The organism is Ascidiaceihabitans donghaensis (assembly GCF_900302465.1).
In the GTDB taxonomy this organism is placed as follows: Bacteria; Pseudomonadota; Alphaproteobacteria; order Rhodobacterales; family Rhodobacteraceae; genus Ascidiaceihabitans; species Ascidiaceihabitans donghaensis.
The window spans coordinates 1,425,289-2,339,294 of sequence record NZ_OMOR01000001.1 but is presented as its reverse complement, the minus strand read 5'-3'; the positions used below and the strand labels follow the sequence as shown (position 1 = coordinate 2,339,294).

Below are 914,006 nucleotides of genomic sequence, written 5' to 3'. Positions count from 1 at the left end.
GTGGCATCAAAGGGCGTGGGCAATCCCGCGAAAAGCCCTTGGCCTGTGTGATGCATCCGCCCCATTTTACCGTGTACAATTTCATCGCAGCGCACGACTTGACCACCGAAGGCCTGACCAATGGTTTGATGCCCCAGACAAACCCCCAAAAGCGGTGTCTGCGTTTCGGCAGCGGCTTGCGTCAAGGCCAGACATATTCCGGCCTGATCGGGATCGCATGGTCCAGGTGACAGCAAAATCCCGGCGGGGTTCATTGCCATCGCGGCCTGTACGTCAATTTGATCGTTGCGGCGCACTTCGATTTCGGTGCCAAGAACACCAAGGTAATGCACGAGGTTATAGGTAAAACTGTCGTAATTGTCGATCAGAAGCAGCATGTGATTAACTTTTGGTTCCGGCTTTGTTTTCAGGGCTAGAGAGGCGTCGCGGGGCAGTGTAGAGTATGCGTCATACATGTTCAGGCTTGTGCGCCAGCGTCAAGAGGTGCGGCAAGCCAAGATCAGGCAATTGAGACAGAGCAAACAGGCGGAGACGACGGGCAATGGCACGGGGATTTCTGAGCGGAGCAGTGATGGGCGGCGTGGTCAGCGTTGCAGTGGCAGGGGCAGCATCGCTTTTGTCGGGCGATTTGGCCGTGCCGCAAGTGTCTGATGCAGCGCCGGGTGGCGTGGACGCGCCAGCTGTTGGAGAGGCCGCACAAACTGCAGCACAAGCCACAGCCGCGCGAGACGCAGATCTTGTACAAGACAGTGCCGCGCAAACCGCAACACCGACACCCGACGATGTGGATGCGGCAAAACAAGCAGGCGAAGATCGACCGACAGTGCCGCAAGCAGGCAATGTTCAGGGGTTGGGCGATCCATCACAAGGTGCAAGCTCTGCTGCGGTGGATGTGGACGGGGACGCGCCCGTACTGCCAAGCCCGCAAGCCGTTTTGCCCGAAGCGGAAACACGCGAAGAACTATCAATTTCCACGGACCCCGCGCAGCCTCCGGCGCCTTCGGTGCCTGATGCTGAAACAGCCTTTGAAACGCCATCGACGGATGCGCCCGCGCAGCCGCAAGCCCCTGACGTGACAGGGCAGGCTGCGCCGGACGATGTGACGTCGGAAGACACCAACACGCCAGAAACGCAGGTCCCGGAAACATCGGCTGAACCAGACGCGCAGGCTGAAAACAACACCACATTGCCCACCACATCAAATGCGCAAGCGGCAGATTCAGAGCGCCGCCCGACCATCGGGCAGCCTGCCGGTTCTTTGGTGGACCGAACCGACGATACCCCCGAAGTTGTGGACACAGCGCCAGCCCCGAGTGAGCCCGCTTCAGACACGCGTCCGATTGTGGCCTTTGCCCAGCCATTTGAGCGATCGGAAGACAAGCCGTTGATGTCTATTGTGTTGATCGACCAAGGCACGGACCTAAGCGAAGGACCTGTCGGTTTGGCTGCTTTGCGCAGCTTCCCGTATCCGATCACCTTTGCCATTGACCCGAATTTGCCTGACGCGGCATCACGTATGTCAGGGTACCGCGCGCAAGGCTTTGAGGTTTTGATCCTGATGGATTTACCAACAGGTGCCACGCCAACTGATGCGGAAGTGACATTGGATGTGGCGTTTTCCGCATTGCCCGAAGCCGTTGGCGTGCTGGAAGGTGTGTCGACAGGGGTGCAGGAAAACCGTGAGGCATCCGATCAAGTGACCCAGATTTTGGCGGCATCCGGTCACGGTTTCGTGGTCCAATCCAAAGGGCTGAACACGGCGCAAAAACTGGCCGCACGGGCGGGGGTGCCATCGGCAACGGTGTTTCGCGACTTTGATAGCGCGGACCAGACCCCCACCGTCATTCGTCGCTTTTTGGATCAGGCCGCATTCCGCGCAGGCCAAGAAGGTGGTGTGATCATGATGGGACGCTTGCGGGCCGATACCATTTCGGCGCTGATCTTATGGGGCCTCCAAGACCGCGCATCCCGCGTGGATCTGGCGCCTGTTTCGGCATTGTTGGGGACGCAAGACGACGGGTGAGATCCCTTGAACAGTAGGTCGTGGAGATAGTGAAATGACGTTTTTGACAAACCTAATTTGTGTGGCCGTCGCGGCTTTTGCAGTGCATGTGCCAATGCAGGCTCAGGCGCAACAGCTTCAAACCTTCGGCACAAAAGCAAAGGTTTTGGTCATCGACGACACCGGTTTGAGCGCAGAGCAAACAAAGCAGTTACGAAGCTTTACCAAAAAACGCTCATATTTCGGGGCCTTTGCTGCAAGCCCGTCAACGGGCCGTTGGGATGCAGAAACAGGTTTTTCCAGTCAGGCAAAGGTGCAAGAATTTGTCCGGGGCAAATGCAACATCTTGGGCGGTACATCGGATTGCAAAATTGTGGCAGTATCAATCCCGACCTCGTTGACCGTTAGCACTACAAATGCGACTGGCCTGTCCTTGGCGCAGTTAGAGTACTTCGAACAGACATATTTGAAAAATACCCGCCGATACCCGCGTGATTACGCGGCGTTTGCTGTGAACGGATTTTTTGCAGTTGCGCGGTGGGGGCGTGGGCATGAAGCGCGTGCTGTTTCGGACGCTTTGGCAGATTGCCGCAGGTATGGCGCACGGTTCAAAGGACAAGACACAGCGGAGGTTTACAAACTGCGCGTAAAGCTCGGGTTGCTTGAATGCTCTGTCATTGATGTGCGGCGGCATAAAGACCGGAACTAAATACGGCCCTTGGCCGCCTAACGGGTCAATTCCTTCATCCCGCGCTCCAACCCGTTCAATGTCATCGGCACCATGCGGTCTTTGCCAAAGATCTCTTGGATCATGGTGATGGAATGGGTGTAGTTCCAATATTTCTCTTGGATGGGATTAATCCACAGATGTGACGACCATTGATCGCGCGCCCGTTCCAGCCAGACTTGGCCACTTTCGGGGTTCCAGTGTTCGTTCGCGCCCCCGGGGTAGGCGATCTCATAGGGCGACATGGATGCGTCGCCCACAAAAATGCATTTGTAATCAGGGCCATAGGTGCGCAGTACTTCATGGGTGGATTGCTGTGCGTCCCAGCGGCGGCGGTTGTCTTTCCATACGCCTTCGTAAAGGCAGTTGTGGAAATAGAAGTGTTCCATGTGTTTGAATTCTGTGCGCGCAGCCGAAAAAAGTTCCTCAACGACTTTCACATGCGGGTCCATTGAGCCACCAATGTCCAAAAACAGCAAAACCTTAACGGCGTTGCGGCGTTCTGGCCGTGTTTTCACATCCAAGTAACCATTTTCAGCCGTGGCGCGGATGGTCCCATTCAGGTCCAATTCGTCTTGTGCGCCATCACGGGCCCATTTGCGCAATCGCTTCAAAGCGACCTTGATGTTGCGCGTGCCCAGTTCAACTGTGTCGTCCAAGTTCTTGAATTCGCGCTTGTCCCAGACTTTGGTTGCCTTTTGGTGACGCGATTCTTTTTGGCCGATGCGGACGCCTTCGGGGTTGTAGCCGTAGGCCCCAAAAGGCGAGGTGCCAGCCGTGCCGACCCATTTATTGCCGCCTTGGTGGCGGCCTTTTTGTTCCTCAAGACGCTTTTTCAACGTCTCCATTAACTTTTCAAAGCCGCCCATGGCCTCGATCTCGGCTTTTTCGTCTTCGGACAGGTGTTTTTCGGCCAACTTCTTCAGCCAATCGGACGGGATATCGACAGCCTCCATGACCAGTTCGATGGAAATGTTTTCCAAACCCTCAAAAGCCGCGGCAAAGGCGCGGTCGAATTTGTCGATGTTGCGTTCATCTTTGACCATGCTGACGCGGGCCAAATAATAGAAGGCTTCGATGTCGTAGGTCGCAAGCCCCGCTTTCATACCTTCCAGAAACGCCAAAAATTCGCGCAATGACACAGGCACGCCGTTGTTGCGCAGGCTCTCAAAGAAGGGAATGAACATCAGACGCCCACGCGCTGCAAGATCACGACGCAGATGGTGCCGACAATGGCAAAAGCCAATGCATAACCCGCTGCATATTGTGCGATGTCCAGTTTGTTGCCACCGCGTCTTTGTGCTGTGAAACCGCCGATAATTGCGCCGAATGCCGCGCCGCCCCAGATGATCATAGTGTCCGCCCCTTAGCAAAAAGGTATTAAATGCGGCCTTTTTTCAGCGGGCTGAGAGACGAGATTTCACGCAGCTTGGCCCGCACGGCCCAGTCAGGACCAAATCCGTATCGCGCCCACCCCAGACTGTCCAGTCTGACGGTACGTGCTTCTGCGGTCCGGCCTTGCAAATCAAGCGCTTCGGCCCGCAACAACAGCAGCGTGGACAACAGGGCTGCATTTTCGTTTTGCGCCGCTTTGTCTATGTGCGGCGAGATCAGCCGCAAAGCCCGTTCGCCGTCGCCTTGGGTCACGGCACGCGCCGCCAACTGGGTCGCAACATAGGCACGGTGCAGGGTGGCTCCGGGGGTCTTGGCGTAGTATTTGTCAGCCATCAAAAAGTGCTGGTACGCCGCTTCGGGATCGGACCCCAACAGAATACGGCCCTTGGCGTAATGCGCGAACGCACGGCGGTGATCTTGCCAACCCATGGCGGCGGCAATGTTCAACGCTTTGTCTGCGGCCACAAGCCGGGCCTTCATTGCGGTTCCGGGCCCAAGTGCGGATTGCACCGCTTGAGACCATGCGCGCGGTGTGCGGGTGGCGAATTTGGCGGCACGGGCGCCGCCCGCGGGATTGATACGGTTGAAAATCTGCGGCAAACGCTGCGCCACTTGGCCGCGTGTCATACCGGACCGGATTTCCGGTGCATAATAGGCCTTCAACATCATCATATCGAAGCCTGTCAGAACCGTGTGCACGTTATCATCGTTGAACACGCTGTCGGGCAAACGGTACAGGTCATTCAAGGGCCCAATGGCTTGTGCCAGTTCTTCATGAAGGCAGTCGCGTACCTCTTGGGGGCTTGCATCATTGGGCAGGAAAATCGCCAATTGTTTGCGTTCGCGCATCTCGGCCCAGCTGGTGCGCGACGTGCGTTTGGCTTGGCGATATTCCTTGATAGAGGTGATGTTCGGCACCACAAAACACGCAGCATGGGGCAGGGCGCGGCGAATATCGGCACGACTGACAGCTTCAATGGTGATGTTGGCGGGCTTGTTTGATGCGGTTTGCTGGATGTCGATGCTGGCTTCTGAGCGCAGTCTGTGCAGCAGCTTGTTCAGATCAGATCCAAGGGACGCAGGCGGGGCACCTGTGACACGCACTGAAATCGGCGTCTCAAAACGGGTGAAAACCGGTAGTGCGCGCCCGCTTTCCAAATTGAAAGACAGTTCCACAAAATCCAGCGCCAGATCGTTGTTCGATTTGGCAGGGCGCACTGGACGCGGCGCTCCAAATGTTTTCATTGGTGGGAATGTGCTGTTCGCAATCGCGGCACGGGTGGCTGTGTCCGTGGGCGTTGTGGGCATACAGGCATTCAACGTCAGGGCCAGGGGCAGAAGAAACCGTCTCATGTTGCCCTCTGGTACTTAAGAAAGGGGGTCAACTGAGCGATGCGGTCGTAAAGTTTGCGGGCTGTGGCGTTGCTGTCTTGCGTATTCCAATAGACGGACGGGGCATTTTTAGCGTCGGCGGCGGCGTAGACCGCTTCAATCAAGGCTTTGCCGACACCCTGTCCGCGTACAGCCGGATCCGTATACAGGTCTTGCAGGTAGCAGGTGTTCTCGATTTTCCAGCCGTGGCGGTGGAACAGGTAGTGGGTTAATCCGACAAGGCGGCCATCCAGTTCGGCGACCAGACCTGAGAAGTCTTGTGGATCATCTCCGAGAAGGCGATCAAAGTAGACGTCAAACGTGCGTGTGGGCACCGAAGTTTCGTAAAACTCCAGATATGCTGTCCACAGCGCGGCCCATTGTTCGCGGTCTGACGCCGCAAGAGGCCGCACACGGAGTGCGTTGGTTGTCGTCATTACTGGTGCCTGCCCAATATTATTGCCGTTGGAGGGTCTTTTGCCCCCTCAACCCGACCTTGATAGGGAGCAATTAAGGCAAAAACGTGGCAAATGGTGCAGAAAATTACACGCAAAGCGGGAATGCGTCGAGCGCACTCATGGTGTTAAGGCATTGTTAAGGTTAACGAAATGCTACTTTGGAGGCCCGTGGCAAAAAAGTCCCAAATGGGGCGGAAAGCCGATTTTTGCCTTATTTCAAATCCTTGGCAACCGGGCTTGAGTTAATGAATTATGCCTCAAGCGGCTGCCAAGTTTGGTAAATGCCATTTGATTGGCATCAAGAGCGTGTTAGCGCCGCTCACCGCGGGCCATAAATGCGAGACGCTCAAACAGATGTACGTCTTGTTCGTTTTTCAGCAAGGCACCATGCAGCTTTGGCAAGGCACTGGCGCCGCCGGTTTTCAAATCCTCGGCGCTCATGTCTTCGGCAAGCAGCAGCTTGAGCCAGTCCAGCACTTCGGATGTAGACGGCTTTTTCTTTAGACCCGCTTGTTCGCGGATTTCGAAGAACTGCGTCAATGCCGTCGTCAGCAGTTGTTCTTTGATACCCGGATGGTGGACTTCGACAATTGCGCGCATCGTGTCCATGTCGGGGAACCGGATATAGTGAAAGAAACAGCGGCGCAAAAAGGCGTCTGGCAGTTCTTTTTCATTGTTGGACGTGATGATGACGATAGGGCGGTTCACGGCGCGAATTGTTTCGCCTGTCTCATAGACATAGAACTCCATCTTATCGAGCTCTTGCAGCAGGTCATTCGGAAATTCGATATCCGCCTTGTCGATCTCGTCGATCAGCAGCACGACTTTCTCACCGGCTTCAAAAGCCTCCCACAACTTACCCTTGCGGATATAGTTGGCGACATCATGCACTTTTTCTTCGCCCAACTGGCTGTCGCGCAACCGCGACACCGCGTCATATTCATACAGGCCTTGCTGTGCGCGGGTTGTGGATTTGATGTTCCATTCAATCATACGTAGACCAAGGGACGTGGCCACTTGCTTGGCCAATTCGGTCTTACCTGTGCCGGGTTCGCCTTTAACGAGCAAGGGGCGCTCCAAAGTGACGGCGGCATTCACCGCAATCGTTAGGTCGTCGGTGGCGACATAACTGTCAGTGCCTTGGAATTTCATAGTCTTTTCCCCTTAAGAATATCGTAACGTGTTGCCCGCTTTTAGCCACAAATACGCAGTATTGTGTAGTGACAATCGTCGGGGGCTGCGATAGACGCTGCGGCATAAGCCTTGGCTTCATAGAATTTGAGGGATCAGAAATGGCAAATGCCAAAACGATCGAGGGGGACGACATGAAACAAGAGACGTTCTTGCCGGATGACTACCGTCCTGCCGAAGATGAACCATTTATGAACGACCGTCAGGTCGAGTATTTCCGCCGCAAACTGCAAAACTGGAAATCGGAATTGCAAGCAGGCAGCCGCGACACCATTGAAGCGCTGCAAGACGGAACACGTAACATTCCGGATGTGACGGATCGTGCGTCGGAAGAAACAGATCGCGCCCTGGAATTGCGGACGCGTGACCGCCAACGCAAACTGGTCGCAAAGATCGACGCGGCCTTGCGCCGTATCGACGAAGACGAATTCGGCTACTGCTCGGTCACGGGCGAACCCATTTCTTTGAAACGTCTGGATGCGCGTCCAATCGCCACCATGAGCCTTGAGGCGCAAGAGCGTCACGAGCGCCGTGAAAAAGTGCACCGCGACGACTGAATGCGTCTTGGATAAAGTTTCAAAAACGCGTGGGTCTGTCGGCCTGCGCGTTTTTGCGTTTCGGCGATGTGTTAAGTGGGTGACAAGGCGATGCTTCGAAATGTGATTGTGGTTGGTGGCGGAATTGCCGGTCTTGCGGCGGCCACACTTTTGGGTCGTGCAGGGGCATCTGTTACACTTCTGGAACGGGCCCCAGCCCTGCGCGAGGTGGGCGCAGGCATTCAAATTAGTCCGAATGGATTGACTGTTCTGCGGGCCATGGGGCTTGAAACGCCTTTGCAACAGTCGGGCGCCGTTCAAGCGCAGGCCGTGTGTCTGTGTGATTACAAACGACCCGGTGAGGTGGCCCGTCTGGATCTGACACGTCTTGGGAATGATCAAAAATACTACTTTGTTCATCGCGCAGATGTGTTGACCGTTTTGGTCAATGCCGCGCGTCAGGCCGGTGTGCAGATTATGACCAATATGGCTGTGAAGGCGATCTCTTCCGGAGCGCCGGCCTCGGTCGACCTGATGGATGGCACGTGTTTGCGTGCCGAACTTGTGGTGGCTGCTGACGGCGTACATTCTGTCGGTCGCAGCGGCCTGAACCCTACATCCGATCCGTTTTTCACAGGGCAGGTGGCATGGCGGGCGATGGTTGAAAACATGCATGATGTGCCATCCGAAGCCCGCGTGTTTATGGGGCCGGGACGACATATCGTCAGCTATCCACTGCGCCACGGTAAGTTGGTGAACATTGTGGCTGTTGAAGAACGCGATACTTGGGTTGCTGAAGGGTGGGATCACGTGGGCGACGCCGACGTGTTACGGGCGCGGTTTGCCGATTTTGAAGGGCCGTCGGCTGCGTTACTGGACGCAGTTGGTGACGTGTCGGTCTGGGGGTTGCACAGGCATCCGATTGCAAAGACATGGTACAATGAAGGCGTCGTGTTGGTTGGCGATGCTGCCCATCCGACGCTGCCGTTCTTGGCACAGGGCGCGAATATGGCGCTGGAAGATGTTTGGGTTCTGGCACAATGTTTGAAAAACAAAGGCTTAGATGGCCTGCAAGCCTATCAGGATGTTCGCATGGCCCGCGTGCCACGCGTTTTGAAAGTGGCTGACGGGAATGCGCGCAATTATCATTTGCGGCCGGGACCGATGCGGTCTGTAGCGCATTTAGGTTTGAAGACGCTCAGCAATCTGGCCCCTGGCGTGATGCTAGGGAAGTTCGATTGGCTGTATCGTCACGATGTCACAGCACCGCGTTAGATCGCCAGATCGACCCAAATGGGCACGTGGTCAGATGGCTTTTCCCGTGCTCTGATGTCTTTATCAATGGCGCAATTGGTTAATGTATCGGCGCATGTGGGGCTGAGCAAAAAGTGGTCGATGCGGATGCCGTCGTTTTTGTTCCATGCCCCTGCCTGATAATCCCAGAAGGAATACTGACCGGGCCGCGGATCACGAGCGCGGAACGCATCCGTCAAACCAAGGTTTATCAATTTACGAAAAGCTGTGCGGCTTTCGGGCCGGAAAAGGGCGTCTTCTGTCCAGACTTCTGGGCGGGCGGCATCTTCGGATTGTGGGATGATGTTGTAATCGCCCGCCATCAAAAAAGGCATTTCTTCCGCCATCAGCTGTTCGGCGCGATTTTGTAGGCGCTGCATCCAAGCCAGTTTGTAGTCGTATTTCGGACCGGGCGCAGGGTTGCCGTTTGGCAAATACAGGCCGCACACGCGCAAGGGGTGGTGATCGCCCATAACCGTTGCTTCGATCCAACGCGCTTGTTCGTCGCTGTCGTCGCCGGGCAATCCGCGTGTGACGTCTTCGAGGGGCAGTTTTGACAGGATGGCAACCCCGTTGAAAGACTTTTGACCGTGGGTTTCGACGTTATAGCCGCGATCCTCAAACAGCTCGCGCGGGAAGTTTTCATCGACGGACTTGATCTCTTGCAAGACGACCACGTCTGGTTGCGCTTCATCCAACCATTCGGGAAGTGCATTTATGCGCGCTTTGATACCGTTGATGTTGAAACTGGCGATTTTCATTTGGTCGCTCCCTGCAGTGGCACTGAAGCTATCGCCGAAGTCGATGGATTGGGCAAGGGGCGTGTCTTCACAGATTCGCCGATAAAGAATCTATTAACGGGAAAATACATCTTAAAGTTGTTTAATTTGACATGAGTTGAGGCATACACACCCGCTCATTTTGATTAATTAAAGTTTTTTGAAATCAGGATATAAGCCATTAATAACTAGTAAAAACATATAATTATGCGTGTTACATAAAGTAGAAAAATGTACGCATTAATCAATTATTAACTGTATTTTTCTTTTAACACTCTCCTTTAACGTGCAAGCAAAGAGACATTCAAACCAACCTCAAAAAGGAAGTTTACAATGACTGCACTGCGCAAATCCGACCTTCAATTCGATTTGATCGATACCGCTGCTTTTGCTGGCGAAGGCGTTGAAATGTTTTCATCTGGTTCGGCCCCGTCTGCCTCTGAAATGCTGACCGGAGATCTATGTGATGCGTTTTCTTCCGGCTCTGCGCCGACGATGACAACTGGCGCTGAAACCGGGTTGTTTTCGTCCGGATCTGCACCAAATCTGGCGTCGATGTCTTTGACTGGCGATGCTGTCGAGATGTTTTCTTCGGGCTCGGCGCCGGTCATGTCATCTGATGCGTCACGCGGTGAAGCCGTGCAAATGTTTTCGTCAGGGTCCGCGCCAGTTACCACATCGCAAGTGACAGGCGACGCGACCGAGATGTTCTCGTCAGGGTCTTAACCCCCACGCTTTGGCACGTTTGAAGTCACATAAGGACACCTGAATTATGACCAATATCGTAACTTTGAACGTGCCAGCACGCCGCCAAACGGACCAAGATCAAATATCGCATTTGATTGCAGGCTTCGGGCAGCACCGCAGAGGGCCAGACGATGTGTTTTGGCTAAAAGAGAATGCGGAATTATTGAATATTCTGGAATGCACTACGGCTGACATCTTGCCAAACGCCTTGGAAAACCACCAAGCGTTCTACGCGGGTCTAAAGCAAAGAATTGCCTTTTTCCCACAATATTACAGGTTCTTACTGTCTATCTGCTTGGATTTGGAAGACCTTGGGTATGGCGGATCGCAAGGCGAAAGCTTGTGTGATTGGGTGGTAACGCAAGGCCTGCCTGAAGCAGAATTGTCAGACTTACAACGTGCTGAGGCCCGCCGGTTACTGGCAAGGCGCGGCGTGGACCTGAAAGACGATACAGGATTAACGGAACGGTTGCACCGATTTATCGATAGGGCGGACACGTTTGCTTTGCCCAACAAAAAAGCAGCCTATGAGCTGACACATATCGTGTTCTACCTTTCACAATACGGGCGTTGTGATCCGAAACTAAGCAACAATGCTATTCGTGGACTGCGGTTTGCGGGTATTTTGGCCTATCTCGATCAAAACGCCGATCTGTTGGCGGAAATCTGCATCGCACTGCGGTATGCAAACCAAACACCCCCGCAGGTTTGGGAAGATTGGGTGATGCGAACGCTTTCGGATTTTGACGTCCAAGCTGGCCAAAATGTCGATGTCGCTGACGACTACCACATGTTTTTTGTCTGCGGGTGGCTGTCTCGCCTTAAAGGAGGGACTGCGCATAATGTTACAATCCCCGAAGGGCGTATGCGTTTGACGGCAGCAGCAATGCCAGCGGGTCCGCTGCGTAGCATGTCAGCCTGCTTGTTTCAAATGGAAGGGTCGCGCAGCGCGGACTGGCATAAGATGCGTCCTGTTCTGGAACAATCCGTTGATGAAAATGGGTACTTGATCTTGCAATCTGCAGCACAGTCGATAGATGAATTCGACGTGTTTTTTGAAGGATTTTCCCGCGTTAGCTTCGCATCGTAACCCATTACATAGAAAAAGAAGTTCCGCATCCGCAGGCGCTGGTTGCATTCGGGTTTTCAATCACAAAACGCGCACCAATCAACTCCTCTGAAAAGTCGATCACAGCATTTGACAAGAACGGCAGCGACACGGCGTCCACAATGACTTTCTGCCCTGATCCTTCCAGCACCAGATCATCTTCTTTCGGAGTGTCGAGCGCAATTTCATATTGAAACCCGGAACACCCGCCACCTTCAACAGCAACACGCAGGGCTTGGCCCTGATCGTTGGCTCCAATTTCGGCAAGGCGTTCAAATGCGCGGGCTGTGACTTTTGGGGGCAGTTGCATGACCTGAGGCTCCGAAAATTAAGTGATGGCCATATTTCCATCACTGTTCGACATCAATATAGAGGGGCTGTAGCCAAGCGACAAGGACAGGCCAATGAATGCCGCATATGCTTGTGACCCTGCCACGTCCAAGGGACGGCGCGTGCCAGAGGAAGAATCGCATTTTCGGTCGTGTTTTCAACGCGATCGTGACCGTATTATTCACGCCAGCGCATTTCGCAGGCTGAAACATAAAACCCAAGTGTTTGTTGAACATGAAGGGGATTATTACCGCACACGTCTGACCCATTCCATTGAAGTGGCGCAAGTGGCACGCACCATCGCCGGCGCGCTACATCTGAATACGGAACTGACCGAAGCTGTGGCCTTGGCACATGATCTGGGTCATCCGCCGTTTGGGCACACCGGTGAAGACACTTTGCACGCGTTGATGAAAGGGTACGGTGGCTTTGATCACAACGCCCAAGCCATCAAGATTGTGACGTCTCTGGAACAGCATTACGCAGACTTTGATGGGTTGAACTTAACCTGGGAAGCTCTTGAAGGTATTGCAAAACATAACGGACCGGTCGTTGGGGAATTGCCCGTGGCACTTGCAACCTATGATGCATTGCACGATCTGGAACTGGACACACACGCAAGTGCCGAAGCCCAGGTTGCGGCTTTGTCTGATGACATCGCCTATAACAACCACGATCTGCACGATGGCTTGCGTGCAGGCCTGTTCACGGACGCAGATATTCAGGCGTTGCCCATTGTTGGCGCGGCCTACGCGCAGGTCGACGACGCATACCCAAACCTTGACGTTGAGCGCCGCCGCCACGAAGCGTTGCGCCGCGTCTTTGGCGTGATGGTGGCCGATGTGATCGAAACCTCGCAAACGCTGCTGGAAACCAGCGCCGCAACATCTGCTCGTGACATCCGCATGTTGGGGCGCCCCGTAATCAAGTTTTCGTCGCAAGTCTGGAAAGACCTTCAAGCCATCCGTCACTTTCTGTTTACGCAAATGTACCGCGCACCCAGCGTGATGCAGAAGCGGGCAGAGGTCAGCCAGATCATCGAGGACTTGTTTCCACTGTTTCTAAACCATCCCGATAAAATGCCGGAAAACTGGTATGCAATGACACGAAATCTGGATGAAAGCGCTACGGCGCGTGTGGTCAGTGACTATATTTCAGGCATGACTGACCGGTTTGCGCTTTTGGAACATCTGCGCTTGCACCCCAGCGGGTGATCGCCCCAAGACCTTGCCGCTCTGACCGTTGACCTGCCTGTGCGGCGTGATACACCGCGCACACCATCATCTTAGGAAAAGTCCCATGAACCTTTTTGCCCAAATGCGCGCCCGCGTCCTGTCCGATCTGGAAGCGCTGCAATCCCGCGGTGTGTTGCCAGAAGGGCTTTCCATGGACAACGTCGCGGTTGAGCCGCCACGTGATCCGGCGCACGGAGATATGGCGACAAACGCTGCTATGGTTTTGGCCAAGCCCGCAGGCATGAAGCCGCGCGACATTGCACAGGCGCTTGCAGATGAACTGACATCTGATGACCGTGTCACATCCTGCGAAGTCGCAGGTCCCGGCTTTTTGAACCTGCGTTTGGCCCCGACTGTGTGGCAGGGCGTCGTTCAGGATGTCTTGCAGCAAGGCGCCGGATTTGGCCGGTCAGATCTGGGGCAGGGCAAAAAAGTGATGGTGGAATATGTCTCTGCCAACCCGACGGGGCCTTTGCACGTGGGGCACACCCGCGGCGCGGTCTTTGGCGATGCTTTAGCGTCTTTGCTGGACTTTGCAGGCTACAACGTGACCCGTGAATACTACATCAACGATGGCGGCGCACAGGTCGATGTTTTGGCGCGGTCTGTGTATCTGCGGTATCTGGAAGCGCACGGTCAGGACGTCGCGTTCGAGGACGGGACATACCCCGGTGATTACCTGATTGATGTCGGGATAGCCCTGAAAGCCAAAGTGGGCGATGCGTTTGTCGACAAAGGCGAACAGTTTTGGCTGCAAGACGTGCGGGAATACGCAACCGAAGCCATGATGGATCTGATCCGCGCGGATCTGGGCCAGCTGGGCATCAAGATGGACAATTTCTTTTCTGAAAAATCCCTGTACGGCACGGGGCTGATTGAAAGCGCCATCAAATCACTGGATGACAAGGGCCTGATTTATGAAGGCGTTCTTGAACCTCCCAAAGGCAAAAAACCCGAGGACTGGGAGCCACGCGAACAAACTTTGTTCAAATCCACCGATCATGGCGACGATGTGGATCGCCCCGTGAAGAAATCGGACGGGGCATGGACCTATTTTGCGCCCGACATCGCCTATCACTTTGACAAGGTGCAGCGCGGATTTGACATGTTGATTGATGTGTTCGGTGCAGATCACGGCGGCTATGTGAAACGCATGAAGGCTGCTGTTTCGGCCCTGTCGGACGGCCGTGTGCCGCTGGACATCAAGTTGACGCAACTTGTGAAGTTGTACAAGAATGGCGAGCCGTTCAAAATGTCCAAGCGGGCAGGGACCTTTGTCACCCTGCGCGATGTTGTGGATCAAGTGGGGTCCGACGTGACGCGGTTTGTGATGCTGACGCGCAAAAACGACGCGCCGTTGGACTTTGACTTTGACAAGGTGCTGGAACAATCCAAAGACAATCCTGTCTATTACGTTCAATATGCCCATGCGCGGATCGCGTCAATTTTGCGCAAAGCCACGGATGCTGGCATAGCGGTGCACGATACGGATTTGTCTTCTGCGGATTTGAGCAAGCTGGATCACACAGCCGAATTGGCGCTGGCCATGAAGTTGAGCGAATGGCCCCGTTTGGTCGAAACGGCGGCCCGCTCGAATGAGCCGCACCGGGTTGCGTTCTATCTTTACGAATTGGCGTCTGATTTTCACAGCTTGTACCATCTGGGCCGGTCGGAAGACGGGCTGCGGGCCATTCAGGACGATGATCATGCCACAAGTCAGGCAAAAATCGCCCTCGCACGTGCCACAGCTGTTGTAATAGCTGCGGGCCTTGGTATCTTGGGAGTTGAGCCAGCCGAAGAGATGCGTTGAACCAATAACCGCCTCGGCTGAACAGGCACGAAATCAGTTGACCGATCAGGCAATGTATCTGACCGGCAAAGAGGCAAAATGGCAAACGTATCCTATACCCATGATCTGGGCGCTGGTGGCTATGCGCAATCCGCACCCCACACATCACCAAAGCCGCGTAATGCTTTGACAAACCTGACAAATTTGACCGCAGCGGGGGTGTCTTTGGCATTGATGGCTGGGGTCGCTGTTTGGGGTTACAAGTTGATGGTGCGTGATGTCAGCGGTATCCCTGTGGTGCAGGCGGCCAGCGGTGACATGCGGGTGCGTCCCGAAGATCCGGGTGGGCAACTTGCTATCAACCAGGGCCTTGCCGTGAACGAAGTGGCTGCTGTTGGTGTGGCTGCAAAGCCTGCTGATCGGCTGGTTCTTGCGCCGCGTCCGGTGGATTTGACCCACGAAGATATGCCAACACCCGTCGCAATGGTGGCGCCTGTGCAACAACCGGTTGTATCATCTGCCCCGATCGAGCAACCACAAACGTTGGATGTGGCCGCAGCACTTGAAAGCGGATCGGTTGAGGATTTGGTGAACCAGCTGACAGCGGGCGCAGACAGGATCGAAGCGGAAACGGAAGCTCAGCCTGTTCAGGTGGTGGCCTCAGTCACGCCGCCCACACCGGAAGCCATGCCAACGCCTGTGGTGATTGATGCCCCTGGCATAAAAACGTCGTTTCGCCCACAACTGCGCCCGAAGGCTTTGAAGGCGGTGGCGTCTGCCACGGCCACAACAAATGCCACCCCCGCAGCGGCACCCGCAAACGCCGAAGTTGACGCCGCATCCTTGCCCGCAGGGACACGTCTGGTGCAACTTGGTGCCTTTGACAGCGCCGAAATTGCGCGCAGCCAATGGACCAAGCTGGAAGGCCGGTTTGGGGATTATCTGTATGGAAAACAACGCATTGTTCAAAAAGCCAAAAGTGGCGGACGCACATTTTATCGCCTGCGCGCCATGGGGTTCGAAGACTTGAGCGACGCACGCCGTTTCTGTTCAGCGCTGCTGGCTGAAAAAGCGGATTGTATTCCGGTCGTCACGCGATGAACCGTTTCGGGGCGACGATCCTTGATGCGGACGGGCTGCGGCTGACGTCGGAGGAAATAGCGTTTTTCAAAGATGTGAAGCCGTTCGGCTTCATTCTGTTTGCCCGTAACATCGACACACCGGATCAAGTACGTGCCTTGTGTGGCGACTTTCGCGAGGCTGTTGGGTACGATTGCCCCATAACCATTGATCAAGAAGGCGGGCGTGTGCAGCGGTTGCGTGCCCCGATCTGGCGCGAATGGTTGCCTCCGATGGATTTTGTTACAGCGGCCGGACCGAAAGCCGAGCGTGCCATGTATTTGCGCCACCGGGTGATTGCCCATGAATTGTTTGCGCTTGGCATCGACAGCAACTGTGCCCCTATGGTGGATGTTGCGGGTGACAACACCCATGATTTTCTTCGCAACCGGTGTTACGGAACGGATGCTGTGACTGTATCCGCTTTGGGGCGCACTGCGGCTGAGGGATTGTTGGATGGCGGCGTTCTGCCTGTTGTCAAACACATGCCGGGCCACGGGCGTGCAACGGCGGACAGTCACTTTGATTTGCCACATGTCGCAAACATGAAAAACGATCTGCAAGATCATGATTTTGCGCCGTTTAAGGCGCTTTGTGACCTGCCAATGGGGATGACCGCGCATCTGGTTTATTCCGACATCGACACGGCCCCTGCGACATTGTCCAAACCTGTGATGGATGTCATTCGCAATGTTATCGGCTTTGATGGTTTGATCATGACAGATGACATTGCCATGAAAGCGCTCAGTGGTGATCTGGGGGATCTGAGCCGTCAGGCTCTGCAAGCTGGATGTGACGTGATATTGCACTGCAACGGCACACTGGCTGAACGGCGCAGGGTGGCAGAAGCTTCGGGCGAAATGACAGATGCGGCGCAGACACGGGCCATTGCTGCCTTGAATGCGCGCAAAACCCCCGACGAGATTGACATTTCCGCGTATGACGCCGAACTTGAAGCGCTGACAGGGGGCTGAAGCGGGGCAGGCCAAATGGCTGAAGATACATTCGAGGAAGATCGCGTTTCTGTGGCCGACCGTTTGGCCGCAGAGGCATTGATTGTCGATGTGGACGGCTTTGAAGGCCCGCTTGACTTGCTCTTGACTCTATCGCGTACTCAAAAAGTCGATTTGCGCAAAGTTTCTGTTTTGCAATTGGCACGTCAATACCTTGCGTTTGTTGAAAAAGCGAAGGCTCTGCGGCTGGAATTGGCGGCGGATTACCTTGTGATGGCGGCGTGGTTGGCCTTCTTGAAGTCCCGTTTATTGTTGCCACCGGACCCAACAGAAGAGGGGCCATCAGGTGAAGAACTGGCCGCCCATCTGGCGTTTCAGTTGGAACGCTTGCAAGCGATGCGCGACAGTGCGGCGCGCTTGATGGGGCGCGACCAGTTGGGGCGGGATTTCTTTGCGCGGGGGCAGGCTGAAACCGTCGAACGGGTCAAACGTGTCACATACACAGCGACGCTTTTGGACCTGATGCAAGGCTACGCGCGTATTCGGACCCGTGACGATTTCCGCCCTTTTATTCTGGACAGGGATTCGGTTTTCACGATGGAGCAAGCTTTGGAGCGGATGCGTCCCCTTATGGGATATGCGGGGGAATGGACTGACATTCTAAGCTATTTGCCCGAAGGGTGGGACATGGACCCCGTCAAACTACGCTCTGCCACTGCAGCGACGTTTGCGGCATCTCTGGAGTTGGTGAAAGAAGGGCATATGGAAATCAGGCAAACCGAGATTTTTGCACCTATCCAGCTGCGTAAGAAGGTTTAAAGGCATGACGGATCGCGTGGAAGAGATCGAAAATGAAGAACAAAGCCTTTTCGCAGCCCCTCCGATGGGGGAACAGGAACGTATGGTCGAAGCGATCTTGTTTGCGACAGCCGAACCTGTAACGGCCAAGGAACTGGCAGCACGGATGCCGCATGGGTGTGATCCCGCCGAGGCGCTGGTTCATTTGCGCAAACGTTATGACGGGCGTGGTGTGACGTTGAACAAGGTGGGGGATGCCTGGGCGATGCGCACCGCCCCCGACCTTGGGTTTTTGATGCAAAAGGAAACGGTGGAAACCCGCAAGCTCAGTCGTGCGGCCATCGAAACACTGGCCATCATTGCGTACCACCAACCCGTCACCCGCGCCGAGATAGAGGAAATTCGTGGCGTTTCGGTCAGTCGGGGCACTGTTGACCAGCTGTTGGAAATGGAATGGATCCGCTTTGGCCGTCGCAAAATGACACCGGGGCGGCCTGTGACCTTTGTGGTCACTCAAGGGTTTTTGGACCATTTCGGATTGGAAAACGCACGTGATTTGCCAGGCTTGAAAGAACTGCGATCCGCTGGATTGCTGGAAAATCGGCCGCCACCAGGGTCGATGCCGGGGCCGGGGGAGGTTGAAGAAGACGAAACCGATGAAGGGCAATCCGAACTTTTTGAGGATTAACCTGAAAATCGCCGTATTTGATGCTATATTGGTGACATACCTAAAACGAGGCAGCGCTCTGCAATGAACCAGATATTGAACATGTTTATGCGTCTTGTGATGCGCAAAATGATGAGCAAAGGCATTGATGCAGGGTTTAAGGGCGCCAGCGGTATGGCGCGGCGTCGCAAGCAACAGCAGCAGCCAATGGGTGAGATCGACGATTATGGAAACCCCACTGGTCGGTCTGGTAGTGCACCCAAAGACACCTCTGAACGTGACCGCATCAGGGCAGAGCGTCGGGCGCGTCGCGCCGCACGTCAGCAGGATTAATACGTGTTACACTGTCGGCGTTTTGAAGTGTTTGCTTAGCTTCAAGCCCTGACCCTGATAATTGGATTTCAGGTCCGCACCGTAAAGTTGCGTTGGGTCTTCAGCCATCTTTTCATAGACCAAACGGCCGACGACTTGACCATGTTCCAGCACAAAAGGTGCCTCATGGCAGCGCACTTCCAACACGCCGCGTGACCCTGTGCCGCCTGCCGTCGCGTGGCCAAAGCCGGGATCAAAAAAGCCTGCGTAATGCACGCGGAATTCTCCGACCATGGCCAGATAAGGTGCCATTTCAGCAGCATAGCTTGGCGGGATGCACACGGCCTCGCGGCTGACAAGAATGTAGAACGCGCCGGGATCTAGAATGATATGCCCATCTGTGCTGTGCACATCTTCCCAATAGGCACGCGGATCGTAGTGGCCGATGCGGTCCAGATCAATCACGCCTGTGTGGGGTTTCGCGCGGTAGCCCACCAAGGATGTGCCGGGCAGTTTCAGGTCGACGGAAAACCCAAGTCCGTCATCAATCACAGCTGTGCCATTCACAAGCGGTGTGTCGTTGTGCAACGCGCTGAGGGCGGCATCGTCCAGCACAGCATGTCCGGTGCGAAAGCGGATCTGGTTCAGGCGCATGCCCGGCCGCACGAGAACGGAAAAAGACCGGGGGCAAATTTCTGCGTAAAGCGGGCCGGTGTAGCCATCGGGGATGCGGTCGAATTCTGTGCCGCCATCGGTAATTGTGCGCGTCAGTAAATCCAGACGACCGGTTGAGCTTTTGGCGTTGGCCACAGCACTCATACCCGCAGGCAGCGCAAGCCCTTCCATCAAAGGCACCACGTACACGCAGCCTTTTTCCAACACTGCACCATCGGTCAAATCGACCCGGTGCATTTCAAATTCCTGCAACCTGTCCGATACTTTTGCACCAGCGCCCGACAAGAAAGACGCACGCACGCGATACGCCACAGTGCCCAGACGCAGGTCAAGGCTTGCGGGTTGAATTTGTGGTACAGTCACAGCAGGGGACCCCGTGATCTGACCGGTTTCAATCATCTGGCTGATGTGTTGATTTGGGATGACGCCTGTCACAGGTTTTGCTTCCTATCTACGACAAACGCCCGCAACCTGATGGCCGCGGGCGATTTGAGCAAGTCGGTAATTGGTCGGGCTAGCAGGACTCGAACCTGCGACCTTCCGTCCCCCAGACGGACGCGCTACCAGGCTGCGCCATAGCCCGACTTGTGGGGCTTCATACCCGATTTTGGGCGGCAAGCAAGAAAGAATTGCCACTTCGCTTACTCTTTATGTGCGGCGGTCATCCTGTCGCGTAATGCGGCCAGCTGAGACAACAAAGCCGTGGCTTCGGGGGATGCGGATTTGGCTGTTGTCAGTGCCGTCAACAATGCAGGGTGTGCCGGAAATTCTGAATCGGGCGGCGTGTCCGGCACATCAATGATATTGGGCTTCAGCACCGGGGCCGGAATTGGCGTAATGTCTTCTACTGGATCTGTCGTGACTGCATCGTTGGCGGAAACTGGATCGTCAGAGTCTGTCTGAGCCTCAGGTTCTGTCTGAACGTCAGCGTTTGTCTTGGCTTCGGGGGCCTGCATCTGCGTGCTTTGGGTTTGGTCCGCAACCGGGGGCGGAGACAAAGGCGATGTGCGCCGGATAAACGCTGGCATCTGTGGCATGGAGTCAGAAACGGGCGTATCATCCGCGGTGTCTGGCGTCGGGTCAGGCTGAGAAGGGGCTGGCGCAGACGGGGCAGACGCTTTGAACATCACCTCTGGTACATCTGGTTCCGACGCAACTGGATCGACCATTTCGGTACCTGCTTGTACCGTATTCGAAATGTCCGCCCCATCACCATCACCTTCGGGGGAAGAGGTCGCGGCTGGCTCCGCTGGTGTCGTCTGCATGTCCGGTGCAGGCGTAGGCACGTCAGCGGCATAATCCGGTCCGTTGTCCTCAGACGATGATGTATCAGCGATAACCTCGTCTGCTGCGTCCGACACAAGCGCGGTGTCTGCTGGCATGGGATCGTCTTGCGGTGGTTCGTCTTGCGGTGGTTCGGCTTGCGCTGCGGCTTCGTCGTCCGGGACCACATGGGATGGCTCAACCGTTTGCGGCTCATGCGGTACAAGGGGCGGAGGAGGGGGCACAGGAGAAGTGGTCTGCAGGTGTTGGGATGCGGATGGCGCTGCTTCCGGCATCACGACTGCGTCTTGGGTAAAAGACGGGCGCGGCGCGTCATCGGGTGCTTTGGGCTGAACATCTACCGGACGGGCAAACTTTGTAATTGTGGCGTCCGTGTTCGGCTCTGCACCATCGTCGAAAAGGTCCAATGTGGACGTGTCATTTGCGTCTTGCATATCTTTTGAGGTTGTCTGGCTTTGTCGTTTTAAGGGTACATCGGCGGGAATAGCGGCAGAGGCCTCATCCAAGCTGGACGACATTGCAGACACATGTGCGATGCCTTTTTCGCGCAACACCTTTTGCACACCTTTGATCGTCAGTCCGTCGTCGTGAAGCAGCTTTCTGATGCCGCCCAACAACAACATGTCAACAGGACGGTAATACCGGCGCCCACCTGCGCGTTTGACAGGTTTGACTTGAGTGAATTTGCTTTCCCAAAACCGCAGAACATGGGTTTGAACCCCAAGCCAGTCTGCCACTTCGGAGATTGTGCGAAAGGCGTCGGCGGATTTACTCATGTGATCAGGACTTGTTGCCTGACGCCACACGGTCCTTCATCAGATGCGAGGGACGGAAGGTCAAAACGCGACGAGGATTGATTGGAACTTCTTCACCGGTTTTCGGGTTACGGCCCACGCGTGCGGATTTTTCACGCACAGAAAAGGTGCCAAAGGACGAAATCTTGACTTGCTGGCCTTTGACCAAAGCATCGGACATGTGGTCCAGCACGCTTTCCACCAATGTCGCACTTTCGTTGCGCGACAATCCGACCTCGCGAAATACCGCTTCGCTTAGGTCCATGCGTGTCAAAGTCTTTTCGGCCATCATTCATCCCCTTATTCTGAGCAACCATAGGGTGCTGCGAATTTACGAGTCAATATCAATGACTTGTGCTGCGTTGTTTCTGCAGGTTTTTTGCGCATAAAGAGCGGCTTACCAGCGTAGAACCACCGCACCCCACGCCAAACCGCCGCCGATTGCTTCTGTCACGATCAAATCACCGTCTTTGATTTGTCCGCGATCACGTCCCACGGACAAAGCCAGAGGAATCGATGCAGCCGACGTGTTGCCATGATCCTGAACCGTCACCACAACGTTTTCCATCGGCACACCCATCTTCTTGGCGGTGCCTTGAATGATGCGAATGTTGGCTTGGTGGGGCACGACCCAATCGATGTCGTCCGCAGTTACATTGGCGTCCGCCATAGCGGTGTTGGCGGTTGCAGCCAGTTTTTCGACGGCATGGCGGAACACCTGATTTCCCTGCATCCTTAAGTATCCGGTGGTCCCTGTGCTGACGCCGCCGTCCACATACAGCAAATCGCGGTGGGTGCCGTCCGAATTCAGGTCGGTGGCCAATATCCCGCGGTCGTCTTTTGTGCCTTCACCATCCGTGGCTTCCAGCACCAATGCACCAGCCCCATCGCCAAACAACACGCACGTGCCACGGTCTGTCCAGTCCATGATGCGGCTGAAGGTTTCGGCGCCAATCACCAACACGCGCTTGGCCTGACCGGACAAGACCAAAGCGTTGGCGTTGGACAACGCAAAGATAAACCCGGCACACACGGCCTGAATATCAAAAGCAAAGCCTTTTTTCATGCCCAGATTGGCTTGCACCATGGTCGCAGCTGACGGAAATGTCAGGTCGGCTGTCGACGTGGCAAGCACGATGGCATCCACATCATCGGCTGTCAGACCGGCATCTGCCAAGGCTGCTTTGGCCGCTTCTGTGGCCATCATTGATGTTGTTTCACCGTCGCCTGCAAAGTGCCGGCGTTCGATACCGGATCGCGACACGATCCATTCGTCGGTGGTGTCCAGGGTCTTTTCAAACTCGGCGTTTGGTACAACGCGCTGGGGTAAATAGTGGCCAACGCCTTTGACTGTTGCGCGAAGTGTCATGCCTGCGTGTGTCCTGTGTCTTCTGTCGTTTTGTCTTCAGTGGGCAAAACGGCGGCGACTCGGGCCGCCAGTTTGTCGTTGAACCCATTCTGCGCCAATTGTGCCGCAAGGGAAATAGCAGCTGATACGCCAGTAGCATCTGCCGACCCGTGCGACTTTACGACTGTGCCATTTAGCCCCAAAAACACCCCGCCATTGACGCGGCGTGGATCAATGCGCCGTTTCAGGCGCTGCAATGACGTAAATGCAAGCAATGAGGCAAGCCGCGACAAAGGGGTGTACTTGAATGCTTCTTTCAGCAAATCACCGATCAAGCCCGCAGTGCCTTCACCTGTTTTGATAGCCACATTGCCCGTGAATCCGTCTGTGACGATCACATCCGCCACATCCCCCGGAATGTCACTGCCTTCGACAAAGCCCACAAAATCGAATTCGGCTTGGGCTTCGTTGGCTTTGATCAAATCAAAGGCATCGTGCAATTCGGCGCGGCCTTTGTGTTCTTCGGTGCCGACGTTCAGCAATCCGACACGCGGGCGGGGCAGGTCCATACCATTGCGGGCATAAGACGCGCCCATCAATGCGTAACGCAGCAGATCATCAGCATCGGCGCGAATGTCGGCGCCGACATCCAGCATCACATTGAAACCTTGCGGATTGCGTGACGGCCATAGAACGGCGATGGCTGGGCGGTTCACGCCCGGCAATTTACGCAACCGGATCATGGAAAGCGCCATCAACGCGCCTGTGTTGCCGCAGCTGACGGCCACATCGGCTTCGCGGGCGCGCACCGTTTCGACGGTGGAATACATCGACGTGCCTTTGCCATGGCGGACGACATGGCTGGGTTTGTCTTCCATCGTCACGACGGAATCAGCCGCACGCACGGTGCAACGGTCCCGCAACGGTTTACGTTTTGCGATCAATGCGTCCAACTCGGCTTGGGGGCCGTGCAAGATCAGATCAATGTTGGGATTTCGTTTGACGAAGATAGCGCAGCCGGCAACCACTGTTGCCGGGCCGCTGTCTCCGCCCATGGCATCCACTGCTATCACAAGCCGCTGGCGCGTGGTGTCCGTCTTATCGGGTCGCGCCAGTGTCATAGGGGTGCCTGTTTGCCGGGATGCCTCAAGGCGGCCAAAGGAGCTTAGGCCGCGTCGTCTTCCAGATCGACTTCTTCAGTCATCGCAACAATTTCGTTGTTGTCGTAGTGACCGCAAGACGCGCAAATGTGATGTGGGCGTTTCAGCTCACCGCAGTTGTCGCATTCGTTTGGGTTTGCAGCCACCAGGGAATCATGCGCGCGGCGGTTGTTGCGGCGTGAATTGGAGACTTTGTTCTGTTGAACAGCCATAGGAAGGGCCTTTGTGTTTGAGGGCGGCGTTCATGTTGCCACCAAGGTTACAGCGTATCGGTTCTTTGAGCTTTTGGAGCGTTTAGGGTGCAAGGCCCCGCATGTCCAACGCTAAATGCAATGAGGGCGGCAAAATACTGCGAATTCGTGTATAAGCAAGCAGATATTTTGACCTGTCAGTCCGGTTTGTCTTCCATCTTGTCCTTTAGGGCTACCAGCCCGGCAAAGGGGCGTGCGTCTGCGTCCGTCATCGCCGCTTCACCCGGTTTGGTAAAGACTGTGTTGGACAGGGCCGCATCGGGCGCACGGGGGTAATCGGGGACCGTAAGGCTCAGGGCTTCAATCATGACGACTGCGGGGTCGATAAACGCGCCCAGCAATTCAATGCCATCGTCGTCAGGCATTTCGACTTCTTCTTCGTTCACTTCGGGAATCGATTTCAGAAACATCCGTTCCACCGGCGTATCAATGCGTGTGGTCACAGGGTCCAAAGTCACGGTGCAGGGCTGCACGACAGTCGCCCCGAGGGTGCCTTTCAACTGCCAGTCAGCTTTGCCGACGGCGCGGATGGAGCCGGAGAATCGCAGTTTGCGCAGGCTTGTCAGATCAAGCTGTGCTGCAATTTCGGACATGGCATCAGCGTTGGGCCGCAAATCAAACGGTTTTGGCGCACGTTGCGGCAGGTCAGCGACGCGATATGCGGTGGGTGAAGCGATCTGTGAACACATGTTATTGCTTTCATTTCTTGAAACGGGGCCGTTCCTTTGTTAGGCGAGATAAAAGCCAAGTGGGTTTAGGGCAAGAGGGCAGAGTAAATGACACGCAGCAATTTGAACCGCACGGTTGTGCGCTCGTGCGCAATTCTGGCCTTGGGCTTTAGCTTAACTGCATGTGCAGCGACCTTTCGCAACCACGGCTATATCCCGCCGCAAGAGGACCTTGATCTGTTGGCTGTGGGCATCGACACCCGTGCGTCTGTCGAGGAATCAGTGGGATCCCCATCTGCGGGGGGCGTGTTGGAAGGCGGCGACTACTTCTATGTCTTTTCGCGGGTACGCACCTTTGGGTTCAAAAAGCCCACAGTTGTGGAACGTCAGGTGCTGGCCATCAGTTTTGACGAAGCGGGCGTTGTGAAAAACATTGAACGCTTCGGGTTGGAAGATGGTCGTGTCGTGCCCTTGGCGCGCCGTGTGACCAGCTCTGGTGTGACCAACAAGACCTTCCTGCGTCAGTTGCTTGGCAACTTGGGCCGCTTTTCACCCGGGGCGTTGTAAGCCGCGCCCATCGGAGCGTTCTGATCCAATGAAGCCGTTGCACAAAGGGCGATACGTCGCAGCATTGGCCTCATCCCAACAAGATTTGAACGAAGCCTTTGATCTTCGTGCGCGCTGTTTTGGTGTCAAACATCCGGATGTGGACCGTTTTGATGCGGGATGCGCCCATATCCTTGTGCGGCGTGATAATGTGCTTGTGTGCTGCGCACGCATGATACCGTTGCGTGGTGGCGATATCCTGCATAGCTATACTGCGCAGTTCTATGATCTGAGCGCATTGTCGCAGTATCCTGACAAAACGATGGAACTGGGCCGTTTTTGCATTGATCCGGCACTTTTTGATCCAAATATTCTGCGCATTGTTTGGGGGGCCATCACGTCTTATGTCGATGAGAACAATGTGAAAATGTTGTTCGGGTGTTCTTCTTTTGCAGGTATTCGGCCCGCGCCTTACCGCGATGCCTTTTCGTTGCTAAAATCCCGCTATCTTGGGCCGGAGCAATGGTTGCCCAACGCAAAGGCCGCCCATTTGTGCGCATTTCCTGACGCATCAGATCAGCCCATCAACCGTAGCGCTGCACTGAAACAGATGCCGCCATTGTTGCGAACCTATCTGGTGATGGGGGGGTGGGTGTCGGATCATGCTGTTGTGGATCATGACATGAACACGCTGCATGTCTTTACAGGGGTGGACGTGGCGGCAATCCCTGCGTCGCGCAAACGGGCTTTGCGTGCGGTTGCGGGCTAAGGCGTGACGCAAGTTTATTTTTCGCCTCGCTGTAGGGTTCCACTTATTTTGCGCTCCGCGCAAGGGTAGGCGTTGACCCTATGGCCTGCGCAGTCTAGCTGGCAGGCATGGCACGTGTACCTCTTTTACAGCTCAATGAAATCTCTCTGACCTTCGGAGGCGACCCTGTCTTTGACGGATTGTCTTTGGTGGCGCAACCGGGCGACCGCGTCGCTTTGGTCGGGCGCAATGGCTCAGGTAAATCCACCTTGATGAAAGTCATGGGAGGGTTGATCGAACCCGACCGTGGTGAAGTGATCGCGGGGCCGGGGGTCTCAGTGGGATACATGGAACAGGACCCGGACTTGTCGGGCTACGCCACGCTTGGGGATTTTGCGTCAGCGGGGCTTGATGCTTCCGAGATGTACAAGGTGGAACGGGCAGGCGAAGGGTTGAAATTCGATCCGGCGCGCCCCGTTGAAACTGCGTCAGGCGGGGAACGGCGCCGGGCGGCTTTGGCGCGTCTGATGGCGGATGCACCCGACTTGATGCTTCTGGACGAGCCGACAAACCACTTGGATATCGAAGCGATTGCTTGGCTGGAATCAGAGCTGAAAGCGACGCGCAAAGGGTTCATTATTATCAGCCACGACCGTGCATTTTTGCGTGAACTTACCCGTGCAACCCTTTGGATTGACAGAGGATCTGTGCGGCGACAGGAAAAAGGCTTTGAAGCCTTTGAGGCATGGCGCGACGAGACGTGGGATGAAGAAGACACCCAGCGCCACAAGCTGAACCGCAAGATCAAAGCCGAAGCGCGATGGGCCGTCGAAGGCATCAGTGCGCGCCGCAAACGCAATCAGGGGCGCGTGCGGGCGTTGCAGGAACTGCGCTCTGAACGGGCCAGCCAGATCAATCGTCAGGGTGCTGCGGCAATGGCGCTGGATGCGGGGCCAAAATCTGGTCGCAAGGTGATGGAAGCCACAGGGATTACCAAGGCCTATGGCGACAAAGTCATCCTGAAACCCTTTGATTTGACGGTGCAACGCGGTGACCGGATCGCGTTGGTTGGTCCCAACGGTGTGGGCAAAACCACGCTTTTGAACATGCTGATTGGGCGCGAAGAACCAGACACAGGCACCATCAAACTGGGCACCAATCTGGAACTTGCGTTGTTTGATCAGGCCCGCGACCAGCTTGACCCCGACATGAGCCTTTGGGACAGCCTGACAGGGGACCCGGAGATGCGCGTGTCTGGCAAAGCGGACCAGATCATGGTGCGCGGCCATCCCAAACACGTCGTGGGGTATCTGAAAGAATTTCTGTTTGATGAAGGGCAGGCGCGCGCACCGGTGCGGTCATTGTCCGGGGGCGAAAAAGCGCGGTTGCTGCTGGCCAAGATCATGGCACGCACATCCAACGTGCTTGTGTTGGATGAACCCACCAACGATCTGGATGTCGAAACGCTGGACCTGTTGCAAGATTTGCTCAGCCAATATGACGGCACTGTCCTTTTGGTCAGCCACGACCGTGATTTTCTGGACCGCGTCGCTGTGACCACCATCGCTATGGAGGGCGATGGCAAGGCCACAGTTTATGCAGGCGGCTGGTCCGACTACATCGCGCAACGCCAGCAAGATGATTTCTCACAAAGTGTTGTGAAAACAAAAGGGTCTGCGCCAAAGGTCAGGGATGAAAAAACCGTTAAATCGGGGCTGAGCTTCACTGAAAAGCACCGTTTGGAAACGCTGCCTGCCGAAATGGAGCGTTTGTCCGCCGAGATCGCAAAACTTGAAGACCTGATGAGCGATCCGGAATTGTTCACGCGTGAGCCTGTCAAATTCCAGAAAGCCACCGATGCGTTGATACAGCGCAACGAAAAGCTGCAGGAAGCCGAAGAAGAATGGCTGATGCTTGAGGAAAAAGCCTCAGAGTGATCGCGCAGGGTTGCCGACAACCGTCGCATTTGCCGCGACATCTTTCGTGACAACACTGCCTGCGCCGATGATCGCGCCGTCGCCGATCGTGACGCCGGGCATGATGATCGCACCACCGCCGACCCAAACATCGGCCCCGATGGTCACAGGGTAGGCAATTTCCAATCCTGCTGCACGTTTGATGCGATCTTTATGGTGTTGTGCCGTATAGATGTGGACGCCCGGTCCGAACATGGATCTGTCCCCGACGCGCACAGGGGCTGTGTCCAATATCGTGCACCCCGCGTTGAAATAGACCAAATCCCCCAAATGGATGTTGAAGCCGTAAGGGCAATGAAACATCGTCTCAATGCGCACATCAGCCCCTATGCTTCCAAACAATCCGTGCAGTTTCGGGGCCAGATGGCCACGGTCTTGGGGGGCCATAGTGTTGTGTTCATGGACGGCATCCAACGCCACAGCCCGCAGTGCATCCAGCTCGGCGTCGATACAGGTATACCACTGACCGGTCTTCATTTTCTCCAGTTCGGATGCCATCACCGCATCCGCAATGCGCCGTCCAGCCGGATCACCTCGCCGTTCAGATAGCCCATTTCCACGATAAATGCGGCCAGTCTTGCGTATTCCTTCGGATCACCCAAACGTGCAGGGTTTGGCACGTCTGCGGCCAATGATGCCTGAACGTCCTCGGGCAACCCTGCCAACATGGGCGTCATGAAAATACCGGGCGCAATCGCCATGACGCGGATGCCGCTGGATGCCAAATCGCGCGCCATCGGCAATGTCATGCCCACGATCCCACCTTTGGACGCAGCATAGGCAGCTTGGCCTTTTTGGCCGTCAAAAGCCGCGATTGAGGCAGTGTTGATAATGACCCCGCGTGCGCCATCTGCGTCGGGATCGTTTTGTGCCATGGCTGCTGCTGCCAAGCGTGACACGTTAAAGCTGCCTACCAGATTGATATCAATGGTTTTCTGGAACGCCCCCAACGGATGCGGCCCCTCGCGGCCTACGGTTTTGATGCCCAATGCTATGCCGGCGCAATTCACCGCCGTTGTGATGCGGCCCATTGCTTTGGTCGCCATATCCAAGGCATTTGCCACAGAGGCTTCGTCTGTGACGTCCGTTTGCACAAATGTGCCGCCGATGGCTTCTGCCACAGTCGGGCCGCGGTCCGCGTCGCGGTCCAGCAAGGTCACAGAGGCGCCCAAAGACGCAAAGTGGCGTGCCGTGGCTTCGCCCAGACCGGACGCGCCGCCGGTAATGATTGCCGCTGTTGATGAAATATCCATGGTGCGCCTCGCAGTGAGAAGGGCGATCTGACAAGACCACCTTGATTTGAACATGTGTTCAGTTAATCACGCGATGTCATGCCGTGCAAGGGGCGACCAACGCAACCAAGTTCCCCCCAAGTTGAATGGGCGCGCCCCCGAGCGCAGCTTGAACCTGTTAAGATTTGGTGTTTTGGGGTCCAAAAGCCCCAAGTCCAGCCGCCCGATACCCCGATCACTTAACCAGTTCTGAGCGGTCCATAAAATCAGGTTATGGGCATGATGAAGTCGTCCCAGCGTTGTGGTGTGCCCGATGTGATACGTCGCGCGGGTGGTGCCATGTAACAAAAACAACATTTGCGCCACGGTTTGCCCCTTCAATTTGGCAGTGAAGACCTGGCATTTCTTGGGGGCCACTTGCGCAAATGCCCGTGTCAGCCCGACTGGCCAATTGCGGTAGCCCTGCTTTTGTCCCTGTGCGGCATCAAGATCGGGCAATGCGGCATCTGGCAACATGGGGGCACGCACAACGGTCAGGTCCGAATTTTGTGCATGTCGCAACTGGTTGCGCCATTTTTGATGCAATCCGGCAAAGCGGATTGACTGCGGAACACGCAAGTCGATCTTGGCTGCGCAGGCGGGTTTGCGCAGGCGCAGCCCATACTTACGGGTAAAGGTTTCAGGTGACAGGATGAGGGGAAGGCGATGCAGTCCGACCTGTCGAAGATGGTCGCTTAAGGCTGCACAGGGCGTGGCGCGTGGCAGCATGGCCACGGATATGCCCATGACACGGCGGTGTAGAACAAGGGCACCATCAGGCAAAATAACAGGACCCTGACCACACAGTCGCAAAGCGTCTGCAAAGTCATGGGACTGCATCAAGGATGTGTCAGGGTCGTTGGCCATATCGAACATGGCCGCCATCATGCCGAATTAACCTTAATCAAAGGTAAAATGGCATGGCATTTCCAACTGTGCGGAACATCAGTCAGATTGTGAGCACACCAATGTGTATAGTGTCGGACCCGTTCGAGAGTACTTCAGATCCTGCACGCCGCATCCGGTTCTTCGTGCCATCTTTCCAGCCTCTTTTTCCGCGACTTGCGGCGACGGCAAAGGGTGGCCCCGACGCGTTGTCATGCCGCCGTATCGGATAAAAATGCTGCGAGGCTGCTGGATGTCTTTTGTAGAAAACGCCAGGTAGTGTTTGTCGATATAGCTGATCCCTACCTCGAATGGCATCGATTCACAGGCGGCCATCGCCAGAGCGACGAATTCCCTCGTGTAACGTTCCATCCCCCCCATGCAGCTTGCGTGCAATGGGGCTGAGGCGAACAGGCCTGCTGTAAACGCGAGGGTTCTAGCCCATCTGAACAAGTGCATGTCTTTTCTTCCCTGCTGACAACTTGATAGGCGATGCCAACGCGCCCGCGTCGATCATCATCCCTGCATCCGTCAAAGGCGCGTCATCGATTTTTGCGCCGTTTTCAGAAATCAACCGTTTGGCTTCTTTGCCAGACCCTGCAAGCCCGGATTTGACCAAAAGCTGTACAATGGAAATCCCGTCACCCACATCCGCGGCACTCAGCGTCAAGGTGGGCAGGTCGTCCCCGATCCCGCCTTTTTCAAACACTTCGCGGGCGGTTGCTTCTGCTGCGGCTGCGGCGTCGGCCCCGTGCAGCAAACCTGTGACCTCATTGGCCAGGCGCACTTTCGCGGCGTTGATCTCGGATCCTTCCAACGCGCCAAGGCGGTCACATTCGTCGACAGGCAGTTCAGTATATAGTTTCAGGAAACGCCCCACATCGGCATCGGTGGTGTTGCGCCAGAATTGCCAGAATTCGTAGGGCGACAGCATGTCGGGGTTCAACCAAACCGCGCCAGACTGCGATTTGCCCATTTTCTTGCCATCAGACGTGGTCAAAAGGGGCGAGGTCAGCCCATAAACTTCGCCATCAATCACACGGCGCGTCAGGTCGATTCCGTTGACAATGTTGCCCCATTGATCCGATCCACCCATCTGCATGATGCAGCCATAGCGACGGTGAAGCTCCATGAAATCATAGGCTTGAAGGATCATATAGTTGAATTCCAGAAACGACAGCGACTGTTCACGGTCCAGCCGCGATTTGACACTTTCAAAAGACAACATCCGGTTGATCGAAAAATGCCGCCCGATGTCGCGCAGAAAATCGAGGTAGTTCAGCTCGTCCAGCCATTCGGCGTTGTTGATCATCATCGCATCTGTGGGGCCGTCGCCGTAGTCGAGGTAGGCCGAGAACACCTTTTTGATGCCCGCGATGTTGTCGTCGATGGCAGCCGCGTCCAACAAAGGTCGCTCATCCGCGCGAAAGGACGGATCGCCCACCTTGGTTGTGCCGCCCCCCATCAGGGTGATCGGCTTGTTGCCGGTCTTTTGTAGCCAGCGCAGCATCATGATCTGGATCAGCGATCCGACATGCAAAGACTTGGCCGTGGCATCAAATCCGATGTACCCGGGCATGCCGCCTTTCAAAAGCGCCTCGTCCAACCCTTGATAGTCGGTGCAATCGGCAAGAAAGCCGCGCTCCATCATCACAGTGACGAATTCCGATTTTGGGTGGTAGGTCATGGCTCTTGCCCTTGGTTTGATTTGCGGGGCAATCTATAGGCGCAGGGCAAGAGAATAAAAAGGGGCAAAGGGAACGCGCCATGAGCAAGCTTAAGACAAAAGATGCAGTGGTGCGTGCTTTGGGCGCTATGAGCGGCACGTCATTGGATGGTGTCGATGCGGCGGTGCTGGAAACAGACGGTCATGATATTGTCGGTTTCGGCCCGTCGGAGTACCGGATGTATTCTGCGCAGGAACGGGCGACCATCGCTGCGGGTTTTGGCCAGTGGGCGGGCAGTGATGTTGACGCTGCATCCTCGGTTGTGGACGCGGCCCACGCGCAGGCCTTGCAGGGGTTCGGGGCTGTAGATGTGATCGGCTTTCATGGTCAGACCCTTGCGCATGCCCCGCGCTTGCAAGGCACGTTGCAAGTGGGCGATGGGGCGGCATTGGCACAGGCGCTGAATGCGCCGGTGGTTTGGGACTTTCGCAGTGCCGACGTGCAGATGGGGGGCGAAGGTGCACCGCTTGCGCCATTTTTCCACCATGCCTGCGCACGGTACATCAAGGAAAAGGCGCCTTTGGCATTTTTGAACCTCGGTGGCGTGGGCAACATCACATGGGTTGATCCGCGTATACCGCAACCGCAAACGGACGGGGCTGTGCTGGCTTTTGACACTGGCCCCGCCAACGCGCCCATCAACGATCTGGTGCAGGCACGTTGCGGTTTGGCCTTTGATGACGGCGGCCGGATTGCGGCGAAAGGCACAGTAGAGCAAGGTGCGCTGGAACTGTTTCTGGCTGAACCCTACTTTACCCGAATGCCGCCAAAGTCATTGGATAGAAACGATTTTTCTGAAATGATCGGCTTGGTGTCCGAACTGGATGATGCCGATGCTGCGGCCACATTGACTGCCATGTGTGCGGCGGGCGTGATGGAGGCGATGCAACATTGCCCGTCACCGCCATCCCGCGTTTTGGTCACGGGCGGCGGGCGGCACAATCCGGTGTTGATGCAGATGCTGTCTGTGTCGCTGGATTGCCCCGTTGCAGCCGTGGAAACCGTGGGCCTCGACGGGGATATGCTGGAAGCGCAGGCTTTTGCCTATCTGGCTGTGCGTGTGGCGCGGGGGCTGCCCACATCGTGTTCCAGTACAACAGGGGTGCGGGCGGCAGTGTCTGGCGGGACGCTTAGCTATCCAAGCCCTGCACATAGTCTTTCGTAAAACGCCTGTAGCTGGGCGAGGTCGATTTCAGATGCGGCTGCATGATCGCGTGCAGCTCTGGCAATTGGTGAAACGGCACAGTCGGATAGCTGTGGTGTTCGGCGTGGTAGGGCATATTCCAAGCAATGAAGCGCACCATCCGGGATGTGTATGTGGTGCGCGTGTTTTCCAGCATATCGGCGACAGGCGGGCAATGACCGTGTTCCGCCAAAAGATACAAGCGCAACACCGGTTGACCGATCAAGGCAGGCACAACCCATATCCATAACGCGACGGGCGAAACCGTCAACGACAGTGCAATCAGGGCGTAGAGCCCCAGCAACACACGGGCTTCGCGACGCATGGCACCGTGTTGTCGCGGTGGCAGGTATGGTGCATCCAGTGCGCCAAACGCGTTGGACAAAAGTGTTTTGGCATTGCCCGTCCAATAGCCCCATCCGCTCAGGTACAGCACATAAGCCTTCCATGTTTCGGGACGTCCTGCGCCCGCCAGTTCGGGGTCGCGGTCCGGATCGTTGGTAAACCGGTGGTGGGCCAGATGAAAATAACGGAACCACGTGAAAGGCAAAATCAAGGGCAGGGCGGTCAGATGCCCAACAAAGTTGTTCATCCAGTTTTGTGCAAAAGGCGTATGGTGGGTGCATTCATGGCTAAGGGTGAATAAAAACACGATCAACACCCCTTGGGGGATCATCATCAACGGCCAGAACGGGCCTTGCAACACGATGTAGGCGGTGGCGAAACCCAAAGCCGCGACATACACCGCCAGATGGCGCAGGCCCTTTCGGGTGTCTTTTTGCGTCAAGCTGGCTTTTGTGTCCGGCGCGATGCCTGCGATGATGTCTGTGTGCATTTTTCAGTCTCTTGGAATGTCGAAACCGGGCGCGGCCAAAGTGAAACCGTCAAAGCGGAAGCCGGGCGAGACAGTACAGCTGACCAAGGTGTATTCGCCTGTTGTTGCGGCGGCTTGCCAATGGCCTTTTGGCACGATGATCTGGGGCGCGCCTTTGGACAGGTCAGGGGACAAAACGTGATCTTTGGCGGGGCCTTCGTCCGTGGCAGACAGGGACAATATCAAAGGTGCGCCAGCGTGGTACAACCAGATCTCGGTTGCATCGACATGGTGCCAATGGCTGCTTTCGCCCTGTTTTAAAAGGAAATAGATGCATGTCCCTGACGGGCGGTCGTCTGCCCCTTCCACGGTATCAGCCACCCAGGTCTGACGGTAAAAGCCGCCTTCTGGATGGGGGCTTAGGTTCAAGCGGTCGATGATGTCTTGAGCTGTCATTCACAAAGCGTAAAGGTATCGCAAAGGACTTCCAAGGGGACTTCTATGCATGTGGTCATCATCGGCGCCGGGATCATCGGGGCCAGTCTGGCATATTCGGTCGCGCAGGCGGGGGCGCGCGTCACGGTTGTGGATGCAAGCGGGCCTGCGGCTGCAGCCTCTGGCCGGTCGTTCGGCTGGATCAACGCCAACTTTTTTCATGACACAGATCATTTTCGGCTGCGGGCGGCTGGTATCGACGCTTACCGCAAGCTTTGCAGCGACCTTGCGTTGCCCGTGACGTTTTCGGGATGTTTGTGCTGGGAAGATCAAGGGGCGGCGCTGGATGCACAGGCGCAGGCTTTGGTGGATCTCGGCTATGCGGCTGACATTTTGTCATCCAAGCAGATTGCCGCAATGGAACCGCATATCAAAGCACCGGATCGCGCGTTGTTCTTTCAGGCAGAGGCGGCTGCAGACGCGACGGCCATGACCCACGCATTGTTACAGGCCAGCGGTGCGCGGCGCGTTATGGGATGTGCTGTGGAGGCCATCGAAACATCGCAGGGACGTGCCACCGGGGTGCGCATTGCGGGTGGCGTCTTGAAAGCGGATAAAGTTGTGGTTGCCGCAGGCACGGCAAGCCCCGATCTTTTGTCGCCCATGGGGGTCAACCTGCCGATGTTGCGCCGTCCCGGCGTTATTTTTCACACGCGCCCTTTGCCACGCGTGGTGTCGCACGTCTGCGTGGCGCCGATTGGTGAGTTTCGGCAATGTCCCGATGGGCGTATCGTGATGCCAGCGGCTGTGGCGCATCAGGCGGATCAAAGCAGCGCGATCGACGCCACGCCAGCCGATCTTGCAACGCAAGCCTGCGCCCGTTTGCAAAAGATATTGCCAGATGTCGCACTTGATTGGGAAGAAGCCAACCTTGCCATGCGACCTGTGCCGCAAGACGGATTGCCAGTGGTGGGGGCCTGCGGTGCAGACGGCGTGTTCACGTCAGTCATGCACTCGGGTGTGACGTTGGCGCCAATCGTGGCGCAAATTCTGGCGCAAGAGGTACTGGAACAGCCTTTGACCAACGCGCAGGCTGATCTGATTGCGCCTTACCGTCCGGATCGCTTTCAAAGCGCGTGATCGAAGAACCGCAATGTGTTTGCGAACGCGGGGTCGGGATCATAAAACGGGTCACAGGGTTGGAAACCATTTTTTTCATATAAGGCAATGGCTTCGGTCAATGTGTGCACTGTATCCAAAACCATGCGGGTGTGTCCTTCGGCTTTTGCTGCGGCCATTGCAGCCTGTAGCAATAGCCCGCCAGCCCCCAATCCGCGTGCGGCGTCAGACACATAGATACGTTTGACTTCGCATGGGCCGGACGGGTGTGGATAGTACATCGCACAGCCAACCACATCTCCGTCCAGATCCGCGACCAGAATGTCACCCAAAGGACGCGCATGGATGCGGGGCAAGTCGGCGATCAGGGCCGCATAAGATGTCTTGGAATAGTAGCGTTCCACCATGTCAGGCACGTGACCTGTGCGCCCGATCAACAAGTCGCGGTAGGCCCAAGCCAAAGTGGCAAGGGCCGTCGCGTCTTCGGGCAATTGCGCAGACCGGATGCGCAAGGTCATTTCAGGATGGAACGGCCCGCGTAGTCTGCGGTTTCACCCAAGGCCTCTTCGATGCGGATCAACTGGTTGTATTTCGCCAACCGGTCCGAACGTGCCAGCGATCCGGTTTTGATCTGACCGCAGTTGGTGGCGACTGCAAGGTCTGCGATTGTAGCGTCTTCGGTCTCGCCAGAGCGGTGGCTCATGACGTTGGTGAAGCCTGCGCGGTGGGCCATATCAACGGCTTGCAGGGTTTCCGTCAGGGTGCCGATCTGGTTGACCTTGACCAGCATGGAATTGGCGCTGCCGCGTTTGATACCTTCGGCGAGGCGCGCCGGATTTGTCACGAACAGATCGTCGCCCACCAGTTGCACTTTGTCGCCCAAACGCTCGGTCAGGGCCTTCCAGCCGTCCCAGTCGTCCTCGGACATGCCGTCTTCGATGGAAATGATAGGATAATCCGCCACAAGCGCCGCCAGATAGTCGACGTTTTCCTCCGATGACAGGGTCTTGCCTTCGCCTGCGAAAACATACGCGCCGTCCTTGTAGTATTCGGTAGCCGCACAATCGAGGGCCAGATACATGTCCTCGCCCGGTTTGTAGCCTGCTTTTTCGATGGATTTCAGAACGAAATCCAGCGCATCGCGAGTCGAGCTGATGTTGGGTGCAAACCCGCCTTCGTCGCCGATGCCCGTGGACAGGCCCGCCGCAGACAACTCGCCTTTCAGCGTGTGGAACACTTCGGCGCCCATGCGCACGGCGTCGCGGATGTTTTCGGCCGCGACCGGCATGATCATGAATTCCTGAATATCGATGGGGTTGTCGGCGTGTTCACCGCCATTGATGATGTTCATCATCGGCACAGGCAACATGCGCGCCGACGTGCCGCCCACGTAACGATAAAGCGGTTGGGCACAGTAATCGGCGGCGGCTTTGGCCGTGGCCAGCGACACGCCAAGAATTGCATTGGCCCCAAGGCGGCTTTTGTTGTCGGTGCCGTCCAGTTCGATCATCGCCTGATCGATTTCGACTTGCTCGACGGCCTCGATGCCTACAAGCGCTTCGGCGATTTCGCCGTTGACGGCGGCACAGGCTTCCAACACGCCTTTGCCCATGTAGCGTGCTTTGTCGCCATCGCGCTTTTCCACGGCCTCATAGGCGCCGGTCGATGCGCCCGAAGGCACCGCAGCACGCCCCATTGTGCCATCTTCCAAGATCACATCGACTTCGACCGTTGGGTTGCCCCGGCTGTCCAGAATTTCGCGGGCGTGAATGTCGATGATGGTGCTCATGATGCGTGTCCTTTGGTGGCTGATATGCGCCTTCTACAAGCCCTGACGCTAAGGTTAAAGTGTGGTTTTGACGCGGCGTTCGCGCCAGACGGTATAGATGCCCGAAGCGACGATGATCACCGACCCCAACAATGTCAGCGCATCGGGGCGTTCTTGAAACACAAAGAACCCGACAACCAATGCAAACAACAAACGGCTGTAGCGAAAGGGGGTCACGAAGCTGACTTCGCCCACACGCATTGCGGCGACAATCCCGTAATAGGCAATCACACCGATCACAATCGAACATCCCACCAAAAGCCAGCCTGTGGGCGAGGGCGCAACCCACCACGTATCGTTTACACTTTGCAAGATCAGCGCGGCAGGGATCAGCACCACAAAGGCCAAAAAGCTAAGTTGCATGGACGACATGGATTTGGGGATGCGCCGCGTGGCGATGTCGCGGATGGCAAGTCCCAGCACGCCTTGCAGAGTGAAGAGAGACAGGTAATCAAAGCCCTCCATGCCGGGGCGGATGATCAACATGACGCCAACAAACCCCACCAGAATGGCAGACCAGCGCCGCCAGCCGACTTTTTCGCCCAAAAACACAGCCGCCCCAAGTGTGACAACCAAGGGGGTGGCCTGCAAAATGGCCGAGGCGGTTGAAATAGGGGTCAGGGCAATCGCGGTCACAAACCCCACGGTACCGAACAACTCGCCAAAGTTGCGGATCAGCACAGGGGCGGTCAGCATGTCGCGTGACACAATCGCAAGGCCCATTTGGCGGCAGATGATCGCATAGATAATCGCGCCGCCTGTGGCCATCAAGCCGATGATCTGGCCAATAGGCAGGCTGCCTGCCAGAAGTTTGATGAACATGTCTTCGATGGCGAAGCCAAGCATCGCCAGCACCATGATGCCAGCCCCGCGTAAATTGTCCATGATGCGTCCTTTGCCCGTGTGCCGCACAGGTGTCAGTGAACGTTGGGGAAGTCGAGGCCAATATCAAAGCAGACCGTCATAAGGGGCACGGCAATCCGCGCCGCACCTGCGGGTGTCTTAACGCAGTGCTCCGCGCCTATTCGGTTTCGCCCAGTTCTTGCGTCAACCATCTGCCAAGGTCTGCGGCAGGCAGTACTTTTTCCGGGTGATCGTTGAAAATGATGCTGTTGGGCATGCCGTCAAATGCAGCTTCGCGGGGGTCCTGAACGATGGTACGCCCGCCCACGTCAAAGATCACCTGTGCGCCGCGCATTCCATCTTTGAGCGTGCCTGACAAAACAACAGCCACCGCCCGGTCGCCGTATTCTGCTGCCATGGTCATGAACAATGCATCAATCGACGGGCGAAAACCGGAATCATGCACCAATTGCGACAGCTTCAACGCACCGTTTTGAAAAAAGACATGTTTTGCGCCAGGCACAACATGAATACAGCCGTTTTGTAACACGTCGCCATCTTCAACCTTTTTTACAGGCAGGGGGGTGATGGCTTGCAGAACTTCGGTCAATTGGGAATCGGGCAAACTGTGAACCGCAATAACAATGGGGGCATCCAAATGGGCCGGCCGCTCTTTTATCAGGTCACAAATGGCGCGGACGCCCCCTGCAGATGCACCAATAGCGACAACATTTTTCAGATCGGCAGACGTGTCTTGCACGGTGGGCTCCTTTCAGATGCGAAAACATAAACCCTGCGGCACAAAATGCCGCCTGTGCCACCGCGTTACTTTTTTATCGGCACACCAAACAATTCCAACCGATGGCCGCGCAGCTCATAGCCAAGTTTCTTGGCGATGCGTTCTTGCAGTTCTTCGATGTCGGGGTCCACAAATTCGATAACTTCGCCCGAGTTCATATCAATCAGATGGTCGTGATGTTCGCGTTCGGCGTCTTCATAGCGCGCACGCCCGTCGCCGAATTCCAGCTTATCGAGAATGTTCGCTTCTTCAAACAGTTTCACGGTGCGGTAGACTGTGGCGATTGAAATGCCGGCGTCTATGGCGTTTGCACGGGCATAGAGTTCTTCTACATCAGGGTGATCGTCGCTGTCTTGCAACACTTGGGCTATGACGCGGCGAGGTGCTGTCATGCGCAGCCCTTTGGCTTCGCAACGCTGAATGATGGATTGGCGCATGGGCTGGCGTCTCGTGTTCGGATCGTGGTTCTTCAATGTAGCGACCTTTGCGCACAGGGGCCAGTGGGCAATGGGCTGCGGGTTGACTTATTGTGTGCAAAGGCGCATCTGCCCCCCAAGCGATGCTGTCTGCCGCGTGAGCAGTGCAAGTAAGAGCGGGTCTATCCGCCTCGATGACGGACCAAAACGGTCCTGATGAAACAGCAGCAACGCCGATGTTCCCAAAATCACGCGTGGGGCCGACCCCGTGGTGGCCGCCTTTGTACGTTTGGTGCAATGGCGTGATGTTGCTGCGGCACCCAAGAACGCTGTGGCCTGAGATGATCAGAGCCGCGATAGGACTGATATGAGCGATTTTGACATGATGAACCTGCCACCGAAACTGGTGGCACGGATTGAAGCGATGGGTATCAAAGAACCCACACCGATCCAGAAACAAGCCATTCCACACGGGCTGAACGGCCGTGACGTGATGGGGCTGGCACAAACCGGCACCGGTAAAACACTGGCCTTTGGTGTGCCCTTGGTGGCCCAAATGTTGGAATACGGCCAAAAGCCCGACCCCAAAACAGTGCGGGGGCTGGTTTTGGCACCAACCCGTGAACTGGCCACGCAGATTGCCGAACAATTGCAGGCGCTGACGCAGAAAACCGCCATCAAAACCGCCATTGTGGTGGGCGGCCAATCCATCAACGCGCAAATCAAGCGTTTGGAAAAGGGCATTGACCTGTTGGTTGCGACACCGGGCCGTTTGATCGACCTGATGGACCGCCGCGCATTGCTTTTGGATGAAACGGTCTTTTTGGTCTTGGACGAGGCCGACCAGATGCTGGACTTGGGCTTTATCCACGCGCTGCGCAAGATTTCGTCCATGTTGCCTGAAGATCGCCAGACCATGCTGTTTTCGGCAACCATGCCCAAACAGATGAACGAAATCGCCAACAGCTATCTGAAATCGCCAATTCGCGTGGAAGTGTCACCTCCGGGCAAGGTGGCAGATAAAGTCACGCAGGAATTGCACTACATCGCCAAGGCTGAAAAATCCAAGCTGCTGATTGAGTTGCTCAGCGCCCACAAAGACGAACGCGCTTTGGTATTTGGCCGCACAAAACATGGCATGGAAAAGCTGTCGCGCAATCTGGAAAAGGCTGGATTTGCAGCAGGCTCCATTCACGGCAACAAATCCCAAGGCCAACGCGACCGTGCGATTGCGGCCTTCAAGGCAGGTACGATCAAAGTGCTGGTGGCCACAGATGTAGCAGCGCGGGGCTTGGATATTCCAGACGTCAAACATGTTTACAACTACGAACTGCCCAATGTGCCAGACAACTATGTCCACCGCATCGGCCGGACTGCGCGGGCTGGCAAAGACGGTGCCGCGGTGGCATTCTGTGCCCCTGACGAGGTCAAGGAATTGCGCGACATTCAGAAAACTATCGGGAAACCGATCCCCGTGGCCTCTGGTCGGGCATGGGAGCCTTCTGAAGAAGAAAAGCCCAAACAACGCGGGCGTGGCGGACGCCCCGGTGACAAACCGGGCGGGCATCGCAGTGGCGGGCGCGGCAAACCCGGCGGCGGTGCAGGACATTCGGGTGGTGGTGCGGGCAAGCCCGGTGGTGGCAATCGTCGTCGGCGCAAGCCAGCCCCCAAGGCTTGATAGGTTGCCCTGCATGTCCTTCGCTTTTTGCCAGGGACTGATCTAAACTGGACCGCGCCCTGACAAATGGGCGCGGTTTTTGCTTTTGTGGGGTTTGATATGACTTGGATGACGCGGCTGACCGGACTTGCGACAGAATCCCATGCGCAAGTGCAAAAGCATTTGCACATGCAAGCAGACAAACTGATGTGCGCGCCCAATGGTCAGCATTATGGGGCAGGGCACTTGACCATGCCGCGTCTTTCAAAGGTACAACAGGCGCCAATACGTGCCACAGGCCCGCTGAGGGTGCGTGAAGTTGTGGCAGACGTTCAAGCGTTGCACACAGACCCCGCCAATGCGGGGGCTGTGTTTCAAGTGGCTTCGCAGTTCAACATGCTGGAAATGGTGTCGCCTCGGGTCTCGCCGGAACAGGGTGTGGGCATTTACGAACACGACCATACCCAAGGACCGGCTTGCGCAATTGCCTGTGGCGCAGGCACGATTTTTCGCAACTACTTTGTAGACGTGGACGGGTGTGGGGTATTGGGACAAACCGAAAGCAGACAGTTGAACGGGTTGTCGGGGATTGACGCCGCACTGGACAACACCCGCCACGGTTATTGGGATATGGTGAACGGCTATATGATCCCGAAACCCGGTGGTTTGGACAGGTTGAACGCGGTTTTGACCGCGATGGACGATCAAAAGCAACATGCGCTGCTTGGGGCTTTGGCTGTGGGGCATCACGCAAACGTCGAAGTGACACTGGGCGGTGCAGGACATTCTGTCACCCAAATCTATTGCAGCGCATTGCCTGTGTCCTATTGCGCAGACCCCGATGTGGCGTGGTCGATTTTTGCGCGACTGGTCTTGAAAGGCGCATATGAGGCGACTTTGCGTTTGGCGGTGCAAAATGCGGCGCTCACGGGCAATAATCTTGTGTTTTTGACACTTCTGGGTGGGGGCGCATTTGGCAATCGCGCGGATTGGATTGTGGATGCGGTGCTGCAGGGGTTGGCATGTGTTGCAGACAGCGGACTGGACGTGCGCATTGTAAGCTACGGCGGGTCAAGCGCTGTGGCACAAGATATCTTGACACAGTGGCACGCATAGCCCGCACGTTTTGGTGTGTAGGCTAGGGTCAGGACCCATTAATTCTGCGCCGTCAGCGGCAATTTCACAAGATTTCAGTGGTTTGGGGCGTGCCGCAAATAGTAGTTCTATTTGCAAGCGTTCCACGACGCTGAAATGAAGTGAAATCGTCGCCCTCTGGGTTTGACGGATTTTCCCGCTGACTGCGTCACATCTGTTTGAAATAGAACCACTATTCTTGCACAAGATGCTTCTTGTCAGCGAAAAAATCTGTCAAACTGACGGCGCAGAATTAATGGGTCCTGACCCTATGCAAGTTGATGTGGTGTCAGGTGTAAAGCGCAGGCTCTCCGAGCTTTTCGTGAATTTGGTTAACCGTCTGAGGGGTCACGTTCAGCGCGTTGCTCAGCTGATCCAGATATTGCGCTTCGGCTTGGCTGTCCAAATCAATGCCAAGAACAGAGACCGCGTAAATCTGTTCTTCCATGCCGGCGGGCACCTGCGACGCCAAACCGTTCACATCGACGGGTGATTGCATTTCTGATTGCACAAAAGCGGCTTCTTCGGTGTCGACCTCTTCGCCCAACTGACCCAAAAGCGCGTCGCGTTCGGCGTCGTCAAAATTCCCGTCGCATTTTGCAGCTTGGATCATGGCGCGCAGCATCAATGCTGCTGCGGCTTCCTGATCGGCAGAGGGTTCAATTTCAGGTTCTGGTGTTTGCGAAAATGCCGAATTCAGCACAGAGCCGAAGCTGTCGTTGCTGGTGGCGGGCTTGTTGCCCAAGGCGCCTGCCAGTCCGCCCAGAAGCCCACCGGCGCCTGCGGCCCCTGCCAGACCGCCCAAGACATCGGACAGGCCCCCGCCAGAACTGTTGTTCGCGCCACCACCAAGGCTGTCCAGCAGACCGCCCAAACCGCCTGAAAGACCGCCCGCAGCTTGTTGTGTGCCGCCCAGTAATCCGCCCAGCAAGTCCTGAACACCACCGCCAGCACTGGCCGCTGTTTGACCACCGCCACCCAGAAGCCCGCCCAGCAGATCTGCAGCACCACCACCACCGCCGCCGCCTGACAATCCGCCCAATAGTCCGGCAAGACCACCACTGCCGGCTTGCGCGGCCGCAGGTTTGGCTTTTTTGGATGCAGCGACGCCGATAGCGACTTGGGCCAGTGTTTTCATCAGACTCATGACAGTGTTCCCTGTGTAAATTGGATTCGTTTGGGTTAATTTGGCAGATTTTGCAGCTTATGCACACAAATGCCTGTCCCAGAGTGTTTTTGAGACATCTGCGGCGGCGCACCCCGTCGGCCACCATGTGCAGCTTTGATCCGGCAAGTGATTGACTTTGTTTCGGTCCTGCCGCTTGCTGCGCCCATGGAACGCAAAGCGCATCTCGATCAGTTTGGCACGATTGCCTTGACCGCATTCGCCTTGAATTTGGCGGTGAATCAGGTGGTGGTTAAAGTCACAAATGGCGGGTTAGAGCCGGTTTTTGCAGCCGGACTTCGATCTGTTGGCGCGGTGATGGTGCTGACGCTTTGGATGTGGTGGCGTGGTGTTTCGCTGCGGTTGTCGATGGTGACCCTATGGGCGGGGGTCTTGTCGGGTGTGTTGTTCGCCGCAGAGTTCACCGCACTTTTCACGGCCATCGATTTGTCCACTGTGTCGCGTGTTTCCATTATTTTCTATTCCATGCCTGTCTGGTTGGCACTTGGCGCCCATGTGTTGTTGCCGGGCGAAGCTTTGACGGGCAAACGGGCGTTGGGGTTGCTTTTGGCAATGTCAGGTGTGGTGCTGGCGATTTTTGAACGCGATCAGGTTCAGGTCAGCTGGTTGGGCGATGCGTTGGCGCTGTTTGCGGCGATGTGTTGGGCTGCAATCGCGCTGGGCGTCCGTTTGACGCCATTGGCCAAAGTCCCGCCTGCCCAACAACTGTATTGGCAACTGATCGTATCCGCGCCCATTTTGCTGCTTCTGGCGCCCTTGTTCGGGCCGTTGGTGCGCGACATAGCGCCCATTCACCTCGTGGGGCTTGCCTATCAGATCATTGCCGTTGCCAGCTTGGGGTTTTTGGCGTGGTTCTGGCTTATGTCTGTTTATCCCGCGAACACGGTGGCGTCGTTCAGCTTTTTGTCGCCGGTGTTTGCCGTGATCCTTGGGTGGTTGGTTCTGGACGAACAGGTGGGGGTGCAAATTTGGGCCGCTTTGGGTCTGGTCGCTGCCGGAATATTCTTGATCAACCGGCGGTAGGGGGCGCTGCCCCCCGCGCTGTTCGCGCGTTCCCGGGATATTTTTAGCGAAAAGAAGCGTTACGTGCCGCAGAACGTCGCCGGCACGATTTGCTGTGTCGTCGGGGCGCTGTGCAGATCAGGGTCCGTGGATGTGTAGGGCGTCTTCAGGGCTTTGTTCAGTCGTTCAAGCGGTTCGTAGTCGCCTGCAACTGCGTGGGAAATCATGTCTTCAATGCGGTGGTTGCGGGGAATGACCTGGGGGTTGCACCGCGCCATTGTTGTTTGTGCATCGGCTTCGGATTGCAAACGCGCCATCCAATCTTTTTCCCAAGCATCAAAACCGTCGCGGTCCACAAATTGGTCCCGTGCGGTGTCCGTGCCAAGTGCTGCAAAGGTGTTGGTGAAATCCGCTCCATCTTTTTGCATCAAGGCCAGAAGATCGTCGATTAGTACACGGTCTTCGGTTTTTGCGCCCACCAAGCCGATCTTCTGGCCAAAACGGGTGAGCCACTGTGCTTCGATCCGGTCCGGCATCGCGTGCACAATCGCTGTGGCCTGCTCCAATGCCGCTTCTTTGTTGTCCATCTGTTGCAAAAGCGCCGTTGCAAATTGTGCCATGTTCCACACCGCGATCCCCGGTTGGTTGCCATAGGCATACCGCCCTTGAGCATCGATGGAGCTGAACACACGCCCCTGATCGAAACTGTCCATGAAGGCGCAGGGGCCATAGTCGATGGTTTCCCCTGAGATGGTGCAGTTGTCGGTATTCATGACACCGTGGATGAAGCCCACAGACATCCAAGCAGGAATAAGTGCCGCCTGCGCGTCACATACCGCTTGTAGCAGCCCCATCGGCCCGTCTGCTTCCGGATAGTGCCGGGCGATGGCGTAATTTGTCAGTTGCGTCAAAGGCGCGATCTGCCCGCGATGCGCAAAAACCTGAAAACTGCCCACTCGCAAATGGCTTTGGGCCACACGGGTCAACACCGCCCCAGGCATTGCGCCGGTATCACGGTAAACGGTGTCTCCGGTACCCACGGCGGCCAAAGCGCGTGTTGTCGGAATGCCCATAGCATGCATTGCTTCCGAGATCACGTATTCACGCAGCACTGGCCCCAACCATGCGCGCCCATCGCCCATACGGCTGTAGGGCGTGGGTCCTGATCCCTTAAGCTGGATGTCGCGTCGTATCCCGTCCGTGCCGACGGTTTCCCCCAGCAGCACCGCGCGGCCATCGCCAAGCTGTGGATTGTAATTGCCAAACTGGTGTCCGGCATAAAGCTGTGCAAGGGGGGCGGCCCCGTCAGGCACTACATTGCCAGCAAAGATCTGCGCCATATCCGCGAGATCCCCCGGCTGAACCCGCAAAAGCTGTGCAAGGCTTTCGTTAAACGCAATCATATAGGGGGCACTGACGGGCGTCGGATTTTGCGCACTGTAAAAGGTGTTTGGCAGGCCCGCAAAGCTGTTGTCGAAGGGAATTCTCAGGGTCATGGGCCTAGCCTTTGGGTGAAATAGGTCAGAAGCGTCGTGTCATAAGGTGATAATTGGGTCGCAACGCAAATCCTGCACGGGCGTAAAGACGCTGGGCGGTTTCATTTGTTTGATCAACTTCAAGGTGCAAGGCCTTTAGTCCGGCGCCTGCAAGCGCACGCGGCAAACTTAGAAGCGTTTCGGAGGCGATGCCGCGTTTGCGCACGCCGGGGCGAATATAGAGCTCATCGATGAAACCGTCCAAGCCGCCAAACTCGACCGACCAGCCAAAGGTGATCACGATATAACCGATCGCGGCCCTGGGGGGGCCAATCAGGTAAACCACGCCGTGGGGAATACCGTCCAGCAAAGGGGCAAGACCCGCGCGGCGCATATCGTCGGATTGCGCGATGCCTTCTTCGGCGTGAAAGGCGGCAACCAGGATCATCAAACGGTCAAGATGCTCGGGGGTCGCAAGGGTCAGGGCCGCGCTCATACGTAGTGTTCCAATGCTTTGGCTTCGGCCTTTTTTATCCAGTCGGATTTGCAATCGCCGTAGCTGTGTGTGTCACCCGGATGCAGGGCAGCACATCTGGCTTTTTCGCGGGTGTAGACGGCGCGTAAAATGCCGTTGTCGCGCAAGGCATCGCGGAAGGCGAGGTGGCGTGCAATGTCTTTGTGGTCTTGAGGGTAACAATGGGCCTGAACTTGCCGAGCGCCAGTGACCGGATCGTCACGGCGGGCATAGTGCCGCCCTTCAAGGCCAAAAGCGCCCATCCATTCATAGCCCAATGATGTCACGGCATCTGCTGCTTCGGCTGCATGAGGCTGCGTGTCAAAGATCGGCATCAGATCAATCACCGGTTTCGCAGGCAACCCCGGCACAGAGGTCGACCCGATGTGGTGAATGGTTTGTAAACCCACAAGTTTCAAAGCCCGCCATTCATCGCACAGCGCTTGCGCAACAGCAGGCCAGTTTGGGTCTGGCGCAACAAGAATGGTCACAGACGCGCCAAACGCGTCGTCAAAAGCGCGAAGAAAGCATCGGCATCAAGGTCTCCGATGAACAGCGCGTTTGGGGGGCGGTCCGTTACACCCCACCAGTCGGTCACCGTCATGCCCATCGTCAGCTCGGATTGTGTTTCCACCACCACATTGACCTTTCGGCCACTGAAAATATCGGGGCGTATCAGATAGGCCGTCACACACGGATCGTGTAACGGGGCGGCCGCAGATCCGTATTTTTCCTTGTCGAAGCGTTCAAAAAAGTCGGTCATTTGCGCAACCGCGACACCGCAAGGGGTGCCAAGGGCGCGAAATGCGTCGTTGCGCGGTTTGGTCACAAGGGCTTTGTGTGTGACATCAAGGGGCATAACCACAATGTCCACGCCGCTTTTAAACACAATATCAGCCGCTTGCGGGTCAACGTAGATGTTGAATTCGGCAGTTGGGGTGATGTTGCCGACTTCAAAATATGCGCCCCCCATCAGCACAATCTGTTGCACGCGCTGGGCAATGTCGGGGGCTTTTTCAAAGGCGGTGGCGATGTTTGTCAGCGGCCCCAACGGGCAAAGCGTCACGGTGCCGGGTGCTTCGGTTCTGAGGGTGTCGATGATGAAATCAACCGCGTGTTGGTCTTGCAGGGGCATCGCGGGATCTGGCAGGTCCGGACCGTCAAGACCGGTTTGCCCGTGCACGTGTTCCGCCGTTACAAGGTCGCGGCCCAACGGGCGATCACAGCCCACATAAACAGGCACATCCGTTTTGCCCGCCAGTTCGCAAATTTTGCGGGCATTTTTCTGGGTCAGATCAAGTGGCACATTGCCTGCGACGGCAGTGATGCCCAAGACTTCAAGGTCTTCGGGGCTGGCGAGGGCCAGTAAAATAGCGACGGCGTCGTCCTGACCGGGATCCGTGTCGATGATAATCTTGCGAGGGGGCATGTGGTGTTTTGGCCTTTTGTGCTGTGGCGCGGACTGTCGCAAGCCGGTTCGGGGTTGTCCAGACACATCGCGGTGACGGGTATTGTGGGTAGCGTTTGGCAGATCAGGTGGGGCGGTTGGCTTTCTCGGCGCGTTTAACGTCATTCCACGCCGCGTCCATTTCCTGCAGATCGCTGTCTTGTGGGGTTTTGCCTTTTTGGGCAAGGGCGGCCTCTACGCCTTCAAAGCGGCGCGTGAATTTGGCATTGGCGGCCCGTAAGGCGGCTTCTGGTTCTACGCCTAAATGACGGCCAAGGTTGGCCATGACAAACATCAGATCACCAAATTCCTCGGTGACTTCTGCGTGGGTCAGCGTATCGCGTGCTTCGACGAGTTCTGCGGCTTCCTCTTGTATTTTATCGATCACCTGATCGGTGCTGGGCCAATCAAAGCCAACACGGGCGGCACGTTTTTGCAGTTTGAACGCTCGCAAAAGTGCTGGCAGGCCGACGGCAACACCATCCAGCGTCCCGCCTTGCGCTTTTCCAGCGCGTTCTGCGGCTTTTATCGCCTCCCAGTCGCGAGTTTGTTGTTCGGCGGACTTGTCGCGTGATTCGTCGCCGAAGACATGGGGATGTCGCGCCACCATCTTGTCGCTGATGTTGCGGACCACCGATTGAAAGCTGAAATGTCCCAGTTCTTCGCCGATGGCGGTGTGATAGACCGATTGGAGCAGCAAATCGCCCAATTCGCCTTCCAGATCCGCCCAATCGCCGCGCTCGATCGCGTCGGCCACCTCATAGGCTTCCTCAATCGTGTAAGGGGCAATGGTGTCAAAGGTCTGCTCGATGTCCCAAGGACAACCTGTGGCAGGGTCACGCAGGCGGCGCATGATCTCAAGCAGACGGTCGATGCCCGCATTCTGGTCGTGGATTAGTGCATCTTCCATTGCAGCCCCCTGCGGTTTCGGTTTGGATGCACCAAACCTTATTCAGGGCAAAGGAGTCCACCCATGGCCATCGTTAATCGTATAGCAGGCTTTGCCGAAGACATGGCCGCGTGGCGGCAGCACTTGCACACCATTCCCGAATTGGGGCGCGAGTGTCACAAGACGGCAGCGTTTGTTGTGGAAAAGCTGCGTGAATTCGGGATCACTGACATTCACGAAGGATTTGCGACAACGGGTGTTGTGGCGATTATCGAAGGGCAGGGACCGGGGCCGACAATCGGGTTGCGGGCAGACATGGACGGCTTGCCCATCGTCGAGGCCACGGGGCTGGATTATGCATCCACCCACGACGGCCGGATGCATGCCTGCGGTCACGACGGGCACACCACCATGTTGCTGGGCGCCGCCAAATATCTGGCCGAGACACGCAATTTCTCGGGCCGTGTTGCATTGATTTTCCAGCCCGATGAAGAAGCCACCGGCGGGGCCGAAGCCATGGTCGAGGAAGGCATTATGGACACCTTTGACATCGCGCAGGTCTACGGCGTGCACAATGCGCCCGATTTTCCGGTGGGCCAGTTTATGACGACGTCCGGCCCTCTGATGGCGGCTGCGGATTCGGTGCATATTACCATTCAGGGGCAGGGCGGGCACGGCGCCAACCCCCACGACGCCATAGATCCTGTGGTCGCGGCCTGTTCCATCGGCCAAGCGATCCAGACGATTTCCAGCCGTAACATGGACGCGTTCAAGCAGCTGGTCATTTCGCTGACGCAAATCCACACCGGTTCGGTGGAAAACGTCATCCCTGACACGGCCTACATGAATTGCACCGTGCGCACCTTCGATCCCGAGATCCGCGACATGGCCGAACGCCGCCTGCGTGAGATTGCCGAAGGTCAGGCCGCCAGCTTTGGCTGCACAGTCGATTTTGTGTACCACCGCGGCTACCCGCCCACTGTGAACACAGAAGTGGGCGTGGCGCTGGCCACAGACGTGGCGCGGAATGTTGTGGGCGCGGACGCGGTTTTGGACAATGTGGAACCCGTCATGGGGTCTGAAGATTTTTCCTACATGCTTGAGGCCCGCCCGGGCGCGTACCTGTTTTTGGGCCAAGGCAAAAGCGCATCGCTGCACCACCCCGAATACAATTTCAACGATGAAGTGGCCCCTGTCGGTGCGTCCTTCTTTGCGCGGCTGGTGGAAACGGCGCAACCGGTGGCGGGATAACGTCATGGGATTGGAAGATGCAAAAAGTCAAGTAGATCATGGGTTTACCCGCGATGACCTAAAAGGGCTGACCAATGAAAACACCTTTGGTGGGGCGCTGTCGTTTCTGCGTCGGCGCTATACCAAGGACCTGACCCACGCCGACATCGCTGTGACAGGTGTGCCGTTCGACCAAGCGGTCACCAACCGCCCCGGCACACGGCTTGGGCCGCGCGCAATCCGCGAAGCCTCTGCGCTGCAAGCCCCTGATGCGCCCTACGGCTGGCCCTTTGATGTGCTTTGTGAAATGGCCATCGTGGACTATGGCGATCTGGCGTTTGATTACGCCAATATTCCTGCCTTTCCTGCGGCCTTGACCGATCATATCGCGGGCATTCTGGCGACGGATACAGCATCTGTGACCTTGGGCGGTGATCATTACATCAGTTTTCCGATCCTGAAGGCCTATGCCGCCAAATACGGTCCCATGTCACTGATCCAAATCGATGCGCATACCGACACCTGGGCGGATGATAATATGGACCGCGTCGATCACGGCACGATGTTTTACAAAGCCGTGAAAATGGGGCTAGTGGACCCTGCGCGGTCGGTGCAGATCGGCATTCGCACCACGAACGAAGACACATTGGGCGTCAACATCATCGACGCGGCCACCGTGCATGACATCGGCCCCGTGGAAACCGCGCGACGCGCGCGTAGTATCGTGGGCGACCATCCTGTCTATCTGACCTTTGATATAGACGGATTGGACCCCGCCTTTGCGCCCGGCACAGGAACCCCTGTTTGGGGGGGGCTCAGCAGCGCACAGGCGGCGCGACTGTTGCGTGAATTGGCGGGCATCAACATCAAAGGCGGTGACGTGGTGGAAGTGTCCCCGCCTTTTGATACAACGGGGGCCACGGCGATTGCGGGCGCCCATGTCGCAACAGAGCTGTGTTGCCTGCTGGGATGGAGACTGCGCAATGGCGGATAAAAATCAACCGATCAGTGGCAATGCGCTGGCCCGTTTTTCTGGTCCTAACACATTTATGCGTCTGCCAGCGGTCAACGACCTGAAAGGTCTTGATGTGGCGGTTTTGGGCATTCCCATGGACATCGGTACCTCATGGCGGTCCGGCACGCGCTTTGGCCCCAAGGAAGTGCGCAGCCAAAGTGCGATGTTGCGGCCTTATCATATGCAAACGGGGGCCGCGCCCTTTGACAGCCTACAAGTGGCGGACATTGGCGATCTGGCGATCAATACATTTTCCCTAAGTGACAGTTTGCGCATTATTCAAGATAGTTACGATGCGATCTTAAACTACGATGCGATGCCTATGGCCATCGGGGGCGATCATTCAATCACTTTACCCATCCTGCGGGCGATGGCCAAACGGCACGGGCCTGTGGCCTTGGTGCATGTGGACGCCCATGCGGATGTGAACGACGAAATGTTTGGTGAAAAGGAAACCCACGGCACGGTGTTCCGCCGCGCCTATGAAGAGGGGTTGATCGTTCCTGAAAAGACGTACCAAGTCGGCCTGCGCGGCACAGGGTACGGTGCAGATGATTTCAAAGAAGCGGCACGGTGGGGCTTTCAACAATTCCCCAGCCACGAACTGTGGCATCGTCCACTGGACACTTTGGGCGCTGAAATCCGGCGCGATATCGGGGATGTGCCCACATACATCACCTATGACATCGACAGCCTTGACCCGGCCTACGCCCCCGGTACCGGAACGCCAGAAATTGGTGGGCTAACCACACCGCAAGCCATGCAACTTATTCGTGCGTTGCGTGGCGTCAGTGTTGTGGGCTGCGACCTTGTTGAGGTATCGCCGCCCTATGACACGTCTGGAAATACGGCGCTGGTCGGGGCCAACATTCTGTACGAAATGCTGTGCATTTTGCCCGGGGTGGCCTACCGATAATGCCGATTTTGATGATGTGACGAAAGCAACATGAAAAAAGGTGTGGGTATGGCGATTTGGGGAATATTGCTGCTGGTTGTGGCGGGGCTGGCTTACATCCGGTTGGCGCCGTCTGATCCGGCGCGTTGGCACACTGCGATTGAAGCCGACAGCGACAAACGCTTCGCGGCGGGTGCTATTCGGGTGACGCAGGCAGGTCCAGATGCGCTGGCTCTTGTCGATAAGGCTGCACAGGCTTTGCCGCGCACGTCACGTTTGGCCGGATCGGTTGAGGACGGGCACATCACCTACATCACACGGTCCAAATTGATGGGGTTTCCTGACTACACAACGGTTCAACAGGCAAACGGGACGTTGAAATTGCACGCCCGTTTGCGGTTCGGGCGTTCAGATCTTGGCGTCAATGATGCGCGATTGCGGCAACTGCTGGCGGCTTTGCCCTAGGCCGGGCCGCACGTCTGGCCCCATGCTGGACAAACACCCGTTTTGCACTTCGCGCCACATTGGCACGTTCAGCGACATCTGGCACTGGGCTGTGAACATGCGCCCGTCAACATGCAGGCAAATGCTTTGCCCCAATTCAATGCGGGCACCTGATGTATCGGTGCAATAACACTCGACCGTTTTGCCGCTGGGACTGGTGACGTCAGCGGCTACAGGAAAAGCCAATAGGCTCAGGAATAAAACGCCATATCTCATGTGGTGAAGCTTATCACAGTTCCGCCTCTTGACCAAACCCCTTCAATCCCGCACAGACAGGTCATGATCCCTGCAGACCGACTAGAACAGATCAATCAGCGTTTTCAATTCCTTGAAGCCTCAATGGCGGCAGGGGCAGATGGCGCGGATATTGCGGCTTTGGCCAAAGAATATTCCGATTTGAAGCCTGTCGTGGACCAGATCATCGCATACCGCCAAATCCTGACAGGAATTGATGACGCAGAGGCGATGCTGGACGACCCCGATATGGCGGAGTTGGCGCGCGAAGAGCTTCCGCAATTGCGCGACGCCTTGCCGGACGCTGAAGCTGCGTTGCAACTGGCACTGTTGCCCAAAGATGCTGCAGACGCGAAGCCTGCGATGCTGGAAATCCGCCCTGGCACTGGCGGCGACGAAGCGGCGTTGTTTGCGGGTGATTTGTTGCGCATGTATCTGCGTTACGCCGAAGCGCGGGGCTGGAAATACGACATCATCGAAGAACAGCTGACTGAACTGGGCGGCGTCAAGGAAGTTGTGGTGCATATCAAAGGCGAAAATGTCTTTGCGCGGATGAAATACGAAAGCGGCGTGCACCGTGTGCAGCGTGTGCCCTCCACCGAAAGTCAGGGGCGTGTGCATACATCTGCGGCAACGGTCGCAGTTTTGCCCGAAGCTGAAGACGTAGACATCCAGATCGACGCAAACGATCTGCGGATCGACACAATGCGGGCGTCAGGTTCTGGTGGGCAACACGTCAACACCACCGATTCTGCCGTGCGCATCACGCATTTGCCCACCGGGCTGATGGTCACCAGTTCCGAGAAAAGCCAACACCGCAACCGCGAGATCGCGATGCAAGTTTTACGTGCGCGGCTGTATGACATGGAACGCAGCCGCATTGATGACGCGCGGTCAGCGGACCGCGCCAGCCAAGTCGGGTCGGGCGACCGGTCAGAGCGTATTCGCACCTACAATTTCCCCCAAGGGCGCATGACAGATCACCGTATCAATCTGACGCTATACAAATTGGATGCGGTCATGACGGGGGATCTGGACGAAATTGTCGATGCGCTGACTGCAGACGATCAGGCCCGTAAACTTGCCGAGATGGGCACATGACTGCAGCGCAGGCTTTGGTGGCCGCGACGGCGAAACTACGGGCGTCTGGTGTGCCGGATCCTGCGCGCGATGCACGGGTGTTGCTGGCCCATGCGGCTTCGGTGGATGCGGCGCGTATCACCTTGATTGCACCCGAAGATTTGGCCCCTGATATTGCCGAACGCTATGACCAGTTGATTTCGCTCCGGGCTGTGCGTGTGCCAGTATCACATCTGATCGGAGCGCGTGAATTTTATGGCCGCCGTTTTAACGTAAGCTCTGATGTTCTGGACCCAAGGCCCGAAACCGAGACGCTGATCGAAGCGGCATTGGCGCAGCCGTTTGGGTCGGTTTTGGACATCGGGACCGGTTCGGGATGCATCCTGATTACCCTGTTGGCGGAACGCCCTACGGCCGTAGGGGTGGGGACCGACCTGTCCGAAGCAGCCTGTTTGCAAGCCAGTGCAAACGCTGTGTCCAACGGGGTGGCGGACCGCGCCGATATTTTTCAGTCCGACTGGTTCGGGTCTGTGACAGGGCGCTTTGATTTGATCGTGTCCAATCCGCCCTATCTTGCAGTCGAAGAAATGGAAGGTGTGGCACCGGAATTGCGCGACCATGAACCGCGTATGGCACTGACGGATGAAGCAGACGGGCTGACGGGATACCGCGTGTTAGCGGCGTTGGCGCAAGACCATCTTGACCCCGGGGGGCGTGTTCTTACGGAAATCGGACACAAGCAGGGGCCGGGTGTGTGCGCGCTGTTCGAGGCCGCGGGCTGGCGCAATGTTCGGGTTTTACCGGATCTGGATGGGCGCGACAGGGTGGTTTGTGCGGATTTTGCCGGCTGATCGTAGCAAATTCAGCATTTATCCACTGAATCATGTGATTTATCGGGGCTATAGTGGGATTTAGGCTTGCCGCGACGGGGCCACCGTGTTTATTCAAAGGCGTTGCAGTGGTGGATGCCTACGTTAGGTAGTCCCGCGCGGCTCATAGCCCAACAATTCGATATCGCAAACAAGATGCAAGGCGCATCCGACATCGTCCAAGCTTAATCACGAAGGCTGAAGTGAATTTATGAAATCGTCCAGATCACGCTCTAGGTCCAAGAACAATCGCAACCGCGGTGGCAACAACAACAACAGCGGTGGCAACGTCGTCAATCGCGTGTTCGACAGCTCCGGTCCCGAGGGCAAAGTGCGCGGCACGCCGCAACAGATCATCGACAAATACAATCAACTGGCCCGCGATGCGCAACTTAGCGGTGATCGCGTCGCATTGGAAAACTTCCAGCAACACGCCGAACACTACACACGCATGCTGTCTGAAGCGCAGCGTGAAATGGACGCCAAGCGCGAAGAGCAAGAACGCCAGAACCGTGAACGTCAGGCCGAGCGTGATCGCGAACGTCAAGAACGTGTGGAACGCCAGGAAGCCGCATCAAACGATCCCGGGGAAGCGCCACAGCCTGAGGTGACGGAACAGCCAGCACCCAAACCACAGCCGGAACAGGCAGCAGAGGGTGACAGCGGGTTGGTCGAAACACCAGAAAGCCAACCCAAGCCAAAACCGCGCCCACGTCGCAAACCGAAACCAAAACCGGCACCCGCAGCTGACGCGGCCCCCGCGCCAGAGGCCCCAAGCACTCCGGACGCGCCCGAAGCTGCAGAGTGATCGCGTAAAAACACGACGAAGACAAAAGCCCTGCCAGTCGCGGGGCTTTTTTTGCGTGTTGGACAGTTTGTGCACGAAACGCTGTTGTCAGTGCGGTTTGCCACACGTAGGCTTTTGGCTATGAAACATGTCCCAAAAGAAACCACAGACGACGCACTTATTCAGGAATTTCTGAACAAAGGCGGCAAGGTCAGCGTTGGCAAAACCAAACCGTTGAAGCCTGAACTGGGCCTAAGCAACAATGTTTGGAACAACAAGCTGACAAAAGAAGAAAAAGCGGCCCGCGACAAAAAGGGCTGATTTAAGCTGCATCCACGGCACGGGCCAAAGCGCAAAACCCTTCCAGCGGGATTTGCTCCGCACGGTCTGTGGGTTTGATACCCGCTTCACGCATACGGTCTTCTATATCGGGTGCGACACTTTTTAATGACGCACGCAGCATCTTTCGACGTTGCCCGAACCCGGCAGCGACAATGCGCGACAGCGTTGCTGCCTTGGCAGGAAAGCGCGGTTCAGCCAACGCCTTCAAATGCACCACAGCACTGGAAACTTTTGGCGGTGGCGTGAAGGCCCCGGGCGGCAACGACAGCACGATTTCTGCCTCTGCACGCCATTGTGCCAGAATGGCCAAACGCCCATAGGCCTTTGACCCCGGCTGCGCCACGATCCGCTGTGCCACTTCGCGTTGAAACATCAACGTCAAGCTGTCCCAGAAAGGCGGCCAGTCTTTGGGCGTCAACCACCTCACCAAAAGTTCGGTTCCCACATTATAGGGCAGGTTTGCTGCCACCCGAATGGGTGGGCTCAGATGCACAAGCGGGTCAATGTCCAATGCATCACCTTCAATGACCTGCAAACGGTCGGGGTAGGCTTGGGCGATTTCGTTCAGTGCAGGCAAGCAACGCGGATCTTTTTCAATCGCCAGTACCCGCCGCGCCCCTTCGCTGAGCAAACCACGTGTTAACCCGCCCGGACCGGGGCCGATTTCAAGCACATCACAGCCCGTCAGATCACCGGCTTGTCGTGCAATCTTTGCCGTCAGGTTCAGATCCAGCAGAAAATTCTGCCCCAAGGATTTGCGCGCACTTAGCTCATGGGTGGCAATCACATCCCGCAACGGGGGAAGGGTGTCGATCTGGCTCATGTTTTGCTCATCTTTTGGGCCAGTTTCAGGGCCTCTACCATGCTGGTTTCATCGGCGATGCCTTTGCCTGCAATATCAAAGGCTGTGCCATGATCCGGCGAAGTACGAATGAAGGGAAGTCCAAGCGTGACGTTGACGCCCTTGTCAAAAGCCAGCGTTTTTATCGGAATAAGTGCTTGATCGTGGTACATGCAAATCGCGGCGTCATATTTGGCGCGGGCTGCGGCGTGGAACATCGTGTCCGCGGGCAGGGGGCCGGTCAGGTCATAGCCCTCTGCCACCATGTCACGCACAAGGTCGGCTATCCAATCGACCTCTTGTCGGCCCATTTTACCGCCTTCGCCTGCGTGGGGGTTCAAACCCGCGATGGCAAGGCGGGGGGCATTGATCTGGAATTGACGTTGCAGGTCGCGGTGCGTGATGGCGATGGTGTCACGCAACACTGCAGGCGTCAGCGCCGCAGGCACATCAGCCAGCGGGATGTGGATTGTTGTGGGCACCACGCGCAGCGCATCACTGGCAAGCATCATAACGGCATGTGCCCCGTTGCCTGCCAAAGCCTCTAGGTATTCAGTATGTCCGGGGTAGGCAAACTGGGCCCCGTCTTGCAGCGCTTTTTTGTGAATGGGGGCAGTACAGATTGCGCTGGCATGGCCTTGGGTGACCCAATCCACACAAGCCGCGATAACATCGATGACACCTTGCGCGTCTTTCGGATCGGGGTGCCCGGGCGTTGAATGTCCGGCAAAACCATAGGTCAGAACAGGAAGCCCTTGCGCCATGGCATTTGCTGCTTCTGACGGATGGTCAATGCCCACAACAGGTGTGTCTGCTGGCAGATGTCTGGGGTCCCCCACATAGGCCATGGGCACCGTAGAGCGCAAAACCTGATAAGCTTTTGCGGCGACCTCGGGGCCAATACCCGCAGGCTCACCGCAGCTTATAACGATCGGCAGTGTCACTTGTATTCGATACGAGCGTCCGCACGCAACTGTTCCAAAAGACTGTCAGACAGGCCCGTCAACTGTTGTTGACGCAGGCCGGCTGCAACTGTTTCACGATCGGTTTCTTCGTTCAGTGCAGCAGTGCGGCCGCACAGCATCAAAAAGACCAGTGTTTCGCCGTTGGACCGTGTTAGGTTGGTCGAGACTTCGCCGGGGTCCAGTTTTGCCAGTTCGATGGCGATGTCTTGGGGGATGTCCGCAGGGGCCAAGCTGCCGCGATCCAACGCGGATTCGGGTTGGCCTTTGGCGACGCCATAAAGATCATCACAAACATCGATTTTGGCTTTCAGGGCTTCGGCTGCGGACAAGGTCGCCTGAGACCGGCCACCTGCCATGTAGTATGCGGCATACTCTACGGCTGCGAATTCGGGGGCAGGCGCGTCCGTTTCTTCAATGTCGCGCAGTTGGAACAGGGCCACGGCACCGGGAATGGGCAGTGGCTGCGTGATTTCACCCACGCTAAGCCCCAAAATCACGCCGCGCAACTGAGGCGGCATATTGCTAAGCGGCACCCAATCCAGCCGTCCGCCGCGTGTCCGTGTGGCCGTGGCAGAATGCTGTCGGGCAAAGCTTGAAAATTCAGCGATGCTTTTGGCTTGGGCAATCCGTTCCGCCAAAGCCTGCACTTGGGCGGCCTTCGGGGGTGGGGCGGGAATGATAATTTCAGACAGCAGAATGCGAATGCTGCCTTGGTCACTGGACGCGGCCAATGCGCGGTCAATTTCCGCAGATGAAATTTGAACACGGTTGCCATATCGCGCCCGGATCAGGTCGCGCCACGCAATGTTGACTGTGACGAAATCACGGAACGTTTCCTGCGATACACCGGCTTGCCCCAACAGGCGCACAAATTCGGGCAGCTCAATGTTGCCGCGTGTGGCGAATTCTGCCATCGACGCGGTGACGCCTTCTTCCGTCAACACAAGACCTGCGTCGCGGGTTGCCTCGATCCGCAAGCGGTCTTCGATCAGCGCTTCAATGGCAGCATCACGCGTGCCACCGGGGGCGCCAATGATTTGCAAAAAGCGGATGCGCTGGTTGACTTCGAATTCCGTGACAATGCTGTCGTTGACTTGCACGACGGGTTTAAACAGGTTTTGGGCTGTGGCAGGCAACACGAGGGCCGCAGTGAGCGCCAAGGCAAGGACGGATCGTTTCATCGGTTTACTGCTCATCTTGTTTTTGTTTCGCATGAGTTGGCGTATCTTTCAGTTCCATTGGAGGCTGAAAAACCGCGCAAGGATATTGTAAAGCCCAGATTGGTCGAAGGCTCAACACTTGTTGAGGATGTATAGCGCCGCTTCACAGAGAAATCGACTGTAACACATTCATTGACGTATTGGATGCCCAAACCGGCGCTGGCCGCGCGGTCATCCACCAAATCGTATCGCCAGTTCGCATTGGCGGTCCACACATTGCTCAGCTTGTAGGTGCCATCAAACGTCAGTTCCGATACGGCTGTGGGACGGTCCTCTGCGGCATCCGCGGTCAGCCACACATAAGAGGTGCCAAAGCTGCTGCGTTGTCCGGCCCAATCACCGCGCAATTCGGCTTTGGAGACGTCGAACTTTTCGTTGAACAGGGCGCGGCCCGTCACAGAAAACCCGCCTTCGGATTTGAGTTGTCCAGCCAGCAAGAAATCGGAATGTGTTCCGGCAAGGCCGGATGTGTCAGAAAAATCGGTGTTGGCACGGCGGCGAATGACTTGGCCGAAGGTCAGATGACTGTCCCAGCCTTCGTTGCCAAAGTGGCTCCAGTTGATCCCGATTGCAGCGGTGGCGCTGCGTTCGCGCCGGTCAGGGCGCGGGAAACGTGACAGGGACAACAGGTTGCCTTCGTCGAATTCGACGCGGGTGCTTTCCTCGTTGGGAATGTTCAGGTTTGATCCACCCGTCGCACCAATTTGCAGCACAGGTTCCAGCAGTTGGCGACCATTAGGGCCCTGACGCACCATCGGATAGCGCAAGGTCAGCGATGTACGGGGCACGATGTCAGAGTCCGGATCGGTGAAAAACGCATCCTGTTTGACGTGGAACAGATCTGCGGCAAACCCGATGCCAAAATCCGCCTGCAGCCCGTTGCGGAAGGTCCATTGACGGTGCCAGTCCGCTTCGAGGTTCAGACGCAGCACATCCCGCCCGTCTGCAATGCCATCGCCATTTGTATCGTTGGGATCACCGGATTGGCGGAAATGACCATGGGCGTTGGCCGCAATACGAAATTCGCCGCCAAGCTGGTTGGGGAAAAAGCGTTGTTCATACGTCGCTTCGATGACGTTCGTCGGCAAGGTCTTGTTCACTTCGCCTTCGCGCAAGGTCCGGAAGTTGATCACGGCTGCCCGTATGTATTTGTCACGTCTGGCCCGCGTCAAAGCCAGCTCGCTCGTCAAGCGGTCCGCGTCGGTGATGCCATAGTCGATCAGATAGGCGTCATCCGATGTGGTTTCCAAAGCAAAGCTTAGAACATAGCCGCGTTCCAGATCAAAACGGCCTTCCCCGAACAAATAACCGCGATCTTCGCCGGGGCGCAGATCATCCCGGGTATAGGCACCTTCGAAGGAAATGCGGCCCGTTTTGAACGCCTGACGATAGCGGAAATTCAACGTGTCTGTGCGTGCGGACCAATAGGGGCTAAGTGTCAGGTCCCGATGATCGCCAAGCTTGATAAAATACGGAACGATTATGCCTGTTCCCAATTGCGACGTTGTGCGCAGCGACGGGATCAGAAACCCGCTGGCGCGTTCCAAAGTCGGGTCGGGCAGGCGTAGGCGCGGCAAGTAAAACACCGGCACATTGCGAATGCGAAACTGGGCGCGATCAAAGTACAGCTGTTGTTCTTGCTGGTCATGTACAACGCGCTTTGCACGGATTTGCCACAAGGGGGCTTTGCCGCTGTCGCAGACATGGCACGATGTCACGGCAGTTTTGTAAAGCTGGGTGTAGCGCCCGCCGACGCGGTTCATTTCCACAGCGGCCAACTGCAACTGTTCGTTCATCACAACGCGCGCACCGATCAAAAGCCCGTCTTGCAGGTCTTTGCTCAGCTCTGCCTGATCCGCCACAACCACGATGTCGGGCCCGTCTTGCAGTAAAATCGGCCCTGTCAAAACCAGCGAGCCATTGCGGGCGTCATATGTCACGCCTTGCGCACGAAGGCGGGTGTCGCCTTGGAATATCTCGACGTTGCCTGTTGCGATTAAGACGCGGTCACGGGTGACTTCTACACTGTCCGCGACCAAAGCCGCAGGCGGCGGTGGGGTATCTTGTGCAAGAACCGCCAAAGGGGCGCAAGCCAAAATACATGCAACTGCCAGATTACGGATCATCCATCCTCCGCATGCAACAAGAGGCCAACAGCCAATAGAATCGCGGCAGCAGGTGGCGCCCATGCTGCCAAAACGGTGGGAATCTGCCCGTTTTCCCCTAAAATCTGCGCAAAACTACGCATAAAATACAGCCCAAACCCCATTAGAACTGCGGACAGCACAGCAATGCCCGTCCCCCCAAAACGGGTATGGCGCATGGTGAAGGCCGCGGCAACAAGAACCATCGCCATCAAGAACGCGGGCCGTGCCAGTTCGGCCTGCATCCAGACCTTGTGGCGGCGCGCGGAAAAACCGGCTTGTTCCAATTGCGCGATGAACTCGGGCATGTCCCAGATGGCTACACTGGCCGGTGTGCCAAGGCTTTCGCGGATGCGGTCCAGGGTCAAGGACGATGGCACCTCTAGCAACTCGTGTGTTGTGGCGTTGCCCTCAGGGTTGATGCCGGCTTGCAATGGCCATTCCTTGGCGCTGCGTAAAGACCATGCCCCCAACTGCAAAGCGGCGCTTTTGGCCTCGATGCGCCGCAAAGGGCTGCCGTTTTCGCCGTATTCCATGAAGGTCACGTCATACAGCACGGACGCATCTGCGTTGGACTGGCTTGCGCGAATAACCGTTTGGCCGCTTTCGCTGCCTTGGCGCAACCACAGGCCTTCCGCGCTGATGGACAGGGTCGATGCGCCACCACTGCGGTAGCCGTCCACCAATGCGCTGTAACGCTTTGTTGTGGCGGCCACGATAGGGGTCAGCATACCCACCCCCATACATCCGATGATCAAAGCCACCACGACAGGTGACATAAGGGTGCGCATGGCTGAGCGCCCGGCGGCACGTGCCACCACCAATTCGGAAGACCGCGCAAGGCTGATAAACAAAACCACAGTTGCCAGGATCATGATCAATGGCAAAATCTGGTTGATGGTCTCGGGGGCGTTCAACAAAGACAGTGTCAGACGTTGCCCCAATGTGACCCCCATATCCGAAAAGCGGCGGGTTTGCTCAATCAGATCGACCAAAACAACCAACGTCAAAAAGACGCCCGTAATGATCAAAAAACTCATGGCAAAACGGCGGGCAAAGTAGAAATGTAAAATCATAGCGCCACCTCTTTGCGACGGCGCCACCATCTGGGGTGGGCGGCGGTGAACAACATTCCCGCAACCAAAGCCGCTCCGATCAGTGCAGGCACATACATCACGAACCATTTGGATGCGTCCTGAACGACGGTATCAACCAAAGCCGATCGCGCCCCGTCTATGAAGATCAACAAGCCAAATGCAATCACAACTTCGCGCCACACGCCAAAGCGTGAAAAGCCGCCGATCAAAAGTGTCGAAAACCCGATCAACGCAGCAGCGACACAAAACAACGGCTGCGCAAAGCGGCTGTGAAATTCTTCGGCAATGCTGCCGCGTTTGGCGCCGGTTTGATCGGCAATCACATCCCAGTCCTGCATCAAAGCCAAGGAATTAAGATGCCTGATCGAGGTCGATTTGCCGTCGTCGGATTTGACGATGGCGCTGATATCAAAAGAAAAGTCCGCAAACTTTGCCGTGGACAAAGTCTGGGTCTGGGTGTTGAGCCGCTGCGCCAGCCCATCCACCATAATCAATGTGCTGCCATCCCCGTTGCGCACCAGATACGCCTCTGAGGCTGTGTAGGTGACCGTTTCTACAGGCGCACGCCTGTCGGACAAAAACACATCCCGCAACACGCCTTCGTCATCGATTTCGCGGGTGTAAAAGGTGACACCTTTGGTGGGGTTCAGAAAGGTGCCTTCTGTCAAAAGGCGGGCGGTGACGTTTTGGGATATCTCGGCTTCGCGTTCACTGACCAAAGCCTGCGCCGAAGGCACCAAGACATGGCTGAGCAGCGACATCATGGCGGCCGAAATCAAACCGAAGATAAAAACAGGACGGGCCAAGCGCCATGGGCTGCTGCCTGTGGCGTGCATCACCGTCAGTTCGCTTTCATTGTTCATGCGGTTGGTGACGTAAACGGAGGCGGCAAAAGTCGCCAAGGGCAACACTGTCGTAATCAACTTGGGCAGGCTCAGTGCGGTGAATTCCAAAAAGACCAAAGCGGTCTGGCCATCGCTGATCAACCGGTCAAACAAAACCACGGCGCGGTTGATCCAAAGCACGGCCACCAGAACCAGTGAAAAGAATCCAAACAACAGCAGAAGCTGCGACAGGACATATCTGTCGAGTTTGGCCACTCATTTCCCCCAAGGTCTGTCGTGTTTTTCGTTTGCAGCCACAATAGGGCAAGCGGGGCGCGGGGAAAACTGTTATCTGGTTTTTTCATAGCGGTCGCGCTAGGTCTTGGCGAAACATCGCATGCCGCCTCCATGAAAGGGTCCCCCAATGAGAAAACCAACAGCCATCCGTTTCGAGATGACGGACATCGCAAAGCTGAAAGATCACACAGGCCGTGTGGCAATCTTTGTGGATGAAGAGGGCCGTTTGGACAGCAATGCGCGGCGTTGCAACACCTTGACCAAAGGTGCAGTCGCACGCGCTGTAGAAGGCGATGCTTTCGCAAAAACCAAGCCCGGACAGGCATTTACGCTGAATATGCCTGTTGGCATGGCAGCCATTGCGCTTGATATTGTTCGTGTGGCGCGTCGGTCGACGGTTGTGCAGTCGCGTAAAACAGGGGCCACTTTGGCCAAGCTGCGCGGCACGGCTGAAGTGTTGGTGGCCGCCGGGCCTTTGCGCGGTGTCGAAAACGTAGCACTTGGACTGGCGATGCGGGATTACACCTTTGTGGATCACAAGACCGGCAGCGATGACATTTCCGGGTCTGTGGTGATTATGTGCTCCAAACCCGACGCCGCAACGCAAGCCGCTTCGCCTTTGTTGGCCATCGCGGAAGGCGCATTCATGACGCGCGATTTGACAAACGAACCTGCGAACATTCTGACAACCACAGAATTTGCCAACCGCTTGGAAGACATGCGCGACTTGGGATTGAAGGTAGAGGTTTTGGATGAGGAAGCGCTGGCAAGCCTTGGAATGCGAACGCTTTTGTCGGTTGGTCAAGGTTCGGATAGCCCGTCCAAAGTCGTCGTGATGGAATGGAACGGTGGCACTGAGGGCGACGCACCACTGGCGCTGATCGGCAAAGGCGTGGTGTTTGACACTGGCGGCATCAGCCTGAAACCTGCAGGCGGCATGGAAGACATGACCATGGACATGGGGGGCGCAGGCGTTGTGGCGGGCACGATGCGTGCATTGGCGTTGCGCGGTGCGAAAGCCAATGTTGTAGGGCTTGTCGGTTTGGTGGAAAACATGCCGTCTGGCAATGCAACCCGCCCCGGGGATGTGATCACATCCATGAAAGGCGATACTGTCGAGGTCATCAACACAGATGCCGAAGGTCGTTTGGTGTTGTGTGATGTGATGTGGTACGCGCAGGACCGTTTTGCCCCCAAGGCAATGATTGATCTGGCAACACTGACAGGTGCGATCATCATCGGATTGGGGCATGAAAACGCCGGGGTGTTTTCTAACAATGACACGTTCTGCAATGCATTTTTGAAAGCGGCTGAGGCCGAAGGCGAAGGCGCGTGGCGCATGCCTTTGGGTGACGCATATGACGACATGTTGAAAAGCCGCATCGCTGACATGAAAAATATCGGCGGGCGTCCTGCAGGATCCATCACTGCGGCGCAGTTTTTGCAGCGGTTTGTGAAAGATGACACACCGTGGATCCACTTGGATATCGCAGGTGTTGCATCGGTGAAATCCGAAACAGCACTGGCACCCACAGGGGCCACAGGGTGGGGTGTTATGGCATTGAACCGCTTGGTGTCGGACGTCTACGAGGACGGCTGATGGGGGCCGCCTATTTCTATCATCTAACGCGCCGTTCAATGGATGAGACGCTGACCATGTTGCTGGGAAAAGCCGGGCAGGCGGGGTGGCGCGTGGCCGTGCGTGGTGTTGATCCGGGACGCATGATGTGGCTGGACGAAAAGCTGTGGATGGGGGCAGACGACAGTTTTCTGCCCCATGGGATCGCAGGCGGTTCACATGATGCGGACCAACCCATCTTGCTGACCACGCAAGCCCAATCCGCTAATTCACCGCACTGTGTCATGAGCATCGATGGTGCAGACGTGACCGCCGATGAAATCGCAACGCTGGACCGCGTTTGCGTGTTGTTCGATGGCAATGATGACCGTGCTTTGGACCGGGCGCGGGGGCAATGGAAGACCCTGAAAGCGGCAGGGGCGTCGGCGCAATATTGGTCGGAGGCAAGCGGGTCTTGGGAGAAAAAGGCAGAGATGTGAGGCGCTTAGCGCGTCAAACTTAACCCATTTGCTGTTATTTCGATCCTGCCCCAGCGTTGCAGGTATCCCATGCCCAACAACGATCCCGCCATGTCGCCTTCGTTCACAATGGCACGGACATTTGTGTCGATATGGGGGCCCAAAGCGACCTCGTCCAAGCGCACTGTGGCTGTTTTCACTTCACCGTTCGCTGTAATGGCGCGGCCGGAAAATATCAGGTTTTCCAGGTTCAAACCGGCGCGTTTTGCATCTTTGCGGGACAAAACCATGTCGGTGGCGCCCGTGTCTACGATGAAATCTACGGGCGCGCCGTTCAAACTCAGTGTCAGATAATAATGCCCATCCGGGCTGCGTGGGACGTCGACTTTGCCATTTTCATCAAAACTGGCCTGTTGCGGGTTTAGCCCTTTGGAAATGTCACCCCAAAGTCCAGCGGCGGCAATAGCCCCTAAAAATATGAGCACCCAAATGGCGGCCTGTTGCAACGTCCGGTTCCAGTTGCTGCGTGCTTGTGTCCAGAATCCTACGGCCAACAAAAGCCCCAAGAGGATCAGATAGATTGCACTGGCTTGATCGACGTTTTCCATGAACCCTCCGACGGCTTCGGGTAGAACATAGTGGTTCTTTTTAAAATGTCAGCCTGCGCCGGGACCAAACCCGAACGCGGCCAGCCCATCCAACATAATTTGCACGGAAAGGGCGGCCAAAAGCATGCCCAAAAGCCGTGTCAAAACGGTAATACCCGTCTTGCCCAGTACCTTTTCGATCAACCCGCTGGCCAAAAACAACCCGAAAGCGATCAGCAACACGGCCGCTGTTACGCCAAGCACCATGCCCAGACCTTCCAATCCGGGACGCTGGTTTGTCAGCAAAATTACGGATGCGATGGCGCCTGGTCCCGCAATCAGGGGAATGGCCAAAGGAAAGACCGAAGGGTCTTCGTTGTCATCTTCGTCTGCCTGATCTTCGCGACGCTTTGTGCGTCTCTCAAACAGCATGTCGAGGGCAGTAAGAAACAACAACACCCCGCCCGATACCTGAAAAGCGGGCATGGAGATGCCAATAAACCCAAGCAGCGATTCGCCAAGAAGCGCAAAAAGGATGAGTATGACCATCGCGATCACACAGGCCCGCACCGCGATCGAACGGCGTTTTTTAACATCCTGCCCTTGTGTCAGCGCCAAAAACAACGGCGCGAGGCCGATAGGGTCGATGATCACGAACATCGTCACGAACGCGGTAATCAGAAATGTGGTGTCAATCATTGGCGTTGTATCCGGGGGCGCTGCCCCCGGACCCCCGGGATATTTTTAGCGAAAAGAAACAAAAGCTTGTGGTCTAGGCGGCATTGGCTTTTTCAAGCTTTTCCAAAGCCTGCATCCACAGGGCTTCGGCACGGTCCAGCGCGTTCATGACTTCGGCGTACTTCTTCTGCCAAACTTCCATTTCCCCAAGCTTGCTGTCCTCGTAAAGGGCAGGGTCTGCCAGTTTGGTGGCCAGCTTGTCGCGCATTGTATTCAGTTTTTCGACACGGTCTTCGGATTTGCGCACTTCGGCTTTTAACGCCAACAGTGCGTCCCGACCGGGCTTTTGTGCTTTGGGCGCTGCCGCCTTCGCTTTGGCCGGTTTATCGCTGGACAGCAGAAGTTTGCGGTAGCTTTCCAGATCGTCGTCGTAGGGCTTTACTGTGCCATCAGACACGAGCCAAAGCCGGTCCGCGACCATGCTGAGCAGGTGCATGTCGTGGCTGACCAAGATGACCGCGCCGGTATAGGCGGTTAGCGCTTCGACCAATGCTTCGCGGCTTTCGATGTCCAGGTGGTTTGTCGGTTCGTCCAAAATCAGCATATGCGGTGCGTCCAGCGTGGCCAGCAACAACGAAAGCCGCGCTTTTTGCCCACCAGAGAGGCGTCCTACAACAGTTTCGGCCTGATCCGGCCCCAACCCGAAGCCCGCCAGATTGGCCCGCAGCTTGGATTGCAGAACGCCGGGGCGCATGGACTGCAAGTGTTGCAGCGGCGTCTCGTCCACGAACAATTCATCCACCTGATGCTGCGCGAAATACCCGATGCGCAGTTTGGTGGAGCGGTTCATACGGCCACCCATCAAATCCAGACGGTCAGACAACAGTTTGGACAGGGTCGATTTGCCTTGCCCGTTCTTGCCCAGCAACGCGATACGGTCATCTTGGTCGATGCGCAGGTCAAGCTTTTTCAGCACAACTGTGTCGCCGTAACCGGTTGAGCCGCCTTCAATGTTGATGATGGGCGGTGACATTTCTTCGGGTTCGGGAAAGGTGAACACCCGCTTTGCAGCCTCTTCGGGGGCCGCGATCATATCCATCTTTTCGATCATTTTCAGGCGGGATTGCGCCTGTTTCGCTTTGGATGCCTTGGCTTTGAAACGATCCACAAAGGCTTGCATGTGATCTTTGCGCGCCTGTTGTTTCTTGGCCATTGCGGCTTGCACAGCACGGCGTTCGGCCCGTTGCCGCGCGAATTGGTCATAGGGGCCTGAATAAAAAGTCAGATTGCGTTCTTCGAGGTGCAAAATACCTTCTACGGCGCGGTTCAACAAACCACGGTCGTGGCTGATGATGATGACGGTGTGGGGGTATTTGGCCAGATAGGCTTCCAGCCAGAGCGCACCTTCAAGGTCAAGGTAGTTGGTCGGTTCATCGAGCAACAGCAAGTCAGGCTGCGAAAATAGAACCGCTGCCAAGGCCACACGCATCCGCCAGCCGCCAGAAAAATCAGAGCAGGGCATCTGTTGTTCTTTGTCATCAAAGCCCAGGCCCTTAAGGATTGAGGATGCGCGTGCTTCGGCCGACCATGCGTTGATGTCGGCCAGACGGGTCTGGATTTCTGCGATACGGTTGGGGTCTTCGGTCTGTTCGGACAAAAGAGATGCGCGTTCGGTGTCGGCGGCCAAAACCGTGTCGACAAGCGATGTCTCGGATGCGGGGACTTCTTGGGCCACACCACCGATGCGGGCTTTGGACGGCAATGAAATGTCGCCACCGTCCAGCAACAATTCGCCGCGGATCAGCTTGAACAGCGTGGTTTTGCCTGCACCGTTGGCCCCGATCAGGCCAACCTTGTGGCCTTCGGGAATGACAGCACTGGCACCAGCAAGCAGCGGGCGGCCTTCGACGGAATAGGATATATCATTGATGCGCAACATGGGCGCGGTGTGGCGCAAGGGCGCTGCGCTGTCAATCGGTGGTGGGCGGGCGGAATTGTTCTTTTCAAGGGCCGCCGTGCATGGTAGGCGGCGCGCAATAGTCAAGGCGGGCCGGGGTCCGCACCATCCCAGGAGTGAATACCATGGCGCTTGAGCGTACTTTTTCCATCATCAAACCAGATGCCACCAAACGCAACCTGACAGGCAAGATCGTTGCCAAGTTCGAAGAAGCCGGTTTGCGCGTTGTTGCATCCAAGCGCATCCAGATGACTCTGGCGCAAGCGCAAGAATTTTACGGTGTCCATTCTGAGCGCCCTTTCTTTGGCGAATTGTGCGAGTTCATGATTTCCGAACCCGTCGTTGTGCAGGTTCTGGAAGGCGAAGGCGCCATTGCGAAAAACCGTGAAGTCATGGGCGCTACAAACCCAGCTGACGCTGCACCGGGCACGATCCGCGCGGAATTTGCCGAAAGCGTCGGCGAAAACTCTGTTCACGGTTCTGATGCGCCAGAAACAGCTGCAGTGGAAATCGCGTATTTCTTCTCTGGTTTGGAGTTGGTGGGCTAAGCCCTAACTGCTTTTAGCGACAAGATTTGAAAAAGGGCGGGTGCAAGTCACCGGCCCTTTTTTGTTGAGATACGTGTGTTATGAATGACGTACGGTGCGCGCCTGTTTTTAGCGCTTCTCCAAAATTCCGATTTTATTCATCATTTGTTCGAATGCACCACGCCCTTCATCGGAGGCTTGGGATTTGATCTGATCAAAATTTTTGCGCAAATTGCGTTTTTCATCGCCTTTGCAATCGTTCCACGGGCGCCCCTGAAGCCCCATCACCAACACGTAATAACCGATGAAGTGCGGTTTCATGCCGGTTTGCAACAGGCGGCGGTAGGTTTCGTCAGGCCCGAGTGCCCGCAATTCTTCCGCGGAATGTATTCCTGCCTTTTCGCAGGACGCTTCCATGGCGGGGCCAAGGTTGCGGATAGAAGATACAGGCGTTGTCATGCCCTGATCTTATGAGCTGTGGTTTAGATTGTCATCAAAACAACGTGCTTAAAGGCTCGCGTAATCCGTGATGACGGGGGCAGGGCGGTTGTCCTGCGCTTGAACGGGTTGCGGGGCTGGTGCCGGGTCTTTTTGTGACATTGTGGACCTCAATGGATTGTGAACCCGTTAACTTCAGCACAGCTCTAAGGTTAAAGGGGGGCGCAAATGAGGCAAAATTGTGACGAGGTTGGCGGAGGCTTTACCGCTTTGAAATACGGTACCGCGTGGTTTGACGATAGGTGTCGCCCGGGGCCAACAGGATGTCTGGAAAACTTGCATGGTTCGGGGCGTCTGGCCAACCTTGGGGCTCCAATGCGACACCGGCATAGGGCGCCAGCGCATGGGGAAAGCTGGCGCAGGTTGCGTTTTGCGGTAGACCCGCACCGTCATAGACTTGCAGGCCCGCTTCCGTGCTGTCGATGTCCACGCATAACCCGTCGCTTGCCTGCAGCGTTACGATGTGGCGGGGGGTCATGTGTTTCGACCCTGGCAAACAAACACAATGGTCTATATTTTTCGCACGAGGTAGGTATCGTAACGTGTTGAAATCAAGAACTGTTCCTTCGGTCTTGGGCGTCTGGCCTGTTGGAATGTTCGCGTTGTCCACTTCGACATATCGGTCCCCCGCCACCCAAAGTTTTGTGTCCGAGATCGTTTTGTCCAATGCCCAATAGGGATGGTGGGCGATGTTCATCGGGGTTTTTTGCGTCGTCGTCGCCGTGATATCCAGACTGAGTGCGTTCGCGGTCAAACGATAGGTTGCTGTAAATTTTCGAAGCCCGGGTAAGCCGCCAACGCCATCTTCCAAAACGCACTTCAGGGTGATTTGTGTCGGGGTTACGTCAGAGGCCGTCCAATGGATGGCGTGCAATCCGCTGTCACCCGAATGAAGTGTTGTACGGTTGTTTTCGTTACACTGCATTTGATAGGTTTTTCCATCGATGACCAATTGGCCGTTCGCAAGACGGTTTGCGATCGGTCCGACCAATGGTCCGGCAAAGATAGGAATGTTCGCATGGTTTGCTGAATCCTCAAACCCCAGCAAAAGGTCGCGTTTCACATAACGTAGACGAGACAAGGTTGCCCCTTGGGCCAGAACTTCTGCGTGTAAGGGGCCGCAAGATAAGGTGAATTTGTCAGTCATGTTTCATATTTTGATCGTATCCACAGCTTTTGCAAGACACGCTTTGACAAAGCTTGACCTTGGCGCCGATCAAGCCTTTTGTGCAAACAACACCAATGTAAGGATGCCCAAATGGACCGCGCAAAAATCGTGCATGAGAATTTCTTGCGGCGCGTACAGGCGCAGGATTTCCCTCAGGGTGCTGCGCCAAAATCGGGTTTGGACGCAACCACAGCAATCGAGATTTTTCGGGCAGGCTGCCTGAGCCGGGCGTTGGACTTGACCAGCCGTGACATGCAAAAGGCGGGGCAGGGTTTTTACACTATCGGATCGTCTGGCCACGAGGGGATGGCGGCTGTGGCACGTGCGTTACGTCCCGATGACATTGCGTTTTTGCACTACCGCGATGCAGCTTTTCAAATCGCGCGCGCGGATCAAGTGCCAGGGCAGACGATAACATGGGACATGCTGCTTAGTTTTGCCTGTTCCTCCGAAGACCCGACAAGCGGCGGGCGGCACAAAGTTCTGGGATCAAAGTCGCTGATGATACCGCCGCAAACATCAACTATCGCAAGTCATTTGCCGAAAGCCGTCGGGGCCGCATTTTCACTTGGGTTGGCCCGCAGACATGCCCCGGAACATCGGGAATTGCCGCAAGACGGCATTGCGATGTGCAGTTTCGGTGATGCGTCTGCCAACCACTCCACAGCGCAAGGGGCGTTTAACACCGCGGGCTGGACATCTGTTCAAGCCACGCCATTGCCTTTGCTGTTTGTGTGTGAAGACAACGGTATCGGGATTTCGACTAAGACGCCACAAGGGTGGATTGCGGCATCCATGAAACACCGCCCAGGGGTCGCGTATTTTGAGGCTGACGGTTTGGACATCTATGACACATACGCGACGGCCCAAGCAGCTGCCGACTATGTGCGTACACGGCGCAAACCTGCGTTTTTGCACCTGAGAATGGTACGTCTGTACGGTCACGCCGGTGCGGATATCGCCACCAGTTACCTCCCCAAGTCCGAAGTGGAGGCCGATGAGGCAAATGATCCACTGTTGCACGGCGTGCGTTTGCTGCGGGATGCGGGGGCATTGGCGCCGGAAGATGCTTTGAACATCTACACATCCACCGCCGCACGCGTCAAAGACGTGGCGGCCACAGTCGTCACGCGGCCCCATCTGCAGACGGCGCAAGATGTTATGGCCGCCATCGTCCCGCCAAAGCGCACCTGCACCCCAAGCAATGGACCCAGCACATCAACGCGAACAGCGGTGTTTGGAAGTGACGCAAAAGCACAAGCGGCTCCGCAACCTATGGCCAAGCTGATCAATTGGGCTTTAACCGACATTATGTTGGACCATCCCGAAACGGTCATGATGGGGGAAGATGTCGGGCGCAAAGGCGGGGTTTACGGTGTAACGCAGCGGTTGCAGCAACGTTTCGGGCCAGACCGTGTGATTGACAGCCTGTTGGACGAACAAAGCATCCTTGGTCTTGCGATTGGCATGGCGCACAACGGTTTTATTCCGATCCCTGAAATCCAGTTCTTGGCCTATCTGCACAACGCCGAAGATCAATTGCGCGGGGAAGCGGCGACGCTGCCGTTCTTTTCAAATGGTCAATTCACCAACCCAATGGTGCTGCGCATCGCAGGGCTTGGGTACCAGAAGGGCTTCGGGGGGCATTTTCACAACGACAACTCCTTGGCTGTTCTGCGCGATATTCCCGGCGTGATTATTGCCTGCCCGTCTAATGGGGCGGATGCTGTGGGCATGTTGCGTGAAGCCGTTCGGTTGGCGCGTGAAGAACAAAGGGTCGTGGTTTTTGTTGAACCGATCGCCCTTTATCCCATGCGCGATCTTGCACAAACTGGCGATGGTGGTTGGATGTCGACGTATCCTTTGGGCCGTCAGAGTATTGGGTTAACCGATATCGGTGTGCATGGGAATGGCACAGACATCGCGATACTGAGCTATGGCAATGGGCATTATCTGTCTCGTCAGGCGCAGGTTGATTTGGAGGATCTCAACATCAATGCGCGTGTTATTGACATGCGTTGGATCGCGCCTTTGCCCGAAGCCGCAATTGTGCAAGCTGTTCAAGGCTGCGATCACGTATTGATCGTGGACGAATGTCGACGCACCGGCGGACAAGGCGATGCGCTGATTGCGTTGCTGGCTCGAAACAACGTAAATTCGGTTGGTATATTGGCGGCTGAAGACAGCTTTATTGCGACGGGTCCGGCCTATTCTGCAACACTTCCATCCCGTGAAGGAATTGTTGCGATGGCCAGAAACATGGTGACAGGAGAGGGCGCATGACCCGCCGCGCGGTGCTGATTTTTCCTGGACGGGGGACGTACAATGCCCCTGAGCTGGGGTACGTGTCGCGGCATCACGGGCTTGAAAACGACACTGTTCGACAATTCGATGCGCATCGGAAATCGAATGGTCACTTGACAGTGTCGGACCTTGACGGTGCCGCAAAATTTGACCCGGAAACCTATTCGACTGGCAGTGTTGCGTCGGCTCTGATCTTTGCGTGTGGGGCCCTGGATGCTCAGGTCTTGGCAGATGATATTGAAATTGTTGCGATTACGGGCAATTCGATGGGTTGGTATACGGCTTTGGCCGCTGCCAGTGTTTTGTCGCTTCCAGACGGTTTTCAAGTGGCCGACACCATGGGCTGTTTGATGGAGGAACACGGTGTTGGCGGACAAACTGTGTATCCTTTTGTTGGCGATGACTGGCAAAGTGATGAGGTTGAAAAGCAGCGGCTTTTAAACTTGATTTCAGACATAGCGTCAAAGCCTCAACATCAGTTGTCTTTGTCTATTGATTTGGGTGGCATGCTTGTTGTCGCAGGGGACATTGCCGGGTTGGCTGCGTTTGAAAAAGCGGTTCCGCAGAAAGGCGTTTTCCCATTAAGGCTGAAAAACCACGCTGCATTTCACACGCATATGCAACAAAATGTTGCGCAACTGGGGCGTCAGGCTCTGGCTGATATTGATTGGAGTTCGCCCAACGTCCCCATTATTGACGGAACCGGTAAGATCTGGTGGCCTGACATGTCGGACCTTCAGGCCTTGGCGGCCTACACTTTAGGCGACCAGATCTGTGAAACCTATAATTTTACGAAAGCTGTACAAGTTGCGGCAAAAGAATACGCCCCCGATTTGTTTGTTGTCGCGGGGCCGGGTACGACGTTGGGCGGTGCTGTCGCGCAATCGCTGGTGGGCTGCGGGTGGTTGGGTATGCGCGATCGAGACAGTTTTTTGCAGCTTCAGGCCGAAACTGGGGTGTTGAGTGCCATGGGTCGTGACGATCAGAGACGAAAAGTGGAGAAATGACGCACGTCGGTATCATTCTTTATGATTGTGAGACGCAGCCGCACCGACGTTGTTGAGTAACATCTAATCAGACCAGTGAGCCGGTAGATTGAATTTCCGTTGCGTCAGTTTTTATTAAGTGTCTTCGAAAACGTCGGTACGGAAACCAGACCCTGACTGCGTTGATCTAGCGGAATAGAGGTTTCACGGTAGTTACTTCAAAACAAATTGACATCACCTGTACCATCTTCAGGCATTTTTTCCGAAGCGACCGGGCATACCAAATGTTGTGTCGATGCCAGATGTAGGTCTTGAACCAATTGTTTTGGGTCCGTACACCCTTCGCTAAGACTGCATAGCAATCTGGACGTGTCCATAATCGATTGGTTCAAAAAATCTAGCCGCTGAAAGTCTTCCATAGCATTCGGATGTTTGGACAGGATGACATGGAAATGTTCTGTCATGAAGTCTTCTGTGGTTGTCAAAGTCTTCGACAAGTTCGCGACGTGCTGGGCCATTCTGCCCAAAACAGTCAACAAATATTGTACTTCGGAATTTGGATCATGATCCTTCATTTTTAGAGAGGACCAACAACGGTCTCTATGCATCTGCGCAAATCTGCTTGCTCAAATGGCTTTTTTAAATAGTTATTCATGCCCAATTTACGCCCATAGTCTATAATTTGCTGTTCAGCACGGCCGGTTACGAGAATAAACCCAACGCCTTTTGTCTTTTCTCCGCTGCGTAAGCTGTGAAGCAACTTTAGGCCGTCCATATTTGGCATGTTATAGTCAGATATGACCAAGTGAACTGGCGCCTTGGCCAGAACCCGAAGTGCATCTGCACCGTCTTCGGCTGTCGACACATTTGAAATGCCGAATGAATCAAGGGCTTGAGTTATCAGTCCTCTGCTTGTGGACATGTCATCGACTACCATAATTCTGATTTGATCCCTCAGTGCCATTTATTTTCCCTATGGTGTACGGTGGTCGAAAATTTGATTTTCTTTTTCAAAATCGGATGATTTCGAAGCGTCTGTTGTGTTGTTTTTTTCGTCAGGCGGCCTCACTTTTTTCCAGCTCTATAATGTTCGACAAATCCAACACCCGGATCATGCGTTCATCCAGCAAGGTAAGGGCCTTAATAACACCAGCTTGAGAACTTGTTGACATTTCAGGAGGGGGTTGAAGATCGCTTTCCGTTAAAGCGATGATATCCGACACGGCGTCTACAAGAAGCCCTGTCATGCTATCTTTGTGTTTGACGACAATAATGACATTTCGCTCGGTATGTTCTCGAGATTCCATTCCCAGTCGTTCCGCCAAATCCATTACCGGAAGAACGGTGCCGCGGAGATTTATGACGCCTTTCATATGCTTGGGCGCATGTGGCAATGGCGTTGTCCGCGTCCATCCTCGGATTTCTCGGACACACATGATGTCCAGTGAATACTCTTGGTCCCCGAGACGGAAGGTGAGCAATTCGGAAGGTACGCTGGTTTCTACATCGGTCATTTGAAATGTCCTGTTATTTACGAAGCAAATCTGGTTGCAGCTGAACTATCCTGCGCTTGAACAATTATGTCCGAAGGGTCGAGAATAAGGGCAATCTGCCCATCACCCAGAATGGTTGCTGCTGCGATCCCGGGGGCACGATAGAAGCTGTCATCTAACCCTTTGATCACCACTTGGCGTTGGTCTTGAATATCGTCAACGATGAGCGCGGCCCTATTGCCGTCTTCCTGAACAATCAACAACACGACAGAATCTATATAGCTGTCTTTTGTCTCCCGGTACCCTAAAGAGACCCCCAGATCAAAAAGGGGAACGAACTCTCCGCGGACCCGAACGACATCAAGTCCAGGGCGGACCTGGTCCAAATTTTCTTCGGTAAGGGTCAGTGTTTCCACCACGACATTTAGAGGTAGAACAAGCGTTTCTTCTGCGATTTGAACAACCATTCCATCCAACACTGCCAGTGTTAATGGCAACGATATTGAAAAGGTTGTGCCAACCCCTTTCTGGGAGGTTATTGTGATGCGTCCGCCCAAAGCCTGAATAGAAGTCCTTACTACGTCCATTCCCACACCGCGCCCCGAAAGGTCTGACACGCTGCTTGCGGTTGAAAAGCCTGGAAGAAACAACAGATTGTCGATTTCAGTGTCCAATAGCACAGCGTCAGCAGGAATGAGCCCTTTTTCAGTGGCAATCTGCTGAACTTTGGGTCGGTTTATTCCGCCGCCGTCATCTGAAACTTCAATCACAACGCGGCCCGAGCGATGCGCAGCGGTCAAACGGACTTGTCCTTGTGGAGATTTCCCTGCTGCTTTGCGGTCCGCAGTTGTTTCCAATCCGTGATCGACAGCATTTCGGATCATATGGGTCAGGGGGTCAGCAAGACGTTCAATGACAGTTTTGTCGACTTCAGTATTTTCGCCGTCAGTTTCCAGCCGAACGTCCTTATTAACGGCCGCAGATGCTTCACGTATGATACGTGACATTCTTTGAAATAGAGACTTAACAGGCTGTGCACGGATCATCATGACACTGTCCTGAATGTCACGGGTGAGACGTTGAAATTCTTCCAGTCCGTTCATTGCATCCGAATGTGGTGACAGCCCGGCTGCTTCCAGACTTTGCGACAACATGGCTTGGTTGATAACCAATTCACCGACCAAGTTTACCAAACGTTCAATTCTGTCCAAATCAACGCGCACAACGGACTTCGCTGCTGCGGCTCCGGGTGCTTTAGGTGGCGTCTGCAAGGGTTGTGGAGGCTTCATTCCTAGACCAGTATCAGGTGCGTCATCTTGTGTCGGTGGAGGTTCTGGCAGATCAGGCAGATCATCCACTTCAGGCGTGACGTTTGGGCTTTGCGCACTGTCCGAAGTAATTTTTAGGTCGCACAGTCCATCGACAAATTCAAAAACAGACTCAATTTCAGCAGTTTCAACATTTGCCGAGAGCGTCACCTGCCATGAAAGATAAGGCATTTCTGGCGACAATTCCTCTAAGGCAGGCAACTTGTCCAGATTGCATTCGGTTTTGCATTTACCCAGTTCTTGCAATGCTTTGAGAATTTGAAACGGTTCATTTCCAGTTTCGAAAAGTTCTGCATTGGGGGTGAAATGAATGTAGAATTTAGGCTGCTCTGGTTCGACGGACATATCGGGTATGTCCAGATCAAGGTCCAGATCAAGGTCCAGATTTAACCCCATTGGTTGGAAGTCGATTTCTTCTTCTTCAGCTTCTTCTTCCGGGCTTCCGCCAATTGCAACATCAAGCTCATCAGTCAGTAGCTTCCCTTGATCGTCCGGCAGATCAAATCCGTCGCGTGCTGCACGAACAAGATCTGAAAGGTGATCAGCGCAACGGAAGAACAATTTTAAGAGACTGCTGTCGATTTCCAAAGTACCCGATCGGATACTGTCCATCACCGTTTCATACCGGTGCGCAAACCGGACCAGTTTTTCCAACCCAAAAGCACCGGCACCACCCTTGATCGAATGGACCGCCCGAAAGACGACGTTGATTGTCTCAGCGTCCCATTCGCCGTCGTCAATGGTCTGCAATCCATCGTGCATCGCTTCAAGCAATTCTTCACATTCAATGAAGAATGAGGCCTTAATCTCGGCCATTGGATCGGTTGGTTCGGTCATGTTTTTTGTCCTTACCCGGCAACCATCTGAAGCGCTTTGATCAATTTCGTCGGTTCAAACGGCTTTACGATCCACCCTGTTGCCCCGGCTTGCCGCGCACGCATTTTAAGTTCAGGTGCAGCTTCAGTGGTCAGGACCAAAATAGGAGTGGCGCGATATGAATTCTTTTGGCGGACCGCGTCGATGAACCCGAAGCCGTCCATCCGAGGCATGTTGATGTCGGTGATAATCGCGTCGGGGGAAAGGTTTTCAAGAACTTCGACACCGTGAATACCGTCATCGGCAGTATGGACAGTAAAACCGGCTGGTTCCAACGCCAGTCGGATCATTTCACGCATTGTACGGCTGTCATCAACGGCCAAAATTTCAAGGCTCATGCTGTGCCCTCCATGAGGTTTGCGGAATTGAGCCCCATGTAGCCCAATTGCTGTTCGACACGTTCGCTGACATTTTCAAGCTTTAAAGATGCCCCTGATGCGTGGGTGCGCCGTGCCGTTGCCAAAATGGCCTGTGCACCTAATGCGCCGAAATGTACGACGTCTGAGGCGTCCAAAATAATGTCGGTGCCTGCATCGACTGCTTTCAAATCCGATACCAGTTTCTCAGAAAAGGACAGATCGAGCCGCGCTGTTAGTTTAATTGTCTCAGCCATAGATCTGATCCAAACTACCAACCTGTTGCATCGTCATCGCGTTCTCCATCCAGTCTCAATTCGAACGATCTCTGTTTAGCCGAGGGGTTCTTAAGACAGCGTTACTAGCTAAGATTTCTTTTGCATCTCCAAAAGAAAACGCCCCGCTGCGGAAGCAACGGGGCGTTTAAATCTGTTATTTAGTGTAGTGATCAGGCCTTACGACGGCGTCCACCTGTGCGCCCGGCGCGACCGCGGCCTTCTTGGCCAGCTTTGGGCGCCACCTTGTTAAAGCTGATCCAATCACCGCCGTGCGGGTCATTGTCTGTCAGGAAATTGGCTGCGCGAATGGCTTCCATTTCCTTGCCTGCGCGTGCCTGGGTTGATCCGATCCCAAACATTTGAGCAAAAGCTTCGTCATCCATATCAGCCGGTAAGATGATACCTGATGCTTCGACTTCCGCGCGCTTCTCCGCCAAACGCTTTGGGCCAACCGGCAATGCCACAGGGTTCATGATCGCTGACGTCATGCCTGCGCCCATTGCCATCGGCAAAAACGCATTGTTGATGCCGTGACGGTTCGGCAGACCAAAAGAAATGTTGGACGCGCCACATGTCGTGTTCACGCCCAGTTCTTCGCGCAAACGGCGTACAAGCGTGAAAACCTGAAGTCCGGCAGTGGCCATCGCACCAATCGGCATAACCAATGGGTCAACAACGATGTCATGCGCGGGAATGCCGAAATCAGCCGCCCGTTCCACGATTTTCTTGGCAACAGCGAAACGCACATCCGGGTCTTCGGAAATACCTGTGTCGTCGTTGGAAATCGCGACAACAGGCACGTTGTATTTCTTGACCAACGGCAAAACCATTTCCAGACGTTCTTCTTCGCCTGTAACCGAGTTCAAAAGGGGGCGACCTTCGGCAGCGGCCAAACCGTTTTCCAAAGCCCCTGGAACAGAGCTGTCGATGCACAAGGGGCAGTCTGTAATGGCTTGTACGCGCTGCACCAGTTCGGTCATCAACATAGGCTCAACAAAGTTGTTGTCCGCATAGCGGGGGTCTTCGGCCATTTTGTTGGAAAAAACAGCACCAGAGTTGATGTCGAGGATATTCGCGCCCGCCATAACCTGTGCCAATGCATCGGCTTCAACGCGTGAAAAATCACCGCGTTCCAATTCTTCGGACAGTACTTTTCGGCCCGTTGGGTTGATCCGTTCTCCGATCACGCAAAAGGGCTGGTCAAACCCGATGACGGCTGTTTTTGTCTTGGATTCGACAATCGTTTTTACCATGACGGCAATCCTTTATGCGTTTTTCGGTGTGGCTGCGGCCCCACCGTTTTCGATAGCCCAATTTGCATTGGTTTTGATGCCGCCCAGCGGGAAAAAGTGAACTTGGGCGATGTTGAAATCTGGGTTGGCCGCTTTGTGTGCAGCCAATTCCGAGATGACTTCTGTGGGTTCAAATGGCAAAAGCAGTTTCGTGACGTCTTTGGCGCGCCGTTGCAGCACACGCAAAGAGGGGCCAACGCCGCAAGCGATGGCAAATTTGATCATGGTTTGCAGCTTGGCGGGACCCGCAATGCCGATGTGAATGGGCAAATCAATGCCCGCTGCTTTCAGCGCGTCAGCCCATTCGATGATCGGACCTGCTTCAAAGGCAAACTGAGTGGCCAAAGCCATCTTCGCATCGGTACGGGTGGAAAAATCCTGCTTCCAGCGCAGCGCGTCATCGACGTTTTTCATGCTGCCGTCGGGATCAATGTCTTTGTTGCCTTCGGGGTGGCCTGCGACGTGCAAATGTTTGAAGCCGGCCGCGTCAAACGCACCTGTTTCCAAAAGCTGCATGGAGCTGTCGAAATCACCATGAGGCGTTGTGACGCCGCCAGCCAATAGCAACGCCTGATCGACGTTTGCTTCGCCTTGATAACGGGCGATCCAGTCTTGCAAAGTGGATGCGTCTTTGATGATGCGGGCCGGAAAGTGCGGCATCACATCAAAGCCTTCGGCGTTTAGGCGCTTGGCGGTGTCGACCATGTCTTCGATGGGGGTGCCTTCGATATGCGCGATGTAAACGCGCGTGCCTTCGGGCAAGATGTCGCCAAAGTTATCCACTTTTGCAGCAGTGCGGGGCATCACCTCGATGGAATAGCCTTGCAGAAAGCTTTCAACCTCTGGGGACAAACGGCCTGCATCGGGGCCTTCGGATTTTTTGAAATTGAACAAAGCCATCAGCTTTCCTTTCCAAGGAGTGGACCCGTCAGGTTGGGGCGTGTCCGTCGTTTGCAATCAACGCCTTGATGCGATCTGCATCATATTCGGCTTCCAGACGCAGGGCTTCTGCCTCTGCGATCTGGTCGGGGTCACCGTCCATGGGGTAGGGGGCCGCTTTGCGCCATTCGGCAAGATAAGCATCGGCATCTTTGGCGTTCACTTTCATCGCGGCGCGGTCGATGGCTTGTTCAAACCGCTCTTCCAGCTGGCGTTTTGATCCACGACGTCCTTTGCCCACGATGACTTGGGCAGGAATGTCGCGCCAATATACGATCGTGACGTCTGGCATGTGTGATTCCCCTTGGTTGGTTTGGCCTGTGTAGGGCAGGTTTTGCGCATTCCGGCGTCGTTTTTCGACAGAAACGAAGCTGTCCGCGACCTCTTTGTCTGCACCTGTTTAGGCGGGCTCTGTAAAAGGGGCCAGTGCGCGGGTTGCTCAAAATCCTCATGGTTTTCATGAGGGCGATGTTTTAGGTTGTGTCCAAAGCATGGATCACATGTGCAAAAGCGTGAGGCTGCATACCAAAATGATCAAAGTCGAAGCACATAAGATAGCCTATATGGCGCTGCCAAAAGCGGCGTGTTCTTCGATAAAAAAGGCATTGGCCACGATCGACCCAGCCGTCAAAGTGGATGAATTGGCGGACACCGAATATGACTATGACAAGTGGCATATGGTGTATCCAACACAACGGTTTCGCCCGCACCGGTGGTCTGCCCTTGATCCCGACTGGTTCGGTTTCACCGTGGTCCGCGATCCGGTCAAACGCTTGATGGCGTGTTACACGAACCGTGTGGTGGAACGTGGTGAACTTAAAAACAGCCGGAAAATCAAAAACGGGGCCTATAACTTGCCTGTGGACCCTGATCCGGATTTCTTCTTTCAAAATCTGGACGCCTACAAAAAGGCGGCCTCGGTTATCAAACACCATGCGATGCACACGTGGTTGTTCACCGGCCCCGATCTGAGTGTGTACAAAAAGGTCTACCCCACGGAAAAGTTGGGGGCATTGGCAAAGGATCTCAGCGACTGGACCAATGCGCCATTTGAGATCGGGCGCGAAAATACAAGCTCGATGACTTTGACGCTGGATGATTTGAAACCGGAAACTGTAAAAGCGCTGACGCCGTGGTTGTGTTTGGAATACGGGTTCTTGATCAACCACTACGACAAACGCCCGGCGCAATTGCAGGCACTGTAGCGGTCTGGCCCCTAAATGGGTCCGGTCCCTAAATGGGCCTGTGCGGCGCTTGGGTCTTGCGTGTGCTTGGCTGCAGGCTTATCGTAAACACAACTCGATATGAAAGGCGCGCAAGATGGCGCCACAGCGTCCCAATGGTGCGGGCGCGCAAAACGATAAGGGCGCTGTAAAGCGTCCGTCAAAAAGACGTCCCGTACCGGCACAGCCCCGGTCTGAGCAGCTTTATGCTGCATTGGATTTGGGAACAAATAGCTGCCGCATGTTGATAGCCCAGCCCAAAGGGGGCGGGTTCCATGTGGTGGACAGTTTCTCAAAGTCCGTCCAATTGGGGGCGGGACTTGAGAAAAGCGGGCGTTTGTCGCGCGGATCAATGGCGCGTACCGTTCAGGCCTTGCGCATCTGCCAGCAAAAATTACGCAAACATAAAGTCAAACGCATGCGTTTGGTGGCGACTGAGGCCTGTCGTCGGGCGCTTAATGCGGATGATTTTATCAACCGTGCCCACCGCGAAACCGGTCTGCGTCTTGAAATCATCAAACCCGAAGAAGAAGCACGGCTTGCGGTCATTTCCTGCGCCCCATTGGTCAGCAAAAAGACCGAAAACCTGTTGGTTGTGGATATCGGGGGCGGGTCGACCGAACTGGTTTGGATCGACATGAAAAATGTGCCCAAACGGGATCGCCCGCAATCTATCATGCGGTTGCATTCGGGGTTTATCGCGCTGGACAAATCAATGCCGGCGGCACGGGTCGTTGACTGGATTTCCGTGCCTTTGGGTGTGGCGACATTGCGCGACCAGTTTAATGATGTTGAAAACGACGCCGCACGGTTTGCGCTTATGAGCTGGTTTTTTGAAGAAAACCTGTCTGATTTTTCGCCCTATCACGACACGGAAGCCCGCGAACGTTTTCAGATTGTCGGCACGTCCGGCACCGTCACAACTGTGGCGGCCAGTCACCTTGGGCTGAAGCGGTACGACCGGACAAAAGTAGACGGGCTGCGCATGTCGTCGACGCAAATCGACACCGTGATCAGCTCATATCTGGAAATGGGCCCTGACGGACGCCGTGCCGACCCGCGCATCGGCCAAGACCGTCAGGCGTTGATCATGTCGGGGGCCGCGATTTTGCAGGCATTGATGCGTTGCTGGCCCACAGACAAATTGTCAGTTGCGGATCGCGGTCTGCGTGAAGGGCTGTTATATGCACAAATGAGCGCCGATGGCGTTCTGGACAGTGGAGCGTTTTGAGCATGGCTAAGAAACCCGGACCATCAGGCAGTGGCAAGACGCCTACGGGCAAGAATACCTCGGGGCGCGGACAGCGTGATCTGAAAGTAAAGGTCAAATCGGCCCGCGGGCGCACAACCAGTTCGACCCGCTGGTTACAGCGCCAGTTGAACGACCCTTATGTCAAACGCGCCCGTGCCGAAGGGTACCGCGGACGGGCTGCGTTCAAAATCATGGAGCTGGATGATAAGTACCGCTTTTTGGTGCCGGGGGCGCGGGTGGTTGATCTGGGCTGTGCGCCGGGCGGTTGGTGTCAGGTGGCGGTCAAACGCGTCAATGCGCTGGACGAGCGATCAGGCAAGGCAGTTGGCACAATTCTGGGCGTGGATCTGCAGGAAATGGAACCGATTGCAGGCTGCACTTTGCATCAATTGGATTTTATGGAAGACGACGCTGATCTGAAGGTCAAGGACTGGCTGGGTGGGCAGGCGGATGTTGTGATGTCCGATATGGCGGCCTCCAGTTCCGGTCATAAGCAAACCGATCACATGCGCATCATCGCTTTGTGTGAGGCTGCTGCGTATTTTGCTTTTGACGTTCTGGAAGAGGGCGGCACATTTGTCGCCAAAGTTCTGGCGGGGGGGGCTGAGGGCGATTTGCAAAAACTGCTGAAGCAGCGCTTTAAGAAAGTGGCGAATTTCAAGCCACCTTCATCGCGCTCCGACAGTTCTGAAAAATTTGTCGTGGCGACCGGTTTCAAAGGCTAAATTTGAAAGGCCAAAGCGCAAGTCGATAGTGATGTGACGGGCAGGGCCTAGTTGGGGCGCTGTAGTGTTTTCGCGGCACTCAGCTTGATCATCTCCACCTCTTCAGGTGTCGCTTTGCGAAACGTCAATTTGCGGGCAGGCGCCACAACGTCAGCGGCCCGTTCGCCTTGGCGCAACAGCTCAAACAGCCGCGAATGGCGCGGGTCCTTGGGATCATGAAGATGTCGTGACATAAGATCGTCCTGTGTTTCAGTCACAAAACCATACGTGAAGAATGCGCCAATGGTGGGGCGCATCCAAGGTTATTCAAAGCCCGACAACAGTGTCTGACAACAAGAAATCCAACAAAGCCTGTGTGGTGCCTGTGGGATGTTCGTCCACAAAGAAATGCCCGCCAGGCAGGCCTGCGCTTTGCATATGCGTCAGGCGGTCCGCCCATGTGGCTGGCACATCATACAGCTTGCCCATAATGCCGTCTGCGCCGTAAAGCACCAAAGCAGGGCAGGTGATTTCGCGCCCCAGATCGGCCGCATCCAATGCAAAATCCACGTCAATGGCCGCGCGGTAATCGTTGCATGTGGCATGGATCACTTCCGGTTTGCGCCACGCATTGCGGTAGTGGTCCAGAGCGACGGGATCAAAAGCGTCAAGCGGTGTTGCCCCCCAAGCCGTCAAGGCGGTCTGGTAGTAGGTGTCGGGGTCGGATGCGATTAGATTTTCTGGAAATGGTGCGGGCTGCGCCAGAAAAAACCAATGGTAATAGGCCCGTGCCACGTTTTGTTGCAGATCGTTTAACAGTGTATGCGTTGGAATGATGTCCATCACTGTCAGGCTTTTGACAGCTTCGGGGGCATCCAGTGTCAGCCTATGCGCGGTGCGCGCACCACGATCATGCCCCACAAGATGGAATCTGTCGTGCCCCAAATGGGCCATAAGTGCCGTTTGATCGGCCGCCATTGCACGAAAGCTGTAGTTTTCCATGCCTTCCGGCGCCGCGCTGTCGCCGTAGCCGCGCAAATCGGCTGCAACGACGGTGAAGTGGTGTGCAAGCGCCGGTGCCACCTGTCGCCACATTGCGCGGGTTTGTGGAAAACCATGTAACAACAACAAGGCAGGGCCGGACCCGCCTATGCTGTAAGCTATCGTCTGGTCGCCAAGCTGCGCTGTGCCGTTTTCAAACCCGTCAATCATGATCTGTCCTTTACGTCAGCGCATCTAGGATACGTGCCCAACTGCGGATGCCCTTGTGAAAGCTCTCCACGTCGTATTTTTCATTTGGGGAATGCAGGGCATCATCGTCCTTGCCGAAGCCAATCAGCATGGGCGTTGTGTCCAGAATGTTCTGGAAATGGCCTGCAATCGGGATCGAGCCGCCGCAGCCCACATAAGCCGCAGGCACCCCCCATTCGGTCGACAGCGCCTGACGGGCTTTTTCAAACATCGGATCGGTGGTTTCTGTGGCCGATGCAGCACCCGAGCTGTGGCCCTTGAACTCCACGGTGCAGTCTTCGGGCAGCATGCTTTGCACATAAGCGCGGAAATTGGCGCGAATGGCTTCAGGGTCCTGATCACCCACAAGGCGAAAACTGATTTTGGCATGGGCCTGCGCGGGGAGAACGGTTTTGAAGCCATCACCGGTGTAGCCGCCCCAAATTCCGTTCACTTCGCAGGTGGGACGCGACCAGATCATTTCCAAAGGTGTGCGGTCCTGTTCGCCTGCAGGATGGCTCAGCCCCACTTCGCCCAGAAAATGCGCATGATCAAAGGCCAAGCCTTGCCACTGTGCTTCCATTTCATCGGAAAGCTCTGCCACACCGTCGTAGAAATGCGGAACGGTGATGCGCCCCTCATCGTCGTGCAAACCGGCAATAACCTTGCCCATGACGCGAATCGGGTTGATGGAAATGCCGCCATACATGCCGGAATGCAGGTCGATGTCGGGGCCTTGGATGGTGAATTCTTCGCCCAAAAGCCCGCGCAGCATGGTCACGATGGCGGGTGTTTTGCTTTCGAACAGCCCTGTATCGCAGATCAGGGCAATGTCGGCCCGCAATTCGTCGGCGTTTTCCTGCATGAATGGCACAAGGCTGGGTGATCCACTTTCCTCTTCGCCCTCAAAGAAAAAGGTGATGCGGCAGGGCAGGGCGCCATGCACGTGGGTCCAGGCGCGGCAGGCTTCCAGAAACGTCATCAATTGCCCCTTGTCGTCGGCAGAGCCGCGGCCGCGAATGACCTGACCTTTGGCAGTGTCTTCAACTTGCGGATCAAACGGATCATTGTCCCACAAGTCCAAGGGATCGACAGGCTGCACATCATAGTGGCCATAAAACAGCAAATGCGGCCCATCGCTGTCTTCGTTGATGTGGCCCACAACCATCGGATGACCGGGGGTTTCACGCTTTTGTGCAGGCACACCCAGACGCGCCAGATCCGCCACCAGCCAATCGGCAGCCGTTTGGCAATGCTGCGCATAGGCGGGGTCGGTGGAAATTGACGGGATGCGCAACAGCTCTTTCAGGCGCTCAGTGGCGTCAGACAGATCAGTGTCGATTTTGGCAAGGACGGCATCAAGGGACATGAGGAGGCTCCGGATAATTGTGTGTTGGTGCCACGTTACGCAGGCCAAGCCGACTGTCCAGCCCGTTTCCTATCGGCGTCATGACGTACATGTGTTTTTGCAGATGCGACAAGGTGCGCATAATTTAGGGGGCCGAAGTGCTGGCGCAGAATCTAAATTCATTCTAAGTATGACATATATTTAATCAGACGTATTTTTATCAAAGTCATTACAACACCTTAAGACGACGGAGTGACCGGTTTGGACTATACTGCAAAGCTAGATGAAGCGATTGGGCGCCTACACGAAGAGGGACGCTACCGCACGTTTATCGATATTGAACGCCAGAATGGCCAGTTCCCCCACGCGGTTTGGACAACGCCAGAGGGCGACAAAAAAGACATCACAGTGTGGTGTGGCAACGACTATTTGGGTATGGGCCAGCATCCTGTTGTTCTGGACGCGATGCATGAAGCCATCGAAGCCACCGGCGCAGGGTCGGGCGGGACGCGCAATATTTCCGGCACGACAGTGTACCACAAGCGCCTTGAGGCCGAACTGGCGGATTTGCATGGCAAGGAAGCCGCGCTGCTGTTTACCTCGGCCTATATCGCCAACGATGCGACACTGAGCACTTTGCCGAAGTTGTTTCCGGGTCTCATCATCTACTCTGATGCTTTGAACCACGCCTCTATGATCGAAGGTGTGCGTCGCAACGGTGGCGCAAAGCGTATTTTCCGGCACAATGATGTGGAGCACCTGCGTGAGCTTCTGGCTGCTGACGATCCTGCGGCCCCCAAGATCATTGCCTTTGAATCGATTTATTCGATGGACGGCGATTTTGGTCCCATCGAAGCGATCTGCGATTTGGCCGATGAATTCGGGGCACTGACGTATATTGACGAAGTGCACGCCGTTGGCATGTACGGGCCACGCGGCGCGGGGGTTGCGGAACGCGATCGCTTGATGCACCGGTTGGACATTATCAATGGCACCCTGGCCAAAGCATACGGCGTGATGGGCGGATACATCGCAGCATCCGAGAAAATGTGTGACGCCATAAGATCTTACGCGCCGGGCTTCATCTTTACCACGTCGTTGCCGCCAGCCGTTGCCGCGGGCGCTGCGGCCTCTGTTGCGTTTTTGAAAACTGCGCCGGAATTGCGTGAACAACAACAGACACAAGCCAAAATTCTGAAACTTCGATTGAAGGGTCTTGGATTGCCGATCATTGATCACGGCAGCCACATTGTACCTGTGATGGTCGGCAACCCTGTGCACACGCAGCTTCTAAGCGATATGTTGTTGCAAGATCATGGCATTTACGTGCAGCCCATCAACTTTCCGACGGTGCCGCGTGGCACGGAACGGTTGCGCTTTACGCCCTCGCCAGTACACGGTGCGTCCGAAATGGATGCGCTTGTGACTGCAATGGACGGTTTATGGTCTCATTGTGCGCTGAATCGTGCCGAACTAACGGCATAATTCCCCTCAGGGTGCATTTCAATTGGCGCTATGCTAAGGTGCTGCTAACAACGGGTCGAAAGTCGAATCGCCTAGGGGATGGCGGACTTTAAGGCCTAAGAGCAGTGCAGATATGGAAGACGGGGCGCACCAACTATGATCGGGCGAAAGCAACCCAAGATCATTGAAGAAAACGTTGAACCAAAAGGGTTTGACGATTTCGAACTGCGCCTTGGCGACATGATGCGCGGCGAACGCGCCACAATGGGCAAAAGCCTGCTGGACGTGCAACGCGAACTGCGCATCAAAGCGAGCTACATCGCTGCCATTGAAAATTGTGATCCGGAAGCGTTCGACACACCCGGTTTTATCGCGGGCTACGTGCGGTCATATGCGCGGTATCTGGATATGGATCCGGACCGGGCCTTTGCGGTGTTTTGCACCGAGAGCGGATTTTCTGTAGCGCACGGCATGTCGGCAGAGGCTTCTGTTGTCAAAAAACCGTCCCGCGAAGATCGCCTGAACAGCGGCCGCAGCGCTGATATTTTTGCGAAACCTGCAACACCTTTTATTCCGACAGGTGAAAGTATTTGGAACCGGGTTGAACCGGGCGCCATCGGGTCGTCGCTTGTTCTGATCGCCCTGATCGGGGCCATCGGATTTGGTGGCTACTCTGTGTTGCAAGAAGTGCAACGTGTGCAAGTGGCCCCGGTAGATCAAACGCCTGTCGTTTTGGCGGACCTTGACCCTCTGGATGATGCCGTTACGGCACCCAGCGCTGAAGTGAACCCTGCCGCGCCACAGCTTTCGGAAAATCCGCGCGGTGATGCGCTGGACCGCCTGTACCGGCCTCAGGCGTTGGATGTTCCGGTTTTGATTGCGCGCGATGCGCCCATTGCAAACATCGATCCCAGCTCAATCGGCAGTTTCACCTCTCCATCGCCTGACAGTGTTGTCGTGGCTGGCATCAATGATGCGACTGCGTCGTCCGGTTCTTTGGCGGGCAGCTTGAATGTGCCGCAGGTTGTTGAAGGCCCAGCACCTGCGTTGCAAATGGTCGCAGTGCGCCCATCGTGGGTGCGTGTGCGGGCTGCTGATGGCACCATCATCTTCGAATCCACCATGCAGGCTGGCGACACATGGAACGCGCCAGCCACCGAAGAACCCCCCACTTTGCGAACGGGCGAAAGCGGTGCGATCTACTTTGCTATGGACAATAAATTCTATGGCCCTGTGGGACCTAACGGGTCTGTGACATCCAATCTGCCGCTGGATGTGGCCGAGCTGAAACAAAACTATGTGCCAGCCGATTTGCAAACTGACGCAGGGCTGACACAGTATGCGGAAGCCAAAGCGCTTGAGTTGACGCAAGGCGAAAACGGCACGGACTAATCTGCTGCGGGTCCTTGTGACGCTGTTCTAAACTGTCTACCTTACATTACAGATTATCCTTCTTGCGGAGACTGAAATGTCGCTGAACCACATTCGTCCTTGGCGCAATATCTACCGGCGCAAAAGCCGGCAGATCATGGTGGGCAATGTGCCTGTGGGGGGCGATGCTCCGATCACTGTGCAGACGATGACCAACACTTTGACCACGGATGCCAAGGCGACGATTGCCCAAATTCAGGCAGCGGCCGAGGCTGGCGCAGACATTGTGCGTGTTTCAGTGCCCGACGAAGCGTCATCCCAAGCGATGAAAGAAATTGTACGTGAATCGCCGGTGCCTTTGGTGGCGGACATCCATTTTCACTATAAACGCGGGATTGAAGCCGCTCAGGCAGGGGCCGCGTGTCTGCGCATCAATCCCGGCAACATCGGCGATGAAAAGCGTGTAAAAGAGGTGATCAAAGCCGCGCGTGACCACAACTGTTCGATCCGTATCGGCGTCAACGCAGGATCGCTTGAGAAACACTTGTTGGACAAATACGGCGAACCTTGTCCGGATGCGATGGTCGAAAGTGGTCTGGATCACATCAAAATCTTGCAAGACAACGATTTTCACAATTTCAAAATCAGTTGCAAGGCCTCGGACGTGTTCATGGCCGCGGCCGCCTACCAACAATTGGCGGAAGCCACCGATGCACCGATCCATCTTGGCATTACAGAAGCAGGGGGGCTGACATCTGGCACCATCAAATCTGCCATCGGTTTGGGCAACCTGTTGTGGATGGGGATCGGCGACACGATCCGGGTATCGCTGTCTGCGGACCCTGTGGAAGAGGTGAAGGTTGGTTATGAAATTCTCAAATCATTGGGACTGCGGCATCGCGGTGTGAACATTATCAGTTGCCCTTCTTGTGCGCGTCAGGGGTTTGACGTGATAAAAACCGTTGAGATTTTGGAAGACCGTTTGGCTCATATCAAAACGCCAATGTCTTTGTCGATCATCGGCTGCGTTGTGAACGGGCCGGGCGAAGCTTTGATGACAGATGTCGGGTTTACGGGCGGCGGCAACGGTGCTGGAATGGTCTATCTTGCGGGCAAACAAAGCCATAAGCTGGGCAATGACGCAATGATTGAGCATATTGTCGAACAGGTCGAAACCAAAGCCGCCGCAATTGAGCAGGCTGCACTGGATACGGCAGCAGAGTAACAGACGGGCGATCCGCAACTTAGACCACAAGGATTGGGCCATCATTTGAAGAACACTGCAGTGAAAGACCGAAGGCGATACGATTTGTCGGGCGTCAAAATCATTGACAGTTTTTCGAATATGGAAGTGCGGCTGCGTATCGCGTTATTGATCCCACTGGCGCTGCAATTGTCGTGGTGGTTAAGTGCGCCTTTGTTTTCGTACATCATGGCAGCCTATCTGGTGGCTTTGTCGGTGTATTTCCGTCTCATTGCGAAAGCGCCTCGCAAAGTTGGCACAGGGCATCTGGCTGGCTTGTTGATATTGTCATTGATCACACACGCCATGTTTCTCAGCTGTGCGGTTTTGCTGTGGTCCTTTGACGGGCGTATCGCGCAGTCATTAGGTATGATGTTGTGGTTTGCGGCAATGCTGAATGCGATCTCTCCCAGAGCGGTGGAGAGCTATTTCTTGATCATGGATATTTGTGTGATTTTCCTGTCGGGGGTGGCCATGCTGATGATCGAATTTATGCGTGGCACCGATGGCGCGACGTTGGCTGTGTTCAGCATTTCGTTTTTGGCGCTTTTTTTGTATCACATTCAATCTATCAGCGGGATTGCCAGATTTCGTGGGAAGCTGTTGCAGCTTCGTCGCGGCGAAAAAGAAGCCGACAGGCAACGGGCCATTGGCCAGCTGGTCGGTGGGGTTGCCCATGATTTCAATAACTTGTTGACCGTCGTTATCGGAAATCTACAACTGCACGGCGAAGTAACAGAGGTCGCGGAACGTAAAGAACTTCTGCGCGAAGCGGAAAGGGCCGCACGGCGTGGGGCTGATTTGACTGGTCAACTTTTGGCTTTTTCCAGAAAATCACAACTGTTGCCGGAGCCCGCAAGCATCGATCAGATTGTGAAGGATGTGAAACCGCTTATTATGAGGCTATTGGGCGAAAAGCATAATTTGGAATTCCACATCTCTAAGGATACCCCGTTGATTGATGTGGATTTGGCAAAACTGCAAGCGGTTTTGATGAACCTAATTTTGAACGCAAGGGACGCGATGGTCGATGGCGGCACGATAAAGTTCCACGCCGAACCCAGTTATGCGCTAAAAAACCGCACGCTCAGCATAAAAATCGCAGACAAGGGAACCGGGATTGAACCGAGTATTTTGCCACAGGTGTTTGATCCCTATTTCACGACCAAACCGGTCGGTAAGGGATCCGGACTTGGCTTGTCGATGGCCAAGGGCTTTGTCGAACAGTCCGGCGGGCAGCTTCATCTGACCTCAAAGGTCGGACGTGGAACTCAAGTGGTGTTGAATTTTCCTGCGTTTTTCCCCACGTCCTGACGCCCATTATAAAATCGTTGGAAAAGGTGGGCCTTAGCCGCGCTTTTCTTTGATCATTTCCATCATCTGGTCGTAAGGCAGATAGCCGCGCAGCATTTCGTCATGCACAACAAAGGTCGGCGTGCCGGTAATGCGCAGTTTTTGGGCCAAAGCGCGTGTGCGGGTGATTTCCTCCGTCACGTCTGCGCTGTCCATTCGGGCTTCGATCGCTGCGGTGTCCAAGCCCAAAGTTGTGCCCAAGCGGCGCAACATCGGCAAAGATACGTCCCCGTTTACAGTCATCAATGCATCGTTCAGGGCCTTGTAGCTTTCACCACCAGCAACCTGTTTTGTGGCCACAGCAAACCGCGATGCTAGAACTGACTGTTCCCCAAGGATAGGAAATTCTTTTACGATCAGACGAATGTTTCCGTCTGTTTCCAACAGCTTGGACACTTCGCCATGGGCGCGTTTGCAATACCCGCATCGATAATCCAGAAACTCAACCAATGTGATATCGCCATCGGGATTGCCGCCAACATAGGAAAACCCGTCGTTGAAAATCTCGTCGGCATTGTCTGTGACCATGCTCAGATCTGCTTGCACCTGCGCTTGCTGCTGGCGTTCTTCCAGAACATTGACCGCTTCCATAATCACTTCCGGATTGTCCATCAAATAGGAGCGAACCTCTTGGCGGAAAATAGAACGTTCTTCTGCGGACATTTTGGTCAAATCGAGCGCGGCAGCAGGCATGGCAAAAAGCCCTGCAACGGCGGCTGCGGTCAAAGTATGGTGCAAGGACATTGGGTTATCTCCGTTTTTTTGCGGCGCGTTTGGTGGCAATCAACACATCTTGCGCCCGTTGCCAAGGGCCACTGCCTTGCGGCAATAGATCCGATGCGCGTTTGGCGTGAATACCTGCGTCTTTCAGTCGGCCCGTCAGGGCATAGCGTTCGGCTGTCACCAAAGCGGCCATGCCGGGTTGTTTTGATTTGGCGTAGGCCACGGACAAATCGCGCAACATGATGCCGTCCCGAAAATCGATTGACCTGGCTTTTTCCAATGTTGTGCGTGCAGCGTTGATGTCGCCCCGCACCAGCAATGCGCGGCCATATCCCGACAAGATCAGCGCATCACGCGGGGCGAGACGTACGGCCTGTGCATAAGCGTTTTGGGCTGCTGCAAATTGACGGGATTCCATCAAGATTTGCCCTTTGAGGTCATACAAAAATGCATCTTTCGGCCGTTGTGCAATCGCTTGATTGATCGTTTTCACAGCTTTTTTGGTTTTGGATGTCCGGTGGTACGCCACAGCCTGGCGCATCAGCTTCACATCCGCGTAACCGCTTTCACCCGCTCGGCGCAGTGTCCATTTCGGGGCGCGTTGAAAGGCGGTAAGTTTGCCTTTGACCCGTGCAAACCAATAGCTGGCATTCTGGTCTTTGGTCGCGGTTTTGTTGGCTGCAACATAGGCTTCCAAAGCACGAATACGGTCACGCGACAAAGGGTGGCTGCGCAGATACGGGTCCTGACGTGATGCGCTCAACAGCTCTTTGCCGCGGAAAATATCCAAAGTGTCCAACAGCCCTTTGGGATTGACGCCTGCGCTGCGCATGTAGCGTACGCCGGTTTGATCTGCGGATGCTTCTTCGGCGCGCGTGTGGCTTAAAAAGGCACGTTGTGCCGCGCTTTGTGTCCCCAACGCGATGCCTGTGGCGGCTTCGGCCCCACCGGCGGCTGCAGCAATGGCGGCCAGTGCCAAACCCAAACCGGCAGCTGTGCGTGATGCGCCCAAATTGGTGATGCGGCGTGTGATGTGCCCGTTTGTGATATGGGCCGCCTCATGCGCAATCACGCCTTGCAGCATTTCGGCGTTTGTCATTTTGTTGATAAGGCCCGAGTGGATGAAAATCGCACTGTTGTTCACGACAAATGCATTCAACGTGGAATCGTTCACAATCAGGATTTTCACCCTATGCGGGCTTAGCCCCGCGGCCCGCAAAATAGGCGTTGCGATTTGCTTTAGGCCGTATTCGATGTCCGCATCGCGCAGCAGGCTTGTGGCGGATGCGGGAAGAACCGCCAGACACATCGCAAAAAACAAAGCCATTGCCCGACCAATCAGGCGGGCAGGTGTTGACGGGTGTGCAAGGACGCTGTGAAAGGACATGGACACACTAGGAAGGAATATCATGAGAGTTTCAACCCGCTCAAAGGTCGATCCCTTTATTGTGATGGATGTTATGGAGGCTGCGCGGCGTGCAGAAGCGGAAGGCCGCCATATTATCCATATGGAAGTGGGCCAGCCCGGAACCGGTGCGCCCAAGGCAGCAACGCGCACTTTGGCGCAGGCGATGGCTGACGGGCCTTTGGGGTATACTGTGGCGCTTGGTCTGCCTGCGCTGCGCCAGCGAATTGCAAAGATGTATGGTGATTGGCACGGTATTGATCTGGATCCGAACCGCGTGGTTGTCACGTCCGGGTCGTCCGGCGGATTCATTTTGGCCTTCACAGCACTGTTTGACAGTGGCGACCGCGTCGGGATCGGGGCACCGGGGTATCCCAGCTACCGCCAAATTTTACATGCTTTGGGGCTGACACCGGTGGATTTGCAAACATCTTCTGAAAACCGTTTGCAACCCACAGCAGGTGACTTTGCAAATAGTGATTTGCAGGGTTTGCTCTTTGCAAGTCCCGCCAATCCAAGCGGCACAATGCTTGATACATCTGCGATGACAAAGCTAATTGAAGGTGCGCAAGCCCAAGGGGCCTCGGTGATTTCTGACGAAATTTACCACGGTATTGAATATGAAGCCAAAGCCGTAACGGCCTTGAGCATCACGGATGAGTGTTACGTCATCAATTCTTTTTCAAAGTACTTCAGTATGACCGGCTGGCGCATCGGCTGGATGGTTGTGCCTGAAGATCACGTGCGTGTGGTAGAACGTATTGCGCAAAACATGTTTATCTGTGCGCCGCATGCCAGTCAGGTCGCTGCATTGGCGGCGATGGACGCCAAAGATGAGCTTGAAGCGAACATGGATGTTTACCGAGCCAACCGCGCCTTTATGTTGGACGGACTGCCAAAGGCCGGGTTTGCAAAATTCGCGCCGCCGGATGGCGCTTTTTATGTCTATGCGGATGTCTCTGAATTCACCGAAGACAGCCGCAGCTTTGCGGCCGACATCTTAAGCGAAGCAGGGGTTGCTGTCACACCGGGACTGGATTTTGACCCGGTGCGTGGTCATAAAACTTTGCGGTTTTCATATGCGCGCAGTTCTCAGGACATCACGGAAGGTTTGGCCAGATTGCAGGCGTTTATGGTCCGTCGGGGCTTCGCTTGACGTAAAATCTGGCGTAAGATGTGCCAAACGCCCAACAGAGGCAGAGCGGTATGTGGAACTTTCTGAAGGCAACTTGCGTGTTGGCGATGCTGTGCGGTCCTGCGGCCGCGCAAAGCCTAAGTGCTGTGGCCCGTGTGGATGGCACCAAAAGCAGCATAGAAGATGGATGGTTCGGCAAGACGCAACTGACATTGCATCTCAGTCAAGGGGTGCCGTTTCGGGTGTTCCATCTGGCGGATCCGCCGCGTTTGGTTGTGGATTTCCAAGATGCCAATTGGGCCGGCGTTGAGGCGTCCGATATTCTAAAGGAACCCGGGCGGATCACGCAGGTGCGCTTTGGGCCATTCAAACAGGGCTGGTCCCGTTTGGTGCTTGATCTGGCGGAACCGATGCTGCCCAGCGAGATTGGATTGCCTGTCGATGCACAAACAGGGCAAGCTGTGTTGGGCATCGCGCTGAAAGTCGCGTCAAAGCAGGAATTTGCGGCCAAGGCCGGTGCGCCAGCCGACGCACGCTGGGAAGCCAGCACAACAGAGCCGCAGATTACAGCCAAAGCAGACGATCGTTTCGTGATTGTGATTGATCCGGGGCATGGCGGCGTTGATCCGGGGGCGGTGCGCGACGGGATCAATGAAAAGGACCTGATGCTGACCATGGCGCGTGGTTTGGCAGAAACGCTTGCGCGGTCCGGGCAGGCGGATGTGTATTTGACCCGCAACGAAGATGTTTTTGTTTCTTTGCCCGCGCGCGTCGGGATGGCGCACCGTGCAAAAGCCGACCTTTTCCTGTCGCTTCACGCAGACGCGCTCAGTCAAGGTCAAGCCCATGGGGCGACCGTCTATACACTTGCAGATGAAGCGTCTGATGCCGCGTCGGCACAGTTGGCCGCGCAACACAATCGCGCTGATATCATCGCCGGTGTTGATTTAAGCGGGGCCGATGATTCCGTGGCCGGTGTCCTGATTGATTTGGCGCGTCAGGAAACCAATCCGCGCAACGACGCTTTGGCCACAGCACTGTTGGATGGTATGGAAGCTGCGGGAAAGCCACTGGCCAAAACACGGCAACGGCGTGCTGGTTTTTCTGTGTTGAAGTCCGCTGATATTCCTTCTGTTCTGCTTGAGGTCGGTTTTCTGTCCAGCCCCCGCGATCTGGCAAATTTACGTGATCCTGTCTGGCGCGAGGGGATGATCAATGCGTTGGCGCAATCAATCTTGGATTGGCGGGCGGATGATTTGGCGAAACGGGCGCTGATCCGCCAGTAAAACATCGGCCAATGGGCGGGTTTTAGCCGTCTGAATACCACTTCGTGTTTTGACCAAAATCGCGCGCTCCGGTATAGGTTGACCCCAGAGCAGAACCTCAGAGAGGCGCGGACACAATGTTCCGATTTATTTTATCGTTTTTTGGCGGTATTTTCACAACGATTACAATGGGTTTGGGTATGTTGGCCCTGACCATCGGCGCGGTGTTCTGGATGTATGGACGGGACTTGCCCAGCCACGAATCTCTGGCGCAATATACACCGCCCACAATCAGCCGTATTTATTCGGGCCAGGGCCGGATCATTGATGAGTTCGCCAAGGAACGCCGCCTGTTTGCCCCCGCCGACACGATCCCGGACTTGATCAAACAGGCATTTGTGTCCGCCGAAGACAAGAATTTCTACACCCATGAGGGGTACGATTTGCGCGGCATCGCAGCTGCTGCAATTGACGCGATTAAATCCCGCGGTCGAGACGTGCGCGGGGCGTCTACGATTACCCAGCAGGTGATGAAGAACTTCTTGCTGTCTGGTGATCGTCAAGCACAGCGGAAGATCAAGGAAATCATTCTGGCCAGCCGTATTGAGGAGACGCTAGACAAAGAGCAGATTCTGGAATTGTACCTGAACGAAATCTTTTTGGGTCAAAACAGCTACGGCGTGGCCGCTGCCAGCCAGACATATTTCAACAAGAACCTCGGCCAATTGGCCCCGCACGAGGCGGCGACACTGGCCAGCTTGCCCAAAGCGCCATCCGACTACCATCCGGTGCGCCGTAAAGACCGCCTGACATCGCGTCGCAATTTTGTGCTGAAAGAGATGATGGAGAACGGCTATATCTCCGAAACCGTTTATGAAAGCGAACGGGCCAAACCTTTGCGTTCGGTACAAAACGGTGACTTTGACAGTTTCAAAAAAGAACTGCCGCCGCGCGATTACTTCACCGATGAAATTCGCCGCCAATTGACCCGTGATTTTGGCGAAGGTGAATTTTTCACCGGTGGTCTGAGTGTTCGCGCGACCATCGATAATGAAATGCAGCCCATTGCCGCCAACGCCTTGCGCAAACAGCTTGAGCGTTTTGACCGGGGGCAGGGTGTTTGGCGTGGCACGGGAAAATTCATCGCGGAAGATGCTTTGTCTGACGAAGCCGTGTGGCGCGCTGCCCTGGCGGATGTCAAAGTGGCCCGTGACGTTGACCTGGAAAACCAGTGGTACCCCGCCGTGGTGCTTGAGGTGGGCAACAACGACGCCCGTATCGGCATTGAAGGTGTGGAAGAGGACGAAGACGGGCACTGGGTGCCTGCGAAAGACGTGCAATGGGCGCGCAAACGTCGCGAAGACGGTTCTTTGGCGAAGAAAGCCCGCGTGGCCGGTGATTTGCTCACCGTAGGTGATGTTGTTTTGGTGCGCCGCATGACGGCAGATGCAGACGGATCATTCATCCGCTGGACCTTGCGCCAAATTCCGCAAGTGCAGGGTGGTTTTGTTGCGATGGACGTCGATACGGGCCGTGTGATTTCCATGCAAGGCGGGTTCAGCTACCAACATTCGGTCTTTAACCGTGCGACCCAAGCCAAACGCCAGCCGGGGTCGTCGTTCAAACCGTTTGTTTACGCGGCAGCCCTCGATAGCGGGTACACGCCCGCCACGATCGTGGTCGACGCGCCGATTGAAATCAATACGCCACAAGGGCTGTGGCGCCCCAAGAACGCCTCTAACAAGTTTTACGGGCCGACACCTTTGCGCACCGGGATTGAACAGTCACGAAACTTGATGACGATCCGTTTGGCAGAAGAAGTGGGCATGGACACAGTCGCAGCCTACGCCGAAAGCTTTGGTGTTTACGATCAGCTGGGGCGTTTTCTGGCAAACGCTTTGGGATCTGAAGAAACCACGCTTTACCAAATGGTTGCGGCTTATGCGATGTTTGCCAATGGCGGCGAACGCGTGCGCCCGACATTGGTAGACCGCGTTCAGGACCGCTATGGCAAAACTGTGTACCGTCACGATGAACGCACCTGTGATGACTGCCGTATTGCCAGCCTTGATCCGGGGTTTGCGCCGCAAATCCTGTCAGACCGCGAACGGGTTATGGACCCCATCACGGCCTACCAGTTGACGTCGATGATGCGCGGTGTTGTCGAACGCGGAACGGCCCGCAAAGCGGTCAAACTGCCAGTGCCGACGGCAGGTAAAACCGGCACAACCAACGATTCCAAAGATGTGTGGTTTGTCGGGTTCACCAGCAACATCGTTGCAGGGTGCTACATCGGGTATGACCAACCGCGATCTATGGGACGTGGCGCATCGGGGGGCGGCATGTGCGGACCCGTCTTTCAGGAGTTTATGAAAGAAGCGACCAAGAAATATGGTGGTGGCCCGTTTGATGTCCCGCCTGGGGGACACTTTATCAACATCGATCGCTTCACCGGCGCACGTCTTGGCGATGGCGCGTCTGGCCCTAACGTAGTTGCGGAATACTTCCGAGACGGTGAAGAGCCGACCTTTGGTGTGTCTTTTGACGGTGGCTTTGCGATGGGCGGTGATCTGCCATTGGTGGAAGAGGTGCAACGGACGTCCAAGCAGGTTACGACCTCTACCGGTAAGAAAGCCGTGGTGGGGGGAAAAGCCAGCTTCGGCACGCTCAGTTCCGGCGGATTGTATTAACAAGCGCCACCGCTTGGCCCATCGCTTGCCCATGGGCGCGCGGTGGTCTATCACGCGGGTCTAACTGTTGAACCTAAAGGTTAAATCCGATGCGCGCAGAGCTTCAAAATACCGTAGCCGAGATTGAAAAATCCCTAGAGCTTTTGGGCCAACGGCTGGATGTTGAAACAGCGCCATATCGCTTGGAAGAATTTAACGCGCGTGTCGAAAACCCCAATCTGTGGGATGATCCAGACGCCGCCCAAAAGCTGATGCGCGACCGTCAGATGTTGGTGGATGCCATCGACACCTATGAAGGCATCAAAACCGATTTGGCCGACAACATCGATTTGATTGAGCTGGGCGAGATGGAAGAAGACGCAGAAGTTGTTGCAGATGCAGAAGCGGCACTGACAGCGCTTGCAGCGATGGCGGCCCAAAAAGAGCTAGAAGCATTGTTGGATGGTGAAGCCGACGGAAATGATACATTTCTGGAAATCAATTCCGGGGCAGGCGGCACAGAATCCTGTGACTGGGCATCCATGTTGGCGCGTATGTATGTGCGATGGGCCGAAAAGAAAGGCTACAAGGTTGAATTGCAGTCTGAAAGTGCCGGCGAAGAGGCGGGGATCAAATCCGCGACTTATAAAATCAGTGGAACAAACGCCTATGGCTGGATGAAATCGGAAAGCGGCGTCCATCGCTTGGTGCGTATCTCGCCGTTCGATTCCGCTGCGAAACGGCACACCTCTTTTACCTCGGTTGGGGTGTATCCTGTTGTGGATGACAACATTGAAATCGAAGTGAACCCGGCTGATATCCGTATCGATACCTATCGGTCCTCGGGGGCGGGCGGACAGCACGTCAACACCACGGATTCCGCTGTGCGTATCACACACGCGCCAACTGGCATCGTGGTGACGAGTTCCGAAAAATCGCAGCACCAGAACCGGGACATCGCGATGAAAGCGTTAAAGTCGCGCCTGTATCAGATGGAACTGGACCGCCGGAATGCTGCGGTGAACGAAATGCATGAAAACAAGGGCGATGCGGGGTGGGGCAACCAAATCCGGTCCTATGTTTTGCAGCCCTATCAGATGGTCAAAGACCTGCGCACGAACTTTGAGACCTCGGACACCAAAGGGGTGCTTGACGGTGATTTGGACGGGTTGATGGGGGCCACTTTGGCGATGGACGTGTCAGGCAAAAGCCGCGCAGAAGCACAGGGCGACTGATCTCCAACCTTTGGGGCGGACCGTGTTTGAGACGACCCAATTGTCCAGCGACAATGGCTGCAATGGCCTTGCGCTGACAAAGCTTTTCGCGTTCCTTTAACATATGACAGATTTAAGTTTCCAAAGTGCGCTGACGCTTTCCGAAAAACTGGCCGATGGTACTGTAAGCGCCTCGGACGTAATGCAATCGACGCTGAACCGTATCGACGCCGTAAATGGGACCGTAAATGCCATCGTGTCTTTACGGGACAGCGATGCTTTGATGGCCGAAGCCCGCAGTGCGGATAAAACCGCACGTAAGGGCTGGCTGCACGGAATACCCATTGCGATCAAAGATTTGGCCAATGCAAAAGGGTTTCCCACATCAATGGGGTCCCCTTTGTTTGCCGGACAGATGGCACAGGCAGATGATGTTATGGTGGCACGTCTGCGAGACGCTGGTGCGATTGTCATAGGGAAAACCAACACGCCTGAATTCGGTCTTGGAAGCCATACGTTCAATCCCGTGTTCGGCGCCACGCGAAATCCCTACGGCCCGGGGCAAACGGCTGGTGGATCATCAGGTGGGGCGGCCGTGGCCTTGGCGACAGGTATGCTTTGTGTGGCGGATGGGTCTGATATGATGGGGTCCTTGCGCAATCCGGCCGCTTGGAACAACGTCTACGGGATGCGACCAACATTCGGGTTGGTGCCATCAGAGCCTCAGGGCGATACGTTCTTGCATCAAAATGCGACAAACGGGCCAATGGCGCGAACCCCAAAAGATCTTGCGGCCCTGTTGGATACGATGGCAGGCCCTGATCCGCGTCAACCCCATGGGATTGCCCTGTCCCAGACCCTGCCTGCCATAGACGGAGACGTCACGGGCTTGCGTGTGGGGTGGTTGGGGGATTGGGGCGGTGCAATCCCGCTTGAGGATGGCATTGACGAACTGTCGCAAACCGCGCTGCGCCAAATGTCTGATATGGGCTGCGTTGTGGATGCACTGAACCCTCCGTTTTCGCCAGACGCGATCTGGGACAGCTGGACCACGTTGCGCGCGTTCAATGTGTCGATGGGGTTACGCGCATTGTACGAGGACGAGACGAAACGCCAGCGCTTGAAACCTTCTGCACAGTGGGAAATCGAAAAGGGTTTGGCCTTGTCGGCCACTGAAATTCATGACGCCAGTGCAGTGCGGTCTGGTTGGTTTAAATCTGCTTCGCATCTATTTGATAAATATGATGTAATTGTTGCCCCGTCCGCGCAGGTGTGGCCATTCGATGTGGCATTGGAATACCCCAAAACAGTCGCGGGGCAAACAATGGATACCTATCATCGCTGGATGGAAATTGTGATCGCCCCAAGCCTTCTTGGTTTGCCCGTCGTCAATGTTCCAGTGGGCTTTGGCGGGCCGAATGATCTGCCAATGGGGCTGCAACTGATCGGTCGTCGTGGGTCAGATGCCATGCTTTTGCGTTTGGCGCAAAATTGGCACCTTGCAACCGATTGGCCAAATGCGCGACGCCCGAGACTTGAAATAACAGTATAGTATGGCGCACACTCCCGAAATGGAACGATCACCAGAAACCTTACCCGCCAATCATGGGGTGCCTGAGATGGATGCGCCCAATATCGCCATTTTACGCGGTGCACTTGTGTCGGGGTGGCAGGATTTTAAAGCGGCCCCTGTGTTTGGTCTGCTCGCGGCATTGGCCTGCATATTGGCAGGATGGATGATGGTGGGGGTGACCTATGCTTCGGGTCACACGTTTTGGCTCATTTTGATGGTGTTCGGATTTCCGTTGGCGGCGCCTTTTGCAGCTTTTGGCACCTATGAGGTGTCACGCAGACGTGCAGCGGGGCAGCGCGTGTCGGTGGGCGCAGTGCTGCGCGTTATGTGGGGAGAGCGCAATCGCCAACTGCCTTGGCTGTGTGCCATCATGATCGTCGTTTTGCTGTTTTGGTTTTTCCTTGGCCACATGATCTTTGCGCTGTTTCTGGGACTTGCGCCGATGACGAATATTTCTTCGTCTCTGACGGTGTTTTTGACGCCGGACGGGGTGATGATGTTGGGAATGGGCACAGTTGTAGGCGCCGGTTTTGCGCTTTTTCTGTTTTCAATGTGCGTGATCGGGTTGCCGTTGTTGCTGGACCGTGAGGTGGATTATGTGACGGCGATGCTGACCAGCGTTCAAACCGTGATGGCGCATCCTTGGGTCATGTTGCCATGGGCGATCTTTGTTGCGGGGGTTTGCCTGTTGGCGCTGCTGCCTGGCTTTTTGGGCTTGTTGATCGTTCTTCCGTGGCTGGGCCATGCGTCGTGGCATGTTTACGCCGCACTGCTGGACGGACCTGCCCAGTCATAAGCCACAGCTTCCGGTGGGCGGCCAAACCTATGCCGGTTCGCGGCCTTCCGCGACCAACCTAAGCCGCAATGCCTCGGCCTGTGTGTGTCCGAGTTCCAGGGCAAACACATAAGCATGTGTCAGAAAAAAGCAGGCCGCATCCAGATCAACAGCCTGATCCGCAGCTTGGGTATACAAAGCCACCAAAGCGTTTTGGTCAGATGCTGTATGTGCCGCCAGCATAGCGGCATTTAAATCTGTCATTCTGCCGCAAGGGGGCTGCGATGGGTTTGGATCCGGGTAGCGACCCATTCGTGAAACAGATGTGTGGGGCTGTCCATGGCCGGCGAAAACCGCCCGCCGTCGAAGTGAACTGCGTGACGTCCGCGCTGCATGCCTTCTACAACAAAGACATCTTCTGCAAAGACGTCTTTCCAAAGGCGCGTGTTTTGGGCCCGCAAGCCCGCGTCTGTTTTGTCAGAAGCATAGTACAAGTGAATGTTTTCAATTGTTTTTTCGGGACCTTGCGGCAGTAGAACAATCGAGAAAACATGGTCGCGGTGCACGCCCAACAGGACATTTGGAAAGGCCGTGATATATTCTGCCGCCGTGTCCCATGTCTGTGACAACCCGTCAAAGTCGGGAAAGCTGTTCCCTTGATCGTCCTTCAATTGGCGGTACACATATGTGCCTTGTCCCGCGAAGGTTTGTTTTTTCTCGATATGGTAATGGTCTTCAAGGCGGGAATAGCTGTTCAGGCCGGGGTGTACCCAAGGCAAGTGGTAGCTTTCGCAATAGTTCTCGACTGCCAACTTCCAATTGCAATTGATCTCAAGCTGAAACCGGCTGTCGGCACCACCATGATGGATTGGTGTGTCAAACTCTGACCAGCGTTCCATCAGGGCTGCGTTTACAGTTTCAAACGGCGCTGCATCCCCTGAAATATTGATCCAGATGACATCCATCCAGATGTGGCTGCGGATTTCGACCAAACCCAATAATGAACGATCGATGTCGGGATGTGTGTTTTGCCCCGGCCCGCCGACATGCGGTGTTGAAACAAGGCGGCCATCCGTTGAATAGCACCAACTGTGATAGGGGCAGCGAATTGCGCCTTCGATTTTGCGGGGGGCATCGACAAGGATCATGCCGCGGTGACGGCATGTGTTTTGAAAAACGCGCACTGCGCCGTTTTTGTCGCGCACCATCAGCAATGGCATGCCCAAAAAGTCGATGGGCACGGCATCACCGATATCCGGCACATCTGCGCCCACAGCCAAACCCGCCCAGCCCGCAAACAGAACGGCGTTTTTTTCTTCATCGAAGATGTCCGGATCAATGTAGTGCGCATTTGGCAAGCCATTGGCGTGCTCGATGGGTTGGCATACTGTGTCAAGATCGGTGGTGGTCATGGCTGGCCCCTCGCTGATGTCTTGTTCCAGCGTTACAAGGGAAGCCATTGCTTTGTGTGCTCATCCGCGACTTGAGTTTTCCCAATGCGACATTGCCCGCTGGCGTCAACCAAAGGGGCGTGCAGGGTCCAACAAACGTCTGTGGAACGGGATAAGATCTTCTTCGGCACAATATCCTGATTTCCGCGCCGCCGCCATCGCCGTCGAGAAATCGCTCCCCAGATGTTCATACACCATGCGAACAGCCCGATCACCGGACATGCTTTCGCGTACTGTGCGGGCCACGTAACCAACCCAGAAGTTGTTTTCAAAAGATGCAACGCGGCTAAGGTAGTTAAATGAACAGGTCATGGAATTGCGCCGCGATATAAGGGCTGCGATGCCTTCTTCTTGTTGCATGACAAGGCCGCGGAATTCGCTGGCACTGCGTTTTGCCGACAACCCCTGGGATTGCATGGCTTGGCGCGTCTCGTAGCCGCGGATGTAAGTGACAGTGTTTTCGCGTTTTACAAACACCAAACCTTCGACAAATTGCGAAGCTTCCAGAAAGCTGCGGCGCGTAAAGCGGAAAAAGCCACTGGGAAAGAGATCTTCGGGGATGCCATAGGCGCCACGTCCGACGAAATCGCGTAAAAATGGCCCTGAAATTGGGTCGGACAATGAATTGATCGTCTCGACGGGTTCCAAAAGCATGCGTGCGTCTACATGAAAGAATGCACATATCCGCGCCAAAACATCAGGTCTCGGGAAGCTTTCCCCCGCAAGGTATCTGTTGAATTGGGTGCGGTTGATACCAAGTTGCCGCGACAACTCTGACACAGATTGGTAGTTTTGGGATAAAATCCGCAAATTCGAGCCGAACATACTGCGCAATTCAGCAGGTGTTTTAACGTGGGGGGGCATCTTAGCTCCGTCTGTGTCCTACGTAATAGATCATACCAATTAACGAGTTAACGGCGCGGATTAACTTGATGTTAATAAGTTGACGCCAATTAGAGTCACCTGCGTTGCGCAAGCGCGGCACCACGATACGCACATGGACACAAATTGCAAGAGTACGATACCGAGTTAACCATGTGCACCGGCTCCAAAATCTAGTCAGATATGGCTATTGCGAAACAAGCAGGGCAAGTTTCATGATTGGTGTCATCCTTTGGAGCGACGAAGTAGATCGTCAGGCCGTTATCTGGTGCGAAGATCAGGGCGATCTGGCATTTTTGGATGATGCGAGTTCATTGTCCGAGGGCAAACCGTTTTTTGCTGTCGGAGACGTTGTGCGTTTCGACCTTTACGTCGAGGCGAACCTGCGACGGGCGCACAATGCAACAATACTAGAGGACGACACGGCACAGACGCAAACTGCGCCTCAACGATTGGACACATCACAGGCATCAGCCAAAATTATTCCATTCCGGCCAGTGCCTGAGACACCAACTACACCAAACAAACGCAACGTGCAGGGCGCGTAGACGTTTAATCGCCGCGTGACAGGGCGGCAACACCGGTGCGTGCGACATCAGCAAGCCCCAAGGGGCGCATCAGATCAGCGAAAGCGTCAATTTTTTCGGGCGCACCGGTAATTTCAAAAACAAAGCTTTCAAGCGTGCTGTCCACCACGTTGGCCCGGAAAATATCCGCAAGCCGCAGGGCTTCGACACGTTTATCTCCGGTACTGGCCACTTTGAACATGGCCAGTTCGCGTTCAACGCAAGGGCCCTCTACAGTCAGATCGTGTACTTCGTGTACTGTCACGATCCGTCCCAGCTGCGCCTTGATCTGTTCGATCACTTGCGGGGTGCCGGCGGTGACAATGGTGATGCGGCTTAGATGACCCTGATGGTCCACTTCAGCCACCGTCAGGCTTTCAATGTTGTACCCGCGTCCTGAAAACAACCCAATCACACGCGCCAGAACACCGGGTTCATTTTCGACCAAGACCGCCAACGTGTGACGTTCAATGACGTCTGAAAACGTGGGCCGCAAGTTATATGCGGATTTGGATGAAGCACCTTTTTTGATCTTCAGAGCGGACATGGGATTTTTCCTTACGCAAACGATGTTTAAGCCTACCGCTGTTCCTGTCAAATGACCAGAGAAACACTGTTTTTTTGAGCTTGATAATTGTCGATTAAGAGCTTGGCGATATGAGGGGAAAAAGCACAGAAAGAGACAGTCGATGTTGCTGCAAAATCTGATCGATCAAGCATTTGGTGCACCCGACGGGCTGGCGGCGTTGTCCCGCGATTGGGCGCCTATGCTGGACACATTGCCTGGCTGGTTTTGGAGCGTCGATGAAAACTATACCTTGACGTATCTCAGCGACAATGTCGGCGTGATCACCGGATCCACGCATTCCGATTTAACGGGCATTTCGATCTTGGATCCTATCTATGGTGACGCCAAAACCGAAGCAGGCATAGATGCCTATTATTCGGCCTTACGCGCGCAACGACCGTTTAACAACTTATGCTACGAACGAAACATGAAAGACGGAACGCGCGTGGTTTTGATGGACAGTGCTATTCCGGTCTTCGACGACAAGGGTGCGTTTCGCGGTTTCAACGGCATCAGCATTCATGTCACGCACACAATCGAAAAGGCGGGCGCAACATCCGGTCTGGTCTACGGGCTCAAGTCGCGTGCAGATGCGCTTGAACGTGAACTGTCCACCCGCAACGCAGAGCTGGAGGCCAACAACAAACTTCTCAGCGAGGTATTGGAAGCGATGGGGGAAGGGTTGATTGTGACCTCCAAGCACAAGCTGTTTGACCCGGAAAATGAAGTCATCATGGTGAATCCGGCATACCGGAAACTGTTTGATCTTGATGATGATGACGTGATGCCGGGAACATTGGTGAAAGATCTCACCCGCAAACTGGTAGAGCGGGGGCATGTGTCCAAGGACGACGTATTGCGCAAGCGCTTCGAGGAAGAAACCATGGCCATGCGACCTGTATTGATCGACATTCCCGGTTTGAACCGGACCTGTTCCGTGACCTCGAGTATGCGCCGCAACGGTGGCTACATTCTAGTGCATTCAGATGTCACAGAATTACATGCACATAATCTGATGCTGCAAGAAGCCAAAGATGCTGCCGAGGTGGCTGCGACCACCAAGTCAAATTTTCTTGCCACCATGAGCCATGAAATCCGGACACCGATGAATGGCATCGTCGGCATGGCCGATATGCTCGCGCAAAGCGAATTGGACACGGATCAACAAGAATATATTGAAACGATCCGGTCTTCTGCTTTGGCTTTGACGGGGTTGATTTCGGACATTCTGGATTTCTCCAAGATAGAAGCTGGGCATCTTGAGCTAAAACTGGAACCTTATGAATTGCGCAGCCTGTTGTACGAAGTTTGCGGGTTGTTGAACCCGCTTGCGCAGTCTACCGGGCTGGATTTAAGCCTGCATGTCGATCCGGACGTGCCGGCGGATGTGATGGGCGATGCATTTCGATTGCGTCAGGTCTTGTTAAATTTGCTTGGCAATGCTGTGAAGTTTACGCGGCAAGGACGTGTTGCCCTGACTGTGACGCGAAACCCGAAAACCGGGCTTCTTGCATTTGCGGTGTCTGACACAGGCATCGGTATCCCCGAAGAAATGCTGGATAATATTTTTACACCGTTCGAACAAGTCGATGCAGGCTTGCGGCGAGGTTTCGAGGGAACTGGCCTTGGACTGTCCATCACGCGCAACATCGTAGAAGTCATGGGCGGCACCCTGTCTGTAACATCCCGTTTGGGAAAGGGGTCGCGGTTTTGCGTGGTCATGCCTTTAGAAGAGGCAGCCGCCAGCCTCAAAACTCCCGAAGTTGAGGCACGACATGATCATACATGCTTCGAAGGCGTGCGGGTCCTGGTGGCCGAAGATAACAAGACCAACCAGTTGGTCGTGCGGCGAATGTTGGAAAAAAACGGTGTTACCATCGTGGCGGCCAACAACGGTGAACGGGCGTGCGAGATTTACATGGATGAACGGTTTGATTTGGTTTTGATGGACTTGTCCATGCCCGTCATGAGCGGTCTGGAAGCCAGCGTAACAATCCGGTCATTTGAACAGAACAATGGGAAGACGCGTTGCCCAATCGTGGCCTTGACGGGCAATGCGTTCGATAAAGACAAAGAAGCGGCGCAAGATGCGGGGATGGATGACTTTTTGACCAAACCTGTGCGTCTGGATGACCTTTTGACCTGTCTGGACCGGCATTTGCGTATCGCCAGCTAAGCACCAAGCTAAGCACCGGGGCAGGCGCGCCAGCCCCGGTTGTTGTGCGCCTGAATTAAACCAGAACAGAGCCTTTTGCGTCGATCACACCTTGGGTGTCGGCTTCGCCCAGCAACATTTCATTGTGGGCCTTGCCCGACGGGATCATCGGGAAGCAGTTTTCGTGTTTTTCGACCAAACAATCGAACAGCACCGGCCCGTCATGGTTCAACATTTCCATGATGGCGTCGTCCAAATCATCGGGGTCTGAACAAATGATGCCTTTGGCCCCGAAGGCTTCGGCCAACTTCACAAAGTCGGGCAGGCTTTCCGACCAGCTGGACGAATAGCGTTCACCATGCAAAAGCTCCTGCCACTGGCGCACCATGCCAAGGCGTTCGTTGTTCAAAATGAACTGTTTGACCGGCAAATTGTATTGCATCGCGGTGCCCAGCTCTTGCATGTTCATCAACCAGCTGGCTTCGCCTGCAACATTGATGACCAAAGCTTCCGGATGGCCCATTTGCACGCCGATTGAGGCAGGGAACCCGTAGCCCATTGTTCCCAGACCACCCGATGTCATCCAGCGGTTTGGATCTTCAAAGCCCAGATATTGTGCAGCCCACATCTGGTGTTGGCCCACTTCGGTCGTGATGTAGCGATCGTGACCCTTGGTCAATGCCTCAAGCCGCTGCAATGCGTACTGCGGCTTGATGGTTTTGCCCTTTTGCGTGAACTTCAAGCAGTCGACCTTGCGCCATTCGTTGATCTGGCCCCACCATTTGCCAACAGCGTCCACGTTCGTTTTGCGACCGCGTGATTTCCAAACCTTCAGAATGTCCTCCAACACATGGCCCACGTCACCCACAATCGGAATGTCGACGCGGATCACCTTGTTGATGGACGATGGATCGATATCGATGTGGGCCTTTTTGGATTTTGGGCTGAACGCACTGATCAATCCGGTGATACGGTCGTCAAACCGTGCGCCAATGTTGATCATCAAATCGCAGTCATGCATGGCCATGTTGGCTTCGTATAGCCCGTGCATGCCCAGCATCCCCAGCCAATTGTTGCCAGACGCAGGGTATGAGCCAAGGCCCATCAATGTCGATGTGATGGGGAAGTTTGTGGCGCCAACAAGTTCGCGCAGCAACTGGCTGGCACCGGGGCCAGAGTTAATCACGCCGCCGCCCGTGTAAAACAAGGGGCGTTTGGCCTTTTCAATCGCGGCGACCAGTTCTTCGATCTCTTCCATGTCGCCCTTCAATTTGGGCTGGTAATGTGACACCGACGGTTTCTTTTCGGTGTATTGGCCGTTGGCGAACTGTACGTCTTTCGGGATGTCGACCAAAACCGGGCCGGGACGGCCATTGGTGGCCACATGAAAAGCTTCGTGCAGCACGCCGGACAGTGCGTCCGTCTCTTTGACCAGCCAATTGTGTTTGGTGCAGGGGCGCGTGATGCCAACGGTGTCGGCTTCCTGAAAGGCGTCAGAGCCGATCATGAATGTGGGCACCTGACCCGTCAGAACAACAATCGGAATGCTGTCCAAAAGCGCATCGGTCAACCCGGTCACTGCGTTCGTTGCACCGGGACCTGATGTCACAAGGCAAACGCCGGGTTTGCCGGTGGATCGCGCATAGCCTTCGGCGGCATGCACGGCACCTTGTTCATGGCGAACAAGAATATGTTTGATAGAGTTTTGCTGAAAAATCTCGTCATAAATTGGTAGCACAGCACCACCAGGATATCCGAATACTGTGTCGACACCCTGATCAATCAGGGCTTGAACAACCATTTTCGCTCCGGTCATTTGGCGTGTCATCTTTTTGTGCTCCGTTTAAAGATGTGTCATTTTCATTTGCGCAAAAAAAAGCCCCCGTTCTGGCGGGGGCGCATGGGATCCTTTAGGGAAGTCCGTTACCGGCCCATGCGCTGTTTTCCTAGAATGACGACAAGTGCGTACATACCCTTTGGGCCTTTCGTTGCGTTTTGTGACAATATGTGTGGTAAACAGCAGCGTCAACACCTGCTTGACGGAAAATGTGTCGCAGGGGTGTAATTTTTTGTATTTTTATTTCGCCAAGGGCGCTTCGCGCGACATTTTTGCGAATTGAGTGCCGGTTTTCGCCTGACTTGATCTATTTCGTCTCGATTTCCGCACGTGCGCTTGTGGCAAGAGACTGGATTTCTTCCGCAAGTGATTTGAATTCCGTGGCAATCACAGCCAACCCGCGCCCTGCGTCACCTGCGCGGGCCGCTTCCACAGAGGCGTTGAGCGACACAAGACGCACGTGTTTGCCGATGTGTTCAAGCCGACCCAATGTGGACATGACCGCGCGGGATGATTTTTGGGCTTCGCTGGCCTTTCGTTCCCGCGCACTGTCCAGATCGGTCCACAGCCTGTTGCACAGGCGTGTGACCATATCGTGGAACCCTTTGTTGCGGGCAAAATCCATATGGGCCTTTAGCGCGTTCGCAAGTGCTTTGGCGTTTTGAGGCTGCGCGGCTGTTTTTTCGATAACTTTTGACAGTTCCAGCATATGCAAGACACCGTCGACGTCTGCGGGCATTGTCTTTGCCAGTCTGAACACCCAATCAGCTATTTCCTTCGGGATGTCGTCGTTGATGTAAGTTCCAGTTAACAGTGCTTTAACATCTTCTATTTCGCGTATTTGCTGTGCCAAAAGGTCAAATACCGCAGCTTGTTCTGCATCTGACGGTTTTGTAATGGGGTCGGGCAAATAGATGATGCGTCCGGTCAGCCCGACACGAATAACCTTCGCCCGCGTGGTCGCTATGCGGTCGATCACGTCACGGCGCATCGGAAAGTCGTCAATGCGTGATACGTTGTTAGGAGGGGGCACTGTTTGCGGAGCTTGGATATTCATTCCAAAGGCGATAGCTAAAAATTGCTAATAAACCCTAAAAAGCAAAGGTCAAAGCGTACTGCCTGTGCCCTGCAATACGCCATGCTCCATCGCGTAGCGCGTCAGCCCGGCGGTTGAGGAGATCCCCAATTTTCGTTTGATATTTTTGCGGTGTGTCTCAACTGTGCGCACAGAAATATCCAGCTCATTGGCCACTTGTTTGTTCGACTTACCCTGCGCCAGTTGTAGCAAAATAGTTTGTTCACGCCCCGTCAGCGCATCACGTGCATCGCCGGGTTTGGGTTTCAACGATCCGGCAGCCCCGGTGCAGAGGTATTGTTCGCCCCGCATCACTGCGTCTATCGCCAGCTTGATTTCATCGGTTGGCACATCTTTCAGAACATACCCCATCGCCCCGTGGCTTAGGGCGGACGATATGTATTCGGGGCTGTCATGCATCGACAGCACAAGCACACGTGTGCCCGGGCGCTGTTCGATCACCATTTCTGTGGCGGTCAGGCCGCCCATTTCCGGCATGTTCAGATCCATCAAGATGACGTCGGGGTTCAGGGTTTCAAGTTGCTCTACGACTGCGCGGCCGTTGTTCAAGGTGCCGACCACATCCAGCTCGGGGTAGCTTTCCAGAACGGATTGGATGCCTTGGGCAACCATCGGGTGATCATCAACAATCAGAACGCGGATAGGCTGGGTCATACGGGAACTCGTTTTGCGAGGGTTTCGTCAGAAGAAGGCGGCAGAAGATGCGTGAGCGGAACAGTGGCTTCGATGATTGTGCCTTTGCCGATCCCGCGTGCGGACAGGATGCGCAATGTGCCATCCAACTGCTCAACGCGTTCTTGCATGTTGCGCAATCCGATACCGGGGCCACGCTGTTCTACGGATTGGTTCATACCCCGACCGTTGTCTGATATGCGCAGCGTCGCGCCCCGTTTGTGCCCGCGCAGATCAAGCTTGGCCTGCGTGGCGCCGGCGTGGCGTTCAATATTGGTCAAAGCTTCTTGCGCGATGCGGTACAGCGCGATCTTGGCATTTGAATCCAGCCGGTTGCGAAACACTACGGTGTGAAAGTCGGTTTGAATGCCTGTGCGATCTTCAAAATCTTCGGTCAACGATTTGAGGGCGGGACCAAGCCCCAAATCATCTAGAACACCGGGGCGCAAATCCCGGCTGATGCGACGCACTTCGTTGATGGCAGTGCCCAAGTGTTCAATGCCTTGGTCGAGGGATTGGTCGGCATCTGGCGTGCCACGATCGAATCTGCGCCGTGCACTGTCCAATGTGTAGCGCACGCCCACCAAAATCTGGCTGATGCCATCGTGCAATTCACGCGCCACGCGGCCGCGTTCTTCTTCTTGGGCATCGAAAACGCGCTGGGTCAGTTTCTTGAGCTTGGCATCGGCCAAACGGCGTTCACGAAAGTTGATGACCATGCCTGACAAAAACACCATCAGTATCGCAGCCAGCGTGATCGCTGAGATGTATACGAATGTCCGCTGGATACGGCTTTCAACGTCCGCGCGGGCTGTGGCAACTGTGGCCAGCACATCGTCGATGAACACGCCTGTGCCAACAGCCCACCGCCATGAGGGGAAAGAGGTGACATAAGTGATCATGCGCGCTTCTTTGCCCGTCGAGGGTTTCGACCACAGATGCGTCAAATACCCGTCGCCTTGCCGTGCAATGCGGATCAATTCATCGACAACGGGCGTTCCTTCGCTGTCGGTTTCGTTCACAAAAGTCTGGTTGATGCGTTCTGTTTGACGGGGGCTGACCAGATTGGTGCCATCGTAATCATACACAAAAAAGAACCCGTCATCGCCGTAAATCATCGCTGACAGGATCTGTTTGACCTGTTGTTTCGCTTCTTCGTCATCGGGGGACGCATTTCCATAGATAAAGTAAAACCCGTTGCGTGCCTGAGTGACGTAATTGCGCAGTTCGGCTTTCTTTGCCTCAAGCAACTGGTTTTCCAGTGCTTTGATTTCGCGTTCCGCCAAAGCGCGGCTTTGGACCGCGACAAGGGCTGCGATGGCAGCCACCGCCAGAATAAGGGGGATAGAGGCCACCAAAGATAGCTTTTGACCATAGTTCGGTGTGAAGGCTGACAAGAGGCGGCGCATGGCGAATCGATACGCGGGATTTCGCCCGAATCAAAGGGGGAGGGGGACGCGAGGGGCGGAAAACCATTGGAAATGATGTAAAAAAATCCCCCGATAGCGCTAAATGCGGGGGCTTACGTGCTGCGTCTACGCAGTAATAGGTATTTCAAATTTTCACGATGCGACTAGTGTGGCGACACTCGAAACGATCCGTCTGCGGGGGCAATCCCCCTTTGGACATCATATCTGGGAGGATCACTATATGGATCGTCGTTCATTTTTGAAGACATCTGCACTGGGCGGCACAGCCGCTGCTGCATCTACATTGGCCGCACCTGTTTACGCGCAAGGCAAGCGCACCCTGACAATGGTTACATCCTGGCCCCGCGGTTTTGCGGTTCTGGATGATGCTGCGTCATACTTGGAAAAGTTCGTGGGCGAAATGTCCGATGGCAACTTGACCATCGACAAAAAAGCACCTGGCGAACTGGTTGGCGCGTTGGAAGTGTTTGACGCGGTTTCTTCCGGTCAAGCCGACATGTACCACTCTGCCGACTACTACTACATCGGTCAGCACCCCGGTTACGCGTACTTCACAGCCGTGCCTTTCGGTGGCACAGCACAAGAAGTCACAAACTGGTACGAGCACGGCGGCGGCCAAGAGCTGCACGACGAGCTGGGCGAAATCTTCAACCTCAAAGGCCTGTTGGCGGGTAACTCCGGTTCGCAGTCCGGTGGTTGGTTCCGCAACGAAATCAACTCTGCTGCCGACTTCAACGGCCTCAAGTTCCGTATGCCGGGTCTTGGCGGTAAAGTTCTGGGTAAATTGGGCGCTTCTGTTCAAAACATCCCAGGCGGCGAACTGTATCAAGCGCTGTCTTCCGGTGCTTTGGACGGTCTTGAGTGGGTTGGCCCACAAGCGGACGAACGCGCGGGCTTCCAAGAAGTTGCAAAAGTCTACTACACAGCCGGCTTCCACGAGCCAGGTTCGGCTTTGGCGTCTTCCGTCAACCTTGACGTCTGGAACGACCTGACACCACAGCATCAGGCGATCTTGCAAAACGCATCGCGCGCCACGACACACGTCCAGTTGGCAGAAACACTGTCCAACAACGGCGCGGCATTGGCCCGTTTGCAGCAGCAAGGTGTGAAAACACTGCAGTTTGGTGACGACGTTTGGGATGCATTCGGTGCAGCCTCCAAAGAAGTCATGGACGAAAACATGGGCGACGAACTGTTCGCGAAGATCCGTGAATCGTTCGAAGCGTCTTTGGCGTCTTCCGCAAGCTGGATCAACAAATCCGATGCCTACTATGTCCAACAGCGTATCCGCGTTCTGGGCGGCTGAGGCTTAGCTTAAAAACATCGAATAGGCCCCTGATTTTTAATGATAAATTCAGGGGCCTTTTTGACACAAACCACGATTACAGGCACGCATCGCCTTAAAAGAATTGCAAGGCCCATAACGGGTTCGGGGGGACATCATGGGAAATGAAGGCGTCGTGTCATTTGGACAGCTGATCAGCGGGATCGGGTCAGGCATTGTGTGGATGCTGACCGAAACGGTGATGGCCTTTTACAACATTGCCTACGCGGTAACGCATCCCGGCCTTTGGCTGGACTGGAGCAACAAAGAAGCTGTCATGCGCTTTGTGTATTACGGCGGCTCTACTGAATTTTTCTTTGCAGTGTTCGCCCTCTTTCTGGTGCTGACCATCGGCGGCCTGATCCGGAACGAAATCATGTGGGGGGTCGTGCGTATCCTTGAAGGTTTCGCCAACGGCATCGGCCGCTTGTTTGCTTGGGCTGGCCTTTTGATGGTGCTTCAACAGATTATCATCGTATTTTTGCAGCGGATTTTCACGCGCCCCGACATCTCTATCGGCTTTGGTATTCCGCTTCAGTTCGACATCTCCTGGTTCGCCGAAGAACTGAAGCTTTACAACGCCTTGGTCGTTGCACTTTGTGCGACATATACCTTTGTACAGGGCGGCCATGTCCGCGTGGATCTGGTATATTCCGCCGTCAAATTCCGCACCAAGAAGGTCATCGACATGTTCGGTGCCATTTTCTTCATGATGCCTGCGGCAATCCTGACATGGATGTATGGCTGGTACTTCTTGTGGCGCCACCTGATCGTGCCAAAGCCGTCGGCCTCTGACACATTGGACCGCTTGCTGCTGAAATCACGCGCCATGCGCTGGAACGTCGAAACCATCGGCTTTTCCCCCAACGGATTTACGGGCTATTTCTTGTTCAAAATCCTGCTGGTCGCGTTCACTGCACTGGTGTTTTTACACGCAATAGCTTTCCTGTATCGCTCTTACCTTGAATGGAAAGAGGGCGAAGAAAGCGAAGGCAAATATCTGGATCGCGACACACTTGGCGAAGGCGAAGAAGCCTATGAAGGGACGCACTAATGGAACATTTTCAGAAAAAGTGGGTACCGGTCTTTGGGTCAGCGACCCTCGCTCGGTTCGAAAATGTGACGGGAGCTAAATAATGCTATTTGGTCTTGATGGGGTCGAGATTGGCCTGATTATCGTCTTTGTTTGCCTGTTTGGCGGCATTTTGTCCGGCTTTCCCGTGGCTTTTGCCATCGGTGGTGCGGGTGTCATATCTTTCGGCATTATTGCCGCCTTGGACAGTGCAGGATTGCTGATCCACCAAGCCATTGACCAGTCTGCACAAGCCTACCGCGATTTGGTCAATTCCGGCGTTGATCCCAACAGCATCAGCGTCTTCAGGTTCCCTGACCTGCCACGCATCGGTGAGCCTGTGTTCCCGAAAGGCTGGGAAGTTGCACTGGACCGGAACGTATCGTTCATCGTGAACCGCATGAATGAACGCGTGTTCGCGGGGGCTTCTATCGAGACGCTGCTGGCGGTTTTGATGTTCGTTATGATGGGCATCACGTTGGAGCGCTCAAAGATTGCCAACGACCTGCTGACCACAATGGCGCGTGTCTTTGGCCCGTTGCCGGGTGGTTTGGCTGTTTCGATTGTAGTGGTTGGTGCCTTTTTGGCGGCCTCCACGGGGATCGTCGGCGCAACAGTGGTGACAATGGGCCTGCTGGCGTTGCCGACAATGCTGCGCAATGGGTACTCACCTGAGATCGCAACGGGCGTCATCGCGGCCTCTGGCACTTTGGGGCAGATCATTCCGCCGTCCATCGTGATTGTTTTGTTGGGCACGTTGGCGGGGGACTTGTATTCATCCGCGCAAGAAGCACGCGCCATGTCCGTGGGCTGCCAATCGGCGCTGACGTATTTGGGTGAGCCTGCGGTTGTGTCTGTCGGTACCTTGTTCCAGGCAGCCTTGTTGCCGGGCATTCTGTTGGCGTTGCTCTATGCGCTTTATGCCTTTGGATACGCGTTGTTGAACCCCGACAAAGCCCCTGCGGTGCCGATGGGATCCACCAACGCCGAACCCGTCACACGCGGTGAAGCGCTGACATGGTTCTTGTTTGTGCCAGTGGCGTTGATCGTGGGCACGGTGCTTTTGGGCAATCTTGGGATTGTGGGCAGCCAAAGCATGGTGGTGTCTTCGTTCTCCGACATAGGCGAAAGCGCGTCTTTGCGCACCAATGTCTCTGAAATGTGCCAAGCAGCGATGATCGAATTGCACGGCCAGCCTGCATGGGATGCAGCCGTGGCACAGCAAGCGGCCATTGAAGCAGCAGGCGGTGTTCAACAGTCCGAACGTCTCAGCCCTGAGGCGTTGCAAGCGGCGATTGATGCAAAAGTCGCAGCTGCAGCCCCCATCGGGACTGGCACAGCCATTTTGCTGATCTTTATGGGGCTGATCCTGAGCGTCGCACGCGGCGTCTCACCATCGGCAAACCCGCGCCCTCTGATCGTCGGTGGCATTGGTGTTGTGTTGGCTTTGATTGTGGACATTGCCTTGGTCGGCCCCGAAACATCGGCTGGCGTTTATGTCGCCATGATGTTCCTGCCAGCAGTGGCGATCCTGTACGGGGTTGTCTTTGGTGTCACGCTTTGCGCCAAAAACGAACTGATCCGCGTGGTCTTTCCACCGCTGATCCTGATCGTGGCTGTTCTTGGGTCTATCCTTGGCGGCATCACAAACCCGACGCCTGCTGCGGCTCTTGGGGCAGGTGGGGCGATCATGTTGGCGGCCTACCGCAAACTGCGTGACACAGACCGCTCACCCAAGGTCATCATCTGGTCTACGCTGGCCATCATCATCTGCATCCTTGTGGGCGTGAATTTTGATCTTCGCATCAACCAAGACGATGTGTCTTTTGAAAGCTGGGTGGCCTTCTTCGTGGCTTACGGCGCTTACATGTACGCATTGTTCGGCTTGTTGTTTTCCTGCTGGATCCTGTTCACAAGCGGCGTCTTGACGCCAGTGGTACGGGAAACCGCCAAGGTCACGTCCATGGTCTTCACCATCCTGATTGGATCGCAGTTGTTGAACCTTGTGGTCATCAGCTTCGGGGGCGAACATTACATCCAGCAATTCCTCAAGTCGTTTGACAATGAGGTGACGGTCTTCCTGATTGTGATGCTGGTGCTGTTCATCCTTGGGTTTGTCTTGGACTTCCTTGAGATCATCTACATCGTGATCCCTATCGTTGGTCCCGTCATCTACGGCGGCACCTTCGACCCCAAATGGGTGACGATTATGATCGCGGTGAACCTGCAGACGTCCTTCCTGACACCGCCCTTTGGATTTGCGCTGTTCTACCTGCGCGGGGTCGCCCCCAAAGAGGTCACAACACGTCACATCTATCGCGGCATCCTGCCATTCGTTCTGATCCAGGTGGGGGGATTGTTCCTGCTCTATTGGTTCCCTGCGATTGTCACGATCGTGCCGGACCTGATCCCGAACTGATCGAGGCAAAATTGCAAACCGGAAAGGCCGCTCTTTTGAGTGGCCTTTTTTTGGGGTCTGGTGTTGGGTGGTGGGCAAGGAGACGACGAAATGGCCCAACCCGACTACGCAGCGTCGCGAACTGTGGATTTTGACGAAATTCCCGTTGTGGATGTGTCCGAACTGGACACCGCAGTCGGCCGCGCCCGCATCAGTGCTGACATCATGGCGGCGGCGCAAACGTCGGGGTTTTTCTATATTTCGGGCCATGGCATCCACCAGGGCCTGATAGATCGCGCCTTTGCCGCCTCGCGTGACTTCTTTGCTTTACCGGCGGATGACAAAGCCACGGTACAGGTGAACACGGATCAGCGCGGATGGATGGGGCAGGGCATGACCCATCTGGAGGGCGCCAAAACCCACGACGCCAAGGAAGTGTTCTTTTGGGGGTGGGATGTGGATGCAGACAACAAGGACGTCAAAGCAGGTGTGCCGATGGTGGCCGTCAACCAATGGCCAGACGCGGTCGCCCCTGATTTGAAGCCACAGCTGATGGCTTATTATCTCAGTGTCGTAGACATGGGCCGCAAGATCATGGGTGCCCTTGCCACCGGGTTGGGGCGCGAGGCCACATTTTTCGACAAAGCCTATGCAGCGCCTTTGGCGCGGGGGCAATTGGTCTACTATCCGGCCATGACCGAAGACGACCGGATGGCCCAGCGCTTTGGTGCAGCGGCCCATTCTGATTTCGGAGCGCTTACAATTTTAAAGCAAGACGACGTGGGCGGGCTTCAGGTGCAAAACCTTGCTGGGGAATGGATCGACGCGCCGCCGCTGCCGGGCACATTCGTGTGCAACATCGGGGACCTTCTGGAACGCTGGAGCAATGGGCGTCTGGTGTCCACCAAACATCGGGTGTTGAACAGTTCGGGACGCAGCCGGTACTCGGTGCCGATCTTTTTCGACCCCGCCAGCCAGACACCGATTGATCCGGCGGATTTCGGGGCAGTTGATCCGAATTATACTGTTGTCACGGCCGGCGAACATATCGCAGGCCGCAACGGGCGCAATTTCAAGCAGTATCAAAAAGACTAGGCGTTTGGCTTACAAGCCTTTGTCCATCAAGTCTTTGATGTCTGCCTGCGACGTGCCGGCCACGATGCGGCCCAGTTCCTGACCGCCTTTCAGAACGATCAACGTGGAACGGCGCGGGATGTTGCGTGATGTGGTGACGTCGTGTGACTTGTAGTCGTCCCAGTCCACGCGCACAAACGTCATGGCGCTGTTGTAGGCGGGGTTTTCGCCGCGCAATTGCCCGATGATGCGTTCTTGGCGTGCGCATGTGGAACACCAGTCGGCGGCATAATCCACAAACACGGTTTCGCCGCGGTCCAAAGCGTCTTGGATCAGGCCGGGCGTATAGTCTTTCAGTTCCGTGCTGGCCTGTGCCGCCATCGGCAAGACAGCTGTGGCAGTGCAGGCAAGGAAAAAGTCACGACGGTTCATTTGGATCTCCTGAGATTATATTGAAACAGATAGGTCTTGCAGCCAGTAGGGCAAAACCTGCACCAACCACGCCTCGATGATGTGGTTGACTTTGAACAGCAGCATCAGGCCCACGACCACAAATGTCGCACCAAGGATCGGTTTGGATTTTGCAGCCACCGTGCGCAGGCGTGTGGCACGGCTGCGTATGGCTTCGCGCGCACCCAGACCCAGACCGAGAATCAAAGTGGATACGCCTGCAGCGAACGCGACCATAATCAGTGTCACATAGCCAAGGTTTTCACCCTGTGATGCAAGTGCTATTGCCCCACCCAGCGTGGGACCAATGCACGGCGACCAAACGGTGCCCAACAGCAATCCGCCGATGAACTGCCCTTTGGTGCTTTGATTGTCGATGTCATTCATCGTGCCGTCTGCACGACCTGCCATACCTGCTGCCGCAGCTTCAAAGCGGGTGGACAATGCAGGGACCAAAAGGACCGTGCCAAAGACGACCATTATAACGGCCCCGATTTGGGCCAACGTGTCTTGCGTCAACCCGATGGCACCGCCAAAGGCTGTGACCAGCACGCCAAAGACAACAAAAGACAGGCTCATACCCGCGGCCAAAGCCACCGGCCCCATGCGGCTGGCGTTCAATGAAGACACCAAGACAATCGGCAACACCGGCAGTACGCAAGGGTTGATCAGGGTCAGCAGCCCGGCGAGATAAGCAAATACAAATTCCATAACGGGTATATATGACGCGACACCAGCCGTGGCCAAATGACAAAGCTGTCAGTCGTTGTAACAGACAGGTTAACCGACGCTGTAACAGACGCTTTGTAACAAACTGGCGGCGTCACCGCGTCAGGTGGTGGGGCGTGTGTCTGGCAAAGAGATATTGGCCACCTGTTCCGCGATGGGATCCGTGGACAAAGGATGGCGGCGCGCGCGGAACCTTTCGGGATCGTCCATCGGGGTCCATGCGCCGTCTGTGTAGACCTCAAGCCCGGAAAAATTGGCTTTGTAGCCCATTTTCTGGCTGCCCGGCACCCAATAGCCCAAGTAGACGTAGGGCAAGTTCGCTTCGCGGGCGATCTCGATGTGGTCAAGGATCAGGTAGGTGCCAAAACTGTTGCGTGGCATGTCGGGCTTGTAAAAAGAATAAACCATACTAAGGCCATCAGACAAAACATCCGTCAAACTGACGGCAGTGAGGTCCTTTGAATCGTCGTCGGTGTATTCAATGACACGGCTGCGGATCGGTGTTTCTTCGATCATCGCGGCAAATTCGAACACATCCATGTCCGCCATGCCCCCATCCGCGTGGCGGCTGTCCAGATAGGTGCGAAACAAGTCATATTGTGCTTCGGTGGCCCAAGGGGATGTAGCGCGGCGCGACAAGGATGTGTTTCGGCGTATGACGCGCTTTTGGCTTTTGGAGGGCACAAATTTTGAAACGTCGATGCGCGCAGACAAACATGCAGAGCATTCCGAACAGGACGGGCGGTACAAGACGTTCTGCGACCGGCGAAATCCTTGTTGTGATAGGCTGTCGTTCAGTGTGGTTGCGTTTTCGCCCTGCAATGCGGTGAAAAGCTTACGTTCCATGCGCCCATCCAGATACGGACAGGGTTGCGGTGCCGTTACATAAAACTGCGGCGCAATGGGAAGCGTGTGGCGCATAAGGGACCTGACTGATTTACTCAATTGTATCCCAACCACCTGCAAGCGCAAGCGATTCAGTGCATTGTGGTTTATGAAACCTGTGTCAGCGGCTGCGGCGGTTTAGCATCGCCGTGCCAAGGACCATATCGGTCAAGGACTGACCACGCGGGCTGGCGCACATAAAGATCACCGAAACGATCTGAACAACGACTGTACCCAAGGTTAGGTGGTAACCGATGGTGTGTAACGCCGCTTCTGCAAAGTTCAGGCGCATGCCGTCGCGGTTGCGCAATTCGATGGCTGCGATACGCATTCCAAGTGTCGCCGATCCGCCGGCAATGGTGATGATGCGGTAGCCAAGGCTGACCACAAACAACAAAAACGGCAGGAAAAACAGTGCTGTAAAGGCGGTGAATGGCACGATAACGGCGGTGAGAATACCGATGATCACGGCGTCGATAACCCATGCCAACAACCGTTTGCCCGGCACATCGGCATAGAATTGGGATTGGCGATCTGGATCAGGCAGATGTGTCATGGGGTGTCTTTTGCGCTTTTTATGTCAGGAACAGGGAAAAGGTGGCTCCGGCCCGATGGAATACGGGCCGGACACTGGGTTACGCGTCAGGTGTTGCAGCGTCGTCAGACTTGCGGGCACGTTCGTCCATAAACTGGTCGAATTCCGACTTGTCTTTGGCTTCGCGCAGGCGCTCAAGGAAGGCTTCGAAATTGTGTTGCTCTTCTTCAAGGCGGCGCAGCGTGTCTGCTTTGTAGCTGTCGAAGGCCGAATTGCCTGTGGTGCGTGTCGCGCCAAATCCACTGTGACGGCTCATTTTATGGCTGCAAGATTTAGAAAACATGCGTTTGCTCCAGATCATGTAAAACAGAAGGGCGAGGCCGACGGGCCAGAAGAACACAAAACCCAGAACCATGGCTGCGATCCATGCGCCTTTGCCTTTGTTATCAAGCCAGTCTTCGGTCTTCGTGAACCATCCGCCAGAGGCAGAGGAAGGGGCGGTTTGTGTCAGGGTTGTCATCTGTTGCCTTTCGTTGGTGACGATCAGTGTGAAAGACAATGTAAATCCCTTTCACATCATACAAGATGGGACCGCAACCGCTGTCTGGCAAGGTATAATGTAAATCTTTTTTACATTTAGTTTGTTTGTTTTTTAAAATCAGATACTTGGCAGGATGTTAATGCGCAAATTTCCGCAGTCGAGCTTGAGAAAACATGGTTCGGGGTGCCTGCGGCCGCCCAAATCACATCAAATTCTTGCAACTTAGGGTCCAGAAACGCCCGTATTGGGTTCTTATGCCCAACTGGCGACACGCCGCCGATTGCAAACCCTGTCTGTGCACGGATCAACGCGGCATCCGCTTTGCCCAAAGGCTCACATGCCAATGCCGCTGCTTTGGCGGCGTCGACCTGATTGCCACCGGCGGTGATAAACAGAATTGCCTCTCCGCTGGTTTCGCCTGCAAAAATGATGGATTTGGCAATTTGGTCTATCTCGCATCCAATAGCATGCGCTGCGTCAGCTGCGGTGCGGGCTTGTGCAGTTTCCACAATATTCGGGGTCAGCCCTGCAGCTTCCAAAGCGGCGCGGACACGTTTTAAACTTTTGCTCATGGGCGCATCCTGTCGATGCCATAAAACAAGTGCAAGCCCCATTGACGCTGACGTCGCTGCGGCGGAAGTTGCGTCATGACTTTGCTTGATCAAATGACCCGATGCCCCCGCGCCTTTGACCCCGAACTTGGGGCAGGGGCCACAGACCACGTCCGGAACCTTGCCCCACCCGCGCAAAACCTTCTGCATGGCGCGGCGGGCAGCAGCCCTTATCTGGCGGGTCTTATTCAAAAGGAAGCCGATTGGATTGTTGGCGCCATTGACGATCCTGACGCAGCCCTTGCCGCGCAAATGCTGTGTGGCAGGGATGTGGCGCCGGATCAGTTGGGGGCGGTCTTGCGACAGGGCAAGCGCCGGGTGGCTTTGCTGACGGCTTTGGCGGACTTGGGGGGGGCATGGTCGTTGGCGCAGGTGACACAAGCCCTGACAGATTTTGCGGATGCTGCCACTCAGGCCGCACTACAAGCCAGCATCGCGGCCCAAGTGAAGCGCGGCAAACTGCCCGGAGTTTCGATGGATGATGTGGAAACCGCAGGCGGTATGGTGGTGCTAGCCATGGGGAAAATGGGTGCCGGAGAATTGAACTATTCGTCCGACATCGATTTGATCTGCCTGTTTGATGAGACCCGCTTTGATGTTGCGGATTTTGCGCAGGCCCGCATGGGATTTGTGAAAGCGACACGCGCTATGTCGGCTTTGCTGAATGATCTGACAGGCGATGGGTATGTGTTTCGCACTGATTTGCGCCTGCGCCCTGATCCGGGGGTGACGCCGGTGTGTATGGCGATGGAAGCGGCAGAGCGTTACTATGAAAGCCTTGGCCGCACCTGGGAACGGGCCGCCTACATCAAAGCACGCCCTGCGGCGGGTGATCTTGCCGCGGGCGACGGCTTTTTGAAGGCGCTGCGGCCATTTGTGTGGCGCAAGCATCTGGACTTTGCGGCCATTCAAGATGCCCATGACATGCGGCTTGCGATCCGCGAACACAAAGGGCTGGGTGGCCCCATTACATTGCCGGGTCACAACATGAAACTGGGGCGTGGCGGTATCCGCGAAATCGAATTTTTCACCCAGACCCGCCAGTTGATTGCAGGGGGGCGCGATGTCGATCTGCGCATGCGTGGCACCTGTGAAGGTTTGGCGGGGCTGTCCCAAAAGGGCTGGATTGATGCGGACGTCGCGGACCTGTTGACTGACAATTATGTGGCACACCGCACCGTCGAACACCGCTTGCAAATGGTGCGCGATGCCCAAACACACAGTTTGCCGCAAAGTGGCGATGGCATGGCACGGATCGCCTGCCTGATGGACATGGACGTGCGCGACCTTGAAGCCGATTTGCATCACAGGCTCAGCGCGGTGCATGACGCCATCGAAGGCTTTTTCGCCCCCTCTGCAACAGATGATGCGCCAGAGCATACGTTGGACACGGCGGCGATTGAACGGTGGCACAGCTATCCGTCGCTGCGCAGTGAACGGGCCGCCGCATTGTTCGAGCGGATCAAACCCACGCTGTTGCGCCGACTTGAACAAGCGCCCCGACCGCAAGATGCATTGTTGGCGTTTGACGGGTTTTTGGCGGGGTTGCCTGCGGGGGTGCAATTGTTTGCGCTGTTTGATGCCAACCCGTCTTTGGTGGATCTTTTGGTCGATATTGTCAGCACATCGCCGGCCTTGGCGGAATATTTGTCTCGCAACGCCGGCGTGTTTGATGCGGTGATTGGGGGTAGTTTCTTTGCGCAGTGGCCCGGCCAAGACGCTTTGCAAGCCGAGCTAGCGCAGCTTTTGAACCATGAGGCCGACTATGAGGCAAAACTGGATGCTGTGCGCCGGTGGAACAAAGAATGGCACTTTCGCATCGGTGTGCACCAGTTGCGTGGATTGGTCAGCGCCTCGGAAGCGGCTGCGCAATATGCCGATCTGGCGCGGGCTGTCATTGTCTGCTTGTGGCCAGAGGTCGGCGCACAGTTTGCAAAGAAACACGGGGCCGCACCGGGGCGCGGGGCTGTTGTGCTTGGCATGGGATCGTTGGGGGCTGGGCGTCTGAATGCGACATCTGATCTGGATATTATTGTGATCTATGATGCGGACGGGGTCGAGGCGTCATCAGGCCCCAAGCCCTTGGCCACGCGGCAATATTACGCGCGCCTGACGCAAGCGATGATCACGGCCATGACGGCGCCTATGGCGCAAGGCCGGCTTTATGAGGTGGATATGCGCCTGCGGCCCTCTGGCACCCAAGGGCCGGTGGCCACCAGTTGGGGCAGTTTTCAAAGCTACCAGAAAGAACAGGCATGGGTTTGGGAACATCTTGCACTGACCCGCGCGGCAGTGGTGGCGGGGGCAGACGCATTGGGGCGCGATGTCGAAGCCTTCCGCCACGAGGTGCTTCACACGCCCCGCGACGCGGCCCACATCCTGAACGAGGTTGCGCAAATGCGGGTGCGGATCGCGCAAGCCAAGGAAGCCACATCGATGTGGGACGCCAAAATCGGACCCGGCCGGTTGCAGGATATCGAACTGTGCGCCCAAGCCTTTTTGCTGATTTCTGGGAGCGTTACGCGATCTGTGCAGGATGGTATAGTCGCTGGTGTCGGTGCTGGCCTTCTGAGTGACGCGGATGGCGTTGTTTTATCTGACGTTTATGATGTGTGTTGGCGCGTGCAAATGGCGTCCAAGCTACTGACGGGGCGATCATTGGGGCATGACGATGTCAGGTCTGGCGGTCATGACTTTTTGCGACGGACAATGGATGGGATCGGATCAGATGATCTTGAAACACACTATGCTAAAGCGGCGGCTGTCATTGACAGGGTCGTTGCACTGGGAGAGCAGCATGAGAAAAGGGGATGATCTGGACCCGAAGGGTTTGATTTTTGAAGCCTACCGCATTGAAGGCATCCTGAAGTCGGAATGCCGGACGATTTTTTTGGACTGGGCGCTGAGTTTGCCGATGGAAACTGATACGGCACAGACGCTTCGGGCTTTGATCGAAAAATATGCAAAGGATATGCCACAGCATCCGATGTCCGAGGTTATGCACGAAGGTCTGGTCGGAATGGCTGCTCCGCGCAGGCGCGGTGGATGGCGTAGCCGGGCGCGGGATTGATCCCTGCGCTTTGGCGTTTTCCACGTCATTGGACATAGCGTGCCGGGATGCACCCGCCGCGACATTGCCCATATAGTTTCACAGCATTACAGAAAATTTGACGCAAAGTTGCCCCAATTCCACGTCAAATGTTGCCTCAACCAAAAATGGTAATTGCCGAACAATCGGCTGGAGGACGACATGAAGACAATTAAACTTATGATGGCATTGGTCGTTGGCGGATTGGTTTCTGCTTGTGCAAATCCGGACACCGCCACACGTAACGCGCGTTTCGTGCCCGAAGCCCCGAAACTGCAAGCGACAGTTCCTGCAATCACCAAGTCGTCTGTCCGCATTGAACGCATCAACGTCTCTGTGCCCCGCACCCTGAAGGTCTCTGAACGCAATCTGTACTACCCAGGCGGTGACATTGTATGGCGCGAAGATCCCATCGGCGACCGCCATGCCCAGGTCAAAGCTATCTTTGAAGCAGGTTTCGCCAAGGGCGCTGCACAAATGGATGGTCTGGTGCCTGTTGTGTTGGATGTGCAAGTGCAACGCTTTCATGCGCTGACTGAAAAGGCCCGCTATTCGACTGGCGGCGTTCACAACATCATTTTTAAAATGCGCCTTCGTGATGCCGTTACCGGCTTGGCTTTGGGTGAACCTTATGAAGTGACCGCAGATCTGGCAGCCTTTGGTGGCCGTCATGCTTTGGCCGCTGAAGCCCGCGGACAAACACAAAAGGTCCGCATCACAGACCATCTGGCTGAAGTGATCCGGCAGGAATTGACCAACCCCGAAGGCTACAAAAACGCCAGACTTGGATTTCTGCAGGCCGTGAACAAGCTTTAAGCTTTCACAATGCTACAATAGACCGTAGGGAAGGGCGCTATGACAGCTCCCTTTTCTGATGACCCGACCCTCGCCCCTTCACGTCCCGTTGTGCGCATGCGCCCAAAGTCCAATGCGCGTGCCATACGCCACGGCTTTCCGTGGGTGTATGCCAACGAATTGGTGACCGACCGCCGCACCAAGGCTCTGGTTCCCGGTGCTTTTGCCGTTCTGGAAGACGAAGCGCGGGTGCCTTTGGGATTGGTTTCGGTCAACGGGGCCTCCAAAATCATCGCACGTATGATCGACACCGACCCAAACGCTGTGATCGATCAGGCGTGGTTCGAAGCCCGCATTGCGCGTGCATTTGGCTTGCGCGAGAAAATCTATGATACGCCGTTCTATCGTTTGATCCATGCCGAAGCAGATGGCTTGCCCGGTGTCGTGGTGGACCGTTTCGGGGATGTGTGTGTTATTCAACCAAACGCAGCCTATGCCGATGTGCATATCGAAATGATCCGCGACGCATTGGCGTCCGTCACCGGAGTGTCTTGTATCCTGAAAAACGCCAGCGGGCGCACGCGCGGCTTGGAAGGGCTGGATGATGTGTCCATGACGCTTTTAGGCGAAACGCCATCTGCCCCTGTTCCTGTTTTGATGAACGGTGCGACGTATATGGCGGACCTGACAGGCGGGCAGAAAACCGGGCTGTTTTTTGACCAACGCCCCAACCACGCCTTTGCGGCGATGGCATCCAAGGGCGCACGCGTGTTGGATGTGTTTTCCCATGTGGGCGGCTTTTCCTTGGCGGCTTTGGCGGCTGGTGCGACCTCTGCTGTGGCTGTGGATGGCTCTGCGCCCGCGCTTGAACTGGCGAAAGCCGGAGCTGCGGCGTCGGGCTTTGGTGATGCGTTTTCAACCCGTCAGGGCGACGCGTTTGATACATTGGCGGCATTGCGCGAAGAGGGGGCCACATTCGATGTGGTGATCTGTGATCCGCCCGCCTTTGCGCCTTCGCGTCAAGCTTTGGATGCCGGTTTGCGTGCCTATGAGCGTATCGCGCGACTGGCGGCGCAATTGGTGGCAGACAACGGGATTTTGGGGCTGTGTTCGTGTTCCCATGCTGCTGACCTGTCGCAATTCCGCGCGGCCTGTGTGCGTGGGATCGGGCGCGGCGGCAGGCAAGGGGCCATCATCCACACTGGCTTTGCAGGTCCCGACCACCCGATGCTGCCCCAATTGGCCGAAAGCGGATATCTCAAGTCAGTGTTCTTCCGCCTGTGATCGTCTTTCTGGACGCCTGCGTTTTGTTTCCGACGGTGATGCGTGAAATGATCGTGGGCGCTGCAAAGTCGGGAGCATTCCAGATCCAGTATTCGCCCCGCGTGCTCGAGGAATGGGCCCGCGCGGCGCGGCGTCTGGGAGACATGGGCGAGATGCAGGCCCGCGCCGAAATCGCTTTGCTGCGCAGCGCATTTCCCAAGGCAGAAGTGACGCCGAAACAAGGCCTTGATCAGCGTTTGTGGCTGCCAGATGACAATGATATTCATGTTCTGGCGGCTGCGATCACCGGGTCTGCCGATGCGATCATGACGTCCAACACCAAGGATTTCCCGAAACACATTCTGGCCGAAGAAGGGTTGGGCCGCGTGGACCCTGACGGCTTTTTGGTGCGCATCCAAAAGACACACCCCGAGGCCATGGCAGACGTCGGTGCACGCGTGTTGCATCAGGCAAGACAAATGCCCGGCCCCGATTGGTCCATTCGCAGCTTGATGAAAAAGGCAAGACTTCCGCGGCTTGGCAAGGCGTTAAGCTGATCTGTTGTTGATACCGCCCTGAGCGTTTGTGTGAAGGCCGCCAAACAGGGGTAGCCTTGTATTTCCAAGTACGCGTTTTGTGCCAATTGCGATTTTTTTAGAATAATTCTAAATTGGGGCTTGGCAAACACCATCAGCGTCATAGATGATGTGCATAGCCAGCTTCGTTGCCAGCCAGTTTATCCGTTTTATCATAGACCATGCAGGGACATATCATGACACAGACCGCAAGCGCACTGTCGCAAGATGCCACCGCCGCCATCGTTGAGGCACTGAACCAATCCGTTGCTGAAACCGCCGTGACAACTATGTTGGCGCAGAACTTTCACTGGAATGTGACAGGAATGGGCTTTGGTCCGCTTCACGACTTGTTCCAGCAGATTTACGAAGACCATTTCATCGGTCAGGATGATCTGGCTGAACGGATCAAAGCGTTGGATGGCCATGCGGAAGGCACGTTGGCCGGGATGCTGAAACGGTCAAAGGTATCGGAAGATTCAGGCCACGGTACGGACAAAGACATGATCGCAGCACTACTGACGGCGCAAGAAACACTGGCCTCGACCTTGGCGGGGTGTGGTGAAATCGCAGCCAATTACGCTGACACCTTGACCGAAGACCTGTGTATCGCGCGCGGTCAAATCCACGAAAAGTTCGCATGGATTTTGCGGTCGCATTTGCGTTAATCCAGATCGCATTCACGTAATGAGTGGGGCAGGGCACTGCCCTTCTTTTTGCATTTTTTGGCATAGGCCAAATTCCATGCGGAATACTGTCCAAGACGGTCTTGTTGAGCCGTCAGCATGTCAACAAATGCGGCCCGGTGGTCGTCCCGTTTCAAACGCTTGAACATCGATTTCTGGGGCTTTGTCATGGAACACCCGATACAATGCCCTTGGCGTTTGTACTTGCAGACATCGATACAGGGATTGGGCGTTTTGGGCATTTTGCCTGGTTCCTTCGGGGCGTTACCGGTGGCTTCTTAGTTTATAAAAATAGTCAACTAATGGTTTAGGCGGCGGAACAACAGGTTTCAAGGCTGGGCAGGCTTGACGATTTACATTGTGGGCGAAAACGGGCCTTAAATCACTTTTCCAAAGCCCAGAATAAGCTGTCGCAATCCAACTGCGGCACCCATCAAAATGCACACAAGTGTGACAGGCGCACTGAACGCCAGTACCGACATCGCAGACAGTCCCTGACCCACGCTGCACCCAATGGCGACAACGGCACCAATCCCCATAAGGGCCGCGCCCAGAATCTGCCGGCGCAATTCGCGTGGATCGTCACAGGCTTCCCAACGAAAATGGCCTTTGTAAAGGCTGCCAAGGAAGGCCCCCAGCAATACGCCCACAACAGATCCGGTGCCAAAACTGATAGAATTGCCCGATGAAGTCATCGTATATAAAACCGTTTCGCCAATGGGCGCTGAAAATGTGTGGCTGAGGACGGGCGTCGCATCAAAGCCAGTTGCCGCCACCCACTGTGTTCCTGCCCACCCCGAAACAATGGCCGCGCCTGCCACAGCACCCCACACAATGTAACTTGGGTCGCGCCGCAAACTACGACTTAACAGGGTAAAGCCCAGAATTGCCGTGCCTATGACGATGCCGCTTATTTCGGGGGTCGCACCGGTCCAGTGCGCCAAGACATGTGCAAAGGTTGTTGTGTTGTATGTTGGATCGCTTGTCAGGTCGGGATTGCCAAACACCCACAAGCGCAGGGCCGACAATGGCCCGCCCAAAGCGATGTAGGCAAAGATGCCCATCACCAGAACAATAAGAAGGGACCGAAGATCTCCGCCGCCGACACGCGCCAAGGCGCCGTAGCCGCAATTGCCCGCCAAAGCCATGCCATAGCCAAAGACCAGACCGCCAAAGATACTGGCCAGTGGGTTCCAACCGCGCCCAAGATACAGTGTTTGTTGCAGGTCCAGAAAACCGAACAAAGACAAGGAAAATGTGCCAATCACCGAGACGCCAATCGCGATGCCCCACATGCGCAGCCGCAAGGGATTTTCACCGTAATACAGATCCTCTATCGCACCTAAAGTGCAAAACCGCCCGATCCGTGCAGCCAGCCCCAAAAGAATACCACCAAAGGTGCCAATCAAAGCCACCAGTCCAGCGTCTGATATCATGTCACCCATGAACTTGGTCCGCTGCTATGGGACGATGGAAATGCTTTGCGGCCTTTAGGCGTCGCGGCAGAACAGATCATAAACCACTTCCATGATCTGTGTGGGACGATCATCTGCCAGACTGTAGTAGATTGCCTTGCCCGCACGCCGCGGTACAACCAGACCTTCCAGACGCAGGCGGGACAGCTGTTGGGACACGGCGGCCTGACGTGCAGACAGCAGTTCCTCAAGTTCCGTGACCGACTTTTCGCCGGATGCCAGATGGCACAGGATCATCAAGCGACCCTCATGGCTGATGGCCTTGAGGAAGTTGGCGGCTTGCATGGCATTGGCAGCCATCTTGTCCATGTCTTCCGTACACATATTGGCGTCAAAAACTGGAAGCCCCATAGGTCTCTCTCTGTTTAGTGGAACGATATCTGCGTCCAAATGATTGATCGTGGTCATGTACTGTCCTTACCCTGAGATATCAACGTTGGCCTGAGACAGCATCTTGCCAAGCAATCCCCAAAAAAAGTCCTCGCCCGGATAGCCCTCTATGCGTGACATTTCCTGTCCCTCCACGACCAGCACAAATGTGGGTGTGAAGGTCAAGGATCGCGCAAAAGTGATATCATCGGGCCGTTTGGCGCGAATATCCATCCGCCTCAGCGGCGCTGCGGCCCCTTCTTCGGTTTTTGGATAGATCGGCGCAATTTCTGCGTTCCATCTTGCACACCAGATGCACCCCTTTTCTTCGACCATAACCAGCTGGGTGTCAGCCCAAGCTGCGCCAACCGAAGCAGTCAGCAAGGATATAGCAAGAAACAGGCGGCGGAAGAACATGTGAAATTGACCTTTCGATAATAAACAACTTAATATGAATATGTGAATTACACAAGAGGACGGCACACCCATGTTGGATATCACGTTTGCAGGTGCGGCGTTTGCCGGATTGCTGTCCTTTTTGTCGCCCTGCATTCTGCCCATCGTGCCTTTTTACCTCAGTTATCTGGCAGGTGTGGGCATGAACCAGATCAGCGCAGATGCAGACATCGACAGCAAAACGCGTGGACGGGCCGTCTTGGCAGCTTGCTTTTTTGCGGCTGGTGTCATCACCATTTTCATGGGGCTGGGGGCGGCGGCCACTGTTTTTGGGCAGGTTGTTCGGGACTACTTCGATGTTTTGCGCTGGATTGCGGCGGCGATCATCATTGCAATGGGACTGCATTTTCTGGGCGTCTTACGGATCGGCATTCTGTATCGCCAATTGCGGGCGGACACCGGGGCCACCTCAAGTGTCAGCCTTGTGGGGGCCTATGTGATCGGGCTGGCCTTTGCCTTTGGCTGGACCCCCTGTGTGGGGCCAGTACTGGCCGCGATTTTATTCACGGCCGCGGGGTCTGATACCGCGTCACACGGGGCATTGCTGTTGTTTGTGTATGGTTTGGGCATGACAGCCCCGTTTGTTTTGGCGGCACTGTTTATCGGGCCTTTCATGCGTTGGATGTCCGGTTTTCGCAGGCATTTGGGGCTGATTGAAAAAATCATGGGCGTGTTGCTGATTGTTTTTGGCCTTCTGATCGCCACCAATTCTATGAACATCATCGCGCAATGGATGCTTGAAGTCGGACCGGACATCGGTGTGTTGCGTTAATTTGAAAGGAGCAGGCATGAAACGGTTTTTGCTGGCATGGGTTATGGGTATTTTTGCAGTATCGGGGGCGTATGCCGCTGAGCTGGGCGATGATGGTTTGCACAAGGCCTCTTGGATGCGGGACACGTTCAAAGATCTGTCCGAGGATCTTGAAGAGGCCACAGCCGAAGGCAAACGCCTGATGGTGATCATTGAACAACGCGGCTGTATCTATTGCCAGCAGATGCATGAAGATGTCTTCCCGCTTGAAAACATCGCGGCCTTTATCGAAGACAATTACTTTGTTGTTCAGATCAACATGTTTGGCGACGTAGAGGTCACAGACTTCGACGGCACAACCTTGCCGGAAAAGGACATGGTGCGGAAATGGGGGGCTTTGTTTACCCCGATGATTCTGTTTTTTCCCGAAAAAGTGGCAGATGACCAAAGCGCCGCTGAAGCGTCTGTTGCAACGATGCCAGGGGCTTTTGGGCAATACACTACCTTCAATATGCTGAATTGGGTTGTGGAAAAAGGGTATGACGGAGAAGAAAGTTTCCAACGATATCATGCACGTAAGTTTGCAGAACAATCCAAATGACAAATTTGGGGCGTGGCAGTTTGCAGTCAAATATTATAATTCAATTAAGTGAATTTGATGTTGCGTCCTCACGTTTTCGTGCGCTACGGTATACAAAGCTAAGTGTTTGGGAGGACGCATGAAGAATTCTATTTTTGCAGTTGCGGCCACGATGATCGCCGCGACGGGTTTGCACGCTGAAGAAGTTCTGCCAACCAATGTGGCCTTCAACGACGGCGCCGTTGAGCAGTCATTGTCTGGCGTGGCGGGTGATGCCGCAAACGGGCGCATCATCGTGGGCGACAAAGGGCAGGGCAACTGCGTTGCATGCCATCAGGTTGCGGATTTGGCGGATGTGCCGTTTCAAGGCGAAATTGGTCCGGCGCTGGACGGCGCGGGCGAACGCTGGTCAGAGGCAGAGCTGCGCGGGATCGTGGCCAATGCCAAAATCATGTTCGAAGACAGCATGATGCCGTCTTTCTACAAAACCGAAGGCTTCATCCGGCCCGGCAACGCATACACAGGAAAAGCGGCGGACGACACGTTTGGCCCACTTCTGAGCGCCCAGCAAATCGAAGACGTCGTGGCATATCTCGCCACGCTCAAAGAAGAATAAGTCCCCTAATCGGGACACAAAGGAGACACGTTCATGGAACTCACAAGACGTAGTGCAATCATTTTGGGCGCAAGTGCGCTGCTTGTGGCGGGGCTGCCAAAGCAGGGTGCTGCCGCGGCAACCAGCGATGAATTGATCGCGGCCTTCACGGGTGGTGCAGAAGTTGGCGCAGGCGACATCAAACTGACGGCGCCTGAAATTGCCGAAAACGGCAACACAGTGCCAATCGAGGTATCCTCTGGCACGGCCACTGAAATTCTGGTGCTTGCGATGGGCAATCCAACGCCAAGTGTCGCAACATTCAAATTTGGCACATTGGCGGCCTCTCGTGCCGCGTCCACGCGTATTCGCCTGGCGGGCACACAGGATGTCGTTGCCATCGCGAAGCTGGAAGACGGGTCGTTTGTGAAAACGTCCAGCACTGTCAAAGTAACAATCGGCGGCTGCGGCGGCTAAAAGCATCTAGGAGAAACAATCATGGCATCTGGTGTAAAACCCCGCGTCAAAGTCCCCAAAAAAGCGGCGGCTGGTGAAACGATCACGATCAAGACTTTGATCAGCCACAAAATGGAATCCGGCCAGCGAAAAGACAAAGAAGGCAACGTGATTCCGCGTTCGATCATCAACCGCTTCACATGCGATTTCAACGGTGAGAACGTTGTCGATGTAAAGCTTGAGCCTGCGATTTCGACCAACCCGTATTTCGAATTCGAAGCGGTCGTTCCTGAAGCCGGTGAATTTGCGTTTACGTGGTACGACGACGACGGTTCTGTCTACGACACAACCAAAAAAATCGCGATCGAATAAGCGAAACAGTCTTGGGAGGGACATCATGAGAAAATTGACGGGCGCCATTCTGGCGACAGTTCTGACAACGACGGTCGCTTCAGCTGATCCAGTTGATGACAACCTTGTCCTGAACGAAGAAACGCAAATTGTGACGCGTACAGCCGCCCCTGCACATGTATCGGACGCCTTGGACGAAGTGATGTCTGGCTGGTTGTTTCGCGGCACGGAAACCCGCGCGATGCAAGCGGACGACTTTGACAACCCCGGCATGATCTTTGTGGAACAAGCCATGGACGCATGGACGGTTGCTGATGGATCCGAAGGCAAATCATGTGCGTCTTGCCACAACGACATCGAAAGCATGGCGGGCGTAAAGCCAACCTACCCAAAGTGGGACGAGGCGGCAGGCAAGGTTCAAACGCTGCAAATGCAGATGAACGAATGTCGCACTGAACGCATGGGTGCCGAGCCTTGGAAATATGACAAAAGCGACGCCATCAACATGGAAGCTGCTTTGTCTTCTGTGTCACGCGGCATACCTGTCAATGTGGCCATCGACGGCCCTGCGCAATCCACGTGGGAGCTGGGCAAAGAGATGTACTATACACGCACAGGTCAGCTAGAGCTGTCTTGCGCCAATTGCCACGAAGACAGCTACGGGATGATGATCCGCGCCGACCACCTCAGCCAAGGGCAGATCAACGGCTTTCCTGTGTACCGGTTGAAAAACACCAAACTGAACGGGGCACATTCCCGCTTCAAAGGGTGTGTGCGCGACACGCGTGCAGAAACCTACAGCCCGGGCAGCAACGAATTCACAGCGCTTGAGCTATATGTCGCGTCACGCGGCAACGGCCTAAGCGTCGAGGGTCCGTCTATCCGAAACTAACCTGAAAACGGCCCCGTCACCGGTTTGGTGCGGGGTCGTTTTTTTAAGAAATTCATTCACAAATGCGCATACGTGCGCATGATCTGGAGCCTCCCATGATTTCTCGCCGCGACTTTCTACAGACCAGCATGGCCACAGCCGCTCTTTACGGGGCGTCGGGTTTTGGAAACTGGTCCCGTCTGGCCGCACAGCAAAGCCTGTCGCAAGACAAGCTGCTTGAATTCGACACTTTCGGGAACGTGTCCCTGATCCACATCACAGACATCCACGCCCAGTTGGTGCCGCATTACTTCCGTGAACCTTCTGTCAACATCGGCGTCGGGTCAAACAAAGGGGCGGTGCCGCATGTAACGGGCGCGGATTTTCGCAAACTGTACGGGATCGACGACGGTAGCCATTCTGCTTATGCGTTGACGTACAACGATTTTTCGTCACTGGCCAAAGGCTACGGAAACATTGGCGGCATGGACCGCGTATCGACCGTGATCAATGCGATCCGCGCCGATCGCCCCGACGCATTGCTGCTGGATGGCGGTGATACATGGCACGGCAGCTACACCTGCTACCAAAGTCAGGGTCAGGATATGGTCAACGTTATGAACGCGTTGAAGCCCGACGCGATGACTTTTCATTGGGAATTCACGCTGGGTTCTGACCGCGTGGCTGAGATCGTCGAAGGATTGCCCTTTGCAGCCCTTGGTCAAAACATCTTTGACGCCGAATGGGACGAACCCGCAGAGCTGTTTCCACCTTACAAATTCTTTGAACGCGGCGGTGTGAAGATCGCCGTTATCGGTCAAGCGTTCCCTTACATGCCCATCGCCAACCCCGGTTGGATGTTCCCTGAATATTCATTCGGTATCCGCGACGAACGGATGCAAGAGATGGTGGATGAGGTGCGCAGCAAAGGCGCAGAGCTGGTTGTGTGCCTCAGCCACAACGGCTTTGACGTGGACAAGAAGATGGCAGGCAAAGTGACCGGCATCGACGTGATCCTGTCGGGCCATACACATGACGCGTTGCCTGAACCCGTTTTGATTGGCGAGACAATCATCGTGGCCTCCGGGTCCACAGGGAAATTCGTCAGCCGTGTGGATCTGGACGTGCGCGATGGCCGCATGATGGGGTTCCGCCATAAACTGATCCCGATTTTGTCGGATGTGATTGCGCCTGACCCGATTGTCACCAAAGTCATCGAAGAACAACGCGCACCACATATTGACGCGCTGCGCGAAGTCATCGGCAAAACGGCAGACGATCAGCTTTTGTACCGCCGTGGCAATTTTAACGGGACATGGGACGATCTGATTTGCGACGCTTTGATTTCCGAACGCGAGGCCGACATCGCCTTGTCGCCGGGCGTGCGTTGGGGGCCGTCTGTTTTGCCGGGTCAGGACATCACCCGCGAAGACATCTGGAACGTCACATCCATGACCTATGGTCAAGCTTACCGCACTGAAATGACTGGTGAATTCCTGCATGTGGTGCTGGAAGACGTGGCCGACAACCTGTTCAATCCGGACCCCTATTATCAGCAAGGTGGCGATATGGTGCGTGTGGGTGGCCTTGGGTACCGCATCGACATCTCCAAACCCCAAGGGGACCGCATCACAGAAATGACCTTGCTGAAAACCGGCGAAGCCATTGACCCTGCCAAGTCCTATCAAGTGGCCGGCTGGGCGTCGGTCAATGAAGACACCGAAGGGCCGCAAATCTGGGATGTGGTTGAGGCGCATATCGCCAAACAGGGGACGATTTCCCTTGATCCAAACAATAGCGTGAAAGTGGTCGGCGCTTAAGCGCACCACGAAAAGGAGGCATAAGACATGTCAGATAATGAAACAGGGAACGGTTCATCCGCTCATCCGTCGCGGCGTGCGTTTTTGCGTGGTGCAGCTGCGGCAGGCGCGGGGGCGCTGACCGCCACAGGAGCAAACGCCGCAACGCCGGATCCGCTCATCACCGAAGTACAGCCTTGGGCGCAAGCCTTCGGGGAAGGGGTCGACGAGACGCCTTATGGCATGCCGATCAAGTTTGAAGATGATGTGGTGCGCCGCAACGTCGAATGGCTGACAGCCGACACAGTAAGCTCTATCAATTTCACGCCCATCCATGCGCTGGACGGCACGATCACGCCGCAGGGGTGCGCGTTTGAGCGTCACCATTCCGGTGCAATCGAGCTGCGCAAAGAAGATTACCGTTTGATGATCAACGGGCTTGTCGACACGCCTTTGGTCTTTACCTACGCCGATCTGGAACGTTTCCCGCGCGAAAACCACGTCTACTTCTGCGAATGTGCCGCCAATACGGGCATGGAATGGGCAGGCGCACAGTTGAACGGCGCACAATTCACCCATGGCATGATCCACAACATGGAATACACAGGCGTGCCCTTGCGCACCTTGTTGGAAGAAGCGGGTCTGGATACGGCAGGCGACCTGAAAGACAAATGGGTCTTTGTGGAGGGGGCGGATGCGTCTTCAAACGGGCGGTCCATTCCGATGGAAAAAGCGCTGGACGATGTTCTGGTGGCCTTCAAAGCCAACGGCGAAGCCCTGCGCAAGGAACACGGCTATCCTGTGCGTCTGGTTGTCCCGGGCTGGGAAGGCAACATGTGGGTGAAGTGGATTCGCCGCATTGAGGTCACCGACCAAGCCATTGAAAGTCGTGAAGAAACCAGCAAATACACAGATGTTCTGGACAACGGAATTGCGCGCAAATGGACCTGGGCGATGGATGCCAAATCCGTGGTCACCAGCCCAAGCCCACAAGCGCCAATCACCCATGGCAAAGGACCACTGGTGGTCACAGGCCTTGCTTGGTCGGGCCGCGGGGCCATCACCCGCGTTGATGTGTCCAAAGACGGCGGCATGACATGGGAAACCGCGCGTCTGGCCAAACCGGGTGAGAAAATGGCGCTGACGCGCTTCTATCTGGACACGGACTGGGACGGCTCAGAGATGATGCTGCAAAGCCGTGCAATGGACGACACAGGTTATGTGCAACCGACCAAAGCGCAGTTACGCGAGGTGCGCGGGCTGAATTCAATCTATCACAACAACTGCATTCAAACTTGGTTGGTGCGCTCAAACGGCGAGGCGGAAAATGTCGAAGTTTCTTAAATCAACAGCTTTGGTTGCGGTGTTTGGTCTGGTTTCAAGTCCTGCAATGGCAGAGAAATTCGGACTTGGACGTGCGGCCCTTCCGGCTGAAATTGCAGCATGGGACGGTGACGTCAGCCCGGATGGCACGGGCCTTCCCGTTGGCTCAGGTGATGCGATTGATGGCGAAGAAATCTTTGCCGATCAATGTGCTGCCTGCCACGGTGATTTCGCCGAAGGCATTGATAACTGGCCAAAACTTGCAGGTGGTGCAGGGACCTTGGACCATGAAGACCCTTTGAAAACAGTGGGGTCTTACTGGCCGTACCTCAGCACAACATATGACTACATCAAACGGTCTATGCCCTACGGCAATGCGGGCACATTGTCCGACGACGAGGTTTACGCAATCGTGGCCTATATCCTGTATTCCAATGATCTGATTGACGATGATTTTGTCTTGTCGAACGAGACATTCTTTGACGTAGAGATGCCAAACGCAGGTGGTTTCATCCTCGATGATAGGGCAGAGACGGAATACGCGCAATGGACAGGCGCGCCGTGCATGGAAAACTGCAAGGACAGCGCTGTAAAAGTCACCATGCGTGCCATGGTTCTGGACGTGACCCCACAAGAAGAAGGGGAGGCCCCCAAAGCCGAACCCGCGGCTGTGGTGGAAGAAGCTGCTGTTGCAGATCCAGCGCCAGAGGTTGTTGAAGCAGCGTTTGATCCTGATCTGGCAGCCAAAGGCGAAAAGGTCTTTAAAAAATGCAAATCCTGCCACCAAGTCGGTGAAAAAGCCAAAAACCGGTCTGGTCCTGTGTTGAACGGCATTGTGGGCGGTGCTGCGGGTACCGTTGACGGGTTCAAATACTCCAAACCCATGAAAGCTGCGGCAGAAGGTGGATTGATCTGGACGGAAACAGAACTGGCTGCATTTCTGGCGAAGCCGAAAGCATACATGAAAGGCACAAAAATGTCGTTTGCCGGATTGAAAAAGGAAGCGGACCAGCTTGCCGTGATTGAATACCTCAAATCGGTGGGGGAATAATCCTTGTTGGGCCGATTTCGATTATTGCTAACCTGCGCAGCCTTTGTGGCTGCGGGGGTGGCTGCTGCAGAGGATCTTGGCGACCCTGAAAAGGGTGAAAAGATCTTCAAGAAATGTACCGGTTGCCACCAAATTGGCAGCGGCGCCGTCGATAAGATCGGACCGCACCTGAACGGCATCTTTGGAAGCCAAGCCGCAGCCCACGACGGGTACCGTTATTCAAAATCCATGAAACGTGCAGGCGATGACGGGTTGATCTGGACGGCTGAAACGCTGGACGCCTATCTTGAAAATCCACGTGCCCTTGTGTCCAAAACACGCATGAGCTTTCGGGGGCTGAAAGATGCCGAAGACCGCGCAAATGTGCTGGCCTATCTACGCGGTTTTTCTGACAATCCCGCCGACATTCCCGAAGCTGAACCCACGGCGCTTGCGACAGATCACGACATCGATCCTGCGATCCTCGCCTTGGAGGGCGATCCGGAATACGGCGAATACCTCGCAAGCGAATGCCTGACCTGCCACAAGGCGGACGGCAGCGCGGACGGTATTCCATCCATCACGCTATGGGACACGGAAGACTTTGTGATCGCCATGCACGCCTACAAACGCAAACTTAGGCCACATCCCGTCATGCAAATGATGGCGGGGCGGTTGAACGACGAAGAAATCGCGGCACTTGCTGCGTATTTTAAGGACCTCGAATAAGAGGCCACACTCTGGGAGGAGAAAAACATGAAACTGAACAGACGCCTATTTTTAGGAACAGGGACTGCTGCTGCGGCAACACTGTCCGCGCCCACGGTTTTTGCCGATGGTCACGGCAAGCCACGAGTTGTGGTTGTTGGTGGTGGCGCCGGTGGGGCAACCGCTGCCCGCTACATCGCCAAAGACAGCAAAGGCGCGATTGACGTCACCCTGATCGAACCCACGCGCATGTACTACACATGCTTCTTTTCGAACCTCTATCTTGGGGGCGTGAAAGAGATCGACGATCTGGGCCATTCCTACGGCGGTCTGGCCGCAGGCGGCGTGAATGTTGTGCATGATTGGGCCGTTGCTGTGGACCGCGACGCCAAGACTGTGTCGCTGGCCGGTGGTGGCAGCGTGCCTTACGACAAGCTGATCCTAAGCCCAGGCATCGACTTTGTTGAGGGCGCGGTCGAAGGGTGGGATTTGTCTGCCCAGAACGCGATGCCACATGCCTATAAAGGCGGATCACAGACCGAATTGTTGAAAGCACAGCTCGCGGCGATGCCCGAAGGCGGCACCTTTGCGATGGTGGCCCCACCCAACCCCTATCGTTGCCCCCCCGGACCATATGAGCGTGTCTCGATGGTTGCGCATTACCTGAAGGCCAACAACCCAACGGCGAAAATCATCGTCGCGGACCCCAAGCCGAAATTCTCGAAAATGGCGTTGTTCCAAGAAGGATGGGGCGAACATTACGATGGTATGATCGACTGGATCGGCGAAGATTTTGGCGGCGGCGAAGTGTCCGTTGATCCGAATGCGATGACCGTGACCATCGACGGCGAAGTCACCAAGGTCGATGTTTGCAACGTCATTCCTGCCATGAAAGCGGGCCGCATTGCAGAGCTTGCGGGTGTAACAGACGGCAATTGGGCGCCTGTGAATGCCGCTGATATGTCCACAAAGGCGGACGCGGATGTCTATGTGTTAGGCGATGCCTCAAGCCAGGGCGACATGCCGAAATCGGGCTTTTCTGCCAACTCTCAGGCCAAAGTGTGCGCCAATGCGGTGCGCGGTGCCTTGACCGGCTCCAAAGTCTTCCCGGCCAAGTTCTCGAACACCTGCTGGTCTTTGATCGACACAAATGATGGTGTCAAAGTCGGTGCAACCTACGAGGCCACGGACGAAAAGATCGCCAAAGTCGACGGGTTCATTTCGGCCACAGGGGAAAGCGCGGAGTTGCGCAAAGCCACCTATGAGGAATCCGAAGGTTGGTATGCAGGTATCACGGCTGACATGTTCGGCTGATACATCAAGGGGCCTTGCGCTAGATCAAGGCCCCTTGTTCCTATCCGACGCAAACTGCCCAACAGGAGGACAGCACCATGTTGAAATCAATACTATTGGGCGGATTAATGTCTGCGGCGTCTGTGACGCTGGCGGCTGCGCAAGACACCTCAACCACTTACATCTACGACGGCTCGTTTGATGACGCAGCGTTCAGCGTCGAAAGCGCCATCATCGGCAAAGGGCTGGTGATTGATTACGTCAGCCACACCGGTGAGATGCTGGAACGGACACGTGCCGATGTGGGCAGTGATGTGAAACTGTTTGAAGCCGCCGACATCTTTGTTTTTTGTTCCGCGGCCCTGTCACGCAAAGTGATGGAAGCTGACCCGATGAACATTGCACACTGCCCCTATGGCATCTTTGTCGCGGAACGCGACGGCAAGGTGATGATCGGGTATCGCAACTATCCCGAGGGCCCCATGCAAAAGGTGCAGGCGCTGTTGGACGACATTGTAAACGAGGCGATAGACTTCTGATGCATTACCAGACTTTCTTCAAAGACGCGCTTGATGACCTGCGTGACCAAGGCAACTACCGCGTTTTTGCGGATCTTGAACGCCACCGTGGATCTTTCCCACGGGCGACCGCCCGCGATGGCACGTCTGGACATGACACCGCCGACGTCACGATCTGGTGTTCGAATGATTACCTTGGCATGGGCCAGCATCCGGATGTTCTGAATGCGATGCACGATGCATTGGATCGCTGCGGGGCAGGGGCTGGCGGCACGCGCAATATCTCTGGAACCACCCATGATCACGTGTTGCTGGAAGCTGAACTTGCTGATCTGCATGCCAAAGAGGCCGCACTTTTGTTCACCTCCGGTTACGTGTCGAACTGGGCTGCTTTGGGCACCTTGGCGGGACGTATCCCCGATTGCGTCGTGCTGTCAGACGCGCTGAACCATGCGTCGATGATCGAAGGCATTCGCCATTCACGTGCGGATCGGATGATTTGGAAGCACAATGATCTGGCCGATCTAGAAGCCAAACTTGCCAGCTTGCCCATAGACCGCCCCAAGCTGATTGCTTTTGAAAGCGTCTATTCCATGGACGGTGACATCGCCCCGATCCGTGAAATCTGTGATCTGGCAGATAAATACAACGCCATGACCTACCTTGATGAGGTGCATGCCGTTGGCCTTTACGGCCCGCGCGGGGGCGGTGTGGCTGAACAAGAAGGCTTGATGGACCGGCTGACGGTGATTGAAGGCACGCTTGGCAAGGCCTTTGGTGTGATGGGCGGGTATATCGCGGCCTCTGCCGAACTTTGTGATTTTGTGCGCAGCTTTGCCAGCGGTTTTATCTTTACCACTGCCATTCCGCCTGCTGTCGCGGCTGGCGCTGCGGCCTCGATACGCCACCTGAAAGCAAACAACACAGAGCGCCGGACCCAGCAGGCCAAAGTGGCACAGGTCCGTGCCGATCTGGACCGCATTGGCATCCCGCATGTCGACAATCCTAGCCATATTATTCCGGTAATGGTCGGCGATCCGGTGAAATGCAAATTCATCTCGGATGTGCTGTTGAAAGATTATGGCGTCTACATTCAACCCATCAACTACCCGACTGTGCCCAAAGGCACCGAACGTCTGCGCATCACGCCGTCCCCTGTGCATTCAGACGCGGATATCGCCCATCTGATCGGGGCGTTGGGGGGTCTATGGGAACAATGCCAACTGGCTCGTATTCCGATGGCCGCACAATAATCAGGCCACTGCAGTGGAACGCGGCATTCGCAACAGCACCAGTTGTGTTGCGGCGGCCCCAATCCACATAAACAGCAGCGCGACCCAGGCGGTGACAGCGAAGACTGATCCGCCTGACATGCCTGCCCCCACAGCGCAACCGCCCGCCAGCATGCTGCCAAACCCCATCAATACGCCGCCAAGCAGATACCGCTCCATCGGCATGTCTGGCTCAAACCGTTGAATGCGGGCGTCACCGGTCAACATCGCCATACCCATGGCCCCCAAAAACACCCCCGGAACCAAGCCTGACCCAAAGCCCAAAGGCAGTGAGCGTTCGTTGACCAACCCCATAAGCGTATCAGCCGATGGGCCGGTAAAGGTAACAGACGACACCGCAACCACATCGAAAGACGCTGTGGCGACCGCATAGGTGCCCATCCAGCCCAAGGCGACAGCAACACCCACAAGCACTGCAGCAAAAATGCGTGAGATAGCAGTGCCTTTTGCCTGCGCGAACCAAAGGGCGCACAGCAAGGTTGCCCCCGACACAATGGCCATCGCGGTGGGGGATATGTCGAAAGCTGTCAGCAGGTTGCGGCCATCGCCCCCCGGCACAGTCCACAAAGCGCCAAGCGCCTCGCGGACCGGGGCCAGACCACCGCGCAGGGACGCTTGCGCCGTCAATGTCAGCACCAATCCTGTAATCACGGCACGCAGGTTTCCTGTGGCGGACAAAACAAGCAACCGGCTGGCACAGCCGCGGGCAAGGATCATGCCTGCGCCGAACAGTGCGCCCCCTATAATCGCCCCCGACAAGCTTCCTGTGGCAGCCAGTTGGCGGGCTTGGCTCACGTCCAGAACGCCAAAGGCGATCATCGACTGAACCCCCAAAACAGCGGCACTGAATGCAATCACCCAAATCGAAAGGCTGCTGCCCCATGCCCGTGTCGCAAATTCTATCGTCGCGGACCGAAGACAAAAGCGTGAATGCTGCGCTGCGGCCCCAAAGAGCATGCCGACACCCAAAGCGAGGACAAAAAGAACGGGGCCTTCCCCAAATCGGTCTAACAGCTGTTCCATCATGTGTCCCTTCGGCCCGTGACGGCACCCTGCCAGATCAATGCCCCAACAGCTTTGATGTGCATCAACGTCCTGAGCCTAAGGGCAAATCAGCTATTCAAACTCCATTTGCTCATACACGCGGCCTGCGTTTTTCGTCGCCAGCTCTTCGAATGTGTCGAGATGGGAATAGGGCGATTGATCGACGTAGTAGGCTTCGGCCAGATCGCCGCCCGCATCCAGATGGTCCCCGACTTTGCCACGCAAATAGATCAGATAGTCATGGGTGTACCGGCGCACCTGATCCATATTTGTGGGATGGCCGTGACCGGGAATGACATAAGTCGCCTGCAACGGTTCAAAGGCATCGTTCCACGTTGTGATCCAGTCGGCAGTCATGGTGTGATCAAAGATCGGCAACATCCGCTCGTGAAAGGCCATGTCTCCGGAAATCACCAAGCTTTTTTGAGGCAACCAGACGACAATGTCGCCGGGGCTGTGGGCTGGCCCCAAATACCGTGCTTCGATGTCGACCCCGCCCAATGTCAGGGCGTAGGTGTCGTCAAAGGTGATGGTGGGCGCAACCACGTCTGTTTTGTCGGCTTTTTCTTTGACGCGATTTTGGGCGGCTTGCAGCGATCTGTCCCCGTATTCCTCAAATTCGTGCGCGGCATCGACGTGGGCCACGATGTCAACGCCCTGCGTGGCCCAATATGAATTGCCAAGCATGGCATGGCCTTGACCGTTTTCGTTGAACACCAGTTTGACAGGCTGATCTGTGATGGCTTTGATTTCGGCGTGCAATGCTTCGGCCAGCGCATAGGACGCACCGCTGTTGATCACAACGACGCCTTCGCTTGTGACGATGAAGCTTAGGTTGTTGTTGTGGCCCGCATTTTCATAGGTGGGCGGGGCGGTGGCGCCGATGGCGGAAAAGACGCCGGGGATGACTTCTACGGGTTTGGAATACAGAACCGACGCTGGATATTGATCGGCAATATCTTCGCTGGCGGAACAGGGCAGGGCGGCGAGGCACAAGACAAAGGCAAGCGGTTTCATCACGTATCCTCCGGTACAAAAACATAGCCAGACGCGGCCTTGTCGACATAGCCCGTGCCGTTGCCGGGCAAATGGTATCCGATGATGCGGGTCTTTTCCGCAGCCAGTTGATCCATCAGGCGCAAACGGGTTTGTGCAGCCATTTCCTGATCCTGATCCGATCCAGAGTTCCATTCGGGCTTTTCGAACGCAACGTGGTGATTGCCGATGCAGTCCCCCAAAATCATCACCGCCTCTGTGCCGTTGCGCACTTCGATGGCCATGTGGCCGGGTGTGTGACCAAAAGTGGCGCGCGCCGCGACGCCCGGCATGATTTCTTCGCCGTCTTTGAAGAAGGTGATGTTGTCTTCGATCATCTCAAGCCGCCGTTTGGCGCCCACAGCAAAAGACGCGCGTGCGTCTCCAATGCTGTCGACCGTGTTGGGGTCCATCCAGTAATCCCATTCCGCTTTGCCGATCTGATAAGTCGCTTCCGTGAACAGCGGATCGTCAAAATCATCCAGCAATCCCCACAAATGATCGGGGTGCGCATGGGTGAATACAACGTCGGTGACGTCTTCGGGGGCGACACCCAAAGCGTCCAGCGACTCCAGAAGGATGCCAGAGTTCGGCGCGAAATCCGGCCCGGAGCCCACGTCAAACAACACCGTGCGATCACCGTGGCGCATCAGCGTCACATTGCATGGTGGTTCAAGCACGTCGGACGAAAGGCTGAATTTCTCCAATATGGGGGCCAGTTTGTCCTTTGGCATAGGGTCAAAAATAAACCCGCCCGGCAAGGTCAACGACCCATCGCTGACAACATCCAGCCGGATATCCCCCAAGGTCAATTCTGCATGGGCAAACTTTGGGTGCAGTCCAAGCAAGGCCGCGGCGCTACCGCCTGCAAGAAACGCTCTGCGTGAAGGTTTCATCGGCATATCCCCTTATAAATTCTTTTATAGGAATATGACGGATTGTTTTCCGCATCGCAAGCATTTGGTTGTAGAGCGACACGTGTGAGCAAGTTGGAACCCGCCGTGGTCACACTTCAGAATTGGTTCATAAAGCTGCGATCAATGTGGTCTTTGACCCGCCAAACAAGGTGTCCTGCAGCGCTCCAACCTCTTTTTTCGCCAAAGGCCCGTTTGCCGCCAAGCGAGACCAATTTAAGGTAGTCGGACTGCGGATCATACATTTGCAGGGCATCCCCAAGCATAGAATTTCGCAGATTTTGCAACAACACAGGTGCCTGCCGCACGGCGTAAACACCAGCCTTCGGGCGGGGGGCAAATCCCATATGTGCACAGTCACCGACGGCAAACACGCCGGGTGCGCTGGTTTCAAGTGTGTCTGAAACCTCAATAAACCCAGCGTCCAAGATCAGGCCGGTGTCCGTGATCCAATCATGTGGGGTGGCACCTGCAGCACCAACAATAAAGTTGGCCGGTGTTTCAGTCCCATCTGCAAAAATAACGCTGGCAGCTGTGACTTCGGCAACGTCCACACCCTCGCGCACATCCACTGCGTTTGCCTTTAGTTCCCGCCGAATGCGGTTTTGCGTCTGCGTGCTGTTTGCGGACAAAATTTTGCTGCGGTCCAAAAGTGTCACTGAAACGGCGTCGTCATGCTGCCGCAACGCCCAAGCCATCGCCATGGCAAGTTCCGCGCCTGCGATACCACCACCTATAATAGCCACGTGTTTCGGGCCGGATTGGTTGCGAAACCTGTCCCATTGGCGTGAAAAGCGATCCAGTGGTTTTGCGGGCACGCCGTATTTTTGAAAACCGGGCAGGGCGTCCATCCGCGACGTGATCCCCACATCGACCGATGCCAGATCGTAGTTCAAGTCGGTTCCGTTTTCCAGTTGAACAGTCTTGCGTTCAAGGTTCATTGCCACGGCTTTACCGTCAATCAAATTTGCCCCGACACGTCGACACAATGCCGCAAGGTCTATGTCCAGCTCTTGGCGCGTGTAGTGCCCCGCCACAAACCCGGGCAACATGCCTGAATAAGGCGCCGTCTTGCCCGGATTGATCACCGTGACGTCAGCGCCTGCCAATGGGGCGGCTTTCAAAGCGTTCAGCACCAAAGCATGCGTATGGCCGCCGCCAACAAGAACGATAGATTTGGCAGCTGACGGTGTCATCATTTTTCCTCAGATGCTTCAAACATCACACAACATGACGCCAACGGCGTTTGTAATAGTCATGATTAACAGGCGCTAGCAGTCTTTGCAGGTTCTTAGACCGAAGATGCGGTAGATCGGGCAGAAATTTACAAGTGCTGTCCCAACCAAAATCGCACCGATAAAACCCCACGCGCCAATGGTTCCCGTCGCGGCCAGAACAATCAGTAAAGCCCCTAAAGCCAGTCGTGCGATACGATCCCAACGTGCCAAATTACGTGTCATCAAGTGTCTCCCTGTGTGTGATAGGACCTGAGTACCAAGACGCAAAGCAGCTTTATGTGACTTTATCACATGCGCGCAGGGTTTTTGTGCGCCCAGAACTGCCGTCTTTTACAAAATCAACAGGAATAGGAGTGTGGCGGAGAGACAGGGATTCGAACCCTGGGAACCCGTGAAGGCTCAACGGTTTTCGAGACCGCCCCGTTCGACCACTCCGGCACCTCTCCGCGGGGGTCTGGTGCGCGTCATTTAGTGCGCAATGCGTCCCCACGCAAGCGTCAATGATATCCATCCTTACGAAAGGGGTTTTTAATTGCACATGTGCTGCGAACACCTAAGTTGGTGTCCAACCTATCAAAGGATTGAACCTATGCATCACGTCCGTCTTACACTTCACCGACTGTTTGCAGCCCTTGTCGCATCATTGTGTGTTGCAGTTGCGGCCCAAGCTGCCGATCGCGCCCGATTGCAGGACTTTTTAGAGGTGACGGGGTTTGATGTTGCATTGGAAAGCATCAAGCTTTCGGCGGAAAGCGCGCCGCAAATGCTGGGTGCAGATGCGCAGGACTTCGGGTTTCAATGGACCGCTTTGACGGAACAGGTCTTTGACAAAAAGATCATGCACGGGCTTGCACTGGATATTCTTGGCGAAACTTTAAGCGACGATTTGCTGAACCACGCGGCGGCATTCTATGAAACGGATCTGGGCAAACGACTGGTCGCGGTGGAAAACGCATCACACTTGACGCAAGATGATGGATTGAAATCCGAAAGCGGTGAAGACATCGTGGCAGGCCTTTTGCGTATCGGCAGCCCGCGTTTGGAAATCCTGAAACGTATGAACCAGGCCAGCGATAGCGCAGGCACTGCCGTGCGTGCCATTCAAGAGGTGCAGGTGCGCTTTTTGATGGCTGCGGCGGCGGCTGGTGTGGTGGAATTGCGTATGGACGAAGCGGACCTGCGCGAAGCGTTCCGAGCAGATGAAGCCGAAATGCGCCGGAGCTTGCAAGTGTCTGCCTTGTCTGGTGCGGCCTATACCTATCAGGCGTTTTCAGACGCCGAAGTCGAAACCTATACGCAAGCGTTGGAACATCCCGATATGCGTAAAGTCTATGATTTGATGAACGCCGTACAATACGAAATCATGGCCAACCGCTTTGAGGCGCTGGCGGCCCGTATGAAGGGTTTGCAGCCCTCACAGGAGTTGTAAATGTTGCGTCGTACGCTTCTGTCCGCAGCTGTTCTGCTGTGGTCCGCACCTATGGCTTGGGCCGATGCACAGCTGACTGTGGCCTTGGACCGTTTGGGCGTCTCGGACATGATTGGCATCATGCGGATTGAAGGGGCCGATTACGCGCAAGCGCTGAACACCGATTTTCTAGGCGGGCAGGGCGGCGGCCTTTGGGACGGGCAAATCCGGGATATCTACGATGCGGACCGTATGTATGAAACAGTGCGCGGTGCGTTCGACGAAATGTCGGATATTCATCTGCAACAGATCAACTTGTTCTTCGGGTCCGAACTGGGATCGGAGATCATTGAACTGGAATTGGCGGCCAGACGCGCCATGATGGATGAAACCATCGAAGACATGGCAAAAAACGCGTATGAACGGGCTTTGAGTGAGGATCCTGTGAAAGTTGGCCCGTTGAAAGACCTCGCCAGTGCCGGTGACATGATTGATCGCAATGTGACCGGTGCGCTGACGGCCAACTATCGCTTTTACAGCGGAATGGTCGATGGCGGCGCGTTCGATATGACGGACGACGAAATGCTGGCGGAATCTTGGGCGCAAGAAGCGGATATACGTATCGAAACAGAGCAGTGGCTGATGGGCTATCTGATGCTAAGCTACCGGCCCTTGGACGAGCAGGATTTCCAAACGTATCTGGCGTTCACCCAAACGCAGGCAGGGCGGGCGTTGAACGCTGCGATCTTTGACGGGTTCAACACGATGTATGCCGATATTTCCTACGCCTTGGGGCGGGCCGTTGCGTTGAACATGCAGGGCGCTGATCTGTAGGGGGATTTATAAGGGCAAAGCGCTTGACTTGGGGGGCGATCCGGTGCATTTGGCGGCTTCCATTGGGGGATACATCCCTCTTATTTATATGAACATCTCTAGCGGGATGCGCAGTCCGAGGCGGGTAAGTGCCCGAAAATGCTGGTGAAACAGCTGCCACAAGACGCGGTAAACACAAGGAAGACCCCATGTTCGCGGTCATGAAAACCGGCGGCAAACAGTACAAAGTTCAATCCGGAGATATTCTTCGTGTTGAAAAATTGGCTGCAAATGCTGGCGAAACAATCCAATTCAACGATGTATTGATGCTGGGCGGTGACAAGGTCACTGTTGGTGCACCTCTCATCGCTGGTGCAGGCGTGCAAGCCGAAGTGGTCGATCAGATCAAAGGCGAAAAGACGATCAACTTCGTCAAACGCCGTCGTAAGCACTCCTCCAAGCGCACCAAAGGCCACCGTCAAAAACTGACGCTGGTGAAAATCACCGAGATCCTCGCCTCTGGCGCAGACAAATCCGGCGTCGCCGCGGCTGTCGGTGCAGGGTCGGTTGGCTCTGTTGCTTTGGCGGCAATCGACGCGAAATCACCTGCTGCCAACAAAGATCAGGTGAAAAAAGCATCCAAAGCAGCCCCTGCCGAAAAAGCTGAAGAGAAAAAGGCAGCGCCTAAGAAGGCCGCTCCTAAGAAAGCAGCCAAAGGCGACGGCGACGATCTGTCCACCATTTCTGGTGTCGGTCCGGTCATCGTGAAAAAGCTGCACGCTGAAGGCGTAACAACATTCGCGCAAATCGCTGCGTGGACAGATGCCGACGTTGAAGCGATCGAAGAGAAACTGTCATTCAAAGGCCGCGTTGGCCGTGAAGAGTGGATCAAGCAAGCCAAAGAGCTGGCTAAAGGCTAAGGCCCCAAAATTCAGGAGAATTCCAAATGGCACACAAAAAAGCAGGTGGTTCATCCCGGAACGGTCGCGATTCAGCGGGTCGTCGTCTTGGCGTGAAAAAATATGGCGGCGAAGCTGTCATCCCAGGCAACATCATCGTCCGTCAACGCGGCACGAAGTTTTGGCCGGGCCAAGGCGTAGGCATGGGCAAGGATCACACGATCTTTGCAACAGTGGACGGCAACGTGACGTTCCACTCCGGCCTGAAAAACCGCAAATTCATTTCCGTGACACCGGTGGCCGAGGCCGCTGAATAAGCCGTACCCGGATTGAAAAGCATCAAAGGGATCGGCGGAAACGCCGGTCCCTTTTTCGTTTCAATCCTTTAGTGAACTTAGGATCCTTTTGTTGTGCAACATACCCTGACATCAGAACGCCTGATCTTGCGCCCTTTTGTGCCGCAGGATGCTGATGCTATTGTTGCAGCCCTCAATGATGCCGAAACCTGCCGCGGCCTGACTGTGGTGCCATACCCGTATACGAACCAGGATGCGGACCAGTTCATTTCAGACGGTACGGCGCAGGCGTCTGCCGTGTGTTTGAAAGACGGCCAGTTGATCGGTTGCATAGGCTTGGGTGCCCAATTGGGGTATTGGTTTGCAAAACCGCACTGGGGCAAAGGTTACGCCACTGAAGCCGCGCATGCTGTTTTGGCAGATCATTTCGCCCACAGCGATACAGATGTGATGTCTGGTTATGTCGATGACAACTTCGCGTCGGCTGCGGTCTTGCGGAAATTGGGTTTTGTGGTTGTTGGCAACACAATGTTGCACATCCGCTCGCGTGGCATCGCGGTCCCGGCAAAGTCTGTATGTCTGACGCGAACACAGTGGGAGGCACAGTCATGAGCGTGGCCATAGCATCCTTCGCCATCTTCGCGGCCAGCCAAGTTGGCACGCCCGGGCCTGCCAACATGGCGCTTCTGGCCACAGGGGCGCGGTACGGGTTTTACCGCGCGTTGCCTTTCATGCTGGGTGTCGCCTTTGGCAAACAGCTGATTATCTGGCCCATAGGGTTCGGTCTGATGGAACTGGCCGACCGTGCGCCGTTTGTGTTCACGGCCCTCAAATATGTATCTGCCGCATATATCATCTGGCTGGCGTGGAAAGTTGCGAATATGCGGCTGAACACGGCACAAGGACCGGGCAAGCCACCCGGTTTTGCCGCAGGGCTGATCGTGCATCCGCTTAATCCAAAGGCCTGGGCGATGATCGTGGGTGGCTTTACAGCATTTGTTGAGCCGGGCACGTCGGCACTTTACGCGACTGCAACGATTGGGGCTGTACTGCTGGCGTGTCAGCTTTTGATGCATCCGTTCTGGACGCTTGGCGGGCATGTGATCGCGCACACCCTCGCAGGAACGCGCAGCGAACCCTATCTTATGTACACCCTTGCGGGCCTGACGGTTGCATCGGTGCTTTTCGTGCTGTTCGGAGGAGGAACATAACGATGGACGTTAAAGAATTGGCGATGCAGCCGACGATAGAAACAGAACGCTTTGATCTGCGGCCTTTGCGGGTGTCGGACAAGGGGCTTATCGAGATGTACAGCAGCGACAAGCGCGTGGCGCATATGACAACCTCGATCCCACATCCGTTGCCCCCCGGTACCACAGACGCCTTTGTGGCGCGGGCCATGAAAGACGACCGCGCCGAAGACATCTGGGTTATGGATGGCACCAAAGCGGACGGGGCCGAAGTGATGGGCGTGATTTCCTTACAGCGTATGGATCGCAACCAGTCCGAAGTCGGCTATTGGGTGGCGCCGGCCTTTTGGAACACCGGGCTTGCGCGTGACGCAGTCGAGGCCCTGGTCAACGCCAACCCGATGGGGCACGCCACAATGTTTGCATCCGTCTTCCAAGACAACGCAGCCTCCGCGCGCGTTTTGACCCATTGCGGCTTTGAATACCTCGGAGACGCCGAAAGTTTCTGCGTGGCGCGCGACACGACCGTGCCCACTTGGACCTACACCCATAAACTATAGATTGAGCCTGTGCGCGACACAGGTTAGGACGCATCCATGAAATTTCTTGATCTGTGCAAAGTATACATCCGCTCCGGTGCCGGAGGTGGCGGTTGCGTCAGCTTCCGACGTGAAAAATACATCGAATACGGTGGCCCTGACGGTGGCGACGGTGGGACAGGCGGCTCGGTCTGGGCCGAAGCTGTGGATGGTCTGAACACGCTGATCGATTTCCGCTATCAACAGCACTTTTTCGCCAAGAACGGCATCCCCGGTATGGGACGCCAGCGCACGGGCGCTGATGGTGACGATATTATCCTGCGCCTGCCTGTGGGGACTGAAATTCTGGACGAAGATCAGGAAACCGTGATTGCCGATCTGACGGAACTTGGGCAACGTGTCCAATTGGCCAAGGGCGGCAATGGTGGGTTTGGCAACTTGCACTTTAAATCCGCCACCAACCAAGCGCCACGTCGGGCCAATCCGGGCCAGGACGGGGTGGAACGTACGTTATGGTTGCGCCTGAAGCTGATTGCGGATGTGGGCTTGTTGGGGCTTCCCAATGCTGGCAAGTCGACCTTTTTGGCAGCGACATCCAACGCACGCCCGAAGATTGCGGATTATCCGTTCACCACCTTGCACCCCAATCTTGGGGTCGTTGGGGTGGATAACACTGAATTCGTGGTTGCCGATATTCCGGGCCTGATCGAAGGCGCGTCCGAGGGGCGCGGGCTGGGGGATTTGTTCTTGGGGCACGTGGAACGCTGCGCTGTGCTGTTGCATCTGATTGACGGCACGTCTGAATCCATCGGGCAGGACTATTCCACGATCATCAACGAACTTGAGGCCTATGGCGGCGAACTGGCGGACAAACCACGCATCACGGTGCTAAACAAGATCGACGCATTGGATGATGACGAACGCGCCGAAGCCAAAGCCATTCTGGAAGCGGCCTCCGGTGGTCCTGTGATGATGATGTCCGGGGTGGCGCGCGAGGGGGTGACCGACGTGTTGCGTGCCCTGCGCGGTGAAATTGACGACGATCGCTTGCGGCATCGTCCCGCGGAGGAGGCAGAGCCTTGGCGTCCGTAACATCCGCCAAACGGCTGGTTGTCAAAATTGGATCAGCCCTGCTGGTCGATAAAATCAGCGGCGATTTGCGCCATGACTGGTTGCAGGGGTTGGCGCAGGACGTCGCGTGGTTAAGCGAAAGTGGCACGCAGGTTGTGTTGGTGTCCTCGGGGTCTATCGCTTTGGGGCGCGGGGTTTTGGGATTGCCAAAGACTGACCTGCCGCTGGAACAATCACAAGCGGCAGCAGCGGTGGGCCAAATCCGGTTGGCACGCGCCTATGAAGAAGCACTGGCACCTTTCGGCATCACCGCGGCTCAAGTGCTGATGACGCTCGAAGACACCAGCGACAGACGCCGATACTTGAATTCGCGCGCCACATTCGAACAGTTGATTGGCTTTGGTGCAGTGCCCATCGTGAATGAAAACGACACCGTGGCAACCGACGAAATCCGCTTTGGCGACAACGATCGTTTGGCGGCACAAATTGCCGCGACAATAGGGGCAGACCAACTTGTACTGCTGTCGGATGTGGACGGGTTCTATTCGGCGAACCCTGCCGATGACCCGACCGCTGTGCGCTACGACACAATTGATCATATCACAGCCGACATCGAAGCCATGGCGGGCGATGCCGGATCCGGGCTGTCTAAGGGTGGTATGAAAACCAAGGTTATGGCGGCCAAAACGGCAACGGCGGCGGGCTGCGCAATGGTGATTTGCGAAGGCTCTGCACGGCGTCCGTTGACAGCGTTGGAAAATGGGGCGAACTGCACGTGGTTCACTGCGACACTGGATCCGCAAACGGCACGCAAACGCTGGATTGGCGCGATGAAGCCCAAAGGCAGCGTCATCTTGGACGCCGGTGCAGTGACGGCCCTGAAACGCGGCAACAGCCTTCTGCCCGCCGGCGTACAAGGCAGTACAGGACGTTTCAAACGCGGTGACGCCGTGGCCATCCACGACGCGAACGGGCATCAGCTTGGCCTGGGGTTGACCCGATACACAGCTGAAGAAACCAATGTTATACAGGGCCATAAAAGCGCCGAAATCGAAACTCTGCTCGGCTATCCGGGACGGGCAGCACTCATACATCGCGACGATATGGCACTGTGATCCCATCTTCATCTCGCCAAATAAACCTCCGCCGGAGGCTCCCCAAGCCGGCAACAGGACCAAACACATGACTGACACTCAAGATATCAAAACTCTCATGGCGCGACTTGGCGCAGATGCGAAAGCGGCGGCTGGCGAATTGGCATCAGCCAGCGCGGAACGTAAACATGCTGCATTGATTTCTGCCGCAGACAACGTTTGGAATGCGCGGGCACATATCATTTCTGAAAACGCCAAAGACCTTGCATATGGTAAGGAAAAGGGGCTGTCGGATGCGATGATGGACCGGTTGATGCTGGACGAGGACCGCATCCAATCCATCGTCGACGGGCTGCGCAACATCGCAGAGCAGGCCGATCCGGTGGGCGAAGTCATTGCCGAATGGACACAACCCACGGGGCTGAATATCAAGCGGGTGCGCACACCTTTGGGCGTGATTGGCGTGATTTACGAAAGCCGTCCCAACGTGACAGCGGATGCCGGGGCGCTGTGTCTTAAAGCCGGAAATGCGGTGATTTTGCGCGGCGGGTCAGAAGGCTTCAATTCCTCACGCGCCATTCATGCGTGTCTGGTTCAGGGGTTGAAGGACGCGAACCTGCCCGAAGCGTCAATCCAGCTTGTGCCCACACGCGACCGCGCCGCCGTGCAAGAAATGCTGACCATGACCAACACCATTGACGTGATTGTGCCCCGAGGTGGGAAGGGATTGGTGGGACTGGTGCAAAAAGAAGCCCGCGTGCCGGTTTTTGCCCATCTGGAGGGCATTGTGCATATCTACGTGGATCAACACGCCGATCCCGCAAAAGTACTAAACGTGGTGTTGAACGCCAAAACGCGGCGTACAGGTATTTGCGGTGCTGCGGAGTGTTTGTTGATCCATGAGGCTGTGGCCGACACAATCGGGCAGGGCATTGTGAAAGCGTTGGTCGATGCAGGCGTAGAAGTGCGCGCGGGCGCCAATCTGGCCAAGATCGCGGGTACTGTGCCTGCCGATGAAACGGACTGGGGCACAGAGTATCTGGATATGATAATCGCTGCTAAAACCGTTGGCAGCGTCGATGAAGCGATTGCCCACATCCGCCAGTATGGATCAAACCACACCGATTGCGTTCTTACCGAAGACCAAAACGTTGCGGACAGGTTTATGCAGCGTCTCGACAGCGCGATTTTGATGCACAATGCGTCGACCCAATTTGCCGATGGTGGCGAATTCGGCATGGGGGCCGAAATCGGTATCGCAACAGGCAAGATGCACGCGCGCGGCCCAGTGGGGGCAGCCCAATTGACCAGTTTTAAATATCTGGTGGTCGGGGATGGAACAACACGCGCGTGATGGCATAGGCGTCAGAAGCTGATCTTGATGTCCTGATCGCCGATTGATGTGGCCGGTGTGCGGTTTTCGTCCTGCGCCACAGCAGGAAGCAATGCGAACTGTACATGCGCAGGGGCCAAACTGTCTTCTGCGTCAGCGCCGTCCAGAATACGCCACAGGGCCGTATCGATGTTCAGCTTGTCGGCTTTGCCGTGGATCATCCATTTGCCGTCGGTGCATGTGACTTCCAAACGTCCACCGTAAGGCATGGCTGTCTCAGCGCATTGAATGGCCAGAAATGCCAGACGTACCATGCTGCGCGGCTGCGCATCCAATGGCCCCCAAGCCACTTTCAAGCGGCTGCTGCGCATCACATCATTCAAGACAGAAACGATTTCAGAGCGCCCTATTTCCTGATCACTCGATGCGCCATAAGCCACACGGAAAAACCGGATGCGTGCGCTGGCGTTGTCGACGCTTTCCGTGATCAAATCCAGCTCGGGGCCTTCATTGGCAGCAGCCCCCGTCATGCCCAACAATTCCAACCCATTGTTGATTGCCCCGATTGGCGATATGAGATCATGGCAAATGCGGCTGCCGATCAAAGCGGCAAGGTTGACTGTGTTATGCCCCATTGGATGTTCCAATGCGAAGCTGTGGGAGGCGATGAAGGGATATGGAAGATCTAAATGCCATTCTGGCTCCGGGTATGTTGGTCAGGCACCCTGATCATAGTGATTGGGGCACCGGGCAGGTTCAAAGCAACATCTCGGGCCGTGTGACTGTGAATTTTCGCCATCAAGGTAAAATCACGATCGACAGTTCCAGAGTGCCGCTGGTTCCCGTATTTGATGGATCAACATAGTTTCCGAAAGGTTAACGGGACGTGTGGTCTACAAGTTTATCCTAATTAATTCAGGTTGTGAACTATCTCATATTCTACTTATACGCGAGATTCGCAAGTGCACATCCCTAAGTTTCGCGCAGCATTTGCTGAAACCCCCAATGACCTGCGCTTGGCGCAGAGATTGCGGTATGACGTGTTCGTGTCAGAGCTGGGCGGCACAGGCCCAATGGTCGATCATGACAACAAACTGGAAAAAGACCGCTTTGACGCGGTATCAGACCATCTTTTGCTGTTTGACGATGCTTTGGGGACGGTCGTGGGGGTGTACCGCTTGATGTCACGTGATCAAGCCCGCAGCGCCGGTCAGTTTTATTCGCAGGCCGAATACGATCTGGCCCCGCTGTTGCGATCAGACCAAAAGGTGCTGGAACTGGGCCGATCCTGCTTGCACCCCGACCACCGCGGTGGTGCCGCGATGATCCACCTGTGGGGCGCACTGGCGGACTACATTGCACGTCATCGTATTGACATTCTGTTTGGTGTGGCCAGTTTCCATGGCACTGATCTCGCCCGTCTTGCGGCGCCTTTGTCTTTGCTGCACCACCGCCATTTGGCACCACAAAAACTACGTGTGCGGGCGCAGGCAGACGCCTTTCAAACGATGAATCTGGTGCCTGAACCTGCGTTGGACAGACGTGCGGCTATGGTTGATATGCCTGCGTTGATCAAAGCCTATTTGCGTTTGGGTGGCGTCGTCGGGGAAGGCGCGTATATTGACCGGCAGTTTAACACGACGGATGTTTTTATGATGATGGACACGAGCAAAATCAACGCAAAGCACGCGCGTCTGTATGCGCGCACAGACGTCAAAGGACCCGCATCATGACCGTCAGCTGGAGCGACGGGCAAGAGCCCGAGCCAAAGACCTTTGGCATGGCGGACAAGCTGCGTGTGGTGCGGCGCGGTATCGTTATCATCGCGGTAATCCTTGTGTCGTTGTTGGCCCTGCTTGTCCTGCGCTTGCCGGAACGCGCGTTTTATGGCCGTCGTCGTCCGTTGACCCCTTATATTGTGCAATTTGTGTGCCGCACTTCATTGTTTGTGCTTGGCATCAAAATCACGCAACACGGGCAGCCCATGACGCAGGCAGGGGCGGTGGTGTCAAACCACACCAGCTGGTTGGACATTTTGGTGCTTAACGCCGAACAACAGGTGTTTTTTGTTTCCAAAGACGAAGTCGCCAATTGGCCGGGCATCGGTGTTCTGGCGCGTGTCACGGGCACAATGTTTGTTGTGCGCGACCGTGCGCATGCGGACAAGCAAACCGCGATGCTGACGCGACGGCTGAAGGCAGGGCACCGCATGCTGTTTTTCCCTGAAGGCACCAGCACGGACGGGCTGCGGGTGTTGCCTTTCAAACCGACGTTGTTCGAAGCCTTTCTGGCACCTGGCCTGCCGGACCAGACCTACATCCAATGCATCTCGGCTGTGTTTCATGCGCCGCCGGGCGAAGACCCGCGGTTCTATGGTTGGTGGGGTGATATGTCGTTTGGTACGCATCTGTTGATGACTTTGGCGCAAAAGCAGCAAGGTTCGGTGGAAATCACCTATCATCCGCCCACCAAGGTCTGGGATCATGGGGGGCGCAAAGCGCTGGCTGCGTTCTGCGAGGCCGAAGTGCGATCGGTGCACCACCGCAAACACCGCGCGATCGAAGATCAGGCCGCAGTGATGTCGAAGTGAACTCGCGGCAGGGCGGTGCCAACAGCGGCGCCCGCCATTTCGATACTGCCTTCACCTGTAAGCGCTACGGTTTGACGGCGGATGAAAAAATCGACCGTTGATCCGAAGGTCAACGAACACCCCCCCGCAGAACGGTCCGTAAATTCCACCAGACCACCGCGCACTGTCATTGTGGCATGCACCCGTGAAATCCACGGCTCTGCGATGACAATGGTGCATTCAGGGGATCGCCCGATTTTGATCTCTTCGCCTTCGTGCAGGGTGTGCGTTTTGCCATCAAATCGCAATGTCACAACGGCACCTGTTTCTGTGGCGCGGCGTTTCAGGTTCAGCATCTCGGGTTGTGCGACAAGGCGGGTCATGCCGTCTTCGTCTGGTGCCAGAAGGGCGTAGATCTCTGTTGGCACTTCGGTGCCTTTTAAAGTCATTTCCCCCATGGGGCGCAACTCAGAGGCCTGACTGGGTGCGATCTTTTCGACAAATGTGCCGCTTAACAAAACTTCGTTGTCTTTGGACCGGCCAGACAATCGGGCGGCCACATTGACAGCCCCCCCAAACAATTCGGTGCCACGCCACAAAACAGTGCCGTAGTGCAAGCCACCATGGACAGACACAGAGCCTGCGGTGCCGTAGTCCAGAATTTCTTTGGCCGCGATCAATGCACGATCCGCGTTTTCGAACAGGCACAGCACATCATCGCCTTTGGTGCGGACAAATTCGCCGCCGCGGCGGTTGGCGATTTCCAGCATGCCCTCGACACAATCGTGGACCATCTTACTGGCGCGTTCATCACCATGTTGTTCATAAAGCGGGGTGCTGCCTGACACGTCACACAGCAAAATTGCGCGATCCACACTCATTGCTCAAGCAATCCTTCACAGTTGCAGCGCAAAATACGCGCCCTAAAGTCATTAAAACCAATGCATCAACTATACGCGTCATGCAGGTTTTCGCCAAGGCACAAGACCGGGGCAAACAAGGGCTACGACACAGGGTTTTCCGTACCTTTTGACGCTTGAGGTGTTTTTGACCATATACAAATGCTGATCCATGATGGGGCAAATTCGAATTTTCGGCCGGCGCCACAACCATAGCGCGTTGTTTTGGTTGGCGATTCGCACGGGATCTGGCCTATGGCGCTCTAAATCCCGCAATAACGCCTTGCCGTGCAGGCAAATCCCGCTTATACGCGCGGCACTTAAACCCGCAGTCGGGGTTATCGGGCCTTGGGACAGACATCCCCCAACGTCCACCGGTTGATGCAATCGCATCTTCCCCCGACGAGGCGAAAACCGGAAAGGTAAAGACAACATGGCTCTTCCTGAGTTCACCATGCGCCAATTGCTTGAAGCAGGCGTACACTTTGGTCACCAAACACAGCGCTGGAACCCGCGTATGGGCACGTATATTTACGGCGCACGCAACGGCATTCACATCATGGACCTGACACAAACAGTGCCCATGCTGGACCAAGCGCTGGAAGTGATCCGCAACACAGTCGCCAAAGGCGGCAGCGTGTTGTTTGTGGGCACAAAACGTCAAGCGGCACAGCCTATCGCTGATGCAGCCGAAAAATGCGCACAGTACTACATGAACCACCGCTGGTTGGGCGGCACATTGACCAACTGGCAAACCGTGTCCAAGTCCATCCAGCGTCTGAAAAACATCGACGAGCAATCCGAGATGGGCTTTGAGGGCTTCACCAAAAAAGAACGTCTGGGCATGGAACGTGACCAGGGCAAATTGCAAGCGTCTTTGGGCGGCATTCGCGAAATGGGCGGTCGTCCCGACCTGATCTTTGTGATCGACGTGAAAAAAGAGGCATTGGCCATCGCGGAAGCCAACAAACTGGGTATCCCGGTTGTGGCTGTTGTCGACACCAACTGCTCTCCTGATGGCATCGACTACATCATTCCAGGCAACGACGACGCGGCACGCGCCATCGCTTTGTACACAGACCTTGCAGCACGTGCGGCACTTGACGGCATGTCCGCTCAATTGGGCGCCGCTGGCGTTGATCTGGGCGCAATGGAAGAAGCACCTGTCGAAGAAGCCGTAGCTGAAGAAGCTGCAGCGGAAGCGCCTGCCGAAAGCTAAGGCTTTCATACGGATGACACATGAAGCGGGCAGGGGTCCGCTTCACTCACACCTCTTATCAGGAGAACATTGATGGCTATTACAGCAGCAATGGTAAAAGAACTGCGCGACAGCACCGGCGCAGGCATGATGGACGCGAAAAAAGCGTTGACCGAGAACGATGGCGACATGGAAGCAGCGGTTGATTGGCTGCGCACCAAAGGTTTGGCCAAAGCGGCGAAAAAATCCGGTCGTACAGCAGCTGAAGGTCTTGTGGCCGTCAAAGTTGAAGGCGGCAAAGGCGTTGCGGTTGAAGTGAATTCTGAAACCGACTTCGTTGGCAAAAACGCGGACTTCCAGAAGATGGTTGCAGGCATTGCAGACGTTGCGATCAACACATCCGATATCGACGCGCTGAAAGCGGCTGACATGGACGGCAAATCCGTTGAGCAGACCGTGACAGACGCGGTTGCTGTGATCGGCGAAAACATGTCCGTGCGTCGCATGGCCGTGCAAGAAGGCAGCACAGTGGTGTCTTATGTTCACAACGCGGCGGCACCCGGCATGGGCAAAATCGGTGTTTTGGTTGCTATGGACGGCGGCGACGAAGCGTTTGGCAAACAGGTTGCGATGCACATCGCCGCTGTGAACCCTGCGTCTTTGTCTGAAGCGGACCTTGACCCGGCAGTTGTCGAAAAAGAGAAAACCGTTCAGATGGACATCGCACGCGAATCCGGCAAGCCGGAAGCTGTGATCGAAAAAATGATCGTTGGCCGCATGAAGAAATACATGGCTGAAGTGACACTTTTGAACCAATCCTTCGTGGTGAACCCCGATTTGACAGTGGAAGCCGCTGCCAAAGAAGCGGGTGCGACCATCACAGGGTTTGTACGTCTTGAAGTTGGCGAAGGCATCGAAGTTGTCAAAGAAGACTTCGCAGCTGAAGTTGCGAAAGCTGCTCAAGGGTGAGCTTCATCTGATAACGTATTGAAAAGGCGTCTCAATCACTGAGGCGCCTTTTTTATTTCTGCAGGTGGATTATGAAAACCAACCGTGACAATCTTGTTGGCAGTCTTTGGATGATTGCTGCGATGGCAGGTTTTGCCGTCGAGGACAGCTTTGTAAAAGCGGCCACGAAAACTTTGCCAGTGGCGCAGGTTTTGGTCCTTTTCGGGTTGGGCGGGGCGCTGGTGTTTGCGTTGAATGCCTTTCGCCTCAAAGATCCGTTGTTTTCCAAAGCTGTGGTATCTCCGCCCATGTTGGTGCGGGTGTGCTTTGAAATCACCGGCCGATTGTTTTACGTGCTTGCCTTGGCCTATGCGTCCCTGTCTTCCGCAACAGTCATTTTACAAGCGACGCCATTGGTCGTCATTGCCTTTGCGGCTTTGTTTATGGGCGAAACGGTAGGATGGCGGCGGTGGACTGCTATTTTTGTGGGGCTGTTGGGGGTGTTGGTGATCTTGAACCCCAGTGCTGACAGTTTCACATGGGCCTCCCTTTTGGCTGTGGTTGGCCTTTTGGGGTTTGCGGGGCGCGATCTGGCGTCACGGGCCGCCCCTGCGTCCCTAAGCACGTCGGTGTTGGGGGTCTACGGGTTCATGGCTGTTGCCGTGGCGGGGGGGCTTTATTTCCTGTGGGAAGGGCGCGGTGCGGTGGCGCTTTCCCCCGTGGTTGCGTGGACCATGACGGGCGCAGTCGGGGCTGGTGTTCTGGCATATGCGTGCCTGATGAAAGCCATGCGCACAGGTGAAGTTGCGGCTGTCACCCCGTTTCGCTACACGCGGTTGTTGTTCGGGATCGGCGCCGCAGTGTTCTGGTTTGGCGAAACGATTACGGCCAACATGGTTGTTGGATCAGGTCTGATTGTTTTGTCCGGGCTTTTCATTTTGATGCGCGGCGCCAGCAAATCGGCGGCGTAGTCATCTGGTGGCCAACGGCTGCGCGAACCGCGACACACAAAGGAAAAACGGCGGGGTCGCACTCACACAACCCCACCGTCCTTGCCCCGTTTTTGCACGTCCAAAGCCACGGGGATGAGACGCGGGACATGTGCAATAAATCGACCCAGATGCATACATTACGCACATCTGGGCCGGGGTCCGGGATTTACCGGGCGAGGTAGATTAACTTGTAATTGCAAGCGTCTTCCCCAGCGTCCCTCAGGCCAAAGCCTCCACTCAAGGAACGCTTTTAGAATGGTACTTAGCCGTGATTAAGGAAAGTCAGGGAATCCTTACCAACTTATAGGTGTGTGATCTGATGACGTTAGGTCTGTGGGACTATGCAGGTTCGTGTGTTGCACCTATCCTAAGTGCAAAGCGGAGGAGACAACGATGAAAGATGAAGCCCCACAAACAGGTTTGGGAAAAGGGTTCGACATCCCTGACCCTATGGAAATTCAGTCACTTAAAGGACATGTGTCTGACGCCGAATGGCAGGCGCGGGTTGAACTGGCAGCCACCTACCGCTTTTGCGCCATGCATGGTTGGACCGATCTGGTGTTCACGCATATTTCTGCAAGGTTGCCAGACGAAGACGGCGAAGAGCGGTTTTTGATTAACCCTTACGGGGTGATGTTTGACGAAATGACCGCGTCTTGTCTGGTGAAGATCGACACCGAAGGCACCATTTGTCAGGACACGCCGTACTTTATCAATCCGGCAGGGTTTACCATCCATTCTGCGATCCACATGGCACGGATGGACGCAGGGTGTGTGATCCATGTGCACACGCCTTACGGTGTGGCCGTGTCGGTGCAAAAAGACGGGTTGCGTCGGTACACCCAGTTTTCCATGATTGTGAACAATGACTTGGCCTATCATGACTATGAAGGCATTGCGCTGGATTTAAGCGAACGGGAACGCATCGTGCAGGACATGGGCGACAAGAACCTGCTGATGTTGCGCAACCACGGCACCCTGACGGTCGGGCCGAACTGTGCGATTGCGTTCTTGCGCATGTATTTCCTTGAAAACGCCTGCAAAACGCAAATTTTTGCGCAAAGCGTGGGATCCGAAGACAAGCTGATCGAAGAACCGCCAGCCATGGCTGACACCGTGGGCGGACAGGCGGCTGCGGCCTTTACGCCGGGCTCTGGTGACAATCTTGTTTGGCCCGGATTGATGCGCAAACTGAAACGCACCAATCCCGGTCATGATCATTAGCGGGCAAAAACCCCGATCGCAAACATGCCTTTTTAAAGTGGGCGCCTTCGGGCGCCCAAATTGTTTGGAACCTTTCGGGACGTCCCGTGTTGTTTCCATGAGACGCGGATGATTGCACATGCACGATCCGCGACACTGGAAATCGAGAATGGAGATCACTATGAATTGGGATCAAATCGAAGGTAAATGGAAAGAAATGTCCGGCTCTGTCAAAGCCAAGTGGGGCGAACTGACCGACGACGAAATCGCCGAAGTCAATGGTGACCGCGAGGCGCTGGAAGGCAAGCTGCAAGCGAAATACGGCAAGACCAAAGAACAGGCAAAAGAGGAAGTGGACAGCTTCCTTGCGTCCCACTAAGACGCAGGACACGACCATCGAAAAGGGCTGCCTTCGGGCGGCTCTTTTTGCGTTTTGAGGGGACGTCTTTGCCTCGGGTCCTGACCCTAAACTTCTGCTTCCAGAATAAACATCTGGTTGGCAAACGCGGCTTTCAACACAGCCTGTGCTGTCGTCTCAACCGCCAGATTTTCCCGTGCCAACCGCAGATGTTTTTCCACAGTTGCTGAGGTAAGCCCCATCAAAAGTGCGATATCTTGCATTGTTTTGCCGTCACCGACCCATTCAAGCGCTTCGCGTTGGCGCTTTGTCAGGTTCCGATTGGGGCCGGAATAGGGCAGCGTCAGAATTTTCAGATGTGCAATATTGTTCATCAGGTGGATATCACGGCCATGATTTTTCCATACGGCGTCAATGTCTTGCTGCGACAGACCGCGTCGCGCGGTCAAAGCGATTGCACCTTTTGATCGGGCCGAGATGGATTTGAAACTGATGGTGTAGCCCGCCGTAACCCCCATCGACAGGTTGAAATCTAACACACGCATTTCGGCAGGGGTCAGGTCTTTCAGGCGATTTTCAGCAGCCAGAATGCCCCAGCTGCTGGCACCTTCATGGGTCAACGCCCAATTGACCATTGGCGCATTGGCATAATGCTGTTCGCCCAAAAACGTGTCGGTGTAGTCTTTGTCGTGGTTGGTGAGGATTATAAAATCCTCAGGGTCGCCAAGGGAGGTCCCTGATCGGTAACGCGTGAACCCGTAGATCAGCCGATCGAACCCGTAGTCGGCCATGCGTTCGGTATGGGCCGTCCACAATTCCTGCATACTTTGACAGTTGGACAGGAAATGCAGGTAGCTTCGCATGTCGGCGCTGGTCATGATGTGGCCTGCAAATGGGTGTGCATAGCTGCTATGGCCAGGGGGTATCCATTCGCGCCAAAGCCGCAGATCACCCCAAGGGCCACTTTTGCAATGTAACTTGTGTGCCGGAACTCTTCGCGGGCATGCACATTGCTGAGATGCAATTCGATGCACGGCAATTCCACGCTGGCGATGGCGTCCATCAACGCAATCGATGTGTGTGTGTAGGCACCCGCGTTCAAAATCAAACCGCCAAACACCCCCTTGGCTGCATGGATTTCGTCGACCAATGCGCCTTCGTGGTTGGATTGCATGAAGCCTATGTCAAGGTTCAGTGCTTTTGCATGTGCCCGGCACGTGGCCTCGATGTCGGCCAGTGTCGTGCTGCCGTAGACCTCTGGCTGGCGTGTGCCCAACAGGTTCAGGTTTGGTCCGTTCAGGATCAAGAGTGCGGTCATAACGATGTGTTCCGGCGTGAGTGCGTCCCATCTGTGTTAGCTGGGTCGGGGGGCGTATGTCTAGTGTATGCGTTGTGTCTGCAAACGCGTTACGCCTCAAACACCGCCAGTCCCAGCCAATCGGCAACCAAAGCGGGTGTGTCGGACCCTTCGATTTCGATGGTAAGCGCATTTTCGCGCAACAGGTCTGTCGCGTTGCGTTGAGTGACCGACGTCAGAACAAAGCGCCCCCGCAAACGGCTTCCTGCTGTCACCGGCTTCAGAAAACGCAGTTTGTTGAAACCGTAGTTGATGCCCATCACCTGTCCTTCGGCCATGTCAAAGCAATCGTAGGCAAACCGCGACGCAAGGCTCAGGGTCAAAAACCCATGTGCGATTGCGCCCCCGAACGGGGTTTCGGCTTTGGCGCGTTCGGGATCGATATGTATCCACTGGTCGTCATGTGTGGTTTTGGCAAAATCGTCGATCATGGCCTGATCAACGGTGATCCAGTTTGAGACGCCGACCTCTGTGCCGATTTGCGCCTCCATTGCTGCTTTTGCGGTTTCAATATGTGTCATGATCATTCTCCCTTTGGATCGGCACCGACGCGGACCATGCGTTTGCCTTTGTTGTCGCCTGCCAAAAGCCCGATCAGCGCCTTGGGAGCGTTTTCAAGCCCCTCAACGATATCTTCGGTGACTTTGATCTGGCCGTTTGCCACCCAGGTTTGCAGCGCGCGGATGGCCTTGTTGTCGTCTTTGGCAAAGTCCATCACGATGAAGCCTTCCATGCGCAGACGCTTGACCACCAAGGCGCCGGGCAGGTTGCGTGGCCCGGTGGGGTTGGCGCTGTCGTATTGGCTGATGGCGCCGCAGCAGGCAATGCGGCCCCGTTCGTTCATCAGTGCCACAGTTGTTTCCAACACAGGTCCGCCAACGTTGTCGAAATAGACGTCGATCCCGTTTGGGCAGGCGGCACGCAGAGCTTTGAACAATCCTTTTTCGCGGTAATCCACACAGGCGTCGAACCCAAGCTCATCAACCACCCATTTGCATTTCTCGGGTCCGCCTGCGATGCCAACCACGTGACAGCCAAGCGCTTTGGCGATCTGCCCGACGTAGCCTCCGACCGATCCGGCAGCCGCTGACACAACAACCGTTTCGCCTGCCATGGGATTGCCGACGCTAACCAACCCGTGAAATGCTGTTTTGCCCGCGATGCCATAGACCGAAATCAGGTTGGACAACGTGTCGACCTTTGGCAATTTTTGCACCGCGCGTGCGGGGCGCGTGACATAATCAGCCCACACGCTTTCGGCGGCCACAATGTCCCCAATCGCGATTTTCGGGCTGTTGGATGCCATGACTTCGCAAATTGAATAGGTGGCCATAACGTCGCCCGCTTTCACAGCGTCGCGGTACGTGGCGCCTTGCATCCAAGACCGGTTGGCCGCGTCAATGGACATCAGGATCGTGCGCAGCAACACTTCGCCTTCGCCCGCTACAGGCATTTCGGCATCCTGAAGTGCGAAATGGTCTTCGGTCAATGTGCCTTGCGGCAGCTGTGAAACAATAATTTGACGGTTGGTCATGTTGGGATTTCCTTGTTAGGTTTCTTGGAAAAAGGAGTGTTGAGATGACGCAGGAATACAGGCAGCCAGTCTATCACCCCCCCAAAGGGGCGGCTGACATCATGTTGATCAGGCACGGCGAAAGCATGCCCGCCAAGGCAGGCGTGGATTTTCCGATGAAAGACGGACATGGCAACCCGGTGCTGCACCCCCAAGGGGAACGACAAGCCGTTGCGGTCGGGGAAAGACTGAAAAATAGCACCTTTGCCTGCATTTACGTGACCAAGCTGCAGCGGACGCATCAAACCGCAGCGCCGCTGCTGGGACATCTGGGGATGCAATCTGTTGAAGATCCCGACCTGCATGAAGTGCATTTGGGCGATTGGGATGGGGGATTGTACCGCATCAAAGCCGCGCAGGGTGATCCTGCTTTTGATCGCATGCGCGAAACAGGCGAATGGGGCGAAATTCCCGGGGCGGAAACCACGGCGCAGTTCCATGGACGGGTCAAACGCGGATTGGCCCGTGTTGCAGCGGCCCATGCGGACGAACGTGTGGCGGTCTTTGTGCACGGCGGCGTGATCGCAGCTGCGATGTCTATCGCCACAGGGTGCGGCCCGTTTACCTTCGGGGGCGCGGCAAACGGGTCGATAAGCCGGTTGGTCATTACTGGCGATCAGATGGCTGTGCGCGGGTTCAACGACATCAGCCATCTTGAAGGGCTGTAGCGGTTTCAAAGGGTCAGCGCGACTTTGCCCAAGACTTTCCGATCCGATATGTATTCCAATGCCTTACCGGCATCTTCTAAAGTGAATGTCTGGGTCACACGGGGTTTGATTTGTCCCTTGCTGTACATCAAAAACAGTTCGGTCATATTTTCCATATGGCCTTTGGGGTCCACCATTGTGGACGCCCCCCAGAAGACACCAACGATCTGGCAGGATTTCAGCAACGTCAGGTTCAAGGGGATGCTTGGAATGCCTGCGGGGAAGCCAACCACAAGGAAACGGCCTGCCCATGCCATGGCGCGCACAACCGGTTCTGCGTAATCACCGCCAACCGCATCATAGGCCACATCAACACCTTTGCCGCCGGTCAGGGATTTGATCTGGTTTGAGAACTCTTTTTGGGCTGCGCGGTCCATGTCGCCGGGATAAATCAAGGTCTCGTCCGCGCCCAGTTCCTTACAAAACGCCGCTTTGTCCTCGGAGGATACGGCCGCGATTACACGTGCACCGGCGGCTTTGCCCAGCTCGATCGCTGCGGCGCCGACACCGCCAGCGGCGCCAAGGATCAACAATGTTTCGCCTTCCTTGATCGCAGCGCGGTCTTTCAATGCGTGGTGCGACGTGCCGTAGGTCAGAACAAGGCAGGCTGCATCTTCAAACGGCATACCGTCTGGCATCGGCAAACACCGTGCCTCCGCGACACACAGATGCGTGGCAAACCCGCCAAAGCCGGTCATGGCGATCACTTTGTCACCTTCTTTCAGGCCTTTGACCCCTTCACCAACCGCATCAACTACGCCTGCCACTTCGCCGCCCGGTGCAAAGGGACGTGGTGGTTTCATCTGGTAAAGATCGCGAATGATCAAAGTGTCGGGAAAGTTCACGCCAGCCGCCTTGACTGCGATGCGGACCTCGCCTTTGGCGGGGGTGGGGTCTGGCAGTTCAGTCAGCTCAAGTGCCTCGGGCCCTCCGGCAACAGTGCTCAACATGGCTTTCATTGTAATCTCTCCCCTAAAAGTTTTGACGTAACGGCATAGCTGCCAGACATCTTGTCAGGGGTAAGTTTGGCTGCAACACTTGGACCAGTAAATGCGAAATACGATTTTGCAGGGTGGAACGTAACGGCATAACCCGCAGCGCCACCTGTCTGGGAGGACAAACATGACCGATACAGATTTGGGTGCTTTCCGCACTGAAACCCGCGCGTGGTTGGAGGCGAATTGCCCCACCGAAATGCGCGATGGTGTCCGCGACGAGGAAACGATTTGCTGGGGTGGGCGCAACTGGCAGTTCACGTCAGACGCGCAAAAGACGTGGCTTGAGGTGATGGCCGCCAAGGGGTGGACCGTGCCCACATGGCCCGTGGAATACGGTGGTGCCGGATTGGACCGTGCCCACGATAAGGTTTTGCAAGAAGAACTGGACGCCATCGGGGCGCGCTGGCCGTTGCAAAGCTTTGGCATTTGGATGCTTGGGCCTGCCTTGCTGGCCTTCGGGTCGCATGAGCAAAAATTGCAGTATCTGCCGCCAATTGCACGCGGCGAAGTGCGCTGGTGTCAAGGCTATTCAGAACCGGGCGCAGGTTCGGATTTGGCAAGCGTTCAGACAAAAGCCGTTAGTGATGGTGACCATTATGTTGTAAATGGACAAAAGGTCTGGACATCCTATGCGGACAAAGCCGACTGTATTTTTGCGCTTGTGCGTACCGATCCGGATGCGAAAAAGCATCTTGGGATTTCCTTCCTTTTGATCGACATGGACACAGCCGGAGTGTCGACGAAACCAATTCGCTTGATCTCTGGATCGTCTCCGTTCTGTGAAACATTCTTCGATGACGTGCGGGTGCCCAAATCCAATGTGGTGGGCACTGAACATCGCGGCTGGGACGTGGCAAAGCACTTGTTGACCCACGAACGCGAGATGATTTCTGGCGGGGGTGCAGGTCTGCTTGGGACGCGGTCTTTGGGGGCCGTTTTGGCCGAACACGACGGTGGCATGGATGCGACCACGCGCGCTGAAGCCCTGCAATGTGAAGTCGACCAACTGGCCATTGGCCTGACGTTGGAGCGCTACAAGGATCAGGCCGAAGCAGGCGGTGGTGTCGGTGACGCGTCGGCCATGCTGAAATATGAGGGCACGGAATTGAATAAACGCCGCCACGAGTTGCTGATGTCTGCCGGTGGTGCAGATGCACTGGAATGGGAAGGCACCCACGCCGGGTTAGCTGCTGACTGGTTGCGCACAAAGGCCAATTCCATCGAAGGCGGCACATCAGAAGTGATGTTGTCGATCATTTCACGCCGCATTCTTGGGCTTCCGGGGTAAGAACACATGACCACTTTGATGATGTCAGAAGATGAAACCATGTTGCAGGACGCCGCCCGCGGCTTCCTTGATGGGGCGGCGCCGGTGTCGCATCTGCGCGGGTTGCGCGATGCAGGCGAAACCCATGATGCAAAACTGTGGGGCGAAATGGCGGCAATGGGCTGGACAGGCGTGCTGGTACCCGAGGACGCAGGCGGCTCTGATATGGGGCATGCGGCAGCTGGTATTTTGGCTGAGGAAATGGGCAAGACGCTTGTCACATCGCCTTTTCTATCCACGGCCGTGATTGCGGCCACAGCCTTGCGGCAAGTGGCAACGGACCGCTCAAAGGCAGCTTTGGGTCAGATCGCTGAAGGTAAAGTCATTTATGCTTTGGCGATTGACGAAGGGCACAAACACGATCCTGACGCGACCGCGTTGCAAGCTGTGGCTGATGGCAATGGCTTCAAATTGACCGGTTCCAAAGGTTTTGTGGTCGATGGCGCCAACGCAGACCGTGTTTTGGTTTTGGCGCGCGCCGAGGCAGGGTTGACCCTGTTTGATTTGCCCGCTGATCGCGACGGTATCACACGCACGGCCAACGCAATGATCGATGCACGCGATGCGGCTGCTGTTGATTTTGCCGATGTTGAAGCGACGGGCGATGATGTTGTCGGCACAGTGGGGGATGCGATGACAGTCTTGCAGCCTGCACTTAATGCGGGACAGGCAGCCCTTGCCGCAGAAATGGCGGGGCTTGCCGCGGGTGCTTTTGGCATGACGGTGGGGTATCTGAAGGAACGTAAACAGTTCGGCATCGAAATCGGGCGCTTTCAAGCACTGCAACATCGCGCCGCACATTTGTGGTGCGAAACCGAAGTAACGGCTTCGGCTGTGCGCAACGCAGGGCGTGTGTTGGACGAGGACATCGACAATGCCACAATGGCGGTGTCTTTGGCCAAGGCGCGCGCCACTGACACGGCGAAACTGGCCGTAATCGAAGGGGTGCAGATGCACGGTGGCATCGGGATGACGGATGCATTTGATATGGGCTTTTATATGAAGCGGGCCCGCGTCGCTGCGGAATGGCTTGGCGACTACGGCTATCATGCGGAACGCGTGGCAGCAGCCCGCGGGTTTTAAGGGACTTGAATTATGACACCTAACGATCTGTTTTCATTGGAAGGTAAGGTGGCTTTGGTCACCGGCGGCGCCACAGGCATCGGGCGCATGGCAGCCACGGGGTTGGCGCAAGCGGGCGCACATGTATTTATCGCGTCGCGCAAAGCGGACGCCTGCGAAGCCGTCGCGCAAGACATCAACGACAGCGGTGTGGCGGGCAAAGTCACAGGCTTTGGTGGGGATGTAAGTAGCGCGGACGGTGTCGCGGCGATGGTTGAAGAGATCACCAAACGCACTGACACGCTCAACATTCTGATGAACAACGCGGGCATCACTTGGGGCGCACCGCTGGGCCAGTTCCCGTTTGAAGCTTGGGCAAAAGTGCAGGGCGTCAACAACGCGGGGCTATTCCATCTTACGCAGAGCTTGCTGCCGATCCTGATCAAATCCGCCAGCCCTGATGATCCGGCGCGTGTGGTCAATGTGGGCTCGGTCATGGGGGACGCGCCTTTGGGGGATGGGGCCTACAGCTATGCGGCGTCCAAGGCGGCCGTACACCAGATCACCCGCATCATGGCCAAGGAACTTGCAGGGCACCACGTCACTGTGAACGCGCTTGCCCCGGGCCCATTCGTCAGCCGTATGACGGCCTTTGCGACAGCAGATGAAGGTATGCGTGAAAAGGTCGGCCAAGACGTGCCTTTGGGGCGTGTGGGGCGCGACGAAGACATCGCAGGATGTATGCAGTTTTTGTGTGGCAAAGGGGGCAGCTTCTTGACAGGGGCCATCTTGCCCGTCTCAGGCGGTATACAAGTGATGAGCGGCCCAAATCTGTTCGGATCGGCCTTGGAGGGTTAAAGAATGATACGTTTCGACGACCAGGTGGCGATTGTGACAGGTGCGGGTGTTGGCCTTGGGCGCAGCCACGCGCTTGGACTTGCGGCGCGGGGTGCCAAGGTCGTGGTCAACGATCTGGGCGTTTCGACCGATGGAAAAGGCAAATCCTCGGATGCAGCGCGGGGTGTCGTAGCCGAAATTGAGGCGATGGGCGGCGAGGCGTTTGTGCATGGCGCGGATGTCACGGACCAAGGTCAGGTCAATGATATGATCGGCCAAACGATGAAGCGATGGGGGCGGATCGATATTCTGGTCAACAACGCCGGCATCCTTTTGGACAAAACATTCGCCAAGATGAGCATGGGTGACTTTCGCAAAGTTGTGGATGTGCATCTGCTGGGCAGCGCCAATTGTTGCCATGCGGTTTGGCCCATTATGCGGGAACAAAAATATGGCAGGATTGTGCTGACATCTTCCGCGTCGGGGCTTTACGGCAATTTCGGACAATCAAACTATGGTGCTGCCAAAGCGGCGATGGCGGGTCTGATGAATGTATTACACCACGAAGGCGGGCGCGATGACATTCGCGTCAACACGCTCGCCCCAACGGCCGCCACCCGCATGACAGAACAATTGCTGCCGCCAGAGGCATTGGAAGTGCTGCAACCGGAAACGATCACGCCAGGCCTGCTCTACCTTGTGAGCCAAGACGCGCCATCCAAAACCATCCTCAGCGCTGGGGCAGGGGTCTTTGCCCAAACGCGCATATACGAAACGCAAGGGCAACTGATTGAAGGGGACATCACGCCTGAAGCCGTTGCGGCCCAATGGAGCAAGATCACCGACCCAACAGATCAGGAAGAACTGCAAGACGCGTTTTCCCAAACCCGCAAATACGCCAAACGCGCCGCAGAGGCCAAAGGCATCAAACTCGACTGGTAATCCCAGATCTATCTTCATCTCGCCCGATAAACCTCGGGGGTCTGGGGGCAGCGCCCCCGGTCCAAACCAAACCATAAGGAACCAAACCTATGCGTGACGCAGTTATCGTATCCACCGCCCGTACCCCCATCGGCAAAGCCTACCGGGGCGCTTTCAACGCCACCACGCCGCAACAGCTTGCAGCACATGCGATTGAACACGCCGTGGCGCGTGCCGGCATCGAAGGCTCCGAAATCAGCGATTGCGTCATCGGCGCGGCATTGCAACAGGGCCATTCCGGCGGCAACATCGCACGTCAGGCCGCCATTCGTGCAGGTCTGCCCGTCACTGTGGCTGGCATGTCTCTGGACCGTCAATGCGCCTCTGGCATGATGGCGATTGCAACAGCGGCCAAGCAGGTTATCACCGACGGTATGGATGTTGTGATTGGCGGCGGTGTCGAAAGCATTTCCATGGTGCAAACACCGGAAATGCGCGTGGGCGCGGACAAGTGGCTGAAAGCGAACAAGCCGGAAATCTACATGACGATGCTGGAAACCGCTGAAAACGTGGCAGAACGCTACAACGTCAGCCGCGAAGCACAAGACGAATACGCCGCTGAATCGCAAGAGCGCACACATCAGGCGCAAGAAGCAGGCCGCTTGGATGATGAAATCGTTGCCATGACCACAACCATGATGGTGCAAAACCGCGAAACCAAAGAAATCACGTCACATGAAGTCACGCTGGATAAGGACGAAGGCAACCGTCCGGGCACAACTGCAGAAAGCCTTGCGGGGCTAAAGCCTGTGTTCAAAGACGGCATGAACTTGGCCGAAGGCAAATTCATCACCGCGGGCAACGCCTCTCAGCTCAGCGATGGCGCCTCTGCCGCGGTGGTCATGGAAGCCTCTGTTGCCGAGAAAAAGGGCCTGCAACCGTTGGGTCGTTACGTGGGCGTTATGGCGGCCGGTTGTGAGCCTGACGAGATGGGCATCGGCCCAATCTATGCTGTGCCAAAGCTGCTGGAAGCGCATGGGTTGAAAATGGATGACATCGGTCTTTGGGAGCTGAACGAGGCCTTCGCCAGCCAAGTCATCGCGTCCCGTGACGTCTTGGGCATTCCAAACGAGATCCTGAACGTCAACGGTGGCGCCATTTCCATCGGTCACCCTTACGGCATGTCTGGTGCGCGTATGGTTGGTCATGCACTGATAGAAGGTAAACGCCGCGGTGCGAAATATGTGGTCTGCACCATGTGTATTGGCGGCGGTATGGGCGGTGCGGGTCTCTTCGAAGTCCTGTAGCCGTTGTTTACCAACAAAAGAGGCGGGTTTGGTGCCCGCCTCAACCTTTCTTCATTTGATAAGGCGCTAGACACTATGCCCAGAGACGATTCACACCTTCCAAAAGCCCTTCAAGGGCTGCGCGTGCCTATGGTGGCCTCGCCGTTGTTCATTATCTCTGTACCAGAACTGGTGATTGCGCAGTGCAAAGCTGGCATCGTTGGGTCTTTTCCAGCTTTGAACGCGCGGGAAGGCGAGGGCGAGCATCCGCTGCTCGACACGTGGCTCACCCAGATCAAGGAAGAGCTGGATCGCCACAATCAGGCGAACCCCGACACGCCCGCCGCACCCTATGCCGTGAACCAGATTGTACATCGCTCCAACGGGCGGCTTGATCGCGATCTGGAAATTTGCGTCAAACATGAGGTGCCAATCTGGATCACCTCATTGGGCGCACGCGTCGAGGTCAATGAGGCGGCGCATTCTTGTGGCGGGATCGTTTTACACGATATCATCAACAATCGTTTTGCGAAGAAAGCGATCGAAAAAGGCGCTGATGGTCTGGTGGCTGTGGCCGCAGGAGCCGGCGGGCACGCGGGTGAGCAATCGCCGTTCGCTTTGATCCGTGAAATCCGCGAATGGTTTGAAGGGCCTTTGTTGCTGTCCGGTGCCATTGCAACAGGCGAAAGCCTGCTGGCCGCGCGCGCCATGGGCGCCGATTTGGGGTACACAGGTACGCCGTTTATCGCGACGGATGAGGCCAACGCGCAACAGGAATACAAACAAATGATCGTGGACTCCGGGGCAGAGGACATTGTCTATTCCTCATTGTTCACAGGGGTTTGGGGTAACTACTTGCGCGGCTCGGTTGAAGCGGCAGGCATGGATCCCGACAATCTGCCACAGGCGGATAGCTCCTCTATGAACTTCTCCGAAGGCTCGTCAAAACCCAAAGCGTGGAAAACCATTTGGGGATCGGGGCAGGGCATTGGGGCGGTGAAATCCATTGGGCCTGCTGGTGCGATTGTGGACCGGATGGCGGCTGAATACGCAGCGGCGGGCAAGAAGCTTGCGGCGGAGTTTTTCTGATGGCGGAGCTGGTCGTGGTGCGCCACGGGCAGGCGGCTTTCGGGCAGGAGAACTACGACCAACTGTCGGATGTTGGGTTTGAACAGGCGCGGCTGGCGGGCGACGCTTTGCGTGCCATGGGCTGGGTGCCGGACCGTTTGGTGTCTGGCACTTTGGAGCGTCAGCGCGATACGCTGAGCGCGATGAAGTTTGACGGCAGCCCTGAGGAGCATGCTGGTTTCAACGAATATGATTTTGGCGATTTGCTGCGCGCCAAGTACCATGGCAATGTGCCGGAACTGGTCAAAGGCGATCGCAAGGTCCATTTTCGCACGCTGCGCGAGACTGTTTTTGAATGGCAGGACGATCAACTGAACGATCCGTATGAAACATGGGGCCAGTTCGAAACCCGCGTGGCCGAGGCGCTGAAATTTGCGACGGACACCGACGCACGGCGCGTTTTGGTGGTGTCTTCAGGCGGTGTGATTGGTCAGTTGGTGGCCAGCACGATGCAAGCACCGAAACGGATGATGATGGAAGTGAATTTGCAGATCAAAAACGCATCCATCACGCGGTTTGTGTTTTCCAAGGGGCGCGTGTTTATGACTGGCATGAACGCGACGCCGCATCTGGATCATACCGACACTCAACACTTAATGACCTATAGCTGAGAGGCCGACATGGCGGACACGCAAACACTCGATCTGGACGCGGTTGGCGCATATCTAAAGAACCATCTGGACGGATTTGAAGGCCCAATCGAGGCCGAAAAATTCGCAGGTGGGCAATCCAACCCGACGTTTTTGTTGAAAACACCGGCACGCAATTATGTTTTGCGCCGCAAGCCGCCCGGAAAGCTGTTGAAATCAGCCCACGCCGTTGATCGCGAATTTCGTGTGCAAAAGGCGTTGTGGGACACGGGAGTGCCTGTGTCGAAAATGCATGTGCTGTGTGAAGACGATGCGGTGATTGGATCATCGTTCTACATCATGGATCAGGTGGTTGGCCGTAATTTCAATGAACCCACGCTGAACGGGCGAACGGTTGAAGAACGCACCGCGATCATTGGCGACATGAACCGTGTGCTGGCGGCACTGCATGATGTGGACATCGAAGCCGTCGGGCTTGGCGATTACGGCCCTCCTGGCAACTATTTCGAACGCCAGATCGGGCGCTGGACCAAACAATACAAAGCCTCTGAAACGGGTGATGTACCAGCCATGGATCGATTAATGGACGCTTTGGCGGATCGCATGCCCACCGATGACGGGCAGCGCACTTTGGTACATGGGGACTACCGGATCGACAATATGATCTTCGAAGCCGACGGCACCAATTGTTTGGCTGTTCTGGATTGGGAGCTAAGCACGACAGGTCATCCCTATGCGGATCTGGCGTCGGTGATTATGCAATGGCAATTGCCTGCGGGCAAAGAAGGTCGCGGGCTGGCTGGTGTGGACCGTTCAGCATTGGGGCTGCCGACGGATCAAGAGTTTATCGACCAATACTGCATGCGCCGTGGCATTGATGGTATTGATAACTTTGGGTTTTATGTCGGTTTTTGCTTCTTCCGTATGGCCGCAATCATTCAGGGGGTATTGAAACGCGCTTTGGATGGCAATGCGTCCAATCCTGAACGTGCCATGAAGGTAGGGGCCTTTGTTCCTGTGTTTGCACAGAACGGATTGAAGGCCCTGGATTTGTAACACCCTGACTTGCCTGCCTTTGTTTTCGGCAAAGGTTCAAGAATCGAGCATACCGCACTCTTCGAATTTTAAGGGCCAAGGCACACACGCGCTTTGGCCCTTTTGCGTGTTCTTGCACGCCCAAATGCCCTTGCGTCACTTTCAGTCGATTTGATGACTGTAAAACGTGATATGACAATCCGCCTGTCGGGGTGTTTTGCACTTGCAGAAAGTGCGGAGTGGTTTGTATCCGTAAGAATTTCGAAAACTCTACAATACTTTCAACATTGTACAGCATGACGTTCACGTAAATAGGTGCATGTGCAGCAATTCGCGGGTCAAAAAACAAGACAAATAGTCTCATTTTTCCTAATTCAATGCCGCTTTAGGCTGGCAAAAGGGCGGTTTTTCAAAAGCTTGACTTATATCCTACGTGTGCGACGCTTCCTGCATACCGACACTAACGAAATACACGAGATGTATGTCGGATATTGTTCTAGGGAGGAACTTCTATGCGTAAATCCATTAAACTTGGTGTATCCGCAGCGCTGGCGCTGTCTGTCAGCTCTGTGGCTGTCATGGCCGACATCAAAGTCGCGTTTATTGACCCACTGTCAGGCCCTTTTGCCAGCACAGGCACAAACGGACTGCACCAATTTGAATTCGCGGCGGACTACTTGATCAACCAAAACGGTGGTGTTCTGGGTGGCCAAAACATCGAAATCGTCGCCTTTGACAACAAGATCAGCCCAAAAGAGTCGCTGATCCAATTGCAGGTCGCGATTGATCAGGGCATTCGCTTTATCGCGCAGGGCAACTCCTCTGGTGTTGCGAACGCAATCACGGAAGCCGTTGAAAAGCATAACAAACGTAACCCAGACGACCGTGTTCTCTTCCTGAACTACGCGGCTGTTGATCCGGCGTTGACAAACGACAAGTGCAACTTCTGGCACTTCCGTTTTGACGCCAACGCCGACATCAAAATGGACGCGCTGACGGATTCAATTGCTGCCGATGAAGGCATCAAAAAGGTCTACATCATCGGCCAGGATTATTCGTTCGGCAAAGCGGTGTCTGCTGCGGCCAATCGTTTCCTTGGCGAAAAGCGCCCCGACATCGAAATCGTCGGTGACGAATTGCACCCAATCGGCAAAGTGAAAGATTTTACCCCGTATTCACGCAAAATCGTTGCGTCCGGCGCACAAGCGGTCATCACAGGCAACTGGGGTGCGGATATGCTGGGTCTTGGCAAATCCATCGTTGAGAACGGCTATGACGGCCCGATCTACACCTACTATGCTGCGGGTTCCGGTATTACGGCGGCCTTTGGTGAAACAGGCGAAGGTGTGATCCGTCTGGTGTCTGAAGGTCAGATCAACCCGCCAGTGTCTGATGCGGCCGCCGACTACTACAATGCCTTCAAGGCGAAGTATCCTGACGGTAACGTCGACCAATCCCGCATCACCAACACCATTGGTATGCTGGCTGCGGCAATCGACGCTGCGGGTACGGCTGATGATGTTGTGAAAATTGCTTACGAACTGGAAGGCATGACCTACGATTCACTCTGGGGCGGTCAGGTTATGATGCGTGAAAACGATCACCAGGCGATCCAGAACGTCCACATTCAGGCCCACACAAAAGAAGGCATTACTTTTGCCTACGACGGGTCCGAGTATGGTGTGAAAGCGATCAAAACGATCGAAATGGCATCTGCGGACTCTGAGTCCTCATGCAACATGAAGCGCCCATAAGCGCTTTTTGACTGGCCCGTCCTGCTTGATCGGCGGGGCGGGTCATACTGCACTTTTTCCAACCACCAACCCACAGTCCTTTGGGGGGCACCGATGGAACTCATCCTCGTCAATCTTATCGACGGGCTTGTGACCGGATTGCTGTTGTTTATGCTTTCGGCCGGCCTGACGCTTATTTTCTCAATGATGGGCGTTTTGAACTTTGCCCATGCCAGCTTTTACATGCTGGGCGCGTATTTCGGATACCAGATCAGTCTGGCGCTTGGCTTTTGGGTCGCGTTGCTGGTGGCACCCGTGGTCGTGGGCGTCATGGGGGCAGGGGTTGAACGCTACGGATTGCGGCGTGTGCACCAATATGGTCACGTGCCCGAGCTGATCTTTACCTTCGGGCTTGCGTTGTTGATCGAAGAGCTGGTGCAGTTTGTCTGGGGCAAGAACCAGATGCCCTTTGATATTCCGGATGTATTAAACTTTACCGCCTTCGCCATCGCAGGCAATTCCATTCCCGCCTACAAGATTTTCATGATCTTCATATCGATCGCGATCTTCATCGGGCTGTTGTACATCCTGACCAGAACACGCGTGGGTATGATTATTCAAGCCGCACTGAGCTATCCCAAAACGGTTGAAGCCCTTGGCCACAATGTTCCGTTGATCTTTATGGGCGTGTTTGGTGTTGGCACCGCGCTGGCGGGTGTTGCGGGGGTCATCGCGGGGCCGGTTTTGGGCACGTTCCCGGGCATGGCGTTTGTGCTGGGCTCGATCGTGTTCGTAACAATCGTCATCGGTGGCCTTGGATCGCTTTGGGGCGCGCTTGTTGCTTCATTGTTGATCGGTTGGATCACCACATTTGCCAAGGCCTATAACCTTGCCATGTCGGATGTGTTGAACGCCATCGGCATCGCCACACCAGAGAACCTGGACGACAATATTTTTAGAGACCTTTGGACGGTCACCAGCCCCCAGATCGCAGATATTCTGCCCTATATCTTGATGGTGCTGATCCTGATCTTCCGTCCTTATGGCCTATTTGGGAACCGTGACGCATGAGCAATCAAGCCACAAACACCGCTTCGCCGATGCGTGCAGGCATTCTGTCCATCACCTATATGCCATGGATTATTGCAGGGATTTTGCTGCTGATCTTGCCGTTCATTTTCACCAACAATTCGTCCATCACCATTATGAACCAGATGTGGATCACAGTGATCTTTGCATTGGCCTACAATATGTTGCTGGGTCAGGGGGGCATGCTGTCCTTTGGCCATGCGGTCTACATGGGGCTTGGCGGATTTTTCTGCATGCACGTGATGAACTACGTTGAAGATTTCGGAGTGGCTTTTCCCTTGCCGTTGCTGCCACTGTTTGGCGGTTTGTTTGGCATGGGCTTTGCAATGCTTATCGGATCGTTTTCGACGACCGGGGCTGGCACACGCTTTGCCATGATCTCGCTTGGGGTCGGGGAATTGATTGCGGCCTGTTCGATCATCATCGTGGCGTTCTTTGGCGGTGAAGAAGGGATTTCGGGCGACCGGACGTATGGTCTGCCATTCTTTGGCATCGAGTTTCTGAAACAGATCGAAGTGTATTACCTGATTTCCTTTTGGCTGATGGTGTCTGCGGTTCTGATGTATCTGTTTTCACGCACACCTGTCGGGCGCATGGCAAATGCGGTTCGCGATAACCCCGAACGGGCGGCATTCTTGGGATACTCTGCACGCTGGGTTCGCTTTTACAGCTTCGCGGCGTCTGGGTTCTTCTGCGGTATCGCGGGCGGGTTGTTTGCGATCAACTACGAGATCCTGACCGAAGAAAACCTGAACGCGGCGTCCTCCGGTGTGATCCTTCTGGTGACATTTCTGGGCGGCGTCGGCTTCTTTTTCGGGCCGATCATTGGGGCGATTGCCTTCACGCTGTTGCAGACGGTTTTGTCTTTGGAAACAGAGCTTTGGGCGTTCTATGCAGGCTCTTTGTTCCTCGCCACGGTTATGTTCTTCCCCGGGGGGCTTGCAGGGCTGATGATGATGCATGTGCCTGCGATGCGCTTTGGAAAGCTTGGCACTTTGACCATGCCGTACGTGAAAACGCTTTTGCCTGGATTGATTGCGGTGTTGGGGTTGGCCTGCTTGGTCGAAATGACGTTCCACTATCGGCACGCGGCCACAGGAGATAATGAAATGACCCTGTTCTGGACCACTTTTGACAGCCACAGCATCGTGCCATGGATCATCGCCTTCGCGGTGACGGCTGCGGCGTTTTGGATCACACGCAAAAACGCGCCTGCCTTGAAAGAGGCATGGGGCGAAGCCAACACACCCCCAAAAGGAGGCGTTTGAAATGGCGGCTGCATTACATTTGAACGGGCTGTGTAAAGCCTTTGGAAAAACCGAAATCATCCGCGGCGTGGAATTGGAAATTGCAAAAGGCGAACGCCATGCGATCATCGGTCCAAATGGCGCTGGCAAGTCGACGCTGTTCAATCTGATCACGGGGCGTTTTCCGCAGACCTCTGGTACGATCTCGCTTCATGGCGCGGATCTTGCGGGTAAAGCCCCACATGAAATCAATCGGATGGGTCTTTCGCGGTCCTTCCAGATCACCAACATCTTTGGCAACATGACAGTGTTTGAAAACGTGCGCTGTGCGCTGTTGTGGTCGATGGGGTACAAGTATTCCTTCTGGAACTTGTTGGATCGCAGCCGCGCTTTGACGGAAGGGGCCGAGGAAATCCTCGAACAGATCAACCTGACGGAGCGGCGCAATCTGCCTGCGGGGGTTCTGTCCTACGCAGAACAACGCGCCCTTGAAATCGGGATCACAATTGCCGGTGGCGCTGACGTTATCATGTTGGACGAACCCACTGCAGGCATGAGCCATTCAGAAACCGACTACATTGTGGATCTGATCCGCAAAGTCACCGAAAACAAGACATTGGTGATGGTTGAACACGACATGGGTGTGGTGTTTGGTTTGGCTGACTATATTTCGGTGCTGGTTTACGGCGAAATCATCGCAACAGGCCGCCCCGAAGAAGTTCGCGCCAACCCTAAAGTGCAAGAAGCCTATCTGGGCGAAGTTTTGGAGGCAGACCACTGATGCTCGAAGTCACAGACCTGCACGCCTATTATGGCAAATCGCACATCCTGCAAGGGGTGAACCTGAACATACAGGAAGGCGAAATCGTAGCCCTTTTGGGCCGCAATGGGGTGGGGCGGTCCACCACCTGCAAGGCGATCATGGGTGAAGTCGAACCACATGGATCGGTGAAGTTCAAGGGCCAGGAGATTGCCGGTAAAAAGGCATTTGAGATCGCAAACATCGGTCTTGGGTATGTGCCTGAAAATCGCGATATCTTTCCGGGATTAACGACCCGTCAAAACCTGATTTTGGGTATGAAACCGGGCCAGAAAGAAGGTGTGGGACGTTGGAGCATGGAAAACATGTTTGATATGTTCTCGAACCTGAAAGAACGCGCCGATGTTGAAGCATCCGTGATGTCGGGTGGCGAACAGCAGATGCTGACTATGTGCCGCACCTTGATGGGCGATCCTGAACTTGTGATGATTGACGAGCCAACAGAAGGGTTAAGTCCGCAAATGGTGCAGCGGGTGGCCGACGTTTTGCAAGAGATCGCAAAGCGCGGCGTAGCGACGTTGCTTGTTGAGCAAAAGCTGTCGATTGCAATGGATATTGCCGATCGTGTGTACGTTATGGGACATGGCAAAGTTGTCTTTGAAGGCACACCTGACGAACTGCGCGGACGTGATGATGTTCGCAAAGAATGGTTAGAGGTCTAACGGGCTTTCTATAGTGAAAACGTACCGGACATTTTAGATGTCCGGTGCATGCCCATCGTTTGAAGCGGTCAGGGACTTTGCGTGCCTAACCGCCATTCCAAATCGCTTAAAGAATCTTTGCCAAAAAACATCTCTGTGCCCACAAACATCGTGGGGGATCCAAAACACCCGCGATTCACGGCATTTTGCGTCACTTCTGCCAATTGTGACTTTATTCCAGCATCTTGAGTTGCATTATTAAAGTTGTTTTGCGGAACTTCCACATCGTTGAGGACCTCATCTACGACACCAGAATCTGCGAGGTTTCGGCCTTCGATCCACATCGCGTCAAACAGCCGGTCAATATAGGCTGTTTCCCAGTGTTTGCCCTGTGCATAGACGGCCCCCCGCATCAAATTCACGGTATTGACGGGAAAATACGGATTGAATTTTAACGGCACCTCAAAGCGTTCCAAAAAACGGGCCATTTCGACGCGCATGTAGTCTACTTTTCCCGCCACCTCACGAAACGCGACCAGCGGAGGTGCATTGTTTGTGGTTTTGAACACGCCGCCCAATAAAAACGGTTTATAGATCAGCTTTGCGCCTGTGCGTGCCGCAATACCGGGCAACAGTTTGTGGGCGATATAGGCATTGGGGCTGCTGAAATCGTAATAAAATTCAATCGTTTGCATAGTGTTGGCTTTCTTGAAGTCGCGGGGTCTTGACCCTTTCCCAAAGGCTACGCTTGGGGTGACGCTGCGGTCAATCGTGCCCTTGGGGCAGATTTCCCTTTCAGCGTCTTCCACTGTGCGGCAAACTTGATCCAAACAGGGGGTGCAAAATGACAGACACACAGTGGATCACGCAGATAAAACACGACGGCGGTGTCATAGAGCTTTCTCTGAACGCGGCCCCCGTCAACGCGTTGACGCCGGAAAAGTTGATGGGGTACCGCGATGTCCTGCATCAATTGGGTGCGGAAAAGGAAGTGAAGGCCATTATGCTGACCAGCCCCTTGAAAGTCCTGTCTGCGGGACTGAACCTGAAAGCTGCTCAGGACTTTAATGAAGCGCAACAAAAAGCGATTGTGCGCGGGCTGAACGAAGGGTTTTTGGCCCAATACAGTTGCCCCAAGCCCGTCATATGCGCAGTCAACGGCGCGGCGATTGCGGGGGGGCTGTTTTTCGTTTTGGCTGCGGACCATCGCATCGCTGACACCCGCGCACAGTTTGGTTTGGCCGAGGTTCGTGTCGGTGTGGACTTCCCCGTTGGTCCGATGGAAATCGCCCGTGCCACCTTGGATACCAACACGTTGCGTCGTTTGATCTTACGTGGAAAACCCATCGGCGCCGAGGCCGCATTGGCGGCGGGCCTTGTGGACGATGTGGTTGAACCGGATGCCCTACATGCCTGCGCCCTTGAAGCGGCCCAAGAGTTTGCACAGCTTCCCCCAAAAGCCTTTGCATCCATCAAGCACCAGATCAGGGGCGAAGTGATTGCGCAAATAAAGACGGCCACAACGGCAGAGCCTGATTTGTGGTTCACCGACGAAACCCGGCCCGCCATGCAAAAGATGTTGGGGTAGCCTATGTTCAATCTTGATGTGAGCCGTTTGGACCGTGTGAAAGTTTGGATGCAATCCTACGTCGATGACGGGAAGTTTGCAGGTTGCGCCACGCTTGTGCTTGAGAACGGCCATGAGCGGTTTTTCCATACCGCTGGGTACGCAGATGTTGCGTCCCGGCGACCGTTTGAGCGCGACACAATTGCACGCATCTATTCGATGACCAAACCTGTGACGACTGTGGCTTTGATGATTTTGGTCGAACGTGGCTTGGTGCATTTGGACGCGCCGGTGTCGCGGTTTCTACCGGAATTCAAAGACTGTCGCGCCCTCCGCCCCGGGGCAAAAGACATTGACGACACTGTGCCGTGCCCTTGTCCGACGTTGCACCAGTTGCTGACGCATACATCGGGTCTGAGCTATCCGTTCAACCCTGGTGTGCTGGCCGCCGAAATGGCTGAAGACGATCTTGTCTTTAAGCCTGATCAAGGCGCTTTGGCTGATATGTGCAAAGCGGTCGCCAAATTGCCGTTGTCCTTCGTGCCGGGCACACGTTGGGAATACTCGGTTGGCATTGATGTGATTGGACGCGTGATCGAGGTGATCACGGGCCAAGACCTGGCACTGACAATACAACAAATGATCCTGGATCCGTTGGGCATGGAAGACACAGGCTTTTCCGTGCGCACCGGTCACCAAGACCGTTTTGCATCCTTGTATACGCCCCTGATGGGCGACCCGCTTGCCTTGAATGCAACGCAACACGGCAGCGATGCACCATCCTTGCGTTGTGTCGATACCAACGAAGGGTCGCCCTTTCTGGCGGCGTCCATGGCGTCGGGCGGTGGGGGGCTGGTCGGCACAATTGACGATTATGCGCGCTTTTCTGAAATGCTGCGGCTGGGTGGAATGTTTGGGGATGTGCGATTGTTGTCCACAGCGACAGTCGCCTTCATGATGCGCAATCATTTGCCGGGCGACATTGCGTCTATGGGGCCGCAAAGTTTTGCGGAACAACCGATGGAAGGCATGGGTTTTGGATTGGGTGGCGCGGTTGTCCTTGATCCGGCCAGAGCGCGGTCTGCGGGATCTGTAGGGGATTTCAGTTGGGGCGGGATGGCGTCTACGTTTTTCTGGATTGATCCGGTTCAGGATCTTTCGGTGATCTTCTTCACGCAGCTCTCGCCGTCATCCTCCTATCCTGCACGCCCCGAATTGAAGGCCTTGGTTCACGGAGCATTGATATGACCAACCCTGTTTTATGGACCCCCAGCGCAGATCGTTACAACACGTCGACTATGGCGGAATTTGAACGGTTTTTACATGAGAAAAACGGTCTAACATTCTCTGATTACAATGAAATGTGGGGCTGGAGTGTCACTGACCTTAACGCGTTTTGGTCTGCGATCTGGGCGTTTTTCGACATTCAGTCCTCGACGCCTTTCGACAAAATGCTGTCTCGCTCCGTCATGCCCGGGGCGCAATGGTGCGACGGGGCACATGTCAACTATGCGCAAAACATCTTGCGTCATGCAGATGTGCGTCCCGATGCAGACGCGCTGTGTGTTCAGTCTGAAACCTTTGGAACCCAGACGTTGAGCTGGACGGAGCTGCGCCAAAAAGTGGCCAATTTTGCGGATCATTTGCGGGGCTGCGGCGTTGTGAAAGGCGACCGCGTTGTTGCAATTTTGCCCAACACCGAAACGGCGCTGATTGCGTTTTTAGCCACAGCCAGTCTTGGGGCGATTTGGTCGCTTTGCGCACCCGATATGGGCCATGTCGCGGTTCTGGACAGGTTCCGTCAGATCGAACCAAAGGTCTTGATTGCGCAAAACAGCTATGTGCATGCGGGCAAACACGTTGATCGCAGTGCCGTTGTGGCGCAAATCGCCGACGGTTTGCCATCGGTGCGCCACAAGCTGCTTGTGGCGGCTCACACCGATGGAACTGGCGGAGCACTGCAAGGTTGGGCCCCGTTTCAGGCTGCCTGTGACGGGCATGCGCAATTGGACTATGCACAAGTGCCGTTCGATCATCCTTTGTGGATTGTCTACAGCTCTGGAACCACTGGCAATCCCAAGCCTATTGTGCACGGCCACGGCGGCATCATGTTAGAAGCTGCCAAGCAGTCTTTGCATCATGATTTGACCCACAAAGACCGCTTTTCGTGGATCACGTCCTCGGGATGGATCATGTGGAACGCACAGTGGATGGCTTTGGGGCAGGGCGCATGTGTATGCCTGTTCGACGGCGCACCGCACCATCCCGATTTGATGGCGGTCTGGAAATTTGTGGCGTCGCAAAAGCTTACGTTTTTCGGGGCAGGGGCTGCGTTTTTCGACGGATGCCGCAAAGTTGGTATCACACCGCGTGACGCTGTGGACTTAGATTGTCTGCGCTCCATCGGATCGACGGGATCGCCTTTGTCGTCGGATGCCTACGACTGGATTTACAATGACGTGAAAGCGGACGTGTGGTTGGCGCCTATTTCGGGTGGCACGGACCTTGCAGGTGCGTTTGTGCTGGGGCACCCGGGCATGGCCGTACGTGCCGGAGAAATGCAATGTCGCGCGTTGGGTAATGCAGTCCATGCGTTTGACGGGGCAGGCAACACGTTGACCGGGGAAGTGGGGGAATTGGTGTGTACCCAGCCTTTGCCCTCCATGCCGCTCTTTTTCTGGGGTGACGACGATGGAAGCCGTTTGTACGACAGCTACTACGATATGTATCCCGGCATCTGGCGACATGGCGATTGGATCGAAATTCGCGCCGACGGGTCTTCGGTGATTTACGGACGCTCTGATGCCACGATCAATCGCAAAGGCTTGCGGATGGGATCGGCAGAAATCTATCAGGCGGTTGAAGCTTTGGATGAGGTGTTGGATTCACTGGTCGTTGATCTTGAATTTTTGGGCCGCGACAGCTTCATGCCGCTGTTTGTTGTCACACGAGGCGCTTTGACAGATACGACAAAGCAGGACATCAATGCAGCTATTCGCACGGCAGTGTCTCCGCGTTTTGTGCCAAATGAAATCGTCAGTGTTGATGAAATCCCGCGCACTCTCTCGGGTAAAAAGCTTGAAGTTCCTGTGAAAAAACTGCTGTTGGGGGGTAATCCGAACACTGTGGTGAACCGCGATTCCATGGCCAACCCAGACAGCTTCGATTTTTTCATCGCTTTTGCACAGGACCTGAATACATGACTGAAACGCACCAGAAGCTGTTGGACCTGTTGGACCTGTTGGCGCTTGAAACGCTTGAAGTCGATTTGTTTCGCGGCACAGGGCAGGGTGGTGAAACGCCAACCCGCATCTTCGGCGGGCAGGTGATCGGACAGGCGCTTGCCGCGGCATATGGCACTGTGACAGACCGCTTGTGCCATTCGCTGCATGCTTATTTCATTCGGCCGGGTGATCCGGAAATACCCGTCATTTATCAAGTGGACCGCGCCCGCGACGGCGGCAGCTTCACAACGCGGCGGGTTGTGGCCATTCAGCATGGCAAACAGATCCTGAATATGTCCGCCAGCTTTCATGTGAAAGAAGAGGGCTGGAACCATCAGCATCCGATGCCCGATGTTTCTGCCCCGGAAAATTGGCCCGACCGTCGTGATTTACGCGCAGAAGAGGCCGACAAACTTCCCGAAAAGTTCCGTAAAGATTTTTTGCGGCCCCGTCCTATCGACATTCGCGAAGTCGCACCACGGGACTTTTTTGACCCGGCACCGGCAGACGACAAAAACCATCTGTGGTTTCGCATGTCTGAGGCAGCGGGGTGCAGCCCCCAAATGCAGCATTGCCTTTTGGCCTATGCATCTGACATGAACTTGCTGGGATCCTCTTTGCGGCCACATGGCCTGACGTGGTTCAAAGGCGAAGTGATGTCAGCCAGCCTCGATCACGCCATGTGGTTTCATGGCACTCCGCAATTCCAGGACTGGCATCTCTACTCAATGGACAGCCCATGGACCGGCAATGCGCGTGGCTTCAACCGCGGCAGCATATACGACAAAAACGGAACGCTGATCGCTTCAACCGCTCAAGAAGGACTGGTCCGCCCCATCAAACCCCGCAGCTGATCCGGGCTTCATCTCGCAAAATAAACCTCGGGGGAGGCCAAAGGCCGGGGGCAGAGCCCCCGACATAATCAAAACGGCAGAGCCCCCGACATAATCAAAACTTTGCTCTAGCCAAAGACGTAAAAGCAGATCTTGTTGCCATCGGGATCACGCGCATACGCACCATAAAACCGATCAGGAATACGTTGCCCCGGAGGGCCATCGCAGGTCGCCCCCAACTCAATCGCCTTGGCATAAAGCGCATCGGCATGGGCCTTGTCATCCGCTGGAAACGCCAGCATTACGCCATTGCCGGGCGTTGGATCGTCTTTATCGTATGGCTCGCACACCGCCAGCATAGGTTGCCCGCGTTCGGTTCCGATAAAGGCAATGCGCCCGGAATCGATCACGACCTTTGCGTTCTTGCTCTCAAATACGCCCGTATAGAACGCTTTGGCGCGCTCCATGTCGTTCACACCAATAGTTGTGTACCCAATCATAGTAAGTCCTTCATATCAGGCGTCAAAACCGCCGTATTTCCTGTTAAGCTTGCGCATCCCGCCAATCCAACGGTCGTAGTTTTGCGTCTTGGCTTGCATATAGCCAATCACTTCCTTGTGGGGCAGAACCAGAAACGTCTCGTCGCGGATTGTCTGCACGCAGGCTTCTGCGACAGGCTCCGGTTCCATCATCCCGTCGATGGCCGCCACGTGATCTTCATGGCCGCGCGTCATCTCGGTGCGCACCGCCTGTGGACACAGAACCGACACTTTGATCCCTTGATCGCCGTATGTCATGGCCATCCATTCTGCCAATCCGACTGCGGCATGCTTTGTGACCCCGTAGGGCGCACTGCCCACTTGGTTCAACAGCCCCGCGGCGGATGAGGTGTTCAGCAGGTAACCACCACCACGTTCCGCCATCAGCGGCACCAAGGCACGGGCGGCCCAAACATGGGACATGACGTTGATGTCCCAAATGCGCTGCCAATCATCATTTGGCACTTCGACACCACCGGCCACCGAAATGCCCGCGTTGGAACAGAACAAATCAATCGGACCAATCTCGGCCTCGACTTTATGGATCATCGCTACGATCTGGTCCTCATGGGCGACATCGACTGTCATGGCAGTGCCGCCCATCTCTTTCGCGGTTGCTTCAGCGCCTGCTGTGTCGCGGTCTATGCAAACAATCGCTTTTGCACCCTCGGCCGCATAGCGGACGCACATGGCCTTGCCGATGCCACTGGCAGCCCCGGTTACCACAATGATTTTATCTTTGAGTTCCATGGTTTACGCCCACATGCTCGAACCGCCACAGACGGTTAGCGCCTGTCCGGTCATGTATTTGCTGGCATCCGATCCAAGGAATACTGCAAGGCCCGCAAAGTCGTCAGGCTCGCCCAAACGACGCAGCGGGATAGATTTGGAATACTTCTCTTCCACACCCGGTTTGTCCCAAAGTTCGCGGGCAAAGTCGGTTTTGATCAGACCGGGGCAAATCGCGTTAAAGCGGATGCCTTGTGGCCCGAATTCCGTGGCCAAGTTGCGCACCAAACCGATCAGGGCAAGTTTCGACATGCCATAAACCCCCAGCATATCGGAGGCTTTGAACGCGCCGATAGAGGAGGTGAACATCATCGACCCGCCGTTTTCCATGTCAGGAGCCACCATCTTGGCCAGCCACAGATTGGATTGCACATTGGCGTTCATCGTGCGTTCATAGTCTTTGTTCGAAATGCCTGCGATCGGCCCGAAATAAGGGTTCACACCTGCGTTGCCGACCACGATGTCGATCTTGCCAGCAATCTCGTGGGTCTTGTCCACCAGCGCCTGCAAGCTGTCTTCATGCACGATGTTGGCCGCGACGCCGTGGGCGCAATCACGCCCCACGGCCTTGTTTATTTCCGCTGCCGCCGCATCCAGATCCTCTTGCGTGCGCGACGAGATCACCACCGTGGCCCCATGTTCGGCAAGGCCCTTGGCCATCTCGAACCCCATGCCTTTGGAGGCGCCGGTTAACAGCGCCACCTTTCCGGTCAGATCAAACATGCTCATCCCATGAACCCCGCAGAGCCTGTGACTTTGGTTTCTTTCTTGGCCGCATCCTGACGGGCGTTGGATTCCGAATAGGTTTTGACTTCGTGGCGGGCAATCACGTGATGGTGCACCTCATCGGGGCCATCCGCATAACGCAATGTGCGTTGCTGCGCGTACATGTTGGACAGCGGCGACCACTGCGAAATACCAGTCGCGCCATGCACTTGCATGGCTTGGTCGATGATGTCGCACACTTGCTCCGGGACTTTGGCTTTGATCATCGACACCCAGATACGGGCCTCTTTGTTGCCAAGCACATCCATGGCTTTTGCCGCTTTCAGCACCAGAAGACGCATGGATTCAATCTCGATTTTGGCACGCGACACAGTTTCCATGTTCTTGCCAAGGTCCATGATCTTTTTGCCAAAGGCCACGCGGGACAACCCCCGTTCAATCAGCAAATCCAGCGCCTTTTCCGCTTGTCCGATAGAGCGCATGCAGTGGTGGATGCGGCCAGGCCCAAGACGGACCTGAGAGATTTCAAACCCTTTGCCTTCGCCCCACAGAATGTTTTCCTCAGGCACGCGCACATTGGTGAAGCGGATGTGCATGTGACCGTGTGGCGCATCGTCGTGACCAAACACATGCATCGGCCCAAGAATATCGACGCCGGGGGTGTCGATAGGCACAAGGATCTGGCTTTGCTGGCGGAAGGGTTCCGCATCAGGCGATGTTTTGACCATAACAATCATGATCTTACAGCGCGGATCACCAGCGCCGGAAATATAGTATTTCTCGCCGTTCATGACCCATTCACCGTTTTCAAGCACGGCGGTCATGCCGATGTTCTTTGCATCTGATGATGCTTTGTCGGGTTCCGTCATTGCAAACGCACTGCGGATTTCACCAGCAAGCAAAGGTTTCAGCCAGGCATCTTTTTGCTGCTGTGTGCCAATGCGTTCCAACACTTCCATGTTGCCTGTGTCGGGCGCGGAGCAGTTGAGTGTTTCAGAGGCAAGGGGGTTCTTGCCCAGCTCTGCCGCGATGTAGGCATAATCGAGGTTCGCAAGACCTTCGCCGGTTTCTGCATTTGGCAAAAAGAAGTTCCAAAGCCCGCTTTCACGCGCCTTTTGCTTGGCTGTTTCCAGCAATTCCAACTGGCCGGGGGCATAAGACCAACGATCGGCGCGGCCTTCGCCAAGGCGGTGGAATTCTTCTGTGATCGGATCCACGTTTTCGCGGATGTGCTTGATCACGGCGGCCAGAAGCGGTTTGGCCTTTTCGGACATTTCCAGGTTGTTCAGTTCCAATGGTTCGGACATATCAATGCTTTCTTACTTGTTTACCCAATTGGGTTTTCGTTTTTCAACAAAGGCTTGCACGCCCTCTTTAAAGTCATCTGTTTTCGAGAGATCCGCGATCACCTCACGTGAATGGGCGATGCTGGCGGCCATGCCGTCGCCCTCCATCATGGCGTTCAACACCCGTTTTGTGGCTTTGACGGCAGAAGGGGATACCGTACACAGTTCCTCGGCTTTGGCCATGGCACGGTCCATCAGGTCGGCGTGCGGTACCACCTCGTTGATGCAGCCCATTTTCAGTGCCTCGTCCGCCATGATCGTGCGGCCTGTGAACATCATTTCCTGCGCTGCGAGGCGTCCGATGTAACGCGACAAGCGTTGTACGCCGGAGGCGGCGGCAAAAAAGCCCACTTTAACCTCGGGCAAGGCGAATTTCGCGTTCTCGGAGGCGATCAGAATATCGCATGACAGCGCCGTTTCAAAACCACCCCCCATGGCAAAGCCATTGACGGCCGCGATGATCGGTTTTTCCAGATCAAAGCGCGATGATAATCCGGCAAAGCCCGTGTCCGGCATGGGTTTCTTGTTGCCGCCCATAGCCGTCGCTTTCAGGTCATTGCCTGCGGAAAATGCTTTGTCACCAGCCCCTGTCAGAACAGCAACCCAAAGGTCCTGATCGGCGGCAAACTCATCCCAGCACCGCGACATTTCGATGTGCATGTCCACATGCACGGCATTATACACGTCAGGCCGATTCATGGTCACCAGCAGGATGTGCCCGCGTTTTTCGGTCGTGATAAACTCGTAGCTCATGTTTTTAGACCTCCTGTATTTATTTCTGTGAATTTTCCGTCATTTGCGGCCAGTTCTTTAAGTGTTTGTGCTGGTGCAAAGGCGGGATCATCCGCGCCCAACCGTTCCATCGTTTCCAATACTGCTGCGGCGCCAACCATGTCGCCATACAGCATCGGACCGCCGGTGTCGGGCGGCCAACCATAGCCGTTCAACCAGACGACATCGATATCCGACGGGCGTTGCGCCTTGTTTTCTTCAAGGATTTTCACGGCTTCGTTGATCATGGGATGAATGCAGGCTTTCAGGATGTCATCGCTGGACATTTGAGTGGGGTCTGCACCTGTGATGTCGTTGATGATGCCCGTTGTGACATCGGACGGGATTGGTCGGCGGTTTTCGTCGTAATCATAGAACCCCGCCTTGGTTTTTTGCCCGCGCCGATCCAATTCGCATAATCGGTCCCGGATCGGATTGTCAGTGGTGGCCCCTTTGGACCAACCAATATCCAGGCCAGCAAGGTCGGACATCTGGAACGGCCCCATTTTGAACCCAAAGGCGTTCAGGGCGGCGTCCACGTCCCATGGCAGCACGCCTTTGTAGACCAGTTTGTTGGCTTGGATTTGACGGGCAAAGAGGATGCGGTTGCCCACGAAGCCGGGGCAAACACCCACCAGCGTTGCAATCTTGTTGATGGTTTTGGCCAGCGCCATAGATGTTGCAACAACATCGTCGCTCGTGTCCTTGGCGCGGACAATTTCCAACAATTTCATGACGTTGGCAGGGGAAAAGAAATGTAGTCCGATCACGTCCTGTGGGCGGCCCGTAACACTGGCGATTTCATCGATGTTCAAAGCAGAGGTGTTTGTCGCCAAAATCGCACCGGGCTTCATCACTTGGCCCAGCTCTGTGAAAATGGTCTTTTTCAGGTCCATGTTTTCAAACACAGCCTCGATCACCAGATCGCAATCGGCAAGGTCCGCGATTGCAAGGCAACCGTGAAAGCGGCCCATGCGGGCCTCGACCTCATCCTGCGGAAAGCGGCCTTTGTCGCAGGACCGTTGATAGTTGCCGCGCACCACGGCCAAGCCACGATCCAAAGCATCTTGTTTTTGTTCAACAATTTTCACATCAAAGCCAGCGGTTGCAAAGTTCATTGCAATGCCGCCGCCCATGGTGCCGGCACCAATAATGCCAACAGTTTTGATATCGCGCTGAGGTGTTGCAGGGTCCAGCCCCTCAACGTCCCAAGCTTTGGCACCAGCGGCAGCGATATAGGCGCCGATGTCTTCGGTGGTCATGTTCATGTGTGATCCTTCAAGCATTGAGCCTGCAATGCGCGGCGGTCCGTTTTATCGGTGGCACCACGGGGCAGGGGCGTTGTTTGGAACCAGATGTGTTCCGGAATTTTGAATTTTGCGATGTGATCAGCAAGAAACGCCTGAATGTCTTCCGCCTGCGCTGATGTGCCAGATTTAAGCTGAATACCTGCACCAACAACTTCGCCAAGCCGGTCATGCGGCACAGAAAACGCGCAAGCCTCGGCCACTGCGGGATGCCGGTGCAAGGCGGCTTCTACATCCAGACATGCGATGTTTTCACCGCCACGAATAATAATGTTTTTCTTGCGATCAACGATTGAAACATACCCTTCATCATCGATGCGTCCCAAATCGCCGGTTTTCAACCAGCCATCTTCCAAAACCTCGGCCGTCGCGTCGGGTTTGTTCAAGTAACACCGCATGTTAGCAGGGCTTTTTACAGTAAGTTCGCCAATCTCGCCATGGGGTACATCGTTACCGTTGTCGTCCAGAAAACGCACATCTTGCAAAGGTCCGTGCGGTTTTCCACAGGCGTCGGGGCGGGCATTGTATTCGTCCCCAAGCATGCCGATCCCAAGGGCGTTGGTTTCGGTCATACCCCAGCCGGTTGCAACAGCTGCGTTGGGCAACATTTCCGAAAGCTCACCCACTTGGGCCGGAGGCCGTTTTGCACCGCCTGCGCCAATATAATCCAGCGTTGGAAGCGTTTCGCCCATCTCGCGCATGGCCACCATCAGATCGGCAGATTGTGTCGGCACACCCAGGAACCGCGTGATCTTTTCATCGCGGATGATTTCCACAGCCTTGCGTGCATCCCACTTGGGCATCACAGCGACCTTGGCACCGGCGGGCAGGCTTAACAAAAACATCGGGTGCGTGGCAGTGACATGAAACAAGGGTGTCACGATAAGAACAGAAGGGCGCACAGGCGGCGCATCTGGATCGTGGTCGGGGTCCATCAAGGGGGCCATTACGGCCGTAATCAGCCAAGAAAACACAGCGTTGACCGCACCGCGATGGGTTTGCACAACCCCTTTGGGGCGGCCCGTCGTGCCAGAGGAATACATAATTGCAAAATCATCGTCTGTGTCGATATCGGCGTCCGGGCGCTGATCAGACTGTGCGTTGGTCTTAAGCGCTGTAAAGCTATGGTGCGCCGTTGTTTCACCGTCACGTACGCCGACAATAGCCAAACCAAGATCGTCCACCAGAGGCTGCATTCTGGCGACGCGATCGCCGTCTGCAAAGACAAGGCGTGCGCCGCTGTCTTTTAGCGCATACTCCAGCTCTTCTGTGGTCCACCATGCATTCACAAAAACCGTGACCGCGCCGATTGATGCACAGGCCATAACCATAATCATCAATTCCGGGCAGTTGCGCATCGCGATGCCAACCGGGGCGCCTTTGGTCACACCGAAGGTGTCACGCAGGACATGTGCCATGCGGTTTACGTCAGACAAAAATTCATCAAACGTCCAGCGTTCGTTTTCAAAAATCAGGTACTCAGCAGCGCCATTGCCTTGGGCTTCGTAGCTGGCATGCAGCAATGCGGCGACATGGGGGGGCACATTTTCGAACACACGAAAATCAACGCCGCGGATGTTGGCGTCAGTCACAGCGAACGCGGGGTTCGTCTGCATGACGTGCGCCATGGCTTCGGTATCTGTCATGACAGTCATAAGCTGCGTCCAGTCAAAAGACGCGCGGCGCAAACAAGAAGCAAACGCATTCAAATCCTCCCAGATTTGGCAAGGTTCGGATCCGAAGCCCAAAGCCTTGCACAAGCATGATGCTAAGCTGGAAAAATTGATGCGACAATCCCGAGGGACGGAACGTCATTTTACATTTAGTGCTTGGCAAACCGATTTTGCGCGATAGATGGCATGGGCTCATCGCGGTCCGAACACCGGCAGGTGGCGTATCTACGTCGCGTATCTGACAGTATGCGTGCTTCTTATAATGTGAATTATGTTAAATAATATTCGCTGAACAATACACTCGAACACCCTTACCCAAGGCTGTATCCCGCACCCCGAACCGTCCTTACCGGATCTGAACCCCCAAACTGGGTCAGCGCTTTGCGCAAGCGCCCGATGTGCACGTCGACGGTGCGTGTGTCCACGTAGATGTCGCGGCCCCAGACACGGTCCAGAAGTTGTTCGCGCGACCAGACACGTCCGGGCTTTTCCATAAATGTACTGAGGAGCCGAAACTCAGTTGGCCCGAGTTTCACATCTGCAGATCCGCGCGTAACTTTGTGGCTTTCACCATTCAGCACGATGTCGTCGAATTCCAACAGTTGACCGGATGCCGCTGGCCGCACGCGGCGCAGTTGGGCACGCACACGGGCCATCAGCTCGATCACAGAGTACGGTTTGATCACATAATCGTCTGCGCCGGTTTCAAGACCCCGTACACGGTCCACTTCCTCGGAACGCGCAGACAGCATGATGACAGGAATGCCTCGGGTCTCGGGTTTGATTTTCAAACGCCGGCAGACTTCGATTCCGCTTAGCTGTGGCATCATCCAGTCCAGAACGATCACGTCCGGCGCGTCTTCCTGCACAAAAAGCAATGCCTCTTCGCCATTCTCGGCGCGGCTGACGGCAAAACCTTCGGCTTCAAGATTGTAAGCCAGAACCTCACGTTGTGCGGGTTCATCCTCGACGACCAAAACACGCGGCTGGACTGCGGACATGGTGACTATTCCTTACAGTTTCATAGAAGTCGTGTCAGCCTTGGCACGGGCTTCATCTGGGTGCATCCCCGTGACCAGGTAAACGACTTGTTCAGCAATCGATGTCACGTGATCACCCATGCGTTCGGTGTTTTTACCGATAAAATGCAAATGCATGCAGGCCGTGATGTTGCGCGGGTCTTCCATCATGAAGGTCAGGAATTCACGAAACAGCGCATTGTACATCTGATCCACTTCAGCGTCGCGTGCGATGACATCCAGTGCCAGTTCCGCGTCACGGTTGATATAGGCATCCAACGCGTCCGTCAGCATCTTACCGACTTCTTTGGCCATACGTCGCAGCGCACCGGCACTGTCGTTGACTGGCGCCATTTGTGCCAGAACACCCGTGCGTTTGGCCATGTTTTTTGCATAGTCGCCAATACGTTCGAGGTTGCCGCTAATCTTCATGACACTCAGGATCAGGCGCAGGTCAATGGCTGTGGGCGCACGCAGGGCAATCACACGGGCGGCTTCTTCGTTGATTAACTCTTCCAGTGCGTCGATCTGTTTGTCAGCGGCGCGGACCTTTTCTGCACGTTCTTCGTCGCGGGCCTCAAGCGAGGACGCGGCTTCCAGAATGGCAGCTTCAACCAGCCCGCCCATTTTCATGATTTGCGCCTGGATCGCTTCAAGATCGCGGTCGAAGGCGGATGCGATGTGTTGGTCGTTCATGTCTATGTCCCCTACCCGATCCGGCCCGTGATATAGCTTTCAGTGCGTGGATCTGTTGGATTGGTAAAAATTTGGCCCGTCTCGCCGTATTCCACAAGGTTGCCCAAATGGAAGAACGCGGTTTTTTGGCTGACGCGGGCGGCTTGCTGCATCGAGTGGGTGACGATCACCACGGAATAGTTCTGGCGCAGTTCATCGATCAGTTCTTCGACCTGCGCCGTGGCAATCGGGTCCAGCGCTGAACAGGGTTCATCCATCAAAAGAACCTCTGGCGCCGTGGCAACCGCCCGTGCAATGCACAACCGTTGTTGCTGGCCACCCGATAGCCCTGTGCCGGGCGCATCAAGGCGGTCTTTGACCTCGTTCCAGATTGCGGCACTGCGCAGCGACCGTTCGACAATTTCGTCCAGATCGGCCTTGTTTTGCGCAAGCCCGTGGATGCGCGGCCCGTAAGCGACATTGTCAAAGATCGACTTTGGAAACGGGTTCGGCTTTTGAAACACCATGCCCACTTTGGCCCGCAGTTGTACTGGGTCGACGCGTTTGTCGTAGATGTCTTCGTTGTCGATCAGAATGTCACCTTGGACACGGCACACATCAATTGTGTCGTTCATCCTATTGATACAACGCAAAAAAGTTGACTTTCCGCACCCTGAAGGCCCGATAAATGCCGTGACGGTTTTGTCTTGGATCTCGACATTCACGTCTTTGATGGCGTGATTGTCGCCGTAATACACCTGCACATCTTTGGCGGTGATTTTCACATCATTGGTGTCCACGGTTCTCTCCGTCAGTCTCATATCGTTCATGTCTTCGACCCCTACCAGCGGCGTTCAAAACGGCGCCGCAAAATTACGGCGATGGTGTTCATGGTCACAAGAAAGACCAACAAGATGATGATGCCCCCCCATGCGCGTTCATAAAAGGCCGGATCAGCACGTTTCGCCCATTCGTAGATTTGCGCAGGCATGGCCGAATTTGGCGACATCAACCCCGCCGCGATGCTGTCGGGTGGGTTGGACGCGATGAAGCCCACCATCCCGATCAACAACAGCGGTGCAGTCTCACCCAAGGCCTGCGCCAGTCCGATGATCGTGCCTGTCAGGATGCCCGGGGCCGCCAAGGGCAGGACGTGATGAAACACCGACTGCATTTTGCTAGCCCCGACCCCAAGCGCGGCGTCACGGATGCTGGGTGGTACGGATTTCAGCGAGGCGCGCGTCGAGATGATGATCGTGGGCAGCGTCATCAGCGTCAGCACAAGGCCACCCACAAGCGGCGCAGAGTTTGGCAAGTGCATGTAGTTGATGAAGACCGCGAGGCCCAGAATACCAAAGACAATTGATGGCACCGCTGCAAGGTTCGAAATGTTCACCTCGATGATATCGGTGATCCAGTTCTTGGGCGCGAATTCTTCCAGATAGATTGATGCTGCGACCCCGATGGGCAGCGCCAGCACCAGAACCACCATCATCATGAACAATGACCCGATCATCGACACACCCATGCCCGCGGCTTCGGGCCGCGCATCAGAGGCATCGGCGCCTGTGATGAAATCGAGGTTAAAGCGCTTTTCCAGACTGCCATCCGCAATCAGTTGATCGACGAAATCCAGCTGTGCCGGCGAGATGTTCTTGTCATTGGCAATGCTGTCGCGCGTCACACGGCCCTTCAGATAGCCATCCACACGGGAAGACGCCAAAAATTCAAACTCGACCGTGTTGCCGATCATATCGGGGTTGGCGATAACAAAATCGCGCAGATCCGCCGCAGCACTTTTAGACAGAATGCCCGCCATGGCCTTTGACTTTAGATCGGTTTCAAACCCTGCGTTGGACACCTTTGTCTCGAACGCGGTTTTCAACAAAGGCGCGTAGCCAAAGGTTGACACCTTCTTGATATCAACCAGATCGCGGTTGCCTTTTTTATCAAGTTTGGCAGCCAACAGTTCGACTTCGAGTGTCACATACGTCTGCTGATAAGCCCCTGTGCCACGCGACACGATGTTGAAGACAAGGATCAAAAGCATCAGCAATCCGATGCAGATGGCCCCGATGCCATAGGATTTGAACCGTGCCTCGGCGGCGTTGCGTTTTTTGGTGCGCCCGTCCAGCGTCAGCAATGACGTCTTGCGCGGGTCAATGGGTTGGGTTGCGTCGGTCAATCGTACTGCTCCCGATATGTGCGCACGATGTACAGTGCGATGACATTCAAGCCCAAGGTCAGAACAAACAGCGTCAGACCAAGGGCAAAGGCGACCAGCGTTTCGGGGCTGGCGAAATCCGTATCCCCGGTCAACTGGCTGACGATGCGGGTGGTGATGGTGGTCATGGCTTCCAGCGGGTTGGCGGAAAACTTGGCGATGGCCCCTGCCCCCAGCACCACGATCATGGTTTCACCGATGGCACGGCTGGCGGCCAGCAAAACGGCACCCACAATGCCGGGTAAGGCCGCTGGCAAAACGACCTGACGGATGGTTTCTGAGGGGGTCGCCCCAAGGCCCAGCGATCCGTCGCGCATGGATTGCGGCACCGCGTTGATAATGTCGTCCGACAGCGAGGACACAAACGGGATCAGCATGATGCCCATCACAAGCCCTGCGGTCAGCACCGCCGTGGCCCCCGACATCCATTCGACGCCTAACAGCCCCTCATCGCCGCGTCCGAAAATCCGGACCAAGGCAGGCCCAACAGTCAGCAAAGCAAACAGACCGTAGACGATGGTCGGTATCCCCGCGAGGATTTCCAACAATGGCTTGGCGATCGCGCGGACTTTGGGCCCTGCGTATTCGCTTAGATAAATCGCGGCAAACAGGCCGATTGGCACGGCGACGGCCAATGCGATGATTGAAATATAAAGCGTGCCCCAAAGCAGCGGCAGGATCGACAAATCGCTGTCCCCGCGAAAGTTCGGCGCCCATGACCCGCCAAAAAAGAAGTCGGTCCACGGGTGTAATCTGAAGAAGTTGATGCTTTCGAAAAGCATGGAAAAGACGATGCCGATGGTGGTGAGGATCGCAAGCGATGCCGCGATCATCAAAAGCGCCAGCACACCGCGTTCCACCGTGTTGCGGGCACGAAAATCCGGTTTGGACATGGCGACGGAAAAGACAAACCCGATGGCGGCAAGGGCCAGCACAACGGCTGTCATCCAAAGACGGCCCGATTGCGCGGATGCGCGGTAGGTTTGGGCAGCTGCCAGCACTTCGGGTTTCACATCCGACCCGAGGGCCACGCCAACATCCGCCAGCGTTTTACGCACATCGGTGTCAGCGGACAGGTTTTTCGCCTCATCCACACCAAGTGCGCCCTGTGCGACCACAACATCCAACCCGTCAGCCACACGGCGCACATCGCTCATGATCAGACCAATGCTGGACCCCTCGCCAATCACGCTGGCAGGGATCATCGCGGACACGCGGTTTTCGATCATCATCGGTTGTGCCAAAAGCCAGATTGCCAAAACCCCAAGGGCTGGAACGGCCGTAAACATCGCAGCGTTGGTGCCGTAATACGTGGGCAAAGAGTGCAAGCCGCGTCTGTCGCCTCCGGCCCCTGCAAGCGCGCGGACACGGGCCACGATGTACCCCAAGATGGACAAGGCAATGACGGCGAAAATAGTGAAACCGGTGATACCCATGGGGCTGCTCCGAGGTGTGGTACGTGGCGCAAAAGCCGCCCCGATATGCGGGGCGACCTTCATTTTATTGTCGTTGGATTTAGGAACCTGATCCCAGAACCGCCTCGTCCGTTACGGATGTTTGTGTCGCTTCCAGCTCTGGATCAGACACCAACCCGTATTCGGCCAATGGACCATCGGGGCCTGCAACTTCATCTGCCACAAAGAATTCTGCGAATTCTTTCAAGCCAGGAATGACGCCGATGTGGGCTTTTTTGACGTAGAAGAACAAGGGGCGCGACACAGGATATTCGCCTGTGGCGATGCTTTCTGTTGATGGCACGATGTCGGCCATTGTCGCCACTTGCAGCTTGTCTGTGTTGTTTTCATAGAAGGCCAGACCAAAAACGCCGATGCCGTCTTTGTTGCTTTCGATGCGGGCCAGTGTTTCGGTGTAGTCACCGTCAATATCCACGGATTTGCCGTCTGTGCGCAGCGCGATACAGGCTTTTTCCGCCGCTTTCTTGTCACCGCCATTGGCCGCTTTCAACACGTCGAACGCACCTGTTGCTTCGCAGCCTTCAAGGATCACTTTGTCCTCGAACACTTCGCGTGTGCCGTGTTTTGTGCCGGGCACAAAGGCTTGGATCGGCTGGTCGGGGAAGGACGCGTTCACCTGGTTCCAGTTGGTGTAGGGGTTGGCAACCATTTTGCCGTCGACCAGGATCTGGTCGGACAAGGCCAAGAACCAATCGGTTTGGGTGAAGGCAAAGGACGCGCCATCGATGTCAGAAGCAAACACGATGCCGTCATAGCCGATGCGGACTTCCATGATGTCGGTGACGCCGTTTTCAGCGCACACAGCGACTTCGCCTGACTTGATCTGGCGGGATGCGTTGGCGATGTCGATTGTGTTTTCGCCGACGCCTTCACAAAAGCGTTTGAGACCTGCGGATGATCCGCCGGATTCGACAACGGGTGTCGGGAAGTCAAAGTTTTCGCCAAAGGCCTCGGCCACGATGGACGCATATGGCAGAACGGTTGATGATCCGGCCACCTGGACCTGATCGCGGGCGGCGGCTGCTGTTGCGGAAAGTGCGGCAATGGCCAGCGCGGAAGTTGTGCATTTCACGAATGACATGATGTCTCCTGAACCTCGAAGTGATGGCCATCCCCTTGATGACCATGGCGCTGATCTAGGCGTCTTTCGCTATGCTTTTGTGACAGTTGCGTAACAGTTTTATGACAGCTTCGGATCTATGGCGAAATTTGTGATAAAAAATCAGGGAACCAACGGCAAAATCACGGAAAATGTGGCGCCCTGCCCCAACTCGGACGTCACGCGCATCCGTCCGCGGTGACGGTGGATGATGTGTTTGACAATGGCCAGACCCAACCCTGTGCCGCCCATCTCGCGACTGCGGTGGTTGTCTATGCGGTAAAACCGTTCTGTCAGGCGGGGCAAATGTGCAGGATCGATACCGGGCCCATGATCCGTGACATCGACGCGAACGCCTGCTGCGCGCAATGCCGGGTCGCGGTCTGCGGCGGCCAGCGTAACCTGAACGGTGTTGTCTTCGCCACCGTATTTGATCGCGTTTTCAATTAGGTTTGTGAAGACCTGACGCAGTTGATCCGCATCCGCGATCATCGTCGGGATATGATCAGGTGGATCAAAAACCAGCGTCACTTTGGCCTTTTGCGCTACAGGTTGCAGCGCATGGACGGTGCTGGACAGCACATCCAACAAGGAAATCTGGGTTGTGGGGCGCACGCGCTGGTCGCTTTCCACGCGGCTGAGCGACAGCAAATCCCCCACCAAACGGTTCATCCGGGCCGCTTCGCTTTGCATGATTCCCAAAAAACGTGTTTGGGCCGTTGTGTCATCACGCGCGGGACCTTGCAGCGTTTCGATAAACCCCATCAAGGCCGTCAGCGGTGTGCGCAATTCGTGGCTGACATTGGCCACAAAATCGCGTCGCATCTGGCTGGCCTGCTCCAGCGCTGTGACATCATCAAAACACACGATCACACATCCGGTATCGCCTGCGGCACGGCAGGTCACGCGGTAGGTTGTGTCGTGGTCTCCGTCGTGGCCCAGATAGCGTGTTTCGCGGGGAGATGTGTCGCGCAATGTACTTTCGATGCTATCCAGCAGCATAGGCTGGCGCAGCATCGTAACATAGTTGCGTGTGACGATGCCTTGACCCAGCAAAGACAAGGCATCCGCGTTGGCCGCCACGATCTTTTCGTCGGGGCCGACGGCCAGCGCAGGCAGGGACACCGTATCCAGCACAGATTGCAGCAGATGCGGGTCCATTTCTGTTATACCTTACATGCGGCGATGGCTTGGCTGAACACCGCGCACAGCGTGTCGGGGTCTTCAAGGCCAACCGACACGCGGAAGAATCCTTCGGACATGCCAAGTTCCGTGCGCTTTTCAGGCGTTAAAGCACGGTGGGACGAGGATGCAGGATGCGAAATCGTGGTACCGACATCCCCCAAAGTGGGCGCGAAATTCAACCCCTCTGCGCCGCGCGTAAAGGCGTTGGCTTCTGCGCGTCCGCCGTCCAACTCGAAGCTGACCATATTGCAGAACTGCCCCTTCAGCAAAGCCTGCGCACGGGCTTGGTCTGGGTGGTCGTCGCGGGACGGATAAATCACGCGTTTGACCCCCTCCAAGCCTCCCAAATGCTCTGCAAGCCGCATGGCAGTGGCTTGAGCACGGTCAAAGCGCAAATCAAACGACAACATGCCGCGTTCAGCCATCCAGCTGTCCCATGGGCTTGGCGTCATGCCTGTGGTCACCGAAAAGATCCGCAGCCGCGTGTTGATGGCTTCGTCGCGGGCTGCAACATAGCCAAGCATCACATCTGAGTGGCCCGCCAGAAGCTTTGTGATCGAATGGATCACGATGTCCGCGCCCCAATCAAACGGTTTGAATGCACGCGGCGTTGTGAACGTGTTGTCCACCACCAAAAGCACACCCTTTTCACGGCACAGCGTTGCCAATCCTTCGATGTCTGCAACACGCAGCGTCGGGTTGGATACCGTTTCAACAAGGATCAACTTTGTTGTTGGGCGGATCGCTGCACGCACAGCATCTACATCGCCCGGATCAACCATGGAAGTGGAGACGCCCATGCGTGGCAAGTCTTCGGCCATCAGCCGCAAGGACCGCCCATAAAGCTGGTTTCCACCAATAACGTGATCGCCTGTTTGGGTGATACCCATCAAAACCGCCGCCACAGCGGCCATACCGCTAGAAGTCACCACACCCGGATTGGGTGCGCCTTCCATGCGGTCGATCAACCCGCCCACAACATCGGCGTTGGGATGGCCTTCGCGGCTGTAGGTGTAGCCTTGCAAACCGCCTTCATACTGTTGATCCAGCATATCCGGCGTGTCCGAGGCATAGACCACAGACGTAGAAAGCGGTGTTACAACAGGGCGGCTGGCACTGTCGGGCAGCGGGACGGGGCGGATCAGGGAGCCTTTTTCGTTACGCATAGCTTACCCCACCACCCGCATGTCGTCGCGAAAGCGGCGCATGTTGTCTTGGTAATGCAACGCAGACCCTTGCAGCATCTGTATTGCAGCGTCGTCCAACTGACGCACCACCTTGCCCGGCGCCCCCATAACCAATGAGCCATCGGGGATTTCTTTGCCTTCGGTGATCAAAGCGCCTGCACCTATCAGGCAATTGTTGCCGATTTTTGCGCCATTCAGGATGGTGGCCCCCATGCCGATCAGGGAATTGTTGCCGATGGTGCAGCCATGCAGCATGACTTTGTGACCGATGGTGCAGCCTTCACCGATGGTCAAAGGATAGCCTTTGTCCACATGCATAACGGTGTTCTCCTGCACGTTGGACCCTTTGCCGATATGGATGATCTCATGGTCTGCGCGGATCGTGGCGCAAAACCAAACAGAGGCCGCTTCATCCAGAACGACCTGCCCGATCAGGTTGGCGTCAGCGGCCACCCAGGTGTCGGCGTGAATTTGTGGCGTCAAATCGCCCAATGCATAGATGGTCATGATAGCTCCTCGAATTGCGATTGCAGCGCACGAACGTGATCCAGCAAATGCGGCTGTTGGGCCGCTTTCAGGCGTTCGGCGGCAATGATTGTTTTCAAACGATCTTCGGTCTTGTCCAGATCATCGTTAACCAACACATAATCGTATCCATCCCAGTGGCTGATCTCGTCCCAGCTTTTTTCCATCCGCTTGGTGATGACATCAACGTCGTCTTGCGCCCGTGTTTCCAACCGACGACGCAATTCGGGAATTGAGGGCGGCAAAATAAAGATGGACAAGACATGGTGGCGCAATGCCGATTTGCCGATCTGCTGTGCGCCCTGCCAGTCAATGTCGAACAACACATCGCGGCCTTCCTGAATTGCGGCTTCCACCGGTGGCTTTGGCGAGCCGTAGTAGTTGCCAAAAACCTGCGCATGTTCCAGCATTTCGCCGTCAGTGACCCATTTTTTAAAGTCGTCTTCCGCTACAAAATAGTAGTCTTTTCCGTCAACCTCTCCGGGGCGCGGGGACCGCGTGGTGGCGGACACAGAAAACCGCAGCGTCTCGTCCCACGCCATCAGACGTTTGGCCAAAGTGCTTTTCCCCGCCCCGGAAGGAGAACTGAGGATCACAAGCAGACCAAGACGGTTTTTTTCAGTCGCTAACATCAGAATTTACTCCACATTCTGCACTTGTTCGCGCATTTGATCGATCAACGCTTTCAACGCCAAGCCGACTTGCGTCAGATCGGTGTTTTGGGCCTTGGAACACAAAGTGTTTGCCTCGCGGTTGAATTCTTGCATCAAGAAATCAAGTTTTCGACCCACAGAGCCGCCTTCTGACAGCAGCGCACGGGCGGCTATAACATGCGCCCCCAAACGGTCGATTTCTTCCGTGATGTCGGCCTTCACCGCCAGCAATGCCAATTCTTGCGCCAAACGGTCCGGATCAACGCAGTCGGCTGCATCCAGAACACGGGCCACGTTTCGTTTCAGCGTTGCGGCAACATCATCTTTACGCGCCTCTGCGATGGTGGCGGCCTGCGCTGTGAGTGCTTCGATTTCGGTCAATTGCGTGTGCAAAACGTCAGCCAAAGCGGCACCTTCGCTTGTGCGCATGGCATCGTAAGAGGCAACAAGCGTATCTGCTTGCGCCAAAAGGGCTTTGGCCAGTGCTTGTGTGTCTTGATCGGCGGCGCGCTGTTCGAGAATGCCGCGCATCGCTGCGATATCTGATGCCGTTGACGGTGCCAGCGACAGGCCCGCGTCCATGGCTTGGGTTTCGATATCCGCCATGGCAACCAGAATTGCGCTGAGCTGGGCTTGGTTCACTGCCAGCGCCCCTGCCCCTTCGGCACGGTTCAGTCGCAATGACAACGTGACGTTGCCGCGTATGACGTGTGCGTTCAGTTTGGTCCTGAGCCCGGCTTCAAGCCCTTCGATCCAATCCGGAACCCGCAAGCGCAGATCAAGACCCTTGCCGTTCACGCTGCGCAGTTCCCATGCCCAGCTAAAGGCATCGTGGGCACCCGTCTCAGAGGCGAAACCGGTCATGGATTTGAGCATTCTCGCCCCCTTGGTTGTTGCGCCTTTGCAATACGGCGATTGCAGGTGGCGGGGCAACCCCTGACCCCCGATTGTGGATCAATGCGGGCTGCAAGATCCGGAACATAATTTGAACGATATTAACCATTTGTTAAGAAATGAGCGGATTTGACCAGTTCTGTTTGATATTAATAAAGTTGTAACCTTTTTTTCCCGCGACGCGTGTTTTCGTGTAGCATATAGAGACTGGATGACCGAAAATGGACCATGACCACGAACGGAATGTTTTATCTATGACCGATCACCGTACTGACATTGGATTTTCAGCACTCAACCAGGTGGAGTCCTACTGGGAAGCTCTGCGCGGCACGCGCATGATGCCCAAACGGTCCGAAATTGATCCACGTGGCATCGAATCCGCGCTGGAATATACCTTCATTCTGGAACGCATCGCACCCGGCATGGCACGGTTGCGTATCGCGGGCAGCCATCTCAGCGATCTGATGGGAATGGAAGTGCGCGGCATGCCCCTGACCTCCTTTATCACCCCCACAGGGCGCCGCCAGATCAGTGATACACTTGAAGAAGTGTTCCAGCGCCCTGCGGTGTGTGAAGTGCGTATGTCTGCTGAATCCGGAAGCGGCAAACCGCATATGGACGCACGCATGCTGTTGCTTCCGCTTAAAAGCGATTTGGGCGATGTCAGCCGCGTTCTGGGTTGTTTTGTGGCACATGGGGACGTGGGGCGCAGTCCGCGTCGCTTTGATGTGGTTGGCGCAAAAATCCGCCCCATCGTGGCACCGGCCACATTGCCGCAACCTACATTGGAAGAACCTTTGGAGGTCATGACTAAGGTCCAAGGCAGCGCAGACACATCAATGCCGATGGATCGTCCGAAGGACATTAAAGAAGTGCCTTATCTGCGGTTGATTAAAACTGACGACTAAGGCCTTGTTTCAGAATGAAAAAAAGGCGTCGCATTGCTGCGGCGCCTTTTGTCGTTTCACTGCTGTTGTACGTCAGATCAGCCCGCTTTGGCCTGACGTTCGGTGCGCAAAGCAGACAGCTCTTCCGCAACGAGAAACGCAAGCTCAAGCGATTGGCTGGCGTTCAGGCGGGGGTCGCAAGCTGTGTGGTAGCGATCTGACAGGTCTTCTTCGCTGACGGCACGTACACCACCGGTGCATTCTGTGACGTCTTGCCCGGTCATCTCGAAATGCACGCCGCCCGGGACGGTGCCTTCGGACTGGTGCACGCCAAAGAATTCGCGCACTTCGCGCAGCACTGAATCGAAAGGCCGCGTTTTGTATCCGGTGGACGATTTGATCGTGTTGCCGTGCATCGCGTCACAGGTCCAAAGCACATTTGCGCCCTCTTCCTTCACCGCTTGAATAAGACGTGGCAAATGATCACCAACCGCCCCTGCGCCAAAGCGCGCGATCAGGGTCAAACGGCCTTCTTCGTTTTCAGGGTTCAGTTTTTGCATCAGCACTTTCAGGTCCTCGGCGGTCGTTGTCGGACCACACTTCAAACCGATAGGATTTTGCACGCCAGAGGCGAACTCGACATGGGCGCCATCAGGCTGACGGGTGCGATCCCCGATCCAGATCATGTGGGCTGACCCAGCCAACCACTTGCCAGACGTCGAATCAATTCTAGTCAAAGCTTCTTCATATTCCAGAAGCAGACTTTCGTGTGACGTGTAAAAGTCGACGGTAGAAAACTCGTGGGTTGTATTTGCCGTGATCCCTGCTGCAGCCATGAAATCAATTGTGTCTTGGATACGGTTGGCGATTTCGCTGTATTTCGCCGCCTCACCCCCGTCTGCAAACCCCAAAGTCCAGGAATGGACGCGGTTCATATCGGCAAAACCACCCGTGGAAAATGCACGCAACAGGTTCAGCGTCGCGGCCGATTGCGTGTAGGCGCGTAACATGTTTTCCGGGTTCGGAATGCGGGCTTCGGGTGTGAAATCCAGACCGTTGATGATGTCGCCGCGGTAGCTTGGCAATTCCACGCCATCGACAGTTTCCGTGGGCGCGGAACGCGGTTTGGCAAATTGGCCCGCCATACGACCCACTTTGATAACCGGCACTTTGGCGCCATATGTCAGCACCATCGCCATTTGCAACATCACTTTGAACGTGTCGCGGATGCTGTCGGAATTGAACTGGTTGAAGGCTTCGGCGCAATCACCGCCTTGCAACAAGAACGCATCGCCACGGGACGCCGCAGCCAGCTGTTGCTTTAGACGCCGGGCTTCGCCTGCAAACACCAACAATGGATAAGATGACAATTGGGCCTCGACCGCGTTCAAAGCGGCCGTGTCTGTATACTCCGGCATCTGAATCCGCGGTTTTTTGCGCCAATCCGATTTTGTCCAAGTGCTCATCGTTTTTCTCCGTTGTTGGGGCATACACTTACAGTCGCCCCTGATGAAGTATGAGCTATACAAAAGGTTTAGCGCAATCACCAGTATATTTGCATCTTGACGGGGCCAGCGTGGCGTGACCATGGTTTTTGACGGCTTTTGAGGCCGCCATGAAGTTTTCACGGACAGGCGTTTACTGAAACCAATCGCCTTTCTGTACGCCCATAAGGAAAAGCCGCGATGTCAAACCCGCGCAGACCCATCCGAGATGCCGCCGGTGGCACAGGAACGAGACGCTTTGTTTTCGTTTTGATGGAAAATTTTTCGCTCCTTTGCTTTGCCACAGCCATTGAAAGTTTGCGCATCGCCAACCGTATGGCAGGCCGTGAGATATATGTATGGCGCTTGATCGGAGAAGGCGGTGATGTCGTCAGTTGCTCTGCGGGTACGGCCTTCAAGCTGGATGCCGATCTCGAAGACATGACACGTGATGATTCGATCATGTTATGCGGTGGCATTGATGTGCAGGCTGCCACGACCAAACGCTTGATGAACTGGCTGCGCCGCGAAGCCCGCAAGGGCCTGACGGTCGGGGGCTTGTGCACCGCGTCTTATTCATTGGCCAAAGCCGGTTTGCTGGACGGCAAACGCGCCACGATCCACTGGGAAAATCAGGACAGCTTCGCGGAAGAATTTGAAGACGTCGAGCTGACAAAATCCGTGTTTGTGGTCGATGGCAATCGTCTGACCACAGCTGGTGGTACATCGTCTATTGATCTGATGCTGAAGCTGATTGCGGATGATCACGGTGAGGATTTGGCCAATGCTGTGGCGGATCAGCTGATCTATTCGTCCATTCGCACCGACCAAGACACGCAGCGCCTGTCTGTTCCGACGCGCATCGGTGTGCGCCATCCCAAGCTAAGTCAGGTCATCCAGATCATGGAGACCAATATCGAAGAACCGATCAGCCCCTCGATCCTGGCGAAAGATGTGCATATGTCTACCCGCCAGCTCGAACGCTTGTTCCGGCGCTATCTCAACCGCTCGCCCAAGCGATATTATATGGAACTGCGTCTGCAAAAGGCGCGTAACTTGCTGATGCAAACCGACATGAGCGTCATCAACGTGGCGTTGGCCTGTGGGTTCGCATCTCCGTCACATTTTTCAAAATGCTACCGTGCCCATTACGACACAACGCCTTACCGCGAAAGAGGCAGTCACGCGGCGCGATTGTCAATCTGACAAAATTCACTACGGTACACGTTTATGGGGAACGGAAATTACGTCGCTATCATCGGGCCGCCACGCAGCGGCACCACGTGGTTGTTTCGCTTTTTGCGCGAACATCCGGGCGTGTTTGTGCCATTCATCAAGGAAATAAACTGGTTCAACATTGCGACAGGCAAAGCCAATGAAAATCAGGTGGCCAACGTTCAGCGCCAATATGAATTAATCCGTGACCGCCGCGCGGCGCAGGGTTTGGATCTTGGTGTTCAGGGGCAGGAACGCAAAGAACGTGCAGAGATGCGTACGGACGCCGATTTCCGAGCGTTCTTTGAAAAACGGGCCCACGGCGACACCCCCTATTTCGATATTTCCCCCGGGTATGCTGGTTTGGATGTGGATGGCTTCAAACGTATGAACGATACGTTTTCAAATGCCAAAATCGTTTTGTTGCTGCGCAACAAGCCGGATCGCGCATGGTCTGTGGTGCATCACGTTAAAAAGCGCCGCTTTCCCGAAGCTGATTTGCAGTTTGTGATCAACTACTTGAGTTCAGCGGCGGATGGTCCGATGACAAAGCTGCTGTCTGAAATTTATGCTACGGTTTTGCAGGCCTTTGCGCCGTCGCATGTGCATTGCATGTACACTGAAGAACTTTTTGATCCCCAGACCCAACAAAGGGTGCTGGACGATCTATGCCATTTCGTAGGTGCCCGTCCGCATTTGGTCGGAGATTTCGAATACTCGCAAAATCGTGGCACCTATGACCAGATGTCGTTCGGGTTCCGCAAAGAGGCCACCCTGAAAGGGGCGGCGGATTATGCCTGGGCCGAGCAAATCATGGGGTATCTGCCGCCGCTTTGGCAAAAAGACCGCGATCGTTATCTTAGCGGCTGATCCGGTAGACCGCCCCGTCGGCTGCACTTATGAAATAGATTGAGCCATCAGCCCCCTGTTGGATGTCGCGCACGCGGTGTGTCTCCGCAGATTTCAGGACCTCGACCTCGGATGCACGTCGCCCGGACAGCTCCAGACGCGATATGTGATCATACTTGAGGCTGCCCACAAACATGTCGCCTTTCCATTCGGGAAACATGGCCCCTGTGTAGATAAGCAAACCTGAAGGCGCGATGGAGGGGTCCCAATAATAGGCGGGCTGTTGCATGCCGTCTTTAGCGGTGCCTTCGCCGATCTTCTTGCCGGAATAATGCACACCGTAGTTGATCACGGGCCAGCCGAAATTGGCACCTTTGCGTATGGCGTTGACCTCGTCGCCGCCTTTGGGGCCATGTTCCGATGTCCAAAGCTGGCCCTTTGCATCCAGTCCGGCCCCTTGCGGGTTGCGGTGGCCGAAAGACCAGATATGTGGCTGTGTCGTGTCTGACCCAACAAAGGGATTATCGGCTGGCACTGTTCCTTCGCGTGTGATGCGCACGATGGATCCGTTGTGATTGCTACGGTCCTGGGCAGAGGGACGGTCCCCGCGGTCGCCGATGGTGACAAACAAAGTGCCATCGCGGGCTTCGACGACGCGGCTGCCGAAATGGCGGCTGGTCCATCCGCCCGGGGCGCTGACGAACAGATCGCGTAACCCTGACAATCGCGCACCATCGGCGCTTAGTTTTCCAACGGCTAATGCGGTGCCTGACCCGCCGCGTTGTGGTTTGGAATAGGTTAGAAACACATCGCGGCTTTGGGCGAAGTCACGCGGTAGGGTGACATCAAGCAGCCCGCCCTGCCCTTTTGCTTTCACTTTCGGCGTACCGCGCACCGTTTGGCGGACCCCGTCGCGCACAAACACCAGTTTGCCGCCGCGTTCCGTGACCAACATGCCCGCAGATGGTCCCGGCAAGATCGCCATACCCCACGGTTGATCGAAACCGTCAGCAACCCGCGCGACTTGCAGCTGTCCGGACGACGTGTCCAGCGCCTGTGCCGCCGATGTGATTCCCAACGCAGCTAGGGTGGAAAGTAGAAGCAGACGCATTTTGACCTCCTGAGACCTAAATCAGGACATAGGCATAGTTTTGATGCATTCCAGAGGACAATGGACCGCATCACGATAATTTATGGGACTTTTCTTTTAGGAAACACCACCGTAATCTGCCTGCCAGAACGCAAGTTCCAACTAGGGAGAATAAGAATGAAAAAACTACTTATGGCGACTGCAGCCACAGCTTTGATGGCGGGCACAGCGTTTGCTGGCGGTCACGGCAAAGAAGTCAAAATCGGCGTTATCTTGGGCTTCACAGGTCCAATCGAATCCATGACACCTGCAATGGGTGCGGGCGCTGAACTGGCAATGCAAGAAGTTACAGACAGCGGCCTGCTTTTGGACGCGGCCAAAGTGATTCCTGTCCGCGCAGACAGCACATGTGTTGACGCTGGTGCCGCAACAGCTGCGGCGGAACGTCTAGTGACATCTGACAAAGTCGACGGCATCATGGGTGCTGATTGCTCTGGTGTAACCGGTGCGATTTTGTCCAACGTGGCTTTGGCGAACGGCGTTGTGATGATTTCACCATCCGCAACATCCCCCGGCCTGTCCACAGCAGAAGACAACGGTTTGTTCTTCCGCACAGCACCATCTGACGCGCGTCAAGGCGTTGTCATGACAGAAGTGCTGATGGAAGAAGGCATCAAATCTGTTGCTGTGACTTACACAAACAACGACTACGGCAAGGGTCTGGCCGACGCATTCCAAGCGGCGTTTGAAGCGGCTGGCGGCACAGTCACAATCAACGCATCCCATGAAGATGGTAAAGCGGATTACTCTGCTGAAGTTGGCGCATTGGCGTCTGCCGGCGGCGACCGTTTGGTTGTAGCAGGTTACGTCGACCAAGGCGGTTCAGGCATTGTCCGTGCGGCTTTGGATTCGGGTGCGTTTGACACGTTCCACTTCCCGGACGGCATGATTTCCGACAAGCTTGAAGAGAACTTCGGCGACGAAATCGACGGTTCCACTGGCCAGCATCCCGGCACAGACAGCGACGGCGCGTCCAAGTATCTTGAACTGGTCGGCGACGCATTTGACGGAACAGGCGCGTTTTCACCTGAATCCTACGACGCCGCCGCGTTGATCATGTTGGCCATGCAGGCCGCAGACAGCAAAGACAGCGCCGACTACAAAAACAAAGTCATGGACGTCGCAAACGCTCCGGGCGAGCAAATCTTCCCCGGCGAATTGGCCAAAGGTCTGCAGATCCTGCGTGATGGCGGCGAAATCGACTATGTTGGCGCGACAGCGGTTGAGCTGATCGGCCCCGGTGAATCTGCGGGCAACTACCGTCAGGTTGTCATCAAAGGTGGTAAAGTCGAGACAGCGAAGTACCGTTAAGACGTCTGATTGAAATTGAACGGCCCGGTGGAAACATCGGGCCGTTTCAATAAGATAGGGTGCTCACTTAAAGTGAGACAAGATACAACACTCACTTAAAGTGAACATATCTGCATCCAACGCGGTGCAACGGGGGAATTGCCGATGATCGTCGTAGATGACGTTCACAAAGCCTTTGGCGGGTTTAAAGCCGTTGATGGCGCGAGCCTAACGATTGCCGAAAAATCAATTACCGGACTGATCGGACCAAATGGCGCAGGAAAAACGACTCTTTTCAATGTGATCGCCGGGGTTCTTAAGCCAACATCCGGTACCGTGACCATGGCTGGCGAGGACATCACAGGTCTGCCGCCCCATGAGCTGTTTCACAAAGGTCTTCTGCGCACGTTCCAGATTGCGCACGAGTTTTCGTCCATGACTTGTCGCGAAAACCTGATGATGGTGCCCGGTGCACAGTCAGGCGAGACGCTTTGGAACACATGGTTTGGACGCAAGCGCATTGCTGACGAAGAGCGTGCTTTGGCCGCCAAAGCGGATGAGGTTCTGGAGTTCCTAACCGTTGAGCACTTGTCCAATCATAAAGCCGGACAAGTTTCCGGCGGGCAGAAAAAGCTGTTGGAACTTGGCCGTACCATGATGGTCGATGCAAAGATCGTATTTTTGGACGAAGTCGGTGCCGGTGTGAACCGCACTTTACTAAACACCATCGGCGACGCGATCCTGCGCCTGAACAAGGAACGCGGATACACGTTTGTTGTGATCGAACACGATATGGATTTCATCGGCCGCATCTGTGATCCGGTGATCTGTATGGCTGAAGGCAAAGTATTGGCCGAAGGTACATTGGATGAAATCAAAGCCAACGAGCAGGTGATCGAGGCCTATCTGGGCACGGGTTTGAAAAACAAAGAACAGGTTGGGGCGTGATGTTTGATTTTATTGGGGCTCTGCCCCAAACCCCGAGGTATTTTTGCCAAGATGAAGGGCCGATGACATGAGTGTTCCCTTTTTGATCGGCGACACCATGACGGGTGGTTATGGGGCTGGTCCCGATATCCTACATGACTGCACAATTGCTGTGAACCCCGGTGAGATTGCTGTGATTGTCGGTCCCAACGGTGCGGGTAAATCCACTGCGATGAAGGCTGTGTTTGGCATGCTGGATGTGCGTCAGGGCAAGGTCATGCTGGACGGTGAGGATATAACGTCTTTGTCGCCGCAAGACCGCGTTGTGAAGGGCATGGGGTTTGTGCCGCAGACCTCGAATATCTTTACCTCGATGACGGTTGAAGAAAATCTGGAAATGGGCGCCTTTATACGGCGTGATGATATATCCGGAACCATGGCACAGATTTATGATCTGTTTCCCATTCTGAAAGAAAAGCGCAATCAGGCCGCTGGCGAGCTGTCCGGTGGTCAACGTCAGCAAGTGGCTGTGGGTCGTGCTTTGATGACCCAGCCCAAGGTCTTGATGCTGGACGAGCCAACGGCCGGTGTGTCGCCTATCGTCATGGATGAGCTGTTCGACCGCATCATTGAAGTGGCGCGCACCGGCATTCCGATTTTGATGGTCGAACAGAACGCGCGTCAGGCGTTGGAGATTGCCGATAAAGGCTATGTGCTGGTGCAGGGCCGAAACGCATTCACGGGGACCGGCAAGGAATTGCTGGCGGACCCCGAAGTGCGCAAATCGTTTTTGGGAGGCTGAGGTCTTGGATTTACTAAACGCCCTTGTGGCCTTTTCAAACTTCGTTCTGATCCCTGCCACTGCCTATGGTGCACAGCTGGCGCTTGGGGCGCTTGGCGTCACGCTGATCTACGGCATCCTGCGCTTTTCCAATTTTGCACATGGCGACACCATGGCTTTTGGTGCGATGATCACAATCCTTTTCACATGGCTGTTCCAAAGTTGGGGCGTTTCCCTGGGACCGCTTCCGACAGCGTTGCTTGCCCTGCCCTTTGGCATCCTTGGATGCATGGCCTTGGTTTTGTTCACGGACCGTGTTGTGTACAAATTCTACCGTGCACAAAAAGCAAAACCCGTGATCTTGGTCATTGTTTCGCTCGGGGTCATGTTCATCATGAACGGTTTGGTGCGCTTTATCATCGGACCGGACGACCGCCGCTTTGCTGATGGGGAACGCTTCATCATTTCGGTGAGAGATTTCAAAGCGCTCACAGGTCTGAAAGAAGGTCTTGCGATCAAGACGACCCAAGGCATCACTGTGATCACGGCCGTGATCGTTGTGGCGCTGTTGTTCTATTTCCTGAACCGGACGCGCACGGGAAAATCCATGCGGGCCTATTCCGACAATGAAGATCTGGCCTTGTTGTCGGGCATCAACCCGGAGCGTGTGGTCATGGTCACATGGCTGATCGTTGCGACGCTGGCGACGATTGCAGGGACGTTGTACGGGCTGGACAAGTCTTTTAAGCCCTTCATTTTCTTGCAGCTTTTGCTGCCGGTTTTTGCCTCGGCCATCGTTGGCGGCCTTGGCAGCCCTATCGGGGCCATCGCAGGCGGTTTTGTGATCGCGTTTTCCGAGGTCACGATCACCTACGCGTGGAAAAAGGTCGCGACCTATGTGGTGCCGGAGGCTTGGGCGCCAGACACATTGGTCCAGCTTTTGTCCACCGACTATAAATTCGCGGTCAGCTTTGTGATCTTGTTGATCGTTTTGCTGTTCCGCCCAACAGGCTTGTTCGCGGGGAAATCGGTATGACTGATACAGTACGCAATACCATCTACTTTGCATTTGTCGCGGCGCTGATCATCGGCACAGGCTTTGTCCAAAGCTGGAACACAGCGTTGTTTGTCCTGAACTTTGGTTTGATTTCGGCAATTATGGCTTTGGGTGTGAACCTGCAATGGGGCTTTGCGGGCCTGTTTAACGTGGGCATCATGGGGTTTGTGGCTTTGGGCGGGTTGGCGACGGTTCTTGTGTCGATGCCGCCTGTTCCGCAGGCTTGGAATGATGGCGGCATGGGGATCATCGCATCTTTGGCTTTGGGGGCTGCGACGATCGTTGGTGCTGTCATTGCCTATGCCAAGATGAAGCCGGGGCGTGTGCGCGGGCTGGTGATTGCTGCGATCCTGATTGTTGGGTTCTTTGTCTACCGTGCGGTGTTCGATCCTGCAGTGGCGGCCATCGAAGCTGTGGATCCTGCCGCGACTGGCTATCTGGGCGGGCTTGGATTGCCTGTGGTTGTGGCGTGGCCTGTTGGTGGGTTGCTTGCGGCTGGTGTCGCTTGGATGATCGGGAAAACGGCGCTTGGTCTTCGGTCTGACTATTTGGCGATTGCCACACTTGGGATTTCAGAAATCATCATCGCCGTCATGAAAAACGAAGACTGGATGGCACGGGGCGTTAAGAACGTGGTTGGCTTGCCGCGCCCTGCCCCTTACGAGATCGACTTGCAAAACAGCGCAAGCTTTGTTGAGCGTGCCTCGGGGTTGGGCCTTGATCCGGTCACGGCGTCAACGCTGTGGGTCAAAGTGATCTATGCTGGGCTTTTCACAACCGTTCTGGTGGTTCTGTTCGTGATGGCGCAGCGCGCGTTGCACAGCCCATGGGGCCGCATGATGCGCGCCATTCGCGACAATGAATTTGCCGCCGAGGCAATGGGCAAGAACGTCACAGCGCGGCACTTGCAGGTCTTTGTTCTGGGGTCCGCCATTTGTGGTATCGCAGGGGCAATGATGACAACGTTGGATGGCCAGTTGACGCCGGGTACCTATCAGCCTTTGCGGTTCACTTTCCTGATATGGGTCATGGTGATCGTGGGGGGATCTGGCAACAATCTGGGGGCGGTTCTGGGTGGTTTTCTAATCTGGTGGCTTTGGGTGATGGTCGAACCTATGGGATTGACGGTCATGAACTTCATCACCGCGGGTATGCCAGACGGGTCTGCCTTGAAAGATCATCTGATCGACAGTGCAGCCCATATGCGGTTGCTGACGATGGGGCTGGTTTTGTTACTGGTGCTCAGGTTCAGTCCACGTGGACTTATCCCCGAGAAATGAGACGCGGGCCGGAAACTTTCAAAGTTTCCGGTCTGTTTTCTTTGTAAGAAAACAGCGCTTTCAGCGCCCTTTGAACAACCCACCCAAGATGCCACGCACCATGCGCCGTCCTGTGGTGCCTGTCAGCTCTTTGACGACCATTTGCGTCATCGCTTGCCCAAAGCTTTTGGTGCGACGCGCAGGCTTGGACGTTGATCGGCTGACACGCGCCCCTTGATAGCGCCGGCCCGCATTAAATTCGCGCAACGCGGGGCGGGTTTCCTGCTCTGCTTCTTCTTCGGCCTTTTCGGCTTCAGCAGCGGCTTTGGCGGCACGTTTTGCTAGGATTTCAAACGCAGAGGTCCTGTCCAATGTGGTGTCATATTTGCCGGACATCTCGGACGCAGCCATGACATTTGCGCGTTCGGCTTCGGTGATTGGCCCCAATTGCGAAGATGGAGGCCGGATCAATGTGCGCTCGACAATGCCGGGCACCCCTTTTTTCTGCAACATGGATGTGACGGCTTCGCCAACACCGACTTCACGAATGGCTTCTTCGGTATCGAAACGCGGGTTTTCGCGGTAGGTTTCGGCAGCCAAACGCAATTCTTTGCGGTCTTTGGCTGTGAAGGCGCGCAAGGCGTGTTGGATGCGATTGCCCAATTGCCCCAGAATATCTTCGGGCACGTCAGCCGGGTTTTGAGTAATGAAATATACTCCAACACCTTTAGAGCGTATCAAACGCGCCACTTGTTCAACTTTATCGACCAAAGCTTTGGGCGCGTCATCAAACAGCAGATGGGCTTCGTCAAAGAAAAACACCAGCTTGGGTTTTTCTGGATCACCAACTTCGGGCAGTTCTTCGAACAATTCTGAAAGCAGCCACAACAAGAATGTGGCGTATAGGCCGGGTGCCGACATCAGTTTGTCAGAGGCCAGAATATTGATCATGCCACGTCCCGACGCATCGGTGCGCATCAGGTCGGACAGTTCTAGCGCGGGCTCACCGAACAACTTGGTGCCGCCCTGATTTTCCAGCACCAACAAGCGGCGCTGAATGGCCCCGATAGAGGCCGCAGATACATTGCCATATCGCAACGACAGGTCTTTGGCGTTTTGACCGATCCAAACCAAAAGCGATTGCAGGTCTTTCAAATCCAACAAAGGCAAGCCTTCTTCGTCGGCCAGGCGAAACGCGATGTTGAGGATGCCTTCTTGCGCCTCGGTCAATTCCAACAAGCGCGACAGCAACAAGGGGCCCATTTCGGAGACAGTGGTGCGCACAGGATGTCCCTGATCGCCAAAAAGGTCCCAAAAGGTGACGGGGAACGCATCATAGGTGAAATCGTCGAAACCGATGACGCCAGCACGTTCCATAAACGGGCCATGCAGTTTGTGTTCGGGGGTGCCGGATTTGGCCAAACCGGATAAATCGCCTTTGATGTCGGACAAAAAGACAGGAACACCCGCGGCAGAAAACCCTTCTGCCAAGATCTGCAAAGTTACGGTTTTGCCCGTGCCAGTGGCGCCTGCAATCAATCCGTGACGGTTGGCATACCCCAACGACAGTCCTTGTTTGTCGCCGTAGTCTTGGCCGCCGCCGCCAATGAAAAGCTCTGTTGTCATTTTGTTAACCTTTTGATCACGCCTTTATTCGGCACGACCATACAAACTTAACCTTTGAGGGCCATAGTGATTTTGTCTCGCATCGCATGTCCTCGCTGTGCGGGACACTTCCTCCCTGTCAGACTGGCCGCGCCCTTTGTGGTGCGGCCTTTTTTTTACCAAAAGATTTGATTTTGTCCGGGCTGAAAAAGTGATCAGATAGCTGTTGACGCACAGTCGCCTGTTTCGTAACGTCTGGACAATAATAAGTCGGCCAGTCCGACGGGGAGAAGACATAGAAAAAGAGCACCGTTAGAGTGCTCTTTTTTTATTTCTAAAGTGGTTTTATGAAATTTCACGCGCCAGTTTGTCGTAAGCGTCCGTTTGGCTTTTTTCGTGCCTTCAAAAAATGAAACTATCCACTACATTCATGCTTAATCGCCGCTGACATGCCTGCAATCGCATGTTAGCGTGCGGACAAAAGCAAAGAGTGGTGGACCCAATATGCCAAAGTTATTTCACAGCGCCTTGATCGGTGCGACCCTGACAGCGACCCTGCCTTTCGTGGCTTTGGCGCAAGACACAACGCCCGAGCAGGGCAATGCCGCAGAAATTGAATCGCAGCTCAGCCTTGGTGAAGACGCCAACAAAGACCCGGATCTGGGCCAGCCCTACACAAAAGAAGAAGTTGGCGCCTGGGAAATTCGCTGCATCAAGACCGAACAAGAAGTCGACCCTTGCCAAATGTATCAGTTGATGGATGACGGCGAAGGCGTACCTGTTGCAGAATTTTCGCTGTTCCGTTTGCCAGAAGGCAGCAAGGCCGTGGCAGGTGCCACAGTGGTTGTTCCTTTGGAAACCGCCCTGCCCCCGCAACTGACGATCACCGTGGATGGCGGATCGGCACGTCGTTATCCTTATGCGTTTTGTAACGCTGTCGGCTGCTATGCCCGTATCGGTTTGACCGAGGCAGATGTAAATGTGTTCAAACGCGGTGCCGACGCCGTTTTGACGATTATTCCAGCATTGGCCCCAGACCAGAAAGTGGAATTGGCCTTGTCCCTGAAAGGCTTTACAGCCAGCTTCGAAAAAGCTTCTGTGATCGATCCGTAACACCGGCGCGAAGATATCTATCTGAAAGGTCGCGCTGTGTCGCGGCCTTTTTTGTTTTAGATTTTGCGCAATGCAATCACTGCATTCATGCCCCCAAAAGCAAAGGCATTGGACAAAACCACATCCACTTTCGCCTCCCGCGCTTCATTGGGAACAACGTCCAATGCGCACTCTGGGTCGGGTTCCTCATAGCCAATGGTGGGTGCAATCACCCCATCGCGCAGGGCCATGATGCAGGCCAATAATTCAACCGCTCCGGTTCCGCCAATCAAGTGACCATGCATGGATTTGGTGGATGAAATCATAAGCTTATCGGCGTGGGGTCCGAACACATCGGCTACAGCGGCACATTCGGTCTTGTCGTTCGCGGCCGTGCCCGTGCCATGCGCGTTGATATAGCCCACGTCTTCGCGGTTAAGTCCTGCGTCCTGCAACGCGCCTTGCATCGCCCGTGCTGCGCCGTTTTTGGACGGCATCACAATATCGGCGGCGTCCGAGGACATGGCAAACCCTGCCACCTCACATAAAATATCCGCACCGCGTGCCCGCGCGTGTTCATATTCCTCGAACACAAAGACCCCTGCACCTTCGCCTTGGACCATGCCGTTGCGGTTGGCTGAAAACGGGCGGCATGCGTCTTTGGACATGACGCGCAACCCTTCCCAGGCTTTGACGCCGCCAAAGCACAACATGGATTCCGATCCCCCCGTCACCATCACAGGCGCCATGCCAGAGCGCACCATTTGAAAGGCTTGGGCCATGGCGTGGTTCGAGGACGCGCAAGCCGTGGATACGGTGAACGACGGCCCCTTCAAGTTGTGTTCCATCGACACATGACTGGCCGCGGCATTGTTCATCAGTTTGGGAACAACAAACGGGTGCACCCGGTTTTTGCCGTCTTCGTAAACAGACCGGTAATTGTCGTCCCATGTGCTGACGCCACCGCCTGCTGTGCCCAAAACAACACCTGATTTTGCGGCATCTTCTCCGCTAAGGGACAGACCGGATTGCGACAACGCCTCTTGCGCGGCGGCAAGTGTAAATTGGGTGAAGCGGTCATAGAGGCTGATTTGCTGTCGGTTGTAGCGGCCTTCAGCCTCAAAGCCACGCACCTGCCCACCAATTTGGATCGACAACCGGTCCACATCGCGCAAATCCAGCGGACCAATGCCGCATTTGGCGTGCCGCATTGCAGCCATCGTGTCATCGACACAATGCCCCAAGGCGTTGATGGTTCCGGCCCCTGTGATCACGACCCGTTTCATGGGTCAGCCTGCTTTTTCTGCAATCAGGCTTTGAATGCCTTGAATGATCTTATCCACGGTCGAAATATCGAAGTCCCCACTTTCGGGGGCATTTGCGTTGAAAGGGATTGTGATGTCGAACTCTTCTTCGATGGCGAAAATACATTCTACCAGCCCCAAGCTGTCTATACCAAGATCCGCCAAAGTGCTGTCGCGTGTGACATCGCCGGGTTCAAGCAAGGCTTGTTCCGAAATGATTTCGATGACTTTCGTTTCAACCGTCATAGTAAAACACCCCAATGATACACGGCTGATTTAGTCATTGGAGGGCGTCTTGAAAACAGCTTTCTTCAAGTCTGCGACATCGCGCAACAGGCGCGGGAGACGGCGAATAGACTTATAGGTCTCGACTTGTTTGTCCATCTGGGTTGCGGGATAGCCCAACATCACGCGGCCCGCGGGCACGTTGGACAGGACTTTAGTGGCGCCGCCTGTGATCACGCGGTCGCCGATGAAAATGTTGTCGGAAATCCCGGTCATACCGCCAAGCACCACATTGTTGCCCACACGCGCAGATCCCGCGATGGCGACATGGCCACAAATCAGGCAATCGCGTCCCATAACAACGTTGTGGCCCACCTGAGCCATGTTGTCGAATTTGCATCCATCCCCAATAACCGTGTCGCGGATCGTGCCGTTGTCGATTGTGGCGTTGGCGCCTATTTCAACATCATGGCCGATCTGTACGGCCCCCAAGGAATGGATGCGTGCATAGGGCTGACCATCTGTATCGTCTTGGCTTCCTAGGCTTTCACGTACAGCTTCAATGCCGGATTTTTCAGCTGTGACAAAGCTAAAGCCGTCGCCACCGATACGTGCGCCCGGTTGCGCAATAAATCTGTCACCGATCTGTGCGCGGGCACCGATACTGACCTGTTCGCGCAAAAAGGCGTTGGCCCCAAGGGTAACATCCGCGCCGACAAAGCATTGTGCGCCGATCAGGCTGCCCGCGCCTATGACGGCACGCGCACCGATCACGGTGAAAGGCCCGATTGAAACATCAGCAGCAATCTGTGCCGTTGGATCAATAACGGATGTAGGGTGGATGCCGGCATCTGTGCCTTGTCCAGGATCCATCATGCGTGTCAAAGCAGACATTGCGTAGCGCGGACGCGATGGGATAATGGCCGCTTTCAAGCCGAGAGCCTGCCAATCAGCCCCTTCCCAAAGCAGTGCGACCCGGGCGTGCCCGTTTGACAAGTCTTCTGCGTACTTGGGGTTGGTGGCCAGCGCCAGATCGCCTTGTTTTGCATGACCGGGTTCACTGACGCGTTCGATCAAAAGGTCAACGGCGCCAAAGGCTTGTGCCCCCAACGCCGTTGCAATGTCTTTTACACTATGGCTCATGTCCGCATCCTTGTGGGCAAAAGGTGTGATGCACCTTTGCGCTTGGGTTGCGGCCAGAATTACCCTTGAACGGCGCGCAATGCCACCCCTGCTTTGGCCAGCGCACTCCAGATGCGCGCATCACGGCCATAGATGTCACGGCGATACTGTGTGTGACCCTTGGCCGTTGTGAATGCAGTGCGGTAAATGATGTGCACCGGCACAGGGTCTTTCAGGTTCACACGGGCTTCTTTTCCGGTTTTCAGTTTGGACTGGAAAAAGCCTTTCGGGTCATTTGTTTGCTTGGCCAGCAAGGCGTAAGCAAAATCAAACGGATCCGCCAACCGCACGCACCCGTGGCTGTAGGCGCGAACTTCACGTCCAAACAGGTTCTTGGCCGGTGTGTCATGCAGATAGATGTTGTAGCGGTTCGGGAACATAAACTTCACCAGACCCAAAGCGTTGCCCTTGGAGGGGGGTTGACGCATCGAGAACGGAAAGGTTTTTTCTGTGTACTTCGAGAAGTTTACAGCGCTGCGGTTGACCTTGCGGCCTTTGCTGTCTGTGATCTCGATGTGGCGTACCGCATTGCTGTTGCGCTTCAACGCGGGCAAGTATTCTTTTGTGACGATAGAACGCGGCACATACCAGCTTGGGTTGATGACCATAAATTCCATAACATCGGAAAATTCCGGTGTCGGACGGTCCGATTTATTGGCGCCCACGACCGAACGCGTTTCAAACGTCACTTTGTTGTTGTCGATCACCTTTGCGGTAAAGTCGGGAATGTTCACCAGAATGTGGCGACGACCACGTTCCTGGTTGACCCAGCGTTCGCGCTCCATTGCTACAATAATCGACTGCAAACGCTGTTGGACCGTTTTGTTGATTTCCGAAACTGTACCGGCACCTGCAACACCGTCAGCTGACAATCCATGCGCCAACTGAAACTGCTGGACTGCGGATTTCATAGTGTCATCGTAGGTCTGGCTGGCACTGCGACGCATATAGCCTTGAGCAATCAAGCGGTTGCGCATGGCAACAACGGCGTTCCCCGACTGGCCCGGTTTCAGCGACTTTGATGGGATTTTTGCACCCCAACCGCCTTTGGCCAGCAGTCGTTCCATACGCAGCTTTTCTTTCATCAGCGCGTTGTATTCCATGGTTTTTGGGGCCAGTGCCTTGAAAAACCCGTTCGGAGAAGACTTCGAGAAATTCACCAGATAGGATGTGCGGTCACGGTATGGCACCTGACGAACAATGGCACTGTCCACGCGGCTTGGGATCAGAACGCCTGTTTGCAAATCACGGGCGTATTGCAAGAAGACGCGGCTGATTTCGACTTCCAAAGCGCCGCGTTCGCGGGGGCCTTTGGCGGATTTCATTTTGGCTTGCAGGCCCTTTGCGTCATAGCGTGCGGCTGGCAGGCCGTGCGCAGAGGCATTGGACAGTGCTTTCATCAAAGACACGCGACGCGAACGGTCGCGGCCGGCGCGGCCTGTCCAGATGCTTTTGTAGCCATTGGCCTGATAAAATGCAGCGATGTCTTTGTCGCGCGCAGCAGCTTCAGCGACGGCTTGTTTGAATGCCGTGACTTGTGCATGCGCTGTGTTTGGCTGTGCAAAAAAGGCTGTCACCAAAGTCAGCATTGCCAGCAAAGGTGTGAACCTTCGAACCATTGACGTCATTGTCGTCCCCCACTCGGATTTTATAATCGTAAATTTGGCCTGCAATTTGTCTGGGCGTGCGCAAGAAGTCTAATCACAATCGCCCAATTGCCTGAACAAACTGTCAACCGATGCAACTGGGTCGCGTTCATTCGCGTGGCAAGCGGACAAAAGGCACATTGGTCAAAATTTGCGCAAAAATTCGCCTAAAAATGTTGATACTTTGACTGTGGCAGATTCAACACTTGGTTCACGATTCGTGATATGCCATAGAAGAGTTGCATCTGGGGATGAGATGAACGGATCCGTGTAACATCACGGGTACACAGGCTAATGGGACGGCTGACGATGACAAAGACAGGCACACCGGGTATTACCCGCCGCTCCGTATTGGGCGCTTTTGCAGCGACGATGGTGACGGCAGCCCCTACCTTTTCCAATGCAGCGGGTTTTTTGCGCGGCTCTGGCGACATCCGCCGCATTCGGATGTATTCTGGGCGCACCGGCGAACGCATCGACATGATCTATTGGATCGAAGGCAAATACATCAAAGACGCTGTTAAAGAAGTGAATCACTTTATGCGGGACTGGCGCACTGATGGCGTCAAGTCGATGGACTTGCGCACAGTCGACATCATGGCGGCCGCCCACAATTTGATGGATGTGAACGAACCCTACATGTTGTTGTCCGGCTACCGCAGCCCGAAGACCAACGCCATGTTGCGGTCCAGATCGCGCGGCGTTGCGAAGAATTCTTTGCACATGAAAGGCCAAGCCGCGGATTTACGCTTGTCTTCGCGTTCTGTCGGTCAAATGTCGCGTGCAGCGGCTGCATGCCGCGGTGGCGGTGTTGGGCGATATTCAGGTTCCAACTTCGTGCACATGGATTGTGGCGTTGTGCGGACGTGGGGCAGCTGAACACAAGCTGTCTTTCTGGTGAAATGGGCGCAGGAAACTGCGCCTTTTTTGTTTTTCGCAATTGCAGGCGCTTGGCGTGCTGACTATACCCGATGCAAGTGGACCATTAGCTCAGCTGGATAGAGCGCTGCCCTCCGAAGGCAGAGGCCAGAGGTTCGAATCCTCTATGGTCCGCCACTTGTTTTCAATCTGATTTTACACAGGCCCTAGATCGGTGGTGCCGCGCGTTCGGTCATCAACTGCCGCGCAGTGACCCGTTCGCGGTGGATCATATACAGCCCTGCCCCGATGATGATGGCGATGCCTATCAGGCTTAGAATATTCGGAAAGTCCTGAAACACCAGATACCCGAACAACGTCGCCACCGGCAATTCAAAATACTGCAAAGGCGCCAGTGTTGCGGATGGGGCCAATGACAGCGCGTAGGTCATCATCATATGGCTCAGGGTCGCGAAGAATCCGACACCCAATAACCAAACCCATGCGATACCCGTGGGCCAGACTGGATCAAACTGTTCAGATCCGCTGCCTTGGGCCACTATCAAGATCGGGATACACAGCAGGCTTGCGATCAGCCCTGTATGAAATTGCAAAGTCACAGGGTGCATCCGGCGTGACAGGCCACGTGTCAGAAGAATGTAGAATGCAAAGGCAACGGCTGTGCCCAACGGAATGAATGCAACGGCCCCAAAAGCCGCAAAACTGGGCTGGATGACAAACAACACCCCGACAAACCCGACCACAGCCGCACCGACGCGGCGTGGTCCAACGTCTTCACCAAGATAATATTTCCCCACAAGCAAAACAATAAACGGCGCCACAAAGACAATTGCCAACGCATCAGCAAGCGGCATAACGCGGATTGCCGTTATAAAACAAAATGTTGCAACCAGCAGCAGGATGGCGCGAAACAGCAGCGCCAGTCTTTGTCCCCGCGCCACGCGCAATGACAAACCCATAACCCAGATAAACGGTGCCATCAAAATGCACTGCACAACAAACCGCGCGGCCGTAATCTGTCCCACCGGCACACTTGACGATGCAAGCTTGGCCGCCACATCCAGAAGTGGCGCGGTCAAACAAAATCCAAGCATCAAGGCGACACCGGCAAGAATTCGGTCAGTGGGTTGGGACGTTTCGGGTGTGACTGTCATGGCCCCACATAAGGACATCAACCGATACGCGTCCATCCCCCAATGTACATTCCCACCCCAACGCTTTTTTGATTTCGGCCAGACACGACAAACACAGCTTATGTCGCGATTTCCCATCGAAGCCGGCCATTGCATCCGATGTACGGCACGCCGTTACCTTGGCATAGATGGGACACGGTTGATTTTGCGGCGTCTTCACGTCACTCATGCGCCATGCGTTTCACAAAGCTTCTTTCGACTTTTTTGGTCTTTCTGCTTGCCGCCGGGCTGTATTGGGCGTCGTTCAGCCTGTTCAAATCGCAAGAAATCGAAAAAGCACAGGCGCGGCTAACACTGTACCGAAGCACGCTGGAAACCGAATTACGCCACTTTGCGCATCTGCCTTTTTTACTATCGCTCGATCCTGTGGTGACGCGCACTTTGGCGGGTGGTCCCACAAAACCATTGGATTACCGACTGGCACGATTTGCCCAAAGCGCGGGACTTGATGCAATTTATTTGATGGATGACGCGGGCGATACGATCTCAGCGTCGAATGCGAAAGGACCCAACAGTTTTAAAGGCCAAAATTATGCCTTTCGCCCCTATTTCCAAGCGGCGCAGCAAGGCGAATTGGGGGAATTTTATGGGATCGGCGTGACGACAGGCATTCCGGGGTACTTTTATGCGATGCCTGTGCGCCCGCCTGAAACGGATTTGGACGGTGTCATTGCAATCAAGATCGATTTGTCCGCTGTGCAAGAAACATGGCAGGCTTCGGGGGAAAGGATTATTCTTGCCAACAACGACGGTGTGGTCTTGTTGGCCTCGGACCCGGACTGGCGGTACAAAACGATGGCGCAGTTGTCCACGCAACAACGCACCCGCATTCTGACGTCTCGTCAATTTGGCTCAGAACATTTGAACCCGTTGGATTGGAGCTTCGATAATACCCGCCAAACCGCCACAGTCGGGCAAGAGCGGCTGCTGTATCTCAGCACATCGGATTTGCCCAACAGCTGGACATTGCATTTCTTTGTGCCGGGGGATCAAGCTGTGACGCGGGCATGGCTGGTGACGGGTGGGTTTTTGACGCTTGCATTGTTGCTTTTCAGCTTGGCTCAGGTCAACCGTCTGCGGCGGGTGCGGTTCGCTTTGCAAAAATCCGAACGCGAGGAAACAGAATTGCGATCCGCCAATGCCCGTTTGGCCATCGAGATCGAAGACCGCCGCGCGGCGCAGCGCAATTTGCAAAGAACCCAAGCCGAGCTTGAACGCGCAGGTCGTTTGGCCGCTTTGGGACAATTGGCGTCTTCGGTCACGCATGAGCTTGGTCAACCGATTGCGGCTATGAAAAACCAGTTGGTGGCATCAGAGATGACGGTCGGCCCTTCAGCGTTAAGCAACAAGATGCAGAACCTTGTGGACCGGATGGAAAGCATAACACGTCAGCTCAAGTTCTTTTCGCGCAAAGGCCGCGACAGCTTTGAACGGTTTGATCTATGCGCGGCGATGGACGCAGCCCTGGAATTGCTGGAACCTAGCATCAAAGACAGGCAGGCCCACATTGACTTTGTGCGGCCGGATGAAGCCACCACCTTGATGGCCAACAAGCTGCGCATTGAACAAGTCATGACAAACATTGTGCGCAACGCGCTGGACGCTGTACATGACGCCGACGTGCGCAGGATCGAGATTGCGATGGGGCAAACGTCACGCGATGTGTGGTTTACAGTGGCTGACACGGGGCACGGATTGCGGGGCAAAACACTGGATGATTTGCAAGAACCCTTTGCGACAACACGCGAAAGTGGTGCGGGTATGGGGCTTGGCCTGACCATCACCGCAGGCGTAGTCACCGATCACGGGGGCACAATACAGGCGGATGACAGATCAACAGGCGGCACCGTGTTTCGTGTGACTTTGCCAAAAAAGGAACATTCCGGTGACTGATCAAAAAGTTCTGATCATTGATGATGATCGTTTGATGCGAAATTCGTTGGTGGATCTGATCGAGGCTGCAGGATGGACGACAAAGGCTTTGGCCCGTGCGACGGATGCGGAACGCTGGATCGACCAATTTCAGCCAGACGTTATACTGTCTGACGTCCGTATGCCGGAAACTTCGGGCCTTGATTTGCTGAAATCTCTGAGTGCGGCACCTCCGGTTGTATTGATTTCGGCCCACGGTGACATCCCCACAGCCGTAGACGCGATGAACAACGGCGCTTACAGCTTTGTGGAAAAGCCGTTTGATCCCAAAAGGCTGCTTTTGATCCTGTCGCATGCTGCCGAAAACTATCAAATGCAGCAAAGCAATCTGCGCCTTAAGGAACGCTTGCGTGAACTGTCGGGTGTGGATCGCATTCTGCTGGGGCAGTCACCGCAGATGCACCGGTTGCGTGATATGATTGCAATGGTGGCTGGCGCAAACAGCGCCGTCTTGGTGCGGGGGGAAACCGGAACCGGCAAAGACCTTGTGGCGCGCATGATCCATGATTTGTCTTCGCGATGCGACGGCCCTTATGTTGCCGTGAATGCAGCGCAAATCACGGCCGCCAACTTGCCCCATATTGCGCACAAAGCATCGGGCGGCACGGTTCTTTTGGATGAAATTGGCGCCTGCCCCCCCGATGTGCAGCCCGTTTTGTTGCGTATGATCGACACAGGCGAGGTTCTGCCTGTAGATCAGGGGGGGCCGGAACAGATTGATCTGCGCATCATAGCCGCCACCAACGAAGACACGGATGCGGCGGTTAAAGCCGGTACTTTACGCGCGGATCTGATATATCGCCTGGACGGGTTTTCTATAGATTTGCCGCCTTTGCGCGAACGCCGTGACGACATTGCGTTGTTGGCGACGCGATTTCGGCAGGAATTTGCGACGCAATATGATTGTGTGCCACCGCCGTTAGAAGAAGATGAACTAAGTGCGTTGATGGCGCATGAATGGCCCGGAAATGTCCGCGAACTGCGTAACCTTATGGACAGGCGTGTCATGATGGCCCGCCACGGCATGACGGTGCCCCAAGACACGGCGCTGGATACCAAACCCGGCGACACCCACAAAACCGGTTTGCGCACCGCCGTCGCCGCCTTTGAGCGACAAATGATCGGCAAAGCGCTTCATGCCCATGGGGGGCGCATGGAGGACGTGGCCCATGAACTTGGCATTGGCAGACGCACATTGAACGAAAAAATCGTCAAGCTGGGCCTTGATAAAAACGCCCTTTTGTAGCTCTGCGGAAATCCGCAGGCCATGCCCTTTTGACCGCGCAGTTTTCTTCATAAGTGCCGCCTTTGAATTCGTGCTCAATAGCCGCACGATTTTCTTGGGAGGAAAACAAAATGAGAAACCTTACAACATCCGCGGCTTTGGCGGCCCTTTCCATTGGTGCGGCAGCGTCCGCACAGGCGGAAGAATGGAACGTGTCTTTGTGGGGCAAGCAGCGTGCTTTTACAGAGCACGTCGAAAAGCTGGCCGAACTGGTATCTGAAAAGACAAACGGCGAATTCACGTTGAACATCAGTTACGGAGGTTTGTCCAAAAACCGCGAAAACCTTGATGGGATCGCTATTGGCGCCTTTGAGATGGCACAATTCTGCGCAGGCTATCACCGCGACAAAAATCCATCCATCACCGTTCTGGAATTGCCGTTCTTGGGGGTGTCGTCGCTGGAACAGGAAATAGCGCTGTCGATGGCTGTGTACCAGCATCCCGCGACTGTTGCGGATCTTGCGCGGTGGAATGCCACGCTTTTGATGCCATCGCCATTGCCGCAATACAACATCGTCGGTGTGGGCGATGCCCCCGCCACATTGGCTGATTTCGACGGGCTCAGCGTGCGGGCCACTGGTGGTATCGGTGCGGCGATGGAAACGGTGGGTGCCGTGCCCACATCCATGTCTGCATCAGAAGTCCGTCAGGCCATGGATTCAGGCGTGGTGAAGGCCGTCGCCTTCGCGCCACATGCGCATATGTCTTTTGGCACCATCGAAAATGCAAAGTGGTGGACCAAGAACCTGAACCCCGGCACGGTGAATTGTCCGGTTGTTGTCAATTCCGATGCGCTGGACAGCCTGTCGGATGCGCACCGCGACGCCTTGTTAGGGTCCGTTGATGCGGCATTGGATCACTATGTTGCTAACTACAATGGTGCGACGATGGATGCATGGGGGCCTGCTTTGGAAGATCGCGGCATCACTGTTGTGACTTTTCCGGATGCCGAACTGGCCAGCTTTAAAGACGCCGCTGCGGTGCCTGCGGCGACTGCGTGGATCAAACAAAGCACATCTGCGGGGCTGCCCGGCCAAGAGCTGTATGATCTGGTTACAGGCATGATTGCCAAAGACCAGTAACCGCACAACAGCCTCGCGTCGTTTGGATGCGGGGCTGTTTCCTATTTCTGCATAAATTTTAGGGGGCCATTATGGCAACGGCGTCACTTGTGCTGTCTGACGACAGCGCACTCAGCAAATGCGACCACGGGCTTTTGCGCCTTGAACGCATTTTTGCATTGGTCAGCGGGATCAGTGTCTTTGGGCTTATGGTTTTGGCGGTGATTTCTGTGACGGGACGCAATGCGATGAACACGCCACTGCCGGGTTATGTCGACTGGATTGAACAGGCCATGCCGCTGATCGCCTTCATGGGGGTGTCTTATGTCATGCGCGAAGGCGGCCACATCCGAATGGACATTGTGGTGGGCAAATTGCGGGGGCGTCTTTTGTATTCGGTCGAACTGATCACCACGCTGTGTGTGCTTATGCTGATGATCCTGCTTGTTTGGGGAAGTTGGTCGCATTTTGATCGCAGCTTTGATTTTGCCGCCCCCCTTTGGAGCCGCGACAGTTCCATGGATATTTCGGTGCCTTTGTGGCCCGCCAAGCTGATGGCGCCTTTGGCGTTCAGTGTGTTGTGCGCCCGACTGTGTTTGCAGCTCTGGGCCTACAGTCGCGCCATCATCACAGGCACTGCAATCGCGGTGCCACTGATTGCGGACGCCGCCACGCAGGCCCGCATGGAAGCAGATCAATTGGAAGGACAAGACTGATGGAACCAATTGATATTGGATTGTGGGTCACTGGCGGCATGCTGGTGTTGGTCATTTTGGGGATGCGCGTGGCTTTTGCAGCCGGTCTGGCCGGAATGTTAGGGTTGATCTGGATATTCTGGGCCAAGAAAGACTATGGGTTGGATGATTTTGGCTGGGCCTTGGGGGTTGCGGTCAAAACCGCGGGTCAGGTGCCGCATTCAAAGGTTTCAAGTCAGGCGTTGTCCCTGATCCCGACGTTTATCCTGATCGGGTATCTGGCGTATTACGCTGGTTTGACAAAAGCCCTGTTCGAAGCGGCCAAGCGCTGGATTGCATGGGTGCCGGGCGGTTTGGCGGTGTCGACTGTGTTTGCCACAGCCGGGTTTGCTGCTGTTTCTGGCGCGTCCGTGGCGACCTCTGCGGTCTTCGCACGCATCGCCATCCCCGAGATGCTGAAGATCGGCTACAACAAACAATTCGCGGCAGGCGTCGTGGCCGCAGGTGGCACTTTGGCGTCGCTTATTCCGCCCTCTGCGATCCTTGTGATCTACGCGATCATCGTGGAACAGGATGTGGGCAAGCTTTTGCTGGCGGGTTTCATTCCCGGCGCGTTCTCCGCTTTGGTGTATGCAGGTTTGATCATTGGCATTGCGGTGACCTTCAAAACAGTGGGCCCGCCGGTGCGGGGCTTCACATGGCGCGAGCGTTTCGCGTCCCTGCCCCCGGCCCTGCCGATTGTTTTTGTGGTCGTGACAATCATCTGTTTTGTCTACAACCCGTTCGGCGGAGATGCGTGGGGGACGCCTACAGAAGGTGGCGCGATTGGGGCCTTTGTAGTGTTTCTGATGGCGCTTTGGCAGGGCATGCGCTGGCCTCAACTGCGTGATGCGTTGTTGGAAACCGCGAAGCTAAGCGTGATGATCTTCACCATCATTTGGGGTGTTCTGATCTATGTGCGTTTCTTGGGGTTCGCAGACTTGCCAAGTGCATTTTCGGATTGGATCACGTCGCTGACGATGTCGCCCATGGTGATCCTGATTTGTATTCTGCTGGCCTATGCCGTGCTGGGCATGTTCATGGATGCCATCGGTATGCTGCTTTTGACGCTGCCTGTGGTTTACCCCGCCGTCATGGCCTTGAATGGCGGTGAATCAGTGAGTGCTGCAGACAGCGCATTTGGAATGTCAGGCCCGATGTGTGCGATCTGGTTTGGTATTTTGGTGGTCAAAATGGCAGAGTTTTGTCTGATCACACCGCCCATTGGCCTCAACTGCTTTGTTGTGGCAGGTGTGCGGGATGATCTGAGCGTACAAGATGTGTTCAAAGGTGTGACACCTTTCTTCTTGGCGGATGCCGTGACCATTGCCCTATTGGTGGCCTTTCCTGGCATCGTGCTCTGGTTGCCAAGTTTAGCCTAGCAGCCTGATGTCAGGGGGGGACGTCAGTTGATGCCCCCCAACCCCCCAATGCGGTCACGCGCGACTTGTCGGGCGATGGTCCATGACATGGCAAGCCCGGTGATCACAGCCAATGCAATCGCGTAGCGCACGCCTGCCAAGCCGAAGTCGAATACAGATGTCAGAACCCAGATGAACAGCGCGATCCCGATGATTTGCCGGTAAATCCCGATCCACATGGTCCAATGGGCTTTCTTCAATGCCTGTAGCAAGGAATTGACGGAAAACAGCACCACATAGAGCGGCAGGATCACGGCCTCAACTTTCAAAAACAACGCACCGGCAGCAATCACATCAGGGTCGCTTGAGAAGAAAGCCGTCGCATAGCCGCCACCAAACCACAAAAACGGAAAGGCGAGGCCTGTGGCGATCACGCCAAGACCCCAACACCGCCGAAAGGCTTCACGAACCCGATCGTTGTGCCCTGCCCCGTAGTTTTGTGCGGCAATCGGGACCAAAGCAGCCGTTATCCCCAAAGCCGGCAACAAAAATATCTGCTCAACGCGCAAGGATATGCCGTATGCGGCCAATGCGTCGGGGCCATAGGCCTTAAGCGCAAACTGGACGATAAACCCGCTGGCAAAGGTCACAAGCAACGCAAAGCCTGCTGGAAACGCTTGTGCCGCAATGGTTTTGTAAGTGGTAAAATTTGGACGGAAGTCGGATATGGTCACATCATCCATCACACTGCGCCCAAAAACTTTGTGTAACAAAAACAATGCCACTCCGGACTGGCTGACAGCCGTGGCCAACGCGATGCCATTGAACCCCAGTCCGGATACAACACCGGGAATCCCGTACATCAGCAAAGGGTTCAGGCCGATGTTGGCAAAAAATGCCACCATCAGTGCCCGTTGCATCGACACTGTATCGCCATGGGCTTGCAACACACCGTTGCAGGCATAGGCCAGAATAAATGCGGGCAGCGCCAGCAGCAGCCAGTTGAAATAATCCTGACCTGCGTCGCGGTAGGCCCCTGCCTCAGATACAATCGCGATCAATGAAGAACCAAGGCTTAGGCCGATTGCGATCATTGTCATGACGGCCAGAACCGCAAAGCTGATCCCTTGCGCCACCAGTCCTTTGGCTTCTGAAGTTGCTTTTCGGCCTTTTGCGTTGCCGACAAGAGCGCTCATGGCGGACCCAAGTCCGAACCCCACAGCCACCAGAATGAAAAAAGCCTGAAAGCCGACAGTTTGCCCCGCCTGAGCCTGCGTGCCGAAATAGCCTGCATAGAATGTGTCTACGACATTATAGAGGGTCGCAAAAAGCATTCCCATCGCAGCGGGCCATGCCACACGTCGAAAATGCCCCGATATCGGGCCAATTGTCAGGTCTGCGTCGATCATGGAACAGCATTCTTATCAAAGGTGTCAGAACGAAAAAGCGGCGCCCGAACAGGACGCCGCTTTGGACAATCAATCAAGCGTCAAACGCGTTAGAGACCCCATTTTTCAGCAGTGGCCTTGAAAAACCCTTGGGCTTTTTTCAATTCGACCCAGCTGTTGATGTAGTTGATCCAAACCTGATCGGATTGGGGCAACAACATCGCGATGGGGGTTGGTGCACGCGCTTCAGACACGTCGATCTGGCGCAGGTCCTGGAATTTCTCAAGCAGGGTCGCACCTTCGATGTTAGATGTGATGAAGGCGTCTGCGCGGCCCGACAGGACCTCTTGGTAGCCACGCGCAGGCGCTTCCACGACGATGATTTCCGCATTCGGGAACCATTCGCGCACGTTTTTCTCAAAGCTGGTGCCAAGTGTCGTGGCCACTTTCACATCCGTTTGGTTGATAGACTCCCAGCTGTCGAAACGGTCGGCCTTGTCGGCCATCGTAAAGGGCAGCATTTCAACCGAGATATAGCTTTCGGAATAACCAGCCGCTTTCAGACGCGCCGGGCTGATCGAGGCAGACCCCGTCATGTGATAGTTGCCCGCCACAACGCCGTTCACCAGTGTCTTCCAGTCCGTGGGCACCATTTCCAGTTCAACCCCCAAATCGGCGGCCAGTTGCGTCATGATGTCGATGTCATAGCCTTTGTAGGAATTCGTTGCCGGATCGCGCACCGACATCGGGTTCCAGTCCCCCGTTGTGCCGACTTTCAAGACACCGCCGCTGAGGATTTCGTTCAATGCCGATTGCGCACTGGCAGGCACAGCCAGCACTGACATGGCAAATGCGGCTGCAAGCCCAAGGCTTTTGATGATTTTCATAATGTCGTCCCCGTTGGTTGACGTTAAGGTGTCTTATGTTTGCTCAACTGAGCGTGTTAAGGCTTTGTCGGAATAGCAAGTAGGGGCAGATTTATCAAACATTTGGGGGAAGGGTCCATGTCACAAAAAGGTCCCGCAATAGAAATTACCGGCCTAAACAAGTGGTACGGTGACTATCAGGCGCTGAAAGACATCGATCTGACGGTGGCGCATGGTGAGCGTATTGTGGTCTGTGGGCCATCAGGCTCTGGTAAATCAACGTTGATCCGCTGCGTGAATTCATTGGAGGCACATGATCACGGAAATATCATCGTGGACGGTATCGAAATGCAAGATACTGCATCCATTGACGCGATCCGGTCCGAAGTTGGTATGGTTTTTCAACAATTCAACCTGTTTCCGCATCTGACAATTTTGCAAAACCTGACCCTTGGCCCTATCAAAGCGCGTGGCTTGTCCAAGCGCGACGCCGAAGACCGAGCGATGCAATATCTGGAACGTGTGCGCATTCCCGATCAGGCCCACAAACGCCCCAACGCTTTGTCTGGCGGCCAACAACAGCGTGTGGCGATTGCCAGATCGCTGTGTATGGAACCCAAGATCATGCTGTTTGACGAACCAACCTCTGCGCTGGACCCTGAAATGATATCCGAGGTTCTGGATGTGATTGTGGATTTGGCCGAAGATGGCATGACGATGATCTGTGTCACCCATGAAATGGGCTTTGCCCGCCGTGCCGCGGATCGCATGATCTTTATGGACCATGGCGAGATCATCGAAACCGGCACGCCTGAACAGTTTTTTGATGCGCCCAAGACTGAGCGATGCAAAAAGTTCCTAAGCCAGATTTTGCAGCATTGAGGCCCGCTATGATGAAACGCTTTGCTTTGCTGTCTGTGTTTGTGGTGCTGACGGGATGCGCGGCCACTCCAGGCACTTGGGGCTGGTATGTGATCGACCCCAGCACACCCAAAGGCATGTCCAACATCACCTTTCTTCTGAACGGATTTGGCGCGACCATTTTGCTGTCGGTTATTGCTGCGGTTCTGTCGATGGTGATCGGTCTGATGGTCGCCCTGCCTGGCATGTCCGACAACAGATGGATCAGATTGCCGTCGCGGATCTATATCGAATTTGTGCGCGCCATCCCGCTTTTGCCGATGCTGTTCTGGGTGTTTTATGGCCTGCCCGTGGTGCTGAAATCCATGGGCATCAGCGTCAGCATTGACGCGTTTTGGGGGGCAATCATCACCTTGGCCATCTCTGACAGCGCGTTTACAGCAGAAATCTACCGGTCTGGCATCCAATCCATCAGTAAAGGGCAAACCGAAGCGGCCAAAACCGTCGGGCTGAACTATCGCCAAACCATGCGTTACGTGATCTTGCCCCAAGCCATCAAACGCATTTTGCCGCCGCTTGCGAACCAGTTTATCTACATCGTGAAAATGTCGGCTTTTGCATCCGTTATCGGAATGCAGGAATTGACACGGCGGGCGAATGAACTGGTGGTCACCGAATATCGGCCTTTGGAAATCTACACGTTGTTGATCTTGGAGTACCTTGTGTTGGTCCTGATCATCAGCTTCTTTGTACGTTGGTTAGAACGGAAAATGGGATCAGACGAAAGCCGCTGATCGGTGCAATTTTGAAGGGAAAAGGCATGAGCTGGACAAAATTCATGGGCGAAAACGTGGACCGCATCGGTGCGTTGCAAAAGCAGACACCGGGTATGTTTTCGGGGTTCAATGCGATGGGACAAGCGGCCAAACGGTCTGGCGCTTTGGACGAGAAAACCAAAGAACTCATTGCCCTTGGTATCGCAATTTCCACCCGCTGTGACAGTTGCATCGCCTTCCATGTCAAATCGCTGGTGCGTTTGAAAACCACCCGTGAAGAACTGTGTGAGGCGCTGGAAATGATCGGGTACATGGGCGGCGGCCCCTCTATCGCATATGGGGCAAAAGCACTGGAAGCCTACGACGAGTTTACCGCTTAAGCGCCCAAGCCTTGTGTCGAAAATTTTGCGTCAAAAAGATTGCGACGCAGCCCCAACCCTGTTCTGAATAGATCACCGGACATATGGGGCACATGATGCAAAAATATACGGCTGCGCATTGGGGCGCTTATGAAATCCACGGGGTCGGTGATGCGACCAGGCTAAAGCCCCTGCCCCGTGATCCTCATCCCTCTACCATCGGCGAAGGTTGGCTGGATGCTGTGCGTGATACAAACACCCGCATCGCGCGCCCCGCTGTCCGGGAAGGCTGGTTGAAACATCGTGACCGGGCGCGATCGGGCGATGCAGCCTTTGTCGAAGTGCCTTGGGATGAGGCGCTGGATTTGGCGGGTGACGCGCTGAAATCTGTGATCGAGACCTATGGCAATCAGGCGATTTACGCAGGGTCTTACGGTTGGTCCGCCGCCGGCCGCTTCCATCACGCACAAAGCCAGATGCGGCGTTTCTTGAACACTATTGGCGGCTTTACCGGATCGGTGAATACCTATTCCTACGCGGGTGCAGAAGTGCTTTGGCCGCATATCGTCGGTCAATCCAACATGTATTTTCAAAACGACATGACCAGTTGGCCCGTGGTGGCCGAGCAATGCGATCTATTTGTAGCTTTCGGAGGCATCGCCAAACGCGCAGCCCAAGTCACATCCGCGGGCACAACAGCCCATGAAACGCAAGTTTGGCTGGACCGCGCTGTGGCGCGGGGATGTCGGGTGGTGAATATTTCACCGTTGGGGACAGACACCGAAACCCAGACCCGGGCCGAATGGATGGCACCCCGCCCCGGCACAGATTGTGCACTGATCTTGGCGCTTGCCTTCGAGGTATTTCGCAATGGTCACGCCAATTCAGATTTTCTAAACAGATGCACCACCGGCGCCCAGCGTTTCGAAGACTACGTCAAAGGGTCGGATGGCATCCCCAAAACACCGGAATGGGCAGCGCAAATTTGCGATGTTCCTGCGCAGGACATACGTGATCTTGCGCATCGCATGGGCACATCAAAAACGATGATCAACATGGCATGGTCCATGCAACGTGCTGAAGGCGGCGAAATCACAATCTGGGGGGGCTTGTGTCTGGCGTGTGTATTGGGCCAGATCGGATTGCCGGGCACCGGTTTCGGATACGGGTACGGATCAACGGAATCTGTGGGACGCCCGCATAAGGTCTACAATTGGCCGTCAGTGCCGCAAGGACAAAACCCGGTACAGGATTACATCCCTGTGGCGCGTGTGACAGACATGTTGGAAAGCCCAGGCGGTTCATATTCCTACAACGGGCAAGCGCGAACATATCCGGATGCCAAACTGGTGTGGTGGTCCGGCGGCAATCCGTTTCACCACCATCAAGATTTGATCCGTTTGGATAAGGCGTGGCGCAGCCCGCAAACTGTTGTTGTTATGGACCACAGTTGGACGGCGACGGCCCGCCGCGCTGATATTGTTTTGCCAACGACCTCTGCGCTGGAACGCGATGATATCATGATAAACCGTCTGGAAACTGCGATGCTGTATATGTCCTCTGCAGTGTCGCCTTACGGCCAGTCGCGTGATGACTACGATATTTTTTCAGACCTGTCCCTGCGTTTTGGAACGCAGGCGGCCTTCTCGGAAGGTCGATCAGCTGAGGAGTGGCAGCATACTTTGTGGCAAGCCTGCCAAACCGCCGGATCATCGCAGGGTATCGAATTGCCCGATTGGACATCGTTCAAAACACAAGGCCTGTTCGATTTTTCAGGGACAGGCAGACGGCAAATCCAGATGGAGGCGTTCCGGAAAGACCCGGATACGCATCGCCGCGCCACGCACAGCGGGCGTATCGAAATGGAAAGTGCGACCGTCGCGGCAATGCAGCTTGACGATTGCCCCGCGTCGCCGGAATGGCGCATGCCTGTGGAAAGCCTGTGCGATGCGGCACAGGGGCAGTTCCATTTGCTTTCAGGGCAACCCGACACCCGTCTGCACAGTCAGAACGATACAGGCGGTCCGTCAAAGCGCAGCAAATCGCAGGGACGCGAAGTCTGCACAGTGCATCCCGACGCCGCTACGGCGCATGGGGTTGTGAATGGGGACACCGTAAAGGTGTTCAATGATCGTGGCGCGTGTTTGGCAGGGGTTCGGATCAGCGCTCATATGCGCCCCGATTGTATCTCATTGCCCACCGGGGCTTGGCTGGATTTACGCGAAGTGGATGGCGAAGTGATGTGTGTGCACGGCAATCCTAATGTTTTGACGCGTGATGTAGGATCAACGCAATTGAGCCAAGGCAACATTGCACATTCGGCTTTGGTGCGGATGGTCAAATGGGACGGTGAACTGCCCGAAATTCGGGTACACAGCCTGCCGCGATTTGTGTCAGCTACCTGAAACAAAAGATTGCGTTACAGGGCCAAGCAGGCAATGTTGCACGCCACTGATCACGTGCCGCAAATAGGTCCCCGATGTTGATATTTTTCAAAGAACGCTTGGCGTTTCTATCTGTTCCTAAAACGGGAACGACAGCTTACGAGACGGCATTGCGCGGGCGTGCGGATATGGTGATTTCTGAGCCACCGATGCTGAAACATGCGCCGGTTTATCGCTACAACCGTTTTGTGCGGCCGATGTTTTTAAAGGTATGTGATGTTGAACTGGAACTGATGGCTGTGATGCGCGAACCTGTCAGCTGGTTGGGCAGTTGGTGGCGCTACCGCCAACGTGACTTCATGAAAGGCAAACCCAATGCAACGCATGGGATCAGCTTTGACGATTTCGTTTTGGCCTATATGAAAGGCAACAAACCGGGATTTGCCGATGTTGGGGCGCAGTCGAAATTTCTGGAAGCGCAACCAAATGGCACTGGCATCACGCATTTGTTCAAATATGAAGACCAGCCCAAGCTGCAAGACTTTTTGACCAACCGTCTTGGGGTGACTTTTGATCTTGCGCGCGAAAACGTGTCGCCTGCGGTGCCTCAAGACCTGTCTGCCGATGTGGAAATGCGGTTCAAGCGTAAATTCGATGCTGAATTTGCACTGTATAACAGCATTTCTTGATGGAAAATGCAGGTATTTGGCGTCTTTGATACCCTGAAATTGCTAGTGCAATTGGCGATGCACCGTTTCCGTCAAATCGTTTAGCGAAAACGGTTTGGGCAAGAACACTGAGTTGGGAATTTTGTTTTTGGCATCGCTGAATTTGTCCTCAGCATAACCGGATACAAAGACAACACGCACATCGGGGCGGTCTTGCAAGGCTTCACGGACCCAACTTGGACCATCCTTGCCCGGCATCACAACATCCGTCACGAACAAATCGACATTCAATGACTGGTCTTCCAATGTCTTCAATGCCGTTTCGGCGGAATCGGCCTCTAGGACTGTATAGCCGCGCAAGCGCAACGCACGGCTGGCAAAGGCGCGCACAGGGGCTTCGTCTTCTACCAGCAGAATGACACCATCGCCGTGATTTGGCACCTCTTTGGGTTTTGCGCGGCGCGCCACTTCGGGTTTGGGTACGACTGCGTCAAGCACAGGGAAATAAAGGGTAAAGCACGTGCCCTCGCCCAACTTGCTATCGACAAAAATATACCCGCCTGTTTGTTTGACGATGCCGTACGCCGTGGACAGGCCCAATCCCGTACCTTCCCCTGTTCGTTTGGTTGTGAAAAACGGCTCAAACACTTTTTGCAGCTTGTCTGGTGCGATACCGACGCCTTCATCATTGACGCGAACAGTTACATAGGATCCCGCTGGCACACTGACCTGCCCGCGATCCAGCGGTTGCGTTAGCGTTTCGCATTCAGTGACGATACGAATTTCTCCGCCGTCTGGCATTGCGTCGCGCGCGTTGACCACAAGGTTCATAAGCACCTGTTCCAACTGGCGTTTGTCAGCACGGATGGATTGCAGCACCGGATCGTGGCTTAGGGTCAGGGTCACTGTTTCCCCCACCAAGCGGTTCAAAAGATGGGTGAGATCTGCCAGAGTGTCGCGCATATCCAACACTTCGGGCCGCAAGGTTTGTTTGCGCGAGAACGCCAACAACTGCCCAACCAAGGCTGCAGCACGATTGGCATTCTGATTGATCTGAATAAGGTCGCTATAGTCGGCGTCGCCTTGGTCATGGCGCAAAAGCAACAAATCGCAATGCCCGGAAATCGCAGTCAGAAGGTTGTTGAAATCATGCGCCACGCCACCGGCCAATTGTCCGATGGCTTGCATTTTCTGGCTTTGCACGAATTGCGCTTCCAAAGTCTTAAGTTCGGTGGCATCCGTCAAAACAGCAATCAACGAAGCCTCACCATCTTCGGTGACACGGTTCAAAGCGACTTGAACAAACATTTCCTTGTCAGCACGCTTCAGACGCAAAAATTCGGAATGTTGCACCGCACGGCCTGATAATGTTTCCGACAACCAGTCTGAAATCGGGCGTCCCAACCCTTCCATCAGCTCCGACAGGTGGACGTCTTCATCCAAACCGACCCCAATCAAAGCATAGGCAGTCTTGTTAAAAGCGCGGACTTGCCCGTCGGCTGCCACCCGCAAAAGTGGCACTGGCAAAGCTTCAAAGGATGACCATAATGGGTCATTCTGAGAGGCATCTGCAACGGGTAAAATATACAAAGCGCGACGTCCCGCGCCAGCTTCCACACAGGCAAATTGCACATCGACGGGGCCAGACCCAGTCGTCAATACCGCCGGGGTCCCAAGGGTCAGTGGCGTTTCGCCTATCAGATCATTCAGGGATTTGACGCGTTGTCCGACCAAACGGCGTGCGGCATCGTTCATGAATAAAATTGCGTTGCTTCGACCTATCATAAGCATTGGCAAAAGCGGACCGTCGCTGCCACGGCCTGCTGCTGGTTCGGGCACATCCTCCATGCGCCACAAAAACGCATCGGTGCCCATTTGATGCACAGACAGGCGCACATGGCCTTTGCGGGTCACTATATCTTCTCGCGCGGCCCCATTGGCTTCGGCCAAAGCCTTGAGACGAAAAAGAATACCGCCGGGATTTGCAAATGTATTACGGAGGGTCCCGGCAAGTGTTTCGCCTTCTACAGCCCCGAACTGCTTACGCCCGGCTTCATTTATGCTGCGCACTTCTCCGTCTGGACAGACTACAAAACTGGGTGATGCGTCTTTTTCGATAAAGTCCGCAATCGTTCCATAGGCCGACTTGCGCGATCGTTGCCGCTTGAAGGATAAGGCGAACATCACGATGCCCACCACCGCCAAAGTGGCTGATGCCGTGACCAGCCCAAGCTGGATGCGGCCCAATGGCGCCAAAACACCCATCGCCCCAAGCAACACAGACGCGACCAAAAGGCTGCGCAACCGGCCTTTGGCACTTTCAGAGAACTTGCTCATAGATCCTGTCGTCAGTGTGCTGTCGTACAAAGGATGCCCTCACATTGGTCGAATCGTTCCTGCATTTGTCGCGCAGAAACGGTTAATCGGGTCTTAACCGGTCCATTGGTCTTCGCCATTCGGGCCAGAGCAGACGCTGATTTGCCGCAATTGTTACTGTGAGGTTAGACTAGCTTGGAAAATGTCGCGTGAAAGAACCCATCTGAGGCATCGCTGACGCTAATGCGCGTCTGATCGGTGCAGTTCCATACCGGATTTCGCGCCACAAAGGCGTCTGCCCTATCTTCGTTTTCGCAGCGCAAAACCGAACATGTCGCAAAGACCAACTGCCCGCCCGGTGCCACATGCTGTTGGGCTTGGTCCAGAATCTCATCTTGGGTTTTTGTCAGCCCTGACAAAGCATCCTGCGTCAAAGTCCATTTGCCAGCGGGGCTGCGCCGCCATGCACCGCTGCCCGAACAAGGCGCGTCGCACAAAACAACATCGAACACTGCATCGGGCGAAAGCGTATCTGGCGTTTCCACCATAATCTGTACCCCTGCGCGAACTGCACGGTCTGGCAGATCAGACATTCGCGCAACATTCAGATCATGGGCTGTGACCTGATGCCCAAGAGCCGCAAGCGCCAAGGCTTTACCACCGCCACCCGCACAGTAGTCCAGAACTTTCAGGGACGACCCTTGCACATTGCTTGCAATCGCTTGGCTCGCCGCGTCTTGAAGTTCGACCATCCCGTGCAAATAGGGCTGTGAATTGCGCAGCTTTCGCGGGCCTTCGGTGATGGTCAATGCCGTGTCGCAGACCGGGTTCGGCTGGGTTTCAATGCCCTCAATTGCCAATTCAGCAGCGACATCAGACGGCGTGGTGCGTGCAACATTCACACGCAAAGTGATGGGCGCACGGTTTTGCAATTGATGCGCCGCGGCTTCGGCCCTGTCGCCCAAGGACCACTCAAATTCCGGAATGAGCCATTCGGGCAGGTTCCACTGATCGCTTTGGGCTTCGGGGGTTTGACCGGCCGCGCGTTCTGCGTCGCTTAGAGGTGACGGGGCGTGGCCTGCAGCATTAAAAATCTGATCAAGATCCGCGTTTTGTGCGCGCAACCGGCCCAGCATCAACTGCCGCCCTGATGCCCCGCCGCCGCGCACCCTGTCGCTTGCCAAATTGCGCTGCACGTCAAAAACATGGTCCCGTACTGCCGCACGATCCTTGGACCCGGCAAACCGTGATCCCCGTGCCCAATTCGTCAGGGCCCGTTCCACAGGGGTTCCTTCCGCGATCATATCCAAAATTTCAATCGCAGCAGAGACGCGGGCGCCGGGGGTCATGGTGGTTTACCTTAAGTTTGTATCTTAGTGATTTGTAAAATCACATAATTCTGTAGTTGGGGCTTTCGCGGGTGATTTGCACGTCGTGCACATGGCTTTCTTTCAGGCCCGCCCCTGTGATCTTCACAAAATTGCAGTTTTGGCGCATGGCTTCCACGGTGCCGTTGCCGGTGTAGCCCATGGCAGCACGCAAACCGCCGACCAATTGGTGCAAGACCGCAGCCGCAGATCCTTTGTACGCCACTTGCCCTTCGATGCCTTCCGGCACCAGTTTGTCGCTGGCGGCATCTTTTTGGAAATAGCGGTCGGCTGAGCCACTGGCCATAGCGCCCAGCGATCCCATGCCGCGGAAAGATTTGAACGACCGGCCCTGGTACAAGATGACTTCGCCGGGGGATTCATCTGTGCCCGCGATCATTGAGCCAACCATCGCGCAAGACGCGCCCGCAGCAATGGCTTTGGCGAAATCACCGGAAAACTTGATGCCACCATCGGCGATCACAGGAATATCGCCTGCCGCTTTGGCACAATCCATGATGGCCGTCAGTTGTGGAACGCCTACCCCTGCCACCATACGTGTGGTGCAGATCGATCCGGGGCCGATGCCCACTTTGATGCTGTCCGCGCCTGCGTCGATTAAAGCGCGGGTTGCTTCACCGGTGGCCACGTTGCCTGCAACAACTTGCACTTCGTTGGATAGGGCTTTGACGCGGCGCACGGCCGCCGCCACGCCTTCGGAATGTCCGTGGGCTGTGTCGATCACAACCATATCAACGCCTGCATCCACAAGGGCCGCGGAGCGTTCAAAACCTGCGTCGCCCACGGTTGAGGCGGCTGCCACCCGCAAACGGCCCAATTCGTCTTTGCATGCCGTCGGGTTTAGAACGGCCTGTTCGGTGTCTTTTAGCGTTAAAAGCCCCGTCAGGGTGCCTTTGCCATCCGTCACCAGCAGTTTTTCGATGCGGCGTGCTTTCATCAGGCTGATCGCTTCGTCGCGGTCTGCCGGTTCTTGCAAGATAGCGAGGTTTTCATTGGTCATCATCACGGACACGGGCGTTTTGTCGTCAGAGGCAAAACGCATGTCGCGGTTGGTCACAATGCCCAGAACGCGCCCCTTTTCGTCAACCACGGGAAAGCCCGTGACGCGGTAGCGTTCTTGTAGGGCTTTTGCGTCCGCCAGAGTTTGATCCGGGGTCAAGGTGATCGGATTGTAAACAATGCCTGATTCAAAGCGTTTGACGCGGCGAATTTCACGGGCCTGCTCTTCGATGGTGAGGTTGCGGTGCACCACGCCGATGCCGCCTGCCTGTGCCATAGCGATGGCCATGCGCCCTTCGGTCACCGTGTCCATCGCAGAGCTGAGAAGCGGGATGTTCATTGCGATGGATTTGGTCACCCATGTGCGGGTGTCTGCTGTGCTGGGCAGCACATTTGACGCCCCCGGCACCAATAAAACATCATCAAAGGTCAGAGCCTCACGAATTTCCATATCGCACCTCAACAGGAAGGGTTCACTTGGCGGTTTCCTATCTCATGGGTTGGGATGAATGAAAAGGGGCAAAGGGAAGATTGCATCAAGACGCCGCTTGGCGCAAAGCTGGGCGTAATCGCGCCAGACAGGAGACCGAGATGAGCGGACATGGATACGAGAGCGGACGGCTTGATTTGCCATTTGTCGGCATTTCTACGTTTGGAAAGCGCCCCTTTGTGGCGGATTGGGATGCAATCGATGCTGATGTGGCAATATTGGGTGCGCCTTTTGATGCAGGCACCCAGTTTCGCAGTGGCGCGCGTTTCGGGCCGCGTGGTGTGCGCGAAGCTTCAACGCTGTTCAGCTTCGGTCATGCAGGCGCTTACGATCATGAAGACGACGCCACCTATTTGCCAGCCTCTGTGCGCATCGTGGATATGGGGGATGCCGATATTGTCCACACCGACACGGACCGCAGCCATGCCAACATCGAAACAGGTGTGCGCGCCGCTTTGAAAGCAGGCGCCCTGCCCGTTACGATTGGTGGCGATCATTCAATCAACATCCCCTGTATTCGCGCCTATGACGGCCCCGAATATAACGGGGGTGACATCCATATCCTGCAAATCGACGCGCATCTTGATTTTGTCGACGAACGCCACGGGGTGCGGCACGGCCACGGCAACCCGATGCGCCGCGCGGCAGAGCAGCCCTATGTCACGGGTCTGACCCAAGTTGGTATTCGCAATGTCAGCTCTACGGCCAAAGAAGGCTACGATGATGCGCGTGCCATGGGGTCTGATATTTTGTCTGTGCGACAGGCCCGTGCATTGGGCGCATTGCAATTGGCCGCCCGTATTCCCGCCGGCGCCCGCCTTTACATCACGATCGATATTGACGCGTTTTGCCCCTCTATCGCGCCGGGCACCGGCACACCCAGCCATGGCGGTTTCTTGTACTACGAGGTTTTGGAATTGCTGCAACAGGTGGTTCGAAATCATGACATTGTGGGTATTGATCTGGTGGAAGTGGCACCGGATTACGACCCTACCGGGTCTACGTCCATTCTGGCCGCCCAGCTTTTGTTAAACCTGCTTGGGTTTATCTTTCACAAAACCCGTTGACGCACAGCGACCAGAAGGGGGCGCTGCCCCCCGCCCCGCGGGCGTCCCCCGGGATATTTTTGGCGAAAAGAAACGGTATCTTCATGAAGTTTATGAAGATTTATGACGCCATCGGAATGGATTTTGCCGCTGATAGGCTTTCGCTTTGTGTGGGCCGATCTATGCTTTGGGAAAATAACTTTTAGGCGTTGAAAATGAGCACTGATCCTCTTGTTGTCTTTACCCCATCGGGCAAGCGTGGCCATTTTCCCAGTGGGACCCCCATTTTGACCGCAGCACGTCAGTTGGGCGTGGACTTGGACAGTGTATGTGGCGGACGCGGCATTTGTTCAAAATGTCAGATCACCCCAAGCTATGGTGAATTTTCCAAACACGGTGTGACTGTAGAAGATGACGCGTTAAGCGAGTGGAATTCTGTCGAGCAACGCTACAAGGACAAGCGCGGTTTGATCGATGGCCGCCGTCTTGGATGTCAGGCCACGGTGCAGGGTGACATTGTTATCGACGTGCCCCCCGAAAGTCAGGTCCACAAACAAGTCGTTCGCAAACGGGCGGAAGCGCGTGACATTGTCATGAACCCGTCCACCAAGCTGTACTACGTTGAAGTGCAAGAACCCGACATGCATGACCCGTCGGGCGATCTGGAACGATTGCGCATGGCCTTGAAGGATCAGTGGGCATTGGACAATGTGCATGCCGACTTGCACATTTTGCAATCCATGCAGCCGGTTTTGCGCAAAGGGGCGTGGAAAGTGACTGTCGCTGTGCATTTGGGCGATGACGAAAACGCGCCACGCATCATGCATATCTGGCCAGGCTACTATGAGGGCACGGTGTACGGGTTGGCGGTTGATCTTGGATCGACCACCATCGCGGCCCATTTGTGTGATTTGCAAACCGGTGACGTTGTTGCGTCCAGTGGCATTATGAACCCGCAGATCCGATTTGGCGAAGACCTGATGAGCCGTGTCAGCTATTCCATGATGAACGCGGGCGGTTCTGACGAGATGACGCGTGCTGTGCGTGAAGGTATGAATGCGCTGTTCACCCAGATCAGCATCGAAGCCGAAATCGACAAAGCCCTGATCGTGGATGCGGTGTTTGTTTGCAATCCGGTGATGCACCACTTGTTTCTGGGCATTGACCCGTTTGAATTGGGCCAGGCCCCGTTTGCTTTGGGCACGTCTGATGCGCTGCGTTTGCGCGCCGATGATCTGGATCTGAACATTCACCCCTCCGCCCGTGTTTATCTGTTGCCCTGCATCGCGGGCCATGTTGGTGCGGATGCGGCAGCCGTTGCGTTGTCCGAGGCGCCGGACAAATCCAAAGATCTGGTTTTGGTTGTGGATGTTGGCACCAATGCCGAAATCTTGTTGGGCAACACTGAAAAGGTTCTGGCGTGTTCATCGCCCACGGGACCGGCCTTTGAAGGGGCACAAATCAGTTCTGGCCAGCGCGCGGCCCCCGGTGCCATTGAACGCGTCGAGATTGACCCCGCCACAAAGGTCCCGCGTTTTCGCGTGATCGGATCCGAGGTCTGGTCGGACGAGGACGGCTTTGACGAGGCCATCGCCACAACCGGCGTGACCGGCATTTGCGGGTCAGGCATCATCGAGATGGTCGCCGAAATGCGCATCGCGGGCATTGTCGATGCCCCGGGCCTGATCGGATCGCCCGAACAAACCGGATCGCCCAACTGTTTTCTGGACGGGCGCACCTATTCCTATCTTGTTTATGACGGCACGGCGAAAGGTGGACCAAAGATCACGGTTACAAACCGCGACATCCGCGAAATTCAAATGGCGAAGGCCGCGTTGTATTCAGGTGCACGGTTGCTGATGGACAAGTTTGAAGTCGAGGCCGTGGACCGTGTGGTCCTTGCGGGGGCTTTTGGCGCACATATTTCCCCAAAACACGCGATGATCCTGGGCATGATCCCGGATGCGCCTTTGGACAAGGTCACGTCCGCAGGCAATGCGGCGGGCACTGGTGCGCGCATTGCGCTGCTGAACCGCGAGGCTCGCGGCGAGATCGAGGCCACCGTAAAAGCCATCCACAAAATCGAGACCGCGATTGAACCACGTTTTCAGGAGCATTTCGTAAATGCCTCGGCCATTCCCAATTCGGTAGAACCGTTCCCGATCCTGAATTCGATTGTCACCCTTCCGACGCAAACCTTCAACACAGGCGGCGGAGGCGCGGACGGCGGCGACTCCGGTGGGCGCAGACGCAGGCGTCGCGGATGACTGGCAACGAAGATCAAAAAACCTACTGGTCAGATCAGGCTGGCCAAAGCTGGGTCGCGCTTCAGGATGTAATGGATGCCACGCTGGCCCCTGTGCTGGATTTGGTGCTGGACCGCGCCGGTCTTCAAACCGGTCAAACTGTGTTGGACGTGGGATGTGGCGCGGGAACCAGCACGGTGCAGGTCGTACAGCGTGTCGGCCCACAAGGCCACGCGCTGGGTGTGGATATTTCCGACACTTTGCTGGCAAAGGCGGAAGATTTGGCCAAAGCCACCCCGCATGCATCATTCTTGTTGGCGGATGCGCAATCGTACCGCTTTGAAATCAACAGTTTTGATCATTTGCTGTCACGCTTTGGTGTGATGTTCTTTGAAGATAGCACAGCCGCATTTCGCAACATGGCGAAAGCGCTGAAGCCGGATGGAAAAATTACGCTTGGGGCGTGGGGTCCTGCACCGAACAATCCATGGTTTATGATTCCGGCCCAGGTTGCGGCCAAACGGCTGGGCAAACCCCCTAAAACCGATCGCACCCTGCCCGGACCATTCGCGTTTGAAGATCAAAACCGCGTGATCGAAATGCTGCAAAACGCGGGACTGCGCGACGTAACTGCAACGACACATCATCTGATGTTGACGCCTCCTGCTGGTTTGAAAGAGGTGGCAGACCAGTGTTTTGCCATCGGGCCTGTGTCGCGTATTGTCGAACATTTCAATGGCACGGCTGAAGACGTCGCAGCCATACATCAGGGCATAGTAGAGGCATTTTCACCGTTTCAGACGGCAAACGGCATCCAAATTCCCGCCGACATAAATCTATTTGAAGCACGGGTTTAGCACGGGCATCACGCGCCAATCTGCTTGACGCCCCCTGCCCGATCTCATATTCCGACCCCACTGAGCGGGTATGGTGAAAAGGTATCACGGCAGCTTCCCAAGCTTTAGTTACGAGTTCGATTCTCGTTACCCGCTCCAGAATTTATCTTAGCACCTGTTGCATCGGCGTCCTGTAAGCGTCACCTCTGTCGAAACTGGCAAAAAGGTGTGCATCATGGCGGATGGTTTTTGGACGATTGCAACGGATCTGTCTGTTGCAAGACGTGCGGGTAAAATCGCTTTGATTGTCGGAACAGTGTTGATGGCCATCAATCATGGTGATCATATCCTTAAAGGTGACATGGATTTGCGCGCCATCTTGAAATGTCTGGCGACGTATCTGGTGCCATACTGCGTTTCCACGTATTCATCGGTTATGGCGGTCAGGGATCGCACACAAACATTGGAGCCTGATGCATGAATATCTTGTTCATCATGTATGACCAGTTGCGGTTCGACTACCTTGGTTGTGCGGGGCATCCGCATCTGGAGACCCCGCATTTTGACCGTGTGGCCAATATGGGGGTGCGCTTTACAAATGCCTATGTGCAAAGCCCGATTTGCGGGGCGTCCCGCATGTCCACCTATACGGGGCGATATGCATCTTCTCACGGTGCGCAGTGGAACGGATTTCCGTTGCGTGTGGGCGAACAGACCATGGGGGATCACCTGCGCAAACTGGGCATGGATTGCTGGTTGATTGGCAAGACCCACATGAAAGCAGATGCAGAAGGAATGGCGCGTTTGGGGCTGGAAGCAGACAGCCTGATCGGGGTGCGCCAGGCGGAATGCGGGTTTGACGCATGGGTGCGTGATGATGGTCTTTGGGGTGAAGGTCCAGATGGATTTTATGATGAAAAAAGATCACCTTACAACGAATACTTAAAGTCGAAAGGGTATGCTGGCGAAAACCCGTGGGCAGACTACGCCAATGCGGGGCTTGAAGATGGGCACGCCGCCAGCGGATGGATGTTCAAAAACGCGGACCTGCCTGCCAATATTCGTGAAGAAGACAGTGAAACGCCATGGCTGACCTCCGAAACGATCCGGTTTGTTGATCAGGCCAAAGGGCCGTGGTGCGCACATGTCAGCTATATCAAGCCGCATTGGCCCTACATCGTGCCTGCACCCTATCACGACATGTACGGCCCAAACCATGTACCGGCTGCCAAACGCGATCGCGTTGAACTGGAAAACACGCACCCGGTGTTGAAAGCCTTCATGGATGGCAAAGTCGGTCAGGCCTTTCAAAATGAAGCAACCCGTCAGAAGGTCATTCCGGCCTATATGGGATTGATCAAGCAATGCGACGATCAATTGGGCCGGTTGCTTGCGCATCTTGAAGAGACCGACCAGCTGAACGACACCATGATCGTGTTGACGTCGGATCACGGCGATTATCTTGGCGATCACTATCTGGGCGAAAAGAACCTTTTCCATGACCCTTCGGTGAAGGTGCCTATGATCATTTACGACCCAAGACCTACAGCGAACAAAACGCGTGGCACAAAGTGTGATGCGTTGGTGGAAAGCATTGATCTGGCGCCGACGTTTGTGGAGGCGGCTGGAGGAAGCGTGCCGGATCATATCCTTGAAGGGCGCAGTTTGATGCCTTGGATCAACGGGGACACGCCGGAATGGCGCGCGTATGCCGTTTCAGAATACGATTACTCCGCAACGCCGATTGGGCCGGGTTTGGGCTTGGAACCGCGCGATTGCCGATTGTTCATGGTCTACGACGGGCGCTACAAACTGATGCATGCAGAAGGTGGACTGCGGCCTATGCTGTTCGATTTGCAAAGTGACCCGGATGAAATTCACGACCTTTGCAAAACGGACCAACACGCTGATCTTGTTGATAAAATGTATGGGCATTTGCACAGTTGGGGCTTGCGTATGTCGCAACGGGTGACCCGATCGGAACAAGATATCCGTGACATGCGCGGCCAAAGCGTGCGCCGTGGGATTTTGCCGTTCATGCATGACGGGTCGGAAGTGCATGACGAATTGACTGAGAAATATCGCCGCGCCGTCAGCCAAAACCATATAAAAGACTTAGATTAAACGGCGTGCGGGCGCCTTTAGCGACGCCCGCCACTCTCACTTGCCGATCAAAACTTCGCCGAATTCTTCCTTCAGCTTGCGCTTTAGGACTTTGCCAGTTGCCCCCAAAGGCAGCGCATCAACAAAGACGACTTCATCCGGTATTTGCCATTTGGCAATCTTGTCATCAAAGGCCGCCAGAACGTCAGCCGCACTTGGGTCAGACCCTTCTGCTTTCACGGCAATCAGAATGGGGCGTTCGTCCCATTTTTCGTGACGCGCCCCGATGACAGCCGCATTGGCCAGATCGGGATGGGCAATGGCGATGTTTTCCAGATCCACGGACGAAATCCATTCGCCGCCAGATTTGATGATGTCCTTGGACCGGTCTTTGATGCTGAGATAGCCATCAGGGTCGATGGTTGCCACATCGCCCGTATCGAACCAACCGTCTGTCAGGGTCTCATCGCTGGTTTTGCGGAAATAGGCGTCCAGAACCCAATGGCCCCGCACCAACAAATCGCCTTGGGCTTCGCCGTCCTCGGGCAAAGTGGAACCTGTGTCATCGACGATCTTCATCTCAACACCCCAAACCGGGCGTCCTTGATTTTCGCGCAGCTTGTTTTGTTCGACTTGCGGCAAATCGCCATGTTTGGCCAACGGCTGGTTTGCTGTGCCAAGTGGCGACATCTCTGTCATGCCCCAAGCGTGAATGGTTTCGACGTTGTATATGTCGCGGAACGTGTCGATCATCGACGGCGGGCAAGCGGATCCGCCCACAACCGTGCGTGTCAGGCTTTCCAGCTTTGATCCCGCTTTTTCCGCCTCGCCCAATAGCCCCAGCCAAATTGTGGGAACACCCAAAGCCGTGGTGACGTTGTAGGTGTCGATCAAATTCACCAACGACGCGCCATCCAGACCAGGCCCCGGCATCACCATACGTGCGCCCACCATGGCACAGGCATAGGGCGTGCCCCAGGCATTGACGTGGAACATGGGCACAACAGGCAGAACAACATCCATCGCCGAATTGCCAATGCAGTCTTTCAGGTTGGACGCAAAAGCGTGCAACACAGTCGAGCGGTGCGAATAAAGAACGCCTTTGGGATTGCCCGTGGTCCCTGAGGTATAGCACAGGGATGACGCCGTGTTTTCGTCGATCTCGGGCCACACAAAGCCAGCGTCGCCTTCGGCAATGAAGTCGTCGTAGAATTTCAAACCTTCGATTTTGGCTGCGGCCTCTTCGTCGCGCCCCTCCATCAACACAACATGTTCCAAATGGGGGCATTTGTCGCGAATGGCAGCCACCAAAGGTACAAATGTCGCATCAATAAACAGCACTTTGTCTTCGGCGTGGTTGATGATGTAGACCAACTGTTCCGGGAAAAGGCGTGGGTTGATGGTGTGGCATACGAAACCCGCACCAGACACACCAAAGTAAATCTCAAGATGGCGGCGGTTGTTCCATGCGATGGTGGCACAGCGCGATTGTGGTTCAATGCCCAATTTGGTCAAGACGTCGCCCAAACGCCGCGCATTCGCGCCGACTTCCCCCCAGCTGGTGGTCTCGATCCCCCCGCCTGTATTTACGGAAAACACTTCGGTTTTCCCATGATAGCGCGCGGCGTGATCCACAAGTGACGAAATGGTCAAAGCGGATGTCATCATTTGGCCAAGCATTGGCACCTCCCAATTTTCTTTAACACGCGCCATACAAAACCATGGCGCTCTCCCTTGGTGCAGACCCTGCATGTGCAGACACGCGCTTGCAAGCCCCATGCCGGATCGCTAGTTGGTGACGTTATGTCACCACGTTATCATACCAACCTGTCCGAGGCCGAGCAACGCGCCGAAGGTATCACGGAACCCGCCCCTTTGGCCTTTGCCGACCGCGTGCACCACGATGAATTGGACGCACTGCTGCATGTGAACAACGTGCGGTACTTTGTGTGGTTTGAACGATTGCGGGTGCGATTTATGGAAATGCACAACATTGGCACAATCGGTGACGAAACCAGCCCGCGCATCGTGGTGCGCGGCGGAAGCGTACGCTACATAGAAGAGATGCTGCGCAACGAAGACTACATCGTGACCACGCGGTGTACAGAAATGCGCACAACGTCGCTTACGCTGTGTCAAACGATTTGGGCGCAGGGGCGTAAACGTGCGACGTTTGATTGCGTGATGGTGCTGCTGAAACAAGACGGCACGGGGCGCCAGCCGATCCCCGACGACATTAAGCAAAAGCTGACACACACGGATGGGGCAGTCCAAGCCCCCTGATCCGTCTTCATCTCGCAATGTAAACCTCGGGGTCTGGGGCTGGCCCCAGTCCGACGCTTAGGCTCAGGACCCATTCATCTTAATACCTCAGTTTTCCTGATTTGATTTATGATGAGGCGCAGTTGCGCGGGAACAGTGGTTCTATTTCAAGCAGATGCAACGATAGTCACGGGCCAAATCAGGGAAATCGGAGACGCGATTTTTACTTCATCTCTGCGCCCCAAAGGGGCGACATCTCAGCGTCTTGCGCCGCTTGAAAAGAGAACCACTCTTATCGTCGCGTCCCAAGCCTCTGATATGTTGCCCCGAAGGGGCGCCTCCGGTGCCACGAAAATCGCGCTGAGGCATTAAGATGAATGGGTCCTGAGCCTAAGGGACGCGGTGTCGTTGCACAAAATCGACCAACGCTTGTGTCGACCCGTCTTTACCGTCCGCAGTTTGCGCACCCTCCACAACAGGTTGTAACGCCGTTGCAAGCTCTTTGCCCAATTCCACGCCCCATTGGTCAAACGAATTGATGCCCAGAATGACACCCTCAACAAACACACGGTGCTCATAAAGTGCTATGATTTGCCCCAGAACAAAGGGGTCCAGCTTAGGGTACGCCAAAGTGACAGAAGGACGATTGCCAGAAAACACACGGTGGGCGGCCTGACGGTCTAGCTCTGCACCCTCAAAACCTTTCTCACGCATCAAAACGCGGGCTTCATCTGTAGACCGCCCGCGCATCAAAGCTTCCGATTGCGCGAGGCAATTGGCCACCAGCAAATGATGGTGATGTTCCAGATCCGGCTCATGACCCTGCGCGGCAATCATGAATTCGCACGGGATCGTGCGGGTGCCTTGATGGATCAACTGGTAAAACGCGTGTTGGCCGTTGGTGCCAGGCGCCCCCCATACAACGGGGCCTGTGTGCACAGGAACATCCGATCCGTCCATCCGCACAGACTTGCCATTGCTTTCCATTTCAAGCTGCTGAAAATAAGCTGGCAGTTGCCCCAGACGTTGATCGTAAGGCAACACGGCACGGGTGGCGTGCCCGCAGAACTGGTTGTGCCAAATCCCGACCAATGCATGCATCAAAGGCATGTTTTCAGCGCCTTGTGCTGCCTGAAAATGTAGGTCCATCGCCTGTCCACCGCGCAAAAACGCCATGAACCCGCGCCGACCGATGCCAATCATAAGGCTTAGGCCAATTGGCCCCCACAGCGAATAGCGCCCCCCCACCCAATCTTCAAATCCGAACACGCGTTCGGGTGGAATGCCAAACTGCGACGTGCCATCCTCCGAGGTGCTCAGGGCTGCAAACTGTGTGCCCGGATCGCCACCGCCCTCTGACATCCATGCCCGTGCGGTGCGTGCGTTGGTCATGGTCTCAACAGTTGTGAATGTCTTGGATGCCACAATCACCAGTGTCGTTTTGGGATCAAGGCCACGCAATGTATCAGAAACATCTGCTGCATCGACGTTGGACACAAAATGCACCGCCGGTCCGTCATGATATGGGCTTAGGGCCTGCACGGCCATGGCAGGACCAAGATCAGAGCCACCAATTCCGATGTTGACGACATTAGTGATATGGCTGGATCGAATTTCGTCCGCAAAGACCCCCATCCGCCCCAGCGTGTCCAAAACGCCCGGCATGACGTCAGTGCCATCCACCAGAACCGGACCCCCATCCAGATTGCGCAATGCGGTGTGCAACACGGCGCGGCCTTCGGTCTGGTTGATTTTTTGGCCGCTGAACATTGCATCGCGGTGCGCCGCGACATCGGCAGCTTCGGCCAGTGCCAACAAGGCGTCCCGGGTTTCGGCGTCAATGTTGGTTTTGGAATAGTCCAACCGCATGTCAGAGGTATCACACCGAAACGTATCGGCACGGCCGGTGTCGTCAAACAAAGATAGAAATTTACGGTCTGCGGTTGCGGCATGACGGACTTCTACGTCCGCCCATGCGTCTGAAAATGTCATGCGGCCCAATGTACCGTTGCCCCCTGTACCACGGCGCTGATTGGCGCGTCTTCGGGTTGCGCATCCATAGCAGCGTCCAATGCTGCGCGTTTGTCATCGCCAAATATCACAAGATGTTTTTGCACAGCACTGTTCAAAACTGCTGCGCTTAACGTCACGCGGGGTTCTTGGCCTTCTGCTTGTACCGCACATAAGTGCGGCGCATCTGCAGCCATAGCGTCTGACAGTCCCAACGCACCGGGAAACAATGAGGCCGTGTGCATATCGGCGCCCATGCCAAGCACAACAACGTCCAGCGGCACATGCTGTTCAATCAGCCCAGAGGTCTGCGCGGCCCCCTCTTTGGCCTTCATGCCTTCTACGTAATACGGCACAAAATGCGCGTCAGCTGCCCTGTCCATCAACAGGTGCCGATAAAGCAACCCTGCGTTTGAGCGGGCATGATCCGCAGGCACCCACCGTTCGTCTGTCAAAAGCACATCCACGCGGGCCCAGTCCAGATCAGCCGCGCACAGCACATCGAAAATGGGTGCCGGCGTGGTGCCGCCGGGAACGGCAATCGATACACGGTCTGGACCGACGAGGGCCATATTCAAATCAGTCACAATTTGCTGGGCCACGTCCATCACAAGCATTTCGCGGTCAGGATATTCTTTAAACTTCATGGTCTTACCTCGCGCCAAATACGCCCGTCACGGGCCAGAAGCTGGTCGGCATCGGTGGGGCCGTTGCTGCCTGAATCGTATGGTTTGGGCACATCACCCCGCGCCGTCCAGCCGTCGATGATAGGATCGGTCCAAGCCCATGCGGCTTCGACCTCGTCACCGCGCATGAATAGCGTTTGGTTTCCGCGAATGACATCCATAATCAACCGCTCATAAGCATCGGGCGGATCACCGCCGTCTTCGCCCAAGGCTTCGGCAAAGCTCATGTCCAGCGGCACATCGACCAGACGCATGCCCCCCGGCCCGGGTTCCTTGATGGTCACTTTCATCGTGATGCCCTCGTTGGGCTGCAGACGGATAGACAACACGTTGCGGTGGTCTTCGCCGTCTTCTTCAAAGATGGAATGGTTGCGCGCTTTGAACACAACCGTGATTTCGCTGGACCGTGCCGACATGCGTTTGCCGGTGCGCAAGTAAAATGGAATGCCAGCCCACCGCCAGTTGGAAATGCCGACCTTCATAGCCACAAAGCTTTCGGTTTTGGACCGCGCATCACCTACGGCTTCACGGAAATCGGGATTGTCGGGACCCGCTGCATATTGGCCACGCACAATGTGGTGCGGCTCAACTTTGTCCAAGGCGCGGATCACCTTTAGCTTTTCGTCCCGCACAGCGCCCGGATCAAACTTGGCCGGGGGTTCCATTGCAATAAGGCACAACAGCTGCATCAGGTGGTTTTGCACCATATCGCGCATCGCCCCCGATTTGTCATAGTATTCGCCCCTGCCCCCAACGCCTACGGTTTCGGCCACAGTGATCTGGATATGATCGACATATTGCGCGTTCCACAAAGGTTCGAACAGCGTATTGCCGAAGCGGACCGCCATCAGGTTTTGCACGGTTTCTTTGCCCAGATAATGATCGATCCGGTAGATTTGGCTTTCATCGAAATGCTCGGCCAAGGATGCATTCAACGCCCTGGCGGTCTGCAAATCGCGCCCAAAGGGCTTTTCCACCACGATGCGGCTTTGATCATCAGCAAGACCGTGGCTGTGCAGCCGTTCGGCCAGGTCACCAAACAGGCTGGGTGCTACAGAGAAATAGTAGGCGCGCACCTGAACGCTGTCGCGCATCAGGTCGGTCAGTTCGGACCAGCCCGTTTCACCGCGCGCATCAATCGCCACGTAATGCAACCGGTCCAGAAAGGCATCCAATGTGCCGTCTTCGCAAGACCGACCGCCGCCAAACTCGCGGATGGCATCGGCCACCATATCCTTATAGCCTGCCGCATCCATATCTGATCGTGCGGCCCCGATCACCCGTGCCCCGTCAGGCATTTGCCCCGCGCAGTAACGACGAAACAACCCAGGCAAGATCTTGCGGCGTGCCAAATCCCCCGTGCCACCGAAGATCACCAGATCGAATGCTTCGACGGGAATGATGCGAGATACCATGCTAAGTCTTCCTTAAGTCTTCCAGAGCCTATGTTACCGCTAACGGCGTCTACAGATGTTCTACCTGTTGCGCAACATAAACGACAAAGTTCACAATGGTGTCAAAGGGGGAGACGCCGCCTTTTGTCTTGTCGCGCTTTGCGCTAGGTCCCATGTACCACACGCAGCCAACCGAAAGGCGTCTTATGAAAGACCTCGATACATCCGCAAATCTTGGGAAGTTTCAAGACCGCGCCGTAACCGCCAAAGGCGAGGCGCGTGCGACGGTGGCGTTGACCAATCCGCAAACGCTTTGGTTCAATACAGGCACGCTGTGCAACATTGAATGTGTAAACTGTTACATCGAAAGCAGTCCGACAAACGATAAACTGGTCTATATTACCGCCGACGAAGTGCAGGATTACCTAAATCAGATCAAAGCCCGCAAATGGCCTGTGACAGAAATTGCCTTCACCGGTGGTGAGCCCTTTATGAACCCACAGATGATCGAGATCATGCGTCGGTCGCTGGATGTGGGCTATGACGTTTTGGTTCTGACCAATGCCATGCGTCCGATGATGCGCAAAACCATGCAGGCTGGTATTCTGGAATTGAACGCCGCCTACCCCGGCAAGCTGACCTTTCGCATTTCAGTGGACCATTACCGCGCCGATCTGCATGATGCGGAACGCGGTGCGGGTGCTTTGGAAAAGACCATTATCGGCATGGCATGGTTGCGTGACAATGGCGTGCGTATGGCTGTGGCCGGACGTTCTGTTTTTGGGGACAGCGACGAAGACAGCCGCGCAGGCTACGCCGCCTTCTATGCCGAACACGGCTTTGACATCGACGCGCAAGACCCCGGCATGACCGTGCTGTTTCCCGAAATGGACGAAACAGTGGAAGTGCCCGAAATCACCACCGCGTGCTGGGGCATTCTGGATAAATCGCCTGATGCGGTTATGTGCGCTTCAAGCCGTATGGTGGTGAAACGCAAGGGCGCTGCCACACCGGCTGTGCTGGCCTGTACGCTTTTGCCTTATTCGCCAGAGTTTGAATTGGGCGCATCGCTGGAAGAGGCGGAAAAAGATGTGGCCCTCAATCATCCGCATTGTGCCAAGTTCTGCGTTTTGGGCGGGGCCAGCTGTTCGGCGTAAAAACGATCTAATTCCCGTCACGCCATTGCACATCATCTATGCTGTCTGCTAGTCTTCGCATCAAGATATAGATGCAACAAGACATCGGGACAATCACGTGAACGATACGCCACAACCCCCTGAAAACGATGATGAAATGCGCCCCGAGCGGCCGGCTTATGACGGCCCCAGCATTTCGATCGAGCAAGAAATGCGCACGTCCTATCTGGACTATGCCATGTCGGTCATCGTGTCCCGCGCGATTCCGGACCTGCGAGACGGTCTGAAACCGGTCCACCGACGCATTCTTTATGCGATGCACGAAACTGGAAATAGCCACGACAAAGCCTACCGCAAGTCAGCGCGTCCTGTTGGCGATGTGATGGGGAAATACCACCCGCATGGTGACAGTGCTATCTATGACGCCCTCGTGCGCATGGCGCAGGATTTTTCCATGTCGCTGCCGCTGTTGGATGGTCAGGGCAACTTTGGTTCCATGGATGGCGATAACGCGGCGGCCATGCGGTACACCGAAGTGCGCATGGACAAACCCGCAGCCTATCTTCTGAGCGACATCGACAAAGATACGGTTGATTTTCAAGATAACTACGATGGCAAGGACCGTGAACCGACGGTCCTGCCCGCCCGTTTTCCCAATATGCTGGTCAACGGCGCTGGCGGCATCGCGGTGGGTATGGCCACCAACATCCCGCCCCACAATCTGGGAGAAGTCATCGATGCCTGCCTTGCATTGATCGAACAACCGGATCTCAGCTCCGAAGAGCTGATCGAATATGTGCCGGGGCCGGACTTCCCCACAGGTGGGATCATGTTGGGTCGCACCGGGGCACGCAAAGCCTATCTTGAAGGGCGCGGCAGCGTCATTGTACGCGCCAAAACGCGTGTCGAAGAGATTAGGAAAGACCGCTATGCCATTGTTCTGGATGAAATTCCCTATCAGGTGAACAAGGCCACAATGATTGAACGTATCGCGGAAGCCGCACGCGACAAAAAGATAGAAGGCATCGCCCACGTTCAAGACGAATCCGATCGTAATGGTGTGCGCGTGGTAGTCGAACTGAAACGTGATGCCACAGCTGAAGTTGTCATGAACCAGCTGTTCCGCTTTACGCCGATGCAGACGTATTTTGGCTGCAACATGCTGGCGTTGAATGGTGGAAAACCGGAAACTTTAACGCTGCGCCGCTTCCTGACGTCGTTCATCGACTTCCGCGAAGACGTTGTGGCGCGTCGCACCGCCTATCTGTTGCGCAAGGCGCGCGAACGCAGCCATATCTTGTGTGGTTTGGCCGTTGCTGTCACCAACATCGACGAAATCGTTGCCGCGATCCGGTCTTCTGCCGATGCGGCGGAAGCGCGTGAAAAACTGATGACGCGGCGCTGGCCTGCGCAAGATATTTTACCTTATATCGCACTTATCGACGATCCGACCCATACGGCCAACGACGATGGCACGTATAACCTTTCTGAGACACAGGCCCGCGCGATCCTCGAATTGCGCTTGCAGCGTTTGACGCAGATCGGTGTGAAAGAAGTCACAGACGAGCTGGAAGAGCTGGCAGGCAAGATCAAAGAATATCTTGAGATTTTGGGATCCCGCGAACGTATTATGGGGATCATCGCAGACGAACTGACTGAAATCAAAGACCAGTTTGCTGTTCCACGTCGCACTGAAATCGTCGACTGGTCAGGCGATATGGACGATGAAGACCTGATTGAACGCGAAGACATGGTCGTGACTGTGACGTCTGGGGGCTACATCAAACGGACGCCATTGATCGATTTCCGCGCCCAAAAGCGCGGCGGCAAAGGTGTGGCGGGAATGCAGACCAAAGAAGAGGACGTGATCACCACCCTCTTTGTGGCCAACACGCACACACAGCTGCTGTTCTTTACGACTGACGGTATGGTCTACAAGCTGAAAACCTGGCGTTTGCCGCAAGGTGGACGCACGTCCAAAGGCAAAGCGATTGTGAATATCCTGCCGATCCCTGTTGGCGTCTCGATTGCCGCTATTATGCCAGTGGACCGTGATGAGGACGAATGGGATGATCTGCAGGTGGTCTTTGCGACCTCGGCAGGCACCGTGCGTCGCAACAAACTGTCGGATTTCACCAAGGTCATGCGCAACGGCAAGATCGCGATGAAGTTTGAAGACGATCACGCTGAAACGACCCTGATCAATGCCCGCATCGCATCGAATGATGATGATGTGATGTTGGTCACAAGTTCTGGCCGTGCCATCCGCTTCCCCGCAACAGATGTGCGTGTCTTTAACTCACGTAATTCGGTCGGGGTCCGAGGTGTTAAGCTGAATGACAACGACGCGGTTGTTTCGATGTCGATCATCCGCCACTTCGATGCGACGTCTGACGAACGGGCGGCCTATCTGAAAATGCGCCGTGCTATGGCAGGTTTGGCCGACGATGCGGATGCACCGGATGAAGAAGAAGGCAACGCAAACACCCAGCTGCCACAAGAACGCTACGCCGAGATGTCAGCGGCTGAAAACTTAATCCTTACAATCACGTCGCAAGGATCTGGTAAGCTTTCTTCCAGCCACGACTACCCTGTTCGGGGACGCGGCGGCATGGGGGTTACCGCCATGGACAAAGCCATGCGCGGTGGCCCGATTGTGGCGTCCTTCCCTGTCGAGATGGACGACCAGATCATGCTGGCCACCTCCAAAGGCCAGTCGATCCGTGTACCCGTTGAAGGCATCAGTTTCCGATCCCGCAGCGCAGGTGGTGTCAAAGTGTTCAACACCGGCAAAAACGAAGAAGTCGTCAGCGTCGCGTGGATTGCCGATCAAGGCGACGAAGACGAAGGCGGAGACACCTGAAACCGCAGTTTAAAGAGTATTATTGTGAAGATCCTTAAACATATCTCCGCTCTGTGCTTTGCTTTACTTGGAACGGCCCAAACAACAAAGGCTCAAGACGTCTACTATTATGGTTCAACCGTGCTGTTTTCCAAAAACAACGGTGGCCAATACGCGGACAGCAATGGAGAGAAGATAGGCTTGGGGTTTCAAATTGATGGCCAGAGGCTTAGGTTCTCATCCGAGATTACAAGACTTAAATTACCCTTCTCGATTGGTACGATTGTGGCAAACGCTGCAAGATTTAGTGCGCAGTATACCTTTGACAACACATTGTTTTTTAACGCGAGCTATAATCAAGATAGCAGTAGACTTGTCGACAGGGTAGGCCGTATTTCAACGTCCGAAACCCCGGATGAAAGGCGGTTTGCTGTTGGACGCGAAACAGACACAATGCGTTTTGGGGTCGGCGCGACCTTTTCCAAGTTTGATGAAAAGACGGATTTGTTTTTTGAATGGTTTGTCCGCCCGCAAACTTATTTGGCGGTGCAATACACTGACACGAAGTTCAGCGATCAGATGCGCTTTACCGCCCATCATCGTGCTGACGACCTAACACTATTTGCCGAGGCGCAATTCGAGAACCAAAGCAACATCATTGCGACTGGCTTTCGGCAACAATCCATATTCGTTTCAGCAGAGCATCGAAGCTTCAAGAATCTCGCGTTAACTGCGCAGCTTTACTATGCAAACAGAGATCGTACACGGTTTCTCAACCGGCAAAAGGGTATCGCTGTGGGGGCAAGATACTATTTCACGCCTGAATTCAGCACATTCCTGAGTGTCGGGCACTCGTCTGATTGGGTAAAAGGAATAATTAACGATAGCGGGGCTCGTGTCTCGTTCGGTCTGATCATGGAAACTTCGCGCCCCAATGCAGGCTTTGGCCTGCCAGCACGGTCTGAAACACGAAACATTTTGCAAAACCCGGTTTATTGACTGCCTCTGCACCCATCATAAAGTAAGGTGCAAAGGTGTCTTCCCTATTTTGCAGTCCTTAGTTCGTTGTGGTCGTTGTCGATGGCGACCCGTCGCTGCCTGACACCAGCGCAATGAACACCAACGCGCCCAATGCTGCCCCGCCGCCCGCGGCAAGGCTGCCTTGGAATGCCGGTGTGTTTCCGGCTTGCACGCAAGGTCGCGACGGAACACCGTCCACGTCGATGACATCGGGCCGGCAGTTGTAAGTTACGCCATCGGCGCCCGTCACTTGCAACGAATAAACATCGTCACCCGAAGGGCCCACAACGCCTGTTTGTTGTGTCTGTTGTGCAAATGCGAGGTTGCCTGCAACCAGAGCAATCGATGTGGCAATTACGAATTTTTTCATAGCGTTTTCACTCCCAGTGATGATGTGCACCAGAATATGGTGGGCTGGGTGGAAACACATGGGAAGAAACAGCGTGTCACGTCACATGTGCAACACGCCGCCGAAACACCGTAAAAATCACCCAGAAATCGGCGAAATACAGCTTAAAGCTTGTAAATATCGCTGAATTTGCGGTTGAGATATGCCAAAAGCGGCTTTGGTCCCGGCTCCATTCCGCTGGCCTTTGCGATCATGTCACGGGGTTCATACAATCCGCCATAGGTTTGCACGTTGCTGCGCAGCCAACCTGTTGCGGCGGTTGTGTCGCCTTTGGCCAGATCGTCATCAAGGTCAGGCACTGCCTGAGTCATCGCGTCGTTCAGGCACCCTGCATAGACATTGCCCAAGGAATACGTCGGGAAATACCCGAACAGGCCAACAGGCCAATGCACATCCTGCAATACCCCGTTCGATGGCTTGTCGACCTCGTATCCGAAGTCCGCAGCAAAGCGATCGTTCCAGGCCGCTTCCAAATCTCCAACGGCCAAATCGCCAGACATCAAAGCACGCTCCAGATCAAAGCGCAGCATGACGTGCAGGTTGTACTGCACTTCGTCTGCTTCGGTGCGGATGTAGCCGTCGTTCACACGATTAACGGCCGCATAAAACGCTTCGGCATCGTCCAGACCAATGTCGCCAAACGCTTCAACCATCTGCGTGTAAAGCCAGCTTGTGAAGGCCCGGCTGCGCCCGATCTGGTTTTCGTAAATGCGGCTTTGGCTTTCATGCACGCCCATGGACACGCCCTGCCCCAACGGCGTCAAAAGGTAAGCGCGGTCGATGTTTTGCTCGTAGCAGGCGTGGCCAACTTCGTGGATTGTTGAATACAGGCAGTTGAAGGGATCGGTTTCCGAGGTGCGCGTGGTGATCCGCACATCCAGCCCCGACCCGGAGCTGAAGGGATGTACGGCCTTGTCCACGCGCCCATGGCTCATGTCGTAGCCGAAGGTTTTGGCCAGCTGACGTGTCAGCTTCATCTGTTTGCTTTCGTCAAAGCGCCCTTCAAGGCGTTTGGGTTGTTCTGCTGCAATGATCGCTGCGCGAAGTGCGGTCAGCTCGGGGCGCATCTCATTGAACATCTCCGCGAGATCGGCCCCTGATGTGCCGGGTTCATAATCTGCCAGCATCGCATCATAGACATCTTCGCCGGCGGCCAATGCCTGACCTTCCCAGCGCTTCAAATTGATGACTTCCTCGAAGGTGGGCAAGAACGCGGCCACATCGTCATTGCTGCGCGCCTCGGCCCATGTGCCTTGTGCGGTTGATGTGACACGCGCCAAAGTTGCTGCCAGATCGGCGGGCACCTTGTTGGCGCGTTCAAAACTGCGGGTGATGTGGCGGACCTGTGCGCGGCCAACATCATCAAGGTCCTCGGACTTGATCGCAGCCAACCAATCCCCAATGCGCGGATCTGTGCGGCGGGCATGTAGCACGCTTTCGATCGCTGCCATTTCTTCGCCGCGTTGGGCGGCTGCCCCGCGCGGCATCATGGTTTCCTGATCCCATCCCAGGCGCCCTGCGATCTGGCCAAGCGCCATTGTTTCGCGGGCATGTGCCGTCAGGTCTTCATATGCAGTCATGGAGTCAGTTTCCTCTTAGGGATGTTGTTATGGGATATGCGGACAAGAACCGCGCACGCAGGATCAACACCCACAAGATCACAGCCAGCACTTGGTGCACAATGGCGATATGCACGGGGGCCGCGTAAACAACAGTTACGATGCCAAGAACGATTTGCAGGCTCAGAGCCGCGAACGCCGCGTTAAAGGCAAATTGCGTGCGTGGATGGGCGCTGCGCCGGCCTCTCAGCCAAACAACAACCGCAAAGGCAAACAGAAGATACCCCGTAACACGGTGCACAAATTGCACCAAACCGGGGCTTTCAAACAGGTTGCGCCACCAAGGGTCCAACACGAAAGCAGAGGCCGGAAAGACCTGCCCCCCCATCAAAGGCCAATCGGTATAGCTGCGGCCCGCGTCGATGCCTGCCACCAAAGCGCCAATCAGAATTTGCAGGAAGGTGAAATGCAAAAGCCCGGTCGATAGGCCAAACAGTTTGGCTTCCTTGCCGCGCCGCGCCTGCATCAGGTCGCGCTCAGAGCGGCCCAGCATCATGACATACCACGCGATGAACCCAAGGATCACAAACGCCAGTCCCAGATGTGTCGCCAAACGGTAGCTTGCCACATCCACCATGCCTTCGCCTGTGGTGACCCCTGACGCCACCATCCACCACCCAATCGCACCCTGCGCGCCGCCCAAAGCGCCCAAAAGCAACAAGCGTGGCGTCCAGCCTGTGGGGATCTGGCGGCGCAGCAAGAACCAGAAAAAGCCTATGGCCCAGATCAGACCAATGACGCGACCCAATTGGCGGTGGCCCCATTCCCACCAGTATATCACTTTGAAATCAGACAGTTGCATCCATTGGTTTTGAATGCGAAATTCATCTATTGCCTGATACTTGGCAAATTCTGCCTGCCAATCCGCTGCGTTCAATGGCGGAATTGCCCCCGTAAAGGGCCGCCATTCGGTGATGCTGAGGCCACTGTCTGTCAGACGCGTTAACCCGCCCACAGCAATCATGACAAAAACAAATGCGAACAGGATCATCAACCAGATGCGGATGGCACCGCGGGCGCCCGAGCGCCCCTTGTCGATCAACCCAGGCGTGGCAACAGGCGCTTTGTCGGCGCTGGCGACCTCTTCGAAAATACTGCGTTTGGTGCTCATAGGACCCTCATGATCTGTTGGGCTTGTGCCTTTTGCGCTAATCTAGGCCCGGTACAGACAATCGTCCAGCGCATCAACGGTCGCGTTCTTTCCAGCGGACCATCTGCCGCAGGATGCCATGGAACATCTGCACATCCGCGCGGGTCATGGGCATGCGGGACCACATGTTGCGCAGGTTCAGTTTCATGCTGGCGGATTTGTGTTCGGGCCAGAAAAATCCGGCGTCTTCAAGACGGTCCTCATAGTGGCGCATCAGGTGGTCGACCTCTTGAACTTCGGCCCAGTCGCTGCCGGCCATCTCGTGCACAACAGGGGTCACGTGTGAACGCTGGCGCATCCATTCGTATCCGACCAGCAAAACACATTGGGCAAGGTTCAAGGACGCGTAGTCGGGGTTTACGGGCACCGAAATCAGTGCGTTTGCCTGCACCAGATCCTCGTTTTCCAAGCCCGCGCGTTCGGGTCCAAACATGACGGCCACCTTTTGACCGGCATCAATTTTTTGCACAGCCAAACGCATGGCTTCTTCAGGGGAATAAATGTCTTTCGTAAGGTCTCTGGAGCGCGCTGTTGTTGCAAAAACAAAGGCACAATCGCCCAAAGCACCCGCCACGTCAGGCGCAATCTGTGCATCGTCCAAAACACGCCCCGCCCCGGATGCCATGGCAACCGCAGACTGGTTGGGCCAGCCATCGCGCGGATCAACGATCCGCATCCGCGTCAGACCGAAATTCAACATCGCACGGGCTGCCGCACCGATGTTCTGACCCATTTGCGGGCGCACAAGTACAATATAAGGATGATCCACCATAGGCGCCTCTTAGCGGGAACCGGTATGGCAAACAACACGGCGTTCCATATCACACCAATATTTCTATGTGCGCCACGGGTATAAAAGTTTTCTTTTCAAAACTTTTCAGTTACCCCCGCGCCAAGACAGCACCACACCCGTGCCGCGACCACGCAAAGGATGACCCAGATGACCGAGACACAGATCGAGCAGCCACAACTCTACCTGATCACCCCGTCAGAGGTTGACCTAAGCGCGTTTCCCGATCAGCTGGCGGCCATGCTGGATGCGCATCCGATTGCATGTGTGCGTATGGCGCTGGCCACCCAAGATGAATCCCACCTGTCAAAAGCGGCCGATGCCTTGCGCGAAGTGACCCATGCCCGTGATGTTGCATTGGTGGTCAGTGACCATCTTGCCATGGTGGATCGTTTGGGGCTGGATGGTGTCCATCTTAGCGATGGTGCGCATCAAATGCGCTATGCCCGCAAAGAACTGGGACCGGACGCCATTATCGGCGCCCATTCCGGCACATCGCGCCACGATGGCATGAATGCGGGCGAAGCTGGCGCGGACTATATCTGTTTCGGGCCTGCGCGTGAAAATACATTGGGCGACGGCAGCTTTGCGCAAACAGACCTGTTCAAATGGTGGTCCGAGGTGATCGAAGTTCCCGTTGTCGCCGAAGGCTTGCTGGACACAAACATCATCCGCACCCTGACGCCCTACACCGATTTCTTTGGCGTGGGCGACGAAGTCTGGTCAACCGATGATCCCGTCAAAGCCATGGCCGATCTGATTGCGGCAATGGTCTAAACGCATGTGACGGGTGTTTTAGAAAAACACTCGTTCGATGCACCAATACGCACCCACAGCCGCAATCACACAAGACGCAGGGATCGCGATGGCACGGCGATACCAGTCGCGCTTCATGAACCAGCCGACCAAAACAAATGCGATGGCGATGACAGTCAACTGACCAAATTCGACACCAACGTTAAAGCCGATCAGGGCCGGAATAAACTGCCCTTCAGGCAATCCGAATTCGCCCAGAACCGATGCAAAGCCAAGGCCATGCAGCAATCCGAACCCGAAGATCACAAACGGGCGCCACGGGCTTAATCCGGACGTAAAGATGTTTTCCACCGCGACATACACGATCGACGCGGCGATCAATGGCTCTACAATAGAACCCGGTACATTCACCCAGCCCATAGCCCCCAAAGCCAATGTGACGGTATGCGCCAGTGTGAACGCAGACACCTGCCAGATCAGCGGACGCAACCGTGTGGATAGGAAAAACAGGCCCAGTACAAACAGGATATGATCAAGACCCTTGGGCAAAATATGGTCAAAACCCACAGGGATGTAATTGACGAACGCCTGCCAAAGCGTGGCTTGGCCCCCGCCTGCCAACGCGATTTCGGGGCTGGATGTGCCGCCTTGTAGCAGGCCGGTGAAGGGGTCGTTCACCCCTTGTTGGCGCAAAACGAAAGCGCCGTTGCCTGCGGGCCAGTTGATGACCACACTTTGAGACGCCGGTGGCATATAGACGTCCATCACAATGTCGGTCTGACGTGGTTGTTCAAGGTCGGCTGGATCGTTGAAGGCATAGCTGCCAAGTGACAGCGGCTGTGGTGCACCGTCTACCACCACTATCTGCTGGTTGGTCCAATCGCGCAGCAACTCAGGCAAACGCTGCGCCAGATCTGATGCTGGCAGCGCACGCAAAGTGTTGTAATCGGTCGTGCCTTCGGCCTCGTCGGTGTCTTCGACCACATCCAGATCAATGCCCGCCAGAAATGCTTCTGCGTTCAGCGTCATCTCAAAGCGCAACACCGTGTCGTCGACCACAGTCATATCCGACAACGTGGGCAGCACTTCGTGCGCATGGCTCACAGTCGCGGCACATGCCATGCAGATGCTTGACATCACAGCCCAAAGCCGCAGCTTAAGGCTTATCTTATTGAAAGCACCCACCATGTCTCTTCCCCGATTGTTTCTTGCTGTAGTTTTGGCACTTCATGTGCAATCTGCCACTGCCCATGAGTTTTGGATCGAACCGCAGAACTTTCAAGTCGAAAGTGGCGGTAAGTTGATTGCAAATCTCAAAAACGGGCAGGAATTTCAAGGCTCTGACCTGGCTTATTTTTCGACTTCGACAACACGGTTCGATGTGATTGCCAATGGTCGGATGACGCCGGTTGAAGGGCGCATGGGGGACCGTCCGGCGTTGAGCACGCAAGCAACAGAGGATGGTTTGGTGGTGATCGTGCATGAAACGACCCCGTCTCGTTTGAAGTATGCGACTTGGGAAAAGTTTCAAAAGTTCGTAGATCATAAAGACTTTAAAGACATCGAAGCCCGGCACGCCGCGCTGGGTGCCCCGCGCGAAGGGTTTCGTGAAAGCTACACCCGCCACACAAAGGCACTTGTTGCAGTAGGCGGTGGTGCTGGTGCGGATGCGGCCTTCGGCTTGAAAACAGAATTCGTCGCCCGCACCAATCCTTATGCGCCGGATTTTGACGGTAGGATGTCTGTGGCCCTTTATCTGGATGGCGCCCCCCGTGCTGACGCGCAGGTCGAAGTGTTTGATCGTGATCCTGACGGCGCTGTTACCATAACCTTGCACCGCACCAACGCGCAGGGTGTGGCAGACATTGCTGTGACGAAGGGGCACGATTACCTGTTCGACGCAGTTCACCTGCGGCCGTACACTGGGGAAAAAGACGCGGTGTGGGAAACGCTTTGGGCCGCTTTGACGTTCAGCGTACCACAATAGTCGGTTGCACGCGGGTGCAAAGCGCTGCAAAACCAGACACATGACAAAACCATCTGACATTTTGTGTATTGGCTCTGTGCTTTGGGACGTGATTGGTCGTGCCCCTGCAGTGATGCGTCAGGGATCGGACGTGCCGGGACGGATTACGCGACTGCCCGGTGGCGTGGCCATGAATATCGCGATGACACTGGCGCGTTTTGGCATGACCCCTGCCCTTTTGACTGCAATCGGACGAGACGCTGAAGGGGACGAACTGGTGGCGGCCTGCGAGGCGCGCGGCATGGTGACATCAACGATCTACCGGTCCGATGATTTGCCAACAGACCGCTATATGGCGGTTGAAGGTGCAAACGGTTTGATCGCAGCCATCGCTGACGCACATTCATTGGAAGCCGCGGGCGAAAAGATTTTGAAACCCCTGCACAATGGCGATTTGGCAGATGGGGCCAATCCCTATGGCGGGCTAATTGCCCTTGACGGGAACCTGACGCTGGATTTGCTGTCCAAGCTGGCCACCAGCCCGCTGACAGAACAGGCAGACTTGCGGGTGGCGCCTGCGTCCCCCGGAAAAGCGGAACGTTTGTCTCCGTTTATCAAATCGGGCCGCGGCACATTGTATGTAAACCTCGAAGAAGCGGGCTTGTTGTGTCAGACAAGCTTTGAGGATGCGGCCACCGCGGCTGCGGCCCTTTTGCAACGTGGTGCTGCGCGTGTTCTGGTCACCAATGGCGGTGAAGATGCCGCCGAGGGCACTGCGTCGAATGTGATCTGCGCCACCCCACCACAAGTCTTGGTGACCCGCATCACCGGTGCAGGTGACACATTTATGGCAGCCCATATCGCCGCCGAAGCGCGGGGCGCTGGCCGTGCAGATGCCTTGGAACAAGCTTTGAAAGCTGCCGCAATCTACGTCTCAGGAGACCCCGACACATGACCCTTATTACGCTGTCTGCCGAAGTGGCCGCCGCAAAAGCCGCAAACACGCCGGTTGTTGCGTTGGAAAGCACGATTATCACCCATGGCATGCCCTATCCGCAAAACCTGGACGTTGCCCGTCAGGTTGAGGCTGACATTCGTGCCGCAGGTGCCGTGCCAGCCACGATGGCTGTTATAGACGGTACATTGCACGGTGGTTTGGAAGACGCACAGCTTGAGGCGTTGGCCCAAGCCAAAGGCGTGGCCAAGCTGTCGCGTGCCGACATGGCGGCCTGCATGGCCACAGGTGGCACGGGTGCGACAACAGTTGCGGCCACAATGATCGCGGCGCGTTTGTCGGGGATCGACGTTTTTGCCACCGGTGGCATTGGTGGTGCACACAAAGGATCCGAGCTGAATTTCGACATATCAGCGGACTTGATGGAATTGGCCCAAACGCCTGTCACGGTCGTCGCGGCAGGCGCAAAGGCGATTTTGGACATTCCAAAAACGCTGGAAGTGCTGGAAACTGAAGGTGTGCCCGTCATTGCCTATGGTCAGGATGACATGCCTGCATTCTGGAGCCGCGAAAGCGGGCTGCGCGCGCCCCTGCGGATGGATGATGCGGCCCAGATTGCCGCAAGCCACAGATTGCGGGTGCAAATGGGCATCCCCGGTGGACAACTTGTTGGCAATCCGATCCCGCAGGATGCTGAAATTTCGGCCTCGACCCTCGCACCGATCATTGCGCAAGCCCAAAAAGACGCAGAGGCACACGGTATCAGCGGCAAAGGTGTGACGCCGTATTTGTTGCAACGCATTTTTGAGCTGACCGATGGGCAATCGCTGACGGCCAACATCGCATTGGTGCGCAACAATGCAAAGCTGGCCGCTGAAATTGCATCCCATTTGTGCAAAATGGCCTAAAATTGACCGTGGTATTAGGTATTTACGCGCCAGAGCCATTGTAGGCGCGCTTCAAAACGCATACCTCGGACAAAACCTAATACGGAAGACCAGATGAACACGCCTTTCGATCCGAACCAACCCAGAAAACCGGGCCTGTTTGCCCGTCTCCGGTCGTCCTTTTTGACGGGACTGGTGGTTGTGGCCCCTGTCGGGCTGACGATCTGGCTGATTTGGACAGTGGTGGGCTGGTTTGACGGTTTCGTCTTGCAAGTGGTGCCACGCAGCTATCATCCCGACCGCCTTTTGCAAACGTGGTTGGGGCTGGATGAAACCATTCAGGTCAACATCCGTGGTGTGGGCGTTGTGCTGTTTTTCCTGTTTACGATTATCGTAGGCTGGATGGCGAAAGGGTTCATTGGCCGGTCGTTCATTCGTGCGGCCGAAGGGCTGGTGGAACGGACCCCCGTTGTGCGATCGATCTATTCCGGCATCAAACAAATATCTGAGACGATTTTTGCCCAATCCGACCGGTCTTTTGAAAAAGCCTGTCTGATCGAATACCCAAGACGCGGCATGTGGGCCATCGGCTTTATTTCGACCACAGCCAAGGGCGAAATCATGGCCAGCACCGGACATGGAAAAGACGAATTACTAAGCATTTTTGTGCCAACAACACCCAATCCCACGTCCGGATTTCTGCTGTTTGTTCCGGCCAACGATGTGATCGAATTGGATATGAGCGTCGAGGATTCCGCAAAACTGGTGATCTCGGCCGGTCTGGTCTATCCGAACGGAAAAGACCCCACCCAGCCGCCTGCCCTTGAAGACTAAGGCTGTTAGGTAGGGCTGTCAGGTCGCGCGACACCGCGGCTAGTTGAACATGTCCCGCAAATTCAGGCTGGAGCGTTGGTTCAGATCGTCAAAGTGGGCGTCTAAAAACTGCTTGGCTGATTCCCGCCCCGCAACCCTGAGGGTTTGGATGATATAGGCGTTGGGCACTGTCTTTGTGGCAACCGACAAAATATTCATCAGGGCATCATCTGCGATCATATGCATGTGGACCTGTGCCATTTGACCGGGCTGCAAAGTGCCGCTGTCCAGAAGCCTTTGCACAAAATCGATGGCCCGCATTTCGCGCAACAAAGACGAGTTGAAGCTGATTTCATTCAGACGGTTCTGGATTTGTTGCGGGGATGTTGGCAGCTCTTTGCGTTCCAGCGGGTTCACATTGATCACAACGATATCTTCTGGCAGCGATGTGTCAAACAAGGGAAACAACGCAGGATTGCCCGTGTAGCCACCATCCCAGAACGCTTCGTCCTGACCGGTTTGCGTGTCAAACATCTCGATTGCCTGAAACAATGTCGGAAGACAGGCCGAGGCCATAATCACGTCAGGTGTCACTTCGCGCGCGTTGAACACACGCAGCTTGCCGTCGCGTACTCTGGTGGCGTTGATGAAAAGATCGGGACCTTCGTCGGCGCAAACGCAATCGTAGCTAAGCGCATTAACGATGGGTTTCAGCGGGTTGTTGTAAAACACACCGTATGAATAGGGCGACACCATGCGCGTAAACGCCTCGCCCACGGCATAGGGCCACGAATTTTCCAACGCTTTGCTGACGTTGTGCGCCCCCAAAGGCATCAGCCATTGTGTGATGCCTTCGCTGTAGGCGCCGCTGACTTCCCCCCAAAGGCTGGCCAGATTGTCCAAAGCACCTTGTTTGCCGTTCTGGATGATGCCGGATTTCACAGCCGCGCCATTCAATGCCCCCGCAGAGGTGCCAGACATGGCTGCGATTTCGATCCGGTCATCAGACAGCAGCGTTTCCAGCGCGCCCCACGTGAACGCGCCATGCGCACCACCGCCTTGCAAGGCCAGATTGATCTGTTTGGTTGTCATTGTGCGCTCCGATTTGCGGTGAGACATCGGGATGCCTCCGGCGGGGATTTGATTAGGAAAAAGACAAAGTGGACCCTGTTTTACAGGGCTGTCCATCCGCCATCTACAGAGATCGTTGTGCCGGTGATTTGTGCCGCGGCATCCGAGCAGAGAAAGACAGCTGTGCCCCCCATCTGTTCGGTTGTGGCGAATTCTTTCGAAGGCTGGCGTTTCAACATGACGTTCTGGATCACGTCTTCACGGCTCATGTCGTATTCTTTCATCGTGTCGGGGATTTGTTTTTCGACGATGGGGGTCAGCACATATCCGGGGCAGATTGCATTTGCGGTGATCGGTTCTTGCGCGGTTTCCAATGCAGTCGTTTTGGTCAGTCCGACGATGCCATGTTTGGCCGCGATATAGGCCGCTTTGTAGGGGGACGCGGTCAGCCCGTGCGCGGAGGCAATGTTGACGACCCTGCCCCAACCGGCCTCGCGCATCATGGGCAATGCAATTGCAGAGGTATGGAACGCAGAGCTGAGGTTGATGGCGATGATCGCATCCCATTTGACAGCCGGAAAATCAGGGATCGCGGCGACGTGCTGGATGCCTGCATTGTTCACAAGAATGTCGCAGCGCCCGGCGTCTGTGATCAAGCGGCGGCATTGGTCGCCTTTGGACATGTCGGCCTGAATATAGCGGGCCTTGGTGTTTGTTTCTTTTGAAATTTCCTCTGCGATGGCATGATCTTCATCGCGGTCAGTGAAGGAATTTAAAACCACGTCTGCGCCCGCACGGGCCATTTCCCATGCAATGCCCAAACCAATGCCAGAGTTCGAACCGGTGATAACAGCCGTTTTGCCCGCCAGTGAAATCTCGAATGCCATGATGTGATCCTTGTTTTGATGTCTGCTTGCTTTGAATGCACCATGTCATGCTGCAACTGCGAAATAAATGGGGTGCACAGCATCGTGTTGTCGGATAGAGCCAAAAAAAAACGCCAGCACGAAGCTGGCGTTAAGTTATTGAGGCAGGTTTCATACAGGCAAGAAACCTATCGAGCAGTGGGTCCTTTATAAGCAATCTAATGCCTCTGGCCAAGCTAAAAGTTTGATATTACGTGAAACCCACGTTACCCAAATAGTTAACAAAACAAGGCCGAAATGGGATTGTCACGAATATGAACACAGTGTTTTTCCAACACGCGTGGCGCGAATTGCGCCGATTGTCGCTGATATCTGCCCTGATTCTGGGTGCTCAATCCGGCTATGCAGAATCGGTACATGGCATAGCTATGTATGGAGAGCCTGCACTTCCACCGGATTTTGTGTCTTTGCCCTATGTGAACGCCGCCGCCCCCAAAACAGGACGCATTGTGCTGGGAAACACAGGCGGTTTCGATTCTCTTAACCCGTTTGTCTTCAAAGGAACCAAGCCTTGGCAGTTACCTTTCTTAACGCATGAGACGCTGATGGGGCGATCTTTGGACGAACCTTTCACACTTTACGGCCTTTTGGCCGAATCGATAGAGGTGCCGGACAGCCGCAAATGGATTGAATTCAAGCTGCGGGACGATGCACGATTCGCTGACGGGACCCCTTTGACGGTTAAGGATGTGATCTGGTCCTTTAAAACTTTGGGAACCAAGGGCCATCCGAAGTATCACGGGCTCTGGAACCAGATCGAAACGATTGAAGAAACCAAACCGGGCCATGTCCGCATCACCTTCAACACCGACAACCGCGAACTGGTTATGCTGGTGGGGCTGCGTCCCATTTTGAAAGCAGCCCAGTGGGACGGCAAAGATTTTGCAAATGCAGCATTGAACGAGATTCCTATCGGTTCCGGTCCTTACAGCGTTACCGATTTTGAGGCGGGCCGCTTTGTTCAACTGACCCGCAATCCGGACTATTGGGGCAAGGACGTGCCGTTTGTGCAAGGCACTCACAACTTCGACGCCATCCGCATCGATTTTTACGGCGATGGCGATGTTTTGCGCGAAGGTTTTAAGGCTGGCCAGATTTCGGCTGTGCGTGAATTTAATGCTGAAACATGGGCGCGGTCCTACGACTTTCCACGCGCACAGTCCGGTGATGTGGTGAAAACCGAAATTCCCCATCAAAAGCCTTCGGGTATGACGGGGTTTGTTATGAACACGCGCAAAGCGCCGTTTGATGATTGGCGGGTGCGCGAGGCGATGATCCAGGCGTTTAACTTCGAATACATCAACGACACGTTCACAGGGGGCGCTCAACCGCGTATCACGTCGTATTTTTCAAATTCTGCATTGGCGATGAAACCGGGCAAAGCCGATGCGGATGTGACCAGATTGCTGGTGCCCTTTGCAGGTAGCATGCCACCCGATGCCATCAACGGATACACCCTGCCCGCATCCGACGGCAGTTTGCGCAACCGCAAAGGTCTGCGCCGGGCGATGAAACTTTTGGCACAGGCCGGGTATACAGTGGATGGCGGCGTGATGCGCGATGCGTCCGGCTCACCCTTGCGGTTTTCGATCCTTCTGCCAAAGGGCAGCACAGAAAATGCCGGTATCGCAGACATCTATATAGGTGCGTTGAAACGCCTTGGGATTGAAGTCACAATCGAGACAGTGGACGATGCGCAATTTGTCGAACGTACGGGCAGTTTCGCTTTTGACATGACCCATTTTCGCCGCGCACTTTCACTGTCGCCCGGCAACGAACAACGGTTCTATTGGGGCAGTGCCGCAGCCTCCCAAGACGGCAGCCGCAACCTGATGGGCGTTCAATCCCCTGCCATTGATGCCATGATCGATGCCATGCTGGCAGCGCCTGACCAAAAGCAATTCAATGCAGCTGTGCGGGCTTTGGATCGTAGTTTGATGGCGGGCAGATATGTCATTCCCTTTTGGTCTTTCACCACTGGTCGTATTGCCCATATGCGCGAAATGAAGCGTCCTGATGTGATTCCCGCATATGGCGACGGGCCGTCCTATATGCCGCATGTCTGGTGGTGGCAGCCCTAAACCGCAGTTGCGTCATAACACCGTTACACCGCATGGATAAGCGCAATCAAATGCAAGATGGATCGACACATTGATACAAAAATTATTGGCCGAGGCGTTCGGCACAGCGATGTTGCTTATCGGCGTCGTGGGCTCTGGAATAATGGGCGCCGCATTGGCCGACGGGAACACTGCAATTGCGTTGTTGGCCAATGCGATTGCGACAGGGTGTATGCTGTATGTGATCATTACAGTGCTTGGCCCCATCAGTGGCGCACATTTTAACCCTGCGGTAACACTCGCGTTTTTCTTGCGCGGTGAAATTAACACTTCCCTTGCGGTTGCATACATCCCAACGCAGATTTTTGGCGGTATTCTAGGGGTTTGGGCCACACACTTCATGTTTGACCTAAGTATTTTTCAAACCTCGCAAACTCTTCATCGCACGGGTGTTGCGCAATGGGGATCAGAAGCAATCGCCACGTTCGGGTTGTTGTTTGTAATCTTCGGGGGGCTTCGGTCCAAGCCGGACGCCGTGCCGACTTTGGTTGCGATTTACATCACTGGTGCCTATTGGTTCACGTCGTCCACAAGCTTCGCAAATCCGGCGGTCACAATCGCACGCGGGTTCAGCGACACATTTGCAGGCATATACCCCGGCCACATCGCAGCATTCATTGTGGTGCAGATTTTGACGGTTTTCGTCGCCCATGCAGCGTTCAAAACGTTGTTCACGACGACAAAGATGTAACCCATAAAATCGACGCGTCTTCGTCGCTGACCGAGATCACGTTGTGCCCCATAGACGCATCGTAATAGGCGCTGTCGCCACGACGCATTTCGACAGGTTCGTAAAATTCTGTGTAGAGCTTGATGACCCCTGTCAGCACATACAAGAACTCTTCACCGCCGTGACGCACCCAGCCATCAAACTCATCCATGGATCGGGCACGAACGCGTGCGCGGTAGGGCAACATCTGCTTTTGCGTCAGCATGTCACCCAGCAATTCATGTTCGTATGTAGTGGTGACCTGAGCACTGCCTTCGCCGCTTTTGGTGACAGCCATACGGCCGCCGACCTGACCTTGCGCAGGAGGCGTAAACAGCTGTGGCACCGAAATTTCCAACCCTGTGGCAAGCTTTTTCAAAGCTTCATAGGTCGGAGACATTTGGCCGTTTTCAATTTTGGACAGGGTTGAGCGCGCAAGTCCGGCTTGTCCGGCGGCTTGTTCCAATGTCCAATCGCGGGCTTTGCGCAATTCGCGCACACGCGCCCCCAAATCCAAAGGTTCGGCGATTTCCGTCGTACCACTTTGGCGGGCGATCTGGATCAATGATTTTGGGTCTTTGCCTGTCATAACAGGTGTATAGGCGGCACGGGGCTGCCTTGCAACGGCTTGGGCTTCGCGGTAGCTGAAAGACATGATGTCAATATTCGAAAAAGGCACTTTGCCGCCCTGCCCTGCGCCGTTCAATATGGCGGCATACGTGCTTGCACAGACGGGCGAACATCCTGACAAGTTGGCATTGCGTGTTTTGGCGGGTGACGGGACCGCCCATGACTGGACCTACGCACAGCTTGAACGCGCGGTTTTGGGCACGGCGTCCGGTCTATTGGGCCTTGGTGCGACCCCCGGTGATAAAATCCTGATGCGTTTGGGCAATACGGTTGATTTTCCATTGGCCTATTTGGGGGCTTTGGCTGCGGGTTTGGTGCCTGTGCCAACCTCTGCCGCACTGACCACGCACGAAGTCGCCCCGATCATAAAGGAACTTGATCCAAAGCTTGTAATACGTGCGCCCGACGTCGCGTGTCCCGATATTGAAAATTGCGTCGATGTCGACCTGTTGCGCACTTTTCGGGACATGCCCCGCACACCGTATCATTTGGGCGATCCAAATCGATTGGGATATGTGATTTATACCTCCGGCACTTCGGGACGCCCGCGTGCCGTGGCACATGCGCACCGTGCAATCTGGGCCCGGCAGATGATGTTTGACGGATGGTACGGATTGCAGGCCAATGACCGGGTTTTGCATGCCGGCGCCTTTAATTGGACATACACATTGGGCACAGGTTTGATGGATCCGTGGACAATCGGGGCCACGGCAATCATTCCCGCCCCTGAAACGGCAGCGTCTGACTTACCGATGCTTCTGGAACGCCACGAGGCTACAATTTTTGCAGCCGCACCAGGTGTTTACAGGCAGCTTTTGAAGCCAGATGGTAGAATTAACCTACCGACTTTACGGCATGGTTTGAGTGCCGGGGAAAAGCTGCCGGGTCGTGTGCGTCAACGCTGGGTCGACACCACAGGCTGTGATATCTTTGAGGCCTACGGCATGTCGGAGTGTTCGACGTTCTTGTCTGCATGTCCGACTGCACCGGCCACAAATGACAGTTTAGGGCGCCCGCAAGTGGGACGCCGCGTGGCTATACTGGATGCTGACGGCCCCGTCCCATTGGGTGTGGAAGGCACCATAGCTGTACATAAAAGTGACCCAGGCTTGATGCTGGGGTATCTGGGCGATCCCGATGAAACGGCATCCAAAATGCAAGGGGACTGGTTTTTGACAGGTGATCAGGGACTGATGAACGCTGATGACCAAATCACCTATTTGGGCCGCCGCGATGACATGATGAACGCTGGCGGCCACCGTGTGTCCCCGTTGGAGGTCGAACACGTGTTGATGCAGGTAAAGGGCGTGTTATCTGTGGGATGTGTCGCGGTCGAGGTGAAACAAGACACGTTTGTGATCGCCGCCTACTACACAGCGGCAACGCCTTTGGATCCGGATGTGATAAAAGACCACGCGGCGCACAGTCTGGCACGCTACAAGCAGCCGCGCATTTACATCCAGATTGATGCGTTGCCCACTGGCGCGAACAACAAGATCAAACGCAATGCCCTGCGCGATCTGTTTGCACAACAAACTGTGACATAGGTCAGGCGCCCTGTGCTCTGGTCTATTCAGGCGACACCGGATAAGTGTTCTGCATGATAAAACTCGATATTATGTCCGACCCGATCTGCCCGTGGTGTTTCATTGGCAAGGCCCATCTTGATAAAGCTTTGCAAGCGCACCCCGACCATCGGTTCGAAATCGAATGGCATCCCTTTCAGCTGAACCCGGAGATGCCGATGGATGGCATGGACCGTCGTGCGTATCTGGAGGGCAAATTTGGTGGTAAAGAAGGCGCTGTGCGTGCCTATGCACCAGTGGTGGAAAATGCTGAAAAGGCCGGTGTGGCTATCGACTTTGAAGGTATGAAACGCACCCCCAACACCATAAATGCACACCGCCTGATCCATTGGGCGGGGATTGAAGGGCGCCAAACCGCTGCAGTGTCCGCATTGTTCAAAGCGTATTTCACAGACACGCGCGACATTGGCGATCTTGAGGTATTGGCAGACATTGCTGACAGCATTGAAATGGACGCCTCTGTGGTGACACGCCTGTTGAACACAGACGAAGATATGCAAAGCATTCGTGATCGAGACGCTCACAGCCGGAAGATGGGCGTGAATTCTGTTCCGACCTTTATTGTGGGTGGACGGCACGCTGTACCGGGCGCACAGCCCCCTGAATTATGGGCGCAAGTGATTGCGGACTTTGCACAGCAAGCCGAAAACGGATAACACCCTGACGCTACGTCAACTGCGTTGTTTATGCGAAAGGCGCATTTAGGCATTTTCAACCATAAAGTGTTACGTCATAGTTTCTATGACGCATATTGGCGTCATTGTTTTCGTATAGGTTTTTGGTGAATACCACTCAAGATCAGTCCATTGGGCGTTTCGAATTTGTCATGCTGATGGCGGCCATGTTCGCCACAACAGCTTTTTCGATTGACGCTATGCTGCCCGGAATGCGCGAAATCGCATCTGAGATTACACCTGACGCCCCTGCACGGGCTGCCTGGGTTTTGACAGCTTTCGTGGGCGGGCTTGGGTTTGGGACATTCTTTGCAGGCCCTTTGTCCGATGCGTACGGGCGAAAAACCGCAATTTATGCAGGAACTTTTATCTACATTCTGGCCGCAGCTTTCGCATGGCTGACACATTCACTGGAATGGATGCTAGTGGCCCGGTTTGTACAGGGGATCGGGGCTGCAGGTCCTCGGATTGTGTCATTGGCTATCATTCGCGATCTCTATCAGGGCCGCGAAATGGCCCGCATCGTGTCGTTTGCGATGACGCTTTTCATTCTTGTGCCTGCGATTGCGCCGGCTATGGGGGCGGGCATTATCGCACTTGCTGGTTGGCGCAGTATTTTTGGCGCGTTCATTTTGTTCTCGGTGATCACCGTTTTCTGGCTTGGGGTGCGCTTGAAAGAACCTTTGCCACGCGCAGCACGACGCCCGATCCGCTTGAACCTGTTGTTTTCGGCCATTGGTGAAATGGCCCGCCATGCGGGTGTGCGGCGTGCGATCATTGTTCAGACTTTGGTGATGGCGATGTTGTTTGCAACACTGACAATGATCCAGCCGATCTATGATGTGGGCTACGGCGCAGCCGATACATTTCATTGGTATTTCGGGGGAATTGCGTTGTTGTCTGCCAGCGCCAGTTTGCTGAATGCGCGCATTGTGGTGCGGGTCGGCATGCAGGCGGTGGTGACATGGACGCTGGGATGTCAGGTGGTGCTATCGTCGATCTTGCTGGCACTGCTTTGGAATGACAGCAGTTCGCATTTCTATATCTTTTTGGTTTGGCAGTTGTTCCTGTTTTGCCAAGCGGGTCTGACTGTTGGCAATTTGAACGCCATCGCAATGGAACCCATGGGGCATATTGCAGGCATGGCCGCATCCGTTGTGGGGTCTGTTTCGACGGTGGTTGCCGCGATGATCGCATCGCCCATCGGATTGCTGTTCGATGGCACACCGCGCCCTTTGATGGGATCCATCATCGTATTGGGCATTGCCGCCATATTTATGATGCGAGACATCAACGCTGCGACCAAAGCCTGAAGTAATATCAGACTTTGGTCTTTTTGCGCTTTTTCTCTTCGACGACTTTTTCCGCCAGATCGCGGGCGATTGAAAACGCACCTTTGATCTTGTCGGCGTCCTTTGTCCAATCGCGGCGCACGACAATCTTGTTGTCTTTGACCTTCGCCAAGCCGCGCTGGTTTTCGATGAACTCCACCAAACCTTGCGGAGATGCGAATTTGTCGTTGTGAAACTGCAAAGTTGCCCCTTTTGGCCCACCATCCAGCTTTGCGATTCCAGCCTTTTTGCACATGGCTTTGATGCGCACGATCAGCATCAGCGTGTTGACCTCGCGGGGCAGCGGGCCAAAACGGTCAATCAATTCTGCCGCAAAACCTTCCAGTTCAACCTTTGTGCTAAGCGACGACAAACGTCGGTAAAGGCCCAGACGCACGTCTAGATCCTGCACATAGTCCTCGGGGATCAGAACAGGCACGCCCAGATTGATTTGCGGCGCCCATTGGTCGTCTGTCTCGGACAGACCTTCCATCTGGCCGGTCCGTATCTTGGCAATCGCCTCTTCCAGCATGTTCTGGTACAGTTCAAAGCCCACATCGCGCATCTGGCCTGATTGTTCTTCGCCCAGCAGGTTGCCTGCGCCGCGAATGTCCAAATCCTGTGACGCCAGCGTAAAGCCGGCCCCAAGCGTGTCCAGTGATGACAGGACACGCAGCCGTTTTTCGGCCGTGGTAGTCAACTTGGCGCGTGGTTTTGTCGTCAGGTAGGCATAGGCGCGGGTTTTGGAGCGCCCCACCCGTCCGCGTATCTGGTACAGCTGTGCCAAGCCAAACATGTCCGCGCGGTGCACGATCATGGTGTTGGCCGTTGGGATGTCCAAACCGGATTCGACAATTGTTGTGGCCAACAGCACGTCGTATTTTCCATCGTAAAACGCATTCATACGATCGTCCAATTCGCCAGCCGCCATCTGGCCATGGGCCACGATGTAGGTCAGTTCCGGCATCTGGTCTTTCAGAAATTCTTCGATCTCGCGCAGGTCCGAAATGCGGGGCACCACATAGAAAGACTGCCCGCCGCGATAGTGTTCCCGCAACAGCGCCTCGCGGATCGTGACGCGGTCAAATTCGCTGACATAGGTGCGGATGGCCAAGCGGTCGACGGGCGGCGTTCCGATAATCGACAGATCACGTACACCCGTAAGCGACAATTGCAGTGTGCGCGGAATTGGCGTCGCGGTCAGCGTCAGCACGTGAATATCCGTTCGCATCTGCTTAAGACGCTCTTTGTGGGTGACGCCGAATTTCTGTTCTTCGTCGATCACCAACAACCCGAGATTTTTGAACCGTACAGTTTTTGCCAATAAAGCGTGCGTGCCAACCACAATATCCACGGTGCCACGGGCCAACCCGTCACGGGTGGCGTTTGCGTCTTTTGCGCTGACAAAGCGGGACAGTTGGCGCACTTCGATCGGAAAGCCGCGGAAGCGTTCTGCAAAGGATTTGTAATGCTGCCGTGCCAACAACGTCGTGGGCGCAATGATGGCCACCTGAGTGCCCGCCATCGCCGCGACAAAGGCCGCGCGCATGGCAACTTCGGTTTTGCCAAATCCAACATCGCCGCAGATCAGCCGGTCCATGGGGGATCCACCGGTCAAATCGTCTATGACGTCGCCGATGGCCGTCAACTGATCGTCGGTTTCGGTGTAGGGAAAACGCGCCGAAAACGCGTCCCACATCCCCGGGGGCGGCTCTAACACAGGGGCTTTGCGCAAGGCGCGTTCGGCAGCCACGCGGATCAGCTTGTCGGCCATCTCGCGGATGCGTTCCTTTAGTTTGGCCTTCTTGGCCTGCCATGCTCCGCCACCCAAGCGGTCCAACAGCCCTTCGTCATGGCCGTATTTCGACAGCAATTCGATGTTTTCGACCGGCATATACAGCTTTGAATTCTCTGCATATTCCAGCAACAGACATTCATGGGCCGCACCTGCAGCGGTGACAACTTCCATACCCATGTAGCGGCCAATGCCGTGGTCCACATGCACAATCAAATCACCCGGCGACAAAGATTGGGTTTCGGTCAGAAAGTTTTCAGCACGTCGTTTCTTGCGGGTCTGACGGATCAAACGATCGCCCAGAACGTCCTGTTCGGAAATGACCGTCAGATCAGGTGTCTCAAACCCATGCTCCAGCGCCCAAACCACCAGATGCAGGCCGCGCTTTCCGATACGGGAGGCATTCGGTTCCGGTATCGCTTCGGCAACGCCTTCGTCTTCGATCAATCCTGCCAGACGTTCACGCGCACCTTCTGAGTAGCTTGCGATCACGACTGGGCCTTGGCCCATTTTTGCTTTAATATGATCCGCTAAGGCACCAAAAAGGCTTATACTTTCTTGTTGGCGTTCGGGGGCAAAATTGCGCCCGATGCGTCCTCCTGCGTCAGTGACACCCGGTCCTGTGGCTTGCTGCAACACCGAATATTGCACCACGCGGCGGTCAACCAATGCGCTTTCCCACGCCAGATCGTTCAGATACAGCCCTTCGGGTTTGGCAGGTTTATAGACGCTGTCATTTTTGGACCGATGGTCCATCGCCAGTTTGCGCGTTTCATATTGGTCTTCGATACCGTCCCAACGGGCCAGCCGTGCGCCTGTCAGCTGATCGTCCAGCGTGATTGTGGCGTTGGGCAAGTAGTCGAACAGGGTTTCCAGTTCGTCATGGAAAAATGGCAGCCAGTGTTCGGCACCTTGGTGCTTGCGGCCTGCCGAAATCGCCTCATACAGCGGATCATCCGTGCCTGCGGCCCCGAATTCCAAACGGTAGCTTTGGCGAAAGCGCGTCACGGCGGCTTCGTCCAAAATCACCTCTGAGACTGGCGCAAGTTCAATGACGTCCAGCTTTTCGGTTGTGCGTTGTGTTGCAGGGTCAAAGCGACGCGCACCGTCCAGAACATCGCCAAACAGATCAAGACGAATGGGCCCCAGATCACCGGGGGGATAAATGTCGATGATGCCGCCGCGAATGGCGTAATCACCGGGTTCCATCACCGTTGGACTTTGCACAAACCCCATCCGCACCAAGAAGCGGCGCAATGCCTTTTCATCGACACGGTCGCCGACGCGGGCGGAAAATGCGGCTTCGCGCAGCAAGTTGCGCGCGGGCACCCGCTGGGTCGCTGCATTTAATGTGGTCAACAGCACAAAACGTTCCGGCATACCATGCGCCAACCCCGCCAGCGTGGCCATACGCTGTGCACAAATGTCGGCGTTGGGAGATACGCGATCGTATGGCAGGCAATCCCACCCCGGAAACACCACGACCGGAACATCCGGCGCAAAGAACCTTAGCGCGTCCTGCATCGCCACCAATCGCTTGTCATCACGGGCGACATGGGCCACGGCGGCCCCTTTGGCCAGCTCCGACAGGATCAGCTGGGCATCGAACCCTTCAGGGGCACCGCTGACGGTGACATGCGACGTGGCGATATGGGGTGTTTTAGGCATCAGACCGCTTCAATTGTGTCTGCATGGGATGAAGTCAAGAACGATCACTGCAGGAAAATGATGTCACGCAGGTTTTGATACATCCCCCACAAGGAAGTGCAGAAAATTGCGATCATACCGATGATTTGTGTGTAGGTGCGTTGACGCGACAGCCGCTTGCGCAATGCTTCGCCTTTGGGCTGTGTGTCCACGATCAGCCGCGCCGTCGAGATGTTCAAAAGCCCCACCAGCGACATTGGAAAGCCAAGCAAAAACAAAGCCTGCGCCAGTTGCACATCATAAAACAGCCCCATGGTGAACAGACCCGTCAGTATAAAGCACCCCAGCCCCAACAACCAAAGGCCAGACACTTGGGCAATATACAGCAGCCGGTTGCAGTTGATGCGCACAAGATCTTCCAGATCGACCTCTGCCTGACCGGCGCTGCGCCGTGCGCGCACGATCATATCGTTGGGCACGCCCAGCACCCAATGGCTGGCGGTGGACCACATCACAGCAAGCGCAATCCAGAACCACAGGTTCGAGAAAGACCGCATGTCGATGATTTCCAAAAGTGTTTCGCTTAGATCCAAGGGACACGCCTATTTGCTTTTTGCCCTCATAACGGGCGAACAGGGAAATTCCTAGCCTTGCGAGGCGCAAAAATCCATGGCAGCAAGGAAGTGTCAACAAAAGGTTACACAGCATGCGCCCCACACAAGCCTCCTTTCCTGCCACCCGCCTGCGACGCGCCCGCCAAACCGCACCCATTCGTGCGTTGACCCGCGAGAATACGCTGTCGGTGGACGACTTTATCTGGCCTGTCTTTGTGCGGTCCGGTGAAGGGATTGAAGAACCTATCCCGTCGATGCCGGGTGTCTTTCGCCGCTCTGTTGATAAAATCGTCGATGCCGCGCGTGATGCTGCAGACCTTGGTATTCCTGCCATCTGCATCTTTCCCTACACAGGGCTGGAAGAACGCACAGAAGACTGCGCAGGCGCCTGGGATCCCGACAATCATGCTAACCGCGCCATCCGCGCCATCAAGGCCGCTGTGCCCGACATTGCCATTATGACGGATGTGGCCTTGGACACCTATAACATCAACGGCCACGACGGGTTCGTGGAAAACGGCGAGATCGTGAATGACCGCACTGTTGAGGCATTGGTCAAAATGACACTGGCCCAAGCCGAAGCTGGCGCAGACATCATCGGTCCATCGGATATGATGGACGGACGTATTGGCGCAATGCGATCTGCCTTGGAAGGCGCAGGCCACCAAAACACAATGATCCTAAGCTATTCTGCCAAATATGCGTCCGGTTTCTATGGCCCGTTTCGGGACGCCGTTGGCGCCTCGGGGGCGCTGACCGGCGACAAGAAAACCTATCAAATGGACCCCGCCAATTCCGACGAAGCCCTGCGTTTGATCGAACGCGATCTGCGCGAAGGGGCTGACATGGTTATGGTAAAACCCGGCCTGCCCTATCTGGATATTTGTCGGCGGGTCAAAGACACCTTTGGCGCCCCGACTTATGCCTATCAGGTTTCGGGCGAATACAGCATGATCCAAGCGGCGGCCCAACAAGGTTGGATCGACGGGGACAAGGTAATGATGGAAAGCCTGATGGCGTTCAAACGCGCAGGCTGCGATGGTATTCTGACCTATTTTGCACCGGCGGCTGCAAGGCTTTTGGCTGGAAAATAGATCACTTTTTGCGGCGATTTCCTGCCCATGGACACCATGACAGGTGACAAGGCTGCGTGATCGGCGTATATCTGCCAACAACGACCGGATAACCGGCGGAGCACAAACCAATTACAGGCGGTTTACATTATGAACGATACAACACTGTCGCGCCGCGCATTCGCGTTGGGCGCGGTTGCGGCAACGGGTACACTTGCGGCATGCGGAAACGGCGTCGGCGGACGGGGTCCGTCGTTGATTGATGCGCGGGTCGATGCCACGTTACAAGAGATGTACAGATCATTCCCCAACACAATCCAGCTGGCTGACAAAGCCAACGGCATGTTGGTGATGCCTTTGGTCACAGAAGCGGGCCTTGGCTTTGGCGGGGCATATGGGCGTGGCGCGTTGCGCGTCGGCAGCAGCACAGTTGACTACTATTCCGTAACCAAAGCGTCAGGCGGTTTTCAGATCGGTGCACAACAATATGCGCATGTCTTGTTCTTTATGACACAAGAAGCACTGACAGGGTTCCGCCGGTCTCCGGGCTGGGCGGCTGGTGCGGATTTGGAATATGTCATTTCCGACAAAGGCGACAGTGTGAACGCCGAAACAACGACGGTTCTGGCCCCCGTGCTGGCAGCCGTCTTCGGGCGGGCCGGTTTGCGGATTGGCGCGACGCTGGAAGGTACCAAATACACCCGCATCATTCCTTGATCGGGCATGCGCCGTTGCACATGTGGCGGCGCATCATCGATGTTAAGACACAAAGTCCTGGCATAGCCAAACCGCGTTCAAGATAGGCTATGCCGCTTTTTGTTTGCGTGCATCCTTCATGTCTTGCGCCATTTGTAGGGCGCTGTCCGCTTCGCGTTCAATTTTTGTCATCCATTTCAGTAAGTCTGCATGGACTTGGTGCAATTGGTCTTCGATATCCATAAGACCCTCGGCGCCATCGTTCAAACGAGAGCGTTCAATTTTGCACATCATGCGCGTTGTCTCCATTGCTGACAAAGAACGGCGCATGCGGTGACAGATCGCGGCAAGTTTCAAAATTGATCGGTCCACACGGGCCAAAAGAGTCAGGATTTGCTGGCCGCAATCAGCAATCAGATACTCCAATTCCCCAAGCGTGCTTTCAGCATCAATATCGCCGATGCAATTATCAACCTGATCCGTTTCAATCAGCTCTGCAGCCAGTGTGCTTTGCGCCAGATACGCCATCGCATCCATAACAGCATCAATTTCGCTTGAAGACGCGCCGCGCAATTCTTCTGTGATACCCAGTAAGGATTGGGTCAATTCCTGATGATTGCTTGCAATGACACCAAACGGGCCACGCCCCCCTTCAAGGCGCGCGGCTTGCAATTTCAGTTGATAGGGGATCAATTTGCTGCGCGCGGACATCCCGTCGATGCGCTTGGCATAATCATCAATCTGGACCAAAGCGGATAGAATGCTGTGCAACGAGATGAAACCGTTATGGTGATGGCAATCGCGATCTTTGGTACGTTTGGTCAATTCCTCCGACATGACAGTAACTGCCAGGGTACGATATTTTGAGATGTCGGCCTGGATCTGGTCTGCGGTTCGCGGGGGCTGGTCTTGTGGACCTTTTGTGGTGTGTTCGGCGCTTTTGATGTTGGAAAAGAAATCCGCAAATTCTTTAACCACGGGGGATGATACTGCGAAATGGCACACTGCGCGCCCATTTTTGGAATTGTAAAAATTTACCGAAATCCAGAAATTGTGTCCTTCTGACGTTTGGCACAAGTAAAACCCTGCCGCGCCAGCTTCCGTTTGGATGCGGCGTTCCATCCGGTTGTAAATGGCATCCGGCATATCAGGATGGGGGGTCACGCCATAGGCCAGCCTGATCACGTCAGGCAGCGGCAAATCTTTGTTGTTTCCCAAAGGATAGTTGGACGTACAAACCTGCCCGTCCCCGTCCAAGATGCAAACATGGAGTTTGCCAGCATGTGTGCCACTGATAGATGTATGATCCGACACGATGTGGGAGGGCATGCAACGCTCTTTGATGACTGAACTGCTAAGACATCAAAGTAGGCGCAAAACCCTTTACAAAACCCTTACCAAAGCCCAAAAATTTGCTGTTTCGGGCTTTGATGCACAGTCACCTCATACACAGGCACCTCATGCTCAGTCACCCCATAGATTGCAGGCGTTTGAACAGGCTGGACGTATCCCAGCGGCCACCGTCCATTTTCTGGACGTCTTTGTAGAACTGATCGACCAACGCCGTCACCGGCAAAGACGCACCTGTGTCATTGGCTGTGTCCAGACAAATGCCCAAATCCTTACGCATCCAGTCAACCGCAAAACCATGATCAAAATGGTCATCCAGCATCGTCTCGAAACGGTTGGCCATCTGCCAGCTGCCTGCAGCGCCCTGGCTGATCACTTCAACTACAGAACGGCCATCCAGCCCCGCCTTGTCCGCAAAATGCAGGGCTTCGGACAGCCCCTGAACAAGCCCTGCAATGGCAATCTGGTTGCACATTTTGGTCATTTGTCCGGCCCCGCTGTCGCCAATTCTACGACAGATCTTGGAATAGACCTCCATGATTGGCAAAGCGCGATCAAAAGCACCCGTGTCGCCACCACACATAATTGACAGCACGCCATTTTCGGCACCCGCCTGCCCGCCTGAAATCGGCGCATCGACAAAGCTGATGTTCGCGGCGTCGGCCGCGGCGAAAAGCTCAGACGTCACTTTGGCGGAAACGGTGGTATGATCCACAAACACTGTGCCCGCATCCATGCCGGAAAATGCCCCATCGTCGCCGGTGCACACCGCGCGCAGATCATCGTCATTGCCGACACACGACATGACGAAATCGGCGCCTTTTGCGGCGTCACATGGCGTTTTGGCCGCAGCACCGCCATAGGTTTTCACCCATTCTTCCGCTTTTGCGTAGGTGCGGTTGTATACGGTCACGTCATGGCCCGCTTTTTGCAGATGCCCCGCCATTGGCGCGCCCATGACACCCAATCCCAAAAATGCCAATTTGGCCATATCTTTCCCTAACTCTAGCTGTTGCGTATTTCTGCATGCATACCTAACAGTCGAAGCCCAAGGGTCAACGCAAACTGCAAGGCTTTGGACGTATCTACAGGATGGGGTGCCTATGGCGCTGGTGTTTCAATGGTTGGTAAAGATCGCAACAGCACTGATTGTGTTGTGTGTTTTGTCTGTGCTGCTGATCTACTATCTGGCCTCGCGGTCTTTGCCTGAATACACGGCGACGGCCGAGGTTCGCGGCTTGCAAGCCCCATTGGAAATTGTGCGTGACAACGCCAATGTGCCCCACATTCTGGCGACCACCGATCAGGACGCCTTTTTCGCGCTTGGATATGCCCATGCGCAAGACCGTCTGTGGCAAATGATAGTGTTGCGACGCACAGCACAGGGGCGATTGTCAGAGGTCTTTGGCGCGGCAACCATTGAAACCGACACCATCATGCGGCGCCTTGATTTGTACCGCTTGTCTGTGGCCTCGGTCGATGCGCAAACACCGGCCACGCAATCGGCGCTGGAGGCCTACGCACGCGGCGTCAATGCCCAGTTGGCGCAGATCAACAAAGGGGCGCAGGGCCGCGGTGCACCCGAGCTGTTTGTCTTCAACGCCCCCATGGCCCCTTGGCGTCCCGCGGACAGCATCGCGATTGGCAAACTGATGGCGGTTCAAAGCACGGGCCACTTGAAACAAGAGATTCTGCGTGCTCGTATGTCATTGGCCCTGCCAGACGCGGCCCGTTTGCAAGACATTCTGCCCGATGCGCCCGGCACAGGCGTAGCAAGCTTGCCTGAATATGCCAGCCTGATTCCGAATGCGCCCCGTTTTGCGCAGGTTCCAGCCCCGATTTCGCACCCCTTGTCGCCTTTCAAAATGCGGGGCCATGCAGGGGCATCAAACGCATGGGCCGCCGCCCCGACACGATCAGCCACAGGCGGCACATTGTTGGCCAATGACCCACATTTGGCGCTGACCGCGCCATCAATCTGGTATCTGGCACGCATGAACCTCAGCACCGGCGCTGTGATCGGTGCAACTGTGCCGGGGATGCCTGTGGTGCTGTCGGGACGCAGCGACGCTTTGGGATGGGGGGTGACCACGGCCTATGCGGACGATCAGGATTTGCATATCGAAGAGGTCAATCCAGACAATCCAGACGAATACCGCAGCCTCGATGGGTTCAAGCCCTTTGATGTGCGCCCGTCGATCATTAACATCAAAGACGCAGATCCCATCACACTGACCCTGCGCTGGACAGAAAACGGACCTGTGTTGCCCGGCAGTTTTGAAAACCTGCGCAGCATCACGCCTGCGGGCCATGTGGTGTCGGTGGCCTTCACCGCCCTTAGCCCGCGCGACACATCGCTAAGTGCAGCCATCGGTGTGATGCAATCACGCACCGTGGCACAAGCTGTGGACGCCGCCGCTGCCCATATCGCGCCAGCGCAAAACCTCACGCTTGCAGATCGCAATACGATTGCCATGAAAACCATCGGGGCCTTGCCAAGACGCGACACCGGACATCAAAGCCAAGGACGCATGCCCACGCTGGGGTGGGGAAAAGCAAATCGCTGGGACGGGCGCTTGCCCTATACTTCGAACCCGGGGTTTGTGCAGCCCGTGGGCGGTATTTTGGGCAACACCAACAACAAGATGGTGGAACGCCCTTTTCCCGGTCACGTCAGCTTTTCATGGGGCGATACGCAGCGGGTGCAACGCTGGCAACGGCTGATGCAAGCGCGACAAGTCCACACCCGCGACAGCTTTGTTGAGGCGCAACTGGACACAGTCAGTTTTACGGCGCGGTCACTGTTACCGCTGATTGGCGCAGAGCTTTGGTTCACCGGCGAAGCCGCCCCCGACGGCACACCCGCCCGCAAGCGCCAAAGGGCGCTGACCCTGCTGGCCTCGTGGAACGGGGATATGAACGAGCACTTGCCAGAGCCGCTGATTTACAGCCATTGGGTGCGTGCCCTGCAAGACCGGTTGATGCGTGACGAATTGGGGCCGATGGCCAGCGTCTTTACCCATCTGGAACCTTTGTTCATCGAACGCGTGTTTCGCAATATCGACGGCGCATCGATCTGGTGTGACGTGATCCAAAGTGCGCCCAAAGAAAGCTGCCCTGACATGGCGCGGCTGGCGCTGGATGATGCGCTTTTAGAGATTGAGGAACGCTATTCCGGTGCGTTGGAAAGCCTGCGATGGGGCGACGCGCATCAAGCGGCACAAGATCACCCGACGTTGGGACAAGTGCCTTTGCTGCGGTATTTCGTGAACATCCGTCAAAGCACATCGGGTGGCGACAACACATTGAACCGTGGACTGTCGCGCGGCACCGGAAACGCCCCATTCCAGAACGTCAATGGTGCAGGCTATCGTGGCGTGTACGACTTTGCGGACCCCGACAGTTCGGTGTTCATTATGTCGACAGGGCAATCGGGGCATTTCCTGTCACGCCACTATGATGACATGGCGCAGCTGTGGCGGCGCGGTGAATACATCTTGATGTCGCTGGACGCCGATCTGGCGCGGGCGGCGGCCGTAGGTGTCACAACTTTGGTTCCGGAGGTGCAATGACCCGCGTTATCCTGTTCAACAAACCCTTTGGCGTGCTGTCGCAGTTTACCGACAAGGGCTCTGCCGGTTCACCCCGCCCGACTCTGTCCAACTTCATCAACGTGCCGGGCGTTTACGCCGCCGGGCGTTTGGACCGCGACAGCGAAGGTTTGATGGTGTTGACGGACAACGGCAAACTGCAAGCGCGGATTGCAGAGCCCAAAAACAAAATGGCCAAGACCTACTGGGTGCAGGTCGAAGGCGAACCGGGCGGCAAAGCCCTGCGCGATTTGGCAAACGGTGTACGCTTGAAAGACGGCATGACCGCCCCTGCCCGCGTGGCCCAAATTGGTGAACCGGAAAACCTGTGGGACCGCGACCCGCCTGTGCGGTTTCGGAAATCCGTGCCCGACACTTGGTTGGAAATCACAATCTCGGAAGGACGCAACCGACAAGTGCGCCGCATGACAGCCCATGTGGGTCACCCCACGCTGCGATTGATCCGCGCCCGGATCGGTGATTGGAGCATTGGGGATCTGGCAAGCGGAACATGGGTGGATGGCTGACACGCTGGCCTGCCAGATCAAGGCTGCGTTGCACCCATGATCGCCTATTTCACCCTTTTCGCCTCGGCCCTGATTGCCGCCACCATCCTGCCACTTCAATCCGAGGCGGTGTTGGTGGCCTTGATGCTGGACGGCACGCGTCCTGTGGCTGTTTTGCTGATGGTGGCGACCGTTGGCAATGTGTTGGGCGCGGTGGTGAATTGGGGGCTGGGGCGGTTTTTGGTGCGCTTTAAGGATCGGCGCTGGTTTCCGGCATCTCAGGCCAGATTGCAGCAGGCAGAGCGATGGTATCGCCGCTATGGGCTGTGGTCGCTGTTGGCCAGTTGGGTGCCGATCATTGGCGACCCCATCACGGTGATCGCAGGCGTGTTGCGCGCGCCGTTTTGGCCGTTTCTGGCCTTGGTGACATTGGCCAAAGCAGGGCGATATCTGGTGTTGGCCGCAGTCACGCTGGCATGGTTGGGTTAAAGGGCTGCGAACTGCGCCTTTTGCTTGCCGCTCCAGCGCACTTCGATCTCGAAACCGTCTTCGGTCTGCGCCTCCGATTGCACCACATCTTCCTGAAACAACCATGCCCGTTTGCGGCCGTCTGAGAATGGCAAAACAAGGTCTTCGGACATCAAAGCGCCCTGCAAGGCTTCGGCGATGGCCGCCAGCAAAGGATCGACACCCGCGCCAGTGACCGCAGAGGTCGCAAAGATCATGTCGTCACGGTCGGCGCGGGCCTGAACGGCATCCGCTTCGTCGGAGTCCAACACGTCCACCTTGTTCCAGACTTCAAAGGTGGGCCGGTCCTGCTCGACGCCGAGAACCTTCATGATCTCAATGACATCGGCAGATTGTTCTTCGGTTTGCGGATGGCTGATGTCGCGCACATGGCAAATAATGTCAGCGGCCAGCACTTCCTCAAGCGTGGCGCGAAAGGCCGCGACAAGTTCGGTGGGCAAGTCAGAAATGAAGCCCACAGTGTCGGACATGATAACTTCGGGGCCATCAGGCAACACGAGGCGGCGCATTGTGGGGTCCAAAGTGGCAAACAACATATCCTTTGCCATCACATCCGCGCCGGTCAACTTATTGAACAACGTGGATTTTCCGGCGTTGGTGTAGCCAACCAAAGCGACGATGGGATATGGAATTTTGGCACGGGCGGCGCGGTGCAGGGCACGCGTTTTCACAACCTTTTCCAACTGCCGTTTCAAACGCACCAATTGATCGTCGATGGCACGTCTGTCGGCTTCGATCTGGGTTTCGCCCGGACCGCCAACAAAGCCCAAACCACCACGTTGGCGTTCAAGGTGGGTCCAAGCGCGCACAAGTCGCGTGCGTTGGTAAGACAAGGCTGCCATTTCAACCTGCAATACGCCTTCGCGGGTTGCCGCGCGGTCGCTAAAGATTTCTAGGATCAGACCGGTGCGGTCTAGAACCTTAACCCCCCAGTCTTTTTCGAGATTGCGTTGCTGCACAGGCGTCACGGGGCCGTCGATCAAGACCAATTCGATCTCGGCCACTTCAAACGTGTCGTGTAGTTCCTGAATTTTGCCTTTGCCGAACAACTTGCCCGCATGGGGTTTTGGCAACGGGACAACGGTTTCGCCCATAACCTCAAGGTTGGGCAAAGCATGGGCCAGCGATACAGCTTCGGCCAAGGCGTACCCTGCCTCGCGCCGCGTGTGGTCGCTTTTGATGTCGGGGTGCAAGACCCACGCACGGGTCAGTTTTGGCCCGTCCGTGTTGTCAATTTGAAACTGCTCTTTGCTCAAGCGGAGTCTTCGCCCTCATACAGGCTGATCGGCTGGCTGGGCATAATCGTCGAAATTGCGTGTTTATACACCAGCTGTGATTGACCATCGCGGCGCAAAAGCACGCAAAAGTTGTCAAACCAAGTGATAACACCTTGCAGTTTCACGCCATTGATCAGGAAAATTGTCACGGGCACTTTGGTTTTGCGCACGTGGTTCAAAAATGCATCTTGTAAATTCTGTCTGTCCGAAGCCATGTCGGTCTCGCCTTTTTTTATTGTTGTTGGCCTGCGGATCAAGCCACCCGCATAGGTACGATTATGGATAAGGTTCAAAGGAGTTTCCACCCCAAAAAACACCCACCCCTAGGCAGCTTTACGCCAAGGCTGTCAGCCGCGCCATAAATCCGGGGTCAAAAGTGCGATGATTGCCAAAGTTTCTAATCTTCCCAATACCATAGCAGCAGCAAAGACGCCCTTGGCGACCGGTGTAAGATCGCGCAGCCGGATGGCCACTTCGCTGGCATGTTCCAAAAGGGGACCCGTTGTCGAAAGACCGGTGATGGCCAGTACCATCGCATTTTCGAACGGTACGCCGAGAAAAGCAAAAGTAATGACCAACGCTGCCAGCGAAATCGCGAAGAGCATAAAGAATATCCAAGCGATGAAAGCGCCATTCTTTTGCAGCCGTCGTCCCATGGCGCCTGCCCCGCTGACAGACGACGGATGTACAAGTCGTTCCATCTCGCGTTTGCCATTTCGGTACAAAGCAAACACCCGCAGCAGTTTCACACCACCTGCCGTCGTCGCCACACCCCCCCCGATCAAAGACAACCCCATCAGGATCAATCCAGGGGTGCCCAGACCAGACCACGCTTGGGCAATGCCCCAATCCGCACTGACAAATCCGGTCGTTGTCACAAAGGACATGACCGTAAACATGGACCCCCAAAAGGCTTGAACAGCTTCAAGGGGCGTGGCGCTGGCGTCGACGTCCAAAGCCCCCCACCAGTGCCGCACAAACAGCAACAAAGGCACGCCGACAACAAGCGCAATCCCGATCCGGAATTCCGGGTCCGTTTTGATGCCACCGCTGTCGCTGGTCACTGTATCGGTGGAAAACGTCAGTCGAGACAACGCAAATAGCATGAACAAGACCATAACCATCTCGCCTATCAGGCCCGAGCTTCCGTTTTCAACACCGCCCACAGCCGAAATGCCGGACGTGGCCATCACGGACATTGCATGGCTTAAAGCAACTAAGGCCCGGTCGCCTGACACCAGCAGCAAAATCCACAACAATGCCGTGAGCCCCACGTAAATTGGCAACAGGGTGCTTGTGACTTTCACCAGCCGCGCGCGTCCCTCGGGGTGCGCACCGCCCACTCGGCCTTCGCTGCGGCGTCCGGGTTCTGCGCGCGCTGTCACTTCAAACCCGCCAAGGTTCAACGGCGCCAGAATGGCAGAGGCCGCGATCCACATAATCAAACCGCCCATCCAGCCCACTTGCGCGCGCCAAAGGTGTAAAGGATCACTTAAGCGGTTGGGATCATTGAAAAAGGTAGCGCCCGTGGTGGTGATTGCCGACACCATTTCAACGTAAGAATTCAAAAAGCTGGTTGTGCGCAGCCCTTCAAAAAAGGGCACAGCCAGAAACAGCGGTAAAAACACAAACGCCGAAAACAGCGACATCAACGGGCCCAAAGCCCCGTGCCGCGGCGCGCGTCCTGCGTGAGCCAGCGCGATCAGAACAAAGATGATGATGCCCAGAATACCGGAATATAAAAACGCCCGCGCCGTCGCGTTTTGTCCCAAAAGCCCCGCATGAACCGCAGGCGCCAACATCGAAAATGAAGCAAACCCGAACAGCAACATAAACAAAGGCAGTTGCAACATGCGGTCCAAAAACGTCTGTTGCGTGCCCATGTCAGAAGAAGTCGATAGACACTTGCATCAGGCGTTCCACCTCGGGCACGTCCTTGGCAAGTGCGAAAATGGCAATGACGTCGCCTTCGTCGATCCGTGTGTCCCCCATGGGGCGGATGACTTTGCCGCCCTTGCGCAAAGCTCCGACAAGCACGCCTTCCGGAAAGTCGATTTCGTTGATCTGGCGGCCAGCGATCGGGGATGTTGACAGAACTTCTGCCTCGATCACCTCGGCTTCGGCGTCTCCGATGGAATAGACGGCCCGCACCCGTCCGTGCCGGATATGGCGCAAAATAGAGGAAACGGTGGTGGCACGCGGATTGATATAGGCGTCGATGCCCAAAGGTTCCATCATCGGCACCAACGTCGGATCGTTGATCAACGCAATAGCATAGGGGCAACCTTCCGCCTTGGCACGCACAGCCGCCAGCATATTGGTCTTGTCGTCGTCGGTCACCGCCAGCATCGCATCGGCGCGGCTGATCCCCGCCTCGGACAACAACGACACGTCCAGCCCGTCGCCATTTAGCACAATTGTACGTTCCAGTGCTTCGGCGGCATGCTCTGCACAAGCGCGGCTTTTTTCGATGATCTTGGTGCGCACCCGTGTCGTACGGCTTTCGAGTGATTTCGCCACAGCAAGGCCGACGTTGCCGCCCCCCACCATGACGATGCGTTCTTGTTTGGCCATTTTCTTGCCAAAAATCTCCATGGTGCGGCTGACATCATCCACATGGGAAAAGACGTAGCACTGGTCGCCGGTGAACAATTGATCGCCTGCGGCCGGAGCAAACAGCGCGCCGTCACGGCGGACCCCCACAACCACAGCACGCAATGTCGAAAACAGATCCGTGAGCTGCCGCAAAGGTGTGTTGACCACGGGGCAATCGTCGTCGATCAATATCCCCAGCAGATGTGCCTGCCCCTCCATGAACCGTTCGGTGTCAAAAGCAGCGGTAGCAGACAGCCGTTGCAAGGCAGCGGCCGCCACTTCGCGTTCGGGGCTGATCACCACATCAATAGGCATATGATCGCGCCGATAGAGATCGGAATAAATGGCATCCAGATAGGACTGGCTGCGCAAACGCGCGATCTTGCGGTTCACCCCGAACACCGAATGGGCGACCTGACAGGTGACCATGTTCACCTCGTCGGAATGTGTGGCCGCAATAACCATATCCGCGTCGCGCGCACCGGCTTTGTCCAGAACATTGGGATAGCTCGCAAATCCCGCAACACCTTGCACATCAAGCGTGTCCGTGGCGCGGCGAACAAGGTCGGGATCCTGATCCACGACCGTGACGTCATTGCGTTCGCCTGACAAATGACGTGCAATTTGCCAGCCGACTTGCCCGGCCCCACATATGATCACCTTCATACGGTCACATCCATTGATAGGCATCCTTGGTTTGGAGGGATTTCATGACAGATGGTCCCAGATGGGTCAATTCAATTGTATCACGGATTGTATGACGCATTGTATGATGGCGGGAATCGCGGCACAGTTTGAAAATGCGTATCCCAGTGATCTTTTCTGTCTTGTCGGCCGCAGCTTTGACAGCTTGTGTTCCTTTGTCCACATACTACCGCGAGGGGGCGGCGGTATCGCTTGTGCAGCGTGACACTTTGAACTGCGAAGTCAAAGCCCTCAAGGATGCGCCTGTTGCAAACCAGACGCGTGTCACACCGCCACGGTATGTGCCTGCGCGGCGCAGTTGTTCTTCATCGGGTGCGTGCCACGTGACACCGGGCTATTACATTCCGGGCCAGACCTATACCATTGATGCCAATCAGGGCTTGCGTAAACGGGTCGAAGCGCAATGTATGGCCGATAAAGGCTATGCACCGGTCGATATTCCCGCCTGCCCCGACCGGATTGTCAAAGCCGCCCCCCCTGCCATCACTTCCACATTGCCTGCGTTGACGCCAAAATCCTGCGTCATCAAATACAAAAACGGCACCTATCAAATCGTCAACAAAAGCTGAAACCCTTCCAATGTTCCAAGATGCCAAAGCGTGTGTGCGCGCCCATTATGCTGCTCTTTCCAAAGCGGATCCAAACACCGTCGCCGGCGTATTGGCCCAAACCATGACACCGGATGCGACATGGCGCGGGTTTCACCCGTTTAACGACCAAAGCGGACCCCAAGACGTTGCAGCCACATTCTGGGCCCCGTTTTTGACTGCAATGTCGCGCGTTCAGCGCCGCGAAGACATTTTTTTCGCGGGCGACAACATGATCGAAGGCCACCAAGGTCAATGGGTTGTCTCTATGGGGCATCTGATGGGACTGTTCGATGCGCCGTTTCTGGGCATTCCGCCCACGGGCAAAATTGCGATGCTGCGCTACGCGGAATTCAACAAGGTCGAAGACGGCAAGATCACCGACACGGCGTTCTACTGTGATCTGTTGCACCTGATGGCGCAGGCTGGGGTGTACCCCCTGCCGCCACAAACCGGCGCAGAGCTGGTGCAGCCGGGACCCATGACGCATGACGGGTTGCAGTTTGACGATGCTGCACCGAAAGACGGGGCAAAGACCCTTGAGATCATCGAGAACATGATGGATTCCATCAATCGCGCCAACAGTCTGGAACATCCCCCCACCCCGCAAGAGGAACTGGCGATGGACTGGCACGACGACATGTTGTGGTGGGGCCCCACAGGCATTGGTGCCACATACACAATCGACCGTTACATCCGGCAACACCAACAACCGTTCCGCACCCAAACGGAAAACCGGCAGTTTTATGGTCATTTGTGCCGGATTGCCGAAGGCCACTACGGTGCGTTTTTTGGGCGTCCGAACCTGAGCATCACACCGATCGGCGGATATTTGGGGATGCCTGCCAGTCATGTGCCTTGCGACATGCGCGTGATTGACGTCTATCGCCGCGACGGTGACAAACTGGCAGAAAACTGGATTTTCATCGACATGCTGCATTTCCTGAAAATGCAGGGGCTGGATGTATTGCAACGGATGGACAGCCTGCGCATCTAGCGCAGGCGTTCTGCGCGTATCTTACGCCAGTTTGGCTTCGTCTTCGTCCACATGGGCCACACGCGTACCAGCTTTGGCCGATGTCACAACACCCAGACTTTTGAGCTTGCGGTGCAAGGCAGAGCGTTCCATGCCCACAAAGTTTGCGGTGCGGCTGATGTTGCCGCCAAATCGGTTGATCTGCGTCAGTAGGTATTCACGTTCAAATGCTTCGCGGGCTTCGCGTAATGGCAATGTGGCCAGTGCACCCGACAACACAACGCGGCCTTCTTCGCTGCTGGGTTCATCATCGCCCGGCAACTCACGCGCTTCGATGGGACCTGTGCTGTCGCTTAGGATCAGCACGCGCTCTATCAGGTTCTTCAACTGACGCACGTTTCCGGGCCAAACCATCGTTTGCATCAGGGCTGTCGCGTCGTCTGTCATTTCACGCAAGCTAAGACCCTGGGCTGCATTCAACTGATCGATAAAGTAAGCCGCGAGCATCGGAATGTCTTCGCGGCGTTCTTCCAGCGACGGCACAGCAATCGGCACAACATTGAGACGATGGTACAATTCCTGACGGAAAGTTTCAGCCGCAATTTCGGCTTCCAAGTCTTTGTTTGTGCTTGAAATAACACGCAAATCGACGCGCACCTTATCACTGCCGCCAACGCGGGTGAATTGTTGATCAACCAGAACGCGCAGAATTTTTGACTGGGTGCCGACGGGCATGTCTGCGACCTCGTCAAAGTAGATGACGCCTCCGTGCGCTTGCTCTAGCAATCCCGGCTCAACCCCTCGCTCAGACCCTTCGCGACCAAACAAGACTTCTTCCATGCGTTCAGGTGCGACACCTGCACAATTCACCGTAATGAACGGGGCCGACGCGCGGTTGGAGTTGGCGTGGATGTAGCGCGCGGCCATTTCCTTGCCGCTGCCTGCGGGGCCTGTCAGCATCACGCGGCCGTTGGACTTGGTGACCTTGTCCAGCTGCGAAATCAAAGCGCGGAAGGCGGCCGAATTGCCTACCATTTCACCCGACCCGACCTCTTGCCGTTTCAAAGTGATGTTTTCGCGGCGCAGGCGGCTGGTTTCCATCGCGCGCCTAATCACCACCAACAACTGGTCGATATTGAAGGGCTTTTCGATGAAGTCATAAGCGCCCTGTTTGATAGCGGCGACGGCAATTTCGATGTTGCCATGACCGGAAATGATCACCACTGGCACGTCTGGATTGTCGCGCTTGACGGTTTTCAGAATGTCGATGCCGTCCATGCGGCTGTCTTTCAGCCAGATATCCAACACCATCAATGCCGGCGCGTCGGCGTTGATCGCGGCCATGGCGTCGTCGGAATTGCCAGCCAGTCGGGTTTGATAGCCCTCGTCTTTCAAAATATCCGAAATCAGTTCCCGGATGTCGCGCTCATCATCTACGATTAGAATGTCGCTCATTTTGCTGTCACCTCTTCTTGGGTATGCGGGGCCGCCGCTGCTTCGTTAAGTGGCAGCGTGATCACCGCCATGGCCCCGAAATGGGTTTGGCCCTCAAAGACGGGGGCGTCGTCCAGCACCAAAGTGCCGCCGTGTTCTTCAATAATCTTCTTCACAATAGGCAGTCCCAACCCGGTGCCTTCACTGCGGGTTGTCACATAGGGTTCAAACAACCGCGCACGGTCTTCGGGCAATCCGATGCCGTTGTCCGCGATGCTGATTTTCACCTGGGCGCCAAGTTGTGCCATGGTCACGTGAACGCGTGGCGCCAAATCCTCAGGTGGGTCTTTTTGTTTCAGGCTTTCAATGGCTTCACCTGCGTTCTTGATCAAATTTGTCAACGCTTGCGATATCATCGTGGCGTCCAATTCGACGTCGGTTGGCGATTTTGGCAGGTCGGATGTTATTGTCACATCGGGCTGTCCGGCTTGCTGCAACATCACCGCACCTTGGACCAGTTCCGTCAGGTTTGTGGGTTTGCGTTCGGGTTCCGGCATGCGGGCGAATTTTGAAAACTCGTCCACGATGCGACGCAAGTCTCCGGTTTGCCGGATGATGACGTCTGTCATTTGCTCAAGGCTGTCGCTGTCTTCGCCCACTTTGGGTGCAAATTTGCGTTTGATCCGCTCGGCGCTGAGCTGGATGGGCGTCAGCGGGTTCTTGATTTCGTGTGCAATACGCCGTGCCACATCACCCCAAGCGGCCATGCGTTGGGCGCTGACCAGATCGGTCACATCGTCAAAGGCCACAACATAACCTTCGCGGCGGCCATCATCATTGCGCCGTGTGGCCATGCGCACCAGCAGGTTTTCCATACGCCCCTTGCGGCTTACTTTGACCTCGCCTTGTGCGACCTCCGCAGGCCCTGCCCGCAATACGGCAAACAAGGCGCCAAATTCCGGCACGGCAACTGAAAGCGGAACAGATTGTTGATCTTCCTGCCAATCCAACAGGCCCGCGGCTGAGCGGTTTACAAAGGTCACTTTCCCCGTGGCATCCAGACCAACAACCCCCGACGTGACCGAACTAAGGACTGAGTCAAACAGCCGCCGGCGTCGTTCAATCTGGCCCGTGTTTTCAAGCAGCGTGTCGCGTTGCCCTTTCAACTGTTTGGTCATTTGGTTGAAATAGCGGCTGAGCATTGCAATCTCGTCGTCGCCGCTTTCTTCGATAACCTTCACGTCCAGATCACCGGCCCCGACCCGCTGCGCCGCCCCTGTCAAACGCCCCACGGGCCCAGACAGACGTTCTGCAAACCACAACCCCAGCCAAATGGCGGCAAGGATCAAAATCACCGCAAACCCTAAATATAGCAGCCCAAATTCAAACAAAACACGCCCACGATCGCTTTCGAGTTGCTGGTACAGCCGCACTGTTTCTTGTGTTTCGTCCAATAACGCGAGAATTTCTCCGTCGACGTCGCGGCTTACGTATAGATAGCGGTCTGCGTAGCTGTCTAAAGGCACAAGGGCGCGAAATTCGTTGATGGGCCAGTCTTCGATGATCAGCAGGCCTTTTTCACGGGCTTCAATGATCTGGTTTGGGTCGGGGGCTTCAAAGTCGAACAGATACGATTGATCGCCACGCGCACGGATGTCTGCGGTGCCATCTATCATAAAAGCTTCACGTAGGCCGCGCTGGATCTGGCGTTGGCCTTCCCCCAGCAATTCGCTGTCGCTTAGGGCGATGGCCGCACGCCGCGCCCCATCAATGCTGCGGGCCAATGCCACTGCATCTTCCGCCAGATCTTCGCGTTGCTCCGATTCGTAGGCTTCAGCCGCCGCAAGCGAGCTGCTGACAACCGCACTGACGCGATCCGAAAACCAGCCCTCAAGTCCCACATTCAGCGTCAGACCTGCAAAAACAGCCACCGTCACCGTCGGGATCAAAGCCAACAAAGCAAAGGCACCCGTCAAGCGCAGGTGCAAACGCGATCCCGCCGATTTGGCCCGTCTTGCGGATATCAGACGCGCGACTTGTGCCATCACAAGCGCTGCGACTGCAAGGATATAAACAAGGTCAGTCAATAAGATAAGGCGCAAACTTAATGCAGATGAGCCTTGATCGAAGGGCCCGAGTACCAAAAATGTCGCCAACGCCAGAACAGGCCCCAACACGACCAAACCCAAGGTTGCAAAATTGCGCACACGACGTTTGCGGCGCAAACGCCCCATCGTCATCAACCACTTTGAATGTGTCCGGGTTGCCACCCTCGTTCCACCTGTTGATGCGGTGCATTACGCACCTGACCGCCATATTGTGTGGTCCTGAACAGGGGTGTCCCCCGTTGGCCACGGTTTATGTGGCCTTTTTACATCAATTTGCGGCGGCGTGTCACCTGAATATCGAGCTCTGTGATCTTCTTACGCAAAGTATTGCGGTTGATCCCCAATAAATCAGCACATTTTGCTTGGTTGCCGCCAGTTGCATCCAGCGCAATTTCTATCAAAGGCGCTTCCACTTCCCGTAGAATACGCCCGTAAAGGCCCTCTGGAGGTAACAAATCACCATGTAGGTCAAAATATCGTTTCAGATGCCGTCCGACAGAAGCCCCAAGCTTTTCTGTGTCCGTGCCGCCGTCGCGCAATGGTTCCAGATCGGGCTGGCTGCCCAACACCTGATTGACCTCGGTCGCTGTAATCTCTGCCGCGCGGCTTGTCAGTCCCAAACGCCGCACCGCATTCTCCAACTGTCGCACGTTGCCCGGCCAGCTGTACTTGCGGAAAATCTCTGCTGCATCCTCTGACAATACCCACTGCGCGCCACCGGCTTTGTCGAGACGCGCCAGAAAATGGTCTGCAAGCAGCGGAATGTCATCAACGCGTTCGCGCAAAGCCGGCACGTTCAACGTCGCCCCGCTTAGACGGTAATACAGATCCTTGCGCACATTGCCTGCCTCCATCGCGGCGGTCAGATCGGCTTGGCTGGTGGCCAAAAAGCGTGGAACATGTTCGCCGGGTGTATCCATCATACGCACGATGCGGGCCTGGATGTCTTCGGAGATGTCTGCGATTTCATCAATCAACAGTGTGCCGCCCTTAACACGCGCCAAAACGCGTGCAGGCCCTTCAAGGTCTTGCAAATCCGCAGATGTGGCTGTGACAAACGGCAAGGTTCGCCTGTCGGAAAAGTCGTGTATAGCCTTGGCAATCAACGATTTTCCTGTGCCACTTTCCCCCCATATCAGAACGGGCAAATCAGTATTCATGACGCGCGCAACCACACGGTAGAGCGATTGCATCACAGCCGTCCGCCCCACCAATGGCAGATCCTCGGGGCGATCTTGGTCTTGCGGCGCCGGGGCCACGCGATGTTGCTTCATATCCAACGCACGCGCGGTGCGCTTCATCAGATCAGGCAAATCAAACGGCTTTGGCAAATAATCGTATGCTTCGGCTTCGGCGGCCTGAATTGCCGTCATAATCGTATTTTGCGCGGAAATGACGATGACCGGCAGACCGGGGCGGTCTTCGGCAATCTTTGGCAACATTTCCAGACCGTTGCCATCGGGCATGACCACATCGGAAATCACCACATCGCCTTTGCCCTCGCCCACCCAACGCATCAATGTCGTCAAGCTGGAAGTCGCATGCACTTTGCACCCCGCCCGTGTCAGGGCCTGTGTCAAAACAGTGCGAATGGTGCGGTCGTCGTCTGCAACAAGAACGGTTCCGTCCATGGGTTACTCCTGTGTGGTGGTGGCAGCGCCGGGCTTTGAGGCGCGCGGCAAAGAGATGCGGAAAATGGTTTGGCCCGGCACTGAGGTGACAGAAATCCATCCCCCGTGGTCCGAGATGATCTTGCTGACCAAAGCCAGCCCAAGCCCGGTGCCGTTTTCCTTGCCCGATACAAACGGATCAAACACATCCCCTTTGATGTGTTCAGGCAGGCCGGGGCCATCGTCAATAATTTCGATTTGCAATGGCAGCGACTGGCCGGACCCGTCGGCGCGGCGCAAACGGAACGAATGTTCAAAGTAGCTGTGCAAGCGTATCGTCCCCCCCGCATCGCCTGCAGCCTCGGAGGCATTTTTCAACAGGTTCAGGATCACTTGCAACAGCTGGTCGGGATCCCCCAAAGCCAATGGCAATGACGGATCATAGTCTTCAACGATCTTCATCGAAGCGCCAAACCCAAGCAAAGCAGACCGTCGCGCCCGGTCCAAGACGTCATGGATGTTTACAGGTTTGAAATCAGGGGTTTGCAGGTTTCCGAATTGTTCGACCTGTTCCAACAGCTTCACAATGCGTCGGCCTTCTTCGACGATCAGGTCTGTCAGCTCAAGATCGTCCGCAGACAAATTCATGCTTAACAATTGGGCTGCACCGGTGATCCCCGCCAAGGGGTTCTTAATCTCATGTGCTAGCATTTCCGCCATGCCAATCGCGGATTTTGCCGCGGATTTCACCGTGTGGTTCTGGGTCATACGCCCGGCCAGTTCACGGGGGGAAATCATCATGATCATTTGCCCCGGCGCACCCACCAAAGGTGCGATATGCAAAGCGCATTGCAGTGGCGCGCGTTGTCCACTGCCCACATCCACATCATTTACAAACAAGGGTGTGCCCTGATCGCGTGCACGGCCAAATGCTTCTTCAAGGGGGGCATCTATGGCAATCTGGTCCCACAACGGGGTTGCAATGACAATTTTGGCGGACGCGTTTAGAAATCCTTCAGCAGCCGCATTCACGTCCAAAATCATATCCTGACCGTCGATCAAAATGGCGGGTACAGGCAAAGACGCCCAAATAGACGGATCACTCATGCCACCACCTGCTGGGCTGAGATTGCATCTGGCAACAGGTGCAGCACCTCTTGCGAGGTTTTGGTGGTGAGTACCCTGCGCCGTAAATCTGCCGGTGTTTGGGCGGTGTCCATGAACCATCCAAGGTGTTTGCGCGCGACCCGCAGCCCAAGCGTTTCGCCATAAAAAGCAATCATTGCTTCATAGTGTTCACACACCAGATTGGCCAAGACGGCGCCGGTTGGCACATCCGGTTTCGGACCGTCAAACAGATCATGTGCAATTTGCGCCAAGATCCAGGGACGTCCCTGTGCACCGCGTCCAATCATGACACCATCTGCACCGGATGCTGTCATGGCCGCTTGTGCGGTGCTGCTACAGATGATGTCGCCGTTTGCAATCACAGGAATGGAGACAGCGTCCTTAACGGCACGAATGGCGGCCCAATCGGCAGACCCTTTGTAGAACTGACACCGTGTGCGGCCGTGAATGACGATGCGCTGGATGCCTGCGGCTTCTGCACGGCGTGCAATGTCAGGCGCATTCATAAGGGTGTCGTCCCACCCCAAACGCGTCTTCAGGGTTACCGGAATATCCACAGCCCGCACCACAGCATCAATCAGTGTCAGCGCATGATCCGGCGTTTTCATCAAAGCAGAGCCGGAATAGCCGTTCACAACTTTCTTCGCAGGACACCCCATGTTGATGTCGATCACGGCAGCGCCCTGCCCTTCGACCATCCGCGCGGCTTCGGCCATCGGGGCGGGTTCGCGTCCCGCCAGTTGCACGGCTGTGCCCACATGCCCCAACCCCAGCTCCGCCTTTTCACGCGCACCGGGACGTGCATTCAGCATGTCGTGGCTGGCCACCATTTCGGACACAACCATGCCCGCACCGAACCGCGCGACCAAATCGCGAAACGGTCGGTCGGTTATACCGGCCAAGGGGGCCAGCATCACGGGAGGCGAAAGTGTCAGAGCGTCAGGCAATCTGCTTAATCCTTGTGCAATTCAAACCGGATACCGTCTTTTGCCGTTTTGCTCAATACAGACGGGCCCAAACACCGCTTTCAAACCACACATGTGCACAAAATTTAGGCATCAAGTTCGGCTTTACCCGCAGACGGTTCATCCCTAAAATTAGCGCAATGGATCAAGGACCCGATTTATGACGCTCGCAGTGCTGATTGTTGCCGCAGGCCGCGGCACCCGCGCGGGCGGCCCCGTGCCAAAACAGTGGCAACTTCTGGAAGGGCGCAGCGTGTTGTCCCACACCGTTGATGTTTTCAAACGTCATGCCCTTGTACACCGGATTGTACTGGTTCTGCATGCCGACGACATGGACCGCGTGACAGGCGTTACAAAGGTGCAAGGCGGTGCGGATCGGGCCGCGTCCGTACGCCACGGGCTTGCAGCGCTTCAAGACAGCGGTATCACCCGCGTCCTGATCCACGACGTCGCACGGCCCTGCGTGAGCCATGATACGATTGACGCTGTGATTATGGCCCTTGAAACCCACGCAGGGGCAGCACCCGCTATTCCTGTCACCGACGCGCTTTGGACCGGAGAGAACGGTTTGGTTACAGGCACACGGGATCGCACCGGACTGTTTCGTGCCCAAACGCCACAAGGTTTCCATCTGGATGCAATCACAAATGCCCACGCGGCCCACGCCGGAGGCGCTGCTGACGATGTTGAAGTGGCCCGCGCCGCCGGGGTCGATGTGGCGATTGTGCCGGGCGACGAGGCCAATTTGAAAATCACCTACCCCGCCGATTTCAATCGCGCGGGCCGCATATTAAGGACAGGACATGGACATTAGACCCGACATCAGGCTGGGCAACGGGTTCGACGTACATGCGTTCGGCCCCGGCGATCACGTCACCCTATGCGGCGTGGATGTGCCCCACACACATGGTCTTGTTGGCCATTCGGACGCCGATGTCGCGATGCACACGGTGACGGACGCGATTTATGGCGCTTTGGCTATGGGCGACATCGGCCAGCATTTCCCGCCCTCTGATCCGCAATGGAAAGGGGCCGAAAGCCACATTTTTCTGCGTCATGCCGTAGATCTTGCCGCACAACACGGCTTTGCCATTTCGAACGTGGATTGCACCCTGGTTTGCGAATTTCCAAAGATTGGACCGCACAGTGAGGCGATGCGCAAAAAGATGTCCGACATCATGGACTTGGACATAAACCGCATATCCGTCAAAGCGACCACATCCGAAAAGCTTGGCTTTACCGGACGCAGCGAAGGCATCGCATGCATGGCCACCTGTGCTTTGGTGAAACCATGATGCTGGCGCGTATGATCGGAACCGTTCTTGGGGTTGGCTATTTGCGCCCTGCGCCGGGCACTTGGGGGTCGCTGGTGGCTCTGCCTTGGGCGCTGTTGCTGCATGTTCTTGGCGGATTTTGGTTGCTTGCTATCGGCGTTCTGGCTGCCTTCGTAAAGGGGTGGTGGGCGACCGCGCAAATGACCAATGGGTCAGAGGATCACGACCCGTCCGAGATCGTGATCGACGAGGTTGTTGGCCAATGGATCGCTCTGCTGCCCATATCCTACGGAGCTTGGGCCAACGGAATTCCGATCACAGCGCTTTGGCCCGGCTGGATTGCCGCCTTTGTTTTGTTTCGTCTGTTCGACATCTGGAAGCCGTGGCTTGTGGGATGGGCCGACCGGCGTGGCGACGCGTTGGGGGTTATGCTGGACGATGTGATTGCAGGCGTCTTTGCCGCGATCGGTGTGATGGTTTTGGCCGGGCTTGCCCATGGGATGCTGATGCAATGACCCTTGCAGAACAGATTGTGGCCGCAGCCAAAACCCATGGCATATCCATTGCCACGGCCGAAAGCTGCACGGGCGGTGTGGTTGCTGCATCACTGACAGATGTGCCTGGATCGTCAGCTGCTTTCGAATGTGGGTTCGTGACCTATAGCAACGCCGCCAAGCAAAAGATGTTGGGCGTGTTGCCCGAGACCTTGGACGCGCATGGCGCTGTGTCGGAACCGGTTGCTCTGGAAATGGCACAAGGTGCCATAGATGCGTCACAGGCCACGTTAAGTGTGGCGATCACAGGCATTGCAGGGCCAGGGGCATCAGATCACAAGCCGGAAGGCCGGGTCTGTTTTGCGATCGCGCAAAGCGGTCTGAACGCCACATCGCAGACCATTGAATTTGGGGCTTTGGGGCGGGCGCAGGTGCGTGCGGCAGCACGTGAGCATGCCAAGCATTTGTTATTGGCGGCCATGACGCCATAGGACTGCGATTTTACAGACGCCTATAAATTAACCGTTTACCGCTTTTATCCGCCCAAAAATGCACCACTTGCACAAACGGGCATAAAATGAGCGACCAAAAGGCACTTTGCTGCTTTTGTCGGCGCACCGAGTGCCTATGCCCCTTCCAAAAGTCGAAAAACCACTTGGAGGGACACCATGAACGGAGCCGATACAGCTTGGATTATCGTCGCCACGGCGCTTGTGCTGCTGATGACATTACCGGGGCTTGCCCTATTTTATGGCGGGCTTGTGCGGGCCCGCAACGTACTTAGTGTATTTATGCACTGCTATGCAGTGGCCTGCCTGATGAGTGTGCTGTGGCTGGTGATCGGGTATTCCATCGCCTTTGGCGGAGGTGACAGCGGGCTTTGGGGCGGCTTGGACAAGCTTTTGTTGTTGGATGTGACCGCCGACAGCCTGTCTGGCTCATTGCCGGAAATCCTGTTCTTTGCCTTCCAGATGACATTTGCCATCATCACCCCGGCTTTGATTGTGGGCGCATATGTGGAACGCATTGGCTTTGGATTTGTGATGCTTTTTTCAGGTCTTTGGATGCTGCTGTGCTATGCGCCGGTTGTGCATTGGGTTTGGGGCGGCGGCATTCTTGCGGATGGTGGCATTTTTGGCGAGGTCGGCGTTAAAGACTTTGCAGGCGGCATTGTGGTACATGAAACCGCCGGTTTGGCCGCGCTGGTTTTGGCTGTGTTCCTTGGGGCGCGCAAAAACCAGACGACACCGCCGCACAATCCCGGCATGGTGATGATGGGCGCTGCCTTTTTGTGGGTCGGATGGTTCGGTTTCAACGGCGGGTCGCAACTGGCTGCTGATGGCGGTGCTGCAATGGCGATCACGGTTACGCATATTTCGGCCGCCACAGCGTCCCTGTCATGGGCGCTTTGGGAAAGGATCAAGTTCGGAAAAGCGTCATTGGTCGGCATTGTTACTGGTACAATCGCAGGGCTTGCATCAATTACACCGGCTTCCGGGTTTGTTGGCCCTATCGAGGCACTGATCATTGGTGCCGTTGCAGGCGTCCTGTGCCAAGAAGCGGTTACGCTGATCCGCAACGGCTTGAAAATCGACGACACACTGGACGTCTTTGCAGTCCACGGTGTTGGTGGCATCTTTGGCACAGTCATGATCGCCGTGTTTGGCGCCGGCACATGGCTTGCGCAACTTGGGTCGTTGCTGATTGTCGGTGTGTTCACCGTTGTTGTCACTGTGGTTCTGGTTTTGATGGTCCGCATGATCACGCCGTTGCGTGTTGATGAAGAAACCGAAGTGAACGGTCTTGATTTGGCAGTACACGGCGAACGTGCCTACGACATGTCAAGCTGATTACGCTTGGAAATATGACGATCAGCGGGCCCTGCGGGGCCCGTTTTCATGTGTTGAACTTCAATGTCGCAGCGCGGCGGTAAACGCCTTCAAATCAAAGCCACCTATCCCGTTTGAAGCCTCCCACAGCATCTGTGCACGGTCCTGTCCGATCAAGGCAGAAGCTTTGGAAAAAACCCGTTCTTTGCGATCTTCAAAGGGGGCTGCTTTGGCAAGATCATGGTGGTGCGTGTGATCCATCCCTTGGGCTGTGATTGTCACATGGGCCTCGGTATCGGACAGCTCTGCGTCACCAACGACCGCGACCTTGTCGCGCAAAGCGACAACTTCAGGGGCTAGAATAACGGAAGGCTCAAACGACACCTGATCGACCATACCGCGTCCCAACAGGGCCATGGCGGCAGTGGCGGACAGGCTGAACTTTGCCTCCAAGCGCGTTTGTGGTTGTGGGATCGCACAGACGTCCAGCCAGCGCGGATGGACCTTGATTTGGACGCGCGACACTTGCGCGGGATCCACCAGGTCTTTCAACGCCAATACCGCTTCAATACTGGCATGCGTGCCGTGGCAGCATGCGTGATACTTGTGGCTGATGGCGGAAAACAAAGTGCCGTCCTGCATCAATGCCTCTGCGTCCCCTGCCCCGTGATGGGTTGCGCCGAACCCGAAAGGACCATCCAGAACTTCTGGTGCCCCTTCCACGCCAATCATAGCCGCATGCACAGCCTCGACTGCAGAGGCCGCGGCCATGCCTGCATGATAGGGTTTGCCCATTGTTCCAAATTGCACTTTCAACCCTGCGGCGCGCGTTGCGGCAAGGCCAATGGCGCTGTGTGTTTCATCCGTAGACAGATTGAAGATCGCAGCCCCGGCCACGGCTGCCCCGATTGTGCCTGCAGTGGCTGTCTGGTGAAACCCGGTTTCATAATGCGCCCGCCCCAACCAAAGCCCAACACGAATAGAGGCTTCGGCACCGACAAGTGCGGCACGCAGGAAAAGATTCCCGTCGTCATCCCCTTGCCGCTGCGCCATTGCCAAGGCGGCAGACACGATCACGGCGCTGGGATGCCCGATATGCGCAAAGTGGGTGTCATCAAAATCCAGAGCATGGGCTGTTGTCCCATTAACCATCGCAGCGGCGCGCATCGGCAACATCTGGTCTGCGCCAATGACAGTCGCGTCCGTTGCGCCGCCATTCTCACCTTCAAGGTGCCGCACGGCTTGTGCGACCGGTTCATGACGTCCTGCCAACGCGCATGCGGCCCAGTCCAGAACCGACAATCGCATGACGGCTAAAGCGTCCTCGGGGACGGCGTGGACCGATGCAGACATGTCTGCCAAAAATCTTGTCACGCGCATGATCTGTGCCCCGATTGCCCCATCAGAGCAAGATTGGCACAGCTTAACCAAGGAATAAACAGTCAGCCTGCGGAATAAAGTGTCTCGGCGCGGCGTTCAAACGCCCGCACAATGCGCTGCATAGCTTCGTTGAACACAACACCGATGATGCCTTGCAAAATAGCGTTCTTGAATTCGAAATCGACAAAGAAGGTCACATTGCATCCGCCATCTGTGTCCTCAAACGCCCAGTTGGATTTCATGTATTTGAAGGGGCCATCCAAATATTCTGTATCGATTTTCCGTGCCGCAGGCCAAAGAACCACACGACTGCCAAATCGTTCGCGAAAAACTTTGAAGGAAATGACCAAATCGGCGTCCATGACCACACTGTCGCCCTGAGCCACTTCGGACCGGATCCGGGCCGCCGCACACCACGGCAGAAATTCAGGGTATTGGCCGACGTCCGCCACCAGATCATACATCTGTTGTGCGGTATAAGGCAGGAAACGGGTTTCTGAGTGTGTTGGCATAGGCTCTGGATTACGACAATTGGCTGTGGTGCGTGTTACGGGCGATGTGTTACGAAACCCGCATAAGTGCAAGAGGGTTCCATGCCACAGCGTCCATATGTCATAGATCAGATGATCTCCGCCAAGTCGATCGCAGCCCGCATCGAAACCTTAAGCCACGATATTCACGACGCTTTTGAAGGCACCGACAAGCTGGTCGTTGTAGGGCTTTTGCGGGGGTCATTCGTGTTTATTGCCGATCTGGTGCGAGAGCTGGATTTGCCGCTTGAAGTCGATTTCCTTGAGGCATCAAGTTACGGCGACGGCATGGAAAGCAGCAGAGAAGTACGCATTCTCAAAGATTTACGCGGCGCAATTGAAGGGCGCGATGTGCTAGTGGTCGAAGACATCATCGACACGGGATATACCATGCACCACGTTCAAAGGCTGTTGGCCAGTCGCAAGCCAGCCCGTTTGAAAACCATCGCATTGCTGGACAAGCCGACGCGGCGTGAAGTCGATGTAAAGGCCGATTGGACGGGATTTGAAATACCCGATGAATTTGTCGTGGGGTACGGGATTGATTTCGCCCAACGCAACCGCAACCTGCCCTATATCGGCAAGGTCCGTTTCACGGAGTAGCGGTGTTTCGCTTAAAACGGGAAACTGTAAAAATTTCTTTACGTATTTGAAATGAATTCTGCTGATACTGGTGGTGTGGCGGCCATGCGTCGCGTTCGACTATTGCCAAGTTCTGCCTGTTTTCATGTTCACTTACGGGGGAAATTCAATGCCATCAGATATTCGCACACCCGGTTTTTGGGGCCTTGTGATCGCTTGCATGCTTGTCGCACTGATCGTGCCCGTCATGTTCGGGTGAAACAGGCCCAGGGATAGGACCCTCGGGCGCGATACCAAAAACCGCATCGCGCCAGACCGTTTTGTTCTAAGCCATCTTTGCTTGTCGCGCGGAACGCATACGCGCAAAATCATCACCCGCATGATAGCTGGACCGCGTCAAAGGTGTGGCGGACACCATCAAAAAGCCTTTGCCGTAAGCGGCCTTTTCATAGGCTGCGAATTCATCAGGATGCACAAATCGGTCCACCGCATGGTGTTTCGGCGTGGGCTGCAAGTATTGCCCGATGGTCAGAAAGTCGATGTCCGCTGCGCGCATGTCTTCCATAACCTGCATGACAGATTGCCGATCTTCACCAAGACCCACCATGATACCCGATTTGGTAAACATCATCGGATCAAGTTCTTTCACGCGCTGCAACAAACGCAGGGAATGGAAATAACGGGCGCCTGGGCGCACCTCTGGATACAGGCCCGGCACGGTCTCCAGGTTGTGGTTGAACACATCGGGACGGGCCTCGACCACAGTTTCCAGAACCGAAGGGTCACATTTGATGAAATCCGGCGTCAGGATTTCGATGGTGGTGTCGGGCGAACGGTGTCGCACGGCACGAATCGTTTGGGCAAAGTGATCTGCCCCCCCATCCGTAATGTCATCGCGATCCACAGACGTGATGACGACGTGGTTCAGCCCCAGCTTTTCAACGGCATGGGCCACGCGCCCGGGTTCAAACGCATCCAGATCTTCGGGGGGTTTGCCCGTGGCAATGTTGCAGAAGGTGCAGGCACGCGTGCAAACTTCGCCCATAATCATCATGGTGGCATGGCCTTGCGACCAGCATTCCCCGACGTTGGGGCATCCGGCCTCTTCGCAAACGGTCACCAAACCGTTGTCACGCATGATATCGCGTGTGGTTTCATACCCTTTTCCACTCGGCGCTTTGACTCTGATCCAGTCGGGTTTTTTGGGTTGCGGATTGTCTTGGCGACGCGCTTTTTCGGGATGGCGCTGCGCCGGGATTTTCAGATCTCGCATCATTTGGCTTTCAAGCTACTGCGTTGGTCTTGTTAAACCTAACATAGCAGTTTGAAAATGTAACGGCAGGTGACGCATTGCCGCTTTGCGTGTCACGCAAGGAGACCGTTCAAGACGTAAAAATGGCGTCCGGTGGAGGGAACCGAACGCCATTCTTAATGAACCATGGGAAAATCAGCCGATAAGGCCGCCCCCCGGTCCGGTTGTTTCTTCGTAGTGGCGTTGCAAACGCATCAAAGCGATCCGCAAGACAATCTTGCCGGACCGGGCGGACCACCCCAGCTTCTTTTCGGCGGTCTCCAACCCTTCCAGATAGCAGCAGCAGCGCAAAACCACATCCGACAGGCCCGGTCCAAGATCGGTTAGGGCCGCAGCCACACGGTTACGTGCGCCGGCCGGCCCGTTGCCCACGCCGCTGTCCGCTGCAAAGCCACCGCGCCCGCCACCCGTCAGGAAACGGTCCCAGTTTTGCGCAACACGGGGTCCCATTTGCGCCAGTTCAAAATCTTCGCGCAAACGTTCGCCCGCCGTTACCAAGGCGTCACTTAGAAAACGTTCACCTTGTTTGTCACGACGTCGGGCCAATGCCGTCAAAGGCGATTCTGAAAGATTGTATCGCATCTTTCGGCTGCGGCCTGTGTCCGCATCAGGCAGTGTTTTTTCACCCCACGTCCGATGTTGTTCCCCGAAATCCGCTTGTGCTTCGGCAAAGCCATGCGGCGCTGTATCACCGGACTGTTCGAGCATTTCAGTCAGCGCATTGCGCCCTGCCGTGGTAATTTGGTAGCGCGTGATGCGTCCGGTTGTGTCTGCGCTGATCCATTCTTTTAGGGCCATGGCCTGTGCGACATCACGGTCGACCACAGCAGTCCGTGTGCTTGCACCGTCTTCTGTGTCGCGTACCACAACGGCCTTTTCCATATCCGCAGCAACCGCCAGCACAGCCCCCTTTTCACACATTCTGCGCAAAATGCGGGTCGCGTCTTGGGCCCACAGGCTATCTTCGGTGGACTTGTGCGGCACAACGGATTGGAAACTCATGTTGCTGTCTTTCTGTGTCAAAGTCGCGGCGTGTCGAGCCGTTTTAGAAGGCCCGCGCAAGGACGCGGCGCCGGTTATTTCATCTTGGGTAAAGTGTGACGCGCCAAGTTTGCGCAGCGCTGCATCCACCAAAGGGTCGTCGCGTTGGGTTTCAACACGCCGGATCTGGCGCAAAATGGTAGATGCATGGCACCCTGAACGCCGCGCCAGCTCCCGAATGGGCAGCCCGGCCTCAGTATGTGCAAGATAGCGTTGGGCCCCTTTTGGAACCCATTCAGGCAGGCACGGAAATCCATCCATGCCAGTCATGATGTTCGTCATTTTCCGTTCCCTCAGTCTACCAAACGGCCGAATTTAGTTTCGGCTTATCCCCAAACTTATCCACACATCCTAAAGTTGCATTAGTTACCCGTTCGTTAACATTAAGCTGTGAGGCCATCATTGTTTCTAAAAGATAAACAGTTGTAAAAGCTGCGAACGGCGCATTTTTTGCAAACGCAACACCCCAATAGGTTGTGACAGTGTGAGGGCAAGCGCAGGTCAAAACCCTGCATTTCACACTGCAAAAGGACCATAAAATGCAAGATATTCTGTCAATGTTGAACCAACTGCAACGTCCGCGCCTTTTGATGAAAGCCGCACGAATCGGCGCGGAGGATTACCGCCGCACGGTCCATTTGCCGCGTCTTTTGGGATACGGTCAAATGCCACGGCACGGAGCAGCACTGATTAAGTTAATGGAAGTTGAAGACACATTGAACGTGCAACGCAAGGACGACGAATCGGCTTACAATCTGCTGCGTCATATCGATGTGTTGATCGCCATTGTCGGCGAGGCCCGCGAACTACAGGCCACTCAGGGGCCGTCCGAACCGACGGCCGCCTGAGGGTTTGCAATTAGCAATTACATGAAGGAATCAGGCTCTGCCGCTTTCTTCCGCGCCACGAATTCGGTCAACGCCTCAAGCGTTGCCGGATCGATGGCAGGCTGTTGATAATCATTCAACATCTTCTCGACACGCAGAGTTGCCAGGGCTTGCGTGTCACGCGCACCTTCGTCTTCCCACGTCTCGAACGGTTTGTAGTCCAGCAAGTCGGATTTCCAGAACGCTGATTTGAAGTTGGCCTGCGTGTGGGCACATCCCAGATAATGTCCCCCCGGCCCGACTTCGCGGATCGCATCCATGGCTTGTGCGTTCTCGTCAATTTGAACGCCGGCGGCCAAATGGTGCAATGTCCCCAGCTGGTCCGCGTCCATCACAAACTTCTCGAAAGAGCTGACCAGCCCGCCCTCAAGCCAACCGCATGAGTGCAACATAAAGTTAACACCGGACAAAAGCCCCATGTTCAGGCTGTTGGCGGTTTCATAAGCCGCTTGCGCATCCGGCAGCTTTGATCCGCAGAAGGACCCCGCAGACCGGAACGGCAATCCAAGGCGGCGCGCCAATTGGCCTGCACCATATGTAATGTGCGACGCTTCAGGCGTGCCAAATGTGGGCGCACCAGAGTTCATATCAATCGACGTCACAAACGCCCCCATGATCACAGGCGCCCCCGGACGGATCAGCTGACTATATGCAATACCAGCCAGAACCTCGGCAAAAACTTGCGTCAACGTACCGGCAACAGACACCGGGGCCATAGCGCCACCCACGATAAAGGGTGAGATGATGCACGCCTGGTTGTTTTTGGCATACACTTCCAACGCGCCCATCATGACGTCATCGAATGTCATTGGAGAGTTGATGTTGATCAGCGACGTCATAACCGTGTTTTCCTGGACGAAATCCTTACCGAACAGGATTTCGCACATCTCGACACTGTCTTGCGCCCGGCTTGGTTCGGTCACAGAGCCCATAAAGGGTTTGTCGCTGAGCGTCATATGGGCCAGCAGCATATCAAGGTGACGTTTGTTAACCGGCACATCCGTTGGTTCACATACGGTGCCCCCCGAATGGTGCAGCCATTTGGACATATACCCCAATTTTACGAACTTCTGGAAATCCGCCATGGTCGCATAGCGGCGCCCCCCTGCGACATCACGCACAAATGGCGGGCCGTAGACAGGGGCCAAAACAAGGTTCTTTCCACCAATAACTACGTTGCGGTCCGGATTGCGGGCGTGCTGGGTGAATTGGGCGGGCGCTGTGGCACAAAGCTTACGGGCCAGACCTTTTGGGATGCGCACACGTTCACCTTCAACAGATGCGCCCGCTTCGCGCCAACGCTCCAGTGCAGGCGGGTTGTCTGGGAAATTGACACCGACTTCTTCCAGAATCTGTTCGGCATTGGCCTCGATGATATCCAACGCTTCTTCGGTCAAAACCTCAAAGTTTGGAATATTGCGTTCAATATACTTTGCGGTTTCAAAAGAGACCGCGGACCGTTCAGCGCGGCGCGCAGCACCTCCGCCACCACGACCCCGACGACCACGTGTTGCTGCTTCGGTCATGATGCATCCCCTACCGTTTGAAAAGTTCACCGCACCGATAGCCCACAGCTTGGCGTGCCCGCGTGGAATTAGCGGCGCAAGAGGGAAAAAAGCGACATCCTTGTGTCTTCTTTCAAGAAATATCCCAAGGTCCGCGGTCACAGTCTCGTCGGACACTTGCCACCGCGCACGGGGCGGCATATTGCACATCCATGACACAGCATCACGACCGCCTCCTCATCATCGATTTCGGCAGCCAAGTCACGCAATTGATCGCGCGACGTTTACGCGAGCTGAACGTATATTGTGAAATCCACCCGTATCAGAACGTCACTGACGCGTTTCTGGCCGATTTCGCGCCCAAAGCCGTTATTTTCTCGGGCGGACCTGCCTCGGTGATTGACGATGCTTCGCCGCGCCCGCCAGCGTCGGTCTTCGATCTGGGCGTGCCGATCCTTGGCATTTGTTACGGTCAACAAGTCATGATGCAAATGTTGGGCGGACAAGTAGAACGCGGGCATGGCACAGCGGAATTCGGACGGGCCTATGTCACGCCAAACGCAGAAAAACTAATGCTTTTAGACGGTTGGTTCGAAGATACGGCACAAGACGGGCGCGAACAGGTCTGGATGAGCCACGGCGACCACGTGTCCCAAATCGCACCCGGTTTTGCGGTCTACGGCACCTCGCCCAATGCGCCTTTTGCCATTACGGCTGACATGGCCCGCAACTTTTTTGCTGTGCAATTTCACCCCGAGGTACACCACACCCCGCGCGGTGCAAAACTATACGAGAACTTTGTAAAAATGGCAGGGTTCAAGGGCGATTGGACCATGGGCGCATACCGCGAAGAAGCAATTGCCAAAATTCGCGCCCAAGTGGGGGATGCCAAAGTCATTTGCGGGTTGTCCGGCGGGGTCGATTCTTCGGTCGCGGCTGTTTTGATCCATGAAGCAATCGGCGATCAACTGACATGCGTCTTTGTGGATCACGGCTTGCTGCGCAAAGGCGAAGCGGAAGAAGTCGTAAAAATGTTCCGCGACAACTATAATATGCCGTTGATCCACGCGGACGAGCAGGACTTGTTCCTAGGTGAACTGGACGGCCAAAGCGATCCTGAAACCAAGCGCAAGATCATCGGCAAGCTGTTTATCGATGTGTTCCAGAAACATGCAGGCGAAGTGGGCGGGGCAAAGTTTTTGGCTCAAGGCACACTGTATCCCGATGTGATCGAAAGCGTATCCTTCTCGGGTGGTCCATCCGTTACCATCAAATCGCACCACAATGTGGGTGGGTTGCCAGAGAAAATGGGCCTGAAACTGGTCGAGCCGCTGCGCGAGCTGTTCAAAGACGAAGTGCGCGCTTTGGGGCGAGAGCTTGGGCTGCCTGCCAGCTTTATTGGGCGCCATCCCTTCCCTGGTCCTGGCCTTGCCATCCGGTGCCCCGGTGAAATCACGCGACCCAAACTAGAGATTTTGCGCGAAGCGGATGCCGTCTATATCGACCAAATCCGCAAACACGGGCTTTACGACGACATCTGGCAAGCATTTGTGGCCATTTTACCGGTACGTACGGTCGGCGTGATGGGCGACGGGCGCACCTACGACTTTGCATGCGCCTTGCGTGCGGTCACATCTGTGGACGGGATGACGGCGGATTATTACCCGTTCAGCCATGAGTTTCTTGGCGAAACCGCGACGCGGATCATCAACGAAGTGCCGGGGATCAACAGGGTGACCTACGATATCACCTCCAAACCACCGGGAACCATCGAATGGGAGTGACGCCTGACGCGCGACCCATGTTTTCTTGCAAAGAAAACACCACAGAATTTTTGAAAAATTCTGCACGCCGATGAATCCGATCTTCAAAGCGGCACTGTTTATGACAGGCGCCATCGCATCCTTTTCTGCGATGGCAGTGGCTGGTCGCGAGGTCAGCTTTGCTTTGGACACTTTTGAGATAATGCTGTTTCGCAGCGTTGTTGGCGTCGTAATCGTCTGCAGCGTCGCCGCCTTCACAGGGACCTGGCGCCAGATCCGTACCGATGCTTTGCACATCCACGGCATACGCAATCTTGCTCATTTCACGGGCCAGAACCTTTGGTTTTACGCGGTAACGGTCATTCCCTTGGCGCAGGTGTTTGCGCTGGAATTCACCTCTCCGATCTGGGTGATCTTGCTTAGCCCTCTTTTGTTGGGTGAAAAGATCACAGCGGCGCGTGCTGTTGCAGCGATCCTTGGCTTTATCGGTATATTGATCGTGGCACGGCCCGGTATGGCGGGGTTGAACCCGGGCATTGTGATGGCCGGTGTATCTGCCATCTTTTTCGCCTTGACCAACATCTTCACCAAACGTCTGACACGTACGCAGTCGATCACTTGTATTCTGTTTTATTTGACAGTGATGCAATTGGTATTTGGCGTGGCAATGGCAGGGTATGATGGCGACATTGCAATGCCAGACAGCCAAACCCTTCCATGGTTGGTGCTGATTGGTTGCGCGGGACTGTTGGCACATTTCTGTATCACAACTGCATTGTCCATCGCACCTGCGACTGTTGTTGTGCCGATTGATTTCATCCGTTTGCCGGTGATCGCTGTCATCGGAATGCTGGCCTATAACGAGGCTGTCGATATCTGGGTGTTTGTAGGTGCGGCGATCATCTTTGCCGGCAATTACTTCAATATCTATACGGAAACGCGCAAAAACGTGAGCTGACAATCACGGCGTTTCACGAAAACCGAAGCTTGCGTCACGCTGACGAGAGCTTCCCTATGGTCATGCTTGTCGCATCCTTAGGTGTCATTGCACGAAGATATGACACCGGGGTGAGGAGACCCCGACTTTCGGGAAAGGGAGACCCCATGAAAACGCAATTTCTTGCGGCGATGACGTTTGGCCTGACGGCATCTGTGGCACATGCTGGCGGCTTGGACAGATCAGGGCAAGCGATCGACATTCTGTTTGAAGACGGCAATGTCTTGCAACTGACGTCCAGCTTTACGCGCCCCTCAATCACTGGTGAGCAAAACTCAGCCAATCCCGCGCTGTCTTTTGGCAATGGCGTGGGCATCGGCAATGTCGGCCAGTCTTTTCAGACCTTCGGAGTGGCCTTGAAGTATCAATTCACCGATGCACTTAGTTTTGCTGTCATTCTTGATGAGCCCTTTGGCGCTGATACGGCTATCCCCGTAGCCCCAAATTCATTTCTGGGCGGCACAGGGGCGACCGTAAACAGCACTGCCCTGACTGCAGTGGCCCGATACAAATTCAACGACCGTTTTTCGGTCCATGGCGGGCTGCGGTACCAGCAAATTTCTGCTTCCGTCAATTTGGGCGGCTTGGCGTTTGGCGGGTTAAACGGTTTTTCGGGCACCTTCGGCAATGACGGCGGACTGGGATATGTTGTAGGCGCTGCGTATGAAATTCCGAAAATCGCCCTGCGCGTGTCCCTGACCTACAATTCAGAAATTGATCACGATCTACAAACGGTTGAAAGCATCAATGGAACCGTCATCAACCCGGGCAGCATCACACCGGTGACAACACCCGAAAGCCTGAACCTTGCGTTTCAAACGGGCGTGGCCCCCAACACATTGGTGTTTGGATCGGTGCGCTACGCCCGCAATTCAACCACACAAGTGGCATCCGCAGGCTTCAACGGGGCCTTGGGCACGACAAACAGCAGCCTGACGGATTTAGAGGATTCGCTGGATTACGAAATCGGCATCGGGCGCCGCTTCAATGACAAGTGGTCGGGATCGTTGGCCATCGGATATTCCACAAGCGGCGACGACAGTCTTGTGTCCCCTTTGGCGCCCACAAACGGATCGCGGTATGTATCGGTTGGCGCAAAATATGATTTCAGTGAAAAAGTGTCGTTAAGCGGCGGCATTCGCTACACTGATCTTGGCAATGCAACGGCCGCCCCGGGCGGCGTGGGGGCTGCAACCTTTGAAGGCAACTCGGCCCTGTCCGCAGGGTTTAGGGTGTCCTACAAGTTCTGATGTTTTGAACAAGAAACGGGTCGTCATGGTGCCGCCCCTCCCATAGGGTCGCGCCATGATAGATCAAAAAACCATCTCTGGCCGCGCATGGGCTGAACTGTTGCTTTTGGGACTGATTTGGGGTGGGTCCTTTTTATCCATTCGCATCGCTTTGGATGAGGTCGGGCCACTGACATCTGTGGCACACCGCACACTCTGGGCCATGCTTGTGTTATGGGCCGTTGTCGCTGTGATGCGCCTGCCCCTGCCCCGCAACCCTATGACTTGGTTTGCATTTCTGGTGATGGGGCTTTTGAACAATGCCCTACCCTTTACCTTGATGGCTTGGGGGCAATTGCACATCGAAAGCGGGCTGACTTCCATTCTGAACGCGTCCACAGCAATCTTCGGCGTGATCGCAGCCGCCATTTTCTTTGCCGACGAACGGATAACGCTGCGCAAAGCCATTGGGGTCGGATTGGGGTTTCTGGGTGTGACCATGGCAATCGGGTTCGAGAATATGCGCAATCTGGACTTACGCAGTGTCGCTCAACTTGCTGTTATCGCCGGCACAATTTGCTACGCTTTGGCAGGCGTTTGGGCCCGCAAGATGCTGGGTGATCAACCACCCCAAGTGGCCGCAGCAGGCATGTTGACAGGTTCCGCACTAATCATGGTGCCTGTGGCATGGGTCATGGAAGGTCCCATGTCGCTGGATCTTGCGCCGCGCACCATGCTGGCCATTGGTTACTACGCGATTGTGGCCACGGCCGGGGCGTATCTGCTATACTACCGTGTGCTGGGCATGGCCGGCAGCGGCAACCTGATGCTTGTGACTTTGTTGGTGGCCCCTGTCGCCATCATTCTCGGCGCGACTGTTCTGGATGAAAAACTTGGCGCAAACGCCTATGCGGGTTTCGCATTTTTAGCGTTGGGTATGCTTATTCTGGATGGGCGGGTCCTGCGGGTCTTACGAATTGACCGATCCCCCCAGCCCCGCTAGGACACTCTCGACACAGTGGACTTGCTACAGCGGGTCCAACACAGCGGGACACAACGATGCTTTATCCAAACGCAAAAGCGTGGCGCGATGCCAAAAACAAACGTGTGATGGTCTATGGAATGTCCGGCCTTGGCAAAACGCATATGTCATCGATCTTGCGCGACACAGGACAGTGGTTTCACTATTCGATCGATTACCGCATCGGCACACGGTACATGGGCGAGTACATCGTCGATTCCTGTCTTAAGGCTGCCATGGACACCCCCTATTTGCGTGAAATGCTCCGTCAGGACGCGATCTATATCGCCCCCAACGTGCACACCCATGACCTAGGGGCGGTATCCACCTATCTTGGCAAACCCGGTAATACGGATGCGGGTGGTCTCAGCATAGATGAATATCGCACGCGTCAAGACCAGTTCAAAAGTGCTGAAATCAACGCCCTAAATGATACGCAAAAATTCGCTCGACGGGGCTTGGATGTATATGGCTACCCCCACTTTATCTGCGACACAGGCGGATCAATTTGTGAATGGGTCGAAGCAGACGATGACAGCGACGCCTTGATGCAAGAGCTAAGCGGGACTTGCCTGCCGATCTGGATCAAAGGATCAGACGCACATACAGCAGAGCTTGTGCGCAGGTTCGACAAGGCCCCCAAACCGATGGCGTATCAGCCCGCATTTCTGGCGCAGTGCTGGGACGAATACCTAAACGAAAACAATGTCTCAGCGGACGACGTTGATCCTGACACATTCATTCGATGGACCTATGCGCGTGCTTTGGCACATCGCCAGCCACGGTATGAAGCTATGGCGCGCTGGGGGGTGACAGTCACCGCCGATGACGTTTACGCCCTGAAGTCCGCAGAAGATTTTGACGCGATGATAGAAGCCGCACTCGACGCGATGTGATGTGATGTGATGGTGGACCGGATTTCGGTGCATCGCGTCATGTTTGGCGGGGCTGCACACACCACTGTGTAGGCATCACACTGGAAATCCCCCGCTGCACTGGTTATCTGATGCCTTCAACTCCAAAGGACCCGACCTATGCCGATCAAACTGCCGTCTGACCTACCTGCCTATGCTGTGCTAAAACGCGAAGGTGTGTCGGTGATGGATGAAGATGCAGCATCGCGTCAGGACATCCGGCCTTTGCGGATTGCTTTGCTCAATCTGATGCCGAAAAAAATTCAGACGGAAAACCAGTTTGCGCGGTTGATTGGGGCCACACCATTGCAGATCGAACTTAGCCTGATCCGCATGACCAACCACTATTCACGCAACACCACCGAAGAACACATGGAAAGCTTTTACCGCCCGTTTTCCGACGTCAAAGGTGAAAAGTTTGATGGGCTGATCATAACTGGCGCCCCCATCGAACATCTGGCGTTTGACAACGTGGACTACTGGGACGAGTTGCGCGAAGTGATGGATTGGACGCAAACCAATGTCCATTCCACGTTTGGCGTGTGCTGGGGGGGGATGGCCCTGATCAATCACTTCCATGGTGTGGACAAACATATGCTTGAGGCCAAGGCGTTCGGGTGTTTCAGACACAAGAACCTCAAAGCGGCATCGCCATTTCTGCGTGGGTTTTCAGATGATTGCGTCATACCTGTCAGCCGTTGGACAGAGATGCGCCAATCCGAAATCGATGCGGCCGAAGGCCTTCACACCTTGTTAGGCAGTGACGAGGTAGGTCCTTGCCTTGTCGAAGATCCAGCACATCGTGCGCTCTATATCTTCAACCACTTTGAATACGACAGCGACACGCTGAAGCAGGAATATGACCGCGATGTCGCGGAAGGCACGCCCATCAACATACCCCAAAACTACTATCCAAACGATGATCCTACGCAGCCCCCTATGAATAGATGGCGCAGCCACGCACATCTTTTGTACTGCAATTGGGTGAATGAGATTTATCAATCCACCCCCTTCGAAATGGACAAAATCGGTGCTTAAAATTCTTGGACTTGGTGTCGCGGTCATATTGATCGGATTTACGGCTTTGACGCTTTGGCGTGTGCAGCAGAATGCGCGCACGGCAGCCCGTGAATTTCCAGCACCGGGCGCCTTTGTGGATGTAGACGGCCATCCGGTGCATTATGTCGAAATGGGTCAAAAGGCAGGCACAGCGCCGGATTTGGTGTTGATCCACGGCGCTTCCGGCAACACACGCGACATGACCTTTTCTTTGGCAACGCAACTGGCGCCAGACTACCGTTTGGTCATATTTGACCGTCCGGGATTGGGCCATACGCCTGCGCTGGGTCCGAAGGGTGTGTCGATTTCGGATCAGGCACGGCTTTTGTCTGCCGCCGCCACAGCCATCGGGGTGGAAACACCCATTGTTGCGGGCCAAAGCTTTGGTGGGGCTGTCACGATGGCTTGGGCTGTCAATCATCCGGACACGATATCAGCCGCCATGTTGATGGCCGGTGCAACCCATCCTTGGGAAGGTCCACGCGACGCATTTTCAGCGCGGCTGGCACATCCCGTATTCGGGCCCATCGTGGCACGGCTGATTTCGGCCTGGGCGCCACAAGACTATGTAAAAGCCAGCATCGAAAGCATTTTCGAGCCGCAAAATGCACCCGAAGGCTACGGCGAAGCTGTCGGGGTGCCGTTAGTTTTGCGCCCTGCCACACTGATCGCAAATGCGCAGCAACGCGACGACCTGCGCGAAGAAGTCCGCGCTTTGCACACAAAATACCCAGACCTCACACTTCCCATCGAAATTGTGCACGGCGATGCCGACACAATTGTGGGGCTTTCGGTGCATTCTGAACGGATGGTGGCCGAAGTCACATCCGCGCGTTTGACCGTGTTGCCCGGTGTCGGTCACATGCCGCAACATGTCAGTCACCCAGAGGTGATCGCAGCAATTGAACGTGCGGCGGTACGCGCAGGTTTGCGTTAACCGACGCGCTGCCGCATAGTGATGTAAAGCGCACTCACATCCCCCAAAAGGAGCCAGCCATGACACGTCCATTTGATGGGGCTATCACCAAATTCTTCGAAGACACCGTGCCTGAAAACGTGCGTGATGCGATTGAAAACGCACATAAAGATGACATCCTGAACCCAAACTATCCCCACCAAAAACGGATGAAACGGAAGCACTACGAAGAGGATCTGGAAAAGCTGCAGATTGAATTGGTCAAGATGCAAGCTTGGGCGCATGAAACCGGGCAACGTATCGCCATCGTATTCGAAGGGCGTGATGCTGCGGGCAAAGGCGGAACCATCAGCCGGTTTCGAACCAATTTGAACCCGCGCGTTGCCAATGTGGTGGCGTTGTCCAAACCCACAGACACAGAATCCAGCCAATGGTATTTTCAGCGCTACATCCAACATCTGCCGTCAGGGGGGCGCATCACGTTTTTTGATCGCAGCTGGTACAACCGTGCTGTGGTGGAACATGTGTTTGGTTTTTGTGAGGTCCGGCAGCGAACAGCTTTTTTCAAACAGGTCAATGATTTTGAAAAGCTGATCACCGGAGACGGTGTCAAACTGTTCAAATTCTGGCTGAACGTAGGCCGCGCAGAGCAATTGCGGCGTATGTTGAAACGTGAAAGCGACCCTTTAAAACAATGGAAGCTCAGCTGGATCGACGTGGAAGGTCTTGGCAAGTGGGAAGAGTACACCAAAGCCATCGCAGAGACTTTTCAAAAAACCCACACGCACCACGCGCCGTGGACTGTTGTGCGCAGCGACGACAAAAAGCGGGCGCGCCTGAACGCGATAAGATCGGTTTTGAACGAACTCAGCTACACAGGCAAAGACGTCCACAATATCGGCAAGATTGACCGACAGGTGCTTGGCGGACCGGACATCTGGAATGCCTAAACGCGGCTATCACCACGGTAACTTGCGGCAGGCCCTGATCAATGCCTCACTTGAGCTGATCGAGGTCAAAGGCCCGCAAGGTTTCACTTTGTCAGAAGCAGCAAAGCAAGCTGGGGTAACGCCAGCGGCAGTGTACCGCCACTTTGAAGGGCGCGAAGACCTCATCGCTGAAGCTGCGCGCCAAGGGTATGATATCTTTGCCGATTTGATGGAATTTGCATACCAATCCGGCCAACCTTCGGATTTGGCAGCCTTTGAGGCAACAGGACGTGCTTACCTGGCTTTTGCACGTAAGTACCCCGGCCACTACATCGCAATGTTCGAAAGTGGAATTTCAGTAAATCGCACGCCGGAACTGGCGGCTGTGGCAAGCCGCGCAAACGGTGTGTTGGAAAAAGCGGCCACTGACCTTAGCAAACACATCCCCGAAGACAAACGCCCACCGGCGTCGATGTTCAGCGCCCACATCTGGGCCATGAGCCACGGTGTGGTGGAACTCTTTGCACGCAACTCACCCGGGCGCGCCAGCCCCTTCCCGCCCGAGGACTTGCTCGAGACCGGAATCGGCATATATCTGCGCGGTTTGGGGTTAATCCGGCCTGACGAATAAAGAAACTGCGTATTCTTTTCGCCAAAAATATCCCGGGGGGACGCCGACAGGCGTGGGGGCTGGCCCCCATCTGAAAAGCCATGAATTTTGCGAAAGTCTATCCGGCTAAGCTGCAAATTTTGCGCCGATAGCCTGCAGCGCGTCTGCGGCAATCTCAAATGACCGAACCCGGGCGGTATGGTCATGGATTTGCCCCGTCAAAATCATCTCGTCTGGTTGATACTGTGCAATCAGCGCTGACAATTCTGCTTTCACTTTAGACAGACTGCCGGTTGCAGAAATCGTCAGCATCTGGTCAACGCCCCGCCGCAACGCAGGCCCGATCTCTGCATCAATATCTTCTACGGGTCGCGGCAGCTTCCCACGGGTCCCTGTGTGCATGCGCGCAAAAGCCTGTTGCATAGACGTGCGCAAATATGCGCCTTCAGCATCTGTATCTGCCGCAAAAACATTGGCCGCCAACATAAAGTAAGGTGCATCTTGATGCACCGATGGTTTGAAATCGCGGCGATAGATATAGGCGGCCTCTTCCAAAGCGGCAGGGGCAAAGTGGGATGCAAAAGCATAGGGTAATCCCATGTGTGCCGCCAATTGTGCGCCATACAAGGATGATCCCAATATCCACAGCGGGACATGGGTCCCTTCGCCGGGCAAAGCACGCACAGCGGCCCCTTCAACCGGATCGCCCAAATAGCGCTGTAGTTCGGCTACATCTGCCGGGAAATTGTCCCCTCCAGCCCGGCGCAGCGCCATGTAGACGGCTTGATCTCCACCCGGAGCGCGGCCCAAACCCAGATCAATGCGGTCACCATAAAGCGTCGCCAAAGTGCCAAATTGTTCCGCGATCGCCAAAGGGGCATGGTTGGGCAGCATAATGCCGCCTGCCCCAATGCGCATGGTTTTGGTGTGCGCGGCCACATGCCCTATCAAAACAGACGTTGCCGCAGATGCGATGCCCGGCATGTTGTGGTGCTCGGCCATCCAATAACGGTGATACCCCAAGGCCTCGGCGCGTTGCGCAAGGTCCGTCGTATTGCGCATCGCCTGCACCGCATCGAAACCTTCGGGCACAGGGGCAAGATCAAGAACAGAATACTTCACAGACAAGGCTCCTTTAGGGTCAATCTAAGCATCAAACTGCAAAAGAAAAAGGGCGCAGCAAACGCCACGCCCATTTCCAAAATCTGTGCGTAAAACTTAACGCTTGGAGAACTGGAAGCTCTTACGCGCTTTGGCTTTACCGTATTTCTTACGCTCAACGACGCGGCTGTCGCGTGTCAGGAAGCCTGCCGCTTTCAATGCGCCGCGCAAGGATGGGTTATACAGCTGCAATGCTTTGGAAACACCATGCTTGACCGCACCGGCCTGACCAGAAAGGCCGCCGCCTTTAACCGTGGCAACCACGTCAAATTCGCCAGTTACACCAGCGATAGAGAAAGGCTGAGCCAAGATCATTTGCAAAACAGGGCGCGCAAAATATTCGTTTTGCGGCTTGCCGTTTACTGTGACTTTGCCCGACCCAGGCTTGATCCAAACACGGGCAACCGCGTCTTTACGTTTGCCTGTGGCGTAAGAACGGCCAAGATCGTCGATCACAGGTTCACGCGGTGTCAGCTCAACTGCAGGCATTGCGGCTTCGCCAGCAACAGCTTGCAAGTCTTCGAGTGTGTTGATTTCGTCAGACATGCTCATGCGCTCCGTGTGTTTTTCTTGTTCATGGATGCAACATCCAGAACTTCAGGGTTTTGAGCTTCATGCGGGTGATCGCCACCAGCATAAACGCGCAGGTTTGTCATTTGTACGCGGGCCAGACGGTTGCCAGGCAACATGCGTTTGACCGCTTGGGTGACGACGCGCTCTGGGTGTGCACCTTCAAGGATTTGCGCCTTCGTACGGGACTTGATGCCGCCCGGGTGGCCAGTGTGCCAGTAAAAGTGCTCTTCGCGCTTTTTGCCGGTCATCTGGATTTTTTCAGCGTTGATGATGATCACATTGTCGCCCATATCCATGTGCGGTGTGAAAGATGGCTTGTGCTTGCCGCGCAGGCGCATCGCAACGATCGACGCCAAACGGCCCAGCACGATGCCTTCAGCATCAATGATGATCCACTTTTTGTCGATGTCTGCTGGTGTTGCAGAAAAAGTTTTCATGTCAGTTAGCCCTATGGGTTGGGTTTTGAATACGATTGGTGGGTTATAGAAGGGGCAAACAATCGTTTCAAGCGCAATGTTCCCGATTTTTCAGTTCAAAAACAACAACTTAAAATTAAGGTATCAATATACCCCATGAAATGACGCCCATTTACGGTCGATTTTCCATTCCCCTTCGTGACGCAATTTCCGCTTGCAATCAATCCGGTCCCTCGCATCATAGCCCAAGTTTGCTATCGGTCTTTCTTAGCGGTGCCCCCTTTCACTATGACGTCCTTTTTCGCTCCAGTCTTGTCCGGCCTTGTCTTGCTGGCAGTGTCCACCTTTGTCGGCATGTGGCCTGTCGTCAAACTGATCAAAGTGCGCGAAGCGAAACACGAGCTAAAACAAGGCTCTGCCGGGTTTCTGCGCACCCTCAGCGGCTGGTCCGTCATTGCCTTTTGGCTGATGACAACGTGGTTCTTTGCGACAATCATCGGCGATTGGGGGGCCACGGGTGATCTGGACGGCGCGATTGAACGGTCCTGGCTTAGGTTGCGGATTTTGTTGGAAATCGCTGCGGCTTTGGGGGACGACTGATGGAAACCCTGCAAGCCGACCAAACATCCCTGCAATGCCCCAACTGTGCGGGCCAGTGTTTGTTTTCACCGACCAAGCAGGCGTTGACCTGTCTAAGCTGTGGCACGCCTCATCCCGTTCTGGATCCCGAAAATGACACAGACGCGTCCGGAGAGTTTCCCTTCGATCCCAACGCCCCCGAAAGCGACAAGCCACAAGTCACCAAGGAACGCGCCCATCAATGTCAAACCTGTGGTGGCACCGTCATTTTCACGGCTGAGAACCTGTCGGAACGCTGCCCCTATTGTGACGGGGCCGTGGTTTTGGGCCGACAGGACATTGGATATCGCACCAAGGCGCTGATCCCGTTTCAGGCGGACGCAGATTTTGCACAACGTCAGGCGTTGGCTTGGGTGGCAGGTCGCAAAGCCGCACCGAGTGATCTGTCAGGCACCGTCAGCAAAGGCCGCGTTGCCGGCCTTTATGTGCCATTCTGGACCTTCGACAGCGAAGAGGCCGTGAACTATTGGGCCATGCACACCACAGGCAGCGGCGACAACCGGCGCACACGCAAAATCAAAGGGGCAATGCACATCCGTTTCAACGATTTGCTCATGCCTGCGTCACCACATGTGACCCCCTTGATCCGCGACGGAATTTTGCACGACTTCACACCGTCGGATTTGCGCCCCTACGACGCCGGTTTTCTGGCGGGGTTTGCCGCCGAACGGCATCACCAGTCGGTGCAAGAAGGGTTGGACAGCAACGCAGATGACAAACGCTGGCTGATCCGCAACCGCATTCGCGGCCATATCAACAAGTCGGGCGTGCACAACATCAACTATCAAACAGACACGTCAGGCATCCATTACCGGCGTATTTTGCTGCCGGTCTGGGTCTTGCACTATACCTACAGGGCTAAACCGTACAAAGTTGTGGTGTCCGGCATCGACGGGCGCACTTTTGGGGAACGCCCTTTTTCCAAGCTAAAAGTCGCCGCCTACTCTGCCGCCATTTCGGCGGGCACAATTGCGTTCGGTTTGGCATGGGGTGCCGCAGGCATCCTTTAGTGTTAGTCGGGTGCCGCAGGCATCCTTTAGTGCGTTTCAGACCCCGATTTGATCTTGGGGATTGTCCAGAAGATCACGCAAACGGCCAATTGCGGCCTCAAAGCTTTCCAGCGTCACACCGGCATTGATCGCAAACCGAATGGCATGCGGCGCACGCGCGTCGCGGCACGCATATTCTTCGGCAATGCGAATACGCACGCCCTGTGCCTCGGCCGCTTGGGCAAAGGCCCCGGCCCGCCACCCTTCAGGCAAATGCAACCATAAAAACGGCACATCCTGTTGCCATTTCAAGTCAAATCCGCCCAGAATATTCACGGCCGCTTGCACGTAACTGTTGTTGGTTTTGCGCACCTGAGTGACCAAAGCATCCAGCGATTTGTGGGTCAGCAATTTGGCACATAAATCCATCATCGGGGTCGCAAGCCCAAAGAACGAATGTTCAGAGGCACGGCGCAGTCTGGCAGATTGTCCTTCGGGGGCCACAGCCAAACCGATGCGCAAGGCAGGTGTCAGGGTTTTAGAGATAGAGGTGACATACCAACTGCGCTCGGGCGCCAAAATGCGGTAAGAGGGTGCGCGCGCAGTGCCCATGCGGTAACAATCGTCTTCCATAATCTGCAGATCGTGTTTGCGTGCCACATCCACCAAAGCACGGCGGCGGTTTTCGGGGCAAAAGCCGCACGTGGGATTGTGCACCTCGGGAGAGGTACACACAATTTGCGCCCCATGTGCTTTTGCCGCCGCATCCAAAGCGTCAGGGATCAACCCGTATTCGTCCATCGCGACAGGCACCACATGGGCCCGCAGCAGTTCCGCCGCGCGACGAAAGCCCGGATAGGACAGTTCTTCTACCAAAATTACCGGTTTGCGCCCCGATAAAAGAGTTTGAAACACCAGCAAAATCGCATTCTGGCCACCATGTGCCAGAACCACATCCTCTGCAGTCACAGCCCCCAAGGGGGGTGATGCAATCCATTGCGCCGCGGCTTTGCGGGCCGGTAAACTGCTGTGACGTGTGGGATAATGCATGACGCCAGATGGCGGATCATAGGCGATGTCAGCCAAAAGATTGCGGATCAGGGGCGCTTGTCCAACACTTGGAAGATGCGGTGAAATCAGGTTGACCTGCCATGTCTGCGCTTCGGAATTATGAAGGGTGCTGTCAACTTCGAGGGGCATGTCCAGTCCCCCATCCTGCCCGCAGGGGTGCATCGGGTCGCGACGGGCTTTGGCCACATATGTACCACGGCCCACTTCGGCCGTTAGCATCCCTTCGTCGGTCAGAATGGTATAGGCACGCGCCACGGTGCCCGGAGTGATGCCTAACTTCCATGCAAGATCCCGTACCGGAGGCAGCTTGGTCCCTTCGTTCAGATCACCTGTGGCCACGCCATCGCGGATGGCCTTGGCCACAGCTTTGTACTTGGGACCCGCCCCGATTTCGAGCTCTGGCTGCCAAATTGTATCCATTACAATGTTTCCATAGATTCTTTGTATCACTTTACGTATCAATATTCATGACAGAGATGTCAAATTGTGTCAATACAATTAGGAGATTCCCATGACACTGACGATCAAAACCGACCTCGACGCACTGAATTACCTGCGCGAAAGCAAAGCCTTGCCGATTGTATCGGTTTGGGCGGTCGAGTTTGCAGTCATTGTGTCAAAGTGGACAACACGTCGTCGCACACGATTGGCTTTACGCCAACTGACCCGCCATCAATTGCGCGACGTGGGGCTGACACCGGATCAGGCCTTGGATGAGTCTGCAAAGGTGTTCTGGCAAGCGTGACATCCCCGTGGCGATTGCCAGACCTCTTCCCTTGCCGCCGAACATGTTTCGGCGGCCTTTTTGGTTCAGATCGTTGGCACCTTGGGGACCCTCCGGGGGAGGTTTATCTGGCGAGATGAAGCCGGATCTTATGTGCTGGGCGGAATGGCGTATGTGAGACTGGCGCGGGCCACCGGTTTGTCAGACCCTTCGGAATAAAGCATCACATCACTGACGGACAATTGTTTACCAAGTTTTAACAGCCGCGCCTTGGCAATCAAATCGACATTCGCTGCGGGTTTACGCATAAAATCGATAGAACAGCTTGTGGTAACGGCCAGGGCTTTGGGCCCGATCATGGCAAGCGTGACCAGATAGGCCGCCACATCAGCCAGTGCGAACATGGAAGGCCCCGACACCGTACCACCGGGACGCAAGTGCTTGTCATCATTGAACAACCGCATCGTGATCTCGTTCTCGGCCACATGGTCGACGCCAAAGTCCTCTGCACGCTGGTGAAACACCTCGCGCATGAAGATCATCAAAGCGTCTTCATTCATTTTTACAGACATTTGCTTTCCCTTCCAAAATTCTTGCCCTAACGTTTCAACCAAATTGCGGGGAGGGCAAGATGGGAATTTTGGAACGTAAGGACACAAACGGTGTCGCAGCATTGGTCATGAACGCACCAGATCGGCTGAATGCGTTGTCTGACGAAATGCTGGACGCTTTGCACACAAGTCTGAACGATATTGCAGAAGACGCGTCCGTGCGTGCCGTTGTTTTGTCTGGCACCGGCAAGGCATTCTGCGCCGGCCATGACCTCAAGCAAATGACACAAGGGCGCCAGAACTCCGATGGTGGCAAAGCCTATTTCAAAGACCTGTTCGACCGTTGCGCCGCAATGATGACGCGTGTGCAATCCCTGCCCCAACCGGTTATTGCACAGGTGCATGGCATCGCGACCGCTGCGGGATGCCAGCTGGTTGCGACCTGCGACATGGCGGTTGCGGCACAAGGCACGCGCTTTGGCGTTAATGGTGTGAACATCGGTCTGTTTTGTTCGACCCCCATGGTTGCCTTGTCCCGAAACATTCCGCGCAAACAAGCGTTCGAGATGCTTACCACAGGGACATTTATCGAAGCAGAGCGCGCCGAAACCTTGGGTTTGATCAATCGGGTCGTTCCAGCTGACAGGCTAGAGGCCGAAACAACCGCATTGGCCGAGCTTGTCGCGTCAAAACTGGGAGTGGCTGTCAAAATCGGAAAGCAGGCTTTTTACGAACAATTGCAACTGCCCGTTGCCGAGGCCTATGCCCACACAGGCAATGTTATGGTCGAAAATATGCTGCACCGCGACACCGAAGAAGGAATTGCGGCATTTTTGGACAAGCGTGATCCGACCTGGACGCAATAAGCATACACCATAAGTTACTGATTTATATTGGCAAATTGCAGTCTTGAGCATTGTTTCCAAAATTGGCAACGATTGTTTGCAAAAATATGGTAGCAAATCGGGCGCGAATAAGGCACAAATAAGACAGCAGCAGACATGCTGCGCCTGAAAGGCACATCTTTTTGGGTCGCCGTGGGCGGAAGGTCCCTCCAAGTTCGCTCTCACGAACTGACCAATCCCCGCAGCGGCGACCCCAAAAATCCCCCCTCCTGACAATAGGCCCCGACTGAATTGTAAGCACCCTGCGCGTGTTTCAGTTGCGCTATCCGCACCCCTGCCCTACATCACCGCCATGACACAGGTTCTTCATATTATCGGCGGCGGAATGGCCGGATCAGAAGCAGCATGGCAAGCCGCCAATATCGGCGTGCAAGTTGTGATTCACGAAATGCGTCCAAAGGTAGAAACTTTTGCGCACCAAACCGGTTTGCTTGGGGAAATGGTTTGTTCGAACTCTTTCCGGTCTGACGACGATGAACAAAACGCTGTTGGCTTGCTGCATTGGGAAATGCGCCAGGCTGGCGGGCTGATTATGCAAACAGCCGATGCGCACAAACTGCCTGCAGGTGGTGCTTTGGCCGTCGATCGCGACAACTTTGCCCAATCGGTTACCGATGCCTTAACGGCACACCCCAACATTTCAGTAAACTACGACGAAATCAAAGACTTGCCATCCGAAGGGCATTGGATCGTGGCCACTGGTCCGCTGACGTCTTCCGATTTGGCAAAATCCATTGCTACGGCCACTGATGTCGATGCGCTGGCCTTTTTCGACGCCATCGCCCCCATCGTGTACTTCGACAGCATCGACATGTCCAAAGCATGGATGCAATCGCGCTATGATAAAGGTGACACCGAAGAAGAACGCACGGCCTACCTGAATTGTCCGATGACCAAAGACCAATACGAAGGGTTCATCGATGCGTTGATGGAGGCCGACAAGACCGAATTTAAAGAAGGTGAAACTGCAGGATACTTTGACGGCTGCCTGCCGATTGAAGTCATGGCAGAACGTGGCCGCGAAACCCTGCGGTTCGGACCGATGAAGCCGGTTGGCCTGACCAATATCCATGATCCGGAAAACAAACCTTATGCCGTGGTCCAGCTGCGTCGCGACAACAAGCTAGGCACATTGTACAACATCGTAGGCTTCCAAACCAAGATGAAGTATGGCGCACAAACCGATGTTTTTAAACGCATTCCCGGCCTTGAAAATGCAAGCTTTGCCCGATTGGGTGGCATTCACCGAAACACCTTTATGAATTCGCCAACACTGCTTGATGACCAAATGCGACTGCGGTCCGCCCCACATCTGCGCTTTGCGGGGCAAATCACCGGTGTTGAAGGGTATGTTGAAAGCGCCGCTATGGGTTTGCTCGCCGGTCGCATGGCTGCCACTGAAATCCTTGGAGGGTCTATTTCGGCCCCACCGAACACTACGGCCATGGGGGCCTTGATCACACACATAACTGGCGGGGCTGAAGCGAAGACCTTTCAGCCTATGAACGTCAATTTTGGACTGTTCCCTTTGGTAGAGGGATTGAAAAGCGGACGACGGGGCCGGAAAGACCGGTACAAAGCCTACACCGACCGTGCAAAAACAGATTGGACCACATGGTTGGGCACATCCACACTGGACGCTGCGTGATCTGATCCGCTAACCAGTGCCACATGGGACAGGGATTTCTGGACAAGGTGTATACAGCCGCCGAAACGCGGACAGGCGCGGAACTATATGATGCGTGGGCGTCCACCTATAATGCTGAAATAACGGAAAACGGTTATGTGACCCCGACGCGCTGTGCACAGGCGCTGGCGCAGAGCAACGCAGCTTTGGACAGCCCGGTACTCGACTTCGGATGTGGGACCGGATTGTCCGGATTGGCCATGCGTGCTGCCGGATTTTCATGCATTGATGGCTTGGATGTTTCTACTGACATGTTAAAGCAGGCCACACAGACTGGCGTTTACAGAAACTTGCACCAAACGGATTCAAACACTGAAGCGCAGATCAAGAACGGGGCCTATTCTGCTGTTGCAGCGGTCGGGGTGATTGGCGCCGGCGCTGCACCTGTTTCTGTATTCCACGCGATCATGAACGCGTTGCCGAAAGGTGGTAAACTTGTGTTTTCGTTTAATGATCATGCCCTTTCAGACCCCGTTCACGAAGCTGCGTTATCTGAATGGGTCGACGTCGGTGCCGCGCATCTTCTGTTCAAGGAATATGGCCCTCATCTGCCTGGCATTAACTTGAACTCTAATGTGTACGTTGTTGAAAAAGCGTGACCTTTAGAACGCGATTTGCACCATCCCCAACCGGCCCTCTACATTTGGGCCATGCCTATTCCGCCCTTCTGGCACATGACATGGCCGTGGCGCAAAACGGTGAATTCCTTCTGCGCATCGAGGACATTGATCAAAGCCGCGCCCGTCCCGAATGGGAAACCCAAATTTATGAGGATCTGGCGTGGCTTGGTTTAAGTTGGTCACCAAACGTAGTGCGCCAATCGGATCGATTTGCTGCATATGACGAAGCCTTGGATGCGCTTTGGACGCAAGGTTTGCTGTATCCCTGCACATGTTCGCGTCGCGACATTGCAAACGCCTTGTCTGCACCACAAGAAGGCTATCCAACTCATGGGCCTGATGGCGTTATTTACCCGGGTACATGCCGCTTGGATGCTCGTCAGATCAGCGGACCAAGACCCAAAGGGGCCGTCATGCGGTTGAATATGGATTTGGCCACATCGCGCATTGGTCAGGACAATGCGATGTCGTCCTACAGGTTCAACGACATGAACAAAGCCCCACAAGACGTTGTATTCACGTCAGAAGATGTAACATCTAACGTCGGAGATATAGTGCTTTCGCGTAAAGACATGGGGACGTCTTATCACTTGTCTGTAGTGTTGGATGACGCAGCGCAAGGCATTACGGACGTCATACGTGGTGCCGATTTGTTTGAAGCGACACAAATTCATGTGGTTCTTCAACGGATTCTCAGCTTTCCCACACCTACGTACCACCACCACAAACTGATACGCGACAACACCGGAAAACGGTTGGCCAAACGCGATGATGCGCGTGCAATTTCAAAATTCAGGAGTGAAGGCTACACGCCTGAAGATATTCGTAAAATGGTGGGGTTATCGGGTCAGGATTCCGGGGCCATCAGCTCTGTTTCCGTGCCATCAACAACGGATGTATAAAAACACGTACGGCGCCCTGTATGGCACGCGGGCCCTGTTTGGTTGACCAAAGCCACCACGCAATCACGGTCACAATCGACGCGGAAATCCACCAATTCCTGCACGTTGCCAGAGGTTTCGCCTTTCACCCAAAACGCCTGGCGTGAACGGCTCCAATAAGTCACCCGCTTGGACGACAATGTGCGCTCCACCGCCTCTTGGTTCATCCAAGCCATCATCAAAACTTCGTGGCTTCGAGCATCCTGCGCGATCACCGGAACAAGGCCCGCTTCATTGTATGTTAATGTGGCAGGATCGAAGGACATAGTCAGAAACCTTTTTGCATCTTTAGCTGACACGCTTATGTATGAGGGTAAGCAGGATGGGAAGCCGCGATGACCGCTGATACAGATCTAATCAAACTCTATTCGGGGCGCATCCTTGCCCTGGCAACAGATATTCCGCACCACACCCGTCTCGAAAGTCCGCAGGCAACTGTCAAAAAGCGTGCACCGTTATGTGGGTCAACCGTCACCGTTGATCTCGATGTCCAAGACGGGCGCATCGTGGCCTTTGGTCAGGACGTAAAAGCATGTGCCCTTGGACAAGCAGCAGCAGCTGTGACAGGGGCCGCAGTGATTGGTCGGACGTTGTTCGAAATGCAGACCGCACGCGACCAAATGCGTACAATGTTAAAAAACAACGGCCCTGTGCCCGCGGCACCGTTTGAGGGCTTTGAGGTCTTGGAACCGGCACGCGACTACAAAAACCGGCATGCGTCCATCTTGCTAAGCTTGGATGCAACGGTCGAAGCGTTTGAACAGGTTATGCAATCCGATTGCGCCTGACGCGTTTTAGCAGGGCGCCGTTAACTGTAATTGAGTAAATGCAGACTATGGCTGAGTGGAACCATCCGCTTGCCGAGGCCGCATGTCACATCAAAACCATTTCCCGAACCCGCAACACATGACCCGGCTTGGGCGCGCTGCATCCACACTGGGGTTCGAGATCGTCGATATCGCGGGTTTTCTTGATCTGGTCGAAGCCAAAGCCCAGCAACAACGCGCCGACCTTGGTGCGCTAAGTTCAAGTGCGCAATCCGTTGTGTCTGCAAATTCCGAAGCAAAAACCGCAATTGCGGCATTGGCTGATAACAGCGGCAAAACCTATAAAGACGTCCAGAATTCTGCGGAAACCATGCGCGAAGCCGGCGAAAAAACCCGTGATGTCGCGCAGTGGGTCCAAAAGTTGGAACAGCGCACAGGCGCCGTCAGCGACACTTTGCAGGCCGTCAAAAAGAACAATGCGCAAATCGCATCCATTTCCACCCAAGTGAACACATTGGCCATCAATGCAAAAATCGAAGCTGCCCGTGCCGGCGACAGCGGCCGTGGGTTTGCAGTGGTTGCCAATGCCATCAACGAACTAAGCCACGACACCAAGAACGCAGCGGCACAGATTTCCACCAACATCGAAGAACTGACCAAATGGATCGCGTCACTGGGCATCGAAGCAAAGGACATATCCACCAAGGCGAGTGACGTTTTGGAACAATCAACAAAAACCGACAACGCATTGGGCCGTATGGAATTATCCGTACGAGACGCCAATATGCAAGCGTCACAAATTGCCTCTCATGCTTCGGCTGTGGAAAGCTCCTTGACGGACTTTGGACCGCGCCTGGATCGCATTCAGAACACTGTCGACTTCACGGTCAGCGGGATCGAAGAAACACACACACGCATCCAGAATTTGATCGACACATCAGAATCAATGGTGCAATCAAGTGCTGCTTTGGGTGGTGTGACCGAAGACCAGCAATTCATCGACTACGTGCAGTCATTGGCCGCGGAGATTTCGCAAGCTCTGGCCAGCAGCATAGATGAGGGCGCGATTACGTCCGCAGAATTATTTGATCGCAGCTATGTCCCGATCATCAACAGTGACCCCGTTCAGGTGATGACCAAATCCACGCTTGTTATGGATAAAGTTCTTCCCCGTTTCCAAGAAGCTGCACTGGATTTCGACCATAAAGTCGTCTTTTGCGCAGCAATTGATGTGAACGGATATTTGCCAACCCACAATCGAAAGTTTTCGCACCCCCAAGGCGATGATCCGGTTTGGAACATGGCCAATTGTCGAAACCGACGCATTTTTGACGATCGTGTGGGATTGAAGGCCGGACGCAACACTGCACCGTTTTTGCTGCAAGTGTACCGGCGCGACATGGGCGGCGGAAACTTCGTGATGATGAAAGACCTGTCCGCGCCAATTAGCATTCTGGGCAAACATTGGGGTGGTCTACGCCTCGCGTACACGTTCTAAAAAAAAGCGCCGCACATCCGGGACGGGATGGCGGCGCAAAGTAAAGCGGGTCTTACGGGGACCTGAACGTTCCAAGCCACGAAGGGCCTAACTTGGGACAGGCAGTGTCAGTTAACGCATCAATTTGGGACGGACGCGAAGAACGGTCAGCATAAGATCGCAGGCAGAAAATCAGACAAAGGATGGAAGGTGCAAACCGACAACAAGCATCACCATTAAAGCAGCAGCCCCTATTGCGTCTGTCAGAAGCGTGTCCTGAGCGCGGGTTGCGATGCTTTTGATCTGGCGAAGAGTGGTCATGTCGTGGCCTCCTGTACTTTGTTGCACCTTTGTTCTCATATTATTAACTCTTCGTAAAGAACTTTTTAAGAACATTTGTGAACTTATTGGAACAAAAGTGATTAACCCACTGATATCAAACGAATAGCTTCGTCCTGACGCATTAACCAAAGTAGAACACGGGCCGCCTGCCCCCTGGGGCTTTCCAAATCAGGATCTTCCGCCAGCAACCGCCGCGCATCACTTTGGGCCACGGCCATCAAATCGGACTGCCGTTCCAGATCCGCAACCTTGAACCGCGGAACACCGGATTGTGCAACACCGATCAAATCCCCCGATCCACGCATTTGCAAATCTGTCTCGGCAATGACAAAACCGTCTTCCGTTTCACGCAGAACCTCCAGCCGCTTTTGTCCGGTTTCAGACAAAGGCGCTTGATACATCAACAAACACGTTGATGCGGCATCACCTCGTCCCACACGCCCACGCAGTTGGTGCAACTGTGCCAAACCAAAGGTTTCGGCACGCTCGATCACCATGATTGTAGCATTTGGCACGTTTACACCGACTTCGATAACGGTCGTTGCAACCAGAACCTTTGTTTCTCCGGCTTGAAAACGGGCCATGGCGGCATCTTTTTCCGCAGGTGGCATTTGCCCATGCACCAGCCCAACAACCCCTTCGCCAAGCGCAGCACGCAAGCGTTTGAACCGTTCTTCTGCCGCGGTTAGATCAACAACTTCGCTTTCTTCCACCAACGGGCAGACCCAATAACACTGGCGCCCTTCTTGCATAACTGCGCGAAGACGATCCACAACTTCGTCGATCCGGCCGGTGCTGACCAAAGCTGTGCGGATTGGTTTACGGCCAGGGGGCTTTTCATCCAGAACCGACACATCCATATCGCCATATTGCGCCAAGGCCAGAGACCGCGGAATAGGCGTCGCTGTCATAACCAGCACATCCGCGTGGCGTCCTTTTTTGCCCAACTCCAAGCGTTGCCGAACCCCGAACCTGTGTTGTTCATCAACGATCGCCAAACGCAAATCACGAAAAACAACATCGTTTTGAAACACGGCATGTGTACCGACCAGGATTTGAATGTCGCCCCGTGCCAATGCAGCCAGCTTTGCGGCACGTTCACGGCCTTTGTCGCGCCCTGTGAGGATGTCCAGAACGACGCCCGCGTCTTCGGCCATCGGCTGCAGCCCCTCCAGATGCTGACGGGCTAAAATTTCTGTCGGGGCCATCATCACACCCTGCCCTTGGGCTTCAACAGCCACCAAAAGAGCCATAAACGCGACCAGTGTTTTGCCAGCGCCAACATCGCCTTGCAGCAACCTGTTCATACGGTCAGGTGATGCCATATCGTCGGAAATCTCAGAAATGGCACGGGTTTGTGCCCCTGTCGGACGGTAGGGCAACGTGGACAGCACTTTGGATTGCAGCGCGCCTGTGGCGCGACTGATTTGGCCAGTCACCTTGCGTTCGTGTTGCCGCGCCAATGCCAAAGTCAGCTGATGCGCCATCAATTCATCGTAGGCCAAACGTTCCTTGGCCGGTGCAGTTGCTGCCATGTCCTTAAGGCTTTGGGGTTGATGTGCGGCCTCAATGGCGTCCCGAAATTCTGGCCACTTGGCCTGCGTCTTTTGGGGTCCGTCAATCCATTCGCCCAAGTCCGGCACCCTGCTTAACGCGCCTCTGGTTGCCTTGAACATCAGCTTTTGCGTGATGCCAGCGGTTAAGGGATAGACCGGTTCAAAATCAGGAATATCCCCTGCATCGTTTTCAGCCACCGCATGGTCGGGATGCACCATCTGGGCCATACTGTCGAACAATTCGACCCGCCCCGATACAACACGCCGCGACCCTGTCGGCAGGCTGCGCTCCAGATAATCGCCACGCGCGTGAAAATACACCAACTGAAACGTCGTTTCCGCATCTTCCACCGTGATCCGATATGCCCCCCCTTTGTTGCGGGCGGGGCGATGTTGGCCGATTGTCACTGCAACAGTTACAACACCCGGCAGATCAGCGCCTTGGATCGTGTCGCGCAACCTTCTGTCAATGCCGGTATGTGGCAGCGTGAACAACAAATCGCGCGGCGCCTCGACACCCAGCTGGGTAAAATGCTTCGCCGTTTTGGGGCCAACCCCCTCCAGCGTTTCAAGCCCGGCGAAAAGCGGGAACAAAGACGCTGGCCGACCCGTCATGCCGGCGCAATCAGGGCGATCCATTCCGCCTCTGTCAGGGTTTCAATGCCAAGGTCCGCGGCTTTTTTGGCTTTGGACCCTGCGCCTGGCCCCGCCACAAGAATATCCGTTTTTGCACTGACAGAGCCGGACACCTTCGCGCCCAATCGCTCCGCTTGTGCCTTAGCTTCCGCGCGGGTCAATTGTTCAAATGTACCGGTAAAAACCACAGTTTTTCCGGATACAGGGCTGGAGGACGTATCGGGGCGCTGCGCGTCTTGCACCGATAGCTGCGCAATCAAACGGTCAATGGCCGCACGTTCATGGTCATTTGCAAAGGCAGCAACCAACGACCCCGCCATCACAGCCCCCACCCCATCGACATCGATCAAATCGTCCCAAGCAGGGCCGGCTTGATCCACAGCGTCATCTACAGCTGCCATCAACGCCTTCAAGGTCCCGTAATGCAGCGCCAATAAATTGGACGCGGCATCACCAACATGCCTTATGCCCAATGCGAAAAGGAACTTGGGCAATGGAATGGTGCGTTTTTCGTCGATGGCATCAAAAAGGTTCGACGCAGATTTGTCGCCCCAACCCTCGCGGTTTTTCAACTGTTGCAACCCTGTCTCGAACCGGGCCTGCAAGGTAAAGATATCCGAAGGTTCGTTGATCCAACCATCAGTATGAAACTGTTCCACCTGTTTTGCACCCAAACCGTCTATATCAAAAGCCCCGCGGCTGACAAAATGTTTTAGCTTTTCAACGCGTTGCGCTGGACAAATCAAGCCGCCGGTGCACCGTCGCACGGCATCACCTGGTTCACGCGGGGCGTCACTGTCGCACTCGGGACAAGTTGTCGGAAAGACGAAAGGAACTGAACCGTCCGGCCGTTTTTCGATATCAACATCAGCAATCTTGGGGATCACGTCGCCAGCGCGGTAAACTTGAACCCAATCGCCCACGCGGATGTCTTTACCGTCCCGAATGTCGCCGCCTTTGGCATCTTTGCCCGCAATGTAATCTTCATTATGCAACGTGGCATTGGACACAACAACTCCCCCAACCGTAACAGGCGCCAAACGGGCCACAGGGCTTAGGGCGCCGGTCCGTCCGACTTGAATGTCGATGCCTTCCAACCGGGTCCATGCCAATTCTGCCGGAAACTTATGCGCGATCGCCCACCTTGGTGTGGAAGAGCGGAACCCCAAACGGTCCTGCAATGCCAGATCATCCACTTTGTAGACCACGCCATCAATATCGTAACCCAGCGACGCGCGCTGCTGTTCTATCAATGAATAATGCGCAATCAACTCGGACGGACCCGCACATAGTTTCGTCAGCGGATTGGTCGAAAACCCAAAAGATGCAAGACGCGCCACGGCCTCCAGTTGTGTCGTGGCCAATGGCGCGGAAAGGGCGCCCCAGGCATAGGCAAAAAATTTCAAAGGACGGTCGCGGGTGATTTCTGCATTCAATTGACGCAACGATCCCGCTGCTGCATTGCGTGGATTTGCAAACATTTTGTCGCCGTTTGCCGCTTGGCGTGCATTCAAAGTCTCAAAATCGGAATGCGCCATATAGACTTCGCCGCGCACTTCCAGAATGTCTGGCGCGTCCTTAATCCGTTCCGGCACATCAGATATCGTACGGGCGTTGGCCGTGACATTTTCCCCAACAGACCCATCACCGCGTGTCACGGCGTGGATGAGTTCGCCCTTTTCATACCGTAAAGACAAAGACAGCCCATCAATTTTGGGCTCCGCCGTATACCCGCCTAAAGCGGAATTTTGAATCCCCAAGTATTTGCATATACGGGCATCGAAATCAGCAACGTCTTCATCTGAAAACGCATTGCCAAGCGACAACATTGCGACGTCATGGGTGATCTTGGAAAATCCGTCAGCGGGCGCAGCCCCCACCTGATCTGTTGCGCTGTCGATGCGTTTAAGGTCAGGAAACCTTGCCTCTATCGCAACGTTGCGACGTTTCAAAACATCGTATTCCGCGTCCGAGATCACCGGAGCATCGTCCGTGTGGTAGGCCGAATTCGCGTCGGACAAAACCTGAGCAAGACGCCGAAGTTCTGCTTCGGCGTCCAAGGCAGTTAAGGATTCAATATCTATTTCGGCAGTCACTGATGCTTTCCCGGTCTTTTTAATACCAATATGCGGCAGGCGGGATGGCGTCCAGCGGGTTTCATAGACGATCGGTACCGGGTGTTCCAAATCGGTCAAACGTCAGACGTGGAACGCAAAACGCAGCCCATCAGGCTGCGTTTTTTACTTGATAGAGGGGTGCGAAGTTAGGCGCCGACCGCAATACGGTGGTCATCCGTAGCGCTTGCAGGTTCCGGATCACGCAAAACATACCCACGCCCCCAAACCGTTTCGATGTAATTGTCACCGTCGGTGGCCGTGCTTAGTTTTTTGCGCAATTTACAGATGAAAACGTCAATAATTTTCAATTCCGGTTCGTCCATGCCGCCATACAGATGGTTTAGGAACATTTCCTTGGTCAAAGTAGTGCCTTTGCGTAGGCTCAAGAGTTCGAGCATCTGGTATTCTTTGCCCGTCAGATGCACTGTTTTGTTGTCGACGCTGACCGTTTTGGCATCCAGATTGACCGAAATCTGACCTGTGTTGATCACAGATTGGGAATGCCCCTTTGACCGGCGGATAATGGCATGAATACGCGCCACCAATTCTTCACGGTGGAACGGCTTTGTCAGATAATCATCTGCACCAAAACCGAAGCCTTTGATTTTGTTTTCCGTGTCATCAGCGCCGGACAAAATCAGGATAGGCGTTTCAATGCGCGCCAATCGCAACTGGCGTAGAACATCGTGACCATTCATATCAGGCAAATCAAGATCAAGCAGGATCAAATCATAATCATACAATTTGGCCAGATCGATCCCCTCCTCGCCAAGATCCGTTGCATAGACGTTTAGATTGGCATGAGTAAGCATCAGTTCGATGCTTTTCGATGTTGTGGGGTCGTCTTCAACCAGCAGTACACGCATGTATTTGTCTCCGCTTCACATGGGGTTCGCGTTGATCTCAATCGTGACTAATAAAGGTTAATCACACGTTACCGTGAGTAGATTAATAACATAACAACTTAAAGTTGTCTATACTTCTGTAACGCAGTCGCCTTCAACGCCGCCTCACCATGCACACTGACCGCACGCACCCATTCTTTAAATTCATCTTCGCTAAGCTGGTATTTCTGCAAAGCGGTTTCTTCAGAAATCAAACCATATAGAACGCCGCGCACAACAGCTGCTTTGCGCGAAGCCACCCAACGCCTTGTTTTCGCATCAGGCAAATCAGCCTGCGTCATCACTGTTCCGTCCGGCAAATTTATCGCCCGCGGTCCTTCTACCTTTTTCAGATACATTTTTTATCTCGATCCATTGCACTTAAGGCTACAATGGCCCAAATGCGCTTAATGAGCTGTGAAGCTTGGCGATGAGAGTAATTAGGATTTTCATCGATTGCGAACGACCTACCTGGAGACCACAATGCCCTTGGACCAAGATAAACCACTGAACTCTTTGGGTTTTGCGAAAGACCCGTCCGAGACCCGCGTGGTTGTGGCAATGTCTGGCGGCGTCGACAGTTCGGTTGTGGCAGCAATGTTGGCCGAAGAAGGTTACGATGTGGTCGGTGTTACGTTGCAACTTTACGATCATGGCGCGGCTCTGGCGAAGCAAGGTGCGTGCTGCGCAGGCCTTGATATACACGATGCGCGGCGCGTGGCGGAAACCATGGGGTTTCCGCACTACGTGTTGGATTATGAGAACGTGTTCAAAGACGCGGTCATCGACGAATTCGCCGACAGCTATCTTGGTGGTGCGACACCTGTCCCCTGTATTCGGTGTAATGAACGCGTGAAATTCAAAGACCTTCTTGAGACCGCAAAAGATCTGGAAGCTGACTGTATGGCGACCGGTCACTACATCCAAAGGTTGAGCGGATCTGAGGGACCAGAGCTACATTCAGCCGCAGATGCAGCCCGAGATCAAAGTTACTTTTTGTTTTCCACCACCCGCGAACAGCTGTCATATCTACGATTCCCCTTGGGCCATTTACCAACAAAAGACGAAACACGGGCGTTGGCCGCGAAATATGGTCTCAGCGTTGCTGACAAACCGGACAGTCAGGATATCTGTTTTGTCCCGAACGGCGACTATGCCTCTGTCATTCGCAAATTGCGGCCCGAAGCGGCGGCCCCGGGCGATATCGTGGACACGGCGGGAACTGTTCTGGCGCAACACGACGGTGTCATCAATTACACCATTGGTCAGCGCCGTGGCTTGGGGATCGGTGGATTGTCCGATCCGCTGTATGTTGTGAAACTGGATGCGGACAGCCGTCAGGTTGTGGTTGGCCCTAAATCAATGCTGGCGACCCGCAGTGTGCCGGTGCGTGAAATCAATTGGCTGGGCGACGCGCCATTTGACAGCCAACCCGAATGGCATCTGGCTGTTAAGGTACGGTCAACCCGCCCGCCCACTGACGCAATCTTGCGACCATTGTCGGCAACGACTGCCACCGTTGAACTGGTCGCGGCGGAAGAAGGCGTGTCCCCCGGTCAGGCATGCGTGTTCTACGACCGCGACAGTTCCCGCATCTTTGGTGGTGGTTGGATTCACAAGGGATAGGTCGTTTGGGGCGCTGCCCCCGGCCTGCGGCCTCCCCCGGGATTTTTTTGGCGAAAAGAATCCTAAAGCCGTTTGAGAACCGCTTTTGCAGCACGCAGTCCGGGGTCTTCACCCTCTTCACCCAACTTTTGCATCGTATCGGCCATCGCTTCCAACTGAAGCGTGGGGTTCTGCATCAAGCCGTTTAACCCATCCGCGATGAGGTCTGCACGGCAATTTTCAGCGACAAATTCCGGAACATGCCGCGTGTCGCTGACCAGATTGATAAGGTTGCCAGTGTCCGTGATCACCATCCGTTTGATAATCTGGCGACTGATCCACCCCATATCAAACACACTGACCATCGGGGTGCGTGCTGCAGACAATTCCAAGGCAACTGTGCCGGACACGGCCAAAGCAAAGTCAGCGGCCGCAAAAGCGTCCCGTTTTTCGGCCTGGGCTTGTCCCAACGGTTTTTCCCGCGGATCTAAAAGAACCGAAGGCACAGCCCAGGACCGCGCCATGTCTTCCACCAGTCCCGCCACGGGGCCTGCCGCGGGCACAACCACCTTCATGTTGGGGTGTTGTGGCGCAAGGTGCGCCAAAGTTTCACCCAAAACAGGCCCCAACCATGTGACTTCGCTGCGCCGTGACCCGGGCAACAGCAGCAACAGCGGTGTGGCATCATCCAGATTGTGCCGTGTTTTGAAAGATGCAGCGTCTTGCGCGGATACTTTGGGTTCGCTGACCACAGGATGGCCGACAAAATCACACTCCATGCCTGCAGCTTCCATGTAGGGTGGCTCAAAGGGAAACAGTGCCAGAACGTGGTCGATCACTTTTGCCATTTTTAGAGCACGCCCCGGGCGCCACGCCCAAACCGTCGGGGCCACATAATGAACGCAGCGGATATCTGACGCGGCCTTGACCTGACTGGCGACCCGCAAGCAAAAATCCGGACTGTCGATGGTAATCAGAACGTCAGGCGCCATGGCGACAACGGCTTGAGCTGTATCGCGTATGCGCCGTTTCAATTGGCGGTACTTGGGCAAAATCTCGGCGATGCCCATAAGACTGAGTTCGTTCATATCAAAACGACTGCTCAGCCCTTGGGCTTGCATGTGTTCGCCCCCAATACCGTCGAATGCCACATCGGGCCTGAGCTGCTTCAACCCTGCCATCAAGGCCCCGCCCAGCTTGTCGCCGGACGGCTCGCCTGCGATCACAAAGACACGCAACGGATCACTCACCGCTGCGCGCCCAAAGAACGATGTCCGCATTATTTGCGAGTTCCACACAGCGATCCGGTTCCAGAACAATCACGTCGCCTGCGTCAATAACAATGCCTGCAAGTTCGGCTTTGATGACTGCCAAAATAGTATCAGGGCCGATCGTCGGCATATCGGCGCGCGTGTCTTGTCCCAATTTCGGCCCCTTGATCAGGACGCCGTGTTTGCGCAGCGGGGTTTGCGGCAGATGTGCCAACAAGAAGTCTGTGCCGCCGATGGTTTCCATACCCAAAAGCTGGCCTCCGCCCGTCACACAAGCTTGCCCAACGTCCATCGGCGCCAATGCCGCCAAAACATCCGCGCCAAGCTTGGCATCTTTGCGCATTTGCGCATCGGGCCATTTTTCAGACAGAACACCGGGCTGTGCCACAAGATCAGGCGCCAATTCATGCGCGGCACGAACGGTGAACCCTGTTTGCTCAAAAAGCCCCATGATCGCACGAAGCGCCCCATCATCCCCCGCACCCAGAGCGCCCGCAATCAAAGGGACCAAGGGTTTGGTATGTTCGTCCAACGCGTTCGGGTCCAGCACGGGGCGATCAATTGCACCACAAAGACACACGTCCGTGACACCGTGGTGACCAAGTTCAATCAAAAGCGTTCCAAGTGTTTCAAGCCGAAACGTCAGATCAACATCCAAGGCGTCCGGAACCGATCCCGCCATAGCGCAGACAAGCGGGAATTCGGGCTGCGCCTGCGCCACTTTTGCAGGCAGTGCGCCAGAACCACAAATCAGCGCAAGCATCAGCGCGGCGTCAGGAACGACCGGTCACTGTCGCCCATCACAAAGTCTACGATTTCTTTTACAAAACTGCTGTCCGTCTCAGCCCCAAGACGCGCAGCACGGTCGTGAAACGTACCCTCGCCCTGCGCCAACATCTGGAAGGCCGCCCGCAATGCCGTGATGTCGGACCGTACAACCCCACGCCGTTTCAGCCCGACAAGGTTCAGACCGTCCAATTCGCCGCGTGGCGCCTGCACAAGGCCGTAAGGAATGACGTCGTTTGTCACCATGGTCACAGCACCAATGATGGCACCTTTGCCGATGCGCACAAACTGGTGAATGCCTGCAAGCCCGCCCACAATCACATCGTCTTCCAAGACACAGTGTCCCGCGATCGCAGCAGAATTCACAACAATGACACGGTTGCCTACAATGGCATCATGGGCGATGTGACACCCGGCCATAAACAAGCCGTCGTCGCCGATCTTGGTTACACCGCCGCCCCCTTCGGTGCCAGCGTTCATGGTGACATGTTCCCGAATGCGGTTCCGCGCCCCGATCTGCAAAGCAGAACTTTCGCCTTTGAACTTCAAATCCTGTGGAATTTCCCCGATGACCGCAAAAGAAAAAATCACCGTGCCTTCGCCGACTGTCGTTTTGCCAGTCACCACCACATGGCTTTTCAGCTCCACATCGGGGCCCAGAACAACGTCAGGACCAACCACGCAAAACGGGCCAACTTTGGCTGTGGGATCAATGACAGCGCCGTTTTCTATTACAGCTGAAGGGTGAACATTGTGCATGGCACTCATTCCTTGGGCAAATCCATCATTGCGGTAAATTGCGCTTCGGCGGCCATTTCACCATCGACTTCAGCCACACCGGAGAATTTCCAGACTTTTCCACCCGGCTTGCCGCGGACTGTTGTCAGCTTCAATTCAAGGACGTCGCCGGGGATGACCTTGCGGCGGAACTTACAGGCGTCGATGGCCATAAAATAGACCAACATTTCCTTGTCGGCCATTTCCAGCGCAGTGCCGACCATCACAGCGGCCGTTTGCGCCATGGCTTCAACGATGGTGACGCCGGGCATGATCGGGTTTCCCGGAAAGTGGCCTTGGAAATGCGGTTCGTTCATTGTGACGTTTTTGATGCCGCGCGCCGATTGGGTGCCATCGATATCGACAACCTTATCCACCAGCAAAAACGGGTAGCGGTGCGGCAAAATGCGTTGGATCAGTTGGATGTCGGCGCTCAGTAGCTCGGTACTCATAGCTGCTCATTTCTTGGTGTTAAATAATGTTACCCCCTGCCTAGCAAGCCACGCTTGGCGGAGCAAGAGAGAGGCTTAGTCGCCCGACGGTAGCGGTGCGTCGCCTGCGCCCAAGGTCTTGTTGATACGTGCAATCGCCGCAGCCGTAATATCGATGGCACCGGCACTTAAAAAGACGTCGCGGCGTTCGATAATAATGGCGGCCCCGGCTTCTCGCATCAGGTCTTCAAGAATGGGTGCCACGGCGAGAAGGAATGTGCGTTGTTGGTCATCAAGACGCGCATTAAGCGACTGGGTCTTTTTCTGTTGTTGCTGGCGAATATCACGAACTTTTTCGTCAAATGCATCGGCAAGAATGCGAAATGCTTCTGGTGTCATGGTTTTGCGCTTGTCGGTCAGATCAAGCTCTTCCGCTTCCAGATCCGCTTCAATGCGCCGGTTCTCGGAAGAAAGCTTTGCCCCCAAAGCATCCAGTTCGGCCACAACACGGCGGCCAAAATCGCTGTTCTGATACAAGCGGTCGCTGTCGATTGTCAGAACCGGACTGCGCACCGGCGGCGTTCCCTGTGCTGTGGCCGGGGCAACAGACATCGCCACCAACGCACAACACAGGATTAAAACACGCAGCATCAAAGCTTAGAACGTTGTGGACAGGGTCAGATCGAACTTCTGCTCGCGGTCGAATTCTTCCTTGCGGATCGCGTCAGTAAAGTTGAAGCGCAATGGTCCCACTGGCGTGTCCCACAAGATTGAAAAGCCGATCACGTGACGGAACGAACCCGTTTCACCCGCAAGCGTCGAACCCGAGGCATTGACCGAATTGAGGTTCCACAGGTTGGCCACATCATAGAAAACAGCGCCACGAATGCCGTATTCTTCAGGCAGACCCAATGGGAATTCGGCCTCGATGCGTGCAGCAACATAGTAGTTACCGCCAAGTGTATCACGGCCGGGCGAACCGATGTCGCGTGGACCAATACCGCCGCTTTCAAAGCCGCGAATGTTGGTTTGGCTTAGAATGAAACGGTCGTCGGTCCGGTTTGTGCCACCACGCCAAGCCAACGCACCACCCTCGATGGACGTGCTGAGCTTGATGTCGTTGTTGAAGATAAGACGCTGCGACGCAATGCGGAATGTGGATTTGATGTATTCGTTGTCACCACCGAAACCCGCAATGTCTGAACCCACCTGAATGAACACACCGCCATCCGCCACGCCGCTCGCGGTGCGCGTGTCGTAGGTGTATTCGAAACCGACAGCAGATGTGAATTGATCACCGCTGGCAATTTCGCGATCGATGACAGGGCTGGCTGTCACACCGCTTTGGGCCACCATGGACGATTGGGAAGCTGTATAACGCAACTGCAAACGGCCGTATTCGCTGATCGGAAACGTCAGGCTGGGGCGGAACAAGATGCGTTCTGTCCCGAATGTTAGGTTGTCGCTGTCTGTTTCGCGGTAATCCAAGCGCAAGCCGAACGCCACATCGCGCCCCAAGAAAGCAGGCTCAACAAAGTTAAAGCCGTATTGCTCGGATTCTTCCGCAGTCGAGAATGACAAAGTCAGTTGCTGACCCCGGCCCACAAAGTTGCGTTCCTGAAAGCTGATCGCCAGGCCAAAGCCACTGGATGCCGAAAAAGACCCGCCAAAGTTCAAAGACCCTGTTGGCTTTTCTTCGACGTCAACGTCCACGATGATCTGGTCGGGGCTTGACCCCTCACGCGCGTTCACTTGCGCCGTCTCAAAGAAGTCCAGTGCGCGGATACGTTCCGCACTCTCGCGGATTTCGCGTGGGTTAAAGGGATCGCCTTCCGCCACACGGAACTGACGGCGGATCACTTGGTCCAAGGTGGTTGTGTTGCCTTCGATGTCGATGCGTTCCACGAACACGCGCGGGCCACGGGTCAACACGAATTCAATATCAAGCGTTAGATCACGATCATTGCGCGAGATGCGCGGCTCAACCCGCAAGAAATTCACACCCTGACGAATGGCCAAACGTTCCATGCGCGAGATTTCATTTTCCACCAAAGTCGGGGAATAGGTCACGCCGGGGCGGACTTTGATAACCGACTGGTAGTCGTCGCTGTCGACTTCGCTCAGTTCACTGACTGTGGTGATTTCACCAAACGAAAATTGCTGGCCCTCTTGCACGTTGAAGACGATGAAATAGCCATCGCGTTCTTCCGCAAGTTCCGCATTTACTGAATTTGTGCGGAAGTCGACGTAACCGCGTGAGAAATAGAAATCCTGCAGCACTTGTTTGTCGAATTCGATACGGTCAGCCACAAAGGTGTCTTTGCGGATCAAGGTGCGGAAAATACCGGCCTGTTTGGTGTCTAGAACGCGGCGCAAACGGCGGTCGGAATAGACGCGGTTGCCGACAAAGCTAAGACGTTCGATTTCAACAACATCGCCTTCGAAAATTTCAAAGACCAGATCGACACGGTTGTCGCTGCGGCGAATGATGCGGGGCGACACACGGGCGGCCAAGCGGCCATCACTGGAATAGGCTTCCGCGATGGCAGCCGCATCCTTTTCAGCGGTTGTCGGGTTGAACGCACGGCGCACAGCGGATGTAACCAACGCAGACAAGGCTTCATCTTTGATGCGGCGATTGCCCTCAAAGCTGATGCGGTTGATCGTGGGATATTCCACAACAACAATGCGCAACGTGTTCCCTACCGGTACAATTTCAACGCTTTCGAACAATCCGCTGTTCTGCAGCTTCTGGAAAGCGTCGTTCAATTGGCCCGCAGAAACTGTTTTGCCACGGGCGATTCCTGCCTGACTGAGGATCGCAGCATCACCGATACGCGCGTTGCCATCGATAACAATGTTGCCAAAGCGATAGTTTTGCGCCTCGGCTTGTGCTGTTTGCAGCACCCAAGCCACTGAAAGAAAAGATAAAATAAGACAAGCGCGCAGAACACGGCCCATCACGTTATAATTTTTGTGCATTTGAAAGCGCCCGCTCGAAGACCCCAGTCTCATGGTTGTAACCCACTCTTCAGACATTGATGTCCTTGTGAGTACCCAGATTACGCAGGCTTGTCAAAACGCCAAAGGCCCCGATTAGGTATCGGAGCCCATAAATATTTCAATATGTAGCGGTTGACTACAAACCGCTAAGCCAAACGCCCGCGACGAGACCAATAAAAAGTGAACCGACAAACAGCACACGATCAAGGTTGAGTTCCATCAACAGGCCAAGCCCACGATATCCGCTTTGAATGGTTTGCATGTGTTACGTCCTTTTCATTGAGGTCAGGATGTAACTGCTAAATTTGTCTGCATTAGGGCCAAATGTGGCAAAATCTGGGCATCTGTCCCCTAGAACGCAAAACGGCGCCAGATCCTGACGCCGTTTCTTGTTTAAAGACTTATTTGCAGCCTCGATTTAAGGGCAGAACAAATCATTGCCCAACGCAAAGACCATCAATGTCAGCACCAAAGCCAGACCAATAGTCATCAACACACGCATCCATGTGTCGCTGGGTGGTTTGCCTGTGACAGCCTCATAGGCGTAAAATACCAGATGGCCGCCGTCCAATGCGGGGATCGGGAAAAGATTAAGGAACCCGACCGCCGTGCTGAGAACCGCAATGAAATTCAGAAACGGCAAGAACCCGGCAGATGCCATCGCACCCGATGTTTGTGCGATACCGACGGGGCCAGACAGGTTACAGGTGCTGATATCGCCTGACATCATGTATTTAAGCCCGGTCAGGGATCCCGAGATAATCTCGCCGACGCGGGATATACCGGCTGGGATCACAGTGGTCAGGCCAAGGCTCTCTGTCGCGATTTCAAACGGAGCGCTGCTGAAGACGCCAATACGGTAATGCGTCTCAAACCCGCCATCTGCGCTTGGCTCGTCTGTGCGTTTGGGGATCATTTCGGCGTCAAATACAGTACCTTCGCGCCAAACTGACAAAACGATAGGTTTGCCTTCAACGGCTTTTACAGCACGCACCAAATCGCCGAACGTGGCGATCGGCGCGCCATCGGCTTGCACAATCACGTCCCCTTCCAACAGTCCGGCACGCTGTCCGGCACCGCGCGGTGTCACACCACCCACGCGCGCCGAAAACGGGTGTGGGCCTGTCACGTCAAGTTCTGCGCCATCGCGCAGCACGGCATAGGTCACGTCGGTCTCATTAGGAAGCGTGTCTTGGGCGGGAAAGCTGACGCTACCTTCCTCAAGCCGCTGTCCGGCAACGGCCAGTACAACATCACCGGCCTGCAATTGCGACACAACAGGCGTCGGGTGAACTTCACCAACGGTCAAAGGATCACGCGGCGCCCCCGTCATGGAAAACACAAAAGCAAACACGATGGCCGAGAATACAAAGTTAAACAAAGGTCCCGCAAAGACCGTCGCGGCACGCGCCCACAAAGGCGCACCATGCATGGTGCGGCGCAGGGCCACGGGGTCCGCTTCGGCCTGCGCCATAGCGTCTTCATCTTTGCCCGATGCCGCGTTCGCGTCGCCCGCAAATTTGACATAGCCCCCAAACGGTAAGGCTGCGATTTGCCACTGGGTGCCGCGTTTGTCTATGCCGCTCCAGATGACGGGACCGAACCCGATGCTGAAAACATCCGCATGGATGCCCGACCAACGCCCTACGATGTAGTGACCATATTCATGGATGGCCACGATGACGGATAACGCCAATACAAATGCCAGAATGGTCCAGCCAAAGCCGCCAAACTGCGAAATCAGTGATGCAATATCCAATGCGCCTACCCTGCTCTTTTTTTAATTTCGGCCCGTGCCGCTATCCGTGCCAAATGGTCCACATGGGCCACGTTATCAAGGGTCATCTTGTCATCAATATGGCCCCCGTGTCCGTCCATCCCGGTCAAAACCGCATCTACGACATCTGCCATTGCGGTAAATTTCAGGTGGCCGTCGATAAATCCATCCAAGGCCGCTTCTTTGGCCGCATTGAAAACGGCCCCCGACAATCCGCCCCGTTCCATCACTTCGCGCGCCAAACGCAACGCGGGCCAGCGCACAGTATCGGGGGCGCGAAACGTCAAAGCGCCGATTTGTGCCAGATCAAGGCGTTCAACAGGCAAGGTTTTGCGCTCGGGCCAATGCAGCGCGTACCCGATGGCGTGGCGCATATCGGGGGGACCGACGTGCGCCATCAATGCGCCATCGTGAAATCCGACAAGGGCGTGGATCATGGATTCAGGATGCACCAGCACTTCGATACGGGACGGTGCGACGCCAAAGTATTCTTTGGTTTCGATCAGCTCCATCGCCTTGTTGAACATAGACGCAGAATCAATCGTGATCCGCTGTCCCATGTCCCAATTGGGGTGAGACGAGGCCTGCGCCAGCGTCGCGTCTTGCAGCTTTTCTATGGGCCAATCCCGAAACGCACCACCGCTGGCGGTGATGATGACACGTTCAACAGCATCCATGTCCTCGCCCACAAGCCCCTGAAACACAGCCGAATGTTCGCTGTCTACAGGCAGGATACGGGCGTTGTGGCCTTGGGCTGTGGCCAGCATCAATGATCCCGCACAGACCAGCGATTCCTTATTGGCCAACGCCAAAGTCGCACCCTGTTGCAAAGCGTTCAGGCTTGGGGCCAAGCCCGCGGCGCCCACGATGGCCGACATGAACCAGTCCACAGGGCGTTGCGCGGCCTCATGCAAAGCCGCCTGCCCCGCTGCAGCATCGACGCCCGATCCCGCAAGCAATTCGCGCAAGTGGTCCAGCTGTGTGTCATCCGCTGTCACCGCCACATCTGCATTCAGGCGGCGGGCATCTTTGGCAAGCTGTTCAACGTTGCGCGCGCCCGTTAAGGCCACGACATCATAAGCGTCAGGGTCGCGAGCGATCAGATCGATGGTGTTTTGCCCGATTGATCCGGTGGCCCCGAAGATGCTGACGCGGCGCATCAGGCCAACCCGGGCGGAAAGCCCACAATCTGGCCTATGATCAACAAAAACACCGATGCGCCCAACATCCCATCAAACCGATCCAATACGCCGCCATGGCCAGGGATCAGATTGGAGCTGTCTTTGACGTCCATTGCACGTTTTATGGCGCTTTCAGCGATGTCACCCATTTGTGACGCCATGGAAATAGCGATCGAAATGCCGATCAATTCCAGATTTGCACCGGTTTGTAGCGCAAACACCCAGCCCACGACAGCAGCTGCTACCCACCCAAAGCCGGTGCCGGACCACGTCTTTTTCGGGCTGACCTTGGGCCAGAACTTCGGGCCGCCAATCATACGTCCTGCAAAATAACCCACAACGTCTGTGGCCACGACAACGCAAACCAGCCACAGCAACCACGTAAGGTCCAGATCATCGCGCACCGACATCATGCCAAAACCCGCCAACAGCACCATGACTCCAAAGCTCATGTAGATTGTGCGGTTCTTGTCCAACTGCCCGAACCCCACCAAAGCAGGGGCAAGCAGCAGCGGCAAGGCAAAGCCAGTCGGCAGATAAATCGCCAAGATCAACGCCAACGCACTGATGCCGCCAAGCTGAATTGCCAATGAACCGGACGCTGGCGCGATCATCCGCACCAGTTCCCAGATCATCAATCCGCAAATCAGTGACACCAGTACGTGAAAGACGTGACCGCCGACCCACATGCCCCAAACACCCACAACCAACATAGCAGCCGCAGAGCCGGCACGCGCCGCCAGATCGGACCATTTGTCAGGTTTTTCTGTCATGTTTTCACCGCCCCAAAACGCCTGTCACGCCCCCCATAAGAGGCACACAACGACGCAAATTCCTCAGCTGTGAAATCCGGCCACAGCGTGTCGATAAATTCATATTCCGCATAGGCCGATTGCCAAAGCAAAAAGTTCGAAATACGCGCTTCGCCACTGGTGCGAATGACCAGATCGGGATCGGGTAAAACGTAAGTATCCAAGTACTTTGGCAGCGTTTCTTCATCCACATCGTCCGGACTTAAGCGCCCTTGCGCTACATCGCGGGCCAGACGCTTTGTGGCGCGGGCAACTTCATCGCGGCCACCATAATTCAAAGCGATGGTCAGGTTCACTGCCGTGTTTGAGGACGTCATGTCCTCGAGGTCGTCCATCAATTTGATCAACTTGGCATCCAGACGCATTCGGTCACCGATGAACCGTACACGTGCGCCGAACTGATCCAATGCACGGGCCTCTTTGGTGATGTAGCGGCGAAACAGGCTCATCAGTCCGGCCACTTCGACTTGCGTGCGTTTCCAGTTTTCGGTGGAAAACGCAAAGATGGTCAAATAGTCGACCCCGACATCAGGGCAGCTTTGCACAACTTCGCGCACGCGTTTGGCACCTGCGTGGTGCCCGAACAGCCGTGGCCGCCCGCGCTGAGTGGCCCACCGCCCATTGCCGTCCATGATAATGGCGACATGACGTGGACCAGATTTTTGCGTGTCCTGAGTGATGCGAGAAATCCTGTAGCTAACCTGCGAAGCGGCCCTTTTTCTGGCCACGCAATATGATGTGTCGGCGCGTTAGACCTGCATGATCTCGGCTTGTTTGGTTTCCAGCGTGTCGTCGATCAGTTTGATGAATTTATCCGTCATTTCCTGAACCTCGCCTTCCCAAAGCTTCTGGTCATCTTCCGACATTCCGTCTGCTTTGGCTTTCTTGATCTGGTCCATGCCATCCCGACGCAGGTTGCGGATCGAAACCCGCGCACCTTCGGCATATTGTCCGGCGACCTTTGTCAATTGGGTGCGGCGCTCTTCGTTCAGCTCGGGGATGGGCAACATGATGATTGTGCCGTTGAGCTGCGGGTTGATACCCAACCCGCTTTCACGAATGGCCTTTTCCACAGCGTTGACCATGGATTTATCCCACACGTTGATTGTCACCATCCGCGGTTCCGGCACGTTGACCGTTCCAACCTGATTGATCGGGGTGCGTTGCCCGTACGCTTCCACCATCACCGGTTCCAGCATCGACGCCGACGCGCGGCCCGTGCGCAATGACGCGAATTCCGTTTTCAAAGCCGCAATCGCCCCGTCCATCCGACGCGTCAGATCGTCGGTGTCCAGCATAAAATCTTCAGACATCAGGAGTTCCCCGTATTTAATCAGTGCCCCATTCGGGCTTTTTTCCAAGTATAGATCAAGCAGATAGCAAAATGCCAGTGGGCTTTCGCGCAGTTTCTGTGCAGACGCTGCTCAACTGACATCGCAACCCGAAAGCGTTCCCCTGCTAGCCGTGCACTTTGGTATAAGTACCTTCGCCTGCCAGAATACCTTTGAACCCGCCCGGCTCATCCAGTGAAAAGACGATGATCGGCAGGTTGTTGTCGCGTGCCAAGGCAATCGCCGACGCGTCCATAACCGCCAGACGTTTGGCCAGCACATCATCATAGCTGACGCTGTCGTATCGCACGGCATCATCGTGTTTTGCGGGGTCTTTGTCGTAGACACCGTCCACTTTGGTGCCTTTGAAGATCGCCTCGCAAGACATTTCATTGGCCCGAAGCGTCGCGGCCGTATCGGTTGTGAAATATGGGTTGCCCGTACCGGCCGCAAAGATGCACACACGTTTCTTTTCAAGGTGGCGCACCGCACGACGGCGAATATAGGGTTCCGCCACTTCGTTCATCGTGATCGCAGAAATAACCCGCGTGTGGATGCCCAAACCTTCCAAGGCGGATTGCATCGCCAGCGCGTTCATCACAGTGGCCAACATGCCCATGTAGTCAGCCGTTGTACGTTCCATCCCCTGCGCAGACCCTTGAAGCCCGCGAAAGATATTGCCGCCGCCGATAACCATGCAAATCTCGACGCCCATGTCGTGAACAGTCTTCACTTCGGCCGCAATCCGTTCAACAGTGGGTGGGTTTAGGCCAAAATTGCCGTCCCCCATCAATGCCTCCCCCGAAATCTTCAACATGACCCTGTTAAATGACGTTTTGGGTTCATCAGACATTATGCGCTCCGTGGGCTATTTTGTTTGGGCGTAAAATGTCGGAAAAGAACGGCAAGTTCAATGCGTGCCACACAAGGATCGGCAAAGAAATGACAGCGGCATGACCATCGCGGGCAAATTCAACCTCAACGACCTGCCACCTGAGCAACCGGTTTTGATTGCCGGACCAACAGCGTCGGGCAAATCGGCTTTGGCTTTGGCAATTGCCGAAACCGGGGGCGGTGTGGTCGTGAATGCCGACGCAAGTCAGGTTTATGACTGTTGGCGCGTCATTACGGCATGTCCCTCCCCCGCCGAAGCCGACCGAGCACCACACGCGCTGTATCAATACGTGCCCTTTGATGCGCCCTATTCGGTCGGCCATTGGCTGCGCAATGTCGCACCCTATCTTGGCGCGGCGGTGCGCCCTATCATTGTGGGTGGCACCGGATTGAACTTCAAGGCTTTGACACAGGGCTTGGCAAATATCCCCCAAACGCCCCCAGACGTACGCCGTGAAGCGGATGACCTGGTGTTGGATGTGCTATTGGCGCAAATTGATGATGCCACGAAAGCCAACCTGGATCAGCACAACCGCATGCGTGTGCAACGCGCGTGGGAGGTGCAACGCAGCACCGGACGGTCGCTATTGGAATGGCACAAAGCGACGCCACCGCCCCTTCTGGACGAAAGCAAAGCAGCCTGCATTGTTATGGATGCCCAAAAGGACTGGTTGAACGACCGCATCGCCCGACGCTTCGATATGATGGTCGACGACGGCGCCATGACCGAGATTGCAGCAATGCAAGATCGCTTTGATCCCGCGCTTCCCGCGTGCCGTGCGATTGGTGTGCCGGAACTTATGGCCCACCATCTGGGCGAGATCACGTTGAAAGAAGCCAAGGCTCGCGCCATCATATCGACCCGCCAATATGCGAAGCGTCAACGCACTTGGTTTAGATCGAAAATGAGAAACTGGATACATGTGGATCCGCGCACGCTTTCATAAAAAGAACTATTAGACCGTTTTTATGTTTCCATTTCCGAGATTGCATTCATTTTTCGGACATGGCATGGTTTTGGGATGACCAACACAGTCCAAATCACAACATTAGGCACTTTGACATCGGGACAAGACTGGCGTGTGACCCTACCCCACGCGCAGCCCTACCCGCAGCTCTTTTGGATCACGCGGGGACAGGGGGTTTTGATGCTTGGGGGGACGCGGCGCGGTGTTGGAACCCATAATCTGATTTACGTCCCTGCCTTTTCCTTGATGTCGTTGGAGATGGGGCGTCAATCCATGGGATTGGTCGCGACCTGTCCGCTGTCACTGGCCGATGGTCTTCCCGAAACACCCCGTCAGCTGCGCATCCGGGACGTTTCAGCGATTTCGGAATTGACCGGCCTGTTTGAAGCGGCACAACGCGAAGCAGCGTCGCAAAAGCCTTTCTTTGAGGATGCCTTGGCGGCCCATATGGGTCTGATTTCGGTGTGGTTGCGCCGCCAGCTGGCGTTGCCCGAAAACGCGGAGCAAAAAGAAAAAGCGGCAGCGCGGCTGGCGGCACGGTTTTGCACTTTGGTGTCTGCGCCAGACGCCAGCTTGCACACGATGGCCGACCATGCCGAGACCCTTGGCGTGACCCCGACACATCTGACACGCGCCTGCAAGGCCGCAACAGGGCGCACAGCCGCCGACATCCTAACGCAATCCATTTTGCATAAGGCGCTTTGCGCTTTGCGTGACACGGACGCAACCGCCAAAACCATTTCGCAACAGCTTCACTTTGGCAGCCCAGCTTACTTCACACGGTTCATTCAGCACCACACAGGAAGCCCCCCTTCCAGTTTGCGCTAACTGAATCCTTTGACATAACCTGCGGTGGATGCGTCGTTTTTGAAATAGTTAAATGTCGCAAAATATCGACCAAATGACTTTTCCCAGCGTTGACCTTGGCGCGGTTCTGTTGCCTGATAGGCAAAATTACTAACTCGTTTGGCTGCGGTGCCTGGAAAAAGGGCTGTAAATCGCAGAGACCGAACGGCCGGGGGGCAACAGACAGACGCACGATCCACACTATTTCAACATCATCCGAGCAGAGCCAAACAGGTCGCCGGTCATAAAAGCAGTAAAAACTGCGCAAACAGCCTACCAACAGGGGCACACATGGGACTATTCATCCTCAGACGTCTGGGCGTGATGATTTTGACGGCACTTTGCCTGACATTCATCGTGTTCTTTCTGACAAATCTTTATCCAAACCTTGAAAAACTGGCCAAAACCCAAGGCAACTTCCGCATGTCGGAAGAAGAAGTCGCATCCTATCTGGAGCCACGCGGTTACTTGGACCCTATGCCGGTCAAATTCGGAAGATGGCTGGGCGTTGTGCCGGGCTGGGTGTCTGAAAAGACCGAAAGCGACGGGACCGTAACGGTGACAGGGCGCTGCTTTATCAGCACCACTCCCGAAGACGAGCGCCCGACGTTTTGCGGTGTCTTGCAAGGCGATTGGGGCTTTTCCACGGTCTTTAAAGACGATGTCGCGGGCATCGTTGGTGTCAGATTGGCGGCCACTGGCAAGCTGATGGGGGTCGTTTTTCTGGTTATGGTGCCAATGGCATTGATTGTGGGGGTGCTGGCCGGAATGCGTGAAGGGTCCAAACTGGACCGGTCACTGTCGACCTTCTCCATCGCAACAACCGCGACGCCCGAATATGTGTCTGGGGTGATTTTTATCGCCCTTTTGGCGTCTTCCAAAAACGGTATATCGCCACTGCTTGTGGAATGGGGCTGGATAGATGGCAAAACCCTGTTTTTGGGATCGGCCACAAAGGCTGTGACGGACGCCACATTCTGGAACTTCTTCCTGCCTGTTATGACCATCGCATTGTACGGCATGGGATACATCGCCCGAATGACGCGCGCCTCCATGACAGAAGTCATGACCGCGCAGTACATTCGCACGGCGCGCCTGAAAGGTGTGAGTTTTCCCAAGATCGTTATGAAACACGCCCTACGCAACGCACTGATCGCGCCCTTTACTGTGATCATGTTGCAGGTGCCGTGGCTTTTGAACGGTGTTGTCATCGTTGAGACCTTGTTCAACTACAAGGGATTTGGCTGGCTGCTGGTGCAGGCCGCTGCCAACAATGACATTGAGCTTCTTCTGGCGGTTTCCGTCGTCTCCGTGATCGTGGTTTTGATCACACAGCTGATTTCCGACATCGGCTATGTGTTCTTGAACCCACGTATCCGCATTTCATAAGGGGAACCTGATTATGGACCCATTAACGTGGACCGGAGGCCTGAGCCTTCTGAACTACCCATTGATGCTGATGGCCGCTTTGCTGCTGGCCGGCATCCTTATTCAAATCGTGATGTCGTTCTTTGTGGCTGCAAGTACCCCGACTGTGAATGCAGATGGCACATTGACCGAAAACGCAGGCCTTATGGGAACGATTGGCACCGGGGTGCGAATGCTGCTGCTGGCTGTCATCGCGCTGGTGCTGCTTTATATCATTGGCGGGGCTTTGATGGGCCCAGACGCGGGCATCGTCGGCGGCATGTCGCGACAGTTGTTGCCGGTTTGGATCGCCTTGATCGTGCTTTTTGCCGTATCCATCAAATTCAAACGCAAACTGGGACTTTACGGCAAGCTGTTTGACAGCACCGTTGGCATGATTGGCTTTGGCCTTGTCATGTTCTGGGTGATCGCGGGTGTGATGGCCGGCGTCTTTGACATGCTGGTCACCCATGACACGCTGTCGCAGTCTTCGGGCATGAAGAACAAGGTGCCCGGGACACCGCTGCGGGGCGCAGAGGACGCCGACTACCAGTGGTTCCTGCTGGGGGGCGACAATCTGGCCCGCGACGTGTTCAGCCGCTTGTTTGAAGGGGCTTGGATTGTGGTCTATATCGCGCCCATCGCCACGCTGTTTGCCTTTATGGTGGGCATCACCCTTGGTTTGCCTGCAGGCTATTACGGTGGTCGTCTGGATACGGTCTTGTCCTTTCTGGCAAACCTGATCCTCGCCTTTCCGGTCATCTTGCTGTTCTATCTGCTTGTCACTCCGGAAATTCGTGCCACAGGCATTCCAAGCTATATGGCCGGAGTATTGTTCATCTTTCCGTTGATCTTCTTCGGTGTCTTGTTGAACTCACGCTACTACACCCAACCGAAAATCCGCACACCCTTGCTGATTGTGGTTCTGGGCATCATGGCATGGGCCTATTTGTCGCTGATCTCGAACGAAGGCACTTTTGTGACCAACGAACGCTACACAATCCCAGGGTTGCCAGCTGCATTGGACTGGATCCCGATGCCGCCCGAAATTCTGGTGGTGTTTGTGTCTGTTGTCTTTGTGAACTCTATCACAGTGTTCCGGATCGTGCGCGGCTTGGCGCTGGATATCAAAACCCGCGATTACGTGGCCGCGGCCCAGACCCGCGGTGAAGGCCCGTGGTACATTATGCTTTGGGAAATCCTGCCCAATGCCCGTGGTCCTCTGATCGTCGATTTTTGCCTGCGTATCGGCTACACCACCATTCTGTTGGGCACCCTCGGTTTCTTTGGCCTTGGTTTGGAATCGGAAAGCCCTGACTGGGGCACAACCATCAACTCGGGTCGTCGCCTTCTGGCGCTTTATCCCCATGTTGCCATGGCCCCTGCCCTTGCTTTGTTGTCATTGGTTCTTGGACTGAACTTGTTGGCAGATGGTTTGCGTGAAGAAAGCCTGAAGGACTGATTGAGAGGACGGACCGGGGGCCAGCCCCCGGACCCCCGAGGTTTATTTGGCGAGATGAAACAGGATCATAGTTTCATCCAGCTTGGAGAAGATGATGACAAAACTAGATTATGACGGTCCAATTCTTGAAATTGACCAACTGTCGATATCGTTTTTTACGCGCTTGCGTGAAATTCCTGCCGTGATGGATTTTTCCGTCACTGTCCAACCCGGCGAGGCCGTAGGTCTTGTTGGAGAATCCGGATGTGGCAAGTCCACGGTCGCCTTGGGTGTCATGCAGGATTTGGGCAAAAACGGCCGCGTTGTTGGCGGGTCCATCAAATTCAAAGGTCAAGATCTGGGTCAAATGACCATGGAGGAGCTGCGTGACATTCGCGGGTCCGAAATCGCAATGATCTATCAGGAGCCTATGGCCTCTTTGAATCCTGCCATGCGGATCGGCAAGCAGTTGATGGAAGTTCCGATGATCCATCAGGGCATGTCTGAAAAGGATGCTTATGAGCGCGCGTTGCAGGTTGTCACAGATGTGAAACTGCCTGACCCTGCCCGCATCCTGAACAGCTTTCCGCATCAATTGTCCGGCGGTCAACAACAACGCATCGTGATTGCGATGGCCTTGATGTCAGAGCCTTCGTTGCTGATCCTGGATGAACCGACCACTGCCCTTGACGTGACCGTCGAAGCCGCCGTTGTCGAATTGGTCAAAGACCTTGGCAAGAAATACGGCACATCCATGCTGTTCATCAGCCACAACCTTGGTCTGGTTCTGGAAACCTGTGACCGCATCTGCGTGATGTATTCAGGCGAGGCCGTCGAGACCGGCAGCATCGAAGATGTCTTTGACAAGATGCAGCACCCCTATACGCAGGCTCTGTTCCGGTCGATCCCTCTGCCCGGCGCTGACAAGAATGCGCGGCCTTTGGTGGCAATTCCGGGCAACTTTCCCCTGCCCCACGAACGCCCGCCGGGCTGCAACTTTGGCCCGCGCTGTGACTATTTCGAAGACGGGCGCTGCAACGAGGATACCCGTATCCGGATGGCGGAAGTGGCGGGCGACGATCGCCACGCATCACGGTGCCTGAAATTCAAGGAAATCGATTGGAACGCTCCGTTGACGTTGGCTGAGACCAAAACAAAAGGCGAAGTTGGCGAAGTCGTTTTGTCTATGGACAAGCTTAAGAAGTATTACGAAGTCGCTGCCAATGCCATGTTCGGCGGGGGCGAAACAAAAGTGGTCAAGGCGAATGAGAGCCTTAGCTTTGAAGCCAGAGAATCCGAGACGCTTGCCATCGTGGGCGAATCCGGGTGTGGGAAATCGACATTCGCGAAAGTGCTGATGGGCTTGGAAACAGCCACTGAAGGCACCATCACAATGAATGGCACCCAAATTCAGGACACCCCGATCGAGGCCCGCAACACAAAAACTGTGGCGGATGTTCAGATGGTGTTCCAAAACCCGTTTGACACGTTGAACCCGTCAATGACCGTCGGGCGCCAGATCATTCGCGCTTTGGAAATTTTCAAAATCGGCAACAGCGAAGCGGAACGCCGCACGCGCATGTTGGAACTGCTGGATCTGGTAAAACTGCCTCGCGAATTTGCCGACCGCATGCCACGCCAGTTGTCGGGGGGCCAAAAGCAACGCGTAGGTATCGCACGTGCCTTTGCCGGTGACGCGCGCATCGTCGTGGCAGACGAACCTGTGTCTGCTTTGGATGTGTCGGTGCAGGCGGCGGTTACGGATCTATTGATGGAAATCCAGCGTGAGCAGAAAACCACCCTTTTGTTTATCAGCCACGACTTGTCGATCGTGCGTTATTTGAGCGACCGCGTGATGGTGATGTATTTGGGGCATGTGGTTGAACTGGGGTCTACGGATCAGGTCTTTGCGCCGCCCTATCACCCCTATACCGAAGCTTTGCTTTCAGCGGTGCCAATCGCAGACACATCGGTGGAAAAACAACACATTGTACTGGAAGGCGACATTCCGTCCGCCATGAACCCGCCCCCCGGTTGCCCCTTCCAAACACGATGCCGCTGGAAATCGGAAGTTCCTGGTGGGTTGTGTGAAAAAGACATACCCCCCGTGCGTCATTTGGCAGACGGGCACCAGGTGAAGTGTCACCTAAGCGATGAAAAGCTGGCGCAAATGGAACCTGTTATCAAAATCGCGGCACAGTAGAGGCTGAATGCGCAAACATGAGGTGGGCCAGTCTTTGGCCTGCCTGCCGCACTTGGGTCTGTGTCATGCGGTGGCCGCGAAATACGTCAGGTACACGAAGTAGAACGCTTGCAGGTTGATCAATACCATGCCCAGCATGTAGCCGGTCCAAAACTGCAAGGCGCGGGCTTTGGTATTGCCGAAAATCTGGCACAACAGCGTTATCACTGCCCCGCCGACCACAGCCAATGTCAGCCCAAGCATTTGAGGATCTGCTTTGACGATGGCCAAAATAAGCAACGGCGGCTGTGTTACGAAGATTTCAAAGCCCACAGCTGTGCGAAACGCGTACCCGACGCCCGCCCCGACAATCAAACCAAACAAAATCACCGCATAGTAGAAGGCGCCCTTTTTGGCTGTGTTGCACACCAGATTGTCGGGCTTGAAGGATTGCGGCGCATCATCGCCTGCATAAAGCTGCGGAGTGCTGCGTTCGATCCGTCCAAGGCGGTCCGAGAATGAAGTGGTGCTGACGGCCATGCGTACATCCTTTTGTGACTTTGGATGAGGGCTACGGCACAATCATGGCAGCAATTGGATTGAGGACGGACAAAAGCATGACAACGGCTTGCCCCGCAATCATCAGCTGCCCCAGATGATCTTTACGTAGTTCCGTGTCTCGCGGAACGGCGGCACGCCACCATATTTTTTCACCGCCCCCGGGCCTGCGTTATACGCAGCCAATGCCAACCGCCAAGATCCGAATTCACGGTATTGCTGTTGCAGATAACGCGCACCACCATCCAGATTTTCGTATGGATCACGAGGATTTACACGTAACACGCGGGCTGTGCCGGGCATCAGTTGCGCCAGCCCATACGCCCCGGCGTGTGATTTTGCATTCGGGTTCCAGTTGCTTTCTTGCTGCACCAGTCGCAAGAACAAGTCTTCGGGCACACCGTTGCGTCGCGCGGCGTCACGCGCCATCGCCAGATACACGCCTTTGTATTTGCCTTTGAACTTTTGGCCCTTGTTCCATTTGGTGGGGGTGTTCACTTTGGCGGGCTGCAAACGGACCGAATTCGAATACTGTTTGGAGGCACGGCTATCGAGCACTTTTGTCTGAGACGAAAACAGCTTTTTGCGGTTTTTGGATGAAAATGTCTCGGCAACAGCCATGTCGCCGATGAAGGCCGCCGCCACAATAACCACTACACCTATGCGCATACCGTTTCGTCCCCACGACACCTGCCTTTGCGGCAATATAGGGATTTTTAACCATGAGACCAGTATTACCTGCCAGATTTCCCATCACGATCTGCGTTAGCAATTTAACAAGAGGGGCAAGGGCGATATAAGCCTGTCAAACAATGGTCCGGGATTCGGACAAAACAGCTTTCAAGGGGGATGCCATGGCTGGCTCTGTGAACAAAGTGATCCTAATTGGCAACTTGGGTGCGGACCCTGAAGTGCGCAGTTTCCAAAATGGCGGCAAAGTGTGCAATTTGCGCATTGCCACATCCGAGACGTGGAAAGACAAAAATACAGGCGAACGTCGCGAAAAAACCGAATGGACGTCTGTTGCGATCTTTCAGGAAGGGCTTGTGCGCGTCGCAGAACAATATCTGCGCAAAGGGTCCAAAGTATACATCGAAGGCAAATTGCAAACCCGCAAGTGGCAAGACCAATCTGGTCAGGACCGGTACACCACAGAAGTCGTATTGCAGGGTCTTGGCGGCAACCTGACAATGCTGGACGGACGCAATGACAACAGCGGCGGTGGCGGCGGCAACTATGGTGGTGGCGGCGGTGGTGGTTCTATGGGCTACGATTCCGGTCAATCCAACAACAACGGCGGATACGGCGGTGGCCAATCGTCCCCTGCCCCATCCCGTGATCTGGACGATGAAATCCCGTTCTAAAAATCTTTACAAAGGTAGGGTGCACCAGGGTGCACCTTACCACGCAACGGGTAGGCAATAGGAGCGTGGACAGCAAAGTGCTGTGCTTTACGCTTTCAGCGCATCGCCCAGAACATCCAACACAACGCCTTCTGGCACGTCAGATGTGACAAACGCCTCGCCAATCCCCCGCGCCATAATAAAGCGCAACTGGCCGTCCACGACTTTTTTATCCTGACCCATCAAGGCCAAAAGTGCAGCTGCGTCCGGCAGATCCCCTTCAATGTCCTTGAGATCAGTCTTCATGCCCATCGCCTTTAGGTGGGCCCGCAAGCGGCTTGGATCTTCTTGGGCACACAGTCCCATCCGCGACGACGTTTCAAACGCAAGCGCACACCCAATCGCCACCCCTTCGCCGTGCAGCAAGCGATCCGAATAGCCGGTGGCCGCTTCGAGCGCATGACAAAACGTGTGCCCAAGGTTCAAAAGGGCCCGGTCCCCTTGTTCGGTCTCATCGCGCATCACGATTTCGGCTTTCATCTGCACCGAGCGCTTCACTGCATAGGCACGGGCCGCAATATCTCCGGCTGCCATGTCCGGTCCGTGGGTTTCAAGCCAGTCAAAGAACGCAGCGTCCCCCAAAAGCCCGTATTTCACGACCTCGCCACACCCCGCAAGAAAATCGCGTGGCTGCAAAGTGCCCAATACCTCAATGTCTGCCAGAACCAGACTTGGTTGATGGAATGCCCCAACCAAGTTCTTTCCGTGACGGGTGTTGATGCCGGTTTTGCCCCCGACAGAACTGTCGACTTGAGCCAACAAGGACGTCGGAATTTGTACAAACCGCACGCCACGGCGTAAAATTGCGGCTGCGAACCCCACAAGGTCCCCAATAACACCACCGCCCAACGCCACCACCACGTCGCGCCGTTCGACTTTTTCATCCAGCATCCATTCCACAGTTTTGATGACGTTGGTCCAGTTTTTGGTCGCTTCCCCCGGTGGCAAAGACAGCGCCGCCATAGCGATGCCCTCTGCGGCCAGTCCTTGGCGCAACGTGTCCAGATGCAACGCCCCAACCGTATCATCAGTCACGACCACAACACGCGGCCTGTGCAAAAGCGGCGCGATCAGTGTGCCTGCCTCTTGCAGCAGTCCGGTTCCGATTAGAATGTCGTAGGCCCGCCCGGGCAGATCAACATGAACGGTTTCGCGCATTAGGTTTTCTCCAGAACATCGCTGCGGGCCAATATGGCCTCTATGACACGATCGGCCATAGCATCAATCGCCACACCGTGGTCTGATGGCACCATGACATCCGCCATCCGGTATACTGGCACACGCGCCTGAAACAACGCGGCCAATGTGGCTTTGGGATCATCGGTTTGCAGTAAGGGGCGCGTGTCTTTGTGGCGCACCCTGTTCCACAACACATCCAGATCGGCGTTGAGCCAGACCGACACACCGCGTTCACTGATGGTTTCACGGTTTTGCGCCCCCAGAAACGCCCCTCCGCCGGTCGACAGAATACATGGCGTCGCGTCCAGAAGGCGCGTAATCACCTGGGTTTCCTTTGTCCGAAAGAACGGCTCACCATCGCGGCTGAATATCTCGGGCACAGTCATATTGGCCGCCGCTTCGATTTCCGCATCGCTGTCCAGAAACGCAACATCCAGCTTTTGGGCCACCGCCCGCCCGACAGCAGTTTTGCCAGCCCCCATCATTCCCACCATCACCACAGTCTTTTTCAATCGAAATGTGGCCTGTGGTCCGGTGTGGGTGGGTGCCTTATCGGCCATGGATTGCTCAATTTTGCTCATGTTGACGTGAATGACGTGATATTGTGAAAAAGGCCATATATAAGTTGATCAAAAGACGACATCAAAAAAGGCAGGCACCCCCATGTTCAAATTAATCAAGCTTCTGATTTACCTGTGCTTTTTCGGGTTTGTCGGCTTGGTAGGCTATGCATATGTCGGCCCCTTCTTCGGTGCCGATTTTTCTGCTCCGCAAGAAGAAGTGCGCGCACCTGTGGTGTTGAATGCAGACTAAAGCAGTCATTTTGTCAGCAACGTTTGCTGTTTTGGCGACTGTTCTGGCGCATGGCACCGCCTTTGCCCAAGACACACCGCAAGGCCAACCGCTGTCTGTGATTGATTGGCTTGATACGCAGCCCGCTTCCCAACCGCTGCCCCAACCTGCAGCGTTGTTGCCGGATGAGCCGGATGTTGCGACAAGCGGATCGGTGGCGCAGGTCACGGTGGCCCCCTTGGACGGACAAGGACCGCGTATCATCGGATTGGTTCCGTCTGACGTGACGGGACTGCCGGACAGTTTGTGGACCCATTCGGACGCCCAAAGCCTGACCCGTAAATTGGGCACATTAACCGCGCAACATCTGCCAAGTGCGCAATCCTTGTTCTATACTGTTTTGTTGGCTGAAACCGCGCCACCCAAAGGCAAAACAGAAGCGTTCCAGTTGGCCAGAATTGACGCGCTGATCGATTTGGGTGCAGTTGATCCTGCATTTGCCTTGATCCAACAGGTTGGACCCGAAAAAGACGCCCAGCTGTTTTCGCGTTTCATTGATCTGAGCCTTTTGAATGATACGGAAGAAACGGCCTGTGCTGCATTGCTAAAAGCGCCACAACTGGCCCCCGGCTATGCGGCACGGATTTTTTGCACTGCGCGCGCTGGCGATTGGTCAACGGCCGCGTTGTTGCTTGGCACGTCACGGGCGTTGGGTGTTTTGCCTGAACCCCAGTCCAATGCATTAGAGCGTTTTCTGGACCCAGACCTTTTTGAGGGTGCCGCACCTTTGCCCCGTTTGGCCGATCCGGATGCATTGATGTTTCGGGTTTACGAGGCGCTTGGCCAGCCGATCAGCACAAAAACATGGCCACGCGCCTATGCCCACGCCGATTTGCGAGACGTGACAGGATGGAAGGCCCAACTGGACGCAGCAGAGCGTTTGGCCACCGTCGGGGCCTTACCTGCCAATCGTTTGCTTGGCGTGTATTCCACACGCAGGCCCGCAGCCTCTGGCGGCATTTGGGACAGGGTCGCTGCCGTCCAACGTCTGGAAACCGCAATTCGCACCCAAAGCCCCCAAGCCATTGGCAAAACGCTGCCACTGGCGTGGCAAAAAATGAAGTCTGCGGGCCTTGCCGCGCCGTTTTCCACACTTTTTGCACCTCAGGTTGCGGGCTTTGATCTTGAAGGTCCTGCCAAAAACATAGCGTTTAAAATGGCTATGATGTCTCCGGACTATGAGGCTGCAGCAGTCACGGACGATCCGGCTTTTGTATTTTTAGCCGGCCTTGCAAAAGGCACGCCGCCCAAAGGCAATACCGACTTAGAACTTGCGATTGAACACGCATTTTCCACGGCGGAGTTGGCAGAGAAATTTCAAATAGCGCTGAACACCCGGACCCGGTCATTGGGGGCTGTGCTGATAGATATTCTGGAACAGGTCCAAGCAGGCGCACAAGGCGATCTGACCCAACTGACCGAAGGCTTGCGCAATCTACGTGCGCTAGGTCTGGAAGACACCAGTCGCCGCGTGGCCTTAGAGTTGCTTATTCTGGGGCCTGCGTCATGAACGATACAGATCGCTGGATTTCCACTTTTCTGGACGCGCAGGCCGCAGAACTGGGGGCCGCAAACAACACTTTGTTGGCATATGGCCGCGACCTGAAGGATTTTGCCGAATGGCTGACGGCACGCAAGACCAGCTTTGACACCGCCACTCAGGATCACGTTGAACACTATCTGGTGCATTGTGACGCCCAAGGGTTGGCCAAAGCCACCCGCGCACGGCGTTTGTCGTCAATCAAGCAAATCTACCGCTTTGCCTTTGAAGAAGGCTGGCGGACAACCAACCCCGCCATTCAGGTGTCCGGTCCCGGTCTGGACAAGCGTTTGCCCAAAACCCTCGACGAGGCAGAAGTCGACAGGTTGCTGGCCGCTGCCCGGACAATGGGTCGCGACACACTGCGCAACACCTGCTTGATGGAACTGCTTTATGCCACGGGGATGCGGGTGACTGAACTGGTCAGCCTACCTGTGACCGCAGCGCGTGGTGATCCCCGCGTTTTGCTGATTTTGGGCAAAGGCGGAAAAGAGCGCATTGTGCCCTTATCGCCCCCTGCCCGCGCGGCCTTGGCAGAGTGGTTGCCATTTCGGGATGCGGTTGATGACACGGCAAAAACCAAGGGTGCCCCGCCATCAAAATTCCTGTTCCCTTCGCGTGGCAAAGACGGGCATCTGACGCGCCACAGGTTCTACCTTTTGATCAAGGAATTGGCCGTGGCTGGCGGTGTGACACCCTCCAAGGTCACGCCACATACTTTGCGCCATGCTTTTGCGACACATCTGTTGGCGGGGGGGGCCGATTTACGATCGATCCAGGCAATGTTGGGGCATGCCGATGTGGCCACGACAGAAATATACACCCATGTTCTGGATGCGCGCCTGACCGAATTGGTGTTGGATCATCACCCGCTTGCCACAGCCGTTCAGCGGCGGCGTAAAGCAGGTGGCAAAATGTCTTCTGATGGCCAATAGCCCGTTTCCAAGGCAATATCATACCCCTGCATCAGACCTGCGTTTTCCATGACCCCTTGTGCGCCTTTCACGTCATAGGGCAACCGGCTCATCTGCACAGCGCCTTTTTCCAGCACCATAAAATGTGTATATGAACGCCCGTCGTGGGCAGGCATGCCGATCGCACCGGCATTGATCCATCGCCCAAACGGCGTCTCTTTGATGAACGGCAGACCCGAATGCCCTACAATCACATGGTTGACCCGCCCGATGGCATTGGTCAACGCAGCCCATTCGTTTTCAAATTCTTCCATGGGCGACACACGCCAGATGAAGCGTGCCACGTCCGTGGCGCCACCATGCAGCACCGCATAGCGTTCCCCCTGATGGTCAAAGGTGATGACATCGGGAAGCTCTGCCATCCAATCAATGTCTTTTTGGCTCAATTGTTCTTTGGCAAACGCAAACCAGAACAAGGACGCAATATCGCAGGCAGTGCCTTGTTCAAAACCGCATCCGCATTCGGCTTCCCCTTTGGCCAACTGGATTTCACAGTTTCCAGCCACCACAGCACATCCCGCCTGACGCACCATGTCCACAGTCAATGCGGGGTCACCGCAATACGCCACGGTATCCCCTGTGCAAATCAGATGGGACGGTTTGATTTTGCGTTTTGCGGCCTCTTCAAACAAAGCAAGAGTCGCGTGTGCATTTGAATACGGACCACCAAAAACCAAAACAGAACCGTCAAGTGTGCCGAGGTGATGATGTCGCATGCCGCAATCCTTTGTCGTGCGGGCCTTGATTGCGCCGCTTTGCCACCCCATAACCAAATCAACTATAGGATACACGTTAAAATGGACGAACCTTCTACCACAATTCAAGTCACAAATTCGCTTGAAGCAGCCCAGATATTGGGGGCGGCATCAGCATTGGATGCGGCCTTTTGGGTGACGTGCGCGGTGATATTGATGCTGCTGGTGATGTCAGGGTTCTTTTCCGGGTCTGAAACGGCCTTGACTGCGGCGTCACGCGGGAAGTTGCGATCGCAGGCAGACAAAGGATCACGCGGAGCAGCACGGGCCTTGCGGATCACAGAAGACAATGAACGCCTGATCGGCTCCGTTTTATTGGGCAACAACATCGTTAACATTCTGGCAACATCACTGGCGACGGCCATCTTCACACGCGCCTTTGGCGAAAGTGGCGTTGCTTTGGCAACACTTGTTATGACAGCGTTGGTTTTGGTATTCGCCGAAGTTTTGCCCAAGACATACGCCATCACGAATTCTGAAAAAGCCGCTTCGTTTGTGTCGGCGCCCATTGCCCTGATCGTGTTCATCTTTTCGCCTATCGTGGCGGCCGTGCGCTTTTTTGTGCGTGGCGTGCTTGGCGTGTTTGGTGTGAAAATTGACCCCGACAGCAACATTCTGGCAGTGCGCGAAGAAATCGCGGGCGCCTTGCAATTGGGCCATTCCGAAGGCGTTGTAGAAAAAGAAGACCGCGACCGCATCTTGGGTGCGTTGGATTTGGGCGACCGGGTGGTAGAGGAAATCATGTTGCACCGCTCTGACATTGAGATGGTCAATATCGACGACGGCCCCGAAGCCATTCTGGAACAGTGCCTACAATCCAATCACACGCGCCTGCCCGTGTTCAAAGACGATTCCGAAAACATCATTGGCGTGATCCACGCCAAAGACCTGTTGCGCGCCATGTACAAAATCATTGGTGGCCCCGATGGCGACGCCACCGCCCTGAAAAGCTTCAATGTGGTGGACGTGGCGATGGAGCCATACTTTGTCCCCGAAACCACCACGCTGGACGATCAGATGCGTCAGTTCTTGCGCAAACACACCCATTTTGCACTGGTTGTCGATGAATATGGCAGTTTGCAGGGGCTGATTACTCTAGAAGACATTCTGGAAGAAATCGTGGGCGAAATTACTGATGAATTCGACCCGGATGGCGACCATCCTGTTGTGACGGGCGAAGATGGCCAGTTCATGGTGGATGGGGCAATGACGATCCGCGATTTGAACCGGGCAACGGAATGGAACCTGCCTGATGACGAAGCCAACACCGTCGCAGGGCTGGTGATCCACGAGGCACAAATGATCCCCACTGCCGGTCAGGTTTTTTCATTCCACGGGTTTCGTTTCGAAGTCATAGCCCGCGAAGGCAACAGGATCACGGGTTTGCGTATTCGTCCGTTGGTACATTGATGCTGCAGGCTGCCATTTGACCAATTAGGGTGATATTTACGCATCCGCGCTAACAAACCCTATTCGACAACGGGATTTGTATGCGCAGCTTGATCCGTAAGAAATTTGCGACCGCGGCGTCACTGCTGCCGATGCTGGCGCTGGTGCTGAGCTGGCCCAGTGCGTTGCGCGCCCATTGTGATGTCATCCCTGAATTTGGAACACTTTTGCGATTGTCACTACAAATGGCAGACAGCGACGATGATGCGGCAGACATTTTTGCGCAATCCAACGCATTGCTTGGGGCATTGGCACTGGACGTGACGACGGCGCGACTTGGTGATGCAGACCATAGTAATGCGCAATCTACGGTTACTGTCTTTTTGCAAAATATGCAGTTTATCAATCGCGTGGCGGCCTCAAGCAGCCCTGCAAAAGCACAAGCCTATATGCAGTCCGATGCATTCATAACAACCCGCAGCGCCGCTTTTCGCACCTATCAGACCCTGTGCCATGACGCCGATGCGGCAACATTGGAAGACCTGTTTCCAGGCGACATACCGACCATTGCGTCAGACAGCGATCACGCGACGCTAGGTGTTGGTCTTGGCACGACAAACCAACCCTCTCAGTCAGACCAAAGCTGGGGACGGCTTTTGATTGGGTTGTGGGGGTTGTGCGTTTTTTGTGTCACCGGCTTGCATTATGCGCTGATTTTGAAAACATCCGGACGCTTGATGCGGCATTATTGTAAAATCCCCGCAAGGCTGAGTGTAGCTGCACAAGACGTTTCAGGACACGTATTGCTTATCGGGGTCAATGGGGCGCGATTTGAACCGGACAATGACGAAGATGCAGCATCAATCGAGGGTCTTGATGCTGGGATGTTTTGCGACATAACAATTGCGGGCCAAGAGATGGCCGCGAAAACGATTGATCAGGCGACATCTCGCGTCGCCCTGTTGTTCACGGAACCATTGGAGAAAGCTGAGGTCAAAGCGGCCTTGGATGCCTCTTTGACCCCACCAAAACCCGACAGAACCGGCAGAAGCGTTAACGCGGCAACACGGTATCGCTTTGGCAAGGGACATATTTCCGATCCGCTTTCTGATACGTAAGCGTACGACGCATACGACCCAATAGACCTTATGCGCGCAGTTTTTGCCCTTTAGGATCGAACGGCGGTTCCGCTAGAACGCGTGCTTTGTGTGGCAGTCCAAGCACCATAACATCGACTATGTCCCCATTTTCCACGCCTTTGACGTAACCCAAGGCCAAGCTCATCCCGACAGAGTATCCATATGCACCAGACGTCACACGCCCGACTCCTTGCCCGTCTTTGAAAATCGGCTCTCCTCCAGTCGCGTCGGCGTTTGAAGCGTCCGTCTCAGCCCCATCCAGATGCAACAAGACCAGCCGTTCGCGCATCTCGTTTTTCAACACATCAGCAACGGCTGCTTTGTTTAGAAACTCCTTGTTCATCTTGCACAACCGGTCCAACCCGACCTCTTGTGGCCAATACTCTGGCGAATACTCGCGTCCCCATGACCCGTACCCTTTTTCAACGCGCAAAGACATCAATGCCCGCCCGCCCACAGGTCCCGCGTCAAAGGCTTTGCCCGCATCCAACAACGCCGTGTAAAGGCGCAGTTGATCCGCCTCGGCGCAGTGCAGTTCCCACCCCAGATCGCCGGTAAAAGAGACACGCAGCGCCAAGACATCAACACCGGCAAGTTCAATGCGTTGCGAGCGCATGAATGGAAAATCTTCTGTCTCTAGCGATGTATTGGTCAGCCTTTGCAACAGCTTGCGGCTGTCCGGTCCGGCAACATTGAACCCGCAAACACTGTCCGTGAGGCTTTCAAACACCGTGCCTTCCGGGCACGGCACTGCATTAAAGAAACGTGCGTGATAGCGTTCGGCCATACCCGATCCGATGATCCAGAATTCGTCTTCGGCCAGTCGCGTGACGGTGAAATCGCCTGCAATTCCACCCCGCACTCCGATCAGCGGTGTCAGACAGGACCGTCCAATCGCTTTCGGCATCACATTGGCAAAAACAGCGTTCAACCACGTCTCGGCGTCTGGCCCCTTGCACCGGTATTTGGCGAAGTTCGAGATGTCGATGATGCCAGCACGGTCCCGCAACATTTTGCATTCCGCGCCAACAGGGTCCCACCAGTTTTGGCGCGTGAACCCGTCAGTGTCCGAAGCCCCCGGCGTGTCGGCATACCATAGTGGGTGCTCCCACCCATAGTTCAGCCCCATAACCGCGCCCATTTCCAGCTGCAAATCATGAACAGGACGCGTGCGCACAGCGCGGCCTGCGCCCCGTTCTTCATTGGGGAAGTGAATTTTGAAACGGTTTGCGTATTGGTCCCGTACACGTTCCTTCGTAAAGGTCTTGCCGGCCGCCCCTTGCGTGGCCCACGCCCCGAACCGCGCCATATCCCATGGAAACATGTCGTATTGCATTTCGCCTTCGATGATCCATTGGGCCACCATCAACCCCATGCCCCCCGACTGCGAAAAGCCCGGAATGATGCCGTTACAGCAGAAATACCCTTTTTTCTCGGGAACAGGTCCCAGCAAGACATTGGAATCCGGCGACCAGATCATCGGACCATTTATGACGCGTTTGATGCCCGCGGTCCCAACGACCGGAACGCGTTCGATGGCACGCATCATGTTGTCTTCGATACGTTCCAGATCATCGTCGAAAAGGTCATGGGCAAAATCCAGTGGCGTCCCGCCTTCCGCCCAAAACCGCATGTCCTTTTCATAGGCACCCACCAACAATCCTTGCCCCTCTTGGCGCAGATAATATTCACCGTCGCGGTCCGCAACCGAAGGCAACCGCCGATCCATCGCGTTTATTTCGGGAATTGTTTCAGTAACAAAATACTGGTGTTCTGTTGGTTGCAGCGGCAATTCTATACCCGCCAGCGCCGCAACTTCACGCCCCCACAGCCCGGCGGCGTTGATCACCCAAGGGGTTCGGATATCACCCTTTTCGGTTTCCACAATCCATGTGCCATCGGGTTGTGCCTCGGTGGCGAGGACCGGGTTGAAGCGCATAATCTCGGCCCCGTTTTGACGCGCCCCTGTCGCATAGGCCTGCGTCACTCCTGATGGATCCACATTGCCACCATCAGGTTCCCACATAATGCAGCGGATGCCATCGTAATCGACCAAGGGATTCAGGCGTTCGGCCTCTGCGCGGTCGACTTCATGAAAGTTCATGCCATACAATTTGGCCTTGGCCGCTTGCAAACGCAGCTGATGTTCACGGGCCTCGGTTTGTGCCAGATAAAGCGATCCGGGCTGGAAGACACCGCATCCCTGCCCTGTTTCCTGTTCCAGTTCTTTGTACAGCCCCATTGTATAGTGCTGGATACGGCTGATATTTGTGCTGTCGTGCAGTCCGTGAATATTGGCGGCTGCGTGCCACGTTGATCCTGACGTAAGTTCGTCGCGCTCGATAAGAACGACATCTGTCCACCCAAGTTTTGTGAGGTGGTACAAGATGGAACAGCCAATCACGCCGCCCCCGATAACAACTGCCTGTGCATGAGTGCGCATGAAACGAGCCTTAGGTTTGCTTAACTTTCGACCAACTTGCGCCGGGTGGCATTGGCACAGTAGCGCAGTTGCGACATGTCACGTCGCTGGCAAGCAAATCGCACCAAAAAGAGCTTGGCCTACAGCACTCCCCCCCTACAGCACGCCCCTATGCACCGCCCGTTTCAACCTGTCCAAATCAGGGGAATGCGTCATCTGCGTCCCGGCCCGTTCAAACAACTCTTTTGCGACGCGTTTTGCAGCGCGACACAATCCCGCGTCCGGATGATCCATAAGCCCCCCAAGGACCTCTTGCAGCATCTCTTGCACTTCGACGATGTGGGCGCCATCGCGCCCGATCGCAGAGAATGCGTCTTGCAACAACAAATCAGGATCCATCGGAGGCACATAAAGGCGGTCGAACTCCGGCGATTGCCCTGTTTCAGCCTCATCCTTGTAATTCGACAGAACCCGTCCGATGCGCGAAATCACGTCAATTGCGGTTCCCGGATCGTTGATGCCCGGCGACAAGGCTTTGGTGCCTATTTCGCTCATCGCGATCATGCCCAGTCGGGGGTCTTGGTCATAACTGCGCACATCCCCGACATTGATGCAGGCCTGCAAATCCTGTGCCAAATCGTCGTCCATTTCACCGTCGACCCATGCCAGTGGGGCGTTCAAGAACACGAAATCACCCAGACGGGCCGTCACATAGACCTGAACATCGTGATCCTGCGACAGGTTTTGCATGATTTCGGGCACAATGCCGCGCACAAAGCCGCTTTGGGCGGCAGTCAGTGCAACGGCCCCTTGTGGCACGTCCTGCGTCAAAGGATTGGCCCCCAGACAGGGGCGGTCCAGACGTTCGCGAAACCGTGTACGGGTCACGTCTTCGACGTGGCGTGTGGTGTCCAGCAAACTGCCAAACGTCTGCAAATGCAGAACCCAACGCACCAGGGACCAAACGACAAAACACAGGACCAAGGCCGTCATCCAGAACAGCACCATTGCCTTTTCATCGCCAAACACGCCTGTTTCACGCAGAACAATCGCAACAAGCGCATACACATACGTGCCGATAAACGCCGCAAGCGTGTTTTGTGTCACGGAATCTTCCATGATCAGCAAATGCGCACGTGGCGTGAATTGGGACGACGTATTGCGATGCACTGTCACCATAACGGTCAGTGAAAACGTGGTTACAGCAAGCATGGCGTTGGCAATGATCTGCAACAGCCTGTCAACGGCGGCGCCTTGCAAACGGCCATTGACCCCTTCCGGCAAAATGCTTTCAATCAACGTCGCGATGCCCAAGGCGACCAGTGACAAAAGACCAACGATCAAGACCCGGGTCCATAGCTTGCGCAGGTATTCTTTCAGGACGCGTGTGATGGAATTCAGCCGGTTCATATCTTTTAACACCTTTATGTCCTTTTGGTTCCACATAACAAATACGACACTTTTTGTCGCCACTACGCTATGCAGCCGTTGCGCTGTGGCTATTCTGTACCCAGACCACAAAGGAGCCTACCCATGCAAACCACAACCCGTGTTGCCATTATCGGAGGCGGCGTCGTTGGCGCGTCTGTGTTGTATCACCTGACCAAATTGGGATGGTCTGATGTGATGCTTTTGGAACGGTCCGAATTGACATCTGGATCCACATGGCATGCGGCGGGCGGGTTTCACACCTTGAACGGCGACACCAACATGGCGGCCCTTCAAGGGTATACCATCAAACTTTACAAAGAGCTGGAAGAAATAACCGGCATGTCGTGCGGCCTGCACCACGTCGGCGGCGTAACCTTGGCCGACAATCAAGACCGCTTCGACATGCTGTTGGCGGAACGTGCCAAACACCGCTTTATGGGTCTTGAGACGGAAATCGTCACCCCGGAAGAGATCGCCAAGATCGCCCCTGTGACCAATCTGGATGGCATCATCGGCGCGCTTTACGACCCTTTGGATGGCCACCTTGACCCATCCGGCACAACCCACGCCTATGCAAAGGCCGCGCGTATGGGCGGGGCCACGATCCACACGCACACAATGGTGCAAGAAACCAACCAGCGCCCTGATGGCACATGGGATGTGGTCACGGACAAAGGCACAATCCACGCCGAACATGTGGTCAATGCCGGCGGTTTGTGGGCGCGTGAAGTGGGCGCTATGGCAGGTATCTATTTCCCTCTCCACCCAATGGAGCACCAGTATCTTGTGACCGAAGATGTGCCCATGATTGTCGACATGATGAAAGACGGGCATGAGCACCCCCATGTCATGGACCCCGCCGGCGAAAGCTATCTGCGTCAAGAAGGCAAAGGGCTATGCATCGGTTTTTACGAACAAAAATGCCGTCCATGGGCCGTTGACGGCACGTCGTGGTCCTTTGGGCAGGATCTTTTGGACAACGACTTTGACAAGATCGAAGACAGCATTGATTTCGCCTACAAACGCTTTCCCGATCTGGAACGTGCAGGCGTGAAAAACGTGATCCATGGGCCATTCACATTTGCCCCTGACGGTAATCCTTTGGTCGGCCCTGTCCCCGGCGTGCGCAACTATTGGTCCGCGTGTGGCGTTATGGCAGGCTTTTCGCAAGGCGGTGGCGTGGGATTGATGCTGGCGCAATGGATGATCGAAGGCGAACCGGAACGCGATGTCACTGCCATGGATGTGGCACGGTTCGGAGATTGGATTTCGCCGGGCTACACCTTGCCAAAGGTCATCGAAAACTACCAAAAACGCTTCAGTGTATCTTATCCCAATGAAGAACTGCCCGCCGCACGGCCCAATCGCACCACACCCATGTATGATATCTTCACGAAAATGGGCGCGGTTTGGGGACAGCAATACGGGTTGGAAGTTGTCAATTACTTCGCACAAGGTGACGAGCCTGCCTATGAAACCCCGTCCTTTCGCCGCTCGGACGCATTTGATGCAACCGCCCGCGAGGTTCGCGGTGTTCGACAAAGTGTAGGCATCAACGAGGTGCACAATTTTGGCAAATACAGCGTCAAAGGCCCAAATGCGCGGGCATGGTTGGACAAGATTATGGCCGGCCGTATGCCAAAACCCGGACGCCTCAGCCTGACGCCTATGCTGTCTTACAAAGGCAAGCTGATTGGCGATTTTACTGTGTCCTGCCTGTCCGAAGACAGCTTCCAGCTGACGGCATCCTACGGGGCGCAAGCCAACCATTGGCGCTGGTTCAAAAAACATGAGGAAAACGGCGTAAGCATAGAGAATATAAGCGATAAACGAAACGGCTTCCAGATCGCAGGCCCGAAGGCACGTGATGTTTTGCAGGCCTGTACCCGCACAGATGTGTCCACGATGAAATTCATGGATGTGGCGCATATGACTGTCGGAATGACAGACTGCATTGTGCAGCGCGTCAGCTACACCGGTGACTTGGGCTTTGAAATTTATTGCGATCCTATGGGCCAACGCAACCTGTGGAACACCCTGTGGGCCGCAGGACAGGACCACGCCATGGTGCCCTTCGGGATGCGCGCCATGATGTCGTTGAGGCTTGATAAATTCTTTGGGTCTTGGTTGTCTGAATTTTCGCCAGACTATACGGCGTTAGAGACGGGTATGGACCGCTTTATCAGCTATAAAAAGAACACCGACTTCATTGGCCGCGCCGCCTGTGAAGCGGAAAAGGCACAGGGTGCGATGCGCCAGTTGGTGGCCTTTGAAGTCGACGCTTTGGATGCAGATGTTCAAGGCTATGAGCCGGTTTGGTTGAATGGCAAAGTCGTTGGCTTTTGTACGTCTGGCGGCTATTCGCATCATGCGCAGAAATCCATCGCGTTGGGCTTTTTACCCACTGCGGATGTCGCGGACGGGCTTGCTGTTCAGATTGAAATACTTGGCCAGATGCGCGACGCACATGTTGTGACGCAACCGCTGTTTGATGCGGATGGCGTGCGCATGCGCGGATCATAATGGATGCCTGACGCAACCCGCCCCCTTCCGATTTTACTGCTTGCGGCTGGTGCGTCGTCAAGGATGCGGGGCGGCGACAAATTGATGGAAATGGTGATGGGCGCCCCGTGTGTACACACGATGGCTGCGCGGGCCTGTGCAACGGGGCATGCGGTGTATGTGACGCTGCCAAATGCCGATCATCCTCGCAGTCACGCGTTGCAAGGTTTGGATGTGCACAAAGTTTTTGTACCTGATGCCTCTGCCGGCATGTCGCGCAGCTTACAAAAGGGCATCGCCGCCCTGCCCGCGGACCATATGGGGGCTATGATCCTGCCTGTGGATATGCCCGACATCACAACAGAAGATATGGCAGAGATGTTGTCGGCGTTTCAGACACACCCCTGTGATGCCTTCCAAGCATCGACACAGGACGGACAACCGGGGCATCCGACAATACTGGGGCCCGCCCTGACCCGTCAGGTTGGGACATTGGCGGGCGACAAAGGGGCTGCGTCCTTGATCAAAGCCGCGCAAGACGTCAAAATGCACCCCCTTAACGGAAAACGGGCGCGTCTGGATTTAGACACGCCCGAAGACTGGGCCGCTTGGCGCGGCGATTGATCATACAAATCGCTTTATTGCATCGCTTTGGTCAGCAATTGTGCCTCGTGCTTTTTCAAAGACATACGTGCGGACCCGAAGGCGTCCATGCCAGCGATTGTACTTAGATCAGGGAACAACGTCAGAATTTCAACGCGTTGCGCTTCGCCGATGCCACGCATGGAATGGTCGCCCGGTTGGAAGCTTTCTGTCCAACCGCCATCCGCCAGAATGATTTCATGCTGATCAAACATCAGGTGCAAATAGCTGACGGAATGGGTTGTGATCTGATCAACCCCCTCAAGCCCTGTCAGGTACTTGGCCGCGATCAACACTTCGCGTTCCTCGAACATCACCTCGGCCAGATCCGAATTCAGCAACATGCGGTGGTTGGGACTGACCAACATGTCCCGCTCGGGCAGGCCTTTGCCCAAAGCGCCCTGGCGGATGAACACAGGTTGAAATTCGGGGTGAGCGTCCAGATCTTGCGCGGTTAAATCACGACGCCCGACCCAACGCAGCGGCTGGATGCCGTTGTCGCGGGTGAACACCATATCGCCGGCCTTCAGGGCCTCGACTGCGACTTCGCCACGACGTGTGGCAATGCGGGTTCCCGGCGTGAAGCAGATGATGATCTGTTCAATCTCTGTGTAGTCGGTGCGGCCCGTGATGTTGCCGTTTTCGTCCAAAAACTCGATCCGACCGGATTCAGGACCGGTTTGGATGACATTCGTGCGCACACCCGACAAATCAAGGATGTCGATATCCGACCCGTCTGCGTCTTCGCCGCCCACAATAACGTGGTTGCCACCTGCATCGAAGTTGAAGATGTCACTGTTGTTGCCACCCTCCAAACGGTCATTGCCCGGGCCCGCTGTCAGCGTATCGGTGCCGTCGCCGCCAAACAAACGGTCGTCGCCTTCGCCGCCGTTCAGGCTGTCCGCGCCAGCCCCGCCATCCAGCAAGTCCTGTCCCTGGCCGCCCTCCAGCGTGTCATTGCCTTCGCCGCCGTCCAACTGGTCATCACCGTCGCCGCCAATCAGGGAATCGTTGCCGCCCTGCCCAAAGATCGTGTCCTGTCCCGAGCCGCCGTCAATCGTGTCATCGCCCGCTTCGATCGGCGTGACCACCGCATCGTCAATCAGGTCCCCAGAGAAGGTGAAACCGGAATTTGTGTTACGTGCCTCAAGCGAAAATTCGATGAATTCGCGGTTCTCAAATTCGGCCGAAAACCATGCATCTTGATCCGAGGGATTGTTCTGTTCACCCCCAGCCGCCGTGACAGTACCGGGACCGTTTTCAAGGTTCAGCGATGTGTCCGAAGACGTGCCAAAAGCCGAAAAACTGCTGGCCTGCAACGTCACAGCTTCGCGGTCGGTGGGGCTGTTGCGGTCAAGATCGTTGAAGGTCGCAACCGAATTCAGCGCCACAGGTTCACCTGTTGCCGGATCAAAGAATTCGAACCGGAACTCGGCTGTGTCGCCGGTGCCGTTGCCGTTCATCAAGATTTCAAAACCACGGCCACCGGTAAGATCAACCGTCATATTCGGGTCGGACTTAGATACCAGAACCAAACGGCCCCAGACAGGCGTGCCATCTTCAAGCTGGGCGACATTGCTGTAGACCGCTGAATCGCCAGCGCTGGCATTGTTGCCTGTGTAGGTTTGTGACTGCACATTGTTGATGTTCAACGTCAACGGCGAAGCGTCAGCGCCCGGTGCGGTGCCTTCACCCACATCGCCAAACAGCAAGTCGTTTCCGCCGCCGCCATCAATCTGGTCGTCGCCGCCTTCCCCAGACACAACGTCCTGACCGTTCATCGCATTGATGACGTCATCCTCATTTGTGCCTTGCAAAGTGTCGTTGTTGGACGTTCCGTCGATATTGGCCATGGCAGTCGCCTTCCTTGTCGGAATTCAAAAAAACAGATGCAGCCCCCACCGCATGTTGTGTGATTTAGTTCAATTTGACACAGATTCCATGGGAAAGAACCGGACGAAGCATCACAATCCGTCAATCTTGGCGGTTTCCTGCATATATGCTTAACGCAGACGCAGGGCTTGGAAACAATTTGCCTGTTTTTGTGCCATTGTTCACTGAAAAAACGGCGCAGTTGCCTGCGCCGTTTCCCCATCGACACGAATCACTTCGCATCCTGTCGCTGCATATGCGTTGCGTCTCCGCCCCCGGAGACGTTGCCCAAGGCGGGCTTACTTCGTCAGAAGCGCCGCCTCGTGCTTTTTCAATGTCCGGCGTGCGGATGTGTAGCCATCAATCCCTTCGCGTGTTTCCAATTCAGGGAACAGTTCGAAGATTTCGTTGCGCTGCGCATTGCCCACGCCAGCCAGCGTTTGGTCGCCCGGCTGGAAGCTTTCCGTCCAAGCACCATCCGACAGAACCACCTCGTGCTGTTCGAACATGATGTGGATGTATGTGGTCCATGCCACGTCCACCACATCTACGCCGTCCAGACCCGTCAGGAATTTGGCTGCAACAAGAACTTCGCGCTCTTCAAAGTAAAGCGCTGTCTTGTCGTTGGCCACCAGAACCCGGTGGTTCGGAGACACCATCATGTCACGCTCAGGCAGACCGCCACCCAAGGCACCTTGGCTGATCATGATGGGACGCAAGTGCTGTGCTTTCGCAAAGTCTGCGGCCTTCATGTCCTTGGCGCCCATCCAGCGGATCTCTTGGATGCCGTTGTCGCGGGTGATGATCCGGTCGCCGACCGCAAGGTCCTCGACGCGGCGTTCGCCCTTCGGTGTGGCAATCAACGTCCCCGGTGTGAAGCAAGGGATGACATTCTCGATGTTTGTGAATGTCAGCTGGCCCGCATCATTGCCGTCGCTGTCGAAATAGTTGACCACACCGTTTTCAGGGTTGGCGTCTTCAAAGACAACTTGCAAGGAACCGCCACCTGGTGCCGACCCCGACAGATCAAGCGTATCGAAGTCGTCACCGCCTTCGTTGCCGTCGACCACGTCACCAGCATTGACGTTGATGAACGTGTCACGGTCATCGCCACCCGACAGATCGTCGTCGCCGCCGTTGCCCGCATCAATGGTGTCGTTGCCGGTTCCGCCGTCGATGACGTCGTCACCCGTTGCCCCTGTGATGCTGTCGTTGCCAGCGCCACCGTTCAGGGTATCGTCGCCTGTGCCGCCGTCGATCTGATCATCGCCATCGCCGCCGTCGATCACATCCGCGCCGTTGCCGCCGATGATGGTGTCATTGCCAGCACCGCCGTTGATGGTGTCGGCGTTCAGCCCACCGTCGATCAGGTCGTTGCCTTCACCACCGTCAATCACATCCGCGCCTGTGCCACCGTCAATGGTGTCGTCGCCATCGCCACCATCAATAAGGTCCTTACCGGAACCCCCATCGATGCTGTCGTTGCCGATCCCACCGCTGATGTCGTCACGGCCTTGGCCACCCAGCAGTGTATCGTCGCCGATACCGCCGTCGATGGTGTCGTCGTCGATCTCACCGTCGATAAAGTCGTTGCCTTCGTCACCCATAAGGATATCGGCATCGTCTGCACCAAAGATCACATCGTCGCCTTCGCCACCGGACACTGTGTCGATGCCGTTGTCTGGACGCAGGTCCGGACCAAACGGGTTGGACCCATCGTCTTCGATGTTCAGGTTATCAAGGCCCAGCACAGGGTCGTTGCCAGCGTAGATCGTATCGTTGCCGATACCACCTTCGATGCTGTCACTGCCTTCGCCGCCCACGATACGGTCATCGCCTTCGTCGCCAGTGATCACATCGTCGTCGATGCCGCCATCAATGACATCGTCACCTGTGCCACCCACGATCGTATCGCGATCGTCGCCGGTGCTGATGGTGTCGTTGCCGGCACCACCATCCACGAAGTCGCGGTCGTCTTCAGCCTCGGGTGTACCCTCTTCACCGCCAAACAGACCAGGATAGCCTTTGTCGATCTGGAACGTGTTGTCCGGGTCGCCAGCGTCGATGACATCGTCGCCTTCACCACCTTCGATGGTGTCAGAGCCCGCGCCGCCAGTGATTTCATCGTCACCGGTGCCGCCGTCAACACTGTCGTCGCCGTTACCCGCAACAACCGTGTCGTTGCCACCACCTGCTTCGATGATGTCGTCATCTTCGTCTTCTGGATCACCAGAGAAGATGTTGTCCCCGTTGTCGACCATGTCGCCTTCTGGATCACCTTCGTAATCCTCGTCGATCAGCTCACCATCGTCAGTACCGGATACGATACCATCCAAAGGTTGCTCTTCGACTGTGACAACCGCCTCGCCTTCATCCGTGCCACCGTTTCCGTCGGAAATGGTGTAGGTGATGGTGGCCGGACCTTCAAAGTCGTCCGCCGGTGTGAAGGTAACCGTACCGTCACCGTTGTCGACGACCGTGCCCTGCTCTGGTGGAACAGACACATCCGTAATTGTCAGTGGATCACCGTCTGGGTCCGTATCGTTACCAGTCAGGTTCACAATCACAGGCGTTTCAAACGGCGTGGTGTCTTCGTCGTCCACAGCCGTTGGTCCATCATTCACAGGGGTGACTGTGATTGTGTGCTCCGCGGTGTCTGTGCCGCCGTTGCCGTCGGAGATTTCGTAGCTGATCGTCGCTTCGCCGTTGAAGTTCTCTGCAGGTGTGAACGTCACTGTGCCGTCGCCGTTGTCGACCAAAGTGCCTTGATCCGCAGGCACTGTCGCCGTCAGAACCGTCAGCGCGTCGCCGTCGTCGTCGGTGTCGTTGGCGATCAGATTGACCGTGATGGGGGTGTCCTCATCTGTCGTGTCTTCATCGTCATTCGCAACCGGACCGTCGTTGACCGCGCCCACCGACACAATCGCTTCGCCTTCGTCGCTCCCGCCCTGACCGTCGACAACCGTGTAGGTGATCGTGGCCGGACCGTTGAAGTTTGGCGCCGGGGTGAAGGTGACTGTGCCGTCGCCGTTGTCGACCACGGTGCCTTGATCGGCGGGCACAGAGACCTCGCCGATGGTCAGCGGATCGCCGTCCACATCCGTGTCGTTGCCGATCAGATCGATGATGACAGGTGTGTCCTCATCCGTGGTTTCCAGATCGTCAACAGCCACCGGATCATCGTTAACGGGGGTCACGTTGATCGTGTGGATCGCTGAGTCCGTGCCGCCTTCGGTGTCCGTGATCGAGTAGCTGATCGTCGCTTCGCCGTTGAAGTTCGGCGCAGGTGTGAACGTCACCGTGCCGTCGCCATTGTCGACCAACGTGCCTTGCTCCGCAGGAACAGAGGCCCCTGTGACCGTCAGCGCCTGACCTTCCGGATCGGTGTCGTTGGCCAGCAGGTTCACCGTGATGGACGTGTCTTCGTCCGTGGTGTCCTCGTCGTCAACCGCATCAGGTGCGTCAACAACATTGCCAACGTTTACAATGGCTTCACCTTCGTCGCTCCCGCCCTGACCGTCAACAACCGTATAGGTGATTGTCGCAGGACCGGTGAAGTTTTCAGCTGGCGTAAACGTCACTGTGCCGTCGCCGTTGTCCACAACCGTGCCTTGATCGGCAGGGACCGAGACTTCGCCGATGGTCAGCGGATCGCCGTCAACATCCGTGTCATTGCCGATCAGATCGACCACAACAGGCTGCTCTTCCAGCGTGTCCGCCGCATCGTCCACAGCCACCGGATCATCGTTAACAGGGGTCACAGTGATCGTGTGGATCGCCGTGTCCGTGCCACCATTGCCGTCCGTGATCGAATAGCTGATCGTCGCTTCGCCGTTGAAGTTCTCGGCAGGCGTAAACGTCACCGTGCCATCGCCATTGTCGACCAACGTGCCTTGCTCCGCAGGAACAGTCGCGCCCGTCACCGTCAAAGCGTCGTTCTCTGGATCGGTGTCATTGGCCAGCAAATCAACCGTGATGGGCGTGTCCTCATCCGTGGTGTCGCTGTCATTCACCGCGTCAGGACCATCGTTGACCGCACCAACAGTCACAACCGCTTCGCCTTCGTCGCTGCCACCCTGGCCGTCTTCGACCGTGTAGGTGATCGTCGCTTCGCCGTTAAAGTCCGGCGCTGGCGTAAACGTCACTGTGCCGTCGCCATTGTCGACAACCGTGCCTTGATCGGCAGGAACCGACACATCACCCAGCGTCAAAGGATCGCCGTCCACATCCGTGTCATTGCCGATCAGATCCACAACAACAGACACATCTTCGTCCGTGGTTTCAACATCATCCACCGCAACAGGATCATCATTCACAGGGGTCACTGTGATTGTGTGCTCCGCGGTGTCTGTGCCGCCGTTGCCGTCGGAGATTTCGTAGCTGATCGTCGCTTCGCCGTTGAAGTTCTCTGCAGGTGTGAACGTCACTGTGCCGTCGCCGTTGTCGACCAAAGTGCCTTGATCCGCAGGCACTGTCGCCGTCAGAACCGTCAGCGCGTCGCCGTCGTCGTCGGTGTCGTTGGCGATCAGATTGACCGTGATGGGGGTGTCCTCATCTGTCGTGTCTTCATCGTCATTCGCAACCGGACCGTCGTTGACCGCGCCCACCGACACAATCGCTTCGCCTTCGTCGCTCCCGCCCTGACCGTCGACAACCGTGTAGGTGATCGTGGCCGGACCGTTGAAGTTTGGCGCCGGGGTGAAGGTGACTGTGCCGTCGCCGTTGTCGACCACGGTGCCTTGATCGGCGGGCACAGAGACCTCGCCGATGGTCAGCGGATCGCCGTCCACATCCGTGTCGTTGCCGATCAGATCGATGATGACAGGTGTGTCCTCATCCGTGGTTTCCAGATCGTCAACAGCCACCGGATCATCGTTAACGGGGGTCACGTTGATCGTGTGGATCGCTGAGTCCGTGCCGCCTTCGGTGTCCGTGATCGAGTAGCTGATCGTCGCTTCGCCGTTGAAGTTCGGCGCAGGTGTGAACGTCACCGTGCCGTCGCCATTGTCGACCAACGTGCCTTGCTCCGCAGGAACAGAGGCCCCTGTGACCGTCAGCGCCTGACCTTCCGGATCGGTGTCGTTGGCCAGCAGGTTCACCGTGATGGACGTGTCTTCGTCCGTGGTGTCCTCGTCGTCAACCGCATCAGGTGCGTCAACAACATTGCCAACGTTTACAATGGCTTCACCTTCGTCGCTCCCGCCCTGACCGTCAACAACCGTATAGGTGATTGTCGCAGGACCGGTGAAGTTTTCAGCTGGCGTAAACGTCACTGTGCCGTCGCCGTTGTCCACAACCGTGCCTTGATCGGCAGGGACCGAGACTTCGCCGATGGTCAGCGGATCGCCGTCAACATCCGTGTCATTGCCGATCAGATCGACCACAACAGGCTGCTCTTCCAGCGTGTCCGCCGCATCGTCCACAGCCACCGGATCATCGTTAACAGGGGTCACAGTGATCGTGTGGATCGCCGTGTCCGTGCCACCATTGCCGTCCGTGATCGAATAGCTGATCGTCGCTTCGCCGTTGAAGTTCTCGGCAGGCGTAAACGTCACCGTGCCATCGCCATTGTCGACCAACGTGCCTTGCTCCGCAGGAACAGTCGCGCCCGTCACCGTCAAAGCGTCGTTCTCTGGATCGGTGTCATTGGCCAGCAAATCAACCGTGATGGGCGTGTCCTCATCCGTGGTGTCGCTGTCGTTGACCGCGTCTGGTCCGTCATTGATCGGTGTCACATCAACATTCACTGTGGACGTGCTGGTTTCACCGCTTGGGTCCGTCACTGTCACAGTGAAGCTGTCGGGACCGTTGTAGTCCGGATCAGGCGTGTAGGTCAGCGTTCCGTCCGGATTTTGCGTCACTGTACCGTTTTCGGGCTGAGTGAAGCTGTCCACGGTGATCGGGTCGCCGTCTGGATCAGAATCGTTGGCTGTTGGGTCAAATGTGACACTGTCGTCTTCATCGACAGTGATGTCGTCGTCATTTGCCGTAGGCGCGCCGTTTTGTGGGTCTGTCAGGATCGTTTCGATGCCTTCGAACGTTAAAGTGGAGCCATCGGCGAATGTCACTGTGCCGCTTGTCGCGCCATCGTCGTTTGCGTCCGCTTGCTGGTCGATCGTCAGAACGCCGGCGCCGCGCAGATCAAGAACATCGTTGTCCGTTGTTTGATCCGGTCCGTTGCCGCCGTCGATCACATCGCCGTTGCCATCGTCCGAGCTGGAGACGATGAATGTATCGTCGCCGCCTTCGCCGAACATCTGGTCAGCGCCTTCGCCACCGATGATCGTGTCATCGCCACCTTCGCCGTTCGTGTCGGGGGTGCCCGGCACATCAAATGCGATGTCAGTGAAGTTGATGCCTGAATTCAGGTTGCCGTCTTGTTCGTGCAGCACTTCCCAACGGGACACAGGCCCCGGGATTGTGACCAGAACAGAGTGGCCTGGATCGTTGTCGTCTACATAATCGCCATCAATGCTGGAGGCTGTGTCGTTGCCCGGCACACCGTCCGCGTTGGACAAGGCCAGATCAGACCCAGCGTCCGACAGCACAACTTCAATCGCGTTGCCGTCTTCGTCATAGGCCCGAACCACAACGCGGCCATCGCCGTCGATGTCGTTGATCCGGAATTCCACATTTTCAACAGGCGTGTCGGACGTCCAACCGTAAGTGGCAGAGTTCGCATCGCCATTCAGGATCGAATTGAATGACGCGTTGTCATTTACGCCTGCATCAAGGTCCGCGGTGTACTGAGCGTCTGTTTCGTATTCATTTGTAACGCCGCCAGACGCGCTGAGGATGTTGAAAGTGATGTTGGCGTTGCCGGTATCTTGGCTAAAGTCCGACACATTCGCGTTGTTTCCAAAACCGGGGCCTTCGTCCCATTCAAAAATCTCGCGGGTGGGTGCCGTGCCCGAAGTGTCTTCGCCGTTGTCGCCGTAAATGACGTCATCGCCTTCGTTGCCTTCGATGTAGTCGTCGCCGTCACCGCCCGAAATGGTGTCCGCAGCGCCTGCACCGGTGTCGTCTTTGAAGTTTCCGTCCCCAAAAAGGGAATCGTTGCCTGACCCGCCATCAATCGTGTCGCTGTCAGACCCGCCGTAGATGGTGTCGTTGTCTTCTTCGCCATACAGCTCATCGCGGCCATGACCACCATGGATGTTGTCGTTGCCTGTGCCGCCTGTCACCAGATCGTTGTCCGCAGAGGCCCACAGATCATCGTTGCCTGAACCGCCATCAATGGTGTCATCGCCGAAAGAGGCTTCGACCATGTCATCGCCGGCGCCGCCAGAAATCAGGTCGTTGCCGTAATCAGCGCCGCCCAATGTGTCATTGCCATCGCCGCCTTCCAGCGTGTCATTGCCCGCTCCGCCGAAGATGCGGTCGTCGCCATCACCACCGTTCAACAGGTCATTGCCCGCATCGCCGTTCAGCGTGTCGTTGCCGCCTTCGCCAAACACAACATCATCGCCGTCACCCGCATCAATGCTGTCGTCCCCATCGGGGCCAGTGTCTGCGACAGGCGCGTCAAAATAGACGTCTGTGATGTTGATGCCTGAATTGTTGACGCCGTCCTGCGTGTGCTTGATCACAATTTTGGACACGGGGCCCGGGATAGATACTGTTGTCGCGTATTCAGCGGCTGTGTCTTCAAGGTAGCCCCCGTTGCTGTCGATTGTGTCACCCGAAATTGTGACATTGCTGCCGCCCGTCAAGTTCACTTCAATCGCATTGCCCTGCGCGTCAAACGCGAAGACACGTACAACGCCGTCGCCGTCTACATCATTGATGTTAAAGGAAACATCCATAACGCTGTTAGAGAAGGCAAGATGGTAGTCAGCACGGCCATTGTTGCCATTCAGGATCGAATCCAATGAGCTGTTTTCATCAACACCATCGCCGTCATGTTCGATGCCGTCAGAATTCTGGTCGGATGTGGAGAATGCGTTTGTGACAGCGCTTGTTGCGTTTGTAACAAAGTACGTCACATCCACGTTGCCGGTGTTTTGTGTAAACCCGCTGTCCAGTTCATCCCCATTGTCGATGCCTGCGCCACCGCCACCGTTAGTGTCTGGCGCTTTGTCCCATTCGAAGCTTTCGCGCACTTTTGCGTCCGCGCCAACACCGCCATCATCGCCGTAGATCGTGTCGTTGCCTGTGCCGCCTTCGATCTTGTCATCATCCGCGCCGCCAGAAATCTGGTCTGCGCCTGAACCACCTTCGATTGTGTCATCTCCGGATGCACCAACCAGTGTATCTTCGCCGGCATCGCCAAAGATCTGGTCGTTGCCGGTTCCGCCATCAACAACGTCATTGTCGTTCATGCCTTCCAGGAAATCGTTGCCTGCACCGCCGTGCAGCGTGTCGTCACCGTCCTGGCCACACAGCGTATCGTCGCCATCGTTGCCTTGCACTTTGTCGTCGCCGTCGCCAGCCAACACAAAGTCGTTGCCGCCGCCTGCGATGATAATGTCGTCTTGTGCACCTTGGCCCTGCAAGACCGCGTCGCCGTTGTCTGTTTTGTCGCCGTCAGGGTCGCCTTCGTAGTCATTGTTGATAACGTCAGCGGAATCTGTGCCTTCAACAATACCGTCAAGGTTGTCACCGGCTGCGCCTTGATCAAACACAAGATTGTCGATCGCGCCGGACCCATGCAGGCAAACGTCCATCCAATATGCGCCCTCAACGTCAAAGCTGACGACTTGCTGACCGTTGTTCACGCCGCCCGCGATGGTTTGTTGGCCCATGACCTGACCGTGTTCGTCGTAGAAGTAGACTGTTGCGCCTTCTTCATTGTCGAGGAACGTCAGGCTTTCAACGGATGTCGCGTCATGGAACTGGAACCGGAATGTACCGCCACTGGCGTTGTCATCGGGATCATTACCGTCGCCGTCTTCGGAAATGATCAACGCTTTGCCCAAGTTGTTCGTGGCAAGATCGTGGTCGCCACCTGTTGGGTTGGCAGTGTCAAAAACCATTGCTTGCCCGGAGCCGCCGAACGCAGAAACTGTTACGCCCTGGGATTGGAATTCATTGTCTACAACGGTGCCTGTGGCCAGGTTGTTGAAATCAAGTGTCGTTGTCATGGCTAAATACTCCTACGCGTGGTCGCACACGGCGCGCGACGCGGCCGGAAAGATGAAAAGTTGTTGTGATTTGGAAAGAAGAGGCGAAACGCAGTCTCGCACCTTGCCTGCCTTTGCGCGGCGGCGTGCTGTGGTTTCAAATAGAACCAGTGTCATTGTTCGTTCTCTCCTCGTTACGGCTTTCGCCCGCAAAGTCTGTCAAACAGTGACAGACCCCGCATTTTCCCAAACCAAAGCGATGCACACTGGTCATGGCGACCCACACATTGCTCATCAACAGATAGGAGGAATGACCTGCAAACAGGCCATCAGAAGGGCGCAATTGGGGCCATTATCTGACCGATTGCGCCTTCGAACAAACGTCACAAATGTTGCGCATAACAACACTGCGAACGCACGTCCTCCGCATCTGATTTGATGCGTCGTTGTGCGGTCGCCCCCGTGACCTACAGACATCGCCCCCCAGTTGGGCAAGTTCACTCATACCCAAAGCAGGACCTGTAGCAAAAGGGAAAAATACGACTAAAATCCCACATTTGGTGCGTTCCAACCGGAGCGTGTGCAGAGTGATTTTCCACGATTCAACCAGTCATTGAATCCACGTTCTCTGTATGGAAACAAAGGGATTTCCAATAAATCCATTAAAAACCTTGGGTTCAGCGGATTGAGCCGCATAAATTGGACATGTCCTGCAATAGAATTGTTTCCAAAACCACCCACAATGCCAAATACTGTGCCTTGCCAAAGCCCCCACGAACTGTCGCATTTTTCTGTTCACAAGCTGTTCATGAATAAGAACCAATCGTTGAAACTGGCCCAAACTGGTTCGCCATGACCGCCAAGATTGCCACAATCTGAGACGAATCAAATCAATACAGCGCCCCTTCTGTTCCCGCGGGACAATGCTGAGTTTCAGACGATCCGGAACTCGGATCAATGAGGACCCAGATTAGAAAAACAGGGCGGCAAAAAAGAAAAGCACCCGGCGAGGTGCCAGGTGCTTTAACGTGCAAAGTAGATCTAATTTTAAGCGTGTTCAGCCTTCGTCGACAATCACATCAAAGTCGATGCGGCTGCTGCTGAGGCCTGGCTGATCCGGGTCTGTTTGCGACCATGACGGCGCGGCGATGATGACTTGTGTCGACTCGATGCCTTGACCGACCAACGCACTCATCAAAGCGGCTGCACGCAACCGGCCCGTTGCAGGTGTCTCGCCCGCACCTTCCTGGTCTGTGTGCTGACCCACAACACGCAAACGCGCCTGCGGGCACGCCGATGCTTTGATCGCAAGGTTCAAAGCAGCTTGCATGTCGGATGCAGACGACGTGATCGAGCGTGGCGCATAAAACACTTTAACCTGCGACACGGCATCCTTCAGCTGTGCAACACAAGGCGCAAGCGGACGCGGTGCTGCACTGTTCAAAGTCGCAGAGACGCGTGTTTGCACAACGTCAAATTCGACACGGCGGTCATAAAAGCTGGCAGGCTTCGGACCGCGTACCGTCGATGGAACCGATTGCCCCATGCCTTTAACGATAAAATTGGACGTGTTGATGCCAGACGCCGCAACACGCGCCACGATGGCCTCCGCGCGCTGGCGGCTGAGACGCAGGTTCACGTCCGGATCGCCAGACGGGTCGGAATGGCCTTCCACAATGATTTGAACGCCGGGACATTCTTGCGCCACCAAGCCGATCAATCGCGCCTGCCCCATGCCACGTTCACCGCCCGTCAGACCGCCGCTTGGGAAATATACCCGCGCTTGTTCGGTCAGATTGCGCAAATCTTCGTAGCATGATGTCTTGGCCGCCAGCTTTGCCTGTGCAGCGGCAAAGAAACCGGCCGGATCATCGTCAAGCGACGGTTGGCGCGGCGCGGCAGGTGCAGGTTCGACAGCAGCGACTTGTGTAGGTTGCGCAGGTTCGGTCACAACCGATTGATCCAACACACCTGCAGCCGTCAAGCTGTTGAAAGATGTCGCAAGGTTCGACGTCTGGCTGACCTCGTTTTCGTCGGTCACAACTGACGTCGTGGCAGCGACTTGTGCAGGTTGTGGTTGTACGACTGCCGCGGCAGGTGCGGCTACATTTGCAGTTGATTGAACCTGTTGTGGTTCCGCGTTTTCACCGCGATCAAAAACGCCAGATGCAGCAAGCCCGATCGCCACCACTGGCGCGGCCCACGGCAAATTCTTTGTTAACATATCTTTTATCATTGCCCGACTGTCCCCCAAGTCTTGTCTTATAGTGCCGCATCGCTGCGACATCTTCGCCCATATGCGCTCTATAGTGGCATGTGGCCCCCTATCGTCAACATCTATGTGGATAAGTTGACGCCAAGACCCAATTTATCGAGTTAAACCAAAGCAAATCGGAAAAATCGCACGGGTTGCGCCTGCAAACGGTCCACGAATGTCCCAACCGGTGGCGGGTTTCACCGAATCGTAATGCAGCTCAGAAAGCCGCCAACACTCATTTTTGTTCGATATGAAAACTGGCAGAAACCAGCCAGCCCGTTGTGCACCAACACAGTGTCCAGGGTCGCGTCCAGATTTGGTGGATTTAGCGTTTCGAGGTCAGGTGCTAAAACCTGTTGGTACCCAAGGCCGGACTCGAACCGGCACTCCTGTTACAGAAGTGGATTTTGAATCCACCGCGTCTACCATTCCGCCACTTGGGCCTCATGGGACGTCGTTTAACCCGACGCTTCGGGCGCGTCCAGCGCATTTTGCACCCCTGCGCCTTGACTGTGAATAAATTGCGTGGTCTGGCCTATTTTCAACAGAAAACAGGGGTGAAAATGTTCAAAAATTTGAACGCCAAGATGCTGGAATGGGCGCAGCACCCCAAAGCGATGTGGATTTTGGCCATCGTCGCTTTCGCGGAAAGTTCGTTTTTTCCGATTCCTCCGGACCTCTTGATGATTCCCATGATTCTGGCAGCCCCTCATCGCGCTTTCAAAATTGCCGGCGTTGGTCTGGTGGCATCCGTGTTGGGCGGGTTGCTTGGATATGCGATTGGAGCAATGGCCTATGAAACCATCGGCCAACCAATGCTGGCTGCATTGGGCAAAGCCGACGCGATGCAGGAATTCAGCACCAAGTTCAACGATTTCGGGTTTTGGGCCGTGTTGACCGCTGGCATCACGCCTTTCCCTTACAAAGTCATCACTGTCATGTCCGGTTGGACCGGCATGCCACTTATGACCTTTATCGCAACATCAATTCTGGCGCGGGGTTTGCGTTTCTTTCTGGTGGCATGGCTGCTTTATACCTTCGGCCCACGGGTTCGTGATTTCATAGAACGCTATCTTGGCCTTATTCTTATGCTGGCGATCGTCGTGCTGATCGCGACCTTTTATGCATTGGGCAAAATATGACGCGTTCTTATTGGATTATAATTGCCGCAGGCGGATCACTTGCGCTTTTGTTGGCGGCCTTTGCCTTTCAGCACTTGGGTGGTTTGGCCCCGTGCAAGCTGTGCATAACGCAACGCTATCCCCATGTTGCTGCCATCGCCATTGGGGTGCTGGCACTGGCCCTGCCCCACATTCTTTGGATCATTTGCGGCGCAATTGCAGCAGCCATCACGGCAGGATACGGGTTTTACCACGCAGGTGTGGAACAAGGCTGGTTTGAAGGCCCAACGTCCTGCACATCCGGCGACATCGGCACGCTGAGCGCCGATCAATTGCTTGAACAGATTTTGACAGCCCCTTTGGTGCGCTGCGATGACATTCCATGGGATTTGTTCGGGATCAGCATGGCAGGTTGGAACGGGTTGATTTCATCCGGTTTGTGTCTGGCATGGTTGATGGCCTTAAAAGCCCGCGCCTAAGTCACTTTTTTCGCCGATAGCAGTAAATTCGTTTCGCTGGCGACAATACCATCCAGGCGTCTGATCTGGTTTAAACATTGGTCAAAACTCTCCAATGTGTCGGTTCCAACTTCAGCCACGATGTCCCAACGGCCATTTGTGCTGTAAATCTCGCGCACTGCACTTAATCCGTTCAAATGCCGGATGATACGGTCGGTGCCGCGGCCTTCGATACCGATCATCATCAAACCGCGCACAGGATCTTTTAGGCTGTCTTCACGCAAAACGACCGAAAAGCCCAAAATGTCACCCCGTGCCTTCAGACGTTCCATGCGGCTGCGTACTGTGGTGCGTGACATTCCAAGAGCGACCGACAAGTCCGACAACGATGCCCGCGCGTCCTGACGCAACGCCGCAATCAGCTTTAAGTCCGTATCGTCCATATGCACCTCCATTTTGGCACATATACATCCAATTTGATCAATTTGGATAGTTATTTCTGAACATTTTCGCGGATATCTCCTGCTTAAACAGTAAAATGAGACATCCCAATGACAGCAACACACGCAATCAAACTGATCGGCGCCCCTATGGATTGTGGCAAAACGAGACAGGGGTGCTTGATGGGCCCAGATGCGTTTCGCACTGCTGGCCTCGCATCCGCCCTTCAATCGTTGGGTCACACAGTCGATGATCTGGGCAATGTCGCCCCAGATGCAAACGCAATCGCAGAACAAAGTGGTCTGGTTGCATTGCCCGAAACCGTCGGGTGGACAACTGCACTGGCGCGGGTGGCCGAAACAGCAATGCAAGACAGCCTACCCGTCTTTATGGGAGGCGATCACGCTTTGTCGCTGGGCACTGTTCTGGGTGTGGCACGCCACGCCGCGGCCCAAGATCGCCCTTTGTTTGTGTTGTGGCTGGACGCCCACACCGACTTCCACACACCGCAAAGCACCAGTTCGGGCAACCTGCACGGCACGCCGGTCGGCTATCTGACTGGGCGCACAGGATTTCACGATTTCCCGATGTTTGAACATCCAGTGCCTTGTGAAAATGTCACAATGCTGGGTTTGCGGTCGGTCGACGCACCAGAGCGGGCGGCCCTTCAGGATACTCAGATCACCGGCATCGATATGCGTGCCATTGACGAACACGGGATCGCGGCACCATTGGCCCAGTTTTTGAACAAGGTCCGCCGCGCAAACGGCTTGCTGCATGTGTCATTGGATGTCGATTTCCTTGACCCCTCAGTGGCCCCCGCCGTTGGCACCACTGTACCCGGAGGTGCGACAGTGCGCGAAGCCCATCTTGTGATGGAAATGCTGCACGACAGCGCCTTGATGACCTCGCTTGATCTTGTTGAATTGAACCCGTTTCTCGATGAGCGCGGCCGGACTGCACAATTGATGGTCGACCTGACGGCTTCCGCTTTTGGCCGCACCGTCTTTGACCGCCCGACACGCGCATTTGCCTAAACCCCACAGGAGACTTCCCATGAACGCTTTCCCGGAACACAAAACATCTGCGCATTTGACCCCCTCGAAGGCCGCTATGGTCCCGTTTGTCTCTGTCGAAAACATGATGCGTTTGGTGCACCACATTGGCATGCAAGACACGCTGAAAGGCATCGCAGCCTACATCGAGGATGATTTTAAACGCTGGGAAAGCTTTGATAAAACGCCCCGCTTGGGTAGCCACACCGAAGACGGGGTGATGGAATTGATGCCGACCTCTGATGGTCTGGACTACGGGTTTAAATATGTAAACTGCCACCCAAAGAACATCAAAAGCGGGCTGCAAACCGTTGTGGGGTTTGGACTTTTGGCAAATGTAGACACAGGGTATCCTGTCCTTTTGACTGAAATGACCCTTTTGACAGCGCTGCGCACAGCGGCCACATCAGCCGTGATGGCCAAGATGCTGGCCCCCAAAGGCGCCCGTGTGATGGCCATGATCGGAAATGGGGCCCAATCTGAATTTCAGGCCGTCGCTTTGCAAGCTATCGTGGGCATCGAAGAAGTGCGATTGTTCGACATTGATCCCACCGCTACGGAAAAAGCGGCGCGCAATCTGGCCGGAACCGGTTTGAAAGTCACCTGCTGCACATCGGCACAGGACGCCATTCAGGGCGCACACATCATCACCACATGCACAGCAGACAAGCAGAACGCGACCGTATTGTCCGACAACATGGTCGGCGCAGGTGTCCACATCAACGCCATCGGGGGGGACTGTCCGGGCAAAACGGAACTGGCGGAAGCCATCCTGCACCGCGCAAACATCTTTGTAGAGTACCCGCCCCAAACACGCATCGAAGGCGAAATCCAGCAACTGGCAGAAGACCACCCCGTGACAGAGCTTTGGCAGGTTATGACCGGACAAGCCGAAGGACGCACGTCGCAAGACCAGATCACATTGTTTGACAGCGTCGGGTTTGCCATCGAAGATTTCAGTGCCTTGCGTTTCATTCGCGACCGGATTGTAGGCAGCGATTTTTTTGAGGCATTGGATTTGCTGGCCGATCCCGATGATCCACGGGATTTGTTTGGCATGGTGCAGCGCAGTCATCCCTAGGGTCACGGTTGCGGTGCGTCGCTGTCGTTGCAACCAAACACGCCCCAAGCGATACACCAAAAACCTGTCGCTCTTGACTTTGCATAGCCAGCCATTGTTTGTGTTGTGGGGTAACGGGTGGGGTGTCCTTTGACCAAAAAACTTTCGGTGCCAGTTGATCTGTCTGATGCAAAACGCAAAAATGCGTCTTCATTGTCCGTCGGTCAGGCAGTCTTTTTTTCGATCTGGGTTGTTGCCTTGGTCCTTGCAGGAAGCATGGCGATCGCTGTGGGCATCAAGGGCTAAATTTCCAATGACTGTGTGTTACTTTTGGGACTGGTGTCCGGTCAGCGCTGTGCCTTGGCTAAGCTTTACATGCAAAAGCAGAGAGCTAACGACATCTGAGAACAGGTTTTTCCGCTACGGGAACAGCTTGCCGGACACTGTCAGCTATTGGATTAGAACCGACGGGATTTTTGTCTTCAAGTTGGAAATATCAGACGAGCTGAATGATGTTTTCGACAAGAACCTTCCCCAGAACCCATCTGACAAAGAAAAATCCAAAGAGGTCGTGAAAGTTGCAAAGCTGATCAGCGACCAGATCAAAGGCAAAGAAAAAGTGCGTTCGCAGTCGCATGGAATGCTGTTGCCCGACAACATGAACGACTGCAGCAAATATGGCGCGATTTCCGTCACACCGCGCAAACTGCATGATACTGTGTTTCCCAAAGACGGTTCGGACGTAGAAATCCGGGACTTTTTGTCATTCAAACCGAATTTGGCTTTTCTGAAAGGAAAGCAAATCGGCGACGAGCTGGACATTCAGGCCCCTGTCGCACTGCTGTTGCGTCAGCAATTCAACACCTGTTTTGAATCCGCTTTTCTGGCCGTTGAAAACATCAAATATTCCAAACGTCTGTATCTTCCGTCTTACCGGATCACAGAAGGCAAACGTCAGTTGCTGAGCCGCAATGGAAAAGGGCTGGATGTCAAAAGTGTCAAATTCTTCGTGTTCGCCTATTTGTGTGTATTCTTTCCGCTGTTCACCACCATATTCCTAAGCAATTTCGAAGTGCGCGGAGGATCGGAGCTTGTGTTGTTTTTTCAAAGCGCGATTGGCGCTTCCTACATTTCAATGTCGTTCATCACCACGTTGTTTTTGTTGCTTTTTATGGCAGTCGACGTGTTTTCCAAACGCAATCCCGCCATCAAGGCCTACAGCCGTGCGCAAGAAATTCTGCGCAGCGGAAATCTGTATTGCACCGTGGTCGAAAACATCGTGGCACCTGTCATCGAATACTATGGAAAGCCCGACTACGCGGCGGGTCAAATCCTTGATGTTGCAGGCGTGTCCAACAGCCCGAGTGCATTGAAACGCGATCTTGTCGACCGCATACATCTCAATGGTGATTTTACCAACGCCGTTGAGGTTCTGGAAGTTTGGAAAGACCGCGAGAAAGAAAAGCGACGCCTGACGGTCGCCGTGGTTGGACCTCTGTGCTTGCTTGGCGCAATTCCACTCTTTACCTTGATTTCAGAAAACATGCCTTTGCTGGCAGAGGTTCTGACCTACGGGCTGTCGTTGATCGGAATAGACACGCCCCCGTAGGGTCAACTAGACCACGGTTCACAGCAGGTGGATTGTGTGATTTACGTCCGAACTACGCCTCAAGTTCCGCGTCCCAATACAGAAAATCCATCCAGCTTTCATGCAGGTGATTTGGCGGGAACTTGCGTCCCATGTTCATCAATTCACCCGCTTGTGGCTGGCGCGGTGGTTTGCGCAATGACATGCCCGTGCGGTGCAGATGTTTTGAGCCCTTTTTCAGATTGCATGGGCTACATGCCGCCACCACGTTTTGCCAGCTCGTTACCCCGCCACTGGCACGCGGCACCACGTGATCAAAGGTCAAATCCCCTTTCGTGCCACAGTACTGACAGCGAAATTCGTCCCTCAAAAACAAATTAAAGCGCGTGAAGGCCACGCGCTTTTGGGGTTTGACGTAATCTTTCAGAACAACAACCGACGGGATCCTAAGGGTCGTGGACGGGCTGCTGACCGTGGTTTCATATTCCGCCACGATATCTACCCTGTCCAGCCAAGCGGCCTTTACCGCGTCCTGCCAAGGCCAAAGGGATAAGGGATAATAGCTGAGCGGGCGGTAGTCCGCATTCAACACCAACGCAGGATGGTGTTTTAATGCGCCCGGATTGCGCGTGAAATCAGTTCTAAAGTCGCCGTCCATTCGTGTTCAAGTCCTCGCCCTGCACGGAGCCCGTGCGATCCTTCGGGGGCGGGATCCCCCGATCCAACTTGGCTTGACTATATATCGTGGTTTGTAACAGGCAAGTGATACATGGGATACTAGATGTATAGTGCCTAAGCGCTCTCCGAGACCCATTCCGGATGGCCGATTTGGTCCAAAGTTCGCAGTAAACGTCGATGTTCCGATTTTTCAAATCGCCCAAGAATATCGTTAGAGTTTCGCTTTTCACTTGGCGTTGTGAAGCTGTGCGGCAGCGTTAGGTTCAAAAAAGCAGCTGCGCGTTGCAGCCCTTCGCCAGTCAACCCCTCGTAAGGAAGGGTCAACACATCGCCTTTTGCAAGATTTTGGCTGGCGTCACGCCACGCCTGCCTGCGTTCCAAAAAGTTGACAAACAGGTTTTTGCGAAACGCAATTTTAGGTTTTTTCAGTCCCGGTTTAAACAAATGAGGTTGCGCGTTCTTTTCACGCACAAGTTGCCACGATGAAAATGCAGCCAATTCATTTTCACGAAACAGACGGATTTTCTTGATTGTCTCGTCGGCGCCAAGCATTTTTATGGCGTCCATACAGGCTGTGTCGCCTTCGATGGGCCAAATCTTCAAACCGACGGCCAACTTGTTTCGCCTATGAGACATCAAGTCGGTAATGTATTCCAAAGGACGATCATACCGCGATGCCACATCCACTTTGTTTGGGTCCAATTTTGAAAACCGCGGAGTTTTCAAAATATCGGGAAAAAATGGATGCGCATAACACAGCACATCAGGGTGCGTGTCTATGGCACGCACAAATGCCGTGCTTCCAGATCGGGAAGCAGTAAGGATCACAAATCTTGTTCTAGCTTTGGTCACGAATATTGCCCGTTTAGTGGAAGGCTACATAAGCTTGGCGGGCGCGTTGTCACAACCGCAGTTTGTCGCGCATAAAGGCCAAGGCCACGCTAAGCCCGTCTGGTGCGATACCATGGCCCGTGCCTTTCATCACATGCGCAAACACCTCTTTCCAGCCTGCTTCTTGCAGGGTTTCGGCGGCCTCTTGCAGCGATTGGGGCGGCACCACATCGTCAATGTCGCCGTGTACCAACAAAACAGGTGGGCGATTGACCACTTCGTCTGCCAACAATTCAGGGCGCAAAAGTCTGCCTGAAAATGCAACAATGCCCGCAACTTCGTCTTCGCGGCGCGGCGCCACATGCAACGACATCATCGTGCCTTGCGAGAACCCGAACAACACCACCTGCTCCGGCATCACGTCTTCATCGACCATCAACGCGTCAAGGAAGGCGTTGAAATCGTCAGCCGCCGCCAACAGCCCCCGTTCGGCCTCTTCCTCGGATGATCCGTCAATCCATGGGATCGGGAACCACTGGTAACCGTTTGGCATGCCGGGGATTTGCTCTGGCGCGTCAGGTGCGATGAACAAAGTATCGGGCAGATGTTCGCCCAAGGGATCGGCCAGCCCCAACAGGTCCGCGCCGTTTGCGCCGTAGCCGTGCACAAAAACAACAACCGACCGCACATCGCCAGACACCGGTTCGCGCCGCTCTGATTTCAATACCCGTGTCATAGACATCCCCCAAAATCCATTATGTCGCGAACCCCTCGCGCCCTTTTACAATGCGGTAGTACGCAAACAACAGCCGCGCTGCAACAGACCGCCATGGGGACCACTGCTGCGCCAGTGCGCGCAGCTCTTTTTCAGTGGGTCGCGCGGGCAAACCACACATATCCTGTGCGGCCACCTGCAATGCCAGATCCCCCGGCGCAAACACATCGACACGCCCCAGCGAAAACATCGCGTAAATCTCGGCGGTCCAAACACCGATGCCTTTCACAGCCGTTAGCGTTTTTATCACCTCTGCGTCCGGCACATCACGCAGCGCATCATAGTCTATGCGCGCCCCTGCCAAAGCTTGCGCATAGGCGATTTTTTGGCGGCTTAGTCCTGCGCCGCGCAATCCGTCATCGCCCGCAGCCAGCACAGCCGCTTCACTGACCAAGCCCGAAGCTTCCATACGCCCCCAAATGGCAGCTGCAGAAGCCACGCTGACTTGCTGGCTGATAATGGCGCTAAGCAGTTGGGAAAACCCGTCAGGTCTGCGCCGCAACGGCAAGGGTCCGGTTTCGGCCAACGCGCGAGCGCACCGCGGGTCATTGGCGGCAAGCCAAGCGGCCCCTTCGGCCACGTCCGCATCTGTTTCAATGAGACGCATAGGATTTGACCTGTTTCAGAATATCCGCAAACGACATCTGCGCGTCCGCCGGGATGTTCCAACGCGGCGCCGTGATCATGGCAACCTGCACCCCGACACGCGCCGCTGCGGCCAATTTGCTGTGCCCCATGACGCTGCCCCCGTTTCGCAACACCAGATGGGTGATGCCCAACGCCTGAAACGTCGCAATTTCATCTTCGACGGAAAACGGGCCGGCACCGAACACAAAACCACCCAAAGGCAAAGGAAACGGATCATCGTGGCGGGTCAGTTGGCGGCAATGCACTGTCACATCGGGGCGGTTTTCAAACGCGGCCAAACTGCCCCTTCCGGTCACTGCAAAGACATGGGCGTCGTGGGGCAAACACGCCACCACATCGGCCAATGTCGGGCGCAAGATGTAACCGGGATTTTCCGGCCATAGATCGCGGGAGGCCCGCAAATACCCCTGCCCTGTCGCCCGCGCAACGCGCCCCAGCGAAAACTGGAAGGGATGGGCGGCGTCAATGACCAGATCGAATGCTTCTTGTCGCAGAAAATCGGCAAAGGCCCGATCATCATGAAAGCCGCCCTCATGCACACGCACTGGCGGTTTCGCGCGCGCCACTGCGCGGCCTTCCGTCACGGCCACGACCTCTATCCCCGGCAATGTGGACAAAGATTGCGCCAAGTCCACGCTTTCGCCCATTCCGGCGATCAGTAACAGTTTCATTGCAATGTGCATGGCCCCTTGTTCGCAGCAAAGCTAACGTCTATCGCTGCAGCATGACAGCAATAATCGACGACACCCGCGCCAAACGTAATGTGGCCGTTCTGGTCCTTGCACAGGCTTTCCTTGGCGCGCAAATGCCGCTTGTTTTCACGTTTGGAGGGCTTGCAGGACTGTCATTGGCATCCAATGCATGCCTGGCCACGCTGCCCATTTCCTTGATCGTTCTGGGGTCCATGATTTCGGCTACGCCGATTTCATCTATCATGCAGCGTTTCGGACGACGGGCAGGATTTCTAGTGGGCACCGCAGGGGGTGCCGTCGCAGGTCTGATTTGCGCCTACGGCCTGTATTTGGGCAGTTTTCCGGTGTTTTTGATCGGCAGCTTTTTCACCGGTATCTACATGAGCGCACAAGGCTTTTACCGCTTTGCCGCTGCCGACACCGCATCCGACGAATTCCGCCCCAAGGCGATTTCCTACGTGATGGCTGGTGGCCTTTTGTCCGCCATCGTCGGCACCCAGATGGGAACGATCACGTCAAACGCATTTGTGGTACCGTTCATGGGGGCCTATTTGTTTGTCGTCGCCCTGAATGTGGTGGGGTCTGCCCTGTTCTTCTTTATCGACATCCCTGCCCCCCCCAAACCCACCGCTGACAGCCCCAAAGGCCGCACGCGTTGGGAACTGATCACCACACCACGCATTGCTGTGTCCGTGATTTGCGCGATGGTATCTTATGCGCTGATGAACTTGGTCATGACCTCAACACCTTTGGCGGTTGTGGGCTGTGGATTTGCGCAAAGCGACGCATCCAACGTCGTCATGAGCCACGTTCTGGCGATGTTCGCACCGTCCTTCTTCACAGGCCATCTGATTGCCCGGTTTGGCGTCGAAAAAATCGTCGGGACGGGATTAATCATTTTGGCGCTCGCTGGTGTTGTCGCTTTGACCGGTGTCGAACTGCTTAATTTCTACGCGGCCTTGATCCTTTTGGGACTGGGCTGGAACTTTGGCTTTATCGGCGCGACGGCGATGTTGGCTGCATCCCACGCCCCCGAGGAACGGGGACGCATGCAAGGCCTAAATGATTTGCTGGTGTTCGGTGGCGTTACGTTTGCCTCATTGGCATCGGGCGGGTTGATGAATTGCTCTGGCGGCAATCCCGTCGAAGGGTGGGCGGCTGTGAACTTTGCCATGGCACCGTTCTTGGTGTTGGCAGGTGGTGCATTGATCTGGCTGGCCTTGCGCCCTGCAGAGCGCACAGCCTAACTCTGTCTGTCACGCGGGGCTTGTAGCAAGGCTTACCAGCGCGACCGTAAAGCGGCCCACCACAGCCCGTCGCGCGGGATATCCGGTAGCCCGTCAGCCACAAGGTCAGGACGTTTAATCACAGCCCTGAGTGTTGGTGCCGCCTGCAAGGTGGGCCAAAGAGCCGGTGCAGCCGCTTTAGAGATGCTACGATGGTGCGCACGCGCCTTGCGCAAACGGTCCAATGCGGACCGCGCAAGCGTCTTGATCCCCGCATCTCGCCCATCCAGCAAAGGAATGCGTTTTGCACCTACAAGGGCCGGGATCGCCCGCAACCACGCCGCAACGCCGCTGGCAAAAGCTGCATCGCGCAATACGGTTTCGCAATCGCGTGCAACCTGCGGATCCAACGCCCGCACCGCCGCCACCAGAAGATGGCCTGAGGTCTCGTCGATGTAGCGTTCAAAATGGCCTTCGTCTTCAAAGGCGTCCTTATAGATGTCCCACCGCCGCGCCGCGACCAAAGCATCCAGCTGCGTGGCACTGGCCGCATCAATCACCCGGCTCAGTGGCGTCACCACCTGATGGCGGCGGATTTTGCCTGCGTCTTGTGCGATTTCTTCCAACGCATCCCGCCACCATTGCAAACGCATTTCGGCGATCATCGGTTCTTGTGTCACCCAAGGTGCACGCGCGACTTCAACATTGAACGCATACAGCGGAAACAGTTTTTCGCGTGCAGCCAAAGGGGCGGCCATAACTGTGCGAAACCGCAATGGATCGCCCTTTTCAACTAAAGCGGCGCAGGCGTTAAGATCGTCGTTAAAGGTCACTGAGGCTCTCTTGTATGGCGGTCAGGGTTTCGGGCGCATCAACCACCCCCAAATGTCCCACGTCAGGTAGCACCCGATACCGCCCTTTGCCAGTCATGCCCGCCATCAAAGGTTCATAGGCGTCGGCAACCATGGCTTCATCGTCCGCCCCCACAATCAATTCGAACGCGGGCAAGGCTGCAATGTCATCTGCATAGGCCCCACGCGGCGCAAAGCCGGTGTTCAGACGGTAGGAATAGGATGTTGTGGCCGTGTGCCCCAGTGGGCCGTCCAGCACCACGCGCGGCATATTGAACTGGATAATCGTCAAATGGTTCAGCGCAGTGATCCCAAAGGTGTTCAACATGCTTAGTCCGATGATCCGGCGCATCAGAACATGGCTCCAGCCTCCTGCGTTTTTGCGGGTTGTGGGCGCGTTGTGCTTGAGGAACGGGGCCAACAGCACCGCATGGTCGATCATGGAACCGTGCGTACCACCTGCAAAACGGACCACCAGCCCACCACCCGATGAATGCCCAAGCAGCATAACCCTTTGATCTTGTGCCTTTGTCGCCGCGATCAAGTCCGCCAGGTCATCTTCGAACTGACCGATATAGTCCACATCACCGCGGCGTTCCGGATTGGCACCGTGTCCCCGCAAATCAGGGACCAGCACCTGTGCCTGCGCACCAAGTGCCGTGGCCAGGCTGTGAAATTGCATACCGTTCCACCCCGACCCGTGCACCATGACCACCAGTGGCCCCGCGTCACCGTAGCGCCTGACGGCCAAATCCGTCCCGTCCCGCATCGTGACCATAGACGGATCAGGCAATGCGCTTAGATCCTGTAAAATGGCATCTGTGAAATCCAGCCCTTCGCTGCCGGTGATTTCAGCGGGTTTTTGCGACGCAATCAAACCCAGAGCAATCAACCCAGTGATGCACAGCGAAACAGCGACAAACTTGGCCACGGTAAAAAGCATCTAGTCTTCCAATTCGAAAATATCGTGAACGCTGACGTGCAAAACATCAGCAAGGCGCAGCGCCAGCACCGTCGAGGGCACAAACACGCGGTTTTCAATGGTATTTATGGTTTTACGCGACACAGAAACGGCGGCTGCCAAATCGGCTTGGGTCATGCCCCGTTCTGCCCGTAACACTTTCAGGTTATTGCGTAATTCGCTCATGACAGGCGCCATTCATACAGTGTCACCAGCAGCAAATAACTGGCGCCCGTCAGCGTTCCCATCGCGGCCAAACTTGTGTTGATCGACACCACATCAAAACCGCGCAACACGGCAAACAGCGGATAAAGCGCCAAAGCCACCCAGTAGGAATGGCGCTGGGCGCGGTGATTGACCATGCGGTACAATTCATCCGTCGCTTGCAGGATCTCCTGCCGTCCTGCCAAGGCAAAAGATATGAAAATCCCGATGCTGGCCAAGATGCCCGCGACGCCCGGCACATACCAAAGGAACGGGTCAGGCCGGTCCTGAGCCATGGCCAGAACGGCATATGTCAGGCAACACAAGCCGACCATAGCCAACGACACGCTGCGGACCGTCGTGATTTGGAATGAGGATAGTGCCATGTGAATCGCTCCTTATGTAACCTACAGGTAACATGGCGAGTCACACATGTAACGTCAAGGTTACTTTTTCACATCGCGAATAAGCTTCCACCGAATAGCGTCCAACAATGCCTCAAATGAGGCGTCGATTATGTTGGCGGACACGCCCACTGTAGACCAGCGACGCCCCTGCCCGTCTTCGCTGTCAATGATGACACGTGTCACCGCTTCTGTGCCGCCTTGTGTGATACGCACTTTGAAATCCACAAGATGCATATCGTTAATGATTTCGGTGTAAATGCCCAAATCCTTGGCAAGCGCTTTGGCCAAAGCGTTCACAGGCCCACGGTCACAGCCGGTCGCATCCATGCTTTCAGAGACCGACAGTTTCTTTTCGCCGTCCACCTTCACGACCACAACAGCCTCAGACAGGCTTACCATCTGGTCGCGTTTGTTTTTGCGCCGTTCAACCGTGACGCGGTAGCGTTTGACTTCAAAAAAGTCGGGCATCTGCATCAACTCGTCCCGCGCCAACAGCTCGAAACTGGCCTGCGCCGTGTCATATGAATAGCCCTGCGCCTCGCGGTCTTTGATCCGTTCCAAAATACGGACCAAAGCGGGATCTTTGGCCGCAACGTCAAGCCCCGCCTCTGCCAAGCGCCGCCGCAAATTTGACTGCCCCGCTTGATTGGACATCGGAATGATCCGCGCATTGCCCACTGTTGCGGGATCGACATGTTCGTAGGTGGTCGGGTCTTTCAGAATCGCGCTGGCATGCAAGCCTGCCTTATGCGCAAAAGCCGATGATCCAACGAAAGCGGCCTGCTTTTGCGGCACACGGTTGAGGATTTCATCCAGCATACGCGACACACGCGTCAACGACAGCAACGCGTCACGGTCCACTCCGGTATCAAAACGGCTGGCATAGGGTTCTTTCAGCAACAAAATCGGGATCAGCGCGGTCAGATTGGCATTGCCGCAGCGTTCGCCCAAACCGTTAAGCGTACCTTGAATCTGGCGCGCGCCTGCATCCACCGCCGCCAAGCTGCAAGCGACTGCGTTTTCGGTGTCATTGTGCGTGTGGATGCCCAGATGGTCCCCGGGAATTCCCGCGGCAATCACGTCTTCGACAATCCGCCCCACATCGGCCGGCAACGTGCCCCCGTTGGTGTCGCACAACGCGATCCAGCGCGCCCCCGCAGCATAGGCCGCTTTGATGGCCTCCAACGCATAAGCCGGGTTGGATTTGTAACCATCAAAGAAGTGTTCTGCGTCAAAAATCGCCTCGCGGCCCTGTGCGGTGACATGGGCAAAACTGCGGGTGATGTTTTCGATGTTCTCGGCCAAAGTTATGCCAAGTGCGGTTTCCACATGAAAATCATGGGTCTTTCCCACCAGACACACGGCAGGTGTGTTTGCATTCATCACAGCCGCCAAAACATTGTCATTTTCGGCAGATATTCCGTTGCGCTTTGTCATACCAAAGGCCGTCATCGTGGCGCGGGTCTTTGGGGCCTCGTCGAAAAACGCGCTGTCGGTGGGGTTTGCCCCGGGCCAACCGCCTTCGATATGGTCAATGCCCAAAGCGTCCAACGCTTGCGCGATCTGGATTTTCTCGGGCGTTGAAAATTGCACCCCTTGGGTTTGTTGCCCGTCGCGCAATGTCGTGTCGAAAAGGTAAAGGCGTTCGCGGGTCATGTGAGCCCCTCTAGTTTTGAGGCGTCAAAATCAGGGCCAGCCACAAGTTCAACACCGTCTTTCGACATGCGCACTTCAACGCCTGCATTGGCGAACATGGCTTTCAACGCGTCCACTGGCCCAAAATCTTTTGCCGCCATAGCCGCGCCACGCACCGCTTGGAAATGCGCTTCCCATTGCATGAAATCAAATTCGGATGCGTTGGCCCAAGTCGGTACTGCATCGCCCATCAACCCCAAAAATTGTAAGGTACCGCGCAGCAAAGCCGTCTCACCCGTGTTGGCAAGAGTGTGCAGCGTCGCTAGCGCACCTGCGGTGTTCAAATCATCCGTCAATGCCCCGATGGCATCTTGGGACACAGCCGAGTTGGGTTCGCCATCAATCTGCGCGTACCATTTGCGCAATGTCTTGCTGGCCTCCGCCGCCTTCTGCGCGGTCCAGTCCATTGGTTTGCGGTAATGCGTGGACAGAAACACAAGGCGGATCACCTCGCCCGGGATGCCTTGATTGAGCAGATCACGGACCGTGAAAAAGTTGCCAAGCGACTTGGACATCTTCTTGCCCTCGACCTGCAACATCTCGTTGTGCATCCAGATATTGGCGAACCCATGGCCTGCGCATTTGCTTTGCGCAATCTCGTTTTCGTGGTGCGGAAAGGTCAGATCGTTACCGCCGCCGTGAATGTCGAATTCGGACCCCAAAAGGTCTTCAGCCATGGCAGAGCATTCGATATGCCAGCCCGGACGCCCCCGCCCCCATGGGCTGTCCCAGCCCGGTGTGGCCGCGTCAGATGGCTTCCACATGACAAAGTCCATCGGGTCTTCTTTGTAGGGTGCGACTTCGACCCGTGCGCCAGCAATCATATCATCAACAGAGCGGCCCGACAGTTTGCCGTAGTCCTCGTATTTGCGCACGCGAAACAGCACATGGCCTTCTTTTTCATAGGCGTACCCGTCCGCGATCAGCGTCTCGATCATCGCAACCATTTGCGGGATATATGCCGTGGCGCGCGGCATTTGAGTTGGCTCCAATGCGCCCACGGCCCCCATATCATCCAAAAACCACTGTGTGGTTTCCGCCGTTATGTCCCCGATAGACCGGCCACTTTCAGCAGCGCGTGCGTTGATCTTGTCATCTACATCCGTGAAGTTCCGCACATAAGTTACTGAATCTTCACCGTAAACATGACGCAACAAGCGAAACAACACGTCAAAGATGATCACAGGCCGTGCATTGCCAATATGGGCGCGGTCGTAGACGGTTGGGCCACACACATACATGCGCACGTTGGTGGCATCCAAAGGTTTCAACACCTCTTTGGCGCGGATTGCGGTGTTGTAAAGTGTGATCTCGGTCATAGCGGCGTCCTTCAAGGCATGTCCAAACGGTCCTCGGGCGCGGGCTTAACAATTCTGGTCTATATTTGGAATGACAGAAACGGCCCGCTTGAAAAGTTCAGCAGGGAATGCAGCAGTTAATAATGGGTGCAAAGCGTGTCATGCATTACCGTTAGCGCCTGTGCGGGGGCCGGGTCAAGCCGCAAAGCACAAGGTCTGGACAAGGTGGTCGGCGTTCGGTTGGAACATTGTGTTCACATTCAACACATAACACGGCACACTGGCGCCATGACACGTGACGACATCAACGCCATTTGCGCCACCTTCCCCGGCGCCGAACTGTCCGATCCGTGGGGCGGTGGCCATGATGCGTGGAAGATTGGCGGCAAAATGTTTGCCAGCATCGGCGTCAAAGGCGACGGTGTGTCCGTCAAAACGCCAGACGTTGAAACAGCCGCTTTATTGATAGAAGTCGGCGCGGCAGAAAAGGCCCCCTATTTCCACCGATCTTGGGTGCGCGTGCAATGGGAAGGTGCTGACCCTGCCGAAATGGCAGACCGTTTGGCGCAGTCCTATGACATTGTGCGCAATGGACTGACAAAGAAATTTCAGGCGACACTGGCCCCGCGGGCTTAGGATCAGGTCCACAAGAAACTGGACGAACGGCAGGCGCTGTTCCTCAATTCGAAGTGGTCGTTATTGTCCACTACAGTCTGCAGCGGCGCCGACCACACGTAGGCCGGTACAGCCCGACGCGCCTGTTGGTCTTTTTTCCGCGCAATTTTTAAACATCAGCGACCATATTTTCATCATCGGGCCGTTATGCGGCGCAATTGTCGCGCCTGTGGCCCCTACGCTTGCGCAGCTTGTGAAACGCGTTCACGCTTTTTTCTGGACCATCATGAGAAACACGTGACACAGCAGCTTCCCATCGCACTGACGCCAGCGTTCCAACGGGCGCGAGGCCGCATCGTGATAAGTGCGACCTGCACGCATGACGGCGCCGATCTCTTGAAGGTCAGTCGCCTAAAGGATTTGCGCCAAGAAGGGTCTTACAGGTCCATCTTTCCCCGCCCACAAAATGGCAACCTTGAAGCGGTCATCATCAATACAGCGGGCGGCGTCACGGGCGGGGATCGATTTGCAACAACGGTATCAGCCCAGCAAAACGCACGCATTAGCGTCACAACCCAAGCCGCCGAACGCATCTACCGCGCCACTGGACCCGAGCCGGGTCAAATGAAGACCAATCTGTCGGTCGCGCAAGACGCCCAACTTTTTTGGCTGCCCCAAGAGACGATCTTGTTTGAGGGATGCCATCTGGAGCGCAGCCTGGACGTGGACGTGCATCCAAGCGCCAAATTCCTTATGTTGGAACCGCTGGTTTTTGGCCGCGAGGCATCAGGCGAGATCCTAAGGTCCGGTGCCATCCGCGACCGTGTTTCAATCACCTCAGAGGGTTGCCCTATCTATCTTGATCGCGTCCAGATGGACGGTGATCTTGCCACGCGGCTCACCCACACTGCAATTGCTGGCGGCGCACGGGCGATGGCCAGTCTTGTGCTGGTCGATTCCGCCGCAAAGGATTTGCTGTCTGGATGTCGCGCACTTTTGCCGCAGCTTGGCGGGGCAAGCATGTTGGCCGACAATGTCCTTGTCATGCGTTTGATTGCCAAGGACAGTTTTGCACTGCGCAAGGTTCTTGCGCCTATTCTGACATTCATGACCAACAACGCTGTGCCCAAGAACTGGAGACTTTGACCCATGCAACTGACCCCGCGTGAAAAAGACAAACTGCTGGTTGCCATGGCCGCAGATGTCGCCCGCAAGCGCTTGGCCCGTGGGGTAAAGTTGAACTACCCCGAGGCCATTGCGCTTATCACCGATGCCGTTGTGGAAGGTGCGCGCGACGGACGGTCAGTGGCCGATATGATGGAAGCCGGAGCGCACGTGATCACCCGCGACCAATGCATGGATGGCATTGCCGAGATGATCCACGACGTGCAGGTCGAAGCCACCTTTCCCGACGGCACCAAGCTTGTCACTGTTCACAATCCAATCCGTTAGGAGACGCCGATGTCCCCCAAAATCATTCCAGGTGAACTTTTCCCCGCCGATGGCGACCTGATCCTGAACGAAGGCCGCGAGGCAATTACTTTGATGGTTGCCAACACCGGTGATCGTCCGGTTCAGATCGGCAGCCACTATCATTTTTCCGAAAGCAATGCCGCCTTGGATTTTGACCGTGATGCCGCCTATGGACGCCGCCTTGATATTGCGCCCGGAACAGCTGTGCGTTTTGAGCCGGGACAGCGGCGCGAGGTGAACCTGATCGAAATATCAGGCGCACGCCGGATCTTTGGGTTCAACAACAAAGTCATGGGAGACCTCTGATGGCCACGACGATCAGCCGCACCGATTATGCTGCCATGTTTGGACCCACCGTCGGCGACAAACTGCGCCTTGCTGACACGGATTTGATCGTCGAAGTTGAACGCGATTTGACCTCAGAGCGTGCCAATGGCGTGAACGGTCGCACCTACGGCGAAGAGGTCAAATTTGGCGGTGGGAAAGTGATCCGTGACGGAATGGGACAATCCCAAGCCACGCGTGCACAAGGCGCAGTTGATACTGTCATTACCAATGCGCTGATCGTGGACCATTCCGGCATCTACAAAGCAGACGTCGGGCTGAAAGACGGGCGCATCCACAAGATTGGCAAGGCGGGGAACCCCGATACGCAACCGGGCGTCGATATCATCATCGGACCGGGAACCGAGGCAATCGCCGGTGAAGGGCGTATTCTGACAGCAGGCGGATTTGACAGCCATATCCACTTTATTTGCCCGCAACAGATCGAAGATGCGCTGCATTCTGGCCTGACCACGATGCTGGGCGGTGGCACGGGGCCCGCACATGGCACTTTGGCCACCACATGCACCCCCGGCCCATGGCATATCGGACGTATGTTGCAGGCCGCCGATGCCTTCCCGATGAACCTTGCGTTTGCGGGCAAAGGCAACGCAAGCCAGCCGGACGCTTTGGTGGAAATGGTAAACGGCGGGGCCTGTGCGCTGAAACTACACGAGGATTGGGGCACCACACCTGCAGCCATTGATTGCTGCCTGTCCGTGGCCGATGACATGGATGTGCAGGTGATGATCCACACCGACACGCTGAATGAATCGGGTTTTGTGGAGACCACAGTGGCTGCCATGAAGGGCCGCACCATCCATGCCTTTCACACTGAAGGGGCTGGCGGCGGACACGCCCCGGACATCATCAAGATTTGTGGCGAAGAACACGTTTTACCCTCCTCTACCAACCCGACCCGGCCTTACACGGTCAACACCCTCGAAGAACATCTCGATATGCTGATGGTCTGCCATCACCTTGATAAATCCATCCCCGAAGATGTGGCTTTTGCGGAATCCCGCATCAGGCGTGAAACAATTGCCGCCGAAGACATCCTGCACGACATGGGCGCCTTTTCGATTATTGCATCCGACAGTCAGGCCATGGGCCGCGTGGGCGAGGTCTTGATCCGCACATGGCAAACGGCTGATAAGATGAAAAAACAACGCGGGCGGCTGTCTGAGGAAACCGGCGAGAACGACAATCTCCGTGTGCGGCGCTACATTGCGAAATACACAATCAATCCGGCCATTGCCCACGGCATCAGCCACGAGATTGGCAGCATAGCCGAAGGAAAACGCGCCGATCTTGTCTTGTGGAACCCTGCGTTTTTCGGTGTCAAACCCGAGATGGTCTTGATGGCCGGCACGATTGTATGTGCGCAAATGGGGGACCCGAATGCGTCGATCCCAACACCGCAACCTGTCTACTCGCGCCCCATGTTCGGTGCGTTTGGGCGGTCCGTTGAACACTCCGCCGTTTGCTTTGTCTCAGAGGCGGCGCAGGCAAATGACATCGGGAAAACACTTGGCCTTAACAAGCAAACCGTTGCGGTGCAAAACACCCGCAACATAGGAAAATCGGATTTGATCTTGAACAACGCGACACCCCATATGGACGTAAACCCCGAAACCTATGAAGTCCGCGCGGACGGTGAATTGCTGACCTGTGAACCCGCGTCCGAATTGCCAATGGCCCAGCGGTATTTCTTGTTCTGATGGCTGATTATATCTCTCAGGTTATCCGCAAAGCGGGCACGTGGTCTGGCGCGTTCAATCAATGTGTTCTGGCTTATGACGACCGTTTTTTAAGGCGCAAAGTCATCACAACCGATCATGGTGAAACGCTTTTGGTTGATTTGGCGCACACCACGTCGCTGGATCACGGCGACGCCTTCGAACTTGACGACGGCCGCCTGATCGAGGTGATCGCAGCACAGGAGCCTTTGTTGCAGGTGACTGGCGACATGGTGCAACTGGCGTGGCACATTGGCAACCGCCATACCCCGTGCCAGATCGAAGCGCACCGTCTGCTGATCCAGAGCGATCCGGTCATTGGGCATATGTTGGAACACCTTGGTGCAGTCGTCACCCCTGTTCAGGAACCGTTCACCCCCGAAGGTGGCGCCTACGGTCATGGCCGAACCCATTCTCATGAACACGGTGCAACCGCGCATGACCACCAACACTGACGTATTAACCCTGTCACAGCTGTTCTCTCCTTCCTTTCCGGTCGGCAGTTTTGCCTATTCGCACGGGTTGGAAACAGCAATGAATGACGGGGCCATTACATCAGCGGCCACACTGGAAGCTTGGGTGTTGGACCTGCTTCAATTCGGCTCTGCGCGCTCTGACGCTGTCTTGCTGAATGTCGCATATGCGGGCAGCGACAACGCGATCCCAATGATTGACGCCCAGGCCCGCGCCTTTGCCGGAACCGCCGAGCGCTTGCGCGAGACCGATTTGCAGGGGGCGGCATTTTGCGAAACGGTTCAGGCCGTTTGGAACATCGACCTTGGCCAGCTTTGCTATCCTGTCGCCGTAGGTCGGGCGGCGGTGACGCTGCGGCTTGATCCGGAACTGGCCACAGCGATGTACCTTCAAGCCTTCACAGGAAACCTCATAGCTGCGGCAATGCGGCTGGTTCCACTGGGCCAGATCGATGGGCAAAAAGTCCAAACCACCCTAAAGCCCCATTGCGTGGCGACAGCCAAACACTGCGTTGGCGCGACACTGGACGACCTGCACAGCTGCGCATGGCTGTCCGACATCGTGTCTATGCGTCATGAAACCCAGTATTCACGCATTTTTCGCTCTTGAAAGGACATCCCATGGCATCTTCAAACGGACCCTTACGGATCGGCATCGGCGGCCCTGTTGGTGCAGGCAAAACGACGTTGACGGCGTCCTTGGCAAAGCTGCTGCATCCCGACCTCTCCATCGGGGTCATCACCAACGACATCTACACCCAAGAAGACGCAGAAGCGTTGATGCGCATGCAAATTCTGCCCCAAGATCGCGTAATCGGCGTAGAAACCGGCGGGTGTCCCCACACGGCTATACGCGAAGACGCCTCTATCAATTTGGCCGCAATTGCAGAAATGCGCAGCCGCCATCCGGATGTTGAAATCGTGTTGATCGAAAGCGGTGGCGATAACCTTTCAGCGACCTTCAGCCCCGAATTGGCCGATGTGACGGTCTACGTCATCGACGTCGCCGCTGGCGAGGAAATCCCCCGTAAAGGTGGCCCTGCCATCACCAAATCAGACATCCTAGTCATCAATAAGACCGATCTGGCCCCACACGTGGGCGCGTCTCTTGACGTGATGGAACGGGACGCCGTGCGCATGCGCGGTGAAAAGCCGTTTGTGTTCACCAGCTTGCGCAACGGCACCGGTGCGGACCATGTCGTCAGCTTGCTGTCCAAGATCGGCGGTTTTGACGTCCCGGCGCCCCAGAAATAACCTAAACTGCGACCTGTGCATACAGTGTCTCGCGATCAAGGGCGTCGCTGCGCCGGTTGAATGCAACTTCGCCGCGCTTCATCACCGTGAAATCATCGCCCAGATCAAACGCGAAATCAAAGAACTGTTCGACCAGAACAATCGCCATATCACCCTGTTCGCACAAGATACGGATCACGTTGCCAATCTGCTGGATGATGTTGGGCTGGATGCCTTCCGTCGGCTCGTCCAGCAACAACACCTTTGGCCGCGTGATCAACGCACGCGCAATCGCAAGCTGTTGCTGCTGACCGCCAGACAAATCACCGCCCCGCCGGTCGGACATCTCGTGCAACACCGGAAACAGATCATAGATGTGGTCGGGCACTAGGTGATCTGCTTTATCCAGACAAGCAAACCCCGTCTGGAGGTTTTCGACAACGGTCATCATCGGAAAGACTTCACGTCCCTGTGGCACGTATGCGATACCCGCTTTGGCTGCATCAAACGCGTTCAAATGACTTATGGGTTTGCCATCCAGCACCATTGTGCCCGAGGCATAAGGGTGACGTCCTGCTATTGCTTTCAACAGGCTCGTTTTTCCAACACCATTCGTGCCCATTACAGCCGTGACTTCGCCCGCTTTCGCGCGGAGGCCAACCCCGTTCAGGATTTGACTTTGGCCGTATTTAAGGGTCAGATTTTCTATGTTCAGCATGTTTTAGCGTCCCAGATACACGTCAACGACGTCTTGGTTTTTGGTGACATGATCAAGGCTGCCTTCAGCCAAAACCGCGCCTTGGTGCAGGACGGTTACCTTGCAATTCAGACGGCGCACAAATTCCATGTCATGTTCAACGACCACGACAGCGCGGGTTTTGGCCGCCCGAACCAACAGATCAGTCGTGTGTTCACGCTCGGACGGGGACATGCCAGCGGCCGGTTCATCCACCAACAACAGTCGTGGATCTTGTGCCAGAAGCATCCCGATTTCTAGCCATTGTTTTTGGCCATGGCTAAGTGCGCCCGACATGTGATCCAATGCGTCGCTCAACCCGATCTCGTCGCTGATCGCACGCACCCGTGCCTCTGCATCATCGGATCCGCGTTTGAACAAAAGATCAAACGGACGGCGCGGGTTCTTAAGCGCCATTACGATGTTTTCGCGCACCGTTTGCGCCTCAAACACTGTGGGTTTTTGGAATTTGCGCCCAATGCCCGCTTGCGCGATCTGGCTTTCGTTCATCCCCAAAAGGGACACGGATTTTTCGCCCCAGATCACACGTCCTTCGTCGGGCTTTGTCTTGCCTGTCAAAATGTCCATGAATGTGGTTTTACCGGCCCCGTTCGGGCCAATGACGGCGCGCAATTCCGGCTCACCGATCTGGATCGACAGGTTGTTGATGGCTTTGAAGCCATCAAAGCTTACGCTGACACCGGACACTTCAAGAAGGGTGTTCATGCCCCGTCTCCTTTCCGGTTGTGCAAAAGATCGAACAGGCCACCGATGCCCTTGGGGAAAAACAAGGTCACGGCAACAAACGTCAGGCCAAGCAACACCAGCCACCAGTCCGTCCAGTTGATGACGTAAAACCCCAGATTGATGTTTGGTGCACCGCCGCCTGTGAACCATGACGACATCAACGACACGACCGCCGCCCCAATGACCGCCCCGTACAGGCGCCCACGACCCCCAATCGCGACCCAAACCGCCAAATAGATCGACGCAATCGGCGCGATTTCGGCGGGGTTGATGATGCCAGCTTGCGGATAATAGAGCGCCCCCGCGATGCCTGCAATAATGGCCGTGATTGTGAATATAAACAGCTTATAGCCTTCGACGTGATACCCCAAAAACCGCACCCGCGCTTCATCATCGCGGATGGCGCGAATGACCGATCCAAGTTTGCCTGCGGTGATCCACGCAAACAAAACATAGCCCGCCCCCAAGGCAACGGCCGATGCCCAGAAGAACCACAAAGACACCGTGGCTTGTGACATCGCCTCTAATCCAGGGATGTTTTGCAGCCCCGACAACCCGTTGTTGCCCCGCAACCCCGTGTCATTCTGGAAAAAATACAGCGACAGCGCCAAGGTCATCGCTTGGGTCAGGATCGACAGGTAAACGCCTGTGACACGACTGCGAAACGCAAGCCACCCGAAGACCAGCGCAAGCGCACCGGGCACCAGAACCACAGCCAAAAGTTGCAACGTCAACGAATGGGAAAATGCCCAGATAAGCGGAAAGTCAGAGCTGCCGACAACGCCGAATATCTGGCCGCCGATGGCGTTTGTTATCTCATCGGGTGTGGGCGGCAACGTCGCGTTTTCAAGCGAAGTCACAACAATCTCTTTGGTGCGTGCATACATCAGCCACATGCCGATTGCGTAACCGCCAATTCCGAAGAACGCGAAATGCCCAAGGCTCAGGATGCCGCAGTATCCCCAGACAACGTCCATCGCGATTGCAACAAGACACAAGCACAGTGTCTTGCCCAGCGTCTTGAGGAAGGAGGTTGAGATTATAGCCGTGCCAGAGGCCTCGCTTAGGATCGTCACAGCAATGGTGAACACAGACAGCCCTAAAAGGAACCACAGAACGGACGGGTTTTTTGCAAAGAATGAACGCTCCATCTTCAGTCTCCTGCCGCGCGGCCCTTGAGGGCGACGATGCCTTTAGGGCGAAATTGGATAAACAGAATGACAAACAGGATCATGAAGGTTTGTGCAGCCAGGGTGTTGGACGGGTTCAACCATTCAATCCCCTTTTGGCCAAAGCCAATCATCGCAGCCCCCGCCAAGGTCCCCCAGACGTTGCCCACCCCGCCCACAACAACAGTCATAAAGCTTTGCACAATATAGTCGGACCCCATTTCAGAGGTGACTTTGGCATAAAGCCCAATGGCCACCCCCGCGATCCCCGCGATGCCAGAGCCAAGCCCGAAAGTCATCATATTGATGCGGTTCGGGTTGATCCCCATCGACGAGGCCATGCCGGGATTTTGGGTGACGGCGCGGACCTCAAGCCCCAAGCGCGTGCGTTTGAGGATATAGATAATCAGCGCCAGAAAGATCAGCGCCATTGCAAAAATTGCAATGCGGATAAAACTGATCTGGATCACATCATTGACGATCCATGCACCGGCCAGCCAATCAGGGGATGTCAGGGGCCGTGCTTGGGTGCCAAAGACGTTCTTGGCGATCTGTTGCAGCGCAATGGAAATCCCGAAGGTTGCAAGAAGCGTTTCAAGTGGGCGATGATACAAACGCCTGATCACCAGACGTTCCATCACCACACCCGCCGCAAAAGTCACCGCAAAAGCCAAAGGCAGCGCGACAATGATCGACACGGTGTAGTTGGGGATGAACAGCTGTACGACGTAGCCGGTGTAGGCGCCCATCATGATGAATTCGCCATGTGCCATGTTGATCACGCCCATCACCCCAAAGGTGATGGCAAGGCCAATGGCCGCAAGAAAGAAGATCGACGCCAGCGACAAGGCATCAAGTGTCAGATCAACGGTTTGTGCGGCGGCCACACGGGTTTCAACCGATGCAAGGGCCTTTTCGGCGGCCTGCGTAATGTCGCGGTTGGGTTCGTCGTAAAGCGCAAAGAAAACATGCGTAGAAAGTGTCGCATCACGCAGATTTTCAGTGACCAGTTCAGGCACTGTGCCGTCAGCGGCCAACGCAGCATAGGCAGCAATACGTACGTCAGGATCGTCCATGCGCGCCAACGGCAGCCCGCCGATACGTCCCGCAACGATATTGGCTTCCAAGGCACCCCGAATATCCGCAGCGGTTTGGCGCGCCGGGGCAAGACCCGCATCAACCAAGGCTGCATAGAATGCGTCTGGTTCAGCCATCGGGTCAAGGATTGTGGCGATATTCCCGTCTGGTTCGCTCAACGCGGCACCAGATGACGTGGACAGAATTTGGTTGAGAACGGCGCGGGCTTCGACTGATGTGTCCGTGGCAAGCCCGTCTATTGCTGCGATCCGGTCCGTCGGGGTTTTCGCAAACCGTGCCGACAGAAGGGCCGCCAGTTGGATCTTGCGGGTTTTTAGGGCCGCGTCCGTTTCACCGTCGATCGACGCCATCAATGGCGCCAGTTGCGCAGCTTCGGGGCGGCGTGCGATGGACGCCACGGCAGTTTCTCGGCGGGCCAAATCAGGGTCGGACAGTTGGAATTGCACAAGTGCTGTGCCAATCACGCGGCGTACACCACCGTTGGGCTTAAGACGCGTAAAACCCGCGGCGGGTGCCGTGCTTTGTTCTTTGGTATCGATGTCGGTCAACGTCAGGTCTTTGCCGGCTTTACTGGCAATGAAGAACACTCCATCACTGCGTTGCCAGATATTTTTATCTGCCCATTGTTCCAAAAATTCAGTGACTTGCGGCAATCCGGATGCCACCAGATCATCCAAAGCAACCCCGACAGAATTACGCGATGGGCTGGCGATTTCCTCTGCGTGGGTTTGCAAAATCGTTTGTAAGGTCTGGCTGGATGCGGCCAGCGTGCCGCCGAGCATCATCATCAAAGCAAGGAGGATATGGCGCATAGTGATCTTTCGGTATTGAGCAAAAAACAGGCGCACGACGTCTCCATCGTGCGCCTGAAATGTGACTTAGTAGTTTGAAGTCAGCTGAACGCAGGTCTTGGTTTCGGTGTTGTACATACCGCAGCCCAAGTCCTTCCAATCAGACGTCAATACGGCAGAGTCTGGCAGGAAATCAGTCCATGCATCGCCCGGAACTTCGGTTGTTTGGGAAATGATATCGAACTGGCCGTCTGCGGTAATTTCACCGATCAACACCGGCTTGGCCAAGTGGTGGTTTGGCAGCATCACCGCCGTACCACCGGTCAGGTTCGGGAATTCTTGCCCGTACATCGCCGCGCGAACCGCGTCTACATCCGTGGTGCCTGCCGCTTCGACCGCAGCGACCCACATATTAAAGCCGATGTAATGGGCTTCCATGGGGTCGTTTGTAACACGATCTTCGCCCGCAAAACCCTTCCAGCTGTCTATGAAGGCTGTGTTTGCGTCCGATTCAGCGGACATAAAGTAGTTCCAGGCCGCCAAGTGTCCGACAAGGTTTGTTGTATCGAGGCCCGACAGCTCTTCTTCGCCCACCGAAAACGCGACGACCGGAATATCATCAGCAGAAATTCCCGCAGCTGCCAGTTCTTTGTAAAATCCGATGTTGGCGTCACCGTTGATTGTTGAAATCACACCAACCTGTTTGCCGTCTTCACCCAAGGCCACAACATCCGCGACAATTGTCGCCCAGTCGGAATGGCCGAACGGCGTGTAATTGACGAAGATGTCTTCTGCGGCAATACCGTTGTCTGTGAGATATTGTTCAAGAATGTTGTTGGTCGTACGCGGGTAAACATAATCCGTGCCCAACAGTGCGAATTTCTCGACGCCAAGCTCTTCAAGGAAGTAATCCACCGCAGGAATGGCTTGCTGGTTTGGCGCAGCACCCGTGTAGAACACGTTACGAGAGCTTTCTTCGCCCTCGTACTGAACGGGGTAAAACAACAGGCCGTTCAGCTCTTCAATGACCGGCAAAACCGACTTGCGGGAAACAGATGTCCAGTTGCCAAAGATCACATCAGTTTCATGCACCGTCAGCAATTCACGGGCTTTCTCGGCAAACAGGGGCCAGTCAGACGCCGGATCAACAACCACCGCTTCAATCTGACATCCCAATACGCCACCGGCGGCATTTTGCTGTTCGATCAGCATCAGCATGGTGTCTTTCAAAGTTGTCTCGGAAATAGCCATCGTGCCAGAAAGCGAGTGAAGAACGCCCACCTTGATAGGGTCGGCACAATCCGCGAAGGCCACGGTGCCCGAAGCGGCCAGTGCCAGCGCGGAAAAAGATGTGAGAAGTGTGTTACGAATAGTCAATGGAAAGACCCTCTAGAGTTGGCCGCGCACGCCATCAGCCTGCTAGGCAAGGCCTTGTCAGTTTGATATGCGGATAACGCAGCTCTTTTGTTGCAGCCATGCGAGGGTCGTTATCTGCCAGGATTGCACCTTCGCGTGGCATTGAAGCGCCCTTAAGCGGACAACCAAATCTTTGAACGTGGTGCGTAAGAGGTGAAGCGCTATCAAGTCTTCCATGGGCATTGCTGGCCACAGTGCTGAAAATTGCGTCTTTTCTGATGCGAGCGCTTAAAAAAGAAGCGCCATTGGCATACTGCAGTGCAGCAACGCTATGGAATGGTCTTCGTACAAAGGGTAGAATCCGCTTGGACCTGCTGTAGCGCCACGGCCAATACACAACCGACCATCAATGAAGGCATTGGCCGTTACCGCTTCAGTTGCCTCTCATGCAACTCAGTATGGTTCAAATTTGACCGAAGGTTTTTGATTGGTGGCCGCTATGACCCGCATAGTCCCTAGCCAAACAATCCCTCAAACGCCGCCTCGCCCGTCTTCTTAAACGCTACGATCCGTGTTTTCTGGTCACGTGTCGCCCAGCCCAGTTCTTCCATACGCGCCAGCATGGCACGGCCCAAACTGCCCGCCAGATGCGTGCGCCGTTCGCTCCAGTCCAGACACGCTTTGCACAGGGGCGCCTTTTGCCGGTTTAGGTACGCCACATCGATCCCGAACTCAGTCGCAAAAACCGTGCCCGTATCCGTCAAAGCGACATCGCCCTCGCCTTCGATCAACAACCGATGCGCGATCATGTGATCAAACATTCGGGTGCCCATTTCGCCTGCCAAATGGCTGTAACACACACGCGCCTTGCGCAAGGCCGCGTCTTTTGGGCCAGTTCGGGTGCGCAAATGCCCTGAATTGGCCGCCAACCCCATCAAACCTTCTAAAACCCCAGCCACATCGTCGGACGCCAGTGCGAAATATTTGTGCCGTCCCTGTTTGTCAGCTTTCAGCAACCCGCCTGCATCCAGTTTTGCCAAATGCGCACTGGCTGTTTGGGGCGTCACGCCAGCCTCACCCGCCAGTTCAGTGGCGGTCAGTGCCTTGCCCGACATCAGAGCTGTCAGGATGTTGGCGCGGGCGGGATCACCGATGAGGGCGGCAATAGATGCTATATCTGGACCTTCTTTCATACTTCGACCGTAACCGAAGCATCATCGACAGGCAATCCTTTAGACAGGCCCCAGCAAATGAAGGAGACACCCATGCTGACCTGCATCATAAAATACCACATCGACCCCACCAAAAAAGCGGACTTTGTGCAGTATGCCCGGAACTGGGGCCAAGCCATCCCACGCTGTGGCGCCGATCTGGTGGGGTACTATGCGCCACATGAAGGGTCATCAACATTGGCCTATGGCATCTACAACATTCCCGATCTTGCCAGCTATGAGGCCTACCGCGCCCGGCTTGCCGCAGATCCATTGGGACGCGAGAACTATGAATTCGCGCAATCAAAACGCTTTATCTTGCGCGAAGATCGCACGTTTCTCAAACTGGCGTCAGCGCCACATTCAGTGCCATTGGGAGAAACAAAATGATTGCCGTAATTTTCGAAGTCGAACCCGCTGACGGCAAAATGGAGCCCTATCTGGAGATGGCAGCCAAGATGCGCCCGTTGCTGGATCAGGTCGACGGCTTCATTTCGGTGGAACGGTTTCAAAGCCTGTCCAACCCCGACAAATTGTTGTCGCTGTCGTTTTTCCGCGACGAAGCGGCCGTGATTGCATGGCGCAGTTTGCACGCGCATCGGGGGGCGCAATCGGTGGGGCGTGATGGTCTGTTTGCAGGGTACCGTTTGCGGGTGGCACATGTCATGCGTGATTACGGGCTGCATGACCGCGCACAGGCCCCAACAGACAGCGTGGCTTTGCACGGCTGAGATATTGACAATGGCGCTCGGCTCGGGCGACGTGGCGCGACCGCACCTAAGAGGGAGTCGCACCATGGAACTGAGCCAACGCATTTCGACCATTCTAGGCACAGGGTCCGACGGATGGGACGTGTTTTATCGCGCCCGTCAGATGATCAAGGACGGCACCCCCGTGACGGAACTGACCATCGGTGAACACGACATTCGCACAGCGGCCCCTATCTTGCGCGACATGCATGCCTCTGCGCTGGGCGGGCATACGGGTTATGCGATGGTGCCAGGCACGACGGCCCTGCGCGAAACAATCGCCGCGCGCGTGCAAGAGCGAACAGGCGTGCCGACCACAGCCGCCAACGTCATGGTCACACCGGGTGGGCAATCAGCATTGTTTGCCGCACACACCTGTCTGTGTGACCCCGGCGATGTGGCGCTGTACCTTGATCCTTTTTATGCCACCTACCCCGGCACCATTCGCGGCGCCTCTGCAATCCCGCGTGCAATCCAGACCCGTGCAGAAGACGCCTTTCAACCGCGTGCCGCCGACATTGCCGCGCAAGCCAAAGGTGCCAAGACCCTTCTGATCAACAGCCCCAACAACCCCACCGGCACCGTCTATTCCCGCAGCACATTGGACGGCATCGCAAAGGTGTGTCTTGATCATGACCTGTGGCTGATTTCGGACGAAGTCTACGACACGCAAATCTGGGAAGGCACCCATATCAGCCCCCGCGCCCTGCCCGGCATGGCCGAGCGCACTTTGGTCGTGGGCTCCATGTCCAAGTCCCACGCTATGACCGGATCGCGGTGCGGATGGATCGTGGCCCCCGAACATGTGATCGAGGCCACGATCAACCTGTCGACCCACACAACCTATGGCGTGCCGGGTTTCATTCAGGACGCTGCAGTATTTGCGATGGATCAAGGCCCTGCTTTTGAAGAAGAAATCGCAGCCCCCTTCCGCCGCAGACGTGCCTTGGCCAAACAGGTTCTGGCAGAGCAAAACACAGTGGGTCTGGTGCCTGCCCAAGGGGCAATGTACCTGATGCTGGACGTACGGGCCACCGGCCTGTCGGGGGAAGGTTTTGCAAACGCCTTGCTGGATGCCCACCACATCGCTGTCATGCCGGGGGAAAGCTTTGGCGCTGCTGCCGCGGGTCATGTGCGTGTGGCCATGACCATCGAGGACACGCAATTCTCGGACGCTTTGCGTACCCTTTGCGCGTTTGCCCAAAGTCTCGAAACGTAAAATCTAGGCCAAAGAAAAGGGTCTGGAAAACACGACCTGACGGACAAGGGTCCTTGCGGTAAACTGCCTGCATCTACTGAAGGGGAGTTTACCGTGATCCGCTACATTTTTGCAGTCTTGCTGTGCCTTTGCCCATTGGCTGGCACTGCACAGACCTTTTATCCCGACTATGCATCGACAACCGTCAACGATTTTGCCGGATTGCTGACGGCTGAACAACGAACGCAGCTGGATAGATCACTGTCAAAGCTGCGCGATGAAACCGGTGTGGAAATGACCGTTGTGACCCTGACGCGGCAAGCCACTTACAATCCGGACGTCACGATGGAGGCCTTCGCCACAGGGTTGTTCAATCATTGGGGTGTCGGCGACGCAACCCGCAACGACGGGATCATGGTGCTGGTGCTGTATCAGGACAGGGCCATGCGCATCGAACTGGGCAAGGGATATTCAGGGGCTTGGGATGGTGTCGCCAAAACCGTCATTGATCGCAGCTTTTTACCCAAATTCCGCGACAACTATTATGCTACAGGCATCTTGGAGGGGGTTCAGGATACGATCGATACAATCGCTGTGCCGCACAGCGCCGGTGAAGACGCGCCAAAAGGGAAAGGCGCACCTTGGTGGCTGGCCGTGCTTGCGGTGCCTTTCATTTGGCTTTTTGGCGGCAACTGGATCAAGGATCGCGCGATGCGTCTGCGCAGTTGTCCGCAATGCGGCCAGACAGGTGGGCTTCGCGCCACACGCCGCGTTCTGCAACGGGCCACAACCAGCGCAAGCGGATCGGGTGAACGCACCAAATACTGCACCAATTGCGACTACCGGATGGTCAGCGCCTATTCAATTTCCAGAATTTCGAAATCCTCCAGCGGATCCAGCTTTGGGGGTGGTAGTTCGGGGGGTGGCGGCGCATCAGGGCGGTGGTGACACGCCCATATGCCAAGACCGCTGGCGCAATACAGCGCCAGCGGTCTTGGAATTTGTTTAGAAACGAAGCGACGCGCGTACCGTCACAGCCGTGGCATCCGCGTCCACACCACTGCCCGAAATATCATCAAAGCGATGTTCCAAAACTTCGCCCCCTACGACAAATCGGTCATTGATCTGATAGGCAACACCAAGGCCCAGAAACTCTCCGGTTTCATTCCCCAAAGACGTATCGACCCGCGCCGCACCGGCTGTGGCATAAATCAAGGTACGTCCCAGATCGTAGCCCGCTTTCAATTTTAGACGCATCACATTGTCGACGGTGGCCGCCCCGCCAAGATCAATATCGCCAAAGTCATAATCGAATTCACCACCGACCACGAATTGGCCAAAGTCGTAGTTGTAGCCGCCGTGAAAACCAAAGGTCACATCGTCACCGTCCGCGGCACCTGTGCCGTCCACGTCCAGATTGCCCAATTGCAAACCGCCGTAAAAACCACCCCAGTCGCCGCCCAATGACACCGGAGGCGGTGGGGGTGGCGGGGAAGCGATCACCGGTTCGGGTGCGACTGTTTCCGTGGGGCTGCCCGCCAAAGCCGGCAGCGCGACAAGACTGGTGCCCAACCCTGCCAAGGCGGTGATCATTATCGTGCATTTCATAGTGTTTCTCCTGTTACTTGCCGCAATATTTGCAGAAACGGTCCTTTCTGCAGGTGCCGCTTTGCATGGGACAACACATGGTCGTTTTTCAGGTGCACGCCAGCCTTGACCATCCAAACACGTGCCGCTCGGCAAGCCTGTGCCAGAATGCAAAATCCCGCCGACATTTTCCCGCCTGTTGTGTGTTTTTCCGCCGAAGAAACCGCATTGCGGGACGCGATCGAAAAAACACATGCACGTCGTAAATGGACAAGACGTCGCAGGTAGACCACGGGCACACTTGCGACATACGCGATGATCCACGCGTGATGTTTGGGAGGACGTCTGTGCAGCGAAGCCGGTGCAAAATCGCACTTGTTGTACGCACCATCGGTGCGGAACGCGGCCGTGCGGCGCGGGGGCGACCTGTGCAGGGCTAACCGCCAAGCTCTTTCTCTGACGTACCAAATGGATATTCCACAAAATGAACGCACAAAATCCGTCTCGCAGCGGCGGTCGCGCCGCACGCCGCGCCGCCCGCGCAGCACCGTTGGCAGACAGCCTCCGCCCCATTCGCCCCGGCATGGAGGGTGGCCGGTACAATCCACTGTCCGATGCAGACGTGCAACGCATCCACCACGCCGCATTGGATGCACTTGAGCGCATCGGGTTGGCAGACGCGCCACCTTCCGGGATCGATTACCTAACGGGAGCCGGAGCAATTCTGGGCGATGACGGTCGCATCCGCTTTCCACGCGCCTTGGTCGAAGACACCTTGGCACGCGCCAACCGGTCGGTGACCTACTTCAGCCGTGACGGGAAAACCGATCTGGAACTGTCCGGATCAAACGTGCATTACGGCACCGCTGGCGCCGCCGTGCACATGGTCGATGTTGCAGGCAACGCGTACCGCGAATCCACTGTGCAAGACCTGCACGACGCGGCAAAAATCGTTGATGTTTTGGACAACGTACACTTTTGCCAGCGACCGATGGTGTGCCGCGACATCACAGACAATATGGAAATGGACTACAACACCATTTTTGCGGCCTGTTCCGGCACCATGAAACACATCGGCACGTCCTTTACGGAACCCGATTTTGTCGCCCCTGCCGTAGAGATGCTGTACATGATCGCGGGCGGCGAAGACAAATTCCGCGAACGCCCTTTTGTGTCCAATTCCAACTGTTTTGTTGTGCCTCCGATGAAGTTCGCCACCGAAAGTTGCGAAGTTATGGAACGCTGCATTGAAGCGGGATTGCCTGTGCTGTTGTTGTCGGCCGGCATGCAAGGCGCCACTGCCCCGTCCACCATCGCAGGCGCGATTGTGCAAGCCACTGCCGAATGTCTGGCGGGGCTGGTCTATGTCAACGCCGTCAAACCGGGCGCGCCTTGTGTCTTTGGCACCTGGCCTTTCGGTTTGGATCTGCGCACAGGTGCGATGTCCATTGGGTCGGGCGAACAAGCCCTTTTGACAGCTGGTTGCGGGCAAATGCACCGGTTCTATGACCTGCCCGGAGGGGCCGCAGGCGGGGCGTCGGATTCGAAAATGCCCGACATGCAAGCCGGTTGGGAACAGATGTGTTCTAGCGTTCTGGCGGGACTTTCGGGTGTGAATATGGTGTATGAAGCTGCAGGCATGCACGCATCATTACTTGGATTTTGCCACGAATCCCTGATCTTGAGCGACGATCTTCTAGGACAGGCCATGCGCTGCGTGCGTGGCATCGAAGTGAACGACGAAACCCTCGCCGTGGACGAAATTGCACAAGTTTGTATGGGCGGCCCCGGTCATTATCTAGGCACCGATCAAACGCTGTCGCGGATGCAAACCGAAAGCGTCTATCCGACGTTCGGGGATCGTACATCGCCAAAGGAATGGGCAGAAAAGGGCAAGCCCGATCTGATCGCCAAAGCCACGGCACGCAAAGAAGACATTCTGGGTGCCCCGTCACAGGCACAGTTTGATCCTGCGCTGGAAGCTGCGTTAAGGGCGAAATTCAACATTCACCTCAAGCCCTAACCCACTGAAACAACAAAGCAACGCGACCCGATGAGTTTGGGGAACCATCGGGTCGCGCGCCCCCACCAACCGGTGCCATCTGGGCGATGTCAGATCTGGCACTTCCACGTGGGCACGCGAAAGTGCAAAGATGGCACCAGTGTTCTTGGGTTAGCCTGCCGGCATAAGACCCGCGTCTTGGGCGGCAGACACTTCTTCTGCATCCAGAGCGCCATCAGCGTTCAAATCCATCGCTGTGAAGCTGTCGGCTGTCACGTCTGGATAGACGGCCTGCACTTCGTCGATGGTCAGCACGCCGTCGCCATTTGCATCAGCGCTTTGGGCCAAGGCAGGGGATGCGAAGGCCGCAAAGATGGCCAGTGTACCGATGTGAAACTTTGTCATGTGATAACTCCCTTTCAGGATTTTGTGGTTAAGGACCGTCATCGGCCCTCACACTGATTGATGCGCAATTCGCCCTTTCCGTCCCTGCCCCCAGTCCCCGCGCACAGAACCGCCGAATTGAGACCGCGCCATGCGCGACGCCTTGCCCAAAAAATGCGCAAACCTGCCATCGGCAAATTTCCCCCATATGGTGTATTTGCGAGGATTTGAAACAGTGCCCGCAGGAGGCACTATTCATGCAAAACACATCTCTGGAAGACCTGATGCCCTTATTGCAAAGGCGTGCACGGCGTTTGACCCCATCACCCGCCGACGCCGAAGATCTGATGCAAGACGCGTTGCTGCGGATATTGCAGCGGCTCAAAAAGGGGCATTCCATCGACAAATTGGGGCCCTACGCGATGCGCACGCTTCACAATCAAGCCCGCATGAAATGGCGTGGTCCGCCGCCACCCGAAGAACTGGAAGACGATGCGGTTGCAGTTGATCCGGTGGCATTGACCCGTTTGGAATGTGCCGATGCTTTGCAGGCGATCGATGCACTGCCTGCCGATCAGGCCGCGTTGATGCGACTGATCTGCAGCGGAGAGACATCCCCTGCCACTTTGGCGCATCAGTTGGATGTGCCTGTCGGCACTGTGATGTCGCGCCTTGCCCGTGCCCGCGCACGCCTGCGTGACACCTTGGGCACCGCTGAATAACGCACAATGCACACGCCAGCGCTTGAACCGCAGGCCATGGACCGCTAACCAAGGTCAAGTTTTGAAGGAAATGTTTCATGGCCTCACTCAAACGCTGGCTCGACCGCCGTCGCAATCCTTGGAAAGGCGTGTTTCATGATGCCTACAAGGCTTGGAAGCGCGACAAAGGCCAAGCCCGTCTGGAACGATATGATTTGTCCGCGGGCGCTGTCGTGTTTGACTTTGGCGGATATGTGGGCGCGTGGACCGAAGATGTTTTGCGGTCACAACCCGAAGCAGTCGTTCATGTTTTTGAACCCCATCCGGGATTTGCAAAGTCATTGCATGACAAGTTTGCAAATCATAACAATGTTCACGTGCACAGCTTTGCTTTGGGTGCAGAAGACGGCCACCTGACGCTTTCGGATGCAGGCGATGCGTCTTCTGCTGTGGCCGATCACGCCACTGCATTTGAAGCCGAAATTCGCAGCCTTGACCGATTCTTTGCTGACAACGACATTCCAGACATCGCATTGGCGAAGATGAACATCGAAGGTGGAGAATACGATCTGCTTCCCGCGCTGATCGATAGCGGGATCATGGCGCGTATTGGGACACTTCAGGTTCAGTTCCATCTGTTTGAACCCCGTTTCAGCCCTGTGCGTGACGAAATTCGCAAAGGTTTGGCCGTCACCCACAGTTGCGATTGGGAGTACCCGTTTGTTTGGGAACAGTGGTCCGTCAAAACCGGCTGAACTGTACATGCCTGTTAACGCAAGGTTTTGGCCGCTGAAATGACAGGTTGCGTGCCGAATACTGTAATATTTCCGACCGCGTCGATCATAGTCCAACGCGATACCATGATTTGATAAGCACGGGTTTCCCAGCCTGACACATCACGCGAAAACTTTGGCCGAAACGCACCTTCGATGCGCAGTGGTAAACGTAGGCTGTCCACATCAACCGATTGTCCAAGCCCCTGCCCCTGTGCCCACCGCCGCGCATGCGCAACCATCGCGGACAGATGCGTTTCCAAAGGCGCCACTTGTTTGGCGCGGCGTCCCGCAAACACAACATCAATCGACCGATCCTGCAGAAAACCGCGTACCACCAAATCCTGTCGCGCATTACGCTGCATTTGCGGCACCAGCTCCACATCGATGGGTGACACAGTATTCTTGAACAACCCAGCATCTTCGTAAGCCGGAATATGATGCATGGACGGTTTACGGCGTTGTGGCATAGGCGCTCTGATTGCTGTGATCCATGCCGTTTACAGCCTGAGCCTTAAGGATCAGTTAGAGCGTTGGCTTTTAGCCGCTGAAAATAAAGATGGGGACAACCAACCCCAGAAACAGCCATCAATGCACAACACAAGAAAAAAGGGAGGACCGAGGCCCCCCCATTAGTTTCGCCGTCTAAGCTCACTTTGTTAACCGCTCGGAATTTTTTTGCCTGCGGCCTAGACGTCGTCAGGGGCGAGCGCACCCGCCCCGTGTACCAGAGACCCAAAAGAAGGCCCCCGTATAAGGTGGGAAGGACTATAGTCGCGCCCCACCCTGTTACTGCGGAAACTCAAAGAATTTCCTAATTCGTCGAGGGGCGGTCATTTTCATGGAGCCACCCCCCTACACATCTCCGCATCGGAGAGGTGAATTTTAGCTGCAGCCCGAAGTGCCGCCGCATGTGTTGCACTTCATGCAGGTGCCGTTGCGCACCAACGTGTAGTTGCCACATTCGCCACAAGCTTCGCCTTCATAGCCTTGCATTTTGGCTTTGACCCGTGCGTCCATTTTGACTGAGCCGGAACTGACGGTTCCTGAACTGACAGCCGTTGCCCCACCACCCGAAACGACGGCGGCTGTGGCGATTTCCGGCACCAGAGTTTCCAATGCACCCACAGGATCGCTCATGCCAGCCTCGGCCATGCCTCCTTGCAGAACCACAAGGTCTTGCGGCAAACGTTTGCGCAGATACCCGGTCGAGCTGATTTGTTTCAACACTTCCAAAGACTTGCTGGCCGCTGTTTCCGAAATCTCGGAGACGTTGCTGACGCCCTCTTCTTCGCCGCGCCCAAGGCTGTCAAATGACGCGCCTTCGGGTTGGACATGCGCCAAATCGGTGCGGTCCAGATAGGACACGGCCAATTCGCGGAAGATGTAATCAAGGATTGAGGTCGCATTCTTGATGCTGTCGTTGCCTTGGACCATGCCAGCTGGCTCAAACTTGGTGAAAGTGAAGGCGTCGACAAATTCCTCCAAAGGCACACCGTATTGCAGACCCACGGACACAGCGATAGCAAAGTTGTTCATCATAGCCCGGAAGCCTGCACCTTCCTTGTGCATGTCGATGAAGATTTCGCCCAGATTGCCGTCTTGGTATTCACCTGTGCGCAGGTACACTTTGTGCCCGCCCACGATGGCTTTTTGGGTGTAGCCTTTGCGGCGCTCTGGCATCTTTTCGCGGTGCGACTTGACGATTTCCTTGATGATCACCTTTTCGACGATCTTTTCGGCCAGAACTGTGGCCTTTTCGTGCATGGAACCGCTTTCCAGTGTTTCCTGCGCGTCGTCGTCGTCTTCGACCAAAGCTGCCGCCAAAGGCTGGGACAGTTTGGAACCATCGCGATACAAAGCGTTCGCTTTGACACCCAACGACCATGACAGCTCATAGGCTTTCTGGCAGTCTTCGATCGTTGCATCGTTTGGCATGTTGATCGTTTTGGAAATCGCACCCGAGATGAACGATTGTGCCGCCGCCATCATGTGGATGTGGCTGTTCACGGACAAGTAACGCTTGCCGGTTTTGCCGCACGGGTTGGCGCAGTCAAAGATGCTGTAGTGCTGTTCTTTCAGATGCGGCGCCCCTTCTACGGTCATTGTGCCACAAACGTGGTTGTTGGCGGCCTCAATGTCGCCCTTGGAAAAGCCCAGGGATTTCAGCAGATCGAAGGTTGGGTCGTTCAGCTTTTCCGTTGGAATGCCGAGCACTTGCGTGCAGAACTCTTCGCCCAAGGTCCATTGGTTGAAGACAAAGCGGATGTCGAAAGCTGATTCCAGCGCCGCGTCCACTTTGGCCAGCTCATTTGGTCCAAACCCATGCCCCATTAAGGACGTGTGGTTGATGCCCGGCGCGTTGCCAATGCTGCCGTGGCCCACTGCATGCGACACGATTTCTTCAATCTGCGCCGACCCGTAGCCCAATTTTTCCAAAGCGGCAGGCACGGATTGGTTGATGATTTTGAAGTAACCGCCACCAGCCAACTTCTTGAATTTTACCAGCGCAAAGTCAGGCTCGATCCCTGTCGTGTCGCAATCCATCACCAGACCGATGGTGCCTGTTGGTGCGATCACAGAAGTTTGCGCGTTGCGGTAGCCGTTCTTTTCGCCCAAAGACAGCGCTTCGTCCCACGTGGACATTGCCAGATCAATCAGACGTGCATCCGGGCAGTTGGCGTGGTCCAATGGGACTGGTTTCACGGCCAGTGCTTCATAGCCTTCTTTCGCGCCATAAGACGCATTGCGGTGATTGCGCATGACCCGCAGCATGTGGTCGGCATTCTTTTTGTAACCCGGGAACGGGCCAAGCTCGCCTGCCATTTCAGCAGATGTCGCATATGCAACGCCTGTCATGATCGCGGTCAACGCGCCACACAAGGCACGGCCTTCGTCGCTGTCATAGGAATAGCCCATGTTCATCAGCAGACCGCCGATGTTCGCATAGCCCAGACCCAGCGTGCGGAAGTCATACGACCGCTGCGCTATCGCTTTGGATGGGAATTGCGCCATCATCACCGAAATTTCCAGCGTCACAGTCCATAGACGCGAGGCGTGCATGTAGTCTTCGACTTGGAACTGGCCGTCTTTCAGGAAGGTCAGCAAGTTCATCGACGCAAGGTTACAGGCCGTGTCGTCCAGAAACATGTATTCGGAACATGGGTTTGATCCGCGGATTTCACCGTCTTCAGGGCATGTGTGCCATTCGTTCACGGTGTCGTGGTATTGGATGCCCGGATCGGCGCAGGCCCATGCGGCGTGTCCGACTTGTTCCCACAGATCGCGCGCCTTGATGACCTTGTGGACTTTACCGTTAGTACGGTTGACCAGTTCCCAGTCTGCGTCTTTTTCAACAGCTGTCAGAAAGGCGTTTGTGACGCGGATCGAGTTGTTGGAGTTTTGGCCGGAAACAGAGTTATAGGCTTCCGAATCCCAGTCAGTATCATACGTCGGGAATTCGATGGATGTGTGGCCTTGCTTTGCATAATCCAACACACGTTTGACGTATGTCTCTGGAATTGCGACCTTTTTGGCAGCGCGCACGGCGTCTTTCAGCTGTGGGTTTACCTTTGGATCGTAGGCGTCGGCCTCGGCGCCGTCCCATGCTTTGATCGCGTCAAAGATCAGGTTCAGCTTCTGCTCGTGCATTTTGGAGCCAGCAACGATGGACGCCACTTTCTGCTCTTCCAGCACTTTCCAGTTGATGAAGTCCTCGATATCCGGGTGATCCGCATCGACGATCACCATTTTCGCGGCGCGGCGTGTGGTGCCGCCGGATTTGATGGCCCCTGCGGCACGGTCACCGATTTTCAGGAAGCCCATCAGGCCCGAAGACTTGCCGCCGCCTGAAAGGTTTTCGCCCGCTGCACGCAAAGACGAGAAGTTCGTGCCTGTGCCAGAGCCGTATTTGAACAGACGCGCTTCGCGCACCCAAAGGTCCATGATGCCGCCGTCGTTGACCAGATCGTCGGACACGGACTGGATGAAGCAGGCGTGGGGCTGTGGGTGTTCGTAGGATGACTTGGACGCGGTCAATTTGCCGGTCTTGTAATCGACATAGTGGTGGCCTTGGGCCGGACCGTCGATGCCATAGGCCCAGTGCAAGCCTGTGTTGAACCACTGCGGGCTGTTCGGCGCGGCGCGCTGCGAGGCAAGCATGTGGCGCATCTCGTCGTAGTAGGCCTGTGCGTCGGCTTCGGTGGTGAAATAGCCACCTTTCCAGCCCCAATACGCCCACGCACCTGCGAGACGGTCGAACACTTGCTTGGAAGATGTTTCGCCTGTGAACTCGACATCGTCGCCATCTGGAACGGAGCGCCACAGGAATTCAGGAACGTCTTTTTCTTTCACTTTCTTCAAGCGGCTTGGAACGCCTGCTTTGCGGAAATATTTTTGCGCGATGACATCTGACGCGACCTGACTCCATTTGGCGGGCACTTCGACGTTATCAAGATGAAAGACGATTGTGCCGTCCGGGTTGCGGATTTCCGACACTGTGGACACGAATTCCAAAGACGCATATGCGTCCTGCCCGGCTGTCGTGAATGTTCTTTCAATCTTCATAGCGCTGCCTCATCACAAGCGTTTCAATTTTCTTGGCAGCCCCGGCGTTGCGGGCCCCCCACCTCAGTCGTTTGGGCGCAAAAATCGATGCTGCACGCAACGTATGTTACGCTGCACAGCCAGTTCCATTTGGAAAACTGAAGCTTTTTGCCGTCCCTACCGTTCCAACGTCCTGCTTAGTGTTAGTCACTAAATCTAGTGGTGCGTTGGTTGGTTTGCACAACTTGACGTATCTGCACCCATCCGGTCAACGCTCTTTTTACACTTTTTTAACAACAAACACCCTTGACCAAAGAAGATGAAACAGGGGGTCACGTGGGTGCCCGATTCACTTCGTTAACGTTAATAAATGTTAAGGATTTTTACCCCCAGTATCGGGTCACAGTTTTGTGAATGTTTGGGCCAGTTTAGCCCTGATTTGTGAACCATCCGATGAAGTTATCCACAGGTTAACGACCATGACTGTGGACGGAATTTGCTAAATCAATATTTTGTAGACCTTACGATGCAGGCCCTAAATATGGTGACCAAGATGCAACCAATTGCAATGAATCCCACGGCCTACACCCCACCGATCAAAGGAATCACTGCAGCCGCTGGCGTAAGAAACACAAGATGTTGAGATTTGAACGACCAAAACGACAACAGGCGCTACATGTAGATGTAGCGCCTGTTTGCGTCGCAGTCCCATGGGTGTCGGACTGGTTATATATGGTCGGGGCGAGAGGATTCGAACCTCCGACCCCCTGTACCCAAAACAGGTGCGCTACCAGGCTGCGCCACGCCCCGAACCATGTGCGTCTCTTTAGACCGCGTGTTCTGATTTGAAAAGCCCTTAAAGTACATCAAAGGCACCCCAATTCGATTTTATCTCACTTGTGCGCTGTGCCATTCAATTGGAACGATGAAAGCCCCTGCGCCATGGCAGCACAACCCGCCTAACAGGGCCAGGCGGCCAGAGATTTCACAAAAGAGGGATGCCGCATTTCAGATCCAACCGTAATGCCAAGCTGCTTGGCCAAACCGCCGTTGATCTCAAGAACGGCGACAAGCCCGTCGCCGCCGTGGATCGGGGTCAGGTCATGGGGAATCGCATTCGAGTGGACGTGCTTCACGACGCCAAACGGATCAACAAAAACCATATCCAAAGGAATAAGTGTGTTGCGCATCCAAAATGACAGCGATTTTGGACGGTCGTAGACAAACAACATGCCTTTGGACAAAGGCATATCTTCCACAAACATCAAACCGCGACTTTGAGTTTCAAAAGTGTCGGCCACATCGACGCTGAATCGCGCCTGCCCCCAATCGCCTCGAAGATACACGGTATCAGCACGACATTCTGCATACCCTGCCCCGCCTGTAGATAGAAAAACAACAGTCAGAGCCAAAGCAGACAGAATATACCGCACAATCAGGTGTCCTTGTGTAATGCAACTTCCCAGGCGTGAACTTCAGCGGCCATTTTACCACGTTTGCCGTCTATGACGCGCATTGCAAGGGCCTCGCCGGGTTGCAAATCAGAAAGCCCTGATCTGCGCAGCACTTCAACATGCAGGAAAACATCTTCTTCACGCGCAAAGATATTGGCGAATCCAAAGCCCTTACCTTTGTCGAACCATTTGACCCTGCCCGGTTCCAGCGGCGCATCGGCCACTGCATCGGCGTCCAGCTCTGCGATGTCAGACAGGTTTGCTGTGCCGTCCCCTTCAGGGGGTTCAATACTGATAACTTCGACGGCTTGCACGCCGCGGTCGGTATTTTGGACATCTACAGTTATGCGCGCCCCGTCAGCGACAGAGCTTTGGCCAAAATTGCGCAGCACATTCACATGTAACAGGATATCGGGCCCACCTTGGTCCGCGACGACAAATCCAAAACCCTTTACCGGGTCAAACCATTTAACAAGGCCTGCAATCTGGTCCGTGGTATTTTCTTCGTTGGACACAGTATTTCTTTCATTCATTTGCCAATAATGTGGCACAGTCTCTAACGCATAGTCTTGCGCGATTTTTGATCAAACATTCAAGCTGAAAAAAACCATACAAAACAATAAGCTGCAATTCACGATACGTGAAATTCAGGGATTTAGGCGATCTATCGCCCATGGAAGGTCGGTATTTTCACGGCGCCAGACAAACCGGTCATGCAACCTGTGATCGCCGTCGGCCCAGAATTCAATCTCAAGTGGCGTAATGCGGTAACCGCCCCAAAAGGGTGGGCGCTTGGGATTGGTGCCATGCGTGGCCGTGACTTTGGCAACTTTGGCTACCAACGCGGTGCGGCTGCTCAGCGGTTTGCTTTGATCCGAAGCCCAAGCCCCCAAGCGGCTTTTAAGGGACCGCGAGGCGTAATACGCATCGGCTGATGGCCCGTCTTCCTTTTCAACCAAACCGCGCACACGAATTTGGCGGCGCAGTGACTTCCAGTGCATCACAAATGCTGCTTTGCCCGCGCTGTCCAATTCCTGTGCTTTGGCAGATGTATAGTTGGTGTAAAACACAAACGCCCCGGCTTCGATGTCTTTCAGCAATACCATGCGCGCATTTGGCAACCCGGAGGCGTCTACAGTGCTTAACGCTATTGCATTCGGGTCGTTCAGTTCGCTGTCTTGGGCTTCTGCCAACCACTTTTGTGCAATCACAAAAGGGTCGTCGCCTGCAAATTTGCCTTTACGCTCTGTCATAGCCGCTCCTGTTTGACCGATGTGCCGTTATTTCAAGCCCCAGTGTACTACAAGCATGACCTGACGGTAGCCTAAAGCTATTAGGAAACTTGATGCTCTTATCGCATTACCGTATTGGTCAAAACGACGCATCCGGGAACAATCGGTAATAAAAGTGGGGACAGGCATGCAAAACACTATCATGGCGGGAAAACGCGGGCTGATCATGGGATTGGCCAATGACAAATCAATCGCGTGGGGCATCGCCAAAGCCTGTTCCGACGCGGGTGCCGAATTGGCATTCTCGTATCAGGGTGACGCGTTGAAAAAACGTGTTGATCCGTTGGCGGCACAGCTTGGCAGCGACATCGTTCTGCCCTGTGACGTTGGTTCTGAAACATCCATGGATGCGCTTTTTGACAGCTTGGAAGACCATTGGGACCACTTGGACTTTATCGTTCATGCCATTGGTTTCTCGGACAAAAACGAATTGCGTGGCCGCTATGTTGACACCAGTCGCGACAATTTCGCGATGACGATGGACATTTCTGTGTTCTCTTTCACAGCGATCATGCAGCGCGCCGAAAAGATGATGTCGGAAGGCGGGTCTGCCCTGACGCTGACATACTACGGCGCTGAACAAGTCATGCCGCATTACAATGTCATGGGCGTGGCCAAGGCGGCGCTTGAAGCGTCGGTCAAATATCTTGCTGAAGATCTGGGCAAAGACGGCATCCGGGTGAATGCCATTTCAGCTGGTCCGATCAAAACGCTGGCGGCGTCCGGTATCGGCGATTTTCGTTATATCATGAAGTGGAACGAATATAATTCGCCACTCCGCCGCAATGTCACTATCGAAGACGTCGGCAAGTCTGCGCTGTATCTGTTGTCCGATCTGGCCTCTGGCACCACAGGAGAGAACCTGCACGTCGATGCGGGATACCATGTCGTCGGTATGAAAGCCGTCGACGCGCCGGACATCAGCAAAGGGTAGTCGCGCGTGACTTGGGACGCCCTTCTTGCCTTTAACACGATTCTGATCGTGGCCTTGGCCAGTCCGGGTGCCGCGATGCTGTTTGCTATGAAAACCGCTGTAACCTCTGGCAGACGCGCCGGTATTTTTACGGGTTTGGGCCTTGGATGTGCGGCGACATGCTGGACAGGGGCCGCGTTTTTGGGCCTGGAGGCTGTGTTCACCTTGTTCCCATGGGCCTACACCGCTTTGAAAATCGGTGGTGCGCTTTACCTTTTGTATCTCGCTGTAACCATTTGGCGCAGCGCCCATGACACACTGGGCCAAGCCCCCAAGGGACATGGGCGCGCATTTCTGGACGGCCTTTTGGTCAACTTTGGCAACCCCAAGTCGATGCTGTTTGCGGCAGCCGTCATTGTGGTGATCTTTCCAAAGGATCTAACGTCGACGGACATCGCATTTGTGATGCTGAACCATTTGACGCTGGAAGTGATTTTTTACGCGGGCTTTGCGGTACTTTTGTCCAGCCCGCCTGCCCGCGCAGGCTATCTGCGTCTGAAACCTCTCTTTGACCGCATCGCGTCCCTGTTGCTGGGCGGCTTCGGTCTGAAATTGCTGCTAGGAAAATAGTATGACCGCCAAAGATCCAAACCGCCTGCCCCACGAAAAAGGGTTCCACATCAGCTGGGACCAGATGCACCGCGACAGCCGCGCCCTTGCGTGGCGGTTGGACGGACGCGGGCCAGACGACGGCGCATGGCGTGCCATCGTGGCCATCACGCGCGGCGGCATGGCACCTGCCATGATCATTGCACGCGAACTGGACGTGCGCACCGTCGATACGATTTCGGTCAAATCCTACCATTCAGGCGGCGGCAAAGCCGATCAAAGGTCCGAGGCCAAAGTCTTGAAATCCCCGGACAAAGAACTCATGGGAGACGGTACTGGCATCCTGATTATCGATGATCTGGTGGACAGTGGTAAAACTCTGGAACTGGTGCGGGAACTCTACCCTAACGCCCATTTCGCAACGGTCTATGCCAAACCCAAAGGGGAGCCGATGGTGGACACATTCATCACGGGCGTATCGCAAGATACATGGATTTTCTTTCCTTGGGACATGGCGCTGCAATACGTCGAACCTTACCGCGGCACGGACTGACATTCAGGTCGCCTTTAACGGACCTGCCTTGCCACAGGCATCCAACCTCTGACCACAAAGGCCAAGCATGGGCATCTCGCGCACTTCCTCCACCTTCTCGCCCCCTGTCATGGACGCACGACGCTGGCTGGACGGCGTCACCCATCCTGACGATCGCCCATTGATCAATGTCAGCCAAGCAGCCCCTGTCGATCCGCCCGTTCCACAGATGCGCGAAGCCATGGCACATGCAGCCCTCAATGACGATAACGTGCATTTGTATGGTCCGGTGCTGGGCACGCAATCATTGCGCACGGCCTTGGCGGACAATGCGTCAAAACACTACGACACCCGGATCACAGCAGATAATGTGGCAATCACCTCGGGGTGCAATCAGGCCTTTGCAGCGGTGCTTGCGGCGCTGTGCACGGAAGGGGATGAAGTTCTTGTTCCAACGCCTTGGTATTTCAACCATAAAATGTGGATGGACATGTCGGGTGTTGGGGCTGTACCGATCCCGTGCGAAGACAATATGCAACCCACTGTCGCCGCGGCAGAGGCACGGATCACACCGCGCACACGTGCCATCGCACTTGTCACCCCCAACAATCCAACAGGTGTGGAATACCCTGCGGACTTGGTTCTTGCCTTCTTTAAGCTGGCGCAAAAACACGGGCTGGCGTTGATTGTCGATGAAACCTACCGTGATTTTCACCCAAGCCCGGCTGCCCCACACGCGCTGTTCCAGCAGCCCGACTGGGGGCAGACGTTTATTCACCTTTATTCTTTTTCCAAATCCTATCGCCTGACAGGCCACCGTGTCGGGGCCATCATCGCGTCGCCTGACCGCTTGCAGGAGATTGAAAAGTTTCTGGACACGGTCACCATCTGCCCCAACCAAATCGCGCAGCACGCAGCCCTTTGGGGATTAAACAACCTTGATGCATGGCTGGGCGAACAGCGCCTTGAAATTCTGGCACGGGCAACGGCAATCCGCGAAGGGTTCGACGTTCTGGCCGCCAAAGGCTGGAGGCTGCGCAGTGCCGGGGCCTATTTTGCCTATATGCAGCATCCATTTGCCTTATCATCGGCCGAATTGGCCCCGTTGCTGGTGAAAGATGCGGGCATTTTATGCCTGCCCGGCACCATGTTTGTGCCTGACGGCGATCCAACGGGCGCCACGCATTTACGCATTGCTTTTGCCAATCTCGATGTGGCTGGCATCGCGACGCTTTATGAAAGACTTAGCGCTGTGGCATTGTGACCTGATCGCCCTTGCCACCTTGGGACTTGGCCCATAGAACGATTCCCAAGACATACAAAAAAGGCGAGCAACATGGCCAAAGGCGGCAACAGCATTTCGAAGACGGCAGTGTGGATATTGATGGGCCTGCTGATCTTGGGCTTGGGTGGATTTGGGGCAACCAATCTGACTGGCACCGTCAGCACGCTTGGCACTGTGGGTGACAAGAACATTGACCTGAACACCTACGCACGGGATCTGGGACGCGAAATCCAGAATATCCAACGCCGTACAGGTGAGCCGTTACCTTTCACGCGCGTGCGCGAAATCGGGCTGGATCAAGCAGTCTTGTCCCGATTGGTGACGCAGCGCGCTTTGGACAATGAGACGTCCAACATCGGCCTGTCGATCGGTGACGAAAACCTGCGTGACCAGATTTTGCAAATTCCTACATTTCAAGGTGTCGATGGGTCCTTTGACCGCGAAGGCTACACTTTTGCGCTGCGCAACAGCGGCTTGTCAGAATCCGAATTTGAAACGACCCTGCGCGAAGAAACCGCACGCACCATTCTGCAAGGCTCCGTATCGAGCGGTGTTGTGATGCCACAATCCTATGCTGACACCATCGTCAGCTACGTCGCAGAACAGCGCGACTTTACGTGGGCGCGTTTGACTGCAGACGATCTGGACGGGCCATTGCTGACCGCCACTTCTGACGATCTGCGCAGCTACTACGATGAAAACACACAAGACTTCATGCGCCCCGACATCAAACGCCTGACCTTCGTGCATCTGTCGCCTGACAGCTTGCTTCCAACAATCGAAATTCCCGAAGACCAGCTGCGCGCTGAATATGAAACGCGCATCGACGAATACAACACCCCCGAACGCCGCCTGGTCGAGCGTCTGGTGTTTCTGGATCAGGAGGCCGCAGATCAGGCCGCTGCAGCACTAGAAGTCAACGGCACGACATTTGAAGCTTTGGTCGACGGACGCGGTCTGGAACTGGCCGATATCGATCTGGGCGATGTGCAACGTCTTGAACTGGGCGACGCAGGCGAAGCCGTGTTTACGGCAGAGGCTGGCGATGTGGTTGGCCCCTTTGCCACCGATCTTGGGCCGGCCTTGTTCCGCGTCAACGGAGTTCTGCCAGCACAAAGCACATCCTTTGAAGACGCACAGCTGGAATTGCGTGACGCTTTGGGATCAGACCGTGCGCGCCGCATCATCGCATCCGAAGCCGAAAATCTTGATGATCTTCTGGCGGGTGGTGCGACGTTGGAAGAGATTGCCGCAGAATCCGATATGGAATTGGGCACATTGGACTGGTTCGACGGCAGCGGTGACGGCATTGCCGCTTATGTTGATTTTGCCGAAGCCGCCCGCGCGGTGACGGTTGACGATTTTCCAGCCATTGAAACTTTGGACGATGGCGGCGTGTTTGCCATCCGTCTGGAAGAAGAAATTCCCGCACAACCCGCCCCCTTCGACGAAGTGCGGCCTCAGGTTCAGGCCAACTGGGAAAACGCGCAAACCGAAAACCGCCTGCGTGAACAGGCCGAAGCCCTTGTGCCGCAGCTTGCCGCTGGCACAGACTTCGCCGGATTGGGCTTGGACGCCACCCAAGAGGTCGACCAGACACGCAGCAGCTTTGTGGGTGGCACGCCCCCCAGCTTTATGTCCGAGGTCTTTGAAATGGAGACAGGTGATTTGCGCGTGATCGACAGCTTTGGCACCGTCCTTCTGGTTCGTTTGGATGCCGTTTCAGCAGCTTCGGACGATCCGGAAACGCAGGAACTTCAAGCGCAGCTTACAGCCCAGATCAATCAGTCACTGGCGCAAGACGTGTTTGATGTTTTTGCCCAAGACACCTTGCTGCGTGCGGGCCAGTACATCGACCAACGCGCCTTGCAAGCGGTTCATGTCAATTTCCCCTAAAGGTCCAGTTTCATGGCTTTGACACCAAGTTTTGATGATTTCGCCGCGGGCTACAACGCAGGTGAACACCAGATCGTATACACCCGTTTGGCGGCAGACCTTGATACGCCTGTGTCCTTGATGCTGAAGCTGACGGGGGCGCAAAAAGACGCCTTTGTATTGGAATCAGTCACAGGCGGCGAAGTGCGCGGCCGGTATTCTATTATTGGCATGAAACCTGACCTTGTCTGGCGCTGCAATGGCACCACGTCTGCTATCAACCGTCAGGCCCGCTTTGACGCGGAAGCCTTTGAAGATGCACCCGGCAATCCTTTGGACGTTCTGCGCGCGCTGATCGCGGAAAGCAAAATTGACCTTCCCGATGACATGCCCCAAGCCGCCGCGGGTCTGTTCGGGTATCTTGGGTACGACATGATCCGGTTGGTCGAACATCTACCAAACGTGAACACGGATGTTCTGGGGGTCCCGGATGCTTTAATGCTGCGCCCTTCCGTGATTGCTGTTCTGGATGGTGTCAAAGGCGAGGTGACGGTTGTGTCCCCAGCGTGGGTCAGCGATGGCCAATCCGCACGCGCGGCCTATGCACAGGCAGCTGAACGCGTCATGGATGCCGTGCGTGATCTGGAACGCGCCATGCCCACCGAAACCCGCAATCTGGGGGATGAGGGCGCAGATTTCGAACCTGTCAGCAACTTTACCCGCGACGGTTACAAATCTGCCGTGGAAAAAGCCAAGGATTACATCCGCGCCGGCGACATTTTCCAATGCGTGCCTTCACAGCGCTGGACACAAGACTTCCGCCAGCCCCCCTTTTCGCTTTACAGGTCTTTGCGCCGCACCAATCCGTCGCCTTTTATGTTCTATTTCAACTTTGGCGGTTTTCAGGTTGTGGGGGCGTCCCCGGAAATTCTGGTGCGTGTCTTTGGCAACGAAGTCACCATTCGCCCCATCGCAGGCACCCGCAAACGCGGCGCCACGCCTGAAGAAGACAACGCATTGGAAGCCGATCTGCTGGCCGACGAAAAAGAGCTGGCAGAACATTTGATGCTGCTGGATTTGGGCCGCAATGACGTGGGTCGCGTGGCCAAGATCGGCACTGTGCGCCCGACCGAAGAATTCATCGTCGAACGCTACAGCCATGTCATGCACATCGTCTCGAATGTGGTGGGTGAATTGAAAGACGGCTGCGATGCGTTGGACGCCTTCTTTGCCGGTATGCCTGCGGGCACGGTATCAGGTGCTCCTAAAGTCCGCGCAATGGAGATTATTGACGAACTGGAACCCGAAAAGCGCGGTATCTACGGCGGTGGCGTCGGGTACTTCAGCGCAGGCGGCGACATGGACATGTGCATCGCGCTGCGCACGGCTGTTGTCCAGGATCAGAAGCTGTACATTCAGGCAGGTGGCGGCGTGGTCTATGACAGTGACCCCGAGGCAGAATTCATGGAAACCATCCATAAATCCGGTGCCATTCGCCGCGCTGCCGCAGATGCTGCCCGTTTTGGGACTGGCAACAGCTAACTGGCATCGCTAGGCTTTGGTTTTATGTCCAGCGCCCCACATTTCGATATTGATCTGGCTGCATTTGCAGCCGATCCCTACCCCCAATTGGCACAGATGCGTGCAAAAGCCCCAATCGCTTGGGTGCCGCAATTGGGGGCCACTTTGTTTACGTGCCGCGATGACATCCATCTGCATGAAAAGCGGACAAAGGTGTTTTCCTCACGCCAACCGGGCGGGTTGATGACCACCTTGATGGGCGAAAACATGATGCGCAAAGATGCGGACGCGCATATGGCAGAACGCAAGGCAGTGTTTCCCGCACTTTCCCCGCGCACTGTTACCACCCACTGGAAACCGATATTCGAACGCGCTGCTTTGGCCCACATCGAAGCCCTGAAACCGCGCGGATCATGCGATTTGGTCGCGGATTACGCGATGCCCGTCTCGGCAGTGGCTTTGAAAGCGATAACGGGGCTTGTTGATATGTCAGAGATCGAAATGGACAGCGTGAGCCAAGCGATGATCGACGGCTGTGCCAACTACGCTGGCATCCAAGACATTGAAAACCGCTGCCATGCGGCCACGGCCCTGATTGATGCGTATATTGACCGGAACCTTAGCACCCCCACACCTATGTCCGCACTGGCTGTGATGAAGGATGCAGGGTTGCCGATGGACAGCATTCGCGCAAACATCAAATTGATCATTTCGGGCGGGCAAAACGAACCGCGCGACGCGATTGCAGGCACGATTTGGGCGTTGCTGACCCACCCGGACAGTTTGGACGCGGTCCGAGACGGCCACGCGACATATGCGGATGCATTTTCCGAATACGCACGCTGGATGGCGCCCATAGGCATGTCACCACGAGAGGTCGCCCAACACGATTGCATCGATGGAATATCCTTTGCCCCGGGTGACCGCGTGTTTTTTATGTTCGGGTCCGCTTGCCGTGATGCAGCACATTTCGAAAAGCCGGACCAGTTCGACGTCACACGCAACACGCAAGCCGCCATCAGTTTTGGCGCAGGTCCGCATTTTTGCGCAGGCGCTGCAGCCGCCCGATGTATTATCGCGGATATTGCTTTGCCGTTGGCCTTTAAGCACCTGAACGGCTTACACCTGACCGGCGACGTGCCGTTTTCAGGGTGGGCGTTTCGTGGGCCTTTGCGGGTGCCAGTGGCGTGGAATGGCGAGGACGGTTAATTCGCTTGCCGAACGGCCCTGCCCGCCCCATATCTTTAACATGATAAAATTTGCACCCATCCTGATCGCCTTGGCCTACGGCATTGCGATGTACCGCTTTTCCGCGTGGCGCACCGCCAAAGAGCTTGATGCGAAGTCTACCGAACTGGCGGACCCGATGTTGCGCCATTTGTGTGACCAGATGGCCGCGGCACTAGAGCTGCCACGTATCAAGGTACATATCTACGAAATCGATCCAATCAACGGACTGGCTGCCCCCGACGGGCGCATCTTTATCACACGCGGGTTCTACAAAAGGTTCAAAAACGGAGATGTGTCGGCGGACGAACTGGCCAGTGTGATTGCGCATGAATTGGGCCATGTCGCTTTGGGCCACACACGGCGGCGCATGATCGACTTTTCAGGGCAAAACGCGATGCGCACGGCGCTTGCGATGATTTTAGGGCGTTTTCTGCCCGGCATTGGCCCATGGTTGGCCGGGGCGTTGATGAACCTGTTTATGGCAAAACTGTCGCGCAATGATGAATTTGAAGCCGATGCTTATGCGGCAGCATTGCTTACAAAATCAGGGATCGGCATTGAAGGCCAGATTTCGTTGTTTGAAAAGCTTGATGCGCTGACACAGTCCAACGCAGGGGCCGCGCCGGCATGGTTTCTAAGCCACCCCAAAACGCATGAACGCATTGCCGCTTTGCGCAAAATGGAAGATCGCTGGAAAGCGCTGCCCTCAAGCAAATAGCTCGTGGGCCAGCTCCAGTGCATCAAGCCAAACATCGACTTCATCGGTTGTGTTGTACATCCCAAAGGACGCGCGGCAGGTCGCGTTAAGCCCCATGTGCTCCATCAGTGGTCCAGTGCAATGCTGACCCGCGCGCACGGCCACGCCCCGTTTGTCGAGGATCGTCGAGATGTCATGCGCGTGTGCGGCACCGTCAATTGTAAAGGAAAAAATTGCGCCTTTGTCGGGGGTTGTGCCCTGCACTTGAACCCAATTTAACCCGTTCAGCTTTGCCACCGCATAGTCGCGCAAGCTGTCTTCATGGGCCGCAATCGCATCCATGCCGTGCCCCATCATGTAATCAACGGCAACGCCAAGCCCGATCATCTGCACAATGCCGGGTGTGCCTGCTTCGAATTTCATCGGCGCATCATTGTAGATTACACCGTCTTTTGCGACTTCGCGGATCATATCGCCCCCGCCGATGAACGGGCGCATTTCAGCGAAACGTTCGGGCTTGATATGGATGGCACCGGATCCGGACGGCCCATATAGCTTGTGCCCCGTAATGGCGTAGAAATCCGCGCCAATGTCCTGCACATCCACCGGCAAATGTACCGCCGCTTGCGATCCATCGACCAAAACGGCCACGCCTTTTTCGCGTGCACCCGTGCAGATGGATTTCACATCAACTTTGGTCCCAAGCACGTTGGACATATGGGTGACCGCGATCAATTTTGTCTTGTCGGTGATCGCATCCAGAACCGCTTGCGGGTCTAACGCGCCGGTGCTGTCCACATCCACCCACTTCAAAACCACCCCCATGCGTTCACGCAAAAAATGCCATGGGACGATATTGGCGTGGTGTTCCATGACCGACAGGATAATTTCGTCGCCGGCTTTCATGTTTGGCATAGCCCAGCTGTAAGCCACCATATTGATGCCTTCGGTGGTGCCCGAATTAAATACGATTTCGTCTTCGGATTTGGCGTTCAGGAACCGTGCGATCTTGGCGCGGACACCTTCGTAGTTGTCGGTCGCAAGGTTTGACAGAAAATGCAGACCACGGTGCACATTGGCGTATTCTTGGGAATAGGCGCGCGTGATGGCGTCAATAACGACCTGCGGTTTTTGCGCAGAGGCACCATTGTCGAGATACACCAATGGTTTGCCGTTCACTTCACGCGACAAAATCGGAAAATCGGCACGAATTGCGTTCACATCATACATGAAACTACACCCCTATCGCGGCAAAGCCGGTCAGTGTGATTAGAAAACTCAGGCCCACAATGATGCCCACAGCTGCAGTCAGCAAAACGCCAACCGCTTTGAATTTGGATTGCAAACCGGAGGCTTCGTTCACAAAAACAACCAGCAACCACAGGCTCATGACGGCTACGGCAAGGGCAAACAACCCCGCAAGCCCGGGCACCGCGATCAGCAGAAACAAAAGCACAAACTGGGCCACGGCACGCAATGCCTGCAGCCACGTCAACAATGCCAACATCTCGTTTAGCCCACCAGGCCCGCCCAACATCGAGCTTAACCAGTGCAGAACATGCACCGTGACCACCAATGATCCGGCCAAAAATACAAAAGCCGTCAGCGGGCTGAACATCCACGCTGGAAACGGGATGGCTTGCGCTGCCAATTCAGGCGGCAAAGGGGGTGTGACAATGTTGGTCACATACATCAAAACGGCGTTGCACAAGGTGACCAGCGCCATCGCCGTCCAAAGGGCATCGCGTGGCAAATCCCATGACAGAACGACCTGTGCCGCTTGCGCAGGTCTGCGCAGGCTTTGTGCAACCAAAGCCCCCCAATTCACATCATTCAACATTGCGCCGCTCCTGTGCGATGCTGCCTGCGATCCAGAACCATGCAAAGCATAAAAACCAAATCAATCCAACGATTTGCAGCTCAAGACCCGGTCCGATAAATCCTGCAACAAGCCCATGCAGCAGCAACAAAGGGCTGGTCGCAAGCATCGCCCAAAACAGCGCCAGTCGCGCACCGTACCCTGTGCCGTTGCCGCGCAAAACCATGCCAACACCACGGGCAAGCCCCGCCAGAATATATAGCATCAAAGGGGCAATAAAGACCCAAGCCATTAGCGATGCGCCAAGCAGCATATTCAGTTCAAGCCCTTCGATATGGGCCTGTCTCGCCAAACGGGGCAGTTGCGCAATAAAGGTGATCACGCAGGCTGCCATCAAATAGGCAAGCGCCCTGTCTTCACGGGGTCCCATCGCCAAAAGCCCACGCACAACACGCGCGGGCCCTTTGTAGGTTGCGACGATATTGGTGCTGACACCCATCAGCTGCGACGACGCTCCAGCCAGGAGGCAAGACGGCCGTTGATTTCTTCGCGCAAGGCTTCGTTTTCGATTTCCTCGACGGCCTCAGCCAGAAAGGACAACGTCAACAGATCGGTAGCTTCGGCTTGGGGTACACCGCGTGATCGCAGGTAAAACAAAGCTGTCTCATCAATCGCACCAGACGTTGATCCGTGCGAACACGCCACGTCGTCGGCATAAATCTCAAGCTCTGGTTTGGCCAGAAACTGGCTGTCCCCGTCCAGAAGCAGCGATTGGCTGATCTGGTAGCCATCGGTTTTCTGGGCACCTTCTTTAACCAAAATCTTGCCCTGAAAAACGCCGGTGGCGCCATTGCGCAGCACTTTCTTGAACACCTGGCGGCTTTCGCAATTCACTGCGTCGTGGGTGATAAACACCGTGTCATCGTGGTGGAAATCGCCGTCCCCGACACATGCACCGGCGACTGTTGCGTTAGCATCATCACCGTTCAGCTCGATAATGCATTCATTGCGCGTCATCACACCGTTGGCGGTCAAGGTGAACGATTTGAACGTGCTTTCCGATCCGAGACGGGCAAAAATATGCGTGGCCGCACGGCGTTCATGGTCGCGGCCCTGCGCGCGCACATGATGAAAGGCAGCACGGTCTGCGACGTCCACTTCCATCACTTTGTTGAACCGTGCAGCCGCTGGACCATTTTCCAAAACGGTCACGCTGGCCCCTGCGTCCACTTTCACAACATGGTGCAAAATCGCATCCGAGTTTTCCAATTTGTGCAAATATACCAATGCGATAGGCTTATCGACCTGTCCTGTAACATGGATCAACACACCATCGCTTGCAAAAGCTGTGTTCAAAGCAGCCAAAGGACGCTCCACAGGTTTCTGCCCGTTGGCTTCCAACGTTCCATAAAGATCACGCGCCCAGTGAATGTCTGCGCGTGCTTCGGCCAGCCGTTCAATTGTTAGCCCCTCAAGGGCAAAGTCGTCAGAGGCGTCCGCATCAAAAACGCCGTCTACAAAGACGATTTTCAAGCTGTCCATGTCTGCAAAAACGGGTGTTTCATCGGTGTGAAAGACAGCCGCAGGTACAACATCAGCCTGAACAAGCGTGTCGGGGCGCGTGTACTTCCAGTATTCGTCGCGCCGCCCGGGCAGCCCCATGGACTGAACCCGCGCCAAAGCATCCGTGCGCGCAGCGTCTGACCATCCACCCTTCGGCAAGGTCAACGTGGCAAGCCGCGCCTCGGTGCTTGTGGTTTGTTGTGCAGGGGCCGCCATTACGCCACCTCAGCCAGAATATCGGCGTAGCCGTTGTTTTCAACTTCCAAGGCCAGCTCAGGGCCACCGGTTTTCACAATGCGGCCATCCGCCATGATGTGCACGACGTCGGGTTTGATGTGGTCCAAAAGGCGTTGGTAGTGCGTGATAACCAGGAATCCACGGCCTTCGTCGCGCAGTGCGTTTACGCCTTCAGCCACCAGTTTCATGGCATCAACGTCCAAACCCGAATCCGTTTCATCGAGGATGCACATCTTTGGTTCAAGCATCGCCATTTGCAGAATTTCGTTGCGCTTTTTCTCGCCGCCCGAGAATCCCACGTTAACGGGACGTTTCAGCATGTCGGCGTCAATTTTCAATGTCTTTGCTTTTGCGCGTACAACTTTCAGGAATTCAGCAGCGCTCATTTCTTCCTCGCCACGGGCCTTACGCTGTGCATTCACAGCAGTCCTCAGGAAGGTCATGTTGCCAACGCCAGGAATTTCGACAGGGTATTGGAACGCTAAAAACAAACCGGCGGCCGCACGTTCTTCGGGGTCAATGTCCAGCAAATCGACGTCGCCCAAATGCGCATCTCCGGCTGTTACTTCATAGCCGTCACGACCGGACAGGACATAAGACAAAGTGGATTTGCCTGAGCCGTTTGGCCCCATTATCGCGTGGACTTTGCCCGCCTCGACCTCAAGGTTCACCCCTTTGAGGATTTGCTTATCTTCTTCTTCAAGTTTGACGTGCAGGTCTTTGATTTTCAGCATTTTATTACCTTTAAGTGCAGCGCTTTACGCGGTGTGATTTGGGTGCATTTCAACCGAAATGCAGCAATGTTCGGGTGCTGTGCGGACACGGCGAAAGCGCCGGAAACGATCCAGCGCTTGTCGAAAAAATGGCGCACTGCGAAGGGCAGCGGCTGTTTGACGGGATATTACAGCAGACTCAGGCTGATTGTGCCGATCTGGACCGATCCGGCCTGCGTGGTTGCCAGCACGTGATCGACCCACGGAACGCCGTAGATCTGAACCCAAAGGTCCGGATTTGAATGAACGAAATTGTGCATCATGAACAGCGTGACCAAGACCCCGATCAGATGCGACGCCAACACGTCTTTGTGGTGTTCTTTTAACGGAATGCGCACCGCCACCACACACAGAACGGCCCCTGCCGTTTCCAGCATTGCAAACATGTTTTGCAGGCTCGCGGTCGTTGGTATCCCGAAGAACGCCATCATCACAAAGCGTGTAAACACCACAGCCATCACGCCAATCAGCAGTGCCGTGGTGAATGAAATGTGATGTTTGGCGCTTTCCGCCAGCCCCGATTGCGTACGGTTCCCGATGGCCAAGGGCTTTGGCGTGAACGGAAGATCCAGCTTGCGGACGCGGTCGTGAAAATCTTGATATGCCATAGGAAATCGCCTTTGAACCACTTAAAATATGGTTCAAACCTGCCGCAACATCGTGACCACAATGGGACACCCGTTGGGAAGTGTTATGACGTTCCACCTGCCCCATCACCCAATAACGACCGCTGTGCCAGAGGCCGAAACCATCAACATGCTGTCGCCGACAACTTCGTAGTCCAGATCGACCCCGACCACCGCATTGCCACCCGCAGCCCGTGCGCGTTCTTCCAGCTCACGCATCGCGGTTTCGCGGGCATCTTGCAGTTTGGATTCGTAAGCGCCAGAGCGCCCGCCGACGATATCCGTTATCCCCGCAAAGAAATCCCGCACGACATTCGCGCCCATGATCGCCTCGCCCACCACGATGCCTTTGTAGGCGGAGATGGGGTGGCCTTCGATGGATTGTGTGGTTGTTAGGATCATGTTTCTTTCTTCCACCGGTCCAATTGACCGTTCATTTTTGCTTCTTCGTAGCGCAGTTCAAACTCTTGCTGCTTGAGATCGGATAACTCAGATTGCAGCGATACGGCCTTGTCATATTTCTTTTGGTTTCGTTTGCGTTTCCATAAAAAGTACAGCGCCTCTAGCCCGATCGTTGCGCCCAAACCAAAGTAGGCCGGATAAGGGAAGCTAAGCAGTCTGAAACCAGCGACACAAATCAGCAACACCACAAGAAACATGCAAACGCGGCCTAACACAGGCATTTGAGTTCGCTGAAAGTCCTGTCGGAAATGCTCTCGCGTATGATCTTCGGACGGCACGTATTTACCCCACAGACCCTTCCAACGAAATCGCCACAAGCGCTTGTGCTTCCATCGCAAATTCCATCGGCAACGCCTGCAAGACGTCCTTACAGAACCCGTTTACAACCAAGGCCACTGCCTCTTCCTCGTCCATCCCACGTGAGCGGCAATAGAACAGCTGGTCGTCGTCCACCTTGGAGGTCGTCGCCTCGTGTTCCACCCGCGCCGAGTTGTTCTTGACCTCGATATAAGGCACCGTGTGCGCCCCGCATTTGTCACCGATCAGCAAGCTGTCGCACTGCGTGTAGTTCCGCCCGTTCTGCGCCTTGGGGTGCATCGAGACCAGACCACGATAGGTGTTCTGCGCCTTGCCCGCAGAAATCCCTTTGGACACAATCCGCGACTTGGTGTTTTTGCCAAGGTGAATCATTTTGGTGCCCGTGTCGGCCTGCTGCATGTTGTTGGCGATGGCAATGGAGTAGAACTCGCCCTGTGAATCGTCGCCGCGCAGGATGCAAGACGGGTATTTCCACGTCACGGCAGAACCCGTTTCGACCTGCGTCCACATCACTTTGGAACGCGCACCACGACAATCGGCCCGCTTTGTCACGAAGTTGTAGATGCCGCCTTTGCCGTTCTCGTCACCGGGGTACCAGTTCTGAACGGTGGAATACTTCACCTCTGCGTCTTCTTCGATGATGATCTCGACCACGGCCGCGTGCAATTGCGCGATGTCGCGCTGCGGGGCTGTGCAGCCTTCCAGGTAGGACACGTAAGACCCTTTGTCGGCAATGATCAAAGTGCGTTCAAACTGGCCTGTGTTTTCCGCGTTGATGCGGAAATAGGTGGACAGCTCCATCGGGCAACGCACGCCCGGCGGGACGTAGACGAACGAGCCATCGGAAAAGACGGCAGAGTTCAGCGTGGCATAGTAGTTGTCCGAGACGGGAACCACGGTGCCAAGGTATTTCTTGACCAACTCAGGATGCTCTTGGATGGCCTCAGAGATCGAGCAAAAGATCACGCCCGCTTTGGCCAATTCATCCTTGAAGGTTGTGCCAACGGATACGGAATCAAACACCGCATCCACAGCGACCTTGCGCTCACCTTCAGGGGCTTCGACCCCCGCCAAAAGTGCTTGTTCCTTCAAAGGAATGCCAAGTTTCTTGTAGGTTTCCAGCAACTTGGGGTCGACCTCATCCAAAGACTTCGGCTTGACCTCCATCGATTTGGGACGCGCGTAGTAATATTGATCCTGAAAGTCGATCTCGGGGTAATCGACCATCGCCCAATCGGGTTCGGTTTTGGTCAACCAGCGCTCATAGGCTTCGAGACGCCAGTTCAGCATCCATTCTGGTTCGCCGTTCTTCTCGGAAATCAAACGCACGATATCGGTGTTCAGCCCTTTGGGGGCATATTCCATCTCGATGTCGGTTTCCCAGCCGTATTTATAGGCGCCCCCCACCTCGCGGACCGCATCCACCGTGTCTTGATCTACGCCGTCTTTTACAACCACATCATCCGTGACTACATCCATTTTGCGTTCCTTGTGTTGGCGTCAGGCCCTAAGCCGCACGCGCCTCGTGTTTCGTCAATTTATCGGCCCACACATCGGCAAACCGCATTATTTCATCTTCAGAGGTATCCAAACCCAGCGACACACGCACCGCGCTGGCAGCCTCTTGCTCCGAATACCCCATCGCCAACAACACTTTGCTGGCGCGAACTTTACCGCTGGAACAGGCCGATCCCGCCGAAATGGCAAAACCAGAAAGATCCATTTGCATCACCTGCGTCTCGCCTTTCCAACCGGGTGTTATGAAACACGAGGTGTTGGGCAACCGCGTCTCTGCTTTCCCGACAAAAATAGTCTTCTTTGAAGCAGCCTCAAGGGCCTTTTCTAGAATATTTCTAAGTTCTGCAACCCGTTCCCATCGTCCATGCGCCACATCGCGTCTCGCAGCCGTCGCGGCAGCCCCAAAACCGGCAATGCCCACGATGTTTTCAGTGCCAGACCGACGGCCCATTTCCTGTCCGCCGCCCTTAAGCAACGCAACCGGATCTTCGGAGGTAAAGTTGATCAGGGCGCCGACACCTTTGGGGCCACCAATTTTGTGTGCGGACAGGATCATATAGGATGGGGTCTGGTGATCGCGGTACTGCACGGGCATTTTGCCAGCCATTTGGGTGATATCACACAAAACGGAATAGGAATCAGGACTTGGCACCACACAGCCATCGACTTGCATAACCCCCGTCTCGCTGTTGGCTGCAGAAACTGCCCGCAAACAGCCTGCATCCGTATCGTGCCATGCCAAAACGCAATCGTGTTCTGTCTGGGCGGATGAAAACCCGCCTCCATGCTGGTTCGCTTGGGCCGCAGCCAACGCGGCGGCTTCAGTGGCAGATCCAGTGAATATGACTTGATTGGGTTTACAACCGACCAAATCAGCCACCTCTACGCGGGCACGTTCTACCAACAATTTGGCCGCACGGCCTTCGGCATGAACCGATGATGGATTGCCAACAACATCCATGGCGGCAATCATTGCAGCACGGGCCTCCACACGCAAAGGCGTGGTCGCGTTGTGATCAAGATAAACACGATCCATTTTCATCTCGCCAAATAAACCTCGGGGTCTGGGGCAGCGCCCCAGCGCATCGGATCAAACATCGACAACGTCAAACAGATTTGGAACGGCTGGGCATGGGGCCAGTTCATTTGCGACAATGTCCGACAGACGGGTCTGGTGCAAAAACACGTAAACATGGGCGCTCAGGCCTTCCCACAAACGGTTGGTCAAAGACTGCGCCCGTGATCCGGATGCACCGCCCGACGCGCCAGCCCCTTTGTGCATGGCATCTACGGTTTCATCGACAGCGCCCAAAATATCAACAACCCGAATGTCGGATGGCGGGCTGGCCAAACGGTATCCCCCGCCCGGACCACGGACCGACATCACCAACTCGGCGCGGCGCAATTTTACAAAAAGCTGCTCAAGATACGGCAGCGATATATCTTGTCGGTTAGAAATTTCAGCCAGCGTGACAAGGGTGCCTTCCGGCTGCAACGCGATATCGGTCAGCGCGACCATGGCGTAGCGGCCCTTTGTCGACAGTTTCATAGCAGCCCCCAAATATCACAATTGATTGACCTTCCGGCCCCAAACCCATACATCGACAAAACGCAGGGCAAGCCCTGACAGTGATGATTTAGAACCGTTCTAAAGAGCCCGCGCAAATTCGTCAAGAAATCTGCCGCCCCTTAGGACCAAAAATATAAGGACGCTCATGCCTGAGGTCATTTTCCCTGGACCCGAAGGACGCCTTGAAGGGCGCTACCACCCCCAAAAAGAACGTGACGCACCCATCGCGATCATTTTGCACCCCCATCCACAATTTGGCGGGACGATGAACCACAAGGTTGTGCATTCTATGCACTATGCCTTTCATAAAATGGGGTTCACGGTCTTGCGGTTCAACTTCCGCGGCGTGGGACGGTCCCAGGGTGAATACGATCAGGGTGTCGGCGAACTCAGCGACGCGGCGTCCGCTCTCGATTATCTGCAGTCGATGAACAACAATTCCAAACACTGCTGGGTGGCGGGCTTTTCGTTTGGCGCGTGGATCGGTATGCAACTGCTGATGCGCAGGCCGGAAATCACCGGATTCATCTCTGTGTCGCCACCCGCCAACATGTACGACTTTTCGTTTCTGGCGCCCTGCCCGTCTTCGGGCTTGATGATCAACGGGACAGCTGACCGCGTTGCACCACCCGCGGATACACATGCACTGGTGAACAAGCTGCACGAGCAAAAAGGCATCACGATCACACACACAGAAGTTGAAGGCGCAGGCCACTTCTTTGAAGATGATCACCTTGATACTCTGATCGACCACACCACAGGATACGTCAAACGTCGCCTGACCGAAACCACACGCTGATGGCGGATCAAGCTGTCATCGACATGGCGAACAAACTCGCCGAGGAATGTCTGGCTGTGCAAAAAGAGACCGGCGATGACCGGCTCTTTATGCAGGTCGGGGATGTTCTTGGTGCTTCGTCGCAAACGCTGGAGGAAGCCTTTCTGACAGCAATCCGCACACGTATGGCAGAAATCTCAGGCCGCAGGTTTCTAGCGCAAAAGCTCAAGGCGCACCGCGATGCCGCCTCAGATGGGGCCTCGAATGGCTAACCCTGTCAGTCGCGCCTTAAGACGCGCGACTGAAACGCAAATTATCCCAGCATTGCTGCAAGCCGGGATGTTTCGGATCACAGATGATCCGCATTTCGGGGCATGGTCCACAAGCATCAAAACCTACAACTGGACGCTATTTCATCGTGCATCCCCTGACACGGTAAAACGCTTTCAGGTTTGGACCGGCACGCCAACGCAACGCGCGATCCGTATTGATGTCACGACCTTGCACGCCGACAAAACCCTGAATAATGATGAAGCCGCCAAAGCTGCAAATGCTGCTTACCCTATCGGACACATCCTTCCGGAACGGTCATCCATTTCCGCCTACGTTGATCGACGCCTCGTGGCATACCACCGATCACAAGCACTGGCTTTGGCATACGATCGCGCCATTGGCGACAAGACAAACCTTCGGATTTTTCTGGCACCGGTTTTGCTGATTGTGATCACACTAAGCGCATTGGCTTGGCCATTCTGCGCGGCGATAACACGCAAGGATCGCACGGCGGAAGACGCAAGCGCCCACATCCTGTACCAGTTGGACCGCCTGACCTCAGACTTTGAAAGTTCCCCAAAATGACCACACGCCTTGACGCGCAGATTGCTTTCTTGAATGAAGCGGACAAGTTGAAATCCATCACCCGCGCCACCACGTTGGCCGACGGATCAAGAGCTGAAAATTCGGCAGAACATTCATGGCATTTAACGCTGTATGCGCTTGTACTGGCCGATCAAGCCAAACCCGGCGTCGACATTTCGCGTGTCATCAAGATGTTGATTCTGCATGATTTGGTAGAAATAGACGCAGGCGACAACCCGATATTTGACAACGTCGATCATGTGGCCGTTGCCGCTGCCGAACAAAAAGCGGCCGATCGCATTTTTGGACTTTTACCACCAGACATTGCTGCCGATTTGCGCGGGATATGGGAAGAATTCGAGGCTGCGGAAACCGACGACGCCCAGTTTGCCAAATCACTGGATCGCTTTCAGCCACCGATGTTGAACCTGGCTGCTGGTGGCGGAAGCTGGACAAATTACAATGTAGACGAAGCAACAATCGCGGCCCGCGTCGGATCAAAAATCAAAATCGGCGCCCCTGCCCTTTGGGACTATGCGCAAAACCGCATTGCCGCATTCTTCAAATCCCAAGGCTCAAACTAAAAAAGCGCCGCAAATGACTGCGGCGCTTTGAATTTTTGAACCCTATGAGGCTCAGGCGAAGATAGCGTTCAAAGTCTCGCTTGGGCGCATCACTTTCGCGGCCTTTTCGTCATCATTGCGGAAGTATCCGCCAGTGTCCGCAGGCGCTTCCCCCGACCCCAATTCAGCTGTGATCGCCGCCTCGCCATCAGCCAAAGCTTTGGCAATCGGTGCAAAATGCGCGGCCAATTCGGCATCGTCAGATTGCGCCGCCAAAGCATCCGCCCAATAGCGTGCAAACCAGTAGTGGCTGTGGCGGTTGTCAGGTTGACCCGCCTTGCGGCCCGGGGACCGGTTATCATCCAGAATGCCCTGCGTTGCCGCTTCTGCTGCCACACCCAGCACACCCGCTTTGGCGTTGCCTTGTGTGTCCGCCAAGAAGTTCAGCGATTCACCCAAAGCGCAGAATTCGCCCATTGAATCCCACCGCAGGTGGTTTTCGCTGTGCAGCTGCTGCACGTGTTTGGGGGCCGATCCACCGGCGCCGGTTTCAAACAACCCGCCGCCCTTCATCAGCTTCACAATCGACAGCATCTTCGCAGATGTGCCCAGCTCCAAAATTGGGAAAAGGTCTGTTAGATAATCCCGCAAAACGTTGCCTGTGATCGCGATGGAGTCTTTGCCAGACGTGATTGTCTGCAGGGACTGCCGCGTGGCCTCGCGCGGCGCCATAGTTTGGAATTTGTCTGCAACACCAGCAGCTTCCAAGGCGGGCTTCACGTATTTGATCAGCTCCGCATCATGGGCACGATTGGCATCAAGCCAGAAAATGGCTTCCGTTCCGGTCAAACGCTGGCGATCCATCGCCAGTTCGATCCAGTTTTCGATAGGTGCCTTTTTAACCGTACATGCGCGCCAGATGTCACCTGCATCCACATCATGAGAATGCAGTGTTTCACCATTGGCCAACACGATACGCATCACACCTTTGGCAGGCGCTTCAAAGGTTGTCGGATGCGACCCGTATTCTTCCGCCTTTTGCGCCATAAGACCGACGTTTGCGACGGCCCCTGCCGTGGTCACATCCAATGCACCGTTGGCTTTGAAGAAATTGATCGTCTCGTCGTAGATCGTGGAATAGCAACGATCCGGGATCACGCAGTTTGCATCGCCCTTCGCTCCTGTTTCATCCCAGCCCTTGCCGCCTGCGCGGATCACGGCAGGCATGGACGCATCGATGATCACATCGGATGGCACATGCAGGTTAGTGATGCCTTTGTCGCTGTCGACCATATACATCGACGGGCGATCCAAAGCGTCGATGTCCGCCTTGATGGCGTCGGCATTTGGCATCGTGTCGATTGCGGCCAGCACGTCTGCCAAACCGGAATTCGGGCTGCCCCCTGCGGCTGAAATCGCATCACCATGCGCGTCCCAAACCGGACCCAACCATGCTTTGACCGCGTGACCAAAGATAATGGGGTCGGACACCTTCATCATCGTCGCTTTCATGTGCAACGAATACATTGTTCCATCTGCTTTTGTGTCTTCGATGGATGCGGCAAGGAACGATGCCAGATCAGACGCGCTCATGTAGGTTGCATCGGCCACGGTGCCTTCTTCCAGCGGCCATACGTCTTTCAACACTGTCACAGTCCCGTCGGCCGCCACAAATTCGATTTTCGCGTCACCGGCTTGTGCGCCTATGATCGTCGCAGATTTTTCGTTGGCATAAAAATCACCGCCCGTCATGGACGACACTTTGGTTTTGCTCTCGCTGGACCATGTACCCATAGAATGCGGGTTCTTTTGCGCAAAATTCTTAACGGCTTTGGCCGCACGACGGTCTGAGTTGCCTTCGCGCAAAACCGGGTTCACAGCAGAGCCTTTGATGGCGTCATACCGCGCCCGAATGGCCTTTTCATCGTCTGTTTGCGGGTCTTCAGGATAGTCTGGCAGCGCGTAGCCCTTGGCTTGCAATTCTTCCACCGCGGCCACCAGCTGCGGCACGGACGCAGAAATGTTGGGCAGCTTGATGACGTTGGCGCCCGGTGTTTTAACCAATTGCCCAAGTTCGGCCAGATCATCGGACTGGCGTTGATCTTCTTTCAGGAATTCGGGAAACGTCGCAATAATACGGCCCGCCAACGAAATATCCTTGGTGCCGACGTCAATTCCGGCGGCCCCTGCGAACGCGCGAATGATCGGCAGGAAAGACGCGCTGGCCAGTTCGGGGGCTTCGTCTACCTTGGTGTAAATGATATCAGGTGTCTTGGACATGGGAAGGCTTCCTTTTGATGCGGCTATCATAGGCATGTGGCGGTTCGGGATCAGACCCGAACGTCCTTGGCGCAGGCCCTAAAGGAGGGTGTGGCGCAAGTCAATGCATACAACGGTATACAATGCGCGACATTTTAGGCATCCCGTTAAAATCCGCCCCCAAAACGCAGAAAAATGCGACATAGCCAGCCCGCAAAACCGTTACGCTGCATCCCTGAATGTGTCCGCCGCACGCATCGCCACAATCGAAACCTCACCGTCCTCAACACAACACACAGAACCCTGCGGCACAGCGTGCCACCCTTGGGTGTCTGCCTCCAATGGTTCCGACACAATCATAACCCCGGACGGGCTTGAACCGCATTTGTAGTATAGCGTCGGAGCATTCGCATCAGAAGCATACCGCATCGCAAACAGACGCTTTCCATCTGAAAACGCGCCCGAGAACCGCATATGAGGCGTATGCCCTCTTTCGCGTGACAACCTTTCCATTTCATAAACCGCACGCGACATCGCCCCAATCGGGTCAGCATCCAAATTGTGCCCCAAAGCGTTCAAAAACAACGCTTCGCTGTCGGTAGCCCCCTTGCGATGATTGTAGAAAGCCTCTGGAATGCTCATGTCTGCGGCCTTGCGGAACTGATCAAAACCACCAACTTGCCCGTTGTGCATAAAGCTCCAGCGACCGACAACAAAGGGGTGACAATTGTTACGGCTGATTGCGCTTCCTGTGGTGGCACGCACATGGGCTAAAAACAAAGGTGAACGAATTTGCGCGGCAATGCTGGGCAAATTTGAATCAGACCACGCGGGATTTATGTCGCGAAACAACCCCGGTTCAGGCAAATCCGCATACCAAGCCACCCCAAAGCCATCACCATTGATGGCTGTTTTGCATTCACTTGCGTTTTGACTTTGCACAATCAGCGAATGTTCCGGTGCGGACAAGATATCTTGTAGAAAGATGGGTGTGCCACTCCATGCAGCCCATCTGCACATTTAAGCGTCCCTCGCGTTTAGCTTTTCGGACATTTGATTGATCATCCGGCTGGCCGTTTTTTCAAACAGGCACGGGATCACCGCGTGAACAAGTGCCGCGGCCCCTGCGCCCAGCAGTTTTAATGCGAAACCGCCTGCAAACACGGCGTGTTCCGCATAGCTTTCGTTGACAGTGCGGGGATGGTTCAAAAAAATGCGGGTGATCATGAGGCTCTCCTGTTGTGATGTGGACAGATTAACCGAAACCCTGTGTGACGTGGTCACAAAATGCATCATGATCACGTGTTGATTTGGGAATATTTCCCGTATATTGTAGATAAATGGCAGACCTTGACACAATCGACCGCAAAATCCTGAAGCATTTGCAACGTGACGCAAGCCTATCGCTTGAAACTCTTGGCGAAGAAGTCGGCTTGTCACGCAATGCGTGTTGGCGCCGGGTCAAGGCCCTTGAAGACAGCGGCGTCATCACCGGCCGTGTCGCTTTGGTTGCCCCTTTGGCTATTGATCTGGGCTTGATGGTCTTTATGCAGGTGCGCACCAACCAGCATGATCCCGATTGGGCCGTTCGGTTTTCGCAAGCCACCCGCGCCATTCCCGGCATCCTGAGCGTCTACAGAATGACCGGCGATCTGGATTATCTGATCCGTGCGCGCGTTGCGGACATGGCGGATTACGACCGCCTGTATCAACAGCTTATCAAGCGGCTGCCGCTGTCGGATGTGTCGGCCAGCTTTGTCATGGAAGAGATCAAAGACGGCACGGCGCTGCCCGTTTGAAAACACCCGTCATCTTGGCCGCATTATCCTTGTGGCATTATTCCCCCTAGCTTTCTGCGATGCGGCGCTGTATGCGCGGCGCAAACCTCTCAGAGGCACCTCCTTAAAGGGCAAGAACTATGGACCTTCGCAATATCGCGATTATCGCACACGTTGACCACGGCAAAACCACACTTGTGGATGAACTGCTGAAACAATCGGGCACCTACCGTGAAAACCAGGCGACAACAGAACGCGCCATGGACAGCAACGATCTGGAACGCGAGCGCGGCATCACGATCTTTGCAAAGCCGACGTCTGTTGAATGGAAAGGCACCCGCATCAACATCGTGGACACGCCTGGTCACGCGGACTTCGGCGGCGAAGTGGAACGCATCCTATCCATGGTTGATGGCGTTGTTTTGCTGGTGGATGCGGCGGAAGGCCCGATGCCCCAAACCAAATTTGTGACCTCCAAAGCGTTGAAGCTGGGCCTGCGCCCCATTGTGGTGGTCAACAAAGTCGACAAACCGGATGGCGAACCGGACCGTGCGCTGGACGAATGTTTTGACTTGTTTGCCAACCTAGAAGCCACTGACGAGCAACTGGATTTCCCATCCATGTATGCCTCTGGTCGTTCTGGCTGGGCTGATATGGAACTGGACGGGCCGCGCAAGGACTTGTCCGCGTTATTCGATCTGATCCTTGAACACGTCCCTGCACCCGCACAAATCAAGGAACAAGACAAACCTTTCACAATGTTGGCCACCACCTTGGGCAGCGACCCGTTTTTGGGTCGTATGCTGACAGGTCGCGTCGAGACCGGCACGTTAAAGGCAGGGCAAACCATCAAAGCAATGTCGCGTGACGGCACACTGATCGAAAATTTCCGCTGCACCAAGATCATGGCGTTCCGCGGACTGGATCAAGCAGCCATTGAATTGGCAGAAGCCGGCGACATCGTATCCATCGCGGGCATGAGCAAAGCCACAGTGGCTGACACGCTGGCGGATCAGTCTGTGTCTGAAGCGATCCCTGCCCAACCGATCGATCCCCCAACCATCACAGTTTCCTTTGGCATCAACGACAGCCCATTGGCCGGTCGTGACGGCAAAAAAGTGCAATCGCGCGTGATCCGCGACCGCTTGATGAAAGAAGCCGAATCCAACGTCGCGATCAAGATCAGCGACACACCGGGCGGAGATGCCTTTGAAGTCGCCGGTCGCGGTGAATTACAAATGGGTGTTTTGATTGAAAACATGCGCCGCGAAGGGTTCGAGCTGTCTATCTCGCGTCCGCAGGTTCTGTTTCAAGAGATTGACGGCGTACGCCACGAGCCCATCGAAGAAGCCACCATCGACGTGGATGACGAGTATTCCGGCGCGGTGATCGAAAAGATCACTGGTACGCGCAAAGGCGAATTGGTTGAAATGAAACCGGCCGGTGCAGGCAAAACCCGCATCGTGGCCCATGTGCCATCGCGCGGTTTGATCGGCTATCACGGCGAATTCCTGACCGATACACGTGGCACCGGTGTGATCAACCGCGTCTTTCATTCCTGGGCGCCCCACAAAGGCACAATCCCGGGCCGTCGTGCAGGCGTTCTGATTTCAATGGAAAATGGCACATCCGTGGCCTTTGCTTTGTGGAACCTGGAAGAACGCGGCAAGATGATGATCGGCGCACAGGCTGACGTCTACACAGGTATGATCATTGGTGAACACAGCCGTGAAAACGATCTGGAAGTGAACCCGTTGAAAGGCAAGAAGCTGACAAACGTACGTGCGTCCGGCACGGATGAAGCTGTGCGCTTGACCACGCCCATGCAGCTGTCTTTGGAGCAAGCCATCGCCTACATCGACGATGACGAACTGGTAGAGGTCACGCCAAACGCCGTACGTCTGCGCAAGCGTTACCTAGACCCGCATGAACGTAAGCGTATGGCCAAAGCTGGCTAATTTTTCCGGGCGAAGCATGGGGGCGCTGCCCCCAAACCCCCGGGATATTTTGAGCGAAAAGAAACTAAGGCTTCGCGGCCTTAGTCAGTTGTTTCCACAATCATCAACTCGCGCTCAGATGCCCCGCGCGCATGTTCAAGCGCAGCCTGATATTCGGCGGAGTGATAGCATTTTTCTGCTGTTTCAACGTCAGGAAAGCGGGCCACAACATTGCGCGGACGTTCCTTGCCTTCGAGCTGAACAAAGCGGCCCCCACGCGCGATGAACGTGCCCCCGTGTTCCGCAATCGCCACGGTCGCCCCGGCTGCGTATTTTTTGTATGCCTCTTCGTCTGTGACAGTGACGTGTGCGATCCAAAGTGCGCCCATAGAAGTGTTCTTTCTTGTTTGATGTTTAGAACCTGACTTTGACATGTGCGCTTGGCCAATGTCCAATGCTATGGCTTTTAAATGAAAAAGGCGCCCCCGTGGTTGGGACGCCTTCTATTTTTCTTTTGAAGATCCGCTTTTAGCCGTCCAGCACACCGTCGTCTTCGATGCGTTCACCAGCCGGCATTTCAAAATCCAACCCGTGCGCTGCACGTATTTTATCTTCGATTTCGTTGGCGATACGTGCGTTTTCCTTCAGGAAGGTTTTTGCGTTTTCACGCCCCTGCCCCACGCGTTCGTCGCCATAGCTGAACCAGGCACCTGACTTGTCCACGACGCCCGCTTTGACACCCAGATCAAGCAGTTCGCCCATCTTCGAGATACCTTCGCCATACATAATGTCGAATTCAACCTGTTTGAACGGCGGTGCCACTTTGTTTTTCACAACTTTCACACGGGTCGCGTTGCCGACCACTTCGTCGCGGTCTTTCAAAGCCCCGATGCGGCGGATGTCCAAACGTACAGATGAATAGAACTTCAACGCATTGCCGCCCGTTGTGGTTTCAGGCGATCCAAACATCACCCCGATCTTCATCCTGATCTGGTTGATGAAAATGACCATGCAATTGGAACGGCTGATAGATCCAGTCAGCTTGCGCATCGCTTGCGACATCAAACGGGCCTGAACACCAACTGAGCTGTCGCCCATGTCACCTTCAAGTTCGGACTTCGGCGTCAGCGCCGCAACCGAATCGACGATAACCATGTTCACGGCACCAGACCGCACCAAAGTATCTGTAATTTCCAAAGCCTGTTCGCCGGTGTCGGGCTGTGAAATCAGCAGCTCATCGATATCCACACCCAGTTTTTTGGCATATTGCGGATCCAAAGCATGTTCAGCATCCACAAAGGCACAGACGCCGCCAGACTTTTGCTGTTCGGCCACACAGTGCAGTGTCAGTGTGGTTTTGCCCGACGATTCAGGGCCGTAGATCTCGATGATACGGCCCATCGGCAAACCACCAATGCCCAATGCGATATCCAACCCTAATGAGCCGGTAGAGCTTGCCTTGATGTCCTGAACGGCCCCTTCGGCCCCCAGTTTCATGATGGAGCCCTTGCCAAACTGGCGTTCAATCTGGGCCAAAGCGCTGTCGAGCGCCTTTTGCTTATCTGCTGCTTTTTTATCGGTCATTGTCAAAAGATCTGCCGTTGCCATTGCTGTTCTACCCTATGTGTCACACCCATGGTGTAGCGGCAATGGTTGAGGCCGCTATATCTTGGGTTTGCATCCGATGTTCTCATTACGTTCTATATGAGATCAAAAAGAGAACATTTCAAGTTAAATTTTACAATCCACGTCGGCAAATACGTCTGAAACACCAACAATTGGACCTAGCCAACGGTAAGAGTTCTATGGTTAAATTTCCCTAAATACGTGCAGCATTGCGCAAACCATTTAGCCCGCATTCAAGCATCACGTTGAAACTAAGGGATTAATTATGAGTACAGTGTTCGAAAAGCCGACCAAACAACGCGACCATGCGAAGCTGTTAGAACTTGCGGTGCAGATGATCACGAAAGCCATCGGTGCGGATGGGCTTGGTGCTGCCCTTGCAGCGGATAAAGTGTTCAAGGCCGCCATTGGAAAAGACACAGACTCACAAGCCAACAGAAACTGGGTCTGGATCACACAAACCCTCGCCGAAGCCACACGTGCCGTTCTGCAACATCCACGCCTGCACTGCGTGTTAACTGAAACCGAACTGTCTCCCCGCATTACAACCCTGATCCAAACCGTACCGGATCGCGGCACAATCGAGCCTGTGCACCTGAACAACCCAAGTGCACATCCGGCCTTTGCCGAAGCCCGCAACATGATCGCAGGAATTGCACGCACGGCCAGCCCTGAGCACCCCTTCGATGACAAAGTGATCGAGCAAAAATTCTTTTCGCTGTTGATGACCGCAGGCGCGACTGTGGTGGCAAGACACCCCGACTATTTCAACGGTTTGAATCTGGCGCTATCTTCCCCCACGCACGAACCCCAGAAACGCGAACTGGCCCATGCACGCCACGCGCGCTTCATCAGCAAAGGCTTTGTTGGCGATCCTATTTTCACAACGGATTTGGACGAAACCGTATCATTATCAGAGGTGTATCTGCATCTTCGCTGCTTTTGGCATAGACGCCAGATTGATGAAGACGGCAAAATCTCTATCACCTCCCATGTCGATGACCTTCACAAAACGACCAAGGATTGGCTGTTGCATGGCGAAGACGGTCTGCGCGTGATCGGGGGTGGGCCGGGATCTGGAAAGTCATCTTTTGCCCGCGCATTTGCCCATCAGATATTGCAAGACAACAGCCATCGCGTGATCTTTGTTGAACTGCAACATCTGACCTTCAACGCAGATCTTTTTCAGGCGTTGGGAACCTATGTCCAATACAGAAATTCGGCTGTTGGTGACGGCAGCGCCGGGTTCTACGACAATCCCCTGTCATGGGCAGCCGACGATCAAACGCCTGTTCTTTTGGTTTTTGACGGGCTGGACGAACTCAGCGCCCAAGACACCGAAGCCCGTACACTGACAAAGAACTTTGTGGACTCGGTGTCATCATTGCTGAGCATGCAACGCAGTTCAGGACGCGACATAAAGGCGATGATCCTTGGACGGTCCAGCGCCTGCCAAGCGGCTTTGTCCTCAAGCGATCAGGGCAAGTTGCTACATGTCGCCCCCATCAAAACCTTGTCTGACGCAGACTTCAGGCTGGACGTCGTGGAACAGGACCACGGCCACGGTCCTGAGGGGCGCAAGGACATCACGTGGCATGTGGACGATCCACATAACCTGTCCGAACTGGATCAACGCCCCGATTACTGGCGGCGGTGGCAAAAGGCCAAAGGGCTGCCCGCCGAGAATGTGCCTGACTCTGTCACACATGAGGACATGGCCGAATTGAACGTGGAGCCGTTGCTGCTGCACCTGCTACTGATCTCGGATTTTGCAACAACAAGATGGCGCGAGGCCGCCAACAACCGCAACTATGTGTACGAAGACATTCTGACCAAAATCTACGACCGCAACGCCACCAAACCACCTATGAACAAAACGGACCTAAGCTGTGATGATTTCTTCCGTCTGATGGAATGTCTTAGCTTGTCTGCGTGGCGTGGTGGCGGGCGCACAGGTGATGAAAAAAGCTTTGGTAAGCTGCGCAAAGCCTACCGCGTCGGCAAAGACTGGCGACGTGTGATTGACTTGCCCATCGCCCATCTGGAAAACATCGCGTTGCATATTCACACGCGTTTGGACAGCGAACGGGTTGGGTTTTCGTTTATTCACAAAAGCTTCGGGGAATACCTGGCAGGCCGCGCCGTGTTTCGAACAGCGCTTTATCTGGTGGATCGTTTGTCGGGTGATGATGAACCTGCGGACGCTGCGGGCAAATGGGCTGAGCTGTTTGCGTTTGCTCCTTTGACCCACCCCATTTTGCGTTTCCTGACCGATGAAGCACGGCGGTTTGAACATCCTGACGAAATGCGCGGCACGGTTGATGCGTTGACGGAGGTCTTTAACCATACGTTGCGAAACGGTTTTCCGATGGACGTCATGTCAACGCCGGATGTGAGCTATCGGGACTTGGAAGACAGACAACGCAATGCAGAAAGCACGTTGGTGTCGACCTTGTCTGTGTTGGCGCAGGCCATTCCATTGCCCGAGGGGCAGGATATTTGCACTAGCGCTGAACGTGTCACAGTAGATTGGCCCGATATAGATTCCCCTACTTTTATGTTCAGGAGAATTATGCCAAGTCATTTTGGCAACCCTGAACTGCCTTTTGCACGCTTTGACTTTTCAGGCACCTGCATGAACGCTGTAGACATGAGTCAAGCTAACTTTTCAGAATGTTCTTTCGTGGAAGCCCAACTGTTCTATGCAAACTTAGCAGAGAGCGATTTGAGTAAGTGCGATTTCTCATTTGCTGGGATGGATTCGATTTCTGCATTAGTTGCAATTTTCGAAGGCGCGAACCTTTCGGACGCAAAATTACCAGATGCGGACATTCGAAGTGCCCGATTCACAGACTGGCTGGCTTCAGACTTCGAAACTGAGGAATCCCGCCAGCATGATGCATTAGGTCTTTCTATAGATCAGTTACAGGAAGCAATTGGAAATCAAAACACCATGCTTCCCCCTTACATCGACGCATCGAAAATCCCTTGGGCTGACAAGGAAGAATAGAAGGTAGGCAGGGCACCAAGACGCTCTGCACACCCCCCTTTCACGCCAACCGGTCCGCCAGCGGACTTTCGTCCATTTGCGCCATCAAATGCTGGTTCATACGCTCTGCCAGCTGGGCACGGATTGCAAAGTGATCGGCGCTGTCCCACAGGTTGTGGGTCTCTTGCGGGTCATTCGCCAAATCGTAAAGCTCGCCCCAGTCCTGATCCTTGTAGATCGTATACCGCCAGTCCGGTGACACCAAGGCACGCACGCGGGCGGGCTTATCAAACCCCAGCCGTCTCCCGCCGTCATTGTATTCGATCAACACATCGTCGCGGACCTGAGCTGCCCCCTCAAGGACAGGTTTCAGGCTTTTGCCCTGATTGCCGTTGAACGGCTTTAACCCCACGCGGTCCAGAACCGTGGCCGCAATATCTATGGTGGATGCAAGCGCGTCTGAGGATGCGGCCTTGCGGTTCTCGGGGTCCGACCAGATGAACGGCACACGGGTGATGCTGCGAAACGGCAAAGCGCCTTTCAGCAGCATGTTGTAATCACCCATATAGTCGCCGTGGTCAGAGTTGTAACAAATCACCGTGTTGTCCAATTGCCCGTTGCGGGTCAGGGCCGCCATGATGTCACCCACCGCGTCATCGACAAAGGCCATCATGCCTGCGGTCAAAGCCATAGCTTCTTTGATGTGTTGTTCGTCCAGCATCATGGCCGTTTGCGGTGTCGTCTGCCCCCCTGCCCCTTGCCAATTGGCATGAAGCCATTTCATCGGGATTGTCGGGTTTTGATGAGCGTCAAAAGGCAAAGAAACATCAAAATCATCCGGCGCATACATGTCCCAGTATTTGCCGGGCGGATTGAACGGATGGTGCGGATCAGGAAATGATACAAACGTAAAAAACGGCGCGTCGTCGCCCACACAACTGTCCAGATGCGCGATGGCGCGATCGCGAATATAGGCGGTTGGGTATAGATCCTCGGGGATCGGGGTGCGGTTGGCTTGCGGGCATGTGTAATCGTGGGGCAACTGGTTGGCAGGGTCATGCAGGGCTTCCCAATCATCCGCGCGTTCGCGGAACCACTGTTGGTAATGCCCGCCGCATTTGTCGCCATGTGATGTGACCATATCGACATGGTTGTAGCCGTAGTACGGCGTCTTGAAGTCATACCGCCCGTCAGCGGTGTAACGCCCCGGTTCCTCTTGACCGTAATTGCCATCATCCCAACGCCACGCATCGGGGCGATCTGCGACCTCATCCGCGTTCACACCAATTGGCGGCATGTCGGTGAAAGGCTGCAAATGGCTTTTGCCGATAGCGGCGGTATTGTATCCCGCCTCGGCCAGTTGCGACACAAAGGTGTTGGCAGACAAGGGCAAACGGCACCCGTTATAGCGCAAGCCGTGCAAGCTGGGATAACGCCCGGTCAGCAAGGACGCGCGGTTGGGCATGCACACAGGCGATGCGGTGTGGAAGTTGTCAAACCGCATACCTTGTGCCGCGATGGCGTCAATATTGGGGGTTTTGAGCACCGGATGCCCATAACACCCAAGCCAATCAGCGCGTTGCTGATCGGCGATGAAATACAAAAAATTCGGGCGCTTTGTCATTGGGTCGATCCTTGGGCTTTCATCAGGCCGGCGCATGGTTCCGGTATCGGATACGGTGCAGGACAAGCATGCCGGCTGTCGCTGCAATCGCCGTCAAATGGACCGCTTCGGGACGCATCAGGATCGCAACGGCAAGGCCAAGGCGCACGAATACCCACGCCAAACCCAACGGGCCTGAATCGTACCGCGCCAGCGCACTTGCCACCAAAAACAGCGCAAGCATCAATCGCGCGATCACCCAAGCCAAAGCCCCAAAGGACACGCCGTTTTCATACCCCGCCAAAGGTGCGCCACTTGCGCTGGAAGGATCCAGCAGCGCTGCGTCGATCAGCAACAGTTCAGGGTAGAACGCGAAGATGAAGGGGATCGTGAACATCACAATACCAGAGCGCACAGCACTAAACCCGGTCGCCATTGGATCCGCTTTGGTGATTGTTGCTGCGGCAAATGCAGCCAATGCGACAGGTGGTGTGATGGCCGACGCAACAGCGAAGTAGAAAATGAACATATGGGCGGTAAACGTCGCGATCCCAAGCCCCACCAACAGCGGCCCCATCAGCAACGCCACGTTGATATAAGCGGGCACAGCCGGCATCCCCATGCCCAAAAGCACAGCCAACAGCATCGTTATGACAAGGGCTACAAACTGGAACAAGACTGACCCGCTACCCCCTAAATCCAGCGACAACAAAAAGCCCAGCACATCGACAGCTACGAATTTCGACAGGCCGGTAAAGTTCAGGCACACATCAATCACAGTAACCGCAAGGAACATCAGATACAGGGTCGAAATCGTGATCCCCGCCTCTGACAACGCATCAAGAACCAAACGGGGCTTGTCGCGGAACTTTTTGTCCAGAAACAGCAACACAGTCACAAAAGCCGCAGCCCACCAGCCCGTTGCACCAGCGTTGCCAGCCGCGTTCTGGAACAACTCGAATATCCACGGCAGATTGGCCGCGCGGCAGGTCCCGTCCGTCATGATCTGCTCGACCCCGAACAGCCAACCAAATGGCCCGCAGCCGATCCCGTCTTTGGGGGTCAGCAGTAGGACGAGGATCAACAGGATCGGCAAGAAAATCTGGCACAGATTCAGCAGATCGGTCTTGGTGAATTTCATATCGTCGGTCAGCTCGCCCAAGGCAGGAATGTTCTGCTTGCGCGACTGGAACATGGCCGACAGGAACAGGCACACGAAATAAGCAACGGCAGGCAAAGCCGCAGCCACCACAATCTCGCGGTAGGGCACAGCCGTCAGCGCGGCCAAAATAAATGCAGCCACCCCCATCACAGGCGGCATAATGGAACCGCCTGAGGATGCAGCGGCCTCGACCCCGCCAGCAAAGGTCCGGCTAAAGCCGCGTTTCAGCATCATCGGGATCGTCAAAACACCCGTGGACAGCACGTTCACCACAGGGCCACCGGTGATGGTTCCAAACATGGCGGATGATACAATTGCCGCATGGGCAGGCCCGCCCTTTAGTTTGCGGGTCCAGCGAAACGCCAGTTTGATCAACGCCTGCCCGCCCGCCGATTTGCCAAACATGGCGCCCAGAATGATGTAGGGGAACACCATGTTCATGATAACATTCATGAACCGTCCCAGCATTCCAGCAGAGTTGTTCACCAAAGCATCATGCACATTGGGGCGACCATCCAAAAAGCTGCGTGGTTCGCCGCCCAATTTGGTCATCAGATATTTGTTGATGTCATCGGGGCCGTGAAAGTACCAAACCAGCACCGTGCCAATCGTGTAAATTGCGATCACCAAAGACACGAGAACCAGCGGAAGGCCCCAAACCTTGACGTTGTAGCCAAGGAAAATCAGGATTGACGCACCCATGATCGCCACCAGCCAGATGCCCGTTGTTTGCACGCATTTGGGATCATCAACCGTGTCAGGTACGGGCATGAACATCTCTTCTGCGAACTTGATTTCTGCCTCTAGCGTTGCGGCGATCAGGCGTGCGCGTTCGCCGGTGACGGTGTCGATCAAACAAACGCTGTCGATTTCAATCAGGTAGGTCAGCGATACAGCACCGGCTGCAACAACAAGGGCTGCGTCCATGAAAAGCCCAAAGCCAGCACGCCGCGTGCCGCGCCAATCACGCCACATGGAATGGCGCATTGCGACCACACACATCATGATGAAAAAGACGATTGGGTAGAACCACTCGGTCGCAAAATTGCGCACTTTCAGCGTTTCACTGCCAAACAGGTTGCGCCACATATCGTCCCAACCCGGTATGGTCGGCATTGAATTCATGATCCCAAGGAACACAAAAAATAACGCTAAGGCGTAAACAGCTTTGGTTGGAAATAATGAGCGGTGTTTTTGCGCGTCGGTCTGCTCGTCCATGCGGGAAACCCAATTTTCGTCTTGATACTGCACCCGCCCCCATCGGTTGAGGGCGGGTGTCTATTGGCGCTCGCTAAATTGCTTATTCTTCGGCGCAATCAGGAATGTCGTAACCTGCGTCTTCCCATGCCCGCACAGCACCTTTGTGGTACTTCATCGGGTTCAGGCCGCACATGCCCAGCGATGGGTTGTCAAAGTTGACGGTTTCACCAAATGGTGCCTTGGCTTTCAAATCGTCCATGGATGCGACATAGGCAGACACCAGATCATAGACCAATTGTTCGTCCATATCCTTATGCACGACGTCACCGCCGATGGTGGCCATGCCGCGGAATGTGGCGTCCTCTGACACGAAGGTCCAGCTGTCACCCATCGCCGCCTGCAAAGTCGCGACTGGAATTTCTGTAGGTGCCGCACCAGGAGAGACCATGTATTTCTGCATGGCTTCGCTTTCATAAAGCTCAATCGGCATGGACCACGCCGTCACTTTGCCAGCAGACCCAATCGTTGACAGACGGGTGTTCGGGAACAGCTCTGGCAGGACGACAGCATCAGGTTCACCGCCAATGATAACGGTCGCAGCCTGCCCCCAATTGGCTTGCATCCCAGTGTATCCTTCACCGTCCTGCAGACCAGTGGCGATCTGGATGATGCTGCGCGCATTCGTCAAAGCGCCCCCGCGTGGCGGGCCGTTAAAGATCGTTCGGCCTTCGACATCATCCCAGCCACCAACGTCCTTGGAGTCGAACGCGAACAGAAAGAAAATACCAAGAGTGTAAGGGTAGATAGAGCGCAGATTACTTGCCAGCTCAGCCCCTTTTTCAGCCCCCAAGGACCCGTAGGGCCCAACACCGCGGCTCATCAGGAACGGCAGAATATGCGGCGCACTGGCTATGTCTGTTTTGCCTTCAGCCACGTTCTGGATCGAATTTGTCAGCGTTTGCCCTTCAGCAAGCTGAATATTTGCAATCCCAAGCGTTCCTGCAATTTCTGTCAGGTGGCTTGGCGCGAGGTGGGTGGCCCCGCCCGCAGATGCGGTTTCTGCCGTTAGGTTTTGTTGTGCGAACGCCGGCGATGCGACGGCGATTGCCGATGCCAGCGCACCTGCAAAAAGTGACTTAGACATGTGGTCCTCCCAGATCCGTTTATTGCGGATTACTGTCAAGAAGGCCGCCTATCCTGTCAATAATTTTGTTGCGCATGCTACAATGATCGGGTCTGATTACCCTATGCATGACAGTGATCCTTTTGCGCCTTTGCTGAACGAAGACGCGTTCGACAAGAACTTTAACATTCGTGTTTTGCGATTGGCGTCGTCCCTGTCGACGATCCTGCAACGATCCACTTTGCGCGATAGCAATGTGACAACGCAGGAATACCGCATTTTGATTTCGATTGCGCGTCACGGTGCGGGGCATTTGCGGGCCATATCGCGCAAAGCGTCAATGGATGCGGCCCATGCCAGCCGCACAATGAAAGCCATGCAATCCAAAGGCTGGCTGGACCGGAACCCCGACCCTACAGACAAACGGCTTGCGGTGTTTTCAATGACAGACCAAGGCCGCACTGCATTCATGCAAGTCTACCCGGCCGCTGCCAAACTGTCGGACGACTTTTCCAAACTGTTTACCGAAGACGAGGTGCACCACCTGTGTGACATGCTGGACCGCGCACGCGCCTATGCGGCAACGCGGCTTGATGATGCGGGCCCGGCTGAAACCTGAATCCGATCTTCGTCGCAGGATTAATGGGTCGTGAGCCTAAACCGCGCTTTGCTCAGTCAGTAATAGTTTACGCCCGTCACTGGACGCCTTGCGCATGTTTCGCGCAAACAATGTCACATCAATTTCTGTTGCGATAAAGGTCGCGCCCAGCTTTCGGCATGATGTCTGCAAATCCTGATCCAGCGTCAAAATCCCAGCTGCCTTGCCAGATGCCACGATCTTTTCGATTGCGCCCAACACAGCGGTTTTGACCCCAGATGCGCCCGCCTGCCCAATGAACCCCATGTCTGCTGCCAGATCAGACGGCCCGATGAAGACACCGTCAATACCATCCACCTTCAGAATATCGTCCAATGCCACCATACCTTTTTGGTTCTCAACCTGTGCCAAAAGGCAAATTTCATCACGCGCTGTTGTCAGGTAATCGCCAATCGCCGCAAAATCAGAGGCCCGTGCCAAAGCAGACCCAACGCCGCGCACCCCGTGTGGTGGATAGGTGACAGCATCCACAAGGTCTTTGGCCTGCGCCGCACTTTCGACCATCGGAATCAACAGCGTCTGTGCCCCTGCATCAAGCAGTTGTTTGATGATCCATGTCTCGCCAATCGGCGGACGCACAACCGCGTGGCTGTCGCGTGCAGCTAGAACTTGCAACTGCGCCACGATGGAACGCAGATCATTCGGGGCATGTTCGCCGTCAATCAACAGCCAATCGAAGCCCGCGCCTGCGCTGATCTCGGCTATGTAGGGATCAGCAAGCCCCAGCCAGCATCCCAATTGCAAATCACCTTTGGCGATGGCGTGTTTAAACGGATTGCGCGGTGCAGGCATGACAATATCCTTTTAGGCAAATGAGATGTCGACGTGACCAAAATCGCCAAAGTCGGCAGTGATCCTTGCGCCAGACGGGCATTCAACAGGGCGGATGAAACTGCCCGACAAGATGATCTGACCCGGTTCAATGCTTTGACCATATTGCGCCATGCGACGCGCCAGCCAAACCACGCTTTCGACGGGATCGTTCAGCACCCCTGCCCCAAGGCCGGTTTCCTCAACCTCGCCGTTACGCGATGTGATCGCACCGACCCAGCGCAAATCGAACGCATCAATTTTGTGTTTCTGTGGACCAAGAACAATTCCAGCATTGGCCGCATTGTCACTGATGGTGTCGAACACTTTGCGGGTGGCACCCGTTTCGGGGTCAGCCCGTAGAATCCGCGTATCCAGAATTTCGATGGAGGGCGCGACATAGTCTGTGGCCGCAATCACATCATCGCGCGTCACCTCTGCACCGCCCAACGGGGCCTTCAGCACAAACGCAATCTCGGCCTCGATCCGTGGTTGAATGAACCGGCCCGCAGGCACCGTGGCGCCGTGATCAAACGCCATATCGTCAAACAAGATGCCGCTGTCGGGAATGTCGATGTTCAGCGCATATTGCATCGCTTTAGATGTCAGCCCGATTTTCCAGCCAATGACGCTGCGCCCTTCTGCCAGCTTTGCGCGGTAAATCGCGTTTTGCACCGCATAGGCGTCGTCCATACCCATTTCGGGATGGGCCTTGGTCAACAGCCCGATCTGCTTTCCGGACTTTTCAGCGGCCAGCAAATCGGCGGCGGCTTTTGCGTGATCTTGCGGGGTCATAGGCGCTCGTCCTCGACGGTGTTGCGCAGGGTGCCGATGCCGTTCACCTCGACCTCGACCACGTCGCCGGGTTTCAGGTACTGCGGCGGATCAAGACGTGCCCCCGACCCTGTGGGCGTGCCAGTCACGATGATATCGCCGGGCTGAAGCGTCATAAAGGTCGAGATATATTCAATTTCGCGACGGATCGGGTGCATCATGCGCGACAACACATCATCTTGGCGCACCTCGCCGTTCACCCGCGTGATGATACGGGCATCGTCCAGTTGGCTTGCGTCTGTGAAAGGCACCAACCACGGACCAATCGCGCCTGAATTGTCCCAGTTCTTGCCCTGAGTGACGTTAAATTTGGCATGACGCACCCAATCGCGGATCGTCCCTTCGTTGCAAAGGGTAATCGCCGAAATATGGTCGTAGGCATCGGCCTGACGGATGCGCCGGCCCGTCTTGCCGATAACAATGGCCACTTCGCCTTCATAGTCCAAGGTTTCGTTTTCCGGCGGACGGATAAGCGGGCGATTGTGGCCGGTGAACCCGCTGGCAAAGCGCGGGAACAACGACATGTATTTGGGTTGCTCGGACCCGTCTTTGTATTCCGCGTTGCGATCGGGGAAATTCACGCCAACACACAAAATACGCGGGGCATTGGGCAGCACCATTTCAAATTCGAAATCCGTATGGGTCACGCGTTTAGCTTTTGCAGCTTCCTCAAGGGCAGCAAAACCGCCCGCCTGCACCACATCCAACAACGTCGGCCACTGCGGAAAGTCGGCGTTCAAGGCAATCATGCCATCGTCGGTCACGGCCCCGTAAAAGGTTTGATCATCTGCGGTATATGTCGCGTATTTCACTGAATTTGCTCCCAAACTTCGCGGATGACGGCATGGGCCATCATCACATCTTCGCGTGTTGTATCGAATTGGCCCACTTGGAACCGGATTACTTTTTGCCCCTGAAACGCACCCTGCGTCAGGTAAATACGTCCGTCGTCATTCAGCGCATCAACCAACCGCTGCTGCATCGCATCATCGCCCGGACAGCGAAACGAAAACAGGCTTAGGATCGGGTCCGTTGTGATCTCGAACCCGTCCAACGCGCGGATGGCATCGCACAGTTCTTGCGCCCAAGCGACGTGATTGCGAATGCGTGTGCGCAGCCCCTCAAGCCCATATGACCGCAGCAAGAACCAGATTTTCAGCGCCCGAAACCTGCGCCCAAGCGGGATTGTCCATTCGGAATAGTTCGTCACCGCATCGCCAGTGGTCTTCAAATACTCAGGTTCGATCTTAAGCGTGTTCAGTTGTGGCGTCGCATCCCGCAAGAATTGCACAGAACAATCAAACTGCGCACCAAGCCATTTGTGCGGGTTGAACACGATACTGTCAAAGCCGTCGACGTCGTCCCAAAATTCTGACCTGAATTCCGGGCAGATCATGGCCGACCCCGCCCATGCCGCATCGAGGTGGGTGTAAAGGTCGTGTTTGGCCGCAACTTTCAAAAGCGGACCAAGCGTGTCGGAGGCACCGATCCCCGTGCCGCCTGTGATTGCGATAATCCCTGCCGGTGTATGTCCTGCGTCCAGATCGGCGGTGATTGCAGCTTCCAATGCGTCCACATCTATGCCGAATTGTGCACCTTTTGTTGGGATTTTGACCAAATTGGCCTGCCCGATCCCAGCGACCCAACATGCGCGATCAATGGATGAATGCACCTGATCCGAACAGTAAATCCGCAGATGGCCCTTGCCTGACAACCCGTCTTTGTTGCCTGTGTATCCCGTGGCGCGTTCCCGCATCGTCAGAACCGCAGACAGTGTCGCCGATGATGCGCTGTCTTGAATGACGCCAGTGAACCCGTCCGCCAGCCCAAGCGCTTGACGCAACCAATCGACCATCACGCCCTCAACCTCAGTGGCGGCGGGGGACGTTTGCCATAACATGCACTGGGCCGCGACGGTGTTAACCAGTTGTTCCGCCAACATCGACGGTGGTGCGGCGTTTGCAGGAAAATACGCAAAGAAACGCGGGTGCTGCCAATGTGTCATGCCGGGCATCACGATGGCTTCAAAATCTGCAAGGATCGCCGCCATGTCGTCGCCCGTTTCGGGCGGTGTGGGGTGCAGCTGCGTCGCTGTATCCCCGACCGCGGTCTGGGAACGCACGGGAAGATCGCGCAGCGACTTGTGATACTGCGCACCCCAGTCGGAAATATGCTTGCCCCAATGGGCGAATTCGTCCCAGTCCATGGTTTACTCCGCCGCTTCGATGCCACCCATACAGATGTATTTGATTTCCATAAAATCATCGAGACCCTGCCGTGCGCCTTCACGCCCCAGACCTGATGATTTGACCCCGCCAAACGGTGCCTCCGTTGTCGACACATGACCTGTATTGACACCCACCATCCCGTATTCAAGCGCCTCGGACACCCGCCACACACGCGCGATGTCTCGGCTATAGAAATAGGACGCAAGGCCAAATTCGGTGTCGTTTGCAGCAGCTATAACTTCAGCCTCTGTGTCGAATTTGAACAAAGGCGCCACTGGGCCGAATGTTTCCTCGCTGGCCACTGCCATGTCGGATGTCACACCTGTCAGGATGGTCGGTTCATAGAACGTGCCGCCCAATGCGTGGGGCTTGCCCCCAAGGGTCACAACCGCGCCTTTGCCTGTGGCATCTGCAATATGGCTACTGACCTTCGCGACAGCCGCGTCGTTGATGAGCGGTCCAAACACCACACCGTCATCCGCACCGTTGCCAACAGGCAAACCCTTGACCTTCGCCGCCAGTTTCTTGGCAAATGCATCATAAACACCCGCCTGCACGTAAATGCGGTTCGCACACACGCAAGTTTGGCCATTGTTGCGGAATTTCGACAAGATCGCCCCGTCAACAGCGGCATCCAGATCGGCATCATCAAACACGATGAAAGGCGCGTTGCCGCCCAGCTCAAGCCCCAGCTTTTTGATCGTGGGAGCAGATTGCGCGTAAAGCTTCGCGCCCACACCCGTTGATCCGGTGAACGTCAATTTGCGCACAACCGGGCTGCTTGTCAGCACACCGCCAATGGTCGCTGCATCCCCGGTGATGACTGAAAACAAACCGCTGGGCACACCAGCCTCTTCAGCCAACACCGCCATTGCAATAGCTGAAAATGGCGTCAATTCAGATGGTTTCAGAACCATTGCACAGCCCGCAGCAAAGGCAGGTGCCGCTTTGCGGGCGATCATCGCATTCGGAAAGTTCCAAGGCGTGATTGCGGCCGTGACGCCGATGGGTTGCTTGACACACAAGATGCGTTTGTCGGGGGCATTGGTTGGGGTGATGTCACCATACGCACGGCGTGCTTCCTCGGAAAACCATTCGATAAAGGACGCGCCATAGCCGATCTCGCCTGTCGCTTCGGCCAATGGCTTGCCCTGCTCGAACGTCAGGATGCGCCCAAGATCATCTTGATGGGCCATCATCAGATCAAACCAGCGCCGCAACACATTGCTGCGATCTTTGGCGGTGCGTGCCGCCCACGCCTTTTGGGCGACCTCAGCCGCATCAATCGCCTGTTGGGTTTCGGCGGCGCCGAGGTTTGGGACATATCCCAACACAGTGCCTGTCGCGGGATTCGTGACTGCAATATCCGCGTCGCTTGCGGCAATCCATGTGCCCCCGACAAGGGCCGCTTGGCGAAAGAGGTCGGGGTTCTTAAGGTTCAGTCCCGTCATGGCGCAATAATCGGGCTAGCTTGGATGTCGGACTCCTTGGTATCGACGCCAACAAACGTCGTGCCGTGTTTGAACCAGCTTTCCGGTGCCGCTGCCCCCCAAAGCGTCTGGCGCTGCGGGTCTTGCAGGTCCCATTTGATCGGCTCCAGATCCGGATCTACGGTCTGATAGTCAGAGCAGTAAATCTCGATCCGGTGCCCGTCGGGGTCAAGGATATAAAGGAAGAACGCATTGGAAATGCCGTGGCGACCGGGGCCGCGTTCGATGTTGTCGACGTAGCCTGTGGTCGCCATCAAATCCAGCAAATCAATGATGTTCAGAGGTGTTGGAACCCAGAACGCAACGTGGTGCATTCGTGGGCCTGTGCCATTGGTGAACGCCATGTCATGCACGCCCCCTTTGCGGTGCATCCACGCGGCCCAAAGTTTCTTGCTGTCGTCATCTTCGGTATATTCCGTCACACGGAACCCGAAATCGCTGTAAAATTCCACGGACGCATCAACGTCATGGCTAAAGCAGTTAAAGTGGTCGATCCGCAGCGGTTTCACACCACGGTACAGCGCATATTTTTGATGGATTGGCGCAAGGCGATCCATCTTGTGATAAAATTCCAGCGGAATGCCCATGTTGTCAGAAGTCAGCAGCGTCTTGCCCTGATACGGGCGCTCCACCCAGGATGTCGGGCGGCCTTTGCCTTTGAAATAGGCTTCGGCTTTGTCCAGATCAGCTTCGTCGAAGGTTTTGAAGCCCATGACTTCGACCGTGCCCGGTTGATCGGACTTTTGCAAAATGATGCAGTGGTGGCCGCGTTCTTCCATGGCGCGCAGATAGATGTGGCTGTCGGACTCATCTGTCACCTGAAGGCCCAAGATCTCTGTGTAGAACGTGCGCGACGCGGCAAGGTCTTTCACGTTCAGACACACATGGCTTAGGCGGATGGTGTTAAAATCGGGGTATAGATTTGGTGCGGGTACAGGCATTACAGCGCTCCTAACTTGGTGATTTTATGGTGTCCCGTGGCAAAGCCGATGTGCTTTTGCTCCATGTAGAATTCAAACGACCAATCGCCGCCATCGCGTCCTATGCCGCTTGCTTTGACGCCGCCAAAGGGGGTGGGCAAGTGACGGACGTTCTCGGAGTTGACCCAGATCATGCCGGCCTCAAGAGCTTCGGTGAAGCGCAGTGCACGGGTCAGATCGTTGGTCCAGACATAGCCTGTGAGGCCGTAGTCGATGTCGTTGGCCATCTCCAGGGCTTCTTCTTCGGTGGAGAACGGAATGGATGTCAGCACAGGGCCAAAGATTTCTTCTTGTGCGATGCGCATTTGGTTGGTGGCGTTGGTGAACAACGTCGGACGGATGAAATACCCCTCGTCCCCAACCGTCACACCACCTGCGGCCACTGTTGCACCGTCGTCTTTGGCAATGTCGAAATAGCTGGTGACTTTGTTGAAATGCTCTTCTGTCACAAGCGGTCCGATTTCAGTCGCCGGGTCCAGCGGATGGCCAACTTTGATGTTGTTGACCCGCGCCACCAATTTGGCCTCAAAATCTTCGCGGATCGTGTCTTGGATCAGCAGGCGCGATGATGATGTGCAACGTTCGCCATTGATCGAATAGATCATGAAGATCACGGCATCCAAAGCACGGTCCAGATCGGCATCTTCAAACACGATGACAGGGTTTTTGCCGCCAAGCTCAAGGTGGTTGCGTTTCAGCGTATCAGCCCCTTGCTTGGTGATCAGCGACCCTGTGCGGCTTTCGCCCACAAAGGCAATCGCTTTGATCTTGGGGTGTTCACACAGTGCTTTGCCAGCGCCTTCACCAAACCCGTTGACAGTGTTCAACACACCGGGGGGCAGACCTGCCTCTTCGGCAATCTCAATCAACAAACGGGCCGTCAGTGGCGATGCTTCGGCAGGTTTGTGCACCACGGTACAGCCTGCGGCCAACGCCGGAGCAATCTTCCATGTGGACAACATAAATGGCGTGTTCCACGGCGTGATTACACCAACCGGCCCGATCGGTTTACGCGTTGTGACGTTCATAAGCGTCGGGGACTGCAATTGCTGTCCGTCGCGGGCCTGCACGACTTGATCTGCAAAATAGCGGAAGTTTTCGGCACCACGCAGGGCCGCTTTGGACATGAATTTATAGGTCTGGCCCGTGTCCCAACATTCGCACAGCGCGATTTCTTCGGCGCGCGCCTCGATGCCTTCCGCGATTTTGATCAGGATTTTCTTGCGCTGCAATGCGGGCATGTCGCGCCACGCGGCAAAGGCATTATGCGCTGCATTGGCCGCCGCGTCGATGTCCACAGCCGTGCCGTGGGCCACGTCACAGATCAAGGATTTGTCCACGGGTGACGTATTTTGGAAAACACCACCATCGCCTGCCACATCTTGCCCCGCGATCCGGTTCAGGATGCCGGTTTTGCGGAACCGGCCCAGAAAGCCGTCCAACTTGGCAATGTTGTCATCGAGTACAGTCATGAGTGATCCTCCAGGTGATCGCGAATGTTGCCAAATTTTGGCGACAGGTCGGCATTGATGTCGCGCATCTCGGCAGAAAGCGCGATGGAACGGGTGGCCATTGCAGGGGCCATGAATTCTTTGAGCGCGGCAAAGATGCGCCCGATTGCGTCACGTTTTACATCCTCAGCACGCCCTTCGCGCAAGCGCACGGACAGATCGATAAACCCGTGTTTTGGATCGCCGTTCGCCATTGCAAAGTGATCGACGCGGGTGGCCCGCACCCGAACGCCCGCCATGGGAAACGTGTCGATCAAAGCGGCCTCGGACCGGATGACTTCGCACAAAGCGGCCATATCCACGACATCCTCAAGGTTGGCTGAGTATTCGATATGGAAGTGAGGCATTTCATTTCCTTAACATGTTAATTGTTTCCAAGTTAAATAATGCTATCATGTATTGTCAACATCTTCTTTGGCCTGCATTTGAAGGAGATAGAAGATTTGAGGCACCATGACCAAACAGCTCCCTTCCACGTCTCGATCCTTACCCATTGCGCTGATCCGCGCCCGTGAAGGCGTGATGTCTCCGATCCGCGACATGCTGTCTGAAACAGGCATCACAGAACAACAATGGCGCGTCTTGCGCGTGCTGGTCGAATTCGGCCGGATGGACACCAAAACTCTGGCAGACCGATCCAGCCTGCTGTTTCCAAGTCTGACGCGCATTGCAGCGACATTGCGCGACAAAGGCCTTGTGACACAAACGCGTGACGACAAAGATCGCAGACGCCAATTCATCGAGATCACCCCCAACGGACAAAAGATTATCGACGACCGCAGCCCGCAAGCCGCACAGATCGTAGCGGGGTTCAAAACGGCCTTGGGTGACGACGACTATGAAAGGTTACTGGACCTTCTGGCGCGTCTTGACCCCGGCGCAAATTCCTAAACCGCAACGGTGCCATCTGCGCACCACCCATCAAATATCTCAAGCACTCTGTCGGCAAAATCCGCGTCATTGATGTGGCACGCAATCCTGTGGGCCGTGACATTGGCAGGCAAAGTCGCTTCAATTTCAGCCAGGAAATCCGCAAGACCGCTTGCGTTGTGCAAATCAGCGCCTGCGCGGTCCCATTCGCCCAAACCGTCTTCGGGCAAGATCATTGCGACAGGTCCCTTGGCGGTGGCCAATTGGGTGGAATGTGCGCGCGCGACCTCTTTGCGTTCCTCTGCCTCCAGCACGATCGATGTCAAAAGGCGGTTGTGTTCATGTTTCATATGGGCATCCCATCTGGCGTCCAACGGTTGCCATCCCACAACGTCCACAAGATCATAGCACCCCGGCGCCACGATCTGCGGCGTGCCATTTGCCCCTGCGTTGGTCAAACGATCCGCCCCTGCGGAAATGTTTGAGCCATGGATATGATTGCCCAATTCTTGGGTGCAAAGGTCAAGGACACAGGCAAATGCCCCCTGCCCTGCAAGACTTTCAAACGCCCGCCCCCCCATGCCTGTTGCATGAAACACAGCGACCTCAAAGCCGCGGTCTTCCAATGCGGGCTTCAATGGGATCACGTATTTTAACGCCGATGTCCCCAACGACATCATCCCGATCAGGGGTTTGTCAGGATCAGGCATCTGCACCGCGCGCGCCGCACCAAGAACAGCGCCCGCGGCCTGACTTAGCGACGCTTTGCAAACCGAGTTCAAACCGTACAACCCGCCCGCCCAAAGGATCATTTGTGTGTCCGCCGCAAGACGTTCTGCAGGGATAAGCGGGGAAAACGAGACCGTGGACACGATGTACTTAGGCACACCAAGCGGCAATGCTGCGGCCACATCCAATGCAAGATCAGTGCCCATTGTACCGCCCAAAACGATCATTCCATCGAATTTTCGCTCCTGATATAGTCTTGCGGCCAACAGCGACGCCCCCGATGCCATGATCTGCATCGCCGTATTTTCATTGCCCGAAGCGATAGCGGCCTCGATGGTGCTTCCGCCCTCTTGGGCGACATCATGTTTTGAATAATCGCAAGGCTTTGACGGATCACCCAGCACCGACACATCCATCGTCACAACGTGGCCGCCCTGATCGCGAATGACACCCGCCAGAAACCCCAATTCGTCGTCCTTGGTGTCATAGGTTCCGATCACGAGAATGGTTTTGTCAGTCATAGCTTGATCCAGGCGGTTTTAAGATTGATATATTTTTCAATGGCATGCAGGGACTTGTCGGATCCGTTTCCGGATTGTCCGACACCGCCCAAAGGCACAGTACCGTCGGCGCCGCCATATGTGTTGATGTGCATCACACCCGTGCGCACGTCACGTACCATACGGTGTGCGCGGCTTAAATTGGATGTCCAGGCCGCCCCTGCCAAACCATACACTGTGGCGTTTGCCAATTGCACGGCCTCATCGTCGGTGTGAAATGGGGTCACGCCCAAGACGGGGCCAAACACCTCTTTTTGGGTCAATGTTGCATCGCGCGTCACGCCAGTGACAATCGTGGGCGCCATGTAATAGCCGCCTGTGTCCTGTAAAATCCGGTCGCCACCGGTGATCACCTCACCACCTTCGGCTTTGGCGGTGTCCACAAACCCAAGGTTCGCATTCAATTGTACTTCAGAATTGACCGCACCAATATGTGTGTCGACTTGCAATGGGTCTCCGACGCGCATGGCCTCGGTGGCTTTGACAACGGCCGCGACGAAATCATCGTGGATTGACGCTTCGACCAGCAACCTTGATCCCGCCACACACACCTGTCCGGCGTTGCGGAAAATGCCACCCGCTGCGACCTTTGCGGCCTCGTCCAGATTGGGGGCATCGGCAAAAACAATGTTGGGGGATTTGCCGCCAAGCTCCAGATAAACACGTTTCATGTTAGACCGTGCCGCGTAGTCCATCAGCCGCCGTCCCGTGCCGCCGGATCCGGTGAAAACCAGTACATCTATGTCCATGGACAGGCCCATAACTTCGCCCACGACAGCGCCTTCACCTGTCACGGCGTTCAAAACGCCGGGCGGCAACCCGGCCTCAAGCGCCAGATGGCACATTTTCATCAAGGACAGCGACGCTGTTTCGGACGGTTTCAGCACGACTGAATTGCCCATCGCCAATGCAGGTCCAAGTTTCCAGGCCCCGATCATCATCGGGAAGTTCCAAGGAATGATCGCGCCCACGACGCCAACCGGTTCCTTGTGGATCATGCCCAGCACATCCGCCCCTGTTGGGGCAATTTCGCCGTAAATCTTGTCCAGCGCTTCAGCGTAGTAGCGGATCGTGCCAGCCGCCGATCCCGGTTCAGCCTTAAGCGCCATGCTGATTTCGGTGCCATTGTCGCGCACGCCAAGCACGGCAAGTTCAAGTGCATTGGCCTCAATCAGGTCGGCCCACTTCATCAGCACCTTTTTGCGGGCAGAGGGTGGTTGCCCGGCCCAACGACGGTCCTCGAAGGCGGCACGGGCCGAGGCAATCGCCGCCTCCATATCTGCGGCTGTGCCTTTGGCTGTGGTCGTTAAAACTTGTCCGTCAATCGGTGACAGAATGTCCATCGTTCCGCCATCAGACGCAGGAACATGTGCGCCGTCAATCAAATGGGAAAATGCGGGAACGGGTTGCGCACGAAGGGCGTCAATTTTTTGCTGGTCCATGGGTCCTACCGTTGCTGGCTGTCGTGAAAATCGTGATCTTCTTGCGGCTGGTGGGCGCGGTATTCCTTGATCAAGGTACGCACATGCAATGCCAGAACCAGCAAGATAATCACAAACAATACAAAAGTGATGGGCCGGTCGATCATATCAAGCGGTGATTTAAGCCGCGGCATGGCAGAGCGCAGTTTGACCTCCATGATGCCGCCCAAAACCATGCCTAAGATGATTGGCACAATCGGCAGGTTCAGACGCTTGAGGATCAGACCGAAGACGCCGAAGACGGCAGCGATCATGCAATCTGTCAAAGAATTTCGCAAAGAATAAACCCCGACAAACGACAGGATCAGGATCATCACACCCAGAAACCGTGTCGGCACGCGGATGATTTTTGTCAGCAAATTCGTCGAGAACAGCAAAAACACCATCACAATGACATTCAGGGCAATCAGCGCAAAATATAGACCGTAAACAAGATCGATGTTGTTCTGAAAAAGCTGCGGTCCGGGGATCACGTTGTGCACGTAAAACACCGATAACATCATCGCGGTCAATGCCTCACCGGGGATGCCAAGAGCCAGCAACGGGATCATGGCCGCTGCAGGCACGGCGTTGTTCGCGGCCTCGGATGCAATCAACCCTTCGGGTGATCCTTTGCCAAATTTGTCCGGATCCTTGGATGTTTTCTGGGCATAGGTGTAGCTCATGAATTGGGCGGTAAATTCGCCTGTGCCAGGGATCATGCCAAGGATCACACCGAAACTGGACGCCACCGTCGCCACACGTTTGTGCTTTAGCAACTCGCGGATACCGACAGACATGCGCCCTTTCACCGGCTTGGCATCGGGGCTGCTGTCAGGATCACCCAGCAGGAAAAAAGCTTGGCTTAGTGCAAAAAGGCCAAGAACCACCACAATCAGGTTCACCCCTGAACTTAGAAACGAATACCCAAACGTGTAGCGCTGCGTGTAGGTCACGGCGTCCAGCCCAATGGTTTGCAAAAAGATGCCAAGCATAGCCAGCATCCCCGCTGCAAAAATTTGACCACGGTGGGCCAAAATCACAAGAATGATACCGAGAAGAGCCGCCAGAAAAATCTCTCGGCTTCCGAACATAGGCGCAATAAGCGCAAGCACGGGCGACAGCAAGATCAGGCAGCCAATACCAAAAATGCCCCCCCAAAAGGATGCGGAATAGGCCAGTGACAGCGCACGGTGACCTTCGTTGTTTTTTGTCATGGGATAGCCGTCGTAGGACGTCAGCGCATTCACCGCAGTGCCCGGCGTGTTGATCAGGATCGCGGGGATTGCGCCGCCATACATGGACGATCCGTAAATTCCTAAAAGCATCGTCAGACCCACAATCGGATCAAGCGAGAACGTCGCAGGCAGCAGGATCGCAATGGCCACCGCAGGGCCGACACCGGGGATCGCGCCGATTATGACGCCACCGATTGACCCTACAAACAACGCAAGGATCACATCCCAGCGGGCCAGCATTTCAAGGCCAAGAAAGATATTTTCCATCGCTTAAGGTCCAATCAGAAATATGTGAGCATGATTTGGCGCACACCATCCGGCAGCACCTCATAAACGCGACCTGCAGGCAAATTGACCTTCAGCAGGGTCTTGAACAAAACGACAACCACAAACGACGACACGGCGGCCGCACCAAGCATTTTGGCGCTGCGGTATCCTGATCGCAGGGCCAACAGAACTGCGAAAATGATCGTTGTGGGCAAGTAGCCCGCGTAAGGCACCACCGCCGCATAAGCGATAAACCAACCCGCATATTCGATGGATTTGAGCCAATGCAAAACCTCGTGCCACCGCCCGTCGATGCGTTCCGACAAAGCCGATCCAAGCAAATGAAACGCCGCAAAAAGCGTCATCGCGCCAAGTGAAACGGCAGGCCAGAACCGTGGCTGTGCTGCCAGTTTTCCGCGCGGTTTATAGGCGGTTTGGTCAAAAATCTCTGACAAAAGGAACACAGCGCCAATCAGAAACACCCAAGCGAAAACGATGTCTCCGGGGCGGCGATAGCGTTTGAACAAAGATTGAAGCGTTTTGACGCGCGACATGGTCCGCCCCCCATTTAGCACCTTAGACAGTGAGCAAGTTAGACTGTCAGCAATAGAGATGATCGGGCCGCAAAATGCCGCCCGACCAGATCAGGATTACTCAGCAAGCATCGCTTCGATGCCGGCCATTGTTTCCATATCTTTTTTGATCTGCTCGACCACTTCTCCAGCAGGCTGCCAGTAAACAGACGCACCTGTTTCTGCAGCCAGCTTTTGTGCGCGTTCGGACATCATTGTCTTTTCAGCGACAGCAATGATCTTGTCTTGGACATCTTGCGGTGTGTCTGCGCGCACGAACAAGCCATTCCACAATGCCACATCCAAATCAGGTGCCAATTCGGACACAGTTGGCGCGTCAAGCGTCAGCGGAATACGCTCGGACCCGATGGAGGCCAGAACCTTGACCGTATCAAGACACGGCAAAATCAGTTGAAGCGTGGTGTTGATAACATCCACATCACCCGAGGCCAACGTATTGCAATCCAGCGCATCAAAAGCGGCATCGGCTGCATAGCTAAAGCCCAATTCTTTGGCCAAACCGAATGTCACCTGCGTTGGCACCAGCGGTGCGCCAAAGTGTCCAAGCACCACGTCATTGTCTTGTGCGTGGGCGGCAAGACCTTTCATGTCATCGTAAGGCGCATCGGCACCGGCCGCGATCACAAAGGGATATGTCAGGAAATTGCCAAGAGGCACAAAGGGATCCGGGTTCAGCTCTGGTATGCCGATAAACGGACCAACAACCGGGATCGCAATGATGAAAGATCCGATGGTGTAGCCGTCAGCAGGTGCGTTCGCGACGTCAATCGCACCGGGAAACGGGCCACCGCCCCCGCCCGGCTTGTTCACAACGGCAGTTGGCACGCCGTATGCTTCGGAAAAATCTTCTGCGATCATGCGTGTCAGCACGTCTTCCAGATCACCCGGAGGCCACGGCACGATAAATTCAACTGGCTTCTCCGGGTACTCCGCCAAAGCGGGTCCCGCGAGGGTTGCCAACGCAAGCGACATGGCCGTCATCGACTTCGTAAACTTGGACATTTCTTTCTCCCTGTTTCTGGTTCATATATTGAACCGTTGTTATGTAAAAAAGGTTGCCTTGTTAATTAACCTGTGTCAAACTTTTTTTATCAAAGCCGCAATGAGGCCGTTTCAAATGTCGTCCGTGATCAAAGCACTCGATCTTCTAAGTCACTTTTCTGCCGGCCAACCCGAAATTGGCCTGTCACAGCTGTGCCGCATTGCAAAACGTGACAAGGCAACGACCTATCGTCACCTCCAGGCGCTTGAAGTTACGGGATTTATTGAACAGAACCCTTCAAACAAACAGTACCGCCTTGGTCCGGCCGTTCTGAAACTTGCGCAGACCCGCGAAGCCACTGTGCCACGCAAAGCCAGCACTGAAGGCCCCTTGTTCGACCTGACTGAAAAAACGGGCGAGACGGCGCATGTTACGGTTCTGTCCGGCACCAAGATGTACGGTTTAGCCGCCTGTGAGTCGCAACGGCATGGAACCCGCGCGATCATTGACATTGATGTCTTTCCATTACACGCAACCGCATCCGGCCTGTGTGCATTGGCTTTCGGCCCTGACACATTGATGGATGCCGCAGTGTCCAACCTTACCTCGTTCACAAAAAGCACCGCAACCGACTCGCTTACTTTGAAAAAGACGGTTCAAGCGATCCTCCATACGGGATTTGGACGCGCGATGCGGACCTACGAGGCCGAGGTTGAGGGCCTGTCAGCCCCCCTGTTTGACCAGACAGGCCAGTTTGCAGGTGCCGTGTCTGTTGCAAGCGTCGCCACGCGGTTCACGCCTGCCTTGGAACGCACCATCAAAGAACACCTGATGATCGCCAGCCGCGACATCAGCCGCAACTGGGGTGGCACCATCCCGGACGACATCGAAGGTCTTTGGGCCACATCACTCACTGCTCGCCATGAATTGGAAACCAGATCATGAAAGATTCAAACTTTCTTAAAGAAAACAACGGCCGCCTGATGTGGCACCCGATGACGTCCCCCAAAGACAGCATCGACAACCCGCCAAAAATCATCACAGGATCCAAGGGTGTAACGATCACCGACATCGACGGGCATTCCGTTGTCGACGGTGTCGGCGGCCTGTGGAACGTGAACCTTGGGTATTCGTGCCAGCCCGTTAAAGATGCGATGGCAGCACAGCTTGACAAATTGCCGTATTATTCCACGTTTCGCGGCACATCGAATGACGTCGCGATCGAGCTGTCATATGAGCTGTCTGAATTCTTTGAACCCGACGGCATGGCCCGTGCCTTCTATACATCCGGCGGATCGGATTCAGTTGAATCCGCCCTGCGTCTTGCGCGCCAGTACCACAAACTGCGCGGCGAAGCGGGCCGCACCAAATTCCTGAGCCTAAAAAAAGGCTACCACGGCACCCACATCGGCGGCGCATCGGTAAACGGCAACGCAAACTTTCGCACGGCCTATGAGCCCTTGCTGCCGGGCTGCTACCACATCCCCGCCCCCTACACCTACCGCAACCCGTTCAACGAGACGGACCCTGAAACGCTGGCACAGCTGTGTGTGCAGGCGCTTGAAGACGAAATCGCCTTCCAAGGGGCGGGCACAATCGCGGCTATGATCATGGAACCGATCCTTGGTGCAGGCGGCGTTATTCCGCCCCACAAATCATTCGCACCAATGGTGCAGGACATCTGTAACCGCCACGGCATTTTGCTGATCACGGACGAAGTCATCACGGCATACGGACGTACAGGTGCATGGTCCGGCGCACGGCTTTGGGGCATCCAGCCCGATATGATGTGCACGGCAAAAGCGATCACAAACGGTTACTTCCCGTTTGGCGCTTTGATGCTGGGGCATCGCGTTGCAGAGGTGTTTGAAAACAACCCCGACGCAAAAATCGGCCACGGATATACGTATTCCGGCCACCCGGTGGGGGCTGCGGCCGCACTGGCGTGCCTGAAAGAAACCAAACGCCTGAACGTGATTGAAAATGCCGCGGCACGTGGCACCCAGCTTTTTGAAGGTGCGCAGGCACTGATGGCGAAATATGACATCATCGGTGATGTACGGGGCGGCCACGGCCTGATGACCGCATTGGAAATGGTGTCGGATCGCGCCACCAAGAAACCGATTGATGCGGCCACCGCACAGATCGTTCAGGACGTGACATATGAAAACGGCGCGATGGTGCGTATTTCCGGTCCAAACCTGATTCTGTCACCGCCCCTTGTGATGACGCAAGACGACGCGACCATTATCCTGACAGCCATCGAAGCAGGTTTTGCTGCGGCGACAAAAGGGTAAGGCATGTCAGACGTGTACTTGGACCTTTGCGCATCATGAGCCGAACGACCAAAGAACTGATCGCAGACCGCGCCCGGTTGATGGGGCCTAACGTGTCGACGTTTTATGACGATCCGGTGCATTTTGTCCGTGGTGAAGGGGTTTGGCTGTGGGACGCAGAGGGGCGCAAGTATCTGGATTGCTACAACAATGTTCCGCATGTGGGCCATTGCAATCCGCGTGTTGTGGATGCAATTTGCCGTCAAGTTGCGACGTTAAACACGCACACGCGCTATCTGCATGATGGTATTCTGGACTATATTGAGAAGCTGACAGGCACGATGGATACGTCGCTGGATACCGCAATCCTGACCTGCACCGGATCAGAGGCAAACGACATTGCCCTGCGCATGGCCGAGGCCGTCACCGGAAAGCGCGGGATCATAGCTACAGACGCCACGTATCACGGCAACACGTCGTTGGTCAGCCAGTTGTCAAAGTCTAACATTCCGGCAGTGGGCTTTGGTCTTGGGCAATTTTTCCGCTTCGTTGATGCGCCCGACAGCTACCGTACACCTGACCTGTGCGGCACGATCTTTGCCGCACAGGTCGCGGATCAGATCGAGGGATTGAATGAGGACGGCACCGGTTTTGCCGCCCTTGTCGTTTGCCCCTATTTTCTGAACGAAGGCTTCCCCGACAATCCCGACGGCTGGTTGAAACCGGTGGCCGAGGTTGTGCGCAAAGCCGGCGGCCTGCTGATTTGCGACGAAGTCCAATCCGGCTTTGGGCGCACTGGCACCCACCTTTGGGCCCATGAAAAAATGGGCGTGGTGCCAGACATCATGGTGCTGGGCAAACCCATGGCCAATGGCCACCCTGTGGGTGGGGTTGTCGCCGCCCGCGACATCGTGGCCGCCTTTCGCAAAGGCTATCGGTACTTTAACACCTTCGGGGGCAACCCTGTGTCCTGTGCTGCAGCCATGGCAGTTCTTGAGGAAATCGAAAACGAAGGCTTGCAGGCCAATGCCAAGACCGTAGGCGATCACGCGCGCACCCGCATGACCGCGCTGGCGGCGAAACATGACGTCATCGGCGATGTCCGCGGCTCGGGCCTTATTTTTGGGGCCGAATTGGTCACAGATCACGCCACCAAAGCCCCCGCCAGCGACCTGACGGACCGCATCATCAACGCCATGCGGGCGCGTGGCATTATCCATTCAAAGCTGGGGCGCCACAAAAACACGCTTAAAATTCGCCCGCCAATGCCCTTTTCGATCGAAAACACAGACCTGCTGTTTGACACGCTTGATGATGTGTTCAGCGAGGTCACAAAGTGAATGCAACCGTCGACAAAGCGTTGCACCTTTGGGGGCTGGAAGATGCCACATGCGCGCTTGTCGCGGCCCGCGAGAACGCAGTCTATAAGGTCACAACGCCCCATGGTGCATTGGCGCTGCGCTTGCACAGACACGGGTACCGCACGAACGCTGAGCTGGCATCAGAACTTGTCTGGATGAAAGGCGCGGGCGATGCTGGCATCAGCGTTCCCGGCCCTCTTGCGTCGAGAACCGGCGACGTGATGCATGTGATCGACAGCATTCAAGTTGACGTTTTGACATGGCTATCCGGTGAAACCCTTGATGTTGTGTTAAGCAAATCAGACACAAAACCCCGCGCCGCATACTTTCAGACCCTTGGAACAGTCATGGCGCGTTTTCACCAAACCTGCGATGCGTGGCAGCCCCCGAAGGACTTCACGCGCTGCGCGTGGGATGCTGAAGGGCTTCTTGGCAAGACGCCACTTTGGGATCGGTTTTGGGACAATCCCGCGCTTTCAAATGCAGACAGCCGCGTGCTTATGGCGTTTCGGCAAACGGCCCAAGCAGCACTTGTCGACCATGCCAAAGATCCGGATTATGGCCTGATCCACGCCGATCTGGTTGCGGCGAATGTTATGGTGGATGGTCCTGACCTGCACTTTATAGATTTTGACGATGGCGGATACGGGTATCGGTGTTTTGAGCTTGCGACTGCGCTGCTAAAACACATCGACGCGCCTGACTATGCCGACTTAAAACAGGCTTTGATCCGAGGGTATACATCCATCCGCGATATCGACCTTGGCCAGCTTGATCTGTTTATGGCGCTGCGGGCCGCAACATACGTCGGATGGAACATCAGCCGGATGGGCGAAGACGACGGCGCGGCGCGCAATGCGCGGTTTATCACAACAGCAACACGGCTTGCTAAAGACTTCATCGGCTGACACCACAGCTTTCGAAAAAAGAGGCGCACTATGCAATTTCATCTTAATGGGTTCAAACCGGGGAATTATCAGGTTCCCGATGCGGCACGCAAAGCGTATCCCACGCCACCAATTCAGGATTTGCCAACTGAAGTCGACGTGCTGATCATAGGCACCGGCCCAGCCGGTTTGACCATGGCCCGCCAGATGTCAGAGTTTGAAGATATCAGCACGTGCATTGTGGACATGGCGGATGGTCCTTTGTTGTTCGGACGTGCCGACGGCATTTCGTGCCGTACGATCGAAATCATGGAAGCCTTCAACAGCAGTGAAATGGTCGAGAAAGAAACCTATAAGCTGATGCAAAACACGTTCTGGGAACCGGATGTGACCAACCCCCAAAACATCAAACGCACCCACAAAATTGCTGACGCGCGCCTTGGCATGTCGGAATTCACACATGGCATCGTCAACCAGGCACGCCTTCACGAGCTGTTGTTGGACGGCATGGCGAATGCGATCACCAATCTACGGCCCCACTACAGCCGCGAACTGCTTGATCTGTTGATTGATGAAAGCCTGACCCAAGACCTGAATGCCCACCCGATCACCGCGACATTCAAGCGGGTGGATGACGCAGGCCGCGACAAGATCGAAACGGTAAAAGCGCGGTTTGCGGTTGGGGCCGACGGGGGGCGCAGTCGCGTCCGCAAAAGCCTTGATATTGCACTTGAAGGGGACAGCGCCGACAAAGCTTGGGGGGTGATGGACATTCTGCTGAACACAGATTTCCCCGACATCCGTGTCAAAAGCTTCATCCAGTCCAAAGATCATGGCGCCGTCATGACGATCCCGCGCGAAGGGGGCTATCTGATCCGGTTTTACGTCGAACTTGATCTGATCGACAAAGACAAACGCGCCTCGGATATCAGGATGACCGAAGTAGACATCATCGCAAAGGCGCAGAAAATTTTCCATCCCTACACTTTGGATGTCAAAGAAGTCGCATGGTGGTCGGTCTATTCTGTCGGGCAACGCCTTGCACAGCGTTTTGACAATCGTCCCGTTGATAGTTCTGATGACGTCATCCCGCGTGCTTTCGTTGCCGGTGATGCGTGTCACACCCATAGCCCAAAGGGTGGTTGGGGCCTGAACACATCCCTGCCCGACACATTCAATCTGGGCTGGAAAATGGCTGCCGTTCTACAGCGCAAAAGCAAGCCTGCCTTGCTGGCGACCTACAGCACCGAACGCCGCAAAGTGGCAAACCAGCTGATCAACGCAGACAAGGAGCTGTCTAAAATTGTAGCCACGCGCCCCACCGCTGGCAATGCGTCACAACAAGCAAAGGTAGACACCGCCAAGATTGAAGCTTTCATGAAACGTCAAAGCGGTTTCGTTAGCGGCACGTCCATCGAATACTTCCCGTCCTACATTTGCACCGGCCAAGACAACCAACATCTGGCAAAGGGGTTCAAAATCGGCCAGCGGTTCCATTCGGTCGAAGTGTCGCGTGTGGCGGATGGCGGACACCAGCATTTGGGTCATCTGGTCAAAGCAGACGGGCGCTGGCGGATTTTTGTGTTTGGGGGAACGCAAGACCCGACACTGATGTCATCAGAAGCCTATAAACTCATCGATTTCTTAGCAAACGACGCCACTTCGCCTGTGAAGAAGTATACGCCGACAGGTGCCGATTGTGATGCGGTTATCGATACCTATGCAATTTTCCAGCAATCAGATTTGTCCATGCATGATCTGCATGATCAACTGTGGCCGGCGAAGGGCAAATACGGTTTGCGGGACTACGAAAAAGTGTTCCACGCGCAGGACGGAAACGACGTCTACGATCTTCGCGGAATTGACCGTGACCACGGCTGCGTCGTGATCGTGCGGCCTGACCAGCATGTCGCCTCGATTTTGCCTGTTGCAGCGCATGCAGACCTAGCGCAGTTTTTTGATGCTTTCATGATTGAGCAAAGCTGAACAATGACGCGCTGATCTCTATTCTCAAGGCAGTTTGTGTAGACATCCGAAGGGCATTTGCATGCCCCACGTACGCTACCGAACTGTCTTGGAACGGGGCCCTACGTTCAAACAATGATGGTCTAGATTTTCATGAGAGGTAAATGGCGGACAGACAGGGATTCGAACCCTGGAGACGGTCTCCCGCCTACACACTTTCCAGGCGTGCGCCTTCGACCACTCGGCCACCTGTCCGTTGGGGTGCGTTTAGCAAGCCCTTGCACCGCTTTGCAAGAGGCAAAACGCACCCAAAGTCATCAATCGTCAAGATGCAGATAAACGCGCCGGTTCATCCGCCCTTTTTTCTCGATCTTGCCCAAACGCAGGCTGCCGATTTCGCCTGTACGTGCCACATGGGTGCCACCACAGGGCTGCAAATCAATCTGGTCTGAACCCGATCCGATACGGACCAGTCGCACGCGCCCTGCCCCGCGTGGCGGCTGCACAGACATGGTTTTGACCAGTTCGGGGGTTGCATCCAACACAGCTTGATCAACCCAGTCTTCGCTGACAACCACATCCATATCAACGAAGGTGTTCAACGCCTGTTCGATCACGTCACGGTTGTCTGGCGCATCGGCCATGTCAAAATCCAAACGGCCATGTGTCGCACTGATCGATCCGCCTGTGACCCCGAAAGGCAACGTCACAGACAACAAATGCAATGCCGTGTGCACACGCATGTGTTTGTGGCGACGATCCCAATCCAGTTGCTGCACCACAGTCGCCCCGACAGGCGGCAATGCACGGGGTTCGGCAGGGACCATAACGATCTGTTCTTTATCCCCTTTGACGGTGGTGGCGATTGGCAAATGCTGCCCGTCCCACACCAACACGCCGCTGTCACCGGGTTGCCCGCCGCCTGTGGGATAAAACAGTGACGCATCCAGCACGACACCACCCTCGGCAGTATGGGCGATCACGCGGCCCTGCGCCTCGCGCAGATAGGCGTCTTTGCGAAACAATGGATCCGTCATGCGCCGTCGTCTTTCAAGGCCTCAGGATTGCGCAACCAGATGTCGCGTTGTGCAAACGGTATTTCGATGCCTTCGGTCGCAAAGCGTTCCGCAATCTGGTGGTTCATTTCGCTTTTCACTGACAACATCCAATTGACGTCCCGCAAGATAACGCGAATTTCAAAATCAAGTGAATCTGCGCCAAATCCTGAAAAGACAACCGCTGGCGCCGGATTTGCCAACACCATCGGATGTGCGCTTGCGATTTCGCGCAATATCTCTTCGATGCGTCGGGTGTCGTTTCCATAGGCCACGCCCACGGGCACGATCAAACGCCCGATTGTATTGCCACGGGTGTAGTTTGTGACGGTTCCCGACACCAAATCCGCGTTGGGCACAATCACATCGGTACGATCAAAGGTTTCGATGCGCGTGGAGCGTACAGAGATATCGCGGACGTATCCCATTTGACCGCCAACTTCGATCCAGTCCCCTTCGGAAATGGGACGCTCGATCAGCAATATGATCCCCGATACAAAGTTGGACACGATGTTTTGCAAACCAAAACCGATGCCCACCGACAGCGCCCCGGCCACAATCGCCAAAGAAGACAAATCAATGCCCGCGGACGTAATTGCGATCAACGCTGCCAGAAATATCCCTACGTAGCCCAAACCGGACACCATCGCCACCTGAGCACCAGGATCCAGTTTCGTCTTGGGCAAAAGGTTGTTCTTCATCGTGCCTTGCACGGCGCGCGTCAGAAAGTAGCCAATCATAAAGACAACGATCAACGTAATGAAACTGCCCGGGCTGATGGTTGTATCGCCTATCGAGACGCCGTTGCGGAACCGCGACCACAGCTCTGTGAGGTCGGTCAGACGTGCCCCCCAAATCAAGGCAAAGACTGGCAAGGTCAGAACCAACAGGAAGAAATTGATCAATGTCGGCAGCAGCGCCTCGGACGGATTGACCGAAGGGGAAAAGAACGCAAACAAATCACGCACGGCCTCATTGATTTGCGTGATGGCACCACACAACGCCAATGACAAAATGGCCGGATAGATCAGGGCCAGTGCCGCGCCGGAATATCCGATGATGGCCAAAACTGGCGCCCCGAGACCGATGATCATAGAGGCCTTGGACAGCAGCGGCACCACCTGACTGCGGTAAGAGCCTTCTGCCGACAATGTGCTTTTCGACGGATCGCTTTTATGCAGCAATTGACCGATGCGGAACAAAATTATGCCCGCCAGAGCGATCAATGGAAAATCAAGAACAGCCGTTGTTTCCAGACTGTGGCGATCAAAATCGCTGAGGCGTTCCAGCAGAAAGCGCAATGCAAGAATGATGCCCAAAAGCATCGCATACACGCGCCCTTCCCAGCGGCGTTTCGGGCCAAGCCCCATTGGGGTTTCGACTTCTTGCGCCTTTGGGAAAATGCGACTGCCCAGCCACCGCGACGAGAAAATGATCACACCGACGATGGGCAGGCTGCTGATCAGCATGTCTCCGCGCGGGCCATAAAAGCCCGTCGCATCCAACGCCTGCATCAAAGCAAATATGCCCAAAATCGGGAATAATATCTGCCCCAAGGACACAACAAACCCGGTAAAACCCGCGCTTGCCTGGGTTTCGCGGGCTTGGATCCGAACAGCAAATTGTTCGCTCCATGTGCGCGACCGCAACAACAGCACGGTTGCTGCGACAAACAAGATCATGATCAACGGCAGATTATTTTGCGCGTTTGCACGTGCCGTCGGGTTTGAGAATGCGGATGTTACACCGTCCCACAAGCCTGTCAAAGACACCCGCAGGTCACGCAGTGCGTTGTTCCAAAGGCTTGGGTCCAAGGGAACAGGGCCTTTGCGCAGCAATTCATCAGACTGGCGTGCACGAATAATTTTGTCAATTTCAGACACAAGGCCATTTGCACGGCTGAACGCCTCTTCTGCAGTCCGGCGGGGGGTGGTCAAAACTTCAAGTTGGCGTTGCAATTCACTGCGGCGCGCCCCGATTTCGGCCGCTTCGCTGCTGCCTTCTTCAGGCGCAGGTCCAAGGGCCGCAATTTGTTCGTTCAATGTCTTGATACGGCTGTCATTGGCAGACAGTTGCGCCTGAAACTGGGTGCGCCAGTTCACAATATCCTGACGCAGCACCCCAAATGCAGCGTCAGACGCTTTCCCGCTTTCAAGCGCGGCTTCAGCACGTGTGGCAACCCTTTCCCACGCAGCATAATCAGGTGTTGACTGCAAGGTGGTTTGCGCAAATGCCGCTGGTCCACCCATCGGGCCAGAGACGCTTAGGAATACCCCCAAACACAGTGCGGTCAGGAAACGGATCATCAGACGTCCTCTAACATGCTAGGCAAATCAGACGCGCCACGTTCCAGCCACTCTGGCACGGGCAGACCTTTTTCGCGCAAAAAAGCAGGATTGAACAGTTTGGACTGATACCGCGTTCCAAAATCACACAAAATGGTCACGATGGTATGCCCGGGGCCTAAATCCCGTGCCAAACGCATGGCGCCTGCGACATTCACCCCAGAGGACCCGCCCAGACAGAGACCTTCGTGTTCAAGAATGTCAAACACTACAGGCAAGGCTTCGGAATCGTGAATGTTGTAGGAAAAATCGGGTTTCAGGTCTTTGAGGTTCTCGGTGATACGCACTTGCCCGATCCCTTCGTTGATCGATCCGCCATCCGTCATCTTTAATTCGCCCGATGTGTAGAAATTGTACAACGCGGCACCGTCAGGGTCCGCCAACCCGATCTTGACGCCCTTGGGTTGCAAAAACTCGGCGACGCCTGCCAAAGTACCACCCGACCCAACAGCACAAATAAAGCCGTCAACCTTGCCGCCGGTCTGTTCCCAGATTTCCGGGCCCGTCGTTTCAATGTGGGCTTGCCGATTTGCAGTGTTATCAAACTGGTTTGCCCAAATGGCACCATTTGGTTCTGTTTTTGCAAGTTCAGCAGCCAACCTTCCCGAATAGCGCACAAAATTGTTCGGATTGCGATAGGGTGCTGCTGGCACCTCAACCAATTCGGCCCCCGCCAAACGCAACATATCCTTCTTTTCCTCAGACTGGGTTTCCGGAATGACGATCACGGTTTTGAACCCCATGGACGCGCCAACAAGGGCCAGACCGATGCCTGTGTTGCCAGCCGTGCCCTCGACAATCGTGCCGCCAGGTTTCAAGTCACCGCGCGCGATCGCATCTTTGATGATGAACAAGGCCGCGCGATCCTTGACAGATTGGCCGGGGTTCATAAATTCGGCTTTGCCCAGAATTTCACACCCGGTCGCGGCACTGGCTTGGTTCAACCGCACCAAAGGGGTTTTTCCGATGGCCTCCGCAAGGTCTGTTGCAATGCGCATAATGTCTCTCCCGGGTGGTCAGAATTCAATGGTCTGGATTGGTGTAGCGACGAGTCCCTTAGACCTCAAGGCACGGCGACACAAAGGGGTGTGAGTTACGCTAGAGATTTGCGCGTAAACGATCCCTGTTATGGGCCAACCAATAGGCACACAGCGACAACGGAATGTTGGCAGCGGCCTGGTCTTGTACCAGTGTCATCAGGGCATCAAAGGTCAGGATATGGGTGCGAATGTCTTCGTTTTCAGTGTCCAACCCGGACACGCCAGTCATGTATTCAGGCAAATCGGTGACCCCGACGTAGACGTAGTAGAATTCAGAAGACGTTCCGGGCGACGGGTAGCCTTCTGCAATAGGTTCAAGCACATCCAGAACCAACCCCGCCTCTTCTTGTGCTTCACGGCGCGCACAGTCCATTGGCTGTTCTCCTGCGTCCACACGACCTGCAATAGGTTCGTATTGCCACGCAACAGCATCACCGCGCCCGATTGGCCCGACACGCAACTGTTCCACCAGCAACACGCAATCGCGGATTGGATCGTAGGGCAGCACAATCGCAGCATCTGCGCCAATGAACACTGCCCGCTTCAATGTGTCGGACATGCCGCCGCGGAATTTTTCGTGGCTCAACGTCAAAGCATCCAAAGCGAAGAAATCTGAATAGATGCGCGTACGTTCCATAACATCCACGACACCGTTCAAAGTGCCACCGCCGTGACGAACATCACGGGCCGCAATCTGCGACGCCGCACGGGCCCTGATCATCGGATACATTTGAACGATGGTTTCGGGGGTGCGTGTCCCAAAGTAGCTCATGACCTCTTTGGCTGCGATACAGGTCAACTCAGCCCAGTGATCCGCCCATCGGCCAAGTACCCAAGGGGCACCTGCAGTGACGCCTTCTTCAGGTGGAAAATAGATTTCGGCGGTGCGCCCGTCGCGCAGCCACTTGGTGCGCAATGCATAGCCGTATCCGCCTTCATAGAAATCCAGACGGGCCACATCGTCATCTGACAGATTGATCAAAAGCAACCCACGCGCGTCACCTCCGGGGGCGGACTTGATCAGCGGAAATGCACCCTCTTGCGCGTTGAACACCGAATGGTCCGGTAAAATTGCATTGTCGTAGCGAATTTCAGCAGCTGGCCGCCCAAGTACAATTTCCAACAAAGGAACATGTCGCAACGTGCCGTAAACAAAAAGGTTTTTCATTTTTCAGCGCCAGCGATGCCATGCGACTTCGGTGCACAGGCCCGCTATGATGCCGCCCAAAACAACAACAACCGCAATCGGTATCGTGGCCATGACAAGCGCATATTCCATCATCAACTCAACCACAGCAATCAACGCCTCGAACGCATTGTCATAGCGGTTGCGCAACGCCAGCCTAAGCATTTCGTTGACGCCTTGCACAAAAAGACCAAGAAAGACCAAGGAAACAACGCCGGTAAACCCGTTGTTGATCGCAAAGGTCAACCCCCTGCCCGCACGCCGTCCCACCAAAGACCACCCGACAACCACACCAAGCAAAACATTGACGTAGTTGAAGTAGCCAAAGTTCATGTCTTCTTCCATCAACGCGCGGATCATGTCCGACAGAATGAAGCCAAGCGCCCCCAACAGGATGGCCGCAGTTAGTTTTGCTCCATCAGGCATCTTGGCGCTCATATGTCGTTTGCATTAGCCGGGTCTTTTAATAGTGATCTGTGTTACGTCACAGTTGGCACTTTCAAAGGTGGACGCGCAAGAGGTCAGATAAAAATTCCACATCCGGCGGAAACGGTCATCAAAGCCCATTTCCGCGATTTGGTCCCACTTTTCGTTGAAGGTTTCATGCCAACGGCGCAGCGAGATGTTGTAGCTTTGGCCAAATTCGACCGACTTTTCGACGGCGAGACCCGCTTTGACAACTTGTTCGCGCAGCGCGGCAGGGCTGGGCAACATGCCGCCCGGAAAAATGTATTTCTGGATGAAATCCACACCACGTCGATACACATCCCATCGGCGATCTTGCACGGTGATGATCTGCAAGGTTGCATTTGCGCCCGGCTTCAGACGCTCACGCACCGTTTCAAAGTAGACCGGCCAGTATTTTTCGCCCACAGCTTCGAACATCTCGATGCTGGCGATGCCGTCATAGGTGCCTTTTTCGTCGCGGTAGTCTAGTAGCTTAAAGTCAACCAGTTCAGAAAGACCTGCTTTTTCAATGCGTTCTTTGGCATAGTTAAACTGTTCTTCACTGATGGTAAGACCAGTCACTTTCAGCCCGCGTTCCTTGGCGGCGTATTCGGCAAACCCACCCCAGCCGCAGCCGATTTCCAACACGTGGTCACCGGGTTTAACGCCCATCTGGTCGACCATGAGGGCATATTTTGCCCATTGCGCCGCCTCATGGCTTTCCTGTCCAGTTTCAAAGAGCGCCGAGGAATACGTCATCGTCTCGTCCAGCCAAAGACCATAGAAATCATTGCCCAAATCATAGTGATACGAGATATTCTTGCGGGCTTGGTCCTTGTGATTGCGCTGCAACCAGAAGCGGAACTTTTCAAACCAGCGCACCAGTCCAGCGCCAGGAAAGCCGTCATAGATACCTTCGTTGTCGGCGTGAATCAAATCCATGAAAGCCTGCAAGTCGGGCGTGCTCCACCATTCATCAAGGTAGGCATCACAAAACCCCAAATCGCCTTCGCGGATCAGGCGGCCAAACACATCACCGTTGTGAATCTCGACTGTGGCAACGGGCCCGGGGTTCTTACCATCGGCCCGAAACACCCGCCCATCGGGCATAACAAAGTCCAAACGGCCATTGTTCATGTCTTTCACCATGGCGAATACGCGCGTGAAGTACCGGGGCAAATCGCGTTGCCCGTCCGTTGTCGTCAAAATCATTCACATTCCCCGTTTCGCTTTTCGCGTTTGTGTCAACCTACATTGACACCAAGTGTCAATACAAGCGTCTGTTCGTCATTTTTGAGTTAGAAGTCTCTGTTTTCATAGGCACTTAGCGCCCGTTTGCGTCCCTCGTCTGCAGGAACGATGGGGGACGGGTAAGTATCATCCGCTTTCAGGCCCCAAGCCTTTGGAATCGCATCAAAATAGGAACGTGCATCATCATGCACATTTTTGCGGCCCTCAGCGATCCAACGGCTCACGTAATCGCGCTGTTTGTCGAATTTGTCCAACTGTGTGACAGGGTTGAACACGCGGAAATAGGGCGTCGCGTCCGGCCCTGATCCGGCCGACCATTGCCAGCCCATTGCATTGGCGGCAGGGTCCCAATCGATCAAACATGCCTCAAACCATTTCTGGCCAATTTTCCAGTCACACAGCAGGTGTTTTGTCAGGTAGCTTGCCACGATCATACGGCCGCGGTTGTGCATACGGCCTGTCACATACATTTCACGCATCGCCGCGTCCACAAACTGGATCCCCGTGCGGCCCTGCTTCCATGCTGTGACTTCGGCGTGGTTTTCATCCGTATTCCACGGGAAAGCATCCCATGCTTCTTTCCAATTGCTGTCCAGAATACGGGGGGTGTGGTGCATCAGGTGGTATGCAAATTCGCGCCAAACCAGTTCTTTCAAAAAGGTTTCAGCCCCCTGTTTGCCTTCGTGCATCGCGCGTCGCCCTGCATGCCAGCACTGATAGGGGCTGATTTCGCCCAAGGCCAGATTTTCGCTTAGATTGGATGTGCCATCTTTCCAAGGCTGGTCGCGGCCCTCGTTGTAGCCTTGGGCCAGATGCGTGATGAAATGGTCCAAACGGTCCTGTGCTGCGGCCTCGCCCAAACGCACATGGGGGCGGACAACATCTGCGCCACGGCGCATTGCGGCGCCCATCTGCCAGTCGTCCAAGTTATCGCTTTCGGGCCATGTGTCTGGTGCAGGCATGTCTTTGGGTGCCGGCAAAGGTGCTGCCACGTCGCGGCCCTTCACCATATTCCAAAACGGCGTGTAGACTTTGTAATACCCGCCCGTTTTGGTTTCGACGGTCCAGGGTTCGAACATCACATGACGCGCAAAGCTTTTTGCGTCGACACCATCCTCTTTCAATGCGGCTTTCACAGCAGTATCGCGCGCCACAGCATCCGGGTCATAGAGACGGGTCCAATGCACAGCCCCTGCCCCGGTTTCGCGTATAAGATCACGCAAAACCTCTAAGGCGTCGCCTTTGCGCAGGATCAGCTGGCTGCCTTTGGCGTGTAGCGCACCAGCCAAATGGCCCAGCCCAAGCCCCAAACGCCACTTGGGGGCAGCCCCCAACGCGTCGACAGTATCATCGTGAATAAACACAGGGATCACTGCGCCACCGTTTTCGCAGGCAGCCAGCAGAGCAGGGTGGTCGCTTAGGCGTAAATCCCGACGCAGCCATACCAATGTGGGTTTTGAATTGCTCATAAAGCTCTCGTGGTCCAGTCTTTCAAAAGAATACGACTGTGCACAAGCGCTGGATCACAGATCACGTAAATGTCACGATAAAACATCGTCCAAAGCGGTCAACAATTGGTCCATTTCCGCATCACTTGTGTAGTGGGTAAAACTCAGTCGCAATACACCCTTGTTTTCGGCGTCCACCCCCATCGCGGACAAGGCACGCACAGCGTAAAAGTCACCGCCCCCTGCCATGATCCCATGCGAGGCCAGTCTGGCGGCCACGGGTTCTGCGGCATCTTCAAGCGACAGCGCCACAGTGGGTGCACGCACGGATGCGTCTGACGGCCCGATCAAGCGGACAGAGTTTCGCGCGGACACCGCATCCAGCAAAGGCTGCAACAGCGCGACTTCACGCGCCCGCATCAAATCATGCACAAAACGCCCCCTTTGCGTGGGCGACACGGCGTCTTCGGCGTGATGGTAATAAAGTGCGTCCACATAATCCGCCATGCCCGCACATGCCGCCTGCTGCGCGTGATCCTCACCCGCAGGGGTAAAGCGTTTGTACAGTTTGTCCGCGTTGAAGAAATGCCCCTGATTGGGCAACAGGTCCCCCAACGCCCGCCGGATCACCATAAGACCCTGATGCGGCCCATAGGTTTTATAGCTGGAAAACAGATAAATGTCCGGCCCAAGGTTGCCCACATCGGGAAACCCGTGCGGCGCATAAGACACCCCGTCGACACAGACAAAAGCCCCTGCAGCATGGGCCAAAGCGGTGATTTCCACAACGGGATTGATATGGCCCACGACGTTGGAACAATGGGGAAAACACACAAGACGCACCGTATCATCCAACAGGTTTTCCAGATCCTCCGGGTTCAATTCGCCCGTTTCGGGATCAATCTTCCATTCGCGGATCTCGATGCCGCGGTCCGCCAGCCTGCGCCACGGACCCGTGTTGGCCTCGTGATCCTGATTGGTCACGATCACCGCCTCACCGGGCTGCATCATTTGGCCAAAGGCCTGTGCCAGAACGTAAGTATTTTGGGTGGTTGAGGGACCAAAGCTCAGCTCGTCCGCATCCACCCCCAAGATGGCAGACATGCGGGTGCGTGCCTCGTCCATTTCGGCCCCACCCAAAAGGCTGGCGTCATAAGGGGCATAAGGTTGCACTTTGCGTTGCGTGTAAAAGCGTGTGAGCCGATCAATAACAGCGCCACAGGTGTAGGACCCGCCCGCGTTCTCAAAAAACGCCTGTCCTTGCAGATTGGGCTGTGAAAACGCAGGAAACTGCGCACGAACAAAATCTAGATCCAAAGGCATGGCACGTCTCCATCGGGCAAAGAAAAAGGCCCCGACCAAAAGATCGGGACCTTCTTATGCTATCTCAGTCGCCTTAAAGGGCAAGCTGATTTTGGCTTATTCTGCAGGCGACAAACCATTTCCGGTAGCACCCGGAATTTCGGAATGAACTGCAGGCACACCTGCCGCTTCGCGACGACCATCGTTGTAGATTGCTTTGATCAAAGCAATGCACATCAACGCCATCACAATAGAGAACGGCAAGGCCCCGATCACCATGGCAGTCTGGATCGCACCCGTTCCACCAGAGATCAGCAAGCCCGCAACAACCAGACCCAAGGCGGCACCCCAGAACAAGATATGTGGACGCGCTTTTGGCCCTTCATCGCCAGCAGCGTTGATGGTGTTGACGATCAATACAGCAGAGTCAGCAGACGTCACCAGGAACGTCATCAACAACACAACGATCATCACCGCCATGCCCCACGCCAACACTTCTGCAATCGGGGCCAACATGAATTCCGTCATGGCGAAGATTTTGTCGCCATTGGCCGCGTCCAAGATGACACCATTTGCCTCACCGTTCAGTTCCAGATCAATCGCTGTACCACCGGCCCATGCAAACCAGACAAAGCACATCAGCGACGGAACAATCATTGCGCCCAAGACGAATTCACGGATCGACCGACCACGCGAAATACGCGCCAAGAACAGGCCAACGAAAGGAGCAAAAGCAATCCACCAAGCCCAGTAGAACACGGGCCACCAGCCCTGCCACTGCGCCAGTTTGAACGCTTCGGAACCCTCGACACCATCAGAAGCAAAGACATTAAAGCTAAGCCATGGCAGCGCTACGAGATAATCCCAGATACCGACAAAGAAAGCCGTCGCGCCAAAGAATGTCGCGCCAAAGATGATGAAGAAGCCCAACAATAGGATCGACAGCACCATGTTGATGTTGGACAGCCATTTGATGCCTTTGCCAACACCAGACAGCGCCGACAATGTGGACGCGCCCATGATGACCAGAAGGGCCACGATGATGCCTGTGGTTGTGGCTGTACCATCGTCCAGAACCAAACCACCAATGCCGATGCGCGTCAGACCCGCAACGAACTGCTCAACACCAAAGCCAAGCGTTTGTGCCACACCAAGGATTGTCGCAACAACAGCCACGATATCAATGATGTTGCCCAACAGACCGGACAGGGATGAGCCAAACAAAGGCGTCAGCGAGGACCGGATCGTCAGCGGCAAACCACGACGGTAGCTGAAAAAGGCCAAGGCCAGACCGGCAATCGCATAACACGCCCATGCGCCCAGACCCCAATGCAAGAAGGACCAAACATAGGCCTCACGCACGTTGTCTGCACCCAATGCTGTGTTAACCCCTTGGATGACCGCTGGGTTGTTTTTGAAATGTGCCACAGGCTCGGCTACGGCCCATGTCAGCATTCCGACACCGATACCGGCGCCAAACATCATTGAGAACCACGAAAAGTTCGTAAACTCCGGTTTCTCGCCGGGTTGACCCAAGTTCAATTTCCCTGCAGTTGGCCATATCGCCAACCCAAGGCACACAATCACAAAGAAGGTGACCACCCAGATATACCAAGCTGCAAAACTGGCCAAAATGGCAGAGTTCCACGCACCCAAAACTTCGCCGGCCCATTCGGGCCACACGATGCACCACACCACCAGCACACTGATGATGATCTTACTTATGACCGCGACGTTGACGCTGAACCCTCGATAAAAACCAGTGTCGGCGGTTTTTATCGGAAGCTCCGTCAGTGGAGGTTCGATTGACATGTTCCCTGTTTCCTTTTTTCTTTTTTGGATGAAACGAAAGTAACAGCTAAAAAGGGAATGTCAGTCATTTTGTCGCAGATGACGCAAACTGATAACTCTGAAAGTCCATAACCGTCAGAACGGTCGTTTTTCGCGTCATAAGAACCGGTGCATTATATGGGTGCAAAGCACCAAAAACGACATGCTTCGATAGAATCACTAACGGTCGAGCACTGCCTTGATTTTCTCGGCATTTGCTTTGATTTCATCCATATCACCCATCACCCCCGGTCCGGTGATCGGCACACCAGCATGTCGCGGATGGATGTGGAAATGAAGGTGGAACACTTCCTGCCCGCCTGCGGCCTCAGAGAATTGCCACAGCGTAACGCCATCCGCTGCAAACGCTGTTTTGGCAGCATTGGCGACCAGATTTGCGGTTTTCATACAAGCGGCCAATTGCGCCGGACTTGCATCGAGCAAGTTCACACATGGGGTTTTCGGGATCACCAGACAGTGCCCTTTTGTGCGGGGCATAATGTCCATGAAACACAGTGTGTCATCATCCTCGTAGACCGTGAAATTCGGGATTTCACCACGGAGGATCTTGGCAAAGATATTCTGGTCGTCGTAGGTGGTCATGAGGGGCTCCAATCTGGTGTCGAAGCCCCTCTTAGTGTGATCAGGCGTTGACGTCTACGACAACGCGGCCTTTGACTTGGCCTTGTAGGATGTCTGCGGCCAGTTTTGGCAAATCCGAAAGGGTCGCAGGTTGCACCATCGCTTCCAGCTTATCCATGGGCAGATCAGCTGCGATGCGTTTCCAGGCCCGCAAACGGTTTTCGTATGGCTGCATGACACTGTCGATGCCCAGCAAGTTCACGCCGCGCAACAAGAACGGAATGACCGTCGCAGGCAGACCTGCGCCGCCAGCAAGACCAACAGACGCCACCGACGCGCCGTATTGCATTTGTCCCAGCACGCGCGCCAGCATTTCGCCGCCCACGGCGTCGATGCAACCACCCCAGGTCTCGCCCTCAAGCGGACGCTTGACGGTTTCGTTCAGATCTTCACGCGGCACGATCTGGGTCGCCCCTAAAGATTTCAGGTAATCGCCAGTCTCTGGACGCCCGGTGACACCAGCAACATCGTGACCCAATGCCGCCAGAATAGCGACAGCAACCGATCCCACGCCACCTGCAGCGCCTGTGACCAGAACAGGACCGTCTTTGATGCTATGGTCTTCCAAAGCCATCACAGACAGCATCGACGTAAAGCCTGCCGTGCCCACAGCCATCGCCTGACGCGTGTCCAAACCGTCCGGCAGCGGCACAAGCCAATCTGCTTTCACGCGGGCCTTTTGGGCATACCCGCCCCAATGGACTTCGCCAACACGCCAGCCGGTCAGAACAACCTTATCGCCGGGCTTGTAGCGGTCATCGTCAGAGCTTTCGACAGTGCCTGCAAAGTCGATACCACCCACATGCGGATACTGGCGCACCAAACCACCGCCTTTGGGGGACAAGCACAGACCGTCTTTGTAGTTTATAGTCGTATATTCGACCGCAACAACCACGTCACCGCTTGGCAAATCATCTACAGACAGTTGTTGAACAGCTGCGGTTGCCTTACCGTCCTCGTCTTGTTTCAAAACCAGTGCATCAAACATCATTTTCTCCGTTCCGGGGACCAACCCCTTGCTTCATCTCGCAAAATAAACCTCCCCCGGAGGGTCCGGCAGAGGTAAAATTCAAATCCAGAAGGTTTCATGCACCACAGCTGGGCGCATCCCCTCCGGCGTTTCCACTTCCAGCTCGGTGCCTTCGTCCCAATGGGTCATTCGCACCATACCAATAGACACATTGGTCTTGAAGTCAGGGGACCAGGCCGCAGACGTGACCTGCCCGCGCTTCTTGCCACCGGCGTAAAGCGGCCAAGGTCGATCACAGCCCGGCACAGGGTCACCGCCAATGGAAATGGCGCGCACCTGCTGTACGGGACCTTCTTTCGCCACGCGCAACAGCGCATCCCGGCCAATACACCCAATCGCCGTTTGAGTATCGCAGAAGCGGCCCAAACCACATTCATGTGGCGTGTTGTCGTCGGTCATATCGTTGCCATAAGACAGCAGCCCGCCCTCAATACGCTCAATCCCGTTGGGGCAGCCGGCACGCACGTTCAAATCCTCACCCGCTGCAAATAGCGCGTTCCACAGCGGCATCCCGATCTCTGAATTCTCGACGTAGATCTCGAACCCGCCCTGCTTGGAGTACCCCGACCGCGCGATGGCCAAATCCTGCCCTTCAAATTCGAACATATCGAACTTGAAAAAGCGTATGTCACGAACGCGGTCGCCAAAGACACGGGCCAAAAGGTCATCCGACTTCGGGCCTTGGATCGCCAGCGGGCTGACATCCGGCTCATCGACAAGAACATCCAGGCGATAGCCATTGGCAATGCCTTTGACCCAAAGCAAAAGATCACTGTCCGCGATCGAAATCCACCAACGGTCCTCAGACAATTTCACCGCCACCGGATCGTTCAACATGCCGCCCGTTTCATCAACAATCGGCACATAGTAGCACTGCCCGGGCAGCATACGGCGCAAATCCCGCGGGGTCAGCATTTGCATCAAGCGCCCTGCATCCGGGCCGCGCAACTCGACCTGACGCTCAACCGCCACGTCCCAAATCTGAACATGGTCCTTAAGGTGGCGATAGTCGGCTTCAACGCTTTCAAAAACCGTTGGCAGCAACATACGATTGTAAACGGTGTAAGCCTTGACGCCCGCAGCCTCTACCCCGTCAGAAAAGGGCGTCCGGCGCAGCCGACGCGATGGCGAAATGATGGCCATACTTTTAGTCCTTTGGTAAAAAGAAAAGATCGCTGACTGGCGCGGCATATCCGGCGGCAGTCAGCATTGCGTGAACCTGACCCCGATGATGGGTCTGGTGATTGAAGAAATGCACCACACATTCCCCCATCGGTTTGGAAACCTCTTGACCCAAGACACGGCTGAACATGGTCAGATCACCGTGAAGATCCATAGATTTCAATTTGGAAGCCCATAGGGTCAAACGCCCGTCCATACGAAACCGCTCAGCGCTCCATGCGGCCAACGTAGGATGCAGGGTCTTGCTATCGTCCAAACCGCCGACAGGCGCTGGCAACGCCGGATCGAAGCGGTTCATCCACAGCATGTCGCCCCACATAAGATGGTTTAACGTACCAAGGATTGATCCGAAGAATGCGCCACGATCCAACATCAATTCATCTGCAGTCATCGCATTAAGTGTCGATGATAACTGGCTGTTTTGCCACGCATTATAGCGTGACATCAGTTGAACATAGGCCGGATCAATCACGGCTTGGGGCCTTTCCAGTCAATCGGGCAAATCTCTGCCGACATACCGTCAAAATCCCAAACACGACCGTAGTCACGGACCTTCGATTTCAGACCTTTGGCCGCAATAATATCCGGCCCCATCCAGTATTTGGAATTGGATACCATCACCGGATGGGCTTTGTCCTTGCCGGCAAGCATTTCAATCTCGCCCTGAATTTTGCGCCCAATCATGATGGAGCGTTTATTGCCATCGCGCACAATCTCAACCGGCGCACGTTCGGCCCCGATGATCTCGGACACCAGCATCGTAAACAGACCCGTAGTGCCGCCCGCGGCACCAGAAAAGATTTGCAAAATACCGTTGTAGGCTTTGCCGCTTGCCCGTTCATCTACATAGGCTGCAACCTTCCAGTTGCCTTCGCCCATACGACCCGGAATATCGACCAGAAGACCCACGTTCAGACCTGACAGGTCTTCGCCCTCATAGTGCCCTTCATCAATGGCAATCGCCATCCACGCATGACAATGCCCTTCTGTGGGCGGGTGCGCACCAAGGCTCACAACGCAGGGGCAAAACACTGTGCATGAGCAGTTTAGAAACAATTCACCTTTGATGGCCCAGTCTGTCGGCGTCATGCCGCGGCGTCCCGGATTTGGCATCCGGCTGTCGATACGTTGCGAAATCGGCAACCGATCCGCCTCGGGTTTTCTGTTTACAGCCATCTTATCCTCCTGAAATCAAAGCGTTGCCAGCCACAGCCAAACCAGCCACAACCAAGGCCACACCCATAGGTTTTGTCACTTTATGCCCGATCTGGGGCATTTTTTCGAGTACCATAAAAAACGTCGCAGCGCCCATCCAAAGCAGGCTCATCACGCCACCAACAAATCCAAGCGCCATAAAGCCCCAGCAACAGCCAACACAGAACACACCAAGGCCCAAGCCCATACGCATGCCGCCTGCAAATCCGGTTTTCCAGTGGCCCAGAAAATACATCATCGGGGAATGGCACACGCCGTGGCAAATTTCCTTGGCGCGTGTGAATTGAAAACCGCCCACGACCAAAAGCAAAGCGGCGGTGAACCATGGCGATTTCGCAATTCCCAGCATATCCACGACACCGCCAAACAACAGCGCCAATTGAACGCCTGTGATCAGCGCCGCAAAAGCCACCCAGACCACGAAATAACCCACCAAAACACCAAGCCACCCTGCCCGTGTGCCATCTGCAGAGGCCATGAGGTCTTCATAAGACCGCAGCGTCGGTACCATCGTCGGAAACATCATCGCCGCCATCATAATGGCCCACATCGCAAACAGCGGTCCAAAGTTGGCCATTGGCATATACATCGGCATGCGTGGATCCATCGCGGCCATGCGCGCACCCATCTCGCCGGGTCGTCCGATCCAATCGAGGTCCATGTTGACGCTCATCGCGTACATCATCCACCACGACAGCAGGATCGCGGCAAAAAACGCCAACCAAAGGCCAGAGCGGACAACATGAGACATCGCGGACCCTCCCCGGTAAGCGACTCAGATACGGTTGCCAATCAAATGCCAGACAATTAAAGTCTGCGTCAAACATTAAATGTAAGACAAATGAAAATAGACCCAAATTCCGCCGCTGATCTTTCGGCACAGATCGCCTCAGCCATACGCGATAGTATCGTGTCGGGCGCTTTGATTGTGGACCAGCGCCTACCATCCGAGGCAGAGCTTGCTGACCAGTTCGACGTCTCTCGCCCCACCGTGCGCGAGGCCCTGAAACGTCTCGCCGCCCAATCCCTGATCCGCACGCAACGCGGGGCCACGGGCGGTGCTTTTGTCAACAAACTTAGCTTTGAAGAAGCCTACCCCCAGCAAATCACCACCTCAACGTTGCTGCTGTCCATGAACGCTGTCAGTTTCGAGACCGCCTGCGAAGCCCGCTATGCATTGGAACGCTCCTGTGCGCCGCTGTCTGCCAAACGCCGCAGCCCCGACCACCTCGCGACCATGCGCGCCGAAATCCACCGCCAAGGACAACCGGGCCTAACGGACGAAGCCTTTTGCGCCTCAGACGTGTCGTTCCACCGCGCTTTGGTCGATGGCGCGGGCAATCCGGTGCTCAGCTACCAGTTGGCGGGCGCAGTTGAGGCCATGCAGCCCTTGATGAACATGATCACGTTCACAGCCCGCGACCGCGCCCGCATCGTGGCGCTGCACACGGACATTGCGGATGCTTTGGAAAAACAGGACGCGGATGCTACGTTTGACGCGTTGAAAGCGCTTGAGGTGGAAACGCAGGCCTTGGCGCAAAGTGTGTTTGCTGCGCGGCAAATCAAATAATGGACGATACACAATGCTATCCTCCAAAGCCTGACAAACTTTGGAGCGAGCTTGAAACTACACATTTTTCCGTCGCAAATCATTCCCGCTGGCGCAGTCTCCGCGAGTACATGATAAACGTAAAAGGTGACAAACCCCGATTTCGTTCACGGTGTATTTTGAATGGATATGTATCGAATTGGGATGGTGAATGGACGTATCACTTTTCCGACGGTGGCTTCAAAGATCTTGAGTGGTTTGAGCTTAAAGGCGATGTGCTTAACGACCCACAAATGATTGCCGGCATCGTTAATATTCAGTTTGTAGGGAAATTCGTCGGACCTGCTTTGCGACTTTACGGTTATCTTGAGAACGGTCAGGTCGCTCGTAAGTTAACAATTGAAGATTTTGTTGATCATTGATCGTACTGCTCACCACTCGCCCCACCGCACCAACCCGATCACCGCCGAGGCCATATAAAACCCCTGCAACAGCAGAAACGTCCAGCGCCGGTCAATCACGGCCCATGCGGCAAACAATGACGCCGAAACAAACAACAACGCGAACCCCAGCACCTCGTTGCCTGTGTTAGACGCAATCAACAAAGCATAGATCATCGCCGAAACCGACCCCGTAATCTCAAAAACGGATGTTAACTTGCGGTTGGTCATAGCTTGCCTCTTTGCGTGACGCTGCTAGGTACTGCAGCATGATAGACACCATAAACATTATCGCAGCCCTGCTCACAATTGCCTTTGGGCTTTTTGGGTTTCTCGCACCGCGCTACACCGCCAGCGCACTCGATTTGGAACCAACCCATTCCACAATGGGGCTGAGCGAAATGCGCGCCTCTGTGGGTGGGCTTTTTGTTGCAGCAGGCATCGCCGCCTTATCAATCGGTGCACCAATAGCCTATGCAATGATCGGCTTCGCGTTCGCAGGGGCCGCAACTGGTCGCGTGGTATCGCTTTTTCTGGACAAGCCACCGGTCAAAAAAGTATTTGTTTTCGGCGGGATAGAAGCGGCGTTGGCCGCGTGGATGATAGGCGCAAACCTGTGATCCATCTTCATCTTGCAAAATAAACCTCCGCCGGAGGCTTCCGGCATTTGCAACCCGGACAAACCTTTCCTATATAGAAACTGTCCTTCGGGACTATGGACATAAACGCGCTCGTCATAAGCGGATCGGACCCGGGGGCGGTACCCGGCGACTCCACCAAACATCCTTCATTTGGGGATCATGGGGTCGAAACAGGATCGACGAACGTCTAAAGGGGTTAGCTTTGTCTCGGCTGTCTGCCACCGTTATCGGCGAAAACTGTACAATTGCAAATGACAATCGTGCTCCAGTAGCGATGGCCGCGTAAGCGGTTTCAGCTTCTGAAACTTAACTCCTTGGGTTTAGCGATCTAAGGCGGGGTTCGCAGGTACCTGGCAACAGAAACCTGCACTTTCCTTTCTTCCCCTCAGGTTTACCAAGGCGGTTTCTGCCGCCCATTGCTCTCCGATAGGTTGTTTAAACAATCTTAACAGCTTGAGTTTATCTCTGGTCCTAACAGCAGCAAACAAATGGCAAGCCTTTGGAAAACAAACACGACATTCTAAAGCGCTATTACAAAGACGTTTGGGAACGCGGCAACCTTGACGCGATTGACGCATATTTCGATTTAACAAGTGATGCAGACAGACTTTTGCCGGACCGACGGATTGAACCCGGCGAAATTCGTGAATGGGTTGGGATCATACGCAGCTATGTGACGGACATCGACGTCAAAATCATAAAATCGATCGAAGAAGGCGATTGGATCAGCGCGTTTATGGTGATTGAATGCCGCCGCTTGGATACGGGGCAACCCGTGAAGGCCCATCAACACATCATGCTGCGGTTCACAAAAGACAAAAAGGTCGAAAGCTATCCGCAATTCGACTTTCTGCAATTTTTTGAACAGATCGGGCTTCTGCCGGAAAACTCTCTTGAGCTTTTGATGGGCGGGACCCGCCTGAATTGACAACAGACATTTTGCATAGCTTTTGACGCCGAAAACCAACGCGACCTCGAACCTTCCGGTCCATGAACTAAAACCCGCCCTTTCCAACCTGTCCGCTTTGGAAAATCCCGACTTTTTGCACGCCATAGATTGACCTTTTGACCAGCCAACAGGTACCAATGACGCATGGGGTCAATTGCGAACACCCCGTGAGGCGTCAGCCCAAGTGTCGCATGTTTCCCTTGTTTAAAGGATGCATGCTTATGGCTGCCCCAAATGAAATTACACCGGCCCAATTGCTACGCAAAATCGGCACCCCCGATGTCCCTGTAATCGTCGACATTTCAATCCCGGAGGACTTTGAAGACGACCCAAAGCTGATCCCTGGTGCGATACGGCATTCTCACACCGATATGGCAGGGTTGATGGCAAAACTGAATGGCCGTCACAGCATCATCGTATGCCAAAAGGGTATTAAACTAAGCCAAGGCGTCAGTGCGTGGTTGCGCAGCGAAGGCCTGTCTTCCGAATACCTGCAAGGCGGAAACTACGGCTGGCGTGCCCATGCAGGCGCCCCCCGTGTGCCCTTTGCAGCATTGCCCGTCACCTCGGGCTCAAACACCATTTGGGTCACGCGGCACCGCCCAAAAATCGACCGCATCGCTTGCCCGTGGCTGATCCGACGCTTCGTCGATCCGAAAGCCCGTTTTTTGTTTGTGTCCCCAGCAGAAGTCGCGGGTGTCGCACAGCGTTTTGAGGCCACGCCATTTGATGTCGAAGGCGTCTATTGGACCCATGAAGGCCCAAAATGCACTTTCGACAAAATGCTTGATACCTTCAACTTGCGCACCGACGCGTTGGACCGTATCGCAACCGTCGTGCGCGCCGCCGACACCAATAAACTGGATCAAAGCCCCCAAGCCGCAGGTCTTCTAGCCCTGTCTGTCGGGTTGTCACGGCTGTACCGTGACGACAATGCCCAAATGGAAGCTGGCCTGGCACTATATGATGCGCTTTACCGCTGGGCGCGGGACGGACAGAACGAAAGCCACGACTGGCCCGGGGATCGCACATGACACATTCGGTTGCTCTTTCCACATTTTTACGCGCTTTCGGGCGCATCGGGCTGCTGTCATTTGGCGGGCCTGCGGCACAAATTTCGCTGATGCACGACGAATTGGTCGAGCGGCGCGCCTGGATGTCCGAACAGGACTTTCTGCGTGCTTTGTCACTGTGCATGTTGCTTCCCGGCCCCGAAGCCATGCAACTGGCAACCTATGCGGGGTGGCGGTTGCGGGGCACTTTAGGTGGGTTGATAGCAGGTCTGCTGTTTGTTGTGCCGGGTGCGTTAATCGTTGCGGGTCTGGCTTGGGGATACGTGACCTTTGGACAAGTTCCACTGGTGCAAGCCGCCTTTCTGGGGGTCAAAGCAGCGGTCATCTGCGTGGTTTTGCAAGCTTTGCTTCGGATGAGCCGCAAGGCGCTGAATACCCGTGCCGATTGGGCCTTGGCGGCATTGGCCTTTGTGGCGTTGTTTGCATTTGGGCTTCCGTTTCCAATGTTAATCGCGATCGCAGGGCTTTGGGGGTATCTGACTGCCAACGCCACAGCCCCCCACCCCCCAGCGACAGGCCCGGCACGCGGCCGTCCGCTGCGCAGTCTTTTGGTATGGGGAGGTCTGTGGCTTGCCCCCATACTGGCACTTTGGCTAACAGATCAGGCGTTTCTGACCGAGATTGCCTTGTTTTTCTCAAAGTTAGCCGTTGTCACCTTTGGCGGGGCCTACGCCGTTTTGGCTTATATGACCCAATCGGTGGTGCAGGATTTCGGATGGATCAGCACGCGCGAAATGATTGATGCTTTGGGGTTGGCTGAAACCACGCCGGGGCCTTTGATCCTTGTGACCGAATTTGTGGCCTTTTTGGCGGGATACGCCCAAGGGGGATTGGGTCAGGCACTGGCGGCAGCAGGCCTTGCACTTTGGGTGACATTCATTCCCTGTTTTCTTTGGATCTTTCTGGCGGGACCTTTCATAGACCAGCTTGGCGCCAAACCCAAACTGGCCGCGGCGCTCTCATCCATAACGGCCGCAGTGGTCGGGGTGATCCTGAACCTTTCGCTGTGGTTTGCCTTGCATGTTGTGTTCGCTGACATCCATCGCTGGGGCGCCCTCCCCCTGCCCCGACTGGACACGATCAGCTATAGCGCCCTTACTTTGACGCTGATCGCGGGCTACCTTTTGTTGCGTTTGAAAATTGGCCTTTTGACAGTGCTTGGCATCAGCGCTGCGGCTGCGATTGGCCTGTCCTTGTTCTAATCCACATGCCCCCTTTTCACGCCCGTGAAATGGGGTATGGTAAACACACGACTTAAGGGGATCAAAGATGACCGGCACGATCGACTACGGCAATCTGATGCACTCTGCCATGCGCGGGCTGATTAAAAAAGTGCTGACGGATGTGGCCGCAAACGGCTTGCCGGGCGCTCACCATTTTTTCATAACCTTCGATACCCACCACCCTGATGCGGAATTGGCCGATTGGCTTTCGGACCGGTATCCCGGTGAAATGACGGTTGTGATGCAGCATTGGTATGACAAGTTGGAAGTGGGCGACGACGGGTTCGGGGTGACACTGAACTTCGGGGATGCGCCTGAACCTCTTTATGTGCCCTATGACGCCATCAAAACCTTTGTCGATCCGTCCGTTGAATTTGGCCTGCGCTTCGAGACGCAGGACGAAGACGATGAAGACGGGTCCGACACGCCCACAGAAAACAGCTTGCCAGACATTCTGCCCACCGCACCGGCAACACCTGCCCCCGCACCCGCGGCAAGCGAAGACGTAAAAGAAGCCGAAGTCGTGTCTTTGGACAGCTTCCGCAAATAGTACAATTGCTTTGAAGGCGTGGGGGCGGTAAACCGCGCCTAAACCAGCATTCAGGAGCACACCCATGTCCCAAACCCGCACAGAAACCGACAGCTTTGGCCCTCTAGAGGTCCCTGCGGACAAATACTGGGGTGCTCAGACCCAACGCTCTATTATCAACTTCCCCATCGGCTGGGAAAAACAACCCATCGCCATCGTGCGCGCCTTGGGTGTGATCAAGAAAGCCTGTGCGCAAGCGAACATGGCACAAGGGTCTTTGGATGCGAAACTGGGCGACGCCATTGTGCAAGCGGCGGGCGAAGTGGTCGAGGGTAAATTCGACGACAACTTTCCGTTGGTGGTCTGGCAGACGGGGTCTGGCACACAATCCAACATGAACTCCAACGAGGTCATCGCAAACCGCGCCATTGAAATTCTGGGTGGCGTGATCGGATCGAAAGACCCTGTGCACCCAAACGACCACTGCAACATGGGGCAGTCTTCCAACGATACTTTCCCCACAGCCATGCATATTTCGGCCGCTATGACCGCGCGTGACGTTCTGTTGCCCGGTCTGGAAAAACTGCATGCGGCATTGCAAGCCAAGGTCGAGGCGTTTGATGGCATCATCAAAATCGGGCGCACACATACCCAAGACGCCACGCCTTTGACACTTAGTCAGGAGTTTTCAGGCTACACCCATCAGGTTGCGATGGGCATCCAGCGGGTCAAAGACGCATTGGGCCGCATTTATGAACTGGCACAGGGCGGCACCGCCGTGGGCACGGGTCTGAACACAAAAGAAGGCTGGGGCGAAATGGTCGCCGCAAACATGGCCGAAATCACCGGCCTGCCCTTTGTGACCGCCCCCAACAAGTTTGAAGCTTTGGCCGCCCATGATGCCATGGTCGAAATCTCGGGTGCATTGAAAACAGTGGCCGCATCCCTGTTCAAAATCGCAAACGACATCCGTTTGTTGGGGTCTGGCCCCCGTTGCGGCCTGGGTGAATTGATCTTGCCCGAGAATGAGCCAGGATCGTCCATCATGCCTGGCAAGGTGAACCCCACGCAATGCGAGGCACTGACGCAGGTGTGCATCCACGTTATGGGCAACGATGCCGCAGTGGGCTTTGCCGGATCGCAAGGGCATTTTGAGTTGAACGTCTACAAGCCCATGATGTCCTACAACGTATTGCAATCTATGCAACTTTTGGGGGACGCTGCGTCCGCATTTACAGACAATCTGGTAGACGGTTTGGAAGCCGACGCGGACCGCATCGAAAGATTGATGCGCGAATCCTTGATGCTTGTGACGGCTTTGGCCCCTGAAATCGGCTATGACAACGCCACGAAAGTTGCCAAAACCGCCCATAAAAACGGCACCACATTGAAAGAAGAAGCCATCGCACTTGGCTTTGTCGACGCCGAAACATTTGAGCGCGTGGTGCGCCCGGAAAACATGGTTGGGCCTAAGTAAATGAGTGCGCCCGTCAATTTAAATCGGGTGCGAAAGCAAAAGGCGCGGGCGGCCAAATCTGTCCGCGCGGATGAAAACGCGGCCCTGCACGGGCGCACCAAGGCTGAAAAAGCGGCCCAAATTGCCGCGGATCAAAAGGCCGTACGCCACTTGGACAATCACAAGCGCGACACATGAGCGGACGCCCCATCAAACATTCGCTCACGTTGAAAGGGCACCGAACATCAGTGTCGCTAGAAGACGCCTTCTGGACGGCCTTTCGTGAAATCGCAGCTACAAAAGGTGTACCGATCAACGCTTTGGCTGCTGAAATAGATGCCGCGCGGGACCCCAAGGTGGGGCTGGCATCTTCAATCCGGGTCTTTGTTCTGGCTGAGGTAAGCAAGTCTTAACCTAGAATTGCTTTGATCAAAGAATGATACGACCCCCGTCCCCTCTTAGCCCGGAACGTTGGATGCTGGACATGTTCAGCTCCAAAGCGGCCAGATCGGGCGCTGTTATCCGCCGCAAGGCCCGCGATATCGAACGCTATGCAGGAATGAACAGGTTTCTAGGCGAATGTGCGCGGCGTGGGTTCCAAGTGATAGCAAACGAAGACCAAATCATCATCATCTGCAACCAATCGCCTGTGCATCGGCTGAACGCCCCGTTTTCTTTAAAAGAAAACGATCCGGACACTTTCAAAGTGTCCGGCCCACGTTTCGATCAAGCCACTGATGCTTGATAAATTTTCCCGATGTTTTGTCCCAGCGCGGCGTCAAAGTCTGCATCTGCCATATCCCGCTGCAACCCTTCGGTTAAAGCACGGCTAAAGCTTGCGATCATTTTTGAGTTTTCGGACAACCGCGCACACGCTTCATCTGTGGAGTACCCCCCCGACAGCGCCACGACACGCATCACACGGGGATGATCCGCAAGTTCGTCGTATAGGCCGGGCATTTCCGGAATGGTCAATTTAAGCATGACGTTCTGGTCTGCGTTCAAACGTCCAACATGCGCCATCAGCGCCTCTTTCAGTATCACTTCAGCTTCCGCTTTACTGTCAGAGTTGATGTTCACTTCTGGCTCCACAATCGGCACCAGACCAGCAGCGATGACCACACGGGCCACATCGAATTGTTGGGCCACTACAGCCTCGATGCCAGCGGCGTTTGCGGCATGAATCACGGACCGTTCTTTGGTGCCAAACACCCCACCTTGCGCGGCAGAGGCCAAAACGTCCTCTAGGCCCGGCATCGGTTTCATCACCTGACAGTCGTCAACGATGTCTTCCAAGCCTTTGTCGATTTTCAAAAATGGCACAACACCGCAATCGTCCCACAGGTAGTCAGCAACGGCCTTGCCTTTGATCTGCTCGGCGAGTGTCCGTTCAAACAAAATGGCGCCGATGACTTTGGATTGGTCAAAATCTGGTGCCAGAATAATGCGCTCGCGCATTTTCTGGATTTCGGCAAACATTTCATCTTCTGTATCGAAGACGCTCGCGTCCACGCCATACAATCCCAACGCCTTCGGAGTAGACCCGCCGCTTTGATCCAAAGCCGCGATAAAGCCTGCTCCGGTTGCCATTTGCGCGCGTTTTTTGTCCAAATCTGACATGTCGTACCCCTGATTCCTCTTGTCTGCGCAGGGTGTAGTTCAACCCGCGCCGAATTGGTATATGTTAGCGGCGGACAATCTTCAGACGAATACCCGACTTGGACCGCACCGTCAGATGCGCCACAGGCACAGGGGGCGTGTCTTCTTCATAGCTGATCCGGAAGTCGCGCAATATACGCGATAGCAACAAAGGCCCTTCGATCATCGCAAACCCGGCCCCCGGACAAACCCGCGCCCCTTCCGAAAAGGGAATATAGGCGTCGCGTCCGCATTGCTTGCCATTCTCTGTTTGCCAGCGATCCGGATCAAAATCATCAGGCCGCTCCCACAGTCGTTCATGACGGTGCAGATGCCACGGGCTCAGCACCACTTGGCTGCGTTTTGGAACGGCGCGTTCGCGAAACATCTCGGGGCACTTGGTCTCGCGCACCATCATTGGCACCGGTGGATACAAGCGCAAAGTTTCGCGAAACACATCCCGCGACAGGCGCAGCTTTGACATCACAGCAAAATCGCAGTCCTGCATCGCCTGTGCTTCTGCAGCCAACCGGTCCTGCCAGTCGGGGAACTGCGCCATCAGATACAGCGCCCAAGCCAAAGCAGATGCGCTGGTTTCATGGCCTGCCAAAAAGAAGATCGCGACCTGATCCACCATTTCATCGGTGTCAAACCGGTCCCCCGTTTCGGGGTCCGTTGTGGTCATGATCTTTGTCGCCAAGTCCGCAGGCGCAGTGCCCGCATCAATTTCCGCCATGCGGGTTTGGGTCAATTGCGTGATCAGCGCCCGAATACGCGCAGCACTGGCGCGCGTGTCACGGCGAAACAGACGCGGCATCCACCGCGGCAACGGCACGAAGGCCGCAATGTTCAATATGGGCTGACTGCGTTGGTAGATGCGGAATTCCTCAAACACATCGCGTGCTACAGCGTGTTCGATGGGTATGGAAAACAGCGTGCGAAAAATCACATCTGCCGCGGCATGGCTGGTTTCGCTTTCGATTTCGACGGTTTGCCCCGCCACCGCATCCAACCTGTGCGCCGCCGCTTCTGCCGCGTCCCACATCGCGCCAAAGGTCTCGCGCACCCGCCCCCCTTCGAAAGCAGGATCAATGATACGGCGTTGGCGTTTCCATGTGTCGCCGTTGGTCAGAAACACCGAATTGCCCAGCAACGGACGCAAACCTTCGCCGATCCTGTCGGATTTTGGGAAATCATCGGGCCGGGTCTTTAACACTTCTTTCACAAGCTTTGGCTGGTTCACCATGTAGCTGCGAAAGAAGGGCGTGCGGAATTCGGCCATCCACGCCCGATAAAGCCGCGCAGGTTGTGCCGACAGAATGTCCTGCCGAAACAGCTTCATATACTGCCAAAGCGACACTTTGTTGGGGCGGCTTGGGGGTTTCGGGGGCTGGGTCATGGCATCACTGACGTGAATTTGGACACAGCATGATCAATGCGGGATTTCGACGGTGGTCTGTCCTTGTAGCGCTCTGACAGTAAGACGGGGCCGGCTGTGATCTGGAAATAATCGTAGTCCTTGGGGCGATCAAAGGCGCACAGATACTGAAAGTGCAAGCGAAAGAACTTCCAACGCAATGACTTCCAACGCTGGGGGCTTAGGCTTTGTGTGAACCGTGCAGAAAACACCAAAGGCCAGATTTTGCCATCGGGGGCCACACCAGACACCGATACAGGATCACACAAGGCAAAGGCGCAACCGTCACCGGGCGCCGTTACATCCACCCACGTCAACGCGTCCTGCGTCGACAAAAACTGCAAATCAGCGCGCAAACGATGTGCGTGGCGCAAGAAGGACACCATCGGCACCACCTGCCCCAAAGATAGAAACGCCAGCTTTGGTCCTTGCTGTGGAACCGCCCCTGCCCGGATCAAATCCGATAGAATAGAGACGCCCAGATGCGCACCAGAGGAATGACCAACCACCAGCACCTCGTCCACGTCATCCCGCAAGGCCTGCGCAATCGTGGACTGAAATTCCGCCATACGGGTTTCAAGCTCAGGTGGGTTTTCACCCTTAGACGCTGCCGAATAGGCATAGTCATGCATCAGGTAATAGACAAAGAACTTGCCGTCGTTTTTCTTGAACCAGCGCAACACCAGCCAGAAGGCAAGGCACCCACCCACGACGGCCAAGACAAGTGTTTCTTCGAACCAACGCGGCCAGATCACCACAGGGCCATAAATGGCCTCTTCCAGCAAAAACGCGGCTTCTGCGATCACAGTGCCCGCACCATAAAAGGCAAAAAGCGCCACTAGCAATTGCACGATTAACATGCCGACTGGATAAAGAGCCGCGATCACCGGCCCCTTGCGCAACCGCATCAACCGCCGCAGCGCACCGGACCCAATGTATTCCCAAGCGGTGCGGATCATCTGCCAATACGTGGCCGGAATCGACGTGGCCATACTGCCCCGCACAATATCGGACCACACAAGCACTTCGACATCCGCATGCACGTCTTCGCCGTCGATGGTCGCATCAACCTGCCAGCCGTAGTTGCCTTTGCCCACTTTCGGCTTCAACGCGATGTCATAACCACTGATCTGCGCCTGATCGCGCCCTTCTGATCGGTACAATTCGCGGTAGCGACGCGGATGAATAGGATCATAGCCCGGAATGTAGAACACCCGGCGCCGTTTGACCGGTTGCTTATGCGCCGGCTGCTTGTTCAATTGTGGGCTGTCACTGCTCATCGACGCACCTTTGTTCGGGTGCATCTTAACGAGAATTTGGGGCAAAACTAGGGCTTGGGATCAACCAAATTCAGCCAATGCGGGGAAGGTTTCAAGCAGCCAGAACGCCATCGACGTGAAAGCCCCCGTGACCATCGCAAGACCTACCAAAATGAGCAACGCCCCCATGCACCGCTCAATCATGACCATGTGGCGCTTGATCTTGTTCATCACCCCCATGGCACGGCTGATGAAAATGGCGGCCAGCAAAAACGGGATGCCCAACCCGGCCGCATAAATGCCCAACAACAACGTGCCGCGCGCCACGGACCCTTCGGAGGCCGCCAACGACAGGATCGCACCCAATTGCGGCCCGATGCATGGTGTCCACCCGAACGCGAAGGCAAGCCCGAGAACGTAAGCACCAAACGACGAACCACCCTGATCCCCCGCCTCAATCCGCGCCTCTTGGTCCAGAAACGGGATCCGGAAAACCCCCACAAAATGCAGGCCAAAAACGATGATCACCACACCTGAGATTTGCGCGAAAAGTATCTGATTTTGCAGGAAAAATATCCCGAAAGCTGATGCTGCAAATCCAAGGATCAAAAACACAGTGCTTAAGCCCATGACAAAAAACAGCGCCGTCACGATGGTCTTGCGACGGTCAGCGTCCTGACTGGTCATATCACCGACGCTCATCCCGCTCATGTAGGCCAGATAAGGCGGCACGATGGGCAGTACGCAGGGGCTGAGAAAGCTGATGATACCCGCAGTCAAAGCCACAAGCATGGCAGGCACAAGCCCTGCGTCGATGATTTCTATTCCAAACATTGCACCCTCTTAGGCGATTATTTCCAACGCGTCACGCAGATGCCGGTCACAACCTTGTGGACAGGGTGAAACATTGGACCTATCTGCCTTCTATGACCGATGACATACACACACTTGATGCGTTGGGGTTGTTGTGCCCCCTTCCCGTTCTCAAAGCCCGCAAACGCCTGCAAAAGCTGGCGATCGGTGCGCAGTTGACCATGCTGGCAGACGATCCTGCTGCTATTGTTGATGTGCCTATGTTCTGCATGGAAGCCGGCCATGTCCTGGTGTCTTGCAGCGACCAAGATGGTGTTCAAGCCTATGTGATCCGCAAGGCAGGCTAGCTTTTTGCGGGCGTGACAACAAAAAAAGGCGGACCCTTACCGGATCCGCCTTTTTATCTGTCAAAACATATTAAAGCCTATTTGGACCCCAAGGACCACCACCCGCGCCGTTTCGGCTTTGGCGGTTCTTCTGCTTTGGGTTCCGGTTCTGGTGCGGCTTGTGCAACAACAGGTTCCGGCGCCGGGGCTGGCGTTTCAGCAACGGGTTCCGGGGCAGCTTCAACAACAGGCTCAGGAGTGATCTCTGCAACCGGTTCTGGTGCGGCCTCGGCAGCACTTTCCGCAACAACAGGTGCTTGTGCCGCCTCTGCGGCTGCTGCGGCCTCGGCTGCCTTTTGAGCCGCTGTTTTACGCGGCGCACGGGCACGTTTCGGCTTTTCGGCCTTTTCCGGCTTCGCCTCTGCTTCAGGTGCTGCTTCTGCACCATCCGCAGCTGCAGCTTTCGCTTCGGCCTCTGCCGCCTTTTGAGCCGCCGTTTTACGCGGCGCACGCGTGCGTTTCGGCTTTGCGGGCTTTTCTTCCGCTGCGACCTCTTCCGTAGCCGGAGCATCAGATGCTGGCGCTTCCGCCTTGGGCTCTTGGGGTGTTGCGCCTTCAGCTTGCGCCTCTACCGGTGCGTCTGCGGGTTTTGCAGGTGCATCGGCTTGAGTGCCCTCGCCTTCGATGGTCGCGTCTTCTGCATTTGCATCGGACCCGTTTTCACCGTCTTGGGACGACGATTTGCGACGACGACGACGACGGCGGCGGCGTTTGGGTTTCGCTTCTCCATCCTCAGTTGTAGCGGCTGTCCCGTCTGTGCTTTCTTTGGCTTCTGCTTCGGTTTCAGCGGCTTCCGCTTTGTCTGCGGCAGCGGCATCCGCTTCGTCGATTTTGTCCATAATGGATGTATCAACCGACACAACCGCCGCAGATGCTTCAGGCACACGGCGCGTCGCCGTCTTGAATTTCTCAAGGCTGAAATCGGGGCTGATCAGCGTAGGATCACCTTCAATCCGTACAGACATGCCATACCGCGCTTCGATCTGAGCGATGTGTTCACGCTTTTGGTTCATCAAGAAATTGGCAATGCCAACCGGGCAACGCACCAACACTTCACGAGAACGACGGCGGGTGCCTTCTTCTTCGATCTGGCGCAAAATTGACAGCGCAAGGTTGTCATCGGACCGGATCAAACCCGTGCCGTGGCAGGCAGGACATGGCTGTGTTGTCGCTTCGATCATGCCCGGACGCAGACGCTGGCGCGACATTTCCATCAGGCCAAAGCCGGAAATACGGCCCACCTGAATGCGTGCGCGGTCTGTCTTCAGCTTGTCTTTCATGCGCTTTTCAACAGCGGCGTTATTCTTACGCTCGTCCATGTCAATAAAGTCGATGACGATCAGACCTGCAAGGTCACGCAGACGCAATTGGCGCGCGACTTCTTCGGCAGCTTCCAAGTTGGTCTTGGTCGCGGTTTCCTCAATTGAGCCTTCTTTGGTGGCCCGACCAGAGTTCACGTCAATCGCCACAAGCGCTTCGGTGACACCGATCACGATGTAGCCACCGGATTTCAGCTGCACAGTCGGATTGAACATGCCTGCCAGATAGCTTTCCACCTGATAGCGGGCGAACAAGGGCAGCGTGTCTTCATAGCGTTTCACGTTTTTGGCGTGGGACGGCATGATCATCTTCATGAAGTCCTTGGCGATGCGGTAGCCGCGTTCACCTTCCACAAAGACTTCGTCGATGTCGCGGTTGTACAGATCACGGATAGACCGTTTGATCAGGTCGCCTTCCTCGTAGATCTTCGCCGGGGCGATAGATTTCAGGGTCAGCTCGCGGATTTGTTCCCAAAGACGCAGTAGATATTCATAGTCGCGTTTGATCTCGGCCTTGGTGCGTTTCGCACCTGCGGTGCGCACAATCAGACCCGCGCCAGTTGGCACTTCGATCTCGTTGGCGATTTCTTTCAGTTTCTTGCGGTCGGCTGCATTGGTGATCTTGCGTGAAATGCCACCACCACGCGCCGTGTTTGGCATCAAAACGCAATAACGACCGGCCAATGACAAATATGTGGTCAGGGCAGCGCCTTTGTTGCCGCGCTCTTCCTTGACGACCTGCACCAGCAAAATCTGGCGGACTTTAACAACTTCCTGAATTTTGTAGCGACGTGGGCGTGGCTTGCGCACTGGGCGAATGTCTTCGCTATCGTCTTCATCAGCAACAGATTCAATGCTGTCATCTTTGGATGTGGCGTCGGCGCCTTTTGCTTCTTCGCCATCGTCATCCTCAGCATCTGACGCATCGTCGGTTTCAGCGTCCTCTGCTGTTTCGTCAGAAACGTCAGCAACGGGTGCATCGTCTTCTGTTTCAGACGCATCAGGGGTCTCAACAGGGGTTTCCTTGACTGTCTCCATCGGAGACGAGCCCTCTTCGACAACAGCAGCAGAATCCTCGGACGCATCATCCAGATCAATGGTTTCCATGCCCTTGATCTCATCGCTTTCGACCTCAGCGGTGACGACGGCGTCGTCCGACGCGACATCTTCAGCTTTTGACTTGCTGCGCGAACGGCTGCGCGAGCGGGACCGCGAACGTTTGGGCTTGTCGTCTTCTTCTTCGCGGGCCTTTTGCGCTTCGGCATAGGCACGCTCTTCCTCCATCAGGGCCTCACGGTCCGCGACGGGGATCTGATAATAATCAGGGTGGATCTCGCTGAACGCCAGGAAACCATGGCGATTGCCGCCATAGTCAACAAAGGCCGCCTGCAAGGACGGCTCAACACGGGTTACTTTTGCGAGGTAAATATTGCCAGCAAGCTGGCGTTTGTTTTCCGATTCAAAGTCGAATTCTTCGACCTTGTTGTCGTCAACGACCACGACACGCGTTTCTTCCGCGTGGGTGGCATCGATAAGCATTTTCTTAGGCATGGTGTCCGTTTGCACAAACGTAGAAGCGGCCTCCCCGGAGGAGCGGCAACTTTAGGGATGTGTCTTGTCAGGGCGATTGGGGACGGCGCAGCACATGCGAAGGCCGAAAGGCCCCCTGCTCTGTGTCTCAATATCGTCGCGCGCGTCATCGCGTTTCTTCTCCGACGCGCAGTGCTTCGGGGAAGGTCCCCGCAGCCAGCGCATCCATTATTTGCCGCGAAATGAAAACTCATTTCGTCAGCGTTCTCATGACCCGTCGCCGGGTCCAATCGGTCTGTCTGGTCTTGGGGACTGGGCCTTGCCGCAGCCATCCGGTGTCCAGAACAGCGAAACTCATATATCGGTGCTGACGCGATACCGTGTCAGTCTACCTATCCCTTTAGATAAGTGGAAACACAAACCAAATACAATGGGCAATGTCCGACAGAGACAGATATTCGACACCAAAGAGAAAAGGAAAAGACAATCTTAGGTTGGCCCTGTTTCCTTTCGCTCAAAATACTTCGGGGTTTGGGGCAGCGCCCCATGACACCCTCCGAACCTGCGCCCAAGATCAGAAACACACATGTAAGGTGCAGTTCACTGCACCACGCGGCTAAAGATAATCGGAACGCTGCAAACCGTATTTGGCCATTTTTTCATTCAAAGTACGGCGCGGCAAACACAGCTCATCCATAACAGAGGCGATGGACCCTTTATGACGGCGCATGGTGTTGTCGATCAGCATGCGCTCAAAGGCTTCAACATATTCCTTCAAAGGCTTGCCTTCGGTGGTCATGACGGGCTGCATTTCTTCGTGATCCGACATCAACAACGACGCGATGGTGCCCGACCCGCGACGCTCTTGCAGCACCGCGCGTTCCGCGACATTGATCAGTTGACGCACATTTCCGGGCCAAGGGGCCTGCAAAAGCTGTGCTGCCTCTTGGGCAGACACTTTGGGGGCATCACAGCCATATTCTTCGGAAAACTGCTCACTCAGACGGGTAAACAAAGTCAGAATATCTTCGCCACGCTGGCGCAACGGCGGAACAGTGATCTTCAATGCGGCCAAACGGTAGAACAAATCAGGGCGCAGCGCGTCTTCGCATGTGCGACCCGCTTCTTGCATGTTGGAAATGCCCACGATGCGAGTCTCTGCGGGGGTGCCTTGATCGTTGATGACACTCAGCAGGCGGGCCTGCAGGGTTTCGGACAACGCTTCGATGTCCTCCAACACAAGCGTGCCACCGCGGGCCTCTTCAACAGCAGGCAATTGCGTGTCTTCGGGCAACATCGGACCAAAAAGGCGCTTCGACAGCACCTCTTCTTCCAAGGCAGAGCAATTGACCAACACGAATTTCTTGCCCGCGCGTGATCCCACGGCATGCAGCGCATGCGCCACAAGCGTTTTGCCTGTGCCGGTTTCGCCATCGATCAATACGTGCCCATCAGCTTGACCAAGGTCCAGAATATCTTCGCGCAGGCGCTCCATGACGGGCGACTGGCCAATCAGTTTTTTCATCAACTGGCCGCCGTCAGACAGCTCGCGGCGCAACATACGGTTGTCCATGACAAGACGGCGGGCGTTGGTGGCTTTCTTCGCCAATTGGCTCATGCGATCAGGATTGAAAGGTTTTTCAAGGAAATCAAAGGCACCGACACGCATGGCCTCAACAGCCATCGGAACATCACCGTGACCGGTGATCATGATGACAGGCAAAGCACTATCGTGGCCCATAAGTTTTTTCAAAAACTGCATCCCGTCCATGCCGGGCATCTTGATGTCGGAAATGACAATGCCCGGATATTCGGGACCAAGAATTTTCAACGCGTCTTCCGCGCTGGCAAATGTTTCTGTGTCGTAGCCCGACAAAGCCAACCACTGGCTGATGGATTGACGCATATCCTGTTCGTCGTCGACGATCGCGATTTTCATAGCTTGGGTCATGATCTTTTGTCTTCCTATTCCGCCGCCTGATTTTTACCAAACGGGTGCATGGTCATGCCAGCAGGTGGCATCGTTTTGGCTATCATCTCGCCTTCTTGTTCGGTCAATATGGGAAGCTTCATTTCAAACACTGCCCCCCCCTGTTGACCGTCGCGGGCTGTGAGACGTCCCCCCAAATCGTTGACGATGCCTGATGAAATGGCAAGGCCCAGCCCAACGCCGTCACCGGGCTGCTTGGTGGTGTAGAAGGGCTCAAAAAGGCTGTCGAGGTCCGCGATGCCTTCACCATTGTCACGCACCGTCAGGGTGGCGGTTTCGCCGGCAGACAGGATGATATCGACATGCGGATGGCGCGCAGCCTTGGTGGCATCCAATGCATTGCGCAACAGGTTCACCATGACCTGTTCGATACGCATACGATCCCCCATGACAAGCACCGGTTGATCGGGCAATATACGACTGATTTCGACCTGACGCTGACGCAGTTGCGGCTCCATCATGGATAGGCTGGACGCCAGCGCATCGGCCATGTTTACAGGGGAAAGCGTCTCTGCACCCTTACGCGCATACGACTTAAGCTGACGGGTGATGGCGCCCATGCGCTCAATCAGATCATCGATGCGACCAAAGGACGAAAGGGCTTCATCCGGGCGATTGCGATTAAGCAACAAACGCGCTCCCGCAAGATAGGTCTTCATCGCGGCCAGCGGCTGGTTCAGCTCATGTGAAACGGCCGCAGACATTTCGCCTAACGCCGCCAGTTTGCTGGATTGTTCAAGGGTCTGTTCCGCCACGGCCAAGGTCTCTTGCACCCTTTGTCGTTCGGCGATTTCCCGCTGGAGACGCGCGTTCAACTGGCGAAGCTCTGCCGACTCGCGCTGCACAAATGCCATGCGCCCCGCCGTGCGCCGGCTTAAGAAATAGAACGCCAGCGCCAGCAGAATCGCAAACCCCATAATCTCGATCGCCAAAACCCCGTTCACCCGCTCGCGCACAGAGGCGTAGGTGGTGAATGATTTCATGCGCCAGCCCCGAAACGGAATCTTGTTTTCCAAACGCATCACAGCTTCGCCCTGCACATAAGCGTCGGGGGGCAAAGCCGTCCAATCTGCGGTCGCCTGAATGGCGCGTTGAATGGCGCTTTGTGGGTTTTGCCGCGCCAAGGCGTCTTCTTCGGTGCGCCCCCGCCAGCGCGGTTCCGTTGACAAAATGATCGTGCCTGTGCTGTCGGTCACGATCAAAGCATCCGAAATTCCCGCCCAGGCGCGTTCGAATTTTTGCAAATCCACTTCGACCAGGATGACACCCAAAGTGTCCCCGCCCGCTTGCATGCGCCGCGAATGTGTAAACCGGTACCCGCCACTTTCACGCTGACCCACCGTGAAAATCGTACCTGATCCGCGTAAAGCATCCAGAAAATAGGGCTTTGAGCCGTGGTTGGACCCAAGCAAATTCCGGTCCGTTGCAGCTACAGTGCGGCCGTCCCGATCCAAAAGCGTCAAAGACGCCGCCCCGATTTCCTCCACAAAAGACAGCAACCGCTGCGTTGACCGGGAATAATCCGAAGAATTCAAAGCCCCCAACAACGTGGGGTCACGCGACAAGAGTTGCGGAACGATAGAGTTCTGACGCAATTCAGCCTGCAGGTTGCCGGAATACAACGCCAAACGCAGTTCCGCACGGTTGCGCGTGGTCTCAGTGAAGCGGTCCGTCAACAATCTGTTGGTGATTGAGATTGTGGCGACAGCCAACACCAGCAACAACGCAAGCGCCAGACGCACCCGCCAGCTGATGGCTTTGTTCTTACTGAAAACGCGTTCACTGACCATGGCGGGCAACGTAACCCGCCTAAGTCCCAGTCTCAAGTTACGCAGGCGTCAACGCGCCCGTCAACGCGCGGAAAAGCGCCTGTCCATCAGTGCCACCATGCCCCGCATCCGCTGCGCGTTCTGGGTGAGGCATCATGCCAAGAACACGACGATTTGCAGATAGAATGCCCGCAATATCGGCTTTCGCGCCGTTTGGTGTGTCGGTGTAGGTGAAGGCAATCCGGTCTTCGCCTTTCAGCTGCGCAATCACGTCATCCTCGGCAAAGTAGTTGCCATCGTGGTGCGCAATTGGAATGTCGATCACATCGCCAGCGTTGTACCCTTCGGTGTAGGCGCTTTGCGACGTTTCTACTTTTAAACCAACGGTTTTGCAGATGTACTTCAAGCCGGCATTGCGCAGCAAAGCCCCAGGTAGAATACCGGTTTCGGTCAAAACCTGAAAGCCGTTGCAGATGCCCACGGCATAGCCACCCTTTTCGGTATGGCTGACAATTTCACGACAGATGGGCGAGTTCGCGGCAATCGCGCCACAGCGCAGATAGTCGCCAAACGAAAAGCCGCCCGGAACGCCGACAATGTCGACGCCGTCAGGCAGTTTCGTGTCTTTATGCCACACCATCGACACCTTGGCGCCTGCCGCCTCGAAGGCCACCGCCAAGTCGCGGTCGCAGTTCGATCCCGGAAAAACAACAACCGCTGCGTGCATCAGCCCATCTCCACGCTGTAGGATTCGATGACTGTGTTGGCCAGAAGCTTTTCACACATGTCTTTGACCTGCGCTTCGGTGGCCCCGTCGGCCAGATCCAGTTCGATCACTTTGCCCTGACGCACACCTTCAACGCCGTCAAACCCCATTGCGCCAAGTGCGTGGCGCACAGCCTCGCCTTGCGGGTCCAAAACACCGTTTTTCAGCATCACATGCACACGTGCTTTCATGTCAGTCGTCTCCGAATGGTCGTTGGTTAAGAGTGGATCAGTTGATCAAAGTAGGTTTTGTAATGGGCGTCGAGGTCTTAGGCATAACCCCCAAACGCGTCGCCACTTCTGTATAGGCATCGGCAAGATTGCCCAGATCGCGGCGGAAGACGTCTTTATCAAGCTTCTGGCCTGTTTCCATGTCCCACAACCGGCAGCTGTCCGGGCTGATCTCATCTGCCACGATCAAACGCTGGTAGTCGCCATCATAGACGCGGCCGATCTCGATTTTGAAATCGATCAGTTTGATGCCGACACCGTACATGACGCCGGACAGGAAATCGTTGACCCGCAACGCCAAAGACAAAATGTCGTCCATGTCCTGCTGGCTTGCCCAACCAAAGGCCGCGATATGTTCCTCAGAGACCAATGGATCGCCAAGACTATCGTCTTTATAGCAATATTCAACGATAGGGCGCGGAAGTTGCGTGCCCTCTTCCAACCCAAGACGCTTTGACATTGTGCCTGCTGCATAGTTGCGCACGATCACTTCCAAAGGCACAATTTCACAAGATTTGCAAAGCTGCTCACGCATGTTCAGCCGCTTAATGAAATGCGTCGGCACCCCGATCTGGTTCAAACCGACCATGAAGTATTCACACAGGCGGTTGTTCAACACGCCTTTGCCTTCAATGACGTCCTTTTTCTGCGCGTTAAAGGCAGTGGCGTCATCTTTGAAATATTGCACGATCGTGCCGGCCTCGGGGCCTTCATAGATGATCTTTGCTTTGCCTTCGTAGATTTTGTTGCGCCGGGCCATGGGCGTCCTTTCAAAGGTTGGGCGGTGAGTCCCGCCATTCTGGCGTTCTCATACGCCAAGGGCGGGTTTGGGGCAAGCAACCCCCTTGCCGCAGGCCCTCAGCGTTACCATATTTTTAAGAACCGACCCAAGGAGAACCACATGAGCACCTTTGATGACCGCGAAAATGCCTTTGAAAACAAATACGCCCATGACGCCGAGATGCAATTTAAGGTCGAGGCCCGACGCAACAAACTTTTGGGTTTATGGGCTGCAGCCTTGATGGGGAAAGACGGCGAAGACGCAGACGCCTACGCCAAAGAGGTGGTGAAAGCCGACTTTGAAGAAGCGGGCGACGAAGATGTCTTTCGCAAAGTGGCAGGTGATCTTGGACACCGCGCATCTGAGGAGACGATCCGCGCCCAGATGACTGCACTGATGATCGAGGCAAAAGGCCAATTGCTGTGATGCAAATCTGCTTTTAGGCCTGAATATTCGATTAAGTTAAATTGTTGCGAAAAACCCGAAGGCGTTCCCCCGCAAAACGGGTTTTCCCAAGTGGTTTTTGGGCGAAATTAAGGGGTTGGTGACGGGTGTCCCCTAGCTTGGAAGAAGCCAAGCGAAGGGACCAACGCCCCATGTCCATCACCAAACAACGCGTCCTGCCAAAGACTGTGCGGGCCGTGGTGCCTTTGGCAGTTCTATTGGGCTGCGGTTATTTGTTGTCGACCAAAATCACTTTAGACACAGTCATGGCGCTGCCCGCCCAACTGGCGCATATCACTTGGCAGGCATGGGTCGCATCGGTTGCACTGACTGTGATCAGCCTATGGGCCGTGGGGCGCTATGACGGTGTTGCGCATGCACATTTTGCCACGCGCATCCCCAATCATCAAGCCCGTTGGACCGGATCCATGGCCATTGCCTTGGCCCAAACACTGGGGTTTGGGTTATTCACAGGTGCAGTCGCGCGGTGGCGCATTCTAACAGACTTAAGCCTGCCCAAAGCGTTCCAAATATCCGCGTTTGTGTCGCTGTCTTTTGTGATCAGCTGGGCCATGGTTACGGCTTTGGCCAGCATCGTCCTGAAGGGTCCGAATTGGGCCTTTTGGCCGTCAGTTGGCGTGCTGTTGGCAGCCCCGGTTTTCGCGTGGCTTTTGTTCCGCTTTCCAGCATTCGAATTCAAACGACTGTCCCGCAGGTTTGACGGGGTTCGGCTCCAGTTTCCGACGTTGCGATCCGCGGGGGCTTTGCTGTTGTGGGCAAAGATGGATACATTTGCTGCCGCCGCTGCGTTTTTTGTGCTTTTGCCAACTGACGTCGCACCTGAAAGCGCCATTGGCTTGGCCGGTTTCATTCCAGTATTTTTGTTGGCGCTTGGGGCGGCGTTGATTTCAAATACCCCTGGCGGCGTCGGTCCCTTCGAACTTGCGTTGTTTACGATGCTGCCGCAGATTCCAGTCGATGCGCTACTGACCAGTATTGTTGCTTTTCGACTGGTCTACTACGCAGGTCCTGCCGCATGTGTTCTGCTGGCTTTGTTCATTCCGTTTGGCGCAAAACCCCGCCAAGGCCCCTACCCTATCCCCAATCTTTCAGACGCGCCAAATTCCGAACTTGGGGTTATCAAGCAGAACGGTGGCTACATTCTGGCGGACGCAAAAAGCGCAATTGCAGTGTGGCCTACGGGGCAAACACTTACAGCACTCTGCGATCCGATTGTCGGCGATGCGCAAACCGCCATAATTGCATTGACCGCAGAAGCCCGAACAACCGGACGCATGCCGTTCATCTACAAATGCAACAGCAAAACGGCATTGATCGCACGCGCCACGGGGTGGGCTGTTATGCATATCTCTGATGATGCTTTATTAACGCCTGCCTTGTTCAATCTCGACACTCCGGCACGACGCGGGCTGCGGCGCAAACTTCGGGCTGCGCAGAAATCCGGTGTCATGATCCAGTCCGCAACAAATCCACCATGGACCCAGATGGCGCATGTTGATGCTGCGTGGCAGACCGCCCACGGGTCGGCACGCGGCGGAACTATGGGTCGCTTTTGTCCGGACTACCTTTCCGACCACTTTATTGCTTTGGCATTTTGCGATGACGATTTGGTCGCCTTTGCAACGTTTCAGCGCTGCAAATACGAATGGTGTTTGGACGTGATGCGCCACACAGGCCGAATGCCAGATGGTACCATGCACGCCCTTGTAACACATGCTGTACAGGCCGCAGCCAGCGCGCAGATCGCACGGGTCAGCCTTGCTGCGACACCCGCCTGCCCTGATCCGTCTCGTGCAATGTTTCGATGGGCGGCTAAAATCGCCGTGACCCGCGCGGGGGGGCCAGGATTGCGCCAGTTTAAATCTGCCTTCGCACCAAGCTGGCAGCCCCGATACGCAGCAGCCCAAAACCAGCCCAGTTTGCTGTTTGGGTTGGCCGACATCGCACGCGAAGTACACCACCCCGTACAAATCGAACCTGCTTTCCCACGGGCGGCAATACACAACTTTCATAATGTTGATGAAAATTATGAACTGGCCTCACAACACGCATCATGACAGCAGAAGCAGAACAAACGCGAGAATGGACTGCCAATGCCCAATATTTTCAACCAAATGCTTGCCGAAAAAGGCGTTCTGCTGGCGGATGGAGCCACGGGAACAAACTTGTTTGACATGGGTTTAATGTCTGGCGATGCACCGGAGCTTTGGAATACCGATGAACCTGCCAAAATCCATGCCCTTTACAAAGGGGCAGTGGATGCGGGCAGCGATGTATTTTTGACCAATTCTTTTGGTGCCAATGCGTCACGCCTGAAACTGCACGGCGCAGAAAAACGTGCACATGAACTGAGCCGGGTCGCCGCGGAAATCGGACGCGAAGTGGCAGATACATCCGGACGAAAAGTCATCGTTGCCGGATCCGTCGGGCCAACCGGGGAAATCATGGCGCCAATCGGGGAACTGACCCACGCCTTGGCTGTCGAGATGTTCCACGAAACCGCAGATGGGCTGAAAGCCGGTGGCGCGGATCTGGCTTGGGTTGAAACCATATCGGCGCCAGAAGAATACCGCGCTGCGGCCGAAGGTTTTGCGCTTGCAGGCATCGACTGGTGTGGCACCATGAGTTTCGACACGGCCGGACGCACCATGATGGGAATGACCAGCGCCGACATGGTGTCTATGGTGAATGAACTTACAAACGCGCCTTTGGGGTTTGGGGCCAATTGTGGAACCGGCGCTTCGGATTTGTTACGTACAGCACTTGGCTTTAAAGCCGCCGGCGCTGTTCTACCAGTCATAGCCAAAGGCAATGCCGGCATTCCCAAATACGTCGACGGGCATATTCACTACGATGGCACGCCTGCGTTGATGGCGGACTATGCTGTGATGGCACGTGCATGCGGCGCAAGTGTCATTGGCGGATGCTGTGGCACAAAACCGGTACACCTTGCCGCTATGCGAGAGGCCCTGGACACGCGCGAGATGAAAGAGGCACCTTCTTTGGAAGAAATCGTCGCAAAACTGGGTGATTTTTCTTCTGCCTCCGATGGCACCGGCGACGACACGCCTGCGCCACGCCGCACACGCCGCCGGCGTTCGGCCTAAGACACGCATTTTACAACAAAGACATTTGCGCACCTGGTAAAACAGGTGCGCGAAACAGATCTGTGCGCAATGCAGCCCCTTGCGTCTTCAACCCCAAACGGCGCACTGCAATCGCAAAGCGCTTGGCAACCATTTCGGCATACGGCCCCTCGCCGCGCATGCGCTTGCCCCATGCCGCATCATAAAGCGCTCCTCCGTGCATTTCGCGCAACCGCGCCAGAATACGCGACGCGCGGTCAGGGTAATGCGTCCCCAACCATTCTTGAAAAAGCTCCGACACTTCACGGGGCAATCGCAACATAATCCAAGACGCATGTGCAGCGCCCGCGTCACGTCCCGCTTGCAAAATGGCTTCCAGATCGTAATCCGACAATGCAGGCACCATGGGCGAAACCATGATGCGCACCGGAATGCCTTCGTTCGCCAAGCGTTCGATAATCTGCAAGCGTCGTGCGGGCGATGGCGCGCGCGGTTCCATCAACCGTGACAGTTTCGGGTCCATCGTGGTGACCGAGATACCGACACGCACCAGATCACGCGTTGCCATATCCTTTAAGATGTCAATGTCGCGTTCAATCAAAGCCCCTTTTGTCACAATGGCAACCGGATGTTGGCAGGCTTGCAAAACCTGCAAAATGCGGCGGGTTATCCCATGGGTTTTCTCAAGCGCCTGATAGGGGTCAGTGTTGGTGCCCAAAGCCAGAGTCGCCACTTTGTAGGATTTGACCGCCAGTTCCCGTTCAAGGATTTGCGGTGCGTCCGGGCGTGCAATCAAACGGCTTTCAAAATCCAAACCGGGCGACAGGCCCAAATAGGCGTGACTTGGACGCGCAAAACAATAGACGCACCCGTGTTCGCAGCCACGGTAGGGATTGATGGCGCGGTCAAACGGCAAATCCGGTGAGCGGTTGTAACTTATAACACTGCGGGGGCGTTCCAGCCTGACATGTGTTCGCAACACAGGGGGCGTATCACGACCCCAGCCATCATCAATGCCGTCACGTTGCAAAGTTTCAAAGCGCCCTGCCCGATTACTTTGTGCTGCACGGCCTTTTGCATCAAATTCAGTCATTCTTCATCTATAGGACGAATAATGAACATGAACAATATTGGACAATGAACCCTCAAGTTTCATTTGGGTTCATGATGCGACAAGGGTATGATTTTATTGCGACAAGTCACAAAGGACGATTAGGGGAAACAGCATCCGGTTACACACATTCCCCGCATTGCGTCGTAAAAATTCAATGTGACAAGTCGCCATTGAACCGGACGATGTCGTAATTCGAAAAGTGAACATGCGACATTGTGTCAAAACGGAAAAAACCGGTGCACTGGGTCCGGCCTATACCAAAGGAAACAACATGTCAGACGAAGACGATATCATCCTGTCAGAACTGGACGACGAAGAACTGGTTCAACAGATGTTTGACGACCTTTATGACGGCCTCAAAGAAGAGATCGAAGAAGGTGTTAACATCTTGCTGGAACGCAAGTGGGAACCTTACGACATCCTGACCAAGGCCCTTGTTGGCGGCATGACCATTGTGGGCGCCGACTTCCGCGACGGCATTTTGTTTGTACCAGAAGTGTTGCTTGCAGCCAATGCGATGAAAGGCGGCATGTTTATCCTGAAACCACTTTTGGCGGAAACGGGCGCCCCCCGTGTTGGCAAAATGGTCATCGGTACTGTCAAAGGCGACATTCACGATATCGGCAAAAACCTTGTATCCATGATGATGGAAGGGGCCGGTTTCGAAGTTGTCGATCTTGGGATCAACAACCCTGTCGAAAACTATCTGACCGCGATCGAAGAAGAAGGTCCCGACATTCTTGGCATGTCAGCGCTTTTGACAACGACGATGCCCTACATGAAAGTTGTGATCGACACGATGATCGAACAAGGCATTCGCGACGACTATGTTGTTTTGGTCGGCGGCGCTCCTCTGAACGAAGAGTTTGGCAAAGCGATCGGCGCAGACGCCTATTGTCGTGACGCGGCTGTTGCTGTTGAAACGGCAAAAGACTTTATGTCACGCAAACACAATCAAATGTCTGCCTGAACAGGTCTAAAGTTCAATACAAACGCCTGTTCCGCCACATCGGAGCAGGCGTTTTGCTTTTTCGGAGGGCCTATGCATATTGACGACAGCACATTGACTGAAAACGGTCTGACGGTCACAAAAGCCGGGCGCATTTTGCTGATTGCTTGCGGGGCATTGGCGCGTGAAATTCTGGATTTAAAGGCGGTTAATGGCTGGGATCATATGGATCTGACCTGTTTGCCAGCCAAGTATCACCTCTATCCTGAAAAAATCACCGAACACGTGACCAAAGCTGTGGAAAAGCACCGCGACACCTATGCCCAAATTTTTGTGGTATATGCGGATTGCGGCACTGGCGGACTGCTGAAATCCGCCTGCGACCAACTGGGCGTAGATATGGTCGCCGGTCCACATTGCTACAGCTTTTTTGAAGGGAACGACCGGTTTGCACAACAAAGCGAGACCGAGATCACAACCTTCTACCTTACCGATTTCCTTGTACGTCAGTTCGATGCATTTGTGATAAAACCCATGGGGCTGGATCGTCATCCCGAACTGCGCGATATGTACTTCGGCAACTACGAAAAGCTGGTGTATCAGGCGCAAACGGATGACGCGGCGCTCACGGAAAAGGCGAAACACGCGGCCACACAACTGGGGCTGGCGTTTGAACGGCGCTTCACGGGCTACGGCGATCTGGCAACAACACTTTCCAAACTTTGATGCATCTTTTCGCCTGAAATATCCCGGGGGTGTCCGCAGGACGGGGGCTGGCCCCCTACCCCGCTTGGGCCACAGATCGCACACGTTCAATCATAGCACGCAACCCATTAGACCGTTGCGCTGACAAATGATCGTTCAAGCCCAACCGCCCCATTTCAACACGTGCATCCACAGCAAGAACTTCTTTCAAAGTCAGCCCGTTATACAACCGACGTAATACCGCAATCAGGCCACGGACGATCATCGCGTCACTTTCTCCGTCAAAGTACATGCGACCGCCGTCAATGGTCGGGTGCAACCAAACCTGCGATGCACAGCCATCAACCTTGGTGGCAGGGACCTTCAGCGCATCATCCAAAGGGGGCATTTCCTTGCCCTGATCGATAACGTACCGATAGCGGTCTTCCCAATCCTCAAGGAATTCGAAATCCTCGACGATCTCTTCGAAACTTTCACTTGCCATGGCCGCCTCACAAACTGTTGTCGCTCACAGGTAGGCCGCAGCGCAACAAAGGTCCACACCCATTTGTCCAAAGGCTTTTCAAGGGCCATCCGATAGGCTACCAAAAGGAAAACAAACCAACAGGCTTTTTGCGCATGCGTATTGTCACTTCTGCTCTTTTGATTTCCCTGATGTCCGTCACGGCCTGTGGCGCGATCCGGGAAAGCCGCGTGAACCCATGGAATTGGGGCAACAGCACATCGGAACCTGTTGAACAAAAAGAGGCCAAAGTCGTGAATCCCCTGATCCCGCAAAAGGCCGGTTTGTTTTCAAACCTGCGCCGCCGGGATGCGGAATATTTGGGCGAACCGATTGATCAAGTCACTGGTTTGGTGATCGAACGGGTTTCAGGCGGCGCTTTGATCCGTGCAACGGGCATCACGGCCACGCAAGGTGCGTATCAAGTCCAACTCACACCCGAAAACGAAGAAGAAGAAGCGGTGGACGGCGTTCTGACCTATCGCTTTGAAGCCCGTAGCCCCGAAACACCCACTGCCGTCGGAACCCAGCGCACGCGAACAGTCGTTGCGGCGCGGCAATTGTCCAACAAGCAGCTCAGCGAAGTCCGCACAATCCGTGTGATAGCAGCACGCAACGTGCGCACAACACGCAGACGCTAAACGGCTCAAAAAACACGTTAAAATTCATTTTGACTGGAGTGACTGAGGCGGGTGCGCCTTAGTCCAGTTCGACAATTTTGACGTCATTGCCCACGGCTGCCAAGGCAATTTTGCCCTCGCACAGACGCAAAGCATCATCACCAAACACCTCTGCCCGCCATCCGGACAAGGCCTGCACATCGCGCAAACCACCGGCCAAAGCGTCCAAATCAGAAGCCGGCGCAATCAGTTTTGCCGCCACTCCGGCACTTTCGGTTTTTGCTTTCAACAACACACGCAGTAAATCAGCCAATGCCGGATTAACCTGCAATTTTTCGCGTGTCCGATCCGGTTTAGGCATCTTGTCGGGCGGGCAGTTCACACCCGTTTCGACCGCTGCCAAGATACCGTTTGCGATGTCACCTTTACGGGCCTCTCGCAACAACAGACGCGAACGCCCCAAATCTTCAGAATTCTTCGGTTTGTTGCTGGCCAATTCCACAAGCGCGTCATCTTTAAAGACACGGTTGCGTGGAATGTTACGTGATTGCGCGTAGCTCTCACGGAACGCTGCAAGTTCGCGCACAATCGACAGGAACTTGGGCGAGCTGGTGCGCGTCTTCACGCGCTTCCATGCGTTTTCAGGCGCAATAATGTACGTGTCAGGCGACGTTAGAATCCCCAATTCTTCTTGCACCCAACGGCTGCGACCGGTTTCTTCCAGTTTTGCAGCCAGAAATTCGTAGATCTGACGCAGATGCGTCACGTCGGCCAAAGCATAGGTTTTTTGCGCATCCGTCAAAGGTCTGCGTGACCAATCCGTAAAGCGCGATGTTTTGTCGACACCTTGACGCGCGATTTTGCGCACCAGCGTCTCGTAACCGACCTGTTCACCAAAACCACACACCATGGCCGCCACTTGCGTGTCGAACAAAGGTTCAGGAAACACGCCTGCTTCAACAAAGAAAATTTCCAGATCTTGACGGGCTGCGTGAAATACTTTGACCACGGATGTGTCGCGAAACAACTCATAGAGCGGTTCAAGCGACAGGCCCTCAGACAATGGGTCCAACAAAACGGCATTGCTGTCATCCGTTCCGGGCATCGCCAGTTGCACCAAACACAGCTTTGAATAGTAGGTGCGCTCGCGCAGGAACTCCGTATCAACCGTAACATAAGGATGGGTCTGGGCCTCTTGGCAGAAGGCCGCCAAGTCTTCGGTCGTCGTCAAAGTCCGCATTGCGTATCAGTGTTCCTTTTTGGGGGGATGGGCCCGGTCGACAATACGTACACCATTGGCGCGTCCTTGACCAGTCAGCGCAGGTGTACCATGGTTTTGTTGCCACGAATAAATTGTGTCAAAACCGCAGGGTACAACCTGTGTTCCTGAACAAGGACCCGTGCGGCCAAATCGTTTGCGGTATCGCCAGCCAGAACCGGCACTTCGGCCTGCCCCAGCATCGGACCATCATCCAGCAATGGTGTGACTTCATGTACCGTGCATCCATGAACCGCATCACCTGCATCCAGTGCACGTTGGTGGGTGTGAAGACCTTTGTACTTGGGCAACAAAGACGGATGAATGTTCAGCATGCGCCCCTGCCATCCGCCCACAAACCTTTCCGTCAAAACGCGCATGAATCCGGCCAGACAAATCAGATCCAACGCATAGGGCGCCAAAGCAGCAGACAGCGCGTCCTCAAACGCAGCCCGATCGCCTTTGAAAGGGCGATGATCCACAACGACCGTATCGATCCCCTGCCCTTTGGCCCAAGTGATGCCGCCTGCGTCAGCATTGTTGGACACCACAGCAGCCACATGGGCGGCATCATCATTGCGCATCGCCTCGACTAAGGCCCGCATATTGGACCCACCACCCGAGACAAAAATGCCGATCCGTTTGCTCACAAAAGCGTGCCCGTATAGCGCATGCCCGCGCCTTGCGTCACATGGCCAATGGCGTGAACGGTTTCGCCGTGTTCTTGCAACAAAGCCGTGATTGCGTCGGCCTGATCCGCTTTGACAACAGCAATCATGCCAAGCCCCGCGTTGAACGTCTTAAGCAATTCGGCTTCTGCCATGCTGCCTTGTGCGGCCAGCCAGCGAAACACTGGTGGCAAGTCCCATGCCCCCAAATCCACATCCGCGCCCAATCCTTCGGGCAACACACGCGGCAGGTTTTCTGTCAAACCACCGCCTGTGATGTGGGCCAAGCCGTTGACGCCGCCCGACTTCACAGCCGCGAGCACCGATTTCACATACAAACGCGTTGGCGTGAGCAAGACCTCGCCGAGAGATCCCGCATCCCAAGGGCATGCGGCCTCCCATGTCAGTCCACTGTGTTCCACCAAACGGCGCACCAACGAATACCCGTTGGAATGCACACCGTCCGACGCCAAGCCCAACAACACATCCCCCGCGGCGATGTTTGATGGCAAGTCCTCGCCACGCTCCATCGCGCCCACGCTGAAGCCCGCCAAATCGAAATCACCCGCAGGGTACATGCCCGGCATTTCCGCTGTCTCACCACCGATCAGCGCACAGCCGGACAATTCGCACCCCAGTGCAATGCCTTCAACGATGCGCGCTGCCTGTTCGACTTCTAGTTTTCCGGTTGCGAAATAATCCAGAAAAAACAATGGCTCGGCGCCTTGACAGACCAGATCGTTGACACACATCGCAACCAGATCAACACCAACGTGGTCAACATTCCCCGTATCAATCGCGATGCGCAATTTGGTGCCCACACCGTCTGTGGCCGCAACCAGGATCGGATCGGTGTAGCCCGCGCCCTTAAGATCAAACAAAGCCCCAAAGCCACCCAGACCGGACATAACACCGGGGCGCGCCGTCCGTTTGGCCGCCGGTTTGATACGGTCAACAAGCGCATTGCCTGCATCAATATCAACACCCGCATCGGCATAGGTCACTGCGTTTTTTTGCTCTGTCATGGCTGGCCCCCAAGGCATCAGATACATTTAAACGCCTGTTACAAGAGGCGCAGCTTTTGCGCAATGCTAAGCGCATCCAGAATTCAAGACCAATTGGTTCACAACTGCATCACGATTTCCACACGCCCCTATCACAGCACCGCGCAAGAAGGTGCATCGCGGTGAGCACCTTGTGACGCCACATCCCCAGCAAAGGCGCATAGCTGTATAAACACGTTCCTATAGTTCGATCCCAGACGAACAACGGGTGCGCCACACTCACAAAGGTCTCTGCAATGAAATCAACACTTTACACAACCGCAACCGCAGCCCTACTGCTTGGAACCGCATCCAGCGCATGGGCCGAGGTCAAACCCATCAAAGTCACCAGCGATGACAGCGCATTTCGCCTGACCTTCTCCGGACAACTGAACCGCGGCATCCTTTTGACAGACGATGGCGAAGATACAGACGCGTTTTTCGTCGACAACGACAATTCATCCACGCGATTTCGTTTGAACGGTGAAGCCGATGTCGGGTCACTGACAGCCGGTTTTGTTGTCGAAATTCAAACGGAATCGAATTCGACAGCATCCGTGAACCAGAACACACCATCCGTCAGCCTGGAATTCGACCCCCGCAAACTGGAAATCTTTTTGGCAGGCAATTTCGGGACACTGTACCTCGGCCAAGGCCAAACCGCTTCTGATGGCACGTCGGAACAAGATTTATCCGGCACCAGCGTCGTCGGCTATTCCGGTGTTGCAGATTTTGCAGGCGGGCTGTTGCTGCGCCAAGCTGATGGCACACTGACCGCAATCAACGTAGGTTCCGTGTTTGCAAACTTTGACGGCCAAAGCCGCCGCGACCGCGTACGCTATGACACAAACAAATTTGGCGGCTTCAGCCTATCGGCAGGTTTTAACGACAACGAAGGCGGCGACGTCGCATTGCGCTACGCAGACACTTTAGGGTCTGTGAAACTTGCGGCAGCCTTGGCCTATTCGCGCACCGACACGTTGAGCCGGATCAACGGGTCAATCTCGGGGTTGCACGAACCTTCGGGTCTAAGCCTTACACTCGCCGCAGGACGCGACGATCTGGATGCAGGCGGACGCGATCCGGAGTTCGGATATCTTAAGGTCGGCTACCAAACCGACAAGATTTCGAAATGGGGCAAGACCGCGTTTTCCGTCGACTATTACGATGGCTCTGACATCGCATCCCTGAACGATTCTTCGGAAAGCTACGGCCTGCAAGTTGTGCAGAACATCGAAAAAATCAACACAGAGCTGTACGCAGGCTTCCGCACATACAGCTATGAAAACGGCGGCCCTGCCCTGAACGATCTTGATGCGGTGCTGGTGGGCGCTCGGTTCAAGTTTTAAATCAAAAACAAGCGGGTGGCCTAACGCTTCCCGCTTGACGATTCCGAGCCCGCGATTTACCCAAAGCCATGGCGGGCCTGTAGCTCAATTGGTTAGAGCAGAGCGCTCATAACGCTTTGGTTGCGGGTTCAAGTCCTGCCGGGCCTACCAAACCTCCGCCCCGCTTCAGTTTTTCGGACCGAAAATACCGCGTGCGCTGTCTTCATCCGAACGCTTTAAACGCCGGTCTGATGCTGTCAAACCTTCTCGTATCTGCGCGTCACTTTCGATTTCTGGCAAGTCCAGCTTTTCGCGTGACAACAAAATTGCCCGCGCACCTGTCGATCCATCAAAGCGGTAAATGTACAATTCCGGCCAATCAAAATGCCCCCCATCGCGCAGATTTTGAATGTCGGCGATAAAATTGTGGCACTGGTAATTTTCCATCAACAACACAAAACGATCCGACAGGTTCACCATATTGGCCAAACCGACGAAATGGCTGACAGCAGTGTGGATATGCATCAAAACCGCCTGACTGTAGACAAACTCCGCCCGAGGCCAATGCCGCGACAACGGCATTGTAATGTCTTGTAAAGCCACCGCATCTTTCAGTTCCGGATGCCGCGACATCGCCATATCAAGTTGGGTTTGCCCCCTGTCTCCGCCGGTGAAGGCAATCTGGGGAAACAGGGTTTGACCGTTGGCCACGTGATCCCCGCCACCACAGCCCACCTCATGCACAGACTTGGGTTGCAATTGGCCTATAGCTTCCAAAATCAACAAGTGGTTGGGGTGCATATCCGAACCGGACACCGTGACATGGCCAGACGCCGCATCAAAACCCAATTGGTCATTCTGCGCCACGGCCTGAAATTGAGATTCAATGTCTGTCTCAATGCGCCGTTTGTAGCTGTCTTCAGTGTAGCTGTTCCAATCAAAATCATCGTCGTAGAATTTGCGTGACTTGTAAAAAAGGCGTCCCAACAATGACATATGCGCAGTCCCTGACATTAAAGTTTCGCGCTACTTAGACCAGTTTTTTGTCTGTGTCGTGTATTTTTAGCCGCTTCATTCTTTTTTGGGCCTTCAACCAAACCACGGATGGCACTGACGCTGCGCATTTGAGCGGCTCATGCAATTTGACAGTGAAAAATGGTTGAACACTTACAGCGCGAACTCCCGATGCCTGCGGTTGGAACGGGCCTATTGCTTCGATCCCTTGCCACTTTCAAAGCTTAACTTCGGAAAATTCAGGCCAGCGCGTCTGCGATCATTTATCCATTTGACGCGTCTGCACGATCCCTCTAACGATAGGGCCATAACTGTTGGGGTGCCCCTATCCGGGCTGAGATGCACAAGCTGCAAACCCATTGAACCTGAACTGGTTAGGACCGGCGGAGGGAACAGCTTGTGGACATCGATTCCGCATTGGCCATTCCGTTTTGCCGTCCTGATCCTTGAACCAAGGCACGATGACATGGTGGCAAAAGCGTTAACAATTGCCGGGTCCGATTCCGGTGGCGGGGCTGGCATTCAAGCGGATATCAAAGCCTTTTCGGCTATGGGTGTTTACGCGGCCTCCGTTGTGACGGCAGTTACTGCACAAAACACCAAAGCGGTGACAGCAATCCACCCGATCCCGGATGATATCGTTGCCGCGCAGATCAAGGCAGTTCTGGACGACATCCAGATTGACGTGGTCAAGATTGGAATGCTGGGAACTCCATCGCTGATTGCAGCGGTGGCAGATGCGTTGGCGGACTATGGCGGGCCAATTGTTCTTGATCCCGTGATGGTTGCTAAATCGGGCGACACACTGCTGGCCGACAGCGCGATAAGTGCATTAAAGTCTTCGCTGTTCAAACGCGCGACCTTGCTGACCCCAAATATCCCCGAAGCAACAAAACTTGTCGGTGGAGGCAGCCCGCAGGTGCAGGCGAATGCGCTACTAGAGCTGGGTGTCGGTGCGGTTTTGATGAAAGGCGGGCATGCAGACGGAAAGACCTGCACGGATTATCTTGTCACGAAAAAAGCCACGAAAGAATATGCGGCCCCACGTATAAACACCGGCAACACCCATGGCACGGGATGTTCCTATGCCTCGGCTATCGCTGCGGGCTTGGCGCAAGGTATGGTTTTGACTGATGCGGTGTCGCGTGCCCATACGTGGCTGCACAACGCGATATTGCACGCGGACGCATTGCATGTCGGGCAAGGTCATGGACCTGTTCATCACTTTCACGCGTTATGGACATGAACGGCCCTTACACCATCATCGGTGGCGGCGTTTGCGGCCTTGCCATGGCTGCAGAACTTTCGTCACGCGGCGCAACGGTCACGGTTCTTGATCCAAAAGGTGCGCCCGGGGATCATGCCTGTTCTTGGTGGGCCGGCGGCATGCTGGCGCCAGATTGCGAAGGGGTCAGCGCCGAGCCCGAAATCGTGCAGCAAGGCCATAAAGCCTCCGCATGGTGGGAAACCCAAGGGGCAGCCGTCCATCAAAAAGGCACGCTGGTTGTAGCCCTTCATCGCGATCAAAGCGATCTGGCAACCTTTGCACGCCGTGCACCGACCGCAAGACCTATGTCCAGATCGCAGATCGCCGCGTGTGAACCGCATCTGGCGGATCGCTATTCCAAGGCGCTGTTTTTGGCAAATGAGGCGCATCTTGATCCCCGCGCCACCCTTATGGCTCTGCATGGCCGGCTCAAACAAAGGGGCGTGCGTTTTGAAGGGTCTGTTGTGGGGCAAGTGATTGACTGCCGCGGCCTTGCCGCACGGGACACCCTTGCAGATTTGCGCGGCGTGAAAGGCGAAATGCTTGTGGTGCGCTGCCCCGATGTCACACATTCGCGCCCGGTCCGGCTGCTTCATCCGCGGTTCCCGCTATATATCGTGCCGCGCGGCGATGGGGTTTTCATGCTGGGTGCCACCCAGATTGAAACGGGCGAGCGCACCCGCCCCACCTTGCGCTCTGTCATGGAATTGATGAACGCGGCTTACGCTCTGCACCCCGCGTTTGGCGAAGCGGAACTGCTGGAAATCGGCGTCGATGCGCGGCCTGCGTTTCCCGACAACCAGCCCCGCATCCGTCGGATTGGGGATGTGATTTATGCAAATGGCCTGTTTCGGCACGGTTTCCTGCTTGCACCTGCATTGGCGCAGATGACGGCAGATCTGGTGATGGACGGCAAAATTCCGGAGGTTTGGTATGAAGATCATCGTGAACGGTGAAACACAAGTGACCAGCGCGGCCACGTTAGCGGCGCTGCTGGACGCCCTTGGACAGGGCAAAGCCAAAGTGGCCACATCCGTAAACGAGGTGTTCGTGCCCAAGCAACAGCGCACGGAGCACAGCCTGCATGACGGGGATCGCATCGAAATCGTTGCCCCCCGACAAGGAGGATAAGATGCCTGTATTCTACGGCACCGAAGTGACGTCCCGACTGATGCTGGGCACCGCACAATACCCCTCGCCTGCAATTTTAGCGGAGGCGTTTCGCCGCTCTGGCGCAGGGATCGCGACAGTGTCTGTGCGCCGCGAAGCAGGTGGCGATCAGGCCGGGCAAGATTTCTGGGCATTGATCCGCGATTTGGGTGTCGCGGTGCTGCCCAACACCGCAAGCTGCCATTCGGTGCGCGAAGCCGTCACCACGGCACAAATGGCGCGTGAACTGTTTGACACAAACTGGATCAAACTTGAGGTCATCGGCCACGCTGACACCCTGCAACCTGATCCTTTCGGTCTGGTCGATGCGGCGGCGCAACTGACCGAGGACGGGTTCGAGGTCTTTCCCTATTGCACCGAAGATCTGGTGCTTTGCGAGCGGTTGGTTGAGGTTGGCTGCAAAGTTCTTATGCCTTGGGGGGCGCCCATCGGCACAGGTCTGGGCCTCAACAATATCTACGGGTTGCGTAGTTTGCGGGCCCATTTTCCCGACATTCCGCTGGTCGTCGATGCAGGGCTCGGCCTGCCGTCCCAAGCTGCCCACGCGATGGAACTGGGCTATGACGCCGTTTTGTTAAACACAGCCGTTGCAAAAGCAGGTGACCCTGCCGCGATGGCGCGGGCCTTTGCCCTTGCGGTGGACGCCGGTGCGCTGGCCGCCCGCGCCGATCCGATGGATGCACGCGATATGGCAGCCCCCTCAACCCCCGTCTTTGGAAAGGCCATGCTATGACGTTGCCGCGGTTTTACCCGATTTTTGACGATGTGGCATGGCTGCGGCGGATGCTACCCTTGGGGGTCAAGCTGGTGCAGATGCGCCTTAAGGAAAAATCCCAAGACGAACTGCGCATGCAGTTGACCCAAGCCCGTGATCTCTGTGCGGCCCACGGGGCTGTGTTGGTGGTCAATGATCACTGGCAGTTGGCAATCAAGCTGGGCTGCGACTGGGTCCATCTGGGTCAAGAGGATCTTGATGAGGCGGATGTGGATGCCATCCGTGCCGCGGGTCTCAGGCTTGGTGTCTCGACCCATGACACGGATGAACTGACCCGTGCGCTGGCGTTGAACCCTGACTATGTGGCCCTTGGCCCGATTTATCCGACGATCCTGAAAAAGATGAAATGGCATCAGCAGGGCATTGAAAAACTGCGCCCGTGGAAAGACCGTCTGGGGGATATCCCGCTTGTCGCCATTGGCGGGATGAACACAGACCGTGCGCCTTTGGCGTTTGAGGCCGGGGCCGATGTGGTTTCGGCGGTGACGGATATTACGCTGCATGACGATCCGGAGGGGCGTGTCAGGGCATGGCTTGAGGTCTGCGGATGAGCCGATACGCCCGCCAATCAGCTGTCTTGGGGGATAACGCACAAACCTGCCTTGCCCGCGCTTCGGTGCTTGTCATCGGTGGCGGCGGTCTGGCCGCCCCGGTGATTCAATATCTCGTGGGTGCGGGTGTGGGACATATCCGAATTGCGGATGCAGATGTCATCAGCCTTTCCAACCTGCACCGTCAGACGCTGTTTCGCACGGCGGACATCGGCCTGCCCAAAGTTGCAGCGATTGCCGCAGCAATGGCCGCATTGAACCCTGACACCACTATTGAACCGGTGCCTGAACGCGTCGATCCCGCCAATGTTGCGGCGCTGTGTCAGAGCATGACCCTGATCCTTGATTGCGCGGACAGCTTCGCGGTCAGCTATATCGCGTCCGATCATTGCCTTGGCACGGGCCAGCCGCTGATCAGCGCCAGCGTAGTGGGTCATGACGGCTATGTCGGCGGCTTTTGCGGTGGCAAACCGGGTTTGCGTGCGGTGTTCCCAGACCTGCCCGACCAGCTTGGGTCTTGCGACAGGGATGGCGTGCTGGGGCCGAGTGTCGGTGTGATCGGCAGCCTTCAGGCACAAATGGCAATGGCAATTCTGACCGGCGACATGCGCAGCTTGGGGCAGCTTGTGACCTATGATGCCAACACGTTGCGGTTTGGCGGGTTCCGCTTTGACACGGCAACTGACCCTGCGCCCAACCCCGCCTTTATCGCGCCACATGATATAGCCGAAACCGACTTTTTGGTCGATCTGCGCGCTCCGGATGAGCCCGGCCCGACATTACTGCACGCCACACGCCATCTCGTGTCCGATTTCGGACCAAATGGCCCCACACCCCACGAAAACCAACGCGCCGTTCTGGCTTGTCGGTCCGGCCTTCGCGCCTGGCAGGCAGCGGACCGGCTATCACAACACTGGCGGGGCAAGATCAGACTTGTCGCGCTTGGAGGGTAAGGAGACCCACATGAAACACCTCATCACCGCTGCGGCACTCTTGGTCGCGACCCCAGCCTTGGCACAAGACAAGATGACTTTGCTTTTGGACTGGTTCATCAACCCCGATCACGGCCCGATCATCGTGGCCGAGGAACTGGGCTATTTCGCGGATCAGGGCCTTGAAGTCGAAATCATCGCACCCGCCGACCCGTCCGCCCCTCCGAAACTCGTCGCAGCGGGCAAAGGCGATATTGCCGTCAGCTATCAGCCTAGTCAGCATTTGCACGTGGCCGAAGGGTTGCCGCTGGTGCGTGTGGGCACATTGGTGGCAACACCGCTGAATTGCCTTTTGGTTCTGAAAGACGGCCCCATTCAGCAGATCAGCCAATTGAAAGGCGGAACGATCGGATTCTCTGTAGCCGGTGTCGAAGAGGCCGTTCTAAGCGCGATGCTGGGTCGCCACGGCGTGACGCTGGCGGACGTTGAGATGGTCAATGTGAACTTCTCGCTGAGCCCGTCGTTGATGTCGGGTCAGGTTGACGCGGTCATTGGGGCCTATCGCAATTTCGAGCTGAACCAGATGGAGATCGAAGGCGTCGAGGGGCGTTGTTTCTATGTCGAGGAAGAAGGCGTGCCGACATATGACGAATTGATTTATGTGGCCAACCCCGACCGCATGGACGTAAATCAAACCCGCCGGTTCCTGCGCGCCACCGAACTGGCGACGCAGTACATTGTGAACAATCCCGAAGCGTCCTGGGACCTGTTCAAAGGCTACGCACCGGAACTGGACGACGCACTAAACGCAAAGGCATGGGTTGATACGCTGCCACGCTTTGCGCTGCGCCCCGAAGCACTGGATGAAGGCCGCTACACAAGGTTCGAGGCGTTTCTTGCCGAAAGCGGCTTAATCGAAGGCACGCGCCCCGTTTCAAAAATTGCAATCGATCTGGGTGCAGAATGACCTACGGCCACACGTTTCAAACTTGGCGGGACAACACCCCTGCCTGGCTTGCCTACACCCGCCACAGGTTTGTGCAGGGGTTGGGGGATGGAACATTGCCGCGCGCCGCATTCTTGCACTACCTCAAACAGGATTATGTCTTTCTGATCCACTTTTCCCGCGCATGGGCTTTGGCGATCACCAAGGCCGAAACGGTTGAAGAAATGCGCTTGGCCGCGGGCACCGTCAACGGGTTGATCAACGAAGAAATCGCCCTGCATATCAAAACCTGCGCTGGGGCCGGTATTGATGAGGCAACGCTTTTTGCAACGCAAGAACGACAGGAAAATCTGGCCTATACCCGCTATGTGCTGGATGCAGGTCATTCCGGTGACTTGGCTGATTTGCTGGCGGCCTTGGCCCCATGTGTCATGGGCTACGGTGAAATTGGCAAGCATCTGGCCACCGCCAAAACCTGCGACACTTACGCCGATTGGATAGGCACCTATGCCAGCGCCGAATATCAACAGCTTTGCCAAGATGTCGGTGTGTTGATTGACGGGGCGGTCGCACGGCGCATTGGTGATCGTGCGGATGCCAGTCCGCGTTGGGACAGCCTTCAGGCGCGGTTTGCAACGGCCACGCAGCTGGAGGTCGGGTTCTGGGACATGGGGCTTGACCCGTGAACCAGCCTTTGCGCCAGTTTTTGCGGATTTCAGGGTCGGCGACCATCGACGGGGTAACGATATTTACCGATCTCGACCTGACCCTGAAACCGCGCAGCTGGACCTGCCTGTTGGGGGCAAGTGGCGTTGGCAAATCCACGGTGCTACGCCTGTTTGCAGGGCTGGCTGAAGGGGTCTGTTTTACCGGAGACCTGCGCGTTCCCGACCGCGTCGCTATGATGGCGCAGCAGGATCTGCTGATGCCTTGGCTGAGTGTGTTGGACAATGTCCTTCTTGGTGCGCGGCTAAGGGGGGCGCGCCCCGACACTGATCTTGCACACGATAGGCTGGTTCAGGTCGGATTGGCAGGTCATGCGGACAAACGGCCATCGGCCCTGTCGGGTGGTCAACGCCAACGCGTGGCCTTGGCGCGTACCTTGATGGAAGACCGCGCGGTTGTGTTGCTGGATGAACCGTTCTCGGCGCTGGACGCAATGACCCGCGCCCATATGCAGGACCTCACCGCGAAGCTGTTGCGTGGCCGCACGGTGCTGCTGGTCACACATGATCCCAATGAGGCTGCCCGTTTGGGCGAGACCATCGCGATTATGACGCCAACCGGGCTTATCGACATCACCGCCCCGACCACCCCCATTCCACGCGACCTGCATGCGGCAGATGTACTGCGCACGCAGGCCACCCTTTTTGACCATCTTCGGAGACCGGCATGAGCGCCACACACCACTTGCAATCGCTTGTTGCCAAGGATTGGCACGCGGCCACCCATCACGCTTTTACCAATGCCTTGGCCGACGGGACCCTGAGCCGCGCCAAGATGGCGGGTTATCTGCAACAGGACTACCAGTTCATCGAAGGCTTTGTGCGTCTGTTGTCATCTGCCGTCGCCCATGCGCCCAGCTTGGCCGATGCTGTGCCAGGCGCACGGTTTCTGGGGCAGATCTGCGGCGCAGAAAACACCTATTTCCTAAGGTCTTTGCAAGCTCTTGATGTGTCACAAACCGCGCCGCCGGCACCCGAGACGACTGCGTTCCAGCAGCTTATGGATCAGGCGCGCCACTCGGGGCGCTATGAGATCATGCTGTCGGTTCTGGTTGTGGCCGAATGGATTTACCTTGATTGGGCCACTCCGTTCGAAAACCGTGCAGATGAATTGCCGTTTTGGCTGGGGGAATGGATTTCCCTGCATTCTGGCAAAGACTTTTCACAGGTTGTGGCCTATCTGCGTGATCAACTGGATCATGTTTGGGAGACCTTGGACAACGACGCCCGCGCACAGGTCACTGCAACCTTCACACAAGCGGTGCGGTTGGAACGCGCTTTCTTTGATGCCTCTTGGGCTGGCTTTGCGGTCGCAAAGTGACAGGCTGGCGGGCCGGGATAGCGGCGACATTTTTAATGGTGGCGCTGTGGCAAACAGTGATCTGGACCACGGGTGTCGCCCGTTTCATTTTGCCGCCGCCTGCCTTGGTGGCGCAAACCATCTGGGACAGCCGTGCGCTTTTGGCGGAACATGCTGTCATCACGATGGCCGAAGTTCTTTTGGGCCTCGTCTTGGGGGCCGCGCTTGGGTTCGTATCGGCCATCGGGCTGGTCGCATCACCAACGGCACGCGCACTGGTGCGGCCCATTTTGGTATTCAGCCAAGCCGTTCCGGTTTTTGCTTTGGCCCCTATTTTGACCCTTTGGCTGGGCTTTGGGCTGTGGTCCAAAGTCACAATGGCCCTGATCATCATCTATTTTCCGGTGACGTCATCCTTCTTTGACGCCCTCATGCGGACAAACCGCGACTGGATCGGTCTGGCGAGGGTCATGGGCGCCAGCCCTGTGCGCATCATGTGGCATATCCGGGTTCCTGCGGCCCTGCCCGGCTTTGCATCGGGCCTGCGACTGGCGGCGGTTTACGCCCCCATCGGCGCGATCATTGGCGAATGGGTCGGGGCCTCGCAGGGTTTGGGTTATCTGATGCTTTTGGCCAATGGCCGCGCCAAGACAGACCTGATGTTTGCCGCACTGATCGTGCTTGCGGTTCTGACTATCCTACTGCACACGGCGGTGCACAAACTGTGCGAAAAGACCCTGGACCGCCCCGATTAGTTTTGACTTCCGCAGGTTGTGAACCGATCTGAGCCTGAACCGCAAAATTCCATAAAAACTACTTATGTTCAACGGCTTGCGGCAAGACATACCAACCGTCTTGTTTCGGGGGCAAGCAAGTTCGGATTTCGCTTTGGTAGGAGGTTGACAGAAGACGATCCGTGAGGATTTCAGCGGGTGCACCTTGGCCCGTTATCCGGCCATCATTCATCAGCACAACGCTTTGCGCGAACATTGCGCTGAGGTTTAAGTCATGCATAACCGCGATAACGCCGCCGCCCGCCTTTGCAAAGTCTTGTGCGATTTGCATGACCATCAATTGATGCCCGATATCAAGACTTGAAACAGGTTCGTCCAGGAACAACCATCGCGGCGTTCCGTTCTCGACAGGGTGCCAGACTTGACACAACACACGCGCAAGTTGGACACGTTGTTGTTCGCCACCCGAAAGTTCTTGATAGTAACGGGTTTCAAAGCCAGCCAACCCCACACGGTGCAGAGCTGTGACAGCCAACTGCTTGTGTGTTGCGGACCGTGTTTGCAATCCCATGCTCACCACTTCGATGGCCTGAAAAGGGAAAGACAAAGACGTCGCTTGGGACAAGACGGCGCGGTGGCTTGCAAGCTGCCACGCAGGCGTTTGTGAAATGTCATACGTGTTCAATTCAATTGAACCGGTGTAGGGCACTTCTGCGGTCAATGCGCGCAACAAGGTTGTTTTACCTGACCCGTTTGGACCTACAATTGCTGTAATTTCCGCAGGTTGCGCTGTGAAATTCAAGTCCTGTATGATCGTTTTCGCGCCATATTGCACACATAGATTTTTGGCTGTCAGCATATCAAATATCCACCAAGCCGCGTTTGCGCAGCAGTATCCAAAGAAATACAGGCGCACCCATCACAGCTGTTATGATGCCAATTGGCAATTCTGCTGGGGCCACAATGACACGGGCCACCATATCAGCCCCAAGCAACAAGGAAGCGCCCAAAAGACCGGAGTTTATCAACAGACTGCGGTGATCGGGACCTATCGCCAGCCGCAATAAATGCGGCACAACGATGCCGATAAATCCGATGCCCCCTGAAATCGCCACCGCAGCGCCGGTCGCGGCGGACACCGAAAAGATTGCGATATTTTTGACCCGCTCAACAGGCAGCCCCATGTGGTGAGCCGTGGCTTCGCCCATTGCCAGCCCGTTAAGGCCCCGCCCCAATGTGCACGCGATAACGATCGAAACCACGATGATGGGGCCAGCCACGCTAACCTTGATCCAAGAGGCACCGGACAGCGACCCAAGGGACCAAAAGGTCAGTTCGCGCAGCTGCAAATCGTCAGCGAGATAAACCAAAACTCCGCTCAGTGCGCCAAACAATGCGCTTAGGGCGATCCCCGCAAGCAGCATTGTGGCAACCGACGTGCGCCCGGCGCGCGTAGAAACCTTGTACAGCACCATCATAGACAGCCATGCACCAACGAAGGCCGCGATGGGCAGTAAACCATTGCCTGCTATTCCAAGAATGCCTGCGGGCAAGCTTGCCCCAAGAACGATGACACCGATGGCACCCAACGATGCCCCCGTGCTGACGCCCAACAACCCCGGATCCGCCAGTGGATTGCGAAACAGCCCTTGCATGACCGCACCGGACACAGCAAGGGATGCGCCGACGCAAACCCCCATAACCATCCGCGGTGCACGGATGTCGCGCAATACGACCTGTTCGGTCAAGGTAAGCGTTTCGCCTGTGACCAGCTTCAACAATGCCCCCCACAAGGATGTGCCAGATGCCCCGACAGCCAGACTTGCGATGCAGGTCAGGACCAAAAGAAGACCCAACCAAAGATGTGCCCGTTGCGCGGTGGCGTGCCTGTCTGCAATAGGCATCGTCTGCGGTGACGCGACTGTGATGGTCATAAGCTTGATGATCTCAACGCAGAGTTCAGCATTTTAACCGCCTCAGGCGTGCGCGGGCCAAAACCCAGCAAAAGCAACCCGTTCATCCGCACCAATGCCCCGTTTTGCGCGGCAGGCGTCGCGATCAAAGAGGGCATCGCAAACAAGTCATCCAGTGTGCTGGAATGATCACCGTCGCGGTCCATCATCAAGATCACATCGGGCGCCGCTGCGGCAATCGCTTCGGCTGTGACTTGCTTGTATCCTTCAAAACTGCTGATCGCGTTTTGACCGCCAGCCATTTGGATGATGCTGTGCGCAGCTGTGCCGCTACCGGATGCCGTGATGCGGCCACCTTGTGTGCTCAGGACAAACAAAACCGTTTTGGGCGCCTCAATTTGGGAGGCCACCGTCGCTTCAACGGCCTCGATGTCTGCCTTGGTCTGTTTGGCCAAAACTGCGGCCTTTTCCGGCACGCCCAGGGCGTTGCCCACTGCCAGAATTTTCGCCACCACCCCGTTTTTGGAATAGGCATCGGGAATGGTGATCATGGGAATTGCAGCTTCTGACAGCACCTCTATCGTTTCGGGGGGGCCTGCGCCGTCTTCGGTAATGATCAATGTGGGCTGCACGCTAAGAACGCCCTCGGAGCCAAGCGCACGGATATAGCCGACATCAGGCAAATGTGTTGCGGCTTCAGGGTATAGGGATGTGGTGTCGCGTGCGACCAGTCGGTCCTGTTCACCAAGCGCATAGACGATCTCGGTCACTGATCCGCCGATCGACAAAATCCGGTCGGCAGGTTCTGCGTTCAAAAGGCGGGGCGCGAGTACAAGGATCACGGCCATCCCGACAAGCCACAACGGCGCGGACCAATGTGATCCACGCGCACTGGAAATCTGGGGCAACTTCATTGCGCAGCCTCCAAAACCAAACCGTCAAGGTTTTCCACGATATCGCGCCATTCAGGGCGGCTGTCGCGTCCTTCTTTTGACAGGCCAAATATTTGAAAAATCAGCATCCCGTCGGCATCGAACGCTTCGACCGACACAGCCGGGCCGCGTTGGGTAGGCTTTTCGACGGCCCAGACCTCGGTGGCATGATCCAGACGCAGATGCAGATTGAACCGTTGATCAAGCACGTTTTGCCAAGGCCCCATCGGTTTGAGTGTTTCAAGCGGGCCGGTGTGGATTTGAATGCAACCGCGATTGCCAACAAAGAGCATGATTTCGATGCCGCTTGATTGGACGGCACGCAGCATTTGGTCGACGGCGCTTGGCGCCAAAGCCCGCACAAAAGGTGCGCCAGCGATACGGTAGGCCCCAAGGCGGTTCATCTTCAACTTTGATGTCAGGCGCATGAATTGGTGCGTGTCTGTCATCGCGGACCATTCCTTGCGCAAGATATCCACCTTGGCGTCATTCGCTTTGGCGGGTTCGGTGGGTGTGTGCGGGCTGACGTCAATTGTTTGGGTCTGGTCCGGCAGCGCGATCTGGCTTTTGGCGTCGTTCCATTGATCCAGCTTTGCGTCGTCACGCATAAAGATTTTATGCACTGCGTCCCCTGCCCCGTCAAAGACCTGTAAAGACCGACGCACACCGTCGTCTGTTTCCTTTTCGACCATGAACGCGTGCCGCCAATGGCTTGGAAAAATGCGCAAGTCGATGTCTTCGGTCAGCACCATCGCGGCATGCTGGCCTGTGTGGTAGTTTTCGTAAATACCAACTTTTTCATGCACACAGGACGCATTTCGGGTCAAAGCCATGACCTCGCCCAGTGTTGTGGCGGCATGCATGACCTGATCGGGGTGCGATATGATCTGGGTGGCGGTGATGCCGACATAAGCCGCGATCAGCTGTGCTTCGGAAATGCCAAGTTTGGTGGCGACGTCGCGTTCGCGCATCTTTGCATTGTCGGCGTGGAATGTACGGATTTCTTGTGGTGTTGGGACAGTGTGCATGACCATGTCATCCCTTGTGTTGAAGTGGCTACCAGAGACGTGGCTGCATCCAAACAAGGCGGACGTGGCTGTTGCGCAGGTTCAATTTTGGGTTTGTGAACCCGCGCAAAACTATTGTTGACAATTTTAGTCTGCTTTTTTAGATGGACGCAAGAGGCAAGCGTTGAACTTGCCCAAAAAAGATCAAACCAACCACGCCAGCACCCTGCAAGCACCGGTTTTAGCCAATGTTTTGCAAGGGGACTGCAATGTTCAACCTATCCAAGCGCGCCCAATTGTGCGCAACCACCGCGCTGGTTGCTTTTGTCAACATGACGCACGGCGCTTATGCGCAACAAACTGATGACGAAGACATTCTAGGAACCATCGTTCTTGGCGAAAGCAAGCGCGAGGTCCAAACCGACACAGCTGTCCCATCGACCGTTGTGGATCAGGAGGAAATTGAAGACCGCCAAGCGGGAACAGTTGCCGAACTGATTGATACGGTTCCCGGTGTCACCCTTGTGAACGGGTCCACAGCGGCCGGGTCCGGCATTAACATTCGCGGCTACGGCGCAAACAGCACCTTTGGCACCGACCAAAAGGTCTTGATCCAAATCGACGGCGCCACAAAGGGCAGTGAAGAACTGTACCGGATTGGCACTCAGCTTTACACCGATCCCTACCTTTACAAACAAGTCGAGGTTTTGCGCGGTACCATCGGATCGTTTGAATACGGATCCGGCGTGTTTGGCGGGGTCGTTTTGCTTGAAACCATCGATGCATCCGATTTGACGGGCGGTGAGATTGGGTTTACGGGCCGTCAAACGCTGGAATTCACATCCAACGGCAACGGGGTGTCCAGTTCCACGACCTTGGCATGGCAGCCAAGCACCGACCTTGAGTTCCTGATCAACTACACCCGCCGTATGCTGGACACGCGCGAAGACGGGAACGGTGTAGACATCAATCCTTTGGCGGGTGACATCAACGATCCATCTTACCTGCTGAAAGCCAAATACACATTCGGCGCCAATCGCGACCAGTCCGTGACGTTCAGCTACGCCAAAACCCAACAAGAACAGTTCGATGTGCCCTACGATACATTCGGGACAACGGCCTTTGGCAACGTGGATCGTCTGATCGAAAACGAAGTCGCAACCCTGCGCTACAACTTTGATCCGGCGGACCGTGACTGGCTGAACCTGACCGCCGAACTGACCTACTCAGACGAGCTGGTTCTCAGCGAAGCTGTTGCAGGCCCAAACCCCTTGCTGGACGCGGACAACCGCTATCAGACAACCACGTTCCGTATCAAAAATACGGCACTTTTCAGCACCGGTGCGATTGATCATGAGTTGCGCACCGGTGTTGAATTTATTCACCGCAAACGACAAGACGAAACTGCGGGCTCTGCGCCGGGCGGTACAAAAGAAACTGTTGCTTTGTTTGTTGTCGACGAAATGCAAATTGGCGAACGCTGGACCATAACGCCAGCCCTGCGCTATGAAAACCAAACAATCACCGAGGACCCCGCCAATGGCACGGCACGGTTTGACAAAGACGGGCTGATGGGCGGAATTTCCGCGCGGTATGCTTTCGCGGACGGATGGGCCGTGTTCGGGTCAGCCGCTTACACCGAAAACCTGCCCATTGTTGATGACATCAACAACGCGGCGCTGATCAACCAGTCGGAACGTGGCAGCACCTATGAAATTGGTGTTTCCTTTGATCGCGCAGACGTATTTGCGGGCGGCGACCAGCTGGCGTTCAAGCTGAACTACTACAGCACCCGCCTTTGGGATTTGACGACCTACCGCAGCTTTGCCCCCGGTGGTTCGACCGTTTCGATTGAACGCGAAGGGATCGAACTGGAAGCGGCCTACGCCATGGCGAACGGGTTTTACATGGATGCCAACGCCCATATCTCGAATGGCCAAGCCACCATCGAAACAGGCGCGGTCAGCGATTGGGCACAAAACCCGCAAGACACGCTGCGACTGACACTTGGCAAGAAGTTTAGCGACGAATTGGACGTTAGCTGGGAAATAGAGGCCGCTAAGCGATACGACGAAGGCGGCACAGTTTCCCCGGGATATGGCGTGCACAACTTGCGTGCCACCTACGCGCCGCAACAGGGCGTCTTGCGGGGAACCGAAATCCGGATCGGCATCGAGAACGTGATGGACAAAGCCTATCAGCCGCGGCTGTCGACCCGCAATGCTACGGGCCGCAACTTCAAAGTCAGCTTGTCCAAAACCTTCTGATCACGCTTCTTTTGAAAGGAAACAACATGCAGCCAATGCGCCACATTTTTTGTGTCTTAACAGGTCTTGCAGCCCTTTGGGGGGCTGCGGGATCTGCGGGTACCACCAAAGGCATTTTGATGGAATTGAACGCCGCCGATCTCGTGGGCGAAGCCTGCCGCGTCACTTTTGTCGTCACAAATCAAACAGACACGCCTGTCGATAAGGCGATCTACGAGACCGTTTTGTTTTCCGAAAAGGGAAGCGTGCTGATGTTGACCCTGTTCGATTTCGGCGCGTTGCCCACCGGCGTCCCCCGTGTGCGGCAGTTTCAGGTCAGTGATACATCGTGCAGCCGCATCGGCATGGTTTTGATCAATGGCGCAAACACCTGCACCGTGGCTGGTGATCAGAACGAGATTTGTGGATCGGGTTTGGGCACATCAAGCCGTATCGATATCGAGCTTAAAGGATAAGACATGTTTGATCTTGATCGCATTATTGGCATCTACGAATTGGGCGGGCCGGTGGTCGCCGTCCTTGTCGGTGTTTCGGTGCTGACCTTTGCGGTCGTGTTTTACAAGCTGTGGCAGTTTCGAATGGCCCGCGTAGGGCAGCACAACGCCATTCGCAAAGCCCTTGAACATTGGGACGCAGGCAAGCACCAAGATGCAGCCACCGCGTTGCACCTCTCAAAAAGCTATCTGGCGCCCATAGTCGCACAAGCCATGAACGCGCCTGACACCCATGACGTCTCGGCCCGGATGGAGGCAGAAGCCGAAGCGCGTTTTTTGAAGCTGGAGCGTGGGTTTCGTTTTCTGGATACAGTGGCCCAACTGGCCCCATTGCTGGGTCTGTTTGGCACCGTGCTTGGCATGATCGAAGCTTTCCAAGCCCTTCAGGACGCAGGATCGTCGGTTGACCCATCGCTGCTGGCGGGAGGGATCTGGGTGGCTTTGCTAACAACAGCAGTGGGATTGGCCGTCGCCATGCCCACTTCTGTCGTTTTGTCTTGGTTCGAGGCGCGAATGACCGCAGAACGTGTTTTTGCCGATCAGGCACTTAATACGATCCACACACCCAACACCCACAGGCCGCTGAACCGTGCCGCTTAAAGCCAAAAGGCGGCGACGCAAGCTGTCGATGACGTCGCTGATCGACGTGATCTTTTTGCTGTTGCTGTTCTTTATGCTGTCCTCGACGTTTTCACGTTTCTCAGAGGTCGAGTTGCAAGCAGCCAGTGGCAGCGCAAACCGGAACACAGACACGAATTTGGCCTTTTTGCGGGTCAACGCAACCGCTCTGTCCTTGAACGGGCGCACCATTGTGCCGTCGGATTTGAATGTGGCCATCAAAGCATTGCACTTGGCCAACCCGATCGTGTTGCTGGTGAATGTTGATGACGGCGTGTCGGCGCAACAATTGACTGATATCTTGGTGTCGGTGCGCCGTATTCCGAACCTTCCGGTCAGTGTCATGGGGGCCTCATGATACGCCGTCCAAGCATCCGAAAAGAACGCGAACCCACAATCGCCTTGATCAACATCGTCTTTTTGATGCTGATTTTCTTCATGGTCGTGGGCACGCTTTCCTCCCCGATCAATCCGGACGTGACGCTGGTAAAAACGCAAGACCTTGAAGGGGCCGAACTTGGCAACGCGCTTGTCATCATGGAAGATGGGCGCTTGATGCATCTTGGACAGCCAACAGATGTCATTGGTTTTCTTGCAGCCACGCAAAGCGCGACGGGAACGGCACGGATCATGCCGGATCAAAATACACCTGCGTTACGTATGATCACGATCGCGCGCCAGCTGCGCACGGCAGGCGCGAAACGCGTCGTGATCCTGTCTGAGAAAGCACAACAATGATCCGTCGTTCCAAGATCGTCGCCGCGGCTTTGCTTTTTGCGTCCGCAGTCGCCCATGCATCGGTTCTCAGCATAAATTCATCTACAACGCAGCCCGCGCTTGCAGGCGGTGCTGCAACCAGTGTCGCACAGCTTGGCAACAGTTTTCAGGACATGGCCGTTGGGATTATGACCGCGCAAGCGCCCCAAACCCACACCCAAGAAATTTCCCGCACGGTTCAATCAAGAGACACACCAGCCACGTCGACCAATGCACTGGAAACACCCCAAACGACGGCCACAGAAAGCGTTCAGTCGTCGGTTGCGGCCATGGTCTTACCACAAGCAAGCGTTCTGAAACCGGTCCAGCAGGTCGAAACAATTGCTGTGAGCCCTGAAGCGGTCTCAGTGCCAGTTACCGTGACAGCGCAAACCCCGCCTGCCCATGAACAACCGATCCAACAAGCTTTGGCACAGATCACAGAGACAACACCACGGGTGTCACGCCGACCAGCCGTGCGGCCAAAGTCTTTGGACGTTGCACAGGCCCACGCGCCTCAAAAGAAACCAACACAATCAGCTCAAGACACACCGAAGCCTCAACGCGGCAACGCAGATAGACAGACCCGTGCCGGCGTCACGCAAGGACAGGTCAAAGCGAAGGCCGCCGTTGCGGCATCCCGTCAGGCAAAAGCAAACACCAAAGCCGCAAATGCAGCTGTTTCAAATTATCCCGGTCTTGTGATGCGACGGCTCGCACGACAAAAGCGCCCGCGTGCCGCAACAAAGGGGACTGCGATTGTTTCATTTTCAATTGCCGCTTCTGGCGCGGTAAACCGCGCAACGATTGCACAAAGCTCTGGATCACCGCAGCTAGACAGAGACGCGGTTGCACTTGTTCGCCGCGCGGCACCTTTCCCGGCACCGCCAAAAGGCGCAAAACGTGCATTTAAGGTCCGCATCAAAGGACGTTAGCGGATGAATTCAAGTGGCCAGTTGTGCGGCTCAACGAACAACGCAACCAAAATCGCCCAAATCAGGCGCGTTTAGGTGCATTTTCATGTGGGTAAATGGTGGGTCGTGAGAGGCTCGAACTCCCGACATCTTCGGTGTAAACGAAGCGCTCTACCAACTGAGCTAACGACCCGATAAGGCGGTGTTTAGCCAAAGATTTTGGCAGACGCAAGCCTCAAGATAAACGTTTTTGCACACCGTCTTTCAAATGATAGACAACACCTTGTCCACCAGGCATTTGCGCCATGCCAGTAAGGCCCAATCCCAAAACTGTCGCCCGCAAAACACGCGATGTTATGCCGTGTGTGACCATCACAGTTGGCCCCGACAAATCCGCAAGCAAGGCTTTGCAACGCTGTTCCAATGCAGCGAATCCCTCACCGCCTGGCGCAAGTTCGTAAAGCTCCAGTGCGCCATCGGGCGTGTCTTCATATTGGTCGGGTGGCGCCAGTTCCGACCGGATGCGTCCAGCCCATTCCCCGACACCGATTTCCATAAGCCGCTTGTCAGTATGAATATGATCGACCCGTCCAGCCAAGGCCAAAGCCGCTGTTTGAAAAGCACGGCCTTGTGGACTGCTCAATATAGAAAACCCTTCCAGATCAATGCCTTGAAATATCTGTCCCTGTCGGTGTGCTTGTTCAATACCCAATTCGGTCAAAGGGGAATTCAGCGTTCCCTGCATCCGGTTTTGCGCATTCCATTCGGTTTCACCGTGGCGCAGGACATATAGTTCAGGGAAGTTCATGGCAGAATCCAAAAGGGAAAAATGGTGGGTGATAAGAGATTTGAACTCCTGACATCTTCGATGTGAACGAAGCGCTCTACCACTGAGCTAATCACCCGACCGTTCCGGTCGGTTCGCGTTTAGTCAAAAGAATACACCCGTGCAAGAGTGTGAGCGGCGCGAAAAAAGATCGCGCCTGAACTTGTTTGCTACTCTGCAGCTTCTGGCACTGTATTGATGGATTGACGAATTTTAGTCACCATCACACGCGCGTTGGGCATTTCCTTGGCGCGACGTACTTTCACTTTGCCAAAGGGCTGCAAATTCAGTTCGCGGCCATCACTGACAGCCTCACCCAATACGGCCAACATCGCTTCGATAACGGGTTTGGCGTCTTTCTTTTTGATGCCGGATTTTTCGACCACCAAATCAATCAGTTCACGTTTGCGCATAGCCGGGCCGCTTACAACAGTTTGTAAAGATTCGACGACGACAGGTGCGGCCGTTGGTGCAGAAGCCGTAACCGCCGCAGTCTTGTCAACGGAAGTCTTTGCAGGCGTCGCGGACTTGGTCTTTGCAGACGCAGATGCGGTCTTGGTGGAAGCAGCTTTTGTCGTTTTTTTGGCCGCCGGTTTTGCGGAGGTTGTTTTTTTAACAGACGCTTTTGCTGTGCTCGTCATGTGGGCCTTTCTTGTGCGGATCGTCAATCAACACGCTTTTGTTTTTGTTGCCATTTCGGGGACAGTCTATGCAATTGGGGCGTGAATATCTAGCGTTTGAAGTCAATTTATCATATTTCGGGCTGTTTTCACCACAGCACCAGTTGTCAGAGCTTTGTTACTGTATGGCTTAAGTGCACAAACCAAGTCCTATGTGGCAAGGTTAGTGCTGCCCGTTCTTATAAAAAAACGCTTATAAAAAACGGGCAGCCCAGAAAACTGGACCGCCCGAAAAATGCTAACGAACGTCTGTGATCAATGCGCGGTCGCGCCAGCGGTTCCGCTTGACGCCGTCGCAGCGGCTGCTGCAGCTGCCGCATCTTCCGCTTCCTGATCCCACTCGATCTCTTCCGGCGTCGCCACCAACGCATGTTTCAAAACTTCGGAAACATGGGACACAGGAATGATCTTAAGACCCTCTTTTACGTTGTCAGGAATGTCGGCCATATCCTTTTCGTTTTCTTCCGGAATTAGAACGGTTTTGATCCCGCCACGCAAAGCTGCCAGCAGTTTTTCCTTCAAACCACCAATTGGCATCGCGTTTCCGCGAAGGGACACTTCACCTGTCATCGCAATGTCTTTGCGCACCGGAATTCCTGTCAGAACCGAAACGATCGACGTCACCATAGCCAAACCAGCCGATGGCCCGTCTTTGGGGGTCGCCCCATCTGGTACGTGAACGTGAATATCGATCTTGTCGAATACAGTTGGTTTCACACCGATACGCGGGCTGATGGACCGTACGTAAGACGATGCCGCATCGATGGATTCCTTCATCACATCGCCCAGCTTGCCTGTTGTTTTCATGCGTCCCTTGCCAGGGAGCTTCAGCGCCTCAATGTGCAGCAAATCGCCGCCCACAGACGTCCATGCCAATCCCGTCACAACGCCAACTTGGTCATCTTTTTCCGCCAGACCAAATCGGTGTTTACGCACGCCAAGAAAATCTTCAAGGTTCTCGTCTGTTACAGACACCGACTCCGCTTCCTTTTTGACAATCTTTGTCAATGACTTACGAGCCGTTTTGCCAATTTCACGTTCAAGGTTCCGAACACCTGCTTCACGCGTGTAATAGCGGATGATCGAATTTAGACCATCGTCCGTCAGCTCAAATTCGCCTTTTTTCAAGCCGTGATTTTTGACCTGTTTTGCGATCAAATGCTGTTTTGCAATCTCACGTTTTTCGTCTTCGGTGTAACCCGCCAACGGAATGATTTCCATACGGTCCAGCAACGGCCCCGGCATGTTGTAGCTGTTAGATGTGGTCAGGAACATCACGTTGGACAGGTCATACTCGACCTCCAGATAATGGTCGACAAAAGTCGAGTTTTGTTCCGGATCAAGAACTTCAAGCATTGCAGATGCCGGATCACCACGGAAGTCCTGCCCCATCTTGTCGATTTCATCCAACAAAATGAGCGGGTTGGTGGTTTTCGCCTTTTTCAGAGCCTGAATGATCTTGCCGGGCATGGACCCGATATAAGTCCTGCGGTGACCGCGAATTTCGCTTTCGTCGCGCACGCCACCCAACGAGATGCGAATAAATTCACGCCCAGTCGCTTTGGCCACAGATTTACCAAGCGATGTCTTACCAACACCGGGGGGGCCGACCAGACATAGGATCGGGCCACGCAATTTAGCGGACCGTTGCTGTACAGCAAGATATTCGACAATACGTTCTTTGACTTTCTCTAGACCGTAGTGATCATCATCCAGAATTTTCTGTGCGCGGTTCAGGTCTTTTTTGACCCGCGATTTTACGCCCCATGGCACGCCCAGAATCCAGTCCATGTAATTGCGCACAACTGTCGCTTCCGCGCTCATGGGGGACATGTTTTTGAGCTTTTTCAGCTCAGCATCCACCTTTTCACGGGCTTCTTTGCTTAGCTTTGTCGCTTCAATTTTTTCTTCAAGCTCGACAATTTCGTTTTTGCCTTCTTCGCCATCGCCAAGCTCTGTCTGAATGGCTTTCATTTGCTCATTCAGATAATATTCGCGTTGCGTCTTTTCCATCTGGGTTTTGACGCGTGTTTTGATCTTCTTTTCGACCTGAAGCACGGACATCTCGCCCTGCATTAGACCGTACACCTTCTCAAGGCGCTCGGACACGCTGAGAGTTTCAAGCAGATCTTGCTTTTGTTCGACTTCAATGCCGAGGTGACCGGCAACAAGATCCGCCAGTTTGGCAGGCTCTTGGGTTTCACCCACCGCGGTCAACGCCTCTTCGGGGATGTTCTTTTTGACTTTGGCGTAGCGTTCGAATTCATCGCCAACGGTGCGCAAAAGCGCCTCTGTTGTTGCGACATCTCCAGGCATTTCGGTCAAATACTCTGCCCGCGCTTCAAAAAAACTGTCGTTTTCGAGATACTCGGTGATGCGCACACGCGCCTGGCCTTCGACCAACACCTTCACGGTGCCGTCGGGCAATTTCAACAGCTGCAAGACGTTCGCCAGAACACCGGCTTTGTAGATGCCGCCGGCTTCGGGATCGTCTTCGGACGGGTCAATCTGGCTGGACAGTAAAATCTGCTTGTCGTCAGACATGACTTCTTCCAGTGCGCGAACAGATTTGTCGCGCCCGACAAACAGCGGCACGATCATGTGTGGAAACACAACAATATCGCGCAACGGAAGCACGGGGTAGGAAGCGTTAAGGGGCTCTTGCATGCTCTTTCCTTTATTTGGCAACGCGGCTCACGTCCCTCTTGGAGGCAACGAATTGGCAACGTCCATCTTAGACCTGTGTATGTGTTGCACAGGCCTGCCTGTTTCAAGGGTAAGAATGACCTGAGTGGCCTGCAGGTGCAATGGCATGTCGAAAAATGTCAGTAGATTTATGCCCCTTCCAAAACATCGGGTGCGGCCTGCGCAGGGACAAACCCATGCAGCAATGAAAAGACGCATTTTGCCCTGCCCTGTGGCGTTTCCAAGCCTATCCAGCAAATGATTAACGTCAATTCGTGAAACAATCAGAACCCTGAAAAGGGATTGATTAGAAAATCACCACATTTGCGCCTTATTTTAAACAAATTCGCAGAATCGGTTTCAGTGCCCGTTCACCTGAGGTAAACTGATTGTGACTTACCTGGGGAGGTGTCGAAATGCCTACTGCTGCCATCTTGGCTGCCTTAATTGCTGCACTCTTTGCCGTGACTTTAGACGGCGACGATGATAACGATCAATCCAGCCTCTGACGGGGGCCGTTGTCGATGCTTTCTGGTGCGCCGACGTCAGGCCTTTTGTCCATTATTGTCACTTTTTACGATGAAACCCCGTTTTTGCGCACTGCTTTACGGTCCATACGCAACCAAGGCATCGCACAGCTTGAGTTGATCGTCGTTAATGATAACCCCGAAAACTTCAGCCCCGAAGATCTTTCCGACCTGACCGATGGGTTTGATGCGCGGATCATCCACCATATCGAAAATAAAGGCCTGTCTGCGGCACGCAACACCGGAATAGACGCCGCTAACGGCGACTTGATCGGCTTTTTGGACGCCGACGACTATTACACTGTGGGTGGTCTGAACCGACACGCAACCTACGCACGCGAAACAGAAGCCGATATCACGCACGCAGGGTGCTATATGGGGCGCACGGGATCGGCCCACGGCGTGCCGTTGATGCGTGATGAAAAGCTGCATATGCGCCAACGTGTGGTGTCGGGCCGCATGGCTGCGGATGAAGCCCAATTTATCGTTTCCAGCTGGTCAAGCCTGTACCGCGCGGATTTTCTTGCCAAAAACGACCTGTGGTTCGATGTGGCCCAGCGCAAGTTCGAAGACCGCCTGTTCGTTCTGAACACCATTACCCAAGCACAAAAGGTTGCGTTTTTCGGCGCTCCGGTTCGGGTCTGGCGCCAGCGGGCCAATTCCATTTCCAGCACGGTCACGACCCCCGACACCCATCTGTTGCAAGTGCAATTGCTGGAAAAATGCCTAAATCACATCAAGGCCGAGACCAAAGCGCACAGCCTGCCCCAACGCTACGAAAAACGCGAGCTGTTCAATTGCGTGTCGCGGCTGATCTGGGACATGGATATTCTCCCCTGTCTTGCCGCCAAAGACCCCGCATATGACGATATGGGGCAACGCATCCAAACACTTTTGGGGGACGCCAGTTTCGGGCATCAAATCTTTTCCGACCCTATGGTGGCGGCCACGTCGCGTGTCGGGATGCGCACCAAAAAGGGCAAGATCACCCGCGCGGACTTTTTTGAACTGCACAAGCTGTGGCGCGAAGGCCAGTTTACGCAAGCCCACGACATCATGCAGGCCCGTGCCCCCAAAGCGCAGAGCCCCAAGGCCGTATCCCACAAAGCCAAACGGCTTGTCTTACACATCGGGCTTCACAAAACCGGCACCACCTTTGTGCAACACCACCTGAATCACCACCGCACTGCATTGCTGCGCAAAGGTGTTTTGGTGCCGCAGACCGGGTTTGATGGCGACAAGGGCATCGACGGTCGTCCAGGTGCCATGTCCGGCCATCAAGGCCTGCTGCGGGCCTTGCGTACGGATGACGACGCTGTGTGGACTGCGCTGCATCAAGAAATCGCGCTGTCGCCGGCCCGTACGGTATTAGTCTCGGCTGAGAACATGGGGTTTCCCACACAAGCCAACCGCGAAGAGATGATCGCCGCATTGATGGCCCGCCTTGGCGATTATGCGTCTGTGGATGTGATCGCCTTTGTGCGCCGCCCTGATACATACGTCGAAGCGTTCTACCGTGAATGGGTCACATCTGCGCATCCATCAGGCGCACGGTCCATCGAAGAGGTGCTTGTAGATCACACCGACCACCTGACGAATCTGGACGCTATGTTCCGCCCCTTCGAAGACATCACCGGACAGCCCGTGCTGTTGGCAGACTTTGACGCGTTGCGCGCAGAGGATGCGTTGTGGTCAGGGTTTTGCGCGTTGGGCGGCCTGCCCACCGATCTAGAGGGCGTCTCGGCCCCCCGTTATGCCTCTGCGCACCGCGAGGACGTGGCTTTGATGCAAATGATCAACATGGTGCAGCCCAGCGCCAAAAAGCGTGCCCGTTTGATGGGGGCGTTCTTTGCAACCCCCAATGACAGCGGCACACGCGACCAAAGCCTGCTGCCTCCTGCCCGACGCCAAGCGCTGTTGACACGTTACGCCGAAAGCTCTGCGGATTTTGCAACCGCGCGGGGCTACAACCCTGATCTGGACGCCGCCCATGCAGCGCTAGAGGCCGAGGACTGGACCGCGCTGGACCATATCCCGCTGTCCCGCCTTCACGCCACTTTGGATGTGGGCGCACAGATCATGGGCGAGACAGACACCCCCCAAGCCCACGCCATCGCCCGCCCCAAGCCCCCGACCGCCACAAGCCGCTACGAGATGAAGATCAAACTGCGCCCTTGGGCCGTGAAGCTGATAGAGCGGGTGCGCAGGCGTTAGTGCCTATTTGATGCGAAAGCGGTTGCGTAAGGCAAGGCCGACAAAGAACAGCAATATCACCCCGAAGATGGATTGCGCACCAGAGAAGGCATCAAGCCAAGCAGGGGCTTTTTCAAAGAAATTAGGGTGCATATTGCGACCAAAGCCAAGAAACGGAAACGTATTGGCAAAAGACACGCCCACCCCTTCCCAGATCGACGCATTGCCTGTGGTGCCATTTGTGCGCAAGTAAGACCCGATCACCGATCCCCCCACGACAACGGACCCCGCCAACCACGCCACAGGGCGCGTGATGCTGTGGCCATATCCGGAAAACCACTTGAACAGATGGATAGGCCAGCGGTTCCACCAGTTTTCCAGATGACGTTTGCACTCCATCTCTTGGCGAAAGAAGAAATGTTCGTCGTCGGGGTTTTGCAGCTCATTCATGACCTTACGCAGACGCGTATAGGCGCGTTTGCTTTCATTGGCGTTTTCGGCGGTGATGGTGGGCCAAAGGTCGGGGTCAGTAGTGAATTCCGTGTCTTGGTGAAAGTCACGTTGGTAGAATTTGGGGACGGCGCCTAGGAATTTTGTACCTGTGAAGACAGTTTGGCCATCAAACATCTGGTCTGAGAATTCGGCAGCCACGCCGAACGACGCGGAACCGAAATAGGCAAACCCGCTGAACGACGCGGAATGGAAAGAGGCAGCCGCGTTAAAAATCCATTTCTCCAATACAACTGTATTGGAGAAATGGATTTCAGACATGTCAATATACTGATTATTGTCAGGTACAGGGATAGCCCCACCCAAACGCGCGGCAAAGGCATCCTCAATCGCTTGTCTTTCCACTTCGGTCAGATCCGCCAATTCCTCAACAGGCAGATCAACCTTCTTGGCCAATGCGGCGCGCTCTTCAGGGCTTTTCCCTGCGCACGCCCAGCCATTCCAGATGCGCCGATTTTTAGCGATCACATCAGCATCCAACGGGTTCCTCGGCTCCCCATACACCGTCGCCAGCACATACCAAGGGTTCTGCCCCGCAGGCGACAGCTCTACCCCGTCATTGCGCAACGCCGATCCATCCTCGCGCACCTCGATCAAATGCCCCGCAGACTTACTCGCATCATGTAACTCAGCCATACCAGCGGTCCCCTCTTAAAGCGGATCAATATCCCCCTGTGCGCGGCCGTCGTGGAAATCTTTCTGCCACGCCTCAAACGTGCCTGCCGCAATCGCGCCGCGCATACCGTCCATGATATCCTGAAAATACCGCAGATTGTGCCATGTCAGCAGCATCCCCGAAATCATTTCATGGGACCGGAACACATGGTGCAGATAGGCGCGTGAATAATTGGAACAGGCAGGACACGCGCAGCCCTCGTCCAAGGGGCGCGGATCGTCGGCGTGGCGGGCGTTTTTGATGTTCACCACGCCCTTGCGCGTAAACGCCTGCCCCGTGCGCCCCGAGCGCGACGGCAACACGCAATCCATCATATCAATGCCCCGTGCCACGGCACCCACGATGTCATCGGGCTTGCCCACCCCCATCAGATAGCGCGGCTTGTCCACGGGCAGTTGATCCGGCGCATAGTCAAGACAGCCAAACATCGCCTCTTGCCCCTCGCCCACAGCCAGACCGCCCACGGCATACCCATCAAAGCCGATCTCGCGCAGGGCCTCGGCGCTTTGGCCGCGCAAATCTTGTTCCAAACCGCCTTGCTGAATGCCAAACAGCGCATGCCCCGGCCGGTCGCCAAAGGCTGCCTTGGACCGTGCGGCCCAGCGCATCGACAATTCCATGCTTTCTGCAATGCGTGTGCGATCCGCAGGCAAGGCAGGGCACTCGTCGAAACACATCACAATGTCAGAGCCGAGCAGCTCTTGGATCTCCATCGAGCGCTCTGGCGTGATTTCATGTTTAGACCCATCAATGTGGGATTTGAATGTGACGCCTTTTTCGGTCAACTTGCGCAGGCCGGCCAGTGACATCACCTGAAAGCCACCTGAATCCGTCAGGATCGGGCGGTCCCAATTCATGAACTTGTGTAATCCGCCCAGTTTGGCGATGCGTTCCGCCGTGGGGCGCAGCATCAGATGGTAGGTATTGCCCAGCAATATGTCCGCCCCCGTGGCACGGACACTTTCAGGCATCATCGCCTTTACGGTGGCCGCGGTGCCCACAGGCATGAAAGCCGGTGTCCGAATGTCACCACGCGGGGTTTGGATCACGCCAGTGCGGGCTTTGCCATCTGTGGCATTCAAGGAAAACGAAAACGGTGTTTGGGTATCTGTCATATCCCCCATGTGCCGCACTTTCCGCCCATATCCAAGTGGATTTAAACGTGGCCCACCCCGGGCCCGGGGGCGAAGTATCAACTGTTTTATGCACTGGCGCCTACCTAAAGGGGAACTTTGTGCATATCAGAGCACAAAGGGTTTACACGCCGCACCTCTGATCCCAAAAGTAACTCCATCAAATTTGAGGAACACTTTATGCCCGCCAATCCCAATTCCGCAGTCAATGACATTGTAGATGTGACAGAAACCGAAACCTCTGCGGGCAATGTGTTTTTAAATGACACCTTCGACAACGGCTATGACAGCCTAAGCGTCAATGGGGTTGTGATCGCGGGCGAAGGTCCGACATCCGTGAGCAGCACGTTTGGGACCTACAACATCTCTGGTGACGGAACGTATATGTTCACCCCCTTTGCATGGATTGAGGGACATTCGTTTTTCAACCTCGATCTTGGATTGCAAGACACCATCACCTACAGCGTGTCCGCCCAAGGCGAAACCTATGAGGCAGAGCTGATACACAACATCACGGGCAGTGGTGACATCGCATATGTGTCGTCGCGACCAAATGCGAACGACCCCGCTGTGACAGAGTACCTCAACGAATTCCTCGAAGTGCTATTTCAGGTGACGTCCACTGAAGGCACTTCGGTGGTTACGGAATTCGCTTTGGGCGAGGATTTTATCAACGGGTTGGCCAACACCACCTACGTCTATGGCACAGACGGGCAAGCGCATAGCGAAACAACGCTGTTCCAGACGGGGGCCACCACCACCACAACCTATGACTATGAAAACGAAGAAGAATACATCCTCCAGACCATTGTCACGAACGCCAGCGGAGCACCATTGACGTTGTTTCGGGCGTTGGACAACGGCGGCACAGTCGAGGCAACATATACAACAAACCCATCCGCCAATGTGGCAGCCCGTGCCAAGGAATATAACGCGGAAGGCGACCTTGCAGCGGACGTTATCCTGTTCAACGACGACCGTCTGGTGCGCACGCAATATGATAACGCAGGCATCGTGGATCAAGTATCATATTTTGACGAATCCGACGAAGGGCTGGGGCAAGTCTGGGAAAGCATTGTCACTGAATACGAAGGCGGTAGTGCAACGCAAAGAACCATAACCTACGACACAGGCGATGCCAAAATTACCCAATACGATGCGGAATCCGGCGCCCGTACTGTTGGGCTTTCGGATGGATCAAATACCCGGTCTTGGGACTTGCGTGAAAAGACATTCAACGCAGAAGGCACATTTATCGGGGACCATTTCGTCTTTGACAACGGCTTTGACAGAACGCGCGAATACTATGAGGACGGCTCTTTGCGTCGGATATTCATGGACGACGGTGCAAACACCAAAAGCTGGGACACATTGGAACGCATTTACGATGAAGCGGGCGATCTTGCATCCGTGTATCAGGTGAAAGACAGCGGCGACGTTACCAGTTCAACCTACGCCACGGGCGGCATCTTGCAAACACGGGTCTTTATCGACGGGTCAGAAACAAAAGACTACTATTCAAAGACCTACACCTATGACGCGAGCGGAAACATCATCAACACTGTGACTGTAGAAGACGGGGTGTTTGGCTAGGGTCACAGGCCCTATCAAGCCAACACTTCTTGCAGTTTTTTTCCGGCGACCTGCACGGGTCATGCATCACCGATCGCTGCAATCTTCCCCCTGTGTCGGTAACGGCGCACAGGGGGCATCGTTCAGCAAAAAATTCAATTACTTGGTTTGAAGCCCTTGCAAATATGCCTGCTTTTTCTTCTGCCCGCCTTTCTCAAGATATGACAACACTGGGCGCAACAGGCTGGGAAACAACATAAGCACCCCGCCAAAGAACCCGTCGCTGGCAGGCAAACACGTCTCCAGTCTGCCTTTTTCCATCGCCTTCATCACAGCGGCGGCGACATCGTGCGGGGGCATGGGTTTGGCATTGCCGACAAAATTCAAAGGTGAACCGTCAGGGCTTGCCATTTCGGCCGCCAGCATCGGGGTATCAATGGCACTTGGAAAAACACCGCCGACACCAACGCCATAAGGATGCAATTCCAGGGACAATGACGCCATGAACCCACGCAGCCCGAATTTTGACGCTGAATAAGCTGCGCTGTCTTTCATAGGGCCCATCGCCGCCATCGACATGATGGAAAAGATATAACCCGAACGCCGCTGCTTCATCGCGCGGGCCGCGGCCGCACTGAGCAGCATGGGTGCGGTCATGTTGACGTCAATGTGCGCACGCATCAGATCAGCGTCCAACGTTCCAACCGGCCCCGGCACGATGATACCTGCATTATTGACCAGAATATCAATCGGCGCTTCAGGGCTTTCAATGCGCGCACCAAGGCGTTGCAAATCGGATGCATCGCGCAAGTCCGCGATGATTTGCTCTGTTTTGCTGCCAACTTTTGCAGCAGTTGCGGCAAGTGCAGCGGCGTTGCGGTCAGTCAGCACAAGCGCGTGACCTTGGCTGGCAAAAGACTTGGCCAGCGCAAGACCGACGCCCCCGGCAGCCCCTGTGATCAAAACAGTTTTCATTCTGCGGCCTCCAGAACCGAAGCTGCGGCACGGGTTGCGGGTGAGTTGAAATATCCGTCTTGCGGATCTTGCCAGCCCATGTGCTTGCGCAGGCTTTTGTATTCGCGCTTCAGGGCGTCGATGTTGGCATAAGTCGCATGGCGGTCGCTTTCGACGTATTTCACACCACCCGTCAGGTCGGGTGTGTGGTCCTGAATACGAGCACTTAGCTTTTGCCACTCTGATGGGGTGTCCCGCTGGGCGCGAATGTTACGCGCGATAAGGTCTGCCATCCCGTCAAACAGCTTGTAAATTCCACCATTCGTTTCGGTAAAGCCAAGCCCGAAAAGCTGTTTGTTCGCGCGGCTGAACATGTGCAGATAGTTGTCAGGGCGGTCGCCCTTCCAACTAAAGGCGGCGGGGTCCACATAGGGTACTTTCCATTCATATCCGGTCGCACACAGCACGATATCGACCGCTTCGCGACTGCCATCTTTGAACACCACTTCTTTGCCATCCAGCCGTTCCACATCCCCTTTGGCCAGCAGATCACCATGGCCGAGATAATGCAGCACTTGTGAATTTACGATTGGATGGCTTTCAAAAATCTTGTGGTCCGGCTTGGGTAGGCCAAACCGACGAATGTCCCCGTTTAGAAACCGCAACAAACCGCCAAAAACACGTTGTGCCAGCCACATCGGCATATGCGGGCCTTCATCGCCAAAAACATCCGCAGGCTTGCCCATGATATGTTTGGGTACAAAATGGTAGCCGCGCCGCACACTGATGAAGGCCGCATCGCCCGCCACAGCCGCGTCACATGCAATGTCACAACCGGAATTACCCGCACCGACAACCAGCACCCTTTTGCCACGGAATTCATCCATGTGCCGGAAGCTGTTGGCGTGGCGCACTTCGCCGTCAAACGCATCTGTTTGTGATGCCCATGCAGGCATTTTGGGGTGCCATGTCGTGCCTGAGACACAAACCATCCAGCGATACTGCCGCGTCTCGCCGTGCGCCAGCGTCACATTCCACATCTCGTTTGCAAACGTGGTCTGCGTGACTTCGGTGTTGAAAGTGATGTGATCGTACAGGTTATAATGTCTGGCAAAATTCTTCATATAGTCAAAAATCTGACGGTTCGACGGATAGTCCGGGTAGTGATCCGGCATCGGAAAGTCTGAAAAATACGAATGCGTCTTGGACGAGATGAAATGCGCAGAATCGTACATCGGCGTGCCGGGGTTTTCGAGATCCCAAACACCGCCCACTTCGCTGTGCCGCTCGAACACATCGAAAGCGATACCGAGGTTTTTGAAAGCCCGCGCCAATGCCAGCCCCCCTGGCCCAGCACCGACAATACAGGCTCTGTTGTTTACCACGTTTGTCATCTCATCCCCCTCAATGTGAGTAAGTGTCATATTTGACTAATGTGATAGATGCTCATATTTTAAAAATCAACATATTTTGTGAAGTTTGGAAAAACCGCCATGTCGGATACCCCTATCGAAGTGCGCAAGCGCCCCGTGCAAGCCCGCAGCAAAGCGCGGGTCGAAGCGATCTTGGATGCGGCACGCGATATCATTTCCGAAATTGGCAGCGACGGGATGAAAATGAGCGTCCTCGCACACCGCGCCGGTGTTCCTATCGGGACCGTTTACCAGTTTTTCCCCAATAAAAGTGCGGTCATATACACACTGGTCACAGATATCATGCAGCAGATGCACACGGCATTGCAGGCGCAAATGGAGGGCATCCAAAGCCTTGATGACGCATCCGGCCGCATTGACCAGATGGTGCGCGGTTACTATCAATTTTTGAAAGACGAACCCGTGATGCGCGATATTCTGGGTTCAACGCAGGGCGACAAAAAACTTCAAGCTCTGGACCAAGAGGACAGCCGCACAAACGGGGCGATGATGTTTGAACACATGAAGCCCTTTGTTTCACAGCAAGACCATAAGCGCCTTAAGGTTGTTCTTTTTCTAAATGCGCATCTGACAGGTTCGTTAACCCGCCTTGCTGTGACGGAAGATGCGGAAATGGCAGAGACCTTGCTACAGATATTCGTGAAAAGGCTGCAAGATGATCTTTTGTCGTTCAAGCAGGTCTAAACGCCTTGGGGGGCAATGTGCGGACAAAGACGTATTCCGACCTACGTGTATAAACGTGTAGACAACACATGCATTGCAGTGTCGAAGCGCTCGGTATTTTGCGCCACGCGGGCCGCAAGTTGTGCGCCTTCTAACAAAGGAAGGGTGGCGGCCGCTTCGGCCATTGGATCCGCAACGTCTTTTATGGTTCCGTCGTCCTTGCCTTGCGCAAATGTCTTGGCCAGCCAATCAATCATCATCGATCTAAAGCGGTTCATTTCCGCTATCGTTTCGGCAGACAGGCTTTGGATGCTTGTGGAAAAAGACACGCAAAGACACAGGCTTTGCCCGTCATCAAGCGCACCACGATACCGCAAAACCAGCGCTTCAAGACGTGCCGCACCGGTTGTCTGGTCTTGATCAATCTCGGCGCAGGCCGTTTCCAAATCCGAATAATATCGCTGCATCAAAGCCACAGCCAATGTCGCCTTGTTTGAGAAATGGTGATGGATACTGGCCTTTGTGATCCCGACATCTGCCGCCAGATCCGCATAGCTAAACCCGTCAAAACCACGCGTTCGCGCAGCCTGCTCTGCCGAATCCAAAAGATTGGTTTTTGTGTCTTTGGCCATGTTCTAAGTCCGGTTTTAAAAGTTAAGCGTACTTAGAACATTTTCCGCAGCTTCCAAAGCACCTTCGATATAGCCGCCAAAAACCGGGGCAACTTCGGTCCCGGCGAAGTGCAATTTGCCGTCCCAAAGATCTGTCATAGCCTCGGCCAACCCGTATGTGGGATGCGCATAAAGCGGGGCTTTGTCTGCCTCGGTCGCGGTGAACGGGTCAAACGCCCAGTCTTTAACGTAAAGCTGGCGGGGCTCGGCTGCTTGTGGTCCGAACAGTCTGACCAATTGTGCCGTTAAGTGCTGACGTAATATGTGTTCATCTGCACGGCCATTGGGTGGAACGCCGATAAATCCAAACAAGGCATAAGGTCCACCCGTTGCGGGCGACGCGTCGTGGATTTCGACCATAGGTCCTTTGCGGCTCATGGCGTCGCCCGATAACCCGTCATCGCGCCAGAATGGCCGGTCGTAAACAGCAACAGCCTTGGCCTGCCCCGCCATCCACGTGGCCACACCCTGCATGGTTTGGAGTGTAGCAACAGGCAAAGCAGGGAAAAATTCAATCTGCGCGGCAACGCGTGGCGGCAACGCAAGCACAACGCGGTCGGCGCGGATTGTCTCATTGTTGGACAGCGTGGCGATGCAGTGGCCCTCCAGATGTTCCAGCCGCGTCACCACCGCATTTCGCCGTTTGCGACCTTCGGGAAGGCCGTCGGCCAGCACGTCTGTCAACGCGCCCAATCCCCCGACAAGCCGCCACGACCCTTCCATGGATGAAAGCCCCTGACCGCGCTGGACCTGACCATGTTCGTTTTCAAAGGTCAGCACACCATCGGCAAACTGGTCGAATTTTTGCAGATTAAATCGCGCGATCATGGCTGCAATACGCGGCTGACCGGGCCAGAACCACGCAGGACCCATGTCAAAGTACCCGCCTGCATCACGGTGCGTCAGAATTCGGCCGCCGAACCGTGACCGCGCCTCAACCACCAGATAATCAGCGCCTTGGGCCTCAAGTGCTTGGGCAAGTGCCAGACCAGACAGCCCCCCGCCCACAATCAATGTTTTCATACGTTAGAACCCTTCGGAGGCCGGACGCAGATCAAGCTCGTGCGTCCATGTCGACTTTGGTTGATGGGCCAACTGCCAATAGGCTTCGGCAATGTCTTCGGGTCTCATCATTTTGGCAGGATCAAGGCTGTGCAAATCGCGCGATCGCGCTGTGTCGATGATCCCATCCAGAATGGCGTGGCAGACGTGTACCCCTGCAGGCTGAAATTCACGCGCAAGGGACTGCGTCAGGCCGCGCAACGCAAACTTGGCACTGGCAAACGCCGAAAACTTCGCCCCCCCGCGCAAAGACGCCGTGGCCCCTGACACAATGAATGTCCCACCACCTGCATCCACCATCGGCTGCACCGTGGCCTCTGCGACCAATACGGCAGACTGCACCATCGACGCCCATGTGCGGCGATAGTCCGCAAGTGATGTTTGCGCGAAAGGCGCGATGACCAGTTCCGCAGTGTTGTGCACAACAACTTTTGGCGGTCCGTATTTCGCGATGAGGTCCGCGATCACCGCGGGAACAGCTGCCTCGTCGGTTAAATCCAATGTTTGAAAATCACCGACAGGCCTGACAGGGCGTGACCGTCCCAGACCCACGGGCGTAAACCCGCCCTGTTCAAACCGCGCCAACAGGGACTGGCCAAGACCAGCCCCTGCCCCGGCCACAAGAACCAAAGGTTTATGCGTTCCCATCAGACAGCCGGCGGTTTGGCATGTGGCAGATGGCCAGTTTTCATCCAGAGCTTCGCGCCATCAGAGCCGGCCGTCGCTGTCAAAGGTGCCCCTTCTGGCAAACGTAGCCAAGCCCCCTTGCCCAGCGTATCGCCACCCTCGGACACGGAGCCTGCAATCACCAGAACCTCGATGCCGCCCGCGTCCGAACTTTCAAGCTTCGCCCCCGCGTCCAACTGGCTGTAGGTCACGGTTTCGCGCGCATCACGGTGCAGTTCAGCTGTGGCGACACCGTCGACAGGTGCTGCCAATTCATCCGCCATGGTTTTGCGAAACTGGTTTCGGTCGTTCATATCGAACTGCCACAATTTCACAAATATCGTACACCCCAGCGCCGATCCCGGTGTATGCGCGGTCGTCGGTGGGTTGCGCACGTAAGTGCCCGCGGGAAAGTCGCCATGCTCATCTTGGAATACCCCGTCCAGCACAATGAATTCTTCACCGCCTGTGTGTGTATGCTCGGAAAATTTGCTTTGAGGTGCATAGCGCACAATTGTCGTGGCCCGTGCCACCTCTCCGCCGATGCGGTCCAGCATACGCCGGTCCACACCCGGCATGGGTGACGCGTTCCACTCAAGCTGTTCAGAGTGAACCACGACCCGCGTCTTAAAATCTGCATTCAGTTCCATGATATTGTCCTTTTCAACCTAAGTAGAACGGCTTTTTAGCCGGCGATGCTAGGCCGAGAGGCCACTTTTGCCCGCCACGCCGTCAGATGCGACAGGCTTTCCGGGATCTCCACTTTGGCAAAGTCTGCAAAAGCGAGACCCGCAAAAGCCGTTATATCCGCAACCGAAAATTCCGCTCCGGCAAGGTAGTCGTTATCTGCCAGAACTTCATCAAGATATGTCATTGTCTGTGTTGCGGTTTCTTTTTGCCTGTTGCCCCACACTGCGCATTGATCCGTTTCCAGATCAGGCCCAAGACCAGGCGTAGCGTGGTGGAAATAAGTTCCAACGGCATTCAAAAGACCATTTTCGGCACGCAGGTTCATCATCGAAATTTGCGCCCGCTGCTTTGGCGTTGTTCCTGTCAGCGATGGGCCCTCAAAATGGCCATCGATGTATTCCGTGATCGCATTGCACTGCGAAATGTGGGTGCCGTCCGCCAATTCCAGGCAGGGAACCGTTGCATCCGGGTTCATTGCTTTGAACGCATCGGTGCGGTGTTCGCCGCCCATGACGTCTACCGCGATAAAGTCGACCTTGTCCGTTGCGCCTTTTTCCGCAAGCGCGATGCGCACGCGGGCCGGGTTCGGAAAACCCTCTGTGTCAAATATTTTCATGTGAGTATCTCCAGTTGCTGATAACTTAACCTACTAGTAGGTAGATAGCTTCGACAAGAGCGTTTTTCTGGGTTCCGATCACATAACTGTGAAGTTGTAAGGGGCAAGAAATGGCCACAGCCCCGGAAGATGCAAGCAACTGTCCTTGCACACTATGATCCGATTTCCCGTTTCATAAATTCGACAAATGCCTTCACACGTGGCTTGCGGAATGCAGACGGCAGTTGCACCGCTTGAATTGGCAATGTGCGAGACTGATAACCCGCAAAAAGCTCAACCAAATGCCCCGTTTCCAAGGTGTCACCCAAAAATATGTCTGGGCAAATGAATATCCCTTGACCTGTCAGTGTCGGAACAAGACAGGCTGGCGGGCTGTTGGCCAGAAACGGACCCGTTACAGGCACCAGCATCTGCTGACCTTCGATCTGAAACGGCCAACGGTTTGGGTCCGGATTGTTTGAATCTCTAATGCAGATATGTTCGCCAAGGTGAATGGGGTGCTCGGGTTTGCCATGTCGCGCGATGTAAGACGGCGCTGCGACCACTTTCATGTGCGTTTCGCCCAGTTTGCGGACGATCAGACTTGAATCGCTCAGATCGCCAATCCGGATAGCAATATCAAACCCACCTTTTGCCAGATCAACCTGATGATCTGACAGGTCAAGCTCGACCGTCACATTCGGATGCTCTTTGACAAACTTGTCTGCGGCCGACGCAACTGCGGTATCTCCATAAGTAAGCGGTGCGGCAACGCGCACGATGCCACTTAACCCGTCAGAGCCTTCAAATTCGGAGTCCAGTTGTTCCAATTCCAAAAGAACGCGCCGTGCCCCTTCCAGGTATCGCTCACCCTCATGGGTTAGGGACATGGACCGCGTGGTGCGGTGCAGCAAGGTCATGCCAAGATGGTTCTCTAACTGCGCAACCCGTTTGCTGACAAGCTTGTTCGAAATGTTAAGCCGCTGACCAGCAGCTGCAAAGGAACCCGTTTCCACAACCGCGACGAAGCTCTGCATTCCATCTAGCCGATCCATTCACTATCTCCGAATACGCGATACACCTTCCCGCTTATCGCCATTTCATAGAGAAAAAACCATGACTAAGTTTCCACTGAGCTGAAATGCAGGAGACACGTTCATGGCAACATCCGACGCCCCCATCTCGATCGGTCAGGTCGCATTGACCGTCCGCGATCTGGATAAAACCGCCGCTTTTTATGAAAACATCATTGGCCTTGGGTTGATCGAACGCAGCGGCGAAAATGCTCTATTGGGCGTAGACGGCGCCGTTTTGATTGAACTGCGCAAAGACCGCATGGCGAAAACCCACCCAAGGGAAGCTGGACTGTTTCATACAGCCTTTCTGGTGCCGGCCCAGAAGGATCTTGGTGCATGGCTGAACCATGCAGATAACATGGGCGTCCGGCTTGATGGCACATCGCATCACGGTGTCAGCGAGGCGCTATATCTGAACGATCCTGAAGGCAACGGGATCGAAATTTATCGTGATCTTCCGCGCGATACATGGAAACGCAACGGTGACGAAATCCTGATGACGACACGGCCGCTTGACCTGAAAGCGCTCACAAAACACGCGGCCCCATGGAACGGTGCACCACAAGGCACAGTGATAGGTCACGTCCACCTGCGTGTGGGTGATGTTGCTGAAGCCGCGAAGTTCATCTGCACCGAAATCGGAATGGTGCAAACTTTCGAACTCCCGTCAGCAAAGTGGTTCGGATCGGGTGGATACCACCACCACCTCGCCGTCAATCAATGGCAGTCCCAAGGGGCTAAAACCAGATCCGAAGGCAGCACCGGTGTCGCAAGCATTGAGGTGCACGCAAAGCCAGAAACCCTCAAATCCGGTCGGCGCGTCGATCCTTGGGGAACAGAATTCATCATCACCGCATCCCGATCCCCCGTTGCGTGACCCGCATTTCAACGAAACCAAACAGGAGTAATCCAATGTCACCCAAAGAAATTGTACTGGACGCAGTTGCCGCCATCTTTATCAACTTCGACCCGTCCGCAGCAGAGAAATTGCTGGCTCCGGACTATATCCAGCACAACCCCGCCGTGCCCACAGGGGCAGCGCCGCTCCTTGGCCTCATCCCCGACCTCAAGGAAAGCGGCTTCGAAGTGGAAACCCACCGCGTGATCGCTGAGGGCAACATGGTGGTGATGCACACCACCTACACCAACGCGCAGGCCTTTGGGGCAGACACGTTGGTGGGTTTTGACGTGTTTCGCGTCGAGAATGGCAAAGTTGCGGAACATTGGGATAATCTGACCCCGATCACCACACCAAACCCATCGGGCCACACACAGACCGACGGCCCCACAGATGTCACCGATCTAGACAAAACCGCCAAAAACAAAGCGCTGGTGACTGATTTTGTGGAAACCATTCTGAAAAATGGTGACGTTGAACGCATCACTGACTTCCTGTCCACCGAGACATACATACAGCACAACAGCAACATCGCTGACGGGTTGGATGGGTTGGGCGCGGCCCTGTCTGGCATGGCAGAACAAGGCATACAGATGGTTTACACAGACGTGCATTTCGTGGTGTCCGAAGGCAATTTTGTCCTGACAGCATCTGAAGGGTTCTTTGGCGAAACGCCAACCGCGTTCTATGATCTCTTTCGCGTCGCTGATGGCAAAATCGTGGAACACTGGGACGTAATTTCGGACATCCCTACCGAAATGGCCCACGACAACGGCAAGTTCTAACTGAAGGCCAAAGCGAAAGCACCGTTCATCAATTTGGCGTAGGTTCGATCCCTACCGGCGAAGCTACGATAAGCCGCTAAGTCCAACGACTTGGTGGCTTGTTTGTTTCGGTTCATTGGCGTGTTCTGGTTTTCGAAAGCACCACAAGATTCCAATTGCTGTGCTATTTGTCCGACAGCGTCGGTTTGTCCGGGCTGTGTTAGATCAGTTCTTTGACAGCCAAGGCGTCCAATCATTCACGCGCCCAAAAAGATCTTTGGCAGACGCTCTGCCCCGTGTTTCAGGCTTAGTGTGTATTGAACCACTGCTGGAAATTGCACCTGTGGCAGGATTTTCTCCAGTCCCTTTACAAACGCGGCTTACAGCCCTGCACAGGGGTGAACGGTAACGCAACAGATTGAAACGCTGATCCGCACACGCGCCAAACGGGTCTATTCATCAAAATATGCGTTGTGGGTAGTGTAAATCGCTTCGACTGTGGGGGTCAGACGGTCAAGATGTGTGCGCAGCACTGTATCAGCTGTTACTGCATCGCCGCTGAACAACGCAGCCAACAGCTTCTGATGATCTTCATAAAGAACATCCATCGCTTCTTTGCTGGTCAAGGCCAACATGCATAAACGATCAACCTGCGCCTTGTTCTCGGCGATGATCTCAAACGCGAACGCCTGTTTCCCCGAGGCGCAAAGAAGCTTGTGGAATTGATAATCAAGATCATGGAACAGGCTGACATCACTTTTTGCAATTGCATCCGCCTGTTCACGAAGGTTGGCGTTCAAAGCGGCATCAACGGATCTGTCCCGATCCAGTGAAGCGGCGCGAACAACTTCGAGTTCTACTGCGGCACGCACAAAACGTGCATTGGCAATCAGTTGACGCGAGAAGGGGCGAACAACGGTCGCACGTTGCGGCCGCACCAAGAGAAGATTGAGATGCGCAAGTCGGGTAAATGCTTCGCGGACAGGTTGGCGTGAATAGCCGAAAGACTTTGCGACATCCGTTTCCGATATTTTGGTTCCCGGAAGCAATTCCAGTCGAATGATTCTGCCAAAAAGTTCCTCAAAAACCACGTCACTGCTTGTCGTTCGTTCGGGGGCTGCCAATGCTACCATAGTCGTTTTAAACCTCAATTTCGATGCAGTGTCGCAGAAATTTAATTGGAATCATAGGGTAAAATTGGGATACTAGAAGTCAAAAATTCCCATATTTGTTTAAGAAATATCCCAATTTTTATTGCACGACGAAATTTATATGTTGACTAGTATCCCAGATGGAGTCTTGATTGCCCCATGAGCGAAGGACGAGGTGCCGCGCTTGTCAGGGAGGAAAGCAACGATTGCCCGCAAAGGGATTTGTTGCCGATCTGGCTTGCCATTCCAAACCGCCTTCGCACAGATTGCCGGCCCAAAAAGGCGGGCCAAAAAAGTTTTGAACCTGATCTGGGAGGATAGAATGTTCAATTTTTCGCTAAAAACCATGGCCGTTTCGGCTGCCTTACTTGGCTCCGTTACGGCAGTGAACGCTGAAACCGTTTTGCGCGGCGCCAGCATGTTTGACGAAGACCATGCGTTCACAAAAACGATGCGTGAATTCGAACGTCTCGTGGCAGAAAACTACGATGGCGATGTGTCATTTGACCTGCGCTTGAATGGTGAATTGGGGGTCGAATCCGATTATGTGACTTACCTCAATCAGGGTGTCGCAGTGGATTACACGATCCTCGCGCCTTCAAACATGGCCGTCTTCTCTGACTCTATTCCCCTGATGGACATGCCGTTCCTATTCCGCGATTTGGATCATTGGAATGCGGTCTTGTCTTCGGATGCATTTGCCCCCCTCGAAGCGGACCTGCGTGAAGCGGCGGGCATCGTGATCGTCGGTTACCATGGCGGAGGCGTCCGCAACCTGGTCTCAGCCGAGCCAATCACCAGCATGGAAGAACTTGCCGATCACCGTATGCGCGTTATGGGTGCGCCTATTCAGGCACAAACGTTTGATGCCGTTGGGGCTGCACCAGCAGCGATTGCGTACAATGAAGTCTACAATGCAATCCAAACGGGCGTGATTGCAGGCTTTGAAAACGAAGCGGCGTCGATCCAGAACCTGAAGTTCTACGAAGTTGCCCCGCATATTTCGCTGACACAGCACACAATTACAGTGCGCCCCATTGTGTTCTCTGCGAAAGTTTTTGATGCGCTGGACGCTGACCTTCAGGAAGCCATCAAAACGGCAGGTGCCGAAGCAGGTGCGTTTGGTCGTGCATTGGAATCCGGTGCAGACGGTGAAATCTTGAAAGAAATGGAAGCAGCCGGTCAGGTTGTGATCCATAAATTTGAAGGCCGTGAGCAAATGCTTGAATTGGTAGGACCGGTTCAGGACGCCTATGCGGCTCAGCTTGGTGCGACAGAGCTTCTCGAAAACGTTCGCGGTATGTGATCTCCCGGTTGACGGGCGGAGAACGGTTTTTCCTCCGCCCGTTGACGCAAACTCTGGATGCGGCCAGCCGCGTCCCACTGCGAATTAGGGCAGATCATGTTTGGACGATTTCTTGATAAGTTCTGCAAAGGGCTTCGTATTCTGCTTGGCGTTTTGATGGGCGCACTTGCCGTTCCAGTCGCGATGCAGGTTGTCTCTCGCTATACGGGATTGATCCCGACATTTCTTTGGACCGAAGAACTGGCGACCTTCTTGTTTATCTGGATCGTCATGATCGGTTCAGTCGTCGCCGTCTGGGATGGCACACATTTTGACGTCCGCATCACCCGAGATGCCAAGGGGCCTTTCGCGCGTTTGGTACAAGACGGTGTCGTCCATGTCGCGATCATGGTTTTTGGGGCTTTGTTCCTGTTCTACGGCATTGAATATGCCGAATTTGGCGGCAAACAGCGGTCGGTCATGATGCGCGCAAATCTGATGATCACACATATTTCTGTGCCAATCGCAGGCGGACTTTGGCTTTTGTTGTCAGGTTACCGTTTGTTTGAAACCTTCACAGCATTTCGCAGCCGCGAAGGAACCCCGTCATGATACTAGACACAGGAACCGCGGCGACCATCTTGATCGCTGGATTTTTGGCTTTGATCTTTATCCGCATTCCAGTGGCTTTTGCTTTGGGGTTGTCAACAATTCCCGTTGTGCTGCTTGAATTGCGCCTGACACCATTTATTGTCCTGGACCGGATGTTCCAGTCTTACAATTCGTTCATCCTACTTGCTGTTCCGTTCTTTTTATTGGCGGCGAACCTGATGAATTCAGGCAAAGTCACCGACCGCCTGATCGAGCTTGCCCGCGTCTTGACGGGCTGGATGCCCGGCGGGCTGGGTCATGTGAATGTCGCGGTATCCATGTTGTTTGCAGGCATTTCCGGGTCTTCAACGGCGGATGCGGCAGGCATAGGCAAGATCCTGATCCCTGCGATGCAAAAAGAGGGCTACGACACCCGCTTTGCCGTGGCAATTACGGCGTGTTCTTCGGTGATGGGGGTGATAATTCCACCGTCGATCCTGATGATCGTCTGGGGCGGCGTCATGCAAGTATCTGTCGGGGCGTTGTTTCTGGGCGGTGCAATCCCGGGTCTGATGATCGGGCTGGCCTTGATGGCGACGGTCTACGGCTTTGCAAAGGCCCGCAATTATCCGGTCACAGCTTCCCCCAACTGGGCCGAATTTTGGGCCGCTTTAAAAGGGGCTGCTTTGGCGCTGTTAACGCCCGTCTTTGTGATTGGCGGGATCGTTGGTGGCCTTGTCACGCCCACAGAAAGCGCCATCATCGCCGCAGGTTACGCACTGATCTTGGGGATGCTTGTATACAAAACAGTCACCCCCAAAGACCTCGGTGGCATTTTGTATGACACGGCACGCTTTGCTGCGATTTCGCTTTTTGCAATTGGCACGGCGTCGGCGTTCGGGTGGTTGTTGTCCTTCTATAACGCACCACGCCTGATCGTCAGTGTTCTGACCGCATGGGAATTCGGACCCTTTGGCACGGCTCTTTTAATCGCGGCTTTGTTCTTGGTCTTTGGTCTGTTCATTGATGCGATCCCGACAATCATCATCCTTGGCACGGTCCTTATGCCCGTCGCACAGGCCGGAGGCATTGATCCGATCGCGTTCGCCATCATTGGCATTGTCTCGCTTGCGTTCGGACTGGTCACCCCGCCCTACGGATTGTGTTTGCTTATCTCAGCAGCAATCGGAGGGCTGAATGTCGTGCAGGTCCTGCGCGAGGTTGTGTTCATTCTTGCGCCGATGCTGATCATCTTGATCTTGTTGGCCGCATTCCCTGAAATCATTCTCTGGCTTCCGAAAACGATCATGCCGGGGGCATTCCGATAACAACGGCCGCCTCCGCATATCTTATGCATGCGGCGGCAGCCCACACATAAACAATCAAAGGCGGGGTCACTCTCTCGCTATAGGAAGGATCACTATGAAACTTGCAGGCAAAACCGCAATCGTTACCGGAGCAGGCCGCGACATCGGCGCAGCAGTTGCAACCAAATTGGCCTCTGAAGGGGCCAATGTTGCGATCAACTATTTCTCTAGCTCCGAAGGCGCCGATGCCACCGTTGCTGCCATCAAAGCAGCCGGAGGCAATGCCTTCGCCATGCAGGGCGATCTAAACAAGGAAGCCGATGTAAAAGCCCTTGTTGCAAATACGGTCGAAGCATTTGGCAGCGTCGACGTTCTTGTAAACAATGCTGGCGGTTTGATTGCCCGTAAGACCATTGCCGAGATGCCCGTTGAACATTGGAACGCCGTCATGAGCCTGAACGTGACCAGCACGTTTCTTATGACACAGGCCTGTTTGGCTGTGATGAAATCTGGCGCGATCGTCAATCTGGCCAGCCAGGCCGGTCGGGACGGCGGTGGACCGGGGGCTGTTGCATATGCCACAGCCAAGGGTGCTGTGATGACGATGACTCGTGGGTTGGCCAAAGAACTTGGTCCAGACATCCGCGTCAACGCCTTGTGCCCGGGCATGATCGACACTGACTTTCACAACATCCACACACCTGATGCGGGTCGCCGTGGCTTTGAAGCAAATGCACCCTTGAAACGTCAGGGCCATGTAGATGACGCGGCCAATCTCGTTTTGTTCCTTGCTTGCGATGACAGCGCCTTTGTCACAGGCACCAATGTTGATCTGAATGGCGGCATGCTATTTTCCTAAAGTCAGGAGCCACACTGTGTCCCATTTTCCAATTGTCTCCACCGGTGACCATGTCACGCGTCAGGTGCTATCAGACCACCCTGACCTTATGGTCGTTGCCTTTCGGTTTGAAGCATCTGGTGCGATTGGCGCACTGCACGATCACCCACATGTACAGTCAACTTATGTGGAAAGCGGCCGGTTTCGGTTCACACTCGGTGATACAGAGCACGAATTCGGCCCCGGCGACAGTTTTGTCATCCCTTCCGGTCAAACCCATGGCTGCGTCTGCTTGACCCCGGGGATGCTGGTGGACAGCTTTACCCCGCGCCGCGATGACTTCTTGTAGTCATGAAACGTGTTCTCGCAATTGGCGAATGTATGGCAGAGCTGGCGCCAGCGGGTCAGCCGCGCGACTTCACGCTTGGCTTTGCCGGAGACACCTTCAACACGGCTTGGTATTTGGCCCAAATCGCGCCTGATCTGGACATCAGCTATTTTACAGCGATTGGGGACGACAGTATTTCACAAGATATGCAGTCGTTTTTTGACGCAAGCGGGATAAATTCCACGCCTGTCCAAGTGATCCCCGACAAGACAGTTGGTCTGTATCTGATCCATCTCAACAACGGTGAAAGAAGTTTCTCGTATTGGCGCGATAGTTCGGCAGCAAGGCAGCTTGCCGTTGATGGTGCAGCCCTTCAAACGGCGATGGCAGAGGCGGATTTCATTTATTATTCCGGCATAACACTGGCCATCCTTGATCAGCCGTCGCGGGAAAATCTATTTCAAGCGCTGCGGCAGGCCAGACGGCACGGTAAAGAGGTTGCATTTGACACGAACCTCAGGCCGCGTCTGTGGACCGACACACAGCAGATGACATCAACGATCATGGAGGCGGCAGCCTGCTGTGACCTTGTGCTGCCGTCATATGATGATGAGGCCGTATGGTTCGGGGATCGCAACGTGCAAGACACGATTGAGCGTTATGCAGGGATTGGCGTGCGGCAGATTGTGGTGAAAAACAGTGACCAGTCGGTGGTGTTCCAAACGCCAACCCAGCGCGGTACCGTCACGGTTGATCCGGTAACAGATGTCATCGACACGACCGCGGCAGGAGACAGCTTCAACGCAGGCGTTTTTGCCGAAATCCTTATGGGACGCGATATTTCGATCGGCATCGAACGGGGCTGTCAATTGGCGCGACAGGTAGTTCAGCACAAAGGCGCGCTGGTGTGTTTGCCGCCCCAAGGCGAAGGCGCTTCGCAATGAAAGAGACATGGCGCCTGCCCTGCCCTACCGGGGTGTGGTCCGTCATCCCAGACTTGCGCGGCAGCGGCACACTCAAGCCGACAACGGTCATGACTTGATCGGGGCTTTTCCCCCTTTTTAACCGGTTCAAATGCGCATGCGGGGCACGTCGCTGGGGTCCAATCGTAAATCGATCAAAATGGGCTTGTTGCGATCAGCGACCGCCTCTAACGCGCCTTCAAGCTGTTCTTTTGATGTCACTTCAATCCCTTCGCCACCAAGAGACTTCGCAACCTGCGCAAATGAAGGCCATTGGAATTGTGTTAGACTGGGGTCCATTTTACGATCAACAAATTGGATATGCTCGGCCCCATAAGCAGAATCGTTTGCAATGATCACGATCAGATCAAGACCAAGTCGAACTGCCGTATTGAACTCATTGATGCCGCCCATCATGAACCCACCATCGCCGCTAAAAAGAACAATGGGACGATCCGGCGCTGCAACGCCAGCGCCCACGGCGGCCTGCAACCCCAATCCGATGGCACCAAAGTTGACGGTGCTGACAAAGCTCTGGGGATCCGGCACGGACACACGGCACCACACTTCCGTCATGAAACGCCCCCCGTCGGTGACCAGAATTTTGTTTTTTGGCAAGGCGTCTTCTAACTGCGTTAAAGCCTGCACGTAGTTGATAACCCCCTCAGCCGCGATGTGCGGTCCGGTCTCATGTGTGGCGAGTGTCCAGGGCTCAAGCTCCGCGGTGAAACCGCTTGCCGCGATCTCGGCTTCGTCAAGCCAATACATGATTTTGTCGGCGGTCAGCCCTGCATCAGCCACCAATGCGATGTCCGGATGCAAACCGCCTCCAATTGCCGACGGCTGCACATCAATCTGGATGATGCGCTTGCCTGCCATCAGTTTGCCGCGATCCGTTGTAAAATCATGCAGTGCTGTTCCAAAGCAAAGTATGCAATCAGATTGCTGGATCAGGTCATAGGCCGCCGGCGTGGATAGAGTTCCAAATATGTCAATGTTATAAGGGTGATCATTGAACAAACCCTTGGCCTGTAGGGTCGTCGCAAGCGGTGCTTCCAACCGGTCCGCCAGCGCGATCAATTGATCGCGCGCAGCAATTGCGCCGCCGCCCGCCAGAACCAAGGGCCGTCTTGCAGATGCGATCATGCCAATGGCATTGTCCAGCAATTCGCTTTGTGCAACATCGCCCGGAGCGGCAAAGACATTCAGGACCTGTTTGGCATATTCCGCTTCCTGCCACATGAAATCTGCAGGCATGTTCAGCACGATGGGGCGGCGTTCGACCTGCGCACGGTAGAATGCGCGCGCAACGTCCTGCGCCGCTGTGTCAGGTGTACGAAGCTGTTCAAATCCCGCGCCTGTGGCAATCACAATCTCGCGTTGATCGATGCTTTGCAAATGGCGTGGATTGTCCGCAGGCGTATCGCCCGCCAAAACGACAATCGCTGCGTGGCCTCGCGCGGCTTCGGTCAGGGCTGTCAGGCAATTTGACAAGGCAGGCCCATGGGTGACGGTTGCCACACCCACATCCCCGGACACCCGTGCAAAAGCAGACGCCATCAAAACTGTGCTTCCTTCGTGAACCGCTGGCACAAAATGCCCACCACAGTCCCGAACGAAACTGTCTACCATAAACAGGTTTGCATCCCCCATAAGCCCGAACAGTGTCGTCACCCCGTGATCGTGGATCGCGCGGGCAACGGATTGGTAGACATAGTGTTTGCGGCTCATAAAGTGTCCCTTTCTGCAAAGTTGAAACAATTTTATCACTTGGATTTGGGGTAAATCGGTCGCATACATTGGATAATGTGTAATTTACGGACCAATTATTTCCAGAAATAGCCAATATGAGGTGACTTTATTCTTGATCCGTTCGAAAAACTAATCCTGAAGGTTTTGCAGCGCGACGGGCGTGCCAGCAGTCAGGCGCTGTCGGATGCCGTTGGTTTGTCTCCGTCCCCATGCTGGCGACGCGTGAAGCGACTAGAAGACGAAGGTTTCATTACCCGCTACGCCGCAATCGTGGACGGCAAAAAGCTGGGGTTAAACGCATTGGCCCATGTTCAGGTGTCTTTGATAAATCATGATGCTGTGTCGATAGACAAATTTCATGCCTTTGTTGAGACCAACGACCAAGTACTGGAATGCGCATCCATCACGGGTGACTTTGACTACATCCTCAAAGTTGCAGCAACGGACCCGGAAGCTTTGGAACACTTCATCATGTCCCGCCTTTTGCGACTTGGTGTCGTGCGCACAACCACCACCAATTTCATCTTGCGGCAAATGAAAGTGTCCGGGGCACTTCCGGTCGATACGTAACGGCAAAATCAAGCCGAGGGCACACTGGCAGCCTTCCGGACATTGGGGATGTTCGTGTCAATCACAGCAATGGCCGCAGTATAATTGTCAGGTTTGGACGCAACTGACATGTGCGATGACTTTGACCCAGTTCATAGGCTTTTGGGCAGCCTCTTTTTGAGACTGCCCAAAAAAATGTGATGATGGTTATACGCACGGCTCAGAACGGCGCGAACCCATCACTTTTTGCGGTTGGCAACATCCATCTTTCTGCCGCGCTGACAGCTTTTGGTGCCGCGTTTCGTGGTGGGATCTGACCGTTCTCGCCATAAAGCCACAGCACGAAATTCGACCGCTCGCCTTGGGTGATTGGCATAGATTCATGTGGCACAGTTCCGTGGTGGATCAATGCGGTGCCCGGCTCGAAGAACAGCTCGCTCACTTGCCGCGTTGCATGATCAAAGAACCGCACGCCAGAACCTGAAAAGTCTTCGCCAAGAAGGTTAAGGTTGATGTTTAGCGTGACTGACGACGCATCGGTGTGCGCCCGTAACGACGTATCGGCATCCGCCTGCCATTGGATCGAAAACCCGAAAGTTTGCGTGTCATAGCCTATTACATCCGGAAACAGCATCCGAGAGACGGGGCGCATGTAACGGTCCATCAACCCGGTGTAGAATTCTTGAAAGCCGGGCGCGGCCAGATACCCTTCGGACCGGGTGTCAAGCATCGCACCGCCCCTGTTCAAAGAGATCCCGTAAGGCGGCCGCAGCGGAATATCCGCCTTTGCCGCAGCGTCAAGGTATGCCCGCAGCGTTTGTAGCTTTTCGGGGTCGAAGAACTGGGTTTTGTAGACGCCCGGAAACACTTCTTTCCAAAGGTCGCGCACCGCACCTTCCTTGGTTGGATCGCTCCAAGCGGCATCGACTGCCGAACGCAGCTTTTCATCGTAAAGTGCGCTTTCAAGCGTCGGCGCCCCGGCATCGGCTGTCATTTCCCATTCGGCCCAAGCCTGCGCGAACATATCGCTGTTCTGGTTCCAGAACGTGCTCACCGAAGGGTGGCGTTGCAACATGGCTTCACGCGATGGACGGGCCACGGCGCGGGCGGTTTCGAGTGCATTTTCTTGCATGATTGTTTTCCATCTTGGGAGGGTTCCGGCGTCAAAAACGCCGAAAACAGATTCCATCTTGTTTGGGCAATCGGTCAGCTGATCTCTTGAACATCCATGACCATGTTTTCCCAGTTTCGCTGGTTTTCCATATCGTGTTGTAGCCCTTGCTCTTCAGCAACAGTGAACCGCTTGACGGCAGGTGTTTTGCTTGTGGCTTGATACAACCAATAAGCTTCCGCCTTGAGCGCCTCATCAATCGGCTTGTCGATGGATTCATACACCATCTGTTTGCAAGCATTGATCGAGCCCGCCGGAAAACTGGCGATGCGCTTCGCAAGGGTGTCAACATAGGCATCGATTTCATCTGCCTCGAACGCTTTGTTGATGGTGCCCATCGCTTCGGCTTCGTCCGCGTCAAAGTCGCGTGCGCTTAGGATGATTTCCAAGGCGCGGCCCAGACCGGTTTGGCGTGCCATGCGCGACGCGCCGCCACCACACGGCAGAATACCCATGCCGACTTCCATTTGCATGAACTTGAACTTGCCACGCACGGCAAAGCGCATGTCCAGCGCAAGCGCCAGTTCGTGACCGCCGCCGCGTGCAAACCCTTCAAGCTTGGCGATTGTCGCCTGCGGAACTTTCGAGATGCGTTCGCAGATGGCCTGAAGGTCCAGAAGCTGCGCCCCATCGCGCGATACGGCTTCGGTGCTGAGGTGCTGAAGCAGCTCGGTGTCGTAGTGGCACACCCAGATCTCGGGGTTGGCGGATTCGAATACGACAACTTTCACATCGCGGTCCATTTCAAGGCGCATGGCAAGACTGTTAAGATCCGCCAGCATTTCCTGACCCTGCACGTTCACCGTGCCAAAATCGAATGTGACCGTCGCGATTGCGCCCTCGACTTTAACGTCAAAGGTAGAAAAATTTTCATACTTCATTTGAACAGTCCTTTACTGTTTCCAGCAGAACAATCTGCCGAATTGCTTTGGTTTCATGGTTGGTCGTTTTGAGACGCCTGACCTTAGGCCTGGGTCTTTGGCGCCCCGTGCAGGACGCCTGAGTTTTTTGTCACCCGATCTTGGTAACTGCGTCCTTGATCCCTTGCATCACCTGCGCGGCATGTCCCGCATCAAGGGCTGCGGGGTGCGGATTGGCAAAGACCCCGTTGTCGTTGTCAAAATATTTGCCATTGGCATCTGCGAACGCGGCACCCACCGCGGCTTCACGCAAAACGTCTGCGCCAATCTGCAAGTCGCTGCCTGCAATGCCGTAGCCTTCTTTGACCATTTTTGACGCCAGAAGCGAACCGGGATTGACGGCGACAGCGATCTGCCCGCTGGGCAGGGTTCTGGCCAATTCACGCGTCCAGATCGTCAGCGCCAGTTTGCTTTGTGCATAGGCCGGGTTGTGATCAAGTTTTTTGCGCCCGTGCAGCGCGTCCAAATCAATCGGGGCTTGGGCCGCGGATGACAGATTCACAATGCGGCCATCCTCCGCAAGGATCGGTCGCAATGCTTCTGTCAGAACGTAGGGCGCAAACGTATTGACCACGAAACGTGCATCATATCCATCGTCTGTTACCGTATCCCGCAGCTTAAGCACGCCCGCGTTGTTGATGATGACGTCAAGGCGGTCATGGGCTTTGCGAATATCCGCTGCCATCGTGTGAATTTGATCAAAGTGCGTCAGGTCTGCTGAATAGCTTTCGGTCTTACCCCCAATTGCCTCGGCAGCTTTTTCCAGTTTCTCGGCGCTGCGGCCATGAATAAGAACCGTGTGGCCTTCAGCAGCCAGCGTTTTCGCGGTCAATTCGCCGATGCCATCGGTGGCACCTGTGATAAGTATCGTTTTGGTCATAGTGGTCCCTTTTATCTGTTTTGAGTAGGACGGATCATTCAGAATACCGGTCCCAAGTCTGTGTGTTCAGTAGCGAACGAGCGTTCGGCTCTCGATACTTTTGCGTATGGTTTTCAGCGTCGGATCTTCGACCATATCCAGCGCGCTATGTGCGACAGAGGGGCGGCCACGGTTGTCGTAGATGTTGAAATAGGCAACTTCGTCCGGCGACATTTTAGACATATAGACCCACTCATGGTCTGGATTTGCCGCCAATCCCATGATCTGTCCCACCCGGTCCGGATAGATCAGATCAAGTAAAATCCAGTCTTTCGCGGCGACGCTACCGGGTTCGATGAACCCCAACGGGGCGGAATTGATCGCAGCATCCACGGGACGCCAAACATTGATGAAGGCGTAGTGCCTTTGGCTCCATTCAGCCGCCTTTTCTTCACCCAGAATGTCGATCAGGCGTTGCTTTGCCCCCTGTCCGCTATAGTCGCTGTGGACATTCCGCGCCGGTTTGCGGACTGCTTCAGGATCGTCCACGCGCACAGTGTGATCAAACACGATAACGTCTTGCGCACCTACCTGTTCCGCCAGCAGCTTTGTCAGCTCGGCGTCATAGGTAGGCTGCCAGCCGCCTTTGGCATCGAACGCCCGAACGGTGGTAGGGGATGTGGCGAAACCGACAGACGCACCTTCAAAGCGCACCAAGGCGTCAGTGTTGCGAACATCCGTGACAACGACTTGTGTGGGTGCAAGCTCAGGCGCAATCAGATTGCCGACGATGCCACCTGCGTCCAGCTCAAACGCCTGACGCTGGGGTTTGTGAACATGGTAGTTGACTGTTGCTGTCTGTTTCATCGGATGGCCCTTTCTGTCTCTTGGACTTGTAGATACACCCCTTAAGAAATATAAAAACCGCCAAGATATGATTTCACTATTCCGAAAAGGTATAAAATGGACATACGAAGCCTCCGCCTTTTTGTTCTCGCCAGTGAAACCCTGAACATCAGCGCAGCAGGACGGACGCTGGGTATGGCACCTGCGGTCGCAAGCACCCGCATCGCCAAGCTGGAACACCTGTTGGGCGCTGAATTGTTGCACCGATCAACACGGAAAATCTCGTTGTCCAGCGAAGGTCAGGATTTTCTGCCCTACGCCCGCGAGATGATTGCCCAAGAAGAAGCCGCTTTGGCAGCCCTTGGCCAAGGACAAACCAAAATCAGCGGAACATTGCGTTTTGCCGCCCCCAGCACATTTGCGCAAATATACATCGCGCCCTTGTTGCCAAAGTTCATGGACGCTTATCCCGACCTGACGCTGGACATGCACCTGTCGGACGCGCAATTCGATCTGATCGAGGGCAGCTATGACCTTGCCTTGCGCAATGCGGTTTTGGAAAACAGCAGCCTAACGGCCCGAAAACTGGCAGACGACACACGCGTCCTGTGCGCATCGCCAGCTTACGTCGCGCAATACGGCGCACCAAGTGATCCGGACGATCTGAAGTCCCATCGCGTGATCGCCTTTCGCGATCTCGAACCGCGTCACCTGATATCGCAAGATGGCGCACAGGCCGCGTTCGATCCAAAACAAGCCGCGCACCGGTTGATCCTGAATGACGGAATGACGCAAAAACGCGCGACACTGGATGGTGCGGGACTTTCTGTGAACTCACGCTGGTTGGTCCACCAAGAACTGGAAAACGGCACACTGTTGCACGTGCTGTCAGACTATACATTTACAGAGCAACCCGGCCTTTGGCTGATCTATCCCAAAAGCAATGTTGTGTCTGCTAAAGTCCGCGTTTTTATGGACTTCCTCATTGAGCATATCGGACGGTCACCTGCATGGGCTGAAAGGTAGACGCAGCGCGGTGTGACGTGTCCATATCCGGATCCGGTTTGGGCCGTTTCTTTTCACAGGGTATGGATAGCCGCAAATTGTGGCGCTATAGCAATGCCATGACCGATACATTGCCCCCCTGCACAGAATGCGCCTCCACCTTCACGTATCAAGTCGATGCTTTGCTGAACTGTCCAGAGTGTGGGCATGAATGGGAACAGGGATTGCCGGCGGATGAAGTCGCGGTGGTGCGCGACAGTGTCGGTAACGTTTTAAATGACGGTGATACGGTCACTGTGATCAAGGATCTGAAAGTAAAGGGGTCTTCTTTTACTGTAAAAGTAGGGACCAAAGTTCGTGGTATTCGCCTTGTCGACGGGGATCACGATATTGACTGCAAGGTTCCGGGCGTTGGCCAGATGGGGCTAAAATCCATATTCGTAAAGAAGGTATCCGACTGAGTTTTGCCACGGCGCCTCACGCGACGCCAATCCCTGCTTTTGCGCCTGCGTCGGGACTGGCAGTGCTAAGCTGATCCCAACAAATCCCGTGTGATGCGTTCAAAGATGGCGCTTCCAATCGGGATCAGATCATCGGGGAAATCATAGTCCGGATTGTGCAGTGCCGCATAGTCTTCACCCGGCCCCAAACATAACATTGCAGCCTTGGCCCCCCACCCGAAAACGCCAAAGTCCTCTGATGCGCGCATGGGAACACCCGCATCACCGTAAGGGACATTGATTGCGTCCATGGCTTGTGTTGCCACGTCATAGGCATCTGGATCATTGATAGATGCCGCAAAGTTGTCGCAAACCTCAAAATCTACACTCAGCCCGAATTTCTCTGCTGCCCTGATGGCAAGGGTGCGGGCCTCGGTCTCAAGATGTTCCATGCCTTCGTCACCTGCTGTGCGCAGGGTGGCAAACACCTCGGCGGCACCCGGCGCAACGCCAAATGTTGGTTCGCCAATCTGTACATGTGTCACCGTCACCAAACGGAAATCATCATCGAGCGATCCTCCCTGCCCCAAAGCATCCAGCGCAGGGATCAACCCGGCAACCGCATGGGCCGGAGAAATCCCGTCTTCGGGGTCGGCTGCATGTGCGGTTTTGCCGCCAAGTTTGATCTTAAGTCCCAATGACGCGCAATTCACCAGTCCCGGACAGGTAGAGACATACCTGAACGGCCGCCCGGGTTCGATGTGAATGGCAAATGCCCAATCTGCTTGAATGTCTTGATAGGCAGGATCAGCGACAACCGCTTTCGCGCCGCTTCCGTCTTCTTCTGCCGGCTGGAACATAAGCACGACACGCCCATGCGCCACAGGTTGGCGGGAAATCATGCGACCCAATGCAAGCAACATCGTCATGTGCCCGTCATGGCCGCACACGTGGCTTTTGCCGCGGATCAGCGACGACCAAGCGATGTCGTTGCGTTCTTCAATTGGCAGTGCGTCAAGCTCGGCGCGAAAAAGGACCGTTGGACCGTCTTTACCGCTGTCAAAAACAGCCGCCACGCCATGACCGCCCAATCCAGTCAAAATGCGTGTTGGTGATAGTGGTTTTAGGGCATCTGCTATTTTGCGGGCGGTTTCTACTTCTTCCCCGGACAATTCAGGATGGCGGTGAAGCGCACGGCGAAATTCAGTAAGATCGATTAAATCAAGGTTTGTTAGCATTTTTGCGCTGCTTTCGAAGTCAGTTCTGCTGATCAGTACCTGCCATAATCAAATCTGGGAACAAGTGCCATGCGCCATACGGCAACGCGGCAACGCGGCAAAGACATGCAAACGGGTGACCCGATCGGCAGATGCCCTAAAACGGCCCCGGGTTTCCGGGATGCAGCGTATCAGACCCAAGGCCGGGCAAATCAATTCGATCGTCATCGCCCGTCATCTCGCGCAATTTTTTCAACGCCTCTTTCGCGGACGCCCATTCATCATGCGTCAGAATAGCATCGGGACGCACCAACACAGTACACACACCATTATATGTAATGGTCCCTTGGCGGGTGTAGTTCACATCGCCAATCTTGGTCGGCGCATCCGGATCAAACGGGCCTTCGGCCTCGACATATTCGGAATTCCCATAGCCCGCATACTGCCGGACCCATTTTGGGCGATAAATTTCCGTTTCGTTCTGGGTGCAAATCGCCATGAACTTGGACAACCCGTCATCGCCTTCTGGATAATTGTGATGCAAAATTTGCCACTCATCCAGCATGCGCCCGGCCCATACCATTGACCCATGCCAGCTGCGATCAACCTTCGGATCAGAACGCCCCATCAACAACTCAAGGTACTTTTCGGCCATCTCCTTTGGATGAAATTGCTGAAAGCGTGGCCAAAGCTCTATGAATTTCATAAGCGGCGAAAGCACTTCGGTTTTTCGACCATCCAGTTCCGTCACAATACCGCTGATCATACGCGAAAACGATGTGAACGTTGTTTGTGGATCGTGTTCAGACACCTGCGACGTCATCTTCGGTGTGACCTTTTGGGACCGACCGCGCGGGGCATAATAAATCAGCAATCTGGCGTGGTCTTTTTCATCCAAATCCTTGGTGCGCGTGCGCTTGATCGTGCCACGGCGTCCCACACCGGCATGCCAAGAGGAATGATCCCGTCCAGGAAGGGCCGGATAGACAATGGCCGTAAAGTTCCACGCAGGCCACTGATCCGCCAAGGCCATGACACAGTTGTGCGCGGCCCCGCGGGTGTTGGACATGCTTAGGTTCCAATCGTCCAGATTGTCCGTCACAAAGCGGTCTGTTTCCACCATCAGCGTGTCTAGGTTCAGGCAGTTTTTGCAAATTTTCTGACAGGCGTCGTTCATTCGCTGCAAACGCGCTGTCAGTCGGTATTCACGGTCCGCCGCTTCACTGGCTTGTTCGGCGTCAACAACCGGTTCGCCATCGCGAAGCGCCGAAATAACAGTCAAACACAAAGCAGCATTTTCTGCGTATTTGGTCAACTTGGCCGTGATCGCAGACACGGGCCGAATGTCGCCGTAGCACTTATCAAAACACAGTTGCGGCAAGGATTTCCCGTGTTTGCCCACCAGCTCGTCATGGATCGCAATCAGCGCATTTTCTACACCGGTCACAGTCGGGGCGTTTAGCAGATCATTGGTGTTGTTTTTGATGCTTTTCTCAAGGCGCTTGTCCGATCCGCCCTTTGCTTTCAGGGCAACGGTGTCTTGGCCGATGTTCTTCCAATGCCCAATCGCACGTTCTATACTGGCATAGTGATCCTTAAGGCGTTCTTCGCGCACCCGCACATCAGCCAGCAATGCGTTCTTTTCAAAACGACGCTCCATATCGGCACGCAGCGATGCCACCTCGCCTTCCAGCCGGTTGACTGTATCCAATATCTGATCTTCGACAGTGGGAACATCGGGCAGAAAGCTTTGCACAATGGACAAACCAACGGACAATGCGCCAAGACCGGCAGAGACCTTGCTCATCCAGGTCAATGTCGCAACCGCGCTTTTCAGCTCGCTTAGGGTTGCACCTTCGTCTTGTAGCTTTTTGGCCGCTTTCGCCGCATCCGAAATGGCCTTTGCACCTTTCTGGACCTTATCAACATATCCCTTGGCGTCTTTTACCTGATGCGCTGTGTCTGACATTTAACATTCCTTTGAACCCGTTTATTCAAATAACTTTGTGCTTTAAAAAGCGTGCCCGTTTTCGTGGGCCTTTTCAATTTTGACGATAATGTCGGATACAGGATCATCATTTTTATGAGTTGCACAAGCTTAATTTCCAAGCTTTTCTTGGACTTCGCCCCATTTGGGCGACGCCAAGACGCATCAACGCTTCCCGTCCCGGCACCCCCGTCTATCGTGAGCGGAAGACCGATTAAAAGACCGTGACACATGCTTTTACCGACGCTGTGGCGACCTCAGCACCCTGCGTATGAAGATTTCTGCGCCAAGCAGATTGACCATCCACGCGAAAATCATCAACCCGTCGCGCAAAGGTCCCATTGCTTCAGAGCCAACTGCGATGATCCAGGCAACGCCCAAAAAGGTTTGGGTCGATGCACCTTGACCGATGGCATAGGCCCGCACCATTGATGCGCTGTGGTGGAAGGATTTGCGGGATCTGATTGCAATGACGGCCCAAATGATCAGTGCGATCATAGATGCACCCAGTACCATCCGCACCCAGTACAGTGGGGCGCCCTGAAGCGTTTCGGGAAAGGTATAGAAATGCGTCATCCAAAGGCCCGAAAGCGCACTAAAACATCCCGCAACCGCGACCACCCGACCTATGGCGCGATGTGCTGCCAGACGTTGGCGGCACAGGCTCGGAAAGAACTGTAAAACGCCAAGCATACAGAACAGACTGCTGCTGAGGATGTGGAGTATGATGGGTGTAGGAGCAAACGATGCCCTAGGGTTTTCTGGTGCGATCTGCGGCCCGCCTGCAAGCTCGAAAACCCGTATCAAACCGCCAAAGACCGGAATGAATGAATAAACAAAGATGACGCCAAGGACGACCCATTCGGATTTTCCCAAACTAAGTTTTGGGGCTTTTCGATTTGCAGTCGTCATATTGGTCGCCGCGCCCAAAACGCAGTGCTCGCAACGCCAGCAAAAGACCCAAGACGAACCGGTTGAGATCCGACATCAACAAGCCGGGATGCATCCAGCCACGCAATGCCCTGTTGTTCCGTGATCGCCCGTGTGCGCCACCGAAATTGGACGAGTGCACCAAAAAGCGAGGGGCGCGTCATGCAAAGAAACACCATCCCACCCGGCTTTAGAACGCGCACCATCTCTGCAAGCGCACGTTGCGGGTTCGGCAGATGTTCAAGGACATGCGCAGCCATAACAACATCAAACGACTGATCGTCATAGGGCAATGACATAACATCGGCCTGTTGAAGATGTGGGTCCATCCCGGCGTGTCGCATCTTCAATTTGGCCTGCAATAGCATTTCAACAGAGGTATCAATGCCGTGAATGTCAACTGGACCTGTCTTGATGCTATCAAGCGCAATGGAAAGGCTGCCATTGCCAACCCCGCAATCAAGGACTTGGGCATGTGGCTTGATATGTATAAGGTCTACCGCGACCTGAGAGGCCAAAAGCGGTTCCTGATACGCGGTATCCAATTGGAAACGACACACCTTTCGTGCCCATTTGCCCGAGACAGCGTCGTAACGGCGGGCAAGATCCGCGGTGGAGAGCGGCCGCCTGCTGATCATGATTTCCCAAGACCCAATGCGACCAGAAGTCATGGGGATTGCTTTTGCTATCGTGGCCGTGCCCAACGGAGTTAGGCTTTCGTTCTTTGACACCGTCATATCTTTTCCCCACATAAAGTTGGCCGTTGGCGGGGATATAGAGCGCATACAATCAATACGGAATTGCGCATCTTTCTTGCTTTGGTATACGTATTTAATGGAGTGGAAACGATCAGCTTTTGACTGGAACCAAGCGCGAGCGTTTCTCGTGACCGCCGAAGAAGGATCGCTGTCTGCCGCCGCACGGGCCCTTGGGCTGACACAACCTACACTCAGCCGGCAGGTCGCGGGCCTCGAAGAGGCGCTTGGTGTGACACTTTTTGAGCGGACATCGCGTGCACTTTTGTTGACACAATCAGGTTTGGAATTGCTGGCGCATTTTCGGATGATGGGCGATGCAGCAAACAACATATCCCTTGCCGCAACAGGCCAATCCCAAGCTGTGACTGGACATGTTTTGATTTCGGCCACAGACCTGATGGCAACCCATTTCCTACCACCAGTCCTTAAGACATTGCGCACAACCGCCCCGGACCTTCAGATCGAGATAATCGCAACGAATGAAGTAAGCGATTTGCGGCGGCGTGAGGCCGATATCGCAATCCGTCATGGGCGCCCCAAAGACGAGACCCTGTTTGCAAAACGGCTGCGCGACACCAAGGCACATCTATTCGCTTCAAAGGAATACCTTGATGACGTTGGCCGCCCCAGGTCGCTGGCTGATCTTGAACAACTTACGTTTGTCGGTTTTGACCACCCAGAACAACGCCTTGGCCTAATGTCATCACGCGGAGTGACTCTGACGACTGCAAATTTTAATTTTTCGACGTCGAATGCTACGCTCACGCTTGAACTTGTCCGTCAAGGTTTCGGGATTGGTATTCTTCCCGTCGATGTTGGGACAGCGTATCCAGAACTCGAAAACCCGACGTCCACGTTTGAGCCGATCAATATCGAGACATGGCTGGTGACGCACCGCGAGCTCAAGACAAACCTGCGCATTCGCGTGGTCTTTGATCTGCTGGCAGAAGCCATAGGTTAATCTTGAAACTGTCGAATTGACAGACTGCGGGACAAAGCGGTCGTCCAAGTGCTGCAATCAGATGTCCACTTTTTCCAATCGCAAAAGTCAAATGGCACTTTGTGGAGTTGGCGTTTGGGTATGGATTAGGTACTAGTGAACGGACCGAGCGCAATTAGCTAGCGTAGATGGACCACAAGAAATGAGTGAACCCAAAGAGACATTCGCGTATTCCAAAACGTCCCATGGCCAGTTGTCCGGAGTCTTGATTTCAGCCGCGCTGTTTATTTTGGCGCTCTGCTTTTTATTAGCGGGTGAAACATGGTCCCTTCTTGAAGTGGAAGGGCGGCATGCCGCCGCGTCCCAAAACTTTGCCGTCAATCTGATAACGGCATTCGCCTTTGGGACCTTCGGGTTTCTTGGTCTATTTTCTATCTGGAAGAACAAAAACAGACCCAATGCCATTGTCCTGTCTGAGGATGCCGTAGCATCCCGGCACCAAGGTGTTCTGGGACGGTACGTAGAAGTTTCTTTTTCGGACATTCAGCGCCTTCAAAAGCTCTCGATTGACGGAGTTTGGGAGCTCAATGTTTCAAGCATGAGCAAACACATACGCATTACGAAGACGTCTCTTGCCGACCCAGACGATTTTGAAAGGCTGATTGGACGCCTACAGGACCGAGCACCACTCTGCACTTTGGATGTCGTAAGCAGAATTGATCCGCCCCAGATGAATTGAAGTTGTTTGGCCACCGATGCCGAGGAGCGGTCATTCATCCCAAGCGCAGCATCGGTAACTTTGGGCTCTTGGCTGCCGTCGAAGGCGTTGCAGTATCTGCCATCTCGAAGACCGTGTGCCTGCCGAGAACGGCCCAAAGCAAACTCTCGCAATCCCAGCCTCAGCCCATAGCGCACTGTATTTGGCGCCAAGCCCCTCAAGCAACACTTCGGTATCAGCGCAGACCGACCTGCCCGTTTCAATATCACAACCCTTGAACCGGTTCCCGAAAGCAGTCATTGAGCCGCCCATGCAATGGATCGTGCGGTCTGCAGCCAGCACCTGCGTCGGCTATGTGGAAGGAATGGGCTTCGCAAACGCGGAGCGCATCAAGTGGGTAAATAGTCTAGCGGCCCTCGCCGAACATTGGCCAAGGGGTAAGCTAGCTGCAATGCGGCCCGTTGGACCTGTCTTTCGCAGTGACCGTAAATTGGAGGACTTGAAAACTGACGTTTCGCGGACAGCCCGGATCTTCACTTGAGCCTTGCAAGAACCTGCTTCTCAATCGATATTGTGTCGTCTCTCACGCCTTTATAGATACCGACCCGTTCCGGCAAAAAAACAAGAAATTCACTCTTAGGAAAAGTGGGATTAACTTCATTATGCCGACGGCGAAAATCATCCTTTAATTTATGTTCGCGCAAGATTCGAAGAAAACCTTGCGCGGGTCAATAATGTTAGAAACTCACGGAAATTCATGTTTTTTAGGATCGTAATGAATCTGGAAGATCTCCATCGCAGGCTCGGGTAACTCACTATCCGCAAGTTCATTGCAATGGAAATTTAATTCGCGGCGACGCTCACTTTTCATGTCATCTTTGGCAAGGTAACTCAGATCTCTCCACACTTCATAAAGAAGGAAATGCTGCGGATTGTTGAGAGATTGGTGGATATTTGCATGCAAATTTCTTGAATCCTGCCCAACCTGATCGATGTATTCCACAAACATTTTTCGAGCGTCATCTTCATTTCCAGAAGCGATGTGGACGCTTTTAATCAAACTAAAGGCATTTTGTGCGACATTATGAGGGTGCGCACCAGTACTATGAAGTATTTCAGTAAATTCTGCGCTGAGAGGGTGAGACATGATAGGATGTAACCATCTCATGAAACCCTTTCTGTAAGTCCTCGCAAACTGAACTTCAAAAAACTCATCATAGTCCGTCCACTCCTCATAAAGGAGGTGATGTTTTGTATCAACGAGAGATGTGCACGCCGATAAAACGATGCACGTTTCTTCTTCAATGGCTACGTCGACAATATTCTTATATACTGCCTTAACTTTCTCCTGTGCGCCCTCATTTACGAATACATGAGCGAATACCCCCATGCGCTTCCCTTTCATATCCGGAAGGGGTTTGTAATTGATCCAGCTATCTGGGTGCGGGACTGTGTTCATGGTAACTTTCTCCATTGGAGTTCGATTGATGTGTGATTTTTTAGTTGGGGAATATGGATGCGCCCAAAAAACGCACGAACTGGCAGTTCAACAAAGTTCTAGCCAAGCAGTGTGACTGGTATTTTGGGCAAAGCCGACCTTTCCAAGCCGGAGGTCAACGACCTGTTACGGTGGCAAGTCCGTTTTGCAGAGTGGCGAGCCTGTCAATTACAGCGCTTCGCTTCTCTTCAAGATCCGCCCTAAGCCTATCTATGTGCTCCAGCTTTTCTAGCAATTTTTCAATACCGCCTTCGCACGGCCCGGAGCCCTCGTCCGACAGGCACGCGCTCATGGCGCGGATTTCGCGAGTAGAAAAGCCAGTCGCGATAAAGTCGCGGACACGCCCAGCGCGTCTCAAGTCAGCTTCCGTGTAGCTACGGTAACCGTTTAGTGCGCGCCCAACTTCCAATAACCCTTCATTTTCGTAGTGGCGCAACATCCGCTGCGTGATCCGCAGCCGTTCGGCGGCCTCTTTCGATTGCATCTCAGATATCTCCCACAAAGCCTGACCTACATGTTAAGGTTAAGCAGTTTTATCAAGAAGAACCCGGTGATTGACTGTAACCACCGGGTTCCCGCCAGGTCATACGCGCAGTGACCACCCGCCATCGATGGTCAAAATCTGACCCGTCAGCCATTCGTTTTCAGCACTCCCCAAACGCAAAATCCAAGGTACGATGTCAGCGGTTACACCCCGACGTCCCAACGGCACTTGTTCTGCTTCCTGCGCCTCAACCTGTTGGGCCATCTCTTCAGGCAGCCCCATCATTCCGGTCAAAGCGCCCGTCTTAACCGGTCCCGGTGCAATGGCGTTGACCCGAATGCCGTTTCCAGCCAGCTCGACCGCCCAAGATTTGGTCAGATGTTCCAAGGCGGCTTTGGTGGCACCGTAATGCGACAGCATCGGCGCCGCATTTCGTGACACGGCAGTGCCGATGTTCACGATTGCCCCTTTGCTGTGGCTCAAAGCGGTGCGGGCCGCCTTGACCAGTACAGACGGGGCAATGATGTTCACAGCAGCCATATTTGCAATAACACCAGCGTCATAGGCATCTATTGGCGCGAGTTGCCCGGCACCCGAATTGTTAACGACCAGATCAATACGCCCCCAACGGGACATGGCTGAGTCAACAATCATTTCTCCACTCGTCGCGTCTGAGCTGTCCATCTGCAAGAATTCGATTTTACCACTCAGCGCGGAAACCTCCGCCAATTTTTCGGCATTGCGTCCCGTAATTAGGACATTGGCGCCTCGTTCTGAAAGGGCGGTTGCCGTGGCTTGGCCGATCCCGGAACTACCACCGGTGACTATCGCTACTTTGCCCTGCCACGTATCTTCATTTGTCATTTCGCTTCGTCTCCTATTTGCGAATCTTTCGATGTCGATAAGAGATGCTCTTAGGGCTATGACACTAATGTTAGGGTCAAGAGGTTTTTTCTGTTTCAGAATTTCAGGGGTGCCTTCGTTTGTGCAGGGCCTTGCACAAAACCAAATGTGTTCAGTACGGGGTTTGCGCACACTACGTATTAAACGGTCCCTTATCAGATTTCCCCATCCGTGTTTATCAATAACCCACCAACGATCAACATGGATGCACGTGCATCATATCGCGATAGCGATCCTAGAGTTATAATATGTCTGGGAGAGCGCATCCGGCCTGATCTCAGTCGTGGTACTTTTAGGGGAAAAAAACTTCAAGACAGGTGATGTTGCCAAAACGATTTGACCATTTCCTTAAAAAGGAGCCTCAGGTTCATTTAAGGCGTCCTACCTTGCACGCGAAAAAATCAAAAAGCATAGATCATGGAAAACTGAGCGTAAAGAAGACCATGTTAGCATGGTCTAGGTCGCTTCGATGTCACGAGCCGTGCGGTGGACTTCTCTCAAAAATCGTTCAATCACTGCTTTTTCGGATTCGTCAAATTGAGACATCAACGACGCATTCAGATTTCGCACCCAACCATTTGTGCGATCGACCACGGCACGCCCCTCGTTGGTGATCTTAATAACTTGTTGGCGTGCATCCTGCGTACCTCGATCCCTTGTGATCAACGATTTCGTTTCAAGCGTGTCTGCGAGACCGGTCAAGCGTGTCTTTGACAACCCTGCACGATTAGCAATTTCAGAACTCGTCAACCCGTCTTCTACCCGTAAAACAAAAAGGATCGCCTGATGAGCTGTTCTAATCCCTTCGCGTGCTAACAGATCACGATCTGCTGCCCGAAAAAGGGCGGAGGTAACCAGATTGAGTTCTCTGAAGACGCGGAAGTTTTGAGTGTTTGACATTAGTTCAACCTTGGATTACTCAAGTTTAATTCAACCTTGGACTAACCTAAAAACGGGTGCGTTACAATAAGTCTGCGCATCCGAATGGAGACACTGATGATCGCCGAAATCGCCTATCCTATCGCCCTTGTTGGCAGTTTGTTATGGTTTGCCGCCGCATTCCGATACTTCAGCTTTCAACACTATGCGGCTGCAAAAGTGTTTGTTCCCAGATCCGCACGGACATCTCCAATTTTTCCAACGATCGCGGTCTTGACCAGATTTTTAGGGGGTATGAACGCAGCCTTTGCTCTGTTGTCACTTGTGTTACTGATGATCTGGTTCGCTGATTTGGATCTATTCAAACGCCCATCGGAACGTGGGGTGCTGCTAATTGTACTTTCGGCAGCACATTTCAGCCAATTCATCTTTAACGTTCCCATATTGCGGAATGGTGAGCGGCGGGGCGAGAGCTTCTGGAACGTTTTGAGCGGACCAATGCTGTTTATTTTCGTAATTGATGCTGTCGAAACTTTGCTGAATGGCATCGCTGGGATTTTGCAGTTTCTAGGCGCATAGCGGCTTGTTTGACATCCAGGATGCCTAAGATAAGTGTTGGCGGCGCGGACTGCAGAAGCAATTGGTGTGTTCGAAGATTTCTATTTCAGCTTTCCACCTTGCTTCCAAAGGCTGCCGCCAGCTTGGCATTGATGGCTTTGAAAAATATCTCGACAGCCGCTTTGTCATAGCAATTAGCCCTGTCGCTCCATTCCCTGATGTTCAATGCAGCACCTGCGACCAAGGCTGCTCCCTCAATAGCGTTTGCAGCAATGAACCGCTGCCAAACAGCGACCTTGCACAACAGCTACTGCAGTGTAGTAAGACAGTTATTCTTGCAGTATTTGCAGCGTTTTAATAACCGTCAAATGCGGGGACATTGCCAAGCCTTACAAGGAAGTCTGGATCGCTGACTTCTCCACTAGTTGGATCTTCAGTAACCATGTAGGCGTCAGCGCCTGCGCAATCCTCGGTTAAAGCTTCTCGTTCCGCTCTGTTTTGGGCCTCCGAGGCTGTGGAATATTCGTATTGCTTGGCAATTTTTAAGCCAGCTTGGCCATCGCGCCCAGCCTTCGTTTCAACATAAGTCTGGCAGATATAGTGAATTTTCTCTGCGGTCGGTTCTGAGCTTGTCATGAATTTATCCTGAGAGGCATCGAGGGCGATTGGGAAGTATGGAAGCGGCCCAAGATCACCGAGTTTTGCGCGTAGATTTGGCTGTGGTTTCTGGTGGCGTGTTCGCTTCTCTTTCGAGGCGAGCTTTGCGAAGTCGGGTCATTTTTTCTTGTCGTTTTTCCGCATCTTCATCAACCATCTTCCGAACAACACGCGTTGTCTTGTCCATTGCGGTCTCTGGTCCAGCGCCATACGCTTTGAACACATTCTTTTTTGTGAGCTTAACCAATTGTCGGTCTCCATTTTTGTGATTTGAGGTTGGTTCGTCTAGGCGAGGTTTTTCCAAACCAGCGTAAGATGTTCGGACTTGCCCTGGATTTGCAGCGGTTGTTTTGTGAGTGGATCGTTGAGTAGCTTCACTTCGATGTCGGGTGCGGCCATTGCATGCATCAACGCTTTGTAGTTCATCTGAAACCTCACTTCGGATCCCGGTTTCATCGTACATCGGTTCACCTCAATGACGAGATGATCGCTGGTGGCACCGATCAATGCGCATCCAACAGGCAACGAAAGCCCCGAAATGTCCGTGTCCTGATGCCCTATCGCGAGGATAAGACGCGTGGTGGCACCACTGGTTGGTACAATGTGAAGCCTTGCCAAAGTTGGATCCACCAAGGCAATGGGGAAAGGCGTAGGTTTTGTTTCCGTTTCAATGACTTCTGCGACAAGCGTGAAGGCGTCCGTGTGCATTTTTCCGATCCGGTCGCCAGACACCGGTTCAACACCCAGAAGTATTGCTTCCCCCAGTCTTAGGTCGTTGATGCGACCAGTGGTTTGCTCTCCAAGCGCCCAAGGCAAGTTTGCAGAGTTGCCACCGGACACGGTTTTAAGGACTGGGCCGCACACCCCCTCAAGCTCATTCGCCAGGGTGGCGAGCGTGGCCATTTGAGATGCGGTGGGCGCTACTCCGCTCAGACACGCAAAGTTTGCACCAATGCCTTTCAACACGACGCCAGTCATTTTCATAACCTGTTGCGCAATGTCAGCCAAGTTCTCAGGTAATATCCCGTCGCGCTGATCGCCCATCTCGACCATCAATATGATTCCGTGAATCTTATCTTTGCTGATGGCAACAGACGCCAAGGCCGCAATAACAGCAATCTCTGTATTATAGCTCGCTTCACAGAAGTGAACGACCTCATCAACCTGACTTAACATCGGCGTTCGGATCAGCGTGACCGGGCAAGTGATGCCTGCTTGGCGAAGCCTCTGCACGTTGCTGATACGCGCTTCCGCGAGCCCCAACGCACCCCCGTCTAGCATGGCTTGCCCGATTGCAGGATGCCCGCAGACAGCCTTGGTAACGCCGGTGACGCCGATGCCAAGCGGACCTAAACGACGAGCGACGGTTTTTGTGTTGCGACGTATCTTGCTTAGGTCCACTTCGATGCGCGGGCATCTCATGTCGCGGCCATCGAAGGCCTTTGCGTCAAACCGGGATATGCGGCCACCACCATCGCAAGCAAATGGGCAGCCGGTCGGGCCAATGCATCCGTGACAGGCAACCCGAGTTTGTGTGCTTGTACCGCGATAGTGTCAGTGATTTCGGCTTCGGACATCCCCTCGTGATTGAGCGTCACACCGATGACTTTTGTGTCGGCAAAGGCTTCGATCAGGGCGATCTCACTTGCCGGGGTAGGCATTGGCATATTGGGAAAGTCGCAGCGATGTGCGCGTTTGGGGGCGTGCTGAAGGATGACAGCATCCGGCTGGCTACCGCGCAGGATAAACGCGGATGTGCAGAATGCCGGATGGCTTAACGCGCCCTGACCTTCAATCAAAATGACATCGGGTTGTTCGGCTTCAGAAGCCGCAACAATCGCGCCTTCAAGTTCACCGCAGCAGAACTGGGGCGGTACGGCGTCCATTGCTATACCGTATTTCGCACCCTGCATCAGGCCGGTCTGGCCCGTGCCGACAAGCACGGTCTTGATGCCCTTTTCATTCAAAGCGCGTGCCAAAACGGTCGCCGTTGTGCGCTTGCCTATGGCACAATCTGTCCCAAGAACTGCAATAAGCAAAGCCTTAACACCACCCACACTGCCATCGAACAGGCGCATGTCCTTACTGGGTTTCGGCTTGCGGATGTCGCGGATCGTGACATTCCGTTCTGATGCGGCGGTGGCTATCTCAAGGTCGTCACTCAGATACTCATGCAGCCCGCTGACGATGTTCACGCCAAGCTCTATCGCTTTCAGAACAACGCCTCGATCCGCAGGTGAAAGCCGTCCCGTAGAAGGGGCCATCCCATAAATTAGTGTATCGGGAATTACAGCTTGATGTGCAACTGCAGCATCCAGATCGGAAAAGATAGGGATGTGGTTTATCGCATCGTCGAGAACGGATCCGCTGTCTTGTCCACTAAAGGTGCTGTCGATGACAGAAATAATCCGATACGCTTCTGAATGGCGTACAAGGCCGTTCGCACTCTTACCATCGATTTGCGCGAAGTTCCCCTCGCAATAGACCACTGCCGAGGGTGGCGCTGTGACCTGCGTGATTGAAGTCGTCTGTGTGGGTTGGCTGTCGGTCACTGGTGGCGCTTGGGCGCCCCTGACCGGACGTCGGATGGTGTCGACAGTTTCAGATTTGGTTTCCATTGTAGTTCCCTTTTGATGGCCAGCACGGAGGACAGAACCGTCCTCACCTGCGCATTTTGAGCCCGTGTTGTCGTGCTTTGCGCCTAGTTGTTCAGCACGCACAGCCCCTTTGATTTTTGGAAGTTTCTGTCGCACTCCCAACGGTTACCTGACCTGTCAAGATGCGCGTTTTCAGGAACGTCAATCAATTCGCATGTCTCACTTGAAGCCTCGTATCCACGTTCGCACTTCCACCCCGTTCCGTATGTCGCGTCGTCGAAATATGCATTTGCGGGAACCGCGACGACTTCGCACAAACCATCCCGTTCAAAGAAGCCGCGCTCACATGTCCAAGGCTGACCGTATCTTGATTCATTCAGATAGGCGTTGGCCGGAACCGCAATGGCAGCACACAAGTCGCCTGTTGCTTCGAACCCACGTTCGCACGTCCACGTGGAGCCATATGAGGCATCTGCCAAATACGCATTCGCTGGCAACACGATCTCCTGACATATGTCATCGACCTTGATGTAGCCGCGTAAACACCTCCACCGTTCGCCTGAGGAGTCCAAAAAACCACCCTCAGGCACCTCTACTGTAACACATGCAGCTTCATCGGTTCTGCGAAACCCATGCAGACATTCCCAACCGGGGCCGTAGGACCGGTTTGTGTCGTATGCGTTTTGCGGCACAATCACCGCGACGCAGGCACTTTCGTTCAGCCGGAATCCAATGTTGCATTCCCAGCCATCGCCGTAACTTTTAGCACTGGCATTTTCAGGCATTGGCGGGGCAACGGTTTGGGCAAAAGCTGGTGTGGAAAGCAGCGTGACTGCAGCAATCAAACTTATGATTAGGCAGTGATTGTTGATTTGCCCACAAGGGACTTGGGCCCTCTTGAAATGCGGTCGGCGAGGCCCTGTTAATTGTGATCTACGATCCATCTAACTCAAGCCCTACAAGACACGCGTCTGCCAGATCCTGGCTTGGGGCATCGGTGCCCGGCTGAGTGGCCCAGCCAGTTTCCATCATGGCCTTGCGCCGCTGAAAGCTGGAAGCTTCTTGAAGTGTCGCTAGTTTTGCGGCGCGTTCTGTATCTGCTTCTGACAGATTTAGGCAAACTGGTACCATCGCCAATGTGACTTCTTCTGCCGCAAGGTTTTGGGCCTTCTTGTCCGCACTGCGTGCAGTTGTCCAACCGCCCCAAGTGAAGCCAAGAACAGAGATAGCAACCGCGCCAACCAAGGCGCCGAAAACACCGGGTTTCGTCCATTCGGGAAATGTCATTTTTGATCCTCTGACGGAGAAAGCGCCGCCGCACTATTTTTGATTTAGTGTTTGTTCGCGTCGGCCCGATCCTGTGCCAGAGCCAAATCCAAGTCACTAAGGGCCACTGCATGCAGATCCGATTTTCCTGCGTGCCAATTGTTCAATAGAAACGTCGCAGTCCGTCGGTATGCCGCAATGCTGTTGCCCAGCATGGCGTCTTCGTCTTCCAACACTCCATATTCGCCCGCGGGCAGTTCATCGGTGTCTCCCGCGATCACAAACGGATGAAGAAATGTCGCAACTGTCGTGGTCGTGCACGACAACATCGGCAACCTTCCCAAACATCAGATCCCCACTACAGGACGTGACAGCTGAATTTTCATGATGGTCGGTTGTCGTTCGCTCTGGCAGGCAGATGCGCCTATTCCGCAGGGAACTGCAACTTTCGTATCCCCCACATAGTCGCTTGGCGTCGGAAATGCAACGTTGGTAACTCCGGGTCCAATTATGAGGCCACCCATACTCTTAAGATGGCCAAGATTGGCAAGCCTCCACGCTGAGCATTGGAAGATTTTTGCCCAACTATGTCATTTTTCGGTTTGCCCGCCCAGAAGCGGACGTTGCCCGCATTACAGGAGAAATCCAACCCGAATGGCTCTTCTTTGAAAACGTCGCCGGGCATCTCACCATTGGCCTGCAAGACGTCACCCGAGACCTTCAAGCATTGGGCTACAGGGTTGCAACGCGCGTCGTATCAGCGGCGGAAGTCGGCGGGTCGCACACCCGCGAAAGGCTCTTCATTCTGGCCCACTCCGACGTTCAAGGGATCGGGCAACAGAGCGAGCATCGCGGGCACGGCGAACGGGGTCCAGTTCAAGACGGATTTGAACCAAACCGACAGCCAAGTCGGGATCAAGAATGCAGGCAGCGTCTGGACACTGATGTGGGATCTGATGACAGCCGCGGGCTGGACACCCCAGCGCTTCCAAACTTCCCACCGGTTCCGGGTGATTTTGTTGAGTGGGGAAAAGCACTCGAGCGATCCCCTGAGCTTAAACCCTGCGTTCACGGACTGGACGATGGGATGGCCTGTGCGATGGACAGAACCGCAGCTTCCGGTAACGGTGTGGTCTCATTGGCTGCAGCACATGCGTATTGTGCTTTGCGAGCTGAACTCGGCCATTGAGGTTTGAAGTTTGGTGGTGCCCAAAAATCTATATCCCTTTTTTTGGGCACTGCATAACCAGATAGTTTGAGAAACGTTTGGCGACAGCGGAGAATTAAAAGGTGGAGGAATCAAGGCGGGTCTGTCTTGCCAAACATTCCTTGAATCAGTTTTCCGTGGTTTGTTTCAGTGGACTCAGCAACTCTCGACCTAACCTCATCTAGTAGCATGACTAGATCCTCAAACGCCTGTACATCCTCTTGATTGGCTCGTACCCAAGCAGGCTCATCAACTTTCAACATTTGCAAAGTTTCTTTAGCCTTCTGATGGCTAGATATCGCGGCATCTAGTGCTTCGATGAACTCTTGGTTGACGGAGCGAGTATGATAAACTTGAAAATTCTTTCGATGGTCTCCCGCAAAAGCCATCATGCCGTTGCTGCATATGTAGCAAATTGCAATGATAAGAACCAAACCGACCACCGAATGTAGAGAAGTTGTTAGGCCTAGCTTATCCAAAATGCCCGGCAGCAGCCGGTATCCAATCGATTGAAACTCAAAAAGTGGCGCCAACATACTAAGCAAAAAGAGGAAAAATGTGGCAACTGCGAGATGCTAGTTGGCTTTCCAATTGGCCCCTTCCGGATATACGTTCAACTGATAGTCAACGAATGCTTTCCAATCGCTGCGTGCTATCTTCAATGCGTCTTTGCTCAGCTGCTCGGAATAACCCGCTCGCCAAAAAGGATAACAGACCACCCGAAGAAAAATCACGCAGAAGTAAAGTCGCGAAAGGATCCAAATCAACGGCTCTTTGGCAATGACAACATAGCTGGTGAACGCAAAAAGAACGACAAGCGCTGCTTCAAAAAATGAAGCAAGCGTCATCGCACTTAGCAATTCCTTGATTTCAGTTCCATCCTCATGTTGGCCATAGCCAACGACCAAAAGGTCAAACGCTAATGCGTTGAAGATTATGATCAACACCCCGTCATGTCGAAAAGACTTTTGAATTTCGCCGCGCTCAAGCATAGAATCATAACCAGTATTTTGGGGACAACTATCGGCGAAGGTAGTGGAGCGGCTTCATCTCAACAATACAAGCAAGAGACTTGTGGATGATGAAATACAGATAGAATTGAAAACAAGGTACGCGACCTTCAACAACGTCGACTGGAAGCCAAACCTGATGTTGAACCGAGATTTAGACACCCTTTAAGCGGTGTTCAAATCTTCAGATCGAAGGGAGCGTTTGAAGGGCCAAAAACAGTTTGCTGCAAATATCTCTGTCATTCACTGCAGAAATCCCTGTCACTGTAGTGAGACACTTATTCTTGCAGTAAGCGGAAGACCGCGACTGAAAGCGGAAGAAGCCGGATGGATGCCTTTAAAATATGGCTCATGTGGTCATCGGAGCAAACTTTGTGGCCATTGTAGTTTGTCATACTGAAACGGCTCTATAACGCCACTTATGTTAAATTCGATGATTTGTGACAGGCGAAGTTGCAAACTCGCCAGACGCACAGAAACCCCATTAAAATAGCGTTTAACAGCCGTTTGAGCATATTGCAGAGGCACCCCCTGCCCTCAAAAACCCGCGCGAACCGGGAAGTTGACTGCCAAGTTTGATACCGCACTTCCCAGAACGCGAAAATACTAGATATATCAAAGTAGTAACCTAAAAGACATTTACGGCTAGCAAAGCTGGAACTGGGAAGTGATTTTCCTCCAAAAGGTACACAGACGGCCCAGAGCCGCCGTTGGCCAACAAGCTACTCTCTGCAAGGCAGCGCTCCGCAAAGTGGGCGTTCGTTCTCCGCGTAGCATTCTCGCACCAGCCCATCCACTATGCATGGCACACGGTCCAAACGGGCCTCTTCAGGTTCCCTTATCGCAAGGCTAACTTGCCCCCGCTTTTTTGAAGCCTAGTGCATCAAGTTTGGGTGCGAACTCTCCCATGTTGGTGGCCGGAACACCCAAGACAAATAGATCGCGCGCTCTGGTGAGTGCGACATATCCGATCTTGCCGACCTCAGTCGTTGTCCCACCCAGAAGTTCATCGAGATGCGAACGATTACAAATATACATAACACCCTTGATGCTCTCCCCTTTTACTTTGTGAACTGTGGAGACGCGGAATTTTGGCAGATCCTCCCCCCCTAAATCAGCGGCTTGAATAAGCGGCCGATTGAATATTTTGCGTCTCGCCAGCTTAGCCTTCCAATTGCCTCTAGCTTCCAAACCATGGTCCACCGAAAGCGTGTCGAGCAAGACTCCCATCCGCGCAAGAAGAGTAGGCTGCCAAGCGGTGCCCGCCACAAGAGATGCCGATGGCAACCCGCTAGTCGCATCTTTTACAAACGTCCACAGCTTCCTTCGCAGCATCTGAGAACTCCTTACATCGCCGCCGCCGCGTACAAGATCAGAAAGAACATCCCCATGATCGTCATCCAGCAAGCCAACGACACCAGCGCAACAGTGCTTAAAGGCGTCATCGAAACAACCGAATTTGTCTCGCTGGATCGCAGCGCTGACAAACTTCCGCAGCACGCCCTGTCCTTGTTCTTCTTCACCACCGCCCCAATCGTCAGCCCATTTCGCTGACCGGCAGAGCACAGCCGCATCGCTTACCGCTATACCTGCCTCACCCAAAAGAGCTGCAAAGGACTTAAGCACATTGTCTTTCTCCTCTTTTTTGTACGCGAAATAATAGGCACCTGACAAAGTTTCAGGCTCCGTACGCTCGGGTTTATCGTCGCGCCCTGAGAGCTTGTTTGCGATCGTAACGATGCTCGGGACCGATCGAAAGTTGGTTTCGAGCATTCGGCCCTCGACACCGTCACGATCCGCGTACCCTTCGAGAAATGCTCCTGTCGCACCTGAGAACTCGTAGATGCCTTGGTTCACATCCCCGATAAGCGAGATCTGTGCACCGACACCTTGCAAAGCCATAAGGATCAACTGGTGCAACATACCGATGTCTTGTGCCTCATCAACCAGGATGTGCGGATAGCGGCGCACCAGAGCGCGGCTGATCAGAGGCTGGGTCCTGAGAACTTGCAAAGCCCAAAGGCTCCCCAGTGCATGTGAGTAAGCACCAACCTGCGCCAGCTTCTTAATAGCTTGGTTGGCGGCCTTCCGGTCAACGACAGTCTTCGCCTGTCCCACTTCAAATTGAAGACCCACTCCCTCCTTGGGGTTGATTTGAAGCTCGGTTGTCGGTTGTCGCCTTTTTCCATCCCAGACCGTGAAGCTTGTCAAGAAAGGCTCACTACCATGTACGAGGAACGGCGTTCTGTTGCATCCCATGGCAAGATGTCCGTGAGGGCGGATAATATTTGAGGTGATGAAAGCGTCGACCGTGGCTATCTCGATGCCGCGCATGCGTCTGTCGCCTGCCTCTTCCTGCAGCAAGGCATTATAATCCTTGTTAAAGGTGTCGACGGCCACGTTGGAAAAGGACAAAAGAGCCATGTGTCCATGGCGATCGTCAAGGCGCTTGCGCATAGCAGCGAGCCGGCGGACTGCAGTTGAAGTCTTGCCACTCCCCGCGCAGGCAGTGACCGCCATGGGTTTGAGAGGTGCCTCAATAATCTCCCGTTGCTGCTGCGATAGATCGATCATGGCTTGCACGCATGCTTTACGGCATCTCCTATGTAGGTCGGTATTTCAATTTCCAGCTCGTTGTCTTCTACCTGCTCTGCGAGTGCCTGTGCGAATGCACCCTTTTGAACGTTGTTGCTGGACCGCTCAAACATGCCCCTGAAAAGCGCTTTGGCTTTGTCCCGATCGCCGGCCTTCGATTTGACCTCCTTCTCAAGAGCGGCACCAATCTGAGGGTGCAGATCCTTGAGGGCTGCCAGCATGGCCGTTCTGTTCTTTTCGTGCAGCGCGAAATCATACTCGAAGGTCTTCTGGCCGTAAAAGACTTTGACAAATGCATCCTCTCGCCTCTTCATCGACTCTGTGTTGCTTGAGAGAGTGATGTGCTCATTTTCGGATGGATAGTGAGCATGGGTTTTGCCATCGGCGCTGATGATGACTGGATCCGCGTCTGTGATGACAGCGACAGGTATCTTGATTGCAGTTTCACCGAACAGAGGCAAAAAGGAATCGAAGTTCAATCCTTCAACACTGATCAGGCTCACACCGTGATTGCGCAGATCATAGTTCATCTTCTTTGCCATCAGATCGATCATCAACAACTCGGCGGCGCCTTCAACAAAGATAACGCGGCGTGCGAAGAAAATTTCAGCGCGCGTAACATCGAGGTATCGCTTCAACTTCTCCTTCTTGCCCTTCCCAAAACTAACCGATCTCGGATGAAAGACATCCACACTTGCGCCCGTCTCGACCAGGCATTCAACGGCATCAAGATCAGCGATGCTGACAAAGTTTGGAGAGTGACTTGTCACGAAGACTTGGACTGGCCGCTCGCCTTCTGCGACTTTGATGTCCGACAGATACCGCAAAAGCACGGCTTGTAGTTGCGGGTGCAGATGTGCTTCAGGTTCTTCGACAATCAAGCTGCGATAGGCCGAATCTGCGTTTTTCGCGAGTTCACTTAAAACCACCGCCATGAAGATCAGGTTGTTGTAGCCAAGGCCGTTACGTTCGATCTCAAAGCTGTCGACCAATAGCGAGAGGCGCGAGGCGAATTTTGTGAAATCAGAACCGCTAAGTTCGACCGCCAGCATCTGAGCCAGTTGATTACCCAGCATGCTCTTGTGGCGCCCAGTGATGGCTTCTTGCGTCTCAACAACCGACTTAAGCGCCTTAATCTCGTTGTCGAGGTCTGCGAGCTTCCTAGCGATCTCATCTTTGCCTGCGTCATCCGACAGAAGATGCATCAAGCGGGACAGCTGGCTTGAACGGCTTGGGCGAAGGCCAAGCTCTGCATCGCGTAGCGGCTGAAGATAAACGCTTCGCAAGTTTTCCAGCATCGTTGCTGTCATCGCGATGTCATGATGGATGCCGCAAACTTTCCGCGACCTTAGCCGCCCAGATTTATCCGCATCCCCATAGGTCACTCTAAGAACGGCTTCAGCCTTTCCCGCAGTATCAACCCTTAACCCGTGGAGGAAGTCGGCTTCATCGTCGAGAGACAGTTCCTTGAAGATATAGTCGAAGACAATATCACCCGTTGCCGCACCTCCCTTGGGGAGGTGGACGTCATCGATGCTAAAGCGGGGATAGGGGTCATCGGTTCCAGCAAGAAGCGATCTGAGAGCGTCAACAACGGCTGTCTTCCCGATATTGTTAGGGCCAACGATGATGTTTAACCCAGGTTCGAATTCTATCGTTGCAGATCTTATGCGGCGAAAATTGTTAATCGAAAGTGATGCCAGATACATTTTGTTCCTTAAGCGCCGTTGCGTGCCCCGCTTGCGGCGAACGATTTTATGCTGAGCCCATGTGTTCAAGAAGGTTTTCAGAGAAAGGATGGCATATTCAACCCCTGCCTGTGAAGCTTCACGGGCTTATCGGCGAACTGTTCCCGTCAAATGTGCGGCAATGGGTTCAGCTTTAAGTGTAGAGTGAAAATTGACTGCGGCGAGAGGTACATCAAGCTGCGCGCCAGAAGTCGTACTTTGCCGCGATTTCTCGAGTTCCTTCACTGCGCTTCACAGCTCTTCTTCGCGAACGCAGCGAATGTCTGCAATCCGCCGAACGTGCTATGCGAATGCACTTCACACATCAAACAGTCAGCCACAATGCCACCGCTGCCAAACAGTAACCTTGCACACATCATCTAAAAAATAGGACAACAAACGAAACGGCAGCCTAGGAGAACCCAGAGTGCCTTCAACGTCTGTTTTTACAATGGCTGGGATGTGTCGGGAATACCTGTCTTCGAAGGGGTACGATTTGGCAGATTATACCATTAATCTCGATCTAGCTGATCAGATCGAAGGCCTACCAGGTCGCAACCCTATTCAATCTATCCTTTCACCGGCAAAAAACGACTTCAACTCAAACAACAGCTTCTGGCTGATCATGCGTAAAGGCTCAGAAATCGTCGGCACCCTTGGGGCACGGTTTGACAATATTGGCGACAATGATGTCGGGAAGCACTTGGCTCAGATGCACGCTCGACACTTCCCTCGAGACAGCGACACCAATGTTATGTCAAATTTAGATGAAGACGCGGCATCCATAAAGGGCGGGCTAGTCTACATGGGGGATGTGTTCTTTGCCAAAGAACACAGAGGCGATTTTGCGAAGACGCAGTGCTTTTGTCAGTACGCATTTTGCCTGGCCTACGCGCGTTGGTGGCACAGTGCCGACTGGATCATTGCCTTGCATCGTCAAACAGACGCTCTAAGCGGCAAAATTATGCAACACGGGTTTACTTCAACCAGCTTCCCAGCCGTCCAAAATTGGCTATCTCCGCCCCACGGTCGGTCCGGGCAAGAGTATCTTTCCGGTTTATCAAAACCGCATTTTTTGCGAAACATTCGAAGGTTTATCGAGAACCCTGACCTACTTGTAGATCCGATAATTCCGCGTCGGTAGCTGGCCTAGAATACACCTCTTTCGAAAAATTCCAGACGACCGGTTCATCATCGTGCCAAAGACCAGCCATTAGCATCGTAAAATACACTGTGATGCTTGCGTGTCCATTGTCTGACCAATGCAAGAGTTTACGGTCCTTGTAGATACGCCCCTGCGTCGCGATCGCATCATGATAGTTCTGCCAAATAGAACTACGATCGGGTGCCGCAATGCTAGATGCAAAGTATGCTTCAACGTCTTTTGGTGTGACTGGTACATTTGCGTCAGCCTGCACCTTAGCCCAAGTCAGACTTTTATTGCCAACATCCAATATGCGCAATTTGGGCACATCACCATGCACTGGCTTTACAGCAACCAAATGGGGACGAACCTCAGCAGACTGATAAAGATGACCTTGCGTGATTTCGTGCCAAGCAATGATATCCTCTACACTCAGTTGATGCCCATCGCGGGTCATCCTTGCTTGGACGTTTTCCATGACAGCTGAACCAAGCTTACTACCCAATTCCTGATAAGCACCGTCGACCGCCTTTAAACTGACCGTCTGCGGGAAAATGGATCCGGGGTCTATTCCAAGAAATGAAGCAATCGCGGACAGATCAGATACTGTTAGAGTTGACTTACCATTGCTTAGATCACTGAGCTTTGAACGACTAATCCCTGTGCCCGCAGAGATTGTTCTAAGTGAGGCTGATGATGCATCTATCCAATCTGCCACCGTTTTCTCAGGCGACCAAACTTCGATCCGTGAACTCATAACGACCTTTCAAAACATGCAAAAAACACAACCATCGAACTACTGTCCGAGATTTCGGACGGAACGGTTATTGCAATAGACAAGCACAACCAATTGACGACAAGTATCAACTATAGATTGAATGCATTTCAGGTAGTAATTTATGGCGAGTTTGCAAGACTTGGTAGCGAGACTTGAACAGGTCAACAAATTGCCTATTGGCGATCAGCGGTTGTCAGCCGTATCCCAGCTAACAATGCACGAAGCTCTGCCTCTGTTAGAAGATCTAATTGTCGACCGGCTTCCCGACGAAGAGAGTCACGCTCGTTTGGAAAGTCGCCGCCATCGTTAAGGTATTCAGGTGTCGTCTCCAAAAAACGCGATATCTTTATAAGATCACCGCCATTCAGCTTTGCTTGCGGACGTTTGAATAGACCATTCAACCGATCGTAAGACACACCTGCTTCCATCGCTAAAGAACGTCTACTTATATTCTTTTGATCCAGAATTATCTGAATTCGTCTAGCGATCGGATTCTCAGTCATCGGGTTCTCTATAATGTGGTCAATTGACCACTTGCAAGGTAAGGTAAACCAGACCAACAAGTTTGGTCAAAAAGCCACAAATGTGTGGACATAACGCTTGACTTATGTGGTCTTTTGTCCACATAAGGACGTATGAGCACCCAAATCAAAAACCCGGTCACTATCGAACTTGAACGCCTGTCCAAAGAATTCGGGATCAGTGCTTCAACAATCTCCGGTCGTGCATTCAAGAACAGTCGCAAGGCTGACCAACTTCTACGTCGTGATGAAGGAGATGCCGACGCGTTAAAAAAATTGGCTAAACTTTCTGTGCAGCTTGAAGCAGAGCGGCAGGAACGTGTCTCGAAGCTTTTCCCAAGCAGGAGAATCGAACGCGCATCGGCACCTGTGATCGGAGACAGAAATTGAACTCCCGAACCGCCGACACCTCGTTGATCCCTACTGCCTTGGGTAGAGGGTCGGCCACTTGCGCGGGCGGATCATGTCCCCCGTCCGCGCCTTTTTATTCCCCTTCTCCCGAGCGTGACCCCACCCCCGCGCTTGGTCGAGAGGGCCGCGCGGCCGTGCCACCGTCTGCCGCTGACGCGCCGCGCGGCTTTTCCCGTTTTCTCGCCATCGCAGGCCCCTTTCTAGGCGACTTGATCGGTGCGTTGGCCCTGTTTGTCATCCTGTTTACAGGTCTGTTTTTAGGAGTTATTTTGTCATGAGTTTTCACATTGCACCGGTTGGCGATTGTTTCGCTGTCAAAGACGCCGATGGAGAAACCATAGGTGGTCCGTTTGTGAAGCGCGAACGTGCAGCCCAGAAGCTGCGACAGCTCAACAAACGGGATCCCGAACAGCCTGAAACAGCTAAGCGCAAATGTATGTGCTGCCCTACGATGTTCCACAGCCAAGGCGCACATCATCGCATGTGCGATCGGTGCCGCCAGAAATCACAACCGGTGGCGCTGTAATGTCCAGGCCTGCAACACACCGAACATACATCCCCGTTCAAGCGGTTCGCGTTTCGGATCCCGTTAACGCGCAACCGGTCTCCTCTGTCGAGCGGCTGGAAGCCTTCAAATCCGAGGTCCGTACCTACGCCAAACTGCGTCGTGAATTCCAAAGTTTGACGCAGCACATTGCTGATCAGGGCCACGGTCCGATTGCTGACGAAGATCGTGAAGAGCTGATCGTGTTGTCACGTCAGTTGTTTGAAGCCGAAAGCATCCTGCCTGCACAAGCGATGATCTTGCTGGGCAACGGTGTGATCGACCGCGCCATCGAACTGATCACCCTCGAAAACGAAGGGGTGATCTGATGGCCCCTGCAAAGCTTCTCGCAACCACCGAGATCGACATTGACGCGATCAAGGTCACGGACCGGTTGCGCCCGTTTTCAGAGGCGTCGATTGAAAGCCTTATGCACTCCATTGAGGAAATCGGACTGCAGGCGGAAATCCATGTGCGCAAGATCCGCCACCGCGAGAACCGTTTGTTCCTGATCGCCGGCGGTCACCGCATTGAGGCGTTTCGTCGTTTGGGGCGTCATAAGATTGCCTGCAAGGTTTGGGATTGCACCGACGACTGGGCGACGATGGCCGAGATTGACGACAATCTTACCCACACGAATTTGGTGCCGCTTGATGAGGCTGTGTTTCTGTGTGAGCGCGAGCGCGTTTTCTACAAAATTCACCCTGAAAAGAAGCAAGGAATTGCTGGTGCAAACGCGCGTTGGAATGCAACGGACAATTTGGCCGTTGCATCCTTTGTGACCTCAACAGCCGCGCAAATGGGTCAATCAGAACGGAATGTTCGCCGTATTGTATCTGCAGCCAAACGCCTCACAAATGACCATATTGAGGCCCTGCGCTTGGCCCCTGCCCGCGTCACGCGCTCTGATTTGCAAACTATTGCCAAGCTGACCAGCTCGGCGGATCAAGACATCGTTGTCAAAGCTCTCAGCGAAGGCACTGCGAAGTCCGCCGCCAAAGCCCTGAGTGACGCCAAGGCGAAGCCTGGCGATGCCCTAAAATCGGATGCGGACAAGAAGTTCACCAAGCTTGCCGACGCTTTTGCTCGTGCGCCCATGGCCGCCAAGCGCCGCTTTGTTGAAGAATACGGGACGCAGCTTGCCGAGTTAATGACAGACGCCTCTGAAGAAGCTCCCACGGCCTTTACCACGCGGAGAACTGCATGACCCGCGCGATTGAACCCAACACACTGTGGTGGACTGCTGACGCGCTCGTTGAGGCGCGTCTGCCCGGCATGCCTGGCAGCAAGCGTGGCGTGAACCTGAAGGCTGAACAAGAAGGCTGGCGTACTCGCCCTGGCTGCGCCCGTCGCCGCAAAGGTCGCGGTGGCGGCTGGCAGTATCATTGGAGCGTGTTGCCCGAGGTTGCGCAACGCAAGCTGTTGAAGGAAGCAGTGGACGCGCCCGAAGTCCGGTTTGATCGCGGGGAGGCCTGGACAGTTTACGACAAGCTTAGCGCCAAGGCCAAAGCCAAAGCAGAAACCCGCCTTGCGATCCTATGCGAAGTTGAAGTTCTACGCGCGGCCGGCACAACGCAAGCTGTCGCAGTCAACACGGTTTCCGAGACATTTGGCGTCAGCCCCCGCAGCGTGTTCAACTGGTTGGCCATGGTCGAAGGTGTGGCCGTTGAAGATCGGCTTGCCTACCTTGCGCCACGCCACACGTTGGCCAAGCGCCCTGCCCAAACCAGCGCCGATAAACGCACGTTTATAGAGCATTTAAAGAGCCTCTATTTACGCTTGGAACAGCCTACGTTCAAACAGTGTTACCGCGACGTGATGCGCATGGCGACAGCCGAAGGGTGGGCCACACTAAAAGAACGCACAGCATGGCGCCACATTGAGCGTGAAGTGCCTCGGGTTACGATGGTCTATCGCCGTCAGGGCGAAGCCGGTTTGCAGCGCTGTTTCCCCGCCCAAATCCGCGACCGCAGCACAATGACGGCTTTGGAAGGCGTGAACGCCGACTGCCACAAGATCGATGTTTTTGTTGAATGGCCCGATGGCACCATAGATCGCCCTCAAATCGTCGCGTTCCAAGACCTCTATTCCAACAAAATGCTGTCTTGGCGTGTTGATCATGATCCGAACAAGGTCATGGTCATGGCAGCCTTCGGCGAATTGATCGAACAATGGGGCATCCCGCGCCATTGCCTTTTCGACAACGGACGCGAATTTGCAAACAAGTGGATGACGGGCGGGGCCCCTACCCGTTTCCGCTTCAAGGTCCGCGAAGATGATCCGCTGGGCGTTTTACCATTGCTGGGAGTGAAACTACACTGGGCCACCCCAGCACACGGTCAGGCCAAACCCATTGAGCGGGGCTTTCGTGACTTTGCCAGCGACATGGCAAAAGACGTTCGGTTTGAAGGCGCATATGTCGGCAACAAACCCACAGCCAAACCGGAAAACTACCAAAGCCGCGCCATTCCATTGGAGACGTTCTTACGTGTGGTCGAAGAACGCTTTGCAGAACACAACGCGCGACAAGGCCGGTTGAACCCAACTGCCAACGGGCGCTCCTTTGATGATACGTTTGCCGAAAGCTACGCCACCGCTGCGATCCAGAAGGCGACCGAAGAACAGCGCCGCCTTTGGATGATGGGTCAACATCTGGGCAAACTACATGCAAGCAACGGGTCGATGAAGTTCCAGGGCAATGTCTACCATTCGACATGGATGTCTCAGTTGGCCGGCACGGAAGTGGTGGCACGGTTTGATCCAGAAGACTTGCATGCCGGAGTGCACCTATATTCCAAAACAGGTGAACACCTTGGGTTTGCTGAATGCCAGCAAGCTGTTGGTTTTTTCGACATTGTCGGTGCGAAATCGCAGGCCAAGAAACGCTCCCGTATTCGCCGCGCAGAGAAAGACCTCGCAGCAGCGCATGCCACGATCCCAACCAGCGACCTTGCCGCCAAACTGGATGCAACCGCGCCAGCATCGTCGGACAAGCTGGATGCCAAAGTCGTGGCCCCCATTCAATTCAATGCGAACCGCGTGTCCAAGCGCAAGGCCGCAACGTCTGTTCAGGATCCACAGGTTCAAGCCACGCGCGAAGCGATGGTTGTGCAAATGAATACTGCTGCGGAAAAGGCCAAGCCTAAAACCAACCGTCAGACCCCAGAGGGCCGTTTTCAAGAAGCTTTGGATATTCTGGAACGCTCCGAGGCGGGCAAAGACATCGGTGAGGCAGAAGCCAAATGGTGGCTGTCTTACAAAGAGCACCCCGAATTCAAAATGATGATGACCATGCGCGAACATAAGCGCGAAGGCGACGCAGGGTAGTCGCAGAAACGAAAGAGCCGCCGCCTTGACTTGGAACCCAACGGCGACGGCTTAGCAAAAAGCTGGAGACAAAATGACACAGACCATGAAACTAGGCAACAGGGTTCGGCCGCTGCGCAATGTGGCGGAGTTCAATTTGTTGATAAACCGATTGGAAAACCGCCCGCCAAACTTACCCGGCATGGGCGTTTTCTACGGGCCAACAGGTTACGGGAAAACTTTTGCTGCGATCCACGCCGCACTCACCTTGGATATTATTCATGTCTCGGTTCAGGACACATGGACCCGCAAAACCCTGTTGAAAGCGATCTGTCAGGAACTTGGTGTGATGGTCACGCCGCGCCTGACAATTCCCGACCTGCAGCAAGAGGTGAACACACATCTTTCGACATCGGGCCGCACACTTGTCATTGACGAAGCCGACTATGCCGTTGATCGCGGAATGATCCAGATGATCCGTGACTTTCACGATGGAAGTTCCATGCCGGTGGTTTTGATCGGCATGGAAGACTTGCCGCAAAAGCTGCGTAAATGGGAACTGGTCGATGGCCGCATTCTGGACTGGAAAGCCGCCCAGCCCTCAGATCTCGAAGACGCCAAGGAACTCGCCAAAGTCTATGCACCCAAGGTGCAGATCGATGACGCTTTGCTTCAACACATTGTGGACATCAACGTCGGGCGCACACGCCGGATCAGTGTAGATCTTTCATTCGTTGAAGAAACTGCCGTTTTGCAAGGCGCCCCATCCATGACGCTGGACGCATGGGGCGATGCACCATTCCTGCGCGGCGAAGCCCCTCTGCCAAGAAAGGGCCTGTGATGCAGAAACGTCTGAAACGCTTCCGTTCAAAAAACCAAACGGAGAAGATCGTCTGGGACGCGGTCAAAGACCTGGACAGCTTCTGTCACGCCGATGTCGCCAAGATCACAGGCATGCCAGGTGACGGCCTTCGCGTGGTGACTTCAAAAATGTTCAGGCAAGGCCTTTTCCGCATCCATCACAGCGTTGGAAACGTGGTCCACTATACGTCGTTTTCAGTTGCATGGCTTTTGCAAGACAGTTTGGAAAAACGAATGAGTAATCACGGCGCTGTCTGGGCCGCCATTCGCTTGACCAGAGAATTTGTCGTGACCGATCTGCTGGCAGGCATTGTGGTGAGCCGTCCTGAAATCACTGAAAGTTTTATCAGCGACTACTGCGAACTGTTACGCAATGCAGGGCATCTGGTTTTTGCCCGTAAAGCCATGCCGGAGAGCGGGCGTATGCCGGTTTACAGGCTGGTCAAAAACACAGGCCCCATCCCCCCGGAACCAAAACACACAACGGTGCTTGTCGATCACAACTTGAACAAAGTGGTCCATGTCGAAGGGGTGTTCTTATGAGCCAACGCATGGAAATTGCGACCGAGGCTTGGGGCAACGTTGTGCCAGATTGGGTGTGCGCGATTGTCAAAGAATGCGATCGCGTCAATTCCCAAAACACTGTGGCCAAAACCATCGGATACACCGGTGGTGCGGTTAGCCAGATCATTCGCAACAAATACCCTGCATCCACAGCGACGATGGAAAAGGCTGTTCGTGCAATCCTTATGCCAACGGATGTTGATTGTCCGAGCCTTGGATGGATCGATACTGGCAAGTGCTTTGGCTGGCAAAAACGCGCAGCGCAGCGCGTGGTGTCCTCTTCGCCGGTTAATTTGCTTATGTTTCGGGCGTGCCGTGCCTGCGCCCGCTTTGATGGGGAGACAGACGAATGAGCGTCCAATCTGACAAGATCATCGCTCTTGCCCTGCAACGCGTCCGCCCTGCTGAAATAGCGCACCAATTGTGCATCGATCCCGCCAATGTTCACCAATGCATTAGCAGCGCTCGAAAACGTGGCATCGAAATCCCTCACTTCATCAAATCACGACGCGGCCCCGCAAATGAGCCAGAGCCATTGGCACAACAAGTCGTCGTTCCTGTGCGCCTATTTTCGATGTTGGCGACTGCGGCCGCCGCAAAGGGAAAGACGCCTTCAGAGATGGCTGCAAAGCTGATCGAGAACGGCCTTTTGGGGGGAGTTCACCCCTCAATGACAAAGGAACCAACGTTATGACTGAACAAAGCCTTTTCAAACCTGCGACGATTCCGGACGGAAAACGGATCGTTGATGACAACGTCTATATGAACAACGGCGAAGGCGGCCTGGATCCTGTTGAAACGATCAAACCGCAAGATCTGTTGCAAGACGAAGTTGTTCGCAAGATCCTTGGCTTTTGGATTGCGGCCTCAGATCAGATCAGCCGCTTGAAAGAACACGTGGTCAGCGACCTGGATGATTTCGAAGCCCTGCTTGCACAGGAATACGATACATCGATCGGTGGCAAACGCGGCAACAAAACCTTTTTCAGCATTGACCGGCTGTTCCGCGTGGAAGTGCGTATCAGTGACCACATTGATTTTGGGCCGGAACTTCAGATCGCCAAAGCATTGGTCGACGAGTGCGTCAATGATTGGGCGTCAGATGCACGGCCCGAGATCCGCGCCATCGTCAACAGCGCGTTTCAAACCGAGGTCGAAGGCAAGGTCAATCGGTCAGAGCTGATCAAACTAACCAAGCTCGACATCGAAGACGAACGCTGGCAGCGCGGCATGAAGGCCATTCGTGACGCACAGCGTGTCGTCGGGTCAAAAACCTACATTCGCTGCTATCGGCGCGACGCGTTTGATGGACCCTGGTCCGCAGTCCCGATCGACATGGCAAAGGCATAGGCAAATGAGCAAGCGCGCATTGCAACGCAAAATCCATGTAGCTTGTGGCCAGCTTGGTTACGATCAGGAAACCCGCCACGACATCCAGTTGGCCGTGACCAAAAAAGCATCCATGTCGGACATGACCGAGACCGATTTAAAGGCAGTTATATCGCGCTTAGAGGCAGACGGCTGGACTGGTTCGAGCACAAAGGGCAAGCGCCACAAACCCGCTCCGCGCGCCGATCTGCGATACGTCCATGTTCTGTGGACGCTGCTGGGCGATGCAGAAAAGCTGAAAAGCCCTGGTCGCGATGGTCTGAATGCTTTCGTCCGGTCGCGTTTTGAGAACAAATGGCAGTCCGTCCCGTTCGACATTGATAGCCTGCGCGACGCGGGACAGATCAACGATGTCACACGCGCCCTAAAAGACTGGTGCATGCGGGAAGGCATCCAAACCGAGATGCAGAAAACCCCTGCAAAGCGTCGATTGCTCAAATGATCAACTGGCCAAAGCCTACCGCGCAAGTGGAACCCTACGTATTGGCCTTGGGACCGGAAAAGGCTGTTGAGTTTCTGTTGGAGTTCGGTGGCGCCAAGATGACTTTTCCGCGCTCGCCTGGACCATCGTCGGAGTTGGTGCAATTCCTTGGCATGCCAGATGCAACCGCCCTTTGTGCCCAAATGAACTTTGCACCTACCGATGTGCCCAATGCTAAATTGTGGCTTGCGCATGCATTGGCGGCAAGGGGCTTGAGTAAAGAACGAATTGCACGCAAGTTGCATGTCTCAAGAGTGTGGGTTCGCGGTTCATTGAAGCGGTTGCCCACCGGCGCACCACGACCACCGGAACCTCTCCCCCTTTTCCCCAAGCTTTGATCCCTGCCCCGAAAACTGTTTCGGGGCTAATCGACCCAAAAATCATGACACCTTGAAGCCTCTTAAGGCGCGGCTGTTTCCGCGCGCGCAAGCGAGGTCAGTCATGCAGCTCCAAAACCATCTGATTGCCAAAATCCCCTTCCAACAAGCGACGCGCATTGGTCGGGAAATCAAACCCCGCCTTTTGGTGCTGCATGACACCGCAGGTCGTCTGGACAAGGGCAACTCGGCTGACTTCCTTCGCAACCATGCCAAGGTTTCTGTCCACTTCGTTTTGGAGCGTGATGGCTTTATCGAGCAGCAGGTTCCAACGAACAGGCATGCAAGTCATGCTGGCCGTTCGTCCTACAAGGGGGCTTCTGGGGTCAACGGCTTTTCGGTTGGTATCGAAATCGTAAACCCCGGCCTGATGACGTCTCTCGACGGTGTCACTGCCACAACCTGGTTCGGCCAGAACTTTGACATCATCGATCACGGCATCCAGTACGCTGAAACGCCACATCATGGCGCGGGGTGGTGGATGCCCTACACGGAACAACAGATCACATCCCTGACGGAGCTTTTGCGTTGTCTATGCTCCGGCATTTCTACCATCGAAGACATCGTGCCGCATTGGTTTATCTCCCCTGGTCGTAAGATCGACACCAACCCCCTTTTCCCATTGGATAGCATCCGCGCACTGGTCCTCGGCCGTGATGATCCTGAGGCTGACAAAGCGGAAGAAGGCAGCAAGCCGGTGCCTTCCGGCCGTGATGATCTGGCGATGATCCATGCGCCTGGCGACAGCCTCAATATGCGGCGCTGGCCAAGCTTTGCACCAAATGTGTTGCAGTCGATCCCACACGGCACGGTCGTTCCCATTGTGCGGGCTGGTGTGTTCGAAGGTCGCGATTGGATCAAGGTTGTCTACGGCGGCATCGAAGGTTGGGTCGTGAAATCACACACCAAACAGACAGGAGCGTCCGCATGAACAAGCAAAAGATCAAAGGCATCTTGTCCGCAGTTGCCCCGACACTGGCGGCTGCAATCGGTGGCCCCCTGGCAGGCGTGGCGGCACAGGCGATCACTGGCGGACTGTCTGACACTTCGGTCCCGGACCTGAACCGCGTGGAGCAACTGCTGATGGGCGCATCTGGCGGCGACATGGTCAAACTCAAGCAGATCGAAGCGGAGTTTGCCGCGCAAATGGAAGAGGCAGGCGTCGAGATCGCCCGAATTGAAGCTGACGACCGGGCAAGTGCGCGACATCGCCAAGCCCAAATGAAAGACAGAACGCCGGCCATTTTGGGCGGGTTCATCATTTTGGGGTTCTTCGGCGTCCTAGCTTACATTTTCCGGTTTGGCCTGCCCGCCGCAGGCACCGAGGTTTTGCTGATTATGGTCGGCTCTCTGGGCGTCATGGTTACGCAAGTGGCCAACTATTATTTTGGGTCGTCTGTGGGGTCCAAATCCAAAGATGTGACCATTGCAGCATTGAAGGGGCAAGCCCGATGATCACGTTTGATAAACTTCGCCGCATCCTTGTGATTGCAATCATTGCAGCGCTCATGATCGCAGCAATGGCCTTTGCAGCGTCAGCCCAAAGCATGCGTAATTGCGCACCGCGCGACATCGTTATCCAGCGGCTGGCGAATGGCTTTGGTGAAACGCGGCAATCCATGGGTCTTGGTGCCAACAATTCCGTCGTCGAGGTGTTTGCCTCTTTGGAAAGCGGCACGTGGAGCATCACAATGACCTCTCCAAGCGGGCTTATGTGCCTGGTCGCAACGGGTCAGGCTTTTGAGGCATTGGCAGAGGCACTGCCGCTCAAGGATGACGACGCATGATGGGTTGGGACGCAGACACCTGGACCAAGGTGTTCAGTCTGGCCCTGTCAGTTGGGGCTATGGTCTTTGCTTGGTTTGCCACACGTTCAAAGCACGTTGATGGGCAGTTTAAAGCCGGTTCGAAACGGATGACCGAGATCGAAACCCGCGTCAGTGCTGTTGAACAGCAAATGAATGCAATGCCGTCACAGCAGGATTTTCACCGCCTTGAATTGACCCTTTCCGAAATCGGTGGGGACATCAAAGCCATGCGGGCAGAGCGCGGTGCCACCAATGAGGCGATTGCGCGCATCGAACGTGTTGTCAGTCGCCACGAAGACCACTTACTTGATGGGAGCAAATCGTGAGCGATTATGCCAAACAATTGCGTCAACACCGTCGTCTGACGATCTTGAAGCTGCTGCATGAAATCCCGGAATATACGTCCAACGCGTCTTTGTTGACTGAAGGGTGTAACCGGTTTGGAGTGACAACATCACGTGCGCAGATGTCGACTGAATTGGCATGGCTCAGTGAACAGGGTTTTGTCGCCCTCTCAGGCACTGCAGACTTCCAAGTCGCCAAGGCAACGCAAAGCGGTGTCGATGTTGCCTTAGGACGTGCTCGCCATCCTGAAGTTCAGCGCCCCGGACCGGACGCCTGATCCATGCCCCCGCCCCGTAAAATTGATCTTCTGCCAAAAGAGCTTCGCGACTGGCTAAAGGCCGAGCTGGAAGAACGCGGCTTTGCCGGATACGAGGACCTGGCCGAAGCGCTTAACTTCCGGCTTGAAGCCGAAGGCATGGACGTTCGGATTGGCAAATCCGCAATTCACAGCTTTGGCAAAGAGCACGCAGAGTTCGTCAAGTATCAGGAACAAGCCAGCGCGTGGGCTGCCGACTGGATGCAAGGCAATGGTCTGGAAGAAGAAGCGCAGCGCCACAACGTGTTGTTCCAGATGATCACAACGCTCGCCTTCAAAGTCATGCAAGGGCAAATGACCAAAAAGGCTGAAGAGATTGACCCCAAAGAACTGCACTTTCTGGGGCGAATGCTGAAAGACGTCATGTCCAGTTCCGGCATCCGAGAAAAGCTTATGCAAGACGAACGCGAGATGGTTGCCAGGGAAGCACGAGAAGCCGAACGCGCCGAGCTGCAGGACGCCTTGCAAGCCGGTGTTGCGTCTGGCGACGTCAACGTCGATGCAGCAAAAGCTGCCCGCGCGGTGATGGGCTTTGATTGATGCCTAAGAGTTCAACGCGCCAACTCCAAGACCCGATCATCAAATGGTTGCCATACCAGAAAGCCTGGATGAACGACCAGTCGCGCTTCAAGGTCGGCAAGATCACCCGCCGTGGCGGTAAGACATTCGCGGCCAATGGCGAGATCGTTGACGACTGCACCCAAGCCGAAATCGACGGGCGCAAAACACGTTGGACAATTCTGTCCCGCTCGGAAGGCACCGCAAAGGAGGCCATCGAAGATGCTTTAAAGCCTCTTACAGAGGCATATTATGCCGCCTATTCGACGTTGGCACGTAAAGGGCGCCCTGAGTTTACCGAAGAAGACTTCCATGTGCCGGCACACACACGCGAAGTGATCGAAAGCGGTTCGGTTCACATGATCGATGTGCCAGAGGCCACATACAAAGCCCAAGAGGTGCGCTTCCCAGGTGGATCCCGCGTCACGGCTATCTCGTCATCGCCAGATGCTGCGCGTGGCTTTGGTGGCAACATGCTTTTTGACGAGTTTGCATTCCATCGCGACAGCCGCAAAATCTGGGGCTCTGCCTTTCCCGTTGCTGCAAGGGGCGGTCACAAGATCCGCGTGATCTCTACGCCCAATGGCAAAGGCAACAAGTTCTACGAGCTGATGACGGCCAAGGACAACAATTTTTCCAAACACGAGACAGACATTTACGAGGCAGTCAGGCAGGGTCTTGATGTTGACATCGACGAACTGCGCAAAGGCATGTCTGACGAAGACGCCTGGGCACAGGAATTTGAGCTGAAGTGGTTGGACGCGGCGTCCAGTTGGCTCACCTATGATCTGATTTCATCTGTGGAAGCCAAGAATGCGGGCATCCCTTTGCACTATGCCGGTGGCAATTGCTATGTCGGTGTCGACATCGCGGCCCGCAATGACCTCTTTGTCATCGTCGTGCTGGAAGAAGTCGGCGACGTCCTGATCTGCCGTGAAGTCATTGCAGAAAAGCGGATCAGCTTTGCCGAACAAGACGCCCTGTTGGCCAGCGTCATGGAGCGGTACCGCGTTGTGCGTGTTGCCATGGACCAAACCGGCATGGGCGAAAAGCCCGTCGAAGACGCCAAGCGCAACCACGGTGCCATGCGCGTTGAAGGCGTTCTGTTTTCCGTTGCAAGCAAACTGGACCTTGCGACCGCTCTGAAAGAGCGCATGGAAGACCGCACAATCCGAATTCCTGCAGGTGATCCTGTTTTGCGCGCGGATCTGCACGCTATCAAAAGCCAAGTCGGTTTGACCGGTGCGCGGCGTTTGGTGGCTGACGGCGACACAGATGGTCACGCAGACCGCTTCTGGGCCTTCTCATTGGCCTGCGCCTCAGCAGCCTCCCCTTACCAAAAACTCACCTACGAAAAGGTCACCCCTGGCGGCGTTCACCTTCCAAACGGCGGATCAGCGGATCTTGGATGGCTGCGAGACGGCACACGTCAACAAATGGGGGGTGCCGATCTCTTCGCTGGCCTGAAAGGCGGCATCACATGATCCAATCAGAAAGGCATCAAAATGCCCAATAGCCCTGCCCTTCTAGATCGTTTCGGAAATCCGGTACGTCGCGCTGACTTGAACCGCCCGATTGAGCCGGCACGTTTCGGCAGTCCACAAAACCCCGTGCCAAGCTATCCAGGCGACGGTCTGGAGCCTGTGCGCCTCGCGTCGATCATGCGGGCGGCCGACATTGGCGAGCCGATGCAGTTTCTATCACTGGCGGAACAAATCGAAGAGCGTGACCCGCACTATCTGGGGGTGTTATCCACGCGCAAACGCTCTGTCAGCCAGATCGACATCACTGTCGAAGAAGCCAGCGATGACCCGCAAGACGTTGCCCGTGCCGAATTGGTGCGTGATTGGGTGAACCGGCTCGAGCTTTCCGGCGAGCTGTTCTTGATCCTTGATTGTATCGGCAAAGGCTTCAGCATCACAGAGATTGGCTGGGAAAAGTCCGAAGGCCAATGGTGGCCTGGTCGTCTTGAACAACTGGATCCACGCGCGTTTCGGTTCGCAAAGCACAATTTGAAAGTGCCTGTTGAACTGGATGCCACAGGCGCGGAAAAGCCGCTTGAGCCTTTCCGCTATATCCACGGCGACATTCAGGCCAAATCTGGGTTGCCCTTGCGCAGCGGCTTGGCCCGCGTCGCAGCATGGGGCTGGATGTTCAAAGCCTACACCCAACGCGATTGGGCATTGTTTGCACAGACCTTTGGACAGCCTGTCCGCTTGGGACGTTATGGCCCAAACGCCAGCGACGCAGATCGCCGCACACTCTGGCAAGCGGTGTCCGGCATTGCGGGCGATTGCGCCGCGATCATTCCTGAAGGCATGAAAATCGAATTCATATCTTCACCCAATGTTGGCGCCTCCTCAAATTTGTATGAAGCGCGTGCCGATTGGCTGGACAAACAAATCTCCAAGGCCGTTCTGGGTCAGACCGCGACCACGGACGCCGTAACAGGTGGTCTAGGCTCCGGCAAAGAGCACCGCGAGGTGCAAGAAGACATTGAGACCGCCGATGCCAAAGCGCTGTCGGCAATTTTGAACCGCGACTTGATCCGGCCTTGGATGACCTTGGAGTTCGGGCCGCTCAAACGTTACCCGCTTCTCAAAATCGAACGCCCGAAACCTGAAGACCTGAAAACCTTGTCCGAGGCCGTGGCCTTGCTTGGTCCTTTGGGGCTACGAGTGTCGGCAAAACAGATGCGCGACAAACTGGGCCTGCAAGAGCCTGTCGAGGGCGAAGAGGTTTTGGCGTTTTCAGCGGCGAATTCACCCGAAACACTGCCTCAAGCGCAAAACACCAGTCCCGCAGGGCGTCAAACCCGCTCTGAGAGCAAATTTAAATACCTATTAAATACCCTTGAAGCCAATTCAGGGACACACGGCGGGCAAACGGCATTGCAGGCGTCTGACGGGCCGGAAATCGAGGGGGTGATAATTGACGCGTTAAACGCCCGGTTCGGTGAAGATGGCCAAAGCGGCGTCGAAGACATCATGGAACAGGTTGAAGCGATGATGTCGGCGGCAAATGATCTGTCCGAATTCCGCGATATGCTGATTTCCGGATTTGGCCAAACCGATGGCACACAGCTTGCGACTGTCATGCAAGACGCGCTGGCAGCATCCTACGCAGCAGGCCGCGTTTCTGAAATCGAAGACGCAAATGGCTGATCCACTTGCTGCCACCTTAAGCAAACCCTTCAAAGCCCAGCTTGCCACGTTTCGGTTGCGTTTGAGAAACCTTGTCCCAACCTCGAAATGGGATGACCTGGTCAAATCCCAGCATGACAGCGCATTCATGGTGGCCGGCGCGGTCAAGGCCGATTTGCTGGCGGATCTGGCGCAAGCCGTGGACAAAGCGATTTCCGAAGGGCGCGGATTCGACGCGTTCAAAAAGGACTTTCGCAGCATTGTTGAAAAACGCGGCTGGCACGGTTGGACCGGCGAAGGGACCGAAGCCGGTGAAAACTGGCGCATGCGAACAATCTACCGCACCAACCTGCGGACCAGTTTCATGGCCGGCCGTCACGCCCAGCTTGTGGCAGGCAATTACAAATACTGGGTCTATCGCCACGGTGGCGCTGCGCATCCACGCGAACACCATCTTGCCTTGGACGGCATCGCCCTGCCCTCGGATCACCCGTTTTGGCGGACACACTTCCCGCCCAATGGTTGGGGCTGTGGCTGTTATGTGCGTGGTGCGAACAGTTTGCGCGGGATCCGCCGTGTCGGTGGTGATCCGAACAAAACACTGCCTGATGGTTGGGACGCAATCGACCCGAAAACCAATGCGCCTGAAGGCATAGACCGCAATTGGGACTATGCGCCTGGTGCAACGGTTTCTGACACAATCAACGCATTGCGCCCAAAACTGGAAACGCTGCCTGACGCGCTGTCAATTGATCTCATTCAGGAGTGGTTGAAAGAAGAGCTGTTTGGGCAATGGTTGAAGGCCCCTGCGGGCAATTGGCCACTGGTGAAAATTCCGGAAGCGGCTGCGGTTCGGATCAAATCCAAACAGCGTGTCGCAGTTTTCTCACCTGAAAGTGCACAAAAACAAAAGGCCCATCACCCGGAACTTGAGACCTCGGATTATCTGCAGGCCCAAAAAACAGTGTCAGAGGCCGATCATGTGATCAGCACACGCAAAAACCATCTGACTTTCGTGAAGGATGCGCCAGAGCAGCCGGGCTATGTGTTGGTGGTTAAGGCTGTTTTGCAAGCGGACGAGCTGTATGTGGTCAGCTTCCGGCGTATGTCATCTGATCAGGTCAAGAAAGATCAGGAATTGAGACGCTTGAAGAGACAAGGAAAGAAACCGTGAGCGGCGAGGCCTCCCTTCTGAACAAGTCAGCAACCTCGCATGGCGCTCCGAACAAAGGTTCGTGCTACGGCTGGGAGAATATCACCGTGTCGCGCTCACACTTGGTCATATAGCAATGGCGAACGTGACTTTCAACGACGATGCCCTTCAGGCAGCTTTACGCAATCTGGATCTTGGCCTTCAGGATAAAAGCACGTTGATGAACCAAATCGGCGAAGCCTGGGCGCAACTCAACACCGACCGACTGGAAGCCGGTGTCAGCCCGGATGGCACATCCTTTGCACCGCGCTCACAAGCAACGCTTGCAGCATATGCCGCCAAGGGCATTTCTCCAATCGGGGGGCCATTGCGGCTTACCGGCGACATGGCGAATTTTATCCATCACGATTACAGCCCCGATCACGCAGAAGTCGGATCCAGCGCGGTCCAGGCGGCAATGATGCACTTTGGCGGTCCGAAGTCCCGGTTTCCAAACCTGTGGGGGGATATTCCAGCACGTCCATTTGTTGGGCTTGCGGAAAGCGACACGCCGGAAATCACCGAAGTCATTGAAGATTATCTCGAGGGTTTGATAGAGTAAGTTTTAGGCGCTTCGACCAATTGCTCCCGCCAAAAGGATCAAGCGATCACTTGATTTCACCTCCCAATGCAAATTGGCAGTGCCGCTTTATGAATGACTACTGGTGATTGGGATGTTCAGGGCTTGGAACGATGAACTTCTTTGTCTAGGTTCGCCACATGTATGGTTCGTTTAGGGTCTATCAGTGACAACAATTTTAGCGCGATTTTTAGCAGCAGGTATAGCATCTGCCTTAACGGTTCTTCTTGGGGTGTATTTCATTGTCGAGATGTCTGTTGGTACGATTCATCGTCGGATAGATGACACCAACGCCAACCTGCAAAATTTGCGGGAGGAAATACGAAGAGAAATAGACTATAGAATTTCAAATGCAGTCCAAGAACTGGGTCGACTTCCTCCAACCGACTTTCAAGACGTCGTCATGCGAAGTGTTCAAGAAAGCAAAGTTGTTCTTCGTGAGACAGAGGAAGGCGGCAACAATCAAATGACCCTGACCATTCAATACGATGGTGTGGGTGGAGTGCCAGTGGCAAAATACGACACCGTCAAAGACGTGGTTTTTTATTTGTATGGGGATTCCTACTACGATGAATTTGGCAGACCAGAGCATCAAGAGGAGCAAATGATCCGACTTGCGACTCCTGTGCGAGGCAGTTTCAGGTTCGCTTCAGGTTTTGGACCACGATGGGGGCGGATGCACAATGGGATTGATTTCGCGGCCGTTGAAGGCACCCCTATCTATGCTGCAGCAAATGGGATTGTCACGATGGCAGGTTGGAAATCTGGCTACGGGAAACTAATCAAAATTGACCATGAGAACGGTTTCGAAACTTGGTACGCGCATCTTTCCAGCGTTGATGTAACAGTTGGTGAAATGGTTCGAACCGATGAACAAATTGGTGCAATGGGAAGCACCGGCCGAAGCACTGGCACTCATTTGCATTTTGAAGTGCGACTTGATGGTGACCCCGTCAATCCGATGACATTTTTAAACAACACACCATCCCGACAGACGCCTCAGCAACTAATAGGGGCAGAACTCGCATCTTTTCTGAACTTCATTGAAGTGACTAGGCTCAAGCCAATTGCAAACAATGCGTTCTTTAGAAAAGAACAGACATAGAAATTATCACAGTCTTCAACTGCACAAAATAGAACCTCTTTTGCGCGTTTGCTGTCGTTAAATTGTTTTGCAAAATCTGTAACTATAGGCTGTGAACAGGCTTTCGCAATCCAGCGCCGTTTAAAGCGGATTGACCGAACGCTCCATGATCGGCAACATAACGCAACTCCCAGATCACAATTAAGCGCCCTGCCCCGAAAACTGTTTCGGGGCGATTGACCTGCGCCCACGCGCGATAGTGCCTGCATGACACAGGCACAATTCACCACTGCAATCATGATGCACAGCACCTTACCGGAGCCGACGGAAAACGCGCCGGTTCCTGAATGGGTGCATTTGTTGCCAGTTGGCGAAATTCCAACAGATGACCAGCGGGGGCCTTATGTAGCAGACGATCTTGAAGCGATTGTGGCGCTCAGCTTTGCCGATAACGACCTTCTCGTCATCGACGAAAACCACTCGACCGACCTAAGCGCCCCGAAAGGCGGCGAAGCGCCGGCACGCGGATGGATCCAAGAAATGGACATTCGCGACACTGGCATTTGGGGCAAAGTCGCCTGGAATGCATCAGGCAGAGCGCTGTTGGCAGACCGAGCCTATCGCAGTCTGAGCCCCGTCATCTTGCATGATGGCAAAAAGCAAATTCTCGCCATTCGCCGCGCCAGCCTGACCAACACACCCAATCTGCGCGGCATGACTGCGCTCAATGCGACACAAAATCCAGATGAGGACACCAATATGAACATGATTGCAAAAACTGCGGCCATGCTCGGCCTCGGCGAAACTGCCGATGAAGAGCAGGTCATGGCAGCTTTGACGGCAAAACTGGAAGAAAAAGCCGATGACGGCGCTGCCGCGTTGCAGTCTTCCCTCGACAGCATCGGCGAAGCTCTGGGCGTAAAAGGCGCGGATGGAGGGGCCATTCTGGTCGCAGCGCAAAGTGCTGGCAAAGGATCGAATGATCTGGTGACAGCCCTGCAATCACAGGTCACAGCGCTGACAGACACGGTCACGACCTTGCAGGCCACCGGCAAGCAATCCGCAGCGGAGGCTTTTGTCGATGGTGCTATCGCAGAAATGCGCATCGGTCTGAACTCTTCCAACCGCCAGCTCTACATCGATCTGCACTCAAAAGATCCCAACGCCGCCGAAGAGATGATCAAGGCCATGCCTGTCATGTCTCCGGGCACCGCTGGCGCTCTTAGTGCTCAGGACGCTGCAGTTCGTGAAGACATGCAATCGGCCACAGCCGAAGAGCTGACCGCAAAAGCCACAACCTATCTCGCCACACAGCATTCGGCCGGGTTGACGGACTTGACAATGACACAAGCCATTTTGGCAGTTTCGGAAGGCAAATCATGATCCCCACACTCACACGTTCTTACGCAGTCACCGCCGCGCTGGCTGGTTTCCGCATCGCAGCTTTCGCAGCACCGGCAACAGACCGGGCAGCAACTGTCGCAACCGCAAACGATGATCCGTTCATCGGCGTGACAGCAAGTCTGGGCGCCACCGCCGGTGAAATGGTCGACATCTACGTCGCAGGTTTCGCCCCCGTGCAACTGGGTGGTCCGGTGTCTGCAGGCGATCCGCTCACCAGCGATGCCACAGGCAATGCCGTTCTGGCCACGCCTGCGGTCGGCACGACAGTCCGGATCATTGGCTTTGCCGATGAAGCTGGCGTGAGTGGCGACATCGTCGATGCGTTGCTTGCCCCCGGCGTGCTGCACGAACCCGCTTAATCGCCTTCCCTGAAGGCCATCCACCCGACACGACACCGAAGGATTTCTAAATGACCCGTCGCCCCTTTGCCGCCAATGCCGTTCTGACCGCCATTGCGGTCAATTTTGCAAACCCCGCGTCAGCTCTGATCGCTGACCAAGTCATGCCCCGCGTTCCGGTGGGCGAAGAAGACTTCAAGTGGACGGAATATCCGATCTCTGAAGGCTTCAACACACCAGATGCCAAAGTCGGGCGTCTGGGCCGTGTGAAGCAACTCGAGTTCACAGGCACCGAACGCACGGCATCTGTTGACGATTACGGTCTGGAAGTTCCCATTCCCTATTCCGACATCGACAAAGCGGCCAAAATGCGTGCCCGCAATGCCAGCGCCTTTGATCCAGAGGCAAATGCCGCTGAACGCGTCACGGACACGTTGCAAAATATCCGCGAAGTGCGTGTCTCTGGCATGGTGCACAATCCGGACAATTACGAAGCCGACAAAAAGACAGCTTTGGTTGGTGGCGCCAAATTCTCAGACTATGCCAACTCTTCGCCAATCGATGTCATCAAGGCAGCCATCAACGGCACCCTGATCTATCCCGGCAGCACATGTGCCATGTCACACAATGTCTGGACAACACTCAGTTCTCACCCGGACCTGGTCAATGCGGTGCGCGGCAATCTGACCAACAAAGGCATGATCACACCGGAAGAGTTTGTGTCCTTGTTCTCTGGTGAAGGCCTGACGGCCTTGCATATCGGGCGCGCCTACACCAACACAAGCAAGCCCGGACAAGCCGCTGAACTGCAACGCGCCTGGCGTGATCACATGTCCTTTATGCACCTCGATCCGATGGCGTCTGTACAAGCCGGCGGCGTCACTTGGGGCCTGACAGGCGAATATGCGTCACGCATCGCCGGTCGCACTGAGGATCCCAATATCGGCCTTCATGGTGGCTACAACATCCGCGTCGGTGAACGGGTCAAAGAACTGATCATCGCCAAGCAGGTCGGCTACCTCGTTCAGAACTGCGTCTAAGCCGGCGTCGTGTGATTGAGCGGCCCGTTTGGTTCGGGCCGCTTTATTCAACCGATGTTTGAAAGGGCAAAGACAATGGCAAACCATAAAGAACTGGTGGCACAGGCGACCGCTTTGGGACTTGAGGTCAAAAATGGCATGACCAAAGCGCGACTGAACGAGTTGATTGCGGCTCACAATGCTGCCGGCGGAAAACCCGCGCCGCAACCGCCTGCGCAGCAAAGCCCCAAAAAGCCGCAAGATGACATGATCGAAACCACTGTCTTGTCACAGGTGATTGGGGACGACGGCCCTGTAAAGGCGGGTGATCCAATTCGTCTGTCCCACTCGGATTACGCGGCCCTGGTCAAATGCGGTGCGGTGGAAGAGTTGCCAGACGAAAACGACGCCTGACCCGCCAAACAACCACATAGATCAACATCGGAGATGAATGTGAGCTACGTCACAACAGCCCAAATGATTGAACGCTACGGTCGGTCGCTGTTGTTGGACCTCACTGATCGCACGGATCCACCAGTTGGCGAAATCAACCAAAGCACAATGGATGTCGCGTTTCAGACGGCGGCCGCATTGATCGATGGCTACCTTGCCACGCGGTATCGCCTGCCATTGAACCCTATGTCTGATTTGATCCAGCCACTGGCGGAAAAGCTGGTGATCTATGATCTGCACACCTACACGCCCGATCAAAAAATCACGGACGAACACAAGAACGCTATCGCAACGCTGAAACTTATCGCTGATGGAACACTCCGTCTGCCAAGCGGTGGCATTGAGCCGCAAGGCACCGGCGGCACAGGTGCCCAATCCACGGACCGCGACCGCGAAATGACACCAGACAAATTGTCAGGGTTCATCTGATGTTGGTGGATGATGTGATCACGCGCCTGAAGCAAGACGTGTCAGACCTTCAAAGGGTTGAAGGTGCAGCGGCGTTTTCTGCCGTGGTGCAATCGGGCCAAGCCCCGACGCGCACGCCGGTGGCCTATGTCTTCTCTTCAGGCATGCGCGGCGGGCAAGCCGAAGCATCGGCAGGCGCGTTCATACAAGACGTCTCCGAGAATATCAGCGTGGCCCTCATGTTGCGCTCAAGTGACCGCATCGGAACCAAAGGCATTGAGCCCATCGACGCGCTGAAACGCTCGGTAATTGACGCGCTTTGCGGCTGGATGGCCCCCGGCCGCACAGACGTCTTTGACCTGCGCTCCGGCAAGATGCTCAGCTTCAACGCTGGCCTGCTGACCTACGCCCTCGAATTTTCCACGACAGACCAATTGAGGATTTTCTCATGAGCAAGACCGCCCTGCCCCAATCCGGTGGCAGCTTTGTCCGCGATCCCAAAGGCACGCTGACCAAAGCACAGCCTGCCCCCAAACCAGCCAAGCCTAAAGCGGTGAAGAACACCGCAGAAAAGGACGTTTAAATGTCGCTTAAATGGAATTCGAAAATCCTGTTGGCCAAGATCGAAGCGACCTACGGCGTTGATGCAACACCAACAGCTGCGCAAAACGCGATCCTTGCCAAAGAAGTGTCCTTTGAGCCTATGGCCGGCAGCGACGTCAGCCGCGATCTGGAAACCAGCTTTCTGGGGGGCCAAGGCTCGGTCCCGATCGATCTGCATGCCAAGTTGAGCTTCAAGGTTGAGCTGGTCGGATCAGGTGCGGCCGGCACGCCGCCTGCATGGGGCCCCTTGATGCGCGGGTGCGGTGTCGCCGAAACCATCACAGCCGGTACATCGGTGGTCTACAATCCGGTCAGCGACGGGCATGAAAGCCTTTCAACCTATTTTCAGGTGGAAGGCACCCAGCATGTCATCAAGGGCACACGCGGCACCTGCACGTTGGATTTGAGCTCGTCTGCCATTCCCTACCTGAACTTCGAATTCACCGGCCTGTTCACGCGGCCCACCGAAGAAGCGCGGGCGAACCCCGATCTGTCCGGTTTCATGGATCCCCTGCCCGTCAACAACGCCAACACACCCGTCTTCACAGTCGATGGCACAAGCCTGACCATGCGCAGCTTCATGCTGAACTTGGGCAACGAGATCGCGCCGCGCTTCCTGGTCGGCGAGGAAAGCATCCTGATCACGGATCGCGAGGACAGCGTCGAGACCAAAGTGGTGGGCGTCGATCTTGGCACCTTCGATCCTTACGGCTTGGCGCTTGATCAGGCTGAAATCCCGATCGTGCTCAAACACGGCACCCAAGCTGGCAACATCATTCAGATTGATGTGGCACGCGCCCAGATGCAGCGCCTGCAGGGTTTGGAAAACGCCCAGAAGATCATGGAATGGCCCCTGCGCCTTTCCCCAATTCCGGACGCTGGCAACGACCAGTGGACCCTGACCCTCACATAAACCGGAGCCGCACATGACTAGTTTTTGGCATAATTTCCGAACCTTTCGCCAAAACACGAAAGGCAAACCGCGTGTTGAACGGATCCGCTGTGCTGAACTTCTACGCAGCGGTCCATGTGGCGTGATGGTGGCGGTAATGACAACGCTGGTCATCCACGCGCCCGAACTGAAAACAGACGAATAGGAGCCGCAGATGAGCACTTTCACAGTCACCAAAAACCCCGAATTCACCACCGATGTCGAGGTCATGCAGCCCACGGGCAATGGCCACGACAAGAAGATCCTGCGCACGCGTTTTCGCGTTGTTCCGAATTCCGAAGCCAATGAATTTGACCTGAGCACGTTTGAAGGCACTCAGGCCTATCTGGACCACATCGTGATCACGTTCGAAAACCTTGTCGACGAAAACAAGGACCCCATGATCTGTGACGCAAACCTGCGCTCTGATCTTATGGATCTGCCCTACATCCAGAACGCCTTGGTGTCTGCTTACACCTCTGCGCTGGTCGGCGCCAAGCGGGGAAACTAACCGCCGTCGGCCGGGCGTGGGCGCTTGGTGAAGGCGGCGATGCACAAGATGAACTGGAAACTGATGCTGACGCTTGGGGCATCGTTCTACCCGAACAAGAGAGATTGATTGTTTGGGCCGAACACATTCCGGCCTTCCACGCATTTCTAGCCGTTTGTGGCCAATGGCGGGCCTTTGAAGTCGATGGGCGGATCGTTCCGATCGCGCTGGATTACACCGCAGCCAGAGCGGGTCTCAAGCTGGCAGGCATCAAGATCAAACCCAAAGTCTGGGCGGACCTTCAAACAATCGAACTGGCGGCTTTGAAAGCCATGCGGGAGAAACTGAAGTGAGCAACTTCGTTGTCAGTGGACGGATCCAGATGGAAGCCGAAGCCGCACGCAAGGAAGTGCAGAGCTTTTCGGGGTCTTTGGACAGCGCCAAGGCCAGCGCGACGGGTTTCAGCACGTCTGCGACGCAGGCCGAAAGCTCGACCCAGAAAATGGGCGTTGCGACTAACGCCACTGAAAAACAGGTTGCAGAACTGCGCCGCATGGTGGCCGCGGCTTCGACCGAGATCCAAAAAATGCGCGGCCAACAAACCAACGCAGGCAAAGACACGCGTGTGCTGGGTCAGGCCAATCAAGTGGCGGCTGGTCAGGTCGGCAACCTCACTGCACAGTTCAACGACATCGGTGTGATGCTGGCTGCGGGCCAGAACCCGCTGCAACTGGCCATTCAGCAAGGCACCCAAATCACCCAAGTGATTGGCCCAATGGGGGCAGCCGGTGCCGTGAAATCACTCGGATCAGCACTGAAGGCCATGGTCAGCCCCGTCAGCCTGTTGACCTTGGGTGTGATTGCAGGTGGTGCCGCATTGTTTCAATGGGCCACTGGCGCCATGAGTGCGGCTGACGGTGCCGGCACGTTTACAGAGAAGCTTGATGAAGCGACCGGCCAAGTCCAAACCTACATCGATCTGATCAACAGCCAGGACGACAGTTTTTCCGCGCGGTTTGAAAGTGCCAAGGGGCAGATCGAAGCCACATCCGAGGCGTACCGCGACTTGATTGCCTTGGCGAAGATCGACGCGTTGCAGAACATCGACAGCCTCACACAAGGCTTGGCCAGCAGCGTTTTGGACGCCAGCTATCTTCAAGGTGAAATCGGCGACACCGGCGATCTGTTGGGGATCGAAACCCAACTGCAGGGCAATATCACAGTCTGGAAAGCGAACCGTGACGCTGTTCGGGATTTTGTGGATGAGCTGAAGACGCTTGAAGGTGCGGCCAGCCTTGATGCTCAGTATCAATCAGCCTTGGCACTGCGAGAGACGTTCAAAAGCACGGTTGATGTCAGTGGGGAAATGACAGCGCAACAGATTGAATTCTGGCGCAACCTTTCGCTATCCATCCAGCAAATGGAACTGCTGGGTGCGGCTGCCAAAAGCGTCGAACAAACAGAAGCCGACATTGCTGCTAACAAAAGCCAAGCCGCGCAACGCCACTATGCGCAAACGATGCTTCAGTCGAATGCCGCAAAGCAGTCGGCCCAAGAACTTCTCGTTTCGTTGCAAGCCCAAGCGGCCTTAAACGAAATCGTTGCCCGTCATGGCGCCAACAGCGTTCAGGCCACCCAAGCACGGGTCCAGGCAGAGCGAGACGCCTTTATCGAGACAGAATTGTCAGCGGACATGTCGCAAACACTGCGTGACATGCTGTTGGCAGCTTGGGACGCTGCCAATGGCGTTGCCGGTGTGGATATGGCAGGCAACATCAATCTTGCCACCCAAGCGGCCGTGACGTTCACAAACCAATTGGCAAACGCATTGGCTTTGCAACGTGGGTTGGCCGCAGATGCCGCCACCGGCGACAATCCAGACTTCTTTGATCCCAGAAACGAAAGCGGCACAGCCGGTCAGGTGACACGGCCGCGTGGCGTTCCCGTGCAAAACCGCCCCGGTTACAAGCTACCCAAGCCACGTAAAACTGGCGGCGGCGGCGGGCGCAATTCTGCGACCACTCAGCTGGAAAAAGAACGCAAGGCCACACAGGATCTGATCGACAGCTTGAACCAGGAGCTGGCCATCCTGCGCGAAAGCGACCCCATTCGCCAAGAGATGTTACGCAACCGCGACGCGCTGGCGGGTGCAACGGCAGAAGAACGGGCGCAGATTGAACAACTGATCACAGCGCGTGAAGCCGAACAGTTGGCGGCAGAACAGCAACGTGAAGCATGGGAAAGCTTCAGAACGATCACCTATGACACCTTCACAGATCTGGTCACCAGCGGTAAATCCTTTGGTGATGTTTTGACCGATCTGACTGCGAAGATCGCGGATATGGCGTTGCAAGGCCTGCTGTTGGGCGAAGGCCCATTGGGTGGCATTTTTGGCGGCAGTTCGGGCGGCGGATTACTTGGCGACATTTTTGGGTCAATCTTTCCCGGCTCCAGTCTGCCAGCGGCCGCCACCGGTGGCATGATCTATGGCAAAGGCGGCGGCAAGTCTGATGATGTGCTCATGTGGGGATCCACCGGCGAATATATGATCAACGCCGAAGCCACCGCAAAAAACCGCCACCTTCTGGAACGTATCAACGCAGGCGACGTCATTCCTGCCTTTGCATCTGGCGGTGCCGTCGATGGATCAGTTGTTGGGACGCGCGGCACGTCAGGGGCCGGAGCAATGCAGGTCAGCATGGATCTGCGCGGTGCACGCGGCAATCAAGAGATCACGGAATCGGCGCGGCTTGGAATGGAGCAAGCCCTGAAAGAATACGACCGCAACGTGCTTCCGCGCCGTGTAGCAACAATCAAAGACGAACCAAGGAGGATTGGGTGATGCCAGAGGTAACACCAGCATCCCTTGCCGACTTTTTGCAAGCCTTGCCAATCAGCGCGATTGAATTCCATCTGCCCGAAGTCGTCGAGATTGCAGAAACGGCCGGTGGGGAAGTCCTGCCTTCAAACATTGGCACCCGTCTTTGGAATGGCCGTGTCACTTTGGGACGGCTGACCAGATCGGAAACACTGTCTGCGCAAGTGCTGATCGATGACATGCGCGGTGCTGGCAAATTCTTCATGGCCAGCCACATCACACACCCCTTCCCCCGGTCTGATCCTCAAGGCGTCGACATCCAAACGGCGAATGTTCTGCTGGCCTCCTTGCCAAATGACGCAAACACGATCGCACTTGCCGGGCTGCGTCCGAACTATGTGCTGACACGCGGGGATTATCTGTCTTTCACCTACAGATCGAACCCGACGCGCTACGCCCTGCACCGTGTCGTCACATCAAGCGTTCAAGCCGACAACGACGGCTTGTCGCCCGTGTTCAAAGTCCAACCGCCTGTGCGCCCAGGTGCCCAGATCGGAACGCCAGTCACTTTGGCAAACGCAGCCTGCAAAGCCTTGATCCGCCCCGGCTCTGTCGAGGCAGGCCGCACATCACGGTTCACCACAGAAGGCATCGCCTTCGACTTCCAACAAACATTGAGATAAACCATGCGTGACTTTTCCCCCATTTTGCTGGCCCATCTGGCAGAGCGCGGCGCACGCCACGCTCAGGTTCTGATCTGGATCGAAGCCAAGGATCGCGCAACCGGCGAGCCTGCCACCATCGGGCTCTGGTCCGGCGCGGATCACGAGACGTTTTCAATCGACGGACAAGCCCGCGACTATTTCGGTGCCGGCACCATCCTGAAGGTGCCCCCGATCATCACCGAGCGCGGCATGAGTGTGCGCACCACGCGGGTGGAATTCTCAGCTGTCGCACCTGAAGTGCAAGAAGCGACACGCGGATACGAGACACGCAATGCGCCATTCCAAATGCACATCGCCAACTTCGACCCACAAACAGAGCAGCTGATCGCAGAACCCCACCGGGTCTACAAAGGCATCGTTGCAGGGTTGGAGTTCACGCGGCCGCCGCCCGGCGAACAAGCAACCTGCGAGCTCAGCATCGTCAATTCCGCCCGCTCACTGACCCGGACGTTGGCTTTGCGCAAATCCGATGCCTCTTTGCGGGCGCGGTCTCCCAACGATGCATTCCGTCAATATGCAGACGTCAGCGGATCCATCGAAGTCGTCTGGGGAGAAATCCGACAAGCGGCCCCGACACCTGTTGTTGCAGGCCCAACGCCCACGCCACTTGAAAGCACAAACCGATGACCTTCACCCGCTTGCCAGACTGGCGAAAACACCTTCTTGCCTATCTTCAACAGACCGCTCGAACGCCGTTTGAAGAGGGTTTAAATGATTGCGCCCTGTTTGTTGCAGGCGGCGTGCTGGCGATGACCGGGCATGATTTTGCAGCACCTTACCGCGGTCAATATTCGACCACAGTGGGCGGCATGCGCTTACTGCGCGACAACGGGTTTGCAGATCACATCGCTCTGGCCAAGTCACATCTGCCGACCAAACCTTTGGCCTTTGCCAACGTCGGGGATGCCGCCGTCATGCCAAGCTCCGATGGGCCCGCTTTGGGCATCGTGCAAGGACCAAACGTCTATGTCCTGGCGCCATCCGGTCTGGCGCACCTTCCCCTCACAAACGCCACAGAAATCTTGGGAGTTTAAGATGCCATTTGTTGCTGCCGCCATAACCGCGATTTCTGGAGCCGTCGCCGGGAGTGCCTTGGGCGCTTTCCTAACAGAAACGATCTTTGGCCGGCTGTTGCTGTCCGTGGCCATCTCGGCAGTCCGCGCAAGTCTGGCTGGCAAACCAAAGGTGCGCACACCGGGGATCCGGACGCAAAAGACGCAATCAGGCGGCGTCACACCTGCGTCCTTCATTCTGGGCACATACGCGTCCGAGGGGCAGCTGACATGCCCCCCAATGAGCCATGGCACCGTTGGCGGCACACCCAATGCCTATCTGACCTTTGTCATCGAACTGGGCGATATTCCCGGTCAAACCCTTGAAGGGCTGATCCTTGAAGGAGAACGGGCAGAGTTCGGGAACGAAGCGCATGAAGACTATGGCACACCCATTCTGGGCCGGTTCACAGATTATGCTTGGGTCCGATATTATGACGGCACACAAACCGTCGCCGACCCGATGCTGTTGGACAAATACGCCGACTATCCCGATCGCCCCTGGACCGCCGATATGATCGGAACAGGGATCTGTTACGCCGTTCTGACATTCCGCTTTAAACGTGAAGTCTTTTCCAGCTTTCCAAGTGTGCGTTTTGAACTTGGCGGCATCCCTTTGTATGATCCGCGCAAAGACACCAGCGTCGGTGGCGCGGGGCCCCATCGGTGGGCAGACAAAGCCACATGGGAAGCGTCTGCCAATGTCGCGGTGCAAGCCTACAACATCCACCGGGGCATTGATCTGGACGGCGGCGAGATCTGGGGCGGCAATGCTACGGCTGCGGATCTGCCTTTGGCCGTTTGGTGGGCTGCGATGAACACGGCTGACGAAGCCGTCACGCTTGCAGATGAAACATCCGAGCCGCGCTTCAGGACATCTTACGAGGTGTTTGTGGACGATGAACCCGCAGCCGTTCTGGAAGAGATGATGGCGGCCACCGGTGGCGAGATGGTCGAAAGCGGTGGCGTCTGGAAAATCCGCTTGGGCGGTCCTGGTCTGCCCGTGTTCTTCATGACCGATGACGACATCCTGATCACGGAAAGTGAACAGTTCAAACCCTTCGCCGAAAACGATGATCCCATCAATGCGATCCAAGCGGTCTATCCAGATCCCGCAACACTGTGGCAGCCGCGCGAAGCACCCAAACGCACCTATGTAGCGTTTCAAACGGAAGACGGCGGCCAACAACGTGTCGCTGATCTGAACCTGTCCGCCTGCCCCTACCCGCAGCAAGTCCAACGGATCATGGACGCCTATGTGCGCGATGATCGCCGGTTGCGCACCCACGACCTGACCCTGCCGGCCGACGCAAGCGTTGTGGAACCTTTGGACACCATTGCATGGACGTCCGAGCGCAACGGTTATGATGGCAAGATTTTTGATGTCGGATCAGACGTCAATCCATTGATGACGGGCCTGCCCCGCCTGAACATGCGTGAAGTTGACCCCGCTGACTTCGATTGGAACGTTGTCTTGGAAACTCAGGTTCTGGATGTGCCGGTCACAATCACACAGCCCCAGCCACAAAGCGTGGCAGGTTTCCACGTTGAGGCATTTGCCGTTGTTGATGCCGGCCCCACCAACCGCCGCCCTGCATTGAACCTGACATGGCTTGGTGACGGGCAAGACGACGTGTCGGGGTTGATGTGGGAAGTGCGCTTGAAGGATACATCAACCGTTGCGCTGCGTGGAAACGTGACAGACATCACCGCTGGCGAACTGCTGTTGGCCGCTGGCATCCTGCCCGACACAGATTATGAAGCCCGCGCCCAATGGGACGTAAACCGCCCGACATCATGGACCGCTTGGGTCGCAGCCACCACACCGGACATCCGCCCAGGGCGAAGTGATCTTGGTGACGATGTGAACACCGCACTTGATGAAGCAAAAGCCGCTGCAGATGAAGCGGGCATCAACGCGATTGAGGCTTTGGAAGATGCAGGTGATCTGCAGTCTGATCACGACGCCCTCACAGAGGGATTTGTCGGATCACTGTCAGATGCGTTTCAACAGCAAACGGACGCCAATGCGCAGCTCGACACGGTTCTGCAGGGGCGTATCGCAAGCGTGCGCACCTCGTTGATCTCAAATGCACGGCATGCGAACGGCGGGTTTGAGCTTGGCGAGGTCGGCGAAACAGGCGTTCCCCCCGGTTGGTTGGGGCGTGCATTCAATGCAACCGCCTTCGACAACCTTGAAATCTTTGGCGACGACATGTCCGATCCGGACGCCAATTTTGCAAGTGCGCGGGCCTTTGGTCAAACGGCATTCACGGCTGGCCGCTGGTGGGCGATCGGCAAACGCTTTCTGGGCGGTGGTGCGCAGACCTGGCGGGTCTCTTATGCCGTGCGCACATCTGGAAACCCCGGCAACAGCGCGTCGATTGCGGACGATCACTTTGTTGGTGAAGAAGACGTCTTGCTAGAGTTCGTCTTCATTGATGCTGAAGGCTCCGAGATCAGCCGCGCCGTGTCCAATGGTGCAGCACATCTGATCTACACAGCCAACGGCAACACGATCGACAATGCCACATGGTACCGCGTGGCATACGACCAGCAAGCGCCAGCGGGCACCGCTTACCTTGAAGTCTGGTTCATCGCGGTCGATGCCAACAATTCTGTCGTGACGGATCTTGCGGATTACAACACATGGGCCTCTGGCAACGCGGCCATTCTGATCGATAACACGACAGTGGAAAATCTGGATGGCTTCACGGTTGAGGCGGATCAAACCAACGCCGCAATCTACGAAAACTTCTACACCAGTGCACAGGCCAACGCTGCGATCGCGGCGGCCGTCACGGCTCTTGAGGCATCCATCGGCACCGATCTCGGGTTCATCGCCGGCAGCATCGACAACATCGAAGGCCTTCAGCTCAACCCACAGACCGCGTTTGGGACATTGCTGAACCAGCTTCAGGTCTCGGCTGGCGGTGTCAGCGCCACGATCACGCAACACGCCTCGGCCGTCGCAGATTTAAGCGGCTTTGCCTCTGCTTATGCCGGCGTCACAGTTGAAACCGCAAGCGGCGGCATCGCAGGGTTCCGCGCCACATCTTTTGCCAACCCCAACGGCACAGGCGGTGCATTGCTTGAACTGTTGGGTGACGTGATTGCGCCTGGCACTCTTGCCACCAACCGGCTGACCGTTGGCCTCGGGCAGAACCTGTTGTCCAACACCGACTTTTCCGGCGGCATCGACGGTTGGCGTCGACTGAGCAATGCAGGCGGATCTGGCGACGAGACGGAACTGAGCCTGCGCAATGCCGGTGAAAATTTTGCGGGCACCGCCTATCCAGTGCTCCAGATCAGACAGACTGGCGCGTCAGGCGATGGCAACTACCGCATTATCCAAGTCAGCGAAATCCAAGAGGACACCACCATCGATGGCGTTCCCGTCACTGAAGGCGATTGGATCGAAGCCAGTTTCAAAGCCTCCGCCCACCGCTGCGACTTTGAGTTCCGTTTCCGGTTTCTGGATGCGAACGGCAGCTTCTTGAGCTTCGGGCCGCGCACAGAAGTGATCGACGGTCCCACTGGCAGCTCCGACAATCCCAACCTGTGGGCGCAGTATTGGACCAAAGACGTCGTGCCTGCAGGGGCCGCATACGCAGGCTGCCAGATCATTAAAAAGGGCACCAAAGAGAACGACAACAGCATTCTCTACCTGCACCAACCGCAAATCGCAAAGTCGCACGAGAACGCGCAGCACCCTGCCCCGTTCAGTCCTGGCGGCACCACCCTGATCGACGGCGGCAAACTGCGCACCAATTCTGTCACCGCCCGCAGCATCGCTGCAGGCTCGATCAAGACAGAACACCTGGACGTCGAGAACCTGACCGTCACCGGCGATATGATCGACAACGATGCGACATCGCGCCGGTTCTTCACAGCCAACTTCACACAGACCGTTGTGCAAGGCAGCTACAACGCGGTCTCGGACGTCATGGAATGCGCGTTTGCGCCCTACGTGCCAATCGATCCGGCCGTGCCAACCTCCGGCGTCACAAACCCCATGAGTGCCATCGTGAACGGTCTGTTCAAGCCTCTGACAGCAGCAGACGGCCGTCTGTACTTCAAGATGCAGGGACGGCAAGTGCCGTCGGGTGGCTGGACAGACCTGGACGTCATGGGGATCCGGTATTTCTACGCCAGCGATGTGAACCGTGACATCGAGTTCAACCTGCTCTGGGCCGATGATGCGGTCGGGGTTCCCGCCAACACCTTCGATGAATTCCGCGTTGTCGCACAGCAACTGGATGCAGGCAGCGGCGATGTCACACTGACCTTCGTCAACACAAGGCTGGAGCAGATCAATGGGTATTCTTAAGGCGATCCATCCCGCACCGTACAATGGCGTGGTCAGTTAGACTCCAATTCATACATACTGCCCACACCGCGTTGAACTCCGACGGTGAGCTTTGGGTCGCAGGCAAAGAGCCGCGCACTTCACATCTTGGTTTTCAGTGCGCTATCGATCAAGTCCTTTCCAATGCATTTGCCTCCCATTTGTCCAAGAGCTGCCTCTCATACTCCGTAGAAATTTTTGTCAAAGCATCGTCGACTGCTTGAACAACCTCAGGGACACCACATTGTTCTACTAAAGGCCTGATTTGCAGCAAGGCATCTATAATCCAGTAATTTTTTGACATAGCGAACCTCCCAATCAAACTGGCTTTGTTGATTTAATACCCCGACCGCCGCATGCAATTCTGTGGTGCATTGATCGATCTCCAATCATTGGCAAGATTTCAGCCAGTATCGCATCATAGATATGGCGCTCGGAATTGCGATAAGCACGCATTTGGCTTCGATTAAGCAGTTCAGCTGAAGTACTAAAGTGCTCACCACCTTCTAACAGGCTAGCGTGGACATCATTCTTTGGCATATTGCGCTTACTCCACAGTAGATTTCGATCCCACTCAGAGTTGAATGCAAAGGTTAACAGGAGGTTACTCAGATGAGAAAATAACACGATCTGAGATGCGATTTGTGACAAGAATAGTTGGTTCAATTGCGCAAGCCACCTCCGTGTCTACTTCAAAAAAGGTGCGTGCAATGTTTTCGAATGCGCGTTTTGTTTCTTCAAAGCCCTCCGCGCCTGCGACGCTGGCGGCAACCAGGCTTCTGTTGAGCATTTCTGATTTGTGCATGTTGGTCTCAATACCAAAAGTTAAAACACTGATGCAGGACGTCATGAAAAAATAGCCTTAACAATTTCTTAACACGACAATTTTTCAACCTAGAGTAGGCGACTTAATTCAAATGGAGACAAATTATAGCGAAACTCTGCTCAAATGAGTTACAGACTTGAAAAACCTATAGCCCGTTAACTGTTTCGTAGGAAAGGTGATCGGGTTGGACAGCTTCGATGCTGCCAGTCACGGAGTGGGCGCACCCGCCGCAGCACCTGCATAATGCGCTTTGCAGGCTAGACGTGAAGGTTGGGCGTCAGGCAGAGCATTCAAGTTCTCATACCGAAGAAGCATCCTTCAGTGCATCATCAGTCGATGTTTGTGTGGGTGGAAGAGAGACTTTCGCTGCATATTGTTGCGAGGTTCGCTATTCGGATTAAGCGGGCTTTACAAAATTCCAAGGACGGCTTTTAGCACGCATTCAGTATGGCGTACATCGATGTACTACAGCAATGCCTAATGCGGCGAGCATGTCAAAACGCTCAGTTAAATGAATACTTTTTCCTAACTTGCGAGGTTGCTGATGTCAGTTCTGTTTTCCGAGAATTCAAAACGGTGGCCTCATGCTTCTTTAGGCTCGGGCGGGCTGAATACATAACGTCTATGTTGTTGCGCTTCATGATGCATTTAAGGTCGTCGTTTAAAGATGGATCAAAGCTAGCTTCAGTTTGTTTACCGGGCTGGAAACTCTCGCTGAGTATGCCGTTCCCTTCAATGATCTCATGCTTATCAAACAACAAGTGAAAGTAGACAACTCTCCCTCCCCGATCTTTCCTACGGATAGTCCGATTATTTATCAGATGCCTGGCCTGTACCAAGATTTCATAGGAACCATACAAAACCATTGCATCCGGATCACGAATTAGCAATCGATGCAGCGGCGAAACCTCTGTACATGTTTTAGCGCCAAGTGTTCCCTCATCAATTTCAATTGGCGCATCCCTACCATGAGCAATCCTTTCAGATTTACCAACCCATAGAAGTGGTTTTGGGCCATGGTCCATAGTTTCTACCAAATCGCCTGGTTTTAGAGTCTCCACAGGCCGCTCGCCTTGCGGCGTCAAAATACGCGTACCAGAAGTAAAACAAGGCGTTGTTGTAAGCGTAACAAATCCAACATCAGAATTCCCATCTTCGTCTTCGACAGTGTATGAAAATACATTTTCAGCGACTTCGTCATTCGCTGTCGCGAGAACAAAACCATCTGCCGTCAACTCAATAACTTCGCCGGAAGATAAAGTTACAGAATCACCGACTGACACTGGCTGCCCGTTGATGTGAGTAATTGTTAATTCACTGTTATTAGTGCTTTCGTCGTTCGCCAACAGATCTACATTGATATCTTGCCCTACATTTACAGAGATTTCATCATCGCCTGCGATGAGTGCTGTTTGCACCGAATTCCCGGCAATCAATAAATTGCTATCGTAGCTTCCGTCTCCACCGTCAGCGATGCCAATTTTTATCGTGTTCGTGACGCCCGGTGTAACTGGTGCCTTCAAGGTCAGGGTTATCGTGAAACCGTCCATCTCTGTGTTATGGGAATCATCCGACTGTGCATTGTCGATATATAGATTTTCGTTTGTGGTATCGTTGATGTTGTCAATTGAGATATCACCGGTGCCAACCGTCAATTCGGCCTGAACGCCATTGACCCAAATCCCGACAGCATCGTTGAAGCCTGCATCTACATACTCAAGGTACTCCTCCGAAGAGAACACAATTTGCATTGTCAATGTGCCACCTTCGGGAATAAATTCTGCCTCGAAAACTGCTGCGTCAAATGTAGTTTGGCCGGAAATGGATTCCAGGTCGCTATCGCCGCTGGTGCCGTGGCTTGTAGAGGTTCCGGCAGATGTATTTACATCGCCGCTGCTGTTTGTGATGTCGGTGGCATTTCCTGTGGAAAGAATGACGCCAGTGTCAGATGGCGTAATACCCGGTGCTGTCGCATCACCATTGGAGTAAGTGCCAGAAGCCCCAGTTGCCCCAGTATAACTGGAGGAGACAATCGAAATTCCATTGCCAAACATCGATTCCGCCATGTCATTTGCAGAGGCATTTGTATCAATAGGGAGTTCTGACGCTGTAGGCATTCGTGAAACCTTAGAAAATAGGAATTTCACTTGAGCTAAAGGATAAATCTTAAAATGGGATTTCGTTTGCTGTCATAAACTGAGTCCGTTTTTGGGAAAATTCGACAGTGTTTGCTGTAAGTTGGAATCCGAAGTGGGGCACCGAAGCCGCAAGGGCGGCTTAGGGCCGAAAACCGAACTTTAGAGCTAAAAACATCGAACAGCTTTAAAAGATGTTAAAATTTGCAGATCGAAAAAGGCCTTTAAACACTTCAAAACTGTTTGCTGCAAATATCTCTGTCATTCACTGCAAAAATCCCTGTCACGCTACAGTCACGCTACAGTCACGCTACATACAGGCAACTTGCCAAAGCATCGATTGCCCCTCTGGACGCAAGCGCACGCAATCCCTATATAATCACTCAGGAAACGTGAAAAGAGACCCGTGATGGACCAGAACAACGAGATGCTTGAAGGTGCGCCATTGATTGCGCCCTCTTCTACCGACCACCCGCTTTACGAGGCCGTCGTAGAGGGTTGCCGTTCGGTCTATGATCCGGAAATTCCGGTAAACATCTACGAATTGGGTCTGATCTACACCATCGATATCGACGCCGAGAATGCGGTGAAAATCACCATGTCATTGACGGCGCCCGGATGCCCTGTCGCAGGCGAAATGCCCGGCTGGGTTGCAGACGCCGTAGAGCCATTGCCAGGTGTCAAACACGTTGATGTGTCTTTGGTCTGGGAACCTCCTTGGGGCATGGACATGATGTCTGACGAGGCCCGCCTTGAATTAGGATTCATGTAAGCAATTCCACACGTCCACGCAGGCAAGGCGTGCCCCCTACAGGAGCAAAAAAATGTTCTCGATCCCCGGAAAACAAGCCGTGTCCATCACACCAAAAGCAGCGTCCCAGATTTCCAAACTGATGGAAACCGGCGGCCACGCGGGCCTGCGTATCGGCGTCAAAAAAGGCGGTTGCGCGGGCATGGAATACACAATGGACTATGTCGACGACAAAGACCCCAATGACGAAGTGGTTGAACAGGACGGGGCCCGCGTCTTGATTGCGCCCATGGCACAAATGTTCTTGTTCGGCACTGAAATTGATTATGAAACCAGCCTTTTGGAATCCGGGTTCAAGTTCAAAAACCCCAACGTGACCGAAGCCTGTGGATGTGGCGAAAGCATCAAATTCGAAGGCATGTAAAATGGCCGTGTCCGACGAACAGATCGCTTTTGTTCATGATCTATTTGAAGGTGTCGGCCCTTTAACCACACGGAAAATGTTCGGCGGGCTTGGGATTTATGCAGATGGCGTCATCTTCGCGCTGGTGATGTCGGAGGGCCAATTGCGGCTCAAAGGCGCGGGCGACATGGTCAAAGCCTTCGACGCAGAAGGGTGGGACCGCTGGACCTACACACGCAAAGGCGGCGCGGCCAGCTCTATGCCCTACTGGACGATGCCGGAACATTTGCTGGATGACCCCGAGGACGCCAGCGCATGGGCACGGCGGGCCCTTGCAGCCCTGTGATCAGGCCTACTGCTTTTGCAGATGCACATAAGTTTCCTCAAACCGTTTTGCCAGATGGTCCCCTGCCGAGATAACCTGATCTGACCCCGGAGGGGCCACATTTGTGTCATGGGTCGGATTAAAGAACAATGGCACTGAAATACGCTCGTGCATGCCCCCCACCACGCGGTGCGGCGTGGCTTTTACGTCTCCGGCGGTCCAGAATTCCATCATTTCGCCAAAGTTGATAACAAATTCTCCCGGAGGCGCTTCGACAGCGATCCATCCGCCTCCTCGCTTGCGCACTTCCAGTCCCGGTGATCCATCGGTGGCCAGCAACGTCAAACAGCCGTAATCGGTATGCGTGGCAATCCCGAAATCCTTGGCCGTCGCCCACACGGGGCGTTCCGGATAGTAGTTGCCGCGCAACAAAACCATAGGTTTGGCGAAGGCCGCGTCAAAGTAATCGCGGGGCATGTCGATGGCCGCAGCTATTCCACGCAAAACATCCATCGCCACATCGCGGGCGTCATCATAATAGGCCTGAACCATCTCGCGGAAGCCGGCTGGAACTTCAGGCCATTGGTTGGGCGCATAGACGGAAAGTGCGGCCAAAGGATCGTCCTTGGACAGCTCATATCCGCTGTCGAAAAACTGTTTGTAATCCGGGTTTGCATCCAAATCGACTTGTTCTGATCCAGGCGCACCCCAACCACGATTGGCACCGGTGCGTGCCATATCGATTTCACGTTTGGCGCTTTCAGGCAAATGGAAGAAGGCCCGGTACATCTCAATAACATCTTCAACACGGGACGGCGTCAGGGCGGTGTTATAAACGGTCGCAAAACCGACCCCCCTTGCCGCTTCGCCTAAAGCAGCCAGTGTTGCACGGTCTCCTGCGCGGATAAGCTGTGCATCAAGTCTTGGGATCATGGAACGCATCCTTTTTCTGACACCCGCTGACTAACGTGCCGAAGCACAAAGGAAAACCCCGACATTGCTGCGATGCCGCGCAAATGCTATCAGGCGCAGCATCACGCAAATGCAGGACCCAAACACATGGCCAAAAAAATCGCAGCAGGCAATTGGAAGATGAACGGCACCAGTGCCTCCCTTAGTGAATTGGAAACACTGACCAAATCACACAGCACTTGTGACTGCGCGATCGTGATATGCCCCCCTGCCCCCCTGTTGTTTCGTGCAGCAAACCTAACACAAGACAGCGCCATAAACATCGGGGCGCAAGACTGCCACACAGATCAAAGCGGTGCATTTACAGGCGATGTCGCAGCCCACATGATTGCCGACACGGGCGCGTCTTACGTCATCGTAGGGCATTCGGAACGGCGCGAAGCCTACGCAGAACGCAACCGCGATGTGCGCAACAAAGCTGAAGCAGCGCGAGACGCGGGACTGACAGCGATTGTATGTCTGGGCGAAAGCCTCGAAGACCGCGAAGCAGACAACACTCTGGACATCATCGGAGGTCAATTGGCAGGGTCAGTTCCGAACGGGGCAACGGCGGACACTGTGGTGATCGCTTATGAACCTATCTGGGCTATCGGGACGGGCAAGGTCCCCACACTCGACCAGATTATTCAAGTCCATGATTTTATACGCGGCGAATTATGCGCCCGCTTTGGAACAGAAACAGGCAACCAGATATCTCTGCTTTATGGCGGGTCGGTCAAAGCATCAAACGCCGCTGAAATCTTCAAAGCGAAAAACGTCGATGGGGCATTGGTGGGTGGCGCAAGCCTGCAAGCGTCAGACTTCAGTCCAATCATCGACGCCTTGAACACCGCCTAGTCTTCCTTTCGCCCGAAATACTTCGGAGCGCGAGGCAGAGCCTCGCAAAAAACCGCCCCCGCAGGGGGCGGCAAACATCGCGTGCAGGCGCAGCCTGCCCTATTTGGTGATGATCTCCGGCCCCATCATCATATTGGGCAACCACGTGGAAATCGCCGGAATATACGTGACCATAATCAGGAACACGAACAACACGGCCGTAAAGGGCAACGCTGCCTTCACAACCCGCATCATCGGCATCCCAGCCACACCAGAAGTGACAAACAGATTCAGACCAACAGGCGGGGTGATCATGCCGATCTCCATGTTGACCACCATGATGATGCCCAGATGAATGGGATCAATGCCCAGCTCGATCGCGATAGGAAAGACCAATGGGGCCACGATCACCAACAGCCCTGATGGCTCCATAAACTGGCCACCGATCAGCAAGATCACGTTCACGATGATCAGGAACACCACAGGACCCAAACCGGCTTCAAGCATGGAGGCCGCAATGGCTTGTGGGATCTGCTCTTCAGTCAGAACATGCTTCAGGATCAAGGCACAGGCGATGATGAACAGCAACGTGACCGTCAACTTGCCCGCCTCGAACAGCGCATCGCGGGTGTCGCGGTGGAAGAACACCGTGACCAGCGCAATGGGTTTTTGCATCAAAGTCAGATTGCGCGCGTCATCATCTTTCGTGCGCAGCGGCCCCATATCGCGGTACACAAAGACCGAAATCAGAAAGGCATAGACTGCCGCCACAGCCGCCGCTTCCGTGGGCGTGAAGATACCGCCGTAGATGCCGCCCAGAATGATGACAATCAGGAACAACCCCCAAGACGCATCCAGACCAGAGGCACGGATCTCACCCCACCCCAACCAGTCGCCTTTGGGCAGATTGCGCAGCTTGGCCACCACATAAATCGCGGTCATCAGCATGAAACCGGCCATCAGACCCGGAATGACACCGGCCAGGAACATGCGCCCCACGGACACATCCACCGCAGAGGCATAAACCACCATCACGATAGAGGGCGGGATCAGGATGCCCAATGTGCCCGCATTGGCAATGACGCCAGCGGCAAAATCCTTGGTGTAGCCCACCTGCCGCATGCCCGCGATCACGATCGTGCCGATGGCAACCACGGTGGCGGGGGACGATCCCGACAAAGCGGCAAAAAGCATACAGGCAAAGACACCCGCAATCGCCAAACCACCGGGCAAATGCCCCACGCAGGCAATGGAAAACCGGATAATACGTTTCGCCACGCCACCCGTCGACATGAAGGTCGAGGCCAGAATGAAAAACGGAATGGCCAGCAGCGTGTAGTGTTCGCGCATTGCGTCAAACAGCGAATTGGCAACAGAGGCCAGCGAGGCATCGGAATAGATCAAAAGGAAAAGGGTCGAAGATAGGCCCAAGGACACCGCAATCGGCACCCCGATCAGCATCAGCCCGATGACCATCGAGAAAAGAAGTACAACGTCCATAGGTTCAGTCTCCTGCGTTCACATGACGCACGTTTTCGACGTCGTCTTCGGCTTCATGGCTGACGATCAGGCTGGTGGACACACCTGTCCACACGCGCACAAAGGCCTGAATGAAGCGAAATAAAATCAGCGCCACGCCAAAGGGCAGAATAAAGCGCAACACAACCATCGGGAATTTTTCGTAAGATTCGTCGTAGTTGATTAAAGGTTCTAACCAGCGCAGCCATTCCACCATGGGAATGCCATTGTCTGTCAGATATCCGCGAAAGGACGAGCGGCGCATTTCCTCAAAACCTGTGGGAAACCAACGGCCCGTGGTTTGCGGAAGGTTGGCAAAGTTGGCCCAAGCATCCCACGCCCCTTTCATCAAAAGCACAGCAAACAGAACGCACAACGCCCCTGCAATCAACGCGAGCACGCGGCGGATGGGCGGCGAAAACAGGTTGGTGACCGCATCGACCCCCAAATGCGAGGTGGTCTTGATCGCATAGCTTGCGCCAAAGATCACCAGCCACGCAAACAGGTTGGCCACCGCGTCCAGCCCCCAGATCAAGCCGGAATTAAATGCAAAGCGCAGCACGACGTTGATGAAGGTAATGACCAGCATCGCACCCAAAATCAGCGCAATCGCGGTCTCTTCGAATTCATTGACCCAGCGTCCGACGCCTGTCAGTTCGGCCTTGTTGTAATTGGACGCCATCGGCCTCCCCCCTGTTTCAGACAAAATAAACCCCGCGCCAGACCAGCCAGCGCGGGGTTCTTAGGCTTAGTTTGTGGCTGCGTTGATCGCTTGGGCCGCGTCGATGTTCTCTTGGCCAACATCGCCTTTGAACTGTTCCCATACAGGCTTCATCACTGTGACCCATTCTTCGCGCTGCTCTGCGGTCAATTCACGCACAACACCGCCCGCGTCCAGGATCGCCTGCTTGTTGGATGCGTTCACAGCTGTGGATTCAGCGTTACGCGCCACAGACACTTCTTCGATGATCGTGCCAAGCTGGGTGCGCACACCTTCGTCCAGACCTTCCCACCAATCCACATTGGTCACCAACAGATAGTCGATGATGCCGTGGTTGGTTTCGGTCACGCCGTCCTGAACCTCAAAGAACTTTTTGCCGTAGATGTTGGACCATGTGTTTTCCTGACCGTCCACAACGCCAGTTTGCAAGGCGCCGTACACTTCAGAAAAGGCCATAGGCTGCGGAGAGCCACCCAAAGCCGCCATTTGCGCCTTCAACACGTCAGAGTTCTGAACGCGGAACTTGAGGCCGTTGGCATCGGATGGGGATTCCAAAGGCACGTTGGCCGACATTTGTTTCATGCCATTGTGCCAGAACGCGAGGCCCAAAAGACCACGGCGCACCATGGATTCTTTCATCGCCTGACCGGTTTCAGAGCTTTGGAAAGCGTCAACGGCCGCGATGTCGTTGAACATGAATGGCAGATCGAAGATGCGGAATTGCTTGGTAAATTGCTCGAACTTGGAAAGCGAAGGCGCCGCCAGTTGCACGTCACCTTGCAGCATCGCTTCCAGCACCTGGTTGTCGTTGTAAAGCGTCGAGTTCGGGAACACTTCCATGCAGGCCGTGCCGTTCATCTCGTCGTTGACGCGCTGTCCCAGCAAGGACGCAGCGATGCCTTTCGGGTGCTTGTCCGTGTTGGTGACGTGGCTGAACTTGATGACGATTTCACCGTCGTCACAAGCCGCGGCAACAGCACCGGCCGACACAGTAAAGCTAAGCGCGGCCGCAGCCACAGCAGATACAAATTTCATGTGGTTTCCTCCCAGAAACATAGATGTAGCGCCACCCTGAAGGCAGCTTGGCGCCAGTGAACCACATCTTTGCGCTGTTGGCGCGGGGTGATCAAAATGACTTATAGCCGTTTGAAATTATCATTTATTTTCAGCATATTGCAATAAATCACTAGTCCAATTGAGAAGTGGCAGCCTTCTGCTGGTGCGGATTTTCGCACAAACCGTCCTGCATTTGTGCGAAAATCCGCACAAATGTTAGCGCCGGTAGTCTTCGGCGCGAATCCCGTAGCGTTTCAATTTATCGTAGAAGGTTTTACGCGGCAGCTTTAACCCTTCAGCCGCGCGGGCCGCCATCCCGTTGTGCCGCCCCAAGGCAGCAATCAGCAATGACCGCTCTACCCGCGCCATCTGTTCGCTTAGTCCCAGATCAGTGGCTTCCGTGACGTCTTCCGGCATGCCCAAAACAAACCGCATCGCCGCACTCATCAGCGATCGCGCGTTTCCGGGCCAGTTTTGCGCCATCAATGTGGCTTCAAAATCCGGGCTTATATCCGGGGCTTGCAAGCCTGCCTGTTCGCTGGCTTGGGCCACGTAATGGCGAAACAGGACGGGAATGTCTTCGGGGCGCTCTGCCAATGAAGGGATGCGCACAGTCATGGTGTTGACGCGGTAATAAAGGTCTGCATTCAAGCGGCCTTGGGCCACAACATCGTCCAGATCACGCGTGCTGCCCGCCAGCAGACGCGCTTTCGCGCTACCTTCAAGCACTTCTGCCAGATACAATTGCGTGTTGGCCGGCAACAGGGCGATTTCATCCAGAAACAAGCTGCCGCCTTGTGCGTCTTGCAGCGCCGCTTCCAGATGCGGCACGTTCAAATCGGCCGCGGCCTGTTTCACAAATGGCGCTTTGGACCGTGTGGATGACAGATGGATCACCTCTGCCACTTTGGAAATGCCCGTGCCGGTCGCACCGGTCACAAGCACATCTGCATCCAATTGTGCAAACCGGCGCACCCGCGTGCGCATCGCTTCTGCCAGATCAGATGATCCAAACAACATGCGCGCCGCGGGATCACCTGTTTCCACCAATTCCGTCAGACGACGGTTTTCCAAAACCAATGCGCGTGTTTTCAAAGCCCGCTCAAGAACTGCCAACAAATCACTGGGCGCGCAGGGTTTTTCCAGAAAATCAAAAGCACCCTGCCCCATGGCCTGCACCGCCATCGGAATATCACCTTCCCCTGTCAGCAAGATCACAGGCAGATCAGGGTCTTGGGCATGGGCATAATCCAAAAGATGAAATCCGTCGCGCCCAGGCATGCGGATGTCAGACAAGATGACCCCGTCAAAGCCCCTGTTGATGTGGTCTTTGGCGGCGACAAAAGACCCCACAGGCATTGGATCAAGATCGGCCAGTTCCAGCGTTTGCGACACCGCGTCCCGCACGGCTGCATCATCATCCACCACAAGAACAGATCGTGTCATGTTATCTTGTCATCCTCTTGCCAGTGATCCAAATGCACCGCGAAGACAGCGCCTTTGTCAGTGTTGGTGCCGCGAATTTCGCCCCCAAAGCTTTGCACGATGCCGTAAGAAATCGACAGGCCCAACCCCATGCCTTCTGACGCACCGACTTCTTTGGTCGAATAGAACGGGTCGAACACTTTGTCAGGCACTGAAATACCCGGGCCGGTGTCTTCGAAGGTCACTGTCACGGCACCGCGCCCATCCGGGTTCCCGCCACCAGTTGATGCTCCGCCTTGGACAATATGTATCGTTAGCTGCTTTTCTGCACTGTCTTGCATCGCGTCGGCCGCATTGCTGATCAGGTTTACAAACACCTGCCCCAAACGGACTTCGCCGCCACGCACGTAGACAGGGTGGTCGGGACGGTTCACCTGCAACACAACACCACAAGTGCGCATTCGCGCCTCCGTCAGCTCAAGCGCCGACACCAAGACTGCGCCCACGTCCACCCGCACAAGGCTTTCGCTTTCCTGCCGCGCAAAAGCCCGTAAATTTTTGATAATGCGCCCCATGCGCCGCGCCAATTCCGAAATGCGGGTCAAGTTTTCCGCGGCCCGTTCGGGCTTGTCACGGGCCATGAATTCGACGCCATTTTCCGCAAATGACCGGATTGCCATCAGGGGCTGGTTCAATTCGTGGCTGATGCCTGCGCTCATCTGCCCCAAAGCGCTGAGCTTGCCTGCTTGCACCAGATCGGATTGCGCCTGCGCCAATGCGGCTTGCGCTTCTTCCCGCTCTGTTGCCTCAAAACGCAGCTGGGCGTTGCTGCGTTCCAGCTCTGTGGTGCGTTCGGCCACGCGGGCTTCCAATAACGCATTGGCCTGCGCCAATGTGCGTCTGCGTTCGGTCGCCACAAACAAAACGGCCCCAAAGGCCAAACACAAGGCCGCGACAGCTGCCGCTTGCAACATTGCAAGGCGGCGCGCCGGCGAGACATCCATCAACACTTCGCCGGTCATTCCAATCACTGGCAAATCGCGCGTGATATGTAACGCATTGGCAGGCAAATACGGACCCCACCCCAATTGCCAGACCTCATGTGGCCCTAACAGATAACTGTTAAAGGCAGGGGCAGTGCCAGATGCCGGCCGCAATCCCGGTTGATCTTCGCGGCGTTGCCAGAACACCAGTTCAGAGCGATTTGAAATGAAGACTTCGCCTGTGTCGTCGGTGAAAAAAACAGGCGGGTTGGACCCAACCCAATCCCATTCGATGGCCGCTATGTCTGCCGCCACCACCACAGCGCCCTGCACGGTGCCCGCCCCCGAAAATATAGGGGCCGCGTAGTAATAAGCCCTTCGATCAAAAGGGGCACGCAGCCCATGCGCACGTCCCAGTGCCCCTTGCATGGCACGACGCACAAAAGGCTGCGCACTCAGATCCAGACTGTCCACACCGCGTGCCGATGCCAACACAAAACCATCCGTGTCCACAACCATCACATCCAAAGCGCCCGTTTTATCGACAATCTCCAAAAGCCGCGTCCGCGTCACGGTATCGACGATGCCACCTGCAATTTGGGCGGCAACAGGGCGGTCCGCCGTCAGAACTGCCAATTCGCGGTAGCGCTGCAATTGTCCCGTAAGCCGATCCGCCGCCAAAGCGAGATCCACAGCCCCCTGACGCGACAGCTGTCCCAAGGCCTGAACGTACCCGTAGCGCCACACCCCCACCGAGATGGCCAGAACCACCACGCCAAAGCCGAACGCAATCACCAGTCTTTGAAAAATCCCCTGCCCCATTGCCACATCCTAACAAAGCCATGTGCAAAGGCCAGCCTACAAGCGGCATGGGCGGCAAGGACACTGCGCTAAAGACACAAACCATCGTTGCCCCATACGCTGTGGCGGCATAGAGTTTAACAGAACGGTCATTTGGGACATCACCGATGCCAGAGCTTTCTACCTTATTGCTTTTTGCAACCGCAGCACTTGCTTTGACCATGACACCGGGGCCCGACATGCTGCTGATTGCGTCACGAAGTGCCGCGCAAGGCCGTGTCGCTGGGCTGGCCACATGGGCCGGGATCGCAGCGGGCACCTATTTTCACGCTTTGGCCGCGGCGTTGGGCCTGTCCCAGCTGTTTTTGGCAGTTCCCGTCGCCTATGACATCGTGCGCTACATCGGCGCTGCATATTTGTTGTATCTTGCATGGTGCGCCTTTACCGCCAACGCGCCGACCAATCCGAAAACGACTAAAAAACGGATCAACCAAACAGCTACCCTTATGTTCCGGCAAGGATTTCTGACGAACTTATTGAACCCCAAAATGGCTATTTTTGTTTTGGCTTTGTTTCCGCAGTTTGTGACACCTTTGTCCGGATCCGTCGCTTTGCAGATTATGGTGCTGGCCACGGTTCTGAACGGCATTGGCTTTTTCGTCAACGGCGCGGTGATCCTTGCGGCAAGCCGGGTCAGTCACAGTTTTTCGCAAAGCGGCATGCTTGCGAAATGGTCTCAGTATGCACTGGGCACTGTTTTTGCTACGTTGGCCGCACGGCTGGCATTCGACACATCGCGTTAAGTCATCCGTCGTCCTTCTTGATCAAATGGGTTGTTTTGCACACAAAGCCCGCGAAAGCCCAAAGAAGGCCATAGTCATCCAGTGCGCAACACGCCATGGATAAGACATGACCTTGCTTGTTCAATCCCCGCTAGACCCCGATTTTGTGCAAAACCCATATCCGTTTTACACCAGAACCCGTGCCCTTGGGCCTGTGCACTTTTGGCAAGACTACAACATGCTGGCGGCCTTCGACCATGCAACGGTCCACGCCCTGTTGCGGGACAAACGGTTGGGACGCGCCAGACCTATGGATCAAAGCGCCCCATCCCAAGACCATTTGCAAGCCTTTGATGCTATTGAGAAACATTCGATGCTGGATATGGAAGGCGACCGCCACACGCGTTTGCGGTCATTGGTTTTGCGCGCCTTTACATCGAAACGGGTGGCAAACCTGGCCCCCGATATTCGCGACATTTGCACCGACCTGATCGCGGCGTTTCCACGCGGTGCATTCGACCTTTTGCCGGCCTATTGCAGCCAAGTGCCTGTGCGCGTCATCGTCCGCCTGTTGGGCGTGCCCGAAGCCCACGCCCCTGATCTGTTGCGCTGGTCAAGTGCGATGGTGGCCATGTATCAAGCCAGCCGAACGGTTGATACGGAACACGCAGCAAACACCGCCGCTGCCGAATTTAACAGCTATTTGCGCGACTATATCAAAGTGAAACGCAATTACCCTGCCGACGATCTGATCACCCGATTGATTGCAGCAGAAGAAGACGGCGAAAAACTGAACACGGATGAATTGATCGGCACGTGCGTTTTGCTTTTGAACGCCGGACACGAAGCAACGGTGCACAGTTTGGGCTTGGCTGTAAAAACGCTGTTGGAACACACCACCGACAGGGCTGCCTTGGCCCCGGATGCAATCGCCAACACCACAGAAGAGCTGTTGCGTTTTGACCCACCCTTGCACATGTTCACGCGCTTTGCGTACGAAGACATCAATCTAGGCGGGCATATTTTGAAGGCGGGTCAGCAGGTTGCGCTGATGCTGGGTGCCGCAGGCCGTGACCCCGCCCTTTTGAACGCCCCCGACACGTTTGACCCGATCCGCAAAACACCTGCCCATTTGGCTTTTGGGGGTGGCGTGCACTTTTGCGTCGGGGCTCCATTGGCAAGGTTGGAAATGCACGTCGCCCTGCCAATGTTGTTTGATGCACACCCGGACCTTGCCTTGGCGGCCACGCCCGAATTTGCCAACACCTACCATTTTCACCAGCTCAAGGCGTTGATGGTCACCTCTTAAAGCGGCAACATGGTCGTGGATTTGATTTCTTCCATAGACAACAGCGCCGTGACGTTGTGCACGCGCACTTCACCGATCAAAGCCTGATAGAATGCGTCGTAGGCGCGGGCGTTTTTCACGCGCACTTTCAGAATGTAATCGATGTCGCCCGCCAAACGGTGCGCTTCTTGCACCTCGGCACGGTCGCGCAGCGCTTTTAGAAATTTTGCCTGCCAATCTGCTTCATGCTCGGATGTACGAATCAAAACAAAGAAACACGCCTCAAAGCCCAAAGCCTCTGCATCCAGAAAAACCGTCTGTTGGCCGATCACACCGGCCTCTTTCAACTTACGGATACGATTCCATACAGGGGTCTTGGAACTGCCAACTTCCTTTGCAATTTCATCCAAAGACTGGCTTGCGTCGCGCTGCAAGGCCCCAAGGATTTTCCTGTCTACATCATCTATCCGAACGTTCATTCGCTTCATCCTCAAATCACGGTACAGGCGTTCTATTCCGGCGACTGCCTGGAACAAACGTCCTTATCTAAGCTGCGCACTAGCAACATATCGGGAATATTTCCTATATTGAGGGTCAAGTCAAACAACCAACACAGGTGCTGCACATGGACCACTTTCCTATTTTTCTGGCCACAGCAGGTCGGCGCATCGTGTTGTCTGGCGGTGGGGATGCTGCCCTTGCAAAGCTGCGTCTACTTTTGAAAACGACAGCCCATATCAATGTGTTCAGCCCCGACGCCGCCCCCGAGATCAAAACATGGGCCGCGCAAGGCAAACTAACCCTGATACCCCGCGCGATGGAGCCTGGCGACGCCATGTGTGCAGCCCTATTCTATGCAGCGGACGAAGACGCGGTTGAAGACAAACGCACCGCCACCATCGCCCATGCAGACGGCGCTTTGGTCAATGTGGTCGACAACCTTGAAGACAGCCAATTCATCACCCCCGCCATCGTGGACCGCGACCCTGTAACCATCGCCATCGGCACCGAGGGCGCAGCGCCTGTGTTGGCCCGCGCCATCAAGGCGGATCTGGAAGAAAAGCTGCCCAGCACGCTTGGCACACTGGCCCGCATCGGCAAGACCTTCCGCAAGATGTCCTACGAACTGCCCTTTGGCCGTGCACGTCGCGATTTCTGGCGCGATTACTACTTCAATGCAGGCCCCGCCGCCATGACCGATGGCGTCAAAGCCGTGCAACCCGCGTTGGACGCGCTTCTGGACGATCACCTGAACCGTAAGGCCCGGACAGGCCACATTGCCTTTGTCGGCGCAGGCCCCGGCGATCCTGAATTGCTAACACTGAAAGCCCGCAAAGCCTTGGACGAGGCCGACGTGGTCATTTACGACCGCCTCATTAGCCCCGAAATCCTTGAACTCGCGCGGCGCGAAGCAATCATGCTGGATGTGGGCAAAGAAGGCTTTGGCCCCTCCACCCCCCAAGAAGTCATCAATGATCTTTTGGTGGAACATGGGCAATCCGGCGCACAAGTCGTGCGTTTGAAATCCGGTGACAGCACCGTCTTTGGACGGTTGGATGAAGAAATAGATGCAGTGACCGCAGCAGACATCGGGTGGCACATTGTGCCAGGTATCACTGCGGCCTCCGCTGCCGTCGCCAGTATCGGTCAAAGCCTGACACGCCGTGGCCGCAATGCGTCGGTCCGCTTCCTGACAGGCCACGACATGCAAGGGTTCGCAGATCACGATTGGGCGGCTTTGGCTAAACCCGATCAGGTCGCCGCCATCTATATGGGCAAGAAATCCGCGCGTTTCGTGCAAGGCCGCCTGATCATGCATGGCGCAGATCAAAACACGCCCGTCACCGTAATCGAAAACGCATCGCGCCCCGATCAACGCGTGCTGTCCACGACGCTGGCGCATCTGCCTGCCGATCTGGCCGACGCCGAAATGTCCGGCCCTGCTCTCACATTCTATGGCCTCGCGCCACGTGCCGCTTCAGAAGCCGCCGCCACACTTATCACACGGGAATTTGCATAATGCCTAAAGCGTTCACACCCAAAATCGTCACCGCCAACGACCTGCTCAAAGGCGATGTGATCTACCAAACGCTCGACGGCTGGTCGCGTGATCTGGCGGACGCTGAGGTCCTCACGGACGAAGCCCACGCAGACCTGCGCCTGATCGAAGGCAGCCAACAGGCGAACAGCGTTGTGGGCGTCTATCTGGCAGACACCCAAGTCATCGATGGCCTGCCCACCACAACCCATTTCCGCGAATCTTTCCGGGCCAAGGGGCCATCCAACTACAACCACGGCAAACAAGAGGTCGCATAAGATGTATCAGTATTCCGAATTCGACACCGATTTCATCGCATCCCGCAATGCCCAGTTCCGCGCTCAGGTCGAACGCCGCCTTGATGGCTCCCTAACCGAAGATGAATTCAAACCCCTGCGTTTGATGAACGGCCTTTATCTGCAACTGCACGCCTATATGCTGCGCGTGGCCATTCCCTATGGCACGCTGAATTCCGCCCAAATGCGTGTACTCGCGGATATTTCCGAAAAATGGGACAAGGGCTACGGCCACTTCACAACCCGTCAAAACATCCAGTACAACTGGCCCGAACTGAAAGATGTGCCAGACATGCTGGACGCGCTTGGCAAGGTCGGGATGCATGCCATCCAGACCTCTGGCAACACGATCCGCAACGTGACGGCAGACCATTTTGCAGGGGCGGCAGCGGATGAAATCGCCGATCCCCGCCCCGTGGCCGAACTGATCCGCCAATGGTCGACTGATCACCCCGAATTCCAGTTCATGCCGCGCAAGTTCAAGATCGCGATCACCGGTTCCCCCAATGACCGCGCCGTAACGCGTGCGCATGACATCGGGCTGCGAATGGTCGAAAAGGACGGTCTGGCAGGGTTCGAAGTGCTTGTCGGCGGAGGCCTTGGCCGTACGCCCATGATCGGCAAAGTCATCACCGACTTCCTGCCCCAAGAAGACCTGTTGCCCTATCTCGAGGCGATCGTATCGGTCTGGAACCAGATCGGCCGTCGCGACAACAAATACAAAGCGCGGATCAAGATCACCGTGCACGAACACGGCATCGACGAAATCCGACGCTTGGTGGAAGATCGTTTCGCGATCCTCAAGGGCACGTTCTCGGGCATCGACCAGCAAAAGCTGGCCGAATACAAAGCGCAATTCGCAGCACCGGAATTTGTGCAAAAATCCGAAGCCACGTTCAAGGACGCCTACCACCGCGATCCGGTGTTCCGCGCATGGGCCGACACAAACATCACGGCGCATAAGGCGGATGGCTATTCCATCGTGTCGATCAGCCTGAAAAAACATGGCGCAACACCGGGTGACGCCTCCGCCACACAAATGCGCCTGATGGCGGATCTTGCCAAACGCTTCGGGCACGATGAATTGCGTATCAGCCACGAGCAAAACGTGATCCTGCCGCATGTGCATAAATCCGACCTGCCCAGCATCCACGCAGCCCTGAAGGCACAAGACCTCGCAACGGCCAATATCGGGCTGATCAGCGACATCATCGCCTGCCCCGGCATGGATTATTGCGCACTGGCCACTGCGCGCTCAATCCCGATCGCTCAGGAAATCGCGACGCGCTTTGACGAACTCAAGCTCGAACATGAAATCGGCAACCTGAAAATCAAAATTTCCGGCTGCATCAACGCCTGTGGGCACCACCATGTCGGTCACATTGGCATCCTAGGACTGGACCGCGCAGGCGTGGAAAATTACCAGATCACTCTGGGCGGCGACCACACCGAAACCGCAAAAGTAGGCGACCGCGCAGGCCCCGGATTTGCAGCCGAGGACCTGATCCCCGCCATTGAGCGGATCGTCGAAACTTATCTCGATGTGCGCAATGAAGGCGAAGAATTTATCGCAACCTACCGCCGCCTCGGCATGGCCCCCTTCAAAGCGGCCCTTTACCCGGAAGCGCAGGCCGCCAATGCAGCCTGATCCCCGGCTTCATCTCGCCAAAAAAACCTCCGCCGGAGGCTCCGGCCTCGCAATCAGCGCAGGGCGTGCGGCGCAGCTGAATGCCCGCTACGCCCACGCAGGCGCAGCAGAAGTGCTGGATGCCGCCTTTCGTGAGGTCCCGAACATCGCATTGGTGTCCAGCTTTGGCGCAGATTCAGTTGTGCTGTTGCAATTGGCTGCCAAGGTTAAACCCGATGTACCGGTGTTGTTCGTGGACACTGAAATGTTGTTTGACGAAACACTTGAGCATCAAAAGCGCGTGGCTGAATTACTGGGCCTGACAAACCTGCATGTCATTAGGGCGGAAGATTCAAAGATCCTCGACCCGAATGGCACATTGCACAAAACCGACACCAACGCCTGCTGCACTTTGCGCAAAACGGCCCCCTTGCAAAAGGCGCTGACGCAGTATGGTGGTTGGATCACTGGCCGAAAACGGCATCAATCAGGCACACGCCAACGGCTGAATATGTTTGAGGTCGAAACAGAAACAAACCGCCTCAAGGTCAACCCGCTGGCCTTATGGTCGGCGCAAGACACCATCCGCTACATGAAAGCGACGCAACTGCCGCGCCACCCGCTTGTGGCCAAAGGCTACCCCTCTATCGGATGCGCACCTTGCACAACCCCTGTCGCCGAAGGCGAAGACCCTCGCGCAGGACGTTGGCGCGAAACGGAAAAAGAAGAATGTGGCATCCATTTTGTAGACGGAAAAATGGTGCGGACCCCAGCGGTAGACAACGTGCCGCACTCAGGAGATATACAATGACGATCATCGTGACAGACGAAGGTTTTGCCCCCGAAACCTGGACGCGGGGCTACACGGCATTTGGCGATACGGCCAATGATGTGGTTGCTCTTGATGTGCCATCCGACATCAACCCCGATGACATCCAGATCACTCCAAGCCTGGAAATGGTGCGTGTGGACTTTCCCAGTTTTGCTGACGGGCGCGGCTTTACCATCGCGCGGATGTTGCGGCTGAAAGGCTACACCGGACGTTTGCGTGCGCGGGGCCACGTCATTGCAGACCAATACGCAATGGCGCGGCGCGTGGGCTTTGACGAGGTTGAGATCACTCAGGACCTCGCCGCCCGACAACCGCAATCCCAATGGCAGTTCCGCAGCGATTGGACGGCGAACGATTATCAGGCCCGATTGCGCGGCTAAACGTCCCCTTTCCGTTCCACATTTTTCTAGCTACCAAGGAGGCGCAGGTGTAAATCTGCGTTGACATAGACATGACCGAGCAAACACCCGTGAACACAGCGACCGCCGCAAAGGCCCCGACCCTTCCTGACGCCCAAACTGTCACAGCAGTGACCCACTGGACGGACCGTCTGTTTTCCTTTCGTGTGACACGGCCGGCGTCTTTGCGCTTTCGGTCAGGTGAATTTGTGATGATCGGATTAATGGGGGATCCACACCCCGAAACAGGCAAGCAAAAACCGCTGCTGCGCGCCTATTCCATCGCGTCGCCTGCATGGGACGAAGAATTGGAATTCTATTCCATCAAAGTGCAGGACGGTCCACTGACCTCCAAATTGCAACATATCAAGGTCGGCGATGAAATCATCCTGCGCCCAAAACCCGTGGGCACTTTGGTGCATGACGCGTTGTTGCCTGGCAAACGGATCTGGTTCTTTTCAACCGGCACCGGCTTTGCGCCTTTCGCATCGCTGCTGCGTGAACCGCAAACCTATGAAGACTACGACGAGGTTATCATCACCCACACCTGCCGCGATGTGGCTGAGCTGGAATACAGCCGCAAACTGATCGAAGATCTGCAATCGGATGAGCTGATGCAAGAACTGATCGGCGCCGAGAACCTTGCCAAAATCCGCTATTACCCGACTACCACACGCGAACAAAGCCCGAAAATGGGGCGGATCACGACGCTGTTGAAAGATGGGACCGTGTTCAAAGACCTCGGCATCGACGGTATTTCGGCGGACACAGACCGTGCAATGGTGTGTGGATCAATGGGACTGAACACAGATATTAAAGAGATCATGGAAGGGTTCGGGCTGGAAGAAGGCGCGAATTCAGATCCCAAACACTATGTTGTGGAAAAAGCGTTCGTCGGGTGAGACGCTCGGAAAAATCAAATTTTTCCGGCCCAGATTTTTTAAAAAAATCTGGGTGCCTACAAACCTGACAATGGCACACCCTGAACGGTAATCCGGTGCATCAAGCGGTCGTGGCCCGCATAGTCAGCCGTTGCATAATGCTGCACCAAGCGGTTGTCCCAAATCGCAACCATGCCCGGACGCCATTGCACCCGACAGGTGAAAATCGGTTGGGTTGCATGTGCATAAAGATACGCCAACAAAGGCGCACTTTCTTCGCGGCTCCAACCCTCGAAGTGGGTGGTGAAATCACCATTCACATACAAACACGGCGCACCGGTTTGTGGATGCCGTACGACCACAGGATGTAACACCGGATAACGGAATGCATCCGGATTTTCGTTTAAACCCAATTGACTGTCTGCAAAGCTGCTGTCGGAATGCCACGCCTTCAAGCCCCCTAGAAGTTGCCCCAATCCGGGCGACAACCCGTGATAGGCCGCAGTCATGGACGCAAAATGCGTATCCCCGCCATAGGGCGGCAATTTTTGCGCTGATAGAATGGAACACATTGCAGGGGCGGCATCATAAGAATGATCGGTATGCCACGTGCCACCGATCACCGCAGTCTGAACTGACGTGGTACGGACTTCTGCGATCATCGGGTGGTCATCTACAGGGGTGAAAAACCGATTGACCTCTATCGGTCCAAAGGCCTCGGCAACCGCGATATGGGCGTCTTGCGACAGATGCTGATCCGGCAAAACAACAACACCATGCTCAAACAACGCTTGCTTTACAAAGTCGAAGTCACTTGGCGTCATGTCATTCAGATCACGCCCCATCATCATGGCGCCGCAATACCCTGACATTCGTCGCAATACCCACTTCGCCATAACCTACCCCTTTGGGCGCTAGTTTGCATGAACCCGTGCGTCGATCACAACAAAAAAATCGCGCCCCCTTGGGAACGCGATTTCATCAGCTTTTGTAAGGTGTTTAAGGCTTAGAGGCCCATAGCTTCTTTGATTTTGCCCAGTACAGTTTCCAGCACTTCCGGGTTGTCACGTGCTTTTTCCAATGACGTTTTCAAAGCTGTTTTCTGGAATGCGCCCATCTCGGAACCTTCAACCATTTCAACAACTTTGTCGAAGTCGAAGCCTTCGGGTGTCAGCAAATCTGCCATTCCTCCAGAGGCTGCTTCAGTAGCAGCTTCAGTCGTCGCATCTGCGGCTTCCGTTGTTGCCTCTGTTGCAGATTCGGTTGTTGCTTCGGCAGCTTCGGTTGTCGCTTCAGCCGCTTCCGTTGCAGTGTCTGCCGCAGCATCTGCTGTTGCGTCTACAGCTTCTGTTGTTGCGTCGGCGGCCTCAGATGCTGTCTCCGTGGCAGCGTCCGCTGTTGCTTCCGCAGCACCTGTAGCAGTTTCGGTGGCGTCTGTTGCAACATCAGCTGTCGCGTCTGCAGCCTCAGAGGCCGTGTCTGTGGCAGCTTCCGTTGTCGACTGAACCGCGTCAGCAGTGGCGTCAGCGGCCTCAGAAGCCGTATCTGTTGCAGCTTCCGCAGCATCAGTTGCAGCGTCTGTTGCTGTTTCTGTGGCATCTGTGGCAGTTTCCGTCACAGCGTCTGCCGTATCTGCAACTGCATCAGTTGTTGCTTCTACCGCATCTGTGGCTGTTTCTGTTGCCGCGTCTGCAGCATCGGATGCTGTGTCTGTGACCGCATCAACCGCATCGGATGCGGCTTCAGTTGCTGTATCCACAGCGTCGGATGCTGTTTCAGTAACCGCGTCGACTGCGTCACTTGCCGCGTCTGTGGCCGCATCAACGGCGTCACCGGCAGTTTCCGCAGCTGCAGCCGCTGTATCCGTTGCAGCGTCAACGGCTGTATCCACGGCATCGGCAGCACCTTCGGCTGCATCGGTTGCGGCATCTGCCACAGCGTCCGCCGCTTCGGTGGCTGCATCGACAGCACCTTCAACAGCGCCCTCGGTGGCCTCAACTGCATCGCCAACAACGTCGGATGCACTTTCAAGGGCCTCAGGGGCATTCACAGCCTCGGCCGCTTCGTTCAACGCTTCGGTTGGTGTTTTGCCGGAATAGAGCAAATATGCCCCACCTGCGACAGCAGCGGCCACAACGATCCACAACAGATTTTTCATAACTCAAGTCCCCTCAGACAGTCTCGACACAGCATGCGCACCTGATGGTGGCCGTGTCGTTCACAATTGTGGGTGTCAGATGCGCTCTTAGATGGAAAGGTTCAAGGGGGAAAATAGCCACTTTCGGCGCAAGACAGCTTATATTGCGGCTTGCAGACCGGTCGCGGCAGGTTTACCTTGCGGCCTCAATATCAATCATTCGCATCAAAACCACCGAAGGAAGACCACCATCGCTCGCAGACCTCATAACGCGCCGCCACAACGTGACACCGGCCCGCGCATCAACGACAAAATCCGCTCCAACGAAATTCGCCTGATTGGCGCTGATGGGGAAAACGTAGGTGTCGTAACGCCCGCCCGCGCCATGGTTATGGCAGACGAGGCAGGGCTTGATCTGGTCGAAATTTCGCCCAATGCCAATCCACCTGTGTGCAAGATCATGGATTTTGGCAAGTTCAAATATGAGACACAAAAACGCGAAGCCGAGGCCCGCAAGAAACAAAAGATCATCGAAATCAAAGAGGTGAAGTTCCGTCCAAACACGGACACCAATGATTACGAAGTGAAAATGCGCAATGTGTTCAAGTTTCTGGAAAACGGCGACAAGGTGAAAATCACCCTGCGCTTCCGTGGTCGAGAAATGGCGCACCAGAACCTGGGTCGCGAATTGCTGGAACGGGTTGCAGAAGACACCAAAGAAGCAGGCAAAGTGGAAAACTTCCCCAAGATGGAAGGCCGCCAAATGGTCATGCTGATCGGGCCACTGCCACAGAAAGGGTAACTGAGCCTACTGTGGTAGCGGCTTCTGTCGCGTTGGCTGCGCCAATCGCTGAGAAGGCCGCCAAATGGTCATGCTGATCGGGCCACTGCCACAAAAAGGGTAACCTCTTTCTGACGCATCACCGAACAAAGCCGCACATTGTTGCGGCTTTTTCTTTTTCCACAGCGGCATGGCTTTGCGCACTACGCAGCCAAGCCCCCAAGTTTCATGGCAATTCAATCTGCGCCAACCTTGCAGCATCCAATGCCAGTTTCAGCCGCCCGTAACTGCGCTGCACATCACAAAGCCCCCGACGCACGTCAACAGATACGGTCGCTATGGACGGCACCATGCATCCTTGGGGCGTCCTTGCGTCCTTCCGAAGCGTTCTCAGCACGCGGGGGTATGACAATGCCTGCCCTTCACGCGACGCGATCGCGTCGGGCAACAGCGGAACAATCCGGTCAACGTAGTTTGACAAACTTAACGCAGTTGTGCTGTAGCAAACCGCGACTGTGCCAGCGGCTCCGAATTTGCACAAATCCCCTGCTTGCAACAGGCACGCATCACGTAGTCCGCCACGCAGGCTTGGCTCCTCAACCTCTGCAGCAAGAATACAGGCAACAACGGCGTGCGTTTCGACGTTCGTATCATCCGCCACAGCGGTCTGGCCAAAACACAAAAGGGCCGCCAAACAGCAGCCCTTTCGTAAAACTCCAAACAAAAGCGTCACGCAGCAGCCGCAACCGCCCGCTTTGCCATGACAGAGCATAGATGCGCACGGTAGTCGCCAGACCCATGCAAATCGCTGATCATGCCGTCACCCGAAAGGCTAAGACCTTCCAAAGCAGACGCCGAGAAATCGGCAGACAAAGCCGCTTCTGCCTCTGTCCAGCGGAAGACACCTTCTTCAGACGCGCCCGTGATCGCCACACGAACACCGTCCGCGTATTTTGCGACCATCACACCCACTAAGGCAAAACGGGACGCCGGTTGGACAAATTTCTGATAGTTGGCCTTTTCCGGAACCGGAAGACGCACTTCTGTGATGATCTCGCCATCGTTCAAGGCAGTGTCGAACATGCCCTGAAAATAATCATCGGCCGCGATCTCGCGCGCGTTGGTGACGATTGTAGCGCCAGATGCCAGCGCCGCACAGGGGTAGCAAGCAGAGGGATCGTTGTTGGCCAATGAACCACCAATCGTGCCACGATTGCGGACCGCGGGATCGCCGATGTGGCTGGCCAGATCGGCCAACGCAGGATACGCGCCTGCACCAGAGGCCACCGCACCATGGGTTGTCGCCCCACCAATGCACAAGGCACCATCGTCACCGGTGCAGATGCCCTGCATCTCGGAGATGCCGCTCAAGCTGACCAAAGTTGTGGGCGACGCCAAACGCTGCTTCATTGTGGGGATCAGGGTTTGACCACCACCCAACGCCTGCGCGTCATCGCCACCCAACGCCGCAACCGCATCCGCGATCGTACCCGGCTTTTCAAATTCAAAGTTGTACATTCTCTTGTCCTTTCAATGGCAAGATGAACCGGATCCCGTATTCATCTCGCCAAATAAACCTCGGGGGTCCGGGGGCTGGCCCCCGGTCCGACCGTTCATTCATGCATTGTTGATTGCGGCCCACACTTTATCAGGCGTCAAAGGCATATCGATATGACCGACATTCTTTCCACCTGATGCAAGCGCATCAATGACGGCGTTCACAACGGATGGGGGCGACCCAATCGCGCCCGCTTCGCCACAGCCCTTCACACCCAACGGGTTGTGTGTGCACGGCGTCTGGCAGGAATGGTCCACCGAATAGAACGGCAAATCATCGGCCCGCGGCATGGCGTAGTCCATGTAAGACGCGCTCAGAAGCTGGCCGTTTTCATCATAGGAACAGTTTTCCAACAACGCTTGGCCCACGCCTTGGGCGATCCCGCCATGCACCTGACCGGATACAATCATCGGGTTGATCACATTGCCGAAATCATCCGCCGCCGAGAATTTCTCGATGGTGACTTTGCCGGTTTCCGGATCGACTTCGACCTCGCAGGCATAGGCGCCCGCAGGGTAAGTGAAGTTGGCCGGATCATAAAATGCGGTTTCTTCCAGACCCGGTTCAATATCTTCCAACGGGAAGTTATGCGGCACATAAGCCGACAATGTCACATCGCCCCAAGCCACGGATTTATCCGTGCCAGCAACGCTGAATACACCGTCTTTCAGTTCCACATCCGCGTCTGATGCTTCCATCAAATGTGCGGCAATCTTGGTAGCCTTGGCAATGATCTTTTCAGTTGCACGCACCATGGCAGAACCACAGACCGCCAAAGACCGCGATCCATAGGTGCCCATCCCAAACGGGATTTTGGACGTGTCGCCATGCACGATGTCGATCTGATCTTCTGGAATACCGATCATTTCGGCGACCACCTGCGGGAAGGACGTCTCGTGCCCCTGCCCGTGGCTGTGTGCGCCCACCATGACGGAAATAGAGCCCGTCGCGTTCACACGCACAGTCGCCGCATCGTAAAGACCGGCACGCGCACCAAGCTGACCCACCAAATTCGACGGCGCGATGCCGCAGGCCTCGATGTAGCTGTTGATGCCAAGCCCACGCCATTTGCCTTTGGCCTCCGACGCTTTGCGGCGGGCCTCAAAGCCCGAGAAATCACCGATTTCTTCCAGCTTATCCATGGTCGCGTTGTAGTCGCCTGTGTCATATTCCACAGCCACTGGCGTGGCATAGGGGAATTCGGTGACATAGTTCTGGCGGCGCAAAGCAATCGGATCAACACCCAATTCGCGGGCGGCTTTGTCGATGACGCGCTCCACCTGGAAGGTTGCCTCGGGGCGGCCTGCCCCGCGATAGGCGTCCACTGGAACCGTGTTGGTGAACATCGCTTTGACGTTGGTGTAGATCAGCGGAGTTTTGTAGTTACCCGCCAACAACGTACCGTGCAGCCATGTGGGCACCGACGATGCGAAGGTCGACAGATACGCGCCCATGTTGGCGTAGGTGTCGCAGCGCAACGCAGTAAAGTTGTTGTCTGCATCCAGCGCCAATTCGACTTTGGTGACGTGGTCACGGCCTTGCGCGTCCGAAATAAACGCCTCGGAACGGGACGACGTCCATTTCACCGGACGGTTGCAGGCTTTGGCCGCGAATGTGCAGAAGGCTTCTTCCTGATAGTGGAAAATCTTTGTGCCAAACCCGCCGCCCACATCGGGGGCAACCACACGCAGCTTGTGCTCTGGAATGCCCAGAACAAATGCGCCCATCAACAGGCGAATAACATGGGGGTTCTGGGATGTTGTATACAACGTGTGCTGATCGTCAGAGCGCGCATAGTCGCCAATGGCCACGCGGGGCTCCATCGGGTTGGCAACAAGACGGTTGTTGACCAGTTCCAGCGTTGTGACGTGGGCCGCGTTCTTGATTGCCTCATCCACAGCGGCGCGGTTTTCTTCAACGAAGCCCCACTCGTAGCACAGGTTCGAGGTCAGATCGTCGTGCACCTTGGTGGCACCAGCAGCGGCCGCAGCTTTCATATCGACAACAGCAGGCAGTTCCGCGATGTCCAATTCGATGGCTTCCGCCGCATCACGGGCTTGGCCCAGCGTCTCGGCAACAATCGCAGCAATCGGTTCGCCCACGTGGCGCACTTTGCCCTCTGCCAAAACGGGGTGGCGTGGTTCTTGCATCGGCTCGCCGTGCAAATCCGTGATCTGCCAACCGCAAGGGATGGAACCTACCGCCTCAAAATCCGCACCGGTGAAGATTTGCACAACGCCGTCCATTGCAGCGGCGGCTGTGGTGTCCAGCTTGGTGATCGTGCCATGCGCCACATCAGAGCGCAGGAAATACACATGTGCTTGACCACGGATATTCATGTCATCTGTATAGTTGCCGGTTCCGGTCAAAAACCGGATGTCCTCGCGCCGCTTCGGGCTGGCGCCAATTCCATTGTCTTTAGGCATATTGATATTCCTCCATGTCGCCGCAGGTGCGTAGCATCTTTGGCTTGTGTCGATGGGCTGTGATGGCCCTATCATTATCTCTTGTGTCTGGTCTCGGCAGCGTGGCCCCTTCTCCTCCCAGAGCTGACCACGCGCCGTCAGAGGGGGCTAAGCACCGCCCCAACGAGACCTATTCCGCAGCAATCGCACCGACGTCCTGACCGGACGCGGCCATGATCGCTTTGACGATGTTGTGGTAGCCTGTGCAGCGGCAAATGTTGCCTTCCAGATGCACCCGTACTTCGTGCTCGGACGGTTTGGGGTTTTCTTCCAGCAGCTTCACGGCTGTCATTACCATGCCCGGCGTACAGAAACCGCATTGCAGGCCGTGGTGATCCTGAAACGCCTGTTGCACAGCACTTAATGTGCCATCTGGGGCCGCTTGCCCTTCGATTGTGGCAACCTCTGCGCCATCGGCTTCCGCGGCCAACATCGTGCAAGATTTCACAGCCACGCCGTTCACATGCACCACGCACGCACCACATTGGCTGGTGTCACAGCCCACGTGTGTGCCTGTCAAATTCAGCTCGTCACGCAAAAAGGACGACAACAATGTGCGCCCTTCAACCGTTCCTTTTGCGGCCTTGCCATTCACCGTCATTGAGACTTGTGTCATGGTCTTCCTCCCTTGATATATTTTTACTTGCCCCGACTTAAGCACACGATTTGAAACATGAGAACCAAAAAAGCGCGTATTTCCGTGTCACTACGACTAAGGTGTAGACGCCCTTGGACGGGGGCGCGTTGGAATTTCTTTCAACAAACCGCCCACGCCCATCGCGGCGATATCTTTCGGATGCAATTCGACGCCGCATATGAGGCGTTCCATCACCCAGTCCGCCCCGTTCAGCGCAGGTGAGCGCGCACACCCCGGCAAACCAATAACGGGCTTTGCCCCGCAAGCGCCAAAGAACAGCAAGTTGCCCGGATCGACAGGCATTCCATAAGACGTCACACGCCCACCTGCCTGACGCAGCGCTTCAGGCCCCACATCGTGCGTGTCTGATGTCGCAGATGCCGTCAGCAGAAACACAAATTCTCCGGTGGCTTGGGAAATCGCCTGTGCGATGTCGCCGGTTTTGTGGGGCACAATCACACGGTCCGTCAGCATCATGCCAAAGCGGTGCAAGCGTCCCAACAACGCATTGCGTCCTTTGTCCGACGGATCATTCCGTCCAACGCGCGTTTCGATCAAAGTGGCAGATGCAAATTGTGCAGGTAAAACAAGCAAAGCATCGGCAAGGGCTGCGCTGGCACGGATGACGTCGCGATCCGGAACCGCGTAGGAAATGACCTTGATCGTGGCAATCATCCCGTCTGCATCCACGCGGTGATACTGTGGCACCGTCGCGATAGTGATCATCGGGTTGACCGTGTTGAACGCTTCAATCGCCAAGCGGTCAATTTGCACGATGCCTGCATGCAATGCGTAAAGATTGACGCGCCCGGCACCGGCAGCCGACACCCTCAGGCCCAGCGCCGCCGGATCCTGTGCCACTGCCGCCCCCAGCTGAGTGGCTGCGTCATTTTCTTCCACATCTCCAGTTTCCAAACGGGCCACCACAAGGTTGTCGTGACCTTCTTGGGCGAAATCCGCGACATGCTCTGCCGTTAAAACCGTGCCTTTTGGCACGCGATACGACATCTGCATCTCATAGGGTCGTTCCGCCGCCTCCATGCTGTGCGCAAGGATCGCGCCCGCAGCTTTAGCCGTTGCGACAGGTCCGAACTTCATGCGCCCTTCCGCAACACTTGCGTCATCTCCGACAAGATCGAAACGGCAATTTCTTGTGGGCTGCTTGCGCCAATATCCAGACCGATGGGGCCGTGAATGCGGGCGATGTCCGCGGCCTCAAATCCGGCCTCCTGCAACCGCTCGACCCGTTTGGCATGGGTGCGGGTTGATCCCAAAGCCCCGATGTAGAAACACCCCGACCGCAGCGCCAGATGCAGGGCCGGGTCGTCCAGCTTGGGATCATGGGTCAGCAAGACCAGCGCTGTGCGTGTGTCCAAACCGACCTGTTGCACCGCAACGTCTGGCCATTCCGAAATCAAAGTTTCACCGGGAAAGCGCGCGTGCGATCCGAAGGCTTCGCGCGGGTCAATGACGAAAGGATCATAGCCAGCGATCCGCGCCATCGGCACAAGCGCTTGGGCAATATGCACAGCGCCGACCACGGCAAGCCGCAGAGGCGGGTTATGAATGGCCACAAATGTTTGCGCATCGTCTTCAAAACCGGATCTGTCGCGGGCAAAGCGCTGTGTATGGCCGTTGCTTGTCAGGCGGCGCTGGCCGGTTTTGACATTCACTTCGTAGGCCACGGGCGTTCGGGCGGCACGTGCCGCGACCAGATTGTCCAGAATGTCCTCAGCCAAAGCGCTGCCGACAGGCTCGACATACACACGGATCGTTCCCCCGCATGCCAACCCGACTGCAAAAGCGTCGCCATCGCTGACACCGTATTCCAGCATCACAGGATGACCTGTTTCCAAAGCGTCCATGGCCTCTAGAACCACAGCACCTTCAACGCAGCCCCCCGACACCGACCCTTGCATGTCGCCCTCGCCCGACACAACCAACTGGGCACCAACGCGGCGGGGCGCACTGCCCCAGGTTTCGACAACAGTGGCCAATGCAGCGCCCTTGCCCGCGCGGTGCCATTCCAGCGCCTGCTCCGGTGCGGTGTCAGTTGTGTTCATCTGCAAATCCCCTTTGGGGCATCACACCAAAGAATGCCGCCAATTACCAGAGCCGCAGCCTACGACTAAAGCGCCAATCCACAATCGCGTGCAGGCTTTGACTGCACCTTTGGATCACCTGCGCTTGCACATCATGCAACACCTGCCTATTTCTGACCCGAACCGATACGCAGGACCACACATATGCCTATGCAAGCCCAAGACATCGAAGCTTTGATCCGCGAGAGCTTTCCCGATGCAAAAATCACAATCACCGACCTTGCTGGCGACGGCAATCACTATGCGGCCGAAGTGATAGATGCCTCTTTCAAAGGAAAGAACCGTGTTCAGCAACAACGCGCTGTCTATGCCGCCCTAAAAGGCAAAATGGACGGCGCCCATGGCGAATTGCATGCTTTGGCCCTGACCACCAAAGTTCCGGAATAAAAAGTTAAAACCGCTAAATCGGGCCCAAACGGGTCATCTGACATAGAAAGTGATGAAAATGACAGACGTAGCTGCGCAGATCCAAAGCCAAATCGGCGAAAACTCAGTTGTGCTTTACATGAAAGGCACCAAAGAGATGCCGCAATGCGGGTTCTCTTCGCGCGTGGCCGGTGTTTTGAACTACATGGGCGTCGATTTTGCCGATGTGAATGTGTTGGCAGATGAGGCGTTGCGCCAGGGCATCAAGGATTTTTCCGATTGGCCGACTGTTCCGCAACTCTACGTCAAAGGCGAATTTGTCGGTGGTTGTGACATCATCACAGAAATGACCTTGTCCGGTGAGCTGGACACATTATTCACAGAGAATGGCGTAACATTCGACAAAGACGCCGCTGATAAAATTCGCGAAGCCAACGGCTGAAATTTGATTTTGGCGGGGTGCACCAAGGTGCACCTTACCGCTTTGCCTTATAGTCGATCTTTGCATCGGGCCACTCAGGGGCTTTGCCCCCGGGGCATGCGCCCCTTCCCCCAAAGTATTGTTTTGCGAAAGGAAAGGGAAGACTGGCCCAGACCGGGTTTTAAGTCGCGGCCTTTTCTTCGACTTCTGCCGCCAAAGATTCGGCACGTGCAGCAAGTTCTGCCAAAGTATCCGTCACCGAATCCGGTATAATCGGCACTTCAATCCGTTCCGGTTCGGGTGCCGCCACATTGCGTAGCCCCTCAATTTCCGCTTCTTTTTCTTCAAGCTTTGCCTCGACCTCTTTCACCCGGTCTTCAAAACTTGCTGTTTTATCTGCCAACATCAGCCCCGCCATAAGCAACATCCGCGCTTCGGGCATCCGCCCGACCTGGTCCGACAGCACCTGTGCTTCGTCGTCGAGCATCTTTGCAGCTGTGTGCAGGTAGTGTTCTTCGCCTTCCTGGCAGGCCACACCGAATTCGCGCCCTCCTATGGTGATTGTGACTTCGGGCATCAGGCGTCCTCCTCGGAAGGTGTTTGGGGCTCGGAAGGTGTTTGGTTTTCTGTCTGGATTAGCGGTGTCAGCGTGTCGATGATCGTGTTCATTTCCGACACATCTGCCGCGCGTGTTGCCCGCAGCCCTTCCAGTTCCGCCATCATCGCCTTGTTGATCAGATGCGCATCGCCGACGCCCGCTTCGTTGGCTTGACGCAGATCTTCGTTTGATTGCCGTAAGGCGTTGTTCGCACTTCGCAATCTCTGCAGTTCCGCATCCATTTCGGTCAATCGTCCCGTCACGGTATCTGCTTGTGCCTTGGCCGCTGCAAGGTCAGCATCCTGACGCTGCGTGAGGGCACGTATCCGTTCGCTCAGTTGTGCGTTTACTGTTTTCTCATCGTCCAGCGCCTGTTCAAGCTCTGCTGTATCCGCGCCAGTATCCGTTCCCAACCCGTCCAGCCCGACCGCCACGCGGTCCATGGCTGCGGTGATCCTGCGTTGAAGCTCCTCGATGTCGCTCATGCGTGCCCTCTTTCATCGTCACAACTGTGCCAGCTTGCGCGCCGGCCTTGAACGCTTGGAACCGTAAATCCGAATTCACATACGAATCGCCTGGCCTGCGTGTTGCATCAAGTTTAACCAATGGGCGCAAAAAATACCCCCCCTTTGTGATCAAGTACTTGTAGCACGGCGTTGAAGTGCCACCGCTTGAGGATGCCGTTGTTTTCTTGATGTTTGCTTGATCTTTGCGCCTTGCCTGATATGCACCGCCCCAACCGCTCTTTCAGCTAAAGGATACGTTCCCCGTGGATCTTACCGCCCTGCGCACCGCACACCCCGATCATTGGTCCAAAGCGACCGCCATCCGTGCCCTGACTTTGGACGCCGTGGCCGCCGCCAATTCAGGCCACTCCGGCATGCCCATCGGGATGGCCGATGTGGCCACTGTTTTGTTTGAAAAACACCTCAAGTTCGATGCCTCTGCCCCGAACTGGCCGGACCGCGACCGCTTTATCCTAAGCGCAGGCCACGGGTCCATGTTGCTATATTCCCTGCTGCATTTGACGGGTTATGCCGACATGACGCTAGAACAGGTCAAGAATTTCCGCCAATGGGGCGCGATCACAGCAGGCCACCCTGAATACGGCCACGCCACAGGCATCGAGACCACCACCGGGCCTTTGGGTCAGGGCATCGCAAATTCCGTAGGCTTTGCAATGGCCGAGGAAATTCAGCGCGCCACTTACGGCAAGAAAGCCGTAGACCACTATACCTACGTCATTGCAGGTGACGGGTGTTTGATGGAAGGCGTTAGCCAAGAAGCCATCACACTGGCGGGTCGCCACGCCTTGTCCAAACTGATTGTGATGTGGGACAACAACAACATCACCATCGACGGCACAGTTGAGCTGTCGGACCGTACGGATCAGGTTTCCCGATTCAAATCGGCCGGCTGGGCGGTTCTTGAAATTGACGGTCACGATCCAGAAGCGATCGATGCGGCCCTGACCCAAGCCAAAAAGGGCAACAAGCCCACAATGATCGCTTGCAAGACGCACATTGCCTTGGGACACGCGGCACAAGACACCTCCAAAGGTCACGGTGCGCTCACCGATCCCGCACAAATGCAGGCCGCCAAAGAAGCCTATGGTTGGACGACTGGCCCCTTCGAAGTCCCCGCGGACGTCAAATCCGCATGGGAAGCCATCGGATCACGCGGCGCACAAGAGCGTACCGCATGGGAAGCGCGATTTGCGACATTGCCCAATTCCAAGCAAGACCAGTTTAACCGCGCCTATGCTTTGGACGCCCCCAAGAAACTATCGGCCACGATCAAAGCTTTCAAAAAGCAGATGTCCGAAACTGCGCCTAAACTGGCGACACGCGCCTCTTCCGAGAAGGTTTTGGAAGTGTTGAACCCGATACTGCCCGAAACGGTGGGTGGCTCTGCTGATTTGACGGGCTCCAACAACACCAAAACAGCCGATCTGGGCGTCTTCGATCTGGACAACCGCGCGGGCCGTTACGTGTATTGGGGCATCCGCGAGCACGGCATGTCAGCGGCGATGAACGGTATGGCATTGCATGGCGGCGTGCGCCCCTACGGCGGCACATTCATGTGCTTTACCGATTACGCCCGTCCATCAATGCGGTTGGCAGCCTTGATGAAAATCCCAACAGTATTTGTGATGACACACGATTCTATTGGCCTTGGCGAAGATGGTCCAACCCACCAACCTGTTGAGCATCTGGCCATTTCGCGCGCGACCCCTAACACCTATGTCTTCCGCCCCGCCGACACCATCGAGACGGCAGAGGCGTGGGAAATTGCCCTGACAAGCAAAGAAACCCCGTCCGTTTTGTCGCTGACACGTCAAGGATTGCCAACTGTCCGGACCGAGCACAAAACCAAGAACCTGTCCGCGCAAGGCGCGTATGTTCTGGCAGACGCCGAAGGCAAACGTCAGGTGATTTTGGTAGCGTCAGGCTCTGAAGTGGAAATTGCTTTGGCTGCACGCGACATTCTGCAAGCTGAAGGCATCGGCACCCGTGTTGTTTCAATGCCTTGCATGGAGTTGTTCGCGCAGCAAGACGAAGCGTACCGCAAGCGCGTTCTGCCTGGTGGGCCAGTGCGCGTGGGCGTGGAAGCGGCTGTGCGTCAAGGATGGGACCAGTGGTTGCTGGGCGAACGTGGCAAGTCCAACAAAGCGGATTTTGTCGGCATGGACAGCTTCGGAGCCTCTGCGCCCGCGGGCACATTATACGAGAAGTTCGGAATTACTGCGCAGAACGTGGCCGAAAAGGCCAAAGCGCTGCTGTAACAGCTGCCAGATTTGCCCCTTATTGTTGGGGCGCTTTCTACACCGAATACAGGGGGCGGATGTTTGTCACAAAACATCCGCCCTTTTGTGTTTATACTGCCATTCAAGTGACGCGTGCATCACTTCACTTCAGAAATCGGCTGACTATCTTGCGCCAAATTTCCCCTTAATGAATTATAATGCTCATTTTACCAAACCCCATACAATATGGAGTGCGTAAAATGATCAAAAAACAAATAGCCGAATGCATCGGCACATTTACCCTAGTGCTGTTCGGCTGTGGGTCTGCTGTTATTGCGGGGGCTGACATCGGGCTTACCGGCATCAGCTTTGCCTTCGGTCTGGCCTTGATCGGCATGGCCTATGCCATTGGTCCGGTGTCTGGGTGCCATATCAATCCTGCTGTGTCCTTGGGCGCCGTTGCCGCAGGCCGCATGCAATTGTCCGAAGCCGTTCAATACATCATTGCCCAAGTGGCTGGCGCAACTTTGGCGGCCCTCGTTTTGCTATTGGTGCTGTCGGGAAAAGCCGATTATTCCGTGGCGCAGAACGGGCTTGGCCAAAACGGCTGGGGCGTAGGTTACTTGGGCGAATACAGCATGGTGTCTGCCTTTGTGTTCGAAGTTGTCGCCACCTTCCTGTTTATGATCGTGATTTTGGGCGCGACGGGAAAAACCGCACCGGCCGCGATGGCCGGACTGGCCATTGGTCTGGCGTTGGTTGTGATCCATCTGGTCGGCATCAACGTGACGGGTGTTTCTGTGAACCCTGCCCGCTCTTTCGGACCGGCCCTGTTTGCAGGTACCGCAGCCTTGTCTCAACTTTGGTTGTTCATCGTCGCACCGATTATCGGCGCTGTCGCGGCTGGTCTTCTTTTCAAATCGGGCTTGCTTGACGCCGACGAATAAAGAGCCCCCACAACACAATGACAGCGCCTGCCGTTTGGCGGGCGCTGTTGTTTTTACAAAATGGCGTTTGGACGCTTTGGACCCGCGCCCCGATCACACAACCGACAGGCAGGCACATTTAGCGTTGTGGTTTACCTTTTGAGTTGTGCTGCCCTGCACCAATGCGCCGACACTGCCCAATCCGCGCCGCCCCGTGACAATCAAATCAGCGCCGCAGTTTTCTGCGCAGGCAATGATGTGATCCGCCGGATCCCCTGCCCCGATATCGGCGCTTGAAATATTCTGACCGCAGTCTTTGGCAATCGCAGTGGCGCTTTCAATAACTTTAGCAGCGGCCTTTTGTACCTCGGCGGCGGAAGGCATTGTTGTGGCGACACGAAACCCAGACACGGCCCCCATCGCAAAAGCCACCGTAATGGGTTGTGGCGTATGCACCAGATGTAATTCTGACCCATATTTTTGGGCCAGATCACACGCCAGCGTCAGGGCCTTGTTCGAGGTGTCCGATCCATCAAGACCCACAACGATTTTAGCAAACATGTCACATGCTCCTTCGATTTGTTTCAATCAAAGTCTAGGCGGTGTCGCGCAAGCTGATCCTGATATGTATCAATGGGGCCCGTGTTTGGGAAACATGTTTTGGGGCCGTGTGTGGTTGTCGTGGCGGCACCAAACGGCACTTTGCATGGGCCTTCAATCAAAGGGTCATCTCGCGAATACCTTGCGCCACAGGGGCGTGATGATCTTTTCGCCAAGCGGAATAAGCGCCAGCCCAAGTCCCAATCCCAACACCCCGTCCATAGCCGCCTTGGCGAACCATTCCGTGATGCCTTGCCAAGCCTGCGGCACAGCGTGGCCCACAGAATAGGCCAGATCGTGGATCGTGTGACCCAACCCGCCAAAGCCGAAGCCTTCCAGCCCGTGCACAATGATGGATCCCCCGACCCAAAGCATGGCCGCCGTGCCTATGACAGTCAGCGCATACAGCACCTTTGGCATTGCTTTGACGATACCGCGTCCCAGTGAACGGGTCAGGCCCAGCCGCCCCTTCGCGGACATGGCAAGGCCCACATCGTCCATCTTCACGATCAGCGCCACCGCGCCATAGACCGCGACCGTGATCATCACGGCAACCGCGGCCAGCGTTGCGGCCTCCATCCAGAAATTGCTTTCCGGAATGGCGGCCAAAGCAATGGTCATGATTTCTGCAGACAGAATAAAATCGGTTTTGATCGCCCCTTGCGCCTTTTGTTCTTCCAGCTTGGCGGGGTCTTCAATGACCTCTTCCTTGTGGGCGTAGTCTTCGTGTCCGTGGCTAAGGCCTATGGCATGGGCGATTTTTTCGGCGCCTTCAAAGCAAAGATAGGCGCCCCCCAGCATCAACAACGGATTGATAGCCCAAGGTGCAAATGCCGACAGCGCCAGACCAGCGGGCAGCAAAAAGACAAGCTTGTTGCGAATGGACCCCTTGGCGATGCGCCAGATGATCGGCAATTCACGGCTGGCCTCAAAACCCTGAACATATTTCGGCGTCACTGCAGCGTCATCGATGACAGCGCCAGCCGCTTTGGTGCCTGCTTTGGCAGCTTGTGCAATGACATCATCCACAGAGGCTGCCGCCACTTTGGCAATGGCCGCAACATCATCAAACAATGCAATCAATCCGCTCATGTCGACCCTCTTAAATTGTGTTAGCGGTATAGATAGATCACACGGTCGTGAAAACAAAGTCGGCTGTTAGCGCCACCGTTAACCCTTTGGCAAGGTTTATCGCTAACAGGCTGAAAAACCGCGCCTTTCCCCCTTTTCCGATGCTGCCCTTGGGTCTAAGCAACCCCCAACGCATGGGGCGTAAACGAAGGAACCGGATTATGACAATCAAAGTAGGTATCAACGGATTTGGCCGCATCGGACGCTGCACCTTGTCCCATATCGCACAATCATTGCGCAACGACATTGATGTCATCAAGGTGAACGCCACCGGACCTTTGGAAACAGCCGCCCATCTGATTAAATACGATTCCATCCATGGCCGCTTCCCCGGTGAAGTGACCGTCGGCAATGGCACGTTGGATTTGGGGCGTGGCCCGATGCAGATGTTTTCCACCTACAACATGGATGAGCTGGACTGGTCCGGCTGTGATGTCGTTCTGGAATGCACCGGCAACTTCAACGACGGTGAAAAAGCCAAGAAACACATCGAACGTGGCGCAAAGCGCGTGTTGCTTTCGGCCCCCGGTAAAAACGTCGACAAAACCATCGTCTTTGGTGTGAACGACGACTTGCTGGCCGCCAATGACACCATGATTTCCAACGGGTCGTGCACCACCAACTGTCTCGCCCCCTTGGCGAAGGTTCTGGATGAAAGCATCGGCATCGAACGCGGCATCATGACAACCATCCACAGCTACACCGGCGATCAACCCACGCTGGACCGCCGCCACAACGATCTGTACCGCGCCCGCGCTGCCGCCATGGCGATGATCCCCACTTCAACTGGCGCTGCAAAAGCATTGGGCGAGGTTTTGCCAAACATGAAAGGCCGCCTTGATGGCACGGCCATGCGTGTGCCCACGCCAAACGTCTCTGCGGTGGATCTGACGTTTGAAGCCAAACGCGATGTCACTGTCGCCGAAGTCAACGCCGCTGTCGCAAAAGCGGCCGCTGGCCCCATGGGCCGTGTATTGGCATATGATGATGAACAAAAAGTCTCAATCGACTTCAATCACACCGAACATTCCAGCATCTTTGCCCCCGACCAAACCAAAGTCGTTGGCGGCCGCACAGTACGTGTGCTGGCGTGGTACGACAATGAATGGGCGTTTTCCGTGCGTATGGCCGATGTGGCTGTTGCGATGGGCCGTTTGGACTAACCCGAACGTCTTGCGCCACAGGGGCCACCTTACCCCCAAAGGGTTGCGACAATTGGGCGAGGCTGTCATATCAGTCTTGCCCATTTTCATTTGCAGGCTCTTATGACCAACTCAATCGCCATATTTCTCGGCCTGTTTTTGATCACAATCATCACTGTAGACATTATGGTCTACGGGTCCGAGCATGTGATTTTTCTTGGTAAAAAAATGTTCGAGTTGATCGAATGGATCGCGTTCTGGCGATAAAAGGTACGTAGGAGGCCCCGCTGATGCGTAACGCCCAGTTCAGCGAACCGGACCCCAAAACACTGGATGCCATCAAACGCGTCCTCGGCCCTGCAGGATGGAAAGCCCCCCAAGACGCATCACGCTATTTCGAAGACCCGCGTGGCCGTTTTCGCGGACAGGCCAGCCTGATTGCCCTTCCAGCATCCACTGCACAAGTTGCAGAAATCGTGCGCCTGTGCGCTGCAAACAGCATCGGCATTGTCCCCTACAGCGGTGGCACAGGTGTTGTGGCCGGGCAGCTTGCCATTGACAGTGACAACGCCATCGTCGTGTCGCTGGAACGGATGAACAAGGTGCGACACTTTAGTGTGGATGACAGCGTGATCGTTGTGGAAGCAGGCTGCATTTTGGAAAACGTACACACTGCAGCCCAAGATCACGACATGATGTTTCCCTTGAACATGGCCTCGAAAGGAAGCTGCTGCATCGGCGGCAATCTGGCAACCAATGCAGGCGGTATTCAGGTTTTGCGATACGGCAACGCGCGGGATTTATGCCTTGGAATCGAAGCCGTATTGCCCGATGGCACGGTTCTGGATGAACTTAGCCCGCTGCATAAGAACAACACCGGATATGACCTGCGTCACCTATTGATCGGCAGCGAAGGGACGCTGGGCATCATCACTGCGGCGACCCTGAAGCTGAAACCGCAATATCCCGACACAAGCACAGCATTTCTGGCAATCCAGTCACCTGCAAAAGGGCTGGCTGTGTTCCAAGAGATGAAGCGCCATCTTGGCGACACTATCAGCGCGGTCGAGTTGATGCGCGGGCTTGGCCTGACGCTGGTAGCTTCCAAGTTTCCGGGCTTGCGTCCCCCTTTTGCGCAAACACCCGATTGGGCCATTTTGCTGGAAGCCTCTGGGGCTTTGGGCCTTGGGGACCGGATGCAAGAAGCGCTTGGGGCATGTTTTGACAAGGACCTTCTAACTGATGCAGTCGTGGCGCAGTCCCAATCCCAACGCGACAGCCTTTGGGCTTTGCGCGAAAACACCCCTGCCGCAAACCGCATGGCGGGCGCATTTTGCAACAGCGACACATCTGTGCCGCTCAGCCGTATCGATGACTTTGTAAAGGATACACTTCAGGCGATCTTTGACATCCACCCAGACGTTCAAATCAACAGCTACGGCCATTTGGGCGACGGCAATATACATCACAACGTCCTTCCCCCCAACGGTGTCAGCAAGGCCGACTTCCTGTCCGCAAACCCCGGCATTATCGACGCTGTTCGATTGGCAATCAATGACGTGACACAAAAACACAACGGATCAATCAGCGCCGAACACGGGATCGGGCGCTTGAAAACAGACGATCTGGAAACCTATGCCAGCGCCGCGCGATACGACACGTTAAAGCGTATCAAAGCAGCGCTTGACCCCAAATCCATCATGAACCCCGGCGCTTTGATCCGCTGACACGGCGTCACTATGGGGATCAGTCCAACACAACGTGCCGATCCGCAAGCTGTACAAGCGTCTTTTCCGCCAGTTTTGCATCAGCTGACAACACACCGTCGCGGACAATGGCAACCTCGTATCCGCGCTGCCGTGCAGCAAAGGCCGTTTTGGCCACGCAATAGTTTAAATCCAGCCCGACGATGCGCAGGTGGCCCACGTCCAATCGTGCAAGGATCTTGTCCAACTCATTGGTTTCAAACGCGTCTTGAACACGTTTGACCACAGTGACATCGGCAATATCCGCAAAAGATGCCGCCATTTCTGTGCCCTGTGTTCCCGCGATGGCTTGGCCTTTCATAAACAGTTTTGCCACAACTTTGGTTGCAGGAATGGACCATTCTTGCCGCACTGCGATGACAGGCTGGCCCTTCGATCTGGCTGTGTCTATTTCAGCCAAAATCCTCGTGCGGGCTGTTTCCTTTGCTGTGTCATCAAAGACGCCCGAGGTCCAAAAGACCTCTTGCAGATCAATCAGCACCAATGCTTGATTCGTGCGCCCTGAAATGGGGGCGCCTGTGCTGACCGCGCCTATTTTTCGAATACCATCCATGATCCATAAAACGACACCCAAAATGACCAGGCAGGGCAAAATCCAAATCATAATATTTTCCTTCAAATCCCTGTTTTCAAACGATCAATTAGTGTGTTTATCAAGCCAAGGGCGGTTTTGACGTCCGCACTGTTCAGGTCCTGACCCAATGACGCGACAAGCTGTTTTTCACGGCGCACCACGTCTTGGATCAACGCCCGCCCTTTGTCTGTCAAAGCGATGATCGTCGATCGTTTATGGCGCGGATTCTCGCGTTTGAGTGTCAAACCATCCGCAAGGGTTTCATTGACCATCACCTGAACATACTGCCTTTTTATCTCAAGCCTTTGGGCAATGTCCGGCACCGTTGCCGCATCCTGCGCAAGTAGGATTTCAAGAACGGCCCGCGTTCTGACTGTAAGTCCGGTGTCTTCCAGACCCTGTTCGACAACGGTTTCTGCCGCCTGCATCAACGGGCGCGACATCCAAATAAGTTGATAAAGATCATCTTGGTTCATCATGACAATTTACATGTCATAATGACACTAAACATGTCAAATGATTCGCTGAAACCGCGATCTGGAAATACGACAAAGCCACTGACGTAGGCAGTGCGTCAGTACATCTCGGGCCTTGTTTTTGGATTGTGGGCCCTTTGTGTGGGTACAAAACTCTCTTTGACCGCCCCCCTGACCTTGTGTGACATGCCCCCAACACTTGACCGGAGGCATGTCATGACGATTACATTGGGCATCAACGGATTTGGACGTATCGGCCGCAGCATCTTGCGTGCGATACTGGAAAGCGGACGCGATGATCTTCGGGTCGTGGCCATCAACGATCTGGCTGATCTGGAAAACATGGCACATCTGCTTGAATTCGATTCCGTTCATGGCCGCCTGCGCCGTCCCATCGCAACAGGTGACGGGGTATTGGATGTGGGGACAGGCCCAATTCGGGTCACACACGTGGCGTCGCCAGATGCGTTGCCTTGGCAAGATGTTGATATCGCTTTGGAATGTACCGGCCATTTTCGCACAGCCGCTTTGGCAGGGCTGCACTTGAAAAACGGTGCGGGCAAGGTGCTGGTATCGGCGCCCGCCAAGATCAATGACATCAAAACTGTTGTCATGGGCGTGAATGACGCTGCGATCACGGCCGATGACACCATCCTCTCCAACGGGTCTTGCACAACCAATTGCCTGGCCCCCGTGGCCCATCTTTTGCACGAAGCCTACGGTATTGTGCGTGGTACCATGACCACGGTGCACTGCTACACCGGCGTGCAGCCTGTGCATGACGCCTATGGCAAAACGCTGAACCGTGCGCGCGCGGCAAGCTTGTCGATGATCCCCACCACCACCGGCGCGGCCGAAGCCGTGGAAGCGGTTCTGCCCCACCTAAAAGGTCGCCTGTTTGGCACATCAATCCGTGTGCCTGTGCCCAATGTGTCCTGCATCGACCTGACGGTTGAAGTGCAACGCGAAACATCCACCTGCGCCGTCAACGCATTGTTTAGCCAAGCCGCACATGGTCCTATGGCGCGGATCATGGCCGTCACATCCACACCGATGGTATCTGTTGATCTGAACCACGACCCGATGAGCGCGACGGTGGCGCTGGATCAAACCCATGTGCAGGACAAAACCATGATCCGCGTGCTGGCGTGGTACGACAATGAATGGGGGTTTTCCAACCGCATGATCGATATGGCGGAGCGTCTGGCTTTGTCCTAATCGGACGGGGGGTCTAGGGAGAAATTTGAGCTTAGGGGCGCGGCCCCCGGCCTTCGGCCTCCCCCGAGATATTTTGGCGAAAAGAAGTCAAAGCGTCCCGGCCCCGTCAACGGGGCTTTGTCCCAGTTTTTATCCCAAACGCTTCGTCAGCTCTTTATTCACCAAAGGCGGGACAAACTTGGTCACATCGCCGCCAAGCCGCGCGATTTCTTTGACCAGCTTCGACGCGATGGCCTGATGTTTGGCTTCGGCCATCAAAAACACAGTCTCGATGCTGTCATCCAGCACGCGGTTCATGCCAACCATTTGATATTCGTATTCAAAATCGGCTACGGCGCGCAGACCGCGTATGATCATTTGTGCGCCCACGTCGCGGGCGCAATCAATCAACAGGTTTTCAAACGGGTGGGCCACAATCTGGGTTCCGGTTTGTTCGGACAGCTTGGCGCATTCCGCTTCGATCATCGCCACACGCTCTTCCAGACTAAACAGCGGGCCCTTGTCGCGATTGATCGCAACGCCAATCACCAGCTTGTCCACAAGCGCACTGGCCCGCCGGATGATGTCGATATGACCCAAAGTGATGGGATCAAAAGTTCCCGGATATAGTCCAACGCGCATAAGGATGCTCCGTTTCAGCAATAATGTTGCGTGCAAGAAACAGGGTCGCGCGAGGGATTGCAAGCAGGTGTTAACGCAAACTTGGCAATTGGGGTCAATGCCCCATAATCATTCCCTGCAGCGCATCCTTTTCCATTGCCAATTCTGTCAGCCGCGCTTTGACCACATCGCCGATTGTGATCAGGCCAACCAACGCGCCATCTTCGACCACTGGCATGTGGCGAAACCGCCCTTCGGTCATCATTTCAAGCACCTTGTCCGCACTTTCATTGCGCCCGCAGGTGATCAGTTTTGTTGTCATATAGCTGTCTACTTTGTCGCTCAGGCAAGAGGCCCCGCGCTTGCCGATTTCGCGCACAATGTCGCGTTCGGACAAAATGCCCGCCATGCTTTGCCCGTCCTTGGACACCACAACCGTCCCGATGCGCCGCTCTGCCAGTACCTTTGCGGCATCCGACACAAGTGTGCCGGGCGCCACGGTCACCACCGCGTCGTCGGATTTGGATTTGAGAATCTGCTGTACCAGCATGAGACGGCCTCCTGTCATTTGTAATGTAGAGGTCCAGCGTCGGCGCAAAGCCTTCTCAAGTCAAGGTTGCTTCCAGATGCGCCACCTCTTGGCGCAACCCGGCGCTTAGATCATCAGCCAGCTGTGTCAGTTTAGTATTCTTTCGGTCCGCTTCGTGGCGGATCATGTAAAACGCGCGTGTCAGGCTGATTTTGTCGGTGAGGATACGCACCAAATTAGGGGCCGCTGGCAAGGCAAAATCATGCACCACGCCAACCCCGCCACCATGGCGAAGCAGGTTCAATTGCACAGACACAGAATTGGACGCCAAGGGCACCCGCGCCACACCAATGTGGGCCAGATAGTCCAGTTCGCGGTCAAAAATCATGTCGGGGATGTACCCCACAATCTTATGAGATTTCAGATCCTGAGGCATCCGGATCGTGGCACTTGCCTGCAAATAGTCCTCGGCAGCCGCCAGATGCAGTTTGTAGTCCGTGATCTTTTGCACAGTCAGGCGCCCCGCTGTTGGCGCACTGACCCCGATCGCCAAATCCGCTTCGCGCCGCGACAGATTGAAAACACGCGGCAAAGCAACAATCTGAATGTCCAGATCGGGATGACGGGCACTGAGCCGCGCACAGACTTGCGGCAAAACATAGTTCGCACAACCATCCGGCGCACCGATACGGATTTGGCCCGTCAGGCTTTCACTGCCGGTTGGCAAACTGGCCGTTGCCGCGCGCATAGCCGTCTCAGCAGCCTCGGCACGGGCCAAAAGCTGCGTTCCTGCCTCTGTCAGCGCATACCCTTGCGGCGACTTTACAAACAACGCCGTGCCTGTGGTGTCTTCCAGACGTGTCATCCGCCGCCCCAAAGTTGCAGGATCAAGCCGCAGTATTTTGCCCGCCGCCGACAGCCCCCCTTCGCGTGCAACACTTAAAAATAAACGGACATCGTCCCAATTGGCTTGCATCCCAACGTCCTGACATTTTTGCAAAGCGATTTTGCCATCTTTCCTCTGTTGCTGGCGTTTTTGCAAGACTAGGATGCGCCCAAACACACCTTAGGGAGAATTCCATGCAAGAGCTGACCCACTACATCAACGGCGCCCACGTCAAAGGCACGTCAGGCCGCTTTGCCGACGTCATGAACCCCGCCACAGGCGAAGTGCAGGCAAAATGCCCGCTGGCATCTTCAGCTGAAATGGACGAGGCCGTGAAACATGCGCAAGCAGCACAGCCTGCTTGGGCAGCAACCAACCCGCAACGTCGTGCTCGCGTCATGATGAAGTTTGTGGGCTTGCTCAATGACAACATGGACAAGCTGGCCGAGGCCCTGTCCCGCGAGCACGGCAAAACCCTGCCCGACGCCGCCGGTGACGTGCAGCGCGGCCTTGAGGTTGTGGAATATTGCATCGGGGCGCCCGAGTTGCTCAAAGGCGATTACACCGACAGCGCAGGCCCCGGCATCGACATGTATTCCATGCGCCAAGCTTTGGGTGTGACTGCGGGCATCACGCCGTTCAACTTCCCTGCCATGATCCCGATGTGGATGTTCGCACCGGCCATCGCATGTGGAAACGCCTTTATCCTGAAACCCTCCGAGCGCGACCCGTCTGTGCCATTGATGCTGGCGGAGCTGATGGAAGAAGCGGGACTGCCAAAAGGCATCCTGCAAGTCGTCAACGGCGACAAAGAAGCCGTGGACGCGATCCTGCACCACGAAGTCATCCAGTCGGTGGGCTTTGTCGGATCGACCCCGATTGCGGAATACATCTATTCCACAGGCTGTGCGAACGGCAAACGCGTGCAGTGCTTTGGCGGCGCGAAAAACCACATGATCATCATGCCCGACGCGGATATGGATCAGGCCGCAGATGCTTTGATCGGCGCGGGCTATGGTGCTGCGGGCGAACGCTGCATGGCGATTTCCGTAGCGGTTCCTGTGGGCGATGAAACGGCAGATCGCTTGATCGAAAAGCTGGTACCGCGCATCGAAAGCCTCAAGGTCGGCCCATACACATCCGGCAACGACGTGGACTACGGCCCGGTTGTCACGGCAGCGGCCAAAGCCAACATCGAACGCCTTGTGCAAACCGGCGTGGATCAAGGCGCCGAACTGGTGGTCGACGGGCGCGACTTCAAATTGCAAGGCTATGAGGACGGCTTCTTTGTGGGACCGCATTTGTTCGACAAAGCCACCAAGGACATGGACATCTACAAGCACGAAATCTTCGGGCCAGTGCTGACCTGTGTACGCGCACAAAGCTACGAAGAAGCCATCGGCTTGGCGATGGACCACGAATACGGCAACGGCACGGCGATCTTCACACGCGACGGCGATGCGGCGCGTGACTTTGCCAACCGGATCAATGTGGGCATGGTCGGCATCAACGTGCCAATCCCTGTGCCGCTGGCGTATCACACGTTTGGCGGTTGGAAAAAATCCGTCTTTGGTGATCTGAACCAGCACGGGCCGGATGCGTTCAAGTTCTACACACGCACCAAGACCGTGACAGCGCGTTGGCCATCGGGCATCAAAGAAGGCGGAGAATTTTCTATCCCTGTTATGGAATAACCCGCCGCAATAGAATCCCCCCGTCCCCGTTTCTTTTCGCTAGAAATATCCCGGGGGTGTGGGGGCTGGCCCCCACCTTTTACAAACAAAAGCCGCCGCTCGTTCATTCGGGCGGCGGTTTTTTCTATTGCGCGACGCTGGTGCTGTGCATCTTTTGGCCCGCTGCATCATGAAATGACACATCCCACACACCACTGCCCGGCGTGATCAACCCGTAGCTGAAATGATAAGACCAGAAAAAATCATTGGTATTGGCCCCAAGGCGTCCCAAAGCCCGCTTTGCATTGCTGTGCAGCACACCACCTGTGCCCAATTCAGGATCGCGTTTGGTGCCGGAATTACCGAAGACAAATTGCGATGGGCGACCATCTGAAAAGCTAAGCTGTTGCGCCAGATGGATATGACCGGCCATGGTCAGTTTGATTTGGGATGGCAGCGCCTTTTGTACCGATTGCGCCAATGCCACTTGCAAGGTCTGATCTGTGGGTGAGGCTTTGGGCGCAGCCTCTGACCCGTAGCTGGCAATCGCCCAAAACGGACGATGCGTCACCAACCATGAAGGCACAGCGGCCTGCTCTGCAATCAGTTCAATGGCCGAAAACTCGACCTTGTACTGATCCACAGCCCCTTGATCAGGGCGCGATCCGTAGTCATTGTCGATGCGGGCGGTGTCCATCACGATCACTTGGAAACTGTCGAATGTGACAGGGTACGGTAATGTGTAGCTCCAGTCGTTGCCGCCGGCATCCAAAGGGGCTCCGTTCTTGCCGGGGCAGGATGCGGGCCAACTGGTGGCTTCGATCGGATTGGGATCAAGCAGATAGAACCAGCCTTTCCAAGCCCGCGTGCAGTCCTCGTGGTTGCCACGCACAGGGATCAGGGGGGCTGTCTGGAACACGGTGGCTGAGGGGTCAAAGAAATCCGCTTTCCAGCTGGCCCATGAAAACCCGATGTTGGACTGGTGGCAGCCTTCATCGCATGTGCCTGTTTCACGGTAGTGCATATCACCTACATGAATGAACAAATCAGGGGCATCCTGCGCCGCGCGATCAGCCACCGCCTCATAGTCCCATGCCTTGCCCTGCCCGTCGCCAGTGCAATTTTGCACAATGCCATAAGCCACGCGGCACCCCGTATCGCCCAGAACAGCAATCTTTTGCGGATCCGTTGAAGGGGTCGGCAAACGCAAGGCGGGGGGCACAAACATCCCCACCATCGTGCTGTCTACAGGAGCCACGCAGACGCGGACCCCTTCAAAGCCCAAAGGCGCAAAGCCGCTGCGCAACGTCATGGGAGTTTTGGTGTTGCCATGCCGGATATCGGGGCATTTTGTGCCTGCAGGATTGGCAGGATCGGTGTTGATAACCACCCGTGCCTGCGCGGTACCGTCGCCGGTGTATTGCACCCACCCTGCGTAGATATTGCCCTTGAACTGAGCGCTGGCTTGGCTGGCCATCAGGCCAAATGCTGTTAATGCGAGTGTCAGTTTTATCATAATGCCCCCTAACGTAACATGTTTTGAATAAAGCGAATAATCGGATCGATGACATCGCTGTCGCGCCAATAAGCGTTGTGCGACAGCGGGTTCCAAGCGCTGAATGTGCTGCCTGCGTTGATCGAAACATCACGCAATTTCTTGGCCTTGCTCAGATCCCCGTAGGCCGGTGACGTGTCCGCCATCGGATAGCCCAGAATGTCTTGTTTGTCGTAGAAATTGTACCACCACGTTTTGAAGCGTTTTGCATCCGGCAGCGCGGTGCCTGGAAAATCAATCGGTGTGACTTCTTCTTCGGGGTAAGAGAACACAAACACCGGAATGTTGCAGCCAAAGGTGATCAAGCCGGACACCGTTGTCATGTTTTGCAAGGCAGAGCCGTGCATCCCCTGCCCGTCATTGCGCCGCATATGCGCTTGCTGGTCGTAGATGTAGTTGGACATGATATGCCCACCCAACGAATGGGCCAGAACAACGATCTGGCCGTCGGGGCCTATGTCGGCTTCCATGTCACGGATCGTGTCTTCAACCCGTTGATGGATGTCTTGGTAGGTGCGGTCCAGCCCGTCTGGCGTCAATTGGTAGCTGGCCGCATCGGACAGGTTGCTCATGACAAATTTGCGAACAGTGTCCCAACCTGTTTTGCGTTTGATCTTTTTCAAATACGCATCTTGCCGCCCTTGCAACACATCGGACCAAAACACCTCTCGCCATGCCACATCCGCCGTTTGGGGGCCTAGCCCTTTCATCACGCGTTTGTGCATTTCCTTGGAAAAAGTTATTTCGCCTGACGTATCGGGCCGCTTGTCCCCCTGACTGCCAATGCCATGTACGACAACCACGCCAATCTTTTTATCTGGCATACGTTTGCTCCAAAAATCATTAATCAATGCCGAAAGCTTAACCGCCTTGCCTTTCTCCTTGCAACATTTGTGAAAACCTTAGAATTTAACACATGTTCAATTCGAACGAGGGAGCCGCCGCATGGATTTCGCACTGACAGAAGAACAAACAGCTATTTTCGACATGGCTTACGCCTTTGGCCAAGACGCCATTGCGCCCAACGCACGCCAATGGGAAGCGGATGAAACCATCCCCAAAACCCTGTGGCCTCAGCTGGGTGAATTGGGCTTTGCGGGCTTGTATGTCTCCGAGGAAGGTGGCGGGTCCGGTCTGTCGCGCCTGGATGCCACACTGGTGTTTGAAGCCCTGTCGATGGCCTGCCCGTCTGTCGCGGCGTTTTTGTCGATCCACAACATGTGCGCCAAAATGCTCGACACTTTTGCGTCCGACGACATGAAGGCACGGGTGATGCCGGATGTGCTGACCATGAACACCGTCCTAAGCTATTGCTTGACCGAACCCGGTTCGGGGTCGGATGCCGCCGCCTTAAAAACCCGCGCAACACGCACCAACGAAGGGTACACCGTCAACGGCACCAAGGCCTTTATCTCGGGTGGTGGCTATTCGGATGCCTATGTTTGCATGGTGCGCACCGGTGACGACGGGCCATCGGGCGTGTCCACATTGTACGTTGAAGATGGCGCCGAGGGGTTGTCGTTTGGCGCGCTTGAAGACAAGATGGGCTGGCGATCCCAACCCACAGCCCAAGTGCAGTTTGACGATTGCAAAGTGGCGTCTGAGAACCTTGTGGGTGAAGAAGGCAACGGCTTTAAATACGCCATGATGGGACTGGACGGCGGCCGCCTGAATATCGCCGCCTGTTCCTTGGGGGCCGCACAGACCGCTCTGAACGCCACGATGGACTACATGGGCGAACGCAAAGCCTTTGGCAAATCCATCGACCAGTTCCAAGGGCTGCAATGGCGCCTTGCTGACATGGAAATCGAACTTAGCGCCGCCCGCGTGTTGCTGCGGCAAGCGGCATGGAAGCTGGATCAAGGCGCACCGGACGCCACGAAATACTGCGCGATGGCGAAGAAATTCGTGACCGAAGCCGGATCGAAGATCGTCGACCAATGCCTGCAATTGCACGGCGGCTACGGATACCTCGCGGACTACGGCATCGAGAAACTGGTCCGCGATCTGCGCGTGCACCAGATCTTGGAAGGCACAAACGAGATCATGCGCGTGATCGTGGCGCGTGAGATGTTGAAGAATAGATAGGACGCTGCATGACTGATATCTCTATCCGCATCACCGGGCGCGCGGGCCGTATTACATTGCAGCGCCCGGATGCGTTGAATGCGATGACTTACGACATGTGTCTGGCGATTGAGACCGCCCTTGATGCTTGGCGTGATGATCCGGCGGTGGCGCTTGTGGTCATCGACGCGATGGGTGAGCGCGCTTTTTGTTCGGGCGGAGATATTGCCGATTTATATGCCACGGGCCGCGCAGGTGATTTTGCCTATGGCCAAAAGTTCTGGGCCGATGAATACCGCCTGAACAACAAGATATTTGAGTATTCCAAACCTGTCGTCAGCTTCCTGCAAGGTTTTACCATGGGGGGTGGTGTTGGGATTGGCTGTCATGGATCACACCGGATCGTCGGCGACACCAGCCAGATTGCCATGCCCGAAGTTGGCATCGGTCTGGTGCCGGATGTGGGTGGGTCTTTAATGCTGGCCCTCGCCCCCGGACGATTGGGCGAATATCTGGGCTGTACGGCGGCGCGTATGAATGCGGGGGATGCAATTTTCGCAGGGTTTGCAGATATTTACCTACCCGAAGCGGCTTGGGACAGCACCATCAAAACGCTTGAGCTGACAGGTGATGTGGACCACATCAAAGCGCAAGACGTACCGGCCTCTGGCCCTATCGAGAACAATCAAGACGCGATCAACCGGCACTTTCACGGCGCCTCGCTTGGAGATATCTGGATCACCTTGGAAAGTGACACCAGCGATTTTGCCCAAGCCACCCTGAAACAGATGAAGCGTAACAGCCCGCTGTCCATGGCCTGTGCTATCGAAATTCTGTCGCGTTTGCGTGGCCCTTCTTTGACAATGGGCAAAGCGCTGGACCTTGAATACCGCTTTACGGCCCGCGCCATGGAACACGGCGACTTTCTGGAAGGCATCCGTGCGGCGATTATCGACAAGGATCGCCAACCCAAATGGCAATTCGCAGACGGTGTTGTGCCGCCGATGGCCGTGTCCAAGATGTTGCAACCCTTAGGCGCACAGGCCCTGAAACTGAAAGAGGAAGCGCAAATGAAAATCGGATTTATCGGACTTGGCAACATGGGCGCACCTATGGCGGCCAACCTGGCAAGCGCTGGCTTTGATGTTGCCGGGTTTGATCCCGCAGGCACGTCTGCGGCCGGTGTTGGCGTTGCAAGCTCAGCGGCGCAGGCCGCGTCGGACGCTGATGCGGTGATCACAATGCTGCCAAACGGTGCGATCTTGCGCAGTGTTGCGGAAGAACTGGTGCCAGCCATGAAATCCGGTGCTGTTCTATTAGATTGCTCAACTGTGGATGTGGACAGTGCCCGCGCCGTGGCCAAACAGGCGCAGGACGCAGGTTTGATGGCCGTGGACGCGCCGGTGTCTGGTGGCATCGGTGGCGCGTCTGGCGGCACGTTGACGTTTATGGCGGGCGGCACTGAAGCGGGCTTTTTGAAGGTCACACCACTGTTTGACATCATGGGCCAAAAGGCCGTGCATTGCGGCGAAGCTGGCGCAGGGCAAGCTGCCAAAATTTGCAACAACATGATCTTGGGGGCGACGATGATTGCCACCTGTGAAGCTTTTGCGCTGGCGGACAAGCTGGGGCTGGAAAGGCAAAAGATGTTCGACGTTGTGTCGACGTCTTCGGGATATTCATGGTCTATGAACGCGTATTGCCCTGCCCCCGGAGTTGGCCCGCAAAGCCCGTCTGACAATGGCTACACCCCCGGATTTGCTGCCGAACTGATGTTGAAGGACCTGGGATTAAGCCAACAGGCTGCCGAAACTGCGGATGCAGACACGCCCATGGGCGCATTGGCTTTGGCGCTGTACAAGCGGTTCGTCGAAGAGGAAGACGGCATGGGGCGCGATTTTAGTGCGATGTTGCCACGTTTTGAAGGACGCGGTCGCGACTAGGGCCTGTGGCCCGAACAGCGGAGTTACTGCCAGCTACAGATGACAATGGACAGGGTGCGCAAATAGGGCAAACCCGTGGCGCCACTGAATAAACGTCTGAATACCAATCAAGGTCTGCTCGCAAAAATATGCCGGCAGACCCTTTGTTTTAGGGCTTGGATCACGCCGCCGTGATCTCACACGATTATGTCCAATACCTCGACAATTTTCTACAAATTACCCCATTTGTCGCCCATTCGGGTCTCATTCATCCTTCATATCTTGGTCTTGGCGCATCCAGCCTTGCGCTCAAAAAGACGAGATAAAGATGGCGACAGCAACAGAGCTGCCAATTAACACTTCCGCGACAGCGGATGACATGGCGACAGAAATTTTCGGAAACGGAGTGACAGTCAACTCCGCGGCCTACACAGGCGATCCCAATTCCTCTGGCACCTATTCGAACGGGGATGCTGTATCGGCCGAAGCGACCCCCGGCGACACCGGTGTGATCCTGTCGACCGGGAATGTTGCCGATTTTACAAACTCTGACGGCACCACAAACACAAACCAGAACGCAGGCACGTCAACGAACACAGCTGGCGTGGACAATGACGCGGATTTCAACTCCATTGCCCCGACAAATACTTTTGACGCGTCATTTCTAGAGGTGAACTTCACCCCGGATGGCGACACAATCACCATCGATTTTGTGCTAAGTTCCGAAGAATACCCAGAATATGCAAATTCCCAGTTCAACGACGTTGTCGGCGTTTGGGTCAATGGAGTTGAAGCCACTGTCAGCATCGGCAACGGCGCGGCCTCTATTGGCAACATCAATGGCGGAACCACCCAGAACCTGTACAACGACAACACAGCCGACCAGTTCAACACGGAAATGGACGGATTTACCGTTACACTGACCTTTGTAGCGCCCGTAAACCCCGGCGTGCCCAACACGCTGAAAATCGGCGTCGCAGATGTCGCGGACAACCAATACGACACCAACCTTCTGATCGCAGGTGGTTCTGTCCAATCTACGATCGTCGCCGACGACGATTCCGTTTCCTTGGGCAACAACGACACAAAAATAGTGGACGTGCTGGCAAACGACAGCTCCACTGCAGGCACGTTGTCAATCACGCACATCAACGGCACAGCTGTGGTTGCAGGCGACACCGTGACCCTTGCCACAGGCCAGCAGATCACGCTGAATGCGGACGGCACCTTTACAGTGGTTGGCGACAGCGATGCAGAAACCGTCTACTTCAACTACACAATCGAAGATTCCAACGGAAACACCGACAACGGTCTGGTGGAAATCGAACAAGTGCCCTGCTTTGTATCTGGTACGTGGATCACGACAGAATTCGGACCGCAACGGATCGAAGACATCACAGCGGGTACGCGCGTTATGACCCGCGACGACGGTTTGCAACCCGTGCTCTGGTTAGGCCAACGCCGTGTGCAGGCCACCGGTGCCTTCCGCCCCATCCGTTTTGCCGCTGGCTCTTTCGGAGCCGACAGCCAGCTGCTGTTGTCGCCACAACACCGCATATTGATCGAAGGCTGCTGGGCAGAATTGCTATTTGGTGAGGATGAAGTCTTGGTCAAAGCCAAAGATCTGGTCAACGATGGCGCGGTCCAAATCGTGCGTAATATGGATCAGGTCTGCTACCACCACATGCTGTTTGCCCGTCACCAGGTCATCGAAGCAAACGGTGTCGCCTGTGAAAGTTACCTGCCTGGCCCCATGACCATGAAAGGCTTCGACTGCGGAATCCAAAGTGAAATTTACAATTTGTTTCCGGAACTTAAGTCGAACTTCTCAAGTTATGGTTCATCGGCCAGACCCATGATCACATCACGCGAAGCCCGCGCACTGCGCCAAATGATGCCGCAAGCAATCGCGCCCGCGGCACAGCTCAGGCTGGCCGCCTGATCTATTTACCGACCGTGATCAGGATCAGCACCACAAACATCGAAGGCACTGCCATAAGCACCGGAATGATGAACGCGGCGTAGCCCCATGTCAAAACCGCAAGCAGCCATAAAGTGAAGACGGTAAACAAGAAGTAATAGATGTTGTCTTTATCACCATAGGCGACCTCGTGTAACATACGCCCAAGGATGGGTATGCTAAACACGAACCGCTTCAGAAAGCCGGAAACCGTGCCTTTAGGAATATCAGCGATCGCAGTCATCTCGTTTGCTCCTTGTCTGTTCAAATACAGATAGGAGGTCAGGAAACTATAACCATGCGACAAACTGTACAAAATCGCTCAGGTTTTAAGGAAATGCACAGGGTGGTACCCCAGCCCTGCCCATCGCGCCTGCTGCATCGCCATTATTCTGCGGCGACGCGTTTCGGTTTCAACATATCCTTCAGATAATAACCGGTGTGGCTTTCCGCGACACTTGCCACGTGTTCGGGCGTTCCAACGGCCACAACCGTTCCACCGCCATCGCCACCTTCGGGACCGATGTCGATGATATGGTCGGCGGTTTTTACGACGTCCAGATTATGTTCAATCACAATGACAGAATTGCCCTGATCCACCAACTCATGCAGCACCTCAAGCAACTTGCGCACATCTTCAAAGTGCAAGCCGGTTGTTGGTTCGTCCAGAATGTACAACGTACGCCCAGTCGAGCGTTTTGCCAGTTCTTTTGACAACTTCACCCGTTGTGCTTCACCGCCCGATAGGGTCGTCGCCTGCTGTCCCACTTTGATGTAGCCCAATCCCACCCGCATCAGGGCGTCCATCTTTTCACGAATGCTGGGCACCGCGGTAAAGAACGTTTGGGCATCTTCCACAGTCATATCCAGCACGTCTGCAATGGATTTGCCTTTGAATTTAATCTCAAGCGTTTCGCGATTGTACCGTGCCCCTTTGCAGGTTTCACATTCCACATATACATCCGGCAGGAAGTGCATTTCGATCTTGATGACACCGTCGCCTTGGCACGCTTCGCAGCGCCCGCCTTTGACGTTGAATGAAAAACGACCCGGCTTATAGCCACGGGCCTTGGATTCAGGCAGTCCCGCAAACCAATCGCGGATCGGCGTGAAGGCGCCGGTGTAGGTGGCGGGATTTGATCGTGGCGTGCGCCCGATGGGGCGTTGGTCGATGTCGATCACCTTGTCGAGCAGCTCCAGCCCTTTGATGGTCTCACAGGGCGCTGGCGTTTGTCGCGCGCCGTTCAATTGCATCGATGCCGTCTTGAACAAGGTTTCGATGGTCAAAGTCGACTTACCGCCCCCGGAAACGCCCGTAACACATACAAATTGGCCCAACGGAAACTCGACTGTGATGTCTTGCAGATTGTTACCTGATGCTTTGACGACTTTGACCGACTTCTTCTTGCCCTTGCGCCGTTCCGCCGGAACAGGAATTTCGCGCACACCCGTCAGATATTGGCCGGTGATGGACTTCTTGTTGGCGGCAATCTTCTTGGGTGTGCCGTGTGCGACGACTTCACCACCGTGTACCCCCGCGCCCGGACCAATATCAAAAACATAGTCGGCTTCACGGATGGCTTCCTCGTCATGTTCGACCACAATCACCGTGTTGCCCTGATCGCGCAGATTTTTCAACGTGCCCAGCAGACGGTCGTTGTCGCGTTGGTGCAGGCCGATGGAAGGTTCGTCCAGAACGTAAAGAACCCCTGTCAAACCAGAGCCGATTTGACTGGCAAGGCGGATACGCTGGCTCTCGCCACCACTTAAGGTGCCACTTGAGCGTGATAGTGTAAGATATTCTAAACCAACATTATTTAGAAACCCAAGGCGCTCGCGAATTTCTTTCAGAATTGCCTTTGCGATTTCGTTTTTCTGCACGCTTAGGGAATGCGGAACGCTTTCGCACCACTCATATGCTTCGCGGATCGACATGTTCACAACTTGACCCGCATGCATCAAAGCATCATCCGGACCGATCTTCACAGCCAATGCTTCAGCGCGCAGGCGGTACCCTTCGCAAGTGCCGCAAGAGCGGTTGTTTTGATAGCGTTCAAATTCTTCGCGAATCCAGTTGCTGTCGGTTTCGCGGTAGCGGCGTTCCATGTTGGGGATCACCCCTTCGAAAACGCGGGTCACCTGATACACGCGGCCGCCTTCGTCATAGCGGAACGGGATTTCTTCATCTCCTGAGCCGTGCAAAAACACCTGCTTCACATGGGCTGGCAGGTCTTTCCATTTGCTTTTGGCATCGAATTCATAGTGCTTTGCAATCGCTTCGATGGTCTGCAAGAAATACGGGCTTTTGCCTTTGCGCCATGGGGCCAATGCACCATCATACACTTTTAGATTTTGGTCGGGCACAACAAGGCGTTCGTCAAAAAACAGCTCCATCCCCAAGCCATCGCAATCCGGACACGCCCCGAATGGCGCGTTGAACGAAAACAGGCGCGGTTCGATTTCAGGGATCGTGAAACCGCTGACAGGGCAGGCAAATTTCTCGGAAAATGTGGTGCGGTCGGGATCGCCTTCGGTTGGGGCGGTCTCGAGGATCGCAATGCCATCCGCCAGATCAAGCGCTGTGCGCAGGCTATCCGCCAAACGCGTCTCAAGCCCCTCGCGGACCACGATACGGTCCACAACCACGTCGATGTCGTGGCGGAATTTCTTGTCCAGAGTTGGCGGCTCATCCAATTCATAAAATGCGCCGTCCACTTTCACACGCTGAAAGCCCTGCTTGCGCAGTTCGACAAATTCCTTGCGATATTCGCCTTTACGGTCGCGGATGATCGGCGCCAGCAGATAGGCGCGTGTGCCCTCTTCCATCGTCATCACACGGTCCACCATGTCTTGCACCTGCTGTGCCTCGATGGGCTTGCCCGTGGCCGGGGAATACGGCGTACCGACACGCGCGAACAGCAAGCGCATGTAGTCGTAAATTTCTGTCACCGTGCCCACAGTGGATCGCGGGTTTTTTGATGTCGTTTTCTGTTCGATCGAAATGGCTGGCGACAGACCAGCGATGTGATCGACGTCAGGTTTCTGCATCATATCAAGGAATTGGCGGGCATAAGCGCTTAGGCTTTCGACATAACGCCGCTGCCCTTCCGCGTAGATGGTATCAAACGCCAGTGATGATTTACCGGACCCCGAAAGCCCGGTGATCACAACCAGCTTATCGCGCGGGATATCCACATCGATAGATTTCAGATTGTGTTCACGCGCGCCGCGAACTTCGATGTTCTTTAACTCAGCCATAATGTGCCCCCGAGGTGTTACGTCACACATAGTGGGCTGCGCGGGATTCTCCAACGAAAAAAAGAGAACATAGACGGAACATTAAGTGTTGCGTAACCGCGCCAGCACCAAATGTGTACAAAGTCCCAAGGCCAGCGCGGTGCCGACAAAAATTGGCAACGCGGCATATCCCAACCACAACAAGCCCGCCACGATGACCGGTGTGCCCAATGTATTTCCCAGATTGCCCATTTGCGCCATAGCACCGTTGGCCTGCGCTTGTGTCGCGGCAGTGTCGTTTAGCTGCGGTACAGCTGCAAAGCTTGCGCCCTGAATGAGCCCCAGCGTAGCGGCCAACGCCAGACACGCCCACGCATGGCCCGGAGACACCCAAAGCCAGCCCATCACCGCAAAGCTGCTGCCAAACCCCAAGACAACCACGCTGACCGCAGACATCGAGCGCAACAGATACACGCCCAAGGTCATTGAACTGACAATAGACGCCAGTGGCATCGCCCCCATTACAATCGCCCGGTAGTCTGGGGCAAGAAACGGCGGCATCACGGTGAGCACGGACACAAAACAAAAAGTGTAGAACAACCAGCCCATCCCCGCAGCCGCAACACGGGGTGACCGGTAAATAGCGCCGTGATCTTTTATGAGTTGCCGCAACGAAAACCGCGTGATTGGGGTGCTTTCAGGCAAAACTTGTAGTGAAAAAGTCAAAACCACAGCAAAAACAGCCATATACACGCCATGCGCCCAAAACAGGCTTGTAACCCCATAGGCTGCAACCATGGGCAAACCGCCCCACGTCAGCACAGCAAATGCGACACCAAAGAACGTCCCCCACAAGGTTAACGTAAATCCGCGATGCTGCGGCGCGGACAGCTGCGCGATCAATGTGGGTGCTGCCACAACAAGGCCCAAATGGGACAGCCCCTCTATGGCACGCAGCGTCAGAAATCCCCAAAGCGGCAAGCCAAGGCCCTGCAGCGCAGAAATCCCTGCCCCCAACCAAAGCGCCCAGATCAACGCGCGTTTGTAGCGCAGACGCGCCACCAAAAGCCCGGCCGCAACGCCAAAGATGATCCCGACCAAACCAACAAGGGACACAGCCCATCCCAACCACGCGCCAGCGTCAGGGTAGAGGTCCGGCAATTGGTCAAAAATCACGCTGACCTTGGCGTATTGCGCTGCAGCCCCCAACCCCGCGCCCCACAACAAAAACACACGCCCGAAAGATGTGGTCATGTTTTTCGGGCCAACGCCCAGGCGCAAATCGGCATTTCGGGATCGTTTTCAAGACTGTCTTCGTCTTTGCGGTACGCGGGCGGCCAGAGGTCTTCCATGTTGCGCCGCGCCGCGTTGCGATTGCCCCATTGCTTGGCCACGATGGCATCTTCATCAAAACCCGCTTCAATCAGCAGGTTTTTCAGGCCGCGTGCAGACCAGCGCGAATTGTCCATCGGGGCCGCATGAAACGGGATATAGAAAGGCACAGCCACCCAGAAGTACCCACCTTTACGCAGCATTTTCAGCACATTGCGTGTCGCGGCATAGGGACGGTCAAGGTGTTCCCAAACTTGGTTGGCCAAGATCAAATCAAACTTCAAAGGCTTGCCTTGCGCATCCTCATAGGGTCCTGCGCAGACATCGTATTCGGGGTAACGGTACTGCTTGTAGGATTTGAAGGTGAACATTTCACCCCATTTGCCAGACACTTCAGCCACGTCCAGCAATTCGGGCTCCAGCCCATTGATCATACGGCGGCTGTTGCGCTGCATTACGACACGGTTCAGGCTGGGCATGGGGCGACCTTCGGGTTGCGGACGCCCCGTCGCGGATCACATATGGATCACACGGTCGTAGGCGTCCAAGACACTTTCGTGCATCATTTCAGAAAGGGTCGGATGGGGGAAGACCGTGTTCATCAAGTCTTCTTCCGTGGTCTCCAGTTGGCGCCCCACGACATAGCCTTGAATCAGCTCAGTCACTTCGGCCCCGATCATGTGCGCGCCCAACAGTTCGCCGGTTTTCGCGTCAAAGATCGTCTTGACCAAGCCTTCAGGTTCTCCCAGTGCGATGGCCTTGCCGTTGCCGATAAACGGAAAACGGCCAACTTTGATGTCGTAGCCAAGTTCTTTTGCCTTGGCTTCGGTGTACCCCACCGACGCCACCTGGGGATGACAGTATGTGCATCCAGCAATGGTTTCGGGCTTCACAGGATGTGCATGTTTGCCAGCGATCAGATCAGCCACCATTACACCTTCATGGCTTGCTTTGTGTGCCAGCCAGGGCGCACCTGCAATGTCACCAATGGCATAAAGCCCGTCAATGCCGGTTCGGCAGAATTCATCCGTCACAACATGGGTGCGATCCAGTTTTACGCCCAGTTCTTCCAGACCCAGACCTTCTACATTTCCAACAATTCCAACAGCTGAAATGACTGTATCAAAGTCAATCTTTTCAATTTTGCCATCTTTTTCGATATGAGCCGTCACCTTGCCTTTGCTACGGTCAAGCTGTTTGACCATTGCTTTTTGCATGATCTTCATGCCCTGCTTTTCGAAAGATTTTTTGGCAAAGGCCGAAATTTCCGCGTCCTCGACCGGCAACACGCGGTCCATCACTTCGACGACTGTCGTGTCTGCACCCAGCGTATTGTAGAAGCTGGCAAATTCGATACCGATGGCACCGGACCCGATCACCAAAAGTTTCTTCGGCATACGTTTTGGCGTCAGTGCGTGTTTGTAGGTCCAGACCAGATCACCATCTGCCTCTAGTCCTGGCAATTCGCGGGCCCGCGCACCTGTCGCCAACACGATGTTCTTCGCAGTCAGCTCTTGCGAACCTTTGTCGGTTTTCACGCTGACTTTGCCCTTGGCAGGTAACGTGGCCGCGCCCATGTAAACGGTAACTTTGTTCTTTTTCATCAGATGCCCGATGCCACCCGACAACTGCCCTGCCACTTTGCGCGATCTTTTCACCACAGCATCAAGGTCGTATCCGATGCCATCCGCCTTCAGACCAAATTCCTTGGCGCGGTGCATCAAGTGGAACACTTCTGACGATCGCAACATCGCTTTGGTCGGGATGCAGCCCCAGTTCAGACAAATGCCGCCCAAATGCTCGCGTTCCACAATGGCGACTTTCATACCCAGCTGCGCACCGCGGATCGCAGCGACGTAACCGCCCGGTCCTGCGCCAATCACGATAAGATCATAAGAAGTTGCCATAATATTGCCCTCAGCTTGCAGGTATCTCAAAAAGTAGTTTACCATTAAACTAATTTTTGAAAACACACAATCCAAAGTCCCGCGACATAAACGCCGCAGGATGCATCATGTTTCGCGCCTACCGTCTTTGTCCAAACGGACAGGTATCGGTTTAAGCCGCTTTGGCCGCCTGTAGCTGACGCAAGGTGCTGCCGTACCCGCCACCGGCCAAATAGGCATCTTCCTGCGACGTGGAGCTGCGCCCAAGAGCCGCATTCCTGTAAGGGAAGCGACCAAACTGGCGGATGACATCGCGGTGCGCACGCGCATGGATCAAATTGTCCTCGCGTCCGATCGGCATGCGTTCACAGATCAAGCGCACGCAGCGGTCCTGATCACACAGGTTTTCGGAATGCATCAAAGGCAAATAGAAAAATTGCCGGGCGGGTTCATCGATCTTCATGTCCCAGCCTTTGGCGATCGCAGATTTCGCAGCAGCCAACGCAAGCCTGTCACTGGAAAATGCGCGGCCTGTGCCGCGGAACATGTTGCGTGACAACTGATCCGTTAGCAAAATATAGGCCAAAGCGCCGCTGGGGTAGGTCAACCACAGCGAAAATCGTCCTTCAGATGCCCCTTCCCACGTGCTCAGAAACGTGTCGCGGATCTGTTGATCCAGCGCCTCGTCGTCTTTGTACCAGTCCTTTGGTTGCAAATCATCCAACCAAAACTTTAACACGTCCTCAGGACCAACCATGGTTTTACTCCCGTTTCCACAGCGCAGTTTCTTCTATGTTACCGCGTTGAGATAGGGAGGCGACTCACGATTTGCGACATCTCCGTCACATTATGATGTCGTTTGGTCATTTTCTTCCTCAAGTTCCGTTTCAATGGCGTATTCCTGCGCAATTTCAACCGCAACAGCCGTCATGGCAGTTTGGGCCATAGGAACGTAACTGCCTGTTTCTTCGACAGGAACTGTGGGACGCTGCGTTGTGCGATACCCTGTGTAGATCACCAAAGCTACAAACAGGATCGCTGTGAACAAAAAGAACCCGGACGGCCCCATTTCACGCATCATCCAGCCCGTGATAATCGGTCCGAAAATCGCCCCCAGCCCGTTCACAAAAACCAGTCCTCCGGACGCTGCGGCCATGTCGTCGTGTTCCAAGAAGTCGTTTGTGTGTGCCAAAAGCAGCGAATACAGCGGATTGGACATTCCGCCCATCAAAAAGGCGGACATCAACAGCATGTTGAAATCTTCGCCGTAGATCATACCGATAATAGCGCCAAACAGGCCGCCAATCGCCACAAACAGAACCAGGGCCCGCCGGTCCACCCGATCTGACATCCACCCGATGGGGTATTGCAGGATCATCGCGCCGATAAAGAACATCGCAACAAAGGTCGAAATCTGCGCCACGCTCAGACCCGCTTCGGCGCCATAGACCGAAGACATCCCGAATTGCGCAGCAAAGATACCACCCAGCAGAAACATCCCCACAAATCCCAATGGCGATACTTTGGCCAGCTCACGCAAGCTCATGGGTTTTGTCGTATCAAACGCGGGCGTCGGACTGATCGACAGCAAAATCGGCGTCACGGCGATGCTGACCAAAATCGACGGAATGACAAACAAAACATAGCCCGACGGGTCCGCTGTCACCATCAACACCTGTGCCAAAACGATGCCGGCTGTTTGCACAATCATATAAAGCGACAAAGCCTGTCCGCGGTTTTCGTTGCTGGCCGCATCGTTCAGCCAGCTTTCCGCAGTTACATACACCGCCGAAAAGCAAAATCCGATCAAGACCCGGCCCAATGTCCAAACCCAGACTTCCGTGTAGGTCGGATACAAGATCATCACAGCCGAAATCAACGACGCCAAAGCCGCAAAAACCCGCACGTGACCCACACGGCGGATCATACCTGTGGCCATGCGCGATCCGCCGAGAAACCCCACAAAATACGCAGACATCACAATAGACATCTGAAGCGTATCAAAGCCTTCTATTTCACCCCGAATGCCCAATAATGTGCCTTGCATGCCGTTGCCGATCATCAGCAAACCAATGCCAAACAGCAACGCCCACGCGCTGGAAAGAACTTGAACCATGACAATCTCCGATTGATATTGCCCCGCTGTGACACGAAGCTAAGCGCCCTGTCGGCACTGTCTGCGACGCGGGCGAGGTCGTATTTGATTTAAAATAATTGTCGGATGCGAAAAGACGCAAAAAGATCAATCTGTGGGCGGTTTGGGAAACAGCAAAGACGAATCCCCATACGAGAAAAAGCGATACCCGTCCGATATGGCATGCGCGTAAATATTTCGTATCGCATCCTGCCCCATCAAGGCAGATACAAGCATCATCAGTGTCGATTTTGGCAGATGGAAGTTGGTCATCAACCCGTCGGCCACACGAAAAGTGAAGCCTGGGTAGATAAAGATGTCGGTGTCGCCCTCAAAGGCGCGAAGACGTCCGCTTTGCGCTGCCGTTTCTATCAACCGCAGCGCCGTCGTCCCGACAGGGATCACCCGCCCGCCTGCCGCTTTGGTGGCTTCGATTTCTTGTACTGCCGCAGCTTCAACACATCCCCATTCCGCGTGCATTTTATGGGTCAGTATATCGTCAACTTTCACCGGCAAAAATGTGCCCGCCCCCACATGCAACGTCACGTAGCTGAAGGTCACGCCCATGTCGCGCAGCTTTTGTAGCAATGCTTCGTCAAAATGCAGCGACGCGGTTGGTGCAGCTACGGCGCCAGAATGTTTTGCAAAGACAGTTTGGTAGTCGGTGTGGTCTTGTGCATCTGCTGGTCGTTTTGCCGCAATATAGGGGGGCAATGGCATGGCGCCAGCCTTTGAAAGGGCTGCGTCGAAATCATCCCCAAGCAGATTAAACCGCAGATAGCCTTGCCCGTCGCCGGTGCCTTCCAAAACCGCAGTCAAAGCATCGGAAAACCGGATTTTTTCGCCAATTTTTACCTTTTTCAAAGGCTTCAACAACGCCGACCATGCCCCATCGGCGCGTGGTTCCAGCAAGGTGACTTCGATGCGCGCCTCGGTGGCCCCTTGTGCCGATTGCCGCGCCCGCGTGCCAGACAACCGCGCCGGAATAACCCGCGTGTTGTTCAAAACCAGCCGATCGCCGGGTCGCAACCACGATGTCAAATCGCTGACTGTGCTGTTGGTGATCTGATCGGCCTGCGCCACCAACAGACGCGCGGAAGTGCGCGGCACCGCAGGGCGGGTCGCAATCAATGCTTCGGGCAGGTCAAAATCGAAATCACTCAGTTTCATAAGCGCCATTTAGGCACTTGGTTACCGATCCTCAACCAAGTTCGGTCGCCGTTTCGGTTTTTCTTTCACCGCGCCCCCGTCCGGCAAAAGCGCTTTGGGTGTGGGCGCCCCACCCCCTTCCAGTTCCGGCACCTTTGGGGGGGGTGCACGGAAGATATTACGAAACATTCCCGGCGTTAAAGCCGACAAGGGGTTCACCTGGACCCGCGGATTCTTGGCTTGCCCGGACAGATTATAATTGAACCCGATCAATCCTTCACCTTTGCGCGTGAACAAACTGCCGATCCCGTTCACAAGATAGATCGGGGATACAACACCGCGCATGTCCAAACGCCCTGAATCCACGGCATAAACTCCGTCCATCGAAATCCCCATTGACGGGCCCACGGCGCTGGCCTGAGTCAATGTCATTGTTGATGGCGTCAGGCGAAAATCAGCTTCGATTTCCTGAAAATGGATGCCCGATCCCCCCATCTGTTCCAGCAGGCCCACAATGCTAAGTGCGTTCAACAAGGCTGCGATGGCAGGAGCGTCTTTGATGCGTGTGCTTGTCACAGTCAATTTGCCATCAAACGCGCCGTCACGCCCCACTGGCAACAAAGTCAATGACAGGTCCCCACCGCGCGCCTGTTTCAAAAGCCCTGCGGATGCAAACACCGCGCCCGCGTCGATGCCCGTGATCCGGACCGCGCTGCGCCCGTTTTGTGGCAAAATGCGGCCTGTGACGGTTGCACCACCGTTCACGCGGCCGGTGAATTTACCGTCCAAACCGCCTTGGGTTTTGAAGGACCCGCGCATATCCGTCAGCGCGATGCTGTCAGTGATCTGCAAGCGATCAAAGCTGACGGTCATAGGGCCACTGCGTCCGCCAGCACCCGCGCCCGATCCGCTAAAATCAGCTGTGCGCAGATCCAGTGTGCCACCGCGCGCCTCAATACGTGGCGGCGCATTTCTGCCTTGCCCGACAAGTGTGATGGGCGCATCCAGCCATGTGCCCGCGCGCACCCGCGAAAAGCTGGCGCGATCCAGCCCGCCATCTGTTAAAGTCACGTCACCGGCGGCAGACAACCCCGGCGCGTCTATCGCCAGTTTGTTCACACGCACCTGGTCGCCCAAGGTTGCAACGACGTCCATTTTTCCGGCTGTTTGCGCCGGTTTGGACCACCCAAGCGGGGCAAACCCCATTTTCAAGCCGCGCAAATTGGACGTTAACCGCAGACTTGGGGGGGTATCTGGCACCAGATCAAGTGCGATCTCACCGATACCACGCCCCGACACTGTGCCCGCCGGCAAGCCAATATTGAATTCATCGATGGTGCGCTCGGACAATTCGACTGTGCCGCGCACTGTGCTGCCAAAGGCCGCCTCTGCACCAAGCGGCTGCGCCCAAACCGCATCAAACGGCACAGCGCCAAGCCTGCCCTGACCGCTGATCTCGACCCCGGAAGACGAGGCCACAACGCGCAAGCTGTCAGCGGCCATGGTTTTGCCGGGCACAAGCTGGTCCGTTTTCACACCCCGCAAAACACCCACAACATCATAACCGATCTCTTGGGTCGTTAACCCTGTTTTCAGAGGGATGGACAACGTGCCTTCCAGTTCAGCCTGTCCATCTGCAAGTGTTTCTGCAAACCCTGCCTTTGTCATCACATTCAAAGGCGGCGCGTTCAGCATTGCCAGTGCCGATGTGATCGTACCGGATGTGCGCAGCCGTGCAACAGACGGCGGCCCCCCTTTAATGGTGACATCGGGGATAATAAACGCGGACCCCGCAACGTTAATCCGCCCCCCTTGCGGCGCCACAACATGCCCCACATCCACCGCAGCCACAAAGCGATTGTCCAAAAAGCTGGCTTGGCCCTGCGCCCCTTCGACGGGAGGCAGCGTTTTGGTGTAGCGGACTGTCGCGTCGGAAAAGTCGAAACTTGCGTATACATCAGGTGTTTGATCCGGGGCGCCGCGCAACGATGCATCCAGGGCGCGCAAGTTCCCTTTGGTGATGTTCTGTGCGATCCAGTTGCGCGTCGGAGGCACCAGACGTTCCGGCCAAAGCGCCAGCAGACGGTCCAAGGCGATGGCGTCCATGCGCGCATCCACACCGTAGCGCCACCCCTTTGCCTCCGCAGCAAGGTCGCCTTTCAGGATCAGTGACTGGTCCGAGTCGCGCACTTGCATCTGCCCCAAGCTGACCTTGAACGGGTTGAGCGTCAGGCGGAAATCCATGTCCGCCGCATCAAACGCGATCGCCTGATCATACAAATCGGCGGGATTGAACTGCAGGTCACTAAAGCGGAACTGCCCGATCAAGTCCTCTAACGCGCCGGCCTCCATCCCCCCTAGAAACGCCTGGCCTTCCATCCGGCCTGACACCCATTTGCTTTTTACAGACAACTCTGCAAAATCAATAACTTGTTGGCTAGGATCATAGGTAAAGTAGCTGCGTGCACTGTCAAAAGGGATGGGTTTGGTTTCTTCGGTCGGCTGCAGCACACCGGCCCCGATTTGCAGCGTCGCACTCAGCGGGGCCAACCCCCCAGACGTGTTCACGCCGCTGCGCAAAGCCCCCGAAATCGGAGCACGCAGAACCTCAAGCCATGCCAAAGCAGGGCTTTGCGTCGCGATGTCGTCGGCTTGTACGTCGGAAATATTCACACCAAACTCGGCCTTGGTTTCGCCGATCTTTGACGCATAGTTCGCAGCAAGGGTCGCGACACCTGCCCCGCCACTCAGCAATGCCAAATCCGCAGCCAGCGTAAGGTCAGAGCCGTCGCGCAACAGACGCAAACGGCCGCCATCCACCACCCAGACTTCTCCAATGCGCACGTCTTCGTAACGCAGCGTCAGCGCTTGCAGCTCTGCATTGACCAAAGCTGACAGCCCCGGCAGCTGCAGCACACGGTCCAGCCCTTCGATCAGTTCTGGCAAGGTCGCCGCAGTTTGCGCAGGGGCCTGTGCCAGACCGTCACCACCGCGCAACGACACCGACCCATCGGCATCCCGTAACAACGTCGCAAACACGCCTGTCAGATTGATCGACTTCGGAATGATTTCGCCGCGCAACAAAGGGCGCATTGCAAGGCTGGCTTCTGCTTGGGAAAACGCAACGATCTGGATGCCCTGATTGTTTTTGACCTGCAAGTCTTCCACCCGCACACGCGGACGCCAACCGTTGTTCACCACAAATTGCGCTTCGCCAAAGACAACAGTCCCCCCCGGAAACGCCGTGCTTGCACGTTCTTCGATGCGGTCATGCAACCAATCAGGCACCGTCACCGTGCGCCCCGTCATCGCAATTATCCCGACAAAGGCAGCCAAAGACAGCACAAAAAGAACGCTGAAGCTCCACGCGCCAAACCGGCGCAAACGGCGCTTTGGCGCGGCCTCTTGGGGCGCGACTGGCGTGTCGGTTTTTGTGCTCATGTCTTTATTCTTGTTCGCCTCGACCTATTATGTGATCCCTCAGTGACTTTTATACAAGTCGATCCAACCGATAAGGCCCAGCATGCTCGAGATTTCCGCCCCAGCCCCTGATTTTACGATGCCCCAACACGAGGGCGCCGATGTGACCTTGTCTGCCCTGCGCGGACAGAAAGTCGTTCTTTATTTCTATCCCCGCGATGATACGCCGGGGTGCACCAAGGAATCTATCGCATTTTCCGAACACTTGCAGGCTTTCGCCGATGCGGGCGCCATCGTTTATGGCGTGTCTAAAGATACTGTCGCCAAACACGGTAAATTTTCCGCTAAACATAACCTGACTGTCCCTCTTTTGTCCGATGAACATACCACGGTCTGCGAAGATTACGGCGTTTGGAAAGAGAAAAACATGTACGGCAAAACCTATTTCGGGATTGAGCGCACAACAGTGCTGATTGATGCGGCAGGCAACGTGGCGCAGGTTTGGCCCAAAGTGAAGGTTCCCGGCCACGCCGAAGCTGTTCTTGAAGCGGTGCAAGCCCTATGATCCCACTGGCTGAAATGGCCGTGCAGGTTCTGACCTGCGCGGGTGGGCGTGAAAAAACTGCTTTGTCGCGCAAACTTGCCGCCGCTTGGCAAGCGGCGCGTGCCAACGGGGATACGCCAGCCATCGGTCACGCGGCCCCACCCATGCAACCCTCGCGCCCGGATAAACCGGACCTTTTAAGCCCACGCGACGTGCCCCATCGCAAACCAGGTTCAGAAGCGGGCCGTATCGCTTTGCTACATGCCGTCGCCCACATCGAATTGAACGCTGTTGATCTGCATTGGGACATAATTGCACGCTTTTCCCATGTGAAAATGCCAATAGGTTTTTATGACGACTGGGTGAAGGCCGCCGACGAAGAATCCAAACATTTCAATCTGATGGCGGATTGCCTTGAAGAACTTGGCAGTCACTATGGTGCATTGCCAGCCCATGCAGGCATGTGGCGTGCAGCAGAAGACACCGCCGAAGATTTCATGGGCAGACTGGCCGTTGTTCCCATGGTTTTGGAAGCACGCGGGCTTGATGTCACACCGGGAATGATCAAGATATTCAAACAAGCCAAAGCCGCCAGCGCGGTTGCCGCATTGGAAACCATTTACGCCGAAGAAGTGGCCCATGTGGCCTATGGATCAAAATGGTTTCACTTCCTGTGCGGGCGCCATGAATTGGACCCCAAAGACGCTTTTCATGATCTGGTGCAGCGTTATTTCCATGGCGCTTTGAAGCCTCCGTTCAATGAAGAAAAACGTGCAGACGCAGGCATCCCTCCCGACTTTTACTGGCCGCTCGCGGTATCTTAGTAAGAACACGCACGTTAAAGTAGTCTGCCAAGTCCTTTTAAGTCGGCGGTTTTTTGCCAATTTGACACAATTGGACGCAGTTGTGCTGATCCACAAGCCCTAAGGGTTGCCGCAAGGCCGCCAGACCTCTATCCACGGGCCTGACAAGGTGCGGTGTGGGGACCGAAGCGCCGCGATGGGATGAAAAGAGGGCAGATTTCGTGCGAAACGGTCTCGGTACAAAAATTAATTCAATTCTGGAAAAATATTTTCCAGAACGCCGCGTGTTTTTGAAGTCAGACACGGACACACGATTTATTCGCTTACGCCCCGGCACCCAACTGCTGGCGTTTGCGGGTTCCGCGTTGTTGGTGGCTTGGGCCATTGTGGCAACTGCGATCATTCTGATGGACAGCATTGGCGCCGGAAACTTCCGCGAACAAGCCAAGCGGGATCAGAAGAACTATCAAGCCCGCCTTCATGAACTGTCGTCACAACGTGACAGCCGCGCCGAAGAAGCTTTGGCCGCGCAGGAACGGTTCAACGCCGCACTGGCGCAGATTTCTGTCATGCAATCCGAGCTGTTGAACTCCGAGACGCACCGCCGTGAATTGGAAACGGGCATCGAAGTGATCCAGGCCACGCTGCGCGGCACGATGAAAGACCGCGAAGCCGCACGCACAAAACTGGCAGAGCTTGAAGAACAAGTGCAATCAGGCGGATCCGGTACAGCCCTGGCCAGCGCCGGTGGCGGCGCACCAATGGGTTTTGTGGCCGAAGCCCTCGCCGCAACAGCCGCAGAACGTGACCAGATCGAACGCGATGCACAGGACGCCTTGTTGGCAGCCGATCAGATGCAGCAGCAAATCGCGGTCATGAAAGACCAAAACGACCAGATTTTCCGTCAGCTTGAAGAAGCGATGACCGTGTCTGTGGCGCCCTTGGACAAAATGTTCCGCGCCGCTGGCATGCCCACCGAACAGATCATCAACCAGATCCGCCGTGGGTATTCCGGTCAGGGTGGCCCTTTGACGCCGTTGTCCTTTTCAACACGCGGTGAAGAAGCATCCGCAGACACGCTGCGCGCCAATCGGATCCTGTCCGAAATGGACCGTTTGAACCTATACCGTATTGCCGCTGAAAAAGCGCCATTTGCGAACCCCGTGAAAACGGCGTTCCGCTTTACATCGCAATTTGGCCCGCGCCGCGATCCCAAAACGGGTGGCCGCAGGATGCACAAAGGCGTCGATTTTGCAGCCGGTTTAGGCACGCCTTTGTATGCAACAGCGGACGGTGTTGTGGTTCATGCCGGTTGGTCCTCAGGATACGGTAGGTTGGTCAAAATTCAGCACGAATTTGGCATTGAAACCCGCTACGCGCACCTGTCTAAACTTCGTGTGAAAGTTGGACAAAGGGTCTCGCGCGGGCAACGCATTGGTGATATGGGAGCCTCCGGACGGGTTACCGGCGTTCACCTGCACTATGAAGTGCGTGTCGGTGGACGCGCAGTTAACCCAATGATCTATATCAAGGCAGCAAACGATGTTTTCTAAGAGCAAAATCAACGAACCCGGCCCTAAAGATGACGCGGCAAAGCCTGCGGCACCAGCGGCACCTGCACAATCGGCGGCCCCTGCCCCGAAGCCAAGTGAATTCAAGGCAAGCGCGCCCAAAGCGAAGCCCCCTGCCTCTGTGTTGTCCACGGACCTGCACATCACAGGCAACATGAAAACCACCGGTGACATTCAAGTTGAAGGCACTGTGGAAGGCGACATTCGTGCGCACCTGCTGACCATTGGCGAAACCGCAACCATCAAAGGCGAAGTGATCGCGGACGACGTTGTCATCAACGGCCGCATTGTGGGTCGTGTGCGCGGTTTGAAAGTACGCCTGACATCTACGGCGCGCGTCGAGGGTGACATCATCCACAAGACCATTGCGATCGAATCCGGTGCACATTTCGAAGGGTCTGTGCAGCGTCAGGACGATCCGCTGAATTCCGGTTCCAAGCCTGTGGCGCCTAAACCCCCGCAGGGCTAAACACATACACATATCTGTCGGGATGCGGCGTCAGGGGGAACCTCTGGCGCCGTTTTCTTTGAAAGAAAACGGCGCGGAGAATTTGAAATTCTCCGCGCCCAGATCTGATCAATCGATCACAGTTACTTTTTTCATATAGTCAGGCGCGCCAATCACAGCACCGTTGCGGCCTTTGCCACGTTTGATGGCATCAACAACGTCCTGCCCTTCGGTCACTTTGCCGACCACGGTGTATTGCCCGTTTAAGGACGGATAGGCGCCGAACATGATGAAAAACTGGCTGTTGGCACTGTTCACATCCTGACTGCGTGCGATACCCACGATACCGGCGCTGTCGTAGGGAATGTCCGAAAACTCTTGGTTCAGGTCATCCATTTGTGAGCCGCCCGTGCCAGCACGGCGCATATCGGCACCGACTTTGCCAAATTCGACATCACCCGTCTGCGCCATGAAACCGTCAATCACACGGTGGAACACAACACTGTCATACGCCCCTTCCGCCGCCAACTGTTTCAACCGTGCCGCGTGGTTGGGTGCAACATCTTCAAACAAATCGATGGTAAAGGTGCCATTGGCCCCTTCGCCCGCAACTTCGACCTGAAGGCCGCCCGCAAACGCAGGGGCCCCCAGAACTGCCAGAAGGCATGCAAGCTTACGCATCTGCAGCGACTTTCATCGAAATCATACGGTCTGGTGACACAGGCGGTTCGCCACGCGTGATCGCATCGACGATGTCCATGCCGGAAGTGACCTGCCCGTAAACAGTGTATTGTCCGTTCAGGAAGTCATTGTCTGAAAAGTTGATGAAAAACTGGCTGTTGGCGCTGTCCGGGTTTGCCGAACGCGCCGCACCAATTGACCCACGGCAATGTGGCAGTTTTGAGAATTCCGCCGGAAGGTCAGGATGTTCGGACCCGCCTGTACCAGCCATACGGATGTTGAAATCCTGTTCCATGTTGCCGTTGGCCACATCGCCTGTTTGCGCCATAAAACCATCGATCACGCGGTGGAAGCACACGTTGTCATAAGCACCGGCACGCACCAATGTCTTCATGCGTTCTACGTGTTTCGGTGCAACTTTTGGCATCAGTTCGATGGTCACGGTACCATCTTTTAGTTCCATAAGGATCGTGTTTTCGGGGTCTTTGATGTCGGCCATGGGGCTCTCCTGTCATTATACTTGTCCGATACCTAAGCTGTGGCGCGATGAAAGCCAAGTCGCACCCTTAATCTCCATTGACCTTGCTAGGGATTCCAGCAAAACAAAGCGCGATTGCGACAAAACCAGAAGGAACGCGACATGGCCTCACCCAAAGCATGGAAGACGTTGGACGACATGGATTTGCACGGCAAACGCGTTTTGGTCCGTGTCGACATCAATGTTCCCGTTGAAGCGGGTCACGTCACCGATGCCACGCGCATTGAACGCATCGCCCCCACCGTCGCGGACATTCTTGCAAAAGGTGGACGCCCGGTTTTGATCGCCCATTTTGGGCGGCCCAAAGGCAAGGTTGCGTTGGATTTAAGCCTGCGCGTCTGTCTGCCCGCCCTTGAAGACGCGTTCGGGCGCAAAGTCGTTTTGGCCGAAACCCTCGAAGGCGCCGAAGCCCGAACAGCGGAGGCCGAAAATGCGGATATTCTGCTTTTGGAAAATATCCGCTTTTATCCGGGTGAAGAAGCAAACGACCCCGACTTTGCAGCCCGTCTGGCCCGTTTGGGTGACGTCTATTGCAACGATGCCTTTTCTGCTGCCCACCGCGCCCACGCCAGCACCGAAGGTTTGGCTAAACTGCTGCCATCGTGTGCGGGCCGTTTGATGCAGGCGGAACTGACCGCACTTGAGGCGGCCTTGTCGGCACCGGAACGCCCTGTCGGCGCGGTGGTGGGTGGTGCGAAGGTATCAACCAAGATCGATCTGCTGACCAACCTCGTCACCAAACTGGACGTGCTGATCATCGGTGGCGGCATGGCCAACACCTTTTGGGCGGCCCTAGGGGCCGATATGGGCAGTTCATTGCGTGAGGATGATCTACTAGATACGGCACGCGAGATCCTGGACAACGCCAAAGCGACAGGGTGCAAGGTGATTTTACCCGTCGACGGCCGCGTGTCGCGGGAATTCAAAGCGGGTGCCGCCTATGATCTTGTTCCTTTGAATGCGGATACAAAACTGGGCACGGATCAAATGGTTCTGGATGCGGGTGACGCATCCGTCACAGATATTCTTACCGCCTTTGAAAGCCTGAAGACATTGATCTGGAACGGACCTTTGGGCGCATTTGAAATTGCCCCCTTCGACATTGCCACAATGGAAGCCGCCAAGGCTGCGGCCGAATTGACTCAAAGCGGTGCCTTGATCACTGTGGCAGGTGGTGGTGACACGGTGGCTGCGTTGAACCTGGCAGAGGCAGCAGATCAATTCACTTACATCTCGACGGCCGGTGGTGCATTTTTGGAATGGATGGAAGGCAAAGAATTACCCGGTGTTGCCGCCTTAACCGCATAATTCTCGCAGGCGTCAGGATTGAAGAACCACCGTCCGTTTCCAATCCTCACGCTCGTACGATCCGTCACACCGAACACGTCAATCACACCGAACACAGGGGGCCGACATGACAACTTGGACACTTATCACAGGCGCTTCGTCAGGGCTGGGCGTCGAATTTGCCCGCATCGCTGCTAAGGCCGGTCGCAATCTGATCCTGACTGCCCGTTCCGAAGACAAGCTGAATGCGCTGGCGGAAGACTTACGCAGTTTTGGCGGAGACGTCGTTGTTCTGCCAGCCGACCTGTCTGATCTGGATGCGGTGAAAACCTTGTGGGAAGACGCAAGCGCCGACCGCCACATTGATGTGTTGGTGAACAACGCAGGCCTTGGGCGCAATGGCACCTTCGGCGATGGCGACGATTGGGCACGTGAACTGGCGTCCATGCAGGTGAACATGACCGCGCTCACCTTCTTGATGAAAGCAGCCATTCCGCATATGGAAGCTGCAGGTGGCGGTCGCATTTTGAACGTGGCGTCTTTGGCGGGTTTCATGCCAGGGCCGAATATGGCGGTTTACTCTGCATCAAAAGCCTATGTGCTGTCCCTATCAGAAGCTGTTGCAGAAGAATTGCGCGACAGCACAGTGACCGTGACCGCCTTGTGCCCCGGTGCGACACAAACCGAATTCTTCGACAACGCCAAAATGGACGGTGTGCGCATGTTGAAAACCGGCATGATCGCGAAAGCCTTTGACGTGGCTGAACTGGGTTGGCTTGAAAGCCGGATCGGCAAGCGCATCGTTGTGCCGGGTCTGATGAACAAGGTTTTTGGTTTCATGCCCCGGATCGCCCCGCGCTTTGTCGTGTCGCGTCTGGCCCATTACCTGATCGGAAAAGGGTAGCGGCGTGGTTTTAGGGGATTCACTTAGCGAATCACCTATGGCATAGTGCGCCCACCCACCCGCAAAGAGGTGGTTTGAGGCAGACATAATGAACCGCACATCCCGCCCAGCTTTGGGTACATTTTTCTTTTTCGCTGTGGCCTTTGCGCTGGCAGTGTATTTCACCTTTGCCGCGGTGCAGGGCGACTTTGGCCTATTTGCACGCGTTGAGATTGAAGCAGAGGGCGCGGATCTGGCACAGCAGCTTGCCATGGTGCAGGCTGAAGTGACCGTTATGGAAAACCAGACCAAGCGTCTGTCGGATGACTATCTGGATTTGGACTTGCTGGACGAGCAGACCCGAAAAGTTCTGGGCATGCTGCGGGCAGACGAAATCGTCATTCGCTAATTTTAACCATTTAAAGTACTGAATTCACATGGGTAAGCTTCGCTATATGCGCAGCTGTTTCCTTTGCGTCATATTGCCACTCGCAATGCTGGCACGTTTCCTGTAAAAGATAGTTTAACGCTAAACTACTTTTGATTGGAGGGGGCCGCATGGCTGCGCGCAAAACCACAAAGAAACCGAATGTTTCTGCCGAGGAATTGAAAGCATATTACAAAGACATGCTATTGATCCGACGCTTTGAAGAAAAAGCAGGCCAACTTTACGGCATGGGTCTGATCGGCGGGTTTTGTCACCTTTATATTGGTCAAGAAGCGGTTGTTGTTGGCTTGGAAGCCGCAGCAGAGGATGGCGACAAACGCATAACGTCCTATCGTGACCACGGTCACATGTTGGCCTGCGGTATGGACCCCAACGGCGTCATGGCCGAGCTGACGGGCCGCGAAGGCGGTTATTCCAAAGGCAAGGGCGGCTCCATGCACATGTTCTCAAAAGAGAAACATTTTTATGGCGGACACGGCATCGTTGCCGCACAGGTTCCATTGGGCGCCGGTTTGGCCTTTGCCGACAAGTATCAGGACAATGGACGCGTCACCTTTACCTATTTCGGGGACGGTGCCGCCAACCAGGGTCAGGTGTACGAAACTTTCAATATGGCGGCGCTGTGGGATCTACCTTGCATCTTTGTCATCGAGAACAACCAATACGCCATGGGCACCTCCCAGCAACGCTCAACCTCTAGCGCGGAGATTTACGAACGTGGGAAAAGCTTTGGTATCCCGGGCCAAGCCGTCGACGGTATGGACGTTTTAGCCGTCAAAGCCGCGGGCGAAGAAGCGGTCAAGCACTGCCGTTCGGGCAAAGGCCCCTACATTCTGGAAATCAAAACCTATCGCTACCGTGGCCATTCCATGTCTGACCCCGCCAAGTACCGGACCCGCGAAGAGGTTCAGAAAATGCGCGACGAACGTGACCCCATTGAACAGGTGCGCGAGTTGCTGCTGACCGGCAAACACGCCACTGAAGACGACCTGAAGGCCATCGACAAAGAGATCAAGGCCGTCGTTAACGAAAGCGCCGAATTCGCTAAAACATCACCAGAGCCCGCCTTGGACGAGCTTTGGACAGACATCTACGCCTGAAGGAGAGACTGATATGGCTACCGAAATTCTTATGCCCGCCCTCTCCCCCACCATGGAAGAAGGCACATTGGCCAAATGGCTCGTAAAGGAAGGCGACACCGTCAAATCCGGTGACATCATGGCTGAAATCGAAACCGACAAAGCCACGATGGAATTTGAAGCCGTCGACGAAGGCGTCATCGGCAAAATCCTGATCGAAGACGGTACAGAAGGCGTGAAAGTGAACACTGCCATCGCCATTCTGGTCGAAGACGGTGAAGAGGTCGGCGATGTGGCTGCAGCAGCCCCTGCCCCCGCACCTGAAGCAGCACCTGCACCGGCCGCTGCGGCGGTCTCTGACGTGCCTGCAGCCCCCGTTGTCGACACCTCGCCCGACTGGCCCGAGGGCACGACACTGAAGCAACAAACCGTCCGTGAAGCTTTGCGCGACGGAATGTCCGAAGAAATGCGCAGCGATGAGAACGTGTTTTTGATGGGGGAAGAAGTCGCCGAATACCAAGGTGCGTATAAAATATCCCAAGGTATGCTGGATGAATTCGGGTCCAAGCGTGTGATCGACACGCCGATTACGGAACACGGGTTTGCCGGGATCGCAACTGGTGCGGCCTTTGGCGGGTTGCGCCCTATTGTCGAATTCATGACCTTCAACTTCGCCATGCAGGCGATTGACCACATCATCAACTCTGCCGCGAAGACTTTGTATATGTCCGGTGGTCAGATGGGTGCGCCTATGGTGTTCCGTGGCCCGAACGGTGCGGCGGCGCGTGTTGGCGCGCAGCATTCACAAGATTATGCAGCATGGTACATGCAGGTTCCTGGCTTGAAAGTGGCGATGCCTTATTCGGCGTCCGACGCCAAAGGCCTGATGAAAACAGCCATCCGCGACAACAACCCTGTGATCTTCTTAGAAAACGAAATCCTGTATGGTCGCAGTTTTGATGTGCCGGAAATCGACGACTATACGGTCCCGTTTGGCAAAGCCCGCATTTGGCGCGAAGGCACAGATGTGACCATCGTCAGCTTTGGTATTGGCATGCAATATTCGTTGGAAGCCGCAGACAAACTGGCTGAAGAAGGTATATCAGCGGAAGTTATCGACCTGCGCACATTGCGCCCCATGGACACGCCCGCCATCATCAAATCTGTCATGAAAACAAATCGTTGCGTGACTGTTGAAGAAGGTTGGCCCCAAGGGTCTGTTGGCAGCTACATCAGTTCTGTCATTATGCAGGAAGCGTTTGATTATCTGGACGCCCCTGTCATCAACTGCACCGGCAAGGATGTTCCGATGCCCTATGCCGCCAACCTTGAGAAACACGCGCTGATCACCACCGAAGAGGTCATCGCAGCCGTCAAGCAAGTCACATACAAATAAGGAGAAGCCGTCATGCCCATTGAAATTCTCATGCCCGCTCTCTCGCCTACCATGGAAGAAGGCACATTGGCCAAATGGTTGGTTAAGGAAGGCGACACCGTGTCCTCTGGCGATTTGCTGGCCGAAATCGAGACCGACAAAGCCACGATGGAATTTGAAGCTGTTGACGAAGGCGTCATTGGCAAGATTTTGATCGCGGAAGGCTCTGAAGGCGTCAAAGTAAACACCGCGATCGCAGTGCTTTTGGAAGATGGTGAAAGTGCCGATGATATTGGGACGGCGTCTGCACCAGCGGCCGCGCCTGTAGCTACGGAAGCCGCGCCTTCTGCACCTGTGGCAGAAACTGCCACGCCTGCTCCGGCCGCGCCTGCCGCCACTGATGGATCGCGCATCTTTGCATCCCCCTTGGCCCGTCGCATTGCGGCCTCCAAAGGTATTGATCTGGCCGCTTTGACTGGATCCGGTCCGCACGGCCGTATCGTCAAAGCCGATGTGGAATCGGCACAACCCGGTGCTGCGGCCCCGGCTACGACTGTATCTGCTCCTGCAGCAGCACCCGCCGTTGCTGCGGTTGCTTCAGGTCCGTCATCTGACGCCATTGCTAAGATGTATGAAGGTCGCGAATACGAAGAGATCGCGCTGAATGGGATGCGCAAGACTATTGCCGCGCGTTTGACGGAAGCCAAACAAACCGTGCCGCATTTCTATCTGCGTCGTGACATCAAGCTGGATGCGCTCTTGGAATTCCGTGGCACCCTGAATAAGCAGCTTGAAGCGCGTAACGTAAAGCTGTCTGTCAACGATTTCATCATAAAAGCCTGTGCATTGGCCTTGCAAAGCGTTCCAGATGCAAATGCGGTTTGGGCAGGTGACAAAGTCTTGAAACTGAAGCCATCAGATGTGGCTGTTGCTGTCGCAATTGAAGGCGGATTGTTTACACCTGTTTTGCAAGATGCTGAAATGAAGTCACTTTCAGCACTTTCAGCACAAATGAAAGATTTGGCAGGCCGGGCCCGTGATCGCAAACTGGCCCCACACGAGTATCAGGGGGGCAGCTTCGCAATCTCTAATTTGGGTATGTTCGGCATCGACAATTTCGACGCGGTGATCAACCCACCCCATGGTGCGATTTTGGCTGTCGGCGCTGGCAAAAAACAACCCGTGGTAGGCCCGGATGGTGATTTGGCAGTTGCGACAGTCATGTCCGTAACGCTTTCGGTCGATCACCGTGTAATCGATGGTGCGTTGGGTGCAGAGTTGCTGAATGCAATTGTCGAAAACCTTGAAAATCCGGTTGCAATGCTTGCATAAAAAGCAAATTCCAACATGAAAAAGGCCGCAGAGGAATTCCCCTGCGGCCTTTTTATTTGGAAAAATGAGAGTTTTACGCGCTGCTGTCTTTGCCCAACATATGGTTCATTGAAATAGAGGGTTGATCGCAGCCCGCCTCCCCCACAATTTTTGCAGGGATGCCAGCAACGGTCTTACATGCTGGAACTTCTGCCAATACCACAGATCCCGCTGCAATCCGGCTACAATTTCCAACCTTGATGTTGCCCAGCACTTTGGCTCCGGCGCCAATCAAAACCCCGTCACCAATTTTCGGATGACGATCTTCTTCCTCCTTACCGGTGCCCCCCAACGTCACCGAATGCAACATTGAGACGTTGTCACCTACCACTGCTGTTTCGCCAATTACGATCGAGTGGGCGTGATCTATCATGATACCACGACCCAATTTGGCGGCAGGGTGAATATCGACACCAAAAATTTCGGATACCCGCATCTGGAAGAAATACGCGAGGTCTCTGTGTCCTTGATCCCAAAGATAATGACCAACCCGATAGGCCTGTATCGCTTGATAGCCTTTGAAATACAAAATAGGTTGCAACAAACGGTGGCACGCCGGATCACGTTCGTAGATGGCCACCAGATCGGCCCGCGACGCGGCAACCAGTTCGGGGTTGGCAACGTAGGCTTCTTCCACGATCTCGCGGACCACAACCATCGACATCTCATTAGACGCAAGCTTGGCTGCAATGCGATAGGACAATGCCTTCTCGATAGATTTGTGATGCAAAATACAGGCGTGAACAAAACCGCCGATAAGCGGTTCGTCCGTAACAGCCTGACGTGCCTCATCTGTTATTTGTTCCCAAACCGGATCCAACGTCGCGATATTCGTGCGGAGATCAGCCATGATAAGCCTCGCTTTCTTTGGTACAGAATACCAATGTAAGCACGAAACGCCAAACGCAAAGCTGTGATGATCCACATTCGAAAAACCGATGAAAGGACAAAGGCCGTTATTTTGCACTCCTTCTGCGTCTCAAGACACATAAAACCGTCGATAAACACTTGGAAAACTCCAAGTTGTCGATGTTCGGCTCCGCTGCTTCAGGATACCGGGCGGCCGCTGAGGACAAAGTTCCATCACCCCATTCGGGGTGTATTCGACCAAAGTGTTTACGAAATCTATCTGCCCAATCCGCTTCGCGGATCAAGCGCTCTGTGAAACCCACTCGCGAAGTTTTTTGCACCTGCAAGAGAACTCGCGCTGCGTGAACCAAGTCACTGATCAAAACAGGTCGCATTATGCTGCGACCTGAACTTGGCGAAACAACCCGACACCGTAACGGGCAGAAACTTGAGCGACTTCAATCGTGTAGATCCCAAACACGCCGTCGGACGAGCGAATTGCTTCGGGGTAACTCCACTGGGTTTGGGTCAGCAGTTCTTCACGAAGCACTGAGGATCCACTCTTAACTCTCAAAATATAGCTTTCGCTTTCTTCCCCAATCGGAATATCGCCTGCGCCCCAATCATCACCTTCAATTCGCGAACGCCTGATCCACGAGACTTCATGGGTTGATGTCTTATCTTCAACCTTCAAATGCACTGGGGACAAGGGCCGCAAACCGTTTCCTTCAAACGCATGCTGCCTTTTCAGAAACGATGGGTGATCATACGTTGTATTGGCCGGTCCAATCAAAAAATTCTGATCGATGCCACGCAAATTACTTGCATATTCTATCTGACTGACAGCCCCGTTTAATAGCACGAACCAAGACCCCGCAGGCCAAGGGGCGGATGCAATAGCATCACTCCCGGCCTGCCCGCGCAACAAGTTTGTTAGCGTATAAGTATCTTGCGTAACAAGGTTAGCCTCTCGGAATTGGATGATTTCCCAATGCCCGGTCGAACCATCGCCAATGGCGGCCAGGTTTCCGCCAACCAAAAGCGCATTTTGGGTGATGGACGACAAGGTGCCGGTGGTAAGTTTTACCGTCAAATCAGAGCTGTGATCCAAAATTCCCGAAGGCGCTGTGTTCAAAACGGATTGCGTCACGCCAATAATTGACCGTTGCCCGAGAACCGAGTTCAGACTGAAATTCTCTTCGTCCGAAGATTGATAAATCGCAATTTCGCCCGGCCAGATCTTTCCAGTCACTGCAACATGAGGTGCATGTGGCACTTCATCGCCTGAAAGCATCGGCAGATCCAGGAAAAAGGGTGTGACTGGAACTGGTGCTACAAATTCTTCAACCCGTGGCATTTGTTCTTCAATTGAAGATGGCTCATAGACCGACGGCTCGACACGAACAGCTTCCATAAGCTGGGACGCGCCATGTTCAACGCGGTCAATCCGAAAAAGGGCTTCGCCTTCGGTTTGATCACCTGGCAACCGGATGATGTCTCCTGCACCAAGAGCTGCCATAGAAGCAGGCAAAGCCAATCTTACCGTATCGCGTGCAAGACGTGCTTCCGTTAACCATCTTTCCGATACTTGCCGTCCTTCTAGACGTGTCATGGACATTGGAAATTCGCTTGAAGAAACAGCATGCGTCGCTTCATCAGACAAAACGGCCTCTTCTGCCACGTTGTCAAAATTCCCGTCAGACTGCACAAACTTCAGGCGAACCCGGCCTGTCATTTCAGCTTCCGCTTCCCGGGACTGTTCTAACGAACTTTGCAAATCTGCACTTAGGGCCAAACGATCCAAGTCCAAATCAGTCGCATTCAAGCCGCTGCGCATTTTAAAAGACAATCCACCGTCTCGCTCAACCGCATCAAACCCGTACCGTAGCATCAAAGGCTGCAAAACACTCCGCGCATCCGACACATCACCCACCAGATAACCACGTACGTAACCATGAAGGTCGTGTGTATCGTATGCGGCGACCCCTGCATTTTCACAGATTTCGGATACAACTGATGCCAAGGATCGCGAAGCCGTACGTCCATTTATCCAGTGGCCGCGCGAATAGTTTTCACCATCGCTCCACAGGCCTGTATTGTTGGGAAAGAACGGAAACGGACGCGTGTCCCAGGCCCAGACGAATGATCGGCTTGTGTCGATCATGCGCCCTTCATAAAGCTCTGATTCCGGGTTGTTGACGGGATCTTGCCAATACTCTGTCATCGCCCGCAGATATTGCTTTTGGATCAAATCGTCTCGCGCACCCGTTGAATATTTGGGCAAATCGCTTTCGGAAGACTTGGCATCAAGAAATTTGTTTGGCTCATTGGTGCCTTTGTCAATTGCGGCGCAACCTATTTCTGTGAACCAAATCGGCTTTGCGCCAGGTTCCCACGAATTGGGTTGCGTGGCGCGCACCCCGTCTACTCGATCATAGTGTACCAAGGACCAAAAGCTACGGATGTCCTTGTACCGCCAAACCCATGGTTCACCTTCGGCTTCATCGGTTATGGTAGTGCGGATTTGCGCATTTTGAGCGTCAATTGAGTGGTAATACCAATCAAATCCTTCACCTCCTTCGATGTTGGATTTCAGGTACTCAAGATCATAAATCGCACCCCAATCCGCATCTGCGTGATCGACACCGTCGCGCCAATCCGACAAAGGCATGTAGTTGTCAATTCCAATGAAATCCACATTTTCATCCATCCAAAGCGGATCAAGATGGAAGTAACGGTCGCCTGCGGCATCCACTGGCTGATAACCAAAGTATTCAGACCAATCCGCAGCATAGGAAATTTTGGTATCTGGCCCAAGAATTGCACGTACGTCTGCGGCAAGAGCACGCAGGCGCTCTACGGCGGGGAAACTGTGTGCTTCAGCGCGAATTTGCGTCAACCCGCGCAGCTCAGAACCAATGCAGAAGGCGTCTACACCACCTGCGGCGACACACAAAGCTGCATAGTGCAAAATGAACCGCGACATGGTCCATTCTTGAGGGCCCGAATACGTCACCTGCTTACCTGAAATCGAGAAATCACTCGGGCGTACTGTGCCAAAAAACGCATCGACCTCGGCTCGGGCCGCTATAGTTTTGTCGGTGGTGCCGACCAGCCCCGGCGCTTTGTCAGTTGTAATGCGACCACGCCATGGCAATGCGGGTTGTGAAACAGCATCACTGTATGGATCAGGCAAGACGTTGCCATCCAACTGCTCCATCAGAATGAAAGGGTAAAACATGACGGCCGTTCCTGCGGCATTCATTGCTTCAATGGCTTCGACAACGGATTGATCCGTTGGAGTTCCACCATAAACCGGACGCCCGTCCAGAAGGCTCACCTCTTCGGCGGTGCTCCGGGTCAATCCGGACACGGACCATGGCATCTTTTGGCCATCGGCCAGTTTGTGTTCGACTTTGGGCTTTAACTTGCAGTGACCCGCGCGCAAATCGTCTCCAAACCAAGACACAACAAGAGATGCCGCACGACACGCCGGCAATTCAGCAGACAAGGTTTCTAACGATTGCGCAAAATCCGCCTTGCCAGAAGGTGAATTAACATTGGCACCAGATTGCGTACCTGCCCCATCTGAAAAATATACTGGCGTTGTAGCCAAAGCATATTCTCCTGTGCCCGGTATCATCGCAACAGCCTGAATGCCGCGTGTCATTTCATACTCGGCCCCGTTTTCATTGGATTGTTCGGGGCGAAGCACCTCAAAGGAGAATTGTGGAACGCGGTTCCCGAAACGCTGTAAAGCCAAATCCTCAAGCACGACGTAAGCGGTGCCGCGATACGCAGGAACACTTCCCGCACCTTCCACCGCTTCGATCGCCGGATCTGGCAATTGATCCTGGCTGCCCGGGTAGACGCGCATGTTCAAGCTGTCTGGGGACACTTCTTCACCATCCGCCCAAACGCGACCAACCCCCGAAATTTCGCCCTCACACACAGCGACGGCAAGGCTAACAGTATAGCTATATTCCGTGGTTTTAGGTTGTGACGGCGCACCTTTGCCGCCACCGGTAACCGTTGTTGCTTCGCCAAAGTCAGAAGCCCAAATTATATGCCCACCAAGACGCATGCGACCGTAGACTTGCGCAATTGGATCGCCCTCGCCGGCATTGGTCAGGCGAAATCGGTCGACACGCCCGGTTTCGACAGCGTCTGATCCTGACCCCATCAGCTTTTGATCCAAAACACGCCCGAAAGTCGCGCCAACTGCGCGCCCAATGACGGCCGAAGACAAACCGGCAAATGTGCCACCAATGGAGCTGCCGACAGCAGCCCCGCCTGCAGATAGAAGTACCGTTGCCATCAGTTGATCTCCTTAGGAAATTGGAACCGTGCCACAATGCGGCGACGCCAGGGGGCGCTAAGCGGACTTTCCACAACACCATGCCCGGAATAGGCATGGACAAAGCTGCCACTCACCCCGACATTTGCTGCAATGCCAAGATGTTTGGCGACGCCACCAGAACGCATCCGGAACAGCAAAACATCACCTGACGCTTCGGTATCCAAAGGCTTTTTCAAAAAATGACGCATGGCCGCATTCCACAAACGCTCTTCGCCTTGTGGCTCAGACCAATCCATCGAATAGGCCGGGGCTTGTTCGGGCTCATTGCCCAAGACGTCCCGCCAAACGCCGCGCAAAAGGCCCAGACAATCCGTGCCAGCGCCTTTTGATGATGCTTGGTGCACATACGGTGTACCAATCCACTGACGCGCCACAGCTATGACGACTTTTCCATGTCCACTCATCTGCGGCTGCCTCCGGTGTTGGGGTTGCTCGACTTGGGCTGGCTAAGCAGCCAGTCTTCACCTGGGAGGTCGGGGAACCCCTGAAAATTGATAATATTTGAGAATTTTTCCGAACATGTACTCAGCAGCTTGTCGCATCCAGCAAGCAGCCGGACCTCATCGGTTGGTAAGATCGGCGCGCGAATAGGCTGCCAAAGCTCGATCTCGCGGATGCCATCCTGCAAGCGATCATGTTTGATAGCCCCCCACAGTCCCGCAGCGGCACCGCTTTGAACATTCAAGCGGCCACGCTGAAACCAGGCATCGTCAAATGCGCCGAAATCAGTCCAGCGAAATATGCGATTGCCCTCAATGTCAGAGACAGTCTTGTCAGTAAAAAAGCCTGGCTGGGATAGGTCAAAGCGACAGGTTCCATCACCAAGAACTGCGGTGCAGGGCTTTTGATACACACGACCCAAAGGGCGGTTTAGCGCTTCAGTCAAGCCTCGCAACTCGGCTTGAAAGGCACCACCCGCGCGACGCATTTCGCCAATGGTCCCACGAAATTGCATCCAGCGCTGATCGACATCGGCCCAATTGACCAACCATGATCGCACTTCTGCGCCATCAAAGCGACCAGCCTCAATGTCGTCTTCGCGGACAGCTGCGTCCGTCAGCGCACCAAGGGCTTCTGTGTTGTCTACGGACAGACCCGTGCTTGTGGCCAAAGCGCTTGCGCTAAGACCTGTTTCGGCGCGAAAATCGACACCCCCAAACCGCAAATTTTGATCGTGATCCGTGAATCCATACTTCACACCATCCGTCCGCGTGATACGCCAACACCGGCACAAGGTTGTTAAACCTGTGCCGACATGCGCCAAAAATGCTTCTCTTCGATCCGACATCAGACACGTACCTCGACAATAGGAACATCTGGCACGTCACCTGCTTGGAAACTGGCCATGTTGGTGTGGATGTGATCGGTGTCAAAACGCACAGGAACGTCAAACTCGAAGCCTGCTGTGATTGGGTGTTCTGGCTCTGGGGGATGGGCGAACGTCACCAAGCCTGATGTTTCATCGACAACATAGTCGATTGTGTTGGTCATCTCGTCTTGCGCGACACCAATTCGTACAGTGCCCGCGACAGGTTTGGAAATAGGGCGGGCATAGGTATGCAAGCCAGAACGGTACACTTTGACCAAGGGGAAATCGACTGTCACACCATCACCGAAAGCGATTTCCTGATCATCATATTGAACCTCGGCACCGCTTAAACCCGATTTGTAGTCAGACCAATCTTTCCAGCGAAAGCCGTACATCTGCCCCATGCGCGCCTCGAAGAAGGCGATCAACAGTTGAACATCATCCAAGGACCGCATGCCCAGGCCCGCGTCGTAGCGGCGCTTTGAATGGGCCCAAGGAGAATTGCGTTCTTCATGGCCGTTGGCCAATGTGACGATCTCCGTGCGGCGCTCAGGACCGCCTGCGGATCCAAAGCTAAGTGATGCTGGAAACCTGACTTCGTGAAATGACATTGATTTGCTCCCCTCGGATTAACGATTGCGGTTGGCACGGCCCAAGGCGCGGCTCATTTGCGTGGCGATTTGGCTTTGCGATCTGGCAAAGCCCTGTACATCGGGCGTGGTGATATTCATGACGATAGACGCGCCGCCACCGCCACCACCGCGCACACCCAACTTTCCATCCGGACCTCGGGCCAACGGCATGATCGCTTCTGGCCCGGCTTCGCCCATGACACCCATGCCGCCACGCATGCCAAAAGGGGTGGTGCTGCTGACGACGCCGCCATTGGCGAAAGGCATGACGCGGCCCTGGCTAAACGGCGCACCGTCGGCAAAGGGTAAAATCTTACCTAAAAGACCGCTGACACCTTGCGACAAAAGCCCGCCAAAATGACCGGCAATGGGCTTCATGGCCGCATTGTACGTCGCTTTGATCATGGAATCCGCGACATTGCGCAAAGCATCAGACAGTTTGTCGCCGTCAAAAACCACGCCATCAAAGGCTTTGCGCAAACCAGAGGACAAGCCCTTTTCCAACACGCGCACATCTTGTCCGGTCTCGACCAAAACACCACGCATGCGATGCAATTCGCTGGAAAACCCGGACACTAAATTAGACGTTGTGCCAAGGCTGTCATTCAATCCATCAGCCTGAGATTCAAGATTTTCAAATCCGTTTATGTCACTCATCGCGAAGCTCCTTCTTTTCTATCTGGATACGCTGCCATCAACGCATCCAAACCGCTGCTCAACAAAGGCGCGGACGTGCCCTTGTCACCCAGCATCAACTGCAATTCGGCTGGGGTCAGGGACCAAAACTCATCTGGCTTTAGTCCCAGCCCCTGAACACCCGCGCGCAGCAAAGCGGCCCAATCCAGCCCGTGCGGTGGTTCTGTTTGCTGCGCATGGTCACTCATGACGTTGGCAATACAAACGCACGCGCCAACAATTCGGCACCGGCACGGGCAGCGGCCATGGGACCACCTTCAATTTCGGCCTCTGCCAGATCAGCCAAGGTCAAGCCTGAGCCACCGCCAGCCAAACCGGCAGCGATCAGTGCCAAAACATCACGGGAAGAAAAGCGTGTGCTTTCAAACCGTTCGACCAATGCCAACAGCGATGGCTCATCCAATTCCGCTTCCAAGGATGCCAAAGCACCCAAAGTCAGCCGCATGACGTGTGGCGCACCATCAATGGTCAGCGACACGTCCCCTCTCCAAGGATTTGTCATGGCGGATCAGATAGCAGTGAAATCAAGGGCGCCTGCGCTGGCCATCGACAACTCGTATGTCGCTTCGCCGTTGTGGCTGCCGGAATATTCGATGGCGGTGACCTGAAAGGCCCCTTCGACGATGCCGAAGTCAGGAATGATGACCTGGAATTCGGGCGTTTCGCCGTCAAAGAATAATTGGCGGGCGCGTTCGTCTGTGCCCTCGTCTTTGAAGACACCGGATCCGGAAATCGAACAGGATCGCACACCTGCGCCCGCCAACAACTCGCGCCAGCCGCCTTGGCTTTCCAAAGACGTCACATCAACCGTTTCCGCGTTAAAGCTGACGCGTGTGGCCCGCAGCCCCGCGATGGTTTCAAACTGACCGTCAGAGGTCATATCCACTTTGACCAGAAGGTCCTTACCGTTTTGAGCACCCATAGGTTTTCTCCAATAATGTAGGGGTTATTCTTCGACACGCGCCCGAAAACGCAGATCAATCTTGCGGCCCGATCCGCCATCGATGCGACCAGCAACTGCGCGTTCAAACATCAACGACACCAACCTGCCCCGACTTAGGGTCAGATCTGCATCATGCAGAACTTCGCTGATGGCGGACGCGGCGTGTTTGGCCGCCGTGAAACCGGGGGTTTCGGTAACAACAGACACCGTAAACTGATGGACTGCACCGTTGCCTGTTTTGTCAGATGCATCCTGAACCGTTTCCGGGCCAAGGCTGACATATAACGACGGCAGAGTGCCCGACGGGATAGCATCATAAATCGCCGAACCAACAAGCGTACCCAAATCGACATCATCGCTTAGGGCTTGATAGACAGCGGCCTGCAAAGGGGCGGCAAGAACATAGCTCATGACACCACCTCTTCGTTGGCAAAGCACGTTAGGTAACACGCGCCCATGTCAGTCTCGGCCACCGCCTGAATGCGAAAGATACGGTTTCCATCACGGAAACGCTGTTGCGACGTAGGGCGCTGGATATGACCAACGGGCGCGGCGCGAACGATGATCTTGTAGCTGACATCGGACAAGGGGGCGCCAGATTGCGTGGCTTCGCGACCAGTACGGGCCACAACTTCGGCCCATAGAACACCCAATGCGGTCCAGCTTTCACTAAAGCCGCCTGCCCCATCACTTTGGTGGTCCGGCGCTTCTAAAGTCAGCCGTCGGTTCAAACGTGGGGACATTATGCCGTCCCCCCGGACCAAATACGCATGACCTTGTAACGTTCGATCAGGCTGGCCACACCAAATGGCATGCACCCGTCAGACAAAGAGGTCTCATTGCGAAATTCATAGTAGTGCGAGGCCAAGAGCAAAACGGCCTGACGCAAATCTGCAGGCACATCATCCCAAGCCGCGCCATAGCCTGCCAAGAACGTCAAGACCACGGACCCATTGTGCGGCACGCGTGGCAAACATGTACCCGTTGCCCGCACGCGTGGGCGCTGCTGGTCTTGTTCCAGCCAGAAAGCATCGTTGGCAACGGCAGTGCGTGCGCCATCACGGGCGACCATCTCCACACTCGTGATTGCCTTAACAGGGGCCACAGGCAACACTTGGGCGGTGGCATCACGCCAGATCGTCAAAGTCCAGCTGAAATCACGTTCCAACAACACTTTGCCCGTGCGGGCCTCGACGGCTGCAATGGAAGCGCGCAGGAAACTGCGTAGCACCTCGTCTTGCAGAGTATCCTCACCAAAGCCGGTGCCTTGACGTAAATGCGCTTTGAACGCGTCCACTGGCAAAACCGCATCGGCTACCGTGGTTTCCTCAATCAACATCATGGAAGGTCTCCAGAAAAATTCCTGCCCCTGTGGTGTCCAAATCCCTGATCAGAACCCGGGCGCGCGCCAGCCGTTGTTGCTCGGACGGAGGGGAGCAGCTAGACAACGCCAGCTTTCGCGGCGCGCACCCGGACGGCGAAAGGCCAGACGCCTTTCGCCTTTCACAACACGCGGTTAAGCGGTTGCGAATTTCAGCAGTTTGATCGCTGCAAAGTCGCTGACATCACCGCCAACACGCTTTGTGGCATAGAACAGCACATGCGGTTTCGCGCTAAAGGGATCACGCAGGATGCGCAGATCTGGGCGTTCGGCGACCGTGTAACCGGCGGCGAAATCGCCAAAGGCAATGGCGTCGGCGCCTGTGGACACGTCCGGCATGTCTTCTGCGATCACAACAGGATAACCCATCAGCGTTGCAGGTTGGCCAGCAGCCAAGCCATCGGACCACATGAAACGACCATCGTTGTCTTTCAGTTTGCGCACCAGACCGGCGGTCTTGGAGTTCATCACAAATGTGCCGTTCGCGCGGTATTCTGCACCCAAAGCATAGACCACATCGATAATCGCTTCGGGTGTGACGTCACCGTCCACACCTGTTGGCACATACCCAAGGTTGCCCCAGGCCCAAACGTCATTGTCTACGGATGTATGCGCCAAAAAGCCCTTTGGCTTGTCGATACCGTCACCGTTGATGAAGGCGGCGGCTTCGGCACGGGCAAACTTGTCGGCGATGCGACCAGCCAGCCAGCCTTCGATGTCAAACGCAGAGTCGTCCAAAAGGCGCTGCGATGCTTTCGGCAAAGCAGAAAGCTCGTGCAACTGGATGGAAATGCGGTCGATAGATGGTGTCGCACTTTCAGACACGCCGCCCGCTTCGGTGGCCCAACCTGTATCGACGTCGGAATGGTCGATCAACACATCATAAGATGTGGCTTCGACATTGACGACAGATGCGATGGCACGGATGGACGCCGTGGCATTCAACGTGGATTTCACCGTGTCGGATGTCTGCGGATCAACGAGGTAACCGCCATCGCTGTTCACAGCCGTGGACAGGCCCTTGGCTTCGATTTCGAGGCCACGCAGACCATCATCATCACCCGAACGCAGATATGCGTTGAAAGCTTTCTGATGGGGCGCACCCGCTTCAGTGGCGCCGGCCAAAGGCGTACGAATGGCAGAGTTTGATTTACGATCCAGCATGGTCAGTCGCTCTTCTGTTTGTTGAAATTTGGTCTGAATGTCGGCTGCGAAGCCTTTGAAGTCGCTTACAAAGCCAGTGACGGCTTGCATCGCACCCTCGGCCGGAGACAAACCTTCCCCGGCCCGAGACTTGATCTCGGTCTTGCTCATGAAGCATTCCTTGATGGTTAAAGTGAAAGACGCAGTGCGGGGTTATCCCGCGTCGCGCGCCAGCTCTGTGCGCAGGCCCTCAAAGGCCGCCGCCATTGCCCGCATTGCCGCATCATCGGCATCCAAAGCCTCTGATTTTGCAGCCACACGGGCACTGGGCAACATTGGGAAAGTGACCAATGACACCTCCCAAAGTTCCAGTTCGGTCAAAAGCCGTTGGCCTTTGTCATTCTTGGTCGCTTTGACGGTGCGATAGCCGATGGACAGCCCGTCAATGGCGCCCGCAGCAATCAAAGACGCCGCTTCACGACCCTTTTGGGTGGTGTCCAGCAAGCGGCCCTTGACCCAAAGGCCCTTGGCATCTTCGTGGACTTCGTCCCACACCCCGATGGGTTGGGCCGGGTCGTGTTGCCACAACATTTTCACGTTGCGCCCCTTGGCGGCGATGTCGGTCAGGGAACGCGCATACGCCCCTTTGCCCACGACATCACCGCCTTGATCACATTCGCCAAACAGGCTGGCATAGCCCTCGATCAGCGTACCATCTTGCACCTCGATGCCATCGCCAAAGCGGGCAAATTTGTGCTCCAAACCAGTGTCCATATCCATGGGCCACTCCTTTTGTTAACTACTGTGGAACGCCTAGGGCGCGGCCACCAAGAAAGATTGAAACGCCTGCGCCAGAATGACAGCAACAACACCGTAGACGGTCAACCAAAGGCGCTTTTCCAAGCGCTCCATCATCTCTTCGAGACGATCGAGACGACGGTTGATGTTGGTATAATGCAGTTCCGACACGCGCTCATGTGCTTGCAACCGAAGACCGGGCGCACACTCAAAGCGCTCAAATAGCTTCGGGTCACTCATCCGCACCCTCCGATGGCAAGGCAGGCAAGCCCAGGATACTGCGCTTTTCCGCCTGCGTCAGAAACGCGGCACCAGACACACGCGACCATTGGGCATCGCGCTCTGCAGACAAGGCAGACACCTGATCCAGATCCGGCTTTAGCTGAACGGTTTCACCTGTATGCGCCCCAAGCCACTCTGCCAAAGCCGCCGTCACCCGCGTGGCCAACGGCAACACCGTCAAACGGTAGAACGCGCGATTGGCTTCCTGATAATTGGCATAGGTCGCATCGCCCTGAATACCGATCAACATCGGCGGCACCCCAAAGGCCAAGGCGATTTCACGCGCGGCGGCTTCTTTGGTTTTTTGAAATTCCATGTCAGAGGGCGAAAAGCCCATTGGTTTCCAATCAAGGCCACCTTCCAACAACATGGGACGGCCCGCGTTGCGTGCACCTTGGTGCATGCTTTCCATCTCGCCGACCAACCGGTCATATTGGTCTGTGCTTAAGCTGCCTTGGCCTTCGGCACCCTTGTAGACAATGGCACCAGACGGGCGTGCCGCATTGTCCAACAAGGCTTTGGACCAGCGAGACGCCGAATTGTGTACATCCAACGCCATGGCTGCTGCCTGCATGGGCGAGAAACCATAATGATCGTCTTGGGGATGGAAGCTTTTGATATGGCAAATCGGGGACACGTCACCCGTGGCGTCAAAGCGGTGTTTTCTGCCGCTAACGGCGTATTCATAGGCCACAGGCCAACCATCCGCACCAGGCACAACCGACATCCGGTCAGAACGCAGAACATGCAGCTCTAATGGGGCGCCACTTTCACCGGCAACCGCTTCTATATAGCCATTGCCGGACAGCAAAAGCTGACCATAGAGCGCCTCCAACAGCTCGGCACGGCCTTGCATGGGGTTTGGGCGCGTGACCAACGACAGCAAGGGATGCATGTCGTAGCGGCGCTCGTGATCTTGCATGATCAAAGGCAACGCAGCCGCAGCTTCAGCGATCAGCTTAACCGACCGGAACCCCACCGGATTGCCGGAAAATCCTGTGCGGGTCAAAGACACCGTATCGCGCGGCGACCATGCCACACGGCCCGATGTTTGATAGGCCACAACAGGGCCTGTCGCACTTGCCTTTTGCTCCGACACTGTTTGCTCGGACATGGTGGCCTGAGCCCCGAATGCATCCTTGCGTCGCAAGAAATCAAATACCATGACAGTCGCTCCTATCTCGTTCATGACGCCGTTGCGCCTAATTTAGCTAAAATTGACGGCTAACCCGTTAAGGCACCGTACGGTGGTCTGTTGCGGGTAAAATAGTTCGAAAACCCCTGCCCCTTTCGGGGGTACCTCACAGGGCTACAACGCCCGCATGCCGGGCTGGCGCCACTTGGCGGCAGGCTCAATCATCACCTCGTGTAACGCCCAGACAAGGGCATCAACTCGGTCCGGCGATCCATCCCCTTCGAAACCGGATGTTGTCATACGCACCATCTGATCCTCGAGGGCGACCAAATCGCCGGTGACGTGCAGGACACGGCCCTGCTCATAAAGGGCGGCGACAGGTTCTGCGCGGGCCACCTTACCGCGCGAGGCATGAACGCCCTTGTAAGGCACCAAAGCATCCACCTGACGGATCACCTCGGCCACCATCTGGCCACCTTGGTTAACTTCCGCCACCAGACGATCCGCGCCAAAGCGCTCCATGGCTTGAATTGCGGCCTTTGCCCAACCCACAGGGGTCATGCCCTGCACAGTGCAATCGGCCAGAACATAAGCCCGCCAGTCTTGCGGCGGCCCCTTGGTGACAGCGCCAACAACAACAATGCCACATTCATCTGAGGATTTGCCATTGGTCGTGGCCGGATCAACCGCGACAACGATGCGGTCCAGTTCAGGGGGGCGGACAACTTGCGCGCCCTCCAGCATGGCAGAGGTCCACAAGGCCCCTTCCGCGTCCGCCAGCAATACACCGTCCAGTTCCTGACGGGCAAGACGCGTGCCATCGTACCGGCGGCGGACCTCTTCCAGGAAGGACGACGCCAGATTGGCACGGTTTGCTTCGGTGGGGGCGTGGGTGACCACGGTGGACGGGGCCTCTAGCAGTTTTTTTAACACGCCCACGTTGCGGGGGGTGGTGGTGACACAAACCTGCGGCAAGTCCCCCAAGCGCAGGGCAAATTGCAATTGATCCCATGTCTCTTGCGCTTTGCGCCATTTGGCCAGTTCGTCCACCCAAGCCCCGTCAAATTGCGGACCACGCAAACCTTCGGGATCATGCGCGGTGTGGACAGACGCGACAGCACCATTGGGCCATTCCAACCGCTTGCGCGAGGCCACCCACGTGGGGCGACGGTCTTCGGGCGAACAGGCCAATATGCCACTGTCGCCAAAAATCATAACTTCGCGGACCTGATCGATGGTTTCCCCCACCAAAGCGATACGCGAACAAGGGCCAGGGTCCATGGGCAGCGCACCTTCCACTTTGGAACGCACCCATTCGGCCCCGGCACGGGTTTTGCCCGCACCGCGCCCACCCATGATGACCCATGCCCGCCAATCTCCTTCCGGAGGCAACTGGTGGGGCATAGCCCAGAAATCGAATAGAAAAGGGAGAGCCAAAAGCTCTCCCTGATCCAACTCATTAAGGAAGTGTGCCTGTGCCTGTGCATCGGCGGAGCTTATTAAGCTTGCACCCGATCGCAGCGCGTGCTGCGTCGAGGTCAAGGGCATATGCCGCTCCCGGGGCAATACCAGCTTGTCTGCGTCTGCATTCGGCAAGATTCATCTCCAACTTTTGACAAAGACCGATTTGAACCGTCATTTGGGTCGCGGCAGTCTTCATTTTGGTCGTGTTCACTTCCTCCCCTGCGTTGACCCGTATGTTCAGGTCTTCAATCTCGCGCCGTAAAGCGCGAACAGTCTCGGTCACAGAAGCCAAAAGCTCCTGCATTTCCGCGACTTCAACGTCAGGGGTTATTAAGGTCATGTCTGGTTATTCACCTCTCATGCGTAGAGTTTACCCGCACGAGAGAAACGAAAAAACGGCAGTCAGGTCACCCCGACGGCCGTTTAGCCACTTCTTCTAGCTTGCACCAAGTTATACATTTGACCGTTCGCAAAGTCAAGGTAAATGCGTTCAATATCAAAGCGTTAAGCGAACGCTGAATTAACTTTCCCTTAACAAATCAAGCACGCCATCAATTGTCAGCTGCACGCTCCGCCTCAATCACACGCCACTTGGCAACGTTGCGGTTGTGCTCATCCAAGGTGACAGCAAAGGCATGACCACCAGTGCCATCGGCCACAAAGAAGATGTAGTCGGTGTTTTCAGGGTTACCCGCAGCCATCAAGCTGGCAAGGCCCGGATTGGCGATAGGCGTTGGCGGCAATGCGGGGATCACATAGGTGTTCCACGGGGTTTCGGCACGCAGTTCGGACCGGCGCAGACCACGGCCCAAAACGCCTTCGCCTTTGGTTATGCCGTAAATCACAGTCGGGTCCGTTTGCAGTTTCATGCCTTGGTTCAGGCGGTTGACGAAGACACTTGCCACCTGACCGCGTTCGCGCGCAACACCGGTTTCTTTTTCGATGATCGACGCAAGGACCAGCAACTCTTCGGGGCTTTTCAAAGGTACATCGTCCCGACGCGCAGCCCATGCATCCGCGATGCGCTTCTTTTGGGCCTGCTCCATCCGGGTCAAAACTGCCAAACGGTTGTCGCCGGGCTTCACCTCGTAGCTGTCAGGGGCCAAAGCCCCCTCGGAGGGCACCTCTGGCACCTCCCCCTTCAGAACATCCATTCCCTTGAGGCTATCAACAACCTGCCAGCTTGTGACACCTTCCGCAAAAGCGATGCGGAAACGGGTGTCGGAATCCGCTTTTGTTTCCGTGTACAGCGCAGGGATTTCGTCCACAGCGGGATTGAACTGGGCTTTTTCAACGTAACGGTTGTCGGATGGGTCCAGTTCACGAACTTGAATACTCAGGCGGTTCACGCCAATGCGGTAGACGATTTCCGTGCCGCATGTGCTGGCACCACCGCGTGTGACCACATCCACGATCTCTTGCATGGAAGCGCCCGGTTCAACCAGATAGCTGCCAGCCTTCAACTGGGACGATTTGTCGGAATAATCCGCGCCCACACGAAACAATGTGCCGCTGCTGACCGCGCCCTGCTCTTCCAGGTTTTTACTGACGCGGCGCATGTTGGACCCACGGTCCACCTGCACACATATCGCCTCCGACAGCGGGCCTGCCGCCTGATAGCTTTGCTTGCCCCAAAGGATGATCCCCCCAAGCATAAACAAAGCCACAATCAAAAAGGTCACGCCATTAGACGCGATATGTCGCCACATCAGTCAACTTTCCCAAACAATACGGAAGCGTTTGTGCCACCAAAGCCAAAGGAATTGGACAAGGCCACTTTGACTTCGCGCTCAACCTTCTTATTGGGGGCCAAATCGATCTTTGTCTCAACAGCCGGGTTATCAAGGTTGATGGTCGGGGGGCAAACCTGATCGCGAATGGCGAGGATCGAAAAGATGCCTTCGATCGCACCAGCCGCACCCAGAAGGTGACCTGTAGCGGATTTGGTAGATGACATCGTAACCTTGGACGCATGATCGCCCATCATACGCTCAACCGCACCCAATTCGATGGTATCCGCCATCGTGGACGTGCCGTGGGCGTTGATGTAATCGACATCTTTGGGTTCCAGCCCCGCATTGCGCAACGCGGCACGCATGGACCGCTCACCGCCTTCGCCATCCTCAGATGGGGCAGTGATGTGATAGGCGTCACCGGACAGGCCATAGCCCAGAACCTCGGCGTAGATCTTTGCGCCACGGGCCTTGGCGTGTTCATATTCTTCCAGCACAACGATGCCTGCGCCCTCGCCCATAACAAAGCCATCGCGATCTGCGTCATAAGGGCGCGATGCTTTCTTGGGATCATCCGCGCCCTTGGTGCTCAGCGCCTTGCAGGCGTTGAAACCGGCAATGCCAATCTTGCAAATCGCAGCCTCGGCGCCACCTGCAACCATCACGTCGGCGTCGCCAAACATGATCAGACGGGACGCATCACCAATGGCATGCGCGCCAGTAGAACAGGCCGTCACAACCGAATGGTTGGGGCCCTTGAAGCCGTATTTGATCGAAACCTGACCGGAAATCAGGTTGATCAAAGCACCCGGCACAAAGAACGGGCTGACACGGCGTGGGCCTTTTTCTTCCATCATGACAGCAGTGTTGGCGATAGAATTCAAACCACCAATACCGGAGCCGATCAAAACGCCCGTGCGTTCACGGCTCTCATTGTCTTCCGGGGTCCAACCTGCGTCTTCAACCGCCTGCTGAGCGGCGGCCAGACCAAAGCGGATGAACGTATCGACTTTGCGCTGTTCCTTGGGGGCCATGTACGTGTCGGCGTTGAACGTGCCATCGCTGCCGTCACCCAAAGGCACTTCGCAGGCGTATGTTGTCGCCAAACCTTCCGTGTCAAAGCCGGTAATCGGGCCTGCACCGGACTGGCCGTCCAGAATGCGGCTCCAGCTTGCTTCAACGCCATCCGCCAACGGTGTGACCAGGCCCAAGCCTGTTACAACTACTCTACGCATCCTATGCCCCTCACGTATTCAATGCCCCCCCATATCAAGTGGATGGCCCCCTGTTCAAGTGGGCTCATTTGGGTTGCGGAGGCTTCTGGCGGATCATCAACTGCGAAGGATGACCTTCAAATGTGGTCAAACGCAGTGGCACATAGCCCAAATGGGCCGAAAGCTGTGCGGACGCTTGGTTTTCAGGCGCCAACTGGCACACCAACGGACCGGTAATGACACGGTCAAACCATTCATGGGCGGCACTGGTGGCTTCCATTCCGTACCCTTGGCCATGCACATCCGGGGTCAAAATCCAGCCTGCCTCTGGGCCAACGTCAAAATCTTCACCCAATTCCCGGCACCCGTGAAAGAAACCCACCTGCCCGATCAACCGCTTTGTTCCACGTTCTTCAATGCCCCATTGACCAAAACCGGTGATTTGCCATTGGCCTGCATTTCGCAAAAATGCACCCCAGGATGCAGCTTTGCTGCGTGACGCTCCACCGATGTAGCGCACCACATCCTGCATCGTCCAGATTTCGGCAAACCGCGAAAAATCCTGCGGGCCAAGGGCACGTAGGGTAAGACGGGATGTGTTTATAGTCGGGATAGCGCGTGAAATCATGATCTGCCTGTTTTGGATCACTGAAGCCCGAACGCAGGCATGATGCAACACGACTTTGGGCAAGACGGGCGGGATCAGCATGTTCTTGCACATGCAAATCATAAAAACGGACAGCCCGATGGACTGCCCGCACTCTTTACCGGATCACTGGTGAACAAACTTATTTCAGCGAATTCAAACCGAACATGTTGCCTTCGGTGTCCATGATCAAAACAATCCATCCAAAATCGCCGATAGAAAATTTGGACCGGGCCACAACACCTCCAGCCTCAACAACACGGGCTTCGTTGATGGCGCAATCTTCAACCGAGAAGTACACGACTGTGCCGCCCACACCGGGCCCAGCATGTGGGGCTTTGGTCAATGCGCCTCCAGCTCCGTATGCGGCCACATCGGCGGGAAAGCTCATCATTTGGCTTTCGCCAGTGGGATCGCCCATCTGTTCCAGCTTGGTGTCCAGAACAGCTTCATAAAAGGCGGTGGCCCGCTCCAGGTCGTTCACGTAAATGTCGAACCATCCAACTGCGTTCATTTTGCTCATAACCGTCTCCTTGATCTGTCGTTATGAGACTTTATTACGCGCCCCTCGCCTGCCCGTATTGTAGATTTCAGACATCATATTTTTTTGCGTATTTTCCGGGGGTGTATCCGGTGGCGCGGCGAAATGAATGGATGAAATGGGACTGATCGGCATATGACCACGTGTCATTGCCATTCAATGACATCTGGAGCCGCAGCACTTTCAGGAAATCATGGGGTGAAAAGCCTGTGGTGCGTTTGAGTGTGCGCTGCAGTTGTCGCGGCGACAGGTTTGCGGCGTCTGCCATATCAGCCACGTTGTGCAAATCATCCAGATGCTGAAAAATCTTTTCCGTCACCAGATTGCGTTTCACGATGCCATCTCGGACAAGGCCGTCAACCAAATCACTCAAGCTTGGGATATGTTTCGGCAACGCCTCCCCGGTAAGGGTCTTGTTGAGCTCAAGCAACGGCAAAGCGCCAGTGTAGGCGTCTTCGACCATGCCATAGGCCACTTGATCAAGGCTGGGCTGCCAGACACCGGGCAAAAAGCGAATGTTCACAAAATGGAACTGGCGGCCCAGATTGAATTCTTCTGATTCTGCACGCAGCTTGGACACGCCTGCGATGCGTTTGTCCAATTGGTCAAACACAATGTAGGTGCAGGCATCGGGCAGCGCGTGAAACCGGTAGTCTTCATTCAAACGACCGTTGGTGTTCAATTCCAAAAACCGGTGCACGATGCCGCGCAGATGCTCTGGCGGTTCCAGTTCAGTGAACTGCACCGCATCTATGGATTTTTCTTTGCCGTTGCCTTTTGGGTCATACATTTTTGCAGGTCCACCTAAGTGCGTCTGGCCACCGCGCGAGAAAATAGCGCGAAACAGCGGTACAAACAAAAAACGGCGCCCCGAAAAAAGGGACGCCGTTTAGAATGTCAGGGCTGGATCCGGTTGGGATCAGGACGCTTTCGTGATGAAACCAACCGCGTCGCCGAAGCTTTGGATTGTTTCTGCCGCGTCGTCTGGGATTTCGATGCCGAACTCTTCTTCGAACGCCATAACCAGCTCAACTGTGTCCAGGCTGTCTGCGCCCAGATCGTCGATGAAGGACGCGCCTTCAACAACTTTGGATTCTTCAACGCCCAAGTGCTCTACAACGATCTTTTTCACGCGGTCTGCGATGTCGCTCATCTCAATATTCCTCATCTTAAGGGTCGGAAGTGACCCTGTAGGTGTTGGCCCCAAGTGCGGGAACCCTCTTGCCCCGAGTGTGGGACGGTTCAGGCCCATCCACTTGGAAAGGCCGACCCTTCGGCTTATGCTTCAAGGTCAATTCTGCGCCGCCTATAGCATAGTCCACGCATATGGCAAATGATTTGGCGTCACGGCCTACAACATGGCCATGCCACCGTTCACGTGCAAGGTCGTCCCCGTGATATAACCTGCCTCGGGGCTGGCCAAGTACATGACAGCGCTGGCAATTTCGGCGGGATCCCCCATGCGACCGGCGGGGATTTGCCCAAGAATACCGGCCTTTTGGTCATCCGTCAGCTTGTCGGTCATCGCTGTCGCAATAAAGCCCGGTGCCACAGCATTTACCGTGATTCCCCGACTTGCGACCTCATATGCCAGTGACTTGGTCATGCCGACCATACCCGCCTTAGAGGCCGCATAGTTGGCTTGGCCTGGGTTTCCGGTGGCACCCACAACGGATGAAATATTCACAATACGGCCCCAGCGGGCTTTCATCATGCCACGCATCACACCCTTGCACAGCTTCATCGTGGCGGTCAGGTTCACAGCCAAAACGCTGGACCATTCGTCGTCAGACATGCGCATAAACAAGTTATCGCGCGTGATGCCGGCGTTGTTGACCAAAATATCAACCGACCCCATGGCCTCTGCGGCTTGCTTGGGCAACGCGTCAACGGCGGCCATATCGCTTAGGTTGCAAGGCAAAACATGGGCACGTTCGCCCAGCTCGGCCGCCAGTGTCTCCAGCGGTTCTACCCGCGTGCCAGACAGTCCAACGGTGGCCCCCGCCCCATGCAGCTGCCGCGCAATATCCGCGCCAATGCCACCGGATGCGCCCGTCACAAGCGCATTTTTTCCTGTTAGATCAAACATTCTCAAACCTCCTTGGCCGCAACAACATCAGCGGCTGTGCCGATGGCGCGGGTTGCAATACTGCGGTCGATGCGGCGGATCATGCCAGACAAGGCTTTGCCCGCGCCGATTTCCCATATGTCTGTAACGCCTTGTGCGCCCATCCAAGCGACGCTTTCGCGCCAGCGTACCGATCCTGTGACCTGTTCCACCAACAGCCCGCGAATGGCATCTGCCGATGTCACAGCCTGCGCTTGCACATTCGCCACCAAAGGCACAGCCGGATCAGACACAGTGACCTCGGCCAAGGCCGCTTCCATGACGCGGGCCGCAGGCTCCATCAAAGCGCAATGGAACGGTGCGGACACAGGCAGCAGAACCGCACGCTTTGCACCTTTGGTTTTTGCAATCTCGATGGCGCGTTCAACAGCGGCCTTGTGACCAGAAATCACCACCTGCCCAGGGTCATTGTCGTTGGCGGCCTGACACACCTCATCGCCTGCGGCCTCCGATGCCACGGCAGTCGCTGCCTCAAAGTCCAGCCCCAGCAAAGCGGCCATAGCGCCCACACCGACCGGAACGGCCTGCTGCATCGCTTGACCACGCGTGCGCAACAAACGCGCCGTGTCGGCCACTGAAATCGCACCGGCAGCAGCCAACGCCGAATACTCACCCAGCGAATGGCCCGCAACAAAAGCGGCCCGATCCAAAGTCAATCCTTCAGCTTCCAACGCACGCATGGCCGCCAAAGACGTTGCCATCAAAGCGGGTTGCGCGTTTTGGGTCAGCGTCAACGTGTCCTGATCACCGTCCCAAATAAGCTGCGACAGGTTTTCACCAAGTGCATCATCAACTTCTTGAAAGACAGCCCTAGCCGCAGGATAAGCCTCTGCCAGATCCTTCCCCATGCCAATGGTTTGCGCCCCTTGGCCCGGAAATACAAATGCGGTTGTCATGTAAAAATCCCCATCATGGTGTTGAAAGGGGTGTAGCCACAAAGAGGCACGCTGGGCAACCCTGCTCAGAGCCTGTGCAAAAATGCGACTTACGTTTAGATGAATAACAGCTACATCTGAGGTGTTACACAATGCAAGCAACACAAAGGATCGCCAGATGTCGCGGACAAATTCAGCCCATCACTACGGAAGTGTCACCAAAACGTTCCACTGGCTGACAGCTTTACTGATCCTGACGCTGATCCCCTTGGGCATTATTGCCAATAAACTTCCATATGAAACGTCAGAGCAGCTTGCGCAAAAGGCATGGCTTTTTTCTTTGCATAAAACGCTCGGGGTCACAGTGTTTTTTGTGGCTTTGGCGCGGATCGCTTGGGCCGTGACACAAACCAAACCCGCCGGATTGCATCCCGACCGCAAAGCCGAAAGCTGGCTGGCGGAAACCGTGCATTGGCTGCTCTATGGCTCGCTTTTGTTGGTGCCGCTGTCAGGATGGATACACCATGCGTCTACCACGGGGTTCGCGCCGATCTGGTGGCCGTTTGGGCAAAACTTGCCATTGGTTGCGAAATCCGAAGACACAGCCGCGCTCTTTGCAGGGCTGCATATCGTGTTTGAGCGGGTGCTTGCGGCCGCGTTGATCTTGCATGTCGCGGGCGCCTTAAAGCACCACTTTGTGGACAAGGACGCAACGCTAAAACGGATGTGGTTTGGGACAACACACACCCCGGACGCAACTGGCACACACAAACACGGCCTACCCTTTGTGACAGCTGTGGCGGCATGGGGGATCGCCATTGCTATAGGATCCAGTATCGGTGTCTTTGCCAAACACGGGGATGCAATTGCGCAAGTGGCGCTGGAACAGGTCGAATCCGACTGGACCGTGGAAACCGGCACAGTTGCAATTGAAATCACGCAGTTCGGCAATGTGGTTGAAGGGAAATTTGCAGATTGGACTGCAGACATCGACTACGATCCTGCCACCGCCAAAGGCACCACAACGGTGACAATCGCAGTTCCATCACTTACGCTGGGATCTGTAACAGATCAGGCCATGGGACACGATTTTTTTGATGCGACGACGTTTCCAACGGCAATTTTCCAAGCAGACCTGGAACGCATCGTAGATGGACATCTGGCGACGGGTACTTTGACAATAAGGGACAAAACGGTACCGGTCGAAATGCCGTTCAACCTGTCAATCGACGACGGTTTGGCAACAGTGAACGGACAAATCGAATTGAACCGACAGGACTTCGGCATAGGGGACAACATGGCCGACGAAAGCAGCTTGTTGTTCAACGTCAAGGTTAAGGTGGAACTGACAGCACGGCAAAACTGACCCCTGTTCACCTTGCCAAATAAACCTCCTCCCCGGAGGGGCCACCAGATCGTCCTGAAAAGGGCGATCTGAAAACATCGCACCGCGCGTCAGCGCGACAATTGGATCGCTGGCCATTGCAATCGCCCCCTACCAAAATGCGACAGACACAAAAAAGGCCGCCTGAATTTTTCAGGCGGCCTTTTTATTGAGATCGGATGGGTCGGGCGACTTAGCCTGCCTTCATCGCCTCAATCGAAATGCGTACGTTCACATCATCACTCACGGCTGGTGCGAAAGCGCCCAGACCAAAGTCGGACCGCGTCAACGTCACTGTCGCGTCGAAACCGGCCCAGTCTTTGTTAGCCATTGGATGTGTTCCGGTCTTGTTCAAAACGGCATCCAGAACGACAGATTTTGTAACGTCGTTCATGGTCAAATCACCGGTGATCAACGCTGTGTTCTCGCCTGTGACTTCGATGGCCGTTGAATTGAAGGTGATCATATCGCCTTCAGACGCGCCAAAAAAATCGCCGGACATGAAGTGGCCTTCGCGCTTTTCCCAGCCTGTGAACATGCTCATGACGGGCATCGCGACGTTGACGGATGAATTGGCAGCGTTGTCCGCGTCAAACATGATTTCGCCTTCAAAACCGGAAAACATGCCGTAAGTTGTCGAAAAACCAAGGTGGTTGTAATCGAAGATGACTTGGCTGTGACTTGCGTCCAGCACGTATTTGTCGGCAGCGGCGGCGACGCCTGCGGCAGTTGTGAGAGCAGCGGCAAGAAGAAGCGATTTCATAAGGGAACCTCCAAAGTAAAGTGTGTGTTCCCTACATGTGTAGCAAATCACACAAACGGCAATCCCGCAGCGATCAACATGTCGTGCGCGGAAATGAACAGCCAAAGCCGCGCATAAAGCACGGCCCTGAGGTGTTATTACGATTGGAGCGCCGGATTCAGGCCCTTACAATTTACCTGCCGCAGACAGGCCGGACACCAAAGATCGGCGAACGCTTGGATCTGTCATCGCAACTTCCGCCAGCATTTCATCCTGCGCACCCCATAAAATCATATGGGCGCCATTCATTTCTGCGCGGTTGAGGTTTTCGAATTTGGTGCGCGACACCAGTTCGTCGCCATGTAATGTGCGGCGCACAAGGCGTACTTCGCGGCGTACTGTATCAATTTCAACTTCAGGGGCACGCGGGGTCTTGCCCTGCTGCAACAATGCCAGACCGCTAAATCCAATCACCAAAGAGATCACCAGCTTGATCAACAACAAATCAGCCGACCAATCAGACCCCGGTGCAATCCAAAGGCCCGCTGCAGACAACATCAACGCAGCACCCAAAAGGCTTTGGCTGCCGCGTACCATCAAGCGGCTGCCGTCAAGGGTTTGTGCAGGCGCGGATTGTGGTGCCGCGTGCGCTGCGGTGGCTGTGTCTGTGATGAAATCTGTTGTGGCTGTCATCTGTTTTCTCCCAATGGCGTTCTGCCGTTAGGGCTTACTTATGGTTAACAAAACGACAAGAATGGGGCAGAGCATGGGCAATGCAAAGGCAGGGCCATTGCGGTCGGATCGAAAATGGTCTTCCCCCGCCACGCGCCGCCTTGCGCCACAATAAAAACAGTGTATACGGCACACTTCCTTTGCAACGTTTCTTGAACCGCGCAGCCTCTCGTGTTGGACCCGCAAGGGAAAATAGGGTCCGACTTTGAAATGCGCCTTGATATAAGTGGAGCACACATGCCGCTATATGAGCATGTCATGATCGCACGCCAGGACTTGTCCAACACACAAGCCGAAGGCCTGATCGAACATTTTGGTACAGTATTGTCCGACAACGGCGGGTCCATGACCGGATCCGAATACTGGGGCGTCAAAACGATGGCCTACAAAATCAACAAAAACCGCAAAGGGCACTACGCCTTTATGCTGTCCGATGCACCGGCATCCGCCGTGCAGGAAATGGAGCGCCTTATGCGCTTGCATGACGATGTGATGCGCGTGCTGACCATCAAAGTGGACGCTCACAAAGAGCTGCCTTCCGTGCAAATGCAAAAACGCGATGAGCGCAGCGACCGTGGCGAACGCCGCGAACGCCGTTGATCCCCACGCTTTAGGAAAAGGACGTAACCCATGGCTGCAAAACCATTTTTCCGTCGCCGCAAAGTCTGCCCGTTCTCTGGCGACAACGCACCAGCGATCGACTACAAAGACACTCGCCTTCTGCAACGCTACATCTCTGAGCGTGGCAAGATCGTGCCTTCCCGTATCACCGCAGTATCTGCGAAAAAGCAGCGTGAACTGGCCCGTGCCATCAAACGCGCCCGCTTCCTCGCCCTGCTGCCCTATGCCGTGAAATAAGGAGAACCTGATATGCAAGTTATCCTTCTGGAACGTGTGGCCAAGCTTGGTCAAATGGGCGACGTCGTCGACGTCAAAGCAGGCTACGCACGCAACTATTTGCTGCCTCAGAAAAAAGCTTTGTCTGCATCCAAGCAGAACATCGCAGACTTTGAGGCCCGCAAAGTTCAGCTTGAAGCGCAGAACCTCGAAACCAAACAAGAAGCCGAAGCATTGGCAGGCAAACTCGACGGACAGCAGTTCATCGTGATTCGCTCTGCTTCCGATGCGGGCGCACTTTACGGATCGGTCACAACACGTGACGCCGCTGAAGCTGCAACCGAAGAAGGCTTCACAGTGCACCGCAAACAGGTTGTTCTGATCGCACCGATCAAATACCTGGGCGTCCACGACGTGTCCGTTGTTCTTCACCCCGAAGTCACTGCAACAATCGAATTGAACGTCGCACGTTCAACCGAAGAAGCAGAACTTCAAGCGTCTGGCAAATCCATTCAGGAACTGGCCGCTGAAGAAGAAGCCGCTGCAGAGTTTGAAATTCAGGAACTGTTCGAAGACATCGGCGCTGCTGCGGCAGAAGACGATGATCTGGCGGAATCCGCTGGCGTGGCCCCTGCGGGCGACGACGAAGGGTCCGAAGAGACACCTGCAAGCTAAGTCAAACGCCCACGCCTTCGGGCAGGCCAACGATCTTAAAAAGACCGCAGTTCACGCTGCGGTCTTTTTGCATTCGGTACGGTGTGTTGGAGGGCGCGAAAGACTGCAGCACATAGTGTTTTGAGCGTTTATGCGCCACATACCCTACAAAATACAATTTGGCCTGAAAGTAGACTGTGTTAACAATCTCTATCGTTGGCGTGATGAGTTCACGTGCCATCAAGGAAACAAAAGTGCGCGAAATCAGTTTTTTTCAGAATACGAAAGCGCGGTTCAGCGCGGTTATGGCTTTGTTCACCATTGGTTTATTGACCTTAGCGGCCCCGGTAAAAGCGCAAATCACTGTCCTTGCACAGGATCGGGCCTTTGCTGCGCACTACCCGCCGCTTGTAATCGAAAACTCCCCCGACAGCCCCGGCATGGCCATCGAAATCGTCACAACAGCAGCCAAGCGGCTGGATCGCGACCTTTCCGTAGAGTTTTTTCCCTTCAAACGCCTGCTCTATAGCGTCTCCGAACACTCAAACGCTATGGTCCCTGCCCTGTTCCGCACAAAGGAACGCGAAGACAGCTACACTTGGGTCGCGCAAATCTTTGAACAGAATATGCAATTCATGACCATGGGCGCGCCGGTGAACAGCTTTGAAGATGCCCGTCGTCTGGACAGTGTCGTCGTGGAAGAAGGTTCTGCCTCTGCCCTTGTTCTGCAAGAAAACGGCTTTACCAACATCATCTATGTCTCAACCCCCACAGCCAGCTTTCAAATGCTGCAATCAGGGCGCGTGCAGGCATGGTTCCAGACAGATTGGGCTGGACGATCCATTCAACGCGAAGAAGGCGCAGGGGACGTGATTGTATTTGGTGAAGCCGTCTCAAGCCTGCCCCTGTTTTTGGTGGCAAATCCTGAGTTTTCTCAAGAAGCGGCGGCCCTTTATCGTCAAGAAATCGAGACCATGCACGCCGATGGCACCATTGACGCGCTGATCGCGAAATACTTCTAAGCGTGTCGCACTGCGATGGCGCTGATCGCGTTTCGCGTTAAACCTCTATCACATTTTTACCTGTTCCCCTTTCGCGAGAAGGCACAGATTGATCACAGAAGATTCCCGCTAAATTTGAAACGTCTTAAAGGGATCGCAACAAAGCCACAGAAGGTTCACCTGTCACTGGTAGCCCTTTGGCCTTCTGATAGGCACTAATTGCCGCTTTACTTTTGGGCCCTAAAACGCCGTCAGCACCGCCTGTATCAAAGCCGTTTGCTGTCAGCTTGCGCTGCAAGGCCACGCGGTCGTCTTTGGTCAATCCGTTGGCGTCTGGCGGGAACTTACCTTTTAGCGGCCCTGCCCCACCGATCCTGTCCGCCAAATGGCCCACTCCGATCGCATAGCTGTCCGAGTTGTTGTAGCGTTTGATGACGCGGAAATTGGATGTGACAGAAAACTTAGGCCCGCCCTTCTGAGGCTGTAACGTGGATCCGGCAGGCGCACCATTGCCCAGCTCTCCGCCCCATCGCGTGCCACGTGTCCAGCCATTGCGCTTTAAATATGCAGCGGTTGATGCCAAAGCGTCTGTTGGATCCTCGGACCAGATATCGCGCCGCCCATCGCCTGTGAAATCCACCGCAAAGGCCTGATAAGATGTGGGAATAAACTGCGTGTGGCCCATCGCCCCGGCCCAGCTGCCTGTCATTTTGGACGCTGGGATGTCACCATTTTGGATAATCTTCAACGCAGCCACCAATTGCTTTTCAAAGAAAGCCCCGCGGCGTCCATCGTATGCCAAAGTGGAGGTTGCAGAAATGACAGGCACGTCCCCGCGCCGCTCTCCAAAGAAGCTTTCAAGCCCCCAGATGGCGCAAATAATCTCTGCATCTACACCGTACTGGCTTTCCAGTGCATTTAACGTCGCACGGTGACGCGCAAATGCAGCGCGGCCTTTTGCAACCCGTTCATCAGAGGCCGCAATGGAAAGGTAGTCTTCCAGGGTCCGCTTGAATTCCACTTGGTTGCGGTCACGTTTAACAACGCCGGGCAGATATCCAGCCCCGCGAAACCCCGCGCGCAGGGTCGCATCCGAGATACCGCTTCCACTTGCGCGTTTTTTGAAATTGGCGACCCAAGTGTCATAGCCTGCATTGAAGCTTGGGCGCAGATCGGCTGGCAACCCACTGGCGCGTGCGGGTGCTGCCACACCGCCCCCACCTGTTGTGCAACCTGCAAGCCCGAAGCCTACCAAGCCCGCGGTGAAATTCCGTCGTGTAATGCCCATTGCCCAATCCATTTCTTTTGCTCTTTTTCTTGCAGCTTACCCAAACCGCACCAAGCTGCAAGCAACCGATGCGCAAGAACCCGCTTGACGGCGTGGCATTCGGGCTGCCACCTTTCCCGTTATACGCGCAATCGACACACCTGCGTTACAAACACGGTGTACGTTGGTTGTGCCTTGCCACAATCAACCAAAAGGATGTCCGATGCCTCTTCAAATAACCCGCCGGTCTTTCATCGCAAGTTCTGCCAGTGTTTTGGCCATACATCCATTTTCGGTGCATGCCGCATCCAACCAGGCCCATTTGCGTCTTATGGAGACCACGGATTTGCATGTGCATGTGTTCCCCTACGACTACTATGCCGACAAACCCCGCGACACTGTCGGCTTGGCCCGCACTGCGTCAATCATCAACAACATACGCGCAGAAGCCACCAACACGCTGCTGTTGGACAACGGAGACTTTCTGCAGGGCAATCCCATGGGCGATTACATCGTTTATGAGCGTGGCATGAAAGACGGCGACACACATCCTGTTATCACAGCCATGAACACACTCGGCTTTGACGCATCGACATTGGGCAACCATGAATTCAACTACGGGCTTGATTTCTTGATGAAATCTTTAGCCGGCGCGGACTTTCCGGTGGTCAGTGCCAATGTTGTCAAAGACATGGGCAGCACACCGACAAATGACACCACATTGATCAAGCCCTATGTGTTGATGGACAAACAGATCACCGACGGCTCCGGGCAGACCCATACTCTGAAAATAGGGCTTATTGGATTTGTACCGCCACAAATCATGAACTGGGATCGCCGCCATCTTGAAGGCCGCGTGCAAACCCGCGACATTGTACAAACCGCCCGCGCCTATGTGCCGGAAATGAAGGAACGGGGGGCTGATATTATCATCGCACTGTCGCATTCGGGGATCGGGTCGGCACAAGAAAGCGATGGTATGGAAAACGCATCGGTTCCACTGGCCGCCATTGACGGGATCGACGCGATCCTGACTGGGCACAGCCACCTCGTGTTCCCTTCCGCCACGTACAAAGACTACGCGGCCGTCGATGCCGACAAAGGCACCATTCACGGCAAACCGGCGACGATGGGCGGGTTCTGGGGCAGCCACTTGGGATTGATCGACCTTATGCTGGAACGCGATGGCGGCACGTGGCGCATCGCAGGGTCCGCGTCCGAGGCCCGCCCCATTTCCAAACGCAACGAGGACCGCTCGATAACAGCTTTGGTCGATAGCGACGCCGGCGTTCTGGATGCCGTGCAAGAGGAACACGATGCAACACTGGCCTATGTGCGCCGTGCCGTAGGCAAAACGGATGCGCCGTTGCACAGTTATTTTGCGTTGGTCGCGGATGACCCATCGGTGCAAATCGTGTCCATTGCGCAAACCTGGTACATTGGCGAAATGCTGAAAGGAACGGAATACGAAAACCTGCCCATCTTGTCTGCGGCAGCACCATTCAAAGCGGGGGGCCGCGGCGGGCCGGACTACTACACAGATGTGCCAAAGGGCGATGTCGCTATCAAAAACGTGTCTGACCTGTATCTCTACCCCAACACCGCACGCGCGGTTCTGGTCACCGGGGCACAGGTCAAGGACTGGCTGGAACGCTCTGCGGGGATGTTCAATTTGGTGGAACCCGGCAAAGCCGATCAGATTTTGCTGAACCCAAGTTTCCCGTCCTACAATTTTGATGTCATCGACGGCGTCAGCTATGAAATCGACTTGTCCCAACCGTCAAAATTTGATGCCAAGGGCGTGTTGGTTGATGCAAATGCAAACCGGATCGTCAACTTGATATTTAACGGACAACCCATTGATCCTGAACAAAGGTTTGTCATTGCGACAAACAATTACCGGGCATCGGGCGGCGGTGCATTCCCCAGTGCTTTGGGTGACACAATCATATTCGAGGGGCCCGACACCAACCGCGACGTAATTGTGCGCTACATCGTGGAACAAGGCACAATCAGTCCAAAGGCAGATGCCAATTGGCGCTTCAAAGCTTTGGAGGGTGCAACGGTCTTGTTCGATACAGGACCAAATGCCTTGCAGTACGTTGACGATGTGAAAGGCGTAGATCTGGCCCCTGCCGGGGACGGGCCCGACGGCTTTGCACGGTTCCGCATCCAGCTGTAGGTCGACATCCACAACCAAAGCGGAATGGGCAGATCGGAATGGGCAAATTGACGCAATATCTTGCCCATTCCGCAGCACGGCATAAATCCTTACTGAAATAGGAGGGTACAATGCTCGACACCACAAATACCGATCCAACCCAAGACCCGAAACTGGACGATCCAGAGATCAGCCGCGACGATGATGCGCTTGTCCACCACACCGAACCCAAAGATCTGCGCGACCGCATTGCCTTACGTGTCGTGAAGACCATGCGCATCTTTGCAGACCGTTTTTTTGCGAAACGGTACGGGCACCGTGCGGTTGTTCTGGAAACTGTGGCCGCCGTGCCGGGAATGGTCGGTGGCATGTTGCAGCACCTGAAAGCGATCCGCCGTATTCGTGATGATCAGGGCTGGATCCGCGAGCTGTTGGACGAAGCAGAAAATGAGCGTATGCATTTGATGACATTCATCAAAATCGCGGAACCCAGCAAAATGGAACGCCTTTTGATCCTTTTGGGCCAAGGTGTGTTCTTCAACCTGTATTTCTTGCTGTATCTCTTTGCACCGCGGGTTGCCCACCGCGTTGTCGCCTATCTCGAAGAAGAGGCCGTCATCAGCTACACGCAATATTTGGAAGAACTGGATGCGGGACGTGTCGCAAACGTTCCCGCACCCGAGTTGGCGATTGAGTATTGGAAGTTGGAACCTGATGCGCGGCTGCGGGATGTAATCTTGGTGGTTCGTGCTGATGAAGCAGGCCACCGTGACCGCAATCATGAGATGGCTGACGAACTGGCGGCATAACGCCTATTGGGCCGCGCCACATTGTGTCGGCGTGGTCCATTTGCTCAGATGCGGTATGGAACACATACTGTCGCGTCGCATATGTCTTATTGCCCCGCTTTGCATGGCTTTGACTGGCTGTGGGAGCAGCGCCCCTGCCCCCACAGCGGCATCAGAACCGCCGCTGCACCCAAACGAAACGCCGCAGCTTCGATCTCAGATCAACCACTGGGCGGACCACTATGCCATTCCGCGTAGTTTGGTGCACAAGCTGGCAATCCGCGAAAGCACACATAGACCGTCTGCCCGCAACGGGCCCTATTGGGGGCTTTTGCAAATTCTTCCCGAAACGGCCCGCACAATGGGTCACCGCGGACCGCCTGCGCAGCTTTTGGATGCAGACGTCAACTTGGAATACGCCGGAAAGTATCTGCGCGGGGCTTGGTTGTTGTCTGACGGGAACGAAGCCACCGCAATTGGCTGGTACGCACGGGGGTATTATTACGAAGCCAAACGCCGAGGTCTGTTGGTCGAAACCGGTCTACGGCCGGGATGAACGCACCGGATTGTTTGAAACAATCCGGCCCGGAATTTTGCAAAAATTCCGCTTCCCCTTAACGTAAAAAGCCGCCCCCATTCAGGAGCGGCTTTTACAATCATGTCTTATTAGAGCTTACTCTTCTTCAAGAGATTCCACTGCTTTTTGAAGGTCTTCTTTGGACACTTCTTTTTCCGTCACAGTCGCGCTTTCAACAATGTGATCGACAACTTTGTCTTCAAACAAAGGTGCACGCAATTGTTGCTGCATCTGCTGGTTTTGCTGAATGAATTCAAAGAACTGACGTTCCTGACCTGGATACTGACGCGCCTGCGCCATGATCGCTTGGGTCATTTCAGCATCTGTCACTGTGACTTCGGCTTTCTGGCCCAGTTCAGCCAACAACAGACCCAGACGGACGCGGCGTTCGGCCAGTTTCTTGTGCTCATCGGTGGTTTCAATCTCGGGGTGATCATGGCCTTCGACTTCAGGGTTGTCTTCATGCCACAGCTGGTGCGCAATCTGGCCCGCTTCGGCGTCAACCAGTGAAGGGGGCAGCTCAAAGCTGACCAAACCGTCCAGCTGGTCAAGAAGACCGCGTTTCATAACAGCGCGGGCCGCACCGGTGTATTCCGCTTCCAGACGCTCGGAGATTTGTGCTTTCAGACCGTCCAGATCTTCAGCGCCAAACTTCGTGGCCAATTCATCGTTCACTTCGGCAGCAACGGGTTCTTTGACCTCTTTGATTTTGCATTCGAACACGGCCTCTTTGCCGGCCAAGTGCTCTGCCTGATAGTCGTCAGGGAAAGAGACTGTGACGTCTTTTTCTTCGTCCGCTTTCACGCCAACCAGCTGCTCTTCGAAGCCGGGAATGAAAGAACCTGAACCCAAAACCAGCGGGTAATCTTCGGCCGCACCACCTTCAAAGGCTTCGCCGTCAACTTTGCCCAAGAAATCAAATGTGACCTGGTCGCCGTCTTTGGCTTTGGAGCCTTTCTTGCGGGCTTTGAAATCTTGTGCTGTCTCGGCCAAGTTGCCCAGCGCTTCTGCAACTGCGTCGTCATCCGCTTTGACGACCATTTTTTCCAGCTTGATGCCGGACATGTCGACTTCTGGAATTTCTGGCAGCTTTTCGTACGCCATTTCGACGTTGACGTCGTCGCCGGCTTTCCAGTCTTCGTTGGTCATTTTGACGTCAGGCTGCATCGCAGGGCGGTCGCCTGTGGATTCGAAGTGCTCGTTCATTGCGCCGTCGACAGCTTCTTGCATCGCTTCGCCCAAAACGCGTTCGCCAAATTGCTTCTTCAGCAAAGCCATAGGGACTTTGCCTTTGCGAAAGCCCTTCATTTCGACTTCTGGCTGCGCTTCAACCAGCTTTTCGTTCACTTTGGCGTCCAATTCAGCCGCAGTGACGGTGATGGCATAGCCGCGTTTCAGACCTTCGTTCAGCGTCTCGGTGACCTGCATGTGTGCTCCATAGGATTAAGGCACCCCGAAGGGCGCGTGCAGAAAATTTGCGCCCTTCTATGTGCCATCAAGGCCGCTTGCAAGGGCGCATTTGCGTGGAATGTCCGCAAGCGGGCCGTCTTAGCCCGATGCCACCAGTTTCTGCATGTTTGCAAAGGCAGGCATCGCCACAGCACGCACTTGATCATAAAGCGCTTTCACCTGCGGGTCATTGCGGTCCACTTCCCGTGATGGCCGCCCGAACCCGTCCAGCCGGCTTTGGTTGATCCATTCTTTGAGTTCTGGCACCTGCCCCCAGGCAAACTGGTTCATGGATGTCGCAATTTGCGACCTCAGCCAGCTTCTGACGTCGTCTGTCATAGGCACAGGGGCCGCCAGTGCATTCTTGGCTTTGTTGTCCAAAGGCAAAGATTCGATTTTCGCAAGCAAGGCCGCTGAAAACATTGGCTGGAACAGCCGTATCATCTGCAAGCCAATCCGTTCTTCGGTAAAAATGGGCCACGTGTCAGTGTGCCCCAAAGCCCGTGCGGTGCAATCCACATAAAGGCTGTCAGGTGCATCCAACACGCCACCTTTCAATGTCATTTTCCCCGGCTCGATTGCCGTCACATGGCCCAGGCGCACGATATCTTTGATGCCGCGCAGCAATTCGAATTCGGCTTGTGACAAAGTTGGCCCGTGCATGATTTGCGGCATCACATCGGGATCAAATCGCATCCAAAGACCTGCCGCTTCCATGCCCAGCGCCAGTTCATCTATGGTCTTTGCGTCACGGGCTGCAGCCATTTGTTGCGCGGTTCCTTTCATGACGTGTTTGTAAAACGCGCCGGAGGGCTGCGAAAACGCGCGGTTGATCACCCAAGGGTCGCGCGGCATAACCCAGCGGATTTGTCCCGCATCCACACCATGACCAAGCAACCAAACGGCGGTATCCATCGCTGTTTTTCCGGCCCCAAGGATTGTGAAATGTCGATGGTCTTTGGCACGGCGCGGCACATCGTTGGGTGGAATACAGACCACCCCATCTTCCACATCGAACTTGCGCACATGCGTCAGCGGAATGCCGTTTTCGCAAATCCGCGCATCGACCAAACGCTTGTACGTGATCTGCGTGCGTGCGTCTGTCAGAACATGCCGCAGCGCACCATCTTCCAGATACTCCGTCAGCGGCAAAAAGCGCACCCGACCGGACGGCAAAAAGCGGTCGCGCATGATGGCATGGAAGTACGAAAGGATTTCCGGGCCAGACGCCAATTCCTCAAAACCCGCATTCAGGCCCACTGTGTCGATGCGCTCTTTTCCCATGGGGGTCGAAGCCACGCCGTAGTAGGATGATGGCTGGTGCAGACGTACAAAGGGATAGGCGTCGTTCCAATGGCCTCCGGGTGTGTCGCGTTTGTCCACGATGGTGATACGCGCGTCGGTTTGATCCAATAGGCTATCGACAAAGCTAAGGGCTGTGGCCCCTGCCCCGACAACCAGATAATCCGTCTCGAAAGTGTTCATTGCAGTGCCCCCTTGTTGCCGCTTAGCTTACCCCGAGGCCGCCCAAAAACAACGCAAGCCTTGCTCTATGGCGCAACGTCACAAGGCCATTTCCAAGCGATCACCGGGAAATGCGGGTCATTCCTGTTCGCCTGCAAACACACAGGTGCAATCGGCGTTGGCCGGATTTGCAAAATAGGCCACACACGCATCCACGAATACCTGCACCAACCGACGCGGGCGGTCTTTTTCGTATCCAACTGCCAAGGTCAAAGGGGGCAACGCATCGGCGATGGGGCGTCCGACAACTTCATCTGCGCCATATGTTGAACCGATACGCGGCTGCATATTTAAAATCGCCACCCCATGCCCGCGGCCCACGAGACTGCGCAGCATTTCGGTTGAATTGGCATAGGCCGCAATTGTGGGCGCTGTCGGTTGGCGTTCAAGCAGTCCGTGATAATAACCGGACGCCATGGGGCGGTTCAGCACAACCAACGGATGCTGTGCAATCTGTGCCATCGTCACCGTATCTTGCTGCGCCAGAACATGCCCCTTGGGCAACACGCAATATGCAGGTGCCGTGATCAGTGGATCATAGGCAATCGCAGGCCGTGCGGCGTCACAGACAAACAAAATGGCATCATATGTGCCGTCCAGCAGACCTTGTTGTGCACTGTCGTTATCACATTCATCCAGATGCAGCTGCACATGTCCATCTTCGGGCAAACACGCCGTTAGAATTTCAGGCAGAAAGGCCGGTGCAATCGGGGCATAATAACCAATACGCAACGTGCCTTGTACCGCGTGTTTGAGGTCATCGCCTTGCACCATAACTGCGCGGTAGTCTTCCAAAAGGCGTTCGATTTTTTGGGCAACTGTGCGTCCGCTGGCTGTGGCCTGTATTCCGCGCGACCGCTGGCGAGTGACCAAAGTCAGATCAAACGCAGCTTCAACCTGATCAATGGCACTGGACACAGCAGAGGCCGCAATATTCAGGTCTGCCGCGGCTTTGGCGATGTTCCCATAGCGCAAAGCAGTGGTGAAATACGTCATGGCTTTGAGCGACAGGGACATATCTTCCTCGGATTTTCAGCGCTTATAGCGCGATTAAAACTGTTTTTCACAGTTTCGTAAACCTGCGACAGTGCAGATAGATATGATCTTTAGCGTAAGAGCCGCCCAATGACTGACACACCACCCCACACGCCGCTTAAAGGCTGGAACCATACCCCAGAGACGCCTTTGAACGTCTCGCCGTTTTTCCAATGGCCTTTGCGTCCCAAAGAAATGGTTCAATGGGTGTGGGGATCGTGGTTTCTGATCTCGGAAAAGCTTATTCTGGTCGCGGTGGCCTGTGTGTCGTTCTATTGGTTCCAGCCTCCGCTCGAACAATCGAAAGTCTTGGCCTTTGATTGGGTGTTATGGATGTATATCCGCAATCTGGTTTTGATGTCGGTCGTGGCGGGCGGGCTGCATTTGTATTTCTACACTTTCACCCAGCAAGGCCAACGCTTGAAATACGACCCCCGACCCTTGATGAAAAACGGCAAACAATTCACGCTGGGGGGACAAATCAGAGACAACATGTTCTGGACATTGGCCAGTGGCGTCACGATCTGGACGGCCTACGAAGTGTTGATGTTTTGGGCATTGGCCAACGGGTATGCGCCGATGCTGACGTGGGCTGCCCATCCCGTCTGGTTCATTGCCCTGTTTTTGCTGATCCCTGTCTGGGAAAGTTTTTATTTCTACTGGATACACCGCCTTTTGCATGTGCCGTTCTTGTACAAGCATGTGCACGCCCTGCATCACCGAAACATCAATGTGGGCCCGTGGTCGGGGATGTCGATGCATCCGGTGGAACATGTGATCTTTCTGGGGTCGGTGCTGGTGCATTTTCTTGTTGCCGCACACCCCATACATATCCTGTTTCACCTGCAATATTACGCGCTGACTGCAGCCACAACACATACCGGATTTGAGGGGTTGGTGGTCAAAGACAAAAACCGTCTGAACCTTGGCACCTTCCACCACCAAATGCATCACCGCTATTTTGAATGTAACTACGGGTCTTTGGAAATACCGTGGGACAAGCTGTTTGGATCTTTCCACGACGGAACAGAAGCCGCAAATGACCGCATCAAGGAACGCCGCAAGAAGTTTGGCGCAGGCTAGCTTTGCTTTCTTTATGGATATGCAGGTGTTGTGATCCATTCTATGAATGGCTCATGACATTTGATCAAATCCGCACTTTCCTATGGGTCGCCCGTTTGGGCGGCTTTCGCAAAGCGGCTGAACGCTTGCACCTGTCACAACCTGCTGTGTCCACACGCATTTCCAACCTTGAGGCAGAATTGCGCGTGCCCCTGTTTGAACGCGGCCCCGGCGAATTGGTGCTGACCAAACAAGGCACGCTGCTTTTGTCTTACGCGGAACAAATGCTGTTTGTGGAAGAAGAGATCAAACAGCGCGTGGCCAACCCGTCCGAAGTGGAAGGGCTGTTCCGTGTGGGCGCCTCCGAGACCATTGCCCAAGCCTGGCTGCCCGATTTCCTGAAAGCATTCAGCGAACACTATCCAAGGGTCAACGTGGATCTGACCGTGGACATCTCGATCAACCTACGGGCCGCCCTTTTGGAACGCCGCCTTGATCTGGCGCTTTTGATGGGGCCGGTGTCGGAATTTTCAGTCGAAAACGTGGGCCTGCCGCCTTTTGATCTGCATTGGTATCGCAGCACCTCTAACCCCGAGACGGATTTAAGCAAAATTCCGGTGATTTCCTATTCAAGCAAAACGCGCCCCTACCGCGAATTGATGTCGGAACTGTCGCGGCGCGTGGGACCAAAGTTGCGGGTGTATGCATCAGCGTCTTTGTCGGCCAGTTTGAAGATGATTGCAGCGGGAATCGCCGTGGGGCCATACCCCCGCGCCTTGGCCAATGAACTGTTAGAGGCAGGACAGATCGTTGAATTTGATCCCGGCTATCAGCCGCAGCCCTTGGCCTTCACAGCGTCTTACCTGTCGGAACCTCGCAGCTTTCTTGTTGAAAACAGTGCGAAAATCGCGTGCAGCGTTGCGCAGGGCTGGGATGCGACCCATCCAAAATAGTTATCACAATATATCAAAAATGATAATTTGCGCGAAACTCCGGCCTCATGTGATGTTTGAAAGGCATCACAAGGATCGCCATCATGTCATCGCCGCTCGTGTCTTATTCAGATCTGGTTTCCGCCACGGCCCATGACGTGCGGGCCGCCATCCGCACTGGCGCTTATTCCGGCCACACAGCCGGTCTGGCGGCGGGCAAGCTGCAATGCAACCTTGCCATCTTGCCCGAACGCTATGCCTTGGATTTCTTGCGGTTCTGCCAGCGCAATCCCAAACCCTGCCCATTGGTCGGTGTCGGCGACACGGGCAATCCGATGTTGCCCACGTTGGGCGCAGACATCGACATCCGGACCGATGTGCCAAAGTACCGCGTGTTCCGCGACGGCACACTGAGCGATGAAGTGACAGACATCACCCCCGTCTGGGCCGACGATCTGGTCACGGTGGCTTTGGGGTGTTCCTTCACATTTGAAAATGCGCTGTTGCGGCACAACATCCCCGTGCGCCACATCGAGGACGCCAAGAATGTGCCGATGTTCCGGTCTTCTATCGCGCTGTCGCCCGCAGGCCCCTTTGGCGGGCAGATGGTTGTGACCATGCGGCCCATTCCCTTGGCCCAAATCGACCAAGCCCGCGCCATCAGCGCAAAGTTCCCCCAAGCCCATGGCGCACCGATCGCCATCGGCGATCCGCACGCCATTGGGATCACAGACCTGAGCCAGCCCGATTGGGGCGACGCCGTGGACATCAAAGATGGCGAAATTCCGGTGTTCTGGGCCTGCGGTGTCACCCCGCAAAATGTACTTTTGGACGCGGGCCTGCCTGTGTGCATCACCCATTCGCCCGGCCACATGCTGATCGCCGATGTGGCCGAGGACGCCGAAACCACCATTCTGAACCACGACTGAACCCAAACCCAAAACAAACCAAAACAAAACAAAACAAAACACCCCAACAAGGAGACACCACAATGAAAAGAACTTTTGCCTTTCTGGTCGCAAGCACAGCCCTTGCCGCCCCTGTCATGGCCGAAAACCTGTCCGTCGTGGGCAGCTGGTCCAGCCTGCCCTTACACAAACAATACGAAGCCCCGTTCTGGGGTGAAACCCTGCCCGCAGCATCCAACGGAGCACTGACGGTTGAACTGACCACCCACAACCAGATGAGCCTTGGTCTGGGCGACATCTACCCGCTTCTGGGCCAGGGCGTCTATGATGTGGCGATGACCGTGGCGGATTACGCCGTGGCCGACGCGCCCGAACTGGAAGGGTTGGACGTGCCGCTTTTGGCGCTGAGCGCAGATGACGCACGCGCCATGGTGGACGCTGCCCGCCCGATGGTGTCCGACATCTACCGCGATCGCTTCAATGCGCAGGTGCTGGCCATCGCGCCCTACCCGCCGCAAGTCGTATTCTGCAACCACGCGATCGCAAATCTGGGCGACCTTGAGGGGCTGAAAGTACGCGCGTCGGGCCGTATGACAGCCAAGCTGCTGGAAGCCCTTGGGGCCGAAGGCGTGAACGTGTCCTTCTCCGAGGTGCCGGGCGCATTGCAAAACGGCGTTGTGGATTGCGCGGTGACAGGGGCCGGATCAGGCTACAGCGCCGGGTGGTGGGAAGTGTCCACGCATCTGTTGCCCATTCCACTGGGGGGCTGGGATTCCGTGGTGACGGCCATGAATATGGACAAATGGAACAGCCTTGATGCAGACACGCAAACCTTGATCATGGACCAGATCGAAAGCGGCTTCGAGACGCCGGCATGGGACAGCGCCCAAGACGCATTGGTCAATGACATCGCCTGTCTGACCGGCAATGGCGACTGCCCGTCGGGGGACGCACGGTCCATGACGCTTGTGGATGTCAGCGACGCTGATTTTGCCCGTGCCCGTGACATCCTGACCAGTGAAGTCCTGCCCGATTGGGCCGAACGCGCCGGCGGCGATTGGGCGCAACGCTGGAACGACAGCGTGGGCAAAACCGTGGGCGTGACCATCAACTAAGCCGCAACAATCAGGGGGTGTGCAGATCATGGAAATGGCGATGATACATAAGCTACGGCAGCTGAACCGCATGGTGGCATTGGCGGTGGGCTTTGGCCTGCTGGCCTGTGCGGCTTTCGTGCTGACCGACATCATCATGCGCCGGATCGGCACGTCCCTTGGCGGCACCGAGGAAATCGCAGGCTACGCTATGGCCCTCGCGACGTCTTGGGGCATGGCTTACACCCTGTTGGAGCTGGGCCACGTGCGCATCGATTTGTTGCGCAGCCGAGGCAGCAGCTTCACACGGGCCATGTTCGATCTGTTTTCCATGATCGTCACTTCGGCTGTGATTATCACCATCGCCATCAAAGCCTGGCCCGTGCTGGAGCGGTCCCTAACCAACGGATCGCGTGCCAACACGCCGCTGGAAACGCCGCTGGCCTGGGTACAGATGCCATGGTTCGCAGGCTGGGTGTGGTTCGCCGTGGTCTCGACCCTGACCACGCTGGCCGCCCTAAGCCTGATCGTCAAACGCCGCTATGCCGACACCGAAAGCATCGTAGGCGCCTTCGCCGAAGTGGAGACATTGCAATGATCGGTTACGTCTCTGTCGGCCTTTTGGGCCTGCTGGCCTTGTCCATTCCTGTCGGCATCGTTTTGTTTTTGCTGGGCTTTGGCATCGACACTTTCTTTTCCAGTTTCCCGCTGACACGCGGGCTGGGCAACATGGTCTGGTCCTCGTCCAATTCCGCGACGCTGATTGCCATCCCGTTCTTTGTGCTTTTGGGCGAGATTTTGGTGCGCAGCGGTGTCGCCACCCGCACATACGCCGCCCTTGATCGTTGGGTGTCTTGGCTGCCCGGCGGGCTGGTCCACGCCAACGTTGCCACCGCCACGATGTTTTCCGCCACCTCGGGGTCTTCGGTGGCCACCGCCGCAACAGTCGCCACCGTGGCCATGCCGCAGGCTGAAAAGCTGGGCTATGACCCAAAGCTGTTTTCCGGTGCCATCGCCGCAGGGGGCACGCTGGGGATCATGATCCCGCCGTCGATCAATCTGATTGTTTACGGCTTCCTCACGCAATCCTCTATTCCACAGTTGTTTCTGGCGGGGTTGATCCCGGGGCTTGCGCTGGCTTTGGCTTTTATGGCCGTCACCGTCATCATCTGCCTGATCCGCCCCGATCTGGGGGGCGTGCGCCGCACATTTCCCTTCCCCAAAATGCTGCGGGCCTTGATTGACCTGATCCCGATCCTGATCCTGTTCGGGTTGATCGTAGGGTCCATTTACGCAGGCTGGGCCACCCCGACAGAAGCCGCAGCCGTTGGCGTCGCCGGGGCCTTTGTCATTGCGCTCGCCTTTGGTGGCGTGTCGTGGACGATGCTGACCCAAAGCCTGACAGGCACGGTCAAGATCACCTCTATGATTATGCTGATCGTTATCGGGGCATCGTTTTTGAACTTCACGCTGGCCTCTGCCGGGTTGGGCCGCGAATTGACCGCCTTTATGACGGGCCTTGGTCTGACGCCCTTAAAAACCATCCTTGTGGTGGTTGTCCTTTACATCGTCTTGGGCTTTTTCATCGAAACCCTGTCGCTGATGGTTGTGACCATTCCCATCATCGTGCCGCTGGTCATTGCCCAGGGCTATGATGTGATCTGGTTTGGCATCCTGATGATTGTGCTTATTGAAATGGCGCTGATCACTCCACCTGTTGGTTTAAACCTTTACGTGGTGCAAGGGGCGCGGAAATCGGGCAGCCTGAACGAGGTGATGTTGGGCGCGCTGCCCTATTGCCTGACCATGCTGGCCATGGCCTTCCTGCTGATCGCCTTCCCAAGCATCGCTTTGTTTCTACCCAACGCGCTGCAGTAATCCACCACGCATCACACCGCATTTGCGTCTGTCTTTGGCGCGGATGCCGCACGGCTGCCCTGTCACAAAGGACTTGTTTTCATGGATGCCTCATTTACCCCTATCGCGGATCACGCTTTGCTGGTCACCTTTGCACAAACACAAGACCTGCAAACCCGAAACGCCATAGCTGCACTGGACCGTTCTCTGGCTGAAAACCCGTTAGACGGTGTCATTGAAACGGTACCGGCGTTGGTCAATATACTGGTGGTCTTTGATCCGCTGGTGACAGATCATTCGATTTTGAAAGACAGCCTGCGCACATATTTGTCCAAACCGGTTCCGGACAGTCATGGCGGCACGCGACACCGTGTCCACATCTGTTACGACGGCCCCTGCGCACCGGACCTGGAGGCTGTGGCAATAGCCACAGGGCAAAGCACAGATGCCGTCATCAATGCACATCTGTCTGGTCATTTCGACGTCTCCATGTTCGGGTTTGCGCCGGGGTATGCCTATTTGACAGGCGTGCCAGACAGCATACAGGTACCGCGCAAACCCACCGCCCTGCGCGATGTGCCAGCCGGCAGCGTTATTATTGCGGCTGGACAATGCCTGATCACGACACTGACGATGCCAACAGGATGGTCGCGTATCGGACGTTCGCCCACCTCCGTTTTGACGGGACACCCCGACAAGCCATTTTTGTTTGATGTCGGCGATAGAGTTGTCTTTGAACGTATCGATCTTGCAACATTTCACACTTTGACACAGGACGGATCACATGTCTGACACAGAGTTCAACGTCACGTTTGCGGGGCCTCTTGTCACTGTGCAAGATGTAGGACGACGTGGGCACATGCGCTTTGGGGTGCCTCATTCCGGACCAATGGATCGTTTGGCCTTTCAGGCCGCCCACACAGCCCTTGGCAATGCACCGGGGCTTGGCGCACTTGAGGTATCGTTGGGTGGGCTGGTGTTGACGTGCACCCAAGGGGCCGTGACACTTTCCATCACCGGAGGCGACTTTGTTGTGGATCACGCAGGCCAAACCCACCGGTCGTGGGTCATTCTGACAGTGAAGAAAGGCGAACGGTTAAGCCTGCGTGCAGGGCCGTCGGGCAGCTGGGCCTATGTCGCTTTTGCAGGCCAGTTGCACGCGCAAAGCTGGTTGGGCAGCAGCGCCACACATGCTTTGTCCGGATTTGGCGGTGGCACGGTGACAACGGGTCAGGTGTTGGGGGTGAAACAGTCCGAAATCCGCGACGATCGCCTTGGGGACATCCCACAAATTCAGGGCGTAGACACACCACAACACGACGGTGTGGACACAGGCCCGATACGCGTTGTCATGGGACCTCAGGACCGGCACTTTGAAGCGGCGGCGTTGGACCATTTTACCAGCGCGCCGTTCAAAGTCACAGACGCGTATGACCGTATGGGGATGCGCCTGAACGGCCCTGCCCTTGGCTTAAAGGCTGCTTTGTCCATCCCCTCAGAACCCATCGTTCGCGGCTCGGTTCAGGTGGCGGGCGATGGTGTGCCAACGGTCTTGTTGGCCGACCACCAAACGACGGGGGGGTATCCAAAGATCGCAACGGTCATAGGACGTGACACCGACCGTCTGGCGCAGCACCGCAAGGGTCAGGAAATGCGCTTTAAAAGTATTTGCGCCCAAGATGCGGTCCGCATTGCCCGTGATCACAGTGCCCGTATGGCAGGGTATCTGGACCAGATCGCCGTTGCACGTGGGTCATTCGCGCAGCGACTGATGCGCGAAAACCTGATTTTCGGGTGTGACTGGGATTAGGCTGCGACCGCAGCCCCACGTGCCTGTAACAGGCTTTGCGTGGCAATCGCACCGGTGATGATGGCGCCAAGGGCCAGCAAAGCCGCAACACTTAATGTGGCGCTGCCCGACAGGCCAGCCCCAATCGTGCAACCGCCAGCCAAGACGCCGCCCACACCCATCAACGCACCACCTGCCCCGTAGCGCAAAGTCTGTGCAGGCGCTTCAAAACTTTCCAAAGCAAATTCCGAACGCAAAACTGCGCAGGCAAAACTGCCCAAAAATACCCCGGCAATCAGCCCCGTGCCAAAACCTGCCGGAATAGCCGAGGACGCAATGGTCCAGAACAACGTGTCAGCCCAAGGCAACGTGAAGGCCGCCGATTGCACAGGCAACGGATCAAAATCATCCAGAAGCAAAACGGACGTGCCAGCCCAGCCCGCAACAGCCACTCCACCGATCACAGCGCCCAAGCCCAAAACCAGTGCCGATGTCCCCGAACGGCGTCCCAAAACGATTGCCCCAACGGCCAAAAGCACAGCCACCACAGGTGCAAACCCCGGAATTTGGGCCAAAGACGCTATGCCAAAGTCCTGCTGCACCGCCCCCAAGGCCACACGCATCGGTGCGAACACGCCCTTCAGCGTGGCATGCGCCACGATCGCAAACACCAAGATCACCGTCAAAGCACGCAAATTGCCGGAGGCCGACAAGACAGTCAGACGCGACATGCAACCACGCGTTAGTACCATGCCCGCCCCAAAGGCCAACCCGCCAACAATGATGGCCAGAACCGGTACACTGGACGACAGCAAGCGGTGGTCCTCAAGTGCGACCCAGCCAAGGCTTTGCGCCACTGCGAAACCGCCAATTGCCGCTGCAAGCGCCATCATCCAGACCGCCCCTGCCGATGCATCTGCCCCTGTGTCGCCCGCAACAGCGCGGCGCAGGCAAAATTTCGAAATCTGTGCCGCCACGCCAAACACTAGGCCAAGCACCACACCAAAGATGACATGAACGGATTGAACGGGCAGATCGAACGGTAAATTTTCCAGCAGCATAACACTTTCCTTTGTGGCAGGCGCCCTGTCGGACACGCACGAACAGGCAATTAATCCTTCTGCACAAAAAATAAAGAGATGCGAATGGGACGATATGTGTGAATAATCAACCCAATCGGAACAATTTCCCAAAAATGACCCGTAAACGCGACACAACATCCAAGACCACATACCTATGAAACGCTTTGGTCTTAATTTGCACTTCGGCTGATGTGTTCCTCCGGTGGTTTCGATGGTGCGTCCACCTTCACCAGATGTTCCAAAGCAACAGGCGCCCATGCCAATGTCATTTTATAGGTTTGCAAATCGTGGCTTTGCACAGTCAGTTGATCCTGACGGGCCATATCCGACAACTGGCGGGTCAGGCTGTGCAATTCCGTCATCATGTGCCGTGCCGTGGCCTGCGATATCCGCCGCGATTGTGTAATGAACCCTGCATCATCGCTTTCGGGACGTGCAAAAACACGCTGTAAAAATTCGAGATTGATCTTTAACAGAGCGCCGTGCAAGGGGCCGTCCCGACGGAATTTCACTGGCCCCTCGTCCACCAATTTAAGACGCCCTTGCGGCAAGACCTGAACCAGTTCCATCCGCTCCAACCGGCACCCGATCCGAAACAGGTCGTCCGGTGTCAGCCCACATTGATCCATGATCCGGTCAATCCCGACCCCATCTGTCAGCAGCAAAAACAGATGAAATGCAGGAAGATCATCCGCCAGTTGCGCCTCGATCCGGTCACCAAGGCTGCGCGGCGTGATTTCGACGCGGCTGGCTTGGGCCACAACGTCATCAAGACTTAGATCAAGGATTGCGCAAATTTCGGACAGCCGGCTGATCTTGCAATCGCGTGATGCAAAGAGACGCTTTATCGTGGGCTCTGACGTGCCCAACTGTTTGCCGAGCTCTGCATAGGTCATCCGGCGGGCACGCAGCACGGATTTGAGTGTTTCGAAAATTTCGGCCTGCATGGGGGCCTCCTGATACGTGATAACGCGGCATGGTATCACGAATTGATGCCTTTTAATCAGCAATTCAAGTTTAGCATCATTTACCGGAATCTTCGCAAGGCAATTCAGAAACCCGAGGAACCTACAATGGATGCAACCTACAAACGCGGTCAGACCCTGTCCGAGACGCTGAACCCCGGCATGGAAGCCACGCTAAAGGCCCGTTACGACGCCCTTTTACCCGGTATGGCTGAAACTGTCGTCGATTTTGCCTATGGCCAACAGTACAGCCGCCCCGGCCTGCCGCTGCGCGACCGCTATATTGCAACCATCGCAGCGCTTACCGCACTTGGGGCACAAACGCGCCCACAGCTCAAGATCAACATCGCAGGCGGGTTAAAAGCCGGTCTGACCCAGACAGAGATTGCGGAAACCATCTGGCAAATGGCGATGTACGGCGGAATGCCCGCCGCCATCAATGCGCTGAATGCTGCGCTTGAAGTGTTTGAAGACGTCTCTTAGCGGGTTTGCGTGACATCAGACTTGCGCAACAAACCAAACAGTTTTTGAAGCACCACCACACACAAGACAGGCACCAAAATCACATGGGTCATGTGATCAAAGGCGTTGGTGCTGCCAATGTCAAAGGCCCATGCCGCCTGCCCCACAATCAACGCCAAGGCCAAAAAAACATGTCCGCGCCACAAGCTGTAAGCCAAAAGCACCAAGATGATGACACTGCCCATCACAGGTTGGTATCCGAAGCGGTAGGGATCAAAGGCAAAAACCCCCAAAGCCGCGCAAAGATAAAGCACATACACCGCCAAAGCCCCCAAAACCTCGGCCAAGTGGTAATCCGTAGACCGGTAACCGCCAAACTGTGTGGTGAAGTTCTGGATTGCCAAAGCTGGCAAAACCGCCCCGAATGGCGCAAACATCGCCATCAGCATCAAGGGCACGTCCAATGCAACCACGGACACAACAGCAACGATGATGGCCGCGCCGCACAGCGCCAGTATGTCCGATACACCGATGCGCAAAAGGCGAAACAACAGCCACAGCACCACTGCGTACAGACCTATGGTTTCATACAATGTGGTCATGGTTGAACCACCCAAGCGGCGTTGAAAACAACCGCTTTGATGCTTTTCTTCGATCCTGTGGAATAGGTCAGCAAAACATCGCCATCCGGCAACAGCGCCATCGCAGGATAGCGCACATCACCACCGCCCTGTTCCAGCGTGTGCACCGTATCCCACGTGCGCCCCTGATCCTGAGAGACGGCCAGATGTAGAATGCTGGGTGTCTCGTTGTAGGCCATCACAAGCGTCTGCGGCCCCAAAGACACCGCTGCGACAGGGGCATTCGGATTTGGCAAATCCAGCAGTTCCGGCGCGGACCAGTGCCGCCCGCCGTCCTTTGTCCACGTGGCAATGAGGCGGTCAGTGTCATCGTCAAAATTCCGCATCAAAGCCACGGCGTTGTCGGCATCAAACGGCACAACCATCGGCTGGATGGCAAAACGGCCATGCGTCATGCGCCGTTTGTCGCGCACAAATCCTGCGTCATCGACACGAACGAAATCGCCCAGCGCGTTGCCAAGTTCCAAATATGCAGGGATCGCCACCGATCCATCCGCATATGGCACGGTCGGTGCGCGCACCAGATGCGAACGGTTCAGAAACGGGGACAACGACAGCTTGCGCACCTCTGCCGGGTCGTCGCCCTGCATTTGCACCTGCGCGATAGACGCCGCAGCCCAACCGCCAACCGAAACAATAGTCGCCAGAAACGTGTTGTCTGTGGTCCCCTGTTGGATCGTGTTGCCCAGTGTCAAAATCTTCTGCGGGGGATGTGTGACAGCCGCCAATTGTTCCTTGTTGAACAGCTTTTTTGCAGGCGCGGCGTCCCATCCCCCTGCATCATTGCGCGTAAAGTCCGCCGTTTTGATGATCACCTCGTTGTGGGATTCACGCAAACCGTCAAACCAGAACACCGCAAAACCGTCCGGTTGCATCTGGATGGCAGGCGCATGGGCTGTTCCTACAGGCGACGTATACTCAAAAACCGTCTCGAACTTTGGCCTATCCCCTGTCTGTATGACAGGGGTTGATACATCAAAGGCCCAGTTCAATGCCGGGGCGGTGGCGGCATGAAATAGGCCCAAACCCACGCTGACGGCCAAAGCGCACGCCGGCCAACTCATGGGCCAAAGCACTGGTTTGCTTGAATTCTTAGTCACGAACGACAACGGGTTTGTTATGCGGTGTCAGCAGCGTCAGAAAGAAGAAAATCGACAGGCATACCTCATTCAATTCGCCTTTTTTGCCCGACGGGATCAGATCAATGATCAGACCTGCCGCCAACATCGCAAAGCCGAAATGCACTTTGGGCACCGGTATATACAATCTGTCAAACATCCGGGCCACGGCGCCGTTGCGGCGGTATACCCATGGCAAAATCAGATAGAACAGGATCAAAAACAGAACCAGCCCCTTGCTGAATATCAGCTTGTTGATGTTTACACCGTTGATTTCCATGTTGTGCAAATTCGTCTCGTACTGGCGGTTGTTGGACAAAAAGAATTCGCTGCTTTCGATGTTGAAGATGCGTTGGCCCCAGGAAATCTCTTCGCCTGCGCCAAAGATCATCAGGACGACAATTAACACATAGGTCAAAGTAAATGCCTTTGTATGATAGGCTCGATCACGGACCAACCGCAGCGAACATAAGACAGCGGTGGCAAACAACATGAAGGATGTCGCGTATTCTAGAAACCCGTCCTCAACAATGTAGAGGCTCCGAAACAGATCGTCGTTGGTTGCCGCAAGATAAAAGCCCACCGCAATCACCACAGCCATGACACCAAAGGCCGCGGCCTCTAGTGCCGTGATGCCGGTTTTATGTTCAATCTTTGCCTGCATAATCTTCGCCTTTGTGTTTGCCCAAAATATGGCCATGGGTGTTTGCCCTGCCATATAGGGACATATCCTGTCATATTGTAGAGCGGACGTCAGTTGAAGCGGCTTGTTTTCTGGCTTATCTGATCCCCCGAGACCGCGACGGCGAAAAAGCGCCTTAAAGTTGTTCAAGCACACGCATGGACCAATACGCCCCAGCTGCATCCTTACTAACATCTTTCAGACGCAACACCGACATCACCCGCCTGTAAGGCCGCAAAGCGCGTCCCAAATTGCGCAACTGCGGCGTCAAGCTGGTGCCGCATTCCGTCAGATATACATCCAAAAGATCGGTCAGCCCCTGCAAGGGTGTTTCGGGCGGCGGCCCAAGATAAAACTCGGTACTGGCCAGCAACAGCAGCCAGACATCACGGGCCTGCGCATCTTGCAGTGACATCCGGGCAGTGGGGTTTTCTTCCAGATCCAGAAACGACAGCTGATCATCCGCTCCAATGGTCATGTCCTTCAGGAATGGGCGACCATGGCACAGCTTGGCTGCGTGCACGGCCCCAAGGCCACGCATGGCACGCTCTATCAAATGCAAGCGCTGCTTGTCATCCGCCAGACTGTGAAGCGTGTCGCGCAGTTGAGCGCCTGTATCGGACAAAATCACACAATCGCTGCGAAGCTCCAAAACACGTGGCGCCGGCAAACCCGCTTGTGCGAAGACGTTCAGACGCCCCGCTTCTTGTCGAATGGCATCCATACCGCCCAACGCCCCGGTCGGATGTAAAGCTGGGGGCATCACCGGCTTGAGCAGGCTGTGCAGAAGGGTAAACCCGTTGGAACGCGTGGCTTCGGGACGCTTGATCCAAGCTGCGACACCGTCAAAGGTCGTTTTCTCAACACGCGGTAGAAGGGATGTATCTTGCATATCAGGGCCTCAAGTAACCGAAGGCGGTAGGCCAATCAAGACTGCCTCAAGTAGCCGAGGGCGGTAGGCAAAGAAGATATGGTGCGGGTGAAGGGACTCGAACCCCCACGCCAAAGGCGCCAGAACCTAAATCTGGTGCGTCTACCAATTCCGCCACACCCGCATCCATGCACGAACATTCGTCGTGCTGACGCGCCATAGCAAAGGCCCGCACAGGATGCGAGAGGAAAATGCACTCAAGGGTGCGGAAAAAGAAGACGACATTAAAGATATATTGGGATATGTTGTGTCTAACCTAGAGGCAGGTTGATACAAAAAAGAGACGCCAATGAAACCGAAAACGGTCAGGCGCGTCGAGACTGGGCAAAGCTCAGGGGTACGCGCACATGCGGTGCAAACAGGCTTGGTGGCCGGTAGCATCGTGTTTACATCAGACGGGGAAATTCCCGTCGAATATCTTTCCCCCGGCGACAAAGTCGTCACGCGTGATGCAGGTATGGTGACGCTGAAAGACGTATCGTCTTTGCGTGTTCTGGCGCAGGCCGTGTCCATAAAAGCCGGATCTTTGGGTCACACACGCCCCGAACACAATGTGATCCTGCCTGCGGCCCAGCGCATATTGGTGCGGGACTGGCGGGCGCAATCCATGTTTGGCAAACTGCACACCGTGGTCGAAGCAGGGCAGTTAATTGATGATGAATTCATCATCGATCTGGGCTTGCGTCCAATGCTGTTGGTGCAGCTGACCTTTGACAAACCGCACGTGATTTATGCGGATGGTCTGGAAGTGGCGGTGCCTTTGGCGCAGGCTGTGCAATCAAAAGCGGCGTAAGGCCTCCGCTTACACTTCCAGCTCGCGAAACACATGAGGCAATTGCTCACTCAGGTCCTCGGCGATCAAGCCGGGGCCAAAACTGCGTGCACATTCCACATGCAACCATGTGGCGGTCTCTGCGGCCTGCATCGGCGCGAACCCACGCGCCAACAACCCCGTGATGAAACCAGCCAAGACGTCCCCCGCCCCGGCCGTGGCCAACCATGGGGCCGCACGGTCATAGGCGGCGGCATGGACGCTACAGCGACCAGACGGGTCCGCGATCACAGTATCTGGACCCTTGAACAAAACCACACAGCCCGCACGCGCAGCCGCTTCACGCGTCGCATCAACCTTGGAATAGGCAGGACCCTTTTCAGCAGGCGCGTTAAGTTTTTCGGCAAGATCAGGAAACAGCCGGGCAAACTCGCCCCCATGCGGCGTCAAAACACATCGCTTGTGTGCCATGTCGAACAATGTGCGCGGATCATCCGCAAACGTACTCAACGCATCGGCATCCAAAACACTGGCCCGCCCCGCCGCCAACGCCACAGGCACCAAGGCCCGTGCCCGTTCAAGCCCAAGCCCTGGCCCCAAACACAACGCATTTAACCGCTTATCCTGCAAAACCTCCGCCAACCCATCAGCATCTGCCACGCGCTTCACCATCAAAGCCGTTACATGGCCCGCCACCTCCAGCTGCGCCGCCGGAGGCACCCCCAAAGTGACCAACCCCGCGCCAATCCGCAAAGCCCCCCGCGCCGCCAAACGGGCTGCACCTGTGCGTCCAGAACCGCCAGACAGAACCAGCGCAGAGCCATGATTGAATTTATGTTCACAAGAATTCTTAGACAATTTCGCGGCCAAATTTTTCGAATCCATCAGCAAAACAGGTTGATCAGCCCGCGAACTCTCCAAGCCAATGTCAATAACGCTAACTTGGTTGCACAAGCTTGGGCCGCCCCCAAAATGGTTGTCACCAAACAGATAGTGCCCCAACTTTGGGCGATGAAACGTCACGGTCAGATCCGTCGGAAAAGCCCCTCTGTTCACTCCTGAATCTGAGCAAAGTCCGCTTGGTAAATCTATGGCAACATACTTGGGTCTCTCGCTTTGCGGGGTATGTGTAACCGTTGGAACAAATCCATGCCGCGCCCTTTCAGTATCAACCGGCATGTTTCTTGTAAGTCCAACACCAAATAACGCATCTACAACAAGCTGATGCTCAAATGAGGATCTGTCGCCTGAAACAAATCCGTCAAGGCGACCTTCGATCGCGTCGTCGTTCCAAAGGTGCACAGAACCAACCTCCGACCACCGCTCATAATTCACCCGCGCATCCGCGGGCAACCTCTCAACATCCCCATAAAAAAACACATCGACTGCCCAGCCAAAACCCGCCAGCAAACGCGCCACAACAAACCCATCACCGCCATTGTTGCCCGGCCCACACAAGACCACAGCGCGCCAAGGTCCTTTTTCTTCTTGCTTCAAATATCCCGGGGGTTTGGGGGCTGGCCCCCAATCCACGCCCGCCGCAGGCGCAAACGCGGGCCATTCTTCAAAAATCGCCTCGACAACACCTTGCCCGGCACGTTCCATAAGCTCCAAACCGGTGACCTCGCCGGAGGCAATTGCCGCCTGCTCCAAAGCCCGCATTTGTGATGCGGTCAGAAGTTCTGTCATTAACCTAATCCTCGCGATTCACTTTCGCCTACTTTTTAGCCATATTGCACAATAATTAGACATACGCCGAAAGAATGGCGATCCAAACCCGCGCCCAGAAGTCGATCCCATGGACGCCCGAAACACAACCTGAAAACAACACATCCGAATAGCCGGCTAGGGAGGCCCCCATGAAAAAGATCGAAGCCATCATCAAACCGTTCAAACTGGACGAAGTGAAAGAGGCGCTGCAAGACGTGGGCGTACAAGGCCTAAGCGTTGTGGAAGTCAAAGGCTTTGGCCGTCAAAAGGGCCACACCGAACTATACCGCGGCGCAGAATACGTTGTCGATTTCTTGCCGAAGGTCAAAGTCGAAATTGTTCTGGACGACGATCAGGTAGATGCGGCAATCGAAGCCATCGTTACGGCTGCCAAAACCGAAAAAATCGGGGACGGCAAAATCTTCGTTTCCCCAATCGAACAAACAATCCGCATCCGCACCGGCGAAACCGGTTCTGACGCACTCTAAAAATCTATACTTTAAGACTGAAAGGACGCTTAGACATGAGCAACAAAGTTCTCGACATGATCAAAGATGAAGACGCCGAATACGTCGACATCCGTTTCACCGACCCACGCGGCAAACTGCAGCACGTCACGCTGTGCTCTGACCAAGTGGACGAAGATTTCCTTGAAGAAGGCTTCATGTTTGACGGCTCCTCCATCGAGGGCTGGAAATCCATCGAAGCCTCCGACATGAAACTGATCGTCGATGTGGACAGCGCCTATGTTGATCCGTTCTACGCTGAAAAAACCATCTGCGTGCATTGCTCTGTTGTGGAGCCTGACACTGGCGAGGCGTACGAGCGTGACCCACGCGGCACAGCCGAAAAAGCCGAAGCTTACCTGAAATCCACAGGCATCGGTGACGTGGCCTACATGGGTCCAGAAGCCGAATTCTTTCTGTTTGACGACGTGCGCTATTCCAACTCCATCAACAAAGTCTCCTACGAAGTTGATGCGACAGATGCCTCTTGGAACACAGACACAGAATACGAAATGGGCAACATGGGCCACCGCCCAGGCGTCAAAGGCGGTTACTTCCCGGTCAACCCCACCGACGAATCCCACGATCTGCGCTCTGAAATGCTGTCCACGATGAAACGTCTGGGCATGAAGGTCGACAAGCACCACCACGAGGTGGCGTCTTGCCAGCACGAGCTGGGCTTGATCTTTGACAGCCTGACCAAACAGGCCGACGAGCTGCAAAAATACAAATACGTGATCCACAACGTGGCCCACGCCTACGGCAAATCCGCCACCTTCATGCCAAAGCCCATCGCAGGCGACAACGGCACAGGCATGCACGTGAACATGTCGATCTGGAAAGACGGCAAGCCGTTGTTTGCAGGCGACAAATACGCGGACCTTTCACAAGAAGCCTTGTATTTCATCGGCGGCATTCTGCACCACGCCAAAGCCCTGAACGCCTTCACCAACCCCGGTACAAACAGCTACAAGCGTTTGATCCCGGGCTTTGAAGCCCCCGTTCTGCGCGCCTACTCTGCCCGCAACCGCTCTGGCTGTGTACGTATCCCATGGACAGAAAGCCCCAAAGCCAAGCGCGTTGAGGCCCGTTTTCCTGATCCATCCGCCAACCCATACCTGTGCTTCGCGGCACTTTTGATGGCTGGCCTTGACGGCATCCAGAACAAGATCGATCCCGGCGAAGCCATGGACAAGAACTTGTATGACCTGCCAGCCGAAGAACTGTCGGAAATCCCAACAGTCTGTGGGTCCTTGCGCGAAGCGCTGGACGAATTGCGCAAAGACATGGACTTCTTGTTGGCTGGTGACGTGTTCACAGCTGACCAGATCGAAGGCTACATAGGCCTGAAAATGGAAGAAGTTGAACGTTACGAACACACACCGCACCCGGTGGAATTCGCGATGTACTACTCCTGCTAAGGCAGGGCGCGGTTCGTTCCGCATACCTGAAACTTACGAAAAAGGCGCTCCGGTTCGGGGCGCCTTTTTTGCTGCCAATTGCCAATCTTCACCCGCCGCGCAGCACAAAACATCGGCGGATTTACGCGCAAAATCTTTGGTTTTACCTCCAGCACGCAAGGCCTCCCGCATATCGGGAACTTTCCTGACCAAAAGGTAGGGAAATCCGGACTTCGCTTAATTATAAGTTGATTTTACACATTTTTCCTAGAAATTTGTCAGAACCTAATCCGGGGGGATAGGGTTCAATGGCGCAAACTGCGCAGGCTGGACGCACCACATCTGTATCTTGCCATGCAAACCGATCTCGTACGCAGGCGACATCAAAACCACCAACTTCCCCCTCGAACACAGATTCCGGCTTGAACATCGGCCACCGTCTCGCGCTGCGGATCACGCCCACGGCGCACATCCAACAGGGCAAAACAGGCATCTGCCTTGCGCCACAAAAGCAATAGGACCAAACCCATGGCAGACGTCATTTTAACGACCAACACCAGCACAAACCAAATACTTGGCACAGAGAATGATACGTATTTCCTGGCCGAAGGCATCTTGCATTATTCCACCAGCGCAACCAGCGCCGTCGTCATAAACGGCAGTGATGAGTCACGTTTCCTTGTCGTAAACGGCACCATTATGGACCTTGGCGGCAGTGCCATAACGGATTCCACGGTCATTGACGAGGTCAGCATTTTTATCGGCCAAACCGGCAAGGTTCAAACATCCCCACTGTATCGCGCGATTGATCTGGACGGTGATTTCAACAGCATCACAAACTACGGTGAAATTGTCGGTGGCGAGGCAATCCGGCTGGATGGCGCCAACAACGAAATCTATAACGCAGGGCTGATCAGCAGCACTTTCGGGTCGGGCACCACCACGATCGAAACCATCATCATGGACGGCGACAACAATCGCCTCGTCAATGACGGCACAATCATTGGTGAAAGCGCGATCAAGTTTGCTGGCACGAATTTCGAGCTGAACAACAATGGCAACATCGTGGGTCAGGAATTCGGCATCGAGGCCCAGTTTGCCCAAACCCTCAGTGCAACCATCAACAACTCGGGCAGCATTTCAGTGGTCGGCGGTGACGCCTTCCGCGGCTCGCGTGGCACGGACGACTTTACCAATTCCGGCACAATCACAGGCGACATGGATTTTGAGCGCGGCGTAGACGTCTTGCGCAACTCCGGCTCAATTACCGGCGATATCGAAATGGGTGACTTTTCCGATACGGGCGACGACACCGTGATCAACTCTGGAACGATCAGCGGGGACATCGTATTTTCTGGCGCTGTTTTGGTGTCCACTGTCCGCAATTCCGGGCTGATTGATGGCAATGTGTCATTGTTTTCCGGCAACGACCTCTATGTTGGAACAGGCGCGGCAATTGTCACCGGTGAGGTCTTGGGCGGGCTCGGCAACGACACAATCACCGGTTCCACCTTCGATGATCGTTTTGATGGGGGGGATGGCAACGACAGCATCGCAGGCGGGGCTGGCGATGACCTTTTGGCAGGTCGCGACGACAACGACACGGTCGCAGGCGGCAGTGGCGACGACACGATCACAGGGGACAACGGCGACGACGAACTGCGCGGCGGCTCCGGCAATGACGATGTAGATGGCGGGATCGGCGCGGATTCCATCACCGGCAATTCCGGCGATGACACCTTGCTGGGGGACGCAGGCAACGACACGATCTTTGGCAACACAGGCAATGACGATATCAGCGGCGGCGCGGACGTCGACATCCTTTACGGTGGTGCCGGGGCCGATTTCCTGTCTGGCGGCGATGGCAACGACTTTGTGTTTGGGGGCATCGGCGATGACTCCCTGTTTGGCAACAACAACGACGATCTGCTGCGCGGCGAAGCGGGCAATGACACTCTGACAGGCGGCGGTGGGAGCGACAAACTGTTTGGCGGCACAGGCGAAGACCTGCTGATTGGCGGCGCTGCACGCGATGTGATGCGGGGCGGCGCGGGGGCCGATACGTTTGTTTACCTTGCGGCCACGGACTCAACGACAGCAAACGCCGACCGTATCCGCGACTTTGAACAAGGGCTGGACCGGATCGACCTGTCAGAGGTCGAGGATTTCGTCTTCGTCGGTGACAACGCATTTTCCGGCACGCAGGCCGAAGTGCGTTTCCAAACCACATCCAGCGGATTGCGGTTCGAGATGGACGTGGATGGCAACGGCACGGTCGACATGCGCGTAAACATGAACAACGTCAGTACCATGACGGTGGATGATTTCATCCTGTAGTTGGCAACCGGACAAGCGCCTCATTCCGCGCCAAAAACCAAGGATTTGGCGCGGACCACAACCCACCCTAGAAATCCTGATCGCTTAGTCAGGTTTCCCTGACTTTTTCTTGCCAGCCAAAAATGCAACCGTCTTTAATCAACAGATTAATGACAAATATTTGGCGTCAAACGTCGTCAAACTTCCGGGGGGATTGTTCCAATGACATTACGCTTCATCACCACAGACCAAACCAACACAAGCATCGGCGGCGAAATCATTAATAGCTTAGGCAGCCCAAACTTGACCGTTGGCACAGGCGACGAGGTGATCGTCTTTGAAAATGTCACTCTGGCGGCAGATGGCAGTTTGCTGGATGTGACCGGGCTTGATGATTTTGACATGATCATGAACGGCGACGGGTTCGCAGGGTCCAACGCCTTTCGCATCGACTACTCATCCAGCCTTGGGGAATGGGATTTTGAAGTGTCGTTGAGCATCGGCAACGACGCCACAATCACCACCAACACAAACCTCAGCTTTTTCGGGGTTCTGGCGACAGGCAGCACCTATTTGCAAGACGGCTCAGAGTTTCGGTTCAACAACGCAGGCACCACAACGGCCATGCAAGGGCGCGGGTTCGAATTTCAAACCATCGTGGATGTGCAAGCCGCCAACAGCGGCACGGTGACCGTCGGCGAAGGGCCGGGTTTTGTGTTTGAAAGCATCGTGAATGCAGACTTCACCAACACCGGCACAATCATCAGCGTGCAAAATTCCAACCTGATCGCGGGCAATCATCTGACAGCGACAGTGGCCTTTAATAGCTTTGTTGAAAACGTACAGTTCGTCAACACAGGCACTGTCACTGGCAACGCCGCCTCCTTGATCAGCGGGGCATCCGTGTCAGAAAACATCACAAACACAGGCACCTTGGCTGGAGACGTCTATACGTCCGCAGCCGTCGGTGGCACGTTGATCAATTCAGGCCAGATTTTGGGCGATCTCTTTACCCAAAACGGCGACGATGTAATCAACAACACCGGATCTATTGTGGGCAACGTCTTTCTTGAAGAAGACGATGACTTCTTCTCAAACGCAGGCGGTGGGACTGTGTCCGGCGTCATTGAGGGCTTTGACGGCGAAGACACAATCATCGGCGGTATTGGCGCGGACGAGATCGACGGCGGCGACGACAACGATGTGTTACGCGGCGCGGCAGGGGACGATCTGATCTTTGGTGGCGAAGGCGAGGATACCATAAGCGGCGGTGACGGCGACGACACGATTGAGGGGGATGCGGGCAACGAGGACATCTTTGGCGGCGCAGGCGAAGACAGTATCCTAGGCGGCAAGGGCACGGACAACCTGCGCGGCAATGGTGGGTCGGATTACATCGATGGCGGCGACGAATTGGATCTGCTGCGCGGTGGGGACGGCAATGACACGCTGATCGGCGGCGAAGGCAACGACACGCTGAATGGCGGCGCAGGCGACGACGAAATCACCGCAGGCTTGGGCAAGGACGTGATGCGCGGCAACCGCGGCGAAGATGTGTTCATCTTCACAGACGCGCTCGACAGCACCACAAGCGCCGTGGACCGCATCCGTGATTTCCAATCGGGCCAAGACCTGATCGACCTTAGCGCGATCGCGACCTTTGATTTCATCGGCAGTGCCGCGTTCTCGGGCACAGGCGCCGAAGTGCGGTTCCAGACCACCGGATCGGGCTTGCGCTTTGACGTTGATGTGGACGGTGACGGAAGCGCCGACATGCGCGTCAATATGAACAACATCAGCGTGCTGACAGTTGAAGATTTCATCCTCTAAGCACCCCTGCCCGCTTTTTTATCCTACAGAACTCAGCGCACAAAAGCCCAGCGCGAAAGGAACACCCAATAGCCGACACAATCATCTCCGGCACTCAAACAACAGACGTTCGCCTATTCAGTGGAGACAACTACGTTTTGCTCAACGGGGCCAGCCATGTGGTGTCCGGCATAACAATCATCGTGGACAGGGCGGACGACAGCAGCATCACCATTCTGAGGGATCTGGTGCAGCTGGGCACCGGCGATGCGATCTTTAGCACGAGCGCGAATGATGTAAGCATCACCAACACAGGCACAATCGCCTCTGCCACGGGGGGCGCGATCATTGGCGGCGCATCAAACGAGGCCGTGGACAATGCAGGCAACATCACAGGGGCGGGCCCCTTGTTACGGTGCTGGAAAACACAGGCACCATTACGGGCAACGTATTTATTGGCACCTCAGGCGCCTTTGTGACCAACGCAGGCGTGATGGGAGGCGAACTGACGCTGTCCTTCCTGTCGGACGTCTGCTTCGCCGCTGGCAACGGGCTGGTGGCAGGCATCATTTAGGGTGGGGAAGGCAACTCAGGTGTAGACCTGCTGAACGGCGGCAGCGGCAATGACTGAGTCTTTGGTGCTGCAGATGACGACACGATCACTGGCGGCGGCGGACGTGATGTGTTGTGCGGCAATTCAGGGGCCGACACGTTCATCTACGAAGCCGTCATCGTTTCAACACTGGCCGAGGCCCACCGCATCCGTGATTTTGAATCCAACATCGACAAAATCGACATGTCCGCCTTGGAAAGCTTCACCTTCATCGGCAGCAACGCCTTTTCCGGCAAAAACACAGGAGCCAAGGTGCGCTGTCAAACCACCTTCCCGGGCCTGCGGTTCGAGATGGACGTGGATGGCAACGACACGGTCGATATGCGGGTCAACATGAACGGTGCCTCAACCATGACACCGGATGATTTCATCCTCTAGGCTTTACGCGGCGTGGCAGAACGGTATCCTGTCAAAAAGAGTAACAGGAGAGTACCCCATGACCATTCTGCGCGCCGCCCTTATCGCGACCGCCCTGCCCCTGATGGCCACCACAGCCCTTGCTGCCACATGTGGCAACACAGGCGCGGGCTTTGATGCGTGGAAAGCCGACTTTGCGCGTGACGCCAAAAAGGCAGGTGTCAAAAAGCGCGGGCTGGCAGCGCTGTCTTCTGCACGCTATGCCACAGGCACGATCAAAGCGGATCGCAACCAGAAGTCGTTCAAATACTCGCTCGATAAATTCATGAAAGTGCGCGGCGCGACAACGATCGTGTCTCAAGGGCGCAAACGTAAAGCGGGCAATGCGAATTTCTTTGCAGCCCTTGAACGGCAATACGGCGTGCCAGCAGGTGTGATTTTAGCGATCCACGGCATGGAAACCGGGTTTGGCGGGTTCATGGGCGACAGCGCGGTGGTCTCGGCGATCACGACACTCACCTACGATTGCCGCCGCTCGGACTTTTTCAAACCCCACGCCATTGGCGCGCTGAAACTGGTGGATCAAGGGGCAATCACCGCCAACACAAAGGGGGCGAAACACGGCGAACTGGGGCACACCCAATTCCTGCCGGGCAACGCGTTAAAATATGGCGTGGATGCCAATGGGGACGGGCGTGTGGACTTCTACAACCAAACCGACGCGCTGGCCTCGACCGCGAACTTCTTGCGGCAAAAAGGCTGGAAGCCCGGCAAGGGATATCAGGAAGGACAACCCAACTTCAAAGTGATCAAGCAATGGAACGCGGCGACTGTTTACCAAAAAGCAATCGCAATTATGGGCGCAAGGATCGACGGGTAACGCCGCGCCACTCTTTCCTTTCGCTTGAAATACTTCGGGGGAGTCCGCAGGACGGGGGCTGGCCCCCTGCCCCTCATTGTGCCAATCCATTCAGCTGTTCTGTTAACGCCAGGGCGGCACTTCGGATTTCTTCAGCCAAAGCAGGGTCGTCGATACTGCGGGACAAAACCATGGCTCGCAGACACGCTGGCCCGCATCCCTGATTACAAGATTAACCGCGTCGGCGACCTGCTGCCTTGGAGTACCAAAAAATGCAAATGATTGGCTTCCATACACCGGAACTTCCCGCGCCCCTTGGTCTTGATCTCCCTAAGCTTCATGGTGGTGGGTCGTGCCCCTCTCAGTTCTATGGGGAAACCCATGATGGATTGGATGTGTATGTACGATATCGCGGGGGTTCACTGCGTGTTCATGTTGGCAATGAACCGGGCGATGATGCGTTGCGCGACGGCAATTGCATTCTTGAGGCAGACATCGGCCCCTCATTCGACGGTTCTATGTCATTGACCCAGTTTTGCGCGAACTTCGGAGTGACGGTCAACGGTATTATCCCGGAGGAGACTGATCCAGACGCACATCGCTATGCAAATCTGACAGGACAGACCACATTTTGGAAAGCACATCTTAACACAATCACCATCGAGACTGCTCGCAAGATTGTTGCAAAAGCGTGGTCCGCCTTTCCAAACGCACTTTTGGTGAAGCCCCTAACGAACGACAAGTTCAAGCTCCAGAGCCTAAAGCTCACCACGCCAGAACGGATCGACACTCTGCATGTTTGGTTGATCGACGGCGCGTCTCTTCTGACAGAGATCGACATAAATCCTGAGGATGGCATCTTGCCTAAGTCAAATCAGCTTCAAGTCTCAATCGCTTTCTCAAGTTGGCAATATCCGGCCCCTAAATACACAAGCCAACTACGCCAAGCGGAAGAAGAGCTGGGTCAGACACTCTTCGTGCCCGGCGAACGCAACATGCCAATTGAGATTGCGCTTGCCACGGATGCCCTGAGCTTAAGCGCGAGCTTCCCAAAAGAAGACCAGTTCAAGCGTGATGCACTTGCCAGTCTGGGAGACGCTATCTCAAAGCAACTCCCGGCGACCCAACTGGAACGTATTGATCTAGCGACAGGAAAACACATCGATTACATCGACAAGCCAATCGATCCGGCAATTGTAAACTGGTGCAACTCTGGTGCCGACAGGTGGACGGCGGTCATCCGAGAGCAACGAAATAGCCCGTGGATCGGTGTGCGACCTGCAAGTCAGTGAATAAACAGCGCCTACACCGGACGCTTACCCCCTGTCTGCGTGTGACGGACAAGCATGTTCCCGATGGGCGTGGCACTTTGGACACGGCTTCGATTGCAAGACTTGCAAAAAAGCGGAACAGCGCCTAACTGAGCGGCTAGGGTCCTGTGCCCCTGCCGTTCGCAACCATGGTGAAGCACAGGTGAAATGATCCTTCCCGACCTTACGTCGCCAAAGGACATCGGCAATGCGAACACCCGAAGATACCTCCGCGCGACATGAATTCGGAGAACGACATGGAACAAAAACGTACATTAGCCTTGCCAACGCGGGCCACACTGAAAGCGCAAGCCAAACGCCTGCGCAGCGATCTGACAGCCCAAGGCAAACCCACAACCCACGCCCAAGCGCTGGAAGCGATTGCGCATCAATGGGGCGCGCGGGACTGGAACACTTTGCACGCAAAAGCCCCGGATACTTTGCAACGCAGTTTCACACCTGGTGAACGCATTTCCGGGCTTTATCTGGGACACGCGTTCCAAGGCACTGTGAAAGCCGCACAAATGGCATCCGCGGGTTTTTGGCGTCTAACAGTGGTGTTTGACGACGCTGTCGATGTGGTGGAAAGCCAGCACTTCACGGGTCTGCGAAAGCAAGTCAGTGCGACAATCGGGCCCCAAGGGCACACGGCCCAAAAGACATCAAACGGACAGCCCCACATGGTGCTGGATGCGTGGTGAAACGATGTAAGGTGGGGTTAACCCCACCTTACGCAACACTAGCCCTATCCAGAACATATGTGTGGATAGAAAACACCACAGCTTGTGTTTCAGGCAGGCGGAAAATGCACTGCCTTTCAGACCGATAATACTGCGCCTCTCCCGGCCCCTCCCGTATCTCGCGCGGAGACACGACCGATCGCGGTTGATGCAGGCTGGGATCATCATACCAAAGCTGGTTGAACCGCCAAAGCGGGCGACCGACCTTGACCCCGTCAAACATCCGCTGCACGCGCGCCGCCAAGTTGCCGTCATACTCTGGCACCGGATCGTGAATGGCCGTCAGGGGCCGCCCCACCTTTTCCGCAAGCCGCCAAGACGCGGGAAAACACAGGATCGCGCCCGTTAAGACGTGCTCATTGCCTCTCTTCTGCAAAAGGCAAAAATCTTCCTGCACCAACGCGCCCAAACTCAGCAAGGGCATGGTGTGCGACACGCACACCTTACGCCCGTCCGGCGTGGTGACATGATCCCCTTCAACCTCAAACCCAAGGTCGGAAAGCTGCGCCAAGGTGGTCTCCAACAGCTCTTGCGCCGCAGGCAAAGCCTCCGGATCGAGCCAATGCACAGCGTCATGGTGCTGCACCATCAACCGCCCCCGCTCCGCCATCTGCCCCGCATAAGCCTCATCAACGCGCAGCCAATCGCCGTCAATCAAGGGCTGAATCCCCGGCAAACGACGCGATGTGCGCATGTCAGAAGGAAGGTGGGTTTGAAGGATAGGAATGTTCATACCCGATCCTTCACACTCTGCACCATCGAAAGCAACATGACATTGGGGCTGAATAGCAAGACCATGACCGTTGAGCGGCGAAAACCGCCCGCCCTCGGTCGCGCTTGGGGTGAACGCCTCGGGCTACGTCTACGGCGCGGATGGCACGCGGTTGAAGAAACTGGAACAGATCGGCACGCAGCCGCAAAGCACAACGCTCTATGTCGGTGGCGTGGAAATCCGTGACCCGGGTATGTATGAGGTCGTGCTGGCCTATCCCCATGAAAACGTGCGTCTCAAGTTCGCCAACGATAATCGTCCGCCCGAGGTCAGCTACCTGTTCCGCGACCACTTGAACTCAGTTCGCATGATCGCAGATGAAAGCCAAGCAATCGAGGAACGCTCGACCTACAAACCCTTTGGCGAGGAAAACGAAAGCGTTCTGGCGGCCAGCAAAGCACAAGAAACCATCGGCTGGATCGGAGAGCGGCACGACGCAGGCGCCGGGCTGCAGTATTTGAATGCACGGTACTACGATCCTGAGCTAGGGCTGTTCACCCAACCGGATTGGTTTGAGGTGACGATGGCCGGGGTCGGGACGAACAGGTATTCGTATTCGGCGAATGACCCAGTGAATTTCATGGATCCGGGGGGAAATGAAAGGTATGATGGATCTCTCAATCCTGAGCAGGAAGAAGAGGGCAAAGCCGACGCAGAACACGAGAGACAAGATTTAGATTCGAGACACGCGGAGTTGACCTCCGTTGAAGCTAAAATGATGAAAGGTAAAGAGCTTAACAATCGTGAAAAATTCGCTCGAAGGCATGTAGCTAGGCGCTTCTACGTGGAACCTAAAGATGTAACGATTGAACAAATAAGAACAACCATATCCGATAACCGCAAGGCCCGTGAAATTTTGGGTGACTATTGCTATGGAGCGTTGTTTTCACATGCTAGTCGATCATCACTACCAAGCAAAGCTAAGTCATTTGTGAATCCAAATCAGAAAGAAGATGTCGTCTATTTCAACGATAGCTACTTTGGGAAAAAAGCTGCCAACGGTAAGATTATTGGACATGAAATCTCCCACCTTGCGTTTGGTTCAAGTGATGTAATGACTGGGCAGTTGAAACCTCGAACTGGTTCGCGCAAAATAGATGGTGTTTTCTATTCGGAGTTTTACGGTCGTTTAGGCATCAATAAAGCGAATAAGCATGGAACAACCGTAAACGATCATCCAAATTCTGCAGTTGGAGGCTGTTAATGTCACGTTTACTTTTGGTAGGTTTTTTTCTTTTTCTGGTAAGTTGCGGTCTTTCTAACAACGTTCAAAATTTGGAATCTACAAGCACAACTTTGCAAAAGCAGTCCAATGGTAGCTTTCAATTATCAGCAAATCTCACCTACACCGGATTATCACCCATTTGCATTTTAAACCCTCAGGGAATTTCTTTGGTCAGAGTTGCCGATAAGCGCGAAGTCGTGAGGCTGGATACTCCATTTGACGCAGAAAGCGATTTTCCCTACGGGGTTTTAGAGATAGACGAAACACTGAAAGCTGAAATTTCCATCACGGTCTTGCGGCGTGATACATCTATGGTGGTATCAGCATTAATATCGAAAAATGACTATTTTGACGCGTCTGGGCAATCTCTAAACCGAAGAGTACCTATTCCGTTTAAATCTACAGATGAATTTGAGGCACGCCTATTGATACAACCTGTGCGCTGTTCGGCAGTTGCCAAGTCGCCGGAGCTGAATTTAGCCAATTCAAACTACCTCAACACTATTTTTTCCGATAAGAGCGTCACTTTTCAATTCGATTGATCACAAATTAATTGTTTGTCTTTCAAGTTCTATACATCTATTTGCGTGCAGATAGCTGGCTTATTCAAAAAAGACGTGAGCTTAATACTGATCCATATTGAAAAAGACGGTAGATTTGACCAGACACTAAAACGGCACAGGCCTTGCTGGTTGCGTCAGGGTTCAAGTGCCAAAATCTGATACATACCCTGATATTCTATAGCATAAGCTAAAACAATTAGCGCTACGTGCGTGTGTTGATTGGTTACTTTGGCAACCTTTATTGCTTTTTGGAGACAAGACCATGTATGTCGGACGCAGGTGAACGCAAAATGTTAACTGAACCCTTGGCAAGATGAAAAAAACACAAGAACCGGACTCCGGCATCTCCCTCCTGAAAGTCATGGTGGCCCTCGCCATCATCACCATGGTCGCAGCCCTGGTCGCCCCACGCGTGATGGGCAGCTTTGGTCGCGCCATCGTGTTTTTTGAAAAGCCAGCCACTCTTTTCGCTGCCTTTCGGCTACGCCTCAAACGCGAAAAGCGCGATTTGACCCTATTTTGATTTCAAAAAGCTCTGTATCCAAAGCCGCAGAAATCCAACTCACCAACATCAAAGGCGCTTTGCAGCTCTATTACCTCGACGTCGGCCAATAGCCCTCTGAAACCGACGGCCTCAGCGGCCTGCTCACCCAACCCACCGCCGCCAGCAACTGGAACGGTCCCTACATCGACGACGCCGACGACATCCAAGACCCATGGGGCCACCCCATCCGCTCCACTTTCCCCACAGAAAACGGCAGTTTCTCCGCCCAAACCTAACCCAAAAACGCCCCCAAACGTCGCAAACCGGCAACCCGTCCCCCCAAATCCGCGCAACCGTGGACCAAAGGGAGGCCATCATGAACCAACACCACCGCGACACCCGCAAGATCGACCCCACACGCGGAAGCACCCTTGGCGATGGCACCCCCAACGACGCCAACCGCATCGAAATCGGCCCCACCCAACTGGCATTCAAAGAATGGGACGCCGCCGGACTCACCCTCCCCAACCTCGATACAATGCGCCAGTACCGCCACGCGCGCCTCACCCAACACATTCAGGATCGCGGCTACGCAGGCCTGCTGATGTTCGACCCCCTCAACATCCGCTACGCCACCGACAGCACCAACATGCAGCTTTGGAACACGCACAACCCCTTCCGCGCGGTGCTGCTGTGCGCAGACGGCTACATGGTCATCTGGGACTATAAAAACGCCCCCTTCCTCTCCTCCTTCAACCCGCTCGTCAAAGAGGTCCGCGGCGGCGCGTCGATGTTCTACTTCGCCTCGGGCGACAAAATCGACGTCTCGGCGGACGAATTCTCCAACGAGGTACGCCAACTTCTGCAAGAGCATTCCGGCACCAACACACGTCTGGCCGTCGACAAAATCATGCTGCACGGGGCCAAAGCGCTTGAGGCGCAAGGCTACGAGATCATGGACGGCGAAGAAGTCACCGAAAAAGCCCGCGCCATCAAAGGCCCCGACGAAATCCGCGCCATGCGCTGCGCCAACCACGCCTGCGAAACCTCCGTGCGTGCGATGGAGGACTTCGCCCGCGCAAATGTCGGAGATGGCAAAACATCCGAGGACGACATCTGGGCGATCCTACATTCTGAGAACATCAAACGCGGCGGCGAATGGATCGAAACCCGCCTGCTCGCTTCAGGGCCACGCACCAACCCGTGGTTCCAGGAATGCGGACCACGGATCACACAGGCAAACGAAATCATCTCGTTCGACACCGACCTCATCGGCAGCTACGGCATCTGCATCGACATCTCGCGCTCATGGTGGATCGGCGACGAAAAACCCCGCCCCGACATGATCTACGCCATGCAGCACGCCCATGAACACATCATGACCAACATGGAAATGTTAAGGCCGGGAGTCACCATCCCCGAGCTGACCGCGAACACCCATGTGCTGGACGACCAGTTCCAAGCGCAAAAATACGGCTGCTTGATGCACGGCGTCGGGCTCTGCGATGAATGGCCCCTTGTGGCCTACCCCGACAAAGCCGTGCCGGGCGCCTTCGACCACCCGCTTGAGGCCGGCATGGTGCTCTGTGTGGAAGCGGCTGTGGGGGCCGTGGGTGGAGATTTCACGATCAAGCTAGAAGACCAAGTGCTGATCACCGAAGACGGGTACGAGAACCTGACGACCTACCCGTTCGACGCTGACCTCATGGGACAAACCTAACGCCCACACAAACATCCCGTAAGGTGCGTCTCGACGCACCACACCCCATCCAATCCGGCAAACAAAGCCCCACGCTAACCTATACCTCAACCTGCCACACATCCCCATAAGGTGCGTCCCGACGCACCACCCCACGCCCCCTCACGCACAACAAAGGGCCGTGCCCGAGCCTGGGGCGAAGACCGTCTTGCAAAAGGTCCAGTGGACCTTTTCAGGGCGCAGCTGGCGACAGCCAAGGAAGCACAAAGTGCGCCCTCGTCGTGTCGAAGACACGCCTTTGGCGTGATGGGAGGATCGGGCGCGGCCCGTGACGGGGTCACGGGCGAATAGGAGTTGATGGGTGGCTGACGGCCCATTGCTGTCGTTCACCGAGCTTACCAACGCTGCAGCGCAGCGTTTCTTAAGCTGTGATGCGAAGGTAGCTCTTAGAAGTGCAATGATCTTTAAGTGCTGATGAAAAAGCCGCGACGACTTCGTCACCGGCATTATACATGTTTTCAAGTTCTGTAATCGTATATCGCTCGCCGACGTTGGCCGCACTTTCCCTGCCATGAGCAACTGCATTACGTCTCTCTCGAAGTGTATTAGTTCGTCCTTGTGCTGCCGGAGAGGCTGCCATAGCCGAAGCGCCAAATAGGCCGAGGACCCAGTGCATTGTCTTACTATCTACATTCTGGAGGCTTGGAGCCAGGGGGTTGTCGATGGTTCGGAGAATGTCGTCACCAGATGATGCTTCAAGAAGAGCGATTGATTTGTCAAAAATCGAACCTCGTCCGCACGAGTGTAATGATTGCACCTTGGGGAAGTGAAAGATGCAATGAATTGAGGAAATCGCATCGGCGCTCTTTATTTCTTCGGCTGAAATCTCATTAAGTGCGGCCTCTACCGATGCGTTTACGGATCTTTCTACCGCTGCATATAAAGACACTAGCCAGAGACCGCGTTGAGCCTTTTGCAACTGTGACAATGGTTGGAGTGGCGGCGGCGCACCCCGCCTTAGTTCAGCAAGTAGTGTTCTAGACTCGCCGAAGCGTTCCCTTGTTTCCGCCTCAGCAGTTGCAAAGCTCATTGATGCGCATTCTCACTAACAAAATCAATTCTTGCATACAACTTTGGCGGACTGTTCGTTGCTCCCGTCGTAAGGCCTTTTAGTTGCTCATCATCCAAGAGGTCGTTAAGTTTTTTCGCGTCTATTTGCAGATCAGAGCGCAGCATATCAGCTACCCCGACGGTGATGGCCTCAAACAATACTAGTGGCGTTGAGTTCGGTCTATTTGATCTCACGATGCCCTGAGGCAACGCCGCGTGAATTGCAGAAAAAGTTTGACTGAATATTTGTTGCAGCTCTTGCTTATTAGCGAATTTTTCGGCTTTTTTTTCCATGTATTCATTTAAGAAGTCCTTCACGGAATGCTTGAAGGACTCTCTATCCTCAAGGTAGGCAAAAAACTTGAGTGCCAATTCTTCAACGTTGCCGCGCCCAGTCTTGTCAGAGCGTCTGATGACAGAGGTGAAATCCACGTTCATGGCGCAGTTCTTAAGAAAATCATTGAACGGCCCTTGGAATACACAATTGCGAATTTCTTGTTCATGGAGGACAATCCCGCCTGTATTGAGTCTTTCGAAGAGATCAAAGCGTACTTGAAAGTCACTATTGTCATTTAAGACAGTGATCCGCATGGGGCGAGTCATGAAGTTTAACTTCAGATTACTGGGCAGGTCTTCGAAAGTTGCGCCATTCAAAGAAGGCGTTTTTTCTAGACCTTTGAGCCTCAACGCTGGCACGGTTTCGCCCTCAATTGACGAAAGCATCGGGGATACAAATCGTAGTATTGTGGTTATCCTTTGTAGCCCGTCGATGACATCCCATGTCGAGTCTTCATTCGTTGCCATGAAGAGATTTGGGACTGGGATGCCTAAATATATGGATTCAATTAGTTGTGATTGTCGAACCGCATCCCAAACAAATTTCCTTTGATAGTCAGGCGAAATGTGGATGGCCTTTTCCTCGACCATATCGACCAACTGCCTGATCGTTATGTCATATGTGTCGAATCCGACCGTGCGCCGCTCTGTTTGTATTTCTGATAGTGCTGCAGCGTATTTCATAATAGCTTCCTAGCTGATGTTAAAAGGCAAGATAGCCCATGTGACCCACAACTTGAAGCTGTCGTTTGCGATGCGTCTTGACCTCTGATTTTGAGCAAGTCTCATAAGGCTGGTTACAATTTGACAAAGGGCTTTTGTACCGAACTCGGTCCGTTTATCCCAAAAGCTGAGATGGAGCAGGCCATTTTTGTACCCGCAGCGAACGGCAGCTCTCCGCCCTTCCCTAACAAATACCTAACCCCTCCCGCCAAACCTTAACGCCCCCCAATTCCTACCAACCCGTTAACGCCCCAAAACCCTCCAAAACGTACAGAAATCCCCCCAAATTGTACAAATCCCCAAAATCACCCCCAAAACAACCCTCCAGAGCACTAAAAAACGTACAAAAATCACCCCCTTTTGTACAATAGGAGTCCCGACCCGCACCGCGCGCTGCGTTAACGCCTGCGTGAACGCTCTGACACAGACCTTCACAAACCGCGCCGCGCCCCCCACACTAGGGGCAACCAAAGGACGCAAAATGCCCACCAAACGCATCACATTCCCCGGTCACGCAGGCACCCAGCTTGCCGCACGCCTCGACATGCCCCCCGGCGCGCATCTGGCGACTGCCATCTTCGCCCACTGCTTCACCTGCGGCAAAGACATTCCCGCTGCACGCCGCATCGCTGCTCGTCTGGCCGGTGCAGGCATCGCCGTTTTACGTTTTGATTTCACAGGCTTAGGCCATTCCGAAGGTGAATTCGCCAACACCTCTTTCACCTCAAACGTCGACGATCTCGCCGCCGCTGCCGCTTATTTACAAGGCGAAAACATGCCCCCCAGTCTGCTTATTGGCCACTCTTTGGGCGGTGCTGCTGTGCTCAAAGCCGCCAGTGAAATCGAAGGCATCAAAGCCGTCGCCACCCTCGGCGCGCCCTTCGATCCCGGCCACGTGATTCACAATTTCGCCGACAGCCTCCCCGAAATCGCACAACGCGGCGAGGCCGAGGTCTCCCTTGGCGGCCGCCCCTTCACCATTGGCAAAACCTTTGTGCAGGACGTGTCAGAAGCCAATTTAAATCAAAGCGTTAGCAGCATGAAGGCCGCGTTGCTCGTTATGCACGCGCCCCAAGACAACATCGTCTCTATCGACAATGCCGCCCAGATTTTCACCACCGCCAAGCACCCGAAATCCTTCGTCACCCTAGACGACGCCGACCACCTGATCACCCGCGCCGAAGACGCTGAATACGCCGCCGATGTCATCACCACTTGGGCGACTAAGTATCTGAAACTAAAGCACCCTGCCCCGCCCATCGGCGCACCTGAAGGCATCGTCAGAACCTGTGAAGCCGACACAAAAGGCTTCCTGCAAGACATCCATGCAGGCCCCGTCCACCACGTTCTTGCGGACGAGCCGCTGGCATATGGTGGCACCAACAAAGGCATGTCGCCGTATGGCTTTTTGTCCGCAGGTCTTGGCGCATGTACCTCCATGACCATCCGCATGTATGCACGCCGCAAAGGATGGCCGTTGGATCATGTCAGCGTCGATGTGAAACACGACAAAGTCCACGCACAAGATGCCGATACGGGTGGCGCAGGTAGCAAGGTGGATGTGTGGAACCGGCGGATTACCCTAACGGGAAATCTCAGTCAGGATCAGCGTCAGAAGCTTTTGGAAATTGCGGACAAATGCCCGGTGCACAGAACATTGGAACGCAGTTCTGATGTGATCACAGAGCTTGCCCCCTAAGGCGCAAGCCCTGCCACCGTTCGCTTACAGGTAGTCAAACGTGACTTGCGCGTCGTGCCCCGACACAAACACCGCCGTTCCTGTTGCTGTGCGTGACACAGGCCCCGCATGTGCAAACACATCCGAGATTTGGGACGTGAAATTGCCGGTAAACCGGTAAGACGTCACGGACATGCGCGCCACCACGGTTTGGTTGCCATCCACCACAACGCGCGATTGGAAATCGAACCCTTTGGTGTTGGTGATGACACCGCCCACGTGAAATTCGACGCTGGTCTCGACACTTGCGGAGACTTCACCATTCGCCACCAACGGAATGCCCACACTGCCCTTTACTGTGCTGCCAACTTTGACACCGGCTGTAAAATCAAGCGACAGACTTTCGCTTAATGACTCCGAGAAGGTGATAACCATCGTTTGGGCTTCGGAGGTGTTGTTGACGGCTGTGCTGGTCGAAACCCCGTCCAGCGTCGTAAGCTGTGGAACATTCCACGCGTCGTATACTACGTCGGTCACAGCCTGATACAAAACAACATCCGTTTTGTAGTAGAACTTGATGCTGGTGATCTGGTTGTCGGTTTGACTGGAACTGATTGCCGTCAGGATCATGTCCTGAGGGGGAATGTCGTCTTCCTTGCCCGTGACGATCTGCCAATCATCCGCGGTTGTTGGTGCCTCATTTCCGGGGGTGATATATTCGTTGCCTTTGGTGGTTTGGACATACATCGCCACAACTACATTCGACACCACACGCACCTGGATTTGGCGGATGCTGTCATTGGTAAAGGTCAGGGATGCATAGTTGGCGACACCGGAACTGGTTTCTCCAACATGGCTTTGAACACCATTGTTGAATTGGATCACCATGCCGCAAAAAGTATTGTTGCTTTTCAGGGTATAGAAAACGATGGCCTGAACATACTCCGCCGAGCGTTGATGCCAATTGTGCTGGCCGGTTGCACCCAATCGATTGGTTACTTGGTCGGGTTTATTGTATACGCGTTCTTGCGCAATTGTTTCGGCAGTCATCTGAAAATCCCTAATAAAAATGTGAAATCTGCAAGGAAAATACTTTGCAGGCTTTGGAAAAGGTCGTGAAAAAAAGTGGTCGGTGTCGGGTTGGAAATTCAACCCCTCGTGGAAATACTCATACAATGAAGCAATTGAATTGTGAAGCTTTGCTTCAAATTTTTGGGGCCACATTCCATGATTGAATAATAAAATGGGCGCGTGCAAAGTGGATGCACACGCCCAATTCATCGCTTGGTGTAAAAACTTAGTCGCGGGCGCGAGACACCAGTTTCCAGATCATTGGAAACAGTGCTGCGGCCAAAGCCAGCTTGACCAAATCGCCCACAAGAAACGGCGTGAGCCCCCAAGCCAGAATTGGTTTGTCCCAGCCATAAAGTGTGCCCAACCACAGCAGGCCCGGCACATAGATCAACACGTTGCCCAGCAGCATCGCCAGCGCCATTTTGGGAGCAGAACGGTCCCAGCCCTGACGGGCCAAGCTGCCCAAAAGGACGGTCGCCAACACATAACCCACCAGATAGCCGCCTGTGCCGCCCATCATATATTCAAACCCGTAGGCTTGCGCAGAGGAACCTGCAAACACGTCAAAGCCAAGTGCGCCGACGATCATGTAGCCGATGATGGTCACAAGACCCAAACGCGCACCATACGCCGCGCCAATGCTAAGAACTGCGAAAGTGCCCATTGTGATCGGCACAGGCCACATCGGCACTTTGATTTTTGCTGCAACGGCCAAAAGCAGGATACCCGCCAAGACCAGAACCGCTTGTTTTGCAAGGCGAAGTGCCCCGTCATTCGCGCCCAAGACATCGCTCAGCACTTTGTTATTGATGGCAGAATTCATCTGCATGCACTCCTCAATTTGAAATCAGTGTGCATTTTCTGCCGCGCAGAAACACTTTCTGCAAGCGCATAATCAAAGCTGTTCGTAGTCTGATCGCATTTGATAGGATTTACGCGGGCCGCGCACGTCCCAGACACACGACCAACGTGGCCATTGGGAAAAGTCATAGACCACATCGTATTGGTCCGGATCACACCAATGTTCAGTTGGCCCGCCGGTTTCGGGCACTTGGTGAAAGAACCGCCCATCGTCGAAATACACGCGCAAGTCCCTGTCCCACACGTATTTGCGTTCTGCTGACATCGACGGCTGGCCCGGAATTTCAAGGCGCCCGATCTCGGTGTATATCAACCCACCGTCATGCGGTTGCCATGCCGCCAAGCCCGTGAACCGCGCGGTCTGCCCTGTGTCATGTGCAATGGCGCGGGTCAGCCGCCAGCGCCCTTGAAAATCGTCAAGTGTGCGTTTGATCATTCGCCTGTGTAGGTCCCGACTGTGATATCGTCGCCTTCACCGATAAAACGCAGCTTTTCGCCAGAGCGATCCATGTGATAACATGCCCAAAGCCCTTGTGGCGGCCATTCGGAGCAATATTGATTGTTGTCCACACGCCAGCTGCCCCAGCTTTCGCGCCCGCCCTGATTGTAAAGCGTCTTGCCCGACGCATAAAACGTCTGGCTGGCCTCGGCATATACCAATGTGCGGTCCGTCAGTGCTGCGTTGATTTCGGTCCCTGTCATCGTGGTCCAGATCCCTTCTGCCTGACCGGACATGGGCAAAATCATCAAAGCGAGTGTGGCAAAGCGTGTCATCGCATCGTCCCTTGGTTGTCGTTTCCCGCCCATCAGTCTATGACGCCCTCGAACTGCCGGAAAGTCACAAAAAGGTGCGCCTATGATCCCTCGCTATTCCCGTCCCGAAATGGTTGCCATTTGGTCCCCTGAAACCAAGTTCAAAATCTGGTACGAGATTGAGGCCCACGCCTGTGAAGCCATGGCCGACATGGGCACCATCCCCCGCGAAAACGCGGACGCTGTGTGGAAAGCCAAAGACGTCGAATTCGACGTGGCACGCATCGACGAAATCGAAGCCGTTACCAAACATGACGTCATTGCATTTCTTACACACCTTGCCGAACACGTGGGCGCCGACGAAGCGCGTTTTGTACACCAAGGCATGACATCTTCCGACGTGCTGGACACGTGTTTCAACGTGCAGCTTGTGCGGGCCGCAGACATTCTGATCGCAGGTGTCGAAGGATTGATGGGCGCCCTGAAACGTCGCGCGATTGAACACAAAGACACATTGCGCGTCGGCCGCAGCCACGGCATCCACGCCGAACCCACAACCATGGGCCTGACATTCGCACGTTTTTACGCTGAAATGGACCGCAATCTGGCCCGTATGCACACAGCCCGCGCCGAAATTGCCACTGGCGCTATTTCCGGTGCTGTTGGCACATTTGCCAACGTTGACCCGCAAGTCGAAGACCATGTCTGCGCGGCTTTGGGCCTGAAACCCGAACCTATTTCCACCCAAGTTATCCCCCGCGACCGTCATGCCGCCTTCTTTGCAGCGCTTGGTGTTGTATCGTCCTCTATCGAAAACATCGCCATCGAAGTGCGCCACATGCAGCGCACCGAAGTGTTGGAAGGCGCAGAGTTCTTTTCCATGGGCCAAAAGGGCTCAAGCGCTATGCCACACAAAAAGAACCCCGTGCTGACCGAAAACCTGACAGGTCTGGCCCGTCTGGTGCGCATGACAGTCATCCCCGCGCTTGAAAACGTGGCCCTGTGGCACGAACGCGATATCTCGCACAGCTCGGTTGAGCGCAACATTGGACCGGATGCGACGATCACGCTGGATTTTGCGCTGGCCCGCATGACCAGCGTCATCGACAAGATGATCATCTTCCCGCAGAACATGCTTGATAATATGAACAAATTCCCGGGTTTGGTGATGTCGCAGCGCGTGTTGTTGGCCCTGACCCAAGCCGGCGTCAGCCGCGAAGACGCCTATTCCATGGTGCAGCGCAATGCATTGAAAGTATGGGAACACCGTACCGATTTCCGCGAAGAGCTGCTGGCGGATGAAGATGTGTGCAAGGCTTTGTCTGTCGACGAGATTAACGAAAAATTCGACATGGGCTACCACACCAAACACGTCGACACGATCTTTGCCCGTGTGTTCGGCGACATTTAGGCCCCGGACGTACAAGGTGCTGCCTTAAGCATCTTTGAATTTTCCCGACTTGGGGGAAGAATCACACGTCAATTCAACAAACCGCCTGCCCACACCAGCTGGGTGGGCGGTTTTCGTTTGCACGCCTGAATATTGGATAATGGTAACCTAATTCTCAAAAGCACATGCAACCTGTCCAAGAAAAAGCGGAACTACTACCGTGGGTTAGTGGATAAATATCTGACCGCCCCGTACACTCATACATCTAGTGCACGTGTTTTCAGGGGACCAGTTTGCCTGCTCGGTATCACATATACCCACAATTCCAGCTGAAGTTTGTCAGCATCTGGGGCAAAACCGAATTGGCCGAATTGATGGCGCTTGCCACGCGTTATAGCCTTGACCCCGACTTTGATTCCAAAAATAGAATGTTGGTCGATTTGTCCGATCTTAAGGATGCAAAGGCCACGTTTCGGGACGTGTTTGCCTTAAACGGGTTTTATGAACGCACCTTCGCAGCCCCCGACACCCCGATGTCTGTCGCAATCAGCGCACCCACCGGGTTGGGTTATGGGCTGGCGCGTATGTTTTCAGCACTCACCTCCGGCAAACCCCTGATGCATGTCGAAATCTTCAGATCCGTTTCTGACGCCGCGACCTATTTGAACATCGATCTGGACAAATTAAAGGATACGCAGAACGCACAGGCCAAAACCTTGTAGCCGTGCATTGCCATCGCTCCTTTCCACCCTAATTTTGCAAAAAGTCACTTTTTCATCACCCACACCGAATAAAGTCGCACGGTTCGGGGTTATTGAAGTATCGTCACAACAAGACCCTTGAGGAGAACACACATGCGGACCTTTTTGATTGCAGCAGCTTTGACCCTTCCAATGAGCGTAACAACGCCCCTCTACGCTGCAGGTGGTGGCAACGAGACAGCGCCAAAGCCCACGAAAACCAGTAAAGACTGCAAAGGCGTTCGGGTCTGGGATGAGAAGAAACAACGCTGCGTGCGCCCGAAGAAAAGTTCACTTGATGACAATGGCCTGTATGACGCGGTACGCGAACTGGCCTATGCAGGCCGCTACATGGACGCCCAAGGCGTCTTGGCCGCGATGTCCGACCAGAATGATGACCGCGTTCTGACCTATAAAGGGTTCACAGAACGCAAAATGGGCAACATCGATGTCGCCATGGTCTTTTATCAAGACGCCATTGATAAAAATCCCGGAAACATTCTGGCACGGTCTTACATGGCGCAGGGCATGCTGGATCAAGGCGACAAAATTGGTGCCATCGCCCAGTTGCGGGAAATTCAGGCGCGCGGTGGCGAAGGCACATGGGCCGAAGCGTCTTTGCGCCAAGCCATCGAAACAGGCCTGACGTACAATCACTGATCCTGATCCTGAAATCGGAGCTGAAAACCAGTTCTGATTTCAGGAAATCTTCATCTATTGCGGCCTAGATTGGAACAAACTCCAATTGAGGCCGCTTATGGATTTTCTTCCAATGGCTCCAATGGGCGATATGTCGCCCCTTGGTGGCACCCCTGCCCCCGGCAAACCGGATTTAACGCTAAGCCGCAAGGCAAAAGCCGCAATCGTTGTGCGGTTGCTTCTGAATGAAGGCGCCGACATTCCGCTGGAAGACCTTCCAGAAGAACTTCAAGAACAGCTGACAAAACAGATGGGACAGATGCGGGTCGTTGACCGTGACACCCTTCAACATGTTGTTCAGGAATTTGCAGAAGAAGTCGAACGCATCGGGCTAAGTTTCCCCGGTGGTATTGCCGGTGCGTTAAGCGCATTGGATGGCAAAATCAGCCCCAAAACCGCAGCCCGCCTGGCCAAAGAGGCCAACGTGCGTGAAACAGGCGACCCATGGGTGCGTATCAAGGATGTTGGCAGCGAACGCCTAGTGCCGGTTATGCAAGAAGAAAGCATCGAAGTCGCAGCAGTTTTACTGTCAAAGTTGGATGTGACAAAAGCCGCAGAAATCCTTGGTAAATTGCCTGGGCCCCGCGCCCGCCAGATCACGTTTGCGGTGTCGCAGACGGGTGCTGTAACACCTGACGCTGTGGATCGCATCGGGCGCTCAATTGCTGATCAGTTGTCCGCATTGCCGTTGCGCGCATTTGATGAAGATCCCGTAGACAGGGTTGGCGCCATTCTGAATTCCTCGACATCTGTGACGCGCGATGATGTTCTAGAAGGTTTGGATGAACGCGACGAAGGGTTCGCCAATGCCGTGCGCAAAGCCATTTTCACTTTTGGCAACATCGCAGAACGCATTGCGCCGCGCGATTTGCCACGGGTATTGCGTGACATTGATCAAGCCGATCTGATCGCAGCGTTGGGAGGTGCTGAAGCCGCGGGCATGAAGGCGTCAGCCGACTTTATCCTCGAAAACATGTCCGGGCGTATGGCGGACCAATTGCGCGAAGAAATCGAAGAAGCTGGAAAACAAAAACCTGCAGACGTTGAAGCCGCAATGAGCAATATCGTTGCAACCATTCGTGCGCTTGAGGCCTCGGGTGATCTGTTGCTTATTTCACCAGACGAGGACGAAGAATAAGACGCAAAACCGTCCGTGGCCCATGCATTCAAGACCAGCGCATAGACGCCGTCGCTTGTGATTGCGCATGTGGCAAGCTATCTCTGACCCTCAGGGCGCTGTGCCCTGTTGTCACGCAATAGCAGGTCATGGCGAAAAACCCAAAACAGACTTTACCTTTGGGCAAACGGGCGGTGCTGTTTGCCACGAATGCCGTTGTTTACGGATTGATCCGTTTGGCATTGATGCTGCCCTACGCCGTGCGCGTACGCTGGGTGGGTACGTTTTTTTCAAGCGTTCTGGGACCGGTTGCGGGGTTTCGAAGTCGCGCGATGCAGCATATCGCACACATCTACCCGGACATGTCCCAAGGAGAACGGAAATCCTTGGCATCCGCCTGTTTAAACAACTTTGGGCGCACCCTGATCGAAAACTATTCCACTAAAGACATGCTGTCGCGCATGCACGATCACGAGATAACTGGACCCGGATTTCATGCCCTCAAAGAGGCCCGGGACGCCGACCGGCCTGTCATTCTTGTTACGGGGCATTTTGGCAATTACGAGGCGACACGCGCGGCCCTTGTCAGTCAGGGTTTTGCCATTGGTGGGCTGTACCGCGACATGTCCAATCCCTATTTCAATGCGCATTACGTAAAAACCATGGAGGCCTTTGGCGGGCCGGTTTTCCCCCAAGGCCGCAAAGGCACGGCCGGTTTTGTGCGTCATTTGAAAGCTGGCGGACAGTTGGTGTTGCTGTTTGATCAGCACGTGTTTCACGCCCCTGTTATGGACTTTCTAGGCGCACCTGCCCGCACAGCCACATCCGCGGCAGATCTTGCTTTGCGCTTTGATGCAGCACTCATTCCGTTTTACGGAATACGACAGGACGACGGGTTGGGATTTGAAACCACGCTGGAAGCGCCAATTCCGCACAGCGACGCGCTGACGATGACACAAGCCATGAATGACAGCATTTCGGCGCGCATACGGACCAACCCCGAACAATGGTTTTGGGTGCCGCGCCGTTGGCGTCCTGATCAGATTTAGATCACCGCAGTCGTGCAGCGCCGACAATAGGACCCAGTTTGTCGTGCTGCACCAACACGACAATTGCAGCGTCCCCCGGCGCAGGTGCAGTCAACGTCAACGCAGACTGTCCGTTCCACTGGGCCAGCTCTTGCCAATCCTGCGCAACATTTGCGTATTTCAATGTCTGACCCGCGTTTTCGCCACGCGTAATGCGGCTTTCCCGCAAAGGCTGATACCGCAACAGTTGCACGACATATGATCCCGCGGACTGTGCGTCTGCTTTGATTTGAACCGTATCGCCACTGCGCGTCAAAGACACTGCAACCGGCATAGGCTGTGCTGCATGCGCCGCAATCGCTGCAGAAAGCTTCATCGCTTTCGCGCCAACAATATCCGTTTGGCCGTTCACAATCATCTGCGGCGTGTACACAGATCGCCGCCCCCCGACACGGGCATATTTGCGCTGCCGTTTGGCGTAAGCGGGGTCTGCAAATTCGTCTTTCCAGCCGATATAATCCCAATAGTCCACATGCAATGCAATCGCGATCACGTCATCGCGCACTGCCAATTCATGCAACATGGCATCGGCGGGCGGACAGGATGAACACCCTTGCGATGTGAACAGTTCAACAACAACAGGACTGTCCTGCGCCCAAACGGGTGTCGCAAAACTTAGGAATGCAGCAGCAAGACCGGACGCTATTTTCTTCATGACAGTATAGTACCTATGATGTGTTACCTCATGGCTATTCCCTTTCCATCGAAATTACCAATCAAGGTTTCTTGAAAGAACCGTTATCGATGTTACAGACAGTTCACGTAAAATTCGGTACACAATGGTATACAAAATGCCGCAGATGCATGTTTTTAGGTTGATCCGCGCCCGTTCCTAAGGCAAGACGCACCCAACAAAGTGCCACATCTCAACCCAGAAGGGAGCGCCCGCCATGCCTATCGTTGTTGGTCAGGACACAGCCAAAACCCGCAAAACTCTTACAGTTGGTGATCAGTCGATTGCCTACTATTCGATTCCCGCTGCCACCGAAGCCGGCCTTGGTGACTTTTCCAAACTGCCTGCCGCATTGAAAGTGGTTCTGGAAAACATGCTGCGCTTTGAAGACGGCAAAACAGTTTCCGTGGACGACATCAAGGCCTTCGCCGAATGGGGTACCAAAGGTGGCAAGAACCCCCGCGAGATTGCCTACCGCCCCGCCCGCGTGCTTTTGCAAGATTTCACCGGCGTTCCTGCCGTTGTTGACTTGGCCGCGATGCGCGACGCGCTTGTGTCCCTTGGTGGCGACGCCGAACAAATCAACCCGCTGAACCCTGTTGATCTGGTCATCGACCACTCTGTGATGATTGACGAATTCGGCAACCCGCGTGCGTTCCAGATGAACGTGGACCGCGAATATGAACGCAACATGGAGCGCTATACCTTCCTGAAATGGGGCCAAAACGCCTTTAACAACTTCCGCGTTGTGCCCCCCGGCACGGGCATCTGCCACCAGGTGAACCTTGAATATCTGTCCCAAACCGTTTGGACGGACGCGGACCAAAACGGCGAACAGGTTGCCTATCCTGACACGCTGGTCGGCACCGATTCCCACACCACAATGGTCAACGGCGCTGCCGTTCTGGGTTGGGGCGTAGGCGGGATTGAGGCCGAAGCCGCGATGCTCGGCCAGCCAATTTCCATGCTGATCCCCGAAGTCATTGGGTTCGAGCTGACAGGCTCCATGATGGAAGGCACCACAGGCACCGACCTTGTGCTGAAGGTCGTTGAGATGCTGCGCGCCAAAGGCGTTGTTGGCAAGTTCGTTGAATTCTACGGCGAAGGTCTGAACCGTTTGCCATTGGCCGACCGCGCAACAATCGGCAACATGGCTCCAGAATACGGCGCAACCTGTGGCTTCTTCCCCATCGACGGTGAAACCCTGCGTTACCTGCGCACGACAGGCCGCGACGAAGACCGCATTGCACTTGTCGAAGCCTACGCCAAAGAAAACGGTTTCTGGCGCGGCGACGACTACGCCCCGATCTACACAGATACGTTGCATCTGGATATGGGCACAATCGTGCCGGCGATCTCTGGTCCAAAACGCCCACAAGATTACGTGGCACTGACAGACGGCAAAACGGCTTTCCACAAGGAAATGGAAGAGACCTTCAAGCGCCCCATGGGCAAAGAAGTGGCCGTTGCTGGCGAAGATTACACCATGGAAAGCGGTAAGGTTGTGATCGCGTCGATCACGTCCTGCACCAACACCTCCAACCCCTACGTCATGATCGGCGCTGGCCTTGTGGCACGCAAAGCTGCGGCCTTGGGTCTGGATCGCAAACCATGGGTCAAAACTTCGCTGGCCCCCGGTTCACAAGTTGTGTCTGCCTATCTTGAGGCCGCTGGCTTGCAAGAAGACCTCGACAAAATCGGCTTTAACCTTGTTGGCTACGGCTGCACCACCTGCATCGGCAACTCTGGCCCGATCCAAAAAGAACTGTCTGATGCGATTGCCGAAGGCGATCTGGTCGCGACCTCTGTTCTGTCCGGCAACCGCAACTTTGAAGGCCGTATTTCACCTGACGTGCGCGCCAACTATCTGGCCTCGCCCCCTCTCGTGGTGGCCTACGCGCTGGCAGGGACGCTGGATATCAATCTGGCAACCGACGTGATCGCACAGGACAAGGACGGCAACGATGTTTACCTGAAGGACCTGTGGCCTACGACGCAGGAAGTCGCTGAATTGGTTGAACAAACCGTGACACGCGAAGCCTTCCAGACAAAATATGCCGACGTCTTCAAAGGCGACGAGAAGTGGCAGGGCGTAGAAACCACCGAAGCGCTGACATACGACTGGCCGCCACAGTCCACGTACGTTCAGAACCCGCCCTACTTCAAGGGCATGGGCGCAGAGCCGGGCAAGATCGCCAACATCAACGACGCCAAAGTCTTGGCCGTTCTGGGCGATATGATCACAACCGACCACATCAGCCCAGCGGGTTCTTTCAAGGCCGACACCCCTGCCGGTCAATACCTGACAGAACGCCAAGTGGCCCCCCGCGAGTTCAACTCTTACGGCTCGCGTCGTGGTAATCACGAGGTCATGATGCGCGGCACCTTCGCCAACATTCGCATCAAAAACGAGATGCTGGACGGTGTTGAAGGTGGTTACACCAAAGGGCCCGATGGCAACCAGACCTCGATCTATGATGCAGCTATGGCCCACCAAGCCGCTGGCACGCCTTTGGTGATCTTTGGCGGTGAGCAATACGGTGCAGGTTCATCGCGCGACTGGGCGGCCAAAGGCACAGCCCTGCTGGGTGTCAAAGCGGTCATTTCCGAAAGCTTTGAACGTATTCACCGCTCGAACCTTGTTGGTATGGGGGTCATCCCGTTTGAATTCACCGGTGGTGACAGCCGTACATCGCTGGGCCTGACTGGTGAAGAAACGGTGTCCATCTCTGGTCTCGACACGATTGAGCCGCTGCAAGAGGTGCCTTGCGCCATCACAATGGCGGATGGCACGGTGAAGAACATCACCCTCAAGTGCCGCATCGATACCGCGATCGAGATCGAATACATCGAACACGGTGGCGTTCTGCATTACGTTCTGCGCAACTTGGCCGCCGCATAATGCGGGTTGCCCTGATTACCGGTGGTGCGCGCGGCATAGGCCGCGCCATCGCCGAAAATTTGGGCGCAGACCAAAAGGTCGCTTTTACGTACAATACAACTGATCCCGGGCCGCTTTGTCATGAGCGGCCCGAGTTTTTTGCAATTCACGCTGATCTGTCCAAACCGGATCAAGCGCAAAAAGTCATCGAACAAACCATCGCACATTTTGGTCAATTGGATGTGCTGGTCAACAACGCAGGCGCCATCACGATGAACGCGCCGGATGCTACGGACTTCGATGCGATAAACGACACATTTCAAGTTAATGTAACGGCCCCGATGGCATTGCTTGCCGCAGCCCTACCCTACTTGAAATCAGGCTCCACTGTGATCAACATTTCCTCAACGAACGCCGTGCTGCCGGCCATGGGCGCTTCTGCCTATTCCGCAAGCAAGGCCGCGCTTAACACGTGGACGCGGGCCATGGCCAAGGAACTTGGATCAAAAGGCATTCGCGTAAACGGCGTCGCCCCCGGAGCCACGGAACTCACAGAAAACCCGCGGCCAGCAGAATTGATCGCCAAATTCGTAGAAATGACTGCACTTGGCCGCGTGGCTCAGCCACAAGATATCGCAAAAGCAGTGCGCTTTCTGGCCTCAAACGACGCAAGTTTTATCACGGGTGAAATTCTGAACGTAAATGGCGGATACAGGCTTTAAGTGTTTCTTCTTGCTTAAAATATCCCCGCCGGAGGCATCTTTTGGCGCAACAGAACACCAAACGCTGTCAGCAATATAACCCCAAACAGGGGTCCCACACGCTCGCGTTCACAAAGGGGCTACGAAGGTTGAACCCTTTGCAGGGGCGCTGTTGTCGCCCCTGCGGGTGGCTTGCCTTAAGCTGTGACAGGCGTTTTGCCACGGGTCCAAGCCAGCGGCTTTACTGGTTCATCAAGCGGGGTCTCTGCGACGTGATTGATGTAGTTCGACATCGTTTTTTGCGCGAGACCAAGAATGACATCTAGAACGGCACGGTGGCCGTAGCCCGCGTTAAAGAACTCTTTCATCTGTGCGTCCGTGACATTGCCCCGCCCGCGCAACATACGCAGGGTAAACGTCCGCAGCGCTTCCAGCTTGGCAGTTGGCAAGGCCGTTTCATCGCGTAACGCGTCAGAGATTTCGTCGGAAACCTTCATACGCTTCGCAATTCCGGTGTGGGCGGGCACACAGTAGTGACATTCGTGTTCAACATTGATGGCTTGCCAGACCACAGTCATTTCATCGGCGTCAAAGGCTGTTTCGGTGAAAAGTTTGTGCAGCACTTGATACCCTTCAAGCACTTGTGGGCTTTCAGCCATAACTTTGTGCAGCCCCGGCAGACGACCAAAGGCCTTCTGAGAATTTTCAAGCAACGGCTTTGACGCGTCGGGTGCGCTGTCGATGTCGTGGGACGGGAAGTCGGTCATTGTGTTTCTCCATGCAAAATGTGTCTTCAAGCTCGATTTACTCTTTATTGAACGATCACTCAACAATATAATTGAGTGATCGTTCAATGTTTAGTGATGACCCATGCCCAGAAAACCTTCCTTTGACCGTGACGACTTGATCGAACGCGCCCGTGACATTTTCTGGCGACGTGGCTGGGCGGGAACTTCTCTTAAGGATCTGGAAAAGACGCTCGACCTGAGACCCGGAAGCTTTTACGCGGCTTTCGGTTCCAAAGATGCACTGTATGAATTGGCCATGGACAAATATGCCAACGACGGAGTGATCCGGCTAAAAGAACTGGCCGACACGCTTGGTCCGCTTGAAGCGCTTAAGTCGCATCCAAAACTGGTTATCCAGAACACCGAAAACGCGGCAAAAGCCTGCATGCTGGCCAAAACATTTGTAGAATTGCATATCCACCGGCACCCGTTGGCCGCGCGCGCGAATGAGCATTTGGCGAAAATGCAATCGCTTATCAGCGACCTGTTCACACAGGCGCAGGCCGCCGGCGAAATCGGGTCACAACATAACCCTGCGCAATTGGGCCGCCGATACCAGTCGGATTTGCTTGGTCTGAGGGTTTCTGCCGAACGCGATGATATTGATGCGGCAGCAATCGCTGATGAAATTTCATCAAGCTTAGGCAATCTTTAAAAGGCCTTGCGCCCTCAGGTGTTCATTTTGACAAGGCTTTGGTCAATTCAGGCAAAAAGCGGTTTTCATAGTCACTGCCAACCAAAGGCCCTGCAAAGCGATACAAAACGGTGCCATTTGCGTCCAAAATGAAGGTCTCGGGTGGGGCTGTGACCCCCCAATCGATGGCGGTCCGTCCCGCCGGATCAAAGGCCACCGCCACAAACGGGTTGCCATCGCCCGTTAGATAAGACGTCGCATCGCGGGCACTGTCTTTGAAATTCACACCGACGATCGGCATTCCATTGGCCTGCATGTCCAGCAACGTCGGATGTTCCGCGCGGCACGGCGGGCACCAGCTGGCCCAAAAGTTCACCAATGTGACTTCACCGCGCACCAGATCGCCTACTGCCACTGCGGGGAATTCCCCTAGCGCGTCTTGCGTGATCGCGGGGGCCTTTTGCCCCACCCGCGTGCTTTCCAGATCGTCAGCACCTTCACGGAACATGCCAAAAGCAGCCAATGCCACAAAGCCTGCAAAAATCAACGGCGGGGCAATCATCAAAGGCGACACTTTAGCCATTTTGCTTTGCCCTTTCTTCGACCGCATCCAATGCACGACGCGCTTTGCGTCCTTGCCGCAAAGTCATCCAAAGCAGTCCAAGCAAAAGCGCCAATGAGCTGCCATAGGCTGCCAGAACCGTGGTTGCGTATTTTCCCAAATCAGGAATCATGATTGCCCCTCTCGTGCCATCAAAGCGCGGGCGCGGCGCAACCGGATTTCCGTGCCGGTGCGGTACAAAACAAGCGTCACAAACAACAATCCAAACCCAACCATAGCGATCAGCAATGGCACAAAGAAGACATCCGAAACCGTTCTCTCACCTGTCGCAACAGGGATGGATGTGCCTTGGTGCAGGCCCTGGTTCCAAAAGTTCACAGCATAGCGCGACAGCACGGCAAAGACCGATCCCACAAGGCACAAAACAGATGTCAGGTCTGCGGCGGAATCCGGGTCTTCGATCGCCGCCCAAAGGGCCATGTAGCCCAGATAAAACAGAAACAGGATCAAAAACGATGTCAGGCGTGGATCCCACGCCCACCATGTGCCCCACATAGGCTGCCCCCAAATCGCACCCGTCACCAAGGCTATGACCGTCATGATCATCCCAACAGGTGCTGCCCCCTTCGCCGCCAAAGCGCTGACATGATGGCGGCGCACCAACCAGATAAGGGACGCAATCAGCATCATGAACCACGCGTTAATCGCCATCAAAGCCGACGGCACGTGAATATAGATGATCTTGACTGTTGATCCTTGGCGAAAATCGTCAGGCGTAAAGAAAAAGCCCCACACAAGTCCAGTGCACACGCACGCAATCGACGCCACCCACAGCGTCGGCAGCACCTTCTCGCTGAGGCGCAGAAACTTGACCGGATTGGCGTATTCCCAAAGTGACATGTCTTCTTCTTAATCGTTGAAACGCGCAGTCTCAATTAAAATGCAACGTCTTCACCGAAGGTTGACGCGTAATACTGCCGCACTTGCGAATGGCATCAAAGCCAGCACGCCACATGTGATCCCCGACACCATCAAAAGCGGCGTGTCCAGCGCCATGCCCTCCGCACCGCGGCGTGCAACCTCTGCCCCGAAAATCAACGTCGGGACATACAGCGGCAGAACAAGCAACGACAACAATAGTCCGCCCCGCTTGATCCCGACAGTGATGGCGGCCCCGAACGTGCCGATAACAGACAAGGCGGGCGTGCCGATCAACAAAGCAATTGTGATCCAGAAAAACCCCTGCGCAGGCAGGCTGAGCAACACCCCCAAGACAGGTGCTGCCAGAACCAAAGGCAACCCTGTTGTGATCCAATGCGCCAGCGCTTTGACACTGACAACGGCCTCAAGCGGCAAAGGGGCTGTTGCCAGCAAGTCCAGCGATCCGTCTTCAAAATCCAAGGCCAAAACGCGGTCCAATGACAGCAAACAGGCCAACAAGGCCCCCAACCATAAAATCCCCGGAGCGACACGGCCCAAAAGCTCTGGATTTGGACCAATCGCAAAGGCTGTCATCACCACAACGATCAGGAAAAACGCAAGCCCCAGCCCAAAGCCACCTCCGGCCCGAAACGCCAGCTTTAAATCACGGATCAACAGCGCTTTCATAAAAATGCCTCGTCGCTGGCGCCGCTGCCTGTCCCCGCCACAGCGGCAAACGGCGTTACATCCAGCACGTCGGCGTCCTGCAATCCCAAATCGATATGCGTGGCGATCAGGGCCATACCACCTTGCGCCAGATGTGTGCGCACCGCATCAGCAAAAATCACCACGGACGCTGCATCCAGTGAAACCGTGGGCTCGTCCAGCACCCAGACTTTGCGCCCCGTTACCAACAAACGCGCCAACCCCAATCGCCGTTTCTGACCCGCCGACAACGTGCCTGCCAAACGGTCCCGCAAATCACGCAAATTGAACATAGAAAGTGCAGCTTCCACATCATCATGCTGCCCGAACACATCCGCCCAAAAGCGCAGGTTTTCAGCCACACTTAACATGGCCTTCAAACCGTCTGCATGGGCCGCATATGCAATCTGGTCTTCCGCACCAATGATGTCGCCCTGCAAAGGGGACTGAAGACCCGCCACTGTACGCAAAAGCGTCGTTTTACCTGCCCCATTGGGACCACGCAAAATCAAAGCCCGACCCGGGGTCAGCTGGAAAGACAGCGCCGCCAGAATAGGCATGCCACCACGGGCAATGGTTAGATCAGTCACGGTCATCGTCATGGGCTACGGCCTAACGCATTGCAGCGCTTCACGAAACCCCGCGTCGTCGGGATTTCAAACAGGCAGCATCGCAAGCGCAATACGCCGCCCTTCGCTGAGCAATACATTGTAGGTCCGTGCGGCCGCCGGTGACGACATCGCTTCGACCCCGATGCCTGCTGCTTCCAGTGGGTCACGCACACCCGTCGGGATATGTGCGACATCCGCGCCGGTGCCCACAAACAACACATCAACTTGGCCCGCCAAAGCCGCAAGACTGTCAACGTCGGCATATCCGCCCCAAGGGGCAACACCGGCTCCACTGACAAGAACGGCGCCTTCATGCACTTCACCGCCGACGCGAAAGAATCCGGGACCGTAGCCTTCGATGGGTTGCGCATCATTGTATGTGACTTCGTTCAAACGCATTGTTTTATCCTTTCCAAAGGGGCAAGCCCAAAATAGCAGACGCCGCAATAACGATATAGGCCACCGTGCGGAATTGTCCTTCGGCTTGCGGATTAAACAGCCGTGCACCTACGATATTGGCAATGATGTATGGGCCAATCAACACCACCCCAACAATGACAGCCTTTAGGTCCAGCCACCCAAGGGCCCAGAACGCGGGCAACATCACCAGATCCATGCCGAACAGATACAGCAGGAAATTTGCCCGTATCACGGCAATAGGCTTGGACGACGCCATGTAAAGCATAATGACAGGCGGTCCGGGCAACCCCACAAACCCGGTCGAAAACCCGCCCAAAAGACCGGTCCCAAATATCATCCGTGGTCCCATAGGCCCCGTGTACCGCCATCCCGTCAACAAAATGCACAGCAACACCAAAACGATACCAGACACAGCCCATCCAAAAGCATCCGGTGACACCACGCTTAATGCAAAAAGCCCCAAAGGCAGCGCTACGATTGCGCCCAAGATAAGACGCGCAGTTTCGCCCAAATGCCCCGTTTGTAGGGCATTACGCAGGTTGGGCAGTGGCCCGAAGAACTCAACCGTCATCAGAAAAACAAGCGCAGAAAACGGTGACAGAACAGAACTGGCTGCAGGCATAATGATCATAGCAGACCCAAAGCCCGAAAATCCGCGCACGACCCCCGCCGCCAAGATCGACAGTACCAACCAAAACAGCCCTTCGGTGTGAAGGGCTGTTTGAAAGGCATCAAGCATCGATATTTGCGTATTGTCCACCGCCATCGTTGGTCTTGGTCCAGTCGCGTTTGACGCCCAGATACAACAGGATCGTTGAGGCCACAAAGACCGACGAATAGGTCCCCACGATCACACCCCAGATCATGGCAAAGACAAAGCCACGGATCACGTCGCCGCCCAAAACATAAAGCGAAATCAATGCCAGCAAGGTGGTGACAGAGGTCATCACAGTCCGGCTCAGGGTTTCGTTGATCGAGATATTCAGCACCTCGGCCAGCGGTTTCTTCTTATACTTTCGCAGGTTTTCACGCACACGGTCAAAGACCACAACAGTATCGTTCAGCGAATAGCCCACGATCGTTAGAAGGGCTGCGATAATGGCCAGATCGAACTTGATCTGCAGCTCTGAAAAGATACCGATGGTCAACACCACGTCATGCACAAGCGCCGCAACCGCACCCAAGGCGAACTGCCATTCAAAACGCAACCAGATGTAGACAAGAACGGCCCCAATGGCGAGCACCACGGCGATGGCCGCCGTTTGGATCAATTCGCCCGACACTTTCGGGCCAACGGATTCGACAGACACGAACTTGATGTCTGGCACCGCTTTCTGCATCGCAACTTCGACCCGCTGAATTGTGTCCACCGCAACGGCTTCTTGGCCTTCTTGGGCCTGAATGCGGATCATCGACACGTTTTGATCCGCGTCAAATGTGGGGTCGAACACTTCCGTGATGGACACATCACCCAGTTCCAACGCCTCCAGAGACGCACGGTACAAACCGATGTCCACAGGCTGCGTGCTTTCCGTGCGGATCGTGGTACCTCCGCGGAAATCAATCCCGAAATTCAATCCCTGAAAGGCATAGGATGCAAAGCCCACAACCATCATCAACATCGAAATGCCCAACCACAGCTTCCAACGGCTGAAGAAATCGAAATTTGTATTCTCTTTGACCAGTTTGAGACGCATGTTCAGACCTCGATTGTCTTGGGACGTTTGCGCTCAAACCACATCACCACCAAAAGGCGTGTGACGTAGATGGCGGTGAAAACAGATGTCATGATGCCAAGGCCAAGTGTGATGGCAAAGCCGCGCACAGGACCAGAGCCCATGGCGAACAGGATCACGGCTGTAATGAATGTTGTGATGTTGGCATCGATAATCGCACTTAGGGCTTTTTCATAGCCCAACTCAATCGCGCGGGCCGGCCCTTTGGCGTTTTTCAGCTCTTCGCGGATACGTTCAAACACCAGCACGTTGGCATCCACAGCCATACCCACCGTCAGAACGATCCCCGCAATCCCCGGCAAGGTCAGCGTCGCGCCGATCATGCTGAGCAATCCAAAGATCAGGCCGACGTTGATGATCAAAGCAATGTTGGCGAATATCCCGAACAATCCATAGCTGAGCGCCATAAAGACCAGCACGGCGATAAAGGCGACCATGGTGGCCACTTTGCCCGCATCAATGCTGTCCTGGCCCAGTTCCGGCCCGATTGTGCGTTCTTCCAGAAACGTCAGTTCCGCAGGCAAGGCCCCTGCCCGCAACAAAACAGCCAGATTGGTGCTTTCTTCCAGCGTAAAGTTCCCGCTGATGATGCCGGAACCACCCGGGATATGGTCGCGGATGTTCGGGGCGCTGACAACTTCATTGTCCAGAACGATCGCAAACGGGCTGCCGATGTTCTCTGCAGTATAGTCGCCAAAAATACGTGCGCCCGAGGTGTTGAACCGGAACGACACCGCAGGGCCACCATTCTGATCGAATGAAGGCTGCGCATCCACCAGATCTTCACCCGACACAACAGGCGCTTTTTCCAGAATGTAGAATTGGCCTGTGCCATCGATAGACGGCACAATGATGTTGCCCACACCCGGTTCAGCGGATGCGTCGCTGGCGATGCGAACAACCGGATTAAAGGTCAGGCGCGCAGTCGTGCCGATGATGGCTTTCAGTTCTGCTGCTGATCCGATGCCGGGCACCTGGATCAAAATCCGGTCACGCCCCTGCCGTTGGATCGTCGGTTCGCGTGTGCCGACTTCGTCAATGCGGCGACGTACAATTTCCAGCGATTGCTGCATGGTCCGTTCATCGGTGGCCGTCTTTTCCGCATCCGACAGGCTTACAGTGATGGTGTCGCCGTTGGCGGAAATGTCGATATCGTTGGCCCCGACACCCGAAAGGCTTTGCACGGGCCGCGCCAATGTGCGCACCAACTGCAATGCCTGCGCCATATTTTCAGGATTGCCGATTTTGACGCGCACTTCATCTGCGGGGGATGGTTGCTGGCGGATACCGCCGATAACGGCGCGTTCAGGACGCAAAAGCTGCCGGATCTCAACCCATGTGGCGTCCATCCGCGCCTCGTACACCTGTTCGACTTCGACCTCAGCCAAAAGATGCGCACCGCCGCGCAAATCAAGTCCAAGATTGACAAGGCTGGATGGCAAATAGTCAGGCCATTGCGCTTTCAATTCTTGCTGCGACGGGGTGTCTTCGCCGTTCTCGATGGCTTGTACCGCGTCATTGTGGTTTTCAACGCGGGTGTAGAACCCGTTTGGCGCAGCCATAACCAACCCGAACAGGCACACGGCCCAGATCAGCATGCGTTTCCAGCCATCAAATTGCAGCATTATCGTGCCCCGTCAGTGGGTTGAAAGAAAAGGGAAGCGGTCGAGTTACTTGGCGGGTTCGGTCTTGGACAAGACTGTCACAATGGTATTTTGGACCACACGCACTTTCACACCGTCGGCGATTTCGACATCCACTTCGTTGTCGTCTTTCACTTTGATCACTTTACCGATCAAGCCACCTTGCGTCACAACCTGATCACCGCGGCGCAACGCCTGCACCATTGCAGCGTGTTCTTTAACCTTCTTCTGCTGGGGGCGGATCAGCAGAAAATACATGATCCCGAAGATCAAAATGAGAGGGATAAATTGGCCGAGAGATTCCATGAGGTCTGTCCTTGAGTGAACGCGTTCCAAAAGGACGCTGATTTTGGCAGAACCTATGGTCTGGACTGCAGGTTTGCAAGACAGGTTGCGCTGGTATTTGGGACATGGGTCATGTGCTTTAAAACAAGGTCCGTTTCACACAAAAGGATGTCGCGTAAAATGTCCCGAAGGCCCACCTCAGACCCAGAGCATTAGCGTGGTGTTAACCACATCTGGCCCACCCTGCGTCAATCGGGCATAACGCTTTCCAAACCGACTCGCACCAAGGACAAATCCAATGCACGACATCAAAGCCATCCGCGAAAACCCAACGGCCTTTGACGCCGCATTGTCCCGCCGCGGGGATGCGCCTTTGTCTGCCTCGCTTTTGGCTTTGGACGAAGCGAGGCGCAGCAAGATTTCGGCCGCAGAAAGCGCACAAGCGGACCAGAACAAAGCCTCCAAGCAAGTGGGCGCTGCCAAGGCCAGCGGCGATGACGCGGAATTTGAACGCCTGCGTGCTTTGGTTGGGGAAAAGAAAGCCGAAGTCGCAGCCATGCGCCAAGAAGCAGATGCCCTGGACGCCGAACTGACAGATGCGCTGGCGCGTATTCCGAACCTGCCCGCAGACGACGTGCCTGATGGGGCCGATGAAGACGACAACGTCGAGGTCTCGAAATGGGGCACCCCGAAAACCTTCGACTTCAAACCCAAAGAACATTTTGAAATTGCAGGCATCGCCCCCGGCATGGACTTTGAAACCGGTGCCAAAACATCCGGCGCACGCTTTGTGATGCTGCGCGGCGCCGTGGCGCGTGTGCACCGCGCCTTGGCCCAGTTCATGGTCGACACCCATGTGGACGAAAACGGTCTGGTCGAACATCAAACCCCCGTTCTGGTCCGCGACGAGGCGATGTATGGCACGGATAAATTGCCGAAATTCGGCGATGACAGCTATCAGACAACCAACGGCTGGTGGTTGATTCCGACATCAGAGGTGACATTGACCTATTCAGTGTCCGGTGACGTTCTGGAGGAAACCGCCCTGCCCTTGCGCATGACCGCGCACACCCTGTGCTTTAGGTCCGAAGCTGGATCTGCAGGCCGCGACACCTCGGGGATGCTGCGCCAACACCAGTTCGAAAAGGTCGAAATGGTGTCCGTGACCTTGCCCGAGCACAGCGATGACGAACAAAAACGCATGCTGCGCTGCGCCGAAGACCTGCTGGAACGTTTGGGCGTTCCGTACCGCACCGTGGTCTTATGCACCGGCGACATGGGGTTCGGGGCGCGACGCACCTATGACATTGAAGCATGGTTGCCCGGGCAGGACGCTTACCGCGAAATCTCGTCCGTCTCTACCACTGGCGACTTTCAGGCGCGCCGCATGAATGCGCGTTACAAGCCCGCGGACGGCGGCAAACCGCAGTTCGTGCATACGCTGAACGGATCAGGCTTGGCCGTGGGGCGCTGTTTGATTGCCGTGTTGGAAAACGGCCAGCAAGAAGACGGGTCTGTTGTGTTGCCGGATGTGTTGGCGCCTTATCTTCGCGGCAAAACCACAATCGGTGCAGACGGTGTTCTGACCTAAAAAACCGCGACACTCCCAAGCCCCGCATGGTCGAACACTGGCTGCGGGGCTTACCCTTTCCCTAGGCCCGTTCCATAGGCCCGTTCCCTAGATCGGCACCAAAACGAAAACGCTTTTGCCTTATATACGCAGCGCTTTGTTACAAAAAGCGCCGCAAGCTTGCCGGTTGATAATCGGTGCGCCCACGCGCACGCTCCAAAGCCGACGCATGTACGTCCCATGGCTGCTTAGGACCGGATCGCCAACGCTTCATTACCCCCCAGCTGTGGTCTATTTCATCCGCATCAATCAGCGCATCCGCAGTCGTGGGCGGAAAAGGCACCGCAGGATCAAGCGCCAAACCACCAGCGCCCTGCAGCACCCATTCCAAAGGAAACGCACATAGCGCTTGTGCCTCCTGACTGCTGCCCCCGATGATACGGTGATTGCCGGCAAACCATTTCTGTTGGTAAGGCCGCAACGGATCTGTCCTGCCACCATTCAAACCCGGCTTTTGCGGACGATCATCCAGATTGTCCCACGTTGCAGGCTTGAACAAGGGGCGCCTTTCATCCAGAGCCAAAGCCTGTCTTGCGCTTTTGACCAAACTGGACAAAGCCATATCATGAAAGGTGTATTGCCGGTTCCACAGGGTCGCGGCGGGGCCAAACACAGACGGTGGAATGCCCCTTGCACCGACCGTATCCAACACACCAACGTAGTTGATACGCACCAAATGCGATTGATCCTGACGCAGCTTCAGATCATCGTCAGACGTCGCAAAATCCGGAGACACCGCACGACGTTCCGCCCAAATATGCGGCTCATCCGGCGCATTTTCAGGACCACGCTTGCGGTACAATTGAAAGGCCGCGTTGATGCCGTCTTCCGACGTGTCGCGCACAATGCCGCACTTTCGGATCATGCCCGCAACAGAGCGTGCCGTGTATGCCCCCCGCGAGAACCCGAACAAATAGATTTCGTCGCCGGGGCGATAGAACAGGGCAATCGCCTGATAGGCTTCTTTGACCTTTCCGTCCAACCCCCATCCGAAAGCGCCGCCACCATATTTTTTCAACCACCTGCGCAGACCCCGATCAAAGCGATCTGACGACCCGATCCCCTGAAAATAAAAAACCTGTTGGTGCCGCGCGGGATCGTTGATTAACGCTTGGCTCAGTTTGCGCACACTTGTGGGCTCTGCAATGGTTGGCGAATTCCATGTGCCATCACAGAAAATAGCGATTTTTTTCATGTGCGCCACGTTCCTTGCCAATTCCAGCCAGCGATCTAAGTTTACGACTGAACAAGATGATGTAAATGCTGGTTATCCATACCTTTTTTGAAAGAGCCCACATGCCAAGACGCAACGCGATTTTAGTATACCTTTTGACATTGGCGTTTGCGTTAAGCCCGTTTTGGGTGCCCGGGTTCGGAGGCTTTGATCCCGACCGCTTCCCGGTGCCGCAAAACGATCCTCCGGTGCAACCCGAAGGCTATGCATTTGCAATTTGGGGGGTGATCTACCTGTGGCTTCTCGCGGGGGCGGCTTACGGTGTTTGGCGCTATCACGACGATCCCGCTTGGGGCGCTATGCGTCCTGCCTTGGCGGTGTCCATGGGCGTCGGGGCTGCATGGTTGCCTGTGGCGATCAGAAGCCCCATTTGGGCCACGGTGCTGATCTGGGTGATGTTGGTGTCGGCGCTGGTCGCGCTGTGGCGCAGCCCGCGCGATCAGGCCTTTTGGGCCAGTTGGCCAGTGGGGCTATATGCGGGTTGGTTAAGTGCGGCAAGCTTTGTGGCACTGGGCCTGGTGGCGGCAGGGTACGGGTTCACAACGCAAAGCATCGCGGCATGGGTTTGCATCGGATTGGCAAGCGTTTTGGCTTTCGTGGTGCAATGGCGTTTGGCGCGGGCACCGACATATGGCATCGCTGTGGCGTGGGGCTTGGTTGCTGTCGCGGTTCAAAACGATTTCACGTTTGACAGCGTAGCTGTTTTGGCACTGCTGGGGGCTGCGGCTTTGATCCTGCCGATCGTTCGCGCCTGCCGCGCCAGTTAAGACAGGGCGGTAAGGTGCACCTTGGTGCACCCCACATTTACATCTTATTTGCGACGCCCGTCCGTATGTTTGCGCAGCTTGGACGGCGGCGCCTTTTTACGGCCCTTATACGGGTTGGCATCGTTTTGGCCCCGCATATACAGACGAATAGGGGTGCCTGGCATATCAAAATCCAAACGCAACCCATTCACCAGATAGCGGCTATAGCTTTCGGGAACTTTGTCGGGATGTGAACACATCACCACAAACCCCGGAGGGCGTGTCTTGGCCTGTGTCATGTAGCGCAGTTTGATCCGTTTGCCTTGGGGCGCGGGGGGCGGGTGCGCTTCGACCATGCCCGTCAACCAACGGTTCAATTGCGCAGTCGTGACACGGCGGTTCCACACGTCATAAGCCCGCATAATCGCATCATGCAGCCTGTCCAACCCACGGCCCGTTTTGGCAGAGACCGTAATCAAAGGCGCACCACGTAACTGGGGCAGCAAGCGTTCAAAACTTTCCTTCAGGTCTTTTAGCTTGCTTTGTTTTTCGTCTTCGATGTCCCATTTGTTCACCGCTACGATCACAGCGCGCCCTTCGCGCTCTGCCAGATCCGCAATACGCAAATCCTGTTGTTCGAACGGAATGGCCGCATCCAGAAGCACCACAACAACTTCGGCAAACTTCACGGCGCGCAACCCGTCACCAACACTCAGCTTTTCCAGCTTTTCCTGCACCTTGGCCTTTTTGCGCATGCCGGCGGTGTCGAATATCCGCATCGGCGTGCCGTTCCATTCCATACGCAGGGAAATGGCGTCACGGGTGATGCCGGCCTCGGGGCCCGTCAGCAGGCGTTCTTCACCTAAAATCTGGTTGATCAGTGTGGACTTGCCCGCGTTGGGACGCCCGACAACCGCCACCTGCAAGGGCTTTGCGTTGGTGGGCATAGGCACGTAATCGGGATCGTCTTCGTCTTCATCCACTGTGACATCGGTCTCAGGCGTGTCACTGGCCGCGTCCGCCCGCTCCTCAAATGCATCCGCCAAAGGTTGCAATTGGGAATAAAGGTCGTTGAGACCCTCACCATGTTCCGCAGACAACCGGATCGGTTCGCCCAAGCCAAGCGAATAGGCTTCGATGACGCCCGCGTCCGCCGCAGCCCCTTCGCCTTTGTTGGCGGCCAAAATCACATGGTCGGCGCGCTTGCGCAGGATTTCCGCAAACACCTGATCCGTTGGCGTGACCCCTGCCCGCGCGTCAATCATGAACAAGCAGATGTCCGCCATATCCACGGCCTTTTCGGTCAGCTTGCGCATCCGGCCTTGCAGGGATTCGTCCGTGGCCTCTTCAAGACCCGCCGTGTCGATCACGGTGAATTTCAGGTCCGCCAACCGTGCAGCCCCTTCACGCAAATCGCGTGTGACGCCGGGTTGGTCGTCAACCAAAGCAAGCCGTTTGCCAACGAGACGGTTGAAAAGCGTCGATTTGCCCACGTTTGGGCGCCCGACAATAGCGAGGGTGAAGGACATGTGTCCGCTCCGATTACAACAGTGGCCTGACAGATTTCAGGCCCAGACCGCAGCCTTTAGACTAGATCGCGCTTAACGGAAAGCATGCAGTTGACCGTTGCGCCCCACAACGTAAAGGGTGTTGCCTGCCACAACAGGTGCTGTGGTTGCGCCGCTGGGGATTTCAACACTGCCCACAAGGCTGCCATCGCGCGGGTCATAGCTGCGCAGCTGGCCGTCACCCGACGCGATAATGATGCGCCCGCCTGCAAGAACAGGTCCGTGATGGGCAAAGACCTCGGAACGGCGTTTGGGTTTGTCTTTGACAAAATTCGGCAAGCGAACGGCCCAGACACGGGCACCGTCAGATTTTTCAAGGCGCACCAGTTCGTTGGTGTCCGTGATCGCAAAAACACTGTCGCCCGCAGCCCAAACCGGCCCCACGGCACCATCACGTGCCGCCCAGATGCTGCGCCCGCTTGTGGCGTCCAGCGCCACAATGCGCCCCGCTTGGTTGCCTGCATATAGCACGCCGTCAAATATCATCGGTGTGCCTGTGACATCATCCACCTTGGACAAGGCACGCCCGGGGCGTTCGCCCAGCACGGATGCGCCCCAACGGCGCAGGCCACCGCGCCGGAACACCGCTTGCACTTCACCGGACCCAAAGGCAAAGATCGTCAGATCATCCGTCACCACAGGCGCAGGTGCCCCCAAGATGTTGGACACCGCCTGGGATGCGCCAATTTGCCATGCGATGCGGCCTGTGTCGGCTTCAATCGCCCAGCCCGTGTCATCGCCAGATGTCAGATACACCAGATTGCCAGCCACAGTCGGGCGTCCCGAGCCGGTGGCGTCCAGTTGCTGCGACCATTTCACAGCGCCAGATTTCGCGTTCATCGCCACCAATTCGCCAAATCCCAACGACACGTAAAGCGTGCCATCGTGAACCGTCACACCGCCACCTGTGCCATCGCCTTCGGAATCGCGAGCGGGCCGGATGTCTTGGCTCCAAACAGTCGCACCGGATGTGTTGGTTGCGGTCACAACGGATGAGGCATCAAGCGTGTAAATCAATCCGCCGCTGACCACCGGATCAGCGGTAATTCGGAATTTGCGGCTGTCGCCTGCGCCGATGCTGCTGCTCCAGATGTTTGTCAAAGATGTGCCAAGGGCAGGATGATTGGTGCGATACTGCGGCGAACCGGCGCTTTGCGCCCATGCCGTATTGCGTGTCTGTCCGGGCAACGAAATGGCGCGCGACTGGTTTTCGACAACTGCGGCTTCCGCGCTTGTATCTTGTTCTTGCAAAACGGATCGCAGGTTTTCACGTTTGCCCGGCAAGATAATTTCGGGTTCGCTACATGCAGCCAAGACCAGACTTGCAGCAATCGTCAAAGGCAAAAAAGCCTTCTTGGGTGTCATCCAATGCGGAGACGTGGCCGAAGGAGAATACATTTTCGTCATTGCTCTGCTCGCTCTTTTGCGGTCTTGCTGTGCCTTACTGGCTTGTCGTTTGGGTAAAGTGATCAGTTTTCCAACGGCGGCGCTTGCACCGCGCTTAGATCTGGTTCCCCACCCAAGGCCACAATCACCTGTAGGGCGCGTTGTTGCAAGTCCGCTGTGCTTTCAGCGTCTTCAACAATGGATTGCAACTTTGCGATGGCTGCATCTGCGTCGCCTTCCTGAATGTCAATCAAGGCCAGTTGTTCTTCTGCCAACAGGCGCAGTGGCCCACCCGGAATAGCCAAATCACCGTAACCGCGACGGCGGTCTTCGACTGTGGCCGTTTCGGCCATTAGGCCCAAGGCTTTGTATTGTGCGACCTGCCGGTAGATCAAAGCCACACCATTGTCGTTCACAACAGTTTGCAACGTGTCGATGGCGGCCTGAACATCACCTGCTTCAGCTTGGTTGGATGACTTCAAAAAAGACACAACGGCTTTCGCCGTGGGGTCGGCAGCCTCAATGCCTTCGATCTGCGAAATGCGTGTCGTGGGATCAGCTTCCGCCAATGCCCCCAAAAGCCCGTCACCAATGGCTTCTGCAGCCGCGCGTTCCTGCGCTTTTTGGTATTCAGACCAAGCAACCCCGCCAATAATCAAAGCGAGAACAGCGGCCACAACCCAGCCATACCGGCGCAGCGTTTTGACCATCTGGTCGCGGCGCAGCTCTTCTGTGACTTCTTCGATAAAACTGTCAGTGTCGCTCATGTGTCCCCCAAAAGCGGCGCGATGCCACCCGATCTTTTGCCCCTCTTATCGCGCCACGTAAGCCAAGCCAAGTGTCAGTTGCACTGTTGATCTTTGTTGCGAACATTGGCCCCTGCATAGGTTCGTGCATTCGCCCGTGCATCGCCCCATAAATGCACCCCTTTATGACAGGCGAATTGGCCGCATGTGCCCCCCGTTGCACAGCCGTTCAAAAAAAAATAATCTGAACTGGTTAGTTTAGCGTATCTGAGTCACTACATGTCCCAAGACGTACACACGCAACAAACACAAAACGGGCATGCCAATTACGGTGCTCAAGCGGTCCAACACGAGGCATAACATGCGTATTTTCCCTGCAATCATGGCCATTGTGGTCGGTGTAATCTTATATTTTGCCATCATCGACAGACAAACAGCCATCACGTTTTTGCAAGATCAAGGGCTGATTCCCCCCCCCGGTCAGGAAGAAGCAGCCCCGGATACGGCCGTCGCAGACACGCCCAAGCCCGAAGCCAGTGCCAATTTGATCAAGGTTGTGGCCCGTCATTCGCAAGCCCAGAAAATTGACAGCGCCGTGATCCTGCGCGGCCAAACCAGCGCAGACCGCCAAGTTGACGTGCGCGCGGAAACCTCGGCCACCGTCACGTCCGAACCTTTGCCAAAAGGCACATTCATCGAAGCAGGCCAACTGATGTGCGAACTGGATCCCGGCACCCGCGAGGCGTCGCTTGCCGAAGCTCGCGCCCGTTTGACCGAAGCCAAATCGCGCCGCGCAGAGGCTGAAAGCCGCGTGCCCGAAGCCCGCGCACGCCTGATCGAAGCTCGTGCACGTCTTGATGAAGCCCGCGTCAACCAGAATGCGGCCGTCAAACTCAGCGCCGATGGATTTGCTTCAACCACACGCGTGAAAAGCACCGAAGCCGCTGTTGCAGCTGCAGACGCAGGTGTAGAAGCTGCAAACTCCGGTCTCAGCGCCGCGCAATCTGGCATTGAATCTGCGGACGCCGGCATCGAATCTGCGCAAGCCTCCATTGCTGCGGCGGAAAAGGAAATCACGCGACTTCAAATCAAAGCGCCTTTTGCGGGTCTTCTGGAAAGTGACACGGCAGAATTGGGTAGCCTTTTGCAGCCCGGTTCATTGTGCGCCACAGTCATTCAATTGAACCCCATCAAACTGGTGGCTTTTGTGCCTGAAACCGAAGTGGACCGTATCCATGTTGGTGCTATGGCAGGCGCCCGTTTGGCCGCTGGCGGCGATGTGCAGGGCAAAGTCACTTTCCTGAGCAAATCAGCTGACCCCACCACACGCACCTTTCGCGTCGAAATCAAAATTCCCAACCCTGACCTGAAAATCCGCGATGGCCAAACGGCTGAAATCCTGATTGCAGCCGACGGGGCCAAAGCCCACCTGTTGCCTGGGTCTGCGTTGACCCTGAACAACGAAGGCACTTTGGGCCTGCGCACGCTGAATGACGAAGCAGTGGTGCAATTCATGCCTGTGTCTTTGTTGCGCGACACCGTGGACGGTGTCTGGTTGACCGGATTGCCAGATACCATCGACGTCATTCTGGTCGGTCAGGAATACGTCACCGCTGGTGTTCGCGTGGCCCCCACCTTCGAGGAGCTTAGCCAATGACGGGTCTTGTCGATTGGGCCGCAACGCGCGCCCGAATGGTTGTTGCGTTCATCCTGCTGTCGCTTCTGGTCGGAACCGTCGCCTACATCAGCTTGCCCAAAGAGGGCGAGCCGGACATCGAAATCCCGACCCTGTTTGTGTCCCTGCCCTTTCCCGGCATTTCCGCCACCGACAGCGAGACCCTGCTGGTCAAGCCCATGGAAAACGAATTGGGGGATCTGGACGGTCTGAAAAAAATGACCGGCACGGCTGCGGAAAACTACGCCAACGTCATCCTTGAATTCGAATTTGGCTGGGACAAAACGAAAGTCATGGCAGATGTCCGCGACGCCATGTCCAAGGCCGAGGCCAGCTTTCCCGCAGGGGCAGAACAATACACTGTCGGCGAATTCAACTTTTCCGAATTCCCCATTATCATTGTAAACCTGTCAGGGCCGGTGCCGGAACGCACAATGGCCCGTGTCGCCAAAGAACTGCAGGACAATGTCGAAGGCATGGACGCGGTTCTGGAAGCTGTGATCGCAGGCAACCGCGAAGAGATGCTGGAAGTCATCATCGACCCATTGCGTCTGGAAGCCTACAACGTCACCGCGTCAGAGCTGATCAATGTCGTTCGTAACAACAACCAGTTGATCGCAGCAGGCGAAGTCAGCACCGAACAGGGCAGCTTTTCCGTCAAGATCCCGTCGTCCTTTGACGAACCCCGCGATGTTTACAACTTGCCCGTAAAGACCAATGGTGACCGCGTTGTCACTTTGGGGGATTTGGCAGACATCAACCTGACGTTTGAGGACCGCGAGGGCACCGCCCGCTTTAACGGCGAAGACACCGTTGCGTTGCAGGTTGTAAAACGCAAAGGCTTCAACCTGATCGACACAGCCACAGCCGTAAAAGCGCTGGTTGATGAAAAAAGCGCAGAATGGCCCGATGGCTTGCAAGCTGCAGTCACCGTCGGCACGTCAAACGACCAAAGCCGTCAGGTGGATTCCATGGTCCAGCAGCTTCAGGGTTCTGTTCTGACGGCGATTGCCTTGGTTATGATTGTGGTGTTGGCGGCCCTTGGCATCCGCGCCGCACTTTTGGTCGGTTTCGCCATCCCAACCTCGTTCTTGCTGTGTTTTGCATTGCTTGCTGTTATGGGCATTTCCATTTCCAACATCGTCATGTTCGGTCTGATTTTGGCCGTGGGTATGTTGGTGGACGGCGCCATCGTGGTGGTGGAATACGCCGAAAAGCGCCAGTCCGAAGGCGTCGGCCCGATGGAAGCCTACACGGACGCGGCCAAGCGCATGTTCTGGCCTGTTGTGTCATCAACCGCGACAACGCTGTGCGCGTTCTTGCCGATGTTGTTCTGGCCAGGTGTGCCGGGCCAGTTCATGGGCATGTTGCCTGTGACGTTGATTTTCGTTCTCAGCGCATCGTTGATTGTGGCATTGATTTATCTGCCGGTTATGGGTGGGATTTTGGGACGGCTTGAGCGCCTAATCATCGCAGCTATGACCGCAATCGCCAGCCTGCCATTCTGGGCGCACCTTGCACTGTTGGTGGCCTTCGCAGGCGTGGCCGGATTGGTCTCGGGGGCGGCGTTTGTGCCACCCGCAGAAATGCCGGACGCAGGACCGCCATTATTTGGCCTGTTGGGGCAAATCTTTGGGGCCATGGATGGAACGGACATCTGGGGTTCTGTTCTGCCAAGCCTCGTGAAGGCGTTTGGTGTGGTTGTGATGATTGTTGTGGCGCTTGCCGTCATTCTGGCCTGTGTTGCGGGTCTGTTTGTTGGTATTCTGGCTTTGCTGACACGGCTTGGTCGTGTTGGAAACTGGATCGCCCATCGCCTGATCGGACAACGCGAAGGCAAGGTCAAATCCGGCTACAAGCGTTCCTTTTTTGGCCATGTGATGGAAGCCATCGCAGGCAACCCGATCATGCCAATTGTTATGGTGGGTGTGGTTTTTGTCTTTGTTGGCACCACGCTGATCTACTTTACAAACAACAACAACGGTGTGGAATTCTTTGTTGAATCCGAACCGGAACAAGCCATCGTTTACGTGCGTGCACGCGGCAACATGTCGTTGGAAGAAAAGGACGCTTTGGTAAAGCAGGCCGAGGCCGTGATCTTGCAACACCCCGGCATCGAAACGGCGTTTGCGTTTGCAGGTCAAGGCGGCTTGAATGCCAACACAGGCGGTGCGCAGGCCCCCAAAGATACAGTCGGGCAAATCCAGCTTGAAACGATCCCGTGGGAAAAGCGCCCCGATGCCCGCGAGGCATGGTTCACCCTGCCGTTCACAGACTATGTGGTGACACGCGAAGTCAAAGATGTGGCCTTTGACGGTGATACGGTTCTGGCAGAGCTGACCACGCAACTCAGCCAAATTCCCGGTATCAAAGTGGATGTTTTAAATCTGGCACAAGGGCCGGCAAGCGGAAAACCGATCCATCTGCGCGTGCGCGGCAACAACTGGGACGATCTTTTGGCCTCGACCCTGTTGGCGCGCGAAAAGTTTGATGCGACCCCCGGTTTGATCCTTGTCGAAGACACCCTGCCCCTGCCCGGTATCGACTGGCAGATCGACGTGGATGTGGAAAAGGCAGGCCGTTACGGTGCGGATGTGGCAACGGTTGGTGCGATGGTTCAACTGGTGACACGCGGCATTTTGCTGGACACGATGCGGGTGGATACTTCGGATGAGGAAATCGAAATTCGCGTGCGTTTGCCAGAAAGCGACAGAGTGCTCAGCACTTTGGATACGCTGAAAGTGCGCACGACAGACGGATTGGTGCCTTTGGCCAATTTCATCACACGCATTCCTGTCAAAAAGCTGGCAGAGGTGAACCGCGTCAATCAGGCCCGATATTTCGATGTGAAGGCAGATGTGTCCCCCGGCCTGCGCAAGCTTGTCGATACAGTTGATGTGGATGGCCAAGAGGTCGAACGCACCTTGGCCACTGTCACCCCCAGTGAGGCAGGCTTGATCAAAGACGCCGAAGGCACCACCTACGATACGATCGATGTTGCACCGGACGCTGTTGCGATGAACCTGCCGCGCTTGCTGGACGCAGGCACCATCAAGATGGTGCCCGTCAACGCCAACGAACGCATTGCAGAGCTGACCAAATGGCTGGACACCAAACCGTTCAGCGACGGGCTGGAACATGAATGGACGGGCGACCAGGAGGATCAGGCTGAATCTGGTGCCTTCCTTTCCCGCGCGTTCATGGGCGCCTTGGGTCTGATGTTCATCATTCTGCTCGCGCAGTTCAACAGCTTTTACAACGCAATTTTGGTGCTAGCCGCGGTGATCTTGTCAACGGCCGGTGTGCTGATTGGTATGATTGTCATGAACCAGCCGTTCTCGATCATTATGACCGGTACGGGGATTGTGGCCCTTGCCGGAATTGTGGTGAACAACAACATTGTTCTGATCGACACCTATCAGGAATATGAACGCTACATGCCGCGCATCGAAGCGATCATTCGTACGGCACAAGACCGAATTCGGCCTGTTTTGCTGACCACAATCACCACAATGGCGGGTCTTGCACCGATGATGTTCGGCCTGTCGCTGAACTTTGCCGATGGTGGGTATACCGTAGATAGCCCGACAGCGCTGTGGTGGAAGCAGCTGGCGACGGCTGTGGTCTTCGGACTTGGCATTGCGACAGTGCTGACCTTGATGGTGACACCGTCCTTGTTGGCGATGCGGGTCTGGGCCAGCACCTATGTTTTGTGGTTTGCATCGCTTTTGGCAAAACTGTCGCTGGGTCGGGCCAGCCGTTCTGCACGCGATTGGGCACTGCAGCGCGATGCAAAACGCAAAGGGGCTTCAGAGCTGTTGTGGGATTTTGATGATCCGCCCAGCCCATCCAGGGCAGCGGGTCTGCCACCCGTCATGAAGGCGGCAGAGTAGGCCAGAAATCCAAACACACCGTTAGAACAAACAAAAGCCGCCCAACACAACGGGCGGCTTTTTGCTGACATATCGGCTCACTTTTGCGTGGGGTCGGGCGCGGCGACGGGACAAGCCATCTGTTTCATGTTCTTTTGCCTCCGATCACATTGGAAAGGATATCCCATGACATTGACGAAACTCGCAGGCGCCGCCAGCATCGCCGTGGCCACGGCCCTGCCCGCCGCAGCAGAGCTTGTTCACAAAACCAGCCCACATTCTGTCGAGGTTACAATTGACCGGTTGGAAGCGGCTGTCACAGGCGCCGGAGCGACTGTGTTTGCCCGTGTGGATCATGCCAAGGGTGCTGCCTCTGTAGGGTCTGATTTGCGCCCCACACAGATGTTGATGTTTGGCAATCCAAAGCTGGGCACGCCTGCGATGCTGGCAGATCAAGCCGCAGGCCTGGATCTGCCGTTGCGTGTTGTGGCATACGCCGATGGCGAAGGCGTTGTGCACGTGGTCTACCATGCCCCAAGCAGTATGGCCGCAACGCATGCGATTCCAAAAGACGCGGAGGTTTTGAAAAAGATGACGGGCGCTTTGGACAAACTGACGAACGCAGCCATCGCAGAGTAAGCTTTAGCACAAAGGGGTGCACCAAGGTGCACCTTACGCGACAAGATCGTAAGGTGCGGCTTGCCGCACCCTACCCTGCGCTAAAAATTATACTTCATCGGCTTGCTGGCGGTGCCACAGCTGGGCGTAACGCCCGTCTTTGGCCAGCAGCACGTCATGTGTGCCCCGCTCAACCACCTCACCTTTTTCCAAAACAATGATCTGATCCGCTTCGGCGATGGTGCTCAGCCGGTGCGCAATGGTCAAAACCGTGCGTCCACGGCCCGCCTGCATCAACGCATCTTTGATGTCTTGTTCCGTCTCGCTGTCCAATGCCGACGTCGCTTCGTCCAACAGCAAAATCGCAGGATCTTTCAACAACGTACGTGCGATGCCAACCCTTTGCTTTTCGCCGCCCGACAGTTTCAGTCCGCGCTCGCCCACCGGCGTCTCATATCCCTCGGGCAAGCCAATGATAAAATCATGGATTTGTGCAGCTTTCGCAGCAGCCTCGATTTCAGACTGGGTGGCACCGGCACGCCCATAAGCAATGTTGTAGCGTACGGTGTCGTTGAACAGCACTGTGTCCTGCGGCACAACACCAATGGCACTGTGCAGACTGTCTTGCGTGACATCACGCACATCTTGTCCGTCGATTTTCAAAGCCCCATCGCCCACATCATAAAACCGGAACAACAACCGTCCAATGGTGGATTTGCCCGAACCCGTTGATCCGACAATAGCCACCAATTGCCCGGGCTCAGCGGTCAGGCTGACGCCTTTCAAAATCGGACGGGCCGCGTCGTAGCCAAAATGCACATCTTCAAGGGAAATTTGCCCCCCCTGCACCTTCAAAGGCTTCGCATCCGGCGCATCCTCTACATCTTGAGGTTGCTCAAGCAAGTCGAACATTTCGCCCATGTCGACAAGCGCCTGCCGGATTTCGCGGTATACCGTTCCCAAAAAGTTCAACGGCATCGTGATCTGGATCATATAAGCGTTGACCATCACAAAATCGCCTACGGTCAGTTCACCCCGTTCCACCCCCATTGCTGCCAGCACCATGACCAGAACAAGACCGGATGTGATGATAAAGGACTGTCCAAAGTTCAATCCAGCCAAGGAATACGACGTCTTTAACGCTGCAGCTTCGTAGCCTTCCATCGCTTTGTCGTATCGCGCCGCTTCGCGCCCTTCGGCACCAAAGTATTTCACCGTTTCATAGTTCAGCAGACTGTCGATGGCCTTTTGGTTGGCATCGGTGTCCTGATCGTTCATTTCCTTGCGCAGCTTCACGCGCCATTCCGTCACTTTGAACGTAAACCACACATAAAGCGCAATGGTCACTGCAACCACAGCCAGATAGGATATATCGAACAAATACAGTAAGATACCGCCGATCATCAGCAGTTCCAAAATGAGCGGGCCGATGGAAAACAGCAAAAAGCGCAACAGGAATTCAACGCCTTTCACACCACGTTCAATGATGCGGCTGAGACCACCGGTTTTGCGCGTGATATGGTAGCGCATCGACAAACGGTGAATATGTTCAAAAGTTTCCAGCGCCAGTGAGCGTAACGCACGTTGCGCGACCCGCGCAAAGATCGCATCCCGCAACTGCTGAAAGCCGTTGGTCATCAAGCGCCCGAACCCGTAAGCCACCGTCAAACCGATCGCCCCCAGCGCCAATACAGACACCCCACCTTCGGCCAACGCATCCACAGCCCACTTGTAAAAGAACGGCGTTGTGACCGAAATCACCTTGGACAGCAGCAACGCCAGCATCGCCAGTACAACGCGCTGTTTCACCCATGGCTTGTCCGCAGGCCACATATAGGGGGCCACTTTGCGAATGGTGCGCATGCCAGAGCGGCGTTCAGCTTCGGCCAATGCGTCTTTTTGCGGGGAAGTATCGGGGTGCGAATTGGTCTGCGCAGAAGTGTCAGCCGACATGAAGGCTCCTTGGAACATGAAGGCCTTACATAGTCCGCCAAAGCCACAAGGGCCAGCGCACTGGTACATTTATTCCATAGCAGCCCCTAAAACAGTCCGGCGCACTAAATGATTTTATGGATCGTCAGGCAGGTCAAAAATCTGTCCCGGATAAATTAGATCAGGATTTTTGATCGCGTCGCTATTGGCTTCCAGAACGCGCACGTAAAGCGTGCCATCGCCATATCTGTCGCGTGCAATTGCCCAAAGCGTGGCCCCTGTTTGCACCGTTACCGCAGCAATAGGTGCGCGGTCATCACTTTGTGCGGCAGCCAGAACCTGAGGGTCTTCGCGTTTGAAGGGCGTTTCAACCCGGCTTGTGACAGCCCCTTCATCGTCTACCTCGTCCACACGCAAAGTGTAGACACCGGTGTCGACGTCAGGCAAATCCCCCCGCCAACGCCCCGCCCCGTCCACATTCAATGTCGTGACCGGGGCATTGTTCAAATACACTCGCACAGCCTGTGCACGCGATTGGGCCCGCCCGCTTAACAACACATCGCCCACGTCCGAATAGCTGATTGTATCAATGGCAACGTTTGCCATGACCTCGGGGGCAGACGACCGGTTCAGCACTTCGACGCCGTCTTCATCCGCTTTCAGCACAGCAACTTGCGCTTCTGGTTCAGGTGTCGGTTCGGGCGCCAGTTCAGGTGCAGGTGTTGCCACAGGATCTGCTTTGGCAACTGGCACCGATTGGATCGCAGCTTCAGGTGTTGGAGTTGGAGTTGCCTCTGGTGCAGGCTCGACTTCTGCTGTTTCCAGTGGAATTGCCGGTTCAACCGCAGGCGCAGTTTCGGGTTCCGGTTCAGGATTGGATTCAGGTTCGGGTGTCGCAACCGCATCTGCCACCACCGTGTCCGCACTTGCCTTGGGCGTTGGCGCAATAATGATTTCATCCGCGGATGCCAGTGTCTTTTCACCCTCGATTTGCAGCAAGGTCAACAAACGCGGCTTGTCGCTGACATCCAAAATGGCCACAACTGCAAAGGCGCCGTTGCTTTCCGTCGTCGCTCGCGCCGCTTCCACACCGTCAACCAACAAGGCAACGGTGCTGCCTGGGGCGGCCCTGCCAGCAATCACAGTCAGCCCGTCATTCTCTGTGCGCACCTCATCAAAGCGTGGCGGAACAGGGTCAGAAACCACAACCTCGGCACCAACTGCAGCAGGCTGTGACGCCTCTGGTTGGGACGCTTCGGCATCCACGACGTCCGGTTTCGGATCGACCGCCACGACAGGTTCTGCTGCTGGGGGTGCTTGCACTTCTGGAACAACTGCGGCTTCTACAACAGGGGTGGTTTGCACAGGTGCCGTTTCGTCTTGGGTAAACATCCACGCCCCGCCGCCCACAACGCCAGCCACCACAACGGCCCCTGCCGCCAAGGTACCCGCTTGTCCGCCTGCCAATGCCGCTAACTTACTCATGCGTCCTCAAACCCGCCCCGTAAGGCGTCCAGATCAATTGAGGTTACATAACAAGCAGGCTATCACGGGTCAAAACCCGCTTGATCACAATGCGACGATTTTCAGTGAAGGAAGCCAACATGCCCATCAAATCTGTTTGTGTTTATTGTGGATCGCGCATGGGCAAAGACCCTGCATATGGCGCGGATGCACAGGCCTTAGGCGTGGCATTGGCCCGCAACGGCTGGCGTTTGGTCTACGGTGCGGGTGACGTGGGATTGATGGGTACAGTGGCCCGCGCAGCCCAAGATGCAGGCGCCGAAACATTCGGCGTCATCCCCCAGCACCTTGTGGATTGGGAAGTCGGCAAAACTGATCTGACAACCTATATTGTCACTGAAACCATGCATGAACGTAAGAAAGTCATGTTCATGAATTGCGATGTCGTCGTGGTTCTGCCCGGTGGTGCCGGATCGCTGGACGAGTTGTTCGAGGCCTTGACATGGCGCCAGTTGGGCCTGCATGAAAAGCCAATTTTTCTTTTGAATACAAACGGGTATTGGGATCCCATGATCCAGCTTATGAACCATGTGGTGGCGCAGGGTTTTGCAGATGTAAGCCTGTTGGATTTTGTGACCATCGTGCCCGATGCGCAGGCCGCTGAAGATGAATTGAGCAAAGCACTGGCCTGAGAAAAAGCAAAGCCATCATATGCGCTGCGCCTAAAGATGCGGGTGGTTTTAAAACACGTCGCGCGTATGCGACGGTTGGAGTGTTGTTTGGGCAAAATCGCTGACCGTGGGGACCCCTCCGATCGCAACGCCCGCACCCAGCGCATGAAACCTGTGCAAGAAACGCGCCAAGCCGGCCCCCCATCCCGCTACATCTGCTACGCAACGCTTTGCACCCCACGACATGTGGCGATTTGGCAACAAAAATGGCCCCATCAGACGCCTGATGGGGCCACTTGTTATGAGTGTTGAGCAAATGCAGCGCCAAAAGAGGTGCGCATCAGTCAACCAATCGCACCCATTACCTGCGGGATGCTACGTTTTCCCAATTCACCCAGCGTAGCGGCAAAGCCGATGCGCGTCGGTCAATTGGCCACCGCCCTCACATGCGGGACGCGACGTTTTCCCAATTGACCAAGTTGTCCATGAAGTTGGTCAGGTACTTGGGACGCGCGTTGCGGAAGTCGATGTAGTAGGAATGTTCCCATACGTCGCAGCCGAGCAAAGCGGTTTGACCAAAGCACAGCGGGTTCACGCCGTTTTCAGTCTTGGTCACTTTCAGCTCGCCATCAGTATCTTTCACCAACCAGCACCAGCCTGAACCGAACTGGCCTGCGCCTGCGGCTGCGAAGTCCTCTTTGAACTTGTCGACCGACCCGAAGCTGTCCTTCAGGGCCGCTTCCAGTTCGGAGGGCATGGTGGATTTGCCTGGGCCCATCATTTCCCAGAACTGGTTGTGGTTCCAAAGCTGGGAGATGTTGTTGAAAATGCCGCTTTGGGCGACTGCGTTTGCATCATAGGTGCCGACAATGATCTCTTCCAGAGTTTTGCCGTCCCACTCCGTGCCTTCAATCGCTTTGTTGCCGTTTGTGACATAGGCGTTGTGGTGCAGGTCGTGGTGGTATTCCAACGTCTCTTTGGACATGCCGGCATCTGCCAGTGCGTCGTGGGCGTAGGGAAGATCAGGAAGTGTAAAAGCCATTGCGGGGCCTCCTATATTAAATTTCTGTCTCTCCACTGACATGAAGCGCGATGGCCTGCAAGATCAAGGGTGTCAGCGCAAAACTTTCGGCAGCTTGCCGTCTTTTCGAACGCTGCAAGTCCCCCGCCCCGTCCAGTTTTGTGGTGTGTTGGTGGGGTTGGCGCTGACCTTTACCGCACCAGTGCTTTTGGTGATGACAGCCGTGTAGCTGAAATTCGGAACCCTTTGGTTCAGGTTGTCTTTGGCATTCTTGACCTCCCAACGCACACGCAATTTACCGTTACGCTGGACCACGGATGCGGCCATCGGCTTTTGGAAAAAGGTCAGAATGATATGGTCGACAACGGACACTTTGCCTTGACCGTCAAAGATCACCGCAAGTTTGGCGGGCACCCAATCAACACGGGGGTCACGTTTATTAATATCGCAGTCGTACATCAAGGGTTGGGCCACCGCACTTAAGGGGGACAACAGGGCTGCAAGGCCGATACACAAAACAGTCTTTTTCATTCTTTCATCTTTCTATTTCGTGCGCCGAGTGCACAGACCGCCACTGCGCAATCCTGAATCGAATTGCCGCGGTTTTGCAGTCAGTTGGATTTTGCCATTGGCCTTGCTGATCGAGGCACGGTAGTCGAAGTCACCATAGGTGCCCCCGCCCTCTTTTTCGCCACCGGACAATGTCCATTTCACGATCAACCGCTTGGCATCGTTGCGTAAAACCTGCCCCTGCAAGGCGACTTTATTGTAGTGCAGGATCAGGGGGTCCACGACCTGAACCGCACCACTGCCATCATCAACAAAGCCAATCGTGCTGGCGATCCAGCCCTTTGATCTTGCGTAATCGCTTAGTTTGCAGTCCCAAAGAAACCCTGCCGAAGCGGCAGGTACCGCGCTGGCACACATCAAAGCCATGGCCACTGCCACAGGTTTCAATCTTTTAAAGAACCCATCTTTCCCAAAACGAGACGGCATTATTTGACAACCTTGCAGCGTCCCTCGCCGCTGATCACATTGTCGCCCCCGTGCAAGATGCCGTTGACCGTGACCTTTCCCGATTTCGTGTTCAAAAGCGCCGAATATGTCAGGCTTAACTTCCCGGCATTGACGCTTGGTGCGCCTTCAACGTCCCATTTGTAACGCCACAATGTATCTTTGCGTTTCGTCACTCGCGCCGCAATCGGGGAATCCTAGGCGTTTTTGATCACGCCGTCATACACGAAGCCTGTCACGTCCTTTGGAACCAAAGAAAAGATCATGCGATCCCCCATCCAGCCACCACGCCCTGTGTTGTGCATGTCGCAATCATAAGTTTGTGCAAACGCGCCTGACGCTGCCACGCAAAACGCAGATGCCGCGCAGAATTTTCGAAAACCAGATGTAGAAAAAAACAATGCATACCCTCAATACTGACGCCAATATGCGTCATGTTAGGGCGATCCGTCACCGGCCTGCAACCGCAAATTATGACTTTGGGTCTGGAATTCTATCCCAAGGCGCACAGGTTCCCGACGCACTGCCCGGCGTCAGAAAAGAGCTTTCGCTGACGCCGCTGTAATTGAATTTGAAGGTCTTCAAGTTCAGCGTCATTTTGAATTTCACATTGGTGCTGCGGCCGCTTAGGTCTGTGGCATCGATCAACGCCCAGTTCAGTTGCAGCCGTTTTGATGTTGGGCGCGAAACCTCTGCCAAGGCAGGCCCCTCCATGACGGACAATGTGTATTCATCCAACACCCGTGCTTTCAGACTTTGCGTGTCGATGGATACAAAAACAGCTTCCGGCACCCAATCTTTGGTCGATGGATTGCGTGATAGGCACGCAAGATCAACGGCATAGGCCGGGACAGCAATCAATACTGCGCCCAAATATGAAGCAATTCTGTAGCAAGTCCGCATGGTGATTTATCTCAGATTTTTTAACGCCAACACGACTTTAGCACGTAACGATTAAACCATTCCAGCCCGTTGCTGCTTTAATCCTTAACCCAACTTCGGAGCAGCATATGCATTCTACAACCGGTCCTTCAAGAACCCTTCCTATACGGCCCTCGCCCTCGCCTTCGCCCGGCTAGAAATGCCCCACTTCAGAACCCGGCTGTGCCGCCACCGTCAACACATCAAACAGATACTGAGCGTTTGAGCGGAAACATATGATTTGGAAAACGCCCTCTTCCGGCATCCAGAAAGCTGCTGGAATTTGGGCGATCCGTGTGCGGCGGAACATACCAGCTGTGAACGCAGCCGGACGCAGATCAACCGGAGCGACCTTGGCCAACACTTCACGGGCATGCGCACCGCTCAGACGCAGACACGCGCGCGCATCCGACACATCAACAGCCAGCGCATGTGTGGTTCCTAATGTCTTGTGCATAGCCGCCAAAGTGTCTGCGACCGCATCGTAAGGGCACAGGACCATCAATTCATCCGGGCTCATCCAGACGATGCCATGTGCGCCGTCTGTGTTGGCCTGTCCGGTTTCCGGCAATGCCACTTTTGTGACGCTGGTTGCGGCCTTTTTGACTTTGGCCACAGACAGATCACCACGCAAAGTGATCATGCCCTGCAGACCGGCATCCGCAACAGTGGCGATGCCAGCCGCATCGCTGGCTTGGTTCAAAGCGCTGATAGGATTAGACATTTTGCTTTGCTCCTTCGGGATCAAAGAACACAGGGTTCACGATTTTTGCGGTATAGTCTTTACCTTCGGTGCCGGGGAAGGTGATGATGTCACCCATCCGTTCCGGCCCGTTCAACACCAGTCCCATAGCGATGCCTTTTCCAAGGTTCGGAGAATGGTAGCTGGACGTCACGCGCCCGATCATATTGCGCTGACCGTTGGCGTTTGTGCCTTCGCCGACGGCATAAGCACCGTCTGGCAGCGTCGATCCATCGGTGGTTTCCAGGCCCACCAAACGCCAGCGTTTGTTGCTGACCATATGGTCGCGTTCCTGCGCACGTTTTCCTAGGAAATCTTCTTTCTTTTTAGAGATCGCCCAATTCAGCCCAAGGTCTTGCGGAATGACCGTGCCGTCAGTTTCGTCACCGATCATGATAAAACCCTTCTCGGCCCGCAGAATGTGCAGACATTCTGTACCGTATGGCATCACGCCCAGCGCGTCGCCCACAGCCATCAAAGCATCCCAGAAGGCTTGTCCCTGACTTGCAGGGACCGCAATCTCATAGCTCAGTTCGCCCGAGAACGAGATACGGTAGGCCCGCACATCAAAGCCGCCCAACGTGCCGTCTTTCCATTCCATGAACCCAAGCGCGTCAGCGCTGACATCCATGCCGCCCAAAGCTTCAAGTGCTTTGCGTGCATTTGGTCCGACAACCGCAACTTGCGCGTATTGTTCGGTGACGTTGGCGACATAGACCTTCCAGTCCCACCATTCGGTCTGCAGCCATTCTTCCATATGGCCATGGATGCTTTCGGCGCCGCCTGTGGTGGTGTGGCACAGCCATGTATCGTCATCTATGCGGGCGACAACGCCGTCATCAATCAGGAAGCCATTTTCGGAGCACATCAACCCGTAGCGGCATTTGCCGATTTTCAGATTGGACATCATGTTGGTGTACATCATGTCGAGGAATTTGCCTGCATCCGGCCCTTTGACGATAATTTTGCCAAGGGTCGAGGCGTCCAGCAGCCCCATGTTGTCACGTGTGTTCTTGGTTTCGCGCATTACCGCGTCATGCACGGTTTCACCGCTGCGCACATAGGCGTAGGGGCGGCGCCATTGGCCGACGGGTTCCCAATCGGCGCCGTTGCTGTCGTGCCAGTCGTACATCGGCGTGCGGCGCACAGGTTGGAACACGTGGGCTTTCGCTTCGCCTGCAATCGACCCCATTGAGATGGGCGTATAGGGTGGGCGGAACGTGGTGGTGCCGGTTTGCGGAATTGGTTGGTTCAAACTGTCAGACAGGATTGCCAAACCATTGATGTTGCTGAGCTTTCCTTGGTCGGTCGCCATGCCCAACGTGGTGTAGCGCTTGGCGTGTTCGACGCTTTCGAAGCCTTCTTGTGCTGCCAATTGAACATCGGACACTTTCACGTCGTTTTGATAGTCCAGCCATGCTTTGGACCGCAGCTTGTAACCTGCGCCTTGCGGCATCAACCAAACGGGCATCATAGGTGCCTCATCGTCGGTCACAGCCTCTGGTGCTGCGCTGGCTTTGCCACCACGTCCGGTGTCTTTTGCCGCAGCAATCCCTGCGGATCTTGCGTCCGACAGGATCGCCCCAAGATCCATTTCGCCATTTGCGCTGCCAGCAGCCGTTACAAAGCCCTGCCCTTTGTCGCCAATTGGCGCACGGGCCGGATCGGGACGGAAGCTGGCTTGTTCCGTGTCCCATGTCAGTTTGCCACCGCAATGTGACCACAAATGCACAACCGGCGACCAACCGCCTGACATCGCCACCACATCGCATCCGATTTCTTCCAGCACAGCACCTTCGCCGGCTTGCGAACAGACCGCAACGCCAGTCACGCGTTTGCCGCCCTGCACCATGGATACGCCATGTCCGGGCATCACCCGAATGCCAAGCGCCTTGGCCTGCGCCATCAACGCGCTGTCTTGGGTCAAGACACGCGCATCCAGAATGGCAGGCACATCAAGCCCTGCATGTTTCAGCGCGATTGCCGTACGGTAGGCATCGTCGTTGTTTGTGACAACCACTGTGCGGTCGCCAAGCGACACGCCAAAGTTCACCGCATAATCGCGCACAGCACTGGCCAGCATGACACCCGGAATGTCATTGCCCGCGAAGCTGAGCGGACGTTCGATCGCACCGGTGGCTGTCACGATATGACCTGCACGAATACGCCACAAACGCTGACGCGGACCCTCTTTGGCCGGATCGTGATCCGTCAGGCGCTCATAGCCCAACACATAACCGTGGTCGTAGACCCCCGCCCCCATTGTGCGGGTGCGAATTTTGACGTTGTCCATCGCCTCTAGCTTGGCCACGATCTGGGTCACAAAGCTTTCGGTGTCTGTGCCGGCAACTTCACCACCATCGACAGGGGCACGCCCGCCCAAATGCGCGGTTTGCTCCAGCAACAAGACCTCTGCACCGGCTTCGCCTGCGCTTAACGCCGCTTGAAGGCCAGCGACACCGCCGCCCACAACCAGAACGTCACAGAAGGCGTAGAAATGCTCGTAAGTGTCGACATCGCGGTCTTTTGGGGCGGCCCCAAGGCCTGCGGCGTGACGGATAAACGGCTCATACACGTGTTTCCACAAAGGGCGCGGGTGAATGAACATTTTGTAGTAGAACCCCGCCGGCATAAAGCGGCTGAGTTTGGAGTTCACAGCACCGACGTCGAATTCTAGGCTGGGCCAGTGGTTCTGGCTTTTGGACGTCAGACCATCGAATAATTCTGTGGTGGTCACGCGTTGATTTGGCTCAAACTTGCCGCCTTCGCCCAAATTCACCAATCCATTGGGCTCTTCCGCGCCCGAGGCCACGATGCCACGCGGACGGTGGTATTTGAACGACCGCCCCACCAGCATCTGGTCGTTGGCCAGCAAGGCAGACGCCAATGTGTCGCCTTCAAAGCCGCGCAAGCTGCGCCCGTTGAAGGTGAAGTTCATAGCGTTTGTTTTGTTCAGCAGGCGACCGCCTGTTGCGAGACGAGTGCTCATGTTTTTGACCCTTTCATCTGGGAGACAAACTTGATGCCTCCGGCGGGGATATTTTTAGCGAAAAGAAGAAGGGCGCGGATCATGAGAATGCCCCCCACGACCAGCCGGGCCGCTTGGCGCTGATGGCGTCACACAGGGCTTTGGGTGGTTCATATGTTTGCGCGGAATATGTGCCGAACACTTCCAGCGTCATTGTGCACCGCGCGGCATGGAACCATTTTCCGCAGCCGTTGTTGTGGCGCCAGCGTTCAAAATGAACCCCTTTGGGGTTTTGCCGCATAAACAGGTAGTTTTCGAAATCCGCGTTATCGGACCCCGGACCAAAGCGTTTCAAATGTGCTTCGCCCCCGGCATGAAATTCGGTTTCTTCTGCAGTTACGTTGCAGCAAGGGCATGTGAGGACAAGCATTACGCGGCTCCTGTCAGGGTGTCAGACATGCAAAAGGCGGACGCCGCGAAGCGCCCGCCTGAAGCAGATGTGATGTTGGTTGGTTTATTCAGTGACAGCCGGAGCTGCGGGATCGACCACTGGCGCGCTTTCAAGCGTTGCGGGTGCTGCCCCTTCTTCGCCTTCAGGCACTGTGCTGCTACCGATGAAAGACAGAACAAAGATGAAGGCCGCAAGGACAAGCACTGCCACAAGAAGGCCTTTGGCGCTGATGCCTTCGCTGCGGGAGATGTTTGAGTTCGTGTAATCGGACATTTGACGTTCTCCTGTGTTGAGACCGTCATCAAAACATCTGTTACCGCCCGCTCAACCATCAGTGCGTCGAAACGCCAAATCCGGCGAAGGATGGCGCAAAACGCGGTGTGCGTTGCGCCGATCCTTGCCGGATTGTCCAGATTTAGTCGTGTTGGGCGGTTAGTTGCCTGACACGTCTTCTGCTGCGCCTTCGACAGCTTGTGCTGCCCCTTCGATGGCCGCCCCTGCGCCTTCGATGCTGATGTTGACGTCATCGCGCCCCCCATCGGCGCCTGCGAACATGAACCACGCAAGCACCGCGACCACGACGACAAGCGCCCCCACAACAAAGGCCAAACCGCTGTTGCCGCCTGATGTGCTTGTTGCTGTTGTGTGTGTTGCGGTTTCGTCTGACATTGTGTGTCTCCTTCGATTTCTTGTGTCGAAAAGAGAACCCGCGCAGGCATCGAATGGTTCCAAGTTTTTTCTTGGCGATCAGCCGAACCCTGCGCTACAAATGTGTCAATCAAAGTTGACACAAGGGATTTGTCATGAGCAAAGAAATGGGTGCCGTTGCCGTCTTTGGCGCAATAATTGTAGTCGCTGTCATCATGCTTTTGCTGGAACGGCGCGGCATGGCCAAGCGCAAAGCTGCGCGCGGTGGCCGCGACATCGACGTCAGCAATCTGATCGCGTTTGGCAGTGCTGCAGGCGAAGGGGAAAAGACCCGAACGCCCCACTAATCCTGCCAAATCCATGACGGTATTCATTAGTGCGCAACCCCGGCCGCGACGCTTTCGTCGATGAAGCGGCCTTCGATAAAGCGCTCCATTCCGAATTCATCCGTCAAAGGCGAATGTCCCTTGGCCATCAGTTCCGCCATGGCCCAACCGGACCCCGGGATCGCCTTGAACCCGCCTGTCCCCCAACCGCAGTTGATGAACACGCCGTCTACAGGCGTTTTGGACAGGATCGGCGAACGGTCCCCCGTCACATCCACAATCCCGCCCCATTGGCGCAGCATTTTCAGGCGCGACAGCATCGGGAAGGTTTCGTTCAGCGCGCGCACGGTTTCTTCCACATGGTGGAAAGATCCGCGCTGGGTGTAGTTGTTGTAGCCGTCCGTGCCGCCCCCGATGACCATTTCGCCTTTATCGGATTGCGACAAGTAGCCGTGCACGGTGTTGGCCATGATGACCACATCCATCGCGGGCTTGATCGGTTCAGACACAAGCGCCTGAAGCGCCACGGATTCCAGTGGCAAGCGGAAGCCCGCCTTGGCCGCAAGATCACCCGAGTGGCCTGCAACCACAATCCCAAGCTTGTCGCAATCAATCGCGCCTTTGGTGGTGTCGACGCCCACAACCTTGCCGCCATCGCGGCGGATCGCGGTCACTTCGCATTGCTGGATCACGTCCATGCCCATGTCCGAGCACGCCCGCGCATAGCCCCAAGCCACAGCATCGTGACGCGCCGTGCCGCCACGCGCTTGCCACAAGCCGCCCAACACCGGATAGCGCGGACCATCAAGGTTGATGATCGAACACAGCTCTTTCACCTTTTGCGGTCCGATCCATTCGGTTTGAACACCTTGCAACGCGTTGGCATGCGCCGTGCGTTGATAGCCGCGCACCTCGTGGTGGGTTTGGGCCAGCATGATCACGCCGCGCGGGCTGAACATCACGTTGTAGTTCAGGTCCTGAGACATGGTTTCGTAAAGCGACCGCGACTTTTCATAAAGCGCGGCAGAGGGATCTTGCAGATAGTTCGAGCGGATGATGGTGGTGTTGCGGCCCGTGTTGCCACCGCCCAACCAGCCTTTTTCAAGGATCGCCACATTGGTGATGCCAAAATTCTTGCCCAGATAATACGCTGTGGCCAACCCGTGGCCACCGGCCCCGATGATGATCGCATCATATTTCTTTTTGGGTTCGGGGGCGCGCCACGCACGTTCCCATCCTGTGTGGTAACGGACGGCCTCACGGGCGATAGCAAAGGCGGAATAGCGTTTCATTTACAAAGCTCCGAATGTGGTCCGAATGTCGGTCGTATTTGGGTTCTGGCGGGACTGCGCAGGCAAATGTCACGGATTCGCAAACCGCCCCAACGTTGTGCCTGTTCTGGGTGAGATACCATAAAAACAGGATACCCGCCGCGGCACTTTCATGCAGTTTTGCGACAGGACAGTCAATTGGGCGTCATCTAGTGACCGGTGCGCCCAATTGCCCCTTTTTATGGCAGCCATAGAAGGCTACATCGGAGGGAATACCGAAAGGGGCGCTATGCTGTTCTGGATTATCACTGGTGGGCTGACATTAAGTGTTGTGGCCTTGTTGTCATTGGCCTTTATGCGGGCCCGAGTCCCGGACGCCGATGCGGCCACCTTCGACGTGCAGGTCTACCGCGATCAACTGGCGGAAGTTGATCGTGATTTGGCGCGCGGCGTGCTTTCAGAGGCAGACGCCACACGCGTGCGCACTGAAGTGTCGCGGCGCATCCTCACCGCCGATGCGGCCAAAGCGAACGCGTCAGTCAGCACCGCAGGCGGTGCGCCATTTGCGGCAAGTGTTCTGGTGGCGCTGGCTGTCACTGGCGGCGCCTTCGGGCTGTACCTTCAGATCGGGGCACCGGGATATGGCGATCTGGCCTTGAAAGACCGCATTGAAATGGCAGAAAGCCTTCGTGCGGACCGTCCTGCCCAGCAGGAGGCCGAAGACAGTCTGGCCAGCACACCCGCACTGCAAAATGCGGCGCCCGATTATGTGGCGCTGGTGGAAAAGCTGCGCCTGACCGTGGCGCAGCGTCCCGATGATCTGCAAGGCAATGTGCTTTTGGCACGCTCAGAGGCCAATTTGGGCAACTACGCTGCAGCCCACCGCGCCCAAGAAACTGTGCTGCGCCTAAAGGGCAATTCGGCGACGATTGACGACATCACAGACTACGCGGATATGATGATCCTGGCCGCTGGCGGGTATGTTTCCCCGGAAGCGGAGCGCGTTTTGCAAGTGGCTTTGACACAGGATGCAGGCAACGGCACAGCGCGGTATTACTGGGGCTTGATGAACGCGCAAACAGGACGTCCGGATGTTGCGTTCCGGATTTGGGATCAGCAATTGCGGGCAGGACCACCTGATGCCCCATGGATCGCCCCGATTTTGCAGCAGATCGAAGACATGGCTGCCAGATCTGGCGTCAACTACCAGATCCCGACAGTCGGTGACGGCGCGACGCGTGGCCCCTCGGCGGATGATATAGAAGCGGCTGGCGACATGACCGGCGCCGAGCGGATGGAGATGATCGAGGGTATGGTCGAAGGCTTGTCAGAACGGCTGGCCAGCGAAGGCGGCACACCTCAGGAATGGGCGCAACTGATCGGGGCCTTGGGCGTCTTGGGTCGCACACAACAGGCGCGGGCTGTTTACGACAATGGTGTCGAAGTTTTCAAAGACGACCCTGCTGCGCTTGATTTGCTGAACCGCGCAGGCGAACGGGTCAATGTGGCCGAATGATCTATGACGACGTCACAGACTTTGCGGCCATTTTGCCGCCCATGCGCCCGTTGATCGGTCTGGATTTGGGCACTGTCACAATCGGTTTGGCTGTTTCCGATACCTTTTTGGGAATCGCCACGCCGCTTGAGACAATCAAACGCAAAAAGTTCGGTGTAGACGCCGAAAAGCTGCTTGCGGTCATGAAGGCCCGTGACATTGGTGGTCTGGTCTTGGGGCTGCCGCGCAATATGGATGGCTCTGAAGGGCCGCGATGCCAATCCACACGCGCTTTTGCCCGCAATCTGGAAAAACTGTGGGCCGGGCCAATCACCTATTGGGACGAGCGCTTGAGCACCGTTGCCGCAGAACGCGCATTGCTTGAGGCGGATACGTCACGCAAACGTCGCGCCGAGGTCATTGATCATGTGGCTGCGGGATATATCTTGCAAGGACTGTTGGATCGTTTGGGCGTTTTGCGCCGTGAAGGAAATTAGATGACTGTACCGGTATGGACACGCAAAGAAATCGAAAGCCCGTGCATCCAGATCTGCGTGGTGCATCCCGAAACGCGGTTGTGCACCGGTTGCGCACGTTCCATCGATGAAATCACCCAATGGTCAAAGATGAGCGCCGAAGCTCGAAGCCAGATTATGGCTGAATTGCCCCTGCGCGAAGCGGCGCCCAAAGGCCGACGCGGCGGACGTGCAGCGCGTTTGAAACGATAACCGGGCGGAAACTTTGTAAGTTTCCGGTGCGTTTTCTTTTCAAGAAAACGATCCTCCCAACCAGTCGCGGCCATTGCTATAAGCGGGCCGGAAAAACGCAATCGCGCGGTGCGTTTCCTTTATCGCGCTGGCGTTGGATGCCCAAACCTCTGTACCGTGTAATGCAAAGCGGTGTATCAACGCCGCCTGCCCCACAGTCATCGTCAGCGGTACCATTTCGCATGTTTCGAACACATGACGCCGCGCGTTTTGATAGGCTTCTGTCACGTCCACTTGCCCGGGATTGCCCCCGCCAATTGCATCTTTCAACGCACGCTGCATAATCACATGACTGCCCCGCCACACCACAGTCGGGGCGGCTGCGCAATCATGCAACGGAATACCCAGAATATAGGCGTGTAGCTCTTGTGCGAAGCGACGCTTGTGCACCCCAACAGGCAGCAAACCATCCACATGCGCCGCCTTGCGCGTGATCCTGAAACGGTGATTGCCTGGGCTTTCGTCTGCGTCTTGCAGCGGATAGCCCGGATAGACCACGGACAGTTGCGCACGATGCAAAGCCATATCAGGCACCTGAGCCTGCCATGGCCCTGTCAGCGGCACACCGTCCACAGTGCCTGCGTCGTCATTGGGAAGCGCGTCCAACCCGACAAACCACGTGCGGCCATGGCGCAACTGGTCCAGTGGCACAGACGGGTCGCTGTGCGCATTCGGAACATGCGCATAAGCCGCTTGCGCCCAGCGCTGAACCCCTGCGTCGTGCCCAAACACAACAAATCCGTCACGTTGCATCATCCAAAGAACGCCTTGCGCATCATATTCAAAGCCACCAGTACCAAAAACACACCAAATGCGCGTTTCAAAGGCTTGGGGTCCATTGCATGGGCCAATTTCACGCCCCAGGGGGCTGTGATCAGGGTCATGGCAATAATGATGCCGAAGGCCACCAAATTGACCGCGCCAATCGTCAAGGGCGGCACGGCCATTGCCATGTCCACAAACAAGAACCCGACAACCGCAGGCACGGCGATCACCACGCCGAAACCGGCTGCCGTGGCCACGGCGCGGTGGATTGAAGTGTTAAACAGCGTCATCACCGGCACCCCGAAGCTGCCCCCGCCAATGCCCATAAGGACCGACATAAAGCCCAATACTGGGGACAAAACCATGCGCAAAGGCCCACGCGGCATCGCATCTGCCAAACGCCAGTCTGCGCGCCCGAAGGTCATGTACAGCCCCACGATCAGTGCCAAAACGCCAAAGATTATCTGCAAGGTCACGGATCGCAGCTGCGCCACAACCAGCATCCCAATCACCGCCCCCACAACAATCCCCGGCGCCCACGTGCGCAAAATATTCCAGTCCACAGCGCCCTTTTTATTGTGGCTGTGAACAGAGCGCACCGAGGTCACGATAATCGTGGCAAGTGACGTCGCCAAACACATCTGCATCAATTGCGGGCCATCGTATCCAAGCGTTTGAAATGCATAGAAAAACGCAGGCACCAAGACGATCCCTCCGCCCACACCAAGCAATCCGGCCAGCACGCCCGCAAAAGCACCGATCCCCAACAAAAGCAGTGTCATTTGAAGCAGCAAAACGGTCTCAGGCATTGCTTTGTTCCTTTTCGCTTGGCGCGTCTTCGGCATTTTGGATCACGGTCTGGACCTGTGCCAAGGCAGCTTCCACGACTTCAGGGCCCGCGCCGGGTTTGTGCGCTTCTTCTGACAACTTGCGCCGCCACAACCGTGCCCCGGGACGCCCTGCAAACAAGCCAAGCATATGCCGTGTTACCTGATTGAGACGCCCCCCCGCGCCAAGATGGCTTTCGATATAGGGCAACATCTGCAGCACTGCATCTTGGGCCGTGGTCTGTGTATCTGCGCCATAGATGCGCTGGTCCGCGGTGCCCAGAATATCAGTGGGCTGGTGGTAGGCTGTGCGCCCGATCATCACCCCGTCCAATCCGGCATCCAGAAAACCCTGCGCCGCATCCAGACTTTCGATACCGCCATTCACAGAGATATGCAGGTTTGGAAACAACCCTTTCATCCTGTGCACCAGATCATAATCAAGAGGCGGGATATCCCTGTTTTCCTTTGGCGACAAACCTTGCAACCATGCTTTGCGGGCGTGGATTGTCACGCGTTCGCACCCTGCCGCCACGATCCGCGCCAAAAACTCTGGCAGCACATACTCGGGGTCTTGATCGTCCACGCCAATGCGGCACTTTACGGTGATTTCGATGTCCACGGCCGCACGCATTTCAGACACACATGCCGCGACCCGTGCGGGGTCTTTCATCAACACAGCACCAAACGTGCCTGATTGCACACGATCCGACGGGCAGCCTACGTTCAGGTTGATCTCGTCATACCCGCGCGCCTGCCCCAGTTTGGCGGCCTGCGCCAGTTCTTGCGGATCAGAGCCGCCTAGCTGCAAGGCCACGGGATGTTCTGCCACGTCGAATTCCAACAACCGCAACGCGCCGCCACGCACCAAAGCCGCGGACGTCACCATTTCCGTATACAGCAATGTGTCCGCGCTGAGCAGCCTGTGCAGATAACGACAATGCCTGTCCGTCCAGTCCATCATGGGTGCCACAGAAAGGCGGGCATGGTGGTGCAAATTATATCTTTTATGTTCAGACACTTACGGACCTGCGAATTATAAGTTCGATAGGATGTGTAGTTAGTGGAAAATTCGACCAACAACAATAGGCAGGGGGAACCCCGTGCGCGTGCGCATCGCTTCGGCAAGGGAGTGTCAAAAGACGCTGTCGCAAATTGAAAAATGCCAGCATTTGTGTGCGCCTGCTGAAGCATGATAAAGCACACCCGTCACGCAAGCCGCAACAATAGGGTGTTATTCCAATGATCTCTTACGTCACTGTCGGTGTCGATGACATGGATCGCGCAAAGCGGTTCTATTCTGCATTTCTTCCCGCGTTGGGCTACGGGCTGGAAGAAGGACCAGAGGGCTTAAGCTTTGCCTTGCCCGTGCCCGAAGGACAGCGCCCCGTTTTGCCCGACTTTTACGTCAAACCAACTTTCAACGGACAGCCCGCCACTGCAGGAAACGGCACGATGGTGGCGTTTGAAGCCCGCAATCAGGCCCAAGTGCGCGATCTACATGCGGCGGCCGTTGACGCGGGCGGGACCGACGAAGGTCAACCGGGATTTCGCGCGTCTTACGGGCCACATTTCTACGTCAGCTATCTGCGCGATCCACAGGGCAACAAAATAGCAGTTTTTTCGTGTGATCCGAACGAGGCGGGGCGCGACGGGTGACGCGTAGCCAGTGACGTGTAGCGTGTGACGGATGATACCGTTTCTATGGGAACAGCTTGGAAGAACGGCCCATCTGTGCACATAGTCCGCCACACTGTCAGCCTTCACCTTATTCCCCGAAAGGACACCCCATGAGCGCATTTGACGAAGACCTATTTTTGACCGGTTTGGAGCAACGCAAAGCCACCTTGGGTGCGGCCTATGTTGAAAACAATCTGGCAGCGGCAGATGACTTCACACGCCCCTTTCAAGAAGCAATGACAGCATGGTGCTGGGGCTTTGGCTGGGGGGATGATGTGATTGATGCAAAGACACGGTCGATGATGAATCTGTCGATGATCGGGGCCTTGGGCAAGATGACCGAATGGGAATTGCATTGCCGTGGCGCGATCAACAACGGTGTCACAAAGGAAGAAATTCGCGCAATCATTCATGTCATCGCTATCTATTGTGGTGTCCCGCAGGGTCTAGAGTGCTTTCGTGCTGCAAAGAAGGTTCTGGAAGAACAATCAAAGACTTAACATCATAAATCCGTTCAAGACCTGACCACCACACGAGGCAACGTCGATCTTCATACAAAATTAGTGATTTACCAAACTGCACTTCAGGTTGTAGCGTTGGGGTATATTGCGATTTTTCATTAAAAGGTGCTGTTGCCATGAGTGCAGATATTGAACTGGCTGAATTTATCTCGAACCTGCGGGCGGAACTGGAAACCGCTTTGGCCGCATCAAGTGATGCCGAAGTGCGCTTTGTTCCCAAAACACTTGATCTGGAACTGTCTGTGGTCGCCGAGAAATCGGCAGAAGCCAGCGGCAAAATCAGCTTCAAGATTTTCTCCGTGGGTGCAGAAGCAGGCGGGGGCGGTACACTTAGCAACGCATCGACCCAGACCATTAAACTGTCCTTGGAACCTGTAGGCAAAGACGGCGAACAGATCTTTATCACCAGCTCAGGCAGCACCACAATTTAAGGGGCGTGCCGTGAACCCGATCCGGCATCACACCGTTCAGTTGCGCCACCCCGGCGGTGGCGTAGGGACAGGTGCGCTTGTCGGGGACGGGCTGATCCTGACGGCGCTGCATTGTGTCTTTCCAATGGAAAATGGCGCACGCCTGCCCGACATCGTTCCCCAAAACGTCCCCTGCCCTCAGGTCCGACTTATCGCGGATCTGGCGTCTGCATTGGGTGAAATGCCAGACCTGCTGAACTTCGATTTTCGCCGCGTAAATGTGCCCCAGCTTGTGACCCATCCGGGTGCGGCCTTTCACGATTGCACATTGGTCTGGCCACCCGCTGGCGCACAGATGCCGACAGTCGATGTCGCTCTTTTACAAATGACGCCGGAGGCAATGGCGCAATCGGGTGCTGCACAGGCAGCGCTTTCGTTCAAGATCGGGGCGGCAGAAGGTCAGGAAATGACGTTGACCGGCGAAGGGTTCCCCGATTTCGCCACCATCCATCTGGGATCCAACGCCGCGGATTTCCGCGAAATCTACAGTCTTTTCGGGGCCACACGCAGCACGCGGGGTATGTTTTCAGCGATGCAGGTGAATGTACAAAGTGCGCAGCCCGAAAACGTGCGCGGGTGGGCCGGTATGTCAGGCACAGTTTTGTGGCAACACAACATCGGGCAACCTTTGGAATTGATCGGCGTTGTCAGCAACACCAAATCGCGCATCCGTCAAAACAACGCGTTGTATTTCACCAGCTTGTCGCAATTGAAAAATGATCCTGTATTTTGGGATGTGCTGGGCAGAACCATTGACGACACACAAAACGCCCCCCCGAACCCGGCAGAACAGCTGATCACCTTTGACCGAACCATGCCCCGGCATTTTTTAAGCGAATGGATGCGTCAGGATTTGGCGATGCCTGCCAGCGATGCCCGCCGCGATACGGACACCGAACAATTGGCGCCCTTGGTGGTTGTATTAACCGGACACAATGTCGACGAACTGAACCTGTTTGTGTCCTCGGCCTTGCACGAGATGGAAAGAAGCGTGGGCTTTGCAATGGGGGCCGAGGCCCCGACCCTCAGCGTGCGGTACTTGCCCGGTGCGCCCCCCGATACGGCCCTGCAAGCGGCCCTGCTGGCATGGGGGCGTGGCTTGGGGCTGCATGAACCGGGGCGGATTCCCGACCCCAACGCCATCGCGCGCGCACTTGAGGACGAAACCCAGCCACAAGTTGTGGTGATGGAACACATCGACACCGACATCTCCGAAAGTTGTCTGGCGGTCTTGCGCCAAGTTTTGACGGTGTTCAACAGCGTCCGCCCGTCTGTCTTGACAGGCCGCACGCCGCCCGTTCTGTTTTTGGCCTTTTCAAAGGGGCGCGACAAACTGGGCGTGGATGAAGGCTTTCAAGCCGGTGCGCTGTTTGACGACAAAATCAACGCTTTGCCTGCGGTTCTTTCAGACTTGAAAGCAGAGTTTCCGAGATTGAACTGGAGCCCGGATTTTGACCTTTGCGTCCCGCAATGCACCCATTTCGACATGGCGGATTGGCTCGACGCCCTTGAAGACGCGGGCCTGCGCATTTCCGGGCGCCTGCGTATGAAAATCGAAGACCGAACGCTTAATCAGGACATGTTTCCAATGTATTTTGCACGCCATCTGATCAACGAAACTTTCAGCACGGACATCGACGAATAGGAGCCTCAAAATGACAGACAACGCACTGGCCAATCTGTTGATATCTGGTGTTGCGGGACTGACCCGCGATTTGATCAATACCTTACCCGTGGCCTGGCGCCATCGTCCGCGCACAAACAATGGCTACGACTTTGACGATGATCAGCTCGTCACCGCCTCAAAAGCCGCGATGCTGTTGTCGCAGCCTTTGATCCTTGCAGGCGAACCCGGAGTCGGTAAAACATCCTTTGCACGGGCTTTGGCGCATAAACTTGAGCTGCCGTTTTTACCCCCCATTCACGTAAAATCCACCACGTCCGGAATGGATTTGTTTTATTCCTTCAATGAAGTGGCCCGCTTTCGGGATGCGTCCAATCCCAACAGCACGGCAGGATTGCTGGACTATGTGGTTTTGTCCAGTTTGGGCCGCGCCATCGTTTTGTCCGCAGGCCCGGATGCTGTGGTCCGATTGACAGAGAAAGGCCCCGATGCCTTGTTTGGCGGCGCATATCACGGATTGGAATCCTCGCAAGACGTCACACTGGGCCAGCTTTTCGCTTATGTCTTTCGGGATGCAGGCGATGTCAGTCATCCCCAACGCAGCATCGTTTTGGTTGATGAACTGGACAAGGCGCCGCGCGATGCGCCCAATGACGTTCTGGCCGAATTCGAAGATATGCGCTTTACCATCTCGGAACTTGGCATCACCTTGCAGGCCGCACCCGAAACCTTCCCTGTTGTGCTTATCACCTCGAACTCGGAACGCAGTTTCCCGGACGCGTTTCTGCGCCGCAGTGTGTTCCACTGGATTGAAACCCCGACGGATGCACGATTGTGCCGCATCATCGCAAGTGCGTCTGCCGCCGATGGCACCTTGGCCCCTTCGGACCCGCTGGTCACATCTGCCGTCGATTATTTCATGATGATCCGCAAAACCATCGAGAACAAAAAACCCTCTACGGCAGAACTGATTTCCTTTGTCTCCGCCCTTGTGGCCGCTGGTGTGCAGCCCACGGAAACCATCAGCGACGCCCACCCGAAAGTGCGTGCTTTCAAAGGTATTTTGATGAAGACCCGTATTGATCTTGAGGCGGAATAGACAGGTGACCTTGGGACTTTCCATATGACGGAAACGGCCGAAACCCTTGCTTTGGCCACCCGCCACGCATCAGAGCGGAAGCTGCTGCTACCGCAGGGCTGGGATCTGGATATCATCGTAGCCCGTTTGCGCGAAGCCGGCGTCACCATCAGTCTGGACCGACACACCCGCGCCCACGCATTGTTTGCGCAATTGCATGACATTGGCGTGCAAATGAACCCGGATGAAGCCACAAATTGGCTGGTCAGTGTCTTGTGCGCCGCCCGCGAAGACGCAGCTATTCTGCGCAGTTTGCTAAAGCCTGTCCCCGTTTCCAAACCTCCAAAAATCGATGTCGGTCAAGTCGCAACCTTGGCAAGCCGCAAACAGATATTGCGCTTTGCCGTGATTGCGGTCGGGGTGGTTCTCGTATTGGGTGGTCTGTTGTTAAGTTTGGGCAATCTGGCGGATATTACCCCTGCGGACAAAACCACCATAACCGACCCCGGTCTTGCTGTTCCACAAGGGGCAGGAACCGATGTCGTGGACGGTACAATATTTGTGACGGATCGCGCCGACCTGCCCCATGAGCGGGTGTTGCGCTTTGCAATCGGACGCATTTTGCAACCTCTATATCTGATGTTGCCGTTCTTGCTTGTGGCTTGGTTTGTGCTGGCTGGCCGCCGTGCACAACGTGCGGCTTTGACCCGCAAAACCGAATTGGGCCGCGAATTCCAAAACATGGCCGTTCCCGCGCGGGACTTGGCTTTGTCGCGCACCCCGCATTTGCGATGGGCGATGGAACGCTTCAAAGCGCCACGATTGGAACAGGGCAAAAGGCTGGATATGCGCGCAACTGTGGCCGCCGCCACCAAACGCCCCGGCCAGTTGCAAGTGTCCTATCTGGATGAACGTCGCAACACCGAGTATCTGATTTTGGCCGAAGGGCGATCCGTCAACGCGCACCGGCGCCTTGTGATCCGCCGCATTCAACAGCGGTTGCAGGCCAATGATACCTCTTATGCCCAATACGATCTGGGGGCGGCTGTGGACAAGGCCGTTTTCGCCGAAGGAAAGCGCGACGGACCTCGGCAGGAAGCCTTGTCTCAAGTCTTGAAACGGTATCGCGGGGGGCGCTTGATCCTGTTCGGCACAGCACATGATATCCTGGCCCGCCAACGCCGCGCGTCCGATGCAACCCGTATCGACGCCATGGTGGACGACTACCAGGTTGTCATGGCTTTCATTCCCGTGCCCAAAGGCCGGTGGGGCCGGTCCGAACGGATGCTGAAGGCGATGGGTGTCACCCTGTTCGAGGCCAGCGATGCAGGCGTCGTGGCGGCAGGCCGGGCGCTGGACGCATTTTCCAACGATGGTCAAATGCCCAAAACCCGCATCTACCAGAAACGCGACGACCGCTTTTTGGCGTCTTTGCGCATCAATGCGCCCCGTTACCTGTCCGACGTCGCACCCAGCCCCCACGAAACCGATGATCTGGTCCGCCAGATTTTTGGCTATCTTGGCAGTCAGGACGGCGTGACCCTGTGTGCGGCCCTCGCGGCGGTGCCCAGTTTCAACAACGACATGGTGCTGTATCTAAGCGGTGAAGTTCTGGGGCGCCCGCTGGATGACGATCTATCTATGCGCTTTGCGGGACTGCCATGGATGGACAATCACCGCTTTCCCGATTGGCTGCGTCTTGCGATTTTGCGGCACACCCCGAAACAGACAAAAGATGCCCTGCGCGAACAGCTGGCCTTGATGTTTGCCGGACTGATGGAACGTTCAGACGAAAGTTACAGCGACACCACTGTCTCAATCCTGAAATCCTTGAACTACCTCGACACCATCAAGGACCGTCTTGGAATGGGCGCGGGCGTTGTGGCCGGAGAAGGCGTATTCTTGCGATTTCTGGACGATGATCTGGCCGAAGACAACGCGTTGGATCAAGACATCGGCGACATCAAGATGCACATCACAAACACACGCCTTATGGCGGGCTTTGGCATCGTAGCATTGGGCGCTGTTTTGCACACCCAGATCAAGGATGCATTGGCGACCATGTCTTTTGTGACGCCCACATCTTTGACCGGTATGATTGATACCGTATGGCCCCCCCTGTTGCTGATGGTTCAGGTATTGGGAATCGCCGCGTTAAAAGCAGGTGATCCGATCCTGACGCGGCGGCGCTGGCTGCTTTGGCCGGGATCTGTCCTGGCCTACTTGGCGGCTGTTTTCACCGTTGTTTTTGTACAAGATTACCTTGCAGGCAACGAGGTTGAGGATTGGGACGCCAGTACATTCGCGTGGCTGCCCATTTTGACATTGATGACCCTGCCCGCGGTCACATTAGCCTGCCATGTGGCCTGGGACCAACAAGCAAAACATGCACAAAGGCTGCCCAGTTATCCCAACCCGCACGGGCGCACGCATATCGTGTTGATTGTTTTGGTGGTGCTGATCATTCTTCAGGTCAGCGGCAGCATGGATATAATCACCCACCAAGGCAGTTTGCCCGACAATCTGGTATTTCATGCGACCACAAACGCCATTTTCGGCAGCTACTTTGCGGCCGCCGTTGTTGCAGTCTTTGTCGCGCAGAACCAGCACGTTCAAACCATCCAGCGCAATGCCCGGCGCAGCATGTTGCGCAATGCGGGCGGGATGATTGCACAAGTCGCCATCGCCAGCAGTGTCATTTTGACCGCCCTGATCTTCTGCATAACCCTTGTAGAACAGAACCAGAGTTTTTTTGACGGGTTCAACATTATCACCGGGCTTTCCGTGATTATCTGGGCCATACTTCTTGCAACAGCCGCCCTAAGCCGCGCGGGTCTGTGGCGACTGGTCGTTATACATGCCGCTTTGATAGTTGTGTCTTGGGCTGTCACGCACCCGCTGTCCGACCTCATAATAGAGTTTTCAAACACCTCGGACCTTTTGGCTGATCTTTCGTTCTTGTTTTGCGCCTTTGGCCTGCTTGGGATCGCGCTGTATGTCGACGGGCGGATTGCAGGCCCTGTCGATCGCTATATCAGTCGCGTTTTCCCGCAATATGCGCAGGTCGCATCATGAGCGATCCTTTAGCCTCAAGCGCACAAGACTCCAAATACGAAAAGCGCAAAACGCCGGACCCCGAACCGGGCATAAAACCGGAACCAACCCCTGCCACCAAGCCACCACGCCCGAAACGTGCACCCAACCACAACGCATGGACACGCGCGTATCTGGACACGCCTGCCCTGCTTTTGTTGCTGTATCCCTTTTGGTTAGGTGCTGAACGGTACTTGGGTCTGACATTAAACCTGTCCATATTGACGCTGGCAGCAAGCGCCATAGCGGGTCGTCGCTGGGGGCTGCGCGCCCTGCCTGCGCTGATGGTGCTGGGCATGCCGTTTTTGCTGGGCTGGACGCAATCCACCTTCAGCACCGTGGTCACAACCGGCGAATTCTGGACTATTGCCGCAATGGTTTTGGTGTTTCGCCTGACAAGCGCTCCGGAAGCTTTTGGGGAAATCTCGAACCGTCGCTGGACCATAACAGACTGGATTATCCTGTTGGCCCTTTGTGTCGCAGGCTCTGTGACCACCAAGGCCTTCAGCATCGACGATGTTTTGCTTTTGGAACAATTGGACGCGGAACAGGTGTTCAAGGCGGTCATCCACCTGCGTCCTGAATCCAATCTGCTGCCTGTTCTGATGATTGTTCTGGGCATGTTACAAGCGCCCCGCGGCCCCGTTATGGCCTGCCTGGCCGCAGGATTGATCTGTGCCGTTGCATTGTCCCCGTTTTGGCCTGTACCCACAAGCTATGCCGTTTATCTCACTGCCTTTCCCGGTCTTTGGCCGTCCGACTTTCTGACACTGGCACTGATCTTTTTAGCAACGCACAAATTCATACAGTTGCGCCGCACCCACCAGACCCAGACATCACACAGAATGTATGTGCTGGTGATGCAGTATCTTCTGGTGCCTGCCTTGTTCTTGATGTGCATAGGGTTCGAATTCACTGTTAATCTGGCGCAATCACAACGCCCGTTCTGGACGTTTGGCAAAGATGTGTCCGGCCCCTTTGTCCAGTTCTGGACCGTTTTTGCAGCGACCCTTTTGGTCATGACATCTTCCCAACGCAGACCCGTGGTTTCCGTGATCGCGATGTCGGTGCAAGCTGGCGTGCTGCTGGTTGTGCTGTTTTCCATCGAAGGGCTTGTGCCATCCGGAAATAATTGGACGTCTCGAAGCATCACGATGATGCAACAGGGCTTTACGCTTTTTGGCACCAATGGGCGCTTGGCAGACTTGGGCCCCACGACCGTTTTTTCCATCAGCGACATTTTTTCCATCAGGTGGCGCCCGCACATGCCTTTGGCTGATCTGGCGTTTTCAGCTGTATTACAAGCGGTGGGCGTTGTTTGGGCATACAGGGCGTGGGGGAAGTTTTCGGCAGGGTTTGTAGGGCCTGCGCAGGGCACAGAAACAGTGCCGCCGGGGGGATATTTGCACGGCCTAATCGGATCCGCATTCGGGTGGTTGGCCATTGGCGTAATGGTTTTCAATCTGACGTTTGTGGGTGTCGCCAATTGGTTCATTGAAAATGCGGAAGATATTGAAGCTGTTGAACTGGTGTCGCAGTCACAGTTGGAGGATCAACTGACCCGTTTCAACGACGTCGTGTCCTTGGTCCGGAAAATTCAGCAATCCACATCCAAGGGAGATGCAGAGGCTATAGACTTCGAGGGCGTTATAAAACTCTTCAAAAGCAACCTTGAGCTGATCGGCGCAAGTCAAACTGCCTTGCAAGATGCGCAAACCGAACAAGTGCGCAACGGTGTTATGCGCAGCCTGAACAGCTTTTACGAGGTCAACGAGACACTTTTAGAGCAGCTTGAAGGGCTTGTTCGTGAAGAAGCCCTGCGTTTGAATTTCAATCAGGAACAGCGTTCCGCAGATTGACACACCCTACAATTACTTCAAACATAAAATATTAAAGCTTGAAGTGAATCGCCCATCTTCCTATCATCTTGAAAACAGCACCCTAGATAGATGAAAGAGGCTCAACATGCGCATCGCTTGCCTTGGTGGCGGACCTGCCGGCCTGTATTTCGCAATCTCGATGAAGCTGCGCGACCCGTCCTGCGACGTTGTGGTTCTGGAACGCAACCGCGCCGATGACACGTTCGGATGGGGCGTTGTCTTGTCGGATGAAACGCTTGGGAACCTACATGCCAATGATCCCGTAAGTGCCGCAACCATCCGGACACATTTCGCCTATTGGGACGATGTAGCGACGCTTCATATGGGGCAAAAAATGCTGTCTACGGGCCACGGGTTTTGTGGCATCGGGCGCAAACGCCTTTTGATGATTTTGCAAGAACGCGCCATTGAGTTGGGTGTCGATCTGCGGTTTGAAACCGAAGTCGGGGCAGCCTCTGACTATATGCAGGACTTCGACGTGGTTGTGGCCTGTGACGGGTTGAATTCGAAAACACGGCTGGACTTTGCCGACACATTCAAACCCGACATCGACACGCGGCTATGCCCTTTTGTCTGGTTGGGCACACATCAAAAGTTTGATGACGCCTTCACTTTCATCTTCGAGCAAACGGAAAAAGGTTGGGTTTGGGCACATGCCTATCAGTTCGACGACGACACCGCGACCTTCATCGTCGAATGCAGCCAAGCCACCTATGATGCCTACGGTTTTGCCGATTTGTCCCAACAAGAAAGCATCGCCATTTGCGAAGAGATCTTCAAAGATCATCTGGGCGGCCACGCCTTGATGACCAACGCCAACCACATTCGTGGCTCTGCCTGGATCAAATTCCCCCGCGTGTTGTGCGAAACCTGGAGCCACGAAAACGTCGTTTTGATGGGCGATGCGGCAGCGACCGCGCATTTTTCCATCGGATCGGGCACAAAGCTGGCATTGGAAAGCGCCATCAGTCTGGCCGAACACCTGCACAACAGCCCCACCCGCGCGGACGCTTTCGCGGCCTACGAAGACAGCCGCCGCCTTGAGGTGTTGCGCTTGCAATCGGCGGCGCGCAATTCGGTGGAATGGTTTGAAGACGTCGAACGCTATCTGCATCTGGACCCTGTGCAACTGAACTATTCCTTGCTGACGCGCAGCCAACGCATCAGCCATGAAAACCTGCGTGCGCGCGACCCCAACTGGTTGGCGTCCGCCGAAAAGTGGTTTCAGGATCAAGCGGCCGCCCCCCCTACGAGCCCACCGCGTGCGCCCATGTTCGCCCCTTTCCAACTGCGCGATATGCGCCTGAAAAACCGCGTGGTTGTGTCCCCCATGGCGCAATACAAAGCCACAGGCGGCACCCCCGGCGACTGGCATCTGATCCACTACGGCGAACGCGCCAAGGGCGGCGCAGGGTTGGTCTATACAGAAATGACCTGCACATCGGCCAACGGGCGGATCACGCCGGGATGCCCGGGCCTTTACGCCCCTGAACATGAAAACGGATGGGCACGACTGGTTGATTTTGTCCACTCTGAGACCGACGCCAAAATCTGTTGCCAGATCGGCCACGCCGGGCGCAAAGGGTCTACAAACATCGGTTGGGAAGGCATGGACACGCCGCTTGAACATGGAAACTGGCCGCTTCTGTCCGCCTCTGACCTTCCATGGAGCGTGGCCAATGCCACCCCCCGCGCCATGACCCGTGCAGATATGGACAGCGTGACAGCCGAATTTGTGGCTGCGGCGCAAATGGCGGATCGCGCGGGGTTCGACATGATCGAATTGCATGCAGCGCATGGCTATCTGATCTCGTCATTCATCTCGCCCCTGTCGAACATCCGCGAAGATGGGTACGGTGGCAGCTTGGACAATCGCATGCGTTACCCGCTTGAGGTGTTTGGCGCCATGCGCAAAGTCTGGCCAGACGCCAAGCCTATGTCCGTGCGTATTTCGGCCAATGATTGGGCAGGCGACGACGGTCTGACGCCGCAAGATGCCGTGGCCGTGGCAAAGATGTTTCAGGACGCGGGCGCAGACATCATTGATGTGTCAGCAGGGCAAACCTCCACCCAAGGGCAGCCAGTGTATGGCCGCATGTTCCAAACTCCGTTTTCGGACCGTATTCGCAACGAAGCGGGCATAAAAACCATGGCCGTTGGTAACATTTTCGAAGCCGACCATGTCAATTCGATCCTGATGGCGGGGCGTGCCGATCTGGTCTGTCTGGGGCGTCCGCATCTGGCCGACCCCTATTGGACCTTGCGCACAGCAACAGACCTTGGTGACCGGCACGCAACTTGGCCCCTGCCCTACGAAGCAGGCCGCGATCAGGCGTGGCGTCTGGCGGACAAACAAACTGAAACGGGAGGCACAAAATGAAACGGGTTTTGGTGACGGGCGGCGGGTCAGGCATCGGGCGCGGGCTGGCACAGGCCTTTGCGGATGCAGGCCATGCCGTGACAATAACGGGACGTCGCGCAGACGCATTGGCCGAAACCGCCACCGGGCGCGACATGACGTGTATCACTGCGGATGTCTGCGACGAAGCCGCCATTGATGCGCTGTTTGAACAGCCGTTCGACATTGTGGTTGCCAACGCAGGCATGGGCCGCGCAGCCCCCTTGACCGACGTGTCACTGGACGACTGGAACCAGACGCTGGCCGTCAATCTGACCGGCACCTTTCTGACATTTCGAGGCGCCTTGCGCACAATGAAGGCGGGCGGGCGATTGATTGCCATTGCGTCTACCGCTGGATTGCAAGGTGGCCCGCGCATCGGGGCCTATTGCGCCTCAAAACACGGCGTTATCGGCCTTGTGCGTTCCGTAGCACAGGAAGTGGCTAAAAAAGGCATTACCTGCAATGCGGTCTGTCCGGGCTTTGTGGAAACCGACATGGCCACAGCCGCAGTTGCATTTGTGATGCAGGCGCGCGGCGTTGACGAAGCCCGCGCCACACAGATGGTGGTGTCGGGCAACCCGATGGGACGCATGATCGACGTGGACGAAGTGGTGTCTGCCGCACTTTATCTGGCCTCGGACGGGGCATCCAGCATCAACGGACATGCATTAAGCGTATCAGGAGGCGAGATATGAACAACACCCGACCCCAAACCGACGCAGATCCTGCATCAAAAGAACGCTTGCGTCTTTGGCTTCGCTTTCTGAAGGCCAGCCGCACCATAGAAGCGCAATTGCGTGAAAACCTGCGGGTGGAATTCGCCTCGACCCTGCCGCGCTTTGATTTGATGGCGGCCCTCAGCCGCTATGAAGACGGTCTGAAAATGAGCCAGCTTTCAGGCGTTTTGAAAGTGTCCAACGGCAACGTGACCGGTATTGTGGATCGCTTGGCCGAAGACGGCATGATTGTGCGTGTGCCTGTCCCCGGTGATCGCCGCGCCACATTGGTGCGACTGACCACCCGAGGCCACGAAGAATTCGCCATTCAGGCCGCCGCCCATGAGACATGGATCAACGATATGTTGGTAGATTTTTCAGGCCAAGAAGCACGCGACATCGCTGGCCGGCTTGAGCAGCTCGACACCAGCCTACAGGAGAAAACCAAATGACCATGCGCACCGACGTCGAACACTTCAGCTGCACTTTGAAAGACGGCATCGCCACGGTCAAACTGGATCGCCCCGACCGTAAGAACCCGCTGACCTTCGACAGTTATGCAGAACTGCGCGACTGGTTTCGCGATCTGGTTTATGCGGATGATGTGAACGCGGTTGTGTTTGCATCCAATGGCGGCAATTTCAGCTCTGGTGGGGATGTACACGACATCATCGGTCCCCTCACCAAAATGTCCATGAAAGAGCTTTTGACCTTCACCCGCATGACTGGCGATCTGGTCAAGGCGATCGTGAATTGCGGCAAACCCGTGATCGCAGCCGTTGACGGCGTGTGCGTGGGGGCTGGCGCCATCATCGCCATGTGCTGCGATCTGCGCATCGCAACCCCTGCCGCCAAATGCGCGTTCCTGTTTACGCGTGTGGGTCTTGCGGGATGTGACATGGGCGCCTGCGCGATCCTACCCCGCATCATAGGCCAAGGCCGCGCCGCTGAACTTTTGTATACCGGCCGGTCCATGACCGCCGAAGAAGGGGCGGCTTGGGGGTTCTACAACAAACTTGTGGACGCGCCAGCGCTTGAGACCGAAGCCCACGCTTTGGCGGTGCGCATTGCATCTGGTCCCAACTTTGCCAACATGATGACCAAAACGATGCTGGCGCAAGAATGGTCGATGTCCATCGAACAAGCCATCGAGGCCGAAGCCCAAGCCCAAGCCATCTGTATGCAGACCGCCGATTTTGAACGCGCCTACACCGCCTTTGTATCCAAAGAGAAACCGGTATTCGAGGGCACCTGATGGCAGATAAAACCTTTCTGAACTGGCCGTTTTTCGAAGACCGGCACCGCGATCTGGCCCAGAGCCTTGAAGCTTGGGCCGCAGACAATCTGGCCGGTATAGACCACACCGACACGGACGCCGCCTGCACCGCCCTGGTCGCGGCTTTGGGCGATGGCGGGTGGTTGAATTTCGCGGCTGTTGATCCGGACAGCGACGCGCCGCTGGATGTGCGCAGCCTGTGTTTGATCCGCGAAACGCTGGCGCGCCATGACGGTTTGGCGGACTTCGCCTTTGCCATGCAAGGGTTGGGCACCGGCGCGATTTCACTGTTCGGCACTGATGCCCAAAAGCAGCACTGGCTGCCACGCGTGCGCAGCGGTGCAGCTGTGTCAGCCTTTGCGCTGACAGAACCGCAATCCGGATCAGATGTCGCGAACTCTACCATGACAGCCGTTCAATATGGCGATGATTATGTTTTGAACGGGGAAAAGACCTGGATTTCCAACGGCGGGATTGCGGATGTCTACACCACATTCGCGCGCACAGGCGACGGCCCCGGCGCCAAAGGGCTATCGGCATTTATCGTGCCCGCCGACACCCCCGGCATGACTGTGGCAGAACGTCTGGAAACCATCGCCCCGCATCCCCTTGCCACGCTGCGCTTTGACAATGTGCGTGTGCCTGCATCCGCCATGCTGGGCCGCAGCGGGGACGGCTTCAAAATAGCGATGGCAGTTCTGGATGTGTTTCGCTCAACCGTTGCAGCAGCCGCACTTGGATTTGCGCGCCGCGCCTTGGACGAGGCGTTGACCCGCGTCACCACACGCCGCGTTCAGGGCGCACCTTTGTTTGATTTGCAAATGGTACAAGGTCACATCGCAGACATGGCAATGGACGTCGATGCCAGCGCTCTGCTGATCTATCGCGCGGCCTGGACCAAAGATGCAGGTGCGCCGCGCATCACCCGCGAGGCTGCAATGGCCAAACTGTTTTCCACCGATCAAGCCCAAAAGGTCATCGACAAAGCTGTGCAATTGCATGGCGGCGATGGTGTCCGGTCCGGTCAAACCGTCGAGAAACTGTACCGTGAAATCCGTGCCCTGCGCATCTACGAGGGCGCCTCCGATGTTCAACGCGTCATTATCGCCCGTCAAACCCTTGGCGCACACACCTAGCAACACCCCGCCCTTAGGAGAAGCTTCATGTCTGGACGAACCGCACATATCGATACCTTTGCGCGTGACAACTTGCCCCCGGCTGACAGGATGCCGGACTTTTTGCTGGACGGGTTCGATTACCCTGACCGATTGAATGCAGGCGTCGAGTTGACGGATGCCATGGTGCACAAGGGATATGGCGACCACACCGCGCTGATAGGCAACGGCAGGCGGCGCACCTACAAAGAGTTGACGGATTGGACCAACCGTCTGGCGCATACCCTTGTTGATGATCTGGACCTGAAACCCGGCAACCGCGTGTTGATCCGATCGGCCAACAATCCCGCCATGGTCGCCTGCTGGCTGGCCGCCACCAAAGCAGGTGCCGTCGTCATCAACACCATGCCCATGCTGCGTGCCGCCGAGCTGGTTCAGATCGTTGAAAAGGCGGAAATCACCCACGCCCTCTGTGACACACGCCTGATGGACGAAATGACCAAATGCGCCGACCAATGTCCCCATTTGGTCCGCGTGACAGGCTTTGACGGCACGTCGAACCATGATGCAGAACTGGACCGTTTGGCCTTGGAAAAGCCTGTGCAATACAATGCTGTGGCCACCGCGTCGGATGATGTGGCATTGCTGGGGTTCACTTCTGGTACAACGGGTGCGCCCAAGGCCACGATGCACTTTCACCGCGATCTGCTTATTGTCGCGGACGGATACGCTGCGGAAGTTCTACAGGTGGACGCACAAGACGTCTTTGTTGGCTCACCCCCTTTGGCTTTTACCTTCGGGTTGGGGGGGCTGGCCATTTTTCCACTGCGTTTCGGGGCGACAGCGACCCTGCTTGAAGACGCATCGCCACCCAACATGGTCGAAATCATCCAAAAGTACAAAGCCACCGTGTGTTTCACGGCCCCCACCGCCTACCGCGCGATGTTGGCGGCGATGGATGCAGGCGCTGATCTGTCCAGCTTGCGCGCAGCTGTTTCTGCGGGTGAAACCCTACCTGCGCCCGTATATCAGGACTGGATTGCAAAAACCGGAAAACCCATGCTGGACGGCATAGGTGCCACAGAGATGTTGCACATCTTCATTTCCAACCGTTTTGACGACCACAAACAAGCCTGCACCGGACGTGTCGTAACGGGATATGAAGCTAAAATCGTGGATGATGCAGGTGCGCCCGTGCCTTTCGGAACGCCCGGCCGTCTGGCGGTGCGTGGCCCAACGGGGTGCCGCTATCTGAACGACGACCGGCAAGCGGGCTACGTGAAAGACGGCTGGAACATCACCGGCGACACCTTCTCGATGGATGCCATGGGGTACTTGTATTTCGCCGCACGCAACGACGATATGATTGTCAGCGCAGGTTACAATATTGCGGGCCCCGAAGTGGAAGCCGCTTTGTTGTCACATGAAGCTGTCGCGGAATGTGCCGTCGTTGGCGCGGCAGACGATGCGCGTGGTATGATCGTGCAAGCCCATGTTGTTCTGGCCGCACACACCCCGTCACCGCAGATGGCCCAAACGCTGCAAGACCATGTCAAAGCAACAATTGCACCTTACAAATACCCCCGCAGCGTTGTGTTTTGCGACGCGCTTCCCAAAACACAAACCGGTAAGATCCAGCGTTTCCTGCTGAAGCAACCGGACCCCATCACCCCAGTAAAGCACTGATTTCTCATGTTGTTCTCCATACCTCAAAAGGTGCTTTTCAAGCACTGTGATCCCGCCGGACTTGTGTTTTATCCGCGCTACTTCGAGATGATAAATGATCTGATCGAGACCTTCTTCGATCATGTCGGATATCCCTTTGAAACGCTGCATGGTGCCTATGCTGTGCCCACTGTCCAGATTGATGTGACTTTTCCAGCCCCCAGCAGGCATGGCGATCATCTGGAACTGGCCCTGCAAATACACCGTCTGGGCACCACCAGCGTGACGTTCGGATTTCGTGCAACAGCCAACGACAGTTTACGCTTTGAGGGCACATCGATTCTTGTCCACATCACCAAAGATGGACAGCCCACACCTTGGACCAGCACAACACGCACGGCATTTACCCCCTATATCCGGAGCACAGCATGACTGCCAAAACCATTCACCCCGAAGGCTGGGCGCCCGCCAAAGGCTATGCAAACGGCATGCTGGCACGCGATGGCACGTTGTATATCGGTGGCCAGATCGGTTGGACCGCGCAAAAGCAATTCGCGTCACATGATTTTATCGGCCAAATGGAACAGGCCCTGCGCAACATTGTGGCCATCGTGGAAGCTGCAGGCGGATCGGTGACAGACATCACGCGGTTGACGTGGTTTGTGATCGACAAAGCAGAATACGCGGCACGGCAACGCGAAGTCGGCGACGTCTACCGCCGCGTCCTTGGCAGACATTTCCCCGCCATGTCCATGTTGGTTGTGGCCGGATTGGTCGAAGATGATGCCTTGTTGGAAATCGAAGCCACAGCCTTTGTTGGACCAGCACCGTCGAACGCCCTGCCCTAGGCTCAGGACCCTTATGGTCACATTTGAAAACAGGTTTTCCATGCCGCCCGTTATGCCTTAGGCTCAGTGGAAATGGAGACCGAGATGACAAAAAAGCTGACGTCCTCACAGCGGACCAAGATACGCAGTTTTGTCGCCAACAAGGATTTCCGACACCTCGACGACTATTTGCAAAAACTGGACCGCGACACAGTCGATGTTGCGGGTGTGCCATTTCAAATTCTGGACTGGGTTCTATCTGACGATGGTCTGTCCGACTGGACCTGCTTGTCTGCATTTGGAAAATTCACATCCGGTGCCCAACCCCGTTTGTTCGCGGCAATTTTGCAAGATCTGCAAAACTCCGCACCGACAGAATTGGTCGCTATTTCAAATGATACAGACGCGCACCCAATGACACGTTTCGAGGCCATGGGATGGGCCGTCTACTGTCAGCATGGTGCGCATGCGTCGAAAGCCAGCGGCCGCGCCACAAAGGGTGCTGACGTCTTTCAATTTTGGGACCAAGACGCCCCCCCCGCAGATGTCGCGGGCGCCATTCAGGAATGGAGAGGCTGTTCAAAAACCCATCACTTGTATTCGGATGTATCCGCCGCCGCCTATATTCGGGAATATTTCGGGGCCTCTGCCGCGTCGGAATTCGCGGCCCTGGATCATCCGGCCCTTCGATCAGATGTATTTCGGCTGTACCGGCTGGCGCAAGACGGTGGCCTGTATTGCGATGCGGACAGCTACCCGCAATTTGCAGCAGCCGGATTTGCGGGCCAAGAGGTCGGCGACACATGGGCCGCGTCCATGACCAGATACCCGAACTGCGCTGCAATCAACGGCTTTATGGCGGCCCCCGCGAAGTCCCCTTTTATTGAAATGTATCTGGATCAGGTTTTGCGCAACATCAAAGACGCCAGAGCGCGTGGGATTTTCTGGCTTTCCGGCCCCGGGGCTCTGACGACGCTTTTGTTTGAAAAACGTGGCACCTTGGATGTTAAACTGCTTCCATATGGTGCGTTGACAACCAACTACTTCAAGCAATTCGATGCGTCTTACAAAACGACGTCAAAAAATTGGCGGGTGTTCGAACACAGCCAAGGCATCGGGAACGAACGAGGACTACAAATCGCTTTGAAACATGCAGATCATCCAAGCGGCAAGAACGGCGAAGGCGAAAAACTGCGACGCGTGGCACGACAAAGCTTTGAAGTGCTGACGTCACGCATCGGACAGGATGCGACACCTTATGAATGCACCCAGGAATGGTTGAAAAACGATCCTAACAGGCTGCATATACTGCAGCGTTACGATGCCCCAAAAGCTAAAACCTTGATGTTGAAACACGCGTCCCGCCCAATGGACGAGGCTGCATTTTCAGACATTCTGGCAGCGCATAATCTTGCCCAAACCGCACTTGAGACATCCCCCGTTGCAGGTGTGCCAAAAATATTGGCGCAAGACGCATCCCGCCAATCCTACGTGATGGAATACATCCCCGGAGACACCGTGCTGTCTATGTGTCGCGAACAAGAAGACCACACCGCGGTGATGAAAAAAGTCGGGGCATGGCTGGCCGCCTATCACAAAGGCACGTTTCAGGAAGACAGAACATTTCAGCCCAAGTTTATGGCCCAACACGTGTTGCACTTGGCCGGTCAGCTGGAGCGCGGCGAAAGAAACATAGACGGAAAAAAACGCTTTATTGAATTGGCCATGCAGCTTCAGGATCACGTGCCTGCTGCTTTGGGGCACACGACAAAAATTGCAGCAAAGCACGGCGACCTGAACATCCACAATTTGATGATTGCAGGGCAAAAAACCTATGCTTTGGATTTTCTGGGCATCAGCTATGCCCCCGTGGCCTATGACATAGCACGGGTCCTTTTAAGCTATGTGCAGATGGTTGGGGACGTGGATCAAATCCCAAACGGCCAGATTGTTCCCCCCGACATTACGCAAGCCTTCTGGTCAGGGTATGATTTCATTGGTCAAGACGATCCGTCTGTTCAATTTCTTCAGAAGACCCAAATATTGATGGACTGGAACCGTATGCCCCGCAACAAAAGTCTGGATCGCGAAATCCGGTTTGCGCGTTTGAAAAAAATCGCGCGGCGTGCGTTTGGCCCTGCAAAGCCGGACCGCCCGACATAAAGACCACCACCGTTCTGCACATCAATACACATCTCTTTGATAACGATGTGCTTTTCGCAACGCGTCTACATAAGCCTTTGCCGCATCAGCGTCCAGTTTCCCGTATTCTGCGACAACACGATGGATCGCGGCATCAACGTCGGCCGCCATCCGCAGCGCATCACCGCAGACGTAGATCGCGGCCCCGCGTTCAAGCCATTCGAAAAAAGCGGCGCCATCCTGTTCAATCAAATGTTGCACATAGCATTTGTGATCAGTGTCACGCGACCACGCCAAGCTGAGTTTATTAAGATGACCATTCGCGTCCCAGGCCTCTAGCGCGTCTTTGTAAAGGTAGTCATTGGCTGCATGTTGATCACCGAAGAACAACCAGTTGTCTGCGGTCACACCGCGGGTCTCACGATCTTGCAAGAACGCGTGAAACGGCGCGATGCCAGTACCCGGCCCGATCATGATCAAAGGGACAGTATCATCATCCGGCAGGTGGAAATGGGGGGCTTTGTGAACATAGACGCCCACTGCGCCACCCGTTTGCAGACGACTGCCCAGATAGGTCGATGTCACGCCTTTGCCTTTGCGTCCGTTGTGGGTGTAATGCACTTCGCCGATCGTCAAATGTACCTCGCCGGGGTATTTTTGGGGGCTCGAGGAAATCGAATAAAGGCGGGGTTGTAGCGTGCGCAACCCGTCGATCAGGCTTTGCGCGGTTAGGTCTGTCAGATGCGGCAAGGCGTCCATGACGTGATCGCCATTTTGCATCTCGTATCCCCAGAGCTCTGCCGCTTTGGCGGTCAGCGTCGTCAGATCAAACGATTTGAACAAGGCCTGCCGCAAGCTGGCCGTGCCTGTTTTTAGCGTCACGACCTCTTTGTCGGCCAAATTGGTAACGGCAAGTATCGCATCCACATCGGCCATGTCATTCAACGGCCAAACGCCCAATGCGTCACCGACGTCATAGTCCAAATCTGCGCCACCACCGCAAAGCGATATCTCGACATGATTGACCCGCTTGGCGGATGCCTTTGCGCTAAGGCAAGTGGCATTCATCAGGGTGCCCATGAAGGGGTGTGTTTTGTCGAAGGCTGGTTTGGCAGGCTCTGGCGCGGTTGCGACAGCGTCACCTGCTGCGGATTGAAAAGCCGGTGTCGCAAACACTGTTTCGCACCAACCTGCAAAGTCGTCGTCATAGTCCAGATCGCACGCCACAAGATCAGCCACACGCGTCGCCCCAAGGGCGGCCAGCCGTTCATCAAGGTCTTTGGCTGCCTGATTGAATTGTACGTAACTGCTATCGCCCAAACCCAGCACCGCAAAATTCAAACGCGCCGGAAGGGCGGGAAAGTCGTCTGCGCCAAGCGCCTCCATAAAGGTCACCGCATTATCTGCCGCATCACCTTCGCCGCAGGTCGCTGCGATGAACAACATGTGTTCTGCACCGCTTTCTGCATTGGCCAAATCAGCGGGCGTGACAGAATTCATATCGGCGATGCTGGCCTTGAACCCTTTGGTCGCCGCCAGTTTACGCAGGTTTTTACACAACGCCTCTGCCGTGCCGGTCTGAGAGCCAAAGTAGATCTGAAGCGGTGTTTGCGCCGCCTCTCCCCCGCCTTTTGACAAGGCATGAAGACCACCAAACAAGCCGTTCAAATAGGCACGCTGTGCATCGTTAAAGGGGCTGCCTTCGGGCACAAATTCAGATTGGCTGCCAGCAATCTCCAAAGCTTGTGCACCTAAGTTCGGGTTATGTTCAGTCATAGCTGGATCCTTGGGTCAAAACGAAGTGTCACATAGGGTCGCAAGGTCGGCGTCAGGCAGCCGGCGAACAAAACTAAGAAACGTCTCTTGTCCCTCTCGACGGTCAAGATAGCTGCCGACAACCTGCGCGATGACGTCGTTTAATTGTGTGTGGGGGACAGGTCCGCACAGCGCACGGCCGATCCCTTTGTCGTGATCGCTGCCGCCGCCAACAACGACGTGATAGCCCGTTTCACCCTCCGTCGTCGTGGCCCCGACAAGCCCAATGTCACCGATGTAATGTTGTGCACAGGAATTCGGGCAGCCCGTCAGATGGATATTGATCGGGGTGTCAAGCGTGAAGCGGTTTTCCAGATGCCTTACCAGTGCTGTGCCGTCTTCTTTCGTGTGCGCCAGTCCCAGTTTGCAGGCGGTTTTGCCGGTGCAGGCCACCGCGCCTGCCGCGAAAGCAGTGGCAGATGTGCCAAGACCGACAGCGTGCAAATCTTGTTTGACTTGGTCGATCTGACCCGCTTTCAAATGCGGGATCAGGACGTTTTGCCAAACGGTCAACCGGATGTCGTTGCGGCCATGCACCATCGCGATCCGCCCCAAACTGCGCATTTGATCACAAGACAGACGCCCCATTTCCAGCGCAATCCCCGCGTATTCGCAACGCGCATCAGATTGCGGGTGCACACCTATGTGCGCGTGTCGATCAACGGGGGGGCGCGGCAGATCGTGGGTTGGGTTTAATGCTGTCAGCTGGAAACCTGCGTCAATCTCGGCCAGCTTTGCCTGTGTCGCCTCAATGAACCACTCAAGGCCCTTCGCATCCAAAAGGTATTTGAGACGCGCACGTTTGCGGTTGGTCCGATCCGCATGTTCGACAAACACCATCAACATAGCAAACCCGGCCATCACAGTTTGATCGGGCGTGCACACCATCCCGGTTTCGCGCGTGAGGTCGCGGTGCCCTGAAATTCCACCCAGCCCGATACGGCAGTAAATCCCCGGATCAACCGGCGCGTCATTGCCCACTTTGACCGCTTGGAACGCGATGTCATTGCTGTCGCTGAGGGCCGAGATTGAACCACCGTTATCAAACGAGATGTTGAATTTGCGCGGCAAGGCTCGCAAATCACGCTTGTTCAGGATCAAGTTCGACAAACGGCGGGTGTGCGGGGCAAGGTTGATCAATTCAACGGGATCAAACCCTGCTGTGGGGGACGTTGTCAGATTGCGTGCGGAATCCGCGCCGGAACCTTGGCACGACAGTCCCGCTTCGGTCAGTGCATCCATCACTTTCAGCACATCTTTGGGTGCGATTTCACGCACCTGAAGGTTTCCGCGCGTTGTCACATGGGCATGGCCGGGGCCATAGGTATCGGCAATCTCAGCCACCGCCTGCATCTGATCGCCACGCATCTGGCAGGCAGGCAGGCGCAGACGGATCATATATCCTCGGCTTGCGGGTTCGACATTGAAAAACCCAAGGTGGCGCAGCAAAAACTGATCCAGACCCGTCGCGATTTCATTGCGCGCAGTCCAATGTTCCAAACGGTCCCAGATATCCAGCGGATGCAGTTTATACTTGGCGATTTCTTCTTTGCACAGGTCCTCCAGAGGCGTGCCATAGACATGCTCTGCCGGGGTCTTGCCACCCGAGGGCGCGGTCAGGTCCAGCTTTGTCAACGCCGACATCAGGCAGGCAATTTGGTCCTGCGTGAACCCGTTGTCGGTCTGTTCCGTCACCAGATCACCACGCATTATATGCAAGGTATTTACCAGACATTTCAATCTTCACCCGGTCGCCTTTGTCATGTTTGACCCGTGCCACGGACATCTCGAAGTCAATGGCTGACATGATACCATTGCCAAATTCTTCTTCGATCAGCGCCTTGAGGGTCGGGGCATATACGCCAACTATTTCATAAAAACGGTACATGCATGGATCGGTTGGAACAGCTTGCTCCCAGATCTTCGTGGGGCTTTCCGCAAGAACCGGTTTCGCAGCATCTGGCAAATTTAACACTTTGACCAAGGCCGCGGCTTTGTCGTTGGGAAACGCGTTCATGCCCATGGCGGCGGAATGCGTGAACACCGGGGACATTTCGATTTTTGCCGCAATCTCGGCCCATGACAGGCCCAGTTCTTTTTTGGCGATCAGGATCAGCGTAGTGACATCTTCTTTGGTCATAAGGCGATCGTCGGTTGTAAGGTCTTTCATGTGGTGGCTCCTTTAGCGGATGAGAAGAAAGGCGACGGTGATGGCAAGCACAGCCGAGACGGCCTGCCAGAACTGGACCGGATGACGTTCCATCAAAGGCGCGCGGCCTTTGCGTTGGTAGCGGATGCTGGGGCGTTTCAGGTCTGTCTCAAACTCTGACAACGCGTCGGGGCGTTTGGCAGGGTCCGGATGGGTCGCCGTCTGAAGGCAATGATCCAACCACGCAGGGACAGCGTCACCGGCTTTGCGATAGGTCAAGGCGCGGCGGTCTTTGGGGGAACGGACCTTTGCAACCTCGGCGCCAAACGGCAGTTTTCCCGTCATCATTTCGTAAGCGATCACCGCCAATGAAAACATGTCCGACTTCCAGCTGACAGGTTCGCCGGAAAAGTATTCAGGCGCGGTGTATTGCGCCGTGCCAAGGATATCGGCGGCTTGGTTCAACGGGCCGGTTTCTTGCACCCCCGACACATAGGCCGAGCCGAAGTCGATCAAGGTCACATGTCCGTCTGCGTCAATCATGATGTTTTCGGGGCGCAAATCTTGATGCAGCATTTCGCGGCGATGGAATGCCCGTAACCCTTTGACAATCTGCCCGACGATATCGCGGACCTGTTGCAGGGTCGGGTTGGGGGTATCCACCATCCATTGGCGCAGGGTTCTGCCTTCGACATAGGTGGATAGCGTGTAAAGCGCACTGCGATCCCCGGCTAATTTTGGCGCGGACACCACATGGGGGTTGTTGATCCGGCGGGCGACCCATTCTTCGGTGACAAACCGCTGAAGCGCCGTGTCATCCTCGCGCGCCTCGGACGACGGTACTTTTAACGCGAACCGGTGGTCACCGCATTTGGCCAGATAGATCCGCGACCGATGGGTTACGTGAATTTCACGCAAGATCGTAAGCCCGTCAATGACGTCACCGGGCACAAAATCCTTGGGCCACGGAAGCGTCAGGGTTTCGTGCTTTAGATCAACGGCACCCTGAAGTGGTAGATCTTCAATGCGGATGATTTGTAGTGTGAGGTTGTCTGATGCCAAAGGCAAAGCCGCGTCAATGATCTGCTGCGCGGCTTGGTCAAGGTCGGTGGCGCTTTGGACAATGCGTACAGCATCACTTGGGCTCCAAATTTCGTGCAGGCCATCGGTCGTCATCAAAAGGACATCGCCGACGCGCACAGGTTCACAATGGTAATCCACCTCGACCGCACGATTGGCACCCATCGCACGCGAAAGCACGGTTTGCGCATCGTCCAGAACGGCATGATGATCGGTTGTCAGCGGTTCAAGTGATGCGCCCGCAACGCGCCAAACGCGGCTGTCTCCGACGTGGAATATATGGCAGGCGCGGCCTTTGAGGACAATCGCCGTAAGGGTGCAGGTGTAGCCGTAACTGGCGTCATATTCGCCCGCGTGACGGGTCTGGGCATGCAGCCAGGCGTTCACCGCAGAGATGACTTTGGTGCCTGTGGTTTTGACGGTCCAACTGTCAGGCGCGGCCATGTAATCGGTCAGGAATGACTTGACGCAAGTCTCGGATGCGACACGACCGACATCAGAGGTTGATACACCATCCGCCAAAGCCACCACGCACCCTTTAAGCTGCCTGTCCGCGCCTTCGGGCAGCAACGCGCCGAAGAAGTCGTCGTTGGTGTTTTTGGGACCCGCCGATGTGGCTTGGCCCAATGACACGGACAAGGAAGGGGAATGCAACATGTGATGCCTGCGCATGAAATGGATTGTAAGGCCGCGATGGTCTGCGGCCTTGGCCGAAGTGTTTTTATTCGGCAGCTGTACCAACGGTGTCGGCCGCAGGACGGCGCGACGGGCCGGTCTTGTAGTGTGTTGCGTAAATCATCGCGCCCACAAATGTCAGACCGCCGACCAGATTACCGATCACAGTGGGGATTTCGTTGTAGATCAGATAATCGCTCCAGGTGAATTCCGCGCCCAGCAGGATCCCGATCGGGAACAGGAACATGTTGACGATGGAATGTTCAAACCCAAGGTAGAAGAAGATCAGGATAGGCATCCACATTGCCATGATCTTGCCCGAGACCGATGTCGACATCATCGCCGCAACCACACCAGTGGACACCATCCAGTTACACATGACCGCGCGGACAAATAGTGTCAGCAAACCCGCTCCGCCTGCTTCGGCGTACCCGATGGTGCGCGCGTGGCCGATATCCATCAGGCGTTCTCCAACGGCATTTGGCGGCAGGCTGAACCCCATTGTAAGCGTGATTGTAATAAAGATCGCCGTGGTCATGGCCCCTGCAAAGTTACCTAGAAACACCAACCCCCAGTTTCGCAAGATCGCCTGCCATGTGACGCCCGGCCTGCCTGCAAACCATGCAAGCGGTGTCAGCGTAAAAACACCGGTAAGAAGGTCGAACCCAAGCAGGTAAAGCAGACAAAAACCAACTGGAAACAACAATGCCGCGACAAGGAAACTGCCAGTATTGACCGCAATTGTCACTGCGAATGCGGCCGCAAGTGCAAGGATCGCGCCAGCCATAAAGGCCCTGACAAGGGTGTCCTTGGTCGACATAAAGACCTTGGATTCACCAGCTTCGATCATTTGGGCGGCAAATTCTGCCGGTTTAACGTATGACATGGAAATGTCCTTTCTTTCAGACGAATTATGCCGCTACCCATTGTGGGGTTGGGCATTGTGGGGCGGTGACACCGGGGATGATGTCGATTGCGATTGAATGTGCTTGGAGGGCCGCGAGGTTTGGTGTCGCGTCAGAGCACGTGACATGAACGACGGTTTTGTTGGCAGCAAAAAGACGCCGCATTTCCGCAATGTCTGCGGCTTCGATGTGTTGCGCTTCGCGGCGAGCCAGTTCACGGATTGTGCCGGGAACCGTGGCGTCACAAATGACGACGTCCGCTTGCTGCAGGGTGCGCATGGCTTTGACGGTCAGCAGTTCCGGATCACCGGGCCCGGCGTTGATGAAAACAACGCGTCCGCCTTTTGGCATCGGCTCAAACAGCCGTTCCGCATCGGGTGCATCACCTGAAAAGACGCGATCAACAAAGCCTTCCCAAAATGCGCGGCGTTGTTGTCCTTCGGCGTAAAGCGCATTGATCCTTGGCCGCAATTTTTGTGCAAGGCTGGTCCATCCGGACAACGTCGCAGGCAGCAGCGTTTCAATCCGACGGCGAATGGCCTGCCCCAATACCGGAGCGGCCCCATCGGTCGAAATTGATATGATCGCAGGCGACCGGTTGACGATAGATCCGAACTGGAATTGGCAAAATGCAGGACGATCAATGACATTTACAGGAACGCCGGCCATCCGACCTGCTTGTTCGAACGAAGCGGCTTCAAGGTCACAATCGGTGTCCATGATCGCCAAGCGTGCTCCATCGAAATCAGCAGGTGACCAATCGCGGTTGTAGAGGTCAAATGCAGTCGGCTGCCTTGAGACAAGCGCGGCAAGTTCTGCGCATATCTGTGGTGATACCAAACGGATCTGCGCCCCGGCTGCGCGCAGCAATTCGGCTTTCCATGCAGCGGCGGGACTGCCGCCAACCAACAGAACTTTCGCATCTATCAGGCGGTGGAAAACCGGCAAAAGGCACAACTTCTCTATGCGTGCAAAACACGTTTTTGGTCGCTTTGGCATATCGCTTTATGGTCCCCGGCCATCCAGTGGATGCTTGGAAATTAATCGTTAGGAGGCGCAGTGCCATCATTACAGGCGATGGGGCGAACTGTTTCTCTGCAATGCAGCATAGTTAGTTCCAATCCGGTGTCGTCTGTTCATTTTGCACTGGCGCGTTGCCGAAAACGCACCACATAGGAAAAGCCATGCAGCACGAATTTCCGCTTGTCATTGTTGAAAAAATTGCACGTGCAGGATCGATCCGAGGCGCTGCCGACTTGCTGTCGATCACCCCGTCAGCGCTGAACCGACGTCTGCTTAGCCTTGAAGACGAACTTGATACCCAATTGTTTGAACGCACGTCAAACGGTGTCATTTTGAACGCGGCTGGCGAAATTTTTATCACGCACGCGCGGCGCCAACTGGCGGAAATGAAATCGGTTCGTTCCAAGATCTCGGATATCAAAGGGGTGCGGCGTGGACGCGTTGTGATTGCTATCGATGATAATGTCGCCGCGTTGGCATCATTTGCCGAAGAAATCGCGCACTACCAACGGGAATTCAGCGACGTCACGTTTGTGGTTGAACCAACCCCCGCCAATGACATTGCACAGGCACTGACAGAGTACCGTGCAGACTTGGCAGTGCAGTTGCATCCGACAACGAATTCTTACGTTTCATCCCTGTGCGCGGCTCCTGCCCAAATCTATGTCGGCGCACATAAAGGTCACCCTGCATTCGGTAACGGACCATTACGCTTGCATGAGCTTGCGAAGTTTCGTTGGGCATTGCCGGTGTCAGGTCCTTTGCGCGATTCTGTTGAAACATCCGCGATACGACAAGGATTGGACTTTCACATCGGTCTTGAAATCCCTGCTGGTGCCGCCGGGACGATCATGCAGGGTGCTGACACAATCGGTTTCGAAATGTCCACAAGCGGCAAACCGTCGTCACAAAAGCTGGACTACCGCGCTTTGTCATCTCGGGATCAGGCACCAATGTTTGTGCACCTGTCGCAACTTAAAGGGCGCTCGCTTTCGGTTGCGGCCGGGCGTTTTGCTGAACAAATTCGAAAATCATACGCGCAGCCATGACATCGTTCGCGCCGCTCTCTTGCGTCCAAAAATCTCGTTTGGACAGTTTTGCCGCCGGGCTGGGCTTTGAAGTCCTGCATTTTGCAATTCAGTGTTCAACAAAGCAATCATCGGTTTCCTACTCGGCCTCTTTTCGCGCCCGAAAGTAAACGCATGAACAAGCACATGTTTGGCGATCGTGGTGTTGCGATGTGGACGCTGGACACACCGGTCACATCTCGTCCTCTAGATCAAAGATTGGATCAAGAACCAGAACCAGCCGCGTCTCGCCTGACCCTTCAATCGGAGGCGAGCGATGCAAACACCCCCGTGGGTGTTTGCTGCGGCCATAAAGCGCCACGCAACAGGATCGGCGCACCGGTTATGCTGCCCGCTCATTCATGCGCCACTGCGGAAAGGGATCGGGGAAGTCCGGCAAACTATCAGGCGATGACGCCACATCCTTGGACACAAGCGCCCCATCAAGGCGCGCTTTCAGCTCCGCCCAATTGATACCTGCACCGATGAACACAAGTTCTTGGCGACGGTCCCCCCACGGCTCTTGCCAGTGTTGGGTCATGTAGTTTTGCACACTGTCTTGCGGCGGCCAGCTTTCTTTTGGCACAGAAGCCCACCACGTTCCCAAGGGCTTGATCGACGACAAGGCACCCGCCAACGAAAATTCCACCACCCATTTTGGACGCGTCGCAATCCAGAAATGCCCTTTGGCACGGATCACGCCCGGCAGGTCGCCGTTCAAAACCTCCAAGATCTTTTCCGGCTCAAACGGCCTGCGGGCGCGGTAAACAAATGAAGCGACCCCGTATTCTTCGGTCTCGGGGACATGATCGGCAAATCCGTAAAGCTCTTTCGCCCACATCGGGTGATCATGGGCCTTTTCAAAGTCGAAAAGGCCCGTATCCAAAATCGCATCCGCTGGAACATCAGAATGATTAGCTTCGATGATACGCGCATCTGCGTTCAAGCTGCGAATGATCTGACGTGCGGCTTCGACTTGGTGGGGTTCCGCGTCGGCGACTTTGTTCAGAACCACAACATCGGCAAATTCAATTTGTTCCACCAGCAAATTGACCAATGTGCGTTCATCGTCTTCGCCCAAAGTCTCACCACGATCGCTTAGAAAATCGTGGCTGGAATAGTCGCGCAAAAGGTTCACCGCATCCACAACAGTCACCATCGTATCCAGCCTTGAGACATCGGACAGGCTTTGCCCGTCCTCGTCCCGAAAATCAAAAGTGGCCGCGACAGGCAAGGGTTCCGAAATACCGGTGGATTCGATGAGCAAATAGTCAAAGCGGTCTTCGGCCGCCAGACGTCGCACCTCGGCCAACAGATCATCGCGCAGCGTGCAACAGATGCACCCGTTCGACATTTCGACCAGCGTCTCATCCGTGCGGCTCAGTTCCGTGTCTGCGCGCACAAGGTCCGCGTCAATGTTCACTTCGGACATGTCGTTGACAATCACCGCGACACGGCGGCCATCGCGATTGTTCAAAACCCGGTTCAAAAGCGTCGTTTTTCCCGCACCCAGAAAGCCGGACAAGACAGTGACAGGTAGTTTTTTAGTCATGGTTGGATTTCCTTTTCCAGGGAAGCGGCGGTTTCGTCTGTCTGCCAGGCACGCAACATATCAAGACTGCGCGCCAGTTCCGGGCGGGTCATGTCCCGCGCGATGATGACAATCCGGGACTGTTGGTTGCCTGCCGGCCAATCGTGCAATGGCACAGGTGGATCAAAGAGGTGTTGGACGCCGTGAAACACAAACGGCGTATCCACGCCCTCGACATGCACAATGCCTTTGACGCGCAAGATATCTGGCCCGCGCAGATTGATCAGCGTATCAAGCCAAAGATCAAAGGCGTCGGCAGAAATTGGACGTTCCAGCACGATAGAGGCCGAACCGATGCGCGCGTCATGCAGGTGTGAGTGCGCCGCAGGAGGCGGGGCAGATACGAAGCCCGACAAGTTGCCCAACGGATCATCAGATGCGGGGGGTGTATTCGGCATCAACCATTTCATGACCGGTTCGGTTTTGCCTTGGCGGTGCATGCCACTTAGCCCCCAAAGCGCCTCTGTGGGCACCACACCTTTTTTGGCACGCAATACTTTTGCAGTTGTGTTTAGGGTTTTCAGTCGTGCCTCAAAGGCTTGGGATGCGGCGTCTGACACAAGGTCCGCTTTGCTGACAACAAGCAAATCTGCCATCGCAACCTGTGACACGGCCTCGAATTGGCGGTCCAATGTATCTGGACCCATTGCAGCATCCACGACCGTCACAACGCCGTCGATACGGAATTTTGACGCCAAATAGTGATCCGCTAAAAAAGTCTGGAGAATAGGGCCCGGATCCGCAAGGCCTGTGGTTTCGATGACGATACGGTCAAATTTGACGCGCCACGTCTTTCGGCGAAACATCAGGCTTTGCAATGTGCGCGATAGATCACCGCGAATAGAACAACAAAGACACCCCGACTGCATCAGCACGACGTCTTCATCTACAGCCTCGATCAGATCATGATCCAATCCCGCCTCACCAAATTCATTCACGACGACCGCGATCTTGGGACCTGCCTTGGTCGACAGGATTGTGTTGAGCAAGGTGGTTTTCCCAACTCCAAGAAAACCAGTCAGCAATGTCACGGGCAGACGTTTTTCAGTGGGTGGCATGGGCATGGCTCTCGTCTTAGGCTTCGAATTGTTATGTTATAACGTAACTAGATTTTGCATTGCAATACTTCAAATACAAATTGTGTTCGTACCCGCACTGCCGCCATCGTCGCCCCTTAGACGACGTGAAAAACCTGCGTTCCCACATCGATAGCCCCAACCACGTCAGGCAAGGGCAGTTTATAGACTTGCCTCTTATATCATTTCCCGGTTTGACCCCTGCCGCCCAGACGGCAGACTGTGATGAACTGGCGTGAATGCACGCTTGCACTCAGACGTTTTTTGGAAGCGCGTATGTTCCCAACGACCTAACGGAACTGCAGCGAAAGACGGTACAACAGTTTGCACGCAACCAAACGACACTGCTTTCAGCAATCAAATGCCGCAAAAATAGTCAGAGGAAGTACTATCAAAGCAAGCACAGAAAGCGCCGGCTGATCGTGGCAGACCACTAAATTAGGAAAGGGGCGGAAGAACTACCTTCCATGCAAATCCTATAAGGATTTGGCAATATTAGATAAAAAACAGAGTGCAAAAAATTCACCACATAAAACATCTCACAGCGTTGGAGATATGACTGTTCTAGGTCGGCGACTATCGACCCGCCAGAAATCAACTAAACGCAAAAACAATCGCAACTGCCCACTGCGCAAACGGGCTTGAGACGTTCAGAAATGCCAACACAAACAACTCGTTCGGACCAGAGTGGGTGCTAAAGCTGAATGCAAAAATATCGGTGTTTGTGTTGAACGAACAGCATTGGCCAGCTTCACGTTTCAGGGGTTATTGATAAATCACACACGCCTGAAAATCCTCAAGCGTATTGGCATACAGCAAACATTCATTTAGCGCGTCATGTTTCGTGGCCAGTTTCTTGGCTTTAAACAACAGATCATCGTAGTCCGAAAGCAGGCCGTTGTACTTCCTCACCAATGCGCTATGTTCGTCAACGCACTGCGCCACATTGGATTTGCAGGTAAAGCCCTCATAGTTGCACTGATACTGGTCAAAACACGCGCTGGACCTGTTAACGCACTTACCATTGCTTGAGCAGACCTTATCACCGTAATCGAGGCAAGCGGGTTGTGTGCCGATGCGGCAAGAGAAGTTCTGCGCATGTAAGGGGAGTGCCAGCAACAAACCGACGACGAAAAACGCAAGATGCGTCCGCAGTCTATGCAGCATACCGACCGTCCTCGCCCTTCTCAGCTTGGCCAAGTGCTGCGAGGCTTTCCATCAAAGGCTCCACTGTCACGGCCCGACCACGCACAAAGCGACGGGCGATTTGTTCCGGTGTCGCTTCGCCCATCTCGTCCAGCGCTTCGCGGACAGCGGCGATTTGCGCGGGCAAGGTTTTGGGCCACGGCGCTTTTTCGATCTTGGCAACAACGCCCAAATCCATATCGGCGGTTTTGCCTTTGGTGGCCTGCTGGCCTGTCGGGTTTTGATACTCGGGGCGCAGCCAGCGGATATGGCCGCGCGCTTCTTCCTCGGCGCGTTCTTTGTTGAGGGCCACAAGGCGCAACAGGATGTCTTCGTCGGATAGGTCCGCAGGCCAGCCATAGGCCTCGGCCACGGCGGCGTCGATTTGATCGTGCAGGTCACGCAGGATGCCGATCAGACCTTGGTCATAGATGTCTTTGTCCTTGCCCTCGATAGGTTCATTCGCGCGGAGTTTTTCGAGCACGTTATACATCTGGGTCAGCGTCAACTTGGGGTGCGCCGCCTGCTGGCGCTTGCGATGCGCGTCGAGGTCTTCGCCAAGCTGGCGAAGGTGGGTGCGTTGGGTGTCGGTGATATCTGGGAAGGGAAATGGGTCAAAACAACGGGATTTCGTGTATCTAGGATCGTTGCCAACTCCTAGCCAACCGCCAGCAGCCAATGCCCATTGGGTATGATGCCTACTGGACAAAACCGCCAAATTTTCAGCGTTATCCATTGCAAAGGCAACGATAGTCTGATCCGGCAACACTGATACTGGCAGAAACGTAAACCATCTATGCTTAGAAGTTAGAACTGTACCAATAAAGCGATCTATACCAACCTGCCCATTTCTGAGGTCTAGATTATTTCGTCGATGCAGCCACCATTTTTCTCTCAAATCCTTGTCTCTATTTGCATCTCTGTAAGGTTTTACTGTGTCTGTCAGCCATTGATAAATTGCAGGTGCATCGCGTTTTAATTCATCCTCAGACCTTGGAAAAGCGTCGATGACGTATCTGGTCAAAGAACCTGCAAGTAGCTCCCTTCCATTACAGTACTGCCGCAGAAGTACATTGGGCAATTTCGCGTAGGGATTAATCTTAATTGCAGTTCCTTGGTCTATCGTCATGGCCTCCCCATGCGGTATGACGCCGGGCGTGACCAATCCCAAATTTGCAATTTGCGGCTTGGCGGAGGGTACGTCAGCACCAATCTGGAGGTTTGCAAATACCTTTCCGATATGGTGATCGAAGCTCACGATGCGCCCATCCACTTCACTCACATCCTTACTTTCGTTCGCCAGCGTCAGGAGGCGTCCTGCTCTATTTCCTGCTACTCCCACTGTCATGGCAATGCGAACCGCAGCACCGAACTGCGTATCCACCCAAGGGTGATCCGGAATGACAAATATTAACGACAATGGCCTTTTTTTATCATTCAGATGCGGCATCAGGACTTGTTGGTTAAACGTTTGGCGTAGCGAATTGGTTGTGATCAACCCGAACCGCCGCGTGCCTTTGCCCGTCTTAGGGTTCCATTCGCGCGCAGCCTGCGCAGCCTTTTCCCACCAGAACATCACAAGATCAGCCGATTGTGGCATCTTGGGGTATGCACTCCAAATCGCCTCAATGTACCCATCCCCAAGAGCCTCGCGCATCTTGAGCTTACCAATAAACGGCGGGTTGCCCACGATGAACTCTGCCTCTGGCCATTTGGTCGCCTTTGGCTTGGCGTAGTCATAGACGGTGATGCGCGCGGTCGGGTCTGGCACTTCTTCGCCCGTGACGTTGTGGCGGATCGTGGTGATCCCGTCCCAGCGGGTCACAGGCTTGCCGTCCGCGTCCATGCGCGGGGTGCGATCCGCCCATTCCAGTACCGCATCGCCGTTGCGGATATTTTTGAAGTCGCGCAAGACAGGTTCAGACGGGGCCGCCTGCCCATAAGTGCGAAAGTGCCATTGCAGATAGCCGATCCACAACACCAGTTCGGCCACGTTGGCAGCCCAAGGGTTTAATTCGATCCCAAGAAACTGGTGCGGATCCACTGTGATAAAGCTTGTCTGTTCTTCGCCTAGTTCGTGCAAGAGCGCGGTCACTTCACCCTCAAGACGTTTCATCATCTCAAGGGCCACATATAGGAAATTACCAGACCCACAGGCGGGGTCCAGCACGCGGATTTCGCATAGTTTTGCATGGAAATCACGTACAAGTTTCAGCGCATCGTCGCCTTTGCCATCCGCCGCCAAGCGCTGCACGGCCGTTTGCACATCGCGCCAATCCTCGCGCAGCGGCTCCATGATCGTGGGCGTCACAAGGCGTTCAACGTAGGCGCGCGGCGTGTAATGCGCGCCCAGCTTGTGACGCTGGCGTTTGTCCAGCGCGCGTTCCAGAAGCGTGCCGAAAATGGCGGGTTCCACTTTTCGCCAATCGGCTTCGGCAGCCTCAATCAGCAACCCAAGTTGCAGATTATCAAGCGGAAGCGCATCCGCCTGTTTGAACAGCCCGCCGTTAAACCGTTTGAGATCTGTCGTCAAAATGGGTGAGAACCCGCCCGTGTCCATCGTTTCCCATAGGCTTTGCAGGGATGGTTGCGCGTGCTCCGGGTGGCCGCGCAGTTTCTTGAGCAAGGTGGTGAAACTGTCACGCGGGATCAGGTCCACGTCTTCGGCAAACATCGAAAACAGGCAGCGCATCAAGAATCGCGCGACCTTCTCGCTATCGTGCCCCTGCCCCTCGAAACTTTTGCCCAGTTCCGCAAGGTGGGTTGCAATTTCGCGTGTGACCTTGGACGATTGCAAAGACGGGTCAAGGCTTTTGGGGTCGGTCCAGATTGTCCGCAACAGGTCGCGGGTTTCTTTCTCGCGCAAATCCTCAAGGTGGATACGGTAGCGATTGCCGTCTGGAAACTGGTTGTACCCCTGCCCCTGCCCAGAAAAATCGGCATAGAGTTCGATCACATGGCCCACGTCCACAACCATCAAGAACGGCGGCCAGCCGTCTTCTTTGGCGACGGCCCGCGCGTAGTTGTCCGCTTGGTTTCGCGCCTTCATCATCGTGTCGTCGAATTTTGATGTGCCCCGCTTGCCGTGCCCCGCTTGCTTTGGTGCATCTTTGTTGAGGAACAGTTCCAGCGTGTTTTTGTCTTTAGTACACGACGAAACGAATTGCTTGGCCTCAAGGATAAAGTGACCCTTTTTTGTACAGGTCGATCCGCCCATTCCGCTTGCGCCCCGTATGCGTCAAGGTCACGGGACGTTCGAAACGGTAGTCGAGGAAATCCCCGTCTTTGTCCGACACATTTGGACGGTCAACACCAAGGAGTTCGGTCAGTTCGATGGCAAAGGATTGCGCCGTGGCCATTTCGCTACCCCCGGAGCCAAGCCACCGGTCAATGAAATCTTCTACCTGCACAACCATCGCCTAAATCACCCAAACCAATTAAAGGAAGTTGCGCATGAATGTGCGGTTCTTTCAATACCGTGGCTGTTCATAAAATTATGTTGGCCCGCTCCTTTCAGGATTTCCCACTTTTTTGTTTTGAAAGTGACCACGCGCATAATCCTGCACTGCGTACCCGATGGATCAACGACCAAATGCAACCCACCGCCATCGCCATGACGCCAAGCGCCAAAAGTCTCAACTGGCTTTTTGGTTAGCTTGCCAGATAGGGCAATTCCCAAAATTGCCATTTTTTATGCCACTCAAGGAACGAGTATAGGCATCCTCGAAAGAAACTCATGCCAAAGCAATTATGTAAGCATCTGCATGTAAACAAAGAAAAAGGCCGCTCAAAGCGACCTATTCAAACCTACCACGACGTTATGGTGGCGGAGGAACAGGGATTCGAACCCTGGGAGGACTTTCACCCTCGTCGGTTTTCAAGACCGGTGCATTCGACCACTCTGCCACTCCTCCGACGTCGGTATCTCTAAAAGGGTCAATCCGATTCTGCAAACCCCCAATTGCAAAGCTGTAAGCTGCGGTTTCGTTGGGGATTTTTGCCGATTGTGAGTGCTGCGCCTTTTCAGAACGACCATGACGCGTTAGTGTGGCGCAAAGATCCCCGTCAGGGGGCAATTTAACGTGCCATAAATTGGCACATCCGGCGCGGGCGGCGTCGTAACAGGCTAGGATGACACAAGCGATGGGCAGCGCAACACAGGCACATAACACAGGTTTTTCAAACGCTTTGCGTGTGCAAAAAAGACTAATGGCAGCTGCCTTGGGGCTGGCCTTGATGGCAGGATGCGACGGGGCCGGCAACTTCCAGTTCCCGCAATCCCTGCGCGGCAACGCTGCGGACGCGGATGGCGCACCACGTAAAGGGGCGCTGACCAAAACCACAGAACGCGACATTGAAGCGCCAGATGTATTTTCCGCGACAGAAGCTGGGCTTTGGGACGGGCGGCCATCCTTGGGCGGCGTTTGGGTTGCGCATCCCGATGTCACCGATCCGGAACGCGTCATCATCCGCAATACGACAAACGGCAAATTCGTCGTGGGCGCCTTGTTCCGCCGCGAACGTGACATTCCGGGACCGCGGTTGCAGATTTCCTCGGATGCAGCGGAAGCGCTTGGCATGTTGGCTGGCGCACCGGCTGAATTGAACGTCACAGCCTTGCGCAAAGAAGAAGTTCCCGTCGAAGCGCCAGCGCCTGAAACCGTGGACGGTGTGGCAGAACCTGCGGATGTGTCCGAAAGTGCCCTTGATCCGATAGCATCAGCGTCCGCAGCCATCGACGCCGCGGCCCCTGCCCCAACTACTGCATCTGCCGCAGCACCCGCGCCCAGACCCGTTGCGTCAAACCTTGATAAGCCGTTTATCCAGATCGGTATTTTCTCGGTTGAAGCCAATGCAAATCGCACCGCCCAGCAAATGCGCAGCGCGGGCATGTTGCCTACAATCAAACGCGGCGAAAACAACGGCAAACCATTCTGGCGTGTCGTGGTAGGCCCTGCCGCCACAGGATCAGAGCGTAAAGCCCTGCTGAAAACCATCAAAGCGCAAGGCTTTTCCGACGCCTATGCCGTCACCAACTAAGTCGGACGCGAACCATAGACCCAAAGGACATGTGCCCTTATGATCCGTTCCATCACTGCCATCTTCGCTTTGATCATGTCGACGACCTTGCCGCTGCATGCCTTCGAGACACGGGCCACAGCCGCATATGTGATTGACCAGACCACAGGCACAGTCTTGCTGAACAAAAACGCAGACACACCGTTGCCGCCTGCGTCCATGTCCAAATTGATGACGCTTTACATCGCATTCGAGGCCGTGAAACGCGGCAAAAACAACGGCGGTCTTGATCTGCTGGAAGAATTGCCCGTCTCTGCGCAGGCACAAAAATACGGCGGCTCTACCCTGTTTTTGAAAGCAGGCGAACGCGTCAAAGTCGAAGACCTGTTGCGTGGCATTATCGTTTTATCAGGCAACGACGCGTGTGCGGTGATTGCCGAAGCCCTCAGCCCCGATGGCACTGAAGCGGGGTTTGCCCGCATGATGACCCAGCGCGCCCAACAGATGGGCATGACCAATTCCACCTTCGCCAATTCCAATGGCTGGCCTGCCGCAGGACACCGCATGTCGATGCGCGATCTTGCCTTGTTGGCCAACCGCCTGATCGAAGATTTCCCCGAATTTTATCCGATGTTTTCCCAAAAGGAATTTCTGTTCGACCAAAAAGAAAGCTCCAACCGGTTCAACCGAAATCCGTTGTTGTCGTTGAACATCGGCGCGGACGGGTTGAAAACCGGGCACACCCAAGAAGCCGGCTACGGTCTTGTTGGATCCGCTTTGCAGGGCAACCGACGTGTCATTTTTGTGGTATCCGGTCTCGATTCTGCCGCGGCGCGCGCTCAGGAATCTGAATCCATTGTCAACTGGGCCTTCCGCCAGTTCGCCCAACGCGGTCTGGCCAAAGCAGGTGAACGTCTGGCCACGGCAGATGTCTGGATGGGCGCGGTCCCTAAAGTCGGGTTGGTTCCGGCAGAAGATGTTTCTGTGCTGTTGCCTGTCCTTGCTGGCTCTGAAGTTGAAGCGGAGGTGGTCTATACGGGCCCCATCCAAGCCCCCATCGAAAAAGGCCAACCCCTGGCAGAACTTGTCTTGTCCCCCGAGGGCCTACCGGAAACACGCATTCCATTGGTTGCGGAATCCGATGTCGCCGATGGTGGCTTTATGGCGCGTCTTAGCACCGCAGCGCAGCAGTTGATTGCGCGTTTGAATGCAGGGCCAACCGGATCGTGACCACACCATTTACGACCTCTGAAAGCACGGCGCAAAAGCCCGCAGGTCTGTTTATCTCATTTGAAGGTATCGACGGGTCTGGCAAATCCACGCAAGTCCGGCTTCTGGCCGATCATCTGACGGCTTTGGGGCGCGACGTCATCGTCACCCGCGAACCCGGTGGCAGCGCGGGCGCCGAGGAAATCCGCGCCCTTGTCTTGCAAGGCGATCCTGACCGTTGGTCTGCCGAAACAGAGATTTTGTTGTTCACAGCGGCCCGTCGCGACCATATGGAACGCACCATACAACCGGCTTTGGAGGCCGGAAAAATCGTGATTTGCGACCGTTTCGCCGACAGCACCCGCATGTATCAGGGCCTGTCGCGTGGCGACCTGCGCAGCACAGTGGATCAATTGCACGATCTGATGATCGGCCGCGAGCCTGACCTGACAGTATTGATCGACATGGATCCCGAGGTAGGCCTGTCACGCGCCCTCTCGCGCCAAGGCGTCGAAGAGCGTTTTGAGACTTTCGGGTCGGATTTGCAAAAACAGATGCGCGCCGGTTTTCTGGCCCTCGCACAAGAGTTTCCGGACCGTTTTGTCGTGGTTGACGGTGCCCATGACGTGGACAGCGTGGCAAACGCCTTGCACAGCACAGTCATGCCACGGCTTTAGGCGTTAGCCCAAAAGCCACGCATCATAGTTTCCATGTGTGTCGCTGCCTGCGAAGTGTTCGATTGAAAAGTCGCCCACAGATGCGTTTTTGATGATGATACGCACGTTCCCGTCAACGATCCGCACCTTGTCCCCTGCGTCGGTGGCATGTTCTGAAAACCACGCAAAAGCATCGGCTTGTGTCAAAGTGTTGTTGTAGCCCACGCCAAATCGCAGCACATCTTCTGCAAAATCAAAGTCGCGCACGACATTTCGTCCGTCTTCGATGTTATGTGCGCTTAACGCCGTGTCTTCGGTCGCGATGTTGAAGATGAACATATCCGCCCCGGTCCCTCCACTCAGCTGGTCGCGCCCGGCGCCGGCAATCAAATAATCACGACCGCTGCCGCCCAGCACCCAATCGTCGCCTGCACCGCCGCGCAGAGCGTCATTGCCGCTTTGCCCGTAAATCTTGTCGTCGCCCGCCTGCCCTTCGATACTATCGTGGCCGGAACCGCCGCGCAAAATGTCGTGACCGTCCGCGCCAATCAGATGATCGTCGCCTGCTTGCCCTTTGAAGCGCACAGGACCTCCGGTCGCGACCATGTAATCATCGCCCCACCCCGCACTGAACCAACTGTTGTCGTCGCTGACGTTGATCACATCGTTATTTCGGGTGCCGGACGTCTGCCCCCCGGGCGCATTGGCCAAAATCGACACACCTGCGTCTCCTGGCAAGCGCCCTGTTGTCAACGACACCAAAGCCAACAACATATAACTCATGCCGATGGCAGGCGTGTCATACTGATCAAACAAATCTGACAGGTCCTGCGTGGGTCCCGTGTACTGCAAGACAGGCTGCAACACGGTATCGCCGCCATTGGGTTCTGTGTATTCCAGCTCAAAAGAAATCTGATTGTACAGCCCATCAACTGGCGTGCGTGCCTCACCGAACTCAAAATCGGACCCGGAAAACCGCATCTGATAAAAGAACTCTGTGCCTGTCGCCGCATCAAGATAGGTCGACAGAACATACGTAAACCCTGTGGTCGCTTGATCTGTGAAAAATCGATCCGCCATATGCACTCACCCCTTAAAAACTTTTTGACTTGTCCAAGTTATTTAAATGCCCATCGGTGCAAAGGGGAAAAATTCACCCCACGAGGCTTGGAAGCCAAAGCACAATCCCCGGAAACGCCACCAGCATCGCAATAGTCGCAGCATCCGCCAGAAAGAAAGGTGTCACACCTTTGAACACATCCTGCACCGTCAGATCGTCACGCACGCCCGCAACCACAAAGCAGTTGAGGCCGATGGGCGGCGTGATCAGGCAGAACTCTGCCATCTTCACCACCAATATCCCAAACCAGATCGCGCACATTGGCCCCGACATCCCGAACGCACTGTCCGCAGCCGCTACGTTTTCGCCTCCATTCAGCGCCATGACCGCCGGATAGACCACAGGCAACGTCAGCAGCAGCATCCCGATGGCATCCATGAACATCCCCAAAACGGCATAGGCCAAAAGGATGCACACAAGGATCAGCATGGGCGACATTTCCAGCGCCGTGATCCAGTCTGAAAACGCATCAGGCAGCTTTGCAAAGCCCAAAAACCGCACATAGATCAGAACGCCCCAGATGATGGTGAAGATCATCACCGTCAACTTGGCTGTGTCCAGCAACGCCTCTTTCAGCGCGGGCCAACGCATGCCGCGGTATAGCGCCATCAGGAAGATGATGAACGCCCCAATCGCGCCGCCTTCCGTCGGTGTGCCCCAGGCGTCGCCAAAGGGGTTGTAGACAAAGAAGATGATGATCACGACCACGGCCACAATGGGCAGTGCGGGTGGCAGGCTTTCAAAGCGTTCTTTCCACGTAAAGCCCGACACAGGCGGGCCGACACTTTTGAAAATGACTGCAATCCCGATGATCAGACCCGCATAGACAATGGCCGAAAACGCACCGGGGATGAAACCGGCAAGCAGCAGTTTGCCCACGTCCTGTTCCACGATGATGGCATAGATCACAAGGATCGCTGACGGCGGAATAAGCGAGGCCAATGTGCCCCCCGCCGCCACGACGCCTGCCGCGAATTGCTTGTTGTATCCGATCTTCAGCATTTCCGGGATCGCAATGCGTGCAAACACGGCGGCTGTGGCGACAGATGCGCCCGACACAGCGGCGAACCCTGCGGTGGCAAAGACGGTAGACACCGCAAGCCCCCCCGGCACCCATGCGATCCAGCGCTTCGCAGCCTCGAACAGCGCCGTGGTCAGGCGGGCGTGATAGGCCATGTAGCCGATCATGATAAAGACAGGGATCAGGGACAGAACCTGCGCGGAAACTTTAGAATGGGGGACTTGGCCCGCGATCAGGAACGCTTTGGCAAGGGCCCCGTCCCAAATCTCGCGTCGTTCATTCCAAAACAGCAGCGCATCCCACGCATAGTCCTTCTTTTCCCAGAAGATCCAGAAAATGCCGACAAAGCCCGCCATGCCAGCTGCAAAAGCCACACGCATGCCCAAAATGACCATAACCAGCATGCCGCTGGACACCCAAAGGCCGATATCAATAGGATCCATCAGTCGGCCCCTTCCAGGCTTTCGGCCTCAATACGGGCTTGTTCTGCCACGCTGAGATTCAGAGGCACCGCCACAGGGCTTTCAAGGCCCAACACAAGGGCGCGGCCATAGCCCACAGCCTGCAAAACCAAACGCATGACCAGAACGGCAAAAGCGACCGGAACCACCAGTTTCGAAGGCCAGATGGGAATGCCGATGTCGATGGAACTGTCACGGCTGCACAAAGGGCGTGCGCAGTCGAATGAGCGCTCAAAATGCTCCCATGCGCCCCACGTCAAAGCGGCCATCAAAATGAGGATCATTAGAACCGAAATCAACTCAAACAACCACAACAGCCGCCCCTTAAGCGCGGACACAAACATGTCCATGCGAATATGGGTGCCATCGCGCTGTACATAGGACACGCCCATAATCGCAATGATGGGCATGGCGGCTTCAATGTAGTCAACATAACCCGGCAGAGGAGAGGCAAAGAACTTGCGGCCGATGACGGAATATGCGGCCAGAAACATCAGCGAAAATATCGCAAGACCGCTCAGCAAGGCGCAGAATTTTTCAAGTGGAAGCAACGCCCTGTCGAGTTTGCTTAAAAGGCTGCTGTCCTCAAGAACAGCGGCTGAACCTGCCATCGTTTATCCCCCCGGTCACGACGTTTCTTATGGACAAGGCGCACGTGTTTCGGCGCGCCCTGTCGTTTTTTCGCGTAAGGTGCACCTTGGTGCACCACCCCGCTTAGCTTCCGGATTTGGCGTCGGCCAATGTCTTCACAACCAGATCATACAGCTCTTGGCCCGGCAGGCCTTGCGCTTCCATGTCTTTGATCCAGGCATCACGGATCGGATCAGCAGCCGTGGCGCGGAATTCGGCCAGAACCGCTTCGTCGATCTCGACCTTGGCGACACCTTTTTCTTCTAGAACAGAATCCCATTTTTTCAGCAATTCACCGTAGTTGGCCAGATAATGGTCCAGCGCCTCGTCAATAGAGCTGTCCAAAGCCTCGCGGTGTGCGTCGCTGAGGTCTTCATAGGCATCGATGTTGGCGACAACAGGGCAGTTCACGGTGCCGGGGTTCAGGTTGGCGGTCCACCAATCGGCCTGGTTGATTGTGCCAAAGCTAAGGTGCGCGTGCTGGGCGAAGGCCACTGTATCAACAACACCCGATTCCATGGCTTGGTAGGCTTCGGTGGCTGTCACAGATGTTGGTACACCACCAACGGCTTTAAACGCGTTGCCAATACCGCCTGTTGCACGCACACGCATGCCTTCAAAGTCGGCCAAAGTGGCCCGCGGATCGCCCGTGCCAACCAGATTGTATTGTGGCATCGGCGACGTCATCAGCAGTTTCGCATTCCACTGTTCCATTTCTTCAGCAGCGGCAGGGTGCGCATAAACGGCCTTGGACACCGCGACTTCTTGCGCCAGGTTCTCCACGCCAAGGAATGGCAGTTCCAGAACCGTCACAACACGGTTTTTATCGCGGTGATAGCCTGCACAGAACTGCGCCATTTCGAACGCGCCGATGGAAATGCCATCAAGATTTTCGCGGTTCTTGGACAATCCGCCATAGCTGATGTTCATGGTGAATTCGCCGTTTGTCTTTTCAGACACCAGCTCGGCCAGCTTTTCAACGTGCTCGGTAAAGGCACGACGTTTGCCCCACACAGACACGTTCCATTCCGTTGCCGCAGCTTCGATGGCGAAGGCAAATGTAAGCGTGCTGGCGACAGCACCCAGTGCAAATTTGTTCATGATGTTCTCCCTTATATGCGCAAGCAGATCTGCGCTTGAAAAAGAAGCTAACGCGGCACTGTCCCACTGCCAAGAAGAAGTTGCGCAAAACCCCGCGTTAGGTGTCGTGCGGTTCCGGCTTCAAGCCACTTTGATTCTGCCAAAAATCCATCCACGACTTTGGTCGCGCAACAAAATGTCACGCGCTTCAAGTTTTGTTTTCGAAAGTAATCAAGCGAATTTTGTGCACTGGCAGGTGACACGTCCGGCCTGCTTTGACAAACAAAACACCGAAAACATGCAAGATTTCGCAGTTGCGGCAAGGCGCTTTACAAGAAAACCAGATACAAGAGAAAATATTTACAACGAAACCGTTATATTTCGGTCACTTATTCCTTTCTTTTCAAATGGCGCTATGATCCGCCCAAGGGAGAAGGCTGGCGGCCTCACACATTCGTGTGCGTATGGCAGCCCGCCGAATACTGACGAATACCAAGGTCAAAAAGGGAGGAGCCTTTATATGTCCGACACATTCCCACCGTCCGCCGAAATGGCAGCCAATGCACATGTCGACGCCGCGAAATACGATCAAATGTACGCGGCCTCTATTGCGGACCCTGAGGCGTTCTGGGGCGAACATGGCAAGCGCATCGACTGGATGACACCATACACCCAAGTCAAAGATGTCTCGTATGACTTTGGCAATGTGGGCATCAATTGGTATGCCGATGGCACATTGAATGTGTCTGCAAACTGCGTCGATCGCCATCTGGCCACGCGCGGCGACCAAACAGCCATCATCTGGGAACCTGACAGCCCGACCGACCCATCCCTGCACATCACCTACAACCAGCTTTCGGCCTCTGTGAACAAAATGGCCAACGTCCTAAAAGATTTGGGCGTCGGCAAAGGTGACCGCGTCGTTATCTATATGCCCATGATCCCCGAAGCGGCCTACGCCATGCTGGCCTCTGCCCGGATCGGGGCCATTCACTCCATCGTCTTTGCAGGCTTTTCCCCCGAAGCCTTGGCCGCCCGTGTACAAGGCTCCGAGGCCAAGGTGGTCATCACCGCAGATGAAGCGCCGCGTGGTGGGCGCAACACGCCGCTCAAAGCCAATGCAGACAAGGCGCTGGCGACCTGTGATGCGTCCGTTCAGTGTCTTGTCGTGCGCCGCACCGGTGGTGAAGTAGCATGGGACGACGCCCGCGACCGCGACTATAACGCCCTAAGTGCTGCCGCATCAGACGTCTGTGCGCCCGAAGAAATGAACGCCGAAGACCCGCTGTTCATTCTGTATACATCCGGCTCAACGGGGATGCCCAAAGGCGTGGTCCATTCCACAGGCGGCTACATCGTTTATGCATCGATGACCCATGAGATCGTCTTTGATTATAAAGACGGCGACATCTTTTGGTGTACCGCAGATGTGGGTTGGGTCACTGGTCACAGCTATATTGTTTATGGCCCGCTCGCCAATGGCGCCACCACGTTGATGTTTGAAGGCGTGCCCACCTATCCCGATGCCAGCCGCTTCTGGCAGGTATGTGAGGAACACAAGGTCAACCAGTTCTACACCGCGCCCACAGCCTTGCGCGCCCTCATGGGCCAAGGCAACAGCTTCGTTGAAAAATGTGACCTGTCCAGCTTGCGCCTGCTTGGCACCGTGGGCGAACCCATCAACCCCGAAGCCTGGAATTGGTACAATGAAATCGTCGGCGGCGGGCGTTGCCCGATCGTAGACACATGGTGGCAAACCGAAACAGGCGGACATTTGATGACCCCCCTGCCCGGCGCCCATGCCATGAAACCCGGGTCGGCCATGAAGCCGTTTTTCGGCATCGAACCTGTGGTGTTGGAACCGACAACTGGCGCAGAGATCGAAGGCAACGACGTCGAGGGTGTGTTGTGCATCAAAGACAGCTGGCCCGGTCAGATGCGCACGGTTTGGGGCGACCATGAGCGTTTTGAAAAGACCTACTTCAGCGACTACAAAGGCTATTATTTCACCGGTGACGGCTGCAAACGTGACGCAGACGGCGACTATTGGATCACCGGCCGCGTGGACGATGTGATCAACGTCTCGGGGCACCGTATGGGGACCGCCGAAGTTGAAAGCGCACTGGTCGCCCACCCCAAAGTGGCCGAAAGTGCTGTTGTCGGTTATCCACACGACATCAAAGGGCAAGGCATCTATTGCTATGTCACATTGATGGGCGGCGAAGAGCCATCAGAGGAACTGCGTAAGGAATTGCGCACATGGGTGCGCACTGAAATCGGGCCCATCGCGTCGCCCGACCTGATCCAATGGGCGCCCGGCCTGCCAAAAACGCGCTCTGGCAAGATCATGCGCCGCATCCTGCGTAAAATCGCGGAAAACGATTACGGCGCTTTGGGCGATACCTCGACCTTGGCCGATCCGTCCGTTGTGGACGATCTGATCGACAACCGCATGAACCGCTGAAGGGGACGAATAATGGATGCTTCTGTTATGACCAAACCGGCTGTTCTGATTTTGCTTGGCCCCCCCGGGGCCGGAAAAGGCACCCAGGCCCGTTTGCTGGAAAAGCGCTTTGGGTTGGTGCAGCTCAGCACGGGTGATTTGTTGCGGGCCGCTGTGGCTGCGGGCACGGAGGCTGGCAAAGCCGCCGATGCTGTGATGAAAGCAGGCGATCTGGTCAGCGACGAGATCGTTATCAACATTCTGCGTGATCGTATGGCGGAACCCGATTGCGCCCAAGGCGTGATTCTGGACGGTTTCCCGCGCACGGACGTGCAGGCATCGGCACTGGATGATCTGCTGGCCGAAAACGGGATGAAAATCGACGCAGCGATTAGCCTTGAAGTTGATGACGCGGCGATGGTTGAACGTGTTTCGGGGCGCTACACCTGTGCTGCATGCGGAGAAGGCTATCACGACAGCTTCAAAATCCCCGCCAAACCCGGCATCTGCGATGGGTGCGGCAGCACCGATATGAAGCGGCGCGCGGACGACAACGCGGAGACTGTCGCAGGACGCCTGTCGGCCTATCACGCGCAAACTGCCCCATTGATCGCCTACTACGACCAGCAAAATGCGCTGCAACGCGTCGATGCGATGGGTGATATAGACGGGATCGGCGCTGCGATGTCAAAAATAGTAGCTGACATCACGGGCTAGCGCGTCACACGCACGTTTCAAGATGTGGACATTTCATGTGCGCCGTGGCACCGCTGCGCCCATGACTGATCACGTTGAATTCACGCCCGACACCACCAATACGCTGCAATTGCGTGACGCTTTTGGCCGCTTTGCCACCGGCGTCACAGTGATCACGGCCCAAACGGCCGTTGGGCCTTTGGGCATGACGGCAAACTCCTTTTCTTCTATCTCGCTTGATCCGCCTTTGGTGATGTGGGCGCCTGGCAACGGGTCGCGGCGCCATGATGCGTTTGTTGCAGCCCCCAGATTCTGCATCCATGTGCTGGGCGCTGACCAATTTGAACTGGCCGCCCATTTCGCCACACGCGGTGACGGGTTCGACGCCTTTGAAACACATCTTGATGACCAGGATTTGCCCCTTTTCAACGATTGCGTCGCACGGTTCATTTGCGAACATCACGCGGCCCATCCCGCAGGCGATCACACGATGGTCTTGGGTCGGGTGGCTCATGCCAGCTTTGCAAGCCGTCCTGGTCTGGTTTTTGAACAAGGGCGTTACGGGCAACTGGCCGCCGACGCCTGATCTTGCGTATCGCGCCACCTGTCTAACAATTCACGCCACCCACTGGTGAAGCACGCCCACGCCTGTACCATGGGATCCAACAGGAGTTCCCAATGGCCCCATCCCAACCCCGCTACAAAATCGCATCGACCCTGCCGCAGTTGTGCGGGTTGCTTGGCATTTCTTTGGACAATGTCATTCGACGCACCGGCATGTCCGGTGACATGATTGCCCCCGACGCCCGTGGCGTCACCGCTGAAGAATATTTTGAAGGGTGGCACGCCATCGAGGCAGAGGCAAATCGGGATGATTTGCCATTGGCCCTTGGCAAAGCCTATGCGCGTGGGCCTTTCAACCCCGCCTTCTTTGCCTTTACCAGCAGCCCGACGGTGCGCATCGGGCTGGAGCGTCTGGCTGTGTTCAAGCCCATTGTGGGGCCGCTGATTATGGCGATCCGGCCAACCGATCTGGGGCTTCAAATCGTGAAGTCTGCAAACCCTCCGACAGTGTCATTGCCTTTAAGCTTTTCCGCCACCGAATTTGTGTTTTTTGTCGAAGCCATTCGCAACAGCAGCGGGGCGCACATCGTGCCAACCTCGGCCACATTGCCTGCGCGTATGGCTTGCCACGCAGAACTTGAGAATTTTCTGGGCTGTCCGATCAAAATCGGTGAGCCCGCAGAATTGACCCTGTCGCTGGAGGATGCCGCCCGCCCGCTGTTGTCGGTGAACCCCGACCAATGGGCCACGATGGAACCCGCATTCAAACGCCAGCTTGCCACTGTGACCGAACACATGACAACCACCGCAAGACTGCGCAATGCCATCACTGAAATGCTGCCCAGCGGGTTGTGTGACATCGATGAAGCCGCAAGGCGCATGCGCCTGAGCACCCGCAGCTTGCAACGCTATCTGTCGGCAGAAACCACACGGTTTCAACATGTCCTAGACGGCACACGCCGTGATCTGGCCCTGCATTACCTGCGCAATTCAGACCTGAATATCGAAGAGATTTCGTATCTGCTGGCTTATCGTGACCCGAATTCCTTTTACCGGGCCTTCCACATCTGGACGGGAATGACCCCAAAGGAAGCACGGTTGGGTAGCCCCCGAAAAAGTTAAACGGGCGCATGCGCTGCGCCCGTTAAGATCTTGTTCACAAATTGTAATTTGGATTACTTCCAGCCAACGCTGTTAAATATCTTCTGGGCCGTTGGCACGTTTTTGGCCACGTCTGACAAATTGACAGTATCGCCTTTATAGTCACCCAGTGCTGCCACGGACGGGCTAAGTTCTACCCCTTCAACCGCAGGATATTCGTCGTTGCCGGATGAAAAATAGACCTGCGCCTGATCTGATGCGAGGTATTCAAGAAACTTGATCGCGTTGTCTTTGTTGGGGGCATTCGCAGCCACACCCGCCCCGGACAAATTCATATGAGCCCCTTCTGCGTCTTGCGCCGGAAACACCCAACCGATGTTATCCATCGCAGCTTTGTCCAGACCTTTGACGTCTTTGCGTAACGCGCGTGCGAAGTAATAGGTGTTGGAAATCGACACCTGACATTCGCCTGATACCAACCCACGCAACTGGTCGGTGTCACCGCCCTGCGGGTCGCGGGCAAAGTTGTCGACCACACCTTTGGCCCATGCTGTTGCGGCTTCTTCACCGTGGTTTTCGATCACAGCAGATAGCAACGTTTGGGAATAGACGTTCGAGGACGAGCGGTGGCACACCATGCCTTTGTAGGCGGGGTCCGCCAAGGCAACGTAATCCATGGGCGGATTTGCGACGTCGGCTTTGTTGTAAAAGATGATGCGTGCGCGTTGGGAGAACCCGAACCATTGATTGTCGGCGTCTTGCAGATTGGACGGGATGCGATCTTCAAGCGTTGCGTTTTCGATAGATTGCAAAACGCCTGCGTCTTTTGCCCGTTGCAGGCGTGTGGTGTCCACAGTCAACAGCACGTCGGCTGGCGAATTGGTGCCTTCGGCTTGCATCCGCGCAATCAGTTCGTCGCCTTTGCCTTCAATCCGGTTGATTGTGATGCCGGTGGCCTCTGTAAAGTCCGAATACAGGCGTTCATCCGTATCGTAGTGGCGCGATGAATACAGGTTCAGCTCACCCTCGGCCAGTGCGGGGGCTGCAAAGGCAGTTGCGGCGATAACAGTTGTGAGTGTGCGGTTGATCGACATTGCGGATCTCCAAGCGTTTAAATCTGATAAAAACAGTAAGTCTATCAGTGCGCCCGTCTTGTCAATTGTTTCCGACTAAATTAGTCAACATTAGAACGGCTCTAAAGTCACAACGTATGCAGGTGGTGTTTTTCCAGCAACTCAAGGATCATACGCTTGGCCTGATCACGGTGCCGCGTGTGTATACGTCGCGCCAATGCGCCGTCACCCGCCCCTATCGCATCCAGCACACCGCGGTGATCCGCATTGGATTGCGTCGGTGTCGGGCGAATGTACAACGTCGTGGCGCGTGCGCGGCGCACCTGATCCTGCATCATCCCGACAATGGAAACGGCACGGGAATTTCCACCAAGACGCACAAGTTCAGTATGAAAGCGATCGTCCGCTTCGGCCCAGTCTTCCAGGGCGCGGGCCTCTACGGCTTTGTCCATATCCGCAATAGACGCGGCCAATGCCGTCAAGTCATCGTCGCCGTATCCGTATCCGGCTGCACGTTCGGCTGACAATCCTTCAAGCTCGGTCAGCACATCGTAAATTTCACGCATGTCATCTGCGGACACCGGCAAAATACGCACACCCTTGCGCGGGCGCATTGCCAACAACCCCTGGCTTTCCAACATCAACGCCGCCTCGCGCACAGGAGTGCGCGACATGTCAAGCCGCTCGGCCAATTCGCTTTCCAAATGGTCAGAACCCGCAGGCAAAACCCCCGAAAAGATCAATTGCCGCAATTCGGAAATGGCACGTTGGGTGCTGGATTGTGACATAAAACGGCCTTTGCGTTACTGGTCTAACGCGATTTTCCGCCCCTCATCCGCCGAAGCGTAAATCGCCTGCTCGATCTCTATCACTTTCAAATAGGAAGAGGCAGTGTTTTCCAACATACCTTTGTTATGCAGCGCATCAACGACATGGGCCTGCAAATGATGCACGCAATCCCCTCCAAAGCCGGGCCACATGCTGGGGGCCAACATCTCGGTATCTTCCACCGCCCCGAACCGCCGGTGCATCACAGCCCCACTGCCCAAAAGCTTTAGCGTGCCTTCCGTTCCCTCCACCAGTGCCTCACCCATGGTGCGGCGGTGGTTGTCTGCGGCATGATCCAGATGGCGGTTGCCATCAAAAATCGCGCGTATGCCTTTGGGATGGTCAAACATCACCACCCCCGCATCTTCACCGGCAATCACAGGATTAACACGCCGCAAATCGGCGTAAACGGCTGTGGGATCACCAAAGAGATAGCGAAACGTATCGACCCAATGCACGCCAGTCTCATGGATCAGAAACCGTGGCATGGTCTGGAAGTATGGCTGTCGGTCCAAGTATGCCATCGCCCCCTGCCCGTCACCGGGGCGCAAGCGAAAGGTCATTTGCAGAACCTGCCCGATCGCGTCCTTGGCCAACAGCTGTTTGATACAGCGATACCACGGTTGAAACCGGAAGTTTTCGTGGATCACAATTTGCGCCCCTGCTGCTTGGGCTGCTGTGGTTGTTTCGCAGGCTTCCGTCAAAGACATGCAAAAGGGTTTTTGACAAATGATGGTTTTGACACCTGCGTCCAAAGCGCTTTGAATGGCCCGCGCATGCGCCAATGGCGGCAAGATCACGTCCAATACGTCCGGCTTGGTGTCCGCCAGCATTTTGTCCAGATCATCAAAGGCCCGCGCCCCAATAGGCGCAGCCTTCGCGGCGGCTTTGGCCTTGTCCAGATCGCAGGCCCCCACCACATGCACACCCTTCAAACGCCGCCAACTGTCATAGTGGAACTGGCTGAAATAACCGGCCCCGACGCAGGCAATCTTAAGGGTCTGCGCTGTCATGCAAGCGCCCCCCAAACGGCGTCTGCGGCCTGCGTCGTGCTGGCAGTCCCGCCAAGATCACGCGTTAGGATGGCCCCTTTGGCCACCACAGTTTCCACCGCTTCGCGCAAACGCACACCGTCTGCAACCATTACCGGATTGTCATACCGCAAGCCCAGCCAGTCCAGCATCATCGCCGCCGACAAAATCATCGCCATCGGGTTTGCCGCGTTCTGGCCCGCAATATCGGGGGCCGAGCCATGGCAAGGCTGAAACACCGCATGATCCAAACCTATGTCAGCAGATGGCGCCAAACCAAGCCCGCCCATCAGGCCAGCCCCGAGATCGGACAGAATGTCGCCGAACATGTTTTCAGTAACCATAACGTCGAAATCCCAAGGCTTTTGCACCATCCAAAGCGCTGTTGCGTCCACATAGGCGTGGTCAGCCGCAATGTCGGGGTGCTTGGCAGCTTCGGCATCAAACATTTCGCGAAAGAACGCAAAGGCGCGGAACACATTGGCTTTGTCTACACATGTCACTTTGCCCGGGCTGCGGCCCGTGGATTTCCGGGTTTTGGCCAGATCAAACGCAAACTTGAACAGTTTTTCGGAAATATCACGGGTGATCAAAAGGGTTTCACGGGCTTCGTCTTTCGTGACCTCACCCCGGCCTTGGGTGTGGAAAAGCCCTTCGGTGCTTTCGCGGATCAATACGAAATCAACCTCGCGGCCTGCGGGCAAATTCAGCGGTGTGGTTTGGCCGGCCTTGATGGTGACGGGCCGCACACCCGCAAACAGAACCAGTGCTTTGCGCAGATCGATTTGAGGCGAAATTTCCGTGCCATCGTCATAACGGACGTTGGGCAACCCCATGGCAGACAATAAAATTGCATCCGATTGCCGCGCAATATCCATCGACGCCTCGGGCAACGATGCACCTGTTTTGGCGTAATGTGCGGCCCCTGCCGGCGCATCTTTGAACGTCAATTCATAAGCGTCCGACTGTCCCGCCAACTTTTGTAATATCTCGACTGTGGGTTGGGTGATTTCAGGGCCGATGCCGTCGCCTTCAAATACCGCGATGTCAAATGTGTGTTTCATAACGTCCTCAGATCTGAGCAGACCAACTGGCCCGCCGATGACAATTGCAAAGTCTTAACTTGAAAATTAATGTATACATTATTTTCTGGCTGTGCCATCCCGAAAGTCGAAATTGTTTTGGAAAAAGACCGGTGCCCCTTTTAGAGTGGGCCGGACGTCATATGAAAGGCCGCCCATGTTTGCTGTTGTTGTCACGTTGAACTTCGATCCCGCAACCGAGGATGAGTTCATGCCCTTGATGCGTGAAAACGTCCGCGCCACGTTTCACAATGAACCCGGCTGCCATCAGTTTGATCTGTGCACAGATCCCGACCGACCCGGCGAAGTATTCTTGTATGAGACGTATGAAGACGCCGCAGCCTTTCAAACGCATCTCAAAACGCCCCACTTTCTGGCCTTTGACGCGGCCGTCCAGCATTTGGTGACGGGACGAGATGTACGCACCTTTGTGAATGTCAGCGCGCACCCCAACCCAAACGCGGCCACACAATGAGCGATTGGGAAATTCACGCTATAAAATATGCGGACCGCAACACACGCACGCGGGTCGACAGCTTTATCTTTGATGACAACCACAATGCCCCCCACCCGATGGACTATTATATGTGGCTGCTGCGGCGTGGCAGCGACGCGATTCTGATAGACACAGGATACGACGACACCGAAGCCGCGTCGCGCGGGCGCCCGATCCGCTTGGATCCTGTCGCAGCCCTTGCCCCTTTTGGAATCGCACCCGAAGACATCACCCACGTTATCGTCACACATCTGCACTATGATCACGCGGGGGGGCTGCATCTGTTTCCCAACGCCGCCCTGCACCTACAAGCGGCTGAAATGGCCTATGCGACAGGCCCGTGTATGTGCCACGACACATTGCGCATGCCATTCACAGCCGACCACATTTGCACCGCAATCAAACGGCTGTATGCCGGAAAGGTCTTTTTCTACGACGGCGAAGCACAAGTGACCGACGGGGTCACTGTACATTGCATAGGCGGACACAGTCGCGGATTGCAGGCGGTGCGGGTGAAAACCAAATCGGGATTTATGGTGCTTGCGTCAGATGCTGCGCATTTTTACGAAAACGTTATGACACGCAAACCCTTTCCCATAGTCGTGGACTTGCAAAACATGTTGGACGGTTTCGAGACGCTGCACCAACTGGCCTCTGCGCCTGAACTGATCATTCCCGGGCATGACCCGCTGGTGCGTCAGCTGTTCGCCGAAGGCATCGCGCCACACATCACACGACTTGATACAGGTCCTATAAGGCCGATGCCTGATTTTGGTTCCGTGTCGACACTTAAATCTTAGACAGCCATCCAGACCATGGCGATATAAGTCCATTGATGCGCCAATTGATCTACACCAAAGGCGCGCCAATATCCGGCATCAGTGGTTGTGAATGCGGTGCGTTTGGACCACCAGCCTTTGCCGAAATCGATGTGGTAGTGCAACACCCATTCCAGCGCCAAAAGACCCACAACAAGCCCCCAGGACAAACCGGCCAAAAGACCAAAAGGCAGCAACACCAAAAAAGATCCGACAATATGCACCAATGCATGCTGCGCACGACCCGCATGGACATAGGTCGCCCCCGCAGACAGCATCTTGGGTGTTTGCAGGTAAAAATCCGCAAACAGGTGCTTTACCTGAAACAAGGCCAGCATCACCAGCATGAGCGTTATCTGATCCACGTTTTGTGCCTTTCTGTGTAATCGCAGCTTAGGAACGCAAATCTCATTTCGCAATGGATCACATGAAAATCCTTTGAAAACGAGCTAGGCATCGGGAAAACAATTTGCGCCCCTTGTCACGATCTTGTTAAGTTTTCGCAGGGTCACACGTGGGGATGGCGGCCCGGACGCCTGTTTTGGCGCAAGACATGAATTGGACGATCCCATCGACCGCACGATCTTTGCCTTCATCTGGAAACACTCCAAACGCGATCAACTGGTATTGTTGGCGGTGACGCTGACGCTGTTTCCGCTGCTGTACCTGACATTGGAACTGCCCAAGCAGATCATCAACGATGCCATTGGTTCGGGTGAAAGCCGCATTGAGGCCTATGGGTTTACGTTCACACAGATTGAATACCTGTGGCTGCTGTGTGGTGCGTTTTTGCTAGCGGTGTTCGCGCATGGCATTATGAAAATGCGCATCAACACCATGAAAGGTGTGTTGGCAGAACGGCTTTTGCGCCGCTTTCGCTATTCGCTGATCGCGCGTATCCTTCGCTTCCCACAACCCTATTTCGAACGCACCAGCCAAGGTGAACTGGTGTCGATGGTCACGGCCGAATCCGAACCTATGGGCGGATTGATGGGGGACGCTGTGGCCCAACCTGTACTGCAAGCGGGGCAAATGCTGACCATTCTGGGGTTCTTGTTTCTGCAAAGCTTCGCCTTTGGTCTGGCGGCTTGCGCCCTGATCCCGTTGCAAGCCTGGCTGATCCCAAGACTGCAAAAGCAGATCAACCTGTTGAACAAAAAACGCGTTATTCAGGTGCGGGCCCTAGCTGCCGAAATCGGTGAAGGGGCCACAGGGGCTGCTACATTACGCCTGAACCACGGTTGGCGTTACCGGATGGCAATGATCACGGACCGGTTGGGCCGGTTGTTTGAAATCCGCTTTATCATCTTCCAAAAGAAATTTTTCATGAAGTTTATCAACAACTTCATTACACAACTGACGCCCTTCCTGTTCTTTTCAATCGGCGGCTATCTGGTCATTCAGGGCGATGTGACATTGGGTGCTTTGGTTGCGGCCCTAGCCGCCTACAAAGACCTGTCCAGCCCGTGGAAAGAGCTTTTAGCCTACTACAACCAATCCCAAGACATGCAGTTGCGCTGGGAAACGATCACCGAACGGTTTGCCCCCACAGGCATGATCGATGAAGCGCTATTTGACGGAGAACCCGACACAATGGTCAGCCTGAACGGTGACATCACGTTGGACAGCGTGACAGTGCGCGACGAAGACGGCAATCCGGTGCTTGAAGACATTTCGGCCACGTTCCCCAAAGGCTCTACCATCGCGATCGCAGCCCCATCCGAAGAAGACCGTCGCGCCCTATCCGCCGTTTTGACCCGCGAGGCTATGATAAGCGCAGGCAAGATCACCATGAACGGGCATGATCTGGCTCACTTGCACCAAAGCACCTTGGCGGCGCGCATCGGGCACGCCACGTCGCGCCCTGTGATGTTCATGGGCAGCTACGGCGAAAACATCATGATGTCGGTTAAAAACCGGCCTCTTGGTGCCGCGGATACGTCTGCGTTTGCCGCTGAATCGGCACGGGCGGGCAACAGTCTGGATATGCTGGACTGTGACTGGGTTGATCCCGCTGTTGCAAGCGTTGGCAGCACTGCAGATTTGCGGGAATGGTGGTACGAACTGGTTCAGGGACTGGGCACCGCCGGTGCCTTGGCCCGCCGCGCCATGGACCAAAGCTTTGACGCAACCGCACACCCGAACCTGTCCAAGGCCCTCATTGATCTGCGCCCCAAAGTGCGCGACGCAATCATCGCGGCGGGACTGGACCGCTACGTTCATGCGTTCGACCCCGATGCCTACAATCCCAGCCTGCCCATCGGGGAAAACCTTTTGTTTGCAACACCGCGCATCGTTTTAACGCCGGATGTTCTGGCCGAAAAGCTGGAATTTCTGCGTAGTCTGAATGAAATGAATTTGGGCGAAGACCTGTTGATGCTGTCACGCGACTTGATCGAGTTGTTGCGCCAGATTTTCGGCCCCGGAGGGTCCGACCACCCGTTGTTTCGCAAACTGGGAATAACCGTCGACGTCTACGATGCCGCCGTGGATCTGGTCCGCCGCACCGCCCCCGGCGATAAACTGACGGATCAGGAAATGGCCCTTCTGCTTAGCGTGCCTTCTTCGATCTCGGCAGAACAAATCGGCCCCGCCTTCCCCGAAGAAATCAAAGCCCGCGTTCTTTCGATCCGGCAATCCCACGGCGAAACGCTGCGCCACCAGATGGAAGATCTTTACGCCCCCATTAAGCCCAACGCCCATGTGATGGGTCTAAGCGTTTTGGAAAATGTGCTATATGGCAAACTTTCTGACGCGGCCGGCACCCGCGGTGAGGACCTACGTGGTGTTGTCGCTGAAGTGTTGGACGCGGAAGGTGTCAGCCCCCTCGTGCTGCAGCTAGTGTTTGATTTACCCATCACATTGGGCGGCGCGAACCTGTCTGCCATGTTCTCGGAACCCTTGGCCGTCACCCGCGCCACAATCAAGCGCCCTGACATCGTCATTTTGGAAAAAGTCCTGACCAGCTTTGGTCCTGAAACCCACACAAAGCTGCATGAAAACCTGCGTAGCTTGTTGCCTGACGCCTTGCTGATTTTTATCGACGATACGTTCGACGATGCATCGAATTTTGATGTGCACATCGAAGTTCAAAACGGCCGTCTTGTCGGCAGTGAGATCACCAGTGAAGATGGCAAAGACAGCGATGTGGGTGCCGATCTGGCCCGCAAGGTTGCCGCTTTGAAATCTGCGCCGATGTTTGCTGATTTGGCCGCAAAACAGTTGCGCCTGCTTGCGTTCGGGGCGCGGTGGTACACAGCCCAAGACGGCGAATATGTGTTTCACAAAAATGACGCGCCGGATGATGGCGCTTACATGATCATTGACGGCGAAGCAGACCTGTTGCTGCCAGAGGACGGTGCGCAAGACAAGCTGATTGCGACAGTGGGCGCGGGTGCGCTGGTCGGCGAATTGGGGCTGATCCGGCAAGAACCGCGCGCATTGGACATGCGGGCCAAAGGCGAGTTGCAGTGCCTGCGCATAGGGGTCGAAGAATTTTTGGCCGTTGTCGAAAATGACGCCGCCACGGCCTTCAAATTGCTGCAGATCGTAGCCGGCTATGTGAACACTTAGGCTCGGGACCCATTAATCCGCGTTGAACTTGAACAGGTGTTCGCCACCAATCTGGTAGCCGTCGATCAGCGTTTGTGCGGCATCCGACACCAACCATGTCTCTAGCTTTGCGGCCAGATCAGCCTGCACATGACCGTGTCTGGATTTGCTAACGGGCAGATACGCATATTGATTAAACAGCACCGGATCCCCCGCAAATAGCACAGCCAGATCCCCTTTGTTTGCGAAGTTCAACCAACTGGCACGGTCTGCCATAATATAGGCTTTCATGCCTGATGCCGTGTTCAATGCAGCGCCCATGCCCGCCCCCACGGCGCGGTACCATGTGCCGAAATCCTGCACATCCTGCCCGGACGCACCCCAAAGCGACAGCTCCTTTTTGTGGGTGCCGCTGTCGTCACCACGGCTGACAAACGCATTTTCGCTTTCGGCAATCCGGGTCAGGGCTTGGGCCACAGACGGCGCATCTGCGATACCCGCAGGATCATGCGCGGGACCAACAATCACAAAATCATTATACATGATTTCACGGCGATGCGGGCCGTACCCTTCGGCGACAAATGCCTCTTCTGCGGGTTTGGAATGGACCAAAATCGCATCCACATCCCCCGCCTGCCCCAATCGCAGCGCTTGACCGGTGCCTACGATCAACAAATGCACGGTGATGCCGGTGTCTTGTGCGATGGCAGGCAACAACACCTCTGACAGGCCCGAGTTATGAAATGACGTGGTCACCGCCAACTTAAGATCGTCGGCCGCAACAGAACCGGCCATCACGGCCAACCAAACAGAAAACGCTTTTATCATTCGACGATGTCTCCTTGCAGAAAAGCCCGTGCCTGAGGCGTTTTGGGCGCTTCGAAAAACGTGGTGGCAGGCCCATATTCCAAGACCTTGCCGTCCAGCATAAACACCACGTCTGACGCCAGACGACGGGCCTGCCCAATATTATGGGTGGACATGATGATACGCGTGCTTTGGGTGTGCGCATCCGTCAGCAGTGTTTCGATCTCGCGGGTGGCGGCCCCGTCCAGACTGGCGCAGGGTTCATCCAGAAACAAAACATGGGGCGCGCGGATCAAAGCCCGTGCCAAAGCCAGTTTTTGCTTTTCTCCGCCCGACAGCCGCGGCGCGGATTGCTGCACCTGATCCTGCAGACCGATGCGGTGCGCCCAGTCTTTTGCTTCCGCCTCGGCGTGGGATTTTGGTATTCCGGCCAGGCGCTGGGGATAAACCAGATTGGCCAAGACAGAACGGCGCATCATGACTGGCGTTTGAAACACAAAAGCCTGCGCATCCAAGCTATGATCTTGCGCCCATGCGATCTGGCCTGACGCCACGCGTTCCAACCCGTGCAGTGTCCGCAACAAAGTGGTTTTCCCGGCCCCGTTCGGACCAAGCAGAATAGTCACACCCGTTTGGGGCAGCGCCAGATCCACAGGACCCAACAAAATCTGGCCGCGTTTTCTGACGCGCACAGCCTGTAATGAAACCAAGGGATGTGCCATCACCATTTGCCCTCGCGTTCTGTCTTGGACACGAAATGGATGGCGATGTTCACCACCAGCGCAAGCCCGATCAGAATAAACCCCAAACCCAGCGCCAAAGCGAAATCACCCTTGCCCGTTTCCAACGCGATCGCCGTGGTCAGCACGCGGGTCGCATGGTCTATGTTTCCGCCCACGATCATGATGGCGCCCACTTCCCCGATGGCCCGTCCAAATCCCGCCAAAGACGCCGTGATCAAGGCCCGTCGCCCATCCCACAGCAGCGTCTTGATGCGTTGCCAACGGGTCGTGTTCAACGAGATCAACAAGTCATGGTATTCAGCCCACAGGTCACGTGTGGACTGGTGCGCGATGGATGCAATCAGAGGCGCAATGATGATGACTTGGGCGATGATCATCGCAGTTGGCGTAAACAAAAGCCCCAAAACGCCAAAGGGACCGGACCGCGACAACAGCAGATAAACGAACAATCCCACCACGACAGGCGGCAACCCCATCAGCGCATTCAGAACGGCAATGGCAAAGCGGCGATACCGAAAACGGCGCACCGCCAACCATGCCCCAAGCGGCAAGGCAATGGCCGATGCAATCAGCACCGCGGTCACGGTGACATGCAAAGACCGTAGCGCGATCTCGATCAGGTCCGCATCCAAGGAAACAACCAACCAAAAGGCGGCCGCTATCCCTTGTCCTATCTCACCCATGATTTTGGTCCGTTGTGGCGCACAGGCAAGTCTGCGCTTGCCCTTTGGTGCTTGTGGATGTCGCACGGGCACGCATCCCGTGCAATCGCACAGCCGTCATATCACTTACCGAATGCGGCAAAGATTGGAGCCTATCGGCTACAAAGCACCTCTTAAGTGCCACAGCTCGGGGA

At 55.3% G+C, this 914,006-nt stretch carries 899 protein-coding genes, 12 tRNA genes, 1 other RNA gene, 3 pseudogenes and 1 riboswitch (2 of these 916 only partly in view); of the genes and pseudogenes, 447 read left to right on the top strand and 468 right to left on the bottom strand.

What is annotated here, in order from left to right; genetic code table 11:
* Window positions 1-377: the 5' portion of an anthranilate synthase component II gene (locus tag ASD8599_RS11690; protein WP_108828700.1), read on the bottom strand. The gene continues 205 nt to the left of window position 1, outside the view; 377 of the gene's 582 nt are visible here — the first part of the coding sequence; the start codon lies at window positions 375-377; its stop codon lies off the left edge, out of view.
* Window positions 378-541: 164 nt separating this feature from the next.
* Between ASD8599_RS11690 and ASD8599_RS11685 the strand changes: the two genes are divergently transcribed.
* On the top strand, window positions 542-2,023 hold the full coding sequence (locus ASD8599_RS11685; RefSeq protein ID WP_108828699.1) for a polysaccharide deacteylase family 2 protein: 1,482 nt from the start codon (window positions 542-544) through the stop codon (window positions 2,021-2,023).
* A gap of 34 nt (window positions 2,024-2,057) precedes the next feature.
* Window positions 2,058-2,711 carry a hypothetical protein gene (locus ASD8599_RS11680; protein ID WP_108828698.1) on the top strand — a complete coding sequence of 218 codons (654 nt, stop codon included), beginning with the start codon at window positions 2,058-2,060 and terminating at the stop codon, window positions 2,709-2,711.
* Between the two features lie 17 nt (window positions 2,712-2,728).
* Here the strand turns inward: ASD8599_RS11680 and ASD8599_RS11675 are convergent, their stop codons facing one another.
* The 5 genes from ASD8599_RS11675 to ASD8599_RS11655 all read right to left on the bottom strand — a co-directional run bounded on the left by ASD8599_RS11675 (window position 2,729) and on the right by ASD8599_RS11655 (window position 7,105).
* A complete protein-coding gene (locus tag ASD8599_RS11675) occupies window positions 2,729-3,916 on the bottom strand; it encodes a vWA domain-containing protein (RefSeq protein ID WP_108828697.1) in 1,188 nt (395 codons plus the stop codon).
* Window positions 3,916-4,083 (bottom strand): apolipoprotein acyltransferase, encoded by a 168-nt coding sequence (locus tag ASD8599_RS11670; protein ID WP_108828696.1) that lies wholly within the window; start codon window positions 4,081-4,083, stop codon window positions 3,916-3,918. Before ASD8599_RS11670 ends, ASD8599_RS11675 begins: the two co-directional genes overlap by 1 nt.
* 26 nt (window positions 4,084-4,109) lie before the next feature.
* Window positions 4,110-5,477, bottom strand: a complete 1,368-nt coding sequence (locus ASD8599_RS11665) for a DUF2927 domain-containing protein (protein ID WP_108828695.1) — start codon at window positions 5,475-5,477, stop codon at window positions 4,110-4,112.
* Window positions 5,474-5,932, bottom strand: a complete 459-nt coding sequence (locus ASD8599_RS11660) for a GNAT family N-acetyltransferase (RefSeq protein WP_108828694.1) — start codon at window positions 5,930-5,932, stop codon at window positions 5,474-5,476. Before ASD8599_RS11660 ends, ASD8599_RS11665 begins: the two co-directional genes overlap by 4 nt.
* Before the next feature lie 330 nt (window positions 5,933-6,262).
* Complete coding sequence (locus ASD8599_RS11655; protein WP_108828693.1) at window positions 6,263-7,105, bottom strand: AAA family ATPase; 843 nt, start codon at window positions 7,103-7,105, stop codon at window positions 6,263-6,265.
* 173 nt (window positions 7,106-7,278) lie between these two features.
* Between ASD8599_RS11655 and dksA the strand changes: the two genes are divergently transcribed.
* Together dksA and ASD8599_RS11645 are read left to right on the top strand one after the other, a co-directional pair.
* On the top strand, window positions 7,279-7,701 hold the full coding sequence (gene dksA, locus ASD8599_RS11650; RefSeq protein ID WP_108830147.1) for an RNA polymerase-binding protein DksA: 423 nt from the start codon (window positions 7,279-7,281) through the stop codon (window positions 7,699-7,701).
* Window positions 7,702-7,791: 90 nt separating this feature from the next.
* On the top strand, window positions 7,792-8,955 hold the full coding sequence (locus ASD8599_RS11645) for an FAD-dependent monooxygenase (protein ID WP_108828692.1): 1,164 nt from the start codon (window positions 7,792-7,794) through the stop codon (window positions 8,953-8,955).
* On the opposite strand, the gene xth is transcribed toward ASD8599_RS11645, so the two are convergent.
* Window positions 8,952-9,734 (bottom strand): exodeoxyribonuclease III, encoded by a 783-nt coding sequence (xth, locus tag ASD8599_RS11640; protein WP_108828691.1) that lies wholly within the window; start codon window positions 9,732-9,734, stop codon window positions 8,952-8,954. The two genes, ASD8599_RS11645 and xth, sit on opposite strands and share 4 nt — an antisense overlap.
* Before the next feature lie 351 nt (window positions 9,735-10,085).
* Between xth and ASD8599_RS11635 the strand changes: the two genes are divergently transcribed.
* Window positions 10,086-10,478 carry a DUF6749 family protein gene (locus tag ASD8599_RS11635; RefSeq protein WP_108828690.1) on the top strand — a complete coding sequence of 131 codons (393 nt, stop codon included), beginning with the start codon at window positions 10,086-10,088 and terminating at the stop codon, window positions 10,476-10,478.
* Between the two features lie 46 nt (window positions 10,479-10,524).
* The gene (locus ASD8599_RS11630) at window positions 10,525-11,589 is read left to right on the top strand and encodes a DUF6902 family protein (RefSeq protein WP_108828689.1); all 1,065 of its coding nucleotides are present in this window, start codon (window positions 10,525-10,527) and stop codon (window positions 11,587-11,589) included.
* 4 nt (window positions 11,590-11,593) lie between these two features.
* Here ASD8599_RS11630 and ASD8599_RS11625 read toward each other — a convergent pair whose 3' ends face one another.
* Window positions 11,594-11,917, bottom strand: coding sequence for a HesB/IscA family protein (locus ASD8599_RS11625; RefSeq protein ID WP_108828688.1), 324 nt, complete (start codon window positions 11,915-11,917; stop codon window positions 11,594-11,596).
* A gap of 94 nt (window positions 11,918-12,011) precedes the next feature.
* Between ASD8599_RS11625 and ASD8599_RS11620 the strand changes: the two genes are divergently transcribed.
* The 7 genes from ASD8599_RS11620 to ASD8599_RS11590 all read left to right on the top strand — a co-directional run bounded on the left by ASD8599_RS11620 (window position 12,012) and on the right by ASD8599_RS11590 (window position 18,831).
* Entirely contained in the window at window positions 12,012-13,151 is a 1,140-nt protein-coding gene (locus ASD8599_RS11620) for a deoxyguanosinetriphosphate triphosphohydrolase (protein WP_108828687.1), read from the top strand.
* Between the two features lie 85 nt (window positions 13,152-13,236).
* Window positions 13,237-14,982, top strand: a complete 1,746-nt coding sequence (gene argS / locus ASD8599_RS11615; RefSeq protein WP_108828686.1) for an arginine--tRNA ligase — start codon at window positions 13,237-13,239, stop codon at window positions 14,980-14,982.
* A 78-nt stretch (window positions 14,983-15,060) separates the two neighbouring features.
* Window positions 15,061-16,062, top strand: a complete 1,002-nt coding sequence (locus ASD8599_RS11610) for an SPOR domain-containing protein (RefSeq protein WP_108828685.1) — start codon at window positions 15,061-15,063, stop codon at window positions 16,060-16,062.
* The gene (nagZ, locus tag ASD8599_RS11605; RefSeq protein ID WP_108828684.1) at window positions 16,059-17,054 is read left to right on the top strand and encodes a beta-N-acetylhexosaminidase; all 996 of its coding nucleotides are present in this window, start codon (window positions 16,059-16,061) and stop codon (window positions 17,052-17,054) included. Before ASD8599_RS11610 ends, nagZ begins: the two co-directional genes overlap by 4 nt.
* A gap of 15 nt (window positions 17,055-17,069) precedes the next feature.
* Complete coding sequence (locus ASD8599_RS11600; protein WP_108828683.1) at window positions 17,070-17,852, top strand: segregation and condensation protein A; 783 nt, start codon at window positions 17,070-17,072, stop codon at window positions 17,850-17,852.
* 4 nt (window positions 17,853-17,856) lie between these two features.
* Window positions 17,857-18,519: an SMC-Scp complex subunit ScpB gene (gene scpB / locus ASD8599_RS11595; protein WP_108828682.1), complete on the top strand. Its 663-nt coding sequence runs from the start codon at window positions 17,857-17,859 to the stop codon at window positions 18,517-18,519.
* 63 nt (window positions 18,520-18,582) lie between these two features.
* Window positions 18,583-18,831 carry a hypothetical protein gene (locus ASD8599_RS11590; RefSeq protein ID WP_146188218.1) on the top strand — a complete coding sequence of 83 codons (249 nt, stop codon included), beginning with the start codon at window positions 18,583-18,585 and terminating at the stop codon, window positions 18,829-18,831.
* Between the two features lie 6 nt (window positions 18,832-18,837).
* On the opposite strand, the gene ASD8599_RS11585 is transcribed toward ASD8599_RS11590, so the two are convergent.
* The 8 genes from ASD8599_RS11585 to ASD8599_RS11550 all read right to left on the bottom strand — a co-directional run bounded on the left by ASD8599_RS11585 (window position 18,838) and on the right by ASD8599_RS11550 (window position 25,011).
* Complete coding sequence (locus ASD8599_RS11585) at window positions 18,838-19,920, bottom strand: 2'-deoxycytidine 5'-triphosphate deaminase (RefSeq protein ID WP_108828680.1); 1,083 nt, start codon at window positions 19,918-19,920, stop codon at window positions 18,838-18,840.
* A 71-nt stretch (window positions 19,921-19,991) separates the two neighbouring features.
* Window positions 19,992-20,068, bottom strand: a tRNA-Pro gene (locus ASD8599_RS11580).
* 58 nt (window positions 20,069-20,126) lie between these two features.
* A complete protein-coding gene (locus ASD8599_RS20425; protein ID WP_245926016.1) occupies window positions 20,127-21,545 on the bottom strand; it encodes a MerR family transcriptional regulator in 1,419 nt (472 codons plus the stop codon).
* 4 nt (window positions 21,546-21,549) lie between these two features.
* Complete coding sequence (gene ihfA, locus ASD8599_RS11570; RefSeq protein WP_108828679.1) at window positions 21,550-21,852, bottom strand: integration host factor subunit alpha; 303 nt, start codon at window positions 21,850-21,852, stop codon at window positions 21,550-21,552.
* Window positions 21,853-21,960: 108 nt separating this feature from the next.
* Window positions 21,961-22,932 (bottom strand): beta-ketoacyl-ACP synthase III, encoded by a 972-nt coding sequence (locus ASD8599_RS11565; RefSeq protein ID WP_108828678.1) that lies wholly within the window; start codon window positions 22,930-22,932, stop codon window positions 21,961-21,963.
* Window positions 22,929-24,032, bottom strand: coding sequence for a phosphate acyltransferase PlsX (plsX, locus tag ASD8599_RS11560; protein ID WP_108828677.1), 1,104 nt, complete (start codon window positions 24,030-24,032; stop codon window positions 22,929-22,931). The genes ASD8599_RS11565 and plsX overlap by 4 nt, the downstream gene beginning before the upstream one ends.
* A gap of 44 nt (window positions 24,033-24,076) precedes the next feature.
* Window positions 24,077-24,283 (bottom strand): 50S ribosomal protein L32, encoded by a 207-nt coding sequence (rpmF, locus tag ASD8599_RS11555; RefSeq protein WP_108828676.1) that lies wholly within the window; start codon window positions 24,281-24,283, stop codon window positions 24,077-24,079.
* Window positions 24,284-24,459: 176 nt separating this feature from the next.
* A complete protein-coding gene (locus tag ASD8599_RS11550; RefSeq protein WP_181364473.1) occupies window positions 24,460-25,011 on the bottom strand; it encodes a YceD family protein in 552 nt (183 codons plus the stop codon).
* An 87-nt stretch (window positions 25,012-25,098) separates the two neighbouring features.
* Between ASD8599_RS11550 and ASD8599_RS11545 the strand changes: the two genes are divergently transcribed.
* From ASD8599_RS11545 to ASD8599_RS11535, 3 genes are all read left to right on the top strand, one after another.
* Window positions 25,099-25,557 carry an outer membrane protein assembly factor BamE gene (locus tag ASD8599_RS11545; RefSeq protein ID WP_108828675.1) on the top strand — a complete coding sequence of 153 codons (459 nt, stop codon included), beginning with the start codon at window positions 25,099-25,101 and terminating at the stop codon, window positions 25,555-25,557.
* Window positions 25,558-25,585: 28 nt separating this feature from the next.
* Complete coding sequence (locus tag ASD8599_RS11540) at window positions 25,586-26,305, top strand: GNAT family N-acetyltransferase (protein WP_108828674.1); 720 nt, start codon at window positions 25,586-25,588, stop codon at window positions 26,303-26,305.
* 107 nt (window positions 26,306-26,412) lie between these two features.
* Window positions 26,413-28,221 (top strand): ABC-F family ATP-binding cassette domain-containing protein, encoded by a 1,809-nt coding sequence (locus tag ASD8599_RS11535; RefSeq protein WP_108828673.1) that lies wholly within the window; start codon window positions 26,413-26,415, stop codon window positions 28,219-28,221.
* Here the strand turns inward: ASD8599_RS11535 and ASD8599_RS11530 are convergent.
* The 4 genes from ASD8599_RS11530 to tyrS form a co-directional block, all read right to left on the bottom strand.
* Complete coding sequence (locus ASD8599_RS11530) at window positions 28,213-28,758, bottom strand: sugar O-acetyltransferase (RefSeq protein WP_181364472.1); 546 nt, start codon at window positions 28,756-28,758, stop codon at window positions 28,213-28,215. The genes ASD8599_RS11535 and ASD8599_RS11530 overlap by 9 nt on opposite strands.
* The gene (locus tag ASD8599_RS11525) at window positions 28,758-29,513 is read right to left on the bottom strand and encodes an SDR family NAD(P)-dependent oxidoreductase (protein WP_108828671.1); all 756 of its coding nucleotides are present in this window, start codon (window positions 29,511-29,513) and stop codon (window positions 28,758-28,760) included. Before ASD8599_RS11525 ends, ASD8599_RS11530 begins: the two co-directional genes overlap by 1 nt.
* A 66-nt stretch (window positions 29,514-29,579) precedes the next feature.
* Window positions 29,580-30,419, bottom strand: a complete 840-nt coding sequence (locus ASD8599_RS11520) for a GNAT family N-acetyltransferase (RefSeq protein ID WP_108828670.1) — start codon at window positions 30,417-30,419, stop codon at window positions 29,580-29,582.
* A gap of 433 nt (window positions 30,420-30,852) precedes the next feature.
* The gene (gene tyrS, locus ASD8599_RS11510; protein WP_108828668.1) at window positions 30,853-32,103 is read right to left on the bottom strand and encodes a tyrosine--tRNA ligase; all 1,251 of its coding nucleotides are present in this window, start codon (window positions 32,101-32,103) and stop codon (window positions 30,853-30,855) included.
* Between the two features lie 80 nt (window positions 32,104-32,183).
* On the opposite strand from tyrS, the gene ASD8599_RS11505 reads away from it, so the two are divergent.
* Window positions 32,184-33,308, top strand: coding sequence for an anhydro-N-acetylmuramic acid kinase (locus ASD8599_RS11505; RefSeq protein ID WP_108828667.1), 1,125 nt, complete (start codon window positions 32,184-32,186; stop codon window positions 33,306-33,308).
* Here ASD8599_RS11505 and ASD8599_RS11500 read toward each other — a convergent pair.
* A complete protein-coding gene (locus tag ASD8599_RS11500) occupies window positions 33,274-34,161 on the bottom strand; it encodes a fatty acid desaturase (protein WP_108828666.1) in 888 nt (295 codons plus the stop codon). The two genes, ASD8599_RS11505 and ASD8599_RS11500, sit on opposite strands and share 35 nt — an antisense overlap.
* A gap of 3 nt (window positions 34,162-34,164) precedes the next feature.
* The gene (locus tag ASD8599_RS11495) at window positions 34,165-34,596 is read right to left on the bottom strand and encodes a cupin domain-containing protein (protein WP_108828665.1); all 432 of its coding nucleotides are present in this window, start codon (window positions 34,594-34,596) and stop codon (window positions 34,165-34,167) included.
* A gap of 45 nt (window positions 34,597-34,641) precedes the next feature.
* Here ASD8599_RS11495 and ASD8599_RS11490 point away from each other — a divergent pair, with 45 nt between their 5' ends.
* Window positions 34,642-35,715 carry an NAD(P)/FAD-dependent oxidoreductase gene (locus ASD8599_RS11490; RefSeq protein ID WP_108828664.1) on the top strand — a complete coding sequence of 358 codons (1,074 nt, stop codon included), beginning with the start codon at window positions 34,642-34,644 and terminating at the stop codon, window positions 35,713-35,715.
* Here ASD8599_RS11490 and ASD8599_RS11485 read toward each other — a convergent pair.
* The 5 genes from ASD8599_RS11485 to ASD8599_RS11465 all read right to left on the bottom strand — a co-directional run bounded on the left by ASD8599_RS11485 (window position 35,703) and on the right by ASD8599_RS11465 (window position 39,601).
* A complete protein-coding gene (locus tag ASD8599_RS11485; protein WP_108828663.1) occupies window positions 35,703-36,212 on the bottom strand; it encodes a GNAT family N-acetyltransferase in 510 nt (169 codons plus the stop codon). The two genes, ASD8599_RS11490 and ASD8599_RS11485, sit on opposite strands and share 13 nt — an antisense overlap.
* On the bottom strand, window positions 36,209-37,483 hold the full coding sequence (gene eno, locus ASD8599_RS11480) for a phosphopyruvate hydratase (protein WP_108828662.1): 1,275 nt from the start codon (window positions 37,481-37,483) through the stop codon (window positions 36,209-36,211). Before eno ends, ASD8599_RS11485 begins: the two co-directional genes overlap by 4 nt.
* Before the next feature lie 54 nt (window positions 37,484-37,537).
* On the bottom strand, window positions 37,538-38,407 hold the full coding sequence (locus tag ASD8599_RS11475) for a DMT family transporter (RefSeq protein ID WP_108828661.1): 870 nt from the start codon (window positions 38,405-38,407) through the stop codon (window positions 37,538-37,540).
* 136 nt (window positions 38,408-38,543) lie between these two features.
* Window positions 38,544-39,125, bottom strand: a complete 582-nt coding sequence (locus ASD8599_RS11470; protein WP_108828660.1) for a chemotaxis protein CheB — start codon at window positions 39,123-39,125, stop codon at window positions 38,544-38,546.
* Window positions 39,126-39,190: 65 nt separating this feature from the next.
* Window positions 39,191-39,601 carry a Fur family transcriptional regulator gene (locus ASD8599_RS11465; RefSeq protein ID WP_108828659.1) on the bottom strand — a complete coding sequence of 137 codons (411 nt, stop codon included), beginning with the start codon at window positions 39,599-39,601 and terminating at the stop codon, window positions 39,191-39,193.
* A 346-nt stretch (window positions 39,602-39,947) separates the two neighbouring features.
* Here ASD8599_RS11465 and ASD8599_RS11460 point away from each other — a divergent pair, with 346 nt between their 5' ends.
* Window positions 39,948-41,258, top strand: a complete 1,311-nt coding sequence (locus ASD8599_RS11460) for a DEAD/DEAH box helicase (protein WP_108828658.1) — start codon at window positions 39,948-39,950, stop codon at window positions 41,256-41,258.
* A 99-nt stretch (window positions 41,259-41,357) separates the two neighbouring features.
* A complete protein-coding gene (locus ASD8599_RS11455) occupies window positions 41,358-42,353 on the top strand; it encodes a hypothetical protein (protein WP_146188217.1) in 996 nt (331 codons plus the stop codon).
* Window positions 42,354-42,660: 307 nt separating this feature from the next.
* Here ASD8599_RS11455 and ASD8599_RS11450 read toward each other — a convergent pair whose 3' ends face one another.
* Window positions 42,661-43,518 carry a DUF533 domain-containing protein gene (locus tag ASD8599_RS11450; protein WP_108828656.1) on the bottom strand — a complete coding sequence of 286 codons (858 nt, stop codon included), beginning with the start codon at window positions 43,516-43,518 and terminating at the stop codon, window positions 42,661-42,663.
* 186 nt (window positions 43,519-43,704) lie between these two features.
* Here ASD8599_RS11450 and ASD8599_RS11445 point away from each other — a divergent pair, with 186 nt between their 5' ends.
* Complete coding sequence (locus ASD8599_RS11445) at window positions 43,705-44,580, top strand: DMT family transporter (protein ID WP_108830145.1); 876 nt, start codon at window positions 43,705-43,707, stop codon at window positions 44,578-44,580.
* Between the two features lie 59 nt (window positions 44,581-44,639).
* Here ASD8599_RS11445 and ASD8599_RS11440 read toward each other — a convergent pair whose 3' ends face one another.
* The 5 genes from ASD8599_RS11440 to mazG form a co-directional block, all read right to left on the bottom strand.
* Window positions 44,640-46,055: a protein adenylyltransferase SelO gene (locus ASD8599_RS11440; protein ID WP_108828655.1), complete on the bottom strand. Its 1,416-nt coding sequence runs from the start codon at window positions 46,053-46,055 to the stop codon at window positions 44,640-44,642.
* Between the two features lie 25 nt (window positions 46,056-46,080).
* Window positions 46,081-46,530 carry a GNAT family N-acetyltransferase gene (locus tag ASD8599_RS11435; protein ID WP_108828654.1) on the bottom strand — a complete coding sequence of 150 codons (450 nt, stop codon included), beginning with the start codon at window positions 46,528-46,530 and terminating at the stop codon, window positions 46,081-46,083.
* On the bottom strand, window positions 46,527-47,039 hold the full coding sequence (locus ASD8599_RS11430; RefSeq protein WP_108828653.1) for a GrpB family protein: 513 nt from the start codon (window positions 47,037-47,039) through the stop codon (window positions 46,527-46,529). Before ASD8599_RS11430 ends, ASD8599_RS11435 begins: the two co-directional genes overlap by 4 nt.
* Entirely contained in the window at window positions 47,036-47,977 is a 942-nt protein-coding gene (locus ASD8599_RS11425) for a nucleoside hydrolase (protein WP_108828652.1), read from the bottom strand. Before ASD8599_RS11425 ends, ASD8599_RS11430 begins: the two co-directional genes overlap by 4 nt.
* 103 nt (window positions 47,978-48,080) lie before the next feature.
* Window positions 48,081-48,905 (bottom strand): nucleoside triphosphate pyrophosphohydrolase, encoded by an 825-nt coding sequence (gene mazG / locus ASD8599_RS11420; RefSeq protein ID WP_108828651.1) that lies wholly within the window; start codon window positions 48,903-48,905, stop codon window positions 48,081-48,083.
* Window positions 48,906-48,968: 63 nt separating this feature from the next.
* Here mazG and ASD8599_RS11415 point away from each other — a divergent pair, with 63 nt between their 5' ends.
* From ASD8599_RS11415 to ASD8599_RS11400, 4 genes are read left to right on the top strand one after another with little or no spacing between them, the layout of a single operon-like run.
* Window positions 48,969-50,135: a M20 aminoacylase family protein gene (locus tag ASD8599_RS11415; RefSeq protein WP_108828650.1), complete on the top strand. Its 1,167-nt coding sequence runs from the start codon at window positions 48,969-48,971 to the stop codon at window positions 50,133-50,135.
* A 4-nt stretch (window positions 50,136-50,139) separates the two neighbouring features.
* The gene (gene speB, locus ASD8599_RS11410) at window positions 50,140-51,108 is read left to right on the top strand and encodes an agmatinase (RefSeq protein ID WP_108828649.1); all 969 of its coding nucleotides are present in this window, start codon (window positions 50,140-50,142) and stop codon (window positions 51,106-51,108) included.
* On the top strand, window positions 51,098-52,045 hold the full coding sequence (speB, locus tag ASD8599_RS11405) for an agmatinase (protein ID WP_108828648.1): 948 nt from the start codon (window positions 51,098-51,100) through the stop codon (window positions 52,043-52,045). The genes speB (ASD8599_RS11410) and speB (ASD8599_RS11405) overlap by 11 nt, the downstream gene beginning before the upstream one ends.
* A 48-nt stretch (window positions 52,046-52,093) precedes the next feature.
* Window positions 52,094-52,489, top strand: coding sequence for a DUF1499 domain-containing protein (locus ASD8599_RS11400; protein ID WP_245926014.1), 396 nt, complete (start codon window positions 52,094-52,096; stop codon window positions 52,487-52,489).
* On the opposite strand, the gene ASD8599_RS11395 is transcribed toward ASD8599_RS11400, so the two are convergent.
* Entirely contained in the window at window positions 52,433-52,744 is a 312-nt protein-coding gene (locus ASD8599_RS11395; protein ID WP_108828646.1) for a hypothetical protein, read from the bottom strand. The two genes, ASD8599_RS11400 and ASD8599_RS11395, sit on opposite strands and share 57 nt — an antisense overlap.
* A 63-nt stretch (window positions 52,745-52,807) precedes the next feature.
* On the opposite strand from ASD8599_RS11395, the gene prfA reads away from it, so the two are divergent.
* From prfA to ASD8599_RS11375, 4 genes are all read left to right on the top strand, one after another.
* Entirely contained in the window at window positions 52,808-53,863 is a 1,056-nt protein-coding gene (gene prfA, locus ASD8599_RS11390) for a peptide chain release factor 1 (protein ID WP_108828645.1), read from the top strand.
* Window positions 53,860-54,693, top strand: a complete 834-nt coding sequence (gene prmC, locus ASD8599_RS11385; RefSeq protein ID WP_108828644.1) for a peptide chain release factor N(5)-glutamine methyltransferase — start codon at window positions 53,860-53,862, stop codon at window positions 54,691-54,693. The genes prfA and prmC overlap by 4 nt, the downstream gene beginning before the upstream one ends.
* Before the next feature lie 229 nt (window positions 54,694-54,922).
* Window positions 54,923-55,519 carry a DUF4167 domain-containing protein gene (locus ASD8599_RS11380; RefSeq protein ID WP_108828643.1) on the top strand — a complete coding sequence of 199 codons (597 nt, stop codon included), beginning with the start codon at window positions 54,923-54,925 and terminating at the stop codon, window positions 55,517-55,519.
* 120 nt (window positions 55,520-55,639) lie between these two features.
* Complete coding sequence (locus ASD8599_RS11375; protein ID WP_108830144.1) at window positions 55,640-55,819, top strand: hypothetical protein; 180 nt, start codon at window positions 55,640-55,642, stop codon at window positions 55,817-55,819.
* A 1-nt stretch (window position 55,820) separates the two neighbouring features.
* Here ASD8599_RS11375 and rsmA read toward each other — a convergent pair whose 3' ends face one another.
* Genes rsmA through lptF form a run of 6 tightly spaced genes read right to left on the bottom strand, consistent with a single transcriptional unit; the run spans window position 55,821 to window position 63,207 of the window.
* Window positions 55,821-56,663 (bottom strand): 16S rRNA (adenine(1518)-N(6)/adenine(1519)-N(6))-dimethyltransferase RsmA, encoded by an 843-nt coding sequence (gene rsmA / locus ASD8599_RS11370; RefSeq protein WP_108828642.1) that lies wholly within the window; start codon window positions 56,661-56,663, stop codon window positions 55,821-55,823.
* Window positions 56,660-57,625: a 4-hydroxythreonine-4-phosphate dehydrogenase PdxA gene (gene pdxA / locus ASD8599_RS11365; protein WP_108828641.1), complete on the bottom strand. Its 966-nt coding sequence runs from the start codon at window positions 57,623-57,625 to the stop codon at window positions 56,660-56,662. The genes rsmA and pdxA overlap by 4 nt, the downstream gene beginning before the upstream one ends.
* Window positions 57,622-58,827: a peptidylprolyl isomerase gene (locus ASD8599_RS11360; RefSeq protein ID WP_108828640.1), complete on the bottom strand. Its 1,206-nt coding sequence runs from the start codon at window positions 58,825-58,827 to the stop codon at window positions 57,622-57,624. Before ASD8599_RS11360 ends, pdxA begins: the two co-directional genes overlap by 4 nt.
* A gap of 11 nt (window positions 58,828-58,838) precedes the next feature.
* The gene (locus ASD8599_RS11355; RefSeq protein WP_108828639.1) at window positions 58,839-60,992 is read right to left on the bottom strand and encodes an LPS-assembly protein LptD; all 2,154 of its coding nucleotides are present in this window, start codon (window positions 60,990-60,992) and stop codon (window positions 58,839-58,841) included.
* Window positions 60,989-62,086 (bottom strand): LPS export ABC transporter permease LptG, encoded by a 1,098-nt coding sequence (gene lptG / locus ASD8599_RS11350; RefSeq protein WP_108828638.1) that lies wholly within the window; start codon window positions 62,084-62,086, stop codon window positions 60,989-60,991. Before lptG ends, ASD8599_RS11355 begins: the two co-directional genes overlap by 4 nt.
* Window positions 62,083-63,207 carry an LPS export ABC transporter permease LptF gene (gene lptF / locus ASD8599_RS11345; protein ID WP_108828637.1) on the bottom strand — a complete coding sequence of 375 codons (1,125 nt, stop codon included), beginning with the start codon at window positions 63,205-63,207 and terminating at the stop codon, window positions 62,083-62,085. The genes lptG and lptF overlap by 4 nt, the downstream gene beginning before the upstream one ends.
* Before the next feature lie 148 nt (window positions 63,208-63,355).
* Between lptF and ASD8599_RS11340 the strand changes: the two genes are divergently transcribed.
* The gene (locus ASD8599_RS11340; RefSeq protein WP_108828636.1) at window positions 63,356-64,828 is read left to right on the top strand and encodes a leucyl aminopeptidase; all 1,473 of its coding nucleotides are present in this window, start codon (window positions 63,356-63,358) and stop codon (window positions 64,826-64,828) included.
* On the top strand, window positions 64,828-65,286 hold the full coding sequence (locus ASD8599_RS11335) for a DNA polymerase III subunit chi (RefSeq protein WP_108828635.1): 459 nt from the start codon (window positions 64,828-64,830) through the stop codon (window positions 65,284-65,286). Before ASD8599_RS11340 ends, ASD8599_RS11335 begins: the two co-directional genes overlap by 1 nt.
* Window positions 65,287-65,291: 5 nt before the next feature.
* Here ASD8599_RS11335 and ASD8599_RS11330 read toward each other — a convergent pair whose 3' ends face one another.
* From ASD8599_RS11330 to ASD8599_RS11320, 3 genes are all read right to left on the bottom strand, one after another.
* A complete protein-coding gene (locus ASD8599_RS11330) occupies window positions 65,292-65,873 on the bottom strand; it encodes a retropepsin-like aspartic protease family protein (protein ID WP_108828634.1) in 582 nt (193 codons plus the stop codon).
* A 48-nt stretch (window positions 65,874-65,921) separates the two neighbouring features.
* Window positions 65,922-66,551 carry a MarC family protein gene (locus ASD8599_RS11325; protein ID WP_108828633.1) on the bottom strand — a complete coding sequence of 210 codons (630 nt, stop codon included), beginning with the start codon at window positions 66,549-66,551 and terminating at the stop codon, window positions 65,922-65,924.
* A gap of 73 nt (window positions 66,552-66,624) precedes the next feature.
* Window positions 66,625-68,469, bottom strand: coding sequence for an ABC-F family ATP-binding cassette domain-containing protein (locus ASD8599_RS11320; protein WP_108830143.1), 1,845 nt, complete (start codon window positions 68,467-68,469; stop codon window positions 66,625-66,627).
* A 143-nt stretch (window positions 68,470-68,612) separates the two neighbouring features.
* Between ASD8599_RS11320 and ndk the strand changes: the two genes are divergently transcribed.
* On the top strand, window positions 68,613-69,035 hold the full coding sequence (ndk, locus tag ASD8599_RS11315; RefSeq protein WP_108828632.1) for a nucleoside-diphosphate kinase: 423 nt from the start codon (window positions 68,613-68,615) through the stop codon (window positions 69,033-69,035).
* Between the two features lie 108 nt (window positions 69,036-69,143).
* On the opposite strand, the gene ASD8599_RS11310 is transcribed toward ndk, so the two are convergent.
* Window positions 69,144-69,473, bottom strand: coding sequence for a TfoX/Sxy family protein (locus ASD8599_RS11310; protein ID WP_108828631.1), 330 nt, complete (start codon window positions 69,471-69,473; stop codon window positions 69,144-69,146).
* 241 nt (window positions 69,474-69,714) lie between these two features.
* Window positions 69,715-70,659 (bottom strand): aldose epimerase family protein, encoded by a 945-nt coding sequence (locus ASD8599_RS11305; RefSeq protein ID WP_108828630.1) that lies wholly within the window; start codon window positions 70,657-70,659, stop codon window positions 69,715-69,717.
* Window positions 70,660-70,770: 111 nt separating this feature from the next.
* Here ASD8599_RS11305 and ASD8599_RS11300 point away from each other — a divergent pair, with 111 nt between their 5' ends.
* A complete protein-coding gene (locus ASD8599_RS11300; RefSeq protein WP_108828629.1) occupies window positions 70,771-72,963 on the top strand; it encodes a thiamine pyrophosphate-dependent enzyme in 2,193 nt (730 codons plus the stop codon).
* Entirely contained in the window at window positions 72,960-73,991 is a 1,032-nt protein-coding gene (locus ASD8599_RS11295; RefSeq protein WP_108828628.1) for an ACP S-malonyltransferase, read from the top strand. Before ASD8599_RS11300 ends, ASD8599_RS11295 begins: the two co-directional genes overlap by 4 nt.
* 556 nt (window positions 73,992-74,547) lie before the next feature.
* Here ASD8599_RS11295 and ASD8599_RS11285 read toward each other — a convergent pair.
* From ASD8599_RS11285 to ASD8599_RS11250, 8 genes are all read right to left on the bottom strand, one after another.
* Window positions 74,548-74,934 (bottom strand): response regulator, encoded by a 387-nt coding sequence (locus ASD8599_RS11285; protein ID WP_108828626.1) that lies wholly within the window; start codon window positions 74,932-74,934, stop codon window positions 74,548-74,550.
* Between the two features lie 91 nt (window positions 74,935-75,025).
* Window positions 75,026-75,484: a chemotaxis protein CheW gene (locus tag ASD8599_RS11280; protein WP_108828625.1), complete on the bottom strand. Its 459-nt coding sequence runs from the start codon at window positions 75,482-75,484 to the stop codon at window positions 75,026-75,028.
* A 17-nt stretch (window positions 75,485-75,501) separates the two neighbouring features.
* Complete coding sequence (locus ASD8599_RS11275) at window positions 75,502-77,628, bottom strand: chemotaxis protein CheA (protein WP_108828624.1); 2,127 nt, start codon at window positions 77,626-77,628, stop codon at window positions 75,502-75,504.
* A gap of 11 nt (window positions 77,629-77,639) precedes the next feature.
* The gene (locus ASD8599_RS11270) at window positions 77,640-78,005 is read right to left on the bottom strand and encodes a response regulator (protein ID WP_108828623.1); all 366 of its coding nucleotides are present in this window, start codon (window positions 78,003-78,005) and stop codon (window positions 77,640-77,642) included.
* A complete protein-coding gene (locus tag ASD8599_RS11265; protein WP_108828622.1) occupies window positions 78,002-78,280 on the bottom strand; it encodes an STAS domain-containing protein in 279 nt (92 codons plus the stop codon). The genes ASD8599_RS11270 and ASD8599_RS11265 overlap by 4 nt, the downstream gene beginning before the upstream one ends.
* Before the next feature lie 191 nt (window positions 78,281-78,471).
* Window positions 78,472-79,554: a methyltetrahydrofolate cobalamin methyltransferase gene (locus ASD8599_RS11260; protein WP_108828621.1), complete on the bottom strand. Its 1,083-nt coding sequence runs from the start codon at window positions 79,552-79,554 to the stop codon at window positions 78,472-78,474.
* A 12-nt stretch (window positions 79,555-79,566) separates the two neighbouring features.
* Window positions 79,567-80,493 (bottom strand): methylenetetrahydrofolate reductase, encoded by a 927-nt coding sequence (locus ASD8599_RS11255; protein WP_108828620.1) that lies wholly within the window; start codon window positions 80,491-80,493, stop codon window positions 79,567-79,569.
* A gap of 28 nt (window positions 80,494-80,521) precedes the next feature.
* Entirely contained in the window at window positions 80,522-80,824 is a 303-nt protein-coding gene (locus ASD8599_RS11250) for a virulence factor (protein WP_108828619.1), read from the bottom strand.
* A 238-nt stretch (window positions 80,825-81,062) separates the two neighbouring features.
* Between ASD8599_RS11250 and ASD8599_RS11245 the strand changes: the two genes are divergently transcribed.
* The 3 genes from ASD8599_RS11245 (at window position 81,063) to ASD8599_RS11235 (ending at window position 83,732) form a co-directional block, all read left to right on the top strand.
* On the top strand, window positions 81,063-81,737 hold the full coding sequence (locus tag ASD8599_RS11245) for a sulfotransferase family 2 domain-containing protein (protein ID WP_181364471.1): 675 nt from the start codon (window positions 81,063-81,065) through the stop codon (window positions 81,735-81,737).
* A 115-nt stretch (window positions 81,738-81,852) separates the two neighbouring features.
* Window positions 81,853-82,986 carry a Ppx/GppA phosphatase family protein gene (locus tag ASD8599_RS11240; protein ID WP_108828617.1) on the top strand — a complete coding sequence of 378 codons (1,134 nt, stop codon included), beginning with the start codon at window positions 81,853-81,855 and terminating at the stop codon, window positions 82,984-82,986.
* Window positions 82,987-82,988: 2 nt separating this feature from the next.
* The gene (locus ASD8599_RS11235) at window positions 82,989-83,732 is read left to right on the top strand and encodes an RlmE family RNA methyltransferase (RefSeq protein ID WP_108828616.1); all 744 of its coding nucleotides are present in this window, start codon (window positions 82,989-82,991) and stop codon (window positions 83,730-83,732) included.
* A 47-nt stretch (window positions 83,733-83,779) separates the two neighbouring features.
* Here the strand turns inward: ASD8599_RS11235 and ASD8599_RS11230 are convergent, their stop codons facing one another.
* From ASD8599_RS11230 to ASD8599_RS11220, 3 genes are all read right to left on the bottom strand, one after another.
* Complete coding sequence (locus ASD8599_RS11230; RefSeq protein ID WP_146188216.1) at window positions 83,780-83,965, bottom strand: hypothetical protein; 186 nt, start codon at window positions 83,963-83,965, stop codon at window positions 83,780-83,782.
* A gap of 73 nt (window positions 83,966-84,038) precedes the next feature.
* Complete coding sequence (locus tag ASD8599_RS11225) at window positions 84,039-84,923, bottom strand: alpha/beta fold hydrolase (RefSeq protein ID WP_108828614.1); 885 nt, start codon at window positions 84,921-84,923, stop codon at window positions 84,039-84,041.
* 10 nt (window positions 84,924-84,933) lie between these two features.
* Complete coding sequence (locus tag ASD8599_RS11220) at window positions 84,934-86,310, bottom strand: M20/M25/M40 family metallo-hydrolase (protein ID WP_108828613.1); 1,377 nt, start codon at window positions 86,308-86,310, stop codon at window positions 84,934-84,936.
* Window positions 86,311-86,550: 240 nt separating this feature from the next.
* On the opposite strand from ASD8599_RS11220, the gene hemA (ASD8599_RS11215) reads away from it, so the two are divergent.
* The 4 genes from hemA (ASD8599_RS11215) to ASD8599_RS11200 all read left to right on the top strand — a co-directional run bounded on the left by hemA (ASD8599_RS11215) (window position 86,551) and on the right by ASD8599_RS11200 (window position 91,681).
* Entirely contained in the window at window positions 86,551-87,774 is a 1,224-nt protein-coding gene (hemA, locus tag ASD8599_RS11215) for a 5-aminolevulinate synthase (protein WP_108830142.1), read from the top strand.
* Between the two features lie 135 nt (window positions 87,775-87,909).
* The gene (locus tag ASD8599_RS11210) at window positions 87,910-89,145 is read left to right on the top strand and encodes a helix-turn-helix domain-containing protein (protein ID WP_108828612.1); all 1,236 of its coding nucleotides are present in this window, start codon (window positions 87,910-87,912) and stop codon (window positions 89,143-89,145) included.
* 76 nt (window positions 89,146-89,221) lie between these two features.
* Window positions 89,222-90,349 (top strand): flavodoxin-dependent (E)-4-hydroxy-3-methylbut-2-enyl-diphosphate synthase, encoded by a 1,128-nt coding sequence (ispG, locus tag ASD8599_RS11205; RefSeq protein ID WP_108828611.1) that lies wholly within the window; start codon window positions 89,222-89,224, stop codon window positions 90,347-90,349.
* A gap of 45 nt (window positions 90,350-90,394) precedes the next feature.
* Window positions 90,395-91,681 carry an ATP-binding protein gene (locus ASD8599_RS11200; protein ID WP_146188215.1) on the top strand — a complete coding sequence of 429 codons (1,287 nt, stop codon included), beginning with the start codon at window positions 90,395-90,397 and terminating at the stop codon, window positions 91,679-91,681.
* A gap of 33 nt (window positions 91,682-91,714) precedes the next feature.
* On the opposite strand, the gene ASD8599_RS11195 is transcribed toward ASD8599_RS11200, so the two are convergent.
* Window positions 91,715-92,464: a DsbA family protein gene (locus ASD8599_RS11195; protein WP_108828609.1), complete on the bottom strand. Its 750-nt coding sequence runs from the start codon at window positions 92,462-92,464 to the stop codon at window positions 91,715-91,717.
* 4 nt (window positions 92,465-92,468) lie between these two features.
* Complete coding sequence (locus ASD8599_RS11190; RefSeq protein ID WP_422664750.1) at window positions 92,469-93,854, bottom strand: M48 family metalloprotease; 1,386 nt, start codon at window positions 93,852-93,854, stop codon at window positions 92,469-92,471.
* Here ASD8599_RS11190 and ASD8599_RS11185 point away from each other — a divergent pair.
* The 6 genes from ASD8599_RS11185 to ASD8599_RS11160 all read left to right on the top strand — a co-directional run bounded on the left by ASD8599_RS11185 (window position 93,853) and on the right by ASD8599_RS11160 (window position 102,500).
* On the top strand, window positions 93,853-95,004 hold the full coding sequence (locus tag ASD8599_RS11185) for a pyridoxal phosphate-dependent aminotransferase (protein WP_108828608.1): 1,152 nt from the start codon (window positions 93,853-93,855) through the stop codon (window positions 95,002-95,004). The two genes, ASD8599_RS11190 and ASD8599_RS11185, sit on opposite strands and share 2 nt — an antisense overlap.
* A gap of 50 nt (window positions 95,005-95,054) precedes the next feature.
* On the top strand, window positions 95,055-96,269 hold the full coding sequence (locus tag ASD8599_RS11180) for an N-acetylmuramoyl-L-alanine amidase (protein WP_181364470.1): 1,215 nt from the start codon (window positions 95,055-95,057) through the stop codon (window positions 96,267-96,269).
* 116 nt (window positions 96,270-96,385) lie between these two features.
* Window positions 96,386-98,938, top strand: coding sequence for a penicillin-binding protein 1A (locus ASD8599_RS11175; RefSeq protein WP_108828607.1), 2,553 nt, complete (start codon window positions 96,386-96,388; stop codon window positions 98,936-98,938).
* A gap of 89 nt (window positions 98,939-99,027) precedes the next feature.
* Window positions 99,028-100,152 carry a peptide chain release factor 2 gene (gene prfB, locus ASD8599_RS11170; RefSeq protein WP_108828606.1) on the top strand — a complete coding sequence of 375 codons (1,125 nt, stop codon included), beginning with the start codon at window positions 99,028-99,030 and terminating at the stop codon, window positions 100,150-100,152.
* A 103-nt stretch (window positions 100,153-100,255) separates the two neighbouring features.
* On the top strand, window positions 100,256-101,683 hold the full coding sequence (locus tag ASD8599_RS11165) for an amidase (protein ID WP_108828605.1): 1,428 nt from the start codon (window positions 100,256-100,258) through the stop codon (window positions 101,681-101,683).
* 1 nt (window position 101,684) lies between these two features.
* A complete protein-coding gene (locus tag ASD8599_RS11160; RefSeq protein ID WP_245926011.1) occupies window positions 101,685-102,500 on the top strand; it encodes a DUF2189 domain-containing protein in 816 nt (271 codons plus the stop codon).
* 27 nt (window positions 102,501-102,527) lie between these two features.
* Here ASD8599_RS11160 and ASD8599_RS11155 read toward each other — a convergent pair whose 3' ends face one another.
* The 3 genes from ASD8599_RS11155 to ASD8599_RS11145 all read right to left on the bottom strand — a co-directional run bounded on the left by ASD8599_RS11155 (window position 102,528) and on the right by ASD8599_RS11145 (window position 104,794).
* Window positions 102,528-102,743, bottom strand: a complete 216-nt coding sequence (locus ASD8599_RS11155; RefSeq protein WP_108828604.1) for a hypothetical protein — start codon at window positions 102,741-102,743, stop codon at window positions 102,528-102,530.
* Entirely contained in the window at window positions 102,740-103,891 is a 1,152-nt protein-coding gene (locus tag ASD8599_RS11150) for an aromatic ring-hydroxylating oxygenase subunit alpha (RefSeq protein ID WP_108830138.1), read from the bottom strand. The genes ASD8599_RS11155 and ASD8599_RS11150 overlap by 4 nt, the downstream gene beginning before the upstream one ends.
* Window positions 103,892-103,996: 105 nt before the next feature.
* Window positions 103,997-104,794 (bottom strand): helix-turn-helix domain-containing protein, encoded by a 798-nt coding sequence (locus tag ASD8599_RS11145; protein WP_245926010.1) that lies wholly within the window; start codon window positions 104,792-104,794, stop codon window positions 103,997-103,999.
* Window positions 104,795-105,027: 233 nt separating this feature from the next.
* On the opposite strand from ASD8599_RS11145, the gene ASD8599_RS11140 reads away from it, so the two are divergent.
* On the top strand, window positions 105,028-105,360 hold the full coding sequence (locus tag ASD8599_RS11140) for a hypothetical protein (RefSeq protein ID WP_108828603.1): 333 nt from the start codon (window positions 105,028-105,030) through the stop codon (window positions 105,358-105,360).
* A 4-nt stretch (window positions 105,361-105,364) separates the two neighbouring features.
* Here the strand turns inward: ASD8599_RS11140 and ilvN are convergent, their stop codons facing one another.
* Window positions 105,365-105,925, bottom strand: a complete 561-nt coding sequence (gene ilvN / locus ASD8599_RS11135) for an acetolactate synthase small subunit (RefSeq protein ID WP_108828602.1) — start codon at window positions 105,923-105,925, stop codon at window positions 105,365-105,367.
* A 142-nt stretch (window positions 105,926-106,067) separates the two neighbouring features.
* On the opposite strand from ilvN, the gene ASD8599_RS11130 reads away from it, so the two are divergent.
* Entirely contained in the window at window positions 106,068-108,122 is a 2,055-nt protein-coding gene (locus ASD8599_RS11130) for an ATP-binding protein (protein ID WP_108828601.1), read from the top strand.
* 55 nt (window positions 108,123-108,177) lie between these two features.
* On the opposite strand, the gene ASD8599_RS11125 is transcribed toward ASD8599_RS11130, so the two are convergent.
* The 4 genes from ASD8599_RS11125 to ASD8599_RS11110 all read right to left on the bottom strand — a co-directional run bounded on the left by ASD8599_RS11125 (window position 108,178) and on the right by ASD8599_RS11110 (window position 113,115).
* The gene (locus ASD8599_RS11125; RefSeq protein WP_108828600.1) at window positions 108,178-109,929 is read right to left on the bottom strand and encodes an acetolactate synthase 3 large subunit; all 1,752 of its coding nucleotides are present in this window, start codon (window positions 109,927-109,929) and stop codon (window positions 108,178-108,180) included.
* Window positions 109,930-110,245: 316 nt separating this feature from the next.
* Window positions 110,246-110,995 carry a methyl-accepting chemotaxis protein gene (locus ASD8599_RS20500; RefSeq protein WP_108828599.1) on the bottom strand — a complete coding sequence of 250 codons (750 nt, stop codon included), beginning with the start codon at window positions 110,993-110,995 and terminating at the stop codon, window positions 110,246-110,248.
* Between the two features lie 48 nt (window positions 110,996-111,043).
* Window positions 111,044-111,688, bottom strand: a complete 645-nt coding sequence (locus tag ASD8599_RS11115) for a response regulator transcription factor (protein WP_108828598.1) — start codon at window positions 111,686-111,688, stop codon at window positions 111,044-111,046.
* Complete coding sequence (locus ASD8599_RS11110; protein ID WP_108828597.1) at window positions 111,685-113,115, bottom strand: cache domain-containing protein; 1,431 nt, start codon at window positions 113,113-113,115, stop codon at window positions 111,685-111,687. Before ASD8599_RS11110 ends, ASD8599_RS11115 begins: the two co-directional genes overlap by 4 nt.
* A gap of 241 nt (window positions 113,116-113,356) precedes the next feature.
* Here ASD8599_RS11110 and ASD8599_RS11105 point away from each other — a divergent pair, with 241 nt between their 5' ends.
* The 4 genes from ASD8599_RS11105 (at window position 113,357) to ASD8599_RS11090 (ending at window position 119,025) form a co-directional block, all read left to right on the top strand.
* Window positions 113,357-114,442 carry a TRAP transporter substrate-binding protein gene (locus tag ASD8599_RS11105; RefSeq protein ID WP_108828596.1) on the top strand — a complete coding sequence of 362 codons (1,086 nt, stop codon included), beginning with the start codon at window positions 113,357-113,359 and terminating at the stop codon, window positions 114,440-114,442.
* 202 nt (window positions 114,443-114,644) lie between these two features.
* A complete protein-coding gene (locus ASD8599_RS11100; RefSeq protein WP_422664767.1) occupies window positions 114,645-115,514 on the top strand; it encodes a TRAP transporter small permease subunit in 870 nt (289 codons plus the stop codon).
* 82 nt (window positions 115,515-115,596) lie between these two features.
* Window positions 115,597-117,951: a TRAP transporter large permease gene (locus tag ASD8599_RS11095; protein ID WP_108828594.1), complete on the top strand. Its 2,355-nt coding sequence runs from the start codon at window positions 115,597-115,599 to the stop codon at window positions 117,949-117,951.
* A 90-nt stretch (window positions 117,952-118,041) separates the two neighbouring features.
* On the top strand, window positions 118,042-119,025 hold the full coding sequence (locus tag ASD8599_RS11090; RefSeq protein ID WP_108830136.1) for an isopenicillin N synthase family dioxygenase: 984 nt from the start codon (window positions 118,042-118,044) through the stop codon (window positions 119,023-119,025).
* Between the two features lie 9 nt (window positions 119,026-119,034).
* On the opposite strand, the gene ASD8599_RS11085 is transcribed toward ASD8599_RS11090, so the two are convergent.
* The 6 genes from ASD8599_RS11085 to ASD8599_RS11060 form a co-directional block, all read right to left on the bottom strand.
* Window positions 119,035-119,436 (bottom strand): thioredoxin family protein, encoded by a 402-nt coding sequence (locus ASD8599_RS11085; RefSeq protein ID WP_108828593.1) that lies wholly within the window; start codon window positions 119,434-119,436, stop codon window positions 119,035-119,037.
* Between the two features lie 15 nt (window positions 119,437-119,451).
* Entirely contained in the window at window positions 119,452-120,165 is a 714-nt protein-coding gene (locus tag ASD8599_RS11080) for a cytochrome c biogenesis CcdA family protein (protein WP_108828592.1), read from the bottom strand.
* 120 nt (window positions 120,166-120,285) lie between these two features.
* A complete protein-coding gene (locus ASD8599_RS11075) occupies window positions 120,286-121,104 on the bottom strand; it encodes an arginyltransferase (RefSeq protein ID WP_108828591.1) in 819 nt (272 codons plus the stop codon).
* Between the two features lie 85 nt (window positions 121,105-121,189).
* Window positions 121,190-121,624 carry an RDD family protein gene (locus ASD8599_RS11070; protein WP_108828590.1) on the bottom strand — a complete coding sequence of 145 codons (435 nt, stop codon included), beginning with the start codon at window positions 121,622-121,624 and terminating at the stop codon, window positions 121,190-121,192.
* 79 nt (window positions 121,625-121,703) lie between these two features.
* Window positions 121,704-122,123 carry a DUF2852 domain-containing protein gene (locus tag ASD8599_RS11065; protein WP_108830135.1) on the bottom strand — a complete coding sequence of 140 codons (420 nt, stop codon included), beginning with the start codon at window positions 122,121-122,123 and terminating at the stop codon, window positions 121,704-121,706.
* Window positions 122,124-122,239: 116 nt separating this feature from the next.
* Window positions 122,240-122,716 carry a YbaK/EbsC family protein gene (locus ASD8599_RS11060; protein ID WP_108828589.1) on the bottom strand — a complete coding sequence of 159 codons (477 nt, stop codon included), beginning with the start codon at window positions 122,714-122,716 and terminating at the stop codon, window positions 122,240-122,242.
* A 75-nt stretch (window positions 122,717-122,791) separates the two neighbouring features.
* Between ASD8599_RS11060 and ASD8599_RS11055 the strand changes: the two genes are divergently transcribed.
* The 6 genes from ASD8599_RS11055 to ASD8599_RS11030 all read left to right on the top strand — a co-directional run bounded on the left by ASD8599_RS11055 (window position 122,792) and on the right by ASD8599_RS11030 (window position 129,144).
* On the top strand, window positions 122,792-125,569 hold the full coding sequence (locus ASD8599_RS11055; protein ID WP_108828588.1) for a [protein-PII] uridylyltransferase family protein: 2,778 nt from the start codon (window positions 122,792-122,794) through the stop codon (window positions 125,567-125,569).
* A complete protein-coding gene (locus ASD8599_RS11050) occupies window positions 125,553-125,825 on the top strand; it encodes a hypothetical protein (protein ID WP_108828587.1) in 273 nt (90 codons plus the stop codon). Before ASD8599_RS11055 ends, ASD8599_RS11050 begins: the two co-directional genes overlap by 17 nt.
* Window positions 125,826-126,005: 180 nt before the next feature.
* Window positions 126,006-126,659: a DUF6778 family protein gene (locus tag ASD8599_RS11045; RefSeq protein WP_108828586.1), complete on the top strand. Its 654-nt coding sequence runs from the start codon at window positions 126,006-126,008 to the stop codon at window positions 126,657-126,659.
* 39 nt (window positions 126,660-126,698) lie between these two features.
* A complete protein-coding gene (locus ASD8599_RS11040; RefSeq protein WP_108828585.1) occupies window positions 126,699-127,922 on the top strand; it encodes an RSP_2647 family RNA methyltransferase in 1,224 nt (407 codons plus the stop codon).
* Window positions 127,919-128,458 (top strand): RSP_2648 family PIN domain-containing protein, encoded by a 540-nt coding sequence (locus ASD8599_RS11035; RefSeq protein ID WP_108828584.1) that lies wholly within the window; start codon window positions 127,919-127,921, stop codon window positions 128,456-128,458. The genes ASD8599_RS11040 and ASD8599_RS11035 overlap by 4 nt, the downstream gene beginning before the upstream one ends.
* 215 nt (window positions 128,459-128,673) lie before the next feature.
* Window positions 128,674-129,144 (top strand): Dps family protein, encoded by a 471-nt coding sequence (locus ASD8599_RS11030; protein ID WP_108828583.1) that lies wholly within the window; start codon window positions 128,674-128,676, stop codon window positions 129,142-129,144.
* On the opposite strand, the gene ASD8599_RS11025 is transcribed toward ASD8599_RS11030, so the two are convergent.
* From ASD8599_RS11025 to ASD8599_RS11010, 4 genes are all read right to left on the bottom strand, one after another.
* Window positions 129,141-129,404, bottom strand: coding sequence for a DUF1289 domain-containing protein (locus tag ASD8599_RS11025; protein ID WP_108828582.1), 264 nt, complete (start codon window positions 129,402-129,404; stop codon window positions 129,141-129,143). The genes ASD8599_RS11030 and ASD8599_RS11025 overlap by 4 nt on opposite strands.
* A gap of 135 nt (window positions 129,405-129,539) precedes the next feature.
* Window positions 129,540-130,607, bottom strand: coding sequence for a YeeE/YedE family protein (locus ASD8599_RS11020; RefSeq protein WP_108828581.1), 1,068 nt, complete (start codon window positions 130,605-130,607; stop codon window positions 129,540-129,542).
* A gap of 45 nt (window positions 130,608-130,652) precedes the next feature.
* Complete coding sequence (locus ASD8599_RS11015; RefSeq protein ID WP_108828580.1) at window positions 130,653-130,988, bottom strand: ArsR/SmtB family transcription factor; 336 nt, start codon at window positions 130,986-130,988, stop codon at window positions 130,653-130,655.
* Window positions 130,989-131,054: 66 nt separating this feature from the next.
* Window positions 131,055-131,423: a thioredoxin domain-containing protein gene (locus tag ASD8599_RS11010; RefSeq protein WP_108828579.1), complete on the bottom strand. Its 369-nt coding sequence runs from the start codon at window positions 131,421-131,423 to the stop codon at window positions 131,055-131,057.
* Between the two features lie 70 nt (window positions 131,424-131,493).
* Between ASD8599_RS11010 and ASD8599_RS11005 the strand changes: the two genes are divergently transcribed.
* From ASD8599_RS11005 to hemA (ASD8599_RS10945), 13 genes are all read left to right on the top strand, one after another.
* The gene (locus ASD8599_RS11005; protein WP_108828578.1) at window positions 131,494-132,234 is read left to right on the top strand and encodes a cytochrome c biogenesis CcdA family protein; all 741 of its coding nucleotides are present in this window, start codon (window positions 131,494-131,496) and stop codon (window positions 132,232-132,234) included.
* Between the two features lie 16 nt (window positions 132,235-132,250).
* Window positions 132,251-132,814: a thioredoxin family protein gene (locus tag ASD8599_RS11000; protein ID WP_108828577.1), complete on the top strand. Its 564-nt coding sequence runs from the start codon at window positions 132,251-132,253 to the stop codon at window positions 132,812-132,814.
* Between the two features lie 118 nt (window positions 132,815-132,932).
* Window positions 132,933-133,409, top strand: coding sequence for a sulfur oxidation c-type cytochrome SoxX (gene soxX / locus ASD8599_RS10995; RefSeq protein ID WP_108828576.1), 477 nt, complete (start codon window positions 132,933-132,935; stop codon window positions 133,407-133,409).
* 33 nt (window positions 133,410-133,442) lie between these two features.
* Window positions 133,443-133,865: a thiosulfate oxidation carrier protein SoxY gene (soxY, locus tag ASD8599_RS10990; RefSeq protein ID WP_108828575.1), complete on the top strand. Its 423-nt coding sequence runs from the start codon at window positions 133,443-133,445 to the stop codon at window positions 133,863-133,865.
* A gap of 21 nt (window positions 133,866-133,886) precedes the next feature.
* Window positions 133,887-134,216, top strand: coding sequence for a thiosulfate oxidation carrier complex protein SoxZ (gene soxZ / locus ASD8599_RS10985; RefSeq protein WP_108828574.1), 330 nt, complete (start codon window positions 133,887-133,889; stop codon window positions 134,214-134,216).
* A gap of 25 nt (window positions 134,217-134,241) precedes the next feature.
* Window positions 134,242-135,087: a sulfur oxidation c-type cytochrome SoxA gene (gene soxA, locus ASD8599_RS10980; RefSeq protein ID WP_108828573.1), complete on the top strand. Its 846-nt coding sequence runs from the start codon at window positions 134,242-134,244 to the stop codon at window positions 135,085-135,087.
* A 95-nt stretch (window positions 135,088-135,182) separates the two neighbouring features.
* Window positions 135,183-136,886 carry a thiosulfohydrolase SoxB gene (soxB, locus tag ASD8599_RS10975; protein WP_108830134.1) on the top strand — a complete coding sequence of 568 codons (1,704 nt, stop codon included), beginning with the start codon at window positions 135,183-135,185 and terminating at the stop codon, window positions 136,884-136,886.
* Window positions 136,887-136,913: 27 nt separating this feature from the next.
* A complete protein-coding gene (gene soxC, locus ASD8599_RS10970) occupies window positions 136,914-138,209 on the top strand; it encodes a sulfite dehydrogenase (RefSeq protein WP_108828572.1) in 1,296 nt (431 codons plus the stop codon).
* On the top strand, window positions 138,193-139,239 hold the full coding sequence (locus ASD8599_RS10965; RefSeq protein ID WP_108828571.1) for a c-type cytochrome: 1,047 nt from the start codon (window positions 138,193-138,195) through the stop codon (window positions 139,237-139,239). Before soxC ends, ASD8599_RS10965 begins: the two co-directional genes overlap by 17 nt.
* A 3-nt stretch (window positions 139,240-139,242) precedes the next feature.
* Window positions 139,243-139,947 (top strand): c-type cytochrome, encoded by a 705-nt coding sequence (locus tag ASD8599_RS10960; protein ID WP_108828570.1) that lies wholly within the window; start codon window positions 139,243-139,245, stop codon window positions 139,945-139,947.
* A gap of 27 nt (window positions 139,948-139,974) precedes the next feature.
* Window positions 139,975-141,240 (top strand): NAD(P)/FAD-dependent oxidoreductase, encoded by a 1,266-nt coding sequence (locus ASD8599_RS10955; protein WP_108828569.1) that lies wholly within the window; start codon window positions 139,975-139,977, stop codon window positions 141,238-141,240.
* Window positions 141,241-141,347: 107 nt separating this feature from the next.
* On the top strand, window positions 141,348-141,758 hold the full coding sequence (locus tag ASD8599_RS10950; RefSeq protein WP_422664766.1) for a DUF302 domain-containing protein: 411 nt from the start codon (window positions 141,348-141,350) through the stop codon (window positions 141,756-141,758).
* The gene (gene hemA, locus ASD8599_RS10945) at window positions 141,758-142,990 is read left to right on the top strand and encodes a 5-aminolevulinate synthase (RefSeq protein WP_108828568.1); all 1,233 of its coding nucleotides are present in this window, start codon (window positions 141,758-141,760) and stop codon (window positions 142,988-142,990) included. The genes ASD8599_RS10950 and hemA (ASD8599_RS10945) overlap by 1 nt, the downstream gene beginning before the upstream one ends.
* Here the strand turns inward: hemA (ASD8599_RS10945) and ASD8599_RS10940 are convergent, their stop codons facing one another.
* The 6 genes from ASD8599_RS10940 to ASD8599_RS10915 form a co-directional block, all read right to left on the bottom strand.
* A complete protein-coding gene (locus tag ASD8599_RS10940; protein WP_108828567.1) occupies window positions 142,991-144,055 on the bottom strand; it encodes a YeeE/YedE family protein in 1,065 nt (354 codons plus the stop codon). It abuts the gene before it with no gap.
* Between the two features lie 90 nt (window positions 144,056-144,145).
* Window positions 144,146-145,090: an MBL fold metallo-hydrolase gene (locus ASD8599_RS10935; protein WP_108828566.1), complete on the bottom strand. Its 945-nt coding sequence runs from the start codon at window positions 145,088-145,090 to the stop codon at window positions 144,146-144,148.
* Window positions 145,090-146,004, bottom strand: a complete 915-nt coding sequence (locus ASD8599_RS10930; RefSeq protein ID WP_108828565.1) for an MBL fold metallo-hydrolase — start codon at window positions 146,002-146,004, stop codon at window positions 145,090-145,092. The genes ASD8599_RS10935 and ASD8599_RS10930 overlap by 1 nt, the downstream gene beginning before the upstream one ends.
* A 116-nt stretch (window positions 146,005-146,120) precedes the next feature.
* Window positions 146,121-147,218 carry an FAD-dependent oxidoreductase gene (locus tag ASD8599_RS10925; protein WP_181364468.1) on the bottom strand — a complete coding sequence of 366 codons (1,098 nt, stop codon included), beginning with the start codon at window positions 147,216-147,218 and terminating at the stop codon, window positions 146,121-146,123.
* Window positions 147,219-147,293: 75 nt separating this feature from the next.
* Window positions 147,294-147,482, bottom strand: a complete 189-nt coding sequence (locus tag ASD8599_RS10920; protein ID WP_108828563.1) for a YgaP family membrane protein — start codon at window positions 147,480-147,482, stop codon at window positions 147,294-147,296.
* Window positions 147,483-147,616: 134 nt separating this feature from the next.
* Window positions 147,617-147,706 (bottom strand) — tRNA-Ser (locus ASD8599_RS10915).
* Window positions 147,707-147,849: 143 nt separating this feature from the next.
* Between ASD8599_RS10915 and ASD8599_RS10910 the strand changes: the two genes are divergently transcribed.
* The 10 genes from ASD8599_RS10910 to ASD8599_RS10865 all read left to right on the top strand — a co-directional run bounded on the left by ASD8599_RS10910 (window position 147,850) and on the right by ASD8599_RS10865 (window position 155,924).
* On the top strand, window positions 147,850-148,689 hold the full coding sequence (locus ASD8599_RS10910) for a DUF2059 domain-containing protein (RefSeq protein WP_108828562.1): 840 nt from the start codon (window positions 147,850-147,852) through the stop codon (window positions 148,687-148,689).
* Window positions 148,690-149,502, top strand: a complete 813-nt coding sequence (locus tag ASD8599_RS10905) for a DUF2059 domain-containing protein (protein WP_108828561.1) — start codon at window positions 148,690-148,692, stop codon at window positions 149,500-149,502.
* A gap of 188 nt (window positions 149,503-149,690) precedes the next feature.
* Window positions 149,691-150,401 (top strand): 50S ribosomal protein L21, encoded by a 711-nt coding sequence (locus ASD8599_RS10900; protein ID WP_108828560.1) that lies wholly within the window; start codon window positions 149,691-149,693, stop codon window positions 150,399-150,401.
* 26 nt (window positions 150,402-150,427) lie between these two features.
* A complete protein-coding gene (rpmA, locus tag ASD8599_RS10895; RefSeq protein ID WP_108828559.1) occupies window positions 150,428-150,697 on the top strand; it encodes a 50S ribosomal protein L27 in 270 nt (89 codons plus the stop codon).
* 93 nt (window positions 150,698-150,790) lie between these two features.
* Window positions 150,791-151,288 carry a GNAT family N-acetyltransferase gene (locus ASD8599_RS10890; RefSeq protein WP_108828558.1) on the top strand — a complete coding sequence of 166 codons (498 nt, stop codon included), beginning with the start codon at window positions 150,791-150,793 and terminating at the stop codon, window positions 151,286-151,288.
* Window positions 151,285-151,887, top strand: coding sequence for a LysE family translocator (locus ASD8599_RS10885; RefSeq protein ID WP_108828557.1), 603 nt, complete (start codon window positions 151,285-151,287; stop codon window positions 151,885-151,887). Before ASD8599_RS10890 ends, ASD8599_RS10885 begins: the two co-directional genes overlap by 4 nt.
* Before the next feature lie 2 nt (window positions 151,888-151,889).
* Entirely contained in the window at window positions 151,890-152,426 is a 537-nt protein-coding gene (locus ASD8599_RS10880) for a GNAT family N-acetyltransferase (RefSeq protein WP_108828556.1), read from the top strand.
* 36 nt (window positions 152,427-152,462) lie between these two features.
* A complete protein-coding gene (gene obgE / locus ASD8599_RS10875; RefSeq protein WP_108828555.1) occupies window positions 152,463-153,497 on the top strand; it encodes a GTPase ObgE in 1,035 nt (344 codons plus the stop codon).
* Window positions 153,485-154,591, top strand: coding sequence for a glutamate 5-kinase (proB, locus tag ASD8599_RS10870; RefSeq protein ID WP_108828554.1), 1,107 nt, complete (start codon window positions 153,485-153,487; stop codon window positions 154,589-154,591). Before obgE ends, proB begins: the two co-directional genes overlap by 13 nt.
* 67 nt (window positions 154,592-154,658) lie before the next feature.
* Entirely contained in the window at window positions 154,659-155,924 is a 1,266-nt protein-coding gene (locus ASD8599_RS10865; RefSeq protein WP_108828553.1) for a glutamate-5-semialdehyde dehydrogenase, read from the top strand.
* A gap of 11 nt (window positions 155,925-155,935) precedes the next feature.
* On the opposite strand, the gene ASD8599_RS10860 is transcribed toward ASD8599_RS10865, so the two are convergent.
* A complete protein-coding gene (locus ASD8599_RS10860; RefSeq protein WP_108828552.1) occupies window positions 155,936-156,538 on the bottom strand; it encodes a histidine phosphotransferase family protein in 603 nt (200 codons plus the stop codon).
* Window positions 156,539-156,579: 41 nt separating this feature from the next.
* Here ASD8599_RS10860 and ASD8599_RS10855 point away from each other — a divergent pair, with 41 nt between their 5' ends.
* From ASD8599_RS10855 to olsA, 3 genes are all read left to right on the top strand, one after another.
* Complete coding sequence (locus ASD8599_RS10855) at window positions 156,580-156,768, top strand: DUF3553 domain-containing protein (RefSeq protein WP_108828551.1); 189 nt, start codon at window positions 156,580-156,582, stop codon at window positions 156,766-156,768.
* A gap of 97 nt (window positions 156,769-156,865) precedes the next feature.
* The gene (gene olsB, locus ASD8599_RS10850; protein ID WP_245926006.1) at window positions 156,866-157,636 is read left to right on the top strand and encodes an L-ornithine N(alpha)-acyltransferase; all 771 of its coding nucleotides are present in this window, start codon (window positions 156,866-156,868) and stop codon (window positions 157,634-157,636) included.
* Window positions 157,633-158,493: a lyso-ornithine lipid O-acyltransferase gene (olsA, locus tag ASD8599_RS10845; protein ID WP_108828549.1), complete on the top strand. Its 861-nt coding sequence runs from the start codon at window positions 157,633-157,635 to the stop codon at window positions 158,491-158,493. The genes olsB and olsA overlap by 4 nt, the downstream gene beginning before the upstream one ends.
* Here olsA and ASD8599_RS10840 read toward each other — a convergent pair.
* Window positions 158,469-159,353 carry an adenylate/guanylate cyclase domain-containing protein gene (locus ASD8599_RS10840; protein ID WP_108828548.1) on the bottom strand — a complete coding sequence of 295 codons (885 nt, stop codon included), beginning with the start codon at window positions 159,351-159,353 and terminating at the stop codon, window positions 158,469-158,471. The genes olsA and ASD8599_RS10840 overlap by 25 nt on opposite strands.
* Before the next feature lie 451 nt (window positions 159,354-159,804).
* Between ASD8599_RS10840 and rpsB the strand changes: the two genes are divergently transcribed.
* From rpsB to ASD8599_RS10815, 5 genes are all read left to right on the top strand, one after another.
* The gene (rpsB, locus tag ASD8599_RS10835; protein ID WP_108828547.1) at window positions 159,805-160,590 is read left to right on the top strand and encodes a 30S ribosomal protein S2; all 786 of its coding nucleotides are present in this window, start codon (window positions 159,805-159,807) and stop codon (window positions 160,588-160,590) included.
* Window positions 160,591-160,662: 72 nt separating this feature from the next.
* Window positions 160,663-161,538 (top strand): translation elongation factor Ts, encoded by an 876-nt coding sequence (gene tsf, locus ASD8599_RS10830; RefSeq protein ID WP_108828546.1) that lies wholly within the window; start codon window positions 160,663-160,665, stop codon window positions 161,536-161,538.
* Window positions 161,539-161,609: 71 nt separating this feature from the next.
* Window positions 161,610-162,488 (top strand): DMT family transporter, encoded by an 879-nt coding sequence (locus ASD8599_RS10825; protein WP_245926005.1) that lies wholly within the window; start codon window positions 161,610-161,612, stop codon window positions 162,486-162,488.
* A 414-nt stretch (window positions 162,489-162,902) separates the two neighbouring features.
* A complete protein-coding gene (locus ASD8599_RS10820; protein WP_108828545.1) occupies window positions 162,903-163,733 on the top strand; it encodes a class II aldolase/adducin family protein in 831 nt (276 codons plus the stop codon).
* Window positions 163,734-163,893: 160 nt separating this feature from the next.
* On the top strand, window positions 163,894-164,091 hold the full coding sequence (locus ASD8599_RS10815; RefSeq protein WP_108828544.1) for a CsbD family protein: 198 nt from the start codon (window positions 163,894-163,896) through the stop codon (window positions 164,089-164,091).
* An 86-nt stretch (window positions 164,092-164,177) separates the two neighbouring features.
* Here the strand turns inward: ASD8599_RS10815 and ASD8599_RS10810 are convergent, their stop codons facing one another.
* The 4 genes from ASD8599_RS10810 to ASD8599_RS10795 all read right to left on the bottom strand — a co-directional run bounded on the left by ASD8599_RS10810 (window position 164,178) and on the right by ASD8599_RS10795 (window position 166,961).
* Window positions 164,178-164,948 (bottom strand): LuxR family transcriptional regulator, encoded by a 771-nt coding sequence (locus ASD8599_RS10810; protein WP_108828543.1) that lies wholly within the window; start codon window positions 164,946-164,948, stop codon window positions 164,178-164,180.
* Window positions 164,945-165,388 (bottom strand): type II 3-dehydroquinate dehydratase, encoded by a 444-nt coding sequence (aroQ, locus tag ASD8599_RS10805; protein ID WP_108828542.1) that lies wholly within the window; start codon window positions 165,386-165,388, stop codon window positions 164,945-164,947. The genes ASD8599_RS10810 and aroQ overlap by 4 nt, the downstream gene beginning before the upstream one ends.
* Before the next feature lie 89 nt (window positions 165,389-165,477).
* Window positions 165,478-165,948, bottom strand: coding sequence for a MaoC family dehydratase (locus tag ASD8599_RS10800; RefSeq protein ID WP_108828541.1), 471 nt, complete (start codon window positions 165,946-165,948; stop codon window positions 165,478-165,480).
* Window positions 165,949-165,950: 2 nt separating this feature from the next.
* The gene (locus ASD8599_RS10795) at window positions 165,951-166,961 is read right to left on the bottom strand and encodes an NADP-dependent oxidoreductase (RefSeq protein WP_108828540.1); all 1,011 of its coding nucleotides are present in this window, start codon (window positions 166,959-166,961) and stop codon (window positions 165,951-165,953) included.
* 44 nt (window positions 166,962-167,005) lie between these two features.
* Here ASD8599_RS10795 and ASD8599_RS10790 point away from each other — a divergent pair, with 44 nt between their 5' ends.
* Window positions 167,006-167,668, top strand: a complete 663-nt coding sequence (locus tag ASD8599_RS10790) for a histidine phosphatase family protein (protein WP_108828539.1) — start codon at window positions 167,006-167,008, stop codon at window positions 167,666-167,668.
* A 5-nt stretch (window positions 167,669-167,673) separates the two neighbouring features.
* Here the strand turns inward: ASD8599_RS10790 and ASD8599_RS10785 are convergent, their stop codons facing one another.
* A complete protein-coding gene (locus ASD8599_RS10785; protein WP_108828538.1) occupies window positions 167,674-168,666 on the bottom strand; it encodes an NADPH:quinone oxidoreductase family protein in 993 nt (330 codons plus the stop codon).
* A gap of 163 nt (window positions 168,667-168,829) precedes the next feature.
* Here ASD8599_RS10785 and ASD8599_RS10780 point away from each other — a divergent pair, with 163 nt between their 5' ends.
* From ASD8599_RS10780 to ASD8599_RS10720, 13 genes are all read left to right on the top strand, one after another.
* The gene (locus ASD8599_RS10780; RefSeq protein WP_108828537.1) at window positions 168,830-169,993 is read left to right on the top strand and encodes an acyl-CoA dehydrogenase family protein; all 1,164 of its coding nucleotides are present in this window, start codon (window positions 168,830-168,832) and stop codon (window positions 169,991-169,993) included.
* Window positions 169,994-169,999: 6 nt separating this feature from the next.
* A complete protein-coding gene (locus tag ASD8599_RS10775) occupies window positions 170,000-171,115 on the top strand; it encodes an acyl-CoA dehydrogenase family protein (protein ID WP_181364467.1) in 1,116 nt (371 codons plus the stop codon).
* 12 nt (window positions 171,116-171,127) lie between these two features.
* Window positions 171,128-171,952, top strand: coding sequence for an SDR family NAD(P)-dependent oxidoreductase (locus ASD8599_RS10770; protein ID WP_108828536.1), 825 nt, complete (start codon window positions 171,128-171,130; stop codon window positions 171,950-171,952).
* A gap of 3 nt (window positions 171,953-171,955) precedes the next feature.
* Complete coding sequence (locus tag ASD8599_RS10765; RefSeq protein WP_108828535.1) at window positions 171,956-172,873, top strand: SDR family NAD(P)-dependent oxidoreductase; 918 nt, start codon at window positions 171,956-171,958, stop codon at window positions 172,871-172,873.
* Window positions 172,874-172,962: 89 nt separating this feature from the next.
* Window positions 172,963-174,159, top strand: a complete 1,197-nt coding sequence (locus tag ASD8599_RS10760; RefSeq protein ID WP_108828534.1) for an acetyl-CoA C-acyltransferase — start codon at window positions 172,963-172,965, stop codon at window positions 174,157-174,159.
* Window positions 174,160-174,234: 75 nt separating this feature from the next.
* Window positions 174,235-175,227 carry an NAD(P)H-dependent flavin oxidoreductase gene (locus tag ASD8599_RS10755; protein WP_108828533.1) on the top strand — a complete coding sequence of 331 codons (993 nt, stop codon included), beginning with the start codon at window positions 174,235-174,237 and terminating at the stop codon, window positions 175,225-175,227.
* Window positions 175,227-175,877, top strand: a complete 651-nt coding sequence (locus ASD8599_RS10750; protein WP_108828532.1) for a histidine phosphatase family protein — start codon at window positions 175,227-175,229, stop codon at window positions 175,875-175,877. Before ASD8599_RS10755 ends, ASD8599_RS10750 begins: the two co-directional genes overlap by 1 nt.
* 9 nt (window positions 175,878-175,886) lie before the next feature.
* Window positions 175,887-176,912, top strand: a complete 1,026-nt coding sequence (locus ASD8599_RS10745; RefSeq protein WP_108828530.1) for a phosphotransferase family protein — start codon at window positions 175,887-175,889, stop codon at window positions 176,910-176,912.
* Window positions 176,913-177,403: 491 nt separating this feature from the next.
* The gene (locus ASD8599_RS10740; protein ID WP_108828528.1) at window positions 177,404-178,645 is read left to right on the top strand and encodes a branched-chain amino acid ABC transporter substrate-binding protein; all 1,242 of its coding nucleotides are present in this window, start codon (window positions 177,404-177,406) and stop codon (window positions 178,643-178,645) included.
* Between the two features lie 93 nt (window positions 178,646-178,738).
* Window positions 178,739-179,695, top strand: a complete 957-nt coding sequence (locus tag ASD8599_RS10735) for a branched-chain amino acid ABC transporter permease (protein WP_108828526.1) — start codon at window positions 178,739-178,741, stop codon at window positions 179,693-179,695.
* Complete coding sequence (locus tag ASD8599_RS10730) at window positions 179,692-180,981, top strand: branched-chain amino acid ABC transporter permease (RefSeq protein ID WP_108828524.1); 1,290 nt, start codon at window positions 179,692-179,694, stop codon at window positions 180,979-180,981. Before ASD8599_RS10735 ends, ASD8599_RS10730 begins: the two co-directional genes overlap by 4 nt.
* Window position 180,982: 1 nt before the next feature.
* The gene (locus tag ASD8599_RS10725) at window positions 180,983-181,741 is read left to right on the top strand and encodes an ABC transporter ATP-binding protein (protein ID WP_108828523.1); all 759 of its coding nucleotides are present in this window, start codon (window positions 180,983-180,985) and stop codon (window positions 181,739-181,741) included.
* On the top strand, window positions 181,738-182,442 hold the full coding sequence (locus ASD8599_RS10720) for an ABC transporter ATP-binding protein (protein WP_108828520.1): 705 nt from the start codon (window positions 181,738-181,740) through the stop codon (window positions 182,440-182,442). The genes ASD8599_RS10725 and ASD8599_RS10720 overlap by 4 nt, the downstream gene beginning before the upstream one ends.
* 68 nt (window positions 182,443-182,510) lie before the next feature.
* Here the strand turns inward: ASD8599_RS10720 and ASD8599_RS10715 are convergent, their stop codons facing one another.
* Window positions 182,511-183,116, bottom strand: a complete 606-nt coding sequence (locus ASD8599_RS10715; RefSeq protein WP_108828519.1) for a 2-hydroxychromene-2-carboxylate isomerase — start codon at window positions 183,114-183,116, stop codon at window positions 182,511-182,513.
* Window positions 183,117-183,265: 149 nt separating this feature from the next.
* Here ASD8599_RS10715 and ASD8599_RS10710 point away from each other — a divergent pair, with 149 nt between their 5' ends.
* Genes ASD8599_RS10710 through ASD8599_RS10695 form a run of 4 tightly spaced genes read left to right on the top strand, consistent with a single transcriptional unit; the run spans window position 183,266 to window position 188,066 of the window.
* Window positions 183,266-184,009, top strand: a complete 744-nt coding sequence (locus ASD8599_RS10710) for an enoyl-CoA hydratase/isomerase family protein (RefSeq protein ID WP_108828517.1) — start codon at window positions 183,266-183,268, stop codon at window positions 184,007-184,009.
* Window positions 184,010-184,012: 3 nt separating this feature from the next.
* Window positions 184,013-185,236: a serine hydrolase domain-containing protein gene (locus ASD8599_RS10705; protein ID WP_245926004.1), complete on the top strand. Its 1,224-nt coding sequence runs from the start codon at window positions 184,013-184,015 to the stop codon at window positions 185,234-185,236.
* Entirely contained in the window at window positions 185,233-187,191 is a 1,959-nt protein-coding gene (locus ASD8599_RS10700; RefSeq protein WP_108828516.1) for an acetoacetate--CoA ligase, read from the top strand. Before ASD8599_RS10705 ends, ASD8599_RS10700 begins: the two co-directional genes overlap by 4 nt.
* The gene (locus ASD8599_RS10695; protein ID WP_108828514.1) at window positions 187,188-188,066 is read left to right on the top strand and encodes an acyl-CoA thioesterase; all 879 of its coding nucleotides are present in this window, start codon (window positions 187,188-187,190) and stop codon (window positions 188,064-188,066) included. The genes ASD8599_RS10700 and ASD8599_RS10695 overlap by 4 nt, the downstream gene beginning before the upstream one ends.
* 107 nt (window positions 188,067-188,173) lie before the next feature.
* On the opposite strand, the gene ASD8599_RS10690 is transcribed toward ASD8599_RS10695, so the two are convergent.
* The 18 genes from ASD8599_RS10690 to ASD8599_RS10600 form a co-directional block, all read right to left on the bottom strand.
* The gene (locus tag ASD8599_RS10690; RefSeq protein ID WP_108828513.1) at window positions 188,174-188,545 is read right to left on the bottom strand and encodes a VOC family protein; all 372 of its coding nucleotides are present in this window, start codon (window positions 188,543-188,545) and stop codon (window positions 188,174-188,176) included.
* Window positions 188,546-188,560: 15 nt separating this feature from the next.
* Window positions 188,561-189,334: an SDR family oxidoreductase gene (locus tag ASD8599_RS10685; protein WP_108828512.1), complete on the bottom strand. Its 774-nt coding sequence runs from the start codon at window positions 189,332-189,334 to the stop codon at window positions 188,561-188,563.
* Between the two features lie 3 nt (window positions 189,335-189,337).
* Window positions 189,338-190,096, bottom strand: coding sequence for an SDR family NAD(P)-dependent oxidoreductase (locus ASD8599_RS10680; RefSeq protein WP_245926003.1), 759 nt, complete (start codon window positions 190,094-190,096; stop codon window positions 189,338-189,340).
* A gap of 2 nt (window positions 190,097-190,098) precedes the next feature.
* Window positions 190,099-191,406, bottom strand: coding sequence for an acyl-CoA dehydrogenase family protein (locus tag ASD8599_RS10675; RefSeq protein WP_181364465.1), 1,308 nt, complete (start codon window positions 191,404-191,406; stop codon window positions 190,099-190,101).
* A gap of 12 nt (window positions 191,407-191,418) precedes the next feature.
* Entirely contained in the window at window positions 191,419-192,198 is a 780-nt protein-coding gene (locus ASD8599_RS10670) for an enoyl-CoA hydratase-related protein (RefSeq protein WP_108828509.1), read from the bottom strand.
* The gene (locus tag ASD8599_RS10665) at window positions 192,195-193,484 is read right to left on the bottom strand and encodes a 3-hydroxyacyl-CoA dehydrogenase (RefSeq protein ID WP_108828508.1); all 1,290 of its coding nucleotides are present in this window, start codon (window positions 193,482-193,484) and stop codon (window positions 192,195-192,197) included. Before ASD8599_RS10665 ends, ASD8599_RS10670 begins: the two co-directional genes overlap by 4 nt.
* Complete coding sequence (locus ASD8599_RS10660) at window positions 193,481-195,178, bottom strand: class I adenylate-forming enzyme family protein (protein WP_108828506.1); 1,698 nt, start codon at window positions 195,176-195,178, stop codon at window positions 193,481-193,483. Before ASD8599_RS10660 ends, ASD8599_RS10665 begins: the two co-directional genes overlap by 4 nt.
* Before the next feature lie 329 nt (window positions 195,179-195,507).
* A complete protein-coding gene (phoB, locus tag ASD8599_RS10650; protein WP_108828503.1) occupies window positions 195,508-196,197 on the bottom strand; it encodes a phosphate regulon transcriptional regulator PhoB in 690 nt (229 codons plus the stop codon).
* 12 nt (window positions 196,198-196,209) lie between these two features.
* Window positions 196,210-196,911 carry a phosphate signaling complex protein PhoU gene (gene phoU / locus ASD8599_RS10645; protein ID WP_108828501.1) on the bottom strand — a complete coding sequence of 234 codons (702 nt, stop codon included), beginning with the start codon at window positions 196,909-196,911 and terminating at the stop codon, window positions 196,210-196,212.
* 11 nt (window positions 196,912-196,922) lie between these two features.
* Window positions 196,923-197,720 carry a phosphate ABC transporter ATP-binding protein PstB gene (gene pstB / locus ASD8599_RS10640; RefSeq protein ID WP_108828500.1) on the bottom strand — a complete coding sequence of 266 codons (798 nt, stop codon included), beginning with the start codon at window positions 197,718-197,720 and terminating at the stop codon, window positions 196,923-196,925.
* Between the two features lie 11 nt (window positions 197,721-197,731).
* On the bottom strand, window positions 197,732-199,075 hold the full coding sequence (pstA, locus tag ASD8599_RS10635) for a phosphate ABC transporter permease PstA (RefSeq protein WP_108828498.1): 1,344 nt from the start codon (window positions 199,073-199,075) through the stop codon (window positions 197,732-197,734).
* Window positions 199,072-200,550 carry a phosphate ABC transporter permease subunit PstC gene (pstC, locus tag ASD8599_RS10630; RefSeq protein WP_108828497.1) on the bottom strand — a complete coding sequence of 493 codons (1,479 nt, stop codon included), beginning with the start codon at window positions 200,548-200,550 and terminating at the stop codon, window positions 199,072-199,074. Before pstC ends, pstA begins: the two co-directional genes overlap by 4 nt.
* A 79-nt stretch (window positions 200,551-200,629) precedes the next feature.
* Window positions 200,630-201,670: a substrate-binding domain-containing protein gene (locus ASD8599_RS10625; RefSeq protein ID WP_108828495.1), complete on the bottom strand. Its 1,041-nt coding sequence runs from the start codon at window positions 201,668-201,670 to the stop codon at window positions 200,630-200,632.
* Window positions 201,671-201,811: 141 nt separating this feature from the next.
* Window positions 201,812-202,849 carry a sensor histidine kinase gene (locus ASD8599_RS10620; RefSeq protein WP_108828494.1) on the bottom strand — a complete coding sequence of 346 codons (1,038 nt, stop codon included), beginning with the start codon at window positions 202,847-202,849 and terminating at the stop codon, window positions 201,812-201,814.
* 5 nt (window positions 202,850-202,854) lie between these two features.
* Window positions 202,855-204,039, bottom strand: a complete 1,185-nt coding sequence (locus ASD8599_RS10615) for a trans-sulfuration enzyme family protein (protein WP_108828493.1) — start codon at window positions 204,037-204,039, stop codon at window positions 202,855-202,857.
* Between the two features lie 3 nt (window positions 204,040-204,042).
* Window positions 204,043-204,567, bottom strand: a complete 525-nt coding sequence (locus ASD8599_RS10610; RefSeq protein WP_108828492.1) for a gamma carbonic anhydrase family protein — start codon at window positions 204,565-204,567, stop codon at window positions 204,043-204,045.
* Complete coding sequence (gmk, locus tag ASD8599_RS10605) at window positions 204,564-205,217, bottom strand: guanylate kinase (RefSeq protein ID WP_108828491.1); 654 nt, start codon at window positions 205,215-205,217, stop codon at window positions 204,564-204,566. Before gmk ends, ASD8599_RS10610 begins: the two co-directional genes overlap by 4 nt.
* A gap of 6 nt (window positions 205,218-205,223) precedes the next feature.
* Window positions 205,224-206,114 carry a YicC/YloC family endoribonuclease gene (locus tag ASD8599_RS10600; RefSeq protein WP_108828490.1) on the bottom strand — a complete coding sequence of 297 codons (891 nt, stop codon included), beginning with the start codon at window positions 206,112-206,114 and terminating at the stop codon, window positions 205,224-205,226.
* Window positions 206,115-206,386: 272 nt separating this feature from the next.
* Between ASD8599_RS10600 and ASD8599_RS10595 the strand changes: the two genes are divergently transcribed.
* Window positions 206,387-207,040, top strand: coding sequence for a PAS domain-containing protein (locus ASD8599_RS10595; protein WP_245926002.1), 654 nt, complete (start codon window positions 206,387-206,389; stop codon window positions 207,038-207,040).
* A 77-nt stretch (window positions 207,041-207,117) separates the two neighbouring features.
* Here ASD8599_RS10595 and ASD8599_RS10590 read toward each other — a convergent pair whose 3' ends face one another.
* A complete protein-coding gene (locus ASD8599_RS10590; RefSeq protein WP_108828488.1) occupies window positions 207,118-208,485 on the bottom strand; it encodes a class II 3-deoxy-7-phosphoheptulonate synthase in 1,368 nt (455 codons plus the stop codon).
* A 219-nt stretch (window positions 208,486-208,704) separates the two neighbouring features.
* On the opposite strand from ASD8599_RS10590, the gene ASD8599_RS10585 reads away from it, so the two are divergent.
* Together ASD8599_RS10585 and ASD8599_RS10580 are read left to right on the top strand one after the other, a co-directional pair.
* On the top strand, window positions 208,705-209,709 hold the full coding sequence (locus ASD8599_RS10585; RefSeq protein WP_108828487.1) for a GlxA family transcriptional regulator: 1,005 nt from the start codon (window positions 208,705-208,707) through the stop codon (window positions 209,707-209,709).
* Window positions 209,710-209,733: 24 nt separating this feature from the next.
* Complete coding sequence (locus tag ASD8599_RS10580; RefSeq protein WP_108828486.1) at window positions 209,734-210,588, top strand: sulfotransferase; 855 nt, start codon at window positions 209,734-209,736, stop codon at window positions 210,586-210,588.
* Here ASD8599_RS10580 and ASD8599_RS10575 read toward each other — a convergent pair.
* A complete protein-coding gene (locus tag ASD8599_RS10575; protein ID WP_108828485.1) occupies window positions 210,578-211,678 on the bottom strand; it encodes a PQQ-dependent sugar dehydrogenase in 1,101 nt (366 codons plus the stop codon). The genes ASD8599_RS10580 and ASD8599_RS10575 overlap by 11 nt on opposite strands.
* Window positions 211,679-211,834: 156 nt before the next feature.
* Here ASD8599_RS10575 and ASD8599_RS10570 point away from each other — a divergent pair, with 156 nt between their 5' ends.
* The 5 genes from ASD8599_RS10570 to ASD8599_RS10550 all read left to right on the top strand — a co-directional run bounded on the left by ASD8599_RS10570 (window position 211,835) and on the right by ASD8599_RS10550 (window position 217,052).
* Entirely contained in the window at window positions 211,835-213,028 is a 1,194-nt protein-coding gene (locus ASD8599_RS10570) for an ABC transporter substrate-binding protein (protein ID WP_108828484.1), read from the top strand.
* 144 nt (window positions 213,029-213,172) lie between these two features.
* Entirely contained in the window at window positions 213,173-213,955 is a 783-nt protein-coding gene (locus tag ASD8599_RS10565; RefSeq protein WP_108828483.1) for an ABC transporter ATP-binding protein, read from the top strand.
* Between the two features lie 67 nt (window positions 213,956-214,022).
* A complete protein-coding gene (locus ASD8599_RS10560; RefSeq protein WP_108828482.1) occupies window positions 214,023-214,736 on the top strand; it encodes an ABC transporter ATP-binding protein in 714 nt (237 codons plus the stop codon).
* A gap of 4 nt (window positions 214,737-214,740) precedes the next feature.
* Window positions 214,741-215,751 carry a branched-chain amino acid ABC transporter permease gene (locus ASD8599_RS10555; RefSeq protein ID WP_108828481.1) on the top strand — a complete coding sequence of 337 codons (1,011 nt, stop codon included), beginning with the start codon at window positions 214,741-214,743 and terminating at the stop codon, window positions 215,749-215,751.
* Window positions 215,748-217,052 carry a branched-chain amino acid ABC transporter permease gene (locus ASD8599_RS10550; protein WP_108828480.1) on the top strand — a complete coding sequence of 435 codons (1,305 nt, stop codon included), beginning with the start codon at window positions 215,748-215,750 and terminating at the stop codon, window positions 217,050-217,052. The genes ASD8599_RS10555 and ASD8599_RS10550 overlap by 4 nt, the downstream gene beginning before the upstream one ends.
* Window positions 217,053-217,112: 60 nt before the next feature.
* On the opposite strand, the gene ASD8599_RS10545 is transcribed toward ASD8599_RS10550, so the two are convergent.
* Window positions 217,113-218,657, bottom strand: coding sequence for a helicase HerA-like domain-containing protein (locus tag ASD8599_RS10545; RefSeq protein WP_108828479.1), 1,545 nt, complete (start codon window positions 218,655-218,657; stop codon window positions 217,113-217,115).
* Window positions 218,658-219,140: 483 nt separating this feature from the next.
* Between ASD8599_RS10545 and ASD8599_RS10540 the strand changes: the two genes are divergently transcribed.
* Entirely contained in the window at window positions 219,141-219,749 is a 609-nt protein-coding gene (locus tag ASD8599_RS10540; protein WP_108828478.1) for an invasion associated locus B family protein, read from the top strand.
* 56 nt (window positions 219,750-219,805) lie between these two features.
* Here the strand turns inward: ASD8599_RS10540 and ASD8599_RS10535 are convergent, their stop codons facing one another.
* Genes ASD8599_RS10535 through ASD8599_RS10520 form a run of 4 tightly spaced genes read right to left on the bottom strand, consistent with a single transcriptional unit; the run spans window position 219,806 to window position 224,067 of the window.
* Window positions 219,806-221,014, bottom strand: coding sequence for a beta-ketoacyl-[acyl-carrier-protein] synthase family protein (locus tag ASD8599_RS10535; protein WP_108828477.1), 1,209 nt, complete (start codon window positions 221,012-221,014; stop codon window positions 219,806-219,808).
* Between the two features lie 3 nt (window positions 221,015-221,017).
* Entirely contained in the window at window positions 221,018-221,278 is a 261-nt protein-coding gene (locus ASD8599_RS10530) for an acyl carrier protein (protein WP_108828476.1), read from the bottom strand.
* Window positions 221,279-221,308: 30 nt separating this feature from the next.
* Window positions 221,309-222,400, bottom strand: a complete 1,092-nt coding sequence (gene lpxD, locus ASD8599_RS10525; protein ID WP_108828475.1) for a UDP-3-O-(3-hydroxymyristoyl)glucosamine N-acyltransferase — start codon at window positions 222,398-222,400, stop codon at window positions 221,309-221,311.
* 59 nt (window positions 222,401-222,459) lie between these two features.
* The gene (locus ASD8599_RS10520; protein ID WP_108828474.1) at window positions 222,460-224,067 is read right to left on the bottom strand and encodes a L,D-transpeptidase family protein; all 1,608 of its coding nucleotides are present in this window, start codon (window positions 224,065-224,067) and stop codon (window positions 222,460-222,462) included.
* 327 nt (window positions 224,068-224,394) lie between these two features.
* Between ASD8599_RS10520 and mepK the strand changes: the two genes are divergently transcribed.
* Both mepK and ASD8599_RS10510 read left to right on the top strand, forming a co-directional pair.
* The gene (gene mepK / locus ASD8599_RS10515) at window positions 224,395-224,964 is read left to right on the top strand and encodes a peptidoglycan L,D-endopeptidase MepK (RefSeq protein WP_108830128.1); all 570 of its coding nucleotides are present in this window, start codon (window positions 224,395-224,397) and stop codon (window positions 224,962-224,964) included.
* Between the two features lie 100 nt (window positions 224,965-225,064).
* Window positions 225,065-225,141 (top strand) — tRNA-Arg (locus tag ASD8599_RS10510).
* Window positions 225,142-225,170: 29 nt separating this feature from the next.
* Here ASD8599_RS10510 and ASD8599_RS10505 read toward each other — a convergent pair.
* Window positions 225,171-226,118, bottom strand: coding sequence for a DMT family transporter (locus ASD8599_RS10505; RefSeq protein ID WP_245926001.1), 948 nt, complete (start codon window positions 226,116-226,118; stop codon window positions 225,171-225,173).
* Between the two features lie 213 nt (window positions 226,119-226,331).
* On the opposite strand from ASD8599_RS10505, the gene ASD8599_RS10500 reads away from it, so the two are divergent.
* The 5 genes from ASD8599_RS10500 to ASD8599_RS10480 all read left to right on the top strand — a co-directional run bounded on the left by ASD8599_RS10500 (window position 226,332) and on the right by ASD8599_RS10480 (window position 232,551).
* A complete protein-coding gene (locus ASD8599_RS10500) occupies window positions 226,332-228,050 on the top strand; it encodes a sensor histidine kinase (RefSeq protein WP_108828473.1) in 1,719 nt (572 codons plus the stop codon).
* Window positions 228,043-229,335 carry a sigma-54-dependent transcriptional regulator gene (locus ASD8599_RS10495; RefSeq protein WP_108828472.1) on the top strand — a complete coding sequence of 431 codons (1,293 nt, stop codon included), beginning with the start codon at window positions 228,043-228,045 and terminating at the stop codon, window positions 229,333-229,335. The genes ASD8599_RS10500 and ASD8599_RS10495 overlap by 8 nt, the downstream gene beginning before the upstream one ends.
* Window positions 229,336-229,445: 110 nt before the next feature.
* Window positions 229,446-230,456 carry a C4-dicarboxylate TRAP transporter substrate-binding protein gene (locus ASD8599_RS10490; RefSeq protein ID WP_108828471.1) on the top strand — a complete coding sequence of 337 codons (1,011 nt, stop codon included), beginning with the start codon at window positions 229,446-229,448 and terminating at the stop codon, window positions 230,454-230,456.
* A 71-nt stretch (window positions 230,457-230,527) separates the two neighbouring features.
* Entirely contained in the window at window positions 230,528-231,151 is a 624-nt protein-coding gene (locus ASD8599_RS10485) for a TRAP transporter small permease subunit (protein WP_108828470.1), read from the top strand.
* Window positions 231,151-232,551, top strand: a complete 1,401-nt coding sequence (locus ASD8599_RS10480; protein WP_108828469.1) for a TRAP transporter large permease — start codon at window positions 231,151-231,153, stop codon at window positions 232,549-232,551. Before ASD8599_RS10485 ends, ASD8599_RS10480 begins: the two co-directional genes overlap by 1 nt.
* Before the next feature lie 23 nt (window positions 232,552-232,574).
* Here the strand turns inward: ASD8599_RS10480 and ASD8599_RS10475 are convergent, their stop codons facing one another.
* Both ASD8599_RS10475 and ASD8599_RS10470 read right to left on the bottom strand, forming a co-directional pair.
* Window positions 232,575-233,939, bottom strand: a complete 1,365-nt coding sequence (locus ASD8599_RS10475) for an MATE family efflux transporter (RefSeq protein ID WP_108828468.1) — start codon at window positions 233,937-233,939, stop codon at window positions 232,575-232,577.
* Window positions 233,940-234,028: 89 nt separating this feature from the next.
* On the bottom strand, window positions 234,029-234,805 hold the full coding sequence (locus ASD8599_RS10470) for a transporter substrate-binding domain-containing protein (protein ID WP_108828467.1): 777 nt from the start codon (window positions 234,803-234,805) through the stop codon (window positions 234,029-234,031).
* Between the two features lie 117 nt (window positions 234,806-234,922).
* Here ASD8599_RS10470 and ASD8599_RS10465 point away from each other — a divergent pair, with 117 nt between their 5' ends.
* The 5 genes from ASD8599_RS10465 (at window position 234,923) to ASD8599_RS10445 (ending at window position 239,853) form a co-directional block, all read left to right on the top strand.
* Window positions 234,923-235,666, top strand: a complete 744-nt coding sequence (locus ASD8599_RS10465) for an amino acid ABC transporter ATP-binding protein (RefSeq protein WP_108828466.1) — start codon at window positions 234,923-234,925, stop codon at window positions 235,664-235,666.
* Between the two features lie 11 nt (window positions 235,667-235,677).
* Window positions 235,678-236,439: an amino acid ABC transporter permease gene (locus ASD8599_RS10460; RefSeq protein WP_108830126.1), complete on the top strand. Its 762-nt coding sequence runs from the start codon at window positions 235,678-235,680 to the stop codon at window positions 236,437-236,439.
* A 26-nt stretch (window positions 236,440-236,465) separates the two neighbouring features.
* Complete coding sequence (locus tag ASD8599_RS10455; RefSeq protein ID WP_108828465.1) at window positions 236,466-236,801, top strand: carboxymuconolactone decarboxylase family protein; 336 nt, start codon at window positions 236,466-236,468, stop codon at window positions 236,799-236,801.
* 95 nt (window positions 236,802-236,896) lie between these two features.
* Entirely contained in the window at window positions 236,897-239,185 is a 2,289-nt protein-coding gene (locus tag ASD8599_RS10450) for a molybdopterin-dependent oxidoreductase (RefSeq protein WP_181364463.1), read from the top strand.
* A 74-nt stretch (window positions 239,186-239,259) separates the two neighbouring features.
* On the top strand, window positions 239,260-239,853 hold the full coding sequence (locus tag ASD8599_RS10445; RefSeq protein WP_108828463.1) for a gamma-glutamyl kinase: 594 nt from the start codon (window positions 239,260-239,262) through the stop codon (window positions 239,851-239,853).
* A gap of 42 nt (window positions 239,854-239,895) precedes the next feature.
* Here ASD8599_RS10445 and ASD8599_RS10440 read toward each other — a convergent pair whose 3' ends face one another.
* From ASD8599_RS10440 to guaB, 3 genes are all read right to left on the bottom strand, one after another.
* Entirely contained in the window at window positions 239,896-242,169 is a 2,274-nt protein-coding gene (locus ASD8599_RS10440; protein ID WP_108828462.1) for a hybrid sensor histidine kinase/response regulator, read from the bottom strand.
* Window positions 242,170-242,333: 164 nt separating this feature from the next.
* Complete coding sequence (locus tag ASD8599_RS10435) at window positions 242,334-243,497, bottom strand: RsmB/NOP family class I SAM-dependent RNA methyltransferase (RefSeq protein ID WP_108828461.1); 1,164 nt, start codon at window positions 243,495-243,497, stop codon at window positions 242,334-242,336.
* 40 nt (window positions 243,498-243,537) lie between these two features.
* Window positions 243,538-244,986 (bottom strand): IMP dehydrogenase, encoded by a 1,449-nt coding sequence (gene guaB / locus ASD8599_RS10430; protein ID WP_108828460.1) that lies wholly within the window; start codon window positions 244,984-244,986, stop codon window positions 243,538-243,540.
* A 140-nt stretch (window positions 244,987-245,126) separates the two neighbouring features.
* On the opposite strand from guaB, the gene speB (ASD8599_RS10425) reads away from it, so the two are divergent.
* From speB (ASD8599_RS10425) to ASD8599_RS10400, 6 genes are all read left to right on the top strand, one after another.
* Complete coding sequence (speB, locus tag ASD8599_RS10425) at window positions 245,127-246,092, top strand: agmatinase (RefSeq protein ID WP_108828459.1); 966 nt, start codon at window positions 245,127-245,129, stop codon at window positions 246,090-246,092.
* Window positions 246,093-246,286: 194 nt separating this feature from the next.
* Window positions 246,287-248,338, top strand: a complete 2,052-nt coding sequence (locus ASD8599_RS10420; protein ID WP_108828458.1) for an ASKHA domain-containing protein — start codon at window positions 246,287-246,289, stop codon at window positions 248,336-248,338.
* Entirely contained in the window at window positions 248,335-249,174 is an 840-nt protein-coding gene (locus ASD8599_RS10415) for a class I SAM-dependent methyltransferase (protein ID WP_108828457.1), read from the top strand. Before ASD8599_RS10420 ends, ASD8599_RS10415 begins: the two co-directional genes overlap by 4 nt.
* A 64-nt stretch (window positions 249,175-249,238) precedes the next feature.
* Window positions 249,239-249,312, top strand: a tRNA-Gly gene (locus ASD8599_RS10410).
* A gap of 76 nt (window positions 249,313-249,388) precedes the next feature.
* Window positions 249,389-249,634 carry a nitrate/nitrite transporter NrtS gene (gene nrtS, locus ASD8599_RS10405; protein ID WP_108828456.1) on the top strand — a complete coding sequence of 82 codons (246 nt, stop codon included), beginning with the start codon at window positions 249,389-249,391 and terminating at the stop codon, window positions 249,632-249,634.
* Entirely contained in the window at window positions 249,631-251,277 is a 1,647-nt protein-coding gene (locus ASD8599_RS10400; RefSeq protein ID WP_108828455.1) for a sulfatase-like hydrolase/transferase, read from the top strand. The genes nrtS and ASD8599_RS10400 overlap by 4 nt, the downstream gene beginning before the upstream one ends.
* A gap of 36 nt (window positions 251,278-251,313) precedes the next feature.
* Here ASD8599_RS10400 and ASD8599_RS10395 read toward each other — a convergent pair whose 3' ends face one another.
* Window positions 251,314-252,936 (bottom strand): long-chain-fatty-acid--CoA ligase, encoded by a 1,623-nt coding sequence (locus ASD8599_RS10395; protein WP_108830125.1) that lies wholly within the window; start codon window positions 252,934-252,936, stop codon window positions 251,314-251,316.
* A 123-nt stretch (window positions 252,937-253,059) separates the two neighbouring features.
* Here ASD8599_RS10395 and ASD8599_RS10390 point away from each other — a divergent pair, with 123 nt between their 5' ends.
* Window positions 253,060-253,539, top strand: a complete 480-nt coding sequence (locus tag ASD8599_RS10390) for an acyl-CoA thioesterase (RefSeq protein WP_108830124.1) — start codon at window positions 253,060-253,062, stop codon at window positions 253,537-253,539.
* Between the two features lie 369 nt (window positions 253,540-253,908).
* Here the strand turns inward: ASD8599_RS10390 and pgi are convergent, their stop codons facing one another.
* From pgi to zwf, 3 genes are read right to left on the bottom strand one after another with little or no spacing between them, the layout of a single operon-like run.
* Window positions 253,909-255,510, bottom strand: a complete 1,602-nt coding sequence (gene pgi, locus ASD8599_RS10385) for a glucose-6-phosphate isomerase (protein WP_108828454.1) — start codon at window positions 255,508-255,510, stop codon at window positions 253,909-253,911.
* Entirely contained in the window at window positions 255,507-256,175 is a 669-nt protein-coding gene (gene pgl / locus ASD8599_RS10380; RefSeq protein WP_108828453.1) for a 6-phosphogluconolactonase, read from the bottom strand. Before pgl ends, pgi begins: the two co-directional genes overlap by 4 nt.
* On the bottom strand, window positions 256,172-257,629 hold the full coding sequence (gene zwf, locus ASD8599_RS10375; protein ID WP_108828452.1) for a glucose-6-phosphate dehydrogenase: 1,458 nt from the start codon (window positions 257,627-257,629) through the stop codon (window positions 256,172-256,174). Before zwf ends, pgl begins: the two co-directional genes overlap by 4 nt.
* 185 nt (window positions 257,630-257,814) lie before the next feature.
* Here zwf and ASD8599_RS10370 point away from each other — a divergent pair, with 185 nt between their 5' ends.
* From ASD8599_RS10370 to ASD8599_RS10360, 3 genes are all read left to right on the top strand, one after another.
* The gene (locus ASD8599_RS10370) at window positions 257,815-258,765 is read left to right on the top strand and encodes a radical SAM protein (protein WP_108828451.1); all 951 of its coding nucleotides are present in this window, start codon (window positions 257,815-257,817) and stop codon (window positions 258,763-258,765) included.
* A 97-nt stretch (window positions 258,766-258,862) separates the two neighbouring features.
* Complete coding sequence (gyrA, locus tag ASD8599_RS10365; protein WP_422664749.1) at window positions 258,863-261,607, top strand: DNA gyrase subunit A; 2,745 nt, start codon at window positions 258,863-258,865, stop codon at window positions 261,605-261,607.
* 24 nt (window positions 261,608-261,631) lie between these two features.
* Entirely contained in the window at window positions 261,632-262,585 is a 954-nt protein-coding gene (locus ASD8599_RS10360; RefSeq protein ID WP_108828450.1) for a hypothetical protein, read from the top strand.
* 58 nt (window positions 262,586-262,643) lie between these two features.
* On the opposite strand, the gene ASD8599_RS10355 is transcribed toward ASD8599_RS10360, so the two are convergent.
* The 4 genes from ASD8599_RS10355 to ASD8599_RS10340 all read right to left on the bottom strand — a co-directional run bounded on the left by ASD8599_RS10355 (window position 262,644) and on the right by ASD8599_RS10340 (window position 266,556).
* The gene (locus ASD8599_RS10355; protein ID WP_108828449.1) at window positions 262,644-262,976 is read right to left on the bottom strand and encodes a hypothetical protein; all 333 of its coding nucleotides are present in this window, start codon (window positions 262,974-262,976) and stop codon (window positions 262,644-262,646) included.
* A gap of 143 nt (window positions 262,977-263,119) precedes the next feature.
* Window positions 263,120-264,595 (bottom strand): carboxypeptidase M32, encoded by a 1,476-nt coding sequence (locus ASD8599_RS10350; protein WP_108828448.1) that lies wholly within the window; start codon window positions 264,593-264,595, stop codon window positions 263,120-263,122.
* A 4-nt stretch (window positions 264,596-264,599) separates the two neighbouring features.
* Complete coding sequence (ctaA, locus tag ASD8599_RS10345; protein WP_108828447.1) at window positions 264,600-265,745, bottom strand: heme A synthase; 1,146 nt, start codon at window positions 265,743-265,745, stop codon at window positions 264,600-264,602.
* Window positions 265,746-265,818: 73 nt separating this feature from the next.
* Window positions 265,819-266,556 (bottom strand): RNA methyltransferase, encoded by a 738-nt coding sequence (locus tag ASD8599_RS10340; RefSeq protein ID WP_108828446.1) that lies wholly within the window; start codon window positions 266,554-266,556, stop codon window positions 265,819-265,821.
* A gap of 168 nt (window positions 266,557-266,724) precedes the next feature.
* Here ASD8599_RS10340 and ASD8599_RS10335 point away from each other — a divergent pair, with 168 nt between their 5' ends.
* Window positions 266,725-267,351: a thiamine phosphate synthase gene (locus tag ASD8599_RS10335; protein ID WP_108828445.1), complete on the top strand. Its 627-nt coding sequence runs from the start codon at window positions 266,725-266,727 to the stop codon at window positions 267,349-267,351.
* An 18-nt stretch (window positions 267,352-267,369) separates the two neighbouring features.
* On the opposite strand, the gene ASD8599_RS10330 is transcribed toward ASD8599_RS10335, so the two are convergent.
* Window positions 267,370-268,518, bottom strand: a complete 1,149-nt coding sequence (locus ASD8599_RS10330) for a HupE/UreJ family protein (protein ID WP_108828444.1) — start codon at window positions 268,516-268,518, stop codon at window positions 267,370-267,372.
* Here ASD8599_RS10330 and ASD8599_RS10325 point away from each other — a divergent pair.
* From ASD8599_RS10325 to ASD8599_RS10310, 4 genes are all read left to right on the top strand, one after another.
* Window positions 268,517-269,317 (top strand): DUF4198 domain-containing protein, encoded by an 801-nt coding sequence (locus tag ASD8599_RS10325; protein ID WP_108828443.1) that lies wholly within the window; start codon window positions 268,517-268,519, stop codon window positions 269,315-269,317. The two genes, ASD8599_RS10330 and ASD8599_RS10325, sit on opposite strands and share 2 nt — an antisense overlap.
* 40 nt (window positions 269,318-269,357) lie before the next feature.
* Complete coding sequence (locus tag ASD8599_RS10320) at window positions 269,358-270,251, top strand: PfkB family carbohydrate kinase (protein ID WP_108828442.1); 894 nt, start codon at window positions 269,358-269,360, stop codon at window positions 270,249-270,251.
* Window positions 270,248-271,159, top strand: a complete 912-nt coding sequence (locus ASD8599_RS10315; protein WP_108828441.1) for a pseudouridine-5'-phosphate glycosidase — start codon at window positions 270,248-270,250, stop codon at window positions 271,157-271,159. Before ASD8599_RS10320 ends, ASD8599_RS10315 begins: the two co-directional genes overlap by 4 nt.
* Window positions 271,160-271,252: 93 nt before the next feature.
* The gene (locus ASD8599_RS10310) at window positions 271,253-271,972 is read left to right on the top strand and encodes a DUF502 domain-containing protein (RefSeq protein WP_108828440.1); all 720 of its coding nucleotides are present in this window, start codon (window positions 271,253-271,255) and stop codon (window positions 271,970-271,972) included.
* A gap of 39 nt (window positions 271,973-272,011) precedes the next feature.
* Here ASD8599_RS10310 and ASD8599_RS10305 read toward each other — a convergent pair whose 3' ends face one another.
* Window positions 272,012-273,043: a patatin-like phospholipase family protein gene (locus ASD8599_RS10305; RefSeq protein ID WP_108828439.1), complete on the bottom strand. Its 1,032-nt coding sequence runs from the start codon at window positions 273,041-273,043 to the stop codon at window positions 272,012-272,014.
* Window positions 273,044-273,123: 80 nt separating this feature from the next.
* Complete coding sequence (locus ASD8599_RS10300; RefSeq protein WP_108828438.1) at window positions 273,124-273,909, bottom strand: 3-hydroxybutyrate dehydrogenase; 786 nt, start codon at window positions 273,907-273,909, stop codon at window positions 273,124-273,126.
* Between the two features lie 293 nt (window positions 273,910-274,202).
* Between ASD8599_RS10300 and ASD8599_RS10295 the strand changes: the two genes are divergently transcribed.
* Together ASD8599_RS10295 and ASD8599_RS10290 are read left to right on the top strand one after the other, a co-directional pair.
* A complete protein-coding gene (locus ASD8599_RS10295) occupies window positions 274,203-276,029 on the top strand; it encodes an extracellular solute-binding protein (RefSeq protein ID WP_422664748.1) in 1,827 nt (608 codons plus the stop codon).
* 70 nt (window positions 276,030-276,099) lie between these two features.
* Window positions 276,100-276,759, top strand: a complete 660-nt coding sequence (locus tag ASD8599_RS10290) for an aquaporin (protein ID WP_281261558.1) — start codon at window positions 276,100-276,102, stop codon at window positions 276,757-276,759.
* On the opposite strand, the gene ASD8599_RS10285 is transcribed toward ASD8599_RS10290, so the two are convergent.
* Complete coding sequence (locus ASD8599_RS10285) at window positions 276,740-277,366, bottom strand: helix-turn-helix domain-containing protein (RefSeq protein WP_108830120.1); 627 nt, start codon at window positions 277,364-277,366, stop codon at window positions 276,740-276,742. The genes ASD8599_RS10290 and ASD8599_RS10285 overlap by 20 nt on opposite strands.
* 64 nt (window positions 277,367-277,430) lie before the next feature.
* On the opposite strand from ASD8599_RS10285, the gene ASD8599_RS10280 reads away from it, so the two are divergent.
* The 3 genes from ASD8599_RS10280 to ASD8599_RS10270 all read left to right on the top strand — a co-directional run bounded on the left by ASD8599_RS10280 (window position 277,431) and on the right by ASD8599_RS10270 (window position 280,980).
* On the top strand, window positions 277,431-278,954 hold the full coding sequence (locus ASD8599_RS10280) for a class I adenylate-forming enzyme family protein (RefSeq protein WP_108828437.1): 1,524 nt from the start codon (window positions 277,431-277,433) through the stop codon (window positions 278,952-278,954).
* A 53-nt stretch (window positions 278,955-279,007) separates the two neighbouring features.
* Window positions 279,008-279,649 (top strand): DsbA family oxidoreductase, encoded by a 642-nt coding sequence (locus tag ASD8599_RS10275; RefSeq protein ID WP_108828436.1) that lies wholly within the window; start codon window positions 279,008-279,010, stop codon window positions 279,647-279,649.
* Between the two features lie 125 nt (window positions 279,650-279,774).
* A complete protein-coding gene (locus tag ASD8599_RS10270) occupies window positions 279,775-280,980 on the top strand; it encodes an MFS transporter (RefSeq protein WP_245926000.1) in 1,206 nt (401 codons plus the stop codon).
* Between the two features lie 7 nt (window positions 280,981-280,987).
* Here ASD8599_RS10270 and mfd read toward each other — a convergent pair whose 3' ends face one another.
* Window positions 280,988-284,461 (bottom strand): transcription-repair coupling factor, encoded by a 3,474-nt coding sequence (gene mfd / locus ASD8599_RS10265; protein ID WP_108828435.1) that lies wholly within the window; start codon window positions 284,459-284,461, stop codon window positions 280,988-280,990.
* A 44-nt stretch (window positions 284,462-284,505) separates the two neighbouring features.
* A complete protein-coding gene (locus ASD8599_RS10260; protein ID WP_108828434.1) occupies window positions 284,506-285,033 on the bottom strand; it encodes a component of SufBCD complex in 528 nt (175 codons plus the stop codon).
* Between the two features lie 113 nt (window positions 285,034-285,146).
* On the opposite strand from ASD8599_RS10260, the gene hemB reads away from it, so the two are divergent.
* Window positions 285,147-286,148, top strand: a complete 1,002-nt coding sequence (gene hemB / locus ASD8599_RS10255) for a porphobilinogen synthase (protein ID WP_108828433.1) — start codon at window positions 285,147-285,149, stop codon at window positions 286,146-286,148.
* A 129-nt stretch (window positions 286,149-286,277) separates the two neighbouring features.
* A complete protein-coding gene (locus ASD8599_RS10250) occupies window positions 286,278-286,844 on the top strand; it encodes a lipid-binding SYLF domain-containing protein (protein ID WP_108828432.1) in 567 nt (188 codons plus the stop codon).
* Window positions 286,845-286,931: 87 nt separating this feature from the next.
* Here ASD8599_RS10250 and ASD8599_RS10245 read toward each other — a convergent pair whose 3' ends face one another.
* Both ASD8599_RS10245 and ASD8599_RS10240 read right to left on the bottom strand, forming a co-directional pair.
* A complete protein-coding gene (locus ASD8599_RS10245) occupies window positions 286,932-288,152 on the bottom strand; it encodes a hypothetical protein (protein ID WP_108828431.1) in 1,221 nt (406 codons plus the stop codon).
* Between the two features lie 139 nt (window positions 288,153-288,291).
* Window positions 288,292-289,164 carry an NAD(P)-dependent oxidoreductase gene (locus ASD8599_RS10240; RefSeq protein WP_108828430.1) on the bottom strand — a complete coding sequence of 291 codons (873 nt, stop codon included), beginning with the start codon at window positions 289,162-289,164 and terminating at the stop codon, window positions 288,292-288,294.
* A 112-nt stretch (window positions 289,165-289,276) separates the two neighbouring features.
* Between ASD8599_RS10240 and ASD8599_RS10235 the strand changes: the two genes are divergently transcribed.
* Genes ASD8599_RS10235 through ASD8599_RS10225 form a run of 3 tightly spaced genes read left to right on the top strand, consistent with a single transcriptional unit; the run spans window position 289,277 to window position 292,758 of the window.
* Complete coding sequence (locus tag ASD8599_RS10235) at window positions 289,277-291,745, top strand: penicillin acylase family protein (RefSeq protein ID WP_108828429.1); 2,469 nt, start codon at window positions 289,277-289,279, stop codon at window positions 291,743-291,745.
* Window positions 291,742-292,290 carry a pseudouridine synthase gene (locus ASD8599_RS10230; protein WP_108828428.1) on the top strand — a complete coding sequence of 183 codons (549 nt, stop codon included), beginning with the start codon at window positions 291,742-291,744 and terminating at the stop codon, window positions 292,288-292,290. Before ASD8599_RS10235 ends, ASD8599_RS10230 begins: the two co-directional genes overlap by 4 nt.
* 36 nt (window positions 292,291-292,326) lie before the next feature.
* On the top strand, window positions 292,327-292,758 hold the full coding sequence (locus ASD8599_RS10225) for a YqaA family protein (RefSeq protein ID WP_108828427.1): 432 nt from the start codon (window positions 292,327-292,329) through the stop codon (window positions 292,756-292,758).
* On the opposite strand, the gene hflX is transcribed toward ASD8599_RS10225, so the two are convergent.
* The 4 genes from hflX to trkA form a co-directional block, all read right to left on the bottom strand.
* Window positions 292,755-294,053 carry a GTPase HflX gene (hflX, locus tag ASD8599_RS10220; RefSeq protein ID WP_108828426.1) on the bottom strand — a complete coding sequence of 433 codons (1,299 nt, stop codon included), beginning with the start codon at window positions 294,051-294,053 and terminating at the stop codon, window positions 292,755-292,757. The two genes, ASD8599_RS10225 and hflX, sit on opposite strands and share 4 nt — an antisense overlap.
* Complete coding sequence (gene hfq, locus ASD8599_RS10215; protein ID WP_108828425.1) at window positions 294,050-294,289, bottom strand: RNA chaperone Hfq; 240 nt, start codon at window positions 294,287-294,289, stop codon at window positions 294,050-294,052. The genes hflX and hfq overlap by 4 nt, the downstream gene beginning before the upstream one ends.
* Before the next feature lie 132 nt (window positions 294,290-294,421).
* Entirely contained in the window at window positions 294,422-295,957 is a 1,536-nt protein-coding gene (locus tag ASD8599_RS10210) for a TrkH family potassium uptake protein (protein ID WP_108828424.1), read from the bottom strand.
* Between the two features lies 1 nt (window position 295,958).
* The gene (trkA, locus tag ASD8599_RS10205; RefSeq protein WP_108828423.1) at window positions 295,959-297,335 is read right to left on the bottom strand and encodes a Trk system potassium transporter TrkA; all 1,377 of its coding nucleotides are present in this window, start codon (window positions 297,333-297,335) and stop codon (window positions 295,959-295,961) included.
* A gap of 134 nt (window positions 297,336-297,469) precedes the next feature.
* On the opposite strand from trkA, the gene ASD8599_RS10200 reads away from it, so the two are divergent.
* Together ASD8599_RS10200 and ASD8599_RS10195 are read left to right on the top strand one after the other, a co-directional pair.
* Window positions 297,470-297,943 carry a hypothetical protein gene (locus ASD8599_RS10200; protein ID WP_108828422.1) on the top strand — a complete coding sequence of 158 codons (474 nt, stop codon included), beginning with the start codon at window positions 297,470-297,472 and terminating at the stop codon, window positions 297,941-297,943.
* 10 nt (window positions 297,944-297,953) lie between these two features.
* Window positions 297,954-298,958, top strand: a complete 1,005-nt coding sequence (locus ASD8599_RS10195) for a nuclear transport factor 2 family protein (protein ID WP_108828421.1) — start codon at window positions 297,954-297,956, stop codon at window positions 298,956-298,958.
* 21 nt (window positions 298,959-298,979) lie between these two features.
* On the opposite strand, the gene ntrX is transcribed toward ASD8599_RS10195, so the two are convergent.
* From ntrX to dusB, 5 genes are all read right to left on the bottom strand, one after another.
* Window positions 298,980-300,392, bottom strand: a complete 1,413-nt coding sequence (ntrX, locus tag ASD8599_RS10190) for a nitrogen assimilation response regulator NtrX (RefSeq protein ID WP_108828420.1) — start codon at window positions 300,390-300,392, stop codon at window positions 298,980-298,982.
* Complete coding sequence (locus tag ASD8599_RS10185) at window positions 300,389-302,611, bottom strand: sensor histidine kinase NtrY-like (protein WP_108830118.1); 2,223 nt, start codon at window positions 302,609-302,611, stop codon at window positions 300,389-300,391. Before ASD8599_RS10185 ends, ntrX begins: the two co-directional genes overlap by 4 nt.
* 131 nt (window positions 302,612-302,742) lie before the next feature.
* Window positions 302,743-304,110 carry a response regulator gene (locus ASD8599_RS10180; RefSeq protein ID WP_108828419.1) on the bottom strand — a complete coding sequence of 456 codons (1,368 nt, stop codon included), beginning with the start codon at window positions 304,108-304,110 and terminating at the stop codon, window positions 302,743-302,745.
* A gap of 3 nt (window positions 304,111-304,113) precedes the next feature.
* Window positions 304,114-305,196, bottom strand: coding sequence for a two-component system sensor histidine kinase NtrB (locus ASD8599_RS10175; protein ID WP_108828418.1), 1,083 nt, complete (start codon window positions 305,194-305,196; stop codon window positions 304,114-304,116).
* A complete protein-coding gene (gene dusB, locus ASD8599_RS10170; RefSeq protein WP_281261557.1) occupies window positions 305,193-306,164 on the bottom strand; it encodes a tRNA dihydrouridine synthase DusB in 972 nt (323 codons plus the stop codon). Before dusB ends, ASD8599_RS10175 begins: the two co-directional genes overlap by 4 nt.
* Before the next feature lie 178 nt (window positions 306,165-306,342).
* On the opposite strand from dusB, the gene ispD reads away from it, so the two are divergent.
* From ispD to ASD8599_RS10150, 5 genes are all read left to right on the top strand, one after another.
* The gene (ispD, locus tag ASD8599_RS20155; protein WP_146188214.1) at window positions 306,343-306,996 is read left to right on the top strand and encodes a 2-C-methyl-D-erythritol 4-phosphate cytidylyltransferase; all 654 of its coding nucleotides are present in this window, start codon (window positions 306,343-306,345) and stop codon (window positions 306,994-306,996) included.
* A complete protein-coding gene (ispF, locus tag ASD8599_RS20150; RefSeq protein WP_146188213.1) occupies window positions 306,986-307,477 on the top strand; it encodes a 2-C-methyl-D-erythritol 2,4-cyclodiphosphate synthase in 492 nt (163 codons plus the stop codon). Before ispD ends, ispF begins: the two co-directional genes overlap by 11 nt.
* Window positions 307,474-307,971, top strand: coding sequence for a phosphatidylglycerophosphatase A family protein (locus tag ASD8599_RS10160; RefSeq protein WP_108830116.1), 498 nt, complete (start codon window positions 307,474-307,476; stop codon window positions 307,969-307,971). Before ispF ends, ASD8599_RS10160 begins: the two co-directional genes overlap by 4 nt.
* Window positions 307,968-308,441, top strand: a complete 474-nt coding sequence (locus ASD8599_RS10155) for a CinA family protein (RefSeq protein WP_108828417.1) — start codon at window positions 307,968-307,970, stop codon at window positions 308,439-308,441. Before ASD8599_RS10160 ends, ASD8599_RS10155 begins: the two co-directional genes overlap by 4 nt.
* Before the next feature lie 177 nt (window positions 308,442-308,618).
* On the top strand, window positions 308,619-309,800 hold the full coding sequence (locus ASD8599_RS10150) for an ammonium transporter (RefSeq protein WP_108828416.1): 1,182 nt from the start codon (window positions 308,619-308,621) through the stop codon (window positions 309,798-309,800).
* 60 nt (window positions 309,801-309,860) lie between these two features.
* Here the strand turns inward: ASD8599_RS10150 and ASD8599_RS10145 are convergent, their stop codons facing one another.
* Both ASD8599_RS10145 and ASD8599_RS10140 read right to left on the bottom strand, forming a co-directional pair.
* Complete coding sequence (locus tag ASD8599_RS10145) at window positions 309,861-311,159, bottom strand: MmgE/PrpD family protein (RefSeq protein WP_108828415.1); 1,299 nt, start codon at window positions 311,157-311,159, stop codon at window positions 309,861-309,863.
* A gap of 62 nt (window positions 311,160-311,221) precedes the next feature.
* A complete protein-coding gene (locus ASD8599_RS10140; protein WP_108828414.1) occupies window positions 311,222-311,671 on the bottom strand; it encodes a type II toxin-antitoxin system RatA family toxin in 450 nt (149 codons plus the stop codon).
* Between the two features lie 81 nt (window positions 311,672-311,752).
* On the opposite strand from ASD8599_RS10140, the gene hpt reads away from it, so the two are divergent.
* A complete protein-coding gene (hpt, locus tag ASD8599_RS10135) occupies window positions 311,753-312,292 on the top strand; it encodes a hypoxanthine phosphoribosyltransferase (protein ID WP_108828413.1) in 540 nt (179 codons plus the stop codon).
* Between the two features lie 304 nt (window positions 312,293-312,596).
* Here the strand turns inward: hpt and lipA are convergent, their stop codons facing one another.
* A complete protein-coding gene (gene lipA / locus ASD8599_RS10130) occupies window positions 312,597-313,544 on the bottom strand; it encodes a lipoyl synthase (protein WP_108830115.1) in 948 nt (315 codons plus the stop codon).
* A gap of 174 nt (window positions 313,545-313,718) precedes the next feature.
* A complete protein-coding gene (locus ASD8599_RS10125; RefSeq protein ID WP_245925998.1) occupies window positions 313,719-314,906 on the bottom strand; it encodes a DUF6456 domain-containing protein in 1,188 nt (395 codons plus the stop codon).
* A gap of 257 nt (window positions 314,907-315,163) precedes the next feature.
* On the opposite strand from ASD8599_RS10125, the gene ASD8599_RS10120 reads away from it, so the two are divergent.
* Window positions 315,164-315,472 (top strand): DUF6477 family protein, encoded by a 309-nt coding sequence (locus tag ASD8599_RS10120; RefSeq protein ID WP_108828412.1) that lies wholly within the window; start codon window positions 315,164-315,166, stop codon window positions 315,470-315,472.
* Between the two features lie 17 nt (window positions 315,473-315,489).
* Here ASD8599_RS10120 and ASD8599_RS10115 read toward each other — a convergent pair whose 3' ends face one another.
* On the bottom strand, window positions 315,490-317,037 hold the full coding sequence (locus ASD8599_RS10115) for a trimethylamine methyltransferase family protein (protein WP_108830113.1): 1,548 nt from the start codon (window positions 317,035-317,037) through the stop codon (window positions 315,490-315,492).
* Window positions 317,038-317,228: 191 nt separating this feature from the next.
* Here ASD8599_RS10115 and guaA point away from each other — a divergent pair, with 191 nt between their 5' ends.
* The 9 genes from guaA to ASD8599_RS10070 all read left to right on the top strand — a co-directional run bounded on the left by guaA (window position 317,229) and on the right by ASD8599_RS10070 (window position 326,475).
* Window positions 317,229-318,800, top strand: coding sequence for a glutamine-hydrolyzing GMP synthase (gene guaA, locus ASD8599_RS10110; RefSeq protein WP_108828411.1), 1,572 nt, complete (start codon window positions 317,229-317,231; stop codon window positions 318,798-318,800).
* Between the two features lie 70 nt (window positions 318,801-318,870).
* Window positions 318,871-319,737 carry a DMT family transporter gene (locus ASD8599_RS10105; protein ID WP_108828410.1) on the top strand — a complete coding sequence of 289 codons (867 nt, stop codon included), beginning with the start codon at window positions 318,871-318,873 and terminating at the stop codon, window positions 319,735-319,737.
* 146 nt (window positions 319,738-319,883) lie between these two features.
* Window positions 319,884-321,026 (top strand): OmpP1/FadL family transporter, encoded by a 1,143-nt coding sequence (locus tag ASD8599_RS10100; protein ID WP_181364461.1) that lies wholly within the window; start codon window positions 319,884-319,886, stop codon window positions 321,024-321,026.
* 55 nt (window positions 321,027-321,081) lie between these two features.
* Complete coding sequence (locus ASD8599_RS10095; protein ID WP_108828408.1) at window positions 321,082-322,008, top strand: DMT family transporter; 927 nt, start codon at window positions 321,082-321,084, stop codon at window positions 322,006-322,008.
* A gap of 56 nt (window positions 322,009-322,064) precedes the next feature.
* Window positions 322,065-322,922: an ATPase gene (locus tag ASD8599_RS10090; RefSeq protein ID WP_108828407.1), complete on the top strand. Its 858-nt coding sequence runs from the start codon at window positions 322,065-322,067 to the stop codon at window positions 322,920-322,922.
* 138 nt (window positions 322,923-323,060) lie between these two features.
* On the top strand, window positions 323,061-323,978 hold the full coding sequence (metA, locus tag ASD8599_RS10085) for a homoserine O-acetyltransferase MetA (RefSeq protein WP_108828406.1): 918 nt from the start codon (window positions 323,061-323,063) through the stop codon (window positions 323,976-323,978).
* Window positions 323,971-324,936 carry an alpha/beta fold hydrolase gene (locus ASD8599_RS10080; protein ID WP_245925996.1) on the top strand — a complete coding sequence of 322 codons (966 nt, stop codon included), beginning with the start codon at window positions 323,971-323,973 and terminating at the stop codon, window positions 324,934-324,936. Before metA ends, ASD8599_RS10080 begins: the two co-directional genes overlap by 8 nt.
* A 59-nt stretch (window positions 324,937-324,995) precedes the next feature.
* Window positions 324,996-325,865: a polyphosphate kinase 2 gene (gene ppk2 / locus ASD8599_RS10075; protein WP_108828404.1), complete on the top strand. Its 870-nt coding sequence runs from the start codon at window positions 324,996-324,998 to the stop codon at window positions 325,863-325,865.
* Window positions 325,858-326,475, top strand: coding sequence for a TetR/AcrR family transcriptional regulator (locus ASD8599_RS10070; protein WP_108828403.1), 618 nt, complete (start codon window positions 325,858-325,860; stop codon window positions 326,473-326,475). The genes ppk2 and ASD8599_RS10070 overlap by 8 nt, the downstream gene beginning before the upstream one ends.
* A gap of 105 nt (window positions 326,476-326,580) precedes the next feature.
* Here ASD8599_RS10070 and ASD8599_RS10065 read toward each other — a convergent pair whose 3' ends face one another.
* The 3 genes from ASD8599_RS10065 to rplM form a co-directional block, all read right to left on the bottom strand.
* Window positions 326,581-327,576 (bottom strand): LLM class flavin-dependent oxidoreductase, encoded by a 996-nt coding sequence (locus tag ASD8599_RS10065; RefSeq protein WP_108828402.1) that lies wholly within the window; start codon window positions 327,574-327,576, stop codon window positions 326,581-326,583.
* 96 nt (window positions 327,577-327,672) lie between these two features.
* Complete coding sequence (gene rpsI / locus ASD8599_RS10060) at window positions 327,673-328,161, bottom strand: 30S ribosomal protein S9 (protein WP_108830112.1); 489 nt, start codon at window positions 328,159-328,161, stop codon at window positions 327,673-327,675.
* A gap of 2 nt (window positions 328,162-328,163) precedes the next feature.
* Complete coding sequence (gene rplM / locus ASD8599_RS10055; protein ID WP_108828401.1) at window positions 328,164-328,625, bottom strand: 50S ribosomal protein L13; 462 nt, start codon at window positions 328,623-328,625, stop codon at window positions 328,164-328,166.
* A 267-nt stretch (window positions 328,626-328,892) separates the two neighbouring features.
* Between rplM and ASD8599_RS10050 the strand changes: the two genes are divergently transcribed.
* Both ASD8599_RS10050 and ASD8599_RS10045 read left to right on the top strand, forming a co-directional pair.
* On the top strand, window positions 328,893-329,204 hold the full coding sequence (locus ASD8599_RS10050; RefSeq protein ID WP_146188212.1) for a hypothetical protein: 312 nt from the start codon (window positions 328,893-328,895) through the stop codon (window positions 329,202-329,204).
* Window positions 329,204-330,253: a hypothetical protein gene (locus tag ASD8599_RS10045; protein WP_108828399.1), complete on the top strand. Its 1,050-nt coding sequence runs from the start codon at window positions 329,204-329,206 to the stop codon at window positions 330,251-330,253. The genes ASD8599_RS10050 and ASD8599_RS10045 overlap by 1 nt, the downstream gene beginning before the upstream one ends.
* A gap of 36 nt (window positions 330,254-330,289) precedes the next feature.
* On the opposite strand, the gene ASD8599_RS10040 is transcribed toward ASD8599_RS10045, so the two are convergent.
* Window positions 330,290-331,723 (bottom strand): aminotransferase-like domain-containing protein, encoded by a 1,434-nt coding sequence (locus tag ASD8599_RS10040; RefSeq protein ID WP_108828398.1) that lies wholly within the window; start codon window positions 331,721-331,723, stop codon window positions 330,290-330,292.
* Between the two features lie 91 nt (window positions 331,724-331,814).
* Between ASD8599_RS10040 and ASD8599_RS10035 the strand changes: the two genes are divergently transcribed.
* A complete protein-coding gene (locus tag ASD8599_RS10035; RefSeq protein ID WP_108828397.1) occupies window positions 331,815-332,048 on the top strand; it encodes a YjiS-like domain-containing protein in 234 nt (77 codons plus the stop codon).
* Window positions 332,049-332,176: 128 nt separating this feature from the next.
* Here ASD8599_RS10035 and ASD8599_RS10030 read toward each other — a convergent pair whose 3' ends face one another.
* On the bottom strand, window positions 332,177-332,599 hold the full coding sequence (locus ASD8599_RS10030; RefSeq protein WP_108828396.1) for a PaaI family thioesterase: 423 nt from the start codon (window positions 332,597-332,599) through the stop codon (window positions 332,177-332,179).
* Window positions 332,600-332,658: 59 nt separating this feature from the next.
* Between ASD8599_RS10030 and ASD8599_RS10025 the strand changes: the two genes are divergently transcribed.
* The 4 genes from ASD8599_RS10025 to gluQRS all read left to right on the top strand — a co-directional run bounded on the left by ASD8599_RS10025 (window position 332,659) and on the right by gluQRS (window position 336,692).
* On the top strand, window positions 332,659-333,444 hold the full coding sequence (locus ASD8599_RS10025) for an enoyl-CoA hydratase (RefSeq protein WP_108828395.1): 786 nt from the start codon (window positions 332,659-332,661) through the stop codon (window positions 333,442-333,444).
* Window positions 333,445-333,775: 331 nt separating this feature from the next.
* On the top strand, window positions 333,776-335,131 hold the full coding sequence (gene trmFO / locus ASD8599_RS10020; protein WP_108828394.1) for a methylenetetrahydrofolate--tRNA-(uracil(54)-C(5))-methyltransferase (FADH(2)-oxidizing) TrmFO: 1,356 nt from the start codon (window positions 333,776-333,778) through the stop codon (window positions 335,129-335,131).
* Between the two features lie 23 nt (window positions 335,132-335,154).
* Window positions 335,155-335,769, top strand: a complete 615-nt coding sequence (locus ASD8599_RS10015; protein ID WP_108828393.1) for a class I SAM-dependent DNA methyltransferase — start codon at window positions 335,155-335,157, stop codon at window positions 335,767-335,769.
* Window positions 335,766-336,692 carry a tRNA glutamyl-Q(34) synthetase GluQRS gene (gene gluQRS / locus ASD8599_RS10010; RefSeq protein WP_108828392.1) on the top strand — a complete coding sequence of 309 codons (927 nt, stop codon included), beginning with the start codon at window positions 335,766-335,768 and terminating at the stop codon, window positions 336,690-336,692. The genes ASD8599_RS10015 and gluQRS overlap by 4 nt, the downstream gene beginning before the upstream one ends.
* On the opposite strand, the gene hisI is transcribed toward gluQRS, so the two are convergent.
* Window positions 336,638-336,997 carry a phosphoribosyl-AMP cyclohydrolase gene (gene hisI, locus ASD8599_RS10005; protein WP_108828391.1) on the bottom strand — a complete coding sequence of 120 codons (360 nt, stop codon included), beginning with the start codon at window positions 336,995-336,997 and terminating at the stop codon, window positions 336,638-336,640. The genes gluQRS and hisI overlap by 55 nt on opposite strands.
* Before the next feature lie 69 nt (window positions 336,998-337,066).
* Between hisI and ASD8599_RS10000 the strand changes: the two genes are divergently transcribed.
* Together ASD8599_RS10000 and ASD8599_RS09995 are read left to right on the top strand one after the other, a co-directional pair.
* Window positions 337,067-337,519, top strand: a complete 453-nt coding sequence (locus tag ASD8599_RS10000; RefSeq protein WP_108828390.1) for an iron-sulfur cluster assembly scaffold protein — start codon at window positions 337,067-337,069, stop codon at window positions 337,517-337,519.
* Window positions 337,520-337,601: 82 nt separating this feature from the next.
* Window positions 337,602-338,996, top strand: coding sequence for a methyl-accepting chemotaxis protein (locus tag ASD8599_RS09995; protein ID WP_108828389.1), 1,395 nt, complete (start codon window positions 337,602-337,604; stop codon window positions 338,994-338,996).
* Window positions 338,997-339,167: 171 nt separating this feature from the next.
* On the opposite strand, the gene ASD8599_RS20495 is transcribed toward ASD8599_RS09995, so the two are convergent.
* From ASD8599_RS20495 to sciP, 5 genes are all read right to left on the bottom strand, one after another.
* A complete protein-coding gene (locus ASD8599_RS20495) occupies window positions 339,168-339,296 on the bottom strand; it encodes a hypothetical protein (RefSeq protein WP_281261556.1) in 129 nt (42 codons plus the stop codon).
* 101 nt (window positions 339,297-339,397) lie between these two features.
* The gene (gene recG, locus ASD8599_RS09990; protein ID WP_108830111.1) at window positions 339,398-341,488 is read right to left on the bottom strand and encodes an ATP-dependent DNA helicase RecG; all 2,091 of its coding nucleotides are present in this window, start codon (window positions 341,486-341,488) and stop codon (window positions 339,398-339,400) included.
* Entirely contained in the window at window positions 341,485-343,605 is a 2,121-nt protein-coding gene (gene ligA, locus ASD8599_RS09985; protein ID WP_108830110.1) for an NAD-dependent DNA ligase LigA, read from the bottom strand. Before ligA ends, recG begins: the two co-directional genes overlap by 4 nt.
* A gap of 167 nt (window positions 343,606-343,772) precedes the next feature.
* Window positions 343,773-344,492 (bottom strand): response regulator transcription factor CtrA, encoded by a 720-nt coding sequence (gene ctrA / locus ASD8599_RS09980; RefSeq protein ID WP_108828388.1) that lies wholly within the window; start codon window positions 344,490-344,492, stop codon window positions 343,773-343,775.
* Window positions 344,493-344,590: 98 nt separating this feature from the next.
* On the bottom strand, window positions 344,591-344,869 hold the full coding sequence (gene sciP / locus ASD8599_RS09975; protein WP_108828387.1) for a CtrA inhibitor SciP: 279 nt from the start codon (window positions 344,867-344,869) through the stop codon (window positions 344,591-344,593).
* A gap of 124 nt (window positions 344,870-344,993) precedes the next feature.
* On the opposite strand from sciP, the gene mnmA reads away from it, so the two are divergent.
* Entirely contained in the window at window positions 344,994-346,136 is a 1,143-nt protein-coding gene (gene mnmA / locus ASD8599_RS09970) for a tRNA 2-thiouridine(34) synthase MnmA (protein WP_108828386.1), read from the top strand.
* 62 nt (window positions 346,137-346,198) lie between these two features.
* On the opposite strand, the gene lpxB is transcribed toward mnmA, so the two are convergent.
* The 13 genes from lpxB to pyrH form a co-directional block, all read right to left on the bottom strand.
* Window positions 346,199-347,395, bottom strand: a complete 1,197-nt coding sequence (gene lpxB / locus ASD8599_RS09965) for a lipid-A-disaccharide synthase (protein ID WP_108828385.1) — start codon at window positions 347,393-347,395, stop codon at window positions 346,199-346,201.
* Entirely contained in the window at window positions 347,358-348,149 is a 792-nt protein-coding gene (locus tag ASD8599_RS09960) for an LpxI family protein (RefSeq protein WP_108828384.1), read from the bottom strand. Before ASD8599_RS09960 ends, lpxB begins: the two co-directional genes overlap by 38 nt.
* Window positions 348,149-348,931, bottom strand: a complete 783-nt coding sequence (gene lpxA, locus ASD8599_RS09955) for an acyl-ACP--UDP-N-acetylglucosamine O-acyltransferase (RefSeq protein WP_108828383.1) — start codon at window positions 348,929-348,931, stop codon at window positions 348,149-348,151. Before lpxA ends, ASD8599_RS09960 begins: the two co-directional genes overlap by 1 nt.
* Window positions 348,932-348,936: 5 nt before the next feature.
* Window positions 348,937-349,401 carry a 3-hydroxyacyl-ACP dehydratase FabZ gene (fabZ, locus tag ASD8599_RS09950; protein ID WP_108828382.1) on the bottom strand — a complete coding sequence of 155 codons (465 nt, stop codon included), beginning with the start codon at window positions 349,399-349,401 and terminating at the stop codon, window positions 348,937-348,939.
* Between the two features lie 75 nt (window positions 349,402-349,476).
* Window positions 349,477-350,031 (bottom strand): OmpH/Skp family outer membrane protein, encoded by a 555-nt coding sequence (locus ASD8599_RS09945; protein ID WP_108828381.1) that lies wholly within the window; start codon window positions 350,029-350,031, stop codon window positions 349,477-349,479.
* A 6-nt stretch (window positions 350,032-350,037) separates the two neighbouring features.
* On the bottom strand, window positions 350,038-352,362 hold the full coding sequence (bamA, locus tag ASD8599_RS09940) for an outer membrane protein assembly factor BamA (protein ID WP_245925994.1): 2,325 nt from the start codon (window positions 352,360-352,362) through the stop codon (window positions 350,038-350,040).
* A 157-nt stretch (window positions 352,363-352,519) separates the two neighbouring features.
* A complete protein-coding gene (locus tag ASD8599_RS20490; protein WP_281261555.1) occupies window positions 352,520-352,645 on the bottom strand; it encodes a hypothetical protein in 126 nt (41 codons plus the stop codon).
* A 156-nt stretch (window positions 352,646-352,801) separates the two neighbouring features.
* Complete coding sequence (gene rseP, locus ASD8599_RS09935) at window positions 352,802-354,142, bottom strand: RIP metalloprotease RseP (protein ID WP_108828380.1); 1,341 nt, start codon at window positions 354,140-354,142, stop codon at window positions 352,802-352,804.
* A 5-nt stretch (window positions 354,143-354,147) separates the two neighbouring features.
* Entirely contained in the window at window positions 354,148-355,320 is a 1,173-nt protein-coding gene (dxr, locus tag ASD8599_RS09930; protein WP_108828379.1) for a 1-deoxy-D-xylulose-5-phosphate reductoisomerase, read from the bottom strand.
* Window positions 355,320-356,114 (bottom strand): phosphatidate cytidylyltransferase, encoded by a 795-nt coding sequence (locus ASD8599_RS09925; RefSeq protein ID WP_108828378.1) that lies wholly within the window; start codon window positions 356,112-356,114, stop codon window positions 355,320-355,322. Before ASD8599_RS09925 ends, dxr begins: the two co-directional genes overlap by 1 nt.
* Entirely contained in the window at window positions 356,111-356,842 is a 732-nt protein-coding gene (gene uppS, locus ASD8599_RS09920) for a polyprenyl diphosphate synthase (RefSeq protein WP_281261564.1), read from the bottom strand. The genes ASD8599_RS09925 and uppS overlap by 4 nt, the downstream gene beginning before the upstream one ends.
* A 60-nt stretch (window positions 356,843-356,902) precedes the next feature.
* Window positions 356,903-357,466: a ribosome recycling factor gene (gene frr / locus ASD8599_RS09915; protein WP_108828376.1), complete on the bottom strand. Its 564-nt coding sequence runs from the start codon at window positions 357,464-357,466 to the stop codon at window positions 356,903-356,905.
* A gap of 145 nt (window positions 357,467-357,611) precedes the next feature.
* Entirely contained in the window at window positions 357,612-358,337 is a 726-nt protein-coding gene (gene pyrH / locus ASD8599_RS09910; protein WP_181364460.1) for a UMP kinase, read from the bottom strand.
* Window positions 358,338-358,437: 100 nt separating this feature from the next.
* Here pyrH and miaA point away from each other — a divergent pair, with 100 nt between their 5' ends.
* The 5 genes from miaA to ASD8599_RS09885 all read left to right on the top strand — a co-directional run bounded on the left by miaA (window position 358,438) and on the right by ASD8599_RS09885 (window position 365,243).
* Window positions 358,438-359,325, top strand: a complete 888-nt coding sequence (gene miaA / locus ASD8599_RS09905; protein ID WP_108828374.1) for a tRNA (adenosine(37)-N6)-dimethylallyltransferase MiaA — start codon at window positions 358,438-358,440, stop codon at window positions 359,323-359,325.
* Window positions 359,326-359,400: 75 nt separating this feature from the next.
* Complete coding sequence (locus tag ASD8599_RS09900; RefSeq protein ID WP_108828373.1) at window positions 359,401-360,174, top strand: helix-turn-helix transcriptional regulator; 774 nt, start codon at window positions 359,401-359,403, stop codon at window positions 360,172-360,174.
* Between the two features lie 309 nt (window positions 360,175-360,483).
* Entirely contained in the window at window positions 360,484-361,581 is a 1,098-nt protein-coding gene (locus ASD8599_RS09895; protein ID WP_108828372.1) for an ABC transporter permease, read from the top strand.
* A 13-nt stretch (window positions 361,582-361,594) separates the two neighbouring features.
* Complete coding sequence (locus ASD8599_RS09890; RefSeq protein ID WP_181364459.1) at window positions 361,595-363,061, top strand: ABC transporter permease; 1,467 nt, start codon at window positions 361,595-361,597, stop codon at window positions 363,059-363,061.
* 94 nt (window positions 363,062-363,155) lie between these two features.
* Complete coding sequence (locus ASD8599_RS09885) at window positions 363,156-365,243, top strand: dipeptide ABC transporter ATP-binding protein (RefSeq protein WP_108830107.1); 2,088 nt, start codon at window positions 363,156-363,158, stop codon at window positions 365,241-365,243.
* A 63-nt stretch (window positions 365,244-365,306) separates the two neighbouring features.
* Here the strand turns inward: ASD8599_RS09885 and ASD8599_RS09880 are convergent, their stop codons facing one another.
* Entirely contained in the window at window positions 365,307-365,762 is a 456-nt protein-coding gene (locus ASD8599_RS09880; protein WP_108828371.1) for a hypothetical protein, read from the bottom strand.
* 102 nt (window positions 365,763-365,864) lie between these two features.
* On the bottom strand, window positions 365,865-366,449 hold the full coding sequence (locus ASD8599_RS09875) for a lytic transglycosylase domain-containing protein (RefSeq protein ID WP_108828370.1): 585 nt from the start codon (window positions 366,447-366,449) through the stop codon (window positions 365,865-365,867).
* 185 nt (window positions 366,450-366,634) lie between these two features.
* Here ASD8599_RS09875 and ssb point away from each other — a divergent pair, with 185 nt between their 5' ends.
* Window positions 366,635-367,144 carry a single-stranded DNA-binding protein gene (gene ssb, locus ASD8599_RS09870; RefSeq protein ID WP_108830106.1) on the top strand — a complete coding sequence of 170 codons (510 nt, stop codon included), beginning with the start codon at window positions 366,635-366,637 and terminating at the stop codon, window positions 367,142-367,144.
* An 87-nt stretch (window positions 367,145-367,231) separates the two neighbouring features.
* On the opposite strand, the gene aroB is transcribed toward ssb, so the two are convergent.
* Both aroB and ASD8599_RS09860 read right to left on the bottom strand, forming a co-directional pair.
* Window positions 367,232-368,341 (bottom strand): 3-dehydroquinate synthase, encoded by a 1,110-nt coding sequence (gene aroB / locus ASD8599_RS09865; RefSeq protein WP_108828369.1) that lies wholly within the window; start codon window positions 368,339-368,341, stop codon window positions 367,232-367,234.
* Window positions 368,341-368,943: a shikimate kinase gene (locus ASD8599_RS09860; RefSeq protein WP_181364458.1), complete on the bottom strand. Its 603-nt coding sequence runs from the start codon at window positions 368,941-368,943 to the stop codon at window positions 368,341-368,343. The genes aroB and ASD8599_RS09860 overlap by 1 nt, the downstream gene beginning before the upstream one ends.
* 82 nt (window positions 368,944-369,025) lie before the next feature.
* Between ASD8599_RS09860 and ASD8599_RS20285 the strand changes: the two genes are divergently transcribed.
* The 3 genes from ASD8599_RS20285 to ASD8599_RS09850 are packed head-to-tail and all read left to right on the top strand — an operon-like array spanning window position 369,026 to window position 371,689.
* Window positions 369,026-369,175: a hypothetical protein gene (locus ASD8599_RS20285; protein WP_181364457.1), complete on the top strand. Its 150-nt coding sequence runs from the start codon at window positions 369,026-369,028 to the stop codon at window positions 369,173-369,175.
* Window positions 369,176-369,185: 10 nt separating this feature from the next.
* Entirely contained in the window at window positions 369,186-370,724 is a 1,539-nt protein-coding gene (locus ASD8599_RS09855) for a hypothetical protein (protein ID WP_146188211.1), read from the top strand.
* The gene (locus ASD8599_RS09850) at window positions 370,721-371,689 is read left to right on the top strand and encodes a site-specific tyrosine recombinase XerD (protein ID WP_108828367.1); all 969 of its coding nucleotides are present in this window, start codon (window positions 370,721-370,723) and stop codon (window positions 371,687-371,689) included. Before ASD8599_RS09855 ends, ASD8599_RS09850 begins: the two co-directional genes overlap by 4 nt.
* Here ASD8599_RS09850 and ASD8599_RS09845 read toward each other — a convergent pair.
* Window positions 371,641-372,444 carry a metallophosphoesterase family protein gene (locus tag ASD8599_RS09845; RefSeq protein ID WP_108830104.1) on the bottom strand — a complete coding sequence of 268 codons (804 nt, stop codon included), beginning with the start codon at window positions 372,442-372,444 and terminating at the stop codon, window positions 371,641-371,643. The genes ASD8599_RS09850 and ASD8599_RS09845 overlap by 49 nt on opposite strands.
* Before the next feature lie 195 nt (window positions 372,445-372,639).
* Here ASD8599_RS09845 and ASD8599_RS09840 point away from each other — a divergent pair, with 195 nt between their 5' ends.
* The gene (locus ASD8599_RS09840; RefSeq protein ID WP_422664764.1) at window positions 372,640-373,893 is read left to right on the top strand and encodes an HlyC/CorC family transporter; all 1,254 of its coding nucleotides are present in this window, start codon (window positions 372,640-372,642) and stop codon (window positions 373,891-373,893) included.
* Between the two features lie 80 nt (window positions 373,894-373,973).
* Window positions 373,974-374,990, top strand: a complete 1,017-nt coding sequence (locus ASD8599_RS09835; protein WP_108828366.1) for a hypothetical protein — start codon at window positions 373,974-373,976, stop codon at window positions 374,988-374,990.
* 28 nt (window positions 374,991-375,018) lie between these two features.
* Here the strand turns inward: ASD8599_RS09835 and ASD8599_RS09830 are convergent, their stop codons facing one another.
* Together ASD8599_RS09830 and ASD8599_RS09825 are read right to left on the bottom strand one after the other, a co-directional pair.
* The gene (locus ASD8599_RS09830) at window positions 375,019-377,454 is read right to left on the bottom strand and encodes a GcvT family protein (protein ID WP_108828365.1); all 2,436 of its coding nucleotides are present in this window, start codon (window positions 377,452-377,454) and stop codon (window positions 375,019-375,021) included.
* Between the two features lie 135 nt (window positions 377,455-377,589).
* Window positions 377,590-378,843, bottom strand: a complete 1,254-nt coding sequence (locus ASD8599_RS09825) for a DUF2254 domain-containing protein (protein WP_108828364.1) — start codon at window positions 378,841-378,843, stop codon at window positions 377,590-377,592.
* Window positions 378,844-378,966: 123 nt separating this feature from the next.
* On the opposite strand from ASD8599_RS09825, the gene ASD8599_RS09820 reads away from it, so the two are divergent.
* Together ASD8599_RS09820 and ASD8599_RS09815 are read left to right on the top strand one after the other, a co-directional pair.
* Window positions 378,967-381,387, top strand: a complete 2,421-nt coding sequence (locus ASD8599_RS09820; protein ID WP_108828363.1) for a GcvT family protein — start codon at window positions 378,967-378,969, stop codon at window positions 381,385-381,387.
* 3 nt (window positions 381,388-381,390) lie between these two features.
* Window positions 381,391-381,990: a nucleotidyltransferase family protein gene (locus ASD8599_RS09815; RefSeq protein ID WP_108828362.1), complete on the top strand. Its 600-nt coding sequence runs from the start codon at window positions 381,391-381,393 to the stop codon at window positions 381,988-381,990.
* A gap of 14 nt (window positions 381,991-382,004) precedes the next feature.
* On the opposite strand, the gene ASD8599_RS09810 is transcribed toward ASD8599_RS09815, so the two are convergent.
* The 4 genes from ASD8599_RS09810 to ASD8599_RS09795 form a co-directional block, all read right to left on the bottom strand.
* The gene (locus ASD8599_RS09810) at window positions 382,005-383,861 is read right to left on the bottom strand and encodes a Hint domain-containing protein (RefSeq protein ID WP_108828361.1); all 1,857 of its coding nucleotides are present in this window, start codon (window positions 383,859-383,861) and stop codon (window positions 382,005-382,007) included.
* A gap of 318 nt (window positions 383,862-384,179) precedes the next feature.
* Window positions 384,180-392,963, bottom strand: a complete 8,784-nt coding sequence (locus ASD8599_RS09805) for a cadherin-like domain-containing protein (protein WP_108828360.1) — start codon at window positions 392,961-392,963, stop codon at window positions 384,180-384,182.
* Between the two features lie 1,036 nt (window positions 392,964-393,999).
* The gene (locus ASD8599_RS09800; RefSeq protein ID WP_181364456.1) at window positions 394,000-395,166 is read right to left on the bottom strand and encodes an OmpA family protein; all 1,167 of its coding nucleotides are present in this window, start codon (window positions 395,164-395,166) and stop codon (window positions 394,000-394,002) included.
* Between the two features lie 390 nt (window positions 395,167-395,556).
* Window positions 395,557-395,642 (bottom strand) — tRNA-Leu (locus ASD8599_RS09795).
* Window positions 395,643-395,762: 120 nt separating this feature from the next.
* Between ASD8599_RS09795 and ASD8599_RS09790 the strand changes: the two genes are divergently transcribed.
* Together ASD8599_RS09790 and ASD8599_RS09785 are read left to right on the top strand one after the other, a co-directional pair.
* Entirely contained in the window at window positions 395,763-396,341 is a 579-nt protein-coding gene (locus ASD8599_RS09790) for a YqaA family protein (RefSeq protein WP_108830102.1), read from the top strand.
* On the top strand, window positions 396,338-396,799 hold the full coding sequence (locus tag ASD8599_RS09785) for a disulfide bond formation protein B (protein WP_108828358.1): 462 nt from the start codon (window positions 396,338-396,340) through the stop codon (window positions 396,797-396,799). The genes ASD8599_RS09790 and ASD8599_RS09785 overlap by 4 nt, the downstream gene beginning before the upstream one ends.
* On the opposite strand, the gene ASD8599_RS09780 is transcribed toward ASD8599_RS09785, so the two are convergent.
* Window positions 396,796-397,221, bottom strand: coding sequence for an Lrp/AsnC family transcriptional regulator (locus ASD8599_RS09780; RefSeq protein ID WP_108828357.1), 426 nt, complete (start codon window positions 397,219-397,221; stop codon window positions 396,796-396,798). The two genes, ASD8599_RS09785 and ASD8599_RS09780, sit on opposite strands and share 4 nt — an antisense overlap.
* Before the next feature lie 108 nt (window positions 397,222-397,329).
* Between ASD8599_RS09780 and rocF the strand changes: the two genes are divergently transcribed.
* The 4 genes from rocF (at window position 397,330) to ASD8599_RS09765 (ending at window position 400,943) form a co-directional block, all read left to right on the top strand.
* The gene (rocF, locus tag ASD8599_RS09775; protein WP_108828356.1) at window positions 397,330-398,256 is read left to right on the top strand and encodes an arginase; all 927 of its coding nucleotides are present in this window, start codon (window positions 397,330-397,332) and stop codon (window positions 398,254-398,256) included.
* A gap of 19 nt (window positions 398,257-398,275) precedes the next feature.
* Window positions 398,276-399,355, top strand: a complete 1,080-nt coding sequence (locus ASD8599_RS09770) for an ornithine cyclodeaminase (RefSeq protein ID WP_108828355.1) — start codon at window positions 398,276-398,278, stop codon at window positions 399,353-399,355.
* Between the two features lie 129 nt (window positions 399,356-399,484).
* Window positions 399,485-399,640: a hypothetical protein gene (locus tag ASD8599_RS20280; RefSeq protein WP_181364455.1), complete on the top strand. Its 156-nt coding sequence runs from the start codon at window positions 399,485-399,487 to the stop codon at window positions 399,638-399,640.
* A gap of 7 nt (window positions 399,641-399,647) precedes the next feature.
* Window positions 399,648-400,943, top strand: coding sequence for a hypothetical protein (locus ASD8599_RS09765; protein WP_146188210.1), 1,296 nt, complete (start codon window positions 399,648-399,650; stop codon window positions 400,941-400,943).
* 52 nt (window positions 400,944-400,995) lie between these two features.
* On the opposite strand, the gene ASD8599_RS09760 is transcribed toward ASD8599_RS09765, so the two are convergent.
* From ASD8599_RS09760 to ASD8599_RS09740, 5 genes are all read right to left on the bottom strand, one after another.
* Window positions 400,996-401,580, bottom strand: a complete 585-nt coding sequence (locus ASD8599_RS09760; RefSeq protein ID WP_108828353.1) for an HNH endonuclease — start codon at window positions 401,578-401,580, stop codon at window positions 400,996-400,998.
* Window positions 401,581-401,714: 134 nt separating this feature from the next.
* Entirely contained in the window at window positions 401,715-402,389 is a 675-nt protein-coding gene (locus ASD8599_RS09755) for a hypothetical protein (RefSeq protein WP_146188209.1), read from the bottom strand.
* A gap of 112 nt (window positions 402,390-402,501) precedes the next feature.
* Window positions 402,502-403,167 (bottom strand): alpha/beta hydrolase, encoded by a 666-nt coding sequence (locus ASD8599_RS09750; protein ID WP_108830101.1) that lies wholly within the window; start codon window positions 403,165-403,167, stop codon window positions 402,502-402,504.
* A gap of 19 nt (window positions 403,168-403,186) precedes the next feature.
* Window positions 403,187-403,813: a DNA-3-methyladenine glycosylase family protein gene (locus ASD8599_RS09745; protein ID WP_108828351.1), complete on the bottom strand. Its 627-nt coding sequence runs from the start codon at window positions 403,811-403,813 to the stop codon at window positions 403,187-403,189.
* Window positions 403,800-404,525, bottom strand: a complete 726-nt coding sequence (locus ASD8599_RS09740; RefSeq protein WP_181364454.1) for a precorrin-6A/cobalt-precorrin-6A reductase — start codon at window positions 404,523-404,525, stop codon at window positions 403,800-403,802. The genes ASD8599_RS09745 and ASD8599_RS09740 overlap by 14 nt, the downstream gene beginning before the upstream one ends.
* 53 nt (window positions 404,526-404,578) lie before the next feature.
* Here ASD8599_RS09740 and ASD8599_RS09735 point away from each other — a divergent pair, with 53 nt between their 5' ends.
* Window positions 404,579-405,793: an MFS transporter gene (locus ASD8599_RS09735; RefSeq protein ID WP_108828349.1), complete on the top strand. Its 1,215-nt coding sequence runs from the start codon at window positions 404,579-404,581 to the stop codon at window positions 405,791-405,793.
* A gap of 32 nt (window positions 405,794-405,825) precedes the next feature.
* On the opposite strand, the gene ASD8599_RS09730 is transcribed toward ASD8599_RS09735, so the two are convergent.
* The 6 genes from ASD8599_RS09730 to cysS are packed head-to-tail and all read right to left on the bottom strand — an operon-like array spanning window position 405,826 to window position 411,209.
* Window positions 405,826-406,605 (bottom strand): squalene/phytoene synthase family protein, encoded by a 780-nt coding sequence (locus tag ASD8599_RS09730; protein WP_108828348.1) that lies wholly within the window; start codon window positions 406,603-406,605, stop codon window positions 405,826-405,828.
* The gene (locus ASD8599_RS09725) at window positions 406,595-407,566 is read right to left on the bottom strand and encodes an alpha/beta hydrolase (RefSeq protein ID WP_108828347.1); all 972 of its coding nucleotides are present in this window, start codon (window positions 407,564-407,566) and stop codon (window positions 406,595-406,597) included. Before ASD8599_RS09725 ends, ASD8599_RS09730 begins: the two co-directional genes overlap by 11 nt.
* Window positions 407,567-407,770, bottom strand: coding sequence for a helix-turn-helix transcriptional regulator (locus tag ASD8599_RS09720; RefSeq protein WP_108828346.1), 204 nt, complete (start codon window positions 407,768-407,770; stop codon window positions 407,567-407,569).
* Window positions 407,767-408,174, bottom strand: coding sequence for a hypothetical protein (locus tag ASD8599_RS09715; RefSeq protein ID WP_108828345.1), 408 nt, complete (start codon window positions 408,172-408,174; stop codon window positions 407,767-407,769). Before ASD8599_RS09715 ends, ASD8599_RS09720 begins: the two co-directional genes overlap by 4 nt.
* 60 nt (window positions 408,175-408,234) lie before the next feature.
* On the bottom strand, window positions 408,235-409,851 hold the full coding sequence (gene cimA / locus ASD8599_RS09710) for a citramalate synthase (protein ID WP_108828344.1): 1,617 nt from the start codon (window positions 409,849-409,851) through the stop codon (window positions 408,235-408,237).
* A complete protein-coding gene (gene cysS, locus ASD8599_RS09705; protein ID WP_108828343.1) occupies window positions 409,848-411,209 on the bottom strand; it encodes a cysteine--tRNA ligase in 1,362 nt (453 codons plus the stop codon). Before cysS ends, cimA begins: the two co-directional genes overlap by 4 nt.
* 267 nt (window positions 411,210-411,476) lie before the next feature.
* On the opposite strand from cysS, the gene ASD8599_RS09700 reads away from it, so the two are divergent.
* From ASD8599_RS09700 to ureG, 8 genes are all read left to right on the top strand, one after another.
* A complete protein-coding gene (locus ASD8599_RS09700; RefSeq protein ID WP_108830100.1) occupies window positions 411,477-411,824 on the top strand; it encodes an MmcQ/YjbR family DNA-binding protein in 348 nt (115 codons plus the stop codon).
* Between the two features lie 276 nt (window positions 411,825-412,100).
* The gene (locus tag ASD8599_RS09695) at window positions 412,101-412,949 is read left to right on the top strand and encodes an urease accessory protein UreD (RefSeq protein WP_181364453.1); all 849 of its coding nucleotides are present in this window, start codon (window positions 412,101-412,103) and stop codon (window positions 412,947-412,949) included.
* 3 nt (window positions 412,950-412,952) lie between these two features.
* On the top strand, window positions 412,953-413,255 hold the full coding sequence (locus ASD8599_RS20355) for an urease subunit gamma (RefSeq protein WP_108828341.1): 303 nt from the start codon (window positions 412,953-412,955) through the stop codon (window positions 413,253-413,255).
* Between the two features lie 21 nt (window positions 413,256-413,276).
* Window positions 413,277-413,582 carry an urease subunit beta gene (locus ASD8599_RS20350; RefSeq protein ID WP_108830099.1) on the top strand — a complete coding sequence of 102 codons (306 nt, stop codon included), beginning with the start codon at window positions 413,277-413,279 and terminating at the stop codon, window positions 413,580-413,582.
* Window positions 413,582-415,321, top strand: coding sequence for an urease subunit alpha (gene ureC, locus ASD8599_RS09680; RefSeq protein ID WP_108828340.1), 1,740 nt, complete (start codon window positions 413,582-413,584; stop codon window positions 415,319-415,321). Before ASD8599_RS20350 ends, ureC begins: the two co-directional genes overlap by 1 nt.
* Window positions 415,321-415,794, top strand: a complete 474-nt coding sequence (gene ureE, locus ASD8599_RS09675) for an urease accessory protein UreE (protein ID WP_108828339.1) — start codon at window positions 415,321-415,323, stop codon at window positions 415,792-415,794. The genes ureC and ureE overlap by 1 nt, the downstream gene beginning before the upstream one ends.
* The gene (locus tag ASD8599_RS09670) at window positions 415,778-416,422 is read left to right on the top strand and encodes an urease accessory protein UreF (RefSeq protein WP_108828338.1); all 645 of its coding nucleotides are present in this window, start codon (window positions 415,778-415,780) and stop codon (window positions 416,420-416,422) included. The genes ureE and ASD8599_RS09670 overlap by 17 nt, the downstream gene beginning before the upstream one ends.
* 11 nt (window positions 416,423-416,433) lie before the next feature.
* Window positions 416,434-417,066, top strand: a complete 633-nt coding sequence (ureG, locus tag ASD8599_RS09665; protein WP_108828337.1) for an urease accessory protein UreG — start codon at window positions 416,434-416,436, stop codon at window positions 417,064-417,066.
* A 1-nt stretch (window position 417,067) separates the two neighbouring features.
* Here ureG and urtE read toward each other — a convergent pair whose 3' ends face one another.
* From urtE to ASD8599_RS09635, 6 genes are all read right to left on the bottom strand, one after another.
* Entirely contained in the window at window positions 417,068-417,763 is a 696-nt protein-coding gene (gene urtE / locus ASD8599_RS09660; protein WP_108828336.1) for an urea ABC transporter ATP-binding subunit UrtE, read from the bottom strand.
* 3 nt (window positions 417,764-417,766) lie between these two features.
* Window positions 417,767-418,507 (bottom strand): urea ABC transporter ATP-binding protein UrtD, encoded by a 741-nt coding sequence (gene urtD, locus ASD8599_RS09655; RefSeq protein WP_108828335.1) that lies wholly within the window; start codon window positions 418,505-418,507, stop codon window positions 417,767-417,769.
* Window positions 418,504-419,679: an urea ABC transporter permease subunit UrtC gene (gene urtC, locus ASD8599_RS09650; protein ID WP_108828334.1), complete on the bottom strand. Its 1,176-nt coding sequence runs from the start codon at window positions 419,677-419,679 to the stop codon at window positions 418,504-418,506. Before urtC ends, urtD begins: the two co-directional genes overlap by 4 nt.
* Before the next feature lie 2 nt (window positions 419,680-419,681).
* Entirely contained in the window at window positions 419,682-421,607 is a 1,926-nt protein-coding gene (urtB, locus tag ASD8599_RS09645; RefSeq protein ID WP_108828333.1) for an urea ABC transporter permease subunit UrtB, read from the bottom strand.
* A gap of 66 nt (window positions 421,608-421,673) precedes the next feature.
* Window positions 421,674-422,924 carry an urea ABC transporter substrate-binding protein gene (gene urtA / locus ASD8599_RS09640; protein ID WP_245926149.1) on the bottom strand — a complete coding sequence of 417 codons (1,251 nt, stop codon included), beginning with the start codon at window positions 422,922-422,924 and terminating at the stop codon, window positions 421,674-421,676.
* 533 nt (window positions 422,925-423,457) lie between these two features.
* Complete coding sequence (locus ASD8599_RS09635; RefSeq protein WP_108828332.1) at window positions 423,458-424,135, bottom strand: ArsR/SmtB family transcription factor; 678 nt, start codon at window positions 424,133-424,135, stop codon at window positions 423,458-423,460.
* A gap of 72 nt (window positions 424,136-424,207) precedes the next feature.
* Here ASD8599_RS09635 and ASD8599_RS09630 point away from each other — a divergent pair, with 72 nt between their 5' ends.
* From ASD8599_RS09630 to ASD8599_RS09615, 4 genes are all read left to right on the top strand, one after another.
* Entirely contained in the window at window positions 424,208-424,543 is a 336-nt protein-coding gene (locus ASD8599_RS09630; protein WP_108828331.1) for an NIPSNAP family protein, read from the top strand.
* On the top strand, window positions 424,540-424,884 hold the full coding sequence (locus tag ASD8599_RS09625) for an antibiotic biosynthesis monooxygenase family protein (RefSeq protein ID WP_108828330.1): 345 nt from the start codon (window positions 424,540-424,542) through the stop codon (window positions 424,882-424,884). Before ASD8599_RS09630 ends, ASD8599_RS09625 begins: the two co-directional genes overlap by 4 nt.
* Before the next feature lie 64 nt (window positions 424,885-424,948).
* Window positions 424,949-426,121: a pyridoxal phosphate-dependent aminotransferase gene (locus ASD8599_RS09620; RefSeq protein WP_108828329.1), complete on the top strand. Its 1,173-nt coding sequence runs from the start codon at window positions 424,949-424,951 to the stop codon at window positions 426,119-426,121.
* A gap of 93 nt (window positions 426,122-426,214) precedes the next feature.
* Complete coding sequence (locus tag ASD8599_RS09615) at window positions 426,215-427,048, top strand: TPM domain-containing protein (RefSeq protein ID WP_181364452.1); 834 nt, start codon at window positions 426,215-426,217, stop codon at window positions 427,046-427,048.
* A gap of 57 nt (window positions 427,049-427,105) precedes the next feature.
* Here ASD8599_RS09615 and ASD8599_RS09610 read toward each other — a convergent pair whose 3' ends face one another.
* Window positions 427,106-427,708 carry an outer membrane protein gene (locus ASD8599_RS09610; protein WP_108828327.1) on the bottom strand — a complete coding sequence of 201 codons (603 nt, stop codon included), beginning with the start codon at window positions 427,706-427,708 and terminating at the stop codon, window positions 427,106-427,108.
* Window positions 427,709-428,171: 463 nt separating this feature from the next.
* On the opposite strand from ASD8599_RS09610, the gene ASD8599_RS09600 reads away from it, so the two are divergent.
* Window positions 428,172-429,710 carry a trimethylamine methyltransferase family protein gene (locus ASD8599_RS09600; RefSeq protein ID WP_108828325.1) on the top strand — a complete coding sequence of 513 codons (1,539 nt, stop codon included), beginning with the start codon at window positions 428,172-428,174 and terminating at the stop codon, window positions 429,708-429,710.
* 150 nt (window positions 429,711-429,860) lie between these two features.
* Here ASD8599_RS09600 and ASD8599_RS09595 read toward each other — a convergent pair whose 3' ends face one another.
* On the bottom strand, window positions 429,861-430,094 hold the full coding sequence (locus tag ASD8599_RS09595) for an EF-hand domain-containing protein (protein WP_108828324.1): 234 nt from the start codon (window positions 430,092-430,094) through the stop codon (window positions 429,861-429,863).
* A gap of 236 nt (window positions 430,095-430,330) precedes the next feature.
* On the opposite strand from ASD8599_RS09595, the gene ASD8599_RS09590 reads away from it, so the two are divergent.
* Window positions 430,331-430,795 (top strand): RNA polymerase sigma factor, encoded by a 465-nt coding sequence (locus tag ASD8599_RS09590; RefSeq protein ID WP_108828323.1) that lies wholly within the window; start codon window positions 430,331-430,333, stop codon window positions 430,793-430,795.
* Between the two features lie 77 nt (window positions 430,796-430,872).
* Complete coding sequence (locus ASD8599_RS09585) at window positions 430,873-431,529, top strand: FkbM family methyltransferase (RefSeq protein ID WP_108828322.1); 657 nt, start codon at window positions 430,873-430,875, stop codon at window positions 431,527-431,529.
* Window positions 431,530-431,543: 14 nt separating this feature from the next.
* On the opposite strand, the gene ASD8599_RS09580 is transcribed toward ASD8599_RS09585, so the two are convergent.
* The 6 genes from ASD8599_RS09580 to pdxH all read right to left on the bottom strand — a co-directional run bounded on the left by ASD8599_RS09580 (window position 431,544) and on the right by pdxH (window position 438,799).
* The gene (locus ASD8599_RS09580; protein WP_108828321.1) at window positions 431,544-432,017 is read right to left on the bottom strand and encodes a hypothetical protein; all 474 of its coding nucleotides are present in this window, start codon (window positions 432,015-432,017) and stop codon (window positions 431,544-431,546) included.
* Between the two features lie 415 nt (window positions 432,018-432,432).
* Window positions 432,433-436,113 (bottom strand): vitamin B12-dependent ribonucleotide reductase, encoded by a 3,681-nt coding sequence (locus tag ASD8599_RS09575; RefSeq protein WP_108828320.1) that lies wholly within the window; start codon window positions 436,111-436,113, stop codon window positions 432,433-432,435.
* 712 nt (window positions 436,114-436,825) lie between these two features.
* A tRNA-Pro gene (locus ASD8599_RS09570) sits at window positions 436,826-436,902 on the bottom strand.
* A gap of 149 nt (window positions 436,903-437,051) precedes the next feature.
* Window positions 437,052-437,528, bottom strand: a complete 477-nt coding sequence (locus ASD8599_RS09565) for a DUF192 domain-containing protein (RefSeq protein ID WP_422664763.1) — start codon at window positions 437,526-437,528, stop codon at window positions 437,052-437,054.
* Window positions 437,528-438,079 carry a cold-shock protein gene (locus ASD8599_RS09560; RefSeq protein ID WP_181364451.1) on the bottom strand — a complete coding sequence of 184 codons (552 nt, stop codon included), beginning with the start codon at window positions 438,077-438,079 and terminating at the stop codon, window positions 437,528-437,530. The genes ASD8599_RS09565 and ASD8599_RS09560 overlap by 1 nt, the downstream gene beginning before the upstream one ends.
* 114 nt (window positions 438,080-438,193) lie before the next feature.
* On the bottom strand, window positions 438,194-438,799 hold the full coding sequence (pdxH, locus tag ASD8599_RS09555; RefSeq protein WP_108828318.1) for a pyridoxamine 5'-phosphate oxidase: 606 nt from the start codon (window positions 438,797-438,799) through the stop codon (window positions 438,194-438,196).
* A 166-nt stretch (window positions 438,800-438,965) separates the two neighbouring features.
* Between pdxH and fabI the strand changes: the two genes are divergently transcribed.
* The 8 genes from fabI (at window position 438,966) to ASD8599_RS09515 (ending at window position 447,521) form a co-directional block, all read left to right on the top strand.
* On the top strand, window positions 438,966-439,772 hold the full coding sequence (fabI, locus tag ASD8599_RS09550) for an enoyl-ACP reductase FabI (RefSeq protein ID WP_108828317.1): 807 nt from the start codon (window positions 438,966-438,968) through the stop codon (window positions 439,770-439,772).
* A 6-nt stretch (window positions 439,773-439,778) separates the two neighbouring features.
* Window positions 439,779-440,381, top strand: a complete 603-nt coding sequence (locus tag ASD8599_RS09545) for a LysE family translocator (RefSeq protein WP_108828316.1) — start codon at window positions 439,779-439,781, stop codon at window positions 440,379-440,381.
* Window position 440,382: 1 nt separating this feature from the next.
* A complete protein-coding gene (gene gpt / locus ASD8599_RS09540) occupies window positions 440,383-440,913 on the top strand; it encodes a xanthine phosphoribosyltransferase (RefSeq protein WP_108828315.1) in 531 nt (176 codons plus the stop codon).
* Window positions 440,914-440,980: 67 nt separating this feature from the next.
* Window positions 440,981-442,156, top strand: coding sequence for an aminotransferase (locus ASD8599_RS09535; RefSeq protein WP_108828314.1), 1,176 nt, complete (start codon window positions 440,981-440,983; stop codon window positions 442,154-442,156).
* A gap of 72 nt (window positions 442,157-442,228) precedes the next feature.
* On the top strand, window positions 442,229-444,073 hold the full coding sequence (locus ASD8599_RS09530) for a peptidyl-prolyl cis-trans isomerase (protein WP_108828313.1): 1,845 nt from the start codon (window positions 442,229-442,231) through the stop codon (window positions 444,071-444,073).
* A 12-nt stretch (window positions 444,074-444,085) separates the two neighbouring features.
* Window positions 444,086-445,594 (top strand): anthranilate synthase component I, encoded by a 1,509-nt coding sequence (gene trpE, locus ASD8599_RS09525; protein ID WP_108828312.1) that lies wholly within the window; start codon window positions 444,086-444,088, stop codon window positions 445,592-445,594.
* Between the two features lie 24 nt (window positions 445,595-445,618).
* Window positions 445,619-446,782 (top strand): cytochrome P450, encoded by a 1,164-nt coding sequence (locus tag ASD8599_RS09520; protein ID WP_108828311.1) that lies wholly within the window; start codon window positions 445,619-445,621, stop codon window positions 446,780-446,782.
* Between the two features lie 40 nt (window positions 446,783-446,822).
* The gene (locus ASD8599_RS09515; protein ID WP_108828310.1) at window positions 446,823-447,521 is read left to right on the top strand and encodes a M48 family metallopeptidase; all 699 of its coding nucleotides are present in this window, start codon (window positions 446,823-446,825) and stop codon (window positions 447,519-447,521) included.
* On the opposite strand, the gene ASD8599_RS09510 is transcribed toward ASD8599_RS09515, so the two are convergent.
* The 11 genes from ASD8599_RS09510 to iscR form a co-directional block, all read right to left on the bottom strand.
* Window positions 447,510-448,730 carry a cysteine desulfurase gene (locus tag ASD8599_RS09510; RefSeq protein ID WP_108828309.1) on the bottom strand — a complete coding sequence of 407 codons (1,221 nt, stop codon included), beginning with the start codon at window positions 448,728-448,730 and terminating at the stop codon, window positions 447,510-447,512. The two genes, ASD8599_RS09515 and ASD8599_RS09510, sit on opposite strands and share 12 nt — an antisense overlap.
* A gap of 4 nt (window positions 448,731-448,734) precedes the next feature.
* Window positions 448,735-449,340 (bottom strand): YIP1 family protein, encoded by a 606-nt coding sequence (locus tag ASD8599_RS09505; protein ID WP_108828308.1) that lies wholly within the window; start codon window positions 449,338-449,340, stop codon window positions 448,735-448,737.
* Complete coding sequence (locus tag ASD8599_RS09500) at window positions 449,330-449,818, bottom strand: YIP1 family protein (RefSeq protein ID WP_108828307.1); 489 nt, start codon at window positions 449,816-449,818, stop codon at window positions 449,330-449,332. Before ASD8599_RS09500 ends, ASD8599_RS09505 begins: the two co-directional genes overlap by 11 nt.
* Complete coding sequence (gene sufD, locus ASD8599_RS09495; RefSeq protein ID WP_108828306.1) at window positions 449,818-451,098, bottom strand: Fe-S cluster assembly protein SufD; 1,281 nt, start codon at window positions 451,096-451,098, stop codon at window positions 449,818-449,820. The genes ASD8599_RS09500 and sufD overlap by 1 nt, the downstream gene beginning before the upstream one ends.
* Window positions 451,098-451,853, bottom strand: a complete 756-nt coding sequence (gene sufC, locus ASD8599_RS09490; RefSeq protein ID WP_108828305.1) for a Fe-S cluster assembly ATPase SufC — start codon at window positions 451,851-451,853, stop codon at window positions 451,098-451,100. Before sufC ends, sufD begins: the two co-directional genes overlap by 1 nt.
* A 167-nt stretch (window positions 451,854-452,020) precedes the next feature.
* Window positions 452,021-452,500, bottom strand: coding sequence for a hypothetical protein (locus tag ASD8599_RS09485; protein WP_108828304.1), 480 nt, complete (start codon window positions 452,498-452,500; stop codon window positions 452,021-452,023).
* A 105-nt stretch (window positions 452,501-452,605) separates the two neighbouring features.
* Window positions 452,606-452,920 (bottom strand): heavy metal-binding domain-containing protein, encoded by a 315-nt coding sequence (locus ASD8599_RS09480; RefSeq protein ID WP_108828303.1) that lies wholly within the window; start codon window positions 452,918-452,920, stop codon window positions 452,606-452,608.
* Window positions 452,917-453,177 (bottom strand): hypothetical protein, encoded by a 261-nt coding sequence (locus tag ASD8599_RS09475; RefSeq protein WP_146188208.1) that lies wholly within the window; start codon window positions 453,175-453,177, stop codon window positions 452,917-452,919. The genes ASD8599_RS09480 and ASD8599_RS09475 overlap by 4 nt, the downstream gene beginning before the upstream one ends.
* A gap of 85 nt (window positions 453,178-453,262) precedes the next feature.
* Window positions 453,263-454,777 (bottom strand): Fe-S cluster assembly protein SufB, encoded by a 1,515-nt coding sequence (sufB, locus tag ASD8599_RS09470; protein WP_108828301.1) that lies wholly within the window; start codon window positions 454,775-454,777, stop codon window positions 453,263-453,265.
* A gap of 28 nt (window positions 454,778-454,805) precedes the next feature.
* Entirely contained in the window at window positions 454,806-455,852 is a 1,047-nt protein-coding gene (locus tag ASD8599_RS09465; protein WP_108830096.1) for a cysteine desulfurase family protein, read from the bottom strand.
* Between the two features lie 54 nt (window positions 455,853-455,906).
* Complete coding sequence (gene iscR / locus ASD8599_RS09460) at window positions 455,907-456,365, bottom strand: Fe-S cluster assembly transcriptional regulator IscR (RefSeq protein ID WP_108828300.1); 459 nt, start codon at window positions 456,363-456,365, stop codon at window positions 455,907-455,909.
* A gap of 166 nt (window positions 456,366-456,531) precedes the next feature.
* On the opposite strand from iscR, the gene ASD8599_RS09455 reads away from it, so the two are divergent.
* From ASD8599_RS09455 to ASD8599_RS09440, 4 genes are read left to right on the top strand one after another with little or no spacing between them, the layout of a single operon-like run.
* Window positions 456,532-457,185, top strand: coding sequence for an alpha/beta hydrolase (locus ASD8599_RS09455; protein WP_108828299.1), 654 nt, complete (start codon window positions 456,532-456,534; stop codon window positions 457,183-457,185).
* Between the two features lie 23 nt (window positions 457,186-457,208).
* Window positions 457,209-457,436: a hypothetical protein gene (locus ASD8599_RS09450; RefSeq protein WP_245925992.1), complete on the top strand. Its 228-nt coding sequence runs from the start codon at window positions 457,209-457,211 to the stop codon at window positions 457,434-457,436.
* A complete protein-coding gene (locus ASD8599_RS09445; RefSeq protein WP_108828297.1) occupies window positions 457,429-458,022 on the top strand; it encodes a hypothetical protein in 594 nt (197 codons plus the stop codon). The genes ASD8599_RS09450 and ASD8599_RS09445 overlap by 8 nt, the downstream gene beginning before the upstream one ends.
* Window positions 458,019-458,606: an HD domain-containing protein gene (locus ASD8599_RS09440; protein WP_108828296.1), complete on the top strand. Its 588-nt coding sequence runs from the start codon at window positions 458,019-458,021 to the stop codon at window positions 458,604-458,606. Before ASD8599_RS09445 ends, ASD8599_RS09440 begins: the two co-directional genes overlap by 4 nt.
* 51 nt (window positions 458,607-458,657) lie before the next feature.
* Here the strand turns inward: ASD8599_RS09440 and ASD8599_RS09435 are convergent, their stop codons facing one another.
* From ASD8599_RS09435 to ASD8599_RS09425, 3 genes are all read right to left on the bottom strand, one after another.
* Window positions 458,658-460,865: an NADP-dependent isocitrate dehydrogenase gene (locus ASD8599_RS09435; RefSeq protein ID WP_245925990.1), complete on the bottom strand. Its 2,208-nt coding sequence runs from the start codon at window positions 460,863-460,865 to the stop codon at window positions 458,658-458,660.
* A gap of 201 nt (window positions 460,866-461,066) precedes the next feature.
* Window positions 461,067-461,864 (bottom strand): class II glutamine amidotransferase, encoded by a 798-nt coding sequence (locus ASD8599_RS09430; RefSeq protein WP_108828294.1) that lies wholly within the window; start codon window positions 461,862-461,864, stop codon window positions 461,067-461,069.
* On the bottom strand, window positions 461,865-462,071 hold the full coding sequence (locus tag ASD8599_RS09425) for a DUF6356 family protein (protein ID WP_108828293.1): 207 nt from the start codon (window positions 462,069-462,071) through the stop codon (window positions 461,865-461,867).
* A 113-nt stretch (window positions 462,072-462,184) separates the two neighbouring features.
* On the opposite strand from ASD8599_RS09425, the gene ASD8599_RS09420 reads away from it, so the two are divergent.
* Window positions 462,185-462,643: an Lrp/AsnC family transcriptional regulator gene (locus tag ASD8599_RS09420; protein ID WP_108828292.1), complete on the top strand. Its 459-nt coding sequence runs from the start codon at window positions 462,185-462,187 to the stop codon at window positions 462,641-462,643.
* A 119-nt stretch (window positions 462,644-462,762) separates the two neighbouring features.
* Entirely contained in the window at window positions 462,763-464,580 is a 1,818-nt protein-coding gene (typA, locus tag ASD8599_RS09415; RefSeq protein ID WP_108828291.1) for a translational GTPase TypA, read from the top strand.
* Between the two features lie 80 nt (window positions 464,581-464,660).
* On the opposite strand, the gene ASD8599_RS09410 is transcribed toward typA, so the two are convergent.
* Window positions 464,661-464,948, bottom strand: a complete 288-nt coding sequence (locus ASD8599_RS09410) for a DUF1330 domain-containing protein (protein ID WP_108828290.1) — start codon at window positions 464,946-464,948, stop codon at window positions 464,661-464,663.
* Between the two features lie 139 nt (window positions 464,949-465,087).
* Window positions 465,088-466,167, bottom strand: coding sequence for a recombinase RecA (recA, locus tag ASD8599_RS09405; protein WP_108828289.1), 1,080 nt, complete (start codon window positions 466,165-466,167; stop codon window positions 465,088-465,090).
* 283 nt (window positions 466,168-466,450) lie between these two features.
* Here recA and ASD8599_RS09400 point away from each other — a divergent pair, with 283 nt between their 5' ends.
* Complete coding sequence (locus ASD8599_RS09400; RefSeq protein ID WP_108828288.1) at window positions 466,451-469,195, top strand: pentapeptide repeat-containing protein; 2,745 nt, start codon at window positions 466,451-466,453, stop codon at window positions 469,193-469,195.
* Between the two features lie 40 nt (window positions 469,196-469,235).
* Here ASD8599_RS09400 and ASD8599_RS09395 read toward each other — a convergent pair whose 3' ends face one another.
* From ASD8599_RS09395 to ASD8599_RS09385, 3 genes are all read right to left on the bottom strand, one after another.
* Window positions 469,236-470,798: a sulfatase family protein gene (locus tag ASD8599_RS09395; protein ID WP_108828287.1), complete on the bottom strand. Its 1,563-nt coding sequence runs from the start codon at window positions 470,796-470,798 to the stop codon at window positions 469,236-469,238.
* Between the two features lie 22 nt (window positions 470,799-470,820).
* Window positions 470,821-473,157, bottom strand: coding sequence for a TRAP transporter fused permease subunit (locus ASD8599_RS09390; protein ID WP_245925989.1), 2,337 nt, complete (start codon window positions 473,155-473,157; stop codon window positions 470,821-470,823).
* An 82-nt stretch (window positions 473,158-473,239) separates the two neighbouring features.
* A complete protein-coding gene (locus ASD8599_RS09385; protein ID WP_108828286.1) occupies window positions 473,240-474,283 on the bottom strand; it encodes a TAXI family TRAP transporter solute-binding subunit in 1,044 nt (347 codons plus the stop codon).
* Window positions 474,284-474,365: 82 nt separating this feature from the next.
* On the opposite strand from ASD8599_RS09385, the gene ASD8599_RS09380 reads away from it, so the two are divergent.
* Entirely contained in the window at window positions 474,366-474,881 is a 516-nt protein-coding gene (locus ASD8599_RS09380; RefSeq protein ID WP_181364450.1) for a MarR family winged helix-turn-helix transcriptional regulator, read from the top strand.
* Between the two features lie 36 nt (window positions 474,882-474,917).
* On the opposite strand, the gene ASD8599_RS09375 is transcribed toward ASD8599_RS09380, so the two are convergent.
* The 8 genes from ASD8599_RS09375 to ASD8599_RS09340 are packed head-to-tail and all read right to left on the bottom strand — an operon-like array spanning window position 474,918 to window position 483,120.
* The gene (locus ASD8599_RS09375; protein WP_108828284.1) at window positions 474,918-475,712 is read right to left on the bottom strand and encodes an aldolase/citrate lyase family protein; all 795 of its coding nucleotides are present in this window, start codon (window positions 475,710-475,712) and stop codon (window positions 474,918-474,920) included.
* Window positions 475,713-475,724: 12 nt separating this feature from the next.
* A complete protein-coding gene (gene hpaH / locus ASD8599_RS09370) occupies window positions 475,725-476,525 on the bottom strand; it encodes a 2-oxo-hept-4-ene-1,7-dioate hydratase (protein ID WP_108828283.1) in 801 nt (266 codons plus the stop codon).
* The gene (locus ASD8599_RS09365; protein WP_108828282.1) at window positions 476,522-477,376 is read right to left on the bottom strand and encodes a fumarylacetoacetate hydrolase family protein; all 855 of its coding nucleotides are present in this window, start codon (window positions 477,374-477,376) and stop codon (window positions 476,522-476,524) included. The genes hpaH and ASD8599_RS09365 overlap by 4 nt, the downstream gene beginning before the upstream one ends.
* Window positions 477,373-478,770 carry a pyridoxal phosphate-dependent decarboxylase family protein gene (locus ASD8599_RS09360; RefSeq protein ID WP_108828281.1) on the bottom strand — a complete coding sequence of 466 codons (1,398 nt, stop codon included), beginning with the start codon at window positions 478,768-478,770 and terminating at the stop codon, window positions 477,373-477,375. The genes ASD8599_RS09365 and ASD8599_RS09360 overlap by 4 nt, the downstream gene beginning before the upstream one ends.
* Window positions 478,771-478,773: 3 nt before the next feature.
* Window positions 478,774-480,243 (bottom strand): NAD-dependent succinate-semialdehyde dehydrogenase, encoded by a 1,470-nt coding sequence (locus ASD8599_RS09355; protein ID WP_181364449.1) that lies wholly within the window; start codon window positions 480,241-480,243, stop codon window positions 478,774-478,776.
* Entirely contained in the window at window positions 480,240-481,223 is a 984-nt protein-coding gene (hpaD, locus tag ASD8599_RS09350; RefSeq protein WP_108828280.1) for a 3,4-dihydroxyphenylacetate 2,3-dioxygenase, read from the bottom strand. Before hpaD ends, ASD8599_RS09355 begins: the two co-directional genes overlap by 4 nt.
* Window positions 481,223-482,734, bottom strand: a complete 1,512-nt coding sequence (gene hpaE / locus ASD8599_RS09345) for a 5-carboxymethyl-2-hydroxymuconate semialdehyde dehydrogenase (protein ID WP_108828279.1) — start codon at window positions 482,732-482,734, stop codon at window positions 481,223-481,225. The genes hpaD and hpaE overlap by 1 nt, the downstream gene beginning before the upstream one ends.
* Entirely contained in the window at window positions 482,731-483,120 is a 390-nt protein-coding gene (locus ASD8599_RS09340; RefSeq protein WP_108828278.1) for a 5-carboxymethyl-2-hydroxymuconate Delta-isomerase, read from the bottom strand. Before ASD8599_RS09340 ends, hpaE begins: the two co-directional genes overlap by 4 nt.
* Window positions 483,121-483,226: 106 nt before the next feature.
* On the opposite strand from ASD8599_RS09340, the gene hpaR reads away from it, so the two are divergent.
* Window positions 483,227-483,664, top strand: coding sequence for a homoprotocatechuate degradation operon regulator HpaR (gene hpaR, locus ASD8599_RS09335; protein ID WP_108828277.1), 438 nt, complete (start codon window positions 483,227-483,229; stop codon window positions 483,662-483,664).
* Here the strand turns inward: hpaR and ASD8599_RS09330 are convergent.
* The 5 genes from ASD8599_RS09330 to ASD8599_RS09310 all read right to left on the bottom strand — a co-directional run bounded on the left by ASD8599_RS09330 (window position 483,661) and on the right by ASD8599_RS09310 (window position 489,492).
* Window positions 483,661-484,893 carry a Tm-1-like ATP-binding domain-containing protein gene (locus ASD8599_RS09330; RefSeq protein WP_108828276.1) on the bottom strand — a complete coding sequence of 411 codons (1,233 nt, stop codon included), beginning with the start codon at window positions 484,891-484,893 and terminating at the stop codon, window positions 483,661-483,663. The genes hpaR and ASD8599_RS09330 overlap by 4 nt on opposite strands.
* Window positions 484,890-486,374, bottom strand: coding sequence for an aldehyde dehydrogenase family protein (locus ASD8599_RS09325; RefSeq protein WP_108828275.1), 1,485 nt, complete (start codon window positions 486,372-486,374; stop codon window positions 484,890-484,892). Before ASD8599_RS09325 ends, ASD8599_RS09330 begins: the two co-directional genes overlap by 4 nt.
* A gap of 5 nt (window positions 486,375-486,379) precedes the next feature.
* Complete coding sequence (locus ASD8599_RS09320) at window positions 486,380-487,897, bottom strand: tripartite tricarboxylate transporter permease (RefSeq protein ID WP_108828274.1); 1,518 nt, start codon at window positions 487,895-487,897, stop codon at window positions 486,380-486,382.
* Between the two features lie 14 nt (window positions 487,898-487,911).
* A complete protein-coding gene (locus ASD8599_RS09315; protein ID WP_108828273.1) occupies window positions 487,912-488,451 on the bottom strand; it encodes a tripartite tricarboxylate transporter TctB family protein in 540 nt (179 codons plus the stop codon).
* A gap of 96 nt (window positions 488,452-488,547) precedes the next feature.
* Complete coding sequence (locus tag ASD8599_RS09310; RefSeq protein WP_108828272.1) at window positions 488,548-489,492, bottom strand: tripartite tricarboxylate transporter substrate-binding protein; 945 nt, start codon at window positions 489,490-489,492, stop codon at window positions 488,548-488,550.
* Between the two features lie 115 nt (window positions 489,493-489,607).
* On the opposite strand from ASD8599_RS09310, the gene ASD8599_RS09305 reads away from it, so the two are divergent.
* The 5 genes from ASD8599_RS09305 to ASD8599_RS09285 are packed head-to-tail and all read left to right on the top strand — an operon-like array spanning window position 489,608 to window position 495,982.
* Window positions 489,608-490,417, top strand: a complete 810-nt coding sequence (locus tag ASD8599_RS09305; protein ID WP_108828271.1) for an IclR family transcriptional regulator — start codon at window positions 489,608-489,610, stop codon at window positions 490,415-490,417.
* Window positions 490,414-491,769 (top strand): aspartate aminotransferase family protein, encoded by a 1,356-nt coding sequence (locus ASD8599_RS09300; protein ID WP_108828270.1) that lies wholly within the window; start codon window positions 490,414-490,416, stop codon window positions 491,767-491,769. The genes ASD8599_RS09305 and ASD8599_RS09300 overlap by 4 nt, the downstream gene beginning before the upstream one ends.
* Before the next feature lie 35 nt (window positions 491,770-491,804).
* On the top strand, window positions 491,805-493,088 hold the full coding sequence (locus tag ASD8599_RS09295; protein ID WP_108828269.1) for an aspartate aminotransferase family protein: 1,284 nt from the start codon (window positions 491,805-491,807) through the stop codon (window positions 493,086-493,088).
* Window positions 493,085-494,017 carry a phosphotransferase gene (locus ASD8599_RS09290; protein ID WP_108828268.1) on the top strand — a complete coding sequence of 311 codons (933 nt, stop codon included), beginning with the start codon at window positions 493,085-493,087 and terminating at the stop codon, window positions 494,015-494,017. The genes ASD8599_RS09295 and ASD8599_RS09290 overlap by 4 nt, the downstream gene beginning before the upstream one ends.
* Window positions 494,018-494,047: 30 nt before the next feature.
* Complete coding sequence (locus tag ASD8599_RS09285) at window positions 494,048-495,982, top strand: FAD-dependent monooxygenase (RefSeq protein WP_108828267.1); 1,935 nt, start codon at window positions 494,048-494,050, stop codon at window positions 495,980-495,982.
* Window positions 495,983-496,126: 144 nt separating this feature from the next.
* On the opposite strand, the gene ASD8599_RS09280 is transcribed toward ASD8599_RS09285, so the two are convergent.
* The 16 genes from ASD8599_RS09280 to ASD8599_RS09205 all read right to left on the bottom strand — a co-directional run bounded on the left by ASD8599_RS09280 (window position 496,127) and on the right by ASD8599_RS09205 (window position 512,685).
* Window positions 496,127-496,216, bottom strand: a tRNA-Ser gene (locus ASD8599_RS09280).
* A 62-nt stretch (window positions 496,217-496,278) separates the two neighbouring features.
* Window positions 496,279-496,998, bottom strand: coding sequence for an alanyl-tRNA editing protein (locus ASD8599_RS09275; RefSeq protein WP_108828266.1), 720 nt, complete (start codon window positions 496,996-496,998; stop codon window positions 496,279-496,281).
* Window positions 496,995-499,322: a DUF3772 domain-containing protein gene (locus ASD8599_RS09270; protein WP_108828265.1), complete on the bottom strand. Its 2,328-nt coding sequence runs from the start codon at window positions 499,320-499,322 to the stop codon at window positions 496,995-496,997. The genes ASD8599_RS09275 and ASD8599_RS09270 overlap by 4 nt, the downstream gene beginning before the upstream one ends.
* Window positions 499,322-500,359: a cysteine synthase A gene (locus ASD8599_RS09265; protein ID WP_108828264.1), complete on the bottom strand. Its 1,038-nt coding sequence runs from the start codon at window positions 500,357-500,359 to the stop codon at window positions 499,322-499,324. Before ASD8599_RS09265 ends, ASD8599_RS09270 begins: the two co-directional genes overlap by 1 nt.
* A gap of 100 nt (window positions 500,360-500,459) precedes the next feature.
* Window positions 500,460-501,569 carry an NUDIX domain-containing protein gene (locus ASD8599_RS09260; protein WP_108828263.1) on the bottom strand — a complete coding sequence of 370 codons (1,110 nt, stop codon included), beginning with the start codon at window positions 501,567-501,569 and terminating at the stop codon, window positions 500,460-500,462.
* A gap of 3 nt (window positions 501,570-501,572) precedes the next feature.
* On the bottom strand, window positions 501,573-502,013 hold the full coding sequence (locus tag ASD8599_RS09255; RefSeq protein ID WP_108830093.1) for a TrgA family protein: 441 nt from the start codon (window positions 502,011-502,013) through the stop codon (window positions 501,573-501,575).
* Window positions 502,014-502,037: 24 nt separating this feature from the next.
* The gene (locus ASD8599_RS09250) at window positions 502,038-503,246 is read right to left on the bottom strand and encodes an SAM-dependent methyltransferase (protein ID WP_108828262.1); all 1,209 of its coding nucleotides are present in this window, start codon (window positions 503,244-503,246) and stop codon (window positions 502,038-502,040) included.
* Window positions 503,247-503,332: 86 nt separating this feature from the next.
* Complete coding sequence (locus ASD8599_RS09245) at window positions 503,333-504,754, bottom strand: cryptochrome/photolyase family protein (RefSeq protein ID WP_108828261.1); 1,422 nt, start codon at window positions 504,752-504,754, stop codon at window positions 503,333-503,335.
* A 72-nt stretch (window positions 504,755-504,826) separates the two neighbouring features.
* The gene (locus ASD8599_RS09240) at window positions 504,827-506,056 is read right to left on the bottom strand and encodes an aminotransferase class V-fold PLP-dependent enzyme (protein ID WP_108828260.1); all 1,230 of its coding nucleotides are present in this window, start codon (window positions 506,054-506,056) and stop codon (window positions 504,827-504,829) included.
* A 96-nt stretch (window positions 506,057-506,152) separates the two neighbouring features.
* On the bottom strand, window positions 506,153-507,847 hold the full coding sequence (locus ASD8599_RS09235) for a BCCT family transporter (protein ID WP_108828259.1): 1,695 nt from the start codon (window positions 507,845-507,847) through the stop codon (window positions 506,153-506,155).
* A gap of 198 nt (window positions 507,848-508,045) precedes the next feature.
* A complete protein-coding gene (locus tag ASD8599_RS09230; protein WP_108828258.1) occupies window positions 508,046-508,468 on the bottom strand; it encodes an HIT family protein in 423 nt (140 codons plus the stop codon).
* A gap of 40 nt (window positions 508,469-508,508) precedes the next feature.
* On the bottom strand, window positions 508,509-509,495 hold the full coding sequence (gene acuI / locus ASD8599_RS09225; RefSeq protein WP_108828257.1) for an acryloyl-CoA reductase: 987 nt from the start codon (window positions 509,493-509,495) through the stop codon (window positions 508,509-508,511).
* 81 nt (window positions 509,496-509,576) lie between these two features.
* Window positions 509,577-510,680, bottom strand: coding sequence for a dimethylsulfoniopropionate demethylase (locus ASD8599_RS09220; protein ID WP_108828256.1), 1,104 nt, complete (start codon window positions 510,678-510,680; stop codon window positions 509,577-509,579).
* A gap of 4 nt (window positions 510,681-510,684) precedes the next feature.
* Entirely contained in the window at window positions 510,685-511,191 is a 507-nt protein-coding gene (locus ASD8599_RS09215; protein ID WP_245925986.1) for a DinB family protein, read from the bottom strand.
* Window positions 511,188-511,895, bottom strand: a complete 708-nt coding sequence (locus ASD8599_RS09210) for a DUF1326 domain-containing protein (RefSeq protein WP_108828255.1) — start codon at window positions 511,893-511,895, stop codon at window positions 511,188-511,190. Before ASD8599_RS09210 ends, ASD8599_RS09215 begins: the two co-directional genes overlap by 4 nt.
* Window position 511,896: 1 nt before the next feature.
* Window positions 511,897-512,685: a DUF2182 domain-containing protein gene (locus tag ASD8599_RS09205; RefSeq protein WP_108828254.1), complete on the bottom strand. Its 789-nt coding sequence runs from the start codon at window positions 512,683-512,685 to the stop codon at window positions 511,897-511,899.
* Window positions 512,686-512,775: 90 nt separating this feature from the next.
* On the opposite strand from ASD8599_RS09205, the gene ASD8599_RS09200 reads away from it, so the two are divergent.
* Both ASD8599_RS09200 and ASD8599_RS20145 read left to right on the top strand, forming a co-directional pair.
* Window positions 512,776-513,504, top strand: a complete 729-nt coding sequence (locus ASD8599_RS09200) for a FadR/GntR family transcriptional regulator (protein WP_108828253.1) — start codon at window positions 512,776-512,778, stop codon at window positions 513,502-513,504.
* Complete coding sequence (locus ASD8599_RS20145) at window positions 513,504-513,905, top strand: DUF6678 family protein (RefSeq protein ID WP_146188207.1); 402 nt, start codon at window positions 513,504-513,506, stop codon at window positions 513,903-513,905. The genes ASD8599_RS09200 and ASD8599_RS20145 overlap by 1 nt, the downstream gene beginning before the upstream one ends.
* 9 nt (window positions 513,906-513,914) lie before the next feature.
* On the opposite strand, the gene ASD8599_RS09190 is transcribed toward ASD8599_RS20145, so the two are convergent.
* Complete coding sequence (locus ASD8599_RS09190; protein ID WP_108828251.1) at window positions 513,915-514,154, bottom strand: hypothetical protein; 240 nt, start codon at window positions 514,152-514,154, stop codon at window positions 513,915-513,917.
* A gap of 38 nt (window positions 514,155-514,192) precedes the next feature.
* Between ASD8599_RS09190 and ASD8599_RS09185 the strand changes: the two genes are divergently transcribed.
* The 10 genes from ASD8599_RS09185 to ASD8599_RS09140 all read left to right on the top strand — a co-directional run bounded on the left by ASD8599_RS09185 (window position 514,193) and on the right by ASD8599_RS09140 (window position 520,539).
* A complete protein-coding gene (locus ASD8599_RS09185; RefSeq protein ID WP_108828250.1) occupies window positions 514,193-514,543 on the top strand; it encodes a DUF4345 family protein in 351 nt (116 codons plus the stop codon).
* Between the two features lie 43 nt (window positions 514,544-514,586).
* Window positions 514,587-514,935, top strand: a transfer-messenger RNA (tmRNA) gene (gene ssrA, locus ASD8599_RS09180).
* 128 nt (window positions 514,936-515,063) lie between these two features.
* A complete protein-coding gene (locus ASD8599_RS09175; RefSeq protein ID WP_108828249.1) occupies window positions 515,064-515,492 on the top strand; it encodes an ester cyclase in 429 nt (142 codons plus the stop codon).
* 242 nt (window positions 515,493-515,734) lie between these two features.
* The gene (locus tag ASD8599_RS09170) at window positions 515,735-516,547 is read left to right on the top strand and encodes a chromate resistance protein ChrB domain-containing protein (RefSeq protein WP_108828248.1); all 813 of its coding nucleotides are present in this window, start codon (window positions 515,735-515,737) and stop codon (window positions 516,545-516,547) included.
* Window positions 516,544-517,788, top strand: a complete 1,245-nt coding sequence (gene chrA / locus ASD8599_RS09165) for a chromate efflux transporter (protein WP_108828247.1) — start codon at window positions 516,544-516,546, stop codon at window positions 517,786-517,788. Before ASD8599_RS09170 ends, chrA begins: the two co-directional genes overlap by 4 nt.
* Window positions 517,789-517,855: 67 nt before the next feature.
* Complete coding sequence (locus tag ASD8599_RS09160; protein WP_108828246.1) at window positions 517,856-518,359, top strand: SspB family protein; 504 nt, start codon at window positions 517,856-517,858, stop codon at window positions 518,357-518,359.
* Between the two features lie 64 nt (window positions 518,360-518,423).
* Entirely contained in the window at window positions 518,424-519,815 is a 1,392-nt protein-coding gene (fumC, locus tag ASD8599_RS09155; protein ID WP_108828245.1) for a class II fumarate hydratase, read from the top strand.
* The gene (locus ASD8599_RS09150) at window positions 519,816-519,992 is read left to right on the top strand and encodes a DUF4169 family protein (protein ID WP_108828244.1); all 177 of its coding nucleotides are present in this window, start codon (window positions 519,816-519,818) and stop codon (window positions 519,990-519,992) included.
* Window positions 519,989-520,207, top strand: a complete 219-nt coding sequence (locus ASD8599_RS09145; RefSeq protein ID WP_108828243.1) for a ribbon-helix-helix domain-containing protein — start codon at window positions 519,989-519,991, stop codon at window positions 520,205-520,207. The genes ASD8599_RS09150 and ASD8599_RS09145 overlap by 4 nt, the downstream gene beginning before the upstream one ends.
* Window positions 520,208-520,230: 23 nt before the next feature.
* Window positions 520,231-520,539, top strand: a complete 309-nt coding sequence (locus ASD8599_RS09140) for an aspartate aminotransferase (RefSeq protein ID WP_245925984.1) — start codon at window positions 520,231-520,233, stop codon at window positions 520,537-520,539.
* Here the strand turns inward: ASD8599_RS09140 and ASD8599_RS09135 are convergent.
* From ASD8599_RS09135 to ASD8599_RS09120, 4 genes are all read right to left on the bottom strand, one after another.
* A complete protein-coding gene (locus ASD8599_RS09135) occupies window positions 520,521-521,414 on the bottom strand; it encodes a fructose bisphosphate aldolase (RefSeq protein ID WP_108828242.1) in 894 nt (297 codons plus the stop codon). The two genes, ASD8599_RS09140 and ASD8599_RS09135, sit on opposite strands and share 19 nt — an antisense overlap.
* 64 nt (window positions 521,415-521,478) lie before the next feature.
* A complete protein-coding gene (locus tag ASD8599_RS09130) occupies window positions 521,479-522,831 on the bottom strand; it encodes a cytochrome P450 (protein WP_108828241.1) in 1,353 nt (450 codons plus the stop codon).
* Window positions 522,828-524,129, bottom strand: a complete 1,302-nt coding sequence (locus tag ASD8599_RS09125) for a hypothetical protein (RefSeq protein WP_108828240.1) — start codon at window positions 524,127-524,129, stop codon at window positions 522,828-522,830. The genes ASD8599_RS09130 and ASD8599_RS09125 overlap by 4 nt, the downstream gene beginning before the upstream one ends.
* Before the next feature lie 60 nt (window positions 524,130-524,189).
* The gene (locus ASD8599_RS09120) at window positions 524,190-524,942 is read right to left on the bottom strand and encodes a cytochrome c biogenesis CcdA family protein (RefSeq protein WP_108828239.1); all 753 of its coding nucleotides are present in this window, start codon (window positions 524,940-524,942) and stop codon (window positions 524,190-524,192) included.
* Between the two features lie 92 nt (window positions 524,943-525,034).
* Here ASD8599_RS09120 and ASD8599_RS09115 point away from each other — a divergent pair, with 92 nt between their 5' ends.
* Complete coding sequence (locus ASD8599_RS09115) at window positions 525,035-525,268, top strand: sulfurtransferase TusA family protein (protein WP_108828238.1); 234 nt, start codon at window positions 525,035-525,037, stop codon at window positions 525,266-525,268.
* Between the two features lie 77 nt (window positions 525,269-525,345).
* Here the strand turns inward: ASD8599_RS09115 and ASD8599_RS09110 are convergent, their stop codons facing one another.
* The 6 genes from ASD8599_RS09110 to purC form a co-directional block, all read right to left on the bottom strand.
* Entirely contained in the window at window positions 525,346-528,177 is a 2,832-nt protein-coding gene (locus ASD8599_RS09110) for an Rne/Rng family ribonuclease (protein ID WP_108828237.1), read from the bottom strand.
* A 595-nt stretch (window positions 528,178-528,772) separates the two neighbouring features.
* On the bottom strand, window positions 528,773-530,107 hold the full coding sequence (locus tag ASD8599_RS09105) for a sigma-54-dependent transcriptional regulator (RefSeq protein ID WP_108828236.1): 1,335 nt from the start codon (window positions 530,105-530,107) through the stop codon (window positions 528,773-528,775).
* A 14-nt stretch (window positions 530,108-530,121) separates the two neighbouring features.
* Entirely contained in the window at window positions 530,122-531,936 is a 1,815-nt protein-coding gene (locus ASD8599_RS09100) for a sensor histidine kinase (protein ID WP_108828235.1), read from the bottom strand.
* Window positions 531,937-531,973: 37 nt separating this feature from the next.
* Window positions 531,974-532,642, bottom strand: coding sequence for a phosphoribosylformylglycinamidine synthase subunit PurQ (gene purQ, locus ASD8599_RS09095; RefSeq protein ID WP_108828234.1), 669 nt, complete (start codon window positions 532,640-532,642; stop codon window positions 531,974-531,976).
* Window positions 532,642-532,872, bottom strand: coding sequence for a phosphoribosylformylglycinamidine synthase subunit PurS (gene purS, locus ASD8599_RS09090; protein WP_108828233.1), 231 nt, complete (start codon window positions 532,870-532,872; stop codon window positions 532,642-532,644). The genes purQ and purS overlap by 1 nt, the downstream gene beginning before the upstream one ends.
* A 37-nt stretch (window positions 532,873-532,909) precedes the next feature.
* The gene (gene purC / locus ASD8599_RS09085; RefSeq protein WP_108828232.1) at window positions 532,910-533,671 is read right to left on the bottom strand and encodes a phosphoribosylaminoimidazolesuccinocarboxamide synthase; all 762 of its coding nucleotides are present in this window, start codon (window positions 533,669-533,671) and stop codon (window positions 532,910-532,912) included.
* 141 nt (window positions 533,672-533,812) lie between these two features.
* Between purC and ASD8599_RS09080 the strand changes: the two genes are divergently transcribed.
* The 3 genes from ASD8599_RS09080 to bmt all read left to right on the top strand — a co-directional run bounded on the left by ASD8599_RS09080 (window position 533,813) and on the right by bmt (window position 537,264).
* Window positions 533,813-534,118, top strand: coding sequence for a DUF1476 domain-containing protein (locus tag ASD8599_RS09080; RefSeq protein WP_108828231.1), 306 nt, complete (start codon window positions 533,813-533,815; stop codon window positions 534,116-534,118).
* Between the two features lie 170 nt (window positions 534,119-534,288).
* Window positions 534,289-536,214 (top strand): phosphatidylglycerol lysyltransferase domain-containing protein, encoded by a 1,926-nt coding sequence (locus tag ASD8599_RS09075; protein WP_108828230.1) that lies wholly within the window; start codon window positions 534,289-534,291, stop codon window positions 536,212-536,214.
* A 36-nt stretch (window positions 536,215-536,250) separates the two neighbouring features.
* Window positions 536,251-537,264 (top strand): betaine--homocysteine S-methyltransferase, encoded by a 1,014-nt coding sequence (bmt, locus tag ASD8599_RS09070; protein ID WP_108828229.1) that lies wholly within the window; start codon window positions 536,251-536,253, stop codon window positions 537,262-537,264.
* Between the two features lie 10 nt (window positions 537,265-537,274).
* Here the strand turns inward: bmt and ASD8599_RS09065 are convergent, their stop codons facing one another.
* The gene (locus ASD8599_RS09065; RefSeq protein ID WP_108828228.1) at window positions 537,275-538,336 is read right to left on the bottom strand and encodes a PA0069 family radical SAM protein; all 1,062 of its coding nucleotides are present in this window, start codon (window positions 538,334-538,336) and stop codon (window positions 537,275-537,277) included.
* 292 nt (window positions 538,337-538,628) lie between these two features.
* Here ASD8599_RS09065 and ASD8599_RS09060 point away from each other — a divergent pair, with 292 nt between their 5' ends.
* Window positions 538,629-539,327 (top strand): corrinoid protein, encoded by a 699-nt coding sequence (locus ASD8599_RS09060; RefSeq protein WP_108830091.1) that lies wholly within the window; start codon window positions 538,629-538,631, stop codon window positions 539,325-539,327.
* 72 nt (window positions 539,328-539,399) lie between these two features.
* The gene (locus ASD8599_RS09055) at window positions 539,400-540,032 is read left to right on the top strand and encodes a DUF1638 domain-containing protein (RefSeq protein WP_108828227.1); all 633 of its coding nucleotides are present in this window, start codon (window positions 539,400-539,402) and stop codon (window positions 540,030-540,032) included.
* 55 nt (window positions 540,033-540,087) lie between these two features.
* On the opposite strand, the gene ASD8599_RS09050 is transcribed toward ASD8599_RS09055, so the two are convergent.
* Window positions 540,088-540,495: a SufE family protein gene (locus tag ASD8599_RS09050; RefSeq protein WP_108828226.1), complete on the bottom strand. Its 408-nt coding sequence runs from the start codon at window positions 540,493-540,495 to the stop codon at window positions 540,088-540,090.
* A gap of 134 nt (window positions 540,496-540,629) precedes the next feature.
* Between ASD8599_RS09050 and ASD8599_RS09045 the strand changes: the two genes are divergently transcribed.
* The gene (locus ASD8599_RS09045; RefSeq protein WP_108828225.1) at window positions 540,630-541,154 is read left to right on the top strand and encodes a hypothetical protein; all 525 of its coding nucleotides are present in this window, start codon (window positions 540,630-540,632) and stop codon (window positions 541,152-541,154) included.
* A 58-nt stretch (window positions 541,155-541,212) separates the two neighbouring features.
* On the opposite strand, the gene rnd is transcribed toward ASD8599_RS09045, so the two are convergent.
* The 3 genes from rnd to purM all read right to left on the bottom strand — a co-directional run bounded on the left by rnd (window position 541,213) and on the right by purM (window position 544,084).
* Window positions 541,213-542,373 carry a ribonuclease D gene (gene rnd, locus ASD8599_RS09040; protein ID WP_108828224.1) on the bottom strand — a complete coding sequence of 387 codons (1,161 nt, stop codon included), beginning with the start codon at window positions 542,371-542,373 and terminating at the stop codon, window positions 541,213-541,215.
* Window positions 542,374-542,447: 74 nt separating this feature from the next.
* On the bottom strand, window positions 542,448-543,041 hold the full coding sequence (purN, locus tag ASD8599_RS09035) for a phosphoribosylglycinamide formyltransferase (protein WP_108828223.1): 594 nt from the start codon (window positions 543,039-543,041) through the stop codon (window positions 542,448-542,450).
* Window positions 543,038-544,084, bottom strand: coding sequence for a phosphoribosylformylglycinamidine cyclo-ligase (gene purM, locus ASD8599_RS09030; protein WP_108830090.1), 1,047 nt, complete (start codon window positions 544,082-544,084; stop codon window positions 543,038-543,040). Before purM ends, purN begins: the two co-directional genes overlap by 4 nt.
* Before the next feature lie 275 nt (window positions 544,085-544,359).
* Between purM and ASD8599_RS09025 the strand changes: the two genes are divergently transcribed.
* Window positions 544,360-545,451, top strand: a complete 1,092-nt coding sequence (locus ASD8599_RS09025; RefSeq protein ID WP_108828222.1) for a porin — start codon at window positions 544,360-544,362, stop codon at window positions 545,449-545,451.
* Between the two features lie 73 nt (window positions 545,452-545,524).
* Window positions 545,525-545,601, top strand: a tRNA-Ile gene (locus tag ASD8599_RS09020).
* A 15-nt stretch (window positions 545,602-545,616) separates the two neighbouring features.
* Here the strand turns inward: ASD8599_RS09020 and ASD8599_RS09015 are convergent.
* Window positions 545,617-546,426: a hypothetical protein gene (locus ASD8599_RS09015; RefSeq protein WP_108828221.1), complete on the bottom strand. Its 810-nt coding sequence runs from the start codon at window positions 546,424-546,426 to the stop codon at window positions 545,617-545,619.
* Window positions 546,427-546,749: 323 nt separating this feature from the next.
* Window positions 546,750-546,853: riboswitch (TPP riboswitch) on the top strand.
* 57 nt (window positions 546,854-546,910) lie between these two features.
* On the opposite strand from ASD8599_RS09015, the gene thiD reads away from it, so the two are divergent.
* From thiD to ASD8599_RS08960, 11 genes are read left to right on the top strand one after another with little or no spacing between them, the layout of a single operon-like run.
* The gene (gene thiD, locus ASD8599_RS09010; protein ID WP_108830089.1) at window positions 546,911-547,690 is read left to right on the top strand and encodes a bifunctional hydroxymethylpyrimidine kinase/phosphomethylpyrimidine kinase; all 780 of its coding nucleotides are present in this window, start codon (window positions 546,911-546,913) and stop codon (window positions 547,688-547,690) included.
* The gene (locus ASD8599_RS09005; RefSeq protein ID WP_108830088.1) at window positions 547,687-548,667 is read left to right on the top strand and encodes an FAD-dependent oxidoreductase; all 981 of its coding nucleotides are present in this window, start codon (window positions 547,687-547,689) and stop codon (window positions 548,665-548,667) included. The genes thiD and ASD8599_RS09005 overlap by 4 nt, the downstream gene beginning before the upstream one ends.
* On the top strand, window positions 548,645-548,842 hold the full coding sequence (gene thiS / locus ASD8599_RS09000; RefSeq protein ID WP_108828220.1) for a sulfur carrier protein ThiS: 198 nt from the start codon (window positions 548,645-548,647) through the stop codon (window positions 548,840-548,842). Before ASD8599_RS09005 ends, thiS begins: the two co-directional genes overlap by 23 nt.
* A gap of 1 nt (window position 548,843) precedes the next feature.
* A complete protein-coding gene (locus tag ASD8599_RS08995; RefSeq protein ID WP_108828219.1) occupies window positions 548,844-549,614 on the top strand; it encodes a thiazole synthase in 771 nt (256 codons plus the stop codon).
* A complete protein-coding gene (locus ASD8599_RS08990; RefSeq protein ID WP_108828218.1) occupies window positions 549,611-550,207 on the top strand; it encodes a thiamine phosphate synthase in 597 nt (198 codons plus the stop codon). The genes ASD8599_RS08995 and ASD8599_RS08990 overlap by 4 nt, the downstream gene beginning before the upstream one ends.
* The gene (locus tag ASD8599_RS08985) at window positions 550,204-551,160 is read left to right on the top strand and encodes a HesA/MoeB/ThiF family protein (protein WP_108828217.1); all 957 of its coding nucleotides are present in this window, start codon (window positions 550,204-550,206) and stop codon (window positions 551,158-551,160) included. The genes ASD8599_RS08990 and ASD8599_RS08985 overlap by 4 nt, the downstream gene beginning before the upstream one ends.
* Before the next feature lie 10 nt (window positions 551,161-551,170).
* Entirely contained in the window at window positions 551,171-552,106 is a 936-nt protein-coding gene (locus ASD8599_RS08980; RefSeq protein ID WP_108828216.1) for an ABC transporter substrate-binding protein, read from the top strand.
* Window positions 552,103-552,771 (top strand): thiaminase II, encoded by a 669-nt coding sequence (gene tenA / locus ASD8599_RS08975; RefSeq protein ID WP_108828215.1) that lies wholly within the window; start codon window positions 552,103-552,105, stop codon window positions 552,769-552,771. The genes ASD8599_RS08980 and tenA overlap by 4 nt, the downstream gene beginning before the upstream one ends.
* Window positions 552,768-553,481: an ABC transporter ATP-binding protein gene (locus ASD8599_RS08970; protein WP_181364448.1), complete on the top strand. Its 714-nt coding sequence runs from the start codon at window positions 552,768-552,770 to the stop codon at window positions 553,479-553,481. The genes tenA and ASD8599_RS08970 overlap by 4 nt, the downstream gene beginning before the upstream one ends.
* Window positions 553,478-554,131, top strand: coding sequence for a TenA family protein (locus tag ASD8599_RS08965; protein ID WP_108828214.1), 654 nt, complete (start codon window positions 553,478-553,480; stop codon window positions 554,129-554,131). Before ASD8599_RS08970 ends, ASD8599_RS08965 begins: the two co-directional genes overlap by 4 nt.
* Window positions 554,128-554,865 carry an ABC transporter permease gene (locus tag ASD8599_RS08960; protein ID WP_108830086.1) on the top strand — a complete coding sequence of 246 codons (738 nt, stop codon included), beginning with the start codon at window positions 554,128-554,130 and terminating at the stop codon, window positions 554,863-554,865. The genes ASD8599_RS08965 and ASD8599_RS08960 overlap by 4 nt, the downstream gene beginning before the upstream one ends.
* A gap of 58 nt (window positions 554,866-554,923) precedes the next feature.
* Here the strand turns inward: ASD8599_RS08960 and ASD8599_RS08955 are convergent, their stop codons facing one another.
* From ASD8599_RS08955 to ASD8599_RS08940, 4 genes are read right to left on the bottom strand one after another with little or no spacing between them, the layout of a single operon-like run.
* The gene (locus tag ASD8599_RS08955) at window positions 554,924-555,703 is read right to left on the bottom strand and encodes a heme ABC transporter ATP-binding protein (RefSeq protein WP_108828213.1); all 780 of its coding nucleotides are present in this window, start codon (window positions 555,701-555,703) and stop codon (window positions 554,924-554,926) included.
* A 1-nt stretch (window position 555,704) separates the two neighbouring features.
* Window positions 555,705-556,778 (bottom strand): FecCD family ABC transporter permease, encoded by a 1,074-nt coding sequence (locus ASD8599_RS08950; protein ID WP_108828212.1) that lies wholly within the window; start codon window positions 556,776-556,778, stop codon window positions 555,705-555,707.
* Window positions 556,775-557,671: a heme/hemin ABC transporter substrate-binding protein gene (locus ASD8599_RS08945; RefSeq protein WP_422664747.1), complete on the bottom strand. Its 897-nt coding sequence runs from the start codon at window positions 557,669-557,671 to the stop codon at window positions 556,775-556,777. The genes ASD8599_RS08950 and ASD8599_RS08945 overlap by 4 nt, the downstream gene beginning before the upstream one ends.
* Window positions 557,668-558,717, bottom strand: coding sequence for a hemin-degrading factor (locus ASD8599_RS08940; RefSeq protein ID WP_422664746.1), 1,050 nt, complete (start codon window positions 558,715-558,717; stop codon window positions 557,668-557,670). The genes ASD8599_RS08945 and ASD8599_RS08940 overlap by 4 nt, the downstream gene beginning before the upstream one ends.
* Window positions 558,718-558,965: 248 nt before the next feature.
* On the opposite strand from ASD8599_RS08940, the gene ASD8599_RS08935 reads away from it, so the two are divergent.
* Genes ASD8599_RS08935 through ASD8599_RS08910 form a run of 6 tightly spaced genes read left to right on the top strand, consistent with a single transcriptional unit; the run spans window position 558,966 to window position 563,766 of the window.
* Window positions 558,966-560,963 carry a TonB-dependent receptor domain-containing protein gene (locus tag ASD8599_RS08935; RefSeq protein WP_108828210.1) on the top strand — a complete coding sequence of 666 codons (1,998 nt, stop codon included), beginning with the start codon at window positions 558,966-558,968 and terminating at the stop codon, window positions 560,961-560,963.
* A gap of 26 nt (window positions 560,964-560,989) precedes the next feature.
* The gene (locus ASD8599_RS08930) at window positions 560,990-561,418 is read left to right on the top strand and encodes a hypothetical protein (protein ID WP_108828209.1); all 429 of its coding nucleotides are present in this window, start codon (window positions 560,990-560,992) and stop codon (window positions 561,416-561,418) included.
* A gap of 3 nt (window positions 561,419-561,421) precedes the next feature.
* Window positions 561,422-562,057 carry a MotA/TolQ/ExbB proton channel family protein gene (locus ASD8599_RS08925; RefSeq protein WP_108828208.1) on the top strand — a complete coding sequence of 212 codons (636 nt, stop codon included), beginning with the start codon at window positions 561,422-561,424 and terminating at the stop codon, window positions 562,055-562,057.
* Window positions 562,047-562,433 carry an ExbD/TolR family protein gene (locus ASD8599_RS08920; RefSeq protein WP_281261554.1) on the top strand — a complete coding sequence of 129 codons (387 nt, stop codon included), beginning with the start codon at window positions 562,047-562,049 and terminating at the stop codon, window positions 562,431-562,433. Before ASD8599_RS08925 ends, ASD8599_RS08920 begins: the two co-directional genes overlap by 11 nt.
* Window positions 562,430-562,813, top strand: coding sequence for an ExbD/TolR family protein (locus ASD8599_RS08915; RefSeq protein WP_108828206.1), 384 nt, complete (start codon window positions 562,430-562,432; stop codon window positions 562,811-562,813). The genes ASD8599_RS08920 and ASD8599_RS08915 overlap by 4 nt, the downstream gene beginning before the upstream one ends.
* Window positions 562,810-563,766 (top strand): energy transducer TonB family protein, encoded by a 957-nt coding sequence (locus tag ASD8599_RS08910; protein ID WP_108828205.1) that lies wholly within the window; start codon window positions 562,810-562,812, stop codon window positions 563,764-563,766. Before ASD8599_RS08915 ends, ASD8599_RS08910 begins: the two co-directional genes overlap by 4 nt.
* A 96-nt stretch (window positions 563,767-563,862) precedes the next feature.
* Here the strand turns inward: ASD8599_RS08910 and ASD8599_RS08905 are convergent.
* From ASD8599_RS08905 to lon, 5 genes are all read right to left on the bottom strand, one after another.
* A tRNA-Val gene (locus ASD8599_RS08905) sits at window positions 563,863-563,938 on the bottom strand.
* Between the two features lie 42 nt (window positions 563,939-563,980).
* Entirely contained in the window at window positions 563,981-564,553 is a 573-nt protein-coding gene (locus ASD8599_RS08900) for a histidine phosphatase family protein (RefSeq protein ID WP_108828204.1), read from the bottom strand.
* A 22-nt stretch (window positions 564,554-564,575) separates the two neighbouring features.
* Window positions 564,576-564,650 (bottom strand) — tRNA-Val (locus tag ASD8599_RS08895).
* Between the two features lie 91 nt (window positions 564,651-564,741).
* Window positions 564,742-564,984 carry an HU family DNA-binding protein gene (locus tag ASD8599_RS20415; RefSeq protein WP_245925982.1) on the bottom strand — a complete coding sequence of 81 codons (243 nt, stop codon included), beginning with the start codon at window positions 564,982-564,984 and terminating at the stop codon, window positions 564,742-564,744.
* A 522-nt stretch (window positions 564,985-565,506) separates the two neighbouring features.
* Window positions 565,507-567,918 (bottom strand): endopeptidase La, encoded by a 2,412-nt coding sequence (gene lon, locus ASD8599_RS08885; protein ID WP_108828202.1) that lies wholly within the window; start codon window positions 567,916-567,918, stop codon window positions 565,507-565,509.
* A 542-nt stretch (window positions 567,919-568,460) separates the two neighbouring features.
* Here lon and ASD8599_RS08880 point away from each other — a divergent pair.
* Window positions 568,461-570,677: a glycosyltransferase family 2 protein gene (locus ASD8599_RS08880; protein ID WP_108828201.1), complete on the top strand. Its 2,217-nt coding sequence runs from the start codon at window positions 568,461-568,463 to the stop codon at window positions 570,675-570,677.
* A 3-nt stretch (window positions 570,678-570,680) separates the two neighbouring features.
* On the opposite strand, the gene ASD8599_RS08875 is transcribed toward ASD8599_RS08880, so the two are convergent.
* Window positions 570,681-571,802, bottom strand: coding sequence for a hypothetical protein (locus ASD8599_RS08875; protein ID WP_108828200.1), 1,122 nt, complete (start codon window positions 571,800-571,802; stop codon window positions 570,681-570,683).
* Between the two features lie 15 nt (window positions 571,803-571,817).
* A complete protein-coding gene (tgt, locus tag ASD8599_RS08870; RefSeq protein ID WP_108830084.1) occupies window positions 571,818-572,957 on the bottom strand; it encodes a tRNA guanosine(34) transglycosylase Tgt in 1,140 nt (379 codons plus the stop codon).
* A 198-nt stretch (window positions 572,958-573,155) separates the two neighbouring features.
* Between tgt and ASD8599_RS08865 the strand changes: the two genes are divergently transcribed.
* Window positions 573,156-574,568, top strand: a complete 1,413-nt coding sequence (locus ASD8599_RS08865) for a hypothetical protein (RefSeq protein WP_108828199.1) — start codon at window positions 573,156-573,158, stop codon at window positions 574,566-574,568.
* A 138-nt stretch (window positions 574,569-574,706) separates the two neighbouring features.
* Here the strand turns inward: ASD8599_RS08865 and ASD8599_RS08860 are convergent, their stop codons facing one another.
* Window positions 574,707-575,522, bottom strand: a complete 816-nt coding sequence (locus ASD8599_RS08860) for an SDR family NAD(P)-dependent oxidoreductase (protein ID WP_108828198.1) — start codon at window positions 575,520-575,522, stop codon at window positions 574,707-574,709.
* The gene (locus ASD8599_RS08855; protein ID WP_108828197.1) at window positions 575,519-576,895 is read right to left on the bottom strand and encodes a flavin-containing monooxygenase; all 1,377 of its coding nucleotides are present in this window, start codon (window positions 576,893-576,895) and stop codon (window positions 575,519-575,521) included. The genes ASD8599_RS08860 and ASD8599_RS08855 overlap by 4 nt, the downstream gene beginning before the upstream one ends.
* Before the next feature lie 99 nt (window positions 576,896-576,994).
* Between ASD8599_RS08855 and ASD8599_RS08850 the strand changes: the two genes are divergently transcribed.
* Window positions 576,995-577,618, top strand: a complete 624-nt coding sequence (locus ASD8599_RS08850; protein WP_108828196.1) for a TetR/AcrR family transcriptional regulator — start codon at window positions 576,995-576,997, stop codon at window positions 577,616-577,618.
* A gap of 41 nt (window positions 577,619-577,659) precedes the next feature.
* On the opposite strand, the gene ASD8599_RS08845 is transcribed toward ASD8599_RS08850, so the two are convergent.
* The 6 genes from ASD8599_RS08845 to ASD8599_RS08820 form a co-directional block, all read right to left on the bottom strand.
* A complete protein-coding gene (locus ASD8599_RS08845; RefSeq protein ID WP_108828195.1) occupies window positions 577,660-578,229 on the bottom strand; it encodes a TetR/AcrR family transcriptional regulator in 570 nt (189 codons plus the stop codon).
* A gap of 15 nt (window positions 578,230-578,244) precedes the next feature.
* Window positions 578,245-579,291 carry a flavin monoamine oxidase family protein gene (locus tag ASD8599_RS08840; RefSeq protein ID WP_108828194.1) on the bottom strand — a complete coding sequence of 349 codons (1,047 nt, stop codon included), beginning with the start codon at window positions 579,289-579,291 and terminating at the stop codon, window positions 578,245-578,247.
* Between the two features lie 3 nt (window positions 579,292-579,294).
* Window positions 579,295-579,978: an SDR family NAD(P)-dependent oxidoreductase gene (locus tag ASD8599_RS08835; protein WP_108828193.1), complete on the bottom strand. Its 684-nt coding sequence runs from the start codon at window positions 579,976-579,978 to the stop codon at window positions 579,295-579,297.
* Complete coding sequence (locus ASD8599_RS08830; protein WP_108828192.1) at window positions 579,978-580,646, bottom strand: cupin domain-containing protein; 669 nt, start codon at window positions 580,644-580,646, stop codon at window positions 579,978-579,980. The genes ASD8599_RS08835 and ASD8599_RS08830 overlap by 1 nt, the downstream gene beginning before the upstream one ends.
* Before the next feature lie 35 nt (window positions 580,647-580,681).
* Window positions 580,682-581,302: a glutathione S-transferase family protein gene (locus ASD8599_RS08825; protein ID WP_108828191.1), complete on the bottom strand. Its 621-nt coding sequence runs from the start codon at window positions 581,300-581,302 to the stop codon at window positions 580,682-580,684.
* Between the two features lie 152 nt (window positions 581,303-581,454).
* Window positions 581,455-582,336: a LysR family transcriptional regulator gene (locus ASD8599_RS08820; RefSeq protein WP_108828190.1), complete on the bottom strand. Its 882-nt coding sequence runs from the start codon at window positions 582,334-582,336 to the stop codon at window positions 581,455-581,457.
* Window positions 582,337-582,439: 103 nt separating this feature from the next.
* On the opposite strand from ASD8599_RS08820, the gene ASD8599_RS08815 reads away from it, so the two are divergent.
* Both ASD8599_RS08815 and ASD8599_RS08810 read left to right on the top strand, forming a co-directional pair.
* Window positions 582,440-583,234, top strand: a complete 795-nt coding sequence (locus ASD8599_RS08815) for a VOC family protein (protein ID WP_108828189.1) — start codon at window positions 582,440-582,442, stop codon at window positions 583,232-583,234.
* Window positions 583,235-583,269: 35 nt separating this feature from the next.
* Window positions 583,270-584,040, top strand: coding sequence for a nuclear transport factor 2 family protein (locus ASD8599_RS08810; RefSeq protein WP_108828188.1), 771 nt, complete (start codon window positions 583,270-583,272; stop codon window positions 584,038-584,040).
* Window positions 584,041-584,471: 431 nt separating this feature from the next.
* On the opposite strand, the gene ASD8599_RS08800 is transcribed toward ASD8599_RS08810, so the two are convergent.
* Window positions 584,472-585,152 carry a GntR family transcriptional regulator gene (locus tag ASD8599_RS08800; RefSeq protein ID WP_108828186.1) on the bottom strand — a complete coding sequence of 227 codons (681 nt, stop codon included), beginning with the start codon at window positions 585,150-585,152 and terminating at the stop codon, window positions 584,472-584,474.
* 340 nt (window positions 585,153-585,492) lie between these two features.
* On the opposite strand from ASD8599_RS08800, the gene ASD8599_RS08795 reads away from it, so the two are divergent.
* From ASD8599_RS08795 to ASD8599_RS08770, 6 genes are all read left to right on the top strand, one after another.
* Complete coding sequence (locus ASD8599_RS08795) at window positions 585,493-586,476, top strand: TRAP transporter substrate-binding protein (protein ID WP_108828185.1); 984 nt, start codon at window positions 585,493-585,495, stop codon at window positions 586,474-586,476.
* A gap of 96 nt (window positions 586,477-586,572) precedes the next feature.
* Window positions 586,573-587,067: a TRAP transporter small permease gene (locus ASD8599_RS08790; RefSeq protein ID WP_108828184.1), complete on the top strand. Its 495-nt coding sequence runs from the start codon at window positions 586,573-586,575 to the stop codon at window positions 587,065-587,067.
* Window positions 587,064-588,374 carry a TRAP transporter large permease gene (locus ASD8599_RS08785; protein ID WP_108828183.1) on the top strand — a complete coding sequence of 437 codons (1,311 nt, stop codon included), beginning with the start codon at window positions 587,064-587,066 and terminating at the stop codon, window positions 588,372-588,374. Before ASD8599_RS08790 ends, ASD8599_RS08785 begins: the two co-directional genes overlap by 4 nt.
* Window positions 588,375-588,468: 94 nt before the next feature.
* The gene (locus tag ASD8599_RS08780; RefSeq protein ID WP_108828182.1) at window positions 588,469-589,212 is read left to right on the top strand and encodes an SDR family NAD(P)-dependent oxidoreductase; all 744 of its coding nucleotides are present in this window, start codon (window positions 588,469-588,471) and stop codon (window positions 589,210-589,212) included.
* A 16-nt stretch (window positions 589,213-589,228) separates the two neighbouring features.
* Window positions 589,229-589,540, top strand: coding sequence for a cupin domain-containing protein (locus ASD8599_RS08775; RefSeq protein WP_108828181.1), 312 nt, complete (start codon window positions 589,229-589,231; stop codon window positions 589,538-589,540).
* A gap of 2 nt (window positions 589,541-589,542) precedes the next feature.
* Window positions 589,543-590,463, top strand: a complete 921-nt coding sequence (locus ASD8599_RS08770; protein WP_108828180.1) for a sugar kinase — start codon at window positions 589,543-589,545, stop codon at window positions 590,461-590,463.
* 126 nt (window positions 590,464-590,589) lie between these two features.
* On the opposite strand, the gene ASD8599_RS08765 is transcribed toward ASD8599_RS08770, so the two are convergent.
* Window positions 590,590-592,212 (bottom strand): thiamine pyrophosphate-binding protein, encoded by a 1,623-nt coding sequence (locus ASD8599_RS08765; RefSeq protein WP_108828179.1) that lies wholly within the window; start codon window positions 592,210-592,212, stop codon window positions 590,590-590,592.
* 129 nt (window positions 592,213-592,341) lie between these two features.
* Here ASD8599_RS08765 and ASD8599_RS08760 point away from each other — a divergent pair, with 129 nt between their 5' ends.
* Entirely contained in the window at window positions 592,342-592,803 is a 462-nt protein-coding gene (locus ASD8599_RS08760; RefSeq protein WP_108828178.1) for an Lrp/AsnC ligand binding domain-containing protein, read from the top strand.
* Between the two features lie 199 nt (window positions 592,804-593,002).
* On the opposite strand, the gene ASD8599_RS08755 is transcribed toward ASD8599_RS08760, so the two are convergent.
* The 4 genes from ASD8599_RS08755 to ASD8599_RS08740 all read right to left on the bottom strand — a co-directional run bounded on the left by ASD8599_RS08755 (window position 593,003) and on the right by ASD8599_RS08740 (window position 596,599).
* Window positions 593,003-593,914: a 2OG-Fe(II) oxygenase family protein gene (locus ASD8599_RS08755; protein ID WP_108830083.1), complete on the bottom strand. Its 912-nt coding sequence runs from the start codon at window positions 593,912-593,914 to the stop codon at window positions 593,003-593,005.
* A 74-nt stretch (window positions 593,915-593,988) separates the two neighbouring features.
* On the bottom strand, window positions 593,989-594,834 hold the full coding sequence (locus tag ASD8599_RS08750; protein WP_108828177.1) for an enoyl-CoA hydratase/isomerase family protein: 846 nt from the start codon (window positions 594,832-594,834) through the stop codon (window positions 593,989-593,991).
* Window positions 594,835-594,964: 130 nt separating this feature from the next.
* Entirely contained in the window at window positions 594,965-595,753 is a 789-nt protein-coding gene (locus ASD8599_RS08745) for an SDR family NAD(P)-dependent oxidoreductase (RefSeq protein ID WP_108828176.1), read from the bottom strand.
* A gap of 66 nt (window positions 595,754-595,819) precedes the next feature.
* Window positions 595,820-596,599 carry a CmcJ/NvfI family oxidoreductase gene (locus tag ASD8599_RS08740; RefSeq protein WP_108828175.1) on the bottom strand — a complete coding sequence of 260 codons (780 nt, stop codon included), beginning with the start codon at window positions 596,597-596,599 and terminating at the stop codon, window positions 595,820-595,822.
* Between the two features lie 96 nt (window positions 596,600-596,695).
* Here ASD8599_RS08740 and ASD8599_RS08735 point away from each other — a divergent pair, with 96 nt between their 5' ends.
* Window positions 596,696-597,604, top strand: a complete 909-nt coding sequence (locus tag ASD8599_RS08735; protein ID WP_108828174.1) for a LysR family transcriptional regulator — start codon at window positions 596,696-596,698, stop codon at window positions 597,602-597,604.
* Window positions 597,605-597,702: 98 nt separating this feature from the next.
* Window positions 597,703-598,044 (top strand): zinc ribbon domain-containing protein YjdM, encoded by a 342-nt coding sequence (locus ASD8599_RS08730; protein ID WP_108830082.1) that lies wholly within the window; start codon window positions 597,703-597,705, stop codon window positions 598,042-598,044.
* A 65-nt stretch (window positions 598,045-598,109) separates the two neighbouring features.
* On the opposite strand, the gene ASD8599_RS08725 is transcribed toward ASD8599_RS08730, so the two are convergent.
* The 4 genes from ASD8599_RS08725 to ASD8599_RS08710 all read right to left on the bottom strand — a co-directional run bounded on the left by ASD8599_RS08725 (window position 598,110) and on the right by ASD8599_RS08710 (window position 602,894).
* Window positions 598,110-599,261 (bottom strand): amidohydrolase, encoded by a 1,152-nt coding sequence (locus ASD8599_RS08725; RefSeq protein WP_108828173.1) that lies wholly within the window; start codon window positions 599,259-599,261, stop codon window positions 598,110-598,112.
* A 136-nt stretch (window positions 599,262-599,397) separates the two neighbouring features.
* Window positions 599,398-601,209 carry a hypothetical protein gene (locus ASD8599_RS08720; RefSeq protein WP_108828172.1) on the bottom strand — a complete coding sequence of 604 codons (1,812 nt, stop codon included), beginning with the start codon at window positions 601,207-601,209 and terminating at the stop codon, window positions 599,398-599,400.
* A 255-nt stretch (window positions 601,210-601,464) separates the two neighbouring features.
* Window positions 601,465-602,139: a DUF2306 domain-containing protein gene (locus ASD8599_RS08715; RefSeq protein WP_108828171.1), complete on the bottom strand. Its 675-nt coding sequence runs from the start codon at window positions 602,137-602,139 to the stop codon at window positions 601,465-601,467.
* Window positions 602,136-602,894 carry a class I SAM-dependent methyltransferase gene (locus ASD8599_RS08710; RefSeq protein WP_181364446.1) on the bottom strand — a complete coding sequence of 253 codons (759 nt, stop codon included), beginning with the start codon at window positions 602,892-602,894 and terminating at the stop codon, window positions 602,136-602,138. The genes ASD8599_RS08715 and ASD8599_RS08710 overlap by 4 nt, the downstream gene beginning before the upstream one ends.
* 97 nt (window positions 602,895-602,991) lie before the next feature.
* On the opposite strand from ASD8599_RS08710, the gene ASD8599_RS08705 reads away from it, so the two are divergent.
* Window positions 602,992-603,876, top strand: a complete 885-nt coding sequence (locus ASD8599_RS08705) for a LysR family transcriptional regulator (protein ID WP_108828169.1) — start codon at window positions 602,992-602,994, stop codon at window positions 603,874-603,876.
* 181 nt (window positions 603,877-604,057) lie between these two features.
* Window positions 604,058-604,594, top strand: coding sequence for a hypothetical protein (locus ASD8599_RS08700; protein ID WP_108828168.1), 537 nt, complete (start codon window positions 604,058-604,060; stop codon window positions 604,592-604,594).
* A gap of 724 nt (window positions 604,595-605,318) precedes the next feature.
* Here ASD8599_RS08700 and ASD8599_RS08690 read toward each other — a convergent pair.
* From ASD8599_RS08690 to ASD8599_RS08675, 4 genes are all read right to left on the bottom strand, one after another.
* Window positions 605,319-606,032, bottom strand: a complete 714-nt coding sequence (locus tag ASD8599_RS08690) for a putative quinol monooxygenase (RefSeq protein WP_108828166.1) — start codon at window positions 606,030-606,032, stop codon at window positions 605,319-605,321.
* Window positions 606,033-606,186: 154 nt separating this feature from the next.
* Complete coding sequence (locus ASD8599_RS08685; RefSeq protein ID WP_108828165.1) at window positions 606,187-606,555, bottom strand: MerR family transcriptional regulator; 369 nt, start codon at window positions 606,553-606,555, stop codon at window positions 606,187-606,189.
* Window positions 606,556-606,654: 99 nt separating this feature from the next.
* Entirely contained in the window at window positions 606,655-607,419 is a 765-nt protein-coding gene (locus ASD8599_RS08680; RefSeq protein ID WP_108828164.1) for an SDR family NAD(P)-dependent oxidoreductase, read from the bottom strand.
* A 495-nt stretch (window positions 607,420-607,914) separates the two neighbouring features.
* Window positions 607,915-608,358, bottom strand: a complete 444-nt coding sequence (locus tag ASD8599_RS08675; RefSeq protein WP_108828163.1) for a MarR family winged helix-turn-helix transcriptional regulator — start codon at window positions 608,356-608,358, stop codon at window positions 607,915-607,917.
* Between the two features lie 96 nt (window positions 608,359-608,454).
* Here ASD8599_RS08675 and ASD8599_RS08670 point away from each other — a divergent pair, with 96 nt between their 5' ends.
* Window positions 608,455-608,916 (top strand): hypothetical protein, encoded by a 462-nt coding sequence (locus ASD8599_RS08670; RefSeq protein ID WP_108828162.1) that lies wholly within the window; start codon window positions 608,455-608,457, stop codon window positions 608,914-608,916.
* A 333-nt stretch (window positions 608,917-609,249) separates the two neighbouring features.
* On the opposite strand, the gene ASD8599_RS08660 is transcribed toward ASD8599_RS08670, so the two are convergent.
* From ASD8599_RS08660 to ASD8599_RS08630, 6 genes are all read right to left on the bottom strand, one after another.
* The gene (locus ASD8599_RS08660; RefSeq protein ID WP_108828160.1) at window positions 609,250-609,531 is read right to left on the bottom strand and encodes a hypothetical protein; all 282 of its coding nucleotides are present in this window, start codon (window positions 609,529-609,531) and stop codon (window positions 609,250-609,252) included.
* 306 nt (window positions 609,532-609,837) lie between these two features.
* Window positions 609,838-610,974 (bottom strand): alanine/ornithine racemase family PLP-dependent enzyme, encoded by a 1,137-nt coding sequence (locus ASD8599_RS08650; RefSeq protein WP_108828158.1) that lies wholly within the window; start codon window positions 610,972-610,974, stop codon window positions 609,838-609,840.
* The gene (locus tag ASD8599_RS08645) at window positions 610,971-612,170 is read right to left on the bottom strand and encodes an N-acetyltransferase DgcN family protein (RefSeq protein ID WP_108828157.1); all 1,200 of its coding nucleotides are present in this window, start codon (window positions 612,168-612,170) and stop codon (window positions 610,971-610,973) included. Before ASD8599_RS08645 ends, ASD8599_RS08650 begins: the two co-directional genes overlap by 4 nt.
* A gap of 83 nt (window positions 612,171-612,253) precedes the next feature.
* Window positions 612,254-612,934, bottom strand: coding sequence for a hypothetical protein (locus ASD8599_RS08640; RefSeq protein ID WP_245925978.1), 681 nt, complete (start codon window positions 612,932-612,934; stop codon window positions 612,254-612,256).
* Between the two features lie 148 nt (window positions 612,935-613,082).
* Window positions 613,083-613,436: a hypothetical protein gene (locus ASD8599_RS08635; protein ID WP_108828156.1), complete on the bottom strand. Its 354-nt coding sequence runs from the start codon at window positions 613,434-613,436 to the stop codon at window positions 613,083-613,085.
* A 44-nt stretch (window positions 613,437-613,480) separates the two neighbouring features.
* Window positions 613,481-613,744, bottom strand: a complete 264-nt coding sequence (locus tag ASD8599_RS08630; RefSeq protein WP_108828155.1) for a hypothetical protein — start codon at window positions 613,742-613,744, stop codon at window positions 613,481-613,483.
* 248 nt (window positions 613,745-613,992) lie between these two features.
* Here ASD8599_RS08630 and ASD8599_RS08625 point away from each other — a divergent pair, with 248 nt between their 5' ends.
* Window positions 613,993-614,604, top strand: a complete 612-nt coding sequence (locus ASD8599_RS08625) for a DNA cytosine methyltransferase (protein ID WP_181364445.1) — start codon at window positions 613,993-613,995, stop codon at window positions 614,602-614,604.
* Window positions 614,605-614,714: 110 nt separating this feature from the next.
* Here ASD8599_RS08625 and ASD8599_RS08620 read toward each other — a convergent pair whose 3' ends face one another.
* From ASD8599_RS08620 to ASD8599_RS08605, 4 genes are all read right to left on the bottom strand, one after another.
* The gene (locus tag ASD8599_RS08620; RefSeq protein WP_108828153.1) at window positions 614,715-615,014 is read right to left on the bottom strand and encodes a hypothetical protein; all 300 of its coding nucleotides are present in this window, start codon (window positions 615,012-615,014) and stop codon (window positions 614,715-614,717) included.
* Window positions 615,015-615,197: 183 nt separating this feature from the next.
* Entirely contained in the window at window positions 615,198-615,614 is a 417-nt protein-coding gene (locus ASD8599_RS08615; protein WP_108828152.1) for a hypothetical protein, read from the bottom strand.
* A gap of 867 nt (window positions 615,615-616,481) precedes the next feature.
* Window positions 616,482-618,206: a UvrD-helicase domain-containing protein gene (locus ASD8599_RS08610; protein ID WP_108828151.1), complete on the bottom strand. Its 1,725-nt coding sequence runs from the start codon at window positions 618,204-618,206 to the stop codon at window positions 616,482-616,484.
* The gene (locus ASD8599_RS08605; protein ID WP_108828150.1) at window positions 618,203-619,936 is read right to left on the bottom strand and encodes an ATP-dependent nuclease; all 1,734 of its coding nucleotides are present in this window, start codon (window positions 619,934-619,936) and stop codon (window positions 618,203-618,205) included. Before ASD8599_RS08605 ends, ASD8599_RS08610 begins: the two co-directional genes overlap by 4 nt.
* A 514-nt stretch (window positions 619,937-620,450) precedes the next feature.
* On the opposite strand from ASD8599_RS08605, the gene ASD8599_RS08600 reads away from it, so the two are divergent.
* The gene (locus ASD8599_RS08600; protein WP_146188206.1) at window positions 620,451-621,098 is read left to right on the top strand and encodes a hypothetical protein; all 648 of its coding nucleotides are present in this window, start codon (window positions 620,451-620,453) and stop codon (window positions 621,096-621,098) included.
* Here ASD8599_RS08600 and ASD8599_RS08595 read toward each other — a convergent pair.
* Entirely contained in the window at window positions 621,049-621,855 is an 807-nt protein-coding gene (locus ASD8599_RS08595) for a helix-turn-helix domain-containing protein (protein WP_108828148.1), read from the bottom strand. The two genes, ASD8599_RS08600 and ASD8599_RS08595, sit on opposite strands and share 50 nt — an antisense overlap.
* 194 nt (window positions 621,856-622,049) lie before the next feature.
* On the bottom strand, window positions 622,050-622,379 hold the full coding sequence (locus tag ASD8599_RS08590) for a helix-turn-helix domain-containing protein (protein WP_108828147.1): 330 nt from the start codon (window positions 622,377-622,379) through the stop codon (window positions 622,050-622,052).
* Window positions 622,380-622,511: 132 nt separating this feature from the next.
* Here ASD8599_RS08590 and ASD8599_RS08585 point away from each other — a divergent pair, with 132 nt between their 5' ends.
* The 37 genes from ASD8599_RS08585 to ASD8599_RS08410 all read left to right on the top strand — a co-directional run bounded on the left by ASD8599_RS08585 (window position 622,512) and on the right by ASD8599_RS08410 (window position 653,927).
* Window positions 622,512-622,787 (top strand): hypothetical protein, encoded by a 276-nt coding sequence (locus ASD8599_RS08585; protein ID WP_108828146.1) that lies wholly within the window; start codon window positions 622,512-622,514, stop codon window positions 622,785-622,787.
* A gap of 295 nt (window positions 622,788-623,082) precedes the next feature.
* A complete protein-coding gene (locus tag ASD8599_RS20140) occupies window positions 623,083-623,334 on the top strand; it encodes a hypothetical protein (RefSeq protein WP_146188205.1) in 252 nt (83 codons plus the stop codon).
* Window positions 623,334-623,681: a hypothetical protein gene (locus ASD8599_RS08580; RefSeq protein ID WP_146188204.1), complete on the top strand. Its 348-nt coding sequence runs from the start codon at window positions 623,334-623,336 to the stop codon at window positions 623,679-623,681. The genes ASD8599_RS20140 and ASD8599_RS08580 overlap by 1 nt, the downstream gene beginning before the upstream one ends.
* On the top strand, window positions 623,681-624,559 hold the full coding sequence (locus ASD8599_RS08575) for a ParB/RepB/Spo0J family partition protein (protein ID WP_108828144.1): 879 nt from the start codon (window positions 623,681-623,683) through the stop codon (window positions 624,557-624,559). Before ASD8599_RS08580 ends, ASD8599_RS08575 begins: the two co-directional genes overlap by 1 nt.
* On the top strand, window positions 624,556-626,679 hold the full coding sequence (locus ASD8599_RS08570; RefSeq protein ID WP_108828143.1) for a transposase domain-containing protein: 2,124 nt from the start codon (window positions 624,556-624,558) through the stop codon (window positions 626,677-626,679). The genes ASD8599_RS08575 and ASD8599_RS08570 overlap by 4 nt, the downstream gene beginning before the upstream one ends.
* A 73-nt stretch (window positions 626,680-626,752) precedes the next feature.
* A complete protein-coding gene (locus ASD8599_RS08565) occupies window positions 626,753-627,499 on the top strand; it encodes an AAA family ATPase (protein WP_108828142.1) in 747 nt (248 codons plus the stop codon).
* On the top strand, window positions 627,499-628,062 hold the full coding sequence (locus ASD8599_RS08560; protein ID WP_108828141.1) for a hypothetical protein: 564 nt from the start codon (window positions 627,499-627,501) through the stop codon (window positions 628,060-628,062). Before ASD8599_RS08565 ends, ASD8599_RS08560 begins: the two co-directional genes overlap by 1 nt.
* Window positions 628,059-628,436, top strand: a complete 378-nt coding sequence (locus tag ASD8599_RS08555; protein ID WP_108828140.1) for a hypothetical protein — start codon at window positions 628,059-628,061, stop codon at window positions 628,434-628,436. The genes ASD8599_RS08560 and ASD8599_RS08555 overlap by 4 nt, the downstream gene beginning before the upstream one ends.
* The gene (locus ASD8599_RS08550) at window positions 628,433-628,777 is read left to right on the top strand and encodes a hypothetical protein (RefSeq protein WP_108828139.1); all 345 of its coding nucleotides are present in this window, start codon (window positions 628,433-628,435) and stop codon (window positions 628,775-628,777) included. The genes ASD8599_RS08555 and ASD8599_RS08550 overlap by 4 nt, the downstream gene beginning before the upstream one ends.
* Entirely contained in the window at window positions 628,774-629,433 is a 660-nt protein-coding gene (locus ASD8599_RS08545; protein ID WP_108828138.1) for a DUF3164 family protein, read from the top strand. The genes ASD8599_RS08550 and ASD8599_RS08545 overlap by 4 nt, the downstream gene beginning before the upstream one ends.
* A gap of 4 nt (window positions 629,434-629,437) precedes the next feature.
* Window positions 629,438-629,914 carry a regulatory protein GemA gene (locus ASD8599_RS08540; protein ID WP_108828137.1) on the top strand — a complete coding sequence of 159 codons (477 nt, stop codon included), beginning with the start codon at window positions 629,438-629,440 and terminating at the stop codon, window positions 629,912-629,914.
* A gap of 480 nt (window positions 629,915-630,394) precedes the next feature.
* Window positions 630,395-631,261, top strand: coding sequence for an N-acetylmuramoyl-L-alanine amidase (locus ASD8599_RS08530; RefSeq protein ID WP_108828135.1), 867 nt, complete (start codon window positions 630,395-630,397; stop codon window positions 631,259-631,261).
* Window positions 631,258-631,785, top strand: a complete 528-nt coding sequence (locus ASD8599_RS08525) for a hypothetical protein (protein WP_108828134.1) — start codon at window positions 631,258-631,260, stop codon at window positions 631,783-631,785. Before ASD8599_RS08530 ends, ASD8599_RS08525 begins: the two co-directional genes overlap by 4 nt.
* Window positions 631,782-632,117, top strand: a complete 336-nt coding sequence (locus ASD8599_RS08520; protein ID WP_422664745.1) for a hypothetical protein — start codon at window positions 631,782-631,784, stop codon at window positions 632,115-632,117. The genes ASD8599_RS08525 and ASD8599_RS08520 overlap by 4 nt, the downstream gene beginning before the upstream one ends.
* Complete coding sequence (locus ASD8599_RS08515) at window positions 632,114-632,464, top strand: DUF2730 family protein (RefSeq protein WP_108828133.1); 351 nt, start codon at window positions 632,114-632,116, stop codon at window positions 632,462-632,464. The genes ASD8599_RS08520 and ASD8599_RS08515 overlap by 4 nt, the downstream gene beginning before the upstream one ends.
* On the top strand, window positions 632,461-632,760 hold the full coding sequence (locus ASD8599_RS08510) for a VpaChn25_0724 family phage protein (RefSeq protein WP_108828132.1): 300 nt from the start codon (window positions 632,461-632,463) through the stop codon (window positions 632,758-632,760). The genes ASD8599_RS08515 and ASD8599_RS08510 overlap by 4 nt, the downstream gene beginning before the upstream one ends.
* Before the next feature lie 3 nt (window positions 632,761-632,763).
* Window positions 632,764-633,339, top strand: coding sequence for a phage protein Gp27 family protein (locus tag ASD8599_RS08505; RefSeq protein ID WP_108828131.1), 576 nt, complete (start codon window positions 632,764-632,766; stop codon window positions 633,337-633,339).
* On the top strand, window positions 633,339-634,841 hold the full coding sequence (locus ASD8599_RS08500; RefSeq protein ID WP_108828130.1) for a phage terminase large subunit family protein: 1,503 nt from the start codon (window positions 633,339-633,341) through the stop codon (window positions 634,839-634,841). Before ASD8599_RS08505 ends, ASD8599_RS08500 begins: the two co-directional genes overlap by 1 nt.
* A 21-nt stretch (window positions 634,842-634,862) precedes the next feature.
* A complete protein-coding gene (locus ASD8599_RS08495; RefSeq protein ID WP_108828129.1) occupies window positions 634,863-636,521 on the top strand; it encodes a DUF935 domain-containing protein in 1,659 nt (552 codons plus the stop codon).
* Complete coding sequence (locus tag ASD8599_RS08490) at window positions 636,514-637,674, top strand: phage head morphogenesis protein (protein ID WP_108828128.1); 1,161 nt, start codon at window positions 636,514-636,516, stop codon at window positions 637,672-637,674. The genes ASD8599_RS08495 and ASD8599_RS08490 overlap by 8 nt, the downstream gene beginning before the upstream one ends.
* 115 nt (window positions 637,675-637,789) lie before the next feature.
* Window positions 637,790-638,254: a phage virion morphogenesis protein gene (locus ASD8599_RS08485; RefSeq protein ID WP_108828127.1), complete on the top strand. Its 465-nt coding sequence runs from the start codon at window positions 637,790-637,792 to the stop codon at window positions 638,252-638,254.
* Between the two features lie 184 nt (window positions 638,255-638,438).
* A complete protein-coding gene (locus tag ASD8599_RS20530) occupies window positions 638,439-639,377 on the top strand; it encodes a M23 family metallopeptidase (protein ID WP_306418876.1) in 939 nt (312 codons plus the stop codon).
* Between the two features lie 246 nt (window positions 639,378-639,623).
* Window positions 639,624-640,739, top strand: a complete 1,116-nt coding sequence (locus tag ASD8599_RS08475) for a phage protease (protein WP_108828126.1) — start codon at window positions 639,624-639,626, stop codon at window positions 640,737-640,739.
* The gene (locus tag ASD8599_RS08470; RefSeq protein WP_108828125.1) at window positions 640,736-641,119 is read left to right on the top strand and encodes a capsid cement protein; all 384 of its coding nucleotides are present in this window, start codon (window positions 640,736-640,738) and stop codon (window positions 641,117-641,119) included. Before ASD8599_RS08475 ends, ASD8599_RS08470 begins: the two co-directional genes overlap by 4 nt.
* 50 nt (window positions 641,120-641,169) lie before the next feature.
* Window positions 641,170-642,138 (top strand): capsid protein, encoded by a 969-nt coding sequence (locus tag ASD8599_RS08465; RefSeq protein ID WP_108828124.1) that lies wholly within the window; start codon window positions 641,170-641,172, stop codon window positions 642,136-642,138.
* A gap of 75 nt (window positions 642,139-642,213) precedes the next feature.
* Complete coding sequence (locus tag ASD8599_RS08460; protein ID WP_108828123.1) at window positions 642,214-642,531, top strand: hypothetical protein; 318 nt, start codon at window positions 642,214-642,216, stop codon at window positions 642,529-642,531.
* A gap of 39 nt (window positions 642,532-642,570) precedes the next feature.
* On the top strand, window positions 642,571-642,999 hold the full coding sequence (locus ASD8599_RS08455; RefSeq protein ID WP_181364444.1) for a gp436 family protein: 429 nt from the start codon (window positions 642,571-642,573) through the stop codon (window positions 642,997-642,999).
* Complete coding sequence (locus ASD8599_RS08450; RefSeq protein ID WP_108828121.1) at window positions 642,999-643,430, top strand: phage tail terminator protein; 432 nt, start codon at window positions 642,999-643,001, stop codon at window positions 643,428-643,430. Before ASD8599_RS08455 ends, ASD8599_RS08450 begins: the two co-directional genes overlap by 1 nt.
* Window positions 643,427-643,561, top strand: a complete 135-nt coding sequence (locus ASD8599_RS20485) for a hypothetical protein (RefSeq protein ID WP_281261553.1) — start codon at window positions 643,427-643,429, stop codon at window positions 643,559-643,561. The genes ASD8599_RS08450 and ASD8599_RS20485 overlap by 4 nt, the downstream gene beginning before the upstream one ends.
* Complete coding sequence (locus ASD8599_RS08445) at window positions 643,562-644,494, top strand: phage tail tube protein (protein WP_108828120.1); 933 nt, start codon at window positions 643,562-643,564, stop codon at window positions 644,492-644,494.
* A gap of 193 nt (window positions 644,495-644,687) precedes the next feature.
* Window positions 644,688-645,023 (top strand): hypothetical protein, encoded by a 336-nt coding sequence (locus ASD8599_RS08440; RefSeq protein ID WP_108828119.1) that lies wholly within the window; start codon window positions 644,688-644,690, stop codon window positions 645,021-645,023.
* A gap of 104 nt (window positions 645,024-645,127) precedes the next feature.
* On the top strand, window positions 645,128-645,355 hold the full coding sequence (locus ASD8599_RS08435) for a DUF1799 domain-containing protein (RefSeq protein ID WP_181364443.1): 228 nt from the start codon (window positions 645,128-645,130) through the stop codon (window positions 645,353-645,355).
* Complete coding sequence (locus tag ASD8599_RS08430; RefSeq protein WP_146188203.1) at window positions 645,352-647,844, top strand: phage tail length tape measure family protein; 2,493 nt, start codon at window positions 645,352-645,354, stop codon at window positions 647,842-647,844. The genes ASD8599_RS08435 and ASD8599_RS08430 overlap by 4 nt, the downstream gene beginning before the upstream one ends.
* Window positions 647,844-648,503: a hypothetical protein gene (locus ASD8599_RS08425; RefSeq protein ID WP_108828117.1), complete on the top strand. Its 660-nt coding sequence runs from the start codon at window positions 647,844-647,846 to the stop codon at window positions 648,501-648,503. Before ASD8599_RS08430 ends, ASD8599_RS08425 begins: the two co-directional genes overlap by 1 nt.
* A gap of 3 nt (window positions 648,504-648,506) precedes the next feature.
* On the top strand, window positions 648,507-649,172 hold the full coding sequence (locus ASD8599_RS08420; protein ID WP_108828116.1) for a hypothetical protein: 666 nt from the start codon (window positions 648,507-648,509) through the stop codon (window positions 649,170-649,172).
* Window positions 649,169-649,579, top strand: coding sequence for a DUF6950 family protein (locus tag ASD8599_RS08415; RefSeq protein ID WP_108828115.1), 411 nt, complete (start codon window positions 649,169-649,171; stop codon window positions 649,577-649,579). Before ASD8599_RS08420 ends, ASD8599_RS08415 begins: the two co-directional genes overlap by 4 nt.
* Window position 649,580: 1 nt before the next feature.
* Window positions 649,581-653,927 carry a phage tail protein gene (locus ASD8599_RS08410; protein ID WP_181364442.1) on the top strand — a complete coding sequence of 1,449 codons (4,347 nt, stop codon included), beginning with the start codon at window positions 649,581-649,583 and terminating at the stop codon, window positions 653,925-653,927.
* Window positions 653,928-654,549: 622 nt separating this feature from the next.
* Here the strand turns inward: ASD8599_RS08410 and ASD8599_RS08405 are convergent.
* Together ASD8599_RS08405 and ASD8599_RS08400 are read right to left on the bottom strand one after the other, a co-directional pair.
* Window positions 654,550-654,795: a hypothetical protein gene (locus tag ASD8599_RS08405; protein ID WP_108828113.1), complete on the bottom strand. Its 246-nt coding sequence runs from the start codon at window positions 654,793-654,795 to the stop codon at window positions 654,550-654,552.
* 479 nt (window positions 654,796-655,274) lie between these two features.
* Window positions 655,275-656,888 (bottom strand): choice-of-anchor L domain-containing protein, encoded by a 1,614-nt coding sequence (locus ASD8599_RS08400; RefSeq protein ID WP_108828112.1) that lies wholly within the window; start codon window positions 656,886-656,888, stop codon window positions 655,275-655,277.
* Between the two features lie 427 nt (window positions 656,889-657,315).
* On the opposite strand from ASD8599_RS08400, the gene ASD8599_RS08395 reads away from it, so the two are divergent.
* The 3 genes from ASD8599_RS08395 to ASD8599_RS08385 are packed head-to-tail and all read left to right on the top strand — an operon-like array spanning window position 657,316 to window position 658,406.
* Window positions 657,316-657,678, top strand: a complete 363-nt coding sequence (locus ASD8599_RS08395) for an SUF system Fe-S cluster assembly protein (RefSeq protein WP_108828111.1) — start codon at window positions 657,316-657,318, stop codon at window positions 657,676-657,678.
* A gap of 52 nt (window positions 657,679-657,730) precedes the next feature.
* Window positions 657,731-658,081 carry a HesB/IscA family protein gene (locus ASD8599_RS08390; protein ID WP_108828110.1) on the top strand — a complete coding sequence of 117 codons (351 nt, stop codon included), beginning with the start codon at window positions 657,731-657,733 and terminating at the stop codon, window positions 658,079-658,081.
* Between the two features lies 1 nt (window position 658,082).
* A complete protein-coding gene (locus ASD8599_RS08385) occupies window positions 658,083-658,406 on the top strand; it encodes a TfoX/Sxy family protein (RefSeq protein ID WP_181364441.1) in 324 nt (107 codons plus the stop codon).
* Window positions 658,407-658,412: 6 nt separating this feature from the next.
* On the opposite strand, the gene ASD8599_RS08380 is transcribed toward ASD8599_RS08385, so the two are convergent.
* A complete protein-coding gene (locus tag ASD8599_RS08380) occupies window positions 658,413-659,318 on the bottom strand; it encodes an isopenicillin N synthase family dioxygenase (protein WP_108828109.1) in 906 nt (301 codons plus the stop codon).
* A 126-nt stretch (window positions 659,319-659,444) separates the two neighbouring features.
* Between ASD8599_RS08380 and tpiA the strand changes: the two genes are divergently transcribed.
* Entirely contained in the window at window positions 659,445-660,194 is a 750-nt protein-coding gene (gene tpiA, locus ASD8599_RS08375; RefSeq protein ID WP_108830076.1) for a triose-phosphate isomerase, read from the top strand.
* A gap of 99 nt (window positions 660,195-660,293) precedes the next feature.
* Here the strand turns inward: tpiA and ASD8599_RS08370 are convergent, their stop codons facing one another.
* The 5 genes from ASD8599_RS08370 to ASD8599_RS08350 form a co-directional block, all read right to left on the bottom strand.
* Window positions 660,294-661,673: a TRAP transporter large permease gene (locus ASD8599_RS08370; protein ID WP_108828108.1), complete on the bottom strand. Its 1,380-nt coding sequence runs from the start codon at window positions 661,671-661,673 to the stop codon at window positions 660,294-660,296.
* Between the two features lie 4 nt (window positions 661,674-661,677).
* The gene (locus ASD8599_RS08365) at window positions 661,678-662,373 is read right to left on the bottom strand and encodes a TRAP transporter small permease (RefSeq protein ID WP_108828107.1); all 696 of its coding nucleotides are present in this window, start codon (window positions 662,371-662,373) and stop codon (window positions 661,678-661,680) included.
* 66 nt (window positions 662,374-662,439) lie between these two features.
* Entirely contained in the window at window positions 662,440-663,447 is a 1,008-nt protein-coding gene (locus tag ASD8599_RS08360; RefSeq protein WP_108828106.1) for a DctP family TRAP transporter solute-binding subunit, read from the bottom strand.
* A 237-nt stretch (window positions 663,448-663,684) separates the two neighbouring features.
* Window positions 663,685-664,914 carry a sigma-54-dependent transcriptional regulator gene (locus ASD8599_RS08355; RefSeq protein WP_108828105.1) on the bottom strand — a complete coding sequence of 410 codons (1,230 nt, stop codon included), beginning with the start codon at window positions 664,912-664,914 and terminating at the stop codon, window positions 663,685-663,687.
* Entirely contained in the window at window positions 664,911-666,698 is a 1,788-nt protein-coding gene (locus tag ASD8599_RS08350) for a sensor histidine kinase (RefSeq protein ID WP_108828104.1), read from the bottom strand. Before ASD8599_RS08350 ends, ASD8599_RS08355 begins: the two co-directional genes overlap by 4 nt.
* Window positions 666,699-666,844: 146 nt before the next feature.
* Between ASD8599_RS08350 and ASD8599_RS08345 the strand changes: the two genes are divergently transcribed.
* Window positions 666,845-667,480: a LysE family translocator gene (locus ASD8599_RS08345; RefSeq protein ID WP_108828103.1), complete on the top strand. Its 636-nt coding sequence runs from the start codon at window positions 666,845-666,847 to the stop codon at window positions 667,478-667,480.
* A gap of 106 nt (window positions 667,481-667,586) precedes the next feature.
* Complete coding sequence (locus tag ASD8599_RS08340; protein ID WP_108828102.1) at window positions 667,587-668,768, top strand: cytochrome P450; 1,182 nt, start codon at window positions 667,587-667,589, stop codon at window positions 668,766-668,768.
* On the opposite strand, the gene ASD8599_RS08335 is transcribed toward ASD8599_RS08340, so the two are convergent.
* The gene (locus ASD8599_RS08335; RefSeq protein ID WP_108828101.1) at window positions 668,765-669,226 is read right to left on the bottom strand and encodes an Lrp/AsnC family transcriptional regulator; all 462 of its coding nucleotides are present in this window, start codon (window positions 669,224-669,226) and stop codon (window positions 668,765-668,767) included. The genes ASD8599_RS08340 and ASD8599_RS08335 overlap by 4 nt on opposite strands.
* A gap of 146 nt (window positions 669,227-669,372) precedes the next feature.
* On the opposite strand from ASD8599_RS08335, the gene cysG reads away from it, so the two are divergent.
* The 6 genes from cysG to ASD8599_RS08305 all read left to right on the top strand — a co-directional run bounded on the left by cysG (window position 669,373) and on the right by ASD8599_RS08305 (window position 674,840).
* Window positions 669,373-670,767 carry a siroheme synthase CysG gene (gene cysG, locus ASD8599_RS08330; RefSeq protein ID WP_108828100.1) on the top strand — a complete coding sequence of 465 codons (1,395 nt, stop codon included), beginning with the start codon at window positions 669,373-669,375 and terminating at the stop codon, window positions 670,765-670,767.
* A complete protein-coding gene (locus ASD8599_RS08325) occupies window positions 670,767-671,063 on the top strand; it encodes a DUF2849 domain-containing protein (RefSeq protein WP_108828099.1) in 297 nt (98 codons plus the stop codon). Before cysG ends, ASD8599_RS08325 begins: the two co-directional genes overlap by 1 nt.
* A 1-nt stretch (window position 671,064) precedes the next feature.
* Window positions 671,065-672,729, top strand: a complete 1,665-nt coding sequence (locus ASD8599_RS08320) for a nitrite/sulfite reductase (protein WP_108828098.1) — start codon at window positions 671,065-671,067, stop codon at window positions 672,727-672,729.
* Window positions 672,719-673,519 carry a phosphoadenylyl-sulfate reductase gene (locus ASD8599_RS08315; protein ID WP_108828097.1) on the top strand — a complete coding sequence of 267 codons (801 nt, stop codon included), beginning with the start codon at window positions 672,719-672,721 and terminating at the stop codon, window positions 673,517-673,519. The genes ASD8599_RS08320 and ASD8599_RS08315 overlap by 11 nt, the downstream gene beginning before the upstream one ends.
* Window positions 673,516-673,920, top strand: a complete 405-nt coding sequence (locus ASD8599_RS08310; RefSeq protein WP_108828096.1) for a DUF934 domain-containing protein — start codon at window positions 673,516-673,518, stop codon at window positions 673,918-673,920. Before ASD8599_RS08315 ends, ASD8599_RS08310 begins: the two co-directional genes overlap by 4 nt.
* A 71-nt stretch (window positions 673,921-673,991) precedes the next feature.
* Window positions 673,992-674,840, top strand: a complete 849-nt coding sequence (locus ASD8599_RS08305; RefSeq protein ID WP_108828095.1) for a ferredoxin--NADP reductase — start codon at window positions 673,992-673,994, stop codon at window positions 674,838-674,840.
* A gap of 56 nt (window positions 674,841-674,896) precedes the next feature.
* On the opposite strand, the gene ASD8599_RS08300 is transcribed toward ASD8599_RS08305, so the two are convergent.
* Together ASD8599_RS08300 and ASD8599_RS08295 are read right to left on the bottom strand one after the other, a co-directional pair.
* Window positions 674,897-675,715: a TauD/TfdA dioxygenase family protein gene (locus tag ASD8599_RS08300; protein ID WP_108828094.1), complete on the bottom strand. Its 819-nt coding sequence runs from the start codon at window positions 675,713-675,715 to the stop codon at window positions 674,897-674,899.
* A 110-nt stretch (window positions 675,716-675,825) separates the two neighbouring features.
* Complete coding sequence (locus tag ASD8599_RS08295; RefSeq protein ID WP_108828093.1) at window positions 675,826-676,977, bottom strand: hypothetical protein; 1,152 nt, start codon at window positions 676,975-676,977, stop codon at window positions 675,826-675,828.
* Between the two features lie 91 nt (window positions 676,978-677,068).
* Here ASD8599_RS08295 and infC point away from each other — a divergent pair, with 91 nt between their 5' ends.
* Window positions 677,069-677,758 (top strand): translation initiation factor IF-3, encoded by a 690-nt coding sequence (infC, locus tag ASD8599_RS08290; protein WP_245925975.1) that lies wholly within the window; start codon window positions 677,069-677,071, stop codon window positions 677,756-677,758.
* 205 nt (window positions 677,759-677,963) lie between these two features.
* On the opposite strand, the gene ASD8599_RS08285 is transcribed toward infC, so the two are convergent.
* From ASD8599_RS08285 to ASD8599_RS08260, 6 genes are all read right to left on the bottom strand, one after another.
* A complete protein-coding gene (locus ASD8599_RS08285) occupies window positions 677,964-678,431 on the bottom strand; it encodes a hypothetical protein (RefSeq protein ID WP_108828092.1) in 468 nt (155 codons plus the stop codon).
* 35 nt (window positions 678,432-678,466) lie between these two features.
* Window positions 678,467-679,255, bottom strand: a complete 789-nt coding sequence (locus tag ASD8599_RS08280) for an FAD binding domain-containing protein (RefSeq protein ID WP_108828091.1) — start codon at window positions 679,253-679,255, stop codon at window positions 678,467-678,469.
* 99 nt (window positions 679,256-679,354) lie between these two features.
* A complete protein-coding gene (locus ASD8599_RS08275; RefSeq protein WP_108828090.1) occupies window positions 679,355-681,721 on the bottom strand; it encodes a xanthine dehydrogenase family protein molybdopterin-binding subunit in 2,367 nt (788 codons plus the stop codon).
* 169 nt (window positions 681,722-681,890) lie between these two features.
* Entirely contained in the window at window positions 681,891-682,376 is a 486-nt protein-coding gene (locus ASD8599_RS08270) for a (2Fe-2S)-binding protein (protein ID WP_108828089.1), read from the bottom strand.
* A gap of 96 nt (window positions 682,377-682,472) precedes the next feature.
* A complete protein-coding gene (locus ASD8599_RS08265) occupies window positions 682,473-683,495 on the bottom strand; it encodes a molybdopterin-binding protein (RefSeq protein WP_108828088.1) in 1,023 nt (340 codons plus the stop codon).
* Window positions 683,492-684,460, bottom strand: a complete 969-nt coding sequence (locus ASD8599_RS08260; protein WP_108828087.1) for an XdhC family protein — start codon at window positions 684,458-684,460, stop codon at window positions 683,492-683,494. Before ASD8599_RS08260 ends, ASD8599_RS08265 begins: the two co-directional genes overlap by 4 nt.
* A 183-nt stretch (window positions 684,461-684,643) precedes the next feature.
* Here ASD8599_RS08260 and ASD8599_RS08255 point away from each other — a divergent pair, with 183 nt between their 5' ends.
* Both ASD8599_RS08255 and grxD read left to right on the top strand, forming a co-directional pair.
* Window positions 684,644-684,886: a BolA/IbaG family iron-sulfur metabolism protein gene (locus ASD8599_RS08255; protein WP_108828086.1), complete on the top strand. Its 243-nt coding sequence runs from the start codon at window positions 684,644-684,646 to the stop codon at window positions 684,884-684,886.
* A 58-nt stretch (window positions 684,887-684,944) separates the two neighbouring features.
* Entirely contained in the window at window positions 684,945-685,307 is a 363-nt protein-coding gene (grxD, locus tag ASD8599_RS08250; protein WP_108830074.1) for a Grx4 family monothiol glutaredoxin, read from the top strand.
* 160 nt (window positions 685,308-685,467) lie between these two features.
* On the opposite strand, the gene ASD8599_RS08245 is transcribed toward grxD, so the two are convergent.
* Together ASD8599_RS08245 and ASD8599_RS08240 are read right to left on the bottom strand one after the other, a co-directional pair.
* On the bottom strand, window positions 685,468-685,863 hold the full coding sequence (locus ASD8599_RS08245; protein WP_108828085.1) for a cell division protein ZapA: 396 nt from the start codon (window positions 685,861-685,863) through the stop codon (window positions 685,468-685,470).
* Complete coding sequence (locus tag ASD8599_RS08240) at window positions 685,863-686,369, bottom strand: hypothetical protein (RefSeq protein WP_108828084.1); 507 nt, start codon at window positions 686,367-686,369, stop codon at window positions 685,863-685,865. The genes ASD8599_RS08245 and ASD8599_RS08240 overlap by 1 nt, the downstream gene beginning before the upstream one ends.
* A gap of 284 nt (window positions 686,370-686,653) precedes the next feature.
* Between ASD8599_RS08240 and tkt the strand changes: the two genes are divergently transcribed.
* Together tkt and aqpZ are read left to right on the top strand one after the other, a co-directional pair.
* Window positions 686,654-688,669: a transketolase gene (tkt, locus tag ASD8599_RS08235; protein ID WP_108828083.1), complete on the top strand. Its 2,016-nt coding sequence runs from the start codon at window positions 686,654-686,656 to the stop codon at window positions 688,667-688,669.
* A 221-nt stretch (window positions 688,670-688,890) separates the two neighbouring features.
* The gene (gene aqpZ, locus ASD8599_RS08230) at window positions 688,891-689,577 is read left to right on the top strand and encodes an aquaporin Z (RefSeq protein WP_181364440.1); all 687 of its coding nucleotides are present in this window, start codon (window positions 688,891-688,893) and stop codon (window positions 689,575-689,577) included.
* A gap of 93 nt (window positions 689,578-689,670) precedes the next feature.
* Here aqpZ and ASD8599_RS08225 read toward each other — a convergent pair whose 3' ends face one another.
* Complete coding sequence (locus ASD8599_RS08225) at window positions 689,671-690,117, bottom strand: universal stress protein (RefSeq protein ID WP_108828082.1); 447 nt, start codon at window positions 690,115-690,117, stop codon at window positions 689,671-689,673.
* Between the two features lie 165 nt (window positions 690,118-690,282).
* Window positions 690,283-691,248 carry a DUF808 domain-containing protein gene (locus tag ASD8599_RS08220; protein ID WP_108828081.1) on the bottom strand — a complete coding sequence of 322 codons (966 nt, stop codon included), beginning with the start codon at window positions 691,246-691,248 and terminating at the stop codon, window positions 690,283-690,285.
* Between the two features lie 200 nt (window positions 691,249-691,448).
* Between ASD8599_RS08220 and gap (ASD8599_RS08215) the strand changes: the two genes are divergently transcribed.
* The 3 genes from gap (ASD8599_RS08215) to ASD8599_RS08210 all read left to right on the top strand — a co-directional run bounded on the left by gap (ASD8599_RS08215) (window position 691,449) and on the right by ASD8599_RS08210 (window position 694,156).
* Window positions 691,449-692,450: a type I glyceraldehyde-3-phosphate dehydrogenase gene (gene gap, locus ASD8599_RS08215; protein ID WP_108828080.1), complete on the top strand. Its 1,002-nt coding sequence runs from the start codon at window positions 691,449-691,451 to the stop codon at window positions 692,448-692,450.
* 102 nt (window positions 692,451-692,552) lie between these two features.
* Complete coding sequence (locus ASD8599_RS20270) at window positions 692,553-692,696, top strand: hypothetical protein (protein ID WP_181364439.1); 144 nt, start codon at window positions 692,553-692,555, stop codon at window positions 692,694-692,696.
* Between the two features lie 23 nt (window positions 692,697-692,719).
* Complete coding sequence (locus ASD8599_RS08210) at window positions 692,720-694,156, top strand: FAD-binding oxidoreductase (protein WP_108828079.1); 1,437 nt, start codon at window positions 692,720-692,722, stop codon at window positions 694,154-694,156.
* Between the two features lie 19 nt (window positions 694,157-694,175).
* Here the strand turns inward: ASD8599_RS08210 and ASD8599_RS08205 are convergent, their stop codons facing one another.
* Entirely contained in the window at window positions 694,176-694,799 is a 624-nt protein-coding gene (locus tag ASD8599_RS08205) for a cysteine hydrolase family protein (RefSeq protein ID WP_108828078.1), read from the bottom strand.
* Between the two features lie 11 nt (window positions 694,800-694,810).
* Window positions 694,811-695,248: a MarR family winged helix-turn-helix transcriptional regulator gene (locus ASD8599_RS08200; protein WP_108828077.1), complete on the bottom strand. Its 438-nt coding sequence runs from the start codon at window positions 695,246-695,248 to the stop codon at window positions 694,811-694,813.
* A gap of 213 nt (window positions 695,249-695,461) precedes the next feature.
* Here ASD8599_RS08200 and gap (ASD8599_RS08195) point away from each other — a divergent pair, with 213 nt between their 5' ends.
* Window positions 695,462-696,463: a type I glyceraldehyde-3-phosphate dehydrogenase gene (gap, locus tag ASD8599_RS08195; RefSeq protein WP_108828076.1), complete on the top strand. Its 1,002-nt coding sequence runs from the start codon at window positions 695,462-695,464 to the stop codon at window positions 696,461-696,463.
* A 129-nt stretch (window positions 696,464-696,592) separates the two neighbouring features.
* Here gap (ASD8599_RS08195) and coaD read toward each other — a convergent pair whose 3' ends face one another.
* The 3 genes from coaD to ASD8599_RS08180 form a co-directional block, all read right to left on the bottom strand.
* Window positions 696,593-697,084: a pantetheine-phosphate adenylyltransferase gene (gene coaD / locus ASD8599_RS08190; protein WP_108828075.1), complete on the bottom strand. Its 492-nt coding sequence runs from the start codon at window positions 697,082-697,084 to the stop codon at window positions 696,593-696,595.
* Between the two features lie 94 nt (window positions 697,085-697,178).
* Window positions 697,179-697,613, bottom strand: coding sequence for a CBS domain-containing protein (locus ASD8599_RS08185; protein WP_108828074.1), 435 nt, complete (start codon window positions 697,611-697,613; stop codon window positions 697,179-697,181).
* A 55-nt stretch (window positions 697,614-697,668) separates the two neighbouring features.
* Entirely contained in the window at window positions 697,669-698,568 is a 900-nt protein-coding gene (locus tag ASD8599_RS08180) for a LysR family transcriptional regulator (protein WP_108828073.1), read from the bottom strand.
* A gap of 104 nt (window positions 698,569-698,672) precedes the next feature.
* On the opposite strand from ASD8599_RS08180, the gene ASD8599_RS08175 reads away from it, so the two are divergent.
* Entirely contained in the window at window positions 698,673-700,172 is a 1,500-nt protein-coding gene (locus ASD8599_RS08175; RefSeq protein WP_108828072.1) for a CoA-acylating methylmalonate-semialdehyde dehydrogenase, read from the top strand.
* 124 nt (window positions 700,173-700,296) lie between these two features.
* Here the strand turns inward: ASD8599_RS08175 and ASD8599_RS08170 are convergent, their stop codons facing one another.
* Window positions 700,297-701,667, bottom strand: coding sequence for a metallophosphoesterase family protein (locus tag ASD8599_RS08170; protein WP_108828071.1), 1,371 nt, complete (start codon window positions 701,665-701,667; stop codon window positions 700,297-700,299).
* 8 nt (window positions 701,668-701,675) lie between these two features.
* Window positions 701,676-702,530: a hypothetical protein gene (locus ASD8599_RS08165; RefSeq protein WP_108828070.1), complete on the bottom strand. Its 855-nt coding sequence runs from the start codon at window positions 702,528-702,530 to the stop codon at window positions 701,676-701,678.
* A gap of 121 nt (window positions 702,531-702,651) precedes the next feature.
* On the opposite strand from ASD8599_RS08165, the gene ASD8599_RS08160 reads away from it, so the two are divergent.
* The 4 genes and pseudogenes from ASD8599_RS08160 (at window position 702,652) to ASD8599_RS08150 (ending at window position 707,637) form a co-directional block, all read left to right on the top strand.
* The gene (locus ASD8599_RS08160) at window positions 702,652-703,794 is read left to right on the top strand and encodes an acyl-CoA dehydrogenase family protein (RefSeq protein WP_108828069.1); all 1,143 of its coding nucleotides are present in this window, start codon (window positions 702,652-702,654) and stop codon (window positions 703,792-703,794) included.
* A gap of 8 nt (window positions 703,795-703,802) precedes the next feature.
* Window positions 703,803-704,768, top strand: a pseudogene (locus tag ASD8599_RS20525) (enoyl-CoA hydratase/isomerase family protein); the annotation flags it as partial.
* Between the two features lie 24 nt (window positions 704,769-704,792).
* Window positions 704,793-705,716, top strand: coding sequence for a 3-hydroxyisobutyrate dehydrogenase (mmsB, locus tag ASD8599_RS20520; RefSeq protein ID WP_306418887.1), 924 nt, complete (start codon window positions 704,793-704,795; stop codon window positions 705,714-705,716).
* A gap of 307 nt (window positions 705,717-706,023) precedes the next feature.
* Entirely contained in the window at window positions 706,024-707,637 is a 1,614-nt protein-coding gene (locus ASD8599_RS08150) for a choice-of-anchor L domain-containing protein (protein WP_108828067.1), read from the top strand.
* Between the two features lies 1 nt (window position 707,638).
* Here ASD8599_RS08150 and ASD8599_RS08145 read toward each other — a convergent pair whose 3' ends face one another.
* The 9 genes from ASD8599_RS08145 to ASD8599_RS08105 form a co-directional block, all read right to left on the bottom strand.
* Window positions 707,639-707,899 carry a hypothetical protein gene (locus ASD8599_RS08145; protein ID WP_108828066.1) on the bottom strand — a complete coding sequence of 87 codons (261 nt, stop codon included), beginning with the start codon at window positions 707,897-707,899 and terminating at the stop codon, window positions 707,639-707,641.
* Between the two features lie 143 nt (window positions 707,900-708,042).
* Window positions 708,043-710,913: an excinuclease ABC subunit UvrA gene (gene uvrA / locus ASD8599_RS08140; protein ID WP_108828065.1), complete on the bottom strand. Its 2,871-nt coding sequence runs from the start codon at window positions 710,911-710,913 to the stop codon at window positions 708,043-708,045.
* 81 nt (window positions 710,914-710,994) lie between these two features.
* A complete protein-coding gene (locus ASD8599_RS08135; protein WP_108828064.1) occupies window positions 710,995-712,146 on the bottom strand; it encodes an MFS transporter in 1,152 nt (383 codons plus the stop codon).
* Window positions 712,143-712,703, bottom strand: a complete 561-nt coding sequence (locus ASD8599_RS08130; protein WP_181364438.1) for a class I SAM-dependent methyltransferase — start codon at window positions 712,701-712,703, stop codon at window positions 712,143-712,145. The genes ASD8599_RS08135 and ASD8599_RS08130 overlap by 4 nt, the downstream gene beginning before the upstream one ends.
* Window positions 712,704-712,739: 36 nt before the next feature.
* Complete coding sequence (gene lpdA, locus ASD8599_RS08125) at window positions 712,740-714,134, bottom strand: dihydrolipoyl dehydrogenase (protein WP_108830071.1); 1,395 nt, start codon at window positions 714,132-714,134, stop codon at window positions 712,740-712,742.
* A 148-nt stretch (window positions 714,135-714,282) separates the two neighbouring features.
* On the bottom strand, window positions 714,283-714,867 hold the full coding sequence (locus ASD8599_RS08120; RefSeq protein ID WP_108828063.1) for a DUF924 family protein: 585 nt from the start codon (window positions 714,865-714,867) through the stop codon (window positions 714,283-714,285).
* A gap of 90 nt (window positions 714,868-714,957) precedes the next feature.
* Window positions 714,958-716,226: an MFS transporter gene (locus ASD8599_RS08115; RefSeq protein WP_108828062.1), complete on the bottom strand. Its 1,269-nt coding sequence runs from the start codon at window positions 716,224-716,226 to the stop codon at window positions 714,958-714,960.
* Window positions 716,227-716,352: 126 nt separating this feature from the next.
* Window positions 716,353-717,414, bottom strand: coding sequence for a tRNA preQ1(34) S-adenosylmethionine ribosyltransferase-isomerase QueA (gene queA, locus ASD8599_RS08110; protein ID WP_108828061.1), 1,062 nt, complete (start codon window positions 717,412-717,414; stop codon window positions 716,353-716,355).
* 21 nt (window positions 717,415-717,435) lie between these two features.
* Complete coding sequence (locus tag ASD8599_RS08105) at window positions 717,436-720,834, bottom strand: YhdP family protein (protein WP_108828060.1); 3,399 nt, start codon at window positions 720,832-720,834, stop codon at window positions 717,436-717,438.
* A gap of 82 nt (window positions 720,835-720,916) precedes the next feature.
* Here ASD8599_RS08105 and ASD8599_RS08100 point away from each other — a divergent pair, with 82 nt between their 5' ends.
* From ASD8599_RS08100 to ASD8599_RS08085, 4 genes are all read left to right on the top strand, one after another.
* Window positions 720,917-721,378: a peroxiredoxin gene (locus ASD8599_RS08100; RefSeq protein WP_108828059.1), complete on the top strand. Its 462-nt coding sequence runs from the start codon at window positions 720,917-720,919 to the stop codon at window positions 721,376-721,378.
* Window positions 721,375-722,181 carry a ferritin-like domain-containing protein gene (locus tag ASD8599_RS08095; protein ID WP_108828058.1) on the top strand — a complete coding sequence of 269 codons (807 nt, stop codon included), beginning with the start codon at window positions 721,375-721,377 and terminating at the stop codon, window positions 722,179-722,181. Before ASD8599_RS08100 ends, ASD8599_RS08095 begins: the two co-directional genes overlap by 4 nt.
* A gap of 200 nt (window positions 722,182-722,381) precedes the next feature.
* A complete protein-coding gene (locus ASD8599_RS08090) occupies window positions 722,382-723,713 on the top strand; it encodes a M23 family metallopeptidase (protein WP_108830070.1) in 1,332 nt (443 codons plus the stop codon).
* On the top strand, window positions 723,703-724,200 hold the full coding sequence (locus tag ASD8599_RS08085) for a bactofilin family protein (protein WP_108828057.1): 498 nt from the start codon (window positions 723,703-723,705) through the stop codon (window positions 724,198-724,200). The genes ASD8599_RS08090 and ASD8599_RS08085 overlap by 11 nt, the downstream gene beginning before the upstream one ends.
* Before the next feature lie 108 nt (window positions 724,201-724,308).
* Here ASD8599_RS08085 and ASD8599_RS08080 read toward each other — a convergent pair whose 3' ends face one another.
* Both ASD8599_RS08080 and ASD8599_RS08075 read right to left on the bottom strand, forming a co-directional pair.
* On the bottom strand, window positions 724,309-724,860 hold the full coding sequence (locus ASD8599_RS08080) for a peptidylprolyl isomerase (RefSeq protein WP_108828056.1): 552 nt from the start codon (window positions 724,858-724,860) through the stop codon (window positions 724,309-724,311).
* Complete coding sequence (locus ASD8599_RS08075; RefSeq protein ID WP_108828055.1) at window positions 724,853-725,359, bottom strand: peptidylprolyl isomerase; 507 nt, start codon at window positions 725,357-725,359, stop codon at window positions 724,853-724,855. Before ASD8599_RS08075 ends, ASD8599_RS08080 begins: the two co-directional genes overlap by 8 nt.
* Before the next feature lie 141 nt (window positions 725,360-725,500).
* Between ASD8599_RS08075 and ASD8599_RS08070 the strand changes: the two genes are divergently transcribed.
* From ASD8599_RS08070 to ASD8599_RS08045, 6 genes are all read left to right on the top strand, one after another.
* On the top strand, window positions 725,501-726,706 hold the full coding sequence (locus ASD8599_RS08070; protein WP_245925973.1) for a phosphoglycerate kinase: 1,206 nt from the start codon (window positions 725,501-725,503) through the stop codon (window positions 726,704-726,706).
* Window positions 726,707-726,812: 106 nt separating this feature from the next.
* A complete protein-coding gene (locus tag ASD8599_RS08065) occupies window positions 726,813-727,589 on the top strand; it encodes an SDR family NAD(P)-dependent oxidoreductase (RefSeq protein ID WP_108828054.1) in 777 nt (258 codons plus the stop codon).
* 88 nt (window positions 727,590-727,677) lie between these two features.
* Window positions 727,678-727,977 carry a septum formation initiator family protein gene (locus tag ASD8599_RS08060; RefSeq protein WP_108828053.1) on the top strand — a complete coding sequence of 100 codons (300 nt, stop codon included), beginning with the start codon at window positions 727,678-727,680 and terminating at the stop codon, window positions 727,975-727,977.
* A gap of 149 nt (window positions 727,978-728,126) precedes the next feature.
* Complete coding sequence (gene pdhA / locus ASD8599_RS08055; protein WP_108828052.1) at window positions 728,127-729,116, top strand: pyruvate dehydrogenase (acetyl-transferring) E1 component subunit alpha; 990 nt, start codon at window positions 728,127-728,129, stop codon at window positions 729,114-729,116.
* 13 nt (window positions 729,117-729,129) lie between these two features.
* Window positions 729,130-730,491 carry a pyruvate dehydrogenase complex E1 component subunit beta gene (locus tag ASD8599_RS08050; protein WP_108828051.1) on the top strand — a complete coding sequence of 454 codons (1,362 nt, stop codon included), beginning with the start codon at window positions 729,130-729,132 and terminating at the stop codon, window positions 730,489-730,491.
* Window positions 730,492-730,503: 12 nt separating this feature from the next.
* Window positions 730,504-731,802 (top strand): pyruvate dehydrogenase complex dihydrolipoamide acetyltransferase, encoded by a 1,299-nt coding sequence (locus tag ASD8599_RS08045; protein WP_108828050.1) that lies wholly within the window; start codon window positions 730,504-730,506, stop codon window positions 731,800-731,802.
* A 73-nt stretch (window positions 731,803-731,875) separates the two neighbouring features.
* On the opposite strand, the gene cysE is transcribed toward ASD8599_RS08045, so the two are convergent.
* The 26 genes from cysE to fabD all read right to left on the bottom strand — a co-directional run bounded on the left by cysE (window position 731,876) and on the right by fabD (window position 753,991).
* Window positions 731,876-732,691, bottom strand: coding sequence for a serine O-acetyltransferase (gene cysE, locus ASD8599_RS08040; protein ID WP_108828049.1), 816 nt, complete (start codon window positions 732,689-732,691; stop codon window positions 731,876-731,878).
* A 106-nt stretch (window positions 732,692-732,797) separates the two neighbouring features.
* Window positions 732,798-733,085, bottom strand: coding sequence for a DUF7742 family protein (locus ASD8599_RS20580; protein ID WP_479688722.1), 288 nt, complete (start codon window positions 733,083-733,085; stop codon window positions 732,798-732,800).
* Window positions 733,085-737,008: a baseplate multidomain protein megatron gene (locus ASD8599_RS08035; protein ID WP_108828048.1), complete on the bottom strand. Its 3,924-nt coding sequence runs from the start codon at window positions 737,006-737,008 to the stop codon at window positions 733,085-733,087. Before ASD8599_RS08035 ends, ASD8599_RS20580 begins: the two co-directional genes overlap by 1 nt.
* Window positions 737,008-737,454 carry an NlpC/P60 family protein gene (locus ASD8599_RS08030; protein ID WP_108828047.1) on the bottom strand — a complete coding sequence of 149 codons (447 nt, stop codon included), beginning with the start codon at window positions 737,452-737,454 and terminating at the stop codon, window positions 737,008-737,010. The genes ASD8599_RS08035 and ASD8599_RS08030 overlap by 1 nt, the downstream gene beginning before the upstream one ends.
* Window positions 737,451-738,338 (bottom strand): DUF2163 domain-containing protein, encoded by an 888-nt coding sequence (locus ASD8599_RS08025; RefSeq protein ID WP_108828046.1) that lies wholly within the window; start codon window positions 738,336-738,338, stop codon window positions 737,451-737,453. The genes ASD8599_RS08030 and ASD8599_RS08025 overlap by 4 nt, the downstream gene beginning before the upstream one ends.
* Window positions 738,338-738,970 (bottom strand): DUF2460 domain-containing protein, encoded by a 633-nt coding sequence (locus ASD8599_RS08020; RefSeq protein ID WP_108828045.1) that lies wholly within the window; start codon window positions 738,968-738,970, stop codon window positions 738,338-738,340. Before ASD8599_RS08020 ends, ASD8599_RS08025 begins: the two co-directional genes overlap by 1 nt.
* Before the next feature lie 18 nt (window positions 738,971-738,988).
* Window positions 738,989-739,648: a phage tail tape measure protein gene (locus ASD8599_RS08015; protein WP_108828044.1), complete on the bottom strand. Its 660-nt coding sequence runs from the start codon at window positions 739,646-739,648 to the stop codon at window positions 738,989-738,991.
* Window positions 739,645-739,875: a rcc01693 family protein gene (locus tag ASD8599_RS08010; RefSeq protein ID WP_108828043.1), complete on the bottom strand. Its 231-nt coding sequence runs from the start codon at window positions 739,873-739,875 to the stop codon at window positions 739,645-739,647. The genes ASD8599_RS08015 and ASD8599_RS08010 overlap by 4 nt, the downstream gene beginning before the upstream one ends.
* Window positions 739,872-740,189, bottom strand: a complete 318-nt coding sequence (locus tag ASD8599_RS08005; protein ID WP_108828042.1) for a gene transfer agent family protein — start codon at window positions 740,187-740,189, stop codon at window positions 739,872-739,874. The genes ASD8599_RS08010 and ASD8599_RS08005 overlap by 4 nt, the downstream gene beginning before the upstream one ends.
* 6 nt (window positions 740,190-740,195) lie before the next feature.
* Entirely contained in the window at window positions 740,196-740,609 is a 414-nt protein-coding gene (locus ASD8599_RS08000) for a phage major tail protein, TP901-1 family (protein WP_108828041.1), read from the bottom strand.
* Between the two features lie 24 nt (window positions 740,610-740,633).
* Window positions 740,634-741,041: a DUF3168 domain-containing protein gene (locus ASD8599_RS07995; protein WP_108828040.1), complete on the bottom strand. Its 408-nt coding sequence runs from the start codon at window positions 741,039-741,041 to the stop codon at window positions 740,634-740,636.
* Window positions 741,038-741,373 carry a phage head closure protein gene (locus tag ASD8599_RS07990; protein WP_108828039.1) on the bottom strand — a complete coding sequence of 112 codons (336 nt, stop codon included), beginning with the start codon at window positions 741,371-741,373 and terminating at the stop codon, window positions 741,038-741,040. Before ASD8599_RS07990 ends, ASD8599_RS07995 begins: the two co-directional genes overlap by 4 nt.
* On the bottom strand, window positions 741,373-741,972 hold the full coding sequence (locus ASD8599_RS07985) for a head-tail connector protein (RefSeq protein WP_108828038.1): 600 nt from the start codon (window positions 741,970-741,972) through the stop codon (window positions 741,373-741,375). The genes ASD8599_RS07990 and ASD8599_RS07985 overlap by 1 nt, the downstream gene beginning before the upstream one ends.
* Before the next feature lie 174 nt (window positions 741,973-742,146).
* Window positions 742,147-743,325 carry a phage major capsid protein gene (locus ASD8599_RS07980; protein ID WP_108828037.1) on the bottom strand — a complete coding sequence of 393 codons (1,179 nt, stop codon included), beginning with the start codon at window positions 743,323-743,325 and terminating at the stop codon, window positions 742,147-742,149.
* 42 nt (window positions 743,326-743,367) lie between these two features.
* On the bottom strand, window positions 743,368-743,934 hold the full coding sequence (locus ASD8599_RS07975) for an HK97 family phage prohead protease (protein ID WP_108828036.1): 567 nt from the start codon (window positions 743,932-743,934) through the stop codon (window positions 743,368-743,370).
* A 33-nt stretch (window positions 743,935-743,967) separates the two neighbouring features.
* Entirely contained in the window at window positions 743,968-744,192 is a 225-nt protein-coding gene (locus ASD8599_RS07970) for a GTA head formation protein, RCAP_rcc01685 family (protein WP_108828035.1), read from the bottom strand.
* Window positions 744,185-745,399 (bottom strand): phage portal protein, encoded by a 1,215-nt coding sequence (locus tag ASD8599_RS07965; protein WP_108828034.1) that lies wholly within the window; start codon window positions 745,397-745,399, stop codon window positions 744,185-744,187. Before ASD8599_RS07965 ends, ASD8599_RS07970 begins: the two co-directional genes overlap by 8 nt.
* Before the next feature lie 144 nt (window positions 745,400-745,543).
* Window positions 745,544-746,917 carry a DNA-packaging protein gene (locus ASD8599_RS07960; RefSeq protein ID WP_181364437.1) on the bottom strand — a complete coding sequence of 458 codons (1,374 nt, stop codon included), beginning with the start codon at window positions 746,915-746,917 and terminating at the stop codon, window positions 745,544-745,546.
* A 467-nt stretch (window positions 746,918-747,384) separates the two neighbouring features.
* A complete protein-coding gene (gene mltG / locus ASD8599_RS07950) occupies window positions 747,385-748,542 on the bottom strand; it encodes an endolytic transglycosylase MltG (protein WP_108828031.1) in 1,158 nt (385 codons plus the stop codon).
* Window positions 748,542-749,801: a beta-ketoacyl-ACP synthase II gene (gene fabF / locus ASD8599_RS07945; protein ID WP_108828030.1), complete on the bottom strand. Its 1,260-nt coding sequence runs from the start codon at window positions 749,799-749,801 to the stop codon at window positions 748,542-748,544. The genes mltG and fabF overlap by 1 nt, the downstream gene beginning before the upstream one ends.
* 64 nt (window positions 749,802-749,865) lie before the next feature.
* Window positions 749,866-750,489 (bottom strand): GNAT family N-acetyltransferase, encoded by a 624-nt coding sequence (locus ASD8599_RS07940; RefSeq protein WP_245925971.1) that lies wholly within the window; start codon window positions 750,487-750,489, stop codon window positions 749,866-749,868.
* 79 nt (window positions 750,490-750,568) lie between these two features.
* Entirely contained in the window at window positions 750,569-750,949 is a 381-nt protein-coding gene (locus ASD8599_RS07935) for a VOC family protein (protein ID WP_108828029.1), read from the bottom strand.
* Between the two features lie 67 nt (window positions 750,950-751,016).
* Complete coding sequence (locus ASD8599_RS07930) at window positions 751,017-751,757, bottom strand: helix-turn-helix domain-containing protein (protein ID WP_108828028.1); 741 nt, start codon at window positions 751,755-751,757, stop codon at window positions 751,017-751,019.
* A 129-nt stretch (window positions 751,758-751,886) separates the two neighbouring features.
* A complete protein-coding gene (locus tag ASD8599_RS07925) occupies window positions 751,887-752,120 on the bottom strand; it encodes an acyl carrier protein (RefSeq protein ID WP_108828027.1) in 234 nt (77 codons plus the stop codon).
* Between the two features lie 198 nt (window positions 752,121-752,318).
* Window positions 752,319-753,056, bottom strand: coding sequence for a 3-oxoacyl-[acyl-carrier-protein] reductase (fabG, locus tag ASD8599_RS07920; RefSeq protein WP_108828026.1), 738 nt, complete (start codon window positions 753,054-753,056; stop codon window positions 752,319-752,321).
* A gap of 2 nt (window positions 753,057-753,058) precedes the next feature.
* Window positions 753,059-753,991: an ACP S-malonyltransferase gene (gene fabD / locus ASD8599_RS07915; RefSeq protein ID WP_108828025.1), complete on the bottom strand. Its 933-nt coding sequence runs from the start codon at window positions 753,989-753,991 to the stop codon at window positions 753,059-753,061.
* Between the two features lie 157 nt (window positions 753,992-754,148).
* On the opposite strand from fabD, the gene ASD8599_RS07910 reads away from it, so the two are divergent.
* Window positions 754,149-755,336, top strand: a complete 1,188-nt coding sequence (locus ASD8599_RS07910; RefSeq protein ID WP_108828024.1) for a cytochrome b/b6 domain-containing protein — start codon at window positions 754,149-754,151, stop codon at window positions 755,334-755,336.
* A gap of 211 nt (window positions 755,337-755,547) precedes the next feature.
* Here the strand turns inward: ASD8599_RS07910 and ASD8599_RS07905 are convergent, their stop codons facing one another.
* Window positions 755,548-756,117 carry a YceI family protein gene (locus ASD8599_RS07905; RefSeq protein WP_108828023.1) on the bottom strand — a complete coding sequence of 190 codons (570 nt, stop codon included), beginning with the start codon at window positions 756,115-756,117 and terminating at the stop codon, window positions 755,548-755,550.
* A 165-nt stretch (window positions 756,118-756,282) separates the two neighbouring features.
* Window positions 756,283-756,789: a hypothetical protein gene (locus tag ASD8599_RS07900; protein ID WP_108828022.1), complete on the bottom strand. Its 507-nt coding sequence runs from the start codon at window positions 756,787-756,789 to the stop codon at window positions 756,283-756,285.
* Between the two features lie 276 nt (window positions 756,790-757,065).
* Here ASD8599_RS07900 and rpsF point away from each other — a divergent pair, with 276 nt between their 5' ends.
* From rpsF to rplI, 3 genes are read left to right on the top strand one after another with little or no spacing between them, the layout of a single operon-like run.
* Window positions 757,066-757,428, top strand: a complete 363-nt coding sequence (gene rpsF / locus ASD8599_RS07895) for a 30S ribosomal protein S6 (RefSeq protein ID WP_108828021.1) — start codon at window positions 757,066-757,068, stop codon at window positions 757,426-757,428.
* A gap of 30 nt (window positions 757,429-757,458) precedes the next feature.
* Window positions 757,459-757,686 (top strand): 30S ribosomal protein S18, encoded by a 228-nt coding sequence (rpsR, locus tag ASD8599_RS07890; protein ID WP_005852865.1) that lies wholly within the window; start codon window positions 757,459-757,461, stop codon window positions 757,684-757,686.
* 12 nt (window positions 757,687-757,698) lie between these two features.
* Window positions 757,699-758,340 carry a 50S ribosomal protein L9 gene (rplI, locus tag ASD8599_RS07885; protein WP_108828020.1) on the top strand — a complete coding sequence of 214 codons (642 nt, stop codon included), beginning with the start codon at window positions 757,699-757,701 and terminating at the stop codon, window positions 758,338-758,340.
* A gap of 1 nt (window position 758,341) precedes the next feature.
* Here the strand turns inward: rplI and ASD8599_RS20135 are convergent, their stop codons facing one another.
* Window positions 758,342-758,560, bottom strand: coding sequence for a hypothetical protein (locus ASD8599_RS20135; RefSeq protein ID WP_146188202.1), 219 nt, complete (start codon window positions 758,558-758,560; stop codon window positions 758,342-758,344).
* Between the two features lie 13 nt (window positions 758,561-758,573).
* Between ASD8599_RS20135 and ASD8599_RS07880 the strand changes: the two genes are divergently transcribed.
* On the top strand, window positions 758,574-759,341 hold the full coding sequence (locus ASD8599_RS07880) for a substrate-binding periplasmic protein (protein WP_181364436.1): 768 nt from the start codon (window positions 758,574-758,576) through the stop codon (window positions 759,339-759,341).
* A gap of 124 nt (window positions 759,342-759,465) precedes the next feature.
* Here ASD8599_RS07880 and ASD8599_RS07875 read toward each other — a convergent pair whose 3' ends face one another.
* Window positions 759,466-760,608 (bottom strand): lytic murein transglycosylase, encoded by a 1,143-nt coding sequence (locus tag ASD8599_RS07875; protein WP_108830067.1) that lies wholly within the window; start codon window positions 760,606-760,608, stop codon window positions 759,466-759,468.
* Between the two features lie 202 nt (window positions 760,609-760,810).
* Here ASD8599_RS07875 and ASD8599_RS07870 point away from each other — a divergent pair, with 202 nt between their 5' ends.
* The 3 genes from ASD8599_RS07870 to ASD8599_RS07860 all read left to right on the top strand — a co-directional run bounded on the left by ASD8599_RS07870 (window position 760,811) and on the right by ASD8599_RS07860 (window position 764,092).
* Window positions 760,811-762,769 carry a bifunctional 2',3'-cyclic-nucleotide 2'-phosphodiesterase/3'-nucleotidase gene (locus ASD8599_RS07870; protein WP_108828018.1) on the top strand — a complete coding sequence of 653 codons (1,959 nt, stop codon included), beginning with the start codon at window positions 760,811-760,813 and terminating at the stop codon, window positions 762,767-762,769.
* A gap of 110 nt (window positions 762,770-762,879) precedes the next feature.
* Window positions 762,880-763,557 carry an alternative oxidase gene (locus ASD8599_RS07865; protein WP_108828017.1) on the top strand — a complete coding sequence of 226 codons (678 nt, stop codon included), beginning with the start codon at window positions 762,880-762,882 and terminating at the stop codon, window positions 763,555-763,557.
* Window positions 763,558-763,612: 55 nt separating this feature from the next.
* Window positions 763,613-764,092, top strand: a complete 480-nt coding sequence (locus tag ASD8599_RS07860; RefSeq protein WP_108828016.1) for a transglycosylase SLT domain-containing protein — start codon at window positions 763,613-763,615, stop codon at window positions 764,090-764,092.
* 117 nt (window positions 764,093-764,209) lie between these two features.
* On the opposite strand, the gene tig is transcribed toward ASD8599_RS07860, so the two are convergent.
* The 3 genes from tig to ASD8599_RS07845 all read right to left on the bottom strand — a co-directional run bounded on the left by tig (window position 764,210) and on the right by ASD8599_RS07845 (window position 768,103).
* Window positions 764,210-765,541: a trigger factor gene (tig, locus tag ASD8599_RS07855; protein ID WP_108828015.1), complete on the bottom strand. Its 1,332-nt coding sequence runs from the start codon at window positions 765,539-765,541 to the stop codon at window positions 764,210-764,212.
* Between the two features lie 120 nt (window positions 765,542-765,661).
* Window positions 765,662-767,047 (bottom strand): NAD(P)-binding protein, encoded by a 1,386-nt coding sequence (locus ASD8599_RS07850; RefSeq protein WP_108828014.1) that lies wholly within the window; start codon window positions 767,045-767,047, stop codon window positions 765,662-765,664.
* Between the two features lie 117 nt (window positions 767,048-767,164).
* The gene (locus tag ASD8599_RS07845) at window positions 767,165-768,103 is read right to left on the bottom strand and encodes a LysR family transcriptional regulator (protein WP_108828013.1); all 939 of its coding nucleotides are present in this window, start codon (window positions 768,101-768,103) and stop codon (window positions 767,165-767,167) included.
* Window positions 768,104-768,211: 108 nt separating this feature from the next.
* Here ASD8599_RS07845 and ASD8599_RS07840 point away from each other — a divergent pair, with 108 nt between their 5' ends.
* The 8 genes from ASD8599_RS07840 to ASD8599_RS07805 all read left to right on the top strand — a co-directional run bounded on the left by ASD8599_RS07840 (window position 768,212) and on the right by ASD8599_RS07805 (window position 775,784).
* Complete coding sequence (locus ASD8599_RS07840) at window positions 768,212-769,204, top strand: sterol desaturase family protein (RefSeq protein ID WP_108828012.1); 993 nt, start codon at window positions 768,212-768,214, stop codon at window positions 769,202-769,204.
* Between the two features lie 53 nt (window positions 769,205-769,257).
* Window positions 769,258-770,136, top strand: a complete 879-nt coding sequence (locus tag ASD8599_RS07835) for a LysR family transcriptional regulator (protein ID WP_108828011.1) — start codon at window positions 769,258-769,260, stop codon at window positions 770,134-770,136.
* An 83-nt stretch (window positions 770,137-770,219) separates the two neighbouring features.
* Complete coding sequence (locus tag ASD8599_RS07830; RefSeq protein ID WP_108828010.1) at window positions 770,220-771,044, top strand: putative hydro-lyase; 825 nt, start codon at window positions 770,220-770,222, stop codon at window positions 771,042-771,044.
* A 62-nt stretch (window positions 771,045-771,106) separates the two neighbouring features.
* The gene (locus tag ASD8599_RS07825; protein WP_108828009.1) at window positions 771,107-772,138 is read left to right on the top strand and encodes a TRAP transporter substrate-binding protein; all 1,032 of its coding nucleotides are present in this window, start codon (window positions 771,107-771,109) and stop codon (window positions 772,136-772,138) included.
* A gap of 28 nt (window positions 772,139-772,166) precedes the next feature.
* Entirely contained in the window at window positions 772,167-772,715 is a 549-nt protein-coding gene (locus ASD8599_RS07820; RefSeq protein WP_108828008.1) for a TRAP transporter small permease subunit, read from the top strand.
* Window positions 772,712-773,995 carry a TRAP transporter large permease gene (locus tag ASD8599_RS07815; protein ID WP_108828007.1) on the top strand — a complete coding sequence of 428 codons (1,284 nt, stop codon included), beginning with the start codon at window positions 772,712-772,714 and terminating at the stop codon, window positions 773,993-773,995. The genes ASD8599_RS07820 and ASD8599_RS07815 overlap by 4 nt, the downstream gene beginning before the upstream one ends.
* An 81-nt stretch (window positions 773,996-774,076) precedes the next feature.
* A complete protein-coding gene (locus tag ASD8599_RS07810) occupies window positions 774,077-774,766 on the top strand; it encodes a 5-oxoprolinase subunit B family protein (protein ID WP_108828006.1) in 690 nt (229 codons plus the stop codon).
* Window positions 774,759-775,784: a 5-oxoprolinase subunit C family protein gene (locus ASD8599_RS07805; RefSeq protein WP_108828005.1), complete on the top strand. Its 1,026-nt coding sequence runs from the start codon at window positions 774,759-774,761 to the stop codon at window positions 775,782-775,784. Before ASD8599_RS07810 ends, ASD8599_RS07805 begins: the two co-directional genes overlap by 8 nt.
* Here ASD8599_RS07805 and ASD8599_RS07800 read toward each other — a convergent pair.
* Both ASD8599_RS07800 and ASD8599_RS07795 read right to left on the bottom strand, forming a co-directional pair.
* On the bottom strand, window positions 775,781-776,824 hold the full coding sequence (locus ASD8599_RS07800) for a YeeE/YedE family protein (protein WP_108828004.1): 1,044 nt from the start codon (window positions 776,822-776,824) through the stop codon (window positions 775,781-775,783). The genes ASD8599_RS07805 and ASD8599_RS07800 overlap by 4 nt on opposite strands.
* 191 nt (window positions 776,825-777,015) lie before the next feature.
* Window positions 777,016-777,792 (bottom strand): helix-turn-helix domain-containing protein, encoded by a 777-nt coding sequence (locus ASD8599_RS07795; protein ID WP_108828003.1) that lies wholly within the window; start codon window positions 777,790-777,792, stop codon window positions 777,016-777,018.
* A 126-nt stretch (window positions 777,793-777,918) separates the two neighbouring features.
* Between ASD8599_RS07795 and ASD8599_RS07790 the strand changes: the two genes are divergently transcribed.
* Window positions 777,919-778,293 (top strand): carboxymuconolactone decarboxylase family protein, encoded by a 375-nt coding sequence (locus ASD8599_RS07790; RefSeq protein ID WP_108828002.1) that lies wholly within the window; start codon window positions 777,919-777,921, stop codon window positions 778,291-778,293.
* Here ASD8599_RS07790 and ASD8599_RS07785 read toward each other — a convergent pair.
* From ASD8599_RS07785 to ASD8599_RS07765, 5 genes are all read right to left on the bottom strand, one after another.
* A complete protein-coding gene (locus ASD8599_RS07785; protein ID WP_108828001.1) occupies window positions 778,290-778,874 on the bottom strand; it encodes a hypothetical protein in 585 nt (194 codons plus the stop codon). The two genes, ASD8599_RS07790 and ASD8599_RS07785, sit on opposite strands and share 4 nt — an antisense overlap.
* Window positions 778,871-779,977, bottom strand: a complete 1,107-nt coding sequence (locus ASD8599_RS07780) for an exo-alpha-sialidase (protein WP_108828000.1) — start codon at window positions 779,975-779,977, stop codon at window positions 778,871-778,873. Before ASD8599_RS07780 ends, ASD8599_RS07785 begins: the two co-directional genes overlap by 4 nt.
* Before the next feature lie 28 nt (window positions 779,978-780,005).
* The gene (locus ASD8599_RS07775) at window positions 780,006-780,695 is read right to left on the bottom strand and encodes a hypothetical protein (RefSeq protein ID WP_146188201.1); all 690 of its coding nucleotides are present in this window, start codon (window positions 780,693-780,695) and stop codon (window positions 780,006-780,008) included.
* Between the two features lie 154 nt (window positions 780,696-780,849).
* On the bottom strand, window positions 780,850-781,605 hold the full coding sequence (locus ASD8599_RS07770) for a BUD32 family EKC/KEOPS complex subunit (RefSeq protein ID WP_108827998.1): 756 nt from the start codon (window positions 781,603-781,605) through the stop codon (window positions 780,850-780,852).
* Window positions 781,606-781,684: 79 nt separating this feature from the next.
* A tRNA-Leu gene (locus ASD8599_RS07765) sits at window positions 781,685-781,768 on the bottom strand.
* Window positions 781,769-781,933: 165 nt separating this feature from the next.
* On the opposite strand from ASD8599_RS07765, the gene ASD8599_RS07760 reads away from it, so the two are divergent.
* Window positions 781,934-782,437 carry a Hint domain-containing protein gene (locus ASD8599_RS07760; RefSeq protein WP_108827997.1) on the top strand — a complete coding sequence of 168 codons (504 nt, stop codon included), beginning with the start codon at window positions 781,934-781,936 and terminating at the stop codon, window positions 782,435-782,437.
* Window positions 782,438-782,446: 9 nt separating this feature from the next.
* Here the strand turns inward: ASD8599_RS07760 and ASD8599_RS07755 are convergent, their stop codons facing one another.
* On the bottom strand, window positions 782,447-784,105 hold the full coding sequence (locus tag ASD8599_RS07755; protein WP_108827996.1) for an NAD(P)H-hydrate dehydratase: 1,659 nt from the start codon (window positions 784,103-784,105) through the stop codon (window positions 782,447-782,449).
* Window positions 784,106-784,275: 170 nt separating this feature from the next.
* Between ASD8599_RS07755 and ASD8599_RS07750 the strand changes: the two genes are divergently transcribed.
* The 4 genes from ASD8599_RS07750 to ASD8599_RS07735 all read left to right on the top strand — a co-directional run bounded on the left by ASD8599_RS07750 (window position 784,276) and on the right by ASD8599_RS07735 (window position 790,178).
* Window positions 784,276-784,614, top strand: a complete 339-nt coding sequence (locus ASD8599_RS07750; protein ID WP_108827995.1) for a P-II family nitrogen regulator — start codon at window positions 784,276-784,278, stop codon at window positions 784,612-784,614.
* Between the two features lie 35 nt (window positions 784,615-784,649).
* Window positions 784,650-786,053: a type I glutamate--ammonia ligase gene (glnA, locus tag ASD8599_RS07745; RefSeq protein WP_108827994.1), complete on the top strand. Its 1,404-nt coding sequence runs from the start codon at window positions 784,650-784,652 to the stop codon at window positions 786,051-786,053.
* A 507-nt stretch (window positions 786,054-786,560) separates the two neighbouring features.
* Entirely contained in the window at window positions 786,561-788,369 is a 1,809-nt protein-coding gene (locus tag ASD8599_RS07740) for a calcium-binding protein (protein ID WP_108827993.1), read from the top strand.
* Between the two features lie 201 nt (window positions 788,370-788,570).
* Entirely contained in the window at window positions 788,571-790,178 is a 1,608-nt protein-coding gene (locus ASD8599_RS07735; RefSeq protein WP_108827992.1) for a calcium-binding protein, read from the top strand.
* A 130-nt stretch (window positions 790,179-790,308) separates the two neighbouring features.
* On the opposite strand, the gene ASD8599_RS07730 is transcribed toward ASD8599_RS07735, so the two are convergent.
* Window positions 790,309-790,551, bottom strand: coding sequence for a hypothetical protein (locus tag ASD8599_RS07730; RefSeq protein WP_146188200.1), 243 nt, complete (start codon window positions 790,549-790,551; stop codon window positions 790,309-790,311).
* Window positions 790,552-790,572: 21 nt separating this feature from the next.
* On the opposite strand from ASD8599_RS07730, the gene ASD8599_RS20265 reads away from it, so the two are divergent.
* The 5 genes and pseudogenes from ASD8599_RS20265 (at window position 790,573) to ASD8599_RS07710 (ending at window position 793,997) form a co-directional block, all read left to right on the top strand.
* Complete coding sequence (locus tag ASD8599_RS20265) at window positions 790,573-790,731, top strand: hypothetical protein (protein WP_181364435.1); 159 nt, start codon at window positions 790,573-790,575, stop codon at window positions 790,729-790,731.
* A gap of 72 nt (window positions 790,732-790,803) precedes the next feature.
* Window positions 790,804-791,148, top strand: a pseudogene (locus tag ASD8599_RS07725) (M10 family metallopeptidase C-terminal domain-containing protein); the annotation flags it as partial.
* A gap of 58 nt (window positions 791,149-791,206) precedes the next feature.
* Window positions 791,207-792,007, top strand: a complete 801-nt coding sequence (locus tag ASD8599_RS07720; protein WP_108827989.1) for a lytic murein transglycosylase — start codon at window positions 791,207-791,209, stop codon at window positions 792,005-792,007.
* A gap of 251 nt (window positions 792,008-792,258) precedes the next feature.
* Entirely contained in the window at window positions 792,259-793,278 is a 1,020-nt protein-coding gene (locus ASD8599_RS07715) for a hypothetical protein (RefSeq protein ID WP_146188199.1), read from the top strand.
* A gap of 275 nt (window positions 793,279-793,553) precedes the next feature.
* Window positions 793,554-793,997 carry a glyoxalase superfamily protein gene (locus ASD8599_RS07710; RefSeq protein ID WP_108827987.1) on the top strand — a complete coding sequence of 148 codons (444 nt, stop codon included), beginning with the start codon at window positions 793,554-793,556 and terminating at the stop codon, window positions 793,995-793,997.
* 28 nt (window positions 793,998-794,025) lie between these two features.
* Here the strand turns inward: ASD8599_RS07710 and ASD8599_RS07705 are convergent, their stop codons facing one another.
* Window positions 794,026-794,769 carry a heme-dependent oxidative N-demethylase family protein gene (locus ASD8599_RS07705; RefSeq protein WP_108827986.1) on the bottom strand — a complete coding sequence of 248 codons (744 nt, stop codon included), beginning with the start codon at window positions 794,767-794,769 and terminating at the stop codon, window positions 794,026-794,028.
* Between the two features lie 70 nt (window positions 794,770-794,839).
* Between ASD8599_RS07705 and ASD8599_RS07700 the strand changes: the two genes are divergently transcribed.
* The 5 genes from ASD8599_RS07700 (at window position 794,840) to dddP (ending at window position 798,800) form a co-directional block, all read left to right on the top strand.
* A complete protein-coding gene (locus tag ASD8599_RS07700; RefSeq protein ID WP_108827985.1) occupies window positions 794,840-796,012 on the top strand; it encodes an RHS repeat domain-containing protein in 1,173 nt (390 codons plus the stop codon).
* Window positions 796,012-796,575 (top strand): hypothetical protein, encoded by a 564-nt coding sequence (locus tag ASD8599_RS07695; RefSeq protein ID WP_146188198.1) that lies wholly within the window; start codon window positions 796,012-796,014, stop codon window positions 796,573-796,575. The genes ASD8599_RS07700 and ASD8599_RS07695 overlap by 1 nt, the downstream gene beginning before the upstream one ends.
* A gap of 334 nt (window positions 796,576-796,909) precedes the next feature.
* A complete protein-coding gene (locus tag ASD8599_RS07690; protein ID WP_108827983.1) occupies window positions 796,910-797,119 on the top strand; it encodes a type II secretion system GspH family protein in 210 nt (69 codons plus the stop codon).
* A 119-nt stretch (window positions 797,120-797,238) separates the two neighbouring features.
* Window positions 797,239-797,376, top strand: coding sequence for a type II secretion system protein GspG (locus ASD8599_RS20555; RefSeq protein ID WP_108830066.1), 138 nt, complete (start codon window positions 797,239-797,241; stop codon window positions 797,374-797,376).
* Between the two features lie 80 nt (window positions 797,377-797,456).
* Window positions 797,457-798,800 carry a dimethylsulfonioproprionate lyase DddP gene (gene dddP, locus ASD8599_RS07680; RefSeq protein WP_108827982.1) on the top strand — a complete coding sequence of 448 codons (1,344 nt, stop codon included), beginning with the start codon at window positions 797,457-797,459 and terminating at the stop codon, window positions 798,798-798,800.
* 400 nt (window positions 798,801-799,200) lie between these two features.
* On the opposite strand, the gene ASD8599_RS07675 is transcribed toward dddP, so the two are convergent.
* Entirely contained in the window at window positions 799,201-799,869 is a 669-nt protein-coding gene (locus ASD8599_RS07675) for a HEPN domain-containing protein (protein ID WP_108827981.1), read from the bottom strand.
* Complete coding sequence (locus ASD8599_RS07670; RefSeq protein WP_108827980.1) at window positions 799,866-800,909, bottom strand: DUF262 domain-containing protein; 1,044 nt, start codon at window positions 800,907-800,909, stop codon at window positions 799,866-799,868. Before ASD8599_RS07670 ends, ASD8599_RS07675 begins: the two co-directional genes overlap by 4 nt.
* A gap of 520 nt (window positions 800,910-801,429) precedes the next feature.
* On the opposite strand from ASD8599_RS07670, the gene ASD8599_RS07665 reads away from it, so the two are divergent.
* On the top strand, window positions 801,430-802,647 hold the full coding sequence (locus ASD8599_RS07665) for a bifunctional alpha/beta hydrolase/OsmC family protein (protein ID WP_108827979.1): 1,218 nt from the start codon (window positions 801,430-801,432) through the stop codon (window positions 802,645-802,647).
* Window positions 802,648-802,671: 24 nt separating this feature from the next.
* On the opposite strand, the gene ASD8599_RS07660 is transcribed toward ASD8599_RS07665, so the two are convergent.
* The 4 genes from ASD8599_RS07660 to ASD8599_RS07645 form a co-directional block, all read right to left on the bottom strand.
* Window positions 802,672-803,676, bottom strand: coding sequence for an ETX/MTX2 family pore-forming toxin (locus ASD8599_RS07660; protein ID WP_181364433.1), 1,005 nt, complete (start codon window positions 803,674-803,676; stop codon window positions 802,672-802,674).
* Window positions 803,677-803,923: 247 nt separating this feature from the next.
* Window positions 803,924-804,523, bottom strand: coding sequence for a biotin transporter BioY (locus ASD8599_RS07655; RefSeq protein ID WP_108830065.1), 600 nt, complete (start codon window positions 804,521-804,523; stop codon window positions 803,924-803,926).
* 72 nt (window positions 804,524-804,595) lie between these two features.
* Window positions 804,596-804,997 (bottom strand): DUF6314 family protein, encoded by a 402-nt coding sequence (locus ASD8599_RS07650; protein WP_108827977.1) that lies wholly within the window; start codon window positions 804,995-804,997, stop codon window positions 804,596-804,598.
* Complete coding sequence (locus ASD8599_RS07645; protein ID WP_108827976.1) at window positions 804,994-805,335, bottom strand: hypothetical protein; 342 nt, start codon at window positions 805,333-805,335, stop codon at window positions 804,994-804,996. The genes ASD8599_RS07650 and ASD8599_RS07645 overlap by 4 nt, the downstream gene beginning before the upstream one ends.
* Window positions 805,336-805,417: 82 nt before the next feature.
* Here ASD8599_RS07645 and purB point away from each other — a divergent pair, with 82 nt between their 5' ends.
* The 5 genes from purB to ASD8599_RS07620 all read left to right on the top strand — a co-directional run bounded on the left by purB (window position 805,418) and on the right by ASD8599_RS07620 (window position 810,309).
* Complete coding sequence (gene purB, locus ASD8599_RS07640) at window positions 805,418-806,725, top strand: adenylosuccinate lyase (RefSeq protein ID WP_108827975.1); 1,308 nt, start codon at window positions 805,418-805,420, stop codon at window positions 806,723-806,725.
* A 272-nt stretch (window positions 806,726-806,997) separates the two neighbouring features.
* Entirely contained in the window at window positions 806,998-807,426 is a 429-nt protein-coding gene (locus tag ASD8599_RS07635) for a hypothetical protein (protein WP_108827974.1), read from the top strand.
* Between the two features lie 132 nt (window positions 807,427-807,558).
* Window positions 807,559-808,104: a tetratricopeptide repeat protein gene (locus ASD8599_RS07630; RefSeq protein WP_108827973.1), complete on the top strand. Its 546-nt coding sequence runs from the start codon at window positions 807,559-807,561 to the stop codon at window positions 808,102-808,104.
* Between the two features lie 97 nt (window positions 808,105-808,201).
* Window positions 808,202-809,281: a flagellar motor switch protein FliG gene (locus ASD8599_RS07625; protein ID WP_306418873.1), complete on the top strand. Its 1,080-nt coding sequence runs from the start codon at window positions 808,202-808,204 to the stop codon at window positions 809,279-809,281.
* Between the two features lie 128 nt (window positions 809,282-809,409).
* Window positions 809,410-810,309 (top strand): lysophospholipid acyltransferase family protein, encoded by a 900-nt coding sequence (locus ASD8599_RS07620; protein ID WP_108827972.1) that lies wholly within the window; start codon window positions 809,410-809,412, stop codon window positions 810,307-810,309.
* Window position 810,310: 1 nt separating this feature from the next.
* Here ASD8599_RS07620 and ASD8599_RS07615 read toward each other — a convergent pair whose 3' ends face one another.
* On the bottom strand, window positions 810,311-811,003 hold the full coding sequence (locus tag ASD8599_RS07615) for a DUF1223 domain-containing protein (RefSeq protein ID WP_108827971.1): 693 nt from the start codon (window positions 811,001-811,003) through the stop codon (window positions 810,311-810,313).
* 235 nt (window positions 811,004-811,238) lie between these two features.
* Here ASD8599_RS07615 and acnA point away from each other — a divergent pair, with 235 nt between their 5' ends.
* Window positions 811,239-813,923 (top strand): aconitate hydratase AcnA, encoded by a 2,685-nt coding sequence (acnA, locus tag ASD8599_RS07610; RefSeq protein ID WP_108827970.1) that lies wholly within the window; start codon window positions 811,239-811,241, stop codon window positions 813,921-813,923.
* Window positions 813,923-814,624 (top strand): SDR family NAD(P)-dependent oxidoreductase, encoded by a 702-nt coding sequence (locus ASD8599_RS07605; RefSeq protein ID WP_306418872.1) that lies wholly within the window; start codon window positions 813,923-813,925, stop codon window positions 814,622-814,624. The genes acnA and ASD8599_RS07605 overlap by 1 nt, the downstream gene beginning before the upstream one ends.
* 176 nt (window positions 814,625-814,800) lie before the next feature.
* Here ASD8599_RS07605 and ASD8599_RS07600 read toward each other — a convergent pair whose 3' ends face one another.
* A complete protein-coding gene (locus tag ASD8599_RS07600; RefSeq protein ID WP_108827969.1) occupies window positions 814,801-815,370 on the bottom strand; it encodes a carboxymuconolactone decarboxylase family protein in 570 nt (189 codons plus the stop codon).
* A gap of 103 nt (window positions 815,371-815,473) precedes the next feature.
* Here ASD8599_RS07600 and ASD8599_RS07595 point away from each other — a divergent pair, with 103 nt between their 5' ends.
* Entirely contained in the window at window positions 815,474-816,046 is a 573-nt protein-coding gene (locus ASD8599_RS07595) for a TetR/AcrR family transcriptional regulator (protein WP_108827968.1), read from the top strand.
* 22 nt (window positions 816,047-816,068) lie between these two features.
* Here the strand turns inward: ASD8599_RS07595 and ASD8599_RS07590 are convergent, their stop codons facing one another.
* Genes ASD8599_RS07590 through yajC form a run of 10 tightly spaced genes read right to left on the bottom strand, consistent with a single transcriptional unit; the run spans window position 816,069 to window position 822,929 of the window.
* Window positions 816,069-816,608, bottom strand: coding sequence for a DsbE family thiol:disulfide interchange protein (locus ASD8599_RS07590; protein WP_108827967.1), 540 nt, complete (start codon window positions 816,606-816,608; stop codon window positions 816,069-816,071).
* Window positions 816,601-816,759 (bottom strand): heme exporter protein CcmD, encoded by a 159-nt coding sequence (gene ccmD / locus ASD8599_RS07585; RefSeq protein ID WP_181364432.1) that lies wholly within the window; start codon window positions 816,757-816,759, stop codon window positions 816,601-816,603. The genes ASD8599_RS07590 and ccmD overlap by 8 nt, the downstream gene beginning before the upstream one ends.
* Window positions 816,756-817,487, bottom strand: coding sequence for a heme ABC transporter permease (locus ASD8599_RS07580; protein ID WP_108827966.1), 732 nt, complete (start codon window positions 817,485-817,487; stop codon window positions 816,756-816,758). The genes ccmD and ASD8599_RS07580 overlap by 4 nt, the downstream gene beginning before the upstream one ends.
* Before the next feature lie 51 nt (window positions 817,488-817,538).
* Window positions 817,539-818,195, bottom strand: a complete 657-nt coding sequence (ccmB, locus tag ASD8599_RS07575) for a heme exporter protein CcmB (protein ID WP_108827965.1) — start codon at window positions 818,193-818,195, stop codon at window positions 817,539-817,541.
* Entirely contained in the window at window positions 818,192-818,815 is a 624-nt protein-coding gene (ccmA, locus tag ASD8599_RS07570; RefSeq protein WP_108827964.1) for a heme ABC exporter ATP-binding protein CcmA, read from the bottom strand. The genes ccmB and ccmA overlap by 4 nt, the downstream gene beginning before the upstream one ends.
* Before the next feature lie 54 nt (window positions 818,816-818,869).
* Window positions 818,870-819,223, bottom strand: coding sequence for an Mth938-like domain-containing protein (locus ASD8599_RS07565; RefSeq protein ID WP_108827963.1), 354 nt, complete (start codon window positions 819,221-819,223; stop codon window positions 818,870-818,872).
* A 4-nt stretch (window positions 819,224-819,227) separates the two neighbouring features.
* The gene (locus ASD8599_RS07560; protein WP_245925967.1) at window positions 819,228-820,010 is read right to left on the bottom strand and encodes a sulfite exporter TauE/SafE family protein; all 783 of its coding nucleotides are present in this window, start codon (window positions 820,008-820,010) and stop codon (window positions 819,228-819,230) included.
* Window positions 819,976-820,941 (bottom strand): protein translocase subunit SecF, encoded by a 966-nt coding sequence (secF, locus tag ASD8599_RS07555; RefSeq protein ID WP_108827961.1) that lies wholly within the window; start codon window positions 820,939-820,941, stop codon window positions 819,976-819,978. The genes ASD8599_RS07560 and secF overlap by 35 nt, the downstream gene beginning before the upstream one ends.
* Window positions 820,942-820,943: 2 nt before the next feature.
* Complete coding sequence (gene secD / locus ASD8599_RS07550; RefSeq protein WP_108827960.1) at window positions 820,944-822,605, bottom strand: protein translocase subunit SecD; 1,662 nt, start codon at window positions 822,603-822,605, stop codon at window positions 820,944-820,946.
* Window positions 822,606-822,650: 45 nt separating this feature from the next.
* A complete protein-coding gene (gene yajC / locus ASD8599_RS07545) occupies window positions 822,651-822,929 on the bottom strand; it encodes a preprotein translocase subunit YajC (RefSeq protein ID WP_108827959.1) in 279 nt (92 codons plus the stop codon).
* Between the two features lie 277 nt (window positions 822,930-823,206).
* On the opposite strand from yajC, the gene serS reads away from it, so the two are divergent.
* Window positions 823,207-824,499: a serine--tRNA ligase gene (gene serS, locus ASD8599_RS07540; RefSeq protein ID WP_108827958.1), complete on the top strand. Its 1,293-nt coding sequence runs from the start codon at window positions 823,207-823,209 to the stop codon at window positions 824,497-824,499.
* A gap of 139 nt (window positions 824,500-824,638) precedes the next feature.
* Here serS and ASD8599_RS07535 read toward each other — a convergent pair whose 3' ends face one another.
* Window positions 824,639-825,733: a DUF2235 domain-containing protein gene (locus ASD8599_RS07535; protein ID WP_108827957.1), complete on the bottom strand. Its 1,095-nt coding sequence runs from the start codon at window positions 825,731-825,733 to the stop codon at window positions 824,639-824,641.
* Between the two features lie 101 nt (window positions 825,734-825,834).
* Between ASD8599_RS07535 and ASD8599_RS07530 the strand changes: the two genes are divergently transcribed.
* Entirely contained in the window at window positions 825,835-826,539 is a 705-nt protein-coding gene (locus ASD8599_RS07530) for a TspO/MBR family protein (protein ID WP_108830061.1), read from the top strand.
* A gap of 44 nt (window positions 826,540-826,583) precedes the next feature.
* Here the strand turns inward: ASD8599_RS07530 and der are convergent, their stop codons facing one another.
* The 3 genes from der to ASD8599_RS07515 all read right to left on the bottom strand — a co-directional run bounded on the left by der (window position 826,584) and on the right by ASD8599_RS07515 (window position 830,239).
* Window positions 826,584-828,047: a ribosome biogenesis GTPase Der gene (gene der / locus ASD8599_RS07525; protein ID WP_108827956.1), complete on the bottom strand. Its 1,464-nt coding sequence runs from the start codon at window positions 828,045-828,047 to the stop codon at window positions 826,584-826,586.
* 72 nt (window positions 828,048-828,119) lie between these two features.
* Window positions 828,120-829,493: an outer membrane protein assembly factor BamB family protein gene (locus ASD8599_RS07520; protein ID WP_108827955.1), complete on the bottom strand. Its 1,374-nt coding sequence runs from the start codon at window positions 829,491-829,493 to the stop codon at window positions 828,120-828,122.
* Window positions 829,494-829,555: 62 nt separating this feature from the next.
* The gene (locus ASD8599_RS07515) at window positions 829,556-830,239 is read right to left on the bottom strand and encodes a hypothetical protein (RefSeq protein ID WP_108827954.1); all 684 of its coding nucleotides are present in this window, start codon (window positions 830,237-830,239) and stop codon (window positions 829,556-829,558) included.
* Between the two features lie 340 nt (window positions 830,240-830,579).
* Here ASD8599_RS07515 and ASD8599_RS07510 point away from each other — a divergent pair, with 340 nt between their 5' ends.
* The 3 genes from ASD8599_RS07510 to ASD8599_RS07500 all read left to right on the top strand — a co-directional run bounded on the left by ASD8599_RS07510 (window position 830,580) and on the right by ASD8599_RS07500 (window position 836,404).
* A complete protein-coding gene (locus ASD8599_RS07510; RefSeq protein WP_108827953.1) occupies window positions 830,580-831,875 on the top strand; it encodes an efflux RND transporter periplasmic adaptor subunit in 1,296 nt (431 codons plus the stop codon).
* Window positions 831,872-835,786 carry an efflux RND transporter permease subunit gene (locus ASD8599_RS07505; protein WP_108827952.1) on the top strand — a complete coding sequence of 1,305 codons (3,915 nt, stop codon included), beginning with the start codon at window positions 831,872-831,874 and terminating at the stop codon, window positions 835,784-835,786. Before ASD8599_RS07510 ends, ASD8599_RS07505 begins: the two co-directional genes overlap by 4 nt.
* Before the next feature lie 165 nt (window positions 835,787-835,951).
* Complete coding sequence (locus tag ASD8599_RS07500; protein ID WP_108827951.1) at window positions 835,952-836,404, top strand: DUF302 domain-containing protein; 453 nt, start codon at window positions 835,952-835,954, stop codon at window positions 836,402-836,404.
* Window positions 836,405-836,491: 87 nt separating this feature from the next.
* On the opposite strand, the gene ASD8599_RS07495 is transcribed toward ASD8599_RS07500, so the two are convergent.
* Window positions 836,492-838,336, bottom strand: a complete 1,845-nt coding sequence (locus tag ASD8599_RS07495; protein ID WP_108827950.1) for an ABCB family ABC transporter ATP-binding protein/permease — start codon at window positions 838,334-838,336, stop codon at window positions 836,492-836,494.
* A 114-nt stretch (window positions 838,337-838,450) separates the two neighbouring features.
* On the bottom strand, window positions 838,451-839,800 hold the full coding sequence (locus tag ASD8599_RS07490) for a LysM peptidoglycan-binding domain-containing protein (RefSeq protein ID WP_108827949.1): 1,350 nt from the start codon (window positions 839,798-839,800) through the stop codon (window positions 838,451-838,453).
* Between the two features lie 119 nt (window positions 839,801-839,919).
* Here ASD8599_RS07490 and ASD8599_RS07485 point away from each other — a divergent pair, with 119 nt between their 5' ends.
* Window positions 839,920-840,471, top strand: a complete 552-nt coding sequence (locus tag ASD8599_RS07485) for an LOG family protein (RefSeq protein ID WP_108827948.1) — start codon at window positions 839,920-839,922, stop codon at window positions 840,469-840,471.
* 421 nt (window positions 840,472-840,892) lie between these two features.
* Here ASD8599_RS07485 and ASD8599_RS07475 read toward each other — a convergent pair whose 3' ends face one another.
* The 10 genes from ASD8599_RS07475 to ASD8599_RS07430 form a co-directional block, all read right to left on the bottom strand.
* A complete protein-coding gene (locus ASD8599_RS07475; RefSeq protein ID WP_108827946.1) occupies window positions 840,893-841,492 on the bottom strand; it encodes a superoxide dismutase in 600 nt (199 codons plus the stop codon).
* 72 nt (window positions 841,493-841,564) lie between these two features.
* The gene (locus ASD8599_RS07470) at window positions 841,565-842,002 is read right to left on the bottom strand and encodes a hypothetical protein (protein ID WP_108827945.1); all 438 of its coding nucleotides are present in this window, start codon (window positions 842,000-842,002) and stop codon (window positions 841,565-841,567) included.
* A 12-nt stretch (window positions 842,003-842,014) separates the two neighbouring features.
* On the bottom strand, window positions 842,015-842,467 hold the full coding sequence (locus tag ASD8599_RS07465) for a hypothetical protein (protein ID WP_108827944.1): 453 nt from the start codon (window positions 842,465-842,467) through the stop codon (window positions 842,015-842,017).
* Window positions 842,467-842,661: a hypothetical protein gene (locus ASD8599_RS07460; RefSeq protein ID WP_108827943.1), complete on the bottom strand. Its 195-nt coding sequence runs from the start codon at window positions 842,659-842,661 to the stop codon at window positions 842,467-842,469. Before ASD8599_RS07460 ends, ASD8599_RS07465 begins: the two co-directional genes overlap by 1 nt.
* Window positions 842,662-842,956: 295 nt before the next feature.
* Complete coding sequence (locus tag ASD8599_RS07455) at window positions 842,957-843,346, bottom strand: hypothetical protein (protein ID WP_146188197.1); 390 nt, start codon at window positions 843,344-843,346, stop codon at window positions 842,957-842,959.
* Between the two features lie 214 nt (window positions 843,347-843,560).
* A complete protein-coding gene (locus tag ASD8599_RS07450; protein ID WP_108827941.1) occupies window positions 843,561-844,130 on the bottom strand; it encodes a sarcosine oxidase subunit gamma in 570 nt (189 codons plus the stop codon).
* Window positions 844,123-847,137 (bottom strand): sarcosine oxidase subunit alpha family protein, encoded by a 3,015-nt coding sequence (locus ASD8599_RS07445; protein WP_108827940.1) that lies wholly within the window; start codon window positions 847,135-847,137, stop codon window positions 844,123-844,125. Before ASD8599_RS07445 ends, ASD8599_RS07450 begins: the two co-directional genes overlap by 8 nt.
* Window positions 847,138-847,216: 79 nt before the next feature.
* Window positions 847,217-847,546, bottom strand: a complete 330-nt coding sequence (locus ASD8599_RS07440; protein WP_108827939.1) for a sarcosine oxidase subunit delta — start codon at window positions 847,544-847,546, stop codon at window positions 847,217-847,219.
* An 84-nt stretch (window positions 847,547-847,630) separates the two neighbouring features.
* Entirely contained in the window at window positions 847,631-847,840 is a 210-nt protein-coding gene (locus ASD8599_RS07435; RefSeq protein ID WP_108827938.1) for a hypothetical protein, read from the bottom strand.
* A gap of 159 nt (window positions 847,841-847,999) precedes the next feature.
* A complete protein-coding gene (locus tag ASD8599_RS07430; RefSeq protein WP_108827937.1) occupies window positions 848,000-848,236 on the bottom strand; it encodes a hypothetical protein in 237 nt (78 codons plus the stop codon).
* Between the two features lie 134 nt (window positions 848,237-848,370).
* On the opposite strand from ASD8599_RS07430, the gene ASD8599_RS07425 reads away from it, so the two are divergent.
* Window positions 848,371-848,562, top strand: coding sequence for a hypothetical protein (locus ASD8599_RS07425; RefSeq protein WP_108827936.1), 192 nt, complete (start codon window positions 848,371-848,373; stop codon window positions 848,560-848,562).
* Between the two features lie 26 nt (window positions 848,563-848,588).
* Here ASD8599_RS07425 and ASD8599_RS07420 read toward each other — a convergent pair whose 3' ends face one another.
* Entirely contained in the window at window positions 848,589-849,833 is a 1,245-nt protein-coding gene (locus ASD8599_RS07420; protein WP_108827935.1) for a sarcosine oxidase subunit beta family protein, read from the bottom strand.
* A 268-nt stretch (window positions 849,834-850,101) separates the two neighbouring features.
* Here ASD8599_RS07420 and ccmI point away from each other — a divergent pair, with 268 nt between their 5' ends.
* Genes ccmI through ASD8599_RS07405 form a run of 3 tightly spaced genes read left to right on the top strand, consistent with a single transcriptional unit; the run spans window position 850,102 to window position 852,035 of the window.
* Entirely contained in the window at window positions 850,102-851,328 is a 1,227-nt protein-coding gene (gene ccmI / locus ASD8599_RS07415; RefSeq protein WP_108827934.1) for a c-type cytochrome biogenesis protein CcmI, read from the top strand.
* Entirely contained in the window at window positions 851,325-851,804 is a 480-nt protein-coding gene (gene ruvX / locus ASD8599_RS07410; protein ID WP_108827933.1) for a Holliday junction resolvase RuvX, read from the top strand. The genes ccmI and ruvX overlap by 4 nt, the downstream gene beginning before the upstream one ends.
* Window positions 851,805-852,035 carry a DUF1289 domain-containing protein gene (locus ASD8599_RS07405; RefSeq protein ID WP_108827932.1) on the top strand — a complete coding sequence of 77 codons (231 nt, stop codon included), beginning with the start codon at window positions 851,805-851,807 and terminating at the stop codon, window positions 852,033-852,035.
* A gap of 39 nt (window positions 852,036-852,074) precedes the next feature.
* On the opposite strand, the gene ASD8599_RS07400 is transcribed toward ASD8599_RS07405, so the two are convergent.
* From ASD8599_RS07400 to dusA, 3 genes are read right to left on the bottom strand one after another with little or no spacing between them, the layout of a single operon-like run.
* Complete coding sequence (locus ASD8599_RS07400) at window positions 852,075-852,830, bottom strand: hypothetical protein (protein WP_108827931.1); 756 nt, start codon at window positions 852,828-852,830, stop codon at window positions 852,075-852,077.
* Window positions 852,827-853,648 (bottom strand): sulfite exporter TauE/SafE family protein, encoded by an 822-nt coding sequence (locus ASD8599_RS07395; protein ID WP_108827930.1) that lies wholly within the window; start codon window positions 853,646-853,648, stop codon window positions 852,827-852,829. The genes ASD8599_RS07400 and ASD8599_RS07395 overlap by 4 nt, the downstream gene beginning before the upstream one ends.
* Entirely contained in the window at window positions 853,641-854,687 is a 1,047-nt protein-coding gene (gene dusA, locus ASD8599_RS07390; RefSeq protein WP_281261552.1) for a tRNA dihydrouridine(20/20a) synthase DusA, read from the bottom strand. The genes ASD8599_RS07395 and dusA overlap by 8 nt, the downstream gene beginning before the upstream one ends.
* 221 nt (window positions 854,688-854,908) lie before the next feature.
* On the opposite strand from dusA, the gene ASD8599_RS07385 reads away from it, so the two are divergent.
* From ASD8599_RS07385 to ASD8599_RS07310, 16 genes are all read left to right on the top strand, one after another.
* Window positions 854,909-855,325, top strand: a complete 417-nt coding sequence (locus ASD8599_RS07385; protein ID WP_108827929.1) for a VOC family protein — start codon at window positions 854,909-854,911, stop codon at window positions 855,323-855,325.
* Between the two features lie 131 nt (window positions 855,326-855,456).
* Window positions 855,457-855,846, top strand: a complete 390-nt coding sequence (locus ASD8599_RS07380; protein ID WP_108827928.1) for a carboxymuconolactone decarboxylase family protein — start codon at window positions 855,457-855,459, stop codon at window positions 855,844-855,846.
* 137 nt (window positions 855,847-855,983) lie between these two features.
* Window positions 855,984-856,298: a trypco2 family protein gene (locus tag ASD8599_RS07375; RefSeq protein ID WP_108827927.1), complete on the top strand. Its 315-nt coding sequence runs from the start codon at window positions 855,984-855,986 to the stop codon at window positions 856,296-856,298.
* 10 nt (window positions 856,299-856,308) lie between these two features.
* A complete protein-coding gene (locus ASD8599_RS07370; protein ID WP_108827926.1) occupies window positions 856,309-857,982 on the top strand; it encodes a trypsin-like serine peptidase in 1,674 nt (557 codons plus the stop codon).
* Between the two features lie 10 nt (window positions 857,983-857,992).
* The gene (locus tag ASD8599_RS07365; protein ID WP_108827925.1) at window positions 857,993-859,060 is read left to right on the top strand and encodes an AAA family ATPase; all 1,068 of its coding nucleotides are present in this window, start codon (window positions 857,993-857,995) and stop codon (window positions 859,058-859,060) included.
* 24 nt (window positions 859,061-859,084) lie between these two features.
* Window positions 859,085-862,114 (top strand): hypothetical protein, encoded by a 3,030-nt coding sequence (locus ASD8599_RS07360; protein ID WP_108827924.1) that lies wholly within the window; start codon window positions 859,085-859,087, stop codon window positions 862,112-862,114.
* On the top strand, window positions 862,111-863,991 hold the full coding sequence (locus ASD8599_RS07355) for a hypothetical protein (RefSeq protein WP_108827923.1): 1,881 nt from the start codon (window positions 862,111-862,113) through the stop codon (window positions 863,989-863,991). The genes ASD8599_RS07360 and ASD8599_RS07355 overlap by 4 nt, the downstream gene beginning before the upstream one ends.
* A gap of 106 nt (window positions 863,992-864,097) precedes the next feature.
* On the top strand, window positions 864,098-866,392 hold the full coding sequence (locus ASD8599_RS07350) for a bifunctional salicylyl-CoA 5-hydroxylase/oxidoreductase (RefSeq protein WP_108827922.1): 2,295 nt from the start codon (window positions 864,098-864,100) through the stop codon (window positions 866,390-866,392).
* Entirely contained in the window at window positions 866,389-867,108 is a 720-nt protein-coding gene (locus ASD8599_RS07345) for an SDR family NAD(P)-dependent oxidoreductase (protein ID WP_108827921.1), read from the top strand. Before ASD8599_RS07350 ends, ASD8599_RS07345 begins: the two co-directional genes overlap by 4 nt.
* Window positions 867,105-867,581 carry a MarR family winged helix-turn-helix transcriptional regulator gene (locus ASD8599_RS07340; protein WP_108827920.1) on the top strand — a complete coding sequence of 159 codons (477 nt, stop codon included), beginning with the start codon at window positions 867,105-867,107 and terminating at the stop codon, window positions 867,579-867,581. The genes ASD8599_RS07345 and ASD8599_RS07340 overlap by 4 nt, the downstream gene beginning before the upstream one ends.
* 2 nt (window positions 867,582-867,583) lie before the next feature.
* Window positions 867,584-868,384 (top strand): enoyl-CoA hydratase family protein, encoded by an 801-nt coding sequence (locus ASD8599_RS07335; protein WP_108830059.1) that lies wholly within the window; start codon window positions 867,584-867,586, stop codon window positions 868,382-868,384.
* Window positions 868,384-869,541 carry an acyl-CoA dehydrogenase family protein gene (locus tag ASD8599_RS07330; RefSeq protein WP_108827919.1) on the top strand — a complete coding sequence of 386 codons (1,158 nt, stop codon included), beginning with the start codon at window positions 868,384-868,386 and terminating at the stop codon, window positions 869,539-869,541. The genes ASD8599_RS07335 and ASD8599_RS07330 overlap by 1 nt, the downstream gene beginning before the upstream one ends.
* Before the next feature lie 27 nt (window positions 869,542-869,568).
* Complete coding sequence (locus tag ASD8599_RS07325) at window positions 869,569-871,206, top strand: AMP-binding protein (protein ID WP_108827918.1); 1,638 nt, start codon at window positions 869,569-869,571, stop codon at window positions 871,204-871,206.
* Window positions 871,207-871,212: 6 nt separating this feature from the next.
* The gene (locus tag ASD8599_RS07320; RefSeq protein ID WP_181364431.1) at window positions 871,213-871,617 is read left to right on the top strand and encodes an acyl-CoA thioesterase; all 405 of its coding nucleotides are present in this window, start codon (window positions 871,213-871,215) and stop codon (window positions 871,615-871,617) included.
* Window positions 871,614-872,033, top strand: coding sequence for a RidA family protein (locus ASD8599_RS07315; RefSeq protein WP_108827917.1), 420 nt, complete (start codon window positions 871,614-871,616; stop codon window positions 872,031-872,033). Before ASD8599_RS07320 ends, ASD8599_RS07315 begins: the two co-directional genes overlap by 4 nt.
* 84 nt (window positions 872,034-872,117) lie before the next feature.
* A complete protein-coding gene (locus ASD8599_RS07310; protein WP_181364430.1) occupies window positions 872,118-874,175 on the top strand; it encodes a phosphotransferase in 2,058 nt (685 codons plus the stop codon).
* A 21-nt stretch (window positions 874,176-874,196) separates the two neighbouring features.
* Here ASD8599_RS07310 and ASD8599_RS07305 read toward each other — a convergent pair whose 3' ends face one another.
* From ASD8599_RS07305 to ASD8599_RS07280, 6 genes are all read right to left on the bottom strand, one after another.
* Window positions 874,197-875,930, bottom strand: a complete 1,734-nt coding sequence (locus ASD8599_RS07305) for a diflavin oxidoreductase (RefSeq protein ID WP_108827915.1) — start codon at window positions 875,928-875,930, stop codon at window positions 874,197-874,199.
* A 15-nt stretch (window positions 875,931-875,945) separates the two neighbouring features.
* The gene (locus ASD8599_RS07300) at window positions 875,946-877,679 is read right to left on the bottom strand and encodes a NirA family protein (protein WP_108827914.1); all 1,734 of its coding nucleotides are present in this window, start codon (window positions 877,677-877,679) and stop codon (window positions 875,946-875,948) included.
* Entirely contained in the window at window positions 877,669-878,139 is a 471-nt protein-coding gene (gene cynS, locus ASD8599_RS07295; protein ID WP_108827913.1) for a cyanase, read from the bottom strand. Before cynS ends, ASD8599_RS07300 begins: the two co-directional genes overlap by 11 nt.
* 12 nt (window positions 878,140-878,151) lie before the next feature.
* Window positions 878,152-879,855, bottom strand: a complete 1,704-nt coding sequence (locus ASD8599_RS07290; RefSeq protein ID WP_108827912.1) for a bifunctional protein-serine/threonine kinase/phosphatase — start codon at window positions 879,853-879,855, stop codon at window positions 878,152-878,154.
* A 64-nt stretch (window positions 879,856-879,919) separates the two neighbouring features.
* A complete protein-coding gene (locus ASD8599_RS07285) occupies window positions 879,920-880,759 on the bottom strand; it encodes a formate/nitrite transporter family protein (protein WP_108827911.1) in 840 nt (279 codons plus the stop codon).
* Window positions 880,760-880,784: 25 nt separating this feature from the next.
* Window positions 880,785-881,777, bottom strand: a complete 993-nt coding sequence (locus tag ASD8599_RS07280; RefSeq protein WP_108827910.1) for an NAD(P)-dependent oxidoreductase — start codon at window positions 881,775-881,777, stop codon at window positions 880,785-880,787.
* A gap of 185 nt (window positions 881,778-881,962) precedes the next feature.
* Here ASD8599_RS07280 and ASD8599_RS07275 point away from each other — a divergent pair, with 185 nt between their 5' ends.
* A complete protein-coding gene (locus tag ASD8599_RS07275; RefSeq protein WP_108827909.1) occupies window positions 881,963-882,850 on the top strand; it encodes a LysR family transcriptional regulator in 888 nt (295 codons plus the stop codon).
* Between the two features lie 211 nt (window positions 882,851-883,061).
* Here the strand turns inward: ASD8599_RS07275 and ASD8599_RS07270 are convergent.
* The 7 genes and pseudogenes from ASD8599_RS07270 to ASD8599_RS07240 all read right to left on the bottom strand — a co-directional run.
* Window positions 883,062-883,212: pseudogene (locus tag ASD8599_RS07270) on the bottom strand (DUF1826 domain-containing protein); the annotation flags it as partial.
* On the bottom strand, window positions 883,212-884,420 hold the full coding sequence (locus ASD8599_RS07265) for a GTP-binding protein (RefSeq protein WP_108827908.1): 1,209 nt from the start codon (window positions 884,418-884,420) through the stop codon (window positions 883,212-883,214). The gene ASD8599_RS07265 and the pseudogene ASD8599_RS07270, both read right to left, overlap by 1 nt.
* On the bottom strand, window positions 884,417-885,517 hold the full coding sequence (locus ASD8599_RS07260) for a CobW family GTP-binding protein (RefSeq protein ID WP_181364429.1): 1,101 nt from the start codon (window positions 885,515-885,517) through the stop codon (window positions 884,417-884,419). The genes ASD8599_RS07265 and ASD8599_RS07260 overlap by 4 nt, the downstream gene beginning before the upstream one ends.
* A gap of 783 nt (window positions 885,518-886,300) precedes the next feature.
* Window positions 886,301-886,702 carry a hypothetical protein gene (locus tag ASD8599_RS07255; protein ID WP_219928855.1) on the bottom strand — a complete coding sequence of 134 codons (402 nt, stop codon included), beginning with the start codon at window positions 886,700-886,702 and terminating at the stop codon, window positions 886,301-886,303.
* On the bottom strand, window positions 886,692-889,937 hold the full coding sequence (locus tag ASD8599_RS07250) for a class I SAM-dependent DNA methyltransferase (protein WP_219928854.1): 3,246 nt from the start codon (window positions 889,935-889,937) through the stop codon (window positions 886,692-886,694). Before ASD8599_RS07250 ends, ASD8599_RS07255 begins: the two co-directional genes overlap by 11 nt.
* The gene (locus ASD8599_RS20345) at window positions 889,894-890,130 is read right to left on the bottom strand and encodes a type IIL restriction-modification enzyme MmeI (protein WP_219928853.1); all 237 of its coding nucleotides are present in this window, start codon (window positions 890,128-890,130) and stop codon (window positions 889,894-889,896) included. Before ASD8599_RS20345 ends, ASD8599_RS07250 begins: the two co-directional genes overlap by 44 nt.
* A gap of 414 nt (window positions 890,131-890,544) precedes the next feature.
* A tRNA-Ser gene (locus ASD8599_RS07240) sits at window positions 890,545-890,634 on the bottom strand.
* A gap of 295 nt (window positions 890,635-890,929) precedes the next feature.
* Between ASD8599_RS07240 and ASD8599_RS07235 the strand changes: the two genes are divergently transcribed.
* From ASD8599_RS07235 to tmk, 3 genes are read left to right on the top strand one after another with little or no spacing between them, the layout of a single operon-like run.
* On the top strand, window positions 890,930-891,760 hold the full coding sequence (locus ASD8599_RS07235) for an SPOR domain-containing protein (RefSeq protein ID WP_245925965.1): 831 nt from the start codon (window positions 890,930-890,932) through the stop codon (window positions 891,758-891,760).
* A gap of 39 nt (window positions 891,761-891,799) precedes the next feature.
* The gene (locus ASD8599_RS07230) at window positions 891,800-892,969 is read left to right on the top strand and encodes a D-alanyl-D-alanine carboxypeptidase family protein (RefSeq protein ID WP_108827906.1); all 1,170 of its coding nucleotides are present in this window, start codon (window positions 891,800-891,802) and stop codon (window positions 892,967-892,969) included.
* On the top strand, window positions 892,966-893,625 hold the full coding sequence (gene tmk / locus ASD8599_RS07225) for a dTMP kinase (RefSeq protein WP_108827905.1): 660 nt from the start codon (window positions 892,966-892,968) through the stop codon (window positions 893,623-893,625). Before ASD8599_RS07230 ends, tmk begins: the two co-directional genes overlap by 4 nt.
* Before the next feature lie 3 nt (window positions 893,626-893,628).
* Here tmk and ASD8599_RS07220 read toward each other — a convergent pair whose 3' ends face one another.
* From ASD8599_RS07220 to ASD8599_RS07205, 4 genes are all read right to left on the bottom strand, one after another.
* Window positions 893,629-894,684, bottom strand: coding sequence for a calcium-binding protein (locus ASD8599_RS07220; RefSeq protein ID WP_108827904.1), 1,056 nt, complete (start codon window positions 894,682-894,684; stop codon window positions 893,629-893,631).
* A 73-nt stretch (window positions 894,685-894,757) separates the two neighbouring features.
* On the bottom strand, window positions 894,758-896,188 hold the full coding sequence (locus ASD8599_RS07215) for a TRAP transporter large permease (protein WP_108827903.1): 1,431 nt from the start codon (window positions 896,186-896,188) through the stop codon (window positions 894,758-894,760).
* Complete coding sequence (locus tag ASD8599_RS07210) at window positions 896,188-896,817, bottom strand: TRAP transporter small permease subunit (RefSeq protein ID WP_108827902.1); 630 nt, start codon at window positions 896,815-896,817, stop codon at window positions 896,188-896,190. The genes ASD8599_RS07215 and ASD8599_RS07210 overlap by 1 nt, the downstream gene beginning before the upstream one ends.
* Before the next feature lie 103 nt (window positions 896,818-896,920).
* Window positions 896,921-897,937: a C4-dicarboxylate TRAP transporter substrate-binding protein gene (locus tag ASD8599_RS07205; RefSeq protein ID WP_108827901.1), complete on the bottom strand. Its 1,017-nt coding sequence runs from the start codon at window positions 897,935-897,937 to the stop codon at window positions 896,921-896,923.
* Window positions 897,938-898,436: 499 nt separating this feature from the next.
* Here ASD8599_RS07205 and acs point away from each other — a divergent pair, with 499 nt between their 5' ends.
* From acs to ASD8599_RS07185, 4 genes are all read left to right on the top strand, one after another.
* Window positions 898,437-900,380: an acetate--CoA ligase gene (gene acs / locus ASD8599_RS07200; protein WP_108830055.1), complete on the top strand. Its 1,944-nt coding sequence runs from the start codon at window positions 898,437-898,439 to the stop codon at window positions 900,378-900,380.
* A gap of 12 nt (window positions 900,381-900,392) precedes the next feature.
* Entirely contained in the window at window positions 900,393-901,076 is a 684-nt protein-coding gene (locus tag ASD8599_RS07195; protein WP_108827900.1) for an adenylate kinase, read from the top strand.
* A gap of 61 nt (window positions 901,077-901,137) precedes the next feature.
* Window positions 901,138-901,641, top strand: a complete 504-nt coding sequence (locus ASD8599_RS07190) for a flavin reductase family protein (RefSeq protein WP_108830054.1) — start codon at window positions 901,138-901,140, stop codon at window positions 901,639-901,641.
* A gap of 92 nt (window positions 901,642-901,733) precedes the next feature.
* Complete coding sequence (locus tag ASD8599_RS07185) at window positions 901,734-902,741, top strand: AraC family transcriptional regulator (RefSeq protein WP_108827899.1); 1,008 nt, start codon at window positions 901,734-901,736, stop codon at window positions 902,739-902,741.
* Window positions 902,742-902,794: 53 nt separating this feature from the next.
* Here ASD8599_RS07185 and ASD8599_RS07180 read toward each other — a convergent pair whose 3' ends face one another.
* The 4 genes from ASD8599_RS07180 to ASD8599_RS07165 form a co-directional block, all read right to left on the bottom strand.
* Window positions 902,795-903,814 carry an extracellular solute-binding protein gene (locus tag ASD8599_RS07180; RefSeq protein WP_108827898.1) on the bottom strand — a complete coding sequence of 340 codons (1,020 nt, stop codon included), beginning with the start codon at window positions 903,812-903,814 and terminating at the stop codon, window positions 902,795-902,797.
* 107 nt (window positions 903,815-903,921) lie between these two features.
* The gene (locus ASD8599_RS07175) at window positions 903,922-904,581 is read right to left on the bottom strand and encodes a GntR family transcriptional regulator (protein WP_108827897.1); all 660 of its coding nucleotides are present in this window, start codon (window positions 904,579-904,581) and stop codon (window positions 903,922-903,924) included.
* 15 nt (window positions 904,582-904,596) lie between these two features.
* Window positions 904,597-905,634 carry a Gfo/Idh/MocA family protein gene (locus ASD8599_RS07170; RefSeq protein ID WP_108827896.1) on the bottom strand — a complete coding sequence of 346 codons (1,038 nt, stop codon included), beginning with the start codon at window positions 905,632-905,634 and terminating at the stop codon, window positions 904,597-904,599.
* Entirely contained in the window at window positions 905,631-906,716 is a 1,086-nt protein-coding gene (locus tag ASD8599_RS07165) for an isocitrate/isopropylmalate dehydrogenase family protein (protein WP_108827895.1), read from the bottom strand. The genes ASD8599_RS07170 and ASD8599_RS07165 overlap by 4 nt, the downstream gene beginning before the upstream one ends.
* Before the next feature lie 175 nt (window positions 906,717-906,891).
* Here ASD8599_RS07165 and ASD8599_RS07160 point away from each other — a divergent pair, with 175 nt between their 5' ends.
* Complete coding sequence (locus ASD8599_RS07160; protein WP_108827894.1) at window positions 906,892-907,209, top strand: putative quinol monooxygenase; 318 nt, start codon at window positions 906,892-906,894, stop codon at window positions 907,207-907,209.
* Window positions 907,206-908,030: an N-acyl homoserine lactonase family protein gene (locus ASD8599_RS07155; protein WP_108827893.1), complete on the top strand. Its 825-nt coding sequence runs from the start codon at window positions 907,206-907,208 to the stop codon at window positions 908,028-908,030. The genes ASD8599_RS07160 and ASD8599_RS07155 overlap by 4 nt, the downstream gene beginning before the upstream one ends.
* On the opposite strand, the gene ASD8599_RS07150 is transcribed toward ASD8599_RS07155, so the two are convergent.
* Complete coding sequence (locus tag ASD8599_RS07150; RefSeq protein ID WP_306418871.1) at window positions 908,027-908,413, bottom strand: DUF3307 domain-containing protein; 387 nt, start codon at window positions 908,411-908,413, stop codon at window positions 908,027-908,029. The two genes, ASD8599_RS07155 and ASD8599_RS07150, sit on opposite strands and share 4 nt — an antisense overlap.
* A gap of 193 nt (window positions 908,414-908,606) precedes the next feature.
* Between ASD8599_RS07150 and ASD8599_RS07145 the strand changes: the two genes are divergently transcribed.
* Window positions 908,607-911,621, top strand: coding sequence for an ABC transporter transmembrane domain-containing protein (locus ASD8599_RS07145; protein WP_245925963.1), 3,015 nt, complete (start codon window positions 908,607-908,609; stop codon window positions 911,619-911,621).
* A 12-nt stretch (window positions 911,622-911,633) separates the two neighbouring features.
* Here ASD8599_RS07145 and ASD8599_RS07140 read toward each other — a convergent pair whose 3' ends face one another.
* The 4 genes from ASD8599_RS07140 to ASD8599_RS07125 all read right to left on the bottom strand — a co-directional run.
* Window positions 911,634-912,428 carry an ABC transporter substrate-binding protein gene (locus tag ASD8599_RS07140; RefSeq protein WP_108827891.1) on the bottom strand — a complete coding sequence of 265 codons (795 nt, stop codon included), beginning with the start codon at window positions 912,426-912,428 and terminating at the stop codon, window positions 911,634-911,636.
* The gene (locus ASD8599_RS07135; RefSeq protein WP_422664744.1) at window positions 912,425-913,135 is read right to left on the bottom strand and encodes an ATP-binding cassette domain-containing protein; all 711 of its coding nucleotides are present in this window, start codon (window positions 913,133-913,135) and stop codon (window positions 912,425-912,427) included. Before ASD8599_RS07135 ends, ASD8599_RS07140 begins: the two co-directional genes overlap by 4 nt.
* The gene (locus tag ASD8599_RS07130) at window positions 913,129-913,833 is read right to left on the bottom strand and encodes an ABC transporter permease (RefSeq protein WP_108827890.1); all 705 of its coding nucleotides are present in this window, start codon (window positions 913,831-913,833) and stop codon (window positions 913,129-913,131) included. Before ASD8599_RS07130 ends, ASD8599_RS07135 begins: the two co-directional genes overlap by 7 nt.
* A 138-nt stretch (window positions 913,834-913,971) precedes the next feature.
* Window positions 913,972-914,006 carry the 3' portion of a tryptophan 2,3-dioxygenase gene (locus ASD8599_RS07125; protein ID WP_108827889.1) on the bottom strand. 823 nt of this gene lie beyond the right edge of the window, so the window shows 35 of its 858 coding nt (coding positions 824-858); the start codon falls outside the window, past its right edge — the gene reads right to left on this strand; it ends in the stop codon at window positions 913,972-913,974.

Bases quoted from the DNA above. Each gene is read 5' to 3' on its own strand.
- ASD8599_RS08060 (WP_108828053.1), top strand. From the start codon at position 727,678: ATGAACCGCACATCCCGCCCAGCTTTGGGTACATTTTTCTTTTTCGCT.
- ASD8599_RS11235 (WP_108828616.1), top strand. From the start codon at position 82,989: ATGGCTAAGAAACCCGGACCATCAGGCAGTGGCAAGACGCCTACGGGC.
- ASD8599_RS11090 (WP_108830136.1), top strand. From the start codon at position 118,042: ATGGCCCAACCCGACTACGCAGCGTCGCGAACTGTGGATTTTGACGAA.
- ASD8599_RS10305 (WP_108828439.1), bottom strand. From the start codon at position 273,043: ATGACAACCAAACAGATCAATCTGGCCTTGCAAGGCGGTGGTGCGCAT.
- thiD (WP_108830089.1), top strand. From the start codon at position 546,911: ATGGTGGCAAAAGCGTTAACAATTGCCGGGTCCGATTCCGGTGGCGGG.
- ASD8599_RS09790 (WP_108830102.1), top strand. From the start codon at position 395,763: ATGTTCAAAAATTTGAACGCCAAGATGCTGGAATGGGCGCAGCACCCC.
- ASD8599_RS10920 (WP_108828563.1), bottom strand. From the start codon at position 147,482: ATGACACGTAATTTGGCACGTTGGGATCGTATCGCACGACTGGCTTTA.
- ASD8599_RS07300 (WP_108827914.1), bottom strand. From the start codon at position 877,679: ATGCGTGGTGATCTGGTGACGGAACAGACCGACAACGGGTTCACGCAG.
- ASD8599_RS09945 (WP_108828381.1), bottom strand. From the start codon at position 350,031: ATGCTGCGTGTTTTAATCCTGTGTTGTGCGTTGGTGGCGATGTCTGTT.
- ASD8599_RS08130 (WP_181364438.1), bottom strand. From the start codon at position 712,703: ATGCCCAGCCTGAACCGTGTCGTAATGCAGCGCAACAGCCGCCGTATG.
- cynS (WP_108827913.1), bottom strand. From the start codon at position 878,139: ATGAAAGACCTTACAACCGACGATCGCCTTATGACCAAAGAAGATGTC.
- ASD8599_RS07310 (WP_181364430.1), top strand. From the start codon at position 872,118: ATGACAAAAAAGCTGACGTCCTCACAGCGGACCAAGATACGCAGTTTT.
- ASD8599_RS10770 (WP_108828536.1), top strand. From the start codon at position 171,128: ATGACACCTAACGATCTGTTTTCATTGGAAGGTAAGGTGGCTTTGGTC.
- ASD8599_RS10505 (WP_245926001.1), bottom strand. From the start codon at position 226,118: ATGACAGTCACACCCGAAACGTCCCAACCCACTGACCGAATTCTTGCC.
- ASD8599_RS11360 (WP_108828640.1), bottom strand. From the start codon at position 58,827: ATGAAACGATCCGTCCTTGCCTTGGCGCTCACTGCGGCCCTCGTGTTG.
- ASD8599_RS07315 (WP_108827917.1), top strand. From the start codon at position 871,614: ATGACTGCCAAAACCATTCACCCCGAAGGCTGGGCGCCCGCCAAAGGC.
- ASD8599_RS09835 (WP_108828366.1), top strand. From the start codon at position 373,974: ATGCGCAGCTTGATCCGTAAGAAATTTGCGACCGCGGCGTCACTGCTG.
- ASD8599_RS10200 (WP_108828422.1), top strand. From the start codon at position 297,470: ATGCGTATCCCAGTGATCTTTTCTGTCTTGTCGGCCGCAGCTTTGACA.
- ASD8599_RS09825 (WP_108828364.1), bottom strand. From the start codon at position 378,843: ATGAACCGGCTGAATTCCATCACACGCGTCCTGAAAGAATACCTGCGC.
- ASD8599_RS11150 (WP_108830138.1), bottom strand. From the start codon at position 103,891: ATGACCACCACCGATCTTGACACAGTATGCCAACCCATCGAGCACGCC.
- ASD8599_RS10340 (WP_108828446.1), bottom strand. From the start codon at position 266,556: ATGGTGGATCATCCTTATATTGTACTTGTGCGCCCGCAAATGGGTCAG.
- ASD8599_RS09845 (WP_108830104.1), bottom strand. From the start codon at position 372,444: ATGCGACATCATCACCTCGGCACACTTGACGGTTCTGTTTTGGTTTTT.
- ASD8599_RS08325 (WP_108828099.1), top strand. From the start codon at position 670,767: ATGCCTAAAGCGTTCACACCCAAAATCGTCACCGCCAACGACCTGCTC.
- ASD8599_RS11450 (WP_108828656.1), bottom strand. From the start codon at position 43,518: ATGAGTCTGATGAAAACACTGGCCCAAGTCGCTATCGGCGTCGCTGCA.
- ASD8599_RS10440 (WP_108828462.1), bottom strand. From the start codon at position 242,169: ATGAGCAAGTTCTCTGAAAGTGCCAAAGGCCGGTTGCGCAGCCTTTTG.
- acuI (WP_108828257.1), bottom strand. From the start codon at position 509,495: ATGTTTGATGCACTGGTTTTGAAACAAGACGAGGACGGTAAGGCAACC.
- ASD8599_RS07705 (WP_108827986.1), bottom strand. From the start codon at position 794,769: ATGAACATTCCTATCCTTCAAACCCACCTTCCTTCTGACATGCGCACA.
- ASD8599_RS08550 (WP_108828139.1), top strand. From the start codon at position 628,433: ATGAGCGTCCAATCTGACAAGATCATCGCTCTTGCCCTGCAACGCGTC.
- ASD8599_RS10225 (WP_108828427.1), top strand. From the start codon at position 292,327: ATGATCGCCTATTTCACCCTTTTCGCCTCGGCCCTGATTGCCGCCACC.
- ASD8599_RS08105 (WP_108828060.1), bottom strand. From the start codon at position 720,834: ATGAGCACAAAAACCGACACGCCAGTCGCGCCCCAAGAGGCCGCGCCA.
- ASD8599_RS08940 (WP_422664746.1), bottom strand. From the start codon at position 558,717: ATGCACACTGTCCCAACACCACAAGAAATCCGTACATTCCACGCCGAC.
- ASD8599_RS20355 (WP_108828341.1), top strand. From the start codon at position 412,953: ATGCAACTGACCCCGCGTGAAAAAGACAAACTGCTGGTTGCCATGGCC.
- ASD8599_RS07995 (WP_108828040.1), bottom strand. From the start codon at position 741,041: ATGAGCTATGTTCTTGCCGCCCCTTTGCAGGCCGCTGTCTATCAAGCC.
- ASD8599_RS08935 (WP_108828210.1), top strand. From the start codon at position 558,966: ATGTTCAACCTATCCAAGCGCGCCCAATTGTGCGCAACCACCGCGCTG.
- ASD8599_RS08925 (WP_108828208.1), top strand. From the start codon at position 561,422: ATGTTTGATCTTGATCGCATTATTGGCATCTACGAATTGGGCGGGCCG.
- ASD8599_RS09630 (WP_108828331.1), top strand. From the start codon at position 424,208: ATGCTGACCTGCATCATAAAATACCACATCGACCCCACCAAAAAAGCG.
- ASD8599_RS07660 (WP_181364433.1), bottom strand. From the start codon at position 803,676: ATGACTGCCGAAACAATTGCGCAAGAACGCGTATACAATAAACCCGAC.
- ASD8599_RS10490 (WP_108828471.1), top strand. From the start codon at position 229,446: ATGAGAAACCTTACAACATCCGCGGCTTTGGCGGCCCTTTCCATTGGT.
- ASD8599_RS08955 (WP_108828213.1), bottom strand. From the start codon at position 555,703: ATGCTGACAGCCAAAAATCTATGTGTGCAATATGGCGCGAAAACGATC.
- ASD8599_RS07345 (WP_108827921.1), top strand. From the start codon at position 866,389: ATGAAACGGGTTTTGGTGACGGGCGGCGGGTCAGGCATCGGGCGCGGG.
- ASD8599_RS10030 (WP_108828396.1), bottom strand. From the start codon at position 332,599: ATGTCTGTAAAAATGAATGAAGACGCTTTGATGATCTTCATGCGCGAG.
- hemB (WP_108828433.1), top strand. From the start codon at position 285,147: ATGCGCCCCACACAAGCCTCCTTTCCTGCCACCCGCCTGCGACGCGCC.
- ASD8599_RS08345 (WP_108828103.1), top strand. From the start codon at position 666,845: ATGCCAGAGCTTTCTACCTTATTGCTTTTTGCAACCGCAGCACTTGCT.
- ASD8599_RS08005 (WP_108828042.1), bottom strand. From the start codon at position 740,189: ATGACAAATCCTTGGAGAGGGGACGTGTCGCTGACCATTGATGGTGCG.
- ASD8599_RS07830 (WP_108828010.1), top strand. From the start codon at position 770,220: ATGTCATCGCCGCTCGTGTCTTATTCAGATCTGGTTTCCGCCACGGCC.
- ASD8599_RS10140 (WP_108828414.1), bottom strand. From the start codon at position 311,671: ATGCCAACACACTCAGAAACCCGTTTCCTGCCTTATACCGCACAACAG.
- ASD8599_RS11085 (WP_108828593.1), bottom strand. From the start codon at position 119,436: ATGAACCGTCGTGACTTTTTCCTTGCCTGCACTGCCACAGCTGTCTTG.
- nrtS (WP_108828456.1), top strand. From the start codon at position 249,389: ATGGCGGATGGTTTTTGGACGATTGCAACGGATCTGTCTGTTGCAAGA.
- ASD8599_RS10880 (WP_108828556.1), top strand. From the start codon at position 151,890: ATGGACGTTAAAGAATTGGCGATGCAGCCGACGATAGAAACAGAACGC.
- ASD8599_RS08390 (WP_108828110.1), top strand. From the start codon at position 657,731: ATGTTCTCGATCCCCGGAAAACAAGCCGTGTCCATCACACCAAAAGCA.
- ctrA (WP_108828388.1), bottom strand. From the start codon at position 344,492: ATGCGTGTACTGCTGGTTGAAGACGACCCCACAACATCGAAAAGCATC.
- iscR (WP_108828300.1), bottom strand. From the start codon at position 456,365: ATGAAACTGTCGACAAAGGGCCGCTACGCCATGGTCGCGCTGACCGAT.
- ASD8599_RS07990 (WP_108828039.1), bottom strand. From the start codon at position 741,373: ATGTCCCCACGTTTGAACCGACGGCTGACTTTAGAAGCGCCGGACCAC.
- recA (WP_108828289.1), bottom strand. From the start codon at position 466,167: ATGGCAACGGCAGATCTTTTGACAATGACCGATAAAAAAGCAGCAGAT.
- ASD8599_RS08770 (WP_108828180.1), top strand. From the start codon at position 589,543: ATGAAACGTGTTCTCGCAATTGGCGAATGTATGGCAGAGCTGGCGCCA.
- ASD8599_RS10840 (WP_108828548.1), bottom strand. From the start codon at position 159,353: ATGAGTGTGGATCGCGCAATTTTGCTGTGTGACGTGTCAGGCAGCACC.
- ASD8599_RS20495 (WP_281261556.1), bottom strand. From the start codon at position 339,296: ATGACCACTCTTCGCCAGATCAAAAGCATCGCAACCCGCGCTCAGGAC.
- ASD8599_RS08545 (WP_108828138.1), top strand. From the start codon at position 628,774: ATGACTGAACAAAGCCTTTTCAAACCTGCGACGATTCCGGACGGAAAA.
- ASD8599_RS08780 (WP_108828182.1), top strand. From the start codon at position 588,469: ATGAAACTTGCAGGCAAAACCGCAATCGTTACCGGAGCAGGCCGCGAC.
- ispG (WP_108828611.1), top strand. From the start codon at position 89,222: ATGTCGCTGAACCACATTCGTCCTTGGCGCAATATCTACCGGCGCAAA.
- ASD8599_RS09880 (WP_108828371.1), bottom strand. From the start codon at position 365,762: ATGGCCGTCAGCACCACTTCATTCTCGGACCGCCTTGGACGGATCGAA.
- ndk (WP_108828632.1), top strand. From the start codon at position 68,613: ATGGCGCTTGAGCGTACTTTTTCCATCATCAAACCAGATGCCACCAAA.
- ASD8599_RS10715 (WP_108828519.1), bottom strand. From the start codon at position 183,116: ATGCAAACGATTGAATTTTATTACGATTTCAGCAGCCCCAATGCCTAT.
- ASD8599_RS08380 (WP_108828109.1), bottom strand. From the start codon at position 659,318: ATGATCCCAAGACTTGATGCACAGCTTATCCGCGCAGGAGACCGTGCA.
- ASD8599_RS10765 (WP_108828535.1), top strand. From the start codon at position 171,956: ATGATACGTTTCGACGACCAGGTGGCGATTGTGACAGGTGCGGGTGTT.
- urtE (WP_108828336.1), bottom strand. From the start codon at position 417,763: ATGCTGAACATAGAAAATCTGACCCTTAAATACGGCCAAAGTCAAATC.
- ASD8599_RS07520 (WP_108827955.1), bottom strand. From the start codon at position 829,493: ATGACGAAAATGTATTCTCCTTCGGCCACGTCTCCGCATTGGATGACA.
- rpsB (WP_108828547.1), top strand. From the start codon at position 159,805: ATGGCTCTTCCTGAGTTCACCATGCGCCAATTGCTTGAAGCAGGCGTA.
- rnd (WP_108828224.1), bottom strand. From the start codon at position 542,373: ATGCGGACTTTGACGACGACCGAAGACTTGGCGGCCTTCTGCCAAGAG.
- ASD8599_RS08465 (WP_108828124.1), top strand. From the start codon at position 641,170: ATGACCCGTCGCCCCTTTGCCGCCAATGCCGTTCTGACCGCCATTGCG.
- purC (WP_108828232.1), bottom strand. From the start codon at position 533,671: ATGGCCCGGCGCAACAAAATCTACGAAGGCAAAGCAAAGATCATCTAT.
- ASD8599_RS11055 (WP_108828588.1), top strand. From the start codon at position 122,792: ATGACTTTGCTTGATCAAATGACCCGATGCCCCCGCGCCTTTGACCCC.
- ASD8599_RS08295 (WP_108828093.1), bottom strand. From the start codon at position 676,977: ATGAAAAATCTGTTGTGGATCGTTGTGGCCGCTGCTGTCGCAGGTGGG.
- ASD8599_RS09300 (WP_108828270.1), top strand. From the start codon at position 490,414: ATGAAAGATTCAAACTTTCTTAAAGAAAACAACGGCCGCCTGATGTGG.
- ilvN (WP_108828602.1), bottom strand. From the start codon at position 105,925: ATGTCCGCTCTGAAGATCAAAAAAGGTGCTTCATCCAAATCCGCATAT.
- ASD8599_RS08565 (WP_108828142.1), top strand. From the start codon at position 626,753: ATGACACAGACCATGAAACTAGGCAACAGGGTTCGGCCGCTGCGCAAT.
- ASD8599_RS11130 (WP_108828601.1), top strand. From the start codon at position 106,068: ATGTTGCTGCAAAATCTGATCGATCAAGCATTTGGTGCACCCGACGGG.
- ASD8599_RS10675 (WP_181364465.1), bottom strand. From the start codon at position 191,406: ATGTCCGAACCATTGGAACTGAACAACCTGGAAATGTCCGAAAAGGCC.
- ASD8599_RS11185 (WP_108828608.1), top strand. From the start codon at position 93,853: ATGAGAGTTTCAACCCGCTCAAAGGTCGATCCCTTTATTGTGATGGAT.
- ASD8599_RS11190 (WP_422664750.1), bottom strand. From the start codon at position 93,854: ATGATATTCCTTCCTAGTGTGTCCATGTCCTTTCACAGCGTCCTTGCA.
- ASD8599_RS08965 (WP_108828214.1), top strand. From the start codon at position 553,478: ATGAGCGCCACACACCACTTGCAATCGCTTGTTGCCAAGGATTGGCAC.
- ASD8599_RS09840 (WP_422664764.1), top strand. From the start codon at position 372,640: ATGCTGCTGGTGATGTCAGGGTTCTTTTCCGGGTCTGAAACGGCCTTG.
- ASD8599_RS11545 (WP_108828675.1), top strand. From the start codon at position 25,099: ATGACACGCAGCAATTTGAACCGCACGGTTGTGCGCTCGTGCGCAATT.
- ASD8599_RS07400 (WP_108827931.1), bottom strand. From the start codon at position 852,830: ATGATGCAACGTGACGGATTTGTTGTGTTTGGGCACGACGCAGGGGTT.
- ASD8599_RS10575 (WP_108828485.1), bottom strand. From the start codon at position 211,678: ATGCGTCTGCTTCTACTTTCCACCCTAGCTGCGTTGGGAATCACATCG.
- ASD8599_RS11040 (WP_108828585.1), top strand. From the start codon at position 126,699: ATGACAGCTCCCTTTTCTGATGACCCGACCCTCGCCCCTTCACGTCCC.
- ASD8599_RS07860 (WP_108828016.1), top strand. From the start codon at position 763,613: ATGGAACACATACTGTCGCGTCGCATATGTCTTATTGCCCCGCTTTGC.
- ASD8599_RS08825 (WP_108828191.1), bottom strand. From the start codon at position 581,302: ATGAAAATATTTGACACAGAGGGTTTTCCGAACCCGGCCCGCGTGCGC.
- ASD8599_RS10175 (WP_108828418.1), bottom strand. From the start codon at position 305,196: ATGAGTGATCCGTCTATTTGGGCGTCTTTGCCTGTACCCGCCATTTTG.
- soxX (WP_108828576.1), top strand. From the start codon at position 132,933: ATGAAGAATTCTATTTTTGCAGTTGCGGCCACGATGATCGCCGCGACG.
- ASD8599_RS09325 (WP_108828275.1), bottom strand. From the start codon at position 486,374: ATGGACCAGCAAAAAATTGACGCCCTTCGTGCGCAACCCGTTCCCGCA.
- ASD8599_RS07495 (WP_108827950.1), bottom strand. From the start codon at position 838,336: ATGTCGGCTGACACTTCTGCGCAGACCAATTCGCACCCCGATACTTCC.
- ASD8599_RS09005 (WP_108830088.1), top strand. From the start codon at position 547,687: ATGAACGGCCCTTACACCATCATCGGTGGCGGCGTTTGCGGCCTTGCC.
- lpxA (WP_108828383.1), bottom strand. From the start codon at position 348,931: ATGCACAATGTTCACCCTTCAGCTGTAATAGAAAACGGCGCTGTCATT.
- ASD8599_RS11590 (WP_146188218.1), top strand. From the start codon at position 18,583: ATGAACCAGATATTGAACATGTTTATGCGTCTTGTGATGCGCAAAATG.
- serS (WP_108827958.1), top strand. From the start codon at position 823,207: ATGCACGACATCAAAGCCATCCGCGAAAACCCAACGGCCTTTGACGCC.
- ASD8599_RS10550 (WP_108828480.1), top strand. From the start codon at position 215,748: ATGACTGATACAGTACGCAATACCATCTACTTTGCATTTGTCGCGGCG.
- ASD8599_RS08580 (WP_146188204.1), top strand. From the start codon at position 623,334: ATGTCCAGGCCTGCAACACACCGAACATACATCCCCGTTCAAGCGGTT.
- ASD8599_RS11180 (WP_181364470.1), top strand. From the start codon at position 95,055: ATGTGGAACTTTCTGAAGGCAACTTGCGTGTTGGCGATGCTGTGCGGT.
- ASD8599_RS10000 (WP_108828390.1), top strand. From the start codon at position 337,067: ATGACCGCTGATACAGATCTAATCAAACTCTATTCGGGGCGCATCCTT.
- ASD8599_RS08115 (WP_108828062.1), bottom strand. From the start codon at position 716,226: ATGGTTCAAGTTCTTTCCAGCGCGTGGGCGTTGCTGTTTGGCATTGGT.
- ASD8599_RS08990 (WP_108828218.1), top strand. From the start codon at position 549,611: ATGACGTTGCCGCGGTTTTACCCGATTTTTGACGATGTGGCATGGCTG.
- argS (WP_108828686.1), top strand. From the start codon at position 13,237: ATGAACCTTTTTGCCCAAATGCGCGCCCGCGTCCTGTCCGATCTGGAA.
- ASD8599_RS09255 (WP_108830093.1), bottom strand. From the start codon at position 502,013: ATGCCTGATGGAGCAAAACTAACTGCGGCCATCCTGTTGGGGGCGCTT.
- ASD8599_RS09045 (WP_108828225.1), top strand. From the start codon at position 540,630: ATGCGTATTGTCACTTCTGCTCTTTTGATTTCCCTGATGTCCGTCACG.
- ASD8599_RS10475 (WP_108828468.1), bottom strand. From the start codon at position 233,939: ATGATCGACGCAGACCTGACAATTGGCCCGATATCGGGGCATTTTCGA.
- ASD8599_RS08095 (WP_108828058.1), top strand. From the start codon at position 721,375: ATGATCCCACTGGCTGAAATGGCCGTGCAGGTTCTGACCTGCGCGGGT.
- ASD8599_RS08620 (WP_108828153.1), bottom strand. From the start codon at position 615,014: ATGATGGCTTTTGCGGGAGACCATCGAAAGAATTTTCAAGTTTATCAT.
- ASD8599_RS07140 (WP_108827891.1), bottom strand. From the start codon at position 912,428: ATGATAAAAGCGTTTTCTGTTTGGTTGGCCGTGATGGCCGGTTCTGTT.
- ASD8599_RS10910 (WP_108828562.1), top strand. From the start codon at position 147,850: ATGCATCACGTCCGTCTTACACTTCACCGACTGTTTGCAGCCCTTGTC.
- ASD8599_RS07630 (WP_108827973.1), top strand. From the start codon at position 807,559: ATGCGGACCTTTTTGATTGCAGCAGCTTTGACCCTTCCAATGAGCGTA.
- pstB (WP_108828500.1), bottom strand. From the start codon at position 197,720: ATGAACGATATGAGACTGACGGAGAGAACCGTGGACACCAATGATGTG.
- purM (WP_108830090.1), bottom strand. From the start codon at position 544,084: ATGACAGAGCAAAAAAACGCAGTGACCTATGCCGATGCGGGTGTTGAT.
- grxD (WP_108830074.1), top strand. From the start codon at position 684,945: ATGACAGACGTAGCTGCGCAGATCCAAAGCCAAATCGGCGAAAACTCA.
- secF (WP_108827961.1), bottom strand. From the start codon at position 820,941: ATGCGTCTCAAACTGGTCAAAGAGAATACAAATTTCGATTTCTTCAGC.
- ASD8599_RS09860 (WP_181364458.1), bottom strand. From the start codon at position 368,943: ATGAGCAAAATTGAGCAATCCATGGCCGATAAGGCACCCACCCACACC.
- ASD8599_RS08555 (WP_108828140.1), top strand. From the start codon at position 628,059: ATGAGCCAACGCATGGAAATTGCGACCGAGGCTTGGGGCAACGTTGTG.
- ASD8599_RS07985 (WP_108828038.1), bottom strand. From the start codon at position 741,972: ATGATGTTGATTGAGGAAACCACGGTAGCCGATGCGGTTTTGCCAGTG.
- ASD8599_RS11340 (WP_108828636.1), top strand. From the start codon at position 63,356: ATGAGAAAACCAACAGCCATCCGTTTCGAGATGACGGACATCGCAAAG.
- metA (WP_108828406.1), top strand. From the start codon at position 323,061: ATGCCGATCAAACTGCCGTCTGACCTACCTGCCTATGCTGTGCTAAAA.
- ASD8599_RS07260 (WP_181364429.1), bottom strand. From the start codon at position 885,517: ATGCCACCCACTGAAAAACGTCTGCCCGTGACATTGCTGACTGGTTTT.
- ASD8599_RS09440 (WP_108828296.1), top strand. From the start codon at position 458,019: ATGACCACACGCCTTGACGCGCAGATTGCTTTCTTGAATGAAGCGGAC.
- ASD8599_RS08750 (WP_108828177.1), bottom strand. From the start codon at position 594,834: ATGAAGTATGAAAATTTTTCTACCTTTGACGTTAAAGTCGAGGGCGCA.
- ASD8599_RS10465 (WP_108828466.1), top strand. From the start codon at position 234,923: ATGTCACAAAAAGGTCCCGCAATAGAAATTACCGGCCTAAACAAGTGG.
- fabD (WP_108828025.1), bottom strand. From the start codon at position 753,991: ATGACAACCGCATTTGTATTTCCGGGCCAAGGGGCGCAAACCATTGGC.
- ASD8599_RS11195 (WP_108828609.1), bottom strand. From the start codon at position 92,464: ATGTCCTTGCACCATACTTTGACCGCAGCCGCCGTTGCAGGGCTTTTT.
- ASD8599_RS09590 (WP_108828323.1), top strand. From the start codon at position 430,331: ATGCAAAACACATCTCTGGAAGACCTGATGCCCTTATTGCAAAGGCGT.
- ASD8599_RS08120 (WP_108828063.1), bottom strand. From the start codon at position 714,867: ATGGTTGGTCCTGAGGACGTGTTAAAGTTTTGGTTGGATGATTTGCAA.
- ccmD (WP_181364432.1), bottom strand. From the start codon at position 816,759: ATGATTCCTGATTTGGGAAAATACGCAACCACGGTTCTGGCAGCCTAT.
- ASD8599_RS08010 (WP_108828043.1), bottom strand. From the start codon at position 739,875: ATGAGTGACCATGCGCAGCAAACAGAACCACCGCACGGGCTGGATTGG.
- speB (WP_108828649.1), top strand. From the start codon at position 50,140: ATGGGATTGGAAGATGCAAAAAGTCAAGTAGATCATGGGTTTACCCGC.
- bmt (WP_108828229.1), top strand. From the start codon at position 536,251: ATGCCCAATATTTTCAACCAAATGCTTGCCGAAAAAGGCGTTCTGCTG.
- ASD8599_RS11285 (WP_108828626.1), bottom strand. From the start codon at position 74,934: ATGGCACTGAGGGATCAAATCAGAATTATGGTAGTCGATGACATGTCC.
- ASD8599_RS11685 (WP_108828699.1), top strand. From the start codon at position 542: ATGGCACGGGGATTTCTGAGCGGAGCAGTGATGGGCGGCGTGGTCAGC.
- ASD8599_RS09125 (WP_108828240.1), bottom strand. From the start codon at position 524,129: ATGAGCAGTGACAGCCCACAATTGAACAAGCAGCCGGCGCATAAGCAA.
- ASD8599_RS09380 (WP_181364450.1), top strand. From the start codon at position 474,366: ATGATCGGGTCTGATTACCCTATGCATGACAGTGATCCTTTTGCGCCT.
- ASD8599_RS10310 (WP_108828440.1), top strand. From the start codon at position 271,253: ATGAACACGCCTTTCGATCCGAACCAACCCAGAAAACCGGGCCTGTTT.
- ASD8599_RS11465 (WP_108828659.1), bottom strand. From the start codon at position 39,601: ATGCGCCAATCCATCATTCAGCGTTGCGAAGCCAAAGGGCTGCGCATG.
- bamA (WP_245925994.1), bottom strand. From the start codon at position 352,362: ATGCACAAAAATTATAACGTGATGGGCCGTGTTCTGCGCGCTTGTCTT.
- ASD8599_RS07275 (WP_108827909.1), top strand. From the start codon at position 881,963: ATGCAGCACGAATTTCCGCTTGTCATTGTTGAAAAAATTGCACGTGCA.
- ASD8599_RS08460 (WP_108828123.1), top strand. From the start codon at position 642,214: ATGGCAAACCATAAAGAACTGGTGGCACAGGCGACCGCTTTGGGACTT.
- ASD8599_RS10355 (WP_108828449.1), bottom strand. From the start codon at position 262,976: ATGAAAAAATTCGTAATTGCCACATCGATTGCTCTGGTTGCAGGCAAC.
- ASD8599_RS09425 (WP_108828293.1), bottom strand. From the start codon at position 462,071: ATGATCACCCGCATTTTTTTGAACCATCCCCGCACTGTCAACGAAAGC.
- ASD8599_RS09805 (WP_108828360.1), bottom strand. From the start codon at position 392,963: ATGACAACGACACTTGATTTCAACAACCTGGCCACAGGCACCGTTGTA.
- ASD8599_RS08880 (WP_108828201.1), top strand. From the start codon at position 568,461: ATGCTTTCTGGTGCGCCGACGTCAGGCCTTTTGTCCATTATTGTCACT.
- ASD8599_RS10610 (WP_108828492.1), bottom strand. From the start codon at position 204,567: ATGACCATCTATGCATTGGGCGATTTGACGCCACAAATTCACGCCGAC.
- ASD8599_RS11535 (WP_108828673.1), top strand. From the start codon at position 26,413: ATGGCACGTGTACCTCTTTTACAGCTCAATGAAATCTCTCTGACCTTC.
- ASD8599_RS10420 (WP_108828458.1), top strand. From the start codon at position 246,287: ATGAGCACTGATCCTCTTGTTGTCTTTACCCCATCGGGCAAGCGTGGC.
- ASD8599_RS20500 (WP_108828599.1), bottom strand. From the start codon at position 110,995: ATGAATATCCAAGCTCCGCAAACAGTGCCCCCTCCTAACAACGTATCA.
- ASD8599_RS09780 (WP_108828357.1), bottom strand. From the start codon at position 397,221: ATGGACGATACGGACTTAAAGCTGATTGCGGCGTTGCGTCAGGACGCG.
- ASD8599_RS08045 (WP_108828050.1), top strand. From the start codon at position 730,504: ATGCCCATTGAAATTCTCATGCCCGCTCTCTCGCCTACCATGGAAGAA.
- ASD8599_RS09735 (WP_108828349.1), top strand. From the start codon at position 404,579: ATGACAGCAATAATCGACGACACCCGCGCCAAACGTAATGTGGCCGTT.
- ASD8599_RS08845 (WP_108828195.1), bottom strand. From the start codon at position 578,229: ATGGCCAAAGACACAAAAACCAATCTTTTGGATTCGGCAGAGCAGGCT.
- ureE (WP_108828339.1), top strand. From the start codon at position 415,321: ATGGCTGATTATATCTCTCAGGTTATCCGCAAAGCGGGCACGTGGTCT.
- ASD8599_RS09435 (WP_245925990.1), bottom strand. From the start codon at position 460,865: ATGTCCAAGACACCTGATATCATTTACACCAAGGTAGACGAAGCCCCC.
- ASD8599_RS08685 (WP_108828165.1), bottom strand. From the start codon at position 606,555: ATGCAATCGAAAGAGGCCGCCGAACGGCTGCGGATCACGCAGCGGATG.
- ASD8599_RS09785 (WP_108828358.1), top strand. From the start codon at position 396,338: ATGACGCGTTCTTATTGGATTATAATTGCCGCAGGCGGATCACTTGCG.
- ASD8599_RS08875 (WP_108828200.1), bottom strand. From the start codon at position 571,802: ATGGCTGAGTTACATGATGCGAGTAAGTCTGCGGGGCATTTGATCGAG.
- rplI (WP_108828020.1), top strand. From the start codon at position 757,699: ATGCAAGTTATCCTTCTGGAACGTGTGGCCAAGCTTGGTCAAATGGGC.
- ASD8599_RS08690 (WP_108828166.1), bottom strand. From the start codon at position 606,032: ATGAACACAGTCCCGCACCCAGATAGCTGGATCAATTACAAACCCCTT.
- ASD8599_RS08080 (WP_108828056.1), bottom strand. From the start codon at position 724,860: ATGCGTAAGCTTGCATGCCTTCTGGCAGTTCTGGGGGCCCCTGCGTTT.
- lon (WP_108828202.1), bottom strand. From the start codon at position 567,918: ATGCAAGAGCCCCTTAACGCTTCCTACCCCGTGCTTCCGTTGCGCGAT.
- ASD8599_RS08865 (WP_108828199.1), top strand. From the start codon at position 573,156: ATGCCCGCCAATCCCAATTCCGCAGTCAATGACATTGTAGATGTGACA.
- secD (WP_108827960.1), bottom strand. From the start codon at position 822,605: ATGCTGCAATTTGATGGCTGGAAACGCATGCTGATCTGGGCCGTGTGC.
- ASD8599_RS09060 (WP_108830091.1), top strand. From the start codon at position 538,629: ATGTCAGACGAAGACGATATCATCCTGTCAGAACTGGACGACGAAGAA.
- ASD8599_RS09360 (WP_108828281.1), bottom strand. From the start codon at position 478,770: ATGGACTGGGACGAATTCGCCCATTGGGGCAAGCATATTTCCGACTGG.
- ASD8599_RS08735 (WP_108828174.1), top strand. From the start codon at position 596,696: ATGGACATACGAAGCCTCCGCCTTTTTGTTCTCGCCAGTGAAACCCTG.
- ASD8599_RS07440 (WP_108827939.1), bottom strand. From the start codon at position 847,546: ATGCTTGTCCTCACATGCCCTTGCTGCAACGTAACTGCAGAAGAAACC.
- ASD8599_RS08075 (WP_108828055.1), bottom strand. From the start codon at position 725,359: ATGGCCGACATCAAAGACCCCGAAAACACGATCCTTATGGAACTAAAA.
- aroQ (WP_108828542.1), bottom strand. From the start codon at position 165,388: ATGACCGCACTCTTGATCCTGAACGGACCAAACCTGAACCTGTTGGGC.
- ASD8599_RS07675 (WP_108827981.1), bottom strand. From the start codon at position 799,869: ATGAGCTTTGCAACTGCTGAGGCGGAAACAAGGGAACGCTTCGGCGAG.
- ASD8599_RS09900 (WP_108828373.1), top strand. From the start codon at position 359,401: ATGACCAACACAGTCCAAATCACAACATTAGGCACTTTGACATCGGGA.
- ASD8599_RS10445 (WP_108828463.1), top strand. From the start codon at position 239,260: ATGTTGATATTTTTCAAAGAACGCTTGGCGTTTCTATCTGTTCCTAAA.
- ctaA (WP_108828447.1), bottom strand. From the start codon at position 265,745: ATGAGCACCAAACGCAGTATTTTCGAAGAGGTCGCCAGCGCCGACAAA.
- ASD8599_RS09760 (WP_108828353.1), bottom strand. From the start codon at position 401,580: ATGGACGGCGACTTTAGAACTGATTTCACGCGCAATCCGGGCGCATTA.
- ASD8599_RS11030 (WP_108828583.1), top strand. From the start codon at position 128,674: ATGACACAGACCGCAAGCGCACTGTCGCAAGATGCCACCGCCGCCATC.
- ASD8599_RS08100 (WP_108828059.1), top strand. From the start codon at position 720,917: ATGCTCGAGATTTCCGCCCCAGCCCCTGATTTTACGATGCCCCAACAC.
- ASD8599_RS09510 (WP_108828309.1), bottom strand. From the start codon at position 448,730: ATGTATGATGTGAACGCAATTCGTGCCGATTTTCCGATTTTGTCGCGT.
- ASD8599_RS07155 (WP_108827893.1), top strand. From the start codon at position 907,206: ATGAGCGATTGGGAAATTCACGCTATAAAATATGCGGACCGCAACACA.
- ASD8599_RS11505 (WP_108828667.1), top strand. From the start codon at position 32,184: ATGAGCAAGCTTAAGACAAAAGATGCAGTGGTGCGTGCTTTGGGCGCT.
- ASD8599_RS08205 (WP_108828078.1), bottom strand. From the start codon at position 694,799: ATGATTTGGATTTTGCCCTGCCTGGTCATTTTGGGTGTCGTTTTATGG.
- ispF (WP_146188213.1), top strand. From the start codon at position 306,986: ATGGACATTAGACCCGACATCAGGCTGGGCAACGGGTTCGACGTACAT.
- ASD8599_RS11600 (WP_108828683.1), top strand. From the start codon at position 17,070: ATGGCTGAAGATACATTCGAGGAAGATCGCGTTTCTGTGGCCGACCGT.
- cimA (WP_108828344.1), bottom strand. From the start codon at position 409,851: ATGACCCGCGAACGCCTTTACCTTTTCGACACGACATTGCGCGACGGG.
- ASD8599_RS07160 (WP_108827894.1), top strand. From the start codon at position 906,892: ATGTTTGCTGTTGTTGTCACGTTGAACTTCGATCCCGCAACCGAGGAT.
- ASD8599_RS08200 (WP_108828077.1), bottom strand. From the start codon at position 695,248: ATGATGAACCAAGATGATCTTTATCAACTTATTTGGATGTCGCGCCCG.
- ASD8599_RS08305 (WP_108828095.1), top strand. From the start codon at position 673,992: ATGACCGAGCAAACACCCGTGAACACAGCGACCGCCGCAAAGGCCCCG.
- ASD8599_RS08270 (WP_108828089.1), bottom strand. From the start codon at position 682,376: ATGACACAAGTCTCAATGACGGTGAATGGCAAGGCCGCAAAAGGAACG.
- hpaH (WP_108828283.1), bottom strand. From the start codon at position 476,525: ATGACCCCGCAAGATCACGCAAAAGCCGCCGCCGATTTGCTGGCCGCT.
- ASD8599_RS08000 (WP_108828041.1), bottom strand. From the start codon at position 740,609: ATGGGTGCTCAAAACGGTAAGGACCTTCTGGTCAAAGTGGATATGACC.
- ASD8599_RS11295 (WP_108828628.1), top strand. From the start codon at position 72,960: ATGACCCGCCGCGCGGTGCTGATTTTTCCTGGACGGGGGACGTACAAT.
- ASD8599_RS09500 (WP_108828307.1), bottom strand. From the start codon at position 449,818: ATGGGTGTCAGCACCAATATCGTCGCAACCTACAAAGGGCCCGCGCGT.
- fumC (WP_108828245.1), top strand. From the start codon at position 518,424: ATGTCCCAAACCCGCACAGAAACCGACAGCTTTGGCCCTCTAGAGGTC.
- ASD8599_RS08725 (WP_108828173.1), bottom strand. From the start codon at position 599,261: ATGCTAACAAACCTTGATTTAATCGATCTTACTGAATTTCGCCGTGCG.
- recG (WP_108830111.1), bottom strand. From the start codon at position 341,488: ATGACGGGTCGGCCAGCGTCTTTGTTCCCGCTTTTCGCCGGGCTTGAA.
- chrA (WP_108828247.1), top strand. From the start codon at position 516,544: ATGACACATTCGGTTGCTCTTTCCACATTTTTACGCGCTTTCGGGCGC.
- ASD8599_RS07775 (WP_146188201.1), bottom strand. From the start codon at position 780,695: ATGCAGGCAAAGATTGAACATAAAACCGGCATCACGGCACTAGAGGCC.
- ASD8599_RS07165 (WP_108827895.1), bottom strand. From the start codon at position 906,716: ATGAAACACACATTTGACATCGCGGTATTTGAAGGCGACGGCATCGGC.
- ASD8599_RS09670 (WP_108828338.1), top strand. From the start codon at position 415,778: ATGACCACCAACACTGACGTATTAACCCTGTCACAGCTGTTCTCTCCT.
- ASD8599_RS10530 (WP_108828476.1), bottom strand. From the start codon at position 221,278: ATGACGGTTGAAACGAAAGTCATCGAAATCATTTCGGAACAAGCCTTG.
- ASD8599_RS11635 (WP_108828690.1), top strand. From the start codon at position 10,086: ATGACTGCACTGCGCAAATCCGACCTTCAATTCGATTTGATCGATACC.
- ASD8599_RS10740 (WP_108828528.1), top strand. From the start codon at position 177,404: ATGCGTAAATCCATTAAACTTGGTGTATCCGCAGCGCTGGCGCTGTCT.
- ASD8599_RS11500 (WP_108828666.1), bottom strand. From the start codon at position 34,161: ATGCACACAGACATCATCGCAGGCATCGCGCCGGACACAAAAGCCAGC.
- ccmA (WP_108827964.1), bottom strand. From the start codon at position 818,815: ATGACGATGACCGTGACTGATCTAACCATTGCCCGTGGTGGCATGCCT.
- ASD8599_RS08980 (WP_108828216.1), top strand. From the start codon at position 551,171: ATGAAACACCTCATCACCGCTGCGGCACTCTTGGTCGCGACCCCAGCC.
- ASD8599_RS07615 (WP_108827971.1), bottom strand. From the start codon at position 811,003: ATGAAGAAAATAGCGTCCGGTCTTGCTGCTGCATTCCTAAGTTTTGCG.
- soxA (WP_108828573.1), top strand. From the start codon at position 134,242: ATGAGAAAATTGACGGGCGCCATTCTGGCGACAGTTCTGACAACGACG.
- ASD8599_RS08500 (WP_108828130.1), top strand. From the start codon at position 633,339: ATGCCTAAGAGTTCAACGCGCCAACTCCAAGACCCGATCATCAAATGG.
- ASD8599_RS07715 (WP_146188199.1), top strand. From the start codon at position 792,259: ATGCAAATGATTGGCTTCCATACACCGGAACTTCCCGCGCCCCTTGGT.
- ASD8599_RS07870 (WP_108828018.1), top strand. From the start codon at position 760,811: ATGCCTCTTCAAATAACCCGCCGGTCTTTCATCGCAAGTTCTGCCAGT.
- ASD8599_RS08540 (WP_108828137.1), top strand. From the start codon at position 629,438: ATGAGCAAGCGCGCATTGCAACGCAAAATCCATGTAGCTTGTGGCCAG.
- ASD8599_RS10435 (WP_108828461.1), bottom strand. From the start codon at position 243,497: ATGACCCCCGGCGCCCGCGTCTCTGCTGCGATTGAAATTTTGGATATG.
- ASD8599_RS07645 (WP_108827976.1), bottom strand. From the start codon at position 805,335: ATGACACGCTTTGCCACACTCGCTTTGATGATTTTGCCCATGTCCGGT.
- ASD8599_RS11240 (WP_108828617.1), top strand. From the start codon at position 81,853: ATGGCGCCACAGCGTCCCAATGGTGCGGGCGCGCAAAACGATAAGGGC.
- ASD8599_RS10660 (WP_108828506.1), bottom strand. From the start codon at position 195,178: ATGACTGTCATGACAGATACCGAAGCCATGGCGCACGTCATGCAGACG.
- ASD8599_RS09895 (WP_108828372.1), top strand. From the start codon at position 360,484: ATGGGACTATTCATCCTCAGACGTCTGGGCGTGATGATTTTGACGGCA.
- ASD8599_RS10230 (WP_108828428.1), top strand. From the start codon at position 291,742: ATGACCCGCGTTATCCTGTTCAACAAACCCTTTGGCGTGCTGTCGCAG.
- speB (WP_108828459.1), top strand. From the start codon at position 245,127: ATGAGCGGACATGGATACGAGAGCGGACGGCTTGATTTGCCATTTGTC.
- ASD8599_RS07340 (WP_108827920.1), top strand. From the start codon at position 867,105: ATGAACAACACCCGACCCCAAACCGACGCAGATCCTGCATCAAAAGAA.
- ASD8599_RS09595 (WP_108828324.1), bottom strand. From the start codon at position 430,094: ATGACAAAGTTTCACATCGGTACACTGGCCATCTTTGCGGCCTTCGCA.
- ASD8599_RS09485 (WP_108828304.1), bottom strand. From the start codon at position 452,500: ATGGCATATCAAGATTTTCACGACCGCGTCCGCAAGCTGGATCTTCCG.
- ASD8599_RS09625 (WP_108828330.1), top strand. From the start codon at position 424,540: ATGATTGCCGTAATTTTCGAAGTCGAACCCGCTGACGGCAAAATGGAG.
- ASD8599_RS08340 (WP_108828102.1), top strand. From the start codon at position 667,587: ATGACCTTGCTTGTTCAATCCCCGCTAGACCCCGATTTTGTGCAAAAC.
- ASD8599_RS11310 (WP_108828631.1), bottom strand. From the start codon at position 69,473: ATGACAACGCCTGTATCTTCTATCCGCAACCTTGGCCCCGCCATGGAA.
- ASD8599_RS07380 (WP_108827928.1), top strand. From the start codon at position 855,457: ATGAGCGCATTTGACGAAGACCTATTTTTGACCGGTTTGGAGCAACGC.
- ASD8599_RS08610 (WP_108828151.1), bottom strand. From the start codon at position 618,206: ATGATCGATCTATCGCAGCAGCAACGGGAGATTATTGAGGCACCTCTC.
- ASD8599_RS11245 (WP_181364471.1), top strand. From the start codon at position 81,063: ATGATCAAAGTCGAAGCACATAAGATAGCCTATATGGCGCTGCCAAAA.
- ASD8599_RS10050 (WP_146188212.1), top strand. From the start codon at position 328,893: ATGACGTCCTTTTTCGCTCCAGTCTTGTCCGGCCTTGTCTTGCTGGCA.
- ASD8599_RS08245 (WP_108828085.1), bottom strand. From the start codon at position 685,863: ATGCCCGAAGTCACAATCACCATAGGAGGGCGCGAATTCGGTGTGGCC.
- mfd (WP_108828435.1), bottom strand. From the start codon at position 284,461: ATGCCTAAAACACCCCATATCGCCACGTCGCATGTCACCGTCAGCGGT.
- gap (WP_108828076.1), top strand. From the start codon at position 695,462: ATGACGATTACATTGGGCATCAACGGATTTGGACGTATCGGCCGCAGC.
- ASD8599_RS11400 (WP_245926014.1), top strand. From the start codon at position 52,094: ATGGCGATTTGGGGAATATTGCTGCTGGTTGTGGCGGGGCTGGCTTAC.
- ASD8599_RS11000 (WP_108828577.1), top strand. From the start codon at position 132,251: ATGAAACGGTTTTTGCTGGCATGGGTTATGGGTATTTTTGCAGTATCG.
- ASD8599_RS08755 (WP_108830083.1), bottom strand. From the start codon at position 593,914: ATGCAAGAAAATGCACTCGAAACCGCCCGCGCCGTGGCCCGTCCATCG.
- ASD8599_RS09820 (WP_108828363.1), top strand. From the start codon at position 378,967: ATGCAAACCACAACCCGTGTTGCCATTATCGGAGGCGGCGTCGTTGGC.
- ASD8599_RS11565 (WP_108828678.1), bottom strand. From the start codon at position 22,932: ATGACACTTCGCGCAACAGTCAAAGGCGTTGGCCACTATTTACCCCAG.
- ASD8599_RS11065 (WP_108830135.1), bottom strand. From the start codon at position 122,123: ATGACAACCCTGACACAAACCGCCCCTTCCTCTGCCTCTGGCGGATGG.
- ASD8599_RS10400 (WP_108828455.1), top strand. From the start codon at position 249,631: ATGAATATCTTGTTCATCATGTATGACCAGTTGCGGTTCGACTACCTT.
- ASD8599_RS11675 (WP_108828697.1), bottom strand. From the start codon at position 3,916: ATGTTCATTCCCTTCTTTGAGAGCCTGCGCAACAACGGCGTGCCTGTG.
- ASD8599_RS07590 (WP_108827967.1), bottom strand. From the start codon at position 816,608: ATGGCTAAAGTGTCGCCTTTGATGATTGCCCCGCCGTTGATTTTTGCA.
- ureC (WP_108828340.1), top strand. From the start codon at position 413,582: ATGGCCACGACGATCAGCCGCACCGATTATGCTGCCATGTTTGGACCC.
- ASD8599_RS07790 (WP_108828002.1), top strand. From the start codon at position 777,919: ATGGATGCAACCTACAAACGCGGTCAGACCCTGTCCGAGACGCTGAAC.
- ASD8599_RS11550 (WP_181364473.1), bottom strand. From the start codon at position 25,011: ATGTGTTCACAGATCGCTTCACCCACCGCATATCGCGTCGCTGACCTG.
- soxC (WP_108828572.1), top strand. From the start codon at position 136,914: ATGTCAGATAATGAAACAGGGAACGGTTCATCCGCTCATCCGTCGCGG.
- ASD8599_RS10860 (WP_108828552.1), bottom strand. From the start codon at position 156,538: ATGGGGCATAACACAGTCAACCTTGCCGCTTTGATCGGCAGCCGCATT.
- ASD8599_RS20140 (WP_146188205.1), top strand. From the start codon at position 623,083: ATGAGTTTTCACATTGCACCGGTTGGCGATTGTTTCGCTGTCAAAGAC.
- ASD8599_RS07475 (WP_108827946.1), bottom strand. From the start codon at position 841,492: ATGGCTTTTACACTTCCTGATCTTCCCTACGCCCACGACGCACTGGCA.
- ASD8599_RS11670 (WP_108828696.1), bottom strand. From the start codon at position 4,083: ATGATCATCTGGGGCGGCGCGGCATTCGGCGCAATTATCGGCGGTTTC.
- ASD8599_RS07445 (WP_108827940.1), bottom strand. From the start codon at position 847,137: ATGAGCACTCGTCTCGCAACAGGCGGTCGCCTGCTGAACAAAACAAAC.
- ASD8599_RS09140 (WP_245925984.1), top strand. From the start codon at position 520,231: ATGATACGACCCCCGTCCCCTCTTAGCCCGGAACGTTGGATGCTGGAC.
- ASD8599_RS10160 (WP_108830116.1), top strand. From the start codon at position 307,474: ATGATGCTGGCGCGTATGATCGGAACCGTTCTTGGGGTTGGCTATTTG.
- rplM (WP_108828401.1), bottom strand. From the start codon at position 328,625: ATGAAAACTTTTTCTGCAACACCAGCAGACATCGACAAAAAGTGGATC.
- ASD8599_RS20270 (WP_181364439.1), top strand. From the start codon at position 692,553: ATGACCAACTCAATCGCCATATTTCTCGGCCTGTTTTTGATCACAATC.
- ASD8599_RS07535 (WP_108827957.1), bottom strand. From the start codon at position 825,733: ATGAAAAAAATCGCTATTTTCTGTGATGGCACATGGAATTCGCCAACC.
- ASD8599_RS07875 (WP_108830067.1), bottom strand. From the start codon at position 760,608: ATGGGCATTACACGACGGAATTTCACCGCGGGCTTGGTAGGCTTCGGG.
- uvrA (WP_108828065.1), bottom strand. From the start codon at position 710,913: ATGGCTGAGTTAAAGAACATCGAAGTTCGCGGCGCGCGTGAACACAAT.
- ASD8599_RS10295 (WP_422664748.1), top strand. From the start codon at position 274,203: ATGAACACAGTGTTTTTCCAACACGCGTGGCGCGAATTGCGCCGATTG.
- ASD8599_RS09765 (WP_146188210.1), top strand. From the start codon at position 399,648: ATGACTGTGTGTTACTTTTGGGACTGGTGTCCGGTCAGCGCTGTGCCT.
- tpiA (WP_108830076.1), top strand. From the start codon at position 659,445: ATGGCCAAAAAAATCGCAGCAGGCAATTGGAAGATGAACGGCACCAGT.
- ASD8599_RS07910 (WP_108828024.1), top strand. From the start codon at position 754,149: ATGTCGCGGACAAATTCAGCCCATCACTACGGAAGTGTCACCAAAACG.
- ASD8599_RS07750 (WP_108827995.1), top strand. From the start codon at position 784,276: ATGAAAAAGATCGAAGCCATCATCAAACCGTTCAAACTGGACGAAGTG.
- ASD8599_RS10320 (WP_108828442.1), top strand. From the start codon at position 269,358: ATGACAAAACCATCTGACATTTTGTGTATTGGCTCTGTGCTTTGGGAC.
- trmFO (WP_108828394.1), top strand. From the start codon at position 333,776: ATGACACAGGTTCTTCATATTATCGGCGGCGGAATGGCCGGATCAGAA.
- ASD8599_RS20415 (WP_245925982.1), bottom strand. From the start codon at position 564,984: ATGCGCAAACGTGAACTGATTGATTTGGTGGTCGAAAAATCCGGCATC.
- ASD8599_RS07330 (WP_108827919.1), top strand. From the start codon at position 868,384: ATGGCAGATAAAACCTTTCTGAACTGGCCGTTTTTCGAAGACCGGCAC.
- ASD8599_RS07505 (WP_108827952.1), top strand. From the start codon at position 831,872: ATGACGGGTCTTGTCGATTGGGCCGCAACGCGCGCCCGAATGGTTGTT.
- mmsB (WP_306418887.1), top strand. From the start codon at position 704,793: ATGTTGCAACCCTTAGGCGCACAGGCCCTGAAACTGAAAGAGGAAGCG.
- rsmA (WP_108828642.1), bottom strand. From the start codon at position 56,663: ATGAGCCAGATCGACACCCTTCCCCCGTTGCGGGATGTGATTGCCACC.
- ASD8599_RS11045 (WP_108828586.1), top strand. From the start codon at position 126,006: ATGAAGACAATTAAACTTATGATGGCATTGGTCGTTGGCGGATTGGTT.
- ASD8599_RS10865 (WP_108828553.1), top strand. From the start codon at position 154,659: ATGACTGACACTCAAGATATCAAAACTCTCATGGCGCGACTTGGCGCA.
- ASD8599_RS07760 (WP_108827997.1), top strand. From the start codon at position 781,934: ATGAAACCGAAAACGGTCAGGCGCGTCGAGACTGGGCAAAGCTCAGGG.
- ASD8599_RS09890 (WP_181364459.1), top strand. From the start codon at position 361,595: ATGGACCCATTAACGTGGACCGGAGGCCTGAGCCTTCTGAACTACCCA.
- ASD8599_RS11665 (WP_108828695.1), bottom strand. From the start codon at position 5,477: ATGAGACGGTTTCTTCTGCCCCTGGCCCTGACGTTGAATGCCTGTATG.
- ASD8599_RS10330 (WP_108828444.1), bottom strand. From the start codon at position 268,518: ATGGTGGGTGCTTTCAATAAGATAAGCCTTAAGCTGCGGCTTTGGGCT.
- ASD8599_RS09455 (WP_108828299.1), top strand. From the start codon at position 456,532: ATGCCTGAGGTCATTTTCCCTGGACCCGAAGGACGCCTTGAAGGGCGC.
- ASD8599_RS11490 (WP_108828664.1), top strand. From the start codon at position 34,642: ATGCATGTGGTCATCATCGGCGCCGGGATCATCGGGGCCAGTCTGGCA.
- ASD8599_RS09925 (WP_108828378.1), bottom strand. From the start codon at position 356,114: ATGACAGAAAAACCTGACAAATGGTCCGATCTGGCGGCGCGTGCCGGC.
- ASD8599_RS08350 (WP_108828104.1), bottom strand. From the start codon at position 666,698: ATGGGGCAGGGGATTTTTCAAAGACTGGTGATTGCGTTCGGCTTTGGC.
- ASD8599_RS07665 (WP_108827979.1), top strand. From the start codon at position 801,430: ATGCCCACCAAACGCATCACATTCCCCGGTCACGCAGGCACCCAGCTT.
- ASD8599_RS09355 (WP_181364449.1), bottom strand. From the start codon at position 480,243: ATGACGGGACTGAACCTTAAGAACCCCGACCTCTTTCGCCAAGCGGCC.
- ASD8599_RS10745 (WP_108828530.1), top strand. From the start codon at position 175,887: ATGGCGGACACGCAAACACTCGATCTGGACGCGGTTGGCGCATATCTA.
- ASD8599_RS09170 (WP_108828248.1), top strand. From the start codon at position 515,735: ATGGCTGCCCCAAATGAAATTACACCGGCCCAATTGCTACGCAAAATC.
- ASD8599_RS09310 (WP_108828272.1), bottom strand. From the start codon at position 489,492: ATGTCCAAGTTTACGAAGTCGATGACGGCCATGTCGCTTGCGTTGGCA.
- mazG (WP_108828651.1), bottom strand. From the start codon at position 48,905: ATGGAAGATGCACTAATCCACGACCAGAATGCGGGCATCGACCGTCTG.
- ASD8599_RS08790 (WP_108828184.1), top strand. From the start codon at position 586,573: ATGTTTGGACGATTTCTTGATAAGTTCTGCAAAGGGCTTCGTATTCTG.
- ASD8599_RS07135 (WP_422664744.1), bottom strand. From the start codon at position 913,135: ATGGTGATGGCACATCCCTTGGTTTCATTACAGGCTGTGCGCGTCAGA.
- ASD8599_RS08260 (WP_108828087.1), bottom strand. From the start codon at position 684,460: ATGAACACAACTGACACCGCACCGGAGCAGGCGCTGGAATGGCACCGC.
- ASD8599_RS08015 (WP_108828044.1), bottom strand. From the start codon at position 739,648: ATGAGTGACATAAACGGATTTGAAAATCTTGAATCTCAGGCTGATGGA.
- ASD8599_RS11145 (WP_245926010.1), bottom strand. From the start codon at position 104,794: ATGCCCCCCCACGTTAAAACACCTGCTGAATTGCGCAGTATGTTCGGC.
- ASD8599_RS10285 (WP_108830120.1), bottom strand. From the start codon at position 277,366: ATGACAGGCAAAGACCCAAAATCATTGATCCAGATCGCCCGCCAAAGT.
- ASD8599_RS10795 (WP_108828540.1), bottom strand. From the start codon at position 166,961: ATGACCAACCGTCAAATTATTGTTTCACAGCTGCCGCAAGGCACATTG.
- ASD8599_RS10620 (WP_108828494.1), bottom strand. From the start codon at position 202,849: ATGGACCCGCATCTGCTGCAATCTGTGCTGGATACGGTGTCCCTGCCT.
- ASD8599_RS09995 (WP_108828389.1), top strand. From the start codon at position 337,602: ATGTCACATCAAAACCATTTCCCGAACCCGCAACACATGACCCGGCTT.
- ASD8599_RS09515 (WP_108828310.1), top strand. From the start codon at position 446,823: ATGATAAAATTTGCACCCATCCTGATCGCCTTGGCCTACGGCATTGCG.
- ASD8599_RS10710 (WP_108828517.1), top strand. From the start codon at position 183,266: ATGACAGACACACAGTGGATCACGCAGATAAAACACGACGGCGGTGTC.
- ASD8599_RS08030 (WP_108828047.1), bottom strand. From the start codon at position 737,454: ATGAGTGGACATGGAAAAGTCGTCATAGCTGTGGCGCGTCAGTGGATT.
- ASD8599_RS09725 (WP_108828347.1), bottom strand. From the start codon at position 407,566: ATGCTTTTTACCGTGGCCAAGTTTGTCGCTGTTTCGCTGTGCATCACT.
- ASD8599_RS09700 (WP_108830100.1), top strand. From the start codon at position 411,477: ATGACACGTGACGACATCAACGCCATTTGCGCCACCTTCCCCGGCGCC.
- ASD8599_RS10470 (WP_108828467.1), bottom strand. From the start codon at position 234,805: ATGAAAATCATCAAAAGCCTTGGGCTTGCAGCCGCATTTGCCATGTCA.
- ASD8599_RS08405 (WP_108828113.1), bottom strand. From the start codon at position 654,795: ATGACGTCCTGCATCAGTGTTTTAACTTTTGGTATTGAGACCAACATG.
- ASD8599_RS11610 (WP_108828685.1), top strand. From the start codon at position 15,061: ATGGCAAACGTATCCTATACCCATGATCTGGGCGCTGGTGGCTATGCG.
- ASD8599_RS08280 (WP_108828091.1), bottom strand. From the start codon at position 679,255: ATGTACAACTTTGAATTTGAAAAGCCGGGTACGATCGCGGATGCGGTT.
- ASD8599_RS08085 (WP_108828057.1), top strand. From the start codon at position 723,703: ATGTTTTCTAAGAGCAAAATCAACGAACCCGGCCCTAAAGATGACGCG.
- ASD8599_RS09580 (WP_108828321.1), bottom strand. From the start codon at position 432,017: ATGCCACAACGCCGTAAACCGTCCATGCATCATATTCCGGCTTACGAA.
- ASD8599_RS07975 (WP_108828036.1), bottom strand. From the start codon at position 743,934: ATGGATATGGACACTGGTTTGGAGCACAAATTTGCCCGCTTTGGCGAT.
- ASD8599_RS09390 (WP_245925989.1), bottom strand. From the start codon at position 473,157: ATGGACGAGCAGACCGACGCGCAAAAACACCGCTCATTATTTCCAACC.
- acs (WP_108830055.1), top strand. From the start codon at position 898,437: ATGTCCGACACATTCCCACCGTCCGCCGAAATGGCAGCCAATGCACAT.
- ASD8599_RS07605 (WP_306418872.1), top strand. From the start codon at position 813,923: ATGCGGGTTGCCCTGATTACCGGTGGTGCGCGCGGCATAGGCCGCGCC.
- ASD8599_RS09120 (WP_108828239.1), bottom strand. From the start codon at position 524,942: ATGTTTGGAATAGAAATCATCGACGCAGGGCTTGTGCCTGCCATGCTT.
- ihfA (WP_108828679.1), bottom strand. From the start codon at position 21,852: ATGGCCGAAAAGACTTTGACACGCATGGACCTAAGCGAAGCGGTATTT.
- ASD8599_RS11160 (WP_245926011.1), top strand. From the start codon at position 101,685: ATGGCGCACACTCCCGAAATGGAACGATCACCAGAAACCTTACCCGCC.
- coaD (WP_108828075.1), bottom strand. From the start codon at position 697,084: ATGCGCGTTGGACTATATCCGGGAACTTTTGATCCCATCACTTTGGGT.
- ASD8599_RS08070 (WP_245925973.1), top strand. From the start codon at position 725,501: ATGGCCTCACCCAAAGCATGGAAGACGTTGGACGACATGGATTTGCAC.
- ASD8599_RS07620 (WP_108827972.1), top strand. From the start codon at position 809,410: ATGGCGAAAAACCCAAAACAGACTTTACCTTTGGGCAAACGGGCGGTG.
- ASD8599_RS10930 (WP_108828565.1), bottom strand. From the start codon at position 146,004: ATGAAACCTTCACGCAGAGCGTTTCTTGCAGGCGGTAGCGCCGCGGCC.
- ASD8599_RS09295 (WP_108828269.1), top strand. From the start codon at position 491,805: ATGAGCCGAACGACCAAAGAACTGATCGCAGACCGCGCCCGGTTGATG.
- ASD8599_RS08470 (WP_108828125.1), top strand. From the start codon at position 640,736: ATGATCCCCACACTCACACGTTCTTACGCAGTCACCGCCGCGCTGGCT.
- ASD8599_RS07255 (WP_219928855.1), bottom strand. From the start codon at position 886,702: ATGCTGCATAGACTGCGGACGCATCTTGCGTTTTTCGTCGTCGGTTTG.
- ASD8599_RS08585 (WP_108828146.1), top strand. From the start codon at position 622,512: ATGAGCACCCAAATCAAAAACCCGGTCACTATCGAACTTGAACGCCTG.
- ASD8599_RS07420 (WP_108827935.1), bottom strand. From the start codon at position 849,833: ATGAAACGCTATTCCGCCTTTGCTATCGCCCGTGAGGCCGTCCGTTAC.
- ASD8599_RS09160 (WP_108828246.1), top strand. From the start codon at position 517,856: ATGACCGGCACGATCGACTACGGCAATCTGATGCACTCTGCCATGCGC.
- ASD8599_RS11225 (WP_108828614.1), bottom strand. From the start codon at position 84,923: ATGATTGACGGGTTTGAAAACGGCACAGCGCAGCTTGGCGACCAGACG.
- ASD8599_RS08840 (WP_108828194.1), bottom strand. From the start codon at position 579,291: ATGAAAACATTGATTGTGGGCGGGGGGCTGTCTGGTCTGGCACTTGCC.
- prfB (WP_108828606.1), top strand. From the start codon at position 99,028: ATGCGCGCAGAGCTTCAAAATACCGTAGCCGAGATTGAAAAATCCCTA.
- ASD8599_RS11165 (WP_108828605.1), top strand. From the start codon at position 100,256: ATGACAGATTTAAGTTTCCAAAGTGCGCTGACGCTTTCCGAAAAACTG.
- ASD8599_RS07835 (WP_108828011.1), top strand. From the start codon at position 769,258: ATGACATTTGATCAAATCCGCACTTTCCTATGGGTCGCCCGTTTGGGC.
- ASD8599_RS10800 (WP_108828541.1), bottom strand. From the start codon at position 165,948: ATGACACATATTGAAACCGCAAAAGCAGCAATGGAGGCGCAAATCGGC.
- hemA (WP_108828568.1), top strand. From the start codon at position 141,758: ATGCATTACCAGACTTTCTTCAAAGACGCGCTTGATGACCTGCGTGAC.
- ASD8599_RS10350 (WP_108828448.1), bottom strand. From the start codon at position 264,595: ATGACTGCATATGAAGACCTGACGGCACATGCCCGCGAAACAATGGCG.
- ASD8599_RS10370 (WP_108828451.1), top strand. From the start codon at position 257,815: ATGAAAGACCTCGATACATCCGCAAATCTTGGGAAGTTTCAAGACCGC.
- tyrS (WP_108828668.1), bottom strand. From the start codon at position 32,103: ATGACCTACCACCCAAAATCGGAATTCGTCACTGTGATGATGGAGCGC.
- ASD8599_RS10725 (WP_108828523.1), top strand. From the start codon at position 180,983: ATGGCGGCTGCATTACATTTGAACGGGCTGTGTAAAGCCTTTGGAAAA.
- ASD8599_RS10685 (WP_108828512.1), bottom strand. From the start codon at position 189,334: ATGGAACTCAAAGATAAAATCATTGTGGTAACCGGGGCTGCCAGTGGC.
- ASD8599_RS11125 (WP_108828600.1), bottom strand. From the start codon at position 109,929: ATGACACGCCAAATGACCGGAGCGAAAATGGTTGTTCAAGCCCTGATT.
- frr (WP_108828376.1), bottom strand. From the start codon at position 357,466: ATGTCTGAAGATTTTATGCTGGACACCGACGATCTGACGCGTCGGATG.
- ASD8599_RS08570 (WP_108828143.1), top strand. From the start codon at position 624,556: ATGACCCGCGCGATTGAACCCAACACACTGTGGTGGACTGCTGACGCG.
- cysG (WP_108828100.1), top strand. From the start codon at position 669,373: ATGGACCACTTTCCTATTTTTCTGGCCACAGCAGGTCGGCGCATCGTG.
- ASD8599_RS11540 (WP_108828674.1), top strand. From the start codon at position 25,586: ATGAAGCCGTTGCACAAAGGGCGATACGTCGCAGCATTGGCCTCATCC.
- ASD8599_RS08605 (WP_108828150.1), bottom strand. From the start codon at position 619,936: ATGTATCTGGCATCACTTTCGATTAACAATTTTCGCCGCATAAGATCT.
- ASD8599_RS09260 (WP_108828263.1), bottom strand. From the start codon at position 501,569: ATGAAAAACCTTTTTGTTTACGGCACGTTGCGACATGTTCCTTTGTTG.
- ASD8599_RS11050 (WP_108828587.1), top strand. From the start codon at position 125,553: ATGAGAAAAGGGGATGATCTGGACCCGAAGGGTTTGATTTTTGAAGCC.
- sufB (WP_108828301.1), bottom strand. From the start codon at position 454,777: ATGGATGTAGTCACGGATGATGTGGTTGTAAAAGACGGCGTAGATCAA.
- tenA (WP_108828215.1), top strand. From the start codon at position 552,103: ATGACCTACGGCCACACGTTTCAAACTTGGCGGGACAACACCCCTGCC.
- ASD8599_RS09185 (WP_108828250.1), top strand. From the start codon at position 514,193: ATGATAGACACCATAAACATTATCGCAGCCCTGCTCACAATTGCCTTT.
- ASD8599_RS08165 (WP_108828070.1), bottom strand. From the start codon at position 702,530: ATGCCAGATAAAAAGATTGGCGTGGTTGTCGTACATGGCATTGGCAGT.
- ASD8599_RS08415 (WP_108828115.1), top strand. From the start codon at position 649,169: ATGACCTTCACCCGCTTGCCAGACTGGCGAAAACACCTTCTTGCCTAT.
- ASD8599_RS07485 (WP_108827948.1), top strand. From the start codon at position 839,920: ATGCCCATCAAATCTGTTTGTGTTTATTGTGGATCGCGCATGGGCAAA.
- ASD8599_RS10045 (WP_108828399.1), top strand. From the start codon at position 329,204: ATGGAAACCCTGCAAGCCGACCAAACATCCCTGCAATGCCCCAACTGT.
- ASD8599_RS07735 (WP_108827992.1), top strand. From the start codon at position 788,571: ATGACATTACGCTTCATCACCACAGACCAAACCAACACAAGCATCGGC.
- ASD8599_RS07530 (WP_108830061.1), top strand. From the start codon at position 825,835: ATGCCAAGACGCAACGCGATTTTAGTATACCTTTTGACATTGGCGTTT.
- ASD8599_RS08675 (WP_108828163.1), bottom strand. From the start codon at position 608,358: ATGTCAAACACTCAAAACTTCCGCGTCTTCAGAGAACTCAATCTGGTT.
- ASD8599_RS10815 (WP_108828544.1), top strand. From the start codon at position 163,894: ATGAATTGGGATCAAATCGAAGGTAAATGGAAAGAAATGTCCGGCTCT.
- purQ (WP_108828234.1), bottom strand. From the start codon at position 532,642: ATGCACGCAGCGGTTGTTGTTTTTCCGGGATCGAACTGCGACCGCGAC.
- ASD8599_RS09285 (WP_108828267.1), top strand. From the start codon at position 494,048: ATGCAATTTCATCTTAATGGGTTCAAACCGGGGAATTATCAGGTTCCC.
- ASD8599_RS11530 (WP_181364472.1), bottom strand. From the start codon at position 28,758: ATGGCATCCGAACTGGAGAAAATGAAGACCGGTCAGTGGTATACCTGT.
- ASD8599_RS10520 (WP_108828474.1), bottom strand. From the start codon at position 224,067: ATGACGTCAATGGTTCGAAGGTTCACACCTTTGCTGGCAATGCTGACT.
- ASD8599_RS08145 (WP_108828066.1), bottom strand. From the start codon at position 707,899: ATGACTGCGATCGCTGATATTCCTAAAGGCACGGTTTCCGGCTTTCTG.
- gap (WP_108828080.1), top strand. From the start codon at position 691,449: ATGACAATCAAAGTAGGTATCAACGGATTTGGCCGCATCGGACGCTGC.
- ASD8599_RS07235 (WP_245925965.1), top strand. From the start codon at position 890,930: ATGGCAGCTGCCTTGGGGCTGGCCTTGATGGCAGGATGCGACGGGGCC.
- aqpZ (WP_181364440.1), top strand. From the start codon at position 688,891: ATGATCAAAAAACAAATAGCCGAATGCATCGGCACATTTACCCTAGTG.
- ASD8599_RS11425 (WP_108828652.1), bottom strand. From the start codon at position 47,977: ATGCCCCCTCGCAAGATTATCATCGACACGGATCCCGGTCAGGACGAC.
- ASD8599_RS11455 (WP_146188217.1), top strand. From the start codon at position 41,358: ATGACTTGGATGACGCGGCTGACCGGACTTGCGACAGAATCCCATGCG.
- ASD8599_RS08560 (WP_108828141.1), top strand. From the start codon at position 627,499: ATGCAGAAACGTCTGAAACGCTTCCGTTCAAAAAACCAAACGGAGAAG.
- glnA (WP_108827994.1), top strand. From the start codon at position 784,650: ATGAGCAACAAAGTTCTCGACATGATCAAAGATGAAGACGCCGAATAC.
- ASD8599_RS07230 (WP_108827906.1), top strand. From the start codon at position 891,800: ATGATCCGTTCCATCACTGCCATCTTCGCTTTGATCATGTCGACGACC.
- ASD8599_RS08475 (WP_108828126.1), top strand. From the start codon at position 639,624: ATGACACAGGCACAATTCACCACTGCAATCATGATGCACAGCACCTTA.
- ASD8599_RS08220 (WP_108828081.1), bottom strand. From the start codon at position 691,248: ATGAGCGGATTGATTGCATTGTTTGATGATGTTGCGGCCATTGCCAAA.
- ASD8599_RS09200 (WP_108828253.1), top strand. From the start codon at position 512,776: ATGAAAATAGACCCAAATTCCGCCGCTGATCTTTCGGCACAGATCGCC.
- ASD8599_RS08680 (WP_108828164.1), bottom strand. From the start codon at position 607,419: ATGACAAATGAAGATACGTGGCAGGGCAAAGTAGCGATAGTCACCGGT.
- ASD8599_RS11115 (WP_108828598.1), bottom strand. From the start codon at position 111,688: ATGACCCAGCCTATCCGCGTTCTGATTGTTGATGATCACCCGATGGTT.
- ASD8599_RS09635 (WP_108828332.1), bottom strand. From the start codon at position 424,135: ATGAAAGAAGGTCCAGATATAGCATCTATTGCCGCCCTCATCGGTGAT.
- ASD8599_RS08715 (WP_108828171.1), bottom strand. From the start codon at position 602,139: ATGACGACTGCAAATCGAAAAGCCCCAAAACTTAGTTTGGGAAAATCC.
- ASD8599_RS09885 (WP_108830107.1), top strand. From the start codon at position 363,156: ATGACAAAACTAGATTATGACGGTCCAATTCTTGAAATTGACCAACTG.
- ASD8599_RS08275 (WP_108828090.1), bottom strand. From the start codon at position 681,721: ATGCCTAAAGACAATGGAATTGGCGCCAGCCCGAAGCGGCGCGAGGAC.
- mepK (WP_108830128.1), top strand. From the start codon at position 224,395: ATGACAAAGACAGGCACACCGGGTATTACCCGCCGCTCCGTATTGGGC.
- ASD8599_RS07280 (WP_108827910.1), bottom strand. From the start codon at position 881,777: ATGCCAAAGCGACCAAAAACGTGTTTTGCACGCATAGAGAAGTTGTGC.
- lipA (WP_108830115.1), bottom strand. From the start codon at position 313,544: ATGCGAGATCTGAAAATCCCGGCGCAGCGCCATCCCGAAAAAGCGCGT.
- aroB (WP_108828369.1), bottom strand. From the start codon at position 368,341: ATGCGCGAAACCGTTCATGTTGATCTGCCCGGGCGGGCCTACGACATT.
- ASD8599_RS07865 (WP_108828017.1), top strand. From the start codon at position 762,880: ATGCTCGACACCACAAATACCGATCCAACCCAAGACCCGAAACTGGAC.
- ASD8599_RS11520 (WP_108828670.1), bottom strand. From the start codon at position 30,419: ATGATGGCGGCCATGTTCGATATGGCCAACGACCCTGACACATCCTTG.
- ASD8599_RS08160 (WP_108828069.1), top strand. From the start codon at position 702,652: ATGGATTTCGCACTGACAGAAGAACAAACAGCTATTTTCGACATGGCT.
- queA (WP_108828061.1), bottom strand. From the start codon at position 717,414: ATGAAACTGAGTGATTTCGATTTTGACCTGCCCGAAGCATTGATTGCG.
- ASD8599_RS09080 (WP_108828231.1), top strand. From the start codon at position 533,813: ATGAGCACCTTTGATGACCGCGAAAATGCCTTTGAAAACAAATACGCC.
- ASD8599_RS08520 (WP_422664745.1), top strand. From the start codon at position 631,782: ATGATCACGTTTGATAAACTTCGCCGCATCCTTGTGATTGCAATCATT.
- yajC (WP_108827959.1), bottom strand. From the start codon at position 822,929: ATGGAATCTCTCGGCCAATTTATCCCTCTCATTTTGATCTTCGGGATC.
- tig (WP_108828015.1), bottom strand. From the start codon at position 765,541: ATGCAGGTCACCGAGACGCTGAACGAAGGTCTGAAACGCGGCTATGCC.
- ASD8599_RS10545 (WP_108828479.1), bottom strand. From the start codon at position 218,657: ATGACAACAGAGCTTTTCATTGGCGGCGGCGGCCAAGACTACGGCGAC.
- ASD8599_RS09065 (WP_108828228.1), bottom strand. From the start codon at position 538,336: ATGACTGAATTTGATGCAAAAGGCCGTGCAGCACAAAGTAATCGGGCA.
- ASD8599_RS10395 (WP_108830125.1), bottom strand. From the start codon at position 252,936: ATGCTTGGCCAAATGATGACATCCGCTTTGACCATTTCGTCACTTGTG.
- ASD8599_RS10940 (WP_108828567.1), bottom strand. From the start codon at position 144,055: ATGATGGAACAGCTGTTAGACCGATTTGGGGAAGGCCCCGTTCTTTTT.
- ASD8599_RS10145 (WP_108828415.1), bottom strand. From the start codon at position 311,159: ATGCGCGTGACAAGATTTTTGGCAGACATGTCTGCATCGGTCCACGCC.
- ASD8599_RS09270 (WP_108828265.1), bottom strand. From the start codon at position 499,322: ATGATCCGTTTCCTGACCGCACTGTGTTTGGGGGTATTCCTAAGCGTC.
- ASD8599_RS11075 (WP_108828591.1), bottom strand. From the start codon at position 121,104: ATGCGCCACACGCTTCCCATTGCGCCGCAGTTTTATGTAACGGCACCG.
- ASD8599_RS11335 (WP_108828635.1), top strand. From the start codon at position 64,828: ATGGGGGCCGCCTATTTCTATCATCTAACGCGCCGTTCAATGGATGAG.
- ASD8599_RS08855 (WP_108828197.1), bottom strand. From the start codon at position 576,895: ATGACAAACGTGGTAAACAACAGAGCCTGTATTGTCGGTGCTGGGCCA.
- pdxH (WP_108828318.1), bottom strand. From the start codon at position 438,799: ATGACAGAGCGTAAAGGCAAATTTGCAGGCGACGACCCTTTTGTGATT.
- ASD8599_RS07430 (WP_108827937.1), bottom strand. From the start codon at position 848,236: ATGTCAGACGAAACCGCAACACACACAACAGCAACAAGCACATCAGGC.
- ASD8599_RS11020 (WP_108828581.1), bottom strand. From the start codon at position 130,607: ATGGGTGACATGATATCAGACGCTGGACTGGTGGCTTTGATTGGCACC.
- pgi (WP_108828454.1), bottom strand. From the start codon at position 255,510: ATGACATTTTCAGACGCATGGGCGGACGTAGAAGTCCGTCATGCCGCA.
- ASD8599_RS09575 (WP_108828320.1), bottom strand. From the start codon at position 436,113: ATGAAGATTGAAAGAACATTCACGACAGCCGGGCAGGACGCATATGCG.
- ASD8599_RS11025 (WP_108828582.1), bottom strand. From the start codon at position 129,404: ATGCCCAAAACGCCCAATCCCTGTATCGATGTCTGCAAGTACAAACGC.
- ASD8599_RS10900 (WP_108828560.1), top strand. From the start codon at position 149,691: ATGTTCGCGGTCATGAAAACCGGCGGCAAACAGTACAAAGTTCAATCC.
- ASD8599_RS10560 (WP_108828482.1), top strand. From the start codon at position 214,023: ATGAGTGTTCCCTTTTTGATCGGCGACACCATGACGGGTGGTTATGGG.
- mltG (WP_108828031.1), bottom strand. From the start codon at position 748,542: ATGTGGCGACATATCGCGTCTAATGGCGTGACCTTTTTGATTGTGGCT.
- sufD (WP_108828306.1), bottom strand. From the start codon at position 451,098: ATGGCGGCCCCTGCACAACAAACCACAAGCACCGAGGCGCGGCTTGCC.
- ASD8599_RS11220 (WP_108828613.1), bottom strand. From the start codon at position 86,310: ATGTCCCTTGATGCCGTCCTTGCCAAAATCGACACTGATCTGTCTGAC.
- ASD8599_RS11260 (WP_108828621.1), bottom strand. From the start codon at position 79,554: ATGGTAAAAACGATTGTCGAATCCAAGACAAAAACAGCCGTCATCGGG.
- ASD8599_RS07850 (WP_108828014.1), bottom strand. From the start codon at position 767,047: ATGAACACTTTCGAGACGGATTATCTGGTTGTCGGGGCAGGGGCCACA.
- ASD8599_RS09430 (WP_108828294.1), bottom strand. From the start codon at position 461,864: ATGTGCAGATGGGCTGCATGGAGTGGCACACCCATCTTTCTACAAGAT.
- ASD8599_RS07510 (WP_108827953.1), top strand. From the start codon at position 830,580: ATGCGTATTTTCCCTGCAATCATGGCCATTGTGGTCGGTGTAATCTTA.
- ASD8599_RS09075 (WP_108828230.1), top strand. From the start codon at position 534,289: ATGTCCATCACCAAACAACGCGTCCTGCCAAAGACTGTGCGGGCCGTG.
- ASD8599_RS09315 (WP_108828273.1), bottom strand. From the start codon at position 488,451: ATGTCGCGCGTCAAAACGCTTCAATCTTTGTTCAAACGCTATCGCCGC.
- ASD8599_RS08440 (WP_108828119.1), top strand. From the start codon at position 644,688: ATGAGCACTTTCACAGTCACCAAAAACCCCGAATTCACCACCGATGTC.
- ASD8599_RS07195 (WP_108827900.1), top strand. From the start codon at position 900,393: ATGGATGCTTCTGTTATGACCAAACCGGCTGTTCTGATTTTGCTTGGC.
- ASD8599_RS07770 (WP_108827998.1), bottom strand. From the start codon at position 781,605: ATGCAAGATACATCCCTTCTACCGCGTGTTGAGAAAACGACCTTTGAC.
- pgl (WP_108828453.1), bottom strand. From the start codon at position 256,175: ATGAAGTTTAAAGAATATCCTGACCGCGAAATGCTTGTGATGGACGTG.
- ASD8599_RS07970 (WP_108828035.1), bottom strand. From the start codon at position 744,192: ATGAGTGACCCGAAGCTATTTGAGCGCTTTGAGTGTGCGCCCGGTCTT.
- dxr (WP_108828379.1), bottom strand. From the start codon at position 355,320: ATGCGCCGCGTCAGCATCTTCGGGGCCACCGGATCAATCGGGCAAAAC.
- ASD8599_RS10565 (WP_108828483.1), top strand. From the start codon at position 213,173: ATGATCGTCGTAGATGACGTTCACAAAGCCTTTGGCGGGTTTAAAGCC.
- ASD8599_RS07900 (WP_108828022.1), bottom strand. From the start codon at position 756,789: ATGACAGCCACAACAGATTTCATCACAGACACAGCCACCGCAGCGCAC.
- ASD8599_RS10535 (WP_108828477.1), bottom strand. From the start codon at position 221,014: ATGAAACGGGTCGTGATCACAGGGGCCGGAACCATCAACGCCTTGGGG.
- ASD8599_RS08785 (WP_108828183.1), top strand. From the start codon at position 587,064: ATGATACTAGACACAGGAACCGCGGCGACCATCTTGATCGCTGGATTT.
- ASD8599_RS10600 (WP_108828490.1), bottom strand. From the start codon at position 206,114: ATGCTCAAATCCATGACCGGTTTCGCCTCTGAGACGGGTGCCCACGAT.
- ASD8599_RS09535 (WP_108828314.1), top strand. From the start codon at position 440,981: ATGGGCATCTCGCGCACTTCCTCCACCTTCTCGCCCCCTGTCATGGAC.
- ASD8599_RS07285 (WP_108827911.1), bottom strand. From the start codon at position 880,759: ATGTCATACGTTAAACCGGCAGAATTTGCCGCCCAAATGATCGAAGCT.
- ASD8599_RS10950 (WP_422664766.1), top strand. From the start codon at position 141,348: ATGTCTGCGGCGTCTGTGACGCTGGCGGCTGCGCAAGACACCTCAACC.
- ASD8599_RS07450 (WP_108827941.1), bottom strand. From the start codon at position 844,130: ATGTCTAATCCTATCAGCGCTTTGAACCAAGCCAGCGATGCGGCTGGC.
- speB (WP_108828648.1), top strand. From the start codon at position 51,098: ATGGCGGATAAAAATCAACCGATCAGTGGCAATGCGCTGGCCCGTTTT.
- ASD8599_RS07565 (WP_108827963.1), bottom strand. From the start codon at position 819,223: ATGCGTTTGAACGAAGTCACATACAATGATGCGCAACCCATCGAAGGC.
- prmC (WP_108828644.1), top strand. From the start codon at position 53,860: ATGACTGCAGCGCAGGCTTTGGTGGCCGCGACGGCGAAACTACGGGCG.
- ASD8599_RS08800 (WP_108828186.1), bottom strand. From the start codon at position 585,152: ATGGTAGCATTGGCAGCCCCCGAACGAACGACAAGCAGTGACGTGGTT.
- ASD8599_RS09240 (WP_108828260.1), bottom strand. From the start codon at position 506,056: ATGCCTTTGGATCTAGATTTTGTTCGTGCGCAGTTTCCTGCGTTTTCA.
- ASD8599_RS08590 (WP_108828147.1), bottom strand. From the start codon at position 622,379: ATGACTGAGAATCCGATCGCTAGACGAATTCAGATAATTCTGGATCAA.
- phoU (WP_108828501.1), bottom strand. From the start codon at position 196,911: ATGAACGACCAACACATCGCATCCGCCTTCGACCGCGATCTTGAAGCG.
- ASD8599_RS09850 (WP_108828367.1), top strand. From the start codon at position 370,721: ATGAACGATACAGATCGCTGGATTTCCACTTTTCTGGACGCGCAGGCC.
- fabZ (WP_108828382.1), bottom strand. From the start codon at position 349,401: ATGAGTACCGAGCTACTGAGCGCCGACATCCAACTGATCCAACGCATT.
- ASD8599_RS10390 (WP_108830124.1), top strand. From the start codon at position 253,060: ATGTCACCACGTTATCATACCAACCTGTCCGAGGCCGAGCAACGCGCC.
- ASD8599_RS10780 (WP_108828537.1), top strand. From the start codon at position 168,830: ATGACCGATACAGATTTGGGTGCTTTCCGCACTGAAACCCGCGCGTGG.
- ASD8599_RS11105 (WP_108828596.1), top strand. From the start codon at position 113,357: ATGGATCGTCGTTCATTTTTGAAGACATCTGCACTGGGCGGCACAGCC.
- rpsF (WP_108828021.1), top strand. From the start codon at position 757,066: ATGCCGCTATATGAGCATGTCATGATCGCACGCCAGGACTTGTCCAAC.
- ASD8599_RS09220 (WP_108828256.1), bottom strand. From the start codon at position 510,680: ATGGCCATCATTTCGCCATCGCGTCGGCTGCGCCGGACGCCCTTTTCT.
- ASD8599_RS09585 (WP_108828322.1), top strand. From the start codon at position 430,873: ATGGCCTCACTCAAACGCTGGCTCGACCGCCGTCGCAATCCTTGGAAA.
- phoB (WP_108828503.1), bottom strand. From the start codon at position 196,197: ATGTCCGCAGTCCAGCCGCGTGTTTTGGTCGTCGAGGATGAACCCGCA.
- ASD8599_RS09620 (WP_108828329.1), top strand. From the start codon at position 424,949: ATGGAACTGAGCCAACGCATTTCGACCATTCTAGGCACAGGGTCCGAC.
- ASD8599_RS07755 (WP_108827996.1), bottom strand. From the start codon at position 784,105: ATGACAGAACTTCTGACCGCATCACAAATGCGGGCTTTGGAGCAGGCG.
- ASD8599_RS09830 (WP_108828365.1), bottom strand. From the start codon at position 377,454: ATGCGCACTCATGCACAGGCAGTTGTTATCGGGGGCGGCGTGATTGGC.
- ASD8599_RS10280 (WP_108828437.1), top strand. From the start codon at position 277,431: ATGATGTCAATATTCGAAAAAGGCACTTTGCCGCCCTGCCCTGCGCCG.
- ASD8599_RS07720 (WP_108827989.1), top strand. From the start codon at position 791,207: ATGACCATTCTGCGCGCCGCCCTTATCGCGACCGCCCTGCCCCTGATG.
- ASD8599_RS08630 (WP_108828155.1), bottom strand. From the start codon at position 613,744: ATGTTGTCGTGCACGACCACGACAGTTGCGACATTTCTTCATCCGTTT.
- sufC (WP_108828305.1), bottom strand. From the start codon at position 451,853: ATGCTGAAAATCAAAGACCTGCACGTCAAACTTGAAGAAGAAGATAAG.
- pyrH (WP_181364460.1), bottom strand. From the start codon at position 358,337: ATGTCTGATGAACCCAAAACGTCATTTAACAGGGTCATGTTGAAGATT.
- sciP (WP_108828387.1), bottom strand. From the start codon at position 344,869: ATGTATCTGAAAAAGGTAGAAGGACCGCGGGCGATAAATTTGCCGGAC.
- ASD8599_RS11375 (WP_108830144.1), top strand. From the start codon at position 55,640: ATGAAACATGTCCCAAAAGAAACCACAGACGACGCACTTATTCAGGAA.
- miaA (WP_108828374.1), top strand. From the start codon at position 358,438: ATGACCATCGCGGGCAAATTCAACCTCAACGACCTGCCACCTGAGCAA.
- ASD8599_RS10905 (WP_108828561.1), top strand. From the start codon at position 148,690: ATGTTGCGTCGTACGCTTCTGTCCGCAGCTGTTCTGCTGTGGTCCGCA.
- guaB (WP_108828460.1), bottom strand. From the start codon at position 244,986: ATGGAAATTCGTGAGGCTCTGACCTTTGATGATGTTTTATTGGTGCCG.
- ASD8599_RS10070 (WP_108828403.1), top strand. From the start codon at position 325,858: ATGCCTAAACGCGGCTATCACCACGGTAACTTGCGGCAGGCCCTGATC.
- ASD8599_RS08900 (WP_108828204.1), bottom strand. From the start codon at position 564,553: ATGAACTTCCCTGAACTATATGTCCTGCGCCACGGTGAAACCGAATGG.
- ASD8599_RS08240 (WP_108828084.1), bottom strand. From the start codon at position 686,369: ATGAGCGACATCGAGGAGCTTCAACGCAGGATCACCGCAGCCATGGAC.
- ccmB (WP_108827965.1), bottom strand. From the start codon at position 818,195: ATGAAAGCGCTGTTGATCCGTGATTTAAAGCTGGCGTTTCGGGCCGGA.
- ASD8599_RS09245 (WP_108828261.1), bottom strand. From the start codon at position 504,754: ATGAGCAATTCAAAACCCACATTGGTATGGCTGCGTCGGGATTTACGC.
- ASD8599_RS07360 (WP_108827924.1), top strand. From the start codon at position 859,085: ATGACGGAAACGGCCGAAACCCTTGCTTTGGCCACCCGCCACGCATCA.
- ASD8599_RS11330 (WP_108828634.1), bottom strand. From the start codon at position 65,873: ATGGAAAACGTCGATCAAGCCAGTGCAATCTATCTGATCCTCTTGGGG.
- ASD8599_RS10965 (WP_108828571.1), top strand. From the start codon at position 138,193: ATGTCGAAGTTTCTTAAATCAACAGCTTTGGTTGCGGTGTTTGGTCTG.
- ASD8599_RS08595 (WP_108828148.1), bottom strand. From the start codon at position 621,855: ATGAGTTCACGGATCGAAGTTTGGTCGCCTGAGAAAACGGTGGCAGAT.
- ASD8599_RS10785 (WP_108828538.1), bottom strand. From the start codon at position 168,666: ATGAAAGCCATGTTGAGCACTGTTGCCGGAGGGCCCGAGGCACTTGAG.
- ASD8599_RS07290 (WP_108827912.1), bottom strand. From the start codon at position 879,855: ATGTTGCATTCCCCTTCCTTGTCCGTGTCATTGGGCCAAGCCACATCG.
- ASD8599_RS08370 (WP_108828108.1), bottom strand. From the start codon at position 661,673: ATGGACGTTGTACTTCTTTTCTCGATGGTCATCGGGCTGATGCTGATC.
- ASD8599_RS11305 (WP_108828630.1), bottom strand. From the start codon at position 70,659: ATGACTGACAAATTCACCTTATCTTGCGGCCCCTTACACGCAGAAGTT.
- ASD8599_RS11660 (WP_108828694.1), bottom strand. From the start codon at position 5,932: ATGACGACAACCAACGCACTCCGTGTGCGGCCTCTTGCGGCGTCAGAC.
- ASD8599_RS07810 (WP_108828006.1), top strand. From the start codon at position 774,077: ATGGATGCCTCATTTACCCCTATCGCGGATCACGCTTTGCTGGTCACC.
- ASD8599_RS09130 (WP_108828241.1), bottom strand. From the start codon at position 522,831: ATGACCCAGCCCCCGAAACCCCCAAGCCGCCCCAACAAAGTGTCGCTT.
- ASD8599_RS09800 (WP_181364456.1), bottom strand. From the start codon at position 395,166: ATGTTAACAAAGAATTTGCCGTGGGCCGCGCCAGTGGTGGCGATCGGG.
- ppk2 (WP_108828404.1), top strand. From the start codon at position 324,996: ATGACACGTCCATTTGATGGGGCTATCACCAAATTCTTCGAAGACACC.
- ASD8599_RS08400 (WP_108828112.1), bottom strand. From the start codon at position 656,888: ATGCCTACAGCGTCAGAACTCCCTATTGATACAAATGCCTCTGCAAAT.
- ASD8599_RS11475 (WP_108828661.1), bottom strand. From the start codon at position 38,407: ATGGACAATTTACGCGGGGCTGGCATCATGGTGCTGGCGATGCTTGGC.
- ASD8599_RS08740 (WP_108828175.1), bottom strand. From the start codon at position 596,599: ATGAAACAGACAGCAACAGTCAACTACCATGTTCACAAACCCCAGCGT.
- ASD8599_RS09505 (WP_108828308.1), bottom strand. From the start codon at position 449,340: ATGTTGAATGATGTGAATTGGGGGGCTTTGGTTGCACAAAGCCTGCGC.
- ASD8599_RS09875 (WP_108828370.1), bottom strand. From the start codon at position 366,449: ATGCGCATAGGTGTAGTGGTTATTGTGGCGGCGGCCTTCATCGGCGAC.
- ASD8599_RS10955 (WP_108828569.1), top strand. From the start codon at position 139,975: ATGAAACTGAACAGACGCCTATTTTTAGGAACAGGGACTGCTGCTGCG.
- ASD8599_RS08860 (WP_108828198.1), bottom strand. From the start codon at position 575,522: ATGAAAACTGTTTTGATCACAGGGGCTGCCGGGGGCGTCGGTCTTGCG.
- ASD8599_RS07800 (WP_108828004.1), bottom strand. From the start codon at position 776,824: ATGCTGCTGGAAAATTTACCGTTCGATCTGCCCGTTCAATCCGTTCAT.
- ASD8599_RS10935 (WP_108828566.1), bottom strand. From the start codon at position 145,090: ATGAAACCGCTTGCCTTTGTCTTGTGCCTCGCCGCCCTGCCCTGTTCC.
- ASD8599_RS10095 (WP_108828408.1), top strand. From the start codon at position 321,082: ATGATAGATCAAAAAACCATCTCTGGCCGCGCATGGGCTGAACTGTTG.
- ASD8599_RS09560 (WP_181364451.1), bottom strand. From the start codon at position 438,079: ATGAATGAAAGAAATACTGTGTCCAACGAAGAAAATACCACGGACCAG.
- ASD8599_RS10460 (WP_108830126.1), top strand. From the start codon at position 235,678: ATGAAACGCTTTGCTTTGCTGTCTGTGTTTGTGGTGCTGACGGGATGC.
- ASD8599_RS07925 (WP_108828027.1), bottom strand. From the start codon at position 752,120: ATGAGCGACATCGCAGACCGCGTGAAAAAGATCGTTGTAGAGCACTTG.
- ASD8599_RS10150 (WP_108828416.1), top strand. From the start codon at position 308,619: ATGAACGGAGCCGATACAGCTTGGATTATCGTCGCCACGGCGCTTGTG.
- ASD8599_RS09055 (WP_108828227.1), top strand. From the start codon at position 539,400: ATGCATATTGACGACAGCACATTGACTGAAAACGGTCTGACGGTCACA.
- ASD8599_RS08985 (WP_108828217.1), top strand. From the start codon at position 550,204: ATGAGCCGATACGCCCGCCAATCAGCTGTCTTGGGGGATAACGCACAA.
- fabF (WP_108828030.1), bottom strand. From the start codon at position 749,801: ATGCGTAGAGTAGTTGTAACAGGCTTGGGCCTGGTCACACCGTTGGCG.
- rpmF (WP_108828676.1), bottom strand. From the start codon at position 24,283: ATGGCTGTTCAACAGAACAAAGTCTCCAATTCACGCCGCAACAACCGC.
- ASD8599_RS08660 (WP_108828160.1), bottom strand. From the start codon at position 609,531: ATGACAAGCTCAGAACCGACCGCAGAGAAAATTCACTATATCTGCCAG.
- purS (WP_108828233.1), bottom strand. From the start codon at position 532,872: ATGAAAGCACGTGTGCATGTGATGCTGAAAAACGGTGTTTTGGACCCG.
- ASD8599_RS08915 (WP_108828206.1), top strand. From the start codon at position 562,430: ATGATACGCCGTCCAAGCATCCGAAAAGAACGCGAACCCACAATCGCC.
- ASD8599_RS10300 (WP_108828438.1), bottom strand. From the start codon at position 273,909: ATGGCATTCGAGATTTCACTGGCGGGCAAAACGGCTGTTATCACCGGT.
- ASD8599_RS11655 (WP_108828693.1), bottom strand. From the start codon at position 7,105: ATGAAATTCCAAGGCACTGACAGTTATGTCGCCACCGACGACCTAACG.
- ASD8599_RS09445 (WP_108828297.1), top strand. From the start codon at position 457,429: ATGGCTAACCCTGTCAGTCGCGCCTTAAGACGCGCGACTGAAACGCAA.
- ASD8599_RS10025 (WP_108828395.1), top strand. From the start codon at position 332,659: ATGGGAATTTTGGAACGTAAGGACACAAACGGTGTCGCAGCATTGGTC.
- infC (WP_245925975.1), top strand. From the start codon at position 677,069: ATGGAAAGGTTCAAGGGGGAAAATAGCCACTTTCGGCGCAAGACAGCT.
- ASD8599_RS08640 (WP_245925978.1), bottom strand. From the start codon at position 612,934: ATGCCTGAAAATGCCAGTGCTAAAAGTTACGGCGATGGCTGGGAATGC.
- ASD8599_RS10195 (WP_108828421.1), top strand. From the start codon at position 297,954: ATGTTCCAAGATGCCAAAGCGTGTGTGCGCGCCCATTATGCTGCTCTT.
- ASD8599_RS07845 (WP_108828013.1), bottom strand. From the start codon at position 768,103: ATGTCCCTGTCGCTCAAAGCCATGACGTATTTCACCACTGCTTTGCGC.
- ASD8599_RS10810 (WP_108828543.1), bottom strand. From the start codon at position 164,948: ATGACCAGCGCCGACATGCGAAGCTACCTGCATTTCCTGTCCAACTGT.
- ASD8599_RS07695 (WP_146188198.1), top strand. From the start codon at position 796,012: ATGTCACGTTTACTTTTGGTAGGTTTTTTTCTTTTTCTGGTAAGTTGC.
- ASD8599_RS07465 (WP_108827944.1), bottom strand. From the start codon at position 842,467: ATGCCGTCTCGTTTTGGGAAAGATGGGTTCTTTAAAAGATTGAAACCT.
- ASD8599_RS10335 (WP_108828445.1), top strand. From the start codon at position 266,725: ATGACCGAGACACAGATCGAGCAGCCACAACTCTACCTGATCACCCCG.
- ASD8599_RS11265 (WP_108828622.1), bottom strand. From the start codon at position 78,280: ATGGCTGAGACAATTAAACTAACAGCGCGGCTCGATCTGTCCTTTTCT.
- fabI (WP_108828317.1), top strand. From the start codon at position 438,966: ATGCAAAACACTATCATGGCGGGAAAACGCGGGCTGATCATGGGATTG.
- ASD8599_RS11080 (WP_108828592.1), bottom strand. From the start codon at position 120,165: ATGGAATTTGTATTTGCTTATCTCGCCGGGCTGCTGACCCTGATCAAC.
- ASD8599_RS07470 (WP_108827945.1), bottom strand. From the start codon at position 842,002: ATGAAAAAGACTGTTTTGTGTATCGGCCTTGCAGCCCTGTTGTCCCCC.
- ASD8599_RS10040 (WP_108828398.1), bottom strand. From the start codon at position 331,723: ATGGATACAATTTGGCAGCCAGAGCTCGAAATCGGGGCGGGTCCCAAG.
- ASD8599_RS07265 (WP_108827908.1), bottom strand. From the start codon at position 884,420: ATGACTAAAAAACTACCTGTCACTGTCTTGTCCGGCTTTCTGGGTGCG.
- nagZ (WP_108828684.1), top strand. From the start codon at position 16,059: ATGAACCGTTTCGGGGCGACGATCCTTGATGCGGACGGGCTGCGGCTG.
- typA (WP_108828291.1), top strand. From the start codon at position 462,763: ATGGACCTTCGCAATATCGCGATTATCGCACACGTTGACCACGGCAAA.
- ASD8599_RS08150 (WP_108828067.1), top strand. From the start codon at position 706,024: ATGGCGACAGCAACAGAGCTGCCAATTAACACTTCCGCGACAGCGGAT.
- ASD8599_RS10035 (WP_108828397.1), top strand. From the start codon at position 331,815: ATGACACTGACGATCAAAACCGACCTCGACGCACTGAATTACCTGCGC.
- ASD8599_RS07710 (WP_108827987.1), top strand. From the start codon at position 793,554: ATGGAACAAAAACGTACATTAGCCTTGCCAACGCGGGCCACACTGAAA.
- ASD8599_RS11070 (WP_108828590.1), bottom strand. From the start codon at position 121,624: ATGACACATCTGCCTGATCCAGATCGCCAATCCCAATTCTATGCCGAT.
- ASD8599_RS09190 (WP_108828251.1), bottom strand. From the start codon at position 514,154: ATGACCAACCGCAAGTTAACATCCGTTTTTGAGATTACGGGGTCGGTT.
- olsA (WP_108828549.1), top strand. From the start codon at position 157,633: ATGACCGTCAGCTGGAGCGACGGGCAAGAGCCCGAGCCAAAGACCTTT.
- ASD8599_RS08700 (WP_108828168.1), top strand. From the start codon at position 604,058: ATGAGTGAACCCAAAGAGACATTCGCGTATTCCAAAACGTCCCATGGC.
- ASD8599_RS08450 (WP_108828121.1), top strand. From the start codon at position 642,999: ATGTTGGTGGATGATGTGATCACGCGCCTGAAGCAAGACGTGTCAGAC.
- prfA (WP_108828645.1), top strand. From the start codon at position 52,808: ATGATCCCTGCAGACCGACTAGAACAGATCAATCAGCGTTTTCAATTC.
- cysS (WP_108828343.1), bottom strand. From the start codon at position 411,209: ATGACCGAGATCACACTTTACAACACCGCAATCCGCGCCAAAGAGGTG.
- dksA (WP_108830147.1), top strand. From the start codon at position 7,279: ATGAAACAAGAGACGTTCTTGCCGGATGACTACCGTCCTGCCGAAGAT.
- ASD8599_RS08820 (WP_108828190.1), bottom strand. From the start codon at position 582,336: ATGGATCGGCTAGATGGAATGCAGAGCTTCGTCGCGGTTGTGGAAACG.
- ASD8599_RS07170 (WP_108827896.1), bottom strand. From the start codon at position 905,634: ATGACAGCGCAGACCCTTAAGATTGCCTGCGTCGGGGCCGGTTATTTC.
- ASD8599_RS20490 (WP_281261555.1), bottom strand. From the start codon at position 352,645: ATGCAAACCATTCAAAGCGGATATCGTGGGCTTGGCCTGTTGATGGAA.
- ASD8599_RS10540 (WP_108828478.1), top strand. From the start codon at position 219,141: ATGCCAAAGTTATTTCACAGCGCCTTGATCGGTGCGACCCTGACAGCG.
- ASD8599_RS07250 (WP_219928854.1), bottom strand. From the start codon at position 889,937: ATGGGCGGATCGACCTGTACAAAAAAGGGTCACTTTATCCTTGAGGCC.
- ASD8599_RS09770 (WP_108828355.1), top strand. From the start codon at position 398,276: ATGAACGCTTTCCCGGAACACAAAACATCTGCGCATTTGACCCCCTCG.
- ASD8599_RS07840 (WP_108828012.1), top strand. From the start codon at position 768,212: ATGACTGACACACCACCCCACACGCCGCTTAAAGGCTGGAACCATACC.
- ASD8599_RS20485 (WP_281261553.1), top strand. From the start codon at position 643,427: ATGAGCAAGACCGCCCTGCCCCAATCCGGTGGCAGCTTTGTCCGCGAT.
- plsX (WP_108828677.1), bottom strand. From the start codon at position 24,032: ATGACACTGGCGCGACCCGATAAGACGGACACCACGCGCCAGCGGCTT.
- ASD8599_RS07795 (WP_108828003.1), bottom strand. From the start codon at position 777,792: ATGCAGGCCGAAATTTTCGAAACACTCAAATCCGTGCTGCGTGCCCGC.
- ASD8599_RS11440 (WP_108828655.1), bottom strand. From the start codon at position 46,055: ATGACCCTGAGAATTCCCTTCGACAACAGCTTTGCGGGCCTGCCAAAC.
- ASD8599_RS07175 (WP_108827897.1), bottom strand. From the start codon at position 904,581: ATGTCACAATCCAGCACCCAACGTGCCATTTCCGAATTGCGGCAATTG.
- acnA (WP_108827970.1), top strand. From the start codon at position 811,239: ATGCCTATCGTTGTTGGTCAGGACACAGCCAAAACCCGCAAAACTCTT.
- ASD8599_RS07600 (WP_108827969.1), bottom strand. From the start codon at position 815,370: ATGACCGACTTCCCGTCCCACGACATCGACAGCGCACCCGACGCGTCA.
- ASD8599_RS11060 (WP_108828589.1), bottom strand. From the start codon at position 122,716: ATGAGCAAAAGTTTAAAACGTGTCCGCGCCGCTTTGGAAGCTGCAGGG.
- ASD8599_RS11140 (WP_108828603.1), top strand. From the start codon at position 105,028: ATGATTGGTGTCATCCTTTGGAGCGACGAAGTAGATCGTCAGGCCGTT.
- lptG (WP_108828638.1), bottom strand. From the start codon at position 62,086: ATGATTTTACATTTCTACTTTGCCCGCCGTTTTGCCATGAGTTTTTTG.
- ASD8599_RS08445 (WP_108828120.1), top strand. From the start codon at position 643,562: ATGTCGCTTAAATGGAATTCGAAAATCCTGTTGGCCAAGATCGAAGCG.
- ASD8599_RS09145 (WP_108828243.1), top strand. From the start codon at position 519,989: ATGAGCGGACGCCCCATCAAACATTCGCTCACGTTGAAAGGGCACCGA.
- xth (WP_108828691.1), bottom strand. From the start codon at position 9,734: ATGAAAATCGCCAGTTTCAACATCAACGGTATCAAAGCGCGCATAAAT.
- gpt (WP_108828315.1), top strand. From the start codon at position 440,383: ATGACCGCCAAAGATCCAAACCGCCTGCCCCACGAAAAAGGGTTCCAC.
- ASD8599_RS07365 (WP_108827925.1), top strand. From the start codon at position 857,993: ATGACAGACAACGCACTGGCCAATCTGTTGATATCTGGTGTTGCGGGA.
- ASD8599_RS10735 (WP_108828526.1), top strand. From the start codon at position 178,739: ATGGAACTCATCCTCGTCAATCTTATCGACGGGCTTGTGACCGGATTG.
- ASD8599_RS09410 (WP_108828290.1), bottom strand. From the start codon at position 464,948: ATGGGCGCACTTTGGATCGCACACGTCACTGTCACAGACGAAGAGGCA.
- ASD8599_RS08795 (WP_108828185.1), top strand. From the start codon at position 585,493: ATGTTCAATTTTTCGCTAAAAACCATGGCCGTTTCGGCTGCCTTACTT.
- ASD8599_RS09375 (WP_108828284.1), bottom strand. From the start codon at position 475,712: ATGCCTGCACCGCGCAATCCGTTTAAACACGCCATCGCCAAAGGTGAT.
- ASD8599_RS08810 (WP_108828188.1), top strand. From the start codon at position 583,270: ATGTCACCCAAAGAAATTGTACTGGACGCAGTTGCCGCCATCTTTATC.
- ASD8599_RS11110 (WP_108828597.1), bottom strand. From the start codon at position 113,115: ATGCGCCGCCTCTTGTCAGCCTTCACACCGAACTATGGTCAAAAGCTA.
- ASD8599_RS07320 (WP_181364431.1), top strand. From the start codon at position 871,213: ATGTTGTTCTCCATACCTCAAAAGGTGCTTTTCAAGCACTGTGATCCC.
- ASD8599_RS09115 (WP_108828238.1), top strand. From the start codon at position 525,035: ATGACCGATGACATACACACACTTGATGCGTTGGGGTTGTTGTGCCCC.
- rocF (WP_108828356.1), top strand. From the start codon at position 397,330: ATGACAGCAACACACGCAATCAAACTGATCGGCGCCCCTATGGATTGT.
- ASD8599_RS11460 (WP_108828658.1), top strand. From the start codon at position 39,948: ATGAGCGATTTTGACATGATGAACCTGCCACCGAAACTGGTGGCACGG.
- ASD8599_RS08020 (WP_108828045.1), bottom strand. From the start codon at position 738,970: ATGTCATTTCACGAAGTCAGGTTTCCAGCATCACTTAGCTTTGGATCC.
- ASD8599_RS07405 (WP_108827932.1), top strand. From the start codon at position 851,805: ATGACTGTACCGGTATGGACACGCAAAGAAATCGAAAGCCCGTGCATC.
- ASD8599_RS09810 (WP_108828361.1), bottom strand. From the start codon at position 383,861: ATGGCCAATATCGACGGAACGTCCAACAACGACACTTTGCAAGGCACA.
- ASD8599_RS09330 (WP_108828276.1), bottom strand. From the start codon at position 484,893: ATGACTGACAAAACCATTCTCGTGATCGGAACCTATGACACCAAGGAC.
- ASD8599_RS10885 (WP_108828557.1), top strand. From the start codon at position 151,285: ATGAGCGTGGCCATAGCATCCTTCGCCATCTTCGCGGCCAGCCAAGTT.
- lpxD (WP_108828475.1), bottom strand. From the start codon at position 222,400: ATGAGCCATAGTGTAAAAGACATTGCAACGGCGTTGGGGGCACAAGCC.
- ASD8599_RS08065 (WP_108828054.1), top strand. From the start codon at position 726,813: ATGACAACTTGGACACTTATCACAGGCGCTTCGTCAGGGCTGGGCGTC.
- ASD8599_RS09420 (WP_108828292.1), top strand. From the start codon at position 462,185: ATGGCAGACCTTGACACAATCGACCGCAAAATCCTGAAGCATTTGCAA.
- ASD8599_RS08830 (WP_108828192.1), bottom strand. From the start codon at position 580,646: ATGGAACTGAATGCAGATTTTAAGACGCGGGTCGTGGTTCACTCTGAA.
- ASD8599_RS07980 (WP_108828037.1), bottom strand. From the start codon at position 743,325: ATGAGCAAGACCGAGATCAAGTCTCGGGCCGGGGAAGGTTTGTCTCCG.
- ASD8599_RS11300 (WP_108828629.1), top strand. From the start codon at position 70,771: ATGGACCGCGCAAAAATCGTGCATGAGAATTTCTTGCGGCGCGTACAG.
- ASD8599_RS08650 (WP_108828158.1), bottom strand. From the start codon at position 610,974: ATGAGATGCCCGCGCATCGAAGTGGACCTAAGCAAGATACGTCGCAAC.
- ASD8599_RS08210 (WP_108828079.1), top strand. From the start codon at position 692,720: ATGCGTAACGCCCAGTTCAGCGAACCGGACCCCAAAACACTGGATGCC.
- ASD8599_RS08255 (WP_108828086.1), top strand. From the start codon at position 684,644: ATGCCTATGCAAGCCCAAGACATCGAAGCTTTGATCCGCGAGAGCTTT.
- ASD8599_RS07780 (WP_108828000.1), bottom strand. From the start codon at position 779,977: ATGAGTTGGCCGGCGTGCGCTTTGGCCGTCAGCGTGGGTTTGGGCCTA.
- ASD8599_RS08335 (WP_108828101.1), bottom strand. From the start codon at position 669,226: ATGAACGTTCGGATAGATGATGTAGACAGGAAAATCCTTGGGGCCTTG.
- ASD8599_RS08910 (WP_108828205.1), top strand. From the start codon at position 562,810: ATGATCCGTCGTTCCAAGATCGTCGCCGCGGCTTTGCTTTTTGCGTCC.
- ASD8599_RS11155 (WP_108828604.1), bottom strand. From the start codon at position 102,743: ATGACAGATTTAAATGCCGCTATGCTGGCGGCACATACAGCATCTGAC.
- ASD8599_RS07935 (WP_108828029.1), bottom strand. From the start codon at position 750,949: ATGAGCAAAATGAACGCAGTTGGATGGTTCGACATTTACGTGAACGAC.
- mnmA (WP_108828386.1), top strand. From the start codon at position 344,994: ATGCCCTTGGACCAAGATAAACCACTGAACTCTTTGGGTTTTGCGAAA.
- ASD8599_RS11100 (WP_422664767.1), top strand. From the start codon at position 114,645: ATGCTGACCGAAACGGTGATGGCCTTTTACAACATTGCCTACGCGGTA.
- ASD8599_RS10240 (WP_108828430.1), bottom strand. From the start codon at position 289,164: ATGGCCAAATTGGCATTTTTGGGATTGGGTGTCATGGGCGCGCCAATG.
- ASD8599_RS11230 (WP_146188216.1), bottom strand. From the start codon at position 83,965: ATGTCACGACATCTTCATGATCCCAAGGACCCGCGCCATTCGCGGCTG.
- ASD8599_RS07185 (WP_108827899.1), top strand. From the start codon at position 901,734: ATGGCCCCATCCCAACCCCGCTACAAAATCGCATCGACCCTGCCGCAG.
- ASD8599_RS10580 (WP_108828486.1), top strand. From the start codon at position 209,734: ATGGGGAACGGAAATTACGTCGCTATCATCGGGCCGCCACGCAGCGGC.
- ASD8599_RS11280 (WP_108828625.1), bottom strand. From the start codon at position 75,484: ATGACCGATGTAGAAACCAGCGTACCTTCCGAATTGCTCACCTTCCGT.
- pstC (WP_108828497.1), bottom strand. From the start codon at position 200,550: ATGGGTATCACCGGTTTCACTATTTTCGCCGTCATTGCCTTGTCCATC.
- ASD8599_RS07940 (WP_245925971.1), bottom strand. From the start codon at position 750,489: ATGCTGATCCCGCCCGTCTTGCCCAAAGTCGTGTTGCATCATGCCTGC.
- ASD8599_RS08315 (WP_108828097.1), top strand. From the start codon at position 672,719: ATGCAGCCTGATCCCCGGCTTCATCTCGCCAAAAAAACCTCCGCCGGA.
- ASD8599_RS09450 (WP_245925992.1), top strand. From the start codon at position 457,209: ATGGCGAACAAACTCGCCGAGGAATGTCTGGCTGTGCAAAAAGAGACC.
- ASD8599_RS10250 (WP_108828432.1), top strand. From the start codon at position 286,278: ATGAACGATACAACACTGTCGCGCCGCGCATTCGCGTTGGGCGCGGTT.
- urtD (WP_108828335.1), bottom strand. From the start codon at position 418,507: ATGAACACCCTTCTTGAAGTGTCCGGTGTCAGCGTAAGCTTTGATGGC.
- ASD8599_RS10820 (WP_108828545.1), top strand. From the start codon at position 162,903: ATGAAAGATGAAGCCCCACAAACAGGTTTGGGAAAAGGGTTCGACATC.
- ASD8599_RS07205 (WP_108827901.1), bottom strand. From the start codon at position 897,937: ATGAACAAATTTGCACTGGGTGCTGTCGCCAGCACGCTTACATTTGCC.
- ccmI (WP_108827934.1), top strand. From the start codon at position 850,102: ATGCTGTTCTGGATTATCACTGGTGGGCTGACATTAAGTGTTGTGGCC.
- ASD8599_RS07815 (WP_108828007.1), top strand. From the start codon at position 772,712: ATGATCGGTTACGTCTCTGTCGGCCTTTTGGGCCTGCTGGCCTTGTCC.
- ASD8599_RS11175 (WP_108828607.1), top strand. From the start codon at position 96,386: ATGTTCCGATTTATTTTATCGTTTTTTGGCGGTATTTTCACAACGATT.
- ASD8599_RS11210 (WP_108828612.1), top strand. From the start codon at position 87,910: ATGATCGGGCGAAAGCAACCCAAGATCATTGAAGAAAACGTTGAACCA.
- urtC (WP_108828334.1), bottom strand. From the start codon at position 419,679: ATGGAGCGTTCATTCTTTGCAAAAAACCCGTCCGTTCTGTGGTTCCTT.
- ASD8599_RS08945 (WP_422664747.1), bottom strand. From the start codon at position 557,671: ATGAAGTTGCCCCAGATTTCCAGTGCGCGTGGATCACATTGGTCCGCG.
- ASD8599_RS07690 (WP_108827983.1), top strand. From the start codon at position 796,910: ATGAAAAAAACACAAGAACCGGACTCCGGCATCTCCCTCCTGAAAGTC.
- ASD8599_RS09750 (WP_108830101.1), bottom strand. From the start codon at position 403,167: ATGACACGGGTATTGAAATCAGAGCGGCGCGAACCGGTGTCTGGCGAT.
- ASD8599_RS09720 (WP_108828346.1), bottom strand. From the start codon at position 407,770: ATGAGCGAATTACGCAATAACCTGAAAGTGTTACGGGCAGAACGGGGC.
- ASD8599_RS09960 (WP_108828384.1), bottom strand. From the start codon at position 348,149: ATGCTTGCGCTGATTTGTGGTTCTGGCGCACTGCCTGCAAAAGTGGCG.
- hpt (WP_108828413.1), top strand. From the start codon at position 311,753: ATGCCACAGCGTCCATATGTCATAGATCAGATGATCTCCGCCAAGTCG.
- ASD8599_RS07595 (WP_108827968.1), top strand. From the start codon at position 815,474: ATGCCCAGAAAACCTTCCTTTGACCGTGACGACTTGATCGAACGCGCC.
- ASD8599_RS10590 (WP_108828488.1), bottom strand. From the start codon at position 208,485: ATGAGCACTTGGACAAAATCGGATTGGCGCAAAAAACCGCGGATTCAG.
- ASD8599_RS08930 (WP_108828209.1), top strand. From the start codon at position 560,990: ATGCAGCCAATGCGCCACATTTTTTGTGTCTTAACAGGTCTTGCAGCC.
- ASD8599_RS08360 (WP_108828106.1), bottom strand. From the start codon at position 663,447: ATGAAATTTGTATCTGCTGTGGCTGCGGCCGCGCTTAGCTTTACTGTG.
- ASD8599_RS07350 (WP_108827922.1), top strand. From the start codon at position 864,098: ATGCGCATCGCTTGCCTTGGTGGCGGACCTGCCGGCCTGTATTTCGCA.
- ssb (WP_108830106.1), top strand. From the start codon at position 366,635: ATGGCTGGCTCTGTGAACAAAGTGATCCTAATTGGCAACTTGGGTGCG.
- ASD8599_RS08720 (WP_108828172.1), bottom strand. From the start codon at position 601,209: ATGTCAGACACAGCGCATCAGGTAAAAGACGCCAAGGGATATGTTGAT.
- ASD8599_RS08420 (WP_108828116.1), top strand. From the start codon at position 648,507: ATGCGTGACTTTTCCCCCATTTTGCTGGCCCATCTGGCAGAGCGCGGC.
- ASD8599_RS09265 (WP_108828264.1), bottom strand. From the start codon at position 500,359: ATGCGCATTGCAACAGACCTTGCGGAGGCCATCGGAAAAACCCCTTTG.
- ASD8599_RS10825 (WP_245926005.1), top strand. From the start codon at position 161,610: ATGAAAACCAACCGTGACAATCTTGTTGGCAGTCTTTGGATGATTGCT.
- ASD8599_RS07930 (WP_108828028.1), bottom strand. From the start codon at position 751,757: ATGTATGACCCAAAAGGCAACGGCAAAGAAAAATCCATAGATGCGGTG.
- ASD8599_RS11485 (WP_108828663.1), bottom strand. From the start codon at position 36,212: ATGACCTTGCGCATCCGGTCTGCGCAATTGCCCGAAGACGCGACGGCC.
- ASD8599_RS07220 (WP_108827904.1), bottom strand. From the start codon at position 894,684: ATGGCGGATCGATTTTTCACAGATCAAGCGACCACAGGGTTTACGTAT.
- ASD8599_RS07560 (WP_245925967.1), bottom strand. From the start codon at position 820,010: ATGGCGGTGGACAATACGCAAATATCGATGCTTGATGCCTTTCAAACA.
- ASD8599_RS10315 (WP_108828441.1), top strand. From the start codon at position 270,248: ATGACCCTTATTACGCTGTCTGCCGAAGTGGCCGCCGCAAAAGCCGCA.
- ASD8599_RS09610 (WP_108828327.1), bottom strand. From the start codon at position 427,708: ATGAAATGCACGATAATGATCACCGCCTTGGCAGGGTTGGGCACCAGT.
- ASD8599_RS08385 (WP_181364441.1), top strand. From the start codon at position 658,083: ATGGCCGTGTCCGACGAACAGATCGCTTTTGTTCATGATCTATTTGAA.
- ASD8599_RS07625 (WP_306418873.1), top strand. From the start codon at position 808,202: ATGGATTTTCTTCCAATGGCTCCAATGGGCGATATGTCGCCCCTTGGT.
- tsf (WP_108828546.1), top strand. From the start codon at position 160,663: ATGGCTATTACAGCAGCAATGGTAAAAGAACTGCGCGACAGCACCGGC.
- ASD8599_RS08515 (WP_108828133.1), top strand. From the start codon at position 632,114: ATGATGGGTTGGGACGCAGACACCTGGACCAAGGTGTTCAGTCTGGCC.
- ASD8599_RS10235 (WP_108828429.1), top strand. From the start codon at position 289,277: ATGGCGCTGGTGTTTCAATGGTTGGTAAAGATCGCAACAGCACTGATT.
- ASD8599_RS10245 (WP_108828431.1), bottom strand. From the start codon at position 288,152: ATGCCCTCCCACATCGTGTCGGATCATACATCTATCAGTGGCACACAT.
- soxY (WP_108828575.1), top strand. From the start codon at position 133,443: ATGGAACTCACAAGACGTAGTGCAATCATTTTGGGCGCAAGTGCGCTG.
- ASD8599_RS11250 (WP_108828619.1), bottom strand. From the start codon at position 80,824: ATGCCAGACGTCACGATCGTATATTGGCGCGACATTCCTGCCCAAGTC.
- urtB (WP_108828333.1), bottom strand. From the start codon at position 421,607: ATGCGCCATATCCTCCTTGCTTTGATGATGATGCTCGGCGGCACGCTG.
- ASD8599_RS07960 (WP_181364437.1), bottom strand. From the start codon at position 746,917: ATGCCCTTGACCTCGACGCAGCACGCGCTGCGATCGGGTGCAAGCTTA.
- ASD8599_RS09250 (WP_108828262.1), bottom strand. From the start codon at position 503,246: ATGATTTTGACGACAACGGACGGGCAACGCGATTTGCCCCGGTACTTC.
- obgE (WP_108828555.1), top strand. From the start codon at position 152,463: ATGAAATTTCTTGATCTGTGCAAAGTATACATCCGCTCCGGTGCCGGA.
- rpsR (WP_005852865.1), top strand. From the start codon at position 757,459: ATGGCTGCAAAACCATTTTTCCGTCGCCGCAAAGTCTGCCCGTTCTCT.
- ASD8599_RS10090 (WP_108828407.1), top strand. From the start codon at position 322,065: ATGCTTTATCCAAACGCAAAAGCGTGGCGCGATGCCAAAAACAAACGT.
- ASD8599_RS08635 (WP_108828156.1), bottom strand. From the start codon at position 613,436: ATGACATTTCCCGAATGGACGAAACCCGGTGTTTTCGGCGCCTTGGTT.
- ASD8599_RS10690 (WP_108828513.1), bottom strand. From the start codon at position 188,545: ATGATTGGGTACACAACTATTGGTGTGAACGACATGGAGCGCGCCAAA.
- ASD8599_RS07490 (WP_108827949.1), bottom strand. From the start codon at position 839,800: ATGAGTAAGTTAGCGGCATTGGCAGGCGGACAAGCGGGTACCTTGGCG.
- ASD8599_RS09235 (WP_108828259.1), bottom strand. From the start codon at position 507,847: ATGTCAATCGAACCTCCACTGACGGAGCTTCCGATAAAAACCGCCGAC.
- ASD8599_RS09740 (WP_181364454.1), bottom strand. From the start codon at position 404,525: ATGAAACTGTTACTGATCGCCGGAATGGGCGAAAGCGTGGACTTGGCG.
- ruvX (WP_108827933.1), top strand. From the start codon at position 851,325: ATGATCTATGACGACGTCACAGACTTTGCGGCCATTTTGCCGCCCATG.
- ASD8599_RS07425 (WP_108827936.1), top strand. From the start codon at position 848,371: ATGAGCAAAGAAATGGGTGCCGTTGCCGTCTTTGGCGCAATAATTGTA.
- ASD8599_RS08175 (WP_108828072.1), top strand. From the start codon at position 698,673: ATGCAAGAGCTGACCCACTACATCAACGGCGCCCACGTCAAAGGCACG.
- ASD8599_RS10480 (WP_108828469.1), top strand. From the start codon at position 231,151: ATGGAACCAATTGATATTGGATTGTGGGTCACTGGCGGCATGCTGGTG.
- ASD8599_RS10625 (WP_108828495.1), bottom strand. From the start codon at position 201,670: ATGTCATTCGTGAAATGCACAACTTCCGCGCTGGCCATTGCCGCACTT.
- ASD8599_RS11630 (WP_108828689.1), top strand. From the start codon at position 10,525: ATGACCAATATCGTAACTTTGAACGTGCCAGCACGCCGCCAAACGGAC.
- ASD8599_RS08135 (WP_108828064.1), bottom strand. From the start codon at position 712,146: ATGACCACATCTTTCGGGCGTGTGTTTTTGTTGTGGGGCGCGGGGTTG.
- ASD8599_RS08300 (WP_108828094.1), bottom strand. From the start codon at position 675,715: ATGGCGAAGTGGGTATTGCGACGAATGTCAGGGTATTGCGGCGCCATG.
- ASD8599_RS07210 (WP_108827902.1), bottom strand. From the start codon at position 896,817: ATGGCAGGTTCAGCCGCTGTTCTTGAGGACAGCAGCCTTTTAAGCAAA.
- lpxB (WP_108828385.1), bottom strand. From the start codon at position 347,395: ATGCGGACATCGTTCTTTGGGCGCGCAGCGGTGAGTGATCCGTTGCGT.
- ureG (WP_108828337.1), top strand. From the start codon at position 416,434: ATGGCATCTTCAAACGGACCCTTACGGATCGGCATCGGCGGCCCTGTT.
- ASD8599_RS08505 (WP_108828131.1), top strand. From the start codon at position 632,764: ATGCCCCCGCCCCGTAAAATTGATCTTCTGCCAAAAGAGCTTCGCGAC.
- ASD8599_RS09205 (WP_108828254.1), bottom strand. From the start codon at position 512,685: ATGTCTCATGTTGTCCGCTCTGGCCTTTGGTTGGCGTTTTTTGCCGCG.
- ASD8599_RS08530 (WP_108828135.1), top strand. From the start codon at position 630,395: ATGCAGCTCCAAAACCATCTGATTGCCAAAATCCCCTTCCAACAAGCG.
- ASD8599_RS09715 (WP_108828345.1), bottom strand. From the start codon at position 408,174: ATGGCACTATCCTCATTCCAAATCACGACGGTCCGCAGCGTGTCGTTG.
- cysE (WP_108828049.1), bottom strand. From the start codon at position 732,691: ATGGCTGATCTCCGCACGAATATCGCGACGTTGGATCCGGTTTGGGAA.
- ASD8599_RS08180 (WP_108828073.1), bottom strand. From the start codon at position 698,568: ATGCAAGCCAATTGGGACGATGTCCGTTTATTTTTAAGTGTTGCACGC.
- ASD8599_RS10570 (WP_108828484.1), top strand. From the start codon at position 211,835: ATGAAAAAACTACTTATGGCGACTGCAGCCACAGCTTTGATGGCGGGC.
- ASD8599_RS10615 (WP_108828493.1), bottom strand. From the start codon at position 204,039: ATGCGTAACGAAAAAGGCTCCCTGATCCGCCCCGTCCCGCTGCCCGAC.
- ASD8599_RS08185 (WP_108828074.1), bottom strand. From the start codon at position 697,613: ATGCTGGTACAGCAGATTCTCAAATCCAAATCCGACGACGCGGTGGTG.
- ASD8599_RS10115 (WP_108830113.1), bottom strand. From the start codon at position 317,037: ATGACCGAAGCAGCAACACGTGGTCGTCGGGGTCGTGGTGGCGGAGGT.
- ASD8599_RS08835 (WP_108828193.1), bottom strand. From the start codon at position 579,978: ATGGGAACGCATAAACCTTTGGTTCTTGTGGCCGGGGCAGGGGCTGGT.
- ASD8599_RS09305 (WP_108828271.1), top strand. From the start codon at position 489,608: ATGTCGTCCGTGATCAAAGCACTCGATCTTCTAAGTCACTTTTCTGCC.
- soxB (WP_108830134.1), top strand. From the start codon at position 135,183: ATGATTTCTCGCCGCGACTTTCTACAGACCAGCATGGCCACAGCCGCT.
- ASD8599_RS10755 (WP_108828533.1), top strand. From the start codon at position 174,235: ATGCCCAGAGACGATTCACACCTTCCAAAAGCCCTTCAAGGGCTGCGC.
- ASD8599_RS10455 (WP_108828465.1), top strand. From the start codon at position 236,466: ATGAGCTGGACAAAATTCATGGGCGAAAACGTGGACCGCATCGGTGCG.
- ASD8599_RS10100 (WP_181364461.1), top strand. From the start codon at position 319,884: ATGAAAACGCAATTTCTTGCGGCGATGACGTTTGGCCTGACGGCATCT.
- ASD8599_RS10855 (WP_108828551.1), top strand. From the start codon at position 156,580: ATGGAAGATCTAAATGCCATTCTGGCTCCGGGTATGTTGGTCAGGCAC.
- ASD8599_RS11320 (WP_108830143.1), bottom strand. From the start codon at position 68,469: ATGTTGCGCATCAATGATATATCCTATTCCGTCGAAGGCCGCCCGCTG.
- ASD8599_RS08710 (WP_181364446.1), bottom strand. From the start codon at position 602,894: ATGACGGTGTCAAAGAACGAAAGCCTAACTCCGTTGGGCACGGCCACG.
- hisI (WP_108828391.1), bottom strand. From the start codon at position 336,997: ATGTCCTTCGATCCTGCCACATTAACATACAATGAAGCGGGCCTTGTT.
- ASD8599_RS20285 (WP_181364457.1), top strand. From the start codon at position 369,026: ATGTTCAAATTAATCAAGCTTCTGATTTACCTGTGCTTTTTCGGGTTT.
- ASD8599_RS10670 (WP_108828509.1), bottom strand. From the start codon at position 192,198: ATGAGCTACGAGTTTATCACGACCGAAAAACGCGGGCACATCCTGCTG.
- ASD8599_RS11255 (WP_108828620.1), bottom strand. From the start codon at position 80,493: ATGGCTTTGTTCAATTTCAAAAAATCCGAAGGCCCCGATGCAGGCCGT.
- ASD8599_RS10790 (WP_108828539.1), top strand. From the start codon at position 167,006: ATGACGCAGGAATACAGGCAGCCAGTCTATCACCCCCCCAAAGGGGCG.
- ASD8599_RS10105 (WP_108828410.1), top strand. From the start codon at position 318,871: ATGAATCCGATCTTCAAAGCGGCACTGTTTATGACAGGCGCCATCGCA.
- ASD8599_RS09745 (WP_108828351.1), bottom strand. From the start codon at position 403,813: ATGCGTCTCATTGAAACAGATGCGGACGTGGCCGAAGGGGCCGCTTGG.
- ASD8599_RS08225 (WP_108828082.1), bottom strand. From the start codon at position 690,117: ATGTTTGCTAAAATCGTTGTGGGTCTTGATGGATCGGACACCTCGAAC.
- ASD8599_RS07825 (WP_108828009.1), top strand. From the start codon at position 771,107: ATGAAAAGAACTTTTGCCTTTCTGGTCGCAAGCACAGCCCTTGCCGCC.
- ASD8599_RS09110 (WP_108828237.1), bottom strand. From the start codon at position 528,177: ATGCCTAAGAAAATGCTTATCGATGCCACCCACGCGGAAGAAACGCGT.
- ASD8599_RS10015 (WP_108828393.1), top strand. From the start codon at position 335,155: ATGGGACAGGGATTTCTGGACAAGGTGTATACAGCCGCCGAAACGCGG.
- ASD8599_RS10925 (WP_181364468.1), bottom strand. From the start codon at position 147,218: ATGACACCGTCAGCTGCCAAATCTATCGTTCTTGTTGGCGGCGGCCAT.
- ASD8599_RS09150 (WP_108828244.1), top strand. From the start codon at position 519,816: ATGAGTGCGCCCGTCAATTTAAATCGGGTGCGAAAGCAAAAGGCGCGG.
- ASD8599_RS09520 (WP_108828311.1), top strand. From the start codon at position 445,619: ATGTCCAGCGCCCCACATTTCGATATTGATCTGGCTGCATTTGCAGCC.
- ASD8599_RS07190 (WP_108830054.1), top strand. From the start codon at position 901,138: ATGACTGATCACGTTGAATTCACGCCCGACACCACCAATACGCTGCAA.
- ASD8599_RS11395 (WP_108828646.1), bottom strand. From the start codon at position 52,744: ATGAGATATGGCGTTTTATTCCTGAGCCTATTGGCTTTTCCTGTAGCC.
- ASD8599_RS07385 (WP_108827929.1), top strand. From the start codon at position 854,909: ATGATCTCTTACGTCACTGTCGGTGTCGATGACATGGATCGCGCAAAG.
- ASD8599_RS07580 (WP_108827966.1), bottom strand. From the start codon at position 817,487: ATGTCACTTTGGGAATACGCCAATCCGGTCAAGTTTCTGCGCCTCAGC.
- guaA (WP_108828411.1), top strand. From the start codon at position 317,229: ATGACACAGCATCACGACCGCCTCCTCATCATCGATTTCGGCAGCCAA.
- ASD8599_RS08995 (WP_108828219.1), top strand. From the start codon at position 548,844: ATGCCTGTATTCTACGGCACCGAAGTGACGTCCCGACTGATGCTGGGC.
- ASD8599_RS11275 (WP_108828624.1), bottom strand. From the start codon at position 77,628: ATGACCGAACCAACCGATCCAATGGCCGAGATTAAGGCCTCATTCTTC.
- ASD8599_RS07130 (WP_108827890.1), bottom strand. From the start codon at position 913,833: ATGGGTGAGATAGGACAAGGGATAGCGGCCGCCTTTTGGTTGGTTGTT.
- ASD8599_RS11645 (WP_108828692.1), top strand. From the start codon at position 7,792: ATGCTTCGAAATGTGATTGTGGTTGGTGGCGGAATTGCCGGTCTTGCG.
- ASD8599_RS08765 (WP_108828179.1), bottom strand. From the start codon at position 592,212: ATGAGCCGCAAACACTATGTCTACCAATCCGTTGCCCGCGCGATCCAC.
- ASD8599_RS11620 (WP_108828687.1), top strand. From the start codon at position 12,012: ATGAATGCCGCATATGCTTGTGACCCTGCCACGTCCAAGGGACGGCGC.
- ASD8599_RS09320 (WP_108828274.1), bottom strand. From the start codon at position 487,897: ATGGAAAATATCTTTCTTGGCCTTGAAATGCTGGCCCGCTGGGATGTG.
- ASD8599_RS09210 (WP_108828255.1), bottom strand. From the start codon at position 511,895: ATGGCTGTAAACAGAAAACCCGAGGCGGATCGGTTGCCGATTTCGCAA.
- ASD8599_RS20135 (WP_146188202.1), bottom strand. From the start codon at position 758,560: ATGGCACGTGAACTCATCACGCCAACGATAGAGATTGTTAACACAGTC.
- thiS (WP_108828220.1), top strand. From the start codon at position 548,645: ATGAAGATCATCGTGAACGGTGAAACACAAGTGACCAGCGCGGCCACG.
- soxZ (WP_108828574.1), top strand. From the start codon at position 133,887: ATGGCATCTGGTGTAAAACCCCGCGTCAAAGTCCCCAAAAAAGCGGCG.
- ASD8599_RS10155 (WP_108828417.1), top strand. From the start codon at position 307,968: ATGACCCTTGCAGAACAGATTGTGGCCGCAGCCAAAACCCATGGCATA.
- ASD8599_RS11380 (WP_108828643.1), top strand. From the start codon at position 54,923: ATGAAATCGTCCAGATCACGCTCTAGGTCCAAGAACAATCGCAACCGC.
- ASD8599_RS07325 (WP_108827918.1), top strand. From the start codon at position 869,569: ATGTCTGGACGAACCGCACATATCGATACCTTTGCGCGTGACAACTTG.
- ASD8599_RS10695 (WP_108828514.1), top strand. From the start codon at position 187,188: ATGACTGAAACGCACCAGAAGCTGTTGGACCTGTTGGACCTGTTGGCG.
- ASD8599_RS09530 (WP_108828313.1), top strand. From the start codon at position 442,229: ATGGCCAAAGGCGGCAACAGCATTTCGAAGACGGCAGTGTGGATATTG.
- rpmA (WP_108828559.1), top strand. From the start codon at position 150,428: ATGGCACACAAAAAAGCAGGTGGTTCATCCCGGAACGGTCGCGATTCA.
- ASD8599_RS09105 (WP_108828236.1), bottom strand. From the start codon at position 530,107: ATGACCCAAGCTATGAAAATCGCGATCGTCGACGACGAACAGGATATG.
- ASD8599_RS09230 (WP_108828258.1), bottom strand. From the start codon at position 508,468: ATGACCACCTACGACGACCAGAATATCTTTGCCAAGATCCTCCGTGGT.
- ASD8599_RS09135 (WP_108828242.1), bottom strand. From the start codon at position 521,414: ATGTCAGATTTGGACAAAAAACGCGCGCAAATGGCAACCGGAGCAGGC.
- ASD8599_RS10585 (WP_108828487.1), top strand. From the start codon at position 208,705: ATGTCAAACCCGCGCAGACCCATCCGAGATGCCGCCGGTGGCACAGGA.
- ASD8599_RS09385 (WP_108828286.1), bottom strand. From the start codon at position 474,283: ATGTCTAAGTCACTTTTTGCAGGTGCGCTGGCATCGGCAATCGCCGTC.
- ASD8599_RS09025 (WP_108828222.1), top strand. From the start codon at position 544,360: ATGAAATCAACACTTTACACAACCGCAACCGCAGCCCTACTGCTTGGA.
- ASD8599_RS11355 (WP_108828639.1), bottom strand. From the start codon at position 60,992: ATGATCCGTAATCTGGCAGTTGCATGTATTTTGGCTTGCGCCCCTTTG.
- ASD8599_RS08705 (WP_108828169.1), top strand. From the start codon at position 602,992: ATGGAGTGGAAACGATCAGCTTTTGACTGGAACCAAGCGCGAGCGTTT.
- ASD8599_RS07375 (WP_108827927.1), top strand. From the start codon at position 855,984: ATGAGTGCAGATATTGAACTGGCTGAATTTATCTCGAACCTGCGGGCG.
- ASD8599_RS07785 (WP_108828001.1), bottom strand. From the start codon at position 778,874: ATGACCACATTGTATGAAACCATAGGTCTGTACGCAGTGGTGCTGTGG.
- ASD8599_RS08265 (WP_108828088.1), bottom strand. From the start codon at position 683,495: ATGAAGTTCGGACCTGTCGCAACGGCTAAAGCTGCGGGCGCGATCCTT.
- ASD8599_RS07335 (WP_108830059.1), top strand. From the start codon at position 867,584: ATGCGCACCGACGTCGAACACTTCAGCTGCACTTTGAAAGACGGCATC.
- trkA (WP_108828423.1), bottom strand. From the start codon at position 297,335: ATGAAGGTGATCATATGTGGGGCCGGGCAAGTCGGCTGGCAAATTGCA.
- ASD8599_RS08410 (WP_181364442.1), top strand. From the start codon at position 649,581: ATGCCATTTGTTGCTGCCGCCATAACCGCGATTTCTGGAGCCGTCGCC.
- ASD8599_RS09480 (WP_108828303.1), bottom strand. From the start codon at position 452,920: ATGATCCTAACAACCACACAATCCATCGAAGGCCACCCCATCTCCGCC.
- purB (WP_108827975.1), top strand. From the start codon at position 805,418: ATGATCCCTCGCTATTCCCGTCCCGAAATGGTTGCCATTTGGTCCCCT.
- ASD8599_RS10680 (WP_245926003.1), bottom strand. From the start codon at position 190,096: ATGTTTGATCTGACCGGAAAGGTGGCGCTGTTAACCGGCGCCTCCAAA.
- trpE (WP_108828312.1), top strand. From the start codon at position 444,086: ATGGCTTTGACACCAAGTTTTGATGATTTCGCCGCGGGCTACAACGCA.
- ASD8599_RS09395 (WP_108828287.1), bottom strand. From the start codon at position 470,798: ATGACAAAGCGCCCGAATTTTTTGTATTTCATCGCCGATCAGCAACGC.
- ASD8599_RS08815 (WP_108828189.1), top strand. From the start codon at position 582,440: ATGGCAACATCCGACGCCCCCATCTCGATCGGTCAGGTCGCATTGACC.
- ASD8599_RS10120 (WP_108828412.1), top strand. From the start codon at position 315,164: ATGCAAGATATTCTGTCAATGTTGAACCAACTGCAACGTCCGCGCCTT.
- ASD8599_RS11325 (WP_108828633.1), bottom strand. From the start codon at position 66,551: ATGATTGACACCACATTTCTGATTACCGCGTTCGTGACGATGTTCGTG.
- ASD8599_RS09400 (WP_108828288.1), top strand. From the start codon at position 466,451: ATGAGTACAGTGTTCGAAAAGCCGACCAAACAACGCGACCATGCGAAG.
- ASD8599_RS10450 (WP_181364463.1), top strand. From the start codon at position 236,897: ATGCAAAAATATACGGCTGCGCATTGGGGCGCTTATGAAATCCACGGG.
- ASD8599_RS08575 (WP_108828144.1), top strand. From the start codon at position 623,681: ATGGCCCCTGCAAAGCTTCTCGCAACCACCGAGATCGACATTGACGCG.
- ASD8599_RS11010 (WP_108828579.1), bottom strand. From the start codon at position 131,423: ATGTTCTTCCGCCGCCTGTTTCTTGCTATATCCTTGCTGACTGCTTCG.
- ASD8599_RS08310 (WP_108828096.1), top strand. From the start codon at position 673,516: ATGACGATCATCGTGACAGACGAAGGTTTTGCCCCCGAAACCTGGACG.
- ASD8599_RS08050 (WP_108828051.1), top strand. From the start codon at position 729,130: ATGGCTACCGAAATTCTTATGCCCGCCCTCTCCCCCACCATGGAAGAA.
- ASD8599_RS08490 (WP_108828128.1), top strand. From the start codon at position 636,514: ATGGCTGATCCACTTGCTGCCACCTTAAGCAAACCCTTCAAAGCCCAG.
- ASD8599_RS07515 (WP_108827954.1), bottom strand. From the start codon at position 830,239: ATGAGCGACACTGACAGTTTTATCGAAGAAGTCACAGAAGAGCTGCGC.
- ASD8599_RS07395 (WP_108827930.1), bottom strand. From the start codon at position 853,648: ATGCCTGAGACCGTTTTGCTGCTTCAAATGACACTGCTTTTGTTGGGG.
- ASD8599_RS08170 (WP_108828071.1), bottom strand. From the start codon at position 701,667: ATGATAAAACTGACACTCGCATTAACAGCATTTGGCCTGATGGCCAGC.
- tgt (WP_108830084.1), bottom strand. From the start codon at position 572,957: ATGACAGATACCCAAACACCGTTTTCGTTTTCCTTGAATGCCACAGAT.
- fabG (WP_108828026.1), bottom strand. From the start codon at position 753,056: ATGTTTGATCTAACAGGAAAAAATGCGCTTGTGACGGGCGCATCCGGT.
- ASD8599_RS07905 (WP_108828023.1), bottom strand. From the start codon at position 756,117: ATGAAATCGCTTCTTCTTGCCGCTGCTCTCACAACTGCCGCAGGCGTC.
- ASD8599_RS10210 (WP_108828424.1), bottom strand. From the start codon at position 295,957: ATGGGCACGCAACAGACGTTTTTGGACCGCATGTTGCAACTGCCTTTG.
- ASD8599_RS10500 (WP_108828473.1), top strand. From the start codon at position 226,332: ATGCGTTTCACAAAGCTTCTTTCGACTTTTTTGGTCTTTCTGCTTGCC.
- ASD8599_RS08525 (WP_108828134.1), top strand. From the start codon at position 631,258: ATGAACAAGCAAAAGATCAAAGGCATCTTGTCCGCAGTTGCCCCGACA.
- ASD8599_RS08485 (WP_108828127.1), top strand. From the start codon at position 637,790: ATGGCGAACGTGACTTTCAACGACGATGCCCTTCAGGCAGCTTTACGC.
- ASD8599_RS10325 (WP_108828443.1), top strand. From the start codon at position 268,517: ATGTCTCTTCCCCGATTGTTTCTTGCTGTAGTTTTGGCACTTCATGTG.
- ASD8599_RS09015 (WP_108828221.1), bottom strand. From the start codon at position 546,426: ATGTCATTGTTGGGACGCCTTTTTTACAAGTCACGCAAATTCTACGAC.
- ASD8599_RS10180 (WP_108828419.1), bottom strand. From the start codon at position 304,110: ATGGACGGAACCGTTCTTGTTGCAGACGACGACCGCACCATTCGCACT.
- ASD8599_RS10665 (WP_108828508.1), bottom strand. From the start codon at position 193,484: ATGAACATGACCACCGAAGACATCGGCGCCTATATCGCTGCCGCTGGT.
- ASD8599_RS11435 (WP_108828654.1), bottom strand. From the start codon at position 46,530: ATGAGCGCGGCCCTGACCCTTGCGACCCCCGAGCATCTTGACCGTTTG.
- ASD8599_RS07820 (WP_108828008.1), top strand. From the start codon at position 772,167: ATGGAAATGGCGATGATACATAAGCTACGGCAGCTGAACCGCATGGTG.
- ASD8599_RS11005 (WP_108828578.1), top strand. From the start codon at position 131,494: ATGTTGGATATCACGTTTGCAGGTGCGGCGTTTGCCGGATTGCTGTCC.
- ASD8599_RS09340 (WP_108828278.1), bottom strand. From the start codon at position 483,120: ATGCCTCACTTCCATATCGAATACTCAGCCAACCTTGAGGATGTCGTG.
- ASD8599_RS08395 (WP_108828111.1), top strand. From the start codon at position 657,316: ATGGACCAGAACAACGAGATGCTTGAAGGTGCGCCATTGATTGCGCCC.
- ASD8599_RS11680 (WP_108828698.1), top strand. From the start codon at position 2,058: ATGACGTTTTTGACAAACCTAATTTGTGTGGCCGTCGCGGCTTTTGCA.
- hpaD (WP_108828280.1), bottom strand. From the start codon at position 481,223: ATGCCTGTACCCGCACCAAATCTATACCCCGATTTTAACACCATCCGC.
- ASD8599_RS10275 (WP_108828436.1), top strand. From the start codon at position 279,008: ATGATAAAACTCGATATTATGTCCGACCCGATCTGCCCGTGGTGTTTC.
- ASD8599_RS07305 (WP_108827915.1), bottom strand. From the start codon at position 875,930: ATGACTGAACATAACCCGAACTTAGGTGCACAAGCTTTGGAGATTGCT.
- ASD8599_RS07965 (WP_108828034.1), bottom strand. From the start codon at position 745,399: ATGGTATTTGATTTCTTGCGACGCAAGGATGCATTCGGGGCTCAGGCC.
- ASD8599_RS10485 (WP_108828470.1), top strand. From the start codon at position 230,528: ATGGCAACGGCGTCACTTGTGCTGTCTGACGACAGCGCACTCAGCAAA.
- ASD8599_RS10775 (WP_181364467.1), top strand. From the start codon at position 170,000: ATGACCACTTTGATGATGTCAGAAGATGAAACCATGTTGCAGGACGCC.
- ASD8599_RS08025 (WP_108828046.1), bottom strand. From the start codon at position 738,338: ATGTCGGATCGAAGAGAAGCATTTTTGGCGCATGTCGGCACAGGTTTA.
- gmk (WP_108828491.1), bottom strand. From the start codon at position 205,217: ATGTTAGCGACTGAAAAAAACCGTCTTGGTCTGCTTGTGATCCTCAGT.
- ASD8599_RS08355 (WP_108828105.1), bottom strand. From the start codon at position 664,914: ATGACACGATCTGTTCTTGTGGTGGATGATGATGCAGCCGTGCGGGAC.
- ASD8599_RS10415 (WP_108828457.1), top strand. From the start codon at position 248,335: ATGACTGGCAACGAAGATCAAAAAACCTACTGGTCAGATCAGGCTGGC.
- ASD8599_RS07670 (WP_108827980.1), bottom strand. From the start codon at position 800,909: ATGAAATACGCTGCAGCACTATCAGAAATACAAACAGAGCGGCGCACG.
- ntrX (WP_108828420.1), bottom strand. From the start codon at position 300,392: ATGAGCGACATTCTAATCGTAGATGATGAGCGCGACATCCGGGAACTG.
- ASD8599_RS11415 (WP_108828650.1), top strand. From the start codon at position 48,969: ATGGCCATCGTTAATCGTATAGCAGGCTTTGCCGAAGACATGGCCGCG.
- ASD8599_RS08850 (WP_108828196.1), top strand. From the start codon at position 576,995: ATGTCGGATACCCCTATCGAAGTGCGCAAGCGCCCCGTGCAAGCCCGC.
- ASD8599_RS10750 (WP_108828532.1), top strand. From the start codon at position 175,227: ATGGCGGAGCTGGTCGTGGTGCGCCACGGGCAGGCGGCTTTCGGGCAG.
- scpB (WP_108828682.1), top strand. From the start codon at position 17,857: ATGACGGATCGCGTGGAAGAGATCGAAAATGAAGAACAAAGCCTTTTC.
- ispD (WP_146188214.1), top strand. From the start codon at position 306,343: ATGACGCTCGCAGTGCTGATTGTTGCCGCAGGCCGCGGCACCCGCGCG.
- ASD8599_RS07180 (WP_108827898.1), bottom strand. From the start codon at position 903,814: ATGTCGATCAACCGCACACTCACAACTGTTATCGCCGCAACTGCCTTT.
- ASD8599_RS08670 (WP_108828162.1), top strand. From the start codon at position 608,455: ATGATCGCCGAAATCGCCTATCCTATCGCCCTTGTTGGCAGTTTGTTA.
- zwf (WP_108828452.1), bottom strand. From the start codon at position 257,629: ATGGTATCTCGCATCATTCCCGTCGAAGCATTCGATCTGGTGATCTTC.
- ASD8599_RS07805 (WP_108828005.1), top strand. From the start codon at position 774,759: ATGTCTGACACAGAGTTCAACGTCACGTTTGCGGGGCCTCTTGTCACT.
- ASD8599_RS08035 (WP_108828048.1), bottom strand. From the start codon at position 737,008: ATGGCAACGGTACTTCTATCTGCAGGCGGGGCTGCTGTCGGCAGCTCC.
- ASD8599_RS08730 (WP_108830082.1), top strand. From the start codon at position 597,703: ATGACCGATACATTGCCCCCCTGCACAGAATGCGCCTCCACCTTCACG.
- ASD8599_RS07435 (WP_108827938.1), bottom strand. From the start codon at position 847,840: ATGTCCGATTACACGAACTCAAACATCTCCCGCAGCGAAGGCATCAGC.
- ASD8599_RS09600 (WP_108828325.1), top strand. From the start codon at position 428,172: ATGAACGCACAAAATCCGTCTCGCAGCGGCGGTCGCGCCGCACGCCGC.
- rpsI (WP_108830112.1), bottom strand. From the start codon at position 328,161: ATGTCTGACGAAATCAACACACTCGAAGACTTGCAAGCTGTTGCTGGC.
- ASD8599_RS20580 (WP_479688722.1), bottom strand. From the start codon at position 733,085: ATGCGACCTGTTTTGATCAGTGACTTGGTTCACGCAGCGCGAGTTCTC.
- pdhA (WP_108828052.1), top strand. From the start codon at position 728,127: ATGGCTGCGCGCAAAACCACAAAGAAACCGAATGTTTCTGCCGAGGAA.
- ASD8599_RS09465 (WP_108830096.1), bottom strand. From the start codon at position 455,852: ATGGATCGTGTTTATCTTGATCACAACGCGACCACGCCTTTGCGTGTG.
- ASD8599_RS08320 (WP_108828098.1), top strand. From the start codon at position 671,065: ATGTATCAGTATTCCGAATTCGACACCGATTTCATCGCATCCCGCAAT.
- hfq (WP_108828425.1), bottom strand. From the start codon at position 294,289: ATGGCTTCGGACAGACAGAATTTACAAGATGCATTTTTGAACCACGTG.
- ASD8599_RS08365 (WP_108828107.1), bottom strand. From the start codon at position 662,373: ATGGCGTCCAATTACAACAAGGCCGAACTGACAGGCGTCGGACGCTGG.
- hpaE (WP_108828279.1), bottom strand. From the start codon at position 482,734: ATGACTGTACTCGATGACAACATTGCCAAGTTGGACGGCTTTCTGGGC.
- ASD8599_RS10700 (WP_108828516.1), top strand. From the start codon at position 185,233: ATGACCAACCCTGTTTTATGGACCCCCAGCGCAGATCGTTACAACACG.
- ASD8599_RS09100 (WP_108828235.1), bottom strand. From the start codon at position 531,936: ATGGTCAGTGAACGCGTTTTCAGTAAGAACAAAGCCATCAGCTGGCGG.
- ASD8599_RS20425 (WP_245926016.1), bottom strand. From the start codon at position 21,545: ATGAGTAAATCCGCCGACGCCTTTCGCACAATCTCCGAAGTGGCAGAC.
- ASD8599_RS11445 (WP_108830145.1), top strand. From the start codon at position 43,705: ATGGAACGCAAAGCGCATCTCGATCAGTTTGGCACGATTGCCTTGACC.
- ASD8599_RS07500 (WP_108827951.1), top strand. From the start codon at position 835,952: ATGACATTGACGAAACTCGCAGGCGCCGCCAGCATCGCCGTGGCCACG.
- ASD8599_RS08495 (WP_108828129.1), top strand. From the start codon at position 634,863: ATGCCCAATAGCCCTGCCCTTCTAGATCGTTTCGGAAATCCGGTACGT.
- der (WP_108827956.1), bottom strand. From the start codon at position 828,047: ATGTCCTTCACCCTCGCTATTGTCGGGCGCCCAAACGTGGGCAAATCG.
- ASD8599_RS08950 (WP_108828212.1), bottom strand. From the start codon at position 556,778: ATGACCATCACAGTCGCGTCACCGCAGACGATGCCTATTGCAGACAGG.
- ASD8599_RS07655 (WP_108830065.1), bottom strand. From the start codon at position 804,523: ATGAATTCTGCCATCAATAACAAAGTGCTGAGCGATGTCTTGGGCGCG.
- ASD8599_RS09475 (WP_146188208.1), bottom strand. From the start codon at position 453,177: ATGTTTCTTGTGGTGTTGCTGATTTGTGTCGCTGGTTTCAGACTGCTT.
- ASD8599_RS07355 (WP_108827923.1), top strand. From the start codon at position 862,111: ATGAGCGATCCTTTAGCCTCAAGCGCACAAGACTCCAAATACGAAAAG.
- ASD8599_RS11095 (WP_108828594.1), top strand. From the start codon at position 115,597: ATGCTATTTGGTCTTGATGGGGTCGAGATTGGCCTGATTATCGTCTTT.
- ASD8599_RS11625 (WP_108828688.1), bottom strand. From the start codon at position 11,917: ATGCAACTGCCCCCAAAAGTCACAGCCCGCGCATTTGAACGCCTTGCC.
- ASD8599_RS11270 (WP_108828623.1), bottom strand. From the start codon at position 78,005: ATGAGCCTTGAAATTTTGGCCGTTGATGACAGCCGTACAATGCGTGAA.
- ASD8599_RS11015 (WP_108828580.1), bottom strand. From the start codon at position 130,988: ATGGGGCTTCCAGTTTTTGACGCCAATATGTGTACGGAAGACATGGAC.
- ASD8599_RS10705 (WP_245926004.1), top strand. From the start codon at position 184,013: ATGTTCAATCTTGATGTGAGCCGTTTGGACCGTGTGAAAGTTTGGATG.
- ASD8599_RS10730 (WP_108828524.1), top strand. From the start codon at position 179,692: ATGAGCAATCAAGCCACAAACACCGCTTCGCCGATGCGTGCAGGCATT.
- ASD8599_RS07650 (WP_108827977.1), bottom strand. From the start codon at position 804,997: ATGATCAAACGCACACTTGACGATTTTCAAGGGCGCTGGCGGCTGACC.
- ASD8599_RS09815 (WP_108828362.1), top strand. From the start codon at position 381,391: ATGCCTGACGCAACCCGCCCCCTTCCGATTTTACTGCTTGCGGCTGGT.
- ASD8599_RS08615 (WP_108828152.1), bottom strand. From the start codon at position 615,614: ATGCTTGAGCGCGGCGAAATTCAAAAGTCTTTTCGACATGACGGGGTG.
- ASD8599_RS10760 (WP_108828534.1), top strand. From the start codon at position 172,963: ATGCGTGACGCAGTTATCGTATCCACCGCCCGTACCCCCATCGGCAAA.
- ASD8599_RS20145 (WP_146188207.1), top strand. From the start codon at position 513,504: ATGGACGATACACAATGCTATCCTCCAAAGCCTGACAAACTTTGGAGC.
- hpaR (WP_108828277.1), top strand. From the start codon at position 483,227: ATGACCAAACAGCTCCCTTCCACGTCTCGATCCTTACCCATTGCGCTG.
- ASD8599_RS11525 (WP_108828671.1), bottom strand. From the start codon at position 29,513: ATGGATATTTCATCAACAGCGGCAATCATTACCGGCGGCGCGTCCGGT.
- ASD8599_RS09275 (WP_108828266.1), bottom strand. From the start codon at position 496,998: ATGACGGATCCATTGTTTCGCAAAGACGCCTATCTGCGCGAGGCGCAG.
- ASD8599_RS08745 (WP_108828176.1), bottom strand. From the start codon at position 595,753: ATGACCAAAACGATACTTATCACAGGTGCCACCGATGGCATCGGCGAA.
- eno (WP_108828662.1), bottom strand. From the start codon at position 37,483: ATGAGCACCATCATCGACATTCACGCCCGCGAAATTCTGGACAGCCGG.
- ASD8599_RS08645 (WP_108828157.1), bottom strand. From the start codon at position 612,170: ATGGAAACCAAATCTGAAACTGTCGACACCATCCGACGTCCGGTCAGG.
- dddP (WP_108827982.1), top strand. From the start codon at position 797,457: ATGAACCAACACCACCGCGACACCCGCAAGATCGACCCCACACGCGGA.
- ASD8599_RS10595 (WP_245926002.1), top strand. From the start codon at position 206,387: ATGACCGATCACCGTACTGACATTGGATTTTCAGCACTCAACCAGGTG.
- ASD8599_RS10185 (WP_108830118.1), bottom strand. From the start codon at position 302,611: ATGACGATGGGGCGTTTGCGCCGCAAACGTCGTGTGCGCAATTTTGCA.
- ASD8599_RS08425 (WP_108828117.1), top strand. From the start codon at position 647,844: ATGCCAGAGGTAACACCAGCATCCCTTGCCGACTTTTTGCAAGCCTTG.
- ASD8599_RS11495 (WP_108828665.1), bottom strand. From the start codon at position 34,596: ATGACAGCTCAAGACATCATCGACCGCTTGAACCTAAGCCCCCATCCA.
- ASD8599_RS10125 (WP_245925998.1), bottom strand. From the start codon at position 314,906: ATGACGAACATCATGACTGGCATGGATGGATTTCCGTGCCTGCCTGAA.
- ASD8599_RS09050 (WP_108828226.1), bottom strand. From the start codon at position 540,495: ATGGCAAGTGAAAGTTTCGAAGAGATCGTCGAGGATTTCGAATTCCTT.
- ASD8599_RS07215 (WP_108827903.1), bottom strand. From the start codon at position 896,188: ATGGATCCTATTGATATCGGCCTTTGGGTGTCCAGCGGCATGCTGGTT.
- ASD8599_RS07740 (WP_108827993.1), top strand. From the start codon at position 786,561: ATGGCAGACGTCATTTTAACGACCAACACCAGCACAAACCAAATACTT.